Origin of the sequence: Labilibaculum manganireducens (assembly GCF_963665805.2) — a bacterium.
Lineage (GTDB): Bacteria > Bacteroidota > Bacteroidia > Bacteroidales > Marinifilaceae > Labilibaculum > Labilibaculum manganireducens.
In genome coordinates, this window is the sequence record NZ_CAXXEE010000003.1 from 1,730,147 (window position 1) to 2,652,892 (window position 922,746).

Sequence of the window (922,746 nt, forward strand, 5' to 3'; positions counted from 1 at the left end):
CAATAGTTGATAGTAAAATGGAATTGCCAACAAACAATTTGACCAATTCCCAGCGTGTTGCACCAATTGCTTTCCTCATTCCAATTTCTTTAATTTTCCCCTCAAATTTCACCGTCATGATATTTATAAAATTGATTATGGCAATGAATAGAATAAGAATAGCCAGGAAGATGTAAATAAGAACAATATCAAAATTACCGTTTGCTGTAATGCTGTCTAAGTTTTTGGAATGTAAATGTACATCACTTAGTTTTTGAAAGTAGGCTCCGGTTTTATAGCCATCTTCCTGAAATCCATCTATAATCTTACGATATTCCTTCAAAGTACTCTTTAGTACAGTTTCTTCATCTGCTGTTTGTTTGATGAGTGCGTAGGTGTAAAACTCCAAACCTGATTTAGCATTAATGGGGTAAATAAACTTTAAAGGAGCAAGTACTTCAAAATCATAGTGCGAATTGGAAGGTAGGTTTTGTGTAACACCGCTTATCGTGCAATCAATCCCATTAAGCGTCACCTGTGTCCCGACTACATCGATTTTTCCAAATATAACATTTGCAGTTTTTTCACTGATGACTATGCTTTTGGGATCTTCCCATGCTTTTTGAGGATTTCCTCTCAAAAAATCAATGTCAAATACTTTGTTAAAATTGTCATCAACAAAACGAAGTTCAAAATTGAAAAAGCGTTTTTCATTGTAGATGATCTCGCATTCCCAGCCTTGATAAAGCTGTGTGATTTCTTCCAATCCGGGTATATTTTCTTTGAATTGTTCATAATTGAGGCGACGATTAATTGCATAGTCATTTGCGCTCTCCATTCCCAATTGAGAAATTAATCTGTGTATACGGTTGTACTTGGAGTTGAATTTATCGTAACTAAGCTCATATTGAACGAAAATTGAGATGAGAATTACGGCAGCCATTCCAACAGCAAGTCCAAAAATGTTGATGATGGAATTGAGTTTGTCTTTTGCCAGACTTCGAAAAGAGAGTTTAAGTTTGTACCAAAGCATATAGTCGGTTTTATTGGGCGATTAAAAGTAATAAGATTGTTAGATATATTTTACAAAACTGCTGATTCGAGGATATGTGATTGCGGGTCTTTTCTGTTTTCCGAGACAATTTTTCCATCGAATAGGTTGATCACCCGGTCTGCATATTCCGCATCGCTTTGCGAGTGGGTAACCATTACAATAGTAGTTCCTTCTTTGTGCAATTCTTCGAGCAATTGCATAACTTCTGTGCCGTTGGTCGAGTCGAGATTTCCCGTAGGTTCATCGGCCAAAATTAGTTTTGGATTCGAAACTACAGCTCTTGCTATCGCAACTCTTTGCTGTTGTCCGCCCGAAAGTTGTTGAGGAAAATGTTTTGCACGATGATCAATATTCATGCGTTCCAATACCTGCACTACTTTTTCTTTCCTTTGTGCCGACGGAACCCCCATATAGAGTAGAGGTAACTCTACATTTTCAAATACATTTAGTTCATCAATCAGGTTAAAACTCTGGAAAATAAAGCCGATGTTTCCTTTTCTGAATTTTGTTCTTTGCTTTTCACTTTTGTCAGAAATTTCTACTTGATTAAAAGTATAGCTTCCAGTGCTGGGATTATCCAACAAACCAATAATATTTAAGAGTGTTGATTTTCCACAACCGGATGGTCCCATAATGGCAGCAAATTCACCGGTTTCTATATGTAAGTTTACATGCTGCAAGGCGGATGTTTCAACTTCTTCGGTTCTGAATACTTTGCCTAAGTCTTTGGTATGTATCATTTTTTTAGATTATGTGATTTAAATATTGGCCGCCAAGTATTGTGCCATTTTTAAATGATGCAGAAATACAGGCGTTTGTGTTTGTAAAGAGAAATGTAGTGTCGGAAAATCCAACACGCGATGTCGATATTTACAACAATATGATTATTTTAACCAAAGAATTTAAATGGATAAAGAATGGCTGGAAAAGGAAAGCTTTTAATTATAGATGATAATGAGGAGCTATTGTTTGCTCTGCAATTATTTCTCAACTCACATTTTGCCAAAATAGATACCATTAAGAATCCCAATCAGTTGCTATCACAGCTTGAAGTGGACGAGTATGATGTTTATTTGTTAGATATGAATTTTAAAGCAGGAATCAATTCGGGAAATGAAGGTTTGTATTGGTTAAAGCGAATATTGGAATTTGATGCAAATGCTTGTGTGGTGCTTATTACAGCTTACGGTGATGTAGAATTGGCGGTGAAAGCAATGAAAGAGGGGGCAGTTGATTTTATTCAGAAATCATGGGACGAAAATAAGATTCTTTCAACCTTGCTGTCGGCTTTAAAATTGCGGAATTCAAAGCTTGAGATCAAAGGATTGAAGGAAAAACAGAAGCAGATCAATCATCAGATCAATAGAAACACTCAATTTGTAAGAGGCATTTCCAAAGCCATGACAGAAGTGTTTCGAACGGTTGAGAAAGTGGCAGGAACCGAAGCAAATATTTTAATCGTTGGTGAGAATGGCACAGGGAAAGAGGTAATTGCCCGTGAGCTTCATTTGTTATCTCATCGAAAAGATCAGGTATTTGTAAGTGTTGATTTGGGTTCTTTAAGCGAAAACTTATTTGAAAGTGAATTATTTGGTTCTAAAAAGGGTGCTTTTACCGATGCAAAAGAAGATCGTATGGGGCGATTTGAATTGGCATCGGGTGGAACACTTTTTTTGGATGAAATCGGCAATGTTCCCTTGCATCTGCAAACAAAATTATTGACTGCCATTCAAAATAAACAGATTGTTCCTGTGGGCGGAAACTCTCCTGTTGAGGTAAATGTGCGTATACTGGCTGCTACCAATTGTAATTTGTTCGAGATGGTTGCCAATGGAACGTTTCGGGAAGATTTGTTGTATCGTCTGAATACTATTGCAATAGAATTACCACCTTTACGCGAACGGATTGAGGATATTCCTGAATTGGCAGCTTTTTTTCTGCAGAAATATGCCGATCAGTACCATAAAGGAGAATGTGTTTTTGAAAAATCAGCAGTAAAGAAACTTTTGCAGTATTCATGGCCGGGAAATATTCGGGAATTTCAACACATTATCGAAAAATCAGTTATCTTATCCGATACAAAAAAAATATCTGCTGTTGATGTGTTACTTGGAGAGGAATTACAATTGCCGAAAAAAATATCGGATAGCCTCAATTTGTCTGATAATGAGAAGTTTTTAATTGAGAAAGCAATAAAGCACACGGGTGGAAATATGAGTCTTGCGGCAAAGGAGTTAGGGATAAACCGGTCTACATTATACGATAAAATTAAAAAGTATGATTTATAAAAGATTCTATGTTTGGATAGTTGTTCAAATCATTTTGTTATCGCTTACGCCTGTTTTGTTCTGGTTTGTATTTTCAAAAGAATATATGGTGGTAACTACCTATAGTCTTTTGGCTTTATGGATTTTACAAATTGTATATTTAATCTGGTATATCAATAAAACGAATCGTGATTTGTCCCGGTTTTTCACCGCTTTTCAATATCAGGATTCTACATTGGTATTTAATGAGCGTAAAAAAGACAAAGCCTTCCAAAATCTTCATCAAAGCTTTAATAGCATTATCAACGCATTTGGGAAAGTGAAAATTGAAAAGGAAAAGGATTTTATATTCTTTCAAAATACGGTGGAGTTGGTCGGTATTGGATTGTTGGCGTTTGATCACAAGGGGAATGTTCGGTTGTGCAACAAGGCTTTTAAGGAACTCTTTCTGGTCGAAGAATTTCAGAATATTTCAGAATTGGGATGTATTGATGGTGAGTTTCCTGATTTTTTATTTCGGGTGAAGACGGGGACTCAAAAACTCAGGAAATATTTGGTGAAAAACAGGATTTTAAAATTGGCCGTTAAAGCAGTCGATTTTCGTTTGGAAGATGACTGCATCAAATTGATTGCTTTTCAGGATATAAAAAATGCAATTGACCAAGGAGAAATGGATGCAATGCATAAATTAATTCGTGTGTTCACACATGAAATTATGAATTCGGTGAGTCCTATTTCGATGTTGTCGGGGAGCTTAATCGATTTGTATGAGAAAAACGGAGATCAAACTTGTAAGGAGTTGTTAAGCGAAGGAGCAATTTCCAATACATTAATGGGATTAAAAACCATTCGCAAAAGGAGCAAAGGTTTAATTGCTTTTGTTGATGAATACAAGAATTTAACACAGCTTCCGAAGCCTCATTTCGAATTACTCTCTGTTGAGAAATTGTTTTCACATATTGATGCTTTGTTTAAGGAAGAGTTTAAATCAGAAAATATTGAGTTTATGTACCATTTGCATGATTCGGAGCAAGAGTTAATTGCCGATGAGAAGCTAATTTCTCAAGTCCTGATTAATTTGATTCGCAATTCGATAGAAGCGCTCAAGAGCACCGAATCTAAGTCAATTTCTATTTCAACAGGCCAGGGAAATCCGGTTAATTTCATTATTGTAAGGGATAACGGCATGGGAATCCCCGATGATGTTATTGACACTATTTTTACGCCTTTTTTTACGACAAAGGAGAAAGGATCGGGGATAGGTTTAAATCTTTCCCGGCAAATTATGAGGTTGCACGGGGGAACAATATCAGCTCGTTCGAAACCAGATCGGTTAACGGAGTTTTCCCTTCAGTTTTAAGTAGACTGAGTTAGAAAATCTGAAATTTTATTGAAGAAAAAAAGCGGGAATTAACCCGCTATATTATTACGTCTCAATTCATCAAGGTCTATTCTGGATATTTTTTCGTCCAGTGTTTGAAGCAACTCATTTAACTTACTGCAGGGATACTCGGAACATTCCGCACATGTGTCGTATAATTTTTCCCGGGCGCAGGCTCGAACCTGACATTCTGCACAATGTCGAAATTTCTTTCCCCAAGGTTCCAGACATCCTTTACATGTTATTTCACAGGCATCGTATTGGTTTTCTTTATCTGACCAAAGCTCTGCAATCTTAATTCGAACATTTTCCTGTCCTTTCTGCGTAGCAACGTAAGCAGGACAGGTTGAACAGTTGATTCCACAGTAAGATATTCTTTCTTTCTCCTGAATTCTTCTCATCTTAACATTGGATTATTTATTCCTATTGTAATTTAATTTCAATTCTTTAATTACAGAATTATATCTTTAAATATAAGCAAAATACAAGTGTTTTTCAAGATGTTTTTGAGCTTATTGGTTATAAATTGGGTGATGATTTTTTCTTGTTTTACTGAGAAAATAATATTTGGGTTCTCTTTTTTATGACAGCACTTAAGTTGATAAAGAACATTAAAAATCCCCGAAGAATTTTCTTCAGGGATATATCTTTTTAGTAGGTGATTTTATTTTTTTTGCTCTTCAATTTTGCAGGTATTAACGCCGAAAAGTCCGTAAGGGGGGCAACTGCCAATAAGACTGGTCAGAAACATTATTCCGGCAAATACCAATACAACTATTCCTATTGTTCCGGTAATTACATCTGTAAAATACAGAGCCGCTAAAATAAGTGCAATAATGACTCTTAGTATCCGATCTGTTTTCCCCATATTTTTTTTCATGATATTTGATTTTTTAGTTAACAATTTCAATTTCGGTTGTTGGTGCAATAAGTATAGGTTGTTTCTCAGCAAAAGTTTTAAACCGTGACAAATTGGTTGAATCAATTTCCTGAAAAGTTTTGGTGAAAAATAAGAACAGCGATCTGGCAAATGGATTGGTTCCTTCAACAGAATACTTAGCAATTATTTTGGTGCCGTTATCCGATTTTTCGAACGTAAAATGATTGCATTTGTGCATCCATCCTGCTGTAAAATCCATTTCAACCATTTCATTTTCTATATAACCGGTTAGAGTTTCAATTAATTCTACAATTTTACCATCATTGTCAACCATCATTTTGTATTTACTACCAACTTTATCTTCAGTTTCGGCAATTGATTCAAAACTTTTCACTTCAGTCAACCACTCCGAAAGTCGGTTGTGATCGTTGAATAATTGAAAAACCTCTTCTACCGGACGGTTAATTTCGGTTTCAAGTTGGTACTCTTGTTTGTTTAGAAAAAGACCAAGAGTAACAAAGGCAAGGAATATAATGAGGAGTAAAATACCCGACTTCTTAAGCGTTTTCATGTGTCTAAAATTGTTTAAAGTTGTCACATGGAACTTACCATGACCTAATAATCATGCTCTTGTGTGTCATGGACGTTTCATAAATTTATTTTTCGATGAATGATTTAAAATCTGCCATGCCTTTTTCGAAATCAGGACCAATCGCTTTGTCAATATTCATAAATACCATCATCAAGGTAGTTGGAAATGTATTGTTGCCTTTAAATCCCCAGGTAACTTCAGTTCCTTCAGCAACTTGCCTGATAGTAAAAAAGCCGGTACTGGTTGATTCAAAAGGCTTCAAAAAGCGAAGTTCTGTTTCGATATAAGAGGTGGGCTCTATTTTTGTAATTTCCTGTTCGCCTTCTCCAACTTCCTTATTACCAACCCAATGAGATATTGAACCAATTTCTCCATCAATTCCGTTGTATTCAATGGTCATATTTGGGTCTTTAGAACCCCAAGGTGACCATACTTGTTGGTCTTTAAGAGAGCAAAGACTTTTAAAAACCGTGTCGATATTAGCCGAAACAATAATTTTTCGTTCAACATGATAGGTTTTAGGAGCCATAAAATGAAGGATAGCTACAAGGAGTCCAATTCCAAGGAGAATGTAAAGCAAGATTTTCATAATGTAAATGTTTAGTTAGCAATTATTTATTTTATGTGGTAATACATTTACTAAAGATAAGAAATTTTCATTGGGAGAGATAAAAAAAGAGCCCAAAAAAAAAGGACTCTTTTGTTAATTATGATGTTGATTTATAAGAATATAATGCCTGCCTTTTTACTGGCATCTCTTAATTCATCAGGCCAGATACTTGATTGTACTTCTCCGATATGAGCTTTTCTTAACAGAAACATGCACAAGCGTGATTGTCCGATTCCTCCTCCAATTGAATATGGAAGTTTTCCTGCCAGTAGTTTTTTGTGAAACATGAGATCTTTTCTTTTTTCCTCACCACTAATTTTTAATTGCAGCTTTAGAGCTTCTTCATCAACTCGTATTCCCATTGAAGAAATCTCGAACGATTGTTCAAGTACCGGATTCCAAAGCAAAATATCACCATTTAAACCATGATATCCGTTTGTGCTTGGTGTTGTCCAATCATCGTAGTCGGGAGCTCTTCCATCATGCGGTTCTCCGTTTGCAAGCTCACCTCCAATGCCAATAATAAATACTGCACCAAATTCTTTGGTAACCTTTCCTTCTCTTTCTTTTGGACTAAGATTTGGATATTTCTTTAATAAATCTTCAGAATGAATAAATGTTATTTCTTCGGGTAAAAATGGCTTAAGAGGCGAATAGTATTCGCTTAGAATATATTCAGTTCTTTTAAGCGAAGCATAAATTTGCTTTACGGTTTTCTTTAAAAAAGGCAGATTGCGTTCGTCTTTTGCAATTGATTTTTCCCAATCCCATTGATCCACATAAATAGAGTGAATGTTGGTAAAAACTTCATCGGGGCGAAGAGCATTCATATCCGTGTAGATGCCTTTACCAACAGGAATATCAAGTTTTCCCAGCATAAAGCGTTTCCACTTCGCAAGAGAATGAACAACTTCTGCGGTTTGATCATCCAGTCCTTTAATTGGAAATGCAACAGGGCGTTCAATACCATTTAAATCATCATTAAGTCCTGTTCCTTTCATAACAATCATTGGAGCAGTTACTCTGCGCAGCTTTAATTCGGCTGCCAAGTGCAATTGAAATTGATCTTTAATAAATTTAATTGCTTTTTCGGTTGTTTCAAGATCCAATGTACTGTGGTAATCTTTTGGGATAAATAAGTTTTCCATTTGTTAAAAATTTTGATAGTGAGGATTTTCCTCTGGTTAAATTGATTCAAAAAAAGCCTTTCTCGTTGATGAGAAAGGCTGAAATATGCATAACAATATCCTTTCTCACCCTGGACGAGAATTATTATTGTTGTTATTATTTTTAAATTGTTTATCCATAATTTTGTAAAAAAAAAGCCTTCCCGATTAGGGAAGGCTTGTAAATTGAATATTTTGATTAATTCTATAAGCTTCCCGGTTTCAATGAATAATTATTCATCAAATTATTGAAAAGATTATTGATATTAAATTTTTGGCTCATTTTTTTGTTATTTGTAATGGCTAAAGTAGGTGTTTTTTTTAAAGGAACAAAAAATGACTGATGTTTTTAAAGAAATAGGTTTTGTTTAATTATTGTAGGTTACGTCTTGTTATGTAGTTGTATAAATACTAATGTAAATTTATTTTAAAATTTTAAAAGAATAATTTTGAGATTAATTCAAATTACGTACATTTACTTTATAATAATCTAAAATTTTTTAAGTAATGCCTACAGGTACAGTAAAATTTTTTAACGAATCCAAGGGATTTGGATTCATTAAAAACAGCGAAACAGGAGAAGACATCTTTGTTCATGTAACAGGGTTAATTGACAAAATTGATCAGGATGATAAAGTGACTTTTGACGTTGTAGAGGGAAAAAAAGGAATGAATGCGGTTAATGTAAAAATTGACTAAATCAGAATAAAATATTTTTCCTTAGTAAAGCTCAATGTAATGTTGAGCTTTTTTTGTACACTGTTTTTTTCTTGATTTAGTTAATCAGGAATATGAATCAAGGAAAAATTTTCTTTGTTTTTTTCAATAGCAGATTATATTATTTTTGTAAAATGATTAATGAAATAGATACACTTGACGTATTGAACAAGATGTGCTCAGATACTTTGATGGAACACTTGGGTATTACTTACACCGAAGTAGGAGAAAACTATTTGGTTGCAGAAATGCCGGTAACATCAAATCATTGGCAGCCTATGAAAATTCTTCATGGCGGAGCAACACTTGCTTTGGCCGAGTCGGTTGGGAGTGCCTTATCAGTAATAAAAACTGATATGGAAAAATATGAAGTGAAAGGGATGGAGATTAATGCGAATCACATTCGAAGTATTAGAACAGGAACAGTTACCGCAAAAGCACACTTTATTCATAAAGGAAGTATGACTCACATAGTTGAAGTGAATATTATGAATGAACAGGAAAAGTTGATTTCTGTGTGCCGGATAACCAATATTATTTTAAAAAAACAGAATGGTGGAAAATAGAAATGAGCTGTCTTCTTTCTTAAGCTGCTGTTTGCAGAATGACTTCCCCTTTTTCGCTTACCAGTTGCCCAAATCCGGGATGATTCAAATAGGAGTTCAAACCGATCAGGATTTGAAAGATTATCAACTTCTATCGGATTTGGAAGGGGAAAATGGTTTTGTGTTTTCTCCATTCGATACAGAAAGCAAGCATAAATCATGGTTCGTACGAAGTGATATTAATTTGCAGGCCTCCGAAATTGATTCGGATTCTATTCAATTATTGGAATCGTATCATCCCGAAATGGACGAAAAATTGCCGATTGATGTGAGTTTGGAAAGTTCACATGCTTTGTATTTTAACCAGATTTCGCAAATGATTAATGACTTGAAACAATTCAAGTTGGAAAAGGTCATTTTATCCAGAATTCAAATTTTAGAGGGAATGGGAATGGATTGTGCCGTTGAATCCTTTTTGAAATTATCAGAATCTTACGATTCTGCATTTGTATTTTTGGTGTCGATACCCAAAGTGGGAACGTGGATTGGCGCGAGCCCCGAAACCTTATTGTCTTCAAAAAATAATGCTGTTGAAACTGTTGCTTTGGCAGGAACTCAAAAGCTTGCAGGTAGAATTGCCGATCAGATTAAATGGGAGCAAAAAGAGGTGCATGAACAGGCTTTGGTAAGTTCGTATATTGAAAACGTTTTTAGGAATCACAATCTAACCAAATATAAACGAACAGGTCCGGTAACATCTCAGGCAGGAAATGTTGTTCATCTAAAAACAACTTATTTGCTGCCATTGGGTATGAATTTCCATCAGTTGTCAAATTTGGTACAAGATCTTCATCCAACTCCTGCCGTTTGCGGCTTGCCAAAAAATAAGGCTCTGGAGTTAATTCGCGAAATTGAGGAACATGACAGAGAGTATTATGCCGGTTATTTGGGGCCAATAGAATCGAACGGATCAATTTCACTTTTTGTGAATCTGCGAAGTATGAAAGTGCTTGAAAATCAAATGGCTCTTTTTGTTGGCGGAGGAATAACTTCGGATTCAATTCCTGAAAAAGAATGGGAAGAAACCTGTTTAAAAGCTCAAACCTTGCTGAATGTGATTCGTTCGTAAGGGAAGCCCAATAAATTATTATAAATTTGACCAAACATACATTTAAAATGCAATTTTTGCTTTTGTGTATTCTCGTTTAGAACAAGAAAAATAGATGATATGGAGCGCAATTACTCGGATATTAAAGGGGTTAAAGAATTGATTGATATCTGCTGGGCGAAAGGAATGGAATATGTGATTGTTTCGCCTGGTTCCCGTAACGCACCATTAAGTATTTCCTTTGCGAAAGATGACCGAATTAAAAGTTTGGTGATTGTTGATGAAAGAAGCGCAGGATATTTTGCATTGGGTATTGCCCAGCAAACAAGAAAACCGGTTGGCTTGGTTTGTACATCGGGTACAGCCTTATTGAATTATGGACCTGCTGTTGCCGAAGCTTTTTATCAGAGACTGCCTTTGGTGGTTATTTCGGCAGACCGGCCTGTAGAGTGGGTCGGACAAGATGATTCTCAGGCTTTGCCGCAAGTAAATGTTTTCGGACAATTTGTAAAGGCGGGTTATCAATTGCCGTTAGATGCAAATAATGCCGATGATTGCTGGTATTTAAACCGAATGGTGAACGAGGCTTTATCCAAAGCTCAAAGTGGACGTTTAGGACCTGTTCATATTAATTTCCCTTTGCGTGAACCTCTTTACGGAGTGAGAAATTATCCCAACTCTATAGAGCGGGTGATTGGGAAAATCAATTCGGTTGATGAATTAAGTGCTGATGCAATTTCCTTACTTGCCGGTATTGTGAATACCAATCAGAAAATTGTAATTCTGGCTGGTTTGTTACATCCCCAGGCAGAATTAAATGAATTGCTTGCCGAATTGGCTCAAAACAAGAATGTTGTAATTCTTACCGAATCGGTATCAAACCTTCATAATAAAGAGTTTTTGCCTTGTATCGACCGGGTGATTTGCTCGATTAAGGATGAGGAATTAGATCATTTTAAGCCAGATCTGCTGATTAATTTTGGCGGGCCTTTGGTTTCTAAAATGATAAAATCCTTTTTAAGAAAAAACAAGCCTAAAGAACATTGGTTTGTGGGGAAAGAAGATCATTTTATTGATACATTCAAGAATCTTACTTCTCATATCGATGTATCGCCATTGGCATTTTTTAAGCAATTATTGCCATTGATAAAACCATCTGACAGTTCCTTTTCGGACAGTTGGAAATGCAGGGATGCCGAGGTTTCGGAAATTCATTCGGACTATCTGAAGAATATAGAATGGAGCGACCTAAAGGTTTTCGAACAGGTATTACATGCAATTCCCGAAGGTGGAAATCTGCAGCTGGCGAATAGTTCAGTGGTGCGTTACGCACAATTATTTAAAACATCGGCTGCACTTACTTACAATTCGAATCGCGGAACCAGTGGGATTGATGGATGCACGTCGACCGCAGTAGGTGCTGCACTGGTGAATGGGAAAACAACCACGCTGATTACGGGTGATATTAGTTTTTTTTACGACTCAAATGCATTGTGGAATAGATATTTGCAGCCGAATTTTAAAATTATCCTGATAAACAATGGAGGAGGAGGAATTTTCCGCTTTATTTCGGGACCTTCGGGGGTAGATGAATTGGAAGAATATTTTGAAACGGTGCAGAATTACAAAGCCGGTAAATTGGCTGAAACATTCGGTCTGGATTATTTTTATGCCGAAAATCAAGAGGAAGTGAATAGCATGCTTCCTAATTTCTATGCTGTCAGCAATCGTGCTGCAATACTGGAAATAAAAACACCCAGAACGGTGAACGATCAAGTATTAATAAATTATTTTAAAACTATAAAATCAAAGGTATGACAACCAGAGCCTGGACTACCATTAAGGAATACGAAGACATTAAATTCGATTTTTTCGAAGGGATTGCAAAGATAACAATCAACCGGCCAGAGGTCTATAATGCATTTCGTCCGCAAACCAATTTTGATATGTTGGATGCGATGGATATATGCCGCGAACGCAGCGATATTGGTGTAATTGTGTTTACCGGAACCGGTGACAAAGCCTTTTGTTCGGGTGGCGACCAAAATGTAAAAGGAGTGGGTGGTTATATCGATGATCATGGCGTACCTCGTTTAAATGTTTTGGATCTGCACAAAGCAATTCGTTCGATGCCTAAGCCGGTTATTGCTATGGTAAATGGGTATGCAATTGGCGGTGGTCACGTTTTGCATATTGTTTGCGATTTAACCATTGCTTCGGAGAATGCTAAGTTTGGGCAAACCGGACCGAAAGTAGGTAGTTTCGATGCCGGATTTGGTTCTTCTTATTTGGCCCGCCACGTAGGCCAGAAAAAAGCCCGCGAAATTTGGTTCCTTTGCAAACAATATACTGCCAAAGAAGCCGAAGAAATGGGAATGGTAAATAAAGTAGTTCCCTTAGAGCAATTGGAAGACGAGACTGTAGATTGGTGTAAAACCATGCTGATGCGTAGCCCAATGGCTCTAAGAATGATTAAACGCGGATTGAATGCTGAGCTCGACGGACAACGTGGATTAATGGAATTTGCCGGTGATGCAACCATGATGTATTACTTGATGGAGGAAGCACAGGAAGGAAAAAATGCATTCCTTGAAAAACGTGATCCTGATTTTCAGAAGTTCCCTAAATTTCCGGGATAAATAAGAAATTGAAAATAGTAAAATGGCCATCGGATTGATTCGATGGCCATTTTTTTGAAGTCCTCTTTAGGGGTAAGAAGAAGAGTCGTTTTTAGTGATTGATAAATCTATATTTTTATTATCTTGAACACTCAAAATCAAAAAGAAGCACAATGAAAATCCGCATGGCCACAGTATCAGATCTTCCTGCAATTAACGAAATATACAATCAAGCTGTACGTAAGCGTTACTGCACTGCCGATTTAGATGAAATTACTTTGGAGCAACGCATAAAATGGTTCGAAGGGCATCAACCCGAAGAATATCCTGTGTTTGCAGCTGTTGAAGGTGATCGGGTAGTGGGATGGATTTGCTACAGTGCATACCGGGCAGGACGCAGGGCTTTGCAATCCGCAGCCGAGGTGAGCTACTACATCGACGAGGAGCATCTGCAAAAAGGAATTGGCTCCCAATTAATGCAGTTTGCTATTGATGAAGCTCCCAAATATCAATTTAAAAGCCTTTTTGCTATTTTATTGGCAGAAAATTTGGCGAGTCTTAAATTGCTTGAGAAATTTGGTTTCGAACGCTGGGGTCTTATGCCACATGTGGCAGATATCGATGGAGAAACATGCGATCATTTATACTATGGAAGGAGAGTTTAAAATCTGTTAAGCTTGTTCTGATTCTTCCTGATTTTTCAAAACAATTGTAAAAGTTGACCCTTTTCCAACTTCGCTTTCTATTAAAAGTTGTCCTTTCAAAATCTCTAAATAATCAAGGACAGTGGGTAAACCCAAACCCGTCGTTTTTTGTCCTGATAAGCCTTCCACCCGAATAGGATTTTTTTGATAGATACTCTCAATAATTTCCTTCGACATCCCCAAACCATAATCTTTTACTTCGATGTAAAACTGGTTGTTTTTAGAGTAAGATTGAATTTCAACTCTTCCTTTTTTGTAACTGTACTTAATTGCATTCTGAATAATATTCCTGAATAAAAACTTGCAGATATTCAGATCACTGGTTATCCTTAATTCTCCGTTAAAATTTTTGTTAAAACTAACTTCGCTAAGATTTACCTGAAAAATTTCGGTCATTTCAGTTAAAACTTCATTAATGTCAAATTCTGTGAAGGTTAATTTTGGTCCGTCTTCAGCTTGAATTGTTCCCCAATAAAATAAATCTTCAAGTAATCCATTGGTTCGGGTTACAACGTGAAATATATCCTTATTGAATTCGTTTTTTTCTTCTTCACTTATTGCAAATTCAGGCTTATTTATAAATGTAGATAAGTTTAAAATCACCCCAATGGAACCTCGTAAATCGTGGGCCAGAATGGAAAAAAATTTATTTTTATTCTGAATTACCTGTTGGAGCTCTTCATTTGTTTCGTTTAGTTTTGATGTTTTCTCATGAACTAGATATTGCAGTACTTTGGCTCTGTTTTGCTTGACTTTTAGCCATATGGTTAGTCCTAAAATAATTAATATTAATACGATAACACTAATGATGCTGATTTTTAGAATTAAACCAAAATCTTTTGGTTCATTTAGCAGGATACTATTTTTTGGTAATTGATTTTTGGAAATATTAAATGTGCGCAGTTCATTACAATCGAAAACGTATGAGCTTGGCAGATAGTTGAATTGCGGGATATCATTAGCACAAGGTTCCTGTATTAATTTTAAGGCCAGCATTGCTGCTCTTTCACCTTGTTCATACCCTCTTGTAATTTTTCCGCCAAATAAGCCTTTGTCGAGATAAAAATCCCATGATCCAAATATGGGAGCATGTGCAACTTCTTTAATTTGTGTTATGCCTTTTTGGTAGGATATAAATTTCCCGTTCTTATCCCGATTAAGTACCAATAAGTAAATTACGTAGGTGTCATCTAAATTCCTGATTGTTTGCTGTAAGCTTTCCATTGTGAATTCAGAAACCGACTCAAAATTAAGGTCTTTAAATTGATCGGTAATTCCTTTTATTTCTTTTTGAATGGCTTGTCCGGTTTCAGTATTGTCATTAATAATGAAAATGTTTTTCCGTTCTGGAAATATGCGCTTTATTGCTGAGATGGTTCCGTAATGATCAGCCTTCTCGCCATATCCAAAAAAATTAGGATAATCCTTTAGGATGCTTGTATCCAGATCATTTACCCCGCAATATATAATAGGAACATTTGGATAAAATTCATTGCCATTTTTTCTAACAAAATCAAAAGCGGCATTGTCACTTGTAATTATTGCTTTAAATGGAATTTGTTTTGCTTTGACTTTATAAATGTTTTGCAAAGCGTTAAGGTATTCTTCATTATAGTTGCGCTTTGTGTCCAAATATTCAAAAATCAGATTGATATCCGGTTTGTCTTTAAAAACGCTGCGTATGCCGCGGGTTATACTATCCGTCCATGCTAATCCTTGATGGTAGCTGTGAAGAACCAAAACATTTGTTTCATTTTTAGATGAGTTTTGTGCAAATAATGGGGAAATCTTGATGGTTAAGATTTGGAGAAGAAAAAAAATGATACAGAAGGTTAATAATTTTCGCATATGCTTATGTTTAAATTAATATTACCATTTTATGTCTTTACGATCTAATCCTTATAATTGTTAGCTGGTTTTGTAATTTGCAATGGATAAAAATAGATTTGTTATTTGATATTTCCTTTTAAACCCAGTTCATCAGCAATTTTTTGCATGCCTTCAATACATCCCTGAATCAAGTCAGGAATTTCTATGTTGAGCATTTCAGCTCCCCGCGCTATAACGGTTCGGTCTACTCCAGCAGCAAATCGTTTGTTTTTCCAATTTTTTTGTACTGATTTTACTTTTACATCCAATACCGATTTTGAAGGACGGATTAAGGCGGTAGTGGTTACCAAACCGGTTAATTCATCAACGGCATAAAGTGTCTTCTCCAGTATTGTTTGAGGTTCAACCTCTGTGCAGGTCAACCATGCATGACTCTCAACCGCTCTTATGTATTCTTCGGGCCAATTTTCAGATTCTAATATTTCTCTGGTTTTTTTGCAGTGTTCTTCGGGATATTGATCCCAATCTAAATCATGTACTAATCCTATAATGCCCCATTTTTCTTTATCTTCATTATTTTTTACAGCGTAAAACCTCATTACTGCTTCTACAGCTAATCCGTGCCTGATAAGGCTTTCAGATTTTGTATGTTTTTTAAGAAGTACGAAAGCTTCCTCACGAGTTGGGATATGCGACATATGATATGAATTATAAATTTCTGCACTCAAATTAGCTAAAAAATAGCGAGTTGGCAATTGTTCGTTTTCAAAAAAACAAGATATAAGCATATCGAATAGATCTGCATTTAAATTTTCTGTACTATTCTTTTTAAAACTAAATATAAATAGTAAATTTAAGATCTTTAAGTCTTAATTAGGATAACATGAGTAATCAAAACAGCACAAGAAGAGGATTTTTTCAAAAACTAGGGCTGACAGTGGGGGCTGCAGCATTAATTGAAACGGAAGCATTGGCAGATATCAACTTAAATCGTTTTTCATCGGAAGAGGATCGGAAGAGTTTTTTATTGACTTATGAGACCTGGGTAAACGATTATATTGAAGTGGTTGAAAAAGAGAAGTTGTTAAAATCAGACATTTCCAATAAGCACCGGATCATGGAATTATCAGATCAAGCCAGTGGATGGCAGGAGCAGATTAAAGAATATTTGCAGCATGATGATTTTAAGAACAAATACATTTCACTTTCAAAGAAATTTGCAGAATCTATAACTCCTGAACTGGAGGCTTAAATACAGTCTTTTATATCAATTATTTTATCAGAATTAAGTAGGAGTGATGTTTGACATCGCTCTTTTTTTATTGAGTAGTCTGCTTACTTAGCTGAGCCAACAGGAATTCATTTTCGATGATTAGTAAGTGCCAAAAGATAGGAACAATATAAGAGCTTAGAAATGTTGGGTATGGGGCTTTTGTTGGTTTAAATCATAAAAATTTCAAACAATCTGCGCCTAATTTTGCTAACTTTGGGTTTCAAATTTGATTATTGCTATGAATAAAACAAAAGCATGGATTCATGCATTTCGATTACGCACATTGCCTTTGGCACTCTCAAGTATTTTTTTGGGAAGTTTTTTAGCGGCAGCGCATCATTCGTTTAGTTTTAAAATATTTATTTTAGCAACTCTTACAACTTTGTTTCTTCAGATATTATCAAATTTAGCGAATGATTTGGGCGATTCTATTTCCGGAGCAGATAATAATGAACGGGTTGGGCCGGAAAGAGCTGTGCAGAGCGGCGTTATCAGTCATAAGGAAATGAAAGGCATGCTCATCGTTTTTGTTTTACTTTCTCTATGTTCCGGATTGTGGCTTTTGTATGAAGGAATGCAGTTAATCAATCTGAAACAAGGAGCCATAATGCTGGTGATTGGTCTTTTGGCAATAAGTGCAGCAATAAATTATACAGTAGGAAAAAATCCTTACGGTTACAGTGGTTTTGGGGATTTATTTGTTTTTCTTTTTTTTGGTTTGGTTGGTGTTTTGGGTACTTATTTTCTACATACAGGAAGTATGTCCTGGAGCCTGTTTTTGCCGGCAGTTTCGGTAGGTTTACTTAGTGTAGGAGTTCTGAATTTAAACAACATGCGCGATATAGATAATGATGCAAGAACCGGGAAAACGACTCTTGTTGTGAAGATGGGGGCTGCTAATGCCAAGAGGTATCATTTCATGCTTCTTTCCATTGCCATGATTTTACCTTGCCTGTATACTATTTTTAACTGGCAGTCAGCTTTTCAGTTTTTATTTTTACTGAGTTTTCCTTTTATTGTTCGAAATATACTTCGAGTATTTAAAAATAAAAATGCCCGGGATTTGGATCCTGAATTAAAACGATTGGCCATATCTACATTACTATTCAGTCTTAGTTTTGGTTTGGGATTGATACTTTAATTATCGATTTGATAAGGCGAAATGAGATTTCTTTGACAAATCTCGCATCTTTTATCTCACATCTATATAAATATGCTTAAAGCAGATTATCAATATTACCCTCTTACATTTAAACGGGCCAGCGGAACTTCGCGAGGTGTTTTAACACAAAAAGATTCCTGGTTCATTCGTATTTGGGATGATAAGAATCCTGATGTGAAGGGTATTGGCGAATGCTCCATTATTCCAGGATTAAGCAGCGATGATAAACCTGGCTATGAAAATAAAATCAAAGAAATTTGTGAGAGCATAGATGACTATTGGTATTATCTGGAGGATGGATTAACAGAATGGCCTTCGGTTTATTTTGGATTGGAGACTGCCTTTCTGGATTTCCAGGCCAAAGGGAGTAAAGTTCTTTTTCCCTCTGATTTTACAAATGGGAAAGCCCAAATTCCTATTAACGGATTGGTTTGGATGGGTGATTCCGGCTATATGAAAGAACAAATTCAACAAAAACTGGAAGATGGTTTTGATTGTTTGAAGCTAAAAATAGGAGCCATTGACTTTGAGGAAGAAATTAATCTTTTACAGTCTATCCGTAAAGATTTTGGATCAGATAAAATTGAGTTACGGGTTGATGCCAATGGTGCATTTTCACCTGTTGATGCGTTGAATAAATTGAAGGTCTTGTCCGAATTTCATATTCATTCTATCGAACAGCCAATAAAAGCCGGACAATGGAAGGAGATGGCAGATTTATGTTGCGCCAGTCCTCTGCCAATTGCTTTGGATGAGGAATTGATTGGCGTGCATACTCTGAGTTTGAAGAAGGAACTTTTAGATGCAATTAAGCCTCAATACATTATTCTGAAGCCAAGTCTTCTCGGCGGGATAAAAGGAAGTCAGGAATGGATTGATTTAGCCGAGAAAAGAAAAATACCTTGGTGGGTAACTTCAGCATTGGAATCTAATATTGGATTGAATGCCATTGCACAATGGACTTATACGCTTAATAATTCAATGCCGCAAGGATTAGGAACCGGACAAATTTACAGCAATAATATAGTGTCACCTCTTTTTATGCACAAAGGTTTTTTAGCCTACGATATTTGTGGAAAATGGGAAATTTAAAAGTGAGAATTTAAGCATGCGTGAACTAACGATAAATGGTATTCTGTATTCTGAAGAAGAATTGGTCAAACATTGTAATAGTCAATTATCGATCAGTGATTTTCAGTGGGAGCGGGATGTTTATTCCTTTATTTTGGAATGGTTGGATGCAAAAGAAAGCATTTCAGCGAAAACTTCGGGTTCAACAGGTAAACCCAAAGCAATGGAGTTATCGAAGGAAAGGATGCTGCATTCGGCCCAACTTACCGGAGAGTATTTTAAATTTAAAAAAGGACAAACTGCCTTACTTTGTTTATCGACTAATTTCATTGCAGGAAAAATGATGGTTGTACGTGCCTTTTTATGGCAGTTGAACTTGATTTTAGTAAATCCAAATGGGCATCCGCTCGAAAATTTACAATCGAAAATTGATTTTGCAGCTATGGTGCCACTTCAAGTAATTAATTGTATAAAAGAAGGGATTAATTTTGCTTTGGTTTCTAATTTGTTAATTGGAGGTGGGGCTGTGGATTCTTATTTAGAAGAACAATTACAGGAACTTCCAACCAATTGTTTTTCGAGTTATGGCATGACAGAAACAGTTTCTCACGTAGCTGTCAAACCTCTTAATGGAGATAAGAAATCGAATTTTTACCAAGGATTGGGTAATGTAACTTTTTCTTTGGATGAAAGATCTTGCCTGCAAATTGAAGCTCCGGAAGTTCTTGCCGGATCAATCTGCACAAATGATGTTGCAAACCTGATAGACGGGAAACATTTTATTTGGCTTGGGCGATACGATAATGTTATAAATTCAGGTGGTGTTAAATTGTTTCCTGAGCAAATAGAAGAAAAGTTAAAAGATGCCATTTCGGATCCATTTTTTATTGCCGGAGTCGCAGATCAGGTACTCGGACAAAAGCTGGTGTTGGTTATTGAAAAGGAGAATCAATCTTCTGAATATGCATCTGGTTTATTGATAAAAATAAAAGGCTTGCTCGGTAAATATGAACAAGCCCGTGATATTATTTTTTGTAAGGAATTCAAACGAACACCGAATGGCAAGCTTCAACGCGAAGCTACAATGTCCTTGTTTAAATGATCAAGATAAGTAAGTAATTTTTCAAAGTCTGGTGGGTTTTTTAAATTTAATTGATTATTCTTTTCAAATTCATTTGCTTGCTTTATTAAATTTTTATAAAAACGAGAAAGTAAAGCACTTGGGGAATTTAATTTTTTGGGTAATTCACCCTTGTTTTGAATAAGATAATAAGATTTTGTTTTTTGAAAATCTAGTTTACTTTTGGTTGATGAAATGTAATATTTAGCATAGATTTTTTGACCACTACCGTATATCTTTTGAAGATATCCGCTTGTGGTATCTCTTTTTACCAAATATTTTTTATACTCAAAACATTTTCCGTTTATGTTGATTTCTTTTAATTTTTCAGGAGATTTAATAATACTGTGTTGAGAACCAATTCTACATTCCATCACATCAGTTTTCACATTGTAACGAATCTTGATAGAATTTATAACCTTGTTTTCTGTAGTTGTAAGTTTAGATAGTTCGAACTGAGGATTTTGGTAGTTGTTTTGTTCTTCAGGAACATCATCTAAAATAACTTTGTAATGCATAATTCCCAGGTTTGGATAATCTTTCCAAACTGAGCTTTCTTGTGAGAATGCTGGAATTGTTATAAAGTAAATTAGGAGCGAAGAAAGTAGAAGTTTAATCATTTTTAAATTTTTGGTTGAAACAGTCAATATAAAAATACAATAAAAAATGATAAGTAGTTGATTTATTGTTGAGTTGAAAACAGGATTTGATTAAGTTCTGGTTTGTACCCTGTGAAAAATGCTAAACTCTAAGGGAAGATGGGTATTTGTTGGGTAAACAAAAAAAATGCCACTCTAAAGTGGCATTCTAATTATTTTTGTTTCAATTTATCTTTAAAAGCTTTTTTAAACTTTTCTTGTTTTGGTTTTATTACGAAAGTACAGTAGGGTTGCTGCGAGTTATTATTAAAATAATCCTGATGATAATTTTCGGCAGGATAAAAAGTTGCAGCTGCTGATATCTCTGTAATTATTGGATTGTCCCAAGCACCGGATTCATTTAATTTCTTTTTTAGTGCTTCTGCCAGTTCTTTTTGCTCATTATTATTGTAAAATATTACAGAGCGGTATTGTGTGCCAACATCAGCACCTTGTCGGTTCAATGTGGTTGGATCATGAACTTGCCAAAAGACTTCAAGCAATTCTTTAAAACTAATTACTGTCGGATCATATGAAATCTGACAAACTTCTGCGTGCCCGGTTTCTCCCGTGCAAACTTGTTTATAGGTTGATTTTTCCTTACCTCCCATGTAGCCCGATACAACTTTATCAACTCCTTTTAACTCTTGGAAGATTGCTTCAACACACCAAAAACATCCTGCTCCAAATGTTGCTAATTCTAAATCTTTCTTTTCTTTTGTCATTGCGTTTTTTCCGAAAATAGTTCCGGAAAGCAGAACAAAGACTACTACTAATAACTTTTTCATTTCTTCCGGTGTTTGTTTATTTATAATCAATCTAAAGATAGCTTTTGAATTGCTAAGTTCAAAGTTAAAAGACCTTAAAATCTGAAATTGTTTGGTGCATTTTCTTGATTATATTTGAGTATGGTTAAGAATAAAAAAATAGTTGGAATAGTATTATCAGGAGGGAAAAGTTCCAGAATGGGAAGTGAGAAAGGCTTGGTTGAATGGAAGGGAAAGCGCTTGATTGAATATTCTATTGAAGCTTTGCAACCAATATGTGACCAACTGGTAATTAGTTCAAATATGGAATACTATAACTACTTGGGATATCCAATTATTGAAGATGAAATTAAGGAGTGTGGACCAATAGGAGGAATCTATTCCTGCATGAAGGCAGTAAAGGCTGATTATTATCTTGTTATTTCTTGTGATGTGCCAAATGTATCTTTTCTTCTATTTGCTGATTTATTAAAACACATTGCTGATTTTGATGCAATTTTTCCTGCTGATAAAGATGGGAGGAGACAACCTTTAATAGCCGTTTATAGATCTTCTTGTAAAGATATAATAGAGAAAGAGTTATTTCAAGGTCATTTTAAAATGATGAGATTATTAGATTTGCTGCAAACCGAAACTTTCCAAATTTCAGAAGAATTACCGTATTATAATTCAAAAATGCTGTCAAATGCCAATTCGCCTGAGGATATAGATTCATTATAATTTCATTGAGGAAATAAATCGGTAATTGGAAGCGATTCTTGTATGGTGAGAATATTCTCAATATCAATAGAAAAAAGATTTTTAGATCCTACTTTAGAGTTTATTGAAGAAAAATTGCATCAAATGTAATTTAGTAAAAATCTAAATAGTTATATGTTTGTTTGTATGAGCGTCTTTGGGGATTTTTCTTTTTTTAGATCAATTATAAAGTGGGTTTTTATGCTCTGCAGCATATTCTCAGATTGCCTTTTTACATATGTTTACATTCATAGATGTATGTTTCTATATGTGTTTATGTGTATAAGTTTAAAGTATTCACAATATGAAAAGCAGAAGACAGTTTTTGAAAATTAGTTCATTAAGTGCCGCCGGATTGGTTTTTGGTGGAGGATTATTGGAAACGTTTGCCGATAATCTACTGAAGAACAATCAATCTTATTTTAAAGGGCCTTACGATTTTGCGCGCACTCCAACTTATTGCGAAGTATGTTTTTGGAAGTGTGCCGGATGGGTTCATAAGGATGAAAACGGTAGAATTAAGAAAATTATCGGAAACGATGACGATCCTAATTGCAACGGAAGGTTTTGCCCGAGAGGTACCGGAGGTGTTGGAATGTATTTCGACAAAGATCGTTTGAAAACCCCTTTAATTAGAACTGATGTGAGGGGAAAACAATCATTTCGGGAAGCTACCTGGGATGAGGCTTTTGATTACATTGCTTCCAAAATGAACAAAATTAAAGAGGAGCATGGCCCGGAATGTACGGCCTTGTTTACTCACGGTTCAGGAGGTAAATATTTTGGTAATTTGTTAAAAGGCTTTGGTTCCAACAACATAGCTGCTCCTTCTTATGCACAATGTCGTGGCCCCCGCGAAGTAGCTTTTTTGGCTACCTTTGGACAAGGGATAAATTCTCCTGAAAATACGGACATCCGGGATACTAAATGTCTGGTGCTTATTGGATCGCACTTGGGTGAGAATATGCACAACGGACAGGTTCAGGAAATGTCTGATGCGATTGATAAAGGGACAACTATAATTACTGTTGATCCTCGTTTTTCAACAGTTGCAGGAAAATCAAAGCATTGGTTACCAATTAAACCATCAACAGATATTGCACTTCTTCTTTCGTGGATGAATGTGATCATAAATGAAGAATTGTTTGATAAAAAATATGTAGAGAAGTACACATTTGGTTTTGATCTGTTAAAAGCCTATGTGCAGCCATTTACCCCGGAGTGGGCTTACGGAATTACTACAATAAAACCTCAGCAGATACGTGATACAGCCCATGAAATGGCAAATGCGGCTCCTGCAGTAATTGTTCATCCCGGCAGACATGTTACCTGGTATGGAGATGATACACAAAGATTACGTGCAGTGGCTATTTTAAATGCTCTGCTAGGTAGTTGGGGACGAAGAGGTGGATTTTATAATCCGGAGAAAGCTTCTGTTCCTCCTTTTCATTTACCTGATTTTCCAAAACCAAATAAGAACTGGCGTGATGCCATGGGAGGGAAATATAAGCTTGCTGATTTAGCACTCGCTTCTGGTGTATGTCAGGCAACAATACCAAGTCCGGAAATGAGTTGTTCAATTAAGGGGTGGATCGTGAATGGAACCAATCTGATTAATACCTTGCCGGATCAAAAGAAAACCATTGCAGCTATTCAAGCTCTTGATTTATTGGTGGTAGTAGATACGATGCCAATGGAAATTACTGGTTATGCCGATGTGGTTCTGCCAGAGTGTACTTATCTGGAAAGATATGATTCTTTACGGATATCGCAGGGAAGAGTCCCCAGTATTGCACTAAGAATGCCGGCAGTTGATCCTTTGTACAATACAAAACCTGCCTTTTGGATGGCTCGTGAACTGGCTAAGAAATTAGATTTACTTCAATATTTCCCATTTGAAACCATAGAAGAAGAGATTGACTGGGAATTAAAACAAGTAGGTTCTTCATTGGAAGAAATGCAGCGCATAGGAGTGAAACTTTTAGATCGTGAAGCTGACGATTTGTATTTTGGTGAAGATGAGGATGTAGAATTCAATACCAATACAGGTAAAATAGAGTTGTACTCAACAGCTTTGGAGGAAGAAGGATTTGATCCGTTTCCGGTGTTTACTCAGCATCCGGAACCCGATAGTGGTTTTTATCGCTTAATATATGGCCGAGCACCAATGCATACTTTTAGCCGAACGGCTAATAATCCAAATCTTACTGATTTAATGGACGAAAATTCGGTTTGGGTGAATCCTAAAGTGGCTAAGGTATGGGATTTGAAAAACGATCAGTACGTTTATTTAGAAAATCAGGATGGAGTAATTTCGGACTTTAAAATAAAAGTACGAATAACGGAACGTATCCGATGGGATTCTGTTTATATGGTTCATGGTTTCGGACACGCCGATAAACGCATGACAAGAGCCTTTGGAAAAGGAGTGAGCGATACCCAGATGATTACCAATGTAATGATTGATCCAATAATGGGAGGAACAGGAATGCGCGGGAATTTTGTGACGTTTCGATTTGATAACAAAAAAGCGGAGGTGTAAGCTATGAGATATGCAATGGCTATTGATACGAAAAAGTGTGTAGGCTGCAGCGACTGCGTAGTAGCTTGCCAAACCGAAAATGATGTCCCTATTGGTCACTGCCGTGATTGGGTGGTGGAAGTAATGGATGGAACATATCCTCAACTGGAAATGGAATTGCGCTCTGAACGATGTAATCACTGTAAAAATTCACCTTGTGTGCGTTGTTGTCCTACTGGTGCCAGCCACTATTCCGATGGTGGTATTGTATTGGTTACTAAGAATGAATGTATTGGCTGCAGTGCCTGTATTACATCATGCCCATATGATGCCAGATATGTTCATCCCGATGGATATGTGGATAAATGTACATTTTGTTTGCACAGAGTGAAAAAAGGAATGAAACCAGCCTGTGTCGCAGTTTGCCCTACAAAATGCATGTATTTTGGTGATTTGGATGATCCAGGAAGTGAGGTTTCCGAAGTGCTGAAAAAACGAAAGTACAAAACCTTAATTCCTGAAGCAGGAACAAAACCTCAATTGTATTTCCTAATCTGATAAAACAAAGAAAATGAGAGAAGAAATAATTGTAAGTGGAAGAAATAACCCACTCATCGATCCTCAGTTACATGTTTGGCACTGGGAAATACCAACTTATTTGTTTTTGGGTGGTTTGGCGGCAGGTGTGATGTTTTTTGCGGCCTTGTATTATCTGAGAGGAAGAGAAAATGATTACCGGACAGCCGTGAAATTAGCGCCAATGATAGCTCCAATTGCTTTGGCTTTAGGTCTTATCGCTTTGTTTCTAGATCTACATCACAAACTATATTTTTGGAGATTATATACTACCATCAGACTGGAATCACCGATGTCGTGGGGAGCGTGGACTTTAATGATTGTTACACCTGTTTCGATTATTTGGAGTGCTCTTCATATTAAGGAACTATTTCCAAATTGGGATTGGAAGTTTGATTTTGCGAAAGAGCTTATTGGTTTTTTTCAGAAAAACAAGAAAGTATTAGCCTGGATCATGTTGATTTCATCGGCGATACTCGGAATTTATACCGGAATTTTATTTTCTGCATTTAATGCAAGACCATTATGGAATACATCTATTATGGGGCCTTTATTTTTAGCTTCCGGATTATCGGCAGGTTCGGCTGTTGTAATCTGGATGTCAAAAAATCATGCAGAGCGTAAGCGGTTTGCTCAATTGGATCTAATGATTATTGGAATCGAACTATTTCTGATTATTCACATGTTCATGGGATTTTTGGCTAGTACTCAAGTTCAAATTGACGCTGTAAATTTATTTTTAGGAGGTCCTTACACAGCTTCATTCTGGGGATTTGTAGTCATTTTAGGGATGATTGTTCCTGCAATACTGGAAGGTCTGGAATTAAAAGGGTATAAAATACCTGTCGCCATTCCAGTTGTCTTGGTTCTGTTTGGAAGTGTAATGCTTCGATTCATTATTTCGAATGCAGGACAGGCTAGTCGCTGGCTTTATTGATTTGAGTGTTAATTAACCTGTAAAAACTATATAAACAATATAACTATGAGCGAAGTGAAAAAAACAAAATACCTAAATCCATATGTTGGTGGGGTATTGCTAGGTCTCGTACTTTTGGCCGCCAATTTTGTTTCTGGTCGCGGACTAGGTGCAAGTGGTGCAATAAAAAGTGCAGTGGTTACTACTGTAAGTTCGGTTATGCCTTCTCACGTTGAAAACTCTGCTTTTTATACTGAATACAAAGAATCTCATCCCGGCAACCCAATGAAATCATGGTTGGTTTTCGAAATGATAGGTGTTTTAATTGGAGGGTTTCTTTCAGGAGCTTTTGCAAAACGCTTAAAATTTAAGGTTGAGCATTCACCTAAAATTACTTCTAAGAGAAGAATAATATTTGCCGTTTTGGGAGGTATATTATTTGGTTTTGGATCTCAGTTGGGAAGAGGTTGTACCAGTGGATCAGCCTTAAGTGGTATGGCTGTTTTATCGGTAGGAGGATTTCTTACCATGGCGTTTATTTTTGGAACAGCTTTCGCCTTAGCTTACTTTTTCCGTAAAAACTGGATCTAAATTTTAAATGTATTTAAACTTATTTGTTATGGGACCATTAATAGTTAACGAAATAATTTCACCAAACACCAATTTGCTAATTGCCATGCTAATTGGAATCGGGTTTGGTTTTGTATTGGAATCAAGTGGATTCTCATCTAGTCGTAAGTTAGCAGGAATGTTTTATGGCTACGATACCACAGTATTAAAAGTGTTTTTTACAGCAGCAATTACTGCAATGATCGGTTTGTTGTTTTTCAGTTTGTTCGGATGGATAGATTTGAGTTATGTCTATGTTAATCCAACTTACTTAACTTCAGCCATGGTTGGAGGTGCAGTAATGGGAGCTGGTTTTATTATTGGAGGATTTTGTCCCGGAACAGCCTTTTGTGCATTGTCCATAGGAAAATTGGATGCATTGGCATTTATAGGTGGTTTAGTTCTCGGAATTATTTTCTTTACAGAAGGTTACCCTATGTGGGAGGATTTGTATAAAGCCAACTTTATGGGCACACCAACAATGAACGAATTGCTCGATATTCCTCGCGGAATATTTGCTTTGGGATTAATTTTGGCGGCTTTTGCTATGTTCTGGGTAGGCGAATGGGCTGAGAAAAAATTTCCCCGTGAGGAGTATTAATATTCTTTGGGATATCTTGACTAAAGAAAATAAATGATTTAACTTGATATATAGCCAGTTAACCTTATAAAAAACAATCGTATGAAACGTCCATGCCAAAACATTTTTTGACACACAGGGAGATGATTATTCCAGCATGGTAAGTTCTCCCGAAACAAGTTCGGGACAGGCTATATGGCAAATAAAAACAAATAATAAACATATGAAACGTCCATGACAAGGATATTCTGACACACAGGGGGATGATTATTTCAGCATGGTAAGTTCCATATGGCAAAAGTTTAAAATTATAATCATATGAAAATGAGATTGATATTGGCATCTGTATTTATTCCATTAGGAATTATTATTGCTGCAGTGCCCGAAAATACAACCAAGCCGTTTCGTTTAACTGCTGGTGAATTACTAAACGAGATACATGAAGGAACTCAATTTATAAGCACCGATCAAATCGCTGATATGTTAGTGCAAAAAGATCCAAGTCTTCAATTAATTGATGTTCGTACTCAGGCAGAGTTTGAAAAATATAGTCTTCCGGGATCTGTTAATATCCCTCTTTCTGATCTTTTATCAGAAGAATGGAATGATTTTTTGGATCAAGGTGTAAAAATGAATGTGTTTTATTCCAATGGGAATTTGAAGGCAAATGAGGCTTGGATGATTACTCGTCAGTTGGGTTTTAAGAATAATTACGTTCTTCAGGGAGGTTTAAATTATTGGGCCGAAACAATTCTTAATCCACAAGCTCCAAAATCTGTTCTTGCTGATGATGAAATTGCAAAATACGATTTCCGTAAAGGGGCAAGTGCTGCTCTTGGAGGTGGAAATGCTGTTGTTTCTAATAGTACTGAAGGTAAAACAGCAAAGCCACCTATTGTAAAAAAGAAAAAGAAGAAAAAAGTCGCTGGAGGGTGCTAATTTTTGCATTCTTATTAAAAAGCCTTTTCGATTAGTTTCGGAAAGGCTTTTTTTTTGAATTCAACTTTTAATTTTTTTGACTAAACAAAGAGATATATCGATATAATTATTGGGAAAAACGCATTTCATTATTGATATACGATTGTGTTTGTATCTCCCTTATTTACATTCAGTTAAAATAATTAAATCATTGTAAAAAAAAGTTTTGCAAACTATTGGTATTTAGATAGTTTAAGATGTGTTAGGTTTTATATGTAGATATATGATATAAAACATATATGGATGAATATAGAGTTTGTATTTTGTTTTGGAATCCTAATTATATCAAACTAATAAAAACAGAAAATGAAAAATACTTTTAAGATTGTTTTTTCGGCTCTAATTGTATTGGCTGGAATCTTTTCTACTCAGTCTGTTAAGGCAACAGATGGGTATTTTGGTGTGGGTTACGGCGCGCAAAATAAAGGTTTAGCTGGTGCTGGTATCGCATGGTATCAAAATTCATTAATCAACGGTAATCCTGCCGGTCATGTTTTCCTGGGAAAACAATATCAGGTTGGTGTTGGGTTTTTTAACCCTAATCGTGAATATACAGTTACAGGAAATCCTTCTGGAGCGCCAGCTTTCGGATTAACTCCTGGAAATGTGAAAAGTGACTCAAAATTATTCTTAATGCCGAGCATGGGTGCCAATTGGATGATCAATGAAAAAAGTAGTTTCTCTGCAACTCTTTTTGGTAATGGAGGGATGAATACTGATTATCCTACACAGACATTTTACGATCAGAGTTCTTCAACTACTGGTGTGGATTTAGGACAGATGTTTTTGGGTTTGACCTATTCAAGAAAAATAGCTGAGAAACACAGTTTTGGTATTACTGCTTTATTGGCTTATCAATATTTTGAGGCAAAAGGTTTATCCGCATTTAAACCAATGTCTAGTGCTCCAGACAAATTAACAAACAATGGTCACGATAGTGGTTTTGGTTATGGAGTTAAGTTTGGATATATGGGTGAATTAGCAAAAGGATTGCATTTGGGAGCCAGTTATCAAACCATGTTGTACATGAGTGAATTTGATGATTACGCTGGCCTTTTTGCAGAGCAGGGAGATTTTAATATTCCATCTACATGGACTGTTGGTTTGGCTTATGAAATCAACGAAGATTGGGTCGTAATGGCAGATTACAAAGCAATCAATTATACTGATGTGGCTTCAGTTTCTAATAAGATGGATCCGATGGCATTTGCAACAGCTCCGCTTGGATCAGATAAAGGTGCAGGTTTTGGATGGCAAGACATAAATGTTTGGAAGTTCGGAGTTGAGTTTGCCGGTGTTGATACATGGACTTTTCGTGGAGGATACTCGCATACAGATCAGCCAGTTCCAAATTCAGAAGTAATGTTCAATATTTTGGCTCCCGGGGTTATTGAAGATCATATTACTTTAGGTTGTTCAAAAACTTTGGGTGATTCTGGAAAAGCTCTTCACTTGGCATTGGTTTATGCGTTGCCATCAAGTGTTAAAGGAATGAATCCTATGGATCCTGCTCAAACAATTGAATTGGAAATGAACCAATTTGAAGTAGAAATCGCATTTACTTTTTAATGCTGCATATATTGAAGTAAAAAGAGGTTTTCTTTCACGAAAACCTCTTTTTTATTTTGTAAATCAGCATTTTTAAAGGAAACTATTTTTTAGATTTACCCGGGAACAGATGTTTAAAAAGCCCTGATAATACATCACGAAATGGTTCTGGTTTGACTCCCAGTTTTCTGTTTTCCTGGCTAATTTCAAACACCAGTTTCATGTGTTTAATAATTTCCTGATAGGCTTTAAAAAGAGAATAATCAGGATCATAAATGTGAGCAGGCTCCGAGTTTGTCCCATTTAATTCAATTATCTTGATATTATTCCCATTGTAAAGATCTTCTAAGCTGTTTACCTTAAGATCAAATCGACCATAGTAATAACCATCAAGCGGCTGAGCAATTTCGCGAAAAACGTTAACCAACCGATCGTTAATTAAACGATTTCCATCCAGGAATTTTGTGCCTCGGTTATGATTTCCAATAGGTTCCAGTTTATAGGTTATCCCCGATGGAACAATTTGATTCCACTTCGAATGGTATTTCTTTTTTAAGTAGGAAATTCTGCTTTTGGCACGAACATTTTCAGTTACCAGTTCACTAAATCTGGATTTTCCATTTCCAGTGATTTTTAAGAACTCTTTTCTAACTATTGATGTGATTCCATCTTTTGAAGAGATTGGGAACCGATGATAAAATACACCCAATTCAATTGGAAAGTCAATAAATTCCTGAACAAGAATATCTTCATTTTTAGTTTGTAAAAACAGATTTAAATCTTGTTTGGTATCTATCTTTTCAACACCAATACCTCTTTCACCAACGTTGGGTTTGCATACAATAGGGAAATCGAATTCGTGCTCAGCCATTTTTGCACAAACAGTCTCTGTATTTTCATCTTTTATCGATAAAAATCCCTTAGGGATGTATTTATTGTCAATAAAATCGAGCATTTTCATTTTGTCCATTCCAAAAGCACCCCCGAATTTCATGCTTGGGTTGGTAGCTGTGAAGTAGGAAAACGAACGAGCTTTTATTGCCAGATAAATTCCATATCCATATACAGGAAAGTAAAATATCCAGAAAGGCCAGAATTCAAAATGAAACCATTTTGAAAGAATAAAGGGTAGTTTTATTTTCATACACAGCAAATATTTTTTTAGTAGTACTTGTAATTAATCATACTCTTAAGAATATTTATAATTAATTGGGTAGATAAAGCTTCTATTTAAGAATGAAAATACAGATTTATACAATTCATCCGACAGAGATTCATTTATAAAGCTGTTTTCTATGAATTATTTTCATATTTTGATATCTTTCTATAGTATTCAATAATTTACAGAAATTCATTTTTATGCAAACAGTCTCTGTCTCTAAAATCATAATCAATCAGCTAATTGACCTTTGTGCGAAACTTTCTGCAAAACAGTATTCTGCTTCTTTGCAACTTTTGATGAATAATTCCATAGGAAAACACATTCGTCATATTGTAGAGTTTTACGATATTTTAAAGGATAGTTGTAACGCTGATTCTGGTCTGAGTTACGATACCAGAGAGCATTGCAGCAGAACTGAAACGGAGAAAAAAGTGGCTGTAAAAAGATTTAAGGATGTCCTGAATTGGTTGAATGATATTGATGAAAATTTGGTTCTTAAATTGAATGTAAGTTACGACAAGGTTGCAAATAAAGGTTTTGATATTGATACAAGTTTGCAAAGAGAATTGGTATACAATATTGAACATGCCATTCATCACATGGCTATTATCAGAATTGCGATAGAGCAGGAATTTCCTGACATTAAATTGGATAAACACTTTGGAGTAGCTTATTCTACCATCAGGTTTAGAGATGACTTATGTGCACATTAACCTACATACCTATTGGTTCTGATGATTTCTTCTTTACTACCAATAGAGATGAAAGTCCGTTAAGAGAAGCTGAATTTCCTAATGAATATCATATTGGAGAGTCGTTTGCACTTTATCCAAAAGATAAAATGGCTAAAGGAACATGGATAATGTGCCATGAAAATGATTTCTCACTTTGTTTGTTGAATGGAGCCTTTGAAAAACACAAACATGAACCTCCTTACAAAAAGAGCAGGGGCGTTATGGTTCTCGAATTTTCAGAATTTGCATCAACCATTGATTTTATTAGAGATTACCATTTTGGTGGAATGGAACCATTTACACTACTTGTTTTAAGATATAAATACACGCGAAATTTGGAAGAGATACGTTGGGATGGAGAGACATTTCATTATCGGAAACTGGACCCCTCGAAGCCTTACATTTGGTCATCATCTACCTTGTATAATAAAGATGCTCGGGAAATGCGTCAGCACTGGTTTGATAATTGGTTTCGTCAGTGTAATAATTTTTCGGGTAAAGAAACAATCAAATTTCACAAAACTACGGGAAGGGATGATGCTTTTAACGGATTAGTGATGAACCGGAAAGAGAAGGTGAAAACTCTTAGCATAACACAAATCAAGCGAAAGAATAGGATGGTTTCCATGTATCACGATGACTTACTAAAAGAAGAATCCCGAGATATTTGTTTAACCAAAAAGAGCCTCAAATGAATAAAATGAGGCTCTTTTAAGTTTAGTTATTTTCCCGGACATTGAGAAATAATTCCTGGATCCAGATTTTGGTTACCATATGATTTATCGAAATTAGCGGAAAATTTATTTGCTAATTTTTCGGCTGTTTTTTGATATTCGTCATGGCTTTGCCAGGTGTTAATTGGGTTAAGAATTTCGCTAGGTACATTTTCACAAGATGTTGGAATGTTCAAGTGGAATACTTTGTTCTCAAAAAAGTCTGCCTTATCTAATTTGCCTTTTAAAGCCGCATCAACCATCGCTCTGGTGTACTTTAACTTTATTCTTGATCCGGTGCCGTATGAGCCTCCGCTCCAACCTGTATTAATCAGGAATACGTTGGTATTGTGTTTATCCATTTTATCGCCAAGCATTTCGGCATAAATGTTAGGATTACACGGCATAAATGGCTGACCAAAAAATCTCGAAAAGGTTGCCTGCGGCTCTGTAACTCCTGTCTCAGTACCTGCCAGTTTCGAAGTATATCCCATTAAAAACCATAGCATCGCCTGCTCTTTGCTTAGTTTTGAAATTGGAGGAATTACTCCATAAGCATCAGCAGTCAAAAATAAGATCGTGTTAGGATGCCCGGCTTTCGAACTTTCCTTAATATTATCCAGAAAAGAAAGAGGATAACTTGCTCTTGAGTTTGGAGTGTATCTGTCATCGAAAAAATCGATCTCACCATCTGGGTAAATCATGGCATTTTCAATTATAGCTCCATGCTTGGTGTAATCCGCCTTATGCATTACTGCTTCATAAATTTCAGGCTCATTTTCTGGTTTGATGTCAATCATTTTTGCATAACAGCCATTCTCAAAATTGAAAATACCATCATCACTCCAGCCATGCTCATCATCTCCAAGTAAGGCTCTTTCCGGATCGGCAGATAAGGTTGTTTTTCCAGTTCCTGAAAGCCCCAATAATAGTGCAGAATCTCCATTGACTCCTTCGTTAGCTGAACAATGTAAAGGCAATACTCCTTTAAAAGGAAGATAGTAATTCATTACCGTAAACATCAACTTCTTCATGCTGCCCATATAAGATGAGCCATAAACAATGCCTATCTTCTTGTCGAAGTCCACAACTACACAGATGTCGGAAGTTTCACCATTTGGTTGATCACGAACCAAACCTTTGTAGCGATCTTTATCCAACTTATCTTTTGGAAGCGCAATTAAAAAGAATTGTTCATCAGCAAAGATCGATTGGTTGATGTCATCAGGAGTTGGTCTAAACATATTGTCAACAAACACCTGACTTAGTGCTTTATCGCAAATGGTTTTTACACGTAGTGCATATTTAGAATCTGCACCAATTACTCTATCTGTTGTAAATATAGTTTTCTTCTTACCAATTGTTTTTAGGGCATCTTCAAAAATCAATGCAAACGTTTGCGGATTCATGCCGATATTGTTTGGCGAAGACCAGTCTATATTTAACTCACTTTCAGGATTTCTTACAATGTAAGTATCCTTAGGACTTCTTCCGGTAGAATTTGAAGGAGTCCAAGTGGCCAATGCACCATTTCTGGTTAAAACGGCCTCTTTGTTATCTACTGCTAAAGATATAAGAACTTCTCTTGGTAGATTTTCCCGAATGTTGGAATGCAGTTTTAACGATTTTTTTAAATCTTCAATCATGCTAATTTCAATGGTGTTCATGTAACATTTATTTTAGGTTTGGAACTCAAAAGTATGACTATATATAGAGTAATCCTACCATGTAGATATTATTTTTGCATTTTTGTTGTATTATTTTTTAATTAGATTTCGTAGTTTTACCGTGGCGAAGATTGGTTCGAACAGGTTCATTAACAGTGGGTTTCTCTAAATTTGAAATTTGTATTGTTAATTACATAAATCTTCATCATCTGAAATACAATCGTTTGCGTTAATTATATTATTATAAGTAAGACTCTTTTTTATCTTAAGAATTACGCTGGCAAACCTTTCATTAAATTAATACAGAACTGATTTTTCTCATAAAAAAACCTCCAAAAGTAATCTTTTGAAGGTTTTAAAAATATGTGTATCGTATTTTAACCATTACCTGTTGTCAATAATGGTTATTTTAATACAAATTAGTCTTTTGAACGAGGATGGAAATTTTTAATAGTTTCCTTTAAGTATTCTCTATCCAAATGAGTATAGATTTCTGTAGTAAGAATAGATTCGTGTCCTAACATTTCCTGTACAGCTCTTAAGTCAGCACCACCTTCAACTAAATGCGAAGCGAAAGAGTGACGGAAAGTGTGAGGAGAAACATTTTTCTTCAATCCAACTTTTTTAGATAGATTCTTAATGATAGTAAAAATCATAACACGAGAAAGTTTACGACCTCTGCGGTTTAAGAAAAGAATATCTTCACTATCCTTATCGATATTTAATTTTCCACGATAGCTCTTAAGATATATCTTAATTTCTTTTTTCGCCTTTTTTCCAATTGGAATTAAACGCTCTTTGTTACCTTTTCCATGAATTTTGATAAAACCCATTCTAAAATGCAGGTTAGAAACACGCAGGTCAATTAATTCAGATACACGCAATCCACAAGAGTAAAGTGTTTCAAGAATAGCTCTGTTTCTTTGACCTTCAGCTTTGTTCATGTCTACTGCCTTAACTAAAACATCAATTTCTTCAGTTGTTAAGGTGTCAGGCAGTTTACGGCCAATTTTTGGAGCCTCTAACAATGCAGTAGGGTTCTTTTCAATAATTTCTTCTAATAATAAGTATTTAAAAAATGCTTTAATACCAGAAATAACACGAGCTTGAGTTCTAGGACTTGTACCTGCATCATTAATCCATGCAACAAAATCTTTCAAGTGTTGAAGAATAACTTCCTCCGGAGCAACCTCCATGTTCTTTTCTCTGAAGAAGGTTGTCAATTTTGTAATGTCATTAATATAAGCATCTACCGAGTTCTTGGAGAGGTTCTTCTCCAAAGTTAAGTAGGTCTTAAAATTTTCAATTGTTGTTGTCCATTTCATTTTATTCAGTTTTTAGTATGTAGTTTAGTTGTAAGTAATACCATTTTATTATTAGTTTTACTCAAGTACTAATAATATACGAATTCTTTATGATAAAACTTGTCTGCAATTTAAAAAAATATTACGTAAGCTGACAATTTTTTTAAGACCTCTTTATGTTTAACCTTAAAATACTTTGACAAGATGAATTTTTTGATCATTAACGGTCCTAACCTTAATTTGCTCGGAATCCGCGAAAAATCTATATATGGCGAGATCTCGTTCGAAACTTATTTTGAACAGCTGCAGGTGTTATATAGTAAAATCAAACTAGAATATTACCAGTCTAACATAGAGGGGGAATTGATAAATGAGATACATCGTGTAGGTTTTAGTTATGATGGAATTGTACTCAATGCAGGTGCCTATACTCATACCTCTCTCGCCCTTGCTGATGCTATATCTGCTGTAAATACACCGGTTGTAGAAGTCCACATTTCTAATGTACATAAAAGAGAGTTAGTGAGGCATTCTACCATGATCGGAAAGGCTTGTTTAGGTACTATTTCCGGTTTCGGAATGGATTCATATCGATTGGGAATCGAAGGGCTATTAAATTATTGTGACAAAAGGTAATATTTTTTTGATAAATGATTTTTTTTGTATGTTTTATATTATGGGTAAGTTGTTGATAGCTTATTAAATTGGTTTTGAGAAATTGAGTATCTTTGCAGTGCCAAAACTAAAATTGAAAGAGTTACTCGATGAAGAAGCACACGAAAATTATTGCCACTATTTCCGACAGAAAATGTGATGTCGAATTTTTGACAGAATTGTTTGAAGAAGGAATGAACGTAGTTCGGCTAAACACGGCTCATCAGACTCATGATGATGCTATGAAGGTTATTGAGAATGTACGAAAAGTATCTGATAGGATTGCTTTGCTCGTAGATACTAAAGGCCCTGAGATTAGAACTATTGATGTTAAAGAGGAAATTCACCTTAAAAAGGGTGATTTAATTAAGATGAAAGGGAACGACAATCTTCCCTGCACAGAGTTGTGTATAAAGGTTAGTTATGAGGATTTTGTAAAGGATCTTGAAATTGGAAAGAAGATATTAATTGATGATGGTGAATTAGAATTGTTGGTAGTTGATAAGGATGAGCAATTTTTGACTGTAGAAGCACAAAATGCAGGACCCGTTAAAAACCGCAAGAGTATAAATGTTCCTGGGGTATCAATAAATTTACCATCTTTGAGTCCTAAGGATATTGAATTTATTCATTTTGCTATTGCGCAGGACATTGATTTTATTGCTCATTCGTTTGTTCGTAACAAACATGATGTTCTTCAAATTCAAGGAATTCTTGATCAGCAAAATTCGGATATTAAAATTATTGCAAAAATTGAAAATCAGGAAGGGGTTGATCATATTGATGAAATATTGGAACATGTATATGGTATCATGGTTGCCAGAGGTGATTTAGCCATTGAGATTCCTGCTCAAAAAATTCCTGTCATTCAGCGAAAAATTATTCGTAAATGTATTGAGAGAAAGAAGCCTGTTATTATTGCTACGCAAATGCTTCACTCAATGATTAATAATCCAAGACCTACAAGAGCAGAAGTTAGTGATATTGCCAATGCCATTTACAATAGAACCGATGCGATCATGTTAAGTGGTGAGACTGCATATGGAGACTATCCTGTTGAAGCAGTTCGGGTAATGAAATCGGTAGCAATTGAGGTTGAAAAGGAACTTTATCCGGATACAAAACAAAATTTCGTGAGAAGTAATCATGAACTTTCTGCTATTTTGGCTCGATCTGCAGTTAAAGCATCGCAATTGCTGCCTGTGAAAGCAATTGTAACCGATACTCTAACCGGTAGAACCGGAAGATATTTGTCTGCTTACAGAGGAACACTTCCTGTTTATGCATTGTGCTATTCGAAGCGTGTAATGAGAGAATTAGCTCTTTCGTATGGTGTTGAAGCGAGTTATCGTAAATTGCTTGTTAGTCGTGATGAATACGTAAAGCAAACCATGTTTTCCCTAATGGATCAGGGATGTTTTAAAAGCGAGGATATGGTTATTATTATAGGTGGTAGTTTTGGTCCTTCCAAAGGAGTATCATTTATGGAGATCAGTGTTGTTGATCAATTAACACATAAAGTGTAAAGACATATTTAGAAAAAAAAATGCGAACCACAATGGTTCGCATTTTTTTTCTAATATCGTAAGTAAATAAGAACAAGAGCTATACCAATACCTATGCCCGTAATTACCAGATTAAAACTTCTTCTGTCTGTTTTAAAAACCAACATCAGCAATGATGATACAAGCAGGCTGCAGAATGAAATTAGAAAGTAGGAGACTGAAGCTCCAAGATTATATCCTGTAAATGGATAAAAAGAAAATGAGCTTCCGTAAACATTTTTATAATGCAGGTTGATTCCAATCCCCAAAATGATGCCAGCTAAAGCAAAGAAATTATATCTTATTGTTGATGCAGAACTCTGACTGCTAACTAGATTTTGAATTCCCACCAGCAGAATTGAGAAGGCCAAAATCAATTTAACGGTTGTGCCGGAAAAGGTTATAATCGAAAAATTACAAAGAAGGAGACCCACAATCGAGCCAATAATTAAGGCAAGTAAAAGAGAAAAATAGGCTTTCCAGTCTTTTATTTGAAAGGAGATTCCGAACAATACCAAAAGCATAAAAGGTTCGAATGAAGAAAAAGAAATTAAATGGTACAGCGCTGATTCAAAGCTTGATAGTATAGTGTTCATCTTTTATTTATTTCCATTTTATAACTACACGACAATTTTCAATGTCCGTGTTTTTCGTTTTGATTACAATTTTTGAGGTGCTATCACTGTTTTGGTTGAATATCTCAAGAATCTGATCGAGTTTGGCTTCATGCAAGTAATTTATCTCCAGCTCGTGAATTGTTTTATTCAATAAGATTTCGGAAAGGCAAGAGTCTATTGCCCACTTTATGTATTTTACATTATTCACATGCTGATAGAAATCCAGATCACTATAGTGAATGTGCAAATCTTCTACGTAATTCCCTTGTTCAAGTTGTTGTAATTTACCCAGGCTATGTTCAAAGATAGGATCTTCAGAGTTGACTGGCATTTTAGCAACAATTTCTTGTGGTCTAATCAATCTTTTTGTTTTCGTATTAAGCACCAGCCACGAAGAGGTCGCCTGACCGATAACATCTCCTTTCATGTTATAAATCCGGTATTCCCGATTTCCAAACAAGCCATCCGCTCCAATCGACCAGGTTTCAATATCAATATTATCTTTCCACTTGGGAGTTTCAAAAATTTGAACTTTTAATCTTGATAAAATCCAAGCCAAATTATTGGCTTTTAAATCATCAATACCTTGATTGATTAAATCTACATGATGTCCGGCAATTTCCTGAAAGTAATTGCAGATGCTGGTGAGTTTTGCTCTTCCTTTTAGGTCTGTATCAAAAGATCCAATACGGAAGGTTTCCCGGTATTTTCTTATGTCGGTGTTTGATATATTCATTACAGTAAACGAGTTCTGATTTTTTTTACAATGTACAGTGATCTTAAAAGGAGAAGAACCACAAAGGGTAATATTTCATTAGGGAAAGATTGCGGTATAAATGCCCAGCTTCCCAATATCAATATGAGTATTATTGAATGCAGTAAAAAGTAATAATAAGCTGACAAAGAGGATTTTTTTCGGAGTAATGTAAAAACCATTGGGAAGTGAAGAGGGAAGGCCCAAATAATATTCCAATTAGGTCCGGTGGCCTGATGATCTGTAAAAAACCATAAGAAAATTATAAGCCAGCCCAGCAATCCGCAAACGCCAAATATAAAAATATCAAAAATGAACAGATCTTTGTCTCTTTTTAGATATACAAGACCCAAGATTAGTCCAATTAAAGCTAACACTCCAAAAATAAAAACGGGTCTTTGGTACCAATTAGTTATTTTGAAGTTGAGAGCCGGTTTTAGAATAACATTGGTTGATTTTACCAAAGGTTTAATTGTCTCATCCGTTCTGATTTTTGCATTTTCAAAGCCCAGCATCATGTTGTCTGGTAAAAACATATATTGGTAAGGAGTCGCTTCAGCATCACAAGGTATTCCAAGAGCTAAATGGATTCCTAAAAATATCCAGCGGCTTTTTTGCATGAATGGATCTAATAGATTCCAAAATGATTTTGGTTGATCCGAAATTGTGTCGAAAAGAACTGTGCCTGATGTGTTTTCACTAACAATATCCCGAATTCGTGTAGAGCAATTGTCAAAAAGAAAATCGTATCTGTAATATCTGTTTTCAGGTTGGTAATTTTTTAATAAAGCGGTGAACAGCTTCTGCTTCTCAATACTATCAAGATTTAGTTTCTGCTCAACAATCCCTCTTTTCTCATAAATGTATCCGTTTTTAAAACGATCAAACGTTGTGTATGATAACATGTAGTCCAATTTGCCTCTTGCAAATTTTGGATAAAAATTTGGCGTGTTGAAATTGAACGTACCGTAACCAAAAACCAAATCTATTTTTTTTTCTTCATCTTTTATTCGTAATGCAGAATGACCAAATTGTGAGTACAGTTCATCTCCCGGAGAACAGGTGAGAAGACTGATTTCTGCATTCTTTGATAAATTTTGTCCTGATACATGATTGCCGATTGCCAATAATAAAAATATAATCAACAAGATACGAAAAGAGGCTGTTTTTAATGTCATAATAGTAAATGTTTACTCTTCGAAGATAAGTATTTTATGAATATTACGAATGTTTTCAATTTTCTATTTTACCGTGATAAAGGAAAATTATTATTGGAAATATTTGTCACTCTATTTCAATCGGCACGGCAATAATTTGAATGTTGTTACTTTTGTAAATTTGCGCTTCTTAAAATATTGGTGAGTAATTGTTTATCTTATGTGCTTGCTTGAGTGTTTTTTTTAGTTATTTCGTCAAAAACATTACATATTGTTTATCAAATATGATATTATTTAACATCTTTATGCGGCTATTTAAACTAAACTAATCTCAACTAAATGAGAAGGCTTCTTTTCGTTATTCTTTTTGTTTCCCAATGTTTCTTTGTCTATTCGTCAAATTCAAAGCGTGATAGTCTAAAACAGCTTATTAACGTTCCCTCTGATTCATTAACTTATGATGTGTTGTATCAGTTGAGTGAGGATTATATTTCTGATTATCCGGATTCAGCAATTTATTATGCGGATCAAATTCTGAAGTCTGAAAATTTATTTTTTGATTCAGTTTTTACTATGAAGGCGAACTACCTAAAAGGAAAAGCATCTTATAGGAGTAGTGATTATTCTAATTCCATCAAATATATTGAAAAAGCAATTTCGTATTGTGTTAAAAATCATGAAAAAGAAAAAGCTGATTGTTATAATATTTTGGGTAATTCGTTAATAGAAATTGATAACTGCAAACTTTCTCTTAGCGCCTATTTTACAAGTTTAAACATTCGAAATGGATTAAAAGACAGCTTGCTGATTTCTGCTTCTTTAAATAATATTGGGAATGTTTATTTTCAGATGCAGGAATATTCCAAGGCACTTGATTATTATAATCAATCTTTGGTTTTAAAGGAAAATGCCAATAATTTGCAGGGTATCGCTGTAATGCGTAATAATATTGGAAACGTATACCATAAAATGAATGATAGTCTTATGGCGTTGTCGTCATATCTGAAAGCGTTGGATATCATTGAATTTGAAAATAATGTTGATTGGAAGCCAATTTTATTAGAAAATATTGGTCAGTTGTATCTGGATTGTTGTGATATAAATAAGTGCATGGTTTACTATCATAGAGCTTTGATTGAGTCGGAGCGAAAAGGGGATAAAATTTCTATTGCAAGTGTCAAGTCATCCTTGGCAATAGCTTATTTAAAGAATGGAGATTATAATGCATCTCTGGGGTTGTTCGAGGAGGCTTTAACAAAAGCAAAAGAAATTGGTGTTGCAAGAATTGAATTGGACTGTTATTATTACATGTCGGAATTGTACGAGAAGAAAAATAATTTTGAGAAGAGTATCCAATATTTCAAAAAGTACGATAAAATAAGAGCGAAGATTTACAGAGAGAATAATAGCAAAGAAATTGCGGAAATTCAGGCGAAATTTCAATTGGACAAAATCGATACTGAAAATGAGGTTCTGAAACAACGGAATACAATTCAAAGGTTAGAAATAGACAAACAAAAGACCAGAGGTTTATATTTTTTTAGTTTGGGTGTTTTGATTTTATCTCTGCTTATATATTCAATCTAAGTACATGACAAAAACTTGAACACATTTATATTGTTCTGATTTTCTGAATTTAACAAGACGTTTGCAATATAAGATAATCCACATTTGAATATACTTTTAGCTTTTCGTCCATGTTTTTTTATTTTAATTTTCTTCACATTTTCATGTATGAATATTCCGATTTTATAACACCAGACGAAAGCTATCATAACAAGAAGAGTCAGTTTCTCAATTCGATCAATGGCTTGTAAATGTGTTTTCTCAATGTCAAAGCCACTTGATTTCATTGCTCTGAAGCAAGTTTCTATTTGCCAACGCTCTTTATAATTTATTTGAGCCTGCTCTGGTTTATTGAACGATACGATCATCAATAATTCTTCATCTTTTTTTTTGCCTTTTTGTTTACATCCAGAGATATAGCAAAGCTGTGATCCCATTCTAACAATTCGTTTATAATGAACAAACTCCCCAAACTTAAGCGATTTAAACAACCATGCTGCTTTAATTTCCTCATTTTTATGAGGCACGTAAATTTTGAAATTATTCCTGATTCGGATATAATATCGAATACGATTTTCATTTAGATATTCGATCCATTTATCTCCAACAAATTCACGGTCAGCCATCAAACAGTCAATACATTCCGTTCCGAAAAGCCGTATGAATCGGTTCACTAAATCAATTCTCTCCCGGCAATTGGAATTGCCACGTTTATCCAGCATAGAAAACAGCAGAGGGAAAGCCACTCCTTTATAAGTTACACCAAGCATGAAGATATTGATATTAGTTTTCCCAAATTTCCAATTTGTTCTGTCAATACTAAGTCTCAAGTTTTCTTTTTGGGGTAATAATCCAAAAATGAGTTTTGCAACCAAATCAGAATCTAACATGAACTGCGCGATAAAACGTTGAACACGCCTTAAACATGATTCTGCCTGAGCCTTACTATCAAATGCGTTAGCTAATTTTTCGAAACCTACAGTCTGGACTTTGCATAGGGCAAACACAAACATGGAAATAAATTTCAGACGTGATAAATTAACTTTTCCTTCAAAATGGGTATTCAATATTGATATGAATTCCTTACTTTTATTCTCGACGTTGATTTTCTTCATTAGAAAAATGAGTGGTATTATTCTTCTAAGATAATGAAAATCAACGTCTTATCTAAATATACAGAGGCTTATTTTGTTGAAAATCAATGATTTGTATTATTGTCATGTACTAAGATATTCAATATACATTAGTCGATTCAGGAAGAAACACAATAAACTTTTAACGGAAAAAAATAAAATTATATCCGACAGAAATAAAAGTCTGACAAGTTTGAATGCTACCAAGGATAAGTTTTTATCTATTGTCGCGCACGATCTGAAGAATCCGTTTAATGCAGTGCTGGGGTTTACCGATTTGTTAATTGACCGATATGATGAGCTTGAGGATTCAATGAGGCAGGAGTATATTGAAATTGTTCATAAATCGGCTCTTCATGGCTCTTTGTTGCTTGATACATTGCTAACATGGTCGAGATCGCAGATGGGGGTGATGGAGTATAATCCTATCATTATTAACGCAAGCCAGCTAATAGAAGAAGAAATGGAAGGCCTTGAGGAAAAAGCATATGCAAAAGGCATTTCACTTGAGTTGAATGAAATTAATGCTTCGCTGGTTTATGCCGATTCGGATATGATTCGAACTGTTGTGCGGAATTTAGGGAATAACTCGATTAAATTTACGGAGGAAAGAGGAAGAATTATTTTCTCGGTAAAGGCTGAAGAGGGTAAAGCAATTATAAGTGTTGAAGATAATGGTGTTGGGATCAGGCCTGAGGATAAAATAAAATTATTTAATCTTGACTCTAACTATTCAAGGCCAGGAACTTCGAATGAAAAAGGAACCGGATTGGGCTTAATCTTGTGTAAAGATTTTGTGGAAAAAAATGGAGGAGAAATAGGTGTGGAAAGTCGAGAAGGAGTAGGGAGTAAATTTTGGTTCACTCTTCCTTTGCGTGTTAATGAAATAGAAAAAAAATCCTCTACCCTTGAAAGAGTAGAGGAGGAATGTATTGTTTGATAATTTATCGCATATCGTTCACTTCCACATCTGGATTTGATTTTGGATCAAAAACAAAATAAGAATCAGCAAATTTGAGGTTAGGAGTCAGATTTTTAAGTGTAATACTTACATTATTTCCATCTTTCCCAATTGTTTTTAACGATTTAATTTGATTCTTAGCCTTATCGATTCTCAATTGTATCGAGGAGAATTCCTGTTCTGAATTTAAAGGAATGAGGTCTATTACATGGTAAGTAGAAGAATTTACTGTTTCCTCTTTGATGTATTTGTAGCTATATCCTTTTTCATAAATGGAAAAAATTTGGGCTGGATTTAATCCTTCTTCTTCATTTTCTTCCGGTTCTGTAATGTTTACTTCATTAACATCAATGATGTGTGAAAACATGGTAGTTCCATCATAATAAGTATCAACACCCATAAGTTTAAGACGATATTTATTACCCAGCAGAACTATATTTCCTTCTGATACTTCATGGATATCTTCTTCCGCATTATCCATAGAAAAAGTAAATTCTGCACTGATGCTTTTAAATTCTTTATTTTTTGCAGAAACTTTATCAAGAATAGTTTTGGCTTTAATATCCTGAGCCGACAGGTTTAAACATATAGCTCCAAAAAGAAGGAAACAAAAGATTTTTTTCATTTTAGCTTATTTTATAAATATTCAAATATTCTTAATCAATAACTGTGCCACGCCGTTATTGCTACACATTACTTAATAATTTTTCCAGCGAATATTCATCTTGAATTAATACTTGTCTGGCTTTACTTCCTTCAAAAGGGCCAACAATTCCAGCGGCCTCTAATTGATCTACTATTCTGCCTGCTCTGTTGTAGCCGATAGAAAATCTTCTTTGAATTCCTGAAGTTGATCCTTGCTGAGATGAAACAACCAATCTGGCTGCATCTTCAAAAAGAGCATCTCTTTTTTGCAAATCGATATCCATTGCTGAATTTTCGGAAGACTCACCCACATACTCCGGCAAAAACATTGCTGTAGGGTAGGATTGTTGCTTTTGTATGAATTCTGTAACAGCTTCCACTTCCGGAGTGTCAACAAAAGCACATTGTACCCTCACAAGTTCACTTGTTAGTGAAATAAGCATATCCCCACGACCAATCAACTGGTTTGCTCCGGGACTATCAAGAATTGTTCGGGAATCAATCATAGATGCTACTTTAAAGGCAATTCGTGCCGGGAAATTAGCTTTGATAACTCCTGTAATAATATTTGTTGAAGGTCGTTGTGTTGCAATAATCATATGTATTCCAATAGCTCTGGCTAATTGAGCGATACGGGCAATTGGGGTCTCAACTTCCTTTCCCGCTGTCATAATTAAATCAGCAAACTCATCAATAATTACTACAATATAGGGTAGGTAACGATGACCGTTTTCCGGATTTAAATTACGTTTTACAAACTTGGTATTGTATTCCTTTATATTTCTGGCATGTGCCTTTTTCAACAAATCATATCTGGAATCCATTTCAATACATAAGGAGTTTAATGTTGCAATAACCTTATGGATATCAGTAATTATCGGTTCTTCTTCTCCCGGAAGTTTTGCCAGAAAATGCTTCTCGATTGTTGAATAAATGCTTAATTCAACCTTCTTAGGATCGATAAGGACAAATTTAAGCTGGGAAGGATGCATCTTATATAAAAGCGATGTAATAATTGCATTCAAACCAACCGATTTTCCTTGCCCTGTTGCTCCGGCCACCAATAGGTGAGGCATTTTGGTTAAATCAAGAGTATAGGTTTCATTCGATATTGTTTTTCCAAGTGCAACAGGAAGTGCATGTGTTGATTCCTGGAATTTTTTAGATGAAATAATGTTCTTCATTGACACGATTTCAGGTGTACGGTTCGGAACTTCAATACCAATAGTTCCCTTACCCGGAATCGGAGCTATAATTCGAATTCCTAAGGCGGATAGACTAAGTGCAATATCGTCTTCCAGATTCTTTATTTTGGAAATGCGTACTCCCGGAGCGGGCACAATTTCATACAGTGTAATCGTAGGACCAATTGTAGCTTTTATCTGAGTAATTTCAATTTTGTAATGACGAAGTGTCTCTACAATTTTATCTTTATTTGATTCCAATTCTTCTTTACTTACACTCGAATTACTGGCATGATGAGCTTCTAATAATTCGATTGGAGGGTATTTATAGTTTGAAAGATCAAGTGTAGGATCGAAATCCTCCATCGGTCGGCGCTGAATGCTTACGGTTTCTTCTTGTTTTGATACTGACTCAATTTTTAGCTCCAAATCTTCACCTGCTGTTTTAGAATCGTTTACTTCCTGTTGCAGAATAATTTCTTCCTCAGGAAAAATCTCAGAATTAATAATTAATTCATCGTCGTCTTCACCTTCTTCATCCTCTTGTTCATCATTTAGAGAGTGTATCGAAGAAGTCAATGATTCTGTTTCATCTTCATCAGATTTGGAGAAGTCTTGGCTTTCTTTATGGTCTGTTTTAGATTTTGGACTAAATATTTTTTTGAAAAAGGAAATAGAGTTTTGAAAGGCAAAGGTAATAAAGGTTAAAAAGCTAAGAACAATTAGAAACAGAGTGCCAACATTACCTATTAAGGATACAAGCCATTCACTTATAAAGTAACCATGAATTCCTCCCAAGAATAAAAATGAATGCGATGTTGATTGAACAAATGTAAACGACATGAAAACCGAAAACCAAATGCAGAATAGTAAGGTGTATATAATTGTTTTTCGTAATGATTGTATTTTTACTCCCCAAATTCGAAGAGAAAGGACTACGAGTAGATAAAGGAATGAGAATGATGCGATTCCAAATCCTTTGTTTATAACCAAATTGGAAATGTAAGCCCCGGTTTTTCCCGTCCAGTTTTCAACACGTACTTTTGAGTCTGTGATTAATTCGAGCCATTTAATATCTAATTTACTTTGATCAGCTCCTCCTGTAAAAAAGAAGGAGACGAATGCCAATCCAATATAAATAGTGAACAGAGAAAGTGCAATACCAAAAAGGAATTTGGTTCTTTCGTCACTAAGAAATTTTGGGGCTGAGAAGCGTGATTTAGCTTTTGTATTGTTTGTTTTTTTCTTTTTAGCCATTGACTATTTTTTCATTTTTCACAAAATTCGTATTGTGTACGAATTCATGTAAAAGTAATAAAAATGGCATTTAAAACCACAGGAAAATCAGCTTCTAAAAAGATAAGTTTGAAATCAGATGTTAATTAATTGAAATCGACAATGTATTTTTTTAATGTATTAAGGTCAGAAAGGACATATTCCTCTGGAATATTGAAATCTTCCTCATTAACAGCAACTAGATTTATTGATTGTGCTGTGAATTTCGCTTTTACTTGATTCATAGTAGTTTCAAATTCCATGAGTACCCCAGGGATTTGGTACAATGGAGTGTTACGGTTGGGGTCTTTTAGTTCAATTTCCGAAGTGTAGTAAAGACTGACTTGAGTTTTTGATTGATCGGCCATGAAAACTGTGGCTTTTTTACATTCATAACCAGCTATTAGTTTTGTGGAATCATTGTATTCTATTTTTGCCGGAGGAAGCTGACTGTATACAAATGCAACTTCATCTTTAGGAAATTCATAGTTAAGCTTATTACTCAATACCTTTAGTAATATATTACTATTTGGATTGTTGTATTTAGAAAGAAATTTTGTGCTGAAAAAACCAAGATAGCCTTCAGATATGAGGCAAATGTTATTATCCTTAAAGTGCAATTCTACTTTGTTTGGTAAAAGGGCAATTATCGGATTATCTTTTTCCGAAGAAAAGTAACTGACACTATAGGTAATTATCCCTTCAGTAATTTTATTCTCGGTTTCGGATTTTGTTTTGCATCCCCAGACCAATAATAAAATTAGAATTATAGATAATCCTTGCTTCATAGGATAATGTTTTGGTTAGTGAATATTTATTGAAAACCGATTTGTGCTTTTAACTACAGTTAAAAGCAATCTGTAAACACAATAAACAGGATTTACTAAAAGTATGAAAACATTGGGGAATACAATATTATATTTTGGCATCTTACATGAAATTGCACGATATCTTTACGAAAATCACATTTTTTGCCGATTAAATTCCACTTTTAACTAATACGTAAATAATTGATAGAGGTTATGCTGAAAAAATGACCAGGACATTTTAACTTCTCTTTATTGCGTAAAAATCGATTTGGGTAGAATAGTTGAATTGGAATGCTGATTTACAAGAAAAAGTTATCATAACTACACAAATAGATTGATCGGTGCAAACGAGTGTATTTTAAAGATTGTTTGCTTTGAATTTCATGCATTTACAGAATTAGGTACTGAACAGTAAATTTAAATGTGTCGTAATGTGTTGAAAAACAGAGGTTGAAAAATATTATAAATAAAAAGGTATTTCATTGTTTTGTTGTTATTTTTTTTAGATTTGCATTATAAAATGAAAAACATAAATGTAAAAATAATGAAAAATAAATTAGCAGTTGTAGCATTAGGCGGAAATGCCTTGTTGAGGGGGAGTCAAAAAGGGACTGTTGAGGAGCAGACTCAGAACACAATTGATACTCTTGAAAATCTTATTTTTCTTGTTAAGGAAGGGTACGATGTTATTATTGCTCATGGTAATGGCCCTCAGGTAGGTAATATCTTAATGAGAAACGATGCAGGTGAGCAGCTTTACAATATTCCTCAAATGCCTTTGGATATTGATGTGGCTGATTCTCAAGGGGGAATTGGTTATATGATTGAGAGGAATTTGCGTAATGTATTAAAGCAAAATGGCATTGAGAAAGATGTGGTGACTTTGGTGACTCAGGTTGTTGTTGATAAGAATGATCCTGCATTTGCTGATCCTTTAAAGCGTGTGGGTAAGATTTATACCAAAGCGCAAGCTGACGAGTTACGCGCTGATAAAGGGTGGATTTTTAAGGAAGAGGTGAAAACAGAAGGAGGATGGAGGCGTGTTGTGCCTTCGCCAAAACCTATTCGTGTTTTGAATGAGAAGGTTATTGAAAATCTGGCTCGTCAGGGTAATATTGTAATTACTGTTGGTGGTGGTGGTATTCCGGTTTCTGAAGATGAGAATGGGAACCTTTGTCCGGTTGAAGCTGTAATTGATAAAGATCTTGCTTCGGCATTGATTGGAGCCCGGATTAAAGCGGATGAATTTTATATTCTTACTGATGTTTCCTTTGTCTATCATGACTTTAGAGGGCCAAATGAGAAAAAACTTGAGTTCTTGAATCATGCCGATACAATGAAATACATGGAAGACGGTACTTTCGCAGAAGGATCTATGGCCCCGAAAATCCGTGCTTGTCTAAGTTTTATTGAAAATGGCGGTGGTAAATCAGTTATTACTGAAGCAACCAAATTGGTCGATAAATCTTACGGAACCAAAATAACTATGGAATACGATAAAAACGACGTAGAGCATAATTTTTAATTAACTATTATTAATATCAGATTATAATTACTTTTGTGATTGTAATTTTTAAAAAATACATACCATGGCTTTTAATTTAAGAAACAGAAACTTTTTGAAGTTGTTGGATTTTACTCCAAAGGAAATGCAATATATGTTGGATCTTGCAAGAGATCTTAAAAGAGCAAAATATGCAGGTACAGAAGTGCAGACTATGAAGGGAAAGAATATCGCTTTGATATTTGAAAAATCTTCAACTCGTACTCGTTGTGCTTTTGAAACAGCAGCTTACGATCAAGGTGCTCACGTTACTTATTTAGGTCCTTCTGGTTCTCAGATTGGTGTTAAAGAGTCAATGGCTGATACTGCCCGTGTTTTAGGACGTATGTATGATGGTATTGAGTACCGTGGATACGGACAGGCAGTTGTAGAGGAATTAGGAAAATTTGCGGGTGTTCCTGTTTGGAATGGTTTGACAGATGAATTTCATCCAACTCAAATATTAGCTGACTTTTTAACTATGACGGAGCATTCAGATAAGCCGCTTAGTCAAATATCATTTGCATATTTGGGCGATGCCCGTAATAATATGGCTAACTCTTTAATGGTTGGTGCCGCTAAAATGGGTATGGATGTAAGAATCGTTGGTCCGGCTAATCTCCAGCCAGAAGAAGAATTGGTGGCTCAATGTATGGAAATTGCTAAAGAAACAGGTGCTGTTATTACAATTACTGATGATGCGCAAGCCGGAGTTAAAGGATGTGATTTCCTTTATACTGATGTTTGGGTATCGATGGGGGAACCGGATAAGGTTTGGGAAGAAAGAATTGGTATTCTTAAACCATATCAGATTAATGCTGATTTGATGACAGCTACAGGAAACGATAAGTGTAAATTTATGCATTGTCTGCCAGCGTATCACAACAGACAAACAAAAGTTGGCGAAGAAGTTTTCCAAAAGTTTGGTATGGATGGTGTTGAGGTGACCGAAGAGGTTTTTGAATCTCCTGCATCTATTGTATTTGACGAAGCTGAGAACCGTTTGCACACAATAAAAGCAGTAATGGTTGCTACTTTAGGAGCATAATTGAGCTTTTTAGATAAAAAGAGAAGGGTAGTCGTTTGACTACCCTTTTTATTTGTCGTTATGTTTTCTTATGTGTATTATTTTTGTTTAAAATAAAGGTGTTCTGTATTTGTTAATTTTTAATATATGTAAAGTTTTGATTTTTAAGAATTGGATTTCCAGAAATGCCACGTTTTTTTAGCTCATTTTTAAAACTGCAGCCTCCACAACTGCCTCCACAACTCGATTTCTGTTTTATGAATAAACGCACAAACTGATATATAGTATATCCAGATGCGAAAATCACAATTGCATAAGTTGATATTAATTGAAAGCTCATAATTTTAAAGTATTAAATTGCCTGTTTGGTAAATGATAAAGGAAACCAGCCAAGCTAATCCTGTAGTGTAAAACACAACAAAAGCTGCCCATTTCCAATTGGCTTCCTTAACGATAGTTACGATTACTGCTATACATGGAAAATAAATCAGAATAAATATAAGGAATGATAGAGCCGATAAGCTGGAAAAAACATTCTCGCCTGTTCGATAACTGCCGGCAAATTTTTGCTCCTTCAACTTCGTTCTCAATCCTTCGCTGGTTTCACTTGCGCCTTCTCCTTCCTGATACAGAACCCCCATTGTGCTTACCACAACTTCTTTGGCGGCAATACCGGTTAATATACTTACAGTCATTTTCCAGTCGAAACCTAAAGGATGCAGAGCGGGTGCAACAAATTGACCGATTTGACCGATGTAAGATTTTTGTTGTTTCTCCTCCAGTTTAAGGTTTTGAATTTTTTGAATCTCTACTTCTTTTTCGGATAGCAGCTGTTTTGTATCATTTTCATTGTTTTGCTGTATGTTGTTTATCCGACTATCAAAATCTTGATTGGTTTCCACTATCATTTTATCGTAATCCTTCGAGAAATTGATCTCTCTGGGGAAATACCCTAAAGCCCAAATTAGAATAGAAGCTAAAAGAATCACACCTCCCATTTTTTGCAGGTATTGAGCACCTTTATGCCACATGTGAATTATGGTCGATTTAAGAGTAGGCAAACGATAAGGCGGTAGTTCCATAACAAAGGGAGCATCTTTGGATTTGAAAAAGCTCGCCTTAAAAATTTTTGCAAAGAAAATCGCAAGAGCTATACCAAAAGTGTAAATTCCGAATAGAACTAATGTTGCATGTTCAGGGAAAAATGTTCCGATTATTAAAATATAAATAGGAAGCCTTGCACTGCATGACATGAATGGGGTGATCAGCATAGTTAATATTCTGTCATTTCTGTTTTCAAGGGTTCTGGTTGCCATTAATGCAGGTACATTACACCCAAATCCCATTATTAATGGGATAAATGATTTTCCATGCAAGCCAATTTTATGCATTAGTTTATCCATAATAAAGGCGGCTCTGGCCATATATCCTGTGTCTTCCATAAAGGATATAAAGAAGAATAAAATCAGAATGTTTGGCAGGAATACAATTACACCACCAACACCACCAATTATTCCATCTATAAATAAATCTTTTAGCGGACCGTCGGGCATAAATTGTTCAATTAGTCCAGCAAAAGCATTTACACCCATATCAATCCATTGCATTGGGTATTCGCCTAAATTGAAGGTGGCGTAAAACGTTAAAAACATGAACACGAAAAAAATCGGAAAACTAAACAGCTTATGAGTGATGAACGTGTCTATTATTGTGGTTTTACGTCTGCGTTTAATGGGACTCTCCTTGTAAGTTTCCTTAAGTGCTCCATCAATAAATCCGTACTTCGAATCAGTAATTACGGTTTCGCACACTTCGCCAAATTCTTTTTCAATTTTTTGAATTTCGTCTTTTGCGATGTTCTTTATATTGAAATGCCTGTCACTATCCTGTACTAGGTGACGAGCACTTTTGTCAGCTTCCAAAAGTTTAATAGCCAGAAATCTAGGAGATGTTTTTGTGCAGATTTTAGGATCCTTTTTTATTTCATGTTGTATTTTAGCAATCGATCTTTCAACCGATTTACCGTAATTAACATGAATGTGACGTACAATTGGATCTTTGTCTTCGTACACATTTATTACCTTATTAAAAAGTTCTTTTATGCCAGTTCCTTTCGGACTGATGGTTGGAATAATTGGAATGCCAAGCATTTTTGCAAGAGCTTTAAAATTAAGGACAGCACCTTTTTTTTCCAGTTCATCATACATGTTCAAGGCAATAATCACCTTTATATCCATGTCAATTAACTGTGTGGTCAGGTACAGGTTTCTCTCCAGGTTAGATGCGTCAACAACGTTAATTACCACATCCGGTTTTTCATTCATAATGTATTTGCGAACAAATAATTCTTCGGGAGAGTAGGCTGTTAGCGAGTATGTGCCAGGCAGATCAGTGATGTTAAAATGGTAACCATTTTGCTTTACTTTGGCTTGTTTGGCGTCTACGGTTACTCCGCTGTAATTACCTACGTGCTCTTTTGATCCGGAGGCATAATTGAATAGTGTGGTTTTACCCGAGTTTGGATTTCCAACCAAAGCAATATGAATTTTTTTCCCTTTTTCTTTTGCTGAAGTTTTTAGAATGTCATCACTAATAGTTCCTTCAAATCCATTTACCTTAATATTTTTAGCCTCTTCTTTTGTAATTACTTCAATTAAAGATGCCTCACTTCTTCTTAGGGAAACTTCGTACCCCATTATTTGATACTCAACAGGATCTTTAAGAGGAGCATTTTTGATAACAGTGACCTTCTTGCCCTTTACAAAGCCCATTTCGGTAATTCTCTTTCGAAAGGCTCCGTGTCCCTGAACTTTTATTATAATTCCCTCTTGACTATCAGATAATTCGGAAAGCTTCATTCTTATTTATTAATAGATGATGCCGTTTGGCATCTGATAATTGCAACTTGATTGTTATTTAATTATTGTGCTTAATTAAAGCTTGTCAAACGTATTGGAAAAATAGGTGACTTGCAATCCCTAATAGTAGGTATTTTAACCTTTTCAATTCATTGTGTTTAATCTGGGATGTGTAATAATTAATCAGATTGGCAAAATTAAATATAAATTTGGGCAAAAGTAAGTGTTTTAAGGAAACATAGATTTTTTGACTTGCTTTTTTATTGATATAGATTGAATATGGACAAAAAAAAAGCTGTCAGAAAGGACAGCTTTTATAAATTATATATGGAATTATTATTCCGTTAAATCTTCAAATTCTATATTTGTAAAGGATTCTGACTCAAATCCTTCAATAACTGTTGCTGGTTCATGGTATTCTGAATCTGCATAAGTTTCTTCGTCAGTTTCTTTCTCCAAATTTGAAGATTTGATAAAATCAATTGCCTCTAAAAGGCCATCTGAAAATTTATCGAAATCTTCTTTATACAAAAATATTTTATGCTTTTCGAAGGTGAAATTTCCTTCTTTGTCATAACGTTTTTTACTTTCGGTGATTGTTAAGTAATAGTCGTTTTTCTTTGTTGCTTTAACATCAAAAAAATAAGTCCTTTTCCCTGCTCTTACCGCATTTGAATAAATTTCATCTCGATTATGTTTTTCAAACCCTTCCTTTTTATCGTAACCTTCCATTTGAAAATAATTTGTTATTTATTTTGATTTTATACATTCAAAAATAAAAAAATATACGTACTATTTATTATGAATATGTATTTTATTGAGGAAAATGTGGTTATTTAAAATGAGTATGCAAACCTTTTCAGGGCATAGGTGGTTTTTTTACTTGTTTTTAATATGTAAAGCTATTTTGTTGGGAGGCTTAATTATTTTATCTTATTTGTTAGTTTTTTCTTGTTAGCAAGTAAAAAAAGCCTACTTTTGCAACCGAATTAATGTAATTGACAAGTTCTTTAAACGTATGATTAGTAGAAGATTGCTTCGTGTTAAGGTATTGCAGATTTTGTATGCCTATTATAAAAACCAGGATCGCACAATAGCTAAGGCCGAAAAGGAATTATTTTTTAGCGTCGGAAAAGCTTACGATTTGTATCATTATTTACTTCTGCTTATTGTGGATGTTGCTTTTGTTTCTGAAAAGAAAATTGAAAATTCAAGAGGCAAAATTATTCCATCTCATGAGGATTTAAATCCCAACACAAGATTTATTAATAATTCTGTAATCAGGCAGTTGGCAGATAACATTCAGTTGAATAGTTATTCTAATTCGCACACCGTAAATTGGAGCGATCAAGAGGATTACGTTAGGATTTTGCATGACAAATTGATTAATTCAGATTTGTATCATGAGTATATGGCCTTACCAGAGAGCACTTATGCTTCTGATAAGAAATTTGTAGAGAAGTTTTTTACTCATATTATTGCTGCAGATGAGGATTTTTACAGCTTAATGGAAGAGAAAAGCATCTATTGGAATGACGAAATAGAGTTCATTATTAGCATGGTTGTGAGAACAATAAAAGGATTTTCTCAAACCGATGACACTTACACTTCTTTAATGTCTTTGTATAAGGATCGTGATGATGAGGATTTTGTGAAAACATTGTTGCGTAAGGCCATTATCAATCATACTGATCATATGGAATTGATTAAGGCGAATACCAAAAATTGGGATTTGGAGCGTATTGCATACATGGATATTTTGATCATGGAGCTGGCCCTTACAGAAATAAAGGAGTTTACAAGTGTTCCTGTTAAAGTGAGTTTTAACGAATATCTTGAAATTGCCAAATTCTACAGTACAGCCAATAGTAGTAATTTCATTAACGGAATTCTTGATAAAATGGTTCAGGAGTTGAAATCAAATGGAACTGTTAAAAAAGTGGGCAGAGGCTTAATAGAAGGAAAATAATTCCAAAAAATATACTTTAAAATGCGCTTATCTTTCGGTAATGCGCATTTTTTATTTTATTAAGAGAAGCAAATGTACTTCCATTAAAATTCACTACATTCGGGAACCAAAATGTTTGAACAATTAATGAATAAAAATACACATCTTCGAACCGGCAAATATCTTTGTAGTATACTGTTTGTAGTAATTTTGTTCTCATTTTTAGTGCAATGCACTTCAAATAAAACAGGTAAGCCTGATGGTAAATTGATTCAAGAAAAACATTCTGAGGAGATTATTCCGCCGAATGGTTTTCCGAAGTTTGAGTTTACTAAAGAAATACATAAATTTGGCGTGATTTCTGAAGGTGAAATCGTTGTTTGTGATTTCTTTTTTAAGAACATTGGGTCGAAAGATTTAGTAATTAAGAATATTGAAACAAGTTGTGGCTGCACTGCTGTGAAATGGGAGAGGAAGCCAGTGAAAGTTGGTAAGGAATCACATATAACAGTGGAGTTTAACTCTGAAGGAAGATACGGAAAACAATACAAGGTGATCACCGTTTTTTGTAACACTTTATCTGGAACAAAAGAGCTGGTGATTACAGCACAAGTGAAATAGAATAATTAGTAATTGTATAATTTAATATGGCCTTTGGCCTTAAAATTTAGGATTGAAATGGATAATTTATTGAACATCTTATTGATGACACAACCTCAAGAGGGGCAGAACCCTATCATGCAATTTGTACCTCTAATTCTAATTGTAGTGGTATTTTATTTTTTCATGATTCGTCCGCAAATGAAAAAGCAGAAGGAACTGAAAAAATTTCGTGATGATTTGAAAAAAGGAGATAAGGTTGTTACTACAGGAGGTATTTATGGAAAAGTTCTTGAAATTCAGGAGACTGTAATTATCATGGAAGTTGAAGGACAAAACCGATTGAAAATTGATAAAGCAGCAGTAGTTAAAGATATGAGCGATGTTGCTCAAAAATAATAGTTTAGACTGTGCTCATTGAGCACAGTCTTCTTCTAAATTTTTCTAGCATTGGGTATTCCAGATCTTCAAAAGATAAAGGAGCTTTTTAATACAGAAAAAATTGCTTCGAATAAAAAACTGCTTGTGTATGTTTTTTTTGTTGGGATCGCTACAATATTTTGGTTCCTAAATGCTTTAGGAAAAGAATATACAACCACAGTGCACTATCCTGTTCGGTATATTAATTTACCGCAGAACAAAGTTCTTACCAATAAATTACCGGAAAAATTAGCCTTAAAAGTTAATGCGTATGGTTTTGATTTAATACGTTATAAAATAAGTACGGCATTTCTTTCCAATCCTTTCGATGTTGGGTTTTATACTAATAATCGTATAGAAAACAGAACTCTTCAAACCTATTCTCTGGCTACGGCGCAAATTATGAGCCGATTCGAAAGAGATTTGTCTTCAAGTATTAAGTTAGTAAGTATCTCACCGGATACAATACGTTTTGAGTTTTCTCCGATTGTAGAAAAGAAGGTTCCTATTAAGAGTAATGTGTCGAGTAGCTTTGAGCAGCAATTCATGTTAGATGAAGCAATCTCTTTGGAATTTGACAGTGTGGTTGTGAAAGGGCCTAGTTCAATTCTTGATAGTATTGATTTTGTGGAAACGGAGGAGCTCGTTTTAACTAATTTGCATAAAACGGTTAAAAAGAAAGTAAGTTTAAAACAGATAGAAGGTCTTGAGTTTGATCAACAGAAAGTTGAAATAACGGTTCCTGTTGAACAATTTACTGAAGAAAAAGTTACTGTTCCTATTAAAGTGAGCAATCTTCCTGATTCTTTAATACTAAGGTTATTTCCAGGCGATGTTAAAGTATCTTATTTTGTGGGATTTAAAAAGCATGATAAGGTTTCGGTTGATTTGTTCGACGTGAGAGTGGATTATAATCAAACTTCAGATGAGGGTAGTAATAAGTTAAAGATACAGTTATTACGCAGTCCCGGTTTCGTAACAAATGTTCGTTTTTATCCTCAGGAAGTTACTTATCTGAAAGAGAAGAAAACATTCGAATAAAACAGTTCGCCTTTTGTAAAAAGGAATTATAAAAATATTTCAAGAATGTTGAAAGTTGGCTTAACAGGAGGAATCGGATCAGGAAAATCAATTGTCGGAAGGGCATTTGAGATGATGGGAATTCCTGTTTATATTGCTGATATTGAGGCAAAAAGATTGATGGTTTTTGATTCGGAGCTTCGGAACTTATTGATTTCTCGTTTTGGGAATCAGATTTATGATTCCAATTTTAATTTAAATCGAAAATTACTCGCTGAGATTGTATTCAATGATTCAGAAGCATTACAAGATATTAATTCGATTGTTCACCCTGCAGTTCGAAAAGATTTTATTAGATGGTGCGAACAACATTCTCAAATACCCTATGTAATACAAGAATCGGCTATAATTTTTGATAGTGGTTTGTACAAGAATTTCGATAAGATAATTACAGTTGCAGCAAAAGACGAGATCAGGATTCAAAGAGTCATGGAGCGGGATTCAATGAGCAGGGAACTGATTGTGGAGAGAATGAGAAGTCAACTTCCGGAATCAGTAAGGATTGAAAAAGCTGATTTTGTAATTTATAACAATACAGAGTTAATTCTTCCTCAGATTAAACGAATAGACAAACAAATTAGGTCTTTAGTCAAGAAATAAATTTAAAACTTTTGTTAAACTTTGTTAATAGAGCCGCTTTTTCGGAAGTGCGATTTCTAATTAAGTGATCTTTTGTTTTCTTTGCTTTAAGAAAACTAGGATTGTAAAATAATTTAGTGCCGAAAAATGGGAAAATACGGAAGATGGATTGCCGGCGGATTAGGTTGGGCCTTTTTAGGTCCAATTGGTGGAGTATTGGGATTTATGTTGGGATCGGCAATTGATACAGTTGAAATTGAGAACGGTCATGTAAGAGGAGCTACAAGACAAGGTGATTTTGTAATGAGCTTGCTTATTTTGGTTGCTGCTGTAATGAAGGCAGATGGAAAAGTATTAAAAGTAGAATTAGATTACGTAAAAGGATATCTGGTAAAAAGTTTTGGTGTTGGCAGAGCTGGCGATGCAATTACTGTACTTCGTGATATTCTAAAGCAAAATATACCTGTTGAGGAGGTATGTCAGCAGATTCAGCACAATCTTGATTATTCCTCCAGATTACAGCTGATGCATTTTCTATTTGGAATTGCTCAGGCTGATGGAATTGTTTCTGAGTCTGAATTAAATATTATTGATAAAATATCTTACTATTTGGGTATTCAGTCGGGTGATTATAACTCGATTAAGTCTATGTTTATTCAATCTACAGAATCAAGTTATAAGATTCTTGACTTAACACGGGATGCTTCTGACACTGAGGTTAAAAAGGCTTATCGAAAAATGGCAGCTAAATACCATCCTGATAAAGTGAGCTACTTGGGTGAAGATGTACAGGAGGCCGCAAAGGAGAAGTTCCAGAAGTTGAGTGAAGCCTTCGAGAAAATTAAAAAAGAAAGAGGGTTTGCGTAATCTGGATTAATTCTAAGATATTTTTTTGCAAAATTGTTTTTTTAACTACAATTGAATTATAAATTTGTGCTTCCAAATATAAAAACGAAAATATGTTGAAAGGAATATTGGCCATAGCAGGACATTCAGGTCTTTTTAAAATGGTATCTAACTCAAAGAATGCTCTAATTGTTGAGTCTTTGATTGATAAAAAGCGTATGGCAGCTTATGCGTCTTCTAAAATTAGTGCTTTAGAAGATATTGCTATTTTTACTGATGAAGGAGATGTTCAGTTAGCAGTTGTTTTTAAAAGTATTAAGGAAAAGGAAAATGGAGGTCAGGCAATAAGTCACAAAGCTTCAGGGAATGAATTGAAAGCTTACATGACTGAAGTGTTGCCTAATTACGATGAAGATCGCGTGTATGTTTCTGATATGAAAAAAGTTTTTCAGTGGTACAATATTCTACAGGAAAATGATTTGTTGGATCTTGAAGAAACCGTAGAAAAAATTAAAGAGGAAGAATAAAAACTTCTATATCATTTAAGAAACTGTCCATTTTATGGACAGTTTTTTTTTGCACATATTTGATTGACAACAAAGTTTTTTTTGACGTACTTGTAAGTAGAAATCGAAAATGGAGGTTTGCTATGGCAGCAGAAATTGATAAAGGGTGTATTTTATTAAGGAAATGGAAATCTGGAGATGAAGAGGATCTTGTTAAATCTGGAAATGATTTGGATGTATCCCGTTTTTTAAAAAACAGCTTTCCATACCCATATACTCTTAGGGATGCTCATCGTTGGATTCATTTTGTAAATCATGTTGCTAAGGGGTATTTTATGGCAATTGAGGTGAATAAAGAAGTGGTTGGCTGTGTTGGTGTAGAACGACAGGAAGATGTTTTTTGTAAATCGGCCGAATTGGGTTATTGGATCGGACAAAAGTATTGGAACAGAGGGATTATGACTCATGTGGTAAAGGAAACTGTAGATTATGCTTTTTTACATATGAATATTGTGAGATTATATGCAAATGTTTTTGAAGGGAATATTGGATCAGTAAAAGTTTTAGAAAAGGCAGGTTTTGTGAAGGAAGCTGTTTTAAAGAATGCCGTTTACAAGAACGGCAATTATTTGGATCAATTGATTTTTGCCATAATTCGAAGATAAAAAAAAGAGGCCTTAGCCTCTTTTTTTATTTATTTCCCATCAAAAATGATGTTGTAACTTTCCCAGAAATTTTTATCGTAAGGCATATTCTCATAATATGCTCGTTTCTCAATTACTTCCGGCTTGTTGGTGTTAATTTGGGTTATCAGCATTTCTGTGTTGATATCCGTTGAAGTGATTTCTTTCGTTTTTTTATCTTCTACTTCATGATGACGCTTGTAGTTCACATAGCTCAAGTAATATTTCCCTGAATGTTGCTTGTAGGTAACACTAAAATCGTATTCTATTTTTAATGGCTTCCACTTCTGCCGTTCTTCGTTAACGTAAAAACTTCTTCCTTGTGACGAATAATTACTGGCAACAACATGAGTTTCATTTTTAATTACAGCAAAATCTTTTATTTTGATGTAAATTTTACCCGAATATTCTTTGGCATAGTAATCGCCCGTATTGCTTAACATTGGTTTTTTACTTTTGTAAGCGATCACCCAGATTGAGTCATTTTCGTACTCTGTAATTTGTTCCAGGTTTAAATCGTAAAAATTTAAATGGTTGTCGTTTAGGATATTTCCTCGGCTACGTACAATGTCCATTTCCAATAATTCGTCTAAATAAGTCGACCCGTCGGCAAGCGATGAAGTCTCAAAATTCTTTCGTACCTGCAAAAACTTGTAACCACGTTCTTTAAATACCTGATAAGCATCAGCCCGTTGATATCCTTTGTCGTCATAAATACGAATTGCGGCTTCTCGAAGCCGGTTTAGTTTACTGTTTTCGAATTTTTCGGATCGATAATAAACATCGTAATTGAAAGGAGTCTGCAGGTAGTTTTCCGGAATTCTTTCAATTGCAGTTCTAATTCTCTTTTTCAGAACCAATGATTGAGCAGTTACCTCAACTTCAGCAATGCTGTAATTTTTTGGCGTTAATTTTATCATCAATGTATCTTCTTGTATGCAGTTTTTCACACTGTTTGAGAATGTGGAATAACCAACTGCTGAAGCCTGTATGGTTTTTTCAAATAAATCTCCTGGTATTTTAAGTTCGAAAACTCCATCCATATTAGATGCTGCACCAATATATGATCCAAGAACTCCAATATTTGCAAAAGGAATCGGTTCATTATTGATTTCATTTGTAAGCTTGCCTACAATCCGGATTAACTTTGTTTTTTCTTCGTTGTTATCTTTCTGTGCCGTTGTTGAAAAAGACAAGGTAATGAGAGCAAGGAGAAGTACAATGTATTTTTGCATAAGTATGGGTTTGCTGATTTTTAGATAAATAAAAATTTAAGTTATAAGTAAGCTATCAATTCTCTTGCCACAAAAAGAAATTAATGCCAATATTTTCAGTTAATTATTACAAAGATATGTTTATGATAGATTTAGGAAAGAAAAAGAGCTTGTTTTCATGATAAAAAATGTTAATTTTTATGATATGAGTTTATTTTTTGTCGAATTAGAAATATCTTCGTTTACATTTAAGCTAATATTATGACCTGGCCAATTCGGTTTTGGTATAATAAATCTATTAACAAATAGTGATCCTATGAAAAAACAATTTCTTGTCCTGTCGATGCTTCCTTTTTTTCTTCTGTCGTGTGTTGTCTCCAAGAAAAAATATGAAGAATTAGAATATGCAAAACGCCGAAGTGATGCCAAAGTTGTTGCTCTCGATAGCGAGAATTCAAAAAAAAGCACGCAGATTACTGAGCTAAATTCCAAATTGGATCAAACATTGGCAGAGTACAATGAGATGAAGAATAGCATGTCGGAGAGTAATGCTATGAAAAATACAGAAATTGATGATTTGAGTACCGAATTAATGGGACTTGCTTCCGATACCACTGAACTTAAAGTTAAGTTGATGGAAACATTGGATAAATACAATTCCGCTTTGAATCTGAATGAGGAAAATAATTTGAAAATCTCTGGTTTGCTAAAACAAATTGAAGGGTTAAAATTGGAATCAGGCAAGCTGAGCCAGGATTTAAAGACTGCCAGTGTTGAAGCTGATTGGGAAAAGAAGAAGATTGAAACAGAAACACAAAAGAATAGAGATCTGATCTCAATGAAAGACAAGGAGATTGAAAGCCTGAAAGCTGAAATTAAAGAAAAAGATGGAAAGCTGAGCTGGTTAAGAAAGGTTAAAGATGAGAATGAAGCTGAAATTGAAAAATTGACCAATCAAGTTAAATTGTATAAGAAAGAATACGAGAAAGCAGTTGCTAAATAAGCTTTTTAAAAATCGAATATATATATGAAGGAGATGTGGGATCAGCGTTATGCTGAATCGAAATATATTTACGGCGAAAAGGCAAACTTGTTTTTTGTAACACAATTGCATCTTCTTAAGTCGGGAAGAATGTTATTGCCCGGTGAAGGAGAGGGGCGAAATGCAGCCTATGCTTCTCGTGCAGGATGGAAGGTTGATGCTTTTGATTACAGTAAGAAAGCTGTGGAGAATGCTAAAAGGTTTTTTGCAGAGCAAGAGGTTGATGTGAATATGTATTCTGAAAGTATATTAGACCATCCTTCAATTGAGGAAAAGTATGATGTTGCAGCTCTGCTTTATTTGCATTTGCCCTCACAAAAAAGATTTATCGCACATCGATTTGTTGCCGATTCGGTGAAGCCGGGTGGAGTAGTTCTAATGGAGGTTTTTTCGAAAAATCAGATTGGCCGTAAATCCGGTGGACCACCAAACGAGGATATGCTCTACGATCTATCAGAAATCAGAAGAGATTTTGAAGAATTTGACATCTTACTGTTGGAGGAGGTTGAAATCCATCTTTCAGAAGGCAAATTACATGAGGGGAAAGCGATGGTTGTGCGATTTGTTGGAAAAAAAAGAACATCTGGATATCTTGATTAATTAACTGTGAATATTTAGCTTTGTGCTCATGGAAATTTTATTGATAGCACTTGTGGGGATTGCGGGAATTGCATTGCTAACCACCTATTTAGGACAGCGTTGGAAATCAAAAAATGGAGGAGATGTGGAAAGTAAAATTTCTGCAGAGCCAATAGAAGAGTGTTGCGGTGCTCACGAGATTTGTGAAACCGATTTGATTAATAGGATGTCTGAGGAAATTATATATTACGAGGACGAAGAATTAGATGCATATAAGAGCTTTGAAGAGAATGATTTTAACGACGATCAAATTGATGAGTTTCGTGAGGTTCTTTATAGCTTAAAAGAAAATGAAATGGAAGGTTGGCTAAGAAGTTTAGAGCTTCGAAAAATAGAGTTGCCTTCTATAATAAAATCAGAAGTGGTTTTTATGCTTGTTAAAAATTGAAAGTAGTGTTGAAAATATTGATGGATTTGTTTTTTGTAAGTTTGTGATTTTCAATGTAAACTTTATTCGTACTTTCCTGTTTATCTGTTATTATTTTCTCCTGCAGGATAATACTAAAAAAGATGGCTTAGTTCATTATTAAATTCGTACCTTTGCGGCTCATAAATTTTATAGAATGAATTCATTTGAAAATCTTGGCCTTTCTGAGGCTATCCTAGGAGCTATCAAAGAGTTAGGCTTCGTAAATCCAACACCTATCCAAGAAAAAGCAATTCCAGTACTATTGGAAGGAAGATCGGATTTCGTTGGTTTGGCTCAAACTGGAACTGGGAAAACGGCGGCTTATGGTTTACCTTTGCTCGAACTAATCGAACAAGACGTAAAATTACCACAAGCTTTGATTCTATCCCCTACACGGGAATTGGGAATCCAAATTGCAGACGATTTAAGATTATTTTCTAAAAATATTTTGAATCTTAATGTTGTAAACGTTTATGGCGGTGCCAGCATTGATGATCAAATCCGGAAATTAAGAAGAGGAGCACATGTTATTGTTGCCACTCCAGGCCGTCTACTTGATATGATTAGACGTAAAGCAGTGGATCTTTCTAAAATTGAATATTTAATTCTTGATGAAGCAGATGAAATGCTTAACATGGGATTTAAAGAGGATATTGATGTAATTCTTTCTTCTACTTCTGAAGATAAGTTAACATGGTTGTTTTCTGCAACTATGCCTGCCGAAGTTCGAAGAATTGCTAAAAACTACATGACAGATCCTGTTGAAGTTACAGTTGGCAAAGCGAATACTTCGAATGTAAATATTGAGCATCAGTATTATTTAATGAATAATCGTGATCGATATAATGTTCTTAAAAGAGTAGTTGACTATTACCCTAATATATTTGGAATTATTTTTTGCCGTACCCGAAAGGAAACTCAGGAAGTAGCCGAATTATTAATGAAGGACGGATACTCAGCTGATGCTTTACATGGGGATCTTTCGCAGGTTCAGCGCGATAAGGTAATGAGAAGTTTTAAAAATAAAACTCTTCAGCTTTTAGTTGCTACAGATGTTGCAGCCCGAGGCATTGATGTTGACGATCTTACTCATGTAATTCATTACAACTTACCTGATGAGTTGGAATTTTACACGCACAGAAGTGGTCGTACAGCAAGAGCAGGCAGATCAGGTATTTCAATTGCCTTAATTACGCCGCGTGATGAACGAAAAATAAGAGATCTTTCCAAGAAACTAAATGTTGAATTTGCTCAGGTAAAGGTTCCTGGTGGTGAAGAAGTTTGTGAAAGGCAATTGCTTCACTTTATGAACCGTATTAAGGAGGTAGATATTGAAGAGAATAATATCGAAACATATTTTGAAGCTATTAACAGCGAATTAAACGAATTAAGCAGAGAAGATATCATTAAGAAGTTTGTATCTCTCGAGTTTAACCGTTTTATGGATTATTACAAAAATACTCCTGATTTGAATATGAAATCATCTACTCAAAAAAGAGCTCAAAGAGCAAGTGAGAGTAGTGATAGCAATGAAGATCGTATGTTTATTAATATTGGAATAAAAGATGGAATTGATGTCCCTCGTTTATTGACTTTAATTCACAAGCAATGTGGTGTTAGAGGAAAGAATATTGGTAGAGTAGATTTAAAAGGTGTATTCTCCTTCTTTGATGTGGAAAAAGAGTTTACTAACGATATTGTAAAAGGTTTTGCCGGAGCAGTTGTAGGGGGTAGAAGCATCCGTATTGAAGTGTCTGGAGATCGCCCAACGAGTGGAGGTGGCGATAGTCATAGAAAAGGCAGACCAAGAGGTGAAAGATCTGACAGATCTGGTTTTGACAGAGGTCGAGGAGGATCTGATCGCGGAGGAAACAAAAAAGAATCTTTCAGAGATAGAAAAAGGAAAACAAGTGATAGTCCGAGATATTCGGAAAGAAAGAAAAGGGAAGCGTAAGCTTCCTTTTTTTTTGCAGTTAATTTTGATCCGGTTTTTATATAGTAAGAATTATAATATATATAATCTTAAGTTTAGAGTAAAAAGGTAATGTTTTGATCAAATATATATTTTATATTCTGTTGATTTTATTTATTTTTATTCTAATTAAGGTGTTTTACACAATGTGTTATTGTAGTTTATGTATTAACTAAAATTTATGCTATGAACAAAAGGTACTTTAAAATTGTTTTGCTTCTATTCGCTTTATCGCTTCTGTCCCCAGTAGTAAGAGCTCAGAATGCAGATCAGAAATGGGGTGTAGGGCTCTATTTAAACTTTAATGATTATAAAGGGGATATTGCTAATGATTTTTGGGATTTAGGCAATTCGAAACCTTATCTTGGATCTGCAACCTTAGGTCGATATTTAAACCCTTCTTTTGACGCTGTCTTTCGCGTAAGTTACTTTAATGTAGAATCAGAAGGTGCTATCGGTAATTTTGATGCGTGGTTGTTTAATACCGATGTAAATTTAAAATATAAGTTCAATAATGGCTATTTTCTAAAAGAAAATGCAACACTTTCTCCGTTTTTAGTTGCAGGTTTAGGTTATACCAATGCAGATACTAAAGGCCGGGTTTTTGGTGGCGATTTTAATAAGCAGTATGATAATGTAAACTTTTATTATGCGGCAGGTTTAAATATTCAAATTGATGACAGATGGAGTGTTGCTTTGGAAACAGGAATTTATTATCCGATGAGTGATAGGCATGATGGTTATAAAAATAAAGAAAGAGAAGCTAAATCATACAACGATAAATTCATGCACAATACGATTGGTGTAATATATAATTTTGGAAAATCAGAGGATTCAGATGGTGATGGTGTGAGTGATCGAAAAGATGAATGCCCTAATACCCCTTCAGGGGTAGCTGTTGATAAAAAAGGATGTCCTTTGGATTCCGATGGCGATGGCGTGGCTGATTTCAAGGATGAGTGTCCAATGTTAGCAGGAGACCCATTATTGGCTGGTTGTCCTGATTCAGATGGCGATGGGGTTGCTGATAAGGATGATGCATGTCCTGATGTAAAAGGACTGGTTCTGTTTGCTGGTTGCCCGGATACTGATGGAGATGGTGTTCAGGATTCTGAAGATGCCTGTCCCCAAGTTAAAGGATTAAAAACACTTAACGGTTGTCCGGATTCAGATGGTGATGGAGTAACCGATGCAAAAGATAAATGTCCAAAAACGAAACCAGGTTATGTGGTGGATGTTATGGGTTGTGCGTTGGATAATGATAAAGATGGCGTTGTAAATGAGGAGGATAAGTGTCCGGAAATGGCAGGTACTGTTTCAAATTTTGGATGCCCTGAAATTGAAGCTGAAGTTAAAAAGGAACTTGAATTTGTGGCTAAAAATGTTCAGTTTGCTTCAGGGAAGGATGTGTTAACTCCAAAATCAAGAGAAATTCTTAATGAAGTTGTGCAGATTATGAATGATTACTCAGCTTATTCGTTAACTATTTCCGGTTATACTGACGACCAAGGAAAAGAAGAGATGAATCTTCTTTTGTCTGAAAAAAGAGCCAATGCAACCAAGCAGTTTTTAACCGAAAAAGGCATTGTGACTGAGCGAATTACAGCTAAAGGTTTCGGAGAATTAAATCCAATATCAACAAATGCTACAGCCGAAGGAAGAGCTTTAAATAGAAGAGTACAATTTGAATTAGTAATTAAATAATCACTTAAATATATTAAAAAAATGGATATGGATTTGGATGTTGTGTATAGTAAATCGGACCAGTTGTGGACAATGGCGTTAGAGTATACTCCTAAATTATTGTTAGCCTTAGTAACTTTAGTAATTGGATTGTGGATTATTAAAGCAATTGTAAAAGGTGTTTCTAAGGTGATGGATAAGAGGGATATGGATCCTACTTTGAAACCATTTGTGGTAAGTTTATTTGGGATTCTGTTGAAAGTTATGCTATTTATTACTGTAGTAGGAATGGTTGGTGTTCAGATGACCTCATTTATTGCAATTTTAGGAGCCGCAGGTTTGGCTGTAGGTATGGCTTTATCAGGAACCTTGCAGAATTTTGCAGGAGGAGTAATGATTTTAATTTTTAAGCCATTTAAGGTTGGTGATGTATTGGAAGCTCAGGGGTACGCTGGAGTTGTTCAGGAAATTCAACTTTTTAATACAATAATGCTTTCTTTTGATAATAAAACCATTATTATTCCAAACGGAGGTTTGGCAACAGGTTCTATGATAAACTATTCAACACAACCTACACGTCGGGTTGATATGAAGTTTGGAATTGGTTACTCTGATGACATTGATAAAGCAAAACAGATTTTGAATGGACTGCTGGCTAATCACGACTGTGTACTTAAGGATCCTGCGCATTTTATTGCGGTTTCTGAGTTGGCAGACAGTTCTGTTAACTTTACCGTAAGAGCATGGGTAAACGCAGCTGATTATTGGACCGTTTTCTTTTATATGCAAGAAACAGTGAAGAAAGAATTCGATAAGAACAATATCGGGATTCCTTTTCCACAACGCGATGTTCACGTTTATAATCATTAATAAACGAAGAGTATATTTCAAGGGAGACGAAAGTCTCCCTTTTTTATATAAAGTTGCCTGATATAAGTACAAATTGATGTATTATCAAGCAATGTATTTTCTATTTTTGTTGGGTAAACTTTAAAGATATTATGATGAAACTTACCAAAGGAAAAATAATTATTGGCTCAATTGTCATTGTGCTGTTTTTTATCTTCCTAATGCTTTCTGCAATTGTTAGATATTGGGTGAATAAGAATTCGGAAGAACTGATTGGGCGTAAGATTGAAATTTCAGAACTTCATTTTAACTATGCCAAGGTTTCGGCAAGAGTAAAAGGATTTAGGTTATATGAATTAGATGGAAACAGCAATTTTGTTTCTTTTGATGAATTGTATGTGAATATTAACCCTTGGAAATTATTGTCAGGAGAGTATTCTGTTAGTGAAATTTATTTGGATGGACTAAATGTATCGGTAATAAAGAATTTAGAGGGATTTAATTTTAGTGATTTGATAAAAGAAGATAATTCGCAAGCTGTTGATAGTACTAATTTAAAAGAGGACAATGAGCTTGTGAAGTTTGAAATTCGGAATATCGAAATTAAAAACGGGCACGTTAATTACCTTGATCAGGAAAAAGATAACAATATTGATCTCAAGAATATTAATATTGAATTACCTTTAATTGCCTGGAATAATGACAAATCAGAGATGGGTGTTAATTTTTCAATGGGAAAAACGGGGAATGTTTCTATCAATGCGGACATCGATCATTTTATAAAACGATATACTATTAATTTAGGAGTTACTTCTTTGGATATTAGCCCTTTTGTGGTCTATTTGAAAGATTACATGATGGTTTCAAAAATGGCAGGCTTGTTGGATACGAAGCTTAACATTAATGGCAGTATGAATGATTTCATGGATGTTTTTGTTAAGGGAGATGCAACTCTTCAAGAGTTCTCAATATATGATTCTGAGGAAAAACCATTTGTATCAGCGAAAGCTGCGAAAGTGGTTTTAGATTCATTGCATATTGGTTCTTCCCATTATGAAATAGGACGTGTTAGTATGGACTCGCCGGTTATTTATGCGGATTTATATTCTGATGACAGCAATTTCGAAAAGATATTTGAGCCCTACTTGAAATCAGACACACTTTCTGTTGACACTATTACTAAAGAGGAACTGGAATCTTCATTGTTTTATCAACTGGATACAATCGTTCTTACTAAGGGAGTTGTGAAATTTACTGATCATACATTAAATCGAAAATTTGTTTACGATTTGTATGACATCAATATTAATATGGGAACTGTTAATGCAGATGCACCGAAGATACCAGTTGCTTATTCAATGAATTTAAATGGAGGAGGAAAATCTTCCGGTTCTGCTGTTTTTAGTTTAAAAGACGCAACACAATTTAATATACGTGGAAAGATTGAAAGGCTTGATTTGATGAGCTTTTCACCATATACGGAGTTTTATATTGCAAGACCTATTACTCAAGGAGAGCTAACTTATGATTGTAGTCTGGATATGACTCCTGCATCGCTGAAAAATATGAATAAGATAAAAGTATCGGAATTCGATTTTGGGAATAAAACCAAAGATCCCAATACTATAAAGGCTCCGGTACGTTTAGCTTTGTATCTATTAAAAGATCAAAATGATCAGATTAAATTTGACTTGCCGGTTTCCGGGAATCCAAAAGATCCGGAATTTAGAGTAGGGAAAATTATATGGAAGACATTTATGAATTTTTTGGTGAAAACGGCCAGTAAACCATTTGGGTTATTGGGTAATTTAGTTGGATCAAATCCTGAAAGTATTGAAAAAATACCGTTTCATTTTTTACAGGATAGTTTGGATGCTGCACAGATAAATACTTTGGAAACAATTGCAGATATACTTAAGAAAAAACCGGATTTAAAATTTTCATTTTCTCAGGAAACAAATATTGGTGAAGAAAGGATTTTACTCGCAGTAAGAGAATGTGCAAACCGTTTTTTTCAATCAACAGCCATGGAGGAGAAGATTGTCCCGAATCTTCAATTAATGGAATGGGCAAATAACAGTCCGGAATTTAGAACCTATATTTTTAATCAGGATAAGTCGAATGTGAAACAATCAATTCAAGACAATTGTGTTGCCATAATCGGAGAACAGGAAATAAGTATTTTATTCGGGAAGCTTTATGAGAAAAGAAACCAGCTCGTTTCAAATCACCTGATTAATAATTTATTAGTAGATGTAAGTGCATTTGAAATGAAAAGGACTGATTTAAGAAATTTGTCTGAGGAACAACGTACTCCAAATTTTCGAATTGAGGTATCGTTACAATAATATTTAATGTGGATGATTATACTGATGCATAGTATCTTGTAAAACTAGGTGTTTTTTTATATGTTTGTTAAATCATGAATGAAGAAATAAATTTATATTTTATAACGAAGTGGAAGTCCCAATTTAAAAAGGGACTTCTCGAATATATTATTCTGCTATTGTTGCGGTCCAGGCCATGTTATGGATACGAGCTAATTAGTGAGATGAATCAATTTACATCACTCGAAATTGCTGAGGGTACTATTTATCCCTTATTGAATCGATTGAAGAAAGAAAAATTGGTTACCTCTGAATGGGCCGAAATGGATACAGGTATTCCACGAAAGTATTATAAACTTACCGAAGAAGGAACTGCTCATCTAATGGTGATGAGAGAATATGTTGATGCTTTAAACCTTTCGATTGAGAGGATCAAAGAAAGTGTTTAAATAACCAGAGAAATCATATAATTAGTAGGTGATGAAGAAGTATATTTTGTCCTTGGATCAAGGAACCTCAGTGTCGAAAGCAATAATATTTAATAAGGATGGAGAAATTGTTTCTTTGGTTCAAAAAGAATATGAACAATACTATCCCAAGCCCGGTTGGATTGAACAGGATGCCAAGGAGATTTGGTATTCTCAGGCATCAGTTGCAGAAGAAGTTTTGGAAAAAGCAGGCCTGACCGGAGCCGATATTGCAGGTATAGGTATTACGAATCAAAGGGAAACTACTATTATTTGGGATAAGGCAACTGGTCAGCCTATTTACAATGCAATTGTTTGGCAGGATAAACGTACTTCTCATATTTGTGATGAATTGAAGAAACGAGGTTATGCTTCTTTGATAAAAGCAAAGACGGGCTTAATTCTTGATGCTTTTTTTTCCGCAACAAAAATAAAATGGCTTCTCGATAATGTTGAAGGAGCAAGAGAAAAAGCAGAAAGAGGTGAGTTGGCTTTTGGTACCGTAGATAGTTGGTTAATATGGAAGCTTACCAAGGGAGAAAAGCATGTTACAGACGTGTCTAACGCAAGTCGTACAATGCTTTATAATATCCATGAATTGGAATGGGATCAGGAAATATTGGATATCATGAACATTCCCGCTTCACTGCTGCCAAAAGTATGCTCATCCAGCGAAGTGTACGGAAGTACAAAAAGATCGATGTTTGGGACTGATATACCAATTTCCGGAATTTGTGGGGATCAGCAGGCTGCTTTGTTTGGGCAGGTTTGTTTCGAGAAGGGAATGGTGAAAAACACTTACAATACGGGTTGTTTTATTTTAATGAATACCGGAGATCAGCCGGTTGAATCAAAAAACGACTTAATTACGACAATAGCCTGGAGTATTGGAGACAAGGTTACTTATGCACTTGAAGGAAGTGTATTTATTGGTGGTGCGGTGGTTCAGTGGCTCCGCGATGGTTTGGGTTTAATTCACTCCACCGAGGAAATTGAAATTCTTGCTCTTACCGAAAAGGATAATGGTGGGGTGTATATTGTACCTGCTTTTACTGGATTAGGAGCACCTTATTGGGATCAATACGCCAGAGGAACATTTTGGGGATTGAATATGGGAACTAGTATTGGTCATATTGCCCGGGCTTCATTAGAATCGATTGCTCACAGATCATCAGATGTATTGAAAGCAATGGAAGCAGACTCGGGGATGAAATTTAAACAACTTAGAGCTGGAGGGACTATGGTGAATAATACCTTACTTCAATATCAGGCTGATTTTTATGATATTCCTGTGGTTCAATCTAGAATTAAGGAGATTGCAGCATTGGGAGCAGCCTATCTGGCAGGATTGGGAGTTGGCTTCTGGAAAGATACAGATGAAATAAGAGAACATTGGAAGATAGCAAAGGAATTTAATGTTTTAATGGAAAAGGAAACTGTAGCGCACCATAAAAAATATTGGGATAAGGCAGTAAGCCGCTCCTTAAACTGGATTGATTCTGATGAATAAAATTTCTATTTTTTATAAAGAACGCCATACTTAATAAGTGTGGCGTTCTTGTTTTTAAGAGTTTATTTTTTTGGTTTTTTTAAGAAATTTAATATTTATTTAGAATTATAACTGATTTATTATTAGTGTTTTATTGGCTCGTGGTGGAATTTAGATTAAATAAGAATTAACAATTATAATACTACATACCTTGCAAAGCTAAGTATTTTATTTAGCTTTGTAAAGAAGGAATTATTAAAGGCTTTAGAAACATCTAAAATCACAATAATAATCCGCAGGAAGTAATACTTCCAATTTTTTTCACAAGAAACATAGCTATACTATGTACTGTGTATACAGATTTAATTTTTAAATGAAAATTATTTAGCAATGGAAGATCAGAGATTTAATTTGGAAGTAGGCGATCGCCTTTACGACTTTTTCCTCGACATTTTGGTGCTGCAAAAAAACAACTGTGTTCGTGATGAGGAAAATGTTTATGGAAGTATTTGGGAGTTTTGGGAAAAAGAACTTTAGTAGTTCAGATTAGGAATAAACTATTTATTGAGCTGTTATGGAAAGAGATAGGATGATTAGGGAAATTGAAAAATTGGATCAGAAGTGGGATGTTATCATTGTAGGTGGTGGTGCTTCAGGTTTAGGTGCAGCTATTGAATCTGCAACAAGGGGATATAAAACCTTGCTTTTGGAACAAGATGATTTTGCTAAAGGAACATCGAGCAGAAGTACCAAGTTGGTACACGGAGGAGTTCGTTATCTGGCACAAGGAAATATTTCTCTTGTATTGGAAGCGCTTCGGGAGAGAGGTTTAATGAAACAAAATGCTCCTCATCTTGTGAAAGATCAATCATTCATTATTCCTAATTATACTTGGTGGGGAACTCCTTACTACACATTAGGACTTACCATGTATGATTTAATGGCAGGGAAATTAAGTTATGGTCGTTCTTTACCTTTTTCAAAAAAGCGTACGTTAAAATATATTCCAACCTTACAAGAAAAAAATCTTTGTGGTGGTGTTGTTTATCACGATGGTCAATTTGATGATGCTCGATTAGCGGTTAACTTGTGTCAAACATTTGTAGAAAATGGCGGTGTTGCTGTAAACTACATGAAGGTAGATGGATTAAAGAAATTCAATGGGAAAGTAAATTCTGTATTGGTAACAGATATGGAAAGCGGTTCCAGATACACCTTGGAAGCGAAGGTTATTCTAAATGCTACAGGTGTATTTGTTGATGAAATCATCAAGATGGATGAACCTAAAGCAAGAGATATAGTAAAAGTTAGTCAGGGAGTTCATTTGGTGTTGGATAAGGAGTTTGTTCCTGGTGATCATGCTATAATGATTCCAAAAACATCTGACGGACGTGTGCTTTTCGCAGTGCCTTGGCATGGTAAGGTGGTAGTTGGTACAACTGACGTACAAAAGGATTCTGCAGAATTGGAACCAAGAGCTTTGGAAGAAGAGATTAATTTTATTTTAGAAACAGCAGGAAGATTCTTAACAAAACCGCCAAAAAGATCTGATGTAAGAAGTGTGTTTGCAGGCTTAAGACCTTTAGCAGCACCAAGTGGTGAGGGCAAGAAAACCAAAGAGATTTCGAGAGGACACAAAATTGTAGTTTCAAAATCAGGAATGGTTACAATTACCGGAGGTAAATGGACTACCTACCGCCAAATGGCAGAGGATGTTATTGATACTGTAGCAAAAACAGGTAAACTTCCGGAAAAGAAATCGATTACCCGTGATTTGAAAATACATGGCTATAAGAATGGCGTTGATTTGAAAAATCCAATGTCTTTCTATGGTTCTGATGAGGAAAAAATCTTAAATCTTGCAAAAAAAGAAACCGGACTAAATCAATATTTAAGTGAAAAATTGAAGGTAATTAATGCTCAGGTAGTTTGGGGAGCAAGACACGAGATGGCCAGAACGGTTGAAGATATATTATCCCGTAGAACAAGATGTTTGCTTTTGGATGCAAAAGAAAGTGTTTTGATGGCTCCTAAAGTTGCTGAATTGTTGGCCAAAGAATTAGGGTACGACAAGCAGTGGGAAGAAGATCAGGTTAAAAAATATAGTGAGTTAGCATCTCGATATATATTACAATAATTAGTAATTGAGGAAGTGGATTTGCGGTGAGAAGTTAGCAGTACTTCGGAAATTAAAAAGGTACTGCTGTAATTGTTAGGTATAATAATATTAATCAGTTAGTTTTTGGCACAAAATTAACTCAGCGTAAATCCACTTACATTTTACACCAGGAAGAAAGGTGGTTATTCTTGTCACCTTTCTTCCATCCTCTAAAAAGAAAAATTTGCAGAGCTTTTGATAGATTGAAAAAGGGAAGTTTTAAGTGGGATTTTTTTTACAATGTTGTTGCAATCGATTACAGAAATTAAAGTATACTGATAAAATGAAGAAGTGGATAAGATATTTGTTGTGCCATACTATTTTGATTAGCAGTATTGTAGTTGGATTTTTTTGTTTTGAGTGAATAACGCAATCGATTTAATTAAATAATAAATGAACTAAATACAATATTTAATTGAAATGAAAATTCGTATTTCATTCTATGCGATCCTTATAAACAATACGAACTGATAGAAATCTATAAAACCGGATTGTTATCTATTGATAAGCTTACTATTAAATTGATAATTAAATAACACAATAACCCAAAATTAGAATTAATATGAAAGACAAGTTTATTTTAGCACTTGACCAAGGAACTACAAGTTCTCGTGCTATCGTTTTCAACAAGAAAGGCGAGATGATTAGTACTGCGCAAAAAGAGTTTACACAAATTTTTCCTCAGCCAGGATGGGTGGAGCATGATGCAAACGAAATTTGGTTTACTCAGGCAGGTGTAGCAGCAGAAGCAATTACTCATGCGGGTGTTGATGGTAAAAGTATTGCCAGTATTGGTATTACCAACCAGAGAGAGACAACTGTTGTTTGGGATCGTGAAACCAGTGAGCCAATTTATAACGCAATTGTTTGGCAGGATAGAAGAACTTCAAAATATTGTGATGAATTAAGAGCTGCCGGACATGCTGATATGATTCAGGATAAAACAGGATTGATTATTGATTCGTATTTCTCAGGAACGAAAGTGAAATGGATTCTTGACAATGTTGAAGGTGCCCGTGAGAAAGCAGAAGCTGGTAAGTTGGCATTCGGGACTATAGATAGCTGGTTGATCTGGAAATTAACAAAAGGCAAAGTTCATGTAACTGATGTAAGTAATGCAAGTAGAACCTTGCTATATAATATTAACACTCTTAAGTGGGATACTGAAATGTTAGAGCTGTTAAATATCCCTGGAAGCATGTTGCCGGAAGTTAAGTCTTCTTCTGAAATTTACGGATATACAACTTCCACATTATTTGCTCATAAAGTACCTATCGCAGGTATTGCTGGTGACCAGCAGGCTGCAACTTTCGGTCAAATGTGTATAGAGCCGGGTTCTGTTAAGAATACTTATGGTACAGGTTGTTTCATGCTTTGTAATACAGGAAATAAGCCGGTAAAATCTAAAAATAACTTGCTTACAACTATTGGATGGAAAATTAATGGCGAAACTACATACTGTCTGGAAGGAAGTATTTTCATGGGGGGTGCAATTGTTCAGTGGTTACGCGATGGATTAGGTATTATTAAATCATCTGCAGATGTTGAAGCATTGGCTACTTCAGTAAAAGATAATGGTGGTGTATTTATGGTTCCTGCTCTTACAGGTTTAGGAGCTCCACATTGGGATCAGTATGCCAGAGGAACAATTGTGGGTCTTACAAGAGGTTCAACCGCTGCTCACATTGCAAGAGCTGCTTTGGAAGGAATCGCTTTCCAGGTAATGGATGTTTTGAAGTCGATGGAAGCTGATGCTGGAATCGAAATTAGAGAGCTGCGCGTGGATGGTGGTGCCGCAATTAACAACTTGTTAATGCAATTCCAGTCGGATGTACTTGATGCACCGGTTTATCGTCCTAAGACTCTTGAAACAACTGCTTTGGGGGCAGCTTACTTAGCTGGTTTAGCAGTAGGATATTGGGATGGTATAGATGATATTAAAAATCAATGGCAGATGGATCGGAAATTCGAACCTACAATGGCTAAAGACGAATCTAAAAGACTTATTTCCGGTTGGAATAAAGCTTTAGGACGTTCTAAGAATTGGGATATCGATGAGTAAGCTTAAATAGAAGCTATTTGAATTAATATCAGATTTGTGATGGATAGATTGGAGGAAAAGAAACAATCTGGTATTTTCTTTTTTAATAACAAAACCTGTTTAATATTTTATATTATGAATGAATTTATTGCAGAATTTTTAGGAACAATGCTGCTAATTTTACTAGGTAATGGTGTAGTAGCGAATGTGGTATTGAATAAAACAAAAGGAAATAACAGTGGTTGGATAGTTATCACTTTAGGTTGGGGATTAGCGGTATTTACTGGAGTTGCAGTTGCAGGTCCAGTTTCAGGAGCACATCTTAACCCTGCTGTTACTATTGGTCTTGCAGTTGCAGGTATGTTTGCTTGGTCGAAGGTTGGTCTTTTTATTGCAGCACAAATGCTGGGTGCGGCTATGGGAGCATTTTTGGTTTGGTTAATGTACCGCGATTACTTTAATGCGACAGAAGATGGTGGAGCGAAATTAGCTTGTTTCTCTACGGGGCCAGCTATCAGAAACCTTACCAGCAATGCAATTAGCGAAATAATAGGAACGTTTGTATTGGTGTTCGTAATCTTTTATTTAGCAGGTCCATCGTTGCAAGCTTCAGGAATTGAAGGTGCTAAAATTGGATTGGGAACTTTGGGTGCTTTACCTGTTGCTCTGTTGGTTGTTGCTATAGGTCTTTCACTTGGCGGAACTACAGGATATGCAATTAATCCGGCAAGAGATTTAGGTCCAAGAATTATGCACGCAATTCTTCCAATGGATAATAAAGGAACAAGTGATTGGGGATATTCTTTGATCCCAATTGTAGCACCAGTATTGGGAGCTGTAATTGCGGCAGTACTTTTCATGTCTTTATAATAAAATTAACCACTACAAAAATTAACCTGTCTGATGAGATTTGGAATACATGCTAATCCAAATCTTATCAGAAACTAATTCAAATTAAGATGAAAAAAATTACATTCAAACTATCAGCATTATTAGTTCTGATGATAATAACGGCTTCAAACCTTACTGTTAACGCACAAGGTAAAGTAGAAGTAAGTCCATCGGTAACTACCCGTCACTACTGGAGAGGTATTATGGTAAGTAATACTGCTAACTTCGAAATGGATATGGCATATACCAATGAAAATTTTACTTTTGGAGCATGGGGTGGATATGCATTTGACAATACTTATTCAGAGTTCGATTTTCACGTAGGATATAAGTTTAGTGATCATTTTAATGTTGCAGTTTGGGATTTATTCGCAAACAGAGACAGAGCTTCTATCGACGATTACAACTATCTTGATTTGGACAAAAGCACAACAAATCACTTGATTGATGCGAGTTTCAATTTCTATGTAACAGATAACTTTCCGTTAAGTGTTAGTTGGAGTACAATGCTTTATGGTCGCGATTTGGATGCAAACGGAGATCAGAACTACTCAACCTATGTAGAGTTTGGCTATCCAGTAAAAATTGGAGGAGAGACAGTTTCTTTATTTGCAGGTCTTAATGCATTTGAAAATCAGGTTTACGGAGAGAGCTTTGGTTTCGTAAACATTGGAGCTTCTGCTTCAAGAACAGTAAAAATTACCGAGAATTTTTCTTTGAATACATGGGCTAAGATCGGTATTAATCCACAGGCAGAAACTGCTAACCTTATTTTAGGTATCGGTTTCTAAATTAGAACTAATTATCAGAATATATTCTGATTAAATATAGGTTCATAAATTAATTAACGATCAACATTAAAATCCCGCATCCTTTTGGAATGCGGGATTTTTTTGTTACCAAACAATCTCTTTGTACTCAACAGTTTCGCAGTTGATGTTTGATCCATCAGCGACTGAAGAATTTTCAAATTCATAACCAAATACACCTAGCCAATAAGTTTTTCCGGCGGTTAATTGAATATTGTATGCCCAGTTTTTTGAGTTTTGATTAAACTTATATTCTGTTGCTGATATTCGATCAGAAATGTAATAAGACAATCCATCTTTCTCGACCATTAATTTTACCACATAAGTATCGGCATGATTCAACTCATTCCACTTAATTTCGAAAATATGGCCTTCTTTAGTATAGGTAAAATCAGTAATAACCATTGGGTCAATTCTCGAATCCAAAAGTTTATCCTGAGTTTGGATTGTTTCTTGTTTTGTAGAGGTTAATTTAAATTGATAAATACCATTGGCTACATCATCAGTTGAATAATCTGCAGCATTAGGAAGTAGTCTAAACACTCTTTTATCAGCAGAATAATCACTTAAATTGTAATCCGGCACTTCTGATACAGGACTTTCAACTGATGTTAAGGATAAATTTTCATTCGAGTAAGAATAAAATACCGGAGCATACTGAGTTTCATCACCAACTTTAATGCAGCGCACAAATACATCGCCAGCACCATTAAATTGAACATCTTGAATATCGTTTGTGTCACATGCAGACAGTAATGATATGGATATTAATAATAGAAGGCTAATTTTTAACTTTTTCATTTTTAAATAAATATTAAATTAATATTTCTGTTGACTTATCTTTTTGATGAGTAAAAATGAAATTGGTTGCTTTTGGAGGTGTTATTTTTTACATTTATTTTGAAGATCTAAGGAGTGGAGATGAGGATCAAATATTTAAAAAAAGCTTAAATTTAACGCAACCTATTTGTAATTACTGCAACTAACAGACAAATCTGTTTTGCGCTAAACCACGAAAGAAGTTGGAAAACCATCTGTTGGATCAAATCATAAAGGATTGCATTAAGGGAAAATCGAAAGCTCAAGAATTTCTCTATGTAGAATTTGCCTCTAAAATGTTAGGGGTGAGTTTGCGCTATTCCAAAGATTTGGCCGAGGCTGAAGACACTTTGCAGGATGGGTTCATTAAAATTTTCCAGAATATTAAATCTTATCAGTTTAAAGGATCATTTGAAGGATGGATGAGGAGAATAATAGTGAATACCGCACTCGAAAAATTTCGAAAAGCAAAGAAAATTCAAGTTGTTGATGAGTTTCTTGAGATAGAAGATGATGGAGATGAAAACTATTCCGAATTGGATATTTCTTTAGATGTTTTGCTTAAAATGGTGCAGGAATTACCCGATAGGTATCGAATGGTATTTAGCTTATATGTTTTGGATGGATATCCGCACAACGAAATTGCTGAAGTGATGAATATTTCAGTTGGAACGTCAAAATCTAATTTGGCTCGGGGAAGAGCTATTTTAAAACAAAAAGTAAATGATTACTTAAGTGTGAAAGAGAATAATTTGAGAGTATGCTAAAGGACAACAAACATATGGATAGTCTTTTTGCCGAGGGATTAAAAAATCTGTCAGTTTCTCCGAACCCTAAAGTGTGGGAAGGAATAAACAGTCAGCTGATGGTAGCAAAGAAGAAGAGGTTGTTTGCTATTTACATGTGGACAGGTGTTGCTGCGTCAATTCTTTTGCTCTTGGCTATAGGCAATCACTATTTTAGTGGGCAGTCAAACTACAACATGCAACTAAATACTCTTTCTGAAAATAGTACATCATTTCAAAATGATTCTGTGCGAAACTTCGATCAGCAAATAGATTCCAAAACGAATAGTTCAACTAAAAAGGAATTAACCAATAATGCGAATACTTCAGATGAATTGTATGTGTCTGAAAATGAGCAAGAGGAAATAATGATTGCAGATAAAGTATCTCATAAACCGAATTTAGAGGATGCGAACTCACCGGAAATATTTAACAATGGAAATACAAGCAGTCTGCTTAGTAAGTTTCCAGATTCTAATGGTACGGAAATTAGAGCATCGAAATTAAACACCGCATTTCTATCAAACGAAAAAGATTTGGCCTTTTTGGATAGTGAATTTGTGAATGGATTGATGAATCGAAAAACGGAGGAAAAGCTTTCGAATTTCGAGTACGATCCTCCCTCTCAGTTAGTTCCAAATACGAGTCAATTAGCCAAGCAACAGGATTTAGTACTTTTAGCGGATGAAATACAAATTCAAAAAAATATTTTGGCAATTGAGCAATTGGGGCATGATAAAAACAAAGAAAACAGATGGTCAATAATAGGTCAGGTTTCGTCTAGTTATTCTTCTTATTCGGGCGATAGTAAAGGTGGTAATGCAGGCTCTGGAATTTGGAGTGTTGGAGGAGGAGCTAAGGTGAATTATGCCATGAATGAGAAATTGGCTGTGCAAACCGGAATAGTTTACAACCGCTTTGGTCAGGATATGAGTGCTCGCGGTGGAAGCCGGGATGCCCTTATGTATGCCGATCCAATTTTTGGATCTGATGAAAATTTTGTGAATAATGAGGTTGTATTAACACGAACTTATCCGGAACACACAGCAGCAGGACCAATAAAATTAAGTGGAGGTAGTAATTTACCTATGACTGCAGCATCCGGCGAAAAAATTTCAAGTTCTTATTCTCCATCTTCTTCGGAAGATTTAATTCAAAGCTTTAAGTCGATAGAAATACCTCTTTTAATGCGTTACAATCTTATTCAGAAGAGAGTAGGGATGTTCGTTTCGGGTGGATTAAGTGCCAATATGATTGTTGGAAATGGTGTGTATGACCAATCACAGGGAAATAAAAAGATAGGGGAAATTGATGGCATTCGTACAACAAACTTCAGTTCTCAGTTTAGTTTTGGTTTGGAATACAGGCTGAACTCAAAACTTCAAATTGGTTTAGAACCTTCGGTAAAATATTATCTGAACTCTATTAACACAAGTAATCAGTATGATTACAAGCCATATTCAATTGGCATCTTCACTGGTATTCGTTACGATTTTTAAAGTGAAACAAAAACCACTGGAATTTCCAGTGGTTTGTATTTTATTGTTGCAAAGTGATTTATTCAGGAATTTGCTGACTTAAGCAATGTAAAGTTCCAAAACCCCAAATTAAATCAATAGCGCTGATGCCTATTATTTCTCTGTCGGGAAAACAATCGGCTATAATCTGCAATGCAATTCGATCTTTACTGTCGTTGAACGTAGGAACAAGAACGCAACGGTTTAAAATTAAAAAGTTAGCATAACTTGCAGGGATTCTAATTCCATCGAATTCTAATTTGCCAGGCATTGGCAATTCCACAATATTAGGTTGTGTACCATCTTCCAGTCTGGCATTTTTTAACCGCGTAAGGTTATCCTGCAAAGGCAGATAATTTGCATCCTCTTTGTTCGATTCAACAACCGTAATAATGGTATTTTGGTTAACGAAACGGCACAAATCATCAATGTGTCCATGCGTATCGTCTCCGTTGATTCCATTTCCCAGCCAAATGGTGTTGGTGATTCCTAAATATTCTTTAAAAACAGCTTCGTAATCTGATTTGGTAAAGTCAGGGTTGCGAACCTGAATTTCAGGGTCGAGTAAACATTCCTCAGAAGTTAAAAGCGTTCCTTTGCCATTGGCGTCAATAGCTCCACCTTCCAAAACTACAGGTTTGCCTTTATACATAGCCTGTGTTACAGGAAGATTAAGAAAGGAAGCCAATTTTTCAGGGACAGGTTTGTCCAACTGGAAATTTTTATATTTCGCCCAGCCATTAAAATTGAAGTTTAATGCTTCTCGTGAATCGGTTCCGTTTTTTATAATAATCGGCCCGGAATCGCGCATCCAACTCCGATTTGTTTTGTGCAGCAGATAATCGATGTTGGCAAGATTTACATGAGCCGTTGTAAGCATCCTGCTTACTTTTTGTTTTATTTTTTCATTGGCCACTACAAGCACAACTTGCTCAATGCCGGCAACTTTCTTAATGAATTCTATAAATGCCCACTGTATGGCCTGATATTTTCCAGGCCAATCGTTCCCGTTGTGCGGGAAACAAAGAATAATGCCTTGTTGTTTTTCCCATTCAGCCGGGAATCTTCTGTTTTGTGCGCTCATAATTAATCAATTGCTCTTTTGGTAATTTCTCCGAATGCATCAATTCTTCTGTCTCTGAAAAAAGGCCAGTTTTGGCGAACATTCTCTTGTAAATCCAAGTCGACTTCAGCAATTAATATTTCTTCTTTATCGTGAGAAGCCTGAGCTAATATTTCACCTTGCGGACCGGCAATAAATGACCCCCCCCAGAAGATAATCCCATTTGTGTCGGGAACATATTTTTCCAATCCTATTCGGTTTGCTGCAGCAACATAAATTCCATTTGCAACAGCATGACCTTTCATTACATTCATCCATGCGCCGTGTTGTTTTTCTCCAAACTCTTCAACTTCGTGCGGCGCCCAACCAATTGCAGTAGGGTAGAATAAAATTTCGGCTCCTTTTAGGGCAGTTAATCTTGCCGCTTCAGGATACCATTGATCCCAGCAAATTAAGGTTCCTATTTTGCCCTTACTGGTATTTATACTTTTAAAGCCTAAATCTCCTGGAGTAAAGTAGAATTTTTCGTAGAAATGGGGATCATCCGGGATGTGCATTTTTCGGTACAAGCCAGCTTCCGATCCATCGGTATCAATAATATATGCGCTGTTGTGATAGATGCCTGGCATTCTTTTTTCAAAAAACGGAACAATGATCACTACCCCCAGCTCTTTTGCCAAAGCACTAAAAGCTGTAAATGACGTGCTGTACAAAGGTTCTGCTAAGGCAAAATTGTCAACATCTTCACTCTGGCAGAAGTAATGACTACTGTATAGTTCTGGTAATGAAATTACCTCTGCTCCTTGTTTCGCAGCTTCTCTCACCCAGCTTAAACATTTTTTCAGGTTGTTTTCCGGTATGTCATTTAGGTTAAGCTGAATAACCGATACTTTATATTTTCTTTTCATCGTCTTTACTATTTCGGCATAAAAATAGTTTTTTTTATAAAGGACAAGATAAAAAGGCGACAAAAATTTAAAATTTTGCATTGTAAATAAAAAGTGAGGCGAAGAAAAATTCAGATTCTTACCAGCACTTAAAGAATCAGCAAAGAGAAGCTAAAGTCTGTTTGAATTCTATTGTCACTTTAAATATGTGCTCACTGCATCATTTCCTGATATGGCATAAGACTTTAGTACTTTGACCGCTCATTAATTGGCATTCGAATTGTTTCTTAATTATTGAAAAGAATTCGGATTTTCTGAAAGTCTCATTTTTATTGGGGTTGAAAAGAGTTGTGAATATGTTTTCCCTACATAAATGTAGGATATGGCTCGGGAATGTTAACAAAAATGTAAAATCAAACCATATGTCGATAGGAAATGCAATAAAATTCATGAAAAACGCGGATCGCGATTCCAGTTTTCGGAAATCGCTTTACAAATTAAATGGAATTATGGAATTTAGAAAGTTTCAGATTGTTGAGGATTTGGAGTTTTCGGATGCCGAATTTGAAGATGCTTTTAATCATTTACATTCTGAATGCCAGTTTGCCGAGCAGGCCGACAAACTTTTTAATTTAAAACATCTATTTGAATTAATCATTTGTGATACGAAATAATATGTTTATGAGTACTATATATCGGGAATTAACAAAAATAAAAGAGTTGATTGAAGAGCTGGGATTTACAATCTCTTATCCTTATGATGATTTGTTGTTTGTAGACTGCAATGCTTTCTTGATTCAGTTTGACGATGCGAATTTAAATTCTTTTTTTCTGCACTTTAATGATCATTTGTCACAGGAAGTTCAGACTGAGTTAAAGAATAGAATTACGAGTTCTTCCTCTGAAAAGGGCTTGAAAATTAATCCGAAAGGGCAGTTTCAGTTAAAGCAAAAAGAAGGGCGCGACAACGAAGTGGAATTAAAATTTATTCCTTGATTGTGTAGTATTCTTCTCAATTCGCTAGAGGAGTTATTGTTTGTATGCAGCAAAAAGTCCCCTAAGAGATTTAGGGGTGAAAAATAAATGCGATTTATTATTATTCTCCAATTTACCAGAAGATCGTTGTCTGTTGTTTAAAAATATAAATGGCCATCTGATGCAGATGACCATTGTATTATAGCACAAATAAATATTGAATTAAGAGAATTCCAACCATGAACTTCCGTCTTGATATTCATCAACACTTGTAATTTTACTGCTGTTGTGGTAAGAATAGATTAGATTACTGATGTCTTGCTGAAGAGAAGACAAACAGTTTTCAATTAAATCTTTTCGGAATCCTTTTTCAGCAAGGTCAATTACTAATCCTGCTGATACAATTCTACCTATGGCTCTTCCCAGATCAACTAATTTACGTTGAGGTAAATCGGTGTTTAAAGAAAAATCAGTTTGTTTTTTAAAGAATTCGGATGCTTTAGTCGTTAAATCGAAGTTTTTCAGAAATTGAAACAGGTTGAATTCCTTTTTCTTTTTCATTAGTTTGATTACCATTTCTGAAATTTGAGTGTAGAGCATTTCATTTGCTCCTTCAAAAATTTGAAACGGACGACTATCCACAATTCCTCTGCCTCCAATGTGACTAAGTCGATAGCCTTTTGCGCCAGATAACTGAACCAGTGTTTGGGCAGATTCCTGCATTAAATCAGTCACAATGGTTTTTACACTATTGGCCTCAATTCCATCTGCCGAAAGATCATTTTCGATGCTGCTTTTTGTGCTGCTTCGAGAGCAAAATGCCGAGCATATTGTGAAAGCACTCTGAATTTTAGAGATTTGAAATTGTACCTGATCGTAAGAGATTAAACTTTTGCCGCCAACAATTCTATTTTTACATTGATTCAAAGCTTCATCCATTAGTCTTTTAATAAAACCAAGTCCCATACCCGGAAATTGCATTCTGCTGCGGTGCAAAATATCAAGCATCATTTTAATTCCAGTTGTTTCAGGATTTAATTTGAAGTTTTTAGGAATTTGTAAATCGAGCTTATTTTTGCCGTAAGGAATCATATACAAACCAAGATTGTCATAGTATTCTTCAACAACGACTTGTTGGTTTTTTTGAGTTACATCGCAAATGAAAAAATCGATATCTCTGCCAAGTTGTCCATCCTGTTTTTGATGACGTGATGTAATTAACCAATAATCTGCTAAACCGGTTAGTCCCTGCCAATGTTTCGTTCCTTTAATATGAAAACGATCGTCTTTCTCTGTGAATGAAGTTTGCATATTTAAAGCACCACTTCCATGATCAGGTTCAGTAATCATTAAACCGCCCATATTTTGTTTGGTAAGGAAGCGTTGAAAAATATCTTTTTTTACGATCTCATTTGCATATTTGGCCACAGGTTCAAGAAAGAGACCTATATTAATTCCAAAGGTCAGCGATAAAGGAAGAGATTCATATGCAGCAGAGGCTAATATGCCCAGACATTCTTTTACTTTAATACCTCTACCTCCATAATTTTCAGGAATTGCAACGGAAAGTGGGTTTCCTGACATAACTTCTCTCATTACCAAAGGAGGCAAACCTCTTTGCGAACTAAATTTGTTAATGTCATCCCGTTCGTGAAAAACAGATTTAAGAGTCTTTTCAAAAGCCTGTATGTATTCAGAAAAATTTGTACTCATGTTTTTTGTTTGGTTAATTTATTCTACTTCAAAAGGAAGTAGGTTATTTGGTTTAAATCCACAATTTGCTTGTGGTAATAGTTGCCACTTATTTTAATTGGGATTTAGACGGAATAAAAATAAGCTAAATAAATGGATTTAAAGACTCACATGTCTTTTAATTTCGTTTCTCTAAATTGAAAAGGAGGCATTTAGGAGGAATATGTCAGTCTTTATTTCTGCAGGAGTTATTTTTTCATTGGTATTTATGAATATTATTCTAAATACCGGAACTGGTTTTATTAAGAGAATGATTTTAGCTATTGCTATAAAATTGTGTTTTTTTAGTTTTTTACGTATATTCGTTCCGTTAACGAGCACGGATTAATTTATTCTTTTTGAGTTTTTTAAATTAAACGATAATACTCCTTGTTTTTAGAGCATAATGTCTGTTGTGTTGTATGTATATGTGTTTGTTTTCAAAATTTAATTATAGCTTATTTTAGTTTTTTTGACCTAATCCGTTAACGCGCACAGTGTGTGGTGTTTTTCGAATGATTTTTTACAGGATGAAAAAAAAGAGGTGTTTGTCTTGAGTTTTAGATTTAAATGATAGTAGGAATTAGCAATGAATAAAAAAGTAATCACATTCGGAGAAATCATGTTGCGATTGGCAACACCTGATTATAAACGTTTTTTGCAAAGCAACACATTTAATGCTACATACGGTGGTGGCGAAGTGAATGTATCTGTGTCATTAGCTAACTTTGGAATACCAACGGCTTATGTTACTCGCTTGCCCAACAATGATGTTGGAAAATCTTGTAAATCAACCCTTAATAAATTTGGTGTAGATACGCGCTATATTGTTTTTGGCGGGGAACGTTTGGGTATTTACTTTCTGGAAACAGGCGCTGTGGCCAGAGGTTCTAAAGTTGTTTATGATCGCGCCAATTCGGCATTTACCGGATTTACAAAAGGCATGATTGATTGGAATGATATATTTCAGGATGCGTGCTGGTTTCATTGGACGGGTATTACGCCTGCTATTTCTTCAGGTGCTACCGAGTTGCTGATAGAAGCACTTACGAAAGCGAACGAAATGGGAATAAGCGTATCTTGTGATGTAAATTACCGAAGCAAGCTTTGGAAGGAAAACAATAAGGTGGAAGAAGTAATGCCTGCCTTAATTGCTAAAACAAATGTGCTGATAGGAAATGAGTTTGATGCAGGTAAAGTTTTGGGTATTCAAACCAATTTATCCGCTGATGCTGAGTATTCAAATGAAACTTTTGGTACTGTATCCAAACTTTTGATGGAAAAGTACCCAAGGCTTGAAAAAATTATAACCACACGAAGAGGAACCATTAGTGCTAATCACAATAGTTGGATGGGGATCATGTTCGATGGAAACCAGGTATTGGAATCTTCAACTTATCAAATGACTCATATTGTCGATCGTGTAGGTGGAGGGGATGCTTTAATGGCTGGATTAATTTATGGTTTTCTTACTTATCCCAACAATCCTCAAAAAACAATTGATTTTGCTGTTGCATCCTCATTTTTGAAGCATACGATTTCAGGTGATGCTAATGACGTTAGTGTGGAGGAAGTGGAACAGTTGATGAAAGGGGACTTGGGCGGTAAAATTGATTGGTAGTAAAATCTTCTAAAAAACATTATTGTTTCCAAACATATTGATCTTAAATCAGTAGGGGCATCATTCTTGTTCATTTTGATTAAAAACAAAAAGACTCATCAAGAAATTGGTGAGTTTCTTGTGAACGCGGAGGTATATTTCCCGTCCTTTGTGATGAACTTGTTTCGAACCCTAATTAGATTCTCATCCCTGAATTCGTATTGATTTTAGTACATAAAAAAAACTCATCAATTTCTCGATGAGTTTCTAAGTGAACGCGGAGGGATTCGAACCCCCAACCTCTACGGCCGTAACGTAGTGCACTATCCAGTTATGCTACGCATCCTTTTCCTTTTTAAGGCGGTGCAAATATAGTTATTTTTCTTTTCATACTGCAAGCCTATGTTTAAATATTACGAAAAAAAAATATTTTTGTTTAAATAAATAGGTAAAACAAAAAACTCACCAATTTCTTGATGAGTTTTCGTGAACGCGGAGGGATTCGAACCCCCAACCTCTACGGCCGTAACGTAGTGCACTATCCAGTTATGCTACGCATCCATGATTACCTCGGTAATGCGGTGCAAATATAGATAAATTTTACATTTTGAGTCTATAAATAGGAGTCTTTTTTTAATAAAAATGAAACTTCAGAAAGAAGCTGGTATTAAAAAACTCTAAATCTTTTAGTTAGGATTTTAGTTAAGGATAAAAAAAACTAAATTTACTTTGTTCATGATTATTTTTTCATTGAATCAAGTATAATGCTTAAGGTTTTGTACTTTTGTTATGTAAAACCATATAAATAAATGATATAATGAAGAAGTTTCTAAAGTTTTTTGGAGGATTTGTAGTCTTACTTTTAGCGCTGCTAATCATTTTACCCTTTTTCTTTAAAGATAAGATAATGGAGCGGGTAAAAACCGAAATTAATAATACGATAGATGCTAAGGTAGAAATAGGAGATTTATCATTATCGATGTTTAAAAATTTCCCAAACCTTTATGTTGAGCTTGAGAATGTAACTGTTGTTGGCAAAAATGAATTCTCAACTGACACTTTGGCTTCAGTTGGTAGTTTATATACTGCAGTTGATTTGGGTTCAGCGTTGTCCGGCACTCAAATAAAAGTTGGGGCAATTGTGCTGGCCAACGCAAAAGTAAATGCTGTTGTTTTGGAATCGGGAAAAGCAAATTGGGATATTGTAAAAGAATCTGATGAGGCAGTGGTGGAAGAGGAGACTGGCGAGGTTTCTGATTTTAAAGTGATTTTTGAAGAAGTACGTATTGAAGATTTCTTTTTGCGTTACGCGGATGCATCCATAAAAACTGTTCTTGTTGTAGATGATTTGGATTTGACGCTAAATGGTGATTTTACAGTGAAATCGACGAATTTGAATGTAAAATCGCAAATTACAGGAATTGATTTGGATTACGATGGTGTAAAATATTTGAAAAAGGCGAGTGTAACGCTTGATGCGGTTATTGGAGCTGATCTTCAGAATATGATATTCACATTCAAAGAGAATAAACTAACCTTAAATGAACTGGTGTTCGGTATAGATGGAAATGTTGGAATGTTAGAGGATGGTTATAGTCTGGATTTGAAAATGAATGCTCAGAAGGCAGATTTTAAAACCTTGCTTTCAATGGTTCCTGATGTATTCAAAGCCGATCTTAAAGGATTGGAGACTAACGGAGCTCTGGCATTAACAGCTTTCGTAAAAGGGGATTATAAAGAAGATTATATGCCGTCATTTGGTGCTAAGTTAGCAGTTGATAAGGCTACTCTAAAATATCCTGATCTTAAAGAATCGGTTAACAATATTACCATAAATGCGGAAGTAAAACATCCGGGAGGAGATCTGGATTTATTGACAGCTGATGTAAATTCATTTCATTTTGAGGTTGCCAACAATCCATTTGATGCAGAAATCCATGTAAAGAATCCAATATCAGATCCTTACATGAATGGTTTATTCAAAGGAGTGATTGATTTTGCCAAAATTCGCCATGCAATTCCAATGGATAGCATTAAAATTACAGGTGTTGTTACTTCTGATGTTAGTTTTAGCGGAAAGATGTCTGCTATAGAAAAGGAGGAATATGAAAAAATTACGACCAACGGGGATGTGAAATTGAAAAACTTTGAATTCTCCACTCCTGATTTTCCTCAAGGAATTAAAATTATAAGCTCTGTTCTGAATTTTACGCCAAAATACATCAGCCTGACTTCTTTTAACTCCAAAATTGGAGTTTCGGATATTCAGTTAACTGGAAAAATAGAGGACTATATCCCTTACGTTTTAAAAGATAAAGTTTTAAAAGGAAACTTCATTTTGAGTTCAAATTTATTTGATATAAATGAATTTATGACAGAGGAAGAGGACGCAAAAGCGGTTTCGGATACAATTCCATTAAGCGTGATTGAAATTCCGGCTAATTTAGACTTAAAATTGGTTTCTTCGATGAAACTGATACAGTTCGATAAAATGAATATCGAGAATGTAAAGGGACTAATTGTTGTTAAAAATGCTAAAGCACAGTTAACTGACTTATCCGTGGATATGTTAAAAGGGTCGATGACAATGAATGGTTCCTACAACACTAAGAATATTCAGAAACCAGCCATTGATTTTGGTTTGGATGTGAAGGATTTTGATATCAATTCAGCATACGAATCATTAAGCATGATTAAAAAGATGCTGCCAATTGCTATGAATTGTTCCGGTAAGATTTCATCCGATTTAAAGATTACATCTTTGCTTGATCAGGAAATGAGTCCGGTAATGAATACATTGAATGGAAATGGAGCAATTCATTCCAAAATGATTGTGATAAAAGATAATAAAGCTTTCGACGCCTTAGCTGCGGCATTAAAAAATGACAAATACAAACGGATTTCGATAACTCAATTCGATATGAATTTTGTAATTACTGATGGAAATGTGGAGGTAAAGCCATTTGAAGCTAAAGTTGCAGGTCATCCGGCACAAATTTACGGAACTCAGTCTGTTGATGGAAAATTGAATTTTACCATGGATATGAAATTACCAAAAGATGAGTTGGGCAAAGAGGTAAATCAGTATTTCGATAAATTACCTGGTTTCGATGAAGTTAAAGAGCTTGATGTTGCTGTGAAGATTACTGGTACAGTTGATAATCCTAATGTGAAGCTTGATTTAAGTAAAGCAATTAAGCAGGCTCAGCAGGCTGTGGCCAAAGAGTTGGAACGACGGGCCAAGAAAGAATTGGAAAAGAAAGGGAAAGATTTGTTGAAGAAATTATTTAAGTAGAAGAAATTTGTCATATTTAATATGGAACGGAGAATCATTATGGTTCTCCGTTTTTTCTTGATTAAAGTTAAATAATAATTGTAAATTAGTTCTCTGTCTTAAAAAATGAAATTTAATAATTTGAGAAGTTGAAATGAGGAGTGTAAATACTATTTAAATGCTCTTAAATGATGAAGAAACTGTATATCTTTTTTTTTATTTTCTCTCCAATGTTAATACATGCACAGTTTACCAAAGATCATCTTCTGTATGTGGATTATGGAATTTCGGCAGGTAACTATATAGGAGGAGAAGTTCATTTGAATTACATTCATAAACAAAAACTATCGCTCCAGATTGGCTTTTATGACTTACAACGAAAAGATCTTTTGCGGCCGGAGAATTATAATGGGGGACCGGTGTCAATTTTTTACTTGGGGGAGAGTAATCCAAAAGACAAATTAAAATCTTACTCCTTTTTGGTTGGTAAGATTTTACCGTATAAAGGATATCAGAAAGCAAGATGGAATTTAAGAGCAGGACTAACTTATTCTAGTTTTAAAGAACCAATAAATTACATTGAAATAGATTCTGGTTTATTCGGTGCGAATTATACTTTCGAATATGAAAAAAGCAAAGTGTTTGGAGTTATTATTAAACCAGAATTAGAAGTTGCCTTTTTTAAAAATATTGGAACAGGTCTTTCTGGTATTGTTTGTTATAATGAAAAAACAATTCACGTTGGACTTGAATTGGTATTCAAATTTGGATTTGTAGGAGCATCAAAATAATCTTTTAATCTCACAAAATTAAAGGCACGAAAAAGGGATGGCAACCACTCCATCCCTTCTCTAATTCACTTTATAACCTGAATTCTCAATTGAGAATTCAACTTAAATATAGGAATAAATTTTTTATTGTCAAGTAATTGATAAATATATTGATAATTTACGATAAAAAACACTAATTATTGAACAACAAAAAAGGATGGTAACCACCCCATCCTTTTTTAATCTATTCACTTTAAACCTTAAAAACGGAAACCGTTTTGCTACTTCTACGCTAAGGGTTTCAAAAAAGTTATACGAAAAGTGATATTTTTAATGAATCTACATAAGTATTAAAGTAGATACCTTAGTATCTTAGCCTTGTTGATGTTGTATTCATGTTCAATTTCAAGATAAGTATCGAAACTTTCGTAGTAGTAAATGCTCTCCATAAGATATTCAATTCCAGATATTTCGCCGAAATCAAGAGCCTTGCGCAAAAGAGAATCATATTTCTTTTCTGCAAATACATTTTGATAGTCGGAAAGACTGGATTTTAGACTGAAAAAAGTTTGAAAAAGTTTCTCATATTCATTTTCTTTCTCCATTTTCTCGAAGGACAACTCTTCTTTTCGGAACAGTTCCATTAATTTTGCCTGCTTTACTTTGTTTTTATTTTCCCACAAAGGAATGCTGATTCCGAGTTTCATACCGTTGGCTTCTTTCATCAAATCTGAACCTAAATAGCGATACCCGATTGATATCTTAGGAAGAGAATTTGTTTTTACCAAAGAAGTTTCTTTCGAAGCTATCTGTTCATTTGCTTTTAGTTGGTTTAAGTAAGGATCGGTGGTTACAGCATTTTCAAGTAGAAGTTTAGTGTCCTCGTCCATACTCACAACAGGATATTCAAGGTCATCTAAATTCAGTTCCAAACCTCCATTCTGTTTTTGTAGATCTTTTTTCAGATTGGATATTTTGTTTCGTACCAGCTGCAGCTGATTTTTTGTGTTAAGAGCCAGCATTCTAATTTTATTAACCTCTAGAATATTGGCATCTCCTTCCTGTAACCTCTTCTCAAAAAAGCGCGTTAATCTTTCCGCATTATCCAATCTTGTACTCAGCTCTATATTTTGTTTGTTTCGATAAATAAGCTCAAAGCAAATCAATTCTGTTTCCAGTAAAATGTCTTGTCTTACTTTTGCCTGTATATTTTTCAGATTAGTTATTTTCTCATCTCTAAGCTGATTTTTGTAGATATAACTGGTTGGGAAATCGAAACTCTGACTTACCAAAATTTCGTAGGGTTTGCCTTCCTGCGAAGAAAAACTTTTTTCCCATTCCAATTCAGGATTGGCCAAATTGTTTTGAGACCGTATTCCTAATTTTTGCGCCTCTAAATATTGCTGATGCGCTTGAAGTTTTGGATTGTTTTTTTCAACTTCCTGCAAAATTCTCTGAACAGAGGATTGAGCCATTCCCTGAATGCTCAATCCTGTTATGATGATGATTAATAATATTCTAAGCATTTCCTTTGTTTTTAGTGTTCAGTAAAAGATACACGATTGGAATAATATAAATATTCAGTAGGGTAGAACTCAATAGTCCACCCAGAATAACAACTGCCATCGGACTTTGAATTTCATTTCCCGGCTGATCGCCAGCTATTGCCATTGGAATTAAAGCCAGTGCTGCTGTCAATGCTGTCATTAGGATTGGACTCAATCTGTGAACAGATCCTTGAACAATAATATCCTTAATTTCCAGTCCCTTTTTCTTCATGCTCTGGTAGTTGGAGATAAGTAAAATACCATTTCGGGTAGCAATACCAAACAGGGTGATGAATCCAATTATTGCTGGAATACTAAGCATTCCAGATGTGAAATAAATGGTAAAAACACCTCCAATAAGCGCCAAGGGTAAATTCAATAAAATGATACCTGCCAGTTGAGTACTTCTAAATTCCTGAAACAGCAGAAGGAAAATAATCAGAAAACTGAACATTGATGCGATCATTAAAACCCGGGAAGCTTTGGCTTCACTTTCAAACTGTCCGCCGTACTCAATTCTATAACCTTCAGGTGATTTTATGTCTTGCTCAACTTTGTTCTGAATATCAGTAACAACACTGCGAAGATCACGATCGGCAACATTGGCAGAAACAACCAGCTTGCGTTGAACATTTTCGCGGTGAATGGTATTTGGACCCGATAGCGATTGAATTTCGGCTACATAACTAAAAGGAATTTTCTTTCCGTCCCATGTATCAATCAAGGCATTTTGAATGGCATCATAACTACCACGGTTTTCTTCGTTGTACTTTACCACCAAATCGAAAGCTCTAATTCCTTCAAACACATCCGAAACTTTCGATCCGGCAAATGCTACATGAATAAATTCAGAGAATTGAGCAATTGAAATGCCGTATTTAGCCAGCATATCGCGTTTTGGCAAAATTCTAATTTGCGGAATTTCTACCTGCTGTTCTACATTCACATCCACAACACCTGCTATTGGAGAAATCAATGCTTTGATATCATTTGCCAGCTTGAACATTAAATTCAAATCATCACCAAAAATTTTGATCGCAATATTGGCTTTAGTGCCTGAAAGTATATGATCTATTCTGTGTCCTAAGGGTTGTCCTATGGCGAAATTAACTCCTGAGATATGACTCAGCTTTTCACGGACTTCCAGAAGGAATTCGGATTTGGTTCGTTCTGTCAATGTAAAAGGCACTTCAATTTCAGAAGTATTTACACCAAACGAATGTTCATCCAACTCAGATCGGCCTGTTCGCCGGGCGGTTAAACTGATTTCAGGAACTGTTCTCAAGGCATCTTCGGCCAAAACTTTAATCTTGTTCGATTCTTCCAAAGAAATTCCCGGTTTGGTAATCGCTGTAATGGTTAGAGAGCCTTCGTTGAATTCAGGAAGAAAGTTTCTGCCTAATCCCGAAAGGATAAAAATGGAGACAACAAAGAGGAGAGCAGCTCCACCTAAGATCCATTTTTTGTAGAGCAAGGCTTTCCCAAGAGAATGGCTATACCATTGGTTTAAGTGAGCAACCAACCAGCTTTCTTTGTTCTTTCTGTCGAGCATTTTATTGCTGGTGAGCATGAAGCTGCACAAAACAGGAGTAAGAGTAAGTGCGACAACCAATGAAGCAAAAAGAGAAACGATAAACGCAATGCCAAGTGGTTGAAGCATTCGGCCTTCCATGCCGCTTAGGAAAAATAAGGGCAAAAAAGCAGCAATAATAATAAAGGTTGCATTGATAATGGATGAACGAATTTCGCAGGATGCAGAGTAAACGATTTTAATTGGTTTTTTTCTCTGTTCCTTTGGTAAAAGGTGATTTTGCCTGAGTCGTTTGTAAACATTTTCCACATCAATAATTGCATCATCAACCAAATCACCAACAGCAATGGCCATACCTCCTAAAGTCATGGTGTTTATGGTAATGCCCAAAAATTTAAGAGTGATCATGGTTACCAAAAGCGAAATTGGAATTGCTAAAAGTGAAATTATGGTTGTTCTGTAGTTCATCAGAAATACCAGCAAAATCACAATCACAAAAACGGAACCTTCCATCAGTGCTTTTTTAACATTCCCAATGGATGAGTTAATAAAATCCGCCTGACGGAAAATGTGTGTATTCACACTAACCCCTGCCGGTAATGATTTTGATAATTCTGCAATAGACTGATCCAATTTTTCGGTCAGCTTTAGTGTATTGATGCCTGGTTGCTTTTTTACAGTTAGCAAGACTGCCTGCTCACTGTTAATGGTTCCCAAACCAATTTTTGGCGCAGCAGCAGCCTTAACTTCAGCAATATCACTAATTCGAACAGGAATATTGTTGTACATTTTCACAACAGAGTTCCCAAGTTCTTCAAAATCTGATGTGCGGGCAATTCCTCTAATGTTGTAATGGTTTCCGTATTCGTTGATAAATCCACCGGCAGAATTCTGGTTGGTAGAGCGGGCTGCCTTCATTAATTCATCAATACTGACTTTGTAATACCTCATTTTTTGAGGATTGGCCAAGATCTGATATTGTTTGAATTCGCCTCCGATTACAACAACCTGTGCAACCCCGTTAATCGCCAGCAAATGCGGACGAATGGTCCAGTCAGCCAAAGTTCTTAGTTCCATTGGAGAAATGCTGTCCGATTGCAGTCCAATCATTAAAACTTCTCCCATAATTGATGATTGAGGAGCCAAACTAGGATTTCCAGCTCCTTCGGGCAAGCTTTCGGAAACTGCCAGCAGCTTCTCGCTCACAATTTGCCGGGCTTTGTAAATGTCGGTTCCCCATTCGAATTCGATCCATACGATGGAGAATCCTGCCGATGAGGAGGAACGTAAGCGTCTGACATTAGTAGCTCCGTTAACAGCAGTTTCAATAGGGAAAGTGACCAGTTTTTCAACTTCTTCGGGAGCCATTCCATGAGCTTCTGTCATAACTACCACGGTTGGGGCTGTCAGATCGGGAAACACATCTACATCCATGTTTGCTGTTGTATAGCCACCACCTAAAATTAGGAGGATGGATACAAACAGTACAAGAATACGATTGTGTAATGCATATTGTATGATTTTATTTAACACGATAGTCTATTTTAAATTTTTGTATCAGTTTTAGTTCAACCAGCTTTCTTGTGCATTCCTAAAATACACTTGCATCAAAATTTAATGCTCGTGCGTATGTGCCGGCAATGCACCTGCCATTGAGGCAAGTTTTACAAAATAAGCACCCTTGCTTACAACACGCTCGCCGGCTTTAAGTCCTGAAGTAATTTCTACTTCCTGACCGTTACTAATACCAATAGTTACAAATCGTTTTTCGAAGCTTTCGCCGGATAATTGCACAAACACATATTTTAGTCCCTGATCTTCCAGAACCGCTGACTTTTCGATATGAAGAACATTTGAAGATCTTTCTGATTTCAGATAAACTTCAACAAACGATCCGGCGTATAAATCCGAAGTCAGATCCAGTTCAAAATACAGAGGTGTTGTATAATCATCTTCGTGTATGTCTTTACCGTAGGCGATTAATCTTCCGTTCAGCTTTTCTGTATCGAATATTTGTTCGCTGTACGGTAATTTAAAGTTTGCTGATTTAATGTGTTTCAATTGCTGAAGGTGTTTCTGATACACATCTGCTTTTAGTAATAATTTAGATCCCTGATCAACTTTAGCCAATACATCTCCTTTTTCAACATACTGTCCTTCGTTCACATAAACATCACAAATAAATCCGCTGACAGGCGAAGCAATCAAAAAACCATTCGAATTGTAATCTTTATTGATGCTCTCGTAATTTACGCTTGCATTCTCGAAATTGCTTTTTGCTTCCACAAAATCTTTTTCGGATATAATTTGATCTTCGCGTAGTGTTTTAGCTCTTTCGAAAGCTGATTTTGCCTTTTCCAGATTGGTTTTTGCCTCGGTAAATTGAGTGGAAATATTATTGCCGGCCAAGCCGTTTCCTGAAAGATTGAATATCGGATCGTTCTTTTTAATGTTTTTGCCTGGAACAAGATCCTGCGATTGAAAATGAACGATACCACTGCTTTTGGCTACAATTTGCTTTTCCATATTAACAGATGGAAGTAAAATTCCGGTTGTTTTAATGATTTGCTGAAAAGGACTCAATTTAGCTTCAGAAGTCGCAAAATCGATTTTCCAGGCTTGCTCTTTCAGAAAATTTATTCCTTCAGCGATTTCAGGTGTTTCAGCCAATTCTGCTTCTTCGTGATTTTTATAAACACGAATATTTTTGGCTGAGAATTGTTCTTTCCCATATTTCGATTCAATATCAAATACGAGAGTGTAGATTCCTGCTTCTTTTGCCTGTACATTTGGAGTAAATATTCCTTCTCTTGCCGGTGCTTCTACTGTTTGACGAACTACTTTTCCCTCTTTTATCAGGCTAACGGTTAACTTTCCTTCTGTGTATGGTTTGTAGCTTTCCAAATTGGTGAAGTGAGTTAAAAATTGACTTGTATGTCCTATCATCAAAGTAGGAAACTCTACAAATAGTTCCGTTTTATCATTAAATAAAGTCAGGCTTTCTGTGGCATGATCTTCGTGAGCCTCCGTTTCGGCAGAATGATTGTGACCTTTGTGATTGGTATTTGAACTTTCTGAAGAATGACAGGCGCTTAATAGCATTGATAAGCAAAAGCTTATCCAGATATATTGTTTCATTTTATTTGTATTTTGTATGATACCAAACACACCTTAAAATAAGTCGATAGAATGCTGTCCCAAACGCATTGGGATTACACAGACAGAAATTATTTTAAAAATGAATCGGTTTTACAGCATAAAACAAGTGTTTGTAACATTGGTCTTATTGCAGATTTGTGATTTTTTTATACCGTTAATTATTAGGTATATCGATTATCTCAATAGAGTTCAGTCCATTGGATAGTCTGCCTGCTGATAATTTGTAACTATCAGTACGCTTAAACTAAAATCGAATTTGGAGGGCCTCTTCTAAGAGGTGAGAACCGAAGCGGTTCAGGAATCAGGATATAGTTATGAACCCTTAATTTTTTAACTTTTTGTATGTCTTCCGAATCAAACAGAATCGCATCCGCTTTAAGGAAGATTTGGTATTTGATTTCTTGCTGAACTCTATTATGAGTCAGAATGCAGCAGGATTCACTGCTTTTTTCGTTTTGATGGTTCCAGTTCGTTTCACCATGATTGTGATGATTGCAGGTATTGCATTTCACATGTTGATGAAAGTGAATAATCGAAACTTGTTGATCTTCGGTGGTGTTATGGTTGTGGTTGTGAGGAATTACATCATGCGCAAGCAATACCAGCATTGGTATTAGCATAAGCAGACATAACATTTGTTTCTTGAAATTCCTCATTTTCGACAAATATGCAACAAATATAGATGTTCGCTGATTGATATCCAATACCTGATTGTTGGGATTACAATTTAATGAAGAAAAACAGCCTGTTGTTTGATTGTGGAAATTGTATTTCCTCAATTGGAATTGGAGCATTCAATTGTGATGTTTACATTTGCCAGCCCTAAGACAGATGTCCTTCCCCAAATAGAATATCCAACTTATTTTAGTGTCACATTTTAATTAGCATGAACAGAATTTCGAAAGCCTTTTCCTTACAAGCTTATTTACCTCATTACGGTCCAATTGTAAAACTAGGATTGCCGGTAGTTTTAGCGCAATTGGGACAAATCACAGTGGGATTGGTTGACAACATGATGATTGGCCATTTGGGAACTCACGAACTTGCGGCATCTTCTTTTGCCAATACAATTTTCTGGCTGGTGATTATTTTCGGCACTGGATTTTCATATTCAATTACTCCTTTGGTAGGCGAGGCCAGAGGCGATTTTAAGAAATTGAAAATAGGATCGTGGTTTAAAAACGGCATGCTGGCAATGATATTGATGGGCATATTACTTACCGTGGTAATTTTATTGCTTAGCCTTTTAATGGGAAGAATGGGACAGCCATCCGAAATTATTACTGATGCAAAAAGTTACCTGTGGATTTTGGCGGCCAGTATATTGCCCATGATGATTTTTATGGGATACAAGCAATTTGGTGAAGGACTAGCCAATACTAAAGTGGCTATGAATATCATGTTGCTTGCCAATTTGGTGAATGTAGCTGCAAACTATATTTTGATTAACGGGAAATGTGGTTTTCCGGCAATGGGTTTAAACGGAGCAGGTTATGGAACCTTAATTGCCCGTGGTTTTATGGCAATTGCTTTTTTCCGGGTTTTTCGGACTCGAAGATTTTTTATGCCATATCGGGAAATGATCAGGAAATCGGTTTATTGTTTGAAAGATTTTTGGCGGATCTGGCAATTGGGTCTACCCATTGGTTCTCAGCTGGTAATGGAAGCTTCGGCATTTATGCTGAGTACCATAATGATGGGTTGGATTAGTGTGGAAGGGTTGGCAGCACATCAAATTGTATTGAGTTTGTCTACGGTTAGTTTTATGATTTATCAGGGAATCGCAGCAAGCACAACCATTCGGATTTCGTCTTTACTGGGTGAGAAACGTATCCGAGAAATGAAGAATTCCGGTTGGGCTGCAGTTCATTTGGTGTTGGGAATAGTTGTTTTTATGTGCATACTTTTTGTAAGTCTGCGACATATTTTGCCTACTTGGTTTACGCAGGAACCGGCAGTGATTCAATTAACAGCTCAGTTTCTGATTGTAATGGTGATTTATCAGTTTTTTGATGCTCTTCAAATTGTATTTGGAAGTATTTTAAGGGGAATGTCAGATGTGAACGTACCTACATTACTTACCTTTGTTGCCTACTTTCTGGTTTCGTTACCTACCGGATATTTATGTGCTTTTGTTTTCGGTATGCATGAAGTGGGAATTTGGTGGGGACTACCTGCCGGATTAGGAGCAGCCTCTTTTTTGTTTATGCTTCGGTTTAGAAGTCTTTCCAATAAACTTTTGCAGGCAGGAAAAAAGTAATTTCTGTTTGTAATAAAAAAAGCCATAGAGAAAACTCCATGGCTGATTTTTATTTTGTTTGTGTCCTGCTCGTTTTCTGCTGTATTCTTTTGAGCAGGCAGAGTACATTCCTGTTTTGCTTATTCAGCAGCAGCTTCTTCAACATCAACTTCCTCTGTGGCGCTTATATCTTCTGTTGCTGTAGTATCTTTTGCACATTCAGCTTTAGCTGAACAACATTTAGAAGAATCTTTTTCAAGTTCAGCAGAAGCTTCTGTTTTTTCTTTCGAACAACATGCTTTTTCTTCAGAAGCAGCAGCTTTAGTTTTGTTTCCACAAGAAGTAAATACGAATCCGCAGATGGCAATAGCAAATAATAATTTTTTCATACTAATTAATTTATAGTGGTTTAATTGATGCCAAAAATACGTTTTTTTATCCTGAAATGAAAGTGAATATATTTTTTCTTATTTATTTTAATACGTGTTTTTGTTTAGATATAAGATGTTATATAATAGATTTTTAAGTGCGGAAATATTAAATTTCTTTAAATGAAAATTCTTTACTTAAATTTAATTTGTACTTGTTTTTCCATCTTTCTCCAAAACAGGATAGATAAAAAAGTTAACCAAACCATTCTTATAATTTTCCTGTTCCAGATCTCTTCCGCAAGTAAATTCAACTGAATGTTTTGCAGGTTTTTACTATATGTAAAATTAATGTTAAAATATTTGATGAATTATGCGGAATAAACTAATTTAGGTATACTTTAAATCGGGCTATCCCCATTTGCTGATTGTTTTGTCGTTCTTTTTGTCTGATATTACTTTTAATAACTGATAAATAGTTGGTTGTGGTGGTGGTTTTATTAAGGATTTTGTCGGTTAGATGGGGGTTTCCGGCTTTGTGATTGAGAAATTAGTCTCTTTCACTGCCATTGTTACCAAAGGGAGTTTAAATGTTGGGTGAAGTACTTTATATGTTAGTTAAGGGACTGTGAATGTAGCTTGGGGGATTCGGATTGTTGGCAAAGGGACTTGTAATGCAGCTCGTGGGAATTGAAATGTAACTCAAGGGACTTGTAATGTAGTTAAAGGGAGTGAAAATAAGTTTTAAGTTATTGAATTGAAAGGGTGAATTTTTGTGAGTCTGTTATTTGTTTTGAGTGTATAGCTTTAAAATAAATATGAAGTGTGCCTGGGGAGTTTGTTAGTTGAAATTTGGAACAAATTATTTTAAAATCAACATAGTATTAATCAAACTAATTATTTACACATGGGTTTATATTATAAATTCAAACAAGAAGAACTACCAGTAGTGGGAGAGATTCTATTGCAATTATTTTTGCGTGACCGTGAAAAGTTCTCAAACTTTTCGCCGGAATTTAATGATGAGTTTGTTACTGATTTTCAGAATAGAATTCATCGGGTGGCCGATCTTACTCAGTCGAAAACGCAAACCGCTGAGATTAAAAAAATTACTTCTGATTTGTATAGTGGTCTTGATGCAATTCTTCATAAGTTGGAATTGATTGCAGCTTATACTCAACGGGCAAACAAAGTAATGCTAGTTAAAGCCTCCGATTTTGGAGTGAAAGAAGCGAAGAAAATGATCCGGATAAGAAATGTTGAAGGCTATTGTGCAAAAGCGAAAATAATTCAACAAAATATTGCTAAAAATCTTGAAGTATTAAAGGAGAAAGGGTATAAGGATAGTTTGGGTACTGAGTTGGAGCAGATGACTCAAAAAGTGTATGATTTAAATTTATTACAGGAACAAAAAACCAGTGAACGCAAGCAATTGGTTGTTGATAACAATGCCGAACTTAATCTTTTTTGGAAGCAGTTAAGCGATATCTCGAAAACTGGAAAAATGCTCATGAAAGAGGATGAACCGAAAGCCGAAGAGTACATGTTTAGCTGCTTAATTCATAAGGTTCGAAAAATAAATACCAAAATTGAATCGAAAAAGAAGGGAACATCTACAGTACCAGTTGGTCAGATTCCTGTTTCAAAAGAAACTGCAGTAAAGAAAGAAGAAGCTGTGCCTGAGTAAGAAGAGTTGTAATTATTGAGAAATAATAGAATGCCTCCTTCGGGAGGTTTTTTTTATAAAGCAAAAAATAAGTGTAGGTCCGATTTCTCTGGGCTTACACTTATTATATAGGAATGATTCTTTTGAATCATCTGGTCACTTGAACCGCTTTGGTCACTATTTTCTGAAGGCATAATTGTACTCTTTTTTGTCAGACACTAAACGAACTTTATAATCTCCTTTTGGCAATGCTTCTACATTGAATTTTTTAGAGAAAGTCGGTTCTGATGCATAAGAGCCATTAAATACTTCATTTCCAAATTCATCATTTATTGAAATGTTGAATGCTTTGTTTTCAAAAGACAGGTAGGTTACAAACAAATTGTTATCCTCTGTTCTGAAAAGAGTTTTTTCTGCAGTGTTCTCAGCTAATTCTGCAACAAGTTTGTTGTTGGCAACTACAAATTCTTTTTCAATATTATCTCCTTTACCAGTTAAAACGATTTTGTATGTACCATCTTCAAGATAAGAGAAATCAAACAATTTTTGAGCTGTAGTTTCACCACCTACTTTGTTTGAATAATACAAGTTTCCAGCTTCATCGTAAATCTTCATTTTAAGCAATGATTCGGTTGGATTGATAATAGATACAATTGATAAATCAGTATCCAGATAAGGGTTAATTCGGATGTTTCCGGTTGCAAATGCTGAACTTGTCCCTAAGAATAGTATTACTCCCAATACCAATCCTTTAAATGTGTTTTTTGTTTTCATCTTTTTTAAATTTAAATGAGTAATAATTTACAAAATCAACCATCGGTTATTTGTGATTGGCTGACATTGTAAATCTAGAAATAAATCATAGAAATGATCTAAATAATAATTCCCAAAATGGAATAAATAACAAAAAAAACAACTTAAAACGGTTGCGGGAGCTCCCGAAATTGTTTGCGTTACAATGATTTAATAAAGAAATTTGTCATTATTAACCGTTAAACGGCAAATTTGTTTTTATGATAACGTTTCCGAATTTTGCGAAAAATGGCCAAAACGTCATTTTTTTATCTGATGAGTGAAAAAAGGATTCAGAAATAGATAGTAAGGGGGGTGTTAAAATGATCATTTAAGACTATTTTTGATGTGAATTTTTAAACAGCCCCTTAATTTTGTGGTTGTGTTGGTGAAAAATACATTATTATATATGAATTATAAAAATTTTATGGACTTCTCTGTTTATCCATCTGATGTGAGTCGTTTTGAGAACGGATGGAAAGGACTGGAAGAATATGTAACTGAAAAAAATATAGATGGGGTTGAATTACTAATCGGTTATGATTCTCCATCCGAAGAAATTCCAAAAGGAATAGTTAAAAGTGTTCATTTGCCATTTTGGGTAACCTGGTTGGATGTTTGGCGAAAAGGAGAGGATGCTGCCAAATATTATTTTCCTAATATGTCAGCAGAGCATCTGCAGTTTTGCTGCGGAGGTAAGAATGCTGCAGAAATGATTACTTCTCAGAAGAAATTGTGGGAATACGCAGCACATTTTCAACCATCTCATGCTGTTATACACGCAGCACATGTAGAATTGGAACACGCTTTTACGCGGGATTTTAACTATAAAAGCACTGAGGTAATGAAGGAGTTAGCAGAAATGCTGAACAGAACGGCTCAGGAATTTGGTGATGGAGAGCCTCCGGTTACATTAGCCATCGAGAATTTGTGGTGGCCGGGTCTGGATTTTTTGTTTCCGGCTGAGGCCGATGATTTTGCATCCCGATTGGATTTTTCAAATTGGAATCTACTTTTGGATACGGGACATTTAATGAATACGAATATTGCATTGAGATGTGAGGATGAGGCCATTGATTTTGTTTTGGATCGGATATCACGATTGTCGAAAGATATTCAGGCGAAAATTAAGAGTCTGCATTTGAATTTGAGTTTATCAGGAGAATATCAAACGAAACAGGTTATGAATGGTTTACCAACAGGATGGTCAGACTTAAATCATACAGAGAAATATACTACAGCACGTAATCATGTTTTGCAGATTGATCAGCATTTACCATTTACGAGTAAGCGTGTAAAAGAAATAATTTATGAGATTGAACCTGAAACTGTAATTCATGAATTCATTACAAAGGATATCAAGGAATATTCAGAGAAACTGGATGTTCAGATGAATGCTTTACGTTAGTGAAATACAACGAGGTGGCTTTAAATTGTATTTTCCACATTTCTGCACCTTATAATAAAGACTGTTTCGTTCAATACGATTCAGTCTTTTTGTTTTTGTACGACAGTTATTCCTGATTGCTTTTTTAAAACCTCTTCTTTTTCCGAAATATTCCATAGATTTGCAGGAATTGGGTTTCTCTCTTTTGAGAATTAAAATGGGAATCCGGTGCAATACCGGAGCTGTCCCCGCAGCTGTAAGCCCTCAATGATTTTTCATTGATAAGTTCTGACAAATCAGCCACTATGTGAATGTAGTTTTGCATGGGAAGGCGTTAGAATTGGGTAAAGCCAGAAGACCTGCCTAATAAATTGAACTGTTTCGTAACTTCGGGGAACTGAGTAACGAAGGTATAATTGTAGTAATTGTATTTTCTTGTCTGCTATCCCCACAATTATTGTGGAAGAAAATGAATTTATTAAAATCAAGCTGTTGGGCATTACTCCTGATTCTGTTATTGGGTACTGTTTCCTGTCAATCCGGCGATCCAAAAAAGAAAGAAAAACAAGCTGATAATTCAGCTGTCGATTCATCTTTTTATCATCAATCTCAATTAAAGTACGCCAAAGGCTTTCAAATTAAACTTCTTGCCAATGGCTTAAAAGAATTGATTGTTTGGGATCCTTGGAACGAAGGCAAAATTTTCCAAAAATATTATTTGAAGAATCGTGGGGAAAAAATGGATATTCAGGTCCCTGCTGATGGTTTGTTGGTAGAGGTTCCTGTAAGGAGTATTGCCGCGCTATCGAGTACTCAAATCGGAATTTTAAAGTTCTTAAACGTTCAGGATCGAATTGTTGCAGTTTCTTTGCGCGATCGTATTTACGATGAGGAGTTGGATAAAAAGGCTCAGAATGGAACGATACAAGCAGTAGGTCATTCGGAAAGTCTGAATTTCGAGAAAATTGTTGAGCTGGATCCTGAATTGGTAATGGTTGCCGGTTTTATGAACATCACCGACAAGGAAACTAAATTAATGAAAGCAGGTTTGCCGGTTGCTTATAATATAGAGTGGATGGAAACTTCTCCCTTGGCACGTGCTGAATGGGCAAAATTTATTGCAGCTTTTTTTAATGAGGAGGCCGAGGCTGAAAAACATTTTAATGCTGTAGAAAAGAGATACAATGATTTGAAAAAGTTGGTGGAAAATGTGGAGAGTAAACCAAGCATTCTTTCGGGCTATAATTTTAAAGGCATTTGGTATATGCCTGGCGGACAAAGCTACTTAGCGCAATTCCTTCGCGACGGAAAGGCAGATTATTGTTGGTTTTCTGATAGCACCAGTGGCAGTATGCCATTAAGTTTTGAGGTTGTTTTCGATAAGCAGGGAGAAGCAGATATTTGGTTTGGCCCCGGACAATGCAGAACTTTGGAGGATATGAAAAATATGGATGAGCGTTACACCTTATTTCGATCATATAAAACAGCTCATGTTTTTTGTTCTACCAAAAGAATGAAAGATAGCGGCGCCAACGATTGGTTTGAGTCAGGTGTAATGCAACCCGATGTTGTGTTTAAAGATGTGATTAAGATTTTACATCCCGAATTGCTGCCAAATTATGAACTGTATTACTATCAACAATTGAAATAGGAGAGCTATGCTGTTGAATAAAAATGGAAGATTGTTTTCGCTCGTATTTGGGATACTGTTCCTTCTCATTTGTGGCGTTTTCCTGTTGGATTTGATATTCGGAAGTGTAAATATTCCTTTTAAAAAGGTGTTTGCAATACTATATGGTGCTGATGTGAAAAACTCATGGAACTACATCATTTTAAATTTTCGTTTACCGAAAGCTTTAACTGCCATTTTTGTTGGAGCCGGATTATCGGTTACAGGCTTAATGATGCAGACACTTTTCAGAAATCCATTGGCCGGACCTTACGTTTTGGGAATTAGTTCCGGGGCAAGTTTGGGAGTTGCTTTAATGGTAATGGCATCAGCTTTAATGCCGGTTGCTTTTGGAGTTATTTCGGCTTTTTTAGGTAGTTGGGCATTGGTGGTTGCAGCTGTTGTTGGTGCATCATTGGTATTCATGCTGGTTGCTTTGGCCTCTCTTAAAATATCAGATAGTGTTTCACTGCTGATTATCGGAATCATGTTTGGAAGTATTACCGGTGCTGTGGTAAATATTCTGCAATATTTTAGCGATCCGGAGCAAATACAAAGTTTTATCGTATGGACTTTTGGCAGCTTGGCAGGTGTTACATGGACCGAAATGAAAGTAATGGTACCCATTGTTTTTAGTGGTTTGATCATTGCTTTTTTTCTGATAAAACCATTGGACGCACTTTTGTTGGGCGAGAATTATGCGCGGGGAGTTGGAATATCAGTTAATAAGACTCGTATAGCCGTTATTATTAGTACGGCATTAATTGCCGGAACATTAACCGCATTTACTGGCCCTATTGCTTTTGTTGGTGTTGCTGTGCCACATATTGCACGATCTATTTTCAGAACCGCAAGTCATAAAGTACTAATGCCGGCGGTAATATTAATTGGTGCGGCTATCATGCTTGCTTGTGACATTATTTCTCAAATACCGGGGAATCAGAATACATTACCAATTAATTCGGTAACAGCATTGTTTGGAGGGCCGGTTGTAATTTGGGTGATTATGCGTAGTAGAAATGTGAAGGCTTCTTTTGCCGGGTAAGAATTGGGTTATGAGTGAAATTAAAGAAGTACAAAAAGACATACTGGTAACTCAGGATCTTTCCATTGGATACAAACAAGGGAAGAAGGAACAGCTATGCTTGCTTTCAGATATCAACCTGACAATCAGGCGGGGCGAAATGGTCTGTCTTTTGGGTCCGAACGGAGCGGGTAAATCGACTCTTATGAGAACCATTGCCGGTATTCAATCGCCCTTGGCGGGATATACCTTGGTAGAAGGAATTCCTATTCGTGATCGGAATTTTAAAGAGATTGCTCAATTGCTAAGTATCGTTTTAACTGAGCGGATTAATGTGGGAAACCTCACCGTTTACCATATCGTTTCTTTGGGCCGGCATCCTTATACTTCATGGATGGGACGTTTATCGGAAGAGGATAACGATAAAATTAAAGGGGCATTGGAACAAGTCGGTTTATTGCATTATGCCGATCATTTCATCAATCAGTTGAGCGATGGGGAACGGCAGCGGGTGATGATCGCCAAGGCTTTGGCACAGGATACGCCGTTAATTATGCTCGATGAACCTACTGCGCATTTGGATTTGCCAAACCGTGTTGACATCATGCGGTTGTTGCATCGTTTGGCCCGGGAAACCAATAAGGCCATTTTACTTTCTACCCACGAATTGGATTTAGCACTTCAGGCTGCAGATGTTATTTGGCTGATGGCACGGGGGCAGACGATTAAAGTTGGTGCTCCTGAGGATTTGGTTTTGAATGGAAGCATCGAAGAGACATTTCATAATAAATCATTCATCTTTGATCGTAAGACAGGAAATTTCATTATGAATTACCAGAAAAAACAGATCATTCAGGTTTTGGGTAATGATGTAATGGGGTTCTGGACACAAAGGGCATTGTCCCGCGAAGGTTATCAGGTTACTTGCGAAGAAGCCGGTAATTGTTCTGTGAAATTGCTCGAAGATACTATGGAATGGGAAATTCATCGAAATGGAGAGGTGAAAAAATGTCGGAGCATTCAGGAACTGCTGGCTTATCTCCGAACTTTTCTTGTTTTCGATTAATTTTAAATCTGTATTTTATTCATTTATAGAGTCTCCTGAAATACTGCCAAATAAATTTCTAAAATTAGATTTCTCAGAATAATATTTTACATACATTTGCGTCGCATTCGGTATTTTATTCCTCATTATTCAGGAATGAAATGAAAAGGGAATTCGGTGAAAATCCGAGACTATACCCGTAGCTGTAAGTTCTAAAAAGAGCTTTTTGAAAGTCCTGTGCCACTGTTCCAATTTTGGAATGGGAAGGCCTCAAAAAGTAGAACAAGTCAGAAGACCTGCCTTTGCAATCAATTTTAAGTCATTGCTTTCGGGAAAAAGAGCAAGTGAACGAAAACTTTATCGAACATTGATACAAGGATTGATCTGCCATGACCGGTTCTTTATGTCATGTTGTGAAATTTTCTTTTAGCTCCCTGTCTGCATTGCATTAGTTAAACTTATTTTCATTTATTCTTAAAAGACATGAAAAGAACATTTTTAACGGCTTTTGCATTGCTGTCATTATTAAATTCTGCAGTAAAAGCTGATGAGATTCCAAATCCTGCCAAAGATACAACGGCAGTGAGACACCTGAATTTATCAGAAGTTAAGATTAACGCATCACGTGTAAATGCAAAAATGAAGGATCTTCCTCAAAAGGTTGAGGTGGTTACAAGAAGAATGATTGAAGCGACTCCTGCAGTTGATATGGGTGAGTTGCTAAAAAAGACTACCGGTGTTGATATTATTCAATATCCAGGAATTTCTTCAGCTGTAAGTATGAGAGGTTTTGCACCATCTACATCAAACAAATACAATGTGATTTTAATTGATGGCAAACCTGCAGGAACTACCAATATTGCAACAATAGATATGTCGAATGTAGAACGGGTTGAAATTTTAAAAGGCCCTTTCTCAGCACAATATGGTTCTTCGGCTATGGCTGGAGTAATCAATATTGTTACCAAAGAGAGTACGCAAAGTATTACCGGAAATGCAAGTATTTCTTACGGAAGCTTCGAAACGTATACGGGTAGTTTAAGTGCCGGTGGTGCTTTGTCTGAATCAATGGATTTTGATGTAAGCTGCAATTACCAAAAACAAGGAAAGGATTATAAAATTGGGAAAAAGAATTTCTTTGGTAAAAGCGATGCTGAAACAATATTGGATCCAACGACCTACGGCAAGAGGATGGAGCACTCGCAATTTGAAAGACAGAATGCAAGTGCACGTTTAGGCTTCATTTTAGATGAAAACTGGAAGATTAATATTCATCAGTCGGTGTTTATTGCCAATGATGTTGAAACACCAGGTTCTTTTTGGCATGTGTATGGTATGGATTCAAAAGATATGAATAAGTATACAACAAGTGCTGACGTACTGGGAAAAATAGGAAATCATAAGCTAAGTTTATCTCCTTTTCACAGCAAAGAGGAAACAACCACTTTCAATTCAGTTTATGGTGATACCGAGAGTATTCATAAAAATTACGGCTTTATTCTTCAGGATGCCTTTAAAGTAGGAGAGCACTCTATTGCTTTTGGCATCGACAATAAAAACGATGTTTCCGAAAGCAATAATTGGAATACTTTGGGTGATGTTACAGCTCCTTCTACTCCAAAATATAAAAATGTATCGACCGGCATTTTTGGTCAGATAAATACAAATACTTTAAATGGAAAATTGAATATTGCCATAGGGGCAAGATATGATTTGGTGAAACTGAAATTGGAAGCGGACGATTTATTAGGGAATGAAGCAAGTACAGAGGAATACAATGTATTTACACAAAATGTGGGTGTAAAATATGAACTTCTTAAAGGATTAGCGGTTCATTCCAGTTGGGGAAATGCATTTTATGCTCCTGATGCTTTTCAAAAGGCAGGATTGTATACCACCGCATATGGAACCACAAAGGGAAATCCAAATTTGAAGGATGAGCAAAGTAATACTTTTGATGCTGGATTTGAATATAAGAATTTTGGGAAAGGCTTTAATTTCGATTTTACTTATTTTAAAACACATCATAATAACATGATCGTTAGTTATTCTGTAGACCCGGATGGCACAGCATACAATGGTGATGAGTATAAAACTTACAAAAATGCCAATTTTGCCGATATGGATGGAATTGAAATTGAATCATCTTATGATTTTGGTGCTTTGGTTGATTACAATTATTCCTTGAAACTATATGCTAATTACACTCATATTATTGATGCAGCTGTAACCGAGCGTATTAAAACAGATGATGGAACTTATAAAAACCAGAGCAGTCCTATGAGATATGTTCGCGATAACAATGCAAATTTCGGAATTGATTTTGACAATTTGAATGGGTTTTCTACTCGTTTAAATGCGCGTTATATTGGTCATAGATATGAAGATAATTGGTATACGGTTCGAACCAATGTTACCGAAAAAGTTCTTCGTCATCCGGTTTCAATGGTCTTTGATTATTCGGCAAGCTATACTTTCAAAGAAAAATATACTCTTGGAGTAACTGTGGCTAACTTGTTCGATGAAAACTATACCGAAAAAGATGGATACAATATGTCGGGTAGAGCAATAACTGCCAAGTTCGGTTATAAATTCTAAAGGATAACTTGTAAGCTTACACGCATTGTTTTCCAATAATAAAATGATCTATGTAAGCTTACATGGCATAGTTTCAGAAAAAAAAATGGCGTTTGTTTTCTTACAAAGCATACTTTCGAAAAAAGAAACAGCAATTGTAAGCTTGCATGCTATACTTTTTAAAAAGAAAATGGTAATTGCAAGCTTACACAGTATACTTTTAAAAAGAAAAGTGGTAGTTGTAAGCTTACACGGTATACTTTTTAAAAAGGAAATGGTAATTGTAAGCTTACAAGGCATACTTTTTAAAAAACAGATATATTTTGGGACTAATATTGTCAAATTTACTTGGTGAAAATTACACCGAAAAAGATGGTTATAATATGTATGGTTGATCGATAACTGCTAAATTAACTTATCGATTCTAAAACAATTTTTATTCAGTTTAAAAGGGGTGTTCCAGTTTTGGGATGTCTCTTTTTTTATTGTTTGCCGGTTATTAGTGGTTGATTTGCAATGTGTTTTATAATATTTTATAAATAAGAGATTCCTAAATCTGATTTTGATTTTTTTTATACATTTGCAATGCAATTGGTTCTCATATATCTGAATGAATCAGATAGAGATGAAAAGGGAATCCGGTTAAAGTCCGGAACTGTTCCCGTAGCTGTAAGCTCAGAAAAAAGCTTTTTCACCACAATGCCACTGTTTCGATAAATCGGGATGGGAAGGCCGAAAAAGTTGAGTAAGTCAGAAGACCTGCCAATGCAAACTTAATTTTCAAAACATTCGGAGAAGATGTTTGGAAGACGATTGAATCATCTATTTCTTTTGTTCTGTCCTTGTGTTTTCTTCTTTATCAAATTATAAGATGAAGTTGAAATTTTTATTTACTGTAATTGTAAGTTTTTTGAGTTTTGGTGTTTGGTCGCAAACCTTAGGTGTGGATACCATCCGGATTGAATCCATTGATATTGTGGCGCCAAGACTTCAGCATTTTTCTTCCACTGAAAAAACGGTGCAAATTGATTCCATTCTTATTCAGAGGTACGATGGAAAGGATTTGTCGAGCTTACTTCAGAAAACATCTTTGGTAAATGTTTCTTCGAATGGTGCGTTTGGGGCTCTTGCTACGGCTGGGATGCGGGGTGCATCAGGAACACATACATCTGTGAATTGGAATGGGATTCCTGTTAATTCATTAACAACAGGTTCGGCAGATTTATCCTTAATAAATGCAGGTTCTTTTGATCAAGTTCAGGTGATTTACGGTGCCGTAGGATCTTTATATGGTTCTGGAACATTGGGTGGTGCTATTGAATTGTCAAATACACCCGATTGGAAGAAAAAATCTTCTGTTGGTCTGAATTCGGAAACAGGCAGTTTCTCAAATACAAAAACAAAACTCTTTGGGAAATATTCCAATAAGTGGATTTCCTATTCCGGACAAGCTTTTTTCCAATATGGGAAGAATGATTTTTCATACACCGATTTTCATGATTTTGGATCGCCCACTGAACGATTAAATAACAATGAAAACAGAGCGTTTGGGACGATTCAAGACCTGCACTTGAAAATTAACGAACACTATATTGATTTTGGAGCCTGGTATCAGGTAAAAGAAAAGAATATTGGTGGATTAATGGGAATAGGTGCTCCTATTAGCTATCAGAAACAACGGGATTCATCCTTTAAAGCTTATATAGGTTGGAAAAAACTGATTGGTAAATTTCGTTTGGAAGCGAAATCTGCGTATTTATCAGATTATTTGAAGTATACCGATAGAGGTAGTGCAACGAATACGGGATATAAAATATTTTCAGAAATAGAATCGAAACGTTGGTTAAATGATGTCAACTTGAGATATTATTTCTCAGATAAATGGAGTGTTGATATCAATGGTAAATACAATTGGTTGAAAGGAATTACCAATAATTACGATGGTAATATTCACGAAAATGAGTCGCGTGCTACACTTGCAGCTAAGTATACACCATTAATCGGAACATTCATTTTTACTTATGCTAAGGAGTGGAATTCGGAGGTTAATCCACCGGAAATGTATTCGTTTAGTTCTCTTATTCATCTATTTCCTACTATTATAGATATTCGCAGTAAAGCATCAACACATTATAAAAGACCAACATTTAATGAACGTTATTGGAATATTTCAGGGAATGTTGATTTAAAATCAGAGAATGGATGGAATTATGAATTAGGAGTAGTGATGCTATCACAAAAGGCATTGTATGGTGATATTACTTTAGATTTTAATGCTTATAAGGCCCTTAATGATGATTTAATTGCATGGCAACCAGGATCAGGAACACTTTGGAAACCGATCAATATTGGTAAAACAGTAATTCAAGGTGTTGATATTGAAGCGACTCATTTTCTGAAGGTCAAAAATAATAGTCTTCGAACTTCATTAAAATATGCCTGTAACGACGCTTACAATAATGATAAGGAAAGCGATAACTATAAGAAAACATTGGCTTATCGTCCGCATCACATAGTCAAATTTTCTTCGGATTATTTGTTTGGAAAATGGGAGTTTGGAATACTTGGAACGGTTCGCTCCAATACCAATACCTGGGAAGGAGATCAGGTTGATGGAAACATGCTGATAGATTTAAATGGAGGATATCGTTTCGATACCAGTTTTGCGAAAATAAAACTGACGGGTAGAGTTGAAAATCTGTTGGATGAATCATATGAAATTGTCAGGTTTTACCCCATGCCTGGCAGAGCTTATTATTTTGGGGTAAATGTAATTTTTTAATTAATTAGCTATGAAAAAGTTTTTGAATCTTACGTTAGGACTGTTAATTGCAAGTTCTTTATTCGTATCGTGTTCTGATGACGACGATAATGCAATGCCGAATCTGTCGGTGAATAATGGTATTGTTCTTGAAAATAGTGCTGCAGTAGCTATTACAGGATCAGAATTAAATGTTGTAGATACTGATACAGATGATATTGATATTATATATACTGTAACAATTGCTCCAGAGAATGGTATTCTTGCAAATGCCTCAGATCCTACAACTTCTGTAGTAAATTTTACTCAGGCTGATATAGCTGCTTCTAAAATTGTATATGTACACGACGGAAGCCAAGCTTTAACTGATAAGTTTTCTTTTACAGTTACAGATGGAGACAATATATTGACAGGTATTTTTAATATTAGTATTGGTGAAAAGCAGATTGGCTATTTTTATGTATTGAACGAAGGTAACTCTAATGGTTCAGTTACAATGATCAATAGAAATAATGAGGTAACCAATAATTATTTTTCATCAGTAAATAGTGGTGTTACTCTAGGTCAATATCCTCAATCGATGGCTATAAATGGTGAATATGCATATATTGTTGTGACAACAGGAAGCGGTGCTGGTTATGTTGAAGTTGTTACTGCTTCCGATTTTGTACATTACGCGACTATTGATGGATTATCTTATCCTAGAGAAATTGCTTTTGCAAATGGAAAGGCTTACGTTTCAAATGGTAACGGAGCTGATGCTAATTACGCAAAACAGAATAATGAGGTTTACGTTATTGATTTAAAAACAATGACTAAAACTGGTCAGATTGCAGTTGGTGCAGGACCGGAAAAAATGATTGTTTCAGGTGCTAAGCTATATGTTGCAAACAGTGGCGGATGGTCGAACGACGACAACACTGTTTCGGTAATTGATGTTGATACCGATAAAGTAGTGGAGACAATAACGGTTAAATCTTGTCCAAAAGATATGGCTAAAGATGCGAATGGTGATGTTTGGGTATATTGTGCAGGTGTTACTTCTTATGATGGAAATTGGAATGTAGTTGGAATTGATGATGCCGGAATATCAAAAATTAATACTACAAACAGTGAAGTAACATCTTATGTGTTAACAAATATTACTTCATTTGCTCTGAAAAATATTTGTGCTTCGAAAGATGGAAAATCAATTTATTATATGTCTGATGCAGTTTACGCAATGAACATTACCGATACAGCTTTACCAACATCTAAGTTTATTGATGCAACATTCTACGGTATGGATGTGAATCCTGTTAATGGAAACCTTTGGTTGTGTGAAGGAACAAATCCTGGAAAAGTACTTGTTTACTCTCCTGCAGGCAGCAAATTAAAAGAATTTACTGTTGGGGCGATGCCTAATTCAACAACATTTTCATATTAACAAAAAAAATGATAAGAGATGAGTGGCACTCCATGTTAGGAATGCCACTTTTTTTATGCTTATTAATGAATAATAGGAGGACAATCAATTATTTACTTATTTTTATATCTCCAAAAAGCCGAATACAAACAATTAATCAATTGATTCTATGAGAACTTCTATTTTGTTCTTGTTGCTGGTAAGCGCACAAGTTATGAATTCCTTTACTTCCACTGCACAAACAAGTAATTCTGTGAATATAATTCCAAAGCCATCAAGAATTATTAATGATAAGGGTAGTTTATTGTTAAAAGAAGATGTGAAAATATTCTTTTCGAACGAAGTGGAAGACAAAGAGATTTTACTTTCCTATTTGTGCGATCAGATAAATCAATTTACAGGTGTTGAAATTCCTAAAAAGATAACGAGAAAGTTACCGGCATCTAATAAAATTATTTTTAGAAAAGCTACTGATAACAATTGGGGAGAAGAAGAATACTCTTTGATTGTTGATGTTACAGGAGTTTTGATTGAGGCAAAATCGGGCAAAGGTTTTTTTTACGGAATACAATCCCTTTTGCAATTGGTGCCTTTAAATACTGAGTTGAAAATTCCTTACGTAAAGATATTGGATGAGCCAAGGTATCCGTATCGGGGAATGCATTTGGATGTTTGCCGTCACTTCTTTTCTGTTGATTTTATCAAGAAGTATATTGATTTAATGGCAATGTATAAAATGAATACTTTTCACTGGCATTTAACCGAGGATCAGGGCTGGAGAATAGAAATTAAAAAATATCCAAAACTTACAGAGATTGGTGCGTGGCGAATTGAGAAGGATGGGATTAGGTATGGAGGTTTTTATACTCAGGATCAAATTAAAGAGATTGTAAAATATGCGTCGGAACGATTCATAACAGTTATTCCTGAAATAGAATTGCCTGGACATTCTGTGGCTGCACTTGCAGCTTATCCCGAACTGGCTTGTAACCAAGGATCTTTTGAGGTGGAGAACGAATGGGGCGTTTTTGATGATGTATATTGTGCAGGGAAAGAGACTACTTTTGAATTTTTGCAAAATGTTTTGCTGGAGGTTATTGAATTATTTCCCTCTAAATACATCCACATTGGTGGCGATGAATGCCCAAAGTCAAACTGGGCAGCATGTCCTTTGTGTCAGAAAAGAATTAAGGAGGAAGGACTGAAAGATGAACATGAACTGCAGTCTTATTTTATTCAGCGAATAGAGAAGTTTTTAATCAGTAAAAATCGTAAGATTATTGGTTGGGATGAGATATTGGAAGGGGGATTAGCTCCTGAGGCAACCGTTATGTCATGGAGAGGAACTGCAGGAGGTATTCAGGCTGCAAAACAAAAGCACGATGTGATAATGACACCTGGATCTCATTGTTATTTCGATCATTATCAGGATGTGAATTACATTGAACCTACAGCTATTGGTGGTTTTACGTCCTTACAAAAAGTATATGAATTTGAACCAACACCTTCAGAATTAAATGAAGATGAGGCAAAATATATTTTGGGGGCACAAGCAAATGTTTGGACTGAATATATGCATACTCGGGATCGGGTAGAGTATATGCTTGCTCCTCGAATCTGCGCTTTGGCAGAAGTTGTTTGGTCTCCTAAAGGTCAACGAAATTGGGATGATTTTCAGGACAGAATGAATCATCATTACGAATTACTGCATAAATATGAGATAAATTCATTCATTCAGGCACCGCATGGAGGAGTTAATAAGAATTTCTTTTTTGATCAGATGGAAATGCCTTTAGACATAAAATTGCAGGATGCTGAAATAAGGTACACATTGGATGGTTCAAATCCAGATGTGAACTCTAAAATTTATACTAAACCGTTGGTGATAGAAAATACGACAACCATTAAAACTCAAACCTTTCACGAATCAGGCTTAAAGAGTAAAATAAGAACTATTGAATGTGTTAAAATTTCACCATTGGTGTCCGATACAATTTCAGAATTAAGTGAGGGACTAAAGTACAAGATTATAAAAGGGAAATTTAAAAATCTTGATGAGGTAACGTACGATGAGGTGATGCAGTGCGGAGTTCTGGATAAAATTAAGTTTCCTAAGGATATTGAGGAAGAGTACTATGCAATGGAAATAACAGGTTATTTAAAGATTGATAAAAAAGCAACTTATACCTTTTTTAATTATGCTGTAGATCCTGCTCAAATATCCATTGGAGATTATGTTATAATAAGTAATGAAGGACTGAATGCAAGACAGGAACGCAGAGGCCGGATTCATCTGGACGAAGGTATGTATCCTGTAAGAATTGTGATGGTGAAAAATACTCCTTACGCTAATCAGCAAGTATCTTGGTGTTCCAATTATTTTGATCAAATACCAATTAATTCCGAAAATTTATTTCATTAAAATAGGAGATCTAAATTTTATATTAAAAATCATTATTGTCTCATGCTTGTAATTTTCTGATTTTATGTATCTTGTATATAAAAATAGGAAAAATGCAATCTAAAGAAGAAAATACAGGTTTAAGTTCATTTTATAGAGAGAGGTTCGATTCTTTTTTAATTAATTTGTCATTGGCAAAGCAAATTAAAGAAGAGGACATTCACAAGCTGCGTGTAGATATTAAATACATACGAAGCTTACTGCTATTGATTGAAGAATTTGATTTGGATACTGATGCCGGCTCGAAACTATTGAAGCAGTTGAATGGCATTTTTAATAGTGCCGGTAAACTCCGTGCTCTTCAAGTTTCTAAATCATTGTTGTTAAACAGTAATGTTGATATTCCCACTGAGATAATGCTTGTTTTAGATGGCAGGATGAATGTGAGTGTTGAAAATTTTAGAGCTAAATGGTCTGAATTCGAGATCCTAAAGTTTAAAAAAGGAGTAGCAAGTTTATGTTCCTCATTAAATCAGGTGAATATTTCGGAACTTAAAATAAAAACAGACAGCATTATTCACGATGAATTGGAAATAGTAAACAAGTTATTTAATTCGTCACAAGGAGAGGAATACCATCATGAAATCAGAAAGCTGCTCAAGGTTGTTAAGGCGCTTCAGCAATTACTGCTTGCCCTGCAGGATGATGAGAAAAGAAGACAAGCTTTGGATATTGTAAATTCAACCGAAACATTACTAGGTAATTGGCACAATTACAAAGTAATGGATAAGTTCCTGATTAAACTGGACAAGGAATTACCTCAACCTTCAGTCAAGAGAATTCTTAAAAACTTAAAAAATCAGAACAATAAATTAAAGCTGGAATTAAAAAATGAAGCCGATAAATATTTGAGGAAGCATTTCTAGTTCTTGCGTCTAAATATGTTTTTAATTTTTTGATAAATTGATTTTTTCTCATTCTTACGCTTTTCCCGTCTCGCTTTTCGTTTCATTAATTTATCTTGATCTGTTGCTGTAACACCAAATAAATGATCAAAAAAGTTTGATTCCGGCGGTAAATAGTGTGGCATATCCAAGTCTGCCAAGATATCACTGTCAGGTTTTGCAATAGGTGAGTTTGTATAGCGTTTAAAGTTTTTATTTGTACTTAATTTATTCATGAATTTACCGTAAATGGGTAAAGCCATGCTTGCTCCTTGTCCAAGGCTCAAAGAGTTAAAATGAATACGCATATCTTCGGCACCAACCCATGCTCCGGCCACTAAATTGGAATTGTAACCAATATACCAGCCGTCCGCCTGATCTTGTGTTGTACCTGTTTTTCCGGCTAATTCTCCTTGCAATCCATAAACTGAGCGAAGCGATTTTGCTGTGCCTTCATTAACTACAGCCTGAAGCATATGATTAATTATATCGGCATTTTGAGGAGATATCACAAGCCTGTTTTCTTCCCTTTCAGCAGAAAGATCTACAATTAAATTGCCATTATGATCTTCAATTTTGGAAATGTAGTAAGGATCTGTATGTACACCTCTGTTCGCCAGAGTAGCATAAACCTGAATCATCTCAAACAGTGAAATATTTGCTGTTCCCAAAGCAAGAGATGGTACTTTTGGTAAACTACTGTCAATTCCCATTTCTTCAGCCAACACAATGGTATTACGCATTCCGGTTTCCAAAAGAACATCTACAGCAATAGTGTTTACCGATTCAGCAAGTGCTCCTTCCATGCTGTAACTTCCTTCGTAAAGGTTATCCGAATTTCGTGGCGACCAATTATCGTATTCTTCATAAATTTTGCGTTCGTTGGGAAGGTATTCGAAAGGGGAAATTCCCTCTTCCAAAGCTGCAGTATAAACAATTGGTTTAAAAATTGAACCAACCTGCCGCTTTGCTTTTACATGATCATATTTAAAATGATCGAAATTGATTCCGCCAACCCAAGCTTTAATTTTTCCACTCTGAGGTTCCATGGCTAAAAATCCGGTGTTTAATATTTGGATGTAATGTTTTATAGAGTCAAGAGGAGACATTTTTACCTTTTTATCTCCATTCCAGGTGAAAATTTTCATGTTCACCTTTTCGTTAAATATTTTATTAATTTCCGCTGCAGATTTTCCTTTTTGTTTAAGGGATTTGTAGCGGTCAGATCGTAGTTTAGCATCCTCTATTACATCTGTATTCTTTCCCCAGGGGGATCTATTGCCCCAATGCTGAACGAATTGGGTTTGCAGATTTTTCATATGCTCTGCAACCGCTTGTTCAGCATTCATTTGCATTCTTGCATCTAGTGTGGTTATAATGTTTAGTCCATCACGGTAAACATCATAGTAAGTACCATCTTCTTTTGGGTGTTTTTTTAATATTGTATTTGTTTCAATTCTTATTCTTTCCCGAAGATAAGATGCCAAACCTTTTTGGGTTGATTGTTTCTGATAATTGATAATTAGGGGCCGGGCCTGAATTTCATTCAATTTACGATCCGTAATGAATTTATATTTAGCCATTTGACTCAGGACAATATTTCTTCTTTGTTTTGATCTTTCAGGATGAAGTCTTGGATTATAAGATGTTGGTGCCTTAAGCATTCCGATGAGTACAGCACATTCATGAATTTCAAGTTTTGATGCCGGTTTACTAAAGAACTGCCGGGATGCACTTTCAATACCAAAAACATTCTCGCCAAACGAAACCGTATTTAAATACAGCTGAAGAATTTCTTTTTTTGAGTAAATTTTTTCCAGACGAGATGCAGTTATAGTTTCCTTAATCTTGTTTACCGGCATGCTTAATGGACCAAAATTTCCCCGGGGAAAAAGATTTTTTGACAGTTGCTGACTCAGAGTACTTCCTCCTCCTGAACTTTTATCGCCCATAACTAAGGATTTTACCAATACGCGCATCAAACTTCTTTGATCAATGCCTTGATGTTCGTAAAAACGAGCATCTTCAGTAGCGATTAGCGCATTGATTGCATCTGGAGAAATGTCTTTAAAATTTACATTGGTTCGGTTTTCAGCATAAACTCTCCCTAACACAACACCGTCTTCAGAATATATTTCAGATGCATTTGCATTTTTAATGCTTTTAAGAGTATAGTAATCCGGCAATTTGCCCCAAAGGCCGATGTACACAGAACCAAGTAAAATACCAATAGTTATCAGGAATAAGAGTAGCCCGAATCCAAAAAAACGGATTAAATAACTCGAAAATGAACGCTTTCCGGTATTCTTTTTTTTACTGCTTTTTTTCTTTTGAGAAGGAGTTTTTCCTTTGGAAGGTTTTTTTGCTGTTGCCATTCTAAATCTAATAACATCTTATTTATTACAATAACGCATAAATTTCAAAAAGATTATAACCAGAATAAATCCATTCTGAAAATTTCGCGTTCAAATGTAAACAATAATACTTATTTTTTTAGTATCTTAATGTAACAGTCTGAATTGTTCATTTTATCACACAGATGACGAGAATACTTTTAGCTGGTGTTAATTGCTTTAATTGTATGATTTATATGATGTGATTAGTGAGTCTCATTTTTAAATTTACAGAGGTGGAGATAGAAAAATTAATCATAAGTTCAAGAAATGAGTTTTCTAAAATAAAAGAGATTCGTTTTAAGCCGGATTTGTTATTTATTTTTGGTGATGGAGAATTGATGTGCGAAAAGGAATTTAAGTCAACAATTAAAAATTCTTTTCCGGATGCAATGATTTTTGGATGCTCCAGCTCTGGTGAAATTTCAGGCTTGGAGGTATTCGAAAAGAGTATTTCCATTGCAGCAGTTAAATTTTCTTCTACAAAGCTTAGAATAGAATCTGTTGATCTTACCAAGTATAAGAACGATATTGAATGCGGTGAGAAATTGTGTGAGAAATTTCCTCAGAAGGGTCTGAAGCATTTAATGGTTTTATCCGATGGAATTACTATAAATGGATGTAATCTTCTTGAAGGGATTCAAAATAAATTGTCGAAGAAAGTTGCAGTTACAGGAGGATTGGCCGGAGACGGAACAAGATTTTCTGAAACACTTGTGTTCGATAAAGAAGGAGTGGCAAAATCAAATTGTGTTTGCGCCTTAGGATTCTATGGAGATTCTATCTCTATTGGATACGGAACAAATGGTGGATGGGAGAATTTTGGCATTGAACGCCTTGTTACAAAATCAAAAGGTAATATTTTGTACGAATTGGATCACCAACCAGCTCTTTTACTATACAAACAATTTTTGGGGGAACGAGCAAAAGACTTACCAGTGTCAGGCATGTCATTTCCACTAAGCTGTCGGGTGGGAGATTCTCAAAATGCTGTGATTCGCACCGTGCATGGAATAAATGAGAAGGATCAAAGCCTCATATTTGGTGGCAATATTCCTGATGGAGGATATGTGAAATTGATGAAAGCAAACGTAGATCGATTAATTTCAGGAGCTGAATTGTCGGCTAAAGCAAGTACTGATATGATTCCGAAAGGAGAGTCAGAATTCGCTGTTTTGATTAGTTGTGTTGGGCGCAAATTAGTGCTTAAGCAATTGGTTGAAGAAGAAGTTGAAGTTGTTGCCGACGTGATAGGTAAACAGGCTGTCCTTACGGGATTTTATTCTTACGGGGAAATATCTCCGTTTAAAGAAGATGGTCCTGGTTTTCTACACAATCAAACCATGACTATAACCACCTTTTCTGAAAAATAAAGCATATGCATCGATTATTGAAAAGGCAAGTCCGTAAGTATTTATCTGCAGAAGATGAAAGTAAATTTAATGACTTTCTGAATGCTGTGGAAGAAGCGTATGAGGACTACGATAAAGATATAAAACAAACGGAGAATATTTTAGATACTTGTTCCCTGGAACTTTTTACCCTTAATAAGGAATTGCGAAAAGCGGTTGATAATAAGACGCAGGAGGTTGAGGCTGCATCTTCCAGAATGGAATCAATTGTAAATAATATTTCAGAGGTAATTTTTCAAACTAATTTTACCGGAGAATGGCTGTACTTAAATTCAGCATGGACAAAAATAACCGGGTTTAATATATCAAAAAGTATTGGAACTCACGCCTTTGAATTCGTTCATCCTGATGATATTGAGGGGTGTATGTCGAAATTTAGAACTTTAATTGAGCATAAAACCAGTTTCTGCTTTATTGAAGTCCGGATGGTAACCATTAGTGGCAGTTACAAATGGTGCGAAGCTACAGTTAGAGTCACAAGAGGTTTTGATGGAAAGAGAAATGGTTTTACTGGAACTTTAAAAGATATTACTGAGAGAAAAAGACTTGAGGAAGAGAAAAATAAAACGGAAGAAAAATTCAAATTGATATTTGAAAAATCATCTGTTGCCTATCTTCTAATTAAAGAATCCCGGTTTATTGATTGCAATAAAGCTTGTCTTGATTTATTTGGTGTAAGCCGGAAGGAGAGTTTTATTGGGAAATATGTAAAAGATTTTTCTCCTGAATATCAACCTGATGGCTTGTTATCTTTTGATAAAGCCAAAATGTATATAGAAGAAGGTAAGATTAGAGGTAATGCTAAGTTTGATTGGATTCACCGCAAAGAGAATGGAATAGAATTTCCAGTTGAGGTTGCATTAAACAAAGTGCCGTTAATGGATGGAAATGTTTTATTTGTTGTGCTAAATGATTTATCGGAAAGAAAACGAGTGGAACAAGAGTTGATTATTGCAAAAGAGAAGGCAGAGGAGGCAACTTATGCGAAAGCACAGTTTTTGTCCACCATGTCGCATGAGATACGTACTCCTATGAATGCGGTTATTGGAGTTACTCATTTATTGTCAGAGGATAATCCAAGAGAAGATCAAATTCAGAATATCAATATCCTGAAACTATCTGCAGATAATTTAATGACTTTGATTAATGATATCTTAGACTTTAGTAAGATTGAGGCTGGTCGTGTTGATATTGAATCTTTGGATTTCAATTTTAGAAATCTGATTCAGAACATAGCTTCAGGTTTTGATATGAAATCGAAAGAGAAAGGTTTGGATTTTATTGTTGATGTGGATCCTAAAATTCCTGCCTATTTAATTGGAGACCCAACCCGTATCTCGCAAGTCCTTAATAATTTGTGTGGCAATGCAGTTAAATTTACCGATAAAGGAAATGTTCAGGTGATGGTGTCTTATCAGGAAAAATATGATGATAAGGTAAAATTGAAATTTGAAATTAAAGATACAGGTATCGGAATTCCCGAAGATAAACAAGATCAAATATTTCAATCTTTTTCTCAGGCAGACTCAAATACCACAAGATTGTATGGAGGAACCGGTCTTGGCTTAACAATTTCAAAAAAGTTAATTGAGATTATGGGTGGTTGCATTAATGTTAAGAGTGATCTTGAATTTGGAACTACTTTTTCTTTTGATTTGTGTTTGACAATTAGCCATAAGTCGAAACCCAAATTGGATTTTGTTACCGAAGGTTATCAAAACAACGATAAAATGAAAGGTTTGCATATTTTGCTGGCTGAAGATAATCAGATGAATATATTGATTTTGAAGCAGTTTTTGAAAAAATGGGAGATTACATACGACATTGCAATGAATGGACAGGTAGCTTTTGAAAAGGTGCAGGCGGACAATTTTGACATGGTGCTAATGGATTTACAGATGCCAATAATGGATGGTTATAAAGCCACACGAAGTATTCGGAGTCTGCCCGATGAAAAATACAAGACAATGCCAATTTTAGCAATTACCGCTTCTGCATTTAACGAAATTCGTAAAAAAGTATTGGATGCAGGAATGAATGATTTCGTAACCAAGCCAATAAATCCGGAGGATTTGTATCTAAAAATTGAAAAATACATTCTCTAATTACCGATTGCAGTTACACATTATTTATCATGATCCATTTATTCATTTTTAAAAGGGGACAAAAGTCGTCAACAGGATTTGTATTTAAAAACGGATATTTTATTTCTGAAAGATACAAGCCTTGAGGATAAGCTAAATTTAGAAATTGAAGAGGTGTTTTGCTTTTAATCATCTCTTCAAACTCTTCTATGCTTTTTTGGCCTGTTCCCACTTCGATTAATTCGTGAACAAGAATTCGAATCATCCCTCTTAAAAATCGATTGGCCGTTATTTGTAAACGGAAGTTTGTTTCCGAAGCATCAGTAAACAGTTGCACAGAGAATATATTGCAGAGCGTATTGTTGTGGTTGTCCGGGGATTTGCACAAAGCTCTAAAATCATTGTATTTTGTGATTACCGAGGCCGCTTTAGCCATTTTAACCACATCAGGAGTTATATTGTAAAGTGTACTTATTTCATTCAAAAATGGATTTTTTTGGGTGTGGATAAAATAGTTGTACGTTCTTTTGCTTGCACTTGTTTGTGCATGATAATGGCTATCCACTTCAAAAACATCGTAAACCGAAATATCCGAAGGAAGGATTTTATTCAATACAAAAAGATGGTGATCGTTCCATATCCTGTCAGTATTGATATGGAAAAAATACTGTGAGGAATGTACTCCTGCATCTGTTCTTCCACATCCAACACAAACTATTTTCTCTTTTAGCAATTTGGATAATTTGTCTTCAAGTACTTCCTGAACACTTACAACATTGTTCTGTCGCTGCCAACCTCTATATGCGGTTCCCTTGTATCCGATGTGAAAAAAATACCTCACTCTTACTTGTTTTAGCTTATGAATTTTTCTATTCGGCAAAGGTATCAATTCATAGGACCAATTTTTAAAATGATCAGGAATTCTCTAAACTGCTTTTAAATTAGCGGCGAATTGCCAATAAATATTATCAATAAGTTATCTTAGAGCTCATTTTTGGGAAAATATAAACATGATTTAATGTTTTTCGAGGATAAACTAAAACAACAAATAATGAAGAAATTATTGATTGCCATTTTGGTGATTTTTGCAATTAGTACTCACCAATCAAATGCTCAGTCAGTATTCGATCAGGTGAATGATCCTTATTTCGGAGAAAGCTGCACCAGTATAATGGTTGGAAAAAAGGCCACTACAGATGGATCTGTAATTACCAGTCATACCTGCGATGGCAGATACCGAACTTGGTTACAGGTTGAAAAAGGGCAAAAATTTGAGAAGGATACTACCCTTGAAATTTACAAAGGCAGTTTGAAGACAGAAACGGCCTGGGACAAACGAAAAATGAAAGTGGCTGGAACAATACCTCAGGCAAAGGAAACTTATGCCTATTTAAATACAGCCTATCCTTGTTTGAATGAGAAACAACTAGCTATTGGTGAAACAACCATTGTTGGTCCGAAAGAATTGGTGAATGACAAAGGAATGTTTCTGATTGAAGAGTTGGAACGTATTGCACTTCAGCGATGCACAACGGCTCGTGATGCTATTGCATTGATCGGGAAATTAATTAAGGAATATGGTTACGGCGATTGGGGCGAATGCATTACGATTGCTGATAAAAAAGAAGTTTGGCAATTGGAAATTTTTGGTGAAGGTCCCGATAAAATAGGAGGTGTTTGGGCTGCGCAGCGCATTCCGGATGATCATATTGGTGTATCGGCAAATATTTCAAGAATTGGAGTAATTGATGAAAAGAACAAAGACTACTTTATGTATTCGGAGAATGTTTTCTCTGCGGCGAAAGAGCTTAAGCGCTGGGATGGTAAAGAGGAATTTAAATTCTGGAAAGCTTATGGTAAGGTTGAAAAGCCTTTTAAAATTCGGGAGTTTTTTATCATGAATGCTTTGGCTCCATCTTTAAAATTAGATTTTGAGGCGGAAGAATTACCTTTTTCGGTCAAACCGGATCAGAAAGTTTCAGTACGCGATATTATTGCGTTGTATCGAGAAACCTACGAAGGAACTAAGTATGATATGACTCAGAATCTGAATGTGATAAGGAAAAAATACAATAAAGAGAATGAGGAGATAGGTGTCGATACCATTAAGGCTTTAAATGCGCATCCATGGCCGAATGGTGATAATCGTAAATTGTATAATTACTTAAAAGATGGAACAGTTGAATACCAGAGAACTGTTGCTGTATCGTGGTGTTCGTATTCTCATATTATTCAGTTAAGAGATTGGTTACCAGATGAAATTGGTGGAAGAGCGTGGTTTTCTTTTGACAATCCAGCTCAAAGCCCTCGTATTCCTATTTACTCCGGAACAACCGAATTGCCGGAAAGTTTTCAATATTGCGGTCAGCATCGCTACCGCGACGATGCTGCTATTTGGCAATATCGCAAAGCCAACAAATTGGCTACTTTACAATGGCAAACCACTCGAAAGGGAATGATGGAAGAAGTTGCCTACTTTGAGGAAAAAGGATTTAAAGAGTCCGCTGAGCTTGAAAGTCAAATACAGAAGCTATTGAAGGATGGTAAAACAAAAGAGGTAAAAGTATTGTTGAACAAATATACCCGCGATTTTACTGGTGCTGCCATGTTACGTTGGAAAGAGCTGGAAAATGAATATTGGGGGAGATTTGGATTGGGATTTTAATTAAATCAGATTTTTATCCAAACGCATAAAAAACCGGTTGAACATTTTTTTCAACCGGTTTTTTTAATAGTGAAAAAAATCAAAATTGGAATCCAAAGCCATAATCCCAATACCATTTGCCAATTTCCACACAGAAAATATAGAAATGGCAGTACTTGCGAGCAGAAGGGAGAGGAATTATGGACAGATGGATTTTCATTTGCAGCGATTTTATTCTGTCTTCATATTTAACTTGTACCAGTTGATGTTACGGGTGAAGTACATTGTGATTCCCAGTATTAATGCTAAGCCAATACTTCCCATTAATAAAGCATAATCGGCTAATTGTAAGGTGACAAATAAAAAGCCGTAAATACCCAATATGGTAGCTGTTAAAACTCCTGTGAACTTTCCCGATTTAAATACACTTTTGGCATAAATTAATATCATCAGTGATGTTATGCCTGCTGAAATTAGGTAGGCAATATTAAAATTGGAATGCTCAGATATGGATATCAGCAGGATGTAGAAAAGACAAAGAGCCAGACCAACTAAAGTGTACTGAAATGGGTGAATTTTCCGTCCATTCAAAATCTCGACTAAGAAGAATACCAAGAATATCAGCGCAATAGTCATAACTGCATATTTTGAGGAACGCATGGACTTTTGATAATCGTCCAGAGGCATAATCAAATCAACACCCAAGGCTGAATACTGCATTTCGTTTCGCATATTTTTATCAATCCAAGTTTGCGGATAGTTACGGTTTAGTTGCAGAATTTTCCAATCGGCCGAAAAACCTTCATCGCTTACCTCTCGGTTGTCGGGAAGAAAATTGCCATTAAAACTTGGTGAATTCCAGGTGGAGGATAGGTTTACATTTGTGGTGCTGCCTAGCGGTATAAAGGAAAGGTTTTGGCTCCCCTGCAAATTTAACTTGAATGAGAAATCAATATTTGTGTTGATTTGGTTGCTTACATCAGGCAAATCAATGCTAATGCCCGAACTAATCATATCGTTTAGTTTAGACCCGGGTTGTACATCCAGTTTTTGATTCCCCCAGTTCAGTGTAATTTGATCTTTTATGCCTCGAAGATCCGATATTCCAACGGTTAGGAAGGCTTCATCGTATTTGATTTCTTTCAATCCATCTTGATCAATTTTGGTGTTTAGTTTAAATTGACCGCTGAAATCTAAAATACTTTTGTACACAACTACTTCATAAATTCCTCTTTTCAACTTCTCAGGTTCTATTTTACCCGTTATTGCCAGTTGCTCGGGTAGTAGGTACAGGTATTTTGTTTTCGTGATGATCTTGCCATCTTCAATTTCATATTCATAGATTAATGGAATGGTGAGAATTGGTCCGTTAATTTGCTGTTTGCCAGCCCATTTTTGACTTACTTCATTTAATACCGACTGATTGAGCATTTCTCTCTCGCTGATGATTGATTTAATCATGCTGGCAGGAATCAGCAGTAAGAGCATTAAAATGGTGATGGTTCCTAGTTTAAGTCCAACCGAATTCTTAATCCAGCTGTTAACTTTGTCGAGTGGTGATTGTGAATCGTTCATTTTTTTTATATTTATTTAAAAGTACTTTGAAATTCAAAGTGTAATGATAAAAAAATTATTTAAGCAATTGCTCTATGGCCTTTATGTGTCTGATAAAGGCTAGTTTGCCTTCATCCGAAGCAGAATATTTAGTGTTGGGTTTTCGATCCAGAAATTCTTTTTGCACATGAATGTAATCACTTTTTTCAAGCGACTTTAAATGGCTTGCCAAATTACCATCTGTAACGCCCAAAAGGTTTTTTAGGGCGTTAAAATCGAGGTAATCGTTTACCACTAAAGCCGACATGATTCCCAGCCGGATTCGGTTTTCAAAAGCTTTATTTAAATTTTTAAGTAATTCCTTCACGACTTGTATTTTATCTCCATTATGATTCCATAAATGATATGCAGCAGACCGAATCCGATGCACCAGAAAATCAAACCATATCCTATGAAATAAGTTGCAGTCAAACCTAGTAAAATTTCAAGCATTCCCAAACTGCGGATTTCGCTTATTGTGTATTTACTGGCATTTACCAATGCCAAACCGTAAAATAGTAAGGTTAGTGGCGCAATTAATCCGATGTATCCTTTTATTAAAAGGAGCAGGCAAAATATACCACCGCTAAGCAATGGAATTAACAAATTAATCAGAAGTGTTTTGGTTTGAGAATCCCACACTTTTTGTTTTAATTTTTTTGTCTTTAATCTGGTGAAAAAGAGTCCAAAACCTAAGGCGAGCAGGAGTGTTACGATACCAATTGTCAGTAATTCTATTAACTGATCATTATTAAGGAGTGTTCGGTTAAAATCCTGATATCCAGTTTTTGAATAAATTGTTATCCAGGCAAAATAGGCACCAATAAGTGCAATTATTCCTGCTGATATTCCCGATAAGCCACTCAAAGAGATGAATTTAGATGACTTGTTCATCATCTCTTTGATGTTCTTTAGGTCTTCGATGTATTTTTGCTGATTCATGAAAAGTACTTTGTAATTCAAAGTAAATATAAAGGAAAAATTTGAATATTCATTATTTAAAGGGAAAAATAATTTTTGACTTGAAATTAATAGCATTTAAAGCCACAAAATATAAAAGACTTTAGTTGTAAGATTTTTTTACATACCTGTTTGTAGTGGATACAATTACTTGTGTAAATACGTACAAAAACCTATCATCATAATACGTTCATAAGCTGTTTCTTCTGAACAGAATAAGCTTGAACTTTGTACCATATCAATTTGAACGGAGTAGCTTATGAAAATACATCAAATTACAATACAGGCAGGTATTGACAAGTTAGGCAATACGGAACGGTTGCCCGATTTACGGATAAACAAAGGTGAAATATATGGGATTGTTGGCCCTACTGGTAGTGGGAAAAGTCAGCTGATTGCAGATATTGAGCAGTTGGCACAAGGAGATACAGCCAGCAAGCGCAAAATTTTAATTAATGGCGAAATTCCTTGTCATGAACTTCGGAGCGATCCCAGAAAAAAAATGGTGGCGCAATTGTCTCAGAATATGAATTTTTTTGCAGACATGCCTGTTGCCGATTTTTTAAAACTTCACGCCAAGTGCCGGGGGAAAAAAAATATTGATGTAAAACACGTAATTTCTATTGCCAACACTCTTACGGGTGAGCCAATCAATGCAAGTGATAATCTAACGATTTTGAGCGGAGGACAAACCAGGGCTCTCATGGTGGCAGATGTTGCCATTATCAGCGAATCGCCGATTGTCTTAATCGATGAAATTGAAAATGCCGGAATTAAAAAACATGAGGCTTTACAATTGCTGTCGGGAGAGGGGAAAATAATTCTTGTGGTTACTCACGATCCGGTTTTGGCATTAAGTGCCCAAAAAAGAATTATTATGAGAAATGGAGGTATGCGCGATATTATAGAAAGTACGTACCGTGAGAAACAAATATCATTGCAGTTAAATGATATCGATCAATATATCTTGACTTTGAGAGAAGATGTACGGGCAGGTAAAAAAATAGAAGAAGTAAATTTTGATGCATTGCTTCAGGAATCGAGTTTTTTGAAATGCTTATAATCGGAGAGTGATTGAGTTGTACATGTGGAAATAACAGATTAGTGAAATGAGCCATGCAAAATCATTTACTGCAACGAATGATGATTTCCAAGCTGTTTTCAAAGGTCTTAATTTAAAAAAAATATGAAACGTCCATGTATAAAGCTTTCTGTACACAGGGAAATGATTATTCCGTGCATGGTAAGTTCTCCCGAAACAAGTTCGGGACAGGCTATATGGCAAAAACCTAAAATTATAATCATATGAAGTTTATTATTGTTGCCGGAACTCCGGGTGCCGGAAAAACTGCTGTTCTAATTCATACCCTGAAAATATTGTTACAACAGAATGTAAAGCCATCGGTTGTAAAGATCGACTGTTTGTATTCCGACGACCCCAAACGCTTTGCAAAATTGGGTGTTCCCGTTCAGTTGGGCTTGTCGATGGACATGTGTCCCGATCATTTCTCAATTTACAATACCGATGCAATATTGGAGTCTGCCAAAGAGCAAAAATCAGAATTTCTGATTATGGAGACGGCGGGTTTGTGTCATCGATGTGCACCTTATACCCATAATAGTTTGGGTGTCTGTGTAATTGATGCGACCAGCGGACCCAATAATCCGATGAAAGTGGGGCCTTTTTTGAGTTGTGCTGATATTGTGGTGATTACAAAAGGCGATATGATATCGCAGGCGGAGCGGGAGATATTTCGGGAGTGTATTTTGGAAACCAATCCGAATTGTTCAATCATTGAGGCAAATGGATTAAGCGGACAAGGAGCTTCGGAATTGGCTTTGCAAATTAGAAGTACTGAAAAAGTAGTGTCTGAAAATGAAAGTTTGCGGCACAATGCACCTTTTTCGGTATGCACGCTTTGTGCGGGTGAAAAAAGAGTTGGTGCTGAACATCACCGTGGATTGTTACGGAAAATGAATGGCATGCAGGAATATGTTGGTGAATAAGTTGTTGCCGTTTTAAGGAATAGGAATATGGAAAAAAAGATAATAGAGTTTCTTCCCGGGTTCAATTGCGGGCGTTGCGGCTTTGGTTCATGTACTGATTTTGCTGAAGCGATTGAAATTAAACCGTCAAGTCTGGATTTATGTCCTTTTTTGACGCAGGAACGATTCATTGCTAATAAAATAGAAATTGAGAGATTAGCAATGGGTGAGCCGAATGGGTGTCAGAAAAAAACAGTAGGAGTAATTGATGCTTACGAAGCTGATATTGTTTTGGATCCTCTGAAAGGAGAAATTTCATGCAGGGAAGTGCTGATGCCTATGTCTTTAGTTAACTTGCAGATAGGGGAAGTGATTGAGTACAGACCCTTGGGATGTCCGATAGTACATTACGGGAAAGTGATAAAGATTGATCATTTGTTGGTTACTGTACACCTAATTGGTCCGTGCAGAAGGAGAGAAAGCGAGACTAAGTTTACATCGGTGGGTTGCTGTATGGTCATTGCTTTTGAGGGCCGGTTTCATGGAAAAAATGTAAAAGTGGGTGAAACGGTGAGGTTTTTACCGAAACATTGCATGATGCAAAAGGTACACTCTGGAGTAGTAGTTAAAATTGAAGATGAGAATATCCTGATTGAAGGAATTGACTTGAAAGTATGGCAGCCTCCTGTTGTTTGTTCGATGAAATAAGTCTAGTTAAAAATGTAAAGTGCCCTCAGAGATATTTCATCGCTAAGGGCGCTTTTTTTTGATATGCTGCATCATTTTAAAATAAAAATAGTTGAGAATGTTGTTCCAATAATTGAATCCTTTTTTTTTATATATATTTGAAAGTTTGCGGATCAAAACAAATTATAAATCAATGAGTCCCATTATATCGAGCAAATAGATGAACAACAGCGACAAACCAAAAGAAACCATGGGAGCGATGATCCACATCACAAAAAACCGATCGACTTCGGTTTTCCGGAATATGTTGCGGAATCCCAATTTAGCAACTCCAATTCCAATAATAGCACCAACATTAAGCTGTACCAACGAAGTTGGAATTCCTTTGATTAGAGACGCGCTTAGCAATAAACTTGCTGAGATAAAAGCAATGATAACTGCTTCGATTCTTCCAAACAGCACGATTTCTTTTCCGGTGTTTTGTAAAATTTTATCACCAAAAACTGAGCTGCCAATGGAAAAACTTGGTGCGACTATTAATGTGGCGAGTATCATTACCTGTAAGTAGCGGTTTTGACTCACCATTAGCTCGTTGCAGGCCATTGATGATAAGGGACCGGCAGCATTGGCAACATTATTGGTTCCTATGGAAAAGGCCACATATAAGGACATAATTACAATTAGGCCTTTTAACAGATAGCTGTCGTTTACTTTTTTGGAGATCGTGTAGCCACGTTTTCGTATGGGTTTGTATATGTATTTGCCAATAAAAAATGCCAGTGCAAAAGCCACAATTGGCATTATGAACCAGGTTGGGAGTATTTCGAATAACAGTTTGTTGGTATTTAGTGAATGGAAATAGATTGCCGGTGCAGTTACGGCCATTACCGTCGACTGACTGGTTGATTGAGGGATACCAAAGAGATTGGCAATTAGTAAGGAAACCGCCACGGCTAATAATATGGCGGAGACAACCGAAAAGCTCATTAATTGTGGATCAAGAAGGCCTTTTCCAATGGTTTTGGCTGTTTCTTCACCACCAACAATTGCACCTGTAAAAACCATCAGTCCAAATAAGCCTGGAATCAAACTCTTTTTAATAACATTAGAACCATAGGCTGCAGAAAAGGCTGGTCCGGTGCCGCTTCCCCCCATATTTACGGATAAAAAAACGGCGATTACAAAAGGAATTAAAAAAGGGATCAGCATAGCAGAATATTTTGATTTGTTATCATCAAAAGTATTTCATCTGTAAGCTATATATCAGCGTATAAAAACGTAATTGCGCAATAGGTATTTGTACGTAGAGTGTCTGGAGTAAAAGGAATGTCTTTAGTCTTTTCAGATTTTGGGTTCCCACTTTTTCACACCTCAAAAATGTGATTTTTAATGGCATAAATAACTAAAGATGCTGTGTTTTTCGATTGGGTTTTTAGCAGTATGTTTTCGCGGTGTTTGTCAACTGTGCGTTTGCTGATAAAAAGCATTTCGGCTATTTCCTGGTTCGATAAACCCTTGCAGATATTGTATAAAATCTCGATTTCCCGCTGTGTTAAATCAGATTTTGAGGGCTGATTTTTTTTTCGGTTCAAATTGGCAATAATACTTTCCAATATTTCGGGCGAAAAGAAATTTCTTCCTTCCATAACGGCATCAATGGCCTGCTGAACCTCTTCGAAACTGGAATTTTTCAGCAAAAAGGCTTTGGCTCCGGCATCTATCATTTCCGAATAATAATTTTCGTTGGCATGCATCGAAAGAGCAATTATTTTTGTGCCAGGATATTTTTTCATCACCTCATTACTTGTCTCTATTCCATTCATTACCGGCATTTCAATATCCATAAGAATAATGTCAGCCTGCCAGTTGGCCAGCAAATCCAATAATTCCTGACCATTACTTACTTCCTTAATTTCAGGTTTGCTGTTTTGATTGTTGAGAAGAAAGGATAGCCCTTCACGAAACAAATCGTGATCATCAGCCAGTGCCAATTTTAAAGATTCAGTCATGATATTGGTATTTCTACTTTGAGGTAAAAGCCTTCATTTTTCCGGCTGTTTATTTCAATGGTTCCATCCAACGATTTTACCCTCGTGTGGATGTTCGACAAGCCCATTCCTTTTACCGGTCTTGGTTCCGTGGAAAAGCCGATCCCATTATCACAGTACATCAATTCTAATTTTTGATGATAGCTAAGGAGTGAAAGATCGATTTTAGATGCAGAAGCATGTTTTATGGTGTTGCTGAACAATTCACCGATGATCCGATATAGAATCAACTCCACATTGTAGTCGAAACGTTTTCCATACAATTGAATAATCAATTGAATTTGGTATTGATCGGTCAGCTGAATTCCCCCGACAAATGTTTTAATGGCTTTTTCCAAACCGTATCGTTCCAAAATATGAGGACTCAATTTGTTGGATATCTCCTTAACGGTGATAATGGCTTCGTTGATGGCCTGATCTGTTTTTTGAATGATTTGCAGGTTATTTGAATTTTCAGCAGATTTATTTAAAGCGGAATTTGTCATTTTAATGGTGGAGAGAATCGGCCCCAATCCATCGTGCAATTCTTTGGCAAAGCGATGGCGTTCCTGCTCTTCGGTCTTGATAACTGCACTCAGCACTTTGGCTTCATTTTCTTTTCTCTCTTTATCTACCTTATCCTGAAGTTGAAAAATACGGCGAATGTAAAAAGCACCAAAAAACATAAGCAATGAAATTACGACAGCCATCCAGTTGGTGATGAATATTTCCGGTTTATCCTGGTCTGCAGTGAACACACTAAAAAGTTCTGCAAATCTGCGCAAAGCCATGAGTAAGAAACCTATGGAAACCATAATCCAGGAGCTGTTGAAGCGTGTTTTTGGAATCAGGCTAATGGTAATAAAAAAAGCTCCGAATTGTAATAAAACCGATACTATTAGTGCAATTTGTAAAAGCATGAAACAAGAGTAAGGATTCTATTGTTTAAAAGACTACGTTTAAAACCGTATTTTTGAGAACTTCACATGATAACCTTAGTATCAGTTCAAGTTGTCATGTGAAGTTCATGTATTTCGAGAAGTAAAGGGGTATAATTATTTTTTCTGGATATTCTCTTTTTTGATAATTCGCTTGTATCCTGTGTAAGGGTTGAGTTGCATGATCTTAAACTTGATCAGCTTTTCTTTTACCAAAGGGAGTTCATCTAAAATTTCTTTGGCATGTTCCAAACTCTTGCATTCCATTATCAATACAGCATTATTGTCTTCATTAAAATAGATTTCACGCAGGTATTCTGATATGTATAATTCGTGAACGTGACGGGCTTCCTGTTCTAAAATGCAGCTTTTGTTACTCCAGTCAACATCTTTTAATTCTTTTTCAACGGCTAATATTTTCATAATAAGTGTTTTATGTGTTTCAGATTTGACCACGAACAGTTACAATTAACCGCAGGTCTTAGTTCTATTTGCTTCTTTGATAATCAAGGAAACTGATACACTAATGTATTAAAATATATTTCAATGCAAATAGAAAAATTTACACTTTTATTACATTCTGCTGATTTCTGATTTGGAACCAGTTAAGCACAAAAAAAAAGCAGCTCCTAAAAAGAAGCTGCTTTGAATAAATGTATGTAGTAAAAAGATTACAAGGCTCCATCATCGTAAGCACGTTCACCATGCAAAGATGCATCCAATCCATCATCTTCATCTTTCATTTTAACTTTAACGGGAGTTATAAAGTTGATTATTGTCAGCATTAAATAAGTGAAAATGAAAGCATAAGTGGCACTGATTAACACGGCTGCCACCTCTTTAAAGAAGAAAGCACCATCTCCTTCTAAAAGACCCGATTGACCGTTAATTGACGAAGATGCGAATACACCCAATAAGATAGTTCCAAAGACACCACCCATACCGTGAACGCCCCAAACATCCAGAGCATCATCCCAGCCCCATTTGTTTTTAAGTTGAACAGCAAGGTAACAAAGTGCACCTGCAAGAATACCAATAAGCATTGCAGCCCATAATGGTACGAAACCGGCTGCTGGCGTAATGGTTGCCAAACCGGCAACAGCTCCTGTTAATAAGCCTACAAATTTAGGTTTCCCTTCTCGTGACCACTCTATAATTAACCATGTAATAGCCGCAAAAGAAGCTGCAACGTCGGTATTTAAAAATGCAAGTGTTGTAATATTATTTACATCCAATTCGCTTCCTGCATTAAAACCATACCATCCAAACCATAACAAACCAGTACCAATTGCTACCAATGGAATGCTGTTGGGAGGGCTTTGTCTGTCACGGCGTTTTCCAACGTAAAATACAGATGCAAGTGCAGCAAAACCGGCAGTTGCGTGAACAACTACACCACCGGCAAAGTCAAGAACACCCCATTCCTGAAGGATTCCTCCGCCCCAAATCATATGTACGAATGGATAATAAACAAATAATTGCCATACCACTAAAAAGAAGAGGTAAGCTTTAAATGTGACACGATTCACGAATGCCCCGGTAATCAGAGCAGGTGTAATGATGGCGAACATCATTTGATAAGCTATAAATATAAAATTTGGATATTTACTGCCGGCACCTGCGTACATGGTATCAAAACCGACTCCATTTAGGAATGCAAAATCAAGGTTTCCAATTATACCTCCCTCTCCACCGCTAAAACATAGAGAATAACCGATGGTTACCCACATAATTGTGGTGATGCCCAATGAAACAAACGTTTGCATCATTACGCCTAAGATATTTCGTTTTCCGGCTAGTCCGCCATAGAAAAAGGCCAGTCCTGGTGTCATTAACATTACCAGACTGGTACATAAAATCATAAAAGTAGTTGATCCTGTATCAAGCATAATATTTAGTTTTTAGTGTTTATTAAAATGAAAATCCGAATACGAAATAGATTTTTTCATCTACTGGATTGGTGATTACAGATGCTGAAACGGGTAAGGAAAATTTCTCGTTGAGTGCAACTTCTTTAGAAAGAGTTACACCTAGATTAACAATACCTGCTTTACTTCCGTAGTAGCCGCTTTCGCCGTTAAATCCTGTAGAGGTTTTTGCTTCTGCCGGTTTGGTTAAATTCATTCCTAAAAAAGCATCAAGAGTTACGTCGTTCGCCATTTTATGACTGTACGACAGCTCAGTGTAGGTAGAATACTGGAGGCCTGTTTTCTGATTGAAATCAGTTGTGTTTGGATGATCTCCAAGTTTAACGGCATCTGCTCCCCAAAAGTTAACGGCAACCATCAAAGCAAATGGAATGTTGTCATTGCCGTTAAAACGGAAGCTTCCTTCCAACACATGACCTGTAAGATCATTGTTGAACTCGAAATAATTGTAATCTTCGCCTTCGGTTGGGAAGTAGTAATCTGTTAGTGTAAGGCTAAACAGATCTTTGGCAAAAGTGTAACCCAAATAAAGGTCGAATTCCTGACCTGAATTGTTTCCGCCTAAGGAATAAGCTCCCCATGCACCCAATTCCCAGCCTTTGTAGTTGAGAGTTACCGATGGTTGAAGACTCGGACTTGTCCCTCCAAATTGTGTTCCCCGCCAAACATAGCGGCTCATTACATCGGCACCAAAATCAAGTTTCGCTTTCTCTTTTTGTCCAAAAGAAGAACTGCAAATACTCAGCATAAATGCGATTAGCAGATATACGCCTGATCGTTTCATAGAATTAATGTTAGTTTGTTATTGTGTGAATTATTCAATGACGAATATAGGAGAGAGCAAATCAGCCCGAAATAGAGAATTACCCCTAAAATGAATTACGAAAAATGGCGATACACTAGGTGAATTACCTAGTGCGTAAATATAGTAGGATCAGGAGATAATTTTAGGTCACCTTAATAATCAGGCATAAACTTTAGTCAATCTACATCCTCGAAAGATTGAGATCTTGTATATTTAAAGCTTGATTTTAGGATGGTATCGGGAGTTGAAATAAGATCTTAGTTTCTGAAATTTGTCGGCACCTTCCCTTAAAAATACCTAATCCTATCCTCTCCTAAAGGAGAAGAGAAAACAGCTTCAAATTTTTTGTTTGTTGGATTTGTAAAGCTCCTTCTCCTTTAGGAGAGGGTTGGGGTGAGGTTTTTAAAAGTCTGTTAAGCAGTAAATAATTCTGATAATTGTAATTTTTACAATGCACCCTTTCGCCTGTCGGCACCTTCCCTTAAAAATACCTCATCCTATCCTTCTCCTAAAGGAGAAGAGAAAACAGCTTCAATTTTTTTTGTTGGATTTGTAAAGCTCCTTCTCCTTTAGGAGAGGGTTGGGGTGAGGTTTTTAAAAGTCTGCTAAGCAGTAAATAATTCTGGTAATTGTAATTTTTACAATGTACTCTTTCGCCTGTCGGTACCTTCCCTTAAAAATACCTCATCCTATCCTTCTCCTAAAGGAGAAGAGAAAATGGCTTCAAATTTTTTGTTTGTTGGATTTGTAAAGCTCCTTCTCCTTTAGGAGAAGGTTGGGGTGAAGTTTTTAAAAGTCTGTTAAGCAGTAAATAATTCTGGTAATTGTAATTTTTACAATGTACTCTTTCGCCTGTCGGCATCCTCTTTCGTGGTAAAGCGAATATTTGTGTATAATTTGCTAATTGACTTCGATAATGTGGTTTTTGATGGCATATTTTACCAATTCGGCAGTAGTATTTAAGCCTAATTTGCTCATAATATTGTTTTTATGGCAATCAACTGTGCGAACGCTGATGCTGAGTTGGTCTGCTACTTCTTTATTCATGAATCCATCTGCCACCAAACGAAGCACTTCGGTTTCCCGTTTGGTTAACTCCCCGTGATTTTTGTCATCTTTATTGCCGCGCATAAGGCTTCTCATTACAATATTGCTGATCCCCTGATTAAAGTACTCGTTGCCTTTGTTCACTTCTTGAATGGCTTTGTTGAGTTCTTCTCCCGCAATATCCTTTGGCAGATACGCTTTTGCACCGGCATCCATGGCACTTAAAATAAATTCTTTATTGTTGTGCATGGATAGAATGATGGTTTTTATGCAAGGATGTTTTTTTGCCAGATATTGCGTTAGTTCAATGCCATTCATTCCCGGCATGCTAATGTCAGTAATGATAATTTGGGCAGCCAATTGATCCATTTGTTCAATCAAATCATTTGCGTTTCCAAATTCCCCAACAACTGTTATGTCTTCGGTGTTGTGCAGTAAGGATTTTAATCCGTCGCGAAACAGTTTGTGATCGTCAACCAAAACAACATTAATCTTATTCATATGTTTATAATTTTAAGTTTTTGCCATATAGCCTGTCCCGAACTTGTTTCGGGAGAACTTACCATGCAGGGAATAATCATCTCCCTGTGTGTTAAAAGACCTATGGCATGGACGTTTCATATTGATATTTTTACCAATGGAATTTTACATTGTACCTTTAAACCATGAGGATATTCTTCCTCAAAAAATACATTTCCGCCCAATATGGAAATGCGTTCCTTAATATTTGATAAGCCGTTGCCGTTTTTAGGAATTCCATTCAGAGGCAATCCAATACCATCATCTTTTATTTCGAAAAACAAGGAATCTGCTTTTTGCGCTAAGCAGATGTTGATATTTTTAGCTTGTGCGTGTTTAATAATATTATTAGTTGCTTCCTGTGCAATTCGGTAGAGGTAGGTTTCTGCTTTCTTACTGATTTCAGGCAAGTTATCCTGAATCTGCAAATCAGTTTGTAATAAGCTGTTTTCTTCAATTCGCTGCAACAGACTGCCAAGAGCATGATTCAATCCAAATTCCCGTAAAACGGCAGGCATTAAATCATTCGACATGCCCCTGATCTCTGTCATTAAATCGGAAAACATTTCCTTCGATTCACCCAATACGGCAGCAGCATTTTCCGGAGCTGTATTTTCCAACCGCATTTTTATAGCCAAAATTGTTTGAGCCAATCCATCGTGCAGTTCTCTGGCCAGTCTGCTTCGCTCAGCTTCCTGTCCATCTATCATCGATGAAATACTTTGGTCTTTGGCAATTTGAAGATTCTCCTGCTGTTCTTTTATTTTCTGAGTCATTTGGTTGAAAGCGGCCACCAATTCCATTATTTCGCCATCCGCTTTTATATCAGTAACCTGTTCATAAATTCCCGATGAAATTTTCTCGGTTTCGGCCCGTAATTTTCGGATAGGAGCAGTTATGGTATTGGCAATTATGGCAACAACGCCCAACAGCAGCAAACTTAGAATAATCAGAATATAAAACATAGAGTTTCCGTAATTCCGAATGGGAATCATGGCTTCGTGTTGATCTATTTCAGCAAGAATCACCCAATTTAAATCTGGCAGATTCATTTTACTGTAAGAGCTTAGCACCTGAACGCCTCGGTAATCTTTAAAAATATCAGAACCAATACTATCCTGAAATGCCATTTTTACACCTCTGGTTGAGGATTTTAGGGCGTAAATTGAATTTTCCTGAAAGCGGCTCGTACTTCTCAGCAGATGATCTTCGCCTACCAGATAGGCTTCGCCGGATTTACCCAATCCGTTTAACGGATTTCTATCCAGCATAATGGAATTGATAATCTCTGTATTGATACCAAAAGCCAAAACCACCTTTTGCTCTTGAAAGATGATTGTTTTACAGATAAGAATTTCTGTTTTTGACTGATCTTTTGTGTTGAGCAGTTCCCGAACCGAAATTTCATTTTTAGGAAGCAGACCGGCAAACAACTGAAGATGCTCAGGCTGTAATTTTGTTTGGCTCAGATCACCGGTTTTTGGCTCGATTTGAAAGCCCGAAGAAACGGTATTCGACTGATAGATGTAAATGCTTTTATAATTTTGTTTGCCGGTAAGTAAGGAGGCAAAACCAGTTTTAAAAATACGGTGATCACTTATGAGATGGGAGAGATTCAGCTGATTTTTTTCAGGAGGGAGACTGAATGTAAGAGTACTGATTGCTTCTGTTTCATGAATGCATTGCTGGAAAAAATCTTCAACGCGTTTTTTCTTTTCAATGCGAACGGAGGTAAGCTGGTTGAAAGTACGCAGAATAAGAGCATCTTTTGCCTGAGTATAGGCAAATATACCAACAATAAGTATTGATAATAAGTTGAGTACGACAAAGTAGATCAGGAGCTTGTTAGCTAAAGATTTTCTCATACCGGTTTCCGTAAATTAGTGTGTTTGTTGCTGTCAAAGTTATTATTTCTTCTTAAATCAGGCTTTCGAAAACGATTGTTTTATTGAGAGAAGTTATTTTTTATAATGAATCCACATTAAGCCGGGGTCAATTGTTACTTGTCTGGAGTATTGCTTTTTTGTTCTTTACCGCGGAAAGTAATTGTTTTAATTGAACCTGCTGATAAGCAGTAAGCTTCGGTTAATTTCATGAAGAAATAGAAGCGTGTTAATTTGTTGTTTTTGATCCAGCAGGAAGGTTTTGCTTTCAGGAAATCCACTCATGACACGAATAATTTTCCACTGAAGTAAGTTGTTATCCACATGGCGACGATTAGATTACTCTTTATACACAAACATTCGCTTTCCCAAGCAAGAGTTTGATTGCTTAAAATGGTAGAATTCACTACTTTAACTTTTGCATGCATTTCAAATTGAATCTTTCCCTTGAAAGGGGTACCGTAACGCAGTGAAGATCATGAATGCAATTTTATATATCTTGTTGCCCTTGGTTTTTTCAGCCAACAAGGTATGTATAAAGAGTAGCTTTAGGAGAGATAGAGTTAGGTGATGTGTATTCGATTGTTAGATTTTTCGACCTTTCAAAACTTTTTTACTTTTCAAGACTATTGCGAATCTTTTTTTAATTGAAAAAAAAATTCGTTACCTGTCACCCACCTGGCAGGTAAACGTTTCTTAGAATCAAATTGGGGAAATTATGCACACATCAAACAAAAATATTTCAAAACTGATCGTCCGATATCTAAGGGGTGAATTGGATGAAAATAAGGAGAAAGAGTTGAATCTCTGGCTTGAAGAACCTAAGAACAAAAAACTCTTTTATGAAATAACCAAAAAAGAAAGAATCCTTAATAAAAGTGTCGATTACGATGCTTTTGATATGAAAAAGGCCTGGAAAAAGCTTGATCGGAAAATTTCTAAAAAGCCAGATTATCGCAAATGGCTAAGCTATGCAGCAGTAGTTGTATTGCCATTGGCAATAGGCTTTTTTATTTTGAATCAGGTTCCTAAGTACGATAACAAAATTGCACAGTTTTATGAGATTAAGTCAGGTGAAACCAATGCGAAATTATATTTTGCCAATGGTGATGTTGTCGATTTAAAGGAGGATACTTCAAGTATCATTCGTTCTGCTGATAATTTATTGGTGGAAAAGGATAGCCATAAAATGAAGATAAATTCTGATTTAATGGAGGCCGGAAAACGAAATGAGTTGAACCGAATTGTAACGCCGGTTGGAGGGGAATATGAAATTGAATTGCCAGATGGTACGGTGGTTAAACTGAATGCAGATTCTTATTTGGAGTTTCCATCTAAATTTTCAGGAAAAGAGAGAAGAGTAGTTGCGAAAGGGGAATTGTACTTCGATGTAGCAAAGAACAAGGATTGGCCGTTTATAGTTGAATCTGAGGGGATGGAACTTAAGGTATTGGGCACGGAATTTAATGTAAGAGCCTATGCCGACGAGAAAGAGATGATCTCCACTCTGGTTGAGGGAAGTGTTGAAGTAACCAATTCGAGGGGAGAATTAATCAGATTGACCCCGGGAAGACAGGCCGTTTTGAATAAATCGGATCAGTCGATGATTGAATGCAAAGCAAACATTGAGGCTGTTACTGCCTGGAAAAATGGGAAGTTTATTTTCGATAACCGGCGTCTTGAAGATATCATGTATGATTTGGCGAGATGGTACGATGTGAAAGTTTTCTTTGCAAATGCGAAAGTGAAAAATGCAAGGTTTTCGGTTGATGTGCCTCGTTATGGAGAAATAGAATCAATACTAAGTCTGCTGGAAGGAACAGGCGAAACATCTTTTACAACAAACAAAAATGTAATTACTGTGAAATAAAAAAAAGGGAGTGCTCTAACACTCCCTAAATGAAAGTTTAACCATGCGCAAGGCAAATTGCGCTTAATTTTAACCAACAACCCAAATTTATGAAAAAAAAACATTTGTTCGGGCATTCCCCAAGTGATGTCTGGAAGAAAACCGTTAGGGTTATGAAATTAACAGCTGTTTTACTCTTTTTAGTGGTGTTTAGTGTTTCTGCTGAAGGATTTAGTCAGGGATCTAACATTTCCATGAGAATGGAGAATGCGAGTTTGAAGGAAGTGTTTCAGGAGTTAACAAGTCTGTCAGAATACACATTCGTGTATAGTGAAAAAATGATTTCCGGTACAGAACCTTCGTCTCATGCAGTGAATTATATCCATTTAATTTCAAAACAGACTTTCATTAAAATGAATTAATTTTTAGCTGTATCGAGGCAAAATGTAAAGCATAGCCATGTTACGATGCATCTTTTTTAACGAAGATATAGCTGAAAAGAAACATTTTATAAGGCATGTTTCGATGTTAATTGAATTATATGAAGCGTCCATGCCAAAGCGATTTTGACACACAGGGGATGATTATTCCAAGCATGGTAAGTTCTCCCGAAACAAGTTCGGGACAGGCTATATGGCAAATAAAAACAAATTATAATCATATAAAACTTATTTATCTATGGGGTGTTTCTGTGAATAACTGCCAAGCCTTAATGATATTGTGAAAGAAATTCTTCATTACCTGTTGTTGTTACAACAGTATTAAAATAATCTGCTTGAAACCAAAAAAATAAGCGGTTGAACGACTGAAATTTTGAATTAAGATCAGGATTCGTTTTTGGGAAAGTGCAATTTCAAGAAATGAAGCCTTGTTTTATCACTTAAGATATTTATCATTACACAAATGTGCTTACTTCTAGGTAAACCACGAGCTTGTTTTTGTGATCAGCAGATTTAAAAAAGAGAATCAGTAGTGCGCAAGAGCGGAGTGCTTATCCCGTTTTAGAATTATGCTTACCGCAACTTTTTTCCGGAAGAGAAATACAATTTGCAGGAACATCGTCAGAATCGAAATTTCTTACAAGGTATGTTTATAAAGAAAGAGGGTGTCCAAAAAGGTCAATCTTATTGTCATTCTGATCCCGATGAATTCGGGACGAAGAATCTTTATCTTTGAATAACAGATGTTTCGACTTCGCTCAACATGACATTTTCAAATAAAACTTTACTTTTCGGACGCCCTCTTTTTTTTGCCTTTTAACAGAAGGGGGTTATTTCTTTTCCTTAGTCACCTTAAAGTCAAGTTTTTCTAATGCTTTTTTCAGATTTTCTTTTGTGGTTGCATTGGTTTTGTAAGAAACCGTAACCTTCTTGCTTTTTAAATCGACCTTCAAGTCTTTTACACCCTTTTCGAAAGGGATGTTTTTCTCAATTTTGTTCACACATTCCTGGCAGTCCATCTCTACATTAAAAACTACAGTTTCGACTTTTTTTGCTTCCTTCTTTTGAGCAAAGGCAGCAGTGGTGAACAGGATGATTGCGATGGCCATAAAGGCTTTTTTCAGTACTTGGATAAGAGTTTTCATTTTGTGTTTTTTTTGCCTCAAGCTACAAGCTGTTAGCGGTTGTTACTATTTAAAATTTATTTGTAATTAATCCACTGTTAGGTGAATGGTTTGATGTTTTAAAGCTATTCAATTGTTAAGCGCAAGCCCAAATAAAACTTTCGTTCCTGTATTGGACCCCAAATCATGGAAGCATCAAAATATTCCCCAAAAGGATCGTCAGCAGCAATTACCGGGTGCTTTTGAGTATAGTTGCCCAGATTTTCCGATCCCACATAAACTTCCCACAATCTGAAACGCTTGGTGATTTGAGCATTCATCACGGTGTAGGCAGGAGATTTTGCTTTGCGCTGGTGTTCTTCGGGATTGGCTGCTGTGGATGGAATTCGCATATCGCCATTGAATTGAGTGGTAAAATCGAATTGCCAGATGTTCATGTTGGTGGAGTAGGAAAGGTTAACTAATCCTTTGTAATGATTTACATAGGGAACTTTCTGGAACTCATCATTAATCGTTGCTTTTACATCCGAAAACCGAATTGCAGTAGTAGCATCCAAGCGCTTTACGGGCTCAAATTTCAGTTCTACCTGATAGTTGTTAGCAAAGGATTTTCCATCCAGATTGTAGAATCTTACTTTATGCACATCGCTGTCCACATCTACAATCACCTGATTCTCAAATTCAGTACGGTAAAAGTCGGCCGAAGCTGTAAATTCTTTTCCAAACAGGTTAAAGTATTGGGTTAGGCTCAAGCCTGCATTCCAGGCTTTTTCCTGGTTCAGCCTTTCTTTAATATCAAAGGATCTGCTGGAAGCCAAAAGAAAACTATTTTCTGCAATTGGGTTGGCCGTTCTTCGTCCGCTGCCTGCAGCTAAACGAATGGTGCTTCGGGGTGTTATTTCGTATCGAAAGTGTAAGCGTGGCGTAAAGAATCCACCAAACAGGGAATGGTCATCGTAGCGTAAGCCAGTTTGCAGGGTAATTTTATCAGAAGGCAACCAAGTGTATTCCAGGTAAGCTCCGGCAACTTTTTCGGTTCGATCCGTACCCAGAGGATTGTTTTCGCTCAACTGATCCTGAAAATCATCGTAGATGAAAGACAAGCCCGCAGTATATTTGTTTTTGAGATTCCCTATGTAGGATTGAAACAGCAAGTTGGTGTAGAAGTACTTCTGGTCGGCATCATAGTTTTTCAAACCGTAAAAAGAGTTCTGCTCATGGGAAGCAAAATTGGTGATCAAGGCAATACTCCTGTCTTCATCATTGGGCAACAGATAACCAACTTTGGCAAAGGCTTCGTATCGGCGGGTATCAATATCAATACGATAAGCATTGCTTTGGTCGTTGGGCTTGCTGGTATCAAAACCTTTCTGCCCGCCGATTCGTTGCTCATCAATCACCTTAATGCCAAACTGCGTGTTCCAATTTTTACCGGGTTTCCATTGCCAACGATTCACAAAATTGTATTGGCGAACCATAGGATCATCAAGAAAATGGTCGTGGTTGTAGTCGATTTCCTTGTTGTTGTCCTGCCCGTGCACAAGAATAGAGGTGGATAGTTTTCTGTTAATTTTTACACCCGAAATCAGGTTGCCCTCTGCCATTCCCATGCTGTTGGTATAAGCGTTCAGGTACAATTTCGGAGCATTTTGGGGTTTCTGGTATTCAATGTTGATTTGTCCGGTAATGGATTCGTAACCGTTGATTACCGAACCTACTCCTTTGGAAACCTGGATAGATTCCATCCAGGGACCGGGAACATAAACCATGCCGTAAACCGAAGCCAAACCTTTAAAATTAGGATTCTTCTCAGTCATCATTTCGATATATTTTCCGGTTAAACCCAATAATTTGATGGATTTGGCTCCCGTGGCTGCATCAGCATAGGATACATCCACCGAGGCATTGGTTTCGAAGCTTTCCGATAGGTTGCAACAAGCAGCTTTACAGAGTTCGGCTCCGGTAATGCTTTGCGATTGAATCGGGTTTTCGCGATCGATAACTGTTCCCAATTTTCGTTTGGAAACAATTACTTCATTCAGTTCTATGCTGGGGAAAAGCTCAATAATCAAGTCATGATTTCCTTTCAATTCGTTGATGTCGATTTCGCGGGTTTTGTAGCCTACAAACTGAACGATAAGTGTGCCCGATTCGGTTGTTGATTTCAGATTGAATCGCCCTTCAGCATCAGAAGCTGTACCGACACTTGTGTTTTTCCAAAATACAGATGCTCCCGGTAGTGGAACTTGTTGACTGGTGGAGGTTTTTTCCACAATTTTCCCCTGGATTGTCTCAGCAACCGAGAACAAGGGAAGAAGTGTGAGAAATAGAATGAATAATTTCTTCATTGGTTGAAACAATTAAATGATATGTATAGCAAGCAAGAGTAATTCAAATACTCTTGAGTTGTTAAATAATGATTGTGATTATGGCTTGCGATCGAATGTAATTTCTCCATTCATTGCTTTATTGAATGAATTATGTGACGATACAAGATTGCTTTTGCTGAAGTTTTTACGAGCCGGACGAAAGGATCAGTTCTGTTCAGTAAGCTTCGTTGGTCGTGAGAAAAATAAAGGCAACAGCCTTTCTATGGTTACCTATTCATGAAATGAAACCTGTTCAGACAACCAATAATGTGATCCTGTCCGTAAACTTCTAATTGGGGATTGGAGATCAACAAAGAAAGCAGCAAAGGATCTCCTGTGCTGGTTTTGTATAGAGGTGGATAGATTGGAAAAGATTTCCACTTACATTTCGCAGGGTAATGATAACCGAATGTAACTGTAAGAGATTGTGATAAATTAAATCCAATTTCAGAACCAGTGGAGCCATACATGTTTCATGAATGGTTGTAGTGGGATTGTTTTTCAGGTAGATGTGTTCCAGAGTACAACAATCCGATTCAAGCCAGGAAGAATAGGTTATTTGGTGGCATTTTTGTATTTGCCCATTATCGTAATGACAATGGTGTTTCTCAGAATTTTCCAGTTCTGCTTTGTAAATCAAATGAAATTGATTTTGATTACAACCAAAACAATGTTGCTTCAATAGGTTGAAACCGCAAAAACCTGCAAGGTAGAACACCAACAGGATTATTGAAATTGTATTTTTCAGCAGTTTCTTCATTGTAAGCAGATAAAACTTTACAGCTACTAGTAACCTAACCAGTTTCATCGAAACTCTTATCGGGTAAAAGTGTGCTTCTGTCTTTCTAATAAGTAAAGACAGACAAAAATAAACTAAGGGTGAATACAAGATTTGTTTTTAGTGTTAAAAAGTGTTAATTAAAACGATTTTTGGGAAGGCGAAGTTGTATTTCGAAGAGATTAGGCGACTGAAATTTTGAATTAAGATCAGGATTCGTTTTTGGGAAAGTGCAATTTCAAGAAATGAAGCCTTGCTTTATTACTTAAGATATTTATCATTACACAAATGTGCTTACTGCTAGGTAAACCACGAGCTTGTTTTTGTGATCAGCAGATTTAAAAAAGAGAATCAGTAGTGCGCAAGAGCGGAGTGCTTATCCCGTTTTAGAATTATGCTTACCGCAACTTTTTGCAGTGCTTACCGCAAAAAGTTGCAGTAGTGATTGCAAAAAGTTGCGGTAAGCATGAAATTTAAGGTCTACAATTTATGATACTTTAAATGATCCAGCATACCCTTTAATTTTTTACCGGGAGTAAATATAATCTTCGATTTTTTAATGCAGTTGGCATTTACCTCTTCAGCGGTTTCTTTTCCCTCGCTGTTGATACTTACCCGGAAGTTTCCTACTTCGCCAAGTTTTACCGATTTACCATCGGCAAGCATAGTTGGAATAACATCAGTCAGGGCATAAAGTACGGCCCGGATATCGGCACCACTCACGGTACTTATTTTTTCTATGCCTTCAGTTAATTCCTCAATGTCAGCATTTCCACTAATCATGTTGCTTGCATAGTATTTTTTTTCACCGCCACCTACTACACCTGGTTGGCCTCTTTCAATAACTTTAAAATTTATTGCCATTTGTTTTTTGAATTTTAATCGTAACTGAATTCTTTTTGCCGGATTTGCTTCCAGCACAATTAGTTACGATTTTGTTGTATATTTCAGGGCCCATCGGCCTCCTCTTCCAGTCTCACGCTCAAATCAGTCCGGTTGATGACCAGCCGGTGGGTTGCCTTTTTGTTCCGAAATTAAACTCCTAACGGATTCCATATTTCAAAACGGTTTCCAAGTTAAGTAAAATAAAAATGATTGTGACCTGTCAAATGTGCCAAGTTTTCCCGATTCAGTAAATTTTAGTTGATTTAACACGTATTTTTTTTGTTGTTAATTAGATGTGAGTACCTATAGCGGAAGATGATAATCCTATTCTAAATGTCTTGAAAACAACTGTTTTCTTCTTTCAAAAAAAGTTCTACTTTTGCTTGCACTAACCACTATTTAAAAACCCAATATGCCCGAATCAAAAGATATACTTACTGAACTGCTGCGTACCGGAAGTCGGAAATCTTATGAGGCATTCTTCAAGAAATATTATCAGGATTTATTTTTGTGGGCCAATAGCATTCTAAAAGATTCGGAAGCTGCAGAAGACATTGTTCAGGATTTTTTTGTTGATTTTTGGGAAAAGAAACGATTTAAATCAGTTACAACAAATCTTCAGGCCTATATTTTCAGATCGGTTCGAAACTTATGTCTGAACTACATCAAGCGCGAACAAAAGCTGATTCATGATATAGATCATTTGGAAAAAGAAGAAGCTGCTCCTATGGCAAATATCGATACAATTGAAAATTCTCAGCTAATTTATTCTGCCATCAACGAATTGCCGGAAAAATGCAGAGAAGTATTTATGCTGTGTTGTGTAAACGGGTATACTTATAATGAAGCGGCGGAAGAACTTGGGGTTACCATAAATACTGTTCGTACTCATATGGTACGTGCTTTTAAATTTTTGAGAGAAAAACTCCAATCACCACACCTGTTTTATTTATTGTTTTTTCATAAATAAACCTTTCTGCACCTTATTTTATACAAGTGACTGTTAAGTACTATTTTGTCTGATTTCATTTTTAAATCAAGTTGGCATTCTGTTGAAATTTTCTGCGGACTGTTCAATCAGATATTCTTAATTCATCATTCTTAACGGATAATTATAAGTCTATTGCCTTATGAATGGGATTGTTATATCTTGTTTAAAAGCTAATACTCATCAAACGTAAAAAAAAGTTAATTTTTTTGTCACATCATTTCAAAACAGATCTGTCTTAAGAGTGTACGCACTTAACTGATACATTGAATTATAATTACAAATGGAAGAAAAAATGATTGATATTATTTCCAGGTCTCTTGGGGGACAGCCTACTACCAGCGATGAAAAACAAGAGCTGGAAACGTGGTTGAATGAGAATGGAAATAAGCGCTTTTACGAAGGGTTGGAGATGTTCTCTGCAAATTCAAAGGAAGCGTTGCGATTACCGCAGGCAAATGTGGAACGGGCATTTGAAAAGTATCTTGGAAAGATGCAGCAATCCAGGACCGCTCTTCGGATGAGATTGATTAAGAAGGCAATGCCATATGCAGCCTCAGTTTTATTGATGCTTGGATTGTTTTCTGTAATGATGTATCTGGGCAATTCCGATTCAGGAATCGCGAAACAAGAACAATGGTTGGCTGCAATTGAGCCGGGATCACAAAAGGCCGAGCTCATATTAGATGATGGAGAAGTATTGAATTTGGATGAGAAGAAAGAGAAGGATGAAATTAAGGAAAAAGATGGTACGGTAATTAGTAATACCGGTTCTGCTTTGGTTTACAATGTTAGTACAAAAACGGATAGCAATAAAATAACTTACAACAGTTTGGTGGTACCAAGAGGGGGAGAGTATCAATTACAATTGGAGGATGGAACCAAAGTTTGGGTGAACTCCGAAACACGGCTGCGTTATCCTACCCGGTTTGCCGACAATAAAAGAATGGTGTTGCTGGAAGGGGAAGCTTATTTTGAGGTGAGTAAGGATAAGAACCGTCCGTTTATAGTGAAAACACAGGGTGTTGATGTACGTGTTTTGGGAACGCATTTTAATATTTCGTCGTACGCCGACGAAGACGCCATACGTACTACACTGGTTGAAGGGAGTGTTTCGGTAGTGGATAATATAAATCCTGATGAAAACCTGCTACTCAGTCCCGGACATCAGGCCGTTTTCTCAAAGAAAAGCGGTGATCTGGAAAATAAAAAAGTAAACGTTGATTTGTATACCTCATGGAAAGATGGAAAGTTTGTTTTTCAGGAATCGAGTTTGGCTGATATCATGAACCGGGTATCGCGCTGGTACGATGTGAAAGTGTTCTATCAGAATAAGGAGGCGGGAGATTTAAATTTTACGGGAACATTGAAACGTTATGAGAGCTTGGACCGCTTGCTTGGAATGATTGAAAAAACAAACGAGGTAAAGTTCTTATTTAAGGATAAAACAATAATTGTTCAAAGAAAATAAATGAAATAAAAAACCAACGAATGAGAAAAAACAACCCAAAAAGATTAAACCCCAATATAATAAGTAGAAAAAACGGGTTTGCGCGAACAAACCCGAAGTGATAAAAATTACTGTATTCATCCCTGAGTGGAATCAAAAGATGAATACAAATGTGTAATGTAATCCTAACAAATTTATGAAAAAATCATTTGGAATTCCCTCCTTTTTTGAGAAAAATAGGTGGAGAAAAATTGTAATGCGTATGAAGTTACTTACAATGTTTATGCTGGTCGGAGTTTTTCAGCTTACCGCAAGCGTGAAGGGACAGAATGCAGAGGTGAATATGAATATGCACAATGCCAGTCTTATTGAGTTTTTCTCAGAAATTAAGAGTCAGACTGATTACGAGTTTCTTTACAATTACGACCTGGTGTTGAGCAAAGAACCCATAAGTCTCGAAGCCGATCAACAGGATTTAAAAGAGCTCTTGGAAGATGTTTTGTATGAACGTGGTTTAGACTATCAGCTGGATGATAATGTAATTATCATTTCGGAAAGAGAGTACGTTGCTCCTGCTGCAGAACCAGCACCCGCAGTGCAGGAAAAAAGAGTAAGCGGAAAAGTGACCGACAAAGATGGTGTTCCACTTCCTGGAGTATCTGTTGTTGTAAAAGGAACCAATAAGGGGGTTGCTACCAATATTGATGGAAATTATGCAATTTCTTTGGAAGATGAGGATGCAGTTTTATTATATTCTTTTGTTGGGATGTTACCTAAGGAAGTTGCATACAATGGGGAGTCAGTACTGAATATTACACTTCAGGCAGATTCTGAGCAAATGGATGAAGTTGTAGTAACAGGTTATCAAACGTTATCACGGGAAAGAACGACTGGTTCATTTTCACAGATTAGTCAAGAGGAGTTCGAACAGCGTATAACTTCAGATATTACAGTTAGTCTTGAAGGTTTGGTTCCAGGATTATATGTAGATGGAAATAACGAAATTACCATCAGGGGAGTAGGTACTCTTTATGGTAAATCAAGTCCATTAATCGTTGTAGATGGTTTTCCTGTTGAAGCCGATTTAAGTACAATTAATACAAATGATATAAAGTCAGTAACTGTATTGAAGGATGCTGCAGCAACTTCAATATGGGGCGTAAAGGCTGCCAATGGTGTTATAGTGCTTACTACTAAAATGGGATCTATCAAGGAAAAAGCACAAGTAAATGCTTCATATTATTTGACCATTGAAAATAAACCCGATTTTGATGACCTTAATATGATGAGTACATCTGACAATATAGATCTTGATATTGAGTCTTATGATGCAGGTGATTGGAATCCAGTATGGGCACCTCACTGGTCGCTTAATTCTTTGCAAACCGTATATAAAGATAAAAAGGATGGTGTAATCTCACAGGAAGAATATGATACAAAGATTGCCAGTATGAGAAATGTGAATGCACAAAAGCAAATGGCAAGGTATTTCTTACAAAACGCAATCTCACATCAAGCGAATCTGTCTATAACTGGTGGTGGTGATAAGGGTTCATTCTACGCATCTGCATCTTATAACGGAAATAAGGGTTCGTCTGTTGGGGATAGTAATGATAGATTTAATGTTAACCTTAAAAATAATTACATTCTTTCAGAAAGTTTCACATTGACTACAGCTGCCAATCTTACTTATGCTAGTGAAGAAAATAATGGTATAGATATTGATAAAATGCTTTATAAAAAACCATATGATGTTCTTGTTGGTGCAAATGGAGTTCCTGTCCAGTATTACCAGGTAAATGAGGATAATGGGAGAGAACTTGAAGCAAAAGGTTATTTGCCTTACACAAGTAGTCTTCTTGATATACAGAAGTATAATGATAACACAACGAAAGGATTTGATGCAAGATTGCAGGTTGGCTTAAATTATAAAATTATACCTGAACTCGTATTTGATACCAAATTTCAATACGAAAGAGGTTATTCCAAATCAAGAGATTTTAAAAGTATAAAGCATCCTGAAACAAGGAAATTGATTAATGACTATACCATTGAAGATGGCATGGGGGGGCTTGTTTATCAACTACCAAAAGGTGGATGGTTAAAATCCGGAAAAAATGATCATGAGGCTTTTACATGGAGAAACCAGCTTAGTTACAATGCATCTTGTGATGATGATAAGCATCAAATCTCGGCAATTGCGGGTACAGAGGTTCGCAAATATGTAACTTATGGCTACAGTGATGAGAAATTTGGATTTGATCCTAAGACTTTGAAATATAAGCCTATGGATGAATCTTACTGGTTAAGTACGATGCAAAATGCAGCATGGTTTGGTTTTACAGCACAGGCATATGATCCATTTAGTTCTTATACTGAGGTTGATAACAGGGATGTGTCCCTTTTTGTGAATGGATCGTATACGTATGGTGGCAGGTATACTTTTACGGCAAGTGGTAGAATTGACCAGTCTAACTTGTTTGGAAGTAGTAAGGAATTCAGATATAAACCTCTCTGGTCTGCTGGATTGAGTTGGAATATCTCTAAAGAAGATTTCATGTCTAGTACAGACTGGATTGACAATTTAATGCTCAGAACTACCTATGGAGTAGGTGGAAGTGCCAATAAGAGCTTCTTTCCTGAATTAATGGGTATATATGACATAAACTATTCAACAGGTGATCCATACATTAAATTATCTAACCCTGCCAATGATCAACTAAAATGGGAATCTTCTTATATGTTAAATATTGGTATTGATTGGAGCTTGTTGAATAACCGTATCTGGGGTAGTTTCGAAATTTACAATAAAGATAGTAAGGATCTTATAGGAAGGCAATCATTAGATGCAACCAATGGCTGGAGTGCTGCTAATGTGAATTTTGCATCTATAAATAACAAGGGATTTGAAATATCTTTAAATGCAGCCCTTGTTAAAAAAGGCGGTTTTATTTGGGAATCAAATCTGAATATTGCAAACAATAAAAATGAAGTTGTTGATGTTGGAATTTCTGGAGCTTCATTAGATAATTACCTTGCAACACTGCCATCAATTGAAACTGTTGAACTGTATGCTAGTTATGGTATGATGGGCTATATAGGTATACCAATTATGGGTAAACCTTTATCAAGAGTTTTTGCATATAAATGGGGTGGGCTCGATAATACGGGACAACCAATGATTTATGATGAAAATAATGAAAACATATCTTGGAAGGGTTATTCGGGTGACCCAAAGGCATTGAAATATATGGGGACTTCAACACCAACAGTATTTGGTAACTTTAAAAACAGTTTTTCTTTCAAAGGTTTGACTCTTGCTGTAAATATGACCTATAAATTTGGTCATGTATTTAGAGCACAACGTTCAGTAGGATCTGAGCTCCGTATTTCACAAAGAGAAAATTTAGCTAATAGGTGGAGAGTTCCAGGAGATGAGTTAAATACTGATGTACCTCAATATAACAGACTTTGGGGGCGCTCTTTTGACACTTTTTATCAAAATGCTGATATTAATGTATTGGATGCAGATTTAATTAGGTTGAATGATCTGTCTTTGAGTTATAATCTTCCTAAAGGACTTGTATCAAAAACGCCATTAAAATCTCTTAATATTATGTTGCAAGCTCGAAATCTCTGGTTGTGGACTGCAAATGATGAAGATATAGATCCTGATCAAGCGCCTAGTGAGATGTATTACTTTAAGTTTCCAACACCAAAGAGTTTTATTGTTGGCTTAAAGGCAACTTTTTAATTAGTTAAACCATTAAGATATGAAAAAAATATATTTTTTGCTACTTACTGTAGCAACATTATGGAGTTGCGATAACTTCTTGGATGTTGAGCCAAAAGGTAAGGCAATTCCATCGACTGTAGAGGATTATGATTTAATGCTTCAGTATACAAGTTTCGGATTAAAAAATGCTGTTTACATGGATCCGGATGTATATATTCCTGCTGATGCTCTTTTATTACGAACTTACGATTTAAGTGCCTATATGTGGTCTGCAAATCAATATAGAATGAACGAGTCAGATGGTGATTGGGATGGTGCATATCAAACGCTTTATTATTGTAATCAAATTATAGAGATGATTGATGGAGCTAGCTCCGATAGTGGTGATGAGTATCAAAGAAGACGCATAAAAGGACAGGCATATGCGCAAAGAGCGAACATTTACTTCTGGCTTGTGAATATGTATGCTAAGCACTATGATGCTTTAACAATGGATACCGATCTTGCAGTACCTATGGTTGTGAAGAATGACCTGACTCAAAAACTACCTCGTTCTACAGTTGCAGAGATATATGCATTGATCGAATCAGATCTGGAAATTGCCAGAGATCTTGTTCCCGAAACTGAGGATATTAAAAAGAATTTTAGAGCTTCTAAGGTTTCAGTTGATGCATTACTTGCAAAAGTTGAACTTTTTAAGGGTAATTTTACTACTGCTTTAACTTATGCAAATTCGGTGATTGATGCCTGGGGCGAAAATTTTAATGATTTAAATATGTTTACGAGTCATGATGACTATATGAATTCATTTTCACCATTGCTTATGAGCTACGGTAATCCAGAATTTATTTGGCATACTAGAGTTGACGTATATCCTGATACAGGAACAGAATTAGGTGCAATATATTTATCAGATGAATTAGATGATCTTTATATAGATAATGATTTGAGATATGAATTTTGGACAAGAGGGTTAGATCAAAATGGAAATTTTTATCCAGAGAATTCAAGACGATTTGTTAACTGGTATGATAAATGTATGACAGCTTCAATTCCTGAAATGTTTCTTATAAGAGCTGAGTGTTATTCCCGTAGTGGTAACAGTGGGAACGTTGCTAAGGCTGTTCAGGATGTTAATACTTTACGCAAATATCGATTAAAAAATGGGACAAGTTATGAATTGTCTGCAAGTTCTTTAAGTGATGCCTTAAATATTGTTAAGCAGGAGAGAAGAAGAGAGTTTGCGACTACAGGTCTTAATTGGTTTGATCTTAGAAGGTATCAGGCATATGGAGATCCAGTTGATACTTATAGTAGAATCGTAGAAGGGGAATCTTACACTCTTGCTCCTGGAAGTAACAGGTATATTATGGCGATACCTGAATTTACTAGGGCATATAATCCATTATTAGAGCAAAATCCCAGATAAAGTATAAGAATATAGCAATAAATTAAAGGAAAGTGGTTGTTCTTCATTTAAGGACAACTACTTACTTTATTCTTTTGTGAAATACAATCTAGTAGTATTTATTTTTATAAAGTAGGTTTGTTGAACTGTTATAACAAGCTGAATTGATACGCATATATATATATGATTAGCATTGGTTTAGAGATCAAAAAAACCAAAAGTCGCTCTCAGCAAATTGTATCCTAATGTCTTTAGTTCTAATTACGGTAATAAAATTAATTAAAGCTGTAATAGCTAGTACCTAGGTATCAACTGGAGCTCAGCTGTGAAAAGTTTTAAATTAATAATTATGCAAATCACAAGATGACTGTCTTTAATACAAGTCAGTGGTTTAGTGTTTGTGAATGTATTTTGTTGAAATAATCTAAAAAAAATTAAATAGTACATGGACAAAAATATTATAGATATTAAGAATCTGAATTTTTCTTATAAGAAAACGCATAAAGAGATTGAAGATATGGTGCTTCATGTTCCTAAAGGGAGTATTTATGGCTTTTTAGGGCCAAATGGAGCAGGAAAGAGTACGACGATACGTTTAATATTAGGACTTTTAAAAAAACATTCGGGAACGGTTGCGCTTTTTAGAGAGAAATTCAACGCAAAAACAAGGATCGAAATATTAAATAAAGTTGGAGCATTGATAGAAAATCCATCCTTATATGATCATTTAAATGCAGTTGATAATCTTAGAATTGCTGCAAGTTATCGTCAGCATATTGGTCATGACCGGATTAACGAAGTTTTAGAAATTGTAAATCTGGTGAATGCCAAGAAGAAGAATGTAAAAGAATTTTCTTTAGGAATGAAACAACGTTTAGGGATAGCAATTTCATTGTTGAGCAATCCGGAGCTTATTATTTTGGATGAACCGACCAATGGATTAGATCCTAAGGGTATTATTGAAATGAGAATGCTTATTACCGATTTAAATAAAAAATATGGTACTACAATTTTTATTTCAAGTCATTTATTAAGTGAGATAGAAAAAACATGTACGCATGTGGGAATTATCAGAAATGGAAAAATGGTCTATGAAGATACAGTTAAAGCCTTAAAAGAATCAAAAGGAAAAAATATAACGATCGAAATTGATACGGACAAGCATGTTGATACTATGAAAGTTTTAGAGCAGCATAATAAAAAGGATTCTGCTATGCTTAATGGTTTGGTTCAAATTGATGTGGAGGACAAGGAAGAAATTATCGAGGTAATTGATATTCTGAGATCCTGTAATATTAATATTTATCAAGTTTCAATAAAAAATAATTTAGAAGACCTCTTTTTAGAACTTACAGAAAACTAAATATTATGATATCAATATTATACTATACATCAAGCATAAAAAGTGAACTAATTAAAGTCAAGAATACGTCCGTTGTTTGGCTGACAATTACTACTGCACTGCTTTTTCCATTATTATTTTTTGCTGGACAAATTGTCATGTATGAAAAATCAACTGGCGGGACAGGCATAAATCCTTGGATACAGTTTGTAGACTCACAAGTTCAAACTTTTGTCCCTTTTTTCATCCCTATGTTTATTACATTAATTACGAGTTTAATTATGCAGGTTGAGCATAAGTCATTAGGATTTAAATATTTATTTGCCTTGCCTATTCCTAAATGGAGTGTGTACTTTGGTAAATTAACTATTGTTATTATTGCTTTAATTATTACTTATTCTATAAATTATTCAGCCATAATGCTATCTGGTTTAGTATTGGGGCTAATTCATGCAGATTTAGGATTTTTAGATTTTCACCCAGACTATTTTAATCATATAAAATTGCTGTTTACTTCCTTTACGGCTTGTTTGGGAATTATAGCAATTCAATTTTGGTTAAGCTTTAGATTTAAAAGTTTTGCTGTCTCTTTAGGAATCGGCATGTTTTTAACAATCGCGGGGGTGATGATTTCTCAAACGCCTAAAGCAGTTTATTTTCCATATTCCTACAGTATGTTATCAGTTTCAGGCACTGATAAGCTACCCTTAATTATTGGTGTTCCATCTGTGATTGTGTTTAGCATTGTGTGCTTTGTGTTAATTTCGGTTTTAGGATATTTAAGTATTAAAAAAAATAATATTTAATAAGCTGGTAAATTGTTTTGTCAAGAATAGAAGTGTCTTAACTCCAAAAATAAATATTAATATAAAATTAAATTAAAATGAATAAAAGAATCAAAAAAACTGGAATTATAGCTGCAGCAATTTTGTGTCTGTTTGCTATAAAATTATTTGCTCAGGAAAGTGAAAAAAACTCCCCGCGCAAACTAACAATTGGTGATCCGGCTCCTAAGCTTTCGTATTCCAAATGGATACAGGGAGATCCTCGTATTTCAGAATTGGCAGCTGATAAAATATATGTTATTGAATTTTGGGCAACATGGTGTGGCCCTTGTATAGCTGCGATGCCTCATTTGTCTGAGCTCTCAAAAAAATACAAAGGAAAAATTGATTTTATTGGCTGTGATGTTTGGGAAAGCGAACATGGAGGTAATAAAAATCAGGAATTTTACTATGATAAAGTAAGTGGCTTTGTTAAGGATAAAAGTAAATCAGGAAAGCTGACCTATAATGTCATTACTGATAATAATGCAGAAGATATGGGGAATAACTGGCTTAAAGCAGCTGGTATTGATGGTATTCCATCTTCTTTTGTTATTGATAAGGGGAAAATTGCTTGGATCGGTCATCCTTATTATCTGGATTCAGTACTGGTAGATATAGAGCAGGGAAAATATGATCCAGCGAAAGAATTAGAAAAACAGAATAAGCAGGCACAGGAACTAGCAAAGTATGAAGCGGTTTTTAAAGCAGTTATTGATGAATATAAAGCGGCAGAGACTGCAAAAAACTATGATAAAGCTTTGGTTTTAATGGATAATGCTATTGCTAAATTTCCTGAAAACAGTTTTATGTTTGTTACGGATAAATTTATGCTGCTGTTAGAGCATTATTCGGAAGATAAAGCCATAGCATACGGATGGGAGCTGCAAAAAACGAAGCTTGACGGCCAGGTTGTTGTTGCCAATGTTGTTATGAAAGATGGTTTATCCAAACGAGTATATGAATTTGCAGCTGAGGCTATGATCAAATGGGAAGATACAGAAGGTAATTCAAAAGTGCTTGGTTTTATTGCAAGTACTTACCTGAAATCTGGTAATATTAGAGAAGCGGTCGAATATCAAAAAAAGACAGTTGCGGCTGCTAAAGCAGATAAAAGTGAGTACGCTCCAACGGCCAGTGAAATTGTTGAATATGAAAAAATACTGCAGGAATATTCAAAGAAATTATCTAAGAAATAACATAAAACTAATTCTTGAAGCAGAGTTAAATTAAAAATTAATTTTCAGCTCTGTTTAGGAGAATAATAAAAAATTTGAAAAATGAAAACACTTAAAATTATTCGAAATAGTTTGGCTGTTGGTTTGATGTTGCTAGCATCTACTTTACAAGCGCAGTATAATACTAATCCAACACTAAAAATTGGGGACGATGCTCCGCCTATAATCGTTCAAAGCTGGGTTAAAGGAGAACCAATTCATCAATTTGAAAAAGGGAAGGTATATGTTATTGATTTTTGGGCTACCTGGTGCGGCGGATGTATTGCTTCCTTTCCACATATTAGTGCTGTTGCTGAAAAATATAAAGGAAAGGTCCGCTTTGCCTCAATCGATAGTTATGAGGGGCTAGGTGATCGTAAAGATGAGGATGCTGCTGTGGTAGTAAAAGATTTTCTTAAAACATCTAAAGGGCAAAGACTTAAGCTTGATGTTGCTGTTGATGATAAAGCAAATACGATGTATAATACATGGATTAAGACACTCCGTAGACAGGGGTTCCCCACTACATTTATTATCGATCAGAATGGCAAAATTGCTTGGGTAGATGCCAATTTAGATAATTTGGACTGGGTACTTCAGCAAGTACTTTCAAAGAAATGGAATAACGAAACAGCCAGACAAGTCATGACCCTTAGAGATGCACTTGACGATAAATTTATTGCAACGGTACGAAATGAGGTTCAAGATCAGAAAAACTCTTATCTGGAAATGATCGATGATGCAGAGGCTTTTGAAAAACAATTTCCTGATAGAAAGTATGAAGTTGCTTTTTATAAATTATGGGCATTTACAGAGATAGATAAAGGTAAAGTACCGATGTTGTTAGAAGAAATGGCTTTAAATCCGCGTTCTAAGTATATTAACTTAGGTGATGCAGCGTTTCTATCTTTAAGAAGAGATGACCTTACTAAGCGGGATTATATCGCCATTGCCAAAGTTCAGGAGCGTCTATTGTTAAATGAACATAATGGAACCGGACACGGTGGGAAAAGTGTAGAAGCTTATTCTGAACTGGCAGCAACCTATAGTAAGGCTGGCAACATTTCAAAAGCGATTTTTTCTATTCAAATTGCAATCGCAATGGCAAAAGAACAAAAAGTACCTGCTAATGATATAGAAGTGCTAACTGCGACAATGAGCAAATATAAAAGTACAAAAACTGATTTAAACTAACCAGCTCCATAGTTTAATGGATTTTTGTTAAATTGTGAATGTTTCTTAATTTTTTTTTAGTGGATACATCAACCGGTGGAGTGATTGATGATAAGCTTCGTGGAGAGTCTTTGGAGAAAAAGCTGGAAGAACTTTTTAAGTAAGCAGGTTATTTGTGTGCCATGATTGTAAAAACTAAATATTTAATTGTAATGAGCTTAAAACGCCTTCATTTTGGAGGCGTTTTTTTTAGGAGTAAAATAAATAATTGTCAGTGTAACTGTTCCTGTCCAATCTTAATGAAAAAATATTTGAGCTAATATAAAGTATGATGATTACTATTTTTATAAGCATTTATTGAAACAATATTATGAAATAGCAGGGGTGACTGTTTTAATTTCATGTTTTGTAATCTTTGTTATGTAACAGGAAGGGGGAAGCTTATTTTTTATGAATTAGATTTCTTATTTGGAAATCCCATTTCTATTTCTAATTTTGAACTTCGATGGGAAATGATACTTTATTGATAAAGCAACTTGCAGAAGGAAATCGTTTGATATTCAAGAGAATATTTGAGGATTACTATCGTCCGTTGTGTGGATTTTCCAGAAAATTTATTGCGGACACTGATGTTTGTGATGATATTGTACAAGAATCCTTTTTGGGACTTTGGAACAGGAGAGCTGAAATTTCAAGCTTTAACGCAATAAAAAGCTACCTGTATTCTTCTGTTCGTAATGCCTGTTTAAATCACCTTCGCCATCAATCAGTAAAAGAGAAAAGCGAAGCAGATATTCTTGCTTTATCTTCCGATTGGTATCTGGAAGATTCAATTGTTGAAGAAGAAGTCCATTCTCAAATTTACGAGGCCATTGAAGATCTGTCTCCACAATCTAGAAAAGTGGTGATTATGACAATGAACGGCTTAACTAATCCTGAAATTGCAGCAGATTTAGGCGTTTCTGTGAATACAGTAAAAACTCTGAAACAAAGAGGTTATCAGTTCCTGCGAGGCCGGTTAAAGGGAATGCACTGGCTTCTATTACTTTTACTTGCCTAACTAAAATCAGCTGTGATCTCAGCTGTTCTAATAACAGGATTGTCTGCCAATTGCCTTTTGCCATGCCAGTTATCTTTTCTTTTTTCTTAAATTGATAAAAAATTGTTTCGGTCTGTCACCCACATGGCAGGTAAACGTTTCTTAGAATCAAATTGGGGAAATTATGCGCAAATCAAACAACAATATTTCAAACTTGATTGTCCGGTATCTTAAGGGGAAATTGGATGAGAATCAGAAGAAAGAGTTGAATCTGTGGCTCGAAGTACCAAGAAATAAACAACTCTTTGATGAAATAACCACAAAAGAAAGAATCCTGAATAAAAGTACCAGTTACGATGTTTTTAATTCAGAGAAAGCCTGGAAGCAGATTGATCAAAAAATTTCCGTAAAAATAAACTATCGCAGGATATTGGCTTATGCAGCAGTTATTGTGCTTCCCTTAGCAATTGGTTTTTTTATATTGAATCAGGTTCCTAAGTACAATAAGGAAATGGCACAGTTTTACGAAATTAAGCCAGGTGAGTTCAATGCGAAATTATATTTTGCCAATGGCGAGGTCGTCGATTTAAAGAAGGATACTTCGAGTAGGTTTCGTTCTGCTGATAATTTAGTAGTGGAAAAGGACAGTGAGAAACTGAAAATAAATTCTGACTTAATGGAAGGTGGAAAACGAAACAAGCTGAACCGGATTGTAACGCCCATTGGAGGAGAATATGAAGTGGAATTGCCCGATGGAACAGTAGTTAAACTGAATGCTGATTCGTATTTGGAATTTCCATCTAAATTTTCAGGAAAAGAAAGAAGGGTAGTTGCCAAAGGGGAATTGTATTTTGATGTAGCAAAGAACAAGGATTGGCCGTTTATAGTAGAATCTGAGGGGATGGAACTTAAGGTATTGGGCACAGAATTTAATGTAAGAGCCTATTCTGATGAGAAGGAGATAATTTCGACATTGGTGGAGGGAAGTGTTGAAGTGAGCAATTCGAGTGGAGAATTAATTCGGTTGACTCCCGACAGACAGGTTGTTTTGAATAAATCGGATCAGTCGATGCTTGAATGCAAAGCAAACATAGAGTCTGTAACTGCATGGAAAAACGGGAAATTTATTTTCGATAACCGGCGAATTGAAGATATCATGTATGATTTGGCGAGGTGGTACGATGTCAAAGTCTTTTTTGCAAATTCAAAAGTGAAAGATAAGAGGTTTTCGGTGGATGTGCCTCGCTATGGAGAAATAGAATCAATATTAACTCTGCTCAAAGGAACGGGCGAAACATCCTTTACAATAAATAAAAATGTTATTACTGTGAAATAAAATAAAGGGAGTGCTCTAACACTCCCTAGATGTAAGTTTAACCATGCGCAAGGCAAATTGCGCTTAATTTTTAACCAACAACCCAAATTTATGAAAAAAAATCATTTGTTCGGGCATTACCCAAGTAATGTCTGGAAGAAAACACTTAGGGTCATGAAATTAACAAGCATTTTACTTTTTCTGGCAACTTTTAGTGTTGCTGCTGAAGGATTTAGTCAGGGCGGTGTCATATCCATCCGAATGGATCAGGCCACATTAAAGGAGGTATTTCAGGAATTGAAAACACACTCAGATTATTCCTTTGTGTATAGTGATGAGGTGATTTCGGGCATAGAAGTAAATTCTATTGATGTGAAAGACGCAACGCTTGAACAGGTAATGAACGATTGTTTAAAGGATACCAATTTAGAGTATTATGTGGAAAATAAAGTTGTTGTTATCCATAAAAAAGTACCAGAAGCCATTCAAAAACAGAAGCAGGAAAAAAAGGAGCTTAAAGGAAAAGTGACCGATAAAGATGGTGTTCCGCTGCCAGGAGTTTCGGTAGTAGTTAAAGGAACAAGTATTGGTGTTGCTACAGATATTGATGGTAATTATACTATTTCATTTGATGATGAAAATACAGTAATGGTGTTCTCTTTTGTAGGGATGATTCCGCAAGAGATTGCTTACCAGGGGCAGACAGACTTGAATCTTGTTTTAAACTATGACACTGCTAATTTAGAAGAAGTTGTAGTTACGGGATATCAGACAATAGAGCAGGGAAGGGCAACTGGCTCTTATGATATTGTTAATCAGGATGAATTATCCAGAATTGTATCAAACGATGTAGTAGATAAACTTGAAGGTGTCGTTCCCGGACTTTTGATTGACAGCAATGGAGATATGATGATTCGTGGTCAGGCAACTATTTATGCCCAGACAAAACCTCTTGTTGTTGTCGATGGATTTCCAATGGAATATGGAACGTATAATATTAATCCAAACGATATAGAGAGTATATCTGTATTGAAGGATGCTGCTTCTGCCTCTATTTGGGGGGTTCGAGCTGCAAATGGAGTACTGGTGATTACAACAAAAAAAGGCAGTAAAAACAAAAAAGTTAAAGTGTCATATATTGGAAATGTAAAAATAGGATCAAAATTTGATATTTCCTCTCTTGGTTATTTAAATTCGGCGCAACAAGTAGATTGGGAACGAGAGAAATTTCATAATTACCCAACTTCGATTAACAATATTGCTTTAGATCATCCTCAGAATTTTTCAGAAGCGGCTTTAATTGAGTATCGATATAATAATGGTGATATCAATAATAGCGGGCGAGAATCCGAGTTTAATAAACTTGCATCTGTTGATAATATAGGAGAGCTAAAAAAGAATTTTTACAGGAATTCGCTACTTCAAACGCATAATATTACGATCTCTGGAGGATCGGAATCGATAACAAATTATTTATCTGTTTATTTTGAGAATTCAAAAGGTGATTTGATAGGGAATAAGCGTAATAGTGCAGGAGCACAATTAAATAGCTCTTTTGATTTAAATGACAGAATAAAACTTACTACAGGCTTTCGTGCAAATTATGCTAAAACAGATACTTATTCTGGAGAACCAACACAAATATTACCTTATCTAAATATCACGGATAATTCAGGTAATTATAGTAACGAGTTTACTGGCGTTTCTCAATTGATGAAAGAGGATCTAATGCAGAAAGGATACACAGATTGGAGCTTCAATAGGTTGAAAGACAGATCTCTTATAGAGGACAAAACTCAAAGTTATAATGTTATGACTAATGCTCAATTGGAAATTAATCTACTAAAAGGGTTAACCTTCAGTACGAGTGGGATGTTTATATTGGATCAGTCTATACAAGAAATCCTTAATGGGGAAAATAGTTACTACGTTAGAGATTTGTATAATAAATTCACTTCTTATGATAATGGGACTATTCAAAATAATTTGCCGGAAGGGGCAATAAAAAATAAAACACATAATAATAGTTTAAGCTATACTTTTCGGAATGTCCTCAATTACAAATATAGTAAGAATGATTTTGAACTTTCATTCCTTGGAGGATGCGAGGCGTTTGCTATTAGAACCAAAATGGAATCTGACAGCTATTTTGGATATGATCCACAGGGAATGAATTACGATTCTACATTGAATTTATATAACTTGGTTAATCAAGGTGTAGCTGGGTATTCTTCCTTAAGCGGATTACAGAGACTATCTTATTCTCCAGTGCACTCAGATGCAGAAGATCGGTATTTTTCCACCTTTTTAACAAGCAATATTTCGTATAATAATCTTTATACACTTTTTGGCAGTATCCGTTATGACAAAACAAATCTTTATGGCCGCTCAAGTAAGTACCAGGATCAACCAACATGGTCTATTGGCACAAAGTGGAATATTTCTAATGAAAAATTTTTCAATGTGAAGGGGATTGACTTATTAGCCTTAAAACTTTCTTATGGACTAAGTGGTAACGTTGATAAGACTACATCCCCATACCTTATCGCGTCAAATTCAAGAGATGTGTTTCTTGGACAACCTGTGCTAACGATTGATAACCCGGAAAATTCACAATTGTCTTGGGAAAAGGTTTACACATTTAATGCAGGTGTAGAATTGGCCTTATTTAAGAATAAGTTGAATCTGTCTGCAGATTATTATACGCGAAATACTCAAGATGCCTTAGGAAATATGGTGGTAGATCCAACTAATGGATGGGCAATGGTTAGAAAAAATACAGCATCTATAAAAAATCATGGCGTTGATTTATCAGTAGGTTCATGTCCAATATCAACAGAATATTTTAAATGGAATTCTAATTTAACATTGTCGTATAATTATAATGAAGTTGAAGATGTAAATTCCGGAGAAGAGACTGCAACAATGATTACCTCTGGAAACCCACTGGAAGGAAGGCCTGTTGATTATATATATGCTTATCGTAATGGAGGGTTAAATTCCGACGGGCAGATTCAAGTATTGGATAAGGAAGGGAATTCATTTTTATACAATGAGACAGCTGATTTTGGATCTGAAGATTTCCTGATCATGGGTAGATCTACACCAAAAATATTTGGGGCATTGAGCAATGTTTTTTCATATAAAGGATTTGAACTGGATTGCATACTGACATACAAATTTGGACATAAAATCATTATGTCATCAATAGCAAATGCTGCTGATAGCGATAGAAGAATATATAAATCTTTTGATCAGCGATGGAGGCAGCCGGGAGATGAAAACAATACATGGATACCAGCAGTTAATTATTCTGTAACACAACAATATATTGATGTATTGAATCATAATGAAAGGATGATTGAGGATGGGGATCTTATTAGACTAAAAGCTGTAGGAGTTTCGTATGATTTTATTCGGATTTTAAAGTCCAGAACATTATCTGAACTTTCATTAAAATTATCTGCAGAAAATCTATGGTTTTGGGCTGCCAATAGTGAAGGATTAGATCCTGACAGATTTGATATTTCGAATTCAGTCTCTAATTATCTGGGTACTCAACCTACCTATTATACATTTTCATTTAAAATCGGTTTTTAATTTTGCGAAGACATGAAAAAGATAATATATACTTTTATTTTAATATCATTGCTGTATTCGTGTGATGATTTTGTAGATATTGTTCCAAAGGGCAATACGATTCCAGAAACAGTTGATGATCTTTCCAGATTAATGAACTTGGGAACTTTCACATCTGAAGGTGATTTTACAGAAATTTCTTTTAATATACCTTATTTTGAGTTATACAGTGATGACTATACCATCACTCAAGACGAGTTACAACCAAATTTTTATTTGAATACTATACCCATTTTTGCCAGTTATTTAAAATGGTCTGATTCTTCGGAAAATAGTGATGAAAAGTGGGATGGATTGTATAAATCCAATTATGTAGCCAATTACGTGTTGGATAAGGTAGATAATGTTGCAGAAGGTGTGGCTAATGACAGAAATGAAGTTAAAGGCAGAGCTTTGGTTCATCGAGCGATGAATTATTTTTTACTGGTTAATCTGTATGGTAAACAATACGATGCTTCGGCAGGCTCTGCATCCACAACAGATCTGGGAGTTCCATTGATTCTTGAATCAGATATAAACAAGCAGTACCAACGTGCGACTGTAGCAAAAGTGTATGAACAGATTCTGGACGACCTTACTCAGGCAATTTCTATAATGAAGACAGAAGTCTCAGAATTTTCCAATATACCAAGTTTGTCTGTGGCCTTTGCTTTGAGAGCAAGAGTTTATCTTTGGATGCAAAATTATGACCAAGCATACACAGACGCAGTAAAAGCCACCGAACTTAATGGAGATCTTATTGATTATAACACGTGTTCTCAAGCGGTTCCATCATTTGGTTCTTTAGGAGGAATCATTGGTTATCCAACCCCCGCCGCCAAAAATTCTGAAGTTATTTATGCAAGGTTTAAATCTTCCAGTCTTCCAGTGGTCTATACCGAAAAAATGCTGGGAATAACAGATACAGATAATGATTTGAGATATACTTTGTTTTCGTATTTCCAGTCGGGAGTCTTGCAGATGTTTTACAATAACCACAATCATTCGGGTATTAATGCCGCTGAGGTTTGGCTAATTAGGGCTGAAGCCGCTTTACGCAAACCAAACCCAACTGTTACCGATGCAATTTTTGCTCTTGACTATGTGCGCGTAAATCGTTTTAAGCAGGATGCATATGAACCAACAGAATTAACAAATACAGATGCTCTTCTTGATGAAATTTTAAATGAGAGAAGAAGAGAAATCAGGTTAAACGAAATGGCATTTTTCGATCGTAAAAGATTGAATGCAAATCCGGCAACAGCCAAACCAATGAGCAGGGTTGTACAAGGAATGGAATATACCCTTCCGGTAGGGAGTCCTAAATATCAGCTTCTTATCCCTGTTAATGTTATGCAGCTTAATCCCCTGCTTATTCAAAATGAGAGATAGAGAAGGTTTATTTACTGTTTAGAGAATAATTCTCAACTGGATTATTGCTTTTATAAGGTAACGTTCTATTTGTAGAATGTTGCCAAGTAGTAGAATTACACATTAAAAAACATTAAAACATTAAAAAAAAAATTATGAACAAATTATTAATTACACTGTTAACAATTCTTTCAACATTGAGCCTTAGTGCTCAAGATAAAATCTTGACAATAGGAGATAAGATACCTGAATTTAATTATTCGAAATGGATTAAAGGGAATCCGATTGATAATTTTGATGATGGAAAAGTTTATGTTTTTGAATTTTGGGCAACCTGGTGTGGTCCTTGCATTGCATCAATGCCTCATCTTTCTCAGATAGCCAAGAAATACGAAGGAAAATTAGAGGTTGTTGGAGTAAATGTTAAGGAAAAAGTTGGAGATAAGTCTTATCAATCCTTACTTCCTAAAATTGAAAAATTTGTTAAATCGCAAGGGGATCGTATGTTATTTAATGTGGTTGCGGACAATAACAATTTCGACATAGAGAGAAAGTGGTTGGAAGCAGCTAAAATTGAAGGTATCCCAGTAAGTTTTATCGTGAAAAATAATGTTATTCAATGGATTGGGCATCCAAGTGAAATTGAATCTGTTATTGATGAGATTCTGGAAAATACTTATGATCTAATGTCTTTCAAATCTAAATACGACTCTAGATTTAAAAACTCTACAGATGAAGATAAAAAACAAGAAGAATATTCGATGAAATTAAAAGCTGCGATGGATGCAAAGAATTACAATTTGGCTTTACAAATAATGGATGATTACACGCAAAAAAATCCAAATGGAGCAACCGCAATTATACCAGATAAGTTCAATTTATTACTTGATTATTTTAGTGAAGAAAAGGCAATAAAATTTGCAAAAGAAATACAGGAGAAAATTGGATTTTTTGGATCTGCTTTCGCCTTTTACATTAGTGAAAAAGAAGGGTTGAAGAAAGAGACTTATTTGTTTGGTGTAGATTTAGTAAAAGATGTTAGACAAGCTTTTTCAAAGCTATATTTATTAGAATCAATGTTGTACTTAAAGGCCGGAGATTTGAAAAATTCGTACGAAAGTCAACTGAAAGCAGTTGGGAGTATATGCTTAGAACTCAAGGATAAAAAATATGAGGGATTTGTGACCAAAGAAACTATGGATGAGTACGAAATGCAAGCATCAATTTTACGTGGGCAACTGGAAAAAATATTTGAAGATGAGTTGAGAGCTAGGATTAATGCTGCACAGACTAAAAATTAAAGAGTGAGGGTTATGGCAGAATATCTGAATGACATTTTTCTTTAAGTGTATATGTTAAAATTTTAAGGGTTAGACTATAATAAGTCTAGCCCTTTTTGTTCTGTAGTAATTTCTGTTATATCAGTTTTGAAGAAGAATAATTAAAAAAGAGAAGTCTTGCTTTTCTCTCTGCTTTCAGATTTTATCATTATAAAAATAAACTAATTGCAGTGGCAAAAAACCAGAGGGACTATCTGTTGAAGTCATCAGAAAGTTTGCCCAACTTAGGCCATTGTCATCGATAGAAAAATGAAGTATGCATCTTTATCAAATTTCGATTGTGTAAAATGCAATATGTGTACGGTAAGCTGTAAAACGAATGCTATTCAATAGCTAACTGACAATTCTGAAAATTTGAATTCCTATGCATGGACTATTGCTGAAGCAAAAGAGGATCTTGATAAAGAATTGGTAAACAAGGCTGTGAAAATGGCCAAACGCTCTGTTGAATTGAACGCCAATTTTGCGAATATTGATACATATGCCTGCATATTGAATAAAGCCGGACAAATAGAAGAGGCAAAAATTCAGGCTGCAAAATCAATAGAGTTAGCACCTGAAGATCAAAAGAAAGATTTGTGGTCCTTGCAATTTATGAGCAAATAAAAAACCTTCCGCAAAGAGTAGTTATTGCACTCTTTGTGGGATTGTGTTTCCCAAATTTTAAACAAGCTGCCTTATGGGCAGCTTTTTGTTTTTATTATTTCTTCGAATCAAATGTTAAAAATCGTTTGTCATTTGCATAAAACGCTTAGTCAAAAAAGAGCGTTGAAAATTAAAAAAAACGAAAATTTACTTCACCTATTTTTTAATTTGCGTGAGTTTATTACTTGAAGTAGTAAATTCGGAGCGTCATTAGGGTGAATTAATTCCAAATAGAGTATTGAAAGATTGGCTAAACTACTCATAAATACAACCATTTTAGAAGAACTGTTTAAGGAACACTATAACAGTTTGTATTATCATGCCCAAAGTTTTTTGAGCAATCCCGAAGTTGCGAAAGATATCGTGAACGATTGTTTTGAGGAAGTTTGGAACAAGCGCAATCAATTGGATATTTCTTATTCCTTAAAATCATTCCTATATAGTATGGTTAGGAACAGATCTTTAAATTACCTGAAACGACAAGAAGTGGAGAAAAAATACATCAGCAGAACTTTACACAGTTCCGGATATGGTGAAGATGAATATCAGGATTATGATTCCGTACTCGATGAAATTAGGAAAGCCATTGAGGAATTACCCCCACAAGGACGAAGCGTATTTAAAAAATGCTTTATCGAAAATTTAAGTTATAAGGAAACTGCCGAAGAATTAAATATCTCTGTGAATACCGTAAAAACGCACGTTACCAATTCCCTAAAAAAATTGCGTCACGATCTGGACCGCGATTTATTATTGTTTTTTCTTCATGTTTCGAAGAAAAAATAAAAAATAATTCACCCATTTTATTTTTTCCTTGTGTTGTTTTTGTAAGACGAGGATATTCTAAATGTCTCAAATCTGATAATTTACAAGCAAGATGAAAAAATCATATAATCATGATCAATTGGAGGAGGTTTTTCAAGTACTGAAAAATCCTCAAAAATATGGGTCTGACTTCTTTCAAAAATACGAGAGCAACCAACAAATGCTCGATTTGTACAATGAGTTGCGGCAATACAAAGAATCCGGACAGAAGTTAGAGCAGATTGATGCTCCAAATATTGGTTTGGAGTGGCAAAAGCTAACTTATAAATTGAAAGAGCAGCAAAGAAGAAAAAGAGGCTGGATGATAGCAGCAAGTGTTGCTGTCTTATTGTCCTGTGCATTCATTTTTCAATTTGACAGAATTGTCAACCAAATGGATCAGGATGGAAATCAGCTTGCGCAAATCGAAAAAGGAAACAGCAAAGCTTTATTAATTACATCTGGTGGGAATGAGTACCGGTTAGACGAGGGCATCAATAGAATCATCTCCGAAAAGGAAGGAGTGCAAATTCACACCGATTCAAACCATGTAGTTCAGTATGCTGGTATCGCAGGCGAGAGTAACGAGAACAAATTGGCTGATATGTACAATACTTTGAAAGTGCCTCGCCTGGGAGAATATCAACTGGTTTTATCTGATGGAACAAAGGTTTGGCTAAATTCAGAATCAGAACTTCGTTATCCTGTGAAGTTTACCGGCGCAACAAGAGAAGTGGAATTGCTTGGTGAAGCATACTTTGATGTTGAAAAAAATCCCGGCAAACCTTTTTTTGTGAAAACAAAGAGTACAACTACGCGTGTCTTGGGAACAGAGTTTAATGTGAGTGCATATCCCAGCGAGGAACTAAATATTACTTTGGTTGAGGGAAGTATTGAGTTAAATTCAAAACAAATCTCAGGTGAGGTTCAATTGATACCAGGCGATAATGCCAATTTGAAAATTGGAGGTGATAAAATTTATGTTTCACAAGTTGATGTGAGAAAATATACTGCATGGAGAGACGGGTATTTCTATTTTGAAAAAGAACGTTTGGAGGATATACTAACAAAGTTGGAGCGTTGGTACGATTTTAAAGTTTTTTATCAAAATCCGGCGGTGAAAGATTACGCGTTTAGAATGCGGGCTGACCGGAATGAAGATTTTGCAGAAATTGTCAGCAGGCTGGAGCAAACCGGCAGGATAAGCATGAAATTGAAAGGAAATGTAATTGTAGTTTCCGATGTTAATCGATAACCCCTAAAAATGATATAATGTTGAAGTCCCCATCAGGGGATTTAGAAGTAAAAAAGGGATAGTTGGAGCTATCCCTCAAATTAACTGTTCATCCTTGGAGGGATGAACTATTGTTTAATCTTCATCACAAATTTATGAAAAAAAAACTAACCCACCTTATTCCGAATTGGGATAGGGCAAAAACCCGACAGTGGCTTATGAGACTTACTGTATTAAAAATGATTTTGTTGATGAGTTTACTAACGACCTATGCGCGGGTAAATTCTCAAATGATCATTTCGAATTTAAAATTGGACGAAGTAGAACTCTCAGAGGCTTTGGAGAGAATTGAAGAATTGACAGATTACGATTTTGTATTCTCTTACGATGATGTAGAAGGTTACCAAGTATCGGTTGATTTGGAATCTGCAACATTGGAAGAATGTCTGAGTGATCTATTTCAAGAATTACCATTTACTTATACCACAGATGAAGATGTAGTAATTATAAGCTACAGAACACAGCAACCGGTTAACGAAGCAGAACAAAAAAAGAAAGAGGTTAAAGGAAAGGTTACCGACGAAAATGGAGTTCCCTTGCCTGGAGTTTCTGTTGTTGTTAAGGGAACTACAAATGGTACAGCAACTGATGCAAATGGAGATTACCTTATTTCTTTTGAAAATGAAAATGCAGTACTGTTATTTTCATTTGTTGGAATGTTGCAGCAAGAGATCACTTATAATGGGCAGACCGATTTAAAAATAGTTTTGAAATTTGATACCGCAAATTTGGATGAGGTTGTTGTTACAGGATATCAAGTGATCGATCGTAGAAAACTGACAAGTGCAGTTACTTCTGTTAAAGCAGAAGATATTTTGGTAACAGGAGGGAATACTATTGATAAAATGCTTGAAGGACATATTTCAGGTATGGCTGTAAGTACAAATTCAGGAGAGGTTGGAGCTGTACCAAAAATACGAATCAGAGGAACTTCTACTTTGATTGGGAATCGTGAACCTTTATGGGTTATCGATGGTATTGTTGTTTCTGATCCGGTAAAAATATCTCCGGAAGAGTTGAATGACCCTGATTACGTAAATCGCATTGGAAATGCTATTTCAGGCCTGAATCCACAGGATATCGCAAGAATCGATGTTTTAAAAGATGCTTCGGCTACAGCTTTGTATGGAACAAAAGCAGCCAATGGTGTAATTGTAATTTCTACTAAAAAGGGTCATGCAGGAAAACCTGTTGTTTCCTTTAATACTAATAATAGTTATAAATTACGACCTCGTTATTCGAACCGCAATATTAATTTAATGACTGGCAAGGAAAGATTAAATTTTTCCCGTGAACTTTTAAATGATAATTACGGGTATGCAAATAATGTATCCTGGGTAGGTTATGAAGGCGCATTGCGAAGCTTATATGCAGGAGAAATTGATTATAATGAATTTAACGACAAGGTCTCTTCGTTGAAGAATACAAATACCGACTGGTTTAAAGAATTGACTGAAGATTCATTTTCGTCAGACAATACCGTTAGTGTTACAGGTGGAACAGATAATATCCGTTACTATTCTTCTTTTGGATACTCCAACAATAACGATGTTATTAAAGACAATACGAGCAAACGTTATACAGCTGTTCTAAATTTAGATGTGAGATTTTCTCCTGCTTTTTCTACCTCATTTGCTTTTAATGCAAACAAAGGAAAGCGCAGGTATTATCAAGATGAAATTTCTCCTGTTAATTATGCATACAATACAAGCCGGTTAATAGCTCCGGAAGACAATTACCTTATTAATGATGGTTTCGGGTATTATAAGTATAATATATTAAATGAATTAGCCAACAGTGGCTGCAAACAGGAGAGTAATAATTCTACCTATCGTATCAATATGAATTTTTCTCCTAAAGATTGGTTGTCATTTAATGGAATCTTTTCATATACACAATCCAATACTGATATCAATTCTTACTGGGGTGAGTCTACTTTTCATGCATCTGTATTGCGTAGAGCAGAAGTTGGTGATAAAATAGATTCAGAGTCCAGTCAATTACCATTTGGAGGTGAATACACAATGAATCAAACCCGGAACAGTTCTTATACTGCACGTTTACAGAGTAATATTAATAAATATTGGGGGGATTCTGAACAATATAATATCAATGCTTCTTTTGGTTTTGAAATGAACTCAGACAGGTATAAAGGCTATGAGAATACAACAAGGGGCTATTATCCGGAGCGGGGAATGCAGTTTGCCATAGTTGATCCAACTTTATATCTGGCCTATGCAAATTGGCAAAGTGCCAATTTACCTGTAGTAAGTGATAACCTTTCTAATGTGCTTTCCTTCTATTCGAGTGTTTCCTATAGTTATAAAAATTTGTTTACCGTTAATGGTAATATGCGTTACGATGGGTCAAATAAATTTGGAAGCAAAAGTAACGACAATCTTTTGCCAGTATGGTCGGCTTCGTTTTCATACAATCTGAATGAGCATTTGAAAAGTTTTACAGGAGTTTTTGATGAGTTGCTTTTGAAAAGTTCGTATGGCTATCAGGGAAACATGTTGAGTGGCCAATCACCGGAAATGATCATTTCAAAACAGCCATATAATACACATTACAATGAATATGTATCGAAGATTTCTATATTTCCTAACGAGAATTTAAAATGGGAGCGTACGGGTTCCTTTAATTTAGGCTTGGAGTTTTCGATGTTTAACCGCAGGGTAATGGTAAGCAGCTCTTATTATCATAAAGAAACAAAAGACGCCTATATGCAAAAGAAGATATCCGGGGTGAATGGTTTGAGTTCGACTGTAGTAAACGGGGGAGAGATTATTAACTCGGGTTATGATGTTTCAATTACCGCGATACCCGTAAAAACTGAAAATTTTAAATGGTACTTGTCTGCTTCAGGTTCCTACATGGATAATAAAGTAAATACACTTCCTTCTGCAGAACAATACGATTATACAGATTTTTTAAAAGGAACCGCAACGGTAAAAGGGAAATCGGTGAGTTCCTTTTATTCCTACGATTTTATTGGCTTAAACCCCAACGATGGAGGCCCAATGTTTAACGATTTGGAGGATAAGAAAGAAACTTTGTACGGAATCGACAATTATGATGTGTACATGAAGGTGATGAAATCAAGCGGACGCAGAGAGCCTGTTGTTACAGGAGGTTTTAATACAACATTAGAGTATAAAAATTTGAGACTGAATGCCAATTTTGCCTATAGTTTAGGGGCAAAGACCCGTCTTTTTCGTCTGTACAATCAAACAGGATCAGATATTAGGCCAGAGTACAATATCAATCGGGAAATGCTTAACAGATGGCAGCACCCGGGTGATGAAAACGTGACAAGTATTCCTGCTGTTATCAATCCTAATTCGGATTCTTATTATGGTTATGCCAGTCATTGGTCAGGATTCACATCCGGGCAGGTTCCCACTATTGCCAATAGCTTGTGGGAGATGTATGATTATAGTGATTTACGTGTTGTGAGTGCCGATTATTTAAAATGTTCAAGTCTGTCTTTAACGTATTCATTCCCGGAATCAACGATTTCACACTGGGCGCTATCCAGATTAGAAACCTCTTTTCTGGTTTCCAATCCATTTATTCTTTGTTCCAATAAATTAAAAGGACAAACTCCAACACAAAGTGGATTTACTGATATTCAACTTTCAGAGCGTCCTGCATTTACTTTGAGCCTTAGTGTATCATTCTAAAAACTTTACGATTATGAAACGTCCATGCCAAAGCGATTTTGACACACAGGGAGATGATTACCTCAGCATGGTAAGTTCTCCCGAAACAAGTTCGGGACAGGCTATATGGCAATTAAAAAACAAATTATAATCATATGAAACGTCCATGTATAAAGCTTTCTACACAGAGAGAGATGATTATATGGTAAGTTCCATCTGACAAAAACTTAAAATTATAAACAGATGAAAAAATATTTAATAATATTCCTCCTGTTTGCACTAGCCTCCTGTTCTGATTTTTTAGAGGAATACTCGCAGGATCAGGCATATGTTACCGGGTACAACGATCTTGATGAATTGCTGTTGGGCAATGCATACATGAAACGCACCAATGTGCAATCTTATCAGTGGGGAGTTAGGGAAGGTCTTTATTACCCTTATATACACTTTATGGCAGATGAAACCGAGCAATATTTAAATGGCAGTACTTATCTCTCTGAAGCCGCTTGTTTTACATTATATGGATATTCTAACTGGCAGCAAAAAGTAGAACGAAATCCTGATGGGGGCAATAGCTGGGACGATTCAGCAGATTGGAATAATTTATACAGTCATATCAATTCTTTGAATGTTATTCTTTCATCTATTACTGATTTTAAAGGGACAACAGATGATGATATTTATAACATTAGCAGAATAAAAGGAGAGAGTTTATTTTTGCGGGCGGCATATTATTTTGTGTTGACAAATCTTTTCGGAGAAGCCTACAATCCATCTTCTGCTGAAACTGCATTGGCAGTGCCATTAAAAACTACACCTTATATTGAAGATATTACTTATACCCGAAGTACGCTTGCTGCGATGTATCAACTTATTGTTGACGATTTGCTGGAGGCTGAAAAGGCATTGGATGGTGTGGAGCACAAATCACTTTATCGAGTTGACGTGAATGGGGTTCGATTACTGTTAAGCCGGGTTTACTTGTATATGCAGGATTATGAGAATGCTAAAATTTATGCTCAAAAAGTATTGGATGTAAAAAGTTCTCTTCAGAATTTAAACACATTTTCGGGCGAAGAATTTTTAAATCCATCTTCTCCCGAACTGATTTTTTCCATGGGGGCAACATCAATTCCAGGAAATATTGCTGCAGGCACCTCTCTTTCTTCCAATAATTTTCAAATCTCTGCAGATCTGTACAATTCTTATGAGCCAGGAGATTTAAGAACAACGTATTATGTAGTAAAAGAAGGGCAAATTACATACCTGAAAAAGATGACGGGAACTGATTTTGAAACCAAAGATTTATCGGATAATTTTGTTCTCAGAACTTCAGAGGCTTACTTAAATTTGGCTGAATCTGCCGCTTTCTTGAATGATGACAATACGACAAAACAAGTTCTGAATGAATTAAGAAGTAACCGTTTTAGCAGTGATTTGTATGATAATTCAAAAGTAAATAATCTTACGCATGACGAGTTAATTTATTTTATCAGGGATGAACGTCGCAGGGAGTTGTGTCTCGAAGGCCATCGTTGGTTTGATTTACGTCGATATAATGTTGTGCCGGAGTATCCGAACACCAAAACATTGACAGCATCGTATACATACTTTGAACAGGATCCAAATACTTATAAGTATGTTCCTTCGGCAAAAAGATCATTTATTTTAGCTCCTAATGATCCGGCCTATACCTTGCCCATCCCTGAGTATGAAATTGAGTATAATAAGGGAATGAAAGATAATGAGAGAGACGCCAGAGATGGTTTTTATGAAAGTTTATAATACGAATTGATATGAAAAATATATATATAATTTTGTTTTGTCTGATTTTATGTAATTCGTCGTGTAGTGAAGACGAAACCTATCTTGAAACAGACTATCCTCAGGAGAATATTTTTGCACCTGCCGAGGGAGCCATGGACGAAGAATCTTTGCTTAGGAGAGATTTTTTTAATGCAACGGGAGTTTACCTACTTTTTAATGACACCTTAACTACCTATACTGTCACATCTTTGGCCGGAGAATCAGTTGTTGTGAATGAGATTTTTAACCCCGGGTATGCAATGACCAGTTCGTCATGGGCCGATAAATATGAATATATATATTATGATGATATAGAACTTCAAAAGTCAGCTGCTGATTTCGTGAAAAACGAAATTTTGACCAAAATCCCAAAGGAAATGTATCCGTTTTCATTTTTACTAACCGATAGCATGTTCGTAAGCAAAAACAACTATGGAATGTTTTCAGAACCGGAATTAACAAATTTTTATAATGGATTGCAAGGAGCTGTTCTTGCACCGGGTGATCTATTTGTTTTAAGCGAAAACGAACAAAAAGTTTTGGCTTCGAGCCTGTTAAAAGAGATCATAATTGCACAGGTAGATAAAATCCCCGCAGCAAAGTTTGAAAAGTTTTACAGTTACAGTAACGAGTACTACGATATTTTCTCGTGGAATATTCCGGAACCATATCCATCAGTAGGATTATTGATGACCTATGTTTACGCATGGGGAATACCTTTTAATTCTGCAGAATATGATTTGAAGGCTTATATCGAAGAAGCTTTTGCAATGAGTGAAGAGGAATTCAGAACAAATTATGCTGAATACCCTATTTGCATCGAAAAGATGGAAGAGCTGATAAAAGTGTTGGAATCGTACGGAATAGTAGTATATGAATAGAAATTTATTTGAAAATTTTAAAAAAGTAATTATGAAAAATATTTTATTGGTGATTTTGTTGTTTTGTTCATCTCTTCTATTTTCGCAAGAAGGGGTGAAAGTGGAGTCAATCACATTTAAAGAAGCTCTGGTGAAAGCAGAGCAACAAAAAAAATTAGTTCTTATAGATGGATATACGTCATGGTGTGGTCCGTGCAAATGGATGAAAAGGCAGTTTAAATCTGCAGAAGCCGGTCTTTTTTTTAACAAACATTTTGTTTTTCTGGAATTCGATATGGAAAAAGAAGGAAAAACTTTGGATGAGAAATACAAAAAGGAAGTTACAGCATATCCAACGTTTTTAATCATTCGTCCGGATGGAGAAATCCAGCATAAAGTGGTTGGGGCTGATACGCTATCTATCTTTATAAATATGGTCAAACGAGGTCTTACTAAAGAGACTTCATTGGATTATTTAGAACAGAATTACAAACAGGGAAAACTGAGTAAAAAGCAGATACTAGATTATATTAATGCTTTAACAGATGCCTCTTCAAAAAAAGAAGTCGCAGAAGTGGCAAATCAGCTTTTTGAGAATTTATCTGAAAAGGAAAGAGTAAGCAGTGATTATTTATTATTGTATAGGTGTATTCATTATCGCGATTGGAACAGTGACCGTTTTGCTTACTATCTGCGACACTACAAAGAGATTGCTCCTATGATGGATCAAGAAAGTATTGCTTATGTGAGAATGGCTGCATTGTGGTCACATTTCATTAATTACTTAACAGGAATGATAACTCCGGAAGAGAATTATGGAGCCGAATTGAAAAATGAAATTCCTTCATTCAGAATCTTGCTTGAAAATGCAGAAATTCCGGATCGGGATTTTTATTTAGCATTGGGAGATCTTTCTGAGTCGCAGTTTTTGAATGACAAAATTGCTTACGAAAGAGATTTTAACAAAGTTTTATCGTTCCCTGTTGACGAAGAAGTATACGATGTGCTTATGAGATCCCTGCATTTAGTTTGGGGAGAATCTTCAGAATCAATGAAAATAGAAAACAAAACAGGTCGAATGTTGGAAGAAAAATTAAACAGATCTTATGAGAAAAAATAAAGTGAGCAGATTTGCGGTTTTAATTTTAGGGATCGTTATACTTTCTTTAAATGCGTGCAAAGACTCAAAGAAGGAATTTGAGATAACAGCGAAAATACCGGGAATGTACAATGGTTTAATTGTTGAATTGATAAATGATGAGGATGGCAGCGGCACTCTGATGGCAATTGATACCGTTGAAAATGAATCTTTCGTTTTGCGGGGAAGCGTGCATGAACCTGTAGTAGCTAAGCTGGTTATAACTAACCGGGCGCTGATTCCAGAGGATGCATCATATGAAAAACAATTGGAAACAACAACTTCCTTATGGGTGGATAATGTTAAAATGCAATATAAAGCAGCACATTTGGATAGTATTCCACGTTCCTATGTATATCTGTCTTCGCCACTGTATCAGGAAGCTAATGTAACTGTTGACGGAGGAAAAGGAGAGGAAATGTTTACAGCATTTCGCAATCAGTTACGTCCTTATGAAATTGATTATTCTGAGAAGAGTTTTCGATATTATTCGTGGGAGGAAAATAGTGACGTTTCAAAGGAAAATCTGTACAATGATTTGCACAATGCTCATCAGGCACTTCTTGCTGCCTACAAATCTTTCATCAAGCAAAATGGGAGTTCTGTTTCTCTATTCATAATGAATAATTTTTTAGATGCAGAATACAGCTTTTCGCAGGAAGATTTAGCCATATGGAGAAAGGTTGCGGGTGCGGTAGAAGGAGATTCGATCCGGGTATCTGAAATTAAAAAGAAGCTGGATAAAATGGCGCCATATACAACAGGAACGCCTTTTCAGGATATTGATGTTTTAACCGGAAAAGGTGAAAAGTTAAGACTATCTAATTTTATGGAAGAGGAAAAGTTTTTATTTGTTGATGTGTGGGCTTCGTGGTGCATGCCGTGCCGTGCAGCAATACCTTCTGTAAAGCGGTTGTATTCCAATTACAATAGTAAGGTGGAATTTGTAAGTCTTTCTATTGATAAGGATGAAAAACAGTGGCGGAAAGCATTGGAAAAAGAGAACATGGAATGGCCGCAATTGCTGCGGGACACTGCTACCATGGATCAACTTGAAAAAGCGTATCATTTAATGAGTGTGCCTACTTTTATATTAGTTGATAAAAGCGGAACAATTCGTCACGTTGGGCATGATCCGGAGAGTTTAAATATCGTTTTTAGTAAATTTATTAAATAGAAAATTATTTGTGATATGCCTTAACTTATCAAGTTACTAGCTTATTGTAAATATGCTATATAGATTTTTTGATTGAAAATATTGAGTTTGTTGAGGGTGTCTGGAATAGCGGACACCCTCTTTTTTTTGAATTGGATTCTATCAAGTATAATTCTTATTTGAGGTTCTGAACAAAGGAATGTATAGGTTTAAAAAGAAATCAATTAATTGGCATTGTAGTTCTTACGTTCAAACAGATTTTAACTTTGATATTGTTTTTAAAGCAAGCTTTGCTAATACTAGGCATTTGTATTTAAACGATTTTGATCCGGAATTGAAACAATCAGACTGTTTACTTTTAGGTCTGTAAGTCTAAATTGGTTAAAGAATAAATGTCCATATAATTATAGAATATTTTGATATTTCTAAATGTAGCTTTTGCATATTCAAGTAGCTTTTCTACATTTACAGCCTGAATATGGAAAATCACGAGCAAGATATCATCAGAAAGTTTAAAAGTGGGGACGAATCCGGTCTCCGTCTCTTGTTCGATTTGTACTATGTGCCACTTTGTGCATACGCCCACAAATATTTTGATTCCATCGATCAGGCCGAAGACATTGTACAGGAAGCTTTTATTTCATTGTGGGAAAAAAACAGGTTGATTAATTTTACTGGTTCCATCAAATCTTACCTTTTCAGTATTGTTCGGAACAATTCTATTAATAAAATTAAGAAAGAGAACCAGTATCGCTTCGAGGAAATCGAGAATCAGGCTTATACTATTATCGAAGATAAATTTGAATCTCAGAACATCGAGCAACGGAAAGAGAATCTGTATCAGGAAATCGAGAAATTGCCCGGGCAATGTAAAAAAGTATTTGAAGCAATTGTTTTCGAGAAGATGAAATACGTTGAGGTTGCAGACGAGTTAAATGTATCTGTAAATACGGTTAAAACTCATTATTCAAGAGCCTTAAGGCAATTGCGAAGCAATTTGGATATTCTTATCATGATCATGTTGCCCTAAAGTATCAAGTTCCAAGTATCAAGTTCCAAGTATAAAGTGTATTGCTCCGTGCTTTAGCTCGGAGTTTCAGATTTTTGATTGTTTTTAAAGTCCTCTCTAGGATTAGGGGTTCTTAACCAGTTGTAATTATCTTTCGACTATTCAAACCTCTTCCAGACCCGAATTAACTCTAAATTCTTACCTTCTCTGGAAAATTTATAAAAAAATTAAAAATTCTTGTCACCCATTTTCATCATTTTCACTTATAGAGTTAAAAGAACAATAAAATGAGTTTTTCAAAAGAAGATATTATCGGTCTTATTAATTCCTACAATCAGAATACGATTTCAGATGAAGGGATTAAACATTTAGAGAATTGGTTGGCAGAAAATGAAACGAATGCTGATGAATTTGCAAACTATTTGGCTTTGCTTAAGGAGAGTGGAGCGATAAGCAGTCTTACAGAAATAAAGACAGACGTGGCTTGGTCTAGAATAATTGGAGCAGTATCAGCCACTAAAAGGCAGTCGAAAAACAGAAAATTACATTTTTGGTTGCCCTATGCAGCTGCAGTAGTCGTGATGTGTGTGGTAGGATATTTAATGGTGTATCAAGTCGAAAAAGATTACAATTTCGATGGCAATTACAATTTTGCTGAAATATCGACTATTGGTTCCAAAAAAGCAGTTTTAATATTGAACAACGGCAATGCTATGAATCTGGAAGAGAATCTGGATAGTGTAATTGCTGAAGTTGATGGAACTTTGATTCAAAATGATGGATCTAATGCATTAACTTATAAGAAGAGCAGTTCACAGCAAAACAAACTAATCTACAATCAGATTAATATACCCCGTGGAGGAGAATATTCTTTAACATTGGCCGATGGTACAAAAGTTTGGTTGAACTCTGAATCGTCCTTGAAATATCCGGTTCAGTTTATCGGGGAAATCCGTAAGGTGGAACTCACCGGGGAAGCCTATTTCGAAGTTGCTCATAATAAGTCGAAACCTTTCATTATTGAATCGCATGGTACCGAGGTGAAAGTGTTGGGAACCAAGTTTAATGTATCGGCTTACAATGATGAAGAGGATATTACAACAACATTGGTTGAGGGAAGCGTTCAGGTAAGCAGTCTGGGCAATTCTGAATTATTAGAGCCGGGTTACCAGGCAGTTGTTAAAAGAGGCCGAAGTCAGTTTCAGGTAAATAAGGTGAATGCCGATCTGTATACGTCGTGGATAAACGGGGTGTTTCAATTCAAGAATCAGTCTTTAGAAGAAATTTGCCATCAATTAAGCAGATGGTACAATGTAGAATTCTTTTTTACTGAGAATCAATATCGGAATTTAAGATTTGCAGGTGCTGCAAAGAAAGACAAGGAATTGGATTTTACATTGGAGATAATTGAAAAAATGGCAGATGTGAAATTTGCCATAAAGGATAACAAAGTAATCGTTGGAAAACCTTATTAGTAAAACTCATTTTGCCGGATAATCACCGGTACTGATGATAGAAAAAGAAAACAGGAAATGCGCACACATTCCCTGTTTAATTTAGAAACCAACCATTGAGTTATGAAATCAATGGCAGTATTAATCTAGACCATAAAGTTATGAAAAAAAACCTGAAATGGCGGTGTTTATCACCCGCTGTTCGAAAAACCCTGCTGGCTATGAAGCTAAGTTTACTATTAATGTTGGTTTGTACCTTGCAGCTTTCTGCATCGGTATCCCTCGGCCAACAAGTTAGTGTTCAATCCGGAGAATCTTCTGTGGGAAGTATTCTGGAAGATTTGAATCATCAAACCGGAAACATTTTCATGTATAATAAAGAAGATGTTGATGATCAGATATCCATTGAATTGAACATGACCAATGGAAGTTTGGAAGAAGTTTTGGATGAAATCTGCAGGCAAACTCCTTTTAAATATGAGATTATCGATGAGTTTGTTGTAATTACCAGGAAGGCTCCGGTAACTGAGCCGGCAGTTGAGCAAGAGAAGAAAGAACTCAAAGGCAGGATTACTGATAAGGAAGGAGTTCCGTTGCCCGGAGTTTCGGTTGTTGTCAAAGGAACCAATACAGGTGTAGCCACCAATATTGATGGTGAGTACGTCATCAATATTGAAGATGAGAATACTGTATTGGTTTTTTCTTTTGTTGGGATGGTTCCGCAAGAAATTGCTTACAAGGGAAACGCAGACCTGAATGTAGTTTTGAACTATGATACGGCTAACTTGGACGAGGTTGTAGTAACAGGATTTCAAACCATTTCTAAGGAGAGGGCAACCGGCTCTTTTGATATTATCAACAAAAAAGCTCTGGATAAGCCAAGCATGAGCTTGGCAACCCGCCTTGTTGGAACTACAGCAGGGATGAGATCTACTTTGGATAGGGACGGGAATGCAAAATTCGAGATTCGCGGACAAACCAGTTTTGAAACCAGTTCTTCTCCATTAGTTGTTGTGGATGGTTTCCCTGTAAAGGGGAATTTCAATTCGATCAATCCAAACGAAGTGGAATCGGTTTGTGTGCTTAAGGATGCTGCCGCTACTTCAATTTGGGGAGCAAGAGCTGCCAATGGGGTAATTGTTGTTACCACAAAGAAAGCCGGCAAAGATACCCCTCTTAGAGTTGAGTTCTCTTCTTTTCTTAAAATAGGGGCTGAATATGATATGGATTATTCAAACAATAAACCCTCTTCAGCCGAAACCATAGAATATGAACAGTATGCCTTTGATAAATGGGGGGTAAGAATGATTGGCGACTCAGACAGTTGGAGTAATTTGTGTACTGCCAGAACTCCTGCTGTAACCTTACTAAGTGAGCATCGATTGGGGAAAATAAGCGATGAAGAATTGCAGGTAGGATTGAACCGGCTAAAAACCCTTGATAACCGTGGGCAAATACGTAAGTATATCTTGCAGAGACCCATTAGTCAGCAATACAATCTTTCCCTTTCCGGTTCAACTTCCCGGATGAGTAACCGATTGTCCTTACTTTACAATACCAGCCGACCTGCATTTAAAGGAAATGAATCGAAAGGGTATATGCTCAATTATAATGTTTCAGCATCATTGGCCAAGTGGATCGATCTTGATATTAGTTCCATGATTCAGTATCAGGATAATGAGAATGGTGGTTTTAATGGAGGACATATCACCAGTTTGGCACCGTATGAAATGTTGGTAAATCCTGATGGAAGTCATACAAATATTAGCAATAATTATTATGCTCCAAATATTGAAAGGCATGTACCAACGGGTTCATTTCCCTATACAAACTGGGGATACAATCCAATCGATGAAGTTAACAGTACCAGTAAAACATCAAAAGATTTAAATGCCCGAATTCAGGCAGGACTAAGCATTAAACTCTTTGAAGGGCTTAGATATTCCACCAAAATTCAGTACGAGCTTTACAATAACTGGAGAAAAGAGCACTATGGCGAGAATTCATTGTACGTTAGGTCTATGGTAAACCGAACTTCGTCGTGGGACAGAGAGACGGGTGAAATTGTTGCCAATCTGCCAAAAGGGGATATTTTGAAGCAGGATCGTTCAGAATCGAAAAATTACAATTTCCGGAATCAATTGGACTTTAGCAGAACATTTAACGAAGTGCATACGCTAAGCTTTTTAGCTGGAACCGAAATTAGTCAAACAAGAAGATTGGATTTTGATTATTCAACTACTTATGGTTATAACAATGAAACGTTAAACAGTGCTCCATTCCCCAATGGAACGGGGTATCCTAACCGAATTTACGATTGGAGCGGATACAGTACCCAGTTTTATTATACAAATGCCTTTTCTGATGGCATTACCCGTTACTTTTCTTACTATGGAAATATGGGGTACTCCTACAAGAATCGTTACGACATTTCAGCCAGTTACCGTACCGATGCCTCCAATTTTATTAGTGATGATCCCAAATACCGCTATTCTCCGTTTTGGTCCGTTGGAGCAGGCTGGGTGTTGAGCGAGGAGTCTTTTATGTCGGATGTATCGTGGGTTGACAGACTTTCGGCGCGGGCAACTTTTGGATACAATGGGAATTCTGACAACTCTACTTCATTTAAACCTTTGGTTAGTGTTGGGAATCGTGATGCAGAGACCGGAGACTTATATGTTTTTATTTCAAGTAAGGGCAATCCTACTTTACGATGGGAGAAAACAGGAACACTGAACCTGGGTATCGATTATTCCTTATTTAAGGGAAAACTATACGGTAAGGTTGATATGTACAACAAACATGGGAAAGACATTTTAACTTATGTTAGTATTCCCAGTGTGAATGGATCCAGCCAGCAGAGGATGAATAATGCTGAAATGTTGAATCAAGGAATTGAATTCTCTTTTGGAACACATCAACAATTGACTAAAGATCTTACATGGAATGGGAATTTAAACTTTTCGTACAATAGAAACAAAGTGAAAAAGTTGTACATCGCTTCGTATAGCGGTTATGAATTAACCATTGGTTACGAAGTGGAAGGAGAGGATGCCAATTCGCTTTGGGTGTATAAGTATGCAGGCATCCAGAATATGGGTTCAGAGACTTCCCCCAATATGCAACCCGTAATTCATGGTGTTGACGGAGCATTGTATCAAATAGGAGATTCTCGAAGCGAGAATGGGTTGGATTATTTGAAGAATGCGGGAACCAGAGTGCCTCCTTATACTTTAGGCTTTTCAAATAACTTTTCGTATAAAAACTTTGATTTGTCTTTTGTGTTTACGGGAGCATTTGGACATAAATTTCTTCGTTCAGGCTTTAACTACCAAACTTCTTCGGGAAGAAACCTGCCCAATGGTTTCCTTTCTGATGTATTTGCCGATGGCAAGCCATTAAGAAATACCGGAAAAATAGAATTGCCTTACGATGAAAATGACTATGATTACTATTACTGGCATAAAAATAACATGGACTATATGGTTGCCAACGCCTGGAATATTCGATTGCAGGAGGTTAATTTAACTTATCAGCTGCCAAAAAGGATCATTTCAAACTTAAACCTGAGACGAGTGGTTGCTTATGTGCAGGCAAACAATCTTTTAACACTAAAAGGAACAAAAGAGGATCCTGAATTCACCCGGGGAAGTCAGCGCTTACTGCCTTCCTATACATTTGGATTTAAGTTGGATTTTTAAAAGACAATTAGTAAACGTACATGGTTAAAGCTTTTATACAGGCAGGGAGATGATGATAGGGGAAGTTCTTCCGAAACAAGTTCGGGGACAGGCTATATGGCTGAAACTTAAAATTATAAACTTATGAAACTTAAAAATATATTATTTTGGAAGCTGGGAGTTCTTGTTGGCTCTTTGCTGTTATTTAGTTCGTGTGACGATTATTTAGACGAGCAACCTTCAAAAGGTTCGGGAATCCCGATTTCTACCTATGAGCAGTTGAGTGGCATTCTTTCCCACTATTCTTCGTTTAATTCTGAAACAAATATGGAATTGATTCTTGCCGGCGACAGCTATGAGGTAAGTACTGAATTGTATCAAGCCAATCCAGGTCAATTTAAGGATGATGTACTGAGTCAAAGTTTGTGGGAAGTTGAGAACCTTTACAATAGTTATTCAAATCAGGCATTGTGGGAGGGGGAGTTTGGCACGGTTTATACGGCAAACTTAGTGCTTACCAATGTTGGAAACGTATCCGGAACTACGGATCAGAAAGAGGAAATGAAAGCAGAAGCTCATTTGATGCGGGCTTACAGTTACTTTAGTCTTGCAAATACCTATTGTTTACCTTATAACGACAAAAATAAAAATGAAATGGGGCTTCCCATCAAAAAATCAACTTCGTATGAGGAAGACTTAAGCAGGGTTTCATTGGAAACTACGTATCAATTTATTGAAGAAGATATTCAGGAAGCCTTAAAGCTAAAAATGAGTGCAACTGCCAAACGCAACTGGAGAGGGAATGTTGCCGCGGCAAATGGGTTGGCTGCACGTTTTTACCTGCTGAAAGGCGATTATACAAAAGCAATGACGCATGCAAATACCGCATTAGCTGATTACAGTGAATTGGTTGATTACAATACCGACATGAGTTTTGAAAGTTACGAGGTAATAATAAACAGTTCTTCTGACAACTATGAATACATTTCTATAGATTATCCCTATACATGGGATATAAATACAGGTGCCGATGCATTATTGGTTGCGAACTATAAGGGAAATTATTACGACAGGGGTGTTTATAATGGCGGTGGAGATGGATGGTTTATTCCCAGTGCCAAATTGTTGGCCCTATACGATCAAACTTACGATTTGCGTTACAAGTATCATATCGTCGAAGATTTCTCCTATGAATATGGCATGGACGATCCGTCTTACAGTTATCCGGGCTATGTACAATGGTCCTATAAAATAAGTTCAAGTCCATGTTCAGCCGAAATGCTTTTAATTAAAGCCGAATGTTTGGCTCGTTTGGGTAATTTTACCGAAGCAATGAATGTGGTGAATCAATTGCGTGTAACACGATATAGTACTGAAACACCAGCAAATGTGTTAAATCTTACAGCAGCATCGAAACAAGAAGCCGTTAAATTGATTTTGGATGAGCGCCAGCGCGAAATGCCTTTTACACAACGTTGGTTCGACATTCGAAGATGCAACAGTAATAGTGATTCATTTGATAATATTGTTCTGGAAAAGAGATTTTACCCAGTTAATAAATTAGGACCTTTAACAAACGATCCGATTAAGACTTACAGATTGGAGCCGGGTTCGAGACGTTATGCTGTTCCAATTCCATCAGACGATATTGCAGCGGGCAGAGGGGTTATCAAGCAGAATACTTACTAATTTGTTTTTGAAATAGAATTGTTTCATAGGGAGGTTTGTCCTCCCTGTGGAATCATTTTGCCTTAACTATACCTGCTTTTATTATCATAAAACAAAATTGTTTGCAATAATGTGCATGCCTGACATGAACAAATACAGACGACTTATTTCATATAGTCGATAAAATGATAAAAATTTAAAATACTAAAACAGATGAATCAATTTAAAATAGGATTACTGACAGCAATTGCAGCTGTTATGTTAGGATGTGTTTCCGAACAATCGAAACCAGTGAGACTTAGAGGACATGTTCCCGATTTGTATTACAAACTAGTTTCTTTTCAGAGTCAGAAAGGAGGCGGTTTGTACTATTCAAAAGACATAAATGTTAAGGTGAATGAGAAAGGAGATTTCGATACAACATTAGTTCTCGATCAGCCAGGATATTACAAAGCTTTCAGGAATATGGTATATCTCAGTCCTGGGGATGATCTTGAAATTCAATTTGATTTGGATCACAAAGAACAAACTCAATTTAAGGGAACAGGCTCACAGGCAAGCAATTATCTTATTCACCAAAACTTATCTTTTTTGGGAAAGAACGGAAAGAATGTGAAGTCTGATTTTTTGCAAACCAAGGCCGTTGTCGATTCTTTGGCAGATATCCGGGGTAATGAGTTGAAAGAAATAAAGGGCTTGCCGGCATCTTTTGTAAAGGACGTACAACAGATAATTGTAGCGAAACAAATAGACGCGTATATGAATCATTTTTATTTCACCGACTGTATCAATGTATATGATCTTCAGGAGTTTCGGGAGAAATTTGGACAGGGAGTTAAAAGTATCATGCCATCGATAAATCCTTTGCTGACTAAATTATTATCTAAGGATGATTTGCTTCATGTGCCGGAGGTTTATTCTGCTGTAGATGATTGTGTTGAGTATGGAGACTTTAAGCTGACAGCTTATCCAAAGTGGGACGAGTGTATCTCATTGAATCACTTCGAAAAGATGCTCGACGAAACTCAAGACATCACTCCGGCATTAGTAAAGGAAACCGAAAACAGGTTGGCATCTTTAAGCAATGAAGAATACAAAAACAGTCTTTCGAAACGAATGAAGCGTTTAAAAAAGTTTGTTAGCGGGGCACCTGTTTTCGATTTACAACTAGAGGATGCAAATGGTAAAGATGTAAAACTAAGTGATTTTAAAGGCAAGTTGATCTACATCGATTTTTGGGCTACCTGGTGCGGACCTTGTCGGGACGAGCTGCCTTTTTATGGTAAGATAATCGAGAAGTTTAAAGGGAAGGATGTTGTGTTTCTTTCCATATCAGTAGATCAGGACAAGGAAAAATGGCAATCGTTCATTCAAAAAGAAAATATTGGTTCTGCTCAACTCCTTTCAAAAGATATGGAGGCAATAAGTAAACAGTGGCAAGTAAACGGAATTCCTCGTTTTGTACTTGTTGGTAAGGATTTCACTTTTGTTGATGCGTTTGCTGATCGTCCGTCATCCGGCGAAGTTATCGAGAATAAAATAAATAGTTCATTATAATTTTAAATAGGAAAAAATGGGAAGATATATTTTATTACTAGGAGTTTTTTTAAGTTTTTGCGTTCAGGTTTTTTCTGCTGATGTTCATGTACGAGGATATAATTTTTCTTCCTCGGATGGAAATATTACAATCCAAAAAGAAACTGCCGTTAATGAATTTAATCAAGAAGTAGAAAAAATTGTTCAGATCGATCAGGAAGGATTCTTTGAGGTGACCCTTCAGATTTCCAAACCTGAATTTTGGTCTGTTGAAGGAGCAAGCCTGTTTCTTGTGCCAGGCGAAAATCTGGATATAACATTTGATAAGGGAACACACATTTATTCATTCAAAGGGAAAACAATGGATGAGTGTACTTTCTTATCAGCAAACAGGAATAACATTTATGTAGACCTTTCTTTTCTAGATGGAGGGAAAAATGTAAGGGAATCTTTTGAAGAAACTAAAAAAGTAATTGATGCAATTGGCGCTGAAAAATTAAGTGCTCTCACCCAGACAGCGGGTTTAGATGAAAATTTTGTTAAGATTCAAATAAATTCTATTAAAGCCCATTGGGTGAATAGTTATCTGAACTACTACATGTTCTCAAAGGATTATGAACAAGATGGTATGGGGAATGAGTATAAAACAGAATCAGGACGGAAATTTATTGAATCCATACGCGAATTGGTTGAGCCTGTGATTAAAGATGTTGTTGCTGATTCCTATATAGATCTGTTCGACATACGTTGGGTTGTGGACAGATGTATGAAGGATGGTTTGACAAGTTTTCCGGAAAAATCAATTTGGGTGGAACTTTATACCGTTAAGAGTTTTTTGAAAAAGTTTCAAGACGGTGTTTCTTCCGAATTAATTAGTGAGGCTAGGGAAAGGCTTGCGACCCTAACCCGTGAAGATTTTGCTTTGATTCTAAAACCTGCCATAGAAAAAGTAGAGATTCTTCAATCTGGTAAGCCTGCTATCGACTTAAGGCTGGAAGATGTTGACGGAAAAGAGGTGAATCTGAGTGATTATAAAGGGAAGTTGATTTATTTGGATTTCTGGGCCACATGGTGCGGACCTTGTAAAAAGGAGTATCCTTTTTTTATTAAGTTAAAGGAAAAATACGAGGACGTGATTTTTATTTCAATTTCTACAGATAGAAAGCGAGAATCTTGGTTAAAGGCAATGCAAAGAAAAGAAAAAACAGATGTTCTTCAATACCATGCCAGTAGAGAAAATACCTTATCTCAGTTAATCGAATGGAATATCAGCTTGATTCCCCGGTTTATTCTCATTGATAAAGATTTTAACATTGTAGATGCTTTTGCTCCCCGTCCTTCTGATGAGGGAATTGAACCATTGCTAAATAAGCTGTTAAATTAAGAATTGCAATATAAATTTGAACAAAGGGGCATATAATATGAAACGTCCATGGCAAAGTAATTTTGACTCAGGAGCATGGTAAGTTCTCCCGAAACAAGTTCGGGACAGGCTATATGGCAAATAAAAACAAATAATAAACATATGAAACGTCCATGTATAAAGCTTTCTACACACAGGGAGATGATTATATGGTAAGTTCCATATGGCAAATGAAAACAAATTATAATCATATGAAAAAAATAGCATTGGCAGGCATTGTTGCTATACTAATAGCAGGAGGATGTGCTTTTACAGCTCTAAACTCTTCCCAGGCGATTCACCTAAAAGGGCAACTTTCGGATAAAGATGGTAATGAACTTGTATTGAAATACAAAGGCCTGTTGAGTGAAGTGAACACTACGAATGACATTATTCTAAAACTAGATGAAAAGAATAGTTTTGATACTGTTGTTACACTTACCACTTCAGGATATTATAATGTTTTTGAAGAATATGGAACCGGGACAAATCTTCTCTATTTAAGTCCCGGAGACGATCTGGATATATATTTTAATTTGGAAGATGGTTCTAAAACTACATATAAAGGAACCGGAGCCGAGGCCAACCGCTATTTGGCAGATTTTCAACTGTATTTTTACGGCAACAAGGCTCATTCATTTTTAAAAGGAGGTAGTGATGCAAAGTCTACATTCAAGTTGACCAAAGAGTTTATTGATTCTTTGGCAGCATCAAAAATTAGTGAGTTAAATAAAATAAAAAAGGTTTCCGATGAATTTCGAAAGATTGAAAGAGCTAGAATTTTTGCACATTTGGCCAATTCATATCTTCAGTATTTTTACTCTATAGATGGAATTTACAGCAGGGGGAATATACAGGAAGAACACAAACAATATTTAATGCAAATTAAACCCGAAATAGAAAATATTTCCAAAGAGTTTATGAATGATTTTTCCATTGAGCATCCCGATGTAAGAGAAGTCGTGAAAAGATGTGCGGTTCAAAATCACCTGTTAAGCGTATCGGCTTCGTCTGATGTTTATGAGTATGTATCTTTACTATCCATGAAGGATTTGTTGGTAGAGGATCGTTCTCTGGAGGCGGTAAACAGAGCAACAAATATTCTGGCAACATTTAAGAATAAAGATCTTGCAGATGATTTGGCCACAGCCATTAAAGAAGCAGGCAAACTTCTTAAAGGAAATAAAGCCTTTGATATTGAATTTGTGAATTCCAAAGGAAAATTGGATCATTTGAGCGATTACAGAGGAAAAATTATCTATGTTGATTTTTGGGCTACATGGTGTGGTCCGTGCATGTGCGAAAAGCCCTATTTTTCTAAGTTAAAAGAGAAATACAACCAAGCGGATCTTGTTTTTATTTCTATCTCTATAGATAAGGAGAAAGAGCGATGGGAAAAGTGTATTGCGGAGGAAAAATCCAATGCGATAGAATATTTGGCGAAGGATGTAAATAAAGTTGCGGATGATTGGCAGATTAAAAGTATTCCAAGATTCCTGATTATTGATAAGGATTTTAATATTGTTGATGCAAAAGCCGCGTTGCCGTCTTCCGGAGAGGTAATAGAGTCGGAATTGAAGGGAATAATTTCTGGATCTTGAAATTTCAGATAAATTACTTACATAATCTTCTGTTTTTATACGATTCAAATTCCATATATTGAAAATCCTGAAGAAAATTTTTAAAGTTTCTTTTCACCCATTTACTGTTTTTAATTGTCTTTAGTTTAAATTGAATATAGATTTTTGAATAGAAACAGTAAACCAAAATACAGAATATGAGCAGAAAAATTACAGGTTTAATAATCATGGTAATGATGGTGAGCGCAGCATCTTTCGGACAAATTTTAACTCCATCAAAATGGAAGGTAGAATTGTCAAAAAAGGAATTTAAAGTTGGAGAAGTTATTGATATTGTGTTTAAAGCCACCATTGATAAAACATGGCATTTGTATTCAAACGATTTTGATCCTGAATTGGGGCCAATTTTGATTGAATTTGATTTTGAAGAGGATGCAAGTTATGAGAGAATTGGAAATGTGAAGCCAATAAATGCCAAAAAGCATTACGACAAAACATGGGAAGGTGAAGTAAGCTATTTTGAGGACACAGCTGAAATGCGTCAGCAAATAAAGGTAAAGAGCCTGCCATTAAAAATTGAAGGAACCTTTGACTTCCAAACCTGTTCCGATGTAAGTGGGCAGTGTGTAATGGGAGATGACGAGTTTGATATTACATATCCGGCTAACTAAAAGTTAACTATTGCCAAAATTTTTAATCACACCAAATACTTTACAGGAGTTTAATTAGTTAGCATATCGATTAAATTCTGAATTTAAAGCCACCTGTCAGGTGGCTTTTTCGTTTGTATATAAGCTTGGATATGGTATCCAGTAGGAAATTAATTTATTTGGTAAAACAGAGATGATCATTTTAAGATTGGGAAGAAGTTAGTTTCACAAGCACAACGCAGGCATATTTAATTAAAACGAACCAAAACACACCTTTTAGTTGCAATTCGATAAAAAATTTCATTGAAAACGAGAGTTTTTAGTGAATCGCAATTTTTATCTAATCTAGATTGAAAGCATTTTTGATTTGCATAGATTATCAGACTAATTGCATTGAATTCAATAAACAAAATAATTATGAAGATGATAATCTAATGTCTCGTAAAAGCTTAGTAATTAACAAATATTAGCAAATTTTTTCATTCTGTCTTTCACCCTATTGTGTATTTTGGTTGTCTTTACAGTAACAATACAGAATTAAAAGAAGAATCAAATAAACTAAAGCAACTCAATTACATTGGGTAATACTTCTGTGGGAGGATCCAATTAATAAAAAGATTAAAAAATGAAATTGAAATTTACATTTCTTGCCATTCTAGTGGTAATGTTTAGCGGATTTTCATTTGGACAAGTTTTACAACCTGCCAAGTGGAAAGTTGAGTTTTCGAATAAAGAGGTTAAGGCAGGTGATCAGCTGGATGTTGTTTTTAAGGCCTCGATTGATAAAACCTGGCATGTGTATTCAAACGATTTCGACCCTGAGTTGGGGCCGGTATTAATTAAATTTGATTTTACAGAAAATTCAAGTTACGAAAGAATTGGTGAAGTAAAACCAATAAATGCTCATAAGCACCACGATGAAATATGGGGTGGTGAAGTAAGCTATTTCGAAAATGAAGCTGAGATGCGCCAAAGTATTTTGGTGAAGGAATTGCCCTTGCATGTAAAAGGAACATTCGAATACCAGACTTGTTCCGATGCTACCGGACAATGTGTAATGGGGGATGATAATTTTGATTTGCAGGTTAAAGGCGGAGCTGTTGCAGTTGCACAAAAAGCAAAAGATGAAGCACCGGCACCGGTAAAAGAATCAAAAGATAAGAAAGGACTTTGGGCAGTATTTATTTTTGCCTTTTTTGGTGGTTTAGCCGCAATTTTTACTCCCTGTGTTTTCCCTATGATTCCCATGACGGTTAGTTTTTTTATGCACAGCAGTGAAAATAAAGCAAAAGGCAGAATGCAGGCTTTCTTTTATGGGTTTTCTATTATTGCGATATATACTTTTATTGGTACTTTACTTGCCGTTGTTATGGGGCCGGGTTTTGCCAACTTCCTTTCAACACATTGGGTTCCTAATGTTTTCTTCTTCTTAATTTTCATGGTGTTTGCGGCATCATTCTTTGGAATGTTCGAAATTACCATGCCAAGCTGGATGGTGAATAAGTCCGTATCAAACGAAGATAAAGGCGGATTATTGGGTGCTTTCTTTATGGCATTTACTTTGGTTTTGGTTTCGTTCTCATGCACAGGACCTATTGTAGGAGCCATTTTAGTTGCCTCGGCAGGAGGAGAAGTATTAATGCCAATTGTTGGAATGTTAGGATTTTCAATAGCATTTGCAATGCCATTTACATTGTTTGCCATTTTCCCGGGATGGTTGAATAAAATGCCGAAGTCGGGTGGATGGTTAAATTCAGTAAAAGTGGTTTTGGGATTTATTGAGCTGGCTTTAGGTCTTAAATTCTTAAGTATTGCTGATCAAACTTACCATTGGGGAATTTTAGATCGTGAGGTTTACCTTGCTGTTTGGATAGTTGTATTTACATTGTTGGGATTGTATTTGTTAGGAAAGCTCAAATTCTCCCATGATAGTGAGTTGAAATTTGTTAGTGTTCCTCGTCTTCTGATGGCGGTTGCGACCTTCTCGTTTGTAGTTTATATGATTCCTGGAATGTTTGGAGCTCCTTTAAAAGCTCTTTCAGGATATATTCCACCGCAAGCAACTCAGGATTTTGATATCAATCAGATTGTACGAAATAATGCGGGCAATGGCAGTGCAGTTCATCAGGAAGCCCATACTGCTATGTATTCTGATTTTTTACATTTACCTCATGGCTTAAACGGGTATTTCGATTACAAGGAAGGAATGGCTGCGGCTAAAAAGCAAAACAAACCTGTATTTATGGATTTCACAGGTCACGGTTGTGTTAACTGCCGGGAAATGGAAGCCAATGTATGGTCAGATCCACAAGTGTTGAAGCGTTTGCAGGAAGACTACATTGTTATTGCTATGTATGTTGATGATAAAACAGAATTGCCTAAAGAAGAATGGATTGTTTCCAGTTATGACGGTAAAAAGAAGAAGACTTTAGGAAAGAAAAATGCCGATTTCCAAATTTCAAATTATAATATTAATGCTCAGCCTTACTATTGTTTGCTTAATTCGGATGGTGAAGATGTTGCTTCACCAAGAGCCTATGATTTGGATGCAGGTAAATTTGTTGAATTCCTTGATGAAGGAATTAAAAACTTCAAGCAAAAAAAAACAGTAGCAGTAAGAGTTAACTAAATTAAAAGAGAAATTATTTTGTTTTAGCAAGACGGCAGGAAGATATTTAAGAAGAACATTAGTTAGTAAGTTAGTAGTTAGTGAGTTTTCATTTGTAAAGTATGAAAACGTGGTTAGTAGGGAAGATGTAGATGGCAGGGCCGGCAATCCCTGTCATCTCATCATCAAACCTGAATATTTTTTTAGCGACTAAAACAAAATCAAGATAAACAACAACAAACTTTAGTTAGTGGTGAAAAGGGCAGGGACGTCAAGTTATTTACCCCAATATCTGATCTGAAAAACTCCCTGCTCTTTTTTTAGAAATTTAATTTCATGCTATGAAACGTCCATGTATAAAGCTTTATGCACACAGGGAAATGATTATAATGGTAAGTTCTCCCGAAACAAGTTCGGGACAGGCTTTATGTCAAAAACTTAAAATTATAATCATATGAAACGTCCATGCCAAATCGATTTTGACACACAGGGAGATGATTATTTCAGCATGGTAAGTTCCATATGGCAAATAAAAACAAATAATAGACATATGAAAACCATCATTGTTTCCTTGTTTAAAGCAATTAGGAATTAATGAATACTCAGGAAAACTAAATCTCTCGGAATTATTAATGAGAAGAATTTATAAAGTAAAATTTAACGTATGAATAAGATTGTATTATTACTCTTTGCGAGTGTTTTTTTATGCTCAGGTTTGGTCTCAAAAGCTCAGTATACAACAACGATTCCATTGAATTCAAAGGTGAAGCAAGGTAAGTTATCAAATGGATTGACTTACTATATATTGCATAACGAGGAGCCAAAAGACCGTGCCAGTTTTTATTTTGTACAAAACGTGGGAGGGATTCTTGAAGAAGATTCTCAAAATGGTTTGGCTCACTTTCTGGAGCACATGGCGTTTAATGGTTTGGAAAATTTTCCAGGTAAGAACATGCTTGATTATTTGGAAAAAAATGGTATTCTTTTTGGGCGTGACATTAATGCTTATACTGCTCAGGATCAAACTGTTTATAATATCAGTAATATTCCTACAGGGAGTGAAGGGTTGATGGATTCGGCTTTATTGGTTTTGCATGACTGGTCTGGTGGATTATTGCTGGAAGGCAAAGAAATTGAGTCGGAGCGTGGTGTTATTCATGAAGAGTGGCGTACCAGAAGAAATGTTCGTAAGCGTTTGGGAGATCAAACATCATCGGTGATGTATAATAATTCGAAGTATGCAGTACGTGATGTGATCGGTTCTTTGGATGTAATTGATCATTTTGAACATAAGGAACTTCGTGATTACTATGAGAAATGGTATCGTCCGGATTTACAGGCTGTAGTTATTGTTGGAGATGTTGATGCGGAAAGTATTGAGAAGAAAGTAAAGGATTTATTTTCAAAAATTCCAATGAAAAAAAATACTGCAGAGCGCACTTATACTAAGGTTGAGGATTCAAAAGAAGTTGGTTATGTTGCCGCTAAAGACAAGGAAGCTAAAAATCTTAGTATTATGTGGCTATTCCGCTACGATTTGGATGCTGTTAAGAATGAAACCACTCAAAGAAACGATTTGGCCAAGGGTATGTTCAACCAGATGCTTGCTGCCCGCATCTCTGAAAACACCAAGAAATTGGAATGTTCGGCTATAGGTATAGAGTTTGGAGGATATGAATTAGCGCGCACCAAAGGTGCTGACTATATTTATGTTGCACCAAAATCAGGTAAAGAACTGGAAGCTTTCACTGAAGCATTAACAGAGTTGGAACGTGTTAAGCGTTATGGTTTTACTGCTTCGGAACTAGAGAGGACTAAAGTGCAATATATGAGATCATATGAGTCATATGCTGCGAATTACAGCAAAATTACAAATGATAAGTGGGCAGAGCAATTAGGAGACCTGTTCTTAAAAGCAGAACCATTTCCTTCGTTGGAGTGGGAAATGGAATTTGCAGCTAAAACAATTCCAGCCATCACACTCGAAGAGGTGAATGCGTTTGTAAAGTCTTATTCTAACGTTGATAATTCAGCATTAATATTACAAGGTCCTGATAACGAAACACAAGTTTACCCAACTAAAGAAGAACTGCTGGCTGTTGCAGCTAAAGTGAAATCTTCGGATGTGGAAGCTTATATTGATGAAGCAGGCAATCAGCCTCTTGTTGCTAAGAAGTTGAAGCCGGTTAAGATTTTAAGTCAGTTCGGAGTTGAGGGAACTGATGCTAAAGGTTATGTTCTTGAGAACGGAGCAAAAGTAGTTATTCTTCCTACTGAATACAGTAAGGATGAAATTTCAATGTCTTCTTTCAGTTTTGGAGGAACATCATTAATTGCTGATAAAGATCTTGCTTCCGCTGATATGGCAGCAAGTATTGTTGAAATGTCAGGTGTTGGGGAGTTTGATGCAACTCAGTTACAGAAAAAATTAGCCGGTAAAATTGTTGGTTTGAGTGCAAGTTTAGGAGAATTGACAGAAGGATTTTCAGGTTCTGCTTCTCCTCAGGATTTTGAGACTTTACTACAATTGCTTTACCTGAATTTTGAAGCACCTCGTTTCGAAGAAGCTCCTTTTAGTGCACAGATGGCACGTATGAGAGATTATGTTGCAAACATAAAAGTGGACAATAATAAAGCACTTCAGGATACCATAGCTTTAGTATCGACAAATTATTCTCCGCGCACCTTACTTTTTGGCGAGAATTTTATTAATAAGATTGACTTTAACAGAGCTTCTGAAATTTATAAAGAGCGTTTTTCCAATGCAAGCGACTTTACGTTCATTTTTGTTGGTAATATTAACGAGAAGGAACATTTACCAATGATTCGAAAGTATATTGGTAACATCAGTTCTACGAACAAAAAAGAAGCATATTTAGATCATAAAGTGGGGCCTGCCAAAGGAATAACAAGCAGAATTTTCGAGCGTAAAATGGCTGTGCCTAAAACAACTGTGAATTACGATATGCAAGGCGATTTCGAATATAACTTGAAGAACAGAATGATGCTTAATGTAGTGTCTCAGCTTCTGTCTAAAAGATATATGGTAACTATTCGTGAAGAAGAAGGTGGCTCTTATGGTGTTCAAGTTAGCCCTTCAGCATCAAAGTTGCCAAGTCCGGAATACTCATTGAATATCAGTTTCGATTGTAATCCTGAAAAGCGTGATCGTTTGGTTGAAATTGTTAAGGAGGAAATTGTTAAGATTCAAAATGAGGCTTGCGATGCTGTTGATTTAAATGAGATTAAGAACAATTTTATTAAAAGCAGAGAAGAAGCTGAATTGGAAAACTCTTTCTGGATGAGCAGTATTCAAAAGAACCTGATGCTGGGGTCGGAACTAACGTCTAAAGAAGATTACATAAAAATGATTGAAAATATCGATGCAGACTCGATTCAGAAATTTGCAAAAGAAATATTTAAAAACGTGAATACTGTTGAAGTAATCATGAATCCTAAAAAGTAGTACAACAAAATCATTAGTCTGTTTTGATTTAGTTAGGGCCGGTTGGTTATAGTAGGCTTGCCGGTCCGCTCTTTTGTCTGAAACTATTAACCAACCACTAGTAAATTATCGAAAAGCATACAGTTTGTTTTTCTTGAAAAATCAGTAATGAAGGAACTTTACCTGCAAAAACTAAAAGAAGAATTTGTTCCGGCACTTGGGTGTACAGAACCAGTCGCAGTTGCTTATGCTGCTGCAAAAGCAAGGGAAATTTTGAATCAATTTCCAGATCGGATTGAATTTCACGTAAGTGGAAATATTTTTAAGAATGGAATGGGAGTTGGAATTCCAGGTTCGGGTATGGTTGGTTTAACGATTGCAGGGGCTTTGGGTGCTTTGGGAGGAAATCCTATGGCTGGATTAGAAGTTCTGGATGGAATTAGTCCTGACATTGTTGAATTGGCGCAAACCTTTGTGAGCCAAGGAAAAGTTCAGGTAGATGTAAAATATGGTGTGGCTAAACTGTATATAGAATGCATCTGCTTTAAGGGTGAAAATACAGGCCGTGTTGTGATTCAGGATCGACATACCAATGTTGTTTTAGTTGAACGTAATGACCATGTTATTTATCGAAACGCTCCTGAATCAGGAACCGATGCTGTCGTTAGTATGAAAGACTGGAACTTCCGTAGTATTTATGAATTTATTACTACTGTTGACATAGCTGATATCGCTTTCATTGAAAAGGGAGTAAAGCTTAATAAGTCTATTGCAGAGGAAGGTTTAAAGGGGAATTACGGACTTCAGGTGGGTAAATCCATGATGATTAATATCCGGAAAGGAATTCTTAAAGAGGATTTAATGAACCGATCCATAATGCTTACAGCAGCCGCTTCAGATGCAAGAATGGCTGGAAGCGCAATGCCTGTAATGTCTAATTGTGGCAGCGGAAACCAGGGAATAAGCGTTACTTTGCCTGTGGTGGTTGCTGCAGAAGAATTTAAAGTGAGTAATGAAACATTACTAAGAGCATTGGCTTTGGCATTGTTAGTTACTATTTATATGAAATCTTTCGTTGGTCAACTATCTGCACTTTGCGGCGTTTTATTGTCTACTGCCGGGGCAGGATGCGGAATTACTTATATTATGGGAGGCGATTTCAAACAAATGGGGATGACATTACAGAATATGACAGGGGGTGTAACCGGTATGATTTGCGATGGAGCAAAATATGGTTGTTCTCATAAGATTGCTGCAAGTGTAAGTGCTGCAATTCAATCCTCATTATTGGCTATGAACCACAATTGTTTAAATGGAATGAATGGTATTATTGATGATGATGTGGAAGCTACTATTCGGAATATTGGTCGTTTGGCAAATGAGGGAATGGAAGTAACCGACGAGGTTATTCTTAAGACCATGTTGGAAAAGATGAAGAAAGTTTCTTAAGAATATAGAAAGAAGAAAAAGATGGAAAGTAAAGAGAATATTGAAAGAGTAAAGTGTTTGATAATTGGTTCGGGACCAGCAGGGTATACTGCCGGAATTTACGCATCAAGAGCAAATTTAAATCCTGTTGTTTATGAAGGTTTGCAACCAGGCGGACAATTAACTACAACTACTGAAATTGACAATTTCCCGGGATATCCTGAAGGAGTTACAGGAAATGTTATGATGGGTGAACTAAAGAAACAAGCCGAACGGTTTGGCTGCGATTGCCGTTGGGGTATTGTTACCGAAGTGAATTTGCACGAACGACCTTTTAAATTGAAGATAGATGGAAATAAAGATATTGAAGCAGATTCGGTAATTATTGCAACCGGAGCTACGGCAAAATATTTGGGTTTAGAGAGTGAAGAAAAATATAGGGGATCGGGTGTTTCGGCGTGTGCTACCTGCGATGGTTTTTTCTACAGAGGAAAAGATGTTGCTGTTGTAGGTGGTGGCGATACTGCCTGCGAAGAAGCTTCATACTTAGCTGGTTTGTGTAATAAGGTTTACTTAATAGTTCGTAAGGATTTTTTAAGAGCATCGAAAGCAATGCAGGAAAGAGTTCTTAGAACAAAGAATATTGAAATTTTGTGGGAACACAATACAGTAGAGTTAACTGGTGAGAATGGGGTAGAAGGCTGTACATTAATTAGTAAAGTAGGCACTCCAATGGAGAAAGAAGTAAAGATTGCTATTGATGGGTTCTTTTTGGCAATTGGTCATCATCCCAATTCAGATGTATTCACTCATTATATTGATACCGATGAACAAGGTTATATCCTGACTCAGGCAGGCACCCCAATGACAAATATTAAAGGCGTTTTTGCTTGTGGCGATGTTCAGGATCCAAATTACCGGCAAGCAATAACATCAGCGGCATCAGGATGTCAGGCTGCCATAGAAGCAGAACGTTATCTTGCAGAAATGAATTAATAAAATACAGCCAAACGCACCTTGGGGGCTGAATAAATAACTTCCATTATTTATGGTGCAAATTTCAGTAAAGAAGGCAATCCCGTATATTTCAGACATGTATTCGTTTTAAGCCAACGGTTGGGATTGCCTCTTTTTCGTAAACAATAAAAATTAAGAAAATTCATTCGCCCATCAAATATTTGTTTGATGGGCGTTTTATCCTTAGTAAAGGAAATAAGTGACATAATGCCTGATTTGTTTTAGTGGAAGTATTAAAATTGAGAAGATTGAATATAGAATAAAAAGAACCAATTTTCTTTTAGTTTGGATCTTTCTTAGAATCATATTAAATTTCAGCGAAACAAACAGATCCTATCTTGAAAAGAATTTCGATTATTTTCCTTTTAATTTCCATCAGCAGTTTTTTTGCTTTCTCAAAAGTGAAGAACAATGGAATTCCTTTTATAAAAAATTTCCCCCGAAGTCATTACAAAGGAGGAACCCAGAATTGGGACATTACACAAACACCCAATGGACTGCTTTATTTTGCTAATAACGAGGGGGTATTGGAATTTGATGGAAACAATTGGCGTGTGATTCCAATGCCTAATAATTCAGTTGTTCGTTCGTTGGCAGTAGATAGTTCGGGACAGGTATTTGTTGGTGCATATAACGAATTTGGATATCTAAAGCCCGATAATCAAGGGAAGCTGAGCTATCATTCTCTCGTTGATCTTTTGCCTGATAATGATCGGAAATTTGATGAAGTCTGGCAAATTTTTCCTTATAAGAAGGGGATTCTGTTTCATTCGTTTCAAAAGATATTCTATTATAGGGACGGTGCAATTTCACAAATTCAGAATGAAAATGAATTTCATTTTGGTTTTCTTGTTCATGATCAGTTTTTTGTAAGAGAACAAAGAAAAGGACTTTGTGTGCTCGATGGCAGGTCTGTTGATTTAGTGAAAGGTGGTGAAATATTTGCTGATAAAGAAATTGTTAGTTTGCTTCCCTTGTCAAATGATTTGCTTCTCATTGCTACTGCATTAGATGGACTGTTTTTATATGATGGTACTCAGATTACCACATGGAACAATGATTTGAGTCAAAAATTCAAAACAGATCAGGTATATACAGGAATATCACTTGGGAATTTAAAATTTGCTTTTGGAACGGTTCGGAATGGTGTTTATATCATTAACAAGGATGGTCAAATAATTCAAAATATTAATACTGAAAAAGGATTACAGAACAATACAGTATTAAGTCTGTTTTTGGATCGAAAGGAAAATTTGTGGGTTGGATTGGACAATGGAATCGATTATCTGGAAATTAGTTCTCCTCTTTCCATTTTTCCAAAAGAAAAAGATCTTGGGGCAGGTTATGCATCAATATATTATGATGGGTATTTGTATCTGGGAACAAACACTGGATTATTTGCACGGAAATATGATTTTTCGCAGAGCCTAAGGAATGGAGAAGAGGCTTTCGAATTGGTTAAGAATACTTCGGGTCAGGTATGGCATTTACAAGTAGTAGACGGGGAGCTAATCTGCGGACACAATAAAGGAACATTTAGTATTGATAAAAAGGTAGGAAAGTTGATTTCTGACATAGCCGGTGGATGGAATTACATTTATAAAAAAGAGATTCCGAATGTTATGATTGGTGGAACCTATACTGGTTTAGTACTTTATGAGAAATCGAAACAAACGAATAATAAATGGAAATTTGTTAAAAGAATTAAAGGTTTCAATGAATCATGCCGGGAAATGGTTTGGAACGACGACAATTCGATTTGGATGTGTCATGGTTACAAAGGTGTATATCGTCTGTTCTTAAATGAAGGATTTGATGAATGTGCAAAATGCAGATTTTATGGCGTGGAAGACGGCTTTCAGTCAAATCTGGGTATAGATGTACACAAACTCCGGGATGAAATTGTTTTTTCAACCAGTAATGGTTTTTATAAATATGTGGCTGAATCGGATCGATTTGAAGTTCATCAGTCTTTAAATAATATATTTGACAGCGAAGAGCCTGTTAATAAGTTGTTTGAGCAAAAGAATGGTGATGTCTGGTTTTTTCAGGCTGAAAATATAGGTTTGTTAAAGTCACAAGTAGATAATTCATATGAAATACTGAAAAAGCCATTCGCGCCCCTAAAATCTTCTTTTATTGGGGCTTTTGAGAATGTTACGGTTGTTGATAAGGAAAATGTTTTATTTGGGAATGAGGATGGTTTTGTGCATTATGATCCTACAGTTGTAAAAAAATACAATGATGCGTTTCAGACTATCATCAGAGAAGTTCGCATAAGTGGGAAAACAGATTCTATTATTTATTACGGAACTTATTCCAATGCTAAGTCAATTCAATTTGATTCGGATAATGAAAATAGGGTTGAGCTGCCTTATAAAAGCAATGCGATTCGATTCAAATATTCTGCGCCTCAATTTAGCAATCCGGAATTGATTCGATATCAGTGTCAATTAATTGGATTTGATGAAATTCCATCACCATGGGCAAATAATTCTCAAAAAGAGTATACTAATCTTCCGGAGGGAGAATATGTATTTGAAGTGGTTTCAGAGAATCAATATGGAGTTAAATCTGCTAAGGATACATTTCATTTTACCATTTTACCTCCCTGGTATCGTTCTCACACAGCATTTGCTATATATGTTTTACTTGTATTGTTCTGCATTTACGCTGCTGTTATTATTATAAGATATAGAATTAAGTATTTGCAAAACCAGCTAAAAAAGAAGCAGGAGGAAGAGCTGAGACTAAAGGAACAAAAGTTTAGGGAAGAGGCACTTATTACGGAAAGGGAGGTTGTGCAGCTCCGGAATGATAAATTACGCAGCGAAGTTGAATTTAAAACCCGTGAGTTGGCCGGATCTACTATGAATATCATCCATAAAAATGAGGTGCTTTCCTATTCGGTTGGAGAATTGAAAAAAGCTCTGAAAAAAATTAAGGATCCAACAGCTCTTGTTCAGGTAAGGCAATTAATGAAAACTATCGATGCTGAGTTCAACAGTGATCAGGATTGGGAGCAGTTCGAAGTACATTTTGATCAGGTGCACGAAGATTTCCTGAAAAGACTTCGATTACTCCATCCGCAATTAACACCAAAAGATTTACGAATTTGTGCTTATTTAAGAATGAACCTATCCTCAAAAGAGATTGCTCCGCTAATGAATATTTCTGTTCGGGGAGTAGAAATAAGCCGGTATCGTTTGCGGAAAAAATTTAATATAGCAAGGGAAGAAAATTTAATTGACTTCATATTGAACGTCTAATCAATAAAATTTATTCTGTCTAAAAAGAGGCTGGTGATGAAAATCATTAGCCTCTTTTTAATTTGATGTATGGTGGATTTAAAAAATGCTTAATTGTTAATTAATGTTAAGAAGTTAATTGTTAGCGTTTTAAAAATATGTAAGTGTGCTGTGATGTAGTAATGATGTATTGGAGTTTCCAGCATGTAGAGTTTGTGATGTATTGTTTTTTTTGATTAGGATGGATGTTGGGCTTACATTGCAATCGTTGTAGGTGTATACTGTGGAAACAGAACATCGAACTAATTTCTAATCTTAACTAACTAATTTATGAAAAAAACGGTCTTGTTTTTATTTCTCACATTCTTTTGCATGGCAACATTCGCGCAAAGGCATGTTGTGACTGGTGTCGTTTCCTCTGCTGAGGATGGTACGCCCATACCATTTGCTTCAGTAGTGGTAAAAGGAACAACTATTGGAACTTCAACTGATTTTGATGGTAAATACTCTATTGAAGTAACTGAAGATGCAATACTTGCTTATTCTATGATAGGGTTTGAGACTAAAGAAGTTCTTGTCGAAAGTAAAATTGTAATAAACGTAATACTACTCACTCAGACAACAGGTCTTGATGAGGTAGTTGTAGTAGGTTATGGTACTCAAAAGAAACGGGATGTGACAGGAGCTGTGTCCATTGTTGACTCTAAAACAATTGAAGCTTTAAAACCGGTTAAGGTAGAGCAGGCACTACAGGGAACAACTGCAGGAGTAACAGTTACTTCCGCTTCCGGTGCTCCTGGTTCAGGATTAGACATCCGTATTAGAGGAATCTCAACAAATGGTGATGCATCCCCGGTAGCAATTATTGATGGATATCAAGGTGATTTAGGAACTCTTAATCCTGATGATATTGAGACTATTACTGTTCTTAAGGATGCACAGGCAGCAATTTATGGAACAGTTGGTGCTAATGGAATTATTTTGATTACAACCAAGACAGGTCGAAAAAATACAGCGGCAACTGTAAGCTTTAATAGTTCTATCGGTATTCAGGAAACATCAAGAAAATTGCCGGTTTTAAATGCAACAGAATATGGTGTTTTATTAAATGAGGCCTATGCTGCCAATGGTGAAGCTTTGCCTTTTTTGAATGTTGCAAATTTAGGTAAAGGAACAAACTGGCAAAATGAATTGTTTGAAAGAGCTCCTGTATTAAATAACAATATTAGTGTTAATGGTGGTTCTGATAAAATTGTATACTCTTTAAGTGCTTCAGATTTGGACCAAAAAGGAATAGTTGGGAAGGATAAAACGGGTTATAAACGCAATACAGCCAGAGTAAATTTAGGAGCTGATCTTTCCGATAATTTTAAGATGAAGTCATCTGTAATTTACACGTATATCAAAAGAAAATCAATTAATGAGAATGGTCTTGGATCTGTATTATTTAATGCATTAAATATGCCTTCAACAATGCCGGTTTACGATTCAAATGGAAATTATTTCCTGGCTCCAACCAGTCTTGGGATTGAAATTATTAATCCATTAGCACAAATTGCCGATACTTATAATGATTACAATTTGAAGAAGTTGAATGGTAATTTTAGTTTGGATTACGAATATTCGAAACATTTGAAAGCGACTGCACGAATTGGATTTAATACTAGTAATTCAGAGTCTAAGACATTTAGTAAAATTGTTGATTACGGAGGAAAAGTGTTCGATAAAACACGAAGTAGTGTAAATCAGAATGCCGAAAACTTTAATGATTATACTTTTGATGCATTTGTTACTTATGATAATACTTTTAACGAAAAGCATCATTTATCAGCAACACTTGGTACTACCGTTTTTAAAGAGTGGGGAAATCATTTGGATGCGACAGGTTATGATGTTCCAAATAATTCATGGGATTTTGCAGACATAGGATTAGCTAATGGGGTTAGTGATTCCAAATCAGTTGGATCATGGACTTTTGATCAAAGAAGATTGTCGTATTTCTCAAGAATTCAATATGATTATGAAGGAAAATACTTGCTGTCAGCAATGATCCGCAGGGATGCCTCAACAAAATTTGGTCCTGATGAAAGTGTTGCTTACTTCCCTTCTGCAACTGCGGGTTGGGTTATTTCGGATGAAGATTTCATGAGCGGCATTGAAGAAATCGATTTTATTAAATTGAGAGCGAGTTATGGTTTGTTAGGATCTGACAAAATTGATAGTTACAAATACATTTCACAGTTAGATGGTGAAGCAACCTATTTTTTTGATGGTGTTTTGGCTCCGGGAACGGCTATTGGTGCAAATCCAAATCCAACTGTGAAATGGGAAGAATCAGAACAGTTTGATGTAGGAGTTGATATCAAACTTTTAAACAATAAAATAGATGTTAATGCCGATTATTTTATTAAGACTACCAACGATTTGCTGATTGGAAATATTCCTGTTTCCGGTATTCTTGGGGTAGCTGCTCCAGGTGCAGCTGGCCCTACTGTAAATGCGGGTACTGTGCGCAACAAAGGACTCGAATTTGCAGTTGGATACAGAGGCAACATTACCAAAGATTTAAGTTTTAAAGTGAATTACAACTTCACAACATTAAATAATGAGGTTCTTGAAGTTAATAATGGTTCTGGATTTATTGAAGGTGGAAATTTTGGTGTCGGTCAGCCAGCGCCTTCCAGAATGGAAGTAGGAAAAGCTATTGGTTACTTTTATGGATATAAAACAGATGGTATTTTCCAAAATCAGGCAGAAGTAGATGCACATCCTTCTCAAACTGCACTGGGAGCCGAAGCATCACCTGGAGATATCAGATATGTTGATATCAATGGAGATGGAAAGTTAACTTCTGATGACAGAACGAATTTGGGAGATCCTATTCCTGATGTAACAATGGGCTTAAACATTTCATTGAATTATAAAGGATTTGATTTCGTAGCATATTCTTACGCTTCAATTGGAAATGAGATGGTTCGTAATTACGAGAGATCCAATTCAAATGTAAATAGATTAAGCACCAGCCTTAACAGATGGACTGGAGCGGGGACAAGCAATTCTGTTCCACGGCTGACAACTGCTGCAACTGCAAACAATATTTTCTCAGACTATTTTGTTGAAGATGCCTCTTTCTTACGAATTCAGAATGTTCAATTAGGCTACACATTCCCAAAGAGTATTACTGAAAAATTAAGAATCTCTAAACTGCGGTTCTATGGCTCTGTTGCCAACCTATATACGTTTACTGACTATACAGGTTTTGATCCGGCAGCATCTACTGGTGCACCAATTGGTGGTGGAATTGACTATGGTTTCTATCCTGCAGCCAGAACATTTACATTCGGATTAAACCTTAATTTTTAAAAAGCCATGAAAATGAAAAATAGATTATACAGCAAAGTTGTATTCACGGTTTTTATCTCATTATCAGCATTAGTTTTTTCTTGTTCTGATGACTTTGTAGAACTATCACCTGAATATTCAATTGACTCTGAGAATTATTTTAATTCTTCAGATGATTATTACAATGCTCTTATTGCATCTTACGATATGTTACAATCAACGTATGTAAATGTAATATTAGGAGAAATAGCTTCAAACAATACTCTTTGTGGTGGCGAAAGTGCTACTGATGTTGTTGGATGGCAACAGGTTGACGATATGATTCATACACCTGTAAATAGTAATCTGAGAGATGTATGGAACTGGATGTTCGCCGGAGTGCAGCGTTGCAATTACTTTATGGAATTCAAAGATAATATCGACTTTGATGGAAGAGAAATAATGATTGGGGAAGTACGGTTTTTAAGAGCTTATTATCACTTTGAGTTGGTAAAATGGTTTGGAGCAATTCCGCTTAAAATCGATGAGCGATATAAATTAGGAGATGAAACTTCAATTCCACGTTCACCGGTATCTGATGTATATGCACAAATTGAAGCAGATCTGCTTTTGGCTATTAAAGTGTTGCCAGCAACTGCAAGTCAAACCGGCCGTGTAACAAAAGGTGCTGCTCAGGCTTTGCTTGGTAAAGCATATTTGTTTCAGGATAAATTTTCTGAGTCTGCGGCAGTTTTTGAAGAGCTGATTAAGGATGAAAATTATTCATTAGTATCTGATTACAACACAATCTTCGAGGCAGAAGGCGAAAATGGAGTAGAATCTGTTTTCGAGGTTCAATATACTGATGTGGAAGGTGCTGGTTTTGGTTGTCTGCAATGCAGCGAAGGAAATGTAGCGGTTGGATTTAGTGGAGTAAGAGGTTATGTTGGTGATTTATATACGTCTGGTTTTAGTTTTAATCTGCCAACACAAGATGCAGTAGATGAGTTCGAACCAGGCGATAACCGTAAAGATGTTGCCATATTGGATATCGAAGCCTGGGCTGCTGAAACAGGTGCAGAATATACTACTGGTTTTGAACATACCGGATACTTCAATAGAAAATACATTCCGCGCAAAAGGAGTGCTGATGCACAAGGTGATTTGAACTTGACCAATCCTAACAATTACAGAGCAATCAGATATGCTGATGTTTTATTGATGGCTGCTGAAGCCAATAATAGAGGTGGAGTTTCAGACACAAAAGCACAAGAATATCTTTCACAAGTTCGACGCAGAGCTTTTGGAGATACGAATCACGATGTTACATTAACAGGAGCTGCTTTAACTGATGCGATTTATCATGAACGCAGAGTTGAATTAATAGGAGAAGGACATCATTTCTTTGATTTGGTGAGAACAGGCAGAGCGGCCAGTGAAATAGATGGATTTGTTGCAGGTAAAAATGAGGTGTTTCCTATTCCATTAGAAGAAATTCAGTTTGCCAACGGGAATTGGGAACAAAATCCAAATTATTAAAACTAAAAGAATATGAAACGTCTATGCCAAATCGATTTTGACACACAGGGAGATGATTATTTCAGCATGGTAAGTTCTCCCGAAACAAGTTCGGGACAGGCTATATGGCAAATAAAAACAAATTATAATCATATGAAACGTCCATGCCAAGGTATTTTGACATACAGGAAGATGATTATTCCCGGCGTGGTAAGTTCCATATGGCAACTGAAAAACAAATAATAAACATATGAAAATACTAAATAAAATAAGCGCATTTATTTTCATTTTAGCTGTCGTTTTTGCTTGCGAAACGGATGAAGATAAGTTGTATTCATTGGATTATGTGACTGCACCAACTAATGTGTCAGCCATATTCAATATTACTCAGGATAATACGGGTATAGTAACAATTATACCAAATGCAGATGGTGCTTCATCTTATAGAATAGATTTTGGCGATGGTTCTGAAGTTGCAGAATATACTCAGGGGCAAGAGGCGGCGCATACTTATGTTGAAGGTGTATATCAGCTTAGCATTTTAGCTATTGGTTCTACTGGTCTTTCTACTGAATTTATTCAAGAAGTCAATGTTTCCTTTAAAGCCCCTGAAAATTTAAAAATTGTTGTTGAAAATGATCTTAGCATTTCTAAGAAGGTAAATGTTAGTGCAACAGCTAATTATGCAACTGTTTTTGATATCTATTTTGGTGATGTGGCCGATGAAGAGCCAACACCAGCAATGCCTGATGAGCTTATCTCTCATCTTTATGAGGTTGCAGGAGATTATGAAATTAGAGTAATTGCAAAAAGTGCAGGAGCAGCGACTACTGATTCTACATTCACATTTACAGTTACTGAGATTTTAGCTCCGGTTACGTCGGCACCAACACCTCCTTCCAGAAATGTAGAAGATGTAATTTCGATTTACAGTTCTGCTTATGCTGATATTGAAGGAATTAACTACAACCCGGATTGGGGACAATCGGGTCAGGGAAGCAGCTATGGAGAATTTGATCTGAATGGTGATAAAATGCTTCAATACATCAATCTTAGCTATCAGGGAATTGCTTTAGCTGATGGAACATCTGTAGATATTACTGGTATGGAATTTTTACATATGGATGTTTGGACTCCTGATGTTACCAAATTAGAAACTTCACTGATTAGCGGTACAAATGGTGAAAAACCAGTTTCGAGCGATTTAACTGCTTTTGAATGGACCAGTATTGATCTTGCAATATCTGAATTTACAGATCAGGGATTAACAGTTGCAGATATCATTCAATTAAAATTAGTTGGCGATCCATGGGCGGCAGGAACTGTTTTTGTAGACAATATTTATTTCTATAAAGCAAAATCATCATCGCCAACTCAAGCGCCTCCAGTACCACCTGCAAGATATGTGTCTGATGTGATTTCCATATTTAGTGATGCTTACACAAATATTACAGTAAATGAATGGAATCCTGGTTGGGGACAGGCAACAACATTAACCAGTATTGATTTTAGCGGGAATAATGTTTTATTGTACGAATCATTAGACTTTACTGGTATTGTAACTGACTATGACAATCCAACTGATTTATCAGCAATGACATTTGTTCATTTTGATTATTGGACGGGTGATGCTGATAAGCTGGCGTTAAAGCTGGTGAACACAGTAGTGGGTAGTGAAGATATTGTAGAGGTTTCTGCTGTTACTGTTGGAAGTTGGGTAAGTGTTGATATCGCTTTAGCGGATTATTCTACTGATCTGACAGCGGTAACACAGTTGCTTTTCGAATCTTCAAGTGCAACAGTATATATTGATAACTTATATTTCTATAAAGCACCAACAGAAGCAGCGCCAACACCAACAACGAATGCTGCGGATGTGATTTCCATATTTAGTGATGCTTATACAAATATTGCGGTAAATGAATGGAATCCTGGTTGGGGACAAACAACTACATTAACCAATGTTGATTTTGGTGGAAATAATGTACTCTTATATCAAGCCCTTAACTACACAGGAATTGTTACAGATTACGACAATCCAACTGATTTGTCCGGCAAGACCTATGTGCATTTTGATTATTGGACAAATGATGCAACCAGTCTTGCTTTAAAACTGGTGAACACCATTGCAGGTAACGAAGATATTGAGGTGGTGCCATCCATAACTCTAGGTAGTTGGGCAGGTGTTGATATCCCTTTAGCAGATTATTCTACCGACTTAACAGGGGTAACGCAGCTGCTCTTCGAATCTTCAAGTGCAATGGTTTTTATAGACAACCTTTATTTCTATTAATTTAAGAGAATAACTTATGAAAAAAAATATTCAATATATATCCACTCTGCTTCTGGGAGCGCTGTTGATTTTTACTGGCTGCGATGAAGAGAAGTATGAATTAGGTACACTAAAAGTACCAGGCAATGTTGATCTTTCCTATGAAATAGTTGGTCAGGATGATGAAAACCTATATGGTGATGGCAGTGGTGTGGTAAATTTTTCGGCATCAGCAAATGATGAGATTACTTTTAATTATCTATTTGGAGATGGAAAGGATAGTGAGATTGCTGCGGATGGTAATGTATCACATGTTTTTGCTAAAACAGGTGTTAATACATACAATGTTACAGTAATTGCTATTGGTACAGGTGGTATTTCCTCGAGTAAAACCATACAGATTGAAGTTTTAAGCACCTTCACAGATGATGAAGCTGCAGAATTCCTGACTGGAGGAAGCTCTAAGACGTGGTATTGGGCAGCAGATCAACCAGGACACATCGCTTTGGGTCCTAATTTTGAAGATGCAGGCAAAGCATATGGTGCATGGTTTAGTGCAGCACCATTCGAAAAATCGTGTATGTATGATGCTGAATTTGTGTTTACCAAAACTGCTGAAGGTTTAACTTTCGAACAAACTACAGGATCTGCTTATATTCCAGGAACCTACGCAGGTAAGATAGGAGTTGATGGCGATCTATGTTATGGTGAAGATGTTGTTACTACTATGTTTGGAGTTAAAAGCGTTTCGTTCGGACCAGCGTCATCTGTTGCAACAATTGATGGGGGATACAGAGGAACCAGCTTTAGTTTAAGTGATGGCGGTTTTATGTCCTGGTACGTTGGAGCAAGTACTTATGAAATCATACAGGTAACAGAAAACTTATTGAAAGTTAGAGTTGAAGAGGATGGAACATATGCTTGGTATCAAACTTTTACCACCGTTAAACCTATACAATAATATGAAGTTGATATTGTTAAAACGAATTTACTAACCAAATAGGTTGGAATTCTTTTCACAAGATCAGCTATAAGGAAATATAGAAAACAAGACGTTGCATATTCGGATTTTTAATACCTATTGTGCAACGTCTTTTACCAATTAAAAGGTCGAATACAAAACTTTCTTTTTTACTGAAATTAGAATTGTAAATGAGGAATTTAGTAATAATATGATAATGGTTATGAAAAGGATAGATATATTGAAAATGTTTTTTGTTTGTTTTGGTTTCCTTCTTCTCGCAAGTTGCGGAAGCAACGATTCAGAATCAGGAATGAATGCGAATTTCACCTTTGATTATACTGATGGTAATCATGTGGAATTTAAAAATGAATCTGAAGGAGAATACTATTCTATGGAGTGGGATTTTGGAAATGGTGAAACTCCTGTGACTACTACAGACAAAAATAAAAGCTTTAGTATATATTATCCTGTTGAGGGAGAGTACAATGTAACTCTTACATTATTTGGTTTTACTGGAGATAAAGCAGAAGTCAGCAAAATAATCAGCATTTCAAATACCGATTTCGAAATTTCTTTTAGTGCAGAAATCGATCCAACCAATCCCAATAATGTAGTTTTGGCAAATACAACTATAGGCAACTACGATTCTTTCAAATGGGTGTATCGTAATATAGAGATTGATAATGAGGAGAATACAATTGCGTATTTTCCCAAATCCGGACAGTATGAAATCGAATTGATTGTGGCTGTAGGGAATGATACCTTTTCAACAAAACAAACAATTACCATAATTCAAGATGATCCTAACTATGTGGATAATATGACACTAGTATGGTCTGATGAGTTTGATGGAACTTCGGTTAATACAGATTATTGGACCTTTGAAACCGGAGCCGGTGGATGGGGCAACAACGAATTGCAGAATTATACCAATGGTGATAACGCCGAAGTTACAGATGGCAAATTGATTATTACAGCAAAAAAAGTGAATGATGATAAAGTTGCCGGTTCATACACTTCAACTCGTTTGATTTCTAAAGGCAAAAAAGAATTTACATACGGACGATATGAAATTCGCGCCAAATTACCTTCCGGTACAGGAATATGGCCTGCTATATGGATGCTGGGAAGTAATCTCAACACAGCAGGCTGGCCTGCATGTGGTGAGATTGATATCATGGAATATGTAGGTTATCAACCTGATGTTGTTCATGCTACAGTTCACACAACTGCCGGTTCTGGTTCTAATGGTGATGGCCGCAGCGTGACACTGACAACTGCCGAAGAAGAATTCCACATTTATGGTTTGTTATGGGATGAAACAGAGATGGTGTTTTATATCGATACTCCTCATAATGTAACTCATACTTATGCACCATCAACTAAAACGGCAAGCAATTGGCCATTTGATGAAGATCAATTCTTCATTTTAAATGTAGCAGTTGGAGGGAACTGGGGAGGTGCTCAGGGAATCGATAACGCTATTTTCCCTCAAAGCATGGAGGTTGATTACGTTCGGGTATATCAGTAATCGAATAATTCTATAAAACATACATTATGGCACTTAAAAATACCATCCTATTATTGGGAACAATATTTCTGTTGTCTTCCTGCAAATGGAAGAAATCGGAAAGCTCAGAAAAAAATACAGAAAGTACGCTGAAGAGCGATTATCAATTGGTTTGGAGCGATGAATTTAATTATACAGGCTTGCCCGATTCAACAAAATGGAGTTACGATACAGAAGGAAATTCAGAAGGTTGGGGAAATAATGAAGATCAATATTATACAAAAGCAAAGAAAGAAAATGCGTGGGTTCAAAATGGTGTTCTTAACATCATTGCATTAAAAGAGCAGTACGAAGGTAAGGATTATACATCTGCCCGTTTAAATTCAAAAGCAAATTGGCTGTACGGAAAAATTGAGGTGAATGCCAAACTTCCTAAGGGAAGAGGCACTTGGTCTGCTATATGGATGATGCCGAAAGACTGGTCTTTTAAGGATGGAGATTGGCCAAATATTGGAGAAATCGACATTATGGAACATGTGGGACACAATCTGGGAGTCATTCATGCATCTGCTCATTCAACTGATTATCAATGGCAAAAAGGCACACAACAAACAGATACAATACATATAGCTGATGTGGCTGAGAAATTTCATTCCTACATCTGGGAATGGACACCTGAAGTAATGAAAACCTATGTTGATGATCAACTTTATTTTGAATATAAAAACGAAGGTTTGGGCGAATCTAAATGGCCATATATAAAACCTTTTTACCTCATATTAAATGTTGCCGTGGGCGGAGCCTGGGGTAGTGTGGAAGGAATAGATGCTGAAGCATTTCCTCAGACGATGCAGGTTGATTATGTGAGGATCTTTCAGAAAAGATAATTGCTCTCGTTTTAGAATTAATCCTTGTAAAAAGAATAATGAATACTTACATCGGAAGAATTCGATTGTGAGCTTTAAAATATAAAAAACAGAAGTTTTTACTATAAAAAGGAATTGAAGTAGAATCAATTAGAACTAAAATGAAGAAGAATAACATTTATTTGGGAGACACGAGTTTGAATTGCAGCAAGGCTGAAGTAGAGGGGGAATTCGTAGAACTACATAATGAAAAGTTTTACAAGATCAGCAATTCTGATCAAATGTCAGACTTCTTTATGAGTATAGTTAGTGATTCCGATCACTGGATGTTCATATCGAGCAATGGTTCTTTGTCGGCAGGAAGAAAAGACAGGAATAGTGCATTGTTCCCTTATTATACCGTTGATAAAATTCACGATTACAGAGATAAAACAGGCAGTAAAACAATTCTGCTTGTGGAACAGAATGAGAAAACCTTTCTATGGAAACCTTTCTCTGATGGTCTGCGAAAAATATACAAGATTGAACGGAATTTGTATAAGAGTATTTATGGCAACAAAGTTATTTTTGAAGAGGTAAATTTTGATTTGGGAATGAGTTTCCAATACGGCTGGAGCAACAGTGAAAAATTTGGCTGGGTTAAAAAATCAATCATTACTAACCTAAGCGATAAGACTGTTAATTTTGAGATACTGGATGGTATTGAAAATATTCTGCCTTGTGGGATAGATTACGATTTTCAGAATGAATACAGCAATTTATTAGATGCTTATAAGAAAAGTGAATTGCTTGCAGAAAGTGGTCTTGGATTGTATATGCTAAGTTCAATTCCTGTTGATAGAGCTGAACCTAGTGAGTCATTAAATGCAACTACAGTATGGTCGCATGGATTAAATGACAAAGGGAAAGTTCTTTTATCAAGCAGACAATGCGATCGATTTAAGGAGGGTCTTCCCATTGAGGCTGAATTTGATGTTAGAGCGACAAAAGGAGCCTATATTTTAAATGCAGAATTGGAATTGGGAGCAAAAGATTCACGCGAATGGATCATTGTTGCCGAAGTAAATCAGACTAGTGCTGATGTTGCCAATCTAAATAATTTTATCAATACAGAAAAGAATATATTCGAATTAGTAGCCAATGATATTGCTTTTGGCACAAATAACTTGATTCAAATTGTTGCAGACGCCGATGGTTTGCAAATGGGAAATGATGATTTAGCTTATGCCCGTCATTTTTCAAATACGCTTTTTAATGTGATGCGGGGAGGTATTTTTACGGACAATTACCTTGTTGGCTCAGAAGATTTCAAGCTGTTCGTTCATCAAACCAATAAATTGGCAGCAAAGAAATTTGAAGCGTGGATGGATCAATTGCCATCAAAAATCACCTATACCGAATTGAATAATTTGGCCGAAAAGACTGGTGATTCTAATTTGATTAGAATCTGTTATGAATATCTTCCGTTAACATTCAGCAGGAGACATGGAGATCCAAGTCGTCCTTGGAATCAGTTTTCTATCGAAACAAAAAATGAGGATGGTTCAGCAAAACTGAATTATCAGGGAAACTGGCGTGATATTTTTCAAAACTGGGAAGCTCTAGGCTTGTCTTATCCTGAATTTGTTGAAGGAATGATTGGTAAATTTGTAAATGCATCTACTCCTGACGGCTACAATCCATATAGAATAACACGAGAGGGAATTGATTGGGAATGCCCAGATCCACATGATCCATGGGCTTATATCGGATACTGGGGAGATCATCAGATTATTTATCTTCAAAAATTCCTGGAGTTATCGAATGAATACCATCCACAGAAATTAGATGAGATGCTTTCGAAAGAGAATTTTGTTTACGCAAATGTTCCATATCGAATTAAATCTTATCAGGATATTGTAAAAAATCCACAGGATACCATTGAGTTTGATTATGCTTTAAATGATCAGATTAAAAGCAAGGTAGAGCGAATTGGCGCTGATGCCCGAATGCTAACAAATGGAGGCGATCAATTGTATCAGGTGAATCTTACCGAAAAGATTTTGGTTACACTACTGGCCAAATTGAGCAATTTTATTCCTGAAGCAGGAATCTGGTTAAATACACAACGTCCGGAGTGGAACGATGCTAACAATGCCTTGGTAGGTAATGGCGTTTCGATGGTTACTTTGTGTTACCTAAGAAGATTCTTGAAGTTTTGGACGATTAAATTTAGCAATTTATCTGTTGAGGAAATTAGCATTTCGGAAGAGGTAAAAACTTTATTGGATAGCATTTTTAATTTGTTTACTGAAAATGCATCTCTATTGGAAAAAGGATTTTCGGATGAAGACAGACGCCGTTTCGCTGATGTATTGGGTGAAGCAGGAACTACTTACCGAAATGGAATTTATGCCAATTCTTTTTCAGGGTCGAAAAAAATAGTGAAAGTGAGCGAATTGCTCGAATTCACCAATTTGGCTTTGATTTATATGGATCAATCTATTAAAGTAAACAAACGTGAGGATGGATTGTACCATGCTTATAACTTGATTTCCTTTACGGATAAAGCTGTTTCGGTTCGCTATTTATATGAAATGTTAGAAGGGCAGGTTGCTGTTTTAAGTTCTGGTTATTTAAATGCTGAGGAAAGTTTAGATGTATTGAATTGCTTAAAGTGGAGTAAGCTGTTCAGACGCGATCAATACAGTTACTTTCTTTATCCAAACAGACAATTACCTCTGTTTGCCGAAAAGAATAACATCCCTGCCAAACAGGTAAAAGAGTCCAAATTATTAAGCCAGTTAGTTGCCGATAAGGATTCCTCTATTTTGAATGTAGATAATTTAGGCGGCTATCATTTTAATGGCACGTTTAGGAATGCCCAGGTTTTGGAAAATGCCATCAACAATCTGAATGCAAATAAGTACGCACAGCTTGTTAAGGAGGAAAAAGAAAAAGTACTCGGTATTTTCGAAGAGATGTTCGATCATCAATCATTTACAGGTCGTTCGGGTACTTTTTACGGATTTGAAGGTTTGGGTAGTATCTATTGGCATATGGTTTCGAAACTATTGCTTGCTGCACAAGAAAGCTATTTTAATGCCATAGAACAGGGAGCTGATCCTGTGGTGATTGGTAAAATCAAGGATCATTACTTCGAAATTAAAGCAGGTATTGGATTGTATAAATCACCGAAATTATACGGAGCCTTCCCAACAGATGCTTATTCTCATACACCTTCGCATGCTGGTGCTCAACAACCAGGAATGACAGGTCAAGTAAAAGAAGATTTTATTTCAAGAATTGCAGAGCTGGGAATCCAAGTTAAAAATGGTGAGATCGTTTTTGGTACTTCTTTGTTTAACGATCAGGAGATATTGAATCATGATGAGCTATTTGTTTATTATGATGTGAAGGGACAGGAGAAACAAATTGCTATTCATAGTGGTCAGTTAGCGTTTACTTACTGCAAGGTTCCTGTAATCTATACTTCTGCAGAAAAAAATCAAATTACAATTCAATTTAAAAATGGAGAAACGAAAGTGATTCCAAACAATACAATAGATGGGGAGATAAGTGCTTTGATTTTTAATCGAAGTGGAGAAGTGGAGAGAATCGATTTTTTAATCGGTAAAAAATAATATTTGATACAATCTGTACGATCACAAAACAAGATTGTGATTGTACAGATTACCTTAAACTCTAACCTAATAATCTTAAACCGATGTCAGTAAGAAGTGAATATTTAATGTCTCTTGCAGGAATGGATCTTTCCGGTAAAAAGGAAGATGAATTAGTATCTCTATATAACCAATTGTTGAATTCAGGAATGCACGGATTGTGTTTTAGTCCATACATGGAGGATCAAGAGCCAGGCACAGAAATTAGCGAGGAACAAATTAGAAGAAGAATTGAGATCATCAAGCCTCATACCAAATGGGTAAGATCATTTTCGTGTACCGAAGGAAATGAATTGATTCCTAAAATTGCCAAAGAAAATGGAATGAAAACCATGGTTGGAGCTTGGTTGGGAAAATACAAAAGCATTAACGAAAATGAAATTGCGGGCCTTATTGAAGTCGCTAAAGCCGGTCATGCCGATATTGTTGCTGTTGGTAACGAGGTTTTGTACCGTGGAGATTTAAGCGAAGATGAATTGTTGGATTACATCTATAGGGTGAAAAAAGCACTTCCGGGAATTCCTGTCGGATATGTTGATGCTTATTATGAATTCGGTAATCGCCCTGGAATAACTACCGCTTGCGATGTGATATTGGCCAATTGTTATCCATTTTGGGAAGGATGCAGCCTCGATTATTCATATCTGTATATGAAAGACATGTACAATCGTGCATTAAAAGCAGGAAATGGTAAAAAAGTAATTATCACTGAAACAGGCTGGCCAAATGTGGGAGAAAAATTTCATGGAGCAAAACCTTCCAAAGTAAATGCCCTTAAATATTTTATAAACACGCAAATGTGGTCTAAGGAAGAGGATATCGACATTTTCTATTTTTCATCCTTCGATGAAGCCTGGAAAACCTCTGATGAAGGTGATGTTGGAGCTTATTGGGGAATTTGGGATAAGGATGAGAATTTAAAATTTTCGAAATAGTTGATTCCTTGAATTGAAAAGCATGAACCACTACAGAATGAATAGAAACGAACTACTTACTATAGAAGCAGGAAAAGCGATTTGTTATTCGGGTTTCAGAGAAGGACAAAGCCCTGATACGGGCATATTTCCAACTTACGAGCAAATTAAAGAGGATTTGCTGATACTGCAAGGGCAATGGAAATATCTTCGATTATACGATTGCGATGAGCAAACTGATCTTGTTTTGAAGGTGATTGAAAAAGAAAAAATTGATTTTAAAATCATGCTTGGAGCCTACATTGGTGCTGAGATGAACAATTTTGGATGCCCTTGGGGAGGTACCTATTCGGAAGAGGAACTGAATAAAAATAAGGAGCGGAACCTAAATCAGATTCAAAAACTGATTCGATTGGCCAATCTATATCCCGAAATCATTTTCTCTTTGGCCGCAGGCAATGAGGCTACTGTCGATTGGACAGATCATTACGTGCCGGTAGAAAATGTAATAAGCTACATTCGAATGATTAAAAAAGAAGCGAAACAGCCCGTAACGTTCTGTGAAAACTATGTGCCATGGCTGGATAAATTGAAAGGACTTGCAGAGGAAGTTGATTTCATATCCATTCACACTTATCCGGTGTGGGAATACAAAAATATTCATGAGGCCATGGAATACACCAAGCAGAATTATTACAGTGTTGCTGATAAATATCCTCACAAACCTGTTGTAATTACCGAAGCTGGTTGGGCAACCAATTCAAACGGCAGAGGAATTTGTCCTGGAAATGTGAGTCAGGACTTGCAGGAAATTTATTACAACGATTTGGTGAATTGGAGCGAGGAAGATGACGTACTCACTTTTGTATTTGAAGCTTTTGATGAACCCTGGAAAGGGTCTCAGGAACCATTGGAACCGGAAAAACATTGGGGCCTTTTTACAGTCGATCGAAAACCAAAAAAGGTGATGGCAAAATTATTTGCAGATTCAAAATAGTACGTAACCCCGAAACCTAAAGAACTATGAAAAACTTAGTAAAAAATAGCAGGAGCACAGACATGATGATCACTTTGTTGATTTCAATGCTTTTGATATCCTGTAAAAATGATAAGAAAGTGTCTCCAAAAGAATCAGATTTGACCAAGACAACTAAGATAGAAATCAAGCAAACTACTAAGGACTTATTAAACGGAGTTTCGAAGGCAGTTTGCTATTCTGGTTTTAGAACAGGCCAACATCCCGACAGGGGAGAAGGAGCTGTAAATCCAACAGATGAGCAAATTATAGAAGATCTTCAAATTATTTCGAAGGACTCTCTTTTCAATTTAATTCGTTTGTACGATTCTGGTGAAAATTCGAAAGCTGTATTGAGAATTATCAAAGAAAATAAGCTTGATATTAAAGTAATGCTGGGCATTTGGTTGAAAGCTGAATTAAGTGCTCATGAAACTTGTGGATGGTTAACTGAACCGATTCCAGCAGCAATTTTAGAGCAAAACTACATTGCAAACCAGAAGGAAATACAAGAAGGAATTCGTTTGGCTGCAAAATATCCCGAAACTGTTATTGCAGTAAATGTGGGCAACGAAGCTTTGGTGGAGTGGAACGATCACAAAGTGGATACCGATTCGATTATTTCTTACGTGCAGAAAGTTCAGAAAGCAATTCAACAACCAGTTACTGTTGCCGATAATTACGAGTGGTGGGCAGCTAAAGGAGAAAAACTAGCAAAAGCTGTTGATTTTATTTCCATTCATGTTTATCCGGTTTGGGAAGGAAAAGACATCGCCGAAGCAATGTCTTACACCATCGAAAATGTACAAAAAGTTAGAAATGCACTTCCTGATAGCAAAATTGTAATCACAGAAGCAGGATGGGCAACAGTAGCCTCAGAATTTGGAGAACGAGCCAGCGAAGAAAAACAGGAGCAATATTACCATGATTTGATGAAATGGTCTGCTGAAATGAACATTACCACCTTTTTTTTCGAGGCTTTCGATGAAGATTGGAAAGGAGAAACAACGAATCCACTAGGAGCAGAAAAGCACTGGGGATTATTTACAGTAGACCGAAAACCTAAAAAAGTAATGGGGAATTTCTTTGATAATTAAATCAATTTAGAACAGTTTCCGGCTGGCTGCCCTAATTCATAATTTTTAATTCCTAATTCAAAATATATGACACATTATAAAACTGCAAAGGAAGACATTGTTCCATTTGGACAAAAACTGGCATTTGGATCAGGACATTTGGCTAATCAATTATTTCCGGCGGCTCTGGGGGTGTTTATGGTCGTGCTGGTTATGTCTTTGGGAATGGATCCTATTCTTGCCGGATTATTAGGTGCACTACCCAGACTTTTGGATGCGTTAACAGATCCTATTATGGGATTTATTTCAGACAATACGAAATCGAAATGGGGGCGAAGAAAACCTTATATTTTAATAGGGAGTGTTATTTCAGGTATTACGTATATGATTATGTGGCAATTGAACCCGGACAATTCTGAGGTCTATAATTTCTTTTACTTTTTGGTAGTATCTATCTTTTTTTATATCGGTTACACCATTTTTGCGACACCTTTAATTGGTTTGGGCTATGAAATGACTCCCGATTACAACGAAAGAACCAGATTGATGGCCGTATCTCAGTTCATGGGACAAATCGCATGGATGATAGCTCCTTGGTTTTGGGTAATTATATACAATCCTTCTCTTTTCGATTCTGCACCTGAAGGGGCACGAATTCTTTCTATTTGGGTAGGAGCTTTGTGTATGGTTCTTGGTATTCTGCCGGCTCTGTTTAACAATGAAATGATTGTTCCCGATCAGGATAAGATGAAAAATTTGTCGACAAAAGAGTTGGCTGCCAACACAAAAGAATTCATAAAAGGGATAAAGTTAACCATTCAAAACAAGCCATTCATGAAGCTTTGCGGGTCAACTTTTCTCATTTTTAATGGTTTTCAGACTATCGCTCAATTTGCCTTTTTTATTATTGTCTATTATCTTTTTCAAGGAGATAAGGTTGCAGCAGGAGGTTGGCCTGCATGGTTTGGAACCATAAGCGCTATGGCTACAGCATTTCTTGTAATCCCTATTGTTACTAAGCTTTCTGAGAAATTTGGCAAGAAGAATGCTTTTATCATCGCCACTCTTCTTTCAGTGGTGGGATATGCATTAAAGTGGTGGGGATTTAATCCCGATTATCCATGGCTGATGTTCATGCCAATTCCGTTTCTGTCTTTTGGAATAGGTGGTTTATTTACTTTAATGATGTCGATGACAGCTGATGTTTGCGATTTGGATGAACTGAATAATGGTGAGCGCAGAGAGGCTACATTTGGTGCTATTTACTGGTGGATGGTGAAACTGGGAACAGCCATTGCCATGCTAACCAGCGGTGTTGTTTTGCATTATATTGGCTTCGATGAAAGTATTGATGTTCAGTCTGCAGAGACCATTACAAACTTAAGATTAGCAGATATCCTGATTCCAATTACTACAGCATTTCTTGCAATTGTATTGATATGGAAATATGATATCACAGAAGCGAAATCTCATGAAATAAGAGAAGCATTAATCGCACGACGAGGCAAGGTAAAGCATGAAGGTGATGTGATCAGTAATGTTACAGGCGAAATTATACCTGATAAAATATAAACTTCCTTAAATAGTCGAGAATGCATTTGTGGGAATGACCATTTAATTCAATATCCATAAGAATGAAAAAAACAGCATTGTTTTTACTGATAATTTTACCCTTGCTAACTATTGGTCGGCCTAAAAAAGATAACAGCATGGCACACATCCTAAAAAATAAGAATCTGGAAATTCATATCGATCTGCCATTGGAAAATTATCAATTTTCCAGATTCGATTGGACAAGTAAAATTACCTCGGTAAAATTCAAAGGAATTCCTGTTTGTACTCAAGAAAAAATAGAAGGGGATGTTGAAAATATTTATGGCAAAGGTTTTTACAATGAATTTGGCATTGAAATGCCTGTCGGCTTTGATGAAATAAAAGAGGGAGAATGGTTTCCTAAAATAGGCGTAGGAGCATTAAAAAAAGAGGGGGCTGAATACAGTTTCAGCAAAGCTTATGAAACTGAACCTGCCGACTTTAAAATCATGATTGATACGAATAAATTACTCATTGAATGTGTCTCTCAAATTGTTAATGGATATTCATATGTGCTGAAAAAGGAAATCGAATTATTGGAAAACAGTTTTGTCGTTAGATATCACTTACGCAATACAGGCGGGAAAATCATTTCTACGAATGAATACTGCCACAATTTTTTAGCCATCGATAAAGAATTAATGGGAAGTAATTACATCTTAAAATTCCCATTTGATATCAAACCGGAATTATTTGGAGCAACAGTCAATCCAGAAGAGAAAGTGGAGCTTGGACAAAACGAAATTACGTTTAAAAATACGCCAAATGAACAATTCTTTTTCAGCAATCTTTCAGGAAGCAAGAATGTGGATGCTCATTGGGAATTAATAAACACAAAAAGCAAAATTGGGATCAGCGAAACGGGTAGTTTTAAAACGAACAAGATTAATCTGTGGGGATGGAAACATGTTGTGAGTCCGGAGTTATTCTTTGATATAAACTTAAAACCTGATCGGGAAATTGAGTGGAGCAGAAAATACGATATCTATGAGATTGACAATTAATAATGAGTATTGTGAATTGAGGAAAATAATTTCAGTTGAAATAATTAGAGCAGGGACTGCCGATCGGGCGCGATTTGGGTTGCCCTGTTGCCATGAAAAGCCGAACAGCTTCTGAGAGGCTTGATTCTTTTGCTTACTTTTCTCATCTAAGGAGAAAAGTAAGAGCCCATCCGGCTTTAGGATAATAATATAAATAGAGAAACCATTAGATTAATTTAAAAAAAGGCTTGATGTTGAGTCAATAAATTACACAACTATATCACAATGAATACAACGGACTCAAAATTATCATTAAAAGAAAAAATAGGTTACAGCTTAGGCGATACAGCCTCCCATTTTGTTTGGGATATGGTAGGCTTCTGGATTTTAATTTTCTATACCGATACCTTTGGAATCTCCGCGGCAGCAGCAGGAACTATTATGCTGATTGCTCGTTTTTGGGACATGATAAGTGATCCTATTATGGGAATTATTGCTGACAGAACAAATACACGCTGGGGAAAATTCCGACCTTACATTTTATGGATGGCTTTGCCATATAGTGTTCTTGCCGTTTTAACTTTTACCACTCCTGATCTCGGACCAACGGGGAAAGTGATTTATGCCGGGGTCACTTATATTTTATTAATGAGTGTATTTACAGCTATAAATCTTCCTTATTCATCATTGGGAGCAGTAATGACTTCGGATTCTTACGAAAGAGCGGGTCTTAATTCGTATCGGTTTATTTTTGCATTCGTCGGGCAATTTATTGTTTCAGGTACAGCTCTTTCTTTGGCCTTATATTTTGGGGGAGGCGATAATGCAAAAGGTTATCAGTACACCTTAATTCTGTTTTCCATTATCAGTTTTATTTTATTCATGATTACTTTTAAAACGACAAGGGAGAGAGTGCAACCACCTAAAGAGCAGAAAGAATCACTGAAAGAAGATTTCAGAAATTTATTTAAGAACAAACCCTGGATGATTCTGTTTTTTGTTGGGATTATTTCGTTCATCATGTTTGCAATGCAGAATTTGTCCATTGCATACTATTTTAAATACTATATAGGCAAGGAAGAAAATGTTCAGTTGTTTAATGTGATTGGTACAGTAGCACTGATTGTTGCTATTCCATTTTCAAAACCATTGGCAAAAAAATTCGGTAAGCGTAATGTATTTTTGGCAAGTTCATTACTTTCCGGATTTTTCTTCATCTGCCTATATCTGCCGGGAGCTGACAATCTGACTCTGATTTATACATTTAATATCCTTGCAAAAATGTCTTATGCTCCGACAGTGCCTTTGCTTTGGACAATGCTCGCCGATACAGCCGATTATTCAGAATGGAAAACCGGAAGACGTTCAACCGGATTGGTCTTTTCTGCTGCTACTTTCGCGCAAAAGGCAGGCTGGGGAATTGGTGGTGCCTTAGCAGGTTGGATGCTTGCCATATTTAAATTCACACCCAATATTGAGCAAACAGAAACAGCCATAACAGGAATAAAACTCATGATATCGGTAATTCCCGGAATCTTATACATGTCATGTGCAATTCTATTGTATTTCTACACTATCGATCATGAAACCTGTGTTGTTATGAAAACGGATTTGGATCAGCGGAGACTTGCTGAAACAACAACTTAAATTGTTTTTGGTTTATGAAGAAAATAGAAGTATTATCTTCATTCATTTTGGTAAAGATCATCTCGTAAAAGGGATGATCTTTTAAATATCAACACATTACAGATCTAAATATTAAGATATTTGTTGTGAATTTCATTTTATTCTACCTTTTTCTAAAATAAAATATATTGAAAGTAATTGATATTTAGTCTGTTTTTAAAATATGTGAATTATTGTATATTTGAGAATTCATAGCACCTACCGATGATAAAAACTTTAAAGAACAAAAAGCTTTTTTTAAGCGCGTTGTTAATCTTATGCCTTAAATTTTCCTTTGCCCAATACAGTTTTAATAGGATCACAAAGGAACAAGGACTTCCTCATAACAATGTTGAATGCATTTTGCAAAGTGCCTCTGGATTTATGTGGTTTGGTACCCGGGATGGCTTTTGTCGTTTCGACGGCTACGAAGTAAAAGTTTATCGAAACACACAAGATACCAATTCTATTTCCGGAAATAGAATATTATCTGTTGCTGAAGATAAAGATGGATTTATTTGGGTGGGAACCTATCAAAATGGAGTTAATAGATTCAATCCAAAAACAAATCAATTCAAAAAATACGGCATCAGGAATGCTATAGGAAACCAGATTTACCGAATAAAAGTTTTAAAAGATGGGACGGTTATCATAGGCAGCAACAGTGGTCTTGCTTTATATGATAAAAGCACGGATTCATTTAAAGTATATTATCCTAACAGTGAGCCTCAAAGTATAAACTCTTACGTAGTAAGTGATATTTTGGAAACTCACGATGGACAGTTATTTATTGCAACTTTTGAAAAGGATATTCAGCGTCTGGATAGAAAAACCGGTAAGTTTTTTTCGATATCCTACAACAATTTAGAATTAAATTCAGGGAATTATCGAAAGCGTCTTCTTGAGGACAGAGAAGGTAATTTATGGATATCTGCTGACAAGCACGGTTTGTGCAAATACAACCGAAAATCGAAAGAATCAAAATTTTATTTTAAAAAAAATGGTCTGAGTTCTGAAGTTCTGACTGGAGATATGATTGTAAATTCGGATGGTAAAATCTGGATTGCTTCAGATGGAGGAGGAATTAACATATTGGATACTCGAAATGAAACATTTGATTATGTGAATTTCGATGACGAAGATGTTAATAGTTTGCCAAGTAATCAGGTATATACTTTATACAAGGACAATGCCAACAGAATTTGGGTAGGAACATACGATAAAGGTGTAGCATATTATGATCCTCTGGCGAAGAAATTTGCAAACGAACTTTTGCCTGATAATATTTGTTCTTTTTTTAAAGGAAAATCGGTGCTTGGCATTTTACAGGATAGTAAAGGAAATGTTTGGATAGGAACAGATGGATCGGGTTTACATGTTATCAGCAAAGAAAATAAATTAACTCATTTTTATTCTAAAATTTCAGATGAAACTAGTATATCGGGTAATGTTATCACTAGTTTGGCAGAGGATGTAAATGGCAATATACTGGTAGGTACTTACAACGCCGGCTTAAATATATATGATTATAAAACGAAATCTTTTAAGCATTTTCATCAGAATTCTCAAAACAATTTAAGTTTACACTCCGAAAATGTTTGGACCATTCTGGTGGATAGTCAGGGGAAAAATTGGCTGGGGCTTTTGGGCAATGGTGTTGATCTTTTTAATTCAGATACAGAGTCATTCAAAAATATAGGACCATCCTCCAGAGAATTGATTAAAATTGATCATTCCAATGTGATGTCTGTTATGGAAGATTCCGATGGAGATATATGGTTTGGTACCGAAGGCAACGGAATATATGTTTACGACAAGCAAGCTAATAATGTATTGAGAATTAGTACAAATTCAAATATTACTACCGAGGGTGTAATTAAAGATTTATTTCAAGATAAGTGGGGAAATATTTGGATTGGAACAGAAGGGAATGGCTTGTTTAAATACAATAAAAAAGAAAAGGAAGGCATTCAATATACATTGAAAAATGGTTTGCCATCAATGATTATTCTTGGTATACAGGAAGATGCAGCCGGTGGAATTTGGGTGACGACCTATGATGGAATTGCTGTGCTAAGTAAGGATTCGAAGGAATTTATGTCTTTTGATAAATCGGATGGCTTATCATCGAATGAGTTTAACGCTCAGGCTTTTATTAAATTACAAGATGGTACCTTTTTAACCGGATCAAAAAATGGGCTGGACATTTTCAATCCTTCTGAATTGTCCTTAAATCTTACGATTCCGAAAGTTTATTTTACGAAACTAAAAATCCAGAATCAGGAAGTTTTACCGGGTGATTCAATCAATCAGCAGGTTAAATTGCAAAATGATATCACACACACCAAAGAGATTGAGTTAACATATTCCGATAAGGTCTTCTCTATTGAATTTGCCGCCTTGAATTATACACATCCTAAAAAGTGTCAGTACAAATATAAATTGGAAGGGTTTGATGAAAACTGGTACGATTCCGATTCCGAACATCGCTTTGTATCTTATTCAAATTTAAAAAATGGAAATTATACATTTAAAGTTCAAGCTTCAAATAATGATAAAAAGTGGGGGGATAATATTGCAGAGCTTAGCATTCGTGTTCTTCCTCCTTTCTGGAAAACCAAATGGTTTATTTTCTTAGTTGTCGGCTTAATAATTGGTATAGCAGTGGCAGCTTATAATTATCGATTGCGTCTTTTAAAAATAAAATTCCTGCAGGAACAGGCTTTAAAGGAAAAAAGAATTACAGAACTTGAAAAGGAAAATATTGAATCGGAATTGGAAAAACTGACCTTTTACACAGTAAATAGAAACAGGGTACTGATCAATTATAAAAATCGGATGCTTGGTCTTGCGGCCAAAGCAATGCCTGCCGTAAAAAGTGGTTTGCAAATTGTAATTGATGAGATTGATAACGAAATCAACGATGATAAGGAGTGGAAATACCTTGAGCCCCGGTTGGATAAAATGTACAATGAATTTATAAGTAAGTTACGCAATGAATATCCGGATTTAACTTTGTCTGAGGTAAAGGTTGCTTCGTATGTAAGAATGAATCTTTCTTCAAAAGAGATTGCCGAATTTATGCATAAGACGACACGGGCGATTGAAAACGACCGCTATCGCCTTCGAAAAAAATTAGAACTCGATTCCAATGAGTCATTACAGAAATACTTAATGGATTTATAAGTTTTTCGTTTAGTTTGTCTTCATTTTTGGCATCAAATTAATGCAATTTATTGCTTTTGTAAGATTCAGTTTATAAGATATTTACGACTGTTAGAGTAGTTTTGAGTAGTGTCTGTAAACGTTTGAGGAGTATTTGAGAGGTATCAAACTCATGTTACCATATTGTGTGCATATATATTTGTTTCGAAAATCAAACAAACAGATAAATGACAAGCACAATATTGAAATATTTTTTATTTGCGGTTATTGGCACAGGCACTCTTAGTGCATGCAATTTAATTGCAGGACAAAGCAATCAACAGAAAGAATATGAAAATTTGCAGACGAATAGTCGAAGCAATAACAAGATAACTCTTGAAAAGGCAGTTCAATATACTACCGCAAAAGAAGGGGATTTAAGATTCTCAAAATCTGATGACCTGTTGGTTGGGGATTTTAATCAGCCGGAAGAACATTTTTCCACTCTTATACTAGATGCAAAAAAGCGTTTTCAAATTATTGAAGGTTTTGGTGGTGCACTTACTGATGCTGCAGCAGAAACTTTTTATAAACTTCCCAAAAACAAACAAAGCGAAATTTTAGAGGCTTATTTCGATCGTGAAAAGGGAATTGGCTATAGTTTGTGTCGTACTCATATCCATAGTTGTGATTTTTCAAGTGAAAGCTATTCTTATGCAGAAGTAGGCGGCGACACAACTTTAGATAATTTTTCCATAGAACACGACAATCAATATAAAATACCTTTCATCAAAGAAGCTTTGGCCAAATCAAGGAATGAAATGAAACTTTTCGCTTCACCCTGGAGTCCTCCTGCGTGGATGAAAACCAACAACAACATGTTGGAAGGAGGAAGTTTAAAACCGGAATATTTTCAGACTTGGGCTGATTATTTCGTTAAATTCTTTGATGCTTATAAAAAGCAGGGAATTGATTTCTGGGGGCTTACAGTTCAAAATGAGCCATTGGCAGTTCAGCGCTGGGAATCCTGCATTTTTACTGCAGAGGAAGAGAGAGATTTTGTAAAAAACTATCTGGGGCCAACTCTTGAAAATAGTTCAATGGGCGACAAGAAAATTATTATCTGGGATCACAACCGAGGATTAATGTACCAGCGTGCTCAAGTTGTTTTAGATGATCCTGAGGCTTCAAAATATATTTGGGGTACTGGTTTTCATTGGTATACCGGAGATCATTTTGAAAACGTGAAACTTGTATCCGAGGCATTTCCTGATAAGAAAATCATTTTCACAGAAGGTTGCGTTTTCCCGTTCGATTACAGTAAGCTGGGAGAATGGAGTTGGGGAGAAAGATATGGAGAGTCAATTATTCATGATCTTAATAATTCGGCTTCGGGCTGGGTGGATTGGAATGTTTTACTCGATGAAAACGGAGGTCCGAATCATGTTGCCAATTATTGTTACGCACCAATTATCGGAAATACAAAAACAGGTGAAATCACTTACATGAATTCCTATTACTATTTGGGGCATTTCTCAAAATACATCCGTCCAGGTGCACAGCGCATCATTTGTTCTTCGAATGATGACAATATTCTGGCAACAGCTTTTGTAAATGAAGACAATAGCATTGCTGTTGCAGCAATGAATCAAACCGATAAGCAACTTGAATTTAAAATATGGTTAGAAGGAAGAGGTACGCTGTCTGTTCTTCCAGCTCATTCAATTGCAACAATTGTTATTAACGAATAAGCACAAACCCATCAGGAATAAATCGATACCAATGAAACTGCTGCTAAATAGTAAAAATATGTTACGACGACTTGAATATCAATCAGAAAGAAAATACGGGAATGGTAAGATGAAGATTTTTCTCAATCTCTCCTTTTTTATATTGTTGTTCCTTAGTTTTTCCGCTCCTGCTTTTTCGCAGGGATTTGTACATGTTAATGGAACAAGCATTGTCGATGGAAATGGAAACAATTTAATAATCAGAAGCATTGGAACCGGGAATTGGATGATTCAGGAAGGTTACATGATGCAGTCTGCAGATGTAGCTGGCACTCAGCATGAATTCAGAAATAAATTAATTGAAACAGTAGGAGAGACCCGCACCAACGAATTTTATGATGTTTGGCTTTCAAATCATTTTAGAAAAATTGATGTTGACTCGATGTCTGCATGGGGATTTAATTGTATACGTGTTGCAATGCATTACAAATGGTTTACTCCTGCCATCGAAAATGAACCTGTACAAGGCGAAATTACATGGACCGACAAAGGTTTCGACATGATAGATAATTTACTTTCTTGGTGTGCCGATAATCAGATGTATTTGATTCTTGACCTACATGGAGCACCCGGAGGACAAGGAAAAGATGCTGCTATCTCTGATTACGATTCTTCGAAACCATCCTTATGGGAAAGTGATTTGAATAAAGACAAAACAGTTGCACTCTGGAAAAAAATTGCTGAAAGATACAGCAACGAGCCATGGATCGGCGGGTATGATCTAATTAATGAGATCAATTGGACATTTCCCGAGGGCAACAATTCGAAAATTCGCGATTTGTATGGCAAAATTACCGATGCAATTCGTGAAGTTGATAAAAATCACATTCTGTTTATTGAAGGGAATTCCTTTGCCAATGATTTTTCTGGTTTGACTCCTGCCTGGGATGATAACATGGTTTACAGTTTTCATAAATATTGGACATACAATGATGCAAATGCACTAAAATGGATAACAGATTTTAGAGAAGAGCAAAATCGTCCGGTTTGGTTGGGTGAAACAGGAGAAAACTCGAATACATGGTTCACAAATTTGGCGGCATTAGCAGAAAGCAACAATGTGGGATGGTCGTGGTGGCCGGTGAAAAAATCAGGCATTAATAACATACTAAAGGTTGAAACGAATGCTGATTATTTACAAATGATTGAGATGTGGAAAGGCAATGGTACAATGACTTCGGATGAAGCATTTAGTGCGGTTATGACCTTTGCCAACAATCACAAATTTGAAAATTGTACGATCCAGTACGATGTAATTGATGCCCTTATTCGTCAGCCTCACACAACAGAAACAAGACCATTTAAAACACATACAACAAGTCAGAAAATATTTGCCGTCGATTATGATTTGGGCAGAAACAACTATGCTTACTTCGATACAGATACTGCAAATTATCATCTAAATACCGGTGAATATAAGGCATGGAATCAGGGTTGGGAATATCGCAATGACGGTGTGGATATTGAGAAGTGCAGCGATACGGAAACCAATGGTTACAATGTTGGTTTTGTGAAAAAAGGTGAGTGGTTACAGTATACCGTTAATTCGGAAGCTAATGCAGCCTATAAATTAGAAATCAGAACAGCTGGTACCGGGAAAGCTTCTATGCACATTGAAGCAAACGGTCAGATAGTTTCCGAAACGTTTGAACTTCCTTCTACCGGTAGCTGGACCAGCTATATAACCAGCACAATAAATAACATTATTCTGCCAAAAGGCATGGTTAAAATTAAACTTGTGTTTGATGGCGGTGAGCTGAATGTAAACCACTTTTCATTGATTGAACCAGTCGAAATAAGCGCTGTTCCTTTTAAGCTGTTAAAAGCCGGTTCTGCAAAAATCGATAATGAAATATTTCTTGATTTAAATCAGCCAATTACATCGGTTGAAAACGATATTAATATCAATGAATTTGAATTAAAGGTTGATGGAGAATCAGTTTCCATTTCAGATTTTATTTTGGATACGAATAACAGCCGGAAGATGATTCTAATGACTGAGAAGGATTTGTTTTATAATCAGGAAATCAAACTTTCCTATACAGGAAACAGTGTAAAATCAGGTTCTAAAGAACTGGAGTCTTTTGCAAATGTAATTGTCGAAAATAATTTCAACAGGCATTTTGAAATTCCTGGAAAAATTGAAGCGGAAAATTTCATGACCAATAGTGGCTTTGAGTTGGAAGATTGCACAGACACAGGAAAAGGGAAAAACACTTCGTATGCTTCGGATGGTGATTATTTGGAATATCTGCTGTATGTGCCGGCAGCGGGAACTTTCACAATGAATTTAAGGATTGCAACAGCAAAAAATGCAAAAATTCTTGTTTTGAACTCCGTGAACGGAGAAATGGTTTCCAATGAATCTGTTTCTTTTGGAAGTACCAATGGATGGCAATCCTGGCAAACAAAATCCATAACAATAGATCTCCCGAAAGGCAAAACAGTTTTACGCTTATTGTCTGAATCAGGAGAACACAATCTGAATTGGATTTCTTTTGATGACGGCACTGTTACAGGAATTGAGAATCCAATTCATGAGTCGAAATTTGAAGTATTTCCCAATCCGACATCCAACTTTTTAAATATCAATTTTGAATCCTCTTCCAGCAGACAAATTAGTCTTTTTACAATGGGCGGAATGCAGTTGTTTTCTCAGTTGAGTTCTGAAAAAAATCATTCGATTAATGTAAATAGATATGCGACAGGTACATATCTGCTTACAGTTTCAGGTGAAGACATGAACAAAACCGTGAAGGTTCTGATTGTTAAATAAGAGTTTTCCTTCAATAGTAATATAGATTCCAATGGCACGAGGGAAACTATTCTCTTACTGTTATTGTTTCGGATATAGCTGGAAATCAGCAGGAAAAATATATTGGGTTTGCAACTATCCGAATATAATTACGGTGGATCCGGAAGCTAACAGACAGATCCATTTATTGAAAATAATTAACTAATCATCTTAACTAATTATCTATGAAAAAAACAGTCTTGTTTTTAGTTTTGGCATTATTTTGCTTGCAATCCTTTGCACAAAAGCATGCCGTAACAGGTATAGTGGCCTCAGCAGAGGATGGTATACCATTGCCGTTTGCCTCGGTAGTAATTAAAGGTACTACAATCGGTACTACTACCGATATGAATGGAAAATATCAGATTGAGATCTCAAATGATGGGATACTGGTATTTTCGCTAATCGGTTTTAGCTCACAGGAAATTGTGGTGGGGAACAATTCAGAAATGAATGTGATTTTAAATGTGGAAACAACAGGACTTGACGAAGTTATTGTTGTTGGTTACGGAGTGCAGAAAAAGAGTGTTTTAACTGCTTCAATTGCGAAAGTTTCAGCAGATGATTTAGGAAATATTGCACCCGTTCGTATCGATAATGCTCTGAAAGGATTGGCCTCAGGAGTAACCGTTACATCATCTTCCGGACAGCCGGGAGCTTCTTCGCAGGTACGAATTCGTGGTATTGGTACGATTAATAATAGTGATCCATTATATATTGTTGATGGTATGCCAATTGATGGAGGAATAGATTATTTAAATCCAAGTGACATTCAGTCTGTTGAAGTTCTAAAGGATGCTGCATCAGGAGCAGTATATGGTGCCCGTGCTGCTAATGGAGTTATTCTGATAACTACAAAAAGCGGAGGTAAAGGCAAAATATCTGTCAAATATGATTTCTCACGAGGTTGGCAAAGCAAATGGAATAAAAGGGATGTGTTAAATGCCCAACAATATGCTTTACTGATAAATGAAGGTTTAGTTAATTCAGGTGAAACTGCAAGATATGATAATCCTTATGCATTGGGTAGGGGTACAGATTGGCAGGATATGGTTTTTTACGACAATGCCCCTGTTGAAAACCATCAATTGAGTGTTAGCGGTGGATCCGATAAAGTTCTATATTATTTCTCTGCAGGTTATTATAAGCAGGATGGAATCGTTGGTGGAAATTTTGACCGTTCTAATTATGAGAGAATCTCACTAAGGTCAAATACAACATACCATCTTTTGGATAATATGAACCGTAATTTTTTAAACAAATTAACAGTTGGAATTAATGTTGCCTATTCAAGAATAAACTCTAAAGGTATTGGAACAAACTCGGAGTATGGTTCAGCACTTGGAGGTGCAATCTCATTCTCACCATTGTTAGGTTTGTATGAAGAGGATCAGGCCGCGGCTGCAGCACTCCATCCAACGGCGGTTCGTGACCCAAAGAATGGGTTAATTTATACAATCGCTGGTGATGACTATAACGAAATCACTAATCCGGTCGCTCAGCTGGCTTTACCTGGAGAAGAGAATAACTCGGACAAGTTAGTGTCGTCATTTTGGGGTGAATTAACGATCTGGGACAATTTAAAGATTAAATCTTCATTTGGAACTGATCTGGCATTTTGGGGTAATGATGGTTGGACACCTGAATATTATTTAGGTAAATCTGCTTATTCTGATTATTCAAAAGTTTGGTCGAGTATGAATCGTGGATTTACCTGGCAGGTGGAAAATATCTTATCATACGAAAAGAGTATTGCCGACAAGCATAATTTTAACGTAATGTTAGGGCAATCAGCTAAAAAAACAACAGGTCGTGGTTTAGGCGGAAGTAATAAATTTATGGTTGAAGAAAATGGAGACAAAGCCAATATTGATTTTACTACCGGAACAGCTGCAAATGGAGACCAAACAGTTGGAGGAGGAGCTTGGAGCCCGCATACTTTAGCGTCAATGTTTGCCCGGTTAAGCTATAACTTTTCAGAGAGATACATGTTTCAGGCCACTATTCGCAGAGATGGTTCATCTAATTTTGGTCCGGGAAAAAAATATGGTGTGTTCTCCTCAATTTCATTGGGATGGAATATTACAAATGAAGCATTTATGGAATCGCGTCCAGAGTGGTTAACTTCTTCTAAACTGAGAGCTTCATGGGGTAAAAACGGGAATGAAAATATCGGGGCTTTTGGTTATACCGCCCTTACTTCAACAGGTAATAATTATGCTTTTGGACCAGGGAATGGAACATTAGTAAATGGAACAAAAGCATCTGGGCTGGCTAATACTTCGTTAGCATGGGAAGAATCGGAACAAACCGATATAGGACTTGATTTAGTATTCTTAAATAGTGCATTGACATTTACAGTTGATTACTATGAGAAGAAAACCAATGGAATGTTGATGACGATGTCGATTCCTTCTTATGTGGGAGAATCAAAACCAACAGGTAATGTTGGAGATATGAAAAACTGGGGTATTGAATTTGATTTAGGCTATAGATTCAAGCTTGGCGATTTCAACTTTAGCATTAGAGGAAACGCTTCTTATCTTGAAAACGAATTGGTTAATCTGGGAAATGCAGATGGTTTTGCCAATTACGATAGCTATGCTAATGTAGGAACTATTTCGAGAGCCCAAAATGGGTTGCCATTCCCCTATTTTTATGGATATAAAACAGATGGTATTTTCCAAAATTATGCAGAAATTAATTCACATGTGAATAATGAAGGTGGCTTGATCCAAGCGAACGCAGTTCCTGGAGATGTGAGGTTTGTAGATTTGAATGGAGATGGCTCTATTGGAGATGATGACCGTACAATGATTGGAAAGGGTATGCCTGACTGGACATACGGCATAAACTTTGGAATTGATTTTAAAGGCTTTGATTTTAGTATGATGCTGCAGGGGACTGTTGGTAACGATATTTATGATGCTACCCGACGTACAGACTTGCGTTATATTAATTTGCCTGCCTATATGTTAGATCGTTGGATAGGAGAAGGAACTTCCAATACAATTCCGCGGTTTTCATTTTCAGACAATAACGGCAACTGGTTATCATCTGATCTCTATGTTAAAGATGGCGATTATATGCGCATTAAAAATGTAACATTAGGTTACACTCTACCCAAAAATATTGTCAATAAGGCATTTGTAAATAGTTTGCGCTTTTATGTTGCAGCAGAGAATCTTTTCACTTTCACAAAATACGACGGTTTTGATCCTGAAATTTCTTCAGGAGGTACTTCTCTTGGTATTGATCGCGGAATATATCCTCAGGCAAGAACATATACAGTTGGTTTAAACCTGTCTTTTTAACGATTAAAAACTTAAAGTAATGAAGAATAAATATATTTTAATTTGCAGCTTATTTTTTATCCTTTTGGGTTCTTGTAAAGAGGAGTTCCTTGAAGTAGATTCGGCAAGCAGCGTATTGATAGATGATTATTATACAACTGAGGATCGTATATTTGAAGCACTTGTTGCTGCTTATGATCCATTATCCTGGACAGATTATGCCTGGGGACAATATACTCAGCTTAACTTAGTGTCAGATGTAATGTCAGATGATGTGTATGTTGGAGGAAATGATCAGGGTGACTTGCCTTTTCTGCATAAGATGTTCAATTACGAAGCGACACCGGAAATTGTTTGCAGCGATTTATGGACCACTTTTTATTCAGGAGTAAAGCGTGCTAACGCTGTTTTGGAATATATGGATGATGTACAGGATATTTCTGAATCAAACAAAGCACTTTACATTGCTGAAGCTAAGGCATTAAGGGCTTACTATTATATGTGGTTATGGAAACTTTGGGGTAATATTCCATATTATGAAACTAATCTCGATTTTCCTTATACAACAACTCAGCTAACTGCCGATGAAGTTTATGAAGGTATAATCACAACATTAGAAGATGTGATTGCCAATGGTGGATTATCAATAAAAACTACTTCTGAAAATACAGGACGAGTGTCCTTGGCTATGGCTTACATGGTATATACTGAAGTGGTGATGTATCAGAATGATGAAAGCCGCTATTCAACAGCCTTGGCTTACATGAATGAAATTATTGCAAGTCACCAGTATATCTTGAATGATGATTTTGCAGGAATTTGGGAAGAAAGTGGAGAATGGACTAAGGAATCTATATTTGAAGTGAACTATTTTAGTGTTAATGGAGGAAAAGATTGGGGCAGTGCCATCGGCGATGGGGGTACTGTTTATCCTAAATTGATTGGTATTAATAGTTTATCAGGAAGTGATGATTTTGATGGAGGTTGGGGATTTGAACCTGTCCGTCAGGAAGCATATGATTTGTACGAGGATAATGACCAACGTAAAAATGGTGGAATTTTAAATTTTGCAACTTATGCAGCCCAAACCGGAGCTACTTACGAAGGACGTTATCAGGACACAGGAAACTTTTTGAAAAAATACCTTCCAAGAGCTAACGGAAATGCCGGTTATGCAGGTTCTGCGGATATGAATTACAACAATAACCTTAGGGTTTATCGATATGCTGAAACACTACTTAACGCCGCTGAATTGTTAGCACGTGGGGTATCAGGAACAGGAAGTGCTCAAACTTATTTAGATGAAGTCCGGGATAGGGCAGGTGTAGGTAGTATTACTGCTACTGTTGATAATATTATTAAGGAACGTCATCTTGAGTTTGTGGGCGAAGGTAAGCGCTATTGGGATTTGGTTCGTACCGGAATGGCTGCAACAGTACTTGCTCCAAACCAGTACAGAAAAAACACCTGGACAGAGAATAAAAAACATCTGCCTATTCCGCAGGCCGAGATGGATTCAGATAGCGGTTTAACTCAAAATCCTTATTAAAAATCAAATCATAATCATATGAAACGTCCATGTATAAAGCTTTCTACACACAGGGAGATGATTATATGGTAAGTTCCATATGGCAAATGAAAACAAATTATAATCATATGAAACACCCATTCAAAACGATTCACATACAGGAAGATGCTTGCAATTTGGGTGTTCCATGTGACATATAAATCAAATCATAAACACATGAAACGTATTGAAATAATATATATAGGATTATTCGTCTTGTTGACTTCTTTAGGAATGGTTTCCTGTACTCAGGATACTTACGACGATCAAGAACATGTAACAGAACAAATGATAGATGTAAGATTTTCAGTGGATGAAATTTCTGCAAACAGATATCAAATTACGACCAATAGTAACAAATATGTTATTAGTAATTATTGGGATCTAGGAGATGGAACAGGTTTTTCTACTGGCGGTAATTCATTTGAATTGTTCTTACCAGATGCAGGAGAATATGAAATAAAGCATAAGGTAATTGCAGCAGGTGGAATTTTTAGCAGCGAAGCATCAAGCATAGTGAATGTTGAAACTTCAGATCCAATTTCTGGAAATTTAATCAGAGGAGGTAAGTTTTCTTCTGAAGATGATATAGCAGAATGGACAATTGGTGGCACGGGTGCAGGTAACGGTACATGGAATTTTAATGACGGTAAAGCTAATTTAACAACGCCCAGCTGGGGAGGTGATGGAATTTACCAAGCCATCCAGGTAGAAGAAGGGCGTAGTTATCAAATCGATATGTATATCAGTTCTGCTACAGGCTGTTCCGATACATGGTTCGAAGTGTATTGTGGTTATAGTGATCCGGAAACAGTATCCGGCGATTACAATGAAGGAGAAAAATTATTGAGCATAAATACGTGGGATGGAAGTGGAACAACTCCATTTGCAGGGAAATTTACCAATGTAGGAAGTTCAACCGAAACCAATGGAGTCTTTACCGCTGCTGCTGCAGGAACAGTATATCTTGTTATAAGAGGTGGCGGTGGCGATATGAAGGAAGGAATTTCTATCGATAATGTGGAAATTCGTTCAGTTCAATAACACCTCTGCTAGATTTGGGCTATATACTCATGGATTTAAATCTGAAAAAGTTCATTATTATAAATTAGATTAGTTTTGGGGCGTTGCACTCGGAAGGCATTGGAATTCTTTGTGCAGCGCCCCTTTTTTAAGTTTGCCGTTGAAGGGACTGAGAAAGAAACTCTGGGCTAAACTAATTCAATTTTCACACAGGTGAAAGTTGATTCCGTTTGGGTTTTCAAGAACGATTAAAAATGAAAAAATGGTAAATAGATTTTACGTATTAGGGATATGTCTTTGCCTTTTACAGTCTTGTGTATCTTCTTTATCTAAGAATGATCAGAAGATTGAGAAACTTTTGTCGCAAATGACAATTGATGAAAAAATAGGACAGATGTGTCAGATCAATGGCTTTTCCGGACAAATTCCGGATAAGATAAAAGAAGAAATAAAGGCTGGAAATGTTGGCTCTATTTTGAACGAAGTTGACGTAAAAACAGTAAATGAAATTCAAAAAACAGCAATTGAAGAAAGTCGGTTGGGTATTCCTTTGTTAATAGGCAGAGATGTTGTACATGGTTTTAAAACCATATTCCCAATTCCTTTGGGACAAGCAGCTACCTGGAATCCTGAAATTGTAAAAAAAGGAGCAGGCATTGCAGCACAAGAGGCTTATTTAGCTGGTGTTAACTGGACATTTGCACCCATGATTGATATTGCCCGGGATTCACGATGGGGGAGAATTGCAGAAAGTTTTGGAGAAGACCCATACTTGGTCTCAAAAATGGCTGTTGCCTCTACCGAAGGTTTTCAGGGTACCAATGGTTCTTTTTTTTCAAATGGTAAAATAGCCGCTTGCGCAAAACACTTTGCCGGCTATGGTGCAGCAGAAGGAGGCCGGGATTATAACACAACACTTATTCCTGAAGGAGAATTGTGGGATATTTATTTTAAATCATTCAAAGCAGCCAAGGATGCCGGTATCAGAACTTTTATGACAGGATTCAATGATTTGAATGGCGTTCCGGCTTCGGGAAATCAATTCTTGTTTCGTAAGGTTTTAAGAGAGGAGTGGCAATTTGATGGAATGGTGGTCAGCGACTGGGCATCTATTCATGAATTGATCAGTCATGGTTTTTCTTCTGATGAAAAAGATGCAGCAAGAAAAGCTTTGATAGCAGGCGTTGATATGGAAATGGCTTCCACCTGTTACAAAAATCATATTAAGGAACTTTTGGATGAGGGGCTTATAAATATAGATTTAGTTGATGATGCAGTAAGAAATATACTGCGAATCAAAATTGAACTTGGATTATTTGAAAATCCATATGTAGATGAAAACGGACAGGGCGAAATTGGAGAAAAAGACATAGAGAAAGCTGCTCTGGAAGCGGCGGAACAGAGCATCGTTCTTTTAAAGAATAAAAATAAACTGTTGCCTCTTTCAACAAAAATAAATTCAGTTGCAGTTATTGGCCCAATGGCTCATGAAAAATACGAGCAATTGGGAACATGGAGCTTCGATGCCGACAGCTTGTTATCAATTACGCCACTCGAAGGAATTAGAAATTTGCTGGGAAATGCGAAGGTGAATTTTGCAAAAGGATTAAAATACACACGAGACAAAAATTCAGATGGTTTCAAACAGGCAATAAAGGCTGCAAAATCGTCTGATGTAGTTGTTTTATGCGTGGGCGAGGAAGCAATATTATCAGGAGAGGCTCATTGCCGGGCCAGACTTGATCTTCCCGGAATTCAAAAAGAACTGATACAGGAAATATCGGAAACAGGCAAACCAATCGTTCTGATTGTAATGGCAGGAAGAGCATTGAGTATAGGAGATGTATTCGAAAATGCAGATGCAGTGCTGTATGCATGGCATCCGGGAACTATGGGAGGAGCAGCATTGGCAAATATTTTGTTTGGAAAAGTATCACCTTCAGGCAAACTGCCAATTACATTTCCAAAATCGGTTGGACAGATTCCCATGCACTACAATCATAAAAACAGCGGACGACCTGTTGATCCCAATAACTGGCCTTCAATTGATAAGATACCAGTAAAGGCTTATCAAACTTCATTGGGAAATACTTCTCATTATATGGATGACGGTTTTGAACCTTTATATCCATTTGGTTTTGGATTATCATATACTGATTTTGAATATTCAGACTTACGAATTGAAACACCGGTAATTGCAGGTACAGCAGAGTTGAAAGTATCCGTTTTGTTAAGCAACAAAGGCGAATGTACTGCCGAAGAAGTTGTACAGGTTTACATTCGTGATCTGGTTGGAGATGTTACCAGACCGGTAAGAGAACTAAAAGCTTTCGATCGGGTGAAACTGAAGGCAGGAGAAGCAAAGAGAGTGAATTTCACAATTCCGGCAAGCGAATTGTCATTTCATAATCAGCAAATGAAGAATGTAGTTGAGCCTGGAAAATTTATGCTTTGGATTGGAGGAGATTCCAATGCTGATTTGGGTGCTGAGTTTGCAGTGAAATAGAAACTGTTTTAATATTTATAGCACAACTATATCCTTGTAATACCAGTTTAATTTCAAAATCCTGTTTAAAATATCAGCTTGTCATGCTCTGACTATATACAAGCCGTTCTGGTCAGGGTATCACTTGATTCTATAAGCACTATTTTATAAGATCAATTTTGATGTTAATTTGATACAATTGGCAAGTTTAAAATCTGTTTTTTCGTATCAAATGATTTTTAAATCAATCTTTTATGTTGATTGATTAAGCCGGATTTTAAATGTGGATAATGGTAATTATTTGTACCTTAAACCCTGTAATTTGTAATTAATAAAACATGAAAAATTTACTATTGTTTTCCATCCTGATACTATCAAATATGGTATTGAAAGCACAGACTAAAAAATCAGACCTGGATGTCAATGACAAGATTAACCAACTGGTTTCGAAATTAACTTTAGAGGAGAAAGCAGCCCTTTGCTCTGGTCGCGATGACTGGAGCACACAGCCGATTGAACGCTTGAATATCCCATGGATTTGGGTCGCAGATGGCCCCCATGGCCTGCGTCGCGCACCAGCAACCAATAAGGCTGGTTACGGCGATCAGTTGCCGGCTACCTGCTTTCCAACTGCATCGGCACTTTCTGCAACATGGAATTTAGATATGGTCAATAAAGTTGGACAAGCCATAGGTGAAGAATGTCAGGCGCAAAATGTGAATGTAATTCTGGGGCCGGGTGTCAACATCAAACGATCAGTTTTGGGCGGAAGAAATTTTGAGTTCTTTTCTGAAGATCCAATTTTATCAGGCGAACTGGGAGCGGCCTACATCAACGGAGTTCAAAGCCAGGGCGTGGGAACATCATTAAAACATTATACTGCCAACAATGTCGAAACCATGCGCATGTACAACAACTCCAATATGGATAATCGTACCCTGCACGAAATCTACCTCACTCCATTCGAAATAGCGGTTAAAAAAGCACAGCCATGGACAATTATGGCCTGTTACAATCGGGTTCAGGGTGTTTACGGCACTCAAAGTCCGTATTTGTTAACCGATATGCTTAAAAAGGAATGGGGATTTAAAGGCATTGTTATCTCAGACTGGTTTGCAGTGGTTAACCGGGTTGAAGCAATGAAAGCAGGCATGCACATCGAAATGCCCGGAGTCAGTGGTGTAAATGATTCCCTTGTAGTGGAAGCAGTTAAAAACGGAGATTTGAATATTGCCGTTGTTGATCAATTGGTAAAAGAGATCCTGACAATTGTGTTTAAAGCAAAAGCTCTCGAAAAAGAAGGTGCTGAACTCAATGCTGAAAAGCATCACGCTTATGCACGGCAGGTTGCATCAGAAGCCATAACACTTTTGAAGAACAAAAATCAGATATTACCAGTAACAAAAGAGAAGTACAAGCGTGTGGCTATTATTGGAGAATTTGCCGCAGCTCCCCGTTATCAGGGAAACGGAAGTTCTGAAGTAAAACCTACCCGGCTTGATAAAGCGCTTGACATCATCACAAAAGAATATGGCAAGGATATAAAAGTAAGCTATGCGCAAGGCTATAAATTATCTGACGATAATGATACATCGCTAATAGATGAAGCCAAAAAAGCAGCTGCCAATGCCGATATAGCTTTGGTATTTGCAGGTTTACCATTGCAGTACGAATCGGAAGGAATTGACCGGACCCATATTAATATGCCGGTATCTCACAATAAACTTATTAGTGAGATTGCGAAAGTTCAGAAAAACACGGTTGCCGTACTTACCAACGGAAGCGCAGTTACCATGCCTTGGATAAATGAAGTGGATGGTATTTTGGAAACCTGGCTGGGCGGACAAGCCGGAGCTGGTGCTGTTGCCGATGTTTTGTTTGGGAAAATAAATCCATCAGGCAAACTGGCCGAAACATTTCCTGTGAAATTAGAAGACACTCCTTCATTTTTAAATTTTCCGGGAGAGCAAGGCGAAGTCCTTTACGGCGAGCGCATTTTTGTTGGCTATCGTTACTACGACGAAAAGAAAATTGAACCTCTGTTTCCTTTTGGATTTGGATTGTCTTATACAACTTTTGAATACAGTAATCTTAAACTATCTGCAAAAAACACGACCGATAAAGAAGGAGTAACAGCGACCTTAACTGTTAAAAACACAGGTGATGTAAAAGGGAAAGAAGTTGTGCAATTGTATGTTACCGATAATGAATGTACACTATTGCGCCCTAAAAAAGAGTTGAAGAAGTTCGCGAAAATTGACTTAGAGCCGGGAGAAGAAAAAGAAGTGACTTTTAAATTGGAAGCTCGGGATTTTTCCTATTACGATGGAAAAAGAGAGATGTGGATTGCTGAAAGCGGCGAATTTACAATTTCTGCAGCAGCATCATCACGCGATATCAGATTATCTGAAGTTGTTGCCCTGCAATCAACGCAGCAAGTACCTTTGGCTTTCGACGAGTACACATTTTTTAGCGAATACTGGAAAAACAAGCAAACCCGTGCATTGCTGATGGAATTAGTTCCAAATTGGATCAAAAGATTCACAGCAGAAGGAAAATCGGGTTATAATGCAGATTTCCCTGGCTTCATGGTCGATCATCCAATGATAAAATATCCTTACATAACCAATGGCGAAATATCCCATGCTCAGGTAATGGAATTGGTTGAGAAATGTAAGAGTTTCACTTACAATCCATAATAACGATCACAACTATTTAGATTAGAAGAATTCCAACGGGCTGAAACAGCTACTTCAATAGGTTTTGCATACCGAAGGAAACAGAAGTAATCCCTTCATTCATTTAGGTAAAGATCATCCTGCAAGGGGTGATCTTTTTTTATTTCTTCTTGTTTCTTTTGGTAAGCACTTATTGTTTTGTAGTTTCGGGAACCTGAATACAATAAGAGTTGATTAGCGCAACTGCCTCACAAGTAACGAGAGAGTTAGATTAGGAAAATGAAAATTATGAATGAAGTGAAAATTAAATAAAAGACAATATGACCAATAATGATATATTAAGACGTGTTCGTTACGTGTTTGACTTTAGTGATCTCAAAATGATTGAACTTTTTAAATTAGCCAATTACGATGTTAGTAAAGCGGATTTGGATGGTTGGTTTAAAAAAGATGATGACCCTTTATTAATAGAAATCACAGATAAAGAACTGGCTATTTTCCTCAACGGATTAATCATTGAAAAACGCGGAAAAAGAGAAGGTCCACTGCCAGAGCCAGAAGATCCTTTAAGTAATAATATGATTCTTCGGAAACTAAAAATTGCATTGGATCTGAAATCAGATGACATCTTAGATATGCTTGCCTTAATAGATAAAAAAATAAGCAAACATGAGTTGAGTGCTTTTTTCCGTAATCCAGATCATAAACACTATCGAGATTTTTTGGATCAGTATCTAAGATATTTTTTGAATGCATTGCAAAAGAAATACAAGAATAAGTAAGGCAAAAATTCTATAGGACGAAGAAATAATTTGAAAAATCACACAAATACAACATCTTATAATTTCCCGTGCTCCTGCAGATTTGTAATCTGCAGGTTTCGAGTTGAGGATATTCAATCCTCTATTTACAGCTTAGGCGATTATAAATCGCCAACTAATTAAATCCAGATAACAAATCTGGGAAAGCTCTGCAAATATGCTTTTTCTCTGTGTTCCTCGGTGTACTCTGTGGTAAAAAAAAGAGGAGTTTTCCCACCACACCAAATTCCACCCTTCCAAACCCAATCCAGTATTCCATCAGTAAAATAAAATTCTCCCGAGAAAGAGGAGAAGCCACAAAGCGCAGGGAAATCCTACTCAAGTACAATAAAATTAGAGATGAGTGAAGGGAACACTTCCAAACTGTGGGGAGATTGAACATAAGTGACAGAAAGTCATTAAAAAGTGCAGGGAAAAGCTAAAAAGCCGGGGGAATCATCAAAAAGTGACAGAAAGTCGTAAAAAATGAATTCAAAATAGAAGCAGAATTCCTAAAGTGTGAAATATATCATAAAAAATTTATTGAGTAGTTTTTGCTTTTCAGGCTTGAGAATAATAATTTCATTATGGCAAATAAAAAAAAAGAGCATTTAAAAAGTAATGTTATGAAACGTCCATGCCAAAGTGATTTTAACCCACAGGGAGATGATTATTCCAAGCATGGTAAGTTCTCCCGAAACAAGTTCGGGACAGGCTATATGGCAAAAACATACAATTATAATCATATGAAACGTCCATGATTCAATAATTATTAACTCATACTCGGGAATGATTATTTACTCATTGAAAGTTCCATCTAACCAAAAATAAAAAAATACAAACAGATGAAACGTCCATGCCAAATCGATTTTGACACACAGGGAGATGATTATTTCAGCATGGTAAGTTCCATATGGCAAATAAAAACAAATTATAAACAGATGAAAGAAAGTTATTTAAAAGAACTGGAAAAAGGACGACTATTGGTTTATGGTATTTCGGCTGATGAATCCATCAAGGAATGCATACAGCCAATCTATTCCGAAGAGCGTATCGAATTGGGAAAGTCGCTTTATACAAAAACCAAAACAGCTTTCGAGCTTCAAAATATCGAAGGTATTGAATCCAGTATGGCAACTCGGGAATTTAACGGGTTTTACACGATGCTTCGCGATAAGCTGATTCGTATTCGTAAGGTGGGTCGGTATTTTTTTAAAAATGATCTTGAATTATCAACCCTATTGCGTTTAAATAAGGAAGTGCCGGCAGCATATCCTGAGTGGAAAGCATTGGCCGATGAAACAGTAAATGCAATTGTTACGCATGAAGCTATTCAGGAAAAACTGACTATGGCGGCTTTAGCTCCCGAGGCAATAACAGCATTGCAGGCAGATTTGGTCAAACTGGATGATTTAAAGCTGAAGGCTGAAAAAGAGGATGGAGAAGCGCAGCAAGCCACCGCTCAAAAACAAGAGTACTATGTCGAATTTATGGCTTATTGCTCCGATTTACGTGCTTGTCTCGATTTGTTTTACGAGGGTAGCGAGCGTCAGAAATTAGAAGTTTTGGGCATAGTTGTCAAATAATTAGAAGCTTAATAATTTTGAAATGCCACTTGATAATTCGGGTGGCATTTTTTGGTTCAAGCAGAAAATTTGGGCAATTAGCACATAAAAAAAACTCATCAGTTTTTTGATGAGTTTTTCTGTGAACACGGAGGGATTCGAACCCCCAACCTCCTCGGCCGTAACGAGGTGCACTATCCAGTTATGCTACGCGTCCTTTTTCTTAATTGCCCTGCAAATATAGGGGTTTTAGACCGATTTATCCAAATGTTTTAATGTTTTTTTAGAGACAAAAACGATCGGTTTTGCTAAGAACTTTACAGGTAGGATTTTACAATAGAAGAATTTTTACTGCAACAGGCTAAGAAGTCTTAGCTCTTAGTAGATTTAGCTAAGGATATATGAATGTTGGCGAAGTTTAACAAGCGATTAACAAGTAAAAGATATAATTGTCTGGAATTATTTGTATAATTTTACTAGAATACAAGAAAAATCAGTTGAAACGACCATGTGAAAAGAATTACAGTTATAATGAGTGTAATTTGGGAGTTTCATATGGCAAAAACACAATTATAATCATATGAACAGAGAACCTTCAGAATTATTTGAGGACGTTGAAGAATCCAAAGCATTATTTCACATTCATAAACTTCAGAACATGTGTAATGAAGTAAGAAAGCAGAATGGGGACGATCATATGCATAATTTTTACACCATTACATGGATTAAGGAAGGAGAAGCAATACATGCCACCAAATATGTTGAGTATACATTGCGGAAAAATTCGATTCTTTTTGTGCCTCCGGGCTTAATGCATCGTTTTATTAGTAATGCACATTGCACAGGTTATTCTATAACCTTTAACGAAGCATTTTTTGCTGTTAAAGAGAATGGTGAAGATTCTGTTTCCGATTCAACATTGTTCAGTAATCCCGATTTCCGATCAATTATTACATTGGATGAAAAGCAGCAAATTGTTTTTAAGGGAATTACAGAATTGATGGAAAAAGAATTTGAGAATGACGATCGGTACCGTCACGAGATGTTATTGCAGCAATTGAAGTTGTTTTTATGGAATCAAGAAGAATTTATGAAGTGCAGCACGATTTGGATGTGAGTTTAGACGAAGAGCATCCGGGTTCGGTCATCATTAAATTTAAACAGCTGATAGATGATAATTACAAAGAACAAAAAAATGTTTCTTCTTATGCTGATATGCTTAATTTGAGAGCAACATGTTTGAATGAGATTACAAAGAAAACAACCGGTATCACGGCAGGAGAATTAATCAGAAACAGAGTCATAAAAGAAGCAAAAAAAATGCTTTATGGCTCTGATTTGAATACAAAGGAAATAGCTTATAATTTGGGTTTTAATGATCCGGCTTATTTTAGTCGCTTCTTTAAAAAATACACCAGTCAAACATTAAGCGATTATCGGAGTCTGATTAGAAAATAATCCAACAATAAAGGGAATTTGTCCATTTACCGATGAACAATCATCTGCTAAATTTGTAATTGTAAAGTTCTTACAGAGATTTTAAAACGAATAAAAGAAATTTAATTAATATTTGAAGTTATGAAGAGATTAGGTTTAGTAATGATAGTAGTTCTTGTTGTAAGTGTTGTTTCGACTCCAGGCACGGCATTTGCAAAAAAAGACAATTTAAAATTGAATGCTGAAAATAGTAAAATTGAATGGTTAGGCAAAAAAGTGACAGGAGAACATTCCGGAACCATTAAAGTAAAGAGTGGAAGCTTGGTACTTGACGAAGGTGAAATTGTTAAAGGAAGTTTTGTTATTGATATGACAAGTATTGCTAATACAGATCTGGAAGATGCTGGTTACAAAGCAAAGTTGGAAGGTCATTTAAAATCCGACGATTTCTTTGGTGTGGAAAAATTTCCTGAATCAAAATTTGAGATTACCAATGCCGAGAAAATGGAAGATGGTAATTACAAGGTAAAAGGAAATATTACAATCAAAGGAATTACTGAACCCATTGAATTTATGGCGAATTTACACAAACATGATGCGGCCGTACATGTAAGTGGAAAAATGACTATCGATAGAACCAAGTTCAACGTTCGTTACGGATCGGGTTCTTTCTTCGATAATTTGGGAGATAAAACAATTTATGATGATTTTGAATTAAATTTAGATTTATATTTAGAGTAAAGATTTTTTTTTAGAAGCATAAGCCGGAATATTCTTATTTCGGCTTTTTATATGTAATTGTGTTGCGCAATTAATATGAACAATAGTTTTGATGCTTTTGTAAAGTCTCGCTAAATCTTTGATCTTACTGTAAATAATCGTAATTTGTTAACGCTTTAAACCTAAACCAAATGTTATTATGATGCGAATTTTGTTCTCAACTTTATTTGCCTTACTGATCTGCTCGAATACTTCTGCTGAAGTAAACTTAAAAAATTTGCATAGTTCCCGTGTTTATTCGAAAGTCCTTAAAGAATACCGCGATGTAAAAGTATTGCTTCCCAACGAATATAACGACACATATTATAAATACCCAACAATCTATTTGTTGGATGCAGAAACGAACTTTGACATGGGAATCGAAGTTCTAAGTTTTCTCATGAATAATCATTTTATTCCACCTCATATTGTTGTCGGGCTTCCGAATACCGATCGCTTCCGCGATATGACTCCTGTTGATTCAGTTATGAATAAAAATATTTTTAGAACCCGGGGAGGAGCCGATAATTTTATTAAAACCCTCGAGTTGGATGTGTTTCCCTTTATTGCGGATAATTTTAGAGCGAGTACTCAGCGCTTGGTTATGGGGCATAGCTATAGTGGTCTTTTCGTAGTATACGCATTTTCTAAACGACCCGATTTATTTGATAAATATTTGGCCTTTAGTCCGATTCTTTGGTGGAATAATAAGGCGATTGTGAACGATATTGATCAATTTTTAAGCAACAATTCATCCATTAGAAAACAACTGTTTGTTTCTTTTGCTGAGGAAGCTGCGGAGATGTTAAAATCCTGTAAATCCTTAATCCGATCTTTAGAAACAAAAGCACCATCTGATCTCAAATGGAATTATGCATGGATGCCCGACGAAAGTCATTACACACTCTATCGTAAAAGTTTAATGCAGGGCATGGATACTATTTTTGCGGAATACAAATATCCTGATGTACAGGTTTTAGTTGAAAAAGGCGTTGAGGTTGCTGAAACTTATCAAAGAAAAGTATTGTTGAGTTATGGCAGAAATGAAAAATTGCCTTATTCTCTGCTTGAGAATGTTTGTATTCAGCTTAAAGATGCTGAGCGATATAATGACGCAATGGCTTTTTTAAAATATTCTATTTCCAATTATCCTGAAAGAGCAGAGTCTTTTTATTACGTAGGAGAGATCTACGAAAAAGTCAATCAACCTAAGGAAGCAGTAAAGTTTTATGAGATTGCGCATAACAAAGACAAAGGCAGATGGGATTATGAGAATAAATTTATTGCGATGCAGAAATTACTGGTTGAGCTTGAAAATAAAACTCAAAACAATATAGATTTATAATTGAAAACAAGGCGAAGTATTAAATATTAATTCCTTTAAATTTATTTTCCCACAAACACAATTACTTTTATTCTAGTCCGTTACACACTATAACAATAGTGATATATTTTTACTGATGCAGTTGATTTGCATTGGTCGATAGCAAAAGCGGAGGAACGATGAAGGGAATATTTTTCACAGAGTTTTTGGAAATGGCAGAGAAGGAGTATGGTTTACTCTTAACCGAAAAGATCATTTCTGATTTGGGAACAGGAAATAACGGTGTTTACGAAGCAACAGCCGATTATCCATACAGTCAATTTGTTGAGTTGTGTAATTTGCTTAGTTTCGAAGTGAGAAGTTCAGTTCCCGATGTAGCAAAAAATTTTGGAGAATATCTTTTCTCCCGTTTGGTAATTTTGTTTCGCCCCAGTTTTGCCGGCAACAGCAGTATATTTGATTTCTTAGATCAAATAGATGAGTTCATCCACAATAAAATTCAGGAACGATTTACTCTGGTTGAAATCCCACGTTTTAGAGCAGTGAAAATTAATGATTCCACGTTTCAGATGAGTTATCAGACTGAAAAATTACTGATTGATTTGGCCATTGGATTATTTATGGGCTGTCAAAGGTTTTTTAATGAAGAATTGACTTTAAATACTGAATTTATTTCAGAGAAAAACAAATTGGTCTGTTTCACCCTTTCAAAAAACGGGGTGTTAGTTTGATTCCATATTGTGAAAGGTAAAATATTTGGTTTTCCCTGCCTTCACTTCAAGATCAAATTGCTGATCTTTGCTATCCCCGTTTGGAGAATTTACTCTAAGAGTCACGCTATGTTTTCCCTCTTTCAATCGAATTCGGGTGTAGTGAATAGAGTTGGGCAGGGTTTGCCAATTTCTGGTGTCGGCTTTTTCCGTAACGGCATTAAAAATGCTGATAATAGCACCTAAATTTTCATCTTTACTTCTTGTGTAACTTTCAATTGCCTGTTTGGTAGCAAGTCGAAGTAAAGAATTTGCCATTTCGCGTACCATTCGGTCTTTTAGTGTTTTAAAAGCAATTGCGTTTATATCTTCTCCTTTATCCAAAGGATAGCTAAGTGAATCATTTATAATGATATCGGCATTTGTGTAGTAGGGAATTCGTTCCTGATACTTTGGAAAAGCAACACGAACAAAATCCAGATCACTAAAAGAATTTTGTGTCCGGCTATCCATATTTCCTACAAAAAAAGGCAACGTAACATTTTCTTCATTGTTCACCATAGTCAGGTAGCCATCGCGACCATTAATGGCACTAAAATTGATGCTCCATTCTGCTTTTACCGGACCAAGCCCCGACAACCAGATGATGATTACATCCCCTTCAGTCTTGTCGGCCTTTTGGAAATCGAAGCCAAATTTATTTTTGAAAAAGTCATAATCCTCCATCAAACCAGTTTTATAGGCAGTTCGAAGAAGATCTTCTTTCAATTGCCGCGGTGCAGGAGTATTAAAGTTCTTTAGGTAATTGTCCTCATAAATTTTAAGAGCATTCCGATAAGCAATAAAGGCATTGTTCGAATCTCCCGACGAATCATAAATCAATCCCATTAGTGTGTGGGCAAAGGCATCATCGCTGTATCTGTTCTGATAATTCTTCGGATATTTATCGTTCAGGGCATACAATTTTTCATTTACTCTTCGGCATTCAACCAAAGCAGCTTCCGTATCGCCCATTTCCAAATAGCTTAACGCTTTATAGAAATTGAGCATTACATTCTCAAAATCTTCGGGAACATAGGGTCTGGCCATTGGATTGGTGAGCATTGCCAATGCTTCCGAACCAATATTTTTACGTTGATCTTCAATGAAAAGATCCGCCTCGTTAAAATACTTAGTCGCCGAAACATAATCTTGCTGCATCCACGATAAAGTTCCCTTATTCAGTAAAAACAAGGCTTTGTTTTTGTTTCGATTGCTCTTTTTATCTTTATCCAGTACTTTCTCGGCACTCGCTATGTCGCCCTGCAAAAAATAGTTGTTAAAAGCTTCATTTTGCATGTAATAGGTAGCACAACCAGATAATAGAAGAAGAACACCAAATAAAAAAACAGGGAGTATCTTACCCGATATATGTAAGGATAATTTTTGCTTCATCGAAAAAAGGAATAAAGAAATTCAGGAAGCCAACCAATGACTTCCTGTAGAGTACTAATTTTATTTGTTCACGTACTTTTTAATTTTCTTATCACCCATCCAAACCAGTTCGCTGGTTTCAAGATTAGTTAACTCCAGATTTAACTGATAGTAACGAACATTTTCTTTTTTATAACTGTCTATTATCGAATTGATGTCGCCTTGTAATATAAAGTCAGCACCTAATTCCTGTCCCCATTTTTTAAGAGTTGCTTTGGATGCAAAATCCTGTTGGTCTGCACGTTCCTGACGAAGATCTTCTCGTTTGGCACCCGCTTGTACCAAGCGAACCCGACTGTCATTTAAAATGGCTTTTTCGATGTCTTTAATATAAGTATCCGAATCGATGTGTTCTGAACTTTTATTGGTGATTAAGCCAACAATAACAACAGGTTTACGATTAAATTCCTGTTGATAATCTTCAATCCAATTTTGATTAAGTAATTGATCAATTAAAGCCTCGGCAGTCAATTTTGAATCGGTATCGTTCCATCGGCCACTTAAATCAATTTGCTGATCAGGAGATACCCGGGTAACTTGTCTCGAGCAGGAAACGCCAGCTAATACAGCCAGTGCGAAAACAAATAGGCGAAATGAATACTTCATAATATTTTCATTTTTTGTTATAAATAATACTCTAATTTTTTGAAGTGAATTGTACTTAAGTAATTACAATTTTTATGCCAATATGATTATAGATCCTCTACTATTTTTGATAGTTTAAGGTAATGCGATTCACTAATTGGAGTGAGAGGCAAACGCAAACAATTTTCACAGAGTTTTTTCATGCTTAGAATTGCTTTAATTCCGGCAGGATTGCCTTCTGTAAAAAGGTTTTGGATGACTCCAAACATCTTATAATGAATCTGAAGAGCTTCCTTGTTTTTTCCATCTAATGCTAATCTTACCATCTGGCTCCATTCCTTTGGAAAAGCATTTCCCAGTACAGAAATAACACCACTGCCTCCTAATGAAATAAGAGGAAAGGTTATGGCATCATCGCCTGATATCACTAAAAAGTCTTTGGGTTTGTTTTTAAGAATGCTCATAAGTTGTTCCATATTACCTGAAGCTTCTTTTACACCAATTATATTTTCAATTTCCGAAGCCAGTTTTACACAGGTTTCAGCGCTGATGTTAATACCAGATCTGCCTGGTACATTATAAAGAATTACCGGAACCGGACTGGCATTTGCAATGGCCTGGTAATGCAGAAATAAGCCTTCCTGACTGGGTTTGTTGTAGTAAGGAGCAACAGATAGAATGGCATCAATCTCGTCAAATTCGGCGAACTCCTGAATTTGCTGAATAACAGCCTGTGTATGGTTTCCTCCAAAGCCAACCACCAAAGGAACGCGCTTTGCATTCACCTCAATAATGTGGTTGATGACGGAAATTTTTTCATCACACGAAAGTGTTGATACTTCACCTGTAGTTCCCAGTACTACTAAATAATCAATGCCATTTTTAATCTGGAAATTAACAGTGTCGCTAAGTGCATTATAATCGACACTTCCATTATTTGTAAATGGAGTAATCAGTGCAATGCCTGTTCCTGTAAATTTGTTTCCGTTCATCCTTATTACTTTTTAATCTGGGAAAGATATTTTAAGCTTTCGCTGATCAGATTTTCTATAGAATTGTTTTTGCCCTGATCAATCATTAAATCCAAATGCCCGCAGTTGTCCACCAACGAACCAACTTTGCAGGATGCCAATGAAACTTGTGTAATGTATTTTATCGACAGATGTTCCGATTTAGTAAGAACAAAGAGTAAATCGAACTTAGAATTGGTGAATTCAATTAATTCAGGAATGATTGGTTCACCGCTCCATTTCACATCCTTATTGGTATAGAAAACTATTTTTTGAGCCACACCAAAATCAGGCAATATGTCAGCATCAATCCATCCTACGGTTTGCACTTTATAGCCTTTTTGGCTTAAATCTTCTGCGAACTTTTTTACTACAGAGTGATTTTTTTCCTGAAGAGTATCAAACAGGATACCTATACTTTTAGCACTTTCTAAATTGTGAAACTCCTTTTTGCGCGTATTTTTTTTAAGCTTGCTTTTGATTTTTAATCCGGCAAGCTGATTTTTAATATTTTGAAAAAAACTCATTTTATATTCGATAGTTAAGTTGAAGGCTTGTATTTATGGGTTGCACAGGCAATTATCATTTGAAACCACAAGTTATGAAAAAAATCATTTTGTAAATCATAAATTAAGCTTATTTAATTTTTTTTGGAGCCTTGTAACCATTTGGATTCAGTTTGCCTGGGGCAATGCGTAACTCATTTGCCAGATCGGTAAGACTATTCATATTCATTACTTCGCATGCTTTTATTGCAATTTTAGCACAAGCCAAAGTGTCCTCCAAAGCATCGTGGTGTTTAAGCGGAATATCAAACAAGTGAGCCATTGTATTCAGCTTATGGTTTGGCATATTGGGCCATATGTTACGACTGATTTGTACGGTGCACAGGTAATCAAATTCCGGAAAACGAATGTTGTATGTTTCTAAACAAGCCCGAAGCACCGATAAATCAAAACTGGCGTTGTGAGCGATCACCATTTTACCATGAAGATAATCTTCCACTTCTTCCCATATGTAATTAAAGCTGGGTTCGTTCATTACATCTTCCTCTGTAATTCCATGTATACTAACATTCATCGGATGAAAATACATTTCGGGTGGTGATATCAACCAATCTTTACTTTCAACAATAACTCCATTTTCAACGCGCACCAAACCAAGCGAACAGGCAGAATTGCGTTGTCCGTTTGCTGTTTCGAAATCTATAGCGGTAAAATTCATTTTTTTTAGATAAAAGGGAAAAGTAACAAGGACTAAAACTTTTAATTTTGTTCTAACTGCTAACTGCTAACTGCTAACTGCTCATCCCAATCATCTTCAAAAATTCATCTTCTGTTTTTATTCCAATTCCTAATTTTTCTACTTTTTCAAATTTGCTTGGTCCCACTTTTTCTCCTGCTAAAAGAAAACTTGTTTTCTTCGATATAGAACTTACATTTTTTCCTCCGTGCAGTTCAATCATTTCCTTTAATTCGTCGCGGGAGTATTTTGAAAAACTTCCGGATATAACAATGGATAAACCTTCAAGTGTATTGCTTGCACTCTCATTTTCCACAATTTCTTTTTCCAATTGCAAGCCAAATTCTTTTAATTGGGCAATTAAATTTTGATGGGATTTATTTTTGAAATATCCATCAATACTTTCGGCAATTTTCCCTCCAATTTCGTCTACCTGAATCAATTCTTCAAGTGTCGATTCGGCTAATTTGTCGATAGAAGGAATAGCTTTGGCTAATTTCTTCGCTACTGTAATGCCAACATACCGAATGCCCAAAGCATACAAAACCCTTTCGTAAGGAACCTGTTTCGAATTTTCAATACTTGTTAATATTCTCTCTGCAGATTTATCGCCCATGCGCTCTAAAGGAATTATATCCTCTTTAGTCAACCTGTACAAACCTGCAACATCACTAATTAGATTCTTTTGAAAAAGCAGGTCGATTGTTTCTTCACCGAGGCCGTCCAAATCCATGGCCCTGCGGCTGATGAAATGTTCAATTTTCCCTTTAATCTGTGGCGGACAGCCCATATCATTCGGACAATAATGATTCGCTTCGCCTTCTTTACGAACCAAAGGGGTACCACATTCAGGGCATTCTTCAATGTATTGAATTGCTTGCGCTTCCGCAGATCTTTCAGACAGTTCTATACCAACAATTTTTGGAATAATTTCACCGCCTTTTTCCACATAAACAGTATCGTTTTCGTGCAGATCTAAATTTTGAATGATATCAGCATTGTGCAGTGATGCTCTTTTTACTGTTGTGCCGGCCAATTGCACCGGCGTTAAATTGGCTACCGGAGTAATCGATCCGGTTCTGCCTACCTGATAAGTTACTTTTTCCAGTTTGGTAGATACCCGTTCCGCTTTGTATTTATAGGAAATAGCCCAGCGAGGCGATTTTGCAGTAAAACCTAGTTCTTCCTGCATATCCAGCGAATTCACTTTTATTACAATTCCATCTACAGGTACCGGCAATGAGCTGCGTTTTTCATCCCATTCTTTAATGAATGCAATTACTTCGTCGATATTTTTACAAAGCGCTGTGTTGTCTGGAATTTTAAACCCCCAGTTTTTAGCAGCCAATAAATTGTCGTAATGGTTTCGGCTTGGAATTTCCTTGCCCAACAAATAATACAGGTAGCAATCTAACTTTCGTTTTGCAACCACCGATGAGTTTTGCATTTTCAATGTTCCCGAAGCTGCATTTCTGGGATTTGCAAACGGAGCTTCCCCAATTTCTTCACGTTCCTCGTTCAAGCCATTAAAAACAGTAAAAGGCATTAATATTTCGCCTCGAATTTCAAATTCTTCGGGATATCCATCACCACTTAATTGCAAAGGTACCGATCTGATTGTTTTCACATTAGCCGTAACATCATCACCTTTTACACCATCGCCACGGGTTACTGCCTGAACCAGTTTCCCATTTTTGTAGGTTAAAGAAATTGATGTGCCGTCGTATTTCATTTCACAGACGTATTCAACATCACCATCAATCAACTTTTTAATTCGGTTTTCGAAATCGCGGATTTCTTCCTCCGAATAGGTGTTGCCTAACGAAAGCATCGGGTATTTGTGCTCTACCTGATTAAATTCCAGATTGATATCGCTGCCAACTCGTTGGGTTGGCGAATTGGGATCATAAAACTCAGGATATTGATTTTCCAAAGTCATCAACTCTTTCAAGAGTATATCAAAGTCGTAATCGCTGATGCTTGGCTGCGATAAAACGTAGTAATTGTGATTGTATGTATGTAACTGCCCGCGCAATTTGGCAATGCGAGCTTTTGCTTCTGCCTGATTCATAGTTGTAAAGGTCTACAGTTGTGTGAATAGATGAGCTGTGTTTTTTATAACAAGCCCCGAATGGTAAAAATAGTAAACCTTGAGGTGATTTCAATGATTTTTGAGATCGAAAACTGTAATTGATGAACTGTCTGAGTATGAGTTGTAAAGTACAGCCATATAGAAAGCTACTACAGGTAGGAAGAGGTGGTATCGACGAATCTTTAACTTTGGATAACAGATGTTTCGACTTCGCTCGACATGACGTTCCCAAGTGATGTCGGACATCATTTTCATTTCAAACCATTTACCGATTCTTGAGCACACTTAACCGATTTCAAGAATTAAAAGCTATTATATTGCATTACTTTAGTTTTAGAAATAAAGGATACACTAATCTTAAACAACAATATCATGGATGAAAATAAAAAAAATAAAAGTCTGTTTGTTGGGCTTGGGTTAATAATAGTTGGAATTGTAATTATTTTGGAACGGCTCAATTATCAGTCTGATTTTATCGAAACCTATTTGTATAGGTGGGAATCCGTTTTGATTTTAATTGGCGTACTGCAGATTTTGGTTCGCCGGAGAATTTTTGGAGGTCTGATGGCCATAGCTGTCGGAGGATACTTTCTTATGGATGATTTGTATTTTCTACCACAAAATTGGGAGATATGGTTTTTTCCTGTACTACTTATTTTAGGAGGCATTGCGTTTATTTTTTCTCCTGATTCACCATATTGTTGTAAAAATAAATAAATTCATATCATAAAATATATCATCATGAGATCACAACATAAATCAAACCCAAACAACCGTGCAATATTCGGTATTTTCTTAATTGTATTTGGATGCTTATTGGTTCTTAAAAATCTGGATTTTATTCCCTATGACTTAAGGCATGTTATCTTTTCGTGGCCAATGTTACTGTTTGGTTTAGGGGCACTTTTCTTTTTTGGTAAAGATGATAAAACTACAGGAATTGTTCTGATGGCAGTGGGAGGGGTGTTTTTAATGCCTATCGTATTCGATTGGAGCTTTAACTGGCGAGGCTTATTTTGGCCTGTAATGCTAATTGTAATAGGAGTTGTAGTTATTCGAAAACGAAACGAATGTGATGTTAGCAATCGATCGGCAGTAGGATCAGATTCAGATTATATTGATGAGCTAAATATATTTGGCGGTGGTGAAAAAGTAATCAACACCAAAAATTTTAGAGGAGGAAAAGTTACCTGTGTTTTTGGAGGAACAGAATTAAATCTCACCAATGCCGATCTGGCCGAAGGCACAAACATAATTGACGTATTTACAATGTTTGGTGGTTGTGTTCTGGTTGTTCCATCCGATTGGGAGGTTAAAGTTGAAGTCTCTGCTATTTTAGGCGGTGTTTCCGACAAACGAATACCAACCACAAATTATATAGTTGAACCTAAAAAGGAACTAATCATTAAAGGATTTGTCGCTTTGGGTGGTTGCGAAATTAAATCATATAAATAATTTTAGATGCAGCATCCTCTTCTGAAAAATCGTTTTGCCATTCCAATTTATATAGCAGCATGGGCATTTTTGGCAATGCTGTTATTTATGATTGGATGGTATTTCGAGGGAAGGACTATTTATGATTCGGCTGTAAATGCCTTTAGCTTTTCATTTCCATTATTGATATTGGGAGCATGTATTTGGTTTGTTGTTATATATACCAGCATTGAAAGTCTGGGGCTTTTCCATTTTTTGTTACATCACTTAACTGCTGGGATTGTAGTAGTGGGGATATGGATATCGTCTGCATATCAATTACGAACTATGTGGTTTGGTGCCACCAGTGAAGGTTTCGATTATCTTCTTCCAGTGCATTGGCAGATTTTTATGGCCTTCGGGATGTACGATTATATTGTAATTGTGTATTATTTAGTAATGTATTATCGTAATTTTCAAGATAAATTGGTTCGTGAATCTGAGCTGAAAGAGTTAGTGAAAGAGGCAGAATTAACAGCATTAAAATCTCAAATTAATCCGCATTTCCTTTTCAATAGTTTAAATTCGGTAAGTTCTTTAACTTTATCAAAGCCAGAGTTATCCAGAGAGATGCTTGTTAAATTGTCAACCTATCTTCGTTATTCTCTGGCTCAGAATTTAAAAGAGTTAAATAATTTGAGTAACGAATTGAGTAATATTCGTTTGTATATGGAAATTGAGAAAGTTCGTTTTGGTGATCGCCTGCAGCTTCATTTTGATCTTTCACCCGACTGCGGGAAATTAAAAATTCCCAATCTAATTTTACAGCCATTATACGAAAATGCGATTAAATTCGGAGTGCATGAAAGCCTTGAGCCTGTTTGTGTACTCACGAAGTGTCGTTTTGAGAATGATATTTTAAAAATTGATATTAGTAATAATTTTGATCGAGATTCGGTTCCTGCAAAGGGAAATGGTATTGGATTACATAACATACAGGAACGCCTGCATTTAATTTACGGCCGTGCTGATTTGATGCGAGTTGTTAAGAGAGAAGATCAATTTACTGTTTATCTGGAATTTCCACAAAGTTTATAAGATATGGAAACAATAAAAGCAATAATTATTGATGATGAATCATTGGCCAGAGATCTGGTTCGCTCCTATTTGGGAGCTTGTCAGGATATTGAAATTTTAGGTGAGTATTCAGATGGATTTCAAGGCTTAAAAGCAATTAATGAGTTGGACCCGGATTTGGTATTTTTAGACGTTCAGATGCCAAAATTGACAGGTTTCGAAATGTTGGAATTACTCGATAAACCATGCAATATTGTGTTTACAACAGCTTACAACGAATATGCAATTAAAGCATTCGAACACAATGCAATTGATTATCTACTCAAACCATTCTCAAATGAACGTTTCCAGAATGCCGTGCGCAAGGTGAAAGAACGTATTTCAAATTCGGTGACGAGTGAAGATCAGATTGAGAAAATAAAAAACCATAACGATTCCTCGGATGAGTTATTGACCCGGGTGGTGGTGAAATCAAGAAATAAAATTGATGTAATTGCAATCGATAAAATAAAATATTTTGAGGCTCAGGACGATTATGTGATGATTTATACCAATGAGGGAAGGTATCTGAAGCAAAAGACAATGAAATATTTTGAAAGTCATTTAAGCCCGAAAGAGTTTTGTCGAATACATCGAACTTATTTGGTGAAGATTGATTGGATAGCTCAATTGCAGCCTTACGAGAAGGATCATTGGATTGTAATTTTAAAAACCGGGGAAAGTTTAAACGTCAGTCGAAATGGATTTAAGCAATTAAAACTGCAATTGGAAATTTAATCATTGATCTGTTTTTATATGGTAAGCATCATTCTTTCACGAATTGATGCTTTTTTTATGTCAAAAGCCAGACATTTTTTTAGGGTTTCTTTTGTTAAGTGTGTTTTATACTAAATTGTGCTGAGTTTTTGTTATTTTAGTTGAATGGCCAGTGTTAATAAGGTTTTTAGTGTGAGTACATGTAAACTGATGACAAACTGATTGTTTCTGTTTGTGAATTGGCAGTAAAGTTTTTTGATTTTTTAATTGATCTGCAACATAAATTTTCTACTTTTGTGCAACCTGTTACTATATACACTAACTAATTTACACACTACTAATGAGTCTAAAACTTGATTGCAGAAATGGATTATTGCCGGTCCTTCTGTTTTTTTTAAGCCCTGCTGTGCATTCCTATGCTCAGGATTCTACAAAAGCTATAACAAATTCATATTTGAATGGTGTTGTTGTCGAGAATGAACATCAAAAGCCTCTTGAGTATGCTACGGTATCAATTTATTCTTTACCAGATTCTTTATTGATTAAGGGAACTATCACAAATAGAAAAGGGGAGTTTGAACTAGCTGATTTAGCTGGTTCAAGCTATTATTACAAAATTGAATATCTTGGATTTGAGAGCTATAGCAGTAAGCCAATTCTTTTAAAAGAAAATGAAAAGTTATTATTGTCTGATCCACTTGTTTTGCATGCCGATACCCAAACGATTACTGAAGTGGAAGTAACCGGAAATCGTGATTTTGCACGAATCGAATTGGACAAAACAGTTTACAACGTGTCAAAATCACCTGTTTCGGATGGAGGTACTATAAATGAAGTTTTAGCAACAATTCCTAAATTAAATGTTACAGCCAATGGCGGAATACAATTACGGGGAAGTTCTGACGTGAAAATATTAATTGATGGGAAACTGAGTGGATTACTTGGAATGAGTCCCGGAGATGTATTGAGTAATATGCCGGCAGCAGATGTTGACCGTGTGGAAGTAATTACAAGTCCTTCCGCAAAATATGATGCTTCAGGTTCAGCTGGGATTGTGAATATTATTATGAAGAAGGAGAGAGTTAAAGGGTTTAACGGGAATGCTTCAGCCACAATTGGTACCGTTAACAAGCATTCCGGGCGAACAGCTCTTAGTTTGCGAACCGGAAAACTCAATTTCTCAGGATCATACAGCTACCAAGACAATTGGTCTGGGAGAGATTATGAATTATCAAGATTGACTGAAACAGAAACGAATGTAGAAATGTTGAAAGTCAGTGCAGATGCAGACTTGGGTAATAGAAGCCACATTGGTCAATTTGGAATGGATTATTTGATAAATGACAAGAATACCATGAGTTGTTCCGTTACCAATCGTAACGTGAAACAAAATAAAAATGGGTTTTATAAGTATTCCCGTACTTTAATTACCAGCAGTACTTTTCCTAATGAAACATCGCGTGAAAGTGCCGTTGATATTGATTTAACTTCGTGGGTGTATAATGCTTCTTATATTCGAAAATTTGACCGGAAAGGTCAGGAACTTTCTTTTGATGCAGCCTATACAAATAATAATGCAGAAAATTACGGTAATTATACCGATGAAACAGAAGGGAATACCAGTGATTTTTTCAATTCGGACAGGGAAGAAGCTATTGTTCAATTGGATTACAAACAGCCTGTAGGTGATGCAGGTTCAATTGAAACAGGATATATGTACCGAACCAACGAGATAAATTTCGATGAGCCTATCGATTTATCTACCGCTTTTAATTATAAGGAGAGTATACATGGTTTGTATTTTCAATTGAGCGGAGAGAAAGGAAATTTTGGTTATCAGGTTGGTTTGCGGTCTGAGCATTCTGATATCGAGACGAATAAAGCGTATAATGACGATTACTTAGACTTTTTTCCGAGCGTACATTTTTCCTATAAATTATCAGACAATAAACAGGTATTGCTGACTTATTCTAAAATGATCTATCGACCAGATTCCGGAATGTTAAATCCATTTCAAAATTTAAGCGATCCTGAAAACCAGAAATTGGGAAGGAAAGATTTGGGTGCTTATTATACTCATATGCCGGAGTTCACTTTTATTTATAAAAGAGATAAAATCACCTATACAACAAATTTGTATTATGTGTATACGGATAATATTATAAATCAGTTTCGATGGGTTAAAGATGATGTAGCTATTGTAACATCAGAGAATTTGGGTAGTAAACATTATGCTGGTGTAGATTTTAATTTAGAGACTAAGTTTAATAAATGGTGGAGTATCAATTCATATTTGTCAGGAATTTACCAAAAATTTACCCCTTCCGGTGAAGCGCATTTTTCTACAAATGATGATTTTGGTTTTTTCGGAAAACTAACATCAACTATGCGGATACCTAAATGGTTTAATTTTCAAACAACTCTGCGTTATGACTCTGATATGCCGGTTGCTCAAGGAAGTTACGATCAATCCTTTCAGGTAGATTTTGCTTTTGGTAAAAGAATAATGAAAGGCAAAGCAAGTATCTCTTTATGGATTTACGATGTTTTAAATAGCAGTAAGTATAATGTAAATACTTCAGGAGACCGTTTTACCCAGCGAATGAAGTACAATTTTGAAAATAGGGTGGCAAATTTCACTTTTCGTTATTATTTTGGTAAAAAGTACAATGTGTTAAAATCGAAAACACACGGCAGTGGAGTCCAGCACTCAGAGAAAGATATTTAATAGTAATTGGTATGTCAGGTTCTGAAAAAGCTTGATTCAATTTAAAAACTTTATTTAACCAGTTGAGATTTATCAACTGGTTTTTTCTTACCTCATTGTTTGGATATAGCAAAACGTAAGGCTGGTATAAACTCTGTTATAAATTCGCGGTTATTATCAAATAAAAACAATCAATTATTAAAATTGCAAGTGTTGTTTTATAATTCGACAAACCTTATTCTACCAAATAGTCAGAAGAGATAAGATCTGAATTTAATTTATCCGTTTCAAGGCTAACGTGAAACAAAGCATCTCCTTTATGCACCATAGGTGCAGTGTTTACACAAAACACATAACAATCAAACGGAGCAAGCACTTTTTTTTCATATCCTCCGTAAGGATCTGTTATTTCGCCCAAAATTTGTTTTTTAACGACCCAACTTCCATTTGTAACCCGTAATTGAAACATACCCGAATTGGAAGCTCTTAACCATTGAGCTTTAGGAATCACAACTGGAGCCTGCTTTAACTGCAAATCTCCATTCTGTAATCCTAAATATTTCATCACATTCACTGCGCCTTCTACACCGTAGCTAATGACATCTTCATCCAGATCATTGGATTTTCCACCTTCAAAGAGTAGAATTGTTTTTCCCAGATTGCGAATGGTATCGCGAACAGATTTGGAAATGTAATCGGAATTCAAAATAAACGGGGCATTAAAAACCTGTGCAAGTTTCAACGTTTTTTTTTCTTTAATTACACATCGAATTTGAGGAAAATTTGACCTGTCTGCACCTCCCGAATGAAAATCGATCACATAGTCAACTTTGGGCGCAATTTCTTTTGTAAAACGATATGCAAATTGACTGGCAAGAGAACCATTTAAAAAACCAGGGAACATTCTGTTCAAATCTCTGCCGTCAGGAAATTCTCTGCGGAGATTTAAGAATCCAAATACATTAAAAACGGGAATGCAGATAATCATTCCCCTTTTTGGTTTGTTGTATTTTTTTCGAATGATATTTCGAACAATGGCAACTCCATTAACTTCATCACCGTGCACACCACCCATTAAAAGCAAGGTAGGGCCGTCTTTTTTCGCACGTTCCACAATTACGGGAACCTTAATGGTATTTCGGGTATGCAATTTTGCAACTTCCAATTCTAAGAAAGCACGCTCACCTTTCTGAATTTCTTTGCCTAGTATGGTATACTTATCAATCAACATTCCTTTCAATGAATCTAATTATTTGTTTTGCGATGTCCTTTTTGGTTGCCATCTCGATACCTTCCAAACCTGGCGATGAATTTACCTCCAAAACCAAAGGTCCGCTTGCTGATTGCAGCATGTCCACACCAGCAATTCCTAATCCCATTGCCTTTGCGGCTTTTATTGCTGTGTTTTCCTCTTCATCAGTCAATTCGATAATTGTTGCAGAACCTCCTCTGTGAAGGTTAGATCGAAATTCTCCTTTTAATGCTTGCCGTTTCATAGCTCCAATCACTCTTCCATCAACAACAAAAGCTCTAATATCAGCACCTTTCGATTCTTTAATAAACTCCTGAGCAATCACACGGGCTTTTAGTCCATTAAACGCTTCAATAACAGAGGTTGCAGCATTTGGAGTTTCGGCTAAAACAACACCTAGTCCTTGAGTTCCTTCCAATAGTTTAAGAACCAGCGGAGTTCCTCCAACCGATTGAATTACATGATTAACATCTTTTGTATAGTTGGTGAAAACAGTGCGGGGTAAGCCTACACCTGCGCGTGAAAGAACCTGTAAGCTTCTTAATTTATCCCGCGATTTTATCAATGCTTCAGAACCAACAGCGGTAAATGTTTTCATCATTTCAAATTGGCGGACTACTGTTGATCCGTAAAAGGTAACAGAGGCACCAATTCTTGGAATTATTGCGTCAACATCCAGCAAGTATGCTCCATCATAGAAGATCTTAGGTTTCTTTTTTTCAATTTCAATAATGCATTTTAAATGATCCACAACAAGTACCTCATGTCCTCTTTTTTCTGCTGCTTCAACTAATCTTTTGGTAGAATATAATTTAGGATTTCTTGATAAAATAACAATTTTCATAATATGTAATTAACATTTATTGGATGGACTTTAAATTCTCTATTGCAGATTTTTTTGTTTCAATTTGAAAGAAATATTGCGTTTTGAAGTATCAACAATAAATTTTCCATTTAAAAGTTTTCTTCCGATCAGTATCGGATATCTCATTTCGCTGCGTTCGCTTAAAGAAAGCTCAATGTGGAACTCCTTATTAAATAGTATAATAATTGTTTCAATTACAAAACGGGTTTCTGATTTCCCAAAAGAATTTTTAACTCTTTTTTTCTTGTAATTTTTTACTGTGAATTCTTTTTCGTTATAATCGGGATGGGAGGGATCCAAAAGTTTGAATTTTAAATGCCTTTCATTTCCAACCTGACACTCTTCAATTTGATGACAATGAATAGAAGACGTATATGCTCCGGTATCCACTTTTAAATCAATATTTGATAAGTGCAGATCCGGAAAGTCAGCCCTGTCAATTTTCCCAATGATTATTTTCATGTAATTGTAATTTCATTATTTTTCTCGTTGAGAAGCAATTTAAAATTTTCCAATGTAGGAAATTAATTTTAAACGCTTGTTTCCCTGAATTTATCTTTTATATCTATTTATACCAACTTGTAATGGAAATGAAGCAATAGTACAATCATTTTCTGCAAGGAGAATCAATACGAACTTGTATTCATTTTTTCATTTATACTTTTAATTCAGGCAAAACCATGAAAGCAGCAAGATGGGGGCAATTTGCAATTAGATTTCTTTTTTCAGATGCACATCTAATTGATTAAAAGGGATCATTATATTATTCTCAATAAATTTTTTATTAATAATTAAACGGATATCACTTTTCACCTTGCCTATTCTAAAGATGTTTTTGCTGAAAAATAACAATTCAAAATCCAATGAAGAGGCACCAAAATTTACAAGCCGGGCTTCAATAGATTGTCTTTCGTAAATATCGGGATGTTCAAAAGCACTTTCTTCTAAGGTTTTTAATATTAAATCGACATCAGAACCATAAGCTACCCCCACAGGAATCCGGAAGCGGGTTTTTTTAGATTGATGACTCCAATTAATCACTTTGTTTGTAGTAATTAGCGAGTTGGGAATAATAATCGAAATTTCATCTCTGTCTAAACCTTTTGAGGTTCGTAGTCCAATGCTCTGAATTTTAATTATATCTCCATCAATTTCCAATATATCATTAATTTTTATCGATCGCTCCGAGAGGAGGATGATTCCAGATATCATATCATTAAAGGTTTGCTGTAAACCTAAACCTACACCAACCAGCAAGGCTGCCGAGCCGGCAATAAGCACAGTTACTTTTATATGTATGGCTTCAAGCATCAAACCAATCGACATAATCCAAACCACATATTTTATGATCTGAAACAGGGCATATGTATTGCCTTCGTCTGTTTTAACAAATTTGTGCTTACGGAAAAGCGTTTTTTTAATTAAATAAAGACATATTTTAGTTAGTATATAAATCAGTAAGATACTAAGCAAAGTAAATACCGTGATTTTATAATTGTCAATGCTAAAGAGTTGATATTTTAATATCTTATTGATTGATGCAAACATATTTGGTTTTATCTTGAATGTTATTTTATTGAAGAGTTTAATTTCGGAAATAAATTTCGCAAAAGAACTATTATTTTTTTATAATCTGCAAAAGTTTCATGAATATTAATAATAAATATTGTGCTTGTAACTAAAGCGAGAAGTCAAAAAGGATTCATCTGAGAATATGAAGAATACAAACTTGATGATAGATAATGTGTTATTTTTTATTGCTTTACCCTTCATTAGCTTGCGTTTACCGATTTTTATACATTTTTAATAGATAAAATTGAGTGCAAGTGGGCATTATTGATACTTTTGCAACTCGAAATCAGTTTATGGATAAGAATAGTAAGAATGTTCAGGAGTTGGAGAGTGCAAGCATCAAAAGCTTGCTTTGGAAGTATTTCTTACCAGCTTTTACCGGAGTGGTTATTAACTCATTGTACAATGTAGTCGACCGGATTTTTATTGGTCAAGGTGTTGGTGCAATTGCGTTATCAGGTCTGAGTGCAGTGTTTCCAATCATGTTAATCATGATGGCATTTGGCATGCTTATCGGGATTGGTGCAGGTGTTCGGATTTCTATAAATCTGGGAAAGAAAGATTTGGGCAGAGCGGAATGGGTTTTGGGGAATTCATTTGTTCTCATGATAATCGTTTCTGTTATTATTACTGCAATTGGATTCTTAATAAAGGACCCATTACTCAGGATGTTTGGAGTTGGAGATGATACCATGTTTGTCGCCAACGAATATCTAAATATTATTCTTTACGGGGCGGTTTTTAGCGTTGTAGGCTTTTCTTTAAACAATTTGATCCGTTCCGAAGGAAACGCCAAAATAGCGATGTACTCCATGCTGATAAGTGCCGGCACAAACATCATTCTCGATCCCATCTTTATTTTTGTTTTGGATATGGGCGTTGCAGGGGCTGCTTATGCTACAATTATTTCGCAATTGATTCTATGCATTTGGGTAATCAGGCATTTCAGAAGCGGAAAATCAGTCATAAAACTTAGGTTCTCAAATTTTAAATTGAACCGGGAGATTGTTTTTTACATTTTAACCATAGGTTTTGCTCCCTTCTCAATGCAACTGGCCGGAAGTTTTGTTCAGGCATTATATAATGTTCAGTTGGTAGAGTACAGCAACGATATCGCTATAGCGGCTATGGGTGTAATTAACTCTGTTGCCATGCTGATTGTTATGACTGTGGTAGCATTAAATATGGCTGCGCAACCTATTTTTGGCTTTAATTATGGGGCGCAAAATTACGCCAGAGTTAAAGAATGTCTGGTGCTGTGTATGAAAGCTGCTACAGGAATTGTGATTGTTGGTTTTCTTGGGGTGCAGTTATTTCCAGAATTAATTGTGAAGGCCTTCAATAATTCCAGTGCAGAATTACTGGATATGGGGTCTTACGGTTTACGGATTATATTGATTGCGTTACCGGTGGTTGGTTTTCAGGTTGTTGTTGGGAATTATTTTCAGTCTATCGGAAAAGCAGGCATTTCGGCTGTACTTACATTAATGCGTCAGGTTATTTTATTAATTCCAATTCTTTTTATTCTTCCTGCTTTTTTGGGATTGGATGGTGTTTGGTTTGCAGGTCCGATATCTGATATTGGTGCAGCCATTGTGGCGGGAGCTTTCCTGATAAGAGAATTACGAAAGTTAAATCGGAAAATTGAACTTCAATAAAAAATAAATTGTACTAAGCTAATTTTTAATGCGTTTAAGCATACAAATACAGAGAGTTGTGTATTCTAAATAAGTCTCTGATGTATCTTTTTTAGATTTCGATTCCCCGATTTTTTGTAATTTGATGTTTGTATTAAACTGACGGGATCAATGAGGGGCTTCAGGACAATCATATTATTTTTATTTCTTATCCAATCTTTTTATCAGGCTTATTCGCAGGTAAATGAGAACAGGCCAAGAGTAGAGCTGGGGAAGGAAAGATTCGATTGGCTAAAGTCGAATATTTCGGGTGGAGATAGCGGCAGTACCTACAATACATTTATAAATAGCTACAATAACAATTGGATTACAGATTCCGATCACTATTTAGCAGGTTCAAATTCAGCTCAGTGGACTTATGATTGGACGAATGGTGATTCCTATATGCTCTCTAAAATGACTGCTTTTTTACTGCAGTTAGGGACAGATAATTTGGCCCGGCCGAGGAGCGAATTTATTATTTCGAAATACATCACTTATATTAATGGAATTAATTTCGACAATTATTCAGGAGACACTCAAGAGAATTTACTTCGCGAAAATTGTGAGTTTGGCGCTATTCTTCTCGACTGGACTTACGATTATATTCCTGTAACGCAGCGGCAAAATTTATCCGTTTCCTTCTATCGGGTTTTGGAGTATTTCATGAACAACTATATTTTAACAGGTTCAGGAAATAGTTATGTAACCAGTCACAACATAAACAATTGTATCATGACAATGCGTGCAGCAATTGCACTGCATGGAGCCGATGGCCTTTCATCTTCGCAATTGTCTCAAGTAAATTCCTGGTATCAAACTTTGCTTGGAAAGTGGGAAAACGGCATTTTACCGGCATTTGTACACTTTCGTGATGATGATGGCGGATGGAATTGGGGGGCAGCTTATGGAATGATAAATTTACCCAATCAATACCAGTTCTTCGACGATATGAAGTACGGAACAGATCGGGATTATTATCAAACCCAGCCTTGGATTCGGGAGTCGGTCAATCAGTATTGGTATTTTTTTCGTCCGAACAATTATTGCATTCACCTGGGTGATGCCATTGTAAAATTGGATCAGGCAAATCGTGCAATGTATCGTCATGCAGCAGAATATCAGGATGCCCGAAGTCAGTATCTGGTTCAGGTTTTCAATCAATCACAATATCTAAACAATTCAATATTGGTTTTTATTAAACTGATGTATAAGGATTTTACAGCTTCTTACGTACCGCATCCCCAGCCGCCACTCAATTATTGGGCCGATAAAACCGGATTGTCGGTGAGCCGTACATCCTGGAACGAAGATGCGGCAATGTTATGGTTTTACAATGCTCCTGCTAAACGAGCCGATCATGAGCACCGGGATAACAATACATTTACCATTATAAAAGACAAACCTTTGATTTTGGATGCCGGGTTTTACGATTCGTTTGGCACTTCTCATTATAATAATTACTACACGCGAACCATAGCGCACAATTCAATTTGTGTTTACGATGGAACAGAAAGTTATCGAAACCTTGGGCGAAGTGTTTCCAATGACGGAGGACAAATAGAATCGGATAGATTGGAAAATTTAGATGATGTTTTTTCTGCTCAGCACAGAAGAGGGAAATGGATTCGTTATGTTTCAGGGACCGATTTTTCCTATCAGGTGGCTGACGCAGCAGATTCTTATCAGGCAAACAAATTGGATCGCTTTGAACGTAGGTTGTTGTTTCACAAGCCCGACCGTGTAATTGTTTTGGATCATGTTCATTTATTAAATACAAGCTCCAGAGTGCGCAAAGCCAAGTACATCAATCATTTTGTAAATAGACCTGATATCAGCGGAAGCGTTACAAATACACAGGTTGCAAATCATATCATCACCTATAACGGGAAAGATTATAAAGCCACAAATGGCAAGGGGAGTGTTGCGGTTCGAACTTTACTGCCGGAAATTAGTGCAACAACTTTAATAGGGGGAAGTGGTTATGAATATTGGGTGGATGGAACCAATTATCCGCCAAACCGAAGTGTTAATTTGGATGATGAACACCCGGGATTCTGGCGAATTGAAGTGGAACCAATTGCAGTGAAGGAGAACACCGTTTTTTTACATACGATTAAGATTGGGGATAATTTGAATCCGGCTGTTGCAGGAGGAACACTTTATTCCAATGAAAGTACGATTGGTGTTGACTGGGAGAATCATTTGTATCTGTTCCCGGCGCAGGGAGATACGGCATCTGTGTCTTATGCTGTTTCTGAAATTTCGGGAGATCGGACAATTAAAATATTTGCTCTTGATTTAAAAAGTAAAACAACTTTTGGAGTATTTGTAGATGATGTTCTAGAGCGCTCAGGAGACACGAATTCGGAAGGAATTCTTCAGGTTACAGTGGATTTGCCAGGTGGAAATCACACAATACTTGTGCGTGACACTCTTGCCACAGATCCCAATCCGGGTACCGATCCTGATCCCGACCCAACACCCGAAGAACCGGGAGAAGAAGATTTGGGTGCAGTGAAAGTTTTTCCCAATCCCAATAAGGGAGAATTCACGATTGTGATTGAAGACGACACGGTTACAGAGTTTCAAGTGAATATTTACGATTCGGAGGGGCGGAAGCTTTCTCAGCACCAAAAGACGAGCAACCGAACAGATATGGATTTGAGTGGTTTATCGGCAGGGATCTATTTTTTAGTCATTCATTTTTTGGATAGAACGGTGAAGAAGAAGATTGTAGTGATTTAAAATATTTAGAACCCTTTAAATGGGTTCAACGAAAAATACAAATGTTTCTTTATTCCTTCCGTCTTTCCAATCATGATATTTCCTTATCTTTAGACTTCTTAAAAAACCACATTCATGATCAAACGAAATATTGTACTAATTGCTTCAATTTTGATGATTGCAGCATGTCAAAACTCTAAACCCAAAACTTCTGTGAATCAAAATACATACTCCTTCTTTCTGGGAACCTACACCGATGGTGATTCCAAAGGAATTTACAAGTTGAAAATGGAAGCAGATGGTCATTTAAAAATGATTGGTTTGGTTGCTGAAACAGCCAATCCTTCGTTTTTGGCTTTTGCGAACAATCAAAAAACGCTTTTGTCTATCAGTGAATTGGTGAGGGATAATAATATGGGAAGTGTTGAATCTTATCAGACAGGTGATTCGTTGAAATTGATTAGTTGTAAGCCGAGTGGCGGAGCGCATCCCTGTTTTGTTACTGCAAATAATGCTGGTGTAGTACTAACAGCCAACTACACAGGAGGTAATATTGGGTACTTACAAGTTGATGAGAATGGAGAATTGTCTGATCTTTTGGATGTGCAGCAACACACCGGTTCGGGAACGGTTGTAGATCGTCAGGATCAGCCACATGCACATAGTGTTTGGTTTCAGCCCAATTCAAATCATATTATTGCTGTTGATTTGGGAACCAACGAGTTGTGGATTTCAAGCATCGATTCTGTCAGCAATCAATTTGTGCCGGCAAATCAGGCAAAAGTTTCTTTGGCTGACGGGGCAGGACCAAGGCATTTGGCTTTTCATCCCAATGGAAAAATATTTTATGTGATTAATGAGCTTGACAATACCATTACCAGTTTTTCAATTTCAGATCATGAAGAAGTTAGTATGATTGGGAATGTAAGCACTTTGCCAGCCGATTTCGATGGAGTAAGTAATCCTGCTGATATACATATCTCAAAGGACGGTAAATTTTTATACGGATCGAACCGGGGACACAACAGCATTGTTATTTTCGAAGTACAGGAAAACGGAGCTTTAAAATTGGTTGGGCACGAATCCACACGTGGCGATCATCCCCGTAATTTTAGCTTATCGCCCGACGATAAATTTCTGCTGGTTGCCAACAAAAATACCAACAATATTGTGAGTTTTAAAAGAGATTCTGTAACCGGCATGTTAACTTTCGTTGATGAAATAAAAGCACCCAGTCCGGTTTGTATTCTCTTTCAGCAATAGCTCCTGTAAAAAATAAGTTAAAACTTGAATCCTATTGGGGCGAAATAGCAGACTGTTTAGAATATCAGCTTGTATTCAGGAATGCCTTTACTATTTTGTCGGGACTGCCCGCCCAATTTGCGGAGAGTTAATCCGAAGTGGAGGATTGCCCGCCCAAAATGGTGAAGCTTCGCCCATCAATAAATATGGCTAATTCTAAGAAACCTCACCCAAAAAAGTTGAGACATGAAGTTTTTTAAAACTGAATTCCCAGTTTTAAATAACAACACGTTTAAACTCAACTAACATCAGTAAATCCGATTTTTGCAGATCAGGATAGAAAGTCAGCAAAGCGTACCATAGTTCGTCTTTCGATTTGAAGCCGTCTTTGTGTGCCTCTTCCAAACTCATTTCATCAAAGTTCTTGTACGAAACAGCGGTGATTTCAATGGGGATTGATTTTCCATGATCAAAAATTGCCGTTCCGGCGCCTAATTCGGGACATGTTTCATCGATTCGGGCCGTTTGTGTTTTACTTCCTTTAAGAACCGGAATGTAAAAATCTTCGTGAAAGTGAATTTGAGTCATGGATTTAATTGTTTTTGTAAATCAAGTTGTTGTTCGATGCAGGCACCTAAATTTTATTCGAAAACTCTTTTACCCTCTCAAAAATCAAATTCTGAATATCCGGATAGGTCAATTCTCTGGGTAGATTTTTGAAAAGTTTGACTTCTGCAATTTCCATTTCGGGTAATTTACCCAATTGCTGAATGTTGGCAAAGAAGATTCTGCCTGATTTTATTCCTCCCTGCCAATCGCAGGAATAATCGCAGACCGTGCGCAAACTAAAATGAGTAGCACCTGTTTCCTCGTACAATTCTCTTTTTGCCGCAGCTAAGGCCGATTCATCTTTTTCAATATGTCCGGCAGGCATTTCCCAGGTTTCCCTCAGGCGATGGCGCACAAATACCCATTTGTTCTGATATTGAGAACAGACAATAGAATATTTTAACTCTTCAGCGGGAACGGAGAATGCATCCAAAAATTTAACAATGGGTAGGTTCATCTTGATAACGGGAAAATAAGTTTGTGTTGCTAAATTGTAATTGATCAAAAATTAAGTGAAGATATTTATTTTTCAGCAAACAAATGAACTTATTCCGAGGTCGATTTTCCTTTGTACATTTCACTGAATGGTCCTTCAATAGGCTCCCACAATTCCACCTTATTGCCTTCCGGATCGAGTATCCATCCAAATTTACCGTATTCAAATTCCTGCATCTCACCAATAATTTCAACGCCTTCTTCTTTCAAAACTTTAAGTAGTTCAACCAGATTTTCAACACGGTAATTGAACATGAAATCTTTTTTCGAAGGCTCAAAATATTCTGTTTTTTCTTCGAAAGGACTCCAGATTGTATAAGCGGTTTCTTCTGGTTTACTGGTTTTTCGCCATTCGAACATGCCGCCGTATTCGTCAGGACACTGAATGCCCAGGTGTTTGTTGTACCATTCTCTTGTTCCTTTTGGGTCTTTCGATTTGAAAAAGATTCCCCCGATTCCTGTTACTCGTTTTTTCATGTGATATTTATAAGTTATTTCTTCCGATAATTTATAATCCCCTTTACCATTCCTCTGAAAATAAAAAGATGAAATGGATAACTCAAGGCCCAGTACAATCGTCCCATGATTCCTTTGGGGCGAAAAGTGGCTTTTTGGGAAATGAAATTTTCATTATTCTTTTTGTTTATTGTGAATTCGAGCCAGGCTTCACCGGGTAAAACCATTTCGGCATACAACAATAGCCTTCCACCATCTTTATCGGCAAGCAGAACACGCCAAAAGTCAAGAGAATCACCCATTTCAATTTCAGTAGGATGTCTGCGTCCTCTGTTTAAACCAACACCGCCAAAAAGTTTGTCGAGCAAGCCACGCAAATGCCAAAGCCAATTGCCGTAATACCAACCTCTGTCGCCGCCTAAAGCCCAAACATTCTCAATTACCTGTTCCGGATTGTTCGTGAATTTATAACGCTTGTTATCGGTATAACATCCAAAATCAGGAGGTTCAACATACTTCATTTTTTCATTGGGCAAAATACCGCTGCTCAAAGCATCTGTCCACGAAGAGATCACCATTTGCTGTTTAATTTTTCCGGTTGCCCTCTCAATGGCTTCTTTGTAGGGCATTAAAGTAATTTGCAGTGTTGAGGCCAGATTATTCGGACGGCAAATCACTTCAATTTTCATACTGTCAACCAGGTTTAAGGCCAGATTATAGGAAGTTGAAGTAATGAAATACAACCAATAGGAAGACAAGCGGGGAGTCATTACCGGAAGGGTGGTGATGATTCTTGGCAGTTTTCTAACTTCGGCGTATTGCTGCAGCATTTCTTTATAACTCAACACCTCAGAGCCTCCAATATCAAAAGTTTGGTTCAGACATTCATCGTGATCAATAACCTTGGTTAAAAAATCAATAACGTTGCGGATTGCAATGGGTTGACATTTTGTGAGTAACCATCTGGGCGCTGTCATAATGGCTAGTTTTTCAACCAAATCTCTAATAATTTCAAATGAAGCACTTCCCGAGCCAACAATAATTCCAGCTCGTAAAATGGTGTGGTAACTTTTACTTCTTTTTAGAATGTCTTCCACCAGTTTTCTTGATTCAAGGTGTTTCGATAAAATTTCTACATTTGCGATCCCACTTAAATAGATAATTTGCCGGTTTTGTGTTTTATCGATAAATTCTACAAAGTTTTGTGCGCAGGTTTTCTCCAATTTTTCAAATCCATCGGTATCATGAAGCATGGAATGAATCAAATAGTAACTCACCTCAATATCCACTGGTAGTTTTCGTAAAGATTGTAAATCCAATAAATCGGCTTCGAAGATTTTCAAATTGGGATGATCAATTTCCTGTGGTGAGAAACGTTCCTTATTACGAACACAGCAAACAACAGTATGCCCTTGCTCCAGCAGAACGGGTAGTAATCGTTTCCCTATATAACCATTGGCTCCTGTAAGTAGTATTTTCATTTAAAAATGAATTTGTAGGATTAGAAGTATCAATTTACTAAATAATAAGCTCAGTTTTTACCGATTAAAAATTTATTTATACATTTGAGCCATAACAGAACAGAACACTTGAACCGATGATACGCATGAAAGCATTTCAATTTACTCCGGACAGCAACTCTCCAATACCAAAATTTCAACAATTAATTCAAGCATTTCAGGATGCAATCAGCCAAAAAATATTCCAGCCGGGCGATGTGTTGCCCTCGGTAAATGAAATGTGCAGGGAGTGTTCTTTATCCAGAGATACTGTATTTAAGGCATATGCTGAATTAAAGAAAAGGAACGTGATTGAATCTGTTCCGAATAAAGGATATTTTGTTTCGGGCGAAATAACCAGAGTGTTTTTGTTTTTGGATACTTTTAAAGCTTACAAAGAGGTTTTGTACGATAGTTTCAGGAAAAGATTAGCAGATAATGTAATTGTGGATCTGCATTTTCATCATTACAATATTGATGTATTTAAATCTCAGATTCGAGAGAGTGTTGGCAAGTACAGCAAATACATTATCATGAATTTTGATCATCCCAAAGTGGCAGCTTGTTTGAAACAGTTGGATCCAAAGAATGTAATGATTATTGATTGGAACATTAAGGCTGCTGATCAGCATTCTCAGATCTTTCAGGACTTTGGGGAGTCTGTTCTTTCTTCTCTGCAGTCTGGTTTGGGGGAGATAAAGAAATACAAAGAGTTTAGTATGATTTATCCGGATTATACTTATCATCCATACGATACCGTTGAGTTCTTTCTGCGTTTTTGCAAACAAAACAAGATAAAACATTCCATTTATACTGATATTGATTCCATCGAGGTGAAAAAGGGCGCGGCATATTTTTCAGTTAGTGATCGGGCAATGGCTAAGATTCTGGATAAAGCAAGAGAGAAAAATCTGGAATTTGGCGTAGATATAGGACTTGTCTCTTACAATGAGACACCAATGAAAAAGTATATCGACAAAGGAATTACTGTGATTTCAACAGATTTTGATCTAATGGGCAAAAAGGTTGCAGAGTTTGTAACTACATCTGAACGAGTTTATTATTGTGTACCTACTCAACTTGTAATGAGAAAATCTTTATAGTTTTTTAAAAATGTTTTTTTATTAAAAAAACATTTTTAAATTTGCATCAGAACAGAACAGGGCAGAACGGTAAATAAAGAATAGAAAATGTATTTATTAGGATTAGATATAGGAAGTTCCTCAGTTAAAGCATCATTATTGGATGCTGAGAGCAGCAAATGTTTGGCTGCAGACTTTTTCCCAAAAAAGGAAATGGAAATTACGGCACATGAAATTGGTTGGGCCGAGCAAGATCCTGAAATGTGGTGGAGCAATCTAAAGCAGGCAATCAAAAGTGTAATGCAAACTGCAAATGTGGATGGGGAAATGGTTAAAGCCATTGGAATTTCCTATCAGATGCATGGTTTGGTTTGTGTTGATAAAGATTTGAAGCCGGTTCGTTCTTCTATTATTTGGTGCGACAGCAGAGCCGTTGAAATCGGCGAAAAAGCTTTTGCCGGTATTGGAAAAGATAAATGTTTGTCGCATCTGCTGAATTCACCAGGAAATTTTACAGCCAGTAAATTGGCTTGGGTAAAAGAGAATGAGCCTGAAATATTTGCGAAAATTCACAAAATAATGTTGCCCGGAGATTTTATTGCGATGCAGTTAACCGGAGAAACCTGCACTACTGTTTCAGGTTTGTCGGAAGGAATTTTCTGGGATTTCAAAAACAATTCGGTTTCGGAAGATGTGCTGAAGGCCTATGGTTTATCGGCTGATGTATTGCCTAAAATTGTTGATACTTTTTCGAATCAGGGACAGGTGCTTCCTGAAATTGCTAAAGAACTTGGCTTTTCAAGTAGTGCAGTAGTTTCTTATCGTGCAGGAGATCAGCCAAACAATGCATTGTCTTTAAATGTGTTGAAACCAGGTGAAGTTGCAACTACAGCAGGTACTTCGGGTGTGGTTTATGGTGTTAGCGATGAGGTGAAATTTGATCCTTATTCAAGAGTAAATTCATTTGCTCATGTGAACCATACTGAAGAGAATAACCGTCTTGGAATTTTGTTGTGCATTAACGGAACCGGAATTATGAATTCATGGTTGAATCATAATGTGGCGAAAGGATTGTCTTATGCAGAAATGAACGAAAAGGCCATGGAAATTCCTGTTGGATCAGATGGCATTACAATTCTGCCGTTTGGTAATGGTGCAGAGCGTGTTTTAAAGAATCGCGAAATAGGTGCTCAAATTTTAAATTTGAACCTGAACCGACATACTGATGCTCACATTTACAGAGCTGCGCAGGAAGGAATCGCATTTTCATTCTATTATGGAATGGAAGTAATGAAGGAAATCGGCGTACAGCCAAATGTAATTCGTGCCGGACACGCAAACATGTTTTTGAGTCCTTTGTTTCGGGAAACCTTAGCGACCGTATCGGGTGCAACCATTGAATTGTATGATACTGATGGTTCGTTGGGAGCCGCAAGAGGGGCAGGCTTTGGTGCAGGCATTTATTCTTCTTTGGAAGAGGCATTCGCAGGATTGGAGAAAATCAGTACAATCAAGCCTGACGAAAGCCTTCGTGAAGAAATGTTGAAAGCATATGATCGCTGGAACAAAGAACTGCAAAAAAATATATAGTAGATAGCTAATAAACAGATTGATAATTTAATAAGAAAGAACATCATGACTATTCTAAAAGGAGACAAAGAGTATTTTCCTGGAATTGGTAAGATTGCTTACGAAGGACCGGAATCAAAAAATCCTATGGCATATAAGTGGTACGATGAGAACCGCGTTGTTGCAGGTAAAACTATGAAAGATCACCTGCGTTTTGCAGTGGCTTACTGGCATACTTTCTGTGGTGACGGCGGAGATCCATTCGGACCTGGAACTCAAAAATTTCCTTGGGGAAATGAAGCGGATGCAATTAGTGCTGCTAAATCGAAAATGGATGCTGCTTTTGAATTTATTACAAAATTAGGAGTGCCGTTCTATTGTTTCCACGATACCGATGTTGTTGGTGATGGTACTGTTTTCGAGATTGAGAAGAGAATGACTACTATGGTTGACTATGCAAAACAAAAGCAAGCTGACTCGGGAGTTAAACTATTGTGGGGAACAGCGAATGTATTTTCGAATGCCCGTTACATGAATGGTGCTTCTACCAATCCTGATTTTAATGTAATCGCTAATGCGGGTACTCAGGTTAAAAATGCATTGGATGCTACTATTGCTTTAGGTGGTACAGGTTACGTATTCTGGGGAGGTCGTGAAGGTTATATGTCTCTTTTCAATACCGATATGAAACAAGAGTTGGATCATATGGCAAGATTCCTGACTATGGCCCGTGATTACGGTCGCAAGAATGGTTTCGAAGGAACTTTCCTTATTGAGCCTAAGCCAATGGAGCCAATGAAACACCAGTACGATTTCGATACTGCAACCGTAATGGGTTTCTTAAACAAATATGGTTTGGCTGACGATTTTAAAATGAATATCGAAGTGAATCATGCTACTTTGGCTGGTCATACTTTCGAGCACGAATTGCAGACTGCTGTTGATAACAACATGTTGGGAAGTATTGATGCAAACAAAGGTGATTACCAAAACGGATGGGATACTGATGAATTCCCAACCAGCATTTATGAAACTGTTGCAGCTATGCTGCCAATTCTTGAGAATGGCGGATTTACTCACGGAGGTATCAATTTTGATGCGAAAACCAGACGTAATTCAACAGACCTGGATGATATTTTTATTTCGCACATTGGTGGAATGGATGTTTTTGCACGCGCTTTGGTTATTGCTGATAAAATCAGAACAGAATCTCCATACCTGCAATTGAAGAAAGATCGTTACTCTTCTTTCGAATCAGGAAATGGAAAAGCATTTGCTAACGGAGACCTTTCTCTAGAAGATCTTAGAAAGATTGCAAAAGAAGTTGGGGAACCAAAACAACTAAGTGGAAAACAAGAAATGTTAGAGCAGTTAATTAACTGGTATATTTAAATAAATCTTATAAACTCCCGCAATCGAACCTGCGGGAGTTTATTCTAATTTTCAAATCCATGTCTCAAGCCCAAACCCAGGGGAGTAATTCGTTTATCTTAACCATCACCTTAGTGGCAACACTTGGGGGATTGTTGTTTGGTTACGATACTGCCGTAATTAATGGTGCTATTGAAGCACTAAAAGTATTTTTTGTTACTCCGTTAGAATCTGATCATGCTCTCGCACTGCAGGTTATTGGAGAATATAAGATTATCATTTCTTTATGTTTTGTAGTTGTTTCTTTGCTGGTTTCCAGCTTCATGTTTCGCATGTATGGAAAGAAGAAGGGAATGATATACAGTGGAATTGTAATTGTTGCAGGAATCATAGTCTGGTACACTCAGTTCTGGGTATCTGTAAACGAAATTTCTGAAAATACCTTAAATTCGATTAATGGTTTTACCATTTCGAGTGCCATTATAGGTTGTATTATTGGAGGTTCTATTGGCGGATATGTTAGTCAGAATATTGGTAGAAAAAGAGGTTTAGTCCTTGCTGCAGTTCTGTTTATTATTTCTGCAATTGGTTCGGCCATGCCTGAAATTATGAATGTTTTCGGAGCCGGAACCATCACTTCATTTATTTTTTACCGTATTATTGGTGGTATGGGTGTAGGAATAGCCTCAATGCTTTCTCCTATGTATATTGCCGAAATTGCACCTGCAAACATTCGTGGTAAATTGGTTTCATGGAATCAGTTTGCAATCATCTTTGGTATGTTGGTGGTTTATTTTGTGAATTACATTATTGCTTCAAGTGGTGATGATGGTTGGTTAAATGAAATAGGATGGAGATACATGTTTGCATCTGAAACCATTCCTGCAATTATCTTTTTGGTATTGCTGTATTTCGTTCCTGAAACTCCGCGGTTTCTAATTATGAAATCGAGAGAAGAGGAAGCAAAAACTCTTTTAAATAAAATTGTTGGTTCGGAAAAAGCTCCGGGTCTGTTAGTAGATATTAAAGAGTCATTAAAAGAAAATAACGCTCCATGGTTAACTTTTGGAGGCTTAATTATAGTTATAGGAATATTATTGTCTGTATTCCAGCAATTTGTAGGTATCAACGTGGTGTTGTACTATGCATCCGAGATTTTCAGAAATATGGGCAGCGATACCGATACTTCTTTACTTCAAACCATTTTGGTTGGGGCAATTAACCTGATCTTTACTGTATTGGCAATTTATACTGTTGATAGGTTTGGCCGTAAGCCGTTAATGATAATTGGTGGCATCGGTATGGGAATCTGTATGTTCGCATTGGGATTTGCCTTCTATTTTAATCAGTTGGGTTTGGTTGCTTTGTTCGCCATGTTAGGATATGTTGCCTTTTTTGCCATGTCTTGGGGACCGGTTACCTGGGTGTTGTTATCAGAGATTTTCCCGAACTCAATTCGTAGTGCCATGTCGATGGCAGTTGCCGCTCAGTGGATTGCAAACATGATTGTTTCATGGACTTTCCCAATGATGAATGACAACTCATGGTTGACCAATCAGTTTAATCACGGATTTACCTATTGGCTTTATGGTGCAATGGGATTATTATCAGCATTGTTCGTATGGAAAGTGGTTCCTGAAACCAAAGGAAAAACTTTGGAAGAAATGGGACGCTTGTGGAAAAAATAATTTTAAAATAGTTAGTTAGTAGTTGTACATGTTATATCCATTATCGCTAATTAATAGATAAGTTGGTGGGTTTTATTGGTTTAAGATAATGGATAATGTAAAGGATCGGCTGTGGCCGATCCTTTTTTTATTCTTGTTTAATTAAAAGCATTAGAGGATGTTGTTCTTTTCCGTATATTTGACGGCATAATCTCCAAAAGCCAAATTTCCATATTGTTTCTGATCTTGTGAAAAATCAGAAATTCAAATTAGTAGAGAATATGAGATTATTAGCCACTTGTTGGGCAATGATTTGTCTTTTTGCGTGTAGTAAAAAGAATGTTGAAAGCGAGAACAAGCTTACTGGTTACGTAAACACTTTTGTCGGGACTGATGGTCCGGGCAATACTTATCCGGGGGCAGTTGCTCCTTTTGGAATGGTTCAGTTGAGTCCTGATAACGGTTTGCCCGGATGGGACAGAATAGCAGGATATTTTTGGCCTGATTCTACTATTGCAGGATTTAGCCACACACATTTATCGGGAACCGGAGCGGGAGATCTATACGATTTGTTGTTCATGCCAATGAACAGCCGTTTTACCGAAAGTTTAACTCCTGAAGGCGATTACCGTCCGTATTCTAAATTTTCTCACGACAGAGAGGAAGCATCACCCGGATATTACAAAGTTGATTTGCTAAGCTCAGGTATTGTTGCTGAACTAACAACAACTAAACGGGTCGGGTTTCACCGTTATACTTTTCCCGAAGATGAAAAATCGCAAATTATTTTGGATTTGGGATTCAGAATGAATTGGGACAGTCCGTATGCTACACAAATTACCATCGAAAATGATTCTACCATTTCCGGATATCGTAAATCGAACGGATGGGCGAAAGATCAGCATGTGTATTTTGTAGCTCAGTTCTCCAAAGCTTTTAAAAGTGCGGATTTGTTCGAAGCCGGCAAAAAATCAGAAAACATAGAAGTAAACGGTGCAAAAACCAGGATCGTTGCCAATTTTTCCACTGCGGAAAAGGAACAAATACTGGTAAAGGTGGCTTTGTCGTCGGCTTCGGTTGAAGGAGCAAAGAAAAATTTGAAGGCTGAATTGCCGGCATGGGACTTTGATGCCACAGTTAAGAACGCCGATCGGGAATGGCAGAAAGTACTATCGCAGATTGAAATTACCGGATCGGAAGTTCAGAAGGAGATATTCTACACCAATTTGTACCATTTGTATTTGACACCATCCTTGCTTTCGGATGTAGACGGAATGCACAAAGGAGCAGATGGAAAGAATCACAAAGCCGAAGGATTTGATCGTTACGATACCTTTTCTTTGTGGGATACCTACCGCACGGCTCACCCTTTGTATACTATTTTGTGTCCGGATAAAGTTGTTGATTTTATCAAATCATTTTTGGCTCATTACGATGAAACAGGTTTGCTGCCGGTTTGGTCGCTGGCAGGAAACGAAACCAACATGATGATTGGTTACCATGCTGTACCTGTAATTGTTGATGCCTATTTCAAAGGAATTGAAATGGATGCTGAGAAAGCTTATACTGCTTGTAAAGAAGCAGCTATGGAAAAAGGCAGACAGATTGATGAGTACATGAAATTGGGGTACGTGCCTGCCGATGCCGAAGGAGAGAATTGGTCGGTTTCCAAGACACTGGAATATGCTTATGATGACTGGTGCATTGCACAGTTTGCAAAAGCTTTGAACAAGGAAGAAGATTACCAGTACTTTTTAAAGCGTGGTGAGAACTGGAAAAACTTATACGATCCAAAATCGACTTTCTTCCGCCCGAAAGATGAGCACGGAAAGTTCATTCCCAATTTTGTTGCAAAAGATTACACCAATTACTATTGTGAGAGCAATGCATGGCAGTATTTCTGGTATGTGCCACAAGATATTCCTGAATTTATCGCCACAGTGGGTAAGGATAAATTCACTGCCAAGTTGGATTCCATGTTCACCTACTATCCGGCAACGACCGACGACCTTCCTATTTTTAGTACGGGAATGATCGGTCAGTATGCACATGGCAATGAACCAAGTCATCATGTGGCATATCTTTTTAATCATATCGGTCAGCCGGAAAAAACACAGGAAATGGTTCGCCGAATAATTACTTCTCAATACACAAACAAGCCTGATGGCTATTGCGGGAATGAGGATTGCGGGCAAATGTCAGCTTGGTTGGTGATGTCGTCACTGGGGATTTACCCAACAAATCCGGCCAACGGAGTTTACGATTTAACTTCGCCTTCGGTAAGTAAGGGAGTGATTCATCTGCCAAATGGAAAAATCTTTACTATTTCTGCGGAAAACCAGGGAGAACAAAATCATTACATTCAAGCTGTTTATTTGAACGGAGAAGAATATAAGGAGTTGACAATTACACACCAACAGCTGATGCAGGGTGGTGAGTTGAAGTTTGTTTTGGGTGCCAAAAAATAATTAGTTTTACTAAAATAAGGAAAGTCATTCTTTTGCAAAAGAATGACTTTTTTTGTTTCAAACAAAAAATTGGACTGGTGAAAAAAGTCGTAAATTGGATGTTTTAGACCAACTAATAAGCAAATATATTTGTATCATCAATAAAAGACAATGCACGATGATTTTAATTCCCTTGGACAAGAACAGCAGTATTCCATTATTTCAGCAAATAATCGACCAGCTGATTTTAATGATAGAAAAGGGCAATTTGAGGGAAGGAGATAAACTTCCGTCAACGCGGGCTTTTTCTGAAAAATTGGGTGTGAACCGAACCACTATTTGCAGGGCTTACGATGAGTTGTGGGCTTTAGGATATACGGAGAGCAAACAAGGCGGATATTCTACCATTCGCAAAAGAGACAGGAAAGTGGTGGTAACACCTAAACTGAATGCAGATTTATTCGATTGGAATTCGCATGTTTCAGCGGGATATTTGCAGTTGGAAAACAGAATGAATCAGCTGAAGATGAATGAGAATTTAAATTCGATTGATTTTCGGCGATTGGCTCCGGATAAAGATTGTATGCCTGTTGAATTGTTTCGGAAATGTGCCAATCAGATTATGCTCGACCAGGGAAGTACCGTATTTCAGTATGGCGATCCCGCTGGTTATTTGTCTTTGCGGGACAGTATTGCAAAACAAATGCAATTTCATTCTGTATCTGTGCAAACCGAAGAGGTTTTGTTAACGAATGGGGCTCAAAATGCATTGGATTTGGTCTTTCGCATGCTCCTTAATCCAAAAGATAAAATTGCAATTGGAATGCCGGGCTATGCCGCACTCATTCCCTTACTCAAATTGTATCAGGCAGATATAATTCCCATAACAATTAAGGAGGATGGGTTGGATCTGGAAGAACTTGAAAAGGCAATGATCAGTGAAAATTTGAAAGCTGTTTACACCATGCCTAATTTTCAGAATCCAACGGGCATATCAACAAGCCAGACGCACAGAGAAAAGCTCCTGCATTTGTGTGAAAGGCATTTTGTACCGCTTCTGGAAGATGGTTTCGAGGAGGAAATGAAATACTTTGGAAAGAATATACTTCCCATCAAATCGATGGATTCGAAAGGAATTGTGATTTATATCGGAACATTTTCAAAAATATTGTTTCCAGGATTACGGGTAGGTTGGATTGCAGCAGAAAAGAGGGTGATTGAGAAGCTAACGAGAATAAAAAAGGCAGGAGAATTATCGGGAGATCAGTTAAATCAAGCGATTTTAAATTTGTTTTATGAGAAAGGATATTTCGATCAGCATGTGAAAAAAATGCATCGTGTATACCGAAAAAGAATGCAGATAACTCATAAAGCACTTAGCAGATTTATTCCGGCGTATGTGAAATATACCAAACCTCAGGGAGGATATACCATTTGGTTTGAAGTACCGGCAGAAGGCAAATCGGAAGAGGATTTTATGGAATTATTGGCTAATAAGGGTGTATTGGTATCGCCGGGCAGCCATTTTTTCACGAAAGCAAGTGAGAGTGTGAATTTTAGAATATCGATTTCCTGTGTGAATGAAGAAGAGATATGGACAGGAATTGAACGGATAGGATTAATCTTAAAAAATGAATGAAATGATGGAGTTTAGTAATTCGTATGCAGATGTCGCCAGAGCAGAGTCGTATGCAACACTGGAGTTTCCCAATACTTACTATTTGGCTTATCGGGATTTACCCAGAATTATTGCAGGCAGATGCAAGGGGAGAAAAGCTATGGATTTTGGTTGCGGAACCGGTCGCTCGACACGTTTTTTGAAAGATCTTAATTTCGATGTTGTAGGGGTGGATATTTCAGCTAAAATGATTGAACAGGCCGGGCAGATTGATTCTATGGGGGATTACCGCCTGATTCAGGAAGCGGATTTTACCGATTTCCAGAAAAATATATTTGATTTGGTGCTGTGTGTTTTCACTTTTGATAATATTCCAACCGGGAAGGATAAGCTGAAGAATTTGATTGAGTTAAAGCAATTGCTCAATTATACCGGAAAAATTGTGATGGTGGTTTCGAATCCTGAAATTTATAGTAACGAGTGGGCTTCTTTCTCGACCAGGGAATTTCCTGATAACTGGAAGAAAAAAAGTGGAGAAAGGGTTTTGATAAGCATGACTGATGTTCCGGATAAGCGACCGGTTGAAGATGTGATGTTTTCGCAGGAGTGTTATCGGAAATTATTCCGAAGGGCAGGTTTAAAAGTTACTGTTCATCATCAACCCCTGGGGAACTATAACGAAGGTATTAAATGGCTTAACGAAACAAGAATTGCCCCTTGGTCGATTTATGTATTGGAGGAAGATCGGGAATTTCATCCATTCAGATACCTTCACCGTTTATAGCGTTTTTTTTGCATTCCAATACTTCCGGCAGCAGAAAACCATTATCTTTAACACGCTTAAATCAGAAAACCATGTTAATGAAAAATTATTTCTTCTTATTGCTTGTTTTACTGGCATTTGGATGCACAAAACAAGAACAGTCTCAAAAATTCATAACTTACAATTTGCGCTATAACAATCCCGGTGATGGAGTGAATTGTTGGGACGCAAGAAAAGCCAATGTTGTTGGTTTGATTACTAAATATCAACCTGATGTTTTTGGAACACAGGAAGGTTTGAACGGTCAGATCACTTATTTGGACAGTGCATTAACGGATTATTCTTATGTTGGAGTTGGGCGCGATGATGGAAAACAAAAAGGCGAGTATTGCGCTGTTTTTTACAAGACTGCAAAATATGAAGTAGTTAAGCAGGCAACTTTTTGGCTGTCGGAAACTCCGGAAGAAGTATCGGTAGGATGGGATGCTGCTTTGGAACGTATTTGTACCTATTTGCTTTTGGAAAACAAACAAAGCGGGGAGCGGTTTTATGTTTTTAATACTCATTTCGATCATATCGGTGAGTTGGCCCGACTCAACAGTTCTAAATTGATTTACAGTAAAATTACCGAGCACAATCCAGAGAAATATCCTTGTGTTTTAATGGGCGATTTGAATCTGACTCCCGAAACTGCGCCAATTCAATATTTGAGTGAGGTATTGGATGAAACAAAAAGTTTGGCCGGCGAAAATTGCTCCGGACCACAAGGGACTTTTAATGCATTTAAACACACCGAGCCGGTTACCGATCGCATCGATTACATATTTATCAGCAAAGGTGATGGGGTGGTAAATCAGTTCAAAATTATTGATGATCAGATAGAGGAGCGGTATCCTTCGGATCACCTGCCTGTTTTTGTTGAAGTAGTATTGTAAAAATTACTGTAGATAAAGAACCCCTCAGACTTTCAGCTCTGAGGGGTTTTATATTTTTATTTCAGCAATATTGGTAAGCTAATAAAGGCCGTTTTTAGTAAGATCCTCAATTGTTTTTATGAGAATCTGCGACTTAATCTGAAGGTGGTAAGCTTTGGATTTTGCTTTAAAAGTATCTATCCAATACAAGATTTTCACGTTCACAGTATTTGCTGCAAGTTCATCAATAACGATCACGGGTTTTTTATCACCGCTCAGAACCTCAGGAATTTCTGCTAAAATATTATTAATAATCTCCGAAACCTTTTTAAAGTCGACTTTGTAATCCAGTTTGATTGCTATTTCATATCGTAAAAAACCATCAATTGTATAATTGAATAACGGAGATTTTATAATTTGAGAATTCGGGATGAATACATCTTTGCCATCCAGTGTTTTAAGTATGCTTTCCCGAAGATTAAGCTCATTCACGTAACCAATTGTCCCACCAGTCTCAATTAGATCGCCTACTTTAAACGGGCTTTTAAATGCCATTAATATTCCGGAAAGAAAATTTTCACCAATATCTTTAAAGGCAAAACCAATTATAAATGTAGTGATTCCGGCACCAGCCATAATGTTTTTAGCAATTCCTCCCAGTCCTATGATATGAAGAAAAAAAACAAATCCGGTTATGCCGATCATAAAAGCAACAACTTTACCTAAAAAATTAGCGAGTAAGGGATTTTTTGTTTTAGGCTTAATTCTTTTAGTTACGATTTTCTTTATTAGCAGCGAAACCATTATAAACAGGAACAATATGATTCCTCCCAATCCAATTTTGGGCAGTAATTCTATTGTTTTGTTTGATATTTCCTGTAATTCGATCATGTTTGCTATGATTTAATTTAAAAAGTAAAATGAGATCTTTAAAAAGAATTTAAATGATCAGTCTCACGCCACCCAAATCTTCCACTTTATAAAGAAAATGATCTCCCGGTGATGCAATGAACATGAAGTTGATGGGAACTTTCCATTTGTCCGATAGTTCTTTAATTAGTTCCGGACCAAATTTTCCTTCAACAATTAAGGCTTCCACATCAATTTCCGGATACTCTTCGTCGATGATTGCAACCATTTTCTCAAAACTGCTTATAAACTGCGATTCATCTACGTTGGAAGGAGTGGCCACATGAACTATTTTCAGGTTTTTAGTGTGTTCGTTGTTTTTAATATATAACATTACCTTATTTAATACGGCTATATTATCGCGTTTTGTAAAGTAGACGAATTGCTGGGCGTTAATTGAATTAATAACATTATTTAGGTGAGAACTGATTTGCAGAAACCAGTTTTTAATGTAATTGAAAATGTAAATGGAGACACCTAATAAGGCTCTTAATATAGCAACCCGGTTCAACATTACAGAAATAAAAATAATAGCAGGAATAAAGTAGCTTAAAAATACACTCACATTCGAAGGTGCATTTTCATTCTGAGGTTCCATCAGAATATTTCCAACAAGAGCAACTATTACTGCGGTAATGGCAACAAAAACACTCAGCCATTTTGCTGTTTCCGGGCGTGGGAGTTTGGCTCTGCGAACCTTTAGCAGGATATTACCAAATCCGAAAAGAAACATAACCGATAGAAATGAAATGGTATAAACTCCGGCTAAAACCCCAACATTACCATTGGTAATCAGCAGAACAGAAACAGAAAGGATAAAGAACATGACAATGATTCGGTATGAACTGCCTCTCTTGTTTTTTCGCAAGAAAAATTGGGGTAGAATTCGATCCAAAGTCATTCGTTCAAGCAATCCTGAAACACCAATGTAAGAAGTTAAAACAGCTCCGCTCAATACCAAAACAGCATCAAGGGAAACGAGTGTTGACAGCCATTCTCCGGCTGATAAACTACCCATGTGGGACAATAGAGTTGTTGAGTATTCTGATCTTATTTCGGGAATAGGAACCAAGCTTAGTGCAAGGAATGCCATTAATGGGTTGATGATACTTACCACAACCCACATGTTTAAAAGTGTTTTCCGGAAAACTCCCGGTTGTTGTTCTTCTACAAAATTCGCAGAACTTTCGAATCCGGATATACCCAGCATAGAAGCAGAGAACCCCAAAAATATAGCCATGGTAATACTTCCTCCTATAGGCATGTTCCAGTTTTCGATGAATTGGGAAAATCCATTTTGAAACAAATAGATGAATATAAATAAAGCCAGTATGGACAATGAAAAAAGATGGAAAATAAAGATACCGGTTGCCACCTTCGCAGATTCTGTAATCCCGGAAATGGTGAGGATGGCAAAAACCAATAGGAGACCAACCGTAGCCATCATAATTGGCAATTGAGTAAATACATGATGAAAGTAATGCATTGCTTCGTTTGCAGATATTACCGCAGTGGCCATGTACGAAAGTATAGTTAGGGTTGCAGCCAATGAAGCCGTTGATTTGCTTGTGGTATTTAGCAATGCATTGTAGGCGCCTCCGTTTAAAGGAAGTGCACCAACTACTTCTCCGTAAATTTTCCGGAAAAGAAACAGAACCACAGCTACAATAAGCAGGGTGATCCATGCATACTGGCCTGCAAAGCCAATAGATAGGGCGGATACATAGAGTACAGAAGAGCTGATGTCATTTCCGCAAATAGCGGTTGAGGCCAAAACGCCAAGTTTTTTCTTGTTCATATTTTTTTGTAAAATTTGAGCGATCAGTTGGGTGTATTTTTTAAAATTAACCGATTCGTACAATTTATCGGAATTAAAACAATAAATCAATTTTGAATAAAAATTGAAAGTACATAAAATTTAAGACTAAACATATATAGGGAAATATAGTTTTATTACCCTTTAACCTGTCGGCACTTTGTTCACAATACTATTTCAAATTGCGTTTACGATCTTTACTTCGTTACGGTAGCCTCAGGAAGGGAAGGTGCTGTTTGTGCGGGTTTATTCTTTTTTTAATCACCTCAACCCCGGCCCTTCTCCTCATGGAGAAAGGAGTATTCCATATTCAAATTCCACACACAAGGAAGCTGTGTTCTCCTCTCCTGAAGGAGAGGGATAGGATGAGGTTCTTTGCATTGCGTTTGTACTTCGTTTGGAGTTATAGGGATTAACACCCTTTTCATTGGCACTTTGTTCACAATCTTTGATTTACTTCTTAATCACCCCTTCGCCTGTCGGCACTTCCCCTCAGGAAGGGAAGATTCAGTTTGTGAACGATTCTCCCTTTTTTAAGGGGAGATGTCCGAAGGACAGAGGGGTGCTTAGGTTTATAATCAAACTATTGCCTGGGAAAGCAAATATTTGTGTATAAAGAGTAGCTGAAGGAGAGGGATAGGGTGAGGTTCTTTGCATTGCGTTGCTTCGTTCGGGATGAAGCACAGAGGGCTTGCATTCTATTGCAAAACACTCTAGTGCGAAACCAACACACCAACCAATATTCCCACGCCAACACCAGCTATTCCGGTCAATACCTTCTGTCCGGTGGCATTCCATTTTTCTTTGCGGATCAGCTCATTGGCACGATCGAGGTTTTGCATCGAAGTATCGAGAGATTGTTGTGAGTACTGCAATGTTTTTTGCGTGCTTTCCAACGATTTTTGAGTGTATTCGATAAAATCGAGAGTGGTTTTTTCGCCTTGCCTGCAGTTGGCCAATAGTTTGCTGTACGATAATTCGTGCTCCTCCAAACGGGTTTCGTAAGCCTTAAGCAGATTTTTGCATTCTATATTATCATCTTCCAAAGTGGCTTTGTGGATGCTCTTGTAAAACTGGTATCTCGTTTTATTAATCAGATACATGGTATCGCAAACTACAACCAATGTATCGCCAACCACAAGCTGCAAAGGCGATTGGTTCGAGGTGCAATACTGAAGTGGAGACTTTTTTAGGCCCACGTGCTCCTGAGCGCCGGCAGTACAGCTAAATGCTAAAGTAATCAGCAATAGTAGAGTGTTCTTCATAATTCGAATGTGTTGGCATATTTTTGCAGTTCTTTTTTCATTTCTTCTTTTTTCAGAATCTGCTCTTTTAAAACTTTCAGTTCTTCCTTATTTCTTGTACCTCGTTGCTGTTCTTCCAACTCGAGAATATCGCGTTCGTTTTTCAGAATTTTCAGCTCATTTTCGGTAAACTCCAGTTTGTTAAGTACGAAACTTAGGGATTGCTGTGCTTTGCTGATGCTGTCTTTTAAAACAGACAGTTCTTTGTTTACCTGATTGATGGTATTTTGGGTTTCTTTTAGTTTGCTGTTGCCCGATACTACAAAGTAGAGCACCACTACCACTAAAATAGTGAGCACAAGAGTAAGGGCATTTTTAAATTTTTCCATAAAGAGTGGGGGATTGGTGTATACTATTTTGTGAAGTAGTTTTGGGTTAATAAGGTTTTGTCAATTGCCTGGTGTTGCTTTTATTGATGGGAATAATCATGAACTTTAAAGAGGTAGTCATTATACCAATTCATTATTTAGAATATCCGCTAATTCATAATATGCACGAAAAGAGTTATTGCCATTCATAGGTCTTGGTCTGTTTCTTAATTCAATTGTGTTTTCTGATAGAATGAAGACCTGTTTTTCGTCATTGGGAAGTTCTGACCAAATATTATTTTCAAGTAAGTGGTTTGCATATCCTTGAACTCTATTTCGGTAGCTTATATCGTAGTTTTCATCTTTTAAAAAGGTGTCAAAATCAGTATTGAAATTTAAAATAATTATATCTTCCACTTTGTATAGTTTTTCCATGACACCTCCACCATTTTTTCTGAAAGTCATATAAAGAGGTTTGTGTTTTATAATGTATCTGTCACGGTTTGGACATTCATATATTTTTAAATTGTCAATGGCTTGACGCGACCAGTCTTTGGTAGGTATTGAAAAAACTTCTTTTTCGTAGAATTTCATGGTTCCATTAATATTTGTTAGGAAATTAAAATAGTCATCAAGCAAGGTTTCTTTGTTAGGTTTAACTTGATATAATGCTTGTATTATATCGCTCCACGTAATTGAAATTAGGTTTTCATGATTAGTGAAACTAGGAAGCTTGGTAAGTGTAATACCATAACATTCTTTTTTGAACTCTTCAAGTTCTACAAATGCTTTGGTAGATATGTAATTTTCAATTTGCTGGTTTGTCTGATGAACAGATGTCCCCTTGTTGATACTCTTTGCTTCTATTAGTAACACTTTAAAAGGCTTACCATCTATGTAAAATCTTAATACAATGTCTGCGCGGTATTTATTTTCAGTACTTGATATTAATTCACAATTAACAAGTAAACGATCGATTTGATTCAGATCAATTTCACCTATTTTTGATTTAATATATTTAATTTCTAGAAATGCTTTTAGAGCTGTTTCAGATTTCGATAATAAAAGGCCTAGACCTTTTGTTTGCTGTGTTTCTTTGTCTCCAGATATCAAATCAAAATAGCTTGATTTAATTGAGCTATAGAGTCTAAAGGTTCTTTTCATATTATTGTATTTATTTTCCAAATTTACACATAGGGACATTTATGGTTTGCAAATAATATGTGTTTCAGCACTGACCTCATTACAACTAGAAATTAAGGAAGAAACAAACCAAAGTATTTGAATTACCTCGTTCTTTTCCTTAAAGGATTCATTTTTTTTAAGCTTTTCTAGTCTATCGGTTAATTCTTTTTTAGAAATGAAATTAATAACTAGGTAAACACATTTTGTTAAATTTGGATAAGATTTTAAGTCTTGGAAATATTGTATTGAATCATTTACAGAAGTACCTTTTCTAAGTCGATTTATATTTGTAATGGTTTTATTTAAAGCATACTTTTTATTCCAAGATTTTTTTTTCATTGCCCACTGATTGTCCGATGGCATAAGGTTACCTAGGTTTTTTTGAGCTTGCCCTACAATATCTTGGAAAGCAGATGCTGAAAAATTCGACTCTTTATATTTCGAATGAAAAAAGGAAATATTATCATCAGATAATCCAATATGATCTGCCCATTCATTACCTAAATCATCACATAGAAAAAAGGTGTAAGCAGGAAGAAATTCACTTTCAACAAACTCAAAAATTGAACCTATAGAAAAATTGGTTGATGTTTTGGTTACTTGACCTTTTTCACTTTTCACATTTGAAAGTGTAATATTTGGTTTAAATACTCTTAAGAAGGACTCTGTGTTACCAAGTAGACGACTGTCTCTAAATAATTTTCTATGGCTATAGATTAAATCAACTCGATCAAAATTGATAATAAAACTACTAGAACGATTAAAGTAATCTAAAACTGAAAGTTCTGTTTCATCAGTTAGTTTAATTCTAAGATCATTAAGTTTTTTAGAACGTAATGAAATTGATTTTGAATTTATTGCTAGTGATAAGTCATTTGTAATGGGAGATTCAACTTTAAAATATGGATTGCCATTATTGTTAATCTCTTTAACTTCCATAAGTCGTTTGAGATTGTTTAATACTCTAATTATATTAATTTCTTTCTCTCTGTTATCTTTGACCAATTTGATAGAATCAATCCTACTTGCTTCAAAATCATTATTCAATTTTGTGAGAAGTAATAGAATTGCAATTGGTTTTAGTGTTGATTTCTCTTTTTCAAAATCCAATGGAGTTGCAAAAGAGGATAAGAAATTTTCCGAGGCTTTAAATTTTTCAATTTTATTAATAATAATATCGGACCACTTTATGAAATAATCTAGATTGTTTTTCTTTCCAAATTTATTAATTCTGGAAGAATTTAAGGAAACCGATATTTTGTCATCGTCGTTACTTAGTCTAATATTACTAGGGATATAGCTATGTAATCCAAATGAAGAAACATTTTCTTTTAAATCAACAGCTTCGATACTTTTATGCCTAATTGCATTGTCTGAGATATTCATATTGTTCATGGATATTTTCTCAAAGGCAGTTGTGTTTTCAATGAATAAGGATGATATTATCTTATAATCTAATGGGAATATTTTTTGATTTAATTCTTTTATCCCAGAAATATTTCTTTTAGATATTGCTAAATATTTACCAAAATCAACAATCACTATATAGGCTAATTTTATTTCTTCCCAATCGGCAGTCTCTTCTTCAATGAATGTAGGTTTCTTTGGATATTTAAAGACACATATTGAATATTCCACATTTTTTTTCCCAATGGAGTAACTAATCTTTATTTGTTTTAATAAATATTTTCCGATTTTATCTGATGATGCATCTCTGAAAGTATCTTTAATTAATTTTATAGAAAGTAGATTAGGATTAATCTTTTTGTAGAAATATGCATTTTCATTTAAGATTAAATTATCAATTAACTCTTTTTGTGTCATAGTTAAGGGGTTAAATTTAATATTCCTTGAATGTATATTTATAGCAATTATATTTTAATGTGTTCAACGAATAATATTATTCTAGTTTAGACATTTTAACAATTTTTTCTGCTACCTCAACAAGATCTTTAAGACCGGGAGTTACTACCTTTTCTTCTTTTCCTTTTTCTCTTTTTCTTAATGGATCTTTATGAATTTCTTCAAGTGCAGTTTTAATGTAATGCACGTACTCTTGATTGTCTTCTGAACCGTTTTTCTTTAGTTGCTCAGAGAATCCCACGATTGCTTTAGATAGAACCATTTTATATGCATAATCTTCAATAATATTTTTCTGTTTTGTATATTGGTTGGCACAAAATACAGCTCCAATAATTGGAAGTGGTAATAATGAAATTCGGCCAATGATAATCCCTATTTCATTTGAGGAATTTTCTAAAACCCAAAGACCTAGAAGAATTGTCATTATAAGACAAATCATTGAGCCAGCTATCCAACCTCCAAATATCCAATAGTTGTTCGCTTTTCCGTAATGTTCTTGAAAGGCAGCGCTTATACCTTCTGCTGTTTTGTAGTTTAAAGCTTTTTTTGCTGAGTTTATTAAGGAAGTAGCCTCATTTAGAATTGAGACTCTTTCTTTTTCATAGTCTTGAAGCTTTTGGTTATTTTCAGCTGTATTTTGTTCTAATTCGTTAAGTCTTTTGTCTCTTTCTTGTACTCTGTTGGCAAAAGAGGTAATTAGTTTTTCATTTGATTTACATTCAGATAAAGAATCCGTAGATTTTCTGAAATTTTCTTCAGAAGCCTCTTTAAGGCTTAAAATATCTTGGTTTGTTTCACCAAGTATTGCGACATTTTCAATTAGAGCATCTCTTTGTTGTTCAATCTCAGATAATCCTATTTCGATTTTCTCTAAGTTTTCACTACTTGCTTCAAATTTTTCTTCAATTGCTGTTTTATTTACCTTAATCTCTTCTTGAATTTCTTTAATTCCAAAAAGCTCCTCTTGAACTTGTAATTTTAACTTTAATACTTCTTCAATTTCTTGTTCAAATTCGATTTGACGTTCGGAAAAACTTCTAACATTATAATTTCTTAATAATACTTTTAAAGCTTCGAATTGAGCGATGTAATTTGCAGGATTATTAAAATGGGTATCTATTCTTGTTAAATATTGAATAATAGTGTTGCGTTCAGCATGGGTAGAAAATTTAACAAATTTATTAGGCCATTTGGTTAAACATGAAATATCTGTCAGTAAAGCATCCACTCCTCCAAGAACTCCCTTAAATGTGTATTCATTTTCGCCTCCGTATGTTGTTGTGGCATATTGGGATTTACTAATCGTTTTTATTTTTTCTCTAATATTGTCTCTTAATGTTCGAATCTGAGTAACAGTTCCTAGTTCCATTGCATGTGAGGTTTAGAATTATTTATTATAATGTTTAAGTTTTAAAATCAGATTATTCATTTTACCTAGTTAAGAAACAAAACACCAACCTCCCTAAATATGTAAAAAGCCATTAGTGTTTATTTTATGCGATCCCCAAGGTAAGCATAAAAATAAAAGCACAAGTGGTTTTGTTTATTAGAATCAGTCCTGATAATTGTTTGCCGGTTAAATGGTGGGTTTCGCTTGTGGTAAGTGTTTGCCACTATTCCTAAGAAAAGGCGCAATTGTTTTATCCGGAAGAATAGGCTTGTTAGTCATTATTTTCGTGCTGTTTGTTATATTTTTTTTGATTTCCCCTCTTATTTGTTGGTTCGGTATCCGTTTAACCGTAAAAACAAAATAAATGCAATTTTTTTCATCCTTCCCAAAGGTGCATGTTTACTTGATTTTTTGCAAAAATACGACATAATAGTTGGTGTGGATTTGAAAAAACTTGTATTAAAATTAATATTGTTCAATTATTATTTTCTAACTTAGAAACCGTTTTGTTAAGGAGAATGACTCGGCCGAGGCATTTAGTTTCATAAAAAGGAAGTGTAGAAGAAGTTGGGGGAGGATGGAGCCAGCAAGCATCGTCAGCGAAGGGTATATTTTTGTGCTTAAATTGAGGAATGCCCATGTTTAAAGGGTTTTCGTAATGGCAATATTGTCCTCGCTTTGGAGCGGAGGTGTTTTGAGCATAATAATAGTGTCATTTGCAGACTGCGAAGGCGTTTTTTTTATTGTAAAAGTATTATCGCTTTGGAGCGGAGGTATTATTGGCATAAAAAAGGTGGTTTTTACTGGTGCGAATGCCTTTTTTCCAATCCAAAAGCTGTTTCGCAGCAATGCGAAGGGGGTTTCGAAATGAAAATGGAGTCATCTGCTTGGTGCGAAGATACTTTCGACATACTGATACCTGCTTCGCTTTGGAGCGAGAGCATTATCGTCCTAAAAATGGGGCAATGGAACAAATGCGAAGTGAGTATTGTGTATTGATTTACTGTCTTCGCCAATTAAATTGAAGGTTTTTATCGAATTTTAAAGTATAAGAAAATGAAAATTGAGGGTTTTAGTATAAGTAGATTCAGAAATGCTGAATTTGTATCGTTGGGAAGTGATGTAGTTGCAATTACCAAATCGTACGATTGGGTAGGGCTTGGTATTCCTGGTTTTTATACTCGGGTTGAAACCAGTTTGAATAATTTGGTGGTTCAGTTGAATAAACTGAATACGACAACAGAAACTGCCGGAGCGGGTCTTGCCGACAAGCAGTTTAACAATGCATGGAGGGCTTTAAAGTACATTTGTTTGTGTTACGAGCTGCATCCGAATGAGGATAAGCGCAAGGCTGCTGCTGTTTTAATCAATTTGAGTAAAACGCATGGCTACAATTTGCATCAGGAGAGTTTGCAGGAACAAAATGCAAAAGCAAAAATGTTTTTAGCCGATTGCGAAAATGTAGAGGAAGCAAAATTGGCAATACAGCAATTGGGAATTAAAGATATTGTTGATAATGTGCAAATAGCCTTGGATGCGCTTGTTTTGATTCTTGATGAACGAAACAGTAAAAATGCGGATCAGAAACGTGAGAACGACACCAAATTATTTCGTAAGGAACTTACTGAAAGTTTAGATGGAATGTTTAAATATATGGAATCTATGTCGGGTTTGGTTTCGGGTGGCGAACTGGATACTATGATTAAAAAAATTAATGAGAGCATTCTGAAATTGGAAATGTCGCAAAATATGAGAGGCCGCCGCAAATCGGAAGAACTTGCCGAAACAGAATAGATTTTTTGGTTTTTAATATTGCAATATGGTTTGATTAATTGCAATGTCCCCCTTACAGATGGTTAGCTGTTTGGGGGATTTTTTTTGAGACACTTTAACCCAGGTACTTCTCCTTGAGGAGAAGCTTCATGTCGATTTTGATTTACTTCTTAATCACCCATAGCCTGTCGGCACTTCCCCTCAAAAAGGGAAGACTTTGTTTGTGAACGATTCTCCCATTTTAAGGGGAGATGTCCGAAGGACAGAGGGGTGTGTTTTGTTTGCCGATTGATTTACTTCTTAATCACCCCATCGCCTGTCGGCACTTCCCTCAAAAAGGGAAGACTTTGTTTGTATGGGTTTCTTCTGTCCGAAAGACAGAGGGGTGTGTTTTGTTTTCCGATTTTGATTTGCTTCTTAATCACCCCATCGCCTGTCGGCACTTCCCCTCAAAAAGGGAAGATTTTGTTTGTATGGGTTTCTTGTTTTTAATCACCTCAACCCCGGTACTTTTCTTAAGGAGAAGGGAGTGTTCCACATTCAAATTTCCTGCATTGGGAAGCTGTGTTCTCCTCTCCAGAAGGAGAGGGATAGGGTGAGGTTCTTTGTATTGCGTCCGCATTTCGTTTGGAATTATTGGGATTGGTACCTTTTCATCGGCACTTTGTTCACAATATTATTTCAAATTGCGTTCACAATCTTCACTGCGTTACGGTACCCTCAAAAAGGGAAGACTTTGTTTGTGAACGATTCTCTCATTTTAAGTGGAGATGTCCGAAGAACAGAGGGGTGTGTTTTGTTTGCCGTATTTAAGAATTAGCAATCTTACAATTCCATTACCATCTCAAACTGTTTGCCACTAGCTAAAATTGAGTTTGATTTCAGGAATTCCGTAATCGATCCGCACGCTGTTTCTGTATTTAGGCATTTTATAGAGTCGTGCTGATTCAATTTCACCATTTCTTTAAGAAGCAGACTGCCAATGCCTTTTCGTCTGTTTTTTGGCTCAACTGCTATTTGGGTAATGTCGCCCGATTTTGCTTCGAAAATACCATAAGCCAATAGTTGCTCTTCTTTAAAAACTCCCAGTAATTTAAAATTATCCGGCTTTCTTGATATCGCTTCGAAGCTATTTTGCCAGGATGGCGTAAAGTCGCAAAAAGAGCTCAATGTTTCTGCTTGTGATAAATCGATGGTTTCAATCTTAAAATTTGCAGGTGCGCTTTTAGAGTTTAATTTTAGTTCTTCATTTTTCTGAACGAAATAGTTGAACTCACGGCTCACACAAAAGCCTAGCTTTTTATATACTGATATTGCTTTTGTATTGTGCTGCAATACCTCCAGCAAGTATTTCGAAATACCGGCCTCTTTTAAAAATGGAATTGAGTAATTGAATATTTTGCCTGCCAATCCTTGTCCCCGATATTCTTTGATTGTTCCGGTTCCCGTATCGTAGGCCATTTTAGTTCCGTTAAAGGAACCGATTCCATTGCAGGTAAAAGCGACTAACTTATTTTCATCAAATGCACCAAAGGATAGTTCAGGAACGAATCCTCTGCGGTGCAGCATGGTTTCTAATTCACCACTGTCCAATTGTATTTCATAATCGTTAAATGCCAGGCTAAAAGCTCCGAAAAGCTCAGGAAAAGGAACTCCTGCTAAAGATTTTATTGTAATCATGATCAGCTTACTTGTTTTGAATGAAGTTTAAATCCGAATTTATCAAAAGCTCAATGATTAACAAAACATGCAGTATAATTAATTGGCGGAATATTCTTTGCTGTTTCTAATTTTGATTTGTTATGAATAGCCATTTGATAGATTGGTTGTTATTATCTGCAGTTTTTATATTGTACAAAGAGATAAAAAGCTGTAACTTAAGTCTTATTCACCTAAAACTGGTTGTTATGAAAAAAATATTACTATTTGTTGCTATGGTACTGTTTTGTGGAATAGGCATGGCACAGCAGGAACGGTTTCTGGTTTTTGAATTTATGAAAGTTTCCAACGATAAGGAAACAAATTATTGGGAGACAGAAACTTTTTGGGAAAAAATACATGCTGAACGGGTTAAAAGCGGAGAAATTAAAGGCTGGGATTTATGGTCATTAAAACCTGGTGGAACAGAACAGGGTTATCAGTATGTAACAGTGACTATCTACGACGATCCGGTAAAAGCTTTATCGGATGGGGATGTGTGGGGTGCAGCTAAAAAGGCTTATCCTGATATGTCGGATGAAGAGTTAAGGAAAGCATTACAGGATGGTGAGAAATCGAGGGAACTTAGTAAAAGAATGTTTTTAAAAGTAATTAAGACCACCGACGATAATTTTAAGATGGATATAGGAACTGTAATGAGAATGAACTTTATGGAGGCAACTAATGGTAAAACAAATGAGTATGAGAAGGCTGAGATAAATCTTTTTCTTCCAATGCATCAGGAAAGAGTAGAAGCCGGAACCATGAGTCATTGGGCTTTGGCAAGAGTTCTGATGCCTTCGGGCAGTAAAGTTCCGACCACTCACATGACTTTTGATATGTTTAAAGATTATCTTCATTATTTTGATGCCTATGGCCGCAATGAAGTATTTAATGTTGATGCCGAAACACAAATGAAAATAGATGAAGCAGTAAAAACAAGAGATCTGAATTGGACTTATTTGGGAACCTTGAAGAAAACTGTGAAATAGATGATATAGAATTAATCATAGGAGGCTGTCCAAAAAGTAGGATTTCAATAATTGGGTGTCATGTTGAACTTGTCGAAACATCTCATTTTAAATGAGTAGATTCTTCGTCCCGATTCATCGGGATCAGAATGACAGATGTTCTTTCTTTTTGGACAGCTTCTTATTTTTTCAAAAAAATAGCTCAGGAGCGAAAATTGGTTTTCATCTTTAATTTGTATTCATTATTACATACCAGTCCCATTCGTTTGGATCTCCAACACCAACACTGGGTGTGTATCGGAAAATACCAATCTTTTTACCACTCTTAAGATATCTGGATACAATTGATAAATGATTAACTGCATTCCAAATGGAATCAAGTGGATATTCAACTCCTTCTTCCGGGAAAATGATTTGAAATTCATCATCGGCAGGTTTTTCAACCGGAATATCCAAGGTGGCAAACTGTGAGGGATAATAGAACCATCTTGGAATTTTAAATGTCCGGTTCCATTCCAAACTATCGATCCATCAAAAATTAACTCATTACCTGGTTCATAAAACAAACTAATATTCCCAAAATCTCCAGGAGAGTCGTAATCTGCACCAATTGGAATTGTATCAGCATCTGAATATTCGGCATGCAGAAAGAGCTCCGTGCCTTGCTCAAATTCGTAATTTGTGTAGTCAACCTGCAGCAATAAAATACTCTGCTTGTGCTCGTGAAAATAAACATCATCCGAATCGTCTAAACAACTCGTCATTAATCCTAGTAATACAAAAAATATCCATCTCTTCATCATTACAAATTTTAAAATTACCAGTTTAATCACCACAAAAATAATGCCTTATCGAACCAAGAAGTGGGTAAAGCATTACATGATGGTGCGAAATTGGGGGAACTTAGTAAAAGAATGTTTTTAAAAGTAATTAAGACCACCGACGATAATTTTAAGATGGATATAGGAACCCATGAGTCATTGGGCTTTGGCAAGAGTTCTGATGCCTTCGGGCAGTAAAGTTCCGACCACTCACATGACTTTTGATATGTTTAAAGATTATCTTCATTATTTTGATGCCTATGGCCGCAATGAAGTATTTAATGTTGATGCCGAAACACAAATGAAAATAGATGAAGCAGTAAAAACAAGAGATCTGAATCGGACTTATTTGGGAACCTTGAAGAAAACTGTGAAATAGACAATGTTATGCTGACAATAAAAGAGTATTTCTGTTTGGAAATGCTCTTTTATTGTTGATATAATTAGCCTATACAATATTGTCTGGTTTCTCAGTTTGTTTTCTTAGCATTCGCCAATGGATTCCGTTTTTGAGTGTTTTTGCATACCTTCTACTATATTTTCCAGTTTTTCAGTTGGTTTCAGATCCAGCTTTTTTCTTAGGCGATAGCGGGCTGTATTTACACTTGAGGGTGAAATCATGAGGATTCCTGCCATTTCGCGGGTTGTTAAGCCAAGCTTGATAAGAATAAATATCATGATCTCATTTCGTGATAGAAAAGGATATTTGCTTTTAAGATTACTAATGAAGTGAGGGTTTTTTCGGGTGAACAAGAATAGGTAGTCGTCCCAATCTTCTTCAGTACTTAGTTTAGAGCTGAGCAGACATTCTATTTCGTTAAATTCAGAATTGTTTGGGGCGATGAGTTGATTCTGTTTTAGTTTTGCATTTAGCTCTTCAATAATAATCTCCTTGGCTTGAATTAAGTCTTTTGAATTCGATATTGCTGATTTGTGTTTCTTTGTTTCCTTCTCCAATTCTTTTTTTGCCAATTCATTTTTATTGATTTCCTTATGAAATCGTTTCGTTTTTCGTTTCAGATACAGAAAAAGGAATCCTGTAAGGAGGAGACATAATGAAATGTAGAAGAGTCGAAGTGAAAAAATTCGATTAAACAGACGCTTGTTTTCTTTTGTAAGCAGCTCTTTTTCCTTTTTTGCCAGCAGCATAGCAAAATCACTATCTTTCTTATACAAAGCCAGGGTTTGATCCCGTTCACGAATTTTTGAATTAATTTTATCTGTCTCGGCAAGATAAAAATAGGCACTGTCAGGCTGCTGCAATTTTTTATAAATTATTGAAAGACTTTTTGCTGCACTGGCGCGTTCGTAAAGCCGTTTCATCGATTTATAGTTTCTCCAACTGCTAAGAATATATTTTTTTGCCGGCAAAAGACTATCCATTGCCATGTAGCACTTACCTATGGTGAGTTTACTTAAATTGGCCGTCGGAATTATATTGAATTTGTTTGCTAAACATTGAGCTTTTATGGCATGTTTTAATGCTTTGTCTGGTTCCGAATCAAATTTTAAAATATTTTCTGCTTTGTAAATGAGATAAGTGGCTATAAACTTTTGGTCTTGGCAATTGGCAAGTAAATTTTCTGTAGCGGCCAAATAATACAAACTTGAATCCTTTTCGTTGTTTAACATGAAATTAATGGCGAGATCAAGATTTACTTCAGCAACTTTGGCTTTTAGTCCTAAACTTTGATTGCAATTCAATGATTTTTTGTAATACTTTTTGGCATCCTTATAGTTATTCCATTTTGCCATGAGATTTCCCAGCTGCAGATAACCTATTGCAATTCCTATGCTGTCTTTTCTGTTGTGAAATATTTCAATTCCATCATAAAGTAAAGATACCCCGGCTCGTAAATCACCAATGTGCTCGTAGCATTTACCTAAATTGGTATTTATATAGGAAATCATATTGGTGTCGTCCTGTTCTTGTGCAAGAGTCAGGGCCTTTTTATAATTGATAATTGCTTTGTCATACCTGCCTTTTGATGTGTACAAAACACCTAAGTAGGCTAAGTCCTGAAAGTTGTCTTTCCAATTCGTACTGTTTTGACTAATTTCTACGGCTTTTAATAAATAGTTTTCCGCCTTTATTAAATCAGAATTTTGATTGTAAAGAAAAGCGATATTGGAGTAATAGGCTCGTTTGATGTTATCCGATACGTTCTGGTTTTTTTCAATGAGTGAATTGAAAAGTTCAATTCCTTCCGACATTTTGGAGGCATACCAATAACAGTAAGTCATTTGTTTCAAAACGCCTTTGCAATATTCTCCAATGTGTTTGTTTTCCTCTTCAGCAAGTATTTTCATTGAATGATCGTATGCTTTCTGATAAAGGTCTATGGCTTTTGGATATTCATGAAGGCGTTGGTAACACTTAGCTTGTAGATATAGACCCTGTACAATTTCATCTTTTTTCTTCAGTTTTTCAGCCAATTCAAAAATAGTATCTGTCTTTTTTACAGCCTCTAAATACATTTGCTTCGAAAACAGACCAGAGCCCCAGTAAAGAGTTGATTTAAGAAGGGCAATAGAGTCGTTTAATGCAATGGCCTGCTCGTGGCATCGAGAGGCATAATAAATAATCGTATCTCCATTTTCACCATAGCCAAATGTCTCAGCTATTTTCAAATTTGTTCGAAGTTGTTCTGTTCCGTATTGTGTTTTAGAAATAAGGATCAGTGAATCGATTTTTGGCTGTGTATATCCCGAAATAGAAATGAGAAACAGGAGGAGTGAGAGGATTTTTTTTGCTGTCATAAATAAAAATAATGTAAAGGGTAGTCAAATGTAAAAAATAAGATGAAATCTGGCAATGTTGAATATGTGTTAATGGAGTGTTTCATAACAGGCTGTAATTAAGATAGTAAATCAAAAAGGATGTAAATGTCTATTGTAATGTCTATTGGTGTTGTTTCTCACTTATAGGGGGATTGTTCATATTTGCGATGCTTGCAGCAGATACTTTGAGATTATGATGAAGGCTTTGTTTCAGTAAACAGGAATCGGAATAATATAGGCACATTATTGTAAAAGCAATGTGATTAAGCTTGAATGATTTTAATGTTGCCTGCAGCTTATTTTTTTTGAAAAAGATACTTAAAATCAATTTATAATAATTATTAAATTTTTAATGTAATGAAGAAAAATCTACTCGTTTTACTTAGCTTGATTTTGATTCCTGTATTGGGAAATTCTCAATCGTTTAAAGGGAAAGATAAAGTGAGTTTCTTTCAAGCTCCTGCAGAAAAGGTGAAATTTTCATCTGCAAATGTATTTTTATCAACAGATAAAGCTTTACAGGAAGCTAAAAGAGAAACATCAAAAGCAAAAGTATCTAAGTTTGGTTCAAAATTAGGTGGTTTTGGTGCGGCAATGGCTGGTGCAGTTAATAAAACCATCGATAAAGCTGCTGAAATCAACAAAATGATAGATGCAATTAAAGATGAAGAAGGCAGATTTGCAGTATGGAATTTTGTTCCTGCATACATTAAGTATGACATGAACAGTGTAAAAGAGAAAGTAAATGTTGAAATTTTTGTTCTTTCAGAGACACCTAAAACTGAGATGGGAACAGAGGAAAGAATGCCAACTTCACCAGACAAAGAAGGGTATTATCTTGTTCCTTGGAGTGTAAACTGCAGATATCAGGTGACATCAGCCCGGGGAGAGGTAATTTATGAGGATAATTTAGGTTTGGTTTCCGGTAAAACCAAAACTAAAAAATACACACCCGCGGCACCGGCAAAACTGGGAAGTATTTCCCAGGCACCTGCTAATGATGCTCTTTCAGTTTCAGATGAGATTGGTGTGAACGAAGCTTACAAAAGAGTTCATAAAGAAGTATTCTCACATTTTGGATTTGGTCAGTTTACTGTGGCTGCAAAACTGGGAAGTATTAAGGAAATTAAAGAATTGAATAAACTTACCAAGCCAACTGTTGCTTTATTCGAAAATAAGAAGGGTTTATTGCTTAATAAAGATGAGAAAGCAACATTAGCGGACTATATTAAGGTTTTAGAGCCAAATATCAGCAAATGCTCTGATAAGACAAGATGGGTTGCATACCACAATTTATCTTTGTGTTACGCATGGATGGAAAATGTTGAAAAATCTCAGGAGTACCTGAAGAAGTATGCCGGCGAAATAGAGGATACCTTCGGGAAAATTAAAGTTTTCAATCAATTGGTTAAAGGGGAGCTATCTAAAGAGCAACGTGTTGCTGCCAAAGCGGAATATGGATCTATAGCTATCGGTACCAAGGATATGAAGAAATATTCGAACTACAAAGACATTGAGAGTTTTGTAAATTTTTATCCAAAAGGGGCAAATGCATATCCGGCTTTATTGACTACTATCAACAGAAACTTGTCGCAGTTTGTAGATTTTTATGCACACAACGATTTGCTGTGTCAGTTGTTCGAGCTTGATTACCCATTTCAATTCCTTCCTTTACAGGACTTTACCGGATTGCCAAAAACCATGACTGGACAAATAACTAAAGAAGGTGATGAACCAGTTGATTTTACCGTGAAGTTTGATAGCAAACGCAGAGTGAAAAAATTGGAAGCCAGCCAAATTGGTATTGCAGAGGATGGATCAAAAGACAAAATTATTACCCGTGATATCAAGCCTGTTTATAACGAAGCGGGAAAATATGCCTATATGGAAGTAAACGCAGGAATGTTTGCAGAATATTATGGCAAGACTACTTCCTATACAAAGATTGATGAAATCAGCGATCCTTTGGTTGGAGCTACTCATGGTGCAGCCAATAATATCACCAAAAATATCGGCTTTATGGGAGGCAAAGTAAGCGAGGAAGATGTGCAATTGATGGTTGATCTTGAGGGGAAAGTTTACTTTACAGGAAAGTCGGCTTTACCACGGGTAAATGCCATTTTCAAGGATCTTTTAAATGCGAATGGATTTGTTCCTAAAAGACCAAAAACCACAACAGAATTCGAAACGATTGCTTCAATTAACGAAGATGGTGTCTTTACTGAATGGAACTGGAATGGTACAACCCATACTCATTTAGCTGGTTCGAAAGGGGTTGGACAACAAAATATCAATGCAGATAAAATGATTAGAGACATGAAATTTTCTTCAGTTGATGATCATGGCAATCCTGTGAAAATTCATTACGATTTAGATTTAGCAGGTAAGTTATCGATGAACGAGAGAATGAGTTTCAAAGGTTTTATGAATTATGCATTCCTTGCTGGAGCCGGTCCTCAGGTTAGTTCTGATAATTTTACTATTGATACCGGTATGGATTGGGATTGTGAGTTTGTTTATGATGCCCAAGGCAACTGGACAGAGATGAAAGTTGGTCCTTATAAAGCAACCAGAACTTTTAAATATTAATACAATTCAAGTGTTGGGCAGATCGTAAAGGTCTGTCCAATTATTTTATTCTAAAATAGAATTCTAATGGTAAGAGACTTATTTAAACAGTTTACCGGATTTCTTTTTGCCTTTTTTTTACTGTTCTCTACGCAGGTTTCGGCACAATTGGTAAATGTAATTTCAACCTCGGCAGAAGACGAGTTAATTAAAAAGTATAATTTCTTTTCAATGGTTGAAGTTGAATCAGACATAGCAGTTGGACAAGAATGTGTTAAGGTAAAAAATATATCAGATTTGCCTCTTTTGTTTTTTAAAGAGGCAATGTTTACTCCCAATCGTGCAATCGAAGTTCATTTTATGGATGCAAATAGTGAGAATATGGTATTGGAGCACAACAAAAGTGAAGATGATATCTTTTTCGTGAAATGCAGATTTGTGGTAGGAGAGTATTCAAAATCATGGTTTGTGCTTCTTGATGATCATGCTGTTGTGTTGGAAAATTGTGCAACTCATAAATATTTAGGACTTACTGAAAAAGGAGATTTTTATCCTGTAAATGAGGTGAGGGATGCCTCACGTTTCGAATTAATACATCACTTTTAATTTGTAAAATATGAAAAAGACATTACTATTTTTGAGTCTGATCCTGTTTTGTGGTGTGTCAATCGCTCAGGAGATATTTGCTCCGGCTTTTAAGATGACTAAAGAACCTCTTTTGCGGCCTAAGATTTACATTGAACCTGCTGCAGTAAGCGGGGATGATATCCCTTTCGATATTGATACTTTACTGAAAAGTAAATTCGAATCAGGTAATTGGATTAATTCTCCAAGAGGTAAAGGTTTGCGCATAGAAAAGCACTGGAGAGATATGAAAATCTATTCGTTGGCAACAAGTAAAGAAGAGGCGGATGTAATTCTACAACCACGATTGAATTACACAGCTAAATCAGAAAAAATTGACACCTGGCTGCATGAATTTAAAGGAAGAGGTGGAGTGAAAATTCCATTTAAAGAGGTTCGTGCAACAAATTCGCTTGATGTTAATATAGTTCTTGATTTGAAGTATAAAGATAAGTCTACTTCTTCTGATACAATTTCATACGAAACGAAATCGGTATTGAAGAAAGGGAAAAAACTGATATCCATTGAAGAGATGAATGAGAAATTAGTGAAACAAATTGGCTCAAAATTGTACTACTTACAGCACTTTGCCGAATGTGATATGATTTGCTACCGTTTTCCTAAACTTAAGATAAAAGATAAAGAACTAAAGAATGATATAAAAACCATTCAAACTTTGTTGAATGAGGCCAGGTTAAGCGATGTGGCCAATATCTACCGAAAAATTATTGATAAAGAACCTTCACCAGAAGCCCATTTATGCTTGGGTATTTGTTATGAATTGGCAGGAGATATCAAAAAGGCAGAAGCAGAGTTTAAACACAAAATAGATTTTCATATTAAAACGAGAATGAAATCTAATAATCAGATATATGATTATTTTCAATCAATAGGTATCACCTTAAAAGGAGTTGAGATTTAGTATAACATTATTGTATTTTAGTTAGAAAGAAATCCCGTTAATAGTATTGGCACTATAGCGGGATTTGCTTTTTTTCTTATATTCTGTTTATGTAAAAGCGAGTATAAATGTGAATTTGACTAATACTGAAATTTCAACAGTCAACTTAGCATTCTAAATTTAGTTGATTTCCATTTTGTTCTGCTTTTTTATCAAAATATATTCCTACTAATATTCCTATTGCCAAACCAAGTATCATGCCCATACCATTATTATCAAATGAGGCAGAAAACGCCACTCCCAGAGCCACACCAATAGCCATGTAAAGGCTTTTGTAATGGTTTTTTGTTACCAGATTAAGTTCTTTTTCAATTAGTCTCAGAGTTTTATAATGTACTTTTCTCAGAAGTCTGACCAGTTTTTGATCTGTTTCTGAAAATGAATTAATCGCGGCAATATCAGTATTAACAGCGTTTTGGATATTTTCCGGTATTTCTCTTTTATTCAACTCATCAATCAAAACCTGTAACTTATGATATGCTTTTGTAAGCTTTATATTTTGCTCATTATTAGCTCTTTCTTCTATTTTTTGTATTGTCATGCCCGTAAAATTAAAATTATGATTTTGAATGAGAATCAGGCTCTCAATTCTTCAATATCTGCAATTAGTTCATCCAGCTTTCTAAATACCTGGCCATAAATCAGGCTCACATCAAAATTGTAAATTCGATCGCCAAAGTAGGCTAGTAAACCTGTAATAATTACAACTGGAATTGTCCATAGTACCGGTATGTTATTTATGAGATAAATTTGATTGGGTCTTTCTAATATCCCTTTAAATGTTTCCTGAATATCCTGCGAAAACCAAAAACCCAATACCATAAAAAGGAAAAATAAAGGGTAATAATATCTGGCTAGTTTTCTGTTAACTGCAAGTTGTTCTTTCATCCAGTCATCGAATGATTTCAAATATTGGTAGCTGTTTACATTTTTATCAATTTTAAACAGGCCTTTCATTAATTTTCTGTTGACCAGTAAAATAGCATTTAAAATGAAAAAATATCCTATACCCATAACAGGGATTCCGACAACACCGGAAGCAATCAAAATTACGAATGAACCTATAAATAATGCATTCAGGTTTATTCTGAACATTCTTTTGAATTTATCGATAATGTGTTTGGATTTTTGATTGTACAAGTCATTTAGTTTTGGGGCTACCAATGCATCGCTTTCTAAAAAACCTTCTTTCCAAATTGTTTCAATTGACTTTTCCATCTAATATTTTTTTTAGCCGTTCTTTAATTCTTTTAACCCGCACACCAATATTGTTCGGATTTGTACCAATAATTTCTGCTATTTCCTGATAGGATTTTTCCTCCAGATAAAGTAAAATGACCGCCCTGTCTACCTCTGATAATTGCTTGATCGCAGTATAGAGATGATTAAGGGACTCATCGTCAAAGGTCCGGTTGTCTTCAGCTGCCACGTCTGGTAATTGATCTGAAGTAACATGATGCTTGCTGTTTTTCTTCAGTAAGGTCAGGCAAACATTCAAGGTCAATCGATAGATCCATGTTGACCATTCCGATTGTCCTCTAAAATTTTCATTACTTCTCCATATCTGTAAACAAACCTCTTGGTAGTAATCTTCGAAATCTTCCTGTGTATTCGTATATGCCCGGCATATCTTAATGATAATGGCAGCATATGGAAGAATCGATGATGTGTAAAAATCGTTACTCACTATTGTTTTTTCTTAATTAGTGGTAGAAATATAAGATTATTACACCCAAAAGAAGATTTTTTTTTAATGTGACATTAGGATTTGCTTTATTACCGGTTTGGTAATTGTTTATTCCTTTAAACAACAAATGCTTAAACCGATTAAAATCAGTTTAAGCATTGTGTGTTATTGGTGATCCGGTGTTGATTATTTTATTACCGGTACAATGGTAAAGCTGTAATGATATACTTTATCTGCATAATATAGATATGGATTGTGAGGTTTTGCACCCCAGCTGTTATCACCGCCAAGTCCCATCATTTTGTGGTCGATGTGAACTTCTACAAATTCGTGCTCTTTTACGTCAGCAGTCGTGCGTCCAAGTTTCTCCGTTCCCGGATCAAAATCAGACGTAGTGTAGTGCAGTGCATTGAATTCAATAGGTTCACTGTCGGCAATTATTTTTACTCCCAAGCCTGATTGATTGGTTAGGCTTAACCAGCGAACGTCTGTTTTATGTCCGTTTTCCTGTGGTCGGTTGTATGGAAAATATTGATCAGCTGCATTCGATTGATACAATCCAATAAACGATGCGGTATTTCTGTCGATATAATTTTCCTGAGGTCCGCGGCCATAATAGGTAAGATTATTAAATTCCTTTGGCAGTTTAAACTGTAAACCAATACGAGGAATTTCCGGTAACTTTTCCCGTTTAGCTTCAAGGCTATAGTTTACATCAATTTTACCATCTCCGTAAATTGTATAAGTAAGTTCTATTGAACCTTTAATACTTGGCAGTTGTAATTTTGCATGAACAGAAACTTCCGATTCAGAGATTTGTTTCGATGTAAATTCCTGAAGACTTGCATCATTCATAGCCTGTTTCCAAATTTCACATCGCTCCGGCATTTTGTTTCCGAAATCATTATCGGTAGGAGCACGCCAAAAGTCCGGTGCTAACCGGTCTTCTATTAATTGGTAACCATTTAATTTGTAGGAAGTAACAGCGCCCGATTTTTTTGAGAAAGAAGCTGTAAAGTCCTTGCCGGAAAGGCTTAACTGATCTGCATTCTCTTGAATTGAAATCAGATCAGCAGAAACCAAATGATCTTCCGGGGCTTTAAATTCACTGATAGCAAATTGTTCAGAAGCAACAACATGACCGAATGGTATTAGTTCGGTTTCCTTTACCTGCAAAGCAAACAGGTTGATGAAATATTCTGTTCCTTCGCTTTGATTAAAATCACCCAAATCGAGTTTAAATTCTTTTTCAGATTGAGGCGCAACTCCTGCAGGGGTAAATTCTCCAGACTTTTGAACAATACCATTAGCCAGCAATTCCCAGTGAATTTGGTAGTCATTCAAATTTTTGAAGAATTGATCGTTTGAAACTTTAATAAGTCCTTCAGAAAGATTAACGGCTTTAAAATTAATGTTTTGATATACTTTCTTTACTTCGTACAAAGCGGGATGCGGGGTTAAATCAGGATCCACCACACCATTTAAACAAAAATTACCGTCATTATACATCCATTTTGGCTCAAAATGACCGCCATATGCCCAAAACCGCTCTCCGTTTTCAGTGTACTTTGCAATTCCCTGATCCATCCAATCCCAAATAAAACCACCTTGCATTTGTCGGTTTTTACGAACCAAATCCCAATACTCCTTAAAGTTGCCGTTGCTGTTTCCCATGGCATGAGAATATTCACACCAAATAAAAGGACGTTCCGAATCTGTACCAATCCATCTTTTCTCTACACTTTCAATTGAACGGTACATGTCACCAATAATATCGGTATGTCTTTCTTTTACGTCGGTCATTTTTTCAGCACGTTCGTAATGTACTGGTCGGTTACCATCAATTTCATTAATCTTTTTATAACAAGCCAGAAAATTAGGCCCTGTTCCGGCTTCGTTTCCCATGCTCCAAACAATTACCGAAGGATGGTTTTTATCTCTTTCCACCATATTTGAAGTTCGTTCTACATGAGCCGATTCCCATTCCGGATTATTTGCTAAAGTATTCTTTGGCTCGTAACCCATTCCGTGCGATTCAATATTGGCTTCATCATACAAATAAATTCCATATTCATCGCACAGTTCATACCAAAGCGGATCATTCGGATAATGGCAGGTACGAACCGCATTGATATTAAATTTTTTCATGGTTCGGATATCGTCCAGCATATTTTTTCTGTTAACAACATGTCCAAAATAAGGATTGTGTTCGTGTCTGTTAACACCTTTTAACAGGATTGGAGTTCCATTTACCAATAATTGTCCGTCTTTAATTTCGCTGGTTCTAAAACCAATTTTAATCGAAGTGGCTTCTACTATTGCATTTTCTTTATTCCTTAAAGTTAGCAGCAAGGTATATAAATTTGGTTCTTCGGCCGACCATTTTTTCACATTGGGAATTTCACCTGTAAATGAAATCTTCTTAGTCTGATTTTTCATGCTGAATTCAGATTGATCAGTCAGAATTTCATTTCCTTCACGATCCAGAATTGTATATTTAAAATGATATACACCAGTATTTTTTCTTGAATAGCTTCCTATTTCGGTATCTAAGTTAAATACCCCATTTTTGTAATTTTCATCAAGTAATGCCTTGGCATAAAAATCAGTAATGTGCGTTTTGGGGCGATAATATAAATTTACATCCCGTTGAATGCCGGTTAATCTCCAAAAATCCTGATCTTCCAGGTAACTGCCGTCGGTAAATTTAAACACCTGAACAGCCAATTTGTTTCTGCCATCCTTTAAATAAGGTGTGATGTTGAATTCGGCAGGTAGTTTAGAGCCTTGGCTGTAACCAACCTTTTTACCATTTATCCAAATATAAAAGCCTGATTTTACAGAGCCGAACTGAATATAAGTCTCTTTGTTTTTCCAATTTACTGAAGGCGTAAAATAACATATGTATGAACCCGTTGCGTTGATTGAATCTGTAATAAATGGTGGATTCTTTTCAAATGGATAATCGGCATTGGTATAGTTGGCAAATCCATAATTGTACATTTCCCAGTTTCCCGGAACCGAAATCTCATCCCAATCGTTGTCATTAAAATCTTCCCGATAAAATTCTAAATTTCTTTTGCCTGCACTTTTGCTGTATTGAAATTTCCATTTTCCATTTAAGCACTGAATAGTTTCCTCTTTTGAAGGATCGGCGGCTAAAGCTTTCTCTTGGGAAGAGTATGATAAAAATGTAGAATGAGCCTTTTCTCTGTTTTTCTGAAATACATGTGGGTTTTCCCAATCGTTCTGACTAAATGAGCTTTGGCATAAGAGTACAAGCCAAATGATGGCAACGAAATGTTTCATTTCTTTTGGTTTTTTAGATGATCAACTAAATAGGAATATGATAGCTTTCAATACCTACCTGTGGTGGCTGGTAGGTATTCAAAAGTAAGCCGTCCCGAATTTATTAAAAACGTCAGGATAAACAAAATAATTGAGGCGCTAAAAACACCAGAGACTGATTCTTAAATGCCATTTGAATTTAGTTCAGTATCTTCTTTTACTGTAATTGAGGATTTCTCGCTTTAATTGAGAAAATCAGTAAAATGACGGCGTAGGCGACTCCAGCGTATCCAGCTATGCTATAGCTTCCGGTTAATGTGAATATTCTACTGAAGAAAAGGGGCGCCATTGCACTTGAAAATACAACTAAGGACATTGATAGTCCGCTAATCGCACCCAAATGTTTTCGCCCGTAAAAGCGAGGCCATGTAATTGCTACTAAAACTGAATACAAGCCACCCATAATACCATTTCCCAGTATTAATACATAGTAGCCAATTTCAGATCCTAAAATTGCAATCCCTAAACTTGACAACAAACATCCAAGTAGAAAAATAATCAGAAGCTTTTGCATTTTTATGTAATCACTTAGAAGATTACCTAAAATTGCAGAAACAATAGAAATGATGGAAGCAGGAACAAATACACTTAAAGCTTTTTGTTCCGAATATCCACATGATTCGAAGATGGATATGACATTAAAGGTGAAACCGGTAATGAAAAATGCATTAAAACTTAAGCCAAAAGTAAACAGCCAAAATACCCATGTGCTTCGTGCTTCTTTTAGAGTATATTGTTTTTTAGTTTGAAATGTAGGATTGCTTTTGTGTTTTGGTTCAATAATTTTTCCATCAGGAATTAAACCACATTCTTCAGGATTATCCCGGTAAAAGATAAATGCGAAAATAACAAACAGAAAAGTAAGTACTGCCAAAATCTGGTAGGTGATACTCCAGTTAAAGCGGGTAATAAGCAGTGCTATAAAAAGCGGAGATACGGCAAATCCAAAAGATTGAATCGCACTGGAAAGACTATTTGCCAGTCCTCTTCGCTGGTCGAACCATTTCATGATCAGGTTTCGTGAGGCCAAGGTTAGTACTCCTTGTCCCGAGAATCGTAAGAAGAAGAATAACAAAGAGATCAGAACAAATGAAGCTGTTGAGAACTCAATACTGACAAAGTTTGATAACGACCCGGATAAAAGATCAGAATAGGAAAATAGTATTAATGTTACGGCTAATCCTAAGGCAGCGATCATTGCTGTGAAACGGGCACCAAATTTATCGTAAATTTTACCTGCATATGTTAAGAAAAGAGAACTCGCCACAGTACCAATCAAATAGGCTGAACTCAATGCATCACGACTTAATTTCAACGAATCGATTAAGTAATTGGTAAACACCGAAACGCCCATTGTTTGCCCGGGAATACTACTGATTATACCTATGGTACCTGCAATCATACAAATCCATCCGTAAAAAAACGGAATTTTTGCCGGAGCAAACGGGAAGTTCGGATTTCTTTTCAAACCAATAAATTTAAATAGATGTAGTATGTATTCTTTTTGATAGTAGAGAATACTTTTATGAGACTGTAAAATTAAGCATTTTGAATTTATATCTTATGTGATCTAATTTAAAATAATATTAAATGTTTTAGTGATATATGTAAATACCTCTTAATCTTTTATTTGTTGTTTGATGTTACCCATTCCAGAACATCACCAAATCGATAATTTTCCAAATAAGCAAAGTGTTTTTCCTGTTTCAATTTTAAACGGGTGAAAATAGGTGTGTTGATGCCACATAAAAATTTTGCAAGCAGTTCATCAGTTAACAGATCACCAAATTTATTGATGGCAGTTTCACACAATTCTATATAATTATACTCAGGCAGACTTTTTAGCTGGTGGGATTTTGCAATTTTCACAGGACCGGAACTGCATACCGAGCAGTGCCCGCATTTTTCCCATTCGGGATATTCACCAAAATAGTTGGCCATATTTTTACTGATGCAGGTTTCCGATTCAAACAGACTTAGCATTTCCCGAATTCTGTTGACTTCAACTGCTTCTTTCTTTTTAAAACTGTCGTAAAGATCTTGCGCCACAGTATCGATATCAAAATCCGGATTTGTTACGGCAAAAACATCTACCATTAGTTTTGCTTCCAAATTGATTAATTTCTTAGCATCAAAATATTCCAAAGCAGAAACAATTCTATTTCTATCTGTCGGATAATTTTGGCTGATGGTGTCGAAATTTACTGTGATCCATTTTCTGGCTTTTTCAGAATGATCGAAAATGGCCTGAATAAATTTCTTTCGCTCTCCCTGGAACTTTTCTACGATACTTTTTTCGTCGTTGTTTAAGCTAAATCTATAGTCTGCAAAATAGCTGTATTGAGGTTTGATAATTCCTCGTATCTCCATGTAAACCAGCAGGGTTTTAATTGGCAGAATACGGATATTGCTATGTGCCGGAAGTGTGTTTAGCTTAATTTCCCAGCTTGTTTTAGCCTTTTTTATGCGACTGAGAATTTCTTTTATGCCTGATAGGGCAGGAGTGTCTCCAAATATGAAATTCTCAAGCACATTAACATTGTCATGATTTGCCAAAACAATACAATCTGATTTTTTACCATCGCGGCCTGCCCGTCCAATTTCCTGAGAATAATTTTCTGTCGATTTTGGAAGATCGTAATGAATCACATAACGAATGTTCGATTTATCGATTCCCATTCCAAAAGCAATTGTTGCAACCACACAATTTACTTTATCGGCCATAAATTGATTTTGGATTTCTTCACGGTCTTCACTTTTCAATCCTGCATGATATGCCTTGGCCGTTATTCCTTTCGAGGATAATATACCTGCAACTACCTCTGCAGTTTTTTGTTGGGTTACATACACAATTCCACATTCATTTTTTCGGGGAAGCAGTAATGAAAGTAATTTATTGTTTTTTTCAGATTGAATAACCGGGACAACGTTCACATCTAAGTTTGATCGGTAAAATCCTGTAACTGTTACATTCTCTTTGGCAATGGCAAACTTTTTAGTCATGTCTTCAATAACCTTGGGAGTTGCAGTTGCGGTAAGCAAAAGTACTTGTTTGGCACGAAAAGTATCACGATAATTTGGCAGCTTTAAATAATCCGGTCTAAAATTGTGACCCCATTCCGAGATGCAATGAGCTTCATCAATTACCAGTAAGGAGATTGGAATGTCTTTAAGAAATCTGCGAAAGCGTTCATTTTTAAAACGTTCGACTGATATCATTAAGATTTTGTGTTGTTTGGCACGGATGCCATTCATGATATCCTGTTCTTCTTCTTTCGAGAGAGATGAATCGATTCGGACTGCAGATATATTTTTCGATTGCAGAAAATCTATTTGATCTTTTATTAAAGCCAGTAAAGGGGAAACCACCACCGTAAGTTCCGTGAGTTGGAGAGCAGGAAGTTGGTAACAAAGAGATTTCCCCGATCCGGTTGGGAAGATAGCTATTGCTGATTTTCCTTCCAGTATGGTAGAAATAACCTCTTTTTGTCCTGGTTTAAAATCAGAAAATCCAAAATTGTCTTGTAAAAGATTGTGTAACATATTATGCAATTGTATGTTGAAAAAAAAGTACATGAATACACATAAATTGTGCATTTATATCATGGATAAAAGCTCATAGATTTGTAATGAATATCGAAATTAATCAAATAAATATATTTATGGAAAATTTAGGAAAACTAATTTTACGACTATCAGTTGGTGGTTTGATGTTGTTTCATGGGGTGCAGAAATTATTGGATGGTATTGGCGGAGTAAAATTCTTGATCGTTAAAACAGGTTTGCCCGAAATGCTTTCGTACGGAGTTTATCTGGGAGAGTTAATTGCACCACTTCTTTTATTATTAGGTACATACACAAGAGTTTCGGGATTGTTAATTGCCCTGACAATGCTCGTATCTATTCCTGCAGCTCACCCCGAAGGTATTTTTCATTTGAATGAGTACGGAGGATTGGGAATTGAATTAAATGCATTGTATTTATTTGGAGGACTCGCCATAATGCTGTTGGGATCAGGAAAATATCGTCTGATTAAGCAAAGTGGATTTTGGAAAGAATAAGCGAATTCGTTGAATTAAGTAATAATAGCCTTGTATGTCCGGATATACAAGGTTATATTTTTTGATCTTAACAGACAATTTCGTTAATTTGCATCGCAAGCGATATAAATAATAAATATGGACAATTTAGCTAACAAAGAGTTCAATCCTCTCAAACTTGAGAATCAATTGTGCTTTACGATATATGCAGCCTCTCGACTCATGACAAGACAATATCAGCCTTATCTTGATCAGCTCGGAATTACCTATCCTCAGTATTTGGTGTTTTTGGTTCTATGGGAGAAAGACGGGATTGGTGTTAACGAAATTGGATGCAAATTGTATTTGAATACAAATACGTTGACGCCGCTTTTGAAACGAATGGAACAGCTTTCTTTTATTAAAAGAACAAAGTGTTGCCAAGATGAAAGAAAGGTTCGCATTTATCTTTCAGAAAAAGGAAAGAATCTAAAAGAAGAAGCTAAAAATATACCCTTGGAAATGGCAAAATCGCTTAACTGCAGTGCTGGGAAAGCCATGTGTTTAAAAAATGAATTGGAAATATTAATTCATCAAATGCTTAAATAGAGCATGTGTTTTTCTTGCTAAAATCACATCCGTTTTTGATTCATATCCGTTTGCACTCACACATGAAGTTTAGTAGATGTTAAAATTCATTACCAGTTTACTTAGAAGAGAACAAAAATATTCCGAAGTTGGGAAAAAGCTGCTAAAGCTTGCTTTTCCGATTATCGGCTCGTTTCTTTTGCATATGACCTATAATCTTACCGATATGATTTGGGTGGGATATTTGGGAAGTGGAGCTGTGGCATCAGTTGGTTCTGCAGGTTTCTTTCTACAGTTGGGTTGGGCAATGGCTTCCATTGTAACAGTAGGTGCAAATATAAAAATCGCACATTCGGTGGGTGCCGAAAATATGAATGCGGCAGGAAGATATTCAACCGCTGGATTATGGGGAATTGGTGGTATTGCCATTCTATTTACTTCCGTATTTTTAGCCATTCCGGAACAATTTATTGGCTTTTTTCAAATGAAAGATGTTCATGTTAATGAAATGGCCGTTTCATATTTGGTGATAAGTTCCTTTGGGATTATTATCAGTTTTGTGAACCTTTTGTTCATCAGTATTTTTAATGCTCATGGTAAAACAAAAATCTCCTTTAAGGCCAGTATTATTGGAACTTTGGTGAATATTGTACTTGATCCATTATTGATTTTTGTATTTAATCTGGGAGTTGAAGGAGCTGCAATAGCGACAATAATTGGTAGAACATGCAGCCTGATGTATTTCTATTTTGTCTATCAAAAATTTGACACCATTTATTTCAAAGGCCTGTTGCCGTATGCAACTAAATTAAAAAGTTTATTTGAGGTTGGAATGCCTGCTGCGGTGCAGCGAATTTCTTTTTCGGTGATATACATTTTTCTTGCCAGAATCATTGCAGATTGGGGACCAAATGCGATAGCTGTTCAGAAAATTGGTGTTCAAATTGAGTCGATTACATTTATGATTGTTGGAGGAATTATGCAAGCTGTAACTATTATGGTTGGGCATAGTTACGGCGCAAAAAATATTACCGAGGTTCCTAATATTCATAAAGCGGGTTTGCGGTTATCCCTGGCTGTAGGAGCTGTAACTACAATGATTTTCTTGATTTTCCCCAAAACATTATTTTCCATTTTTGTGCCTGAGGCTGAAAGTATAGCAATGGGGAAGGACTATTTAATGATATTGGCAGCATCGCAGTTATTTATGTGTTTGGAAATGATTAGTGCCGGGGTTTTTAATGGTCTTGGAAAAACTAAAATATCAGCTGCTGTAAGTGTAATATTTACTTCATTACGACTGCCTGGGGCTTATTTTCTTGGTTTTTATACGGTCTTAAGTTTAAATGGAGTTTGGTGGAGCATCACCGGAAGCAGTATATTAAAAGGCATTGTTCTTTACTTTTTATTACGAACATATTTTAAAAATAATACATTTGGTAAATTCTGATATATGGATCATCTTATTAATAATATCAACGAAGCACTTCGGTTAGAAGGGATTCGTGAGAGCTTGAAGAACGGTAAATTTGGCATTGAAAAGGAAAATGTGAGAGTCGATTACACGGGTAAGATGGCAACGACACCACATCCGGGAATTTTGGGTGATAAATTTCAGAATCCTTTTATTACAACTGATTTTTCGGAAAGTCAGGTGGAGATGATAACACCTCCTTTGCATAGTATTGCTGAAGTTCATGGTTTTTTAGAGACTTTGCAGGATGTAATTTCTGAGAATTTAACCGATGAATTACTTTGGCCTCAAAGCTTACCTCCTTTATTGCCTCAGGAGGAGGAGATACCAATTGCTAAATTTGGAGAGAAAGGAATTCATAAAGAGAAATACAGAGAGGAATTGGCCAATCGATATGGGAAAGAAAGACAGATGCTTTCCGGGATTCACTTTAATTTTTCTTTATCAGACAGGTTAGAGCGCAAGTTGAAAAAAGCGAATCATTGCAACAGCGATTTGGAAAGCTTTCGTGAGTCTGTTTACTTAAAAATGGTTCGGAATTTTATGCGGTACCGATGGATGCTGATCTGGTTATTTGGGGAGAGTCCGATTTCTGATCCTTCTTTTAAAATGAAATCGTTAAAAACAGGGAAAAAGAGTTTCATGAGCTGTGGAAATGCTATTTCCATTCGAAACAGTTCTATGGGATATAGAAATATAGAAGAATTTTATGTCGATTTTAACAGTCTGGAGGATTATAAAAAGTCTGTGTCTAACTTGATTCAAACAGGTAAAATATTGGCAGGAGAGGAGCTTTATCTTCCTATTCGGTTAAAATTCGATGAAAAGAGCAAAAAAATATCACATCTGGAAGTTCGTATTCTGGATTTAGATCCCTTTGAAAAATCGGGAGTATCTAAAAATAGATTGTATTTCACACATTTATTTCTGTTGTATTGCTTATTCACCGCCGAAAATGATAAGTACAATGAAGCAGACCAAAAGGTGGCTGCCAATAATCAGGATTTGGTTGCATGTCATGGTTTGAATTCCGAGCTAATGCTTATGAATTTTGATGGACAGGAAACATGTGCAAAAAAGATGTTGAACGAATTATTTTCTGACATTACTGATTTTGCAAGAACAGCCGATTTAATTAATGATTCTGATTATCAGGGATCTCTTGCCGAAATTTCAAATTTTATTAAAAATCCCGATCAGCGAACTTCATTTAAAGTGAAACAGCGAATTGTAGAGGAGGGCTTTATTAATTTCCATTTGAACAAAGCTAAGCAGTACAAGGAAGAAAGTGAGATGAGTGGTTTTCGCTTTCATGGATTCGAAGATCTGGAATTATCTTCTCAATTACTTATGAAGGCAGCTTTACGAAGAGGAGTGGAGTTTACTATATTGGACCGATGCGAAAATTTCATCAGTTTAAGCCAGGGAGATAAAACGGAATATGTAATGCAGGCTACCCGAACATCATTAGATAACTATTCAAGTGTTTTAATGATGGAGAATAAGCTGGTAACGAAGAAAATTCTTGAAAAAGGTGGAATCAGGGTTCCTGCCGGATTGGATTATCAGGATGCCAGACAAGCACGTTCTGATTTTGATTTGTTTGAAGGAAAAGGGATTGTGGTAAAACCTAAATCGACAAATTTTGGCTTGGGAATTACTATTTTAAAAGAAAATAAAGACGAAGAGGTTTACAAAAGAGCTGTTGATATTGCTTTTGAACACGATGGAAGTATCCTTATTGAAGAGTTTATTTCGGGCAGGGAATTCCGATTCTTTGTAATAAAAGATAAGGTGTGTGGTATTTTGCACAGAGTTCCGGCCAATGTAAAAGGAGATGGTGAAAAAAACATTCGCGAGTTGGTCGACATTAAAAATCAGGATCCTTTGCGTGGAAAAGGATATCGGACACCGCTTGAAAAAATTCGGTTGGAAGAGGCTGAAGAAATGTTCTTAAAAGAGCAGGGGTTATGTTTCGAAAGTGTTCCTAAAAAAGATCAGGTAATTTACCTGCGGGAGAATTCAAACATAAGTACGGGTGGCGATAGTATTGATTATACGGACGATATTCATCAGTCATACAAAGATATTGCAATAGAGTCGTCAAAAGCACTTGGTGTTCAGATTACAGGTTTGGATATGATGATTGAGGATGTGAATCAGCCGGCAGCAAAAGACAATTATGCCATAATTGAAATGAATTTTAATCCGGCAATCCACATTCACTGTTATCCTTACATAGGCAAAAACAGACAGCTGAATGAGAAAATTTTGGATTCATTGGGATTTTAATGCCATCTGAAAGAATAGAAATTACTAAGCTTATGTTGCAGGACAATGTTATAGAATAGCTAATTTCCAGAGCCTCAAACTGCAATTTATCTTATATTTGTCTATGACTTTAATTAAGGCGAAAATATGCATTTTTGATTATTGTCGTTTGACTCGTAAATACAAAATTTAAAATACTATATCATGTCCGATTTTCATTATCAGAAACCATTTCCAATAACAAAGGATACTACCAAGTATCGTTTACTAACAACAGATTACGTTTCAACTGTTGAAGTTGATGGAAGAAAAATTTTAAAAGTAGATCCAAAGGGGCTTGAAATGCTTTCGAAAGAAGCATTTTCAGATGTGTCTTTTTACCTGCGTCCTGCTCATTTAAATAAATTGAAGACAATTCTTCAGGATAATGAAGCATCAGATAATGACCGTTTTGTTGCTCACACTATGTTACTGAATCAGGTAGTTGCTGCTGAAGGAGAATTGCCAACTTGTCAGGATACAGGTACAGCAATTGTGGTAGCAAAAAAAGGGGAAGATGTTTATACCGGAGCAGATGATGCTGAGCACCTTTCTAAAGGAGTTTACGATACCTACCAGGAAAGAAATCTGCGATATTCTCAGGTTGTTCCTTTTTCGATGTTCGAAGAAAAAAATTCAGGAAATAACCTTCCTGCTCAAATTGATATTTACGCAAACAAGGGGAATACTTACGAATTTTTATTTGTAACCAAAGGCGGCGGATCAGGAAACAAAACTTTCCTTTATCAGGAAACCAAAGCTCTTTTAAACGAAAAGAACTTAACCACTTTCATAACAAATAAACTTCGTGATTTAGGAACTTCAGCTTGTCCTCCTTATCACCTGGCATTGGTAATTGGCGGCACTTCGGCCGAAGCAACTTTGGCTACGGTGAAGAAGGCTTCTGCCGGATATTACGATCATTTGCCAACCGAAGGTAACGAAGGTGGTCAGGCATTCCGTGATTTGGAATGGGAGAAAAAAATTGAAGAGATTTGCCAAAAGAGTGAAATTGGAGCTCAGTTCGGTGGTAAATATTTTGTTCACGATGTAAAAGTAATTCGTTTGCCTCGTCACGCAGCTTCTTGTCCGGTAGGTTTAGGCGTAAGTTGTAGTGCCGACCGTAATGTGAAAGCTAAAATTACCGAAGATGGAATCTATTTGGAAGAACTGGAAAGAAATCCATTTCAGTATTTGCCAAAAGAAGCTCCGCATTTGAAGGAGGCTGTTGAAATCAATTTGGATCAGCCAATGGCAGATATTTTGAAAGAATTGACCAAATACCCAATTAAAACAAGATTGAGTTTAACAGGAACTTTGATTGTTGCCCGTGACATTGCTCATGCGCAAATCAAACAAATGTTGGAGGAAGGAAAAGAGATGCCTGAGTATTTCAAGAATCATCCTGTGTATTACGCTGGTCCTGCAAAAACACCAAAAGGAATGCCTTCAGGAAGTTTCGGTCCAACAACTGCCGGACGTATGGACTCTTATGTGGATCTTTTTCAGAAAGTTGGAGGTTCTATGGTGATGGTAGCCAAAGGGAACCGTTACAAATCTGTAACCGATGCCTGTAAAGCAAATGGTGGGTTCTACTTAGGATCAATTGGCGGGCCTGCTGCAGTATTGGCAAAGAACAGCATTAAATCTATCGAGGTGATCGATTTTCCAGAATTAGGAATGGAAGCAGTTCGTAAAATCCGCGTGGAAAATTTCCCTGCATTTATTATTGTTGATGATAAAGGAAACGACTTCTTTGCAAACATGTAAATTGAAGTTCTCCAACAAAAATATAGGGTGATCCATTGGATCACCCTTTTTTAATATCTCTATAATTCAGTTTTTTTTCTGCTTTCTTTTTTTTGTGCAAGAGCCTGTTTCTCTTCTAATCTTTTCTCTTTCGAAGCTCTTGTTGGTCTGGTCTTTTTTCTTGGTTTTACAGGAGTTAGAGCAATTTCAATCCATCGATAAAACTTTTGGATTGCTATTTCTTTATTTTGAACCTGAGAACGTTCTGTTTGCGCAGTTACCGATAGTATACCCAGATTATTGATATGATGATATAATTTTAGAAAGATGATTTCCTTTTCTTTTTTAGTCAGTATTTCTGACTCGAAAACAGAAAATCGAAGTTCAACTTTAGAATTAACTTTGTTCACATTTTGCCCGCCCGGACCACTACTTCTCGAAGTAATGAATTCCATTTCTTTCGTTAAATCTTTTGCGAATTTAAATTTATTTTTCATAGTAAGGCAAATATAAGTCAAAAAAATAAATCTGAACAAACTAAATTCTAATGTTCTCAGTTAATTAAATTACTAAAAGCAATTATGAGGGATAAAAAAATGCCACTTCGGAAAGTGATATTTGATTTTATGATACAAATTTATTTGTGGTAATTTATTCGGGCAATCCGTAAGTATCAACAATAAAGTCGATATCCTTATCACCTCTGCCACTTAGGTTTACCAAAATAGATTGTTTCGGATTTGCTTTTGCAAGTTTCAATGCATACGCCACAGCATGCGCACTTTCCAGTGCAGGAATTATTCCTTCCTCTCTGCTCAATTCATAAAAAGCATCAATACATTCTTTATCTGTAATGGAATGATATTCAGCTTTGTTCAGATCTTTAAGCATAGAGTGCTCAGGTCCGACACCAGGATAATCCAATCCGCTGGCAACAGAATATACAGGATCGGGTTCTCCTTTTTCATCCTGAAGAAGATAGCATTTGAATCCGTGTATTACACCTGGTTTGCCAAAAGTTAGAGTTGCTGCATGTTCCCCTTTATCGAGAGAACGTCCGCCAGGTTCTACGCCATGCAATTTACACTCATCATCTTCTAAAAAGGCCGAGAAAATTCCCATTGCATTACTTCCTCCACCAACACAAGCAACAATATTATCCGGTAGTTCTCCGGTCATTTCCTGAAATTGATCTCTTGCTTCAATTCCAACTACACGTTGAAATTCGCGAACCATCATAGGAAATGGATGCGGTCCTACGACTGATCCAATGCAATAAATTGTATTAACCGGATCTTGAAGGTAAGCCATAAAAGCAGAATCAACTGCTTCTTTCAATGTCTTTAGTCCATGAGTTACCGGTACAACTGTTGCTCCAAGAATTTTCATTCTCACTACATTTGGATGTTCCTTGGCAATATCGACTTCCCCCATGTGAATTTCACATTCCAATCCAAAATAGGCGGCAGCAGTGGCTAATGCAACACCATGTTGACCGGCACCGGTTTCAGCAATCAGCTTTTTTTTGCCCATGTATTTGGCTAAAAGAGCTTCACCCATGCAATGGTTTAATTTATGCGCTCCTGTATGATTTAGATCTTCGCGTTTCAGATAAATTCGTCCACCATATTTATTGGATAGGCGGTTGCAGAAATAAACAGGAGTGGGACGACCCTGGAAGTGCTTACGGATGCTTCTTAGTTCTGAGATAAATTCGTGAGATTTACTAATTGAATAGTAAGCCTCATTAATTTTCTTCATCTCTTCTTCTAAAACTTCAGGAATATAACTTCCTCCGTATTGGCCAAAATTTCCTTTTTCGTCAGGATAGGCTTTGAAATAATTCGTTGACATATTGGTAAATATTTTGGTTGATGATAGTTCTATTTATTTTGAAATGCGTGTGGTTTGCAGTTTAAAATAAAATAACCGGATCCATAAAGATGTATCTCCAGAGTCCGGTTATTATTTGTGTCATTCAATTTCTTTTCATCTCCAGCCGGGAATGCTATTGGAAAAGATTATAGATTACTCGCACCCCGATAAGAAATTGCCAAAATTAAAAGACAAAAACAAAGATAGAAAAATTAGTCCATTTGATTCGTACGGGATATGTTCAAAGTGATCCTATTGTATCTAAATAGTGTTTGGATAGATAATTTGCATTGCTATTGGAGCGGGATATTTGTAAATTGAGTAGAATCAATTCAAATAAGTTAAACCAAAAATGGAGGTTGTGATGAATGAAATCAAAGTGTCCCCTAAAGATAGGGTAGCTTTTGTAAGTGGAGCTAACAGAGGAATTGGGAGAGCAATAACCATTGAGCTACTCGAAAAGGGGGCAAAAAAAGTGTATGCGGGAGTAAGGAATTTAAAATCTATGGATGATCTTAAACCTGAGTATGGGAATCGTTTGGTTCCGATACTTTTAGACTTAAGGGATGATCGATCAATTATTAGGGCTGCAAAATTAGCGAAGGATGTTGAAATCTTAGTTAATAATGCTGGTGTTTATGAATCCGGAGGATTCTGTTCGGATGAAACATTAGACAGTATGGCTGTAAATTTTGAAGTAAATGTTTGGGGTTTGGTAAAGTTGACTGTTTCTTTAATAGACTATTTAAAACAGAGGGAAATTGCCGCTATTGTAAATATTTCTTCGCTATTGGGCTTGGCCAGTATGCCAATTGCAGGAGCATATTCTGCCTCGAAGGCTGCCGTTCATAGTATTACACAAGGCTTGCGCGGAGAATTGTTTTTGACTAATATTCTTGTTATGGGAGTATATCCTGGACCTATCAATACTGATATGACAAGAGATCTGGAAATGGAAAAAGATTCTCCTGTAAATGTTGCCAGAGAAATAGTAGAAGGATTAATTAAGGGGAAAGAATATGTGTTTCCGGATGTAATGTCGAAACAGGTTGGAGAATTGTATTTGACCGAGCCTATAACTGTTGAAAGACAATTTGCCCATTTTATTTCTCAGGAAGAAGAAGCATAAGGTTTGTAAGAGATAAAGATTTAACAGAGGCTGCAGAGCCTCTTTTTTTTGCTATATAGCTTTGTTAGTAAAGACCAGTTATATTTGCGTAGTGAGAATATTCTCATTATATTTGTTGAAAATAAATCCCTATGCCTAGAAAAATCAGATTGCGAAAAGTTGTGGAACCACCAAGATTTAAGGGTTATAAACCCTTTGGTGTAAATTCTAAGAGTCGGAAATCAATTGATTTGCTTTATGAAGAATATGAAGCATTGAAGTTAGCAGATTACGATTTGTTGAAACATGATGAAGCTGCGGGTTTAATGGGTATATCGAGGCCAACTTTTGCGAGAATCTACGAAAGTGCCCGAAGAAAAATTGCTGCAGCATTGGTAGAAGCAAAGGAAATAAGAACTGTTTTTGGGAATGCGGTTATGGATAAGAATTGGTATTTGTGTTCAAAATGCAATGCAAGATTCAATATTCCGGAAACTATGGACAAAGAAACTTGTCCGGCTTGTAATTCCAAACACATCGAATTAATTAATAAATAAGAATATGAAGACAATTATTACATCAACGGGAAATCAATTGAATTCAATTTTTGATTTGCGGTTTGGAAGAGCAGGTTGGTTTTGTTTGTATGATGATCAATCAGGAGAAATTAGTTTTATCGAGAATGAAAATGTCAACTCGCAAAGCGGAGCAGGAACCAAAACTGTTGAAAAGTTAGTCGAACTGGGTGCTCAAAAAGTAATTTCAGGTGATTTTGGGCCTAAAGCAAAAGAATTGCTTGAAAAGTTCAATATTCAAATGGTGTTGCTGCAAAATGATAATAACACAGTGCAGCACATTATAAACAAATTGAAATCTTAAAATAAAATGTTATGCCACACTTGGATAGAAAAGGACCCGATGGAGAAGGTTCAAAATCGGGAAGAGGACTAGGACAGTGTTCTGAATCTGACCAAAACATTCTATTGGAGAAGTTAGGGAAAGGTTTAGGTTTGAAACGAAAAAGTGGTTGCGGTAAAGGGCAGGGAAAAAGATTGAAAAGCAGTAAATCAATTTAAAAAAGGAGGTTGAAATGCCAGATTTAGATCGAAGTGGTCCGGAGCGAAAAGGTGCTCGAACAGGAAGAGGAATGGGGCGTTGTAACAGCAACAAGAAGATGGACAGTGAGACTGAATTTAAGGATGAAACCATTGAAAGAGGCAAAGGACAAGGATTTGGTTTTGGACGAGGAGGTGCCGGAAGACTAAGACTTCGACGAAGGAAAATAAGTGATTAGATATTTATTCCTTGGTTTCATTAAAAATGTATCCTGATTAGTAAGAGGCATAAGAGTCTTGTTGATATTGTTCTTCTTGAATAATATCAATAGCTCTTGTGCTGTATCTGATACAAAGAATAAAATAGTATTCCCTCTTGTTTGGGATTGATTAATTGAGTTGAAATAAAATATTAAATGAAACGTTCATGACTGGTAATTGTGACACAAAGAGGCATGATTATCGGTTCATGGTAAGTTCCATCTGACAAAAACTTAAAATTATAAACACATGAAAAAGAAAATTGCAATTCCGGTTAAAGATGGAATTTTGGATGGACATTTTGGCCATTGTTCGCATTTTGCATTGCTTGATGTAATGGATAAAGCTATTGTTACAGAAGAATTAGTGGCTGCACCACCACACGAACCAGGTTTGTTGCCTCCGTTTTTAGCTGACTTAGGGGTTACCGATGTAATTGCCGGAGGAATGGGAAACAGAGCCATTCAAATTTTTAATCAACACAATGTAAATGTATTTGTTGGAGCACCTCAATTAGATGCTAAAGAATTGGTAAAAGGATTTTTAGATGAAAGTTTAAGCTTTACAGCTAACTATTGCGACCACTAAATATGGATAACAGGTGTTTGACTTGCCATTCCAAAACGGTGGATTTACTAATTGACAAATTTAATCTTCAGGGGGAAGTTGCCGGCGATTTTTCCTCTGAAGTAAATCATTTACTAACAAATTGTAAGCACCTCTCAAATCCTTATCTGGCGTTGCTGATTCATCGTTTGGCGAAAAAGAAAATACAAAATGATGATTTGTACCGTGAGGAGAAGAAACATGCCAATTCAATTTTGAATTCGCAGTATAAAAAATGGGTTGCATTTGTGAATGAGAATGATGAATCACTGCATATTGCCGCAAAATTAGCTGTTGTTGGCAATATTGTTGATTATGGAGCACATAGTGTACCAACCAATATTCCGGCTAAAATAGAAGAATTACTGGCTCTTGATTTTGCTTTGGACGACAGAGATGAGATGTTTGCTGAAATAGAAAAAGCAGAATCGGTTTTGTATTTAGGCGATAATGCAGGCGAAATAGTTTTCGATAAGCTTTTTATTCAACATCTAAATCATCCAAACTTAACTTATGTAGTTCGGGGAAATCCGATAATTAACGATGTGACTCTTGAGGATGCTGAACAAGTAGGAATGCAGGATGTCTGCCGAGTGATATCGAATGGTCATGATGCACCTTCAACCTTAGTGGATAATTGTTCAGAGGAATTTCAGGAACTGTATACAAAAGCGGCTGTTGTGATTTCTAAAGGACAGGGGAATTTTGAAGGCTTGCTAAATGAAAAAAAGGAATCGCTTTATTTTATGCTCATGGCAAAATGTGATATAATGGCTGAAATGTTGGGTGTGAATAAGGGAGATTTGATCATTACAAAAAAGCAGGAGGGGAGTTTATGGCATTTAAAATAGCCGTTGCAAGTGGCAAAGGAGGAACAGGTAAAACAACTTTTGCTGTTAATTTATTTTCTTCCATCAATGAGCATTGGACAAGAAGTGTACAGCTGGTTGACTGCGATGTGGAAGAACCGAATGATCTTTTGTTTTTTCGGAATTTCTCGGTTAAGAGCGAGAAATTATCAGAGCAGGTGATTCCCAAAATAGACACTTCGAAATGTACATTTTGTAAAAAATGCGAAGAATATTGTGAGTTTAATGCAATAGTAATGATGCCATCAGTGCAGTATGCGGCTGTAAATAAGGATTTGTGTCATTCTTGTGGTGCTTGTTTTGTGGCCTGTCAGTTTGACGCTATTCACGAAACCACAAATGCCATTGGAACGGTTACCAATTACAATATTGGTAGTGATTTGAGTCTGATGGAAGGCAATTTGAGGGTTGGTTCTCCATTGCAGACTATGTTGATTAAGGATTTAAAGAAGAACTTAGTTGGCGAACATGATATTCTGATTTACGATGCACCACCTGGTACAAGTTGTCCGGTTGTTGAGACCATTTCGGATGCCGATTTTGTGATTTTAGTGACAGAGCCAACTCCATTCGGAGTATATGATTTAAAGCTTACAGTTGATTTACTGCGTGAGGTGAATAAACCTTTTGGTGTTTTTGTAAACAAAGCCGGATTAGGAGATTCTGAAGTGTATGAGTTCCTAAAGGCCGAAAATATTGACTTGTTGGGTGAAATTCCTTTTAGTAAAGAGTATGCAGGTTTGTATGCAAAAGGTAAAATTGTGAGCTGTGTTCCCCTTCAATTCGCGAAGGAGTATCGTAAGGTGGTTGAGTATTTGAAGAAATTGAATTGATAATGAAGGACATAACTATTCTTAGTGGTAAAGGTGGAACAGGAAAAACCAGTATTACGGCAGCTTTAGCTTCGGTGATTAAAAATACTGTTTTTGTGGATGCTGACGTTGATGCAGCTGATCTTCACATTATTTTTCAACCGGAAAATAAAGAGACACATGTGTTTGAGGGAGCCTGGGTTGCTTCTATTGATACCAATTTATGCACCAATTGCGGTCTTTGCAGACAGCATTGCAAATTCGAAGCCATTCATTTTAAATCGGGTGGAGGCTTACATATTGATGCTTTTGCATGCGAAGGTTGTCGTCTTTGTGAACGTATTTGTCCTGCAGGAGCAATCAGTTCAGAGCGAAGCCGTAACAATCATTGGTTTGTGTCCGATACGCGTTTTGGATCCTTGGTTCATGCCAAAATGGGACCGGGTGAGGAAAATTCCGGCAAATTGGTGACTCAAATCCGCAAAAAAGCTAAAGAAATTGCCATAGAAAAGAATGCTGATTTTATTTTAAACGATGGACCTCCGGGAATTGGCTGTGCGGCAATTGCGTCTATTACCGGAGCCGATGCTGTAATTTTGGTTACAGAGCCCAGCAAATCAGGATTTCATGATGTGGTGCGTTTGGTAGAGTTGGTGCAGTCGTTCCAAATACCGATGTATGCTCTAATCAATAAATATGATATCAATTTAGAAATTTCCATTCAAATGGAGAACTTTTTTATTACACAGGGAATTAAATTGATGGGAAAACTGCCTTTTTCCGAAGAAGTAGTTTACTCGATGGTAGAGAAAAAAACAATTTTGGAGTACAATAAAGATTCGGAAATTGGCAACGCACTATCTGAACTTTGGAAGAAAGTTGATGTTTCCGAACTAAAAATTGAACAATGATTATTGGTGAATATAAAATACGGCCAAGATACAACGAGGTGGATCAAATGGGGTACGTCTATCATGCCAACTACGTTAACTATTGTCACCAGGCCAGAACGGAACTGCTGCGTCAATTCGGCATAAACGACAAGGTGTTAGAGGATAATAATATCATGCTTCCTGTAATTGAAATGAATTTAAGATATTTAAAACCGACAGGATACGATGAAGAATTAACGGTTCGAACCAAAATAAAAGAATTGCCCAAGGTTCGTTTCAAATTTGAGTTCGAATTTGAAAACGGAAGAGGAGAAAAAACATGTACTGCAACATCTACGGTGGTTTTTGTGGATAGTAAAACCCGAAAACCACATCAAGTTCCTGATATGATTGTGAGTGCCCTGCAAAACGAATTTCAATTAGTAGTTTAGTTTTTATGTTTTTTTAGGGGATTAAACATGAAAAAACCGGACTTTAGGATGAATACCTATTGTCCGGTTTTACTTTTAAAGTTTCTTATTAACTACAGTAAGTTTTTTGCCGCTTTAACAGCATCATCAAAATTGTCGAAAATATTTTCGTTGCTTATTAAGTGATTAATTTCGCTTTTTCGTAAATCGCCCATTACTTCTGAATTTACTCCTGATAAAATCACCTTTGTTTTTCTGCTTTCCAGATCCTCAATGATTTCGGTGAAGTTTCGAACTCCGGTGGTATCCATAAAAGGAACATGACGCATTCGAATGATAAGAACGGATGTAGAACTTTTTAGGTTGCGAAGGGTTTCCTGATATCTTTTGGCAGCGGCAAAAAAGAACGGGCCGCTAATTTCATATATTTCAATTTCCTTAGGGATTTGATTGTAATTCTGTATTTCATCCGATTCAGATTCATGTTGAATTATGCCATTGATTTTTGACATTCGATACATGAAGATTAAGGATGCCAGCACAATTCCCATTTCGATGGCGATGGTTAAATCAACCAATACGGTTAAGAAGAAAGTGGTGAGTAAAACGATAATATCGAATCTTGAACCTTTAAGAATAGATTTGAAAGATCTCCATTCACTCATGTTGTAGGAAACCACTATTAAAATACCTGCCAGACACGACATTGGAATTAATTTTGCCCATCGTCCAAATACCAGCATGATTAATAATAGAGTAAGTGCATGAATCATTCCCGCAACAGGTGTGCGTCCACCGTTCTTAACATTAGTTGCAGTTCTCGCAATAGCTCCTGTTGCCGGAATTCCTCCGAAAATTGGAGAGAAGATATTGGCAATTCCCTGTGCAATTAATTCTGTATTGGACCGATGATTTCCACCGATCATACCGTCGGCAACTACTGCGGATAACAAAGACTCAATTGCTCCCAAAATAGCAATGGTAATGGCAGGTTGAAAGTAATTTGGAAGATTGGTCCAGTCAACAGTTGGAACCGAGAAACTAAATGAATTGGGAATGTCTCCATATACCGATTCGATGGTGTTAACAGGCATGTCAAAAACCTGCACAAGCGCGGTCATTGTAATAATTGCGATAAAGGATCCAGGTATTTTAGGAATCAATTTACCGGCGAATAAGGTCAATAGGATTGTACCCCCGCTAATCGCGATTGCATATATATTGAGACTGGAAATATTAGAGAAATAACAAGCCCATTTTCCAATAAATTCTGATGGAACTTCTGCTATCTGAAGACCAAAGGCTGCTTTAATTTGGGTAGAGAAAATAACCAGAGCAATACCCGAAGTAAAACCAACAATTAAAGGATGGGGAATGAATTTTAAAACCGCTCCCATGCGCAGCACCCCAAACAGAATCAGAATAATACCCGCTAAAAATGTTGAGATCATTAATCCATCAATGCCGTACTGACTTACGATACCGTAAACAATTACGATAAAAGCTCCGGTAGGTCCACCAATTTGAACACGGCTGCCACCCAATAAAGAAATGATAAAACCAGCCACAATTGCTGTAATTAAACCTTTTTCGGGCGAAACACCCGATGCAACAGCAAAGGCAATGGCCAAAGGAAGAGCAACGATACCTACAATAATTCCTGCAAACAAATCCTTTTGAAAGGCTTGTAAATTGTAATCTTTTAGTACAGTGAATAATTTAGGTCTAAAAATAGTGTTCATTTGTTAATAATTTAAATGATAATAGTTGGCCTGATAAAGTTCAGGAAGAATCCGTCATGCTAAGGTTTATCCGCAAAGGAAACCCTATTATTTATGACAGATTTTTTTTTTCGTTATTGATTGTTTTGAGTTGCAAAAGTAATGCATAAAGGCTCTCGTTATTCTCCCAAAGGAGAATATTTTAAGGAAAATGAAACAAAACAAGATGTATTCTTTCCTTACCAAATATAAATGCAGGGAATTACAGGATTACGGAATGGCTTGGAGCATAAATAAATTGTATTTTTGTACGGATTTAAAGGCGTTAGTCATCTGCGAACGGTTATTTGTTATCGGTAAACAGAGAAAAATAAAATGCTTAGGTGCAGAACACAGCCGCTAATTTGAAATAATCATTTAGAACAGAAATAAAAGAACATGCAGGTTCCCGGAAAATATAAATTCATAGTGCAGTTGGGCAAGGCCCTGCATACTTACGGTGTACCCTCCTATAAATCGCAGATTTATTTGACAGAGATTTCGGAAAAGAAAGGGATTAAGGGAAGTTTTATGGATACACCAACCTGGATTAACTATGTGTTTTACGAAGAGGAAGAACAAACCTACAACTACGTAGAATGCGTGCCACCAGGGGAATTAAATTTGGGTGCTTTGTCGCGAATTGTAGAAATTACTAATGATGTTCTTTCTAATAAAAGCAGTTTTGAAGAAGCAAAAATGGCCATGGAGCAATTAAAAACAGCACCTTTTGCTTACGGTAAACTAACCGAATTGGCTGCTTTCATTCTATCGGCTGGGGCATTTAGCATGATATTGGATACCAGTTGGGCATCTGCAATTACTGCATCAATTATTGGCGCTGTGATTTATGGCATCACTCTTTTGGCTCAAAAATCGGGATACATTCGCAGTGCTCTGGAATCATTAATTGCTTTTGCAGCTACTCTGATAACCGGTTTATTGTCTATGCAATTTGAGCAAATCAATATTTCCATGACTATTCTGGCATCTATTATTGTGTTTATTCCCGGATTATCCATAACTACCGCGTTGGAAGAGATTACTTCCCGAAGTTTGGTGTCTGGAACAGCCAAGTTGTTCGACGCCTTGGTATCGCTTTTCAAACAGTTTTTTGGTGTTGTCTTAGGTTTGGCAATTCTTCCTTTGTTTGTTGATTTACAACCTAATAATGTAATAAATGATGTGCCCGAGTGGCTCGACTACTTGGCTATTTTGGTTTTGGCACTTAGCTTGGCCGTAGTATTTAAAGTGCGGACAAGAGATTTGTTGTATTGCGTAATTGCAGGATTTGTTAGTTTTTATACCACTACTCTTTTCGATTTCACAGGAATTTTAGTCAGTATCTTTATCGGAACTATTGTGGCTGTGAGCATCAGTAAGTTGTTTGGTAAAATAACACGATCGCCGCAGTTGGTGTTTTTAGTGCCGGGAATTGTGATGCTCGTTCCGGGAAGTAAAGCATTTATTGGTTTAAGTAGTGTGTTTCTTGATGCGCCTGGAGCGCAAAATAACATGGGAACACAGGTACTTTATATTTTTATGGGGATTATTGGTGGTTTAATTTTCTCTGGTAGTTTTATGGATCGAAACATCAAAAAAGCATCCTCGAAAAGCATGCTGACAGGCCAATAAATAATTCTATTAATGATAGTAATCGGAGATATATCCTCAGGAAATTTGAGATATCTGTAATTTTAGATAATGTTTTAGCAATTTGGTAGCCGTTTAATTATTGAGCTGCTATTAAGTGTAATATCAAAAAAGAATCAACAATAATGCAAACAAATATACTGAGTCTTCAAAATATACTGCCTCTCACCTGTGCGCGGATTGGAGCTTGCTGCCATGGCAACCAAGTGTTGCTTAATCCATGGGAGTTGGTCTGTCTGGCTAAGGAGAAAAAAATGACTACAAGGGAATTTCGCGATCTTTACTGTGAGTTCGGCGGAATTCGTTTGCACTTTAACGGAAAAGCAGGATGGGGAGAGAAGCAAGCCTGCTCTCAATATGTCGAAAACTTTGGATGCAGTGTTCATCTGGGGCGCCCGCTGGCTTGCCGGTTATATCCACTAGGCCGTCAAATACAAAATAATGAAGTTAACTATATGTTTCAGGGAGATCAACTTCCTTGTTTGGAAAAATGTCCTGAAGTCATCAATTTACGTCAAATGAGTGTTGGGGAATATCTTAATGGGCAGATAACGGATCAATTCGAATTGGCTCAGGATCAATATTTAGAAATAATGCAAAATATAGCTGATATTGCATTTGAACTGCTTCTTGATACTGGTCTGGCTGAATCCGGAGATAAAGAAACATTGCCACTGTGGAGAAAAATGGGCAATGAGCCTCCGGAAGAATTAGCAGAAAGGATAGGACAGGAGTGGATTGATTGTTTGATGATTCCTGAAATATCTGATGATGATCCGATTACATTTACTCAAAAACACAATAATTTGCTTCAATTAAAAGCGCAGAAAGAATTTGGAGCCTTGCAAACAAATCAAGAATTACATGAAGCTTCTGTTTTAATTATGGGAGTAGCTTTGCATTTTGCTCGTGGTATAGGAGCTGATCCTAAAAGTTTGGTTGAGCATTGGATTGGAATTGCAAAGAATCACGGCGCTCAGGAATAGTATTTCTGATAAAAAGACTTCGTTCGAGCTTACCATATTATAGTAACAGACCAGACCGGATTTGTTTTTAAATACTTCTGATGTTGCAGAACAATGATTTTCAACAATAATTAGATACAAATACCATTATCAATTATTTGGTTAAAAATTTTAATACCAACAACGATATTAATAAAAGCATTATTTTTGTTGAAATCCTAATCATTTCCATCTAAAACAATATTTTTACGATGCATTATCTATTTTGTTTACTAATCAATATGGAGAGCAGTATCGATTAGTAAAATTGAATGTCTCGATATAAAATAAATCAAAAATATTTTACCAATTCGAATGAAATAACTCCAATGAAATTTTCTTTAAATACCCGCGACAAGAGTTCTTGTTTTAAGAACAGAAAGTTAACTTCTAATATTGGAAACAGAAACTTAGGCATTCAGCATTCTATGCATCGATTAAAAATAAGATGGTTAAGAATTAGTTGTATTGCCATACTTATAGCAGCTGCAAATCCTGTTGCGGCTCAGTCTGTTAAACCTGTATTCGAGTATATTGTCTCCGTACCCGAACCTTCATCTCATGTTTATCACGTAGAGCTTCATACTTTAGGCTGGGATCAGGATACTGTTGTATTTAAAATGCCGAAATGGATGCCTGGATATTATCAAATAATGGACTATGCAAAATCGATTAAAAATATTACTGCCCATGATGATGAAGGCAATAAAATTTTTATAACAAGCCGTAATGAAAATAGCTGGAGTATTGGGGGCATTAAGAATAAGTCAATTATTTTAAGTTATGATATAAAAACAGATAAAAAATTTGTTGCTAATAGTTTTGTTGATGAATCTCACGCCTATATCGTACCCGAAAATTCATTCATGTATGCCGATGGATTTCTAGAATTGCCCGTATCGGTAAAAGTTGAGATGAATAGCAAATGGAAAGATATTGCAACTGGTCTGATGGTAATTAAAGGTCATCCATTTGAATTTGCGGCTTCTAATTTTGACATTCTGTATGATTCTCCATTATTAATTGGAAACTTAGAGGAGTTGCCAGCCTTCAAAATAAAAGGAATTGAACATCGATTTATAGGTTATGATATTGGTAGTTTTGATAAAATACGGTTTATGAATAACCTAAAAAAAGTAGTTGAATCAGCCATTAATATCATTGGTGATATTCCTTACGATCGCTATACTTTCATTGGTATTGGTCCCGGACAAGGAGGAATTGAACATTTAAATAATACAGTGGTAAGTTTTAATGGCAATAAGCTCAATTCAGAGAAAGCCGAGCATTCAATGATGAATTTTTTGGCTCACGAATATTTTCATAATTACAATGTAAAACGGATAAGACCTTGTGAATTAGGTCCATTTAATTATGACAAAGAAAATAGAACGAATCAGCTTTGGGTAAGTGAAGGTTTAACAGTATATTATGAGTATTTAATTTTGAAAAGGGCTGGTTTTGGGGACACTAAAACTATGTTTTCTGATTTAGAAGCGAATATTAATACAGTCGAGAATAATCCTGGCAGGTTTTATCAAACTTTAGCTCAAGCTAGCTATAATACATGGGAAGATGGTCCTTTTGGCGGTCAAGGTGAAAAAATAAACAAGTCTGTTTCGTATTATCAAAAAGGCCCTGTTGTTGGACTTTTATTAGATTTTGCAATTCGTAATTCTACTAGAAACAAGAAATCACTTGACGATGTGATGAAATTAGTATATTGGGAATATTATAAAAATAGTAATCGAGGATTTACAGATGCAGAGTTCCAACAAGCCTGTGAAACCATTGCCGGAAAATCCTTGAACTCTGTTTTTGATTACATTTATACGACAAAAGAATTAGAATACAATACTTATTTGAATTATGCAGGTTTACGTTTAGATCTAAAACTTAATTCGCAACAAGAAAAGAAATATACACTAAATCGAATAAGCAAGCCAAATTTATTACAACAGGAAATACTTAGATCTTGGTTACAGGAAACGAATTAAAATAGCTTTTCTTGAAAAGAATTGTGGGTTGGGAAGGAGCAGGAGAAAGTGAAATTAAATTCCCCGTTTTTATTTATTGCAATGTATTTCATAATTCTGGAAATGTAAGAAAAAATTTGTACTGCACATAATGATTTGTGATTGATTATTGTGATATAATAGTAATAGCCGTGACATAAAGTATGTTACGGCTTTTTTCTACTTGTGTTCTGGATGATAAAGGATCTTATTTAAAAAAAATATATGAAGGAAATGAATCAGTTGACTAAAAAATTCCTACTTTTGATTTTAGAAAATAGACCAAATGATTATTCTTCAAACGTTAACACATTCATATCGTCGTCTATTCAATTGCCTGATGTACTACAATCGGACAATTTAATCGATATTACTTGTTTCAATATATGAAACAGGTAAATTCCTCACACACTACATTTACACTTTTTATTTATTTGCGGATTGGTTCGTAGATAAAGATGTATTAGGTACCCAACTTTAGTTTTTGAACCCAAAAATTAATAACAAAATGAATTCAAATAATCTACATAAAACTCCTGAGCGTGCGCCTCGTTCAGAAAGCAATTACAGCAATACACATTCTTCGGATTCCCATGAAAGAATGACCGAACGTATTCAGAATTTACGCAAAATTAGTGTCGGTACAGAGCCTTCGCTTGATATCGAAAGAGCATTGATCGAAACTGCTTTTTACAAAGAAAACAATGGTAAATATTCCATTCCAATGATGCGGGCATTAACCTTCATGGAAATTTGTAAAAAGAAAACAATTTATCTGGGTGAAGGTGAGTTGATTGTGGGGGAACGCGGGCCATCACCAAAATGTGTACCTACTTTTCCCGAGTTGACCTGCCATAGTGTTGACGATTTAAATGTATTAAATACCCGCGATTTGCAACGCTATACCATATCGCAGGAAGATATTGATACTTATGCGCGTGAGGTAATTCCATACTGGGAAGGCCGAACCATGCGCGAACGTATTTTCAACTATGTGCCCCAAGAGTGGAGTGCGGCTTACGAGGCAGGTTTGTTTACCGAATTTATGGAGCAGCGTGCTCCCGGCCACACGACTTTAGACGGCAAGATTTACAAAAAAGGATTGCTCGATTTTAAAAAAGACATTCAGGCTCACATCGACCGTTTGGATTTTATGAACGATGATGAGGCCACTGATAAGCTGGAAGAGCTGAAAGCCATGGCAGTTTCCTGCGATGCTGCGATTGTATTTGCAGAACGTCATGCCGATTTAGCCGAAGAACAGGCTAAAACAGAAAAAGATCCTCAAAGACTTACTGAACTGAAAAAGATTGCTGAAGTGTGTCGTTGGATACCAGCTCATGCTCCCCGGAATTTTCACGAAGCCATCCAAATGTATTGGTTCATGCATCTTGGAACCATTACCGAGTTGAATGGTTGGGATGCTATGAATCCAGGTCATTTTGATCAGCATCTGGAACCTTTCTACAATAAAGGAATAGAAAGCGGAGACTTATCACGTGAGGAGGCAAAGGAATTACTGAGTTGTTTCTGGATTAAAGTAAATAATCATCCGGCACCGCCAAAAGTGGGAATTACAGCCCGTGAAAGCGGCACCTATAACGATTTTACAAACATCAATATTGGAGGAGTCCGCAGAGACGGTTCCGATGGTGTTAGTGAGGTTTCTTATCTGTTGCTGGAGATTATTGAAGATTTGCATATTCTGCAGCCAGGAAGTTCTATTCATGTTAGTACGCGTACTCCTGATCGTTTTTTAAAAGAGGGTTGTAAGGTGATTCGTCAGGGACATGGTTATCCTTCTGTTTTCAATCCCGATGTGTATGTCATGGAGTTGCTTCGTCAAGGTAAGTCATTGGAAGATGCCCGCGAAGGTGGTTGCAGCGGTTGTATCGAAGTAGGAGCTTTTGGGAAAGAAGCCTATGTTTTAACTGGGTATCTTAATGTTCCGAAAGTTTTAGAGGTAACCTTAAACAACGGAATTAATCCCGTAACCGGTAAAATGGCTGGGATTCAAACCGGTGATCCCCGTGATTTTAAAAGCTTTGAAGAATTGTACGAAGCATTTTTGAAACAGCTGAATTTTGTGGTTGATCAGAAAGTCAGGGTAAGTAATTATATCGACCGTATGTTTGCTAAATATGCACCGGCACCACTTTTATCGGTATTAACCGACGATTGCATTGCCAGAGGGCGTGATTATTATAATGCCGGACCACGATACAACACAAACTATATTCAATGTACTGGTTTGGGAACCATTACCGATAGTTTGGCAACACTGAAAAAACATGTGTTTGAGTCGAAAGATTTTACAATGGATTCAATTTTGGGAGCTGTTGCTAAAAACTTCGATGGGGAAGAAATTCTTCGTCAAACCATACTCAATAAAACACCTTTTTTTGGAAATGACGATGAATACGCCGATAGCATTGCAGTGCGTGTTTACAACGATTTGCTGGAAGCTATTGATGGTAAGCCAAATACTAAAGGAGAAATCTATCATCTGAATATGCTGTCGACTACTTGTCATGTGTATTTCGGTAAAGTGATGGGAGCAACTCCTAACGGGCGGTTAGCCGGAAAATCCATTTCGGATGGAACTTCACCTTCGCATGGCAGCGATGTTAACGGTCCTTCAGCAGTGATTCGTTCTCTGACAAAAATTGATCAGACCAAATCGGGTGGAACTTTATTGAATCAGCGTTTTCTTCCTAGTTTACTGAAAAGGGATGAAGACATTAATAAGCTGAGCAAGCTAATCCGAAGCTACTTTTCTTTGGGAGGTCATCACATTCAATTTAATATTGTTGATTCAGCAACTTTGCTGGCCGCTCAGGCATGTCCGGAAGATTACAAAGATTTGTTGGTACGTATGGCCGGTTACAGCGATTACTTCAATGATATGAATGCCGATTTACAGCAGGAAGTGATTGATCGTACTGAAAATGAATCGTTTTAAATCTTTTTAAATGGGAAAAGGACTGATTTTCGATATTAAAAGATACGCTATTAACGATGGACCCGGCATTCGGGTAACTATTTTCTTTAAAGGTTGCCCTTTGTCCTGCGTTTGGTGTCATAATCCGGAAAGTATTTTGGATTACGCGCAGAAAATGTACACAGCTTCGAAATGTATCGGAGCTGTAAAATGTACAGCGGTTTGTCCGAATGATGCGCTGACTTTAACCAGAAATGGGATTGAAACAGATGTTGAATTGTGTAATCTTTGTGGAAAGTGTGCTGAGGTTTGTCCAACAAAGGCCATTGAAATGTCGGGGCGTGAATACAGTACGGCTGATTTGATGAAAATTATTGAAAGGGAGACCGTTTTTTTTGATCATTCCCAAGGTGGAGTGACTTTTTCAGGCGGAGAACCCTTGATGCATTTTCAAAAACTGATTGAACTTCTCGATCAATGTGGTAAAAAGGACATTCATCGGGTAGTGGATACTACATTATTTGCGAATACGGATGTTGTTCTTGATGTGGCCAAGCGAACTGAATTATTTTTGGTTGATTTGAAAGCCTGGGATTCTGATGTGCACCGAAAGTATACCGGAGTTCCCAATGAGCAAATTCTTAAAAATATAAAGCAGTTGGCAGAAATTGGTAAAGATTTTATCATTCGCATCCCCTTTATCGATGGGGTGAATGCTGACGAACAAACTCTGAGAAATGAAGCGGCGTTTCTATCGTCAATCCCATGGGAACGAAAAGAAGTGAACCTGTTGCTTTATCATGATATTGCAAAGGGAAAACATCAAAAACTAGGGTCGGCTTACAAAGCTGAGGAATTGGCAACTCCCTCAGATGAAATGGTACAATTAGCTCAATCCATTTTCGCCGAAAAAGGCATAAGTGCCACTGTTGGTGGCTAATCGTAATTTACTAAAACATTCAATTAAACAGAAGATGCACATATGTGCATCTTTTTTTTACATATGTATTGGTGTTATTATGTGTTAAATATGCAACTTTGGGTATACTAATCCAAACAGATGAAACGACCATGCAAAAATTATTACACACATGTGCATGAGTGTAATTTGAGAGTTCCATCTGACAAAAACTTTAAATTATAAACAGATGAAAAAACTAATTATTGTATTGTGTTTATTTCTTGGAAGCTACACCTTTCTTAATGCACAACACAAACTAAAGTCCCCCAATGGAAAAATAATTGTAAATGTTGATGTTTCCAATGGCATTCATTATTCTGTTTCGTTGAACGATCAGATATTTGTTGAACGATCAGATATCGGTTTATCTTTTAATGATATAGATTTATGCAAAAATGCAAAGCTTAAGAAAACATCATACACTAATCAGGATAAGCTGGAAACCCCTGTGGTTGCTTTAAAAGAAAGTAGTATCAGAAATAATTACAATCAGTTAAATCTGGAATTTAAAAATAAATTAACCATCGAATTCCGCGCTTTTAATGATGGTGTGGCTTACCGCTATGTTACAAACAGCAAGGGCGATGTTGAAGTAAATGAAACAGCGAAAATTGAATTTGCAGATAATTATAAAATGTGGGCTTCTCCATTGGATGGATATGCAGGCAGTTATGAACCCGATTATCAAAAGGTGAAAATAAATGATTTTTCAACTTCCAAAAACACCTTTTTACCGTTGCTGATTGAACATTCAAAAGGATATAAAATGTTGATGACTGAGGCGGATGTTTCAGATTATCCACACATGTTTCTAAAGAAAACAGGTGCAAATACGCTAAGCGCAGCTTTCCCTTCTTATCCGTTAGAAACGAAATTGATTGGTGATCGCGGAAGTGAAATTGTAAAGGGAGCCGATTACATTGCAAAAACAACAGGTAAGAGAAGCTTTCCATGGCGTTTAATGGTTATCTCAGAAAAAGATGCACAGCTAATGGAATCAAATTTGGTTTATTTGCTTGCACCGGAGAATAAAATAGAGGATACCTCATGGATAAAACCAGGTAGAGTTGCCTGGGATTGGTGGAATGCTTCCAATTTGTACGGTGTTGATTTTGAAGCAGGTTTAAACACAGATACCTACAAGTATTTTATCGATTTTGCAGGTCGCAACGGTTTGGAATACGTTATTTTAGATGAAGGTTGGTCGGTGTCAACTACAGATATTACGAAACCAAATCCAAAATTGGATCTGTTTGAGTTAATTCGTTACGGGAAAGAAAAGAATGTAAAGCTGATTTTGTGGGCTAGCTGGAGAGCTATTGAGGACCAATTTTTAGTACTCAGGAAATACAAAGAGTGGGGGATTGCAGGAATTAAGGTTGATTTCATGAACAGAGCCGATCAATGGATGGTGAATTACTATGAAAAAGTGGCCAAAGAAGCTGCGCAAAATGAGTTGTTGGTTGATTTTCACGGAGCTTTTAAACCCAATGGATTGCACCGGGCCTATCCAAATGTAGTTTCTTACGAAGGGGTTCAGGGAAATGAACATTGCAAATGGTCAGCCAACGTAACTCCCGAACACATGCTAACACTTCCGTTTACCAGAATGGTATGCGGCCCGATGGACTTTACTCCGGGGGCGATGCGTAATTTTAACTCCAAAGAATTTAAATTCAACTTTTACCGTCCGGGCAGTCAGGGGACACGTTGTCATCAACTGGCACTTTTTATTGCCTACGAAAGCGGAATTCAGATGCTTGCCGACAGTCCTTCCAATTACGAAAGAGAACAGGAATCAACAGATTTTTTAGCCAGTGTACCCAATACATGGGATGAGCTAAAAGTTTTGGAAGCAAAAGTTGAAGAATATCTTGTGATTGCCCGTCGAAAAGGAGATCAATGGTTTATTGGAGCAATGAATGATAATGAGACCGAAAGAGAATTCACCCTTGATTTATCATTTCTTTCTTCAGGCGCAAAAAAAGCAATTATCATGCAGGATGGTTTGAATGCAAACCGGTTTGCAGAAGATTATCAAAGAATCGAAAAATCAGTAAATAATCAGTCGAAACTGACTGTGAAAATGGTTAAAGGAGGTGGCTTTGCGGCCCGAATTAAATAGTATTTCGATTGTAGAGTTAGTTTTTTTTTAAATGAACGTATTGATAACGAATTAATTAATAAGCATGATACATTCAAAATTTATGAAGATTTCGGGAATCATTTTGTTGGCCATATTCTCAGCATCCTGTGCCAACAAGAGCAATATGGAATCGAAACAGACTGCTGTTGAAAAGGAATTATATCTGCCTGCAAAAATTTATTTTGTGCCGGATAGTAACGACTTCAGCTGCGATACCAGTAAATATTGTTACAAAAGAATGGTACAATCAGCAAATATAGCCCTTTTCTGGGATAAGGAATTTGGCGGTAATCCGATGACCAATGCTGATGAAACAAAGCGTTTTGATGCGAATGAAGCTCTTAAGGAATGTGAAAGGTTTTACAACTACTATGTAAATGATCTCAAGATAGTGCAGAAAGGGAAATCATTGTCTGATAAATACAAGTTACTCATGTTTGTATTCGGAGGCAAGGAGGGAACTGCATTTGGTGGTGGAGAAGAGGATAAAGTGGGTGTTTTATGGACTCCTGCAACAAGAATTAACCGTGCACCGTATGGAGCATTAGCTCACGAAATGGGTCATAGTTTTCAATACATTTCCAGTGCCGATAACGGAACGGGGCCTGCAGGACCGATTATTGAGATGTCTGCGCAGTACATGTTATGGCAGGTGTATCCGGAATGGATGACTTTTGAGAATTATCATTTGGTAGATTTTATGAAGGGAACACATTATGCATTTCTCCATCCGGCAAACATGTATCATTCACCATATGTGTTGGAATATTGGTCGGATAAGCATGGAAAAGAGTTTTTTGGAGACTTGTGCCGTGCAACCAAAAACGGCGAAGATCCCGTTGCAACCTATAAGAGGATGAACTCATTGACTCAGGATCAGTTTAATGATGAGATGTTTGATGCTTCACGCAAATTTATCACTTGGGATATGAAGCGAATCGAGAAAGTGGCAAAACAATATGCCAATCAACATTATACCGTTTTGAATGATACAGGAAATGGATGGTATCAAATTGCAGCATCAAATTGTCCTCAGAATTACGGATACAATGGAATCAAGTTGAACGTTCCTAAAATGGGAACAAAAGTGGTTCTGAATTTTAAAGGAATTGCAGGTGCCAAAGGTTATAGCACAGTTAAAACAGATAAAGCCGGGTGGCGGTACGGATTTCTGGCTTCGCTGAAAGATGGCAGTCGTGTTTACGGAGATGTATTTAAATCTGCAGCTGATACAGTATCTTTTACAGTGCCCGAAAATACTGAATATTTGTGGTTGGTTGTAAGTGGTGCACCTACTGAACATTGGCCGGTTGTTTTTAAATGGGGAGCATCGGATGATGATAGTCAGGAGGAACAATGGCCCTACCAGATTAAATTATCGGGAACCGAAATAGACAGTTCTCAGATAAAATAAATGATACTGTTTTATATGTAAGGCGTAATCGACAATTAGCAGAAGAATATTTTTCATAAGTTTAGCAGCAGGGAGGAGAACATTATTATATGTTTTGCCTCCCTTTTTTTGTTTAGATAACAAAGAATCAGTCTTTAGATTAACTTTCAATAAATTTAACAAAGTCTATGCGAAACGTTTATTGATTATTTATGACCGCGTACCAGCCATTTCCTTCTCAGTGTTCATTTTGATGAACAATCCATCGATAATTACCTGAAAATAAAATTCGTGAAAAGAAAAAAAAGTTGTAAGTTAGTAATTCCTAAAAGAGAATAATTCTCATTTAGATATTAAAAATGTAAAATGAGTTCAGAAGATATTAAAAATAAGCTGACAGAAAGAGGTTTAAAAGTAACCCCTCAAAGAATGGCAATTTTGGAAGCAATATATAATCTAAAAAATCATCCGACTGCGGAGAATATAATTGACTATATAAAAAAAATGCACCCAAACATAGCCACAGGAACAGTATATAAAGTTTTAGGTGCTTTGGTTGACAATCGATTGGTGAAGAAAGTGAAAACAGAAAATGACATCATGCGTTACGATGGAGTCATGAAAAGTCATCATCATTTATATTGCATGGAATCGGATGTGATAAAAGACTATGTTGATGAAGAACTGGATGAGCTGCTTCAGAATTATTTTGAAAAAAAGAATCTTCCTGGTTTTAAAATAGAAGATATAGTCCTTCAGGTAAAGGGAACATTTAATAAGTAGTAAAATTTCACTTAAAATAAATTAGTATGGAAAATGATTCTGGAAATATAAGTAAATGTCCGGTAACCGGTGCAAGCGGAAAACACAGTTTTGGTGTTGGCGGCACAAAAAATCGTGATTGGTGGCCAAATCAGTTAAAGCTCAATATTCTTAGGCAGCACGCTGAAAAATCGAACCCAATGGGCGAAGAGTTTAACTACGCCAAAGAATTTAAAAGCCTTGATTTAAAAGCAATAAAAAATGACCTGTATGAGTTAATGACTGACTCGCAGGATTGGTGGCCCGCAGATTTCGGACACTACGGACCATTTTTCGTACGCATGGCCTGGCACAGCGCAGGCACCTACCGTACAGGTGATGGACGGGGAGGAGCAGGAAGCGGACAGCAGCGTTTTGCACCCCTAAACAGCTGGCCCGATAATGTGAATCTGGATAAAGCACGCAGATTACTTTGGCCTGTTAAACAAAAATATGGGAAGAAAATATCATGGGCCGACCTAATGATACTTGCAGGGAATACAGCTTTGGAATCGATGGGTTTCAAAACCTTTGGATTTGGCGGAGGACGGGAAGATGTTTGGGAGCCGGAAGAAGATGTGTATTGGGGCTCGGAAACCGAATGGCTGGAGAATGATGAACGGAAACTGGATCCGGACGAAACAGATAATCCGCTTGCTGCCATTCAAATGGGATTAATCTACGTAAATCCGGAAGGACCCGACGGAAATGCAGATCCGCTCGCCGCAGCCAAAGATATACGTGATACTTTTGCCCGGATGGCAATGAATGATGAAGAAACCGTAGCTCTGATTGCCGGAGGGCATACATTTGGGAAATGTCATGGAGCAGGAGATGTTTTGCATGTGGGCGCTGAACCTGAAGTTGCAGCCATTGAAGAGCAGGGTTTGGGTTGGAAAAGTAATTTAGGTACAGGAAAAGGAGGCGATACAATTTCCAGTGGGCTGGAAGTAACATGGACACAAACTCCTGTAAAGTGGAGTTATTATTATTTCGAAAACCTGTTTAAATTCGACTGGGAACTAACAATAAGTCCGGCCGGAGCAAAGCAGTGGGTCGCTAAAAATGCAGGAGATGTAATGCCTGATGCTCACGATGCGTCTAAAAAACATGCTCCCACCATGCTTACTACCGACCTTTCTTTGCGTTTCGATCCTGTCTACGAAAAAATTTCAAGACGTTTCTATGAGCATCCTCTTGAGTTTGCCGATGCATTTGCCAGAGCTTGGTTCAAGCTCACACATCGGGATATGGGGCCGCGTTTGCGCTATTTAGGGAATGAAGTACCGGCAGAAGAACTTATCTGGCAGGATCCCATTCCGGCCATCAACCATCCTTTGATTGATACGAAAGATATTGCCGGATTAAAAGCGAAAGTATTAAAATCGGGACTAACTGTTTCGCAATTGGTTGCAGCGGCATGGGCTTCTGCTTCAACATTTCGCGGTTCCGACAAGCGGGGAGGTGCCAATGGCGGCCGTATCCGCCTTGCTCCCCAAAAAGACTGGACTGTTAACAATCCGGCTCAATTGGCAACGGTTTTAGCAAAGCTGAAAGAGATTCAAAAGGAATTCAGCAAGGCTCAGCATAATGAAAAAAAGGTTTCGCTTGCCGACCTGATTGTGCTGGCTGGCTGTGCCGGTGTTGAGAAAGCAGCAAAAGATGCCGGCAGCAGCGTAACGGTTCCTTTTACGCCTGGACGTATGGATGCTTCCCTGGAACAAACCGATTTGGAATCTTTCAAAGTACTGGAGCCTGCAGCAGATGGTTTCCGTAACTATTTAAAAACAAAATACAAAGTTTCCACGGAAGAACTATTGATTGACAAAGCACAATTACTGACATTAACAGCTCCTGAAATGACTGTATTGATTGGCGGTATGCGTGTATTGAATACAAATTTTGACAATTCCAGACATGGTGTTTTCACAAAACGTCCGGAAGTGCTCACCAACGATTTTTTTGTAAACCTTTTGGATATGAGTACAGCATGGATGCCGGCATCAGAGGACAAAGAAAAATTTGATGGCCGCGACCGAAAAACCGGCAAAATAAAATGGACAGCAACCCGTGCAGATCTTGTTTTTGGTTCGAACTCGGAGCTTAGGGCACTTGCCGAGGTTTATGGAAGTTCGGATGCTCAGGAAAAATTCGTTGCAGATTTTGTGGCAGCATGGAACAAAGTAATGAATCTTGACCGTTTTGATTTGGCCTGATTTTTTTGCAGCCTTATAAAATTTACTAATTACGCAAAAACCTTCGTCTGATTGGGCGAAGGTTTTATTTCTTTGTGGCAATCAGAAATACCTTTTACCGGGTATAAATTTGTAAATAACTGTGTATATACCTTCTAAAAGCCAATTTATTTATGGGACAAATGCGATATATTCCATAAATTTAAATATGCGCAAAAATGATAAAAGAATAAAATTGGTTGTTCAACGGAGAATTGTACTTTTTTCTGTTCTGATTTTTGCTGCAAAAACGGGAGCCTACTTCTTAACCAATTCTGTCGGAATTTTAACGGATGCCCTGGAAAGTACCGTAAATGTAATGACTGGTTTTATCAGTCTTTACAGCATAAGTTTTGCTTTAAAACCGCGTGATTCCGATCATCCTTTTGGACATGGTAAAATTGAATCAATATCGGCCTCTATCGAAGGAATATTGATTGTATTGGCAGGTCTGGTTATTATTTTTGAGGCAGTAAAACGTTTGTTCAATCCGCGTGAAATAGAGCAATTGGATGTTGGAATACTGATTGTTGCCCTGGCCGGATTACTAAATTACATATTGGGTTACTTTAGCATTAAAACCGGGGAAAAACACAATTCAATTGCTTTGGTTGCCGGGGGAAAACATTTACAATCGGATACTTATTCTACCATAGGATTGGTTGTTGGTTTGGGTTTTTTGTGGCTGACAAAAGCAGCTTGGCTCGATAGTGTCATTGCCATGCTGTTTGGCTCTATCATTATCTATACCGGGTACAAAATTCTAAAAGAGACCACATCGAATTTAATGGATGAGGCTGATTTTAACTTGTTGAAAGATATCTGTAAAATTCTGTGGGAAAACAGGAATGAAAACTGGATCGATGTAAGCAATCTGAAATTGCTGAAATACGGAGACAGGTATCATATTGATTGTGATTTGACCTTGCCTTGGTATATGAACATTGCTGATGCTCATAAGGAAGGGGATTCAGTTACCCAAAAGATTTCAGAACATTATCCTTATCCAATTGATTTCACCATTCATACGGATGCCTGCAGCAGCGAATTGTGCAGGAATTGTTCCATCCCCAATTGTGAATTTCGCTCTCATTCTTTTGAAAATGAAACTGTTTGGACGGTAGAAAACACAATAAAACAAGCAGTTTCTTAATTACAAACAAATAACATCCCTATTATGAGAATCTGGTCGGTACACCCTAAATATCTGGATACAAAAGGATTGCTTGCGCTTTGGAGAGAAACACTGCTTGCTAAAAATGTATTGGAGGGCAAAACAAAAGGCTATAAAAATCATCCGCAGTTGCTGAGGTTTAAAAATTCAGGCAAGCCGCTTCATTGTATCAATCAATATCTGGAAGCTGTTTACAAAGAATCGTGCAGGCGTGGCTATCAGTTTAATAAAGACAAGTTCGATTTGTATGATGAACCTGCAGTTTTGCCTGTAACCGACGGACAAATAGAATTTGAAGTAAATCATCTGTTAAAGAAACTGCAACAGCGCGATGCAGAGAGATATTTAAAATTAGCAGAAGAAACCAGTATCGAGACACATCCGCTTTTCAGAGCAATTGAAGGCGGTGTTGAGGAATGGGAAATTGTATAAAATATTGGAGGAAAACAGCTTGACAGAGAGAAGTATTTGTTTCAAAAAAAAAGAGGGTGTCCAAAAAGAAATATTTTGTACTGGATTGTCTGTCATGTTGAGCTTGTCGAAACATCTCATTTTAAATGAGTAGATTCTTCGTCCCGTTTCATCGGGATCAGAATGACAATAGAACAATACTTTTTGGACACCCTCTTAGTAAATTTATTTCGAAACAGATTTAATTCTTAATCTTTTCAATCTCTGCAGCCAATTGATCAACCAGTTTGTCCAATTGATTGATAACGGCCAGCATCGCTTCCGGTTTCGATAAATCAACACCGGCTTTTTTCAATTGTTCCATTGGAAAATCGTTACCACCCGATTGTAAAAGGGTGATGTATCTTTTCAAGGCTTCCTGTTTCTCCGTTTTGCTTCCCTCGGTTACATCTTTGTACAATTTAGCCGACGATGCAAAACAGGTTGCATACTGGTACACATAGTAAGGAGAGTTGTAAAAGTGAGGAATTCTTGTCCAAGGATAGTTAGAATACTGTGTTTTTTCAGAAACATCGCCGTAATACTGGTCAGCAATTTCGCCCCAGGTATTTGTTAGTATTTCTGCATTTACTGGTTGTCCCTGTTCTACCATAGTATGAACCTGATATTCGTAATCAGCAAACATGGTTTGTGCAAAAAAGGTACCGATAATTCCTTCAATAGACTGAGTCAGTAAAGCAATGCGTTCCTTAGGATCTTTTGTTGTTTCCATCATATGATCCAATAACAGGCGTTCGTTAAAAGTAGAAGCAACTTCAGCCACAAATATCGTATAATTCGAAGTGGTAAACGGCTGTGTTTCGTTCGATAGAGTCGTGTGCATAGTATGTCCCAACTCATGAGCCAAAGTGAAAACATACTCAAGTGTTTCATCGTAATTTAGCAGCATGTATGGATGCACGCCGTAAACTCCGGACGAAAATGCTCCGGAACGTTTGCCGGGATTCTCATAAACATCCAGCCAGCCGCTGGCAGTTGCTGTTTTTAATTTTTCCTGATATTCTTTTCCCAAAGGCAAAACTGACTCAGTAACTACTTTAACGGCTTCATCGTATGGGTATTTCTTGTCGAAATCAACCAAACTGATTGAACCGTCGAAACCATAGTATTTTTCCAGACCCAATACTTTTTTACGAAGTTTGTAATATTTCTGAACAGGTGCCGTATTTTCTTTTACCGTTTTAATCAGGTTCAAATACACATCTTTCGGAATGTTGTTGCCTTCCAGAGAAGCATCCAGACACGATTCGTAATTTCTGGCCCGTGCATTTGCCCATTCCGATTGAATAATTCCGTTGTAAACAGCGGCGTAGGTGTTTTTATTCTTGTAGTATACGTCGTAAATTGCTTCGTAAGCCTTTCTGCGGTCTGCCTGATTTCTGTTGTTGGTCGTAATTTGAGAATACATTCCCGGTGTTACAGTTACTTTCGAACCATCCGACAGTTCCACTTCCTGAAATTCGATATCAGCGGTCGATAAAGCTTCAAATACCGATCCTGCAGTTTCTGATACCTGAGAGTAATAGGATACCAGTTTTCCCAATTCTTCACTCAAAACATGCTTTTGTAAACGATACATATCCAATAATTCGAACTCGTAAACTTTTAAACCTTTGTTTTCAGCAAGCCATTGTTTCATGACAGCTTCCGGAATTGCAATCATTTCAGGCGAAATCCAGGCGGTTACAGGTCCGAAATCCGCAAACAAAAGTCCAACTTTCTGCAGTTTTGCCTGCAGATCCATATTTCGTGTATCAACAGTGCTTTGGAACGAAACAAACTGATAAACTTTGTAAGCTTTTTTCATCAGGTTCTCTTGTGCAGTCATTAACTTTAGCAAGTTGTCAGAACTTTCGCCAAGCGTTCCTTTACAGGATAGAATTTCCTCCATGTCAACCGAAATTGCCTTAAAATCAGCTTCCCAGGCATCCCAGTTTTCATAAATATCAGAGAAATTCCATTTGTACTTTTCCGGAATTTCTTCCCGGCTTTTGTAATTCACCTGTGCCATTGTCTGCAAACACATTGTAGTAGTAAAGGCTGCAACAAGAAATCCTTTTCCCACTTGTTTAAAATTCATTTTCATTGTCTTTATTAATGTTAGTTGAATAGATATTTGATGTTAAAGCAATAAATATAAAATGATGGGCTCATATAAGCATAATTTTTTCGATGTAAGATAGTAAAATCGGGATGTATGTGGAATATTGAAGAGCAAAGCCTTGTTGTTGGGAGTGAAGTGAAGCTAAAGCAAAACAATGGGAATATTTTAGTTACAGTTGGCTAAAGCCAAACTGCAACAGATAAAAAACACAAAGCATTAATTGATAAGAGCAGAAAAGCTCAGTATCCATTGCAGTTGCTTTCAAGCAACTGATAACAAGAAAAAGCAATTACAGAGGGAGTGAAGTGAAGCTAAAGCAAAACAATGGGAATATTTTAGTTACAGTTGGCTAAAGCCAAACTGCAATGGATAAAAAACACAAAGCATTAATTGATAAGAGCAGAAAAGCTCAGTATCCATTGCAGTTGCTTTCAAGCAACTGATAACAAGAAAAAGCAATTACAGAGGGAGTGAAGTGAAGCTAAAGCAAAACAATGGAATATTTTAGTTACAGTTGGCTAAAGCCAAACTGCAATGGATAAAAAACACAAAGCATTAATTAAAAGCTCAGCATTTATCATGGTTACACGCCCATTTTTTTAGGAGCCTTAGCTCCGAGATCTTCGCAATATTTTGCATGTCAGAGATAAAAACAGGGGCGTAGCCCTGATGTTTTCGCAGCAGATAGTTTCTGCACCATTTTTTTAGGAGCGTTAGCTCCAATATCTTCGTAGAATTTGCATGTCAGAGATAAAAACAGGGGCGTAGCCCTGATGTCTTCGTAGCAGATAGTTTCCGCACCAATTCAATAGGGGCGTTAGCCCTGTAATCTTCTCTGATCGTACCATTCAAATAAATATTTAGGATCGTAATTCACGTTGAATTTTTCCAGCAACAATAAATATTCTTCTTTAAACGATTGTTTTTTATGGTGTTCCGCTTGGTTCAATACATATTTTACCACATTATCGATATGCGATTTAGAATAGGTAAAAGCTCCAAAACCATCTTGCCAGGAAAATTTTCCGGGGATGTATTTTTTTTCGTTCAACCATTTAGAAGAACCTGATTTTACCTGCTCCATTAATTTTGATGGGGAAATTGTTGGATGCATTCCAATAAATATGTGTGTATGATCGGGATTGCAATAGATCGCATAGGTTTTACATTTTTGGTTGGTAACAATGCCGCAGATTACTTTTTCTAATTCATCTCTGAACCGTTCTTTGATTAGGTTTTCACGCCCTTTAACCGAAAAAACGAATTGAGTATATAATTGGGTGTATGTATTTGCCATATTTGTTTCTTTAAGATGTCAGGGCTACGCCCTTTTATTCTTGTAATTATTCATTTTTACGAAGATGCATGGGCTACGCCCCTGAAACTATATTTTGTCATGTCTGTTTCTTTAAGATGTCAGGACTACGCCCTTTTATTCTTGTAATTATTCATTTTCTGCGAAGATGCATGGGCTTCGCTTCTAAAACTGTATTTTGCCATATTTGTTTCTTTAAGATGTCAGGACTACGCCCTTTTATTCTTGTAATTATTCATTTTCTGCGAAGATGCATGGGCTTCGCTTCTAAAACTGTATTTTGCCATATTTGTTTCTTTAAGATGTCAGGGCTACGCCCTTTTTTCTTTTAATTATTCATTTTCTACGAAGATGCATGGGCTACGCCCCTTTTTTTAGGAGCGTTAGCTCCAACATCTACGCAGGATTTGCATGCCAGAGATAAAAACAGGGGCTTAGCCCTGATGTCTTCGCAGCAGATAGTTTTCGCACCAATTTTTTTAGGAGCGTTAGCTCCAACATCTACGCAGGATTTGCATGCCAGAGATAAAAACAGGGGCTTAGCCCTGATGTCTTCGCAGCAGATAGTTTTCGCACCATTTTTTTTAGGAGCGTTAGCTCCAACATCTTCGTAGGATTTGCTGATGTCATCGTAATAAATAGTTTCCGCACCATTTTTTTAGGAGCCTTAGCTCCAACATCTACGCAGGATTTGCATGCCAGAGATAAAAACAGGGGCTTAGCCCTGATGTCATCGTAATAAATAGTTTCCGCACCATTTTTTTTAGGAGCCTTAGCTCCGAGATCTTCGTAGTATTTACATGTCAGAGATAAAAACAGGGGCGTAGCCCTGATGTCATCGTAATAAATAGTTTCTGCACCAATGCAAAGGGGCGTTAGCCCTGTAATCTTCTCTGATCGTACCATTCAAATAAATATTTAGGCTTGCAATTCACGTCAAATTTTTCCAGCAACAATAAATTCTTCTTTATTTCACTTCGCCTTGGCATAAAAGCTTGCCAAAGAGCATCCATTGCAGTTGCTTTCAAGCAACTGATAACAAGAAATTTTTAAAATCAGGCTTTAGCCTCATAAAATAAACAACAAGCAGTATCCCATAAAGTGTGTAAGTAAAGTTATTCTGATTTATTTCCCTCGTATCGGTATCCATATTTCTTCTTCCGAATTTGGGTCCGCATTTTTATATTTTTCTCCTAATATTTCAAAATGCGGCCTGTTGTCCAATAAATAATTTGATTCAGGAATCCATGTCCCAAAAATATATTGAAAGATACTATGATCGTTGCCTGAACCTTTGTAACTGAAAACGGCATATAGTCCGCCCGGCAGGGTAAAAGTTTCCATATTGGCGGGTAAGTTATCAAAATTCCCAACTTCAACTACTGCCCACTTTTCAAAAAGATTAGTTGGCTTAAAGTCCGAAAAATGAGTAGACGGATATACCTGCATTGAAATCAAGTCATTTGTCAGTTGGTTCTTTATTTCACTTCGCCTTGGCATAAAAGCTTGCCAAAGAGCAGCTGTTTTGTTGGCCGACAAGGACATTGATAAATGAATTCCTATCAATTTTTTCTCCTGTATGTTTTCAATTCTGGCCTGCATATGTTTATTATTTGCTTTTTTAGTTGGCAAGAGCGTTAATCAGTTTGTTGTATTTAGAAGTCTTTCTTATAATTAATATTCCTAGAATAAATGAGGCGATAACAATTGCAGCAAAAATAAGGATGCATACAATTGCAAGAATTGTATCAAATAAGTCTCCGGCTCTGTCAGCTCCCGGTTTAAAAAAGTCACCAAGAATAAAGCCGATCATAGCCAGACCCGTTAAAGGATTAAACTGAATTAAGGTCCAGATGCCTACAAAATAGTTCCACTTTATGTGTTTTGGGCTAAGGGCGATGTAGGCCGGCACTAAAGTGATCAGCCCATAAAGCATGAACAGGAAGTTTTGGGTCAGAAATACGAGTAAGAAAATCTCAAGCATTCCTAAACCAATAAAAAACCAATTGATTCTTTTTAAACTCTTTAGTGTATTTTCTGGTGATGTCATAATTAATCTGTATGTGGTTTGTATTTTAAGAATATTATTCATTTACTATATGTATCGTGATGAACGATATTGGCAGCGATCATATTATTTTTATTTATTCCCCTCAATCTATTTTTGCCGGACAACAGGTTTTCTCTTTGTTGCCGCACGATTTTATTCTGTGGTTTTATTAAATGCTACGGGATACAACCATGCATCAGTCGGGGAGTTTTTGATTGTATCAATTAATGCCTGCAACTCCCTAAACAGATATTTGATGTTGAAGCAATAAATATAAATGATGGGCGCAGATAAGCATAATTTTTTCGATGTAAGACTGTAAAATCGGGATATAAGTGGAATATTAAAGAGCAAAGTCTTATCGTTTCGGGAAGGAATTCAATATAATGTTGATATTATTTAAGACTGAAATAATATTATTTAACAATGCTAAGTTGATGCTGATTTTTATATTTTTACATAAATGAATTATAATATCTCTGGTTTTTTTATAGGTAATTGATAAAAAGCCTGTAAATTAAGGAAAAAATAAAAAAAGCGACTCGTTAAAGCCGCTTTGAATGTTTTCACAACGGAATAATCCTTATTGTGATTTGCTTACAAAATGTACATCAAAAATAGAAACAATATATTAAACATACAATAGCCATGAAAAAAATTTTAGGACTCGATTTAGGAACTGCCTCTATAGGATGGGCTTTGGTGAATGAATCAGAAAATAAATCGGAACAATCTGAGATTATAAAATTAGGAGTTAGAGTTAATCCATTAAGTACCGATGAACAAACTGATTTTGAAAAGGGAAGGCCACTATCAATAAATGCTGATAGAACCTTAAAGCGTGGTGCTCGAAGGAACCTGCAGCGATTTAAACAAAGACGAGCGAATCTCATTGAGATTTTAGAATCAATTAATTTTATATCGAAAAACACTGTACTTAATGAAGACGGTAAAGATTCTACCCATGAAACCTGCAGATTGAGAGCAAAGGCGGCTGTTGATAAAATTGAAAAGGCTGAATTTGCGAGGGTTTTATTGGCTATTAATAAGAAGAGGGGATACAGAAGTAGCCGGAAAGCAAAAAATGAAGACGAAGGAAGTTTAATTGACGGCATGGCTATTGCAAAAGAGCTTTACGAAAATCAATTAACCCCAGGACAATTTGTGTTCAATTTATTGGAGAAAGGGAAAAAGTATATCCCGGATTTTTATCGCTCCGATTTGCAGAATGAGTTTGATGCAATATGGAATTTCCAAAAGCAGTTTTACCCTGAAGTATTAAATGATGAACTATATCAGAAATTGCAAGGGCAGGGACAGCAAAATAGCCGCAAACTTTTCCTTGCAATACATCAGATTTATACTGCAGAGAATAAAGGGAAACGAGATGAAGTGAAAAAACAGCATTATCAATGGAGAAGTGAAGCTCTTACCATTCAACTGCCTGTAAATGTAGTTGCCTATGTACTTGTTGAGATCAATAACAATCTAAATAAATCAAGTGGTTACTTGGGGGCTATAAGTGATCGAAGCAAAGAGTTATATTTTAACAAGGAAACTGTTGGACAGAATTTGTACAGACAGCTTCAAAATAATTTTCACACAAGTTTAAAGAATCAAGTGTTTTATCGCCAGGATTATTTAGATGAGTTTGAGAAAATATGGGAAACTCAGGCGAAGTACTATTTAGAACTCAAACCAGAAGTAAAGGAAGAAATACGTGATGTGATCATATTTTACCAGCGTAAGCTAAAATCGCAAAAGCATTTAATAAGCAACTGTGAGTTTGAAAAAAATCATAAGGCAATTCCGAAATCATCTCCATTGTTTCAGGAATTTAAAATTTGGCAATTACTAAATAACCTTCAATTACAGAATAAAAAATCGAAAGAGGTTGTAGTTTTGGATGTAGATGCAAAGCAACATTTATTTGAAGAACTTAACCTCAGAGGAAATCATACTGCCGATGATGTTTTAAAAGTTTTAGGCTTGCCTAAAAAAGAATGGACACTTAATTATAAAGAGGGGATTGATGGCAATAGAACGAATCAGGCTTTGTACAATGTTTATCAGCAGATTGCAGAATACGAGGGATATGGTTTCGATTGGGCAAAAAAATCTGCACAGGAAATAAAGGAGGAATTAAAACAAATTTTTTTACAAATAGGAATTAGTACAGCAATTTTAGAATTTAATTCGGATATCGATGGGACTGCTTTCGACAAACAGGTCTCCTATCAGTTATGGCACTTGTTGTATTCGGCCGAGGACGATGATAAGATAAATGAACAAGATAAATTGCTTTATGGCAATTCGAATGTTGCTTTAAAGAAAAAGTTGAATCTGACGTATGGATTTAAGCCTGAATATGCCAATATGCTGGCCAATATTAGTTTACAGCCCGATCATGGGAGTTTAAGTGCCAGAGCAATAAAAAAGATTATTCCGTTTTTAAAAGAAGGGCATGAGTTTTCGGAAGCCTGCAAGCTGGCAAAATACAACCATTCCCATTCATTAACGAAAGAAGAATTAGCCGGCAGAACTTTAAAGGATATTTTAGAATTGTTGCCGAAGAACAGTTTGCGGAATCCTGTTGTGGAAAAGATATTAAATCAAATGGTGAATTTAGTGAATCAGGTGATTGAAACTTATGGAAAACCGGATGAAGTTCGAATCGAATTGGCGCGGGAATTAAAAAAATCAGCAAAAGAAAGAGCTTTGGCAACCACAAATATTAATGCTGCTAAAACCAAACATGAAGGAATTAGTAAATTATTGCAAAAAGATTTTGGAATAAAGAATCCTACCCGCAACGATATTATTCGCTATAAACTTTACGAAGAGTTAAGTGAAATGGGCTATAAAACTCTTTTTACAAATCAATACATTCCCAAAGACAAACTATTTTCAAAGGAAATTGATATTGAGCACATCATTCCTAAAGCAATATTGTTCGATGATTCTTTTTCCAATAAAACTCTGGCATATCGAAATGTAAATTTAGCTAAGGCCGATTCTACTGCGATTGATTTTATTACAAATACCTATTCTGATGACGTACAGAATTATAAGAACAGAGTGGAGAGTTTATATAAGGCAGGTAAAATATCGAAAGCAAAATATAACAAATTGCTGATGCAGGAAAAGGACTTGCCTGATGGATTTATTGAACGAGACCTGCGAAATAGCCAGTATATTGCTAAAAAGGCAAAACAAATGTTGCAGGAGGTTGTGCGAACAGTGAATACAACAACAGGAAGTATTACTGATAAATTGCGCGAAGATTGGGACTTGATTAATGTAATGAAGGAGCTGAACTTGCCCAAATACCGTGCATTGGGATTAACAGAAATGCAGGAACGTAAGGAAGGTAAAGCGGTAGAGCAAATTATTGATTGGACCAAACGAAACGATCACCGTCATCATGCTATGGATGCATTAACAGTTGCTTTTACTACCTACGATCATGTGCAGTATTTAAACAATTTACATGCATCGCGTAGTAAGGAAAGCGATTTGTATGGAATTCGTAATAAAATTACAAAGCAGTATGAAACAAAAAATGGCAATTCGAAACGGAAGTTTGTTGTTCCTCTTCCTAATTTCAGAACCGAAGCAAAGAATCATCTCGAAAGTGTTTTAATTTCAATTAAAGCCAAAAATAAGGTGGTAACGAAAAATAAAAATAGAATTAAGCAAAAGGGTGCCGATCATTTTGTGGAGAAAATTCAATTAACTCCGAGAGGACAATTGCATAAAGAAACTGTTTATGGGAAAATACAGGAACAAATTGTAAAAGAGATAAAAATAAGTGCAAAATTAGATTTGGAAACCATTAACAAGATTACCAAACCTAAATATCGTGAAGCTTTACTAAAACGCTTGGCCACATTTGGTAACGATTCTAAAAAAGCATTTGCTGGTAAGAATGCTCCTGCAAAGAATCCTATTTATTTGGATGATGCAAAAATAGAAATAGTACCTGAGCAAGTGAAAATTCAGGATGTTCAGGATAATTACACAATAAGAAAAGAGATTGGCCCCGATTTAAAAATTGATAAGGTAATTGATGCTGGTATAAAAAGAATTTTTCAGGAACGCTTGGAAGAATACAACGGAAATGCAAAAGAGGCTTTTTCGAATTTGGAGAAACGACCAATTTGGTTGAACAAAGAAAAAGGAATTGCTATAAAACGAGTTTGTATTAGTGGGGTTAGCAATGCCGAAGCCTTGCACGATAAAAAGGATAATCAAGGTAAATTAATCGTAAGCGAAGGTGGAAAAACGCAGCCAGTTGATTATGTAAGTACCGGGAACAATCACCACGTGGCAATTTATAAAGATGAAGAAGGAAAATTGCAGGAACAGGTGGTTTCCTTCTACGAAGCAGTTGCACGTGTAAATGCGGGTTTGCCAATTATCAATAGGCAATACAAAGAAAAAGAGGGATGGCAATTCTTATTTACGATGAAACAGAACGAATATTTTATATTTCCTTCGAAAGATTTTGATACTAAGGAGATTGACTTACTAGCGAAGGAAAATGCGAAACTGATAAGCCCTAATTTGTTTAGAGTTCAGAAAATTTCTACAAAAAATTACTTGTTCACTCATCATCTAGAGACAAAAGCTATTGATGGTGCAATATTAAAGACTAAAAAGCAACTTTCTAAAGTAACTTATCATTTTCTTCAAAGTACTGAACCATTAAGAGAATTAATTAAAGTAAGAATAAATCATATTGGAGAAATTGTACATGTTGGAGAAGAGGTTTATCAAAAACAAGAATTGGAATTGAGTATGTGAAATTAAAATAATAGTATCATGATTAAACGCACACTGTACTTTGGGAATCCTGCCTATTTGCGCAGGGAAGACGGGCAGTTGAAAGTTTTGATGCCCAAAGAAAAATCTGAACTTGCCAGTATTCCCATCGAGGACATTGGAGTGATGGTTCTTGATCATCCACAGGTAACACTTAGTCAGGCTCTACTCTCTTACCTGGTGTCGAGCAATGTGGCGTTGATTTCCTGCAACGAAAAACATCATCCGGTGGGTTTGTTTTTACCCCTGGATGGTAATTCGGTGCAGAGCGAACGTTTTAAAGTGCAGTTGGATGCCAGCGAACCTTTAAAAAAGCAGTTGTGGGCACAAACCATAGGGGCTAAGGTCGAAAATCAGGCTCGTTTACTGGAGCATTTTGATCTGGATGCCAAGCAACTGTATGCCTTGCTGCCACAAATAAAATCGGGTGACAGCGATAATGTAGAGGCAAGAGCAGCAAAGATTTATTGGGGAGCTTTGTTCGAAAATCATGATTTTGTACGCGAGCGTTTTGGCAATGTGCCCAATCCGCAATTGAACTACGCCTATGCCATTATGCGGGCCTGTGTAGCCCGTGCTTTGGTAAGTTCGGGTATGTTGCCCACTTTGGGTATTTTTCATCGCAATAAATACAATGCCTACTGTTTGGCCGATGATATTATGGAGCCTTACCGACCCTACTGCGACGAATTGGTTATGCAGCTATTTTACGATGGCGAACTTACCGACGAAAAGCTGACTAAGGATCAGAAGGCTAAAATACTGAGTGTTTTAACCACCGATGTAGTATTTGCAGGCAAAAAGAGTCCCTTACTGGTGGGCATTAGCCGCACCACCAATTCGCTTTACGAATGCTTTGCCGGCGATCGGCGAAAAATAATTTATCCTGAGTTTTATGACAGAGTACGCACTAAGTCAGTACCGTAACATGTGGGTGTTGGTTTTTTTCGACCTGCCCACCGAAACGAAAAAGGAGCGAAAGGCTGCCGGTAAGTTTCGAAAAGAACTGCTGCAGGATGGTTTTACCATGTTTCAGTTCTCGATATACATGCGCACCTGCCCCAGCAGAGAAAATGCTGAAGTGCACAGCAAAAGGGTGAAACAATCGCTACCCGAGCACGGACATGTGGGCATACTCAAAATTACCGACAAACAATTTGCTATGATGGAACTCTTCTACAGTCAGCAGACTGCTGATAAACCCGAAGTGGTTCAGCAATTGCAACTTTTTTAATTGTGATTGCGAGGAGATACGACGAGGCAATCTGTCAAATAAACAGGTATGCAGGATCAAAAAAATGAATACAAACTAAAAAACCGAAGCTTTACAGCCTCGGTTTTTTCAATTCTAATGTGTTTTACAACTTGCTGGTAATAAGCTTATTTCCTTTGATAGGTTGTAAGTCAACACATCAAAGATACATTCTGTAAGCAAATCACAACAAGGTGGTGTAACGTTAGTAATTTAGAAGAGTTGTAAGTCAACACATCAAAGATACATTCTGTAAGCAAATCACAACTGGAAGTAGAGAGGCTTCCGTTTACGGTAAGTTGTAAGTCAACACATCAAAGATACATTCTGTAAGCAAATCACAACAGTTTAAGGGGCTGCAGTAATCTTGAATCGGTTGTAAGTCAACACATCAAAGATACATTCTGTAAGCAAATCACAACTAATTGGTATGATCCAAGCGAAGAAGATTCGTTGTAAGTCAACACATCAAAGATACATTCTGTAAGCAAATCACAACAATAACATATATCTTTCACTATTTGGTGGAGTTGTAAGTCAACACATCAAAGATACATTCTGTAAGCAAATCACAACACATTCACACCAGTCGCATTATCGAAAGTGGTTGTAAGTCAACACATCAAAGATACATTCTGTAAGCAAATCACAACTAGGCTAGATTGACCGTTAAAAAGGTATTCGTTGTAAGTCAACACATCAAAGATACATTCTGTAAGCAAATCACAACTACCTTCTAAAACACATTGTTCTAGCATTTGTTGTAAGTCAACACATCAAAGATACATTCTGTAAGCAAATCACAACATACTCAAAGCAATCAAATCTAACTTTAACGTTGTAAGTCAACACATCAAAGATACATTCTGTAAGCAAATCACAACTAAAGACCGTGCGCTATTGGGATAAGGCCGGTTGTAAGTCAACACATCAAAGATACATTCTGTAAGCAAATCACAACTAATTTACCTAACGTTAGATCAGAAGATCTGTTGTAAGTCAACACATCAAAGATACATTCTGTAAGCAAATCACAACACCAAACCATCAATTCCGACCTATACATAAGTTGTAAGTCAACACATCAAAGATACATTCTGTAAGCAAATCACAACGGAGCGTAACCGTTAATATTAATTACCGATGTTGTAAGTCAACACATCAAAGATACATTCTGTAAGCAAATCACAACTTCTGGCCGGAGAGCCTGGAACCGGAAAAAGTTGTAAGTCAACACATCAAAGATACATTCTGTAAGCAAATCACAACCATGAGTCAATAGGTTTAGATGTTATCATTGTTGTAAGTCAACACATCAAAGATACATTCTGTAAGCAAATCACAACGGTGTTTGGGTGAGTGAAAAAATAAGCTCTGTTGTAAGTCAACACATCAAAGATACATTCTGTAAGCAAATCACAACAGTCACTGCAATATTCCTGAAAATTACACCGTTGTAAGTCAACACATCAAAGATACATTCTGTAAGCAAATCACAACCATCGGGGGCTATTGCGGTGAATTCCCTTGGTTGTAAGTCAACACATCAAAGATACATTCTGTAAGCAAATCACAACTAAGCGCACCTAATGGATTTTATGTATCAGGTTGTAAGTCAACACATCAAAGATACATTCTGTAAGCAAATCACAACACAGTCGCATTTAACGCTATCGTAGTGTTAGTTGTAAGTCAACACATCAAAGATACATTCTGTAAGCAAATCACAACAGCAGTACACTTGGGAATTTTCAGACGGTGTTGTAAGTCAACACATCAAAGATACATTCTGTAAGCAAATCACAACAGAAAGCGGAGGCAATTGCAAACGAAAAATGTTGTAAGTCAACACATCAAAGATACATTCTGTAAGCAAATCACAACAACCTCTCCATTGTCACCAAAACCGATGTAGTTGTAAGTCAACACATCAAAGATACATTCTGTAAGCAAATCACAACACAACCCAGTCACTAGATTTCTTAGCGCCTGTTGTAAGTCAACACATCAAAGATACATTCTGTAAGCAAATCACAACTTAGCAGCTCACACAGGAGCAAAGCGAATCGTTGTAAGTCAACACATCAAAGATACATTCTGTAAGCAAATCACAACCAGCAATGGTATCACTTGTTAATATTGTAAGTTGTAAGTCAACACATCAAAGATACATTCTGTAAGCAAATCACAACCAGGAAATGAGTGATTACTATTTTGGCACTGTTGTAAGTCAACACATCAAAGATACATTCTGTAAGCAAATCACAACACATCGACCTCACTTTTTTCTAACCATTTAGTTGTAAGTCAACACATCAAAGATACATTCTGTAAGCAAATCACAACGGGAGTACGGAAAGAATCAAAGCGACTCTTGTTGTAAGTCAACACATCAAAGATACATTCTGTAAGCAAATCACAACTTAAATCAAATTGACCGTTGAAAAGATACTGTTGTAAGTCAACACATCAAAGATACATTCTGTAAGCAAATCACAACTTCCCCGACTAAAATTGTAAATACGCTCAAGTTGTAAGTCAACACATCAAAGATACATTCTGTAAGCAAATCACAACAGGTTTTTGCAACGTTAATTTTATATATAAGTTGTAAGTCAACACATCAAAGATACATTCTGTAAGCAAATCACAACTTACTTCGACTACTATTCTCGAGTTAAGACGTTGTAAGTCAACACATCAAAGATACATTCTGTAAGCAAATCACAACTGAACGTAAGTTCAACAAGTATCTGTACAGTTGTAAGTCAACACATCAAAGATACATTCTGTAAGCAAATCACAACGGCAGAAAGCTTGTCGTATGACCCCTCAAGGTTGTAAGTCAACACATCAAAGATACATTCTGTAAGCAAATCACAACTATATTGAATCAAATATTGGCTACAATAGCGTTGTAAGTCAACACATCAAAGATACATTCTGTAAGCAAATCACAACACCGTATGATTAGAAATGAAACTGTAAATAGTTGTAAGTCAACACATCAAAGATACATTCTGTAAGCAAATCACAACTATCTACATCAAATGAATAGTTCTGTCCGTGTTGTAAGTCAACACATCAAAGATACATTCTGTAAGCAAATCACAACACCGTTGCGCCGTCTGAATTAACTTGCTTTGTTGTAAGTCAACACATCAAAGATACATTCTGTAAGCAAATCACAACCGGTGATGAATTTGTTCACGCCGGAATAAAGTTGTAAGTCAACACATCAAAGATACATTCTGTAAGCAAATCACAACTACTTCTGTTTTTATTCAACAAGTTCATACGTTGTAAGTCAACACATCAAAGATACATTCTGTAAGCAAATCACAACCGGCAAAAGAAAAGTCAGCGATATTCTGGTGTTGTAAGTCAACACATCAAAGATACATTCTGTAAGCAAATCACAACTAAACCGGAAGACACCGGATTCAGAAGTTGGTTGTAAGTCAACACATCAAAGATACATTCTGTAAGCAAATCACAACTCATGAAACACAATGTTGAATCAAGACTGTGTTGTAAGTCAACACATCAAAGATACATTCTGTAAGCAAATCACAACAAAGCGTCAAAAGGCAATTGACACGGAATTGTTGTAAGTCAACACATCAAAGATACATTCTGTAAGCAAATCACAACCCGTCATAAAGGTATAAATAAGCGCGTCCTGTTGTAAGTCAACACATCAAAGATACATTCTGTAAGCAAATCACAACGCATTGATGATGTGGACACCAAGAAGCGATGTTGTAAGTCAACACATCAAAGATACATTCTGTAAGCAAATCACAACACCTACCGTGGTAAGTCTCGATACCTGCAAGTTGTAAGTCAACACATCAAAGATACATTCTGTAAGCAAATCACAACACAGATTATGAACGAGAAAAATACTTTAAAGTTGTAAGTCAACACATCAAAGATACATTCTGTAAGCAAATCACAACGGAAACAGCATTAGGGGTAAAATAAGAGACGTTGTAAGTCAACACATCAAAGATACATTCTGTAAGCAAATCACAACGAGAGCTCGCGCCGCTTCACCTGCACCTTCGTTGTAAGTCAACACATCAAAGATACATTCTGTAAGCAAATCACAACGAGAACTCCTTGTTAAAGGCGGATCTTGCAGTTGTAAGTCAACACATCAAAGATACATTCTGTAAGCAAATCACAACACTCGCCAAAATGATACAAATAAATCACGCGTTGTAAGTCAACACATCAAAGATACATTCTGTAAGCAAATCACAACCACCGGGGTGGGTGGGGAAAGGACAAAGTTGTTGTAAGTCAACACATCAAAGATACATTCTGTAAGCAAATCACAACGTCCTGTAGTGATGTGTTTATGCCTCCTATGTTGTAAGTCAACACATCAAAGATACATTCTGTAAGCAAATCACAACCCACTAAGGCAGCTATTAACGAAATGCAGGGTTGTAAGTCAACACATCAAAGATACATTCTGTAAGCAAATCACAACTGGTCAGGGCTGTTGCAAGTCTGCAACTAAGTTGTAAGTCAACACATCAAAGATACATTCTGTAAGCAAATCACAACACTACGCTTGAAAATAAAATAGATAATTTAGTTGTAAGTCAACACATCAAAGATACATTCTGTAAGCAAATCACAACTAGTAGCCTGGCCGTGCTCGGTATCTGGTCGTTGTAAGTCAACACATCAAAGATACATTCTGTAAGCAAATCACAACAAAGTAGCAAACATACCCCTAAGGTCGAACGTTGTAAGTCAACACATCAAAGATACATTCTGTAAGCAAATCACAACCCTTTGTCGGTACAGTTATTTTCTTTCGAGGTTGTAAGTCAACACATCAAAGATACATTCTGTAAGCAAATCACAACTTGCTCTAATGCTGTATTTGTTCCAGTTACGTTGTAAGTCAACACATCAAAGATACATTCTGTAAGCAAATCACAACAGCATCAGCATAGTAATGTATCACAAATTTGTTGTAAGTCAACACATCAAAGATACATTCTGTAAGCAAATCACAACACTATTACGATGATTACGATAATGGTTATCGTTGTAAGTCAACACATCAAAGATACATTCTGTAAGCAAATCACAACCCAGCCGGCTGAATTGATGGCTCAACAGTCGTTGTAAGTCAACACATCAAAGATACATTCTGTAAGCAAATCACAACGTTGTCTGTACACAACTTAAAACTAAATTAGTTGTAAGTCAACACATCAAAGATACATTCTGTAAGCAAATCACAACTACCGCCGGCGTCAATAGTGCCAGCTATAAGTTGTAAGTCAACACATCAAAGATACATTCTGTAAGCAAATCACAACGAATCGGCACCAGGGAAACGAAGCAAGTGGGTTGTAAGTCAACACATCAAAGATACATTCTGTAAGCAAATCACAACTATCAGCACCTGCTTGAAAGTGCCGACTGTGTTGTAAGTCAACACATCAAAGATACATTCTGTAAGCAAATCACAACTAAAAGAATACGAAGAAGTAACTGGGCTAAGTTGTAAGTCAACACATCAAAGATACATGAATTGATAAATAAATTCAAATTAAGGAATCATAGAACATGTTACTGTAAGCATATGTCTATGGTGCTTGTTTTTAAATAATTGCTAACAGGAAATAGTAATTGCAGAAGGAGTGAAATGAGGCTAAAGCAAAACAATAGGAATATTTTAATTACAGTTGGCTAAAGCCAAACTGCAATAGAGTAAAAAACACAAAGCATTTATTGACAAAAGGAAAAAAGGATTTATTGCAGTTGCTTTCAAGCAACTGATAACAATAAATTTTTAAAATCAGGCTTTAGCCTCATAAAATAAACAATATGCCTTCGCGCAAGGTTGAAATACCCAAATGATGTGCCATTTGCCCTGTTGCATGTCGGTTTTAGAATACTTTGTGTGTAATGCATCGGTGCCACTCAGAAACCATCTTTTGCGTTTTAGTTTGGCTCTCAGGAAACTTTCAAATGGCATTTTACAACTTTCAAAATGCATTTTGCGATTTGTCCTTGACGAAAATGGGCACAATTTGGCTCATTTGAAGCACCAAAAATGCCAAAATTAGCCTCTAAAACGTCTCCTGCAAATTCAAACGGGTCTTTTGCAAATTGTAAAATGTCTTTTGCAATTTGCAAAATGGTACCATTTGTTCGAAAAAAGCACTTACAGGGTATATTTTTTACAAAAACAAAATTTGCTGTTAACAATCAATAAAATCAAACCTTTCAGACTAAGTGATGCATATAAATTAGTTAACAAAACAGATTAAATATTACAAAACGTCATTTTTTGGGTTTCCTGCCTGAAAACCAGATAAAAGTCTGTGTATTAAACAGTAGTAATATGGAATAAAAGTGTTGATTTATTGGGCATCGCCTTGTTTAGGTTTTTTGGAAACTTAACCATATATTATTTTGCTTTTTGATTTATAAAAAATGAACTAAAAATATGCCAATTGAGCCGTTTCTAAAACAATAAATTTTCAGCCTGAAAGCCCTGTGTTTTTGCGATGTTAAGTAGTTTGAATAAAAATAATATCATAAAAAAACATATATTTATAAAAAATGTTTTCTAGCTTTAGTACAGCATCCTGAAGAATATGTTTAATCAAAAAATATTAATAAGATGGCACAGATAGTCATAAAAAAAGATTTTATAGAGCACAATGAGGCTGGTTTTGCCCGTAAGAGAGACAATTTTTTGGCCAAGGCGCCTCAATTGGTTACCGATGGACTTTTGCCCAAAGAACCAACTGATTCTATTATACAAGAGCTTCAGGTGGATAAAACACGCTGCGACCAGAAAAATGCAGATCAGAAAATAGCCCGTGATTCCCGCACTATTTATGTTGCAGGCCATAACTCTGTTGAAAAATCATTACGGGAGTACAAAAAAATTATTGATCTTACGCCGGGCATTACTCCTGAATTAAAACTGGAATTGGGTTTGGTGAATGAAAACAAGGTAGAGTCGACCACCAGCAAAAAACCAGATCTGAAAGGAAGAGAAGTGGGGGGTATTCCTCACCTAAGTTTTACTAAATTTCCCATGGATGGCATTATGCTGTACGGCAAAATAAACGATGGAAATTACGATTTTCAGACCAGTGTAAAAGGATCGGATTTTGAAGATACCCGTCCGCGGGTAAATGCAAAACTCACCGAGGTTAGAGAATATTATGCCTATTACATGTACGCAGGTAAAAAGGTGGGCAAACAATCGGAGATCATTCGGGTAGTTCTTAATCCCATCGAATAATCAGGATCGATGGTTTAAAATCCAAGTAGTTTCAGTATGCTTTAAGCTTGTGTTCGTTCGCTAAAATTGGTGAGCGGACACAGCCTTATAAATAAGATTTTTGTATTGACTTTGGCGGGTGGAAAGCTTAACTTCTTGTTTATTTACTAAAAGAGGAGGAAAGAAGATGAGCGGAACACTTTACGAACGATTAGGCGGAACAGAGGGAATTACCAAAATTGCCAATGATGTTGTTGATTTGCATTTGCTTAATCCGGCAATTGCTGTAAGGTTTACAAATGCCAAGGCTGATGTGAAAGCGATGAAGAATGGAGCTGCAACTTTTTTGATGGCAGGTACGGGTGGTCCGGATTTGTACAAGGGTGCCGATATGCTGACAACACACAAGGGAATGAATGTTAGTGAAAAGGAGTTTGTTGAGGTTATGGCTGACGTGATGAAAGCTATGGATATGAATAATATCGGTCAGCGGGAAAAGGAAGAAGTACTTTTTGTTCTTTTTAGCATGAGAGAGGAAATTGTTGCTGTATAAATTATTTCTGAAGCAAAGAAAGAGGGTGTTCAAAAAAGAATTGTTTTGTGCTAAAATGAAGTTCAGTTTTACTCCAGTCTTTAAAAGGAAGACTGAGTTTTAAAGACTTTCCTTAAGAAAATTTAGGGGTAAAAGTCGCTGAATAGCTTAAGATTCTACTTTTTTAGACATCCTCTTTTTTATGGAGAAAAACAAACACGAAGAGATCCTGTTGATATCTTAATCTCTGATGCGGTCAATCAATTTCCGTATATCTTCCATTGTTTTTGCAGTAGTCCCGTCATTTGTTATTCTTTTCACTGTGGTTTTTCCGGGCGATTTCATTCTTTGTACCTTTACAGGCTTATACATGCGGGCACGTGCTTGTTGTTCCTCTCTTTTTTGTACAATTAATTCCAATCTTTTTAATTGTTTGATTCTTTTTTCTTCTTTTTCCTTTGCAATCCGTTCGGCTCTGCAATTGTAATAGTCCTGTATAACTTCTTCGCTGTCTTGCTGCAGATAATTTTGTTTGGTTTTAAGAAAGTTGAAAAACTCTGTAAGGGTATTGTATTCTTTACTCATAGTGCTTTATTTATATACGGATGACTTAAGAAGATGAATTGTCTTGCTAAATTTAAACATTAATTTGAGATACTGTTTTATTTGATCAATCAAATTTCGTTTTTTTCTGCAAATTGAGTGGTATTGGTCTGCATTAAATTGCCTCTAAAGGTTGAAAAAGCGATTTGTTCTGCCCGGTTTTCGAAAAATAGAATGTAATTTTGCACTTCTTACTACTTGGTAACCATTAAAAATCCATTTATAAACCGAAAGTAATTTTATGGTAAAGAAGATTTTGCTGTTGGGCTCAGGAGAGCTGGGAAAAGAATTTGTGATTGCGGCACAGCGTTTGGGACAAAATACAGTTGCTGTTGATAGTTATGCTGGAGCTCCTGCCATGCAGGTTGCGGATGCATTCGAGGTAATTAATATGCTCGATGGTGATGCGCTCGATTTGGTTGTAGCCAGACATCAACCGGATTTAATTGTACCCGAAATTGAAGCCATTCGTACCGAACGCTTTTATGAGTACGAGAAACAAGGCATTCAGGTAGTTCCGAGTGCAAAAGCCGCCAATTTTACCATGGACAGAAGAGCAATCCGCGATTTGGCCGCAAAGGATCTGGGAATCAGAACTGCAAAATATTTGTATGCCGGTTCGTTGGAGGAGATGTATGCTGTGGTGAAAGAGGTTGGAATGCCTTGCGTAGTGAAACCCCTGATGTCATCATCAGGAAAAGGGCAGTCGGTAATTAAATGCAAAGCTGATATTGAAAAGGCCTGGAACATTGCCGGTTCTAAGGGACGTGGTGATTCCGGGGATGTGATTGTAGAAGCATTTGTGAACTTTATTTCGGAGATTACCTTGCTTACCGTTACACAGAAGAATGGTCCTACCTTATTTTGCCCGCCGATTGGTCATGTTCAGGAACGTGGTGATTATCAGCAAAGCTGGCAGCCGGCTGCAATTTCCGGTGCAGATGTAAAAGCAGCTCAGGAAATGGCTGAAAGGGTTACCCGCGAACTGGGAGGAGCAGGTCTTTGGGGTGTAGAATTCTTTATTTGCGAAGATGGAGTTGTATTTTCAGAATTATCGCCCCGTCCGCACGATACCGGCATGGTTACTCTTGCAGGCACTCAAAATTTTAGTGAATTCGAACTGCATTGCCGTGCTGTTTTAGGATTACCAATACCTGAAATTACATTGGAAAGAGTAGGAGCGAGTGCTGTTATTCTGGCACAGAGCGAAGGAGTTAATCCATATTTTGAAGGTTTGGAGAAAGCAGCAGTTTATCCCAAATCTGATTTGCGTTTGTTTGGCAAACCAAGCAGCCGCGAATACCGTCGCATGGGGGTGACTTTAGCCTACAATTCTATCGGTACAGATGTTTTTACCTGCGTAGATCAGGCCAAAGAAATGGCGGCTTTAATTAGGGTGAAGAATAAGTAAGAAAGAAGGGTCTTGAAGGGGCTTGGGGTCTGGAAGAGTCGAAAGGTCTGGAAGGATCCAAGTCGATTGTAATAATTCTCCCATTTTAAGGGGAGATGCCGACAGGCAGAGGGGTGTGTTTGATGAAGTCTGGAAGAGTCGAAAGGTCTTGAAGAGTCTTGAAGTATCCAAGTCGATTGTAATAATTCTCCCATTTTAAGGGGAGATGCCGACAGGCAGAGGGGTGTGTTTGAAGAAGTCTTGAAAAGTTGTGAGTTAAAAAAAAAGAAGAGGATATTCATTTGTTTGAACATCCTCTTTTTGTCAATACGGTATTTGATTTCGAATCGTTTGTCATCCTGAACAAAGTGAAGGATCTTTTCAGTAATCAGATTCCTAATTCCTAATTCCTAATTAATTATGACTTCTTTAAAATACTGAAGAAAGATATCCTTTGCCACCTGCAGTTGTTCCAGTGTGTTTTCAGGTACATCGTTTAGTTTGTATTCCATGTTTAAGTGTTCATATTTGTGAACGCCCAGTTTGTGATAGGGCTGAATTTCCAGCTTTTCAATGTTTTCGTATTCCTGAAAATATTTTCCCATTTCGTGCAGATATTCAGGCTGATCGGAGTATCCGGGAACCAGTACATAACGCATCCACACTTTCACCTCTTTTTCGCGGAGGTATGCTGCAAAATTAAGGGTTGTATTGTTGCGTTTACCGGTTATCTTTTGATGCCAGTCTGGGTTGATGTGTTTGATGTCGAGCAGAACCAAATCCGTATACTTCAGTAATTCTTTAACATCATCGGTAAGAACATTTCCATTGCTGTCGATACAAGTGTTAAAATCTTCCTCTTTCAGCTGCCTGAAAAGAATTTTGAGTTCTTTTGCCTGCCAAAGCGGTTCTCCGCCCGAAATGGTTACGCCGCCAATTTTCCCAAAAAAAGGACGCTGGTTGCGTGCTTTTCTCATGATTTCTTCAAGTGGAGTCGGTGTTCCTCCTTCGAAAGTAATGGTATCGGGGTTGGCACAGTACAAACACTTAAAGGTGCATCCCTGCAGAAATACGACCAGTCGGATTCCCGGGCCATCGTAAGTACCTAATGATTCAAAAGAATGAACGTTTAACATACTTGTTTAAATAAATGTGTTAATGTGTATCTCAAAAGTTATTGAGATTGTGAGTGAGTCGTAAAAATAATCCAGGTCGCCGGCCTTACACCAACGACCTTATTATTAATTCTTAGTTGCTCATTGTTAATTAAAAGAACAATTTGTTCTTTTTTACATTCTCTCGAAAAAGCTGCGGGAAATCACCTCCAGCTGCTGTTCGCGGGTTAAACGTACAAAGTTTACTGCATAACCCGAAACACGGATAGTCAGCTGAGGATATTCTTCAGGATGCTCCATAGCATCTTCCAGCATGGCACGGTCCAACACATTTACGTTTAGGTGATGAGCACCTTTTGTAAAGTAAGCATCCATCATGGTAACCAGATTATCCTGACGGGTTGCTGCTGTTGCTCCCAACGATTTAGGAACAATAGAGAAAGTATTCGAAATGCCGTCCAATGAATCTTCGTAGTTGATTTTAGCCACAGAGTTTAAAGAAGCAATTGCACCGTGAGAATCACGTCCGTGCATAGGATTTGCACCCGGAGCAAAAGGAACACCAGCGGCTCTGCCATCAGGAGTAGCACCGGTTTTTAATCCATACACTACGTTCGAGGTAATGGTAAGAATCGACATGGTTGGCTCGGCATTCTTATAAGTATGCAGTTCTTTCAACAAGCTGTTGAATAAATTTGGAATTTCAACAGCAAAACAATCTACTGCATCATCGTCATTTCCATAGTATGGGAAATCTCCTTCAATTTTGAAATCGCAGGTCAAACCTTCTTCGTTACGAACAGCAGTTACTTTTGCATTCTTAATTGCTGATAAGGAATCCGCAACAATCGAAAGACCGGCAATCCCATAAGCAAGATTGATAGCCGGATTGGTATCGACCAAAGCCATCTGAGCTTTTTCGTAGTAATATTTATCGTGCATGTAATGAATGATGTTCATTGAATCGTTGTAAACACGAGCCATTTCCTTCATTGCAATCATATAGTTGCTCATTACTTCGTCGAAATTCAATTCATTGCTGCTCATGGCAGGAATGCCGTTGATCAGCTGAGTTCCTGTTTTCTCACATCTTCCGCCGTTCAATGCCAAAAGAAGAGTTTTAGCCAGATTGCAGCGTGCACCAAAAAACTGAATCTGCTTTCCGATTTCCTGATAGGAGACACAGCAGGCAATTCCGTAATCATCCGATTTACGCGTATCACACATCAACTGATCATTCTCATACTGAATAGAAGAAGTATCGATAGAAACCTGAGCACAAAATTTCTTGAATCCTTCAGGCAATGTTTCAGACCAAAGAACTGTCATGTTTGGTTCCGGTGAAGCTCCGAGAGTATATAGTGTATTTAAGAAACGGAAGGATGTTCTGGTTACTTTGGTTCTGCCGTCAATGGTGTTTCCACCGATCGATTCAGTTACCCAGGTAGGATCACCTGCAAAAATCTCATCGTAAGCATTCATACGAAGGTGACGAACCATGCGCAGTTTCATTACGAACTGATCCAGCATTTCCTGAGCAAATTCTTCGGTAATAAAACCTGCTTCCAAATCTCTGTTGATATAAGCATCCAAAAAAGTTGAAACATTACCCAACGACATTGCAGCACCATCCTGTTCTTTTACCGCAGCAAGATAACCCATGTAAACCCACTGAATGGCTTCCTGAGCTGTCTCAGCCGGACGATTCAATTCCAAGCCGTATTTTTCCCCCAGTTTTTTGATTTCGCCAAGAGCTTTTATTTGTTCGGCAACTTCTTCGCGAAGACGAATCAATTGATCTGTCATCGTTCCGGTTAAACCATTCAAATCTTCCTTTTTTGCTTCAATCAAACGATCAATACCATATAAGGCTACCCGACGGTAATCACCGATAATACGGCCACGGGCATAGTTGTCAGGCAATCCGGTAAGGAAACCTAAGGAACGAAATTTACGGATTTCGCTGGTATAAGCATCAAAAACCCCATCGTTGTGTGTTTTTGCATAATTGCGGAAGATATCCTTTACACGATCTGATACTTCAAGACCTTGTTCCGAGCATGCTTTTTCAACAACAGCAATGCCGCCGTAAGGTTTCATGGCTCTGCGAAGCAATTCATCGGCCTGCAAACCAACAATCAGCTCTAATGATTTATCGATATATCCAGCTCCGTGAGAAGCAATAGCCGACACTGTTTCTGTATCAATTGAGCGAACTCCATTGTTGGCACGTTCTTCTTTAACAGCCTCTTTGCAGATATTCCAAAGTTTTTTTGTGCGTTCGGTTGCTTCCGTTAAAAAGGAAGCATCTCCTGTGTAAGAAGTTAAATTGTTACTAACGAAATCTCTAACGTTAATCGTTTTTTGCCATTCACCGGCTTTAAATTGAATTCTTTTCATTCTAATAATGATTTATTTCAATGGTTGATTGGAACAATCATCAGTCCTGTATTGATTTTAAAAATCAAAATTAATGCAGGACTCCTGGTGTTTGTCCGCTTAAAATTTTGGTATTGCAGTTTCTCTTACTTTGTTTCTTTTGAACAGCAAAAGAAGAAGACTTAAAACTCTTTTTTGCTGTAAAGGTGCAAAGAAACTCTTTTCTGTTTTCTCACGCAATACCTGTTAATAGTGATTTTTTACCGCAAACGATATTGTAAAAACAAAAGTTCTGGTTACAGATGACTTAGCTGACAGATGAAAATATGTTGAGAAACATGTTATTTAGATGGATTAAACAGAAAGAAACAAAATTTTATAGGAAGTAAGATGGGTTTTAAGATTTGTGATCTTTTTTTTGCTGTGATTTGGATACTACTCTTTTGATCTGCTACATTTGTGCTTTACTTATACTACAGAATGAAGTTTCGTAACAAATCAATTATACTGGTCGGGATAATTATTATTCTGAGTTTTGGAGGTGTCGCTTATTTAATAGGTGAGAAGATGGCCGTTACTGCCGGGAAAATGAGTCTTGATCTGGCTGTCTCCAAAGCGCAAAACAGTTTTTTAATCGTTAAAAACGAGTTGGATGGCAGTGTTCTTCGCACTGGTTTAATGGCCAACGCATTGGTGGAGTCTATTGATTTTAACGGACAGGACGAAAAGGTAATTGTAAAAACGCTGCAGTCTGAATTAAAAATCCGAAATGAATTAAATGCTTGCTGGTATTCATCAATTGATGAAAATGATACTTCCGTTCCGGGAAAATTGAACGTGTATTTTAGGAAGAAGGGGAATGAAATTGTTAAGAGTCCACTTTTAGATAAGCAGCTGGATTTAATCGAAAAGCTGCTGATTCAGGGAAGAGAGATGATTTCGGCACCTTATTGGAGTTCCGATAATCGTTTGCTTGCAACGGTATTGGAGCCGGTGATTAAAAATGATAAGATTGTCGGGGTTTTAGGAACAGATTTGGATTTGTATCTCTTTCAGCAGCATTTTTATGACAACGAATCACTGGGAAGAGCTTATGTAACTATTATTTCGGAACAAGGATTTTGTATTTCTCATCCTGATGAGAATTTGATTGGCAAGCGAATTGATACTTTGGCAGAAGGAGCCCGGATTCATGAAGTTCTGGCATCAGGAAATAAATATCAGGAAGAAGTGCAGTCTGATTATTTACAAGTGCCTGTTATGAGGGTATATCAGCCCGTTAAAATTGGTAATTTGGATAAAAAATGGCTGGTAACTGTTAGTGTTCCTCTTTTTAATGTGAAAGAATCTGTTCAGGAAATACGCAATTCAACCTTTCTGATTGGTTTGGTTTTGGCTCTTTTACTAATGGTATTTCTTTACTTTTCCCAGCGCAGGTGGTTTCTTGAATTTAGCAAAAGACAAAGGGCCGAAAGGAAGCATCGTAATGAGGTAAGCAAACTGTCTTCGATCATGGAGAGTACCGATCAGATCATGATTTTTTCGGTGGATAAAAATTACAGGTACACAAGTTTTAATAGTGTTCATAAATTGAATCTGGAGAAAAATGAGGGCGATAGCATTCGGCTGGGAAGTAATTCATTAGATACTTATTATGGTGATTTCCGCATTCAAATGAAAAAGCATTTGGACAGGGCATTGGCAGGAGATCATTTTTTAGTGGAATTTCAAAGGCACGGCATCGATTATCAGCAGATATTTAACGCCATATCCGACGCAGAAGGAAAAGTTGTAGGTGTTTCCAGTTTTTGCTTTGATATTAGCGAAACTCTTGAATTGCGGCGCAGGGCTCTCGAAGAGGAAGAAGAAAAAGTAAAAGCACAGCTAAAGAATATTAAAAATCAGATCAATCCGCATTTCTTATTTAATTCTCTGAATTCTCTTTATGCCTTGGTAGAGGGAGAGCCGAAACTGGCCAGAAAGTTTATTCTGAGCTTATCGAAGGTTTACCGTTATTTGTTGGATAGCAACAACAGCAATCTGATCAGTTTAAAACAGGAACTCGATTTTATTAAGCAGTATCTTTTCCTGCAGAAAATTCGTTTTGGCGATAATCTTCTTTTAGAATATGATATTAAAGACGAAGCATTAAGCCGAAAGCTGCCATCTGTCAGCATACAATCACTGGTGGAAAATGCCATCAAACACAATGTAATAACAAGCGAAAAACCACTCACTATTCGTATATCTGTTTCAGACGAATATTATTTAATTGTTGAAAATCCTTACCAACCCCGCACCGATATGAGTCACAGTCCGGGTACCGGATTAAAAACGCTCGAGGCTTTGTATGCTTTTTTGGGCGATAAACAACCTGTTTATGGTATTGAAAATGGGTTTTTCAGGGTAAAACTGCCTTTGTTTTAATCCCAAAAGATTGCTTTTCCATTCTGTGCGAAGGTTTCATACCGGTTTTTTTGTCATTCACTCCTTAATCTTTCCGGTTCACTCCCTTCTTTTTTCTTGTAGATCAGAATTAATTCATTTTTGTTTCGAATTATTGCCGGATGAAATTCATTAAGCAGTACTAAAACGAACAAAACTGAATTTTGTAGTGACGTGAGTATTCGTGTAGGGGCAATGCTCACAACTACAAACAAAATATACTAAATGAACTTAAGCACAATCACACCAAATCACAAAATTACCCGACTGTTTTTGATGGCATGTATTCTGGGGGGAATGAGTTTGCCGTCGCAAGCATCGCAACGCACTTCTGTTGTTGCAGAAGATGGAATTTTTACTTTCTGGAAAAAGAAAAAGACAGAAACCGAGTCGGACACTACGAAAGGAAAAGATAAAGATTCAAAACTGAAAAAATACGATGAAATAATTACTTCGGATGCCATTACCAAAAAAGGAGTAATTGATATTCACAGAGTAAAAAAGGATTACTATTTCGAAATTTCGGATTCGTTGCTGAACCGCGATTTTCTTTTGGTCAATAAAATCTCTAAAGTGCCTTCCGAGGTTAATGAGTTGGGTTTTAACAAAGGAATCAATTATCAAAATTTATTGATTCGTTTTGAAGTGGATACTTTAACGGAAAAAATTTGGGTGAAAACTTACCATCCATACTACGAAGGGAAAGCAGGGGATGCAATTACTCAGTCGGTAGAGGATAATTACATGCCTTCCATCAGAGAATGCTTCGGTTTGGCTTGTTTTGGAAAAGACTCAACCACCTATGTATTTAAGGTAAATAAGGTATTCGACGGATCGGAAAAAAGTTTAAATGATTTGTTTGGAATACTTGGAATGCCGGGAGCTGCAGTGAAAGATCTTTCGAAAATTAACGAAGTGAAAAGCTTTCAAAAAAATCTGGTTGTAAAATCATTGCTAACCACTAAAGCAGAAGGAATTACTGTAACCGTAGAAGTTACATCGAATATGGTTTTGTTAGCTGAGAAAGCCATGAAACCAAGATTTGCAGACCGAAGAATCGGATACTTTACAACCAAACATTTTTATTATAGTGATGATCAGCAAGCCGTTGAAAACAGAGAGTTTGTGAATCGCTGGAGATTAGAGCCAAAATCCGAAGATGTAGAAAAATATTTGGCAGGAGAATTGGTGGAACCGAAAAAGCCAATTGTTTACTATATCGATCCATCGACACCACCGCAGTGGCGGCAGGCAATAAAAGACGGGATTACCGATTGGCAGTCTGCTTTCGAAAAAGCTGGATTTAAAAATGCCATTATTGCAAAAGATGCACCAACAGACGATCCTGATTTTGACGGTGATGATGTTCGTTACTCCATGATCACTTATGCGGCATCCAGTCAGGCAAATGCAATGGGGCCTTCGGTTGTGGATCCACGGTCGGGTGAAATTATTGAGGCTGACGTTATTTGGTGGCACAATGTAATGACTGCCCTGCATTCATGGATACGTATTCAGACCGGAGTTATTGATCCAAAAGCAAGAGACAATAAATTTAGCGATGAGCACATGGCTCATGCCATTCGTTTTGTTTCCTCGCACGAAATCGGTCATACTTTGGGACTTATGCACAATATGGGGGCTTCAGCGGCTTTCCCGGTAGATTCTTTGCGTTCCAGATCATTTACAAATAAAATGGGCGGAACGGCTCCATCCATTATGGATTACGCCCGTTTCAATTACGTAGCGCAGCCAAACGACGAAGTGGTAAACATTACGCCTCAGATTGGTGTGTACGATAAATATGCAATTGCCTGGGCTTATCGATGGATTCAGGAAGATACTCCCTGGGACGAAGTGAAGGTTTTGAGTCAAATGATAAGAAAGCATGAGAACGATCCATTGTATCATTATGGTCCTCAGCAAGACGGAAAGAATACCATCGATCCATCAGCGCAAAGCGAAGACTTGGGTGACAATTCAATGAAAGCAAGTCGTTACGGCCTGGCTAATTTGAAACGAATTGTTCCCGAAGTAGAAAAATGGACTTGTGAGGAAGGTGAAAGTTACGGGAAAGCAGGTAAAATGATGATGGGTGTAATCGGGCAATGGTTTACTTACGCGAATCATGTTGTGGCAAATGTGGGGGGTGTCTATTTAGATCAACCGGTATTTGGCGAGAATAAATCAGCTTATGTGCATGTCGAAAAAGCAAAACAGAAGGACGCGGTTAAATATTTGATTGATGAGGTGATTAATATTCCTCAATGGATTGCCAATGCAGAGATTTATAAAAAATCATATCCAATAAAGGAATCGGTAATTGGTGATATTGAATACGCTCCAACAACCTTGTTTAGAGATTTGCATGCACGTATTTTTTACTCTTTACTGGAAAAAGACCGACTGTTGCGCATGCAGCAAAACGAAGCTGAAAATGGGGATAATGCTTATACCTTAACAGAGATGATGAGCGATCTGCATCAGGGAATATTTAGCAAAACAATTAAAAATCAGAAGTTGGATGTTTTTACACGCCAGTCACAAAAAAACTTTGTTGATGTTTTAATTATTTCTCAAAACAAGACTTTAGAGAAGACAAGTAAAAAGTCTCTCCAAAATCAGGAGGCAGCATGTTGTCCGGTGCATCAGCACATGCCGTTGTTATGCGACTATGGAGTAAAAAGCCGTGAGCTTTTTCATGATCATGAGCAGGATGATGTGTCAAGCCGATATGCCAACCGAAACTTATTTTACGCCACAATGAACCGGGTATCCGATGATGTATCGGTGAAACGCGGTGAGTTGCTGCGAATTAAAGAATTATTATTGAAGAAGGTGAAGATCGCCGATGAAGCAACACGCTTTCATTATCAGGATCTGATTCTTCGCATTGAAGAAGCATTACATACATATTGAGAATAAACCCAACAGATGGAGAGATTAAAAAAAATCTCTCTGTCTGTTTTTTTGAATGAATTAACCACTATTTTAATAACCATTAAAAATACAAATTTATGAAAAGACTGCTAAGCCTGCTTTTGATCTTGCTTCCCGCTTTTGGCTGGGCACAGGAAATGAAGCAGATTAAAGGAACGGTTCTCTCGGAAAGCGATGGAGATGTTCTAATTGGTGCTTCGGTTTACATTGATAAGTCAACTATTGGTGCCGAAACCAATATAAAAGGGATTATTGAGAACATTACATTGGGAACAATTACCGATTTTGATGGAAACTTCACATTGGAAGTTCCAAAAGAATTGAATACAATTGCCTGCAGCTTTTTGGGCTTCGAAACTCAAATGGTTGATATTACAGGAAAATCATTTATCACAATTAAACTTAGCAATTCAACAAGTGAACTGGGCGAGGTTGTTGTTACCGGCTATCAGAAAATCGAAAAACGCAAGCTGACTTCGGCAGTTGTTAAAGTGAATGCTGACAATATCAGACAAGCTGGTGTTCCAAACGTGGATCAGATGTTGAGTGGTCAAATCGCTGGTGTAACCAGTATTGTTCAAGGTGGGGCACCTGGAGCTCCGGCAAAAATCCGCATCCGCGGTACAGCGTCATTAAACGGCACACAAGATCCGTTGTGGGTTTTGGATGGAATCCCTTTGGAAGGAAACGAAGTGCCTGATTACAACGATAAGGACAATATCGATCAGTTGTACAATTCTTCTGTTGGCGGTTTAAATCCTCAGGATATTGCTGATATTACAATACTAAAAGATGCTGCGGCTACTGCAATTTATGGTGCCCGTGCAGCAAATGGGGTAATTGTGATTACAACTAAAAAGGGTAAAGCCGGACAAATGAAAGTGAATTTGACGAGTAATACTTCTTTTATTTCACGACCTGATTTTGACAAGTTGAATTTAATGAATTCGAATGAGAAGGTAGATTTGGAAATGGCTTTGGCCAGTCGTGCCGATTTAACTTATAACAGTCAGTATGGCAGCATTTCACAAATTTTGAATGCAAATAATGATTGGGACAATTACCAAACAGGTGGTGTTTCAGCAATTGCACCGGAATCATTAGCGGCTATAAATGCATTAAGAAGTGTAGATGCTAATCTGGAAGATGAATTGTATCAGAATGCGGTGAATCAAGATCATAGTTTGAGTATTTCCGGTGGAAGTGATTTGGCAACTTACTATTTTTCCCTCGGTGCTCATACCGAAAAAGGAACAACTATCGGTACATCGCTTAATCGTTACAATGTAACTTTAAAAACCGATTTTAACTTACGTGATAATTTAAGATTAGGTGTTAGTTTATTTGCGAACGAACGCAATAGTAAATCTTACCTTACCGGATCAAGTAAATTAACAAATCCTGCAAACTACGTACGTTTAGCCAATCCTTATTTAAAATTACGCGATGAAGATAATAATTACGTGTATAATGTTGATGAGGATGGCTTGTATAACATTGCTTACATTCCTTTCAATATTTTAGAGGAGAGAGCAGGAACACAGAACAAGTTAAAAGGACAAAGTGTTAACGCTATTTTAGATTTAGAATGGGATTTAAATTCTCATCTTAAATTTCGTACTCAATACGGAATTCAAATAGACAAAACAAATACTAAAAAAGAAGCGGAAGAGGAGACTTTCTTTGCCAGAAAAGAGCGTCACAAAAGCCGCTATTTTGAAGGAGGAGAACCATTATATTTTATTCCTGAAGGTGGAGTTCTTCAAAATTGGGAAGCGGATAACAGTTCTTATAATTGGAAAAATATTATAGAGTACAATCAACTTTTTAATGATCAACATGAGGTTGAATTGATGGTTGGTAATGAATTACGCCAAAATGAATTTACTCAGGTTTATTCTGCAGCTTACGGATGGAATGCCGAAAGAATGACTTCCAAGCCAGTTATTTTTAGAGATGAAGCTGATGCAAAATCGTTCCCATTATATAGTAAAGTATATAGAAAGAACCGCTATGCTTCATTTTTTGCAACAGCTTCGTATACTTACGACAGACGTTACACTTTTTTTGGGAGTATTCGTTTCGATGGTTCAGATTTGTTTGGTGTTGATCCAAAATACAGATATTTACCTTTATATGCTTTAAGTGGAGCTTGGAATGCCAGCGAGGAGAGTTTTTTAACAGATATTGATTGGTTGAGTCAATTGAAATTCCGTGCATCATACGGACTGCAGGGAAACATCGATAAAAATAGTTCACCTTATATTATTGGTATACCTACCACAGTTTCCAATCTTCCGGGAACTAACGAAGATGGTATTGATGTAAGTGGTTTGCCAAACGATAAATTACGTTGGGAAAAAACATCTACCTACAATATTGGTACTGATCTGTCTTTATTTCGCCATGCTGTTCGTATGAGTTTTGACTATTACGAAAGAAAAGGAACAGATTTGATAGGGACTCAGAATCTTCCGCATGAAACCGGTTTTAGTTCGATGTCTGTAAACTGGGCTGAAATGACCAACAAGGGTTGGGAATTGAGCATTTCTACCCGTAATGTCAGGACTGAAAATTTCGAATGGAATACCAGTTTTAATATTGCGCACAACGAGAACAAAGTACTAAAAGAAAAAATTCCGGCAAATCAGTTCTTGCCTTCCCGCGAAGGATACTCAGCTAATTCGGTTTGGGTAATTAAAACAAAGGGCTTGGATGAGAACGGATATCCTTTGTTCGATAAGGATGGAACTGCTGTAACAGGAAAAGAGTTTTTCGATCTGTACGATCAATATGCTGATTTTTGGCCAGGCAATTATGCAGGTTCAAATTTAACAACTGAGCAAGTGCGCGAGCTTTTCACATATGCGGGTGATTCAGATCCTAAATATTCCGGTGGTATTATCAATACATTCAAGTATAAAAATATTGATTTGGCTGTCTCTGCGAATTTTAATCTGGGGATGAATATTCTGGCGCAGCCGGATTACAGCATGACTGAGTATGACAGAGGAAGAAATACATCACGTAAATTATTGGATGTAATTAATGGGACCAATAAAAACCTGCCAAATTTATTAGGTTCCACTTCGGCTGATGGTGCCTATTGGATGGAAAAACAGTGGTACGATAACATTGATAATGCAGGAACATACCGTCATTTGGATACTTGGTTGAAAAAGGTAAATTACATGAGAATCAGCAGTATTCGTTTGGGTTACACTTTGCCAAATGCAATGTTAAAGCGCATCAGATTATCAAACGTACGATTCAGTTTAGAAGCCCGAAATCCATTTGTTATTTCCAATGGGTACGATGGCTATTTTGATCCGGAATCATATGGTAATATTTACGCTCAGCCACAGCAAAAATCATATACTTTAGGTGTTAATTTAACTTTCTAATGACTTACACAATGAAAAAAATAAATATATACATTTCGCTGTTGTTGGCAGTAGTAAGCTTTTCTTCCTGCGACAATTATTTGGATGTGAAGCCAAAGGACCGGTTGATTCCAACAACAACAGATGATTTCCGTGCCTTACTGACAAGCGCATACGATGGTGTTCCTGATGATAAAGAAAGAATTGCTTTCAGAACTGATGAATTAAAATTGGATAATAATGCCTGGGATTTAACACAAGTGCAGGATATCTATTTGTGGAATGATGTCAATCAATCATCAAACACATTGGGTTTTTCATGGCAGCAATATTACAAAGTGATCATGTATGCCAATCACATTATAGATGCCGGTGCTGATGCAACAGAAGGAAGTTCTGAAGAAATTGATCAAATTGTTGGAGAAGCTTACTTATTGAGAGCTTTAATGCATTTTAACCTGGTAAATCTTTATGGTTTGCCTTACAATTCAGCCACTGCTAATACCGATAAAGGCGTGCCTCTTTCATTAAAAATTGATACGGAAGCTGAATATTTTGCCAGTAGTGTGGGTGAGGTTTATACACAAATAGTATCAGATATTACAGATGGAATAGCGAAGTTGAACATTGAAACTTACGAAACAGGATTGAATTATCGTTTCAGTAAGTTGGCCGCTTTGGCATTTCAATCAAGGGTGTATTTGTATATGGATGATACAGAGAATGCAAGAACAGTTGCTCTGGAGATTTTAAAGCTTAAAGCTGATTTGCAGGATTTAGTTGCCGATAATTCTCTTTCTGCGCACAAATACAATTCTGTTGAGAGCATTTTGGCTTTAGAGGAAGTATTCTCTTCTGAAGTTGGAGGTTCATCTTTTGTTTCTGATAAATTGCTGGGAATGTTTGATCAGGTTAATGACCTGCGTTTTGCTTTGTATTTTAATGATGAAGGAAATGGAGTATTCAGCATTGATAAAGGAACTGATACTGCTTCAAAATGCAGTTTCAGAACCTCTGAAATGTATTTGACGATAGCAGAATGCGCAGCAAAATTAGGTGATCTGGATCAAGCCCGCAACTATTTAAATCAGCTGAAAGCAAAACGTTTACTTGCCGATTTTTACAATGCAGAAGTAACTCGTACTGCAGGATTAAACAAAGCAGAATTAATTGCAGAAATTGCAAATGAGAGATATAGAGAGTTTGCTTTTGAAGGACACCGTTGGTTCGACTTGCGAAGAACAACTCAAGAGCCAATTGATCATGCCTACAAAACAGAATCAGCGACTCTGAATCAGGACGATCCCCGTTATACGCTCCGTTATCCGGATGAAGCCATAAACAACAATCCAAATTTGAGTAATTAGGTTAATTAGCATATCAATAAATTGAAATTAGGGGCTTTCCATTACGGATTGCCCCTTTTCTTTTGTAATTTGGCAGGGGTAAAAAAAGGACAGAAATGATTAGAATAGCTATTGTTGAGGATGAACATTTGGCAGCGCGCGAACTGGAAAAAATGCTGCTGACCATACGTCCGGATAAAATTGAGATTAAAGCACATTTGGAAAATGTGGAGCAGGCCGTGCAATATCTGTCCGGGCATAAGCTTGATTTAATTTTTATGGATGTTCACTTGGGGGATGGAAACAGTTTTGAGATATTCAACAGACTGGATCTTACAACACCTGTTATTTTCACTACAGCCTACGATCAATATGCAATTCAGGCCTTTAAACAATGCAGTGTTGATTATTTACTAAAGCCAATGGATTTTGAAGATGTGGAAGCAGCCATCACAAAGTTCGAGACAATGTTTCATGAGAAAGAATCTCTTGATTTTAGTGCTCTTCAGACATCTTTAAACAGCTTAATGACCGGGGATCAGTATCAGGAACGGTTCATGGTGAGCCGGGGAGACAGACTCAGTTCATTGGAAGTTGAAAAAGTGGCTTACTTTATGGCAGACGGCAAGGCGCTTTATCTATTTGGATTTGACGGGAACCGTTATCTTTTTGATGGAACTCTGACATCTTTGGAGAGCAAATTGAATCCGAAACGTTTTTTCCGGATTAACCGCAAATTTATGGTCAGCTATCAGGCCATTGAAGATATGCACTACTATTCAAAAAACAGAATAAAATTAAATCTCAAACCCAATCACGCGGAATGTATTGATGCCATTGTTAGTCAGGACCGGTGCACAGAGTTCAAGAAATGGTTAAATCAGTAAACCTAAAATACAGGGGTCTGCTAAAAAGTGTGAATTATTTAACACAGAGTCATTATTATAGTATTCTTTTCGTCTAAATGTGATTTCATCTCGTATTATTGCATAATTAAAATTTATTGATAATTATAAAATAATTTCGTGTCATGAAGAACTGTGTTCTTGTATCCTTTTGTATTCTTATTTCGTTTTGTTCCGCTTCTTGTTCCAGTGATGATAGTTTATCCAAAGCGGATTACTACAATCTTTCAAATTTGCCTTTAGATACCGGCGGAACTCATTCCAGTCACATATTGGCAGAAGCTAATGCTCCCTATGGTTACTACGTTTATCAACCCGCAGGATACGATGATGATAAGGATTCAATGTATCCTTTATTGATTTTCCTGCATGGTTCCGGTGAAAAAGGCAACAGCGCCAAACATCCTGAATATTTAGAGCGGATTCTTGTGAACGGACCTCCAAAAATGATTGAAAATGGAAGTTGGTCACCAAAATATCCTATGTTAGTGGTTTCTCCTCAATGTCATGACGATGGCTGGCAAGCTGACAAAATAAAGCGTTTTGTTGAATTCATCATAGAAAAATACAAAGTGAATGAACGCAGAATATACATGACAGGTATAAGCATGGGCGGTTTTGGATGCTTTAGTTATGTGGGAACTTATGGTGATGAGTCTCATATTACTGCTCTTGTGCCCATTTGTGGTGGTGGAAATACAGAACAGGTAGCAAAATTTAAAAACATTCCGGTTTGGGCATTTCACGGAGAAAGTGATGCGACGGTTGCACCTTCCAAATCAAAAAACATGATTGAGGCAATAAACAGTATCAATCCAACAGAAAAGCTAAAATTACATTGTACCCTGATGTTGCACATGACTCATGGACCTACACCTACGAAGGAACAGGAATGGGGAAAGAAAATGCAGACTACGATGCATTTAGTTCAGATATTTTTACATGGATGCTGGAGCATGAGAAAAAAGAATAAGTATTTGAAATTATAGATTAAAAAAAAAGAGGGTGTCCAAAAAGTATAGTTCCATTGTCATTCTGAGCTTGCCGAAGAATCTTTCACTCTGAAAAACAGATATTTCGACTTTGCTCAACATGACAATCCGATACAAAATATTACTTTTTGGACACCCTCTTTTTTTGTCGATGATACTTTACTATCGAATAAAGTTGGTATATATTTTTTTCTCCTGCACAGGAGCTTCTACCTTGTCTTTTCCTTGCTCAATTAATTGCAATAGATAAGTCATGTTCTTACCCAAAACTCTCATAATCTGCATGCCTTCTTCATCCTGTAAAACTTGCCCTGGAGTAGTTCCATGAATCACATTCCAATAATTCGAGGTCGGTACCATCATTTCTGAATAGTTGAGATAATTGTTCAGCTCGTTAAAGGTTGGCAAGCCTCCCGAACGCCGAACTGCAACAACCGAAGCGCCAACTTTGTGGCGAAACAAGTTGCCGTTTGCACCACTCACATAGAATGCACGGTCTAAAAACGATTTCATATTTGCTCCCAAAGATGCATAATGAACAGGTGAGCCAAGCAGAATTCCATCGGCTTCTTTCATCTTTTGAATCCAAATGTTTACATCATCTCCTTTAATTACACACTTTTCATCCTTGTTTTTAGCACACTGACCGCAGGCGGTACAACCTTTTACTCCTTTATTTCCAACAGACACGATCTCTGTTTCAATACCTTGCAGTTCCAACTGCTCTGTTACTAATTTAAGGGCATGGTAAGTGTTTCCTTCTTTTTTCGGACTTCCGTTAAATGCGACTACCTTCATTTTTTGAGTTTTATTGTTTTTATGATTTCAGATTCGTGGAAAATTGATTGGTTCACACCAATTGAAAGTGCAAAAATATGCAGGAACTGAATACAATTGTTTTAATAAAATGTTAATAGAATTAATCTATTGTGAAAATCCCTGAGGAATACAGGCATCTTATTTTTCAAGCTTTATCCGGTTCACTTTTAAGCCTTCCGATTGAATTCCCCGGGCATATTTTACGGCAGATTTACCAAACAGCATTACATAGCCAATGGTGTGATCTTTTGGTATGCCAATCAGAGTACGTAATTCAGGATCTATATCATCAATGGCCCATTTTACCATTCCGTTCCAAAGAGTACCTATTCCGTGTGAGTTGGCTATTAATTCAAAATAACTCAATGTAATTAAACAATCTGCCATTGGTGAAGCATCAGCAGATGGGGCTGAAGCAATAATCAAGTGCGGAGCATCTCTAAAAATCACATCCACACCTTTGGTTTCCCATAATTTCTGATAGGACAACAGGAATTGAAACCGCTTTTCCAGTGTTCCTGATTCTCTGGCATTTTTCAGTGAATTGTAGACTTTTAACCGGAATAAGTCCAGATCCTCTTTGTTGTCAATTAACGACAGTAAAACAGCATTGTCGTTATGTCCTGTTGGCGCATGCGCGGCCGTTTCAATCAGTTCCTGAATTAATTCCTTATCGATAGCTTCCTTTTTGTATTTTCTAATCGAGCGTCTGGTTTTTATCAATCTGCTGATTGCTTCAGGCTTTGGCATTTCACCTTTTGCCGAAACACTGTCTTCCGGTTTTTTTCCTAATATTGAAAGTGCTCCAGTCGGACAAATGGCTAAACAGTGCTGACATTTCAAACAATTCATCTCCTTTTCTTTTCGGATTACAGGCTTTGGATTCAATTCTATAATTCCAACCGGACAATCCTGTGCACAAAGACCGCACTCAATACATTTATCTTCCTCTATCTTAAAATCTAACATGGTTTGCAAGCTTATTATTTGCAGGCAAAGATAATTTATCCCGGGAATTAATCCGTAAAATATGCCAATGTGAAGAGCCTGTTCCGGTTTTTTATTTTACATTTGCATCTATATAAACTAGGGGTGCCTAACTTTAAGGCTGAGATCATACCCTTTACCTGATCAGGATAATGCCTGCGTAGGAAAGTAAAGAAAAGTCTGCTTTTTTGGAGTAGGACCGCCCCTGTTTATTACTATTATTCACTTAATAAGCAATAAAATGGAGCAAATTGTATCTGCCGGAATCGTTGATTCCTATTTTAAAAAACTCAAAGAAAACTTATCGGTTGATGTGGCAATTGTCGGAGGCGGACCTTCAGGCTTAGCAGCATCTTATTATCTCGCAAAGAAAGGTTTTAAAGTAGCCTTGTATGAAAGTAAACTGGCTCCTGGCGGAGGCATGTGGGGCGGTGCCATGATGTTTAATGAAATAATAGTTCAGAAAGATGCACTGCACATTCTTGACGAATTAAATATTTCCTACACAAACTATCAAGGAGATTATTACACGCTTGATTCTGTGCATGCAACTTCCGCTTTAATTTACCATGCTACCCAGGCTGGAGTAAAAATCTTCAATTGTTCTTCTATTGAAGATGTTGTTTTTCAAAATAACAGGGTATGTGGTGTTGTTCTAAACTGGGCTTCGGTTCGCCGGGAAAAAATGCATGTCGATCCTTTGGTGATCATGGCAAAAGCAGTGGTTGATGGCACGGGTCACGATTGCGACATTGTCCGCACCTTGGAACGTAAAAATGACGTGAAGCTAAACACAAAAACAGGTAAAGTGATGGGGGAATACTCTTTGTCGATAGATGAAGCTGAGCGAACTACTGTAGAAAATACCAAAGAAGTATACCCTGGATTGTATGTATCGGGCATGGCATCGAATGGTGTGAGCGGTGGTTTTAGAATGGGGCCTATCTTTGGAGGAATGCTTCTTTCCGGTGAAAAATTAGCTGGTTTGATTGCTGAAAATTTAAGTAAATAAGATGGAAGACTTTGGTTTATACATCATCATCACAAACCCGCAATCCTCTTACCGTTCTATTGCCGAATCGTGTGTAGAGCGGGGCGTTAAGATGCTGCAGCTGCGCGAAAAATCTTTATCCGACAAGGAATTAATTAGGCTTGGAAAAGAAATCAGAGACATTACAAGAGGAAGTGAAACCAGTTTTGTGATAAATGACCGAGCGGATATCGCAGCAATTTGCGAAGCTGATTTTTTACATCTCGGACAAGATGATATGAGTATGGAAGAAGCCCGGAAAATTGTTGGTGATATGAAAATTGGTTTGTCAACTCATTCCATTCAGCAAGTAAAGGAAGCGCTTGTTCAGAAGCCTGATTACATAGGTTTTGGCCCGGTATATCCAACCAATGCAAAAGCCAGGCCTGATCAACCTGTAGGCATTGAACAACTAAAGCAAGTATTGAATATGGCGACCATTCCTGTGGTGGCAATCGGAGGAATTTTTCCCGAAAACATACAGACTATTTTGAGCGCCGGGGCAAAAAACATTGCCATGGTGCGGCATTTTATGCAAACCGATCAGTTTGATGAAAGAGTTCTGGAGTTTACTAATTTAATAAACAAGAAATAATGATTACACAAATAGAAAAAGCCAAAGAAGGTATTATTACAGCAGAAATGAATATCGTTGCAAAAAACGAAAAAGTTGATGTTGAATGGCTGCGAAATGAGATTGCATTGGGGCGGATTGTAATTCCCAAAAACAAAAATCACGATTTTCCGGCTGCAGCAATTGGTAATGGTTTGCGGACTAAGGTAAATGCCAACATGGGCACATCCGAAAAGCATTGCCATTTTGAAGAGGAACTGGAAAAAATGAAAGTGGCTGTTCAATATGGTGCCGATGCAATTATGGATTTGTCAACGGGCGGCGATCTGCATATTATTCTTCAACGAATACTTAAGGAGTCTTCTGTTATGGTTGGAACTGTACCCATTTATGGTGTAGCTACACGTTTGCTGGCCGAAGGAAAAAAGATTAAAGAGCTCGATCCGGAAGATCTGTTTCGTGAAATTGAAATTCAGGCAAAAATGGGGGTTGATTTTATGACCTTACATTGTGGCATAACAAAGGTTTCTCTTTCCTTTTTGGAGAATGATAAAAGAGTATGCGGGATTGTAAGCCGGGGAGGAGCTTTGCTTAAGCGCTGGATGAAAGAAAACGGGAAGGAGAATCCACTGTATGAGCAATACGACAGGGTTTTGGATATCTGCAAACAATACGATGTAACCATTAGTTTAGGAGATGGTTTGCGGCCTGGAGCCGGTGCTGATGCTACCGATCGGGCACAAGTTGCAGAATTGCTGGTTTTAGGGGAATTGGTGGATCGCGCCAGAGACAAAGGCGTGCAGGTAATGGTAGAAGGCCCCGGCCACATGCCTTTGGATCAGATTGAAGCCAATATGAAATTGATGAAAAGACTTTGCAGCGAAGCGCCGTTTTACGTGCTGGGGCCTTTGGTTACCGATTCGGCTCCCGGATACGATCACATTGTGGGAGCAATTGGGGGTACGGTTGCAGCCATTCACGGTGCCGATTTTCTGTGTTACGTAACGCCTGCCGAGCATTTGTGCCTACCCGATGTTAAAGACGTAAAGGAGGGTGTAATTGCAAGCCGGATTGCTGCACATGCTGCCGATTTAGTGAATAATGTGGCAGGTGCCCGTCAGCGGGATTTAACGATTTCGAAAGCACGTTACGATCTCGATTGGGAGACAATGTTTACAAATAGTATTGATCCGGAATTGGCTCGAAAACGGAAAATGGAGTCGGAAAGCAGTGAAGAGGATCATTGTACCATGTGCGGGAATTTATGCGCAGTTAAAAATGATAAAAGCATGTAAGTAAGGATCTCAATTTTACTATAAGGAGGTCAGTTTAAGGATGATAAAATCAGGGAAGCCTTAATTGGTCAAAGCGAAGTTTATCATTTTGAAAAGAGGAGGAAGAATTTTGAATATCAACATGGAACCGGCTGTACTTTGTCTACTGCCGGTTCCTGTTTTCTGGGAGAAAATGAATCGATTCTAAATTCCTGCCGACTGGCTTCTGATTATTTAGACCAGCATTATTCCCTTTGCAGGATCAGTTTTAAATATGGCCGTTTTACTTTATATAAATGGGCATCTGCTTGCGTGGATGTCCATTTTAGCAAAATACAAAGCCCTCTCACTTTCGTGGATGTTCATTTCACACGCACACAATTGCCCCGGAGTTTCACAAATGCCCATTGTTGTGGCACACTACCTCTTCGTAGTTTCGAAAATGCTGGTTTTAGTCACTCACAATGCCCGTATTTTTTCGGGAATGCCCATTGTTGTGGCACACTACCTCTTCGGGGTTTTGAAAATGCTGGTTTTAGTGACACACAATGCTCATATTTTTTTGTGGATGCCCATTTTTGAGCCACACAAGCCCTTCGGAGTTTCAAAAATGCCGGTTTTAGTCACACAAAAGACCTGTATTTTTTTGTGGATGCCCATTTTTGTAACACACACATGCCTCGGAGTTTCGAAAATGCCACCCTCGTGTACTCTGTAAGTCCTGTATCATATGAAAACTTTCAATAACGATCTGTTAAATAATGATTCGAATGCCGATATCAACAAGGAGAGATGGATATATTCATGGAACTGTGTTAAAAGCTTTAATCAATAATTAAGTACGGTATCGTCTTTTTTGTTGTTTAATTCAGTTTCTCAGCCTTGCAATTTCCCTTCGATTTTGCAACAACAAGTGCTTCGAACACACTTTAGACCTTTAATTTGGCATCAACAGCCTTGTCGAAGGCCTTTTTCACCTATGAAATTGGCTTTGCAGTTGTGTTTGCCTAAAATTCACCCTAAGTTTTCTGATTACAGATGGGGAAGCCTAAATGTAAGATCTTAAATTAATGCTTTATTATGATTGGAATTGCGCATGATAATTGTGTGAGATTTGTTAGCTTTGGGATTGTTAAATGATATAGTAGAGATTTGAAAATTTACCTAAAACTATATGCAAGCAGCAGATGCTCTTGAATTAGAACAATACTATCATATTTACAATTGAGGTGTAAACGGGTGCGATTTATTTACATGTGAAGAAAATTTTGAATATTTTCTAAACCTGTTGAAAAATACATCGATCCTATTGCAGATACTTTTGCATGGGTGTTGATGCCAAATCATTTTCATATTCTGATAAAATTAAAAGAAGTAATTGTTTACAAACATTCAAACGCTGACAGATTCAAGGATACTGTCGGGTTTGAAACAGAAGAATATAATATTGCACACAATATGATCTTTAATTTCAAGAAAAAACAAGCCGAACAATTAAAAGCCTCCTTTGGGAAGCTGAAAGATGAATCTTATAATTTTGAATTGATCGAAAAATATTTCAGGAATAAAGAACATACTGAAACTCTTCAGGTGCTTTCCGATAAAACCTGTAAAGATTTGGATTTTGAGGAGCTGTTCATGTTTTTGGATCGAACCCATTCGAAACCTGGGCAACAATATTTGTATAATAAATTACGCGCAATTCCGAATAAACCTACAAATGTAGATTTGGATGAGAAACTGATCCATCTCTTTACAGATGATTCTGATTTTAGGGTTGAAGTGCAAACTCAGTTAGAGAAGCTAAAGGGACGAGAGGCTTATTTTGTTTCAAGCTTGTTTCAAGAAGCACATTTGGAACAGCCAAAGTGGTTTTTTATACTCCGATTGTTATCCTTTACAAGTGTTTTATCTCTTGTTTTGTTGCCTTTTAATGCTCAAATGTTTTTTGTTTTAATTGGAGTTTTCATTGTTAATATCTGTTTTCATCTGTGGAACAAGAAAAACCTGTCCAGTTATTCCGATTCTATTCCACAGCTTATGGTTTTAAAACGGGTTGCGAATAATTTGCTTCACAATGAAGAAATAAAAAAGATAAATCCTTTACTGTCTGAATCCATAAAAATACTTGATCAGGTGCGAAATAGAATGTTCTTTTTTAAATTGGAGTCGAAAATTGAAGGTGATTTCCAAGTGATATTTTGGTCTTTTTTAGAGCTTTTTAAAATACTATTCATACTGGAGCCATTGCTTTTGTTTGGTGTATTGAAACGTTTGGATTGCAGAAGAAAGGAAATTGAGAAGGTTTTCATATTTGTGGGACGAATCGATGTGCTATTATCTATTGCTTCCTTGCGAAAAGGCGGCGACTGCTGTATTCCCAAAATCGATGAGGAGAACAGTCGGATGAAGGCTTGTGAGATTTATCATCCGTTAATTGTGAATTGTGTTCGAAATGATATTGAGGTAAACGATAAATCCATATTGCTTACCGGATCGAATATGTCGGGTAAAACTTCTCTTATTCGAGCCATTGGAATCAATGTTCTTACTGGATTAACGATGAATACCTGCTTTGCTAAATCAATGATGATTCCTCGAATTTGTATTTATTCTGCAATTCGCATTAGTGACGATTTAATGAATGACAGGAGCTACTATTTTGAAGAGGTTCTTACCATTAAAAACATGATTGACAAGTCGTGCAATGGAAAAGCCAGTTTGTTCCTGCTCGATGAGATTTTTAAAGGAACCAATACTGTCGAACGTATTTCTGCCGGGAAAGCTGTACTGTCTGCGCTCGCAAAAAATAACAATAGGGTATTCGTATCTACTCACGATATCGAATTAACCGATTTGTTGGAGAAGGAGTATGAATTGTATCACTTCAGTGAACTTGTGAGCGATAAATCAGTGGACTTTGACTACAAATTGAAGGAAGGGAAACTGAAAAACAGAAATGCAATCAGGATACTTGAAATAAATGATTTTCCGGAGCTGGTAATTAAGGAGGCGATGGCATTAGCTGAAGAATTAGATCGAACTAGGCTTTGAAGTTAAATAGTTTCGCTATTTATTTGAGCAATAAAGTGAGAATGTTCGGTATTATGATGATTTATAATTAAGTAAAATTACTATTTTTGTTCAATTTCTATAAAAATATAAAACTGTAAATTTTGAAAGTGAAAACTCATTTGTTGTCAGGCATGTTATTGCTTCTTATAACAACCTCCTGTTCTCAAAAAGATACCGCAAAGAAGGAAATCTCTTTTTATCATTGGAAATCGAAAGCTGAATTTAATAATCAATATCAGAAATCTTTAAAGAGTGCAAATGCAAATAAAATCTATCTGCATTATTTTGATATAATATCGGAGCACGAACCCAATTGGTATGATGATGGTATTGTGCCGACTTATGTATTGAAAAGTGTTGCAAAGGAGTACAGGGAGTTTGAAATTGTTCCGGTGGTATATATTACCAATAGAGTTTTTCAGGTATCAAATCTGGAAATACAGAAATTATCCAATAGGATAAGCGATTTGGTGAATCAGATCAGTTTGAAACATTTTAACAAGAAGATTTCCCAAATTCAAATTGATTGTGATTGGACAGAAAGTACCAAATACGCTTATTTTGAATTGTTGGAAAATTTAGGTGAAGAATTTGATTTGGATGTGACCATTCGTTTGCATCAAATTAAATTTAAAGAAAGAACAGGAATTCCTCCCGTGAAGAAAGGTACTTTAATGTTGTATAACGTTGGCGACTTAAAAAACATGAATCAGAATTCCATTCTGCAAAACAGCATTGTGAAACAGTACATCGATTCTGAAACCAAATATCCTTTGCCTTTGAATATTGCTTTGCCTCTTTTCTCGCAAACAGTGGTTAAGAATAAGGACAATGAAATTAAAATTATTAAGAATGCAGAGAGAACAATATTTAAAAACGATCCGCATTTTAAACAAGTTGATGTAAAAAATTTCCAGGTGGTAAAGGATACGCTCTGCAAGGGGTTTTATTTGAGTGAAGGTTATGAAATCAAATTGGAAGAATTATCTGATGCTGAAATTGTGAATTCGTACCAAACAATAAAAGAAAGCAAACTAATTACGAACGGGATTATATTTTATCATATGGATGAAAAGTCTCTTTCGAATATCAATCTTAGCGAATTAGTCGAGAAATTATGAAGAGTATTTTAACTGGTTTATTAGTATTTATATCATCTGCAGTATTTGCATGTGGTGGAGGTGATTGGGAAGGAATGTGGTTTTATAATTTGTTTGCACAAACAAATATTTCAGCCAAAGAGTTCTATCCTTTTTTAAGGGATGATTACAATGCCTTTTATGGAGAAAATTCTTATTCAGAATCCAAGGATCCTGAATATCCTGAAGGGAATGTAAAATTGTGGAAAGAGATTCTTACGGGTTGGAGTACCGAAGAAATTGAAATGGCGGTTTATAAGCCTGAAGATTTTAATTGGATCAATAAGGACTCTGAAACAGAAAAGAGAGCGAAACTCTATGTAGATTTTGCCCAAGGGTGCAGTGAAGCATTTAGTTATAGAACCAGAAGGAACTCGTGGGATTACGATGAGATTTTAGAGGAGAAAGATGTGGATACAGAGGTTTTACTTGAACAGGCTAATTCATTGTTGAGTAGTGAGACCGACCCGCAGTTACAAGCGCGTTACTACTATCAGATTATTCGCATTATGCATTATTCGAAAGCTTGGGGTGAAGCCATAGGCTTTTATGAAGCAAAAGTTGAAAATAAAATACAAAAAAATGAGATTTACTATTATATTTTAGATCAAGTTGCCGGTTGTTATTATTCCACCGAAAATTATGAGAAGGCAGCCTACCTGTTCACAAAAATAGTGAGTAATAGTATCGACAGAAAAAAATCTGCATTTGTAAGTTTCAATTTTTGCACCTCTTTTGAGGCTGAAGGGCGGTCTTTTGTAAATGGAATTGAAGATGAAAAAGATTTACTCCTAATAACAAGTTTGCGTAATTTCTCCAATGAAACTGATAATATTAATAAGTTTATTGGGTTGGATGCTAACGATCGAAGAGTTGAGCTTTTATTTATGCGTGCATTAAATAATGTTGAACGAGATGTATGGCCTAAAAGTATTGGTGTAGGAGAGAGCAGATTGCCTAATTTGGAAGAGGGGCAGGATTACAACGAATTATTAAATATTGCCGAACTGCAGCTTTCTAATCAGAAGGTGAAAAATACTGATTTCTGGAGAATGGCCAGTTCGTATTTGTCTTTTATCAGGAAAGACATACGTGAAGCAAAAAGAAAACTGGAAGCAGTAAAATCATTTGCAGATCAGAAAAAGATTCTGTCAATAGTTTATGAAGTTTTTTCCTGGGAGAGTATCTCCATTGAAAATGAGAACTTTATTTCTCAGGTGCTGTCAAAATATCCTGACAAGGGAACTTGGCCAGTTGATTTTAATTCAGATCTAAAGAGTTTTATTAAAGCTAAAATTGCCAATCTTTACTATGCAAACAATCAAATAGCAAAAGCATTTCTCGTTCATAACCAATTGGAATCGGGTGGAGCTATTAGTTCTTTAGAGTTGTTAGATGCTTTGGAGGCTTTTTATAATAAACCTGATAAAAGCGCCTACGAAAAAGAACTTTTGGAGAATAAGAGGAGTAACGACAAGTTTATTGATTATCTGAATTATCAGAAAGGGATTTATTATTTGTATCAGAAAAATGCAGAAGCAGCATTGGAGTATTTTAGTAAGAGTATCAATTTGAGTGGCACGATATCTTTATCAAATAAAATATTTAGTAATAATATTATAGAATGTTTTTCCTGCAATGAAGAGGAAGTGATGGATGATGAAGTTTATAAAGCAGATTTGTTCTCTTTTATTAAACCAAACTTTTCTATTTCAGATCTGGCGGTTTATTTGATTGAACTGGAAAAACTAACCGCTAACGAAAAACAGTGGAAAGCCAAACTGGCGAACTATTTATTAGCTAATTATTACTATAATATCTCAAATACAGGATATTACAGAGGAGCTTTAATTGGTGATTCCAACTGTTGTGATTATAATTACATTCATTATGCGGGTGATGATTATCGATCCAGTGAAAACGGCGCTGATATTATTGCAAACAGAAAAGGGTTCAACCTTTCGGATATCACTTCCTACAACAAAACTTATTTTGGGCTAAGTGAAATGTCCCTCGGGTTTTATCAGCGTGTAATTGAATTATCAACTGATAAGGAATTAAATGCCCGATGTCTTTATTTAATGGCAAAATGTGAATTGAATACTTATTACAATGAGGGAGGTAATGATACTTTTAAAGTTAATTTTAGTAAGTATAATGAATTGGAATTGCCGAACTACAAAAGTTTTAAAACTCTGAAGGAGGATTATTCAGATACAAAATTTCATGAAATGATTATCAATCATTGCAGTTATTTTAGATTGTATAGTTCGACTCACTAGTACGGGCGTGTATTTGCGCTAACTATAAGCAAGCAACTTTAAATTTTAAAGTTGCTTGTTTTGTATCCTATTGTTTTTAAAACAAACGAATATTGATCCTGAATACTTTTTCCTGAAGCCCACTCATATTAGGAATTGTGACAAAAAAAACTGTAGTTTTGCCGTTCTTATTCAAAGTGAGGCCATCAATTAGTCTAAAACAACAATAATGAATATAAAAATAATTGATTACGGAATTTGTAAAGCGATAGGAGTGACGAAGAAAGACGTTGTTCCGGGTAGTACAACAGGATACTTTTTGCATTCTGATGACATGGAGTTTGTTGAAAAAACCGATGTTATTCATCCTACGGTAGGTTTGAGTTTTGGAATAAGTTATCAATTCGAAATTGATTCAGAGGAAGCAGAACTTGTTGATTTTGTGTGCAGGATAAGACATCCTAAGTTGGTGAATCCAATTAGTATGGAACAATTTATGGAAACCGTGGAAGAAAAAGACAGCTATACTGATGAGTTAGGCTATGACTTCTACACGTTTGAATTGGACTGGGAAATGCAGCCGGGGGAATGGATTTTTGAGATTATCTATGATGATAAGATCATGTGCAGTCAGACATTTATTTTGAGAGAATAAAGCAAATGGATATACTTGCGCCTCCTAACTTTAAGTAGATCTCTCAATAAAAAAAATAAACGAATGGTCCTCCGAGCTGTTGCCGGAAGACCATTTTGCATTTGTACTATTTTTCAGATAGAATTGCCTTTAAAAAACAATTGTACGGGTACCATCTACAATAATGCGGTGTTCCGATTTGTAGGCAAGTGCCCGGGCCAGTACAATACGTTCCAGATCACGACCTTTACGGATCAAATCTTTAATGGTATCCTTGTGTGTAATACGCATAATATCCTGCTCAATAATTGGTCCTTCGTCCAAATCTTCGGTTACAAAGTGACTGGTTGCTCCAATCATTTTTACACCGCGTTCATAAGCCTGTTTGTATGGGTTTCCTCCAACAAATCCAGGTAAAAAGGAGTGGTGTATGTTGATAATCTTATTTTTGAACTCACGAATAAAGTTCGGTGATAAAACCTGCATGTAGCGGGCTAACACTACCAAATCGATATCAAGTTCTCTTAGTAAGGCAATCTCTTTGGCTTCCTGCTCAGGTTTGGTTTCTTTTGTTATTGGAAAAACATGGTATGGAATTCCGGCAGCATCGGCAATTGGTTTCAAATCCGGATGATTCGATACGATTAAAGGAATTTCGATGTCGTATTCGCTCATGTTGTAGCGCCACAGAATTTCCTGAAGACAATGGTCGTATTTTGAAACGAAAATGGCTACACGTTGCTTCTGATTCGAAAACTCGATTCTCCAATGCGCATCAAACTCCTTGGCCAGAGGTTCGAATGTTTCATGAAGTTTGGAAGCAGGAATTGTCGAGTTGGACATGTTCCAGGCAATCCGCAAAGAGAAAAACTGCTGGTTTTGGTTTACATGTTCATCCAAATCGATGATGTTACCACCTATTTTGTAGATAAATTGAGTGATTTTGGCTACAATTCCGTTTTTATCCGGACAGGTAAAGAGTAAAAATGCGTTTACATTATTTTCAGACATAGTCATTTCATTGATATCGGAATGATAAATTCCGTGAATTAAAGTTCAAGTTACTAATTTGCTTCAATATGGAACGATTTGCCCGTTTGGTAAGTGGTGTGTGATGCAAAAGTAGAAATTTTAGAGAATTATTAATTAAAAATTATGAATTAATAATTGTATAAAACGAAATAAGCTCTTTTGAAACTGTTTTCTTTCTTTGTATGAATCTTACGCACACTATGAACTTGGAGCTTTGTTCTTCTCTTCTTTGGAAGTAGATAGAGTGAGGTGATTTTGTTCTTTAACACCCCTCTGCCTGTTGGCATCTCCCCTATAAAAGGGAGAATTCGTAATAGAGACACTATATATTACTTTGTGTTCTTTGTGATATCCTTCGTTTACTTTGAGGTTAAACTTTTATTTTTATTGATCATTATGGCAAGTTTATGATTAAGGAGCTTGTAGCCGTGTTCTTCTCTTCTTTGGAAGTAGATAGAGTGAGGTGATTTTGTTCTTTAACACCCCTCTGCCTGTCGGCATCTCCCCTATAAAAGGGAGAATTCGTAATAGAGACACTATATATTACTTTGTGTTCTTTGTGATATCCTTCGTTTACTTTGAGGTTAAACTTTTATTTTTATTGATCATTATGGCAAGTTTATGATTAAGGAGCTTGTAGCCGTGTTCTTCTCTCCTTGAGGAGAGAGATAGAGTGAGGTGATTTTGTTCTTTAACACCCCTCTGCCTGTCGGCATCTCCCCTATAAAAGGGAGAATTTGTAATAGAGACACTATATATTACTTTGTGTTCTTTGTGATATCCTTCGTTTACTTTGAGGTTAAACTTTTATTTTTATTGATCATTATGGCAAGTTTATGATTAAGGAGCTTGTAGCTGTGTTCTTCTCTCCTTGAGGAGAGAGATAGAGTGAGGTGTTTTTTTGAATTGTGTTGTTGCAACAAATGAATAGACAGTTAGTTAAGTTGTGCCAATATTTTATTTGGACTTATATCTTTTCTTATTCTTTGTGATATCCTTAGTTTTCCTTTGGTTTAACCTTAATGTTTTAGAGAAAATAATAAACCCGGAGTAATGCTAAATTACCCCGGGCTAATATCGTTCGAGCTCATTGACTCAATTGTGTTTTTTTGCTGTAGTTCTGAGATCCCTCGTTTCCTTGGGATGACAAAATCTTGTGGCCTTTTGTTCCTTTACACTTTGAACTTCTTCCTTGTACCTTTCTCCTTTAACCTTAAGGTTTACTTCCAATTCAAAATCTTAGTGAAAACATAGTTTTCCGCGTCAGGAAGATATGCTTTTGCCGCTTCAACATCTTCGGCTGTAAGATAATGCAGGTTGTAGTTCAATACAGACTGTACACGCTGACTGTTTACATCAACCAAACGAGGTTTCACCTTTCCGTTTTCGTCTTCTACATCTTTTAGGAATAAAGGAGAAGCATCGCCTATAGGATCGACAGTTACCATACATTTAGAATGACCTTGCCTGAACAAGGTGTAAACACCATTTCCTAACAAGGTACACAAGCTAAGATCAAAACCGATTGGTCTGCAGCAACGGATTTCAAATCCCAGTTCAACCGGACGGGTTCCTATGTTCAGATTGTAGGTTTTCATTTTGCGTTGAATTACCATATTGAAAACGTGCGCTTTGCTTACATTGAACAATTCCGGATGCCCGTGAGCATCGTAGGTGAAATTAACGCCTGTGCTTTTGATTTCTTCATCGCTCATAAAATGGAAAACTCCTTCACTGATAATCGCTGCTCCGTAGTTTAAGCCCATTATTCTTCTCTTTATGATAGAGGAGATGACCAGTTGAGCAATTTTTTCGGCTGAAATGCTTGTTTTGTTGAACATTTCTGGAATAATAATCATTGGAAAATGACAGGCAGTACCAATTCCGAAAGCCAGATGACCGGCTTCTCGTCCCATAGCGGCCAACACGAACCAGTTCTGAGATGTTCTGGCATCTTCGCACACGGTGGTTGCAATCTTAACTCCTTCGTCTTTAGCGGAGTGATATCCAAATGTCGGCGATCCTTCGGGCAATGGGAGATCGTTGTCGATGGTTTTTGGAACGTGAATATTAGAGATATTCACCTTGTTCTCTTCCAGATATTTTGAAATTCGGTTTGCTGTAGATGCTGTATCGTCGCCACCAATGGTAACCAATAGTTTTACATTGTTTTCAACGAAAAAATCGGTTGAGAAATCTGAATTTTTTGGTTTGAAACGACTCATTTTTAGATGAGAACCACCTCTTGTAAAGATTCCATCAAGAGTTTCGAAGTCGAGATCGACTATTTTACGATCCTTAGAGAAAAGACCTTTGTAGCCTTCGTGCAAACCAATTACCCGGTAACCGTTTTTTAAAAATACTTTTCCTACACTACTAATCACGGTGTTGATGCCCGGAGCCGGACCTCCACCACACAGAATTACAACAGATTCTTTCATTGGATAAATGGATGTTTTATTTTAAAGATCCGGCAAAGATAGAGGAATTTGGAAAACTATACTTACTTTTTTGGGTTGAGTGGGAGCTTATGTGATAAGGTTACTGCGTTAAGGATTGCAGCAGAAACCCCGAAACCTTCCTGCAACGGAGTGAAAGGGAGATGAGGAGTTGCAGCGGAAAGCCTGACCCGTGTGATGCTTTGTGCGCAGGATAGGGGAACGCCCAAAATTCTATTGCAGGATGCTAAGTTGCTGTGAAATAATATTTTGTAAGCCGGTCACTTTGTCTTATTTTTACATAGACACCACTTTCTTAAGTACTTCAATAGATTTTCTAACCTTATTAAATCACAATTATGAAACGTAATTATTTGATTTTATTTGCCCTTTTATTCGTGTTGGCCGCTTGCCAGCCGAAAAAAAAAGTTGTTGAGATTCCTTCCTACAGTATTGAACAGTTTTATAAAAACACCAATGTGAGCGGCGGTTCGTTCTCGGGCGATGGCAGTAAATTGTTGGTGAGCAGTAATGAAACAGGTATCTACAATCTGTTTGAGATTCCTGTAGATGGTTCTCCTGCCAAACAATTGACGAATTCGGAAAAAGAATCATTTTTCGGATTGGCTTATTTCCCAAACAGCGATAAGGTGCTTTTGTCGTATGATCAAGGGGGAAACGAGAACAATCATATTTACATGAGAGATGTGGATGGTACGATAACCGATTTAACCCCTTTTGAAGGTGCAAGAGCTGGATTTTGGGGCTGGGACCGTGATGAAAAATCGTTTTACTACCAAAGTAACAAGCGCAATCCAAAGTTTATGGATTTGTATCAGATTGGTCTGGAATCCATTGAAAAAGGTGATTTTACTGCGAAGTTATTGTATGAAAATAACGACGGATTTGATGTTGCCGCAAAAAGTAAGGACAATAGATATCTTGCCTTAACCCAAAGTATTACTACAAACAACAACGAAATGTATTTGTACGATAGAGAATCGGGCAAGAAAATGCACATTTCGGAGCACTCCGGTGATGCAACTTACAATCCACAGTTTTTTAGTTTGGATGGCAAGTATTTGTACTATTTAAGTAATGAAGATTCTGATTTTGTTTATCTGAATAAATACGACATTGAATCGGGAGAAAAGGAAATGGTTTTTAAGGCCGATTGGGATGTTTGGTATGCCTATGATTCGTACAACGAAAAATATCGGATTATTGGGATTAACGAAGATGGAAAGACAAACGTTAAGATGATTGATTTGGCAACGAATGAGGAAGTTAAGTTGCCTGAGATTAAAGGTGGTGATATAAAATCGGTTGGTTTAACAAAAGACGAAAACCGTGTTCGTTTGGTTGTAGGTACCTCGGTTTCTCCAAATAACATTTATGTTTTTGAACTGGGAGATACTGAAGCGAAAAAATTGACTGAAACTTTAAATCCGGAGATTGATCCTGCAAATTTAGTGGAAGCGAAAGTGGTTCGTTACGAATCGTTTGATGGTGTTCAGATTCCGGCCATTTACTACCAACCTAAAATTGCAGCAGCAGATCGCAAAGTACCTGCTATGGTTTGGGTGCATGGTGGTCCGGGAGGACAATCGAGAGTGAGTTACTTTTCTTTAATTCAGTTTATGGTGAATCAGGGTTATGCTGTTTTGGCAGTGAATAATCGTGGCAGCAGCGGTTATGGCAAGAAGTTTTACGCAATGGATGATAAGAAGCATGGTGACGAGGATTTAAAGGATTGTATCTGGGGAAAGAAATTTTTGGCTTCGACAGGTGTTGTTGATGAAACAAAAATTGGAATTATTGGTGGTTCGTATGGTGGTTACATGACCATGGCTGCTTTGACTTTTGCTCCTGAAGAGTTTGAGGTTGGAGTTAATATTTTTGGAGTGACCAATTGGCTGCGGACCTTAAAATCGATTCCTCCGTACTGGGAATCATTCCGTAATGCTTTGTATGCCGAAATTGGCGACCCTACAACCATTGATTCGGTTACCTTATACAATAAATCTCCCTTGTTTTTTGCTGATAAAGTAACCAAACCATTAATGGTGCTGCAGGGAGCAAATGATGTTCGTGTTTTGCAGGCAGAATCGGATGAGATTGTTGAAGCTGTTAAAAAGAATGACGTGCCGGTAGAATACATCGTGTTTGATGATGAAGGACATGGTTTCCGTAAAAAGGAAAATGAAATTAAAGGGTATGGACAGGTTGTTGTTTTCCTGGATAAATATTTAAAGAAAGAAGAAGTTGCTGTGGCTGAATAAGCGGAACGGCGAATAAAAATATGAGGGTGTTCAAAAAAATTGAGCACCCTTTTTAATTTGTATTAAGATACCTTTTTGATCATTTTAAATGTTGGGTTAAATGAAAATACTTTTATTTTTTGAGGATGAATTTTTAGTGTGGAAAAATCTACTTTTATTTTTAAAGGAGGATATTTAAAGTATCCAAAGTTAAGTTGTGTTTGCAGTCTGTCACCTTTTTTAAGGATAGATTTATGTCCTTCGGATTTTGTAACAGCACTTACTACCTGATGCCTTATTTCTTTTTCGCTCTCAGGATCAATGCTGGTTATTTGTATTGAATCGGGAGAAAACTTTAAATATTCGCTGCTGTGATTAATTAATTTTAGATTCAAGAAAAGGCTGTCGTTATCTTGGTAAAATTTGGTTGTTAGTACAATTCCATTCATCACAATTTCGGTTTCAGAAAATTGAAAATTAGATTGAAGTTTTTCTTTTGTTAGTTCGTATAGCGTGATTGAATGTTCGTGGGCAAAATTATTGAGATAATTCGAAAATAATTTTTCGTTTGCATTGAATTTAATAACCTGATTCGTTATTGAATGACCATTTGTATCTCTAATGAAATTGAAATCAATAAAATAACAACTATCTAAATCGCCTCTTTTTTCTGTTCGCGAGAATAAATATTTATTATTTATGGGTGTAAATTTATAGACGAATGATTGTGAGCTATCGGGAAGTAGTACAGTTTTGGTTCTAACCGAAATAGGATTGCTTCGGTGATTCTCCAGTGTTTGAATTTGAAGTAAGTAGGGGGAAATTACAATTGACGATTTTCTATTATTTCGAATTTGTCCGTAAAATAATAAAGTATCTCCGCTTGCATTAGCACATAGGCCGGAATTAACAAAAATTCCGTTTGAGTTTATTATACTTGGGGCTTCAAATTTAAGAGGATATTGTTTTTCCAGTTTGCCGGGTAATACTAATTTATCTTGATTGGAACATGATGCTGTAAGATGGATAAAAAAAAGAGTTGATAATAGTCGAATAAGCATAACTGTGCAGTTTTTAGAGATCAAGTGGAAGCCATGACTTCTGTTAAAAAGTCATGGCTTAAATAGTAATTTATTTTGATGACCAAACGGTATATCCGTGTGGCGGAGCCTGAATTTTAACCCACTTGCCACTCTGAGTTACCGGTTCCCAACTTGAATTTCCTGTGTAATCTTTAATTGTTGTGCTTGACCAATTGGTTTCAATCCATCTTTCCTGCCAACTATCTGAATTGTTGATGTAAACAACTAATCCCGGACCATTCCATCCGTTTCTGCGTGCTACATATTCATCATTATCATCATATAATATGGATGTGGTGCCACTAGCCAGATTATTGTGAATCCATATTAAATTATTCATTTTATCCTTGTCCAGCCATTCTTCATAATCACGATAGAAAACACATGGGTATCCTTCGTGAGTTAGAATATATGAATATGCTAGCATTTTATTCCAAATTTCATCTGTATCGTGATTGGTTACGAATGTAACTGCTCTGGTTGCATTCTGCTTCCACATCATGTTATTATTCAATTTGGTCAGGTCATTTCCATCAAAAGCATCGTTCATTGCATAATAACAGGCAAAATCGAATACGGATGAATTAGCTTCATTGGCCCACCAATTAAGATAATCTACATTGCTGTCCCATAATTCCCCAACCGAGAATCCTCCTACAGAAGCATTCCATTCTCTTACAACCCATGGTTCAAATCCCTTCACATAATCGAAACGCCAACCATCAAAGCCCATTACATTTTTGTAGTATTTGGCTACAGAATTAGAGTTGTTCCACAACCAATCCTGCACATAAGTCTTGCTGTGACACAAGTCAGGATATCCGCCAAAAGCACCTAAATCATTTGTTTCAATATCATTAGGATGAAAATCATTGTAATTTCGATAGAACAAACCAGATAATGGATTAAAGTCTGTCCATGTATCTGTTCCGGTGTATGGATTTTGTTCCGATGCTCCTCCGCTGTTGTGATTGATAACGATATCGGCATACACAAGCAGACCTTCGTTATGAGCAGAACTGATCAGATTTTGTAATTCTGCTGTTGATCCAAAACGAGTTTCGATTGATCCCATCTGATTGTATTGTCCAAAATCATAATAATCGAAAGGATCATAACCCATAGAATAAGTTCCATTTTGTGCTTTGGAAGCTGGTGGTAACCAAATGGCATTAAAGCCGGCATTGCTCCAATCAGAAACCTTAGAATCAAGAGTGTTCCACCAATCGCCTCCTGCAGGAACATCCCAATAAAAGGCTTGCATTAGTACACTGGCATTACTAGTGGTTTTGGCGGTTAAATTTGTTGTTTTAGTGGTTTGAACCTCTGGCTGAAGTTCAGTAATCTCATCTTTGGAACAAGAGGAAAACATTAATCCCAAACTAAGTATGAGAGTTAAACTTAGGTAAAACAGGTCTCTCTTTTTCATAAGTAACAAAAATTTAGTAGTTAATTTAAATGTTTGATTTTAATTTAAATAATCGTTTATAGTCATGACATGTTTCTTCTCTGTTTATGAAAGAAGAATGCTATAATTTATGATTAAATAAAAGTTTGCAGGTTTTATTTAATCATATAATTGATGAAAAAACACAACAAACGTTTGCATAGAAGGGCTGAATATTAGATAGAAAGCGAATTTTAACGCAGTTTGATGCAACTAAAATCAAATCTGTTTAAAAAATAAGAGTAAGAGATCCCGGAATTAAATGGTTTAATTAGAGTAGAGGTGGTATTAAAAAAAACAGGGAAATCATAATTGATTTCCCTGTTTTATTATTTTGAATCAGTAGTTATTCTGCAACTTCCACCAATTTTTCATCTGAGTGCCATAAGCCATGTTTTGTACAAAAAGCTGCAGCGGTTAGTTTCATTTTACGTGATGGTACTATGTAAAAATCAACTTCAGCCTGATTGGCTTCACCACCTAAAATTCCTGTTGTAAAAGTAGCTTGTGTTAACATTTTTTCCCCATCCCAAAGTTGAACCCAAGCAACATAGTGATCGAAATCATCCGGATGAGAATAAGCATCACCAATTTTCACTTTCACTTTAAATTTCTCACCTTTTTTAGCTGAGTCATCGCAGTGAATAAATGCAGAATGTCTGTCGATATAATCTTTCTTAGCTTCACCATCAATGGTGTTAATGTCTTGGTACCTGTTAATTTTCATGTTTTGTTTTTTTGATTTTATTCCCTGTAAAATTAGGGATGAGAGGATTGTTTTGTTTTTTATTAGTTTTTGCTTAGGTATTCTGCAACACCATCGGCAGTAGCTTGCATAGCTTCTTTTCCTTTGTTCCAGTTTGCAGGACAAACTTCGCCATTTTCTTCGAAATGCTGCAATGCATCAACCATACGAATTGCTTCATCAACACTTCTTCCCAATGGCAAATCGTTAATTACCGAGTGACGAACAGTTCCTTTTTTATCGATAAGGAATAATCCGCGGTAGGCAACAGGTGCTCCTGTAGATACTGCATTTCCGTCTTCATTGTAATCGTATTCTGAAGCTAATACGCCATAGTTTTCAGAAATAGTTTTTGATAAATCGGCCACCAAAGGATAAGTAACACCTTTAATACCACCTTTATTTTTATCAGTATTTAACCATGCAAAGTGAGAGTATTCTGAATCTACAGAACAACCAACAACAGCCACGTTCCGGGCTTCGAATTCTGCAAGTTTTTCCTGAAAGGCAATCAATTCAGTTGGACAAACAAAAGTGAAATCCAAAGGATAGAAGAAGAATACTACTTCCTGCTTACCAACAAATTGATCCAATGAAAAATTTTCAACAATCTGATTTCCGTTAACAACAGCACCGGCAGAGAATGATGGTGCTTTTTTACCAATTAAAGTTTGCATTTTATTTTGTGTTTTAATGATTATTAATCTTGCTTTTTGTAATGATTACAAATGTAGAATTGATTTGACTAAGGCACAAATTATATTAATCAATAATCTTTATACCTGCATCGAGAGAATTAATATCATTACTAATAGATTCTTTAACTATTCAGTCTTTCAGATAAATCCAATGGAAGGTAGAGGATAAAGGCTCATAAAGTTTTTATTTGAATGATAATTTTTAGTTTTGTAGAAGTTGCCAAATTTAGTTTGGATAAAAGTATCTTACTGTCTTGTCAGCATTGTTGAGGATATTTTTAAATTTAAACTGTCTCGGGAAAAGCTCCGATTAACAAATAAGAAAGAAATGCGGGTATTTGATAATATAATAGAACTTACTGATTTTAAGGATTGTGCAGGAGAAATAAGTATATCGATATTTGAGACTGAAGAAAGATCCTGTGTACCGTATTTTGTTTATTTACCTCCAAATTGGAGTGTGGAGGAAACTTATCCATTGGTTTTGTTTATGCATGGGCAAGGCGGCGACGAAGGTACATTTAAGAAATACGTTCGGGCAGAACAATTGAATGATTGGATTCGTAATGGAGATATTGAGCCGGTTGTTATTGCAGGAATTCGTGGAGATAATGATCGTGACAACGTTCAGTGGTTTTCAGAGAAAAATGAACGTTTTTTAGTAAAAGAGCAGGGTGGTGAATTCATTCAGTTTTGTCAGGATTCTTTTAATGCAGGAGGTCATGGTAAACAGATTTCAATTGAAGGACATTCACGCGGAGCTGCCGGAGCGATTCATTACTATTTGAAATATCCGGGGTTGTTTTCGTCGATTATTGGAATGGGCTATGTAAGTGATTATACTCTGGAAAACAACTTCATACTTGGGCAAAACAATTTAGAGATTTTAAAAGGTAAATCAACACCGCTTAGACTTGAAATTGGTACCGAAGATAGTTTTGTCCGGACTAAGAATCGCAGAGCTAGTTTTGAAATGCATCAGTTCTTAAAGGAAAATGAGATAGATCACTCTTTTGAAATATTGCATGGCGTTGAACATGGTTTTGATACCTATTGGAATTATTACAGCGACGAAGGAATGTTGAATGGTTTGTCGCATTTAAAGTTTCACGAACGAAGCAGAAATTGTAGGTAAATACTTCGCATAATATCAAAAAGTTATCTATTTTGTACATAATTATTTCAAAATTGAATTCTTATGAAATTAACTCATTGTTTTTTTGTTTTTATCCTGTTGCTTCCGATTAAAAGTATAGCTCAGGATACTGTATATTTTAATCAGGATTGGCTGGTAGCTGAGAAAGAGACCGCTCAGTTCTTTTCTACAATAAATAAAATTACAGAGAATCAATTTTTGGTAAAAGACTTTACAATTGATAACGTGCTTTTGTCAGATTATCATTATAAGGGTTTGCAAACAAATATTGATTGGAAAAGACTTTATGAGGTTGGCTTTAATAAATATGCAATCGAAAATGGGACAAGCAGGGAATATTATCCTTCAGGAAGCAAGAAGAAGGAATTTGAATATGTGGATGGGCAACAAAAAGGGATGGTGACCTTTTGGCGGGAAAATGGAAAAAAAGAAAAGGAGTTTTTTGCTGTCAATAATATTGCGAATGGCATTTACTCAGAGTTTTTCGAAAGTGGAGAACCTGGTTTAAGTGTGAAATTTTTGAATGATACTTTAAACGGACCGGCTATTTATTATTATCCGAATGGCGGGATATCCCATATGGGAAAGTTTAAAAAGGGAATTAAGTTTGGAGTTTGGACATACCTTTCGGAAGATGGCAAGCCTGTTGCCGAGGAGTTATATCAAAACACTTATTTTATTGATGGAGCTAAGGTAAATATTAGTTTCCCGGAAGGAGTGTGGTATTTATCGGAAAAGTACAAGGTTGACGACAGATTAAGTTTTCTTTTTTACAGATTAGGAATGAATGAGGATGAGAATACGGAAGATTTAGCATCTTGTCTGATTTCCTTAGAGGCTGTACCATCAGATATTGGTTTGATTGATTACTCTTCGCACAGAAGAAGACGTCTTTCTGTTGATGTAAAGAGAGTTATTCCTAAAGAAAAACAACTGTTTTTTCTTCCTCAAAGTATAGCTTATTTAGGAAACCATACCGATTCAGAAGATAATGAACGAACAACAATTGTTCTACATTCTCTTCAAGATGAAGTTGGAATGGAGTTAATTCTTGATTGTTCAAGTGAAAATTATGAAGATTTAAAAGCGGAATTTGAATACATACTGAAATCTCTTAAAAAGTAATAGTTCCAAAAGGCATTTTAAATTAAATGATGAAAGTCATTTCTACTCAATTTTATTTATCATCCATTCTAATATTTATAATATAATTATCAATGTTTCGTGCGCATTATTTACCCAAGATACAAGAATCGTTGAGGCTGGTCATAATGAGCCTAAAAGAAAAAGCCACATTTTTATTCAAATCTGTATCTTTCATAAATTGTTGAATTTATTTGCGTTATACCCTTGAGATATCGCAATCAGACAATTCTTAAGCGTTATTCTTCATCTTCATCAAAATAATCATCCTCATCAAGCAGGAAGAGCTCATTTTCATTTACTATTTCTTTAGAGTAGGGTGGGATTTCGAAGTAGAACGGCATTTCGAAAACCGGCAATGTTTCTTTAAAAAACTGACACAATGAATAGCGTTCTTTTTGAGCCAGATAGGTAAGAAGTCGGTCTTTGGTTTCCTGACATATTTTGGTTGTAAACATTTCATTTATCTCATCGGGAGCATTTTGCAGCAACCACTCCAATGAATCGAGATCTTCACGAAAAAGATCGGCCGAAAAAGATTCAAAGTTCAAAAGGTTACTTAAGGGATCCTGTATTTCAGGCATGTATAGTTTCTCTTTGTCTTTTGTTTTTAGCTCGTACAGAAGATTGGAGAGGACACATATCCGTTTTGCGATGTTCTTGTTTACATTTTTTATAGACTTTGCCTTTTTACGGGTAAAAGTTCTTTCGGCAGGGACTGGAAAAGAGACCAAATGTTTTTCAACAATGGCGCAAGACTTGTAATATTTTCGTTCGAGCAGATGGCTTAGCAATTTTTGTTTAACTATATCTGTGACAGGTTCTACCAACGTCCTCATGATGTAAACCAAGGCTTTTGGGTCGTTTTTTGCAACCCAGGCTACGCTGTCGTAATAAGTGCCAAGATCATCAAAACTAATGTCATCAATATCGCAAATGTCATCAATGCTGGAAATCATATAAACTGAGTTAAGAGCGTATTTGTACCAGCGGTAACGGGGTTTTCCATCTATATCTTCCCATTCGTAGGTAGTAGCCTCGTGAAGATCCATATTGTTTACAATATCATAAAACATATTATTGTGTATTTTTTGGTTTTTTTTAGTTCAAATTCTTATGCGTTTGAAGATTCATTATCTTCAGGAACAGCCTTGTCTTGTTTAATAATCTGAGAAAGCAATTCTCCGCAATTCGGACAAAAATTGACTGGGTTATAGATCAAAAAATCACATTTTTCACAATTCATTTTTCGGTAAATAGTAAGCTTGGTATCCCTCAAATTTGAATCATTTTTATTTGGTTCTTTTTTGATTGGTCTGTTTTTGTCAAGAGTTTTTTCTTTTGTAATAAGCTTGGGGTAACTGAAGCCTGCTAATTCATGTAGTTTAAGTATTTCAAACTCACCGATTGATTTGTATCCTGCAAAAACACTTTTTGCGAGACTAATTTCCAGATTAAGTATTTCAGCAATATCTTCAGCCTTTAGTTTTTTTTCAGCTAATTGTTTGTCGAATTCTTCAGAGTTTATGTAGGATGTAGTCATATATTTTTATTGTTCTAAAAGTCATAATTGATTGAGAGCACTAAATTGTAAAGACTTAAGAATAGTAATAAACCTTAAATATTTATCTTATTCTAATTATTCGAATCTTATCTATTCGAACCGTGTTAACCTCCTGGTTCATGTTTTTATTAAATTCTTCAAAACTAATTTTAAAGAAATTATTTCTGTTTGTCAGATCAATGAGAAAGGAGTTGGAGTAGCCGTAATTATTCCAGTCACCTTCGCCACGTTGTGGAAATACGAGACTTCCGGCATAGCTGTTATTCACCCATAAACTACGATTTGCACATTTGTTGTTGGTATTTACAGGGCCATTTCCGTTTGCGTATAAAAAATCGATATAGTACTTTCCTTCATTAGGAATTCGAATGTTGAAATAGAATTCCCGATTTTTTTTCTTGCTCAATTCAACATAGGAGTTTTTGGCATTGGAGTCAAATTGTTCAGCTTCAATATGCCTTTCATAATTGGAATCGTATACATACAGTGGCTCACTATAGAACGATAAATTTCCCAAACCATCGTCTGTCTGAATTTGAAATTCGCTGGGTTCGCTAATGTGTACTTCTGACATATAATTGTCTTCGGTTTGCAGAAGGAGTTCTCCGTTACGGTATACACGGTAATGATCCCCATTTTCTTTTTTATCCCATAACAATTGATTTTCAATAAAGCGGAGCGAAGTAGTTTCGGGCGACACCATATTATCTACCAAATTTATTTCTGATTTGACAGGCAACTGATTGTTCATTCTAATTTCAATCTTGTGTTTCCCTTCCATTTCTTTTGGTACGATGGGACGTTGGTAATATTTTCCATCTAAGGAGTAGTAGTTAATTTTATTGCCAAAGCCGTAAATTTCGACGTCTAAAATTGCATTCTGATAGCGAAGTCCTTTGATACTTTGTTTGCCTTTGTATTCTCTCGGGATAAAAGGTCTGAATTCTAAATAATCGGCTGTGTAATTCATTCCCATTAGAATCCGGTAAAAAGTAGATAAGGAACCGGCAACACTCCAAAGTTGACGGTCAGAATTGATTTCAGTTCCGTTAAAATCACCATTTTTAATTAAAAGATTTTCTTTATTGGTGAGAAAGAGTGTACTTGACCGCAGCATGTTGGCAATTCCCCATTGAACACTTTCAACATTATTTGTCCTGCTTGAAGCCCAATTCCAATAAGCCTGAACAAAAGGCCAAATTGCCTGATTGTGATAGGCTGGTATGTTTGGAATCTGAGGGTAGAAACATGGGGTTCCAAACTTGGTAACCGGAGTATTTGATATGATCTCTTTTTGTCTTTCTTCTTTGGTGATATCCCATAGAACCATAAGTGCCTCACCCAAAGTTTCCGATTTATCCGAAAGCAATTGATTCTTTCTTCCGTAAAGATATTGTCCAAAATATTTTTTTTCGGGCAACCAAAGTTTTTCATTCAGGCTGTTTTTTAAGGCCTCCGAAATATCCTGATATTTTTGAACATCTTTTCCAAGTATTTTTCCCATTTTTATCAATACCTGCAGACTTTGGTAGTGTACTGCCTGAGTTCCCAAATTATAGGAGTTGTAAATATCAATTGGTTCCATCCATTTTGGATATGATTGTTCCCGCCAGTCTAAAAAAGAAGATTCTCCTTTAAATAGATATTTCTGATAATCCCAAACCACATTCAGATCATCTTCAGTAGAATTCTTAATGATGAAATAAACTTTCCTCAACCAATCCATGTCTCCGGTAGACTGGTACAGTTCCCAGGCTGCCGTTGACCAGATCATTCGATCAGAACTTACCGGCCAGGAACCTCCTGTGCCTGTGTCCTGTACAATTTTTCCCTGCTTAACTTTTTTCAGCAGACTTTTTTTAGAAATTTCAGGATTAGTAATTGCAAGGGCTAAAATCACGCTGTAGCTGATGTCGCGGGTCCAAACACCATTCCATTTTTCACCTGTATTAAAAGTTGTGTTGGGAGCAATATTCTTTTCTATCTCTTCAAGCGAAAGCTGATAAATTGCGTTGAGTAAAACGTGATTTGATTCGTATTTGGGGTATTTGCTTAAGTTGGTATTAAGTTGCCATTCTTTACTATTCAATCCCGGGTAATTAGAGCTGATGTGCGAATTGTTGTGTGCTATAGCAGTATGTTCTCCTTGCTCTATTCGATTAGGGAATACTGTAAAGTCTGAAGATTGATACAAAATGTAATCTTCAGGATTACATTGATTTAAAAGTACAATTGAGAGTAGAATTGTAATAAAAATCAGAGATGGAATGAAAAACCATTTTTTCATTTGTGTGTTTTTGATATGTTTTTAAAAGTAACAAATTATGGAAAACTAATAACAGATATTAAGAAATAATATTGTACAAGTTGTTGATAAGAATGCGAATTGTTCAAAAAATAGTAATGGATGAATTGCAGTTTGTTATCATTACATATATTGGGATCTGAATGAGTCTTGAATGCAACAATTAAGTCAAATAATTGTGTCATTAAAAAAAAAAGCGACCAAAGCCGCTTTTTTGTTGTGATAAATAGTTGTATGTAGTTAAAAGAAAGTGTTTAATTAAATTTATGTAGAAAATAAATGTAAAACAATATATAAACATATTTATTTCATTCGTATTGTTATTTATTTTCTTTCTGTGTTCTGAATTTTAGCTTCTTCCATAATTACATCATAAGTATAGCCAGCTCCAAAATCTTTGTCCAATGCAATTGTTCCTGACACTTCAATAATTTGCCCTATAGAAGCAACATCCTTACAGGTAATGGTAAGATCAAAATTACCCTCAAAATCGGAACCATCCTGAATGTGTATCCAGTTCTTACCCATAATGTTTTGATTGAATTTGGTAACCTTTCCTTTCACAGATATCTGCTTACCCGAAAATTCATCCTTTTTTGAGAAGAGCTCAGAAATACTTGTTATTCCTTTCGTCTTTTCTATTGAAACTTCAATTCTTTTAGCCTTTTGTTTCTTCATCGAAGAGGCTTGCATCGGCATATTGTTTTCAATAGGTGTGTCAGAAATGGTGTTTAAGAAATAAATAACAGGAAAGTCGCGGTTTAATTCTTTGCTGTGAAAATTTTTCATTTCCAATGCGCCTTTATAATAATACGCTTTGCCAACTTCTATTGGTCGTTGACCAACGGCCAGCCATAAATCGTTATTCCCGTTTATATAGGTATAACCACCAGCATTAAATGTTTCTTTTACCAAAACTTTACTAACTCCAAGTGGGAGAGTAGCTTCTTGATTTTCAGTTTTTTTAGATTGACATGCAAATGAAAAAATTGCAAGTCCTAAAATCGTCAGTAATATTGATCTTTTCATGTAGCTTTTTGTATTAGTGTATGTTTTAAAGATAATAGAAATCAAATAGAAAAATAAGGAATTATACAGTTGTCTATTTATTTTGATTTTAAAGAGGCGTTAAAAAGTTGTTAAACGTCCCTTGTTTTTGGTTGTTTGAATAATTTAATTGCGTTATTCCAGCCGAATTTATTTATTTGATTTAGTTTATTTTACAGTAAATGTACTGTAAATTAAAAAAGACCTGTGAGTCTTTAAAGTTCGCATTTGAACAGTGATTGTTCGTAAGCGTGCGTTTTTTTTTAAATCTAAATAAGTATGAATTTAACACCTTTTTGATGTTAAGATATTTGGTTCTTCTGGCATGATAAGTGTTGCATATTATGTCTTGTTTTTATTTAGACCTGAAATAGATTTAAGTTGAAATGCTATGTTAATTTCTAAAACAATGGAATAGCCTGTATCTTTAGAAAATTAGAATGTAATTTAATATTGAATAAAGCCCGTTATAATGAAAAAATATTTTGTATTACTTGTATTGTTAATTGTTGTCAGTACTTCTTTTGCCCAGGAAAATGCGCAGTGGAGAGGTGTGAATCGTGATGGAATCTATCAGGAAGACGGATTGATGCAGGAATGGCCGGTTGATGGACCCGAATTAATATGGCATATTGAAGGTTTAGGTGAGGGACACTCTTCAGCAACAGTAACTAAAGATGCTGTTTATATAGGGGGTACAGAACTTGAAAATGGTTTTGTAATTGCATTGGATCATTCTGGCAAAGAGCTTTGGAAGCAGGTTTATGGTAAAGAATGGATGGATTCTTATAACGGTGTGCGCACAAGTCCAATGGTTTATGATGGTATCGTTTATGTGATGAGCGGTTTGGGAAAAATTACAGTCATGAGTGCTGCTGATGGAAACATTCTATGGTCAAAAAATATACTAACGGATTTTGGTTCTGAAAATACCCGTTGGGGAATAACAGAGAATCTTGTTGCAGATGGAGATAAATTATATTGTACTCCAGGAGGTTCAGAAGTTAGTATGATTGCATTAGATCGAAAATCGGGCCAGCTAATTTGGAAAGCAAAAGGAAATGGCGAGAAATCAGCTTATTGTTCTCCTGCATTAATAAAGTTGGCAAACCGCAATTTATTGGTTACTCATACAAGTAGTTCAATAATTGGAGTTGATGCTGAAACCGGTACTTTACTTTGGTCGTTTGATCATCCCAATAAATATTCAATTCATCCAAACACTCCTTTGTATAAAGATGGTTATCTGTTTTGTTTTAGTGGATATGGTAAAGGAGGAGTAATGCTTGAACTCGTTGAAGATGGAGCTGGCGTAAAAGAGGTTTGGCGAAATGAGTTGATGGATAATCAGATGGGAGGAGCTGTTCTGCTTGATGGTAAGATATATGGTTCCGGGCACACTAATCGTGAATGGTTTTGTTTGGATTGGAAAACTGGTGAAGTATTGCATTCAGCTAAAATGTTAAGCAATGGGAACGTAGTTTATGCTGATGGCAAATTGTATTGTTACGGCGATAGCGGAGAAGTTGCTCTTGTTGATGTTAGCAATGGAAGTTTTGAAAAAGTGAGTTCGTTTCGGGTTCCTTTTGGTGAAAAACAACATTGGGCTCATTTAGTGATTAATAATAAAAGACTATATGTTCGTCATGGAAGTTCCTTGATGGCCTATTCAATTAAAGCAAACTAAGAACAATACAAAACCTATCAAACGTATGAATCGACTACTAATTGTCAGTATTGCATTATTAAGTGTTCTGACTCAGTGCAAAACAGAAATACAAAAAAGCGAATGGCGTGGCCCAAATCGATCTGGTGTTTATGCAGAAACTGGATTGCTAAAGGAATGGCCGGAGGAAGGCCCTAAAATGCTTTGGCATCTGGATGGTATTCCTACAGGTTATTCTTCAGCTGCAATCGCTCATAATACTGTTTACCTTACCGGATTAAAGGACTCTATGGATTACTTGGTGGCCATTAATATGGAAGGAAAATTAAAATGGCAAATTCCTTATGGCCGTGGATGGGATGCATCATTTGTTGATTCCCGTTGTACTCCAACTATTGAGGATGAAAGAATTTATCTGTCGAGCGGAAGAGGGGATTTAGCCTGTGTAAATGCTCTTTCCGGAGAGCTGATTTGGCAGAAAAAGGCCAATGAAATATTTGAAGGAGAGTGCGGGGAATGGGGAATCTCTGAATCATTGCTTCTATATAAGGATTTGGTTTTTTATACTCCTTGCGGAAAGAAAACAACGATGATTGCGTTGAATAAAATGACCGGAGAAACCGTTTGGGAATCGAAAAGTTTAGATGATAAATCCGCCTATGTTTCTCCTCTTTTAATTGATAGAAATGGCAAGAAACAAATCGTAACTGTAACAGAAAACAATGCAATAGGCGTTAATCCAGAAAATGGAAATATTGACTGGCAATTTGATTACGGCAGTTATGCTGCCGGAGAATGGAAAGCCAATATCAATACCAATACACCATTGTACAAAAACGGAAAAATATTTATAACCAATGGTTATGACCATCATTCAGTAATGCTGGATTTAAATGAAGAAGCCTCGGAGGTTGAACTTTCGTATGTAGATTCATTATTGGATGTTCATCATGGAGGCGCTGTTCTGCTGGATGGTTATATATACGGTGCAAATTGGATCAATAATAGAAATGGATATTGGGTTTGCATGGAATGGGAAACAGGTAAGAAAATGTATGAGACTGAGTGGGAAAATAAAGGTTCAATCATTTCGGCTGAAGGAATGCTTTATTGCTATGATGAGAAAGATGGTAATGTAGCCTTGGTAAAAGCAGACCCGAAAGAATTTAAAGTAATAAGTTCGTTTAAAGTACCATATGGAAAAGGTCCATATTGGGCTCACATGGTAATTAATGATGGCGTATTATATGTTCGTCATGCCACTGCTATAATGGCATATTCTATTAAAGAAAAGTAAAATATAGTAAACCCTAACCCAAGTCTCATGAAACTTATAAATATTTTTTTTGTCGCGTTTAGTTCTTTATTACTAGTTCAGTGTAAGAATGTATCTCAGCAAAGCGAATGGCGTGGTCCGGATAGAAATGGAATTTATACGGAAACTAATCTTCTTAAAGTTTGGCCTGAAAATGGACCTGAGCTTTTGTGGAAGTTCGAGGATTTAGGATTAGGTTATTCTTCCGCGGCTGTTACAGATGATAAGGTATATACTTCTGGAACCATCGATAGTATGAGCTATATTTTCTCTTTCGGTTTAAGTGGTAATTTAATCTGGAAAAAGGAATATGGTAAAGAATGGTCAGAGAATTTCCCCGGTGGACGTTCAACACCTCAGATTTATGATGGAAAAGGATATTTACTGACCGGATTAGGAAAACTCATCTGCTTTGATGCAGAAAAGGGCGATTTTATTTGGACCAAGGATTTGTTTCGTGATTTCGACGGGCAAAATGTTTTCTATGGAATTACTGAGAATTTATTAATTGATGGCGACAAGTTAATTTGTACGCCTGGCGGCCTTGACGCAAATGTAATTGCATTGAATAAAGATACTGGTGATCTTATTTGGAAGAGTGCAGGAGTGGGTGAGAAAAGTGCTTATTGTTCTCCTTTGATAATCACGCATAAAGAAAAAAAATACTTGATTACCAATACTGCGAAGTCATTGATATCCATCGATCCGGATAATGGCAAATTAATGTGGAGTTATGAATTAAAGTATCCTCATGGTATTCATGGTAATACGCCGATTTATAAGGATGACTATGTATTTACTATGAATGGTTGGGGATTTGGAAGCGTAATGCTAAAGATAAAAGACGATGGACAAGCGGTAGAAGAGGTTTGGACAAGTGGTTTATTCGATTTAGAGCATGGCGGTGCAGTTTTGATTGATGAGAATTTATTTGGAACAGATTATACGACGAAGAGTTTTTCTTGTGTTGATATGAAAACCGGTGAGGTGAAGAAAACTGTGAAAGATCTGGCACCTGGTACCGTGATTGCTGCCGACGGTATGATTTATTGTTACGCTTATTCTGGCGAGTTGGCTTTAATTCAACCTATGGCGAATGGTTTTGAGGTAGTGAGTCGTTTCCATGTTCCGGGGGTGAAGAGGGATCATATTGCTCATCCTGTTATTAAAGAAGGGAAGATGTATATTAGATATGCTAATGGAATGTATGTGTATTCAATAGCGAATATCTGATACCTAAAGGCGTAATTTACTTTGGCAGATGTTGATGGAGTCTGCAAAAAAATAAATTGATATTATAATTAAATATGCTGTCGAAAAGAAGTGAAAAAGGATTAATTCTCTTGTCTGTTGTTGTTGCAGGGATATTGTTTGTGTGTTGGTTGGCTTACAATCCTGTAAAGGATATTCATGCCAATATCCCGGGAATGGATAATCGCCCTGCACAGAGTGAATCTTCTGAAAGAATTTTGATAGGAGAAGGATTTGACTTTTATTCTGAATATTCTTCAGATTTAACTGGGAAATGGACTCAATTTCGAGGAGCAAAATCGGATAACATTTCGACTGGTAAAACAAAACTAATTAATAATTGGGGAGCTGGTCCAAAAGTTGATTGGCAGGTTGAATTGGGCGAAGGACATGCTGCACCAGTTGTGTATAATGGAAAGGTTTATGTTCTTGATTACGATGAAGTGAAAAAGGCTGATGCCTTGCGTTGTTTTTCTCTGGAGACAGGAGCGGAGCTTTGGCGCAGATGGTACCGAGTTCATATCAAGCGAAATCACGGAATGTCAAGAACGGTTCCTGCAATCAATGATAAATATATTGTTACCATGGGACCGCGTTGTCATGTTATGTGCACCGATCCTAATACAGGTGAGTTCCTATGGGGACTCGATCTGGTAAAAGAATATATGGCAGAGATTCCTTTTTGGTATACAGGTCAGTGTCCTATTTTGGATGACAATACTGTTATTCTGGCTCCGGGTGGAAAATCACTGCTTATTGCTGTCGATTGTGCCACAGGAAAAGTGCTTTGGGAAACTCCCAACCCCGATAATTGGCAAATGTCTCATTCATCGGTTATACCGATGACTTTTGATGGGAAAAAGATGTGGGTTTATGCTGCTGTTGGAGGAATTGTTGGTGTTTCAGCCGAAGGCGATGATGCAGGACAAATTCTGTGGAAAACAAAAGATTTTTCTCCATCCGTAGTTGCTCCATCGCCTGTTGTACTGAAAAACGGCAAAATATTCATGACCGCTGGTTATGGTGCCGGATCAATTCTGTTTCAGGTGAAAAAGAAAGGGAATGCTTACGAAACGATTACACTTCAGCAGTTTAAACCGAAAGATGGCGTTGCGTCAGAACAGCAAACGCCAATTGTTTATAAAGATCGTATGTTTGCTATCTTACCTAAGGATGCCGGAGGAATGAGAAATCGATTTGTCTGCTGTGATCCAAATGATTGCACTAAAATTCTATGGACAAGCGGAACGAATGATCGCTTTGGTTTGGGACCTTATATTGTTGCTGATGGTAAGTTCTTTATTCTGAAAGATGATGGTACTTTGACTATAGCCAAAGCAAGCACTGAAAAGTTTGAACTGTTGGATAAAACGAAAGTTTTGGATGGGCACGATGCCTGGGGACCTTTGGTTGTTACCGATGGAAGATTGTTAATGCGGGATTCCAAGCATCTTTTGTGTATTGATGTTAGAGCAAATTAAATAGAACTACAATGAAAAATAAATTGATATTATGGCTTTTGGTAGTTTTACTACTTATTGTTGTTGCTATTATGGCAAAAGATTTGTTTGTCAGTCAAAATAAACCACAGGAAAATGTTTATGAATACGATTTGAAAGAATTACGAAAGGTTGATTCATCAAAAATTAGTCATAAAGAAGTAAAACAAATTAAGATTCAGGCCAATGAACTTCATGGGATTGCAGTTGATGGCAAAGATCAGATTTATGTGACTACTGATGAAAATATATTGGTTTTAGATTCAGATGGAAAACAAATCAACTCATTAAAAATGAAAGGAAACGCCCGATGCCTAACGGTAGCGGAAAATGGAAATATTTTGGTTGGTCTGGGCAATCGTGTCGATATCAGAAAACCGGATGGAAGTTTGCGAAACAGTTTTATAGTTGCAGGTGAAAAAGCATTCATTACTTCAATTGCTATTGATGGAGACAATGTTTACGTAGCTGATGCAGGACAAAAGATTGTACATCATTACAATATTGAAGGAGAGAAAATAAACGAAATTGGTGGAAAAAATCCAGAGGCAGGAATCAAAGGTTTTGTAATTCCAAGTCCGTATTTTGATTTATTGATGGGCCGTCAAGGTGAGCTTTGGGTTGTAAATCCGGGCAGACATGCTTTCGAAGCCTACAATTCCAGCGGAGTGCAAATTTCCTCATGGGAACGAACTTCTATGAGTTTGGACGGTTTTAGTGGTTGTTGCAATCCTTCCAATGCAGCAATGCTTTCTGATGGTTCATTTGTAACGGCAGAGAAAGGGCTGGAAAGAGTGAAAATTCATTTGCCTTCGGGCGATTTTAAATCGGTTGTTGCTGCTCCTGAATTATTTGAAATAGGAACAGTTGGTATTGATTTAGCAGTTGATTCTCAGGACCGAATTCTGGTTTTGGATCCTGTACAGAAAATGATACGAATATTTGAAGTAAAATAAAAGATGATTAACAGAAGAGAATTTTTAAGAAATGGATTTAGAGGCTTGCTTTTAGGAAGTTTGGCTGTGGTGAGCGGAACTCTGATTCTTCGAAATTACGGAGGTGAAGAAGCGTTATGCGATTTTGATTTTCTATGCAAAGGCTGCGATAAGCTAAAAGCTTGCCGACTTCCGGAAGGTGTAAAGTTTAAAGAATCCAAATAGACCTGACAGAGTTTAAAAAAACTGTCAGAGTCGTGTGAGCGACAAATAATGTTTTGTTACTTGATTTTGAATAAAAGATGAAAAAAGACAGAAGAGACTTTCTCAATACCTGTTTTCGTTTTGTGGCGGGAGCTGGTATTGTGGGTGTTGCAGGAGTTTTGGCGGTAAAAAGCCAAAAAGAAGATTTTCTTTGGCAGTTAGATCCTGCAAAATGTACGCAATGCGGACGTTGTGCTACTAGTTGTGTTGTGACACCATCGGCAGTGAAATGCATTCATGTTTACGATATGTGTGGCTATTGTGATTTGTGTGGAGGATATTTTCGCCCAAATGTAAAGAATTTATCAACCGGTGCCGAAAATCAGCTTTGTCCTACCGGAGCAATCAAACGATCTTATGTGGAAGATCCGTTTTTCAAATATGAAATTATTGATGAGCTGTGTATTGGTTGCGGAAAATGTGTGAAGGGCTGTGGTGCATTTGGAAACGGTTCATTGCAGCTTCAGGTTAGTCACGATCTTTGTGTGAATTGCAATCAGTGCGCCATTGCCAGAGATTGTCCTTCCGATGCATTTTCAAGAGTGCCAATTGAACAAGCTTATAAGTTTGCCGGTTTTAAAACAAATAAAAAAATATAATCGATCACAATGAAGAAAAGCTTAGCCTTTATCTCTTTACTGATATTTTTTGTGGGAATGGAATTTGCAGTCTTTTCACAACAGCAGCGTTTCCCTAAACCCGAATTTGAATCGGGTTATACACAGCCGGTTACATCAATGCCGGTGCCACGTGATGGAATGTTTGCTTTATTGGATGTATTGGTGTTAATTGCAGCACTTAGCCTGATTACCTGGTTTATCTTAAAGAAAAGATCAAGAACCGGAGTGGTTGCAGTATCCATTTTTTCCATTTTATATTTTGGTTTTTTTAGGGAAGGATGTGTCTGTTCTGTTGGATCCGTTCAGAATGTCGTTCTTGCATTGTTCAACCCAGGTTATCACATTCCTTTATCTGCCTTGGCATTTTTTGTGATTCCTTTAGCATATACGCTTTTTTTTGGCAGGACATTTTGTGCAGGAGTTTGTCCCTTAGGTGCTGTTCAGGATGTATTTTTAATGCGTCCGGTGACTTTAAAAAAGTGGTTACAGAAAGTCTTGGGGTTAATTCCATACATCTATTTGGGATTATCGGTTTTATATGCAGCTACAGCAACCGACTTTATTATTTGTCGATATGATCCTTTTGTGGGAATTTTCAGATTCAATGCAACATTTTTCATGTTTGCCATCGGAGCAATATTCCTGTTGGTAAGTATTTTTATTGCAAGACCTTATTGTCGGTTTTTTTGTCCTTACGGTGTGATTTTGAACTTGGTAAGCCGAGTATCAAAAAATCATTTGACCATTACACCTTCGAATTGTATTCAGTGCAAACTATGTGAGAGCTCATGTCCTTTGGATGCCATCAACAAACCTGTTGAGGTGAAACAGATGGAAAGCAAAAGATCTGCCACTCGAAGATTTATATTGCTGAGTTTAATTATTCCTGCTTTAATGGTTGTTGGTGGTTGGACTGGTGCAAATTTCCATGAGAATCTGGCAAAAGTAAACTCTAAAGTTCGTTTGGCTGATGAGTTGTTGCATTTCGATTCTAAAACAATGAAAGAGAGTCTGGAAATTGAAGGATTCAGAACTTCAGGAAAACCAGTTGAGCAACTGTATTTGGAAGCTGCCGAAATCGTAAAACAGTTTTATTACGGCGGTTGGATTCTTGGCGCTTTTATTGGTTTGGTTATTGGTTTGGCCTTATCCGGATTATCAAGATACCAATATCGTGAAGATTATTCGCCTGATAAAGGGGCTTGTGTGAGTTGTGCGCGCTGTTTGAAATATTGTCCTGTAGAAAAATAATAGGTAAAACCTGACAGAGTCGAAGACCTGTAAGCGTTTAATTGAATGATAAGATTTTGTGGTGAAAAGAAGGATTAATCAGGTAGAGAAACCTGACAGAGTCGAGGACCTGTAAGTGTTTAATTGAATGATAAGATTTTGTGGTAAAAAATTGATCTATGACTAACAAATTTAAAATAAATCGTACCAACCTATCTCTGTGGAAAGGCATTGCAATGGTGGCAGGAACATTCTCAGTAGTAATTTGCATGTTGGTTTTGGTGAATTACATTCAGATCAACAGAATTGATCCGGTAAATACCGAAGTGATTAACAGTTTGGTTGATCGCCTGAATGATAATCCTAATGATGATCAACTGCGGGAGCAAATCCGTGAAATGGATTTGTTGGTGCGTAAAGCCTATTTCACAAATCAGTGGCAGGTAAAAGCCGGAGGATATTTATTTCTGTTTGGCATTATTGTTACAGCCATCGCTTTGCAGTTATTTTATGCAGGCAAGCAACAGTTACCTCAGATATCCGAAGAGGAAGAAGAGAATATCATCCTGTTTCGCGAAAAAGCAAGGAAATGGATTGTGATTGGTGGTTCTGGAATGGTTGGAATCACAATGATATTTGCGTTTTTGACACATAAGGAGTTGGGAAATCAATTTACCGAGGCTGCTGCAATCGCGAAAGCCAAGCAAGTTGAAACGAATCAAGCGGATGCAACTGTTGTTGAGGTTGTTGTAAAAGAAGAAATAGCAGAGCCTGTTGTTGAAGAGAAAGTTGAAGAAGAGTTTAAGGAAGAGACTCCAAAAGAGGAAACTGTTGTTCCGGCGGCTAAGAAGGAAGAAGTTGCAGCAGAAAAAGTGAAAACCAATTCATACAAAGGAACATATCCAACGAAAGAAATGATGGCAAACTTTCCATCTTTTAGAGGACCGGGAGGAAATGCAATTGCTTATCAAAAAAATATCCCAAATGAGTGGGATGGAGCAAGCGGGAAAAATATCCTGTGGAAACAGCCAGTTCCTATCCATGCTTATAATTCACCTGTAATATGGGGAAACAAATTGTTCCTTTCCGGAGCAAATGCAACAAGTCGTGAAGTTTATTGCTACGATAGAAACAACGGTAAATTACTTTGGACTGCTAAGGCGGATCAAATTTCAGGATCGCCGGCAAATCCACCGGAAGTTACTCCGGATACCGGTCATGCTGCATCGACGGTAACTACAGATGGAAACTCGGTTTTTGCCATATTCTCAAATGGCGATCTGATTGCAGTAGATATGAATGGGAAAAAGCAATGGGCGAAAAATTTAGGTGTCCCTGATAATCATTACGGACATTCATCTTCTTTGATTGTTTTTGAAGACAAGCTGATTGTTCAGTACGATCAGAAAAAAAACTCGAAAGTAATGGCTTTGTCAACCTCAAATGGAGAAGAAGTGTGGAGCACAGTGCGTAAGGTAAGAGTTTCGTGGTCATCTCCTGTGATTGTAAATAACGGAGGACAAGTTGAGATAATACTTGCGGCTGATCCTTGCATTGCTTCTTACGATGTGCATACAGGAAAGGAATTGTGGAAAATAGATTGCATAACGGGTGAGGTTGGCCCTTCGGTTGCTTATGCAAACGGAATTGTATTTGCCTTAAACGAATACGCCAGTTTGGTGGCAATAAAACCGGGAGAAAAGCCTGAGATACTTTGGGAAGCATATGATTATCTTTCCGATGTTCCGAGTCCGATTGCTTACAACGATTTATTGTTTGTGGTAACCAGTTACGGTGCTGTTGCCTGTTACAATGCCAAAGCGGGTGAAATACTTTGGGAAAAGGAGTTTGATGGTGGATTTTATGCATCACCTATATTGGCAGATGGTAAAATCTATTTGATGGATAGAAAAGGAGTAATGCACATTTTTAAGGCAGAGAAGGAATATGTGGAAATTGCAGCATCAGCTTTGGGCGAAAAATCTGACGCATCGCCAGCTTTCGCAGATGGCAGAGTGTACATTCGTGGAGAGAAAAATCTTTATTGCATAGGGAAATAGATATGGAGAAGATGATCGATTTTGTTGATGGAGTTGTTGCTGATATTGGGAAAGAGCCGGATAAGGTAATTCCAATTTTGCAGACAATTCAGGGGAAATTTAACTATTTACCCGAATCTGCTTTGAAAAGAGTTTGTGAAATTACAAGCATTACAGAAGCTCAAATCACCGGGATTTCAACTTTCTACTCGCAGTTTCGTCATCAGCCGGTGGGGAAACATATTATTCGGGTTTGTGTTGGTACAGCTTGTCATGTAAAAGGAGCCAAACAGGTTTACGATGGTTTTCGCCGCGAATTGGGTTTGGAAAAAGGTGTGGATACTGATTCTCAGAAGCTTTTTACGGTTGAAGAAGTTGCCTGTTTGGGGTGTTGTACACTCGCACCAGTGGTTCAGATTGATGCGGTTACTTACGGTCATGTTGAAACGGGCAAAGTAGCTGAAATTATAGAGGATTTTAAAAATCTGGCGCCAAGCGAAGAAAAAATTGTGAGAGAAGTAACTGAAGAAGGGATCTCTCAGGGTGAAATTAGAATTGGTTTAGGTTCCTGTTGCATTGCAAGCGGTAGTTCGGGAGTAAAAGAGGAACTGGAAAAGACATTGGCTGAGAACAAGATTAAAGTAGATGTGAAACAGGTTGGCTGTGTTGGTGTTTGCAATCAGGTTCCCATGATGGAAATCCATAAAAATGGGGAAGAAGCAGCCTACTACACGAAAATCAATGCAAATGAAGTCGGCGAAATCATAGAGAAACACTTTCGCTCGGAGAATTGGATGAGTCGTTTCAAAAACCGCTTTTACAATTACGCTGAGAACCTTACTTTTTCAGATATACCTAAAAGTTCGAATCGATACAATGTGAATGAAGAACATACACCAATTGCGGAGTTCCTGAAAGGACAGGTTAATATAGCAACAGAATATCGTGGAGAAATTATGCCTTCCGATTTTGATGAATACAAAGCAAAAGAAGGTTTTACAGCCTTAGAAAAATGTTTAAATGAACTTTCGGCGGATGAAATTATTTCTCAAATTGAGCAAAGTGGGTTAAAAGGTCGAGGTGGTGCCGGTTTCCCTTCGGCAATCAAATGGAAAATGGTTCAGAATGCAAAGTCTGATCTAAAATATATTATTTGTAACGGTGATGAGGGAGATCCAGGCGCATTTATGGATCGAATGTTATTGGAATCTTATCCGTTTCGAATTATTGAAGGAATACTAATTGGTGCGTATGCAGTGGGTGCGACCGAAGGTCGTTTGTACATTCGAGCAGAATATCCACTGGCGGTAAAGCGGATTAAGGAAGGTCTGGAGATCTGCAAAAGTAAAGGATTGTTAGGGAAAAACATTTTAGGTTCTGATTTTTCTTTTGAATTGAAAGTATTCGAAGGAGCGGGAGCTTTTGTATGTGGTGAAGAGACTGCCTTAATTGCATCTATTGAAGGAAAACGGGGAATTCCGCAGCTGCGGCCACCGTATCCGGCAGAGAAAGGATTATGGAATCAACCCACTCTAATCAACAATACAGAAACTTTTTCTTTGATTCCATACATTATTAGAAATGGTGCGGAAGCATTCAGTAAAATTGGAACAGAGAAAAGCAAGGGAACAAAAGTGTTTGCCTTGGCAGGAAAAATTAACAGAGGAGGATTGATTGAAGTTCCTATGGGAATTACGATCAAGCAAATTGTTGAAGAAATTGGCGGAGGAATTGCTAATGGAAAACAATTTAAGGCGGTTCAGATTGGTGGACCTTCGGGTGGCTGCATTCCTGCTTCCATGTCCGATACAGCAATCGATTTTGATTCTTTGAAGGAAGTGGGCGCTATGATGGGATCGGGAGGATTAATCGTTTTGGATGAATCGGATTGCATGGTAGATATTGCGCATTACTTTTTATCCTTTACTCAGGAAGAATCTTGCGGACGTTGCACATTTTGTAGAATTGGAACCCAACGCATGTTGGAAATCCTGCAAAAGATAAAGACAGGAAAAGGAAAATTGAGCGATTTGGATCTGCTGGAACAGTTGGCCATAAATACTCAAAAAGGAAGTATTTGTGGTTTGGGAAGAACAGCTCCAAATCCAGTATTATCAACCTTAAAGTATTTCCGGCACGAATACGAAGCTCATATTAATGGCGAATGCCCGTCTGGGAAATGCGAGGACTTAATTCGCTACGAAATAAACGACAATTGCACGGGTTGCACAAAATGTGCCCAACGCTGTCCTGTAGATGCAATCAAAGCAAAACCTTACGAATTGCACGAGGTCGACAATGAATTGTGCATTAAATGCGATATCTGTAAACAAATTTGTCCGGTAGATGCTGTGGAGATAAAGTAAGCAGAAGAGATGACCTGACAGCGTTTGAAGATCCTGTCAGCGTCTTGAATTGATGAATACTAATTACGAATTATCAATTAGGAATTACGATACAAAATGCCAAAACTAACAATAGACAATATAGCCATTAATGTTCCCGAAGGAACGACCGTTTTGAATGCCGCACGTTCCATCGGAATTGAGATTCCCAGTATGTGTTATTTGGAGGGATGTAGCAATCATCCTACCTGCATGGTTTGTATGGTGCGAAACAACAAGAATCAGCAAATGCTTCCTTCCTGTGCTACCATTGTAACCGAAGGAATGAATTTGGCCAGTAATGATGCTGAGGTGTTTGAAGCACGCAAGGAGGCTGTTGAATTGTTATTGAGCGATCATGTTGGAGATTGCGAGGCTCCTTGTCGGGTGGCTTGTCCGGCATATATGGACATACCGAAAATGAACCGATTCATTGCCGTTGGTAAATTCGATGAGGCTTTGAAGATTGTAAAAGAGGAAATTGCCCTTCCGGGGATTTTAGGACACATTTGTTCCGCTCCCTGTGAGAAAGTTTGCCGACGCAAAGATGTTGATCAGGCAGTTTCTATTTGTTTGTTAAAACGTATTTCTGCTGAAGAAGAAGAGTCTTTCTATCTTCCTAAGAAGAAAGGAGCAAGTGGTAAAAAAGCAGCAGTTATTGGTTCTGGTCCGGCTGGATTATCGGCAGCCTATCATTTGGTAAAAGATGGACATGCCTGCGAGCTATTCGAGAAAGAAAATCGCTTGGGAGGAAGTTTGCATGAATCTATCGAAAAAGGCGGGTTGCCTGAAAGTATCTTGGCAAAGGAAATAGAGATATTGAAGCAATTTGGTGTCGTTTTTCATATCAATCAAAAAATTGAAAAAGAGAACTGGGAACAGATTAAATCCGGTTTTGATGCTGTAATTCTGGCAACAGGAAGTGCACTTGAAAATATTGAAGATTTGGATTTAAAATCAGCGAAGACTGGCTTATGGGTAGACAATGACACTTTCGCTACCGATCAAATAGGAATTTTTGCAACAGGCAGCGCAATCCGTACTCAAAAAATGGCTGTGAAAGCCGTGGCAATGGGAAAAGAAACAGCATGGTCAGTCGATGAATTTTTACGAAATGGAGAAGGAAAAGCAACAAAACGAACTTTCAATTCACGATTTGGAACACTGCGAAAAGAAGAGATGAGTGAGTATTTGAAAGAATCGGTTTCGGGTGATCGTGTGGAGGCAAAATCCGAAAAGGGATTTACGAAAGAGGAGGCCATGCAGGAAGCTGCCAGATGTTTGCATTGCGATTGCCGCAAACTGGACAATTGTAAGCTTCGTGTTTGTGCAGACATACACAATGCCGATCGCAGAAGATTTTCATTTGGTGAGCGAAATAATGTGGTGAAATATTACAATCATGAGAGTATTATTTACGAGCCCGAAAAGTGCATTAAGTGCGGACTTTGCATCGAAATTGCCGGTAAACACAAGGAAGAAACAGGATTGACCAATATCGGACGGGGTTTTACCGTTAAAGTATCGGTACCTTTTAATCAAGATATTAATAAAGCATTGACTGTTGCCGCAAAAGAATGCGCAATGGCTTGTCCTACGGGGGCGATATCGCTTCGCTCAAATTAGGAATTAATAGTTAAAACCTCACCCTTAATCCCTCTCCTCGAGGAGAGGGAAATTTAGAATATTAAAATAGGATGAGGAATATGAAATTGTTTTCAATGCTAAACTCCCCTTCGCCTTTAGGAGAAGGGACTGGGGGATGAGGTTAAAAGAAATTATGAATTATCAATTAATAATTAAAAAGAAAGACCTGACAGCGTTCTTGAACCTGTAAGAGTCAGGTGATTACAATTAGAAATTATGAAATTCTTACATCTCACATCTCAGATCTCACATCTTGTCAATCGACGGGTTAAAAGGCTAGTATTCCTGCTGGTTTTGATAATAGGTGTATCTGTTTCATCTTACGGTCAAAACAAGCACAATTGGCTGTCTTTCCGTGGCAATTCAAGCCTTAGCGGGATAACAGAAGCCAATGCACTCAAAGCGCCTAAATTATTGTGGAGCTTCAAAACAGGCGATGCCATTAAATCATCACCCATTATCAGTAACGGAAACATATTTGTTGGCTCTAATGATGGGAAATTGTACGCAATTTCAAAAAACGGCGAACTAAAATGGAAGTTCGATGCCAAAACATCGGTGGAAGCATCGCCATTGTATCTGGATGGAAACGTTTATTTTGGTTCCCTGGAAGGAATTTTTTATTGTTTAAATGCAACAACTGGTGAGTTGAAGTGGAAATATGCAACTGATGGTCAGATTTCGGGATCGGCAAGTTGGTTTACCGATAAATCGAGTAAGCAAAAGAAAATTTTATTCGGAAGCTACGATTTTAATTTGCACTGTGTTGATGCAAAATCAGGCCAACTGCAGTGGAAGTATGAATCTGATAATTACATCAACGGAGCCGCTTCCTGCAATGGTGAAATTGCCGTGTTTGGCGGTTGCGATGGTTTTCTTCATCAAGTGGATGTTAAAACAGGGAAGGCAAAAAACAAGTTGGATATTGCCACTTACATTGCCTCATCGGTTGCTTTGGATAGAAATCAGGCTTATTTCGGAAATCACGATGGTGAATTTTTCTGTGTGGATTATGCAAAAAACCAAGTGAAATGGAAGAAAGAGGGAGCGGTTTCCTATTTGGCATCACCCTCAGTTTCTGCCGATCAGGTAATTATTGGCGCTGAAAACAGACAGGTTTACTGTTTCGATAAAGAAAACGGGAACATTCAATGGCAATTCAAAAGCAAAAATAAAATTGAAGCATCGCCTGTAATTGCTGGTAATTCGGTTGTTATTGGTTCGGGAGATGGCAGAATATATGTGTTGGATCGAAAAACGGGCACACAAGTTTGGGCTTACGAACTTGGAAGAGCCATTGTAGGAACGCCTGCTGTGGTGGAAGGGATGATTGTTGTTGCCTGCATGGATGGAAGTGTTTATGCTTTTGGAGAAAAGTAAAAACGCTGAAAGCCTTGCGATGGTTGGCTACTTACCCCGATGGGAGACCGAATTAAGCGATAGGAGACCGTTTTACCCGATGGAAGGCTTACTTTAGGCGATGGGAGACTGTTTTGCCCGATGGACGATGGAATTCCCCCGATGGGAGTCTGTTTTTATGCGATGGAAGGCAATTTTTCCCGATGGACGGTAAAATACATCGAAGGACAGGCTGATTTTAACGAAGCAGGAACTGCATAGAACGAAAAAATGCTCCATTAAGAGCAAATATTGATATTTTGAGACCTGACAGGTTTTAAAAATCTGTCAGGTCTGGAATTTAATTAGGAAAATGATATGATTGTAGAACTAAAGAACATCAGTAAATACTACCAAAACTCAGGTAGCGATAATAAGAGAATCATATTGGATGATCTTTGTTTGGCTGTTGAAAAGGGGGATAGCATTGCTATTGTTGGTCCGTCAGGATCGGGGAAAAGTACCTTGCTGAATGTGATTAGTTCTTTGGATACAGTCAATTCGGGCAGTGTGATTTTCGACGGGAAAGATTTATCGAAGAAGAATGAGAAGGAATTGGCCAATTTTCGCAATCAGAATTTGGGTTTTGTCTTTCAGTCGCATCACTTGCTGCCTCAGTTGAATCTGATTGAGAATGTTTTGCTGCCATTTATCCCTGTAAGGGATAAAAAGCAGAAGCAGGAAGCTGAAAAAAGAGCATTAGAACTGCTGGATTTTGTTGGATTATCGGAATTGATCTATCAGCGTCCGGGACAAATGTCGGGTGGAGAGTGCCAGCGTGCAGCGGTAGTTCGTGCCTTAATTCACGAGCCAAATCTGCTTCTTGCCGATGAGCCAACAGGTTCGCTGGATAAAATAGCTGCAGAGCAATTGGGCGATTTATTGGTGAGCATCAATCAGAAACAAGGTGTTTCGGTAGTTGTAGTCACTCACTCAATGGATTTGGCAAAAAAAATGAAGAAGATTTATCAGTTGGAAGAAGGAAGTTTAAAACAATTAACAATTGGTAATGAATAATTAATAAAAGAAATTGAGGTTTATTAAAGACAATAATTATTCATTTCTCATTCTTAATTACTAATTGATATTACATGAATATCTTTAAATACATCACCAAAAGTCTCTGGTTCTTCAGAAAGCAACATTTTGCTGTTTTTTTGGGAACAATTGTGAGTACTGCCGTTCTTACTGGAGCACTTATTATTGGTGATTCGGTAAAATACAGCTTGCACGATCTGGTAAACCTTCGTTTGGGCAAGGTGGAATATGCCATGCCTGCAGGCGATAGATATGTTCGTGCTGAATTGGCAAAAGAGATACAGGCAGATCTAAATGGGAATGTAGCTGCTCTTTTGCAGGTGAAAGGAATTGCAATTCAACCAGAAAATAATACTCGAACGAACAATATTCAGGCTTATGGGGTTGATCAGGAATTTTGGAAATTCTCTTCTGCTCAGGAAACTGATCTGAAAAATGGGGAAGCATCCGTCAGTTCGAATCTGGCAGATAAAATGAACCTGAAAATTGGGGATGAGTTTCTGTTGCGGGTTGAAAAGGGCAGCTTGATTCCCGCCAATGCGCCTTTTGTTTCTGATGAAGATCAGACAATCGCTTTGCGGGTAAAGGTGAAAGCCATCGCAGGAGATCAGGAACTGGGTCGATTTAGCTTAAAAAATAATCAGCTTGCACCCTACAATGTTTTTCTTTCAAGAGATTATCTGGACAAAGAAATGGAATTGGAAGGAAAAGCAAATCTTCTTCTTTTAGGAAAATCCGATCACACGCAAAATGAAATTCAAGAATGCCTGAAAAGACATTGGCGATTGCAAGATGCTGGTCTTGAAATCCGTTCTGTTACAAGAAAAGATCAGTTGGAATTGATTTCGGATCGTGTGTTTATCGATACTCCAATTTCAGATGAAATAGAGAAAATCGCAATTGATCAGCAATCGCTCTTGACTTACTTTGTGAACCGCATCAGCAGTAAGGAGAAAGAAACTCCTTACTCGTTTGTGTCTGCCATCAATGGTGATTCACGCTTGTCGAATCTGTCTGATGGGGAAATGATTATTAATCAGTGGTTGGCTGACGATCTGGATGCCAAAGCAGGAGATACCATATCTCTCGATTACTTTATGATAGGAGCCTTGAGAGCTCTGGAAGAACAGAAGCAGACATTTGTGGTCAAGGAAATTTTGCCTTTAGATAGTGATTTACTGGATCAATCCATGATGCCATCCTTTCCGGGATTATCAGATGCAGGCAGCTGTAACGAGTGGGAAGCTGGTGTTCCTGTTGATTTTTCCAAAATCCGTCCGAAAGACGAAGACTACTGGAAGCAGTACAAGGGAACTCCCAAAGCATTTATTTCACCGGCAAAAGCAGTTGAATTGTGGAGCAATAAATATGGAAAATATACTGCGTTCCGATTTAATGAAAAGGAATTGAATCAGAACGATTTAGAGAAACTCATGCTTTCGGTAATGAGTCCTAACTTGCTTAATTTGAGCTTCGTATCTGTTCATAGTGAAGGTGTTTCGGCGGCAAATAATATGGTCGATTTTGGTGAGTTGTTCCTAAGTCTCAGCTTCTTCATCATTTTTGCAGGAGTATTGTTAACCATCCTAATTTATTCTTTAAATCTCGATAGCAGAAGTCAGGAAAATGGGATTCTCCTGAGTTTGGGTTTCCCTAAATCTCAAATACTGCGAATCAGAATTTACGAATCATTAGTGACTGTAGTTGTTGGAGGATTGGTTGGCGTTTTTGGTGGTGTTTTATACAACCACCTGCTGTTAAAAGCTTTAAATTCGGTGTGGACTGATGTGGTTCGTACCAACATGCTGAGTGTTCATCTGCGCGGAACGACATTGTTTGCAGGTTTTGCAATTGGCTTGGTGGTGGCTGTGCTTTGTATTTGGTGGCTTACACGTAAAAAGCTAAAGAAAACAGCAAGCGCGCTCATTCAAAATACCATTGATGAAAACAGTTCTGCTAAAAGGAGTTGTATTTCAATTTTAATAGTTTTCCTTTCAATACTAGGCACTGCCGGTATGATTGCCTATGCATTTGCATCCTCTCTGGATCAAAATGCTGAATTATTGCTGTCTGCCGGAGGCTTGTTTATGATTGGAGCCTGTGCTTTTGTTTACATGTACTTGCAAAAATTGAGTTCAACCAGAAGTAGTAAAACACCTTCTTTATTGCAGCTGGCAATAAAGAATAGTGCACGAAACCGCAGGAGAAGTTTAGCAAGTGTCGCATTATTGGCACTGGGTACATTCTCTGTTCTGATTACGGGAGCCAACCGCAAAACATTCTTCGATACCGAAAATGCGGACAAATCGGGTACAGGTGGTTATGAATACTGGATAGAAAGCACGATGCCTGTTTTATTTGATCTAAATACTGCAGAAGGAATTGAGAAAGCCGGATTTTGGAAAGGCGATCTCGATTCCACCACACAATTTGTACAGTTCAGAGCCTTGGAAGGAGATGATGCCAGTTGTTTGAATCTAAATCAGGTGCAGAAACCCAGAATATTGGGATTCGATCCTTTGCTGCTGGATCGAAAAGGTGCTTTTTCGTTTGCAAAACTCACCGGCGATGTCGATTCTGAGCATCCATGGCAAGTCTTGAATAAAGATTTAGGAGAAAATGTGATTCCTGCCTATGCCGATCAGACAGTTATTGTTTGGGGCTTGAAAAAAGCAGTTGGCGATACCTTGATCTATCAAAACGAATTCGGAAAAGACATCAAATTGATTCTTATGGGAGGTTTGAACAATTCCATCTTTCAGGGGAACATCTTAATCTCTGATAATCAGTTTCAAAAACACTTTCCATCAATTAGCGGATCAAAAGTATTGTTGATTGATTCACAGAAAGATAGTGATGGCCAATTGATGCAAAAGTTTGAAAATAACCTTCAGGACTTGGGTGTTTCAGGAATGAAAACATCCGATCGTTTGGCCGCTTTTTATTCGGTTGAAAACACCTATTTAAGCATGTTTATGTTCTTGGGAGGCTTGGGTGTAATCATCGGAACCATAGGTTTGGGAATTGTATTAATGCGAAACATCATGGAACGTAAAAAGGAATTGGCTTTGCTTTCTGCAATCGGTTATCAGCAAAATAGTATTTTCAAATTGCTGTTTTACGAGAATCTATTTCTATTGCTTGCCGGATTGGCTTGTGGACTGGGTGCAGCATTAATTGGAGTGCTTCCATCACTGTTATCTCCGTCATTTCATATGCCGGTAGGATATATCCTGACATTGCTGTTTGGTATTTTAATCAGTGGATTGATCTGGATTTGGATTCCTGCACGACAAATCAAAAAATACAATATTGTTGAAGCATTAAAGAATGAATAAAACTAAACTATCATACTAAAACTAACCCAATGAAACGTACATGCCAGGTAATTATAGCACACAGGAAGATGATTATTCCAGCATGATAAGTTCCATGTGGCAAAAACTTAAAATTATAAACACATGAAAAATTTAAGCATCCTAATTATTGCCGTACTCTTGTTTGCTTGTAACGCCAAACAGAAAAAAGTGAGCGAATGGAGAGGTGAGAACCGTTCCGGTATTTATAATGAAACCAATTTATTGAAAGAATGGCCCGCTGATGGTCCAAGTTTGCTTTGGGCTATTGATAGTGTTGGCAATGGCTATGGCTCACCGGTAATTTGTGAAAATACAATGTATTTAAATGGTGAAATTGATAGCCTTGCTTACCTGATATCTCTTGATTTGCAGGGAAATATACTTTGGGAAACTGAATTTGGAACAGATTGGATGGAAAACTTTATTGGAAGTCGTTCAGCTCCAACTGTGGTTGATGATTTGGTATATGTTGCCTCAGGAATGGGCGATATTGCCTGTATTGATGCCAATTCCGGTGAATTGAAGTGGAAAGTGAATATGCTGGAAAAATATGAAGGTAAGAACACTCGTTTTGGATATTCTCAATCTTTATTGGTAGATGGCGATTTGGTGTTTGCTGCACCTGGCGGAGCCGAAAACAATATTATTGCCTTAAATAGATTTACCGGCGAAATGGTTTGGACTAACCCGGGAGTTGGTGAGATTTCTGCTTATTGTTCTCCATTATTACTGGAATTTCCATCTCGAAAAGTTTTGGTAACTTTCTCAGACAATGCTTTAATGGGTATCGAATCGCAAACAGGAAAACTATTGTGGACAGAACTGCAGGATACGCTTTGCGATATCAATGGAAACACACCAATTTTTGAAGATGGTTACCTGTATTACGTTACCGGATGTGGTAATGGAACCGTAAAAATGAAAGTTTCTGAAGACGGAAGTCAAATCACGGAAGTGTGGAGAAATAAAGATTTAGACAATATTATGGGGGGTGCTGTAAAATTAAATGGCAAAATCATCGCATCAGGTCATCGCAAGAAGGTTTGGAAGAGTGTTGATGCTGAGACCGGAGAGACTCGGGATACATTAAGTTTTGGTCGTGGATCAACTATTGCTGCCGATGGAATGTTGTACTGTTACAACGAAAGAGGTCAGGTTGGCTTGGTAAAGGTAACACCTGAAAGTATGGAGTTGGTAAGTAAATTTAAAGTGACCAAAGGAACCAAAGAGCATTTTGCTCAGCCGGTAATCAACAACGGTGTTTTATACATCCGTCATGGAGATGCTCTGCTGGCATATGATATTAAGGCAATTAAGAATTAAATAATTGACTGGGAGAATCAATAAAAAGGTAATTAGTAACCAGCTATTAGTGATTAGTAAACTAAGAGCTGTGTACTAACTTACGATGTACTAAATACTAAAAAAATGAGCAAACAAATATTTATTTGCGGGTGCGAGAAGGATGGAAAGATCGAAAAAGCTTCGGTTCAGAAGTTGATCAGCACTCTGGAAGATAAGAATATAGCTTATACCTATATTGAGGACATGTGTGGTACAATTTTGAAGAATCCGGATGATTTGGAAAGTTTGTACAATGCAAAAGATGCTATTGTTTTTGGTTGTCAGACTCGTGCGATGCAACATTTAGTGGACAACTCAGGACGAAAAGCAGATGGGAATGGCACAGAATATCATCATGTGGAGGAAGAAGGTAGGGATGAGCTTATTTCTGCATTGGAATCGAACACCGGAGCACCTTTAAAAATTAAATATTCTGATTCCTGGAAGCCTTGGTATCCGGTAATTGATTACGAGCGTTGCAACGGATGCCGCAAATGCCTGAACTTTTGTTTGTTTAGTGTTTATTCTGTTGAGGATGACGGAACTGTTGTGGTTTCAGCTTCGGCGAATTGTAAGGACATGTGTCCTGCCTGTGCCCGTGTTTGTCCTCAGAATGCAATTATTTTCCCAAAGCACGCCGAAAGTCCAATAGATGGTGGTGAAGGTGATGGTACCGAAAATGAAAAGACAGATATTTTGGAACAAATTCAGAACGATGATGTTTATTCTGTTTTAAGTGCTCGCAGAAAGAATTTTCAGGTTTCCTTACTGAAAAAAGATCAGTTTAAGATGGCTGAAGAGGAGCGCCGGGCTTGCTGCAGCGGAGCTGATAAAAAAGAAGAAGAAAAGAAAGCTGAGAAATGTGACTGTGACTGCAATTGTAAGGATGATTCGGAAAGTAACTGCGATTGCAAAGATGGTGATTCAAACTCGAGCTGTTGTTAAAAAAAAAGTAACTAGTAGTTAGTTATTGGTAACTAGTCTTTAGCTTGAAATGAGTTTCAAGTAATACTAATTACATTGTACTAATTACTGTGTACTAATTACTGTGTACTAATTACTGTGTACTAATTACTGTGTACTAATTACTATTTACTCAGTACTAAATACTAACTACTCAGTACTAATTACTAAAAAAATGATATTTTCTCTCGGAACAAGAATACTAAAACAGGTGGATGCCCGATTGCTTTGGAAACTTGGCTATAATTTGGGCTGGAAGGGGATGAAAGCGGTTTCGAAACACAAGAAACGTCTGAAAAACGGTGAGTTGTATCCTGCTTTTATGATGATTTCGATTACTGATAATTGCAATCTAAATTGTCAGGGCTGTTGGGTAACAATCAACAATCAATCCAAGGGAATGGATATGGAAACTTTGAATAATATCATTGTTTCCAGTAAAAAGAAAGGGTCTTACTTCTTTGGCTTATTGGGAGGTGAACCCTTGATGTATCCTCATTTAATGGAGGTAATTGAACAACATCCCGATTGTTATTTTCAGATGTTCACCAATGGGACTTTGCTGACGGATGAAGTGGCGCAAAAGCTTCGAAAACTTGGCAATGTATCGCCGCTGATTAGTGTGGAAGGTCTGCAGGATGTGAGTGATATCCGAAGAGGAGCCAATAATGTATATGGCAGAACCATGCATGGAATTGAGGCTTCTACCAAGAATAAATTGTTCACTGGTGTTGCTACAAGCGTATGCAAGTCCAATTTTAAGGATTTGGTGAACGAGGAATTTGTGAATTCCTGCATCAAAAAAGGAATTCACTACCTGTGGTTTTACATTTATCGTCCTGTAGGTGAACGTCCAAATACCGATTTGGCTTTATCTGAGGAAGAGATTTTGGAATTGCGGCAATTTATGGTTGATATCCGGGTGAAAGCTCCTTTAATGATTATCGATACATACTGGGACGAGAAAGGACAAGCCATATGTCCCGGAGCTTTGGGCTTGTCGCATCACATCAACCCTTATGGGGATATCGAATTTTGTCCGCCAATTCAATTTGCAGGCGAAACAGTTGGCGATGGCTCTGATATTGCCAATATCATCGAGAATTCAAAATTCATTGCAGGCTTGCGAAAAGGCATCAACGAGTGTACTCAAGGATGTATTTTATTAGATAATCCACAGGAATTGTATACGATCTTAAAAGATGTAAGTGCTTATGATTCATCGAAAAGGAATGCCTCATTTAAAGAATTAAATAAAATGAAGCCTTGTGCAGGTCATCACATACCAGGAAAAGAAATTCCAGAGAAAAGTTGGGTTTATCGCTTTGCCAAAAAGCATTCTTTCTTTGGCTTTGGAGCATACGGATAGGAGAATTAGGAATTAATAATTACGAATTAAAAATATTGCAGTTTTTAAAGTACTTCTCCTTTAGGAGCTACTCTTTATACAAATCTTGTTGCTCTTGATTTTTTTCAACCAACAAGAAGTATAAAAGGATAATATCAGGAATTAACACCCTTTTGCCTGTCGGCACTTCCCCTCAAGAAGGGAAGATTCTGTTTGTGAACGATTCTCCCATTTTAAGGGGAGATGTTCGAAGAACAGAAGGGTGCTTAGGTTTATAATCAAACTATTGCCTGGGAAAGTAAATATTTGGGTATAAAGAGTAGCTTTAGGAGAGAGATTTAAGATGAGGTTCTAAACCTTGCTAATTGTTAACTGATCACTGTTAATTGTAAAAAATGATTGTAAGAAACAACCAGCCAAATATAAGCTTCGGAAACGATTTGCCTCAGCATCCTGAAAAGTTGAAGCAGATTCGTGATTTGATCAGAGATTACGCTGCCGAATGCGAATTGATACCGCCTTTGCAGGAAGAGGAAGTCATTTTTCATTCCGGTGAATTGATCAGCAAGCATCCCGAGTTGTTTTTGTATCAAAAACTTTTGGCTGTGATGATTAACAATTATGCATGGAGTCATATTGTTGCCGGAATTCCTTTTAACCGCAGAATTCTTTTATTGCCTAAGTGCATTAGTCATTCTACTCAATGCCCGGCAAAGTACGATGAACTCGGATTGCTTTGTGAGCAATGCGGTCGCTGCGATTTGGCTGAAATCATTTCTCAGGCTGATGAATTGGCCTATCACACCATTGTTACTGAAGGAACTACTTCGGCAAGTTTACTTTTATCTTCAGGTCAGGTAGAATGTGTGATTGGTGTAGGTTGCCTGCATTCCTTTGAACGTTCGTTTCCTTTGGCAGTAAAAGAGGCTGTTCCATCCCTTGCAATTCCTTTGTATAATAATGATTGTAAGGATTCTAAAGTGGATAAAATCTGGTTGGATGAAGTGCTTTCTATGCGCAGTGAAACAAATTGGAAAGGATGGATTGATCTGGATTCCATAAAATCAGTAGTAAAAGATTGGTTTTCAATGGCTCAATTAAAGTCTCTTTTTGGACAGGATGATGATACTGTGGATATTGCAGTTCGTTGGATGGAGACTGATGGAAAACGCTGGCGGCCGATTATCATGCTTGCGGTTTTCGATGCTTTAAGCGGAGAGAACTGTGAATATGACGAAACGATTAAAAAATTGGCTGTTTCCATAGAATGTTTTCACAAAGCTTCCTTGATTCATGATGATATTGCTGATGAAGATGATGAGAGATATGGAAAACCAGCTCTTCATAAAGAATATAATATTCCTGTTGCCTTAAATGTGGGAGATTTATTGTTAGGCTTTGGTTATCAGTTAATCGCTGAATCGGAGGCAAAACACATTCGAAAATTATTGAAAATTGCCGCTTACGGACATCGGGATTTGTCGCTTGGACAAGGTGAGGAGCTCTTGTGGAGAAACAATGAGAGATTACTTACAAAGGAAGAGATCCTGCGTATTTTTAGCAACAAAACATCTCCCGCATTTGAGGTGGCACTGCAATTTGGCGCAATTTTAGCAGATGCTGATGAAGCTGTTTTAAATATCATATCGGAGTATAGCAAGGCTTTGGGTATCGCATATCAAATTAATGATGATTTGGATGATTTCAAGCAAAAAAGGATTGTCAGTGGATTTAATACCGTTCAGCCATCTTTGGTTTCAACTCTTTTGAACCAAAAGCATCCGGAAAAGATGCAGGAATGGTTCGAGCGAACAAAGAATGGGGATGAAAGCATCACTACAGAGTTTTTACAATGGCCGGAGACCAAACAGGCAATGAAGGAGGCTGAAGAAATGCTGAATATTTACAAGCGAAATGCTTTGAAAGCCTTACGATCATTAATTAATCCAACATTGAAAATATTATTGACACGGCTGGTGAATCGAATTGTTCCTGAAAATTCATAAACCCCCAACCCCCTGGGGGGCGACTGACTTTTACAAGTTGTATTTTTAAAAGTCCCCTTTAGGGGATTTAGGGGCTAAAAAAAGATTATAAATATACAATTCATATCATTTTGAAGAAAAATATAAACTGCAATCAATTCATACTCGAAGCACTTTTAAAAGCAACGGAAGTACTTAGCGAAGAGGCATTAAATCAAATTAAATTCTTTTTAGTTTCTCAACAATACAAAGAAGGAGGATTTATGGATCGGGCAGGAAATGCTGATTTATACTATTCGGTGTTTGGCTATACTCTGGCTCTGATTTTAGATGTTAAACTGGATGTTTTGGAAGAACGAAAATTTCTAAAAAGGATAAAACAGGAAGGGAAACTTGATTTTGTACATTCAATTTGTTTTGTTCGATGCGATTTCTTGCTGCATCTGATTGATTTGCGGCAAAAATCCAGATTGTCTGCTTCTAAATTCCTTAGCATTAGTTTTGCTAAAGATCTAATTCTTGGAAAAGTAGTGAAATCATTGAGAATTAATTGCTCTGCATTGTTATGGGAGTTGGAGGAATATATAGCAAGCGACAACGGATACAATCACAACAAAAAAGGTGCATCCAAATCTACCATTTACGCAAATTATCTGATGTGGACACTTTATCAGGATTTGCAAACCGAGCAGGACGTTTTGGATGAGATTACAGATGCAAATACATCATTAAGAGCTGAAAACGGATCATTTGCCAATGAAGAGAACAGCATTGACGGTGTTACTTCGTCAACTGCGGCAGGACTGATCATGTGTTCAAACAGTGGGTTGGAAGAAATGGTGAAAACAAAGGAATGGCTGAAACAAGTGCTAACCAAACGCGGGGGATTCAAAGCCGCAGAAGGTGTTCCTCTTGCTGATCTGTTGTCTACTTCAACAGCGCTTCTTGCTTTGCAGGTAACGGGAGAAAATATGCAGGATTATGCTGAAAATTCCGTAAATTTCATCAATCTGCACTGGGATGAGTCCGGTGGCTTCTTTGGCAGTATTGCGGATATGACCTGTGATGTGGAATATACCTACTATGCGCTTTTGGGTTTAGGAGTACTTTCTTAAGTTATGGGTTATGAGTTATGAGTTATGAGTTATGAGTTGCGGATTTCATTGTCATCCCGGGGAACCGGGGGATCTGTTGAGTAGGGAGAGATTCTTCACTTTGTTCAGGATGATGCACTTATGAGTTATGAGTTATGAGTTATGAGTTATGAGTTAGGAATTATAAGTTATGGGTTTTACAGCCGTCCCGAGGAATCTGCTGAATTTGAAGAGATTCTTATTACTTGATATTTATTTAAAAAATGACGCCAAACTACGACAACATACAATCCCTAAAACAAAAATTGGATGCTTACATCATTTCTCTTCGGAATGAGAAGGGATTCTGGGATGGCAGATTGTCAAGCAGTGCGCTGTCAACGGCAATTGCGGTATTTGCATTGTGGAAGTACGATCCAAAGAAATACAACTTCCATATCCAAAAAGGATTACACTGGTTGGCGAACAATTCCAATTTGGATGGCGGATGGGGAGATACCATTCGAAGCAAAAGTAACTTGAGCACAACACTTTTAACCTGGGCTTGTTTTGCCATTGTGAAAAATGATCCTACTTATGCAGATTGCATTCACAATGCTGAAAATTGGCTGACTGATCGATTGAAAAAACTGGATCCGGAATCAATAAGTACCGCTATTCTCAATCATTATCAGAAAGATCAGACCTTTTCAGTTCCTATTTTGGCCATGTGTGCATTATCCGGCAAACTGGGAGAAAAAGGCTGGGATTTGGTGCCGCAACTGCCTTTTCAGATGGCGGTTTTTCCCGATCGACTGTTCAAATTGCTGAACCTTTCTGTAGTAAGTTATGCCATTCCGGCTTTGATAGCTATTGGATTGGTGAAGTCAGTAAATACCAAAGCAAGCAAACCCATTGCGACTTTAAATAAATCGGTAAAAGCAAAGGTGTTGAAGGTCCTGGCAGAAAAACAACCTGATAACGGAGGCTTTTTAGAGGCCGCACCGCTATCGGGATTCGTTCTCATGAGTTTGGTTGGATCGGGAGAGAAAGCGCTTGAGGTTTGCTCTAAAGCTGCTAATTTCCTTGATAAATCGATTCGGGAGGATGGAAGCTGGCCGATTGATACACATTTAGCCACCTGGGTGACTTCCTTGTCGGTAAATGCATTGGATGACGACAATTTAGCAAGCTTGCCTGAAATAGAAAAGACTGTAAGCTGTTTCCTCGATCAGCAATTGAAAGCAGTACATCCCTTTACCAAAGCAGAACCTGGCGGTTGGGCCTGGACACACCTGCAAGGGGGAGTGCCGGATGTGGATGATACTTCGGGGGTACTGGTTGCCTTACATCGACTGAAAGGGTTTCAGGAGATTCCAAAGAAAGTGGTTGAAGAGGGAATAAACTGGCTGCTGAAATTGCAAAATTCGGATGGCGGAATGCCTACATTCTGCAAAGGCTGGGGAAAATTGCCATTTGATTGCTCTTGTCCTGATATTACGGCTCATGCCATGAAAGCAATTAGTTTTTGGAACAAGGAAATGGATCCGGAAGTAAGAGCAAAAATTCACGCCTGTTTCAGAAAAGCCTGGCGGTATATAAAGTCAACACAACAAGTGGATGGTTCCTGGCTGCCACTGTGGTTTGGGAACGAAGATGATGCGAAACATCACAATCCTGTGTATGGAACTTCCATTGTTTTGTATTCCTTAACCTGCATTGAATCAGTATGTATATTTGGATCAGGTGAAGTGAAAATTAAAGCAGCTGATTTTCTTCTTTCAACTCAGAATGAGGATGGTGGATGGGGCGGAAATACTTCTCTGATCTCAACAATTGAAGAAACTTCGCTGGCAATTAGAGCCTTGAGTGGTACAGATAACTGGCCGCAAATAAGCAAGGGAATTAATTGGCTGCAGCAAAACTTACCCAAAGATTTATCAGAAATTAAAGCCACACCTATTGGACTTTATTTTGCCTCCCTTTGGTATTTCGAGGATATGTATCCTTTGGTATTTGCCGGATCTGCACTAAAAGAGGCATTGGAATCCTTAGCCTTTCAAAAGGAAAAAGAAGAAGCTTTTTCAGAAAAGACCTGACAGCGTTTGTTCAACCTGTCAAAATACTATTTGGAATCTATAAGTATTCACAGAACTCACCCCTCTGTCCTTCGGACATCTCCCCTGAAAAGGGAGAATCATACTTTTGAACTTATTTTATGAAAATCTGCTTAATTATTGAATCTTTCCCTTTTAAGGGAAAGTGCCGACAGGCGAAAGGGTGCGTTTAATTTGCCTCTTTTGTAGTATAAAAAAAGGCGTGATTAATCGCACCTTCATATTTTAGTAATTGTTCATTTTTATTTATTCATTATCCACAGCCACTCCAATCATCTCCCAAAAAATCTTTTCATCCATTACATTTACATGATATTCCATGGCTTTTCGGTTCTTGCGGCCTTTTGCCGAGAAAGAATCCACCTGAGCGGTAATCAGGTAATCAACATTTTTGGAAACTACCCGTTTTAAGATCAAACCACGCTCTTTTACCAGTTGCTGAGCCAATTCCCGATCGATACGTTGTCCGTTTATTTTGCAATTTAAATGACCAGAGAAACAAACACTTTTTCCTTTTAATGATTTTAGCTGCTTTTGAACGCCCGGAGTAGTGATTTGGATCTTAGTCCGTTCATATTCTATCAACAATTTCAGATCTTTTGGCAGAATGCACAGCAATTCAGAAACCAGATTTATATCTTCCATTTCAGAATTGGTCAAAATCTCATCGAGCAGGTAAATGCGAATTAACTTTCGCAAATATTCCTCATGAATTTCCATAACCTGATCTTTGGATAGCTTGTAATCCGAAGCCAATTCAACCAGTGAAACGATTTCTCTTTCGCTAAGAATACGATCGGCAAGAGCACGGTCCAGAACGTTTAAATATTGACGTACAGGCACCGAATCTCCGGCATTGGATGTCAATCGGTTTAATAAGTCGTAAAGTCGTGTTTTTTGAATGTTTGCAATGTTTCTTGCCTCTTTGCGCTTAATAAACATGTTCCGTTCTTTTGGACAATCTTCAATAGTATTAACATATAGAAAATCTTTTACAAAATCCTCTATTTCAAATTGCTGGTTGTACAGGTTTTTAAGAATAGAGAAAAGCTTTGCTGTTGCCAATGAATCAGCCTTAGCGGTATGCCGTGCAGATAAATCGATGTCGTAATAAGTACATAGCTGTTCCAGGCGGCGCAAGCCGGATTCAGGAGCAACCAAATTAGCCAATTTTAGGGTGCAGATGCCTTTAAAATCAGCAAGTTCTCCATTTAATGCAGGTTTTAGAAAACGGATGGCAAAATCGAGGTCATGCGCAACCAGTGTTTTGCCGTTTAAACGGGATAAAATATCTGGTGCAATTTCCGAAATGGAAGGTGCATTTTTTACCATTTCATCCGTAATGCCATGAATCTGGAAGCCTTCAATATCTTTTCCAGGGTGAACTAATGTTTCGTAACTATCGAGAAGCTCGCCGTTCCAATTTACAGTTTGAATGGCCAGTTCGATTAAATGATCGCCGTGTTGAGGTGAAATACCGGTAGTTTCCAGTGAAATAACGGCAAATTGATGCTTGTAAAGTTCCAGTATCGAGTCGCTTGTCATGGGTTGATTTGGCTTAGTTTTTTTTGAATGGTAACAAATATAATATTATTGAAGAAATTATGACGGGAATTATGAGTTATGAATGAGAAATTATGAATTTAAGTATACATGTAAGTGCATTAATAACTCATCATTTATAATTCCTAATTCTTAAAAATAATGTAGTTTTGAGACTCAGAAATAGAAAACACAAAATAAAAAAAACACTTATGAACCTTGACAAACAACAAGCACAGGAACTGATTGATTTTATTCATGAAAGCCCGAGTACTTACCATGCAGTAAATAATATCCGTGAAGAATTAAACGAAGCAGGATTTCAGGAATTGGATCTTCGTGAAGAATGGACTCTTGAAAAAGGAGGGAAGTACTTTACAACAAAAAATGGTTCGGCTCTTTTTGCTTTTGTAATTGGTAAGGGGGAAATTGAAGAAGAAGGTTTCCAATTGATCTGTGCCCACTCTGATGCGCCCGGATTTAAAATCAAACCAAATCCGGAGATAGCAGTAGAAGGAAATTATCTGAAGCTGAATACAGAAGTATATGGCGGCCCGATTTTACGAACCTGGATGGATCGTCCGCTTTCCATTGCCGGCAGAGTATCTGTAAAATCAAACGATCCGTTGAATCCGGAGCATTTGTATGTGAAGATTGACCGCCCCTTGATGGTGATTCCGAATTTGGCCATTCACATGAATCGTGAGGTGAACGAAGGTGGTGCATTAAACAAACAAAAGGACATGCTTCCATTGCTGGCCATGATCACCGATGAAATGGAAAAGGACAATTGTTTGGTAAACCTGATGGCTGAGGAGTTGAAGATTGATGCAGAAGCCATTATCGATTTTGATATTAATTTATTCGAAGTGGAAAAAGGCTGTATTCTGGGTCTGAATGAGGAGTTTATTTCTGCACCCAAACTAGACGATTTGGCCATGTCGCATGCCGGATTAAAAGCGTTATTGGCCTCAGGCGAATCGAAGAAAACGCGAATGCTGGCTATTTTCGACAACGAAGAAGTGGGTAGTTTAACCAAGCAGGGAGCAGGATCGCCGGTGTTGCGTCATTTGCTGCAGCGCATTGTTTTTAAATTGGGGAAAGACATGGAAGCCTTTCACCGGGCAGTTTATAATTCTTTCATGATTTCGGCAGATATGGCTCATGCCGTACATCCAAATGGTACGGAAAAGCACGATCCAACCAACCGTCCGTACATCAACAAAGGACCGGTAATTAAGATTCACGCCAACCAAAAATATACTACCGACGGCGATTCGGGAACCGTATTCGAAACCTTGTGCAAGAATGCCGAAGTTCCTTACCAAAAGTTTGTGAACCGTTCCGATTTAGTGGGAGGCAGCACTCTTGGCAACGTTTCAACCGGTCAGGTAGATATCCGCACAGTAGACATCGGAAATCCCATGTTTGCTATGCACTCGGTTCGCGAAACGGGTGGCGTTAAAGACAATGTGTACATCCGTAAAGTATTCACAAGCTTTTTTGGATTGTAGCAAAAACTAAAGCATAAGAAAGAGGGTGTCCGAAAAGTTCAATTTTATTGTCATTCTGATCCCGAAGAATCGGGACGAAGAATCTGTAAATTTGAATAACAGATGTTTCGACTTTGCTCAACATGATGTTTCTAAGTGAAACTTTACTTTTCGGACATCCTCTTTTTATTTTAACGAAGCTTGCACTCTGCGCAGGAGCTTTATCCTCTTAATTCTTTTCACAAACCCATATTTTTCGGGCGAAATTTCCCTTTCTGCTTTTACTAACGCTGCAATAATCTGATATTCTGAATCCTGTGCTGCTGATTACCTTTGTAATATCCGAGGTAGATACGATAACAAGCCGGTCTGTGATTTCTGCTGTCGACTCAATAATGTGTAAGATATCAGTATCTGTTGCATTGGTGAACAAATTATAGGGCAGATCGATAATGGCAGCCTCATACCTTTTGCTAATGTCTTTAATGTCCGAATGATAAACATTTGCAGTATAGTTGAAATGAGAAAGATTTTTTCGGGCATTCTTACATGTCTTCCCGTTGATGTCGCAGCCCTCAATGTTATTTCCTGCAAAACAGGCTTCTAACATGATTGTGCCAACACCACAACATGCATCCAGCAGCTTTTTCTCTTTGTTTGCCTTTGCAGCAATATTAACAAGAGCTTTGGCAATATTTACACCTATTGAGTTGCTGAACGAGCATGGTTTTTGCTTGTGTTTGTGCCAGGCTATGTTGTTTTTAACCGAAACACCAAAATACCAAATGTCCTCGTAACAACACAAAGCATAAGTTATTGTTGGGTTGTAATAATCATGAACACCTTCAATGCGGTAGCCAATATCTCTTAACTTATTTAGCCTGTCAGTATACTCAGTTGTATCACCGTCAACAACTAAATATTCAATTTTGAAACCTTCAACGCGTATATATTCTTTTTCGATTTCATTTAGTAAAGTCGGGTAATCTTCAGAATAGGAAATAATGTCAAGTCTGTTTTTAATGAAAGCACTGCTTGAAGGATCTACTTTTATATCGGAAAAAAGCAGCTTGTTCTTTTCTTCCTTATTAAAAATGTATCTCGATTCGAGCGTGCACAACTCCCTTTCGGTGCTATCACAATTAAAGGAATATAGATATTTGTTCATCTGCATATTTTTTCACCTTGTATGCAAAGATGATACTATAAAATCAAATCCCATCTTTTGTTCCTGATATTCTTTTCTCTGTGTGATTTTCGCATTGCCCGTTAAGGCACATCCTTTGCAAAAAGTAAAGAATAGATTTTACACCAAATTGGTGAACCGTTCCCATTTAGTGGCTGCTCTTTATACACATCTTATTGGTAGAAAAAAATCAAGAGCAACAAGATGTATAAAAAAGATAATATCAAGAATTAGCACCCTTTTCCCGACGTGTCGGGATCGGCACTTTGTTCACAATATTGTTTCAAATTGCGTTCACGATCTTCACTGCGTTACGGTGTTCTTTCAAGGGAAAGATTCAATTTGAAAATACATGCAAAAGTTAAAGTAGTGAATTCTCCCATTTTAAGGGGAGATGTTCGAAGAACAGAGGAGTGCTTAAGTTTATAATCAAGTTAAAAAATGAATGGTTTGGCAAAAACTATAATTTATGTTGCGGTTTCATCATTAAACGTACCAATTCAATATATTTATTTAATTTTAGGCAACACAAACATAATTCCATTTTAGAATGAAAAAACTCTACCTAAAACATCTCATGGCATTGAGTGTTATTTTTACATGGTTTGGATCCTATGCTCAAGTTCAGAATATGGTACTTAACCCAGGTTTCGAAGTGTATGAAAAGTGTCCCGAAAGTTACACTTTTATGGACAACACACATAAATTAGTGCCTAACTGGACCTATCCAACAGCTACTACTCCCGATTATTTCAACGAATGTGGCTCTAATGAAGTAAAAGTACCCGATAATTTTGCAGGATACAGCAAGGCTAAATCGGGTAGAGGATACGTGGGAGCTATTTTAAGTGGAAGTAATCGTGATTTTAGAGAATACTTTCAAGGTACTTTAATTAGATCTATGGATGCAGGTCAAAAATATTGTGTTTCTTTTTGGTACAAATTAGCATCTGGAAGTAAATTTGCTGTTGATCAGTTGAGCATGCATTTTTCAAATTCAGAAATAGCAAATGGGAATAAAACATTTTTAAACTTAGAGGCGCATTTAACGAATAAAGAGGGTCTATTTTTAGACAATACCGAAGAATGGATCCAGTTCTGTCAAGTATATACAGCTAAAGGAGGTGAGGAATTCTTTGTTGTAGGTAACTTTAATAACTATGATAATACGAACTATGTAATTACTGGTCGTGATACTAAGAATAAAAAAGGCAAGACATATGCTTACTACTTTTTTGACGATTTTGAGATTCGTCCGCTAGATGATTGTAATATGTGTGCATGCGTTCCTAAAGATTTAACAACCGTGGTTATTGATTCTTCTTACACAGGAGGTCTAAATCCAGTTACAGGTCAAATTAGTAAAATAATAAATGATGGTGTTATTAGCTTAAAAATATCAGGAGGAGAAGCTCCTTATGCTATTGATTGGAGTAACGGAACAAAGAATGCAAAAAAAATTCAAAACCTAAAAGCAGGTACCTATACTTACCATGTAAGTGATAAAAACAATTGCCAGTCGGAGGGGACTATTGTTTTTAAAGAGCCCCTGCTCCCTAAAGATGCTCTTACCGAGGGATTAAGAAATATTGAAGAGGGAGGTGCCCTTATTTTAAATAATATTTTCTTTGAAACGGGTAAAAGTACGCTTTTGCCAACTTCATTTGAAGAACTCGATAAAGTAGTCGATTTTTTAAAAGAAGGAACAGTTAGTTTGATTGAGATTAGCGGGCACACTGATGATGTGGGTTCTGATGAATTAAATCAAAACTTAAGTCAGCAACGAGCAGAGTCTGTGGTTACGTATCTTGTTGGTAGAGGAATCAACACTCAAATAATTAAAGGAGTTGGGTATGGAGAATCTAAGTTTTTAGATACCAATAAAACAGAAGTTGGGCGATCAAAGAATCGTCGCGTGGAATTTTTAGTACTCAAAAAATAAACTCTTAGGTATGAATTCAAGAAAAATAAATATACTAATCATTTCACTACTACTATCAATTATTAGTTTAGCACAGAAGCCTAAAAAAATATACAATAATTATTTGTTTAAAGGCATGGAGGCAAGTGCAAAGGCTGATATTGATAAAGAACTTGGTAAGGCTAAAGAAGATTTCGATAAAGTTTTATTAGAAGAACCTGAATCAGCAATGGCTAATTTAGGACTAGCTATCGTTTACTCCTATGATGAATATTCTGACAAAGATTATTTTAAAGCTTTGAGATACATTCAGAAAGCTTATGACGCACAATCACAGTTTACTGCAGACGATAATGATGTTTTAAATGAATTGTTTTTTAAACAAGATAAAAGGCGTAGCAATAGAACTATAATTAAGAACATGGACTGGCAGCGCCTACAAGTGGAAGATAAGTTGATTAAATATGTGCGAGAGGAAAATAATACAGATTATGCCAAGCGATTTTTAACCGAATTTCCTGATTCAAAATACTATACTAATGTTTCACATATTTTGAATTACATCCTATTTCGTGAAGCCGAGAATAAAAATACGCTTGCTGCATTTAATCAATTTTTGAAGGATTATCCCGAATCAGCTCAAGCTGATATTGCAATAAAGATGCGCAATCAATTAGCCTATAAAACTACTATCAATGAGGGATCATTAGCTAGTTTCCGGAATTTTGTTGAATCATATCCCGAGGCTGCTCAAGTTGAAGAGATTAAGAAATTGATGGAAGGAATGGCTTTTAAAGAAGCATACGATAAACATACACTTGAGGCTATTGAGCGTTTTATGGTCGAATTTCCTAATTCATCAAAAATGTTAGAAGCTAAGCTTTTAAAACAGGAATTGCTTTTTGAATGGGCTAAAAGTATAAATAGCTTAGAGGCTTATAACAAATTTGTGTCTTCATTCCCCGAAGGCAATCGTTACATTGATATTTTTAATCTAAAAGCCAGGGTATTGGGAGAAGAGGCACTTACGAATTTTCCAATGGAAGATTACAAGTTTGTAAGAGGATTCGATAACCAGCAGCTTAACGATTTTGGTGGTGGAATCACTAAGCGCCCAAATGGAGAGCTTGTAGTAGCTGCATCGTCGCGTAAAGCAGAAGGAGAGATGTATGACTCTTGGCTTTTAGGCCTGGATGCTAGTGGAAAAATGATTTGGAATAAGATGTTGGGAAACCGTTTCGATGATCTTGTAAATAAAGTCAGCATAAGTGCTCAGAACGAAATTTATGTTGCAGGTATTACTGATGCCATAGTTGATAGTGTGAAAGGGCAAGCGTGGCTTTATAAGCTTGATGCCAATGGTAAAAATATATTTAATCAGAGAATTGATATGGATGAAGTACTTGATTTTGTAGTTGATCCCGACAATAAAATTTTAGTTGCAGGCTATAGCAAAAACGCAAAAGATTCCACTTTTACGCCTGGTTTGGTAAAACTCAATGCCAATGGTAAAATGTTGTGGTCACGTGCCTACTCAAGCAAGGGCAAGGTTTATAATTTAGCTGGTGATACCTCAGGTATTACTTATGCTGCTGCCGGCAACTGGATATTTGCTGTTAACCAGGCAGGTTATTTACAATGGGATATTTTGTTGGATCAAGATGTAAAATCGACTGCTGTTGGCATTAATGGGAACAATTCACTAGTTTTTGCGGGTATAAATACTACGGGAGCGTTTGCAAGTGGCTATGATACAAATGGGGAAAAAATTTGGGAATCTCCTATTCCTATATCTGGAAATGGAAGCATAGAACAAATAATAACTTTACCGGATAATAGTTTTGTGATTGCAGGAACATTTAATCACAAAATCAAACTAGTCCATATCGATGAAACAGGGATTATTCAATCAGAAAAAGAATTTAGTTTGCCACAAGGAATTAAACTAAACGATTTAACAGCTGCTGATGGGAATTTTGTAGCAATTAGTGCCACAAGATTAACAGAAAAAGGCGATTTAATTGTATTTGAAATGGGTCTGTAAAAACAAGATTCGTAAATAAAGCTGGGGCATGATCTATTTTGGGATCTCCATATATTTTAAACTGGTATTTTTTTTTATCGAAGAACGCGATACAATCGCGCACTAGCGGGGCAGCAAAATGAAAGCTGTGAAATGGTTAAGGCATATCTGTAATTGTTATCTCAATCTATTTTATCATTGTACATTGGATTATCAGTTGACCTAAAATTGAATTGACTGCATAATAAGAGCCGTATGAATTGAGAGATTCACTGCCTGTCCCGATTTTTTTAGGGATACGGTTCTGTGAGAAGTTAGGGGTGAATTGAAAATCGACGAAGTCAAATTCCCTTGGCTTACTTGACTAGCTGTAGTGGTTTTCTAAATTCTTTTTTAATTATATAATTTTCGAAATTCCAATGGGGTCAATTCCGTTTTTTTCTTGAATAATTTACCGAAAGATTGAGGGTGTTCAAATCCTAAACTGAATGCAATTTCATTTACCGATAACTCTGTAGTTGAAAGTTTCTCTTTAGCTAATTGCATTAGTTTTTCGTGAATAAATTCTTGAGTGCTTTTTCCCGATAGTGTTTTTAATAATCTGCTTAAATAATTGGGTGATAAGTTCAATGAAGCAGACAGATAATTAACTGTTGGCAATCCATTTTCCTGTAGGTCTTTGCTTTTAAAATAATTATTTAAAAGTGTTTCGAATTGCTCAAGTATTCTATGGTTCGATTTTTTTCGAGTGATAAATTGACGTTGATAAAACCGTTCTGAATAAGTGAGTAATAATTCCAATTGCGAAATGATAACATCTTGACTGAATTTATCAATAGTTGAATTATATTCGTGATTAATATTTTGCATCAAATCAGTTAACATATTTTGTTCCTTGCCCGAAAGATGCAGTGCTTCGGTTAGTTCGTAAGCAAAAAAGTCATATTTCTCAATTTTTTTAGCCAAAGATGTATGCCATAAAAAATCGGGATGGAAAATAAGTAACCAACCCGAATGATTTAATTTTTGTTCATCTTCTACTTCAATACGCATTACTTGATTAGGTGCTATGAAAGCTAATACGCCTTCGTCAAAGTCGTATTCCTGTTGTCCATATTTCATTTTACCATTAAACACCTGTTTTAAGGCAATTGAATAAAAACCGTGAGTAAACCTTGAAACCGTTATATTTTCTTTCCTTTTAATATCGGCAAAATTAATTACGCTAACCAAAGGATGCTGTGGTTTTGGCAACTGCATTAATCTATGATATTCGGTGATATTTTTTATGTGAAGTATAGACATTAGTTTGTTTTAAATCATTTGTCCTCCAGACACTTCTATACGTTGTGCGTTTATCCATTTAGCATCGTCGGTACATAAAAAGGCAACGACACTACCTATATCATCTGGTAATCCAACACGCCCTAAAACGGTGTTAGATGCAATAAAATTATTCATTTTTTCATTATCTCTAACTGCACCACCGCCAAAATCTGTCTCGATAGCTCCTGGTGCAATGACGTTTGACCGAATTCCTCTTTCACCTAATTCTTTTGCCTGATACTTAGTTAAGGTTTCAATAGCACTTTTCATAGACGCATATGCTGAAAATCCGTTTAACGCAAAACGAGTTAGACCAGTTGACACATTGACAATTCCACCACCATCGTTTAGAATGTTCAATGCTCTTTGAGTTAATAAATAGGTGCCTTTAAATTGAATATTATAAAGCGTATCTAATTGTTCTTCGGTTGTTTTTGCAAATGGTGCGTTTATTCCAATTCCTGCATTATTTACGAGATAGTCAATTTTATCAACTCCGAATTTGTATTTAATTGACTTTTTAACAGTATCAAAGAATGTTTCAAAACTTTGGAAATCTGTTACATTTAATTGAACCGCAATAGCTTGTTGTCCTAAACGCTCAATTTCTTTGATAACCTCATTAGCTTTTTCTTTGTTGGTGTTATAAGTTAAAATTATATGAAGCCCTTTTTTTGCCAATTCCAAAGCCATATTTTTTCCTAATCCACGACTTCCACCTGTTACTAAAGCAATTTTTATTTCGTTTTTCATTTTGTTTGTTTTTATAAATTGAATAATATTTTTAAGCCTTCTTTTAGGCTTTTTGGTTTACGTCCGAGATATTGTTGCAATTCATTTGTAACCGTTTCCTCTTGTCTGTTTTTAATATCAAGATTAAAACCTACTATCTTTTTGACCATTGGTTCAGGAACTCCATTTTCTAACATTATTTTTTTGAATGGCTCAACTTCTATAGATTTGTAATTTACCTGTTTGCCCGAAAGTTCTGTAAGCGCAGTTGCAACATCATAAAAAGAATATGCATCAGAACCCGTAAAATTTAATGTTTGATTTTCGAAATTTTCTTTCATTAAAACATTAGCTATTGCCTCGGCTAGTTCAGCTTTTAAAACATAGGCAGCTTTTCCATTTCCGGTAGGTTGTAATATCCCTTTCTCAAAAACGTGTTTGCCAACAAAAAGAGGCAAAACATCCATATACAACGCATTTCTAAAAATGATATATTTCAATCCGCTTTGTTTAATATAGTCTTCTGTCAGGAAATGTTCTGTCATTAGTTTATTTACTAACGTGTTTTTGTCTTTTAAAGAACGACTTGTATAGGCAATGTTCTGAACACCTTTCTTTTTTGCAGTATCAATAACGTTTTTATGTTCTTGCATTCTATCGCCTTGGTCTCCCGAAGAGATTAGTAAAACGGTATCTACGTTCTCCATCGCTTTTTCAAGCGATTCAACATCACTATATTGACCAATAAAAGTTTTTAATCCTTTTTGTTCGAATTCGGTTTTTCTGCCTTCTTTTCTTGTGAGAACCGAAATATTTTCAGCTTTCATCCTTTTAAGTAAGGTTTCAATAACTGTAGTCCCCAATTCTCCAGTAGCACCAGTAACTAATATTTGTTTCATTTTCCATTTCTTTAGGTGAAGTACAAAGGTGAAACAGTTAAACAATAGTTATGTAGTCAAATCTATCTTTGTATCAGCCAAATCGGATAAATGACTGATGTTTGTGGATTAGCAAGATGTTTTTTTATCATTCCGACTAACGGCAGTCTGTTTAAAAACTCAACAAACTGCTTAATTAAGTGTTAAATATATCGGTTTTAAGGATACATAAAAATTGATATTGCGAATTGGCAACATCTTTTTTTTTGTTATCTGCTATTTCAAATTTTATGGATATTATAATTTGGTCAAAAGAATATCTGTTGGACTAATGAATCTAATTTCTACTCGATCACCAATTCTGGCACCAACATGAGTGAACCAGTTACCTAATAACCGAAGATTTCTTCTTCCGCTAAATTGCTTTGCATGTATAGCACCTGCTCTAGAACTACCTGTTGATTTTAATTGAACATTAACAAGAAAACCTTCACTTGAATTACAATTATAAATATTGTTATTGGTAGAGTTGCTATTTGTTATATTTAAATTTCTGGCATTACGTGCAGAAATTTGTAAATAACCTTCTCCATAAATAATACCTCTTGTAGAAGTATGTCGGTGTGAACCCCATTCTAAATGGGCTCTTTTAAGAGTTGTAATAAAGTGATCATTTGTGTTTGGCATTTTTTTAATTTTAAAATTTATTAATTACAGTTGAAGTGGGATACAACCCTTGATATTACTACTTTAAGTTGTTTCTCGATGTCTATTTATATCAAAAAAACAGGAGCAAATTTCTTTGTATTTTTTTCTTATTCAGGGAAACGTCCAAATTTCTTTATTTCTTCCAACGACTCATCCCAACTTGCTTTATTTGAGATAAAAATATGTGCATTGGGTCGTTTTTCTAATTTAGTATCTAAACATCCTGCTGGAACAACTAAAAGTTTACCGTCCATTTGTATATTGGGCAGAGCTGATCCACAATTTGTACAAAAGGCTTTCACATGATTACTCTTAGGTGGTTGAAATATTTTAATTTCAGTTTGTGTTTTTATCCATTCTAGTTTAGCTGTTGTGGAAAACAAATTAGCAGCATGAGCAGCCCCTGTGTCTTTCCTACAATATCTGCAATGGCATAAATAAAAACTCTCAAAGTCACCTATAACTTTAAATTTAATTCCTTTGCATAAACAAGAACCCAAGTATTCCATATGATAAGTCTCTTTTTTTAATTATGAATTTAGTTGAAATCGCCCCGCTACTGCACGAATCCTTTCGTGTGGCTTTTATCTTTTATCGAAGAACGCGATACAATCGCGCACTAGCGGGGTTTCTTTATTGTACTAAACTTTCAAACATCTCGTCAACGCCCATGATAATTTAGCTTTGTTATAGCTCTTTTTTATTTACCTACAATTAGTTGTTAGAATAATACGGTAAATCATCGATCCTTAAACCATTGACTTAGAAAATTATTTTTATTTAACTAAATAACTGATCCTCGGCTAATTTTGTAGCAAGCTTTGTTATTAGACTCATACTGAAGCTTCCTCCTTTTGCCTTAATTATTTGTTTTATTTTACTCCACCTATTATTGTCCCGTATATTATCTAAAAATTCGTGTCCACTCCATGTTAATCTAAATGGAATTATGTCATAAATTCTTCCTGTATTTGTGGTGATCGATTCACCAGCAATTAGGTTTGCTTCAAATAATATGATTAGATGATACGAGACTTGATCTTTGTCAAAACCATTAATTTCCATGTCTTTTTCATGTCCCCAAGCATTTTTTTCTTCGAAGTACTCTAATACTTTTTTTACAAGGTCGAGATCCCGTTTCATGTAGTGTTTTTTTTTTAATTCTGACTAACGTCAAATTTTGTTATTAATATTCAGTGTTTTAAAAAATCTGCAAACTCATAATTTCAGCTTCTTTTTTCCTCACTATTTTTGACGTTAGCAACAGTAATTAATTGGTTACGCTGATGTGGTGAATGAGCTATAACGGCAGTCTGTCTAAAAACTCATCAAACTGCTCAAATAAGGTTTAAATATAGCGGTTTTAAGCATACATAAAAATTGAAAACACCTTCAAAATATGAAATGCAAATTATTATATGTGGCTAAAGCCTATCTATTAATTTGACAAGACCAGTTGGCTAAAGCCAAACTGCAATAGATGTTTTTCATTCGTTTCATTTCAATCATTTACATTTCTATTATCTGTTGCCTGAAAACAAGTGCAATAAACACTCTAATTTTCTACTTGCAACAGTAAAATAGTTTGTGTTATTTATTGCAGTTTGGCTTTAGCCAACTGAATTTAAAATATTCCTAGCCTTTTGCTTTAGCATCATTCTACTCCTTCATTAATGTAAAGCTTCGGGATTATTAAGCTAAAAAAAGAAGCTTTAAGAGCTCGCTAATTAGCAAACTTTTAAAGCTTCCATCTTATTTTTAGAAATATTATTTGGTTATGCAACGGTTGCTTTTGTTAGCAACTGAGCATTTTTCATACTAAAATAGTAGATGTAGCATATCATACAGAAATGCTCCTATTATACTAGTTGCAATAACGTAAAAGAAACCACGATGAATTATTGATAAGTCATTAGTTGATTTATATTGAACTTGAGGATACAACCATCTAAAATAATGGAATAAAATTCTAAGTATAAATAGACTTAAGAAGAAGATGTAAACAAATAAAGCATTTTGTAAAAAGCTGTCAGAAAATACTTGGCTAATATTGATGCTTAATTTGTAGCAAGCCCAAAAACCTATTGGTATCCCTAAAATCCAAACAATTACATCGTAGATACTATTTTTATGTATTCCTGAAATTGATGATGAACGTTTGTTGAAAAATTTATCAATTTCGCTAAATACTCCATTTACCCATGTACTATCAAAACCTTCTACGCAAAATGTAGAATCGTTAGGAGTTTTCTCACTAGGAGCAAATGAAAAATCTAATACTTTAGGCTTTCTAAAATCAATAAATATATCAAAGCGATTTCTCGGTATATAATTGAAATTTGACTTATATATTAATTCACTATTTAAGTAAAGAGATTTAATTTGTTCAGGAAAAGATAAAGATTCAAACACTTCTGTAATTGAACCAAAAAGCTCTTCACCATCCATTCCTGTGATTGTTAACTTAAGAGCAGAACAACTTCTCAAATTTTCTTTCGATTTTTCTAGATCCTCAACTTTAATAAACGATTCTATATGATTGCATTCAATTTCACAAGCAGAATTAGCTCTTTCTTGTAATATTTGTAGAAATTTCAGTAAATCATCTTTATTAATAGTTAATGAATCAATCGGTTTACGTAACCTGTTTTTAACAATTGTATCAGACATTTTATAATTGTTTGTTTTATCTATTTCTAGTAGGCATTCCGCCTTGTTGCTAACTTGCTAGAATATGCACCCGTGCACTTATTTTTAATATATCAAGTAAAAAGCTGCACAATACATTACATTGTCTTATGGTATGTCTTGTGCCTTACTACCGAACGATTGCCATCCCTTCAATAAGTCAGAAGAACAACAACTTTCTCTAAAGGCCATTAAAAATAAGCAATAAATGCACTAAACAGTAGTAATTAGGCAGAGAAAGCACTTTGCATTACTAAAAAAGAACTGCTCTACATAACACGAGTGGTAATAGTACGGGCCGAAGCTTTGCAATGGTGAAAATTACCTGTACATAATCCATTGCAAGTCCTGCAATGCTCACTTTAAGGCTTGCAGAGCCTATTTGGAGTCCTGCAAAGTCCGTTCTAAGTCCTGCAACGTTCATTAAGAGTTCTGAAATGTGCATTTTGAGTGTGCAGAGCCCATTTTTACCCATACAAAGTCCATTTATAATGATGCAGAAAGTATTACAGCGTTCATAACGCTTGTTTTAGTCTGCATCCTGCAGTTTTACTATAAAGTAGGAGTTGCGTTATTTGGTATTCCAGTATTAATTTAAATTAATCTTACTTAATAGTTTGATTTTTAATTATTGTTATGTAGTTTCAATGCCGGATTAATTAAACTTAAATAAATTTAAAAACTAAAATCAATGACTTTTATTAGATCAGAATCAAAATTTTTAGAACGTTCACGTATCGCGTTAAGCAATGCCGAATTGCATCCAGATATTAAAGCTGCTTTGATTCCTTTTGGTATCGATGATGCAAAATTCGCCGAAGGTTGGGCGGTGTACAACAAAGCCAAAAGCGTTTGGGAATTAAATGCAAAAGAAGTTGCAGAAACAAGTGTTGCCTCAAACGCTTACAATACCGCGTATGGGGAGTTGGAAGCAAAGTTTAGAAGGCATCGCAATTTAACCCGGATTCTTTGCACCAAAGATCCTGATACGCAAGTAAGGTTGGGTGTAACAGGGTATTTTCCATCAAAATACAACGAGTTTTTCGATAAGGTGAAATTGTTCTACACAACACTTGCAGCCAATGCACTTATTCAAGAAAAACTTGCAGTAATTAAGTTGACTCCTGAGCTGGCTGCAACCTGTCTGGCAGAACTCGATGCGCTGCTTGTTCTTCGATCCGGGTTCGACAAAGAAATGGGAGAGTCTCAGGTCGCAACCGAATCGAAGAATGCTGCGCTGCACGAATTGAGTGATTGGATGGAAGATTTCGATATCCTTGCAAAACTTGCCCTTTACGACACACCACAACGCCTCGAAGTGTTAGGTATTTTGGTGAAAAGCTAAGTTTAAAAAAAACTAAGATTAAAGCACAGCCCAAAAGTTGAAATTAACAATTGGGCTGTGCTTTTTTGTGCATAGCTAATTATGGGGAATTTGGTATTTCGTCATTGCGAAGGAGCGCAGCGACTGTGGCAATCTGTTCCCTTTTGAGAACAATCGAAAATTAATTCGAATACTGCAATTTGGTTCCTTCTCCTTAAGGAGAGGGTTAGGGTGAGGTGTTCGGAAAAATTAAATTGTATGCTTAGGTTTAAAGTTGGAGGTTTTCTAAAGTCCGACGCAGATTATTATTGAGTAAGGAAGATCAAGAGGTAATGAGTGAAAAATAAAACACCACGGAGCACACAGAGTACCACAGAGAAAAAACAACAACATTTACAAAATGTCATTGCGAAGGAGCATAGCGACTGTGGCAATCTGTTCCCTTTTGAGAACAATCGAAAATTAATTTGAATACTGCAATTTGGTTCCTTCTCCTTAAGGAGAGGGTTAGGGTGAGGTGTTCGGTAAATTGATTTCAAGGACACAAAAATCAGTGCAGATCTTATAAAATCATAAGGATCATCGTCTATTTTTTTAATCTTACTTCTTGCTTTTTTCTTTCCAAGGAGGAGGTGTCATTCTGAGCCTGCGAAGAATCTTTATCTTTCAATAACAGATGTTTCGACAAGCTCAACATGACCATTTCAATGTAAGCGAAGTATAGGATAATCAGTGCAGATCCTATAGAATCACAACAATCTGCATCTGTTGCTTTTATAAAAACCTGCTCATTAATTTTGGTTCCCTCTCCTTAAGGAGAGGGTTAGGGTGAGGTGTTATCTAATTCGAATACTGCAGCTGAATCAGTTTATTGTATTTTCCATCCGTAATATTCATTAAGGCCTCGTGCGTGCCCTGTTCTACAATCTCGCCTTGTTCCATTACAACAATTTCATCAGCCTTTCTTATTGTCGACAATCGGTGGGCAATCACGATGGATGTTCTTCCTGTCATCAGTTTCTCGAGAGCCTCCTGAACCAGCATTTCCGATTCGGAGTCCAGCGAGGAGGTGGCTTCATCCAGTATTAAAATTTTAGGATTTTTAAGAATCGCACGGGCAATGGCAATTCTTTGGCGCTGACCACCTGAAAGCTGTGTGCCGCGTTCGCCGACAATAGTTTCGAATTTTTCAGGAAAGCGTTCAATAAATTCCAGGGCATTGGCCTTTTGTGCAGCTTCGTAGATTTCCTGATCGCTGGCACCCGGTTTTCCGTAAGCTATGTTTTCACTGATGCTTCCACCAAACAGAAAAATATCCTGCGGCACTAATGAAATCTGACTTCGTAATGCTGATAAGGGGAAATCATGACTATCATGCTGGTCAAAAAACAAGCTGTTCTTAGGTGGCATGTGCAGCAGCAGCAGGAGCGAAGCCATGGTACTTTTTCCGGCACCGCTATGCCCAACCAGAGCAATCATTTTATTGCTTTCAATTTTTAAATTGATATTGTTTAAAACCCTTTGCTCACTTCTCGAAGGGTAAGCAAAATTCAAGTTATTCAAGCTGATTTCTCCCTGCATTTTGAATTTAGGATCTATATCATTGACATCTTGAATGTCTTCAGGTTCTTCATCGTAGATTTTGAACAGATCTTCGGTTGCACCGATAAATTTCTGAATATTGGTGTATACATTGGCCAATCCGCTGATAGTACCACCCACAAAAACAGAATAAATTACAAAGGAAAATAGATCTCCGGCCTGCATTTCGCCCGCTTGCAGTAAACGGGAGCCTTGCCATACCATAGCTGCAATGGCACCAAAAAGTCCGAGAATAATAAAAGAGGAAAATGCCCCTCTGTATTTGCCTCGGGTGATGCCCAAATCGGCTATTTCCAAGGTTTTCTTTTTGTAACGGGCAATTTCAATATACTCATTGGTAAAAGCTTTCACACTTTGTATGCCTTGCAGTGTTTCTTCAATAATTGTATTTGAATCGGCTAATTTTGTTTGCACATCTTTGGAGAATTTTCGAATAAACCGGCCAAAAAACCTCGCAACAATCATGGTTGGCGGCAGTGTAATCAGCATAAAGGCAGTCAGTTTTATCGAGATAATCCCCAAGAGGGTGATTCCGCCCGTAATTACGATAATCTGGCGGATGAATTCAGCCAAAGTACTGGTCATTGTTTCCTGCAGCAACACCACATCTGCCGATATTCTGCTGTTGAGTTCTCCCACTCTTCGCCGTTCAAAAAATTGCAATGGAAGCTTTATTAAGTGGCGGTAGGTTGCTTGCCGCAGTGCGGCTAAGGATCTTTCTGTTACGTTCACAAACAACACAATGCGGAAATAGGAGAAGGTGGCCTGAAGAATCAATACACAGGCAATTAAAACAGCGGTTTGACTCAAACTTTGCCCCAGAGTAGTATTATTGCCTGAGTTTACCAAATCGCCTAAGAGCTTAGGAAAAGCCAAACTTGCCAAACTAGAACCCAATAAAAAAAAGATCCCTAAAAAATATTGTCCCCGGTATGGTTTAATGTACTTATAAAGTCTGAAGGCACTTTGTAAACCACTTTTATTTATTTTTCCTTTCGGAACACTTGATGTATCTGTTGCGGTCATTCTTGGATATCACTATTTAAAACAATTCCTAATAATAACAAAATTAGTCGGAATTACCTTTGTCTGCGACATCTTTTATTGGCTGCTCATGATAAATACTTTTTATACTGAATATTTCTTTGGAGCGGTGGAGGACAAAAATAGATTATTAGTCGACAAATAATTTTTCGATTGCTCTTGTCACATAGTCCAGATGGCAATTGTCAATGTTAAGCCATCGAATTGAGGCCTCTACAGTACTAAATGTTTTGTATTGAAGTGGTGATATGTTTTCATTTAAAGTGAACAGGATCGTTTTCGCAACATGATCGGGTGTAGAGGTTAGCAAAACAATCCGCATTAGTCCTTTTAGCTTTACGTTTTCTTTCACCCAATTGCCATATTCCAACAACTCATCTTCTGTCAAATTTATATTTGCATTTCTAAGATCAACAATAAAACCAAACTTAGGATCAAAATCTTTGTCATTAATAATATCACTCTTTAGCTGTTGCATCTTGTTTTTAGTGATATTATTTTGATGATATTGAATAATCAGGCCAATATCCTTTAAAATAGAGTATCTGTAAATGTCTGGCATTTTCTGTGAAAATTAAATTAGTATTGTTTTTAGAAAAAAATGAAGAACACGGTTTTTATTTGCTTACAGTTTGTTTGCACTTTATTTTGAATTGTATAAAGGCAGGGTAAATTTAAAGATACTTCCTTTTCCTATTTCGCTTTCAGCCCAAATACTGCCCTTGTGTTTTTCCACAAATTCTTTGCAAAGAATCAATCCAAGTCCAGACCCTTTTTCCTTCTCAGTACCTTTGGAAGTTGTATTTTCAGAAAGATCAAATAGCTTTTTAAGAGTTTCGTTATTAATCCCAACTCCATTATCCGAAACAGAAATTTCGACTTGTTTGTGTTTTTGAATTGCTGAAATACTAATACTTCCTCCTGATTTCGTGAATTTAATGGCATTGGAAATAAGATTTCGTAAAACAGTCTTCAGCATATTTTCATCGGCATTAACCGCAATCTTATCAGTTTGAATCTGATTTATAGATATATCTTTAATTTTTGCCGTTGAATTGGAATTTTTTATTGTCTCTTCGATAATGGATGATAAAACTATTTTTTTTGGCTTATAAATTATTTGCCCGCTTTGTGATTTTGCCCAACTCAATAAATTGTCAAGTAAAACAAGAGTGCTTTTGGCAGTTGTATTTATTAACTTTAAATACTCTTCTGTTTCTAACTCATCAAAATCTTTTGCGTCTTCAATCAACAATTCCGAAAATCCTAAGATGCTGGAAAACGGCGTTCTTAAATCGTGCGCAATTATTGAAAAAAGTTTGTCTTTTGTTGCATTAAGTTCTATTAAGCGCTTTTGGTTTTCTTTCAGCGCCTGTTCTGCATTTTTATATTCAGTGATGTCAAGCATGATACCAACAATTCCACAAAACTCATTTTTCTCATTAGTTATATTGGCCTTATGAAAAATGATATCATGTAAAGTTCCGTCAGCATATTTCACATTGCATTCATAGGTTTGATTTTCCAGACTGTCACGTAATTCGCAATCGGCAAGGTAATACTTGTCGGCAAGTTCCTTTGGTGCAATATCGTAAACACTTGAATTTATAATTTCAGTTTTGGGCAGACCCAGATAAGCTGCAAAAGCATCATTGCAATTGGTATAGATAAAGTCTTTGTTTTTTACAAACAAAGGATTCGGGATTGTATTAATCATTTTATCCTGAATTTTTAATTCAAGCTTTAATTTGATTATTTCTTTTTCCAGATCTTGATATGTAGGTTTGCCCTGGGTCATTTTTTGTTCTTAAGATATCTGTAAATATGCACAATAAACTTTTGTACGGTAAGCTTTGTGCTCTTGTTTGTATTTTGAGTTTTTTAATGCCTAAAATTCTCCTTAGCCACATTCAATAGTGAACCCGCAGCTTATTTTCTATAACGGCCTCTTCTGGTGTTTGTATTGGGTTTTTCCAAAGAACTGATTTTTGCGGGATTTTTTTCTGTAGTATCAGGATCATCGCTTAAGTAAATGGCATCCTCAGTGCTGGATGTAATTGCAAGAATCCGTCCGTACTTTTCAGGCAGGTTCAGACTTGCCGCATCTTTCCATTCTCCCTTTCCAAACACAGCAACTTTTTCTCCCTGTTCCAAAATTCCTTCCTTGTACCGAAGTGTTTTATTAAAGCCCCAAGAGCCCTCACTTTTATATCCTTTGCTGTTTAAATAGTTTTCAAAATTTTCGGTAGCATCCGAAAAAAATCCGGTAGAATAACTTTCGTCCTGAACAATGTAAGATTTAATCCTCTTGTCGTTTATGAATGCATAGCTGGTTTCTTCCTTAATTAAAAATTTGTTTGATATTTCCTCTTCAATAATTGTTTTCCACTTTGAACTTTTGCCTGATGCTACTTTTTGCTCAACATGCACATAGTAATAAGCACATTCACGGTTCGAAAGAGGAGATAGAAGGGGAGCATCAACAAATTCAACTGTTCCAACAATTCTTGCCAGCTCACCATCTTTAAAATCTGCAATTTTCCGAAGCTCCGATTTTTTTAGCTTTCGTTTAATAATGGCTTTTTTACTGAAAAAAACTGCTGATAGTAAAACTGTAATAATTATTGCAAAAATAATAAAGAAGAATACTGGTTCCATTTGTGTTGATTTATTTAGAGGTTGGGATTATAGATTTTCTGATTGGATGATAAGGTGCATCGCATTTAGTTTTTAATTTTTATCATATCGGTTTGTTATCTTATCATTCATAACCGGCTCTGAAAGTAAAGGTTTTTTATGATAGTTCCAATGGATAAATGCTTACTCAAGCTAAGGCCTGAACGAAAACTGTTTTGTTGTTTTTCCCGTGTGCCCCGTGCTCAATTCTATTTTAATCTCTTCTATGTACTATTTATCAGATTTTTCTACCTCAGAGGGCACGGAGTTGCACAGAGAATAGTAGGTTGATCTGTACTTTTACCAGAATCCAATTTCATATCAGAACGAATTCCAATCAAGTAAAAGCAAAAAAGACCATCCCTTGCGGGACAGTCTGTATCATTTATAGCTGCCAGATCATTACATGTAAAAGTTTTATTTTACGGTCAACTGCTTTAATTGTGACCTTGTGTTTCTGTGCTGTTTTTATCAGTAATAGTTATTCTTGTTTTAGGCAAACTGTTCGGGTAATTGTTTTGGATGAATTCGATCATTTTTTCCCGGATATAAACTCTTAAATCCCATGCTGTTGGCGAGTTTTTAGCACTTACAAGTATTCTTATTTCCAAGGTATTTTCCTTCGAATCGGTTACCTGAAGTACATTTACTTTTTTATCCCACAAATTACTTTTAGTTAACAAATTTGTTAGTTCCTTTCTTAAAGCATCAAATGGAATTGTATAGTCGGTATACAAAAAAACAGAACCAATAATATCTGCATTATTTCGGGTCCAATTTTGAAATGGTTTCTCTAAAAAATACGTTGATGGCAATACCAAACGCCTTTGATCCCACAGTCTGACTACTACGTAGGTTAAATTGATTTCTTCAATCCATCCCCACTCATTTTCAACAAGAACAGCATCGTCAATTCTGAATGGCTGCGTAATTGCAATCTGAATTCCGGCTAACAGTGTGCCAACAACTTTCTGTGCCGAAATACCTATTATAACACCTGCCAATCCTGCCGAGGCAAAAATTCCAATTCCAATTTTCCTGATATTCTCAAAAGAAAGCAATATCAATCCTATGGCAGAAAGTACAATAATAAATACGAGTACCTTTTCCAGAATATTGAATTGCGTATGTAATTTTCTGGATGTAAGATTGTCCTCCTTAGAGATATCAAACCTTTTTAAAAACATTGTTTTAATTCTTTTGATTACTTCAATTATGAGCCATGCAAAAGCGATTATTAACAGATTGTTTTTTTGCTCAATCAGCAAGGAGTCTTCCAATCCTGAAATATTTAAAATTGAATCCAACAGAGGTTCAATTGCTAATATTATTAATATGATTAAACTGATTAGTGTGAGCTTGAAGTATTTTTTCATTTTTCCGTGTTTTTTAATGGATTTTCCCTTTTTGCTTGAAGTGTGCAGGTTTTTCGATATGCATTCATTGCAATTAAGCATTGAATTTATGCAATATTTATGATTATACAATTGTGATAAAGGGGTAAACACGTTTTTTTAGGCCTAAAAATAAAAGAGACCATTCCTTTCGGAACAGTCTCAATCATCTATTTTAATAAGTTTATTACTTCAATTCTTCCAAAGCTTCTTTAGCCGCTTTTAATAAAGGTTGCGCTGATAAATCGTTACCCGTAGCTTCAACCATCCATTGGTTAGGAGTCAAACGTCCTTGTTTAAATATTCGGTCTACTTCTGCAGGGAAACTTTTTCCCTTTAAGTGCTGCTCCAATTGAAACTCGATTATATTTCCAAATGCATAGTTCGATAAATACAACGGACTGTTCAGCATGTGTGAGTATACGGCCAAAATGGTCTGATCTTTTACTCCGTAAACAGGAGCATAGAACTCATTCCAAACTTCTTTTGCAATTCGCATGGCAGCATCGCGCAATTGTGCCGAATTGGCTTCCGGATTTGCATACAACCATTTCCACATGCGGATATCCAATACCGAAACACCCATTATTTCGTAAGCACTCCAGAATAAATCAAGCTTTTTTAAAGCATCTTCCTGAGGTGAATCGTTATGAATTCCCAACAATAACAGGTCTCTTTTCTGGAAAATGAAAGCCAAAGCCTCCGTAAATGCGGTGTTCGGAACTCCATTCAGCACAAAGTTGTCTACATCATAAAGCGATATGGTTTGCTCCACATTGTGCCCAAACTCATGAACTGCAATGTTGTACCCTTTGTAATCCATGCCCTTTTCGCCAATTCGGGTACGTAAGTGAGCCTTTTGTCCTTTGGCCGCACCACCCCAGGCGTGTCCCGAGCCTCTTGCCGGATCAACAGCAATATGAGCTCCCAACCATTGTGCTCTTTCCTTATCGTAACCCAGCTTCACCAATAAATTTGGTAAATCAGCTTCCAAAGCAGCCGCGTCAGGGTACAGTTTGCGGGTCTGGGCATCCAGCTTCGACTCATCCATTCCGCTGCGGGCTTTAAAACCATCGTACCAAATGTCGAAAGGTTCCAAATCACGACCTAATCTTTGCTGAATTAGTTCACCAACTTTTTTAGTTTCCTCGGAGCGCATAAAATCCGTAAAGATTTTTTCAGTTGCTTCCGCAGATATTTCTTTGGCACCATCATATTGTCTTTTGATGAAGGTATTTTGATCCGGATAGTAAGGATCGATTGCCTTATTGGCATGGAAATTATTCAGAATTTGCTGATATCTTTCATTTGGTTCAGGTGTTGCTTCAATTGTTTTTCCATCCTGATAAACCAGATTGGTATACGGATCCCATTCCAAATTCCCATTATTAATCACCTTTTCAGGGATTTCCTGAGAAATAATGCGCTGCATCACCTGATAAATCATCTTCTGCTTTTCCAAACCATCCTTTTTGTTGGCATAGTTGGCCTTAAGCTCATCACGCAGGTTCCAGTGCGACAAAAGAACTTTGTCTTCAGGGAAGAAACGATTTCCTTCAGCATCAGTTAAATGACCCACATAAATGTTGTAATCCATAATGTAAACATCCGATTCGGCAGCAGCCTTACCGGCTTCCTGTAAAAGTTCTGCAGGAACCCGGGCAGTAAAATAATCACCCAAACGGGCATAAGCCCATTGCTGACGAGTCCACTCTTTAGCATTTGCTTCTTTTTCGTCCAAACTAAAGGGGGGGAAATTCAAGGCAATAATAAAAGCAATCTTGTTTTGGTAAAAATCATTCATCCAGTGCGAATCTACACTGTAAGCACCAAATGCATTGTCGATAGCATGTTGTTCGAAGGTGTTCAAGTGCACCGGTTCCAGTAACTCAAGAGTAATTTTGTTGAAATTACCGGTGATGATCTTCATATTTCTTGAAATCTTTTGAAAAACAAGTTCTCTTTCCGCCTGATCGGAGATATAGTTTTCTTTACAGAAGGTTTTAAAATCTTCTTCTGAACCATCACTGTTGCGCCACAGGTTGGCGGCATGTTTTACGCCTTTTTCCATAAGGGATTTGTTTGTGCCTGAATTCGAATTTCCAAGCTCATCAGTTACCTGAGCTATGGTTTTGGCCGAAATAGCAGAGACATCAGCCTTTTTATCCATTTTTACTTGATTTCCGCAGGAGGACAGCAGTAATGCCGCAGAAAACAGAATGATAATCTTTTTCATTTGATTAGGGTTGTTATTTGTTTGATTTAGTATCGCTAAAAATACGAATTCAAGCTCATTCAAACAATGAGCTTTTTCATGCTTTATCGTTGCGCAGAGGAATCGAAAACAGAAAAATGAAATGCAATTTGTGCTGTAAATAAATCATTGAAACACAACATTTATAATTCACTCCTTTAAAAAAAATGTACTTTCGTTTTACAGATTGGATAACATGTGCTATTTTTGCGCAAAATATTATATACATAAATTATGGGAAGAGCATTTGAATTTAGGAAAGCGCGAAAGTTTAAGCGTTGGGATAAGATGGCCAAAGCCTTTACACGAATTGGAAAAGATATCGTGATGGCAATAAAAGAAGGTGGCCCTGATCCGGCAACGAATTCTCGTTTGCGTGCAGTTATTCAAAATGCAAAGGCAGTAAACATGCCTAAGGATAATGTTGAAAGAGCAATTAAAAAAGCAACATCTAAAGACCAGAAGGACTATAAGGAAATTATTTACGAAGGATATGCTCCGCATGGTATTGCTGTTTTAGTTGAAACGGCAACCGATAACCACACCAGAACGGTAGCAGATGTTCGCTCTTATTTTTCAAAATGCAAAGGTAGTTTAGGTACTGCCGGTAGTGTTGAATTCATGTTTGAACACAAATGTCATTTTCAGATTGAAAACAAAGGTCAGGATATTGAAGAATTGGAGTTCGAATTAATCGATATAGGAGTAGAGGAAGTATTTGCAGAGGAGGAAGGAATCATGCTTTACGGCAACTTCCCTGATTTTGGAAAAATACAAGCTTACCTGGAAGAGAACGAAATTGAAGTAATTTCATCAGGTTTCGAAAGAATTCCAATGGATACAAAAGAATTGACTGAGGAACAAGTTGCAGATGTTGAAAAATTGCTGGAAAAATTGGAAGACAACGACGATGTTCAGAATGTTTACCACAATATGGCATAAGAAAATCGCCGTTTAATTTATAATTTCATGATACAGAGCCTGATTCGTTTAACGGATCAGGCTTTTTTATTTTGCTAAAGTGAATAAAAAGAATTAAGGGTCTTTTTTTGACTTTTTTTATTTTCTTAAAGCATTGTAAATGTTGGGGGTGTGAGCTAAAGGCGTGTCAGTCAGAAATCTTACCTTTTGAATGTTAAGAGTTTTTATTATATTTAGATATGTAGATGAAAAAACGTCTCATAACACACCTATGAAACCTTCATCTTTGAATAACGGTGAATTTTATTTTAAAATTAAAAATTCAAAGCATGATAAGTTCCATGTGACAACTATAATTGAATTATATACACATGCACTTTAATTATTTAAAATTTGAAAAGGGAGACAAAATAGGAATTTTGACTCTTAACCGTCCTGAAGCCCTGAACGCCTTAAACGAGGGTGTTTTTAAAGAGCTGACCTGTTTTTTAAGCAGCAAAGAAATTATCCAAAGCATTAGAGTATTAGTAATTACGGGAGAGGGCAAAGCCTTTGTTGCCGGTGCTGATATTAAAGCCATGCAGGAATATTCTCCGCAGGCAGCCTACGATTTTTCTGAAATAGGAAAACAGGTTTTTGATCAGATTGCTAATCTGGAGATACCGGTTATTGCTGCAATTAATGGTTTTGCCCTTGGGGGAGGGTTGGAATTGGCACTTTCATGTGATATACGTGTAGCCAGTGAAAAAGCCAGGTTGGGTTTGCCTGAAGTGAATTTGGGTCTGATACCCGGATTTAATGGTACGCAAAGATTGCCTCGTTTGGCTGGAGCAGGAAATGCCATGTATTTAATGATGCTTGGGGAAGGCATCACAGCTGGCGAAGCCTATCAATTGGGAATCGTTCAGAAATTGGCGCCACCGGAAACACTTCTGGAAGTAAGTTTGGAATTGGCTGAGAAAATAGCTTCTAAAGGTCCTAATGCCGTAAGGTTAATAAAGGTAATGGTTCGCGATGGTATGGAATTATCGGGCAAAGATGCAGGTAAGATGGAATCCAAAGAATTTGGGCGTCTTTTTAAGGAGGATCAGACCGAAAGGGAAGAAGGCATTAGCGCCTTTTTGGAGAAGCGCAAACCAAACTGGTAATAATCAAAATTTGTAGAGAGATTTATTGTTTTCGAAACAATAAGCAGGAAGTGCAGATGGGTTTTTGATTTAACTCAAATGGGAAACATGTATCATATTAAATAATAGTAAAATCAAAATTTAAACAATAAGTAATATGGATTTGATCCGAAAAATGGAAAATGTTAGTGTTTTAGGTGCCGCAGGAAAAATGGGAAGCGGTATTCTTGTCTTATTATCTTTTGAAATGTCCAAATTGAAAATTGGCAAAAAAGAAGATAAAGACTTTGTTTTAAACGCTGTTGATGTATCACAATCTGCTTTAAACAGTTTGTTGGGTTACGTAAAATCACAATTGGTAAAGCACGCGGAAAAAAACATAGTAGAATTACGAACCTGGTACGAGGATCGTGAGGATTTAATTGATAATGATGAAATTATCAGTCAGTTTGTGTATGATGTGATGGAGATGATACAAACATCAACCCGTATAGAAACGGCTTATGGCTCACAATTGATATTTGAAGCTATAAAAGAGGATAAAGCTCTAAAAGTAAAATTGTTTTCTCAAATCAAAAAAAATAATCCTGATGCTTGGTTTTTAACCAATACTTCATCCATTCCGATTGGTGAAATCGAAAAGGAAGCTGGTTTAAATGGAGATATTATTGGTTATCATTTTTACAATCCTCCGGTAATTCAAAAATTGCTGGAGATCATTAAAACGGATCATACGAATGATGATTTAGCAGCCTTCTCGGTGAATTTAGCCAAATCGATGCGCAAAATTGTCGTTCAATCAAGAGATGTTGCCGGTTTTATAGGAAATGGGCACTTTATGCGTGATGCTTTGTATGCGCTTAATCTGGCCGAAGAATTAGCAAAAACAGAAGGATGGGCAAAGGCCTTTTTCCTAATTGATACCATAAGCCGGGATTTGCTGGTGCGGCCAATGGGAATTTTTCAATTGCTGGATTATGTGGGCATTGACGTTACCCGATTTATTTTGGAGAGTATGCAACCTTCATTTCCGGATGAAAAATTATCGCATGCAGCCTTGAATCAATTATTTGATAATGAAGTGAAAGGTGGTCAGTTTGCTGATGGTTCTCAAAAGAACGGTATTTTCAAATATCAGAAAGGCAGAATTACAGAAGTTTATGATTTGGAAAACGCGAAGTACATTCCAACTGAGAATATCGAAATGGATTGTGCAGCCTTGCTGGGAGAACTGCCAACCCTTAAAATCTATTGGAAATCTGTTGTTCGTGATGTGAAGAAAGCCGATCATTTAAAGAAGTTTTTTAATGAACTGCATCAAATAGATAGTGTTGGAGCTAATTTGGCGATTGCGTACGGTAAAAATTCAAAAGCAATTGGTCAGATGCTTGTTGATACAAAAGTTGCAGAATCAAAGGCCGATGTAAATACCGTTTTGGAAACAGGTTTCTTCCATGCCTATGGTCCAATTAACGAGTATTTCTAAAATAGATTATAAATGTTAGAAGTGAGATACATAAAACAGATCTCGCTTTTAACACTGAATTAATGTTTGATTTAATGGATTGCCGAAATTTTATTTGTAACCGATACTAGATGACTATCTGATGTTCTGAATTTTTTCTTAGAGCTCACATCTATTATCTCATATCTAAAAGAATGAACGTTTTACGCAAAAAAATATACATGCTGGCCGGTTACAACACCATTTCGATGGGAACCGGCAGAAATGAATTTCATCCCAAGAAGCCTCGTCCTGGTCTGGAACACTATATTCAGGAAGCTGGTCAGGCAACTTTAAAAATGATTGGCGGTGCTAAAAATGTTGATGAAGGAGTAATCGGAAATTTTATGGCTTCCCGCTTTAATAAGCAAGCCAATTTGCCCGCTTTTTTGCCAATGATTGATGCTGAATTGAAGTACAAGCCATCCGTTAGTGTGGAAGGTGCTTGTGCATCGGGTGGCTTAGCTCTTACTACAGGAATGAAATCGATTCTTGCAGAAACGGCTGATGTAGTGCTTGCGCTTGGTTTTGAAGTTCAGAATAGCATGAAAGCCATGTATGGAGCGGATGTTCTGGCTGGTGCCGGATGGCAAAAAACGCGTAAAGAGGGACATGCGTACTTCTTTCCGGGTGTTTTTAGTGACCGGGCAGGTGCTTACTACGAAAAATTTGGCAGGGAAATTACCCGCAAAGCCATGGCTAAGTGGTATTGCAATGCCATTGAAAATGCACGTTTGTGCAAAACGGCACAGGAATTTCACAATACAAATAAGGATTTGGAAGGGACGGCAAACACTCCTGTAAATCCCAGAGGATTTGTGGATCATTTGAATGTTTTTGATTGTTCTAAAGTTTCCGACGGAGCTTCGGCGATCGCAATAGTGTCTGGCGAAGGATTAAAAAAAATTGGATTAAATGCAAAGGATGCAGTTGAAATTGTTGGTTTCGCTCATGTTGCAGCAGATATTACTCAAAAACCAGAGGTGATGACCAGCTTAACGACCATGAAGGTGGCTGCAGAAAAAGCAATGCGAATGGCTGGAATTACTGTTGATCAGTTAGGAACTGTGGAAGTTCATGATTGTTTCTCTATTGCCGGAATAATGGCTCTTGAGGCTATTGGTTTAGCCGAAGAGGGAAAAGGCCCTGAATTTGTTTTGGCAGGTCATACTTCCAGATGTGGGAAAATACCTGTAAACACAACGGGTGGTTTAATTGGTTGGGGGCATCCAACAGGTGCTACCGGAGTTCATCAGGCTGTAACCATTTGGGAACAATTAACAGGGAATGCCGGAGAGGCACAAATTGAAATCACCAAGGAAAAACCATATGCAATGTCTGTAAACATGGGTGGAGATGACAAGTCTTTAGTTGCCGTTGTTTACAAACGGGGGGAATAAATGGATGTATTACTGAATAATTAAATTGTTACATCATGTAAATCAGCTAATAGCTTTTAATATCACACCTAAAAAATAAAAACTATGAATTTTGAATTTACCGAAGAGCAGTTAATGATACGGGATGCGGCACGGGATTTTGCACAACGTGAGCTGTTGCCCGGAGTAATAGAACGAGATGAGAAATCAGAGTATCCAACTGAGCAGGTGAAACGTTTGGCGGATTTAGGTTTTCTGGGAATGCTTGTTGGATTGGAATACGATGGTGGTGGAATGGATACCATATCCTATGTTTTGGCAATGGAAGAAATTTCAAAGGTCGATTCCTCGGTATCAGTAATCATGTCGGTAAACAATTCATTGGTTTGTTGGGGGGTTGAAAAGTATGGTACAGAAGAACAAAAACAAAAATTTTTAAAACCTTTGGCCCGGGGTGGGAAAATAGGAGCCTTCCTGTTATCGGAACCTGAAGCAGGCTCTGATGCAACTTCACAAAGAACTACTGCTGTTGATATGGGAGACCATTACCTGGTAAATGGCACTAAAAATTGGATTACAAACGGTAAATCAGCTTCTATCTACATTGTAATGGCTCAAACCCATCCCGAGTTAAAACACAAAGGAATTAATGCTTTGCTTGTCGACTCCAAATCGGAAGGGATAACTGTTGGATCACATGAAAATAAAATGGGAATGCGGGCATCAGATACCTGTTCCGTAATGTTCAATAATGTTAAAGTCCCAAAGGAAAATCGTTTGGGTGAAGAAGGCTTTGGATTTAAACTGGCCATGCAGTCGCTCGAAGGCGGTAGAATAGGAATTGCCTCGCAGGCTTTGGGGATTGCTTCAGGAGCATACGAACTGGCGTTAAAATATGCACAGGAAAGAAAAGCTTTCGGGAAAGAGATTATTCATCATCAGGCAATCGCATTTAAATTAGCTGATATGGCCGTTGAGATTGAAGCTGCCCGCTTTTTCTGTTTAAAAGCAGCCTGGTTAAAAGATCAGGGCAAACCGTACGGACAGGCAAGTGCCATGGCCAAACTATATGCTGCCGAAACTGCAATGAAGGTAACCACTGAGGCAGTTCAGATTCACGGAGGATATGGATATGTAAAGGAATATCATGTAGAACGTTTAATGCGGGATGCAAAATTAACTCAGATTTATGAAGGCACTTCGGAAATTCAAAAGATTGTAATTTCAAGAGGGTTAGTGGATTGATAGAATACTCGGAATGCTGTATTTGTTTTAATGTAAGTAGTTTTTATAGAGTTGTTTATTGCGTGTTTTTTGAAGAAATAGATTAAGTGGATTATTAATAATAACTGTTGTGGCCGTAATTAATCTTTGTGATATAATCCCGGTACCAGATACTAAAATTTAATACATATGAAGATATTGGTCTGTATAAGTAATGTTCCTGATACCACAACTAAAGTGAAGTTCAAGGAAGATAGTACTCTGTTTGATGATTCAGGTGTTCAGTGGATCATTAATCCATGGGACGAGCTGGCCTTGACCCGTGCTTTGGAGTTGAAAGAGGATGCCGGCAATTCGGTTGATGAGGTTTCTGTGATTCATGTCGGCGGTGCCCAAACTGATGCAACCTTAAGAAAAGCTCTTGCTATTGGTGCCGATAAGGCGTTTCGTATTGATGCCTGTGTAGCAGATGCATATTATGTGGCCGGACAAATTGCAGCATATCTAAAGGAGAATCCATTCGATATTGTTTTTAGTGGAATAGAATCAAGCGATTACAATGGTTCATCAGTAGGTGCTATGATTGCAGAGTTTATGGATTATTCGGGAGTTTCGTCTGTAACCAGTGTAAATCTTGATGGTGATGATGTTATTCTGTATCGGGCTATTCCAGGAGGAAAGCAAAAAATAAAGGCCGAACTGCCCTTAGTTGCTGTAGTTCAGAAAGGAATTGCAAAGGAACCAAGGATTCCTGCTATGCGTGGAATAATGATGGCACGTAAGAAACCTTTGGAGGTGATAGCAGCAACAGAGATGGAAATGCTGACCAGATCGGTGAAATTTGAATTGCCAAAAGCCAAAGGAGCTTGTAAAATGATTGATGCCGGGCATGTTGAGCAACTGGTTGAGCTTTTGAAAAACGAAGCTAAGGTATTATAAGTGATAAGATTACCATGTTTAATCAAGTATGATGGATGGTAGATGAGAAATTAATGAGTCAGAAAGCATTGTTTTTTTAGTGTTAAGTCTCATATCTAAAATCTATTATCTCATATCTTAAAAGAAAAGTCTATGTCAGTAATTGCATTTGCCAAAAATTGGAACGGGAAGTTTAAAAATTCCACCTTTGAATTGGTATCCTATACTAGAAATTTAGCCAGCCAATTAAATACTCAGCTTATTGTTGTTTCTATCGGCGAGGTAAAGGAGGAGGAATTGAAAAGTTTGGGGAAATATGGTGCGGAGAGAATTATTTCCGTGAATGATCCTCAAATGAATACGTTAACAAGCCGTGTTTATGCTCAGGTAATTTCCAAATTAGCAGAAATAGAAGGCGCAGACACAATTGTTATGAGCGATAATGAGAGTGGTAAAGCCATAGCTCCAAGAATTTCAGTTAAGATGAAAGCTGGAATGGCATCTGCCGTTTTGGAACTTCCGGTATCGAAGAATCCCTTTGTCGTTAAAAAAGGTGCTTTTTCAGGAAAAGCCTTCGAACATGTTCAAATTGATTCACCTGTAAAAGTGATAACCATTGCTAAAAATTGTTTTGGTTTTATAGAAAATCAGGTTGATGTATCGATTGAAGAATTTTCGCCGAATTTGGATGCTGCCCTTTTTAAAATTCAGGTTCTGGAGGAAGAAAAGCAGGCAAATAAAGTCAACCTTGCTGATGCAGATATTGTGGTTTCGGCAGGTAGAGGAATGAGAAGTCCTGATAATTGGGGTGTTGTGGAAGAACTTGCAGACGCGTTGGGAGCAGCAACGGCTTGTTCACGTCCGGTTTCGGATGAAGGATGGCGCGGACATGAGGAGCATGTTGGACAAACAGGGAAAGTAATAGCACCGAATTTATACTTCGCAGCGGGTATTTCCGGCGCGATACAGCACGTTGCCGGTATCAGCAGGAGCAAATGTATAGTTGCCATCAATACAGACCCTGAAGCACCAATTTTTGGTGTTGCAGATTATGGGATCGTTGGTGATGTTATGGAAGTATTGCCAAAATTGACTGAAGCAGTCCGAAATTCAAAATAGCATAAGCCTGTGAAAGGGGGCTAAGAGCTTGTTACTAATCACTTTAATTGCTGAACCATGATAAAACAAATCCTCTTCATCATCACATTATTAATCACATTTGGCGTTTTTGCCTATTCGGTAAAGCGTTTGTGGGGATTTTTTAAGCTGACAAAGCCTGCTTATCCAATTAAAAATATTGGGGCACGAATTTCCCATACTCTGAATGTGGCTTTCGGGCAAACCAAAATATTCCGGAAGCCTGTCATCGGTTTGATGCACGCATTGGTGTTTTGGGGCTTTCTTGTGATCACTCTTGGCAGTATCGAAATGGTTGTGGATGGTGTTAGCGGATTGGACAGGGCTTTTGCCTTTACAGGATGGTTTTATGATGTGGTGATAGCCTCCGGAGATGTATTTGCCCTGTTGATTCTCATTTTTATCAAGCTTTTCAGCATTCGCAGAATGTTCTTAAAGGTGAAACGCTTTTCTGGAGTGGAAATGACTCCCAAAGCCAATTGGGATGCTCAATTGTCCTTATTCTTTATTGGATTTTTAATGGTTTCCCTGATTTGTTTCAATATGGGATACGTCAGTAGTCACCCAAATGGTTACGAAGGGGTTTATCCTGTTTCTGCCGCTTTGGTTAATTTATTAGGATGGGATTTTAGCTGGCTTCAAGAGCCGGGTTGGTGGGTGCATATTTTATTGATATTTACATTCGCTAATTACTTGCCGTACTCGAAGCATTTTCACGTTTTTCTATCCATTCCGAATGTGTTTCTGGCAAATTTGGAACCAATTACAAAATATCCAAACTTGGAAAGCATAACCCGTGAAGTGAAGCTAATGCTTGATCCGGAAGCTGCCTATGACGAAAATGCAGAGGTTGCCCGTTTTGGAGTTAAAGACGTTGAAGATGTGAGCTGGAAGAATTACATGGATTCCTTGTCCTGCACACAGTGTGGCCGTTGTACGGATGTCTGTCCGGCTAATATCACAGGAAAACTTTTGTCTCCAAGAAAAATATTTGTTGATCTGCGGAAGCGGATGGATGAGAAAGGCCCCTTGGCAATTGCGGGCAAGGAAGATAATAAATCACTCTTGCGCGATTATATTTCCGAAGAAGAGATTTGGGCTTGCACAACCTGCAATGCCTGTGCTCAGGAATGTCCTATCGATATTAGTCATCCAAATTTAATCATGGATATGCGAAGATATTTGGTGATGGAGGAATCTGCAGCGCCAACGGGCTTAAATATGATGTTTGCAAACATTGAAAACAATGGAGCACCCTGGCAATTCTCTCCTGAAGATAGAATGAAATGGGCCGAGTGATTATTTTAACTAATTGTATTTGACTTGATTGGTGTGCTTTAGGGTAAGTTGTACTTTAATTACTGTTTTGAAATGACAATAGAAACAAAAATAGATGTGCCCGTAATGGCGAATGTAACAGCGAAAGGCGAAAAGCCTGAATATTTGTATTGGGTTGGTTGCGCCGGAGCTTTCGATGACAGATATCAGAAAGTTGCACGGGCATTTGCAAAAATATTGAATCATCTTGGTGTAAGTTATGCTGTTTTAGGCAAGGAAGAAAGCTGTACGGGCGATGCAGCAAAGCGTGCTGGAAACGAAATGCTTTTTCAGATGCAGGCTATGCAAAATATCGAGGTTCTTAACGGATACCAGGTGAAGAAGATCATCTGTACTTGTCCGCACTGCTACAATACCCTGAAAAATGAATATCCTGATTTAGGAGGAAACTACGAGGTGATTAATTACACGGTGTTTCTGGATGAGATGATTCGAACCGGGAAACTGAAATTGGAGAATAACCCGTTTAAAGGCGAAAGCATCACTTATCACGATCCATGTTATTTGGGAAGAGGAAATGGAATTTATGATGCTCCCAGAAATGTTGTGAAAGCAGTTTTTGGAGAAGTGAAAGAGATGAAGCGGGCGAGAAGCTATGGTCTGTGTTGTGGAGCCGGTGGTGCTCAGATGTTTAAAGAAGCCGAAAAAGGAAATAAGGAAGTCAATATTGAGCGTACCGAAGAAATTATCGAACGAAAAGTAGATAAAGTTGCTTCAGCTTGTCCTTTTTGCATGACGATGTTGACCGATGGAATAAAATTAAAAAACAAAGAAGCGGAATTGCAAAATATAGATATCGCTGAAATTATTGAGAAAGCCTTGAATTTATAGACTTTAAACTAAAGCATGACAGCAAACACGACATACAAGCTTAAAAATACAGTTCGGATTGTAACAGCAACTTCGCTTTTCGATGGCCATGATGCATCGATTAATATCATGCGTCGGATTATTCAGGCTTCGGGTGCTGAAGTAATTCATTTGGGACACAACCGCTCTGCCGAAGAGATTGTTGATTGTGCTATCCAGGAAGATGTACAAGCCATTGCCATAAGCTCTTACCAAGGTGGACATATGGAATTCTTTAAGTACATGTATGACTTGCTGCAGCAAAAAAATGCCGGACACATTCAAATTTTTGGAGGTGGTGGTGGTGTAATTCTGCCATCTGAAATAAAAGAGCTGGAAGCCTACGGAATTGCTGGTTTGTATTCTCCTGATGATGGTCGTAATTTGGGTTTGCAAGGCATGATTAATGAGGTTTTGGAAAAATCGGATTACTCGTTGAATGAGTTTGAATTGCCAAAAGCATCAGAAATTACTAATGAAAATGTCAATTTGTTAGCCAGGCTGATCACCTTGGCAGAACACGATCTCCTTCAGGATTCTGATTTGTATCTTGAATTGAAGAACAGCGCAAAAGTGAATCATACGCCGGTAATTGGAATTACAGGAACCGGCGGTGCAGGAAAGTCTTCCTTAACGGATGAACTGATTCGAAGGATTCATATTGATTATCCTGAATTAAAACTGGCAATCCTTTCCGTAGATCCTTCGAGGAAAAAGAGTGGAGGCGCATTACTTGGCGATCGAATCCGCATGAATTCCATTCATCATCCAAACATCTATTTGAGATCATTGGCTACACGCCGTGCTAACCTGGCATTGTCCAAACATGTTGATGATTCTTTGATTCTAATGAAGTCAGCGGGGTTTGACTGTATTTTCCTTGAAAGTTCAGGAATCGGACAGTCGGATACTGAAATTGTTGATCACAGCGATGTGAAAGTGTATGTAATGACACCTGATTTTGGAGCAGCAACGCAGTTGGAGAAGATCGATATGCTCGATTTTGCTGATTTAATTGCCATTAACAAGTTCGACAAGCAAGGTGCACAGGATGCTTTGCGCGATGTGAAAAAGCAATATCAGCGAAACAACCTTCTGTGGGATCGAAATCCGGACGATATGCCGGTTTATGGAACAGTGGCCTCTCAATTTAACGATCATGGCGTAAACGAGCTCTATCATGCCTTAATTGAGTTTTTAATTGCAGGCAATGCATCAGGTTTTGCTCAGAATGGAAAACCGCTCCTCGAAGCGAGCCAAAAAATTGAAATTGTACCGCCGGCAAGGGTAAGATACCTTTCAGAGATCTCAGAAACGGTAAGAAGATACAACAGAAAGGCGGAAGAACAATCTGAAATTGCAGATCAATTGTATGCTTTAGATAAGTCTGCTAAAGTTATTGAAGAAGAAGGCATTAAGAAATTATTATCTGATAAGGCAACTGATCTTTCAAAGGGCTTTAAGCATCAGAATATTATAAATTCCTGGGACGAGAAGAAAAAAAGATACAAAAAGGATATATTCAAATATAAGGTTCGTGGTAAAGAATTATCCGTGGAAACGCACTTTGAAACCCTTTCTCAGAGCAGGATTCCTAAGATTGTATTGCCCGGCTGCAGAAGTTGGGGTGATATCGTAAAATGGAATCTAAAAGAAAATGTTCCCGGCGAATTTCCTTACGCCGCAGGTGTTTTCCCGTTCAAACGGGAAGGAGAAGACCCAACAAGAATGTTTGCAGGAGAAGGATCACCGGAAAGAACGAACAAGCGATTTCATTATTTGGCAGCCGGTCAGCCTGCAGTTCGATTATCAACGGCATTTGATTCGGTTACCTTGTATGGCGCAGATCCTGACTACCGGCCGGATATTTACGGAAAAGTTGGTAATGCCGGAGTTTCTGTCGCTTCGTTGGATGATGCCAAGAAACTATACAGCGGTTTTGATTTGTGCGATCCGAAAACTTCGGTATCCATGACGATTAATGGGCCGGCACCCATGTTGGTCGCCTATTACATGAATGTGGCTGTCGATCAGGAGTGCGAGAAGTACATTCAGGCAAATGGACTGGAAGAAGAGGTTAAAGTAAAACTTGAAGCAATCTTCGCTGGTAAAGACAGAGTATGCTATGTAGGCGATTTGCCAAAAGAAAATAACGGGCTGGGACTGTTGTTGTTAGGAGCAACTGGTGATCAGGTATTGCCTGCTGAGGTTTATCAGAAAATTAAGGAGGAAACCATTTGTAAGATTCGCGGAACGGTTCAGGCAGACATGCTAAAAGAGGATCAGGCGCAGAATACGTGCATATTTTCTATTGATTTTGCTCTGAAAATGATGGGAGATATTCAGCAATACTTCATCGAAAATGAGGTTCGGAATTTCTATTCGGTTTCTATTTCAGGATATCATATTGCAGAGGCCGGAGCCAACCCAATTACTCAATTGGCTTTTACATTATCAAACGGATTTACCTTGGTTGAATATTACATTTCAAGAGGTATGAAGGTTGATGATTTTGCACCAAATCTTTCCTTCTTTTTCTCGAACGGCATGGATCCGGAATATACCGTAATCGGCAGGGTAGCGAGAATAATATGGGCGAAGGCCATGAAATATCTTTATAAGGCCAATAGTCGCTCACAAAAACTGAAATATCACATCCAAACTTCGGGCAGATCGCTGCACGCACAAGAAATTGAATTCAACGATATCCGAACTACATTGCAGGCTTTAACCGGAATTTATGATAATTGTAATTCGCTTCATACGAATGCTTACGATGAGGCCATAACAACTCCAACAGAGGAGTCGGTAAGAAGGGCAATGGCGATACAAATCATCATTAATAAAGAGCTTGGTTTGGCCAAAAATCAGAATCCTTTGCAGGGATCATTCATCATCGAAGAATTAACCGATTTAGTAGAAGAAGCTGTACTGGTAGAATTTGATCGGTTAACGGATCGTGGTGGTGTGTTGGGAGCCATGGAAACCATGTATCAAAGGAGCAAAATACAATCAGAATCTTTGCTTTACGAGAGTTTGAAACACAGTGGAGAGTTGCCAATTGTTGGTGTAAATACATTTTTAAGCTCAAAAGGTTCTCCTACAGTTCAGCCTAAAGAAGTTATTCGTTCCGATGAGGAGGAGAAAATTAATCAGGTGAATTTTAAAGAGTTAGTGCAGGCTAATCAGAAAGAAAAGGCGGTGAAAGCATTAGAAGGCTTGAAAGAGACCGCCTTGAAGAATGAAAATGTATTTGCCTCTTTAATGGAGGTTTGCAAATTCTGCACCTTAGGTCAGATAACCAATGCATTATATGAGGTTGGAGGTCAGTACAGACGAAATATGTAGAAACAAAGATTTGAGATAATAGATATTAGAAATGAGATTTTAAAAGAAGTTAAGTTTGTCTCAGATCTCAAATCTAACATCTAAATTCTTTAAATAATTAAGAATAAAAGATCTGTTTAAACGGAAGTAAAAATAATAAAGCTTTGAATCAAATAGAATCAAAAATAAACGTAAACTCTTCGGATTTCTTGGATAATAAGAAGTCTTACGAGAAATTGATGGAAGAGTACCACCATCGGTTAAAATCAATATTGCACGGCGTTGATGAAAAAGCCAAAGAGCGTCATTTAAAGCGAGGGAAGTTGCTAGTGAGAGATCGAATTGAGCTTTTATTGGATAAAAACACTCCTTTTTTGGAACTCTCAGCAATGGCTGCCTGCGATCAATACGAAAATCAATTTCCTTCAGCTGGTATTGTAACTGGTATTGGAGTAATTCACGGCAGAGAATGTGTAATTGTTGCCAACGATGCAACCGTAAAAGGTGGAACATACATTAAGGAAACCATTAAGAAGCACATTCGTGCGCAGGAGATTGCTCTGGAGAATCATTTGCCTTGTATCTATATGGTCGATTCGGGAGGTGTTTTTCTTCCTGAACAATCGAAGGTGTTTCCTGATAAGTATGATTTTGGACGGTTTTTCTTCAATCAATCAAAAATGTCGGCAAAAGGAATTCCTCAAATCTCCATTGTAATGGGATCGTGTACAGCCGGTGGCGCTTACGTGCCGGCCATGAGTGATGAAACCATTATTGTAAGGGGACAAGGAACCATTTTTATTGGCGGGCCTCCATTGGTGAAGGCTGCAACAGGTGAGGATGTTACAGCAGAGGAATTGGGCGGAGCTGAAATGCATACTTCTATTTCCGGAGTAGCAGATCATTTGGCTGAAAATGACAGACATGCAGTTCAAATATGCAGAAACATATTTGAGTCGATGCCTAAAGTGCGGAAATTTGGCTTGGAAAGAGAAGTAGTGAAAGATCCTGCATATCCTGCTGAAGAATTGTACGGATTAGCTCCAATTGATCTGAAAAAGGCCATTGATGCCCGAGAGCTGATAGCCAGAATTGTGGATGGAAGTTCTTTTCAGGAATTTAAAGAGCGTTATGCTCCAACAATCGTGACTGGATTTGCAAAGATTATGGGCTTTCCGGTTGGTATTATAGCCAATAATGGCATTATTTTCTCTGAAACATCGCTTAAAGCGGCACATTTTATTGAATTGTGCTGTTTTCGTAAAATTCCATTGATCTTTCTGCAGAATATTACTGGTTTTATGGTGGGAAAAGAATATGAGTACAAAGGGATTGCCCGTGATGGCGCCAAAATGGTTCATGCGGTTGCAAATGCTCAGGTTCCTAAATTCACGGTAATTGTTGGTGGCTCTTTTGGAGCTGGAAACTACGCTATGGCAGGACGAGCTTATGAACCCCGATTGTTGTTTATGTGGCCCAATGCCAAAATTTCGGTGATGGGTGGTGAACAGGCGGCTGGCGTTTTGGTACAGGTAAAGGAACAACAACTTCACAAAAGCGGGAAGGAATTCCCAATTGAAGAGCAAAACAAATTGAAAGACAGCATTTTAGAAAAGTATGAGGAGGAAGGCTCTGCCTATTACAGCACTTCACGCTTGTGGGACGATGGGATTATCGATCCTGCCGACACAAGAAAAGTACTGGCGATGGGAATTGCCGCTTCAGTTAATAAAGAGTTTGGTGAGCCTGATTTTGGGGTGTTTAGAATGTAATTGAATTTTTTAAGTCCTCTTTATGGGATTTAGGGGTAAATAAAAAGAAAATGAAAGAATTTCAAACTATAGAATTTAGCATTAAAAATAAAATTGGAACGATTAGCTTGAATCGTCCTGAGATACACAATGCCTTTAATGAGGTGATGATTGGCGAAATCATTGATTGTTTCGAAGAAATTGAGAAGATGAATTACGACAGTATTCGGGTTGTGATTATGAAAGGAAAAGGAAAATCATTTTGCGCCGGGGCAGATCTGAAATGGATGAAAGGCGTTGCTAATTATTCTTATCAGGAAAACTATTTGGAGAGTTATAAGCTGTCAATGTGCTTCAATGCTGTTTATTCCTGTAAGTTTCCCACGATTGCTTTGGTTCATGGTGCTGCTATTGGTGGTGCAAATGGCTTATTGGCGGCCTGCGATTTTGTTCTGGCACATAAGAATACCGTTTTCTCATTAAGCGAAGTGAAAATCGGCATTGTTCCGGCTTGTATTTCTCCTTACGTGATGAAACGGGTTGGTGAATTCAAATCGAAAGAGTTGATGCTTACCGGAATAAGATTTGATGGGAAAGAGGCGCAGGAAGCGGGCTTGGTAAATTGGTCGTTTGGTGAAAAGAAGCTAAGAGAAAAATTAGAGGATCTGATATCAAAGCTAAAATCGAGTGGACCTATAGCAGTTTCTACTTGCAAGCAATTGCTTTACGATGTTGAGAATGTATGGAATCATGAAGAGGCGATGGAGAATACAGCTAAAATGATTGCTGAATTACGTCAATCGGCTGAAGGTCAGGAAGGAATGAATTCATTTTTAGAGAAACGGAAACCTAACTGGGTAATTGAGAATTAATAATTCTTAATCACTAATTGAATTAGAATGTACTACAAAAGACTATTAATAGCGAATCGTGGCGAAATTGCCCTTAGAATTATGCGAACAGCAAAAGATTTGGGCATACATACCATTGCCTTATATTCTGAACTCGATCGGCAGGCAGAGCATGTTTTGCAGGCCGACGAGGCATATCCTTTAAGGGGAAATAATTTACAGGAAACATATCTGAATTTAAATCAGATTATTGAAATTGCACGAAAAGCAAAAGCGGATGCTATTCATCCGGGCTATGGATTTTTAGCTGAAAATGCTGTTTTTTCTCAATTATGTGTCGATAGTGGAATTGATTTTGTTGGTCCTGATGCTGATGCTATCCTGTTAATGGGGAATAAGGTAAATGCACGTGAATTTGCCAAATCCATTGGTGTTCCGGTTTTGGAAGGTGTTGTTGGAGACTCAGTGAAATTGATAGAAGAAGCGGGAAAAATGCAGTTTCCACTCTTGATTAAAGCTGCTGCAGGTGGCGGTGGCAAGGGAATGCGGATCGTTCATAAAGAAGAAGACTTGCAAGCTGCTTTGGAGTCGACATCGCGCGAAGCAACAAGCTATTTTGGCGATGGCACCGTTTTAATCGAAAGATACATACAAAATCCGCGGCATATTGAAGTTCAGATTTTAGCTGATCAGCATGGAAATGTGGTACATTTATTTGAGCGGGAATGCTCGATACAGCGACGCTTCCAAAAAGTGATTGAGGAAGCTCCTTCGCCAACTTTAACGCATGAATTGAGGAAGGAAATGGGCAATATGGCTGTTTTTTTGGCTCAGGAAATGAACTACACCAATGCAGGAACAGTTGAATTTTTGGTTGACGAGGATTTGAATTACTACTTTCTGGAAATGAACACCAGAATTCAGGTGGAACATCCCGTTACGGAAATGATTACAGGAATTGATTTGGTGGAAAAACAATTGTCGATAGCCTCAGGGCGAAAGCTAAAGTTGAGACAGGAAGATATTCATATGAAAGGTCACGCCATTGAAGCCAGAGTTTATGCGGAAGATCCTGAAAATGAGTTTATCCCATCTCCTGGAGAAATTAGTTTTTACAAAGCACCAAAATTGTTTGATGGTCGGTTGCGTCTGGATTCTGCTATAGTTGGGTCATGCACAATTCATTCCGATTACGATCCAATGATCGCGAAATTAGTTGTATGGGACGAAAACAGGGATCTGGCCATTGAAGGATTGCATCATGCCTTGCACAATTACGAGATACATGGAATTAAGAATAACATCATGTATTTGCATACATTGTTGAATACTGATCATTTCAAGCAAAATAAAATTTCAACACATTTTTGTCAGAACCATAATGATGAGTTGATGCGAAAAATGCAGGAAGATAAACTTGAAATACCTGCTGCTCTTTTCCAAATCAGTTTCGCTTTGTTTGAATTGAAAAGGAAGAAGGTCAATTCAATTTGGGAAGAAATTGGTTATTGGAGACAGCAGGGAATAAAACTTAGAATTGTAGATAAAGAAGTACTTGATATTGAAATAATCAGTATAGATCCATATGAAATAAAAATTAGTGGTGAATTTTATGTAGTTGAAAATGTGAATATTGAAGATAATCAATTGATGCTGGAGTTTAATAGTGTCAGATATCTGTTTTATCAATCGAAAAATGCTGAAGGAAAGAGCTTTGTGAGTTGTCAGGGGATTGTTCGTGAACTGATGAGATGGTCGGAGATTCAATCCAATATAGCAGATGTCGGGGGTTCTGATCGGAAGGAATCTGATGGAAGTATTTTATCGCCGATGCCGGGCAGAGTTGTGAAAATTGAAGTTAATAAGGGACAGAAGGTGGCTAAAGGCGAAGTCTTGATTATTGTGGAAGCAATGAAAATGGAGAACAGTATTTTGGCTCCGTTTCACGGGAAAGTTGAGAACGTATTAGTTTCTGAAGGAGATCAGGTTAAGAATAGAACAGAATTGATAAAGTTAATGATGGATTAAACCGATCAGGTTATATATTGACCTGAAAACTAAGTATATATTATTTTGAATTTAACGCCAAATCAAAAAATATGAAGGATAAAATCAGAATTGCAAATGCCGGTGGTTTCTGGGGCGATGACCTTGGAGTACTAAGAAGACAGTTGGAAGGTGGAGATGTGGATTACATATCTTCTGATTTTTTAGCAGAAGTAACGATGAGTATTCTTCGTAAACAACAGTTAAAAGACGAATCATTAGGCTATGTCACTGATTTTGTGGATCAGATTGTGGATGTGGCTGACTTGATGAAAGAGAAAGGTGTTAGAATGATTACAAATGCCGGAGGAATTAATCCAATCGGTTGTGCCCGTAAAATTCTCACGGAACTCAAAAAGAAAGGGATTTCCATTAAAATAGCAGTAGTTGAAGGTGATAATATCATTGAACGGATAGATGAATTTTATCCTTCCAAAGCTAATTTTAAGAACATGGATACCGGAGATGATTTTAAGGATATCTTCGAGAACATACAAAGTGCGAATATTTATTTGGGTGTACCACCTTTATTAAAAGCTTTGGAAAGCGGAGCTGATTTAATATTGGCTGGTAGGGTCACCGATACCTCTGTTACCATGGCGCCAATGATCTATGAATTGGGCTGGAAACTGGATGATTGGGATAAATTGGCGGCAGGTTTGGTGGCTGGTCATATTATCGAATGTGGAGCGCAATCAACGGGAGGAAATTTTACCGATTGGCAAAAAGTAAAACGCTGGGATAACATGGGATATCCGATTGTTGAAATGAATAAAAATGGTGGGTTTACTGTCTATAAACATGAGAATACAGGCGGTTTAATTAGTATCAATACAATTCGCGAGCAATTGGTATACGAAATGGGTAATCCGGCTCAATATATCAGTCCCGATGTTGTTGCCGATTTTAGTCAATTAGTGCTGGAAAAGCAAGGTGAAAATAGAGTGTTGGTGAAGAATGCAAAAGGTCATCCATCTACGCCGTATTTAAAAGTTTCGATGGCGTTTGAAGATGGATATAAAGCAACCAGCTCGATTGTTATCAGCGGAGGAAAAGTTTTAATTAAAGCACAAGAGTTTGAAAAAATATTTTGGGAGCGTTTAAAGCATACTTATCTAAAGAAAAATACTGAATTTGTTGGATACAATGCCTGTCATCAGCATTTGGCTGAAGATATTGATCCCAATGAAATATTACTGCGCTTATCTGTTTATGATACTGATGTATCAAAAATCAAAGACTTTTCCATGAGTATTGCTCCGCTGATTTTAAGCGGACCTCCGGGAGTTGCCGTAACAGGTGGCAGGGCAAGAATGCAGCAGGTAATTACATATTGGCCTACTTTAATCCCAAAAACATGTATTTCTTCAATAGTATATGTTTTAAATGAAGATGGAGAGATTAAAGAAACATCAGAAATACCTTCTGTTTTAGGAAATGAACAGGAAATAATAACTGTACAATCATCGAATTCTTATCAGGAGAATGTGAAAAAAAAGGAAGGCGTAAAAATGTGTGCTGTTCCATTTCGGGAAATTTGTCTGGCCCGTTCCGGCGATAAAGGAGATACCGTAAATATTGGTGTACTGGCTCGATCTAAAGCAGTATATGAATTCTTAAAAACGGAATTAACTTCAGAAAGAATTACCGATATGTTTTTCGGCTTATCAAAAGGAAAAGTCACAAGATTCGAAATTGACAATTTATTGGCATTAAATTTTTTATTGGACGAAGCTCTGGACGGTGGAGGAACAAAATCATTAATGATTGATGCTCAGGGGAAAACATTTGCATCGGCACTGCTGAATCAAGAGATTGTGGTTCCAGAGGATGTCTTGGGCACTATTTTATCTGATTAATTTCAAAAATAAATTTAGAATGGAATTTGCGAAATGATTGATAGTTGCTAACTTAATATTTGTGAATGAGGAAGCCTAAAGATTGAAGTTGCAGGCATATTTCTTCATTCCTGAATTATTAATTACTAATAGAAATATATATGTTTCCATATTTGAATGATGAACATGATACGATAAGAAAGGCTGTTCGGGATTTTGCAGAACGGGATATAAAGCCATTGGCTCAGGAATTGGACGAGAAAGAGGAGTTTTCTATTGAATTAACCCTAAAAATGGGTGAAATGGGATTGTTTGGCATGACACTTCCTGAAAAATATGGAGGACACAATACTGATTATCTGTCTTATATAATTGCAGTTGAGGAAATTGCAAGAGTTGATGGCTCGCATGCAGCCACACTTGCAGCTCATAATTCGCTGGGAATAGGTCCATTGTATGAATTTGGCAGTGAAGAGCAAAAATTAAAATACCTGCCGGGACTTTGTTCCGGAAAAGAGTTGTGGGCTTTTGGATTAACTGAACCAGACGCTGGTTCCGATTCCCGGGGATCAAAAACATATGCCAAAGACACAGGTGATAGTTGGGTAATTAATGGATCGAAAATATTCATCACAAATGGATCAACTCCTTTATGTTCGGGTGTTACAGTACAGACAGTAACCGAAATTAAGGGTAAGGAGAAAGAATTTACCACCTTTATTGTCGAAAAAGGAACACCGGGTTGGAAATCCAAAGCCATGCACGGGAAAATGATGTGGAGGGCTTCGGATACCTCAGAAATGTTCTTTGATAACTGTTGTATTCCAAAAGATAATTTATTGGGCAAGCGTGGTATGGGATCTAAGGTGATGTTAAAAACTTTGGATTCAGGAAGGCTATCCATTGCAGCAATGGGACTTGGCTGTGCACAGGGTGCATATGAATTGGCTCTTGCATATGCAAAAGAGAGAAAACAATTTGGAAAAACACTTTCGAAATTTCAAGCTATTTCTTTTAAACTAGCTGATATGGCATTGAAAATTGAGTTGGCGAGAAACCTGTTGTACAAAGCATGCTGGTTGAAAGATACGGGGAAGGAATATGGAAAAGAAGCAGCCATGGCTAAATTGTATTGTTCAGAAATTGCAAAGGAAGTTGCCGACGAAGCAGTTCAAATTCATGGTGGATATGGTTTAATGAAAGATTATCCGGTAGAAAGGTTTTATCGCGATCAGCGTCTTCTTCAAATTGGAGAAGGAACATCTGAAATTCAAAGATTGGTTATTTCAAGGTATATTGGATGTTGAGACCTATCGCAAAGGAATGCATGCAAACTAAATAGAGTATAAGACGAATAGCAGACACAATTGTCTCCAACTTTAAATCATATAACAACACTAATATTAACACTATGAGTAGAGAACTGATACTTGCCTTAAATCCGCGAATGCAATTTACACGAATAGCTGTTTATCGGATGAATTCTCCGGTTTTTTTAAAGAAAATTAACCATAAGCCAGAGGAGATTGATGATTTTAAATGCTTTTGCGATCAAACAAAATTCCGGGCAAAGGTGATTATGGATGAGTTAAAGGCCAATGATATTTCTATTGATGAAATAAAAGTCGTAATTGGCAGAGGAGGACTTATCAAGCCTGTAAAATCAGGCGTTTATCGCGTTAATGAGGCAATGATTAAAGACCTTTCGAATTGTGAGTTCGGCAATGACGTTGTGAATCTTAGCGGATTACTCGCCTATACTATTTCGGAACAAATTGATGGTGCAGAAGCTTTTGTTGCCGACCCTGTTGTGGTTGATGAATTAGAAGATATAGCAAGAATAACAGGTCGCCCTGAGTTTAAAAAGCGTTCTATTTTTCATGCTTTAGATCAGAAAACGAGTGCAAGAAAATATGCTCAGAGTATTTATAAGAAATATGAAGAATTGAATCTGATTATTGCTCACTTAGGTGGAGGAATCAGTATCGGAGCTCATAAAAAGGGGAGAGTAGTAGATTCAAATCAGGCATACGATGGTGATGGGCCGTTTTCACCGATTAGAAGTGGAAGTTTGCCTATGGGAGAGATGATTCAAATGTGTTTTTCAGGAAAATACACTCAGGAAGAGATGATGAAAATGCAGACAGGTGAAGGTGGTTTGTATGCTTATTTTAATACTCACAGCGGATATGATGTTTGTAGGATGAGAGATGCAGGTGATTCTAAAGCCAAGGAGGTATTATCGGCAATGGCCTATCAAGTAGCTAAATCAATAGGTTCAATGTATCCTGTATTTGGCGCTGAAGCTGTTGATGCTATAATTATAACAGGTGGTTTGGCTAAAGATGAAACATTGGTGAAAGAAATAAGAGGAAGAGTTGAAAAAATTGCCTCAGTTACTATCTACCCTGGAGCAGAAGTACTAAGTGCACTTAGTGATTATGGTAGAATGATTTTGAGAAATGAGACAGAAATATTAGAATACTAGAAGAATTTATTTTAATTTATAATCAATAAAAATCAGTTTCGGCTGATTTTTTTATGCCTGAAACAAAATGAATTCCTTGTTTTTGTTCAATTGATTGTTGTTATTGTCCTGTATGTTAGATTGTTGTGTGTGTTGACGATAAAAATCGCCCCTTGAATGATAAATGTCGATTTAAAAACCAAATTCCTCGTTTTTTAAACAAAACAAACCTCTTTCCTGTAGTTTATAAATCTCGCCAGCCATTTATTGATAAGGCATTTGCATTCATATATATTTAAAAAGTATAAGGAGATGAACTCTTTGTGTCAAAAATGGAACTACTAAATTTAATCTTATATTTTTTATTATGAAGAAAACTCGCTCATTTTTTCAATTTGTAGGAATTGGAGTTTTTGCAATTTCTCTGTTAATAGCTGGTTGTACAAAAGAAGGACCTATGGGACCAGCAGGTGCTGATGGCACAAATGGAATTGATGGAACCGATGGAAATTCAACTTGTTTAGACTGCCACTCAGGAGATACTAAAGCAACTATTGAAGCACAATTTGCTATGTCTGTTCACAGCAGTGGTATCAATGCAGTTGATTATGCCGGAGGAAATGCTTCTTGCGCACGCTGTCATTCGCATCAAGGTTTTGTGCAGTATGCCAATACCGGTACTGTTGCAGGAACTATAACAAACCCAACAGCATGGGAATGTGCTACCTGTCATGGGTTACATGAATCATTTGAAGCAAAAGATTATGCTTTAAGACTAAAAGATCCTGTACACCCAATATTCGATCCTGCAATAACAATGGATTTAGGAGGAAATTCGAATTTATGTGCGAATTGTCATCAGTCTAGAAGAGCTGAGCCTATTATTGACAAACCAGGTGATACATACAAAATTACCAGTACTCATTACGGACCTCACCACGGAGCACAAGCAAATGTTGTTGCAGGTGTTGGTTTTGCTGAAATTGAAGGTTCTGTTGCTTATCCTGCTGCTGGTTCTGCTACTCACTTAGCTCAAGCTTCTTGTACTGGTTGTCATATGGCTGAATTTGATAATGATGAAGATCAAGGTGGACATACATATAATCCATCTCTTTTAGCATGTAATACATGTCACGGTGTTACTGAAACAGATTTTAATTATGGAGGAGTACAATCAATTGTTGAAGGTCAACTTGAAACACTAAGAGACGAATTAGTTCGCTTAGGTGTTGTAGTTTGGGTTGAAGCTGATGCTGCTTATGAGCCTGTTGTTGGAACTTATCCTATGGTTCAGGCACGTGCATTCTTTAACTGGGCTGGATTAGAAGAAGATCGTAGTTTAGGAGTACACAATCCAAAATATGTGAAAGCTTTATTACAAAATTCTATTGAAGCTTTAGAAGCTGAGCCTACTCCAGGAATCTAGATTTTTTCAAAAAACATATACATTATAAAAAGTTGCTCATCTGAAAAGATTGAGCAACTTTTTTTATGCAACAAAAGCAGTTGTAATTTTAAGAGGGATTTGCTGTGAAAGGATACATTATAGACAAGAAACTGTTTATAAAGTAAAGTTCTGAAAATGGTTAACTCATTTTATTAAATTATATTGAACCAGTTGAGATTCTTCAACCGTTTTTTTTTGCCCAATTTTTAGATACTTCCACCTGAATTTACATGTAAGCCTGATAAGGAGCTAAATATTGAATTGAAGAGTTAACCAAACTCGATTATACCCAATTGTTGGAAAATGATCAGATGACTTATGAAGGTAAGGATCTAAATTTACTCATTAAATTTCACTTCGTTCATGATTGAGCTGGCATTATCTGTGCAGATTTATCTATAAATTGGAATCTCGCCTAATGATGCAGAAAGTATGTTCACAAAAAAAAACCGAACCCAATGGATCCGGTTTGTTATTTAAGGTGTTGATTTTAATGCCAACCTGTTATCATACTTTTAAAATTACTGCTAATAGAACTTCCTATCGTACAAACATACAAATGAATAAACAAAAACAGAGATAAAATAAAACCAATAATCACATGTACAATTGCCGTTAATAATAAGCCGCTGAATCCAAATACTTGAGGAACAATAATTTCAGGAAACAACATAGCAGCACCACTGGCAATAATAATAGGAAATCCAACATACATGGCGGTAGAGTATATAAAACGCTGCATTGGATTAAATTTATTTTCAGCCGATATTGGGTAGGGTGCATCCTGTTTTTTAAACATTCCAAAAAGGTAGTATACCGATTGGTTGAAGATTCTGGTCAATAATCCTTTAGTTTTCATTTTGTATTGTTTTCCGTTTGATGTAAACAGATTCCCAATAAAAAAAAGAAGGTAATTCAGACTTATGAGAATGCCGCAAAGGTTATGAAGCTCAACAGATCGTTCAAAGGAAATTAACAAGGGATTCTCAGGATTTGAATATTGCATACTAACTCCAGTAACCAAAAGGGTAATAAAAAGTATTGCATTCATCCAGTGCCAAATACGAATCCAAATTGGATATAAATAAAGTTTTTCGCTAGCCATATTATTTACGTTTAAAGATTCTGAAAAGGGTGTGAATGAAAATTCCTGATAGTACCAATCCAAAAATAATTACACTTAATATATTCAAATACTTATTACGGTTCGCACCTATAACGTACGATTCATTTATAATTACCGCGTTAATGAAACCATTGCTTTTGCGGGATTCCATACTTTTGTATTTGTACAGACTGGCCATCAAACGTGAGTTTTCAGAATGACATTTAGTGCATTCCCGAATAGCATTCTCTTTTGGCATAACAACGTGGCTTATCAGCAGGCTGTCATTTAGTTGTGTATGACACTCAATGCATCTAACATTCTTAAAATGAAGTTCTTGGTTTGGCAACCAGCTGTGTGTTTTAAGAATATTGATGTTTTCCCTTTCGGTAAGTAATTCAAATTGACTTATATCAGCATGACATTTTAAACAAATATTATTGTCGTAAGTAACTGTTTCTGAAATTTTACCACCTTTGCTTGCCTGTGTTTTGTACGAATGTGGATTATGACAGCTCCAGCAGTTGAAGGCATCAGGTGCCCGATTGTAATGCATACTCTCATAAAACGCTTCTTCAATCTCATCAAAATGAAATTTAGCATACTCAGGATCACCACCATGGCAATCATTACATGCATACATAAGTCCCATTCGTAAATTTCCAGCATGAGGAAATGATTCATATTCAGGTGAATGGCAGTCGGTGCACTTGAACATTCCATGGTTTGATTGAGCAAAAGCGATTGTGTCAATAAATCTATTGTTACACATTGCCTCTTTTATCTCAAGGCCAAAATCTTCATTCATATATTTGAATGTGTGATTTCCATGACATTTAAGGCATTTTTGGTTTTTGTTGCTGCCAGACTGATTTTTTTCATTTGTTTCCTGCCCGAAACCAAGAGAAACAGTGCAAAGGAAACTTACAATCAGAATAATATATTTAAAATTGCTTAGATTCATGCTCAGGTTATTAGGTGTTGCAATTTGGCTGTATTAAAGTTTCAGAAAAAAAGGGTATAATTATATATACCCTTTTAATTGTGTGAATTTTTACTATTTTTTAAATGTACGCATGTAGTTTACAAGTGCCCATCTTTCTTTTTTACTAGGAATTTTAGTCTCGTAGTTAGGCATCTCATCTCTTCCGAAGATAGCTTTGTACATGATCTCACCATCAGATTGACCTTGGAACTCAGCACCTGAAAAATCGCCAGGGAATGTTTTTAGACGTGCCGCTTTTGGTCCGTCTCCTAATCCTGCATTACCATGGCATGAACGACAATGCTTCATGTAAACCATTTTTCCTGTGTTCACACTAGCTTTATCATTAGCCAATGGGTTTTCCATGCTTTTATATTCTGCAGGCACTTTCCAGGCTTCAGCTTTTTTCTGTTGTGCGGTAAATGCAAATCCAACAACCGCAATTGCGATAAGGATAAAAAATTTCATCTTTTTCATAATTAATTTCTTTTAATTAAGGAGAATGAACTAGAATCTTACTAAGATATTGAACCCTACAAGAAAGTCGCCGTCTCCAATTTTATTTTTATTGTATAAAATGTTCCTTTGCGGAGTAATTCCCTCATAGTTCGACATAAACACCTGGAACACATGAGTACTAGTACCAATTTCCATACCAAAAGTTAAGTTGGCTTCAGGATCGGTTTGATCTGAATTGGTAAATTCTCTCATATCATCAATGTTTAAAGGCTGATCATATTCAAAAAACACAGACATTGAAGGTGTAACTTTAGCTCTGCCAGAAAGGGTAATTGCTACCTTATCGTGTTCAACCAAAGAATCAGTTTTATTAAAATGAGTAAAACTAGGAGCTAATTGCAACGAGATATTCTCATTAAATTTGTGTGCTACTATTAACTGAGAAAAATATCCCAATCTATCCGAGAATGCATAGTCATTACCAAAAACAACTTTATCTTGAGAATTAATAGATAGATTTCCGTATAATGCTACAGAAACTGGAATAGAATTGGATTCGGTTTGTGTAAAAATTCTATATTTTCCATGGAATTCCTGCAATTTATAGTCCTTAGTATATCCGTAGCCCAACATGAATTTTTCTGTAATACCATAGTTTACCCCCATGCGAATGTTTGAGGAAGCATAAATACCAAAAACGTCTTCCAATCCATTCTCTACTAATCCGAAACGGTGTTGAATATGTAATTCAAATTCGCCGGCAAATGGAGTTACTGTAGTTTGAGTTTCTCCAAGAAGTCCAGACTCAAAAGTACCGGTAACAGGATCGTTTGCAAATTCATCTTCCTGAGCAAAGCAGTTTTGTGATGCGCTCAGGACGACAGCAAGAAACAAAAAGAATGGGAACATCCATGAAAAAGTCATTTTCATAAATTTTTGAATTGAATATTTAGATCTTATCATAGTGTATAGTTTTAATTGTCGTTAGCACCTCGGGTTATCCACTCAAGAATTAATTGTTTTTCAGTTGCTGAAGCTCGGGTACTGTGAGATCCTGATTGTAATTGTGTATACAATTCGCTGGAGCCTGGAAGATCAACATTGATATAACCTCCGTTTGTTAATGCATTAAATGCATTGGATGCTCTTAAATCCGGATTAATTCCACCATCATGACAGTTGATACAATTAGAAGTGAATATGGGCACGATATCCGCACTAAACGAGATTTCCTGATCTGGTGGGATTACGATTTTATCCACTTGAATGGTATCGTATTCGCACGAAACAAAACACAGAGTTGTTAGGAAAACCAGTAAAAGACTTACTAAGTTGTTCTTTTGCATAGTATTGAGATTTTAAATTTAAGTACTAATTAGTGATTAAAGAGATTAAACCATTTACACTAAAGATAGATATTTGCCTTTACCGCAATAGGTTTGATACACCGAGATTTATTTTATGAAAAAAAGGAATTTGTCTAATACAAATCGACATTTATCAGTCTTTTACTAGGCTTATCTCAGTCTTTTTTTTATATTTAATAGTTGCTAGAAAAAAAACAAATTTTCTGTAGCTGTTGCAAAGCAATTTTTATTTGAAATTCACTATTTGTTTTTGGGAAATTTTCTGATAGATTTGATAACTAACTACTAATTTGTACCCTATATCTCTAAACTACTATGGCTAAATTTTCAAAATCGGATAATTGCAAAAATTGCCTCGATTGCAATATGCGAATACCGATGTTAAGTACTCTTTCCCGCCCCGAACTAATTGAATTGAATGAGAATAGATTTGAAGTAAAGTTTAAGGCTGGTGAAACAATCTTTAAACAAGGTACCTCTGCAACTCATCTATTAATTTTAACAACAGGTTTGGCAAAATTATATGTGGAAGGTGTTCAGGATAAACAGTTGATAATTAGAATTATTAAGCCTTGGGAAATTATTGGGCAGGCATCTTTGTATTTTGATAACAGACATCATTATTCAATTGCAGCACTTGATAATACCACAGCTTGTTTTATAGAAATAAGTGCTTTTAAAAAAGCAATTCAGACAAATCCTCTCTTTGCCGAGGAATTCATTAAGAATTGCACTCAAAAAGGAATTTTTTCCTTTGAAAAAATGGTGAGTTTGTCACAAAAGCAGATGCATGGCCGCATAGCCGATGGACTTATTTATCTTTCTGGTAAAGTGTATGAAAATCTGAACTTTGATTTGCATCTTTCAAGACAAGATGTTGCGGATCTTACCGGTATGTCGAAGGATAGTGCGATTAGAATTCTAAAAGAATTTCATAATGAAGGCATTATTGAACTGGATGGCAGAAAACTGAAAATATTAAATTACGGACAACTGGAGCGAATTAGCGAAACAGGTTGAAAATACAATAAAAACGAGAGGATATTTCCTCTCGTTTTTATTGTACAAGAAGTTCATCAAGATTTCGTTCGATTACTTTTCGATTCAGATTTTTTCCAATTATTACAATCTTACTTTCCTTTATCTCATCTTTTTCCCATGTTCTTCCAACGGTTGCTTGTATTTGAGTATGTACAGATTGTAGTATAATTCGTTTGTCAACACCTTCCAGATATAGAATTCCTTTAATTCGGTAGATACTTTCCTGATTAAATTTCAGAAACGCATCCAGCCACATCCCTAATTTCATTTGATCCATTGGAATTGAAGAGGTGTAGCACATGTTTTCAATTCCATGCGTTATTTTATTTGGGGGACTAGCGTTTGCTTCAAGTCCTAAAACAAATTGGTAAACCTTTGCAGGATCATAAGAGAAGGAATCAAGTAAATTTTTGTTTGCCGGTTGCGCAAATACACATTCTTCAATTCTGGCAAACTTGTTAATCCTTTCAACCTCTGTTTTAACCGCATTTGTCTTTTCACGACCAGCTATATCCGTTTTATTTATTAATATTTGGTCCGATATTGCAATTTGTTTGGTTAGAACAACTTCCTTCTCTAGAATATCAGATGCATTTTCGGCATCAACCAGACAAATTACGGCGTCCAATTCAAATTCTTTTTTTATGAACGGATCAGTAATAAATGAAGCTAAAATACTACCTGGATCCGCAATTCCGGTAGTTTCTATAAGAAGGTGATTGAATTGATGATTTGATTGAATCAGGTTTTTTAAAACAACATACAATTCATCATTCAAACTGCAGCAAATACAACCATTACTTAATTCAAAAATGTTTTCGTTTTTAACGTTGGCAACTAATTCAGAATCAATGTTTACTTCACCAAATTCATTTTCTATAACGGCGAATTTTTTATTAGGATAGCTTGATATTAAGTGATTAAGCAGACTGGTTTTTCCTGCACCTAAGAAACCGGTAATTACAGTAACTGGAATTTTTGACATAATCATATTCATTTAAAACTTTTCCCAATGAACAATTTCATCTAATGATTTCCTTATCTTTTGAGGAGGTATCCTGTCCGATGGATATCCTAAAGATAAAATTGCAACCGGCTCAATATAATCAGGCAAATTGAAAAAATCTATGCATTTTTGAATGTGAAAATTGCAGATCCAACAAGTTCCCAAGCCAAGTTCTGTTGCCTGAAGAGTCATGTGATCGATGGCAATCGCAGCATCAATATCACAATGATCTTTACCATCTTCACTTCGTTTCCATGATTGGGTGTGATCACCGCAAATTAGGATGTAAACAGGAGCTTCTTTAAACCATTCACGATGATAAATTTCGGAGAATTTTTTGTGATTCTCAGTCTCCCTAACAACAATAAAATGCCGGGGTTGACTGTTCACTGCTGAAGGTGCAATTTGTCCGGCCTCTAATATTTTAATCAATTTTTCTTGTTCTATCTCTTTCGATTGATAGGAGCGAACTGAATATCGTTTCTGGCTAAGATCTTTAAAATTCATTTCTTCATTTATTAATGCCTGCTCTAATACTTTGTACAAAATTGTGAAATTAATAAGACATGATGCTCATAATTTTTCATTTTGTTTGGCATGTTGGTTTTGTTCTGTGCCATTCACAACATTTTTGTACCTTTGGCAATCATTTTTTAGAGGAGAATATAGATGACGAAAGAGCTAAAGAAAAATATCATGTTCCAATATCTGATGTTATTGGTAATAGCTGCCACGGCGGGACATCAGGGGTGGAGAACCTTATTTAATAATTTCGCAGTAGAGGAAGTTGGCATTAATGGATTTCAGGTTGGTGTCATTCAATCGGTAAGAGAAATCCCTGGCTTTTTGGCTCTTTTAGTTGTGTATTTATTGTTGGTAATTAAAGAACATCGTTTGTCGGCATTATCAGTTTTAATTGTTGGTTTGGGAGTTGCTTTAACTGGTTTTTTCCCTTCGTTTTTAGGCTTAATAATTACAACAGTTATCATGTCTGTGGGATTTCATTATTTCGAGACAACAAATAAATCCCTGACACTGCAGTATTTTACGATTGAGCAGGCACCTGTTGTATTTGCTAAGCAAAGAAGTTGGTCAGCCATAGCAAATATTAGTATGGGGGCTTTTGTTTATGGAATTGCACATTTCATTTCAATAGAAGCGAGCTTTATCTTAATTGGTGCCGTTGTTTTTTGTCTTGGCATTTGGGCATTTTTCTGGGATCCGGCAGATAAAAATATTCCTCTTCAAAATAAGGGGATGGTTGTAAGAAAAAGATACTGGCTTTTTTATGTTTTGAATTTTTTGAGTGGCGCCCGGCGTCAGATTTTTGTTGTGTTTGCTGTTTTTATGCTGGTGCAGAAGTATCATTATACAGTTCAGGATGTAGCAATTCTATTTGTAATAAATAACGTTATAGCCTATTTTGTTTCTCCTATGATTGCAAAAGGAATCAATCGATACGGAGAACGAAAAATGTTATCACTGGAATATATTGGATTGGTTTTCGTCTTTTTAGGATATGCTTATATTGAAAATGCTCTTATTGTAGCCGGATTATATATTTTGGATCATATCTTTTTCGGTTTTTCGATGGGAATCAATACGTATTTCCATAAAACAGGCGATGCAAAAGATATTGCGCCATCAATGGCGGTGGGTTTTACAATTAACCACATATCTGCTGTTGTTATACCAGTTGTTGGAGGTTTGTTATGGATGGTAAACTGGAGAATTCCGTTTGTATTTGGTGCCATTCTTTGTCTTGTATCACTTGGATTTGTTCAAACAATAAGAACAAATACTAAAATTTAATTATGAAGGAAAAAGAAAAAATATATCAGTCTCTTATTGAGATGTACAATCATGGGATTCAATCGAAAGACCCAAAAAAAATTCGTGAATTCTTAAATGACAATTCTGTTGATCTTCTAAAAGAAGAAGCTCGGTTTTATTTGGAAATTCTTCAATTACGTGCGGCTTCATTTTCTCTGTTTGGAGAATTAAATGAGGCCGGAGAAGAGTATCGTAAGGGATATTTATCTTGTTCGACAAGTGGCAAGTGGGTGTATGGTCTGAATTGGGCTTTGCAGTTTATGGCAGAATTTTCGTTTAAGCGCGGGAAGGAGAAAATTCACGAATCAATGAACAATGGAATTAAAGTTCTGGATCAGGCTTTAATTGATTTACCGTTCGATAAATACCGCGACTTTTATTATTTGTGTCTTTCGAATGTGAAAGCATTTATGCTTTTAAATTCTGATAGAAGAGAAGAAGGATTAGGAGTTTATACCGATTGTAAATTTATACCGGTTCCTATTCCTGAATACAATGATAAGGAATCTTTACAGGTTCTTTTTGCTCATTTCACAAAGGGGATTGCTGTTGCCATTGAGTTGAAAAACTATGATTTATTAATGAATCTGATGAAGGTGATCTCCATCGATGATCAAACCTTACAATCTGAAGGGAGTTTGTTCCGGATTTTCTACGAGACTCTGGTAAGTGCCTTCGATATGCGTGCTGAATTTATTACGGAGTTTAATGCGATGTTTAAAATAAAGGATGTTTTAGAAAGTACAACTCCTCATTTTGCGAGGTTTTTAGCTTTAATTGGAGAACAGGATCTGGATAAATTAGACCTGTTTTTTCAGGAATCTTATAGTTAGCAACCGATGGAGAATAATTGTTTTTGCGGCAATAATACAGCATACAAAGAATGTTGTGGTGCAATTCATTCCGGCAAACGAAAAGCGGTTACGGCAGAAGATTTAATGCGCAGCAGGTATTCTGCTTTTGTTCTTGCCGATATTGATTACATTTTAGCTACTTATTCATCTGAAACATGTCCTTCCGATCAGAAAGAAGGGATTTTAGAATGGGCTCAGTCGGTTGAATGGCTTGGATTGAAAGTGATTCACACCGAGAAAGGAAAAGAATTTGATTCGGTTGGATGGGTAGAATTTCAGGCCGGTTTTATAGAAAAAGGACAGAAGCAAATTATGCATGAAAAATCCTTTTTTAATAAGGAGAATGGAGTTTGGGTTTATGTTTCCGGGGAATATCCAAAGCTTAACAAGGAGGAAAAAGAGAATCTACCAAATAGAAATGATCTGTGTTTTTGTGGAAGTGGCAAAAAGTTTAAAAAGTGTTGCTTAAAATAACAATGAAATAATAAAATGGCTGTTTTCAATAAAACAGCCATTTCCATTAAAATATATTTCTAATTCTTTCCCATATTCTTCAGTACAGAAAAAGTTTTGTCGATATCAGTATCATTTACAACAAGAGTAAATTCATTTGTGGTTGAGATTACTTCACGAATGTTGATGCCGGCCCATGCGATATTCTTAAGTATAAAATAGTAAAAGCCAAGCTGTTGACTGTTTGTTGAAGGTAATTTTAATGTAACAGATGATAAATCTTCACTTTTACTTACGAGCATTTCAGTACTAAATACTTGTTCTACTTTTTCTCTTAAAGTATTGCTTACAACTAAATTAGATTCGAAAACCCCCTGAACCATAGTGTAGAAAAATTCCTGATTAGGACCAATAGATTTTAACAATTCTGTGTGTTTTTCAATCAGGGTATTTGAGTTTTTATAGGTAAAATCGACTAATTGTGAGCGAACAATAATATCACCTACATTGGTAATAACTTCCTTTAAACCTGGATTGATTTTCACTTCCAGACTTGGAGCTAACCTGTTCAGGGCCATGATTATTGCACCGAGTTTAACCGGCTTTTTTACGCTCTGTTCAACCTGATCCTGAATTTTACGTGCCAATGACGAAATGTTTATTAAACCATCTACCAAAGCTTCTGCCAAAAAGGGTTGTGAGCTAACTATTTTTTCTACAACTTGTGGAATTGTTATCATGAATTGAAGTTTGTGTTGAAAAACCATACAAAGATGTTCAAAAATTAACAGAATGTAGAATTAATGAATAAATTTTCTAAAAATTTCGTTCATTTTATTGTAGAATCTATATTTGCAGCCGTTAACAAAATCTTGCGGATGTCTGCAAGTAATAATCAAGGAGTATATATAAATGAGAAAAGCTTGGCAAGGATCTATTGTTGCTATTGTAACACCTTTTAATATTGATGGTAGTATTGATTATACTGCTTTTGATAATTTGATTGATTTTCATTTGAAAAATGAAACTGACGGAATTGTAGTTTGCGGAACCACTGGGGAAGCTGCCACTCTTACTAAAATGGAGTATGCGGAACTAATTAAACATACAGTTGAAAAGGTGAATAAACGAATTCCGGTAATAGCGGGTTCCGGAACAAATTCAACATCCGAAGCAATTGAAAATTCTTGCCTGGCTGAATCTTTGGGTGTTGATGCAATTTTGGTTGTGTCGCCTTATTACAACAAACCAACAAGAAAGGGTTTGAAAGATTATTTCTCTCAAATTTCTACAGCGGTTACTGTTCCAATTATTCTTTATAATGTACCTGGAAGAACCGCCGGCAACATTCCTGCTGATTTGGTTGTGGAATTAGCAACGGAATTTGAAAATATCGTGGGTATCAAAGAGGCATCCGGGAACTTAGAGCAAATGGCTTGTATTTTGAGAGATAAACCATCTGATTTTATGGTTTTTTCGGGCGATGATGCTTTGGCTTTTCAAGCTGTTTGTATGGGAGCAGATGGAGTTATTTCAGTTGTTGCCAATTTAATCCCTAAGGAATTTCATAATTTAATGTTGGCAGCCTCTAAGGGTGATGTGGCTAAATCAAAAGAAATTTATTTTAAATATCTGAGATTAATTCAATTGTGTTTTATCGAGTCGAACCCAATACCTGTGAAAACAGGTTTGGCAATAATGAATAAGTTAAGCGAAGAGTTTAGATCTCCTATGTCTGTAATGATGGATGAAAATAGAATTTTATTGGTAAATGAAATAACCAAATTGAAAATGATTTAAATAGTTAAAACTATTAATTGAATATGGAGCCACTTAAAAAGTGGCTCTTTTGTTTTGGGAAATTATCATTTTTTTTGGTGCTGTATTTTGCTGTGATGTAGTGGAATAAGCTTATCTGGAACTGAGCTTCGCCTTTCGTTTGATAAGGAAAAACAGCTTTGTTTTTAAAAATTACAATGATAAATTGAAACCAATCAGATGATAATAAGTACAAGAGCTTAGAATCACAGTGTTTTTCAATATAGAGAAGATTGCTTAAATTTGAATTCATTTGGCAGGAATGCTTAATGAAAGCGATTATATATTTAAAGAATTTGTTGATAAAATGCTCTGATTATTGCAGCAAAAGTTGTCATTTTATTAATAAATTTAGATGTTATAAATTGATTTAAAGGAAGTTTGCCAAATATGAATAAAGATTTACTCTTTGCCTTAATTCAAAATCCCTACTTAATTCCCGGTATTTATAATTATTGTGATGGTTGGTGTGAAAGATGCAGTTTTACCGGTAATTGTCTTAATTATAAAATGATGGAAGAGGGTGTGCCTGATTTAGATGTTTCTAATACCGATGCTTCTTCAGCAATGGATAATCTGGATGAGATGTTTCAGTTAAGTATGGAGTTGCTGAAGCAAGCAGCAAAGGATTTAGGAATGGAAATGCCTGAACAGGATGAAGATTTTGATGCTGAAGAAGAAGAGAAAAAAGATGACTTGATATTTAAAGGCCAAATAATGAGACAGGCCGATAAATATTCTGAATTGGTAGACCAATGGTTTGCCGAATTTGAAGCACTCCTTTTTGTAGGAAGTGTTAGTCTCAAAGAGTTACTGGACTATAAGGATGAAGAGGAGATGAGTGAAATTGAAAAAACCGTCTTTAATTCTTATGAGATAATTCGCTGGTATCAGTTTATTATCCCAAGCAAGCTCTTTCGCTCACTTAGAAGTAAGACAAATACAGAAGAAACAGGGAATGAATTTTACAAACATGACAGTATTGCATCTGGTAAAGTAGCATTGCTGTCCATTGATGAATCGATTAAGGCCTGGACTTGTTTTATGCAGAAATTTCCTGAAACAGAGGATCGAATGCTGCCATTGTTACTGATACTTTCAGGTTTACGGACTATAGTCGAGAAGGTATTCCCCGAATCAAGAGATTTTATAAGACCAGGTTTCGATATCTAATCAATCCGCAATTGATAGCATCAGATGTTTAAAGCGTTGCATCATATTCAAATGAATTTTAGAAGATAGTTTTTACACCAAATAAGAGAGTATATAACGCAAAAAAAGTCGGTAACCAGCCGACTTTTTTTCTACTCACTTTAAACCTTAATCTACTATATGAAAAAACTACTTTTTGTTCTTTTGTACATTACAAATGTATGCATGAATCAAGTTAATTGGTCTAAACAAGTGTTAAAGAAGATTAAATCTTTAATTTAACCTTATTTTAAGATTAAAAACCATTGGATTATTAGTAGAGATTGTTGGATTTTAAACCAGCATTTAAAGTTTGTTTGTTAAATTTGTTGAAATTCTAAAATCACTAAAATTGAATATCACCATAGTTACCGAATACTCATTATGGTGGGTATTGCCCTTTGCTTTAGTTTCTTTATTACTTATTGTTATGGTTTATTTTTTCAAAAAACCATACCATAAGGATCTTTCCCTGCCCAAAATCTACATTTTAGCTTTTTTGCGGGGGCTTTCTATTTTATTGCTTCTGATACTACTGTTGGAACCAAAAATTAAATATGCTTTAGAAAAAATTGAAAAACCATTATTAGTTTTTGCTCAGGACAATTCAAAGTCTCTTAAATTGAATAATGATTCTTTATTTTATTTGAATGAATACCCTTCTGAAATAGAAAAATTTCTCGAGACTTTGAATTCTGAATTTGAGATTAAGAAAATTAGTTTTGGAAATAAAGTAGAGGAACTATCTAATTATAATTATTCCGAGGCGAATACAAATTTTTCAGATTTGTTTCAATTTTTGAAAAACAATTATGGAAATTTAAATAATGTGCAGGTTCTTCTTGCCAGTGATGGTCTTTACAATAAAGGCGGTAATCCCAGATATGATGTACAAGACTTGAATTTTCCGATTCACACATTACAATTGGGGGACACGGCACGCATCGAGGATGTTTCAGTTATATCAGTTAAAACAAATAAATTAGGTTTTATAAAAAGTAAATTACCCGTTAGAATTGGCGTTAAAGCAACTAATTTAGATTCGGAATCAGTACGATTGAAAATTTACAATGGTTCGGCGAAATTGATTGATGATGAATTTCAGATTAATAACAATTCATTCTTTATCGAAAAAGATTTTTTTATTACTCCGGAAAAAGCAGGTTTACAGAAGTTTAGGGTAGAAGTAATTGCAACAGGAAAGGAACATTCCAGGAGTAATAACCAATACGAGTTTGTGGTTGATGTATTTGATAATCAGAGAAAAATAGCAATTTGTTTTGATAAATATCATCCTGACATAGCAGCTATTCAATCGGCGATTAATGAAAATTTAAATTTTACTGTTGAGTTAATTAATCTTGCACAGAAACAAGCTGATCTTGAGAAATACAATCTGGTAGTTCTGTATCAAATTCCATCTCATCTTAATTCATATTCAGGTTTTTTGCAGCAAATTCAACAAAAGGAAATTCCTGTTCTAATGGTTGTTGGAGGTAATTCGGATATAGAAGCTTTAAATAAGTTGAATTTGGGTGTGAATTTGTTGAGAAATGAAGGTTTATTCTCCGAATCATCTTTTGTTGGAGATGAAGCTTTTAACTTGTTTGATTTAAAGAGATCAAAGATGGAAATTTTTGAGAAAATGCCGCCCTTGTTATCTCCTTTAGTGAATTGTGAATTTACTTCTGAACATCATATTGTTGGATATCAGAGTATTAAATCAGTACAAACGGAAGAACCTCAAATTGTTTTTTCATATACTGATGAACAGAAGATTGCGTGGATTTTTGGTGAGGGAATCTGGCGATGGAAATTGCACTTGTCTCGAATGAATGATTCTCCTGAAGTATTTTTTGATTTGATCAATAAAATGGTGCAGTATTTATCTTTGAAGATTAATCGTAACCAACTGGTGGTTAACTACCCAAAAAATATCTCCGAAGGGGACGAAATTGTATTTGATACTGAGATATACAATAAAAGTTACGAGTTGGTTAATCAGGCGAATTTGGATTTTACCTTGATAAATCAAGCGGGTAAATCTTTCAACTATAATTTTGAAAAACGCTCAGATAAATACCAATTAAGAATAGGTTCTTTGCCAAAAGGCAATTATTCATTTGTTGTTAAAACCCAGGATAGTGAAAATGTTTTGGAGCAAAAGGGACAGTTTATTGTTAGCTTAAACAGTAATGAAGCTAAAAATTTACAGGCCGATCATAAAATACTTTCGCAAATTTCAAGTTTAACAGGAGGTAAGGTGTTTAAACCTGACGAACAAGCGGAAATGAGAACCAGCATTAAAGAAAATGAGCATTCAAAATCTATTTTATCAGAGGAAACGAAATATGGTAATTTAGCTGAGATGCTATTTGTATTAATTATAATTATCATATTAATGATATTGGAATGGTTTTTGAGAAAGTATTGGTTAGGGATTTAAATCTGAAATTGAAAAAAATCAAACGAATTAATCGTAATCAGCAGTAAAATATATGAAACGTCCATGCCAAAATGATTGTGATACACAAGGGGATGATTATTACAGCATGGAAAGTTACATATGGCAATAAAAAACAAATTTAGACATATGAAAAGGATATTTTTAATTGTCACCTCATTATTTTTATTATCATCTTGTCAAACTCTTTCATTGTACAGTTTTCAAGGACTTAATGCACCCAAAGTTTTAATTCCTGCTGATGTGAAAACAATAGGCTTTGTTGATAGAAATACCAGTTTTAAGATTGATACTGTGAGTCAGTATTATCTTATAAATAGTACTCTTTTAACTGATACAACAGATTACTCTACAGATATTTCGACGAATTGCTATTTGGGTTTTACTGAGAACTTATCGGAGTATTTAGCCATGGATTCTATTCCATTTATTCAGTTGGATAAAAAGGAAATATCAGGTGACAGAGATTATACACCAATGAAATGGGAACTTGTTGACAGTATCTGCGAGAGTAATGGATCTGATATTTTAATCTGTTTGGAGGATGTACAGTTATATAATAAATATACAGTATTTGAAGATGTACTGAATTATGGGATTACTGATGCGAATTATTTTGCTGTATGGAGGATCTATGATCCATTAAAACAGACATATCTGGATGAACAAATCGTAATTGACAGTTTGTTTTCGGAAGTTACATCGCCTTCGTACAATCGGTTAATAGAAGAAAAACTGCCCAAAAGAAAAGATCTTTTTAAGGATGTTTCTTATGAAATTGGAAATCAATATGCAGATATGCTTGCTCCTAAATGGATTGATATTACTAGAAAGTATTTTGCCTCCGGAGATGATCGTTTAGCCATTTCAAAATATTATATTGATCAGGGGGATTGGGAGACTACAATTTCGTTATGGACTGAGATTTCAGATGAAAAAGATGATAAACTTGCAGGAAGAGCTTCTTATAATTTAGCTGTGGCTTACGAAATTAAAGAAGATTATGTGCAGGCAAATCGTTGGATTCGGAAATCAATTTTTCATTATAAAACATTAAAATCTTTGCCGTCCGAATTTAAATTAGTTACAGCATACACATTAGAACTTCTGGAGAGAACCAAAAACAAAGAGAAATTGGATCTTTTTTTTGGAGAGTAATTTTATTTTAAAAAAATATACAAGCCTGATGAGTATTATTCTATCAGGCTTGTTTAATTTTGAGATCTCAAATTTTAATACAAAACTACATGACATCAACAGTGCTGCTTTATATCATACTGGGAATTTTAACTGCAGATTTTATTTTAGAACGATTTCTTGAATTTCTGAATCATAAGAAATGGTCGCCAATTCTTCCTAAAGCATTAGAAGGGATTTACGATCAGGAAAAATATAGTCAGTCACAAAATTATCAGAAGGACAAATTGATGCCTTCGTTAATTTCATCGGGAATTGGTTTCATTGCCACGGTATTAATGATTAGCCTTGGTGGTTTTGCATGGGTTGATGAGTTCGTCAGGAATTATTTTGAACATCCAATAGCAATTGCTTTAGCCTTTTTTGGTGTGATTTTGTTTTTTTCCAGTTTACTGGGATTGCCTTTTTCTTACCATTCAACATTTGTAATTGAGGAGAAGTATGGTTTTAACAGAACAAGCTTAAAAACTTTTGTATTAGACAAATTGAAAGGCGGATTGCTAAGTATTGTAATTGGCGGTGGCCTATTGGCTTTATTAATATGGATTTATTTGCAGACCACAACAAACTTCTGGTGGATGGCGTGGTTGGTAATTGCATTTTTCATGATTTTTATGGCCATGTTTTATTCGTCCTTGTTGGTGCCTTTGTTTAATAAGCAAACACCTCTGGAAGATGGAGAATTAAAAGATGAGATTAGCAGGTTTGCAGGTAAAGTAGATTTTAAATTGGATAATGTATATGTAATGGACGGTTCTAAACGATCTTCGAAAGGAAACGCATATTTTAGCGGACTTGGATCAAAAAAGAGAATTGTCCTGTTTGACACATTAATTAATGATCTTACAAAGGAAGAGATTGTTGCGGTTTTGGCGCATGAAATTGGACACTATAAAAAGAAACATACACTTAGCGGCATATTTTTATCCTTACTGCAAACCGGACTGATGTTTTACATTTTTTCTTTGATTATTGCCAATCCCTTACTTTCGGAAGCATTGGGAGCAAAGCAGCAAGGATTTCATTTGGGATTGGTTGCCTTTGGAATTTTGTATTCTCCGATATCAACCTTTTTAGGTTTGGGAATGAATATTTTATCACGAAAAAATGAATATGAAGCCGATGATTATGCCTTAAAAAATTATGATGGGAAAGCTTTAGGAGATGCTTTAAAGAAACTATCTGTTAGTTCTCTTAGCAATTTAACGCCACATCCGGTATATGTGTTTTTTTACTATTCACATCCAAGTCTTTTACAACGATTAAAAGCATTACAGTTAATAAAATAAGCAAATGCAAGCAGAGATAATTACAATTGGTGACGAAATTCTGATTGGTCAAATAGTGGATACCAATTCAGCCTGGATGGCTAAAGAATTAAATGGAATAGGTATTAATGTAGGGAAAATAACCAGTATATCCGATCAGGAAGCTGATATAGTAAATTCCCTGAAACAGGCAATGGAAAGAGTTTCCCTTGTTTTAATTACAGGAGGTTTAGGACCCACGAACGATGATATTACTAAAAAGACATTGAGCGATCTTTTTGAAATGAATCTGGTGCAGGATGATTTTTTATTTGCTAAAGTGGAACAAAGACTTGGGCAGAGAGGGATTCCTATGAATCGTTTCAATCGGGAACAGGCTTTGGTTCCTGATGGTGCAAGAATAATAACCAATAACCATGGTACAGCTCCTTGCATGTGGTTTGAGAAAGATGGTAAGGTAGTTATCTCGATGCCTGGAGTTCCTTTTGAAATGAAGGGAATTATGCAGGACGAAATTTTACAATCATTAAAACAACATTTTTCGACACCGGTTATTTTGCACAAAACAGTAATGACTCAAGGTATTGGAGAATCTGTGATGGCGGAAATGCTTGAAGATTGGGAAGGAAATTTACCTGCTTGTGTGAAATTGGCATATTTGCCTTCTCCTGGAGTTTTGCGATTACGAATGAGTCTTTCGGGAGATAATTTGGCAGAATTAGAGAAAATTATAGAGGAGCAGTTGTCTGCGTTGAAAAAAATAATTTCCGCAAATATATTTGGCTATGATGATGAACCCATGGAATTGACCGTAGCTAAACTGTTATCCGATAAGGGAAAGACTTTAGGCACAGCAGAGAGCTGTACCGGAGGGAAAATTGCTCACCTAATAACATCTCATGCGGGCAGTTCTTCTTATTTTAAAGGCGGTGTGGTAGCATACTCAAATGAAGTGAAGGAAAATATCTTAGGTGTGAATGGTGAGGATTTGGAGAAATATGGTGCGGCAAGTCAGCAGGTAGTGGAACAAATGGCTATTGGTGCCAGAAAAGTGCTGAATACCGATTATGCAATTGCAACATCAGGAGTTGCAGGACCCGATGGAGGAACTCAGGAAAAGCCGGTTGGAACTGTCTGGATTGCTGTTGCGGGACCAAATGACCTTATTTCTAATCGATTTGATTTGTATAAAAATAGAGAACGAAATATTCAGGTGGCATCTTTAAATGCACTAAATATGCTGCGGAATTTACTTCAAAAGTAAAGGATAATATTGTTTTTATATTGAGAGGCTTTCCGTTTAGTGGAGAGCCTTTTTTTTTATCAATTTTGAATGTGATACATTTCACTTTTACCAAATTTAGTATTGCAATTGGTATCCTAAATATCTAAATTTCAGTTACTATAAATAAAATCAAAGTTAAGATAGAAATATATTAAAGCTACAAACATGTAGATATTTGGATATATGGATATTGTTGTTTAGATTTGAATCGAAATTAAAAGAACAAATAAATATGCGAAACCTTAAAATCTATTTCATTTTACTCTTAGTTGCGGGCTTTTCAATAAAAGGGAAATCACAAGCAGTAGAAATGAAGTTAAGTTTGAAAGAAGCCTTAGTAAAAGCTTCCGAAAACAATTGGGAAATTAATAAGGCGAAGGCTGAGGGAAGAGTTGCCAAAGCCGAATTCCGTCAAACAAATTCTGTTTTTTTGCCGATAGTGAATCTTTCACATTCGGGAGTTGTAACAAACGATCCGTTGAGCAGTTTTGGATTCAAATTAAAGCAGGAGATAGCCACACAGGCTGACTTTAATCCACTCTTGCTAAATGATCCTGGTCAGACTAAAAATTTTAATACTAAAATTGAGGTTCAGCAGCCATTAATTAATATTGATGGAATTTATGGCAGAAGGGCTGCGAATGCAAAAATGCAGGCTGTTGATTACAAAACTGAGAGAACAATCAATTTTACAAAGTTTGAGGTGAAGAAAGCCTATTATCAGCTCGAATTGGCTCAAGAGGCAGTTTCAGTTCTTCAATTATCAAAAAAGGCAGCTGTCGAAGCACTACAAGTTACTGAAAACAATTTGGCGCAAGGCTTTGTGCAGGAAGCAGATCTGTTATCTGCAAAGGTACGGGTTTTGGAATTGAATAATCAGTTAGCAGATGCACGTAATAATCAGAAGAGCGCAGGAGAGTTTTTGGCCTACCTTTTGGGTTTGGATATTAATGTGGTGATTGTTACTACAGATTATTTGGAGAAAAAGCCTTCCTTGTTAAATGGTTTGGAGCAAGATTTTCAAATTGAAAATCGTTCGGATTTGAATGCCTATAGAAAGAGTGTTGAAGCAAGAGAAAGTATGCTGAAATCAGAAAGAATGCAGTTTCTTCCGCGGTTAAATGCATTTGGTGCATACGAATGGAATGACGATAAACTTTTTGGAACATCAGCAAATAATTACATGATTGGAGCAAGTTTATCATGGAATTTATTCAGCGGGTATAAAAATATTGGGAAGGTTCAGAAAGCGAAGGCCGAGTTGAAAATCTCGGAGTTAAACTTCGCTGAATATGTATCCAAAAACAGTATGGAAATTCAATCTGCCAAAAGAAATCTGAAAGTGGCATATGATAAAATCGAATTGAGCAAATTAGCCAAAGAGCAGGCAGAAGAAGCATTTCGAATACGCACTAACCGATACAAGCAAGGATTGGAAAAAACTACTGATATCTTATATTCTGAAACGGTTTCGATGGCACGGAATCTCGATTATATAAACAGTTTATACAACTATCATGTTGCAGTTTTCCAATTGGAATTATTACTGGAAAAAGAATTACAATAAACAATCATACTAAAGCATCTACAGATATGAACTCAAGAAATTTTTTAATTATAGCACTGATCACATTAGGTGGATTATTATTACAATCGTGTGGAAGTGAAAGCAAGGTAAAGGAGACAGAGAAGGCTGATGTTAGCGTAGCAGTAGGAACAGCTAAATTAACAAATCAAGCTGAAACAATGAGTTTTTCAGGTAAACTGGAAGCTGAAACACATTCGAATCTTAGTACACGAATTATGGGTCAAATTGCTAAGATTAATGTAGAAACAGGTCAAAAAGTAAATAAAGGCCAGGTTTTGGTTGAAATTCATGCAAAAGATATTCAAGCGAAAAAGGCACAGGTGAAAGCTAATGAACTGGAAGCAGAAGCTGCTTTTAAAAATGCAAAGAAAGATTACGATCGTTTTACTGTATTGTTTGAGCAAAAGAGTGCTTCACAGAAAGAGTTGGATGATGTAACAACACAATACAATATGGCAAAAGCCAGATTGGAAGCTGTTAACGAGATGGGTATTGAGGTAGAGGAAATGCTTAGATATACTACTATCAAGGCTCCTTACAATGGTGTGATTACCAGAAAATATATGAACGAAGGTGATTTGGCATCTCCGGGAATGCCATTGGTTGCTATTGAAAAACAAGGCGAATTTATGGTGATGGCCCGAATTCCTGAATCTGAAATTTCGAAAATCAAACAAAATGATCCGGTGTTGGTTCAAATTAGTGCATTGGGTGACGTTAAAATACCTGGTTTTGTTTCGGAAGTCAATCCATCTTCTCAGTACACCGGAAATCAGTTTGAAGCAAAAATAGTTTTGAAGCCTGCCAATGAACAAAAAAATAATCTGTACAGTGGTATGTATGCAAATGTTTTGATTGAAAAAGGCGGAATGCCATCTATAATGATTCCAGCAAGTGTTTTGATTCATAAAGGCCAGTTGACAGGTATCTATACCGTTAGTCAGGGGGGAACAGCAATATTGCGATGGCTAAGACTGGGGAAAACTATTGGTGATCAGGTTGAAATTCTATCGGGCTTAAACGATGGTGAGAAATACATCGTCTCCTTTAAAGGAAAAATTTGGGATGGAGCAAAACTTACTATTCAATAAGTACAGCTGGTAGTTACAATAAATAAAAAAACATATGAAAACAGGATTTGCAGGCCAAATGGCCAAACTATTCATAAATTCTAAATTAACTCCGCTTTTGATGGTTGCCTTCATGGTGATTGGCATGTACAGTGCTTATTTAACGCCAAGAGAAGAAGAACCACAAATTGATGTACCCATTGCTGATATCTTTCTAAGATATCCAGGTGCCAGTCCGGCTGAAATTGAATCGAGAGTTATGCAGCCACTAGAAAAAGTAGTGGCTAATATACCAGGTGTTGAATATGTTTATTCTACATCAATGCCTGGACAGGCAATGTTAATTGTTCAGTTTTATGTTGGTGAAGACATTGAAAGATCTTTGGTTAAGATGTACAATGAGATCATGAAACACATGGATGAAATGCCAAAAGGCACTTCCATGCCTTTAATTAAAACACGTGCAATTGATGATGTTCCGGTATTGGGATTAACATTTTGGAGTGAAAATTATGATGATTTTCAGTTAAAAAGAATAGCACAGGAAGTAAACAACGAAATAGAAAAAGTTAATGATGTTTCGGAGACCAAAATAATTGGCGGACGTTCGCGTCAAGTAAGAGTTGTTCTGAATCGGGCACAAATGGCTGGTTATAACATTGATGCTTTGAGTATTGCCCGGCAGATTGAAATATCCAATCAGCAAATAGGATCAGGAGCATTTAATAATCACGACACCGAATATTTAGTTGAAACAGGTCGGTTTCTTGAAAATTCAGAAGATGTTTCAAATCTGGTTGTTGGTGTATACAATGGCAGTCCAATTTATCTGAAACAAGTTGCTGAGGTTGTTGATGGTCCGGAAGTGCCGTCGCAATACGTGAGTTTTGGTTATGGAAAAATAAATGAGGCTAAGGAAGCTGCAAAAGGAAATTACCCTGCTGTTACTATTTCAGTGGCCAAACGACGGGGGGCTGATGCAATGAAAGTTGCGGAACAAATTTTAACAAAGATAGCTGTTTTGGAACAGGAATTAATTCCTGCCGATGTTCATGTTGAAATAAGCAGAAATTACGGTGAAACTGCGTCAGACAAAGTTTCGGAGCTGTTGATGCACCTTTTAGGAGCTATTATTGCAGTTACATTTGTTGTGATGCTGGCCATGGGATGGCGTGGTGGATTGGTTGTGTTTTTATCAGTACCAATCACCTTTGCCTTAACCATGTTTAGTTACTATTTTCTGGATTATACATTGAACAGGATTACCTTGTTTGCTTTGGTCTTTGTTACGGGAATTGTGGTTGACGACTCCATTATTATTGCGGAGAATATGCACAGGCATTTTAAAATGAAACAGCTGCCGTTTATGCAGGCGGCCTTGCGTTCAATTGATGAAGTAGGGAATCCAACAATTTTGGCAACTTTTACTGTTATTGCTGCAGTTTTACCAATGGTATTTGTGTCTGGTTTAATGGGACCTTATATGAGCCCGATGCCGATTGGAGCATCCATTGCAATGATTTTCTCCTTACTGGTAGCTCTTACCATCACTCCTTATCTGGCTTATCGCTTATTGCGATTTAAAGAAAAAGAAGATGCTGATGAGAAGGCTTTTAAGTTGGAAGACTCGATGGTGTACAAACTTTATTCAGCTACGATTTCGCCCATGCTGGAATCAAAATGGAAGAGGTGGAGTTTTATTGGTACAGTGGTTGTTCTTTTACTGGCTTCAACTACATTGGTTTATTTTAAACAGGTTGCTGTTAAAATGCTTCCTTTCGATAATAAGAACGAATTTCAGGTAGTTATTGATATGCCCGAAGGAACTACCCTTGAACGTACCGCTGTGGTTGCTAAAGAATTGGCGGCTTACATTTCTCAGCAAGAAAATGTAGTTGATTATCAGACTTATGTAGGGACAGCAGCACCAATAAATTTTAACGGTTTGGTTCGTCATTACGATTTGCGTCGGGGTTCGAATGTTGCTGATATTCAGGTAAATTTAACTCATAAAGATGAGCGTGACGAGCAAAGTCACGATATTGCTAAATTAATGAGACCTGCGTTGCAGGAGATTGGAAAGAAATTTAATGCCATTGTAAAGGTTGTTGAAGTTCCACCGGGACCACCGGTAATGTCGACTTTGGTGGCAGAAATTTATGGTCCTGATTTGGAGGAACAACGAAATATTGCAGCTCAGGTAAAGACTCTTTTTGCCAAAACTGATGATGTTGTTGATGTTGACTGGTTGGTTGAAAATGATCAAACCGAATTTCAGTTTAATGTGAACAAAGAAAAGGCAATGTTGGCCGGAGTTTCGACTCAGCAAGTGGTTCATACTTTAAATATGGCATTGCAGGGGCAGGAAGTTTCCCAATTGTACCAAGAGTCTGAACACAATCAGGTTGGGATTGATTTACGATTGCAGGAGAAGGATAGAAGTAGTGTTGCCGATCTGGAGAGAATCAATATTTTATCACAATCGGGGCAGTTAGTTGCTTTGGGTGATATTGTTGATGTACATGAAAGAATTAAGGAGAAAAGTATCTACCGTAAAAATCAGAAACGAGTGGTTTATGTTACTGCGGATGTAGCCGGGAAATTGGAAAGTCCGGTTTATGGAATCATGAACATAGCTAAAAACCTAAGTGATGTTAAGCTTCCTGAAGGTTATGATTTAAAAGAGGAATATACTCAACAACCGTTTTTAGAAGATAATTACAGTTTGAAGTGGGATGGGGAATGGCAAATAACCTATGAAGTTTTCCGCGATTTAGGAACTGCTTTTGCCGTGGTGTTGCTGGTTATCTATTTGTTGATTATTGGATGGTTTCAGAATTTTAAAGTTCCTTTTGTAATGATGATTTCAATTCCATTATCTCTTGTTGGAATTTTGGTTGGACACTGGTTGATGGGCGCTTTCTTTACCGCTACATCTATGATAGGATTGATTGCCCTTGCGGGGATCATGGTGAGGAATGCCATTTTATTGATTGACTTTATTAATCTCCGTTTGGAGGATGGTATTCCGTTAAAAGAAGCTGTTATTGAAGCTGGAGCCGTGCGCACAACTCCAATTCTGCTTACTGCAGGAACTGTTGTAATTGGAGCTGTTGTAATCCTGTTCGATCCTATCTTTCAAGGTTTAGCCATATCGCTGATGGGAGGTTCTATTGCTTCAACATTTCTGACTCTGGTAATTGTACCACTTATTTATTATATGACTGAAAAGAAAAAATATCCTGTAATTGACCCTAAATCGAGTGAGATTAAGGACGAGGAATAAATCTTAAACTAATTTAAAACTTATGAAAGTTGTAATCATATTTTGTGTGAGTTCCTTTTATGATGATTTGAAGAAAATCTATCGAACTGCGGGTGTTGGGGCTTATAGTGAGTTTGATGTAAAAGGGTATACTCAAAAACATATTAAAGATGGTCAGGTACCAAACTGGTTTGCCTCTAATAAGGACTATTATGATTCTATCGCTTCTTTTTCCTTTTTAACTGACGAAAAAGGTTCTGAATTACTGAATCAAATTACTCTATTCAACAATGATATAGATTGTTGCAATCCAATGCATGCTTATATGCTGGATGTTGAAAAATTTATTTAAATAATTAGTATAAAATAAGATGAGAGAGAGAATTATTAGAGGCATTGCAGGAACATTAGTGTTGGTAAGCATTTTACTGGCAGTTTACGTAAATATGAACTGGTTGCTGCTAACTGCTTTTGTTGGTTTAAATCTGATGCAATCATCAATCACCAAATGGTGCCTGATGGATGATATTTTAAAGAAAGTTTTTAAAATGGATAATTAATTCATTTTAATTCTAGTTTGGGTATAAAGCTCTGAATGTAAATTCAGGGCTTTATTTTTTTTGAATTCTGCTGTAAAGAATAGTCTAAATTCCTGAAAAGCCTTAATATTCTATATCTTTGCCGGATAATACAGAATTATGATACGATCTACTGAACACGCATTCGAAATAATCGATACCCAGCTTAAGGGAATTCCATACGAAGCAATTGATTTCCTGAGAAATCAGGAAAATAGCGAAGAGTTAAGAAAGAAATTGGTTTTCGCCTTTACAAATGCCTACAATGGTGATGCATACTATTCTGACGAGTACAGAGTGATGTTGCCGGCACCATTATGGTATTGTATTGTTGCAGAGAAACATTTGTCGGAGGAATTGTTTGAGCCATTATTGGAACTGTTTACTGTTGAGGAAGATTGGGATTTAATGAACGAACAGGCTGTATATTTGGCAGGACTGCTTGCCAGAAAATATCCGGAACAATTCGTAGATAAAGTGCTCGGTTTTATTGAAGAAAATATTAAATCAGATAATAAAAAGCCTTATCTCTATTGTTTTGAGGCATTGTATTACGCAACAGAGGAACAGTTTGATCGAATTCATTCCATATTGGATAAGGAGAATTTTCATTGGGTAGATCATTATATTCGTGTATTGGGTGATTTACAGCGCAACGACACTCTTCAAAAATTTAAGGAGATTCTGCCAAAATTCGAAGGTAAGCATACTGCGGTTGAGTTACAATATTATATTGATGTGATGGAAGGTAAAGTTTCTGATTTTCAGAAAGGAACAGCTTTTTGTGAAATGCGCGATGCGGAATGGAAGAACCATTATCAGCAGATGGAGCATATTTTTGCTTCTTCGGAATCACCGGTCGAGCAAGGTACAAAAATCAATAGAAACGATCCATGTCCATGTGGCTCAGGGAAGAAATACAAACAGTGTTGTTTAAAGAATATGTCGTAATCAGATGTTAATTCTATGAGCAAATACTTAGAAATAAAAAAAGAGTTGTACCTGTATGTATATCAGACAATAGAAGAGAAGTTGCAGCACAATAAGCTGGTTTTGCAGGAATTGAAAGAATCAGCAGGAAGCGAAACCAAAAGCAGTGCGGGAGATAAGCATGAAACCGGACGGGCAATGGTTCATTTGGAACAGGAGAAAATGGCTCAGCAATTTGTCGGCAGTCAAAACATGCAAAGCGTATTGGCTAAAATTGATCCTGAAATTTCAAATCCTTCTATTTCTCTTGGATCTCTTGTAATTACTGATAAACTTCGGTTTTTTGTGTCTGTTGCTTTGGGAAAAGTTGAATTAGACAAAAAGGAATACTATTTGGTTTCTTTTACATCTCCGCTTGCAAAACAATTTATTGGCAAACAAAAAGGAAATACCGTTCAATTCAATAATCAAGACTATGCAATTGAAGAGATTGTATAGCTTGTTTTAATTTGCACATAGTAAGGTGATTACACGCTTTCTAAGCATGTTTCATGTGCAATTCTGCTTATTTCCTGAATTGCTCCAAATAGGTCAGCTAAATCTTCGTCAGTTGGTTCCGACCGATGATACTTTTCCAAAGAACAAATAGATTGGATGTTTTCGTATTTTAAGATGCGCTTTTTAAGCGTTGCATCAATTGGCATCACCTCTTCCAGACCATAAATAAGATCACTGTAAGTGTGATTTTGAGGCATATTTTGATGATAATCCAGTATTGCCATGATGTATCCTTCTAAAGACATCGATAACAAATTGTATCGAACGGTATTTCCCAAGATGCTTTTTTCACCTTTTGGTGTTGCTCCTTTTAGAAATTGATCACCATCCTGCATCCATCGGTTCCAGTTTAATTTTCTTGTTGTCATATCAGGTTATTTACGTGTAACGATTAGTAATAGAAACAATATAATTAGCATCCGGAATTGCATGATCCGCAGGATGTACTGCAATTTGAAACGCTTACATGTGTCACATTTCCATTTACGATTGTGAGAGGATGCAATTCTTCTTTGTCGAACAGTTTAATGTTTTCTTCTAAATTATTTCCCTGAGCGGGATACAAGGCAATTCCCATTTCAGTAAACAAATGAATGGCCATAACTGGCATTTCTCTTATTATCACCGAAAGAATTCCCTTACGTTTTAATGCAAAACTGATGTTGCCAATTTTGCTTGTTAATGCATTGGTTGGAAGCCATTCATAAGTTTTACTCAAGCTATCATATATGCAGTAAGAGGCAGCATCGTCAAATTCTTTTGTAATCTTATTTTTTGCATTTTCATGATCAACCACTGGTATCAATACTTTCATAATCCATTTGTTTGTTAGTCGTTCTAAAAAAGATACCAGCTAACAATCAAAATAAGTACCTAAAACAGATAGGTGTTCAATTTCAGATCATTAACGAATTGCAGGGACATGAAAAATTTCATTTTTGTAGGGATTCATATTGAAAATCTACAAAAATGTATGATTGTAAACATGTGGAGTAAATCATGTTGGAAATTACCGGGGAATTGATATTGCAAAAAGTAAAGCCTATTTTGCTCCCAACCAGGTAGCTTTGTGCCAGATAGCCTCCAATGGACCATGAGAATGTTTCTTGTCCCACCACGTGCAAAACAGACCTAGAATTAGAGCAAGGCTGATACCAATTAACAAGCTGTAAGTCGCACCTGTGTATTGATACATTCCCAAACCGAATCCGTAATAGATGCCGGCACCTAACATGGATTGAAATACATAGTTGGAAAGGCTCATTTTACCTATTGCTGAAAATGGTGTCAGAACATTTCGAAATGCATTGGTGTTGAAGAGTAAAACAAATCCTGATACCAAAAATACCATGAATGAAAGATTACACCATGAGGTTTCGATGGTTTGCACTGAGCGACGAATCGCTTCACTGCCAATTAATCCGCTAAGGTTTTTTTGAAGTATAAACAGGGGAACAAATGCGATGATTGAAATAATAAAAGTCTTTGTCCAAAATTTGGTGTTTTTATCTGATTTAGAAAAAAGATTCATACGACCGGCCAGCATCCCGAATAGAAAAGTTGAAAGAATATGAAAAAAACGACCATTTTCCCAGCTCCAGGCAATAACGGCTCTTTTCCCATTTGTTAAATTGCCGTATACAGTACCAAAAAATGAATCTGCTTTTACGTATTCATCCATTTTGCCGAAATAGGTCCATGATATTGGATTGGCTATTTTAATATCCGGATTTTGTATGGCTTTAAAAAGGTTAAATAATTCGTAAGGCTGAACGAACAGGAGTAAAGCAACAACAAATATCCACTTGTTGTTTAGTTTCACCAAAGGGATCAAAAATAAACCTACAAAAGCATATAGAGTAAGTATATCACCTTGGTAAAATGCTGAGTTTATAATCCCAAAAATGAAAAGAAGCAGCAAACGCCAGGCAAAGCGCGCTCTAAAATCATTGCCTCGTTTGTTTTGATTATTAGTCTGAATAAAAAAGGTTAAGCCAAATAGTAAGGCGAATATCGCGTAGGATTTACCTCCGAAAAGGAAAAACAATGAATCCCAAATCATTTTATCTAAAGAAACCATCCATGCAGGAAGGTTGGCCGGCGAAAAATAAACGTCGAAATGCTCAATATTGTGCAGGAGCATGATGGAGACAAGGGCAAATCCTCTTAATGCATCTACAACGTGCAGGCGGTTTTTAATTGCAGGGGTATTCATTTGTGACTAGCTTGGTTAAACAGAAGTTGCTAATGTAGCTAAGTTTTTTGTTTATGCCAAGGAGAAAATAATCTTCGGTTGGTTGAAATGTAAAAGTGTACTAATCAACCTGAATTAGAATGTTATAGACACTAAAAAATCCGATCGGTTTGGATCGGATTTTGTTTTGTATTTTAGAAAATTAGGATGAATTAGAACGATGCAGCTATTCCAATTTGAAAAACGGAATTTTTAGCATCTATTTCAACATAGTCATCATTGAATATTTTAGTTAATCCAAAGTTGTAGCGGGCTTCGATACTAAATTGTTTGTTAAGGTCAAATTCAAGTCCAAAATCAAAAGATAAATCAAAATCTCTCATGGCTTTGTCATAATCAGCAGTTTCACCATCTTCCTCAAATTCTGAACTTAAATGAATACCGATTTGAGGCCCTGCAACTGCAAATAATTTATCGGTTCCAAACATTTTTGCTCGAAGCAATAGAGGAATATTTAAAAAGTTGGTTTTAAATTGCAAATTACTTCCTTCACTATCTACTTTCGATCCTTGTCGGGAATAAATAAGTTCAGTCTGAAACGCCAAGCATTCTGTGAAATTTGTCCTCATAAAACCACCAAAGTAAATATCGGCTCTGGAATCACCCTTTAGGTCATCTCCGGCACAGTTTGCAAGATTTAAACCTCCTTTTATTCCGTATTTTACATCCTGAGCAAATGAAGATGTGCCAATTGCGATAATGGCAAATAATAGTACAATTTTTTTCATGTGATTTAGTTTAAAAAAATTAAAAACATGCAAACCTACTAAAAGATATTGTTTTTGATATATGTCAAGTTTGCCAAGTCTGTTGATGTTGATCAGAGACACTTTTTATGTTGTCAAGTTGTTCTGTTTGTTGATTAAGTGGAATGGCATAGACTGCAGTGTTAAGTTTCAATAACCTGCTTGACACGGTAAATTAATAGTTTCGGGGTAGTATTGCTGAATTTATTTGTTTTTGTTAACAGGCAAAGAAAAATACATTTCTGTACCCACGCCAACCTTGCTTTTTGCCCATATTTGGCCATCGTTTTTACGAACAAATTCCTGACAAAGAATCAAACCCAATCCGGTTCCTTTTTCTTCGTTGGTTCCTACGCGTTGAATGTTCTTTTCAATCATAAAAAGATTATTCATTATTTGTTCACTCATGCCAATACCGGTATCGCGTATACAAATTTCAAACACGTCATTCTTCAATTTTCCGGTGAGGGTAATCACACCTCCTGTATTAGAGAATTTAATGGCATTATTAAATAAATTGGAAACAACTATTTTTATGGTTTCCTTATCTGCCCACACTGTTTGTGCATCATCAATATTATTTAGGACATTAATTTTTTTTATTTCAGCCGTCGCCATGTTTGGTAAGATGCCTTCTTCTACCAGATTCTTTATTAGGTGTACCTCTTTATTCAATGAAATAAATCCACTTTGTGATCTGGACCATGTTAATAAATTTTCGAGCAGGGAATAGGTCGATTTTGAGGCATCTCCAACGTGATTGATCATTTCCAGACGTTCATCATCATTATAGTCATTGTAATGATGTGCTAATTCGTTATTAAAACCAATAATTGCAGTAAAAGGACTTTTTAAATCATGAGCAATAATAGAGAAAAACTTGTCTTTTGTCGCATTTAACTTTTGAAGGTTTTCTTCGCTTACTTCTAATTTTTTGATATTGTCCTCCAGAAGTAATTTTTGTTCATTAATAAGTTTATGCTGTGATTTTAAAATGATATTGTTCTTTTTGGATCTTAAAAAGTAAAATGCCACAACTGCAATCGAGAGAATGAGTATAACAATAGCAAGCAAAGCCAGTGTGTACTTGTTTTTCATGATAATAGCAGCATTCTCGGCCTGTTGATTTTTAAGTGCCAATTCAAGCTGTTGCTTCTCTATTTCATTCTTAGCCTTTTGTTCTTCAAATTCAACCAAATATTCAGCTACTTTCTCACTTTTTAAAGAATCGATGGCATTATTTGCCTTTTGCAGCGATTTGTATGCTTGTTTATGATCTCCAATTTGTGAATAGGCTTTGGCACTCATCTTATAAATTTCAGGATATTCTTCCTGTACACCAATAGAATCGGATATTTTTAAGCATTTATCGAGAACGTGAATACTTTCGGAGTACTTTTTTTGTTTGAAAAGCATTTCTCCTTGTTTGCGGTATGCACGCGCCAAGATGTGCTGATAATTATTCTTGATACAAATTTCGCTGGCTTTATCAATATAGTATTTTGTTGAATCAAAATTGTTGATGCCATTGTAATATCCCGATAAGGACAGATACAGATAGGATAGAACGTATTTGCTGTCAATTTTTGGAAGCAAGGATTTAATTTTCAGGTAATCGGACTTAGCCTCTTTAAATTTTTGATTTTCTACCTTTAAAACCCCAATATTGGAATAGGAAATGGCTAAATCTCCCACGTTAGTGGAATTTTGTTCCAAAGCAATGGATTTTTGAAAATAATTTAAAGCCAATTCATAATTATCGAGTCGTTTGTAAATTGCACCAATGTTGTTGCAGCAAACAGACAAACTGGTTGTATCCTTTAATTTTTCTGCAATTTCAAGTGCTTTTAGATTATAATTAAGACTTTTTAATTGATTTGATTCATAGGAAGCCAAATAACTCATGCCACTGTAACAATCCAATAGGTTGACGGAATCTTTTTCCTGAATAAATTGACTAAGAGCCTTATTGAAATTTTCCATTGCCGGCTTTAATTTTGCATCTTGAATTAGTGCGCGGGCAGTGTATAAATTGGATACAGCCAAACCATGATCGTAATTAATCTTCTGAGCCAGCAGCATTCCTTTTTGGCTGTAACGCAAAGAGCTGTCAATACTTATACCTCCAAATAAATAAGCCATTTGATTGTAATTATCTACAAGCTGTTCTTGATTCGATTCAATTCGGTTCTGCTTCTGTAAAGAATCAATTTGAAATTGCTCGCTGTTTTGAGCCGTTGAAGAGAATGTAAGGCAAAAAAAGCAGAGACAGAACAGGGCAATTTTGAATGGAAATACTTTTTTCATCATCAATTCTTTGGTAGGATGCGAAAATAGCCAAAAAAATAAAATATATCAGATTTACAGAACATCTTTTGATCTTATATTGAGGAAACAAGCCGTTAATTCCTGTATCCCGACCAAGGGAAATTTTTCGTTCACAAATAATGGCTTTTCTTGTGAAAACAGTCTGCTAAAATTCCTAATTATTGGTTCATTTTAGTACGGAAGGGTTAAATTCTATATGAAAACCCTCTTTTCGTTGCTATAGAGCGAAATACATAAGAAACAGTTCTGTTTCGGTTTCTTCTCAAAACCATTTTCTTTTCTTAAAATAGATGAGCATTATTACAGCCAAAATGATCATTACCATCCACATAATAAAATAGCTGTATTCGTAATGAAGTTCTGGCACAACATCGAAATTGGTGCCATAAATACCCGCAATAAATGTGAGAGGAATAAAAATGACTGAAAAAATGGTTAAAAATTTCATGATGTCATTCAGCTTGCTGCTTATGGTTGTGTGGTAAATCGTAAGCTGGTCGGAGAGGATTTCACGATAACTGTCTGAAGATTCCGTTGCCTGATTAATGTTATCCTGAAGCTCTTTAAAATGAACATCTGTAGAGTCGGCTATTAATTCCGATTCCATTTTCGAGAGGTTCAGGATCATTTCTCTTGCGGGTTTAATGTTTTTCCGCAAAAAGTTTAATTCACGTTTATAGGAATTAATATCGTCAATCACCGACTGTTTTGGTTCCAGCAGCAGGTTTTCCTCCAAGGTTTCAATTTTTTCCCCAAGCACACTAATGATATAGATATAATTATCGATTACAATATCCAGTAAGGCAAAAGCAAGATAATCTGTGCCCGAATTACGTATTCGTTTTTTATGCTTTCTTATTCGTTCGCGTACAGGTTCAAAAACATCACCTTTTATTTCCTGAAAGGTGATTAAAACATTTTCTGTGATGATTAAACTTAAATTTTCAACCTGAATTAAATCTGTTTCATTATCCTGCCGCAGCATTTTTATGGAAATGAAAATGCAATTGTCGTACTCCTGCACTTTAGGACGTGCATGGGTATTCATTACATCTGCCATAATAAGCTGTTCGAAATTAAAGTCTTTTGCGATTTCCTGCATAATGTCTGTATTATGAATTCCATCGATATTAAACCAGGTTACGGATTCTTTTTCTTGGTATTTTAGCACTTCGCTTACTGTTTTAACAGCATTCTCTTCCAGATTATTGGCATCGAAATCGATAACCCGCAACAACACATTATCTATTTTTTGTTCTCCCCGAAACAGTAATTCATCCGGCGAAATACCTATTTCCTGTTTTGTTTTTAATATAAATCGTGCCATTGGTTTGCTCTTATATTTTAGTTTTTTCAAATTCCTTACTGTATGGTAATTTCCAGTAATACTTAAATGTAGCCATCATACACAACATGGCAATGGAATTATATGAAAAGATATTGGCAGCTATTTTAGGTGTTGGTGAGCGGGAGAGAACAGACACCTCAACCCCGGCCCTTCTCCTCGAGGAGAAGGGAGCCTTCTTTCAAAAAAAATGTTTTGATACAGGAGCTGTATTCTCCTCTCCTTAAAGGAGAGGGATAGGGTGAGGTTTTTGGAAAGTTATGGAGCGAACAAACTGTTGACGTGCTGAAAGAGATAAGAAAAGCCAACGTGAGGTGGCTTTTACTATTGTATTAGTATACTGTTTAGAACTTATTGTCTTTTCTTTGTTTTTTTACATTTTTCACCATCTTGCCAAAACTTTTATCCTTTTTTTTCTTTTCTTGCACAGTCGATTCAAAATGTGTTTTTTCCCGGTGCATTTTCTGAAAGTTCGCATATGAGTTGGGATCAATTTCACCATTTTCAACAGCTTCTAAAATCGCACAGCCTTTTTCGTGTTGGTGGGTGCAGTCTTTAAACCGGCAATTTTCTGCATATTCCATAATGCCGTCGAACGTCATTTCTAAACCACTGGCCGTGTTTGCAATTCCAACTTCCCGCATCCCTGGGTTATCGATTAAAATCCCGCCATTTTCGAGCACGATTAATTCTCTGTGGCTGGTAATGTGTTTCCCTCGGTCGATACTTTCGCTGATAGCTCCTGTACTCATTAGTTCTTTACCGCTTAGCTTGTTTAGCAGTGTCGATTTTCCCACACCCGAGGAACCCAGCAAACAATAGGTTTTCCCCTTATTTATTAGTGTTGCTAATTGATCCAGTCCGGCATCTGATTCATTGCTGATGGCAATTATAGGAACATCTTTTATGCGTTCCGCAATCAGATTTAGAAAAGTTTCCAACTCGGCAGCAGTAATTAAATCAATTTTGCTAAGAAGTATAATTGGTTCCACATTAGAAGCATAACAAATGGTCAAATACCGTTCTAAACGGTTGATATTAAAATCGCGGTTAACAGACTGTACAATTATGCCGTAATCGATATTTACTGCAATTATTTGTACCTGTCCTGATTTGCCAACTGCTTGCCTCTCAATTACTGAACTGCGGGGGTAGATGGCATGAATGAGAGCTTTTCCTTCATCGAATTCAGAAAATGCGACCCAGTCGCCAACGGCCGGAAAGTCATATCTGCTCTCTGCTGTAAAGCGCAAATTACCTATTAATTCAGAATCAAACTCATTTGTTGGAGTTTTTACAACATACCTTTCCTTGTGTTCCGATATAACCCTACCTATAGCAAATGAATCTAAATTTTGTTCAATTCTATAGCTTTTAAGTGTGGTTGTATCCCAAATCTTCGTAAGTCATTATTATTGTGTTTATTACTGATTGTGCTTTTTTAAAGCACGAAAAATAGTGTTGTGCGATTTATAACTTGTTGGTTAGTTATCAACTAACTCAGAATTATTATTGGAATATTTTTGAATTAAAGAAAGCAATTTCGCTTTTTTAATTGGTTTTGAAATGTATTCATCACATCCTGCTTCTTTTATTTTAAATGCATCTCCATTTTGTGCATGAGCAGTAACTGCTATGATTGGTAAATCCTTTCGGAATGATTTAATCAGATGAGTCGCTTCAATACCATCCATTACTGGCATTTTAATATCCATTAAAACAAGAGTGATATCCTGATGTATCTTGCATAAATCAACAGCCTTTTGTCCATTGCAGGCTCTTAAAATTTTGTTACCGTTTTTCAATAAAATCTCTTCAAAATAATAACAGGAATCGTCATCTTCAGCAATTAATATGAATGGCGTTTTTTTTTCTTTGATTGGTTTTTTTATCTTCTTTGGTTTTGAAGAAACTGCTGGTGTAACGTTTGGAATAGATAAAAAAACTGTTGTTCCAATATCTTTTGTTGATTCAAGACGTATTTTTCCACCAAGCAATTGTATTATGCCTTTGGAAATAGATAAGCCCAATCCACTGCCTTCATGACCACGGGTGTCAGAAATATTTTCCTGCATAAAACTCTTGTATATAATCTTTTGTGAATCCTTTCCAATCCCTTCACCTGTATCTTTTACAAAGATTTCAATTTCATTGTTTATTAGTTCAAAGCCCAGAGTAATACTTCCTTTTGTTGTAAATTTTACCGAATTAGATACTAGTTTAGATACAGCTTTTTGCAGTAATTCTCCATCCGTATTTAGGATGAAATGATCAACATTATCGGGAAATTGCATTTTAACAGCCACATTCTTTTTTATACAGGACTCCTGAAAATTATGATAGATATTTGTCAGCAATGAGGAAATATTAATTGGTTGAGGGTGTACCTCCATATTTCCGGAAATTATCAGTGATATATCCATGATGGCGTTAATAGTATTAAGCAGGCGATCGCTACTGGAATTTAGAATTTCCAAAAATTCCTCTTTTTCTTCCATTGTAATATCTGATTGTATTATAAGGGGGGCAAACCCAAGAATACCATTGAGTGGGGTTCTTATTTCATGAGAAATATTGTTCATAAAGGCCGTTTTTAGATGATCGCTTGCTTCGGCTTTGTTTTTGGCATTCACTAACTCTACAGCGCGTTTTTCCTTTAATTTGTTTTGATAAGCAAGTTCTTCGTTGGCAAGAATTAGTTCAGCAGCCCGTTTTTCTTTTAATTCGTTTTGATAGGCAAGTTCTTCGTTGGCAGTGATTAGCTCTGCAGCCCGTTTCTCTTTTAATGCGTTTTGAAGAGCCAGTTCTTTGTTGGCAAGGAGTAATTCTTGCTTCGCGAGTTTCTGCTCGGTGATATTTTTATCGTATAATATTGTTAAGGAATTAAACTCTTGCTGCAATTTATGCAACTCTTTTATGAAATCACTTTTTGATTTTTCTTGAGTATCCATAATATGGTTGTTTTGGATGATAAATTTTTATAAGTGCACCAGCATCGATCAGGTAAACGTAATTTACACTTTTATCTTCTAAAATTAACAAAACATTATTTAGAAGAATGAGTTTAATTGTGATAATGGTTCTAAATAAAGGATAAATAGAGTGTTAACTATTTTAGGCATTGGTGAAGCGGGAGAGAACAGACACCTCAACCCCGGCCCTTCTCCTCGAGGAGAAGGGAGCCTTCTTTCAAAAAAATGTTTTGATACAGGAGCTGTATTCTCCTCTCCTTTAAGGAGAGGGATAGGGTGAGGTTTTGAAAAGTCGCAGATTCCTTAAGGTGAATAGAATTGGTAACTGGTGAGCGGGAGAGAACAGACACCTCAACCCCGGCTCTTCTCCTCGAGGAGAAGAGAGCCTTCTTTCAAAAAAAATGTGCAGATATCAGGAGCTGTATTCTCCTCACCAAATTAGAAAAGGGATAGGGTGAGGTTTTGAAAAGTCGCAGATTCCTTAAGGTGAATAGAATTGGCAACTGGTGAGCGGGAGAGAACAGACACCTCAACCCCGGCTCTTCTCCTCGAGGAGAAGGGAGCCTTCTTTTAAAAAAAATGTTTTGATACAGGAGCTGTATTCTCCTCTCCTTTAAGGAGAGGGATAGGGTGAGGTTTTAAAGATCAGAACAAAAAAATAAGGGGCTTGGAGCCATAAAAAAAAGCCACTGACGTGGCTTTTTAATTCTTAAACGGTTGGTATTGATTACATCTCAAAAATCATTTTTTTCAACTTTGATTGAGAAAACAAATCATAAACATATAAAATGGTTTCATTTCTTTACAGTTTTCATTGCATCAAAAACCAATTTAGCAACAACTTTTGCTCCTTTAGGTTGAAAATGCGTATTGTCTGATTGTCCTTCCGGGTAGGCTTCATATACGCCGGCGGGTAAATTCATAAAATAATTATTAGTTACATATTCCTGACCTTTCCTGCTAAAAGTATCCATAGATAATTGATTTAAATCAATAAAACAGACCTGCATTTCGACAGCAACATCCATGGCTGCTTTTGGGTATTCACCATGAACATTTTCTAAATGACTGTCTTTCCATGGGTAATTTCTGCATACAGGAGTAAGAATAATTGGAACTGCGTTCTTTTCTCTTGTTTGAGATACAAATAATCTTAGGAACTCCTTGTAGCTTTCAATATCGGTATAACGTTCCGGTTTGTTCTGTGCTGCATCATTATGACCAAACTGCATGATTACAACATCGCCTTTTTTCAGGTTTTTACATACTGATCTCCATCTTCCTTCCTGAAAAAAGGTTCTTGTACTTCTACCTCCCCGTGCACGATCATCAATAACAACACTGTCTGTATCGAAAATATTTTTGAAATCAGTTAAATCAGTTCCTGTAAATTGTTCCTGAAATACCTGCCCCCAGCCTGTTACCGGATATCTGGTTTTGTAATAATCTTTACCTTCTTCGTAATTATCAGCATAATCAGCTACGGTAGAATCCCCGATTAGATATATAGTCACTGGTTTCTCTTGCAAGGAAGAGCAACCGAACACAAACAAAATCAATAATAAAAGATTTCGTTGATGAAAAATTAAATTCTTTTTCATTTTTATTAAGTTTTAATTGTTAATTATTTACCCTGTTTCAGGAAACAAATCAATTCTGATCAATCTTTTTCCAATACCAGTACCCAATCATTTCCATTTGATTTATCTCCCGGAGGATCAAAGGATTTTATGCCTTTGGCTTCGAATGTACCTATTTCAATATAGGATCCGTTTCGGGGATTGTACCATGATGCTTTCACTTCGCTTACATCCATTTTTTCCAGATTGATATTCATTATCCGACCAGTATAGGTGTAAATAAATGCATAATCGCGGCCTTTTGCGGCGGATAGATAATCGTATTTTTCGCCTTGCTCATCTGCAATAAGATCTTGTGCAGGAATTCGGTCGAAATAAGATTTTGATAAAATCAATTGCTTCAGGTATTTCATCTGGATGGCTCCCGGAGCATTTAGCGCCGGTTCCCAGTACTCTTTCGAACCATAAGCCGGATTCTCATCTCCTTCCTTATGAAATTGCATAATGGCATTATTGCCGTAGGTAAAACCGCAGCCACCTGTAAAAACCGACCAGTAAGCATATCTTCTGCAATCAGAGTCGGTCCATAAGGGTTGAGTGGTATCGTGAAGTCCCTGAGGAATACCTTCGTAAGAAGGTTCTCCATCAAGAGTTGGTTTTACCGGAATTTTCGCATAATCAGCAGCAGCATATTTCCAGTTGTCTTCTCCATGATAGGGAAGGTCCGTGTCCTGATCGTATCTTCGGTGTCCCGATTGAAACATATTAAAATCAAGCCAGTTTTCATTATGAAACCATTCTGATGATTGCATTCTGCCAAAAGGGTGGAAGGTAATCAGCTGTTTCGGACTGTTTTGCCGAATGGCTGATCCAATAGCCTGCCAGGTTGATGTGGAGTCACAGCCCTTTGTATCGCCACCATTCATCCAAATTACATTTGAACAGTTTTTATACCTTAGGGCTAACCATGCCGCGTATTTTTGCGCCTCTTGCTCAGACACGTTACCGCTTTTTACATTCGATCCCCAAACCGGTACCAGCGCCATGTATAATCCTTTTTGATTCGCTAGATTTATTAGGTAATCGATGTGATCCCAATAGTCGTACTGCTCAGAATTTTCGGCTGAATTTCCCAACGTGGTATCCGGTTGATCAACATGACAGTCTATGAGGGCAGAATCTCCGTAAACATTCACTGCTTTTGTAACATCATGCAAAACCATTGCCTGTATTACATTAAATCCTTTTTGATGTCTGTCTTCAAAATATCTTTCTGCTTCTTCGCGCGTAAGTTTTGTGAAAAGCAACCATCCGGTATCACCCAACCAAAAAAATGGTTCTCCATTTTCAGTAGTCAGAAATCTTTTGTTTTCAGAAATCTTAAGATTGGAAAGTGAGTCTGATTTTGAATTACAGGACAAACACAATAGTAAAAATGAGAATAAAGTGAACAGCGTGGTTTTTTGCATATTTTGAGTGTTTACAATCTGGATGTGAAAAAATGCTTTGTGAACAATTTAGAAAGATACATTCCTGTTATTTATTTTTTAAAATACCCGCTAAGTTCAGGCACTTTTTGTGTGATTTCACTTTTGGCAAGATCACAAATCCGAAAAGCTCCGCTTGCCGATAGATGTGTGTCGTCATTTCTGCCATCAGGCAAAGACTCATATTCTCCGGCATTGATGTGTAAGTATAATTTTTTTGAAGCATCTTCTCCATAATTGATAAGAAGTTCTTTGGTTAATTTTTGTAAATCAAGCAACGGAACCTGTTCTGATTCTGCAACTTCCCTAACTACCTGTGGATACATGCCATGGCTCTCTTGAAATACACCATTCTCATCAAATTTTCGACGTACTATAGAGGTGGCTAAAACAGGAATACCGCCTTTTTGCCGTGCTTCGCTTACAAAGCGAATCAAATTTTGTCTGTAATCGGTATCTGCATTGGTATATCTGGTGCTGTCCTTTATTTTTTCATCGTTATGTCCAAACTGAATAATCACATAATCTCCGGTTTGCATATTTTCCAAAACCTTGGCCCATCTTCCTTCATCCCGAAAGCTTTTTGAACTGCGTCCGTTTACAGCATGATTTTCCACATGTATGCCTTCATTTAAATACAGAGGGAAGATTTGACCCCAGCCTCTTTCCGGATTTCCATTCGCGAATGGTTTATTGGCCATTGTAGAATCACCAACAAGAAAAATGTTAGTCTCTTTTTTTTGTGTACAAGAAAATGCAAACAAAATCAGTAATAAAATGATTGTTTTGGATAGGTACTTCATTTTGAATGTTTTTAATTTTTATATGATGTTTGAAAATAATTTATCTCCTTGTCAATTGTATTTGGTTCATTCTTCGTTCGCTAACGCTTGCCTGGCTCGCCAGCAGTTCGCCGCTTATAATAAAAAGAATAAAAGCTCTTTGCATTGATGTATTGCTAGTCGGCCTGATTTTCCCCAACACCAGCATCTGTTCTTTTTACTTCCTGAATAGTTCCGTCTTCGTTAAAATAAAGGTATTCAGCACAACATTGACGCTGTGTTTTATCGCAGGTTGATTTTGTTTTAAGCCAGCGGTGGTAGAATAAAATCCATTGTCCTTTAAATTCAACAATTGAATGGTGATTATTACTTTCCCCTTCCTGCTGCATAATAACGCCCTGGTATTTCCATGGGCCGATAGGAGATTTGGACATGTAATAGGTAAGGATTCTGTTATTTTCAGGCATGGTATAATAGTAATTTCCATTTCTTTTAAATACCCACGGGCCTTCTCTTTTTGGATTGTATCCGCCCATATCCATTTTAATCAGATCACCTTTAACGCTAAGCATATCGTCAGCCATTTCTGCAACAAAATAGTCGCCTCCACCATTAAAATAGATGTAGGCTTTGTCATCATCATCTACAAAAAGACAAGGATCGTTGGCGTAAGGTTTTTTCCATAAAGGGGCTCCAATTGCATCAACAAAAGGGCCTGTTGGAGAATCACTTACTGCAATTCCTAATCCCATCCATTTTGTGCTGTTTTTAGAATTTACACGATCTTTAAAACCGGTGCCGGCAGGGAAACAGAAATAATATTTACCATTTTTATAGGCACAATCGGGAGCCCAGGCGAAATTATCTGCCCACGAAAGATCATCAACCGATAAGCAGGCGCCATGATCGGTCCAATTCACCAAATCGGAGGAGGAGAACACGTGCCAGTCTTTCATGAAAAAATCAGGCTGACATTCTTCATCATGGGAAGTATAAAGGTACATTTTCCCATCTTTCCATACATGGCCTGAAGGATCTGCAGTTTTGATACTGCTGCCAAAATTAAGTGGGTTTTGAGCAAAGGATATTGATGTATTTAGCAGCAAAAATATCAATGCTATTTGTATTGCAAACTGTTTCATCCTATTCTTGTTTTATATAGTAATGGTTGGTATTATTTTTTAATGCGTTTTTTCATTGAAAAAGTGTCCGGCATGTTGCTATTCATTAAGCAGCTGATCGTGTTGCCAGAGCAAACTGTCAATCGGAATTCTGGTTAACTCTGCATCTTCTTTATTGGTAGCATAGGATACGTATAGGTAATCACCCCAGATCACACTTTTGGGATAACTGTATCCAATTCGCTTGTATTTTCCCTTACATCTCATGGGCTGAAGATCTTCGTTACCGCTGCGCAGTAAGTAAGCATGATCAAATGTAAAACCGTCTTTACTTAAAGTGATTGCAAGAGGAAACCGACTTTTGTTTCCCGAAGGATTATTAACCATAAAGGCTGTGCCGTTGGGTAAATTTCCTGCACTCTGCTTCGCTCTGGAATCTGGTGTGTCAACAATTACAGGTGTAGTCCAGCTTAAACCATTGTCCTTGCTAATTGAAGCAAGTTTTTTAAAACTATTGTCTTGATCCCGGAAAATCATGACAATGGTGCTGTCTTTTCTGTAAAACCAACTGGGTTCAATTTCCCGGCTTATATTTTTATTGTTTGCAGGCATGTTAATCATTTTTCCGGATGTCCAACCCGATACACCAAGCGGATCATCAGTATAAAATGGTGTAACTATCAATCCGGGCTGCATATGAAAAGCGGTAATAAGTCTGCCGGTTTTTAATGCATGAACATCCTGTTCAATAATTCCTAAAATAGGTTGTCCATTGCTGTTTGTAAGAGGTTTTGGCGATTTCCAATGTGTCCCATCGATTGATGTAATGTATTCGGTATAACCTTCTTTAGCTCCCCCGTTGTTATTGGGCCAATTACAAATATAAGCCACAAGGGTAGTTCCGTCACTCCACCATCCACCGCTTGTTTTTATTCCGTGCTTCCATTTTTTGGTTAATGCAGATGGTTTACTCCAGTCTTTTCCATTTTTACTTCTGCTGTAAAAAACCTGAGTATCTTCACCATCTTCATCAACCGATGAACTTTGCCATTGTGCATAAAGCATTCCTTTAAACGGAAACAGTACTACTCCGTGATTGTATTTATTATCGTTGCTTTGCGGTGCAAATATTGTTATTGTTTCAAGCCCCTTGGCGAAATGGAGTCCCAGAGTTTCGGGCTGATCAAACTTAAAGAGAGAATGTACCTTAAAAGGAACATCGTATTCCTGAGCATGCAGGGACAGTATCAGAAAAAATTGAGGTAAAAGTTTAATGATATTTTTAAGTGAAATCATAATTCTCTGTAAAAAGTTATTATCTGCAGTATCTGGTACTGGTTTGGCAGTTATTTTGCATTTACTTTTTTTCTCCATTCAGGATATTTTTTCAGGAGTTTTTCAGGAGTATCGGTATACCAGCCGTAACCATTTCGGCGTTCGTAACTAATCTCAGCCAGAGAGTTTCTTTTAATTCCATCGCGGCTGCAGAAATAAGGCTTGCCTGTTTCTAAATCGTAAAAACGGGCCCATAATGGGGAAGCATTTTTATCTTTAACGATAATTTGATTCTTCTTCCCGTTTTTATCAGTTTCCTGCGTTAATTTTACTCCTTCTATTTTGTTGGCCTCGAACCATTTTACAGCTCCATTAACAGCAGCAATAATTTCCTTGGAAGGCATATCTATCTTCATTAATAAAAGTGCTATATTGACCGATTCGCCGCCACTAAACGATGCCAATTCGTATGCACGTGCATTAGCCGGAGCGAATGTTTTTTCATCGTGCTGAGCACACCATACTGTTGGTTGACCATTTACAACTATCTGGGTTTTAAGAATACATTGAATCCCTTTGTCGAATGCTTTTTTGGCTTTGTCCTGTTGGTTTTTATTTATTTGTAAGGAAGAAAATTCTTTACTGTCGTCAAGTATTTGAAACAAAAATTTCATGGTATTTACCATTGCATCATCATTATAGGTAATATGGTCTGCATAATCACCTTTGTAAGGATAAAACTGTGGCCATCCGCCATTTTCGTATTGCGAAATAAAAATATAGTTAAGTCCTTTTTCAAATGCCTGTTTGTATCGGTCATCACGAAAATGAGAGTATACTTTAGCCAGAAACCGCAGTTCTGATATCGTTGCACCGTTATCGAATGTGGCGCCAATTTCAGATTTATCCTGAATATAATGAGCTTTCTCTGATTCAGAAAATGCGTGATGATAAGGCTTGTTTTTTTCCCATCCTCCAATTTCTTTTTGACTAAGCAACACGTTTTCTGCCACCAATTTCGCATCCTCGGTTCCATACCATTCGGCAGGCATTTTGGTTGATACCTGTTTCCATTTCAGACTCAAATAATCCTGAGTTGTTTGCCTGTTTTTTGCTGAAACAGAAGTTATTGTCAGAACCATGATCATTGAGATCAAATAAATATTTTTCATGTGTTTATGATTATGATTTGTTTTTTGTTGCCATATAAAACTCCCAAATTACACTCATTCTCCTGTGTGTACTTTTTATAGGGTTGTTTCATAGATTTTTGTTTTTACTTTGATTTGGCCGGCGAAAAATAAGTAGTGATTATTTTCTGTTTTTCTTCAATTATATCTCCGTTATTATTGATTCCAACGGCGAATAATTTTTGGTTGTACTCTCCTTTAATTTCGAAATATGCGAAATCCTGAAAGGCAATTTTCTTTATTTCATTGATCATGAGGGGGACAGGAGTGATCTTTAAATAAGTTTCCAAAGCTGATATAACTGCTTTAGGTAATTCACCAAATGTAATATCTGATTCGGATCGCATGATCTTCCCGTCGGTCAGAACTAAGAGCCGCAGTTCTTTTGACGATTCGAGTTTCAAATTAATGTTGTAGATAATATTTGACTGGGTTATCATTTGGTCAATATTATTGACCGGAATCTGAGGATAATTAGCCGCAAGCGTATTTTTCACAGATTTTGGAAGATCGTTGAATTTTATATTATTGGAATTTAAAATGTCATCTTCGTTATGTTCCAGGTTGATTTTTGGAATTTGAATGTTCCCAACCGTGTTTGTTCCCGAATAATTTTCCTCATTTTCCTGAACATTTGAAAAGCTCATGTTTTGCAGGTTTTTTACAAATGAACCTTTAAAGGTAGAAAACTTGGAATCACGGACATTTACATTATAAATCAAATTTTTACTGTGGCCGTTAAGAAGAAAAGCCCGGCCACAATTTTCGGCATTAATTTTATCGAGATGAATATTATATAACAATGGGCTGGAATCGGATAGGTTTGAACTGTTGTTAATATTGCTAAGCAAAAATGAACCGGTAATCTGATCTGCCTGAATATTTTTTAAAAATATCTCGTGGAGCTTTCCTTTTAGTCCGGCATTGGCGAAAATACGCAAAGCTGTTTCGCTTGTGTCAATTTTTAAATCAGACAGGAAAATATGATTGGCTCCGGCTTGTGTTTGAGAGCTGATAATTACTGCCGAATAAAGAACATTTTCGAAAACTGAATTTTGGATTACGATATTCTTTGAAGCACGATTGTTTGGGATTTTAACCCGCCCAGAAAGAATCTTTACTCCATCGTCAACAAATTGAAATTTTGTACTGTCAACAAGAATATTTTCACTGCTTTCCAATCCAATTCCAATCTGGTCGTATCCATGACTGCTGATTAAGCACTTTTTAATCGTTACATGTTTGCATAAAATTGGGTGAATAACCCAAAAAGGGGCATTTTTAATGCTTACTCCCGAAATATTTATTCGGGAACATTCCAAAAAAGTAATCAAATCCGGGCGGATAGAGTGGCCATTCCCAAATTTACGGTTGATGGGTTTCACATTAGTATTTTCCAGCTTTTTCAATAATTCCCAATCTTTTCTTTCATGAAATTTCATGCTTTTCCATACAGGATCGTTTCCCTGACCGTCGATAATACCTTTGCCGCTTATCTGTATGTCGCTTGCATCTTTTGCATAAATCATGGATGAATAGTTCATGCATGGAATGCCGTTAAACCAGTTGTAAGCTAACGGATATATTTTAGGTTTCGCTATAAATTTGAGTTCAGCACCTTCTTCCAAGTACAAATTTATTTTACTTTTCAGAACAATAGGTCCGGTATAATGAATTCCAGGAGGAATTAGAATTGTACCACCACCAAGTTCATAAACATGGTCAATTGCTTTCTGGATTCTTTGAGAATCATCCTTAGATCCAAAATCGATCAGACGTAAAGTATCTGTTGGGATTTTTGCAGACTGTATTTCATTTCTGACTGAATCGGCATATTCCCAGCCATTGGAACTTTCAGGAACCAATTCATTGGATGCATTTTCTTTTTGCCTGTTACAAGCCAGCAATGCCATAATAAGAGCAATACATGAAATAGGAAGTCGCATAACTTTTTTTTGCTAATATAAACGAAAGTCTTATAAACAGGCTGTTATTTTCTGTCATTAACTGTTATTGACCTATTCATTTTTTGTTTTTATGTGTTATTAAAAATGATTTAGTAACTTTCGCAGGACAACCGTAATATCTACCATGAGTAACAATTTCGATGACAATTTCTGGCTGAGTAAAATTGCCGGCAGCAAGTATTTTACATCTGCGAACGATGTTCGATTGCTTCGTTATTTGGTAAGCGCAACACGCGAAGATAAAATTCTAAAAGAAACAGTTATTGCCATTGACGTTTTCGGACGTGATGCTTCATTCGATCCCGGATCGGATTCTATTGTGCGTTCCAATATTTACAATCTGCGTAAAAAGCTCAATTCTTACTATCTGGATGAAGGAAATCATGATGCTGTGCGGTTTGTAATTCCTAAGGGGAGTTATCGTGTTGTATTTGAGGTGACAGAAATAGAAAAAATTGAGCAAAAACCAGAATTGAAAGAAGTAAAACCAAATTCGATGAGTCTCAAATTCTTATTTCCGGTTTCTTTTATTCTGATGTTGATTTTTGCATTCCTTTATTTTTCAGGCAATAGAAACTTTAACACTCAAAAAATAGAAACTGAAAATCCGGTTTGGGATTACTATTTGCAATCGGAAAACCCGCTGATGATCGTTTTGGGTGATTATTTTATGATGCAAAAAACGCGATTCCCGGATAGCAGCTTCAATTACGTTCGTAATCCGGAAATAAACAGCCAAAACGACTTTATGGCCTATCTGGATAAAAATCCGGAGCAAAAAGCCAGTATGAAAAAATTGGGGCAAAGTTATTTTGGTGAAGAAATCCCCAACTGTTTTTTTCAATTGGTACAAATTTTTCAAAAAGCGCACAAACCATTTAGTATGAAATATGCTTCGGAATTATCATTGAGTGATGTTCGGATGAATGACCTGATTTTTGTAGGCGATTTTGGCACTTTGGGAGTACTTAATCCTTTTTTCGCAAAAACAGGGTTTCATTATTCCAACTTACCCCCGGCAATTTTTATTTTAAATGAACAACAAGATACCACAGAGTATATTTCTCTAAACAATCCTGATCGATCGGTATTCCAGAATGATTACGCAATAGTCTCCAATATTTCGGCTTACGACGGAAAAAAAATCATGTTTTTTGTTTCTTTTCTGCCATTTGGCAAATCGGAAGCATTGTATAAGTTGAGCGAAACATCATTTCTGACTGAACTGACAGATAGTGTTGCTTCTTTTCCAGATGACTGGAACCTGATAATGAAAATTTCAGGTTTGCAATCTACCGGATTCTACTATGAAATTATAAAGTTTGGCAGTATTGAATAAGCTGCGGTTAAGGATGATGACAGGCTGACTTCAAAAGTGAATTAACCACAAAAAAAACAGCAGTATGCCAGCTTTAAGCCAATATACTGCTGTTTAATTGATATGCTAAATCAAATATAAAATAAGATTTGACCGGATTGCTAAATTGAAGAACTAACTTCAAAATCATCCTACCGACGCAATCCGGTCAAAATCAACCCACTATTAAATCTTACTTACGATTCCATCCACCACCTAACGAAAGGTATAATTTAACGATGGAATTTAATTGTTGGAATTTTGTATCGATGGTATTAATCTCGGAAGAAAGGGCATTGCTGCGAGCTGTCAACACTTCAATATAAGTCGTGTTTTGGTAGCCGTTGTTCAGCAATTCTTCAGAATATTCAACAGCCTTTTTTAAAGCTTCCAATTCCATTTTCTGGATTTCGTATTTCTTTTGTTCAGACTGATAGCTGTACAATGCATCAGATACTTCTTTTCCGGCATTTAGTATCGATTTTTGAAAATTGTAACGTGCTTCGGCTTGTTGTGCTTTGGCTACTTCATATCGGGTTCTGATGTTTCGTTTGTTAAAAAGTGGTTGGGTCAGATTCCCAATCGCATTGCTAAATAAAGAGGACGTACTGAACCAATCATCGAAATTGATACTTTCCAAACCTGCACTTGCACTAATACTCAAACTAGGGTAGAAATTGCTGCGGGCAACATTGGTCAGCTCAAAAGCATTCATCAAGCCATATTCAGCAACCATCACATCTGGTCGGTTTCTTAAAAGCTGTGCAGGAAAACCAGTTTGCAATTCAGCCGTAATCTTTTGATCGTCGAGTTTTCCACGAACAATAGTTCCTGCATTTTGTCCCAGCAAAAGAGAAATAGTGTTCTCTAATAGATTCACATTTTCTTCTAAATTTAAAAGAAGAATTTGAGTGCTGTACAGTTGTGCTTCAGTTTGTTTCACAGCAGCTTGGGTAACTTGTCCGGCTTCTTTCAGGCTTTTCATTGTTGCCAAACTCTCAGTTCTGTTTGTTACTGTTTGTTTTGCAACATCAACCTGAGCATCTAAGGCAATTAACTGAAAATAAGCAGATGCCAAATTGCCAACTAAAGAACTTTCTACAGCTCTTCGCGAAGCTTCGCTTTGCAAATAACCTGCTTGACTAGCTCTTTTGTTGCTTCTGATTTTTCCCCAGATATCGGCTTCCCATGAAATTGTACCTGTTAACTGGTAATTTTCGTATTCGGCACCATTTCCACCTGCCGCAATTCCAGTCAGGCTGTTGTCTGATGCTTCATAATGCCCCCCATTAGCACTCATGCTAAGACTTGGCAGATAACCCATTTTTCCTTGTTTGTAATAGGCTTCGGCAGCATTTACACGCTCAATTGCCATCAAGTAATCCAAATTGTTATCCAAAGCTTTATTAATTAAACTTTGCAGGTTCGCATCGGTAAACAATTCTTCCCAAGGCATGCTGGCAAGAGTCGCTGAATCAGTAGTTGAAACGTTGCGGTACTGATCTGAATTCTCTAGCTCCGGTTGCTGATATTTTTTGGCAACAAAACAGGATTGCAGACTGAATGCCGTTACAACCAGACTAAGTATTATATATCTTTTCTTCATCATTTCTTTCTCTATATTATTCTGCAGTTTCCAATTCGTTGTCTTCCGGTTTTGGCGCTCCTGTAATTTTTTCCTGAATTGTCTGGAAAATCACGAAGAAGGCAGGAATTACAAACACACCAAACAGGGTTCCAATTAACATTCCACCAACAGCACCTGTACCTATTGAGCGGTTCCCAACTGCACCGGCTCCATTTGCGAGCATCAATGGTACAATTCCCAGAATAAATGCGAACGAAGTCATTAAAATAGGACGTAAACGTGCTTTTGCTCCCTCAACGGCTGCCTGCATCAATTCCATTCCCTGACGTCGACGCTGTAAGGCAAATTCCACAATCAGGATGGCATTTTTTGCCAGCAAACCAATTAACATGATCAAGGCCACCTGGAAATAAATGTTGTTTTCTAATCCAATCATCTTCACAAAAAAGATGGCTCCAAATATCCCGATAGGAAGTGATAGAATAATGGAGAAGGGTAATATGTAACTTTCATACTGCGCTGCAAGTAAGAAATACACGAATATCAAACTCAGTGCAAAAACTAAAATAGCTTGATTTCCTGCTTTTTGTTCCTCACGTGTCATTCCAGAGAATTCATACCCGTAGGTTGATGGTAATGTTTCTGCTGCAACTTCCTGAATAGCTTTAATGGCATCCCCGGTACTGTAACCAGGATTCACATTGCCGTTAATGGTTGCTGAATTGAAAAGGTTGAAACGGTTAACAACATCAGGACCATTTACTTTTTTCATGTTTACAAACTGACTTACCGAAACCAATTCACCTTGAGCATTTTTAACAAACACATTATTCATCGATTCAAGGGTTTCACGATCTTCGGGAGCAGCCTGAATCATCACACGGTACTGTTTTCCGAACCGGTTAAAGTCGGCAGCATACCAACTTCCATAATATCCCTGGAGAGTAGTAAATAAACTACTTACCGATATCCCTGCTTCTTTTACTTTCTCTACATTTATTTCCATCTCATATTGAGGGAATCCTGTATTAAAAGAAGTTCTCGCATATTTAATTTCCGGTCGTTGGTTTAATGCCCCCAGAAATAGACCACTTTTGGCCATCAAATCGTCAAATTCTCCATTCGACTTATCCTGTAAACGCATTTCAAAACCATCAGAATTACCAAAACCACGAACAGTTGGAGGTGCAAAGAAAAGAATTTGAGCTTCGTTTATTCCAGCTGTCATTCCAAATAATTGCCCAACTATTGCATCTACTTTTTGATTGTCCTGTTTTCGTTCTTTCCAGTTTTTTAATTTAATTACAGCGAAAGCTTTTGAGCCACCTCTGGAGCCACTTAACATACTAAAGCCAACTACAAACATTTTTTCCTGAACAACATCAATACGATTGATAATTGCTTCTACTTTGGAAACAACTTCACCTGTTCTATCCAAAGTACTTCCGGCAGGTAATGAGATGTCACAGAAAATAACTCCTTGGTCTTCGTTTGGTATAAATCCTGTAGCAGTAGTTTTGAAAAACCATCCAGCCAAGGAGATGAAAATGACTAATATTACACCAGTTAACCATTTTCTCTGAATTAAATAGCGAACCGAGTTAGCGTATCGATTAGTCATTACATCGAATCCTGTATTGAACGAAGTGTAAAATCTTTTTAGTAAATTTTGCTTATGCTCTTCACTTGGTTTATGTGGCTTAAGTAAAAGAGCACACAATGCAGGACTTAAGGTTAATGCATTGATTGCTGATATTACAATAGCAACTGCAAGTGTGATTGCAAACTGTTGGTAGAAAGCTCCTGTTGAACCTTTTAAAAAGGATACCGGAATAAACACTGCCGACATAACCAAAGTAATGGAAATAATTGCGCCGGTAATTTCGCTCATGGCCGATATAGTAGCTTTTTTAGCACTCTTCGCACCGTGATCAAGCTTGGCGTGAACCGCCTCAACCACAACAATGGCATCATCAACAACAATACCAATTGCGAGTACTAAAGCAAACAGTGTCAGCATATTAATAGAGAAGCCAAAGAGGTTCAGAAAGAAGAATGTTCCAACAATTGCCACTGGAACTGCTATTGCAGGAATCAAGGTTGATCTAAAATCCTGAAGGAAAAGAAAAACCACTAAAAATACCAAAAGGAATGCTTCAATTAAGGTAGAGATTACTTTACTGATTGATGCATCTAAGAATTCATTGGTATTGAATGGAATCACATAGTCAACTCCTTTAGGAAAATTCTTTTTAGCAGATTGCAGTGTGCGTTCTACTTCTTTAATAATTTCCTGTGCATTCGAACCTGAAGTTTGATATACCGCAACTGCTACTGATGGATGACCATTGGTAATATTATTGGTAGCATAACTAAAGGCACCCAACTCAACTTTTGCAACATCTTTCAGGCGAAGGAAATCACTGTTACCTTCCGAACGAAGAATAATATTATCGTATTCTTCTTTTGTAGAAAGTTTTCCTTTGTAGCGAATAACATATTCGAATGACTGAGATGAATTCTCTCCAAATTTACCAGGAGAAGCTTCCAAATTCTGCTCATTCAAGGCGCTGACTACATCCTGAGGAGTAAGACCATAAGCGGCCATTTTTTCAGGTTTCAACCAAATTCTCATCGAATAATCACGTGAGCCAAAAACGCTGGCATCACCTACACCATTAACCCTTTTGATCATTGGGATTAGGTTGATACGAGCATAATTCTCAATAAATGTTGCATCTAAATCTTCGTTTTCGGTAAAAACGGAAAAGAACATCAAAACACTATTCTGAACTTTTTTTGTGGTTACTCCAGTTTGAATTACCTGTTGCGGCAATTTGCTGTTTACTGTTGCTACTTTATTTTGAACATTAACTGCTGCAATATCAGCATTGGTTCCTAATTCAAAGTAAACACTTATGGTTGCACTTCCATCGTTACTGGCAGTAGATGACATGTAGGTCATGTTTTCTACACCATTAACGGCTTCTTCTATGGGAACAACAACACTTTTCAGCAGAGTTTCTGCATTGGCACCAGGGTAAGTAGCAGAAATCTGCACGGTTGGAGGTGCAATATCAGGGAATTGCTCTCTTGGTAAAGTAGAGAGTCCTAAAACTCCCAAAATTACAATGAGTATAGATATTACAGTCGACAATACCGGCCGTTCAATAAATTTTCTTAACATGAAATGTGATTTTTATTTACAGTTTAAAAACCTGATATTATTTTTTGGAAAATGCTCTGTTGTCTGGTTGAGTTGAAGAACCGGTTTGTGGAAGTATTTGCATTCCTTCTCTAAGTTTGATTAATCCCTCGGCGACAAATACTTGTCCTTCAGTAAGTCCTTCTTCAATGATAAAATCATTACCGAGAGTTTCTGAAACAAATACTTCTTTAGACTCTATTTTGTTTTCATTACCAAGAAGATAAACAAAATGTTTTCCCTGCAATTCGAAGGTTGATTTTTGCGGTAAAATAATTGCCTGATCTATGTTGGATGGCAGTTTGATTTTTCCACTAATACCACTTCGTAATAAATTGTCTGGATTTGAGAAAATTGCACGATAGCTAACACTTCCTGTTCTTGGGTTTACCATTCCGTTAATGGTCTCAATTTTCCCTTTTTGATTGTAAATTGATCCATCAGCAAGGATTAACTCAACTTCAGGTAATGCCTTAATCATATCTTTAACACTATTGCCATTCAATTGTCGGTTGAATTGTAATAATTGTTTCTCGTTTAATGAGAAGTAAGCATATACATTACTAATATTGGACACTGTAGTAAGTGGTTGAGATTCTGTACGACCAACCAAGCTACCAATTCTATAAGGTATACTTCCAACAATTCCGTCAACCGGACTCTTGATAATAGTATAGTCTAAATTTTCTTTGGCATTCATATAATCTGCTCTTGCAGCTATCAACTGAGCTTTTGCAGCATTCAAATTGCTTTCAGATGTTTCTAATTGTACCGCGCTAACGATATTTTTCTCTACCAAAGGTTTTATTTTATTCACATCAACTTGTGCTGATACCACCTGAGCTTTTGCTACTTCAACATTTGCTTCGGCGGCTTTAACTTGCTGATTTAAAGTTTTGGCAGATAATTTAAACAGAATCTGTCCTTCTTTAACCTGGCTGCCTTCATCAATATAAATTTTTCCAATAAAACCATCCACTTTAGGACGAATTTCTATGTTTTGTTCTCCTTCTATATTTGCAGCATATTCTGTGTAAATAGTAATGTTTTCCTTTTTCACTGATTGTACAGGGAATGGCATTGGCCCACGAGCCATTTGTGGTTGTGATGAATCCTTACAAGATGATAAACCAAGTAGGATAATGGCCATACTTGCTAAGATGTAATTTCTTTTCATGATTTGAATAAATGTATAAATTGTTTTTAATTAGTTCCTTTAGTTCTATATATAGCGAACTTGTTGATTGTGCAAGTCCAAATTTGTTTAGGTGTTTGTGTTATTTACCTCATATTTAATTAGTTATTGGGCATTTCGCTTTTATTTGATCACGAAGCTGTTCCAGAAGTCTTACAGTATTTGATAAGTAGTCTAAATAGGGCGTTTCTTGATTAGAGCCATATTGCTGGTCTTCTTCCTTAATAATCCCATTGGCTGTTTTTTTGTACTCTAATATCTGTCCAACCAAAAAGTGTTCTGTTTTATAATCAGCTATTTTTTCTTCAATTCTAGAAATGAATCCAACAGGTGATAAGGTATAGTACTTTTTCCGGTCACCAGGTTTTGTAAAATACACAATCATATTCGATTTGGTGAGACTCTGAAGATTAGTGGAGATCGTACTTTTGCTGGCACCTAAAAAATGAACCAAATCATCAAAAGTGGCTCCATTTTCTTTATTGATGAAAAGGGTAGCGAAAATTCTCGCTCCGATAGGGGATAACTTTTCTTGTCCCTCCATAAACAGACCAAACTTTTCCACTAAATATTTCTTTTCCTCTTCCAAATCTTTCCTGTTTTTCATTTTTCTTAAATTTTCCTGGAACAAATATACATTTAGTTCGGTTTCAACCGAACTAAAAAATGTTAAAAAAATAAAAAGAATCCTATGCAATCGATGGAAGAGCAATAATAAATTTAAATGTATCAATAATTGATATTTCGTTGGGGAAAAAATGGATTCGATTTAACGAAGTTGTTTAAAGGTGTCGAAGTAAAATAATGATAAATGCAAAGTTATTCATAGCTGACCAATGTTTTTTTTTTGTTTCAAAACGTACAGGTATCGATTTAAAAACATCTAACCGTATATTGGTTTTTTCAATCACAAACCGTTGCTTATAAAGTAATTCGTCAAAGAATGAAACGTCATTTTCCCATTGCGCTTATTTTGATCAATATTATCAATTACATCACAGATGTAACAATGTTTTCTAAATTCCTGCGCATCAAATCCTGCATCAGCATTAAGAAAAAATCCATCAATACAAAATTGCTTGATTTTAATGAATCAGTCTTATACTTAAAGTTGCTAATAAAATGTTTTACCAGTAATACTTATTGAAATGATAATTAGTCACTTCGATTCGTGTAGTACTTTCACGCACTGTGGATTGTTTCTACACTATATAAATTTGAATTTTTGTTGTTTAGATTGATTAAAAATACTTAAACTTTTGTAACATTCACATTTCCCGTCCGTTAAATGCCTTAGAAAGTTTCAACCCAGTGGATGAAATTTTTTTGGCACAGAATTCTCTAAGTGAGTTGTGAAGTTGAAAAATGTCTAATTAATTACAGATGGCAAAATTGAAAGAGAAAGGATCATATATTGGATTCCGCTTTAAGAGCTTACAAAAGAAAGCTCATTTTGATAATCCTTCCAATAAAAAGAAAGGTTTTGAATTCCTCAAAATCATTCACTTTTTTACCCCTCACGATATTTTAATGTTGAATCATCCAGAGTGATTACAGCAGTTTTATTCCACAAACTTTGGTTAATATTTGATTAATAATCTAAACGAATAGTTTGGAATGAGGTGTCTTTTTGCAAAAAATATAATAAGAAAATAAACTATCTTTAATAATAATATCAATGAGAAATAAGAGTAGAGTGATTGTAGTAATGATGATATTGACCATGTGGTTTTCGTTTGCAAGTTGTGATGATGAATTAGTTGAAGAGCAGGATTCAACCGAGGTTGTTGAACCAATAGTTGACGAGAATAATGACGGTACAACAGTTGCAGACACTACTGGTGGCACTAATACTGAGAATAGACCAATAATTGAAAATCAGACTTTTAATAAAACCTTGATTATTGATGGTCATGAAAATGATAGTTTGATAATACGCAACTGTACATTTGAAAACATGTCCGATATTGCTCTTTTAATTAAGACTGTAGATCACGTAATTATTAGGGATTGTATTTTCAGGAATCTGCAATCGCATGCGATTTTTTTACAAGCCGGACAAAGCTCCGATGACATTTTAATTGAAGGAAATGAGATTTATAATGTTTCAGGAATAGGAATATTTGCTGGGGAAGATCATATTAATACTAAGTGTTTGGGTAATATAATTAATGAAGTGGGTCTTGTTAATATAGACGGACACACTCCGCACGGTATTTATTTGTGCGGGAAAAATTTTATGATTGAAGGAAATACCATTTCTAAATGTGGTTCGGAAGATGGTAAAGGAGTAGGAATTAGTGTACGATCTTATGGAACCATTTCGAAAAATAAAATTTATGATGGAAAAGCCAGTGGCATATCTTTCTCAAGTGATCATTCTGCTTTTTATGGTACATTATTAATTGAAAACAATGTGATCTTTGATAATTTCGAAAATGCAATTAGTCTTTACATGTCAAATGAAGACTCGCCTCTTGGAAAAGTTACAGTCCGATTTAATACTTTATTATCCGGCAATAAACCTGTTATTTATGCCAATACCTGGAAAAGCATGGAAAGTGAGTTAGAATCTTTAGGAAATATACTAATTAGAACCGATGGAGATATTAATTATGTCGATGTCTCAACATCGAATCCATTTATTGAATCTCAAAATCTGGTAAGTAGCGGGGATCTTGGTTTTTCAGACTTTACAGATAGAGATTTTCATTTGATTTCAGGTTCTAAAGCGCTCAATTTTGCAGTTGGAATTCTTGATTTCCCTCGAAAGGATATGGAAGATAAAAATAGGAGCTCGTCTGATTTAGATGCTGGAGCATACGAAGCTAAATAATTAATAAACGCAAAAATAATAGGATGGAAAGGGGCTGTATCTTGATTGATACGGCTCTTTTTGTATGAAAAATATATGTTTGATAATTTCCATTATCAGGCTGATATTTGTTTTTTACAATATATGTTCTGAACTTGTATGTAATAGAATTAGAAATGATTTCTAAAAATAGTTACTTAACAGAATGGAGGAATCTGAACCATGTTTTTTGCCTCTTCTGCATTTATACCAATTAGTATCTAAATTTACTCAATCATTTCTCCCAAAGAATCTGATTATAATTGAGTTTTAGTCCCGAGAACCCGGGACGACATTATACCTCTGTGCAAATTTGTCTGTAAAATGGTATTATTCCCGGATATTAAATCATCTGCCATAACTTATTGCAGAAACTGATAATTAAAGTGTCGCTAATTTACGAATATTAAAACGAACTGATGTGAAAGAAAAAATACTTCTGATTTCGAAAGATACGCTAAGAACAGCAGCATTAGGTTGTTATGGCAGTGAATTGTGGAAAACTAAAAATATTGATGAGTTGGCGGATAAGGGAACCATTTTTCACCGGCACTACACTGCCGCTGCAACCTCAGCAATGTCATACTCTTCAATGTTCACAGGAAAATACTGTCATGAATTGGACAGAAAGGAATTTACTGAAGTTGAAGTTTTTAAAGGAGAATCATTATTTCGAATTCTGGAGAGTAAGGGATATGCATGCCATATATTTTGGGGTGAAAGTTGGTTTCAAAATGTGGTTCCATATACCAAAATATACGGAGAGAAGACGAATTTTCATAATTTGGATATTGAGCAAAAAGTTGGCTCTGAACGAATAAAGAGAATCAATGAGGAGGCTGTTATTCAGGAGACATTGAGTAAAATTGTTGATGGAGTTCTAGAAATTATTGAGACTAAAGTGTTTATCTGGGTTCATTTTCCACATGTTTTGTATGGTAAAACATGCTATGACTCAGATATTGAAGTTTTTGATGAGTTTGTTGGTGAAATGCGGAAACATTTTAGTGATGATTCCATTTACATTACTTCTGATCATGGTCATATGAATATGTCTAAAGGGGTTCCGGTATATGGATTTCATCTTTATGAAAGTGCGGTTAAAGTTCCTCTGATTACACCTAGGATTGATGGCAACAAAACAATTGAATTCCCTACCAGCCATATTCAGTTGATGGATATAATTCTTGAAGGTAAAATAATTCATAATGATCATGTATTTGTTGATACTCAATATTTTCTGCAGGAAAATAGAAAATTAGCAGTTGTTAAGGACAATTTTAAGTATATCTTCAATAAGAGGGGTAAAAAAGAAGAACTTTATGATTTGGAAGTTGATCCTGGAGAGAATGTAAATCTTCTTCAGAGGCAAGTTGAAGAAAAGGGTAGGGGAAAACTCTATTGGTTAGATGAGATCTACTATTACAAAAAATGGGATGCGGTGCATTCTGTATACAGAGACCTAAAGGCGGAGAAGGATAAAGTTTGGAGAGAAGGCAGTTTTATTGATGAATTGCTGTATAAAATTAATTTTAAACGAAAATATCTAATTAATAAATTCAGGAATAAAAGATATTTGATAAAGCGGAAAGGAATTTTAGATTCAAATCCATTTGTAATCAATTACAAAAGATGAGAAAACGGTATAAACACTATGTTTACAGAGTATTTGTTTAATTTTTCTTATGGAATGATAAGGGTGTTTTATGGAAGGAAAACAATATTCTGTAAAAGAATTCATTTAAATCGACAGATTTAACAATTTTTTCATTGATTATTATTCAAAATGGTTTGAACTTGTATTACTTGCGAACAGAAAACAAATAAGATACATGAACTGCGAAGATCGAAATTAAGTAATTGTTTGCTTTCTAATTTTATTAAGAAATAAAATATTAGCCCAATTTTGTTTCAGTGAATTTCAGCTCACAAAGCAAAGCTTTGGAGAAAGAAACAATTCAATCCCATTCTTTATTTCGTGGGATTGAGGAAACGAAGTATTGTCCAAATCTTTTCTTTATTAGGGTTTTATTGCCTTAATAAACCTCTCTCTATTCCTCCTCCCTCCTTTAAATTTAATTTAACATATTGCATCATTCTGCAATTTTGATGTTGTAGTCGTATACTTGAAACTTTGTAAAAAAAAATCATATGGGTAGAGAGATTGTGATGGTTGATCTGATCGGGCAATACACCAGATTAAAAGATGAAATTGATTCAGCAATAAATAGAGTTTTACTATCAGGTAAATTTATAAATGGCCCGGATGTAAGCTGTTTTTCTGAGGAATTTGCTCAATGGATGGGCGTAAAGCATGTTATTCCATGCGCGAATGGCACCGATGCTTTGCAATTGGCAATTATGGCTCTGCAATTGCAGCCAGGAGCTGAAGTTATTGTTCCATCATTTACTTATGTTGCAACCGTAGAAGTAATTTCATTACTTGGATTGAAGCCTGTATTTGCGGATGTAGATCCTAACACATTTAACTTGGATGTTAATGATGTACAGAAGAAAATTACAGAAAAAACTAAATTAATTATTCCTGCACATCTCTTTGGTCAATGCGCAGATATGGAAAAAGTAACCCATATTGCAGAAAAATATAATTTAAAGATTGTTGAAGATGCAGCACAGGCTGTTGGAGCTGTTTACCATTATTCTGATGGAAGGTCAGCTAAGGCTGGAACTATAGGTGATTTTGGAACAACATCTTTTTTTCCATCAAAAAATCTGGGATGCTTTGGTGATGGAGGAGCGTTATTTACAAACAGTGACGAATTAGCAGCCAGAGCCGGAATGATGGCTAATCATGGTCAAAGAATAAAATACCACCACGATGTTATTGGTTGCAATTCAAGATTGGATAGTATTCAAGCGGCCATTCTGCGAATTAAACTTCGTTGTCTGGACGAATTTACTGAAAAAAGAAGACATGCAGCAGCCTATTACTATAGTCAATTGAGATCTGTTCGGGGTATTTCAGCTCCTTTTTGTTCAAATTTTTCAACGCATGTTTACAATCAGTTTACTCTTAAAATTGACTTAAGTGATCGATTTCATATTAGGTATATAAGAGATAAACTGCAAAATGAACTGAAAAAAAGACGAATTCCTTCAATGATTTATTATCCAATTCCTCTTCATCTGCAAAAAGCATATTGTAGCCCGGATTATCCAATTGGCTGCTTACCTGTGTCGGAACGATTAAGTGAAACAGTTTTGTCAATTCCAATACATACGGAAATAAAAGTGGATGAATTGAAATTTATCACTGATTCCATTAAAACAATTATGAATAATATCCTGATAAATGTTCCTGTTTCAAACAATAAACTTAAATGGAAAAAAGCTATTTTGCCCACGAATCTGCTGTAATTGATGAAGACTGTAGAATTGGGCAAGGAACAAAAATCTGGCATTTTAGCCATGTAATGAGTGGATGCACAATTGGTCCAAATTGTAATCTCGGACAAAATGTATTGGTAGCTAAGGGGGTTATTTTGGGAGAAAATGTAAAAGTGCAAAACAATGTATCCATATACACCGGAGTAATTTGTGAAGACGATGTGTTTTTGGGACCTTCTATGGTTTTTACTAATGTAATTAACCCACGGTCGGCCGTTATCAGAAAGAAAGATTACAAAGAAACGATTATCCGAAAAGGAGCTAGTATCGGAGCCAATGCAACAATTATCTGTGGTACTGAAATTGGTAAATATGCTTTTGTAGGAGCAGGTGCGGTGGTAACAAAATCTGTTAAAGATTATGCTTTAGTTGTAGGAAACCCATCTAAACAAATTGGTTGGGTAAGTGAATATGGACATAGGTTGAATTTTGATAAAAATGGGTTCGCAACTTGCTGGGAAAGTGGTCAGGAATATCTTATTAAAGATGAAATGGTGTGGAGGAATGAGTGAGTATATTGGAATAGGATCTAAATTTATTCAATCATGAGAGAGATTAAATGATTGAATTATAGATGTTAATCAACATTATGCTTCTGTGCAGATTTGTTTGTAAAATGGTGTTATAGGTGATGATGAAAAGGAGAAAAATTCGGTTTGGAATTGTTGGGATGGGGCACATTGGGAAGCGGCATCTGGAGATGATCAGATGTAATAATGATGCTGAAATAGTTGCTTGCTGTGATCTGTTGCCATTGGAAGAATTGGAACTTTATATTCCAGGCATTCCTTTCTATAGGAATTATGATGAGATGTTGATAAATCATACAGAGATGGATGTTGTTAATGTGTGTGTGCCAAATGGTTTGCATGCCAATATGTCTATAAATGCTCTTAATATGGGATATCATGTGGTCTGCGAAAAACCAATGGCATTAAGTAAATCTGAAGCTGAGCGGATGTTGTACAAGTCTCTCGAGGTGTCGCGGCATATTTTTGTTGTAAAACAAAACCGATATTCCCCACCGGCAATATGGCTGAAAGAGATTATGAATCAGGAGTGTTTAGGTCAGATTTATATGGTTCAATTGAGCTGCTTTTGGAACCGGGATGAACAATATTATCAACCAAATTCCTGGAGAGGACGGCAAAAAGAGGATGGTGGAACATTATTTACACAATTTTCACACTTTATTGACATCGTGTATTGGCTGTTTGGAGACATTAAGAATGTGAAAGGAATATTTAAGGATTTTAAACACGCTAAGCTCACGGATTTTGAGGACTCGGGTGTTGTGAGTTTCGAATTTGTAAATGGAGGAATCGGATGCTTAAATTATTCAACTGCAGTCTATAAAAGAAATTTGGAAAGTTCTATAATCATTATAGGTGAAAAGGGGACAATTAAAGTTGCTGGTCAGTATATGAATGAGGTTGTTTATTGTGACATAGAAAATTACGTTATGCCGGAACTAAAACCATCTAATCCTCCAATAGATTATGGAGCTTATAAAGGATCTGCTCAAAATCATCATTATGTGATTGCAAATGTGGTTGATAAGATTCAAAATAATGGAGTTATAGCCACCAATGCATTGGAAGGTTTGAAAGTTGTTGATATTATTGAACGAATTTATCAGTTAAGAGATTTGACTGAAATAAAACAAAAAAAGGAATGGGTAAGGAATTATAAATTAAATGGAGTAAATCAGAAAGATATTTAGAAACTGTTTGAAATTTATCTTTTAACTTTTTTTTGATAAAAATTTCCCAAAAAAAATTAAGCAGCTTCTTAGTTAAACCGATACAAATCACCACAAGAAATGTGTGATATTCCTGATGTTTTATGTGTAAATAAAGTAATGGTTGAAACGTTCAGGAGTTAATAATTATTAACTCACACACGAGCCTGATAAGTTCTCCTGATTTATCAGGACAGGCTTTCCGACAACTAAAAAACAAATTATACTCAGATGAAAAATGTGAAAATTGCCGTTATCGGACTTGGGTATGTTGGTTTGCCTTTAGCAGTGGAATTTGGTAAAATATATCCAACGCTAGGATTTGATATCAACGAAAAAAGGGTGCTTGACTTGAAATTGGGTTTGGATTGGAGAAAAGATATGGGGACTGATAATTTCAAATCATCCGTTCATTTGCAATTCACCAGCGATCCCGATCAGTTGAGAGGATATAATGTGTATATCGTTGCGGTACCAACACCAATAAATAAAAATAATCATCCGGATTTAACACCTCTTTTTGATGCTTCTAAATACATTGGGAAGGTACTTAAAAGAAACGATGTTGTAATTTATGAATCTACAGTATATCCAGGTGCAACCGAAGAAGATTGTGTTCCTGTGTTGGAGGAATACAGCGGTTTAATCTATAATAAAGATTTTTATTGCGGTTATTCTCCGGAAAGAATTAATCCAGGGGACAAAGTACACACTCTTACAACAATTTGTAAGATTACTTCCGGGTCGACACCAAAAATGGCTGATTTTATTGATCGGCTTTACAAATCGATTATTACAGCCGGAACCTATAAGGCATCATCAATTAAAGTAGCTGAAGCGGCAAAGGTTATTGAAAATTCACAACGCGATATAAATATTGCATTTGTAAACGAGCTGGCAGTAATCTTTAACAAACTAGGGATTGATACCAATGAAGTTTTAGAAGCCGCTTCCACCAAATGGAATTTTTTACCATTTAAACCAGGTTTAGTTGGCGGGCATTGTATTGGTGTTGATCCATACTATTTAGCTCACAAGGCTTTGGAAGTTGGGTATAATCCTCAGATTTTACTGGCAGGAAGAAGATTAAATGATGATATGGGTTTGTTCATTGCATTTAATGTTATCAAGGAAATGGTTAAGAAAGGTTTCCGTATTCCCGGATCAAATGTTTTGGTGATGGGAATAACCTTTAAGGAAAATTGCCCGGATATCAGAAATTCGAAAGTGATAGGTTTAATTAAGGAACTTAAGGAGTTCGGCTGTAATGTTGAGGTTTATGATCCTTGGGCCAATCCTATTGAGGTTAGGGAAAGATATAATTTGAAAATAATACCTTACCTGAATGGGAATAAGTACGATGCTATTGTTGCAGCGGTTGCTCACGATGAAATTCGGAAGGTTGATATAAAGAACCTGAAAAATGGCCACGATTCTGTAGTTTATGATGTTAAAGCGATCTATCCACGTCATCTTGTCGACGGGCGGTTATAAAAACAATCATAAGCGAAAGTGTGATGACTGTTTTATTCTTCTCAATAAAATAATTGTATTGATTTTGAACTGGAAATTTGTCAATTTGATGGGATGTATACAAGAATCTTAAAGGGAGGAGCCATACTTTTATCATCAAATATAGTAGCCTCATTTTTGGGATTTCTGGTTCTTGCAGTTGTTGCTAAAAATTTAAGTATTGATGAATTTGGAGTTATTGGTATTATTCAGTCTTACACGCTGACCGTTGCAGCATTATTAAATTTTCAAACCTGGCAAACAATAATTAAATACTATCCAAGAATAAAGGATGATAAAGATCTTATTCAATCTTTATTAAAATTTTCTTTTCGGCTCGATTTAATTACGGTAATTATAGCTTTTGTTTTTGGAATTATATTTCTGGAAATTATCTACCGCACAATTAATTTACCGGAGATGTATAAGTATTGTGCCCAAATTCATTTGCTGAGTATTTTAACAAAACTTAACGGAACAGCAACAGGTTATCTTCGTGTTCATGACAAGTACAATTTGTTTTTTAAATCACAGTTCGTTGCCGGATTTGTTAAATTAATCCTTGTATTGATTGTTTTTTGGCTCGATCTTGGTTTTGTTTATATTATAATTGCCTTTGCATTTGGAGAAATTGTTTACGATTTTACATTAAATCTATTTTTTTACAAGGTTTTAAAATCCGACTCTTTAACTGGATTTTTAAGAAAAAGCACTAAGCTAATTAAAAATAAATACAAGGATATTTTCGAATTTTCATTCTATTCCAATTTAATTTCATCTTTCGATACGATTATATTTCAGGCTGATATGATGATTGTTTCAGGTTTTTTTGGTGTAAGTTATGCTGGTTGTTTTAAAATGATTAAAGTTATTACTGGATTAATCAATAGAATGGCTGGTCCGGTTTCAATTACAATTTCACCAATAATCAGCGAATTAATTGCTGAAAATAATTTCAAAGAACTTAGGTCTAAATTGCTAAAATCCTTCTTATTCCTAACTCTTTTTTTTAGTGCAGGTTATATAATTTTTATTGCTTTAGATGAATTTATGGTTCGAATAGTATTTAGTGAAGAGTACTTGAAATATATTTACTATTTGGATTTTGCCATTTTTAATCTCTTTGTGGGATTAATATTTATGGGTATTCATCCTGCAGCCAATTTTTTGGGGTACCACAGACAAATACTCTATATTATTATCGTTTTGTCCCTAATTTATTTGCTGCTGATTTTTCTGTTTTACGAAAGTGCCGGATTCGAAATTATTTTTATTGCCCAGTTAGTACAAATATCTTTAGTAGTAATATCAAAACTGTATCTCACCAATAAAAAACTTCATCTTATTGCTTTTCAAAAACCAAGTGTAATGCATTTTTAATCAATCAACTAATAAAGTTTGTTTTTAGGAGTTTTTGTTGTTATGAAAAAAATAGTTCATGTAATATTTTCGCTGAGAGTTGCCGGGGCAGAGAATGTTTGTATTACCATTTGTAACCATTTAAACAAGCAAAAATATAAGGTGTATGTTATCACAATTTTCGATGCAGTCCCGTTGGCTGAAAAGCTAAAGAACAATAGTGTAACGGTGATTTCTCTTGGGGTACCTTTGCAATCGAGATTCTGGCTTTTTTCCCCCAAAGTGTTTGTAAAATTTAGAAGAATACTTAAAGAGATCGCACCGGATACAATACATTCTCATTTTTGGGGAGTTGGAACATGGATTCTGTCCGTTATTAAAGACCTGCCTGTAAAAAATAGAATTGCTACTATTCACACTTCGGGAGGGCATTACAAATCATCCTATTGGTTTTCCCGTATTGACAGGAATGTAGAGATGTTAACATACAAATTATTGAATTTTAAATTGGTTTGTGTTAGTGAAGAAGTTCGAAAAACAATGGAGGAAGAATTGAAACTTTCGAATTCCTCTGTCATTTTAAATGGCATTGATATTGATTATTTTATACCTGTTAACGGCAATGCAGAAAAGAGTACAAATTATCCGGTATTAATTCATGTTGGCCGGTTTTTACCTGCAAAAAACCACTGGGATATTATTCGTTCATTGCCTTTACTAAAAAAGAAATTTCCGAATTTTAGAATGTGTTTTCTGGGTGTTGGAGTTAAGGAGCAATTAGAGGAGTATTGCAAAGAAAATCATTTGATAGATAATGTACACTTTCATGGTGTGCAGGATAATGTTTTGAAATATTTGCATCAAGCGGATATCGGAATTTTCCCATCTTCTTATGAAGGTCTTGGATTGGCTTTACTAGAAATGATGAGTTGTGAATTACCTGTTATAATTTCAGATATACCCGTTTTTAGAGAAATTACCAAAAATGGTACTTGTGCAAAAATTGTAGGTTTGCATCAAATTGAAGAGCTGTCAAATTGTATCGTCGAATTGGCTGGCGATAAAAAACAGATGAGGGATTTAGGTAAAACCGGTAGAAAGATTGTTATGGAGAAATTCTCTCATAAACAAATGATTTCGTCTTATGAAGCTATGTATGATATGATATACTAGTTCATATTTTAAGTTGTTCTTGTATAGATATTAGATGACAAAGAAGAAGTTGCTCCTTATTTCACCAAGTCAGTTTGGATATCTTACTGATTATTATTTCTACTGCAGATACTTGAAAGATGAGTACGTAATTACATTTTTGTGTTTTGATGAAGGTTTAAAGAAAATAAGCATATCAGGTGTTACGGTTAAATATTTACCTGTTGATGGCAACCGGATTTTACGATATATACGGTGGTTGAAATTTATATTCGGAGAATTTAGACAACAGCATTACGACATTATTTTCTTGTATAGTTTTAAGTTCTGCTCTCTGCTTAAAATATTTTCAGGAAGGAGATTATTGGTTTTAGATATAAGAACCGGATCAGTTAAAGAAAACTATTTAGTTAATACAATTCAGAATTGGCGGCTTCGTTTTGAAAGTTATTTCTTCAACCATATCACAATTATTTCCAAAGGTCTTATTAATCATCTGAAAATCAGTTCTTCAAAATGTCACTGGTTGCCGTTAGGAGCTGAGGTTTTGAAAGATAGCAATTGTGGATATAATAAACTTAAGTTGTTGTATGTAGGAACTTTAAATCACCGGAGATTACAGGAAACAGTGATTGGGTTTTCAATGTTTTATAAGGAATATGGTGATGAGATTGAATGCTCCTACAACATTTTTGGTTTTGGATCTGAAAAAGAAGAACGTTTGCTTCAGGATGCAATTAAAGAGTTAAACCTTTCTAAAATTGTACATTTCCATGGGAGGAAAAACTTAACTGAAATTCTTGATTATTATAGAGAATCCAATATTGGAGTCTGTTACATTCCTATTACTCCATATTTTGATTTTCAGCCTCCAACTAAAACTTTTGAGTACATTCTTGCAGGCATGGTTTGCATAGGTACTGCCACTGTCGAGAATTCCAATTTAATAAACGAGGAAAATGGGATTCTTTGCCACGACACTTCTGAGTCATTCTATGAAGCACTTCAGGAATATCATCAAAAAAGACATCTCTTCAAATATGATTCTGTTGTAAGTTCTTTGGAGGATTACCGTTGGGACAAAATCGTAAATGGAAACTTTAAACCGTATCTAAACAGGTTGATGGACAATGCTTAAATTAGCGTTTCATAATCTTTACTGGACTTTGATTTTTATGACTGGAATCTTTCAGTTGTTGGGAATCAATTCCGGTATCTATAAAATAGGAATACCTTTTGTTAGCGGAGTCTTATTTATTTACACATTTGTGTCTAAAGGCAATCAGATAAAATACCCTTTTGTATGGTGGTTTGTTGGATTTACAGGACTAGCGGTAATCAGTTCATTTGTGAATAAAATTGATACCTTTTCCTTACTCTACTTTTTGGTATATACTAGCTTGTCCTATTTGTATTTTATTGTTTTGATCAATGAAAACAGCATTTTGGTAATTTCAAAGGTTATTTCCTTTATCAAACTGCTTATTGCAATTCAAATTCCCGCAGTAATTATAAAATTCTTTTTGATAGGGCAATCCGAACATGGAGGAATTGGAACCTTATCTATAAATGCTGGAAGTGTGTCTGCAATTTTCCCTCTATTTGTCATTACAATCTTATTTAGCCTGTATCTCTTCGAAAACAAGAGAAAATATCTGATATATATTATCTGCTTTAGCATTCTTGGAGTAATTGGAAGCAAACGGGCAATTCTCATTTTTATTCCATTAGTCCTGATAATTTGTGGTTTTCTATTTGTTAAGTTAGAGAGAAGGGTTTATTCCGGAAAATTTTTAAGTAAGGTACTGGTGGCCTGTTTAATGGGAGCCGGTATATTTTACTTTACAGCAAAAACCAATAAAACCTTAAATCCTGAACAAAGTAATTGGGGCAGTTTTGATTTGAATTACATTGCAAATTATGTGAATAATTATACCAGTTCCGGAGGTAGTGATAAATCTGAGATGAGAAGAAAAGATGGTTTGATCCATTTCATCAATTATACATTAGAGGCAGATTCACATAAAATGCTGTTTGGAGATGGAGCTGGTAAGCTGATTGAGTCGAAATACAATCCCCGGGAAGGATCAATGGAGAATGAATATGGAGTGAGGTATGGAGGAAGAATGGCATTAATATGGTTGCTTCTGCAAGTTGGTATCCTTGGCACCATAGTGTTTTTGCTATTTTATTTGCGGCTATTTTCTCTGATTTTAAGAAAATACAGAAGCAATCCTGTCGATTTGTCTTTTTTGGTTCTAACCATTGTCTTTTTTATTGATACAGTGAGTTATTCGAATGTGTTTCTTCGTTATGAATATTTAAAGGGCTTATACTTTGTTTTGCTTGCTTTAATTTTACTTGATCATAAATACGCCACTACTTATTTTACTGATATGGTTTCACTGTAATAAGAGGAATCATTTTCTGAAATGATAAATATGTTCTGAATGAAAGTTTTAATGATAAGTTCGCTGCCAGTAAATCTTAATTCAATTCAAGGCGGGGTTGATGCTGTGGTTGTGAATTTGCTAAAGGGTTTTGAGTCTTTCCCAGAGGTAAATCTGCTAGTTCTTTCATTGGGGAAGTCGGATTGCAAAAAAACAGTAAAATATGCCGGCAATATCACAATTGAATATTTATTCAGAAAAAATCAATTTGGAGGAAAATTATTCAATAGTTTTTTTCAAATGAGGAAGGATGTCCATAACCATATCCGGGAGTTTAATCCTGATATAGTGCACATTCAAGGGGCTTCTCCAATGATGTTTTGTTTATTGGGTTTAAATAAGAAAAATCTGGTAATCACACAACATGGAATAATGGCGGAGGAAATTAATTACCAAAAAAATAAAACAGACAAGTTAAAATTTTGGTTTAAAATGATTGTTGAACGTTATTATTATCCAAAGTTTAAGAATTATATATTCATCTCCAGTTACAATCGAAAGTTTTTAGAGCAGTTGAAAGAAAATCAGAACTATTATGGGAAATTAATTTTTAATCCTGTAAATCCAATTTTTTTTGATTTGAAAACCCATTCAAAATTTGGAAAGCGGATCTTATATGTTGGCGTCATCAATCAACGAAAAAACCTCCTATGCTTACTAAAAGCGATTCTTAGATTAAAAAATAAGACCGGGGGAATTAAATTGGATGTGATCGGCGGGTTTAAAGATGAATTTTATAAGAACTTGATATATAGTTTTATTAAAGACCATAACCTGGAGAATGAAGTAAACTTTTTGGGGTGGAAAAGTCAAAGTGAGTTGTTGGACTTGTATAAGAAGGCTGACCTTTTTGTTTTGCCCTCGCTTCAGGAATCGTTGCCGGTTAGTATTGCCGAAGCAATGGCTGCCGGCAGACCCGTAATTGCGGCGGATGTTGGCGGTGTTGCTGAAATGATTACCGCCAATAAATCAGGTTTTGTTTTTAAGGCAGATAATTCGCAGGAGTTGGAAGAATGCCTGTTAAAATTTTGTAATGAGGATGGACTCTATTCAGGGTTCTCTGAAAATGCAAGAGAAGAGGCAATGAGAAAGTTTCACCCTGATAAGGTAGTTAATCAAACAATTGAATTTTATAAAATGATTCTCGAAAATTAGGCTTGTTTGCAGTATCTGTGTTTCATGAAAAAAGTTGATAAATTCAAAATTGGTGTTATCGGATTAAAAGGGCTTCCAGCTTATGGAGGAGCGGCAGCGGTAGGAGAGAATATTATTGCTCAGCTGGCTAATGATTTTGATTTTACAATCTATTCAGTTAGTTCCCATACCAATTTGAAATCAGGATGTTATCAAAAAAGTTTTCAAATTGTAATTCGTAAGTTGCCGTTCGGAAGCATTAATTCACTTTTATATTACGTTCGGTCTGCCTTGGATGCACTTTTGTTTCGAAAATATGATTTGATTCATTTACATCATCGCGATGCCAGTTTTGTGATTCCTCTTCTCAAATTACGCTATCCTGTAGTAGTAACAACGCATGGAATGGTTCTAACATCCAAATGGATGCGATACAAACTTTTTTTTGATTTTGAAGATCGGCACTTTCTTAAGTACGCCAATTTCATTACTACTGTTTCATTAAAAGATCAAAGAAAAGTTGAGAAACTGATACCCTCTGAAAAGGTGAAATACATTCCAAACGGGATAAATTCTGAAATTGAAATTACAGCAAAAAAGGAAGAGTATATCTCCTTTGCAGCAGGAAGAATGTTACCTGATAAAGGCTGCCACACATTTCTGGAGGCAATGGATTTACTCGAAAAAAGAGAAAGCGCTGTAATTATGGGCGATTTAAAGCAAAATTTAGATTACGAAAAAAGGTTACTGCAATTGCAGCAAAAAGTAGGCAACATTCTTTTTACTGGATTAATTAAGGAGAAAAAAAAGCTGTTTAAAATCATATACAGCAGTAAGTTTTTTGTGTTTTCTTCTGAGAATGAGTCCATGTCGATGATGTTATTGGAAGTTGCGGCTCTTAAGGTTCCAATAATTTGTTCTGATATTCCAGAGAACAGAGATGTTTTTAACGATGAGGAAGTTCTGTTTTTTAAGGTGAAAGATGCAGTGGATCTTTCAGAGAAAATTAAGTATGCATCGTATCATCCTGATGAAATGAAGATTTTTGCCCTAAAAGCGTATGATCGATTGCAAAAGAGTTATTTATGGAAGAATATTGCGGAAGAATACAAAACCATATTCAAGAAATTTATTTAAATGACATTCAACACAACGGTACAGGAGTCTTTTGGTAAGGTAGCGGAAGATCTTGAAATCATCACTGATTCTTCAATGATCGATAGAAAATCCTGGAGCGATTTTGTTCGAAATAACTTGCATGGGAATGTGTTTCAAACGCCGCAAATGTATGATGTATTTGAGCAAACAGAAGGCTTTACTCCAATTTTGATTGCTGCACGTAAGAATGGAAAAATAAGCGGGGTTCTGTTAGCAGTAATCCAAAAGGAAATAAAAGGAGTTCCGGGAATTTTAGCCAATCGTGCAATTATTAGAGGGGCTCCATTAATTGATAATGAAGATGAGGAGGTGCTGAATCAGATATTGACAAAATTCAATGAAAAGATTCAAACTAAAGCTCTGATAACTCAAATTCGGAATTGGGCAGATACATCGAATTACAAATCGGTTTTCCTGCAATGTGGTTACAGGTATCAAGATCATCTGAATATACTTTTGGATCTGGAACAATCAGAAGAAGTTATTTGGAAAAATATTAACAGGGAAAAACGAAAGAGTATAAATAAAGCTTACCGCGAGGGCGTGAGAGTTGAATTGGAAAGTCCTCATGCAGATTTAACTGCCACATATTTTATTCTGCAGGAGTTATACAAGAGAATTCAATTGCCATATCCAGACATCGACTTCTTTAAAAAATGGCAGAGGAATTTTGATGTAGAACCAAGATTTTTAGTGTTTGCTGCTAAATGGGAAAAAGAAACAATAGCTTTTCGTTATGTATTGGCCTATAAAAATGTGCTTTATATTTCTTATGCAGGAGCTCTTAACAAGTACTATCCAAAATGCGCCAACGACCTAATTAATTGGGAAGTAATGTTGTGGGGAAAAGAAAATGGCTATACTGTTTATGATTTTGCCGGAGCTGGTAGTCCTCATGTCCCTTATGGCGTGCGGGTAAATAAAATGAAATTTGGAGGACAGACCTGTAATATAGGGAGGTATGAAAAAATTAACCGTCCAATACTATTTTTCATTGCGAAGTTTGGGTTCTATTTATGGAAAAAAATATCATTCAAGTAGGTAATAGCTCCTTCATTTTAAGCCCTGTGGACTAAAACCGCTTCTTTGCAGAAAAGAAGTTCAATTAAGAATCTGATTTAATGGATTGTAATATTAAAATATTTTGCAGCTAGACTTTACATTTGATACTTATAAGAAATTACTGAAAGGATTTATAGATAATAATTATCATTTTCAGACTTTCTCAGCATATCTCAGGAACCCCAAAGATAGAGTGGTTATTTTGAGGCATGATGTGGATAGATTGCCTGCTAATTCACTTGAATTTGCACGCATTCAGTCCGATATTGGGATTTCCGGGAGTTATTATTTTAGATCTCGGAAGACGGGTTGGGATGAGGAAGAAATAAAGCAAATTAATAATTTAGGACACGAAATTGGCTATCATTATGAGAATTTGTCAAGGGTTGTCAAAAAGCTTAAATCGAACCATGATACTAATCAAATACTTAATTTTGGGCTGAAAGATTTCGAAACGCAATTAACTAGTCTACGTCAATTGGTTCCAGTAGAAACAATTTGTATGCACGGTGCTCCCACTTCTAGATATGATAATAAAAATTTGTGGGGAAAGTACAAATATTCCGATTTTAAAATTATTGGAGAGCCTTATTTTGATCTTGATTTCAGTACTGTTTTTTACCTAACAGATACCGGCAGACGCTGGGATGGTTTTAATTTTAGCATAAGAGATAAAATTAACGGACAACAGAAGTATTGGCAAGAAAAAGGCATGGTATTTAAAAGCTCGTTTGATCTTATCGATGCATTAAACCAAAATGTATTGCCACCTAAAATAATGATTACATTTCATCCGCAGCGTTGGAATCATTTAAATATTGATTGGTGCAAAGAGTTAATTTTCCAAAATATTAAAAATCCTATAAAGTGGGCACTAATTAATTTAAGACAGAAAAAAGTCTTAATTCCATAATTGTTTTATTCGCAAGAGTTCGTTTATACTTTGTAATAACCTGATTTTCAGAGTGATTTGTTTAATGAGTATTTTCTTGTAAAGATTTGAAAATAAACACATTGTAAATCAATCTAATATTTAGCGATCTATTGTTTTTGTGATATAAACTTTTTTAAAAGCAGTAAAGATATTTTTGATATCTATTGTTGCGTATCAATATTTTATGTTATGAAGAAAGGATCTGATGCTATTCGTAGGTTGGAAAGTACAGCACAAAGGATCGAATCGGCGCAGAAACAGTCCGGTTTTGTCATTTCACCCAGCTATTTCATTGATCTTTCCCAGAAATTAGGTCAGAAAGGGTTTGAATTTATAAGCAGATATTTTTGTCGTTTTAATTCCAGACATGTTCTAATAAGTTCACAAGATATCAGCAAATTGGCAGGAATAAATTTTCAGTTGTTGGTGAGTATAGAACCTATCAATAATCTAATTAGCATTAATGAGTTTTTTGGAGCCGCTAATTGTAAACTTGAAAAGGGAGGCATTTTTATTTGTCGCCTTAAGCCACAGGAAAAGGTGGAAAGAAGAATACTTACCCGTTATCCATTTCCATTAAATAAACTGGTTTATACCGCCTACTTTGTTTTCCGCAGGGTGTTTCCCAAACTCAGCATTACCCGTAATTTCTATCTGTCTCTAACAAAAGGTAAAAATCGATCATTAAGAGAACTTGAAGTAATTGGCCGGCTATATGCCAGTGGCTACGAATTAGTAAATAAATATAGTGCTGGAGAATATGTTTATTTGGTAGCTGAAAAACTAAAAGCGCCTTTTTTTGATAAATATTCTTCTTATGGTTTGCTGTTTAAAATGAAACGGATTGGTAAAGATGGAAAGGAAATTTTGGTTTACAAATTGAGAACCATGGTTCCTTTTTCAGAATATTTACAAGAGGCCTTTATAAATAAAAACCGATTGGCAAAAGGAGGGAAAATCAATAATGACAGCCGAATAACACCTGTTGGAAGAATTCTCAGAAAATATTGGATTGACGAAATTCCCAACATTTTTAACCTGCTAAAAGGTGAGATGAAATTGGTTGGAGTGCGTCCGATTAGTAAGTCATATTTTAATTTATACACACCCGAATTACAAAAGTTGAGACTAAAAGTAAAACCTGGAATTATACCACCTTTCTATGCGGATCTTCCTGAAACTCTTGAAGGAATTGAAAAGTCAGAAAAAAAATATATTGAATCCTATTTAAAAAATCCCATACAAACTGATATAAAATATTTTATAGCTTCCTTCAAAAATATTATTTTCAAAAAAATACGAAGCTATTAGATTGATATCTTTTTTCCTGATTATTTAGTTTTTGAGACTTCCTCACCATTCAATAGTTCGTTAAGGTTTTGTTATTGCTTTATTTTCAGAGTGATTTACTTAACGGGTGTTTTGATGTAAAGATTTTAAAAATAAGCACATTGTAAATCAATCTAATAGTAGAGTTTGCTATTCGGCGATCTATTGTTTATTGAAGTTCTTTTTATATTCTACTTAATGAATTTTTTACCCTAAAGAATATGATCCAATGACAAGTTCAAATGAATTTCTGAAAAATTTGGTGAACGAAGAAAAACAACAAATCAAAGCCTTTCAATACAAATTAGTATCCAAATGGTATTGGTTTCTAGTATTCGGAATTCTTGGTTTAGGAGGCGGTTTAATGTATACTTTTTATTCACCACCTAAGTATCAGGCTAAGTGCACGATATTGGTTCAGAATGAATCCAATGCTTTAAGAGGGAAGGAATTCTTTGATGATGATGGTAGTTTGAGAGGAATAAACGTTCAGGATCATATTGGTGTTTTAAAGTCTTCCTCGTTATCAAAACAGGTTTTAATTAATTTAAACTGGAATGTTTCATGGTATCAAAAAATGTCATTCTTTAATCAGGATTTGTACGGTTTGGCGCCTTTTTTCGTGTACAAAACTGATAGGCGCGAAAATCCGAATGATTTCCCTCTGTTCGTTAAAATGATTTCGGAAGAAGAATATATGGTCAGGTCTGATAATACAATTTTGGAAAGTTCCGAAATATCATATTTTGAAGCAAAGGGTAAATTTGGAGTTCCTTTCGAAAACGAGCATTTCAGTTTTGTATTGGAAAAAAACAACGATGTTATTGTACCTTTAGAGGCAGAGTTCTTTTTTGTTTTTAATAACATGGAAAATCTTAGTGTACAGTATGCTGATAATCTAAATGTAACGCTGGAGGATTTAAAAGGGAATTTAATAGCATTGGAACTGAAAGGAATAGCAGCACAGAGGATCGTCGACTTTTTAAATGAACTAAGTGAAGAATATATTGAATTTTGTTTATCAGAAAAGAATAAAATATCTAAAAATACAATTCGGTTTATTGATATGCAGCTGGAAGGGGTGGTGGATTCGTTAGAACAAACCGGCCATTTATTCAGTGATTTTCAATCTAAAAATCAGAGTTCAGATCTTGAAAGAGAGGCCGATTTGGCAATGGCTGATTTAAAAAGGTTGGAAGAGGAGTACGCCCTGTCAGAAAGAAAGTTAAATTACATTAGGAATTTAAATCAATACATAAATAACAGCTTTCAATTTTCAAAAGTTGAACATCATCTTCAGCAGGATTTTGGCAATGAATTAGTAGATAATTCAATTGTGTCACCTTCAGTAGTTGATATTACGGATCCGGGTTTGAACAATTTGGTTTTGAAGTTAGGAGAACTATATGGTAAGAAAGAGATATTATCATATAGTGTAAAGCAAAATGAACCCAATATGTTGGTGCTGGAGAAGGAGATCAGGCATACAAAACAAAGTTTGAAAGAAAATCTGCAAAATTTATTAGTAAACACAGAAAATGATTTAAGCAGTATAGCCCGACAGATGAGTGGTGTAAAAAGTAAATTGGTTCGATTACCCAAAATGGAGCAAAAATTCATTAATTTCAAAAGAAGATACGATCTGAATAATGATTTGTATACTTTTCTTTTAAAAAAGAGGGCTGAAGCAGAAATCACCATAGCTTCCAATGTTCCCAATTCTCAAATTTTGGATCGGGCAAGTTTAATGTCAACCAACCAAGTAGAACCGAAAACCATTTTAAATCTAATTATTGGATTCTTAATTGGAATTTCAATGCCATTTATTTTTATAAAAACAAGGGATTATTTTAACAATACCATAGGTAGCATTTACGAACTGGAAAGGGAGACTTCTCTTCCGGTTTTAGGGGTGATTTCCCACAATAGGCATCGTAAAGATTTTTTGGTTTGCAACCGTCCGCGTTCGGGAATAACAGAATCGTTTCGAAGCCTTAGAACTGATTTGGAAAATCTGCTTGCAGGAAATAAACAAAAGGTCATATCAGTGCAATCTGTTATGCCTGGAGAAGGAAAATCATTTGTAAGTTTAAATTTAGCTGCCATTTTGGCAATGAATAATGAAAAGGTTTTACTGGTTGAGGCAGATATGAGAAAACCTGGATTAAACAGGGTGTTTGGCAGTATTCGATCGAATGGAATGAGCAGTTATTTAAAGGGTGAGGATGCTTTTGATGATATTATTTTCCAGACAAAATTTGAAAATCTAAGTTTCATTCCCGCCGGGCCGGTACCTTTAAATCCAGCAGAACTTCTGGCTAACGGTAAATTTAAAGGATTTATGGAAAAAGCAAGAATTCATTATAATTATATCATATTGGATAGTGCACCGGTTTCTGTTGTTACAGATGGTTTGTTGTCAGGCAAATATGCAGATCTTAATTTGTTTGTACTTCGTCATCATTTTAGTCGGAAGGAACATGTAAATTACATCAATAAATTAGTGGATAAAGGGTCGGTGAAAAATGTTACGATTCTTTTAAATGATTTTAGAGTTAATGGTGTAGATGTAAAAGATTTTGGTTATCGAAGCGGGTATTATAAAGATAATTATCTTCCGAAGGGAAAGATCTAAATATTAACAAAAACTATTTTTTAAGAGACCTGTGATTACAGGTCTTTTTTGTGATATGATCCGATAGCAATCTGCTTTTTCCAGGAATTAATCTGTCTTTTTTCTCCACTTATCATATTTTTTTGTAAAAAGGCTTTTTAAATTACGCGATATTCTGAACTGTATTTGATATTTTATTTGTCAGCCATTTTTTTCATACACTGAATAGAATTAATGCTGGTCAGAGCTTTGTATTTTGATAAATCCAGCAGTTTTTTGTAATTTATAGAGAACAATATATTTCTTGCCTCTTCGAATGTTGTTAAGTGTTTATTCATAAAAAATCCGCCTCACCCTAATCATTTAATTGGTAGTAATTCAGAAAGTAATTGGTAATGGAGGAGAGTATTAAACTTGTTATTTGGGATCTTGATGAAACTTTTTGGAAAGGAACCCTTTCTGAAGAGGATGTGAGTAGTATCCCGGAAAATATCAATTTGGTCAGATGGTTAACCAATAGAGGAATAATGAACAGCATTGTCTCCAAAAATAATTTTGCCGAAGCTAAATTAAAACTTCAGGAAATTGGGATTTGGGACTATTTTATATTCCCGGTTATCACTTGGGAAGCCAAAGGAAAACTAGTGCAGCAAGTGATAGAAAAATGTCAGTTAAGATCAGTTAATGTCTTGTTTTTGGACGATAATCACATGAATTTGGAGGAAGTGAAATTTTATAATAAAGGAATCTGCGCGAAATTACCATCTTTTATATGTGAAATGAAAAATCACCCGGCTTTTACGGGGAAAGACGATTCTTCTCATAGCAGATTGAAGCATTATAAAATTTTGGAACGTAAGGATGCTGATAAAATCGAGATTAACAGCAATGAGGAGTTTCTAAAAGCATCTGGTATTCGCATCCAATATATAGATGATTTAACCGATCATACCGAAAGGCTTCTTGAGATTTTAAATAGAACCAATCAATTAAATTACACAAAAAAAAGATTGGACCACAAAGAGGTCAAAAGCTTAATCGAAAATCATAAACTTGAGAAAAGATTAATAAAAGTAATCGATAAATATGGTGATTATGGATTTGTAGGATTTTATGCTGTCGATCAGTTAAAGAATGAATTGGAGCACTTTGTGTTTTCATGCCGAATAATCAATTTGGGTATTGAGCAGTTCGTTTATTCTTCATTGAATTTTCCTAAAATTAATATTGTTCCTGATGTGGCCATTCCTCTAAATTTATCCAAACCCGATTGGATTTCTGTGATTGATAAAGCCCGAATAAGTACCCACATCTCTGAAGTTAAGAATGATACATCGAAATGCAAAATATTGTTTAAAGGCGAGTGCGACTTATTTCAGATGCTTTATTATCTTCAGGATTATGATTGCGATGTAATAAGAGAATCGAATTATAACGGAAATAATAATTTTATCATAAATAGGGAACATACTCAAATGCTGATTGACAGCAGAGAAATGTCGAAAGAACAAGTTAACTATTTGGTGAAAAAACTGCCGTTTATTGATTGCAAGTCTTATCGTTCCAGTGTTTTTACCGATACATACAACGTTTTTGTTTATAGCCTGATAATGGATTTTACGCAAGAGATGTATGAACACAAAAAATTGGATTTAAAAATTCCGTTTGGAGGAAATAACATTAATATCACAAATCAGAACACTTGGGATAAATTTATTAAAAACTGCAGGGAAAGAAATCATTTAGGGATAAGTAAGGAATTCCTTCAATTCTTTTCTGAGAATTTTGTGCATAGAGGTAAAATATCAATTAACGATTTTAGAAGAAACCTTTCAAATATTCGCGCTGGAATTCCATTACATATTCCAATTATTTTCATGAATGGATCAGAAGTTGAATTTTCGGCAGAATGGGAAAGTTATGATACAGATCGGAGCCGGATAATGAATCTTGCTTTGGATCAATTTATAGAACAAACTCCCAATTGTTACCTTCTTGATATACGAAAGTTTGTATACTCGCCGGATCATGTAACCTATGGAATGAATCGTTATAAAAGGAGATGCTACAAAGAAATTGCCAATGATTTAATTGGAATATTGCAAAGTCTCGATACAATTCAAATTACAAAGAAATGGATTTCTCTTACGCCGGTTATTGACTTGGTAAAGCCATTATACCGTTGGCTAAGAAGACGTTTTTTAAGGGTAAAACGTTTTCTAAAATTTAAATAAGCTTGATTTGCTTTCTAATGAGTAATGAAGAAGAAACAGGAGTCATATTTATTTTGTGAACACTTCAATAAGAGAGAATATATTTGATTAAAAACTCCAAAAAGAATTTAGAATAATTCACCTTTACTTTGTGTGCAAATGATTATTTTTACTCAACTATTAACCACAAAGAGAAAGTAAATGCCACAAAATAATATTGCCACGCCCGAATATTTTATTTGGGAGACTCACGGAATTCACACCGGAACAGGTAACGATCATGTAAAACATGGAGTTGACGAATTGGATAAAATAACTGAATTAGCCATAGCAAAAGGTCATCCAAATATTGCATTTATAATTCATACACCACGTTTAACCAGATACAGGTATGCTGCAGAGAAACGGTTGGGAGTTAAGTTTATAAGGGGCGATAATGCCTATTTTAATTATCCAAATCAGATTGAAAAGTTGAAGTTGAAATATGGCAATCAAATTAATATTCGTTTTGGTATTGAACTGGAATGGTTAGGACCTGATTTGGGAATGCAATGGAACCGTTCAAAAATTTTTCAGGCACAAGATGCTGATTTTGTGATAGGTTCATTGCATTTTTCCCGGGAAGGAATTCCATATGATGGTTCGATAGAGGAAACTGAAGAACTGATTAAACTGAGAGGTGGATTGGAAAATTATTGGGGTGGATACATCGAAGAATTGATTGAGATGGTTGATTCTACCTGGGAAATGATTCAGGTTGTTGGTCATATAGATTTACCAAAATTGTTTGCCCCGATTCCTCAGCCTCTGCTGGAGTTAGATACCTCAGATCATTTTCTGGCTCGTAGAATGCGGTTTTTACTGGAAATGATCAGCGAATATAATCTTGCATTGGATGTAAATCTGGCTGGAATAAATAAAGGTTGTGGTATCTATCCTGATATTTCAATTTTGAAAAGAGCAAAGCAACTTGATATACCAATAGCATTAGGTACTGATACTCATACATTGCAAAATTTAGGTAATCATCACGAAACAGGTATCCATTATGCTCATGATGCCGGATACAAACATTATCTGAGTTTTTCGAAGTGCATTCCTGAGAAAAGACCTTTGCGGAATCAGGCTTTTAAGGAGGAAGAATACAAGGTGATGAACTTGGGAATTGAGATGTTAAATCTTCGGTTTGAGGATAGCAAGCAACGACGAATTCCAAAATTTTCTTTCGGAGGAACTTTTAGAACATTCTTGGAGCATCATAAAAATTCGACTTCTTTGGGCGAATTTGAAGCGATACGTATACGAAAAGGAAATAAATCCATCACTATAAGCAATACTATTCCTCAAAATCAAAAGGAGAAGGTAAAAGGATTGTTCTCACATCATAAAGATAAGCCTGGGGTATTGTCGATGATATTTAATGCTTTGGCATCGGAGGAGATCAATGTTGAAACGGCATATTTAAATTCCAATAATGATGGCACTGCAACGGCTTTTTTAACCCTTTCGGGAGATGATGATTCTGTTCATGAAGCTGTTGAGTTTGTGAAAGGAACAGGGGGAGATAGCTTTATCGAAATTAGGGTAGGAGATATCTTGGAAATGCAGCAATTGGATAAAAACAAGAATTATTTGCTGGAAGTTGACGGAGTGAATTTACCTATTGCAATCAGTAAACAAATGATTCTTTCTATCCATAACAATACTGCAGGAATCTTACTAATTTTGCTTTCGGCATTGGCTTCCCAAAATATCAATGTAATTGATTTAAAACTGGGACAAAGAGGACAAAAAGGGTATGCGATACTTAGTATTGAGGGCAATGCTCAATTGGCCGGAAATATTTTGGGTAAGCTGGGACCTCAGTTTTTTGAAACGACACTTTTATCTTTAAACGGTGTTGAATAGTAAATTTTAATCGATATAAGTTGAATAACAGTACATCCGATTCATACGAATCCATTTTGAATATTATTGAGTTTTATAGAATTCAACCAAGAATTCAAGACCTTCAAATAGAGAAAATAGAGGAGTACTTGATTCTTATGAGCGCTCATTACATAGAGTCAATAAGAGAGATTGATGATTGCATCGGTTTAAGTGAGCCGGCTTGTTTAGAAGATATCATTGATGTTTTAAATTCTTACTTAAGTAAGGTGGGAGAAGAATTAGAAAAGATTTTCCCTGAAGATATAAATGTGTTTACGCCTGTTAATATACATTCTAATGCCGGAATAATTGAGATTCAGGCATTGGAATTGTACCGGAATTTTAACCGTGGTGAAAGTGATTTGTATCAAATAAAAGAGGCTCTTGATTGTTTGGAAAACAATATTTACGAAGAAGATTTTGCTGAGAAGCTAGCCTTACTGACAAAAGATTTACTGTTCAAAATTAATTCGAATCTAATCGTTAGGGTTGATGATTTATTATGAAGTTGCTTACCCAACAGCTTTTGGCGGGAGAAAGTGAATTGCCACCGGTTCTTCCTCTTCCAACTCTTTAATCATTTCAAATGATTGCGATTGAAGAAATTCAAGAGCACTTTCTTCATTTTTCCATTGAGAAAGAATAATATGCTCGTTTTGTTTTCCATTAGCTTGGTATATTTCGCATGAAAGTTCGCCTCCAATTTTACGGTATTCCTGAAATTGGTCAAATGAATTTTTCCAGCTAACGTAATTTTTTATAGACTGCTTTATTAGTAAATATATCATTATGTATGGATATGTTGTTAATTCTAAATTAATTAAAAAGAATAAACAAGCTTACAATTAATTGATTACAGGGTGAAAATACAGGGTGATTATATCTTTTTTTAATATAAATAGTAAATGCACCCCTTAATTGTTTAATTAAAATTAAACAAATTGATTTTTTAAAGAAAATTCATTCCACTTATCAACTAAATTAATTGACGAATGATTTAAATGCAGATGAAACATTTACAGTCAGACAATCTAGATTAATGCATCAATTGGATTTGAAAATCTAAATTTATAATTGGTATTTTCCAATTTAGCAGAGCTGATAATTTTATACGGGCTTTGGTTCGAGACAAATTTTGGCGATTCAAAACCTCCTTTTTTTGCGGCCTCCTCATAAAATTCCTTGCGACTAGGATGCTTGGGACAACAAGCATTGTAAATTTCTCCCCATAAATTATTTTCTATCAAATGCGATATGATGTTGATGCAATCATCCTGATGGATTAAATTAACAGGAGTGTCACCTTCAACAGCATTTTTCATTTTCGAAAAAAAACGTCCAGGTTTACGATCATAGCCAATTAAACCTCCAAATCGGATGATACTGGTTTGAAAATTTTGTTGTGAAAGCAGCATCTTCTCAACAATACGCAAGGCTTTGCCACTGTTCTTTTCCGGAATTTGGTTATCCTCTTCAGTAACAAGTCTGTTTAAATTCGCATATACCGAGGTTGAACTAATGAAAATCACCTTTTTTACAGAGGAAAGATGCAATTGCTCAATTAATGCTTTAAATTGTTTCGGGTGAAATTCTTCAATATCTTCTCTGCGCTTGGGTGGAAAATTAACAATCAATATTTCAGAATTAAAAAAATCAGCATCAAAATCAGCGTTTATTTCAGGATCAAAGCATATCAGATAAGGAGATATTCCATCCTGAGCCAAGCTGGATATTTTCTCAGGAGTTGGAGTAGAGCCTTTTACAGAGTAGGCATTTTTCATTAAAAATTTTGCCAGTGGTAGGCCTAACCAACCGCATCCTAGAATACTTATGGTTTTTTCTTGCTTATAAAGCGTTTTATTCATGTGTTTGTATCTAAATATATCGGTGTTCAAATTTAAATTTAATTTGAACAATTAAATATTTTTGAAATATATAATTATGAATATGAAGCTAATTATTTTGGTATTTAAGATATTAAAATCCTTTTAGCGCCTATGAGCTTTCCATAATGGACAAAGTGCTAAGTAGAATAAGGGTAAAGGATTTGAAAACACAAGGATTTTTAAATAATTACTTTTATATTTGACACAGCATACACAGACTTTCATTTATGAATTTTTGGTAGGTTTCAAAATAAATTTCGTTTTATGTCGTCACAAATACGAGAAAATTTACAGAAATTATTTGTTTTAGGAATTAGTTATAAGAAAACAGCTCTTGATGTTAGGGGGAAATTTTCATTTACTGCAGAACAGCAGGAAAATTTACTGAAAGAGGCAAAAGAAAATCAAATCGATGGATTCGTAGTTCTTTCTACTTGTAATCGTACTGAAATCTACGCTCACACAAGCCAATCGGAGTTTATTACTGATTTATTCTTAAAATACAGCGAAGGTAATCGGGAGGATTTTGATTCTCATGGTTATACTTTGTTTGGTAATGATTGTATTCACCACTTATATAGGGTTACTTCAGGATTAGATTCTCAGATTATTGGGGATTTTCAAATTGTAGGGCAAGTCAAAAATGCCGTTCAGTTAGCAGAAGAAATGGGTATGGTGAACCCATTTTTAAATCGCCTGTTTTCATTTGCCTTTCAGGCAAGTAAAAAAATAAAAACAAATACCGAAATAAGTAAAGGAGCCGCTTCTGTTTCTCATGCAGCAGTTCAGTATATTAAGGATAAGGTTTCAACTTTGGAATCATGCAATTTTTTGTTGTATGGAACCGGCGATATAGGGAAGGATACTTGTGGTAACTTATTGAAACACATGAATAACCGCTCGTTGACTTTAATAAACAGAACTGAAGCCAAGGCTGAGGCACTTGCTGATAAATTTAATGTGAAGTACCAATCTGTCAGTAAATTAATTGAAGAGGTGGAAAAGGCCGAGGTTATTATAGTAGCTACCGGAGCTCCGCAACCTACCTTGTTACCGGAACATTTTAATGGGAGTGACCAATGCAAATTGATTTTGGATCTTTCTGTTCCTAGAAATGTTCATCCTGAAATAGATAAGTTGGATCACGTTTTGGTGATTACTGTTGATGAACTATCGAAACATATCTCAGATGCCATTCAGCAAAGAAAAGATTGCATTCCGCAGGCAGAAGGTATAATTTACGGATCGATAAGTGAATTTTACAGCTGGCTTGAGGTGAAATACTTGTCTCCTGTAATTATTGCTTTAAAAGAAAATTTACAGAAAGTTCAACGGAAAGAGTTGGATTATCACAAAAATAAATTGACTGATGATGAACTGAAAAAAGTGGAGCACATCACCAGTAACATTGTGAATAAGATTGCCAGAGCATGTATCAATCACTTAAAAGATCATCACAAAAAGCAATCCAGTCCAATGGAAACAATAGATATGATTTTTAAAGATTTGGATTCGTAAAGCTTTGCAGGCTTTCGATAAAAAGCTATATAAACCTTGTTTTATATGGCTTTTTTATTTTAGCTAATATTAAATTTATAAACGTCCTGAAAATAGAAGACTATGATTTCTAAAATGAAAATAGTTGTTGCCACCCGTCCTAGTTTGCTTGCTTACACGCAAACCATGCAAACTGTGGAATTACTGAGAAATGCCAATCCTGAAATTGAATTCGAAGTGAAAAAGTTCAGCACTCAGGGCGATCGGGTGTTAAATCGTTCTTTAACAGAGTTTGGTGGTACTGGTGTGTTTGTAAAGGAGTTGGAACATGCTTTGTTGGAAAATGAAGCTGATATTGCAATTCATAGTTTAAAAGATGTTCCGAGTGCACACCCTGAGGGGTTGCAATTGGCTGCTTTTCCCGAGCGTGAAGATGCACGTGATGTTTTTTTGACCCGTAACGGAAGTTCCATCGAAGATATGCCGGAAGGATTTGTATTAGGAACCGGAAGCCCAAGAAGAAGGGTTCAATTTGCTAACCTCCGTAAGGATATCGAGTTTAAAGAAATCAGAGGAAACATTGACAGTCGTTTTCAAAAACTAATGGATGGTGAATACGATGCAATTATTTTGGCTGCAGCAGGCTTAAACCGTATGGGTAAAGAATATGACGAGAATTTGCTTCTGGATATTGATTTATGCATTCCTGCCATAGGACAAGGTGCAATTGCAATTGAGTGCCGGAGTAACGATCCTGAAACAATTGCAATACTTCAAAAGGTGAATCATCGTGATACCGAAATTGCAGTTAAAGCCGAACGGGCATTTATGGCTGAAATAGAAGGGGGATGTAAATTTCCTTTGGCTGCACATGCTGTTGTTTCAGACAATATTTTGAATATGGTTGCCATTGTAGGTGATTTAAAAACGAACCAGTTCATTGCAGAAGGAATTGAAGTTCCTGTAGAAGAATCGATTGAGAATGCGAAAGAATTAGCCATTAAGATGAAATCAATTTGTAAAGAAAAAGGAATAAATTTCTATCTTTAATTTTTGGTGATAATTTATCAAAAGGATTGATATACTTAAATTGACAACTAATTTATACACAAATACAAAAAATACAACATTATGAGTTTAAGACCTCTTTTCCCAGAGACACGATTAAGAAGATTGCGTTATAGCAAAGTAGTACGTAACATGGTTGCAGAAACATCTCTTTCTGTTGATAATTTAATCATGCCCCTTTTTGTTTGTCCGGGAGAAAATGTTCAAAATCCGATTAAAAGCATGCCGGGAAACAATCAGTTATCGGTAGATATGTTAGTAAAAAAGTGTGGCGAATTATTGGAGTCGGGCGTAAAATCAGTATTGCTTTTTGGTATTCCTGAGTCGAAAGATGAAGATGGAACTGTTGCAGCACACGAGCATGGTATTGTACAAAAAGCTACCCGTGCCATTAAGGAAACTTACCCGGAAATGTATATCATCGCTGATATCTGTAATTGCGAATACACAACTCACGGTCATTGCGGAACTATTGTTGATGGTGATGTTGACAACGACCAGACATTGGTGACATTGGCTGCACAAGCTGTTTCTTTGGCTGAAGCTGGAGTTGATATGGTGGCGCCAAGTGATATGATGGATGGAAGAATTGGATACATGAGAAAAGCTTTGGATGAGAATTGTTTCGAGAAAATGCCGATTATGGCTTATTCTGCAAAATATGCATCTGGCTTTTACGGTCCGTTTAGAGATGCGGCCGATAGCGCACCTAAATTTGGAGATAGATCTACCTACCAAATGGATCCTAGAAACAGCGATGAAGCCATTCGTGAAGTTGAGATGGATATTGCTGAAGGAGCTGATATTGTAATGGTAAAGCCTGCTATGAGTTATCTTGATGTGATTTACAGAGTGAAAAATGAATTTAATATTCCTGTGGCGGCTTATAATGTAAGTGGTGAGTTCTCTATGGTGAAAGCTGCGGAAGCTAACGATTGGATTGATGGCAAGCGTGTAATGATGGAAATTATGACTTCAATCAGAAGAGCCGGAGCTGATATCATTATAACTTATCACGCTAAAGAGGTTGCTGATATTTTAAATGGTAAGATGTAAGCTGTTATTGAGAATTGAATTAATTCTGCCTTATTATTTTACGATACTAATTACTACTAACTATTTACTGATTACTGGAGTATGAGTCAATCAATTTTTTTAGATACAATTAACGGAATTAAGAGAGAGAGACCACCAGTGTGGTTCATGCGTCAGGCGGGCAGGGTACTTCCTTCCTACATGAAATTGCGCGAGAAATATGGTTTCAAGGAAATGATGGAGAATCCGGAATTGGCAGCTCAGGTTACTTTGTTACCAATTCATGATTTGGGGGTTGATGCTGCTATTTTGTTTTCTGATATTTTGGTGATTCCGGAAGCTTTAGGAATGGAATTGAGTTTTGAAGGAAAGGGGCCCAGTTTTGCAACAGCCTTAAAAGATGTTGCGGATCCTCTGTCATTTTTATCCGACAAGCCTGAAAAACTTGAGCATATTTATAAAGCGATTGACCGAATTTTAGAAACCAAGCCAAACGAAATTCCATTAATTGGATTTTGTGGAGGCCCTTTAACTACTTTGTGTTATATGTATCAAGGTTTCAGTCGAAATCAGAATTTCCCTGATTTTGTTCCTGCAATCTATCGTGATAAAGCACTAATGAAGAAGGTGGTTGCTAAAATTACAGAAATGAGTATTCACTATGCGCTAAAGCAAGTTGAACATGGTGTTAAGGCATTTCAGTTATTTGAAACCCACGCCGGATTGATCCCTGTGGAATTGTATAAAGAGGTTTTCTTACCATCGGTTAAGGCTATTTTAGGTGCTGTTCGTGAAACAGGAGTGAAAACCATCTACCTGCCAAAAGGTTTGGGAACGGGTATCAATATGGTGAACTACGATTTATGCGATTGTGTAAGTGTTGATTGGCAAATGCCATTGCATGAGGTGAGAGGAATTGTTGGCGAAGAGATGATTCTGCAAGGGAATTTTGATCCTCGTATATTGGAGGCTGCACCACAAGCTATCGACCAGGAATTTGAATACTTCCTGAATTATGGACGAAAAGATCACAAATGGATCTTCAATTTGGGACACGGGCTATTGCCTTCAATACCGGTTGAAAACGTGGAGTATCTTGTGAAAAAGGTGAAAGAATCTGATTGGGGAAGATAAACTCTCGAATGAAAATATAGAATGAGGTGTCAGTATTGGCACCTCTTTTTTGTTTGGATTTAGATTAAACAAATGGGAGTTTACTGATTAATTTAGTTTATATCAGTAGTTGATCTTAAAACAAATAAATTTATGTTGAAAAACTTACCAGGTAGTTAGGAATGGGGTTTTATGATTTCTACTTTTGCAGCCGAAAATCAATAAAATAGAATAACAATGGCAGATTATACAAAAATGTGGACTGATCTTGGCTTAAACCTTGATAATCATGATGCTTTACTGGAGAATTTAGGTGGCGCGTACCAATCCATTTTCATGTCGCAGGAACATCGTCCGGAAGGAATGGGATATTTCGATTTTGTGATGAGCGAAGCTCACGGGTTAAGAATTCAGGAGTTGCGTGATGAGCAGGAGGCAGGGCGAAAAATAATTGGTTCTTTTTGTGTTTTTGTACCTGAAGAGCTTGTACTTGCAGCAGGTTGCACATCTGTAGGATTGTGTGCCGGAGCTGATTTTGCTCAGGAAGAAGTTGAGAAGGTACTGCCTCGTAATACTTGTTCGTTAATCAAATCATTCTTTGGTTTCAAATTAGGTAAGGTTTGTCCATATATGGAAGTTTCAGACCTTATTGTAGGGGAAAATACCTGCGATGGAAAGAAAAAATCATTTGAGATATTTAGTCAGATGGTGCCAAATTTCTTTCAAATGGATCTTCCTCAAAACAAGGCTCCAATGGCAAGAAAATTATTAAAGCATGAATATGAGGCTTTTATTGCTAAGTTAGAGGAAATGACAGGCAAAAGAATCGGTTTGGAAGATTTAAAACAAGGAATTGCTGCTGTAAATGCAAAGCGAAATGCATTAGCCCGTCTGTCTAAACTTCGCATGGCCAATCCAAGTCCAATTTCTGGTTTAGATGCGTTATTAATTAACCAAATTGCCTTTCTGGATAATCCGGTTCGTTTTACTGAGAAAGTAAACGTTTTATGTGATGAACTGGAATTGCTTGTAAAAGAAAATAAAGGCGTAAAAGTTGAAAACGCTCCCCGTGTAGTTATTTCCGGTTGTCCTATGGCAATTCCAAATTGGAAAGTTCCTGCTGTAATCGAAGCTGCAGGTGCTGTAATTGTTGGCGAAGAATCATGTATTGGTGAGCGAGGTCAGCGAAATACAACCGACGCTTCTGCGGATACAATTGATGGCCTTATTGATGCTGTTGTTGATCGTTATTTTAAAATTGATTGTGCAGTATTTACACCAAATCAGGAGCGCGTAGAACACATCAAAGAAATGGCTGAAAATACAAATGCCGACGGTGTGATTCATTACGGACTTCAATTCTGTCAGCCTTATATTATGGAATCTTTCTCTGTTGAAAAAACCTTGGAAAAAGATGGTGTTTCCGTATTGAGACTTGAGACAGATTACAGTCAGGAAGATATGGGACAATTGTCAACTCGTGTAGAAGCATTTGTTGAGATAATAAAATAAATTGAATGGAAATATAAAAACTGAGAGGGCTTGCTGCATTCTCAGTTTTTTTTATTTGCATCAGAAATAAGATACAACATTATTGGAATGAGACATGCCGGAATAGATATTGGCTCCAGAAGCATAGAGTTGGTTGTGATTGAAGACGGAGAGGTTGTTGTGAGCAGGCAGTCCGAATCTGGTTACAATCCGGTGGAGCGCGTTCAGGAATTAATTGCTGATATTTCGTTCGATAAAGTGATGGCCACGGGTTATGGACGCGCAAGTCTTGAGATTGCCTTCGATTATCCGACCATAACGGAAATTAAGGCATATGGAACAGGAGCGGCGACATTGCATCCTGGTGTTCGGGGAATTCTTGATATTGGAGGGCAGGATACCAAGGTTATTTCTTTGAATGAAAATGGAAAAGTGTTTAAGTTTGAGATGAATGATAAATGTGCTGCAGGTACCGGTAAATTTCTTGAATTGATGGCAGTAAGTCTGGGTTATCAGCAAAGCACCCTTGGTTTGGAAGCATTAAAAGGACAGGAGGGAATAGAAATTAACAGCATGTGTGCCGTATTTGCAGAGTCGGAGGTTACTTCTCTTTTGGCGAAAGGTTGTCTGCGGGCTGATATTGCATTGGCTGTTCATCAATCGGTGTGCCGCCGTGCTGTTGGAATGATTAAACGTCAGGATTTAAAAACTCCAATTTTATTTGCCGGTGGTGTTGCAAATAATGCATGTATGATACATCTCTTGAAACAGACTTTTGGAGATGATCTGATTGTTCCAACATCTCCTCAGTTTGTAGGTGCATACGGAGCTGCTGTTTTAGCAGGATTTTTATAAAAAACGAGAAAACCACCTGAGGTGGTTTATGCAATTGTTTGAAACAAGGAATTACCTGTATTCCTTTTTTTCGAATTGTTTTAGTTTGTCAATGTCGCGTTGAAATCTTTCCATTAAATCTTCCGAAAAAGAATTAATCAATTTGTGTTCCTTTGCTGTCATTCCATAAGAGGCATCAGCAACAATCTTCATGGCGGTAATGAATTCATCGTATTGTGGAGCCGGGCCATATACATGACAAAAATTAATCACCTTGTTATAGATTTCTTCAACTGAAGAGTTATGCGACTCCTCAAACTCAAACGACCATAATATTTCAGAGCCAAGCGCATGATTTTTCAACAGCTGCATAAGAGCTTCCTTCTCTTCTTTCTTAATCACTCCATCTGCTTTTGCCAGTGCATAAAGCAATTCTCCAAATACTTCGTATAATTTTTCTTCCTTTTTCATGGCATATCTTTTAAGGTAGATACCAAATTTCACAAATTGTCCATACCCTAAGTTACTACAATTGAGTGAGAAATTTATACAAAATGAGGAAGTCTGATTGCTGTGAATGGCATTTTAAAATCAATATCAAGCCTGTGCAGATAAAGATTGCTTTAAATACTAAGCCAAATAATCGCCAGAACTTACAAACAGGTTGGCATATAAGCCTATCGCTGCAAGTTGCTATCCTTAAGTTAAGATCATGGGAATCTGGCTAGTCAATTTGTTTTTACTGATGCTGTTTTCTATATATTAGGCTGCTTAGATTCCATTCGGGGATTATAAACTTATTGGCAGATGGCTTATATTGTTATGCGATTCATTAATATAGCTTTACAGATAATCTAAATTCATTATCGGATCATTTAAATAAGAAAGCAGATCATTAATATTACTATACCGATCAAATAAATAATATAGAAGATTGGATCTTTATGCTGTTATAGCTGATCGGATTGGCTTTAAATATGATCTGAATTGTAATTTTTATGATTTGACTCTATCTAAAGATGATCTGGCAGATGATTTAGCTGAGCGGATTGATAATGTATGTAATCTTTACACTTAAAAACAGATGAGTTTGCTGACTGTTTTAGCCATAATGCCGGAAAATCACAACAGGGCAAACTTAAAGTTGATCTGAATCTGTTTTTTTGTGATTGCGATTATTATTTTTACGACGGATGAATTCACTTGTGTATCCCTGGTATCGATTAGGATCATTCCGAAACAGATATTTTCCTGCACAACAAACTTCATCTACCAATTGCTTCAGGTAGATATAGGCTTTATCGCGAAATAGTTTTGATTTGTTGCCTTGCATTCGCAGGCAATTTAGTTTGGCAAAACGATCGGCAGCCTGTTCCGACAGGGTTTTGGCTAAATTTAATTTATTTAAATCGAAATCAATCGGAATAAGCAAATCCTGGTATTTCATCCCTAATATCGATAAGTCGTAAAGATCCTGAATTAAAACCGTGTGTTTTTTTCGTTTGTAACCGGACTTTACCAGTGGCAGTAGTTTCGGTTTATTGCGAAAAGCATAGCGGAATGAATACAGTAGTTCATCCTGCAAGACACAGGCTTGCTTCGATGTAATTTCCCATTTTTGTTGTATTTCCGAAACGGTATTTTTTTCCTCTATCCAATGGGTTTGAGCCGATCGCAATGTTTGAGCTCTAAGTCTGAGATCAGCACTTATGTCAGCAGACATTCCAATATTCATTAATTGCATTTGATCTTTGATACACCAAAGGGCCAAATTCTCGGCCTCTTGTAAATAAATATCAACAGGAATGGCAATTTTAACGATGTCCCGATTGGATATCGCCCGAATAGTATCTGAAATGTTTGTCAACTCAACTGTTTGATCCATCTTTTAATAAATTAAATTCGTTTTAAATCAGTAGAATTTAAACTTAACAAAAAAACAATTGCGATGCAGTATATTGGCCTGGAAAAGATTAATTATTTTACAGTAGAAATAGCTTTCAGGATTTTTCGGGCACGGGAACAGTAGCCTGCACTTCCATTTTCCATTTGCTCTTCGATCACAAGAGCTAATTCATTTTGTATATCCGGTTCTTGTAAAGAAAAATTGTATAGAATTTGCATGGCATACACCTTAATTGCAATGGCTGATGTGCTGGAAATCAAAGCATCGAAGCAGTAATTGATAAAATCACCGGATACATTGCCTGGAAGAGGTTCTAAACTAATCAGTTTTAAATATTGCCTTAATTTGCTTTCGTTGGAAAGAGTAGGGACTAGCTCAATCATTTGAGGCAAATACAGGCGAACCAGATCAGGAGCAATATCATAAATCTTATCTAAAATCCATGTTGCCCGCCAGGAATGTTTCTCATTGCTGATACAAATATCCCACAGTTCGTTTATATACATGGGATTCTCTGCGATACTTTGAGCAACCAATCTGGCTTCCTCTTTTGCCGGAAAAGGGTCGAGTAGTTTTTTAAGTTCCATTGAATTTAGAATTATTTTCCTTAAAACGGCAACCTGCTTAACTCCACATTTCCGCCCGAAAGAATAATTCCAACTTTTTGGCCTTTGTACTTTTTCTTCTCTTTTATTAAAGCAGCAAGAGCGACTGCACTCGATGGTTCTGCAATGATTTTCATTCGCTCCCAAATCAGCCTCATTGCTGCAATTATTTCTTTTTCTTCCACTCTGATAATCTCTTCAACATGTTCCTTAATAATTGGAAATGTTTTATCTCCCAATGAGGTTAGCAAACCATCTGCAATGGTTTGAGGATTGGTTTGCGGAACAATTTCACCTTTTTGCAGGGATTGCCAGGCATCATCAGCGCCCATAGGTTCACCAGCTATTATTTTTGTGTTTGGCGAAAAATAATGTGCAGCTAAAGCTGTGCCGGATAGTAAACCTCCGCCACCAACAGGAGCGAAAATTGCATCCAAATCATCATGATCTTCAATCAATTCCATTGCCGCAGTTGCTTGTCCTTCAATTACCTGATAATCATTGTAGGGATGCAAAAAAACTGCACCGGTTTTATTGACAACTTCGTTTAAGGTAGTTTCTCTTGCCTCAAGAGTCGGTATGCATTCAATAATTTCGCCGCCATATCCTTTTACAGCTGTTTTCTTTATTTCCGGAGCATTCGAAGGCATTACAATGTACGCTTTAATGCCTTGCACTTTAGCAGCAAGCGCTATTGCCTGGGCAAAATTACCCGATGAATGAGTGGCAACTCCAAATTCTTTCTCTGTTTCTGATAGTTGAAGAATAGCATTTGTAGCCCCCCGCATTTTGAATGCGCCCATTTTCTGAAAATTTTCACATTTAAAGTAGATATCAGCTCCAACAATTTGGTTGATGAGTTGAGAGCTCATAACAGGTGTTCGATGAATGAATTCTTGAATTCTTGTGTGTGTTTCCTGTAAACTTTCTTTTGTGATAATCATTTTGCTGGAGTTTTTGGTTTGTAATTGTAACCCGACTTTAATCGGGTTACAAAGGAATTTGAACCTTAAAGTGAAATTATCTCTTACATCTATTTCATCGCTTCAAGTGAATCTTTTGCAGCTTGAATGGTCTTGTCAAGCATTTCATAAGTTAATGAATTAGATAGGAAATAACTTTCGAATGATGATGGAGGAAGGTAAATTCCTCTTTTCAACATTTCGTGAAAGAATTTAGGGAATTTGTCGTTATTAGCGGTTGCAGCAGTTTCAAAATCTATTACATCGATATCCGTAAAGAAAACACTGATCATGGAGCCACAACGGTTAATTTTGTAAGCGAACCCCGATTCCGAAAGCACCTTATCCAATCCTTTGTGAAGATATTCTGTTTTATCCGCAAGTTCAGTGAAGTAGTGAGGGTTCTCGTTAAGCTCTTTTAACAGGGTTAATCCTGCAATCATAGCAATAGGGTTACCCGATAAGGTTCCTGCCTGATAAACTGGACCAACAGGCGAAACGACCTTCATAATTTCATCGGGTCCGGCATAAGCTCCCACAGGCATTCCACCACCAATAACTTTACCGAAAGTTACCAAATCGGCTTTAACGCCAAAATATTCCTGAGCACCGCCTTTGCCCAAACGAAAACCAGACATTACCTCGTCGAAAATCAATAGAATTCCTTCTTTGTCACATAATTCGCGTAAATCTTCCAGAAAACCTTTTTTAGGAAGCACGCAGCCCATGTTTCCAGCAATTGCTTCTACTATTACAGCGGCAATTTCACCTTTATTTTCTGCTGCTAATTGTTTTACGTCTTCAATGTTATTGTACTTGGCAGTTAGTGTGTCGTTTGCTGTGCCTGGAGTAACACCGGGTGAATTTGGCACCCCAAAGGTACTTGCTCCGCTGCCGGCTTTAATCAAAAATGAATCGGCATGACCGTGATAACAGCCTTCAAATTTGATAAATTTATTTCGGCCGGTATAACCTCTGGCAACACGAATGGCACTCATACATGCTTCGGTACCGGAATTAACCATTCTCACCTTATCAATGTTTGGAACCATGTCCACAATTAATTTGGCAATTTCAATTTCCAGTTCAGTTGGAGCACCAAAGGATGTTGAATCTTCTACCTTTGCTTTGATGGCATCTATTACTTTTGGGTATGCATGTCCCAAAATCATGGGCCCCCACGATGAAATGTAATCGATGTACTCATTTCCGTCAACATCGGTAAGAATACTTCCTTTTGCTTTTTTGATAAAGACAGGAGTTCCGCCAACAGACTTAAATGCTCTAACCGGTGAGTTTACACCTCCTGGAATGTATTTGTTGGCCTCTGTAAATAATTCGGAACTTCTTTTGTATTGATGCATATTGTATAGGTTTTATGAATTTAAGTAATTGTGACAAATTTCGAGTAAGGAATAAACGTTTGTATTTTCAGACATGACAACATGTTCGGAAAAATCCAGCAGTTTTACTGCGGTTGTACTTCCAATAGCAAAACAGGGAACAGTTTCGTTTATTTTGTATTTGCTGAAAAAACTATAAACAGCACTCGGACTGCAAAAACAAATGGCATCAAAATCAGTAATAGTAACGTCCGGTTGATGCAAATTTGTTTGGTAGCACTCTATTTCCTCAAAATCAAATTCTTTTTCAGCCATAAAATCAGAAATGCTGTTTTGCCTTAAATTTCCTGAAAAATGAATGTAAGAGGAGGCGCTTTGTTTTTCAAGCAACTCAAGTAAAGATTGCGAGTTGTGTTGTTCCGGAAGTAAAGCGACTATTCCAATTTTGAACAGTTCTTCTGCTGTTTTTTCTCCAACAGCAAATACTTTTTTTTCTTCCAAAGCAATTAGCGAGCTTAGGTTTTCTGAAATACTCTTAACCGCATTCTGACTTGTGAAAATCCAATTTGATTCCGGTTTTGAATTAATCAGATCTGTCTTTTCTTTCGAAAGAGGCATGAGATCAATTTGAATAAATGGCTTTGCGGTAACTTCCAGACCTAGTTTTTCAGCATACATTATGTGTTCAGAACTTAGAGATCTGGTAAAAAGAATATTTTTTTTATCTGTTAAAGACATAAATAAATTTCAAAATGATTTCTGATCGCAAGCTAACAAATTTAACAAATCAGACCATTTTTTATGCTCTTGAAATGTATTATTTTATCAATTGATTGAAAATTAGATCTTCAGAAGAGTATCTTTGAATTATAAGAATTTGGAATCGTTAAAAAGTATTAACCTGCTTGCCATTCATTAATAGCTTTTATACTTTTAGTGTGCTTAAAAATGGGAGGAGATCATTGTTTCGAATACCGAAAGATCATGAAGAATCAGTTTTAATCAAAATTCAAAACAAAGCAAGACTTAAAATCAGAAAGATATTTATGACTGAATTCAACAGGGAAGAAGAGAGAAGACAGATTTTGTATCGGTACAAGCATTTGCTTGTTACGTGTAAAAATATTGTTACCCGGGCAGATATAAAATTAGTTCGAAAAGCATTTGAATTAAGCTTAAAAGATCATGATGGTGAGAGAAGAAGGAATGGAGAACCAGCCATATATAAAAGCATTTCGATAGCTCAAATTGTTGTTGAGGAACTAGGATTAGGAAGAACTTCAGTAATTTGCTCTTTGCTATATGATATCGTTCAAAAAGACCGGATTTCTTTAGATGAAATTTCAGAATTGTTTGGGCCTAAAGTTACTTTAATCATACAAGGCTTGGTTAAGGTAACCAATATCTACAATCAAAATCCAAGTCTTCAATCAGAGAATTTCAGAAAGCTGTTATTAAGCTTTGCCGATGATGTGCGCGTAGTTCTTATCATTATGGCAGACCGATTGTTTAATCTCCGGAATCTGGAGAATAAATCGGTAGAGGAACAACAATCTTTATCCAAGGAAATAGAATTTCTTTACATCCCTTTTGCTCATCGTTTGGGAATGTATAATGTAAAATCTGACATGGAGGATTTGGCATTGCGTTATTTAAATCCTGATGTTTATTTCGAGATTGAAAAGAAATTGAAGGATAGTGAGGAGCAACGACAAAAATATATTAAAGATTTTGTGGATCCAATTAAAGCTGAATTGGATCAATTCGGGATGAAATACAAAGTAAAAGCGCGAACAAAATCCATCGCTTCTATTCTTCACAAAATGCAGAAGAAACAAGTTGAGTTTGAGGAAGTTTACGATATATTTGCCATTAGAATCATACTAAAAGCGACACCGAAAAAAGAGAAATCTGAATGTTGGAAAGTTTATTCTGCTGTTAGTGATTTGTACCGGCCAAATCCAAATCGATTAAGAGACTGGATCACCATTCCAAAATCAAATGGGTATGAATCTCTTCATACTACAGTTATGGGACCTGATAATCGTTGGGTGGAGGTTCAGATTCGCAGCAAGCGGATGAACCGAATTGCCGAGCAGGGTTTTGCTGCTCACTGGAAATATAAAGGTGGAAAAAGTGAAGAAGGAGGATTGGATGCATGGTTGCAGGATATTCGGGAAGTTATTGAAAGTCACGGAAGCGATTCCATCGATTTAATTGATAGTTTTAAAGCTGATTTATATCACAAGGAAATATACGTATTTACGCCTAAAGGTGATTTAAAACAATTGTCAGCAGGAGCAACCTTACTCGATTTTGCGTATTCAATTCACTCCGATGTTGGTGATAAATGCATAGGAGGTACAGTCAATCAGAAGAATGTATCCATTAAGCAGATTCTAAATAATGGAGATCAGGTTTCCGTAACGACTTCTAATTCTCAAAAACCGAAATTAGATTGGTTGAATTTTGTGGTTTCTACAAAAGCGAAAAATAAAATTCGGCAGACGATAAAAGAGGAGATGCTTAAGGAAGCTGACCTTGGAAAAGAGACTCTGAAGCGCAGAATGAAAAATTGGAAAATTGAGTTCTGTGATGAAAATATTAGAAAGTTAATGACTTTCTATAAGTACAAAATAGCGGCCGATTTGTATCAGGGAATAGCCTTGGAACAGCATGAATTATCTGAAATAAAAGATATTCTTACTGATAAAAAGGAAATTGAGAAAATTGTTCCAGAAGAACGTCCTGATTATTCTTCGAAGAAAATCACGAAAGAAGGCGAAGACGTATTAATTGTTGATGAGAACGTTTCAAATGTTGAATATTCATTGGCAAATTGTTGTAATCCAATTTTTGGTGACGAAATTTTCGGATTCATTTCAATCGGTAAAGGCATTCGAATTCACAGATTAGGTTGTCCTAATGCCAGTGAGATGCAAACGCGCTACCCGTACCGGGTAGTAAAAGCAAATTGGACTGATAAAGGCTCTGCTTCTTATCAAGCCGTACTTCACATTACAGGAGACGATGAGCTGGGAATTGTAAGTAATATATCCGATGTTATCTCTAAAGACCTTCGGGTGCAAATGAGATCCATCTCAGTAGATACAAACGCAGGATCCTTTGTAGGTAATGTTACTGTTGTAATTGCAAGTACCGAGCATCTTGATACCTTAATTGTGAAATTAAAACGTGTTAAAGGTGTGCATCGTGTAACAAGATACGATCCTGTAAATTAGCAGTATACAAATAATTATATGAAAGGGATGCCGCTGTAAAGTTGCATCCTTTTTTTTATGCAGATAAATATCTTCAATATGATTTCCTGATTAACAGGCTTTTAATAAGAAGCTTAGTCGTTTTTATTGAAAATCCTGCAACTCCTTTGGTGTTTTATTTAGATTGATTCAGTATATTTGAATTTCTAAAAAAAATGAAACCAATTTGGTTTTTTTGTCAGAGTTTATGGAGAATTATATTGTTTCAGCACGCAAATACCGCCCTTCGATTTTTTCATCGGTTGTAGGTCAGCAGTCAATTACAGTCACCCTTAAAAATGCCATTAAAAACAATCATTTGGCTCATGCCTATTTGTTTTGTGGTCCTCGTGGTGTTGGAAAAACTTCCTGTGCAAGAATATTTGCAAAAACAATTAATTGTTCAAATATAAGTTCCGATTTTGAAGCATGTAATACGTGTGAATCATGTGTTGCTTTTAATGAGAACCGCTCTTACAATATTCACGAATTAGATGCTGCATCGAACAATTCTGTTGAAGATATTCGTTCCTTGATTGACCAGGTTCGAATACCACCACAAATTGGCAATTATAGTATATATATTATTGACGAGGTTCACATGCTTTCAGCTTCGGCATTCAATGCTTTTCTGAAAACTCTGGAAGAACCTCCGGCTCACGCCATCTTTGTGCTGGCTACAACCGAGAAACACAAAATACTTCCTACAATTCTGTCGCGTTGTCAGATTTTTGATTTCAATAGAATTAAAGTTGAAGATTCAGTTAAACATCTTAAAGAAATTGCAGAAAAGGAATCAGTTGTAATCGAAGAGGAAGGTTTAAATGTTATCGCTCAAAAGGCGGATGGAGCTATGCGTGATGCTCTTTCTATTTTCGATCAGATTGTAAGTTTTTCTGGTAAAGAGATCTCTTTCGAAAGTGTTATTCAGAATTTAAATGTTTTGGATTACGACTACTATTTTAAAATGGTAGATGCTTTTCTGGATGGAAAAGTAAGTGATGTGCTTCTCATGCTCAATGAAATTCTTGAGAAAGGATTTGACGGACATCATTTTGTTGCCGGGTTGAGCGCTCACATTCGGGATGTATTGGTAGGAAAAGATCCTGCAACAGTTCAATTGCTCGAGGTTAGCGATTCGGTAAAACAAAAATATGTCGAGCAGTCAAAAAAATGCCCGCTTGATTTTCTATATGAAGCACTCAAAATCTTAAATCAATGTGATATTGGTTTTAAAGCAAGTCAAAATCAAAGACTTCTTATCGAATTAAGCTTAATTCAATTATCACAGATAATTGAATTAAAAAAAAAAGGACTTGAATTAAATCTGAACAAAAAAAAACTTCAGAAAATAATTGTTGATGGAGAGGCCATAGGTACTGTGGTTAAAGCAGTGGTTGCTCATAATTCAAATGTTCAAACAATACAAACAGTAAACGATACCGGTGGTGTTTACAACGGAAATAAGGAAAAGAGCAATGGCGTAGGTGTTGCTTCAAAATCCAACTTTGCAGGTTCGGTCTCTATCAAGCAAGCTTTAAACAGTGGTATTTCGCGTACCAATATTGCAAGCAAACCCAAAGATAAAAAGGCTGTCAGTACTATTGAAGCTATTGTTACCGGTAGTGAACCAATTACACAGGAAAAGCTGGAAGCAAAGCTAAAAGAATATATAATTGTCAAAGGGAAAAGTGATCGTATTCGATTGGCTATTACAGTTAATAAGCCTAAAATAGTTGGGGGCGATCGTGTTGTTCTGATGGTTAGTAATCCTTTACAGGAAGATGATGTTGTCTCAGTGAAAAATGAGGTGCGGAACTATTTGAGAAAAGAATTAAACAATTCAGAAATTCAGATTGAGACAGAAATCATTCAAATAAAAACAGCAAAAAGAATGTATACCGATTCGGATCGATTTAATTATTTGTGTGAGAAAAATCCCGCTTTAGGCTTGCTTAAACAAAAATTCTCCCTGGATTTTGAATAAAAATTGAAGATATGATATACAGCATATATATAATGATTTAAATTAGGCTTCTGTTTTTGTACAGAAGCCTAATTTTTAAGTAGTTGTAATTAAAGAAAAAAATCGTTAAAAAATAGATTCTTTTAAATCGGAAACTAAAAAAAATACATATGTTTACTCTGAATTTGAGATGTGATTATTTCAAATTTCAATAAGTAAACAGAGACTTTTTATTAATTATTAAATCACTCAAAACAACAACCAAAATGGCACAGAAGTCAAAAATCATTTACACAAAAATTGATGAAGCTCCAGCCTTGGCGACTTATTCGTTATTGCCAATTATCAAAGCCTTTACTAAAACTTCGGGAATTGAGATCGAAACCAAGGATATTTCTCTTACAGGAAGAATTCTTGCCAACTTCCCTGAGAATTTAACTGAAGAGCAAAGAATTCCTGATTATTTGGCTGAATTAGGTGCGCTTTCATTAACCCCGGAAGCAAACATTATTAAACTGCCAAATATTAGTGCTTCAATTCCTCAATTGCAGAGCGCGATTGCTGAGTTGCAGGAAAAAGGATACGATATCCCAACTTATCCGGAAGAAGCTAAAACAGCTGATGATAAAGCACTTCAAGTAAGATTTGCAAAAGTTTTGGGTAGTGCCGTAAATCCGGTTTTACGCGAAGGTAACTCCGACCGTCGGGCAGCAGGTTCTGTTAAGCAATATGCTAAGAATAACCCGCACAGAATGGGTAAGTGGTCTGCAGATTCAAAATCTCACGTTGCTCACATGGCGGAGGGTGATTTTTATGGTTCAGAGAAATCGGTGACCATGCCTAAAGCAACTAACGTGCGCATCGAGTATGTTGACAATGCGGGCAATACAACTGTATTAAAAGAGAAGCAGGAGCTGTTGGCTAATGAAGTTATTGATTCTTCAGTAATGAATGTGAAAGCATTACGTGCTTTCTATGCTAAAGAAATTGCTGCTGCTAAAAAAGAAGGATTACTATGGTCGCTGCACCTTAAGGCAACCATGATGAAGATTTCTGATCCTGTGATGTTTAAGCATGCCGTTGAAGTTTTCTATGAAGAAGCTATCGCCAAGCACGCTGATACGATTAAAGAATTAGGAGTAAACTTCAACAATGGATTAGGCGATCTTTATAATAAAATTCAAAATCTTCCTGAAGCGAAGAGAACTGAAATCGAAGCTGATATTATGGAAGTGTACAAATCACGCCCTGATATTGCGATGGTTGATTCTGACAAAGGAATCACTAACCTGCACGTTCCAAATAACGTAATTATTGATGCTTCGATGCCGGTTGTAGTTCGTGATGGTGGAAAAATGTGGAACTCTGCCGGAGAACTACAGGATACTAAAGCATTGATTCCAGACAGATGTTATGCTACTATTTATCAGGTTTGTTTCGACGATTGCAGAAAAAATGGAGCATACGATGCAGCAACCATGGGATCTGTGTCGAATGTTGGTTTAATGGCGCAAAAAGCCGAAGAGTACGGATCACATGATAAAACTTTCATTGCTCAGGGAGATGGTGTTATTCGCGTTGCAGAATTCGATGGAACCATTGTGATGGAGCAGAAAGTTGAAAAAGGTGATATTTTCAGAATGTGTCAGGTTAAAGATGCTCCTATTCAGGATTGGGTTAAATTAGCTGTGAACAGAGCTAAAGCAACGAATACGCCGGCTATTTTCTGGTTGGATAAAAATCGTGCACATGATGCTCAGTTAATCAAAAAAGTAAACACTTACTTAGCTGATTATGATACTGCTGGTTTGGATATCCGCATTTTGACTCCGGATGATGCAATTGCATTCTCATTGGAAAGAATCCGTAAAGGGGAAGATACAATTTCGGTAACTGGTAACGTATTGCGTGATTATTTAACAGATCTTTTCCCAATCTTGGAATTGGGATCTTCTTCGAAAATGCTATCTATCGTTCCGTTGATGAATGGTGGCGGATTATTCGAAACAGGCGCCGGAGGATCGGCTCCTAAGCACGTTCAACAATTCTTGACTGAAGGTCACCTGCGTTGGGATTCTCTTGGAGAGTATTTAGCATTAGGTGTTTCTTTAGAGCACTTGGCTAATGTTTTTAATAATGAGAAGGCTGCTTTATTTGCAGAAACTCTTGATTTAGGTGTAAGCAAGTTTTTGGAAGAAAGAAAATCGCCATCACGTAAGGTGAATGAGTTGGATAACCGTGGTTCTAATTTCTATTTAGCAATGTATTGGGCTCAAGCACTTGCAGCACAAGATAAAAATGCTGAATTGAAAACAATTTTTACTAAAGTAGCTCAGGATATGGAAGCTAATGAAGAAAAAATTGTTACTGAATTGAATGATGCTCAGGGTACACCAATGAATATTGGCGGCTATTTTATGCCAAACGAGGAATTGGCAAATAAGGCCATGCGTCCAAGTGCCACTTTAAATGCGATAATCGACGCTATTTAATAAATATTTAGATCCTTAACGGATAAAATTTAAGGTCTTCCAATCTGGAAGACCTTTTTTTGTTCAATAAAATGTGGTATTTAGTTTGATTTTAAATTAGGATTAAAGCTACGGTTTGCGATGCTTAGATTACCATATTTCTCTTACATTTGATGTAGAATAAGAACTTACTTAAAATTATTATACGTTATGGCTATTAGTAAAAAAGTAGAAGAAATCTTGAACAAGCAAATCAACGCTGAATTTTGGTCTGCTTATTTTTATTTGTCAATGTCGAACTATTTCAATGCGAATGGAATGCCTGGTTTTGCAAATTGGATGAAAGTACAATTTCAGGAAGAAACTTCACATGCGATGAAAATGATGGATTACGTAAACGAACGCAGCGGAAGAGTTATTTTGGAGCCAATTGCAGAAGTTCCTTCTGATTGGAATGGTGTATTAAATATTTTCGAAGAAACTTTAAAGCACGAAGAGTATGTGACAACCTTAATTAATGGTTGTGTAAATATTGCGATTGAAGAAAAAGATCATGCTTCAGTGAATTTTATGCAGTGGTTTGTTGACGAACAGGTAGAAGAAGAAGCTACTGTTAATGAAATTATTGACCAATTAAGAATGTTTGAAGGAAAAGGTCACGGTTTGTATATGATGGACAAAGAATTTAAAGCCAGAGTTTTTGTTGATTCAACTCAAGTCTAGTTAAAAGCAAAATATATTAAAAAGCCTCACATATGTGAGGCTTTTTTTATAATGTAGAACTGTTAAGTCAATAAAAATATTTACTTTTGGGTTCAATGGATATGAATAGATACCTTATAGTAGTATTTTGTGTGCTCACAGGATGTGCAGCAGCAGTTCCTTTGGCCAATGGCCAGGATTTAACTGTTGATCATCAGCTGTTTGCCAATTGGTATGCCGATCATATCCAGAATATTGATGAATCTTATTCATCAACAATACTTGCACATACAGAGCAGGATCAATTTGCAGGGAAATACATTCCAAACATTGAAAATATTTCATTACTTGAGAATTTACCTAAATTTCCTGTAGAAAATCAAGTTGTTCCATTGGGAAGTATTCCTATATGGTTTGATTATCACTACTATTTAGTTTTTCGGGATGTCCTTATTGGTACAATCCCAGATGGTGATTTTCATATTCGAGCCCCTGTTTTAGCTTAACTTTCCTTTCCTGTTTTTCAATAGGAAATTTCACTTGTTATATAATAATATTGTTTTCAACCTTTTGGTTGAGAATATTTTACACATCGAAATCAACAAATCAAAATGGGTTTTATAGATAGTACATTGGGTAAATTGTTTGGTAATAAATCAGATCGAGACCTTAAAGAATTGAGTCCTTATTTAGGGAAAATTAAAGCGGAATACGATAGAGTTACTACTTTAAGTAATGATGATCTTCGTGGAGAATCTGGTAAATTAAAGCAACGTATTCAGGATTTTATTCAAGCGGAAAAAGACGAAATACAGAGTCTTAAAGATAAAGTTGATACTGGTGAATTATCAATCAACGAAAGAGAGGAAATCTACGATCGGATTGACGAAATTGAAAAGAAAATTGATGATAAAATTGAAGAGGTATTAGAAGAGATTCTTCCTACTGCTTTTGCGGTTATAAAAGATACTGCCCGAAGATTTACCGAAAATTCGGAACTGGAAGTAACGGCATCTAAATTTGATCGCGATTTAGCTCCCTATTACGATAACATACAAATAGATGGCGAAACTGCCGTATATTTTAATTCATGGACTGCCGGCGGAACTGAAATTACATGGAACATGGTTCATTACGATGTTCAGCTGATTGGAGGTACAGTTCTTCATCAGGGAAAAATTGCTGAGATGGCAACAGGGGAGGGTAAAACTCTTGTGGCCACATTGCCTGTGTTTTTGAATGCCTTAACCGGCAGAGGAGTTCACTTGATTACCGTGAATGATTATCTGGCAAAACGTGACTCGGAATGGATGGGACCAATATATCAATTTCACGGACTATCTGTTGATTGTATTGATAAACATTCTCCAAATTCAGATGCGCGTAGAAAAGCTTATGCTTCTGATATTACTTTTGGAACCAATAACGAGTTTGGTTTTGATTACCTGCGTGATAATATGGCAACTAATCCTAAGGATTTGGTTCAACGTCGTCACAATTATTCAATTGTCGATGAAGTTGACTCGGTTTTGGTTGATGATGCACGTACCCCATTGATTATTTCCGGTCCGATTCCAAGAGGTGAACATCAACAATTTGATGATCTGAAACCAAAGGTTCAAAAATTGGTGAAAGCTCAGAATGATTTGGTAATGAAGATTTTTACCGATTCTAAAAAATTATTGAACAGCGAAGATAAAAAAGATCTGGAGGAAGGAGCAAAACTATTACTTAGAACCTACAAGGGATTGCCAAAGATGAAGCCGCTTATTAAGTTTTTAAGTGAGCAGGGAAACAAGGCGAACCTTTTAAAAACTGAGAATTTTTACATGCAGGAGAATAACAAAAATATGCACATCATCACCGATGAATTGTATTTTGTTATTGATGAAAAGCACAATTCAATTGAACTTACAGATAAGGGAATTGACTTGATTAGTTCTGATGTTGAAGATTCAGGTTTCTTTGTACTGCCTGATATTGGATCAGAAGTAGCAGTAATTGAAAAATCAGATCTTTCGGATGAAGAAAAAGTAGCCAAAAAAGATGAAATGATTCAGGCATACTCGGTAAGATCAGAAAGAGTTCATACGATCAATCAATTATTAAAAGCATATACACTTTTCGAAAAAGATGTAGAATATGTAATGATGGATGGTAAGGTGAAGATTGTAGACGAGCAAACCGGTCGTATTATGGAAGGTCGTCGTTATTCAGATGGTTTGCATCAGGCAATTGAAGCCAAAGAAAATGTGAAAGTGGAGGCGGCAACTCAAACATTTGCTACTATTACTCTTCAGAATTATTTTAGAATGTATAATAAGCTTGCCGGTATGACTGGTACTGCAGAAACAGAGGCAGGTGAGCTTTGGGATATTTATAAATTAGAGGTGGTGGTAATTCCAACCAACCGTCCGATTTGTCGCGATGACCGTGAGGATTTGGTTTATAAGACAAAACGTGAAAAATATTCTGCTGTAATTGATGAAATTGTAGATCTGGTAAATGCCGGACGTCCGGTTTTAGTGGGTACAACTTCTGTTGAGATTTCAGAATTACTTGGACGTATGCTTAAAATAAAAGGGATTAAGCACAATGTACTGAATGCAAAATTACATCAGCGTGAAGCAGATATTGTTGCGGAAGCAGGTCAATCGGGAACTGTAACCATTGCAACAAATATGGCTGGTCGTGGTACGGATATTAAGCTAAGTGATGAAGTAAAAGCTGCTGGTGGTTTAGCAATTATTGGTACAGAGCGTCATGATTCCCGTCGTGTCGATCGTCAGTTACGTGGTCGTGCCGGTCGCCAGGGAGATATTGGATCTTCTCAATTCTTTGTGTCTTTGGAAGATGATTTGATGCGTTTGTTTAGCTCAGATCGTATTGTAAAGTTAATGGATAGAATGGGACTGAAAGAGGGTGAAGTAATTCAGCACAGCATGATTACTAAATCTATAGAACGTGCCCAGAAAAAAGTGGAAGAAAACAACTTCGGTATTCGTAAAAGATTATTGGAGTACGATGATGTAATGAACTCTCAGCGCGAGGTTATTTATAAGCGTCGCCGCCATGCATTGTTTGGTGAGCGTATTCAGGTAGATATTGCCAATATGATGTATGATATATCAGAATTGATTGCAAATGAATATCATGGTGTTGACTTTGAGGAGTTTAAAATGGATTTGCTTCGTACATTTTCAACCGAATCTCCTGTAAGTGAAGAGGAATTTATGAAGGAGAAGCCTGAAGAAATTACTGAGAAAATTTACGCCGTAGTTTTGGATAACTACAAACGAAAAGTGGAAGCCATTAGTAAGCAAGCCTATCCGGTAATTAAAAATGTATACGAATCAAAAGCAGAAATATATGAGAACATTGTTGTTCCGTTTTCTGATGGATCTAAAATGTTTCAGGTAGTAACCAATTTGAAGAAAGCTTACGAAAGTAAGGCTGAAGATTTGGTTCGTTCTTTCGAGAAGGTTTCTATTCTTGCAACCATCGATGATGCCTGGAAAGAGCATTTGCGTGAGATGGATGACTTGAAACAATCAGTTCAGAATGCTTCTTACGAACAAAAAGATCCATTGTTGATCTACAAATTTGAATCGTTCAATTTGTTTAAAACAATGATTGAAACGATAAATAAGAGTGTTGTCAGCAGCTTAATGAAAGGTCATATTCCATTATCGGATCCTGAAGATGTCCGCAAGGCAGAAGAACGTAAAAGAACCGATTTAAGCAATTTGAAAACTACAAAAGAAGAAGTAGGAGGAGGTAGAGAAAGACCGGAACCTAAAAAACCGGAACCCGTTCGTGTTGCTCAAAAAGTAGGACGAAATGAACCTTGTCCTTGTGGTAGCGGTAAAAAATTCAAACAATGTCATGGAAAAGGAGTTCCGGCTTAATTTCCATAATTAAAAAAATCATACTAAATTCACATGGATTGTTTCGCAAGTCGAAACAATCCATTTAGTTTTACTTACCAAACTTAAAAAAACACATATGTTGCTTTCAATTCTTTGGGATATCGACCCGGAAATATTTAAAATCGGCCCTATCGCTGTCCGTTGGTACGGATTATTATTCGCATTAGGATTTTTGTTGGGATATTATCTGGTAGAAAAAATGTTTAAAAAAGATGGTATTAAACTGGAATGGCTTGATAAATTATTCCTGTATACCATGATTGCAACTGTTGTTGGTGCTCGTTTGGGACATGTGTTTTTCTACGGATGGGAATTTTATTCACAACACCCTGCCGAAATGATTAAAATTTGGCGGGGAGGATTGGCATCTCACGGTGCTACAATTGGAATTCTTGTTGCTTTATGGTTTTATTCTAAAAAAGTGAGCAGAAAATCAATGCTTTGGATATTGGATTACGTGGTAATTCCGGTTGCTTTGGCAGGATGTTTTATTCGTTTGGGAAATTTGATGAATTCAGAAATTATTGGAACTCAAACTCATTCTGACTGGGGATTTCAATTCATCAGAGCTTCTATTTATGAGCCAAAAGCACCACGGCACCCAGCACAATTATACGAAGCAATTTGTTATTTGATTTCCTTTGGTGTTCTGTCATTTATGTATTGGAAAACCAATGCAAAACAATACAGCGGAAGATTATTCGGAGCTTTTTTTGTGATGATCTTTACAGCTCGTTTCTTTATCGAATTTATTAAAGAAAATCAGGAAGCTTTTGAGCAGGGAATGTTGTTAAATATGGGACAGTTACTAAGCATTCCGTTTGTTTTAATCGGGTTGTTCTTTCTGATTCGATCGTATAGAATTGAACCGATGAAGTAATTAACTATAGTATAACAAGAAGCCGAATCTTTTCCGATTCGGCTTTTTTATTGTTGCATAAATCTCTTTCTAAAATCAAGTTTGTCGATCCATGTCATTCAAAAAGCCTTCCTAATGATGGGAAAGCACTTTAAACCTTCCAAAGCCTGTTCCCAAATGTGGGAAAGTACTTAAAATCACCCAAAACCCATTTCCCAATTGCGGGAGAGCAGTTTGGAGCACCCAAAGCATGTTGCCCTATTGTGGGAGAGTAGTTCGAATCATCCAAAGCGTACTCCCAATTGTGGGAAAGTACTTTGAACCAATCCATACCTGATTCCCGATTGCGGGCGTACACTTCGAAACATTCAAGGTAAATTCCCCAATATGGGAACGCTTTTAAAATCATCCAAACAGGATTCCCTGTCATAAAAAAGTATTTAGCTTTATGCTTCCTTCAATATTTCCAAATCGATTCCCATTTTCCGCATTAAAATAGGAGCGTTAAAGGTTTTGCAAAATCCTTTTTGCACTTTGTAGTCAAAATAAAGCTGATCACCATCAATTTTAATATCGAAGAACCGGTTTTCAACCTGCCCGGGTAATTCTTCTTCCAGTATCGATAGTTCCAAATCATGTGTTGCCACCATCGCAACTGCATCGTGTTTCACCAGTTGCTTAATCAATGCTCTCGACCCTGTATGCTTGTCTTTCGAATTGGTTCCTCTCAAAATTTCATCCAATAGTAATAATGTCTTCTCTTTTCGATTTACTTTTTCTATCACCTGCTGAATTCTCTTTAGTTCTGCATAAAAAGAAGATTCATTTTCTTCTATCGAATCTTTAATTCTCATAGAAGTGTTGATTTCCACATTTGAAACCGTCATTTCCTGAGCACAAACCGGAGCTCCTGCCAATGCCATCACAACATTCACTCCAACGGTTCGCAAAAAAGTACTTTTTCCGGCCATATTCGATCCTGTAACAATATGAACGGTTCCCGGCCCGTTTAGTTGATAGTCATTATTTACTCTTCCTTTCTCATCAATCATCGGATGACCAGCTTGCTTTACATTCAACTCAAAGTGTTTGTCTGAAATTTTTGGAAAAGCCCATTCTTCATGGTTAAAACTTAAATTGGATAAGCTGGAAATGGCTTCAATCTCACTGATTGCATCAAACCATTTTTCAATTTCAGCACCATAATTTTGTTTCCACTTGTCGATACGAAATAAAATGTGCAATTCATAGAAAAACAGTAGATTAAGCAATATTTGAACCATTACATTTAATCGTTGATCTAATAATTCAATAAGCTTGCTTAGTTGCTGTATTTTTTTTGATGTTAACCGATCATTACTACCCAACTTGCTCTTTAGTTCATTTAATTTTTCAGAATTCCAGTTCTCTTTTTCGAACTGCTCAATAATATAGGAGTAGGTTTTGAGCATTTCCCCTCTTTTTGAAGTTTGTTCATGAGCTCTGCTCACTTTCCTGAAGTTATAGTAGTGAATTCCAATACTAGCCAATATCATTATTGTAATAGGAGCTTGCGAGCCGATAAAAGAATATACCAAGGCTCCCAATGAAAGTAAAGGCATAATTGTAACAGCGATTTGTAATACTTTCTTTCCATGAAAAGGTGAGGGCTTTTTACCCCATTCAATTACAAAACCGGGGTCATCATTTTTTAGATTGTTCGCAAAGCCATATTGAACGATATTTTGTCTCCAATCAATCTTTTTTGCCAATTCTTTAACCGCTTCCTGTCTTTTGCTGATCTCTTGATTAGGTGATGGCTTTTCGAGCCAGCTGGCAAGAGTATTATTACCTGTTTTAGTAACGCTCCGGTTGATTAATTGAAAAAGAGAATGTTGTCCAAATATGTCCAGATCTGATGCATAGGAATGATTCGGTTTCAGATACTCTTCGCCATCATAAAAAAGAGTACTATGGCGTGTTTGCAAGCAATTAATTTCATTCTCGTTAATTTCGATCAAGGCGTGCAGCCTTTTTATATTTTTACTGTTTCGATTGTATTTTCTTACAAAATAGATCAGCGAGAATACTAATGTGATAGCCACAGCACTTGCAATTAATGCAGAATAGGATAGAAAACCATAAAAAAACACGAATGCTCCAATTGCAGAAAAAAGACGCAAAAACGAGAGGTTTCGATTCTGTTTTTGAAGAACACTTGTTTGCTTTTTAAATGCATGTATTCGATCGGTGTAAAAGGATAGTTTTTGATTCATTTTTCGTTTTATTGTAGTTTTATCAGCTAATGTAAGCGAAATTTTAGCTGTTTGATATTTATATGAGTTGTGAATATATTATAAATCTAAGGCAAACTTGTGTTTTATGTCAAAAAAAATCAATATCAGATTTAATCCTCAATTCTTGATCTATATGATCGAAATTTTATATTAAACTCTATATTTTAATCATTTGTCAAAAAATTATTTTTCTTGAATTATGTTTTTTCGCTCATACATTCATGTGGTTCACTCATTTTCTTATCGTCCTCACTAATAACTTTTTGATTACAGTTTTTTATGAATTAATTTCATTTGTGTAAAAAATAAGTGCACTATATCTTTTACCAGGCGTTCACCGAAAAGCCTTATTAGAGTAGGTTATGAAGAATTGAGTAAAACGATCTTCATGTAACTAAAAAAATATTGAAATGAAAACTGATACATTGAATAAAGAAGCTATTGAAATGCGTACAAACATGATTCCTGAAATTAAGACCAGTTACGGGAATTACAGTGAATTGTGGAGAACATCCATTTCAGATATTACAGTTTTAGGAGCTGGAGAGCTAACGTGCAGAATAACCCGCCCAAACAGTGGAAGTGCAAAGGGTGGATATCTTTATATATATAAAGATAAAATAGAGGGGACTCCTCTTGTTAGACAATATTTTGCCGGTCAGGCGAGTGGTATTGTAACAATTATGAGCAATCAGATTGATTTATTCAATGGTCATTACGTTTTGGCTTATGGACCTCACTTTACAGACCAAGTAAATATTATTGCAGCTACTGTTCAATTGGATAATGGTTATGCATACAATCAGGAATCTTCTGTTTGCACTCCAATTCAAGCTTCGATAAATCAAGTCACTTCTCATTACATCTTCGCAAGTAATTCTTTAGGGTTTAGTCACTACGATTCTACAGTTATTCTTCGGGAAGGAAATGTATTTGGAGAAGGAAATGAAGTTGCAAGAGCATATATTTCAAAGGAATCCAATAGGATAGGAACCAATGTAATGCATGCAAATTTGAAGCACAAACAAGCTTATAATGTGAGTATTAATATATATTCGTCTGTTCGGCCTGTAGCTGGTTATACTTTTACACTGGAGTAAGATTAATTGTTTAATGGCTTACAGTAATATCTTAATGATATTAGATTTTATAATATCCGGCAATTAAATTTTGCCGGATATTTTTTATATCAATTTCATTTAAAACACTTTCTCGTTCAAATTTGTGATCAACAGTTAGGTTAAGGATATTTAGGTTTACTTACCCACTTTATCTGATCACTTTTTTTTTGAATATTAAATACTTCTTGACGCCACTTCACTGCGAATGGTTAATGCTATGTGTTTGGGAAGGCATTCTTCATTCTATATTCAGAAGGCAATCAGGTAATATAATTGATACTGTCACAATGTTTCATGGCAAGGCCTTACCATAACTTATAAGTTAATCACTCATGAAATTTCAATGTTTATGTACAAAAAACATCCATTTGTCACTTTGGTTCTTAATCAACTTAATTTTTAAATGAGAAATAAAGAACAAGCTTTTTCGATTGTATAGTACGAAAAAGTTAATTGTTGCCATTTAAGCATAAATCTCTTTGGAATCGAAAGACAGAATATACAAAATAAACAAAGCTCAATATTTGGTATTTAAAAAGAATCAAAAGTGAAGAGATTTACTCTCTAATATGTCCATCTCCGGTAATTAACCACTTATAGGAGCATAATTCTTCCAAAGCCATAGGTCCACGGGCGTGTAATTTTTGCGTGCTTATCCCAATTTCAGCTCCCAATCCAAATTGTGCCCCGTCTGTAAATGCAGTTGAAGTATTGGAATAGATTGCAGCAGCATCAACTACTGAGTAAAAGTCACTTATAGTTTTTGAGTTCTCGCTTATTATGGCCTCGCTGTGCTTGGAACTGTACTTATAAATGTGATCTGTAGCCTCATGGAAATCATTCACTGTTTTAATCGACATTTTGAGACTTAAGAATTCCGTTCCAAATGATGATTCATCTGCTTTATTAAGCAGATTTTTTGGATAGGCATTTTCAATTGCATGATAAGCTTCTTCGTCAGCAAATATTTCAACATTTTTATCCTGTAGTTTACTTACTAATTCCGAGAGATCAGCAAGACGACTTTTATGAATCAAAAGACAGTCCAATGCATTGCATACGCTTACACGGCGTGTTTTTGCATTAAATACAATCTGCTTTCCTTTTTGTAAATCTCCGTCTTTATCGAAATAGGTGTGTACAATACCAGCACCGGTTTCGATTACTGGAACTTTAGAGTTTTGCCTCACTGTGTTGATGAGATTTTGAGAGCCTCTTGGTATTAAAACATCAACAAAACCTACTGCGTTCATTAATTCTGAAGCAGCCTCTCTGGCTGAAGGCAGTAATTGAATGATTTCAGGATCAAGATGATTATCTGCAAGTGTTTTTTTTATTAATGCTACCAAAGCCTTATTTGAATTTTCAGCATCGCTGCCACCTTTTAAAACGCAGGCATTACCCGATTTAAAGCAGAGAGCAAATACATCCAGCGTAACATTCGGACGAGCCTCATAAATTACACCTACAGTTCCCAATGGAACACTAACTTTTTTAATTAATAATCCATTTTCAAGCGTTTTTTCAGAGAACACTTTTCCTAAAGGAGAAGGCAGTTGAATTGTATTTTCTATATCATTTGCTATTCCGTTAATTCTTTCGCAGCTTAATAGCAAACGATCGTATTTTGGATCGTATTCAGACATACGTTCCAGATCTTTCTGATTGGCCTCAAGAATTTGTTCTGTGCCTTCTCTAAGAGATTTTGCAAGTTGTTCAAGAAGATTGTTTATTGTTTCAGAGCTAATCAGACACATGGTTCTGGAAGCATCTTTGACTTTATGTAATTGTTCTGTACAGATCATATTTTGTTTTTTTGTTTGAATTTGAGAGTCCATCTAAAAGTTATGCCTTATTTTTTAATTGGTGTAATTATCTGATATCAAAATGCATCATTAATAAAGAAAAAGATAATCGTAATGAACCAGAGGTTTTGTTCCGGTTTTTCCGATATAACTTTCCGCTTTGGTTTTATTATATTGAGTTTTCCCAAGCCCAATTACCTTACCCGATAAACCAACAATTTTAATAATATCTCCTTTTTCAAAATCTCCGCTAATTTTTATAACACCAATTGGCAATAAACTTGTAGCTTTTTTTGAGCACAAAGCCTCTTCAGCACCTTTGTTAATTACTAATTGGGCTTTTTCAAAGCCATCTGATCCTGCCAGCCATTGTTTTACAGTTGAAGCCTTTTTGCTTGCCGTAAAGCTTGTGTGGTTTACTTCGTCAGGCGAATTAACCAGTTCCAGCACAATATCATCAATTCCTCCATTGGCAATATGTACAGGTATGCCGGATTTGGCAACTCTTCCGGCTATACTGCACTTGGTTAACATTCCACCTCTTCCAAAATTGGATTTTTTAGTGGTGATATATTGTTTTAACCTGTTAACGTCACCATTTACAGTTTGTAATAATGTGGAATTATTATCATTTGGATTTCCAGTATAAATTCCATTGATATTACTTAGTAAATAAAGCGCTTCAACATCCATCATCGAGGCGATCAGTCCGGATAGCTCATCGTTATCCGTAAACATCAGAGCAGTAACTGATACGGCATCATTTTCATTAATAATTGGAAGAATTCCATTGTTTAGAAGAGAATTTAAACAGTTCTTCATGTTTAGATAGTGTTCCCGTGTTCTAAAATCTTGTTTTGTAACAAGAACTTGAGCACACTCAATTTCAAATTCTTTAAGAAAGACAGAATAGACATTCAGTAACTCTACCTGACCAACTGAGGACCATATCTGTCTTGCTGAAACAGTATCAATCTTTTCAGGCAGTTTTACCTTACTTCTTCCTGCTGCAACGGCTCCCGAAGAAACAAGAATACACTGTATTCCCATTTTTCTTAGCGAAGAAATTTGATAGACGATGTTTTTAATTCTGGATGTATTTAGTTCTCCATTCTCTTTGGTAAGAACATTAGAGCCTATTTTAATGCAAATTCGTTTCATATGATTATAATTTTAAACTTTTGCCATATGGAACTTACCATGCTGAAATAATCATCCCCCTGTGTGTAGAAAGCTTTATACATGGACGTTTCATACTTTAATATATGTATATGACAATTTGAAGTACGGGAATAGAATTCTGTACCTATAAATTGGAATGAGTTAAAAAATAAGTGCCTGTTCAATGAATAATGAAAGGCAAAAAGAAATGTTTATTTCAGGATGCTGTTTGAGAGATACCCAAAGGGATGGGAGGGAAGAATGAAATAAAAATTCAGACACAGTAATTCAGAAGAAAAGATGGAGCCTTTTGCTTCTGTTTGTAAACTTTTATGGATAAGAAATTTCATACCTTTCATTTTGGTAATGCTTGATAATTACAAATCCCCCTTGTTTTAGTGAATCAAATATAGGAATTTTTTCATGAGATGATTCCATTACATCTTGATATGTTGAGTGTTGAGAATAGCATGGAAAGGTTTGCGTTATAAATTCCATGTGGAATACAAATCGGATCAGTGAGCTTTTGTGTATTGTAAATCAATTGATTGTATTGATTTTGAAATGGCTGGAAATACTATTAAGATATTTTCCAAATAATTATTTTTTTCCAGTTTAATTGCCTTCTCAATTTTATATCTTTGTTACTGATATAAAAAATTAACTATGACTGTACATACAAATCCATTACTAAACGAATTTACAACACCATATGAAGCGGCTCCGTTCGAATCCATTGAATTGAATCATTTTTTGCCTGCTTTTACTGAGAGTATTGAGATTGCGAAAAAGGAAATAGATCAGATTGTTGACAATGCCGAGGAGCCAAATTTTGTGAATACGATTGAGGCTTTGGAGTATTCCGGACATCAATTGGATCGGGCAGCTTCCATTTTTTTCAATTTAAACCATGCCAATACAAATGATGAGATGCAGGCATTGGCAAGAGAAGTTTCGCCCATGCTGACGGAGTTTTCAAATGACATCATCATGAATGAGAAACTATTCGCCCGTGTGAAGGATGTTTATCATCAAAAAAGCGAATTGAAACTTACGGTTGAGCAAGAAAAGTTGCTGACTGACCGATACAAATCATTTGTAAGATCTGGAGCAAATCTGGAAAAAGAAAAAAAGGATCAGATTCGGGAAATATCTAAAGAACTTTCCAAACTGACATTGCAGTTTGGCGAAAATGTTTTAGCTGCTACCAATAATTTTGAGCTTCACATTACTGATAAAAATGAATTATCAGGTCTTCCTGATGGAATTATTGAGGCTGCCGGCATTGTTGCAAAGGAGGAAGATAAAGAAGGATGGATATTTACTCTGCAATTTCCCAGTTACGTTCCTTTTATGCAATATTCAGATATTCGTGAGTTGCGCGAGAAAATGTTTAAGGTATATTCTTCACGTTGTTTTAACGATAAATTCGATAACCAAAAAATAGTAAAGCGGATCGTAGAACTGCGATTAAAGAAAGTTCAGCTGTTCGGATACACTTCTTATGCCGATTTTGTTTTAGAAGAGAGAATGGCGAAGCAATCAAGTAAGGTGACAGATTTTCTAACCGAATTATTGGATGCTTCGATGCCTAAGGCCAAAGAGGAATTTAAGGAATTGCAGGCGTATGCAAAAAGTTTAGGTGCTGATTTTAAATTAGAACGGTGGGATTGGGCTTATTACGCTGAAAAACTGAAAACAGAAAAATTTGATGTTAATGATGAAATTACCCGACCATACTTCGAGTTGGAACGAGTTAAAAAAGGCATCTTCTCTTTGGCTGCACGCCTTTACGGGATAAAATTTAATATTAATCCTAATCTTCCGAAATATCATAAAGATGTTGATGTGTATGAGGTGACTGATGATAAAGGAGAGTTTTTATCCTTATTATATACTGATTTTCATCCTCGTAGTTCAAAACAAGGAGGAGCATGGATGACGTCCTTCGTCGATCAATACCGTAAGAAAGGTACGGATCATCGTCCGCATATTTCCATTGTTTGTAACTTCACAAAACCAAGTGAAATAAAACCATCATTACTTACTTTTAATGAGGTAACTACCTTTTTGCATGAGTTTGGTCACGCTTTGCACGGAATGTTGTCAAAATGCACATACAGCAGCCTTTCCGGTACAAATGTGTATCGTGATTTTGTTGAGTTGCCCTCGCAATTCATGGAAAATTTTGCTACACAAAAAGAATGGTTGGATGATGTAGCCGAACACTACCAAACAGGAGAAAAGATTCCTGCTGAGATTGTGCAAAAGATTATCGACAGCGAAAATTTCTTAAGTGGATATTCATTTGTGCGTCAAATTAGTTTTGGACTAAATGATATGGCCTGGCATAGTGTAACTGAGCCCGTGGCCGATGAAGTTTCAGTTTTTGAGGATAAAGCGATGTCTTCAACTGAATTGTTTGATCGGGTAGAAACAAGCTGTATGAGTACAGCATTTTCTCATATTTTCGCGGGAGGTTATGGTGCAGGTTATTATGGGTACAAATGGGCTGAGGTTTTAGATGCAGATGCTTTTGACGCTTTTAAAAGTGCTGGGATATTTAATAAAGAAATTGCGAAATCGTTTAAAGAAAATATCCTTGAGAAGGGAGGAAGTGATCATCCTATGAACCTTTACCTGAAATTTAGAGGTAAAGAACCTTCCATTGAACCTCTTCTTAAGAGAAGTGGTCTGAAATAGATTAATCATACAAAAATTGGGAGCTGTTTTTTTTAGAACAGCTTTTTTTTTGATCAAAAATAAAAATGAACATAAGTAGTGAAGTTGATTAAGATAATTATGAGTTTTAGTATCATATTAATCAGACGAAATGAACACACAAATATTTTCATAAGTGAAAAATTGACGTCTTTTTTCTCCAATTTGGATAAATATGTTTTTAAAAATATAGTCTGACAATATTCATCGCTGTTTTACAGGCAGTTGTGGTTTTGTGAATTTTGACAAAAATCCTTGTTATTAAAAGAGGTGCGTCTATTTTTGCCGGCGAATTTTAAACACTTAAACTAACGATTAAAAAATGGCTTTTGTAACCAAAGAAAAATTTTTGTCAAATGAATGGCTTAGTGCCTATGCGTACTTAATACTGGGAAGTATCATTTTTGCTGTTTCTGACATTTTATTTGTTGTACCTTATAAACTGGCACCAGGAGGTGTTTATGGTATTGCGACAGTTCTAAACACAATGTTTAGCTGGAAAATCAGTTATTGTACTTTTGCCATGGAAATTCCCTTGGTAATTTTAGGAACAATAATTCTAGGCCCTCGATTTGGAGTTAAAACGATTGTAAGTATTGGTGTAATTTTGTTCACAGTTTGGTTTATGGAAACCTTCATTTCTCCAGATTACGCAAAAGTTATTGCAGATCCAATGCTGAATACAATTGTAGCAGGTGTATTTTATGGAATCTCAATTGGATTCATATTTAAATCACGTGCAACTTCAGGCGGATCTGATATCATTGCAATGATTTTGGCCAAATATACTAAGCTTTCGCTGGGAAAGTTGGTGATGATTGTAGATGGTATAATTGTTCTGTTTACACTTGCTCAACCTAGCGAAACAGGAACCATTGGGTGGGAGTTTGCTATTTATTCTTTAATCATTATTTACATTGAAGGTAAGATTATCGATATGGTTGTTAGTGGCGCAAATTATCACAAGACAGTTATGATAGTTTCCGATCAATTTGAGTCTATTTCTTCAAAAATCAGAGATGATTTGAAACGAGGTGCGACAATTTTTACCGGAACCGGGGTTTATTCAGGAGAAGAGAAAAAAATGGTTTATTCTGTAATGAGCCGTAGAGAATTAGAGATTCTTAAACTGCATATTAAAGAGGTGGATCCTTCTGCTTTTGTTAATGTTACCGAAGCGAATGAAATTCTGGGTGAAGGTTTTAAATCGCTGAATGAAGAATAAGATTATTTTTAAATATTTTTCAAAATCCCTCCCTAATATGGAGGGATTTTTTTATTTTTGTTGCTAAGTCTAATGCAGGTTTATTCATTGTGATAAAGAAAATGAATTTATTGTTTGTTAAAAGAGCCTCTCTGCAATTTAGACTTGTATTGTGTTTGTAATGCACGGAGCAATTTCATTCGTGTTAAAATATATCTGTAAAAAGTTGTGAAATAATTTGATTTTCAAGAAAATTATTACGTATTTTGCGACCTGTTTGAAAAGCGTTTAAGGAAAAAAATAATCTGGACTATGTCAAGAGTTTGTCAAATTACTGGAAAGAGCGTAATGGTTGGGAACAATGTTTCTCACTCAAAAAGAAGAACTAAGAGAAGATTCTATCCAAATCTTTTCGATAAGAAGTTCTATCTTCCTGAAGAGGATCGCTGGATTGAGCTAAGGATTTCTGCTGCAGGAGTACGACTAATTAATAAATTAGGAGTAAAAGGTGCACTTACTAAAGCTCAAGAAAAAGGATTTATTAAAAAATACTAAAAAGGCATAGAAAATGGCTAAAAAAGGTAATAGAGTGCAAGTAATTCTTGAGTGTACTGAGCATAAAGACAGTGGTATACCTGGAACTTCAAGATACATTACTACTAAGAATAAGAAAAACACTCCTGATCGTATGGAGATGAAGAAGTATAATGCAATTTTGAAAAAAGTAACTGTTCACAGAGAAATAAAATAATTGAGATATGGCTAAGAAAGTAGTAGCATCCCTACAAAAAGGTGAAGGCCGTGGTTTCGCTAAAGTAATCAAAATGGTGAAATCTCCTAAATCTGGTGCATATTCTTTTAAAGAGGAAATCGTACCGAACGAAAACGTTAAGGATTTCTTTGCTAAATAGTAAAGACGTTCATATAGCATTGAATATTAAAAGCTTCCTAATAAAATTAGGAAGCTTTTTTTTATCTAAAAACATAAGTTTACTTCTTCAACTCTATTACGTTTATTGTTAATTGCTTGTAAGCTCATTTTTTTGTACTTTAGCAGGCTAAAATTTAATTAGAAATGGGATTATTTGGAAGTTTTTCGAAATCAAAAAAAGAAAATCTTAATAAAGGACTTGCTAAAACAAAGGATAGTGTTTTTAAGAAATTAACTCGCGTTGTTGTAGGTAAAGCCACCGTAGATGATGATGTCCTTGATGAATTGGAAGAGGTTTTGATATCTTCAGATGTAGGAGTTGATACAACCTTGAAAATTATTGGGCGAATAGAAAAACGTGTAGCGGAAGATAAATTTCTTGGGGTATCCGAATTGAATCGCATTCTTAAAGAGGAGATTGCGGGTTTGTTGAAGGAAAATAATAAGGGTGATTACGAAACATTTGATTTGCCAAAATCAGATCATCCTTATGTAATAATGGTTGTGGGTGTTAATGGTGTTGGTAAAACAACAACTATTGGAAAATTAGCTTATCAGTTTAAAAAGGCTGGGAAAAAAGTAACACTTGGTGCAGCAGATACATTTCGTGCGGCTGCCGTTGATCAGTTAATAATTTGGTCCGAAAGGGTCGGGGTTCCTGTAGTAAATCAGGGAATGGGCGCTGATCCGGCTTCTGTAGCATTTGAAACTCTTACTCAGGCAAAGGCAAATGGTTCTGATGTAGTAATTATTGATACTGCGGGGCGTCTGCACAATAAAATCAACTTAATGAATGAGTTAAGTAAGATTAAGCGTGTTATGGATCGTGTTGTTCCGGGAGCTCCGCATGAAATTTTATTGGTGTTGGATGGATCAACCGGACAGAATGCTTTTGAGCAGGCAAAACAATTTACCTTAGCAACCGAAGTAAATGCATTGGCTATTACAAAGCTGGATGGTACTGCAAAAGGAGGAGTTGTTATTGGTGTCTCTGATCAATTTAAAGTGCCTGTAAAATATATAGGTATTGGGGAAAGCATGGAAGATCTGCAGGTATTTAATCGAAACGAATTTGTTGATTCGTTATTCAGTTAATCGAATCTCTTGATAATAATTGAAAAGGCTGTCCCCAAAAGGCAGCCTTTGTTATTCTTAACTCGCTAATAATTTCAATTCAAATGGAAAAAAGAGTTTTTTCTCTTATTTTTGCCAAAAATTAAGTCGTTAAAAGGAAATCTATATATGAATCAGACGAAAATAAATATTGTTAGTTTAGGTTGTTCAAAGAATTTAGTTGACACTGAGTTGTTGATGAAACAGCTGGATGCCAATCAATTTCAGGTTGGTTGTGATGAAGAGAATAGTGATGCAAGAACTATCATTATTAATACCTGTGGATTTATTGGGGATGCTAAAGAGGAGTCGATTGATATGATTCTGCAATATGCAGAAGCAAAAAAAGCTGGAAGAATAGATAAGCTTTTTGTGATGGGTTGTTTGTCGGAGCGTTATCGTGATGATTTAGTAAAAGAGATTCCTGAAGTAGATCACTTTTTTGGTAAATTTGAATGGCAATTGATTGTAAAAGAATTAAACAAGGATTATAAACCTGACTTTAAGAATTTTAGAATGATTACTACGCCTAAGCATTTTGCCTATCTAAAAATCTCTGAAGGGTGTAATAGATCCTGTTCGTATTGCGCCATCCCTATCATTACAGGGAAGCATGTCTCCAGACCTATGGAAGATATATTGGAAGAGGCAAGGGGACTGGTAAAAGATGGGGTAAAGGAGCTGTTGGTGATTGCTCAGGACTTATCATACTATGGATATGATTTATATAACGAATCGAGACTTGCTGAATTGGTTCAGTTGCTTTCTGAAATAGACGGTTTAGAGTGGATTAAGTTACATTATGCATATCCTACTCAATTTCCATACGGAATTCTTAAGTTGATGCGTGAGAATCCTAAAGTTTGTCGTTACCTTGATATTGCCCTTCAGCATTCCAGCGATAATGTATTAAACTTAATGCGTAGAGGTATTAATCGTGAGAAAACTATTGAGTTGATTACTAAAATTAGAGCGGAGGTTCCGGGAATTACTCTTAGAACTACAATGTTGGTTGGTCATCCTGGTGAAACCGAAGCCGATATGAAGGATCTTATGGCATTTGTGTCGGAGATGAAGTTTGAACGCTTGGGAGTTTTTCCATATTCAAATGAAGATGATACTTATGCAGCAATCAATTACGATGATAATATTCCTTTAGAGATAAAGGAAAGCAGGAGGGATGATATCATGGCTTTACAGCAGGAAATTTCGAGAGCAGTGAACGAAAAAAGAGTAGGGGAAGAATTAAAAGTTGTAATTGATAGAAAGGATGTTGATTTCTACTACGGACGAACAGAATTTGATTCATATGAGGTTGACCCTGAGGTTTTAATTCCAATAAATGGAGCCGATCTTAAAATTGGTGAGTTTTACACTGTTCGAATTAACGATTTTGAAGATTACGATTTGTTTGGAGAAATAATATAAAAATAAGGCAGATCGGTTGATCTGCCTTATCTTTTAAAATAAACTTCCTTGTACTTGATACATTCCGGTTTTCTTCAACTCAAAGAAACAATCGGCACATGCTTTTACATCAGCGAGAGCATCATGAGCACCGTCAAAACCTTTTTGAAACAGGAATTGATGAAGTTCAGTTAAATTAGGCCATTTGTAACCACTTCTTCCAGGAATCTTGCAGACATTGGTGGTGGTTTTCATGGTACAAATTTTAGGGATGTCAATCAATCTGCTTTTGATATCTTTCCTCAGAAATTCAGCTCCAATAATTACTTCATCAAAGCTAATGTTGTGAGCAATTAAAAAATCAGCCTCATTTAATACTTTTGAAAACTCATTCAATACTTCAGACAAGTCAATTCCTTCATCAATAGCCTTCTGTGTGGAAATGCCGTGAACATTAGATGCTTCAGGAGGAATTATAAATCCTTCGGGGATAATGATTCTGTTTGCTCTTTTAATTTCATTGTCCCGACTGTCATAAAGAAGCCAGGCTAGTTGAACGAGTCTGGGCCAGTTATCCAAATCTGTAACGGGAGCATTCCAGCGTTTTGGCAGGCCGGTTGTTTCTGTATCGAAAAATAAATACATATGCTTTCTTTAAAAAAAGCTCCATAAAGGAGCTTTTTTAATTAATTACTGTAAATGTTAAACCAATGCTTTAGCAACTTTTAATGCTGCTTCATAGTTAGGCTCCTCAGTCATTTCTGCTACATATTCTACATATTTTACTTTGTTGTTTTTATCAACAACAACAATGCCACGAGCAAGAAGACGTAATTCTTCTACTACAAAACCATATTTTAATCCAAAGTCAAGTTCTTTGTGATCCGAAAGTGTTACTAAATTTGTAATTCCTTCAGCGCCACAGAAACGACCTAATGCAAATGGTAAATCATTAGATAGGGTAATGATTTGAATATTTTTATCAAGAGAAGCAGCTTCTTTATTGAATCGATGAGTTTGAGCTGAACAAACGCCGGTATCAATCGATGGGAAAACAGATAGAATCTTCACCTTCCCATCAAAATCAGATAGTTGAACAGGAGCAAGTTCTTGGTTAAGGGCTGTGAAATTACTTGCAGTCATTTCAGTTTTTACTTCATTCCCAAGAAGAGTCATTGGGTTTCCTGCAAACGCAACTTTTTTATTGTTTTTAGTCATAATGATATTTTATTTTGTCGTTTCAATCAAAGGTAATAATTGTTTTGAATTACTCTAAATAAAAATTGAACTGAAATATAAAAAATAAAGCCGGAAAATATTCCGGCTTTATTTCTATTCAACTACTTTATGTTGTTTCAGAATTTTGGTTGTTATTTTTTGTTTGGCTTTATCAAACCCAACAGAAATTGTATCGCCTTCTGAAATGCTCGCTCTAATAATGACTTCAGCCATTTCGTCCTCCAAATATTTTTGAATAGCACGTTTTAATGGACGAGCACCAAATTGGACATCATATCCTTTTTCAGCAATAAAGTCTTTGGCCGGAGCAGACAATTTAATGTTGTATCCCAGGTCATTAACCCTCTTGTATAATCCATCAAGTTCGATATCGATAATTTTATGGATATCTTTTTGGGTTAGAGAATTAAACATGATCAAATCATCAATTCTGTTTAGAAATTCAGGAGCAAATGCTTTTTTCAGTGCTTTTTGTATAATATTGCTGGTGTAATCATTAGAATCAGTTCCTCCGGATTGGAAGCCGATTCCTTTTCCAAAATCTTTTAATTCTCTACTTCCTATATTGGAAGTCATTATGATAATACTATTTTTAAAATCAACCTTACGGCCTAAACTATCAGTCAATTGGCCATCATCCAGTACTTGTAACAGTATATTGAATACATCCGGATGAGCTTTTTCAATCTCATCTAAAAGTACTACAGAGTAGGGTTTACGTCTAACTTTTTCGGTCAACTGCCCACCTTCTTCATATCCTACATATCCCGGAGGAGCTCCAACTAATCTTGATACGGCAAACTTCTCCATATATTCACTCATGTCAATTCGTATCAGCGAGTCGTTGCTATCAAACAAATAATTTGATAAAACTTTAGCTAGTTGCGTTTTACCAACTCCAGTTGGTCCAAGGAATATAAATGTACCAATTGGTTTGTTTGGATCTTTTAAGCCGGCTCTATTTCTTTGAATAGCTTTAACTACTTTACTAATGGCGTCTTCTTGTCCAATGACCCTCCCTTGAAGTTCACCAGCCATTTTAACGAGTCGCGAGCCTTCTGCCTGAGCGATTCTTTTTACAGGAACGCCGGTCATCATAGCTACTACTTCCGCGATATCATCTTCTGAGACCTTTTCTTTTTTAAGGCTAAGTTCTTGTTCCCATTTGTCTTTTTCCCGCTCTAAATCTTCCGAGTAGCTTTTTTCTTTATCTCTGAAGCTGGCTGCCAGTTCAAATTTCTGAGCCTTAACAGCTTTAATTTTGTTTTGGCGGGTTTCCTCAATTTTTTTCTCAAGTTCCTCGATGATCACAGGCACATGAATATTTGATATGTGAACACGCGAACCGGATTCGTCAAGAGCATCAATTGCTTTATCAGGAAGATGTCTGTCACTTATGTATCTGGATGTTAGCTTTACGCAAGCTTCAATTGCTTCTTTTGTATAGAAAACATTATGATGGTCTTCGTATCGTTCTTTGATATTATTTAGGATTTCTATTGTTTCCTCAGGAGAAGTTGGCTCAACCATAACTTTCTGAAAGCGTCTTTCTAAAGCACCATCTTTTTCGATGTTTTGACGATACTCATCAAGGGTTGTAGCACCAATGCATTGAATTTCACCTCTAGCCAAGGCAGGTTTAAGCATATTTGCAGCATCAAGCGATCCGGTAGCACCGCCAGCTCCTACAATTGTGTGGATTTCATCGATAAAAAGAATAATATCATTCGTTTTTGAGAGCTCATTTAAAATGGCTTTCATACGTTCTTCGAACTGACCCCGGTATTTTGTTCCTGCAACAATTGATGCCAAATCAAGAGAGACAACTCTTTTTCCAAATAAAACCCGCGATACCTTTTTTTGAATGATTCTTAATGCAAGTCCTTCAGCGATAGCTGATTTTCCAACGCCTGGTTCGCCGATTAAAATAGGATTGTTCTTTTTTCTACGACTTAGAATTTGTGCAAGTCTCTCAATTTCAATCTCTCTTCCAACAATTGGATCCAGTGTACCTTCTTCTGCTGATTTTGTGATGTCAATACCAAAATTATCCAGTACAGGAGTTTCAGATTTTCCTCTGGCAGTTGTTCTTTTGGATTCTCCACCAAATTGCCCACTTTTTCCTTCACTGTCTTCTGGCGTATAGTCAGCCTGAGCTTTTGGGAAAAGTGTTTTTAAATTCTCTTTCACCTTATTGTAATCAATAGTATTGTCTTCTAATACTTGAGTTACCAAACTTTTTTCATCTTTTAAAATGGCTAAAAGAAGGTGACTTGTGTCTATCGTATTGTTTTTTAATGCCTTAGCTTCAAGATATATTAATTTAAGAACACGTTCTGCTGACCTTTGCAGAGGAATATTATTTTGATCCAAGTCAGAAATAGTATCTGATTTTAGATTTTTCTCTATGTTTTTTCGAATATCGTAAAGGTCAACTCCTAACGAAATTAGAATGTCGACAGCAATACCTTCACCTTCACGAAGAATCCCTAAAAACAAATGTTCTGTTCCAATAGCATTGTTTCCAAGCCTTTCAGCTTCCTCTTTGCTATAAGAAAGTACATCTTTAATACGAGGCGAAAATTTAGAATCCATATAGTAGGTTTTTTAAATTTTTTAACAAATTAATGGTAAATCAATCGGAAAATAGATTCCGGTTTTTTAATGCAACATTAAAATAACGAAAAATAATTAGATACAAGCCTAAATGGGCTATCAATTTTTTACACTAATTATATCTTTAGAATGAATTAATCTAATAATCAAGCTGTAATGCTTAATTGATTAAATATTTATCTTAATCCATGTGTAAATAACGCTTCCTTTGTTACGCAAAATCTACATATTTTGTTACTTTTGTTATTCCGATAAATGTTTAGAATTTTAAAAGAAATATAATGACTACGGGAGAGAGAATTATACGTATTAATATAGAAGAGGAAATGAAATCTGCCTACATTGATTATTCAATGTCGGTGATTGTTTCCAGAGCTTTGCCAGATGTTAGGGATGGATTAAAACCTGTTCATCGAAGAGTGTTATTTGGAATGGGTGAGTTGGGAATGACTTCAACGAAACCTTATAAGAAATCAGCTAGAATTGTTGGAGAAGTATTAGGTAAGTATCATCCGCACGGTGATAGTTCTGTGTACATGACAATGGTTCGTATGGCTCAGCACTGGTCATTGCGTTATCCTCTCATTGATGGTCAGGGAAATTTTGGTTCTGTTGATGGAGATAGCCCGGCCGCTATGCGTTACACTGAGGCAAGAATGAAAAAAATTGCCGAAGAAATCTTAGCGGATCTTGAAAAGGATACGGTTGATATGACTCCCAATTTTGATGAATCATTGAAGGAGCCTACTGTTCTTCCGACTCGTATTCCAAATCTTTTGGTGAATGGTGCTTCGGGTATTGCTGTAGGTATGGCCACAAACATGGCGCCACACAACCTATCTGATGTTATAGATGCTATTATTGTATACATTGAGAACAACGATGTTTCGATGGATGACTTAATTAGTATTGTAAAGGCACCTGATTTTCCTACCGGTGGTACAATTTACGGTTATCAAGGGGTTCGAGATGCTTTTGAGACAGGTAGAGGGCGTGTTGTTGTTCGTTCTAAAACGACTATAGAAACGACTGATACTGGTCGCGAAAAGATAATTGTAACAGAGATTCCTTACATGGTTAATAAGGCTGAGCTGATAATGAAAGCTGCAGACCTGATTAATGATAAAAAAATCGAAGGGATTTCAAATGTAAATGATGAATCAGACCGTAACGGTATGCGTATCGTTTTCGATCTTAAGAGAGATGCAATTGCAAATGTTGTTTTAAACAAATTGTTTAAATACACTCAAATGATGACCTCGTTCAGCGTAAATAATATCGCGTTGGTTAAAGGGCGTCCAAAGATGCTGAATCTTAAGGATTTGATCATGTATTTTGTTGAACACAGACATGATGTTGTTGTTCGAAGAACCCAATTTGAATTAAAGCAGGCTGAAGCTAAAGCGCACATCTTAAAAGGTTTGATTATAGCATTAGATCATATTGATCAGGTTATTGCCTTAATAAGAGGCTCCAAAACACCAGAAGAGGCAAAATTAGGCTTAATGTCTAATTTTGAATTGGATGAACTTCAAGCTAAAGCTATTCTGGATATGCGTTTGCAGAAACTTACCGGTCTTGAGAGAGATAAGCTGCATGCAGAATATGAAGAATTGATGAAGTTAATTGATTATCTGAACTCAATTCTCAATGATGAATCCATTCGAATGGGTATCATTAAGGATGAACTTATAGATGTAAAAGCGAGGTATGGTGACGAAAGAAGAACAGATATCGTTTATTCTTCAGAAGAGTTCAATCCTGAAGATTTTTATGCCGATGAAGAAATGGTTATTACTATTTCAAGAATGGGATATATTAAACGTACTCCTCTTTCTGAGTTTAAAACGCAAAATAGAGGTGGAGTAGGTTCTAAAGGAAGTATAACAAGAGAAGAGGATTTCTTAGAACATATGATTATGGCGACAATGCATAATACTATGTTGTTTTTTACCGAAAAAGGAAAATGTTTTTGGTTGAAAGTTTATGAGATTCCTGAAGGGACTAAGCAATCCAAAGGCAGAGCAATTCAAAATTTATTAAATATAGAACAAGACGACAAAGTAAAAGCTTATATCAATGTTCTTAATTTAAATGAAGAAGAATATATAAATAGTAATAACATTGTTCTTTGTACCAAGAAAGGGGTTATTAAGAAAACTTCATTAGAAGCATATTCTCGCCCTCGAGTTAACGGAGTAAACGCAATAACCGTTCGCGAAGGAGATCAACTATTAGAGGCAAAACTGACTAATGGCGACAATGAAATTCTAATTGCCGGACGTTCCGGTAAAGCAATTAGATTTGCCGAAAGTCAAGTTCGCCCAATGGGGAGAACAGCTTCCGGAGTGCGTGGAATCACACTGAAAGATGAGACCGACGAAGTTGTTGGCATGATATGTGTTGAGAATGGAGAAGAGGATATTCTTGTTGTTTCTGAAAATGGTTTTGGAAAGCGTTCTAAGATTGATGATTACCGAATTACCAATAGAGGTGGTAAAGGGGTTAAAACCATTAGTATTACAGAAAAAACCGGTGATTTAATTGCCATTAAAAATGTTACAGATAATGAGGATTTAATGATCATTAATAAATCTGGAATAACAATTAGAATGGCTGTTTCTGATTTAAGAGTTATGGGGCGTGCTACCCAGGGTGTTCGTTTGATTAACTTGAGTAAGAAAAACGATTCTATTGCAGCGGTTGCTAAAGTAAACTCTTCAGATGAAGTTTCAGAATTAGATATTGAGGAATCAACTCAAGAAGAGGTGTAAAATAGATACTTAGACTAAATATAAAGAAAACAATCTTGTTCATGGTATAGAATAAAAATATATTTTTGTTCGAAATTGTTATTAAAACTAAACATTGATTATGAGAAAATTATCATTCATTCTAGTTATGCTTATGTGTGTTGCAAGTGTAAGTGCACAGAAAAGCAAAGTGACTGGAGCCCAGAATTATCTTACTTCTGGTAAGTTGGATAAAGCAAAAGAAGCTATTGATGAAGGGGTTCAGGACGAAAAATGTGTGGCATATGCTAAAGCATATCTTGTAAAAGGAAAAGTGTATCAAGGAATTTTTGAAAGTCCTCTTCCTGCGTACAAGAAATTGGCAGAAAAACCGCTTGATATTGCTTTCGATGCCTATATGAAGGCTCTTGAGTTAGATGAAAAAGGGAAAATGGAAAAGCCTGTTAAAGCGCAGATGACAAACATGATTCCTGATTACACAAACGAAGCTGTTAATTTATATAATGAAGGAGATTTTCCTGGCGCTTTAGCTGCTTTTGAGCGTGTATTGGAAATTGAGGGAATGGATATGTTTAAAGAAAATGCTACGATTGATACAGCTGTCATTTTTAATGCAGGTATGACTGCTCAAAAGGCAGATCAATTAGATAAAGCAGCAAAATATTACAAGCAATCTATTGAATACAACTATGGTGGAGCAAAAACCTATGCTAATTTGTCCAAAGTTTTAACTGATTCTGGAAATAAAGAAGAAGGAGTTAAATATCTTCATAAAGGATTCGAGCTATATCCTAATGATTCATGGATGTTAGTTGAGTTGATCAATCATTATATGTTAGGTGGAGAGCCTCAAAAAGCTGCTGATTATTTAGATAAAGCGATTGAGTTAGATCCAAGTAATGCTTCTTTTTACCGTGCAAAAGGTACTTTGTACGAAAAAACTGAAGAATTTGCTAAGGCAGAAGAGATGTATACTAAAGCATTAAGCATGGATCCAATGATTTTACTTCTCAGTATAATCTTGGCTTACTAAAACTTAATGCAGCTATTCAAAAGCATAAGGCCGCCAATGAAATAATGGATGCTAAAAAGTATAACGAAGCAATTAAGACTGTTTATGCGGAATACGAAGCTGTGATTCCTTATTTCGAAAAGGTTCTTGAAATGCAGCCAGATGAGAAAAATTCAATGATTACTTTGAAAGAATTGTATTTCAAACTGAGAAATGAAAACGAAGTTTACCTTGAAAAATACAATAAGATTAAAGATAAGTTGGATGGCATGGAGTAACGTAAAATACGTTAGAAATAAAAGGAAGTTTAGGCTTCCTTTTATTAGATATATTAAATTAACATAATATGAATTATAAGACAAATGTAGTTTTCAAAGAATTAAAAATTGTAATTGTTTAAAGAAACTTCTGTAAAACTTCCATTAGTTTATGAGGATCAATAGGTTTTGTAATAAATTCATTGGCACCAGCTTTAAAACACTCTTCCTTTTCATTATTAAATGTAAATGCTGTTTGCACTATAACCGGTATTTTATTATTGATTGCTTTAATTTGTTTTATTGCATCCAATCCACCAATCTCAGGCATCCTCATATCCATTAAGACCAAGTCAATTTGCGGATCATTTGCCTGGCATATTTCGATGGCATCTCTGCCATTACGAGCCCAGATTACATTTGCATCAGTTAATTCAATTATTGCATTTAAGTAATTGAAATTGGATTTAACATCTTCTGCAATTAAAACATTGCGATTGGTATAATCTATTGATTTTACCCCTGAACCCTCAATTCTACACTCAGACTTATCTGAAGATTCTCTTAATAGTTTAAGATTTGACTGCCCCAAATTATGTACTTTAAAATAAAAATTGGATCCGATTTCAATTTTAGAATCAAACCAAATTTCCCCTTCTAAAAGCTGTACCATTTTTTTACAAAGAGTTAAACCTATGCCTGAACCTTCAAATTTTCTGGTGGAACTGCTTTCTCCTTGCCTAAATAGATCGAATATAACATGTTGATTCTCAGAAGAAATACCAGCCCCTGTATCTTTTATGTAAAATATTGGATTAGTTTCGTTTTCTATGAAATACCCTATTTCTATAATTCCTTTTGTTGTAAATTTAATTGCGTTATCAATAAGATTTTCAAATATTTGAACTATTTTGTTTTTGTCTGAATTAATAGAGAATTGTTCACTGTTCTCTGGCAAAACAAGTCTTAATTCAAGACTTTTATCAAGTCCGTGGCTTGTTTCAAAAACTTTAAATAAGTCAGTTATGACTGGATTTAGTACGAATTTTTCTTTTTGAATTGATAATTGATTTGTATCCATTTTGGAAACATCAATCAAGTTATTGATAAGTTTTAAAAGTTTTTTGCTATTATTTGAAATGTGATTAATGAAACCATCTCGTTGATTTTTATTTAGATTGTTATCTGATAATAGATTCGAAAATCCTACCATGGCATTAATAGGTGTTCGAATTTCATGGCTTATGTTGGAAAGAAAAGCTGTTTTTAATTTTTCAGATTCTTCAGCTTCTTTTTTCGCTTTTTCAAGTTCTTTTTTTGTTTCTGTTATCGTTATTAAATCCTGCAACGATGTTGCATGGGAAATGCAAGCTTGAATAGACACTGAAAATTTGTCTAAAACATTCTTTAATTTGGTTTGGTCTATTTGGCTCCAAATTCGTTTCTCAGAAGATGAATATAGCACCATAAATCCAATCTCGCGCAATTGAAAAAAGGTTATTGCTCCTCCTTCTTTTACTTTAAAACCAATTTCATTACTAATTTTCTGAGTAAGAATACATGAAAATGAATTTTGGCTTGCAAAACAACGATCAATAAAATTAGAATTACGTATTGAGCAATTCTCAAGTTTGATAATTGGATGAGAATAAACCGCTTTTAATCCATGTTCTTGCTCTGTAAATGAAATATTACTATTCCGAATCCAAACACCTCCAAACTCTATGTTTTTGATTGACATTAGTGTATCTAAAAACCTTCTGCAATTTTCCTTCAAATCTAATGACTGACCAATAGATAAGGATAATTCGTACAGAAATGAAATGTCTTTTATAATATCGTTAGTTTGCATTCTTATCTAAATATGAAAAACCTAGAACTATTGATTTATTTAATATTTCAGGATATCCTTCCCCACTTGAATATATCTCTCCAATTGAAAGAGCTCCTTCTAAATTAACTTTATTTTGATTGGTTTTTATTTCTTCAGTTAAATTAGAGAGTTCCACATAGAAGTCATCATTTAAATGATTTGCTCTTGAGATGCAATTGAAAATTAGTGCATCCGCGATTTTCGATTTGGCATCGATACTTTGATAAACAAGATTCTTAGATACAGATTTAAAATTCTCTTTTTCCATTGTCATGAGGTCAATAACTGAATTTTCAGGAATGTTACCTACACATTGTAAATAACCTTCTTCAGAAACTCTCATTGGATCTCTAATTATATATTCACTATTCTCCTTATAGATCCCAAATGGATAATGAATTGCATTTATCTCAAAATTCTCTTTGTTAATTTTAATATTTAATGCAGTTTTTAAAAATCGTTGATAAACAATAAATGCATTTTCCCAATTAAGTTCTTTAATAAAGTTTTTATCTGTTTTTGTAGCAATAAAGGGACCATAAAGCTTTGTCCAACCGTGCAATGAGCCTGTTGTAGCCTTATTTCTTGTTAGCGTAATGATTGTTCCTGTATTAAAAACGCCATCATTGCTTATTAAAACACCTTCATTATGCTCTTTAGTTCGGCCAGCACCACCACCAAGAAATTTAACATCATTTCCTAAATGAGTATATAAGGATCTTAAGTGTTCTGAACTATCAGAAGATAAACCGGAAGTTAGAACATAAACAGTTGAAAAAATCGCGTTGCTAAATTCAGAAATTTGCCGGCTAAAAGTTTGAGATGAATCAAAATAAATTGAAATGGCATTATTGGGTAACCACTTGATTACGAATCCTGTGCTGGATGTCTTGTTGTTGTGTATTATTTTGGGAAAAACACCACCAGTAAATCTTATTTTCTTGTTATTCAATGAATTAACAAATTCCTTTAAAGGGATTTTAGAATCTTCCCCAATAAGGATAAAGGCAAATGCATTGTTAGAAGACGTATTGGTTTCTAACAAATAAAGTATTTCGTTCAGACTTGGATTTTCCAGATACATTACCTCTCTCCTCTTCGATTATATTCATTACAATTTTAGCGAATTTATGACTATTAACCGATTGCTTTTGATTAAAGATCAATAATGTCATGTCAAGGCTTTCAATTGTATTATCAGGGGAGAAATTAAAAAAAAACTGACTTTTTTAATGCAAAGCCAGTTTTCTATTAGGTTATCTAATTTTTTTGAATGATTTATTGACTACATCTGTGAGTCGTTTGAAAACATCTTCTTCACTTCCCAATCCATTTACAATTTCAAATTTATCCTGTTTGGAGTAGTAGTTACTCACTTTTATACTTCTTTTCTCAAATTGCTCTAGTCTGTGAATAATGATATCAGTATCATCATAAAGTCTTTTTCCTTCCGTTTTCCCTCTGTAGGTCAAACGTTTAATCGATTCGAGCGTAGAAACATCCAAATTAATTGAAGAAGTTACAACCGAACCAAGTTTTCTTAACAGACCATCTAATATGTATGCCTGAACAATTGTTCGTGGAAATCCCTTAAAAATAAAGCCATTGGCATCTGGATGTTTCCGAATTTGTCTTTCAATTAAACGAATAGCAATTTCATCAGGAACAATATCTCCTTTTTCCATATATGTCTTTGCACTTTGTCCCATTTCTGTGTCCTTTTTGATTTCCTGACGCATCAAATGTCCTGTTGAAATGTATTCGAGATTAAATTGTTCGGCTAATTTTCTTCCTTGAGTTCCTTTTCCTGATCCGGGAGGGCCTAATAAAACAAGATTAATCCATGATTTTTGAAGGGTTTGGTCTACTACTGAGGTCAATCGTTCAAAAATCTGGTCAATACCACCTAACCCATCAATACCATGATATATTTCTTTCTCCTTATAAAAATTTGCAACCGGAGCAGTTTTAGTATCATATTCTTTTAGTCGAACACTAATTACTTCCTCGGTATCATCTGATCGATTCTCCTTTTTTGCACGATCCAATAAACGATTGCGAAGTTGATCTGTGGGAACTTCTAAACTTAGCATACAGTCAAGTTTAGTATTCATTTTTAACAGCAAGCCTTCAAGAATATAGGCTTGTACAGTTGTTCTTGGAAATCCATCAAAAAGAAAACCATTTACCTCAGTATCGGTTTGAATACGTTCTTCCATGATTTGAACGATAATTTCATCGGGAACAAGTCCCCCCCTTTTTATAATGTCTTTAGCTTGCAGACCCAACTCGGTTCCTTCGGCAATCTCACCTCTTAGAATATCACCTGTTGATATATAAGCAAGATTGTATTTTTCGATAAGCATTTTTGATTGAGTTCCTTTACCTGCTCCAGGTGGGCCAAAAAGTGCAATATTTAACATGTACTGAAATTTAGATTTGTTATGGTTGTAATTGGTTCAAAAATAATAAAAATTTGATTTGATAAGAGAAATTATTCAAATGTTACTCTTCGAATTATTTAAGAAAAATCAGAAATGAGATTTTATGACTATTTAAATTTCTAAAAGTGCTGAGAGCCCAGCATAATAGATGTAATAATCCCAAAAAAAAGAAGGTTGGAAAAACAGGTCCGTTCCAAAAGGAATAATTAGCTATTGCAAAAAATATGTATCCCCAAATTAAAAGAAGGCTTCCTATAAATTCAAATTTCCATACTACAATTAATCCCATTAGCATTATGATATTGGCTGAAAACAACTTGATTTCTTGTTCAGACATCAAATTTAAATCGGGAGAACCAATTTGGATTGCAAACCAAATAAAAAATAGGAATAAGAAAATTCCTAAAAAACGTGCAATCCAACGAAGTATGGTAACAAATAGTTTCAAATTTTGTCCTTTTTACGATTTGGAAGATTTTTAAATATGCTTTTATCAAATATAGCCGAATTAATAGGCAATTGAAAATTACGGCACTAGAATAAATTAAAAAAGGATACCTGAGCATCAAATAGATGGTGTAGTTAGTTGAATATTAGTAGATTTAAATTGACATTCTTCTAGTAAAGTCTTATATTTTATTTAGGGAATAATCAACTTAAATATATTGTTATGAAGGCTAATTACTTATGTCCAAAGTGCAGAATTTATCTAAATGTTGGAGATCAAATTGTTATTTCGGCTAAAAATGAGAAAGGATATAAAGGGATTCTATTGTTTAGTATTCATTTAGGAGATTATGAAATTAAAAAGCATTCCAATTTTGATATAGAAGAGAATGAAAGCCTCAGCATGTTTTGCCCTTGTTGTCATAAAAGTTTAAGACATCCGAAGGTTCACAATAATATTTTTAAAATTTTAATGCAGGATGCTGAAGATCAGGAATATGAAATTCTATTCTCGGGCGTGTACGGAGAAAGATGTACCTATCAAATTAAGGAGGAAAAAGTAAGTTCTTTTGGAAAAGATGCTGGAAAATATCTCAATTTCACAAATCTAATTAACATGTCCTAGAAGAGTGACAAAATTATGAGGAAAAATAGTATCACTTGACTATTAGTATTTTAATACAGGCAGCGATATTTTAAAACGGATACAGATTATTCGTATAATTATAATACAGGCAATGGTAATGAATTGATTTAGAGCAGAGGCTATACCAAGAGAATTGAGAGCAATAAAAAGAATTCCTCCAATCAAACATGCTACGGCATAAATTTCTTTTCGGAAAATTAAAGGGATATCATTACAAAGAGTATCCCTAATAACACCTCCCATTACAGCAGAAAACAAACCCATTATTATAGATAGAAAGGGATGTATTCCCAAGCTTAAGGATTTTTCGATTCCTATAATAGTAAACACACCAATACCTATTGTGTCGAACAAAAAAAGAGTTCGTTTTAAAGTCATTATGTGCTTTTTGAATAGAAAAGTCAGCGCAACACCAACAGATATAACTATTAGGTAATTAATGTCACTGATCCAACCAACCGGGAAATTTCCCAAAATTATGTCGCGAAGTGTTCCTCCGCCTATTGCAGTAATGAATCCAGTAAAGTAAGCGCCAAAAAGGTCGAGCTTTTTATTTGCCGCAGACAATGTACCGCTGATAGCAAATACAAGAGTTCCTAATAAATCAAATCCGTATAAGATTGTCATATCCTAATTTAAATACTGCACAAAAATCAATAAAATAATTGAATAGTGAAAAAAAAGGATGAGACTTTATTAAATCTCATCCTTATCAAGTAAATATTCTTGTAGTTACGATTGAGCATCAACAACAGCAATGGCTGTCATGTTAATAATTTCACGAACCGAACAACCCATTGGAATAATGTGGAATGGTTTTGCTGTTCCTAATAAAATTGGCCCAATATTTTCTGATCCATCTAAATCCTTCATTAATTTATAGGCAATATTTCCGGAACTTAGATTTGGAAATATTATGGTATTCACATCTTTCCCTTTAATTTTAGTAAAGCCAAATGTCTGATCTCTTAAATTCTTATCAAGAGCAAAGTTCAATTGCATTTCCCCATCTATCAATAAATCAGGATGGTTTGCGTGTAATTTTGAGATTGCTTTATTAACTTTTACAGGACTTCCCTTTCTCACTGATCCAAAATTAGAATAGGACACCATAGCCATTACCGGTTCGATATTAAAAGTTTTTAAGGCTCGGGCAGTACTCAATGTAGTGTCAACCAACGAATCTGATGTGGGTTCCGCATTAACAGTGGTATCTGCAAAAAACAGAGGCCCTTTTTTCGTCATGATGATATTCATGCCAACTAAAGTTTTCATACCTTCTTCGATACCAATTACTTTACTTGCTACTTTTAGAGCTTCAAAATAACGTGTAGCATATCCGGAGATAAAAGCGTCAGCATCACCATTTTCAACCATCATTGCTCCAAAATAGTTGCGGTCGAACATTTTTTCAACAGCTTCTTTAAGAGTTAAACCTTTACGACCTCGTTTTTCACACAAAACATTTGCGTAATGGTTCCTTCTTCCCGCTTCTGCTTGAGAACGGATATCGATAATTTCAGCGCCATTAAGATCCAATTCATTTTCCAACACAATTCTTTGAATATTTTCAGGGTTACCTAAAATAATAGGCTTTGCAATACCTTCGTGAAGAACAATTTGTGCTGCTTTTAAAACATTGAAGTTATTTCCTTCAGCAAAAACCACACGTTTTGGGTTGCATTTTGCTTTGTCGAAGATTGTTCTTATTAATTCATTTTCAGTCCCTAAGCGTTGTTTTAATTCTTCGGAATAAGCATCCCAATCAGTAATTATCTTTCGGGCGACACCCGATTCTACTGCTGCTTTTGCAACCGCAACTGCTACACTTGAGACCAAACGTGGATCCATAGCTTTGGGGATAATATAATGACGACCAAATATGATATTTGATTCATTATAAGCGGCATGTACAGATTCCGGCACAGGTTCTTTTGCCAGTTTTGCAATGGCATGAACCGATGCAATTTTCATTTCTTCGTTAATTGTACTTGCCCGAACATCCAGAGCACCTCTAAAAATGTATGGAAATCCCAATACATTATTAATTTGGTTTGGATAATCTGAGCGTCCCGTTGCTACAATTACTCCTTCTTTGGATTCAATAGCTTCATTGTAGTCAATTTCAGGATCAGGATTTGCCAAAGCAAATACAACAGGATTATCAGCCATGGAACTTACCATTTTTTTATTTACGATTCCTCCAATAGATAACCCTAAAAATACATCAGCACCAACCAATGCCTGTTCCAATGTGTCAATATTGCGTTCAGTTATGAATTGTTTTTTCTGACTGTTTAAATCGGTTCTTTTTTTATTTACCACCCCACGACTATCACACATAATTATGTTCTCAGGTTTAACACCAAGAGAAATATATAATTTTGTACATGAAACAGCTGCAGCACCAGCTCCATTAACAACAACAGAGATATCTTCAATTTTCTTTCCATTAATTTCCAAAGCATTTAATAAACCTGCTGCTGAAATAATAGCTGTTCCATGTTGATCATCATGCATAACAGGAATATCCAACTCATCCTTTAAGCGTTGTTCAATTTCGAAGCATTCAGGAGCTTTGATATCCTCAAGATTTATTCCGCCAAAAGTTGGAGCAATCGCTTTAACGGTTTCAACGAATTTATCCACATCAGTTGCATCTACTTCAATATCGAATACGTCGATATCTGCAAATATTTTGAATAATAAACCTTTTCCTTCCATTACAGGTTTGCCTGCCAATGCACCAATATTTCCTAATCCCAAAACAGCTGTTCCGTTAGAAATTACGGCAACTAAGTTACCTTTTGCGGTGTATTTGTAAGCATTTTCAGGATCTTTCTCGATTTCCAGACATGGCTCTGCAACCCCGGGACTGTAGGCTAAAGCTAGATCTCGTTGAGTTCTATAAGGTTTTGTAGGAATCACTTCAATTTTACCAGGGCGACCTTCTGAGTGATATTTTAAAGCATCTGTGTTATTTTTTGACATTATCCGTAGTGTTTTTAAAATATTGAATCAATAGTTTATTATTTGTTGTTAGCAACAAAGATGGGAATTATTGTATCGGATTAATGTGCGAAACGTCTCAAAATAATTATGAAATCAGTATTTGACTGGGACTCTACCAATTAGAAAAGATGACAAATAAAGGAATATTTCTAGATTTATATAGTCAGATTGTTACATATGGAATTGAAGTTAATTTACTGCTCACCTATTCTGCTTTTGATCTCTTTTTTAAGGATATTTCCAGTGGGCTTTCCTGATGGAGCAATGAAATATTAGATTTGAAGGCAAATAAAAAGGGATACCCAAAAAAGGTATCCCAGTTTAATTAGATTCTTTGGAAGAATTACTATAACAAACCTTTGATAGTTGTAATTGTAGAAGTAACATCTTCTCTGGCAGGAGCTATAGCTTTTGCTTTGTTTAATTCAACAATAGCTTTTTGAAAGTAAGTTTTAGCTTTCGCAGATTCTGCTTTATAATTTTCAGGTTCAGTATTTGCAGTAGGAGTTGCGGCCTGCATAATTTTAGCTCCTTTGTTATAGTACAAAGTTCCTAAGCTAAACAATGCATCAACTTGTAATTTAGATTTTACGTTACCGGCTTTTTTGTATAAATCTTCTGCAAGTTCAAATTTATCCGCCTTTTGAGCACTTTGTCCTTCAAGTAGATAATGCTTTGCAAGTTCAGAAACTAGTTTAGAGTTTTTTGTTGGACAAGCTGCAATGCCTTTATTTAAAGTCACAATCATATCCTCATATTTTTTCTGGCTTTTTTGAGCTTTAGCTTTGTACAGATATGCGATGGATGTTTTGTATTTATTTTCAACTGATTGACCAAAATACTGTTCCGCTTTCGCATATTTTTTCAGTTTAATTGCGCAATATCCTAAATTAAACACCAATGCAGGATCTTTTTCTGTGTCTTCAGCAGCCAAATATTTTTCATAGTTTACAAGAGCTGTTTTATAATCTTTCGATTTCAGAGCGGTATTGCCATCATTTTTAAATTGAGCTGCTGATTGAGCAAACACGCCAACTGCACTAAAACAAATCGCAAGAATCAGAATAAATTTTTTCATACTAAATTACTTTTATGATTAATTATATAATTGATTTTCTTTTAAAACAAGCCTAAAAATAACGATTTCATATAAAAATCAAATAAAAATAATGGAAAAATATTATTCAATATTTTTTTATCATTTTTATATCGCCTGAGATAGTTTAATTACCTCTTCAACAAAATAATCGTTTTTAATGACATAAGAATCATATTTAGTTAAGTCGTTACTTTCGATTAATTGCTTCAGCTTGTCTGTATAAACATCTCCAATTTCTGAATATTTATTAAGCAAAGGAATTAATTCAAATGGTTTCTCAGATATATATCTTTCTTGTCTAAATTCATCATAAGCATTTACTCTGGCAATTGTTTCAAAGTAATCGTTTACTGATTCTTCGATAGATGCATAACTTCTTACATAAATTCTTGTTGAATCTCTTCCTACGAGTGCCTGTATGCGGTTTTCACCTGCATCATAAGACCATATACCAAAAACATTATTGCCTTCGTTAAAAAAGCGTGACGATCCCCAGCCTGATTCTAATGCTGCTTGTCCCAAAACGATACTTGCAGGATGTGGCTTCAGTCTTATTTTTAACTCCGGAATTTCATTACAATTGTAGGTTTCAAATAATTTGAAAAGAAAAAGACTATCGTTTTTCATCATCAGCGAGTGTGTAAGCAACCAATGTTCGATGTGTTCTACTCTTGTAATTTTCTGATATAAAGAGTGTTGAGAAACTAATATAGATGGTAATAACATTTCTACAAACTTCATCTTTTTCTCATCAACAGGTAATCCTCTTAACGATACCACTTTAGTATAAATATAAGGGGTTACGCAAGAGTCTAAAATTGTATGTACATCCTCTACATTCTCAATTTCTGCAAATTGAGGAAGAATAGATATTTGAGTGAAGGTGCTGGATTTTTTGCAACTTACAAGAATAAATACAAAGCTAAGAATGGAAAAAATTACAACGCGCATTACTTGTTATTATTTTAGGATTGCTAAAATAGCGATTTCTTTCTCAGAATTAGCTTTTAAACATTTTAAATAAGATAAATCCTATAAAATACGAGACTTCATGCACACTAAAATAGACTTGTTTTGAAACAAAAAAATCAGAAACAAATTTGTCTCTGATTTTCATATGTTTATTATTTGTTTTTCAGTTGCCATATGGAACTTACCATGCTGAAATAATCATCCCCCTGTGTGTCAAAATCGATTTGGCATGGACGTTTCATATGTTTATTATTTGTTTTCATTTGCCATATAGCTTGTCCCGAACTTGTTTCGGGAGAACTTACCATATAATCATCTCCCTGTGTGTCAAAATTACTTTGGCATGGACGTTTCATATATTCTGGTGCAATGGCACTTTATTTTGAGATTGGTATAATTGTTACTTCACCAAAATCTACTGCTGGCTCGTTAAATGAATCTTCTAATTTAATATCCTTCACTATAGCATTTATAGTGCGTATAACGCCGCCATGAGTGAAAACCGCTATTTTTTTACAGTCTTTTTGTTTGATTTCGTTCCAAAATTCAAGAACCCGATCGCGAAGCATTACAAATGATTCTCCATTTGAACATTTCCTATTTACAAAATCCTCCATCCAGGCTGGGAATAAAGGATCTTTAATTTCGTCCCAGACTTTTCCTTCCCAATCTCCAAAGTTCAATTCCATTAATCTTATATCCTCTATTACTTGTTCTCCAAAAATATCATTGGCTAACTTCTTGGCTCTTGATAACGGGCTTGATACAATAAGATCAAATTCAATATCTTTCAACTGTTCTTTTACAGCTTCCAATTCGTCCTCGTAACTTTCAGCTAAATCAACATCTTTTTGCCCATAGCAAATGCCTTTCTCAACATTTACTTTTGTATGTCTGATTAAATATATCTCCATCTTATAAAACTTGATTAATAATTACCATATAGGATAAATAAAATACAATTTCACAAACTTGCTGTGTTGCCCCAATGCAATCGCCGGTAAAACCTCCTATCCATATATTAAAATATCTGCCTAATAAAACTTTACTCAAAAAAACAGGAATAAGAATAAGGAAAAACTTTATATTTCCCAATAATGCCAAAGGCAGAATACCTGTAATAATTGTGAAAATTAGATTTTTGGCAGATAGTTTTTGGGAATAATCTTTTGCTTTTGAATTTTCGGTTCGTGCATATTGGTGCGAATTTACCAAGGTAGCTGCAAACATTCTTGAAACTGAGTGGGCTGCAATTAAAATCAAGGGCAATTGAGCCGCAGATATAGAATACTGACAAAAAAACTTTGTCATCACCAGGAAAACAATACCTGTAACTCCAAATGCTCCAATTAAGGAATCCTTCATAATTTCAAGGATCCGCTCACGTGTCCAGCCTCCACCAAATCCATCACAAACATCCATAAAACCATCCTCGTGTAATGCTCCTGTAAAAAGAACGGTGAATCCCATACTTAGCATTACCGATAAATTAAAAGGGAAAACCAAATTGGCAAGATAAAAAACCAAACCTGCCAGCCCACCAATAATTGTACCTGAAATGGGGAAATATTTGATAGCTTCATGTTGATATTCCTTCTCAAACCGAGCCCATTTAGGAAATGGAATTCTTGTAAAAAAGGATAATCCAGTAAAGAATATGTCAATTTCTCTTCTCATCTATGCCTGTGAAATTTGATCGCTGTTACTTACGCCAGCATCTTCGAAACTAGCCATTTGGTTTAGGAAATTTACCGAAGATTCAATAATTGGATAAGCAACCGCAGCTCCTGTGCCCTCGCCCAAGCGCATTCCTAAATCGAGAATTGGCTCCGCTTTAAGATGCTGAAGCATGTGTTTGTGACCGTTCTCGTTCGATTTGTGTGTAAAAATACAATATTCCAGAACGTCAGAATTTATTTTTGATGCGGCTAAAAGTGCAGAACTAATAATAAAACCATCAACCAGAATCACCATTTTCAATTCAGCTCCTTTTAACATTGCTCCAGCAATCATGACAATTTCGAAACCACCGAAATGCGTTAGAATATTTTCAACATAATTATCGCCGTTATAATTAGCAACAGCATTTTTCAGTATTTCATATTTCTTTTTCAAACCTTCGTCATCCCATCCGGTACCACGGCCAACACACTCTTTTAAGTCGACTCCAGCTAAAATATGCAATAAAATAGCTGCCGACGAAGTGTTTCCAATTCCCATTTCACCAAAACCGATAATATTGGAGCCTTCCCGGTGCATTTTATCGCATAGATCTGCACCGCGCTTAATTGCTGTTTTAAATTGCTCCGCAGTCATTGCCGGTTCATTCAAATAACTTTTTGTTCCGTAATCTACTTTTGCATTAATAACTCCGGAGCTTTTGTCAAAATCGAAATTTACACCAGCATCAATTATCCGAATATCTATCCCATTCTGACGACCAAAAACATTAATTGCAGCACCGCCACTAAGAAAATTAGCGACCATCTGCCAGGTAACTTCTTGCGGGTAAGGACTAACACCATCAAGCGCAATTCCATGATCTGCGACAAACACCATGATAGTCGGTTGTTTCAATTCCGGACTCAAAGTGTTTTGAATACATCCAATTTTTACGGCTAACTTTTCTAAAACACCTAACGATCCAATCGGTTTGGTTTTTAAATCAATTTTATTTTGAAGTTGTTCCTTTAACTCATTGTTAGGTTTACTTATATTGAAATTCATGGATTCGATTTTTTTAAAATGTAAAATTAAATATAAAACAATTAGCTGATTGTTTTTACCTCTTCTGATTCACTGACTCCAGCTTCCTGAAATGAAGCCATTTCATTAATAAATTGAACGGCACTTTTTACAATCGGATAACAAACCATGGCTCCTGTTCCTTCACCCAACCGCATACCAATATCCAAAATTGGTTCAGCCTTTAAGTAATTTAGCATTTTAATATGAGCTTGCTCATTCGATTTATGGGCAAAAAGGCAATATTCCAATACTTTAGGATTGATTTTGGATGCAGCAAGCAAAGCTGAAGTAATGATAAATCCATCAATTAACATAGTCATTTTTAATTCTGCAGCTTTCAACATGGCACCTGCAATCATAACGACTTCAAATCCTCCAAATTGAGTCAGCACATCAAGGGGATTATTACCACCATTGTATTTATGCAAAGCTTCATTCAATAATTCAAATTTTGATTTTACGCCATTATCATCCAATCCAGTTCCTCTTCCTACACACTCTTCCAGGCTAATATCTGCTAAAAGGCTAAGTATTAACGCTGCCGATGATGTATTTCCGATTCCTTTTTCTCCAAAAGCAATAAAATTGCATCCATCTTTATGAATTCCTTCAATAATGCCGGCGCCACTCCTAAATCCTTCAAGACATTGATCTTTTGTCATTGCAGGGCCAAATCGAAAGTTCTTAGTTCCGTAAGCAATTTTTTTATTGATAATATTTAATGATGGATCAAAATCATGATCAATACCTGCATCAACAACTTTAAAATTAATATTATGCTGACGCGAAAATACATTTATTGCTGCACCTCCCTGCATATAATTGTAAAGCATTTCATAGCTAACAGATTTAGGATAAAAACTTACACCATCATCTGCTATTCCATGATCTCCGGCAAATACAACCACTGCAGGATTCTTAATTTCAGGAGATAAACTTTCTTGAATGCTCCCTATTTGAAATGCAATCTTTTCAAGCATTCCAAGCGAACCAAGGGGTTTTGTTTTCCCATTGATTTTATTTAACAGCTCCTGATCCAAGGATGTGGATAAGGAGGATATTTTAAATTCCATCACAATTATTTAAAGGTTTCGAATTTGATTATCGATTAATCATGGCTTTTAAAATACCAAGATCATAAATTATTATCTCCCTGTATTCTGAATTTGTCTTATTGTCTATTCCAAATCAAAAATAGTATCGGTTCTGTTATAAAGTATTTTTAATTTCAAGTGGTAAGCCAGATATAATTAAGGTAACACGGTCGGCTTTTTTTGCAATGTATTGATTAATGCTTCCTTGCAAATCATTGAACCTCATAGCCAATTTATTTTCGGGATGTCCACCTAATCCCAATTCATTGGTAACGATTATCCAATCACAATTTTGGTCGAATAGTATTTCTAATTCCTGAATTGCTTCTTGCAAAGATTTTTTATCATCCTCTTCATTATCAAAAAAGAAGTTGTTAATCCACAAGGTGATGCAATCTAAAAGTACTACTTTCCCCGAAAAATCATGTCGACTCAAAAACTTCTCTTCTTCAATAGTAGTCCATTGATTTCCACGTCTGTTTTTATGTATTTCAATTCTGTCACGATGTACTTCGTCCCAAATTCGTGAGGTTGCCAGATAAACGGGCTGATTACTTAAGGATAGTGCCAGATCTTCAGCAAATAAACTTTTCCCGGAACGTTGTCCTCCTGTAATTAAATGAATCATTGCTAACTTCTTTTTGGATCAGTATCCTTAATTAATATGGAATATTTAAAGTGTGAAGTTACAAATTAAAGATTCCAGCCGGAATTAAATTTTCCTTTTTTATAACAGAATTCCATATGGAAAATAGACAGCAATAATGAAAAGAATACTGGCAAAACACACCGAATGGTTGATGTAAAAAAGTTTACAGATGTCTTCGTTTGTTATTTTCCGATTATTATCTCCAATAAATGGTTTGTAAACACTTTTACCTTCGTAATCATGAGGTCCGCCAAATTGACAATTTATGATTCCTGCAAGAGCCGATTCCGGGTAGCCGGCATTTGGACTAAGATGAGCATGTCCATATTTAAAAATGTATAAAAAGCCTTTCGCATTGAGGGTGAGTAATACCATTAGAAAAGCAGTAATACGAGCGGGAATAAAATTCGCAACATCATCTAATCGGGCAGCAACTCGTCCAAACAAAATGAACTTCTCATTTTTATATCCAATCATGGAATCCATTGTATTAATCATTTTATAACACATCATTCCCGGAACTCCGGCAATGGCATAATAAAAAAGAGGAGCAACAACACCATCCGATAAATTTTCTGATAAAGTTTCTAATACAGCCAAACGTATTTCCTGTTCCGATAGTTTGGATGTATCCCGACCAACAATCCATGATAATCTTTTCCTGCCTTCTTTCAATCCCTTTTCATTAAGGTGTTTAAATACTTCTGATCCTTCCTGCAACAAGCTTTTATTCGCCAATCCGTAAAAAACCATTATCGAGGTAAGTACAATATAAATTGTACTATTCCAGTTTAAAGTGATAATACTTAGGTACAAAAAAATAAAATATACAATTGTTGCTAATCCTAAAGTCATTACAGCTCCTTTGAATAATTGGTATTTTCCTTTATTCAGATGTTTCGTAAAAAAGGAAATCGTATTACCGAATAAAACGATTGGGTGTGGCAAGCTTCTTGGATCACCAAAAACAAGATCTAAAATGTATCCTATAACAAGAGGGAGGATTATGAGTTCAATTTGCTCCATTGAATTAATGCGTCGATTAATAATTGATTTTTTTCTTTGGTTTGTGTCGCGAGGCGGAAATAACAAGAATTTAAACCACGAAAATTAGCTGCATCACGAATCAATATTCCAAAGTTCGAAATTAAGAACTTTTTTAGCTCAAAAGCAGATGATTTTTCTAGTTCAACCAAAAAGAAAGAAGTTTTTGAAGGATGAATTTGCAGACCTGAAACTTTTTGGAGATTTTTCTGAAATTTTTTAGTTTCTGATTTATAGTAATTTACAGGGGGGAGAAAATCGGTTTTATTTGCCAAAAGGAATTTCCCAGCCTCAATTGCCAGAGAATTTACCGTCCAAGGAGCTTTGTAGAATTGAATATTCTGTACCAATACCTTGTTTGAAATCAAATATCCCAATCTCAGGCCGGGAATTGAAAAGTTTTTAGTGAGAGATTTCACCAAAATTAAATTCTTGCACTTATCGAGTAAATCTATACATGAGTTAATCTCATCAGTAAAATCAATATAAGCTTCATCAATCACAAAAATAGATTTTGAATTGATTTTTAGCATTTCCTCAAGTTCATCCGATTCTAAAATATTCCCATTTGGGTTATTAGGATTGCAAATCCAGACCAAGCCTTCTTCAAAAATGGTTTTGCTGGTTAATTCGGCCCAATTAATATAGAATAGCTTGTGTTTATTGACTTTGCAGGCATCTTCATATTCGGAAAAAGTAGGGATGATGATACTTGAATTAGATTCAGAAAAACATTGTGCAATAAGGTAAAAGGCTTCCGTAGCGCCATTGGTTGCAATGATTTGATTCTTATTAACATTTAAATGAATCGCCAATGCATCTACCAGACTCTCAGCAGATGCTTCCGGATAAGAATGTATAGTATCCCAATTATTGAATAGGTGTTGTTTTAGATTTTCGGATTTCCCACCAAACCATACATTACTGCTAAAATTAGCAACAATTGCTTGTTTATATTGGTAACCATCATCTCCATGTCCGTGTAACATCCTGTTATATAGGTTTTAATGGTAAAATATATTTATTAATTGTGTCTGAAATTTTTATAAAATATAGAACAGAACTTTAATTAAACGGCAAGAGTTTACAAATGTAATTACAGATGTAAACTCTGACATTTCTAAATAAAGAAATAATTCTTTATTGTAATAGGTTGATTTATTGAGTTTTAATCGCCCCAATTAAATCTGTTACATTTTCAACCTGATGTCTGATCATATATTCTTTGATTCCTTCAACAACCTTAACTGTTATCTGAGGGTCAATAAAATTAGCAGTTCCGATTTGAATTGCAGAAGCTCCGGCCAGGATAAACTCAATGGCGTCTTTTGCATTCATAATACCACCTAAGCCAACAATGGGTATATTTACAGCGTTAAAAACCTGCCAAACCATTCGCAAGGCAACTGGTTTCACGCATGGGCCGGATAAACCTCCTGTAACTGTTGATAAAAGAGGCTTTCTTGTTTCTGAATCTATAGCCATTCCCAATAGCGTATTAATAAGAGACACAGAATCAGCACCTTCTGCTTCAACCGCTTTAGCGATCTCAGTAATATCCGTTACATTTGGTGACAATTTAACCATTAAATGCTTTTTGTACACTTTACGAACTTCACGAACAACCGATGCTGCAGAAGAACAACTAGTTCCGAAAGCCATTCCGCCTTCTTTAACGTTCGGACAAGATATATTCAGCTCTATTGCCGGTATTTTATCCAATTCATTAATCATTGCTGCCGTTTCTACGTAATCTTCAATTACAGAACCGGAAACGTTAACCAAGATATTTGTATTGTAGTGGTTAATTCTGGGGTAAATATTATCACAAAAATACTCAACTCCTTTATTCTGCAAACCAACAGCATTTAGCATTCCAGAAGGTGTTTCAGCCATTCGGGGGTAAGGATTTCCTTCCCGATGATGTCTTGTAGTGCCCTTAACTAAAATGCCGCCTAATTGGCTGATATCAATAAAATCTTCAAATTCTTCACCGTAACCAAAGGTTCCGGAAGCAGTCATTACCGGATTTTTAAGAATCAGATCTTTAAGCTTAACTTCCAAATTTACCATTTCAACTCATTTATATTGAACACCGGACCTTCAGTGCATGTACATATATTACCTCTTTTTGTGTCAGTTACACAGCATAAACAAGCTCCAAATCCACAAGCCATAGTGTTTTCCAGTGAAACCTCACATGAAATATTTTTGCTTTTGGAATAAGCTGCTACAGCCTTCATCATTGGCTCTGGCCCACAGGTGAAAGTATAATCAAACTTCTCATTAAGAACAGAATGTTGCGTAGGATAACCTTTTTCGCCAATTGAGCCATCTTCGGTAGTCACGAATATACGACCGTACTGTTTGTAAGGATCTAATTCAACTGCATCATAGGCTGACCGTACACCCAATATGGTTGTCACTTCATTTCCGGCGTCTTTAAGATGTTTTGCCAAGTATAATAAAGGAGCAACACCACAGCCACCACCAATTAAAAGAGTTTTAGAGTTCTTAGGGATAGAGTATTGATTTCCTAACGGAAAAACGATATTAAGCTTGTCTCCAAGGAGTAATTCTCCTAATTTGGCAGTGCCTTCTCCAATCTTTTTAATGTATAATTTGATGATATTCTTTTCGTAATCAACAAAATGGATGGACAAAGGTCTTCTGAGGAAGGTATTGGCTGCATTTTCGACAAGAACGTTAACAAATTGCCCTGGCTTAATGTCAGGTAAAGGCGCTGATGCCTTTACATCAATAACAAAAGTCCCGTCATTAAGCTCTTCCTTGTGCAGTACCTCAAAGTCCTGTACTAATTTTTTCATGGTGCCTGGTTGTATTTTAAACTGTTAAGTATAAACGCAGGCAAAGATAAGCTAAAAAATATTTAAGAGGGATTGTATTCTTTAAAAGTTTTATCTGTGTAAAACACGACTACTTTCTCTATCTGTTTTCCAGATGTAAATGCACTCATTTCCAGCATAGGTTCAGGGTTTGAGCGCGGAATATTAATTGTTTCCTTATTTAATTTAGGAGGATGATTGGGTAGAGTTTCAAGTGGTGCCCGGCTTATTTCCGGTTCTTGAAATAAAGAAGGTGAATCTTGTGACTTATACATATTGCCCATTCCTGAAATAAGCCAATTAGGGTCAATTGAAGGAAATGATGTTAGTATTTTTTGAACAAAGTCAAGACTTGGGTTGTTACGACCGGATAGAATATGAGAAATACTAGACCGCTGAACACCAATTGTGTCTGCAAATTTTGAAGAGGTTAAACCTTCACTATTAATCAGCTGAACTATTCGATTCTTCATTCTTAAGTTGTTTATATGTGAATTTTACAGATGTTAACTTTGAATAACATTACAAATTTAAAATAATAATTACAAAAGCCAAAACATTTGTAAAAATAATATTCACATCAGTAATTTACTAATGTGAACTAGTAGAAACGATATATTCAAATTGTAATTGTCAAGCATTATTACTTTTGTAAACATTTCATTTGGATCACAAATAGAGTATTTATGCACAGTACCTCTCTTTAAAAGATATTTAATTAATGAACCTGTTAGATTCTATTTCTTGAACAATATTAAATTCATCAGCAATAGAATTATAAAGTGACTGAATATCACGCTATTTAATAGATTTACAATAATACATCCTCATTGTTTACAAATATTCACAATTAAATAGTATTAATAGGTTATTTTATTTATTGTTTCACTATAAGTAGAGAATGTAATTTACTGATATATTGATGATTATATGCAAGAAAATTACATTTCACACATAAATCAACACGATTTTTACACATCTGTAATTAACAAGTTAAAGTATTACTTAAGTATAATCTTTTAAATAACTGGTATTTAGAATAATAGTGTGTAATTATTGGTGTTATATCAAAAAATATCAGGACTTGTTTGGATTGTAAATTCAATTAAAATACAAAACATTTGTACCCATTATGAAATTACTCATGTAAATTACATTGTGAAATTAGTTACAAGTTACAATTCGCGGACTGGTTACAATTGTTGTTGAGCCAAATCGTGATGAGTTACAAAACTAAACTTCATTAAGTTGGATATTGTGAATTTGGAATTGAATTTTTTAAACTTTTAGTTACATTATCAAACTAAATTCAAATGATATTTGTAAACAACACCCCGTTAGTTTGCAGATATTAAATTCTAAGAAGGTTAAAAGGAGGGTATTTCTCTTGTAAGTGTCACAAAATTAAACAAGTGAGAGGGTTTTTATTTATGACACATAGTGTTGTTAACAGGATAAAAAGAGCTTTTCTCCTGTTAATTTGGATATTCAGGAATAAAGTCTAATATTTTCTGGGGAATAATTATTATTTCTCAGGAGGTTTTCTAAGTTGTAAGAAACCAATAAATAAAATGTAAGAAGCGAACGCAACGATTAGTATTCGAAGTATTAAATTTTGGTAGTTATCATGATTGCTTGCGAGGATATCGCGCGATAAGGCAGGAATCATGAAGATTAACAAGCCAAATACTAAAATAAGTTGTATGTATAAAAAGATAACTTTTAGTTTTTCTTTTCTTCGGGAAGCCAGTGGTGATACAGCAACGTTATTTGTCTTTTTACCTCTTTTTGTCAGCTTCTTTGGTTTCGGGTTGCTTAATTTTTGTTTTAGTTTATGTCCTATTAAGAATGTTAGTACACATGTGCCAACTAAAATATAAATTTCCTTATTCATCTTAATATATTGTTGTAGAGTATTTTCTAATTTCTTTTCTTTTTCTGTTCAATTCCGGGCAATGGATTTCCAGCAATTGATAGAATTCTTTGGAATGATTTTTAACTTTAGTATGGCATAATTCATGCAGAATAACCATATCGCATAGTTCATTAGGTAACCTCATTAAATGAAGATTGAGGTTAATATTATTATCATGTGAACATGATCCCCAACGGCTTTTTGTATTTTTAATTTTAAGGGATTTATAGGAAAACCCACCAAGTTTTGCTAATTCCTTGATTCTAATTGGAAGATGATGGTTTGCTTCTCTACGCAAGGTTTCTATAATAGAATTTTGAATGAATATTTGTAAGTCTGAATTTTGAATCTCGGTATTGGCAGGATATTTTACTTCCAGTATTCCATTAGAGAGTTTTGCGGAATAATAACTCACCTCTCCTGGACTTAGCTTTAATTGATGGAAACGTGTTTTAAATTGGATCTCAGGAGTGAAAATTGTTTGTTTATTCTCTTTTAATTTTGTTTTAGCCTTATTATTGATAATCCATGCTTTATTTTGCCTGGCAAAATTAATCGCATCCTGATAGCTTATACCATATGGTACATTAACCCAAATTCCTTTTTTAGGTGCCATCCGTACCGATAAACGTTTGAATCTCCGACTCTTTTTAAAGAGAACATCCCCAATATCCTCTAATAGTATAATTTTTTCTTCGGGCATAAAAAAAGCTTTGCAATATGCAAAGCTATCAGAAATATCTTTTGAAAGAAATTATTTCTCTTTAATTAAATTGCTCAATTCTGTAAAAGATTCGTCAACATTCTTGAATAAATCAGTATATACAGCCTTGTAGTAAGCTTTAACAATTTTAGGATTGTCCTTACCATCCGGATGATTTACACGTGCAATTAACTGATTACGGGAAACAATAGTATTCTTTACAATTTCCATTACTTTATCCTTATTCTCAGGATGTAAATAATTGTAATTGTAGCAATCTGAAATTACCTCAAAGCTAAGGTAATCGATATCCTTTTTTAAGCGTTTTCTACTTGCCATATCTATTTTTTTGAATAAGTTGTATAACAGAAGATACTGTTATTCGATGACAAAGATAATAAACACTTATTGAATTTCCTTGTTCCTTTGAAAATATGGATTGATATTATTATCTAGATTTTTTCGACTTGAATTTTCCTGGTAGTATTTAATTTACCTTCACTTGTGGCCACTATTGTTGCAACAGTAGCATCACCTGTAACATTCACCACTGTTCGAAGCATATCAAGCGGCCGGTCAATACCTAATATTAATGCCAATCCCTCAATAGGAATTCCCACTGATGTTAAAACAATGATTAACATCACAATGCTTCCGCCTGGAACACCAGGTGTTCCGATAGATGCCAGAGTTGCTGTGACTACAATTATTAATTGGTCGTAAATATCCAAATCTACACCAAACACCTGTGCGATAAAGACCGCAGCAATTGCCTGATAACAACTGGTTCCATCCATATTAATAGTAACACCAACCGGAAGTACAAAACTCGCAACTTCATTAGCAACACCTATTTCTTTTTCGACACACTCCATGGTAACCGGAAGGGTTGCCGCACTTGAGCTTGTTGAAAATGCCAACAGCTGAGCAGGCGAAATGGCTTTGTAAAAATCAGCGTATCTTATTGGAGTAAAGAATCTTAGGAATAAAGGGTAGATTATGAATATCATAAGCAAGAGCCCTAGAATTACAGTTATTGCATACAATCCTAAAGCCGAAAATAAATCAAGATCACCGGAAAAATCGACGATTAAACCAGCAATAAGGGCAAATACTCCATAAGGAGCAAAAAGCATAATTAGGTCAATTATCTTAAGGATAATTGCATCTATCCCATCAAAAAAATCTCTAACTACCTTGACTTTCTTTTCTTCCAAAATAACCATTGCAATGCCAAATAGAATTGCAAAGAATATGATCTGAAGCATTTTGGAATTATCTGTGGCTGCCTGAAAGAAATTGGATGGAACAACGTCTACAAGAAATTTGAGTGGAGACTCATTTTTCAAATCTGAAGCCTGATTTTTCTTTAAATCAATTGTTGTATGGTATTTTTCTTGTAACTCTATCTTTTTATAGTCGGGAAAAGTATTGCCTGGTTCTATGGTATTTACCAGTATTAAACCAAAACTTACAGCAATAACTGTTGAAAGAACGTAAAGGGAAATGGTTTTAATTCCTATTCGTGATAATTTTGAAATGTTGGAGAGACTTGATATTCCTTTTACCAACGAGACAAAAATTAAGGGAACAGCAATTAATTTTAATAAGTTTAAGAAAATATCACCCCAAGGTTTGATCCAATCATTGGTTAATTCAGATAATTCAAAATAAACGGCAATTAATCCCGCTATAATTCCAAATCCCATTCCAACTAAAATTTTCACGTAAAGAGGCAACCTTTTCCACATAATCGATATGTTTTTTTTATTGTGCTTTAAAGATACTTGATAAGACTAGAAAAACAAAGCCCGAAAACCAAAGGCTTTCGGGCTGAAATATCTTTTCAGAAACTAATTAGCATCCACATCCGCTGCCACATCCGCCGCTTTCACAACTTCCGCTATCACATCCACCCTGAGGTGCATAAGCTTCTTTCATTTCTTCTTCTGAAGCATCTCTAACTTCAATAACTTCACCTTTAAAGAACAGAGCATCTCCGGCAAGTGGATGGTTGAAATCCATTTTTACAGTAGCATCTGTTACTTCAAGAACGATTCCATTCATTCTGCGGCCTGAGTTATCCTGCATTGGTACTACATTTCCTTCTGCAATAACTTCTGAATCAAATTCACCGTTAACTTCAAATATATTTTTAGGAAGATCGATTACTGCTTCTTCTGATGCCTCACCGTATGCTTCTTCAGTTTCTAATTTGAAATCAAAAGAATCACCTACTTTCAGCCCCATCAATTTTTCTTCAAACTTTTCTAACATCTGTCCAGCACCACATAAATATGTAAGTGGAGTTTCTGCTACTGCTTTTTCAATAATCTCTCCCGAAAGATCAGTTTTTAATTCGTAAATAACTGAAACAACCTTATCTTTTGAAATTGTCATAATATTTTCTTTTTTTAGTATTATATCCTTAATTTGGATCCCAAAACCTGAGAATTCTGTACAAAGAAAGTACAATTATTTCTTTATTCAAATAAAAAAGGAGTTGATAGTCTAAATTTATTGCCTTTTACTCTATTTGTAATGTTCAGGATTTAAAGCATCGGGGCGCCAATTGTATAGGAATGATTTAACTTTCTCGAAATTGTAAGCTTTGTCTTGCTCTAAATTACCCGTGTTTTGCGTATGAAGTCTTTCTCCTTCACCATTTAAAACGATCATAACAGGAAATCCAAAACGCTGAGGATAACCAAGTTCTGCCAATGCATCTAAATTTTTATTTTCCTTACTGTAATTTACCTCAAGGAAGATATAATTATCCTCGAGAAGCTTATTTAATGTTGTTTCACTATGCAGGTAATTATGCATTTTTATGCACCAAGGACACCAATTTCCTCCTACCTGAAGCAGAACATGTTTTCCTTCTTTTTTAGCTTTACTAACTGCCTTCGCAATTTCTTCTTTTCCGTTAAGAGATGGATCGTAGGGCTTTTGACCTATTGTAGTCAGACTAAATACAAGGAATAAACTTACTAGAAGGGCAATTTTTTTCGTTTTCATGTGTTCGTAATTTTAAGTTTTTGCCACATGGAACTTACCATCATAATCATCCCCCTGTGTGCAGAACGCTTTATACATGGACGTTTCATGTTTGTATTTTAAATTTGAAGCAATTTAAATTAAATTGAAGGTAAATCAAGGAGATTTCAGATTTTTAACGAACAAATAACATTTTAAAGGCTAAGCGAAACTACATATGTTGTAAAAATACTTTAGAATTGGTACGGTTTAAACGGATAAACCCTAGTTTTACAAAGAATTTACATGAAAAAAAACTCCTATGTCGGAAATGTTTAAGCCATCTGATCTCGTTTTTGATAGAGAACATATTTGGCATCCATATACTTCAATGCATGAGCCACTACCCGTCTACCCTGTAGTTTCGGCCAATGGTGTAAGACTTACATTGGATTCAGGTCAAGATATTATTGATGGTATGTCCTCGTGGTGGTGTGCTGTTCACGGATATAATCATCCTGTTTTGAATGAAGCTGTTCAAAAGCAATTAAAACAGATGTCGCATGTGATGTTTGGCGGTATTACTCACAAACCTGCAATTGAGTTGGCCAGGTTATTGGTTGATATAAGTCCGGAGGGTATGGAAAAAGTATTTTTCTGCGATTCTGGTTCTGTATCTGTTGAGGTGGCAATGAAAATGGCTCTTCAATATTGGTTTACCAAAGGGAATCCAAATAAAAATAAATTTTTGAGCATTCGCTCAGGATATCATGGTGATACTTTTAACGCCATGTCTGTTTGTGATCCTGTAACCGGAATGCATGAAATTTTCAGAGGAGTTTTGCCTGTTAATTACTTCGCAGAATCGCCAGATTGTGGGTTTTACGATGAATGGGATTCTCACTCCTTTCAGTCTATGCAAAATATGATTGAAGTGCATCATAAGGAGCTTGCTGCGATCATCTTAGAGCCTGTTGTTCAGGGAGCTGGAGGAATGAAGTTTTATCATCCTCAATATTTAACGGAGTTGCGAAGAGCTTGCGATACTTACAACATACTGCTTATTCTCGACGAAATAGCCACAGGTTTTGGTAGAACAGGGAAATTATTTGCTTGCGAACATGCTGATATATCTCCGGATATAATGTGCGTAGGGAAAGCAATAACTGGTGGCTATTTAAGTTTTGCAGCCACTTTAACTTCACAAAAAGTAAGTGATGGAATTTCCGCTGGTGCGCCAGGTTGTTTTATGCATGGCCCCACATTTATGGGAAATCCTTTGGCATGCGCGGTTGGTGTTGCGAGTATCAATTTACTATTAGAATCATCGTGTTTGGAGAAGGTTCGTAATATTGAACAACAATTAATACGAAATTTATCGAAGGCGAAAGAATTAAAACAAGTAAAAGATGTTCGGATTTTAGGTGCTATTGGAGTTATTGAAATGAATGAACCGGTAAATATGGCTTCTATTCAAAAGCAATTTGTGGAAAATGGAGTTTGGATTCGCCCGTTTGGAAAATTAGTCTACATTATGCCTCCATTTATTATATCTGAAGAAGATTTATCTTTCCTTTGCAAAGCTTTGGTTAAAGTGGCAGCAATGCAATAAATTAGAAATGGATCAAAAACTGAATAAATACAAAGAGGAATTACAGACGCTTGAGGAGTCTGGCAACCTTCGGACCCTAAAAATGATTTCTGAAAGTAACTATAAGATTAACCTCTCTTCAAATGATTATTTAGGAGTTAGTAAAAAAAATATTCCTCGCCCAAAGGGGAATTCCTTTGGCTCAGGATCATCTCGGCTGCTTACCGGAAACTTTAAGGAATATCAGTTACTGGAAGCTGAGCTCGAAAATTTGTATGGCAGGCCTGCATTATTTTTTAATTCGGGATACCATGCTAATATTGGTATTTTGGCTGCTTTAGCAGGAAAAGATGATTTGATAATATCTGATAAGTTGAATCATGCCAGTATAATTGATGGCATTCGATTAAGCAGCGCTGAACAAGTTCGATTCAAACATGCTGATTACGATCACTTAACACATATTCTTACTGCAAAACGAAAAGATTACAATCGTGTTTTTATTGTAAGTGAATCAGTTTTTAGTATGGATGGCGACGAAGCTGACCTTGAAAAACTGATTGCAATTAAAAAACGATTTGATTGCTTTTTATATATTGATGAAGCTCACGCTTTAGGAGTTAGAGGAATTAAAGGTCTTGGTTTATCGGAAGAGAAATCATGTCTTACAGAAATTGATTTACTGATTGGCACTTTTGGTAAAGCGATGAACTCAATTGGTGCATATGTTATTTGTGATGCTATTCTTAAAGAGTATTTAATTAACAAAATGCGTTCATTAATTTTCACCACTGCTCTGCCTCCAATTGTAATCAGCTGGAACTATATAATGTTGCGAACCATTGTGAAAATGAAAATGGAACGGGAGCATTTGCAGTCAATATCGGAACAATTACGAGAAGGCCTGAAAAATGCCGGAATAGAAACAATGGGAAGTTCAAATATTATTCCTGTTCTGGTTGGAGACAGTCAAAAATGCGTTAATTTAGCTGAGTATTTGCAAAAAAAAGGTTTTTTGGTATTCCCTATCCGACCACCTGCCGTGCCTAAAGATACTGCCAGACTGCGTATTTCGGTTTGTGCAGATATGGATTGGGAAGATCTTAAAGATTTACCGGAACTGATAAAGAATTATTGCGATGAAAAGTGAATGGCTGCATAAATCTGCTAACGAGAAGTGCATTTTGTTTATGAATGGTTGGGGATGTGATGCAAATCCTTTTCAATCAATAAATTCAAAAGAGTACGATGTGCTGATGTGTTTTGATTACCGGGACTTATTAATTCCTAAACAGGTTGAAAGACTGTTTGAAAATTATCAGGAAGTACATTTGGTTGCATGGTCGCTTGGTGTTTATGTTGCGAACATGCTTTACCTCCAATGGAAGGATCTATTCGCCAGTAAAATTGCCATAAATGGAACTTTACAAGCAATTGATAATTTGAAAGGCATTCCACCTGCAATCTTTCAGGGTACTATAAATGGATTGAATTCAAGAACTATTGAGAAGTTTTGGCTTCGAATGTGTGGCGGTAAAATTGGGTTTGATCGTTTTAAAATGCAAATACCACAACGGAATATTGAGGATCAAAAGGAAGAATTAATTGTACTTCAGGAGCTTGTACAAAACCATTTTATTGATTGGAATGTATATGATTCGGTATTATTGGGACAAAACGATTTAATTTTTCCATTTGAAAATTTAGAAAATGCTTGGCGCGAGCAAAAAAATATAATTAAAATGGAAAATACTCCTCACTTTTGTTTTTACAGTTGGAATTCGTGGGATGATTTAATGGAGGAATGTAAAAGTGCAGCATCAAAATATTAATAAAGATAAAGTACAGAAAGGATTCGTAAAAAGTATCGAAACCTATCGTAAACATGCTATTGTTCAGGAAGTTATCGCCTCCAGATTGATTAATGAATTGTTGCGTCAACCCTTAAGCCATTTTTCGAAAGTTCTTGAGATTGGTTGCGGTCCGGCTGTACTTACTGATAAGTTTTTCCAAAAATTCAATACCGATTTGTATTATGCAAATGATATTGTAGAAGAATATTCAGACATCCTTAGCTCTATTCATTCGGACATACAATTTTTGGGTGGAGATATTGAGTCTTTGGATTTACCAGATTCTTTGGATTTAATTATTTCGAGTTCAACATTTCAGTGGTTCAATAACTTAGATGGGTTTTTAACAAAAATACACAAAGCTTTACAGCCCAATGGTTTACTTGTATTTAGCACTTTTGGACCTGATAATTACAGAGAAATACGCGAAGTGAATGGCAAAGGATTAAATTATTTGTCGTTTGGAAAGCATGAGAGGCTTTTGTCTGATAAATTTGAAATTCTTTGGAGTGATAAAGAAACAATTACCCGTTTTTTCTCAGATCCTCTTGGGGTTCTCTATCATATGAAGCAAACAGGTGTAAACGGAATTCCTGGAAAAGCTTGGACAAAAAGCGATTTGATGAATTTTAAAGAGGATTATCAGGATTTGTTTGGTACCGATTTGGGTGTACCCCTCACCTATCAACCCTTATATTTTATTGCAAAACCTAAAAAAATAAATTAATAATGCCAACCTATTTTATTGCAGGAATTGATACTGATACAGGTAAAACATTTGCTACAGCCTTAATGGCCAAGTATTTATTGGATCAGAAAAAATCAGTGATAACTCAAAAATTTGCACAAACCGGTTGCAAAGGAATCTCTGAAGATATTTTAATGCATCGGGAAATAATGGGAATGGAAATTCAAGATGTTGATAAAGACGGAACTACCTGTCCGTATGTTTTTGATTATCCTGCATCACCGCATCTTGCTGCTCATATGCAAAATCAAGAAATTGATATTAAACGAATTGAAAAATCGACTGCAATTCTTGAAGATCAATTTGATTATCTTCTTTTGGAAGGTGTTGGTGGTATGCATGTTCCAATAACTTTGGATTATTCACTTCTTGATTTCATGGAAGAGAAAAAATATCCTGTAATTTTAGTTACTTCATCAAAGCTTGGTAGTATTAATCACACTCTTCTCAGTCTTGAAATTGCAAAACAAAGACAAATTCCAATTAAAGGATTAATCTACAATCAATATCCTGCAAACAGTGAATTCATTTTAAAAGATTCAGTTCAGGTTTTTAAAACTTATTTGAAAAAATATGGATTTGATTGTCCTATCATCGAGATTCCGGAATTGAAAAAAAACGAAGTGTCAAATGTTGATTTTAGCAAACTGTTTTTTGCAGAATAATAGCATGTGAGTAATATCACAAAATCCAGGTTATTCTTTAAGCCTTTCAGAAAGAAATAGTATTACCCTACTGCAACAAGCATGTAATTTATTCAATTCTCAGGCGTTTAAAAAATAAAAATGCCAGATTAAACATCACATAATCAATAAATAAAACAGAATCTACTAATGTCTGATTTATATACATTCTAGAAGAAATTGAGTTTTTTTCAGAATTTCACACATTATATTATTGATTTTTGTTAAAACAGATCTAAAGATCCTATTATTCTTGTTTATTAGATGGATTTTATCTTTTTTTGTAGTCGCTTATTTGTAACGATTCCATATAAATAATTCGATTTATTATTGAGTTAAATCCGAGTGAATTTATGGATGAACAAAATTGAATACATAAATTAAGAATGAGATCACACAAAGTTATTGAGATAAGAAATTTGACTTCTTCCACTTATGTTATAAGGATGGAAAAAAATGATTTTACATTTAAAACAGGGCAATACATAACCCTTGGATTTTCCGGTAGTATTGATCGACGAGAATATTCTATATATAGTTCTGAAAATGATAATTTTTTAGAAGTGTTAATTAAAGAAGTTGAAAACGGTTTGGTTTCAAAAAAACTAAAGCGATGTAAGCCTGGTGATTATTTAGATGTGGACGGACCTTTTGGTCATTTCTCATTAGAGGAGTCTGAAATCGGCAGGAAAAAATTCCTTTTTATAGCTACTGGTACCGGAATATCTCCAATTCACAGTTTTGTTGAAACGCATCCTGAAATGGATTATCAAGTGTTGCATGGCGTGCGAATTGAAGAAGAAGCGTATGAAAAAGACAGTTATCCGAATGGAAAATACATTTTATGTACCTCCCGCGAAAAATCAGGTGATTATTATGGAAGAGTAACCGATTATTTAATGAAAAATCCAATCTCCTCAGATACAGTTTGTTATTTGTGTGGTAATTGCCATATGATTTATGAGGCTTACGATATTCTTGAAAAACAAGGAATTTCATTAGGTCCAATTCACACTGAGGTATACTTTTAAACGGAGAATGAAGAATTATGAAAATTGAGCTAAGGTAGTTCAATATATTGAAGCGGAATATTTTCAAATTCATAATTCTTAACTTGTAATTTATAATTATAAAACATGAAATATCATCTTGTATCATTAGGTTGTCAAATGAATGCTTCGGATGGAGAAAGAGTTCGTTCGGTAATCGAAAATATGGGCTACCAATGGACAGATAACGAAGAAGAGGCCAATTTAATTGGGATTTTAGCTTGTTCTGTGCGTCAAAAGGCAATCGACAAGGTTTATTCTAAAATTCATAAGTGGAATTTGTGGAAAAACAAACGGAATCTAATCACTTTTGTTTCCGGTTGTATCCTGCCCTCCGATTTGGATAAATTTTTGAAATTGTTCGACATCATTTTTCAGATGAAGGATCTGCCAAAATTGCCGGAAATGATTCAGCAATATGGAATTACAACTCCCGTTGGATTGCAGCAAGGTTTTGATTCTCAGAATGAAAATATTTCTGAATTCTGGCATGTAAAACCTAGTTATACTTCAGAATTTGAGGCTTTTGTCCCTATTCAAAACGGTTGTGATAAGTTTTGTTCATTTTGTGCGGTTCCATATACCAGAGGACGAGAAGTCTCCCGTCCCTCCGATGAAATTGTAACTGAAGTTCAAAGTTTGGTGGAGCGTGGATTTAAATCAATTACCTTGCTTGGACAAAATGTAAATTCATATGGTCTTGATAAAAAAGGTGATGAAATAGATTTTCCTGAATTATTGCGTAGAGTTGGAAATTTGGGAAATCAACTTAACATAGAGTTTTGGATATACTTTACTTCTCCGCATCCGCGCGATATGACTGATGAAGTTATTGAAGTAATTGCTCAGTATAAATGTCTCGCTAAACAAATTCACTTACCAATTCAATCGGGTGATGATAAAGTCCTTATCCACATGAATCGTAAGCATGGAATGGAAAAATACAGGCAAATTGTTCATACAATTAAACGCTTAATTCCTGAGGCTACCCTCTTTACAGATATTATTGTTGGCTTTACCGGAGAAAAAGACGAACAATTTGAAAACACAAGAAAAGCAATGAGTGAGTTCAAATACAACATGGCTTACATCGCAATGTACTCTCCTCGTCCGGGAGCATTAAGTCATCGTTGGTTTGATGATATCAGCCTGGATATTAAGAAAGAGCGACACCATATTTTAACTCAGGATTTGAAGATTCATTCTAAAAATTACAATTCTTCAATGGTGGGTAAAACTTATCGGGTATTGGTTAAAGGCCAGGCTAAACATGATGGTTACCTTGCGGGATTAACAGAGGGAAGAATTAATGTACGGTTTTTATCTCAGGATGAGAATTTAATAGGCCAATTTGTAGATGTAAAAATTACATCAGCCGCTGATTTTTCAGTTGAAGGTGAAATGATAACGATAAAAGAAAGTGCAGCGTGAAGAAAGTGGCGTTTAAAACCTTAGGGTGTAGATTAAACCAATATGAAACGGATGCGTTGGCATCTCAATTTCAAGATAAAGGTTATGAGCTTGTTCAATTTGATGAGTCTGCTGATGTATACGTAATTAACTCATGTACAGTAACTCATCAAAGCGATCACAAATCGAGAAACTTTATTAATCAGGCAAACAGACGAAATAAAGATTCCGTTCTTGTTGTTACCGGGTGCATGGCTAATAATGCTAAGGAAGAGTTAGAAAGTAGGGAAGAAATTAATTATGTGGTTGAAAACGATCAGAAAACTTCTGTTTTTTCTTTGGTTGAAGCACATTTTGGTGGCGAAATTATTCATCCTTCGAAATTGAATGCAGATTTGTTTTCCTATGGAGCTACAGATAAAGGTTTTCATACCCGAAGTATGATTAAAATACAAGATGGTTGTGATAATTTTTGTACGTTTTGTATTATTCCTTCGGTTCGGGGAAGGGCTGCAAGCAGACCGTTACAGGATATTCTGACAAATATCCGTGAAGTAATTTCTCATGGAGCGAAGGAAATTGTAATAACAGGCGTAAATATTGGAAGATATGAGTTTGAAGGATATCAATTTGATGATGTTGTCGAGCAAATTCTTAACCTTGAAGGTGATTTTAGACTTCGTATTTCCTCTATAGAACCTGATGGTTTTGGAGAGAAATTTATTGGACTTTTGAATCATCCTAAAATGACACCGCATTTGCATTTGTGTTTACAGAGTGGATCGGAACCTGTCTTACTTCAAATGAGAAGAATGTACACAGCCAAAAGGTTTAAAGAAATAGTGCAAACCGTAAGAGCTAAAAACCCTGATTTTAATATTACAACCGATATCATAATAGGTTTTCCAAATGAAAGTGAAGAAGATTTTTCAGCCACTTGTGATGCAATTAAAGAATTGAATTTAGGACATGTTCATACTTTTAAATATTCCATTAGAAAAGGAACAAGAGCTGAACGAATGTCTAATCAGGTAGATGAGAGGATAAAAACTGAGAGAAGTGAGATTCTTAGAAATCTATCAGATGAGATAAAAGTTAATTATAGAAAAAGTTTCATCGGGAAAACCCAATCTGTGTTGGTTGAAAAGATTGACGGAAATATTGCGAATGGTTACGGGGAACATTATATTCCAGTTCAGTTCACTGGTGAAAACATCGAAAAGAATCAATTCTATAAAGTAAAGATTACTGATATTGAAGACGGTTCTGACCCTGTGTTAAAAGGAGAAATATTATAAGGAAAAAAGGCACAATTTATAAATTGTGCCTTTTTTTTGATACCATAACTTAATGAAATACAAGAATTGGGATATGTGTTTTTATGAATAGTTTTCTTGACATTTGTCCAAAAAATAAACGCTCTAATAAATTGTGTTTTCTTGCTAAAATGGCAATCATACCAATATCATTTTTCTGCACGTACTCTTCAATTCCCTTCATTTTTTCCTCAATCTGTATTATAGAGCAATTAACATTTGAATCGCCAAGTGTTTTATCTAAATATTTCCTCAATACTTCCATTTGATATTCTTCCATTACATTGTCATCCTCAACATCATTAAAATGGACACAATGAATTTTCATATCATAAGGCTTGGTGATAAACTTAAGATTGGCAATTGCTCTAAAATCAGCCTTGTCAAAATTTGTCGCATACATGATGTTATCAATCTGATCAAGGCTTATATTCTCTCCTTGATCAGACAAGATTAGAATTGGAACCTCGGACTCCTCAATAACGTTGGAAACAACACTGCCCAAAAGATTCGTTGTTCCTGCAGACTCACCACGACTTCCCATAATTACTAAATCGGGTTGGTAGGTGTTGCAAATATTCAATATTTCGGAAGAAGCTGTTCCTCCGCTTAAAGCATAATCTACTTCAATTCCTTCAACTTTCTCTAATTCCAATTTATTGCGTATATCATAATACAATTCCTTTATTCTTGCTTTGGCATTTTTTTCTACTTCCGAAAGAACTTCCACAACGGTAGCATTATAAGTGTAACTATCAGAAAATGGAATTGTCTCGATCGCTGAAGCAAAATAAGTATGAAATAACAAAATATCTGCATTAAACTTCTTCGCAATACTCATTGCATACTCACACAAGCGAGGCGAAAAGTCAGAAAAGTCAATGGGAACCAAAATGCGGTTTACATCTATTTTTTTTCGGGGAAATGATTTCTCAAAATCCTCCTGAGCGTAGCTTAGTTCCAATTCCTCAATGATTTCAAGAGCCTGAGCTAAATCCTGCTCTTTTATTCTTAATTTTACTCCTCCTCCAACTGCAGATTGAATTAAATTGAGATTTTTCAGAAAGCACTCCACACCTTCTGATTCTAAACGAGTTTTAAGCAACTGCGCTCTGGCGTAACCATAAGTTGCTAATGTTATCATCCTGTCCTTCATAGCTGTGGGTTTAAGTTAATCCTTACGTTTAAGTTACAAAAAAAAGCCAAAGCTAACAAGAGAACTATGGTGCACCAAATACATGCTTAAATAGATTTGTAAGATAAATATGTGTTCTTAATCGCAATAAATCTATGGCATTCTTGAAATATCAAAAAAGAATCGTTAATTTTGCGGCTCAATAAAAAACAGTTACTTACTAAGTAATTAATTAAACAATTAAAGTTATGTTGAATCATTATGAAACCGTTTTCATTGTAACTCCCGTTTTATCTGAGGCTCAGGTAAAGGAGGCGGTAGAAAAATTTAAAGCCCTTATCACCGAGAATGGTGGTGAGATGGTTAATGAGGAGAACTGGGGACTGCGCAAGCTGGCTTATCCAATTCAAAAGAAAAGCACTGGTTTTTACCAATTGCTTCAATTTGATGCTCCAGGTGAACTAATCGAGAAATTGGAACTTAACTACAGACGTGATGAAAGAATCATCCGTTTCTTAACTTTCAAACTTGATAAGTATGCTTTTGAGTATTCTATTAAAAGAAAAGGAAAACTTAAATCTAAAGAGGAGAAGTAAGCTATGGCACAGAATCAATCAGAAATCAGATATTTGACACCTCCGTCAGTTGAGATTAAAAAGAAAAAGTATTGTCGTTTCAAGAAAAACAAGATTAAATTCATCGATTATAAAGATCCTGAGTTTTTGAAAAAATTCTTAAACGAACAAGGTAAAATTTTACCTCGTCGTATCACTGGTACTTCTTTGAAATACCAAAGAAAGGTAGCTACAGCTGTTAAACGTGCTCGTCACATTGCATTGCTGCCATACGTAACTGACATGATGAAATAATTTTTAAACTGGAGGAAACGAAATGGAAGTAATCTTAAAACAAGATATTCATAGTTTAGGATATATGAATGACATCGTAGTTGTAAAAAACGGTTACGGTAGAAATTATTTAATTCCTAAAGGAATAGCTGTTTTGGCAACAGAATCAGCTAAAAAAATGAATGCTGAAAATATGAGACAAAGAGCTCATAAAGAAGAAAAAATCAAAAACGAAGCTTTAGAAGTTGCTAAAAAACTTGAAGGTGTTACCTTAAGTGTAGGTGCTAAAACCAGTACCACCGGTAAAATTTTCGGTTCTGTTAACAACATTCAAATTGCTGAAGCATTAACTGCTCAGGGATTTGAAATTGACAGAAAAGTGATTGCAATTAAAGACGCAGTTAAAGAGATTGGTAAATATACCGCAACCATCAAACTTCACAAAGAAGTTAAGGTTGATATCGAATTTGACGTTGTTTCTGAATAATCGCTTCGATAATTAATTAATTTAAGTTTATAACAGACAAACTTAAATCTTTTCAAACAGACAGATTAAGACCACTCCGATTAACGCTTGGAGTGGTTTTTTTATTCCTTAGGTTTTCCAAAATCCTGAGTCCAGTAGTCCCCTATTCGCCCTACTCCCATTTCGGTGAAATCAGGATTCATTATATTGGCACAATGTCCCTGACTGGTCAGCCAACCATTAATAACACTTTCCTCTGATAAATATCCCTTGGCAATATTCTCACCTGCACTGTTGTAGATATAACCTGCAGCATTCAATCTGTCAACAAATTTATCTCCATTCGATGATGTGTGATTAAAAAAGTTGTTGTCCATCATATCTTTACTATGCTTTAGAGCGGCATCTTCCAGTTTACTATTCCAAACAATTGCATCAACCGGAGGGTAATATACAGTTCCGCAGGTAGTCCCTGCTGATCTTACATCGTTAACTAAATCTAATAGTTTTTGTATATCAATTTTATTTTCAGTAATCGGCTCATTAAGATCGATATCATCTTTGGAACAAGAAATAAATATCCCTGATACTAATATCAGGGAAACTGTAAGAAATGTTTTATTCATGACAAATAATTTGAATATTGCTTGTGTATTAGCTCTGTTATTGAGGAAAGATAAATATTTTCTATATTTCTAATCTAATAAGAGGTTAATTTAGATTGATTTTCTAAATTATCAGAAATATGTAAAATATTATTTTCAACTTGAAGGATTATGTGTAATTTTAAGTACTGATAAGCCATGGAAAAGCCATAAAATACTGTATATGAGAATATTTTACACCACATTACTATTGTTTTCAATTTCACTTTCTTCTTTCGGACAAAGGGACAATACTTATCTTCCTTCGAAAAGGAATTTCAGAATTAAATACATTTCATACGATTCTAAAGATAGAAAACAATACTCAGAGGTTTGGCAATTGGTTGGCAAATCAAAACTAGATGGATTAATTCAGTATAACATTGAGTCAGAGATTACTACCCGAAAGCAAAACACTTTTTATCAGTATTTTCGCTTGGTTAGCAATGACTCTACTTTTTTTGTGGGTTCAGAGCGATATATGGATCCTATAAAATTGGATTCCTATCAGAAGATGGTTATAAAAATTTCGTCGGATAGTGTTGCTGTTCCTATTAAACCAACGGTTGGACAAATGCTTCCGGAATCGTGTTGTGAGGCTAGTATATTAAGAGGTACCGGATCTGTTTTGATGTCGATGAATGTTCTTCTTATTAATCGAAAGGTGGATGCGATTGAAAATATAAGAACTCCGGCAGGAAACTTTAACTGTTTCAAAATTTCGACGGATAAAATTACCTATGGAGGAATTTCAAAAAATAAAACCAAGGTATTTGAATGGTATGCCATTAATGTGGGGTTGGTTAGAATGGAGGAATATCATCCTAATGGAAAATTAATTTCATATAAGATATTGGAATCTCTCGCCGAAGATTTTTTATTGCCCTAAGATATTATACAACAGATTTTATCGTTTTCTTACCCGCGAACATTCAACTTTTCTGGAAATGAATTCCAAATCTTGCTTTAATGCTAAGAATATTCATTTATTTTTGACATTTCGTTTTTGAAAGTTAGATATGAAGAAGAAACCTCAGTTTTTAATTGCTGCACCTTCCAGCGGATCAGGAAAAACAACTATTACTCAAGGAATATTACGCTATTTAAAGAACAAAGGCCTGCAAGTTCAGCCATTTAAATGCGGTCCGGATTATCTTGATACAAAACATCATTCCTGGGCTGCTGGCAATGTCTCAATCAATTTAGACACCTTTATGAGCAGTAAGAGTCATGTTAAGAATATTTACGGTAAATATTCTATTCAGGCTGATGTTTCTGTTGTTGAAGGCGTAATGGGTTTGTTTGACGGGGCAAAGAAAATGGAAGGAAGTTCTGCGCAAATTGCTGAGTTATTAGATATTCCAATTATTCTTGTGGTTAATGCAAAGGCAACTGCTTATTCGGTTGCGCCCTTACTATTTGGATTTAAAAACTTTTATCCAGGTGTTAAAATTGCCGGGGTAATCTTTAATTTTGTAGGCAGCGAATCACATTATCAGTTTTTAAAAGATGCATGTGAAGATGTTGGAGTGACTCCTCTTGGTTACGTTCCTAAAAATGAAAAGCTTCATCTGCCTTCCCGGTACCTTGGTTTGCAGATTACGGATTCGTCACAATATAACTCTACTATTGAAGAAATTGCAATACATATCTCTAAAACAGTTGATATTGAGAAATTGTTGGAATTAACTAAAATTCCATTTCAGGAACCGGAAGTTGATGAAACTATAGAACGAGGTAATCTTAAAATTTCAGTTGCCAAAGATGAAGCATTTAACTTTACCTATCATGAAAATTTAGCTGCGTTAGAAAAATTAGGCGAAATTACTTTTTTTTCTCCCCTGAGGGATCAGCATTTACCGGCTACGGACTTGCTCTATTTTGCAGGCGGTTATCCTGAACTTTATCTTGATGAATTGAGTTCAAATGAATCTATGAAAAAAGCCGTTAAGGAGTTTTGTTTAAAAGGGGGACGTGTTTTAGCGGAATGTGGTGGTATGATGTATTTAGGTGATAGTATAATCGATTCAGATTCCATTGAATTCCCTATGGTTGGCTATTTGGATCAGAAAACCAGTATGGAGAATATGAAGTTGAAATTAGGATATCGAAAGATTCATGTAAATGGAAATATTTTTTTCGGACATGAATTTCATTATTCTCACATTATTAATCCATCAATGAAATTCTCTGTTGGCGAAATTTATTCGGCCAGAGATCAAAAATTAGACACGTTTTTGTTTAGAAAAAACAATACAATTGCTTCTTATATCCATTTTTATTGGGGCGAAAAAAACATTATGGATTTGTTATTTTAATGAAGATAAGACCATACAAGCCGAACCGCGTGCCCATAATAGCTGTTCCCAAATAGATTCAGATGATTAAGAACATGGTATAAAAGATAGATATTCTCTCTGTAATCATATCCTTGTGGAAGAGGCTTCTTTTTTTGATATGAACTGTAAAAATCACTGCTGAAGCCTCCAAATAGCTTTGTCATGGCCAAATCGGCTTCACGATGACCGTAATATACTGCAGGATCAATTAAACACGGATTCGAATCTTTATCACAGATAAAATTACCACTCCATAAATCTCCATGCAATAAAGTTGGTTTTTCTTCACTTCCCTCTAAAATTTCTTCTATTCGTCCTTCTAAAACCAAAAAACCATTTTTTAATTCATTACCAACCAGCCCGTTTTTTTCGGCCAACTTGTATTGATATAATAAGCGTTTATTATAGTAATAATCACACCAATTATCACTTTCTGTATTTACAGCTATGTTTAATTGTGGTGTAGCTCCGATGTAATTGTCTTCTTTAAATCCGAATTTACCTGCGCTTATTTTATGCAAATTTGCCATTTGTGTACCAAAACGACTGAAAAAATCTTTGTCCTTTCTCCCCTCCTCAATAAATTCAAGCAATAAAACGTCTGAATCAACCAGTAAAACTTCTGGAACTCTTATGCAAGCAGTTTTACGAATTTCCTTTAAGCCATTTGCTTCCTTAAAAAACATATCATCAGAATAAGGTTCTGTTTTTAAAAAGGCGTAACGACCATTCTCAAACCTAATTTGATTTGTTGTGGCAATACTCCCACCAGAAATAGATTTAAAACCAGTAATTTTCTGATCAACTAAATCTTCAATTCTAGAAAAAACTCCCTCAATTCTCATGTTAAATCATTAAGTAAACCTTCGCAGGCATCTTCAAGAATATCAAGTACCAATTCAAATCCGTCATCACCACCATAATATGGATCCGGGACTGAGCTGTAATTTGAAAAACGGGAACAATAAGCTGTAATGGATTTGATCTTTTTTAAATCGGATTCATTTCTTGCTAAAACTTTAAGATCATTCACATTTTGCTGATCCATGCCAAAAATAAGATCGAACTTATCGAAATCTATTTTCGCATCAAATTTTCTTGCGATACTAGTTAAATTATAATTCCTTCGTAAAGCGTGTCGCTGCATTCTTTCATCGGCTTTATCGCCAGCGTGCCACCCTCCTGTTCCTGCTGAATCGCATTCAAATTCATCATTAAGCTGATTTTTTTTTATATATGCATTCATTACAGCTTCTGCACTTGGAGATCGGCAAATATTTCCCAAACAAACAAAAAGTAATCGTTTTTTCATCCAAAGTATTTAAAGTTTATTCAGCAAAGTATAAATATGAATTCTAAAATGAAAATTTACTAAATCAATTTGTGAAGAAATCGAATATATTTTCCAATTGACTACTTACTTGTCTTATAAATTTCAATATATAAACATTTGATACCGCTAATAGTGGTGAATTTTTTATTTGACCATCAAATATTGTTGAAAAAATAGCGCTTACAGTCCGGAATTCATCTGATTCGTAATTTGAATCCCCGCATTTAGGACACTTATAGCCTGTCTGATTCATAATCAATAGGTCGTTAGATATTAGACATGAGATTGATTTACAATACGCTTATTTTCAAATTCTTACATCGAGATGGCCGTTAAGTAAATGATTCTAAAAATCAAGCACTTACAAAAATTTGACGAACTATTAATAATAAAAATAACACTCTATTAACAGAAAAATTAAGACCTATAACTCCGTATTAATATTTTTTTTTTAAGTTTGTACTTAGAAACTTCTAAATGGAAAGAGAATTAATACATAACGCTAACAATCATAGAATCCGAATCTCTTCGGATAAGTTAGTTATGCACTCTACTGAATTTCAATCTCCAATGTATTGCCATAGATTATTTGCTTTCAACTATAATAACAATCAAATATGTTGTTGCTGTTGTAACTTGTATTCTTGTTGTTGGTAATAAAAGACAAACCACTTCAAAATAATTAAATATTGCACTAGGGATTCTTGTATTCCATAAGTTTTCCATATGTGTTTTCGTCACTTTCTAAATCAAGAAAACAATGTCCTATTTGTCCAAAGTTATGGAAGAACTGCAAGCTTCCAGAAAAAATTCAGAATACGATATGCCTGGAAGAGATTTAGCTCATCGGTTTGTGGAAGAAGCAATGAATTCATTGTTTCCGATTAATGCCCGCAGATCTAATAGCTGCTATGAACAAGAGTCATTATTGTATCAATTAGAGTCATTATTGAGATTATTGCTGCTTCCGGTCAAAAATGAACTGGATGTGCCACTGGAAAAGATTACTCATGATTTTATGAAGACCTTACCAAAAGTATATCGTGATTTATTAATGGATGCTGAAGCAATTCAGAAATTTGACCCTGCTGCACGAAGTATAGGTGAAGTAATTATTGCTTACCCTGGTTTTTTTGCAATTATGGTTTATCGTTTAAGCAATGTACTTTATCTTTTAAATGTTCCTTTAATTCCACGTTTAATGTGTGAGTACGCGCATACAAAAACGGGCATAGATATTCATCCCGGAGCAACTATCGGGGAATCTTTTTTTATAGATCATGGTACTGGTGTTGTTATTGGAGAATCGGCAATTATTAAAAATAACGTTAAGATTTACCAAGGAGTTACCCTTGGAGCTTTGCAGGTAAAGAAGAGTCTTGCCAAGAAAAAAAGACATCCTACTGTTGAGGACAATGTAATTATCTATTCGAACACAACCATTTTAGGAGGTGATACAGTAATTGGAAGAAACAGTATTATTGGCGGTAATGTTTGGTTAACGTCAAGTGTAGAATCAAATAGCATTGTATATCATAAACATGAGACTAAGGTTAGAACAAACCTTGATGAAAGTAAAATTATAAATTTTCAAATATAAAAATTTTAATTGTATGAAAATAAATAACATTTTAGAGGCGATTGGGAATACTCCAATAGTAAAACTTAATAAAGTTTTTGGTAAAAATTCTAACGTATGGATGAAGTTGGAACGATCTAATCCTGGTGGAAGTATTAAGGATAGAATTGCTCTGTCAATGATCGAAACAGCGGAAAAGGATGGATCTCTTAAAGAAGGATCTTTAATAATTGAGCCGACCTCTGGTAATACAGGAGTTGGATTAGCAATGGTTGCTGCCGTTAAGGGATATAAAATTATTCTGGTGATGCCTGAGTCCATGTCGGTTGAAAGAAGGAGTTTAATGGCTGCCTATGGAGCTGAATTTGTACTTACTCCAAGAGAACTTGGCATGAAGGGTGCTATTCAAAAGGCAGAAGAGTTACTTGCCAGTAATGAAAATTCATGGATGCCTTCACAATTTGACAATGAAGCAAATGTTGAGATTCATAGAACTACAACTGCTAAAGAAATTATTGCTGATTTTCCTGATGGTCTGGATTATCTTATTACAGGTGTTGGAACCGGAGGCCACATTAGTGGTGTCGCAGAAATATTGAAAGCTAAATTTCCTAAATTAAAAGTGTTTGCAGTTGAGCCCGAAGCTTCACCTGTTATTGCAGGAGGTGCACCGGGGCCTCACCCATTGCAAGGTATTGGAGCAGGTTTTTTACCAAAAAATCTGAATACTGAGATTTTAGACGGTGCTATTTCTGTTGGAAAAGAGGAAGCATTCATGAAAGTGAAAGAATTAGCTGTCTCGGAAGGGATTCTCGCAGGAATTTCGACGGGAGCTTCACTGGCTGCAGTTGCCAAAAAACTTACTGAAATTGAAAATGGTGCCACTGTACTCACCTTTAATTATGATACCGGCGAAAGATATCTTTCAACCGAAGGATTGTTTTAGACTGGAAAATATTAAGCAAGCAACACCCCAAAATTTCATTTGGGGTGTTTATTTAAAACAGATCACAACACTTTATTAAATAGAAATACATTTAAATCCGAATACCCATAACAGTGATATCATCCAATTGTTCAGTACCATTCATCCATTTCTCCATTGTATTTTCTAAAATTATTTTCTGCACCATCATAGGCTTTTGATGTATATCCAACAAAACATTTCTAAATTGACGGGTAGTAAATTTTTTATCTTCTTCCCCACCAAACTGATCAGGATATCCGTCGGTATACAGATAGAGCATATCTCCACTATTTAAATCAATTTCATGACTGGTGAAATCAATATTATTTTGATGATAAATTCCAATTGGCATCCTGTCGGCCTTTAAGGTAATTATTTTATCATTTCGCAATATTAAAAGGGGATTAAAAGCCCCTGAAAAAGTTAATTTACTATTGGCATGGTCAAGTACTATTAAAGATATGTCCATGCCATCACTTGGCGTGGTATCTTCATGGCTTTGTCGAAGTGAAATGATGATATTCTTACGTAGAATATTTAAAATTTCGCTTGTGTCGGTAATCTTTTTGTGGTTTACTATTTCGTTCAAAAGGGTAACACCCAGCATACTCATAAAGGCTCCGGGAACACCGTGACCTGTACAATCAGCTAAGGCAACAATAGTTTTGTCATCAACTTTAGTTACCCAATAAAAATCACCACTTACAATTGCCTTTGGTTTATTTATTATAAAGCTTTCGTTAAGAACCTTTTCTAAATATTTAGTGGGTGGAATAACAGCAGCCTGAATTTTACTGGCATATTTAATACTATCGGTGATGTCTTTGTTAGCACTTTCTATAAGGTCTTTCTGTTTCTCAATTTCTTCTTTTTGTCTGACTACTTCGATAGTTCTTTCATTGATCTTCTCTTCTAAAATTCTGTTTTCCTTTTTTAATTTTTTCTCTCTGTTTTTGATGTAAAATACTATTACTATTAGTGAAAATAAAAATAAAACCAAATAGAACCATGTCTGCTTCCAAAAAGGAGTTTTAATATAAATATTAATACTTACAGGATATTCACACGTAACACCGTCACCGTTTGAGGCCTCTAATAAGAATTTGAAACGACCATCACTTACTCCATGGTAGGTAACCTCACTTGTCGTTGAAAAATCAGTCCATTTTTCGTCATATCCTTCAAGCGTATAACGATATTTGACTAGTTCAGGTTCCTTAAAATATACACCAACAAACTCTATTTTTATTTTATATCGTCCTGGAGAAAGTACTATTTTTTCACTTACCGGTACTAATTCATCATTTATTTTAACAGCTTTAATTTTGAGTACCGGAGGTGGAGTTGTTATTTTTTCAAGTGAAGGGTTAAATCTTAGCACTCCCTTATTCAGACCAAACCACAGATTTTCATTTCTATCGCTAAAACTAGAATTAACTTGAAATTCATCACTTTTACTAATCCCAATATTTTCTTGGAGTAGTTTAATTTTAAAATCGGATATATTTATCCTGCTTAATCCACCACGATGAGTTACCCACATTCTATTCTGCTTATCAGGAGTCAGAGAATAGCAATAATCAGATAAAAGTCCATCATTTGAGGTAATATTAGTAATGGAATCTTCCTGATAGATAAAAACACCATTGCCTAATGTTCCGACCCAAATATTCCCTTTTGAGTCTTCTGCAATAGAACGAATATTTATAAACGAATTGTCTGCTGATAAATTGAACTTTGCGATTTCATTATTTTGAATAAAAGCAATGGAATTACTAAGTGTGGACAACCAAATTCGACCTTTAGAATCTATCATTATGTGGTTAACACAGTTGTGAGGTAAGCCCCCCTTACTAATTGTGTACCAATTAAATTCATCTGCAGACACATTATAAGAACAAGCTCCTTTTTTAGTTGCAATCCAAATCTGATCTTTAGTTCCTGTAATTGAATTAATAGAATTCTCCAATATTCCATTGGCAAAAAATTGGCGAACTAACTTGTCGTTTTTGATATTTAATCGATAAACACCATTTTTTTCAGTACCAATCCATAAATCATTTTCATTTCTAGGATATAGTGCTGTAATTTTATCAAAGGGCAATCCTCTGTAACTATCGAAAAAACGAATTTCGTTGTGATTGGAAATGTTCCTTCGCAGTAAGCCTTTCTCTGAGCCAAACCATTCGTATTTTCCATCTATTGAAATAGCTGATATTTCAGAACCATATTGCTCTTCTTCCGGAGAATAGAATGTGTATGCAGGATCAATTAAACGCGCTAAACCTTTCCCATAAACGCTTAGCCATATATTTCCTTCAGAATCTTCAAAAACGAGTTTTATATTGTCACTTTGAAGTCCATTACTTGTATCATAAGTTTTAATCAAGTGAAATCCTTTTGGATCTTTTGCTAGTTTATGAACTCCTTCTCCAAATGTAGAAATCCATAAATTGGAATCTTGATCTTCAAAAATGTTTTGAATCCCTTCCATCTGCAAACCGGTATCTTCACCAATTTTAGACGTGGTAAAACCATTTTTTGTTATTTCTAAAAAATAAATACTGTTGGTGCCACTTAGAACAAAGAAACCCTTCCCGCTTCTAGCTTTGCAAATACAATTTATTTTATTTCTATTGATTCCGTCAATGTCATTAACAACAACCAGTTGTTTATTTTCATTGATCAGGCAATGTTTTAGACCATCTATGGTTCCGACTATAAGCTCATTCGAATTAATAAATTCAAATGAAAAAACAGGAAATGCACCTTCCAAAAAAGCAATTGGCTCAACCTTATTATTTTCGCCAATCTGCATTAAGCCATCATTTTGGTCGGAGAACCAAATGTTTCCTGAGCTATGCATATGTATATTTGTCACACTGCTTTTAGCATTGGTGCCGGAAATAATCTTTTGAAAGCCAACTTTACTTTTGCAGCTTAAATTACCATTCATATGGCCAAACCATTGTCCTTTTGGAGTGTTTAGATTGCATGAAATAAAGTTGCCCGCGAGAGAATCAGATGTGCTATAATTAGTAAAGTTAATTCCATCAAATCTCGCCAGTCCATCTCCGGTTCCTATCCACAAATAACCTTCCGAATTTTGGCTTATGGTATAAACATAAGCCTGAGGAAGACCTTGATCGACTCCATAAGTTATAAATCGATTATCCTGAGCTTTAGGTATTTCCTGAAACAGGAAAAGTATTAGCAAAGGTAATAATGTTTGTAATATATGTTTTTGTGGTTTTTTCATTCAATGATTTGTACTGTAACTTATAAAATAAAAAATTTATTGAAAAATTGTGTTGATTGTATTTTCATCCTTAGTTATTCGCAGGCAAAGTAAAATAGAAGTACGAGCCCTCGCCGGGAACCGATTCTACACCTATTTCGCCACCAAGCAATGTCACCATGCTTTTTGAAATTGCCAAGCCCAGGCCTGCTCCCCGATATAATTTTTTCCATCCATCTCTAAATTCTTTTCTAAATCTCTCAAAAATCACTTCTTTTTGATCTTCTAAAATCCCTATGCCTGTATCTTTCACAAAAAATTTAACCATTCCTTCTTTATGATATACAATCCCAAAATCAATGGAACCTTCTTCAGTAAATTTTATGGCGTTTCCTATCAAATTAGATAAGATCTGTTTCAATCGTAAAGGGTCTGACAGAATCGTAAGATCCGTAAATTTTTCAATATAATTTAACGTTATATTTTCTGTTTTTAACTCTGATAATTTCTTTACGTGAACCTCATACAATTCTAAAAATATTTCATGCAAATTGCATTCCTGTATTTTCATTTTAAGTTGCCCTGCTTCTATACTTGAGATATCCATTATATCATCAATTAATGACAATAAATCGTTTGTGTTAGACTTAAGTATAGACATATATCTACCTTTAGATGTGGGATTTACATTTGGTTCCTGAAGCATGGATGAAAAACCAACAATAGCGTTTAGGGGAGTTCTTATTTCGTGGGACATATTTGATAAAAAAGCTGTTTTTAAACGATCCGATTCTTCAGCTTTATCCTTTGCCAGAATTAATTCTTTTTCCGTTCTTTTCCGTTCTTTTATCACTTCTTCTTTAGCAATAACTTCTCTGGTTTTATCGTCCAGATTTTGAATTAACTTCCTTTGGATTCTCCTCAAATTCTTTTCCCTAAGCACTACGAATAAACATATTCCCGCAATAAGACTAATAAGAGCCAATATTTGGAACCATGATTTTTGCCACAAAGGATATTTAATTTTGATCTTAAAACTTAAGGGTTCCTCAGATTTTACTCCATTGCCATTCACGGCATTTAATTGAAACTCATACTCTCCTGATCCTAATTGTTTGTATTCGGTTGCTCGTCTGCTATCAGGTTTTGACCAATCTTGCTCATAACCTTTCAATACATACTGATATTGAATTAGTTCTGGTTCATTCAAGTTAATCCCTTTGAATCCAATCTGAATTTTATAATATCCAGGAGGCAACACCAAGTTTTTATTAACGGGATAATCATCCCCATTTACACGTAATGATGAAATCTCCAAACTTGGAGGAACGACACTATTAATTTCCTGAGAAACAGCATAAGTGTAAATTCCCTGATTAGATCCAAAAAGCAATGTATTTCCTTTTCCTATAGCAGTAGAATTTTTATTAAACTCTATTGATGATTGGATTCCTGCATTTTTTTGTATTGTTTTTACATGATAATCGGAGAGTCGAATTTGGCTTATTCCTCCTCTATGAGTTACCCACACGCGCTTTTCATCACAATTCAGGGAGTAGCAATAATCAGATAATAATCCATGCTGAAAATTAATATTCATTATTGAATCCTTATTCAAAACATAAACTCCATTGCCCTGAGTTCCAACCCATATCAGGCCATTTTTATCTTCCAAAACAGAAGTAATATTTAAGAGACTATTCCTATTGGCTAAGCTGATGTTTGTTAATTCTCCATTCTGAATGTATGATAATGTATTGCTAAGTGTTCCTACCCAAATACGGTTTTTATGATCCTTTATAATATGATTTACAGAATTATGCGGCAATCCCTCTTCCTGCATCGTAAACCACTTTTTATTATTGGTGTCGATATTGTATCTGCAAAGTCCCTTTTGTGTTGCGATCCAAATGTATTGGTTTTCGGTTAAAATGGAATTAATTGATTTCTCTAAATTCCCCAGACGAAGAAATTGAGGTTTTATAATTCCGGTCTTATAATTTAAACGATAAACTCCTGATTTTTCTGTCCCAATCCATAGTTCTTCATCATTCCAATCAGCAAGAGCTGTAATTTTCTCATTTTCTAAAGCACCATTTACGTCATAAGAATGTAATACTTTGTTTGATTTTGCATCAACTTTTAAAAGTTCATTTCCGGTTCCAATCCATATTATTTCGTTTTTAATATATATGGAATGGATACTATTACTGTATCGTTCTTCATCGAAATTTATGAATGAGTTTGCAGCAGGCACTAAACGGCTTATACCTCCTCCATACTTGCCAATCCATACGTTTCCTTCGCGGTCTTCAAAAACAGATCTAATTGCATTGGTTTGTAAGCCATTATTTTCACCGTAATTTTCAATTTCGATGGGTTTATGATTCTGAGAAATTTTAAGTTTATAAATGCCACTGTTCAGAGAAGTTACCCAAAGATTCCTCTGCTTGTCCTCAAATAGATTCTGAGCCCTTGAGAATTCATAATTACCTGCAATTTTATGTACTTCATAATTACTTGAATCCAGTTTGATTTGGTACAAACCTTCATTCTCTGTCAGAATATATAATTGATCATTTAATTGGGATTGAATTATATCAACAACCTTATTGTGAGGGATTTCAAGAATATCATTCTTTACTTCAATTTCATTGTTCTTAGTTATTTGACACAACTTAACTCCTTCGGAGGTTCCCACCAATAGCTTATCTTTACCAATAAACTTAAAAGTAAAAACAGGTTGCGTAAAGGAATTCTGATACGATTTATTTTCGAAAGTTTCACTTCTTAATTTAAAAAAGCCTTTATTTTGGCTTGCAATCCAGATATTTGCTTCTGAATCTTGTTCTATATCTGCAATACTGCTTGTTTCGTTAATATAATATCTAAAAGAAACACCATCATAGAAACTTACTCGTCCGTTCAAGTGCCCAAACCATAATCCTTTACTTGTTTTAAGACTGCATGTTATAAAATTTCCACCAAGAGAATCTTGTTCCGTATAATTTTTAAATGTATAACCATCATACTTTGATAAGCCATTGCCAGTGCCAATCCACAAATTGCCTTTTGCATCTTGTGTGATATTATACACGTAGGCTTGAGCCAGGCCATCATCAACACTGTAGTTGATGAATCTGTTTTCTTGTGAAAAGACAAACACAGGAACTGTTATTAAGAACAGTCCTAAAAGTTTAATCAAAATTTTACATTGTCCCATCCAAATAAATATTTTCAATTCTTCTTCTTTTTACCAATTGCTTTCATTTTAATTTTTGGCGTATAAACAGGAACACCTCCAATTGGTATTGAAAAGAAAGGCAGAGCCTCACCGTACTGATTTTTAATTGAAATAACTACATTATTATTTTTCACTAATTCGGTACGGCGCTTAATAAATTGAATTTCCAAAGATGAATTTTTTTCTCGGTCACTTATTGGGAATTTATTTCTAATCCATTGATTTTCGCTGGATAAATCGCAAAGCATACCGTTTTTTGCGACAGAATTAATTCTAATGTATCCATCATTATCCCAATCAAAATTTGTTACTTCTACAGAAATAGTTCTGTCATCTGCAAAAGGATAAATTTGAGAAATATCGTTCATATCATTCGAAAGGCGAAAGGTGTACTCATAAGTAAAAACATTTCCGCCTTCAACTTCCTTGTTTTCTTTCGAGCTTGTACTCAAAAAAAAGCGGTACAGATTTCCATCATCACCTGATTTCCCTGTGACAATAACTTTGAAAACCCTTCCTCCAAATTTTTCTATCATTTCTCCTTCAAAAGGATTAAACGGGCCAAAAGTATACCAATCATTATCATATTTTGCGTCATTATCAAAATTCACCGAAGCCAGGAGGTTTCCGCTGTCAAATTTCCCAACAGGGTCTATATTCTGAGCATCTTTATTCGACCAGCATTCAAATCCTCCGTAAACAGAAAAATTAACTTTAGTATTGTATTCTCCTTTTTGTTCATCATTCATACCTCCAATTTCAGGATCATAAACTCTAAAATAAACAGGTTCGGTATGATTTTCCGGGATTAGAAAAAAATAAATTTGATTAAAATCATCATCACCCCAAGAGGTTTCCGCATCAGCTCCAAAAGTGACTAAATATGGTATATTTTCTTCTGCGGCAGGAACTGCTTGAGCCTTAACGGTGTTTGTTTTTAATAAAACACTGCAGATAAAAAGGCTAAAGATGAATATTTTAATTTTTGTCATTCTTTTTTTGATTTTAGTTAGGCCTATTCCTTTATTGCTTTGAACTCCAGACTACTTGTGTCATTATTTTCTTCGCCCAATTGATTTGTAATTTCATAGACTGCAGTTCGTAAACGGATTTTCTCAACTCCGCGTTCAATAAGATAGTCCGCAATACTTTGAGTTGCTTTCCCTGCTCTATCAAAACTCTGGTTACTTTGCGTGTTTACGTGATACCCTATTTTAAGTTCAAGCAGTGTATTTGACAATAAAATTTCCAACAGACGATTCAATATTGGTGTTGCTGATTCTGAAAAAGATTGTTTTTCAACCTCTATAAATGAATATTGAAACTGAGATGAAAGAACTTGCAATTCTTTTTCAATTGAATGTAATTTAGCATTACTTTTTCTACTTGAATTCAATAGGCTTTCCAGAGCCAATGCTTTTGCCGGATTACTATTTAAATCAATCTCTTCAGATTCCTCTATATTCGAATTAATAAAATACTTCTCTTTCTCAAAAGATTCAAAAAAGACCAAATCAAATGCTTTCAATATACCTCTTGCATCTGAGGTAATATGAATAAGTTTTGGTTGAATTATAAAGGAATCGTAAAGTTCTTGTTGCACAACAAAATTCCTATCTGTGGATGGGTTGTTCTTATTATATGGTTTATTTTCCAACTTCATCCGCATTAATGCTGTTGGGTTTTTAACGATAGCCAATTTTTTTCCAACACATATTTTTTTTCTATCTCCTAAACTATCTTTTTCACTTAAAACCCCTAGAACTATATTATATAGGCCAGCATCATCATAGGAATGGCTTACACTAATTCCTTCATCAAGAATGCCATCACCAAAATCCCAAAAATACTTCTCTAAATTAATTGAAGGCAAGTTAGTTTTGGATGCTTCAAAATTAATCTGATTTTTGGTTAAAGCTTCATCAACACAACTAATATAAGCTTGTTCAAAATCCAGAAGTTCAAATTCATAATTGGTTTGTCTCATAAAGACTTCTCCTGTCCGTTTGTCCATTATATTTAGCTCTACGGTGTACTTTCCAGGCCCATCATAACAATGTTCTGCTTCTTTCCCTTTTACTTTTACACCATCACCAAAAAGCCATTCATAATATGACATTGCTGTATCCACCGGAGTATAGTATTCGTCGTAAAACAGAAAACAATATTGATTTTCTTTAATCGTATCACAATTGGTGAATTGTGGAAATATTGTTTTAAAATCAAAAATATCATCGTTGCCATTTCTATTGCTTGAGAAATAGCCATTTTCAAAATTGCGATCAGTAATTAAACCAAAATCATCAAACTCTGAATTAATTGGTGTGTTAATGTGCAAGACCTTTTGCCATTCACCATCAATCATTTTACTTGAAAAAATATCTAACCCACCTAAGCCCTTATGACCGTCGGATGCAAAAAACAGTTCGCCTGAATCAGAAATGAAAGGAAAACTCTCATTCCCTTTGGTGTTAATTTCAGCGCCTAAATTTTGGGGTGTACCCCATGCATTATTGCCTTTTTTACATACATAAATATCTAATCCGCCAAATCCACCTGACATATCAGACACAAAGAACAATTGCGATCCATCTTTACTTATGTAAGGCATGGTTATGTGATGATCCAAACTATTGTATTCGAAAGGTTCAGGATTACTCCAAACAATTCCATTTAAATGCGAAGTGAATAAGCCCAGCTTGTTTCTATCATCTTTAGTATCCCTTTTTTTACTGGTTACTTCATTATTTCTTGAAAATATTATGACTGAATCATTTGAACCAAAACAGGCAGGACCATCATTAAAATTGGTCATTAGTTCTGTAGCCAGAATCGCAGGGGATTTACCCAAACTGTCTCCTTGAACAGGAACATAGAACATATTAAAAAGTTCCTTGTCTTCAGGAGTTGAAAATGTAACAAAAAGATCAGTTCTTTTATTCGAACAAAATACAATTCCATCTTTGTAGTAAGCGGATGAATACTCATCATCTTGTGCAGAACAAAAAGAAGATAGATTAACCTCATAGTTTGCTGTTTGTCCGTTCGCAAAAAAGGAAGAAATAAGGGTAAAGAGAACTAATAGTATTATGGTAAAAAATTTATTCATAATTCGTTCTTTATAGATTTCTAGGGCTACGAACTTTAATTGTATATTTAAAATCATAACGAATCATTAATTCGTGCGAACCAATTTTGTACTCGCTTAATTTGTTTGAATTAAAATCGGTGGCATATCCTAATTGAAACTGTTTGTTTAGCTGAATTTGAAACATTCCTTTGAAAAACTTCTGCTGACTGTCATAAGCCATTCCAACAGAATATTTCGCCAAGTAAATTAGTTTGTTAATTAAAATTAAATCTAATTTATCTTCTTTCTGATATTTCAACATTACACTTGGAACAAACTGGAAATTTTGCTGTAAGTCGAATTCATAATCACCACTAAGAATATAATTATATTTTGAAATATCATTAGTGATCAGATATTTATCTCTCGATGAATTAAATGTATAGGAAAGCATGCAAGGCAATGAAAATCCAATATGATACTTTTCAGTTGAATAATACACTCCTAAGCTTACTTCAGGAATTAAATAGGTAGGAGAATTGTTTAGAATTAATTCGTCACTGGGATCATTGGCCCGTAGCTCAGTCCAGGCCGTGTTCATCATGATAAATCCACCACCTAATCCCAAAGCTAAATTCCCTTCTCTCATCTTTATTTTAAAGGAATAATTGCCAATTACACTTGTTTCGTCACTAACTCCAATTTGATTATTGATGATTGAAATTCCCAATCCCATATTTTGTTTCCTCATGGGTGAATGCGCCGAAAATGATAATGTTTTGGGTGCTCCCTGGAAACCAACCCATTGATTTCGGTATAACATATTAGCACTTAAAGCATCTCCACTACCGGCGATAGCAGGATTTAAGGCTATAGGGTTAAATATATACTGGTTCGTGAATTGAGTATTCTGTCCTAATATAAAAAGAGGAACAAGAAGCCAAAATATGATGATAATTGTTTTTCTCATTCTATCTCTTTATAACAATGCATCCTCTAAAAATCTTTTTTGTTTCTAATTGCAGCACATAAAAATAAGTGTCCGTTACTAATTCATTTCCATTTCGATCCAGTCCGTTCCAATCGTCTTTATAATTTGAATCGGTGTATATCTCTACCCCATTTCTATTAAAAATAGTTAATTCAATATTCTCTAGATTTTCCGAACCTCTAATCATGAAAAATTCATTTTTACCATCACCATTAGGTGTTATTACCGTAGGAATGAACAATTTGCCAACCATTAATTTCACATCATCGTAATCACTACAGAATTGATTTGTTTCTGTCCATCGAAGAATGTTTTCATCTACCCCTAATTTATCTACTTCTGTATTGGGAGAATATTGATCGTATAAATTAGCATAACCGCTTACTACAGTCCATTCGCCGGTACCTGCAGTTGATAAAACAGCTCCTAACTGTGCCCGGTCGGAATATTCCATTTTTATATCCATACCGGCATTAGCAATTGGTTGTTCCTGGAAAGTGATATCAATAACATCATTATCGGTACAGTCACCATTTGTTTCGGTCCACATAAGCTGGTAGCTGTCATATGCATCCACTACGAGTGTGGCGTTAGGAGAATTAGCATTTGGCATGAAGGTAACATTCCCAACTCCTGATATTTTAGTCCAAATTCCTATGCCGGCACTTGGAGTTGCTGTAAGAGAATATTCAAGACCGCACTGATCTCCTCCATATCCAGCATTTGCTATTGGTTGTTCTAAAAAATTAACAATAACTTCATCACTCGAAGTGCAAGTGCCATTATCTTCTGTCCATCTAAATGAATATGTTCCGTAACTATCTACTGTCACTGCACTGCTCGGGGAATTGGGATTAGGGAAGAAACTTGCGTTGCCATTACCGGAAATTTTGGTCCATGCGCCAGTACCCAAACTGGGTGTTGCGGATAAAGAAAATGTTAAACCACACATATTTCCACCGACACCTGCATTTGCTGCCGGTTGATTGTGAAAGTTAACATCAATCATTTCAGAATCAGTGCAATTTCCATTCGTTTCAGTCCATAAATACTGATAAGATCCAAAATCACTTACAGTTACGGTCGCATTAGAAGAACTGCTGTTTGGAAAAAAACTTGAAATTCCCGGACCTGATACTTGTGTCCATTTCCCTGATCCTACACTTGGTTTTGCATTAAAAATAAAATCTAAATCACACTCATTGCCACCATTTCCGGCATCTGCAATAGGTTGCTCATAAAAATTAATAATTATTTCATCGAATTCGGAACAGTTTCCATTTGCTTCTGTCCATCTTAGTTTATAAGATCCATAACTATCAGCTGTAACTTTTGCATCCGGCGAGTTCTCATTAGGAGAAAAACTAAGATTTCCCGGTCCGGATTCCTTTGTCCACTTCCCAATACCTGAGCTTTGTGTTGCCAAAAGATTATAATCTAAATCACATTCATCACCTCCAACTCCGGCATCTGCATTAGGTTGTTCGTAAAAACTTACACTTACATCGTCGCTATCCGAACAAATATCCTGAACTTCGGTCCAGATAAACTGATAAGTACCGTAAACATCAACAGTTACTGTCGCATTGGGGGTATTTGCGTTAGGTGAAAAAACAGCATTCCCTGATCCACTGATCTTTGTCCATGTTCCTGTACCTACACTTGCTGTTGCAGATAAATTGAAATCAAGATCACATTCATTACCTCCTACACCTGCATTGGCTATTGGCTCTTGCGTAAATGTTAAAGTCATATCATCACTAGCAGAAGAGCAAGCTGGGCTATTAACCGTTTTTGTAAGTGTTATAATACCTGATTCTCCAATTCCAAAATTATAGGTCGGATTATCAATGGTGTTATCATCAAATGTCCCGTTGCCATTGGTACTCCATACAATGGAGCCATTTGCAGAATGGCTGCCGGTAACAGTATAATTGCCACCACCACAAATGTTATCATCTGCCCCAGCATATGAAATTGGAGTTTGATTAAAATTAACGGTGATATCATCTGAACTAACACATATTCCATTGGTAATTGTCCAGCGGTAAACGTAGGTTCCGGAATCTGTTGCTACAGCATTTGAGGCTCCGGTATTGATATTATTGAAAGTTGTTGTGCCAGGCCCTGATTGCTGTGACCAAGAACCAACTCCTATTGTTGGAGTGTTTCCTCCCAAACTTCTGCTTATTAATCCATCACAATAATTTTGATCACTGCCAACACTTGCAACAGTTGGCCCTTCATTAAAATGAACAACAATATCCGCTTCGGATGACGTGCAAGATCCATTGCTGACAGTCCATCTATAAGTGTATGCTCCATATTGACTGGCAATTGCTGTTGAATTTCCAAAATTAATATTGCTAAATGATGTTGTTCCCGGACCGGAAACCTGTGACCAGGTTCCTGTGCCAACCCAAGGAGTATTACCACCTAAACTCATGCTTGTAAGATTATTGCAATTATCCTGATTGTCTCCAACACTTGCGATAGATGGTTTTTGAAAGTAAGTTACTGTTACATCAGCCTTACTGGAAGTACAGGTTCCATTACTTATTGTCCACCTGTATAAGTAGATGCCATATTCACTTGCACTTGCAGTTGAACCTCCCGAATTAACATCACTAAATGTAGTTGTGCCGGGACCAGATACTTGTGACCAGGAACCGATACCAACACTTGGAGTATTTCCAAGTAATGCATTACTAACTTTGTTATCACAAATGTCTTGGTCTGTTCCTACCGTTGCAATTGCAGGTGTTTCATAGAAATTTACAGTAACATTATCACTTGATGGTGTACATGTTCCATTACTTATTGTCCATCTGTAAATGTAAGTTCCATAGTTATTTACAGTAGCCGTTGAATTGTCGGAATTAATATTACTGAAAACTGTTGTACCAGGTCCTGATATTTGTGACCAGATTCCTACCCCAACACCATCCACAGCGGATAAGGTAAAATTCAAACCGCACTCGCTTCCATCAGAACCAGCATTAGCTATAGGCTGCTCATTAAAATTGACAGTTACATCGTCAAAATCGGAACAGCTTCCATTAACTTCAGTCCATCTTAATGTAAAGCTTCCGTAAGTATCTGAGGTTACTACTGCATTTGGATCATTGGCATTGGGAACGAAACTAAGAATGCCTGCACCTGATTGTTTTGTCCACGTTCCAGTTCCAATACTTGGTGTTGCAGACAGAGAAAAATTCAAATCACATTCATTTCCTCCTGAACCAGCATTAGCTATTGGCGGCTCATTAAAATTGACAGTTACATCATCAAAATCGGAACAGCTTCCATTTACTTCAGTCCACCTTAATGTAAAGCTTCCGTAAGTATCTGAGGTTACTACCGCATTTGGATCATTGGCATTAGGAGCAAAACTAAGACTCCCGGTACCTGATAGTTTTGTCCACGTTCCAGTTCCAATACTTGGTGTTGCAGACAGAGAAAAATTCAAGTCACATTCATTTCCTCCTGAGCCGGCATCAGCTATTGGTTGTTCATAAAAGTTAACATTCACTGCATCATTATCTGAACAACCGTTACTAATCTCGGTCCAGGTAAATTGATAAGTATCGTACGCATCAACTGTTACTGTTGCATTTGGAGTATTGGCATTGGGTAAAAAAACAGCATTTCCAGAACCACCTGTTTTTGTCCAGGTTCCTGTACCTAAACTTGCAATTGCTGACAAAGTGAAATTCAAATCACACTCACTTCCATCTGAACCAGCATTAGCTATTGGCGGCTCATTAAAATTGACAGTTACATCATCAAAATCGGAACAGCTTCCATTTACTTCAGTCCACCTTAATGTAAAGCTTCCGTAAGTATCTGAGGTTACTACTGCATTTGGATCATTGGCATTAGGAGCAAAACTAAGAATGCCTGCACCTGATTGTTTTGTCCACGTTCCTGTTCCCACACTTGGTGTTGCAGAAAGAGAAAAATTCAAGTCACATTCATTTCCTCCTGAACCTGCATTTGCAGCTGGTTGCTCATAAAAGTTAACATTCACTGCATCATTATCTGAACAACCGTTACTAATCTCGGTCCAGGTAAATTGATAAGCATCGTACGCATCAACTGTTACTGTTGCATTTGGAGTATTGGCATCGGGTAAAAAAACAACATTACCAGAACCACCTGTCTTTGTCCAGGTTCCTGTACCTAAACTTGCAATTGCTGACAAAGTGAAATTCAAATCACACTCATTTCCTCCGGAACCTGCATTTGCAACTGGTTGTTCATAAAAGTTGACAACTACGTCATCAAAATCGGAACAGCTTCCATTTACTTCAGTCCATCTTAATGTAAAGCTTCCGTAAGTATCTGAGGTTACTACTGCATTTGGATCATTGGCATTGGGAGCAAAACTAAGAATGCCTGCACCTGATTGTTTAATCCACGTCCCTGTTCCAACGCTTGGTGTTGCAGAAAGAGAAAAATTCAAGTCACATTCATTTCCTCCTGAGCCGGCATTAGCTATTGGTTGTTCATAAAAGTTAACATTCACTGCATCATTATCTGAACAACCGTTACTAATCTCGGTCCAGGTAAATTGATAAGCATCGTACGCATCAACTGTTACTGTTGCATTTGGAGTATTGGCATCGGGTAAAAAAACAACATTACCAGAACCACCTGTCTTTGTCCAGGTTCCTGTACCTAAACTTGCAATTGCTGACAAAGTGAAATTCAAATCACACTCATTTCCTCCGGAACCTGCATTTGCAACTGGTTGTTCATAAAAGTTGACAACTACGTCATCAAAATCGGAACAGCTTCCATTTACTTCAGTCCATCTTAATGTAAAGCTTCCGTAAGTATCTGAGGTTACTACTGCATTTGGATCATTGGCATTGGGAGCAAAACTAAGAATGCCTGCACCTGATTGTTTAATCCACGTCCCTGTTCCAACGCTTGGTGTTGCAGAAAGAGAAAAATTCAAGACACATTCATTTCCTCCTGAGCCGGCATTTGCAACTGGTTGCTCATAAAAGTTAACATTCACTGCATCATTATCTGAACAACCGTTACTAATCTCGGTCCAGGTAAACTCATAAGCATCGTACGCATCAACTGTTACTGTTGCATTTGGAGTATTGGCATTGGGTGAAAAAACAGCATTGCCAGAACCACCTGTTTTTGTCCAGGTTCCTGTACCTAAACTTGCAATTGCTGACAAGTTAAAATTCAAATCACATTCATCGCCTCCTGTACCTGCATCAGCAATTGGAGGATCGAAATATGTGACTGTTAAAGTTGCCGCACTCTCAGTACAAGGTCCATTACTTATTTTCCACTGATATTCATATGTGCCATATACACTAACTGTTGCAGTTGAATTCCCTGAGTTGATATCACTAAAAACAACAGTCCCCGGGCCTGAAATCTTAGACCAAACACCTGTTCCAACTGTAGGCGTATTTCCACCAAGAGGATTACTTGTTAATGTTCCACAATTACTAATATCTCCGATAACACCTGCTTTTGTTGGTTCTTCATAGAAACCAATCACTAAATCATCTGAAGCAGAACAAGTTCCATTAGTAACTGTTAGTGTGAATACATAAACACCATACTCGCTAACATTTACATTTGAAAAAAAGGAGTTTGGAGTATCTATAGCAGCAATACCTGGACCCGAAGTTTGTTTCCATTCAGGATTTCCAACACTCGCACTTAGCACTGTTAGTGTGCTGCTTAAAATATTACAGAGATCTTTGTCATCCTCCGGAGCAGAAAAAACGGGCTGACTAAAAATAACATCTATCAAATCAGCATCAGAACAAGTTCCACTATCAACGGTCCATGCAAATCTATAGGTACCCGGTGCTGTTACAGAAACAGTAGTGGCAGGATCAGCAGCATTGGAATAACTCGCGGAGCCTGGACCTGAAACAATAGACCAGGTACCTGTTCCATTGATTGGTGCAGTACCACTAAATTTAAAATTTAAATCACAGGATTCCCCTCCAAAACCTGCATCAGCAATGATATCACCACATGGTCCAGAAGCACAAATTTGGAAATTACCTATCGTATTTTCTTGATCGTATACCCTAACGTAAAGAATTTCTCCTGCTGTTCTACCAGAAAGTACAGCAGTTGTGATATACAAGCCTGAACTGGTTGGAGTATAACAGCCTATTTCAGTTAAACCTGTACATGATCCGGTATATACTGCAAAATTTACTTTGTCGAGCCACCCTGCTGTTCTTTCAGAATATGTTAAAATTACCATTTCATCGGAACTTGGAACGACAGCAGTAAACCAAACATCGCCGCCACTATAATTTCCGCATGAAGGAACAGGTATCGTATTATCGGTAACCCAACTATCAGTAGCATCAATATTATTATATTGAGCTAATGAACAAGCTGAACTAACTGAAAGAGGTGTTGCATTACAGGGCAAATCATTCGTTGGCACAGGAGGTGGTGTGCCGGGAAGTGCCGGAAGTTCCCCCCAAAAGTCATCTTTTAAATTTCCACCAGCCGATAACCGGCTGAATGTTCCCATTACAACCGATACAAATAATAATAAAAAAAGTACTACAAAGAGTAAAGGTCTTTTCATTTATTAATTATTTGAATTTATTATCAATATTCCTTCGTAAGTGTAAAACTACAAAAATTACATATAATAAAGCAGGTACTGTCAACCATTCAAATATTATATTTAATTATTTAATCGGACGTAAAAGCAACGCAATTCATTGATGTGAAGTGCAATAGCACTTTAGATTTGTACGGATTGATAAAGGAAAAGTTCTCCGAATGTTAATATTGATTCCACGAATCCTTGCTATTCTTCCACTAAAAATAAAGAAACATCCTTAATGTCAAGCTTTCAGGAGGCATTGGTCAAGAAAATAGCTTCTATAATTAAAATTACAGAAGCTATTTTATGAATGAAAGTAAAGCTCTTCAATTATTCATCGCGGATTGCATCTATCGGACGAATCTCCATTGCCCGTTTAGCTGGAATTATCCCGGCAAAAATTCCAGCGAGAATTAAAATTCCCAGAGCAATTATTGCAACATTAAAATCTACCTCTGGATTTGTAAACATGGAATTATCACCCCCACCACTTTGAATGGCTTTATTTATAAGTTCCAAAATAATCACACCAAAAACAAGTCCAAACCATCCGGCAATTGCGGTTAAAACAACCGATTCAGTTAAAATAGAGCTAATAATTACCGATGGAGAAGCTCCTAAAGCCCTTTGAATTCCTATTTCTTTTGTACGTTTCTTCACAATAAAAAGCATAATATTACTGACTCCGATTATCCCGGCAATAAGTGTTCCTATACCTACAATCCAAATTAACCCCGCTATACCAATAAATAAATTGTTGATTTTAATAAATTCCTTTTCGATATTCTCACTACCTATGGCGCGATCATCATTTGGATGAACTGAGTGGCGCCTTTTAAGTAAAGCCTTAACTTTCTCCTCAACAAAGGTTGCAGTATATTCACTTTTAGATGTAATGGAATAATGACCTACTCTATTCCCATAATTATATGTTTTTTGAAGCGTAGTAAACGGTATAAAAATAGATTGATTCTGCCATTCTCCCCATCCTTGGTTGTGCATGGACTTGAAGGTGCCAACAACCTGAAAATAAACTCCATTAAGCTTAATGTATTCGCCAATTGGATTTTCATCTTTTTCAAACAATACCTCAATCACCCTTTCTCCAATGACAGCAATTTTTCGGGTATCATTAATATCAACCTGATTCAGGAATCTACCATCGGTTATGATTACCGGATCAATTAAGTTCACTTCAGGAACATCACCAAGAATACTAAAAGCGCCGGTTTTTAATCCTCTGATAACATTATTATCACCATCACCGCCACGTGCCTGAATCCGGGGAGCCAACAGTTTTACTTCAGGGATATTATCCAGAATTGCTTTCGTATCCTGATTTGTAAAATGATACCTGCGTCCCTGCTTATATCCTTTATAGGGTTTGCTTGTTGGTTGGGTCCAGATAAAAACTGAATTTGTAGCAAAATCCCCCATACCATAATACACCCCATTTTCAAGTCCTTTCCCCGAACCCAGCATAATAATAAGCATAAAAATTCCCCAAAAAACTCCGAATGCAGTTAAAAAGGTTCTTAATTTATTGCTTTTAAGAGCCATATATACTTCAGTCCATCTATCTCGGTCAAACATTCTGTTGTATTTTTCAGATTAATATTTTTATTCGTGAGCCAAAGCTTCTATTGGTCTAACATTAGCAGCTTTCCATGCCGGAAAAAAACCAGCCAGTAAGCCTGCAAAAACCAGTACTAAAGTTGCCTGTATGCCAACGCTTAAGTCAACTGAAGGATTCATAAAAAACTCTATTTGAGTATGTGGTGCCAGTACTTCCAGTAGTATTACCCCCAGAACCAAGCCTATATACCCTGCAGCACTGGTTATTAGAACTGATTCCAATAAAACCAAACCAACTATTGAATTTGGAGTAGCTCCCAATGCTTTACGGATACCTATTTCTTTGGTACGCTCACGCACAACAATTATCATGATATTGCTGACTCCAACAATTCCTGCAATAATTGTAAATATGCCTATTATCCAAACAAAAATTCGAATTCCGGAAAACAGAGCCATCGTCCGTTGATAGTTTTCCATATTATTATTGATCCACATAGCCCTTCTATCTGTAACGTCAAATTTATGCCGGGCTGCAAATGATTTTCTTAAATACTGCTCCATGGCCTGAAGTGACTCAATATCCGGAGTATTTGTTGTGAAAGACATATTTGATATTCGATTGGCACCGTTGAATACTTTTTGAGCCGTAGATATGGGAACATATACGCGTTGCAAATCCCTTTCTGAGTAATCTGTAAAAGTTCCTATAACCTGAAATGGAATTCCGTTTATTTTTACGTATTTACCAATTGGATTTTCTCTTTTAAACAAGGCTTCTTCAACTACAGTGCTAATGGCTACCACTTTTCTGAAATTCTTAACATCTATATCATTTAAGAAGCGTCCTTTTATATTCGATGTACTTTCTAAAGTCTCTGTATCCGGGTGAACTGCAATAATATTGTAATTAACAAACTCTGTTTTGTAAGAAATTAAATTATTCCTGAAAATGGAATATCTTGAGCTTATTTTATCAACATCTAAACCGGAATCTTTTGTTTTTTGATAGTCATCATTAGTAAATTGAATTCTTCGGCCAGCCTTCATGCCATCAAATGGCATACTGGTTCTTCCACTGTAAATCCAAAGGCTGTTCACAGCGTCTTGTTTGAATTGATCCAAAACACCATTTTGCAGACCATTACCCGATCCCAGTAAAATAATTAACATGAAAATACCCCAGGATACACTGAACCCCGTAAGAATAGTTCGGAGTTTGTTTTTTCGAATGGTTTCAAAAATTTCCTGCCACTTATCAAGATCAAACATGATTTTCAATTTAGAATTTCACAATACTTAAGTATAGACGCGCGAAGCATGCTATACGTTACAATTGTGATGTCCTGAAATTTTGGTGGTATTTAATAACGGAAGGTTTTCTTACTTGCAAGTTAAAGAAAGATTTGAAAGAAATCAATAGTTATATAAAGAAAACAAAACTATGGGCAGTACTTCGGCCGGTAGTATTATAAAAGATATGCAGAAAGGTTATGCTTGTTTTAATCTTATTTAACATTCCTTAGCAGCTATTAACCATGCTATGCTTTATCTTTGATGCATAGGTTTAGAAATAAGAATAAGTAGTTTTATCATAGATTGAGATTAAGGTTAAAATTTAGTTTTAAAAGGATCAGTTGGTTGCTGATCCTTTTTTTTGTACCAAAATCTTTTGCTCTCTAAGCCAGATATTCTGCAAACAGTTCGTCGAAAACTTCTCCTTTCGAGAGACGGCCCTTTACCAGACAGATTGTATATACTTTCCCCTTTGCACAAAGTTTGTTGTCAGATAAACGATAGATATCTTCATTAAAAACAAGTTTAACTCCTTCCCGTTCAATGTTTAAGCGTACTTCGAATTCGTCGCCACTGGTTAGTGAAGTTTTGTAGTCAATCTCGATTCTCGAAACCATAGCATCAGTTCCCTGTTCGTGCAATGCTTTAAAATTAGTTCCTATGGATTCTAAAAACTCATGTCGTGCATGTTCCAGGTAATTCTGATAAACAGAGTTGTTCACAACTCCCTGAATGTCGCACTCGTAATCGCGGACTTTAAACTTTAGATTGTATATGTAATTCACCATTAAATTGTTTTTTATTGAAAGGCTAAATCTAGTAATATTTGAAGAAACATCAATTAAAATAATTGTTTCAACTTCTTATTACAACAGGAATGTATTAAAAAAAAGAACTGCTGAGCGGGAATCTCAGCAGTTCAGGATTGTAAAGCATATCAGTTTATTACTTTACGATTAATTTTTTTGTCCAGCTTTTACCATCAGCATCTACCTGTACCATGTATATTCCGGTACTCAAACTACTCACATCAATTTCTTTTGATCCATCGGTATAGAATGTTCGAATTACATTTCCTGTAAGGCCAACAATCTTTATTTTCATTATGCCTGAAATGCCGTTTAGTTCTATTTTAAAAGAATCACTGGTTGGGTTTGGATAGAGGCTGATTGTTACATTGTCAGCAATAGCCCGTTCTCTTTCACTCCTGCTGTCCTGTACTTGTATTCCATAATCTTCTATTTCGCCATAGCTTGCATTTCCACAAGCCAATGGGGTTGCATTATAGGTAACACGAACCCTCATTCTTGTTGTTCCTAAACTTGCATCATTTGGAACTGAAACGGCACCTACTGCCTGCCCTAGTCCGCCACTAATACTATAACTTAACACATATTCTTCATCTGCATCCTCAAAATCACCATCCCGGTTCCAATCGAACCATGCTGTAACATAATTGTTTGCATCGGGACGACCAATATTAACAGTAACAGCATAAGTTCCGCCTGGCTCAACAGATGCCAATTGCGATGTGTAATCGGAATATTGATTGCAGACTGAACTATTATTGATTGTTTCGAATACCACACCAGAAATATATTCATATGAACTGCATCCGTTTGTTGTTGCTTCGCAGTAATCTTGCTGAATTGGAGTACTTACTGTAATCAGATCGGTGACTGTTTTTGTATCTGTACTACCTGTTTTCGACGCAGTTAATGAAACAGAATAGGTTCCCTCTGTATCGTAGCTTACTGTTGGGTTTTGAGAGCTGCTTACTGTTGGAGTTCCTCCTGTAAAAGACCAGTTCCATGCTGTTGGATTGTTTGATGACAAATCAGTAAAACTAATGCTTTCTCCTTCATAAACGGAAGTTTTGTTTGTCGTAAAATTGGCAATTACATCGGTATCTCCTGATCCTGAAATATTGATATTTGCCACGTAAGGAATTTTATTATAGGCACTTACTGTGATCTTTACTGTTCCGCTTGCAGGCAAGGGACTGAAAGAGACAGTTGCCGTTCCGTTGCTGATTTTTGCTGTTCCCAAAATTTCGCCGCTTAAAGTCAACGAAACCCATGCGTCTTCGGTTGCACAAGTAACTGCCAATTGATTGCTGTTGGGAGCAATGGTGCCTGCATGACTTACTTGCAGACTGCCGGGAGTTTTGGTTCTAACCTGTAAGGATGGATCTCCGAATATGGTCCATGTATCCAACATGGTTTCTCCTCCCGATCCGTAAACATCAACCATTTTAAACATTCCATTCAAAGCCAAACCGGCAAAGGTTCTACGAATATTGTTGGCGTAACTCTCCACTAAAATATCATTCATCTCAGTTTGGGCTATCATTGGCGGCACCCACGATTGATTAATGGTAGAAGCACAAATTGCCATAGCTCCTGTAGGCACACCATTGTTTGTGGCTCTTAACCATGCTTCGGCAAAGCAGGTGATTGATTTAAAGTTTCCATTCACACAGGCCACATCGAAAATAAAGGGAAGCTTGTTATTGTTGGTCAGGCTATTTACGTTGGTACTTGTGTATACCATACTGGCAAAACTGGTATTGGAACCATGACCTACATAATTGATTAAACTTTTGCCCGAATTCAGCAAACTGGTTAATTGACTTGCACTTCCTCCATCCTGATAACAGCGGGAGATGCTATATCCGTACCCTTCCAATTTGTTTTCGATGGTATTCATGTGTTCAGCATCAGAAGGGTTGGAACCCTCGTTGGATGCAATTCCTACTCCTGAGGACAGCCATGTATCAGCGGCAGTAACATCTCTCTCGTAATGAATGGTTCTATTAACCTGAGTTGTTACCTGAGCTGCATTTTCAGCAGAAAACCGACCAACAAAGATGTCGATATAGTGATCATTACCAACGATAAAACCATAGTTGTTGTCAGAATCGCCGGCACTGGTAGATGATGTTGGAACCTGCGGAGCATCGCCTACCAATAAAAGGTAGGTCAACCCATGAGTGTTGTAGTAGTTGCTTACATAGGTTTTAATTGCCGAAGCATTACCAATTGTACTTACAGCAATCATTTCAACTGATATTCCTTTTTGTTTCTTCCAAGCCACAAAATCAGCCATCTCGTCCATGAAATCATCATAACAGATAATCAACATGTTTCCCGGGGCATCATTAAGAGCCGTGTATTTGGTGCTGTTACTGGTATAATTTAAAAAATGGTTTTGATATACTTTTTCGAAACCATTATCTGCAGCCGCCGATTTTGTGCCTGACATTACATTTTTTGTTGATGTTCTTCCGCTTGGACTCACCTTCATCTCAATGTGCGTATAAATCCTCAGCTTTTTTTGAACAGGATTGTAAGCTATTGGCTGAACAACAACTGCCTGCCCCCGAACGCTTCGTAATATATACGGTTCATTCATCGAAGCTAATACGGATGGATAAAATGCATCAGTCTGATAAATTTCTCCGTATTGATAGGGAATTGTTTTGGGATCGATATCCCGGGTAAGATTTCCTTTTGAAGGGACAATTTTAATATCGGTCAGTTCGATAAACTCTGACGAAACGATCTCCACCTGCATATCGGCACTGGCAGGAATCATGATGGACTGTGCGAAACGAGGCAATGCAGGATTTCCTTTTTCAAGAATATCACCCATACCATTTGCTTCTACCTTGCAGGCATTTTCTTTTTCAATCCAAATAAGGTCGTAAGAGTTCAGTTTAAAATCAAGCACATAATTGTTCCCTTCGGATGATTTTAGTGTCATCTCGTTTTTGTCGGTTCGATTATTGGGATCGATCTTAATGTGTTCGCGCTTTTGAGCTAAAGCGTTACATGTTGGTACCAGGGTAAGAGCAATAGCGCATACCCAAAAAGAGTAGAATTTTGTTTTCATAAGTAAATTTTTAAATAGTTATCACTTGATAATAGATTGGGTAAATTCTGAATGAATATTTAGTCTTAATACTCACTATTTTCAAAATAACAAATCAATTATCACCCCTTTATTCCCCATAAAGCAAAAAGGTAACCCAAAAAATCAATAAATTTTATTGGTTATTATCCTGCAGCAGTATTACAAACTCCTTAAAGTACTATATTCACTGGTATTGAACATTATTAAACGCATTGTTTTTTTTGATGTAAAAACACATGCCTTATAGTACAAATGATTGATTCAATTCATAAAACACCACTCCCCTACTATTTAAAATAGATATAAAGTGAATAATTTCCCAGTTATGTTTGTTTTATATGATCCGGTAAGTAATACCAAATACTTTTTGAATTGAACTTACTTTGTTTCAGCTTCGGTATTGCAATAATACAAGGGCACACAAGAGTTTTTGTAATCCTGTAAAATTAAAAAGTTATCATATTAGTATTATTTAACTTGTTCATAATGCAATTATAATGTACTTTCAAAAAATATTTTGAAAATAAAAACTAATACCTGATTAAAATGATTGAATATTATTTGCATTTAAATCCATTAACCGATACTCCGGATGATTGCATAGCCAAACCATCTCCAATCGGCGTTTTAACCCGCGAAGATTTAATTAATGCATGTTGTGCCGAAGGTACAGGAATCACCCCATACGAGGCTGAGAGTATGTTTAAGCGTATCGAAACGGTGGTAACAGAGAATCTGGGAAAGGGTTACTCTATTAATACGCCATTGCTAAATATTTCGCCAAGTATTACCGGGGTGTTCAATAATTGGGATGACAGTTTTGATGGATCCCGTCACAAACTGCGTTTTAAATCATCTCCGGGTGTGTTGTTGAAGGCAGTTGCTGATTCGAGCAAACTTCACAAAATTGACCGCAAAAAGAGTATCATCGATATCTATAGCTTTACGGATCATTCCATTGGTCAGGAAACTGACAGTCTTTTGCCTAATGGTGTGGGTGAATTAAAGGGGAAACGGTTAAAAATGGATCCTTCGGACGAAAATCAAGGCATATTCCTGATTGCTGAAGATGGCACAGAACATCGGGTTGCGGTATATGTAACCAATACCGACAGCACTCAAATTTTTCAAATTCCTGAATTAACTGCCGGCAATTACGAATTACAAATAAGATGTATTGCCAAAAACAACAAAAAGCTTACCATTGGGTATTACGACAAAACTCTTAGCGTAAAATAGCACATAAAAAGCCGGTTGATCCGGCTTTTATTTTATATAGCAGTCTCCTGTTTCACCCGGATATTTCCCCTTGCACTGCTCCAAAACTTTTCCCTTGCATAAGGCAATACTCTTTCCTTGTACTACTCCAAAGTTTTCCCTTGTGTTAGGCAATACTCTTCCCTTGTACTACTCCAAAGCTTTCCCTTGTGTTAGGGAAAGACCTTCCCTTTAGGCAGGGAAATTCTTATTTCATTGTAAGGGCAGTATCAATACAAAAGCCCCGATAGATTTCAGAAATCTGCCGGGGCTAAAATAATATAATGTATTACAATGCTATCAGGTTTGCAAATTGCCTAAAAGCAATAAGCTTTTGAAAGAATTGGTACCCTCACTTATTGTGAGAGCACCAAAAGTTATATTTTACCAATCCTGCTTTTTATCTACATAATCGCTGAAGCTGTCAATTCCTAAATCTTCTATTGATTTTTTGCAGAATGAATAGATAAAGGCTGAAGCCAGACGAGCATTGGTTATTAATGGTATGTTCAGGTCGATGGCTGTTCTTCTGATCAGGTAATCGTTATTCAACTCCGATTTGCTTAAGTTTTTGGGGATGTTAATCACCAAATCAACTTTGCGCTCTTTAATTAAATTGTGAGCAGTCACTTCAACATCTTCATCAGGCCAACCTACACTTTCGATAGTAACACCGTTCTCTTCCAGGAATTTTGCAGTACCTCTGGTGCCATACAATTTGTGCCCTTTCTCTTCAAGCATCTTCGCACTTTTTAAAAGTTCCACTTTCGAGCGAATAGGACCACTGCTGATTAGGATTGCACTCTTCGGTATGCGGTAACCCACTGACAGCATTGCTTTTAGTATTGCATCGTAGTAATCAGCTCCTATACAGCCAACTTCACCGGTTGATGACATATCTACACCCAAAACCGGATCTGCTTTCGACAATCTTGAAAAGGAAAACTGAGAGGCTTTTATTCCAATATGCTCCAATTCGAACATCGAGGGTAAATTGTTTGGAATAGGAACATCCAACATTGCCTGAGTGGCAGTTTCGATAAAATTAAAGTCCATTACCTTCGAAACAAAAGGAAAACTTCTACTTGCACGCAGGTTGCACTCGATAACCTTAATGTCGTTATCTTTTGCCAGCAACTGCATGTTGAACGGTCCGGTAATGTTCAGTGATTTTGCTATTTTAGCGGCTATTTTACGAATTCTGCGAATGGTTTCGAAATACAGTTTTTGCGGTGGAAATACCAAAGTAGCATCTCCCGAATGCACTCCGGCAAACTCAACGTGTTCCGAAATGGCATCAATAATAATGTCACCATTTTTAGCTACTCCGTCAAACTCGATTTCTTTTGCTTCCTGAATAAATTCACTAACAACAACCGGATACTGTTTTGATACCTGCGCAGCTAAATCCAGAAAATGGCCTAATTCATCCTTGTTCGAAACCACATTCATTGCAGCACCCGAAAGCACATAACTTGGGCGAATCAAAACAGGAAATCCTACTTCATCAATAAAGTCATTAATTGCCTCTTTGCTTGTCAACTCATTCCATCTTGGCTGATCAATTTTCAATTCATCAAGCATGGCTGAGAATGTCTGACGGTTTTCGGCTCTGTCGATCGATTCAGGAGACGTTCCTAACACTTTTACATCTGCCTTGTGCAAACGCATCGAAAGGTTCTGAGGAATTTGTCCTCCTACCGATACAATTACACCGCGGGGCGATTCCAAATCGATAATATCCAAGACTCTTTCGAATGAAAGTTCATCAAAGTACAAACGATCACACACATCGTAATCGGTACTTACCGTTTCCGGATTGTAATTGATCATTACCGACCGTAGTCCTTCTTTATTTACTGCGTTCAGCGCATTTACACTGCACCAGTCGAATTCAACGGAAGACCCGATTCGATAGGCTCCGGAACCTAAAACAATAACCGATTGATTGTCGTCTGCATAAGTAATGTCATTTTCATCACCACTGTAAGTCAAATAAACGTAGTTGGTTTGTGCAGGATACTCTGCAGCCAATGTGTCAATTTGCTTAACAACCGGAACAATCCCTTTTGCTTTACGATGTTTTCTCACCTCTAAAAGCTCCGATTCCATGTCAGTTCTCTCTGGCTTTAAAACAAAGCGTGCTAACTGGAAATCGGAAAAACCGTATACTTTTGCTGCTTTTAGTAAAGTGTCAGGTAATTCCTGTAAGTTATTGTATTTCTGAAGATCCCATTTCAATTTTGTGATGTGTTCCAGCTTACTTAGGAACCATTTATCAATTTTGGTGAGATCATGAATTTTATCAATGGAATATCCTTTTTCAAAAGCTTGCGCGATAGAGAAAATACGCATATCTGTTGGATGAGTTAATTCCCGATCAACATCGTCGAACTTTGAATGAACATTCCCAACAAATCCGTGCATTCCCTGTCCGATCATACGCAAACCTTTTTGAACGGCTTCCTCGAAATTACGACCAACGGCCATTACTTCTCCTACACTCTTCATGCTGGAACCAATCTCTTTGGTTACACCTTCAAACTTGTTTAAGTCCCAACGTGGAATTTTACAAACTACGTAATCCAAAGCAGGTTCGAAACAAGCTGTTGTTGTTTTTGTTACAGCATTCTTAAGCTCGTGCAGGGCATAACCCAAACCAAGTTTAGCCGCAACAAAGGCCAAAGGATAACCCGTTGCTTTTGAAGCCAATGCAGATGATCTTGATAAACGGGCATTTACCTCAATTACACGGTAATCTTCCGAATTGGGATCAAGAGCGTACTGAACGTTACACTCACCCACAACACCAAAGTGACGAATAATCTTAATTGCCAGTGATCTTAGTTTGTGATACTCCGAATTGGTTAATGTTTGCGATGGTGCAATAACAATACTCTCACCTGTATGAATTCCCAGCGGATCGAAATTTTCCATATTACAAACTGTAATACAGTTGTCGTATGCATCCCGAACCACTTCATATTCTACTTCTTTCCATCCTTTTAATGATTCCTCAACCAATATCTGACTTGAATAGGATAAGGCATTTTCAGCCAACTTCTCCAATTCTGCCATATTCGAACAGAATCCACTTCCTTGTCCTCCTAAAGTAAAGGCTGCACGAACAATAATTGGAAAACCTAGTTTTTCTGCCGCTTTTAATGCTTCAGGAATCGATTCAACAGCAAATGACTGCGGGGTTTTCACATCGATTCCACGAAGTTCGTTGGCAAATATCTCTCTGTCTTCAGTTTTAATAATGGTCTCGATTGGAGTCCCTAAAACCTGAAGATTGTATTTCTTTAGCAATCCGGCATTAAAAAGCTGAATACCACAGTTTAATGCAGTTTGTCCTCCAAAAGCCAAAAGGATTCCATCAGGCTTTTCTTTTAAGATCACCTGTTCTACAAAATAAGGTGTAACCGGCAAAAAATAAATTTGATCGGCAATTCCTTTTGACGTTTGTACTGTTGCAATATTGGGATTGATAAGTACCGTATAAATACCTTCCTCCTTCATTGCTTTTAATGCCTGTGATCCAGAATAGTCAAACTCCCCTGCTTCACCAATTTTAAGTGCTCCGGAACCTAATACCAGTACTTTCTTTATGTTGTCTTTTATCATTTTTCTTAAGCTGAGAGCCATTAGCTTATCGCTTTTGGCTGTTAATTGATAATTGTTTTTCTTTAAAAATACCCTCCTCTGTTCTCCGGACATCTCCCCTAAAAAGGAGAACCGCATACAGATGGGACTTTTTTAACTTTTACCTTTCTCCTTTTACCTTTTAACTTTATGATCTTCCATCATTTTAATGAAATCGTCGAACAGAAATTCGGTATCTGTAGGGCCACTGGAAGCTTCGGGGTGAAACTGAGACGCGAAAAATGGTTTGCTTGTGTGCTTTAATCCTTCGCATGTGCCATCATTGGCATTAACAAACAATGGCTCCCACTCTTTTGGCAAGGTATCCATATTAATGGCGTACCCGTGATTTTGAGAGGTAATAAAACAACGCTTGCTTCCCTTTAAAACAACCGGCTGATTGTGACTACGGTGTCCGTACTTCAGCTTATAAGTATCAGCGCCGGCAGCAAGAGCCATTAATTGTGTTCCCAGACAAATACCCATAATTGGTGTATCCTGACCGAAAACTGTTTTTAGATTGGCGATTGCTTTTGTATTTTGTTTTGGATCACCAGGACCATTGGATATGAATAATCCATCGTATTCTTCCTTAGTGAAGTCGTAATCGTGTGGAACTCTGATTACTGTGGTATCTCTTTTTAACAAACAACGAATAATGTTGTTTTTCACACCACAATCCAACAATACTACTTTGTGTTTTCCATTTCCGTAAACAATTTTTTCGGGTGTGCTTACCTGAGCTACAAGATTCTCCAGATTTGGATCTTTCCATTCAGGTTCTTTGCCTTCAAAAACAATTTTAGCAAGCATACTGCCTTGTTCCCGAAGTTTTTTTGTTAGTGCGCGGGTATCAACACCATATATTCCTGGTATTTTATGTTGTTTCATCCAGTCACCAAGGCTTAAACTCGCATTCCAATGACTGAATTCCTCGGTATAATCGGACACAATAAATGCAGACACCTGAATTTTTTCTGACTCATAAAAACGAAACAAGTCGTCTTCCTGCAGTGTTCCCGGCACTCCGTAATTTCCAATCAGAGGAAAAGTACTAACCAGAATTTGTCCGCGGTACGAAGGATCGGTTAAACTTTCCGGATATCCGGTCATTGCAGTATTAAATACCATTTCACCGGAAATGGATTCCTGGTAACCAAATGATGTACCGATATATTCCGATCCATCCTGTAAAATTAATTTAGCTTTTGTCTCTCCTGACATAAAAGTTCTATAAAATGGTTAATATTTTTAGTACTTGATAATAGTTTTCAGTAATTAGTTATGAATTGAAAGTATTCCGTATTTTCCAATGCTGATTACTCTTTACCAGTTACTTCTATTTATATTCTATTCAGTAAGTTCATGTAAGCCTCTTTGGTTTTGTTGAAATTAAAACCAACGAAAATCTCATTCATCTTATCTACAATTTTATCATTGCATAAATTGCCGATACTGCCTTCGTGAACATGATTCACTTTACCTTCGTATTTGAAAGTACCTTCCTCCACAATTTGTCCGATCTTTTTGTAAGCATCCCGGAAAGGAACACCGTTAAGCACCATTTGGTTGACTTCCTCAACTGTAAACATGTACTTATAACGTTCATCCTTCAAAACCTCTTTATTGATTTTAACTTCGGAAAGCATGATTCGTGTCATTTCCAGACAGGCAATCATTTTATCGAAAGCTGGCATAAAGAACTCTTTTGTTAGCTGATAATCTCTATGATATCCCGAAGGAAGATTTGACGTTACTGCCTGAATTTGTGCCGGCAACATCTGCAAAGCATTTGCATGAGCCCGAATCAACTCAAAAACATCAGGATTCTTTTTGTGAGGCATAATGCTGCTTCCTGTTGTTAATTCATCAGGAAAACTTAAAAAATTGAAATTCTGACTGTTATACAAACAGGCATCCATAGCTAATTTTCCGATTGTCATGGCCATGCTTGCCAAGGCAGAAAGAACGGTAAACTCCATTTTGCCACGCCCCATTTGTGCATAAACTACATTATAACTTAAATCTCTAAAACCTAGTAGGTCAGTAGTCATTTGTCTGTTTAACGGGAATGATGAGCCATAACCGGCACCCGATCCTAATGGGTTCTGATTAACCACTTTGTAGGCAGCCTGCAGCACCATCATGTCATCGGTCAAGCTTTCGGCATAAGCACCAAACCATAAGCCGAACGAGGATGGCATAGCCACCTGTAAATGTGTGTATCCAGGAATTAATACATCCTTATTCTCATTACTCTTTGCAATCAACTCATCAAAAAGCAATCTTCCTTCCCGAACAATTTCTTCCAGTTTGTTTCTTGTAAATAGCTTTAAATCCAAAAGAACCTGATCGTTTCTTGATCGTCCGCTGTGAATCTTTTTTCCAATATCACCTAAAGCTAAAGTAAGCTGATATTCAATTTGAGAATGAACATCCTCAGTGCCATCATCAATCACAAAATCATTATTTTTTATCGAGGAATAAATTTTCCGTAATTCTTCCTGAATCAATTTTAATTCTGTTTTTTCCAATAATCCGATGGATTCGAGCATTTCAATGTGTGCAAGCGATCCCAGCACATCAAACGCGGCAAGCTGCAAGTCCAATTCGCGATCCATTCCAACAGTGAATTGTTCAATTTTTTTATCAACTTTTACGCCTTTATCCCAAAGTTTCATAGTAATTCTCTTTAAAGTTAGGTGTTAGTGTATATTATTGCTTAATCCGTTTTATTTTTCAACAAGTGATTTCCGGTTATATTTTCAAACCGTTCAACAAGTTATAATATTTTTCAATTCCTTTTTCAATTTCATCCATGTAGATGAACTCGTCAGCGGTATGAGATCTGGCCGAATCTCCGGGACCCAATTTTAAAGTTGGAAATCCCTTCATAATTGCCTGATCGGATGTGGTTGGAGAACCGTAATACTTCATTCCTAAGTTCAATCCTGTCTGAATTAACGGGTGCTCCAATGGTATTCCTGAAGAATTCATTCTAAAGGACCGGGCTGTAACATTACTTTCCAACTTTTCTTTGATGATTGCAAATGCTTTTTCGTTAGAATAATGCTCATTCGTGCGGACATCCACTACAAATTTGCATGATGATGGAATTACATTGTGCTGTTTCCCTGCATTAATTTGCGTTACAGTCATTTTCACTGCTCCCAGCATCTCAGATTCCAAAGCAAATTTATAAGAATGAAGCCATTCTATATCTCTCATTGCAATAGTTATTGCGTTGACACCCTCGTTACGGGCTGCATGTCCGGGAACACCGATAGCATCACAATCCAGCACCATCAAGCCTTTTTCAGCGATGGCCATTTCCATAAGTGTCGGCTCACCTACAATTCCAACATCAATTCGTCCTATTTCATCCTGTATCAGCTCAAAACCTCCGGTTCCTGATATTTCCTCTTCGGCAGAAGCTGCAAAAACACGGTTGTAATCTTGATCGGTGCCTTCCAAGGCTAAAAATGATGCAAATAAAGAAACCAAACAGCCGCCCGCATCATTGCTGCCCAATCCGTACAATTTGCCCTCGGACACTTCCGGATTGAAAGGATCTTTTGTATACTTTTCAGAAGGTTTTACGGTGTCTAAATGAGAATTCAGCAACAAAACCGGCTTTTTATCATCAAAATCCTTATTGAAAGCCCATACATTATTTCCTTTGCGGTGTACCTGATATCCAAAGTCAGTTAGTTTCTGTTCCATTACATCGGCAGCTTGATTTTCCTGTTTGCTGTATGATTGAATAGAAATCAATTGCTTAAGAGTGGTCAAGGCTATTTCGGTATACTTTTTTAAATCCATAAGCTAAGAATTAACAATTTGTGTTCCTGAGGAATGATTTGTCTCCATTGAAACAAAATTCCCGATTACGACCTCTTCCACTCCTTTTGATAAGGCATAAAATGCATTTTGTGTTTTGGGCAGCATTCCTGTGTTTATCTTGCCCGATTTCACCATTTCAGAGCATTTTACTTTAGAAAGAACAGGCATTACACTGCTGTCATCCTCCGCATTCATTAATACTCCAAGTTTTTCGAAACTATAAATCAATTTCACCTTATAGAAACGACTTAAAGCAACGGCTACTTCTGTTGCCACCGTATCAGCATTGGTGTTGAATAATTGTCCCTTGCCATCATGAGTAATTGGGGCAATAACCAAAACCGAATTGCATTCAATTTGCTTGCATAAAGCCAGGGTATTCACTGCTGTAACATCACCAACAAAACCAAAATCGACCTTTGTATTGCTTCTTTTCTCAGCTCTTATAAGATCTAAATCGGCACCACACATCCCCATCGCATTTACTCCACGAGCTTGTAAAGCAGCAACAATGTTCTTATTAATTAATCCGGCATAAACCATGGTAACCAACTTCAGGTTTTCGGCATCAGTTATGCGTCTTCCATCCACCATTTTGGTTTGAACTCCAAGTTTGCCTGCTAAATCGGATGCTAGTTTTCCACCTCCGTGAACCAAAACAATCTTGCCGTTTAAATTTGAAAATGCATCGAGAAAATCATTTAGTTTTTCGGTATCGTCAATTACGTTACCACCAATTTTTACAACAGTTAAATCTATCATACCATTACAATTTGGGTTAGTTTTTGAAATGCTTGAATGAATTGATCCACCTCTTTTTTGGTAATTGAAAGTGGCGGCAGTAAACGAAGTGTTGTACTACCTGATGATCCTGTGAAAATTCCATATTCCTCAAGAAGCTGTTTCCTGATTTTAGGCATATTCTCAAGATCAATACCAATCATTAATCCTTTCCCCCTTATTGCTTTTATTGCCTTATTATCTTTTAATTCAGAGATTAAATAATCTCCCAATTTGTTTGCATTATCGATTAACTGTTCCTCTTCAATTGACTCTAATACAGCCATTCCCGCAGCACATGCCAAATGATTTCCACCAAAGGTTGTTCCTAACATTCCGCTCCATGCTTTTATTTCAGGTGAGATAATTACTCCGGCAATTGGAAATCCATTTCCCATTCCTTTCGCAGTAGTTATAATATCTGCCTTAATACCAGCATGCTGATGTGCGAAAAATTTCCCTGTTCTTCCATAACCCGACTGAATCTCATCCAAAATAAGCATTGCTTTGTGAGCTTTGCACAAGCTTTCGGCAGACTTCAAGAAATCAGCCGAAGGTTCTACAACACCGTTCACACCTTGTATTCCTTCGATAATCACTGCGGCAACGTCATTTTTCCCAAGAGCTTTTTCAAGTGCAGGAATGTCATTCATCTCTATAAAAACAACGTCGTGTTTTACATTAAATTCTGATGATAAAACAGGATTATCGGTAATTGCCAAAGCACCACTGCTTCTTCCGTGAAAAGCTCCTTTAATTGCAACAATTTTCGATTTGCCAGTGTGAAAAGATGCCACTTTTAGAGCATTTTCATTGGCTTCGGCTCCTGAGTTACACAAGAATAAGTTGTAATCATCGTATCCTGAAAGTGTCCCCAATTTATTAGCCAATTTCTCCTGCATATCATTTCTTACTGCATTCGAATAAAAGCCTAAACAATGAAGTTGGTGCTCCATTCTGAAAATATAGTGAGGATGACTGTGACCAATTGAAATCACACCATGTCCACCATAAAAATCTAAGTATTTATTTCCTTTATCGTCAGATATGCTTGATCCTTTCCCATTAACGAGGTTTATATCGTAACAATTATATACGTTAAATAATTCCATTTCTTTCTTTTTTTAAAATCCAACCGGCTTTAAGCCCAATCCCAATATTTCCGGCATTCCAAATAATAAATTCATATTCTGAACTGCCTGACCAGAAGCCCCTTTCAATAAATTATCAATCACTGAAATAATCATCAGTTTGCTGCCATGTTTTTCAAGATACAATACACATTTATTTGTGTTTACAACTTGCTTTACATCGGGCGATATATTTGATATTGAAACGAATGGATGATTTTTATAATATATTTTGTACTTCTCAACAGCTTCTTCTGCAGACCAATCACAATCGGTATAGATTGTGGCCATTATTCCCCGGCTAAAGTTTCCTCTAACGGGAATAAAATTGATTTCTCTATCGAAATTGGGTTGAAGTTGCAAAACCGTTTCTGTTATCTCAGCCAAATGCTGATGAGTAAATGCTTTGTATACCGAAACATTGTTGTTTTTCCAGCTAAAATGTGAAGTTGATGTTGGATTCTGACCAGCACCAGTTGATCCTGTTATTGCAGTAATATGAACCTCCTCCTTCAATTTATTTTCTTTAGCTAAAGGCAATAATCCCAATTCAATGCAGGTAGCAAAACATCCCGGATTGGCTATTTTATCAGCATTTACAATTTTATCTTTATTAATTTCCGGTAATCCGTAAACAAAACCTTTTTCATTTGCTTTTGGTCTGAAATCAGTACTTAAATCGATAATTTTTACAGTCTCAGGCAAATTATTCTCTTCCAAAAACAATTTGGTCTTCCCATGTCCCGAACAGATAAACAAAACATCAATTGCCTTATAATCAGCTTCGGAAAATGACAAATCAGTATCCCCTAACAAATCCCTATGGACATCCGATACCGGATGTCCCATATGACTTGTACTCTGCACGAAACTGATATTTGCCTGCGGATGCCAAATTAAAATCCGTAACAATTCTCCCGCCGTATATCCTGCTCCTCCTATAATTCCTACATTCACCATAATTACTGCTTATTTACGGTGTAATAAATCTTCAATGAATTAGCCAGAATATTGGTAAATCCTTTTGCATCATCTGCTGTCCATCCTTTACTGCTTTCGCCGTACTGACCAAATAAATCAGTCATTAAGTCGTTGGGTGAAGTAATGCCTTCAACAAAGAAATGTTTTGGATTCAAATTTAAAATAACTGTTCCTGTTACCTTTTTTTGAGTGTCAAGAAGGAAAGTCTCCATGTTTCTCATTACCGGCTCTAAGTACTGAGCTTCGTGTAACAACATTCCATAGAAATTTGCAATTTGCTCTTTCCAGTGCATTTGCCATTTGGTAAGCGTGTGCTTTTCAAGAGTTTGATGAGCTTTAATAATCATTAAAGGCGCAGCAGCTTCAAATGCAACCCTTCCTTTTGTTCCAATAATTGTGTCACCAATGTGCATGTCTCTTCCAATGCCAAATTGAGAACCAATTGCTTCAATTTTTTTAATTGCATCCAAAGGATGTTGTACTTTTTCTCCATTCACACTAACCAATTCTCCCTTTTCGAATCCTATGGTCAGCTTTTCCGATTCGGTTTTAACAACCTGTTTTGGATAGGCATCTTCCGGAAGAGGTTGATCTGAAGTTAAAGTTTCTTTTCCACCGATACTTGTTCCCCAGATTCCTGCATTAATGGAATATTTCATTTTTTCGAAATTGGCCGAAATACCATTTTCTTTCAGGTAATTGATTTCTGTCTCCCTGCTTAATTGCATATCTCTGGTTGGAGTAATGATTTCGGCATTGGGAGCCATTATTTTAAAAATAAGATCAAATCTTATCTGATCGTTACCAGCTCCGGTACTTCCGTGAGCGATATAATCAGCATCAATGGAATGGGCATATTGAGCAATTGCCATGGCTTGAAATGCTCTTTCTGAGCTTACCGACAATGGGTAGGTGTTGTTTTTTAAAACATTTCCCATTATCATGTATTTAATGCATTTATCGTAGTATTCTTCGGTAATATCAAGTGAGGCGTGCTGAACAACTCCCAGTTGTTTTGTCCTGTTCTCTATATCAGCTAATTCTTCCTTGCTGAAACCACCTGTATTACCCAATACTGTGTACACATCCATGTTTAACTCCTTAGACAAATAAAGTGCACAGTATGTTGTATCTAAACCTCCGCTATATGCTAATACTACTTTTTTCTTAGTTGATGTCATTATATTGTTATTTGTAGATTTTCAAAATCTTGTTGATAAATTGATGAAATTGCTTTCTTTTCAGAATAATTACTTTTTATCCTTTCTATTGGGATCATACAGCATACCTGTACACAAACACATTTTCCGATTGGTTCGCTGCAATATGTCGTAATTCACACAACCACTGCATCCTTTCCAAAATGTATCATCTGTAGTTAGCTCCGAAAAGGTAACTGGTCTGTATCCTAATTCTGAATTGATTTTCATTACAGGAAGACTGGTGGTGAGTCCAAATATTTTGGCTTCAGGATAACGTTTTTGCGATAGCTCGAATGCCTTGGCTTTAATCATTTTAGCCAAACCTACAGCTCTGTAATCAGGATCAACTATTAGTCCCGAATTAGCTACATACTTACCATGTTCCCAGGTTTCTATATAACAGAAACCAATAACTTTATCCTGATCAAAGGCGATAATTGCCTTTCCTTCCTGAATTTTTTGTACGATGTACAAAGCTTCTCTTTTAGCAATTCCGGTGCCGCGGATTTTCGCAGCACTTTCAATCATATCACAAATTTCCTGGGCATATTCGTAATGCCTTAAACCTGCTATAATGACACTTAATTTTTGCTCAATTTCCATTGAAGTATCTATCATTTTATTTTAAATAATCTAAATTTCCCAAAAAAGTGCTACTGCTGTTAAGCACAACCACCTGTTATTTAATTCTACAAAAAAATCCGCTCTTGCGGTCTGATTGTTTTGTTCCCGAAAACAGCGTCTTCGATAGTCTAAGGAGTTGAAAAAATTCATTTTTTTATTTTTAATTAATACAAAAAAAGCTTACCGTCCGAAAACAGTAAGCTTGTTAATTATGATATTTCAATAACAGAAACAGCAAGCTCATCCGTTCCCCCTGGGTAACAGTTACTACGCAAATGGCGTCGGCTTTGAGTATAGATGATTTGCTTCATTTCTATTTGTGATTATATAGTTTCAAAAAAAAGGCTTACCGGTAAAAACGGTAAGCCTTTTATATATTGCTGTTAATCATTGATTACAAGACAATACGACACCAACCGCTTTTCCTAAAGGAGCGCTCTGTCTTCGTCGTTGTATGTTGTAAAATAAAATCATTTGATGTTTTTTTCTGTTGTTTCAAGTTCAAAAAAAATGCTTCCCGATATGGAAAGCTTGGAAAATTAAATATGCCAGAGCTTATACCTTATTGTTTGGATAAAGATCTAATAAAGCGTCGTCGAATAATTTGTAAATTTTCCATACCTGTTCTTATTTGTTGCCTACAAAGATAAATGCAAAAAACAGTAATATCCTAATAAAACCATCTTTTTTTTAGTTCATCCTTATTTAAAACCTTTGCGTATAAATTTCATGGTGTTTTTTAATGAAATACCATCAACAATCAGCACTCATCTTTCTGAAATTTCATGTTTTTTTGTAAGGATAACGAATGGAATTCAATCAAACAATTTAGATGAAACCATATCTTTTAGTCTAAATAATAGTGCATTATAGTTTTTTAACAGTTCTAAATTCATTTTTTTAGCAACCATTTATAAATTGCGCCGTAGAATTGCATTAGTATCTAAATTTAAAAAGATTTGAAATTATCATGGAGTTAAAAAAAATTGTTGGATTTGTGTTGTTGGGCTTAGCTGTTGTTACTTTCTTCCTTTATCTCTCCTTACCTTTTATTCTATCGGGTTCTAATAAAATCATTCTGCTAACGGCATCCGTTTATCTTCTGAATAAAGTTTTCTTTTATTCTTCAATTTATATTTTAGGGAAACAATTCATTTCCAAATTTGGAAAATATTTACCCAAATGGATTGAAAGACGATTGTTAAAATTATTAAAAGTTCAACCTGTTGTTGAAACAAACAATTAGCAATCTTCTTTGCAACACTAAACATAAATTTTAAAAGACAATTCCTTCGCATTCTTTGCAGATAAATGCCTCTTATTTTCATAAATGCCTGAATATCACGCAAACCTTTGCAATGATAATTATCATGTTTTTTTCACTTTTCAAACGTTTCCGCTAATATACTTAACAATAATAATTGCATATGTAGATTTAATTGTGTTATATTTGCTCAACGGATTAGACAAGCAAAAAATTGATCACCTCCATCTTTGGGTGTTTCTTGAATTAAGGCAACGACTCTCGGATTTATAAAAGTCGTTACTAAATGATATGGAATGGGGATTTCTATTCATTTCTTAAGGTCCTTAAGTTTAAAAGATAAAATCATTTCCTGGCTTCGCACTAAAAATTGCCTATGCGAAACCTTAGACCAAAACAGCAGGGTCTTTACGACCCTCAGAACGAACATGACAATTGTGGGATTGGCTTTGTAGCCAACATTAAAGGAAAAAAATCTTTCGAGATTATTACCCGTGGACTGGAGGTGCTTTGTAATATGGAACACCGGGGCGCGCGTGGTGCTGATAATGTAAGTGGTGATGGTGCCGGTATTTTAATGCAATTGCCTCACAGTTTCTACAAAAAAATTGGAATCAAGCTTCCTTTAGCAGGAAGATATGGTACCGGTTTAATTTTCTTACCAAAAGACGAAACCGAAGAAAAGTTCTGTCTTGAAGTTCTTATTCAGATTCTGGAAGAAGAAGGATTGGAATTTCTTCAATTACGTGATGTCCCAACGGACACCAATGCAATTGGTGAAATTGCAAGACAATCGGAACCAGTGATCAAACAAATCTTTGTTGGTGGAAATTACGAACAGGATGAATTGGAACGACGACTCTATTTAGCTAGAAAACAAGCTGAAAGTTATATTCGCGCAACTAAAATGAAGGAAAAGGAGATGTTTTACATTCCTAGTCTTTCGTCTAAAGTTTTGGTTTATAAGGGAATGTTTGCAAGCGACCAACTGGGGAAATACTATAGTGATCTTCAGGATTCCCGTATGGAAAGCGCTATTGCAATGGTTCACTCACGTTTTAGTACCAACACATTCCCTTCCTGGGATTTAGCTCAGCCATTTCGTATTGTAGCTCACAATGGTGAAATCAATACAATAAAAGGAAACCGTTTGTGGATGCAAGCCCGTGAATCTCTTTTAAAATCGGAGATGTTTGGTGATGACATCAAAAAACTATTCCCGGTTGTTGAACCAAACAAGAGTGATTCTGCCTCTTTTGATAATGTGCTTGAATTTTTATTCTTAACTGGAAGAAGTCTGCCGCATGCCTTGAGTATGATGGTGCCGGAATCGTGGAATGAAAAAAATCCTATCCCCGATAGTCTAAAAGCATTTTACGAATATCATTCCACTTTTATGGAGCCTTGGGATGGACCAGCTTCCTTGGTATTTTCTGATGGCCGTTATATTGGCGGCACATTGGATAGAAACGGATTGCGCCCTTCCCGATATGTAATTACTCAGGATGACATGATTGTAATGGGTTCTGAAGTGGGTATTCAACAATTTAAAGCCGAAGAAATTAAAGAAAAGGGTCGTCTAAGACCAGGTAAGCTATTGCTTGTTGATACTCAGTTAGGAATCATCATTCCTGACCAAGAGGTAAAATCACAACTGACTTATCGTAATCCTTATCAAAACTGGCTAAAAGAGAATCGTTTGGATTTAAAGGCTATTCCTGTTGAAAAAAGGGTTCCTTCAGATATTGGAGATCATTTTAACATTTGCCAGAAGACCTTTAACTATTGCAAAGAAGATTTTGAAAGAGTTCTTCTGCCCATGGCAACGGGCGCACAAGAGCCTGTGGGATCGATGGGTAACGATGCTCCGATACCAGTGTTGTCGCCAAAATCGCAATTGTTTTTCAATTACTTCCGTCAATTATTTGCCCAGGTAACCAATCCTCCAATTGATTCAATTCGGGAGAATCTGGTGATGGATCTGACCAATTATATAGGATCAGTTCAGAAAAATCTATTGGATGAAACAGCTCAGCATTGTAAGTTAATTCGATTCAAAAGTCCGTTAATTACTAATACTGATCTTGGCAAGATAAAGAAACTTAAGCATGAAGAGTTCAGACATCAATCCATTGATATACTGTTTAAAGCATCTCAAAATGGTGCTGGCTTGGAAAGTGCTCTGGATTCTATTTGTCTGTTAGCCGAAAAAGCTGTTGATGAACAGAAAAATTACATTATTCTTACGGATCGGAATATGTCCGAATCAATGGCTCCAATTCCTGTTCTTTTAGCTGTAGCAGCGGTTCATCATCATCTTATAAAAAAGAGAAAGAGGATGCAGATTGGTCTCGTTGTGGAAACGGGTGAGGCTCGTGAAGTAAATCATATTGCCTTACTGATTGCATACGGGGCTAGTGTTATTAATCCATACATGAGTTATGCGGTTATTGACAAATTGGTGAAAGATGGAAGAACCAGTCTTGAATATAAAACGGCTCGTAAAAACTATATAAAAGCCGTTGATAAGGGATTGCTAAAGGTGATGTCTAAAATGGGAATATCAACCATTGGCAGTTATCTTGGTGCCCAAATTTACGAGGCTTTAGGTGTAAGCAAGGATGTTATTGACAAATACTTCACTGGTACAATTTCCAGAATTGAGGGAATTGGATTAAAAGAGATTTCAGAAGAAATTCTTTGTCATCACAAGAAAGCTTATTCAGAAGAGGATCCTTTCGATAATCAGGATTTGCTTACGAATAATGGAAATATTCACTACAGAAAAAATGGTGAGCCTCATAGCTGGAACCCTGAAACAATAGGATTGCTGCAATGGGCAACCAGAACAAATGATTTCAAAAAATTTAAGGAATACAGCACAATTGTAAATAAGGAAACTGCTTCTCCCAATTTTTTAAGAGGTTTCTTTGATTATAAAAAGAATCCTATTGATATCAATGAAGTAGAACCGGTTGAAAACATCATGAAAAGATTTTGTACTGGTGCCATGTCTTATGGTTCCATTTCAAAAGAGGCTCATGAAGCTCTGGCTATTGCCATGAATAAAATTGGCGGCAGAAGTAATACCGGTGAAGGTGGAGAAAGTTCAAAACGCTTTTATTCAAGTGCAAGAAGTTCAATTAAGCAAATTGCTTCAGGTCGATTTGGTGTAAATGCTGAATATCTTGTAAATGCTGATGAACTGCAAATTAAGGTAGCTCAAGGTGCAAAACCGGGAGAAGGAGGTCAATTGCCTGGATTTAAGGTTGATAACATCATAGCTAAGCTTAGAAATTCTACTCCGGGGATTACACTGATCTCTCCTCCTCCACATCATGACATTTATTCAATTGAAGATTTAGCACAATTAATTTTCGATCTGAAAAATATAAATCCAACAGCTTGTGTAAGTGTGAAGTTGGTTTCAGAAAATGGTGTTGGAACTGTTGCTGCGGGTGTTGCCAAAGCAAACGCTGATCTTATTGTGATTGCTGGTTGCGAAGGCGGAACAGGCGCAAGTCCGTTGAGTTCAATTAAACATACAGGATTACCTGTTGAACTTGGATTAGCAGAGGCGCAGCAAACACTTGTAATGAACGACTTGCGTGGTCGTATCAAATTACAAACCGATGGACAATTAAAAACCGGAAGAGATATTATTTCAATGGCCTTGCTTGGAGCTGAGGAGTTTGGATTTGCTACAAGTGCCTTGGTTGTGTTGGGGTGTGTAATGATGCGTAAATGTCACCTAAACACATGTCCTGTTGGTATCGCAACTCAAAACAAGGAGCTTAGAGAAAAATTCCTTGGTCGTTCAGAATGGCTGATTAACTATTTTACTTTCTTAGGAGAAGAGTGTCGTGAATTGATGGCAGAACTTGGAATTCGAAAATTTGATGATTTGGTCGGTCGATCTGATTTACTGGAAAAACGCAAAAACATCGAAAATTGGAAAGCAAAAACAGTTAGTATAGACAACTTAATTCATCTTCCAAATACTGATGGACACACCATATGTGGTGCAAACGCTAAAATAAAATCCATTGGTGAGGTTCTTGATCATGAGCTGATTAAACAATCTGCGAAAGCGTTACATGATGGAGAAAAAGTTTGGATTGATCAGAAAATCAACAATACAGACAGAACCACAGGAGCTATGCTTTCGGGTAAAGTTGCTTTACTAAAACCAAAAAGAGTTTTAGACGAGGATACCATTCATTGCATATTTAGAGGATCTGCAGGACAAAGTTTTGGAGCTTTTCTTGAACAGGGAATTACTTTCCGTTTGGTTGGTGACTCTAATGACTATTTTGGAAAGAGCTTATCAGGAGGAAAGCTGGTTGTTTATCCTTCGGAGAAAAGCAAATTTAAACCTGAAGAACAAATTATTATTGGAAATACTGCACTTTATGGTGCAACCAGCGGATCGGCATATATAAGAGGAATGGCGGGAGAACGTTTTTGTGTTCGTAATTCCGGTGGAATAGCTGTTGTTGAAGGTGTTGGTGATCATGGTTGTGAATACATGACCGGAGGTAGAGTTGTAATTCTAGGTAAAACAGGCAGAAACTTTGCGGCTGGTATGAGTGGTGGAATTGCTTACGTTCTTAATATGGAAGGACGATTGGATTATTTCTGCAATAAAAGTCTTGTTTCACTTGAACCGGTCGAAAATATGCAGGATATTCATGAGCTTCAGGGAATGATCCACGAGCATTTGTTATTAACACAGAGTAGTGTCGCTTCTAAAGTACTTACTCATTGGGAAGAATATCTACCACATTTTGTGAAAGTTATTCCTTATGAGTATAAAAAAGTTCTTGAGGAGAAAAAACTGAAGAAGATTCACCGAAAGTTAAAAGCGGCTCAATCGCAAACAGAAGTTCACGAGTAATTAAATTTTATGGAAAGGTGAAAACAGGATTCGATCCTTTCCTTTAATTACTGCACTATTCATTAACAAACAGAACGATTATGGGAAATCCGAAAGGTTTTTTAGAAATAAAAAGAAAAGAAGCCGGCTACCGTCCGGTAAGAGATAGAATTGGGGATTTTGGAGAGGTTGAACAAACATTGAATCTTGATGACAGAATAGATCAAGCAGCCAGATGTATGGATTGCGGTGTTCCTTTCTGTCACTGGGCCTGTCCTACAGCCAGCAAAATTCCCGAATGGCAGGATGCTGTTTACAGAGAAAATTGGGAGGAAGCAAGCCAAATTTTACATTCAACGAACAGCTTTCCCGAATTTACAGGAAGAATTTGTCCGGCTCCATGCGAGAAATCTTGCGTGCTGGCGTTGCAGAAATCGCCTGTAACTATACGCGAAAATGAGGCCGCTGTTATCGAAAAAGCTTTTGAGTACGGCTATATCAAGGCCCGGCCTCCTAAAAAGCGTACAGGTAAAAGAATCGCTGTAATTGGGTCAGGACCAGCAGGATTATCTGTTGCAGATCTGCTAAACAGAGCTGGTCATAATGTGACTGTATTTGAAAAAGATGATGCGATTGGTGGATTGCTTCGTTACGGAATACCTGATTTTAAATTGGATAAAGGCGTTATTGATCGACGTTTGGAACTTTTTGTTGAGGAAGGTATCGAATTTAAAACCAATCAGGATGTAGGTGGAAATGTTTCATTTACTGAATTGGAAGCGGAATATGATGCCATTTGCCTGGCAATTGGTGCAATGAAACCCCGTGATTTGCCAATTAAGGGCCGTGAACTGGAAGGTGTACATTTCGCTATGGATTTTCTTAAGCAACAAAATAAACTGATACGTGGCGACGAATTCACCAAGCAGGAAAGAATATCTGCTAAAGGTAAAAACGTTGTTGTTATTGGAGGTGGCGATACTGGTTCCGATTGTGTTGGGACTTCAATTCGTCAAAAGGCAAAATCTGTTTTGCAGATAGAATTGCTGCCAAAACCACCTGAAGAAAGAAAAGAGACCAATCCTTGGCCTTACTGGCCGGAAACTTTAAGAACTTCCAGTTCTCACCTTGAGGGTTGTGAGAGAAGATGGTCTCTTAGTTCTAAAGAGATTTTAGGTGAAGATGGCAGCGTGAAAAAACTTACTATCACACAAATTGAATGGACTAAGGATGAAAAGGGCCAATTCAAAATGAATGAAGTTCCAGGAACTGAAGAAACCATTGATGCTGATTTAATATTATTAGCCATGGGATTTGTTCATCCTGTGCATGAGGGATTAGTTAATGAATTAGGACTTGAATTGGATAGCAGAGGAAATATTAAAACTGATGCGAAAGGTCAAACATCAAATTCGAAAATCTTCTGCTCAGGCGATGCAACATCCGGTGCAAGCCTGGTTGTTCGTGCATTGGATCATGGACGCAAAACAGCTCACGCAATTCACAAATACTTAGGGACTTAAAAAATGCAATAAGTTACACTAAACATAGGCAGTTAAGTGGTTAGAACCGATAGTTTAATCTCGACAAAGATAGCTGTCGGTTCTTTGTATATAAACAAATAAGGAATGCTCAAAATGAACATTCCTTATCTTGCTCTTAATAAAATCCAATTCACTTCCGCAATTTACAACCACACAAATTACGAATACTTTCCAGATTTTATCATTATTAAAGTTGACTCAACCTTTAAAACAAAATCAACTTAAAATTTTTAGAAGTAGCTGTCTTTAGAAATATAAAGACAGCTAAAATATTTTAATTATGGATTTAAACTGGAATTAGTTTGATCTACTGTTGCACTATTTCCAATACCATACTGCATTACTACACTTGAATGTCCATAACCTGACTGATATACATCAGCAGTATTGCCTGATCCATCCTGCGCAATTCCAGAATAATTGTAATCTCCAACCTGAGTAACTATTGCAAAATTATAGTCTCCGTTGTATTGAAGAACAACAGATTCGTTTAATTCACCATCCTGGAAAACATCAGCAACAGAATTTGTTACATTTTCTTGTAGGATACCTGAATAGTTACCATAACCATATTGCTCTATAATTGCAAGGTTTCCACCGCCACCAAACTGATAAGTTTCGGTATAATTCATTGTTCCATCCTGTAATACTGAAATAGTGTTGTTCTCACCACCAACTTGTTCAGTATATGAATAATTTCCATCGCCAATCTGGTAAACTTCTGCCAAATTTCCTTCGCCGCGAATTTGTTTCATCATTACAGTATTTCCATCGCCTGCCTGCTCTGCGTATGCTTCGTTATCAAAACCTTTTCTTTGAATAGCTGTGGCTTTATTGAAATCACCATTTTGAACCAAACCGGCCCAATTAGATTCTCCCTTAATCTGTTTAATAGAAGCATCATTAGCATAACCAATCTGTGCGATACCTGCATAGTTATCGTCTCCTTTTACCTGTGTAATTTTACCGTAGTTCCAGTCTCCTAACTGACCAACATAAGCACGATTCATAACACCGCCATACTGATTTACTACTGCAGTATTACTATTCTCATATTGTTCAACTTCGATAGAATTGCCTTCGCCACCCATTTGAGTTGTAAATGCCCAATTATCTTCACCTTCTTGTGTAACGTAAGAAGAATTACCAATTCCATTAGCCTGATATACATCGGCTAAATTAAAGGATCCTGTTTGAATAACACCAGCCCAATTACTCTCATTACCATATTGACGTATTCTTGCTTGATTTGCAAAACCATCTTGAATAATGCCGGCAAAATCAAGAGAACCATTAGCCTGATCAACTTTAGCCCAATTAGAATCTCCAAATTGATTTATTAAAGCCTCTGACCATAAATTGTTCACTTGCTCAACATACGAGATGTTAAAATTACCATCTTGAAGTACATTTGCAATATCCCACACACTACTTTGATATACAGAAGAGAAATTCAAGAATCCGTATTGCTCAACGTAAGCTTCTACCCAAACACTATTAATCTGATTAATAAAAGAAGAATTTAAATCGCCTAACTGAGTAGCTGAAGCAATATTTAATTCTCCGGATTGATTTATTTGACTGTAATTCCAAACACCTACCTGATCAACTGTTGCTTCTTGATCTGTTCCAAATTGTTGTATTTCAGAAACATTTTGTTGAGCAAAAGATGCTGCTGCAGTAAAAACTACAGCGACCATAATTAACATTACTTTTTTCATTGTTGAATTTTTTAAGGTTTAAATGAATATTTCGATGAAGTTATCTATTGAATAAATATGGTTGTGGTTTGAAAATATCCAGAACTTCATCAGGTTTATATAGTTTATTCTTTAATCAATTAACACAAAAAATAAATAATTCGTTCTTGCTTCCAATTACACACATTCCAATTAATAGTTGGTATTTTTGCACCTAATAAGTTTTTTACTGACATAGTGGAAATACGATGAATAGCAGTTGCAAAAGAAAAAAAAGAAGGACACGCTGTTTTGTCTCTTTGAATTAGAGATGGCATTATATAATATAAATGAATACCACAATTGACAAGGAATAATATCAAAAAATTATGTACGTGATTCACAGTCTAATTTTAAGGTTAATTAAAAATTGTTAAATAGAAACAGGGGTTTCTTACTGGTATTGGGACAAATCAAAATTTTAAAATCATAAAATCATAATTACATACCTATCTCCTCTCCCTAATCAACAAAATAAATTTACTGAAGTCATATTACATGAACTAAGACTTTTACATGAAATACCATAAAATAACCACAAAAACAACATTAATGAAGATTAAAATATAAAAGGCACTATAATTAGTTTGTTGTTGTTAATTTTAATTAAACAAATAATTACAATTTTAGATATTCATCATAAGCGGAAAATAAAATTCACTAAAACAATTAGTCTGTTTTGGAAAGTAATAAAACTTCTGTACCTCTTATAAAAGGGATAATTTTATTAGTAAATTTGCATCTAAGCAATAGCTTTTAATTTTTAGTAAAATACATGAGTAAAAAAGACTTAAAAGAATACCTGCAGCAACTGAACAAAAAGCAGCTTCAGGAACAAATTACCGATCTTTATTCCAGATTTAAAGATGTTAAGGAGTTTTACGATTTCGCATTTAATCCCCAGGAGAATAAATTGCTGGAAGAATGTAAATTCAAAATTTCGAAAGAATACTTTCCTTTATCGGGCCGTAAAGCGAAAATGAGACGTTCTGTAGCTCAAAAATTCATTCGCCACTTTAAAAAGCTTGGTGTGGAACCAAACTTGATTGCAGATGTAATGCTTTATCAGATTGAAATAGCAATTACGTACACTTCTGAAAAATACATTAAACAGGAAGCCTTTTATAAGAGCATGCTTAAATCGTTTGCCGAAGCGGTTACATACATCAATGAAAATGCGGTTAGAAATGATTTTAACGAGCGGCTAATTCGAATAGCAGATGATGTGACAGAGCAAAATTGGATTGGTTGGCGGGGATTCGAAAAACTTATAAAATGATCTGTTTTAATTTTAAAGAAATAGCTTGCCTACTCTATTAAGGATTTTCGGCAACCTCCTTTCGTTAGAATTTCTGATTAGACGTTCATGCCAATTATGGCTGCTATGCTTGCAGCAACTACAAGTAATACAACAATGCCAATTAAGCTAATAACTAAACCTGCAATGGCCAATCCTTTACCAACTCCAACTTTATTAGCTTTACTTAATCCGAGAGCACTAAAAATAAGCCCTAACAGCCAAGTAACCCATCCAACAAAAGGAATCCAACCAAAAAGTACGGTAATAAGAGCCAAAACGAAACCCGCAGTTGCCATTCCGTTGCTTTTCTTCTCGACTATTTGAATAACTTGTTCACTCATTATTATTTTGTTTTTTACTACCTACTTCTATTTTAAGGTTAATTCGGCTTATTCCACCTTTAGTTTTATTATTGAAGCAATAATAATTGCACTCATATAATTATTACATAATAAAAGTAGTATTTCATATGATTATAATTTGTTTTCATTTGCCATATAGCCTGTCCCGAACTGGTTTCGGGAGAACTTACCATATAATCATCTCCCTGTGTGTAGAAAGCTTTATACATGGACGTTTCATATGATTATAATTGTATGTTTTTGCCATATGGAACTTACCATGCTGAGATAATCATCCCCCTGTGTGTCAAAACACCTTTGTCATGGACGTTTCATATTGATTAATTAAAACAATATGGTAATAATAATTATTATTACCGATATTATTTGAATAAAGCGGCTGTGCACTAGGTAATTCTTTACTTGCAACCATAAAAAGTTTAATTCTCAGATTGAATTAAGTCAGATAAAACATCTTTGACAGAGCGAATATTTTTAACACTTTCAATGCTTGGGCCTGCGCACCATACATTCTGATAACTTGCTTTAAATGCAGATTTTTTTACTTTACTCATTCCTTGCCAGGCAAGAATCAACTTTGCATATTTTTTAAGAATGGAACTATTATTAAATAACCACTCCCAAAAGTTTGCTTTGGTCCCAATTTTCTTCACATATGCTGTGTTGATTACTGTGAGTGCTGAGCCGGTTAATTTTGTTGATTTTACAATATCTTTTGAGCCGTATTGAATCATTGCCTGCTTGTACTCCTTAGAGACATCAGATTCGTGAGTGGCAATAAAAATAGTTCCAACAGAAACACCGGATGCCCCCCACTCCATCATTTGTTTCACATCCGAATTATTACGAATTCCGCCCGCAGATACAATTGGTAAGTTTGTAGACTGAAATAATTGAGAAATTAATTCTTTTGCCGGTAAATGACCGCAGTGTCCGCCAGCCTGCGAGTTGACAGCAATAATTGCATCCGCGCCCAATTGCTCTACTTTTTGAGCGTATTCCACATCCGTAACATCACAAAAAACTTTAATCCCTAAAGGTTTACACGATGCAATAACATCTTTAGGATTCCCCAGAGAGGTAATTATAAAATCTACTTTAAGATCAAGCAAAGTTTTTAATTGAGACTTATATTTAAGATTGGATTTATTCACAATTAGATTAAAACCAAATGGTTTTGATGTCGCCCTCCTGATTTCCAATATGGCCTCGTGCAATTCCTTTTCTGTTCGGTAATTAAGAGCAGGAATTGCTGCTGTACAACCACAGCTCAGAGCTGCAACAACCATTTTGGTGTTGGATATTAAAAACATAGGAGCCAGCAGTATTGAATGTTCAATTCCCAGAAGTTGACTTAAAGTGCATCGTTGCTTCATAATAAAATAATTGGTTTGAAGAAGATACAAAGAAAATCCAGAATTGAATATTTAGATTTGGAGCCAAAAAAAGACCGACACTTTCGTATCGATCTTTTTGTGCGGATGAAGGGACTCGAACCCCCACGCCTCTCGGCACTAGATCCTAAGTCTAGCGCGGCTACCAATTACGCCACATCCGCGTTTCATTTGATTGCGATGCAAAGATGGGGATTTTTTCTTATCCTCCAAATCTTTTTGCAAGAAAAAAATCACTGCACCTCTTTATTAATAGGCATTACAGGACTAAACGTTCTGAATTCCAAGTTTATCGGATCCTAAAAAAAAATAAACTTTTTATGAATAATTCGTTGACAAAATAAAAAGAGAAGGCTGAAACATACGCTTCGGCCTTCAAAGAATTAACTAAACTATGAAAAACATTTATTTTGTTGATTGATTACCGAATAATTTTAAAATGAAAAAACCTATCAAACCCGACATAATTGAAGCTATTAACACAGCAATTTTTGCCTGATTTAAAATTAACGAATCAGAAAAGGCAAGTTGCGAGACAAAGAAGGACATGGTAAAACCAATTCCTCCCAAAAAACCAATTCCAATAATTTGTGACCAACATATTTTTTGAGGTTTCTGAGCAATGCTCATTCTTACGCCTAAATAAGAAAACAGAAAAATGCCCAGTGGTTTCCCTATAAACAGACCTAAAATTATACCAAGGGAGATTGGATCAAAAGCTTTGCTCATTAAATCGCCATTTACAATTACACCTGCATTGGAAAAAGCAAATAAGGGAACTATTAAATAGGCTACCCAAGGATGAAATAAATGTTCTAACCTCTGCAATGGCGATATTACCTCAACACAATTAGCTGTTATGGCAGTAATTGAGGCTTGTATATTTTTCTCCTTTGACTTTTTATCTTTAGTAAGAGTAGTTCCCAATTGTTTTAATAGTATGGTATTGGATCGAATGAATTCGAAAACATTTCGGTTCGCCCTGGCGGGTATTGTGAAGGCTAATAAAATACCTGCAAGTGTTGCATGTACGCCCGATTTTAACAAAGCAAACCAAAGCAAAACACCAAGAAATAAAAAAACAGGAATATTTCTGATTTTTAATAAATTGAGACACCATAAAACAGCATATATACCACCGCCGTAAAGAAGATAAACCCAATCTATTTCACTGGTATAATAAAGAGCAATTACAATTACAGCACCTATATCATCAACAATTGCAATTGAGGTTAACAAAAGTTTGAGTGAAGTCGGTATTCTTTTGCCCAGAAGAAGTAATATTCCTAAGGCGAAGGCAATATCTGTTGCCATTGGGATTCCCCAGCCATGTGTTCCTGATCCTGTTTGATTTAAACCAAAATATATTAATGCAGGCACCAACATACCTCCAATAGCTGCAAAAATTGGCAAACTTGCCTTTTTAACTGATGACAGACCTCCTGTAAGCAATTCCCTTTTTATTTCTAATCCAACTACGAAGAAGAAAACTGCCATTAAGCCGTCATTAATCCAGTGTAAAAGAGTCTTATTTAACTCCCAATCACCAAAATTAATACCGAAATATTGTTTCCAGTAAGATAAAAAGGATTCTCCAAATGCGGAATTGGTTAAGCCAATGGCTAGAATGGTAAAAAACATCAATACAATTCCTCCAAATGATTCCAGCCTTACAAATTCAACCAGAGGATTCTTATTTTTATCAAATATTCTTTTTTCCTTCAAAAATTGTATCATCATTTATTTTTTATTCTCACTCAGCATCAATCCTTACACTACAAATAATAATTAATTAAACACCAAGCATTTATTTGGTTTAATATCCTGCGAAAATAAGCCTGAAAAGAGAATTGAACAATAGGGAAATCCCTACTTCGGAATAAGAGTGGTAATTAAACAAGACACGTGGATTTATGCCGATGTTCATTATCTGCATAAATATTTATTGAAACATGTACATTTGCGGAAAAACAGATTAGAAATTCACAATTTGATGTTTAAAGCTAAAAATCACCAAATTTACAGTATTTAAAACACCTGTCTTTTGAAAAAGGCTGCTCTTATGTTTCTCCACTGTTTTAGGACTAATAAAGATTTTTTCTGCAATTTCTTTATTCCCAAATCCTTTACAAATTAATTCAAGGATTTCTTTCTCCCGATCGGTAAATTCCGGCAATTCCATTTGTTGAACTTTGCGGCTGCGAAGGATATTTAATTTGTCAGAAAGTAATGCGACAATTTCTGCTGAGAAATAATTTCCTCCTGAATATACTTTCAAAATTGCTTTTTCGAACTCCTCAATATCTGCATTCTTCAACATATAAGCTTCCACACCTGCCATTAACATTTGTTCCAGGTAATCATCATCCAGAAAGGTAGTAAGTGCTATGATTTTAAGATCCGGATATTTTTCGAGAGCTCTTTTACTTGCTTCTACACCATCAACATGAGGCATATTTATATCCATGAAAATAATATCAGGAATATTATCCTCAAGTACCTTTAATAATTCTAAACCATTTGAGGCTTCGCAAATTACATCAACATATGGAAAACTCTGCAGCAAAAGACGAAACCCATCTCTAAATATCTTATGGTCGTCGACCAAAATAACTTTAATTGTTTCCATATAATTTACTTATCAATTCCTAATTTAATTGTGATTGCGAATCCATTCCCCGGGGTAGTATCAATTAAAGAATCACCTCCTATGGATTCAATCCGGTCAATTATATTTAACAAACCCATGCCGTTCTTCTCATGCAATGATAACTTTCTGCTGTCAAAACCCGAACCATTATCCTGATAATGAAGAATAACTTTGGTATTCCCTTTTAGAGTAATGAAGGCTTCTGTTGCATTTGCATGTTTTATGGTGTTATTGATTAACTCACTAATAATACGATAAATAATCACTTCGGTACTCTTATTCATTTCTCCAATAAAATTCTTCGATTCCAGATGGAGTTTAACATTTCCGATACTGTTGACTCGTGCACACAGTCTATCCAATGATTCAACAAGACCATAACGGTTTAAAATTGATGGATTCAGATTATTAATTACTTCAGAAACAGTTTGCAAGGCCTGATTTGATAACAAGGTAATTTGATTTAGTTGACCATGTATCTTCGGATCATCCTTAAATTTTTTCTCCAAAATCTTACTGTAGAGACCCACACTCGATAACATGGCACCTAAACCATCATGAAGATCCATCGCTATTCTCCTACGCTCACTCTGCTCCACTTTCATTGTGTTGTGAAGAAGTACGCGGTTGGTTCTAATCAGTGAATCCATTAATCGAACAATTAAAACCAAACTAATAATCAGTATCGTAAATATGCTGGTAAGAAGAATAAACAGCTCACGTTTTAAACGATAATTATTTTCGCTGATAAAGGCGTGCAAAGTTTTGCCATATTCATCAAACCTTAGCATAAATTCGAGGTATACTCCGGCCAAATTAGAATCGACACTATTCACATCCTTGTTTATCTTAGTGCGTACAATTTCTTTAATCTGATGAATTAAAAGTCTTAGTTCGGAAAGTTGATACAGAAAATGATTTTCCTTATCTAATTTGATTTTTTTAGTCTTCGAAATTATTTGTTCGATATCTGATATATATTTATCGGCTCTATCAAAACGTTCAAAAACAGAACTGTTTGTAATGGTTTTATTACCACTTAAAAGTTCATCCATTTTAATTCTCCCATTGAAAACTTCAATTTCTACTTTCTCCGAGAATTCAACCAGTCGGATATGCTGAGAATCGAGCACAGCACTATTGCTAAAGGTGTAGATGATTCCTCCAAAAGCAAATAAACTAAAGAGTAATAAAACAAATATTACTTTTTGTTTAATGAACAGACTCTTTTTTATTTTCATGTGAGTATAATTTGTTTTCATTTGCCATATGAAACTCCCAAATTACACTCATCATCCTGCATGTAACACTATTGTATAGGGGCGTTTCATTCCAAAAACGTTTTAGGTACCATTCTGCAAAGTGTAACAAATTTACAAATAATCTGCAAAGCTTTTACTTTCGAGGTTTTGTTGACTGAGTTTTGCCAAATAGAATTTCAAAAATTACAATCCATACCAACGAAAACATCATACACCAACTGTTTTTAATTCTTATTGCGACTATTCTAAAACTATTTATTTATAATTGTTAAATCAAATAGGGAAAGCCTGCACACCCTAACTATTTGATTTTATTATCTATGATTTATTAACTCCTCCAAATTTAAGGGCTGTTACTCAGGTGTTAATTGCTCACTTTATACTTAATTGGACTGTAGTTGCCAGCCCCCAGTAAATTGGCAAAGAAACAATTCTGATCAATCCCCAGACACAATACAGGAACCGATGAACTATGCAAAAAACCGGTAACCAATTTTGCTCCTTGCCCACCACTAAAAATCATTTCCTGATGCCCTTGAACCATAACCAGATCGGCCGATTGTTTTTTTGCTCCCAATAGAAGTGCATTCAATCTGGTTTCTTCCTCTCTCTCTACAATAGTTACTTTGCAGTTCACTCCTGCCCTTACTATGAGTTCTTTCATGATATGAGCCTTTTTAAAGGCAAGGCTTCGTTCCAATTTAATTTTAACCTGCAAGGCAGTGAGTAAATGAATTCTCGCATTTAGTAAGTTTCCCATAAAAATAGACCATTCCAGTAAATCTCCTGATCTCCTTGAAACATCTACAGGTACTAAAATGTCTCTAATACCTCTATTCGTCCATCGGCTTTCCACCGCTAAAACAGGACAAATTGAATCATCAATAAGTCTATCAGCACTGTGTTTCTTAAATTTATCGATTAAGGCATTGCTCTTTTTAGTTTTATTAATAATTATCAGGTCAAAGTTTTCATCTCTTGCTATTTCTGCTGTTTTTAAAATATGCGATCCAATTTCCACCCTTAATTCTATATTTTCAGGTATTCTGCCTTTAAAATGAATTTTTACAAATCGAACCAAACGAACCATGGCTCTTGCCTGCAAACTCCTAACTATATCCGATTGAACAACATTCCCAAATCGTGAACCAGATGAAACGACATGAAGTAATGTAATTTTAGCAGATAATATTCTTCTAAAAAACAATGCTTGTTTAAAGGCATTTTCTCCATCTCCAGCTAAGCTTACCGGCACAAGTATCTTGTTTATTTTCAGTACTTTCATGGTAATTTATTTAGTGATGGCCAATAATTATCCCTTTACTTCTTACCAACCACAAATCCAGGCAGGATTTTAAGCTTCTGGTAAACTTTCTATATCGATTCTGATCAAAAATCATGATCCTTTGCCCTTTCTCTGCTGCAAAATCATTAAATTCTTCCTGACCATTGCCTTTTCCCGCCTCCAAAAATAACAAACGGGCATTCCTGCAATTATCTCTGTAGATTATTTTCTGTTTTTCAGTTGACTCTCGTGATTGTTCTGAGGAATTAAGGCATACCCGAAAGAAAGATTTGCCCTCTGCGGTAATATTACTGAGAGCTTCAAGAACCTGCTGAGAAGGATTATTTGTATCGGATAATACAAAACCATCTGATCTAAATCCAATTCCTTTCCATCCAGACAGGATGTACAGCGAATGTCCAACCTTATCAATAATTTCAAGAATTCTTGGATTCTCAGATAATTGGTATCCATCTTCGCCCGAAGCCATTACTACCTGCCAATTTTTGCCGGCATATAAGTTACTTGTGAAAAATGCAGTTAAATCTCCTTCAAAAGGAAATAGGTGAATTTGAGAATCTGAAAGAGTGTAACTCGACAAAAGCTTTCTTTTTAGTGTTTCCAATTCATTTTCTGCGTTTTTCTGTAGAATAGGAGAAAGATCTCTGACCATGGAAAACCCAAAATTTGGTCTGTGCCAAGTCTGAACTATACCTATTTCTGAATGTGTTCTATAAAGATATTTCATCGCAAATTGTATTGCGTCCCAATTCCCATCAGAAAAATCTGCAAGAATTAAAATATTCTCTCTGGTTCGGCATGTTTCACTCACTAATTGCATGTTTCTAATTTTTATAACAAAAGTATAGATGATGGCAATGATGTGAAACAGGGCTGTTCCTACTTCGTGTAGGGGAATACCCTACTTTTAAATGCATAAAAAGAAACAGTACTGCTTTGCGCTGGATTTTTTATACATTTGCGCAACTAATATAGAATCATGAAAAATCTATCGGTTTTACTGATATTCTTATCGTTGCTATTGCTTGTGATACCGATCATACAACAAATGATTAAGGTAAATCAAGAAAATAAACCTGCGCTGGCAACCGATTTGATAAGCGAAACAGATGTGTCTTCTTCGGAATATGATGATACTGACATAGAAGATCTGGATGTGTATTTCGACAGCAAAACAGAGTTCTATTTGCATGATAAAGACAGTTCTAAGAATTCAAATACAACAATAAGTAATCCTAGTAGACGAGAACTGGAATCTCCGCCTCCCAAAGCCTAAGTATTCTTTTCTTTAGTAAATCTCTGCAATTACAAATTTGCTTCAAAAAAGATTTAACCATCGATATTGAGCTGATTTGTAAAAACACGCATCACTAATTACATTCATGTTTCATAGTTTATCTATCCAACAGGTACAAATATGTAATCAGATTCAAAATAATTCCCAGAGATGCTTTTCAAAATTCAATTTCCTGATTAAACAGATTAATACTTAATGAAAACAAATATTGTGCGAAAAAATCGCAAACCAAAAATTCAACTTCTGCATCAATATTACTCATATACAGGCTTCTACCAATTTGTTGGGGCAATTCTAAAGAAGGTTGCTGTTCCTTTTGCTGTGCTTGTTGGTCTCATTCTTTTTCTGGAATATTATGTACTTGATTTTCATAGTTTGTTTCATGAAACCACAAAAGATTATTCACCAATCAGTGTTTTTATGATCTTTTTTACTTCAGAATCCATATTAGGCTTAATTCCCCCCGAACTATTTATTGCCTGGGTAAAAACTCTGCCCGATCCAATGCTTCAGCTTTCTTTACTGGCTCTACTCTCTTATCTGGGAGGTTGCGTATCCTATTTTATTGGGAAAACGATACTTAGCATTCCTTCTGTTAAAAAGACAGTAGAAAACAAGATGAAAAAACACATTACAAACCTAAAAAAATGGGGCGGCTTACTTATTGTTGTAGGAGCACTGCTGCCATTGCCATTTTCTATGGTGAGTATGGCATCGGGGATTATCAATTTTAGCTTTAAAAGATATCTATTGTTTGGATTGTTCCGTTTTTTGCGATTTTATCTGTTCGCCCTGGCTATTTTCAACATTATGAATTAAAGAGTGTTACAAAAGCCAAAGCATTTCAACAAAATAAAAAAGATCGGCGCACGAGCATCGATCTTTTTTATGCAAATCACTGAGATAAATTCTATTGCAACTCAATAAATTCCATTACAAAAACACCAAAACAATCATGATCATCGTAACTATGACCTACTATCTGATTATTAGCGTTTAAAATTCCTTCCCAGGTATCCAGATGATATTCAAACTGACTTTCAACATCAAGCAATTCAACTTTTGTTCCTGTCACTTTAAAATTAACACCGTCAAACCGACCTTCAACCTCCTGCTGAACTCTGAATGGAGTTTCATCATCAATTCTTTCGGTATAAACCACCACTCCTGTTATTGAATCACCTTCCTGAGTAAATTCTGCAAAGCCTTCGTCCTTGCCAAAGCCAAAATCTTCGTTAAATGTCCAACGACCACTTAGTGATATCATATTCTTAGTTGATTTAATTCTGTTTTATATTTTAAGCTCAAAGGTAAAAGATAAAGGTGAAAGGAAAAAAGCGTAAAGGAAAAAGAGGAAAACAAGCAGTAATAGTAAAGAATTAGGTCGCCACAGCATTCATAATTCACAATTCATCATTTATAATTCGTAATTCTCTTCTATCTTTGTAGTTCATTATTTACAATTGGAACAACTATGATTGATCAATCTACTATATGTGCAATTTCAACAGCTCCTGGTAACGGCGCCATTGCAATTGTGCGCCTTTCGGGAGCTGATGCTCTTACAATCTGCGATAAAGTATTTACAGCTGCAAGCAAAAAGCTCATTGCTGATCAAAAAGCAAACACCGTTCATTTTGGAACAATTCAGGATGGCGAAGAAATTATCGACGAAGTTTTAGTGAGTGTTTTTAAAGCTCCTCACTCCTACACAGGTGAAAACAGCATTGAAATTGCTTGCCACGGTGCTCCTTTTATTCAATATCGAATTCTTCAGGTTCTGCTAAAAAATGGAGCCCGCAGCGCCAATCCAGGTGAATACACACAACGTGCCTTTTTAAACGGCAAAATGGATCTTTCACAAGCCGAAGCTGTCGCCGATTTAATCGCATCGAGTTCGGCTGCAACTCATAAAGTGGCATTGCAGCAAATGCGCGGTGGTTTTTCGAACGAAATTGCCAACTTACGCGGACGATTATTGAATTTTATATCGCTGATTGAATTGGAACTCGATTTTGGCGAAGAAGATGTAGAATTTGCCGATCGCACTCAACTGACCAATTTGGTGAACGAAATACAAAGTCTGATTCAGAAACTGGTCAACTCTTTTGAGTTGGGAAATGTGATTAAAAACGGTGTTCCCGTTGCTATTGTGGGAAACACAAATGTGGGTAAATCGACACTGCTGAATGCTCTTTTAAACGAAGATCGTGCTATTGTTTCGGATATTGCAGGAACAACACGTGATGTAATTGAAGACACCATTAACCTTGGTGGAATAACTTTCCGCTTTATCGATACGGCAGGAATTCGAACCACTCTTGACCGAATTGAAAGTATGGGTATTGAACGTACCTACAGCAAAATGAAACAGGCTCAAATCGTTCTTTTACTGATTGATGCCGACCGGGATATGGAAAACATAAATGATTCTATCTCGAAAGTAAATCAGACCATAGACCGCGAGACTCAACACTTAGTGGTTTGCATTAATAAAATTGATTTAATTCCTGATCCTCAGGGGCTGGCAAAACGATTAACCGGACTGGACGTAGAAGACAAAATCATTTTTATTTCGGCCAAACAAAAGCAAAACATCGACTCCTTAACCAACGAACTGCTGAAAACAGTAAACATGGGTGCTGTTAATGAACAGGATGTAATTGTAACCAACATCCGCCATTTTGAAGCCCTTAAAAATGCATTGGGAAGCATCGACAGAGTTAATAACGGTCTGGAAGTAAATATCCCTACAGACTTTTTAGCTCAGGACATTCGCGAATGTCTTCACTTCCTTGGCGAAATAACCGGAGACATTTCAACTGATGAAGTTTTGGGAAATATCTTTAAGAACTTCTGCATCGGGAAGTAAATAGGTAGAGCATCATCCTAACAACATAGTTATATCATCAGTAATACTGGTGTTCACAGAGGTAATCCTAAGATGATAGGGTTACCTTTTTTGCGTTTGTTATACTTATTTGCTACTTTTATTTTACACTTTACAACTAAAGAATTATTAGAAATGTAAAAAATGTAAAAATGAAAGTAATCTTAAAAAGACGTAAAATCAAGAATGATACTCAAGAGAGTTTATATTTAGAATTCTATAAAGGATATAAAAGACTACCTAATGGAAAATTAAAGCACTTTAGAGAATTTGAAACTCTAAATCTGATCCTTCATTCCACACCAAAAACACCGGCGCAGAAACAAGAAAATAAAGATAACCTTGAGTTGGCTGAGAAAATTAGGATTAAACATGTAAATGAGTTTAACTCTGGCAAACATGGTTTTCGGAATGATGACAAGTTAAAATTTAATTTCCTTGAGTATTTTAAGAAATTAACCGAAGATCGTTTCAACTCAAAAAACAACTATGGGAACTGGGATAGTGTATATAAACATTTACAAACTTACTGCTCACCAAATACTAAATTCTCTGATATAGACGAGGACTTTGTTCGAGGATTTAAAAACTATCTTCAAAATACAGCTTTAACCAAAAGTAATATAGGTTTAGCTCAAAATACACAAAGTTCCTATTTCAATAAGTTTAGAGCTTCCTTAAATCAAGCACAAAAAGATAAAATATTATTAGACAACCCAATTACTGCCGTAAAATCTATAAAGGCTGAAAATCCCCCAAGAGAATATCTCACTTTTGATGAAGTGAAACGGTTATCTAAAACGGAATGTAAATACCCTGTTTTAAAGAGAGCTTTTATTTTCTCATGCTTGACTGGTTTAAGATGGTCCGACATTCAAAAGATGACCTGGAGTGAAGTTCGTGATTCTGAAGGAGAATTAAGATTAATATTTCAACAGAAAAAAACTCATGATATCGAATATCTTGACATTTCGCAACAAGCTAGAGACTTGATGGGGAATCGCAGAGAATCTAACGAAAGAGTGTTTGAGGGACTTCGATACAGTGTCACTTATAACTCTGCCCTATTGCGCTGGTGTCATGCGACAGGAATTTACAAACACATAACATTCCATTGTGCCAGACACACCAATGCAGTTCTACTTTTAGAAATGGGTGCCGATATTTACACTGTATCAAAACGCCTTGGCCATCGAGAACTAAAAACCACCGAAATATATGCCAAGATTGTTGATAAGAAAATGAAAGAGGCTGCTAATATTATTCCTGACCTTAATATTTAAATATTTATGAAACTTAGATTTTTAAAAGAATTTAAATTCCCTAATAAAAAGCAGACTTTAAATTTCGATCATGATAATTTTAGGTATAAAATTTTTAATGCTGACACAGATTCTGATTTCATCAATGCAATATACACACGTGTAATAAATTCATTATCAGAGGAAGTTTTTCAAATTAATTTAGCATCTCTTTATGACGAAACAATGATTTTCCAAAATAGGAACAAAATTAGTGAAGAGATTTATCAGCAAGTACTTTCATTTCAAAATGAATTCATTACAAATTGTAAAAACAAGATAAATTCTAAGCTATTGAGTGAATACCTGAAGAATTTTAATTATTACTTGGATTGTGATGCTGTAATTTCCTATTATCAAAAAAGTATTACTGAACAGTTTTTTGGATTATTGATACATATTGAAATGATTATTTATAGAGATAAAATAGAGAACTCTAAAGAATTGAAATTGATAAATGACTATTCTAAATATGTTCGAGATAATTTAAATAAAATAATCCAAGACTATATTGAATCAATAGCTTATAACGGTCGGTTTTATTTCAGCACAATCCATTTTTATGAAAAAATGAAAATACTAAGAATTAATGAGCTTAATCAAAAGGAAGGTTTGACCGAAGAAGAATTTTTGAAAATCCATAAAGAAGAAACTGAATCTTTACATTTTCAAAAAAGTCTAATGAAGTCTGAATTTCCAAAAATATTAAAAGAAAATCTTTTTGACTTGGAGATTAAATACAAAAAAATAGCTCAGAACTTAAAAGAAAACACGAAGCTTATAAATCAATGTCATGATTCGCTTGTATCCTTAGGATTAATAAAACGAAATAGAAATCAATTTTACAATTTTATCAGAAACAGAAGTGGACGTATCAATTGGCTTAAGAACAAAAATGAACTACTATTTTTCGTACATATCATTAATGAAACTTTAAATATTACAGAAATTAAAGATATATACATATGGATGTGTGATCATTTTACTTTTAAAGGACAGGAAATAAAGCATAATCCAAATCTAGGAAATGAGTACTATAAGTATCAAAAAAACCCTCCTAAAAAAAATAGACAAAAATTAATTCTTAAAATAGTAAAAGAATTAGATAATTTAAAATGGAATTATAAAACAATACAGTAAACCTCTGAATATCTATTTTATATATGAAAAACAACCCCACACTAAAAGCAGTGTGGGGTTGTTTGCTTTAAAGTAATTAGGGAACATTGCAATGAGAGAAACGATACTAGTATGGTACCATACTGTTGTTTGATATTAATCAAAAAAGAGACTATCATGAGCAATGAAAAACTAGATCAAATAGAAGTAAAGTTAGATAGACTAGCTAAAATACTTTTATTTCAGAAAGCTATTTTGAACTTTGATGAAGCTGTAACCTATACAGGATATTCAAAAAGTTATCTATATCGTATTATTAATAAAATAAAACATTCTAAGCCATCTGGAAAGATGATATTTTTTGCCCGAAAGGATTTAGATGATTTCTTATTGAGTAACAAGATTAAATCTCAACAAGAATTAGATGACCAGGCTAATAATTACATGATGAATAAACCTAGAAAATAATTCAGATCATGGCTAGACCAAGAGTCGCAGAATCGAAAAAACTTCTATTCCAGACCAACATCCGCTTATCTAAATCTGAGCGTGAATTTGCCGAAGAGGAAGCAGCTAAAATTCCATGTTCAGTTGCAAATTGGATTCGAAGATCAGCATTCTCCAAAGGAAGAATAAGTGTAAGATATAGCGGTCTTGATAGAAATACATATCGCAATTTATCAGCGATTGGCAGCAACCTCAATCAATTAACAAAACGCATTAACAACAGCCATTACCCAAAAATATTCAATGAATTACTAGAATTAAAAAAACTACTGGTTGAAATTCATAAACAAATTTTGAAGTAATGATAGCCAAACAAATCGTTGGGACTTCGTTTCGTGGTGTCCTCAACTATAACGAGCAAAAAATCAAAGAAGGCTATGGGGAATTAATCGGTACAAATATGCTTGGAACTGATCCCAAAACTCTCGCCAAAGAATTCGATTTAATTAGCGTATTGAAACCAAATGTTTCAAAGACTGTTTACCATACTTCTTTAAGCATAGCTCCAGATGAACATCTCAGCAATGAGCAATTTCAAGAACTTGGGGAGAAATATCTTGATAAAATGGGATTTGGTAATTCTCAGTATCTAATTTATCGACATACTGATCAAGAGCATCCTCACATTCATTTATTGGCGAATCGGATTGACATGAATGGCGATGTAGTTTCTGACAAATGGAATTACAAACGCTCAGAAAAAGTAGTTCGTGAGTTAGAGAAGGAATTTGGTTTGAAAGAAGTGATTTCATCTGATAAAGTAGAAGATAAAGCTTTATCAAAGGGTCAGATTGAGAATTACAAACGTACCGGTCAGATCCCTGTAAGAACACAGCTTCAGATTATTACCAAAGAAGTATTGGCTTATGCTTGTTCATTGTCAGATTTTGAGTCTAAGATAAATCAAGCTGGAGCGAAAGTGTTGTTTCACAAAAACAAACAAGGGAAAATATTCGGAGCTAGCTTCGAATTAGATGGTGTAAAATTTAAAGCTTCACAATTGGGTAAAGCTTATTCCTGGAATAAAATTAAAAATCAATTAAGCTATGAACGAGATCAAAGAATTGGCCCAAAAGAAAGTCAGGGAAAGAACTCAAATATTGGATCAACAAATAGAACGCTTGCAGAATACGAACAAGAAAAATATTCAAGAGCTAACCGAGGCATTATTTCCAATAACGAGCAATGTGAAAGAGTTAGTGATTCAAATCAAGGAGGAGTCAAAAGTAGTTCACGATCAACAGGTGATTTACCAGAGAATTCTTCGTTTAGCAGAGCAAAAGATGAGTCAGTTGGAGAACACGGCACAAGAGATGAAAAATTCAATTCGATACATGAAGGTGAAAATATATCTGGCATCGATACTAGCAGGGAGTCTGACAGGAGCTCTCATATATCTAGTTCTATTTTTATACATCAAAATTCAATAGGAGAAGATGAAGAAGATGAATTCGAAAAGAATCGTAAAAAACGAAAGAGAATAGGAATAAGTAGATAAAAAAAAGGTGGAATTGCACTTCCACCCAATTTTCAATAATGCTTTAATAAACATCGTTTTACATGAACAAAAATAATAAATTTTATAGTTCTGACCTAATAGAACGAATAAAAAACAACACAGAACTACAATTAAATATTATTCAACAGTTTATACCTCAAGCTAAACCAAACAAAAAATTTAAACTTCACGATGAGAAAACTCCATCTAGTATCTTAAAACTTCATGAGGGAAAATATTGGATAAAAAACTTTGGCGGTTCAGACAAAGCTAAAGATTGTTTCAATATTGCACAGGAAGCTTTGGGATGTGACATGCCTGAATTACTGAGATATTTAAAAAATAATTTTTTGATAGAATCAACTTCAATATCTGAGTCTTCTCAAATGATTAGAACTGCATTTGAAAAACAGATATATGCCATTAAATGTAATTCTACACCTGAAGTTACCAAGTATTTAGAAAAGCGAGGTATTGATACTGAGAGTTTGCCAAAAAACGCATTCTATCAAAATAATAATATTAACGGAAACGCTGATGCACTTGTATTTTTCGACAAAGACGAAAAACTAATTAACAAAAGATTTTTAAATGTTTTGGACGGACAGAGATATTGCAATAAAGGGTGTTTGGACGGTGCAATATATGACATTTGTTTTAAGGCTGATTCAGAACAGATTTTTATTGTTGAAGGAGTTATCAATTCTTTGTCTTTAGCAGATACTGAATCGAGCATTGCCATATTTAGCAGCTCAAATAATATTACAGCGGATCATCTAAGGAATTACATTACAAATAAGCATGTTGTTCTTGCTTTAGATAACGATAAAGCCGGTAATGAGGCAGCAGAAAAAATATATGATTCTATTATGGAATCAAATATTGAGATACAATCAATTAAGCGTTGTGTATTCCCTGTTAACAAGGATTGCAATGACTTATTACAAGAGAATCAATTGACAGCTTTTTTGTCTGAGAAGAAGAATTATAAGCAGTTATTTCCTGAGTTTATTCCTAATTCCGAAAATAAGAATGAAGACATAGAGGAGTTTAACTTTTTCAAGAGAAATAGCTGTTATTACGTCGAGGATCAATACAAAGGTAAAGTTCGTGAAAGAAGGATTTCAAATTTCATAATGACAATCTTTTATTTTTTACCTGATGGATCGGATGATGCAAATCGAATCTTCTTTCTTCAAAACAGATCGGGTAAATCTAAATTACTAACAATATCATCCAAAAATCTCAATGTTAAGAGCTTTAAGTCAAGTATTGCATCGGTTGGAGGATTTTCTTTTTTAGGTACTCAAAACGAGCTGGATATTATTTTAGAGTCATTGAGAGAAAGAGAAGATACAGCTCATAATGTAGGAGTTTTAGGATACCAACCAGAATTTAACCTGTATGCATTTAGTAATGGAGTAATTCACAATGGAAGTTTTCGAAAAGTGGATAGATTTGGTGTAGTAAAAGCAAATGGAAAGTGTCTCTACATACCTGCTTTTAGTGTAATTAATAAATATTCTCCTTGGTTTGATAAGGAACGAAAATTCAATTTTTCACCCGGTAAGATAAAATTTAAGGAATGGTCCAATCTGTTTTATAAAGCATACCAAGATAAAGCTGCAGTAGGAATATGCTTTTTAATTGGTGCTTTGTTCCGGGATATCATATTCAAAGAAATTGGATTTTTTCCATTTGTATTTCTGTTTGGTGGTTATGGTGTAGGAAAAACCTCATTTTCAGAAATACTTTTGAACTTGTTTGGAGCAGATAACAAAGGCTTGTCCTTAGAAGCTGGATCAACCTCTAAATCGGTAGCAAGGAGTGCTGATCAGCAAAGAAATGCTCTCTTGTATCTCAAAGAGCTGGATAGTAAGATTGAATCCAAAATTGTTGGTTTTTTAAAGACTGCTTATGATGGAATTGGGTATTCTCGTGCTCAGACAACCCAAGATAATAAAACTCACGATACTCAGGTTAATTCTGCAATCATGTTAGATGGCAACTATTTACCAATCATGTCTTCAGCATTATTTAGTAGAATGATAATCCTAAATTTTGCGAGTCATCTATTTTCAGATGAAGAAACAAAAGCTTTCCAGACACTTAAAAAGGAAGGAAAATCCGGATTCGGTAATGTAATACTTGAAATATTAAAACAAAGATCTGATTTTTTAAAGGAGTTTAAGGAGCAATTTGATATTGTCTATCATGAACTGAAATATCAAAATCACTCGACTGCAAATTATTCTGAAAGGAATGTGAAGCATGTGACATTATTACTTGCGATATACAAAGTAATAAGTTCTAAATTAGAGTTTCCAATGAGTTATAATGAACTGTATGAATGTTTACTTGAAAATGCAAGGGAGCAAAATGAATCAATTCAAAAAATTAGTGAGGTAAACCAGTTTTGGAATGCAATTGAATTCTTAAAGTCTGATTTGAAGATAAATAAGCAACATTATCGAATCGTTAAACTTGACGAGAAGAGTTTATTAGGCATTCGTTTTAGTTTAATTTATCCTTTGTATAAAAGGTTTTGTTTGTCTCAAAACCAATCAGAATTGGACTTTAACACATTGCTAGCCCTGCTAAAAGATCAAAAGTCATTTGTAAAAACTTGGCAGAAAGGCAGAATCGATTCTCATACGATTAAAGATTTTGGGAGTGCATATTTATTTGAATTTGAACAATTACCCTTAGAAAAAGAATTATGGCTAAAATAATTTCAATGATTAATCAGAAAGGTGGTGTCGGAAAGACCACGTCAATATGTTCATTTTCAGTAGCTTTAAGTCTTAAGGGAAAGAGCGTATTGCTTGTAGACCTAGATCCGCAGGCTAATCTATCTCAATCATTAGGGATAGATGGTTCCGAAAATAATATATATCTAGCTTTAAAAGGAGCATCTGAAATCTCACCAATAAAGGTGATAAATAATTTATATATCGTCCCATCTAGCATGGACTTGAATGCGTTAGAACACGAAATGAATAATGAACCTGGCCGGGAATTTCTGCTTAAAGAACTGTTAGAGCCTGTAAAGGATCAATATGACTTCATTCTAATTGACTGTTCCCCTTCCATCGGTTTAATTGCTTTAAATGCCCTTTCTGCTTGCGATACGTTCATAATACCTGTCCTTCCCCACCATTTAAGTATTCAGGGCTTAAGTGGATTAGCAGATGTTGCTAAAAAAATCAAATCCAGAATTAATCCCAAACTAAAGCTCGAAGGAGTGCTTATTACCCAGTTTAGCCATCGTAAGGTCTTGCATCGTGATGTGCAGATAGCTTTGAAAAATCACTTTAAGGGAAGGTTATATGACTCTACCATTAGAGAAAACATTTCACTGGCAGAAGCCCCCTCAACAGGTATGGATATTTTTCGATATGCCCCCAATAGCAATGGTGCTGAAGATTATTTAAAACTGTGTGAGGAATTTTTAAGCAAACAATAGTGATTGTTAGCTACTTGATACCATAAGAACCATAATCAACATTAAAACCATAAGTTATGGCAAAAAAGAATTTTAAATCTGGAATTGATGGATTACTCCAACCAAGTATTCCGGAAAAAAAAGCTGATAAAGAAAAAATAATATCAGTTAAGGCAACTTATTATTATAATTCCGAACAGTTGAATAAAATTAAAGCAATTGCCTTTTACGATAGAAAACCCATTGGGAGGGTTATTGCAGAAGCGCTGGAGACATATATTCAATCTTACGAGGATTTGAGCAAGGCACAAAAATTAAAGCGTTAGAATAGTTTAAAATAAGAAGAAAGAATCTACTGAGATGTGGATTCTTTTTTTGTCTTTAGAATAAAATCTATACGAAAAATATGAATTTTCAATGTAAACCTGTAAACCTATATTATTTTATTATTGTTATTTCTTGATATTTAGTTATTTAGGTGTTACTATTTAGGTTTACATTGGGTTTACACTGGTTTACATGATTTCTTAACAAGAAGATATTAAGAAGCTTAAGGTTTACATTGTTTTTTCTTTATCAGATTCTTTTGGTCTGAAACTTTGTAAAATTATATTTTATTTTTTAAAAGTTTATCAATTCCACCTGAAACATTATGAAAGATAAGTTGTTTCAATTATTTTTATTTTTCATATAAATTCTGACTATTAATCATGGAGAGGAATCAAATTATAAATATGGATATGGATGATGTTTCAGGTGACTTCTCTGGAGCAAATAATAATGCTTTAAAAAGGAATCCAAACACGCAATATCCACAATCTAAAATTATTTTTTTTCAGAAAGCTAAAACCGATAAAAGGAGCAATTTAGGTTTTTCATTTATTATCAGATTTGTCAAAAATTGATGTTTCTATTTTGCATGCTCCTTTTAAAAAAGAATCCATTATTTTATACTGAAATACGAATTTACACTGAGAAGAATCTGGGATTTGATACTGTAAGAAAATTAATCTTTTTATCTGATTTGATTGATGATTCTGCAGAAGGGAAAGTACAAGAGAACTTCAAAGAACGGTCACTTCTGTTTGCCTCCTATTCGTTTCCTGATTGGAGATTAGTACTTGAATTCTTTTCAGCTATGTAATAATAGAAAATGAACATGCTAACGAAATTTTGGAAGTAGCAAGCCATGTTTTAGCTACGGAAAACCCTAGCACAACACTTGATTTTTACTACACATGCGTTTGAAAAAATGGAAAACACTCGGTACAGCTCGTAAAGTGACAGAAGGTAAATTTTATACTAAAAGAATTGGTAATGGTAGAAGTATCTGCAATAAAAAATGATGAGCAACTAGATGAAGCTCTCAGAGAAATAGATAATCTGATTGATTGCAACGAAGGTAGTCTGGAGGAAGAGAAGTTATATATTCTTTCTCTCATAGTGGCCGATTATGAAGAACGATTTCATCCTATCGGAATGCCACATCCGATTAAAGCGATTGAATTAAGAATGGAAGAGCAACACTTGAAGTTAACAGATTTAATAAAGCTGATTGGAGAAGAATTTCCAATAACAACCGTACTGTATAGAAAACAGAAATTAGATCTGCCTTTAATCAGAAAATTGAGTGTGATTCTAAATATACCCATTGAGATTTTAGTTCAGGAATATGACTTGTAAATGCATGTGAATGCGATTAAGAAAATACATTATGATATTAAAAGAATTAATAAATAAGCACAATTGGACCGAAATCGAATCCCTCTTTTGTGATTTCTAACCCAAAATGAAAGACAGTCTTCCAGGATACAAAAAGGTGTTTGAAAAGTTAAAAGTGACACTCCCAACAAATAGTACTTTTGAAATAATCCTTGAGATTTTCGAAGAAGATGGAGAAACAGAAGTACATGTTAACGCTAAATATACAGCACTTGTTGATGGAATTTGGTTTGAGCAATATTGATGATGAAGACTAATTTTTACAAATATATGGTAATACCATAATTGCCATCCCTCCCACCTTCACCATAATTTATGGTATTTGACCTTAACCTAATTACTAAAAACACACCAATGATTGAATTATCAAATGAAATGTATGTGACTAAAGATATTTATAGAGCTTTAGTTGACTATGGAAATTTACTTGTGGTTGATCTACTTCGTAAAGCGATTAACCTGGAAGAAAAGGAAGATGAAGATGGGGTGAAATATTATACGATTCGAGAAGAGTTTGAAACACTTGCTTTTCAGGATGGCCAATCAGAAAATCATTATTTTGAAGAGCTAAGCCTATTAACAACTACCTATTTAAAAGATCTGAAAGATTCAGATAAAACAGCTCTCTGCTTTTGTTTGATTAATGAGGAGAAATATTACAATAAATTGCTTGATTCTGTAAATGAAGAAGAGGCTGACACCATGGTGCAGTTTGATCAAAAAATTGGAAGAGAAATGGCTAGACTTTTGTATCAAAAAGATAAAAAGGAACTGATGAATTGGTGCGAGGAATTCCTGATGGATTTGATTTCAATTTTTTCGACTGAATTCGATTTTTCATTAATTGATGAGAGTTTAAAGTATGATTTGGAGTACAAACTTAATGAATATAAAAAACGAGATTTTATGAGTTTTCCTGTTAATCGGTTATAACTTCTTGGTTCAGGAATCAAAAATATAAGAGTCAAACTTCCAAGTTTGGCTCTTATGTTTTTTATGGTACTTATTGTTCTTATGGTGTTTATGGCATCGTTACTTTTTTACTGTCATTAAAACATTACTGGATCTAAATTTATGTTCTGTTTTTAATGTGTAATTACTGTATTATTTTATAAATTAGCCAGAAATTGACAAGTCACAAATTAAATAATCATGTTTTTAGGAATACGAATCAAAGAACTCAGAGAAGAGAAAGAATTGCTTCAACGGCAATTAGCTGCAAGCTTAGAGATTGATACTCCTATGTACAGCAAGATTGAACGAGGCGAAAGAAAAGCAAAACGTGAACAAGTGATTAAATTAGCAGAACTATTTGAAGTAAACTCCGAAGAACTTCTTGCCCTTTGGCTTGCTGGTCAAGTTTTCGAATTAGTAAAAGAGGAAGAAACAGCTACAAAAGCGTTAAAAATAATTGAGCAAATACTTACCGCCAAACAATAATTACCGTGTCAACCAACAAAAATGCAACAATTCGATACCAAGCTTTGGATAAATGCTTCCGAAATCCGGGTGAACAATATTATATTGAGGATTTAATAGATGCATGTAATGAAGCATTGTTGGATGTTGCCCCCAACTCTACAGGAGTTAAGCGTCGACAAATCTATGATGATATAAAATTCATGCAAGATTCTAAAGGGTTTGACGCTCCTATTGAATCAATAAAAGATGGTCGTAAAGCTTTTTATCGCTATATCGATTTAAGCTTTTCAATTAACAGTCAGCAATTAAAAGAATCTTTGCTAACACTTTCAAGATTTAAAGGTATGCCCCAATTTGAATGGGTCGAAGAAATGAAAGCCCGATTAGAACAGACCTTCCACTTAAAGACAGAAGATAATATATTAAGCTTTGAAGAAAATCCATACCTAACAGGGCGTGAACACATTGGAGATATTTACAGTGCAATCGTTAATCAAAGGGTTTTAAAGATTACATATAAACCGTTTAAGACAAACAAAGAATTAACTTTTGAAATCCACCCATATCATTTAAAACAATTCAACAACCGCTGGTTTTTATTTGGTTTAAATAGCGAATATCAAAACCTTACTAATTTAGCACTCGACCGCATTCAAGAAATAGTAAACAGTAAATTAAAATACATACAAAACTCAAATATCGATTTTACGGAATATTTTGAAGATGTGATTGGCGTTTCAGTTAATGATAGTCTTAAGCCTGAAAAAGTGGTTTTAAAAATAAATGAAGAATTGCTCCCATATATTGTTTCCAAGCCCATACATGGCTCACAGAAGCTTAAAAAAGATGATGCCGGAGAAGCATTGATAGAATTGCAGCTTCAATTAAATTATGAATTAGAATCACTACTTTTCTCATTCGGTGAGAAAATAGAAGTATTAAAACCTGAAGTTCTTAGAACTTTAATTGCGAATAGAATAAAAAAAATGAATAAAAAATATTTAACCTGTGAATAATGATTGCACAGGTAGCTAATAATATTGCAGTATGAAAAAAATAGGATTTAAAAACTTTAGGCGTTTTGTTGAACTTGCCCCCCTTGAATTAGGCGAAATTACATTGATGGTTGGTAAGAATAATTCTGGGAAATCAACATTAGTAAAAGCCCTGCTACTGGTTCTTGATTATTTACGAAACCAACAAGGAGAGACTTTTTCATTTGCCAATGAATCCCTTAACGATGCAAACATCGTAACTTTTGAAAGAGCAAAATGCAAACTTCAAAACGAACCAACTATTGATTTCTCCTTTGAGCTTGAAAACTATCAAATTGAAATTTCAATAAACGGTGAAGATAAATGGACTTTTGCCGATGTAAGTAAAATTATCATTCGAGATACAAGCATCTCACTTGAATTAGTAATTGATTATTTAACAAAGACAGTTCGTATTTCAAAAGAGACACAAAAAACAAGTGAAACATTTGATGTTGGAACGGTTAAGAAAGAGCTACGAAAAAAAATTGCTCAACAAAAAAAGGAGCTTGATGGATTAAGTAAAACATCAAGAGAAGGTTTAAGTCTTATTAATATTATAAATACACTAAATAAAAAACTGGATGAACTTGATTCCCGTACAATTGAGGATGACAGTACCGATGTAGAATATAGACTGGAATATCCTTTAAAAGACTTCTCAACAACTTCAACCGAGGAGAGTATATTTGAAGAAATAGTAAGCGATTTTCTATCCAGAAACTATGATTTAAGAGTATTTTATATTGGAAAACGTGAAGAAACCTCGACGTTAACAGATGAAGAAAATGAGCAGTTCGAACAAATTAACGGCATCGATGGTGAAAAAAACAATATTAAAGATTCAATAACAAACCTTGTTCATCTTCTCAATACTAAAAAAGTCTTCTATTTAGGTGCAAATCCATCTAAACAATCTGCACTCTTTAACCTACGTGATAAAGAAAACGCTCTAGCACAGGCAATTCATCAGTTTTACCAATTAAAAATTCAACCGGGTGACCCTGAATATCTTTTCATTGAATATTGGATGAAAGAGTTTAATATTGGAAATTCTTTTGAAATTGAATTTATTTCCGGTGAAGCTTATGAATGTTACATTGTCAATGGTAAAGTAAAAACTCATCTTGCTGATATGGGAATGGGGTCACTTCAATTAATGCAATTACTGTTTAGAATTGCGACAATGATTCGCATTTATAAGAAAGAAACTAAAGGCATTAATCTTATTGTAGAAGAACCCGAATTAAACTTACATCCATCTTTACAAAGCGAACTTGCAGATTTCTTCTTTGAAATAAATGACAAATACGGAATCAAATTTATCATAGAAACCCATTCGGAGTATATTATTCGCAGAACACAGGTAATAGGTTTGAAGAAGGGCTTGTTTATCGACCAAGAACTAAATCCGAATCCTTTTAAAGTATACTATTTCCACCTTTCAGAAGGTCCGTACCCAATGAATTATACCGATGAAGGTAAGTTTGACAGGAGTTTTGCTAAAGGCTTTACCAATGTTGCAACGGATTCTACCAAAGAAATGTTGAAATTAAACAGAAAGTAGTATGCTAAAGATATTTTCAGAAGTTTCAGCAATAGAAGACATATACGTCTCCGACAATTACCCAAATTGGCAAAAAGTTATCGGTAATCAGGCGAATATTTATTTAAACATCGACCAAGCTAGTTTAGTTACTGCACTGGATGGTGATGACGATGAAGAAAGTATTCTATTTATGTGGTATCACGAAAATGATGCAGCTAAAAGGCCTGAAGCATTGGGTGCCCAGTTCCAATATGCCAATAATGAAGAATTGATGATTGATGAACCTTATGGTATATTCATATTAGATGTTTCTGAAGAAAAGGCAAATGAATTAAGCATGAAGTATGGTATACAAATATATTCCGCTCAAAACCTTGTCGATATTCAGGACTTTGAAATAGATTTTGATTTCGAAGAAAATGAGACAATTCAATGTCCAGCAGGTAAACTAAAAGGTTTTCAGTTTGTATTAGACTCCTTCAAATCGGAAAAATCTAATAGTACTATTATAGTTGATAGAAATCTATTTTCAAATGAAGAGAAAAGCCTAAACCTTGGTATTGATAACATGATAAGATATTTTGATACTATCCTGCCTACAACACTGGATGCTCCATACGAAATTTTGTTTGTTACAGAAAACTCAAGGAATTTTCAACTAAAGCCTAACATTAGGGATAGAGTAATCAAAGACCTAACAAAACATATCGTACAATTAAGAGAATACTACATAAACATTGAGGTTTTATTGGTTCATAGCTCAACAGTTATTTTTAAACATACGCATCAACGTCGTATCTTAAAAAATTATCATTTTGGTAATTCTGAACATGGTTTTGCAATATTTTCAATTATTAATCCAGAAAAAATCAAGAATGACAATGATTTTAATTTACAAGCTCATTATCATTCACTTTTAAAAGAACAGACTGGAATAATATCTATAAAAAAGCGTAATAAGCTATTTAATAGACTGATGGAAATTAAAACAGAAGCTGAAAAACAATTAAACAAACAAGGTCAGAACGATAGGTACTATAGGCTGTTCCTCAATGGTGATGAATCAACAGTGATAACTAATCGCCTATTAAATTAACCTATGCGCCTCCATTGCACACATTAAAACTATATTTGCATTGTCAACGAAACAAAAGAAATCGAATCAAAATATGAGCAACGAAGTAAATAACAATAACAGCAAAGTGGAAGTAGGATTCATTTGGCAAATCACCAATGATGTCCTTTGGAATGCTTTCAAGAAAAATGAAATTGGCGATGTGCTGTTACCCTTTGTAGTTATTAGGCGTTTAGATTGCATTTTAGAAGCTGTTAATGAAAAGGTTCGTACATCTTACAACAATTTTCAGGATAAGGTAGCAGAAGATAAACTCGACCCTATTTTACGCAAGGCTGCTGGTGGATTAAAATTCTACAATACATCAAAGCATACATTAATTTCATTGAAAGACGACCCACGGAATATTGAAATTAACTTCAACAATTATTTGAATGGTTTTAACCCTGATGTAAGGGATATTCTGGAAAACTTCCAATTCGATAAAATAGTAGCTCGTTTAATTAAAAACAAGTTGTTGTACGAAATGATTGATGCCATCTGTAAGGTGAACCTAAACACCGATAAGATTGACAATCATGGTATGGGATATGTTTTTGAGGAACTGATTCGTATATCAAACGAACAAAGCAACGAAACCGCCGGGGAACACTTTACACCTCGCGATGTAATTGCCCTGATGAATGCCATTGTTTTTGCACCTGAGAAAGAAGAATTAACTCAACCCGGAATTATCCGTACAATTTATGACCCTGCTTGTGGTACGGGTGGTATGGTTAACTTGGGTAAAAAATACATCGAAGAAGTGATGTTTGGCGATACTACTCAAAAACCTACCATTAAAACCTACGGGCAAGAAATCAATGAACAATCTTTTGCCATTGCCAAATCAGAAGCACTAATTACAGGCGAAGAAGCCAACAATATTAAATATGGTAATTCATTTTCCGACGACCAGTTTGTTGGTAAGCATTTCCATTATATGATGGCAAATCCACCTTACGGTGTTACATGGAAGAAAGACCAAAAATACATTCAAAACGAAGCCTTAAACCCTGCTGGGCGTTTTTATGCCGGATTGCCACGTACCAGCGATGGTCAGTTGTTATTTGTGCAGCATATGATTTCTAAAATGGAGCGTGAAGGCAGTCGGATTGGAGTAGTTACCAATGGTTCTCCCCTATTTACTGGTGATGCCGGTAGTGGTGAAAGCGATATACGCAAATGGATTATTGAAAACGACTGGTTAGAGTGTATTGTTGCTTTACCCAAAGACCTTTTTTACAACACGGGCATTAATACTTTCATCTGGTTTATCACCAACAAAAAAGCACCACACCGCAAAGGCAAAGTGCAATTAATAAATGCTGCTGCCAATATCGAAAAGGGAACCAACGGCAGTAAAAAGGTAGAGTATATTTTTGCCAACCCCATGAAAAAAAGTTTGGGCAACAAACGTAACAACATGGAAGAGCAATTCATCGCCAATGTTACCGACATCTATAACAATTTCGAGGAAGGCGACTATTGCAAAATATACGATAACGACCATTTTGGTTATTACCTGTTAACCATTGAACAACCCTTAGTGGATAAGAAAGGAAAGATACAAACCGATAAAAAAAGCAATCCAAAACCTGACAGTAAAAAGCGTGACAAAGAAAGTGTACCCTTAACAGATGACATTGAAGGGTATTTCGAAAGAGAAGTATTACCACATGTTCCTGATGCCTGGATTGATTTTGATAAAACCCGCATTGGATACGAAATCAACTTTACTAAGTATTTCTATCAATTTAAAGGTTTAGATTCATCTGAAGTTATTGCGGATGAAATTAGATTACTTGAAAAGGGTAATCCAGAAACCAAGGAAAAAGGAATTATTGACCTAATAAACGACCTGTTGGGATAATGAAAAAATACGATAAATATAAAAAATGTAGTATTGATTGGATTAGTGAGATTCCTGAAAATTGGAATACTCTAAAACTCGGAAGGTCATTCTCAAATATTGGTAGTGGAACTACTCCAAAATCAACCAATCCAGAATATTATGAAAATGGTCAAACAAACTGGTTAAATACAGGAGATTTGAATGATTCATATATTAATGAGACGTCAAAAAAAATCACACAACTTGCACTTAAAGACCATTCAACATTAAAGGAATACCCTGTTGATAGTATAGTAATTGCTTTATATGGAGCTACCATTGGTAAACTTGGTCATTTAAAAATGCCTACAACAACTAATCAGGCATGTTGTGTAATTTCAGAAAGTGTCAAAATATCTCAACGATTCCTATTCTATTACTTCTTAGCTGCACGCGAATATATCATCTCTAAATCTTATGGTGGTGGACAACCAAATATTAGTCAAGACCTAATAAGACAATTATATATCCCTGCGCCAAGTTCTTCTGAACAAAAAACAATCATTAATTACCTCGAACACCTTACCACCCAAATCGACACCCTAATAGAAAAAAAAGAGCTACTCATTGAAAAGCTAAAACGACAACGTCAGGCAATTATTAACGAGGCTGTTACCAAAGGCTTAAACCCTGTTACGCCAATGAAGAATAGTGGTATTGAGTGGATGGGAGAAATACCAGAGCATTGGGTATTTAACAAAATGAAACGAAATACCTATATGAAAGGGCGCATAGGTTGGCAGGGATTAAAGCAAGAGGAATTTATTGATGAAGGTCCATATTTAATAACTGGCATGAATTTTAAAGATGGAATTATTAGATGGGAAGAAGTTTATCATATCACACAAGAGAGATATGAGCAGGCGCCAGAAATACAACTAAAGAAAGGTGATGTATTAATGACTAAAGATGGCACTATTGGGAAGCTATTATATGTTGATTATTTGCCAGGTCAAGCAAGTCTAAATAGTCATTTGTTAGTATTAAGGTGTTTGGACGGTACTTATTTACCAAAGTTTTTATACTATCAATTAATGACTGATTTATTCCAAGAGCACATCGACCTTCATAAAACTGGCACAACATTTTTTGGAATTACTCAAGAAGCGGTTGGGAAATATCAAATGTTATTACCACCTATCATTGAGCAAGATGAGATAATTAAATATATTGAAGAAAAGAATAGTTTATTTGATGAGCTTATTTTTAAAAGTGAAAGCTCTATCGAGAAACTTAAACTCTACCGTCAATCCATTATTTCGGAAGCAGTAACGGGAAAAATTGATTTAAGAGACTGGAAGCAAACAATTAATAATTAGCGTATGGCAACAGGAACATCCGAAATACACTTTGAAGCACATATCGAAAATTATCTTGTAAATGAGGTAAAGGAATACCATGTTGTTTCTCCATCGGAGTACAATAAAGAATTATGTGTAATCCCAAGCGAGATTATTGCTTTTGTAAAAGATACACAGCTCGAAAAATATGAAGCGTTAAAAGAACATGAAGGTGAAAATGTAGATAAAGCTATTGTAAATAGTGTTTCTAAAAACCTTAGTAATTCGATAACAAATAAAACACTTGGTGTATTACGAAATAAAACAAAAATAAAGGGAGTTTATTTTGATTTGCTATATTTTCAACCCGCTAATAACAAAACACCTGAGCACGAAGCCTGGTATAAAAAGAATCGTTTAGCCATTGTTCGCCAATTACAATACTCCAACAGAAACACAAACGAAATTGATATTGTCCTTTTTATAAATGGTATTCCGGTAGTTACTATGGAGCTAAAGAATGCTCTAACGGGGCAAAACCACCACAATGCCATAAAGCAATATATGAAAGACCGCAATTCGAAAGGAGAAGCTTTCCTTGAATTTAAACGCTGTCTAGTACATTTTGCAGTAGGTACAGAAAAGGTGTTTATGACTACCCAATTAAAAGGAGATTCCACTTTTTTCCTGCCTTTTAATCAAGATTTGGAAAATAGTAACGTAGATGGCTTTGCCACTTCTTATCTATGGGAAGATATTTTGCGTAAAGATTCTTTATTGGACTTAATTCAAAACTTTATTAGTGTTCAGACCGATAAGGATACTTTCTACGATGAAAAAATAAAAGCATTAAAGCAAAAAACATCGACCAAGCTTTTATTTCCACGCTTCCATCAACGCAGAATTGTTAACCGTATGATCGATGCGGTTAAGAAAGAAGGGGTTGGAGGTAAATATTTGGGGCAGCACTCAGCAGGTTCAGGAAAATCAAACAGTATCACATGGTTGGCTTACCGTTTATCAGGTTTTTATCAAAACTACACCGATAATAAAGCCCTGTTCGATTCAACCATTATTGTTACCGACCGTAGAGTTTTAGATAAACAAATTCAAGAAAACATACGCCAATTAGACGATACGCCCGGTGTCGTTGCATACATCGATGAAAGGAAAACAAGTCAGGATTTAAAACAGGCTATCATTGACGGGAAACGTATCATTGTAACAACTCTTCAAAAATTCCCTGTTATTTCCGACACCATTGCCAAATTGCCCAATAAAAAGTATGCCGTTATTATTGACGAGGCACACAGTTCTCAATCGGGTGATGCAGCAGGTCATCTGCGCAAATCTCTTTCTTTGGAAGTTGCCGAAGAGCTGGAATCAAAACATAAAGATTTAGATGAAATTATTGCGGATGAAATAAAAAGCAAAGGAGTACAAAAAAACATTTCCTTTTTTGCCTTTACAGCTACGCCAAAGCCAAAAACTTTAGAGCTATTTGGTACTGTTCAGGAAAATGGTAAGAAAGAACCCTTTGATATTTATTCGATGGAGCAAGCCATTAAAGAGGGTTTTATCCTTGATGTACTAAAGAACTACACTTCGTTTAAACGATATTACAAAATTGTAAAGCGTAGCGAAATACCCGATAAAGAATACGAGAAGAAAAAAACAGTGCAGTTATTGGGTTCGTATGTCGATTTACAAGACCATGCCATTGAGAAAAAAGCCAGAATAATGATAGAACATTTTGTGGCACAAACGCAAAATGAAATTCAAGGGAAAGCACGTGGAATGCTAGTTACTCGTTCACGATTACATGCTGTTCGCTTTAAACGAAAGTTCGACGACATCATGCGAGACATGAAATTACCTTATAGTGCTCTGGTGGCATTCTCGGGTACTGTCCGTGACGATGAAACAGGTGAAGATTACACCGAGGTTAACATGAATAGCCTTCAAGGTAAAATAAGTATTCCAGAGGCATTAAAGTTGCCAAAGTTTCGCTTATTAATTGTTGCCAATAAATTCCAGACTGGTTTCGATGAGCCTTTATTACACACCATGTTTGTGGATAAAAAATTAGGTGGAACAAATACAGTTCAAACACTCAGTCGCTTAAATAGAACTACAATAGGGAAAGACTCAACCATGGTACTTGATTTTGTAAACGACCCGGAAATGGTTCAGGAAGATTTTCAAAAGTTCTATGGTAAAAACTATATGGAAGAAGAACATCAAACCGACCCAAATGCTTTGTATGATGTTCAAAACAAAATAGATGCCTACAACTTGTTGTACGAAAACGAGATTGATGCTTTTGCCAAAATATTTTTCCGTAAAGGTGACAACTACGAGAAATTACAGCCCATTTTAAATGAGGTTTGTCGTAGGTATTTAGATGAATTAGATGAAGACCAGCAAACTGCCTTTAAAGGAGATGCAAAATCATTTGTTAAACTCTATCGCTTTTTAAGTGGTATTATCACTTTTACTGATGTAGAATTGGAGAAGTATTACGTTTTCCTAACCGCACTGATAAAGAAGTTGCCATATGTCAAATCAGGTTTGCCCTTAGATGTATTGGGCGAAATTGAGCTACACAGTTATAAAATTCAGCACAAATATACCACCGACCTCGAATTAACTTCAGGTGATGGAGAAATGGAAGGAATGACACCTGGCGGCGGAGGTCAAAAACAAGAAGAAGAATATGACCTATTAACCCACATTATAAAAATTCTTAACGAAACATTTGGTTTAGATTTAACCGATGATGACAGGGTGGATTTTGAGAATATGAAAAATAGTATCTATTCCAATGAGGAGTTAATGAGTTTCTTCAACACACATAATACCAAAGATAATATTCAGGAAAAATTCAACGAAGAAATTGATGGAGAGTTACTAAACTTCATTAATACCAAACTTGAATTTTACAACAAACTTTCCGAAGACCGTGCCAATACAATGTTTAAACGACTTTGGTTTAATGAATTGTACGACAAAAGAGTGAGAGGAATTAATCTATAGACTTATGTTGGTAATATAGCTTGGTATACAGACATTAAATGGTTTGTCCTTTTAACTTTGAAGCACTTCTCTATTTTTTTATAAAAACAAAAGATCACTTTCAACCAAACAAAATGAATATTGAAAATTTACTCTCAATAATTAAATCTGAAAATAAAGAATTTTTGAAAGATTATTATGACCAAGTTAAATCTGGAATATCTGATTCAAATTCTAAAATGTGGAAATTCATCATCTTTTCCGGATTAATCGTAATATGTTATTTTCTATTCAGTCAAAAAATAATTGCAAATGTAAAACTTAGCTTAATTTCTCTTGATAATCCAGAGATAATTTCCCTTCTAACTCCCCCACTCTTTTCATTGTGCTATTTAGTATCTTGCCTTCATGCAATTAGGCATAGAAATCTTCTAATTCAATATAAACTATTAAACAATTACTTTGGAGGAATTAAACGACAAAAAGATGAACATGACTTTACCAATTATGTACTCCCTGTAAATTTCGTTGATAGTATATTCGATATATTCGCCTCTGTTAACTCCAAGCCAATTTTAATTTTTAATCTTCTACTTTCCATACCCTTTTTCACAATACAAATCCTAGCATTTATTTTCATTTTCCATTGTGTTATTCAAATATGGGATATTGATGGAATTATATATTGGAGTTCTAAAATCCTCACTATTTGGATGGCTGTAATTGTGCTAATTACTAGTGGTATTGCTCAATGGAAGAGCAAGGAGAATAAATTTTTGATAAAATTAAACATGGAGTAATCAATCAGTAAATAAAATCTAGGATAGTACAAATTATCTCTTTTTACCAGCCTTTATGGATATTATGGTACATATGGCTTAACTGGCATTGCCAGCATAATAGAATGAATAAAGATAAGAAAGGGCATCTTGCTGGATAAAGGTATTTATCTACCTTTACATATAGAAAATATTGCGTTACTGAAATTTCTCTGCGGAAAAAACGACCAATTTTAAGCAATCAGAGAAATGGACGAGTGAACGCACCAGGGTATGGTGTGTTCCCTTGTTTGTTGTGCTGATTGCGGGTGCTTGGTCGTACCTTTCTGCGGTATAATGATATAGGGGACATGCCTCTTTTTATTTTGGGATGGAAGTGACTCCTAACCCAAAACTATATGAAAGCATTAACCTTAAAAGTCCACGAAAAATTATCTCACCTTTCTCAAGAACAGATCAATGAGCTTTGCCTTAGATATGAAGCCGGAGAAGCCAATAAAAGTTTAATAAAGGAGTTTGAGATTGACACCTATGTTTCCGGCTTGGTAAAACTCTTACCTCCAAAGATTACAAGTGAGAATTGTGTTCATTGCAATAAACAACTTTGGGTACAGCGATCGAAACCAAGTTCATATTCTAGAAATCCTTTTTGTCCTGAGTGTGGGCACGTAAACTCATGGCGTTGTAGATGTGATAATTGTAATGAAGCAGCACGCTTAGAACAAGAGCAAAGAACTCAGAAAGTTTCTGGATTACTAAAGAGTCGGTTTGGTCCATCAGATAATAAAAGACCATTGACTGCTGTCAATAAAGAGGAGTTGATTTACCTTTCAGCTTTTGTTCGCGCTGCCGATAGCGAGAGTTCTTTTTCGAATATCAGTTTCCATAATAGCTCATTTAGGTTGTCTCCGAATAAGTATTTCGATCAAGAAATCATAAATCTTTTAATCGATGCTTCTCTTATATATATGGTCTCCATACCTGAATATTATAGCGAAAGTATTGAATCAGAATCGGACTTAGATACGATCGATTTATTTATGTGTGAATATACTTTGAATATCGTTGATGATAGGCTGGATGGAAAAGGAATATGGCATAGTCTGTATTATCCCCAGTGTGGAAAGATCTCAGAAGAACAACTCAGAGAGGTTTGGATGAAAATTGCATCGCACGAATGTTTAGAATATGTGATTTGTATGGTAGAAGATATCGGGATAAAGTATTGGTACACCGACAAGCATCTGCAACATATCAGAGAAATAGTGAAGAACTTCTCGGTCAGTCAGTTTTATTGTATGTTTTTTAGTTGTTTAAAAACGGCTACATACAATCAATCCAAAAATCATTGGAATAATAGGGAAACTCTCAATAAAAGTGTTGTTAGTACTCTTAAACAATCTGAAAGTGCTATAAGCAATGGTTGGAATGTTAGAAAGTATAATAGAAACAGAAATACAACACGTTCCACAGTAAGCGAAGTCTTCTTCAATCTCTTTTTACCAATCGACCAAGCTGGATTTCATGAGTGTCCTACTACTTTTCAATTTAAAAATGATAATGAACCAATACCAAAGACTGATAAGCAAGAAGAGGACAATGAGTTTAGGAGTATAAAAAGTATTATTGAGGGTTTTGATGATATCCCTCCTTTTGAGTAGATTTCAGGAATGATTTTAATAAGAAGAAAAGCTATGCATAATTTAGATGAATTACTTGAAGGTATAAATGACTCTAATGTTCATGAAGAGTTATCATGGGGAGATCCTATCGGTAATGAGGAGTGGTAATATTTCTTTTAAAATATATGGAGAACTCTCTTTTGTGTATAAACAGCATAAACAAGAGAGTTTTTTTCTTTCTTTTAGTACAGGATTAAAAATACATGTAAACCACCACTCTTTGAAAACTAGACAGTTATATACTCATGTAAACCATACAAACCACAATGTAAACCTGTAACAGTCTGTCCTATAGGTTATTTTAAGACTGGTTTACAGGTTTACAATGAAAAATAAGAATTAATAATAAGTCCAACTGAAATTCATTGTTTTTACAGAAAACTAACCAAAGTGTAAATAGAGATTAACCACCCCACTCCAGACTTAAATTCTAATTAATATATTCAGGATTCTAATGATATTTTGGAAAAAATCCTTTATTTCTTAAGATTCTTTTTCATTCAACACTTACCAATTTTGCATTCTATTTTATTATTGTGTAATTAAATTACAATATTTACAAATATACTTGTGAAAATATTTTTAATTCGCTATATTTGTAAATAAATTACATAAAATACATATAGAGATGATACAAGAGCTAAAAATTAAGAATTTCCTTTCGTTTAAAGACGAGGTTGTATTCAGCTTTGAAGCCACATCAGACACGACACATGAGAATTATTATATTACTGAGATTGTACCTGGTGTGCGATTATTAAAACTATGCATGGTTTACGGTGCAAATGCCTCAGGTAAGAGTAATTTGATTGAATCGTTTCAATTTTTGAAAAATATTGTAGAAAAATTAAGAACCGATAAAAATGAAGGTACATCATTTATTCCTTTTTTATTAAGTAACGAAAAGAAAAAAAACGGAGGATTCGAGTTAACCTTTTACGCAGATAAAACAAAATATGTATATGCTTTAGAGTTGGATTCAGATAAAATAATATCAGAAAAACTGAATTATTATCCTGGAACACAACCTGCAACATTATTTTCTAGAGTTTATAATGAAATATCAGATTCGTCTGAAATCAGCTACGGTTCTAAAGTTAAAATAAATAAAGCTGTAAAAGATGAAATAATTGCAAAGACCTTAAAGAATGTATCATTTTTCGTTGGATATAGTCAAGTCAATTATACTCAGACAGAGATAGAAAAGGCTTTTAATTGGTTTAGTGATCAACTATTAGATTCAATAGATCCAAATATTGGATTAACAGGGTATACCAATAGTGCGGTAAAAAAAGATGAAAAAATAAAGAATTTTGCTATTAATTTTTTAAGAAATGCTCAATACAATATTACCAATATTGAGATTGAGACAGAGTCAGAAGAAATTCCTGAGGGTTTTATTAAAGCGCTTGAAGAATCAAGTATGCCAGAAAGTGAGAAGAAGAAACTAATTAATGAAGGTATCCAAAATCACCATGCTGAATTCGAACACACGGTTAAAATTGGAAATGTAGAAGAAAAACATTATCTCCCAGAATATCTGCAATCCGCTGGAACAATGAGATATTATGGTTTATCGGCTCCCCTTTATAAAGCGTTTACTAATAATGCTTTCTTAGGAATCGATGAGATCGACTCCTCATTACATTCGCACTTAACGAAACATTTTGTTCGTGAATATTTAATGAAGTGTTCTGATCATTCAAATACGCAATTACTTATGACCACACATAATATGGCTCTATTAAATGAAAAAGATTTATTAAGAAAGGATGCTATATGGTTTACTGAAAAACATGAAAATGGATCAACGGATTTGTATTCTATGACTGATTTCGATATAAGAAAGGAATTATCGTATTTTAAAGCTTATAATACAGGTAAATTTGGAGCAATCCCTAATGTAGATTAAAAGATGGGACGACCAATAACACGCAAAAGAAAGCTAAAAAGAGGTGTTGCTGTATTAGGAGATGGTAGAACAGAACAATATTATTTAAAGCACCTAAAAGATATAAAAGGATATAAATATTCGATAAAACCATCATTATTTGATTGTATTAATCTATATGAAGCAGAAGAAATTATTGACAATTTAAAAGAAGATGGTTATGAGTTAATTGTATTTTTCACTGATTATGACACGATTATAAGTCAAGGAAGACTTGAGAACTTTTTGAACTTTAAACATAAATATAAAAAGGATTCTAATGTGCTTATATGTGAATCAATGCCAAGTATAGAATATTGGTTTTTATTGCACTTTATTAAATCAACGAAAGAATATACAAATGCAGATCAAGCATTCAATGATTTAAAAAAACATTTAAAAATCTATAGTAAGAAAATTAAAGATTTAGAAAAACCTGATTGGGTTAGACAACTTTGTGACGATGGCAGAATGGATATTGCAGTTAAAAACTCTTTTGACATATTGAAAGTTAAACTTAACGAAGAAGTCGGTGAACATTTCCCATTCTCAAAAGCACATCTAGGAATAGAAAAATTTGAATAAGAAAATTAACTAATTACGAAATTCTAACATATGAACATATAGATAAAAAAATAAAGAAGAGCTTTAAAATACAAAAGTGAATATCCACCGTTCCGCCAAGATCCAGAGATATTCACTTATTGTCAGACGGATATTGATTTCAAGGAAATCCTCAAACCTTGCTCAGGCTTGTTGTATCCGCATATTTCGTTTGCGAAAATAGAATAATTATTTAAAAATAAAGAAACTATGGGCAAAAATCAACATGTAGTCCCACATAAAAATAAATGGGCTGTAAAAGGTGCTGGTAACAATAAAGCTACTAAGGTTACTAATACGCAAGGAGAAGCTATCGATATAGCACGAGGAATCTCTAAAAATCAAGAATCTGAGCTTGTCATTCATCGCCGAAATGGACAAATCCGTGAAAAAGATAGTCATGGGAAAGATCCGTTTCCTCCAAGAGGATAAACTAAATGTATAACCGAAGAAGGGGAAACTCTCCTTCTTTTAAATCAAAAAGATGATTAAAAATTATAAAGCTCTTTTAGAAAATCAGGAACTCCGAATGAACCCTGATAAAGTTGAATTACGAAAAGCTCTTAAAGATGAGCTTCAACTCACACCCTATAATACAGTACAATATATAAAAAAAGCCATGTTTGGAGTTGAAGAACTCTATACAAGACAGACGGTTGATGCAGGTAATAAGGTGAAAAATCAATTAAGTTCTAAAATATCTAATGTAAGTTTTGAATTTCAAGGATCTGTCATGACCAATACTCATATTCGGGGTTATAGCGACATTGATTTACTAACAATTACAGAAAAATTTCACACTTTCGATAGGAATGATATATCAAAAACTCTAAATCAGCCCAATGTTTATTCGAAATATACACAAAGCCAAATAAATTCCTTAACCATAGCATTAACAGGTGGAGGATATTCGAACGGCCTAAATGATCTTCGAGAATTGAGGACTGATTGCGAATCGACTCTTGGTAGTGTATATAACCGTGTGAATACCTCAAAACCAAAATCAATTGAGGTTGAAACAACTAACCCTAAACGTAAAGTGGATGTTGTAGTTGCTTGCTGGTATAATGATGCAAATTATTATATAAATGGAGACAATATCAATAGAGCTATCCAAGTATTTTGTAAAGGAAAAATGCCAATCTATGATAAAAAATTAGATGCGGATTATCCTTTTCTTAGAATTAAACTCCTAAATGAGAAAGACAATATTGTAAATGGAAGGCTTAAAAGAATGATTAGGCTTTTAAAGACTATAAAATATGATTCTGAACAAGAAATTAAACTATCTAGTTTTGACATTAATGCTATAATTTATGATGTTGACACATGGAAGTATAGTAGTAAAAGTTACCTTGAGTTAGTTCCCATTGTGTATGAGCAATTAAAAAAACTAGCAGACAATTTCTCCTACAGGTACAATCTAAAATCACTTGACGGTAAAGAATTCATTTTTAGAAAAGAGGATCAAATAACAGAGGATTCAGAAAAGAGCTTGTTTTTGAAGGCTTTAATAGATGAGGTAGAGTACCTTCTTCAGGAGATGAGATTATCAATAAGTTTAATCGCCTAAATTAGAAAAATATGAAGTCTATAAAATACACTGGAATTGCTCTTCAAGTAATATTGTATTCATTTACAATAGGCTTAGCAATTATTTGGTTTTTCAAACTTGACACATCATTCGATGTTGAAGCAGGAACTTTTATTCTATTAGGTATAATCTCCCCTTCAATTACCTTTGTTATTAACAAATATTCAAATAAAATTGAAGCTGAAAAATTTTCAACAGCTAATGCTTTGGCTCATGGGTATATCGAGAACTTTGTCGAACCTATAATAACTCAACTACTAAAAAAAGGGAACAGTCCTTCCTTATATATTTATATTCCTGAGAAACTATCTGATTTATACCCAAAAAACATAGATCGAATAAAAGCTAGACTTACGAAAAAAAAATTATCTATTGAAACCAAGTCTGTAAAGCTTAATGAAGGGCGTGCAAATAGAGATATAATGACGATTTCCGGACTTAGCAACGATGTTTATTTTGATATCCCGAATACATTACTAACACTTAATCCTCTGATTGATTTTAGAATAAATTCTCCTAAAAATAACTTAAGTGAGAAAGAAAAGGACGAACTAGGTTGCATGTACATTTTGGCATTTAAGGAAACTGCTCTGAAGTTGATTAATACTAAAGGTTTAAATGATAACATCAAATTAATTGATGAAAATTTACAGTTTAATTAATCAGAAATATTTCACCTTTCAATATAAGACAGATTGTCAAGGTAGTCTGACATTTTTCCCTTTCAGAAGTTCATGCATTCCAATGTTCTAATCGACATTTTGTCAGTTGTTATTAAATAATCCTACTTTATTGTAATCGATAATTGACATATGAAAATTGGCACATAATTTGAGTTGTTAAAAAAAGTTAATTTTTTGAATGCTGAGGAAAAAAAAGGCCGTAGGGTATACGGCCAATAGGAAGGTAATGTTGACGCATTACGTTCGCCAGGGCTCCTCCCCCTGTGTCAGTTATCATGTATCCGAACTGTGTGTCGCAAAAGTAATTCTTTTTTTGTTTTGAACAAATTTAAGTTATTCAATTTGCCATAACTACCCAGAGTAGTTCTACTCTGTTCACCTAGAACATCTAATTAAACTTTTTTTTTATGAAACGTAATGTTCATGTTACGCCCAAAGATGGAAAATGGGCGGTAAAAAGTGCAGGTAGTTCTAAACCAGCAAAAGTTACTACTACGCAAAGTGAAGCCATTAATATTGCAAAGAATATGGCTAAAAGTCGAGAATCTGAATTGCTGGTGCATGGTCGAAATGGGAGAATTCGCCAAAAGAATAGTTATGGTAAAGACCCCTTCCCTCCAAAGGGATAATGAATAATAAATAATATGGAAGAAAATAGAATATCTATTAACCATTTGAGTGAATACCACAATGCACCTAATGGTCGCAAAAGAACAATAGAAAAATTTACAAAGCAAAAATATGAAGGTAATCATCCATTTTGGTATACACTATCAAAGAATAGGATAAAAAAGGCTTTGCAAAATAAATTGGATACCTCATTTATAAGTCAAAGTATTGAGGAGGTGTTAAAGAAGAAAGCCCCAAAAGAATGGCATAGAAAAAACAATTTGGGGAACATCGAAATATTACAACGATTTCTTAAGATGCGATTTTATCAAAACCTTATAAAAATGGGGTATAAAGTAATCTCGACAGATAAAAAATCTATTGAATTAAATGGTTTATTTGTGGATATTAAACCTGACATTATCTTTTACATTGAAGAAAATGGGAAAAAGTATCTTGGAGCAGTTGTTTTAAGATATAATAAGAGTAAGGCTTTTAAACCTATTAATGGTCAGATAGTCGCTGAGGGAATTAAATTGTTTTTAGAACAAGAAATTGCGCAAAAAGGTGATTTAATTTTATCAGACTTTTGTCTTTCCGTTGATGTTTTTTCTGAAACAGTTGTGTCTGCTGCTAAAACCACTAGCACTCATCGGAAAATCGTATATGATTTATGTAAGGATATAAAGGATAAATTAGCATCCTGAAGTAACGTCACTTACATCAAAAGCTATCCAAATGGATAGCTTTTTTTATTTAAGCTCTTTTAACTAAAAATGATAATTATATGTCTCATAATCAATTCAAATGAGTATAATAGTTTACAGGATTACATATTTACAATACATATACCCTATAATTAGCATTTAAATGCAACAAATATTTAATTCTTCATTATCTTGGCGAAATAACTGGCGAAATTACCACCGATGTCATTTTTTTTATTTTCCAGAACGGAAAGAAAAGTTATTTTGAATATTTTTTGTTTCTTATTTACAACTCAAACTACATAAGACACTGACTGCATGAACTAAATTACTTTCTGCATCGGGAAGTAATTCCTGTAGTGTGTGTTCGACAAATAGACACACAATAAAATACAACACGACTAATTGTAAAGAAGCCCTATTTTACTAGTTAAAACAGGGTTTTTTCGTACCAACTATTCTTCATATTATCCTACCACCCTCTCATCGTATGTTATTTTTGTACCCCATTTGTTTTTTTAGTGGAAAACATATATTCGAGGTGTAAATTTCGTGATATAATGAAATAAACTGAAATTGACCTTTAATTTCAAGTTTAGCAGATTTTGTCCTTCGTTAAGATGGATATCCCCAGTTCTACCACTCATCCCCTTCACATTACTATCTAACTCGTTTGAGTTCATCCAACGTATAATTCCAATCCAATACCGTTGACATAAGTGGAATAATATGATTTGCTGTTTTTAATTGTCCCCGATAGGAAGGATGCCAATCGGAACCCAAATCGCTGTCCAAATTGAGCAAATCATTTGGGACACCTAAAAATAGCACATCAGTAGTTCTCATTTCAGTACGAATCGACTCGACTATTTTTTTTGTATACGAATAACAGGGTTCGTTAATCATCGGACCAGCAATGCAGAAAATTTTCACCCCGGGATAGCAATTTCTCAATTTTACAATAAGTTGTTTTCCTGCTCCTATAAAATCAGCTTCATCGGGAAAAGGCTGAGTAGAGAAATCGTTAGTTCCCAAGTTAACTACCACGGCATCAGGATAAAACAAACTTAAATCATAATGTTTCGTTGAATCACCATCAAACAAATAATCAAGGCGTGCTGGCATCGGTTTAATTTTTACAGATAACTTTTGTGTGTCTCCATAATTACGAACCATACCCAAACCAGAATGTGAAATAAGTTGATATTGTGCGCAAAAAGCACGTGCAATAATGGTGGCATAAGACTTTTCGCAATTTTCGGTAGTGGGATTAAAACTCTCCGATTTATCTTTTCCTTCTGCTCCGTAACCACATGTAATGGAGTTTCCAATGAACAAGAGCTTTCGCTCCTGAAATATATCCAACTTCAACAGCGACTCATTTTCCCCTATACAAATCCCCGAAAAACTTACCATTCCCATGTCTGCTTCAGTACGCTTTACCAGTCGAAAATAATGTATGCCCTTCTCTAAATATTCAGGATACCACCAAGTGGTGTCATTTACGGCATGCAGCACCTTCTCAGGTCTGTCGTCAATCCACAAATTAAAATAATTACTGGCTCCACCTTTTATATGAATCCCCAAAGATGATCCGGTAAACCTCGCCGAAACAACGACTCCCGGCCAATTATACCTAGCCTGATCATTCTGCAGTTCCACTCTCCCCATGTAATGAATAAAAGGATCTGTTGCCGGAATATTCTTCCACTTGTTTTGTCCGCTTACAAGCGTAAAAAGCATCATTGCAGTTATAAAAAAATAAATCTTCTTCATCTTATAGTTACTAATTAATAAACTTTCCCAAATGATCAACTTGACGAATTTCAAAAGGATTCAACATCTCATCCAATAGTGTTGCAAATGCAGCTCTGCTCACAGAATCCTGCAATAGAGGTGTTGCCATGCTTTTTGCTTTCAATATCGAATCTGCTTCTTTTTTAAGTCTGGACAAACTCTTTTTACCACAGGTCTGATTGTATTCCTTACCTAGAAGTTGAATAACAGTCAAACATTCCTGATACGAAACAATTCCCCTCTTCAATTTCAGTTTTTCTGGATTTATCCAATCGGACAATCCATCGGACAAAGCCAATCTGCTTACCAAACTATCGGGATAAATATAGGTGTGATTTTCCCACCCAATATTTTTCGCTTCGCCTTTCAATATTCCTGTTGTCCCAATGCGCTGCAATGGAAGAAAGGCTGTAGAATTCTTTTCCAAATCGGAATAAGGCATCAGGTAGGCTCCCGCGTTTAGCAATGCGTTCTGCACATCACGAACGCCAACTTTGGAAGGAGATACATTTGTCTGAACTGCTATAGCAGCTAAGGCTCCTGAAGCCTGACCAATCAAAATACAAACCGGTTGCAGACGGGTTGTTCCGTTTACTATATTGCTAACCGATATTGATTTTTCGGCCACAATGAAATCATCCGTTTCTTTAGGGATCAGTGTTCCAAGTGGCAGAGAATATGAAGGAACAGGATAAAAATGCAGTTCCGGCAATGAAGCCGCTTCTGGATATGCCTGATGATGATGATCAACTGGATAGTCTCCAACTGCAATGCCTGTCCGATATAAAGCGGTTTCCTGTTCAAAAGGTTTTGCCAAATCGTTCACTGTAAATTGAACGATCCCTTTAATTCGTCTTGATTCACGGTAATACGGGATTAATGGGAATCCATCGGTTGTTGGGAATACATCATCTGCAATACCAAGATGTTTATACCCCAATTCTGTTTGTAAATAATACAGATAATTAAGAGTGTAATTTTTCGCTTCCTGTATCGCTTCCTTGCGTTCTTCGCGATCCATTTCGATGGTATTCAGATAATAATCATTGCCTGAAATAGGCCAATTAATCATGTAATAACCGTTGGGTAGCTTTCCGTATTTCATCATAAAATCGCAATCCCACAATTTCCTGCCGATCTTATCTTCTGCACATTTGCCTGCACACGTGCATAAAAATGGACTTGGATCGTATCCATCAGGACGAGGAATGCTTGCATCAACCCAAGTCCCATAATCTTTAAGTATAACAGCATATGTCAGATCCTGAATTATATCGTTGGATTTTTCGGGAGCAATTGCTTCTCCTGTTTCGTACTTCGAATCCATGCCAATGTCGTAAGTAATGCCCACCTGCTTCGCAACATCGCCCAATTCTGTACCATCAATAACAATCCGTGCATTGATTCTATATCGCATACCATCCCTCAGAATGACAGACTCCCACCCCGTGTTTGTTTTTTTTATATTTTCCAACCGAGCTTCCCTTACTACTGTCAGCTTATTTTCTACTTCCGCAAACTGAGAAAGAATCTTCTCTCCTACCTGAGGTTCAAACAATACATTGCTTACCCATCCAGTTTTTACACCTTCAGCTCCTCCGTAATGCTGATACAACGACTGTCTAAATTCCTCCCATAAACCAGAATGCAAGCGATAATTTCCATCAATGGCACTAACACCGGCAGAAGTAAGCATTCCTCCGAGCCAAGGGGTTTCTTCCACAATCATAGCAGACACGCCCATTCGAGCAGCCTGAATACCCGCCATGGTTCCACTGGCACCACCTCCAATGACTAAAACATCGGTGTTGGTAGTTGGTATCTCGGCTTTAGTTTGCGCTTCTGAATTCACTAAACCGAACACAACCAGTACAACCAGAATTGAATATTTTTTCATATAAATCATCTCTTTGTTTTCCTATTCTTTATTTGAAATTGCTTCCAGGCTTTGCCAACACTGATATAAACCACGTGGCACATGAAAACACCCTTTCCATTTTCCGCCTTTAAGCGGAAGTAATACCTCTCCCTGACGGTTCAGATATCCAAACCATTCTGGATGCTTTTCATCTTTAAAATGCATCCATGTATAATCGTGAACTTTCCGGAACCATTCCAAACTTTTTTCAGAGCCAGTCAATTGATAAGCTTTCAACATTGTTATCAGTGTTTCAATGTGTACCCACCACAATTTTTGATCCCACTCCAACTGTTGAGTCGGGTATCCCAGCCGATCAATGAAATAAAAAATGCCATCATGTTGCTTATCCCAACCGTATTCAACCATGCGGATGGCAATATCGCTGGCTTTGGTAATTAGTTTGGGGCGATTTAGGCGAACCCCCAAATCCATGATGAACCACATAGCCTCAATGGCATGCCCGGGATTTAACAAACGACCGTCAAAAGTATCGGAAAGAGTGCCATCTGTATTTAGATTCTCAACAACCAAATCTAAATCCGGACGATAAAACACCTCCATTACTTCTTGAATACAGGTTTCCATGGTTTCTTTCAAAAAATCGGCATCCAGTAAGTGTTCAATCTCAAGCGCCAGATTACACAGAATCATGGGCAACGCAAAATTTTTCAGATTTCTTGTTCCGGGAAACACTTTACTCCATTGTCCCTTGGGGTTATTGGTTTTCGACAGAATAATGTTGAACGTTTTCAGTGCTATATCTGCATACTCCTGATTTCCTGTGGCTTTACTTAACTGACCAAAAGCCATGCATGCAAATGTGTATGAAAAAATATTATAGGGCTCAACCAACGGTTTTCCCTCTCGATTCAACGAAAAATACCAATTTAGATTTCCATCATGACCATATTTTTTGAGAAATTCTGCCCCATGAACAGCAACATCCAACCACTCTTGTTTTTTCTCCAACTTATTGTAGAGCATAGAAAAAAACCAAACTTCGCGTCCCTGCAACCAAATAAATTTATCGGTATCAAAAACTTTACCTTCGCGATCGAGGCAACTAAAATACCCACCAAATTTTTTATCTTGAGAATTATTCAGCCAAAATGGAACAATATTCTCAAGTAATTCAATTTTGTATTGTTCTGCTATGTTTTTAAAATCGTTCACGTCTCTTCCTAAATTTATAATTCTACCTGTAGATGCTATTTCAAACAGTCAAGATATTCCCTGTACCGATTGTATAAATGCCCTGCCTGCAAATAGGCTGACTGTGGGCTCATGAAATGTGAAAACTCAAAAGTTATAGCTTGTTCCATGCCTGCGCGCTTAGCCGCATTTAGCTTCTTCAATAATTTTTCCCATTTAATAGGCAAAAACTTAATTGGCATATCGCGATCGAAAGTCTCTGAATTCGTCCAACTTCGGATACCAGCACTATCAGCCATCTGCTTGTTTGTCATCAGAAACTCATCCAGCTCGTCGAAACTCACATGCCCGTCCTGAAAAGCAACAATATCTACGGCATTTTTTATTCCGTCAAAGATCTCACTCCAATCTTGTTTATGCCGCTGAAGGCTTATTCCTTCGCTCCTATTGGTTTCTGAAGTGTACTGACTGATATTTTTAATCCCGTCAATGTAGGGTGAAATTAAAGTCGAAAGGTTTCCTGAAACCGATTTACAATGATTGCCCAATCCTGAATACATATTAATTATTGCATCAGTTTTGCGACTACATTCCTGAGAAATGTACCATCCTTTAAATGCCTTCATGTGTCCATAAGTATTCCAAACTTCATCAACAAGGACTTTATTCAGATCCAACTCCTTCTGAAAATTACCATTTACCCAATAGCGTCCGGAATCATACAATCCAAAATAAAAATCCATACCATGTTTTTCACTCAATTCCAAAAACAACTGTACAAGATCAACTGATGGTAAATATGCTCCTTCCTGAGTGGTAAGTATTTTCGATGGGTAGGTCAGCCATTTTTGATATCCGCTGCGGATTAAAATGACTGTATTAATACCAATAAGCTTCATGTGAGCAAAATCCTTTTCCCATTCAAGTCTGCCCCAATTCTGATGAGGAATATCATGACTGATTTCATCCAAAAAAGTACCTTTAATCTTCATCCTGTTTTCCTTTTATATTTAATACCTTAATCCTATTTAGAACCGAATTCCTTTTTCCTTGAAAATATCACGCCAAAGCAAATATCCGAAGGCACTCAAATGAATTCCATCAGCAGTTAATTCCTGCTTTAAATTTCCTTTTTCATCAACAAAATGAGAATACAAATCAAGAAACTGGATCTTGCTTTTAGCTGCAATGGATACAAGTTGTTCGTTAAGTTCTATTATTTTATCTGATTTGTTTTTCATGTAATCGTACCAAATAATCTCTTCGTTTATGGGCAAGACACTCTGGAGGTATACTTTAGTTGAAGGCGATTCCGCTTTAATCCTCCAAATAATCTCTTGAATTTTACCAGCAATAATATCCACTGGCACACTCCGCCCAATATCATTTATACCAATCATCAAAAAAATGTATTTTGGCTGCGATGACAAAACTTCATCCAGCCGATTGAGTACCCCCCAACACACATCTCCACCAATCCCGCGGTTTACTATGTTTTTATTTCTGAAGATCTCATTCCAGTCGCCATTCTCAGTAATACTGTTACCCAAAAAAACAATTTCATGTTTCCGATTTGGTAATCCCTCATAAAATGCACGTCTTATCTTGTAATGAGCAAATGTATAAGTGGTATCATATGCTATGGTATTCTGAGCTGTTGTATTCTCTGAAAAAGAAACAGCTCCGAAAAACACAACAACGGCAAAAAACAATCTTCTAATGTGCTGTATTTTTGGAAAATAGAAATGTTTATATTTTTTCATAATCCTTTATTTTATTAAGCCAGTTAAATTTCAATATCGTGGAAGTAATTGCGAATAGAATAAGAGAAATAATTAAGCCCTGATAATGGCGTACGACCAAATAAACGGGAGCAGTAATCAAGGTCATTTGCCATACAATGCCAACCAAAATATTAATTCCATCGCGGGCTAAGTCCTCATTCTTAGTAATTTCAGGATAAATTTTTCTTGCCTTTTCGTACACAGGATTCCACCAACCCCAAGGACGTACATTTTTATAAAATTCAATGAGAGTTCTATCATCAACCGGAGCAGAGAGATAACAACCAAGGAAACTTCCCGCCGAAGCCATTATCAAAATAATCGGGAATATATAAATGTCCGGAGTATCCGGGAAAAACAAAAATTTAACAGTCGATCCAGCCAAACCTGCTATCATTCCCCAGAAATAGCCATAGCCGTTAAATCGCCACCAAACCCATTTCAACACATTGGCAACTACATACCCGCCATACAGGGACGAAGTTATCCAAAGCGTAAGAGAATTAATTGATCCGGAAAATAATCCAAAAACAATGCCAATAATCACAATACCAAATGAGGCTATATAGCTAATCCGAATGTATTTTTTATCGGAAGCGTGCGGATTGATATATTGTTTGTACAAATCGTTTACAATGTAAGCAGGTGCAGCATTCACAAATGCTGAGAAAGTTGACATGAATGCTGCCAATAATCCTGCAAGAATAATTCCTTTTAGTCCTACTGGTAACAAATTATTAATCACATATGGGAGAATTTTCTCAAAATCAAGATCTCCCCCTCCTGCTTTCATCATAGGTGCCACAAATACTAATCCAAGTATTCCCAAACCAGCCACCATTAAATAACGGGGAGGATATAGTACTAAAGATGTCAATCCGCTCATTTTGGCAGCATCACGAGGTGTTTGTGTCGACAATATACGCTGCATATCATAACCGGGAACCGGTCCCGCCAAACTTGAAAAAATCCCTTTAAAAAACATCATCATCACCAGTGCACCCAACATACCAAAACCATCCTCCGAAATTTTATCGTTGACTTGATCAAAAACACCGGTCCAGTCAAGACTAGTGCTCCACGAAGGCGTAATATCAAACCATCCATTGGGTACTGCCGCATTTATTTGTCCGACAGATACATTATTCATGGCAAACCAGGCAATAGCAACACAGGCAAGTGTCATCACAAAAAATTGCATTACCTCGGTAGCAACCACACTGTACATCCCCCCTTTTATCACATAAAGAGTTGTTAGCAGAAGTAAGATTGTTGCATAAACATATTCTGAGATAATCAGAACAGAACCAATAGTAAGTGACAAGTCCCATGGAAAAATAGTTACAGCAAATTTTCCTATGCCTACAAAGAAATAGGCAATAAAACCAATTGCACTAATAATGGCAAAAACCACTACAACGATGTGAGATAAGCGACCTCCTTTATCGCTTCCAAAACGAGTAGTAATCCACTCTGCTCCGGTCATAACCTTTGAACGCCGTAACCAAACAGCCATGAAAATCATTATGAAAATCTGGTTCCATACCGGCCAAAGCCAAGGAATCCAAACACTCTTTAATCCATATACGAAAAAAATGGTAACTGTCCACGCTGTTCCCGAAATATCAAACATGCCCGAACCATTGGAGAGCCCCAAATAGTACCATTTCAACTGGTTTCCTCCTAAAAAATAATTCTGAAGATTTTTATTGGCTCTCTTTGATAACCAGAAACCAATAACAATGCTCAAAATTATGTAGCCTATAACAATTGCGATATCAATAAATTCAAGTTTCATTCCAATATTCTTTATAAATAATACATAAAACATACTCTAGACTTCAGGCCCTCCACATGATTTTTTTCTTGGTCAGCCATGCAACAAGCATCATCGTCAACAATACAAGAATTAGTGCACGAAAGACACCTATCCAAGGCCAGCCTGCGGGAAAAAAACATTGGTAAACGAAAAACAAAAAACTAATTTTCAGTAAGGGGAAAATAAACCATGTAGTCATAACATAGGCCAGCAAAGGATTCTTTCCTGTATATGAAAAAAGCTTCACAAGGCCCGTTTCAGCAAGAAAAATCGTTACATAATCCAAGAAAATTAACAGGCACAAAGCCATCCCTGAAGTCATAAGCATGTACGAAGCCGTGGCTGGATCTTTTTTTATTCCTCCTTCAACAGGCTCAAGAATCAGTCCCAAAACAATTAACCAAATAACCATTGAAAATAATTGGATATAAGCAGGTACATACTTTTTCACAATCATCCATAATCCGAAAAGCATCAAAGGAGTTAGCAAATAAAGCGCCATCATCCAGCGTTGAAAGAGGGCTGCAGTCAACCAAAGGACTAATAATCCCGCACCAAGATGGAAAAGTTTATTCCAGATGTTATTTTCAACGAGATGGGGAGATTTGCCGTTTCCCTTTAGACGTTCAAGTAATATATCCCCTACAATTGTCGCGGGAATAAGCAGCAACATATAATGCGTCATTCTTAAAATAAAAAACCACGACAGGGGCTGGTACTCATTTAATACAGAATCAAAACCTGTGAATTTGCAACACAACTGAATTCCTCCCCAAACAATGAATAAAAGCAGACGGGCTTTATGATTATTCCGGGTAAAACACCAACTCACAGCGCCAATAAGATACACATTAGCCAACAATAAAATGATAATATTACCACGATGCAGGGAAAATACCTGACCATAAGCCAATCTTAAAAAAACCAGCAAAGCGATTGCTCCTGCCCAGCCGATACCGCGCCAAATTATTTTCTTTTTTGAATCACGAATAAGCTGAAAAAGAGGGAAAAGTAAAATAAATCCAAACAATGTCAGCAATTGCAGATCGAATCCGGGCATTTCAAAACCCAATAGTTGTACATTCCATTTTGCTGCCCCAATCGACCGTGGCAGTATATGTGCAATATATATTGCAAAAAGCACCAGTGAGACAAAGCGTATACCAACATTCTTCATTATTTTAATGAAATTATAACCCGACTCAAATTTTCGATGAAGAGCCAGTGGAATGGCAGCCCCCATGCAAAAAATAAATACCGGTAATACCAGGTCTACCCATGTAATTCCAGATACATCAGGATTGAATGTATGTCCCGGAGGCGGGCATTGTGCATGATACATCCATGCTGGCAATGCGCCACCGAATGGAATTGTACCCGACAGAACCATGCCGAAAATTGACAATCCACGCAATACATCCAATGACAGTGCTCGTTTCATTCTTTAAAAGCTATATAAGTTTGAAAATATTACTCGTTCTCTATTTTAATATTGTTTAATGTTCCTCCCGGTAGACAGTTCCAAACCGATCAATGACTTCAATGCTTATTTTCGATGTAGAAGATTCTGGTTTAGCTCGAAACATATGGATAGTTGGTCGCGCCTGAATCCATTTGTATGCCAATTTCTCTTTATCGGCATAAGTTTTTGCTGTTTCCGGATCAGTACCATAATATCCTTCCATCTCACCCATTAACTTCCCATCTTGATACCAGTTAACTTTCCATTCTGGATCCCAGTTCCATACATTAGCAGTAATGTGTTCAACTTGTTCAGAATTACTCCCTATCGGATATGCTCTAAATTGATATGTTTTCTCTTTTCCAAAACTTTTAAAATACCATTTCAAATCATTACCATTCGCTTCAAAAACAGTGTAGCCCTTAGGGGTTCCATCCTCAGCATAAGCCCCTTGCCACCAGGCACCACAAACTGACGAAACATTGTGTTCGAAAATATTCGGAGCAATAATCACATTGTTGTTCACATGCATATGACCAGTAATAATATGAGTCTGATATGGTGCCAGTATTTTATACAAAGCTTTTTTATTAGCTAACGATTTGGAAATATTGGAATAGGAAAACTCTTTAATATCCTTGTCATCCAATGAGGATGGGATATGCATAACAACAACAATTGTTTGACCTTCCTTTAGGTACGAAAGATCTTTCTCCAACCAATTAAGTTGTTTCTCAGGCAAATAGCCAATGTAAAAATAATCGCGTCCGACGTAAAAAACATTGTTCAATACGACATAATGTATCTCTCCCCGGTTAAAAGAATAGTAAGCCGGACCAAAAACATCTTCATAAATACTTTCTGACGATTTGTTTGTGCGATCATTGTAATTCAAATCATGATTTCCAATGGATTGATAGAATGGAATTCCAGTAGATGTCAATATTCTTTTAATAGTATCATATAAAGTGTGACTATCGCCTACGATATCGCCACATCCCAAAGCATGAAATGGTAAATCCGGGTATTTTTTCAGCAAACCAGACATGTCATCAACTACTTCTCGTAAAAGAGATATTTCTTCCTTACTTTTCACCTGTGGGTCCGCCCAAGCAACAAATCCATGTTTTGTGTCATCCCCTTTGATTTTTTCCAACTTGAAATCAATTTTACATACTTTTTTGCCTGCTGAAATACGATGATAAAACTTAGGAACTGACTGAACCACCGGAACACGGTATCCTGAAGGAGATGATATGTATACAAAACGAGATTCCAAAGTAACAGGAAGAGAGTATGATCCATTCTTGTTTGTTAGACAAATAGCCTCTCCGTCTGTAACAACTACCCCTTCAATTCCTGTTCCCTGACAACTTACTTTCCCTTTCACAAATAATGTTTCTGCACTTTTATTTCCTGAAAAAGAAACAAGCGACAAACAAAGAAAGAAAAGCAGTATTCCAATTTTTCGTTTTATCATTTCTCGATTTTTTTTGCCAACTATAAAAAAGTAAGCAACTTACAATATTACCATTCTGAACGAAACGACTAATCCAGCACAAAAGGCTCTGATTATTAAATTCTCCACTTCGCTCAGAATGACCTAATCCATTAGTTCCTATTCCCTATTTTCATTCTTGAACATGTTTTCATCCTGTGCCATTCGGAATCCCTCTTCAACTTCTTTCCATAAATTTTTACGAATAATGTGAACAATATCGAAAACCATCAGGCCATCAGAAGCTTGCAAATTCATCGCAATAGTACGCGATAATTGCGAACGATTTTCATAAAACTGATCAACCAAAATTCCCCCTAGAAATGGATGCCCGTTCATGATTTCACTAATTTTTTCACACGAACCTTCTACACAATACCAAGTTCCTCTGGCTCCTTTGCTATCGGTTTCATTTATTACAATGTTGTTGTTTTTTCGGTATTCGGCCATTGTCACGTTGGTGTAGTAATTACCCGTAGTGTACAAGTCAATTAACTCGGCGTAACCAAAGTTTTTATAATCAGGAGTTGCCCAGTCAAAATCTTTTGATGGATCGTACTGATTACTGGCCCAGTTTACACCTACTTCGAAATAGGAAGGATACCATGCACCAGTGTAGGTTCCAAATGAGATATTAGGATTAATTTCCTTCACTGTTTGGCGTGCCAAAGCCATAAAATCATAAATGTTTTTAGTGCGCCATTCAATCCACTTGAGAAAATGCTTGCCACGTACATAATTATTTTTTCCATCAGCATCGGTTTTCCATTCGTAAATATCCGTCGGAAATGTTTCTATTTTCTCACCAATGTATTCCTCAAATTTATTTTTAGACAAATCTGAAAAGTCCGCCATAATTCCATCGTACCGCACTCTGTCGAGCATAAAACCATCCAATTCAGGATATTTACTTGTTACTTCTTTCAATACATTCAGCATGTGTGCTTGAAAATCAGGATTAATAGGATTGATCATGGCTGAATATTTTTTCTTCAATGTCATAATCGATACAATTCCCTGATCGGGCGTATACAGCATACTTGCCCATTCTGGATTGGTAGTATAGGTTTGTCCACGGTCGAAGTAATTATGCCCTCCAACAAAAGTATTCAAAGAAGCATGTACCTTTAATCCCAGCTCGTGAGCTTTGTAATAAAGTGCTCCAGGTAATCAAATTCAGGTCTTTCAAAACCGTCCCATTCTGTCATCTGTGGAGCAAATTCACTCTTATAAAGTACTTCACCCGTAATCGGACGAATATCAACTACCGCATCAGTGAAGCCAATGCTTTTGATTTTCTCCAAATAAAAATCAATGGAATCAGGATAACTGAAACGCTCAAAATTTGCCTCAGCATCGAACCACATCAATTTTGTTTTTAAATCTATTGCTGATTTTTCTTTGTGCTGACTGCATCCGGTAAATAATCCGAACGCAAGCAGTAAATAGTATATGATTGTTTTTTTCATTTCTATGTCATTTAATCTAAATCAAATATTTCTTATTTATTTTTCACCCAGCATATTGTCAATTCCGGCTTTCACATATTGCCATTGATTCTTTTTCTTCAAATGAATCATATCAAAAAGAAAATAACCATCGCAGGCGTTAAAGGCTGCATCAATAGACTGTGTTATTGCCTGATTTACAACAAGATCACTACTGGTCGCCCATGCACCATTTCCGATATCAGGACCTCCAATTACGAGTGCATCGCCTTTAATTTTATCGACTGCTTTGGAACAAAATCCCTGAATAGTCCATTCATTAGTTCCATACACACGGTTCGGCGAAGCATAAGCTCCAATCAGAATAATATCCATATGGTCTGCATAACCGTAATTTTTATAATTGGCTGTAGCCCATGAAGGATATACCGAAGCGGTATTGTATTCGGGGCTTGCCCAATTTACTCCAACTCCATAATAAGTAGAATACCAACCTCCTACATACACTCCAAACTGAATGTCTTTATTTATTGCCTTCACCCGATTTTGAGCCTTTTCCATGAAGTCGTGGATGGTTTTCACCCGAAACTCAAGCCATTGTTTAAAATAAACAGGCATAGGAGAAGGAAGTGTACCTGCCTTCGTTCCTGCAGTCATTACATCTTTAGGAAAATTGGAAATAGAGTATCCCAGATATTCTTCGAATTTCTTTTTTGTATACAAAGAGAAGTCACTATCAAGATCATCAAAACGCCCCCTGTCCAAAAAAATGCCATCCAAATCCGAATATGACGCTAATGCTTCCAGTAAGTTTAAGACGTAATTTTGAACATCAGCATTTACAGGGTTAAAAAACTTTGCCCCTGAAGCACTTTGATCCAGCGTATTTACGATACCCGAAGTGGTCAGTAACTCTGTTGCCCAAGTACGTTTTTCCTGTTCACGAAACAAGAGACCTTCGGAACCTAAACTCGTTGTATTTCCACCCGTGAAAGTATTAAATCCAGCATGTACTTTTAATCCCAGGCCATGACCTGCATCAATAAAAGCCTGCAGATAATCCCAATTCTCAGTACGATCAATTTTAGTATAGCCTGAGGGCAGCCATGCACCAAGCCATTTTACTTGTGTTCCTGCTTCCGCTCGAAACAACACATCTCCATTGGTAGGTCTGACATCTACAACAACATCTGTAAAACCAGCCTCTTTAGCCAACTTTAAATCACGAAGAATATTATCCTTGCTATTCGCAAAATCCGGAAAATTTGCAGCTGCATCAATCCAGATAAATCTTGGTTTCTCAGAATTTACAGGTTTTTCATCATCATCCCATTCCCATTTGTAGTCATCGTCACTTTTCCCGCCACATGAAGTTAAAATGGAAGTAAATGACAATCCAATTAATAAGAGATATAAAAACTGATTGATTCGATTTTTCATCAGAATATTATTAAATTTTAAATTGCTCATACAGACTCTCTGATATGGTAACTTTGTTCAAACCTGTTTACACATTGCAAAGTGAATTCGCTTGATTAATTATCATTGGATTAAATATTGGCGCCTCATTATTCCGAGGCACCAATATTGTAATGTTTAACGATCTTAAAGGTCTATACAATCGAATTGATAACCGACTACATAACCATTTGTAAACATGAAGTATAGATAAAGGAAATAGCCATCTTCTGAAACTCTCAGAGCCACATCACCAGTTCCATTTCCATTTGCTACTGCCGGAGACACAGATTTTCCACCGTATATATTGCGGGGAGATTCCCAAACAACGGCATTACATGTTTTTAAGTCGATATTGCCGGCAAAGTTCATATCGCTGCTAACATCCAATAACCAAATGGCATCAGCAGATCCCCAGGTAAAACTATTCACCCAGTTTAACGTTACATATTTTGCATTATTGAACTCCAAATAATCGACAGCATTTGGTATGTAGTTGGTACTAATAACCTCTAAATTTTTACTAACGGCATTTGTTGTACCATTCACCCAGGCAAACATATTATCAGAATAAGATGCAACAAAATAATCGCTGTTTACATCTGTATTCGATGAATAAACAACATCCGCATTTGTGGTCCACCCTTTAGCTAAACCACTCATGGTAATAATCTCTGGAGTTTGCGATGTTAATACACCATTTACAACAGTCCAACGTGCTATTTTTTGACCGGCAGCTAATATCGGAGCTGAAATGATTGCATCCCCATTAATACTTCCATTAATAGAAAGTTTACGACCAATGGCCAAACCACCATCCCACTCAATCAATAATTCAGGAGTTGAAGCTACAGAAGCCAGTTTCCAAACTTTAAAAGAACCAGCATTTGGAGCTAAGTTGCAAATCAGCACATTTCCATCAGTATCAGAAGTATTGTAGAAATTGGTAAGTGAACCTTTCAAAGCTCCCAAGTCAATTTCCCCAACTTTTTCTCCTGTTTTTGCGTCCAGGTAAACACTATTTTCATTTCGCGTGTTTAGAATCACATAATCATTTGTAACCGCCATACCTCCGGTAAGGTTGTCAACCATAATTCCACAATCCGCTTTCAATTGTTTCTCAAACATCAGCTTAGCACTTCCCGAACGAATCCCATACAATAATTTTTCAGGAACCTCTTTCTTAATGGTGTAAACATTCTTTGTTAGTCCATCATGAGCAGTTACTGTAAGTTCCAAATCATTATTATAGTCCAAGGCTTTGGCTGTGGGATCGGGTGAAATGCTTGCATGATAAGATAAGGTTATTTCAGCCACAGCAGGATTTAGATTGCCAAGTGCAACAAGCGAAATTGTTTTGGCCTCTTCGTTAATTACCCCATCCAGACCTAAAGATGGTAATTTGAATGCTTCCAACTTACAGTCCGAACTTTTTCGGATTTCTCCCTTTACAATATACTCCTTCTGCATTTTAACTTGATCGGTAACTGTGATTACGTTCTCCTGTGTTAAATCCAAATTCAAGAGAGAAGGACTAATAATTACATTGTCATCCAGATTGGCAGTTAAACGCATATCTTTCAACTGAGACTCATTAATCTGATTATTACTGCTTAAAGGATAGAAGTATGGAATTGGAATAGTAATTACATTACTATTTTCCACTATATAACCAACAAATGATCCTGTACCATCGGCAAATGTTGCTGTAATACTATTAATTCCTTCTCTTGATACGGGAGGAATTAACTCTTCCGGATCATGGCAACCATTAAGAAAACTGAAAAAGATCAAAACGATTGCTATTAATTTATTTTTTTTCATAATCATTTTTTTTTATTTCCATTCATCATATTGCTCAATAGCAGAATTGTTTGATAATTCACTATAAGGAATAGGTAAAACATAGGTTTTCTCTAAAAACTTACGATCCTGTAAATCACAATCCACATATTCATATAAATATCCTGCAGGATTTTTCGATATTTTCATACCATGAGTACGGTAACCATTATATTCAGTATGTGCAAGTTTCCATCTTCTCATATCCCAATACAAATGGCCTTCGTATGACAATTCAATCTTTCTTTCCTGACGAATAGCATCAAAAAGATCATCCCCAGCAAGACCATCTTTAGCAGGTAACTGCACACGTTGGCGTACTGCATTTAAATCTAATATCGCATCTCCACTTTTATTTAAACGATAATTTGCTTCAGCTCTGTTTAAATAAACCTCAGCCAAACGAATTTCAACCCAGGTTTGGGTACTCAGATAAGTTATCAAATCAGTATGATCTTCATCTCTTAATTTTCGTAAATAGTACCCAGTGGTTGTTCTTCCCTTTGCATAGGTGTCATCACGATACCCCATGTACTTTCCGTATGTTCCGTCTATACAATTCTCCATGGTTTGCCCCATCCAACTCGATCCATTAAAAATAATGGAAGCGCCAAATCGAGGATCTAAATCCTGATACGGGGGTGTTACTGTCGTTCCGCCATTTAAATGCCATGCACTCCAATCAACCTTTGTTCCATCCTTATTTTCATATGATTCAACCATTTCCTGAGTAGGTGTTCCACTTCCCCCTTGGTTTTCAATTTCGCCAAAAGTTGCATAATCTTTATCAAAACTATGGTTTGGACCTGTCACTAAATAGTTCGTCTCAAAAATTGATTCAGAGTTTCCGCCCAACCATGAATCGCTGCAATTTTCGGTTAGGGCATATTTATTTAATGCAAAAACCGCATCTGCCGCATTTTTTGCTGATTGCCATCTTTCGGCATATAGCATTGCTCTTGATTTAAATGCATAGGCAGCACCTTTTGTCAGACGACCTTTATTAGCGGCATCCCATTCTGAGGGTAGAGCTGATGCTGCAAAATCTAGATCTTCTTCAATTAAATTCCAGGTTTCTTCGGCCGATGAGCGTGCTTTGTCTTTTTGCAGATTCATATCGGTATAAAGAATTACTCCGCCATGACGTTTGGCTAACTGAAAATATAGAAATGCACGGAAGAATCTTGCCTGTCCTTCAAATAGTAAATTTTTTTCTTCAGGCAATTGCGAATACTCTTTCAACCCAACTAAAAATTCATTTATGCGTCGAATTCTCTCATAAGTCTCCCTCCAAGTATCAAGTAAATTACCTGTAGGTGACATGGATTCTGGTGTAAATACATAATTATTTGAATCACCAGCCTTGCTGCCTGGAACATAGGAGCCATATTTTAACGTTTCTGTCAAGCCTTCGGTTAAATTGCCCTTGAACTGTGAATTTCCAAAACTACCATATCTATCGATATAAGCATAGAAAACATTGGAATACAAAGTAACATTAGTTTCATTTTCCCATACCACTTTATCTGAAATTCGATCAGTAGGTGTGGTATCAAGCAATTCATCGCAACCATACATACTAAAGGCACTAAGTAAAATGGCTATTCTAAATATTTTATTCTTCATAATAAGAAATGTTTATTCATTTAAAATGTCAAGTTTACACCCATTGAAATAATCCTCTGCTGAGGATAGTAGCCATTTGACACACCTGGTTGTTCCGGATCAATATTGTATTTTGCCAGATGACTAAATGTTAACAAATTTTTACCTTCGGCATATATTCTTAAATTATCCATTCCTATTGAACTAACCCATTGCTTTGGCATAGTATATCCAATTTGCAGAGTCTTAAGACGCAGGTAATCACCATTTCGATACCAAAAACTAGATGAAAAAGCATTATTTGAACTGGCTGTTACCAAAGCTAAACGAGGGAATTCTCCATTAGTATTATCTTCTCTCCAAGAATTCTCAAGAAGATATTTTGGTGAGTTTCCACCATGGTAAAACGGCTTAGTCATAGATGTATTATCCATTACTCCATTGCTGTAAACTCCAGTTAAGGCAACATCTCGACCAACTGCACCCTGCATCAAAACTGCCACATCAATACCTTTCCAATTTCCATTAAATGTAAATCCTCCAACAAATTTCGGATAGGATGACTTTCCAATGTATCCACGATCTTGTTCGTAAGAAATTTTTCCGTCACCATTTCTGTCTCGATATTTAATATCACCCACTCGAACATCCTTACCTGCAATTAGGGCAGAATTATCAATTTCCTCCTGGCTTTGGAATAATCCTTCAGCGATAAAACCAACCTGTGCACCTACTTCTTTTCCAGTCATTTTCAACCAATCAGGAGTGTTTGCAGAATCACCATATTTCAACCATCTACGTTTAGTATATGTTGCGTTAATTCCTATATTGTATGAAAAATCACCAATTTTATTGCGATGCGTCAAGGCTATTTCAAATCCCTTGTGATCCTGCTTGTTATTGTTTTCATATCCATATACATACCCTCCGTAAGAATCCGGATAGGTTGCATCAGAAACGCTCAACATATCAAAAATATATTTATAGAAAACATCAAATTCAACACCAAGCTTGCCATTCCACAAACTTGCATCAAAACCGAAGTTATACTGCAGTGCTTTTGCCCAGGTCAGATTGATATTTGCCGGGCGTGAGGTTATCAATCCATTATTCGATACCCCTCCTAAAACAACTACATTTTCTATCAACGATAAAGTATTCAAATAATAATAAGGAGCTATTTCAGTTGTTCCTGTCAATCCAACACTTCCTCTTAACTTCAGATTGTCAACTTTAGTGAAATTATTCTTAAACCAATCCTCTTCGGATACTCTCCATCCTAACGAAGCTGCAGGAAAAGGACTCCATCGTTTGCCTTTAGTCATTCCGCCAAACACATAACTACCATCGTAACGTAATGACATCTCAGCAAGATATTTATTTGCATACCCATAAGTTACACGTCCTAAAAACCCTGCCTGACGTTGTTCATAGCTGCCTCCCGATACTTTTGTTTTATCAGCAAGACTGGCATAATTTAATTCGTCCAATTCCAAAATGTCAAATCCATAGCCATATGCTCCAAAATTATTACCTTCTTTCTTTATGGTTTCCATCAAAGCCAAAAAAGAGACATTGTGCAAACCAAATTCATTTTCATATTTTATACTTGTATTTGTTGTCAAATTCGTAGAATGTGACAAGCCCTCAACCAAACTTGTGTTCGTTCCTCTTGCATCATAAGTATTTACATAACTTATATCTTCAGCTGCAGAAGTTGGAGCCGTAGCTACATTAGTATAGTAAGGAGTAGAGAATGCCTTTGATGTCTGATAGGAAATATCATAGGCTGTCATGAATTTAAGGTTTAAACCTTTTACAAATGGCACTTTATAGTTCAATGCTGCATTGGTCTGAATCACATTTGTTTTCACCTTGTAATAACCCGTTAAATCGGAAGCTGCAAGAGGACTCACATACGAACTTGCAGTTCTGGTTGACACCGGCACCCCATTCATTTCCTTAGGTACATAAGGGAGTGCCCTCATTGCCTGCTGAGGTATGTTATTCCAATCACCTGGTGAAGCAGAATAACCAGGACGCTTCCTGTCTTCAATCCTTCCGGAAATATCAAAAGTCAAGTTTAAGTTGTTGGAAATTACAGCATCAATGTTTGAACGTAAGTTGATCCTGTCGTAATCAAAGCCTTTAACATTACCTTCCTGATTATAATTCCCAAGTGACACAAAGTATTTAATATTCTCTGTACCCCCTGTTGCATTCACATTAAAATTCTTAGTCTTTCCAACTCCAAAAGTTTCTTTGTACCAATTAGTATTTCCCCAACCATCTGAATCGTCTCCATTCTGCATCTTTTCAACATGCAAAGAAGAAAAAACCGGAGCATCACCATCCATTTCACGGGCTTTATTGTACCAATAGGCATATTCCGGACCATCCAGCATATCCATCATTAAAGCATTGTTACTCACACCAAAACCTCCTGTGAATGTAATTTTAGAAGGAGAAGCAACGCCTCTTTTTGTTGTTACAATTACAACAGAGTTAGCATCCAAACCATAAACAGATGCAGACGAAGCATCTTTAAGAACTGATATTGATGCTATTTCGTTAGGATCAATTTCAGAGATGCTACGGGCAATTCCGTCAACAATATACTTGGCTCCGGTTCCCCGAACAATAATACTGGCACCATCGGCTCCCGGCTGTCCCGATTGCTGCAGGGAAACAACACCGGAAACCATACCTCCCAACATATTGGTAATATTTCCTACAGGGGCTTTCAAAAGATCCTTTCCAGAGATCTGAGAAACAGCTCCTGTTACGTATTGTCGTTTCTGAGTTCCATACCCCACAACAACAATTTCATCAAGTCCCTCCCTTTTCTGCTGAAGAATAACACTTATAAAATTTCTTGCTCCAATCAGTTCTTCTTTAGTTTCATAACCGATAAAAGAGAATACCAATTTTTCAGAATTACCTGGAATTCCGATTGCAAAATTTCCATCTAAATCAGTAACAGTGCCCGAAACTGTTCCTTTTATAAAAACAGTAGCACCAACCAGTGGCTCTCCGCTTTCATCCGACACGTTACCTTTAACATTCACTTGTGCTGATACGATCTGGCTTCCTAAAATAAAGAATACAGCCAGAACGCAACCCAATGAGCTAATTCGTCTTTTCATCATAAAGATTAGCATTATAGTATTGTTACAAAAGATTTACACGTAAAACTATTTTTAAAATACGCACAGCATTTCTATTTCCAGACAAATCGTAACATCTTAAAATACTGACACATACATCAGGTCAGATTGTAGGATACAATAAAAACTGCTTTGCTTGAGTACGAGATTCAATGCTTCTGAAATGAAGAATTAAATCCAGATAATAGATTATTATCAATAAATGAAGTAAATTTGTTTTGTAGAACTATTACTTCGGCCTGTCCATGTGCTTTAAGCCTTGTGGCAGGCTTTCTTTTTTTCTTTTGCAGATTATTCTTTCATATTTCAGGTTTTATTTGGGTTAGTAATTGTTTGGTTAGTGATTATTTATATTTAAAACTTATTTAAATCAGTTGCAGCTTGCACAAAACGATTGCACCTGCTCCTTTAATTGCAGCATCAGTACCAATCGATGAAAATATTAATTCACATGATCGCAAAGGAAGAGACAAGGCCGTATGTGTCATGCCTGATTTTATCGAGTCAGTCAATACTTCTTTTGCCGATACAAACTTTCCTCCAATTATAATTATGCCTGGATTTAAAAAATTCACCATATTCCCGAGTGCTTTTCCAATAAGGAAACCCATCTTATGAATCAGCGAAATAGATAGTGCATCCCCTTCCCATGCGGCTTTTAAAATATCACCGTATTGAATTTCTGAAATGTCTTTACTGTTCAAAAGCAAAGATATTTCTCCTGATTGCACTTGCTCCTTAAAATTCTGCTCAAGTGCATAACCAGAAACTTCGGTGCCTAAACAACCCCGCTTACCGCATAAACACAGTTTATCTGATTCAGCAAACTGAATATGACCAAACTCGCCTGCAAATCCCTGCTCTCCGATCACAATTTCTCCATTGGCAATTATAGCCAAACCCAATCCCCGACTCAAATTAACAACAAAAGCATTTTTTACACTTTTCGCCTCTCCAAAAAACTGTTCTGCTATTCCTAATACATGAGTATCGTTATCAATATATACCGGAACCGAAAGTTGCTCAGAAAGATAACTTGTGAGCGAATTTTCCAAAAAATTAAAATAGTTGTATGAATTTCCAGTTTGTGAATTTATTCGGCCGGTAATACCAATACCAACCCCCAATATTTTATTCAAATCGATCTTTGAATCGCTAATTGAATTTCCTATAAAAGCAATAACATCGGCTAAACATTCAGAAGTGTTTTCCAGAATAAAATCATTATTATCAAATTTGTAAACCTCTTTCATTTCTAAATTGAAAATTGAAAGTGAAATCCCTTTTAGTAAAATGACAACACCAATGCAATATGCATAATCTGGATCCACCTTATAAACTGAAGGACGCCGGCCATTCTCAGTTTCCATTTTACCTACTTCAACAATGATCTGAGTTTCTATTAATTCGTTTATCAACTTAGTTCCGGTAGGTATACTTAATTTTACTTTTTTACAAATACCAGGAATTGTGAGTGGATTTTCAGCTTTATTCAACAATGAAATTATTTTACGCTTTTGCGCATAGTGCCTGTTTGCATTGTTTACATTCCTTATGTCTTTTAAAAAGAGTTCCATTAAATCAATATTTATTATTATTTTTAATTAATGCATGCAAGTTTATAATTTTTTTTATTAACTCCAAATAGTTTGTTGAATATTATTCTTTTAGAGAATAAACGGTTGGCAGAAACTTGATTGAACAAGCAGATATTTTAGCTCATGCTGAAAAAACATTTACGATCCGCTCAAAGTTGGGAATTGACCCGGTATCTGCAGGAAAAATCTATGTATGAACCAGTCTCACGGCAGGCTTGCCACATTCTGGACTGCACTAAAACCACACGCACAGGGCGATAGGTTCTTTAAGGATATGTTTGGAATTGTTTCGGCTCGTGTTCGTTATGGGTTGGCAAAAGGAGTTGTCCATCTCTAATTTCAAATGGTCAACATTACGGGAGTGTTAACAGTTATTTTAAAATAAGAAACGTCCGATAGCCGGCAGATCTTCCGGGATATTTTCAATTTGATTTTCCATTAAATTCAGCTCGGTGAGTTGATGGCTTTTAAGCAGATGAAAGGGAAATGTCTTTATGCAATTGTTTTCCAAATAAATGTTGGTGATGGATGCTGAGTGCAAAAGCTGTTCCAGTCCTTCAGAAACTTCATTGTTCGTAAAATCAATTAGCTCCAGTTTAGGACAGGTACTAAGAGCCGAAGGCACAACAGTAAAGCTATTGTTACCCAAATATAATTTTTGAAGATTTGGTATTTCCGTTATTGATTGAGGCAGTGAACTGATCTGGTTCCGACGAATATCCAGGCATCGCAAACTCTTTAAATTGGCTATTTCATCCGGAATCAATTCAAGTTCATTTTCCTGAATGTCTAAAAATTCCAGGTGTTTCAATTTAAAAAGTGCAGCAGGCCACTTGCCTTTCAAATTCTTTTTCGAAATATTTAAACGGGTAAGCTGAGCCAATTCATTCAACTGATAGCCTTTTATCAACCAAGTAACTTTCTCTACTTGTTTTATTTTCCACTTTAGCTGAGCATTCAACTCTTCAATTATAAGTAAGTCTCCCATCGATAATATTTCTTACTATTTATTTGTACTGCTGCAAAGCAAGGTAAACTTACTATTTATACCAAACAAAAAGAAATGCGTCTATGTCTTGTTTCACCAGCTCCCAACACTTTTTTCCTGCAATAAAAAAATCCCCCAATACATGGAGGATTTGTCTGTTTATAAATGTTGCTTAAAAATAGTGAGTACAAGCAGATGCTAACAAAATAGATTGTATTTTTATCAGCAAGCCGAGGCCCTCAATTCCCATTTTAAACTTTAGGCGGTTTACAGGAGAATTTCAGGTGCCTCTGCTTTTTTTACTTATGCCTCGGTTTCTGCAGTTTTATTTTCTGCATTTTCATTTTTCGTTTTGCGGATTCTACCAGCAGTAATGTATTTTTGGGTGCACTGGTTACAAAAATCTGCAATTTCCATGTATTTAGGATCAGAAGCGATTTTGTTTAACACCGTAATGGATTCGAACAATTCGTCGCAGACCAAACGCAGTTCTTTGTACACATTTTCGGTGTCGATGTTCACTTCGTTGGCTTTCAATTTTTCTTTTTCCTCTAACAGTTGGGTATAGGCCGTATTGTCGTCAAGCATTTCCTGATACCAGTCATTGGCCTTTAAGCTTAAAATTACGGCTTGGTTTTCTTCCGAATCCAATTCCTTAATTAAACTTGCCATTTTAGCCGATTGCACTTTTTGTCCGCTGGCATACAAACTCCAGCCATGTGCACGAATAATGCGGCAAATACGATCTGCTCCACTTACAACTCTTTCTGCGCTGCGATGAGTACAAGCCTCCATTAGGTTGCGGAAAGCAATAAAAGATTGATCTCTGCGATAATCTTTTCCACGCAGCCATTGGGTGTATTGGCTCGACGGATTTCGGTTTGATGCCTCCAAAGCTCTCTCATGTTTGACAATAAACTGGTCGGCCAGAGGTTTAATTGGTAAACCTTCTAAGTTGGCAGTCGATAAGTACGTTTTAATTTCGTTGCTATAGCCCAACAATTCGTTGATTCGCAGCAAACTAAAAATCATTTTTATAAACATTTCTCAAAATTTTAAATAAATTAAAAAAGCAACTTTCATTAACAGAATCATAAAACTACATTATTTTTATGATCTACAGATATTTTAGTCCCTGTTTTTACACATGTTAAGTAACAGGTACATTTTACTCTCCCTTTTTTTTACGTAGTGGTACTTCAAAAGAGTTTGAAGCCGTTCTTTTTTGCTGGGCTGGAGTTCAAAGGAATTTGAGCTGCTCCTTTTTGATGCAGGAGCAATATAAAAAATTTTGAAGTGCGTTTTTTCGGCTTGGGTGCAACTCAAATGATTTTGGGGACTCATTTTTTGGCTCAGCAGGAGTGCAAAGGAGTTTGAAGCCCTGTTTTTTTGCTTGAAAGGAGTGCAAAATGATTTGAAATTTAAAGAATGCCCGTTTTATGAGGCTTGCAAAGAATTATCCTTGTAATTGAGAGGATTTGAAAAGTAATATACGAGGTCTGATCAATTAATTGCATTTCGCGTGGGGTCAATAGCAGGATTGGAAAGCCTGAACTTTTTGCCTGCAAATTGCTGATGTGGGGAGATTGCAAGAACTTTCAGGTCTTAGCATATCGATATACTTTCATTTAACCTACACTTTTCACTTTTACAACACCCTTTCGGTACGCATCCAGCAATCGGTTCAGATCGAGAATTTGTTGGCGCAGATTGGCTCCAATATAGGTGTCGCCCACTCTTATTCGTTTGGTTGCGTGCTCAATCATGCTTCGGGTTGAAACAATATCCACTTCATCGTGAATGGCTTTGTGTTTCGATTCGAAAGAGGTATGCTCGGCCAAAATTAAACTGTAAGAATCATAAATTAAGGTATATCCGGCAATACCGGTCACCTTTTGATAGGGCTTCGACATTCCTCCGTCAATCACAAAGAGTTTTCCCTCCGCTTTCACCGGACTTTCTCCTTTTCCCACTTTTACCGGCACATGCCCGTTAACAATGTGCGATACTTCGGGATCGAGTCCAAATTCTTTTAAAATCCGGCAGCAGGAATCTTTATCATCCCTCAACTTGTAATACATATTGCTTTCTTCGCGCTGAGCTTCTTTATCGTTCAGAAAATATCGTTCGAAAGTGGCCATTTTCTTTTTGCCAAAAAGCGGCGAATAAGCCCCGCTCCACAAATACCACATGTAATCACGGTCTTTGTTCCTTTTTTCGGGATGTTCGCGGTTAAAATAAGCCCGCCGGGAAATCAAATCAAACTGATCGCACAAGGCCTTCCCTTTGTATTTTTCGCCCAGTAAAGTAAGCTCTTTAAAATTTCCCGTTTCGTCGAGAGGGATACAGCCATGAAACAGCAGATTTGAATTGTAGGAAAGATAAGTACCACCTTTTGAGAATAATGTTTTAATGTGCCGCTGCAGTTTGTCGCAATACAAAAAGGAAAATTGAAGTTTTTCAGTCAGCATCCTCTCCTCTTCGGTTAGTTGATAAGGATTATTTGGATCGATAGTTGGAAATGATTTGTCGTTCAATTCCAGTTCCCGTCCGTCAATTCTCACAGTACCTTTTTCATAATCAATTTTGTCGAGAAGCAAGCGATCGTCCATTTCCATTTCCGGATTTCGCTGAATGATCTCTCCTGCCAGTTTCATTTCAATCACCATAATGGCTTTGTGCATTTTACTGGTCAGTTTAATCTGAGTTGATCCGATGTTTTCTACCGGCGTATTCTTAGGAATAAAAGCCTCACACGGATCCCCCTCGTAGGCTTTCATGGCAAAGGTAGCCAGTGGCATCAGATTAATCCCGTAGGCATCTTCCAGCGTGTCCAGATTGTTGTATCGGGCACTCAAACGAATTACGGCAGCTATACTGGCACGTATTCCTGATGCCGCAGCCATCCAAACAATATCATGATTTCCCCACTGAATATCTACCGAATAATGATCCTGTATCACATCCATTACCTTATCGGCATAGGGACCTCTGTCATATATATCACCAATAATGTGCAGCCGATCAATCAGCAAGCGTTGTATAAACTTACTAATGGCTACAATAAACTGGTTGGCCCGATCTACATCGATAATGGATTGTATGATGCATTCGAAATATTTTTCCTTTTTCGCGTTCGGCTCATTCAGCAATTCATCAATTACATAAGCAAAATCGGGTGGCATGGCTTTTCTCACCTTCGATTGTGTATACTTATCGGCCGAAACGCGGGCTACGTCAATCAGTCTGCGAAGCGTAACCGCAAACCATTCGTTCAGATTATCTTGCTCGATTGTGATGAGTTTGAGTTTATCCTCAGGGTAATAAATGAGTGTTGACAGCTGATTCTTTTCTTTTTCGCTGATTGTGTTCCCGTAAACAATATCAATTTTCTTTCGTACCATGCCCGATGCATTTCGCAGCACATGACTAAAGGTCTCGTATTCTCCGTGAATATCTGTAAGGAAATGCTCAGTACCTTTGGGCAGATTCATGATTGATTCAAGATTAATGATTTCGGTACAGGCGGCTTGAACTGTGGGAAATTTCTCAGCAAGCAGGTTTAGAAATCTTAATTCGTCTTCGCTGTAATTGTGTTTTAACAATTGATCTTCATTGTAGTTGGGAACCATTTATTTTTGTATCAGTTAATTTGACATTTACTTTTACTACCCCGCAAACCAGACGCCAAGCATGGCGTCTCTACCATTCGTACATTTCGTCGTTTTTCCAGTTGCCTGGATTATTTTGTATGTATTGTTCTATTCTGTGACAGGAATCAAAATCGCGCACAATATGATCGTGAAACCGGGTTTGCCATGCGAAATTGGAATTGATTTTTCGGGCATTGATGGTCACGGATGATTTGAATCCGCGAATGATTGATGCCAAATTTTTGGATTGTGATCCAAACGTAGAGACGCGATGCTTCGCGTCTGAATATAGTTTTGTTTCATTTGAGACGCGATGCTTCGCGTCTGTACCCGTATTGTAATTATTTTTGCCAATGGTGATTAGGGCATGAAAATGATTTGGCATGATTACAAATTCGCCCAATTCCAAATTCATATCGGGTCTGATTTCGGGTGTTTTCATCCATTCGCTTGCGGCCAATTTCCCAATTTCATTCAAAATCATTTTTCCATTGGTAATTCCGCCAAAATAATGTTCGCGTTCGTGGGTACAAATGGTCACAAAATAAATGGCATTTGATCCGTAATCCCAATCTTTTAATCGGGCGGATGGTATGCGGTATTTATTTTGAAATTTTTCTGCCATTTTTATTTATTATTCTGTACAGACGCGATGCATCGCGTCTCATATATTATTATCCTTTTCTGATGCCATGAATGGTATCCTTTAATTTCATTTACAATTCAGACGCCAAGCATGGCGTCTCTACCCCATTAATTATTGCAATTTAGACGCGAAGCATCGCGTCTCTACCTTACACAAACATTTTTTTGTAACAATCCTTTTTTGAATCCATTGTATTGCAAATTGGAATCTGAAATTTTTGATTGTTTTCAAAATTAACAAAATATGTAAATATTAACCTTATTAGATTCTATTTTTCAAGTAATTGCTGTAGTTCAGCTAAACGTGAAAAAAAACAGGGCTAAAAGAAAAGTAAGGGATACAAAGCTTTCATTCATGAGACAAAGGAGATCTCATTTTCAAGCAATTCTAAACGGGAAGCAAAATTTTAGTTTATTCAGACAGTACGCATGATTCACTTTGTACCTCAAGCAAACTCTTTGCAGCCAATACGCGATTCACAAAAACTTCAACAGAGTCTTCAGACTGTATGCATTGGTCACCGATATACAAGGAGAATGGTTTTTGGGCATCTTTATTCACCTCCAGTCGGTTGCAGTCATCCGAATTTGCTCTTATCACTTTTATTCCTTTTCGGGATAAGGCTCTCCTGAGTAAAACATATTCGAATCCATGACCTTTTACTGCTACCTGTGAGTGCTGGGCATGCATCACTTTAAACAAACCTGTTTTATTGTCGAACACAATTCCTTTGTGCTGAAACATTTTTTGAAAGGCATTTTTAAGCAGTAAGTCTTCCGGACTACCTGTGATTAGCGGACCTCCATTTTGCAGCAACCACAAGCGATCCGATAGCTGCAATGCCAAATCCAGATCGTGGGTAGACATTAAAATGGATTTTCCGGATGTATTGGCAATATCCCGTAACAACTGCATGATCTCAACTCTGGCGGGCAAATCTAAAAAAGCAGTTGGTTCGTCCAATATAATTAGCGGCGTATCCTGAGCAAGAGCTTTGGCAATAAAAGCTTTTTGTCTTTCTCCGTCGCTTAAAGAAGTAAGCAAGCTGTCTTTTTTGTGTGCAATTCCACATTGCTCCATGGCACGAGCAACAATAATTTTATCTGCGGCGTTCAATCGTCCCAACATCCCCGTATAGGGACTGCGGCCATAACCTACCAATTCCTGCACATTCGCATTCGGAACAACAACCCTATCGGTTAACACCACTGCAATCTGTTTCGACAACTCCTTTTCGTTCAATTGATGAACTTCCCGATTATCAATCACAATTAAACCTCCTAAAACAGGCTGAAAGCCACAAATACTTCGCATCAAAGTACTTTTTCCTGTTCCGTTTGATCCCAAAAGGCAAATTAATTCTCCTGATGGAACAATGGCGGATAAATCGCCGGCCACAATCTTGCTGCCGTAACCTATCGAAAGATTTCTAATGTGCAGTAGGTTTTTATTCATGCTAATGGACTAAAAATTTTCTTTGCGTTTTTTCCAGATTACTGAGATAACAACCGGTGCGCCAATAAAAGCAGTTACCGAATTAACAGGCAATTCACTCTCCATTCCCGGAAGACGGGCCAGTAAATTACAAAGCAATGCTGTTGCAGCTCCTAAAATGCAGGCATTACAAATTAAATATAAATGATTGCTTGTGCGGGATACCAATTTTGCCAGATGCGGAACGGCCATGCCAATGAATATAATGGGACCGCAAAAAGCTGTTACAACAGCGGTTAATGTTCCTGCACATAGAATGATTAGTAAACGTGCCCGCTTGATCTTCAATCCTAAATTACTGGCGTACCGGTCGCCCAAAGCCATTAAATTCAGCGATTTGCTTAAAAACAAAGCAAGTAAAGAGGGTACAATGGTAATGATTGCAAACAAATAGGCCCGGTCAACCGACATACGCGAAAAACTGCCCAATCCCCATATTACATAGTTGTGTACATCTTCTTCCATGCTGTAGAATTTCAATACACCCACCACCGAATTGGACAGATATCCAATCATCACTCCGATGATAAGTACACTTAAGGTGCCTCCAATTTTATGCGAGATGAACAGGATCAAAGCTAAAACAGCAAAAGCACCTCCCAACGAGGCTGTAATTATTGCTAAATCGCCCCAAATACCCAATCGGGAAAAGGAAAATCCCCAAACCTGCCCTGCCACCAAAAGAACAAAGCCAACCCCCAAACTCGATCCCGAAGAAATTCCCAATACCGAAGGCCCAGCCAAAGGATTTCGAAAAAGTGTTTGCATCAGCAGTCCGGCTACTCCGAGAGCCATACCTGCACCTAAGGCAACTATGGTTTGCGGCAGTCGGGTTCGCAGCAGAATATTCTCCCAAATTACATTGGATGATCCTTTTCCTGTTACAATATCAACAACTTCGGCAATTGGGATATTGACCGATCCCATTGCCAGATTTAAGGCAATCAAAATCAACAAAAGACCAAGAGATAAAGGAATAAGAACTGATTTTCTCTGAAAAATAAGTGTCATATGAATCATTTTAAAACCTCATAAAATTCCGGTTTGTAATTGGGCAGCAAATCGGGATGAAAGAAATGAATGTAATCTGCCAATATCACATCCGGTTTCATGGCATTTTGCTCATAGTAGGGTTTCTCTCTGATGTTGCACATGATTACATTTCCCTCTTGATAGGCTTTAAAATCAGCATAACGAACGTCTTGTTCAATCAGTGCTTTACGCCCGAAACCTAAGGGTTCGGGAACCAGAATCCGCCAAAAATCGGCATTGGCAGCTTTGGTGTAAACACTTTCGAACCCCAAAGGATAAGCTCCTTGTTTATCGTCCTCAATAATATATTTGGCTCCGGCATCGCGGAAATAATTGGCGTAAAAACTCTTGCCTCCCGGCACATACCAGGTTCCCGACTTCATTTTTCCTGAGAATACTGTTGGTCGTATTTTCACTTTTTCAGTGAGGGTTTTAAGGGAATCATATCGAAAGGCTATTTTTTGAAACAAAGAATCGGCCTGCTTTTCCTTTCCAACAAAGGGTGCAATCATTTTTACCCATTCGGCTCTCCCCAAGGGTGATTTTTCATCGTAAGCCGCCATAGGAACCAACGGAATACCCAAATTTTTCAAGGCATCGTAACCACCCGATTTGTAGGGGGAAACAATAATTAAATCAGGGTTTAATCCTGCAATCAATTCGGTATTAAAGTGCCCCTCTTTTCCAACCCGTTTCACATTTCCATCTTCAATTCGCTTGTTGATGCCTTGATGAAACAAGTGCCGGCTGCTGTTGGTTGCCACAATGCGGTTAATATCGTGTAATGCAAAAAAGTAGGTCAGTTGAGTGGACGACAAACAGATGATTTTTTTACAGGGAACCTGAATGGTATTCGGACTCTTATCTCCTGCCAATTTCTCTCTCACCAATTTAAATTCCTGATAAGTTGAGTCATTCGCTTTGCCATTATAAATTCTTAGAACCTGATCCTTATCGGAATTAAAAATCTCAAACCCTTTAGCATACTTCAATTCCTTCTTCTGATACTTCCCAGATTCTGATCGAATCTCTTTTGCATTTGGTTTACAACTGCTTAGTGAAAATAAAAGAAGTAGTATGTTACTAAAAATAAAGGCCTTCCTTTCCATAAATTTTGATTTAGTGCTTAGAATGAATGCTGCTGTAATTGCAGATCCTGTTCTTAATTCCCAAAGTTTATTTTTTTGATTTGAGTTCAACCAGTACTTCTTTCAGGTGTTCAATCCAAATGCGAACCACATCATCCTGATCTGCCATTCCTCTCAAAACTGCTTCTGTTTTGTATCCCCTGGCTTCCAATACTGATTTCCAGCTTTCTACCTCTTCACCCGCCATATCGTTTCGGGCATGATCGCCGGCAATAGTCATAAAAGGAAGCAACCACACTTTGTTTACCTTTCGGGTTTCCAACTTCTCAATCACCTGATTCAATTCAGGATATCCCTCGACTGCAGCCAGGAATACATTCGGATTTTTTTCCCACAAATAGTACTGCATTCCCGGATAATATACATTTGCCGGATGATGCGTGCCATGTCCCATAAAAACAAGTACATCGCCTTCCACCATTCCTTCCGGCAAATTTTGCAGCAAAACATCACCTAAATTTTCAATGTCATTTTGATGATAAAGCAAAGGCTTGCCTAATTGAACCAGATCAATTCCTTTTGGCATTCCTGAAAATGCTTCCACCGTTGTTTTCAAATTTTCATATTCTTCTCCGGGAATTACATGCAGAGACTGAACCGCCACATTCGTAAAACCTTCCTCTCCCATTTTTGCCAGAGCTTCGGCAGGCGAATCAATAGTTTCGCCGCGTGAGCGAAGTTTATTGCGAATAATTTTTGATGTAAAAGCCCAATGTATTTCCAAATCTGGAAACGTGGCTTTCACTTCCTCTTCGATGTGTTGAAAGGTTGCCCGGGTTTCGGGATAACTGGAACCAAAGGAGACCAATAGAATTCCTGTTTTATTCGCTTTTTTTGTATGAGCTGCAGCCATAAATGAAAATGTTATTAGGAGCAGGAACAAGCCTGTCTTTAAAAATTTACTGAACTGATTTTTTTTAATCATTGGATTTTATTTTAACCGGCTTCAACCTTACCGGCAGTGATTTTTTAGCTTTTCTCCGGATCCATTTTATTCCCAACACAAAGCCTGATACACTTACTACGGTTCCTCCCAACGAAAGGAATAACAGCAAGAACTTTCTTAACCATTCGTGTTGTTTTAAAAATGGGAAATCCAAAGTGTGAAGAGATTTGTACAACCAACGGCGTCCTCTGTCGCTGCTGTTGTAACTTTTGATGACTTCTCCCGTTTTCGGATGAATGTACATGCAGGTATGATCGGCATCGTGCAAGCTCAGTTGCCATACCGGCAAAGGGCGTTCCCACATCCCGTTTTTTTGATAGTAGGCATCAAATTCGTTCAATTCTTTTAGATCGTAATTGGTGCCTGCAAATGCAGTTTTGCACCAACTGCTGATTTCCTTTTCGGAATAATCCGATTTTGCAAAAACGCCATCAGCTCCGGCAACATACACATCCGGCAATTCAAACTGATCCCTGTATACCCAGAAACAGGCTTGATTCATAACGGTTTTCCAAACTACTTTCCGGATCGGTTTTTCACCTTTAACAGCATTCCATAAATCAGACATTGATATTGCTGCATGCTGTTTCGCATCAGGTTTCTGATTCCATACCTTCGCGGCAGAAACTTTTGCATGTACCGGCACCAGGCTTTTGGGAATATCGACAACAGAGAAAAAACCACTCAAAATAAACGTGAATACAAAAAAGCCAAACAGAAAACCTGTAATGTGATGCCACTTGTACCAAAACTTTTTGTAAGGACTAAATTCTGTCCACAGAGAATTTTTCTTTCTTTTCTTCAAACGAATAAAGCCTGCCACTAAACCCGTAATACTTACCAGAATACCCAGAAAAGAAATCCAGGCCACCACCTTTAACCAAAGTCCTTTTTGCAGGCGCAGCGATTTAAAATAAATCCAATGAGGAATGGCTCCCAGTCGTGCGGCCCAACGGCTTTTTCTTGTTGTTTCCTGAATGATACTGCCTGTTTTCTCAGAAATGTAAATCCGCGTATGATCCTTATCATTCAAATAACATTTGTAGACAGGAAGCAAGGGATTGTAGTAGTCCCAAGGAATCCACTGGTCTAATTCTTCAATCTTTTCAACTGATTGAAGCTTAGCACCCGTAAAATCCTCTGCTAAATTTACTGCCTCTTTTTCTGTTGCTTTTTCACTTTCATTCAAAGAAACAGCATTGTATACTTTCTGCGATTTTCTTCCGGAATAAACTCTGTAAACCGGATTTCCATTCATTTTCTCTAATTCTATTTCACCTGAAAAACTCTCTGAAGGAGCTTGAATGGAATCAAAGTCAGACTTTGTTAAAAAAGACAGATGCAGAAACCTTTCCTCTTTTGAAGCATGAGGAAAACCTGCGAAAATCAGGACAAAACCTGATAAAAACCAAATCACAAACATCAGGCTGAGTACACTTCCTGATAGATTGTGAATTTGGAGGGTAATATTTTTAAATCTGCTCATGTTAGGGTATCAAAATTGGCAAAGAGCAAATCCCCTGATCAGGAATTTCTAATTTTTAAACAGTTCAGGGAATTTGCCTTATGCAGATAAATGTGTATTCTATTTTGCAAACTTGATGTTACAGCCAATAAATACGGTTCGTCCCGGATTTAAAGTGCCGTAATGAGATCCGTAAGGACTGTCATCTACGTAGTCGAAAATATTATCAACTCCGGCAGTTATTTCAAGAGATGTTCCTGCACTTGTAAACCGATGTGAGGTTGTTAGTTTCCATAAATTGTACCCGTCGGCATTTTTTTCACCTTCATAAAATTTCTCATCCTGAATTCTGCCAATCAAGCTTACGTTTAAAGCATAATCTTTCCAGTTTCTGTCATACAGCAAACGGAAATTGGCATAATTTTGAGCCACATTTTCCAAACGAATGTCATCTGTCTCATTCATAGCATCTACATAGGAGTATCCCCCGCCAAGAGTAAAGCCTCCGCCAACTTTCACATTAAAAAGGAAATCGATTCCTTTTGATTTTGTTTCTCCAATGTTGTAGTGCTGACGTGTTTTTTTAATTCCATCGGCTTTATCTGCAGCACTTGTTTCAACTGTTTGGTAGGCAATCATATCATCAACACTATTTTGATAGGCCGATAAGCTAAACGATAATTTTGAAACAATGTATTCTGCCGAAAAAGAATAATAATCAGATTTTTGCGCATCAAGATCAGTATTTCCCAAGTAGAGATTCCCTGGTTTTTCGTAATGGTAATACAACTCTTTTAATGTTGGAGCCTTAAAACCTTTTGCATATGTTGCTCTAAAATTAAAATTGTTGAATTTGTAAAGTGTGGATAATTTGGGTGTAAAATCATTCCCAAATTCTTTGTGCTTTACGTAACGAACACCAGCTACCAAAGAGAGGTTCTTAATTAGTTTGATCTCATCCTGAGCAAATGCAGAAAGGGTATAAGCATCTTCTTTGGCATTTACCAACCGACCTTCCGATTTCAGGCTTTCGTTTACGTATTCGCCACCCAATGTAAATTGATGCGTCTTTTTTAGACTAAAAACGTATTTTAGATTTACATCTTCGCGTTTTTGATCCGTATTAAGAACTTTTTCTCTTATTGAATGAAGGGTTTTCCCTGATTTTGAAGATATATCATTCTGATTGTACTTGTAATAGTATTTAAATTGATCAGAATTAAAATCTAAAGCGATGTAGTCCTTCTTATTAATTAGGTACTTGGCTCCTGCCGAATAAGAAAAATCGTTGTAGTAATAACCATATTTTTTTACTGTAATTGGCTGCAATACATCTTTCTCGTATTTCGATCCCATTGCATATACGCTTAGTTTATTGGTTGCGGCAAAATCAAAGCGCTGACTGATGGCGTAATCCTCGAAGGCATTCACTTGTTTAGCATCTGTAACAACAAGTACATCATCCGATGGATCATCATTATCCATATCATCGTCAATTTCGAACTTGCTTAGCTGCCACCCGTCCGATTCCTTTCTTGAATAAGTTGTAAGAGATGAAAAACGTCCTAAATTCAAACCTACTTTGTTGAAGTACTGTCTGTTTCCATGTTCACTTAATCGGGAATTGCTTTCAGCGTAGATTTTTCGTTTCGATTTTTTGGTTATCACATTAATTACACCTGCAATGGCTTCCGATCCATACAATGATGAAGATGCACCTTTAACCACTTCAATTCGTTCAATATTATCAGGATTAATGCGGTTGATGTCATTCTGGCCTCCAACATCTCCGTACATTCTTTTTCCATCAACAAGTACCAAAATGTAATCATTGCTTAATCCGTTTAACTGCATAAAAGCCCCCATACTGCCCGGACTAAAATCAAATGATGGACTAATTCCAGTCATTAAATCATCAAATCCCGATGCCGAAACAGCCTTCACCATCTTGCTGCTGATTAGTTCGGTTTGAACGGGAGCACTTTTTAAATGATGCGGTGTACCGGTACCTGTAACTACCACTTCGCCCAATTCTCTCTCGGATTTATTCAACTGAAAATCAAGAGCATTTGCTCCTTCCTTAATTTCTATAATTTCTTTTTTTCTTCCATATCCCGAATAGGAAACAACAATTTCGTACTCTCCCACCTTTAAGTTTCGAAACGAATAATACCATCGCTGTTGGTAGCGGCTCCTATGGTTGTTCCATGGAAATAAACGTTGGCACCAATTAAAGGATTTGTCCCGTCCTTTTCTGTGACTGCTCCGGACAATGTCCCCACTTGAGCAACTAAACTCTGACTTACCAATATAAAAAGGCCAATCAGAATGTAATTTTTAAACTGCATGATCGTTTTGTTTTTTAAATTTTAAAACATCACATCTTGCTGCCAAATGTTTACACAAACAAAGAAATTGGAATAATAAATACTGAACACGCGCGTAAGTTCAATACATATACTTCGATTCCCGGAAGCAAAATGTTCTTTAGTTACGACTTGGCAGGTCTCCTGACTTATCTCAGTTTTTACAGCCTTCCCCCCATTTCTGAGAGTGGCTTGCGGTGTAAAAACCATATTTTGCACATGGCAAAATGAGATTTACAGTAGCGGGTACTGTTCCGGATTTTCACCGGATTCCCTTTTCATTCCCTCAGACGATAGCCTGAGCAGAACACCAAAATCGATGCAAATGTATTATATATATTTAAGATATCGCATTCGGGGCAAACAAACCAGAAGTGTTTCACAGCATAGATATGCAAGTTAACGCGAATAAGTAACACAGCCTACAGCTCCCATTACAAGCCAATTAAGGCTTTAATATTTTAATCAACATCCCAGAGAATCAAGTTAACTTCAGCAATTGATTACTTGTAAAATCCATACCTCTGTAAACGATCAGTTTCTTTACTTCTCTCCTTTTTATGTCCGTAAAATCAAATTGATTCAACTTAAAGGAAATTTAAATTTGTTTTTTAGATACTTTTTTTAATAACTTTGCTTCCGAAAATAATTAAGATACCCCGTAAAAAGGGTTTAATAGGGAATCACGTTAAAATCGTGAGCTGACGCGCAACTGTAATTCCAATACAGTTTGCAACATCAAGCCACTGTTCCAATATCAGGAATGGGAAGGCGTTGCAAATGGAAAAGCCAGGAGACCTGTCTTATTTAATTAGATTGATGCTTTCGCGACATAAAGCTAAAAATCAGGACTCGCTGGTGAATTAAAAGTTCCTTTTTAATTTTATTATTCCTGTTTTTTATTGATTGACGCAAAGCATACAGTTTTACCATTTAAAATGTATTGTTATGCAAAAAGTAAGCAGCACTCCTCGCGAAATGGAGAAAGCAGTAAAGACCGAACACAACATGTATTTTGGCTTTGCAACTAATTATTCCGGAAAAAATATTCACTTCCCATTTCAAAAAGTTTATAAGATTCCTTATTGATTCCTGACTAGCCTCTAAATCAATAAAATTGAGCCGGCACTTTCATTTGCCAATTCATAATATCCTGACTTCGTATCAAGATAGATGGGAGTTCCGGCTCTTTTCATATGATTATAATTTGTTTTTAAGTTGCCATATGGAACTTACCATGCTGAGATAATCATCTCTCTGTGTGTCAAAATCGCTTTGACATGGACGTTTCATATCCCTTTATTTCTCACTAAAAAATGATCTTCTTCTGAGATCATATCGTTTAAAACACCAATAATTCAACATGAACATTATAGAACTATTAACTACACCAGGAACAGCATCTACAATTGTCATCATTTGTTTGGCCGCTGTTTTAGGTATTCTATTTGGAAAACTATCGTTTCTCAGAATTAAACTTGGCATTGCAGGCATACTGTTTTCCGGTCTGTTAATTGGGCATTTGGGTGCTGCAACCGATGCTCACGTATTGCACTTCATTAAAGAGTTTGGCTTAATTCTATTTGTGTATTCAATTGGTTTAGAGGTAGGTCCCCGCTTTATCACTTCGCTTAAAAATAATGGATTAAAGATTAACCTGCTCGCTTCAGGAATTGTTATTTCAGGTTTCTTTATTGCAGTTACCATAAAATTTATTTTCGATGTTCCCACTTCCGTGATCACCGGAATTATGTGCGGAGCTGTAACCAATACTCCCAGTTTAGGTGCTGCTCAGCAAACCATTGGCGATGTTATGGGCGCAAGCGAAAATATCGAAATTACGGGCATGGGCTATGCTGTTGCTTATCCGTTCGGAATTTTTGGAATTATTATTAGCATGATATTACTGCGTGTAATTTTCAAAATCAATGTAAAACAGGAAGAAGAACGATACAATAAGGAAATTACCGGCCTCGATGGAAAGCCAATTGCCATAAACGTTGAGATTACCAACCAAAACCTTTTTGGCAAAAGCATACTTTTTCTGAAAGATACCTGCAGTAATAATTTTGTTCTCTCAAGAATTAAACGAAACGATGATTTTATAGCTGCCGATTCCGAAACAATTCTTGAAAAAGGAGATATTCTTTATGGAGTATCGGTAGAATCAAATTTTAAATACATTCAACTTAATTTGGGCAAAATAAATACAACCAAAGATGTTGAGGTGTCTGGCAAACTTGGAATGAAACAAGTCATGATCACCAATAAGAAGCTGGCGGGAAAAAGTATAAAACAAATTGGGATCTCACGCCAGTTCCCTGTAAACATTACCAGAATCTACAGAAATGGTATTGAGTTAATGCCAAAGGAAGAAGACAGTATTGAATTTGGTGATACCGTACGTATTGTAGGAGAAAAAAAAGCTCTGATTAAAGTTGCCTCTCTGCTTGGCAACTCTGTAAAAGAACTATCACACCCTAATATCCTGCCCATTTTTCTGGGAATATTACTAGGGGTTATTATTGGCTTGTTTCCGATAAATATTCACGGCTTTCCTGCACCGGCCAAGCTAGGCCTAGCAGGCGGACCACTGTTAATTGCACTTATACTTGGGCACAAAGGCCGGATTGGCAAACTTGATTTCTATATGACTCCAAGTGCCAACCTTTTTATCCGGGAACTGGGTATTGTTCTTTTTCTGGCTTGTGTTGGAATTTCATCGGGAAAATATTTTGTACAAACGCTTCTAAACGATGGTTACATCTGGATGCTTTATGGCATTGCTATCACTTTTATTCCTCTCCTTATCGTTGCCGTTATTGCACATACCTTAAAAATCAATTACCTCACTATTTGTGGTTTATTGGCCGGATCCATGACCGACCCGCCGGCCTTGGAATTTGCCAATTCAATAGCTCCGATTCAGGCACAATCGACTGCTTACGCCACTGTTTACCCTTTGGTCATGTTCCTACGGGTTTTACTCGCACAAATCCTGGTATTACTTTTTACCTAAGTTCTATTTATTGGAAAATAAGTTCACAATGAATTCATTTAAATTTTACAACTAAAAACAATGAAAGACAACAGAATACCATTTCAAAAATATACAAGCCGACAAGAACAGTTGGCGGCACAATACAATTGGGAATATTTCTCGAAACAACACAAAAAGGGAAAACTAACTGCCAAAGAAAGAATTGAATTGCTGTTCGACGAAAACAGTTTCGAGGAAATAGATGCATTTGTTAAACCTTCAGGCAACATAGAAACAAACATATACGGAGACGGCGTAATTTGCGGACATGGCAAAATAAACGGCCGCAAAGTATTTGCCTTCGCTCAGGATTTTACGTTTATGGGAGGTTCACTAGGATCTGTTCATGCCGCCAAAATCATGAAAGTTCAGGACATGGCCTTAAGTATGGGGCATCCAATAATCGGACTAATTGATTCCGGCGGAGCAAGAATACAGGAAGGTGTGGCAAGTTTAGCAGGATATGCCGGAATTTTCCACCGCAATGTAAAAGCATCGGGTGTAATTCCTCAAATTTCGGTCATACTTGGACCTGCTGCCGGTGGTGCCGTTTATTCTCCGGCTCTTACCGATTTTATTTTTATGACCAGACAAACTGCATACATGTTTGTAACCGGTCCGGAGATCGTAAAAGAAGTCCTAAATGAAGAAATAAATTCAGAAGATTTAGGAGGTGCGGATATACATGGTTCCAAAAGTGGGGTTGCTCATTTTGTTTACGATGATGAAGAACATACTCTTTTGGGGGTTCGAAAATTATTGCAGTATTTACCCTCTAACAATGTAGACTTTCCTCCTGTATCGGCTCAAGAAGCTTTAGCTCCTAATAATCCCCAAAAACTTGGTGTAATTATCCCTGAAGAGGCCAACATTCCTTACGATATGCTGGATATTATCAATAATATTACAGATAAGAACAGCTTTTTCGAAATATCTGAAAATTTTGCCGGTAATATCATCATAGGATTTGCACGCCTTCAAAACAAAGTAATAGGATTGGTTGCCAATCAGCCCAAGGTTTTAGCCGGAGTTCTGGACATTAATTCGGCAGAGAAAGCCGCCCGTTTTGTTCGTTTCTGCGATGCTTTCAATATTCCTATTTTGGTTCTGGAAGATGTCCCCGGCTTTTTACCTGGCAGCAATCAGGAACACTCCGGAATTATTCGGCACGGTGCAAAATTATTGTATGCATTTAGCGAAGCTTCTGTTCCTAAAATAACCGTAATAGTAAGAAAAGCTTACGGCGGAGCTTATATTGTGATGAACAGCAAAAATATGGGAGGAGATTTTAATTTTGCCTGGCCTACTGCCGAAATTGCCGTTATGGGTCCCGAAGGTGCAGTAAAAATCCTTCATCGAAAAGAACTAATCCAATCGAAAAATACCGATGAACTAAAAGCAAAATTAATTGCTGACTACAAGGAAAATATTGCCAACCCATACATTGCTGATGAAAAAGGATATGTTGACGAAGTAATTGAACCCGCCAACACCCGTAAAAAATTAATTTCCGCTTTCGAAGCTCTGGAAAACAAATACATGGAGAAAATTGCTAAAAAGCACGGAAATATTCCTCTTTAAATACAAACAAATTTGAACTGATATCTTAGAAATGATCAAATCAATATTAATCGCAAACCGTGGTGAAATTGCAATTAGAATTGCAAAAACGGCCACAAAAATGGGAATTTTAGTGTATTGTATTCAGACAAACAGAGAGGCAAATGCTTTGTATCTCGACTTTGCCGATGAAATTATTACTCTTGAAGAAAATCCAAACGGATCCATTTTCTTAAATGCCGAAGAACTAATTCGTCTGGCGAAAGAACACCAAATCGAAGCCATTCATCCCGGCTATGGTTTTCTTTCCGAATCGCCTTATTTGGCAAGCAGATGCAAAGATGAGGGAGTTCTGTTTATCGGTCCAAGCGAGAAAGCCATTTATACGATGGGAAACAAAGGAATGGCCCGCAATATTGCTCAAAAAAGCGGAATCCCCGTTTTGGCTGGCAGTACTACAAACATTACTAATTTTTACGATGCAAAAGCCTGGGTGGAACAAATTGGCTATCCGGTGATTATGAAAGCCGTTGCCGGAGGTGGTGGCAAAGGAATGCGCATTGTGCGTTCGGCTGATGAATTGGAACTAATGTACAAATTGGTTACAAACGAAGCCAAATCTGCTTTTAACGACGATTCTTTGTTAATCGAAAAATATATTGAAAGTCCTAAACACATCGAAATACAGGTATTGGCCGACCAGCATGGAAATGCCATTCATTTATTCGAACGTGAATGTTCCATTCAGCGCAAACATCAGAAATTAATGGAGGAAGCTCCCTCTGTTGCTGTTTCCGATGATTTGAGAAATAAAATGGGAGAAATGGCTCTTTATCTTTGTCGGAAAATTAATTACCACACACTGGGTACGGTTGAATTCTTATTAGACAAAGATAATCGTTTCTATTTTCTGGAAATGAATACCAGAGTGCAGGTTGAGCATCCAATTACCGAGGCAATAACCGGAATCGACTTAATTAAGCAACAGATTAAAACAGCAGTTGGTGAAAAACTGGAACTTCGGCAAGGCGATATTCAAAGAAAAGGCTGGGCAATTGAATTGCGTATCAATGCCGAAGATGTGCAAGCCGATTTTTCTCCTAATCCGGGAATTATTGATAGAATGGAATTTCCTGAATGCAGTTTCCTGCGCGTGGATACAGGTTTTGAAAACGGCAAATTAATTCCTCCCAGTTACGATTCTATGATAACTAAATTGATCATTACAGGAGAGAACAGACAAGAAGCCATTGAGCATGCGTTAGCGGTAATTGAAAACACGGTAATAAAAGGTGTAAAAACAACAATTCCATTTTTTAAACTGGTGCTCAATCATCCTGATTTTATCAATGGATCATACAACACATCGTTTATATCGGAAAAGCTCGGTAAACCTTTCTTTCAGGAACAGGATGAAGAAAAAGCAGCTGCTATAATGGCTCTTCAGGCTTATTTAAACGAGAAACAAAAAATCGAAAGTAATTTGACTCACAAGGAGGATTCTGCGTGGGCTGCAAAAATGAGAAATAAACTTTTTTAGCCATGATTACACTTAAAAAAAACAAGAGCTTTGTGCTTTCCGGAGATCAATCGTACAGCTTAAAAACACAAAACTATCAGGTACTTTCTTCCCGGTCAAAAAACGATAGATTTACAATAAAAGAAAAAGACAATGAATCTATCATTCAATACAAAGACAAAAATTTCATTGGTGAAATCGCTGAATTAAAACAGAATAAATGTACTGTATTAGTAAACGGAAACACCTATAACTTTACAATTGATACCGAAGCTACTTTTCAAAGAAAAGAGAAACTTCGTAAAAATAATCTCATCAAACTCAATTGTAATTTACTTGCTCCTATGCCGGGCAAAATTACAGAGGTATTAACAGCTGAAGGATGTATAGTAGAAAAAGGAAGTCCTCTGGTGTTGCTCGAAGCAATGAAAATGCAGAATCAGATATTGGCCGCGCAAGATGGTACAATATCAAAAATCCTGGTTAAAGACGGAGATAGTGTAATGTCCAATCAGGTTTTAATCGAAATAGACTAGTTTTGGCAATTAGTTACATCCCCCACCCAAAGGATATTCCTTTACGGCGGGGGATTAACCACAAACTAAAAAAACTTATATCAATTAATCAAGCTGACAAATATTACCATTTAAATCCTTGTTGGATTTAATGATCTCCTCTACCTCCAAATGAGTATAGCCTGAATAATTTACAAAAGATGAATCCAATACTTTTACCGCTGAAAACGACTGTAAAGTGTATTTGTAATCTCCTTTAAGTACTTCGCACATTTTACGAATATCGGTTTCGGAATGACACTCCCGAATTAGTGTTGTTCTAAACTCAACAGCAATCGGCGAATCTTTGAGAATAGCAATCGACTTTTTTACATTCATCAGCTGAATTTCTGTAAACTGATTGCCAACAATCCCTTTATATGCAGATAATTCGGGCACTATCTTCAAATCCATTGCCACATAATCAATCAGATTCTGCTGCATCAGGATTCTTACAAGCTTGGGATTGGTTCCATTCGTATCTAATTTTACAAATAGTCCCAATGCCTTCACTTTGCGTATAAATGCGACCAAATCTGGCTGAACAGTTGGTTCACCTCCGGTAATAACAAGAGCATCGATGAATCCCTTCGCTTTTTTTAAATAATTCAATACTTCAGTTTCATCAACTGAATCTCCCATGGGGTGATATTTCGAAATCAGCTCCCAATTGTGACAAAACCTGCATGCCATATTACAGCCTTGAGTGAAAATCACCGAAGCCATCTTTCCAGGATAATCAATTAAGCTGTTCTTTATAAATCCAGATATTTGCATTGAAATAAATTAGATTAATGAAAATTAATTTAACCTACGACCAGCTCTTCAACCTCAACATGAGCCTTTTTGTCAAATAATTTTCGCTCCTTAAATTCCTGTCTTTTGCCGTCGTTCCATTGATGTATAGGACGCAGATATCCAACAATTCTTGAGAACACTTCACATTCCGTCCGTTGACCGGAATTTGCACATTTAGGACACAATTCATGTTCTCCGTAAATGTATCCATGCTCGTGGCAAATACTAAATGTTGGAGATAAGGTAATGTATGGGAGATGGTAATTATTGGTTATTTTTTGCAGCAGCAACTTCACGGCATCAACAGAAAGCTGCTTTTCTCCAATAAAGGTATGAAATACAGTTCCTCCGGTATATTGTGTCTGCAGCTTGTCCTGCAATGTTAAAGCTTCGAATAAATCATCGGTATATGCAACCGGAAGCTGCGAAGAGTTGGTATAGTAAGGTGCCGCTCCTTTTCGAAAGTTCTCCTGATTGGCAACAATAATATCACCGTAAGTTTTGGTATCAAGCTGAGCCAAACGATAAGTTGTTCCTTCGGCCGGCGTTGCTTCCAAATTATAGATGTTACCTGTTTCCTCCTGAAAACCAACCAGTTTTTGCTTCATAAAATCAAAAATCCGAAGCGCAAAAGCATTTCCTTCTTCCGAAACCAAATCGCTTCCAATAAAATTCAGACAACACTCATTCATTCCAACAATTCCGATTGTTGAAAAATGATTTTGCCAAAATTTACCATTCTTATTTTTTAGATGACGCAAATAAAATTTTGAATAAGGGAACAAGCCTTTTTCTGTTAAATTTTCAATCATTTTTCGTTTGATCTCCAGACTATTTTTTGCCAAATTCATCAGATGCTCCAAACGCTTAAAGAATTCAGCTTCGTTACTGGCTTCGTAGCCCAAACGAGGTAAATTTACAGTTACCACTCCAACCGAACCAGTTAACGGATTCGCACCAAACAAACCGCCTCCACGTCGTGCCAGTTCACGTTTATCCAAACGCAGCCGGCAACACATACTTCGCACATCATCAGGCGACAAATCAGAATTTACAAAATTTGAAAAGTACGGAATTCCATATTTAGCGGTGATTCTCCAAATGTTTTCATACGCTGGTTTATCCCATTCAAAATCGGATGTGATATTATAAGTTGGTATCGGGAAAGAAAAAACACTTCCATTGGCATCTCCTTCTTCAATTACCTGCGCAAAAATTTTATTAAAGAGATCCATCTCAACCTGAAAATCCCCGTAAACTTCGTTCATCAATTTGCCACCAATAATTACCGGCTGATCACTCATAAATTTTGGAACATTCAAATCCATGGTCACGTTGGTAAACGGCGTTTGAAAACCTACCCGGGTAGGAACATTCATATTATAAAGAAATTCCTGAAGAGCCTGTTTAATCTGATTTTCATCCAATTGATCGTACCTTATGAAAGGAGCCAATAAGGTATCGAAATTCGAAAATGCCTGCGCTCCGGCGGCTTCTCCCTGCATGGTATAAAAGAAATTGACCACTTGTCCGAGAATGGTACGGAAATGTTTGGCCGGCCGGCTAACCAATTTGCCCGACGCGCCTTTAAAACCAGTAAGTAAAAGATCTTCCAAATCCCACCCTACACAATACACACTTAAAAATCCAAGGTCGTGAATGTGAAACGCTCCTTTTTGGTGAGCATCTCCAATTTCCTGCGGGTAAATCTTATTCAGCCAATATTGAGAACTCACAATGGTCGAAATGTGTTGATTCAATCCCTGCAGAGAATAAGAAGAATTTGCACTTTCTTTTATTCTCCAGTCCTGAAGATTCAAATAATCGTCAACCACATTTAAATTGGAAAATAATTCCTTGGTATCGCGAGCCAATTCATGTTGTTTCCGGTATAAAATAAATGCCTTCGCAACTTCAAACAAATCATATCTGAATAGAGTTTTCTCTACCAAATCCTGAATTTCTTCTACATTGGGAATTCCCGAAAAATCAATCTCTTTCATGACCTGACTGACACAAAATTCGATTAGTTCAACGCGTTCTTCACCTACTGCCTGAAATGCTTTATTGATTGCACTTTTAATTTTATCAGGCTTGAATTTAACAACCTGACCGTTTCTTTTCCGAATTTGAGATTCGGATACACTACCATTCATTTTCATTCTTGTATTTTTTAATTTTTTTGAAAAAAATGATAGCTTCTGAGGAAAATATAGAATAGGAAGATACACCGAATTGTGTATCCTCATTCTCTGCCTTTCTCCCGAAAGCTACGAATAATCATTACAGGCAGGTCTTCTGGCTTGTCCTCTTTTGGTTTGCCTTCCCATTTTTGCTGAGATAAAACAGTGGCATAAAAAACCAAAAAACATGAGGACTTACAGCTGCGGGGACAGCTCACGAATTAAACGTGATTCCCTATTATTCCTTTCGGAACCTATAAATCGATACAATAGTAAGAAGAAAAAATATGATAATCAATCTGAGTTATTAACAGTTGTTGGTCAATAAGCTATAAAAGAGCAAGAACCATGGTTAATTCTTTTTTCAGGAAAGAATATCCTCAATAAGGAAAGCTCAGTAAATTGGATTTATCTACTATTATGCAAGGAAGTATTTGAGAATTCATCTTATAAATGAGATTTGAAGTGACCCAAATTTGTATCCAACTTTTTGAATTGATCTTAACGAAAAACATCACATACAAATTTGTCTAAGTATAAACTAAGCACAAAAATACATAAGAACAGGTATAATAAAACCAATTATCATTAACCAAACACCTCTTTTCTTAAATCCATTTTTCCCTTTCACCATAATAGCTCCGGAAATGGCAAAAAAGATTAATACAATAGCGTAAATAATCGCTATTGAAGAAAATCGTTTACCTGAGTTGTAATGAACGTCATTCACAAATTTGTAAACAGGTACTTTCTTAAATGTGGTTAGCTTTATTTTACCATTGTAAGGATGATATTCCCCTAATCCACCTTTAACGTAGATATTGTAAACCTCATCAGCTGGAATGACACGTGTTAATTTTGGAGCATCGCTAAAGCTTTCCCTCCAGTAAGTTTTTAACTCATCAGGTCTTAGGTTGGCTTCGGCATCCTTCTCCATTACGATTTCGCGATAAGATGGATCTTGTTCTCCTTTTTTTAGGACAAGCAAAATACCAGAAATCGCATAAATCAAAGTTAATCCTATAAATAAATAGCCAAGATCTCTATGAAGAGACCTTATGCTTTTATTCAATTTTTTACTATTCCACAATTTCATAAGAAGTTCCGTCTACAAAATAAACTGAATAAAAATTTCTATTTGCCTTTTTCATCCATTCGCGCATTTGATTAATATTTGTCATTTCTGAGGCACAATGTTCTCCCCCTTCTTCGGCATCTTCTTTAGCCTTTACTTTTGCTTCCCAATCGTTAATAAACTTTTCAGATAAACGTTTCTCTTGAAGCGTTCCTTTAACCGCAATCGTAGCTCCCGATAATTCTCTATTAAAACCATTAATCTTACCTGTTGCTTCCACTCGTAAGGAAAGTTTACCAGTTTCATCCAACAAAATAGCTCTGCGTCCTGAATGCGCACAAACGTGCTGTACCATTCCTGTAAAGAAAACCTCTTTCCCTACATTTTGCTCGGCCGTTTTCATTACCTGAGCAATAGTTTGGGGCGCAAATTCCTTACTCCCTACTTGTTTAGCTTCTTGTTTTTTATTGCTTTGATTACAAGAAACCAATACACTTAAAACAACAAATGCTGTAAATATTAACTTTTTCATTTCTAAATTGTTTAACGATTAAATATAATGTTTGCGATAAAACCATAAATACCTGTAATTGCAATCCAAACCACTGAAAACAATTGTATTTTTTGTTTCCGATATCTCGTAATGAAAACAAATACCAATGTCAGTAGTAAATTGGTTAGTAATACCCAATAAGATCCAAAATAAACCATAGGTTTGATGTATTTGGTATTGGCATTTGTAAATCCAACTGCGAATGGTAAAATAAATTTACTATAAGCAGATTCTGAAATATCCTGCTTAAATGTTACTTCATCAACCACCTGTTTTGTATCTGCATTAAGAGCTAAAACTGTTTTCCCTTTCGATGATATTACATTGATATTCCAGAACAAAGGATTTGCCATAATTAACAATTGATCTTTATTGATATCGAAAGCTGGTGTTGGAATTTCCTGCAGTTTGTAAGCATCAGTTGTGATAATGTATAGCCTTTTATTTGTATCAAATACAAAGGCATAAAAGCTTCTGTCGTCTGGCTCCATGGTTAAAATGTACTCAGGGACTACACCTGCAGGCAAAGAAACTTTCCTTAAAAAAGGCATTGCATTCACCATTTTTAAGTGGAAAACCTGATCATCATTATCGACAATAAAATAGCCTTCGTCATAAGCTTTTCGTGTTGAAGGATTACCCGCGGCCATTTTAGCAGGAAATCGAAAACCCCTTTTCTCAAAAATCTTATTAAAACATTGACTTTTTTCTTCATTTACCCGATTGGTTTCGGGATTGATAAATTCAATTTTAGAATTTAAACGAAAAACATCTCCTGGCATTTCTATTCTTACACGTCCCGACATGGATTCAAACAACGTGTATAGAGGAATGTGAGGTTTATTTTTATCTGCCGGGGTTATTTTAAAGAAGAATTTCTTAAGTTTTACATCATTAAGATTAATTACTTTACCATCAATACTTTTGGGCATTCTTCCGTCTGCCATTAATTGTCTGGAATAAAACATTGGCAGTATACTGTCGAATTCTGATTCAGAATACACTCTATTGGTATTCATGTTTTTGCGAATCAAACGTTCCTCCTTATCATCAAAATCGATAGTGCAGAAAGCTTTGTCAACAGAACTATAATAAGTAAATATATTTTTTGAAGCTGTATCGGTAACCAGATGATAAGATTTAGGCAGCAACCATGCTAATAGCAGGGTGCCTAAAACAATTATTAGATAATTTATTGAATATCTATTTTTCATGCGTTTCTATTTTCTAATTTGCAGCATACTACTCTCATGATTATTAATTCACTCACTTGTGTGAATACATTGAATCATTTGATTTTACATGCCTTTTTATATCTATTAAAAGCGAACATATTAATCCTGTATTCCAACTTTAAAACGCTGAACCGATAAGTAGCCAAACGGTAAGACATAAAATGGAATAATAACAACACTTAACACTACAAAACTGTATGCTCCGGGGAAATCGGTCAGATAAAACAATTGAAGGCTTGCAAACATGATTAAAGTATTGAAGATCCTTCGTTTCCAACTTGGCTCCAAACAAATCCATGACATCATTGCATAAGCCACTAATCCGGCAATATACCATGGCAGCAAAGTATATACCATGCTCCCGGTTATTTCCACAGGAAAATAAATTCCAGAGAATGTCAAAAGTATTAGTAAGTGAAGTGCAAAAATTAGCATCAGCAATGTCATTCCAAATCCTAACATTGTGAAAACAATTTTACGATTGGACAATGGCAGATGTAAACTTAACTTGATTCGCTTTTGAACCATTTCAGGAACAAACTGTGCTAAAGCCAGACAAAATCCGACCGCAGGAGGAAAGAACTTTAAATCCCGGAATAAAAACTGATCTCTGTTTACAATTACATCCCAAAGATGTTCTAAACCTACCATGCGAAACGCCCTGCCTAGTGTTAAAAACAGATATGTCAAAAGAATTACTCCGGCAATAAATGCACCAATGGCAAACCATTTGGTTTTTTTCCATTCTTTAAATAATAATGCTTTGATCATCTCTTAATATTTTCCGGTTAATCCAATAAATGCCTCTTCTAAACTCAAACTTTCTTCCTGTATCGAATTGGTTACCTTAACATTACCGCTTAGTAATTTTTCCAATTCATTTTTCGACAGTAATGAATAAAGTTCTGTTTTCCCTTTAATGCTTACTGAATTATAAATGTGATTGCTATTGTCTAACAATTCAGGCTTTTCGCATGTAAATCTGTAGCGTTTAAATGATTCAAGAAGTTCGTTAACTGGCTTTTGCATCACAATACGACCATAATCCATAATCAAACAATCATCAATCAATCGTTCCATGTCCTGAATAATATGAGAGGTAACAAAAACGGTTTTATTTTCCGCTTTAGCATATTCACTTAAATAGTCAACAAACAACATGCGGTAACCAGGATCCAAGCCCATCGAAAAATCATCGAGAATTAATAGCTCTGGATCTTGTGCCAGGATTAAGCCCAAAGCCACCTGCGACTTTTGTCCGCACGACATTCGGGATATTTTCTGTTTGGGATCAATTTTCAGCAGTTTCATTAACTCATAGTAAGCATCCTTTCTCCATTTGGGATAAAAGGCAGAATAAAACTTCTCAATCTCCGAAATGTTCATGAACGAATACTGCACATGTCCTTCAATTAACAAACCAACTTTCTGTTTGGTTGCTGGTGAAAGGTTTGCCGAGCTTTCGCCAAACATTAAGCATTCTCCGCTTCGCGGTTGTAAATAACCATTTAAAATGTTAATGGTTGTTGTTTTTCCGGTTCCGTTTTTTCCTAATAATCCCAAAATTCGTCCTTTCGGGATTTCAAAATTCAAATTCTCATAAATACAGCGTTTGCCGTAATAGTGAGTTAGGTTTTTGCATTCAACAATAGCTTGTTGCATAAAATATATGTTTAAAGTGTTAATCCAATTGCAAAATTGAAACTGTATTGTGATTTAGAATTTTCTATTATCATGTATTGATAAGCTAGTTTGGTATAAATACCATAAGTATTTTTTGTGTCGAAATCGTATCGAATATTCGAAGCCAAGCTCAGCCAATCACTTTTTAAATACTCATAGTTTGGAACAATCAAACTTTCATTTGCCTTTCCTTTTGCCAAAGATGAAGTTGTTAAATCACTATTAATGCAGTATTGGGCTAATGCCTCGAGTTTTATATTCAAGCTAGATTTACTAAACTGAAAGTTTCTTCCTGTATTTAGCCTAAGCGTTACATGTTCTACTTCTTGTTTGGGATTTTTAGAATTAGCTATCTTATATTCTGACTCATCAGAAGAGTATTTAATTTCCATTTGATACAAAGAACTGTGCTTAATACCCCTTACCAATAAAATACTTGTAAAACCTCCATCTAGATACTTGGCTGAATATTTTTCGGTAACGCTTAAAAGTTGCCTGTTATGATTATAGTTGTATTCAGACCCTGTTTTACTTTGATAAGATCCGAAAGATTTTAGTTTAACTGTTTTATTGGAGAACTGAAATTGTTTTCCCAAGGAGAAATTAAACTCTACAGCATCAAAATCATTCACAATATCATAGCCTGTCCCAACTATTTTTAATAATTCCAGTTTCGACTTTTTGTATGAGAATGACTGATACCATCCTGTTTGGCCAATGGGAATCAATTGTGTACCCAGTGAATACCCTTTCTTTTCATAAATATTACCAACACCTCCACTATTGGTTACAACCGTTGAGAAATTCTCATCGCTAATACCTAATCCTCTCAGATAAAAAACTTCAATCCCTGTACCAGGTCGCAACGCATCTACTTCATGATCTTGCTGATAATCATGATATCCTGCATACAGACCAATCATATATTTTGAATTGATTTCTCTTGTACCTCCTAATTTTATTTCTAAATCAGAAACGGTAGATTTTGGTCGTGGATCTAATTTTCTGTAATCTTCTGAGGATCTATATTTGGCCTGAAGGGCATAAGTACTTTTCTTTTGAATCAGACTGTATATTCCTTCGAATGAATAATTTTCGCCGTACGTTTTTCCACCAATAGTATCCGCCACGATATATGGAGCCAATTCACTGTAATCGCTTACTGTATTCCATTTAATATTATCCATATTGTTTTTGCTGTAACTTGCTCTTCCAAACACAAAGTTTTTCTCACGTCTTTTAAACGAATAAGCATCAAAATCAATTGAGGATGTTTTGTTTCCAGTTTCAATTCTGTACAAGCCATTTGCTTTCCTCTGTTTCCAAACCAAAGAAACATCGGTAAAAGATTTATTGTATTGATGACCTAGCATAGCAGGATTATCCCAAATCCCACTTTGTATTTGAATTAATTCCTTTTCAAAATCAACGGCATTCGCATTTCTATCTTGAGCAAATGCTGATGCTGTTAAATTTAAGAGAATGACAATTCCAAGAATGGATTTTAACTTTTGTGTTAGCATGTAAACAATAAAATTAAAGAAGACCCTCAGAGACAAGTCCAACGGATCTTCTTTAAGGTTAATATTGGATTATTCCTCTTCGATTATACCTGGTGTAGGATCAGCAGTAGGAATAAAGTCGAATTCTGAGTTGTTGGTATCCAATAAAACAATACGATTACCTTCTTTGTGACTTACCTTACGCTTCACACATTTTCCGTAACGAGCATCATCCCCGTCACCAGCATGAGTCCAGGTAAGGTCTAATGATGAATCGAGAGCTTTCCATTCGTAATCAGAAACAGTAGAACATTCTACTGCATCGATAATTATATTATTTGGAACTTTCCAAGCATCAAAATCCATAACTTTTACAAAGTCACCCCATACAAAAGTATATTGATAGTGGTAAGCGTTATCAGTATTAAATTTCTCTGGTGTCATATCATCCATCTTAAAGATCACATAAGAAGTAAATCCACGATTGTGAAGTCCCCAAACAGAAGCTGAAGTAGAAACCATTTTCTCCATATTAGGAACTTCCGGTACGTCTACATCAACATCAGCACCATCGAACCATTCAAAATCTGCAATCGATAAATCAAATGAATTCGCATTCTCAGCAGAGTGATCAATAGCTACGTCACATACAATAATAGATTTTCCAGGTTCAACAGGATATTCTTTTCCTGATCCGGGAATTCTATAAACTGAACTAACAGGTGTATATTCTTTTCGTACATCAGGAGTATATTCATTCAATGACTGAGCTGTATTTAGTTCAGATTCCGCAATACATAAACCATCAGCATATAAGATTTTATCCGTATTGTTATAGATTTCAAAGTATTTATCATCATTATACTGTTTTCCTTCTGGTGTTTTTGTTCCACTGAAGAAGATTTCTGAAATCACAAAACTGGTATTCTTTCTGTACTCAAATAAGTCGATAGTAAGATCGAAAGATCCTCCTGTAACTTCAACATTCTCGCTAAAGCCTCTAATCCCCGTGGTAGCATAAATTATTTTATCATCAACATCTCTAGTAAAATAATCCACTTCGACTTCTACAGTAAAATTGTAAAGACCATCTTCCATGTTCAATGTTGGAAGCATGAATCCATATAAATCCTTGGAAATTTCTTCTCCGGAATTAACATTAGTAACAGTTACCGTACCATTCTTAAATGTTGGTGCCTTTAGTTTTGCAGGTGGATTCAACACCAAATTCAAATCTGATTGCAATATTGGATCATCATCATCGCTGCAAGAGAACAAGGATACTACCATTAAAAGGCTTAAACCGAATATCAGTTTTTTCATTTTTATTATTATTTAAAGATTAATATTAAGTTCCATTCCAAAGTATGGAGATACTTTTCGAGTTACTTTAGTGCCATCACTACGCGTATAATCCGGATGATAATCTAAAATTCTATTTACATAAAAGGATAGTTCCATCTGATCACCTATGCTCTTTGATACGGTAAGATTCACATCAATACCAATAGGAGTTTTATACAAGTCAAAGTCATTTGGACTTGGTTTGTGATATAAGAATCGTAATAACGGATCTGTTGTGTGTGATTCATTGTATTCAAACTGATTTCCATCCATATCAAAATAATACTCAGGCATACCATCATGAGGATTATATCTAAATTGATGATACCACATACACTGTATGGCTGTTGAGAACATTAAACCAAATTTTTCAATATGAGTATCCGCTCTAAAATTGGTATTGAACTGTTCATATTCTTTCCCTCTGTCCCAGTTGTAGTATCCTATGTATGGATAATCCTTTCCATCAATTACTGTACTTGGGTGTTTGTAAGTTGCATCGCTTAAATCGTATTTAGCTCTCATCCAAGCACCATTAATTGAGACCCTTGAGTGTATGGCATCAATTTGTCCCAAATCAATTTGATACTCAACACCTACTTTCTCTTCTCTAGCTCCGTTCCCTCTCTTCGAGTAATAAACAAACTCCTTTCTTGCCTCATAATCGAACATTTCAACAGTTGGAGGTGCTTTCAAATCATTAACGGCTGGTCCGGACGAAATATCGTACAGTTTATAATCCATTACATCGTAATATCCCAATCGCTTAAATCCATTCTTAAGCAATTCGTGATATGCTGTTACATAAGCTCTGGCCTTTCCCAATTTTAAATTAAATCCAAATTCAAACTTTTCATTTCTATTGGGTTTCAACTGATAATTGATTGGATCAATCATTTTGGTTTTATACTGTACTTGTCTTAAATCTTTATTTTGAGAAAAATAATTTAGCTGAACGATATCGAGATAAAGCATATCTGGATATAGGTGTGTCAGCCCTGGGAATTTGGTATGCACCCCATATCCACCAGTTAACTCAACATATCCACTTCTATTAAATAAATTGAACTTAGGAAAGCGCCATCTCATGTTAGCTCTGGGATCGAAATAGAGTTTCCCTGAGAGAGCATAATCCGATGCCATATTCAAGGCCTGTGTTGCTCTTACACCCCCCTGTAGATTTAACCTGTGATTCGCAATAGGAATACTTAACTTATCTTGCATATAGAATGACAGTCGTTGAATAGAAGGAATATCTTTTGAAACCCTTGATCTGCCATTTCCTGGATACAATGGACGGTTTACGTCATACACCTCTCCATCTCCAAAGTTTTTGTTGTATCTCCATTCTGCTCCGATTAGAATGTTTTGCTTTACATTGAAAATATCCAATTGGAAATCCGATGAAACATCTGCAAACAAATAGATAGGTTTGCCATCAACCACAAGGTGAGACAAATAGGATGACGGCAAATACTCACTGTAAAATTCTCCTTCCTCTCTATTGGTCATGATGGGTGTATTATTTCCCAGTACCGACTTATCTATGACCTTTTGATTGTGTGTGTAACTACCATTAACTCTAGCCTCAATTCCTTTAAAGAATGAAGATTTATAAGACTGCCATGAAAGAGTGGTACCTGCACTCACTTTATTGTATTTACTCTTATACTTATCAGTTTCTGGTAGGTCTATCTCCGGGTCTTTCTTAGTTTCATCAAACGATCCGGTATAATCAATATTTGCATTAAAAGTAAATAAGCCATTTTCGGATTCTGATCTGCTTCCATAACGCACTGATCCAGTTATTCTACTGTAATTTACCTTCGGATTTCTGGGATCGGATTTATAATCCAAATAATCAATATCGGCATTCAAGCTTTTACTTCCTCCCAAATTCACTCCTTTTCCTATCGAGAACAATTTAGAACCTGGATCTGCTTTAATTCTTGCAGTCAAGGGCTTTGCTTTATAAGCCCGTGTGATATTGACCAAACCACTGGTGAGGCCCCCATATTTTACAGAAGGAATTCCTCGAACAATTTCTACAGATTCAATATTATCTGTAGAGATCAATCTCATATCAATACCCTTACCAGTCGTATTTCGTCGCCTTATGTAACGATCTGAACTATAAGATCCGGTTACATTTTGCAATTCTGCATCATTGGAAATTGCCTGTCCGTCAATCACAAATGATGTTCCAAAGGATGAATTATAATCATATGAATCATTACTAAAGCTAGAGGCACTACCAGGCTCTCTCAATGAAATCAATTTCATCGTGGTCATCGAATTCTTTTGGCTTACACCTCCAGGGAGCAATTCCAAAATATCGGCAAAACTGGAAGGCTGCAAGTGTTTTAAAGCCTCTTTCTTAATGGTGGAAGATGTTCCGTTTTCTCTCGATTCTTCCGCAATTACAATTACCTCACTTAAATTATGGTTTTCTGTTTCCATTTTAAATAGCAATGAAGTTCTGTCAGAGTTAATTACAATAGAACTTTCTACAGCTTTAAAACCCAAGCAAGAGATGTGTATTTTATATTCTCCATAAGGAATATCTTTAAGAATAAAATTTCCTTCATTATCTGTTATCGACCAAATACTAATATCTTTTAACACCACTGTCGCAAATGCAACTGATTCTCCTAAATCCTTCTCTACCACTCTTCCTTTAATTGTATATTCTCCTTGAGCACTGCCATGAAATGAAAGCAGTACAAAAAACATACAACCAAAAAATACTTTGAATCTAAACTTCATTCTGTAAACTCAATTAACTAATCATTACCAAAGAGTAACTTCTCTTCTTGCAATGCAAAGCTACTAGGCCTTACTCCATCTATCAATCCTCATTTGTGATGAAATCACAGGCTGGTCTATCATCATATATTAGGGGTAAAACAGAACGCCCTGTCAGAAACACATCTAACAGGGCATTAAACCAATAAAATAATACTACAATGAGTAATCTCTTACAAAGCCACAATAGTGTAATCATCCAATTGTCGGTCGGGGTCGGTTAATTGCATTGTTAGCATATTATTTATCCATTCTCTTATACCATAGGTATCCAATATATAATCATCATTAATTGAGTATGCAAATTTTACTGCCGGATTTTGAGATATTAAATAAGTTCTATTATTGTGAACAAATCTAGTTCATAAAAAAATACTCACTAAAGAATAATCGGAGTATCTAAAGTGAGTATTGAATTAGCAGCAAAAATAAAAATTTCAACCTACTTGTCGGGAATTTGAAATTGGTGTGACTATCCCTTTTCGTTTCATATATCTTTCGTATTGCAGAGTTCTGTCGTAGCCAAGCATAATTCCAAGTATAAAATCTTCTTCGTCAGAAAAATGAGATAAAGATTTTTCACCAAAAGACAAAATTATCTGTATACACTCTTCTTTTCCAAAAAAAACATTAATCTTATTTTCGTTAACCGAGTGCAAAAAGTAATTAATTCCCTTTCTAATCAATAACTCCTCTGTTTTATCTTTTTCTTTACTACTCATTGTGTGTAAAACAAGACTTCTTAAACCTTTTTTATATTCATAAACATGATGAAGTAGTATTTGCATATCTGCGGTTTTATAATCCAAACAGGTGATTTCCATTTCATTTAATTAAATTGATTCTTTAATTGTGTCACCCATTGTGTTACTCTTTCGTCCGTCATTTCACTCTGATTCTCTTCATCTAGTATCAGTCCAACAAATTGTCCATCTTTCTCTGCTCTTGAGGCATCGTATTCATATCCTTCAATGGAAGTTCCACCAATCAATTCACAATTTTTATTTCCCAGTTGCTCATATATTTCACCTACTCCATCAACAAATGAATCTGAAAAAGCCTCCTGATCTCCTAAACCAAAAATAGCTACTTTACGTCCCTCTAAATTAGTGTTCGATAAGTCTGATAAAAAGTCTTCAAAATCATCTTGCAAATCCCCAATTCCCCAAGTGGATGCTCCAAAAATTAGATTTTTAAATTGTTCCACATCTTGTGATTTTGCACTTGCCACATCAATAGCACTTGCAATATCTTCGCCAAATGCAGCTTGTATTAATTTAGCTGCTGTTTCTGTTTTTCCTGTTGACGATCCGTAAAAAATTCCAATATTTTGCATTACATTTTATTTAAATTAATTATCAATACAAATGTAAAAAGCCCAATGTATCTTTACAATAATCATTTATTATGATTTTTTCAATGAGAAACATTAGAAATCATTACTTATTAGGATTCCGATTACCTCACCTCCTCAGCTTTAATAAAATGATTCATTAAGGCATAAACTGTTAATCCTGAAATAGTTTTTATTCCTAATTTTTGGGTAATATTTTTCCGATGAGTAATTACGGTGTTGATGGAAATAAACAATTGATCAGCAATTTCTTTATTTGAACAACCTAAAGCTACTGCCTTTAAAACATCAATCTCCCGATCACTTAAAGTACCGGAATCATGATTTCCAAAAGTGGAATCCGACTCTTGAAAGAAGAGTTGTAATTTTTCAACCACCTGTTTTCTGTTATAAGAGTGGAGAATAAAATGCTCAAATACGCAATTTGGTATTTTTTGCTGACCAATTATTATTGCCCTGCAAAGACCACAAGAACCTTTAATATCTTTTAAACAATCTTGCTTTTGTTTGGGTAAAAGATCTTCGCTAAGAATTAAATAATTTAAATCCGGAACATCATTCACAAGTCGTTCCAGCTCCTCAAAGCTATCTGCTTCGTATAAATCCGATTCTATTCCAATCACATTTAAAAGTGTTTTAACTCCTAGTCTAATCAGGTATTGATCCGAAGCAATTACTGTTTGCATTTTTTTATCCTCAAACTCCATAATACTCCAGTACTTTTCGTTCTAACATTTTAACTTTAGGAATTAATACTTTCTCTTCCATTCTTGTGTGATCCTCAATATCACATTCCAGTTGAAATAATTCTGTAAGTAAATGTTCACAATCGTCTTCACAATTTAAAGGTGGCAAAAACCTTATGATTAGGTTTTTCATATCAGCCAGTTTCACTTCAAGACTTTCGTGGTTACGTTCATATATCTCTATTGGTTCACGTTTTATTTTTTCTAATAACTGCGGTGAACAATTATTTGATTTTAAGGCTTTTTCTAAAGCAAGTATATAAGGAAATACATTCTTTTCTTCTTCACTAAAATGATGTTCAATATCAATTTTATACTCATTAAAAAACTGTTTTAACAAAGCAACATTTCTACTATTCTCAAATTGAGCTGCCTGATCCATCCGATCAATGAATAGTTCTATATGCGGTACTTTTGAATTTAAATAGTAAGAATGAGTATTGGTTAAATAGGAAACCATAACATCGGCATTAAAATCGCACAAATGATTTTTCGGGAAATAATCAATACTGTGATAAGAATTTAATATTTCTAAAAAAAATGGAAGATCTACATTCCGATCTGTACAAATCTCTTCAATGCTCTTATTACCGAATCCTAATTTTATTCCAAATCGAGATATAATAGGAAGCAACTGATAATCTCTTAAGATCACCTCTGCCATTTTACTGTTTTTTGTAAAAGCAACCATTTACTTCTTTTTTATTCGTTTTTAATGAGTTTTGTGAATAGCATAATCACGATCTAAATTATTATACATTCTTCTTGACAAAAATAGCTCATCCAAATGTTATGTGAAATCCCTATTTATAATGATTTTTTTGCAGATAAAATCAAAAAAAATACCTGACAAAATGAACTCTATCCTTGAGACATGAATTGGAAGTAGTGTCTTTTTCTATAAAAAGAAGAAATAAAAAAATAACCTATTCCTTTTATATTTAAACAAACCTGATCTACTTTTAGAACTCGATTAGTTGCTTTTTATGTGATTTACAGATCGAGCTATTTCATAAAAAAATCCCCCTATTTCAAGGAGGATTAATAATTCAACTCATTTTATCTTTTACTAACAAAAACCTTTCAATGCTTTTTGCACTATTTTCAGATCGTTTTCTTCGTTGCGGATAATTTTATTTTTATCGTCGTACTCAAAATCAGAATAAGAAATTACGACCAAAGAGATATCATTCTCTGGAAGAACTTTGGCTCTTCGTTCATCGTATATTCTTCGTTGCTCCTCTCTCGACACAGTCTTTGTTCTTTCCTCTTCTTCCTCTTCCTCATCTTTGTTTTTGTCAAAACCAGCAACAGGTCTGAAATTCTGTATTTCTTTGTATTCTATCACCAATTGCAATTCTTCATAATAAGCATCTACAGGCAACATGGTTTGTTTTTTTCCATTTTTATGCAGATCTCCCAAAAGGAAATCAAATCTTTTTTGACGATCCGATGTTAACGATAAAACTTTATCGCATAAAGCGATAACATAGGTTTCATCACTGTTTAAACGAATCGCTATCGGATCATTTTCCGGTTTCTTTTTTTCCTGTTTGTAGGGTGCATCCGGAGCAGGTGCATTGGCCGGAACAAAATACCAATAAGTATGTTCTCCATGTCTTTCGGTATGAACAAAAGGTATTAAAGCTAACTGATCTTCGGCATCAAGTTCCCTAAGGATTAAGCGAATTGGCAATCCTTTTTTCACATCTTTTGCAAAAATTCCTGCTTTAATAAAGGCCGGCATCAAATCTTTTACCGGTGTTATTGTAAGTGAACTATTTGTGTTAAAATATTCTTCAATTACTTTGTTTATCTTTTCTATTTTGGAAAGATCTTTCATCTGATTATAATTTTAAGTTTTGCCATATAGCCTGTGCCCAAAGCTTTCGGGATTACCATGCTGGAATAATTTATTGCCAGTAAGAGACACTTTTCTTCTTTCGTTTCTTAGTGGGGTGCAAAGATAGATTTAAATTCCCTGATAAAGACTATTCCCTTTTTAGGTTGCCTTGATTGTTTTGTGCATATTTCTATTCAATGGTAAGAATCAAGATCACGAAAGTGGCTTTGCAATGCAAAACAAGATTAGAATTATCTATTTTTGTACTCACCAAATTTTCAAAAAAAGATGACGAAACGCAATTTCCGGCATAAAAACGACGAAGAAATTACAGCCTATCTTGCCGACAATAAACTGGAAGCTCAAAAAAGCGATTCCGGCATATATTACCACATATCCAAAGAAGGAGAAGGCAAGCATCCCACCTGCACTTCAAACATTACGATCAGCTACATTGGCTATTTTACCGATGGCAATATCTTCGATCAAAATGAAAGACTGGAAATTAATATGGCAGATGTTATTGCGGGCTGGACAGAAGGAATCCAATATTTTAAAGAAGGAGGTGAAGGAATCTTATTTATCCCTTCGCATTTAGCATACGGAAATACCGATTTTGGACTCATACCTGCCGGAACGGTTCTTATCTTCGATATTCAATTGATTGGAGTTGACGCAGTCTAAAAAAAATTGAAATATTCCTCAACAAAAAACCTGACAGTTTTTGAAAATCTGCCAGGTCTGATTATATCATTTGCAATTGAATAATTCCAAAATCTGAATAAAGAAAACTTAGATGCGTTTCAGCATGCCTTCTATTTCTCTGATTTGTGCCGTCAACATTTTTTGCTTATCAAGCTTTTTGGCATCCTGCAAATAATATGTTGCCAGTTTCTTGTTTCGTTTCGAAAGAGCTATTCCTGACAAATTTAATTTAGCAACTGCCTGATCAGTTTTCAAGCGAAGACCAGTTTCTAAAGCTTTCTTAAAATGTTTTTCGGCCTGTGTATTTTTTTGCTTTTGTGCTTCAACCAAACCGGAAAGATAATAGTAATACGCTTCCTGACCTGCAATCATATTCCCTGGATTTTTAACTCGCCCCAACATCTTACCTGCAGACTCAAACTTATTTTTCCTCACAAAATAGAATGCGATTAGGTTCATTTCATTTTTAAAATAGCTTAATACAAACAAACCGGAAAGTAAAAGAATCCATATTCCCGCAGACACTAAACTATTAATAAAAAGAGCGATAGATCCTAAAAATAAGATTCCAGCAATTATAAGACGTAGATATTTTCTAATCATGATTATTATTTTTTTAGTTCAAGGCTACAAAACAAAGCATTTTTTGATAAAAAACCAGCATTATCGGACTTAGTTTTCCTATTTAATGAAGTATATTTTCTTTATTCTGCTTTATGAAGTAGAATAAACTCCCTGTATCAGATTCAACTCAACTTATGCAAAAAAAGAATCCAGACCTGTTTTCAACCAGACTGGATTCTTATATATTTTATACGATAAACCATAAAGCTTATCGTTTATTATTTTATTCTCCTATTGCTTTACGAAATGAATTTGCTCTTTCAACAAAATCTTCAAATTCTCCGTATTCAATAAAGCGGCTTACATACCCTTCACATTTTTTACAGACCCCTTTGATTAAAATATCATTCATATCATTAAGGATATTTTCCCTCACCTCAACTCCTTCAATGCATACATCCTTACAATGAACACAGTAAGTACCTTCCTGCACAATATAGCGATAGGCTTCTTTCTCTTCTTCGTCCAATAATATATTTAACTGAAACAGATTTAAATGTATTTCTTTTAATAAATTCATAGTGTTTGCCTATTAATAACTTAACCAAAGTGAAAACAAAAAAAAACTAAACTAGTTACGAATTTTCCTTCAATAATTTTCTGCCGGATTCAATATGCCTATCCCAAAAATAGTAAAATTCAGCAATATGCTTTCTACTGCTCCTAAGCATCTTCATTATCCATAAACTTAGTAATGAAAACAAGGTAGAAAGCCATAGCAGCAAATTAAATAAACCCGGACTTTTGGTAACAATTTCCTGAATGCTTTCCATCCCTAAATCCTTTCCTATCACCTGACCAATATTTATAAAATTCCCGCTTAGCAATACTAAAATGCAACTGATAGCAATCAGCCCGAATAAAATACGTAATACATTAAGAAAATTCTTCATTCTTTCTGTGGAATGACCTTTCGTATAGATCACTACAAATTTACCCGCGGATGATTTCAACCAGCTTTCAAAATCATTTTTAATCATCATATTTCTGTAAATCCTTACTTTTTTAAACTTTTATTAGCTCCCTACAACAAGAGGTATTTTCAAAACGACTACGAAAGTATAAAAATAATCATTAAAAAAAAAGTTATGTTGACTAATTATTGTACTGTTATTTGCCAGGCAATTTCTCATCATAAACAAACAATTAAGACTTAAAACTCTTTTTCTATTCATATTCCTTACTATCTTTGTTTAAAATTTATATTTAGATGAGTTTATACCGATTATTAATACGCCCCCTTTTAATTCAGTTCAATCCTGAAACAATTCACCGATTTACATTTACCTGTTTTAAGGCTTTCCAGAAATCGAAAATTATCCGTTCTATTGTTTCTGCGCAGTTTAGAGTTGAAAGTTCATCCCTTGAAAGGGAGCTTTTTGGCTTAAAATTTCCAAACCCAGTTGGCTTGGCTGCAGGATTGGATAAAAATGCGGAAGCTTTCGATTTTTTAGGAAGTATGGGCTTTGGCTTTGTTGAAATTGGAACACTTACTCCAAAAGCACAGTCAGGAAATCCAAAACCCCGTTTGTTTCGTTTTGTTAATGATAAAGCATTGGTAAATCGTATGGGATTTAACAATGAAGGTGTTGAAGAGGCTGTTGAACGCTTGCGGAAAAAAAGAACCAATGTAATAATTGGTGGAAATATTGGCAAAAATAAAAATACGCCTAACGAGGAAGCTACTGATGATTACTTAAAGTGTTTTGATGCCTTATATCCTTATGTAGATTACTTTGTAGTAAACGTAAGTTCTCCCAACACTCCTAATCTGAGAGAACTGCAGGGAAAGGAACCTTTAAAGAGGCTTTTGAATGAAATTATGGATGTAAACAGAAGCAAAGAAAAAACGAAGCCTGTCCTTTTAAAGATTGCTCCCGATGTAAACAACTCACAATTGGATGATATCATCGAAATTGTTCAGGAAACTAAAATTGATGGCATTGTTGCAACAAACACAACCATTTCACGGGAAGGATTGTCGTATCCGGAAAGCAGAATAAAACAAGTTGGTGCCGGCGGATTAAGCGGACAACCACTTCGTGAAAAATCTACGCAAGTGATTCGATACATACATGAAAAATCCGGCGGGAAAATTCCTGTTATTGGTGTTGGAGGTATCCTGACAAAAGAAGATGCTTTGGAAAAACTGGATGCAGGAGCTTCTCTTGTTCAGATTTACACTGGCTTTATTTACGAAGGGCCTGCTTTGGTGAAAGCAATTAATAAGGAGTTGATAAGAAACAAAGTCTAGAAAAGTCTTGAACAGTCGAAAGATTAAACAGAGCAAGCCGTAATTCCTAATTCCTAATTTGCTTAACTCAACACCCCTCTCCCTGTCGGGATCTCCCCTCAAAAGGGGAGAATTCAGAATTTAGCTCACCCCTGAGCTAAAGCAATACGACAAGACGTAATTCATAATTACTAATTCATAATTTTTAATTCCTAATTTTCTTGACTCAACACCCCTCTCCCTGTCGGGATCTCCCCTGAAAAGGGAGAATTCAGGATTTAGCTCCCCTGAGCTAAAGCAATACGACAAGACGTAATTCATAATTAATAACTCATAATTACTTTGTCACATCGTCTAAACTCAAATTTTGCATCCGTTCCATTTTGCTCACTTCAATACTTAAAAATCCATATTCCACAATTACTTTTCCTTCTATGCAATAGCAACCCGGCCCACGAAACGGATACTCTTTGGCAACAGGTGGAAAATGAACAGTATCGATCCAATGTCCATCCAAATCGATCCAGGTTCCAAAATACATGATTTTGCCATTGCTGGCCTTGGTTGGTTTTCGAGTAATCAAAAAGCCAACAATGCGAACATACCGATTAATCAGTCGAGGCAAATGACATGCCTTTAAATCGGAAGGAAGCTCATCCTTCAGCAATTCGAAAGGCGACTGTATGGATAAACCCAGCAATTCAATTTCATCAAAGGCATCTTCCAAGTGATGTTTCCATAGATCCGGAAGCTTGAACTCTTTCACCTCAGTTTGAAACAAGGTTTTTTCGGACTTGATCTTTTTGCTGTGTCCCAACAGAAAATGAGCATCCCAAAGCAATTCTTTTTTGCCTTTTCCGGTAAAACGAAAGGCTCCCACCCGTATCAAAACAATTAATTGCTCCAAACTAACAGGAAATCGATTCACAAAATCGCGCAAGCTTGTAAATATGCCATTCTCATTCCGCTCATTAATCAGATTTTTTCCGATTGTTCTTTCCAAATCATGCAAAAGATAGAAACCCAGCCATATTGTTCTTCCCTGAATTCGATTCTCCCAAGAACTTCGATTTACACAAGGTGCTTTAACCGTGGCTCCATGCATTACCGCTTCATGCAAGTAGAGTTGTGCAGAATAAAAACCACCGCCATTGTTCAGCGTTGCCACCATATATTCCAATGGATAATATGCTTTTAAATACAGCGCCTGAAAACTCTCCACCGCATAACTGGCCGAATGTCCTTTTGCAAAAGCGTAATTGGCAAAGCTTTCAATCTGCCGCCAAATATCCTGCACAACAGCATCTGCATAGCCTTTTTGCCTGCAATTAGAGAAGAATTTGTCGCGAACTTTCGCAAACTCGTTTCGCTGCTTAAATTTCCAGGACATTCCTCTGCGCAAAACATCTGCTTCGTCGAGCGATAAACCGACAAAATAATGCGCCACTTTAATCACATCTTCCTGATACACCATCACACCGTAAGTTTCCTCCAATATGCGGTATAGGTCGGGAATTTCACGCCTGGCCTCTTCCCTTCTGTTTTCATCCTGAAAGCGGAGAATGTACTCGCGCATCATTCCACTCTTAGCCACTCCAGGTCTGATAATGGAACTTGCGGCAACCAACCGCTTGTAATCTTCGGCCTTTAATTTGGTTAAAAGCATACGCATGGCCGGCGATTCCACATAAAAACAGCCGATAGCTTCACCCCTTTTTAACATGCGCTTTATCCGCACATCTTCCATAAACAATTTGGTGTTGTGAATGTCGATATCAATGCCATGATTTTGCTTAATAATGGCAAGCGTGTCTTTAATTTTACCCAATCCCCGCTGACTCAGAATATCGAACTTGTGCAAGCCCAAATCTTCAGCAATATACATATCGAACTGAGTAGACGGGAAACCTTTGGGCAAAAGTTCGGTTGCTGAATAGTTGTTTATTGGTTTATCTGCAATTAAAATCCCACTGGAGTGGATGCTTCCATGACTCGGAAAACCTGCAATATACTGGCTGTAACGAATTACCCATTTGCCATATTCATCAGCTTCTGCTGAATTTGGATTCTTTTGCAAGCGGGTAATCTCTTCATCGGGCAAACCAAATACCTTACCAATTTCGCGAAAAGCTGATTTATGATTGAAAGTAATAAAAGTACCGAGTAAGGCTACACGATCCCAACCATATTTATCAAACAAATACCGGGTTACATCATCTCTGTCAGTCCAGGAAAAGTCGATATCAAAATCGGGTGGCGATGTTCGGAAGGGATTAATAAAACGCTCAAAGTAAAGATCTAAGTCAACCGGGTCAACATTAGTGATTCTCAGAAGGTAAGCAACCAGACTATTGGCGCCGCTTCCCCGTCCTACATGGTAATATCCTTTACTCATAGCATATTTTACCAAATCCCAGTTAATCAGAAAATAGGAACAAAAGCTCAACTCCCGAATTACCTTCAATTCCTTGTTCAGGCGATCTAAAATCTCATCGGTTACCTGATCGTAACGATATTTTAATCCTTCGCAGGCCTCACGCTTCAACAGTTCAAAATCTTCCTCCTCGGAAGAGGTAAAACGCTTTTTGTTTTTGTTGCTTCCAAACTCAAACTCCATATTGCAGGAATTCAATAAATTTTCTGTATTCTCAATAATTTTTGGATACTCCCTGTAAATCTCTAAAAGTTCACTTCTACTTCGGTATTGATTCTCAAAATCAGCCTGTTCAGACTTGGGCAGTTTGCTTAACAAGGTATTCTTATCGATGGCCCGCAACAACCTGTGAATGTTGTAATCGCGTTTGTTGCGAAAGCTCGCTGTTTGCAAAATCACCAACTTATGCTGATTATTTTTCCATACAGTAAACGGCAAACGAAGTAAATCCTGAGGGCTCACACCCAAGTATTCGTGTTCCTTCAAATCTCTAAATTCTGAAATGAAAGGATAAACGACACAGGCATGTTCAAAACTGGGTGCATTCGGTAAAAACGCTCTCTTTTCGTGCAAATGAAGTGTTAAGAACTCATTCAGTTCACGAAATCCATCTGAATTTTTAGCAATTGCAACATACTGTTGCTCAATTCCATTCCGAAAATCGATTCCCACCGCAGGGCGAACACCAAACTTCGCACATTGCCTTACAAAATCAAGACTTGCTGCGGTATTATTGATATCCGTTAAGGCAATAGTCGTAAATCCTCCTGCAGTAACCTCTTTTAAAAGATCTTCGACAGAAAGTGTTCCGTATTTAAAACTGTAGTAGCTATGGCAATTTAAAAGCATGGTTGTAAAGTCTAAAAAGTCTGGAAGGGTTTAAGAGTCATTAATTATTACCCCTAAATCCCCTAAAGGGGACTTTTCCTTATTAATTTAAATTTCAGCACTCTTTTTAAGCCCCTTTACGAGAGGTTTGGGGTAAAAACAGGCAAAGTCTGGAAAGCCGTAATTCATAATTACTAATTCATAATTTTTAATTCCTAATTCCTAATTTGCTTAACTCAACACCCCTCTCCCTGTCGGGATCTCCCCTGAAAAGGGAGAATTCAACAATAGTCCTGAAAGATCAAACAGAGCAAGCCGTAATTCATAATTACTAATTCTTAATTCATCATTTGCTTGACTCAACACCCCTCTCCCTGTCGGGATCTCCCCTGAAAAGGGAGAATTCAACAATAGTCCTGAAAGGTCAAACAGAGCAAGCCGTAATTCATAATTACTAATTCATAATTACTAATTCATAATTCTTAATTCATCATTACTAATTCTCACTGATTCTCATTCAGTGTGCCGGGATAATTGGTGTTTGACCATTGAAAGGGTTCATCCCTCCAATTGTTGTTGCGCCCATTCCAATGGCACGTTTCACGGCACTTTGTCCGTAACGGTTGCGCACCAGATCCATGGCCTGATACAATTTAATCAGCTTCTCCGAATCCTCGAACAAACGAATTTGATACGTTCCGCCCACCAAATAGCTAAAGCAAACACCAATCAAACGAATCAATACTCTGCGCTCATACATCTTCTCAAACAAATCAAGTACTACGGCGATGAGCGTATGATCTAAAGATGTATAGGGAATTCGCTTCTGTTTCGTATACGTCTGAAAATCGGAATATCGGATCTTAACCGTCACACATGCAGTTAGTTTGTTTCCATTTCGCAGTTGATAACACAGATTTTCGGCCATAGCCACCAACAAACTGCGTAATTTGATCACATCGGTGGTATCTTTCTCGAAAGTCCGCTCGCTGGATATGGATTTTCGCTCGCTCCAGGCCACTACAGGAGTATTGTCAATTCCTTGTGCCTTTTTCCAGATTACCGTACCGTTTTTACCCAATACGCGTTCCATCAGTTCCACGGGCATTTCCTGTACGGTTCGTATTTTCTCTACACCCATACTTCGCAGTTTGTGATAGGTTTTATCGCCCACCATAGGAATTTTCTTTATGGAAAGCGGTGCCAAAAAAGGCATTTCGTTTCCTTCCGGAATTTCGATGTGATTATTGGGCTTGGCCTCTCCTGTCCCCACCTTCGAAACCGTTTTGCTCGTAGAAAGTCCAAAAGAAATGGGCAAATGCGTCTCTTTTAAGATCTTTTCCCGTAATTCCCTCGACCACAAATAACTGGTCTGCACAAAACGATCCATTCCGGTAATGTCCACGTAAAACTCATCAATCGATGATTTTTCGAAAACAGGTGCGCGTTCCTTTACAATTTCAGTCACCATGTCGGAAAACTTACTGTAAGTCCCGCTGTCTCCTCTTATCACAACAGCACCCGGGCATAATAGCCTGGCCATTTTCATAGGCATGGCAGAATGAATGCCATACACACGCGCTTCGTAACTACAGGCAGCCACAACACCTCTGTCTGATGTTCCTCCAATCAGTACCGGACGATTATTCAACCTGCTGTCTAAAAGCCGTTCACAGGACACAAAAAAAGTATCCAAATCCATATGCAATATTGTCTTTCTCACCAATTGTCGATATTTTCGTCATTATTCTGACTATAATTTAGTCATTAATTGCTATCTTTGAAAAAAAGAAGCTATGTTTTTTGCAGAAAATATTAAGTTCCTGCGTCAGCGGAGAAAGAAATCTCAACTTAGTTTAGCTGAACAACTGGACATTACAAGAACTACTTTGGCAGGATATGAAAAAAATGTTCAGCCACCGTTTAAGGTATTGATTAAATTCGCCGAATACTTTGGTGTATCAATAGATGCATTGCTGCGCTACAATTTAGCAGAGCTGTCGGAATTTCAGCTTTCGCAGATAGAAGATGGATTCGATATTGATGTTACCGGAAAAAAATTACGCCTGCTCACCATATCGATTGATCGTGATCGTGAAGAAAATATTGAAATGGTTCCGCTAAAAGCACAGGCAGGCTATACAAACAGCTACGGCGATTTGGAGTTTATCAGCTCACTGCCAAAATTCTCATTGCCCTTTCTGCCTAAAGACAAAACCTACCGAACGTTTCAAATTGCCGGAGATTCGATGCTGCCAATTCCCGAAGGTGCATGGGTAACTGCTTCTTATATTCAAAACTGGGAACAAATTAAAGATGGCACTCCCTGCATTATAGTAACACTTGAAGATGGGATTGTTTTTAAAGTAGTTTACAAACAGTTGGAGAAAAACCAAACACTCCTCTTGGTATCCTCGAACCGCAACTACAAACCTTACGAATTGCCTATTAAGAGTGCAATTGAGATTTGGAAGTTTGAGACTTTTAATGGATTTGAAATTGAATAACAAACAGAAGAACAAAAGCACCAAGTTTAAAAATTCAGATCATAAAGACAATAATTTAACTTTGCTGCGAATAAAAAATAAAGTAAGACTGAAAACCAACGTTATTTAATAGAAATATCATGATCATCGTAAATGTAAAAATCAAACCTAAAGCCAACTGTAAGCAGGATTTCATTAATGCATTCAATAATGTGGCCGAGCTGGTGAGACAAGAAGACGGATGTTTGGAGTACGAACTTCACCAAAAGCTGACTTCTGATTCGGAACTTTTCCTATTCGAGCGTTGGGAATCTAAACCAGCTCTCGACAAGCATTTAAATGCTGAGCACATGATTGAATACATCGCCCAAGTGAAAGGTTTGCTTGAAGTAAAAAACGAACTGAATATCTACGAGGCAGAGAAACTGAATTAAACAACAAAAAAGACGATACCGTATTAATTATTGATTAAGGTCTTTAGACACAGTTTCGTAGACTGTCTCTTTCTCCTTGTTGATATCGGCATTCGAAACATTATTTAACAGCTCGTTATTTAAAGTTTTCATATGATACAGGACTTACAGAGTACACAAGGGTGGCATTTTCGAAACTCCGAGGCATGTGTGTGTTACAAAAATGGGCATCTCGTTTGCCGGATAAGGCTTGCATTGCATGAATATGGGCATTCCCAAAAAAATATGGGCATTGTGTGTGACTAAAACCAGTATTTTCGAAACTCCGAAGAGGTAGTGTGCCACAACAATGGGCATTTGTGAAACTCCGGGGCGATTGTGTGCGTGTGAAATGAACATCCACGAAAGTGAGAGGGCTTTGTATTTTGCTAAAATGGACATCCACGCAAGCAGATACCCATTTATATAAAGTAAAACAGCCATTTTCAAAACTGATCCTGCAAAGGGAAAAGTGATCGTCTAAATAATCAGAAGCCAAACAACACGATAAATGTAATATATACATGCCCATCAATGCTTTCGACCATTCGAAGTGTAGTTTAACATTCTATTATTGAAAGTTTTTATATTACACAGGACTTACAGAGTACACTCTTCTGTTGAATTGAATTCAAATAAAAAAACCGTCTCAGTTTCCCGAGACGGTTTGTATTTTTATACATCAAGTAAATCAGTCCGATTACTATTTACTTTGTACTAATTTTCAGCCTACCAAATTTTAGCTCTTTGCTCTTCGGTACGGTACAAAGGAGATTCAGGACCAATATTAAAAGTAGTATAGAATTCTGGAATATTGAATAATCCGCCATTCACGCGATATTTTCCTGGTGAGTGAACATCTTCTTTAATCAATTTTCTTAGATAAGTGTCTCTTACATTTCCTCTCCAAACTTTTGAATAAGAAAGGAAGAAACGCTGCATGTTGTTAAAACCATCCACATCAGCAGGTGTTTTTCCCTTTAACGACATTTTGTAGGCTTCCAAAGCAATTGTTAATCCACCATAATCGGCAATGTTTTCGCCCAATGTTAATTTACCGTCAACATGAACATCATCAAATGGCTTAAACCCATCAAACTGATCGACTAATTTCTGTGCTTTTGCATTGAATTTATCTGTGTCTTCTTCTGTCCACCAGTCTCTCATGTTTCCTTCCTTATCGAAACGGCGGCCCGAATCATCAAAGCCGTGAGTCATTTCGTGACCAATTACCACACCAATTGCTCCGTAGTTTACAGCATCGTCGCCATCCTTATAAAAGAAAGGAGGTTGAAGTATTGCAGCTGGAAATACTACTTCGTTCAACATTGGGTGATAGTATGCATTTACAGTTTGCGGAGTCATGCCCCATTTCTTGGTATCAACAGGCTCGCCTAATTTTTTAATATTTTTCTCGTACTCAAATTCGGAAGCTCTCCACATGTTCTGCACATACGAATCGGTACCTACTTGCAGTTTCGAATAATCTTCCCATTTATCAGGATAACCAATTTTCACCCCAAAAGCATCCAATTTTGCCAATGCTTCTTTTTTGGTGTCTTCACTCATCCAATCCAGCTTCTCAATTCTTCCACGCAAAACAGTTTTCAAATTGTCAACCAATTTAATCATTCTCTCTTTTGCCTCGGCAGGAAAATATTTCTCAACATACAACTGACCAATAGCTTCGCCCAACACTGCTCCTGTTGCCGATGACATACGTCTCCATCGTGGCAGCTGCTCTTTTGTTCCCGAAAGAACTGTACCAAAAAAGGCAAAGTTTTGCTTCTCAAGCTCAGTGTTTAAATAACCGGCCGATTCATCAAGAACTCTCCATTTCAAGTACAATTTAATGTCTTCCAGTTTTTCATCTGCCAACATCTTATTCAACTCTGCTGTGTATTTTGGGTGAGTAACAATTACATACTCTTTAATATCAGCACCTATTTCTTTGAAATAAGCAGCCCAGTCGAAATTTGGATATTCTGCAGCCAATTCTTCAACTGTTTTAGGGTTGTACATGGCTGGATAATTTCTGTTTTCCAGATTAGTATTGAATTTGGTTGCCATGCGGGTCTCAAATTTCATAATTGTTTCCGCATTTGCTTTTGCTGCATCTGCATTTTCACCAATCAATTCAAACATCTTAGCAACGTGCTTCACAAACTCAACGCGAATGTTCGCACTCGTTTCGTTATCTGCTGTGTAGTAATCACGATCCGGTAAGGAAATACCATCTTCAGACAAATACATCCGGTTCACTGTTGTGTTTTTCATGTCCTGCTCAACACCGGCACCAAACAAAGTACTTATGCCCATTTTATGCAGATGAACCAATGTGTGACGCAAATCAACAGGATTCGAAACAGCCGCAATTCTTTCAAATTCGGGCTGCAATGGTTTGATTCCAACAGAATTAATTTTTTCAAGATCCATACCCGTTGCGTAGAAATCCTGAATCTTTTTGAGATTACTTCCCGCTTCGGCATTTTCTGTTTTTGCTGCTTCTTCCAATAAATCATGTACAGCACCATTGGCACTTTCCCCCAAAATATCGAAAGCGCCGTATCGACTTCTATCTTCAGGAATTGGAGTATTTTTCATCCAGGTTCCATTGGCATATTCAAAAAAGTCATCACCTGGATTTACTGCAAGGTTCATGTCTTCTTTTTTAAGTACTCCTGCACCTTTTGGCGCCTTTTCTGCACATCCTACCATAATGGAGAGAGCCAAACCTGCGCTCAGAATTCCACCTGACAATTTTTTAATGTTCATTTTATGCGATTTGTTGTTAATACTTGTTTTATTTAGCCCAAAAATAGGAAAAAGCCACAAAACCCTCTTATTTTTTCGATAATCATTATGATTCGCCCGACAAGACTTATTTTGTTATCAGCTTTTAAAGAGATATTTTTGCATCGGATGACAAAATGGAGAATTATATGAACGAGGAGATGGACAAAAAAGCCAGGGTGGTATTGGGAATGAGCGGAGGAACCGATTCGTCGGTTGCTGCAATGATGCTAAAGGAACAAGGCTACCATGTTATTGGTGTTTCTCTTTGGTTTTTTAGTACAGATAATTCCTTTAATCCTGGTGATCCACTGCCCGATTTTATTGTTGATGCTCAAAAGCTGGCACAGCAATTAGGTCTCGAACATCATGTGATTGATGCACGCAGAGAATTTCGTGATACCATTATTCAATTCTTTTTGGATGAATATATGGCCGGACGAACTCCCAGTCCTTGTATTCAGTGCAATCCACAACTAAAATGGAAGCTGCTTCTGGAAAAAGCCAATGAATTAAACTGCGAATTTATTGCTACCGGTCATTACATTCAGATTTGCAAAGAGTCCAACGGATATTATATCTGCAAAGGCAAAGATCCAGCCAAAGACCAATCGTATTTCCTATGGAATTTAGGACAGGATATTTTGTCGAGAACCCTTACTCCACTTGGAAAATATACCAAGACAGAGGTTCGGGAAATAGCCGGGGATTTTGGTTTCGAAGAAGTGGCAAAAAAGAAAGAAAGCATGGGCATCTGCTTTATGGATCGTATGGATTACCGTGATTTTTTACAGGAGATGATTCCTGATTTGGATCAAAAGATAGGCCGCGGAAACGTAACCGACACAAAAGGCAATCATTTGGGTTGGCACGATGGATATCCATACTACACAATCGGTCAGAAACGGGGGCTGGATCTGAAAGAAAAATCAGGTTTGATGGTGAGCCGGATTGATGCCCGTACCAATACGCTTATTCTGGAAAAGAAAGATGATTTGAATCGAATGAATTTAAAAATTTCCAATTATTATTTTAATGATATTGAGGATAGTAAATTACCGAACATCAGCACCATTGTGCGGGGTCTGGGACTAAATCCACAAAGATACAGCAGTCTGCAAATTAACAACGATACGGAACTGGAAGTAAAACTGGAAGATCCGGCATGGGCCATTGCACCCGGACAACCCGTGGCATTCTATATTGGCGATAAATTGATAGGTGGTGGTTTTGCCGAATAGTTCCGGTTAATAAATTGAAGAATTCCGAATGATATCATTCTGCTCATCAATAACCAAATCTGATTCGATACTTTCCTTGAAATGATCGACCAATTTATGATCCAAATCATCAAATTCTCTGCATTCCTTATTCAACACACAGAACGTTCCGAATAATTCCCCGTTCGGATAAAAAATTGGCATCCCAAGATAGCAGGACATTCCACTGTTACATTTCATTTTATCTTTCCATAAATCATCTTCAGCAGCATCCTTAATATGAACTTTAGTTTTGCCGGCAACAACCGAATCGCAGTAGGAACCAATACTTAACTCTCCTCTATCTCCTATCAAATAAGGATTATCTTCACTTTGGGAACTAACTAATACTTCCAGTTCGTGAGGATGCAGTTTCATAATCAGAATTGCTGACACCTTCAACAAATCCTCCAACAGATCAACTTTTTCCTGCCACTTCAACAAAATATTCAGATCTATATATTGTTTTTCTATTGCATTCATCTCCATCTGTTTAAAAATCATTTGTAAAGTTATGGAAAAATTAAAGAGAATGTCAATAGTAAATTTGATGCATAATTTTCTTATTATAATAAATTCTAAAATATCTTTGTGCAAAACAATCTACAAAAGGATATGGACAATATAGATGGGGATTTAATGAACGAAGAGTTAATCAAATTAATTCGAATGAGAATGCCCTATGGAAAATACAAAGGAAGATATCTAATTGATATTCCTGAGCCTTATTTGGTTTGGTACCGGCAAAAAGGTTTTCCTCCCGGAAAATTAGGCGAAATGCTTGCATCCATGTACGAAATAAAACTAAACGGATTAGAGGGAATGCTGCGTCCGCTTTGCAAAAAATACCAATGAGCAATGAGTACAAAATTTAATTTTGCAATTCTTAATTTCTAATTCCTAATTAATTTAGGTATTTGTTTGCAGAGCCATCGATTTAAACAAACACCAAACTTTTTTTCCTTCGGAAAGTTCCATTTTTAAAAGGGAAGCGTGAGTTATCGAAATCAATAATTTAAAGCCAACATCAACAAGACAATAGTTACGATTCTCTTTTTGAATCACTTTTACGATCGTTCCGGGCAACTGATTTCGAATAGAAATATTGGGAATTTCCTCCAATGTTAAGGCAATATCCTCAGGACGAAGCGACACATTCATTTCATCACCAATCTGGCAGCAATCCAAAACCATTTCCCGCTCAATTCTGATCTCCTCACTGGCATCTTTGTTCGATAAAATAGTTAATCCATTTTTCTTATCGTGAGCTTCAACCTTAAATTGAATTACATTCATTAAACCGGCACCCCGCATTACATCAAGCATATTCTCCTGCTCAATCAAATCAAGATAGTTTCCGTGCCCAAGAACGCGTCCGTTTTTAAGCAAAAACAACTCCCGCGTCAAACTTAGTAAATCAGGCAAATCATGACTTACTACAAGCATGGGAATGTTAAATTTTCGATTGATCTTAATCAGGTAAGGAATAATCTGCCGGCGCAGCTTCACATCCAACGATGAAAAAGGTTCATCCATCAGCAAAAGCTTGGGAGAACTCAGTAAAGCACGCCCTATGGCTACCCGTTGCTTCTCTCCTCCTGATAATTGTTTGGGTCTTTTTTCAAGCAAATTGTTTAGTTCCAGCAAATTGACCAGTTCGGTAAATTCTATTACTTGTTTCCCTTTCGGGATGTACTTTGCTGCAAAAAGTAAATTTTTCCGAACATTCATGTGCGGAAATAATCTTCCTTCCTGAAACACATATCCAACTTTACGATTTCGGGCCGGTTCGTAAATATTTTTAAAAGTATCTACCATAGTAGTTTCTTCAATTTTCAGGAATCCTTCATCGGGCTTTTCTAAACCAACCAATAAGTGCATTAAAGTTGTTTTTCCTGCCCCAGACGGCCCAAAGATTCCCGTGATTCCTTGAATAAAATCTACTTCAATATCCAAATAAAAATCGCCCTTACTACGTTTTAAATGTGCCGACAAAGCGTGCATAAACAATTGATTATTAAATTAGAACTAATTCTCACAAACGGATTCTCAAACTTAGTTTCGCTTGTGTAATTTCTTCACCAAATATTCAGAAAAAGCCATAGCCAAAAAGGAAAAAAGCACTGCAACCAAAAGCAATCTAAATGCCGAACTTTCCATACCAGGCATTTGAATCTGATTGAACAAAGCCAATGGAATGGTTTGAGTTTCACCGGAAATATTTCCTGCAAATATAATGGTGGCGCCAAATTCACCCAATGATCTTGCAAATGAGAGTACAAAACCACTGATAATACCAGGCAATGCCAATGGTAAAGTCACCCTAACAAAACTTTGAAAAGTACTGGCTCCCAAAGTTTTCGCGGCTTCTTCAAATCCAGGATCAACCATTTCAATGGAAAGCCGAATGGCACGCACAGCCAATGGAAAAGAAACAATCATGGAAGCAATTACGGCAGCATAATAAGTAAAGGCGATTCTGATTCCGAGGAGCTCGTTCAACCAGTGACCAATCAGTCCTTTTGTTCCTAATAAAAGCAACAGAATAAAACCAGTAGCAACAGGCGGTAAAACCAAGGGTAAATTTATAAATCCTTCAATTAAAGATTTTCCCCGAAAAGTTTTACGGGCCAGCCACCAGCCCATCAAAACAGCAATGGGTAAAACCAAAACAGCACACCACAAAGCCACTTTAAACGAAAGACCGATTGCACTCATTTCTGTTTCCGAAAATACGAACCAATGCTCCATAATTAGTCTATTTTAAAACCATTTTTTTTCCAAATAGATTTGGCTTTATCCTCATTTAAAAAGGCAACGAATGCCTCCAGCTTTTTATCTGAATTTATTTTGCCTGCACCGTAATACAGTATTGGATCACAATCTATCACTGCAAATTCATAAACTGTTCTCACTTTTTTAGATTTCTTTGCATCTGATGAATATACCATCCCCATTTCAACCTCTCCCATCTCAACCATAAAAAGGGCATCTCTAACATCCTTAGCAGGTAATATTCGTTTGGCAAGTCTATTTTCCCACGAATTATTTATCATGATTTGTCTGGCATACTTACCTGCAGGAACATGATCCGGATCGCCAATGGAGATTCGACCTTTGAATAAATCGGGAAAATTAACTATGGAAACAGAATCCAGATACAAATCTGTATTCTCGATAGGTACAATAGCCACCATTCTATTTTCAACCAGGCTCCGAATCGAATTTCGATCCACCAATTGCAACGAATCCAAATAATACATCCACTCCCTGCTGGCCGAAACATAGTAGTCGAACTCAGCACCGCTTTCAATTTGTCTGGCCAATATGCCCGATGACGCAAAATTCAGACGAACACTTATTCCTGTCTCCTTCTTAAACTCGTGAGCAATTTCATTCATCACATCAATAACGCTTGCTGCCGCAAAAACACTAATCGAGTTAGCGGATTTATTGTGAGATGAGCACGATAATAAAAAAACAAATAGGAGCAAAAAGAGATACTGTATCTTCGTTTTCAACAATAATTTCATAGGGCTATTAGATTAGTTGGGGTTTGAAGACTTGAAAATAGCAATTTTTCCTAAGATTAAAGCTTTCCATAAGTAGAAGAGCATGGAATTAAAATTGGAGATGAACGTGAAATCAGGTTAAACCTAACGCATCAAGATATTGCAAACCTTACTGCCACAACACGACAAACGCTTACATCAACTTTTAATAAGTTAGAACGAAATTGCAGTATCACTTACAATAGAAGAAAAATTCTTATAAGAAAACCAGAGGAATTGCTGTAGGCTTTTGCAGACTGCATTCAAAAATAAGCCTAAAGCCCGTTAGCTTTTTTCATTCGTAATTCTTCCAAACGCGAACGTATTGGTTTATATCTGATTATAAAACCCAACCCCAATAAACCAACATAAACAAGCCAGTCTTCTTCCAGCAGTATTACATGCAAAACGACCAAACCTGCAGCCACATACGCCAATTTGTGAAGTTTTTTCCAGTTCTTTTTCAATAACTTCATAGACCTTTTATTGGATGTTATCATTAGAGCAAATACAATAATTCCAGCCAAGAATCCGGTTACAAGTTTTACTTCACTAAAAATGGCTAAAAATCCCTCGTACTTGATAAAAAAAGAAAAATGCAAAAGGGCATAAACTCCTGTTGTTATACCAATTGCCTGACGGGTACGCAAATTACTTGTCCATCCAAAAAGAATACGTACAGGTGTACACATTAAAATGGCTATCAGAAAACGAATGCCCCATTTTCCTGTAGTATGAATCGCATATTTAATACCCGGTATTGCATCAACATCCATTTTCTCAGCTAGTTCGGGAGATAATTCGTAATCATCAAAAATGAGAAAATCATAATTGTTATTCTCAAAATTAAAATTTGCCAATTCGTACAAGCTCAACAAAGGAACAAACGCAATGATGCAAACTAAAATCCATCCCCTGTTTTTCTTCAGCCAATTCATATAAAACTCAAAATTAATAACGCAGAATCTCTTTCCAGAGGTAATATAAAATAAAGCCGGAAACATCATGTCAGGCTCTTTCAATAAGTAAAGATGGGGAAAAAACAAGAGATGATAAATACCAACATTTAGGTATTAAAAAAAGGAATGAATTACCCTACACGGCTAATTTGCTTTAATTTATCCATATTCAGTATTGAAATACAACGGCCATTTACTTTTATAATCTTATCGGATTCAAAACCACAAATCTGCTTCGACACACTTTCCCGACTGGTTCCAATCATACAAGCAATTTCTTTACGGCTAAGTGGTAAGATAAAATTCGGAGAATTAAAAATCACATTTGCAAAATACAAAAGGGCATCGGCAACTTTGCCAAAAATCTTTTTTTGATGCTGAACGATAAAACGATGATAATTCCTCACACTATCATTACATACCGAAGACAAAATCTCATATCCAAACCTTCCGTTTTCTTTAATAAAAGCTGAAAAAACAGGAAGCTTGATATAACAAACAGTTACATTGGTTAAAGCCATATAAGAATAGTGAGTTATAGTGTCGCTAAAAATCGAATGCAAGCCGAGATAAGAATGAGGTTTAATAACCTGAAGAATATATTCCTGATGCTGATCACCTTTTCCATATTCTTTCACAAGACCACTTTTTAAGTATACAACATAGTTCGCCAAAGCACCTTCCGACAATATAATTTCTCCCTTTTCAAATGAAGCTTCGTAACAATTATCACATAACAAAGACAAGTCATCGTTAGAAAGCATTTGAACAGCACAAGATTTGTCTGCACAAGTTTCACAATTCGAAAAAATAAAGGTATCTGATCGCTGCAACATAATAATGTAATATATATCACAAATATATGATAAAACATTCACAATAAGCAATTATTATACCCGTAACTTAGGGTGTGACTTTACAGTAAACGAAAAAATTATTAAAAACCCACCCTCCTTAGTTCAATATTGTTTATTGATTATGTAATATTTTCCCTTTGGATGATCAGCTTATCCATTGAGAGCTAACGATAAATTTTACTGCATATTCTATTGCAAATTTGGGATGTCGCTTGTGATTTTGTCTTTTGTTGATGTACTGCTCTTTTCAAAAGGTTTTTCACTAAAAAAACAACTCTAAATACTTAGGATTATGTTGCCTTTATTAATAAAAAAGGATCGACTGTTCAGACGATCCTTTGTGCTTCTATAAAAGTAGATTGCTATAAACCTAAATTCTTATTTTTTATTACCTCATCCTGAAGTTTCCTTGCCAATTTTTGCTCACGAACAAGTGCATTTTTGCGATGAGTATCGAATTCCTCACGTACATCTTCCAGAGTCTCTTTGGTTTCTACTGTTACAACATTACTTCTTTTAAACAAAAAGAAACACAAACCAGCAATCGCAAGCGATCCAAAAATTAAAATCCACATGATGGTATTGTAAGTCGATTTTGGCAGTTGCATTCCCAACAGACTCATACTATCTTTTGAATTAATCGTTTCTTCCAATTGATTTTTTACTGTTTGCAATTCTTTTTTTAGAGAACCAATTTCTGTATTTTGATTTTCAAGCAAAGATTTTGTATCCGACAAATTCTTTTTTACAAAATTCAACGAATCTGTAACATTAGACTGAAACTTTTCTAAAGAGCTAATTTTAACAACTTTATAATCCTCATACCGATTGGATTTTGTCATCATATAATCAAACTGCTCTTTAATGGTTCCTTCATCAAGATATGCTTTGACAGGCTTTCTTACGGCAGGTTTCGCAACAGCTGGAGTAGTAACCTCCTGCTTAGTTGTTTCTTGCTTCTTCACTTCTGTTTTTACTTCGTTAGAAGTTTCTGTTGTCTGCGCAAATATGGCAGATGAAAACAAGATGAAAAGGGCAGTTGAAAATAATGTTTTGTACAACTTCATTGGGATTCTTTTTGTTTTAATTCGTTTCTCAATTACAAAGAAAACGATATTCGACTTAGAAAATTGTTAGTATTGAGTAAAATTTCTTAAACTAATTTAGGCTGAATTTCTACTGGCATTAATATTACCATAAAGTGATCGAATAACCAAGTTTTGCAGTATGTTATATTTATTTTGATCAATATTTCCAGATAAATCCATCTCACGGATTTTCATCAGCGCAAATTGCTGAATGCATATTAAAGGCAATACAATCTCTTCCCTTAAATGAATCGAATCCTTTAACTCCAGTGATAATTCCATAATCTCCTCTTGTCCGGATACTTCCAATAACATATCAATACTCAATTGATATTCCATATAAATCCAATTCCAAAATTCACCAAATTCTTCATCATTTTGCATGTATTGTGTTAATGAAAAATATGATTTGCTTATTGACTGCATACTGTTTTCAACCAAAGTTCTAAAAAACAGAGAATTCTGATACAGACTCTTACACCCTTCCATTCGTCCTTCTTCTTTCAACCTCTTTATGGATGCTCCTACACCAAAAAAACCAGGTACATTTTGCTTCATCTGACTCCAGGCTCCTACAAAAGGAATTGCCCGCAAATCGTCAAAATTTAATTCCGCTGATGCATTTCGTTTACTGGGACGACTACCTATTTTTGCTTCTCCATAGTATTTCAAAGCACTCATTTTCTCTAAATAAGGCACAAACTTATCCGATGATTTAAATCGCTGATATTCTTCCAAACTGTATTGCGAAAGAGCCTCCATTATTTCTCTGTCTTCTGTGCTGAATTGTTTACTTTGATCCTCGAACAAACGATTTCCCAATCCGGCGGTAATCAGTAATTCCTGATAATATTTAGCCGACGCCTTGGTTCCAAACTTCGAACTAATCGTCTGACCTTGAATAGTTACCTGTATTTCCTGATTTTCGATATTATTCCCAAGAGAAGAATAGAATTTGTGTGTGTTTCCTCCTCCCCGTGCCGGAGGTCCCCCGCGTCCGTCAAAAAAGACAACTACAATTCCCTTTTCGCGTGCCAGTCGTGTTATATTTTCTTTTGCTTTATAAATGCTCCAATTTGCTGAAAAGTAACCCCCATCTTTGGTTCCGTCCGAAAAGCCAAGCATAATGGTTTGCTTCATTCCTCTCGAAATCAAATGCTGATAGTATACCTTATTTTCAAACAATTCCCTCATTGTTTCATCAGCTTTCGACAAATCATCAATCGTTTCGAATAACGGCACAATATCTAATGGCAAAGAATCTTCCCAGGCACAAAGCTTAGCCATAGCATAAACCCGGGCTATATCAACAGAAGTCTGACAATTACTGATAATAAATCGATTACAAGCTAATTCTCCATTTCTTTCCTGAATCTCTTTCATGGTAGAAAAAACACTTATCGTATCTCTGCTCACCTCATCTTCTGTTTTAAAATAGCTAACTGATCCTTTTACTTCAAATAAACTTTCAAGAGGAGCATCGCCAATTTGATTCGTTAAAAAGGTAGAAGATTTACGCAAAACATCAAAAGCTTTACCAATAATCCGACTATCCTGCCGGATGTCAATATTAGCAAAATGAGAACCAAACAGTTTCACTTTATTCTGAAACTTCCTCAATAAATCAAGAAAGAAACCATCGTGTTGCTCCACTACTATTTTCTCAATTTTATTCAAACAATCATTAATCTCAGCAAGAGTGATTCCTGCACTTTTATCACTATCATTCAAAGCAGTAAGAACCCTTTCTTCCAAATTTACAATTAACTCATGCACACCTTTAAAGCTTAAGCGCCTGCGCAAAAGTCTCAAATCTTTGTAATAATTCAAAAACAAAATATACCGAAGCCTCTCTGCAACTTTCAGCGTTGTTTCAGTATTTACATAAGGATTTCCATCACGGTCGCCTCCCGGCCAAAAACCAAATGAGATTACAGAACCAACTTTTTCATTGGAAAAGTCTTCGCTTTTTAACAATTCCGAATACAAACCTGAAGCCGACTGATAAAATATATTCTCAAGATACCAGCTCAAACTTTTTGCCTCATCATAAGGTGTAGGACGTTCCTTCTTAAAAAACGGTGTCTTCCCCAACTGGGTAAGCAATAACTTAATTTGAAGTAAATCGCTTTTTTGAATGGCTTTTATCAAATCATTAATAATGGCAAGAACTGTGCTGGGATAAAATTGCGTAGGATGAGCAGTTAGCACAACCCGCACAGCAAAATGCTCTAAATTATTTTTAAAATCCTCCCATTTGCCAGTTTGTTTGATCTTCGATTTTAATGCTTTCAAACTACCGGCACCATCTAAATCATTCATTTTGTCAAAGACTGCATCTTCCACTGCATCCAGCAAAACCACCTGTCTTTCGATGTAATGAATTACCCGAAACATGAAATCAAATTCTTCCTCCTCTGTCTTAAAGGAGGTTTGCTTCTCAAAAAAATCCTCGAATATTTCAACCGGTGATTTTCCTGTCTCCAATCCCTTCGAGCATTCTTCTTTTAAAATGGGAATTAATATTCCCGTTTTATGAATACCATCCAGTGGCAGGGTCAAAAATATACTGTTGTACAATTTGTACTTTAAATCAACTTCATTTTGAAATTTTTCTGATCTCATATAATTATATTTCTCCCCCGTACATATACATATATCTATTGATCCGATTAAGATAAGAAAACAGATTGAAATTAACGAGGAGATAAACTATTTTCAGAAATATTTGCTGCTGGACAAAGACTGCTGCATTCACACAACTCAACCTCTTTATCTGCAAGGAAAAAATCTCAAAAACTTCACTCCTTTTTAAAATAATTACATCAGATAAATTGTATCTTTAAACTTGTTGCACCAGCGACTCACTTCCAAATCCGGAACTCTTATACCGCTTATGATTAAACATCTTAAAATAGTTGACTCGGATCCCATGTTGTACGATTATCAATATGTGATTCAAAAAAGATTAAATGCAGCTTCCCAAAAGGAAAAGGAACTAACAGAAACTACGCTTTCAGCCTTTGCCAATGGACATCATTATTATGGTCTCCATCGTGATTCTGAAAATTGGATTATCCGGGAATGGGCTCCAAATGCCGATAAAATGTATCTTATTGGTGAATTTTCGAACTGGAAAGAGCAATCGAACTATCGATTTGAAAAAATTGCCAATGGTAATTTTGAGTTGAAACTTCCGCTAACCTCACTTAAACAAGCTGATTTATATAAATTGCTGATTTATTGGCCGGGAGGAAAAGGAGAACGTATTCCTGTTTGGTGCACACGAGTGGTACAAGATCCTGATACGCTTATTTATTCAGCTCAAGTGTGGCAAAACGAAAAGCCTTTTGAATGGAAATCTGATACCAATAGAGTCAAATACAAATCGCCGCTTATTTATGAAGCCCATATTGGAATGGCTACGGAAAAAGAAAGCGTTGGCACTTATAAGGAATTTCGTGAACTCGTATTGCCCAGAATTCACCGCGCCGGTTACAATACCATTCAATTAATGGCCATTCAGGAACATCCATACTATGGCTCTTTTGGATATCATGTTTCCAGCTTATTCGCAGCCTCTTCCCGCTTCGGAACTCCCGAAGAATTGAAACAACTAATTGATGCAGCACATTCTTTAGGCATCATGGTAATTATGGATATCGTTCACTCGCATGCGGTAAAAAATGAACTGGAAGGCATTGGTAACTTCGATGGTTCGCCACATCAGTTTTTTCATGCAGATGAACGAAGAGAACACATCGCATGGGATTCTTTGTGTTATAATTATGGGAAAAATGAAGTTCTTCACCTTCTGTTATCCAATATCAAATACTGGTTGGAAGAATATCATTTCGATGGATATCGTTTTGATGGAGTGACAAGTATGCTTTACTACGATCATGGTTTATCGAGAGATTTTACCAGCTATGAAATGTATTTTGACGGCGGGCAAGATGAGGATGCAATTTGCTACCTGAGCTTAGCCAATAAGTTGATTCATGAATACAATCCCAATGCGGTTAGTGTTGCCGAAGAAATGAGCGGATATCCCGGCTTGGCATCTTCTTTGGAGGATGGAGGCTTGGGGTTTGATTTTAGATTAGCCATGGGAATTCCCGATTATTGGATCAAGCTGATTAAGGAAACACATGATGAAGACTGGAATGTAGGCAATATATTTTACGAATTATCCAACAAACGAGCCGAAGAAAAAACCATTAGCTATGCAGAATCTCACGATCAGGCTTTAGTTGGCGATCAAACGCTTATTTTCCGTTTAATTGAAAAGGCCATGTATGACAGCATGGACAAATCAAGCGTAAGCCTAGTGGTCGACCGTGGAATTGCTCTTCATAAATTGATTCGATTGTTGACCCTTTCCTGCTCCGGAAACGGCTACTTAAATTTTATGGGAAATGAATTCGGACATCCAGAATGGATTGATTTTCCTCGTTTAGGTAACAATTGGTCCTACAAACATGCACGGCGCCAATGGAGCTTGGTTGATAATCACCTCTTACGCTTCGAAGATTTAAATGAGTTTGATAAAGATATGATTGCTCTGCAAAACAAAGAGGAATTCATTCACGACCCCTATATCAATTGTGTTCAATCCGATCAGCAAAATCAAGTTTTGGCTGTTCTGAGAAAAGATTTACTTTTCGTTTTCAACCTCAATCCAAGCGAATCATTTACCTATTATGGAATTCCTGCAAAATCAGGTAAATATCAGCTTGTGCTTAATTCAGACGAGAATAAATACGGAGGCTTCGATCGTGTGGATGGCAGTCTGCTTTACTATTCCAAACCTGAAGCTTCAATGTCGAAAAACCACAGGGTATATCTTTATTTACCAAGTAGAACAGCTTTGGTATTCAAGTATATTCCTTCAAAAAGTATCTTTTAAATATGAGCATTAGCAAACCAATTATATATCAATTGTTTCCCCGTTTATTTGGAAACAAAAACACGAAGCCTGTTGTTGATGGTTCCCGAAGCGAAAATGGAAGCGGAAAGTTCAATGACATCAGCAACACAGCACTTCAGGAAATAAAAAAACTTGGAATTACTCATGTATGGTATACCGGAATCATCGAGCATGCGATTGTTGAAGCTTATCCTGATGCTGGAATCCCTCATGGAAATCCTTTAGTGATTAAAGGAAAAGCAGGATCTCCATATGCAATTAAAGATTATTACGATGTAAATCCTGATTTGGCCGAGGATGTAGATGAAAGAATGAAGGAGTTTCAAAATCTTGTTGCCAGAACCCATCAGAACGATATGAAGGTAATTATCGATTTTGTTCCCAATCATTTGGCCCGGGAATATCATTCGGATGCAAAACCGGAAGGTATTTCTGATTTCGGTGACCAAGATGATGGCAGTAAGGCATTTTCAGCCACTAACAACTTCTACTATTTACCGCACCAACAATTGCATCTGTCTGATGAAATAAGAAATCGGTTTCCGAATACAGATTATCAGGAGTATCCTGCAAAAGCAACCGGAAATGATCAATTTACTGCCCATCCGCAACTAAACGATTGGTACGAAACCGTTAAGCTAAATTATGGTGTCGATTATCAGAATGGACACTCCACCCATTTTGATCCAATTCCAGATACCTGGATAAAAATGAAAGACATTTTGCTCTATTGGGCAAAAAAAGAAATTGATGGTTTCCGTTGTGATATGGCGGAAATGGTACCCGTAGAATTTTGGCAGTGGGTAATTGGGGAAATAAAATCAGTATTTCCTGATATCCTTTTTATTGCCGAAGTATACAATCCTTATTTATACGAAACTTATATTAAAAACGGAAAATTCGATTACCTGTACGACAAAGTAGGTTTGTATGATACACTAAAAGGAGTAATTCGCGGAGAACGTGCAGCCAGAGATATTTCGCAATGCTGGCAATCCTTAAACAATCTGGACGAATACATGCTTCGGTTTCTGGAAAATCATGATGAACAAAGAATTGCTTCGCCTTATTTTGCTTCAGATCCTATTAAAGCCCTTCCGGGGATGATGCTGTCGCTTTGCATGCACCGAGGACCTGTGATGATGTATTCGGGACAGGAATTTGCTGAAACAGGAATGGAAATATCCGGTTATAGTGGTTCTGACGGGCGATCTACCATATTCGATTTCTGGAATTTACCCGAACATCAAAAATGGATGAATGATGGCAGGTTTGATGGTGAATTATTATCTGATCAGCAAAAAAAACTGCAAACAGCCTATCGTGACATTCTAAAATATGCACAACTGCCCGCTATTGTCTTTGGTGAATTTTATGATATTATGTGGCAAAACACGGATTCAAATATCTTTAATTCGGATAAAGTTTATGCTTTTCTGCGGCATACCGCGAATCAAAAACTATTAGTGATTTGTAATTTTGATGATCACACACAGCATTTACAAGTAAAGATACCAACACACGCCTTGGAAACAATGAAGATTCAACGTCCGGAAGAATTGTATTTTGTTAATAAACAATCAAATGCTGAGCATAAGCTTACCTGCAAAGAAGCATCTGAAAATGGATTGTCTCTAAACATTTCAAGCTATCAATATCTGCTGTTTGAAATTAAGCACGAATAAAAATCACCATATATGTAACAATTACAATTAATTGAGTGAATAGATCGTAATATCATCAGTAATTGTACTACGTTTACACAATTTTTAAAAATCAACTGCGAAATAAACATTGCTTAGGAGTTTTACCTTGGTTTTGCGAAACGCAAAAAACAAATAAGAAATGTTAAAAAACGAATTAGAGCTGATCATATCAGGTCAAAAAATATCAGTAAACAGACCAGAACCAATTGTTGCAGATATCGATGTGGTTCCCTACAAAAGACGTATGGATCCTATGGATGCTGTAGATGCACTTATTGAAGGCTATTCGGTTTTAATTGTTGATTACTATAGCAGCGGACTTGCTGTACTCAGTGAATTAAAAAAACATCTGGAGAAAAAATATACGGATCAATCGTTTAAGGGACAACGTGAATTGCGCAAAACTTATCGCGAGCTTTCCCATAAATTACTTCTGCACATAACAAACAACAAACTCACGGTTAGAAAAGCTCCGGAAATTGGCTGGTTAGAAACGCTATATCCCGATTTCACTGAATTCCTGCTGCCATTTTCTCAGGTTCAAGGATTAAACAGTTCGTGGCAGTGGTACAATAAAGGTATTTTCATTCCTGTTATCGACAGAAAAATACATCCGTTTTATGGCACTTACTTCCCAACCCGATTTGAACATTTAAAACTATTCGACAAATGGCTGGAACGTTACAAGGGAGAAAAAAAATCTGCTATTGATGTTGGAATTGGATCCGGCATTTTAAGTTTTCAACTATTGAAGCATGGTTTTCAGAAGGTTTGTGGTACCGATAACAATCCAAATGCAATTATTGGCTTAACACAAAGTCTGAAAAAAAGTAAATTGAACTCGAAAATAGAACTTCTATTCGGCGATTTATTTGCCCAAAACGACAGCAAATCAGATTTAATTGTATTTAATCCGCCCTGGTTGCCGGCATCAAACAAATCGGAAGGAATTGACAATGCTATCTACTATGAAAAGGATTTGTTTCCACGCTTTTTTGCTGAAGCAAAAAAACACACCAGACTTAATGGCCGTGTTGTAATTCTGTTTTCAAATCTGGCACAAATTACCAATCAAAAGGAAAGTCATCCAATCGAAAAGGAATTGGCTGAAGGCGGTCGCTTCGAAAAAGAATTGCTTTTGCATAAAAAAGTAAGATCAGCTTCGAAGAACACAAAAAGAAATCAAAATTGGCGCCACGAAGAAATGATTGAACTATGGGTATTAAAATTGCTTTAAGCAAACACAAAAAAAATATTAAATGTCAATTTATTTCTTAAATTTGAAATAACACTTAATAGGTAATAATATAGAAACTTAATTTTAATATAAATATCATGGCTAAGTCACAGGACGCTAAGAAAAACGTTAAAAAAGAATCGAATAAAACAGCAAAAGAAAAAAAAGAAGAAAAGAGAGAGAAAAAGGCTAAAAAAAATTAACACCTATTGATTAAAAATACAAAAGCTGTTTCGAAATCGAAACAGCCTTTTTCATCATATTTTATTCTAAATCCATTTCACGTAATTAAAATCCTGACGATGAGGAAGGTTGCAGTTACAAGCATACATTCTCAATCCAAAATCGAAGATCCCCGGATCATTCAACACCAAATCCAAACGATAGAAGGCCAGTGAATCCACCTTCCGGTCAAGAATTAACTGTTCTGTACGAATTGGTCCTGGTTTATGAGTATCTATAGTAGCTCTTAGTACCAATTCAACGCAAATATCTTCATCAATCAAATCTTTTAAATCAAGTGCTGCTTCTACATGATAATTTTCACCTGACAAATATTTGTGCTTAGGAGTACTTGGCGCATCTACAGAAACCACTTCAATTTTATCCCATGAAGCAAGAATTTTTTGTTTCCAATTGGCAGTATCTTTTGCCATTTCGTAGTCTCTCTCCTTCAATTTCAGAACACGTTGATGCATTTTACTGTAAAAACGATCTTTATAATCGTCGATCATACGCTTGGTTGTATATTCGGGTGCAATTTCAGCAATACATTTTTTAACGTACTGAATCCAATCAACAGGAATGTTGTTCTCATCACGCTTATAGTACAGAGGTATTATTTCATTTTCGAACATTGAATAAATTGTCTGCGCATCCAATTCATCCTGAAACCCTTGATTTTCATAGGTTCTATTATCGGTCAGTGCCCAACCTGCTCCTTCACGATAACCTTCCAGCCACCATCCGTCAAGTACACTAAAATTAAGAACTCCATTCATCACCGCTTTTTCACCCGATGTTCCTGAAGCTTCCAATGGTCGCGTTGGCGTGTTCATCCAGATATCAACACCTTTAACCAATCGCTGTCCTAACTCCATATCATAATTCTCAAGGAATAAAATTTTCCCTTCAAATTCCGGACGACGGGACACATCAACAATTCGTTTAATTAAATCCTGACCTGCTTTATCTGCAGGATGTGCTTTTCCTGCGAAAATAAATTGCACCGGTTTTTCAGGATTATTTAAGAGTTCGGCCAATCGGTCTATATCACTAAATAATAAATGAGCACGCTTGTATGTAGCAAACCGGCGGGCAAAACCAATGGTAAGAGCATTCTCATCTATCGAATCCATTATCTCAACTAAAGAACGGGGATCCTCATATCTTTTGATCCAGTTCTTTTGGAAACGATCCTTCGCGAAATCAATCAATTTTTTACGCAATACATTTTTAATGCTCCAAATTTTTTCATCATCAACATCGTATATTTTTTTCCAATATTCTTTGTTCGACAAATCATTTAAGAATCCTTTATCGAATTCCTGTTCGTGCAAAGTTCTCCATTCTTTAGCAGTCCAGCTAGGATAATGCACCCCATTTGTTACGTACCCAATATGCAATTCCTCAGGAAAATATCCCTGATAAAGATTATTGAACATTTCCTGAGAAATCTTGCCATGCAACATACTTACTCCGTTCATGGCAACCGATGTATTAGCAGCCAAGTTACTCATCGAAAATCTCTCGTTATAATCCAAAGGATTTACTCTACCCAAAGCAAGGAATTGATCCCATCCTAATTTCAGTTTTTCAGGAACATAAGATAGATAATGTCTGATCATATCAGGAGAAAAAGTATCATGTCCGGCTGGTACCGGTGTATGTGTAGTAAAAAGAGAGGAAGCCCTTACAATTTCCAAAGCCACTTCGTATTGATAACCATCAGAAATCAGATGAATCAATCGCTCCACATTTATTAATGCTGCATGTCCCTCGTTGCAATGATACAAGTCAGGCTTAATACCAACAGCATCGAGGGTTTTGATACCTCCCATTCCCAAAAGAATTTCCTGCTTAATCCGGTGATCCCAGTCGCCGCCATATAATTGATGAGTTAAAGAACGATCTCTCTCATCATTCATTTCGGTTTCGGTATCCAAAAGATATAAGGAAATTCTACCCACTTCAACCTTCCATATTTTTGCGGTAACAGTTCTTCCTTCCAAAGAAAGGGAAATGGTTTTTGCAAATCCAGAACTATCTCTCACCCTGCTAATTGGCAACTGAGAAAATTTTTGTTCGTCCAGCTCAACCAACTGCTCGCCATTTAAAGATAAACGCTGGGTAAAGTATCCAAACCGATACATAAAACCAACCGCAACCATATCCACATTGGAGTCGCTGGCTTCTTTTAAATAATCGCCCGCCAATATTCCCAGTCCTCCGGAATAAATCTTCAGATTATTATTTAAACCGTACTCCATGCTGAAATAAGCAATCTTAGGTTGTCCTTCGGCCGGTTTTACGGCCATATAGTTTTTGAATTCCTGAATTACAGCATTATAACTCTGCATAAAAGACTCATCTGCCGCCAATTCTTTCATTCGTGCGCTTGACACTTGCTTAAGCAGTAGAATTGGATTCTTTTTGCAATTATGCCATAACTTAGGATCCACCGATTCGTAAAGGTCGATGGCTTTATAATTCCAGCACCACCATAAATTTTTAGATAATTCCTCTAAACCAAGTAATTCCTTTGGAAGATTGGTCTCAATAATTAATTTCCGCCAACTTATCTGATTACTTTTTGGTACGTTCAAATGATTTTCAACCAAAACCTGCACAGGTGATTCGTTTTCCTTTTTCATATTATTTTTGATTGCTAATTCGTAAGCCTTGTAATAATTTCCAATAAAATTCTTCCATAATGTCTTTTTAGCAATGCTGGCTGCATTTTCCCTGCACCGAATTACATTATCCTCTGATTTTGTTGTAAAATTAAATATCTGAGAAGAAATATTTTCAACGACCTCTTTTCTATTGGAGTCATTTCGTTCCACAACTGAAACACCGCCTCTATCTGCTTCCCCAATCATTTGAACCCACTGTCCAAATCCGGATAAAGAAGTTGTAATGGTAGGAACGCTGAAAGCAACACTTTCCATTGGAGTATATCCCCAAGGTTCATAATAAGATGGGAAAACAGATAAATCCAATCCCATTAAAAGTTCATAATAAGACTTATTAAATATGCCATCCGTTCCATCCAGATAGGTTGGCACAAAAATAACTTTTACTCTCTCATCTTCCCCATTACCAAAACCCAAAGACTTGATCTTTTTTAATATCTCATCTTTATCTTCATTACCCAGTTTATGAGTTAAATATGGTGTTACCAGTAATTTTTTTTCTGGATATTTAGCTAAATTTTCCTGTAAATCTTTTCGGGGGCCGCGCTGATCTCCCGGAATCAAAAAGAAAGCTATAATATCACGATCCATATATTTGTTTGCATTCAATTGAGCCAAAGCTTCTAAAAACACATCAAGTCCTTTGTTTTTAAATTCGTAACGACCACCGGTTCCTACAAACAAGGTGTTCTCCTTTATTTCGTACCCAAGAAGCGATTCGGCTACTTTCTTAAATTCTTTTCTGGATTCCTGTCTGGTAGCTTCAAGCTGTTCCGGATTAGGTACAAAATCATCTTCGAAACCATTTGGCATCACCACATCTACAGCGCGTCCATGAAATTGCCTGCATTCCCGTGCAGTTATATCACTCACTGTTGAAGAACAATCTGCTGCCAGAGCAACACATTTTTCCATAGAGCATTTGGCCGTAACATTATACTGTCTTGGCTTTTCAATTGGATTAAAATGAAGCAGATTATCGTACAAATTTTCATAATTACTAGCCAATACCCGTCCAAGCATACTTGCATGAGTCGTGAAAATTGTTGAAATATGAGGCGCCTGATCTTTCAAATACAATAGTCCGGCACCAGTCATCCACTCATGAAACTGGGCAACTACTTTATTTTTCGACAAATCATTAAACTGTACAAAGCTCTCAATTACTTTACCACTTGCATAACCAAACATCGCTGCATCATGATAATCATCCTGTCCATATAATGATTCCAATCGGTAAATTTCCCACAATTGACTGTAAATAGCGTCTTTCTTCGCCAGAAAATCCGAAAAATCAATCAAAATCACAATTGGATTTCCCGGTATTTTCCAATATCCAATCCGAACCGATAAACCATCCGCTTTTAATTTTGCTCTCCACTGCGGAAACAATTTTTCATCTTCCTGAAACTCTTTTTCCCGGTGTTCAGTATTATTAAAATCCGGCCCGACATAAATGATCCGATCGTTAAATACTGGTTTAAGCGATAAGGCCTTTGTAGAAATAACCGTATGAATTCCACCAACCTTATTGCAAACTTCCCAACTAACTTCAAATATAAAATCCGGAGTTATATCCCTATTATTCATACCCATATGCTTACTAATTACTTTTAGCTGTTTTTTTACCAACTAAAGTGCTGACTACTTTAAAATAAAATACTTTCCTTTAATTACTATACAGAAAGTATTTTATTCCTAATTAATTGATTCTGTTTATCGTTTAATTTTAAACGATTAGTTTTTAAGTTCGCTCAATTCTCTTTCATATCTGGCAATTAACTCATCCTTTTGTGAAATCTGATATTGTAATTCTACAGGATCAACGGCTAAACCGTCTTTTAGAATTTTCAAACGAATCTGGAAATCACTTAACACATTCATATAATTAATAAAAGCATCGTAGGGTGAGCTGTAAGGATTAAAATAAGAATGCACATCTCCATCTGAAGCAAACTTGGTACACATGTAGTAAAAATGATCGCTTGCCTGTAAGTATTTCCAATCTTTATCGATTCGATCATCATTTACAGCTGCAACATCATCACGCAATGCATATAATTTTCGAAAAGCTTCATCCTGAAGTTTATTGCCCAACCATGCAGACAAATCACGCTCTTCATCTGCCCATGAAATAACATTGGGAACATGCGCCTGAGCAATTGGGTGAAATTCAGAAGTAAGCTCCGAGGGAGTGGCAAATTTATACTTTGACTTCAGAATAACCTCTCCGGGCAGATGAGCCAAAAACTCAAAAATTCCTGATTCCTTCTTCTGATGTTCTCCGAACGTTTCATAATCCATAAATATATTCACCAAATCTTCTTTATCATCCATTTCATTCAACCATCCAACAAATTTAGTTGTTGTTAACGGCCATTCCTTCCATCCTTCAGATGAAAACCGGAATGAAATATCATCACTTAGTTTATAATTACGCATTAAAACTTTTAACTTAGGGTTGATTGCATTGCAGTACAAATAATTTGGACTCTTCCAACCCAGGATGTGCTTCGCTCCTTCTGTTAAAATTGCCTTATACCCCATTTTAGAAACCATTTCTCCAATTTCGTCCGAATAAATCATTTCTGTGTTTCGAAATACAGATGGCCGAACTCCAAAAAGAGCTTCTATTTTATCGCTGTGACTTGTCACTTGCTGAACAAACTCATCCTTGTTGATTAATGAAGCAAGAGAATGAGAATAAGTTTCTGCTAAAAACTCAACATCTCCCGTTTTGGCCAGATCTTTAAAAGTATCAATAACTTCCGGTGCATATTGCTCGAGTTGATCCAAGGCAATTCCCGTAATGGAGTATGAAATTTTAAACTTGCCTTTATTGGCTTTCAACAATTCCAAAACAATTTTATTTGCAGGCAAATAACACTCATCTGCAATTTTTCGCATGATCGACTCATTGGTATAATCATCGTAATAGTAGTGATCATTTCCAATATCAAAAAATCGATATCTTTTTAAACGTAAGGGTTGATGAATCTGAAAATATAAACAAAGTGCCTTCATAATCTTATTTTTTTACTAATGGTTCGAATAATTTGATTGCGGAAACATAGACATCATGAACATTGACAGCCGCTTTGGCCCACTTCAAATTATCCACTTCCTCTTTACCTTCTTCCTTAAAAACTTCCGAAAGAGCGTTGTATTTAATAATTCCATAAATGGCATCCGCCATTGCATCGATATCCCAATAATCGACCTTTACAGCATGTGTCAGTATTTCGGACACACCGGATTGTTTGGAGATAATAACAGGTACATTTGATTGCATTGCCTCTAAGGGTGATATTCCAAAAGGCTCCGATACAGAAGGCATTACATACACATCACTTAAAAGGAACATTTTAAACACATCATCTCCCTTTAAAAATCCGGTAAAGTGAAACTTATCGCTGATACCCAATTGTGCTGCCCGATCTACCATTTCCTCCAACATATCACCACTACCGGCCATTACAAATCGAACATTATCCGTTCTTTTCAAAACCTGGTACGCCGCTTCAACGAAATATTCAGGTCCCTTTTGCATGGTTATACGGCCTAAAAAAGTCACCACTTTTTCTTTAACACCTTTTTTAATTTTAATTTTTTCTTCAAGGGAAACCGGCTCAACAGCATTATAAACAGTAACAACCTTACCGGGATCCTGTCCATATTTTTCGATCACAATATTGCGGGTCAAATTACTCACTGCAATAATTTTATCGGCGGCATCCATTCCCTTTTTTTCTATCTCATAAACCTTTGGATTTACATTTCCACCACTTCTATCAAAATCGGTGGCATGAACATGAATTACCAATGGTTTTCCCGATACCTTTTTTGCGGCTATTCCTGCAGGGTAACAAAGCCAGTCATGTGCATGTATCACATCATGTTCATGATCTGCAGAAATTGATGAAGCTACAAACGCATATTTATAGATTTCTTCCATAAGATCGGCACCGTACTTTCCACTAAATTCAAGCTTCCCATCTTTATCAACTTTAATAAACTTGTTTTTTCCATATAAATCCTGACTCCTGAACGTGTAATATTCATCCGGATCATTGTAAGGAACCAATTGCGATTCCACTTCCAGATAAGTATGCTGAAATTTAAATTTTTCGACATGAGACTGAACCTGTTCAATGGTAACCGAATTGGCTCCAACCAGGCTCATTGTACTCTGATCCTCGTCACCATGAGCTTTTGGCACAACAAAAACGATGTCTAAATCATCAATTTTTGCCAAACCTTTGGTTAATCCGTAACAAGCTGTTCCCAATCCGCCGGAAATATGAGGTGGAAACTCCCACCCAAACATTAGAACTTTCATATACCGCTATTTTAAAGGTGATTGGTTAAACATTTTACTAACTCGAATGATTTCTGCTACACTTAAAGCATATGAGGTAGCTTCATTGGGCAAATGCGGGGGATTCCCATCATAAATCTCCGATATTGTTCCTAATCCACGCTCATTCAAACAATCCTCAAATTCGATCAACCATCTTCGAATTGTTCCTTCTCCTCCTAACTTATACAATTTCAGATAAGCTTCAGCAAAATGTCCAAAAAGCCATGGATAAACAGATCCGTAATGAAATGCCATATTTCTAATTTCCTCGCTGCCCCTAATCACTCCAATATATTCATGACTGTTAGGCGAAAGTGTTCTCAGTCCCCTTGAGGTCAACAGCTCTTTTTTAATCATATCCAAAACAGCTTTCTTCTGATCATCAGAAAGACAGGAATGAGGAAGTGATACTGCAAATAACTGGTTGGGACGGACAGCCCAGCTCTTATGTGTATCGTCTGCATAATCCGACAGGTAAGTTTTGTTTTCATCCCAAAACGTTTCAATAAATGATTCTTTCAAATTCTTTTTAACCTCCGACCATTCTGCTGTAAAATCTTTATCATTGGCTTCTTCGGCCATTTCTAAGGCAAAACAAAGAGCATTGTACCAAAGTGCGTTAATCTCTACAACATATCCCATTCTACGATTCAGATATACCCCATGATTCCTAACATTCATCCAGGTTACACCTTGCTCCATGATCCAGAGCAGTCCATTGTCGTGCATCTTAATTGCCAGATTAGAGCCGTGTTTATAGCTCTGCAATATCTCCTTTATCTTTTTGCTGTACTTTTTCCAAATCTCCTTTCTGTCTGCTCCGGCTTCAATGTATTTTTGCATAGTCCAAAACGACCACAAGGGAACGTCTACAGAAAACCTTCCTCCGTTTACAGCAGGATCTTTCGAAAAGCGATTGCAAACCCGCTTAAATACATTAGTAAATACCTCCAGAAAGGTTTTCTCATCACCACGTGCCAAAGTCAATCCCGGCAAGGATAAATAAGTATTTCGTTCGCTGGTACTAAACCAAGGGAAACCATTAATAATTCCTGTTCCCTGACCATTCTTTGAAAAGAATTGTACCGCTGAATTTTCCAAACAATTTTCAAAACTATCGCGGATCACCCTCTTCTTTAGTTCCGAAGCAAATTGCTTCGATATTGCATCGGGGGAAATCTCTTTTGTGCCGGCCGAGAATACTATTGATTCTCCCTTTTTTATATTCATCTCAAAATACCCGGGAACAAACAAATCCTCATGACAATCGTATCCTCTCTTTTTTTCTTCCTTGTACTCTACATTGTAATACCAATCGGGCACATGAACAAACTCTGATTCAACAGAAGTCTGCATATATAAATATGGGAAATCCTGATACAAACGTATTTTAACTCCATTGTCAACATCTTCTGATCTGGTATTAGCATCCATATTGGCTTTGGTTAAGGAATGAATATTCCTAAAAGCCAGAAAAGGCTGCAATCGGATAGTCGTTGGAGAATTTGCCTCAAGCAAAGTGTAACGAACCAAAACGCGTTGTTCTTTTTCTACCAAAAGAAATTCTTTTCTTAAAATCACACCACCTACCCGGTATATTATTGTTGGTGTTGGATCCATAATATATTCGCGCACATACTTGTTTCCTTTCGGACTGTATTCGCCTGGAAATTTATGGATTCCCAAATTAAAGGGTGCATCATGCTGAATTATGGTCTCATCCAAAGAGGACAACAGCACATGATTATCACCACCAAAATTATCTATTGGACATATTAACAGTCCGTGATATTTTCGGGTATTGCAATTAATAATAGTTGAACTGGCAAAAGAGCCAGCACGATTGGTTCTGATGTATTCCTTTTTTAAAGAATACTCTGTATTCACCAATTGAGCCTTATCAAACTTGAGGTAGTCCATACGCAAACGATGTTAGGATTGATTTACAAATGGTTAAACAACCATCTTATCATAAAAAAAAGTTGGATTTTCATTAAAGTTATCGATTTTATTCCGAATAATAACGCCCTGCCGTCCTTTTTTATATTATTTTAATATGAATTTTCTGTTCATTCATAATACAATTAACATATTCTTTTTTCATCATTTTTCATGCAAACGCTGCCGAACAGAAAAAAATATTTTTACAACGTTATAAATGCTTTAAATGGTCCAAAATCTGAACTTTTAATAAAAAGTTGTCTCCTTAAACATTTCACAGTAAAAAAGTTACCCGCATTACTGATTTTTTTCTTCAACTAATGAAGTTGTATCGTTTTTCTTAAACAATCCTTGAATAAAAACACTCCTCTGTCCTTCGCCCCGAATACTTTCGGGATACTCTCAACAAAGGGAGACAAATTTGAGGCTTCTGAAACAGTGCTTGTAAACACTCCTTTTTCCTCCTTCTCCCCACTTTCTCACTTGTTGTTTCCGGTTTATCTGTGCGCCATCAGTTTTGGGTTGCCCGGTGGCGCGCAATTGCAAACTTGCGCCGGAACACTTCAGACTTACGCCGGAATACTTCAAACTTGTGGCGGAACACTTCAAACTTACGCCGGAACACTTCAAACTTATGGCGGAAAGCCTCAGACTTGTACCAACAAAACAGAGGCTTGTTTGGTAACGATTCAAATTTAAAAACAGACAAACATAAATTGCAGAATTTAAATCAATCACACACATTCACTACAACAAACCCACCTCTCTTTTTGAAAATTATCCTGATCATTATGCAAATCATCTAATTTGAATGCTACGACTTGCAACAAGCATTTTTTATCGAAAAAATAAATACACATTTCTATTTTATGATTATATTCGGTGGCCATTGAGTAAACACAACATTTTTTGAGATACAAAAGAGTTTGGGGTGTTTTATTGGAAAGAAATTATAAACATTAAAAAAACTTAAAAATGACAAACGACAAGACCCTACGTTTTCTCCTAATGCTATTTTGCATCTTTTTACTTTCTATTATTTTCACAGCATTCGACATGTCATTTAGCGATGTCAACTCTACTCCTTACAATTTGGGTTATGCTATTGGTGTTGCTGCTGGAAATATGCTTAAGATTTTGGCAACTCTGGCTATTGTGAAAATGGTATATGTGAAGATGAAGGCTGTTAGGGGGTAAACAAGTAAAATGGATAATCGAAATAAACCTGTTGTGTTTGTTTATGACTTGTGCTACATGCTAAAAAGGAATTGAGAATATATGATTAAGAGTGGTAATTTAGATGTCGGTGAATTAGGAATAAATATTCTAAAAAATGGAATAATGACTGAACACATTGATTATTCTCAAATTGAACATGCTGAAATTAAAAGAGAATTCAGAATTAAAAATTGGATAATCACACTGCTAATAGGAATTCTACTACTAACTATTTCCAACCTTTGGTTATTTGACTTTTTTTCAGATTTCGAATACAATCCGCAAAACTATACTGAAAGCATCAGACTTCCATGGATGATACTCATATCACCAATAATCATTGGATTTATGAGTATTGGTATCATTGTATCTGCACTAAAACGAACTATGATACTATATCTTTTTATGAATAAAGAACATCGAAGAATTCATTTAATGGATCTAGATAAAGAGGAAAAGCTTAATGAACTGTATTCTTTTCTTGACGATAGGATTGTGATTTCAAAATGAGAAACACGACGGCACAGCAAAAACTCAATGATTATGGGCATTGATAACGCTCCCACTAGCTATCTTGAGCAGAATAAACAAATTAATCACATACGCAACACTGTATAAGACCGTAAAATAATGAGAAAACTGGAAAAAATAGTTGGCTTACTGGCAATAGTTTCTGTGATTTTAAAATTCTTACTGATTCCTTATAGTGGAATTTCATTGAGTCTAAGTATACTAACCTTAGCAGTACTGTATTATCCGTTGGGATTTGCCTTTTTCAACAGAATTCAATTGAGACAGATTTTAAAAAAGGAATCTTATAATGGAAAATCTACATTAAAAATAATTGGTGCTGTTGGAGTTGGTTTGGCTCTTTCAATTCTATGCATCGGAATTCTTTTTAAACTTCAGCACTATCCATTTTCATTAACAATTTTAAAAGCTGGAATGTTCCTAGCAAGTATTGCTTCACTAATTGTAATAGTACAACTACTAAAAACAAAAAATAGTTTTTACAAAAAAATTTTAAACAGAGTCTCAATCATTGGAGGAATCAGCTTACTACTTCTTTTTGTATCAGATTTAAATATCGTAAAAATACAATATCGGAATCATCCAGAATATATCAAAGCTTACGAAGCCTACTTAAAAAATCCAGACAACGAAGAGATTCAAAAAAAGCTAGGTATAGAATCCCATAAAGCAACAATGTCAGAGCAAGAATTTGATGAGTATAGAAAATCTATATTAGATGAGAATTAAAAATGAAAAACGACAAAAAAGTGCCCCGAATTTTTCTGATGCTATTTTGCATCTTTTTACTTTCTCTTATTTTCACAGTATTCGACATGCCATTTAGCGATGTCAACTCTACTCCTTACAATTTGGGTTATGCTATTGGTGTTGCTGCTCGAAATATGCTTAAGATTTTGGCAGCTCTGGCTATTGTGAAAATGGTGTATGTGAAGATGAAGGCTGTTAGGGGGTAAACAAGTAAAATGGATTCTTGAATAATAAACGACTTATAGATAGTAAAAATATCCAAGCACAAACCAAAAAATCAATCCTATGAACATCGAGAAAATCCGTTATGTAGAGATTATATTTTCACAAAATGGGATTGAATACAATGAATTTGATACCTACAATTTTTAAAAACTATGACAAAATTCGGCACTGATAAACAAACTTTAATTGATCTAAATATCTTCTCTCAAACTAAAGGAGATTTATCAGTCTTTGACTTTTACAATTCAACCAAGACCAAAGGTGGTAGAGATGAGTTAAAAAAAATGATGCGAACTCCCTTGAATGACTTGGAAGAATTAAATGCCAGGATTTCTGCCATAAAATACATTTGCAATAATCCGGTTGAGTGTGAACTTGACAATGAATATCTAGACTTTATTGAGCATTATCTAAATCAAAACACTCTTATATTAAAAGATAATTTTTTGAATTCGGTAGAGTCCAGTATTTCGTATCAAATAAATCCAAGCAACGAGTATTATATTATACTTAGAGGACTTGAGTTTCTTAGAAGTCATTTGAATATTTTATCAGATTATTTAAAGGCTATCGATAAATCTGACATGCCTGAATTCTTTAATCAGCTATTGTTGGAATTTGAAGGCATTACAAAATCAGTAGAATTCGAGCTGTTTATAAATCCCCCGAAAGGGAAATTTACTTTCCGGCAAATCAATCAATTTGATTTCTTAATCAGATCCCAGAAAAAGGAAGAAATAAAAAGGATTCTGCAACTCTCCTATCAATTGGATGCATATTTATCAATTGCGAACACATCAAAAATTAAAGAATTAGGGTTTCCCATTCTAAAAAAAGCGCCCAAACCCTATTTAAAAATAGATGGCTTTTTTCACCCCTTTCTTACCTCCCCAATAAGGAATGATATTGAGCTGGCAGATCATAAAAACCTTTGTTTTGTTTCGGGAGCAAACATGGCAGGAAAATCGACTTCATTAAAGGCTGTTGGCTTATGTGTTTATCTTGCTCACGTTGGATTTCCAGTACCTGCCAGAGAAATGGAAGTATCTTTGTTTAATGGATTGTATTCTACCATTAATATCTCCGATGATATAAATGAAGGCTACAGTCATTATTACAGCGAAGTTAGAAGAGTGAAAGATATTGCCTTACAAATTAAAGAGAAGAAAAAAGTATTGGTGATTTTTGATGAATTATTTAGAGGAACAAATGTTACAGATGCCTTTGATGCTACATTAATGGTATCAAAAGGCTTCACGGAAATAAAGGATTGTCTCTTTTTTATATCGACTCATATTGTTGAAGTTGCTCAGGAGCTTGAAAAATTAGACAGTGTTGATTTTAAATGTTTTGAATCGCACCTAGTGGAGGGAAAGCCAATTTATAATTACAAATTGATTAATGGAATATCAACAGAACGATTGGGTGTAACGATATTAAAAAATGAGAAGATAATGGAAATAATTGATCAGATCGTAAACGATTAACCAAATATACAACTGCAAAAAAAACCGGAAGAAAGCAATAAAGAATAATCTAATTGTATGACGCAAACAAATAAAAAAGGATTTTGCCAAAGCAAAATCCTTTTTTAGTGCTTTACAGCGAATTACAATCAAAACTCATCTGATAAAACAGCTCTTTTGTTGTTAAAATCAGCTCATAACCTTACAAGCCATCCCCATCCATGCTTAATGCAAATTATCACACTTCTGCAGCTTTACTTTATTAATCCAATACTATATTTTGTTTATCTATTTTTCTTTTGATAAATTCGGCCATTAATTTATTTATGCAGAACATAAAATATCATTATCACTGCTAATTAGAAAAGAAAGCATACAGTGGTTTGCAATTAATAAAATCAGCTCGTGCATTCATGACAAATACTGATTGTAATCAAAACTAAGCAACTGCACAAACAAAAATGAGATATAAATTTAAGATCAAACAAATAGCATTTTTTGCTCTAATAATTATTTCCTTCTTTAGTGGCTGTAATTATAATTCAGAGAAAAATATTGACAAAACCAGTAAACTATTACCAAACGGAAAACATTTAATGGTCGAAAAGACCAATGAAGAAACCACAGCCATAGGTATTTTCACAAAGCATGATTATGGAACAACACATCAATTCTCTTATAGATTCTCAATAGACAATGGTGATGTGATTTGGGATGGTGGAAGTGGAGAACCAAAAAACATTCTTTTTTGCGAAGACACAATCTACGTCCGTTATCTGGCTAATAAATACATACAGGTGGAATCGACTGATTCCATAGACAACACAACTAAATATGATTATCATTTTGAAATAAAAGAAGTGTTTCAAAAGCATATTGATAAGCGCTATTTTTTCAAGCTTTTGGGTGATGATTATTGGGTAGACGTTTTACCCGAAGATTATGCCTGCAGAAAGATATCTTGTGATGAATATCCCATTCCAAACAGCTGTGAATTATTATTACCTCCAGTTACCAAAGAAGCTGGTACCAAGCAATAAAGAATAATCCAATTACAAATCAAACTTAACATCCGAAAAAATGGACGATACACTACTAAGCATTTTACCAAGCCTGTTATTTATTATTCCTCAGATAATAATTGTTGTTGCCTGCATTATAAATCTAAAGAAGAAAAGCGCGAGTGGAATATTGGTGCTAATTGGTGCAGGAATTGGCTTACTGACAACACTGTTTTACAATCTTGCTATTCCCATCTTATTTCAAGTGTTTGATACAAATATATACTCAGATAACACGATTATATTCAGCTTAATAACTGGGATATCATTTATTGGTTCAATGCTTTTTGCAATTGGTTTGTTACTTTTAATTCAGGAAAAAGTTAAGCTTCAGCAAAGCCTGTAATTTTCTACTAAACTCACGAACAAAAAGAAAGGATCTTGCCGGGCAAGATCCTTTTTTCGTGCGTTACAACAATGAGTCTATAAATTCGGAAGCCGTACCGTTGGTTAAAGCCTTTATGAATGCTGTTCCTATAATTGCTCCGTTCGAAAAGCCGGAGGCATGCTGAAAGCTTGCCTTGTCGTGAATTCCAAATCCGATGAGGGAAGGAATATCCAGGCTTGCCACCTTTTTAAAGTAATCTTCCCTCTCGCTGCTTTGTTCCAAAGCGCCGCCTGTTGTGGCCGAGGATGAAACCATGTATAAAAATCCTTTGGCAGCTTTTTCAATTTTTGCCATTCGCTGATTGGTAGTCTGCGGAGTTACCAGAAGAATGTTATACACGCCATGCGCCTCAAACTTTGTTTTGAATTCCTCTTCATACTCCTCCAATGGTAAATCGGGCAGAATCACCCCATCGATACCACAACTTTGGCAATCCAACAGGAAAGTATCAACACCATATTTAAAAACAACATTCCAATAGCCCATTAATATCAAAGGCATTGTAATGGTGCTTCGAACCTCTTTTAGCTGCTGAAAAAGCAATTTTAGGCTCATTCCCTGATCCAAAGATTGCTTTGCTGCAATCTGAATGACAGGTCCGTCGGCCAATGGATCGGAAAATGGGATTCCAATCTCTACCAAGTCAACTCCTTTGTTCTGTAAAAGCTGCAGGTTGGGTACGGTGTCGTTCAGGTTTGGATATCCGGCAGGAAAATAGATGGATAAGATATCCTTTCCTTTATTTTGAAATAATTGATCTATACGGTTCATATGTTTTCAAGTTATGAATTATGAGTTATAAATTATGAGTGAACTATATTCATCCACAAATCTTTCCCTTGCTCACTTAATTTCTAATTAATAATTCTTAATTCATCATTATTAAATGTTTTTCATGTAGGTTTCCATGTCCTTATCTCCTCGTCCTGACAGATTCACGACCACCACATCGTCTTTATCAAAGGTCATTTGCTCCAAAGCAGCCAAAGCGTGAGCCGATTCCAAGGCAGGAATAATTCCTTCGGATCGCGCCAATACCATAGCGGCATCCAAAGCTTCCCGATCGGTTACAGAAAGGAATTGTGCCCTGCCCGTTTCAGCCAAATGTGCGTGCAAAGGTCCAACGCCAGGGTAATCCAAACCTGCCGAAATAGAGTAAGGTTCAGTAATCTGTCCATCTTCATCCTGCATCAGCATGGTTTTGCTGCCATGAATAAAACCAACATCGCCAATGGTAATGGTTGCAGCTGTTTCGCCACTGCCAACACCCAAACCGGAAGCTTCAACAGCAACTAATTTCACATCCTCTTCATCCAGATAGTGATAAAAAGCTCCGGCAGCATTACTTCCTCCGCCCACACAGGCAATCACGTAATCAGGATTCGGGTTACCGGTCTCCTTGGTCAACTGCTCGCGAATTTCTTCGGATATGATCGACTGCAACCGGGTTACCATGTCTGGATAAGGATGCGGCCCAACCACCGAACCAATCAGGTAGAATGAATTCGGGTTGGCAATCCAATCGCGGATGGCCTCGTTGGTGGCATCTTTTAAGGTCTGATTTCCAGATATGGCAGGAACAACCTTCGCGCCCAGCATTTTCATTCGAGCCACATTTGGCGCCTGACGTTCGATATCCAAGGCACCCATGTACACAATGCATTCCAAACCAAACAAAGCACAAACAGTAGCTGTTGCCACGCCATGCTGCCCTGCTCCTGTCTCAGCAATGATACGGGTTTTACCCATGTATTTGGCAATTAGAATCTGCCCAATGGTATTGTTGATTTTATGTGCACCGGTATGCGTTAAATCTTCACGTTTCAAGTAAATATTGGTGCCGTAACGCTTCGATAAATTTTCCACTTTAGTCAGTGGCGTTGGCCGGCCCACGTAATTATCCAACAATCGTTTATAATCTTTCTGAAACTGCTCCGAATTAATAATCTTCAGGTAGTTTTCGCGTAATTCATCAACATTTGCACGTAACAATTCAGGAATATAAGCACCTCCAAACCGCCCGTAGTAACCACGCCCATTTACTGCATATTTATTTTTACTCATCATTAGTTTGTCTTACTGATTTTAAAAACTCTTCTACTAACACCACATTCTTTACTGCAGGACTTTGTTCAAATCCTGAATTTACATCCAAGCCAAATAGTCTGGAATGTTGAAAGGCTTTTACTGCCTCAATGTCATCCATTCCAATTCCTCCACTCAGAAAAAAAGGAGTTTCACCTTTGTATTTTTTTAAGATTTGCCAATTGAACTTTTTACCGCTTCCGCCATAAGAATCTGATTTTGTATCAAACAGGAAATAATCACAAGCTTTATGATAGGCCTCCAACAGTTCAAACTGAAATTCCTCATTCAACCGGAAGGCTTTAAACACCTCAAATCCAGATTCTTTTATCTGCTGACACTCTTCCGGACTTTCGTCTCCATGCAACTGAATTACATCGAGTTGGTATCTCTTCGCCAAAGTCAGAATCTTTTCGGAAGCTTCGTTTACAAAAACGCCGACTTTACGGATCTGCAAAGGGATCATCTTGGTAATTCCTGCATCAAAATCGTCTCCAACGTAACGTGCTGATTTTGAATAAAAGATAAAACCCATGTACTCCAATGGCAATACCATCAACTCCTTAATGTTACTTTTATCGCGAAGGCCACAGACTTTAATTTTCATTGTATTTTTATTTAATTGCCGTAATGTACAGACAGGTCATGTTGTTCAACTCATCATTCGAATGCACCATTCGGACACACCATGGCGTGTCCCTACAGATTCGATATAAATTGACGACAGGTTAAACCCGGTTGTTCTGTTTTCATGAAATATTCTCCCATTAAAAATGCCTGAAAACCATTCTCCCTCATCCTCCGAACCACCTCAGGACTATCCAAACCACTTTCGGCTACACGAATCATGTCTTCAGGTAGTTTGGCTGCCAATCGGATTGACCGATCGGTATCAACCGAAAAATCTTTCAGATTCCGGTTGTTGATCCCAACCAAATCGACAAAGCGGTTCACATGCTCTAATTCCGATTCATCGTGCAGTTCAAGCAATACTTCCATACCCAGATCCTTTGCGATAAAGGCAAAATCCTTGCATCGCTGCGGACTCAATATCGCTGCAATCAACAAAATTACATCTGCTCCCATTGCTTTCGATTGGTAAATCTGATAAGCATCGACTATGAATTCTTTCCGCAGCAATGGAATACTTAAAGTCTTGCGGGCCGTACTAAAATCTTCTGCCTTTGCGCCAAAAAACACCTCATCAGTCAGTACCGAAACCATCGAAGCACCCGCATCCTGATACAATTTTACTACATCCTGCGGTTTTGCTGTTCCGTTAATTACTCCCTTCGATGGCGATTGACGTTTGAATTCTGCAATTACACCCGAAGCTCCTGTTCTGGCAATCGATTCTTTGGCTGAGAAACAAGTCCGTTTGAAATTCTCCTGTTCCATCAACTGAAAAATAGGCATCTGCTCTTTCTGTACAGCCACTTCAGCCAATTTTTGCTGCACAATTTTATCTAATATATTTTGTTTTGCATTCATGCCTGGTTTCCTTTTGTCAGTTTTTTCAACACCTCATACGAATTTCCCGAAAGCAAAGCATCTTCTGCTCTTGCAATGGCATCGGCCCTGCTGATTTCAGGATGCAGACAATGAATTGCCAGGCCTGCATTGATCGTAACTACCGAATTTTGTGCATAAGTTCCTTTTCCTTTCAAAATATCGACAAAAATTTTAGCCGCTTCCTCTACTGTTTCGCCACCATACAATTCTTCCGGATTCAATTTCCGTTTCCCAAATGCTTCCGGCTCCAACAGCTCTTCTATTTGGTTGCCAATCAATTTCACTTTTCCGGTCAGGGAAACCTCATCGTACCCATCAATTCCATGAATGATTGTATAACTGGAATCTGTTTCCTGCAATAAATACTGATACAAACGGGCCAGTTCCAAATCGAAAACCCCGACAATCTGATTCTTTGGTCGTGATGGATTTACCAAGGGACCCAACATGTTGAAAAAGGTGCGAACCCCTAAATCGCGACGAATTGGTGCTATATTTTTCATGGCTGGATTGAATAAAGGAGCGTGCAAAAAGCAAATTCCTGCTTTATCCAGATCCCGTTTCAAATCCTCTTCCTTATTTTTAAACTGATATCCCAAATGCTCAATCACGTTAGACGATCCGCAAAAAGAAGATACGCCGTAATTTCCGTGTTTGGTTACTTTTTCTCCCGCCCCGGCCACCACAAATGAAGCTAAGGTTGAAATATTAAAGGTGTTTTTCCCATCGCCTCCGGTTCCGCACAAATCAACGCCATTGTATTCCGACAGGTCAACAGGAATGCACAATTCAAGAAGAGCTTCTCTAAATCCTGTTAATTCTTCAACAGTTATGCTTCGCATCATAAAAACCGTTAAAAAGGACGTAATTTGAAATTCGTTAAAATTCCCTTTTGTAATCTGAATTAAAACCTCTTTCGCTTCCTCTTTCTTTAGGGTTTTGTGTTCAAATAAATGGTGAAGTATATTTTTCATTGTTCTTTAGTAATTAGTAGTTAGTAAAGGGTAATTAGTAAGGAGTAGTTCGTGCATTAATTTTTATCGCAAACACCGACTCTTCGACCTTTCCAGACTTTTGACTTTTTCAACTTTTTAACCAGTTTTCAATCATTTTCAATCCATTAGGAGTCAAAACCGACTCTGGATGAAACTGAACACCCTGCACGTCATATTCCTTGTGGCGGATTCCCATGATCTGTCCTTCTTCATCTTCGCAGGTAACCAGTAAACAATCCGGCAAATTCTCTTTGGTTACATTCCATGAATGATATCTTCCTGCCGTAAACTTCTGATCGATTCCCTGTAAAACACCTTTGTTATCATCTGTTCGGAAAACCGAAGTAGCCACACCATGATATACTTTATCCAAATTCTCAATGCTTCCTCCAAAAACCTCAGCAATTGCCTGTTCTCCCAAACAAACGCCTAATATCGATTTAGTGGCAGCATATTCGCGGATCACATCTTTTAAAATGCCTGCTTCGTCAGGAATTCCGGGACCAGGGGATAATAGAATCTTATCGAACTTAGCTACCTCTTTCAAATCGATTTCCCGGTTTCTGTGCACTTCAATGTCCTTCGCACCTAACTTTCGTAAATATTCCACCAAATTATAGGTGAAGGAATCGTAATTATCCAAAACTAAAATCTTCATACCCTATATATTTTGTGCCAGTTCCATTGCTTTTCGCAAGGCTGCCAATTTATTACCCACTTCGTTTAATTCATTCTCCTCTTTCGATTTTTCGACCACTCCGGCTCCTGCCTGAAAATACAGCTGATTGTCCTTGCTCATAAAACTTCTGATCATGATTGCCTGATTTACTTCCCCGTTAAATCCCAGAGAACCAATACAACCGCCGTAAAAACCTCTTGCCGTTGGTTCGTATTCATCGATCAACTGCATAGCGCGGTATTTTGGTGCTCCCGATAAGGTTCCTGCAGGAAATGTATCTCCCATTAACTGAAAGGGATTATAGTCACCGGGAAGTTCGCCGGAAACCTTGGATACCAAGTGAATTACATGCGAAAAGTACTGCACCTCGCAAAAGGTTTCTACTTTTATATTTTGTGCATCGCGGCTCAAATCATTTCTGGCCAAATCGACCAACATCACATGTTCTGCCTGCTCTTTTTCGTCTTTCAACAACTCCTTGGCCAATTCAGCATCTTTCACTGCATCACCTGTTCTTCTGAATGTTCCGGCAATTGGGTGAATGTATGCCTTCTTGTTTTTAATTTCAATCTGCGCTTCAGGCGATGATCCCATGATCCGGAACGATCCGTAATCGAAATAAAACAAGTAAGGCGATGGATTAACTGACCGCAAAGCACGGTACAAATTAAAATCATCACCTTTATAAGCTTGTGAAAACTGACGGGAAAGAACAATCTGAAAAACATCACCTCTTTTGCAGTGCTTCTTACCCAAAGTCACCATTTTTTTATAAGTATCATCGTCCATATTCGATTGCTCCTCACCTTCCATCGAAAAAGTAAAAGCCGGCAGATTTCTATTTCTCAACAAATCAGAAACTTCACGTATTCTGGACTGATCTCCGTTTTTCACCAATTCAATAATCTTTAATGTATTGTTGAAATGATTTACCTCAATGATGAACCGATAAAGAGAATAGCACATTTGCGGGATACCCGACTGCTTTTTGTCCAAATTAAAATTCAAATCCTCGAAATAAGGAACTGCATCGTAAGTTGTATAACCAAAAAGTGCATTTGCCTTGGGTACATTTTCCTTTCCTTCCAGATCAAATTGATTCACAAAGTTTTTTAACTTGCCCGAAACAAAGCGTTTGCCTTTGCCTCTGGCATCAAAAATTTCTTTTTTGCCTTCCATCTCTTCAATCAACTGCCCATCTTTTAAAGTGATGCTGGCAATTGGTTCCAAAGCAATGAAGGAACTGGCGTTTTCAGGACTGTGGTAATCCGAACTCTCCAACAATATTGCACCCGGAAACCGATCTCTCAATTTCAGATACATACTCACCGGAGTAATTACATCGGCAAGTAATTCTTTTTTTAGGTATTTAAACTTTATCATTTGGTTGTTAGTTAAATTCGATTCAAAAAAAAAACGGCCTACTGAGTATCAGTAGGCCGTTTGCTGTGTTCTTAACTATATTTTAGGAACTAAATTTTGCACATACGGGGGTCACCTCTGCTCTGGTTTTGAGAGTTTGTAAATGTGCCACCACCAATATTTGCTATTCATTCCAATCATATTTCTTTTTTTCTTCCTACAAATCTAATTAATAATTTATTCAAATTCCAAATCTAAATTCACAAATTATCCAGATCTCATGAGAGATAAGTTAAACTTTTCCTTTAAAACAAAGACTTACAGCCAATATTATTTTTTTTATTTTAATTACACAAACCCAATTTAAACGCCATCATCACTCAGCACCACCCCAATTTGCAATAAGGTATTACATACAAAAAGCTCAAATTATCTTGCACCCCCCCTATTTTAACCCAATTAATCAAATAATAATATTTTTCTAATTATTTAGCAAAAAAGCTCAAATTGCCTTATTTCACTATACCTCCAAACGAATACACCAATAGAATTCAAACGTTAGCATTTCATTAATTCTAAAAAATAGATTTGCAGGATAAGAAATAATTCCTACATTTGGTGCAGACAATAATGAAACAATTGATTATTACTATGAAATCATTCAGTACTTTCTTTTATTATTTTTGGTATTTCTATTATCCACAACGATAAGGGCAAGAATTGATATGTAACAACTCGAACAGATACATTTAAAGGTCTTGCCCAACAGGTAAGACCTTTTTCATATAAAAATTACAATGAACAATTCAGGATTGGCATTTCGATATTATTATTTTTATTTCTGGCACAACAACAACCGGGCGGGATGCCTTATACCTAATTTTAAGTAAAAAGTATAACAAAAATCCTGTTCCAAGCGAGCAGGATTTTTTTTTGAAACAGAACCAAAATTTTAACCGCAAGAATAATGATTCAACCAGCAAACAGAACCCAAGGAGTTAAAGAGTACTATTTCTCAGTAAAACTGAAGGAGATAGCTAAGCTAAACGAAGGTGAAGTAAAAGTTCTCAATCTGGGAATAGGTGATCCGGATATGTCCCCTTCGGAAGATACCTGGGGAATGCTTAAGGAAGCCTGTGAACATCCAAAAAGTCACGGTTACCAATCGTATCAGGGAATACCGGCTTTACGCGAAGGATTCGCAAAATGGTACAAAAACTTTTTCGATGTAGATTTAAATCCGGCCAACGAGATATTGCCCTTAATGGGATCGAAAGAAGGAATCATGATTACTTCACTGGCTTATTTGAATGAAGGCGACGAAGTTTTAATTCCAAATCCGTCCTATCCTACTTACACATCGGTAACCAATCTATTAGGTGGAAAAATTGTTTCTTATCCATTGGTTGAGGAAAATAATTATCATCCTGATTTCGATGCTCTTGAAAAAAGAGATTTAAGCAAGGTGAAAATCATGTGGATCAACTATCCTCATATGCCAACCGGAGCACGGGCAAGCAAAGAATTACTGGAAAAAGTGGTTGCTTTTGGCAGAAAACACAAAATATTGATTGTTAATGACAATCCTTACAGCTTCATTCTTAACGATTCTCCGATGAGTATTATGTGCATTGAAGGAGCAAAAGATTGCTGCATCGAGTTAAACTCTCTAAGTAAGTCGCACAATATGCCGGGCTGGAGAGTTGGAATGATTTGCGGAAAAGCGGAAATGCTGGAACCAGTATTGAAAGTAAAAACCAATATGGATTCAGGGATGTTTTATCCGGTTCAGCAAGCTGCGGCTAAAGCCTTGGCTCAGGATCAAAGCTGGTACGACTCCATCAATAAAGTATACAAAACCAGACGGGATTTGGTTTTTAAGCTGATGAATCTGATTGAGTGTTCTCCTAGAGAAGATCAGGGTGGAATGTTTGTTTGGGCTGCAATTCCTGAAAAATACAAGGATGGCTACGAACTAAGTGATAAAGTTCTTAAAGATTCAAAAGTATTTATCACTCCAGGTGGAATTTTTGGAGATCAGGGAGATAAATACATTCGTATTTCGTTGTGCAGCAATGAGGCAGTAATTGAAGAAGCCATTAATAGAATTAAAGAAAATTAGAATAGAAAAATTCGAAACAATGATACTATCAGTAATAGGATTGGGATTAATTGGAGGATCGATAGCTCTTGATTTGAAAAAAAGAGGTTTTGTCAGTAAAGTGATTGGAGTTGATAACAACGCTCTTAATGCTCACGCGGCTAAAAAATTAGGCCTCGTTGATGAAATTCAGGATTTAAAAAGTGCAATACAATCATCAGATCTGGTTGTTTTAGCGATTCCTGTTGATGCTTGCTTACGGGCATTACCAAACATTATGAATCTAATAGATCATCAGATTGTTACTGATTTAGGATCAACCAAAGAACAGTTGATAGAGTCGGTTGCAAATCATCCAAAAAGAAATCAGTTTGTACCTGCTCACCCAATGGCGGGAACTGAATTTTCAGGTCCGCAGGCCGCTCATTCAGGATTGTTCGATGGAAAATGTGCCATTATTTGTAATCCTGAAGATTCCGATAAAAAAGCAGTAAAGCTGATTACAGAAATGTTCCATTGCCTGAGAATGAGATGTGTATTTATGGATGCTGAAGTGCATGACAGACAAACGGCTTACGTTTCTCATTTATCACACATTAGTGCTTTCGCCTTATCGTTAACGGTATTGCACAAAGAAAAATCAGAAAAACACATTTTTGAATTGGCGAGTGGTGGATTTGATTCTACTGTTCGATTGGCAAAGAGTTCGGCCGAAATGTGGACACCAATTTTTCAGCAGAACAAGAAAAACATTGGAAAAGTGCTTCAAAAATACATCAATACCCTTCAACAGTTTAAAGATTTAATTGAGGAAGACGATTTGAATGGTGTTAATGATTTAATATTTGAAGCAAACGACATCAGAAGGGTTCTTGATCAGAAAGAAAAGAACGAAAAAGATACCATTCAGCAAACAGCAAAAATTAGAAACAGAGCTTAACAAAGGGACAAGGAACAAGGATAAAGGACAAGGATAAAGGACAAGGATAAAGGACAAAGTAAGAAGTAAAAAGATAAAATTACAGGCTCCTTTGACAGGGGGTTAGTTAAAAAAAACAAATAGTACAAAATATCATCTAAGTAAAAAAACCATATTTTTAATCACTCCGAAAAGAGTAAAAAAACAGTATACAATGAAGAATTTGGAAATTAAGGATCTAAGCAGCTGGCCGGTTGACGTTAGTACCCGCCCAATGGTTATCGCAGGACCTTGCAGCGCAGAGACCGAGGAACAAGTGATGGATGCAGCAAGAGGAATTAAAGCTGCAGGTATTCCGATTTTCCGCGCAGGAATCTGGAAACCACGTACCCGTCCGAACAGCTTTGAAGGAATTGGCGCAAAAGGATTAATCTGGCTGCAAAAAGTAAAAGAAGAATTCGGATTGATTACGGCTACAGAAGTAGCTAACGCCCGTCACGTTGAATTGGCATTGGGAGCAGGGGTAGACATTTTATGGATTGGCGCAAGAACCACAGTTAATCCATTTGCTGTTCAGGAAATTGCTGATGCGTTGCGCGGTCATGACATTCCTGTTTTGGTGAAAAATCCAATTAATCCTGATTTGGAGCTTTGGATGGGTGCAATTGAGAGACTTCATGCTGTTGGATTAACCAGATTAGCTGCAATTCACCGTGGATTTTCAACTTACCAAAAATTGAAATACAGGAATGATCCTCAATGGCAAATTCCAATTGAATTGAAAAGAAGAATGCCGCAGCTTCCTATCTTTTGCGACCCTAGTCACATTACAGGAGATCGTGACCTACTTGAAGAAATCGCTCAAAAATCGATGGATTTAAACTACGAAGGATTAATTATTGAGTCGCATTGCAAACCCGAAGAAGCATGGAGCGATGCCAAACAGCAATTAACCCCTGTCGCTCTTAAGGAACTTTTAGCTAACCTGGTACTTCGTGATCCTGAGGCACCAAATGAATTGGTTGACAATACCTTGGGCGAACTAAGACACTTAATTGATGATTTCGATCAAAAATTACTGGAATTATTAGAGAACCGCATGCAGGTAGCCAAAACGATTGGTCACTACAAGAAAGAAAACAACATCACCGTTTTGCAAAACAAACGTTGGGGAAGTATTCTGGAGAAAAGCATGGAAAATGGTAAGAAAAAAGGCTTTAGTGAGCAATTCATTAACAGCTTATTCAAAGCAATCCACCAGGAATCTATCAACCAGCAGGAAGAAATTATGAATTCATAGATAGTAGTAATTAGTATATAGTAGTTAGTATTTTGGCTGGCTGCTATGTACTAACTGCTATGTACCAACTACTCAGAAAAAATGAAAACCATACACATCGAAAAGCAAAACAGCAGCATTTTTGTAGGAGAATCTTATCTCAGGATTAAGAACTACCTGCCAGAGAAAAAATGCTTTCTAATTTGCGATGAGAACATTTACCGGCACTACTCTGAATTCATCAACCAGTTCGATTATATCGTAATGGGTTGCGGAGAAGGAAACAAAAACTGGCAAACTGTTGAAAAGATCATTGATCAGCTGCTTGAAAGAGGTGCCGACAGAAATAGTTTTCTGTTAGGAATGGGCGGTGGTTTGGTTTCTGACGTAACAGGTTTTGTGGCTTCTATTTTTATGCGGGGTCTTGAATTTGGTTTCATCAGCACCTCCTTGCTGTCTCAGGTGGATGCCAGTGTTGGCGGAAAAAACGGAATCAATTTTGGCAAACTGAAGAATATGATTGGCATTTTCAATCCTCCAAAGTTTGTGATTTGCGATCCTGTCTTGCTTAAAACCTTGCCCAAACGTGAAGTTAGAAGTGGATTTGGTGAAGTAATTAAGCATGCTTTTATTAAAGATGAAAACCTTTATAACTTCCTGAATGAGAACTGTGATGCACTTCTGAATTTAGATCCGAATTTGATGGAAGACTTGGTTTACCGGGCAGTTTCAATTAAAACTGAGGTTGTTGAAGGTGATCCTTTTGAAAAAGGAGAACGAAAGAAATTGAATTTCGGTCACACCATTGGTCATGCCATTGAAAATAATTCAGACTTAACTCATGGCGAAGCGGTATCGGTCGGTATGAATTTAGCCTGCCAATTGTCTCGGGAATTGTGTGAACTAAGCGATGCTGATGCAAAAAAAGTTGATGACTTACTGCAAAAATTTGAATTACCTCTGGATCATGACGTTTCAGCTGACACGATTAATCAATATCTGATCAAGGACAAGAAGAAAAACCGATCGACTATTGATTTTATTCTACTCAAAAAAATAGGAGAAGCCACAATTGTTACCCTTCCTATTGATGAACTGAAAAACAAGGTAATTGAGCTTTGTGCCAATCCTAATTAACCGCATTAACACCCAAAATTATGAGAGTTCGAATTCAATCCTCAACCATTAAAGGAAGACTAACGCCTCCTTCCTCGAAAAGCATGATGCAAAGAGCTTTAGCCGCTGCAATGTTGGCCAACGGAAACTCTGTAATTCACAATCCCTGCAAATGTGAAGATGCTGATGCCGCAACAAATATCATTCAGCGAATGGGTTCGGTAGTCACCAAAAAGGAAAATTCGGTAGAGATCACTTCCAAAGTAAGCGAAGCTCCCAAAAACATTCATGTTGGGGAATCCGGACTTTCGTTAAGAATGTTCTCTCCCATTGTTGCTCTGAAACCGGATGAAATGGAAATTACGGGAACGGGCAGTATCCTAAAAAGACCCGTTCATAATATTATTGAAGGATTGGAAAATTTGGGTATTGAATGTGAAAATCCCGGCAAGGGATTCCTGCCCATCCGCATAAAAGGCGGCTACAAAAGTAATTTTGCGAAAATTGACGGATCGCTTGGATCTCAATTCCTCACCGGACTTTTAATGGCTCTGCCTTTGCGAAAAGAAGATACCTCACTAAAAGTAAAAGATCTAAAAAGCATTCCTTATATCAATATGACTCTCGATTTAATAAAGCATTTTGGTATTGAAATAGAACATGATAATTACGAAAACTTTCAGATAAAAGGCAATCAAATTTATCAACCAACAGAATACACAATTGAAGCTGATTGGAGTTCTGCAGCTCCTCTTTTAGTTGCCGGAGCGTTGAAAGGAATTGTAACACTGGAACACATGAATCCGGATTCTTATCAGGCCGATAAGGCAATTTTGGATGCCTTGCAAAAATGCGGCGCTTCCATTACATGGGAAGGAAACAATTTAACGGTTGAGAAAAAAGATTTAAATGCCTTTGATTTTGATGCCACACACAGCCCTGATCTTTTCCCTCCTTTGGTGGCTTTGGCCTGTTACTGTGAGGGAGAAAGCAGAATAAAGGGAGTTCACCGATTAGAGCATAAGGAATGTAATCGTGGCTTAGTGCTGAAAAAAGAATTTTTAAAGCTTGGAGTCCCGATTCGCATCGAAGGTGATGAAATGATTATTCCTGGTGGCAGAGTAAAAGGAGGACTGGCAAAAAGTAATAATGATCACCGTATTGCCATGGCACTGGCCGTAACAGCCTTGGCATCACCAAGTCCGATTGAAATAGGTCAGCACGAATGCGTTGCAAAATCGTATCCTGAATTCTTTACGGATTTACGAAAAATTGGTGGCGGCGTGGCGCAGTTCTATTTCGACAGTCAGTTTGTATAAATAAAGATAGGGTGTCTGAAAAGTAAAGTTGACTTGAAAACATCATATTAGGCAAAGTCGAAACATCTGCTATTCAAACACAAAGATTCTTCGACAAGCTCAGAATGACAATCAATTCAAACTTTTCACCCCCCTTATTCTTACTTAATAGTAAAAAAATGATAATAGTCAGTGCTTGTTTGGCCGGTTGCGAATGCAGATACGATGGAAAAAGCAACGAAGTTCCTGAAATTAAAAAACTGGTTCTCGAAAACAAAGCCATCGCCCTGTGTCCGGAAAATTTAGGAGGCCTTAGCACGCCACGTATCCCTTGCGAAATAGTGAGAATCAATAACGAATTAAAGGTTATTGGGCGGGATCAAAATGATTATACAGCCCAATTTACCAAGGGTGCCGAAATCGCCGCGAATGTGGCAAAAGCCTTGAATTGTAAAACGGCAATTTTAAAAGCCAACAGTCCGTCATGCGGATACGGAAAAATTTATGACGGCAGTTTCACGGGTAAATACAAAGAAGGAAACGGATTTGCCGCTGAAATACTAACAAATAATGGCGTGCAAATACTGAATGAAGAAAATTTTTATTCGATACTTACCAATGAAAAATAAACATTGGCTATTTTTACGAACTACTAATGACTGGTTACTAATAACGATAATAAATGAATAATTTCGGAAGAATATTTAGACTTAGCATATTTGGAGAATCTCACGGTAAAGGAGTTGGTATCACAATTGATGGATGTCCATCAGGAATTGACCTGACCGATGAAGATCTTCTGCACGATTTAAGCCGCAGAAAATCCGGCGCAAGAGGTACAACCCCAAGAATTGAGGCAGATATGCCCAGCATATTGAGTGGAACCTTCGAGGGAAAAACTACGGGTGCCCCGCTAATCATCCTGTTCCATAACAAAAATACCAAATCGAAAGACTACAGCAATCTGTTGGACAGTCCGCGTCCCGGGCATGCCGATTTTGTAGCTCAGCATAAATTTGGCCGACACAACGATTATACCGGAGGAGGTCATTTTTCGGGAAGAATCACCCTTGGAATAGTAGCTGCTGGTGTTGTAGCGAAAAAGATTCTAGGTGATGTGAAAATTGATGCCAAGCTTACCGAAGTTGGCGGACAAAGCGATTTTGATGCTGCAATTGAAGATGCTTTGCTGCAGCACGATTCTGTTGGAGGAATTGTTGAATGCAGAGCCAATAACCTTTCTATCGGATACGGCGAACCCTTTTTCGATTCTGTTGAATCGATGATATCGCATCTTATTTTTGCGATACCAGCAACCAAAGGAATTGAATTCGGTTCAGGCTTTGCTGCGGCCAAAATGAAAGGCTCGGAACACAACGATAATTTTATTGATGAAACCGGAAAAACGGAGACCAATCATGCCGGAGGAATCAACGGAGGAATTACCAACGGAAACGAGTTGGTATTTCGCGTAGCCATAAAGCCAACCTCATCGATTGGCAAAAATCAGAAAACCATGAATTTTGCCAAAGGCGAAGTGGAAGATTTATTGATAGAAGGCCGTCACGATGCCTGCATAGCTTTACGTGTTCCGGTAATTATTGAAGCAGCAACCGCAATTGCATTGGCTGATTTAAAATTGTTAGATAAAGCCAGAAGGTAAACGGCTCTTTACCAAAAATACATGCCCCGCAAAGATCATTTCTTTGCGGGGTTTTCTTTCCTCACCATACAGGCGATGAAGCTTTCGCTTAAGGGCGACACCTGTTTTTTGATGTCAAAATCACCGTCGCACCAAGCAGATGACTCCATTGTTATGCCAATAAAACATCCGCACAAGAGCGATGCCTGTTTTTTAATACCGCAACCCTATCCTCGCGAGAACGATGACTATATTCTGATGCCGGAACCCTCGTCGCATCAGACAGATGGTTCTATTTTTGTGGCTAAAGTCCCTTCGCATTACTGCGACACTGCTTTTCTGATAAAAAAAGGGTCTTCGCACAGATAAAAACCTCCTTTTTGATGTCAATAAGACCTCCGCTCCAAAACAATCAGGCTTTTGCCAACAAAAAACAGCCTTCCCTCCTTGCAAATGACACTATTGCTATGACTGAAAAGCCTCCGCTCCTTACAAATGACACTATTGCTATGCCGAAAAGACCTCCGCTCCAAAGCGAAACAAGCACAAGCATCATGAAAAGCCTGTAAACATTGGCATTTCCCAATTCAGGCAAAAAAATATAGGGCTTTGTTGATGATGGATGCCTCTTTGCTAATTGCTCTAAACTTCGAACTGCTAATCACAGCCCGTGACAATTTAGCTTTTGCGGTTCGTTTTATATCTTTTCAATCAAAAATAGGTTGAAGATTATGGTTTTTATATAATTCATACATTTTCAAAATCTGATCTTTTGTTACCCGACGCACTGATAATTCAGGCAAATCATTAATGTCAAAGAAACCTACATCACTTGTCTCCAAACCTGTTTTCGCTTCTCCTCCAACAATCTCGCATTCCATAAATAGTTGGTATATATCAAATGGGAATGGTCTATTCTGGTGCTTATTATAATCGATTAACCCAAGTATTCTAATCGGCTTAACATCAAAACCAGATTCTTCTTTGACTTCATTAATTGCTATTTCACTTGGCAGCATTCCATTATCTGCATATCCTCCAGGTGGACTCCATTTGTTATCCATTATTTCTTTAACTAATAATATCTTATCATTTTTAAAGATCATTGCTCGCACACCAACTTTTGGAGTTTGATATCCAACATCCCGGTTAAAAACAAATTCCAGTTTTTCTGAATCAATTTCTGTGATATTATTAAAAATTTGAATACTCAAATCGCGTAATTCTTCGTATCGTTCCTTATCATATTTGTCCTTAGTAAAAGCCAACCCAGACTGTGCAATAGAATTGATCTTTTTAGCAATTGTCAGCCAATGGTCAGGAGTTTTTTTAGCCATTTTCAAAATTTATATTATTAGCAATGAATCTTTTCTAAATGAACTACAACAAGCAGATAAGTCTTCCGGCGACTGACACCACTTATCGATAATTTTTTGTAAGTAGTTGTTCGTGTTTTTATTATCCTCATAACGGAATAATATGCATGGTTATTTTCTAAAACCCAACTAAGGTATTCTTTTTATCAGAGATTATGAAAGATGAAAGTGAAAAGTAAAATATGGAATGTGTTTAGAGTGGTGTACTTTACCCCAACCCCCTAAAGGAGCCTAAAAAAGCAATAGGTTTGGAAAGTCCCCTTTAGGGGAAACACAACACAACACGAAGAAGAAAAGAAGACTCTGTGAACCTCTGTGTACTCCGTGGTAATATTTTTTTGCCTGCCATTCACCAGATGAAAAGTAAACTATGAATTGTTTTACTTTAGGTTTTGCTGGGGCAGCATGTGTTTAGAGTTGAATACTTTGCCCCAAACCCCTAAAGAGGCTTAAAAGAGCAGTCGGTTTGGAAAGTCCCCTTTAGGGGATTTAGGGGTGGTAAGAATAACAGATGATATGTGGATTTCCTATTTGTCATTCCTTCGGAATTTTACCCGCTAACACAAATACAATATTTCAAAAAGATACCATAGAGAACACAACCTAACGCGAAGAAGAAGAAAAGAAAACTCTGTGAACCTCTGTGTACTCCGTGGTAATATTTTTTTGCCCGCCATTCACCAGATGAAAAGTAAACTATGAATTGTTTCACCCCAAGTTTTGCTGGGGCAGCATGTGTTTAAAGTTGAATACTTTACCCCAAACTCCTAAAGGGGCTTAAAAAAGCAGTTGATTTGGGAAGTCCCCTTTAGGGGAAACACAACGCAACACGAAGAAGAAAAGAAAACTCTGTGAACCTCAGTGTACTCCGTGGTAATATTTTTTGGCCTGTCATTCACCAGATGAAAAATAAACTATGAATTGTTTTATCACAGGTTTTGCTGGGGCAGCATATGTTTTGATTGAAGCACTTTACCCCAAACCCCTAAAGGGGCTTAAAAGAGCAGTCGGTTTGGAAAGTCCCCTTTAGGGGAAACACAACGCAACACGAAGAAGAAAAGAAGACTCTGTGAACCTCAGTGTACTCCGTGGTAATATTTTTTTGCCTGCCATTCACCAGATGAAAAGTAAACTATGTATTGTTTTATCACAGGTTTTGCTGGGGCAGCATGTGTTTTGAGTGGTGTACTTTACCCCAAACTCCTAAAGGGGCTTAAAAAAACAGTTGATTTGGAAAGTCCCCTTTAGGGGATTTAGGGGTGGCAAGAATAACAGATGATATGTAGATTTCCTATTTGTCATTCCTTCGGAATTTTACCCGCTAACACAAATACAATATTTCAAAAGAACACCACTGAGAACACAAAGTGACACAGAGAAAGAAAAACAAGAAAACTCTGTAAACCTCAGTGCACTCCGTGGTAATATTTTTTTGCCTGCCATTCACCAGATGAAAAGTAAACTATGAATTGTTTTACTTTAGGTTTTGCTGGGGCAGCATGTGTTTAGAGTGAAGCACTTTACCCCAATCCCCTAGCAGTCGGTTTGGAAAGTCCCCTTTAGGGGATTTAGGGGTGGTAAGAATAACAGATGATATGTGGATTTCCTATTTGTCATTCCTTCGGAATTTTACACGCTAACACAAATACAATATTTCAAAAGAACACCACTGAGAACACAAAGTGACACAGAGAAAGAAAAACAAGAAAACTCTGTAAACCTCAGTGCACTCCGTGGTAATATTTTTTTGCCTGCCATTCACCAGATGAAAAGTAAACTATGTATTGTTTTATCACAGGTTTTGCTGGGGCAGCATGTGTTTAGAGTGTTGTACTTTACCCCAAACCCTAAAGAGGCCTAAAAAAGTAATAGATTAGGAAAGTCCCCTTTAGGGGATTTAGGGGTGGTAAGAATAACAGATGATATGTAGATTTCCTATTTGTCATTCCTTCGGAATTTTACCCGCTAACACAAATACAGTATTTCAAAAGAACACCACTGAGAACACAAAGTGACACAGAGAAAGAAAAACAAGAAAACTCTGTAAACCTCAGTGTACTCCGTGGTAATATTTTTTGCCTGCCATTCACCAGATGAAAAGTAAACTATGAATTGTTTTACTTTAGGTTTTGCTGGGGCAGCATGTGTTTAGAGTGTTGTACTTTACCCCAAACCCTAAAGAGGCCTAAAAAAGTAATAGATTAGGAAAGTCCCCTTTAGGGGATTTAGGGGTGGTAAGAATAACAGATGATATGTAGATTTCCTATTTGTCATTCCTTCGGAATTTTACCCGCTAACACAAATACAGTATTTCAAAAGAACACCACTGAGAACACAAAGTGACACAGAGAAAGAAAAACAAGAAAACTCTGTAAACCTCAGTGTACTCCGTGGTAATATTTTTTGCCTGCCATTCACCAGATGAATGGTTGAACATGGCGCATAAGTAAAAAAACAATCCAATTCCCAATTCATATTTTCGATATCAATTTAGATTATGTAGATTTAACTGCACTACAACAAACACTAACAATCGAAAATAATGACAACAGATTTAATGATCGTTGAAATGGAAATAGGCATTAAGGCCTACGATATTGATGCAATGGGAATCGTAAGTAATATTGTATACATCAGATGGTTTGAAGATTTACGACATTTGTTTCTGGAGAAACACTTTCCATACAATGAAATGATAGCCACCAATATTTCCCCTATTTTAATTAAAACCGAAGTACATTACAGAGTTCCGTTAACCATTCAGGATCATCCAAGGGGAACATGCAGAATTAAAAATCTGGGATCCAGCAAATGGGAAATGGATTTTGAGATCTTTTCCGGTGATATAATTTATTGCAAAGGAAAGCAAACTGGTTGCTTTTACAATCTTGAAAAACAGAGACCGTCATTGGTTCCGGAACGCCTTTTGGAAGCTTACGAAAAGGCTAAATTACAAATGCATGACGAATAGCACAATGATCAAGTTATCTTCTATAAAAACCTGAAGCCTTATGAGTAAAAGAGTAAAGTACATTTCTGTTTTAAGAGGAATAAATGTAGGTGGAAAACGTAAAATTCTGATGGCAGATCTTAAAGAATTGTATTCTGAATTGGGGTTTGAAAATTGTATCAGCTACATACAAAGCGGAAATGTAATTTTTGAATATCAAAACGTTTCAAATTCTAAGCTTGAAGAAAAATTAGAAGATGCCATCTTGGAAAAATACGGCTTCGAAGTGCCAGTAATCGTGAGAACAAGAAACGAATGGGAACAATCGGTTCGGGCAAATCCATATACCGATACTCATGAAAAAGAGAATCTTTTTATCACCTTCCTCAGTGAAACTCCAAAAACAGAAGTAAGCGAAGCTATCAGTGAATTAAACTTTGAACCGGATCGTTTTCAAATGATCGATAAAGATGTATTTATATACTGCCCGGGGCCGTATCACAAAACCAAGCTCAGCAATCAGTTTTTCGAATCGAAGCTAAAAGTGAAAGCCACAACACGAAACTGGAATACAGTTCTTAAATTATTAGAACTATCAGCCGAATAAAATTCACTTTAAATAATTATTCCATACAGCACTCATACATCCCGAAAATCACCCTTCTTATCGAAAAGTGCAAAAAAATAAGTCTTCTTATTGTACCTATTTCTATTTTAGTTGCCTTAAAACAACACAAGCATAACTCAACAACATGAAAAGAAATTTATTGACCTTCCTATTCTTAACAATAGGAATAGGATTATTTGCGCAGGAAATTCCTGCTGCAAAAGCAAATTATGAATTGGCAGCAAAATTCTCGCCTAACCGACTAAAAAAATTAGTATTCTCGACCAGTGTCAATCCTCATTGGCTAAAAAACGGTGAAAAATTCTGGTACAACTACAAAACCCCGGAAGGAAATTTCTACTATTTGGTTGATCCGGTAAGCAGTACAAAATCAGAGCTGTTTAATGCTGTAAAAATGGCCGCTGACATGAGTCGCTTAACGGCAGATCCTTTCGATGCACAGCATTTGGATATCAGCAAATTGAAATTCATTAACAATGAAAAAACGATTCAGTTTGAAGTAAAAAGTAAGCTGGTGGAAGAGGAAGAAAAAGACGACGAAAACGGCGATAAGCAGGAAGAGGAAAAAGAGGGCGAAAAAAAGCAAAAAGCCAAAAAGAAAATGGTTGCCAAAGTTTGGCATTTCGAATATCAAATTGCTTCTAAACAGCTAAATCTGCTGGATGAGTTCGAAAAGCCTTTGGAGCAAAAAGATTGGGCTTCGGTATCTCCAAATCAGGAATATGTAATTTTTGCAAAACATCACAATTTGTACTGGATGGATGCAGAAAACTATAAAAAAGCTCAAAAGAATGAAAAAGATTCTACCATTATTGAACATGAGTTAACTACAGATGGCGCAGAATATTACAGTTATGGCAGTGGCACTTATGGCAAAACCAATAAAGAAATAGAAGAAGAAAAAGACAAACGCAAAGCGGCTTATGTTACTTTCTCGGCAAACTCAAAAAAGTTTGCACTAACCAGAGAAGATGAGCGCGAAGTAAAAGATCTTTGGGTGATCAACTCCGTGGCTTCTCCACGGCCTACCTTAGAAAGTTACAAATATCATATGCCGGGAGAAAAAGAAGCTCCTCAATATGAAATTTTGGTTTTCGACTGGGAAAGTAAAAAATCTGTGAAAGTAAAAGCTTCGGCATTTAAAGATCAGACTCTTTCCATTCTAAGAGCTCCCGGGAAAAAAATGGATGCAGATGATGATTTGCAATTTTCGAAATGGTTATCTGCCGGCAGTGATCTGTTGTATTTCAAGCGTCAGAGCCGTGATATGAAACGTGTTGATATCTGCACCGCCAACACCTCAACCGGTGAAGTGAAAGTTTTGATTGAAGAGCGTTTAAATACCTATATAGAAACCAGACCATTAGGATTTGTAAATAACGGCAGGGAACTGATCCATTGGTCTGAACGCGACGGATGGGCACACTTTTACCTTTACGACGGGGATGGAAATCTAAAAAATCAAATTACATCAGGCCCTTGGCATTGCGATAGAATTCAGGGAATTGATGAAAAAAACAGAGTTCTTTACTTTACTGGAAATGCCAGGGAAGATGGCGAAGATCCATATTACACTCACCTTTACAGTGTCAACTTTGATGGTACAGGATTGAAACTTTTGAACAAGGGAAATTTCTCGCATGACATGAGCTTAAATGATCAAAACCACTACTTTGTAAACAACTCATCAAGAGTAAATACAGCTCCGGTTTCGGCACTATACAATTCGAAAGGAAGCAAATTAATCGATTTGGAAACCACTGATCTTTCCCGGTTATTTGAAACCGGTTATCAATTCCCCGAGCTGTTTAAAGTAAAAGCAGGTGATGGTGTAACCGATATTTATGGAGTGATGTACAAGCCATTCAATTTCGATCCGAATAAAAAGTATCCAATTTTAACCTATGTGTATCCGGGACCGCAAACCGAAGCCGTTTACAAAAGCTTCTCGACCCGCATGGACAGAGCCGATCGTATGGCTCAGTTGGGATTTATTGTCGTAACTCTTGGCAATCGAGGTGGTCACCCTGCCCGTTCGAAATGGTACCACAACTATGGTTATGGCAACCTAAGAGACTATGGTTTGGAAGATAAGAAAGTTGGTTTGGAACAATTGGCCGACAGATTTGACTTTATTGATATTACTAAAGTGGGAATTTTTGGTCACTCCGGCGGTGGATTCATGTCTACAGCGGCCATGTTGGTTTACCCTGATTTCTTTAAAGCAGCAGTTTCGGCAGCAGGAAACCACGACAATAACATCTACAATCGCTGGTGGAGTGAAACTCATCACGGTGTAAAAGAGGAAATATCCGAAAAAGGAGATACTACTTTCACCTATAAAATTGATGATAATCCAAGCCTGGCAAAAAACCTGAAAGGAAAGCTTATGATTGTTACCGGCGATATCGATAACAATGTACATCCGGGCAATACAATTCGAATGGCCAATGCCTTGATAAAAGCAAACAAACGATTCGATTTCTTCATTTATCCCGGTCAGCGTCACGGATTTGGTGACATGAGCGAATACTCGTTCTGGTTGCGTGGTGAGTATTTTTGCAAATATTTACTTGGCGATTTTAGAAACAGTGCCGATTATATCGAAATGCAAAACGATAAACCTAATAAGTAAAACTCTCTTGGCTTAAAATATTTTAAATCCCGATCTGCAAATGCATATCGGGATTTTTTTTGAAGTGTACTATTTTATTTTCCTGCAAAATTCTCTCAATATCCTCTCTGTTGATTCAAAATCAAGACATTCATCAGTCACCGAAACTCCATATTTTAGTTCCGATTGATCATCAGGAATACTTTGCTTGCCAAACATCAGGTTACTCTCTACCATAAATCCCATAATGGATTTATTTCCCCCGGCAATTTGCCCGGCCAGACTGGCTAAAACAATTTCCTGTTTTTGGGCTTTTTTAGAAGAGTTCGCATGACTGCAATCAACCATTATTCTTGGCACAATTTGCAGATCTGACAGTTTTTTTTCAATCGCAGCAATGTGTTCTGCTTCAAAATTAGGCTTCTTACCTCCTCGAAGTATAATATGAGTGTTTGGATTTCCTAAAGTACGAATCACAGATACTTTTCCTTCAGGATTTATACTCACAAAATTATGTGGAGAGGCAACAGCCTGCATTGCGTTTATGGCAATATCAATATTCCCATCGGTACCATTTTTAAAACCAACAACCGACGATAAACCACTGGACATGTTTCGGTGACTTTGCGATTCAGTAGTTCGGGCACCAATTGCTGTCCACGAAAACAAATCCTGAATATACTGTGGAGTTACAATATCCAAGGCCTCTCCGGCAGCCGGCAGTCCAAGTTCTGCAATATACACCAAAAGCCCGCGGGCCTGCTTCAAGCCATCCTGAATTTTGCACGAATTATCCAGGTAAGGATCATTTATTAGGCCTTTCCATCCCACTGTAGTTCTAGGTTTTTCAAAATAAACCCGCATCACAATAAACAAATCCTCTTTTAAATCATCAGCCAGTACTTTTAGTTTTTGAGCATACTCTTTTGCCGATTTAATATCATGAATAGAACAAGGTCCAACAATAGCAAGTATTCTCTTATCACTGCCATTTAGTATATTTTTAATCGTAGTCTGTCCTTTATTAACGGTTTCGATGTGTTTTTCGCGAAGCGGATATAATTCTTTAAGTTCTATTGGAGTAATAATAGACTGCTCTGCACTCACATTCAAATTCTCTATTCTGGGGTCCATCATGTTCTTTGCTCTTTTAACAGTAATCGTAAAATTATCTTACAGCTTGTGAAAATAAGCTTAATTTCTTTGAATGTGAATTTTTAGTGCGACAATACAATCTGATGAAGAGATATTACATATATTAATAATTTTATCAATAAAGAATTTCGGTCAATTTTCCGGCAAAACTGACATACACATTAAATAGTATATTTGTAACACGTTTAATCTAAGAATAATTAAAAATGAAAATCTTAATTTTTTCCATCCTGTTTTCCTTTGTATGCAACTGCGCTTCTGGTCAAATAAATAAAAATAACAGGGTAATAATATTATCGGATATTGAAGCAGATCCTGATGATACACAATCTTTTGTTCGTCTATTCTTATATTCAAATGATATTGAAATTAAAGGGTTAATTGCTACGACTTCCTGCTGGCTTAAAAATAATGTCAATCCAGAATCAATCACAAAAATAATTCAAGCCTATTCCAAAGTACAACCCAACCTTATAAAACATGATGTAAATTTCCCGGAAGCTAAAACGTTATTTTCATTGGTAAAGAAAGGTTTACCCAAATATGGAATGTCAGGCGTTGGAGAAAAGAAAAACTCAGAAGGTTCAAACTGGATCATAAAAGTGCTTGAAGAAAAAGATGAACGCCCCTTATGGATTTCAGTATGGGGCGGAGCAAATACACTTGCACAGGCACTTTATCAGATAAAACATACAAAATCTGAAAAAGAAGCTGCGGAATTAATTAAAAAATTAAGAGTTTATACCATTTCAGATCAGGATGACAGCGGTATTTGGATTCGAAATAATTTTCCTGACTTGTTTTATATAGTCAGTCCGGGCGATGATTATGGAAGTTCAACATGGATTGGCATGAACAGTTTTGTAACTGGAATAAGCAACGAAAAAATCAGCAATACGTGGTTAACTAAAAATATTCAGCAAGAACACGGTCCTCTTGGGGCTGTATATCCCGATGTTGCATGGGGAATGGAAGGAGATACTCCGGCATTTTTGCCTTTGATCCCAAATGGTTTAAATAATTCTGAGCACCCTGAATGGGGTGGCTGGGGTGGCAGATATGAGTATTATAAACCAGACTTTAAAACCCAAAAGAAAGGCAATTCCGGTGTGCCGTTTGAGCCTGAAACCAGAGAAATATGGACAAATGCTGTGGATAGCTATGTCCCTTACGTTTTGAATGAATATGGAAGAAATGTAAAAATGGATACACTAACTTTTAGTGATAATAAAGTTTCATTATGGCGTTGGCGAGATGATTTTCAAAATGATTTCGCCGCAAGAATGGACTGGTGCACAAAAACATATGAAGAAGCCAATCATCCTCCTGTTCCTGTTTTGAGTACACCCGAACAAATCACAGTAAAATCGGGTGAGATATTCGATTTGGATGCCTTTGATACCACCGACCCCGATGGTGATGGTTTCAGTTTTCTTTGGTTTAACTATCCTGAGGCAGGCACCTATAAAAAATTGATTAAAGTTAATGGAGCCGAAAATGCACATGGAGCCAATGTTCTGGCCCCAAAAGTTGACAAAGAAGAAACAGCTCACTTTATAGTAAGAGTAACAGATAAAGGCGAACCTCAGTTATCAAGGTATAAAAGGGTAATTGTTAGAATATTGCCAAAATAAAATGCAGCCACTAACAGAACATTAAAAAAGACCATATAATCTAAATAGTAACCACTAATTTTAAAATGTAATAATGATTAGCAAACGAATTTTAGCCACAACATGTATTTTATTTTCCTTTTTGTTGGGAATGGCTCAAACCAAGAATACCCCCTCCTTCCCTGTGGATACATCCTACACCTTAAATCACCAATATCAGAAATACAAAAAGCACTTTCCTTATTTAATTCCTGCAAGAGATGAGACGCCTTCTGGTGTATTAGACGAAAGAGATGTTGTTTATACAACAATTGAAAATACAAAGTTTGGTAAACGAGATTTGCATGCAGATCTTTTCCGACCGGAAAAGGAAGGCAAATATCCGGTTTTAGTGCTTGTGCACGGCGGAGCATGGCGAGCCGGTAATAAATCATTACTGGTGCCCATGGCTCAGAAAATTGCAGAAAAAGGTTTTGTTACTGTAGCTGTCGAATATCAATTGGCTTTAGAAGCTCCTTATCCGGCAGCTGTTCACAACATTAAAGCCGCAATTCGATGGCTGCGCGCCAATGCCGAAAAATACAATATTGACCCGCAAAAAATTGCCATTACCGGTTGCTCTGCAGGTGGACATCTGGCTTCATTAGCAGGTGTAACCAATGGTCTTGAACATTTCGAAGGGACAATGGGGAATGAATCTTTCTCAAGTTCAGTTCAAGCCATTATTGACATTGATGGAGTAATTAATTTTCTGGCTCCCGCTTCTCTAAATATCAAAAGATCATCCAAATCGCCGGATGTTCAGTGGATAGGAGGCAGTTATAGCGAAACTCCTGATACCTGGAAAGAAGTATCGCCAATTTACTGGGCCAATGAGAATACGGTTCCCTTTTTATTTATCAATAGCGGCTACTCAAAATATCATGCCGGACAAGATGAGCTAATTGGTATACTTAATGAATTTGGAATCTACAACGAAGTGCACAAATTCAACGTTAAAATGCATACTTTCTGGTTATTCCATCCCTACATTGATGGAACTGTTGAATACATGGCTGATTTTATGAACAAGATATTTAAATAGAGGCATAGACAATTCGTTTTATTTCAACTTATAAATATCCTTCTAAAAGAGGAAGTCCAAAAAGTAATGTCTTGTATCGGACTGTCATGTTGAGCGAAATCGAAACATCTGTTTTCAAAGTGAAAGATTCTTCGTCCCGATTCATCGGGATCAGAATGACAATAAAAATGAACTTTTCGGACATCCTCTTTTTTCTTCTGTTTGTTATTTGTTTCAGCAATCATAAGTTTATAAAGATTCTAAACAAATAAAATCTTCCTCCAAAAGCCCAATACTTTCAAGCTCAAAGCTCTAATCCGTAATCTGCAAAAAATCAAAATCAGCAATAAAACACGAATATCTCAAACCATACATCTAGATATCTGAATATTATTCTTTAAATTAGATAATTAACAAAAGAAAACTGAATGATTGACATTTACTTTTCTTAAACAGATTGTATTTGAATTACATACAAACCGACACATACTCTAAATTCAAATAAATTATGGCCAAAATCGTTGTTTTAGGAGCAGGAATTTCAGGACATACTGCTGCTGCATTTATCAAGAAAAAATTAGGAAAAAAGCATGATGTTGTTGTTGTTTCTCCAAACAGTTATTACCAGTGGATTCCTTCCAACATTTGGGTTGGAGTAGGCCGCATGAGCGTTGATCAGGTTCGGTTCAAGCTAAAAAAAGTATACGATAAATGGAAAATCGACTTTAAGCAAGCCAAAGCTGTATCGATCCATCCGGAAGGCAATCAGGAAATTACCAAAGGGTTCGTAAGCATTGAATACACCGATCCTGAAAGAAAAGGTGAAACAGAGCAGATTGATTACGACTATCTGGTAAATGCAACCGGACCGAAACTTAATTTTGAAGGCACCCCGGGATTAGGTCCCGGTAAAAATACAGAGTCGGTTTGCTCCTGCGATCATGCCATTCACGCATGGGAAAAACTACAAGCTTGCTTCAAAAAAATGGAGGCCGGCGAAAAACAAACCTTTCTTATTGGAACAGGCCATTCGATGGCAACCTGCCAAGGAGCTGCTTTCGAGTACATTTTAAATGTTTCCTACGAAATAAGAAAACGGAAACTGGAACATTTGGCAGAATTAATTTGGATCACTAATGAATATGAATTGGGCGATTTTGGAATGGGTGGCGCTTTTATTAAACGTGGCGGTTACATCACTTCAACCAAAGTGTTTGCAGAATCTTTCTTAATTGAAAACGGAATTAAATGGATTAAGCGTGCAGGCGTATTCGAAATTGAACCCGGCAAAGCAAATTACGAAACTCTCGATGGCGAAAAGAATTCCGTTGCATTCGATTTCTCGATGCTGATTCCCGGCTTCTCGGGGGTTGGTTTAAAAGCCTTTGGTAAAAATAACGAAGACATCACCTCTACTGTTTTTGCTCCCAACGGATTCACTAAGGTAGATGCGGATTACGCAGCAAAAGATTTTGAGGAATGGAAAGCTGCCGATTGGCCTGAAACTTACCGCAATCCAACCTATCCAAACATATTTGCCCCGGGAATTGCTTTTGCTCCTCCACATTCCATTTCAAAACCAATGAAGAGCAAAAACGGAACGGCCATTTTCCCTGCTCCACCACGCACCGGAATGCCGTCGGGCGTATCAGGTAAAGTGGTTGCCTTAAACATTGTAAACTTAGTTAAGAAGGGTGAACACGAATTAAAGCACAGAGCTTCGATGGCTAAAATGGGTGCTGCCTGCATTGTATCAGCAGGATTTGGCATGACCAAAGGTTCGGCTGCCACTATGACCGTTTATCCTATTGTGCAGGATTGGGACAAATATCCTGAATGGGGACGAAGCATTAAATATACCATGGGAGAACCCGGATTAGCCGGACATTGGCTAAAATGGACCATGCATTACATGTTTCTGCACAAAGCTAAAGGATACCCGTTTTGGTGGTTGTTGCCTGAGTAAAATGAAGTTGAATTTGTTAAAACAGATATACCATGAATACTACAAAAAGAAGAGGTTATTACGAAGAAGCCTATCCCCCAATGCCAACCAAAACCACCAAATTTTGGCGCAAAGAAATCTTCTATCAAACCTATCGGTTCCTTGTTCTTAATATGAAAATTATCCGAATTGTTGTAATGGGGCATTCATAAATAAGAAAAAGTAAAACGGAAAATTTACAGCTTGTAAATTTTCCGTTTTTATATTCCTCATAATTCTGCATTCTCCCACAATTCGATCTCTAAAAAATTTAAGTAAAATAAATCACCCGACCGGAACCCAAATTTTCAAGATTATTTCGAACTTTGAAAAAAATTGAAAAAATGATAATAGATAAAATTGAAAACTCACAGCTTTACGCTGGAGTAAGTGAGCGAATTGCCAAAGCATTTGCATACATCAACAGTACAGACCTGCTAAATACCGAGGTGGGGAAATATGAAATTGACGGAGAAAATGTTTTTGCTCTTGTTCAGGAATACAACACAAAAAATCTGGAAGATTGCAAACTGGAAAGTCATTTCGAACACATCGACATTCAGTATGTAATTTCGGGAACAGAAAATATGGGAGTAAGTATTTTAAGTAAGCAAATTCCTCATACAGTAAACAATGAGAAAGATGTTGCATTTTATAAAAACGATTCAACTCTTTTCGAACTAACAGAAGGAATGTTTGCTGTCTTTTTTCCAGATGATCTTCATTGCCCTTGCATTAAAAATGGTGAAAATTCGAAGGTTAAAAAACTGGTTGTAAAAATCCGCATCTAATTTTAGAAAAAATCTGCAGCTGTAAGCAAGAACTCCATTTCTGCTTACAGCTATTTTATATGATTATATTTTTTTTAGTTACCATATAGCCTGAACCAAACTTGTTTCGGGAGAACTTACCGTACTGGAATAATCACCTCCTGTATGTCAAAATATCTTTATCATGAACATTTCATGTAACTATTTTCGGCTCTTCTCTGGAAAAATAAACTGACAAAGTAATTTCTATTTTATAAAAACCGCCTAATATCAACCTCTTTGGCCAAAGGATAATCGTTAACCGAGAGAAAACGAACCATTTCGCGGGCAAAATAAGGTGCCAGCATCACTCCTTTGGTACCCAAGCCATTAAAAATTGCCACATGTTTATGAAGCGGATGTGTTCCTAAAACCGGACGACGATCGATTACGGTTGGACGTATCCCAGCCCAATGATTTACGACTGTGTAGGGCAATGAAATTAAATTATCCAAACGCCCCAGCAAGTCCATTCTGGCTTCTAGGGTAAGTTCTTCGTTCCGGTTTTCCAATCGTAGGTTGCTCCTATTTTAAACCGATTTTTCCCAAGTGGCATAACAAATAGGTTCTTATTAAAAATATAATCTTCGGATAAACCTTCGCACTCAATTTCCAGCAATTCACCTTTTGTCGGGTTAAAACCAACATCCTTAAAATAAGGATTTTCAGCAGCATGATGTCCTTCACAAAAAACAATTGTCTCGGCTGAAATTCCATGCCAGGTAATTCCCCCGCCAATAAACCCGATATCTTTGTACTTAAAATTTGCCTCTACTAATAGTCCTTTCGATTTAAAGAATTTCCGCAGTTTTTTCAGCAATTTATCCAAAAGCAGATAACCGGAGTTGGTTACCTGCCCATAAAAATCAAAATCCTTAAAGCCTTTCCCAATCGAATTGCTTCCCATCCCCACAATATAATCGGAGAAGCTGGCATCTCTCATCCTCTCTTCCCACATTTTCTTTTCATTATCCGCTAAAGGCTTTATAATATCCATCGGGAACAAGAACCGGCACCCAAGATCATTCTCCAAATCCTGATATATTTTTGTCATAACAGGCAAAACATCATCCACCATCCAGCTCTTGGTAAGCCGCTTAAAAACAATTGGATTATACATTCCTGCAGCAACACTGGAAGCAGCTCTTTTATCGGGACTCGCAACAATCGTAAAGTTAAGTCCGGCCCTGTACATATCATATGCAAGTAAAGATCCTGCTATTCCCTGTCCTACAATCAGAAATTTCTTTTCCATAAATTCTTGTTAAAATGATTCTGCAAACATAGTAATTTAAGACTAACATGTCCTAATTTATACTCATCAGTCTTTTTCGTGCTTGTTTGAATGTAAAAAACCATTACTTTTGCAATGTTTATTAATTCTAAATTAGAATAACAAAATGTTGCTTCACAATAAACTTAGCAAAGAAGAACTAAAGAAACAACTTGAAAACGAAAACTTTAGCAGAAAAACGTTTTCATTTTACCGATATGTGATTATTGAAAATCCACAGGAATTTCGTGATAAATTGTATCAGAAATGGTTTGAATTAAAGGGCAAGGGAAGAATATACATTGCCCGCGAAGGGATAAATGCGCAGATGAGCATGCCCGAACACCATTTGGAAGAGTTCTTTTCTTACTTAAACAGCTTGCCCGAATTGCAGGATATGCCCATAAAATGGGCGGTTGAAGATGATGGAAAATCGTTTTACAAACTAATTGTAAAGCTTCGTCCTAAAATTGTTGCCGACGGATTAAACGACAACGCATTTGATGTTACCAATGTGGGAAATCACCTCTCTCCGCTCGAGTTTCACGAGCAGGTAAGTGATCCCGGTACTATCGTGGTAGATATGCGCAACCATTACGAAAGTGAAGTCGGGCATTTCGAAAACGCCATTTGTCCCGATGCCGATACTTTTCGCGAAGAAATAGACATTGTGGTTGATAATTTAAAGGATAAAAAAGATCAGAAAGTTTTACTTTACTGCACCGGAGGAATTCGCTGCGAAAAAGCCAGTGCTTACTTAAAGCATCACGGTTTCGAAGATGTAAACCAATTGCATGGCGGTATAATTGCCTATGCACAGGAAATAAAACAACTCGGACTGGAATCTAAATTCAGAGGAAAGAATTTTGTGTTTGATGAACGATTGGGCGAAAGCATCAACGAAGAAGTAATTGCCAAGTGTCACCAATGTGGCAAGGCCTGCGATACTCATACCAATTGTGCCAACAACGATTGCCATTTGCTCTTTATTCAGTGCGGCGAATGCCGCGATCATTATAAGGGGTGCTGTACCGATGAGTGTGCTGAAATTATTCAATTGCCCTTGGAAGAACGCATCCTTTTGCGGTCGAAATTCCACCATAAATACAGCAAAAGTCAGATTTACAGACAGCGAATCAGACCGAAGCTAAATCAATTACAAATTAGGAATGATAAGTTATGAATTCCCCCTAAAGGGATACAATTTTCAAGGTACAAGAAAAATAAGGTACAAGGAAAATAAGGTACAAGGAACAAGGAGAAAGGAAAAAGGAACAAGGAAAAAGGAACAAGGAGAAAGGAAAAAGGAGAAAGGAACAAGGAGAAAGGAGAAAGTAAGGAACACAAACCATCATTTGCACCGTGCTTTAGACCGGCGATACAAGGAAAAAAAAATGTCATCCTGAACGAAGTGAAGGATCTCTTCATTGGAAACAGATCCCTCGATTCCTCGGGATGACAAAAAAGCAACAAGTAATAAGAATGCATCATTTGAGTCGTGCTTTAGTCCGGCGATACAAGGAAAAAAAAATGTCATCCTGAACGAAGTGAAGGATCTCTTCATTGGAAACAGATCCCTCGATTCCTCGGGATGACAAAAAAGCAACAAGTAATAAGAATGCATCATCTGAGTCGTGCTTTAGTCCGGCGATACAAGGAAAAAAAAATGTCATCCTGAACGAAGTGAAGGATCTCTTCATTGGAAACAGATCCCTCGATTCCTCGGGATGACAAAAAAGCAACAAGTAATAAGAATGCATCATCTGAGTCGTGCTTTAGCCCGGCGATACAAGGGAAAAAAATGTCATCCTGAACGAAGTGAAGGATCTCTTCGATGGAGTCGGATTCCTCGGGATGAAGTAGTAAAAACAAAGACGCTGTCAGGTTCTTCGAACGCTTACAGGTCGATAATTTATAATTAAACATGAGCAATTTTTGGCACAACATACCAACTCCCAGCTTCTCACTCGCTCCTATGGAAGACGTGACCGATACCTCGTTTCGCGAGATTGTTTTACAAACTTCGCAGGAAGGGAAACTGAACATTCTATTCTCAGAATTTACTTCGGTTGAAGGTATGTGCCATCCCGTAGGACACGAAAAGGTAAAGCACCGCCTGCGGATTAACGATTCGGAGAAAGCATTGCTAAAGCAGAAAAACGTGAAGATAATTGCACAGATTTGGGGAAAAGATCCGGAGAAATACTACAAAACTGCTCAATACATTGCCCGGGAAACCGACTTTGACGGCATAGACATCAACATGGGCTGTCCGGTAAAGAATGTGGTGAAAAACGGATGCTGTTCGGCACTTATTGCACAGCCCGATCTGGCCAAAGAAATTATATTGGCCACCAAAGAGGCCACCAATCTGCCTTTGAGCGTAAAAACCCGCATTGGCTTTAAGCAGGTAGTTACCGAATCGTGGATTTCCCACCTTTTGGAAATGCCGATTGATGCGCTCACCATTCACGGACGCATACAAAAACAACTGTCAAACGGACTGGCCGACTGGAACGAAATCGCGAAAGCGGTGCAATTAAGAAATCAACTCGCACCGAATATTAAAATAATTGGTAACGGCGACGTGGAATCGTACGAAGAAGGACTGCAAAAAGTGGCACAGTACGGCGTAGATGGCGTGATGGCAGGCCGTGGTATTTTCAAGAATCCCTGGTTCTTTTATCCCGATAAGGGAGAAGTGAGCATGGACGAAAAGCTGGCCCTGCTGAAAGAGCACACCCGCGTTTTCGATACAACCTGGGGAAGTGAAAAGAATTTCGCTATTCTGCGGCGTTTCTTTAAGATTTACACCAGTGGATTTGCCGGCGCTTCGGCTCTGCGCAATACTTTAATGAACTCACACAATGCAAAGGAAGTTTACGAAATGCTCAATCAGTTTGCAGCTGGCAAAATAAACAGTTAAAAAGTAAAGTGGAATAATTGTTCTAATTTGTTACGCAACCTATTGCTCCTTTCAGCATCAGTAAATTAGACTTAATTATTCGCCCAAAATTTACAACAGTTAGTTATGAAGCCATTTACCTCAGCAATGATTATTCTTCTATTAACCCTTTGCCATTTTGTCGACATTGAAAGTAGAAAGAACTCCGATTACACAACAGGAAACAGCAAAAAGAACAATCGCCCGACAATAGAGAGTAAAACATTTAACAACATCGAATACGAAAAAGCTGTCATTGAATCCTTACGCACCGACACGGTTTATTACTCCTACAAAAACTCCGGACCAACAGAAATTTACGACGATCTGAACTAAATATTCGAATGAGTTCCGCTCTTCGAAAATCACCATTTAAAATGGGAGAATCGTTCACAAACAAAATCTTCCCATCTTAAACGGAACACTTCGCCCCTGTACTATCTGGTTTTAGAATCAACACTGAAAGAACCCGAAAGAGTCTTTTTTTTGTACTGCATTTTTTGAATTCCCTGTTCGATTGCTGTACAAGTACTAGTACAGGTATCGGACAAGTACTTGTACAGGTATCGGACTACTACTTGTACAGGTATCGGACCACTACTTGTACAGGCATCGGACCACTACTTGTACAGGCATCGGACAAGTACTGGTCTTATTCTAAAAACAGGTATAAGTGGTAATATCCTGACAAAATAAAAGCCAATTCGTAAAAAATTGGCTTTTATAACAATCAATAAAACAATTAACTAACAGGTACAAGATCAATTAGCAAACGACCTGCTTTAATATTTTTACGATTCTTTTTTGCCGCTCTTACCTCTACCTGAAAACTTCCTGTTTTTAAGGCTTCAGGCACAAAAAACAACAATTCAGAGGGTTTGTTTTTCACCACATCAGCAACCTTGGTTACCACACCATCACCCGCGATAAAAAAGATTCCCTGATCATCATCTTCCTCATCGAATTTTAAAAGCGATCCTTTTAGGGAAGCAATCTGACCCGGACTAAAGGTCTCGTTTACGGCTTTGGTTTTTAAATCGGTAAATTGTTGAATTACTGGCTGTGCCGCAGATATTTCTACCTTGCGCAATTCGATATTCCCAACCGCTTCGGACAAACGACTGCCGGCATTCAGCTTCAAACGAATAGAATGACGTGATTTATCGAAACTATCGCTCTGATTAACAAACACACCCGAAATACTCGGATACACCTTAAACAGCTCGGTGTTTACATTGTTGCCACTGGCCACGGCCTGCACCACAGCGTAATTAAATTCTTCGATTACCGATAAGGCCTCCGCCTTGGTTACGGTAGAGCCTTTGCCAATCATTTGCTCAACAATTTGCTCTGTGCCAATGGTTTCGTTATCGGTTACCATGCCCATGTAATCATCAGGATCATCAGTAAGATGATTCGGAATTAATCCGTATCTTAACGTCATAATTTGAAAAAATTATATAAAAGGGACAGGGCCCGTTGGCTGCATTTCCTACCCGCAAAAGTTGAAGATGCTCGGCCAATGGGTTGCCTGTTTTTTTTGTATTGTTAAAAGGCGGCTATTTGTTGCCAAACCCCCTCCCTACGTAACAAAAACAGATTGAAACTATTCAATTATCTCCACATATCAAAACCATAATTGGTAAAACAGATCCATTTTTATGCTAACAAGCACACATCAACCCGCGGCATACTTTCTGTTTGCAGGGCTTTTGAGGGAAACTGTAAAAAATGTTAAATTTATCAGATTCTCAAAAATTCACCACAACAGCTCACAGCACATAAACAGACATTTATTCCTGACTAACAACACTAAATCCTTAATAAATCAATTTTCCTTAATAAAGCCAGGCTGGCAACACAAGGTACAAACCCCTGACTGCGAATCCTTTCTTCACTATTTATATTGATAATGAATAAGCGAAGCTACTCTCCTATTTTTATTTTATGCTTACTTTTAGGGGTGTTTGTAAAAAACAGGAGGAACTTACACTGCCACAAGTAAAACATCTCTTGCAAAAATAAAAAACCCATTAGGCGTAATATTAGCGGATAACAAAAAGGATAACAACAACTTACACAAAACAACAGATAAGTGATATAAAGTACATTGTACTTTGCACATACGTTACCTGCCATACTGAACTAAAAACATGAACATGGAAAGTGAAAAAGACATTCTACTAAAAGAATTCCTTGATAGATGGACATTGAAAAAAGTCAAAGCAATGACACTTTCTGAATATAATCAATTGGGAAATACTGATACTTTTTGTTATTGGGTTGAGCATAGAACAAAAAAGATTGCTAATATATCAGGTCCATCAACTTCATTCAAATTCGAGATTTTTGAGAGAGAGGACAAAAACAAATTTTATAATACAACAGACTTTAACAGAGATAATGTTTATAGCTGGCGTAGTCGTGCTGGAAACACAAGAAAAGAAGCTTTCAACAAAACAAAAGTAGATATTATAAGAGTAATAAAATCTTCGTTAAAAGGAGATTTTAGAGACATTGACAGTAAAGACATTCACCTTTCTCCTCTTTTCCGGTGGAAAATTGCATTTCTATATTCGAATAAAAAGATACTCGCAATTTCAGATAAGATTGCAGTAAAATGGTTTGCAAAACAATTTGGAATGTCAAACTATAAAAATGCTCGACTGAGTTCAGCCCATGCTTTTGTTATGTCGCAAATTCCTCGAAAGGATTTTTGGAAAGAAAATGAATTAATGTGGGAGATGTATCGGAAGTTTAAAAAGAATGGGCAATCATCAACAATAAAAACTCAGAAAACGAAAATAAGAAAAGGGACTGAAAAAAAAGAAACCAAAGGATATATTCGGACAGTTCAAATTAAAAAAGAAATTTTATTATCCCGAGAACACAATCAAATTCAAAATTCGGTCTATAAAAAACTAGTTGCTACTTATGATAAGGAATCTGTGAAGATGGAAAAAAACTTCATTGATATTCGTGTTGAGCATAAAGATAAAGTAGAATACTACGAGATAAAGTGTGACAATTCTGCAACTCGCTGTATAAGGATGGCTTTAGGACAAATAATCGAATATGCATTTAATGACAATTCGCCCAAAAAGAAAGAAATTATTGTATTTGGAAACCATGAGCCCAATGGAGAGGAAGTAAAGTACATCTCTCATATTAAGAATTTACTTCCTGATTTAAGGTTCAAATACATGTATTCAATAAACCAGATATGAATTATTTAAAGGAAAAAGTACGGCAGGTAACACAGTACATATTGCAGGGCGGGGTTCAGTGGTACGCCAACTGCGGATTCTCGCATCGCAGTTCCATGTCCTTCGGACAGGAACGCTCTCCGAAATCCGCCCCGACAACATGTACCATCCGTTACCACCAAGGCAAAGAACGACAACGAGAATGAAATAGCATTATTGAGAAACACTAAGAAAATCAAATATAAGGAAGATGAGACCCAACGCACAACAGCACAATTGTTTTTCCTCAACACACAATCCAACGTTGAAAAAACAAAAGAGCTGTTTCTCCATCGCTCGGAGAATAAGCAGGTCTAGATAAACTAATGAATGGCATTTATAATGAGCTAAGAGTAATTATGAAAAAACACACAATCCTTACCTACAAAGAGGTGATTAATGAAATTCAACACAAAGAAAATCATTTATTAATTGCCAATGGTTTTAATTATGGACTTGGAGTAAATACTGGTTACGGAGCTATCTTTAATAAGATGGCAAAAAATAATAAGAAAATTTACAACGATGCTCTGAAAATGGTAGAAGATTGTGATTTCGATTTAGAGTATTTTATTGGGAAATTAGAAGAAGATATTAACGAGGATAATACTTTTCTAAGAAAATATATATCTAATAAAATCAAGCTCGATTTTATGCAGGCAACTCATGAAATTGTAAAGTCTGAAATTAAAAACATATATACAGATAAGAATGATGGGATATTTGTATTACTTAAAGAGTTTACAAACTATTTTACACTTAATTACGATTCTTTCTTGTATCTCCTGTTGCTTAAATATAAACCCATTGAAAACAAGAAGAAGAACGCAATAGCTTTCATGCCGTCTTTAAAATTTATTGAAACAGACTTAGATACAAATCAAAATAATATATACTCAGAAATAAAAAATGCACGTGTCAATGGAAAGCTTAGATTAAACTTAGGCAGTCCTAGTAATTCTTTAGAGAAAGACTGTCGTATGTTAACTAAAACGCATTTCACTACTGAAATTAAAGAGTATTCAAAAACACATAAAAAAGGTTGGCAAACAAAAGATATAGATAAAGTTGTTAAGCAAATTTTTCAAGAAGAGAAAAGCAATGAATTTTTAAGCAAGATTGATGATGGAAGTAAACAACAAACTTTATTTGATATTCCTGAATTCGTTTATGATGTAAATAGTAATACACAGAATTTATTCTTTCTACACGGAGCATTCCACATATACAAAGATGGTGAATTATATAAGAAAATAACCCAACAATCTGATAAAGCGCTGTATGAAAAATTAGAAGATGTTCTAAATAATGATGAACAAGATGTGGTTTGTGTATTTCAACGTTCCAACAAAACTGATGCTATAAATAATAATGACTATTTAAAACATTGTTTTGAAAAATTAGCTTGTCTTTCAGGCAACTTGGTAATTATTGGTAGTTCTCTAGCCGATAACGACGATCACATTTTTGAGCAGATTAATAGTTCTTCAATAGATAAAATATACATTTCAGCATTTGGAAATATGGAAGAAGTATTTGAAGCTGCCAAGTCTAAGTTTCCTAATAAAGAGATTTACCTGTTTGATGCTAAAACAATATCTTACGAAAAACCTAAAGAAGTTTAAAGATGAGTAAATTCTATGTAGTAGCAGAAATTGACAAGAATATAATCCATAATTATTATAGTCTTTAAATAAAAAGCAAAACGGAAAGACAACGCACACGTGTAAGCACATTGACAAGTCGCACAGGCCAACACTCAACCACATCTTGCCAATGAGCTTACAAGTCCCTACGCACTTTGGCAAAGCCATTTGAGAATGACAGAAAAGAAAGCCCAAGTGGTAGTCGAGTAAGCTAGGGGAATTTGACTTCGTCGATTTTCAATTCAACCCTAACTTCTCACAGAACCGTATCCCGCAAAAAATCGGGACAGGCAGCAAATCTCTCAATTCATACGGCTCTTATTATGCAGTCAATTCAATTTTAGGTTAACTGATAATCCAATGTCCAATGATAAAATAGATTGGGATAACAATTACAGATACGCCTTAACCATCTCACAGCTTTCACTTTGCTGCGCTTAAAGCCTTTGTATTTGTTCAATATCCACTTTATCAGACGATGATGCAGGTAATAAAACACGGGTTTCATGCACCGTCGATGAATTCTTCCATAATGATTTAACCAGCCACGTATTTTAGGATGGAACACTACCTGAGCCTGTTGCGCAGACCTTATTGATTTCTTTACAATCCAAATTAATCCCAAAACTCCCAAATACTTTTGTAAATTTGATCTTCGAATATAAAACGCAGAACAAATGGATAGAAAACTAAAAGCCTTTGAGCGCTTATTAAATATTATGGATCAGCTTCGCGAAGGCTGTCCGTGGGATAAAAAGCAGACCTTTGAGAGTCTGCGAACGTTGACCATCGAGGAAACCTATGAACTGGCCGATGCCATTTTAAAGGGTGAAAATCAGGAAATAAAGAAAGAATTGGGCGATATTCTGCTCCACATTGTGTTCTATGCCAAAATAGGTTCTGAAACCAACGATTTCGACATTGCTGATGTTTGCGATGGCATCAGCGAAAAGCTGATCTATCGTCATCCTCATATTTTTAGCGATACCAAAGTTGCCAATGCCAGGGAAGTGGAAGAAAACTGGGAACAACTGAAGCTAAAGGAAAAAGACGGTAACAAATCGGTTTTGGAAGGTGTTCCGCAAAGTCTGCCGGCTTTGGTAAAAGCCAACCGAATTCAGGATAAGGTACGGGGCGTAGGCTTCGACTGGGACGAAAAAGAGCAGGTTTGGGAGAAGGTGAAAGAAGAAATGATGGAATTGCAGGAAGAAATTATCAATGGCGATCAGAACAAAATGGAAGCCGAATTTGGCGACATGTTCTTTTCCTTGATTAACGCTGCACGTTTGTATGGCGTGAATCCTGAAAATGCACTGGAACGTACCAATCAAAAATTCACCAAACGATTCAATTATCTGGAAAGCAAAACCATAAAATTAGGACGAAACCTAAAAGACATGAATCTGGATGAAATGGATGAAATTTGGGAAGAGGCCAAGCAGTTTGACCAATAAGGATGAAGCTTCAAGGAGAAAGGATTAAGGATTAAAGAGAAAGGAAAAAGGAACAAGTTTAAAGGAACAAGGATTAAGGAGAAAGGAAAAAACTCAAGATCAGACGGCGTTCCGACGATTGTCATTCTGAGCGAAGCCGAAGAATCCTTTCATTAATAGGAGATGTTTTGACAGTTCCGCATAACGTATAGATATTGAATATTTCCTTTTTTGGACAGGCACTTTTTACTTTAATATTTTAACTTTAAGCTTTATACCAATTTAATTTCAAAACAGACTTTAGTTAAAATGAATTAATTTTTAGCTGTATCGAGGCAAAAAAGTAAAGCATAGCCATGTTACGATGCATCTTTTTTAACGAAGATATAGCTGAAAAGAAACATTTTATAAGGCATGTTTTGATGTTAATTTGGTATTACACACTTTCAACTTTCATTTCCATGAACATTCTTCAAATCATACCCGGTTCGGGAGGTAGTTTTTACTGCGGCAATTGTTTGCGCGACGATAAATTTCATCTTGCCATGAAAAAGCAGGGACATGAGGTAACCAAATTGCCTATGTATCTCCCCTTGTTTTCGGATGAGCATGACTTGAATGAGATTCCCGTTTTTTATGGAGCCATCAGCATTTATTTAAAACAGTTGTATCCTGTTTTCAGACATGCACCTGCCTGGATGGATCGTTTGCTGAACTCAGGCCCAATGTTAAAATTAGCGGCAGGCATGGCAGGATCAACCAATGCAAAAGGTCTGGAAGAAATGACCGTTTCGATGTTGATGGGAGAAGAAGGAAAGCAGAAAGAGGAACTCAACCGCATGGTTAGCTGGATGGCAGAATATTTGAAACCCGATGTAATTCATTTGTCGAATGCGTTGCTTTTGGGACTGGCTCCTAAATTAAAAAAGGAATTTCCGAATGCCATACTGGTTTGCTCTCTGCAAGATGAAGATGTTTGGGTTGATGCCATGAAAGACTCATTTAGAGATAAAATTTGGGCGCTGATGAGTACCAAAGCCGAATATTTGGATGCATTTATTGCTGTGAGTGATTTTTACGCGGGAGTTTCTCTGGAAAAAATGAACATTCCCAAAGAGAAAGTATTTATCAACCATTTGGGTGTTGATTCGAATGAATATACCTATGCAACTCCCCATACAAAAGACCGAAACATCGGTTACATTTCCCGAATGTGCGAAGGAAATGGTTTCGATATTATCGTTGATGCCTTTATCGAACTGAAAAAAGATACTGCCTGCCAAGATGTGAAATTGATCGTAACCGGCGGATCAACCGGTGACGACAAACCTTTACTAAAACAAGTCCGGCAAAAATTAAAAGAAGAAAGACTTTTGGAGCAGGTTGAATTTCATGAAGATTTTAACGGGGAAGGAAGGCACGAGTTCTTCAAAAAAGTGAAACTGATTTCGGTTCCTGTGCGGAATGGTGAAGCCTTTGGCTTGTATTTATTGGAAAGTATGGCTTCGGGCGTACCGGTTGTGCAACCCAATCTGGGTGCATTTGCCGAGATTGTTAATAAATCGAAAGGTGGAATCATCTACGAAAACAATACTGCAGAAGAACTTGCCTTGACTTTAAAAAAGTTATTAAACAATGAAAACAAAATTCAGGAGCTTGCTGCTTCAGGTCGAAAAGCTGTAGAAAAGGAGTTCAATATCTACACAAAAACAGATCATCTGATCAATATTTACGAACAATTACTTGCGAAGAATTAATCAGTTCTAGAAAATGTCCCCTTTATTGCTAATCAAAAGAAGCTCAAAATCGTAGTCTTCAATTAACAACATGCAAACATCAATGCATTTGCTTTTTAATGCCTTAAAAAAAGGCTCGTCTTCCGAAAATGAAAACAGCTCTTCCAGTTCTCTTCCCATTTTTATCTCTCCTATTTTTTGGATCATATCATGAGAATATTCACAATCTTTGGCCAAATCCATCAAAAACTCATGGTCTAAAACAACCTTACCGCTGTGGGTATCTAAATTACCGGCAGCCAATTTCACCGCTTTGCCAGTCATAATTCCCATGCTTACTTTTTCGGCATCCGAAGCATTAATTGTTTGCAGCATTTCGCCAATAAAATTCCCGTATTGCAGAAAAGCCAAATCACCCAAATCAGGAAACTTCTCTTTCAGATACCGTTCGCTTCTTCCTCCGGAATTTACCACAATGTGTTTGTTCCCGTTCAGCACAGCCAAGTTCAACTGTTTTTGAATGGTTTGCACATAAGCTTCCAAAGAGTAAGGCTTAATTCTTCCGGTAGTTCCGATGATGGAAATGCCGTCAACAATTCCCAGCTTGGGATTAAAAGTCTTCGCTCCCAGTTTTTTACCTAGGGGCACAAATACCGAAACATCAATACCTCTATCAATATCATACTCTTCCAGAATTTGTTTCAATTCGAAGGCAATCATCTTTCGGGGAACAGGATTTACTGCCGGTTCGCCCATGGGAATTCCCAAACCATTTAAAGTAACCGTTCCTACCCCTTCTCCTTTCACAAATCGAATGCAGTTTGCATCATTCCATTTCAAACGAACACCAATCTCCGTTCCGTCGGTAATATCAGGATCGTCACCCGAGTTTTTCACTACCGAGCACAAAGCAAAATCTTCCGCGAATCTGTTCTGATGCAATTGCATTTCACAAATTCCACCATCGGGCAAAGCAATGCGCTCTTTTTGTTGTAAATCTTCTCCAAGCAACAGTTTTAAGGTTGCTTTCGCAGATATTGCAGCACAAGTACCCGAAGTGAAACCATGCGCCAATTCTTTTCGCTCCAGTCCAAACCGATTCTTCAAATATTTCTGCAGCGTTTCCCGATTACTAATCGTTTCATCGTAGTTGGGTAAGTTGGGTCGGGCAATCACGTACAATGGAATTTGATGTTTTACCGCCAAATCCATTTTCTGATCCAACAAACCCGAATAACCACTCTCCTTGGTAATCATGGCTTCAATTCCCTCATCAACCAACAAATTTTCAATGGATTCCATGCCTTCAAATGCATCCGAAACAATCACCTTTTCCATATCAACACCTGCCTTTTGGGCAATTTCCAGTGAAGAAGGAAAATCAAGAATCCGATACCAAATATTAGAATTTGGCACGATTTTATGAATCACCGGTAAGGCTTTTACACCAACCATGGAAAGTATTTTTGCATACTTTTGTGACTGTAAATCCGTTAAAACGGATACCAAACTGTGGTGATACCGTATCCATTTGCTTTCAATTCGGGGTACTGTATCGCGCTCCACTCTAATTACCGGCAAATCCGCTTGATTTGCAGCATCTGCAATACTATGATGCAAAACTTCTGCAAAAGGATGTGCTGCATCTATCAGTAAATCAATTTCATTTTCCGCACAAAAGATGCAAACCTCTTCCACATTCATCGCACCGCAAATTCGCTGTCCAAATCTGGATTCATAATTTCCCGAACTCGTTTTTGTCGAATAAAAATGCGAAATCTCCAAATCATCCAACCAGTTAGAAGTTGCTTTCCCCTCTGTTGTTCCCCCGAATAATAATACTTTCATCTCCCCCAATTATTTATTGCTAATTATCAATTCCCTTTCTGCAGCCGTGTGTAAATTTAGGATCGTATAATAATGATCTGTTTTTACGGTTTCCAATGGCTTCACCAACCACAATCATCACCGTTAAGGACAATTTGTTTTCCTTCACAATTTTTGCCAGATCTTTCAACTCACCTCTCCAAATCTTCTCCTCTTTCCAGGTCAGTTTGTGACAAATGGCCACCGGTGTGTTTTCCGGATATCCTTCCAGTAAATCAGCCTGCAGTTTATCCACCAAAGTCACACTTAAAAACAAACAGATCGTGCTTTGGAATTTGGCGAACTCAGCCAATTGTTCTCTAGGTGGCATCGGTGTTCGGCCTTCTCCGCGGGTCAGGATAATTGATTGAACCTTTTCCGGAATTGTAAATTGAGATTTTAAACGTGCAGCCGCAGCCTGAAAGGACGAAATACCCGGAACAATTTCATAATCCATTTCGTGCTGATCAAAAAAGTTCATCTGCTCCTGAATGGCACCGTAAATACACGGATCACCTGTATGCAAACGTACAACCAAACCTCCTCTGTCGTAATGTTCCTTCATCACATCAAACTGCTCTTCGAGAGTTAAATCTGCGGAGTTCCGTATCACACAGGAAGCTTTTCCATAATCGGTTAATTCCCTTGGCACCAAACTTCCTGCATATAAAATCAAATCTGCTCTTTTTAAAAGGCTCTTGCCACGAACAGATATTAAATCGGGTGCCCCCGGTCCCGCACCAACAATAAAGATCTCCCCTTTCCGCTCCTGTTTTGCATCCATTGCCAGAGCCAAAGTAAAATGCTTTCCATTTGCATCAACATGCTTGCTTTTGGTTTGAATCAAGGCTTTCGCACCACTTGCAATTAGTGCCGATGCCTCGGATACATTTACAGCTCCTACCTCACGATGCGCTGCCTCTGAATAAGAAACCTCACCTTCTTTTTCATTTAATTCTTCGGAAGAGTAAGTAATGAAGGATAAATTAGTGGTCTCGCTGAATTGTTTGTAAGCCTCTTCGTTGGCCTTTACTGTGATACTGTGAATGCTTTTTAAGGATGCAAAAGCCAAGTGGTTCGCCTCAAACCGGGATCTTAATTCCTTTTCAAAAGCTTCCACTCTAATTCCTTTTTGTGCACCGGTACCAACCACAATGCATTTAGGGCGGAAAAACAAACTTGGAATATTTGTTTCGTACAAAGCGGGAGTCACAGCAATCAGCAGCTCAAAATCTTCCTGCTTAATCTGATCAAATTGATAGAAAACTTCCACAAAATCAGGACAGGAATCCTGTAAGGCCTGTGTTCCCTCATTTTTCATCTCCAAGACTAAGGCTGTTTTCTTTTGATTTACAAAGGCAGCAATCAAATCGTTCTCAGTGGCATTCTGATATTCATTCGCCCAGTCGTATTTTTTGCCAAAGATATCCAATGCCCAAAGTTCCAATGTATCACTTGCTGTTGTAATTATCGCTGTTCCATTGGTGATTTCAGCAATTTGCTGAGCATACTCATTTGCACCGCCTTTGTGTCCCGACAAAACCGACTGCACATATTTTCCATGCAAATCCATATTGATTACTGCCGGATCTATCGCTTTATTCTGGATAAAAGGAGCAATACTTCTTATGCAAATGCCCATAGCTCCAATAAAAATCAGCAAATCGGCTACCTGAAAATATTCTGAAAGAAAATCCGGTAAAGAAGAAATTTTATCGCTGCCCGGATATCCGGCAACGGAAACAATCGTACTTCCTTCCATTTTTGCAGCAATGCGTTCGGCTGTTGCCATAGCAAAACTGTTGTTGATAATGATGAATGTATTGCTCATGTATTTTTGCTTTTAGCTGTTAGCCTGTCGCCAATAGCTTTTTCTTAGTTATTTTACTTCGTGTTATCCTTCGTTTTCCTTTGTGGTTAATTTCTTTTTTTAGCCTGAAATATTACAATCGGGTTGTGATTATCCTGCTGTATAATCATCTGATCGGTAATCTCCATTTGAAGTTCTTTTGCTGCCTGCAGAAAATCCTGCTTGGTTGCTTCGCTTACGGCATTAAAAACAAGAATTCCATCATCATGCAAAACAGCATGTAAACGATGCATCATTTCGTTCAATTTGCCTCCGTGCCCGCCAATAAAAATCCGATCCGGACTTTTAATTGCAGACAAATCGATATTGAAAAAATCACCGTGAATGCCTTCTATTCCCGGCACGCAAAATTTTCGTTGATTCAATTTCAATAGCTCCTTGGATTCTTCTCTGCGTTCAAAAGCAGTCACCTGCAAATGCGGAGCAAACTGCTTGGCTTCAATGGAAACTGAACCCGTGCAATACCCAACATCCCAAAGGTGTTTTGCATCATTCAATTCTAAAAATGAAATGGAATTCAATCGGATGCTTCGCTTGGTTATCATCTTTGGCCTGCCTTCCAGAATGTGAAAATCAGCCTCGTGAATGCCCAATGTCCGTTTGATCTCCCTCTCCTGAATCAGCACCAGACAATTTGGATGAGCAAAGTCCTTCTCAACAACATCCTGCAATGAAATTTCTGTACAATACTGCTCTTCTCCTCCCAGTTTTGAACCTACAATCATCTTGTAATTGCCGAAACCGGCATCCAGCATTCTTGCAGCAATTGTGGCCGGTGTTTTTCTCTTATCGGTAAGAACACCAATGCATTTTTTACCCCGAATCAATTCCTGATCCAAATTCACCCAATCTCTTCCGGTCAGGGTGCAAATTGTCATTTCGCCATAAGCCAATTGAAACTCATGTGCCAGCAACTGCAAACTGTTGAAATAAGGGTACACCTTTATTTTTGTATCCGGAAAACGGCACTTGATCGTGTTGCCGATACCAAAAAATAATGGGTCTCCGGATGCAATCACCACAATGGGTTCATCAATCTGCTCGTAAACCAGAAAGCTTCCCTCCAATGGAATAACGACATCAATCCATTTGGCATTTTCAGGCAAATAAGAAGCAACCAAATTTCTGTGGCGCTTTCCTCCCGAGAAATAGTGATGATTTTGCAGCACCTCCTTCACCTCATCAGAGAGATTCACTTCCATTCGGTCGGGTATTCCAATGATGTAAAAATTAAACATCTCTCCCGGGTTTTAAATCGTAAGCGTCTTCCAAGCTTAAGATGGCATTCACAATGGTTGCAGCCAATGTTGAACCACCTTTTCGTCCTTCAATAATAACAGCAGGTAAATCTGTAAAACTCTTCACTCTGTGTTTTGATTCCTTCACATTCACAAATCCAACCGGAGCAGCTATGATTCCGGCTGGTAGAATGTTTTTACTTCTCATTAAGTCAGTTAATTCGATCAAGGCTGTTGGCGCATTTCCAAACACATACAATGCATCCGGATGCTCCTCTGCTGCCAAACGAATTCCCGCCTGAGTACGGGTGATGCCATGTTTTTCGGACAATTCCATGGTGCGGGGATCGTGCAAATAACATTTGATCTCAACGCCCATTCTATCGCAGGCTTTCTTGCGAATTCCCGACTGAACCATAGTAACATCGGTAATAATTACACCTCCTTTTTGGAGGTATTCATTTAATTTTGGAGCTGCATTGTTCTGTACTTTCAAAATCTCAGCCAATTCAAAGTCTGCCGAAGTATGAATGCAATGCAAAAGAATCCATTTCGTTTCCAAGGGCAAATCCATTTCTTTCAATTCTGCAGCAATGGTTCGAAAGCTTTCCTGCATAATCAAAGGACCCGGTCTTCCCTCCTGCTCCTCTTTATTATAGTATCCTCGTGGTGTAATAAACCGATCACCTGAAATATAGCTTTGTGAATTCCCAACAATCACCAGTGAAAACATGTCTGCCATTTCAGGATCAAAATCGCGTAGGTTTGTCAAGGTAATTTGTTCCTCGGCACGAGCCACCTGGCGTACAACAGCAACTGGTGTAGTATCTTCTCTCTCCTCTAAAAACAGTTCGCGTAAGCGATACAATTGCCAATATCTTTTATTGCTTTTGGGATTGTAAATTGCAGTTACGAAATCGCCCATAGCAGCTGCCTTTATTCTCTTCTCGATCAAAGCATAACTGGTGAGTAAATCCGACAAGGAAAGAATCACCAAATCGTGACTTAACGGTGCGCCCAATTTTGCAGCCGCAGCCTGAAAAGCAGAAATCCCAGGTATAACTTTTAGCTCTACTTTCGATTGTGTTTTCTCAGCCATCTCGAAAACAAGCGATGCCATTCCGTAAATACCGGCATCGCCAGAGCTGATCACAACAACATCTTTCCCTGTTTCAGCCAATTCAAATGCCTTTTCGGCGCGCTGCACTTCCTGACGCATTCCCGTATCCATGCATTCTGTTCCTTCTTTCAGAAATGATTCTATGAACTGAAAATAATATTTGTATCCAATCACCACATCGGCTTCTCTTATTGCATCTATTGCAGGATTTAAAAACAGATCCGGACTTCCTGGTCCAAGGCCTGCAACGGTTATTTTTCCTAATCTATTTGGCATGATATATTATTTATTTCCGTAAAAAATTAAAATGGCGAAGTATGGAATCTTCCTGTCCTTCAAACTTTCCATATCGGTGCAGGTAAACTGCTTTTGAGTTCCTAAATATTCACCGTAAAAGAACTTCAGATCACTATTTTGAATGAACACTTTAATCCAATCACGAACCATTGATAACTTCATCAAAACGACAGTTTGGTTCTGCTCCAGCAAAGATTTCAGTTCCTCTTCATTCTCTATGTCCGGAGCTATTAATAATTTATCGTTCTGAGTTGCCAATGCCAGTTTTCCTGCTGATCCTCCCAAAATAAAAGCCGGAACTCCCGGAATCATCTCAAAATCGACACTATTCTTCCTGAAATCTTCAAGTAAATAGGAAAATGTGCTGAAAAATGAAATATCTCCTTCGCTCACCACTGCTACCTGTTTGCCTTCCTTAACATCCTTCTGCACTTTCCGAAACAAATCTGCATATGCTTTTTCGGCCGCCGATCGATCCTTGCTCATCGGCACTGTAATGGGCACAAACTTGTTCTCTTCTACATCCAGTTGTTTCAAAATCACCAATGAAAAACTATCCTGATTCCCTTTTGATGATTGCGTTGCCGGATAGTAAATCTTCTCTGATTTCTTCAAACAGTTCAAAGCTTTCACCGTAATTAACTCAGGGTCTCCCGGACCTAAGGCCACTCCAAACACTTTACCTCTTTCACTTATCATGTTATCTTATTTTTAAAGCATTCAAACGGATGTTTGCCTTTAATTTATAGTACATCAATTCTAACCTGTTGCGAACAACAAGCTGAATTATTAAATTGTATTAATTGGGAATAGAAACTGACTCCAAAAATTAATTTTTTGCAAATGGCATTTTTCAACCATCACTTCTTTAATTGATTGGAAATTCAACCAGTTCGTTTTATCAAAAAACGAGATGAACAGAGAGCCATCTTGCACTGATTTAAAATTGGAAAATTGGTTCCGCAATAATGAACCACGCATAATATGCCATGTAGGCACACATTTAGTAATTTTCTTCATAATCTTACTTTTAGTCCCGAAAGTGTCGATTAAACAAAATTGCTTTTAGGCAGGTTTTCTGACTTTCTCCCTCTTGTTGCGCCTTCCCATATCTTCCATAAGATACAGTGGCATCATGCAACCGAGTTTGGTATAGAGATTACAGCTGCGGGTACAGTTCCGGACTCAAACCGGATTCCCTCTTTAATATTACATCAAGTGATATGATATTGCCAAATCGCGAAACAAATGTATCAATATTAATTCAAGATACTAACAATCTATTTTATGAATGTAAAAAACCAAAGCAAATCATCCACCATTAAACACTGATTATCATCTAAATAACAATTACAGTAAGATCTTATTTCTGTCTAAAAACATAAAGAACAAGAAATTTTCAGATCATAAAAAAAACACCCCAAATGTTAGGTGTAACATTTGGGGTGAAATTTATTCTTAATAGTCTTTTTTGTTTCTAATGATATAAAAACCGCTTTATTTTATGCGTTGCCGTTTTTTGAAATGGGTCAATTTGGGCGATCACTAACTGAACCTGCGAAAATTTATTTACACGTGAATTCACATAAACCTGTAATTCCTTCATTAACTCATCAACAGTGTCATCGACATAATTCCCCACCTCTTTTTTAAGATGTTGATATTGCTGTTCCAATTCCTCATAATTAAAATGAACCATTGCAACCAATTTTCCTTTCTGTTCAATAACTACAGACTCTATTACATGTTTAAAGTTATTGATTACCGATTCTATTTCTTCCGGATAAATGTTTTCTCCGCTTGATCCAACAATCATATTTTTCAATCGACCTTCGATATATAAATAATTGTCTTTATCCATTTTTGCCAAGTCGCCGGTTTTAAACCAGCCATCTTCTGTTAAAACCTCCTTGGTTTTTTCCGGCTCTTTATAGTAACCCATCATCACATTATCACCCTTTGCCCATACTTCTCCAATTTGAGTAACAGGATCAGGATTATTGATTTTCAGCTCAACTCCGACTAAAGCAGGCCCTGTAGATTGAAATTTAGTAATTGCGGGACCACATCCTGCAATTAATGGTGCCGTTTCAGTTAATCCATAACCAATAGCATAGGGAAACTTTGCTTCACGCAAAAACAGTTCAACCTTAGAGTTCAATTTAGCTCCGCCGATACCAAAAAAAGTTAATTTACCACCAAAGGTTTCCATTAATTTTTTTCCGGCAATTGCGTTCAGCTTCTTGCGGAAAAACGGAATTTTATATAAATATTTGGTAATGGCTTTCCCATTAATCGACGGTAAAATTTTACTCCTGTAAATCTTCTCGATAATCAATGGAACCGAAAACATGATGGTTGGCCGCACTTCTTTAAATGCTGACAATAACAATGAAGGCACGGGAGCTTTTCCTAAATAATAGATACAGGAACCGGCAATCATAGGAATCACATATCCCAAAGTATTTTCATAGGTGTGCGACAAAGGTAAAATTGAAAGAAAACGATCCGTTTCATCTATAGGATGGATTGTTTTTGACAGAATAGCATTGGAGCAGATATTTTTATGAGACAACATAACCCCCTTAGAGTTGCCTGTTGTTCCAGACGTATAAATAATTGCAGCCATATCATCCTCACAAACCTGATAATCCTGCTTTGGTTTTTCAGAAAGATCAAATTTCGGTGAAGATTCATTTGTATGAATTAAATTGAAATCTTCAATCGCAATAATCGATTGTAAGGTTTCAATTTTAAGGTTTTCAATTTTAGAGCGCAAACCTGTCGAAACAAAAACAGCTTTTGCTTCAGAATGGCTTAAAATATTTTCAATCTCAAACTGACTAAAATCAGGTAACATTGGAACAACAACTGCACCCATAAAAGTTGTTGCATAGTAGGCCATGCCCCAATTAGGCATGTTCGTACTCAACAGAGCAATTTTATCACCTGGTTTAATTCCCAACTTCTCAAAAAAAGCAAGCAGGGCTTGAATATTTGCATAAACCTCGTTATAAGTAAAGGGAGTTTGCCCAACAAGGGCCATTGCATTACAGTTGCCGAATTTCGCTGCCGTTTCCGAAAAAAGTGCAGGAAAAGTTAAACTTTTATACTGTTTCATCATGGTTTTATTTGTCCGTTGCAGCTCAATATTAAGGTTGAATTAACACAAACTACATACGCAAGTTATAAAAAAAACAACATTGGTATTCAATTTTCACCAAATAGCTTAATCGATTGTATTTTCATGAAATAAATAACACCCCACCCAAACGCCTAAAAATAAGCTTATTGACCTATCTTATACTTCACTGCAACACTAAAAATAATTCCACTTCATAAATCCTGAAATAATTCTTTTTTTAATACATTAAAGCCCCCAAACCTTAACCTGTATCAATGAAGCGTCGTCAGTTTCTCTCTTTATCTGCTCTTGGCGCAATTGGCTTACGAGTCTGCCGCAAAACATAGAAAATCTCCTGAATTTTATTCTAATATCATGTTAAAATGATTCTTTCTTTTTAACCAGGAAACTCAATTTCGAAAGTACTTCCCTTTCCCAATTCGCTTTTCACTTTAATTGTTCCCTTGTGAATTCTAATTAATTCGGAACAAATACTTAATCCCAAACCTGTACCCTGTTCTTTGTGCAGACCTTGAGTACTATTTGTTGTTTTTGAATTATCAAACAATCCATCCATAATTTCCTGCGGCATCCCGGTGCCATTGTCTTTTATTTTAATATTAACATGAGATTTTGTTCTGGCCGCATCCAATCTAATCAAACCTCCTTCATTTGTGTATTTAATGGCGTTTGAAATTAAATTATTTAAAATTGCTCGGAGAATATCTGGATCGGCCATAACCTCTTCTTCAATTAAATTGTGGAATTCAATCTTTATTTTATACTGTTGCAGCTCTGATTCAAAAAAACTGTTTAACTCATCAAACAGCCGATCAAATGATATTGGTGTTGGGTAATACGAAATAGCCCCTGTTTGTGATCTCGACCAATCCAATAGATTGGTTAACAACTTCATTCCTTCCACTGATGACTGATGAATATAACCGGCAAACTTCTCCGTATTTTGATAGTCACCTTCTCTACTATCTTCCAATAATAATTCACTAAATCCGATTAACGAATTAAAAGGATTTTTCAAGTCATGAGAAATTACTGAGAATAATTTATCCTTTGTCTGATTAATTTCGGCTAACTGAAGATTTAATTTCCGCTGTGACTGATAGCGCCAATAAAGAACAACAGCAATTATCAGCATCAGAATGATAATGATCACTAAATATGATTCTTGAAATTTTCGGGATTCCAATTCCTGCTCTGTTTCGGATAAAGCTTGCCGAATCGTAAATCTATTTTGCATCTCTTCAATAATCTCAAACTGCTGAATAGAAAGAATGGAATCATACGTTAATGAAAAATGATTATAACTTTCAATCGCTTTGGACTGATCATCAATAATTTGATAGAGCTCAGCAAATGCTTTATGTGTTTTTAAGATTTTGGCATTTAATCCTAATTTATTGGCTATATTCAATGCCTTATGAAGAGCAGTTTCTGCTTTAGTCCGCTCCTTTTTATGAGCATAAATGAGAGCCAAACCAATATAATCATCAACCAAACCAAAATTATGCCTGCGCTCCTGATTTAATTTCAATGCTTTCTGATAATATTCAAATGCTTTATCGTACTCCTTTTTCAGATACAATATATTAGCCATTCCAGACAGACAAAACGCAGCATATCTTACATTACTTGAACCCAGACTTTTGTGATAAGACTGCTGATAATATTTCATTGCAACATCAAGATCTCCTTTTGCCTCGTAAGTCCGTGCAATTTCCAAGGTAACCGACCCCATCCCCAATTCATTTCCTAACTCCTTCCACAATAATTTTGCCTTTTCAAAATATTCCAATGCCAAATCAAAATCTTTCTTCTCACGATGTACCAGACCCATATTCACGTAAGCATATGATTTTCCCGCAGAATGATTAAGAATATTGAATATCTGCAATGAATATTCGGAAAATTTTAAGGCCAACGGTATATTTCCAGTTAATAAATATAAATCCCCTAAATTGTTATACGAATAAGCCAGCTGCACTGAGTCTTTTTGCTGCAGACTATACTCCAAAGCCCGGTGTAAGTATGGAATTGATTCTTTCGTTTTGTATAAGTAGTGCAATTGAACAACTCCAATAAACCCGTAGAGTCTTGGCAATTCTTTTTTTATATCATATTGAATAGCTAATTGCAAAGCCTGCTGCCCAAGAATAATTGCAGAATCAGAATTAATTTCCCGCAAACTCCAGCATCTATCTCCCAGCAATCTTACCTTTTTCGAAATTTCTACCTCCGAGAAAAGTTCAGAAACCGTTTTACCTCCCGACTGGGCAAACGTGACTGTGGTAGTAAATACAAATATGATAAAAATAAGAAAGCGCCGGAATCGTATCATCAAGTGTCCAATTAAGAAAACTAAATATAAAACAAATTCCATGGAGAAAATTGATTTACCAAAATTATGAATAACCTTTTTGAGTAAGGATATTTATATGAATGTAGAACAACTAAAATAGTTGAGAACCTACAATAATTAACACAATTGCAATCGCAATCAGATACGTATATGGATTTGCAAAATTAAAAGTCCACCCCAACATCGGATTGTATTTTGGAACAATTAATCGTGGATCTTTTCGGTTGCAATAAAATGGTCCATGCCAATTTCCCAGATTCTTACTCATTGAATCTAATAAATGTTGATCAAGTTTTCTTCTCATGATTAAATATTTTTATTTCATGATTTAACCTTTCGTAAAGATAAATAAAACAAATACCAACAAAAAAATTGGCCTCAAATCAGAAAACTAATTTGAGGCCGCAATATTCTTTCGATCTTGAAATTCTTTAGCAAGACTTTTAAATTAATTCCCGTCATTAAAAGTACAGTGAATGAAAAGCAGATCCAAGGACACTTTACTTAAACAACAGCCATTAACAATATTACCCTGCTAAAACAATTTTAATTAAGATACCGAAAGACTTTTTAATTTCTCAAAATACATAGCAAACGAACGATATAAAAAATGTGTCCACTTCCCAAAAGGCACTATAATAACAGCCCACTGCACAAGAACGGTTAAATGAATTAAATACATCCACATATTAGTTTCCAAAATATCTAAATCGATAAATAAACGGACAACAAAGGCACTCAATCCCATTAGAAATAGCCAGATTACAAAAAACCAATCGCTTGGATGTGAATTTTTACTCACCTGTGTTTTTTTGTTAAGGCGTCCAATCATGAAAATAAATGTTACTGAAAAAATAACTGCACTTTCAAGATAACCCAAAACCAGAATAAAACTGCTGTCAGTTGCAAACCAATCCAAAAACACCGTTGTAAAAAGCAATGATAAATAACCAATTACAAGAATTAAGTGCTGAAACCAGCGCGTCTGGCTATCGTCACAACCCAATGTTCTCTTTTGGGTGAACATGTGTACAATTAGTTCGCTAAATGATTTTAGATAAGCAGAAAATGACGCATTCACCTTTGGTTTTCGGATTACCATATTCCACATACGAATAAGATTCGGAAGTAAAATCAGTAGAAAAACACTACCAATTGCCGACATCTCAAAATAATGACCGTAATGCAACAATAATTCAGGTTCGAAATTAAGACTTGATGCAAACCAAATTACTCCTACTGCCAACAAAACAAATGCAATAACAGATGTACTTAGAGATTTATACAGCATCCCTGAAAGCCCTGTCCAATCATATTTTGAAGTTAGGTATCTGCGAAGTGACATCATTAATTCACCTGGCTCTGCTTCACGTGGGCACGTTGCACTGCAATCACCACAATAATAGCACAACCAAGGTTCCAATGAAGTTTGAATTTCGTTTTCCAAACCAAGTACACTATATCTTACCATTTTTCGTGGAAACGAGTTGTCTTCGTCTGACAAAGAGCAAACAGCTGTACAATTCCCGCAATTATAACATGCGTTTGTATCAAAAGCGCCATAGCTTTGCAACTCAGTTGTGAATTTAGGATTTATCCTTGCCATTGTCTTTTATTTTGTAATAAAAATATTCGTCCATATCATCAAGGCCGCCTGTTTCAACAAAACCGTATTTCATCAAGCTCATCAACTGATACAACACCTCATCTCCAGGTATATTTAGTGCTTTGGATAGTTGAGGAACGGTTTTATCCCCTTCTTTCAAAGCATCCATCAGTATTTTTTTTGTTTTTGTAAAATATTTAAGGTTCTCCATAACCTCTTTGGCTACGGGGTTCTTTTCTTTCCGATATTTTGCGGTTTTACCTTTTTCAACTTCCATATTCATAGTTTTAATCGGTTGATACTAAAGCGTCAATCATACTTTCAATTTGATTGTCAGTATATCCTATCAATTCAATTGCATTGGACGGACAAACAGGCATACACATTCCACACCCTTTACAAACAGATTCATTTACAACAGCAACCACCTTACCATTAACATCTGTTTTTGCTAAAGCATTAAATGGACATGCATCATCACATTTACCACACCACTGGCAGTTATCAACATCAATTTTGGCAATGGTAGGTGAAAGAGAAAGTTCTCCCGAAGCAATTAATGAAAAAGACTTGGTTGCAGCAGCCAAAGATGAATTCATTGATTCCATAATATTCTTTGGCCCTTGAGAAGCACCTGCAATGGTTACACCATCAATTACTGTTTCAACTGGCCGCAGCTTCATATGAATTTCATTAAAGAAATTATCTCTCCCCTTAGGAATTTTCAGTAGGCTGCCAATTGAATTGTCCTGACGTGGTACCATACCAGTTACCAAAACCACCAAATCAGCTTCCACTTCCAAAGTTTTATCGGCAGTTAAAATATCGTTAATAGTAACAATAGTCTTATCTCCATCCTTAGACACAACCGGTGGATGATCTTCAAATGACTGCAAGTAAATATCCCCCAAACGAGAAGATTCATCGTATAAAACTTCCTGTTTTCCATAGGTTCTAATTCCTCTGTTAAAATGGAAATTATACAGATCTTTGTATTTCTTTTTAGCAGTGATTGCAGCATGTATGGCAGCTGTGCAGCAATACCTTGAGCAATATTTATTATCCCCGTCAACCTGACGACTGCCTACACAATAGATATAAGCGACATTCTTAACCTCTTTACCTTTATAAACAAGCTTATCATCGCAATAATGAACCAAACGTTTAAATTGAGGAAGAGTAACAACATTGTCAATAGTTTTATAACCAAATTCGTCATTTTTTGGCTCATATGGATCAAAACCTGTTGCAAGAAGTACAGAACCAACTTTAATATTTAGAAATTCATCCTTCTGACTAAAATCAACATTTTCGCAAACTTTTTCACACTCTCCACAGCGGGTACAATTCTCTATGTCGATTACCGGAAGTTGAGGATACTCACCGGGAAAATTGTGATAGATAGCCTTCCGTGTAGTAATATTAAAATTAAATTTATCGGGAACAACTACAGGACAAACTTCAATGGCTTTCCCTAAATTACCCTCGTTACAATTTAATTTGATATGGCGGGGGGAAATTCTCACTTTCAATGAGATATTTCCAACACTCCCGCTATTCTCAATAATTTCAGCCCCAGTAAATAATGTAATATTTTTGTGATTCATTGCTTTGTCGTAAAGACGGGTAATCAACTCTTTACCAGTCTCATCTGATACAAACAAATCATCCCATTGAGCAACTCTACCCCCAACAAAAAATTCACGTTCTATTAAATAAACCTGAGCTCCTGATTCAGCTAATTGGATTGCTGAACGAAGCCCTGCAATACCGGCACCAACAACAGCAACAGCATTAGTCGCCGCTACCCGAAATGGTTCAAGGGCATTCGATCTCTTCACTTTTGCAACAGCCGCTTTCACAATTTGAATTGCTTTTTCGGTTGCCCCAACTTTATCATCAGAATGAGCCCAGGAAGCTTGCTCTCTGATATTTGCATGAATATAATTGTATTTATTCAACCCGGCTCTTTCAGCAACAGCGCTAAATGTAAGTAAATGCAATGTAGGAGAACATGAAGCGACAACGGCACCATCCAATTGCTTTTCTGCAATATCTGTAACCATATCCTTCTGGTTGGAATCTGCACAGGCAAACATAGTTGTTTTGGATAAAAAAACGCTTTCATCCTTCTCAATCTCGGCCCGAACCTTTTCCACATCAACGTAATCAGAAATATTCCCTCCGCAATGACATACGTAAACACCTATTTTCTTTTTCATATGTTTATAATTTTAAACTTTTGCCATATAGCCTGTCCCGAACTTGTTTCGGGAGAACTTACCATGCTGAAATAATCATCTCCCTGTATGTCAAAATATCCTTGGCATAGACGTTTCATAGCGATGCCCTCCTTAAATAGCTTGTAGTTTCTGCCGAAGCAGCACCTGCTGACAATATTGAATCAGGAATATCCATTGGACCCGCAGCAGTACCAGCAACAAATACACCATCAATGCTGGTTTCAGCAGGACTGGCCAGAATATCATTTTGATTGATAAATCCATAATCATCTAATCGTAACGATTCACCTTGGAAAGAATCAGAAATTTCAGAATTAGACATCACCCCCACTGAAAGTACAACCATATCATGTTCTGCTTCCTTCACCTTACCTTCTTCAATATCTTCATATCTTAGAATTAAGTTTCCGTTTTCTTTCTCAGTGATATTACCAATTTTACCTTTAATAAATTCTACCCCCATATCTTTAGACTGATCGTAAAATTCATTAAAGCCTTTTCCAAATGCTCTGATATGCAAGTAATAGATGGTCACATCAGCCATTGGCAGCGATCCCATTAACAATTGACCTTGCTTTATGGAATACATACAACATACCTGGGAACAAATTGGGTTACCAACCGATTTATCGCGTGAACCTGTACACAGTACATATGCGATATTATCCGGCATTTTTCCATCACCAGGTCTCAAAATGGTATTAAAGGGTCTGGTTGGAGCAAGTTGTCGTTCCATTTGCATGGAAGTAATTACATTTTTATATTGTCCGTAACCGTAACGCGGAATTTTAAGCGGATCAAACAAGTTAAAACCGGTAGCCACAACTACGGCTTTCGCCTTAACAATAAAGTCATTGTCTGTTTGTGTAAAATCAATACATCCTGTGGGGCACACTCTTTCACATGCTCCGCACAAAGTGCAATTTACAATATCGATAGCTGCAGCACGAGGACTCGCAATACTAAATGGAATAAAAGCAGCTTTACGCCCCACCAAACCTTGTTGATATTCGTCTATTACACTAACCGGACATGCTTTCTCACACAATTGACATGCTGTACAGTCCTCTATATTTACATATCTTGGTTTTTGATGTACGTGAGCCTCAAAATTATGTTCTCCAATTTTATCAATCTTCTTAGCCTCAGCACTAAACATGATCGTAATATTGGGATGTCTGGATATTTCAGATACTTTGGGAGTAGTGATACAAGCCGCACAATCCAGAGTTGGGAATACCTTGCTAAGTGCAATCATCTTTCCACCCAGAGATAAGTCTTTCTCTACCACCAAAACCTTATAATTAAGATTTGCGAGATTAAGAGCCGCTTCTCCGCCGGAAATACCACCGCCTACAACAAGAACATCATATTCTAATATTTTCTTTTCCGACATTCTGCTTAGTTTGAAGAATTCATTAAATAATTAGTAAAACTCTTTACATGTTTTACGAATGGCTCACTGCACACAGAACATATGGCCGCCATTTTAAGACGAGCTGGATCCATTCCTTTTTGCTTTAAAAGTTCTTGAGTTGCACCTACAAGCTGACCGGTTTTATCGACACAAGATTCACCATATGGACAGTCGGTTCCATCAGCAGCTATAAATACACCATCAAACCCTTGCTCAAGGGCATGTAAAATCCACTTTGATTTGATTCCACTTGAGCAAGGAACTGTGATGGTATAGACAGTAGGCGGATAATGTAATTTCAATAAGCCCGCCATATCAATGGCCGGATCGGAGATTTTTTCTGTTGAAAAAACCAAAATCTTCGGGCTTTTATTTACTTTTTCCGCTCCCATCTTTATTTTTTTAGATAAATTTTATAAAATCCTGATTCTTCCAGTGTTCCTAAACATTCGAACCCTTTTTTGTTACACCATTTTGGAATATCATTTCTTGTACCTTCATCGGCAGAAAGAATCTCCATAATTTGACCTTTATCAATAGTTCCAATTGCTTTTTTGGCAGCTAATAGTGGTCCGGGACATGAAGTTCCACGTGCATCTACAGATGTATCTGCTTTTATTTCCAATAATTCTTCTTGTGTCATGATCTTAAATTTTAATAATTAAAAAAATTCTCTTTATATAAATAACTGTGATGTGCTCTCACCCATATCTCCGGCAAATGTTACAGCACCTGCAAAACGCATATTTGGATAATCAATCAATTCTTCTTTTTTTATTCCCATCAAATCCATCGACATCTCGCAAATAGTAATTTCGATACCAAACTCACCAGCTTGTTTAAACATTTCTTCCAAAGAAAGAACACCATGCTTTTTCATTATCGATTTGATCATTCGTGGTCCCATTCCGCACATATTCATATTCGATAATTTCAATTTCTCCTTTCCTTTAGGAAGCATAACGCCAAACATTTTAGAAATAAAATTCTTTCCCGAAACTGTTTTTTTAGGATCACGTAAAGCGGCAAGGGCCCAAAATGAAAAGAATAATTTTACTTCTGTATCCATTGCAGCTGCTCCGAGAGAAATAACCATAGCAGCCAAAATTTTATCAAAATCACCTGATACAACCGCGATTGATAATTGATCTTGATTCATACCTTCCAGCATGGAAACCTTTGCAGTAAGGGCGTCAATTTGTTTTTGAAAATCAACAGCCTGAATTTCTGTTACTTGTTGCATTTTAGTTTTGAATTATATTAATAAACTTATATCTGAGTTTTGAGCAAATGTTTGATCTTGACTTTTTCCGCACACACCAATTATTAAATCACACATATCCAGAACAATTGCCCCACCAAGAAGAACAGTTCTGACAATCAATTTTTAATATGTCATTTGATTTTCAATTCGTGTTGATTGCAAATATATAGAGAGGAAAAATGCCTTCTGGCTTTTAAGGCGTGATGTGAAATATATTTTAATGTGATTCATATCACATTATAGAAATATTTATATATTTACATCTAGTTTCATTACTATAACACAGTAAAAACATATTAAATACACATATTTGACTCAAAATCAGAACAATTAATAAATAATTATTTCTTTAATCCTGATAAGAATAATTTATGAATGAAAAATCATGTAAATTTTGCAGCAACAGGTCGTCTGCTACAAATTTTTTAAACGATAAAGAACTAAAAATGCTTGAGGAAAGCTGCGTAGATGTACAATTCCAAAAGGGTGACGTAATTTTCAGACAAAATGCTCTTTCTTCAAATATTATCTTTGTAAAAAGTGGATTGGTGAAAATACATATTACCGGTCCTGAGAGAGAACAAATTTTAAAGATTATTAAAGGCCCTATTTACCTTGGAATTCCTACTACTCTTGGTGATAAGGTGAATCATTATTCTGCCACAGCATTAATGGAAACAAGAGTTTGCTTTATTGGTTTAGACTCTTTTAAAGATTTTATTGCATCAAACAGCGATTTTGCCTACGAAATAATCACCGAATTATGCAAGAATGAATTAGGGCATTTTGATCATTGTGTAAATCAAGTGCAAAAGCAAAGCCAGGGAAGAATTGCCGAAGCTCTTTGCTTTTTTGCTGAAGATATTTTTAATGAGCCAAATTTTTCACTACCTCTCTCCCGACAGGAATTTGGTGACTTAACCGGTAATTCCAGAGAAAGTGTTTCCCGGATACTTGCCAATTTAAATAGCGATGGTGTAATATCATTAAATGGGAAAAACATACATATTTTGGATATGGAACGCCTGAAAAGCATCAGGAAAAATGGTTGAATCTCTATAAAATACCATTCTTAAATATTCATCTACCTGCTCTTACAATTCATTCAGATTATTTATTATAAAAGATAAATTCTCCATACATCATTCTTTACGTCTTTTAAATTCGATATCTGGCGAGCAAACAATTTTGATTTTAATTACATTTGCCCAACCAAAACCACCACACACATATCTATGGAAGATACAAAGAATGCCACAATGGGATATGTATATGCCCTTCAAGCCTTTTTAACCTGGGGAATACTGCCCATATTCTGGAAATTGCTTTCCAATGTTTCTGCCATAGAAATTTTAGCACATCGAATTTTTTGGTCGTTTGTATTTCTAATAGTTCTGTTACTGCTGACCCGGAAAAAAAATGTATGGAATTTATTACGGCAAAAGAAAACGCGCAAGAGTTTAATCATATCATCTCTGCTTATCGGTTTAAATTGGGGACTATTCATTTATGCCGTAAATGCAAAACAAATTGTTGAAGCTAGTCTGGGCTATTATATCAATCCTATTGTAAACGTAATACTTGGAATGATTGTTCTTAACGAAAAATTGGATAAGCTAAAATACATTGCGGTATTAATAGCATCGACTGCAGTTATTTACCTAACAATTGATTACGGAAAATTCCCTTGGATCTCTATTGTTTTAGCTTGTTCTTTTGGTTTATATGGTCTTACAAAAAAGACTGCTGGAATTGAAGCAATATCTGCTCTGGCTGTTGAAACGCTAATTCTGGCACCATTTGCACTGGGATATATCCTATATAAAATGTGGATTGGAAACGGAGCTTTATTTACCGGCAGTATTTCAACCTCAGGCTATTTAATGCTAACGGGAATTGTTACCACTCTGCCATTATATTGGTTTGCAAAAGGAGCACAACGAATTCCACTATCTGCTTTAGGATTTATGCAATACATCGCGCCTACCCTAATGTTATTAATTGGCGTATTAATCTACAACGAACCATTTAAACACGAACAACTTATTGCCTTTGGTTTAATCTGGATTGCATTAGCTCTTTACACAACATCTATAATCAGAAATACAAGAAATAAAATTAAATCGGCAAAACCCTGATCCTATTTTCCCAAGCCCTGATTTCCAGAATCAAGTACGTATTTCCAATCACCATTTTCATCTTTTTTCCAAACTGAGACATAGGTTCCCTGATACAGGGAATCAACAGTCTGATAAGAATAAGTTCCGTAGGTATAACCCAATTCTCCCGATTTTGAAACATCAGCATCCAATGGGCTCCATGTAAATATAATTTGAGTATCATCTCCTGAAAATTGTTTCTTAATATTTTCTTTTCCTACAAGCGGATAATTATTATCCTGAAGCATAACCGCCGCCTCCGACGCATATTTAAAAAAGGCTTTGTTCATTCCATTCTCCAAACAATAATCAGAAAAAGCCATATCGGTTTCAATTAGTAATTTTTGGTTTTCTTCGTATTCTTCAGATAAATGACAAGAGCTAAAAGTAAAAAGTAAAGCAATCACAATGAGCATACTAATGTTGTAATTTTTCATATTTTCCATTTATTAAATCCGTTCTAAAAATAAAAGATATCACAAAAAATTACCATTTTTAAAATACAACAGGAACAAATTTATTCAAACGATAAATTTCAAGCCCTCTTGAATAGAGTAAAAAAGCTTGCTCAGAGATTCTGAACAAGCTTTTTTCTGAATTGATGTATGCAATACCTTTGTTAAGGCATTCTAATTGATAATCCTAAACTAATAAAAAAATCCGGAGAAACCTTACTTAATCCAATCCCAGTTGCAAAATCGAGTTGTAAATCATCATTTACCGAGTAAGTCATTCCGGCATCCCAACGATGGTCATTTTTTCCTTCTTTAGGAAGAAAACCATATAATTCTGCGAAAGCTCCTAATTTTTCCGATAAACTCATCCCTATTACAGCGGTATAAATTCCTACAGCAGTATTGCCTCCCTCAGCACCACTCCAAGCTACCCCTAAGTTACAACCCAACGACATTGCTTCATTCAGTGAATATTCTCCGTTAACACGAAAATCAGCACCTAAGTATTTATTTTCATAAACGCTTGCTCCGGTTTTTGGAAGCGTAAAAGTGGTCATAATGGCTAATTTTGGCAACCCTTCGCTTTCCTCCTGTAATTGAAATTTTGCACCAACAACTATTGGAGCAAAACCACTTTCATCAAAACTACCACCATCTAACGAAACATTGGTTCCCAAATAAGCAAGTCCTAAACGAAGCTCTATTTTCTCTAAAAGACCATATCGAACCAATGTTGAATTGTACGTTGTGTTGTTGATTTCTGAATTGTATTTTTCAAACGAAAAACCGGATTCTATTTGAAATCCCTTCAAAGATACAATAGTCGCGGATTCAGTCTGGTCGGGACGATCTGTTACCATATCTGCCTTCTCCTGAGCAGTTAACCACCCAGAGAACAACACAGCAACAGCTAATAATGATATTTTTTTCATCATGTTTTTCATATGATAATAATTTGTTTTTATTTGCCATATAGCCTGTCCCGAACTTGTTTCGGGAGAACTTACCATATAATCATCTCCCTGTGTGTAGAAAGCTTTATACATGGACGTTTCATATAATTACTATTCTTTTTGCAATTCTTCAATACACATTCTTGCCTTTTCAGCATCCTCATCTGCAACCAATAATTCAACAGAATCGGGCACACCGCCTATTCCAACAATGGTACCTGAACTAAAATCATCTTTCAATAAAGAAGCAATTCCAGCCTCCTCCAATCTTTCCTTATAATACTGCACGTCAATAATCGATCCTATAAATACGCAGGTTAGTTCGCTTCCGTCTGTCATGATAAGTAATGTTTTAAAGATTTATGTTTCCTAAACCGAAGATATAGAAAACTTTCCATATTTCTAATTTCTATTTATTAGAAATATGCGACGCATCCATTCTCCATCATCCAGAATATTGATTTTATGAATCTTACAAAAGCAGCCTATTGCAGTATACTTTTACAAACGGGCAAAATAAAATTCATTCTTTGTAACAATTGGCCTGCTTTTCTATGGACATCCTACAATATTTTGTCTCAATTCATCCTAAATGATTGTAACCGCAGAAGGATAGAAATTAAAAGAAACAAAAAAACATTTAATTTTTGCTATTTTAATCATTTTGACGATTTCCATATTCAGACAAAAAATTCCATCGAATTGGTAAAAAAGAAGGAAGCACTAGTTTCTGAACCTATGATGGATTTAATCTGCTTCAGTAGTTCTCCGGCATAATTTTACATGTATAAAGCATCCTCGGGTATTTAATGGTTCCGACTCCACCTCTAAAACTGTATTTGGAGAAATAATTCATAATTGGGTTTTAATTAGGTAAATTGATGCTATTCAATTTTTGGTGACAAAAAGAAACGACTAAAAGAATTTTAATTTAAAACCAATACTTATAAAGCACAACAGATTAATTATCAATAAATTTAGAAACAGAACTAAATTATTAACACAAAATTTATTCTTTTCTTTTTTCCAAAAATTAAAATTGATTTAGATAGTTCGAAAAGATACTTTACATTTGATATAATAAATAATTATCTATATGAATAAGGAACAAAATAAACTCATCCTGGTTGTTGAAGATGAAGAATTCAACAGAATATATTTTGAAGAATTACTAAATCAGATCAACTGTAACGTATTAGTTGCTAATAATGGCATTGAGGCTGTTGATATTTGCCAAAAAAACGATAAGATTGATTTAGTGCTTATGGATATTAAAATGCCATTAATGGATGGATATGAGGCGACTAAAAAGATTAAAAAAATCAGACCCAACCTTCCGATTATAGCGCAAACCGCATTCGCTCTGCTTGGCGATAAAAAAAAATCATTGGAAAATGGCTGTGACGATTACATTGCAAAGCCTGTAAAAAAGGATATTCTCATTCAATTAATAAGAAAGCACCTGACTTAAACGAACTAATCCTTTTTATTCTTATTTTCTGGTTCATGATATTTTATGAATTTAATATTGAATCCTTACTAAATTTCGCCCACCTCTCATTAAAATATCACCTTATAAATTAAGAATTTATAACATTTCTACTCTTGTAATTCAGACTAAAAAGTATTTTATTACACCTAAGTAGAATTTAAAGAATAAGGAAGATGAGGAGAAGGATTAAAAAGCTGTTGTATGTTTCCGGATTTGCAATTTTATTACTGGTTACTATCGGATTTGTAATCTTTCAAAAATTCAAAGCTGAATTTGATGATCAGAAAATAATAAATGAATTTCATGCTCAAAATATTTTTCCTCATAGTGAAATGATTCCTTACAAAGGAAATGAAATTCATACCATCTATATTGGTGATTTATCAAAACCTAAAGTTTTATTAATTCACGGTTCTCCCGGATATTGGTTCGATTTCAAGTATATTTTTGCAGATAAAACACTTCAAAAAGAATATTGTATAATTTCCTATGATCGACCTGGTTATGGGAAAACCACTGTTCCTGCACAAAAACACCTTGGCGATCAGGCAAAAGTTGCTGCCGCTGTTCTTAACCATTATGGAAAATCAAATGAAAAATTTACAATAGTAGGACATTCTTATGGTGGAGCCGTATTGGAACAAACAATTCTTGATTTTCAAACCAAAATAAGTCACGCCATATACGTTGCACCATGTTTATCTCCTGAATTCCAGAAAGCGAAATGGTACAATCTTATGATATCAGGCGGTTTAACAAATAAAATATTACCGCACGAATTACGAAACAGCAATCTGGAAATGATGGCTTTGGAAAATGATTTAAGCCTAAACGAAGGAAGATTACACGAAATTAATATCCCTACA

Annotated in this window: 732 protein-coding genes, 4 tRNA genes, 2 pseudogenes, 1 CRISPR repeat array and 8 riboswitches (2 of these 747 only partly in view); of the genes and pseudogenes, 422 read left to right on the forward strand and 316 right to left on the reverse strand. The window is 36.2% G+C overall.

Annotated features, from left to right (window positions below; genetic code table 11):
- On the reverse strand, positions 1 to 1,012 hold the beginning of the coding sequence (locus tag ACHZAX_RS06580; RefSeq protein WP_320018493.1) for an ABC transporter permease. It extends 1,346 nt beyond the left edge of the window; only the first 1,012 of its 2,358 coding nucleotides appear in the window; its start codon is at positions 1,010 to 1,012; its stop codon lies off the left edge, out of view.
- 50 nt (positions 1,013 to 1,062) lie between these two features.
- Positions 1,063 to 1,773 (reverse strand): ABC transporter ATP-binding protein, encoded by a 711-nt coding sequence (locus tag ACHZAX_RS06585; protein WP_320018494.1) that lies wholly within the window; start codon positions 1,771 to 1,773, stop codon positions 1,063 to 1,065.
- Positions 1,774 to 1,950: 177 nt separating this feature from the next.
- Here ACHZAX_RS06585 and ACHZAX_RS06590 point away from each other — a divergent pair, with 177 nt between their 5' ends.
- Together ACHZAX_RS06590 and ACHZAX_RS06595 are read left to right on the forward strand one after the other, a co-directional pair.
- Positions 1,951 to 3,321, forward strand: a complete 1,371-nt coding sequence (locus ACHZAX_RS06590) for a sigma-54-dependent transcriptional regulator (protein ID WP_320018495.1) — start codon at positions 1,951 to 1,953, stop codon at positions 3,319 to 3,321.
- Positions 3,311 to 4,660 carry a sensor histidine kinase gene (locus ACHZAX_RS06595; protein WP_320018496.1) on the forward strand — a complete coding sequence of 450 codons (1,350 nt, stop codon included), beginning with the start codon at positions 3,311 to 3,313 and terminating at the stop codon, positions 4,658 to 4,660. The genes ACHZAX_RS06590 and ACHZAX_RS06595 overlap by 11 nt, the downstream gene beginning before the upstream one ends.
- 50 nt (positions 4,661 to 4,710) lie before the next feature.
- Here the strand turns inward: ACHZAX_RS06595 and ACHZAX_RS06600 are convergent, their stop codons facing one another.
- From ACHZAX_RS06600 to asnA, 5 genes are all read right to left on the reverse strand, one after another.
- Positions 4,711 to 5,082, reverse strand: coding sequence for a DUF3795 domain-containing protein (locus ACHZAX_RS06600; RefSeq protein ID WP_101311654.1), 372 nt, complete (start codon positions 5,080 to 5,082; stop codon positions 4,711 to 4,713).
- Between the two features lie 263 nt (positions 5,083 to 5,345).
- The gene (locus ACHZAX_RS06605; protein WP_320018497.1) at positions 5,346 to 5,561 is read right to left on the reverse strand and encodes a YgaP family membrane protein; all 216 of its coding nucleotides are present in this window, start codon (positions 5,559 to 5,561) and stop codon (positions 5,346 to 5,348) included.
- A gap of 13 nt (positions 5,562 to 5,574) precedes the next feature.
- A complete protein-coding gene (locus ACHZAX_RS06610; protein WP_320018498.1) occupies positions 5,575 to 6,132 on the reverse strand; it encodes an SRPBCC family protein in 558 nt (185 codons plus the stop codon).
- A gap of 85 nt (positions 6,133 to 6,217) precedes the next feature.
- Entirely contained in the window at positions 6,218 to 6,742 is a 525-nt protein-coding gene (locus ACHZAX_RS06615; protein WP_101311656.1) for an SRPBCC family protein, read from the reverse strand.
- A gap of 131 nt (positions 6,743 to 6,873) precedes the next feature.
- Positions 6,874 to 7,911, reverse strand: coding sequence for an aspartate--ammonia ligase (gene asnA, locus ACHZAX_RS06620; RefSeq protein ID WP_320018499.1), 1,038 nt, complete (start codon positions 7,909 to 7,911; stop codon positions 6,874 to 6,876).
- Between the two features lie 525 nt (positions 7,912 to 8,436).
- Here asnA and ACHZAX_RS06625 point away from each other — a divergent pair.
- The 6 genes from ACHZAX_RS06625 to ACHZAX_RS06650 all read left to right on the forward strand — a co-directional run bounded on the left by ACHZAX_RS06625 (position 8,437) and on the right by ACHZAX_RS06650 (position 13,582).
- The gene (locus ACHZAX_RS06625; RefSeq protein ID WP_101310831.1) at positions 8,437 to 8,628 is read left to right on the forward strand and encodes a cold-shock protein; all 192 of its coding nucleotides are present in this window, start codon (positions 8,437 to 8,439) and stop codon (positions 8,626 to 8,628) included.
- Positions 8,629 to 8,780: 152 nt separating this feature from the next.
- Positions 8,781 to 9,212, forward strand: coding sequence for a PaaI family thioesterase (locus ACHZAX_RS06630; protein WP_320018500.1), 432 nt, complete (start codon positions 8,781 to 8,783; stop codon positions 9,210 to 9,212).
- Positions 9,199 to 10,320, forward strand: a complete 1,122-nt coding sequence (locus ACHZAX_RS06635) for an isochorismate synthase (protein ID WP_320018501.1) — start codon at positions 9,199 to 9,201, stop codon at positions 10,318 to 10,320. The genes ACHZAX_RS06630 and ACHZAX_RS06635 overlap by 14 nt, the downstream gene beginning before the upstream one ends.
- A 99-nt stretch (positions 10,321 to 10,419) precedes the next feature.
- Positions 10,420 to 12,117 carry a 2-succinyl-5-enolpyruvyl-6-hydroxy-3-cyclohexene-1-carboxylic-acid synthase gene (menD, locus tag ACHZAX_RS06640; protein WP_320018502.1) on the forward strand — a complete coding sequence of 566 codons (1,698 nt, stop codon included), beginning with the start codon at positions 10,420 to 10,422 and terminating at the stop codon, positions 12,115 to 12,117.
- On the forward strand, positions 12,114 to 12,938 hold the full coding sequence (menB, locus tag ACHZAX_RS06645) for a 1,4-dihydroxy-2-naphthoyl-CoA synthase (RefSeq protein ID WP_124993775.1): 825 nt from the start codon (positions 12,114 to 12,116) through the stop codon (positions 12,936 to 12,938). Before menD ends, menB begins: the two co-directional genes overlap by 4 nt.
- A 152-nt stretch (positions 12,939 to 13,090) precedes the next feature.
- A complete protein-coding gene (locus tag ACHZAX_RS06650) occupies positions 13,091 to 13,582 on the forward strand; it encodes a GNAT family N-acetyltransferase (protein WP_320018503.1) in 492 nt (163 codons plus the stop codon).
- Between the two features lie 6 nt (positions 13,583 to 13,588).
- On the opposite strand, the gene ACHZAX_RS06655 is transcribed toward ACHZAX_RS06650, so the two are convergent.
- Both ACHZAX_RS06655 and ACHZAX_RS06660 read right to left on the reverse strand, forming a co-directional pair.
- Entirely contained in the window at positions 13,589 to 15,469 is a 1,881-nt protein-coding gene (locus tag ACHZAX_RS06655) for a sensor histidine kinase (protein ID WP_320018504.1), read from the reverse strand.
- Between the two features lie 101 nt (positions 15,470 to 15,570).
- Positions 15,571 to 16,149, reverse strand: a complete 579-nt coding sequence (locus ACHZAX_RS06660; protein WP_101310841.1) for an HD domain-containing protein — start codon at positions 16,147 to 16,149, stop codon at positions 15,571 to 15,573.
- Positions 16,150 to 16,334: 185 nt separating this feature from the next.
- Between ACHZAX_RS06660 and ACHZAX_RS06665 the strand changes: the two genes are divergently transcribed.
- From ACHZAX_RS06665 to ACHZAX_RS06680, 4 genes are all read left to right on the forward strand, one after another.
- The gene (locus ACHZAX_RS06665; protein WP_101310842.1) at positions 16,335 to 16,703 is read left to right on the forward strand and encodes a hypothetical protein; all 369 of its coding nucleotides are present in this window, start codon (positions 16,335 to 16,337) and stop codon (positions 16,701 to 16,703) included.
- A 259-nt stretch (positions 16,704 to 16,962) separates the two neighbouring features.
- Complete coding sequence (locus tag ACHZAX_RS06670) at positions 16,963 to 17,865, forward strand: 1,4-dihydroxy-2-naphthoate polyprenyltransferase (RefSeq protein ID WP_320018505.1); 903 nt, start codon at positions 16,963 to 16,965, stop codon at positions 17,863 to 17,865.
- A 72-nt stretch (positions 17,866 to 17,937) separates the two neighbouring features.
- Positions 17,938 to 18,978, forward strand: coding sequence for an o-succinylbenzoate synthase (locus ACHZAX_RS06675; RefSeq protein ID WP_101310844.1), 1,041 nt, complete (start codon positions 17,938 to 17,940; stop codon positions 18,976 to 18,978).
- 16 nt (positions 18,979 to 18,994) lie between these two features.
- Positions 18,995 to 20,059: an AMP-binding protein gene (locus ACHZAX_RS06680; protein ID WP_320018506.1), complete on the forward strand. Its 1,065-nt coding sequence runs from the start codon at positions 18,995 to 18,997 to the stop codon at positions 20,057 to 20,059.
- Here the strand turns inward: ACHZAX_RS06680 and ACHZAX_RS06685 are convergent.
- Together ACHZAX_RS06685 and msrA are read right to left on the reverse strand one after the other, a co-directional pair.
- Positions 20,026 to 20,697, reverse strand: a complete 672-nt coding sequence (locus ACHZAX_RS06685; protein ID WP_320018507.1) for a hypothetical protein — start codon at positions 20,695 to 20,697, stop codon at positions 20,026 to 20,028. The two genes, ACHZAX_RS06680 and ACHZAX_RS06685, sit on opposite strands and share 34 nt — an antisense overlap.
- A 191-nt stretch (positions 20,698 to 20,888) precedes the next feature.
- Positions 20,889 to 21,503, reverse strand: a complete 615-nt coding sequence (gene msrA, locus ACHZAX_RS06690) for a peptide-methionine (S)-S-oxide reductase MsrA (RefSeq protein ID WP_320018508.1) — start codon at positions 21,501 to 21,503, stop codon at positions 20,889 to 20,891.
- 120 nt (positions 21,504 to 21,623) lie between these two features.
- Here msrA and ACHZAX_RS06695 point away from each other — a divergent pair, with 120 nt between their 5' ends.
- The 8 genes from ACHZAX_RS06695 (at position 21,624) to ACHZAX_RS06730 (ending at position 29,969) form a co-directional block, all read left to right on the forward strand.
- The gene (locus tag ACHZAX_RS06695; protein WP_320018509.1) at positions 21,624 to 22,202 is read left to right on the forward strand and encodes a molybdenum cofactor guanylyltransferase; all 579 of its coding nucleotides are present in this window, start codon (positions 21,624 to 21,626) and stop codon (positions 22,200 to 22,202) included.
- 322 nt (positions 22,203 to 22,524) lie between these two features.
- Positions 22,525 to 24,762: a molybdopterin-containing oxidoreductase family protein gene (locus ACHZAX_RS06700; RefSeq protein ID WP_320018510.1), complete on the forward strand. Its 2,238-nt coding sequence runs from the start codon at positions 22,525 to 22,527 to the stop codon at positions 24,760 to 24,762.
- 3 nt (positions 24,763 to 24,765) lie between these two features.
- Positions 24,766 to 25,299: a 4Fe-4S dicluster domain-containing protein gene (locus ACHZAX_RS06705; RefSeq protein WP_320018511.1), complete on the forward strand. Its 534-nt coding sequence runs from the start codon at positions 24,766 to 24,768 to the stop codon at positions 25,297 to 25,299.
- A gap of 13 nt (positions 25,300 to 25,312) precedes the next feature.
- On the forward strand, positions 25,313 to 26,254 hold the full coding sequence (nrfD, locus tag ACHZAX_RS06710) for an NrfD/PsrC family molybdoenzyme membrane anchor subunit (RefSeq protein ID WP_320018512.1): 942 nt from the start codon (positions 25,313 to 25,315) through the stop codon (positions 26,252 to 26,254).
- 45 nt (positions 26,255 to 26,299) lie between these two features.
- Positions 26,300 to 26,824 (forward strand): YeeE/YedE thiosulfate transporter family protein, encoded by a 525-nt coding sequence (locus ACHZAX_RS06715; protein WP_320018513.1) that lies wholly within the window; start codon positions 26,300 to 26,302, stop codon positions 26,822 to 26,824.
- 28 nt (positions 26,825 to 26,852) lie between these two features.
- Complete coding sequence (locus ACHZAX_RS06720; protein ID WP_101310887.1) at positions 26,853 to 27,443, forward strand: YeeE/YedE thiosulfate transporter family protein; 591 nt, start codon at positions 26,853 to 26,855, stop codon at positions 27,441 to 27,443.
- Between the two features lie 297 nt (positions 27,444 to 27,740).
- Positions 27,741 to 28,361 carry a rhodanese-like domain-containing protein gene (locus tag ACHZAX_RS06725; RefSeq protein ID WP_101310852.1) on the forward strand — a complete coding sequence of 207 codons (621 nt, stop codon included), beginning with the start codon at positions 27,741 to 27,743 and terminating at the stop codon, positions 28,359 to 28,361.
- Positions 28,362 to 28,706: 345 nt separating this feature from the next.
- Positions 28,707 to 29,969 (forward strand): OmpP1/FadL family transporter, encoded by a 1,263-nt coding sequence (locus ACHZAX_RS06730; RefSeq protein WP_320018514.1) that lies wholly within the window; start codon positions 28,707 to 28,709, stop codon positions 29,967 to 29,969.
- Between the two features lie 82 nt (positions 29,970 to 30,051).
- Here the strand turns inward: ACHZAX_RS06730 and ACHZAX_RS06735 are convergent, their stop codons facing one another.
- Positions 30,052 to 31,092, reverse strand: coding sequence for an ATP-grasp domain-containing protein (locus ACHZAX_RS06735; protein WP_320018515.1), 1,041 nt, complete (start codon positions 31,090 to 31,092; stop codon positions 30,052 to 30,054).
- Between the two features lie 215 nt (positions 31,093 to 31,307).
- On the opposite strand from ACHZAX_RS06735, the gene ACHZAX_RS06740 reads away from it, so the two are divergent.
- Together ACHZAX_RS06740 and ACHZAX_RS06745 are read left to right on the forward strand one after the other, a co-directional pair.
- A complete protein-coding gene (locus tag ACHZAX_RS06740) occupies positions 31,308 to 31,823 on the forward strand; it encodes a DinB family protein (protein WP_320018516.1) in 516 nt (171 codons plus the stop codon).
- Positions 31,811 to 32,539: an NRDE family protein gene (locus tag ACHZAX_RS06745; protein WP_320018517.1), complete on the forward strand. Its 729-nt coding sequence runs from the start codon at positions 31,811 to 31,813 to the stop codon at positions 32,537 to 32,539. Before ACHZAX_RS06740 ends, ACHZAX_RS06745 begins: the two co-directional genes overlap by 13 nt.
- A 26-nt stretch (positions 32,540 to 32,565) precedes the next feature.
- Here the strand turns inward: ACHZAX_RS06745 and ACHZAX_RS06750 are convergent, their stop codons facing one another.
- Both ACHZAX_RS06750 and xerD read right to left on the reverse strand, forming a co-directional pair.
- A complete protein-coding gene (locus ACHZAX_RS06750) occupies positions 32,566 to 34,224 on the reverse strand; it encodes a phosphoenolpyruvate carboxykinase (ATP) (RefSeq protein WP_320018518.1) in 1,659 nt (552 codons plus the stop codon).
- Positions 34,225 to 34,643: 419 nt separating this feature from the next.
- On the reverse strand, positions 34,644 to 35,549 hold the full coding sequence (gene xerD / locus ACHZAX_RS06755; RefSeq protein ID WP_101310857.1) for a site-specific tyrosine recombinase XerD: 906 nt from the start codon (positions 35,547 to 35,549) through the stop codon (positions 34,644 to 34,646).
- Between the two features lie 183 nt (positions 35,550 to 35,732).
- Here xerD and ACHZAX_RS06760 point away from each other — a divergent pair, with 183 nt between their 5' ends.
- Both ACHZAX_RS06760 and pyk read left to right on the forward strand, forming a co-directional pair.
- Positions 35,733 to 36,164, forward strand: coding sequence for a type II 3-dehydroquinate dehydratase (locus ACHZAX_RS06760; protein WP_101310858.1), 432 nt, complete (start codon positions 35,733 to 35,735; stop codon positions 36,162 to 36,164).
- Positions 36,165 to 36,292: 128 nt separating this feature from the next.
- Positions 36,293 to 37,708 carry a pyruvate kinase gene (pyk, locus tag ACHZAX_RS06765; RefSeq protein ID WP_320018519.1) on the forward strand — a complete coding sequence of 472 codons (1,416 nt, stop codon included), beginning with the start codon at positions 36,293 to 36,295 and terminating at the stop codon, positions 37,706 to 37,708.
- A gap of 50 nt (positions 37,709 to 37,758) precedes the next feature.
- Here pyk and ACHZAX_RS06770 read toward each other — a convergent pair whose 3' ends face one another.
- The 3 genes from ACHZAX_RS06770 to ACHZAX_RS06780 are packed head-to-tail and all read right to left on the reverse strand — an operon-like array spanning position 37,759 to position 40,275.
- On the reverse strand, positions 37,759 to 38,322 hold the full coding sequence (locus tag ACHZAX_RS06770) for a HupE/UreJ family protein (protein WP_320018520.1): 564 nt from the start codon (positions 38,320 to 38,322) through the stop codon (positions 37,759 to 37,761).
- Between the two features lie 7 nt (positions 38,323 to 38,329).
- Positions 38,330 to 39,079 carry an acyl-[acyl-carrier-protein] thioesterase gene (locus ACHZAX_RS06775; RefSeq protein WP_320018521.1) on the reverse strand — a complete coding sequence of 250 codons (750 nt, stop codon included), beginning with the start codon at positions 39,077 to 39,079 and terminating at the stop codon, positions 38,330 to 38,332.
- On the reverse strand, positions 39,079 to 40,275 hold the full coding sequence (locus tag ACHZAX_RS06780) for an Lnb N-terminal periplasmic domain-containing protein (protein WP_320018522.1): 1,197 nt from the start codon (positions 40,273 to 40,275) through the stop codon (positions 39,079 to 39,081). Before ACHZAX_RS06780 ends, ACHZAX_RS06775 begins: the two co-directional genes overlap by 1 nt.
- A gap of 318 nt (positions 40,276 to 40,593) precedes the next feature.
- Between ACHZAX_RS06780 and ACHZAX_RS06785 the strand changes: the two genes are divergently transcribed.
- Positions 40,594 to 41,841, forward strand: coding sequence for a tetratricopeptide repeat protein (locus ACHZAX_RS06785; RefSeq protein WP_320018523.1), 1,248 nt, complete (start codon positions 40,594 to 40,596; stop codon positions 41,839 to 41,841).
- On the opposite strand, the gene ACHZAX_RS06790 is transcribed toward ACHZAX_RS06785, so the two are convergent.
- Complete coding sequence (locus ACHZAX_RS06790) at positions 41,838 to 42,935, reverse strand: IS4 family transposase (RefSeq protein ID WP_320017662.1); 1,098 nt, start codon at positions 42,933 to 42,935, stop codon at positions 41,838 to 41,840. The genes ACHZAX_RS06785 and ACHZAX_RS06790 overlap by 4 nt on opposite strands.
- A gap of 211 nt (positions 42,936 to 43,146) precedes the next feature.
- Between ACHZAX_RS06790 and ACHZAX_RS06795 the strand changes: the two genes are divergently transcribed.
- Positions 43,147 to 43,893, forward strand: coding sequence for a sensor histidine kinase (locus tag ACHZAX_RS06795; protein ID WP_320018524.1), 747 nt, complete (start codon positions 43,147 to 43,149; stop codon positions 43,891 to 43,893).
- A gap of 4 nt (positions 43,894 to 43,897) precedes the next feature.
- Here the strand turns inward: ACHZAX_RS06795 and lolA1 are convergent, their stop codons facing one another.
- The 3 genes from lolA1 to ACHZAX_RS06810 all read right to left on the reverse strand — a co-directional run bounded on the left by lolA1 (position 43,898) and on the right by ACHZAX_RS06810 (position 47,806).
- Positions 43,898 to 44,539 (reverse strand): outer membrane lipoprotein periplasmic chaperone LolA1, encoded by a 642-nt coding sequence (gene lolA1, locus ACHZAX_RS06800; RefSeq protein ID WP_101310864.1) that lies wholly within the window; start codon positions 44,537 to 44,539, stop codon positions 43,898 to 43,900.
- Between the two features lie 61 nt (positions 44,540 to 44,600).
- A complete protein-coding gene (locus ACHZAX_RS06805) occupies positions 44,601 to 47,000 on the reverse strand; it encodes an FtsK/SpoIIIE family DNA translocase (RefSeq protein WP_320018525.1) in 2,400 nt (799 codons plus the stop codon).
- Between the two features lie 125 nt (positions 47,001 to 47,125).
- Entirely contained in the window at positions 47,126 to 47,806 is a 681-nt protein-coding gene (locus ACHZAX_RS06810) for a hypothetical protein (RefSeq protein WP_320018526.1), read from the reverse strand.
- A gap of 565 nt (positions 47,807 to 48,371) precedes the next feature.
- On the opposite strand from ACHZAX_RS06810, the gene arcC reads away from it, so the two are divergent.
- Entirely contained in the window at positions 48,372 to 49,352 is a 981-nt protein-coding gene (arcC, locus tag ACHZAX_RS06815; protein ID WP_101310889.1) for a carbamate kinase, read from the forward strand.
- A 64-nt stretch (positions 49,353 to 49,416) separates the two neighbouring features.
- Positions 49,417 to 50,418, forward strand: a complete 1,002-nt coding sequence (gene argF, locus ACHZAX_RS06820) for an ornithine carbamoyltransferase (protein ID WP_101310867.1) — start codon at positions 49,417 to 49,419, stop codon at positions 50,416 to 50,418.
- Positions 50,419 to 50,530: 112 nt separating this feature from the next.
- Here argF and ACHZAX_RS06825 read toward each other — a convergent pair whose 3' ends face one another.
- From ACHZAX_RS06825 to ACHZAX_RS06835, 3 genes are all read right to left on the reverse strand, one after another.
- Positions 50,531 to 50,737, reverse strand: coding sequence for a FeoB-associated Cys-rich membrane protein (locus tag ACHZAX_RS06825; protein WP_101310868.1), 207 nt, complete (start codon positions 50,735 to 50,737; stop codon positions 50,531 to 50,533).
- 4 nt (positions 50,738 to 50,741) lie between these two features.
- Entirely contained in the window at positions 50,742 to 53,255 is a 2,514-nt protein-coding gene (gene feoB, locus ACHZAX_RS06830) for a ferrous iron transport protein B (protein ID WP_101310869.1), read from the reverse strand.
- 336 nt (positions 53,256 to 53,591) lie between these two features.
- Positions 53,592 to 53,987 (reverse strand): DUF3276 family protein, encoded by a 396-nt coding sequence (locus ACHZAX_RS06835; RefSeq protein ID WP_101310870.1) that lies wholly within the window; start codon positions 53,985 to 53,987, stop codon positions 53,592 to 53,594.
- Positions 53,988 to 54,273: 286 nt separating this feature from the next.
- Here ACHZAX_RS06835 and nusB point away from each other — a divergent pair, with 286 nt between their 5' ends.
- The 8 genes from nusB (at position 54,274) to ACHZAX_RS06875 (ending at position 59,899) form a co-directional block, all read left to right on the forward strand.
- Entirely contained in the window at positions 54,274 to 55,224 is a 951-nt protein-coding gene (nusB, locus tag ACHZAX_RS06840; RefSeq protein WP_101310871.1) for a transcription antitermination factor NusB, read from the forward strand.
- Positions 55,225 to 55,350: 126 nt separating this feature from the next.
- The gene (locus ACHZAX_RS06845) at positions 55,351 to 55,824 is read left to right on the forward strand and encodes a DUF1573 domain-containing protein (protein WP_320018527.1); all 474 of its coding nucleotides are present in this window, start codon (positions 55,351 to 55,353) and stop codon (positions 55,822 to 55,824) included.
- A gap of 57 nt (positions 55,825 to 55,881) precedes the next feature.
- Complete coding sequence (gene yajC, locus ACHZAX_RS06850; RefSeq protein ID WP_180327350.1) at positions 55,882 to 56,202, forward strand: preprotein translocase subunit YajC; 321 nt, start codon at positions 55,882 to 55,884, stop codon at positions 56,200 to 56,202.
- 51 nt (positions 56,203 to 56,253) lie between these two features.
- Complete coding sequence (locus tag ACHZAX_RS06855; RefSeq protein ID WP_101310873.1) at positions 56,254 to 57,264, forward strand: CdaR family protein; 1,011 nt, start codon at positions 56,254 to 56,256, stop codon at positions 57,262 to 57,264.
- 45 nt (positions 57,265 to 57,309) lie between these two features.
- Complete coding sequence (gene coaE, locus ACHZAX_RS06860; RefSeq protein ID WP_320018528.1) at positions 57,310 to 57,903, forward strand: dephospho-CoA kinase; 594 nt, start codon at positions 57,310 to 57,312, stop codon at positions 57,901 to 57,903.
- A 126-nt stretch (positions 57,904 to 58,029) separates the two neighbouring features.
- Positions 58,030 to 58,749, forward strand: a complete 720-nt coding sequence (locus tag ACHZAX_RS06865; protein WP_320018529.1) for a TerB family tellurite resistance protein — start codon at positions 58,030 to 58,032, stop codon at positions 58,747 to 58,749.
- A gap of 92 nt (positions 58,750 to 58,841) precedes the next feature.
- Positions 58,842 to 59,255 (forward strand): DUF5606 family protein, encoded by a 414-nt coding sequence (locus ACHZAX_RS06870; RefSeq protein ID WP_101310876.1) that lies wholly within the window; start codon positions 58,842 to 58,844, stop codon positions 59,253 to 59,255.
- Between the two features lie 122 nt (positions 59,256 to 59,377).
- Positions 59,378 to 59,899 carry a GNAT family N-acetyltransferase gene (locus ACHZAX_RS06875; RefSeq protein WP_320018530.1) on the forward strand — a complete coding sequence of 174 codons (522 nt, stop codon included), beginning with the start codon at positions 59,378 to 59,380 and terminating at the stop codon, positions 59,897 to 59,899.
- Positions 59,900 to 59,928: 29 nt separating this feature from the next.
- On the opposite strand, the gene ACHZAX_RS06880 is transcribed toward ACHZAX_RS06875, so the two are convergent.
- Positions 59,929 to 61,152 carry a carboxypeptidase-like regulatory domain-containing protein gene (locus tag ACHZAX_RS06880; RefSeq protein WP_320018531.1) on the reverse strand — a complete coding sequence of 408 codons (1,224 nt, stop codon included), beginning with the start codon at positions 61,150 to 61,152 and terminating at the stop codon, positions 59,929 to 59,931.
- Positions 61,153 to 61,447: 295 nt separating this feature from the next.
- Between ACHZAX_RS06880 and ACHZAX_RS06885 the strand changes: the two genes are divergently transcribed.
- The 14 genes from ACHZAX_RS06885 to ACHZAX_RS06950 all read left to right on the forward strand — a co-directional run bounded on the left by ACHZAX_RS06885 (position 61,448) and on the right by ACHZAX_RS06950 (position 77,889).
- The gene (locus tag ACHZAX_RS06885; protein WP_320018532.1) at positions 61,448 to 62,134 is read left to right on the forward strand and encodes a GumC domain-containing protein; all 687 of its coding nucleotides are present in this window, start codon (positions 61,448 to 61,450) and stop codon (positions 62,132 to 62,134) included.
- Positions 62,135 to 62,158: 24 nt separating this feature from the next.
- Positions 62,159 to 62,773 (forward strand): class I SAM-dependent methyltransferase, encoded by a 615-nt coding sequence (locus ACHZAX_RS06890; RefSeq protein WP_320018533.1) that lies wholly within the window; start codon positions 62,159 to 62,161, stop codon positions 62,771 to 62,773.
- A 28-nt stretch (positions 62,774 to 62,801) separates the two neighbouring features.
- On the forward strand, positions 62,802 to 63,200 hold the full coding sequence (locus ACHZAX_RS06895) for a hypothetical protein (protein ID WP_101310881.1): 399 nt from the start codon (positions 62,802 to 62,804) through the stop codon (positions 63,198 to 63,200).
- 175 nt (positions 63,201 to 63,375) lie between these two features.
- On the forward strand, positions 63,376 to 65,175 hold the full coding sequence (locus ACHZAX_RS06900) for a DEAD/DEAH box helicase (RefSeq protein ID WP_101310882.1): 1,800 nt from the start codon (positions 63,376 to 63,378) through the stop codon (positions 65,173 to 65,175).
- Positions 65,176 to 65,379: 204 nt separating this feature from the next.
- Entirely contained in the window at positions 65,380 to 66,897 is a 1,518-nt protein-coding gene (locus ACHZAX_RS06905) for an OmpA family protein (protein ID WP_320018534.1), read from the forward strand.
- 21 nt (positions 66,898 to 66,918) lie between these two features.
- On the forward strand, positions 66,919 to 67,746 hold the full coding sequence (locus tag ACHZAX_RS06910) for a mechanosensitive ion channel family protein (protein ID WP_218973141.1): 828 nt from the start codon (positions 66,919 to 66,921) through the stop codon (positions 67,744 to 67,746).
- 134 nt (positions 67,747 to 67,880) lie between these two features.
- Positions 67,881 to 70,073: an AsmA family protein gene (locus ACHZAX_RS06915; protein ID WP_320018535.1), complete on the forward strand. Its 2,193-nt coding sequence runs from the start codon at positions 67,881 to 67,883 to the stop codon at positions 70,071 to 70,073.
- Positions 70,074 to 70,147: 74 nt separating this feature from the next.
- A complete protein-coding gene (locus ACHZAX_RS06920) occupies positions 70,148 to 70,501 on the forward strand; it encodes a PadR family transcriptional regulator (protein ID WP_101311822.1) in 354 nt (117 codons plus the stop codon).
- A gap of 31 nt (positions 70,502 to 70,532) precedes the next feature.
- Positions 70,533 to 72,029 carry a glycerol kinase GlpK gene (gene glpK, locus ACHZAX_RS06925; RefSeq protein WP_180327418.1) on the forward strand — a complete coding sequence of 499 codons (1,497 nt, stop codon included), beginning with the start codon at positions 70,533 to 70,535 and terminating at the stop codon, positions 72,027 to 72,029.
- A 369-nt stretch (positions 72,030 to 72,398) separates the two neighbouring features.
- The gene (locus ACHZAX_RS06930) at positions 72,399 to 72,545 is read left to right on the forward strand and encodes a hypothetical protein (RefSeq protein ID WP_154675811.1); all 147 of its coding nucleotides are present in this window, start codon (positions 72,399 to 72,401) and stop codon (positions 72,543 to 72,545) included.
- 37 nt (positions 72,546 to 72,582) lie between these two features.
- Positions 72,583 to 74,145 (forward strand): glycerol-3-phosphate dehydrogenase/oxidase, encoded by a 1,563-nt coding sequence (locus ACHZAX_RS06935; protein WP_320018536.1) that lies wholly within the window; start codon positions 72,583 to 72,585, stop codon positions 74,143 to 74,145.
- Between the two features lie 583 nt (positions 74,146 to 74,728).
- Entirely contained in the window at positions 74,729 to 76,228 is a 1,500-nt protein-coding gene (gene glpK, locus ACHZAX_RS06940; RefSeq protein ID WP_320018537.1) for a glycerol kinase GlpK, read from the forward strand.
- A 114-nt stretch (positions 76,229 to 76,342) separates the two neighbouring features.
- Positions 76,343 to 77,077 (forward strand): MIP/aquaporin family protein, encoded by a 735-nt coding sequence (locus tag ACHZAX_RS06945; RefSeq protein ID WP_101311072.1) that lies wholly within the window; start codon positions 76,343 to 76,345, stop codon positions 77,075 to 77,077.
- Positions 77,078 to 77,166: 89 nt separating this feature from the next.
- Positions 77,167 to 77,889, forward strand: a complete 723-nt coding sequence (locus ACHZAX_RS06950) for a hypothetical protein (protein ID WP_320018538.1) — start codon at positions 77,167 to 77,169, stop codon at positions 77,887 to 77,889.
- Between the two features lie 105 nt (positions 77,890 to 77,994).
- On the opposite strand, the gene ACHZAX_RS06955 is transcribed toward ACHZAX_RS06950, so the two are convergent.
- The gene (locus ACHZAX_RS06955; protein WP_101311067.1) at positions 77,995 to 78,708 is read right to left on the reverse strand and encodes a hypothetical protein; all 714 of its coding nucleotides are present in this window, start codon (positions 78,706 to 78,708) and stop codon (positions 77,995 to 77,997) included.
- 221 nt (positions 78,709 to 78,929) lie between these two features.
- On the opposite strand from ACHZAX_RS06955, the gene ACHZAX_RS06960 reads away from it, so the two are divergent.
- Together ACHZAX_RS06960 and ACHZAX_RS06965 are read left to right on the forward strand one after the other, a co-directional pair.
- Entirely contained in the window at positions 78,930 to 79,493 is a 564-nt protein-coding gene (locus ACHZAX_RS06960) for an RNA polymerase sigma factor (protein WP_218973151.1), read from the forward strand.
- Positions 79,494 to 79,507: 14 nt separating this feature from the next.
- On the forward strand, positions 79,508 to 81,010 hold the full coding sequence (locus ACHZAX_RS06965) for a hypothetical protein (RefSeq protein WP_394698231.1): 1,503 nt from the start codon (positions 79,508 to 79,510) through the stop codon (positions 81,008 to 81,010).
- A 58-nt stretch (positions 81,011 to 81,068) separates the two neighbouring features.
- On the opposite strand, the gene ACHZAX_RS06970 is transcribed toward ACHZAX_RS06965, so the two are convergent.
- Positions 81,069 to 82,112, reverse strand: coding sequence for an agmatine deiminase family protein (locus tag ACHZAX_RS06970; RefSeq protein ID WP_320018540.1), 1,044 nt, complete (start codon positions 82,110 to 82,112; stop codon positions 81,069 to 81,071).
- Positions 82,113 to 82,114: 2 nt separating this feature from the next.
- The gene (locus ACHZAX_RS06975) at positions 82,115 to 82,999 is read right to left on the reverse strand and encodes a carbon-nitrogen hydrolase (RefSeq protein ID WP_124993832.1); all 885 of its coding nucleotides are present in this window, start codon (positions 82,997 to 82,999) and stop codon (positions 82,115 to 82,117) included.
- A gap of 401 nt (positions 83,000 to 83,400) precedes the next feature.
- On the opposite strand from ACHZAX_RS06975, the gene ACHZAX_RS06980 reads away from it, so the two are divergent.
- Together ACHZAX_RS06980 and ACHZAX_RS06985 are read left to right on the forward strand one after the other, a co-directional pair.
- Positions 83,401 to 83,652, forward strand: coding sequence for a hypothetical protein (locus tag ACHZAX_RS06980; protein WP_320018541.1), 252 nt, complete (start codon positions 83,401 to 83,403; stop codon positions 83,650 to 83,652).
- Between the two features lie 7 nt (positions 83,653 to 83,659).
- Positions 83,660 to 83,974 carry a hypothetical protein gene (locus ACHZAX_RS06985; protein ID WP_320018542.1) on the forward strand — a complete coding sequence of 105 codons (315 nt, stop codon included), beginning with the start codon at positions 83,660 to 83,662 and terminating at the stop codon, positions 83,972 to 83,974.
- A 201-nt stretch (positions 83,975 to 84,175) separates the two neighbouring features.
- On the opposite strand, the gene ACHZAX_RS06990 is transcribed toward ACHZAX_RS06985, so the two are convergent.
- On the reverse strand, positions 84,176 to 85,666 hold the full coding sequence (locus ACHZAX_RS06990; protein WP_320018543.1) for an acyl-CoA dehydrogenase family protein: 1,491 nt from the start codon (positions 85,664 to 85,666) through the stop codon (positions 84,176 to 84,178).
- Positions 85,667 to 86,273: 607 nt separating this feature from the next.
- On the opposite strand from ACHZAX_RS06990, the gene ACHZAX_RS06995 reads away from it, so the two are divergent.
- Positions 86,274 to 87,305: a sugar kinase gene (locus tag ACHZAX_RS06995; RefSeq protein ID WP_320018544.1), complete on the forward strand. Its 1,032-nt coding sequence runs from the start codon at positions 86,274 to 86,276 to the stop codon at positions 87,303 to 87,305.
- Between the two features lie 251 nt (positions 87,306 to 87,556).
- Here ACHZAX_RS06995 and ACHZAX_RS07000 read toward each other — a convergent pair.
- Both ACHZAX_RS07000 and ACHZAX_RS07005 read right to left on the reverse strand, forming a co-directional pair.
- Positions 87,557 to 87,630 (reverse strand) — tRNA-Arg (locus tag ACHZAX_RS07000).
- Between the two features lie 141 nt (positions 87,631 to 87,771).
- Positions 87,772 to 87,845: transfer RNA gene (locus ACHZAX_RS07005), tRNA-Arg, on the reverse strand.
- Between the two features lie 256 nt (positions 87,846 to 88,101).
- Between ACHZAX_RS07005 and ACHZAX_RS07010 the strand changes: the two genes are divergently transcribed.
- Both ACHZAX_RS07010 and ACHZAX_RS07015 read left to right on the forward strand, forming a co-directional pair.
- Positions 88,102 to 90,579, forward strand: coding sequence for an AsmA-like C-terminal region-containing protein (locus ACHZAX_RS07010; RefSeq protein ID WP_320018545.1), 2,478 nt, complete (start codon positions 88,102 to 88,104; stop codon positions 90,577 to 90,579).
- Between the two features lie 167 nt (positions 90,580 to 90,746).
- The gene (locus ACHZAX_RS07015; protein ID WP_320018546.1) at positions 90,747 to 91,349 is read left to right on the forward strand and encodes a hypothetical protein; all 603 of its coding nucleotides are present in this window, start codon (positions 90,747 to 90,749) and stop codon (positions 91,347 to 91,349) included.
- 329 nt (positions 91,350 to 91,678) lie between these two features.
- Here the strand turns inward: ACHZAX_RS07015 and ACHZAX_RS07020 are convergent, their stop codons facing one another.
- The 4 genes from ACHZAX_RS07020 to ACHZAX_RS07035 form a co-directional block, all read right to left on the reverse strand.
- Complete coding sequence (locus ACHZAX_RS07020; RefSeq protein ID WP_101311044.1) at positions 91,679 to 92,854, reverse strand: TolC family protein; 1,176 nt, start codon at positions 92,852 to 92,854, stop codon at positions 91,679 to 91,681.
- On the reverse strand, positions 92,847 to 95,939 hold the full coding sequence (locus ACHZAX_RS07025) for an efflux RND transporter permease subunit (RefSeq protein ID WP_320018547.1): 3,093 nt from the start codon (positions 95,937 to 95,939) through the stop codon (positions 92,847 to 92,849). Before ACHZAX_RS07025 ends, ACHZAX_RS07020 begins: the two co-directional genes overlap by 8 nt.
- Positions 95,940 to 96,020: 81 nt before the next feature.
- Complete coding sequence (locus ACHZAX_RS07030; protein WP_320018548.1) at positions 96,021 to 97,544, reverse strand: efflux RND transporter periplasmic adaptor subunit; 1,524 nt, start codon at positions 97,542 to 97,544, stop codon at positions 96,021 to 96,023.
- A 260-nt stretch (positions 97,545 to 97,804) separates the two neighbouring features.
- Positions 97,805 to 98,359: a hypothetical protein gene (locus ACHZAX_RS07035; RefSeq protein ID WP_320018549.1), complete on the reverse strand. Its 555-nt coding sequence runs from the start codon at positions 98,357 to 98,359 to the stop codon at positions 97,805 to 97,807.
- Positions 98,360 to 98,451: 92 nt separating this feature from the next.
- Between ACHZAX_RS07035 and ACHZAX_RS07040 the strand changes: the two genes are divergently transcribed.
- Positions 98,452 to 99,825 (forward strand): MATE family efflux transporter, encoded by a 1,374-nt coding sequence (locus ACHZAX_RS07040; RefSeq protein ID WP_320018550.1) that lies wholly within the window; start codon positions 98,452 to 98,454, stop codon positions 99,823 to 99,825.
- 119 nt (positions 99,826 to 99,944) lie between these two features.
- Here ACHZAX_RS07040 and ACHZAX_RS07045 read toward each other — a convergent pair whose 3' ends face one another.
- Entirely contained in the window at positions 99,945 to 100,193 is a 249-nt protein-coding gene (locus ACHZAX_RS07045; protein ID WP_320018551.1) for a hypothetical protein, read from the reverse strand.
- Between the two features lie 886 nt (positions 100,194 to 101,079).
- Between ACHZAX_RS07045 and ACHZAX_RS07050 the strand changes: the two genes are divergently transcribed.
- On the forward strand, positions 101,080 to 101,859 hold the full coding sequence (locus ACHZAX_RS07050; RefSeq protein ID WP_101311038.1) for a hypothetical protein: 780 nt from the start codon (positions 101,080 to 101,082) through the stop codon (positions 101,857 to 101,859).
- Positions 101,860 to 102,015: 156 nt separating this feature from the next.
- On the opposite strand, the gene ACHZAX_RS07055 is transcribed toward ACHZAX_RS07050, so the two are convergent.
- Positions 102,016 to 102,612, reverse strand: coding sequence for a hypothetical protein (locus ACHZAX_RS07055; RefSeq protein WP_101311037.1), 597 nt, complete (start codon positions 102,610 to 102,612; stop codon positions 102,016 to 102,018).
- A 427-nt stretch (positions 102,613 to 103,039) separates the two neighbouring features.
- On the opposite strand from ACHZAX_RS07055, the gene ACHZAX_RS07060 reads away from it, so the two are divergent.
- The 9 genes from ACHZAX_RS07060 (at position 103,040) to ACHZAX_RS07100 (ending at position 117,825) form a co-directional block, all read left to right on the forward strand.
- Positions 103,040 to 104,038: a TIM barrel protein gene (locus ACHZAX_RS07060; protein WP_320018552.1), complete on the forward strand. Its 999-nt coding sequence runs from the start codon at positions 103,040 to 103,042 to the stop codon at positions 104,036 to 104,038.
- Positions 104,039 to 104,192: 154 nt separating this feature from the next.
- Positions 104,193 to 104,398, forward strand: a riboswitch (cobalamin riboswitch).
- 88 nt (positions 104,399 to 104,486) lie between these two features.
- Positions 104,487 to 105,668, forward strand: a complete 1,182-nt coding sequence (locus ACHZAX_RS07065) for an ABC transporter substrate-binding protein (protein WP_320018553.1) — start codon at positions 104,487 to 104,489, stop codon at positions 105,666 to 105,668.
- Positions 105,669 to 105,675: 7 nt separating this feature from the next.
- Positions 105,676 to 106,731, forward strand: a complete 1,056-nt coding sequence (locus ACHZAX_RS07070; RefSeq protein WP_101311034.1) for an iron ABC transporter permease — start codon at positions 105,676 to 105,678, stop codon at positions 106,729 to 106,731.
- Between the two features lie 10 nt (positions 106,732 to 106,741).
- A complete protein-coding gene (locus ACHZAX_RS07075) occupies positions 106,742 to 107,776 on the forward strand; it encodes an ABC transporter ATP-binding protein (RefSeq protein ID WP_101311033.1) in 1,035 nt (344 codons plus the stop codon).
- Positions 107,777 to 107,866: 90 nt separating this feature from the next.
- Positions 107,867 to 108,073, forward strand: a riboswitch (cobalamin riboswitch).
- Between the two features lie 165 nt (positions 108,074 to 108,238).
- Positions 108,239 to 110,353, forward strand: a complete 2,115-nt coding sequence (locus ACHZAX_RS07080) for a TonB-dependent receptor plug domain-containing protein (protein WP_320018554.1) — start codon at positions 108,239 to 108,241, stop codon at positions 110,351 to 110,353.
- 554 nt (positions 110,354 to 110,907) lie between these two features.
- A riboswitch (cobalamin riboswitch) is annotated at positions 110,908 to 111,113 on the forward strand.
- Between the two features lie 90 nt (positions 111,114 to 111,203).
- Positions 111,204 to 113,114, forward strand: coding sequence for a TonB-dependent receptor plug domain-containing protein (locus tag ACHZAX_RS07085; RefSeq protein ID WP_320018555.1), 1,911 nt, complete (start codon positions 111,204 to 111,206; stop codon positions 113,112 to 113,114).
- A gap of 10 nt (positions 113,115 to 113,124) precedes the next feature.
- Complete coding sequence (locus tag ACHZAX_RS07090) at positions 113,125 to 114,519, forward strand: cadherin-like domain-containing protein (RefSeq protein WP_320018556.1); 1,395 nt, start codon at positions 113,125 to 113,127, stop codon at positions 114,517 to 114,519.
- 148 nt (positions 114,520 to 114,667) lie between these two features.
- The gene (locus tag ACHZAX_RS07095) at positions 114,668 to 116,920 is read left to right on the forward strand and encodes a family 20 glycosylhydrolase (RefSeq protein ID WP_320018557.1); all 2,253 of its coding nucleotides are present in this window, start codon (positions 114,668 to 114,670) and stop codon (positions 116,918 to 116,920) included.
- Between the two features lie 92 nt (positions 116,921 to 117,012).
- Positions 117,013 to 117,825, forward strand: a complete 813-nt coding sequence (locus ACHZAX_RS07100) for a CHAD domain-containing protein (protein WP_320018558.1) — start codon at positions 117,013 to 117,015, stop codon at positions 117,823 to 117,825.
- Here ACHZAX_RS07100 and ACHZAX_RS07105 read toward each other — a convergent pair.
- Complete coding sequence (locus ACHZAX_RS07105; RefSeq protein ID WP_320018559.1) at positions 117,822 to 120,218, reverse strand: transglycosylase domain-containing protein; 2,397 nt, start codon at positions 120,216 to 120,218, stop codon at positions 117,822 to 117,824. The genes ACHZAX_RS07100 and ACHZAX_RS07105 overlap by 4 nt on opposite strands.
- A 254-nt stretch (positions 120,219 to 120,472) precedes the next feature.
- Between ACHZAX_RS07105 and ACHZAX_RS07110 the strand changes: the two genes are divergently transcribed.
- Entirely contained in the window at positions 120,473 to 121,609 is a 1,137-nt protein-coding gene (locus tag ACHZAX_RS07110) for an FIST signal transduction protein (RefSeq protein WP_320018560.1), read from the forward strand.
- 5 nt (positions 121,610 to 121,614) lie between these two features.
- Positions 121,615 to 123,753 (forward strand): PAS domain S-box protein, encoded by a 2,139-nt coding sequence (locus tag ACHZAX_RS07115; protein WP_320018561.1) that lies wholly within the window; start codon positions 121,615 to 121,617, stop codon positions 123,751 to 123,753.
- A gap of 13 nt (positions 123,754 to 123,766) precedes the next feature.
- Here the strand turns inward: ACHZAX_RS07115 and truA are convergent, their stop codons facing one another.
- Complete coding sequence (truA, locus tag ACHZAX_RS07120) at positions 123,767 to 124,573, reverse strand: tRNA pseudouridine(38-40) synthase TruA (RefSeq protein WP_320018562.1); 807 nt, start codon at positions 124,571 to 124,573, stop codon at positions 123,767 to 123,769.
- Positions 124,574 to 124,783: 210 nt separating this feature from the next.
- Here truA and ACHZAX_RS07125 point away from each other — a divergent pair, with 210 nt between their 5' ends.
- Positions 124,784 to 126,397, forward strand: a complete 1,614-nt coding sequence (locus ACHZAX_RS07125; RefSeq protein ID WP_320018563.1) for a dipeptidase — start codon at positions 124,784 to 124,786, stop codon at positions 126,395 to 126,397.
- A gap of 210 nt (positions 126,398 to 126,607) precedes the next feature.
- Here ACHZAX_RS07125 and creD read toward each other — a convergent pair whose 3' ends face one another.
- Genes creD through ACHZAX_RS07140 form a run of 3 tightly spaced genes read right to left on the reverse strand, consistent with a single transcriptional unit; the run spans position 126,608 to position 128,911 of the window.
- Entirely contained in the window at positions 126,608 to 127,951 is a 1,344-nt protein-coding gene (gene creD, locus ACHZAX_RS07130; protein ID WP_320018564.1) for a cell envelope integrity protein CreD, read from the reverse strand.
- Positions 127,952 to 128,006: 55 nt separating this feature from the next.
- A complete protein-coding gene (locus tag ACHZAX_RS07135; RefSeq protein WP_320018565.1) occupies positions 128,007 to 128,297 on the reverse strand; it encodes a winged helix-turn-helix domain-containing protein in 291 nt (96 codons plus the stop codon).
- On the reverse strand, positions 128,294 to 128,911 hold the full coding sequence (locus tag ACHZAX_RS07140) for a hypothetical protein (protein WP_101311726.1): 618 nt from the start codon (positions 128,909 to 128,911) through the stop codon (positions 128,294 to 128,296). Before ACHZAX_RS07140 ends, ACHZAX_RS07135 begins: the two co-directional genes overlap by 4 nt.
- Positions 128,912 to 129,188: 277 nt before the next feature.
- Here ACHZAX_RS07140 and ACHZAX_RS07145 point away from each other — a divergent pair, with 277 nt between their 5' ends.
- The 3 genes from ACHZAX_RS07145 (at position 129,189) to ACHZAX_RS07155 (ending at position 131,623) form a co-directional block, all read left to right on the forward strand.
- Positions 129,189 to 129,992, forward strand: a complete 804-nt coding sequence (locus ACHZAX_RS07145; RefSeq protein ID WP_320018566.1) for an ATP-binding cassette domain-containing protein — start codon at positions 129,189 to 129,191, stop codon at positions 129,990 to 129,992.
- Between the two features lie 242 nt (positions 129,993 to 130,234).
- Positions 130,235 to 130,936 (forward strand): GTP-binding protein, encoded by a 702-nt coding sequence (locus tag ACHZAX_RS07150; protein WP_320018567.1) that lies wholly within the window; start codon positions 130,235 to 130,237, stop codon positions 130,934 to 130,936.
- Positions 130,937 to 130,963: 27 nt separating this feature from the next.
- Positions 130,964 to 131,623, forward strand: coding sequence for a (Fe-S)-binding protein (locus ACHZAX_RS07155; RefSeq protein WP_320018568.1), 660 nt, complete (start codon positions 130,964 to 130,966; stop codon positions 131,621 to 131,623).
- A gap of 162 nt (positions 131,624 to 131,785) precedes the next feature.
- On the opposite strand, the gene ACHZAX_RS07160 is transcribed toward ACHZAX_RS07155, so the two are convergent.
- From ACHZAX_RS07160 to ACHZAX_RS07200, 9 genes are all read right to left on the reverse strand, one after another.
- Positions 131,786 to 132,811 (reverse strand): inorganic phosphate transporter, encoded by a 1,026-nt coding sequence (locus tag ACHZAX_RS07160; RefSeq protein ID WP_101311718.1) that lies wholly within the window; start codon positions 132,809 to 132,811, stop codon positions 131,786 to 131,788.
- 155 nt (positions 132,812 to 132,966) lie between these two features.
- Positions 132,967 to 133,611, reverse strand: a complete 645-nt coding sequence (locus tag ACHZAX_RS07165; protein ID WP_320018569.1) for a response regulator transcription factor — start codon at positions 133,609 to 133,611, stop codon at positions 132,967 to 132,969.
- Positions 133,608 to 134,549 carry a sensor histidine kinase gene (locus ACHZAX_RS07170; RefSeq protein WP_320018570.1) on the reverse strand — a complete coding sequence of 314 codons (942 nt, stop codon included), beginning with the start codon at positions 134,547 to 134,549 and terminating at the stop codon, positions 133,608 to 133,610. The genes ACHZAX_RS07165 and ACHZAX_RS07170 overlap by 4 nt, the downstream gene beginning before the upstream one ends.
- A 135-nt stretch (positions 134,550 to 134,684) precedes the next feature.
- Positions 134,685 to 134,990 (reverse strand): superoxide dismutase, encoded by a 306-nt coding sequence (locus tag ACHZAX_RS07175; RefSeq protein WP_101311721.1) that lies wholly within the window; start codon positions 134,988 to 134,990, stop codon positions 134,685 to 134,687.
- Positions 134,991 to 135,238: 248 nt separating this feature from the next.
- A complete protein-coding gene (locus ACHZAX_RS07180) occupies positions 135,239 to 136,456 on the reverse strand; it encodes an ammonium transporter (protein WP_320018571.1) in 1,218 nt (405 codons plus the stop codon).
- A gap of 22 nt (positions 136,457 to 136,478) precedes the next feature.
- Positions 136,479 to 137,279, reverse strand: coding sequence for a TorF family putative porin (locus ACHZAX_RS07185; RefSeq protein ID WP_320018572.1), 801 nt, complete (start codon positions 137,277 to 137,279; stop codon positions 136,479 to 136,481).
- A 921-nt stretch (positions 137,280 to 138,200) separates the two neighbouring features.
- Positions 138,201 to 138,848, reverse strand: coding sequence for a response regulator transcription factor (locus tag ACHZAX_RS07190; RefSeq protein ID WP_320018573.1), 648 nt, complete (start codon positions 138,846 to 138,848; stop codon positions 138,201 to 138,203).
- Between the two features lie 116 nt (positions 138,849 to 138,964).
- On the reverse strand, positions 138,965 to 140,731 hold the full coding sequence (locus ACHZAX_RS07195) for a sensor histidine kinase (RefSeq protein ID WP_320018574.1): 1,767 nt from the start codon (positions 140,729 to 140,731) through the stop codon (positions 138,965 to 138,967).
- Positions 140,732 to 140,917: 186 nt separating this feature from the next.
- Complete coding sequence (locus ACHZAX_RS07200; protein WP_320018575.1) at positions 140,918 to 141,073, reverse strand: hypothetical protein; 156 nt, start codon at positions 141,071 to 141,073, stop codon at positions 140,918 to 140,920.
- Positions 141,074 to 141,467: 394 nt separating this feature from the next.
- Here ACHZAX_RS07200 and ACHZAX_RS07205 point away from each other — a divergent pair, with 394 nt between their 5' ends.
- Both ACHZAX_RS07205 and ACHZAX_RS07210 read left to right on the forward strand, forming a co-directional pair.
- A complete protein-coding gene (locus ACHZAX_RS07205; protein WP_320018576.1) occupies positions 141,468 to 142,619 on the forward strand; it encodes a FecR family protein in 1,152 nt (383 codons plus the stop codon).
- A gap of 89 nt (positions 142,620 to 142,708) precedes the next feature.
- A complete protein-coding gene (locus ACHZAX_RS07210) occupies positions 142,709 to 143,020 on the forward strand; it encodes a hypothetical protein (RefSeq protein ID WP_320018577.1) in 312 nt (103 codons plus the stop codon).
- Between the two features lie 848 nt (positions 143,021 to 143,868).
- Here ACHZAX_RS07210 and ACHZAX_RS07215 read toward each other — a convergent pair.
- Positions 143,869 to 144,183: a heavy-metal-associated domain-containing protein gene (locus ACHZAX_RS07215; RefSeq protein ID WP_320018579.1), complete on the reverse strand. Its 315-nt coding sequence runs from the start codon at positions 144,181 to 144,183 to the stop codon at positions 143,869 to 143,871.
- A 104-nt stretch (positions 144,184 to 144,287) separates the two neighbouring features.
- On the reverse strand, positions 144,288 to 146,510 hold the full coding sequence (locus tag ACHZAX_RS07220; RefSeq protein ID WP_320018580.1) for a TonB-dependent receptor: 2,223 nt from the start codon (positions 146,508 to 146,510) through the stop codon (positions 144,288 to 144,290).
- Between the two features lie 16 nt (positions 146,511 to 146,526).
- Here ACHZAX_RS07220 and ACHZAX_RS07225 point away from each other — a divergent pair, with 16 nt between their 5' ends.
- A complete protein-coding gene (locus tag ACHZAX_RS07225; protein ID WP_320018581.1) occupies positions 146,527 to 146,772 on the forward strand; it encodes a hypothetical protein in 246 nt (81 codons plus the stop codon).
- A 1,017-nt stretch (positions 146,773 to 147,789) separates the two neighbouring features.
- On the opposite strand, the gene ACHZAX_RS07230 is transcribed toward ACHZAX_RS07225, so the two are convergent.
- Positions 147,790 to 148,173: an HU family DNA-binding protein gene (locus tag ACHZAX_RS07230; RefSeq protein WP_101310930.1), complete on the reverse strand. Its 384-nt coding sequence runs from the start codon at positions 148,171 to 148,173 to the stop codon at positions 147,790 to 147,792.
- Between the two features lie 433 nt (positions 148,174 to 148,606).
- Between ACHZAX_RS07230 and ACHZAX_RS07235 the strand changes: the two genes are divergently transcribed.
- From ACHZAX_RS07235 to ACHZAX_RS07535, 61 genes are all read left to right on the forward strand, one after another.
- Complete coding sequence (locus ACHZAX_RS07235) at positions 148,607 to 149,164, forward strand: RNA polymerase sigma factor (protein WP_320018582.1); 558 nt, start codon at positions 148,607 to 148,609, stop codon at positions 149,162 to 149,164.
- Positions 149,165 to 149,477: 313 nt separating this feature from the next.
- Entirely contained in the window at positions 149,478 to 150,653 is a 1,176-nt protein-coding gene (locus tag ACHZAX_RS07240) for a FecR family protein (protein ID WP_394698238.1), read from the forward strand.
- A gap of 241 nt (positions 150,654 to 150,894) precedes the next feature.
- Positions 150,895 to 154,386, forward strand: coding sequence for a SusC/RagA family TonB-linked outer membrane protein (locus ACHZAX_RS07245; protein WP_320018584.1), 3,492 nt, complete (start codon positions 150,895 to 150,897; stop codon positions 154,384 to 154,386).
- Positions 154,387 to 154,423: 37 nt separating this feature from the next.
- Positions 154,424 to 155,797, forward strand: coding sequence for a RagB/SusD family nutrient uptake outer membrane protein (locus ACHZAX_RS07250; protein ID WP_394698240.1), 1,374 nt, complete (start codon positions 154,424 to 154,426; stop codon positions 155,795 to 155,797).
- A gap of 424 nt (positions 155,798 to 156,221) precedes the next feature.
- Positions 156,222 to 157,139, forward strand: coding sequence for an ABC transporter ATP-binding protein (locus ACHZAX_RS07255; protein WP_320018586.1), 918 nt, complete (start codon positions 156,222 to 156,224; stop codon positions 157,137 to 157,139).
- Positions 157,140 to 157,144: 5 nt separating this feature from the next.
- Positions 157,145 to 157,924 (forward strand): ABC transporter permease, encoded by a 780-nt coding sequence (locus tag ACHZAX_RS07260; protein WP_320018587.1) that lies wholly within the window; start codon positions 157,145 to 157,147, stop codon positions 157,922 to 157,924.
- A 77-nt stretch (positions 157,925 to 158,001) separates the two neighbouring features.
- Entirely contained in the window at positions 158,002 to 159,141 is a 1,140-nt protein-coding gene (locus ACHZAX_RS07265) for a TlpA family protein disulfide reductase (protein WP_320018588.1), read from the forward strand.
- A gap of 81 nt (positions 159,142 to 159,222) precedes the next feature.
- Positions 159,223 to 160,353 (forward strand): TlpA family protein disulfide reductase, encoded by a 1,131-nt coding sequence (locus ACHZAX_RS07270; RefSeq protein ID WP_320018589.1) that lies wholly within the window; start codon positions 159,223 to 159,225, stop codon positions 160,351 to 160,353.
- Between the two features lie 484 nt (positions 160,354 to 160,837).
- Positions 160,838 to 161,392: an RNA polymerase sigma-70 factor gene (locus ACHZAX_RS07275; RefSeq protein ID WP_320018590.1), complete on the forward strand. Its 555-nt coding sequence runs from the start codon at positions 160,838 to 160,840 to the stop codon at positions 161,390 to 161,392.
- A gap of 163 nt (positions 161,393 to 161,555) precedes the next feature.
- Positions 161,556 to 162,707, forward strand: a complete 1,152-nt coding sequence (locus ACHZAX_RS07280; protein ID WP_320018591.1) for a FecR family protein — start codon at positions 161,556 to 161,558, stop codon at positions 162,705 to 162,707.
- A gap of 90 nt (positions 162,708 to 162,797) precedes the next feature.
- On the forward strand, positions 162,798 to 166,286 hold the full coding sequence (locus ACHZAX_RS07285) for a SusC/RagA family TonB-linked outer membrane protein (RefSeq protein WP_320018592.1): 3,489 nt from the start codon (positions 162,798 to 162,800) through the stop codon (positions 166,284 to 166,286).
- 12 nt (positions 166,287 to 166,298) lie between these two features.
- Complete coding sequence (locus tag ACHZAX_RS07290; protein WP_320018593.1) at positions 166,299 to 167,696, forward strand: RagB/SusD family nutrient uptake outer membrane protein; 1,398 nt, start codon at positions 166,299 to 166,301, stop codon at positions 167,694 to 167,696.
- 134 nt (positions 167,697 to 167,830) lie between these two features.
- The gene (locus ACHZAX_RS07295; protein WP_320018594.1) at positions 167,831 to 168,976 is read left to right on the forward strand and encodes a TlpA family protein disulfide reductase; all 1,146 of its coding nucleotides are present in this window, start codon (positions 167,831 to 167,833) and stop codon (positions 168,974 to 168,976) included.
- A 288-nt stretch (positions 168,977 to 169,264) separates the two neighbouring features.
- Positions 169,265 to 169,348 carry a 4Fe-4S binding protein gene (locus ACHZAX_RS07300; protein WP_394698302.1) on the forward strand — a complete coding sequence of 28 codons (84 nt, stop codon included), beginning with the start codon at positions 169,265 to 169,267 and terminating at the stop codon, positions 169,346 to 169,348.
- Positions 169,349 to 169,369: 21 nt separating this feature from the next.
- Positions 169,370 to 169,621: a hypothetical protein gene (locus ACHZAX_RS07305; RefSeq protein ID WP_320018595.1), complete on the forward strand. Its 252-nt coding sequence runs from the start codon at positions 169,370 to 169,372 to the stop codon at positions 169,619 to 169,621.
- Between the two features lie 285 nt (positions 169,622 to 169,906).
- Positions 169,907 to 170,446, forward strand: a complete 540-nt coding sequence (locus ACHZAX_RS07310; RefSeq protein WP_180327355.1) for an RNA polymerase sigma-70 factor — start codon at positions 169,907 to 169,909, stop codon at positions 170,444 to 170,446.
- Between the two features lie 91 nt (positions 170,447 to 170,537).
- Positions 170,538 to 171,719: a FecR family protein gene (locus tag ACHZAX_RS07315; protein ID WP_320018596.1), complete on the forward strand. Its 1,182-nt coding sequence runs from the start codon at positions 170,538 to 170,540 to the stop codon at positions 171,717 to 171,719.
- A 230-nt stretch (positions 171,720 to 171,949) separates the two neighbouring features.
- Positions 171,950 to 175,444 (forward strand): SusC/RagA family TonB-linked outer membrane protein, encoded by a 3,495-nt coding sequence (locus ACHZAX_RS07320; RefSeq protein ID WP_320018597.1) that lies wholly within the window; start codon positions 171,950 to 171,952, stop codon positions 175,442 to 175,444.
- A gap of 222 nt (positions 175,445 to 175,666) precedes the next feature.
- Complete coding sequence (locus ACHZAX_RS07325) at positions 175,667 to 177,208, forward strand: RagB/SusD family nutrient uptake outer membrane protein (protein ID WP_320018598.1); 1,542 nt, start codon at positions 175,667 to 175,669, stop codon at positions 177,206 to 177,208.
- 11 nt (positions 177,209 to 177,219) lie between these two features.
- Positions 177,220 to 178,110: a hypothetical protein gene (locus ACHZAX_RS07330; RefSeq protein ID WP_320018599.1), complete on the forward strand. Its 891-nt coding sequence runs from the start codon at positions 177,220 to 177,222 to the stop codon at positions 178,108 to 178,110.
- Positions 178,111 to 178,141: 31 nt separating this feature from the next.
- Complete coding sequence (locus tag ACHZAX_RS07335) at positions 178,142 to 179,209, forward strand: thioredoxin family protein (protein WP_320018600.1); 1,068 nt, start codon at positions 178,142 to 178,144, stop codon at positions 179,207 to 179,209.
- Positions 179,196 to 180,404 carry a TlpA family protein disulfide reductase gene (locus tag ACHZAX_RS07340; protein ID WP_320018601.1) on the forward strand — a complete coding sequence of 403 codons (1,209 nt, stop codon included), beginning with the start codon at positions 179,196 to 179,198 and terminating at the stop codon, positions 180,402 to 180,404. Before ACHZAX_RS07335 ends, ACHZAX_RS07340 begins: the two co-directional genes overlap by 14 nt.
- Before the next feature lie 457 nt (positions 180,405 to 180,861).
- Positions 180,862 to 181,413 (forward strand): RNA polymerase sigma factor, encoded by a 552-nt coding sequence (locus tag ACHZAX_RS07345; protein ID WP_320018602.1) that lies wholly within the window; start codon positions 180,862 to 180,864, stop codon positions 181,411 to 181,413.
- Positions 181,414 to 181,679: 266 nt separating this feature from the next.
- Positions 181,680 to 182,867, forward strand: coding sequence for a FecR family protein (locus ACHZAX_RS07350; RefSeq protein ID WP_320018603.1), 1,188 nt, complete (start codon positions 181,680 to 181,682; stop codon positions 182,865 to 182,867).
- A gap of 140 nt (positions 182,868 to 183,007) precedes the next feature.
- Positions 183,008 to 186,547 carry a SusC/RagA family TonB-linked outer membrane protein gene (locus tag ACHZAX_RS07355; RefSeq protein ID WP_320018604.1) on the forward strand — a complete coding sequence of 1,180 codons (3,540 nt, stop codon included), beginning with the start codon at positions 183,008 to 183,010 and terminating at the stop codon, positions 186,545 to 186,547.
- A gap of 123 nt (positions 186,548 to 186,670) precedes the next feature.
- The gene (locus tag ACHZAX_RS07360; RefSeq protein ID WP_320018605.1) at positions 186,671 to 188,215 is read left to right on the forward strand and encodes a RagB/SusD family nutrient uptake outer membrane protein; all 1,545 of its coding nucleotides are present in this window, start codon (positions 186,671 to 186,673) and stop codon (positions 188,213 to 188,215) included.
- Positions 188,216 to 188,407: 192 nt separating this feature from the next.
- Positions 188,408 to 189,751 (forward strand): TlpA family protein disulfide reductase, encoded by a 1,344-nt coding sequence (locus ACHZAX_RS07365; protein WP_101310919.1) that lies wholly within the window; start codon positions 188,408 to 188,410, stop codon positions 189,749 to 189,751.
- Positions 189,752 to 189,767: 16 nt separating this feature from the next.
- Positions 189,768 to 191,114: a TlpA family protein disulfide reductase gene (locus tag ACHZAX_RS07370; protein WP_320018606.1), complete on the forward strand. Its 1,347-nt coding sequence runs from the start codon at positions 189,768 to 189,770 to the stop codon at positions 191,112 to 191,114.
- A gap of 230 nt (positions 191,115 to 191,344) precedes the next feature.
- Positions 191,345 to 192,733: a TlpA family protein disulfide reductase gene (locus ACHZAX_RS07375; RefSeq protein WP_180327357.1), complete on the forward strand. Its 1,389-nt coding sequence runs from the start codon at positions 191,345 to 191,347 to the stop codon at positions 192,731 to 192,733.
- Between the two features lie 176 nt (positions 192,734 to 192,909).
- Complete coding sequence (locus ACHZAX_RS07380; protein WP_320018607.1) at positions 192,910 to 193,383, forward strand: protein-disulfide reductase DsbD domain-containing protein; 474 nt, start codon at positions 192,910 to 192,912, stop codon at positions 193,381 to 193,383.
- 604 nt (positions 193,384 to 193,987) lie between these two features.
- Positions 193,988 to 195,991, forward strand: coding sequence for a protein-disulfide reductase DsbD family protein (locus tag ACHZAX_RS07385; protein WP_320018608.1), 2,004 nt, complete (start codon positions 193,988 to 193,990; stop codon positions 195,989 to 195,991).
- 433 nt (positions 195,992 to 196,424) lie between these two features.
- The gene (locus ACHZAX_RS07390; RefSeq protein ID WP_320018609.1) at positions 196,425 to 196,565 is read left to right on the forward strand and encodes a hypothetical protein; all 141 of its coding nucleotides are present in this window, start codon (positions 196,425 to 196,427) and stop codon (positions 196,563 to 196,565) included.
- A 69-nt stretch (positions 196,566 to 196,634) separates the two neighbouring features.
- The gene (locus tag ACHZAX_RS07395) at positions 196,635 to 199,436 is read left to right on the forward strand and encodes a M16 family metallopeptidase (RefSeq protein ID WP_320018610.1); all 2,802 of its coding nucleotides are present in this window, start codon (positions 196,635 to 196,637) and stop codon (positions 199,434 to 199,436) included.
- A gap of 147 nt (positions 199,437 to 199,583) precedes the next feature.
- Entirely contained in the window at positions 199,584 to 200,864 is a 1,281-nt protein-coding gene (locus ACHZAX_RS07400) for an L-cysteine desulfidase family protein (protein ID WP_320018611.1), read from the forward strand.
- Positions 200,865 to 200,885: 21 nt separating this feature from the next.
- A complete protein-coding gene (gene trxB, locus ACHZAX_RS07405) occupies positions 200,886 to 201,839 on the forward strand; it encodes a thioredoxin-disulfide reductase (protein WP_320018612.1) in 954 nt (317 codons plus the stop codon).
- Between the two features lie 359 nt (positions 201,840 to 202,198).
- Positions 202,199 to 205,129: a helix-turn-helix and ligand-binding sensor domain-containing protein gene (locus tag ACHZAX_RS07410; RefSeq protein ID WP_320018613.1), complete on the forward strand. Its 2,931-nt coding sequence runs from the start codon at positions 202,199 to 202,201 to the stop codon at positions 205,127 to 205,129.
- A 351-nt stretch (positions 205,130 to 205,480) separates the two neighbouring features.
- Positions 205,481 to 208,471 carry a SusC/RagA family TonB-linked outer membrane protein gene (locus tag ACHZAX_RS07415; RefSeq protein WP_320018614.1) on the forward strand — a complete coding sequence of 997 codons (2,991 nt, stop codon included), beginning with the start codon at positions 205,481 to 205,483 and terminating at the stop codon, positions 208,469 to 208,471.
- Positions 208,472 to 208,483: 12 nt separating this feature from the next.
- On the forward strand, positions 208,484 to 209,968 hold the full coding sequence (locus ACHZAX_RS07420) for a RagB/SusD family nutrient uptake outer membrane protein (RefSeq protein ID WP_101309247.1): 1,485 nt from the start codon (positions 208,484 to 208,486) through the stop codon (positions 209,966 to 209,968).
- Positions 209,969 to 209,980: 12 nt separating this feature from the next.
- A complete protein-coding gene (locus ACHZAX_RS07425) occupies positions 209,981 to 210,190 on the forward strand; it encodes a hypothetical protein (RefSeq protein WP_320018615.1) in 210 nt (69 codons plus the stop codon).
- Positions 210,191 to 210,197: 7 nt separating this feature from the next.
- On the forward strand, positions 210,198 to 212,240 hold the full coding sequence (locus ACHZAX_RS07430; RefSeq protein ID WP_320018616.1) for a hypothetical protein: 2,043 nt from the start codon (positions 210,198 to 210,200) through the stop codon (positions 212,238 to 212,240).
- 16 nt (positions 212,241 to 212,256) lie between these two features.
- Positions 212,257 to 213,180 carry a PKD domain-containing protein gene (locus ACHZAX_RS07435; RefSeq protein WP_101309227.1) on the forward strand — a complete coding sequence of 308 codons (924 nt, stop codon included), beginning with the start codon at positions 212,257 to 212,259 and terminating at the stop codon, positions 213,178 to 213,180.
- A 223-nt stretch (positions 213,181 to 213,403) separates the two neighbouring features.
- Positions 213,404 to 214,714: a family 16 glycosylhydrolase gene (locus ACHZAX_RS07440; protein ID WP_320018617.1), complete on the forward strand. Its 1,311-nt coding sequence runs from the start codon at positions 213,404 to 213,406 to the stop codon at positions 214,712 to 214,714.
- Positions 214,715 to 214,740: 26 nt separating this feature from the next.
- Positions 214,741 to 215,580: a glycoside hydrolase family 16 protein gene (locus ACHZAX_RS07445; RefSeq protein ID WP_320018618.1), complete on the forward strand. Its 840-nt coding sequence runs from the start codon at positions 214,741 to 214,743 to the stop codon at positions 215,578 to 215,580.
- A 140-nt stretch (positions 215,581 to 215,720) separates the two neighbouring features.
- The gene (locus ACHZAX_RS07450; RefSeq protein WP_320018619.1) at positions 215,721 to 219,182 is read left to right on the forward strand and encodes a hypothetical protein; all 3,462 of its coding nucleotides are present in this window, start codon (positions 215,721 to 215,723) and stop codon (positions 219,180 to 219,182) included.
- Between the two features lie 83 nt (positions 219,183 to 219,265).
- Positions 219,266 to 220,156: a glycoside hydrolase family 17 protein gene (locus tag ACHZAX_RS07455; RefSeq protein ID WP_320018620.1), complete on the forward strand. Its 891-nt coding sequence runs from the start codon at positions 219,266 to 219,268 to the stop codon at positions 220,154 to 220,156.
- Between the two features lie 37 nt (positions 220,157 to 220,193).
- The gene (locus ACHZAX_RS07460) at positions 220,194 to 221,132 is read left to right on the forward strand and encodes a glycoside hydrolase family 17 protein (protein WP_320018621.1); all 939 of its coding nucleotides are present in this window, start codon (positions 220,194 to 220,196) and stop codon (positions 221,130 to 221,132) included.
- Between the two features lie 26 nt (positions 221,133 to 221,158).
- Entirely contained in the window at positions 221,159 to 222,247 is a 1,089-nt protein-coding gene (locus ACHZAX_RS07465) for a glycosyl hydrolase family 17 protein (protein ID WP_320018622.1), read from the forward strand.
- A 66-nt stretch (positions 222,248 to 222,313) separates the two neighbouring features.
- Positions 222,314 to 223,798, forward strand: a complete 1,485-nt coding sequence (locus ACHZAX_RS07470) for an MFS transporter (RefSeq protein ID WP_320018623.1) — start codon at positions 222,314 to 222,316, stop codon at positions 223,796 to 223,798.
- 62 nt (positions 223,799 to 223,860) lie between these two features.
- A complete protein-coding gene (locus ACHZAX_RS07475) occupies positions 223,861 to 224,823 on the forward strand; it encodes a hypothetical protein (RefSeq protein ID WP_320018624.1) in 963 nt (320 codons plus the stop codon).
- Between the two features lie 264 nt (positions 224,824 to 225,087).
- On the forward strand, positions 225,088 to 226,449 hold the full coding sequence (locus ACHZAX_RS07480; protein WP_320018625.1) for an MFS transporter: 1,362 nt from the start codon (positions 225,088 to 225,090) through the stop codon (positions 226,447 to 226,449).
- Between the two features lie 243 nt (positions 226,450 to 226,692).
- Positions 226,693 to 229,653: a two-component regulator propeller domain-containing protein gene (locus ACHZAX_RS07485; protein ID WP_320018626.1), complete on the forward strand. Its 2,961-nt coding sequence runs from the start codon at positions 226,693 to 226,695 to the stop codon at positions 229,651 to 229,653.
- A 206-nt stretch (positions 229,654 to 229,859) separates the two neighbouring features.
- Positions 229,860 to 231,362, forward strand: a complete 1,503-nt coding sequence (locus tag ACHZAX_RS07490; RefSeq protein ID WP_320018627.1) for a glycoside hydrolase family 30 protein — start codon at positions 229,860 to 229,862, stop codon at positions 231,360 to 231,362.
- 58 nt (positions 231,363 to 231,420) lie between these two features.
- Positions 231,421 to 234,177: a carbohydrate-binding protein gene (locus ACHZAX_RS07495; protein ID WP_320018628.1), complete on the forward strand. Its 2,757-nt coding sequence runs from the start codon at positions 231,421 to 231,423 to the stop codon at positions 234,175 to 234,177.
- A 203-nt stretch (positions 234,178 to 234,380) separates the two neighbouring features.
- Entirely contained in the window at positions 234,381 to 237,509 is a 3,129-nt protein-coding gene (locus ACHZAX_RS07500) for a SusC/RagA family TonB-linked outer membrane protein (protein ID WP_320018629.1), read from the forward strand.
- 19 nt (positions 237,510 to 237,528) lie between these two features.
- On the forward strand, positions 237,529 to 239,037 hold the full coding sequence (locus ACHZAX_RS07505) for a RagB/SusD family nutrient uptake outer membrane protein (protein WP_320018630.1): 1,509 nt from the start codon (positions 237,529 to 237,531) through the stop codon (positions 239,035 to 239,037).
- Between the two features lie 195 nt (positions 239,038 to 239,232).
- On the forward strand, positions 239,233 to 240,099 hold the full coding sequence (locus tag ACHZAX_RS07510) for a hypothetical protein (RefSeq protein ID WP_320018631.1): 867 nt from the start codon (positions 239,233 to 239,235) through the stop codon (positions 240,097 to 240,099).
- Positions 240,100 to 240,340: 241 nt separating this feature from the next.
- Entirely contained in the window at positions 240,341 to 242,584 is a 2,244-nt protein-coding gene (locus tag ACHZAX_RS07515; RefSeq protein ID WP_320018632.1) for a glycoside hydrolase family 3 N-terminal domain-containing protein, read from the forward strand.
- 317 nt (positions 242,585 to 242,901) lie between these two features.
- On the forward strand, positions 242,902 to 245,262 hold the full coding sequence (locus tag ACHZAX_RS07520) for a glycoside hydrolase family 3 C-terminal domain-containing protein (protein ID WP_320018633.1): 2,361 nt from the start codon (positions 242,902 to 242,904) through the stop codon (positions 245,260 to 245,262).
- Positions 245,263 to 245,561: 299 nt separating this feature from the next.
- Entirely contained in the window at positions 245,562 to 246,023 is a 462-nt protein-coding gene (locus ACHZAX_RS07525; RefSeq protein WP_101309213.1) for a YehS family protein, read from the forward strand.
- Positions 246,024 to 246,667: 644 nt separating this feature from the next.
- On the forward strand, positions 246,668 to 246,802 hold the full coding sequence (locus tag ACHZAX_RS07530) for a hypothetical protein (protein ID WP_320018634.1): 135 nt from the start codon (positions 246,668 to 246,670) through the stop codon (positions 246,800 to 246,802).
- Between the two features lie 84 nt (positions 246,803 to 246,886).
- Positions 246,887 to 247,627, forward strand: coding sequence for a PQLLE family protein (locus ACHZAX_RS07535; protein ID WP_320018635.1), 741 nt, complete (start codon positions 246,887 to 246,889; stop codon positions 247,625 to 247,627).
- A gap of 122 nt (positions 247,628 to 247,749) precedes the next feature.
- Here ACHZAX_RS07535 and ACHZAX_RS07540 read toward each other — a convergent pair.
- A tRNA-Arg gene (locus tag ACHZAX_RS07540) sits at positions 247,750 to 247,823 on the reverse strand.
- Between the two features lie 363 nt (positions 247,824 to 248,186).
- Here ACHZAX_RS07540 and ACHZAX_RS07545 point away from each other — a divergent pair.
- From ACHZAX_RS07545 to ACHZAX_RS07565, 5 genes are all read left to right on the forward strand, one after another.
- Positions 248,187 to 248,723 carry an AraC family ligand binding domain-containing protein gene (locus ACHZAX_RS07545; RefSeq protein WP_320018636.1) on the forward strand — a complete coding sequence of 179 codons (537 nt, stop codon included), beginning with the start codon at positions 248,187 to 248,189 and terminating at the stop codon, positions 248,721 to 248,723.
- Positions 248,678 to 249,064, forward strand: coding sequence for a helix-turn-helix domain-containing protein (locus ACHZAX_RS07550; protein WP_320018637.1), 387 nt, complete (start codon positions 248,678 to 248,680; stop codon positions 249,062 to 249,064). The genes ACHZAX_RS07545 and ACHZAX_RS07550 overlap by 46 nt, the downstream gene beginning before the upstream one ends.
- Before the next feature lie 120 nt (positions 249,065 to 249,184).
- On the forward strand, positions 249,185 to 249,784 hold the full coding sequence (locus ACHZAX_RS07555) for a YceI family protein (protein WP_320018638.1): 600 nt from the start codon (positions 249,185 to 249,187) through the stop codon (positions 249,782 to 249,784).
- 178 nt (positions 249,785 to 249,962) lie between these two features.
- Positions 249,963 to 251,147: an alpha/beta hydrolase-fold protein gene (locus tag ACHZAX_RS07560; protein WP_320018639.1), complete on the forward strand. Its 1,185-nt coding sequence runs from the start codon at positions 249,963 to 249,965 to the stop codon at positions 251,145 to 251,147.
- 158 nt (positions 251,148 to 251,305) lie between these two features.
- Positions 251,306 to 251,857, forward strand: coding sequence for a heme NO-binding domain-containing protein (locus ACHZAX_RS07565; RefSeq protein WP_320018640.1), 552 nt, complete (start codon positions 251,306 to 251,308; stop codon positions 251,855 to 251,857).
- Here ACHZAX_RS07565 and ACHZAX_RS07570 read toward each other — a convergent pair.
- The 6 genes from ACHZAX_RS07570 to ligA form a co-directional block, all read right to left on the reverse strand.
- Positions 251,849 to 253,270 carry a COG3014 family protein gene (locus ACHZAX_RS07570; protein ID WP_320018641.1) on the reverse strand — a complete coding sequence of 474 codons (1,422 nt, stop codon included), beginning with the start codon at positions 253,268 to 253,270 and terminating at the stop codon, positions 251,849 to 251,851. The two genes, ACHZAX_RS07565 and ACHZAX_RS07570, sit on opposite strands and share 9 nt — an antisense overlap.
- Positions 253,271 to 253,330: 60 nt before the next feature.
- Positions 253,331 to 253,915 (reverse strand): penicillin-binding protein activator LpoB, encoded by a 585-nt coding sequence (locus tag ACHZAX_RS07575; RefSeq protein WP_101309201.1) that lies wholly within the window; start codon positions 253,913 to 253,915, stop codon positions 253,331 to 253,333.
- 86 nt (positions 253,916 to 254,001) lie between these two features.
- Positions 254,002 to 254,886 (reverse strand): 4-hydroxy-tetrahydrodipicolinate synthase, encoded by an 885-nt coding sequence (gene dapA / locus ACHZAX_RS07580; protein ID WP_320018642.1) that lies wholly within the window; start codon positions 254,884 to 254,886, stop codon positions 254,002 to 254,004.
- 5 nt (positions 254,887 to 254,891) lie between these two features.
- Complete coding sequence (locus tag ACHZAX_RS07585) at positions 254,892 to 255,431, reverse strand: DUF6913 domain-containing protein (protein ID WP_101309199.1); 540 nt, start codon at positions 255,429 to 255,431, stop codon at positions 254,892 to 254,894.
- A 109-nt stretch (positions 255,432 to 255,540) separates the two neighbouring features.
- Entirely contained in the window at positions 255,541 to 256,128 is a 588-nt protein-coding gene (locus ACHZAX_RS07590; protein WP_101309198.1) for an exonuclease domain-containing protein, read from the reverse strand.
- A gap of 73 nt (positions 256,129 to 256,201) precedes the next feature.
- A complete protein-coding gene (gene ligA / locus ACHZAX_RS07595; protein ID WP_320018643.1) occupies positions 256,202 to 258,217 on the reverse strand; it encodes an NAD-dependent DNA ligase LigA in 2,016 nt (671 codons plus the stop codon).
- A 393-nt stretch (positions 258,218 to 258,610) separates the two neighbouring features.
- Between ligA and ACHZAX_RS07600 the strand changes: the two genes are divergently transcribed.
- The 5 genes from ACHZAX_RS07600 (at position 258,611) to ACHZAX_RS07620 (ending at position 264,212) form a co-directional block, all read left to right on the forward strand.
- Entirely contained in the window at positions 258,611 to 258,955 is a 345-nt protein-coding gene (locus tag ACHZAX_RS07600) for a LiaF transmembrane domain-containing protein (protein WP_101309196.1), read from the forward strand.
- 24 nt (positions 258,956 to 258,979) lie between these two features.
- Positions 258,980 to 259,693 carry a LiaF transmembrane domain-containing protein gene (locus ACHZAX_RS07605; RefSeq protein ID WP_320018644.1) on the forward strand — a complete coding sequence of 238 codons (714 nt, stop codon included), beginning with the start codon at positions 258,980 to 258,982 and terminating at the stop codon, positions 259,691 to 259,693.
- Positions 259,694 to 259,699: 6 nt separating this feature from the next.
- Complete coding sequence (locus ACHZAX_RS07610; RefSeq protein WP_320018645.1) at positions 259,700 to 260,749, forward strand: sensor histidine kinase; 1,050 nt, start codon at positions 259,700 to 259,702, stop codon at positions 260,747 to 260,749.
- 3 nt (positions 260,750 to 260,752) lie between these two features.
- The gene (locus tag ACHZAX_RS07615) at positions 260,753 to 261,505 is read left to right on the forward strand and encodes a LytR/AlgR family response regulator transcription factor (RefSeq protein ID WP_101309193.1); all 753 of its coding nucleotides are present in this window, start codon (positions 260,753 to 260,755) and stop codon (positions 261,503 to 261,505) included.
- A gap of 319 nt (positions 261,506 to 261,824) precedes the next feature.
- Positions 261,825 to 264,212 (forward strand): TonB-dependent receptor, encoded by a 2,388-nt coding sequence (locus tag ACHZAX_RS07620; RefSeq protein ID WP_320018646.1) that lies wholly within the window; start codon positions 261,825 to 261,827, stop codon positions 264,210 to 264,212.
- A 214-nt stretch (positions 264,213 to 264,426) separates the two neighbouring features.
- Here the strand turns inward: ACHZAX_RS07620 and ACHZAX_RS07625 are convergent, their stop codons facing one another.
- The 4 genes from ACHZAX_RS07625 to ACHZAX_RS07640 all read right to left on the reverse strand — a co-directional run bounded on the left by ACHZAX_RS07625 (position 264,427) and on the right by ACHZAX_RS07640 (position 267,856).
- Complete coding sequence (locus tag ACHZAX_RS07625; protein WP_320018647.1) at positions 264,427 to 265,422, reverse strand: succinylglutamate desuccinylase/aspartoacylase family protein; 996 nt, start codon at positions 265,420 to 265,422, stop codon at positions 264,427 to 264,429.
- Positions 265,412 to 266,287, reverse strand: coding sequence for a 30S ribosomal protein S6--L-glutamate ligase (gene rimK, locus ACHZAX_RS07630; protein ID WP_320018648.1), 876 nt, complete (start codon positions 266,285 to 266,287; stop codon positions 265,412 to 265,414). The genes ACHZAX_RS07625 and rimK overlap by 11 nt, the downstream gene beginning before the upstream one ends.
- Positions 266,288 to 266,326: 39 nt before the next feature.
- The gene (locus tag ACHZAX_RS07635; RefSeq protein ID WP_101309189.1) at positions 266,327 to 266,770 is read right to left on the reverse strand and encodes an ATP-dependent zinc protease family protein; all 444 of its coding nucleotides are present in this window, start codon (positions 266,768 to 266,770) and stop codon (positions 266,327 to 266,329) included.
- A gap of 249 nt (positions 266,771 to 267,019) precedes the next feature.
- A complete protein-coding gene (locus ACHZAX_RS07640) occupies positions 267,020 to 267,856 on the reverse strand; it encodes a mechanosensitive ion channel family protein (protein ID WP_101309188.1) in 837 nt (278 codons plus the stop codon).
- Between the two features lie 317 nt (positions 267,857 to 268,173).
- Here ACHZAX_RS07640 and ACHZAX_RS07645 point away from each other — a divergent pair, with 317 nt between their 5' ends.
- From ACHZAX_RS07645 to ACHZAX_RS07660, 4 genes are all read left to right on the forward strand, one after another.
- The gene (locus ACHZAX_RS07645) at positions 268,174 to 269,538 is read left to right on the forward strand and encodes an MATE family efflux transporter (protein ID WP_320018649.1); all 1,365 of its coding nucleotides are present in this window, start codon (positions 268,174 to 268,176) and stop codon (positions 269,536 to 269,538) included.
- Positions 269,539 to 269,688: 150 nt separating this feature from the next.
- On the forward strand, positions 269,689 to 272,304 hold the full coding sequence (locus ACHZAX_RS07650) for a T9SS type A sorting domain-containing protein (protein WP_320018650.1): 2,616 nt from the start codon (positions 269,689 to 269,691) through the stop codon (positions 272,302 to 272,304).
- A gap of 114 nt (positions 272,305 to 272,418) precedes the next feature.
- The gene (locus ACHZAX_RS07655; RefSeq protein WP_320018651.1) at positions 272,419 to 273,546 is read left to right on the forward strand and encodes a lactonase family protein; all 1,128 of its coding nucleotides are present in this window, start codon (positions 272,419 to 272,421) and stop codon (positions 273,544 to 273,546) included.
- Between the two features lie 34 nt (positions 273,547 to 273,580).
- On the forward strand, positions 273,581 to 273,739 hold the full coding sequence (locus tag ACHZAX_RS07660) for a hypothetical protein (protein WP_320018652.1): 159 nt from the start codon (positions 273,581 to 273,583) through the stop codon (positions 273,737 to 273,739).
- Positions 273,740 to 273,801: 62 nt separating this feature from the next.
- Here ACHZAX_RS07660 and ACHZAX_RS07665 read toward each other — a convergent pair whose 3' ends face one another.
- From ACHZAX_RS07665 to ACHZAX_RS07680, 4 genes are all read right to left on the reverse strand, one after another.
- The gene (locus tag ACHZAX_RS07665) at positions 273,802 to 274,113 is read right to left on the reverse strand and encodes an ASCH domain-containing protein (protein ID WP_320018653.1); all 312 of its coding nucleotides are present in this window, start codon (positions 274,111 to 274,113) and stop codon (positions 273,802 to 273,804) included.
- A gap of 46 nt (positions 274,114 to 274,159) precedes the next feature.
- Positions 274,160 to 274,591, reverse strand: coding sequence for an NUDIX hydrolase (locus ACHZAX_RS07670; protein ID WP_320018654.1), 432 nt, complete (start codon positions 274,589 to 274,591; stop codon positions 274,160 to 274,162).
- 89 nt (positions 274,592 to 274,680) lie between these two features.
- Entirely contained in the window at positions 274,681 to 275,106 is a 426-nt protein-coding gene (locus ACHZAX_RS07675; RefSeq protein ID WP_320018655.1) for a VOC family protein, read from the reverse strand.
- Positions 275,107 to 275,120: 14 nt separating this feature from the next.
- Positions 275,121 to 276,566, reverse strand: a complete 1,446-nt coding sequence (locus ACHZAX_RS07680) for an SDR family oxidoreductase (protein WP_320018656.1) — start codon at positions 276,564 to 276,566, stop codon at positions 275,121 to 275,123.
- Between the two features lie 125 nt (positions 276,567 to 276,691).
- Between ACHZAX_RS07680 and ACHZAX_RS07685 the strand changes: the two genes are divergently transcribed.
- The 8 genes from ACHZAX_RS07685 to ACHZAX_RS07720 all read left to right on the forward strand — a co-directional run bounded on the left by ACHZAX_RS07685 (position 276,692) and on the right by ACHZAX_RS07720 (position 288,036).
- On the forward strand, positions 276,692 to 277,687 hold the full coding sequence (locus ACHZAX_RS07685) for a GntR family transcriptional regulator (protein WP_320018657.1): 996 nt from the start codon (positions 276,692 to 276,694) through the stop codon (positions 277,685 to 277,687).
- A gap of 87 nt (positions 277,688 to 277,774) precedes the next feature.
- Positions 277,775 to 279,256 carry a xylulokinase gene (locus tag ACHZAX_RS07690; protein ID WP_101309178.1) on the forward strand — a complete coding sequence of 494 codons (1,482 nt, stop codon included), beginning with the start codon at positions 277,775 to 277,777 and terminating at the stop codon, positions 279,254 to 279,256.
- A gap of 45 nt (positions 279,257 to 279,301) precedes the next feature.
- Complete coding sequence (gene xylA, locus ACHZAX_RS07695; protein ID WP_101309177.1) at positions 279,302 to 280,627, forward strand: xylose isomerase; 1,326 nt, start codon at positions 279,302 to 279,304, stop codon at positions 280,625 to 280,627.
- 59 nt (positions 280,628 to 280,686) lie between these two features.
- Positions 280,687 to 282,294 (forward strand): D-xylose transporter XylE, encoded by a 1,608-nt coding sequence (gene xylE / locus ACHZAX_RS07700; RefSeq protein WP_320018658.1) that lies wholly within the window; start codon positions 280,687 to 280,689, stop codon positions 282,292 to 282,294.
- A 260-nt stretch (positions 282,295 to 282,554) separates the two neighbouring features.
- Entirely contained in the window at positions 282,555 to 284,741 is a 2,187-nt protein-coding gene (locus tag ACHZAX_RS07705; RefSeq protein WP_320018659.1) for a GH92 family glycosyl hydrolase, read from the forward strand.
- Positions 284,742 to 284,898: 157 nt separating this feature from the next.
- Positions 284,899 to 286,359: a MocR-like pyridoxine biosynthesis transcription factor PdxR gene (gene pdxR, locus ACHZAX_RS07710; protein WP_320018660.1), complete on the forward strand. Its 1,461-nt coding sequence runs from the start codon at positions 284,899 to 284,901 to the stop codon at positions 286,357 to 286,359.
- Position 286,360: 1 nt separating this feature from the next.
- On the forward strand, positions 286,361 to 287,122 hold the full coding sequence (locus ACHZAX_RS07715) for a methyltransferase domain-containing protein (protein WP_320018661.1): 762 nt from the start codon (positions 286,361 to 286,363) through the stop codon (positions 287,120 to 287,122).
- A gap of 77 nt (positions 287,123 to 287,199) precedes the next feature.
- A complete protein-coding gene (locus ACHZAX_RS07720; RefSeq protein WP_320018662.1) occupies positions 287,200 to 288,036 on the forward strand; it encodes an endonuclease/exonuclease/phosphatase family protein in 837 nt (278 codons plus the stop codon).
- Between the two features lie 78 nt (positions 288,037 to 288,114).
- Here the strand turns inward: ACHZAX_RS07720 and ACHZAX_RS07725 are convergent, their stop codons facing one another.
- The 7 genes from ACHZAX_RS07725 to ACHZAX_RS07755 form a co-directional block, all read right to left on the reverse strand.
- Positions 288,115 to 288,906 carry a mechanosensitive ion channel family protein gene (locus ACHZAX_RS07725; RefSeq protein ID WP_320018663.1) on the reverse strand — a complete coding sequence of 264 codons (792 nt, stop codon included), beginning with the start codon at positions 288,904 to 288,906 and terminating at the stop codon, positions 288,115 to 288,117.
- Positions 288,907 to 288,955: 49 nt separating this feature from the next.
- On the reverse strand, positions 288,956 to 290,722 hold the full coding sequence (locus ACHZAX_RS07730) for an APC family permease (RefSeq protein ID WP_320018664.1): 1,767 nt from the start codon (positions 290,720 to 290,722) through the stop codon (positions 288,956 to 288,958).
- A 731-nt stretch (positions 290,723 to 291,453) separates the two neighbouring features.
- Complete coding sequence (locus ACHZAX_RS07735) at positions 291,454 to 292,005, reverse strand: hypothetical protein (RefSeq protein ID WP_320018665.1); 552 nt, start codon at positions 292,003 to 292,005, stop codon at positions 291,454 to 291,456.
- Positions 292,002 to 292,373 (reverse strand): hypothetical protein, encoded by a 372-nt coding sequence (locus ACHZAX_RS07740; RefSeq protein WP_320018666.1) that lies wholly within the window; start codon positions 292,371 to 292,373, stop codon positions 292,002 to 292,004. The genes ACHZAX_RS07735 and ACHZAX_RS07740 overlap by 4 nt, the downstream gene beginning before the upstream one ends.
- Positions 292,374 to 292,493: 120 nt before the next feature.
- Entirely contained in the window at positions 292,494 to 293,516 is a 1,023-nt protein-coding gene (locus ACHZAX_RS07745; RefSeq protein ID WP_320018667.1) for a hypothetical protein, read from the reverse strand.
- Between the two features lie 39 nt (positions 293,517 to 293,555).
- Entirely contained in the window at positions 293,556 to 295,361 is a 1,806-nt protein-coding gene (locus ACHZAX_RS07750; protein WP_320018668.1) for a hypothetical protein, read from the reverse strand.
- A gap of 76 nt (positions 295,362 to 295,437) precedes the next feature.
- The gene (locus ACHZAX_RS07755; RefSeq protein ID WP_320018669.1) at positions 295,438 to 296,769 is read right to left on the reverse strand and encodes a hypothetical protein; all 1,332 of its coding nucleotides are present in this window, start codon (positions 296,767 to 296,769) and stop codon (positions 295,438 to 295,440) included.
- A 679-nt stretch (positions 296,770 to 297,448) separates the two neighbouring features.
- Between ACHZAX_RS07755 and ACHZAX_RS07760 the strand changes: the two genes are divergently transcribed.
- Together ACHZAX_RS07760 and ACHZAX_RS07765 are read left to right on the forward strand one after the other, a co-directional pair.
- Positions 297,449 to 297,661, forward strand: a complete 213-nt coding sequence (locus tag ACHZAX_RS07760) for a hypothetical protein (RefSeq protein ID WP_101309161.1) — start codon at positions 297,449 to 297,451, stop codon at positions 297,659 to 297,661.
- 185 nt (positions 297,662 to 297,846) lie between these two features.
- Positions 297,847 to 298,584: a DUF6261 family protein gene (locus tag ACHZAX_RS07765; RefSeq protein WP_289528754.1), complete on the forward strand. Its 738-nt coding sequence runs from the start codon at positions 297,847 to 297,849 to the stop codon at positions 298,582 to 298,584.
- An 804-nt stretch (positions 298,585 to 299,388) separates the two neighbouring features.
- Here the strand turns inward: ACHZAX_RS07765 and ACHZAX_RS07770 are convergent.
- Positions 299,389 to 300,243 (reverse strand): GNAT family N-acetyltransferase, encoded by an 855-nt coding sequence (locus ACHZAX_RS07770; protein ID WP_320018670.1) that lies wholly within the window; start codon positions 300,241 to 300,243, stop codon positions 299,389 to 299,391.
- 227 nt (positions 300,244 to 300,470) lie between these two features.
- On the opposite strand from ACHZAX_RS07770, the gene ACHZAX_RS07775 reads away from it, so the two are divergent.
- A complete protein-coding gene (locus ACHZAX_RS07775) occupies positions 300,471 to 301,253 on the forward strand; it encodes a hypothetical protein (protein WP_101309238.1) in 783 nt (260 codons plus the stop codon).
- A 224-nt stretch (positions 301,254 to 301,477) separates the two neighbouring features.
- On the opposite strand, the gene ACHZAX_RS07780 is transcribed toward ACHZAX_RS07775, so the two are convergent.
- Positions 301,478 to 302,032: a hypothetical protein gene (locus tag ACHZAX_RS07780; RefSeq protein ID WP_320018671.1), complete on the reverse strand. Its 555-nt coding sequence runs from the start codon at positions 302,030 to 302,032 to the stop codon at positions 301,478 to 301,480.
- A 172-nt stretch (positions 302,033 to 302,204) separates the two neighbouring features.
- Here ACHZAX_RS07780 and ACHZAX_RS07785 point away from each other — a divergent pair, with 172 nt between their 5' ends.
- Positions 302,205 to 302,432, forward strand: coding sequence for a hypothetical protein (locus ACHZAX_RS07785; RefSeq protein ID WP_101309157.1), 228 nt, complete (start codon positions 302,205 to 302,207; stop codon positions 302,430 to 302,432).
- A gap of 104 nt (positions 302,433 to 302,536) precedes the next feature.
- On the opposite strand, the gene ACHZAX_RS07790 is transcribed toward ACHZAX_RS07785, so the two are convergent.
- The gene (locus tag ACHZAX_RS07790) at positions 302,537 to 304,813 is read right to left on the reverse strand and encodes a tetratricopeptide repeat protein (protein WP_320018672.1); all 2,277 of its coding nucleotides are present in this window, start codon (positions 304,811 to 304,813) and stop codon (positions 302,537 to 302,539) included.
- Positions 304,814 to 305,191: 378 nt separating this feature from the next.
- Here ACHZAX_RS07790 and ACHZAX_RS07795 point away from each other — a divergent pair, with 378 nt between their 5' ends.
- The 3 genes from ACHZAX_RS07795 (at position 305,192) to ACHZAX_RS07805 (ending at position 308,948) form a co-directional block, all read left to right on the forward strand.
- Positions 305,192 to 307,423 carry a hypothetical protein gene (locus tag ACHZAX_RS07795; protein WP_320018673.1) on the forward strand — a complete coding sequence of 744 codons (2,232 nt, stop codon included), beginning with the start codon at positions 305,192 to 305,194 and terminating at the stop codon, positions 307,421 to 307,423.
- Positions 307,424 to 307,489: 66 nt separating this feature from the next.
- Positions 307,490 to 308,008: a hypothetical protein gene (locus tag ACHZAX_RS07800; RefSeq protein ID WP_320018674.1), complete on the forward strand. Its 519-nt coding sequence runs from the start codon at positions 307,490 to 307,492 to the stop codon at positions 308,006 to 308,008.
- 10 nt (positions 308,009 to 308,018) lie between these two features.
- Positions 308,019 to 308,948, forward strand: a complete 930-nt coding sequence (locus ACHZAX_RS07805) for a tetratricopeptide repeat protein (protein WP_320018675.1) — start codon at positions 308,019 to 308,021, stop codon at positions 308,946 to 308,948.
- Positions 308,949 to 309,093: 145 nt separating this feature from the next.
- Here the strand turns inward: ACHZAX_RS07805 and ACHZAX_RS07810 are convergent, their stop codons facing one another.
- From ACHZAX_RS07810 to ACHZAX_RS07835, 6 genes are all read right to left on the reverse strand, one after another.
- The gene (locus ACHZAX_RS07810) at positions 309,094 to 309,528 is read right to left on the reverse strand and encodes a hypothetical protein (RefSeq protein WP_320018676.1); all 435 of its coding nucleotides are present in this window, start codon (positions 309,526 to 309,528) and stop codon (positions 309,094 to 309,096) included.
- A gap of 35 nt (positions 309,529 to 309,563) precedes the next feature.
- Positions 309,564 to 310,205, reverse strand: a complete 642-nt coding sequence (locus ACHZAX_RS07815) for a hypothetical protein (RefSeq protein ID WP_320018677.1) — start codon at positions 310,203 to 310,205, stop codon at positions 309,564 to 309,566.
- Positions 310,189 to 310,674 (reverse strand): RNA polymerase sigma factor, encoded by a 486-nt coding sequence (locus tag ACHZAX_RS07820; protein WP_320018678.1) that lies wholly within the window; start codon positions 310,672 to 310,674, stop codon positions 310,189 to 310,191. The genes ACHZAX_RS07815 and ACHZAX_RS07820 overlap by 17 nt, the downstream gene beginning before the upstream one ends.
- Before the next feature lie 186 nt (positions 310,675 to 310,860).
- Entirely contained in the window at positions 310,861 to 313,983 is a 3,123-nt protein-coding gene (lacZ, locus tag ACHZAX_RS07825) for a beta-galactosidase, LacZ type (protein ID WP_320018679.1), read from the reverse strand.
- Positions 313,984 to 314,179: 196 nt separating this feature from the next.
- Positions 314,180 to 315,490: an MFS transporter gene (locus tag ACHZAX_RS07830; protein WP_143470852.1), complete on the reverse strand. Its 1,311-nt coding sequence runs from the start codon at positions 315,488 to 315,490 to the stop codon at positions 314,180 to 314,182.
- A gap of 158 nt (positions 315,491 to 315,648) precedes the next feature.
- Positions 315,649 to 317,565, reverse strand: coding sequence for a RecQ family ATP-dependent DNA helicase (locus tag ACHZAX_RS07835; RefSeq protein ID WP_101309146.1), 1,917 nt, complete (start codon positions 317,563 to 317,565; stop codon positions 315,649 to 315,651).
- A gap of 119 nt (positions 317,566 to 317,684) precedes the next feature.
- Here ACHZAX_RS07835 and ACHZAX_RS07840 point away from each other — a divergent pair, with 119 nt between their 5' ends.
- The 5 genes from ACHZAX_RS07840 (at position 317,685) to ACHZAX_RS07860 (ending at position 324,183) form a co-directional block, all read left to right on the forward strand.
- A complete protein-coding gene (locus ACHZAX_RS07840) occupies positions 317,685 to 318,083 on the forward strand; it encodes a DoxX family protein (RefSeq protein ID WP_101309145.1) in 399 nt (132 codons plus the stop codon).
- A gap of 117 nt (positions 318,084 to 318,200) precedes the next feature.
- On the forward strand, positions 318,201 to 318,650 hold the full coding sequence (locus ACHZAX_RS07845) for a MarR family winged helix-turn-helix transcriptional regulator (RefSeq protein WP_101309144.1): 450 nt from the start codon (positions 318,201 to 318,203) through the stop codon (positions 318,648 to 318,650).
- A 76-nt stretch (positions 318,651 to 318,726) separates the two neighbouring features.
- Positions 318,727 to 320,079 (forward strand): MATE family efflux transporter, encoded by a 1,353-nt coding sequence (locus tag ACHZAX_RS07850; protein ID WP_320018680.1) that lies wholly within the window; start codon positions 318,727 to 318,729, stop codon positions 320,077 to 320,079.
- 3 nt (positions 320,080 to 320,082) lie between these two features.
- Entirely contained in the window at positions 320,083 to 322,395 is a 2,313-nt protein-coding gene (gene gshAB / locus ACHZAX_RS07855; RefSeq protein WP_101309142.1) for a bifunctional glutamate--cysteine ligase GshA/glutathione synthetase GshB, read from the forward strand.
- 183 nt (positions 322,396 to 322,578) lie between these two features.
- Positions 322,579 to 324,183: a fumarate hydratase gene (locus tag ACHZAX_RS07860; RefSeq protein WP_156196276.1), complete on the forward strand. Its 1,605-nt coding sequence runs from the start codon at positions 322,579 to 322,581 to the stop codon at positions 324,181 to 324,183.
- Positions 324,184 to 324,242: 59 nt separating this feature from the next.
- Here ACHZAX_RS07860 and arfB read toward each other — a convergent pair whose 3' ends face one another.
- Positions 324,243 to 324,659, reverse strand: coding sequence for an alternative ribosome rescue aminoacyl-tRNA hydrolase ArfB (gene arfB, locus ACHZAX_RS07865; protein ID WP_320018681.1), 417 nt, complete (start codon positions 324,657 to 324,659; stop codon positions 324,243 to 324,245).
- A 154-nt stretch (positions 324,660 to 324,813) separates the two neighbouring features.
- Positions 324,814 to 326,016 (reverse strand): tryptophan synthase subunit beta, encoded by a 1,203-nt coding sequence (trpB, locus tag ACHZAX_RS07870; protein WP_101309139.1) that lies wholly within the window; start codon positions 326,014 to 326,016, stop codon positions 324,814 to 324,816.
- A gap of 385 nt (positions 326,017 to 326,401) precedes the next feature.
- Here trpB (ACHZAX_RS07870) and ACHZAX_RS07875 point away from each other — a divergent pair, with 385 nt between their 5' ends.
- From ACHZAX_RS07875 to ACHZAX_RS07920, 10 genes are all read left to right on the forward strand, one after another.
- The gene (locus ACHZAX_RS07875) at positions 326,402 to 327,166 is read left to right on the forward strand and encodes an SDR family oxidoreductase (protein WP_180327250.1); all 765 of its coding nucleotides are present in this window, start codon (positions 326,402 to 326,404) and stop codon (positions 327,164 to 327,166) included.
- A 131-nt stretch (positions 327,167 to 327,297) separates the two neighbouring features.
- A complete protein-coding gene (locus ACHZAX_RS07880; RefSeq protein ID WP_245870304.1) occupies positions 327,298 to 327,702 on the forward strand; it encodes a DUF134 domain-containing protein in 405 nt (134 codons plus the stop codon).
- Between the two features lie 4 nt (positions 327,703 to 327,706).
- Entirely contained in the window at positions 327,707 to 328,024 is a 318-nt protein-coding gene (locus ACHZAX_RS07885; protein ID WP_320018682.1) for a NifB/NifX family molybdenum-iron cluster-binding protein, read from the forward strand.
- Between the two features lie 11 nt (positions 328,025 to 328,035).
- The gene (locus ACHZAX_RS07890) at positions 328,036 to 328,221 is read left to right on the forward strand and encodes a DUF5320 domain-containing protein (protein ID WP_101309136.1); all 186 of its coding nucleotides are present in this window, start codon (positions 328,036 to 328,038) and stop codon (positions 328,219 to 328,221) included.
- Positions 328,222 to 328,235: 14 nt separating this feature from the next.
- Positions 328,236 to 328,439, forward strand: a complete 204-nt coding sequence (locus ACHZAX_RS07895; protein WP_320018683.1) for a DUF5320 domain-containing protein — start codon at positions 328,236 to 328,238, stop codon at positions 328,437 to 328,439.
- 271 nt (positions 328,440 to 328,710) lie between these two features.
- Entirely contained in the window at positions 328,711 to 329,049 is a 339-nt protein-coding gene (locus ACHZAX_RS07900) for a NifB/NifX family molybdenum-iron cluster-binding protein (RefSeq protein WP_101309134.1), read from the forward strand.
- A 2-nt stretch (positions 329,050 to 329,051) separates the two neighbouring features.
- Positions 329,052 to 329,918 (forward strand): damage-control phosphatase ARMT1 family protein, encoded by an 867-nt coding sequence (locus ACHZAX_RS07905; RefSeq protein WP_101309133.1) that lies wholly within the window; start codon positions 329,052 to 329,054, stop codon positions 329,916 to 329,918.
- Positions 329,903 to 330,769 (forward strand): ATP-binding protein, encoded by an 867-nt coding sequence (locus tag ACHZAX_RS07910; RefSeq protein ID WP_320018684.1) that lies wholly within the window; start codon positions 329,903 to 329,905, stop codon positions 330,767 to 330,769. The genes ACHZAX_RS07905 and ACHZAX_RS07910 overlap by 16 nt, the downstream gene beginning before the upstream one ends.
- Positions 330,770 to 330,771: 2 nt before the next feature.
- Entirely contained in the window at positions 330,772 to 331,659 is an 888-nt protein-coding gene (locus ACHZAX_RS07915; RefSeq protein WP_320018685.1) for a P-loop NTPase, read from the forward strand.
- The gene (locus tag ACHZAX_RS07920; protein ID WP_101309132.1) at positions 331,656 to 332,072 is read left to right on the forward strand and encodes an acyl-CoA thioesterase; all 417 of its coding nucleotides are present in this window, start codon (positions 331,656 to 331,658) and stop codon (positions 332,070 to 332,072) included. The genes ACHZAX_RS07915 and ACHZAX_RS07920 overlap by 4 nt, the downstream gene beginning before the upstream one ends.
- A 92-nt stretch (positions 332,073 to 332,164) precedes the next feature.
- Here the strand turns inward: ACHZAX_RS07920 and ACHZAX_RS07925 are convergent, their stop codons facing one another.
- Positions 332,165 to 333,793, reverse strand: a complete 1,629-nt coding sequence (locus ACHZAX_RS07925) for a SulP family inorganic anion transporter (protein WP_320018686.1) — start codon at positions 333,791 to 333,793, stop codon at positions 332,165 to 332,167.
- Between the two features lie 417 nt (positions 333,794 to 334,210).
- Between ACHZAX_RS07925 and ACHZAX_RS07930 the strand changes: the two genes are divergently transcribed.
- The 11 genes from ACHZAX_RS07930 to ACHZAX_RS07980 all read left to right on the forward strand — a co-directional run bounded on the left by ACHZAX_RS07930 (position 334,211) and on the right by ACHZAX_RS07980 (position 350,565).
- Positions 334,211 to 335,446, forward strand: coding sequence for a threonine/serine exporter family protein (locus ACHZAX_RS07930; RefSeq protein ID WP_101309130.1), 1,236 nt, complete (start codon positions 334,211 to 334,213; stop codon positions 335,444 to 335,446).
- A 143-nt stretch (positions 335,447 to 335,589) separates the two neighbouring features.
- Complete coding sequence (locus ACHZAX_RS07935; protein WP_320018687.1) at positions 335,590 to 336,450, forward strand: YkgJ family cysteine cluster protein; 861 nt, start codon at positions 335,590 to 335,592, stop codon at positions 336,448 to 336,450.
- A gap of 446 nt (positions 336,451 to 336,896) precedes the next feature.
- The gene (locus ACHZAX_RS07940; RefSeq protein ID WP_320018688.1) at positions 336,897 to 338,465 is read left to right on the forward strand and encodes a M61 family metallopeptidase; all 1,569 of its coding nucleotides are present in this window, start codon (positions 336,897 to 336,899) and stop codon (positions 338,463 to 338,465) included.
- A gap of 526 nt (positions 338,466 to 338,991) precedes the next feature.
- Positions 338,992 to 341,445 carry a trans-4-hydroxy-L-proline dehydratase gene (gene hypD, locus ACHZAX_RS07945; protein ID WP_320018689.1) on the forward strand — a complete coding sequence of 818 codons (2,454 nt, stop codon included), beginning with the start codon at positions 338,992 to 338,994 and terminating at the stop codon, positions 341,443 to 341,445.
- 10 nt (positions 341,446 to 341,455) lie between these two features.
- Positions 341,456 to 342,364: a glycyl-radical enzyme activating protein gene (locus ACHZAX_RS07950; RefSeq protein WP_320018690.1), complete on the forward strand. Its 909-nt coding sequence runs from the start codon at positions 341,456 to 341,458 to the stop codon at positions 342,362 to 342,364.
- Positions 342,365 to 342,572: 208 nt separating this feature from the next.
- Positions 342,573 to 344,510 carry a glycoside hydrolase family 97 protein gene (locus tag ACHZAX_RS07955; protein WP_320018691.1) on the forward strand — a complete coding sequence of 646 codons (1,938 nt, stop codon included), beginning with the start codon at positions 342,573 to 342,575 and terminating at the stop codon, positions 344,508 to 344,510.
- 64 nt (positions 344,511 to 344,574) lie between these two features.
- Entirely contained in the window at positions 344,575 to 345,945 is a 1,371-nt protein-coding gene (locus tag ACHZAX_RS07960; protein ID WP_320018692.1) for a DUF6055 domain-containing protein, read from the forward strand.
- A 345-nt stretch (positions 345,946 to 346,290) separates the two neighbouring features.
- The gene (locus ACHZAX_RS07965) at positions 346,291 to 346,707 is read left to right on the forward strand and encodes a Fur family transcriptional regulator (protein ID WP_101309125.1); all 417 of its coding nucleotides are present in this window, start codon (positions 346,291 to 346,293) and stop codon (positions 346,705 to 346,707) included.
- A gap of 26 nt (positions 346,708 to 346,733) precedes the next feature.
- The gene (gene katG, locus ACHZAX_RS07970) at positions 346,734 to 348,941 is read left to right on the forward strand and encodes a catalase/peroxidase HPI (RefSeq protein WP_320018693.1); all 2,208 of its coding nucleotides are present in this window, start codon (positions 346,734 to 346,736) and stop codon (positions 348,939 to 348,941) included.
- A gap of 187 nt (positions 348,942 to 349,128) precedes the next feature.
- Positions 349,129 to 350,112, forward strand: a complete 984-nt coding sequence (locus ACHZAX_RS07975; RefSeq protein WP_320018694.1) for a cation diffusion facilitator family transporter — start codon at positions 349,129 to 349,131, stop codon at positions 350,110 to 350,112.
- A gap of 24 nt (positions 350,113 to 350,136) precedes the next feature.
- The gene (locus tag ACHZAX_RS07980; protein WP_320018695.1) at positions 350,137 to 350,565 is read left to right on the forward strand and encodes a pyrimidine dimer DNA glycosylase/endonuclease V; all 429 of its coding nucleotides are present in this window, start codon (positions 350,137 to 350,139) and stop codon (positions 350,563 to 350,565) included.
- A 220-nt stretch (positions 350,566 to 350,785) separates the two neighbouring features.
- Here the strand turns inward: ACHZAX_RS07980 and pepF are convergent, their stop codons facing one another.
- The 5 genes from pepF to ACHZAX_RS08005 form a co-directional block, all read right to left on the reverse strand.
- Positions 350,786 to 352,684, reverse strand: coding sequence for an oligoendopeptidase F (gene pepF, locus ACHZAX_RS07985; protein WP_320018696.1), 1,899 nt, complete (start codon positions 352,682 to 352,684; stop codon positions 350,786 to 350,788).
- A gap of 841 nt (positions 352,685 to 353,525) precedes the next feature.
- The gene (gene tnpA / locus ACHZAX_RS07990) at positions 353,526 to 354,005 is read right to left on the reverse strand and encodes an IS200/IS605 family transposase (RefSeq protein WP_320018697.1); all 480 of its coding nucleotides are present in this window, start codon (positions 354,003 to 354,005) and stop codon (positions 353,526 to 353,528) included.
- 519 nt (positions 354,006 to 354,524) lie between these two features.
- Positions 354,525 to 354,929: a hypothetical protein gene (locus ACHZAX_RS07995; RefSeq protein ID WP_320018698.1), complete on the reverse strand. Its 405-nt coding sequence runs from the start codon at positions 354,927 to 354,929 to the stop codon at positions 354,525 to 354,527.
- A 219-nt stretch (positions 354,930 to 355,148) separates the two neighbouring features.
- Positions 355,149 to 355,625, reverse strand: a complete 477-nt coding sequence (locus ACHZAX_RS08000) for a GyrI-like domain-containing protein (protein ID WP_320018699.1) — start codon at positions 355,623 to 355,625, stop codon at positions 355,149 to 355,151.
- Between the two features lie 19 nt (positions 355,626 to 355,644).
- On the reverse strand, positions 355,645 to 356,073 hold the full coding sequence (locus tag ACHZAX_RS08005) for a hypothetical protein (RefSeq protein ID WP_320018700.1): 429 nt from the start codon (positions 356,071 to 356,073) through the stop codon (positions 355,645 to 355,647).
- Between the two features lie 648 nt (positions 356,074 to 356,721).
- On the opposite strand from ACHZAX_RS08005, the gene cas9 reads away from it, so the two are divergent.
- The 5 genes from cas9 to ACHZAX_RS08030 all read left to right on the forward strand — a co-directional run bounded on the left by cas9 (position 356,722) and on the right by ACHZAX_RS08030 (position 369,975).
- Positions 356,722 to 360,879 (forward strand): type II CRISPR RNA-guided endonuclease Cas9, encoded by a 4,158-nt coding sequence (cas9, locus tag ACHZAX_RS08010; RefSeq protein ID WP_320018701.1) that lies wholly within the window; start codon positions 356,722 to 356,724, stop codon positions 360,877 to 360,879.
- An 18-nt stretch (positions 360,880 to 360,897) separates the two neighbouring features.
- A complete protein-coding gene (cas1, locus tag ACHZAX_RS08015) occupies positions 360,898 to 361,824 on the forward strand; it encodes a type II CRISPR-associated endonuclease Cas1 (RefSeq protein ID WP_320018702.1) in 927 nt (308 codons plus the stop codon).
- Positions 361,793 to 362,131, forward strand: a complete 339-nt coding sequence (gene cas2, locus ACHZAX_RS08020; protein ID WP_320018703.1) for a CRISPR-associated endonuclease Cas2 — start codon at positions 361,793 to 361,795, stop codon at positions 362,129 to 362,131. Before cas1 ends, cas2 begins: the two co-directional genes overlap by 32 nt.
- A 162-nt stretch (positions 362,132 to 362,293) precedes the next feature.
- A CRISPR array of direct repeats spans positions 362,294 to 367,651; the repeat unit is 47 nt; unit sequence GTTGTAAGTCAACACATCAAAGATACATTCTGTAAGCAAATCACAAC.
- A 1,159-nt stretch (positions 367,652 to 368,810) separates the two neighbouring features.
- A complete protein-coding gene (locus ACHZAX_RS08025; RefSeq protein ID WP_320018704.1) occupies positions 368,811 to 369,443 on the forward strand; it encodes a hypothetical protein in 633 nt (210 codons plus the stop codon).
- Positions 369,444 to 369,609: 166 nt separating this feature from the next.
- The gene (locus ACHZAX_RS08030) at positions 369,610 to 369,975 is read left to right on the forward strand and encodes a group I truncated hemoglobin (RefSeq protein WP_320018705.1); all 366 of its coding nucleotides are present in this window, start codon (positions 369,610 to 369,612) and stop codon (positions 369,973 to 369,975) included.
- 219 nt (positions 369,976 to 370,194) lie between these two features.
- Here the strand turns inward: ACHZAX_RS08030 and ACHZAX_RS08035 are convergent, their stop codons facing one another.
- Complete coding sequence (locus ACHZAX_RS08035; protein ID WP_320018706.1) at positions 370,195 to 370,539, reverse strand: hypothetical protein; 345 nt, start codon at positions 370,537 to 370,539, stop codon at positions 370,195 to 370,197.
- Positions 370,540 to 370,798: 259 nt separating this feature from the next.
- Here ACHZAX_RS08035 and purT point away from each other — a divergent pair, with 259 nt between their 5' ends.
- On the forward strand, positions 370,799 to 371,968 hold the full coding sequence (gene purT / locus ACHZAX_RS08040) for a formate-dependent phosphoribosylglycinamide formyltransferase (RefSeq protein WP_320018707.1): 1,170 nt from the start codon (positions 370,799 to 370,801) through the stop codon (positions 371,966 to 371,968).
- A 389-nt stretch (positions 371,969 to 372,357) separates the two neighbouring features.
- Here the strand turns inward: purT and pflA are convergent, their stop codons facing one another.
- Together pflA and pflB are read right to left on the reverse strand one after the other, a co-directional pair.
- Positions 372,358 to 373,083 (reverse strand): pyruvate formate-lyase-activating protein, encoded by a 726-nt coding sequence (gene pflA / locus ACHZAX_RS08045; RefSeq protein WP_320018708.1) that lies wholly within the window; start codon positions 373,081 to 373,083, stop codon positions 372,358 to 372,360.
- A 153-nt stretch (positions 373,084 to 373,236) separates the two neighbouring features.
- Positions 373,237 to 375,462: a formate C-acetyltransferase gene (gene pflB, locus ACHZAX_RS08050; RefSeq protein WP_320018709.1), complete on the reverse strand. Its 2,226-nt coding sequence runs from the start codon at positions 375,460 to 375,462 to the stop codon at positions 373,237 to 373,239.
- Positions 375,463 to 375,921: 459 nt separating this feature from the next.
- On the opposite strand from pflB, the gene ACHZAX_RS08055 reads away from it, so the two are divergent.
- The 6 genes from ACHZAX_RS08055 (at position 375,922) to ACHZAX_RS08080 (ending at position 387,449) form a co-directional block, all read left to right on the forward strand.
- Positions 375,922 to 377,868, forward strand: a complete 1,947-nt coding sequence (locus tag ACHZAX_RS08055; RefSeq protein ID WP_320018710.1) for a histidine kinase — start codon at positions 375,922 to 375,924, stop codon at positions 377,866 to 377,868.
- 243 nt (positions 377,869 to 378,111) lie between these two features.
- Positions 378,112 to 380,805: a zinc-dependent metalloprotease gene (locus ACHZAX_RS08060; RefSeq protein WP_320018711.1), complete on the forward strand. Its 2,694-nt coding sequence runs from the start codon at positions 378,112 to 378,114 to the stop codon at positions 380,803 to 380,805.
- Between the two features lie 98 nt (positions 380,806 to 380,903).
- Positions 380,904 to 384,230 carry a SusC/RagA family TonB-linked outer membrane protein gene (locus ACHZAX_RS08065; protein ID WP_320018712.1) on the forward strand — a complete coding sequence of 1,109 codons (3,327 nt, stop codon included), beginning with the start codon at positions 380,904 to 380,906 and terminating at the stop codon, positions 384,228 to 384,230.
- An 11-nt stretch (positions 384,231 to 384,241) separates the two neighbouring features.
- Positions 384,242 to 385,576, forward strand: a complete 1,335-nt coding sequence (locus ACHZAX_RS08070; protein ID WP_320018713.1) for a RagB/SusD family nutrient uptake outer membrane protein — start codon at positions 384,242 to 384,244, stop codon at positions 385,574 to 385,576.
- Between the two features lie 95 nt (positions 385,577 to 385,671).
- The gene (locus ACHZAX_RS08075; RefSeq protein WP_320018714.1) at positions 385,672 to 386,442 is read left to right on the forward strand and encodes a LytR/AlgR family response regulator transcription factor; all 771 of its coding nucleotides are present in this window, start codon (positions 385,672 to 385,674) and stop codon (positions 386,440 to 386,442) included.
- 143 nt (positions 386,443 to 386,585) lie between these two features.
- Positions 386,586 to 387,449, forward strand: a complete 864-nt coding sequence (locus ACHZAX_RS08080) for a carboxylesterase family protein (RefSeq protein WP_320018715.1) — start codon at positions 386,586 to 386,588, stop codon at positions 387,447 to 387,449.
- A 165-nt stretch (positions 387,450 to 387,614) separates the two neighbouring features.
- Here ACHZAX_RS08080 and ACHZAX_RS08085 read toward each other — a convergent pair whose 3' ends face one another.
- The gene (locus ACHZAX_RS08085; RefSeq protein ID WP_320018716.1) at positions 387,615 to 388,250 is read right to left on the reverse strand and encodes a flavodoxin family protein; all 636 of its coding nucleotides are present in this window, start codon (positions 388,248 to 388,250) and stop codon (positions 387,615 to 387,617) included.
- 159 nt (positions 388,251 to 388,409) lie between these two features.
- Complete coding sequence (locus tag ACHZAX_RS08090) at positions 388,410 to 389,240, reverse strand: nitroreductase family protein (protein WP_320018717.1); 831 nt, start codon at positions 389,238 to 389,240, stop codon at positions 388,410 to 388,412.
- A 109-nt stretch (positions 389,241 to 389,349) separates the two neighbouring features.
- Positions 389,350 to 389,442, forward strand: a riboswitch (TPP riboswitch).
- Positions 389,443 to 389,499: 57 nt separating this feature from the next.
- Between ACHZAX_RS08090 and ACHZAX_RS08095 the strand changes: the two genes are divergently transcribed.
- From ACHZAX_RS08095 to ACHZAX_RS08130, 8 genes and pseudogenes are all read left to right on the forward strand, one after another.
- Positions 389,500 to 390,270, forward strand: coding sequence for a sulfide-dependent adenosine diphosphate thiazole synthase (locus tag ACHZAX_RS08095; protein WP_320018718.1), 771 nt, complete (start codon positions 389,500 to 389,502; stop codon positions 390,268 to 390,270).
- 1 nt (position 390,271) lies between these two features.
- Positions 390,272 to 390,883: a thiamine phosphate synthase gene (gene thiE / locus ACHZAX_RS08100; RefSeq protein WP_320018719.1), complete on the forward strand. Its 612-nt coding sequence runs from the start codon at positions 390,272 to 390,274 to the stop codon at positions 390,881 to 390,883.
- Positions 390,883 to 392,157, forward strand: coding sequence for a phosphomethylpyrimidine synthase ThiC (thiC, locus tag ACHZAX_RS08105; RefSeq protein WP_320018720.1), 1,275 nt, complete (start codon positions 390,883 to 390,885; stop codon positions 392,155 to 392,157). The genes thiE and thiC overlap by 1 nt, the downstream gene beginning before the upstream one ends.
- 39 nt (positions 392,158 to 392,196) lie before the next feature.
- Positions 392,197 to 392,718: pseudogene (locus tag ACHZAX_RS08110) on the forward strand (bifunctional hydroxymethylpyrimidine kinase/phosphomethylpyrimidine kinase); the annotation flags it as partial.
- Positions 392,719 to 393,471: 753 nt separating this feature from the next.
- Positions 393,472 to 395,190 carry a MutS-related protein gene (locus tag ACHZAX_RS08115; protein ID WP_320018721.1) on the forward strand — a complete coding sequence of 573 codons (1,719 nt, stop codon included), beginning with the start codon at positions 393,472 to 393,474 and terminating at the stop codon, positions 395,188 to 395,190.
- A 122-nt stretch (positions 395,191 to 395,312) separates the two neighbouring features.
- Positions 395,313 to 396,332: a hypothetical protein gene (locus tag ACHZAX_RS08120; RefSeq protein WP_320018722.1), complete on the forward strand. Its 1,020-nt coding sequence runs from the start codon at positions 395,313 to 395,315 to the stop codon at positions 396,330 to 396,332.
- Positions 396,329 to 398,632, forward strand: coding sequence for a hypothetical protein (locus tag ACHZAX_RS08125; protein WP_320018723.1), 2,304 nt, complete (start codon positions 396,329 to 396,331; stop codon positions 398,630 to 398,632). The genes ACHZAX_RS08120 and ACHZAX_RS08125 overlap by 4 nt, the downstream gene beginning before the upstream one ends.
- A gap of 208 nt (positions 398,633 to 398,840) precedes the next feature.
- Positions 398,841 to 399,266, forward strand: coding sequence for a DUF3859 domain-containing protein (locus tag ACHZAX_RS08130; protein ID WP_320018724.1), 426 nt, complete (start codon positions 398,841 to 398,843; stop codon positions 399,264 to 399,266).
- Positions 399,267 to 399,395: 129 nt separating this feature from the next.
- On the opposite strand, the gene purU is transcribed toward ACHZAX_RS08130, so the two are convergent.
- On the reverse strand, positions 399,396 to 400,256 hold the full coding sequence (gene purU, locus ACHZAX_RS08135) for a formyltetrahydrofolate deformylase (RefSeq protein WP_320018725.1): 861 nt from the start codon (positions 400,254 to 400,256) through the stop codon (positions 399,396 to 399,398).
- 1,241 nt (positions 400,257 to 401,497) lie between these two features.
- Positions 401,498 to 402,718, reverse strand: a complete 1,221-nt coding sequence (locus ACHZAX_RS08140; protein WP_320018726.1) for a 6-phosphofructokinase — start codon at positions 402,716 to 402,718, stop codon at positions 401,498 to 401,500.
- A 356-nt stretch (positions 402,719 to 403,074) separates the two neighbouring features.
- Here ACHZAX_RS08140 and ACHZAX_RS08145 point away from each other — a divergent pair, with 356 nt between their 5' ends.
- The gene (locus tag ACHZAX_RS08145) at positions 403,075 to 404,997 is read left to right on the forward strand and encodes an alpha/beta hydrolase family protein (protein WP_320018727.1); all 1,923 of its coding nucleotides are present in this window, start codon (positions 403,075 to 403,077) and stop codon (positions 404,995 to 404,997) included.
- Between the two features lie 62 nt (positions 404,998 to 405,059).
- On the opposite strand, the gene ACHZAX_RS08150 is transcribed toward ACHZAX_RS08145, so the two are convergent.
- From ACHZAX_RS08150 to ACHZAX_RS08165, 4 genes are all read right to left on the reverse strand, one after another.
- Complete coding sequence (locus ACHZAX_RS08150; RefSeq protein WP_320018728.1) at positions 405,060 to 406,037, reverse strand: hypothetical protein; 978 nt, start codon at positions 406,035 to 406,037, stop codon at positions 405,060 to 405,062.
- Positions 406,038 to 406,107: 70 nt separating this feature from the next.
- Positions 406,108 to 407,487 carry an alpha-amylase gene (locus ACHZAX_RS08155; RefSeq protein ID WP_101310421.1) on the reverse strand — a complete coding sequence of 460 codons (1,380 nt, stop codon included), beginning with the start codon at positions 407,485 to 407,487 and terminating at the stop codon, positions 406,108 to 406,110.
- Between the two features lie 364 nt (positions 407,488 to 407,851).
- Positions 407,852 to 408,232, reverse strand: coding sequence for a desulfoferrodoxin family protein (locus ACHZAX_RS08160; RefSeq protein ID WP_156195871.1), 381 nt, complete (start codon positions 408,230 to 408,232; stop codon positions 407,852 to 407,854).
- A 62-nt stretch (positions 408,233 to 408,294) separates the two neighbouring features.
- Positions 408,295 to 408,927, reverse strand: a complete 633-nt coding sequence (locus ACHZAX_RS08165; protein WP_101310423.1) for a peroxiredoxin — start codon at positions 408,925 to 408,927, stop codon at positions 408,295 to 408,297.
- Positions 408,928 to 409,276: 349 nt separating this feature from the next.
- Between ACHZAX_RS08165 and ACHZAX_RS08170 the strand changes: the two genes are divergently transcribed.
- Together ACHZAX_RS08170 and ACHZAX_RS08175 are read left to right on the forward strand one after the other, a co-directional pair.
- The gene (locus ACHZAX_RS08170; RefSeq protein WP_320018729.1) at positions 409,277 to 410,083 is read left to right on the forward strand and encodes an alpha/beta hydrolase; all 807 of its coding nucleotides are present in this window, start codon (positions 409,277 to 409,279) and stop codon (positions 410,081 to 410,083) included.
- A 63-nt stretch (positions 410,084 to 410,146) separates the two neighbouring features.
- Positions 410,147 to 411,229, forward strand: coding sequence for a toxin-antitoxin system YwqK family antitoxin (locus ACHZAX_RS08175; protein WP_320018730.1), 1,083 nt, complete (start codon positions 410,147 to 410,149; stop codon positions 411,227 to 411,229).
- 257 nt (positions 411,230 to 411,486) lie between these two features.
- Here the strand turns inward: ACHZAX_RS08175 and ACHZAX_RS08180 are convergent, their stop codons facing one another.
- From ACHZAX_RS08180 to ACHZAX_RS08195, 4 genes are all read right to left on the reverse strand, one after another.
- On the reverse strand, positions 411,487 to 412,323 hold the full coding sequence (locus ACHZAX_RS08180) for a hypothetical protein (RefSeq protein WP_320018731.1): 837 nt from the start codon (positions 412,321 to 412,323) through the stop codon (positions 411,487 to 411,489).
- Positions 412,324 to 412,361: 38 nt separating this feature from the next.
- Positions 412,362 to 412,790 carry a hypothetical protein gene (locus ACHZAX_RS08185; protein WP_320018732.1) on the reverse strand — a complete coding sequence of 143 codons (429 nt, stop codon included), beginning with the start codon at positions 412,788 to 412,790 and terminating at the stop codon, positions 412,362 to 412,364.
- 82 nt (positions 412,791 to 412,872) lie between these two features.
- A complete protein-coding gene (locus ACHZAX_RS08190) occupies positions 412,873 to 415,098 on the reverse strand; it encodes an alpha-L-rhamnosidase-related protein (protein ID WP_320018733.1) in 2,226 nt (741 codons plus the stop codon).
- A gap of 342 nt (positions 415,099 to 415,440) precedes the next feature.
- Positions 415,441 to 416,145: a hypothetical protein gene (locus ACHZAX_RS08195; RefSeq protein ID WP_320018734.1), complete on the reverse strand. Its 705-nt coding sequence runs from the start codon at positions 416,143 to 416,145 to the stop codon at positions 415,441 to 415,443.
- Between the two features lie 490 nt (positions 416,146 to 416,635).
- On the opposite strand from ACHZAX_RS08195, the gene ACHZAX_RS08200 reads away from it, so the two are divergent.
- From ACHZAX_RS08200 to ACHZAX_RS08295, 20 genes are all read left to right on the forward strand, one after another.
- Complete coding sequence (locus ACHZAX_RS08200; RefSeq protein ID WP_320018735.1) at positions 416,636 to 417,850, forward strand: outer membrane protein assembly factor BamB family protein; 1,215 nt, start codon at positions 416,636 to 416,638, stop codon at positions 417,848 to 417,850.
- A gap of 25 nt (positions 417,851 to 417,875) precedes the next feature.
- Positions 417,876 to 419,126 carry an outer membrane protein assembly factor BamB family protein gene (locus ACHZAX_RS08205; RefSeq protein WP_320018736.1) on the forward strand — a complete coding sequence of 417 codons (1,251 nt, stop codon included), beginning with the start codon at positions 417,876 to 417,878 and terminating at the stop codon, positions 419,124 to 419,126.
- A gap of 27 nt (positions 419,127 to 419,153) precedes the next feature.
- Entirely contained in the window at positions 419,154 to 420,377 is a 1,224-nt protein-coding gene (locus ACHZAX_RS08210) for an outer membrane protein assembly factor BamB family protein (RefSeq protein ID WP_320018737.1), read from the forward strand.
- A gap of 74 nt (positions 420,378 to 420,451) precedes the next feature.
- On the forward strand, positions 420,452 to 421,876 hold the full coding sequence (locus ACHZAX_RS08215; protein WP_320018738.1) for an outer membrane protein assembly factor BamB family protein: 1,425 nt from the start codon (positions 420,452 to 420,454) through the stop codon (positions 421,874 to 421,876).
- An 11-nt stretch (positions 421,877 to 421,887) separates the two neighbouring features.
- Positions 421,888 to 422,850, forward strand: a complete 963-nt coding sequence (locus ACHZAX_RS08220) for an NHL repeat-containing protein (RefSeq protein ID WP_320018739.1) — start codon at positions 421,888 to 421,890, stop codon at positions 422,848 to 422,850.
- A 3-nt stretch (positions 422,851 to 422,853) separates the two neighbouring features.
- Positions 422,854 to 423,054 carry a hypothetical protein gene (locus tag ACHZAX_RS08225; protein WP_320018740.1) on the forward strand — a complete coding sequence of 67 codons (201 nt, stop codon included), beginning with the start codon at positions 422,854 to 422,856 and terminating at the stop codon, positions 423,052 to 423,054.
- 77 nt (positions 423,055 to 423,131) lie between these two features.
- On the forward strand, positions 423,132 to 423,692 hold the full coding sequence (locus ACHZAX_RS08230) for a hypothetical protein (protein ID WP_320018741.1): 561 nt from the start codon (positions 423,132 to 423,134) through the stop codon (positions 423,690 to 423,692).
- A 9-nt stretch (positions 423,693 to 423,701) separates the two neighbouring features.
- Positions 423,702 to 424,964 (forward strand): 4Fe-4S binding protein, encoded by a 1,263-nt coding sequence (locus ACHZAX_RS08235; protein WP_320018742.1) that lies wholly within the window; start codon positions 423,702 to 423,704, stop codon positions 424,962 to 424,964.
- Between the two features lie 158 nt (positions 424,965 to 425,122).
- Entirely contained in the window at positions 425,123 to 427,003 is a 1,881-nt protein-coding gene (locus ACHZAX_RS08240; RefSeq protein ID WP_320018743.1) for an outer membrane protein assembly factor BamB family protein, read from the forward strand.
- A gap of 2 nt (positions 427,004 to 427,005) precedes the next feature.
- Positions 427,006 to 429,348 carry an NAD(P)H-dependent oxidoreductase subunit E gene (locus ACHZAX_RS08245; RefSeq protein ID WP_320018744.1) on the forward strand — a complete coding sequence of 781 codons (2,343 nt, stop codon included), beginning with the start codon at positions 427,006 to 427,008 and terminating at the stop codon, positions 429,346 to 429,348.
- A gap of 96 nt (positions 429,349 to 429,444) precedes the next feature.
- Complete coding sequence (locus ACHZAX_RS08250; RefSeq protein WP_320018745.1) at positions 429,445 to 430,992, forward strand: 2Fe-2S iron-sulfur cluster-binding protein; 1,548 nt, start codon at positions 429,445 to 429,447, stop codon at positions 430,990 to 430,992.
- Positions 430,993 to 431,229: 237 nt separating this feature from the next.
- Positions 431,230 to 432,393 carry an outer membrane protein assembly factor BamB family protein gene (locus ACHZAX_RS08255; RefSeq protein WP_320018746.1) on the forward strand — a complete coding sequence of 388 codons (1,164 nt, stop codon included), beginning with the start codon at positions 431,230 to 431,232 and terminating at the stop codon, positions 432,391 to 432,393.
- Positions 432,394 to 432,729: 336 nt separating this feature from the next.
- Positions 432,730 to 433,428, forward strand: coding sequence for an ABC transporter ATP-binding protein (locus tag ACHZAX_RS08260; protein WP_320018747.1), 699 nt, complete (start codon positions 432,730 to 432,732; stop codon positions 433,426 to 433,428).
- A 74-nt stretch (positions 433,429 to 433,502) separates the two neighbouring features.
- Entirely contained in the window at positions 433,503 to 436,787 is a 3,285-nt protein-coding gene (locus ACHZAX_RS08265) for an FtsX-like permease family protein (protein ID WP_320018748.1), read from the forward strand.
- Positions 436,788 to 436,910: 123 nt separating this feature from the next.
- A complete protein-coding gene (locus tag ACHZAX_RS08270) occupies positions 436,911 to 438,131 on the forward strand; it encodes a PQQ-binding-like beta-propeller repeat protein (protein WP_320018749.1) in 1,221 nt (406 codons plus the stop codon).
- Positions 438,132 to 438,236: 105 nt separating this feature from the next.
- A complete protein-coding gene (locus ACHZAX_RS08275) occupies positions 438,237 to 439,097 on the forward strand; it encodes an ATP-binding protein (RefSeq protein ID WP_320018750.1) in 861 nt (286 codons plus the stop codon).
- Between the two features lie 193 nt (positions 439,098 to 439,290).
- On the forward strand, positions 439,291 to 440,484 hold the full coding sequence (locus ACHZAX_RS08280; RefSeq protein ID WP_320018751.1) for a radical SAM protein: 1,194 nt from the start codon (positions 439,291 to 439,293) through the stop codon (positions 440,482 to 440,484).
- A gap of 374 nt (positions 440,485 to 440,858) precedes the next feature.
- Positions 440,859 to 442,469 carry a polyprenyl synthetase family protein gene (locus tag ACHZAX_RS08285; RefSeq protein ID WP_320018752.1) on the forward strand — a complete coding sequence of 537 codons (1,611 nt, stop codon included), beginning with the start codon at positions 440,859 to 440,861 and terminating at the stop codon, positions 442,467 to 442,469.
- A gap of 110 nt (positions 442,470 to 442,579) precedes the next feature.
- Positions 442,580 to 443,563, forward strand: coding sequence for a prenyltransferase/squalene oxidase repeat-containing protein (locus tag ACHZAX_RS08290; protein ID WP_320018753.1), 984 nt, complete (start codon positions 442,580 to 442,582; stop codon positions 443,561 to 443,563).
- Between the two features lie 242 nt (positions 443,564 to 443,805).
- Complete coding sequence (locus ACHZAX_RS08295) at positions 443,806 to 445,620, forward strand: prenyltransferase/squalene oxidase repeat-containing protein (protein ID WP_320018754.1); 1,815 nt, start codon at positions 443,806 to 443,808, stop codon at positions 445,618 to 445,620.
- 264 nt (positions 445,621 to 445,884) lie between these two features.
- Here ACHZAX_RS08295 and ACHZAX_RS08300 read toward each other — a convergent pair whose 3' ends face one another.
- Positions 445,885 to 447,183, reverse strand: a complete 1,299-nt coding sequence (locus ACHZAX_RS08300; RefSeq protein WP_320018755.1) for an exonuclease domain-containing protein — start codon at positions 447,181 to 447,183, stop codon at positions 445,885 to 445,887.
- 209 nt (positions 447,184 to 447,392) lie between these two features.
- Between ACHZAX_RS08300 and ACHZAX_RS08305 the strand changes: the two genes are divergently transcribed.
- Positions 447,393 to 448,694 (forward strand): M18 family aminopeptidase, encoded by a 1,302-nt coding sequence (locus ACHZAX_RS08305; protein ID WP_320018756.1) that lies wholly within the window; start codon positions 447,393 to 447,395, stop codon positions 448,692 to 448,694.
- 208 nt (positions 448,695 to 448,902) lie between these two features.
- Here ACHZAX_RS08305 and ACHZAX_RS08310 read toward each other — a convergent pair whose 3' ends face one another.
- Positions 448,903 to 449,841: a TRM11 family SAM-dependent methyltransferase gene (locus tag ACHZAX_RS08310; protein ID WP_320018757.1), complete on the reverse strand. Its 939-nt coding sequence runs from the start codon at positions 449,839 to 449,841 to the stop codon at positions 448,903 to 448,905.
- Between the two features lie 568 nt (positions 449,842 to 450,409).
- Here ACHZAX_RS08310 and ACHZAX_RS08315 point away from each other — a divergent pair.
- A complete protein-coding gene (locus ACHZAX_RS08315) occupies positions 450,410 to 451,801 on the forward strand; it encodes an OmpA family protein (RefSeq protein ID WP_320018758.1) in 1,392 nt (463 codons plus the stop codon).
- A gap of 10 nt (positions 451,802 to 451,811) precedes the next feature.
- Entirely contained in the window at positions 451,812 to 453,824 is a 2,013-nt protein-coding gene (locus ACHZAX_RS08320) for a hypothetical protein (RefSeq protein ID WP_320018759.1), read from the forward strand.
- Positions 453,825 to 454,196: 372 nt separating this feature from the next.
- Here the strand turns inward: ACHZAX_RS08320 and ACHZAX_RS08325 are convergent, their stop codons facing one another.
- The 7 genes from ACHZAX_RS08325 to ACHZAX_RS08355 all read right to left on the reverse strand — a co-directional run bounded on the left by ACHZAX_RS08325 (position 454,197) and on the right by ACHZAX_RS08355 (position 460,117).
- A complete protein-coding gene (locus ACHZAX_RS08325) occupies positions 454,197 to 455,108 on the reverse strand; it encodes a helix-turn-helix domain-containing protein (RefSeq protein ID WP_320018760.1) in 912 nt (303 codons plus the stop codon).
- 9 nt (positions 455,109 to 455,117) lie between these two features.
- Positions 455,118 to 455,882: an SDR family NAD(P)-dependent oxidoreductase gene (locus ACHZAX_RS08330; RefSeq protein ID WP_320018761.1), complete on the reverse strand. Its 765-nt coding sequence runs from the start codon at positions 455,880 to 455,882 to the stop codon at positions 455,118 to 455,120.
- 11 nt (positions 455,883 to 455,893) lie between these two features.
- Positions 455,894 to 456,760: an SDR family oxidoreductase gene (locus ACHZAX_RS08335; protein WP_320018762.1), complete on the reverse strand. Its 867-nt coding sequence runs from the start codon at positions 456,758 to 456,760 to the stop codon at positions 455,894 to 455,896.
- A gap of 276 nt (positions 456,761 to 457,036) precedes the next feature.
- The gene (locus tag ACHZAX_RS08340; protein WP_156195839.1) at positions 457,037 to 457,426 is read right to left on the reverse strand and encodes a hypothetical protein; all 390 of its coding nucleotides are present in this window, start codon (positions 457,424 to 457,426) and stop codon (positions 457,037 to 457,039) included.
- A 128-nt stretch (positions 457,427 to 457,554) separates the two neighbouring features.
- Positions 457,555 to 457,956 carry a GFA family protein gene (locus ACHZAX_RS08345; RefSeq protein ID WP_101310459.1) on the reverse strand — a complete coding sequence of 134 codons (402 nt, stop codon included), beginning with the start codon at positions 457,954 to 457,956 and terminating at the stop codon, positions 457,555 to 457,557.
- Between the two features lie 271 nt (positions 457,957 to 458,227).
- Positions 458,228 to 458,590 carry a DUF2513 domain-containing protein gene (locus tag ACHZAX_RS08350; RefSeq protein WP_101310460.1) on the reverse strand — a complete coding sequence of 121 codons (363 nt, stop codon included), beginning with the start codon at positions 458,588 to 458,590 and terminating at the stop codon, positions 458,228 to 458,230.
- Positions 458,591 to 459,265: 675 nt separating this feature from the next.
- Positions 459,266 to 460,117 (reverse strand): hypothetical protein, encoded by an 852-nt coding sequence (locus ACHZAX_RS08355; RefSeq protein WP_320018763.1) that lies wholly within the window; start codon positions 460,115 to 460,117, stop codon positions 459,266 to 459,268.
- Between the two features lie 709 nt (positions 460,118 to 460,826).
- On the opposite strand from ACHZAX_RS08355, the gene ACHZAX_RS08360 reads away from it, so the two are divergent.
- Positions 460,827 to 461,480: a PQLLE family protein gene (locus ACHZAX_RS08360; protein WP_320018764.1), complete on the forward strand. Its 654-nt coding sequence runs from the start codon at positions 460,827 to 460,829 to the stop codon at positions 461,478 to 461,480.
- Positions 461,481 to 462,299: 819 nt separating this feature from the next.
- On the opposite strand, the gene ACHZAX_RS08365 is transcribed toward ACHZAX_RS08360, so the two are convergent.
- The 6 genes from ACHZAX_RS08365 to ACHZAX_RS08390 form a co-directional block, all read right to left on the reverse strand.
- A complete protein-coding gene (locus ACHZAX_RS08365; RefSeq protein ID WP_320018765.1) occupies positions 462,300 to 464,087 on the reverse strand; it encodes an ABC transporter ATP-binding protein in 1,788 nt (595 codons plus the stop codon).
- 148 nt (positions 464,088 to 464,235) lie between these two features.
- Positions 464,236 to 464,667 carry a hypothetical protein gene (locus ACHZAX_RS08370; RefSeq protein ID WP_320018766.1) on the reverse strand — a complete coding sequence of 144 codons (432 nt, stop codon included), beginning with the start codon at positions 464,665 to 464,667 and terminating at the stop codon, positions 464,236 to 464,238.
- 81 nt (positions 464,668 to 464,748) lie between these two features.
- The gene (locus ACHZAX_RS08375; RefSeq protein WP_320018767.1) at positions 464,749 to 465,822 is read right to left on the reverse strand and encodes a PAS domain-containing sensor histidine kinase; all 1,074 of its coding nucleotides are present in this window, start codon (positions 465,820 to 465,822) and stop codon (positions 464,749 to 464,751) included.
- A gap of 212 nt (positions 465,823 to 466,034) precedes the next feature.
- Entirely contained in the window at positions 466,035 to 466,763 is a 729-nt protein-coding gene (locus ACHZAX_RS08380) for a hypothetical protein (protein WP_320018768.1), read from the reverse strand.
- Positions 466,764 to 467,218: 455 nt separating this feature from the next.
- Complete coding sequence (locus tag ACHZAX_RS08385) at positions 467,219 to 468,157, reverse strand: mechanosensitive ion channel family protein (protein WP_320018769.1); 939 nt, start codon at positions 468,155 to 468,157, stop codon at positions 467,219 to 467,221.
- A gap of 205 nt (positions 468,158 to 468,362) precedes the next feature.
- A complete protein-coding gene (locus ACHZAX_RS08390; protein ID WP_320018770.1) occupies positions 468,363 to 470,411 on the reverse strand; it encodes a gluzincin family metallopeptidase in 2,049 nt (682 codons plus the stop codon).
- 252 nt (positions 470,412 to 470,663) lie between these two features.
- On the opposite strand from ACHZAX_RS08390, the gene ACHZAX_RS08395 reads away from it, so the two are divergent.
- From ACHZAX_RS08395 to ACHZAX_RS08475, 17 genes are all read left to right on the forward strand, one after another.
- On the forward strand, positions 470,664 to 471,371 hold the full coding sequence (locus tag ACHZAX_RS08395) for a YebC/PmpR family DNA-binding transcriptional regulator (protein WP_101311547.1): 708 nt from the start codon (positions 470,664 to 470,666) through the stop codon (positions 471,369 to 471,371).
- 350 nt (positions 471,372 to 471,721) lie between these two features.
- The gene (locus ACHZAX_RS08400) at positions 471,722 to 472,498 is read left to right on the forward strand and encodes an enoyl-CoA hydratase/isomerase family protein (protein WP_320018771.1); all 777 of its coding nucleotides are present in this window, start codon (positions 471,722 to 471,724) and stop codon (positions 472,496 to 472,498) included.
- 136 nt (positions 472,499 to 472,634) lie between these two features.
- Positions 472,635 to 473,963, forward strand: coding sequence for a 3-hydroxyacyl-CoA dehydrogenase family protein (locus ACHZAX_RS08405; protein ID WP_320018772.1), 1,329 nt, complete (start codon positions 472,635 to 472,637; stop codon positions 473,961 to 473,963).
- 173 nt (positions 473,964 to 474,136) lie between these two features.
- Positions 474,137 to 475,381, forward strand: coding sequence for a thiolase C-terminal domain-containing protein (locus ACHZAX_RS08410; RefSeq protein ID WP_320018773.1), 1,245 nt, complete (start codon positions 474,137 to 474,139; stop codon positions 475,379 to 475,381).
- Positions 475,382 to 475,465: 84 nt separating this feature from the next.
- Positions 475,466 to 476,605, forward strand: coding sequence for an acyl-CoA dehydrogenase (locus tag ACHZAX_RS08415; RefSeq protein ID WP_320018774.1), 1,140 nt, complete (start codon positions 475,466 to 475,468; stop codon positions 476,603 to 476,605).
- Positions 476,606 to 476,773: 168 nt separating this feature from the next.
- A complete protein-coding gene (locus ACHZAX_RS08420; protein WP_320018775.1) occupies positions 476,774 to 477,523 on the forward strand; it encodes an electron transfer flavoprotein subunit beta/FixA family protein in 750 nt (249 codons plus the stop codon).
- 132 nt (positions 477,524 to 477,655) lie between these two features.
- A complete protein-coding gene (locus ACHZAX_RS08425; RefSeq protein ID WP_320018776.1) occupies positions 477,656 to 478,621 on the forward strand; it encodes an electron transfer flavoprotein subunit alpha/FixB family protein in 966 nt (321 codons plus the stop codon).
- 57 nt (positions 478,622 to 478,678) lie between these two features.
- Positions 478,679 to 479,938, forward strand: a complete 1,260-nt coding sequence (locus ACHZAX_RS08430) for a 4Fe-4S dicluster domain-containing protein (RefSeq protein ID WP_320018777.1) — start codon at positions 478,679 to 478,681, stop codon at positions 479,936 to 479,938.
- Positions 479,939 to 480,010: 72 nt separating this feature from the next.
- Positions 480,011 to 480,808, forward strand: a complete 798-nt coding sequence (locus ACHZAX_RS08435) for a (Fe-S)-binding protein (protein WP_320018778.1) — start codon at positions 480,011 to 480,013, stop codon at positions 480,806 to 480,808.
- Positions 480,809 to 480,823: 15 nt separating this feature from the next.
- Positions 480,824 to 484,174 (forward strand): methylmalonyl-CoA mutase family protein, encoded by a 3,351-nt coding sequence (locus ACHZAX_RS08440; protein ID WP_320018779.1) that lies wholly within the window; start codon positions 480,824 to 480,826, stop codon positions 484,172 to 484,174.
- 143 nt (positions 484,175 to 484,317) lie between these two features.
- Positions 484,318 to 485,925 (forward strand): carboxyl transferase domain-containing protein, encoded by a 1,608-nt coding sequence (locus ACHZAX_RS08445; RefSeq protein ID WP_320018780.1) that lies wholly within the window; start codon positions 484,318 to 484,320, stop codon positions 485,923 to 485,925.
- Between the two features lie 50 nt (positions 485,926 to 485,975).
- Positions 485,976 to 486,776, forward strand: coding sequence for an enoyl-CoA hydratase-related protein (locus ACHZAX_RS08450; RefSeq protein ID WP_320018781.1), 801 nt, complete (start codon positions 485,976 to 485,978; stop codon positions 486,774 to 486,776).
- A gap of 27 nt (positions 486,777 to 486,803) precedes the next feature.
- A complete protein-coding gene (locus tag ACHZAX_RS08455) occupies positions 486,804 to 488,783 on the forward strand; it encodes an acetyl/propionyl/methylcrotonyl-CoA carboxylase subunit alpha (RefSeq protein ID WP_320018782.1) in 1,980 nt (659 codons plus the stop codon).
- Between the two features lie 71 nt (positions 488,784 to 488,854).
- On the forward strand, positions 488,855 to 490,660 hold the full coding sequence (locus ACHZAX_RS08460) for an acyclic terpene utilization AtuA family protein (RefSeq protein ID WP_320018783.1): 1,806 nt from the start codon (positions 488,855 to 488,857) through the stop codon (positions 490,658 to 490,660).
- Positions 490,661 to 490,800: 140 nt separating this feature from the next.
- Positions 490,801 to 491,946 (forward strand): acyl-CoA dehydrogenase family protein, encoded by a 1,146-nt coding sequence (locus ACHZAX_RS08465; RefSeq protein ID WP_101311559.1) that lies wholly within the window; start codon positions 490,801 to 490,803, stop codon positions 491,944 to 491,946.
- A 104-nt stretch (positions 491,947 to 492,050) separates the two neighbouring features.
- Positions 492,051 to 493,127, forward strand: coding sequence for a butyrate kinase (buk, locus tag ACHZAX_RS08470; RefSeq protein WP_320018784.1), 1,077 nt, complete (start codon positions 492,051 to 492,053; stop codon positions 493,125 to 493,127).
- A gap of 346 nt (positions 493,128 to 493,473) precedes the next feature.
- On the forward strand, positions 493,474 to 494,532 hold the full coding sequence (locus ACHZAX_RS08475; RefSeq protein ID WP_101311561.1) for a hypothetical protein: 1,059 nt from the start codon (positions 493,474 to 493,476) through the stop codon (positions 494,530 to 494,532).
- A gap of 511 nt (positions 494,533 to 495,043) precedes the next feature.
- On the opposite strand, the gene ACHZAX_RS08480 is transcribed toward ACHZAX_RS08475, so the two are convergent.
- From ACHZAX_RS08480 to ACHZAX_RS08500, 5 genes are all read right to left on the reverse strand, one after another.
- Positions 495,044 to 495,658, reverse strand: a complete 615-nt coding sequence (locus ACHZAX_RS08480) for a cytochrome b/b6 domain-containing protein (protein ID WP_101309474.1) — start codon at positions 495,656 to 495,658, stop codon at positions 495,044 to 495,046.
- A gap of 1 nt (position 495,659) precedes the next feature.
- Complete coding sequence (locus ACHZAX_RS08485; RefSeq protein ID WP_320018785.1) at positions 495,660 to 496,622, reverse strand: cytochrome c3 family protein; 963 nt, start codon at positions 496,620 to 496,622, stop codon at positions 495,660 to 495,662.
- Between the two features lie 93 nt (positions 496,623 to 496,715).
- Positions 496,716 to 497,120, reverse strand: coding sequence for a c-type cytochrome (locus tag ACHZAX_RS08490; RefSeq protein ID WP_320018786.1), 405 nt, complete (start codon positions 497,118 to 497,120; stop codon positions 496,716 to 496,718).
- Positions 497,121 to 497,150: 30 nt separating this feature from the next.
- On the reverse strand, positions 497,151 to 498,065 hold the full coding sequence (locus tag ACHZAX_RS08495) for a DUF5777 family beta-barrel protein (protein ID WP_320018787.1): 915 nt from the start codon (positions 498,063 to 498,065) through the stop codon (positions 497,151 to 497,153).
- 11 nt (positions 498,066 to 498,076) lie between these two features.
- Entirely contained in the window at positions 498,077 to 498,448 is a 372-nt protein-coding gene (locus tag ACHZAX_RS08500) for a hypothetical protein (RefSeq protein ID WP_156196923.1), read from the reverse strand.
- A 336-nt stretch (positions 498,449 to 498,784) separates the two neighbouring features.
- Here ACHZAX_RS08500 and ACHZAX_RS08505 point away from each other — a divergent pair, with 336 nt between their 5' ends.
- On the forward strand, positions 498,785 to 499,489 hold the full coding sequence (locus ACHZAX_RS08505) for a Crp/Fnr family transcriptional regulator (protein ID WP_101309478.1): 705 nt from the start codon (positions 498,785 to 498,787) through the stop codon (positions 499,487 to 499,489).
- 37 nt (positions 499,490 to 499,526) lie between these two features.
- Here ACHZAX_RS08505 and ACHZAX_RS08510 read toward each other — a convergent pair whose 3' ends face one another.
- The gene (locus ACHZAX_RS08510) at positions 499,527 to 500,495 is read right to left on the reverse strand and encodes a CobW family GTP-binding protein (RefSeq protein WP_320018788.1); all 969 of its coding nucleotides are present in this window, start codon (positions 500,493 to 500,495) and stop codon (positions 499,527 to 499,529) included.
- A gap of 12 nt (positions 500,496 to 500,507) precedes the next feature.
- Positions 500,508 to 501,062: a nitroreductase family protein gene (locus ACHZAX_RS08515; protein WP_320018789.1), complete on the reverse strand. Its 555-nt coding sequence runs from the start codon at positions 501,060 to 501,062 to the stop codon at positions 500,508 to 500,510.
- A gap of 150 nt (positions 501,063 to 501,212) precedes the next feature.
- Between ACHZAX_RS08515 and ACHZAX_RS08520 the strand changes: the two genes are divergently transcribed.
- The 3 genes from ACHZAX_RS08520 to ACHZAX_RS08530 are packed head-to-tail and all read left to right on the forward strand — an operon-like array spanning position 501,213 to position 503,677.
- Positions 501,213 to 502,328 (forward strand): MFS transporter, encoded by a 1,116-nt coding sequence (locus tag ACHZAX_RS08520; protein ID WP_320018790.1) that lies wholly within the window; start codon positions 501,213 to 501,215, stop codon positions 502,326 to 502,328.
- Between the two features lie 2 nt (positions 502,329 to 502,330).
- The gene (locus tag ACHZAX_RS08525; protein WP_101309482.1) at positions 502,331 to 503,182 is read left to right on the forward strand and encodes a hypothetical protein; all 852 of its coding nucleotides are present in this window, start codon (positions 502,331 to 502,333) and stop codon (positions 503,180 to 503,182) included.
- Between the two features lie 6 nt (positions 503,183 to 503,188).
- On the forward strand, positions 503,189 to 503,677 hold the full coding sequence (locus tag ACHZAX_RS08530; protein WP_320018791.1) for a YchJ family protein: 489 nt from the start codon (positions 503,189 to 503,191) through the stop codon (positions 503,675 to 503,677).
- 59 nt (positions 503,678 to 503,736) lie between these two features.
- Here ACHZAX_RS08530 and ACHZAX_RS08535 read toward each other — a convergent pair whose 3' ends face one another.
- The gene (locus ACHZAX_RS08535; protein ID WP_101309591.1) at positions 503,737 to 504,396 is read right to left on the reverse strand and encodes an aspartate kinase; all 660 of its coding nucleotides are present in this window, start codon (positions 504,394 to 504,396) and stop codon (positions 503,737 to 503,739) included.
- Between the two features lie 172 nt (positions 504,397 to 504,568).
- Between ACHZAX_RS08535 and dapA (ACHZAX_RS08540) the strand changes: the two genes are divergently transcribed.
- From dapA (ACHZAX_RS08540) to ACHZAX_RS08600, 13 genes are all read left to right on the forward strand, one after another.
- Complete coding sequence (gene dapA / locus ACHZAX_RS08540; protein WP_320018792.1) at positions 504,569 to 505,456, forward strand: 4-hydroxy-tetrahydrodipicolinate synthase; 888 nt, start codon at positions 504,569 to 504,571, stop codon at positions 505,454 to 505,456.
- A gap of 408 nt (positions 505,457 to 505,864) precedes the next feature.
- A complete protein-coding gene (locus ACHZAX_RS08545) occupies positions 505,865 to 506,647 on the forward strand; it encodes a hypothetical protein (protein WP_101309486.1) in 783 nt (260 codons plus the stop codon).
- A 370-nt stretch (positions 506,648 to 507,017) separates the two neighbouring features.
- Entirely contained in the window at positions 507,018 to 509,111 is a 2,094-nt protein-coding gene (locus tag ACHZAX_RS08550) for a hypothetical protein (RefSeq protein WP_320018793.1), read from the forward strand.
- Positions 509,112 to 509,258: 147 nt separating this feature from the next.
- Positions 509,259 to 510,287: a DUF6340 family protein gene (locus ACHZAX_RS08555; protein ID WP_320018794.1), complete on the forward strand. Its 1,029-nt coding sequence runs from the start codon at positions 509,259 to 509,261 to the stop codon at positions 510,285 to 510,287.
- 89 nt (positions 510,288 to 510,376) lie between these two features.
- Positions 510,377 to 511,615, forward strand: coding sequence for a M48 family metallopeptidase (locus ACHZAX_RS08560; RefSeq protein ID WP_101309489.1), 1,239 nt, complete (start codon positions 510,377 to 510,379; stop codon positions 511,613 to 511,615).
- Between the two features lie 4 nt (positions 511,616 to 511,619).
- Entirely contained in the window at positions 511,620 to 512,858 is a 1,239-nt protein-coding gene (locus ACHZAX_RS08565) for a competence/damage-inducible protein A (RefSeq protein ID WP_320018795.1), read from the forward strand.
- Between the two features lie 253 nt (positions 512,859 to 513,111).
- Positions 513,112 to 514,446 (forward strand): TolC family protein, encoded by a 1,335-nt coding sequence (locus ACHZAX_RS08570; RefSeq protein ID WP_320018796.1) that lies wholly within the window; start codon positions 513,112 to 513,114, stop codon positions 514,444 to 514,446.
- A gap of 26 nt (positions 514,447 to 514,472) precedes the next feature.
- A complete protein-coding gene (locus ACHZAX_RS08575; RefSeq protein ID WP_101309492.1) occupies positions 514,473 to 515,558 on the forward strand; it encodes an efflux RND transporter periplasmic adaptor subunit in 1,086 nt (361 codons plus the stop codon).
- A gap of 34 nt (positions 515,559 to 515,592) precedes the next feature.
- On the forward strand, positions 515,593 to 518,823 hold the full coding sequence (locus tag ACHZAX_RS08580) for an efflux RND transporter permease subunit (protein ID WP_320018797.1): 3,231 nt from the start codon (positions 515,593 to 515,595) through the stop codon (positions 518,821 to 518,823).
- Positions 518,824 to 518,845: 22 nt separating this feature from the next.
- On the forward strand, positions 518,846 to 519,154 hold the full coding sequence (locus ACHZAX_RS08585) for a hypothetical protein (protein WP_101309494.1): 309 nt from the start codon (positions 518,846 to 518,848) through the stop codon (positions 519,152 to 519,154).
- Positions 519,155 to 519,173: 19 nt separating this feature from the next.
- Positions 519,174 to 519,362 carry a YgaP family membrane protein gene (locus ACHZAX_RS08590; protein WP_101309495.1) on the forward strand — a complete coding sequence of 63 codons (189 nt, stop codon included), beginning with the start codon at positions 519,174 to 519,176 and terminating at the stop codon, positions 519,360 to 519,362.
- 138 nt (positions 519,363 to 519,500) lie between these two features.
- Positions 519,501 to 520,331 (forward strand): YecA family protein, encoded by an 831-nt coding sequence (locus ACHZAX_RS08595; protein WP_320018798.1) that lies wholly within the window; start codon positions 519,501 to 519,503, stop codon positions 520,329 to 520,331.
- Between the two features lie 15 nt (positions 520,332 to 520,346).
- On the forward strand, positions 520,347 to 520,808 hold the full coding sequence (locus ACHZAX_RS08600) for a 3-oxoacyl-ACP synthase (protein ID WP_101309498.1): 462 nt from the start codon (positions 520,347 to 520,349) through the stop codon (positions 520,806 to 520,808).
- A 29-nt stretch (positions 520,809 to 520,837) separates the two neighbouring features.
- Here the strand turns inward: ACHZAX_RS08600 and ACHZAX_RS08605 are convergent, their stop codons facing one another.
- The 6 genes from ACHZAX_RS08605 to corA form a co-directional block, all read right to left on the reverse strand.
- Complete coding sequence (locus ACHZAX_RS08605) at positions 520,838 to 521,236, reverse strand: hypothetical protein (RefSeq protein ID WP_101309499.1); 399 nt, start codon at positions 521,234 to 521,236, stop codon at positions 520,838 to 520,840.
- A gap of 44 nt (positions 521,237 to 521,280) precedes the next feature.
- A complete protein-coding gene (locus tag ACHZAX_RS08610; RefSeq protein WP_101309500.1) occupies positions 521,281 to 521,682 on the reverse strand; it encodes a NifB/NifX family molybdenum-iron cluster-binding protein in 402 nt (133 codons plus the stop codon).
- A gap of 228 nt (positions 521,683 to 521,910) precedes the next feature.
- Entirely contained in the window at positions 521,911 to 523,083 is a 1,173-nt protein-coding gene (locus ACHZAX_RS08615) for a DUF418 domain-containing protein (RefSeq protein WP_101309501.1), read from the reverse strand.
- 191 nt (positions 523,084 to 523,274) lie between these two features.
- Positions 523,275 to 523,850: a porin family protein gene (locus tag ACHZAX_RS08620; RefSeq protein WP_320018799.1), complete on the reverse strand. Its 576-nt coding sequence runs from the start codon at positions 523,848 to 523,850 to the stop codon at positions 523,275 to 523,277.
- A 222-nt stretch (positions 523,851 to 524,072) separates the two neighbouring features.
- Positions 524,073 to 526,175, reverse strand: a complete 2,103-nt coding sequence (locus ACHZAX_RS08625) for a tetratricopeptide repeat-containing sensor histidine kinase (protein WP_320018800.1) — start codon at positions 526,173 to 526,175, stop codon at positions 524,073 to 524,075.
- Between the two features lie 283 nt (positions 526,176 to 526,458).
- A complete protein-coding gene (gene corA, locus ACHZAX_RS08630; RefSeq protein ID WP_320018801.1) occupies positions 526,459 to 527,523 on the reverse strand; it encodes a magnesium/cobalt transporter CorA in 1,065 nt (354 codons plus the stop codon).
- Between the two features lie 86 nt (positions 527,524 to 527,609).
- Between corA and ACHZAX_RS08635 the strand changes: the two genes are divergently transcribed.
- Positions 527,610 to 527,768, forward strand: coding sequence for a hypothetical protein (locus tag ACHZAX_RS08635; RefSeq protein ID WP_320018802.1), 159 nt, complete (start codon positions 527,610 to 527,612; stop codon positions 527,766 to 527,768).
- Between the two features lie 117 nt (positions 527,769 to 527,885).
- Here the strand turns inward: ACHZAX_RS08635 and rsgA are convergent, their stop codons facing one another.
- The 9 genes from rsgA to ACHZAX_RS08680 all read right to left on the reverse strand — a co-directional run bounded on the left by rsgA (position 527,886) and on the right by ACHZAX_RS08680 (position 539,894).
- On the reverse strand, positions 527,886 to 528,794 hold the full coding sequence (gene rsgA / locus ACHZAX_RS08640; protein ID WP_320018803.1) for a ribosome small subunit-dependent GTPase A: 909 nt from the start codon (positions 528,792 to 528,794) through the stop codon (positions 527,886 to 527,888).
- A gap of 231 nt (positions 528,795 to 529,025) precedes the next feature.
- The gene (locus tag ACHZAX_RS08645; protein WP_320018804.1) at positions 529,026 to 530,492 is read right to left on the reverse strand and encodes a hybrid sensor histidine kinase/response regulator; all 1,467 of its coding nucleotides are present in this window, start codon (positions 530,490 to 530,492) and stop codon (positions 529,026 to 529,028) included.
- 815 nt (positions 530,493 to 531,307) lie between these two features.
- On the reverse strand, positions 531,308 to 532,114 hold the full coding sequence (locus tag ACHZAX_RS08650; protein ID WP_101309507.1) for a rhamnogalacturonan acetylesterase: 807 nt from the start codon (positions 532,112 to 532,114) through the stop codon (positions 531,308 to 531,310).
- Between the two features lie 59 nt (positions 532,115 to 532,173).
- A complete protein-coding gene (locus tag ACHZAX_RS08655; RefSeq protein ID WP_320018805.1) occupies positions 532,174 to 533,562 on the reverse strand; it encodes a glycoside hydrolase family 140 protein in 1,389 nt (462 codons plus the stop codon).
- A 71-nt stretch (positions 533,563 to 533,633) separates the two neighbouring features.
- Positions 533,634 to 534,383: a rhamnogalacturonan acetylesterase gene (locus tag ACHZAX_RS08660; RefSeq protein ID WP_320018806.1), complete on the reverse strand. Its 750-nt coding sequence runs from the start codon at positions 534,381 to 534,383 to the stop codon at positions 533,634 to 533,636.
- A 155-nt stretch (positions 534,384 to 534,538) separates the two neighbouring features.
- Positions 534,539 to 535,504 (reverse strand): family 43 glycosylhydrolase, encoded by a 966-nt coding sequence (locus ACHZAX_RS08665; protein WP_320018807.1) that lies wholly within the window; start codon positions 535,502 to 535,504, stop codon positions 534,539 to 534,541.
- A 78-nt stretch (positions 535,505 to 535,582) separates the two neighbouring features.
- On the reverse strand, positions 535,583 to 536,857 hold the full coding sequence (locus ACHZAX_RS08670; protein ID WP_320018808.1) for a sialidase family protein: 1,275 nt from the start codon (positions 536,855 to 536,857) through the stop codon (positions 535,583 to 535,585).
- Entirely contained in the window at positions 536,830 to 537,930 is a 1,101-nt protein-coding gene (pelA, locus tag ACHZAX_RS08675; protein WP_320018809.1) for a pectate lyase, read from the reverse strand. Before pelA ends, ACHZAX_RS08670 begins: the two co-directional genes overlap by 28 nt.
- A 104-nt stretch (positions 537,931 to 538,034) precedes the next feature.
- Positions 538,035 to 539,894, reverse strand: a complete 1,860-nt coding sequence (locus tag ACHZAX_RS08680; RefSeq protein WP_320018810.1) for a glycoside hydrolase family 28 protein — start codon at positions 539,892 to 539,894, stop codon at positions 538,035 to 538,037.
- 145 nt (positions 539,895 to 540,039) lie between these two features.
- Here ACHZAX_RS08680 and ACHZAX_RS08685 point away from each other — a divergent pair, with 145 nt between their 5' ends.
- A complete protein-coding gene (locus ACHZAX_RS08685) occupies positions 540,040 to 541,254 on the forward strand; it encodes a helix-turn-helix domain-containing protein (protein WP_320018811.1) in 1,215 nt (404 codons plus the stop codon).
- A 211-nt stretch (positions 541,255 to 541,465) separates the two neighbouring features.
- On the opposite strand, the gene ACHZAX_RS08690 is transcribed toward ACHZAX_RS08685, so the two are convergent.
- The 4 genes from ACHZAX_RS08690 to ACHZAX_RS08705 all read right to left on the reverse strand — a co-directional run bounded on the left by ACHZAX_RS08690 (position 541,466) and on the right by ACHZAX_RS08705 (position 547,867).
- Entirely contained in the window at positions 541,466 to 542,881 is a 1,416-nt protein-coding gene (locus ACHZAX_RS08690; RefSeq protein WP_394698252.1) for a TolC family protein, read from the reverse strand.
- A gap of 13 nt (positions 542,882 to 542,894) precedes the next feature.
- Positions 542,895 to 546,047, reverse strand: coding sequence for an efflux RND transporter permease subunit (locus ACHZAX_RS08695; RefSeq protein WP_320018813.1), 3,153 nt, complete (start codon positions 546,045 to 546,047; stop codon positions 542,895 to 542,897).
- 37 nt (positions 546,048 to 546,084) lie between these two features.
- On the reverse strand, positions 546,085 to 547,242 hold the full coding sequence (locus tag ACHZAX_RS08700; RefSeq protein WP_320018814.1) for an efflux RND transporter periplasmic adaptor subunit: 1,158 nt from the start codon (positions 547,240 to 547,242) through the stop codon (positions 546,085 to 546,087).
- Between the two features lie 115 nt (positions 547,243 to 547,357).
- Positions 547,358 to 547,867, reverse strand: coding sequence for a GbsR/MarR family transcriptional regulator (locus ACHZAX_RS08705; RefSeq protein WP_320018815.1), 510 nt, complete (start codon positions 547,865 to 547,867; stop codon positions 547,358 to 547,360).
- Positions 547,868 to 548,643: 776 nt separating this feature from the next.
- Here ACHZAX_RS08705 and ACHZAX_RS08710 point away from each other — a divergent pair.
- The 20 genes from ACHZAX_RS08710 to ACHZAX_RS08805 all read left to right on the forward strand — a co-directional run bounded on the left by ACHZAX_RS08710 (position 548,644) and on the right by ACHZAX_RS08805 (position 574,615).
- Positions 548,644 to 548,811: a hypothetical protein gene (locus ACHZAX_RS08710; RefSeq protein ID WP_320018816.1), complete on the forward strand. Its 168-nt coding sequence runs from the start codon at positions 548,644 to 548,646 to the stop codon at positions 548,809 to 548,811.
- A gap of 127 nt (positions 548,812 to 548,938) precedes the next feature.
- Positions 548,939 to 550,096 (forward strand): right-handed parallel beta-helix repeat-containing protein, encoded by a 1,158-nt coding sequence (locus tag ACHZAX_RS08715; protein WP_320018817.1) that lies wholly within the window; start codon positions 548,939 to 548,941, stop codon positions 550,094 to 550,096.
- A gap of 439 nt (positions 550,097 to 550,535) precedes the next feature.
- The gene (locus tag ACHZAX_RS08720; protein WP_320018818.1) at positions 550,536 to 551,750 is read left to right on the forward strand and encodes a sulfatase-like hydrolase/transferase; all 1,215 of its coding nucleotides are present in this window, start codon (positions 550,536 to 550,538) and stop codon (positions 551,748 to 551,750) included.
- Between the two features lie 515 nt (positions 551,751 to 552,265).
- Positions 552,266 to 553,492 (forward strand): DegT/DnrJ/EryC1/StrS family aminotransferase, encoded by a 1,227-nt coding sequence (locus ACHZAX_RS08725; RefSeq protein ID WP_320018819.1) that lies wholly within the window; start codon positions 552,266 to 552,268, stop codon positions 553,490 to 553,492.
- A complete protein-coding gene (locus ACHZAX_RS08730) occupies positions 553,456 to 554,034 on the forward strand; it encodes an acyltransferase (protein WP_320018820.1) in 579 nt (192 codons plus the stop codon). The genes ACHZAX_RS08725 and ACHZAX_RS08730 overlap by 37 nt, the downstream gene beginning before the upstream one ends.
- A 119-nt stretch (positions 554,035 to 554,153) precedes the next feature.
- Positions 554,154 to 555,245, forward strand: a complete 1,092-nt coding sequence (locus tag ACHZAX_RS08735) for a Gfo/Idh/MocA family protein (protein WP_245870328.1) — start codon at positions 554,154 to 554,156, stop codon at positions 555,243 to 555,245.
- Positions 555,246 to 555,494: 249 nt separating this feature from the next.
- On the forward strand, positions 555,495 to 556,757 hold the full coding sequence (locus ACHZAX_RS08740; RefSeq protein WP_320018821.1) for a nucleotide sugar dehydrogenase: 1,263 nt from the start codon (positions 555,495 to 555,497) through the stop codon (positions 556,755 to 556,757).
- A gap of 93 nt (positions 556,758 to 556,850) precedes the next feature.
- Positions 556,851 to 558,155, forward strand: a complete 1,305-nt coding sequence (locus ACHZAX_RS08745) for a lipopolysaccharide biosynthesis protein (protein WP_320018822.1) — start codon at positions 556,851 to 556,853, stop codon at positions 558,153 to 558,155.
- 42 nt (positions 558,156 to 558,197) lie between these two features.
- A complete protein-coding gene (locus tag ACHZAX_RS08750) occupies positions 558,198 to 559,307 on the forward strand; it encodes a glycosyltransferase family 4 protein (protein WP_320018823.1) in 1,110 nt (369 codons plus the stop codon).
- A 34-nt stretch (positions 559,308 to 559,341) separates the two neighbouring features.
- Positions 559,342 to 560,424: a glycosyltransferase gene (locus tag ACHZAX_RS08755; protein WP_320018824.1), complete on the forward strand. Its 1,083-nt coding sequence runs from the start codon at positions 559,342 to 559,344 to the stop codon at positions 560,422 to 560,424.
- Positions 560,417 to 561,697: a hypothetical protein gene (locus ACHZAX_RS08760; RefSeq protein WP_320018825.1), complete on the forward strand. Its 1,281-nt coding sequence runs from the start codon at positions 560,417 to 560,419 to the stop codon at positions 561,695 to 561,697. The genes ACHZAX_RS08755 and ACHZAX_RS08760 overlap by 8 nt, the downstream gene beginning before the upstream one ends.
- Before the next feature lie 39 nt (positions 561,698 to 561,736).
- Positions 561,737 to 562,891, forward strand: coding sequence for a glycosyltransferase family 4 protein (locus tag ACHZAX_RS08765; RefSeq protein WP_320018826.1), 1,155 nt, complete (start codon positions 561,737 to 561,739; stop codon positions 562,889 to 562,891).
- Between the two features lie 24 nt (positions 562,892 to 562,915).
- Positions 562,916 to 564,007, forward strand: a complete 1,092-nt coding sequence (locus ACHZAX_RS08770; RefSeq protein ID WP_320018827.1) for a glycosyltransferase family 4 protein — start codon at positions 562,916 to 562,918, stop codon at positions 564,005 to 564,007.
- Positions 564,008 to 565,069, forward strand: coding sequence for a lipid II:glycine glycyltransferase FemX (locus ACHZAX_RS08775; protein WP_320018828.1), 1,062 nt, complete (start codon positions 564,008 to 564,010; stop codon positions 565,067 to 565,069).
- 103 nt (positions 565,070 to 565,172) lie between these two features.
- On the forward strand, positions 565,173 to 566,003 hold the full coding sequence (locus ACHZAX_RS08780; RefSeq protein ID WP_320018829.1) for a hypothetical protein: 831 nt from the start codon (positions 565,173 to 565,175) through the stop codon (positions 566,001 to 566,003).
- Positions 566,004 to 566,213: 210 nt separating this feature from the next.
- Positions 566,214 to 567,335 (forward strand): sugar transferase, encoded by a 1,122-nt coding sequence (locus tag ACHZAX_RS08785; protein ID WP_320018830.1) that lies wholly within the window; start codon positions 566,214 to 566,216, stop codon positions 567,333 to 567,335.
- A 247-nt stretch (positions 567,336 to 567,582) separates the two neighbouring features.
- Positions 567,583 to 569,988: a GumC family protein gene (locus ACHZAX_RS08790; RefSeq protein WP_320018831.1), complete on the forward strand. Its 2,406-nt coding sequence runs from the start codon at positions 567,583 to 567,585 to the stop codon at positions 569,986 to 569,988.
- A 374-nt stretch (positions 569,989 to 570,362) separates the two neighbouring features.
- A complete protein-coding gene (locus tag ACHZAX_RS08795; RefSeq protein ID WP_320018832.1) occupies positions 570,363 to 572,201 on the forward strand; it encodes a hypothetical protein in 1,839 nt (612 codons plus the stop codon).
- A 180-nt stretch (positions 572,202 to 572,381) separates the two neighbouring features.
- Positions 572,382 to 574,088, forward strand: a complete 1,707-nt coding sequence (locus tag ACHZAX_RS08800) for a histidinol-phosphatase HisJ family protein (protein WP_320018833.1) — start codon at positions 572,382 to 572,384, stop codon at positions 574,086 to 574,088.
- Between the two features lie 20 nt (positions 574,089 to 574,108).
- A complete protein-coding gene (locus ACHZAX_RS08805) occupies positions 574,109 to 574,615 on the forward strand; it encodes a hypothetical protein (protein ID WP_320018834.1) in 507 nt (168 codons plus the stop codon).
- 6 nt (positions 574,616 to 574,621) lie between these two features.
- On the opposite strand, the gene ACHZAX_RS08810 is transcribed toward ACHZAX_RS08805, so the two are convergent.
- Entirely contained in the window at positions 574,622 to 574,897 is a 276-nt protein-coding gene (locus ACHZAX_RS08810) for a hypothetical protein (protein WP_101309535.1), read from the reverse strand.
- A 243-nt stretch (positions 574,898 to 575,140) separates the two neighbouring features.
- Positions 575,141 to 575,974: a Rossmann-fold NAD(P)-binding domain-containing protein gene (locus ACHZAX_RS08815; protein WP_320018835.1), complete on the reverse strand. Its 834-nt coding sequence runs from the start codon at positions 575,972 to 575,974 to the stop codon at positions 575,141 to 575,143.
- 285 nt (positions 575,975 to 576,259) lie between these two features.
- On the opposite strand from ACHZAX_RS08815, the gene hemA reads away from it, so the two are divergent.
- From hemA to ACHZAX_RS08845, 6 genes are all read left to right on the forward strand, one after another.
- Entirely contained in the window at positions 576,260 to 577,513 is a 1,254-nt protein-coding gene (hemA, locus tag ACHZAX_RS08820) for a glutamyl-tRNA reductase (protein WP_156195675.1), read from the forward strand.
- Between the two features lie 102 nt (positions 577,514 to 577,615).
- Positions 577,616 to 578,542, forward strand: coding sequence for a hydroxymethylbilane synthase (gene hemC / locus ACHZAX_RS08825; RefSeq protein WP_320018836.1), 927 nt, complete (start codon positions 577,616 to 577,618; stop codon positions 578,540 to 578,542).
- 81 nt (positions 578,543 to 578,623) lie between these two features.
- The gene (gene hemB / locus ACHZAX_RS08830; RefSeq protein WP_101309539.1) at positions 578,624 to 579,616 is read left to right on the forward strand and encodes a porphobilinogen synthase; all 993 of its coding nucleotides are present in this window, start codon (positions 578,624 to 578,626) and stop codon (positions 579,614 to 579,616) included.
- Positions 579,617 to 579,697: 81 nt separating this feature from the next.
- Positions 579,698 to 580,729 carry a uroporphyrinogen decarboxylase gene (gene hemE / locus ACHZAX_RS08835; protein ID WP_101309540.1) on the forward strand — a complete coding sequence of 344 codons (1,032 nt, stop codon included), beginning with the start codon at positions 579,698 to 579,700 and terminating at the stop codon, positions 580,727 to 580,729.
- Between the two features lie 216 nt (positions 580,730 to 580,945).
- Positions 580,946 to 582,220, forward strand: a complete 1,275-nt coding sequence (locus tag ACHZAX_RS08840) for a double-cubane-cluster-containing anaerobic reductase (protein WP_320018837.1) — start codon at positions 580,946 to 580,948, stop codon at positions 582,218 to 582,220.
- Between the two features lie 87 nt (positions 582,221 to 582,307).
- A complete protein-coding gene (locus ACHZAX_RS08845; protein ID WP_101309542.1) occupies positions 582,308 to 583,054 on the forward strand; it encodes an acyl-CoA dehydratase activase in 747 nt (248 codons plus the stop codon).
- 51 nt (positions 583,055 to 583,105) lie between these two features.
- Here the strand turns inward: ACHZAX_RS08845 and ACHZAX_RS08850 are convergent, their stop codons facing one another.
- From ACHZAX_RS08850 to ACHZAX_RS08875, 6 genes are all read right to left on the reverse strand, one after another.
- Positions 583,106 to 583,504 (reverse strand): hypothetical protein, encoded by a 399-nt coding sequence (locus ACHZAX_RS08850; RefSeq protein ID WP_320018838.1) that lies wholly within the window; start codon positions 583,502 to 583,504, stop codon positions 583,106 to 583,108.
- A gap of 667 nt (positions 583,505 to 584,171) precedes the next feature.
- Complete coding sequence (locus ACHZAX_RS08855) at positions 584,172 to 584,918, reverse strand: hypothetical protein (RefSeq protein ID WP_320018839.1); 747 nt, start codon at positions 584,916 to 584,918, stop codon at positions 584,172 to 584,174.
- Between the two features lie 92 nt (positions 584,919 to 585,010).
- Positions 585,011 to 585,526, reverse strand: a complete 516-nt coding sequence (locus ACHZAX_RS08860) for a hypothetical protein (protein ID WP_101309545.1) — start codon at positions 585,524 to 585,526, stop codon at positions 585,011 to 585,013.
- Between the two features lie 20 nt (positions 585,527 to 585,546).
- Entirely contained in the window at positions 585,547 to 586,488 is a 942-nt protein-coding gene (locus tag ACHZAX_RS08865; protein ID WP_320018840.1) for a pyridoxal-phosphate dependent enzyme, read from the reverse strand.
- Positions 586,489 to 586,577: 89 nt separating this feature from the next.
- Positions 586,578 to 587,870: a glutamate-1-semialdehyde 2,1-aminomutase gene (gene hemL, locus ACHZAX_RS08870; protein ID WP_320018841.1), complete on the reverse strand. Its 1,293-nt coding sequence runs from the start codon at positions 587,868 to 587,870 to the stop codon at positions 586,578 to 586,580.
- Positions 587,871 to 587,882: 12 nt separating this feature from the next.
- Positions 587,883 to 588,587 (reverse strand): uroporphyrinogen-III synthase, encoded by a 705-nt coding sequence (locus tag ACHZAX_RS08875; RefSeq protein WP_320018842.1) that lies wholly within the window; start codon positions 588,585 to 588,587, stop codon positions 587,883 to 587,885.
- 308 nt (positions 588,588 to 588,895) lie between these two features.
- Here ACHZAX_RS08875 and ACHZAX_RS08880 point away from each other — a divergent pair, with 308 nt between their 5' ends.
- From ACHZAX_RS08880 to lgt, 7 genes are all read left to right on the forward strand, one after another.
- Complete coding sequence (locus tag ACHZAX_RS08880; protein WP_101309595.1) at positions 588,896 to 591,091, forward strand: RelA/SpoT family protein; 2,196 nt, start codon at positions 588,896 to 588,898, stop codon at positions 591,089 to 591,091.
- 226 nt (positions 591,092 to 591,317) lie between these two features.
- Positions 591,318 to 593,096: a DNA polymerase III subunit gamma/tau gene (locus ACHZAX_RS08885; RefSeq protein WP_320018843.1), complete on the forward strand. Its 1,779-nt coding sequence runs from the start codon at positions 591,318 to 591,320 to the stop codon at positions 593,094 to 593,096.
- 245 nt (positions 593,097 to 593,341) lie between these two features.
- Positions 593,342 to 595,567 (forward strand): NADP-dependent isocitrate dehydrogenase, encoded by a 2,226-nt coding sequence (locus ACHZAX_RS08890; protein ID WP_320018844.1) that lies wholly within the window; start codon positions 593,342 to 593,344, stop codon positions 595,565 to 595,567.
- A gap of 189 nt (positions 595,568 to 595,756) precedes the next feature.
- The gene (locus ACHZAX_RS08895) at positions 595,757 to 596,269 is read left to right on the forward strand and encodes a ferritin (protein ID WP_101309551.1); all 513 of its coding nucleotides are present in this window, start codon (positions 595,757 to 595,759) and stop codon (positions 596,267 to 596,269) included.
- 101 nt (positions 596,270 to 596,370) lie between these two features.
- Complete coding sequence (locus ACHZAX_RS08900; RefSeq protein ID WP_143470871.1) at positions 596,371 to 596,754, forward strand: hypothetical protein; 384 nt, start codon at positions 596,371 to 596,373, stop codon at positions 596,752 to 596,754.
- A 105-nt stretch (positions 596,755 to 596,859) separates the two neighbouring features.
- Positions 596,860 to 600,156, forward strand: coding sequence for a preprotein translocase subunit SecA (secA, locus tag ACHZAX_RS08905; protein WP_320018845.1), 3,297 nt, complete (start codon positions 596,860 to 596,862; stop codon positions 600,154 to 600,156).
- A gap of 97 nt (positions 600,157 to 600,253) precedes the next feature.
- Complete coding sequence (lgt, locus tag ACHZAX_RS08910; RefSeq protein ID WP_320018846.1) at positions 600,254 to 601,057, forward strand: prolipoprotein diacylglyceryl transferase; 804 nt, start codon at positions 600,254 to 600,256, stop codon at positions 601,055 to 601,057.
- 130 nt (positions 601,058 to 601,187) lie between these two features.
- Here the strand turns inward: lgt and ACHZAX_RS08915 are convergent, their stop codons facing one another.
- Together ACHZAX_RS08915 and ACHZAX_RS08920 are read right to left on the reverse strand one after the other, a co-directional pair.
- Positions 601,188 to 601,466, reverse strand: coding sequence for a hypothetical protein (locus tag ACHZAX_RS08915; RefSeq protein WP_320018847.1), 279 nt, complete (start codon positions 601,464 to 601,466; stop codon positions 601,188 to 601,190).
- Positions 601,467 to 601,482: 16 nt separating this feature from the next.
- Positions 601,483 to 603,291 carry a MutS-related protein gene (locus ACHZAX_RS08920; protein ID WP_320018848.1) on the reverse strand — a complete coding sequence of 603 codons (1,809 nt, stop codon included), beginning with the start codon at positions 603,289 to 603,291 and terminating at the stop codon, positions 601,483 to 601,485.
- 431 nt (positions 603,292 to 603,722) lie between these two features.
- On the opposite strand from ACHZAX_RS08920, the gene ACHZAX_RS08925 reads away from it, so the two are divergent.
- The gene (locus ACHZAX_RS08925; RefSeq protein WP_320018849.1) at positions 603,723 to 604,412 is read left to right on the forward strand and encodes a hypothetical protein; all 690 of its coding nucleotides are present in this window, start codon (positions 603,723 to 603,725) and stop codon (positions 604,410 to 604,412) included.
- A gap of 578 nt (positions 604,413 to 604,990) precedes the next feature.
- Here the strand turns inward: ACHZAX_RS08925 and ACHZAX_RS08930 are convergent.
- Both ACHZAX_RS08930 and proB read right to left on the reverse strand, forming a co-directional pair.
- A complete protein-coding gene (locus ACHZAX_RS08930) occupies positions 604,991 to 606,238 on the reverse strand; it encodes a glutamate-5-semialdehyde dehydrogenase (protein ID WP_101309596.1) in 1,248 nt (415 codons plus the stop codon).
- A gap of 90 nt (positions 606,239 to 606,328) precedes the next feature.
- Complete coding sequence (gene proB / locus ACHZAX_RS08935) at positions 606,329 to 607,399, reverse strand: glutamate 5-kinase (protein WP_101309558.1); 1,071 nt, start codon at positions 607,397 to 607,399, stop codon at positions 606,329 to 606,331.
- A 666-nt stretch (positions 607,400 to 608,065) separates the two neighbouring features.
- On the opposite strand from proB, the gene ACHZAX_RS08940 reads away from it, so the two are divergent.
- The 7 genes from ACHZAX_RS08940 (at position 608,066) to rimO (ending at position 614,796) form a co-directional block, all read left to right on the forward strand.
- Positions 608,066 to 610,102, forward strand: coding sequence for a M3 family metallopeptidase (locus ACHZAX_RS08940; RefSeq protein ID WP_320018850.1), 2,037 nt, complete (start codon positions 608,066 to 608,068; stop codon positions 610,100 to 610,102).
- 340 nt (positions 610,103 to 610,442) lie between these two features.
- Entirely contained in the window at positions 610,443 to 611,345 is a 903-nt protein-coding gene (locus ACHZAX_RS08945; protein WP_101309560.1) for a YitT family protein, read from the forward strand.
- Between the two features lie 291 nt (positions 611,346 to 611,636).
- Entirely contained in the window at positions 611,637 to 611,879 is a 243-nt protein-coding gene (gene rpmB, locus ACHZAX_RS08950) for a 50S ribosomal protein L28 (RefSeq protein ID WP_096432400.1), read from the forward strand.
- A gap of 13 nt (positions 611,880 to 611,892) precedes the next feature.
- Positions 611,893 to 612,075, forward strand: coding sequence for a 50S ribosomal protein L33 (rpmG, locus tag ACHZAX_RS08955; RefSeq protein ID WP_101309561.1), 183 nt, complete (start codon positions 611,893 to 611,895; stop codon positions 612,073 to 612,075).
- 7 nt (positions 612,076 to 612,082) lie between these two features.
- Positions 612,083 to 612,235, forward strand: coding sequence for a DUF4295 domain-containing protein (locus ACHZAX_RS08960; RefSeq protein ID WP_101309562.1), 153 nt, complete (start codon positions 612,083 to 612,085; stop codon positions 612,233 to 612,235).
- Positions 612,236 to 612,399: 164 nt separating this feature from the next.
- Positions 612,400 to 613,350, forward strand: a complete 951-nt coding sequence (gene ftsY / locus ACHZAX_RS08965) for a signal recognition particle-docking protein FtsY (RefSeq protein WP_320018851.1) — start codon at positions 612,400 to 612,402, stop codon at positions 613,348 to 613,350.
- Positions 613,351 to 613,497: 147 nt separating this feature from the next.
- Positions 613,498 to 614,796, forward strand: coding sequence for a 30S ribosomal protein S12 methylthiotransferase RimO (gene rimO, locus ACHZAX_RS08970; RefSeq protein ID WP_320018852.1), 1,299 nt, complete (start codon positions 613,498 to 613,500; stop codon positions 614,794 to 614,796).
- Between the two features lie 33 nt (positions 614,797 to 614,829).
- Here the strand turns inward: rimO and ACHZAX_RS08975 are convergent, their stop codons facing one another.
- The 3 genes from ACHZAX_RS08975 to ACHZAX_RS08985 form a co-directional block, all read right to left on the reverse strand.
- Complete coding sequence (locus tag ACHZAX_RS08975; protein WP_320018853.1) at positions 614,830 to 615,420, reverse strand: 3'-5' exonuclease; 591 nt, start codon at positions 615,418 to 615,420, stop codon at positions 614,830 to 614,832.
- 57 nt (positions 615,421 to 615,477) lie between these two features.
- Complete coding sequence (gene tpx, locus ACHZAX_RS08980; protein WP_101309566.1) at positions 615,478 to 615,993, reverse strand: thiol peroxidase; 516 nt, start codon at positions 615,991 to 615,993, stop codon at positions 615,478 to 615,480.
- Positions 615,994 to 616,107: 114 nt separating this feature from the next.
- On the reverse strand, positions 616,108 to 618,609 hold the full coding sequence (locus ACHZAX_RS08985) for an ATP-dependent Clp protease ATP-binding subunit (protein ID WP_101309567.1): 2,502 nt from the start codon (positions 618,607 to 618,609) through the stop codon (positions 616,108 to 616,110).
- A gap of 302 nt (positions 618,610 to 618,911) precedes the next feature.
- Between ACHZAX_RS08985 and gyrA the strand changes: the two genes are divergently transcribed.
- From gyrA to ACHZAX_RS09000, 3 genes are all read left to right on the forward strand, one after another.
- Positions 618,912 to 621,404, forward strand: a complete 2,493-nt coding sequence (gyrA, locus tag ACHZAX_RS08990) for a DNA gyrase subunit A (protein WP_320018854.1) — start codon at positions 618,912 to 618,914, stop codon at positions 621,402 to 621,404.
- 100 nt (positions 621,405 to 621,504) lie between these two features.
- Positions 621,505 to 622,416, forward strand: coding sequence for a tetratricopeptide repeat protein (locus ACHZAX_RS08995; RefSeq protein WP_320018855.1), 912 nt, complete (start codon positions 621,505 to 621,507; stop codon positions 622,414 to 622,416).
- 44 nt (positions 622,417 to 622,460) lie between these two features.
- Positions 622,461 to 622,673, forward strand: coding sequence for a hypothetical protein (locus ACHZAX_RS09000; protein ID WP_320018856.1), 213 nt, complete (start codon positions 622,461 to 622,463; stop codon positions 622,671 to 622,673).
- Positions 622,674 to 622,791: 118 nt separating this feature from the next.
- Here the strand turns inward: ACHZAX_RS09000 and ACHZAX_RS09005 are convergent, their stop codons facing one another.
- The 4 genes from ACHZAX_RS09005 to ACHZAX_RS20835 form a co-directional block, all read right to left on the reverse strand.
- The gene (locus ACHZAX_RS09005) at positions 622,792 to 624,504 is read right to left on the reverse strand and encodes a response regulator (protein ID WP_320018857.1); all 1,713 of its coding nucleotides are present in this window, start codon (positions 624,502 to 624,504) and stop codon (positions 622,792 to 622,794) included.
- On the reverse strand, positions 624,494 to 625,609 hold the full coding sequence (locus ACHZAX_RS09010; protein WP_320018858.1) for an FIST signal transduction protein: 1,116 nt from the start codon (positions 625,607 to 625,609) through the stop codon (positions 624,494 to 624,496). Before ACHZAX_RS09010 ends, ACHZAX_RS09005 begins: the two co-directional genes overlap by 11 nt.
- Positions 625,610 to 625,781: 172 nt before the next feature.
- On the reverse strand, positions 625,782 to 626,948 hold the full coding sequence (locus ACHZAX_RS09015; RefSeq protein ID WP_101309572.1) for an adenylate kinase: 1,167 nt from the start codon (positions 626,946 to 626,948) through the stop codon (positions 625,782 to 625,784).
- 94 nt (positions 626,949 to 627,042) lie between these two features.
- Entirely contained in the window at positions 627,043 to 627,417 is a 375-nt protein-coding gene (locus ACHZAX_RS20835) for a DUF7670 domain-containing protein (RefSeq protein WP_425436089.1), read from the reverse strand.
- A gap of 222 nt (positions 627,418 to 627,639) precedes the next feature.
- Between ACHZAX_RS20835 and ACHZAX_RS09020 the strand changes: the two genes are divergently transcribed.
- Entirely contained in the window at positions 627,640 to 628,041 is a 402-nt protein-coding gene (locus ACHZAX_RS09020; RefSeq protein ID WP_101309575.1) for a hypothetical protein, read from the forward strand.
- Positions 628,042 to 628,083: 42 nt separating this feature from the next.
- On the opposite strand, the gene ACHZAX_RS09025 is transcribed toward ACHZAX_RS09020, so the two are convergent.
- From ACHZAX_RS09025 to ACHZAX_RS09130, 21 genes are all read right to left on the reverse strand, one after another.
- The gene (locus tag ACHZAX_RS09025) at positions 628,084 to 628,689 is read right to left on the reverse strand and encodes a trimeric intracellular cation channel family protein (RefSeq protein ID WP_101309576.1); all 606 of its coding nucleotides are present in this window, start codon (positions 628,687 to 628,689) and stop codon (positions 628,084 to 628,086) included.
- A 105-nt stretch (positions 628,690 to 628,794) separates the two neighbouring features.
- Complete coding sequence (locus ACHZAX_RS20840; protein WP_320018859.1) at positions 628,795 to 631,053, reverse strand: NADP-dependent malic enzyme; 2,259 nt, start codon at positions 631,051 to 631,053, stop codon at positions 628,795 to 628,797.
- Between the two features lie 367 nt (positions 631,054 to 631,420).
- Positions 631,421 to 632,152 (reverse strand): tetratricopeptide repeat protein, encoded by a 732-nt coding sequence (locus ACHZAX_RS09040; protein ID WP_101309578.1) that lies wholly within the window; start codon positions 632,150 to 632,152, stop codon positions 631,421 to 631,423.
- Positions 632,153 to 632,278: 126 nt separating this feature from the next.
- Positions 632,279 to 633,124 carry a glucosaminidase domain-containing protein gene (locus ACHZAX_RS09045; protein ID WP_320018860.1) on the reverse strand — a complete coding sequence of 282 codons (846 nt, stop codon included), beginning with the start codon at positions 633,122 to 633,124 and terminating at the stop codon, positions 632,279 to 632,281.
- 173 nt (positions 633,125 to 633,297) lie between these two features.
- Positions 633,298 to 633,501 carry a hypothetical protein gene (locus tag ACHZAX_RS09050; RefSeq protein ID WP_320018861.1) on the reverse strand — a complete coding sequence of 68 codons (204 nt, stop codon included), beginning with the start codon at positions 633,499 to 633,501 and terminating at the stop codon, positions 633,298 to 633,300.
- 21 nt (positions 633,502 to 633,522) lie between these two features.
- Entirely contained in the window at positions 633,523 to 634,059 is a 537-nt protein-coding gene (gene cobC / locus ACHZAX_RS09055) for an alpha-ribazole phosphatase (protein WP_320018862.1), read from the reverse strand.
- 1 nt (position 634,060) lies between these two features.
- Positions 634,061 to 634,822 (reverse strand): adenosylcobinamide-GDP ribazoletransferase, encoded by a 762-nt coding sequence (locus ACHZAX_RS09060; RefSeq protein WP_320018863.1) that lies wholly within the window; start codon positions 634,820 to 634,822, stop codon positions 634,061 to 634,063.
- On the reverse strand, positions 634,823 to 635,872 hold the full coding sequence (cobT, locus tag ACHZAX_RS09065; RefSeq protein WP_320018864.1) for a nicotinate-nucleotide--dimethylbenzimidazole phosphoribosyltransferase: 1,050 nt from the start codon (positions 635,870 to 635,872) through the stop codon (positions 634,823 to 634,825). It abuts the gene before it with no gap.
- A 41-nt stretch (positions 635,873 to 635,913) separates the two neighbouring features.
- On the reverse strand, positions 635,914 to 636,966 hold the full coding sequence (gene cobT / locus ACHZAX_RS09070) for a nicotinate-nucleotide--dimethylbenzimidazole phosphoribosyltransferase (protein WP_101309583.1): 1,053 nt from the start codon (positions 636,964 to 636,966) through the stop codon (positions 635,914 to 635,916).
- Positions 636,967 to 637,102: 136 nt separating this feature from the next.
- A complete protein-coding gene (locus ACHZAX_RS09075; protein ID WP_101309584.1) occupies positions 637,103 to 637,615 on the reverse strand; it encodes a bifunctional adenosylcobinamide kinase/adenosylcobinamide-phosphate guanylyltransferase in 513 nt (170 codons plus the stop codon).
- Between the two features lie 99 nt (positions 637,616 to 637,714).
- Complete coding sequence (gene cbiB / locus ACHZAX_RS09080) at positions 637,715 to 638,662, reverse strand: adenosylcobinamide-phosphate synthase CbiB (RefSeq protein ID WP_320018865.1); 948 nt, start codon at positions 638,660 to 638,662, stop codon at positions 637,715 to 637,717.
- A complete protein-coding gene (locus ACHZAX_RS09085) occupies positions 638,641 to 639,669 on the reverse strand; it encodes a pyridoxal phosphate-dependent aminotransferase (protein WP_320018866.1) in 1,029 nt (342 codons plus the stop codon). Before ACHZAX_RS09085 ends, cbiB begins: the two co-directional genes overlap by 22 nt.
- Positions 639,670 to 639,838: 169 nt before the next feature.
- A complete protein-coding gene (locus tag ACHZAX_RS09090; RefSeq protein WP_101309587.1) occupies positions 639,839 to 640,753 on the reverse strand; it encodes a dihydroorotate dehydrogenase in 915 nt (304 codons plus the stop codon).
- Positions 640,747 to 641,508 (reverse strand): dihydroorotate dehydrogenase electron transfer subunit, encoded by a 762-nt coding sequence (locus tag ACHZAX_RS09095; RefSeq protein WP_320018867.1) that lies wholly within the window; start codon positions 641,506 to 641,508, stop codon positions 640,747 to 640,749. Before ACHZAX_RS09095 ends, ACHZAX_RS09090 begins: the two co-directional genes overlap by 7 nt.
- Before the next feature lie 62 nt (positions 641,509 to 641,570).
- The gene (locus ACHZAX_RS09100) at positions 641,571 to 641,999 is read right to left on the reverse strand and encodes a helix-turn-helix transcriptional regulator (protein WP_101309589.1); all 429 of its coding nucleotides are present in this window, start codon (positions 641,997 to 641,999) and stop codon (positions 641,571 to 641,573) included.
- Between the two features lie 1,052 nt (positions 642,000 to 643,051).
- The gene (locus ACHZAX_RS09105; RefSeq protein WP_320018868.1) at positions 643,052 to 643,420 is read right to left on the reverse strand and encodes a hypothetical protein; all 369 of its coding nucleotides are present in this window, start codon (positions 643,418 to 643,420) and stop codon (positions 643,052 to 643,054) included.
- 1 nt (position 643,421) lies between these two features.
- Positions 643,422 to 644,144 (reverse strand): M48 family metallopeptidase, encoded by a 723-nt coding sequence (locus tag ACHZAX_RS09110; protein ID WP_320018869.1) that lies wholly within the window; start codon positions 644,142 to 644,144, stop codon positions 643,422 to 643,424.
- 51 nt (positions 644,145 to 644,195) lie between these two features.
- Positions 644,196 to 644,483 carry a hypothetical protein gene (locus ACHZAX_RS09115; RefSeq protein ID WP_101311505.1) on the reverse strand — a complete coding sequence of 96 codons (288 nt, stop codon included), beginning with the start codon at positions 644,481 to 644,483 and terminating at the stop codon, positions 644,196 to 644,198.
- Positions 644,484 to 644,596: 113 nt separating this feature from the next.
- Entirely contained in the window at positions 644,597 to 645,895 is a 1,299-nt protein-coding gene (locus ACHZAX_RS09120; protein WP_320018870.1) for a dicarboxylate/amino acid:cation symporter, read from the reverse strand.
- Positions 645,896 to 646,001: 106 nt separating this feature from the next.
- A complete protein-coding gene (locus ACHZAX_RS09125) occupies positions 646,002 to 646,544 on the reverse strand; it encodes an FKBP-type peptidyl-prolyl cis-trans isomerase (protein WP_101311511.1) in 543 nt (180 codons plus the stop codon).
- Between the two features lie 132 nt (positions 646,545 to 646,676).
- Positions 646,677 to 647,162, reverse strand: coding sequence for a thioredoxin family protein (locus ACHZAX_RS09130; protein ID WP_320018871.1), 486 nt, complete (start codon positions 647,160 to 647,162; stop codon positions 646,677 to 646,679).
- Between the two features lie 280 nt (positions 647,163 to 647,442).
- Between ACHZAX_RS09130 and bioA the strand changes: the two genes are divergently transcribed.
- From bioA to mtaB, 8 genes are all read left to right on the forward strand, one after another.
- On the forward strand, positions 647,443 to 648,732 hold the full coding sequence (gene bioA, locus ACHZAX_RS09135; protein ID WP_320018872.1) for an adenosylmethionine--8-amino-7-oxononanoate transaminase: 1,290 nt from the start codon (positions 647,443 to 647,445) through the stop codon (positions 648,730 to 648,732).
- Between the two features lie 7 nt (positions 648,733 to 648,739).
- Positions 648,740 to 649,861 carry an aminotransferase class I/II-fold pyridoxal phosphate-dependent enzyme gene (locus tag ACHZAX_RS09140; RefSeq protein ID WP_320018873.1) on the forward strand — a complete coding sequence of 374 codons (1,122 nt, stop codon included), beginning with the start codon at positions 648,740 to 648,742 and terminating at the stop codon, positions 649,859 to 649,861.
- Positions 649,851 to 650,543: a DUF452 family protein gene (locus ACHZAX_RS09145; RefSeq protein ID WP_101311502.1), complete on the forward strand. Its 693-nt coding sequence runs from the start codon at positions 649,851 to 649,853 to the stop codon at positions 650,541 to 650,543. Before ACHZAX_RS09140 ends, ACHZAX_RS09145 begins: the two co-directional genes overlap by 11 nt.
- Positions 650,524 to 651,291 (forward strand): malonyl-ACP O-methyltransferase BioC, encoded by a 768-nt coding sequence (gene bioC, locus ACHZAX_RS09150; RefSeq protein WP_320018874.1) that lies wholly within the window; start codon positions 650,524 to 650,526, stop codon positions 651,289 to 651,291. Before ACHZAX_RS09145 ends, bioC begins: the two co-directional genes overlap by 20 nt.
- 2 nt (positions 651,292 to 651,293) lie before the next feature.
- Positions 651,294 to 651,977, forward strand: a complete 684-nt coding sequence (gene bioD / locus ACHZAX_RS09155; RefSeq protein WP_320018875.1) for a dethiobiotin synthase — start codon at positions 651,294 to 651,296, stop codon at positions 651,975 to 651,977.
- Positions 651,978 to 652,381: 404 nt separating this feature from the next.
- Positions 652,382 to 653,026, forward strand: coding sequence for a ferredoxin--NADP reductase (locus ACHZAX_RS09160; RefSeq protein WP_320018876.1), 645 nt, complete (start codon positions 652,382 to 652,384; stop codon positions 653,024 to 653,026).
- Positions 653,027 to 653,131: 105 nt separating this feature from the next.
- On the forward strand, positions 653,132 to 654,475 hold the full coding sequence (miaB, locus tag ACHZAX_RS09165; RefSeq protein WP_320018877.1) for a tRNA (N6-isopentenyl adenosine(37)-C2)-methylthiotransferase MiaB: 1,344 nt from the start codon (positions 653,132 to 653,134) through the stop codon (positions 654,473 to 654,475).
- A complete protein-coding gene (mtaB, locus tag ACHZAX_RS09170) occupies positions 654,472 to 655,752 on the forward strand; it encodes a tRNA (N(6)-L-threonylcarbamoyladenosine(37)-C(2))-methylthiotransferase MtaB (protein WP_320018878.1) in 1,281 nt (426 codons plus the stop codon). The genes miaB and mtaB overlap by 4 nt, the downstream gene beginning before the upstream one ends.
- A 49-nt stretch (positions 655,753 to 655,801) precedes the next feature.
- Here mtaB and ACHZAX_RS09175 read toward each other — a convergent pair whose 3' ends face one another.
- Positions 655,802 to 656,926, reverse strand: a complete 1,125-nt coding sequence (locus tag ACHZAX_RS09175) for a universal stress protein (protein ID WP_101311496.1) — start codon at positions 656,924 to 656,926, stop codon at positions 655,802 to 655,804.
- A 227-nt stretch (positions 656,927 to 657,153) separates the two neighbouring features.
- Between ACHZAX_RS09175 and rpsF the strand changes: the two genes are divergently transcribed.
- From rpsF to rplI, 3 genes are read left to right on the forward strand one after another with little or no spacing between them, the layout of a single operon-like run.
- Entirely contained in the window at positions 657,154 to 657,501 is a 348-nt protein-coding gene (rpsF, locus tag ACHZAX_RS09180) for a 30S ribosomal protein S6 (RefSeq protein ID WP_197092725.1), read from the forward strand.
- Positions 657,502 to 657,504: 3 nt separating this feature from the next.
- Positions 657,505 to 657,774: a 30S ribosomal protein S18 gene (gene rpsR / locus ACHZAX_RS09185; protein ID WP_101263476.1), complete on the forward strand. Its 270-nt coding sequence runs from the start codon at positions 657,505 to 657,507 to the stop codon at positions 657,772 to 657,774.
- Positions 657,775 to 657,796: 22 nt separating this feature from the next.
- On the forward strand, positions 657,797 to 658,240 hold the full coding sequence (gene rplI / locus ACHZAX_RS09190; RefSeq protein WP_101311495.1) for a 50S ribosomal protein L9: 444 nt from the start codon (positions 657,797 to 657,799) through the stop codon (positions 658,238 to 658,240).
- A 101-nt stretch (positions 658,241 to 658,341) separates the two neighbouring features.
- On the opposite strand, the gene ACHZAX_RS09195 is transcribed toward rplI, so the two are convergent.
- On the reverse strand, positions 658,342 to 658,845 hold the full coding sequence (locus ACHZAX_RS09195) for a CAP domain-containing protein (protein WP_320018879.1): 504 nt from the start codon (positions 658,843 to 658,845) through the stop codon (positions 658,342 to 658,344).
- A 202-nt stretch (positions 658,846 to 659,047) separates the two neighbouring features.
- Here ACHZAX_RS09195 and ACHZAX_RS09200 point away from each other — a divergent pair, with 202 nt between their 5' ends.
- On the forward strand, positions 659,048 to 659,752 hold the full coding sequence (locus ACHZAX_RS09200) for a TapB family protein (protein WP_320018880.1): 705 nt from the start codon (positions 659,048 to 659,050) through the stop codon (positions 659,750 to 659,752).
- Positions 659,753 to 659,882: 130 nt separating this feature from the next.
- Positions 659,883 to 661,181 carry a cobyrinate a,c-diamide synthase gene (locus ACHZAX_RS09205; protein WP_320018881.1) on the forward strand — a complete coding sequence of 433 codons (1,299 nt, stop codon included), beginning with the start codon at positions 659,883 to 659,885 and terminating at the stop codon, positions 661,179 to 661,181.
- Here ACHZAX_RS09205 and ACHZAX_RS09210 read toward each other — a convergent pair.
- The 3 genes from ACHZAX_RS09210 to ACHZAX_RS09220 form a co-directional block, all read right to left on the reverse strand.
- The gene (locus tag ACHZAX_RS09210; RefSeq protein WP_320018882.1) at positions 661,178 to 662,047 is read right to left on the reverse strand and encodes a fructosamine kinase family protein; all 870 of its coding nucleotides are present in this window, start codon (positions 662,045 to 662,047) and stop codon (positions 661,178 to 661,180) included. The genes ACHZAX_RS09205 and ACHZAX_RS09210 overlap by 4 nt on opposite strands.
- Positions 662,044 to 662,514 (reverse strand): low molecular weight protein-tyrosine-phosphatase, encoded by a 471-nt coding sequence (locus ACHZAX_RS09215; protein WP_320018883.1) that lies wholly within the window; start codon positions 662,512 to 662,514, stop codon positions 662,044 to 662,046. Before ACHZAX_RS09215 ends, ACHZAX_RS09210 begins: the two co-directional genes overlap by 4 nt.
- Before the next feature lie 64 nt (positions 662,515 to 662,578).
- Positions 662,579 to 662,788 (reverse strand): zinc ribbon domain-containing protein, encoded by a 210-nt coding sequence (locus tag ACHZAX_RS09220; RefSeq protein WP_101311489.1) that lies wholly within the window; start codon positions 662,786 to 662,788, stop codon positions 662,579 to 662,581.
- A gap of 507 nt (positions 662,789 to 663,295) precedes the next feature.
- On the opposite strand from ACHZAX_RS09220, the gene ACHZAX_RS09225 reads away from it, so the two are divergent.
- Both ACHZAX_RS09225 and cysK read left to right on the forward strand, forming a co-directional pair.
- The gene (locus tag ACHZAX_RS09225; RefSeq protein ID WP_101311488.1) at positions 663,296 to 664,135 is read left to right on the forward strand and encodes a serine O-acetyltransferase; all 840 of its coding nucleotides are present in this window, start codon (positions 663,296 to 663,298) and stop codon (positions 664,133 to 664,135) included.
- 13 nt (positions 664,136 to 664,148) lie between these two features.
- On the forward strand, positions 664,149 to 665,060 hold the full coding sequence (cysK, locus tag ACHZAX_RS09230; RefSeq protein ID WP_101311487.1) for a cysteine synthase A: 912 nt from the start codon (positions 664,149 to 664,151) through the stop codon (positions 665,058 to 665,060).
- A gap of 91 nt (positions 665,061 to 665,151) precedes the next feature.
- Here the strand turns inward: cysK and ACHZAX_RS09235 are convergent, their stop codons facing one another.
- From ACHZAX_RS09235 to ACHZAX_RS09280, 10 genes are all read right to left on the reverse strand, one after another.
- Entirely contained in the window at positions 665,152 to 668,340 is a 3,189-nt protein-coding gene (locus ACHZAX_RS09235) for a ligand-binding sensor domain-containing protein (RefSeq protein WP_320018884.1), read from the reverse strand.
- Positions 668,341 to 668,410: 70 nt separating this feature from the next.
- Positions 668,411 to 671,560, reverse strand: coding sequence for a sensor histidine kinase (locus ACHZAX_RS09240; protein WP_320018885.1), 3,150 nt, complete (start codon positions 671,558 to 671,560; stop codon positions 668,411 to 668,413).
- A complete protein-coding gene (locus tag ACHZAX_RS09245) occupies positions 671,557 to 672,555 on the reverse strand; it encodes a hypothetical protein (RefSeq protein ID WP_101311484.1) in 999 nt (332 codons plus the stop codon). Before ACHZAX_RS09245 ends, ACHZAX_RS09240 begins: the two co-directional genes overlap by 4 nt.
- Positions 672,556 to 672,578: 23 nt before the next feature.
- Positions 672,579 to 674,672, reverse strand: a complete 2,094-nt coding sequence (locus tag ACHZAX_RS09250) for a PKD domain-containing protein (protein WP_320018886.1) — start codon at positions 674,670 to 674,672, stop codon at positions 672,579 to 672,581.
- Positions 674,673 to 674,682: 10 nt separating this feature from the next.
- Positions 674,683 to 675,603 (reverse strand): PorP/SprF family type IX secretion system membrane protein, encoded by a 921-nt coding sequence (locus tag ACHZAX_RS09255; RefSeq protein WP_320018887.1) that lies wholly within the window; start codon positions 675,601 to 675,603, stop codon positions 674,683 to 674,685.
- Between the two features lies 1 nt (position 675,604).
- Entirely contained in the window at positions 675,605 to 682,219 is a 6,615-nt protein-coding gene (locus ACHZAX_RS09260) for a T9SS type B sorting domain-containing protein (protein WP_320018888.1), read from the reverse strand.
- A 354-nt stretch (positions 682,220 to 682,573) separates the two neighbouring features.
- Entirely contained in the window at positions 682,574 to 683,836 is a 1,263-nt protein-coding gene (locus ACHZAX_RS09265; RefSeq protein WP_101311808.1) for an ABC transporter permease, read from the reverse strand.
- Positions 683,837 to 683,863: 27 nt separating this feature from the next.
- Positions 683,864 to 685,090 carry an ABC transporter permease gene (locus ACHZAX_RS09270; RefSeq protein ID WP_101311807.1) on the reverse strand — a complete coding sequence of 409 codons (1,227 nt, stop codon included), beginning with the start codon at positions 685,088 to 685,090 and terminating at the stop codon, positions 683,864 to 683,866.
- A 407-nt stretch (positions 685,091 to 685,497) separates the two neighbouring features.
- Entirely contained in the window at positions 685,498 to 685,902 is a 405-nt protein-coding gene (locus tag ACHZAX_RS09275) for an acyl-CoA thioesterase (RefSeq protein ID WP_156195342.1), read from the reverse strand.
- Between the two features lie 157 nt (positions 685,903 to 686,059).
- Positions 686,060 to 689,008, reverse strand: a complete 2,949-nt coding sequence (locus ACHZAX_RS09280) for a C25 family cysteine peptidase (protein ID WP_320018889.1) — start codon at positions 689,006 to 689,008, stop codon at positions 686,060 to 686,062.
- A gap of 567 nt (positions 689,009 to 689,575) precedes the next feature.
- Between ACHZAX_RS09280 and ACHZAX_RS09285 the strand changes: the two genes are divergently transcribed.
- The gene (locus ACHZAX_RS09285) at positions 689,576 to 690,268 is read left to right on the forward strand and encodes a DNA-binding domain-containing protein (protein ID WP_320018890.1); all 693 of its coding nucleotides are present in this window, start codon (positions 689,576 to 689,578) and stop codon (positions 690,266 to 690,268) included.
- A 402-nt stretch (positions 690,269 to 690,670) separates the two neighbouring features.
- Here the strand turns inward: ACHZAX_RS09285 and carB are convergent, their stop codons facing one another.
- From carB to ACHZAX_RS09330, 9 genes are all read right to left on the reverse strand, one after another.
- Entirely contained in the window at positions 690,671 to 694,030 is a 3,360-nt protein-coding gene (gene carB, locus ACHZAX_RS09290) for a carbamoyl-phosphate synthase (glutamine-hydrolyzing) large subunit (RefSeq protein WP_245870388.1), read from the reverse strand.
- Positions 694,031 to 694,066: 36 nt separating this feature from the next.
- On the reverse strand, positions 694,067 to 695,155 hold the full coding sequence (gene carA / locus ACHZAX_RS09295; RefSeq protein WP_101310638.1) for a glutamine-hydrolyzing carbamoyl-phosphate synthase small subunit: 1,089 nt from the start codon (positions 695,153 to 695,155) through the stop codon (positions 694,067 to 694,069).
- Between the two features lie 119 nt (positions 695,156 to 695,274).
- On the reverse strand, positions 695,275 to 696,612 hold the full coding sequence (argH, locus tag ACHZAX_RS09300; protein ID WP_218973126.1) for an argininosuccinate lyase: 1,338 nt from the start codon (positions 696,610 to 696,612) through the stop codon (positions 695,275 to 695,277).
- Positions 696,613 to 696,688: 76 nt separating this feature from the next.
- Positions 696,689 to 697,753 (reverse strand): M20 family metallo-hydrolase, encoded by a 1,065-nt coding sequence (locus ACHZAX_RS09305; RefSeq protein WP_101310640.1) that lies wholly within the window; start codon positions 697,751 to 697,753, stop codon positions 696,689 to 696,691.
- Between the two features lie 3 nt (positions 697,754 to 697,756).
- Positions 697,757 to 698,536 carry an acetylglutamate kinase gene (gene argB / locus ACHZAX_RS09310; protein WP_320018891.1) on the reverse strand — a complete coding sequence of 260 codons (780 nt, stop codon included), beginning with the start codon at positions 698,534 to 698,536 and terminating at the stop codon, positions 697,757 to 697,759.
- Positions 698,533 to 699,666, reverse strand: coding sequence for an aspartate aminotransferase family protein (locus ACHZAX_RS09315; protein ID WP_320018892.1), 1,134 nt, complete (start codon positions 699,664 to 699,666; stop codon positions 698,533 to 698,535). Before ACHZAX_RS09315 ends, argB begins: the two co-directional genes overlap by 4 nt.
- A 12-nt stretch (positions 699,667 to 699,678) precedes the next feature.
- Positions 699,679 to 700,644 carry an N-acetyl-gamma-glutamyl-phosphate reductase gene (gene argC, locus ACHZAX_RS09320; RefSeq protein ID WP_320018893.1) on the reverse strand — a complete coding sequence of 322 codons (966 nt, stop codon included), beginning with the start codon at positions 700,642 to 700,644 and terminating at the stop codon, positions 699,679 to 699,681.
- Between the two features lie 2 nt (positions 700,645 to 700,646).
- Positions 700,647 to 701,846 (reverse strand): argininosuccinate synthase, encoded by a 1,200-nt coding sequence (locus tag ACHZAX_RS09325; RefSeq protein WP_101310644.1) that lies wholly within the window; start codon positions 701,844 to 701,846, stop codon positions 700,647 to 700,649.
- A 69-nt stretch (positions 701,847 to 701,915) separates the two neighbouring features.
- The gene (locus tag ACHZAX_RS09330; RefSeq protein ID WP_245870390.1) at positions 701,916 to 702,485 is read right to left on the reverse strand and encodes a GNAT family N-acetyltransferase; all 570 of its coding nucleotides are present in this window, start codon (positions 702,483 to 702,485) and stop codon (positions 701,916 to 701,918) included.
- A 976-nt stretch (positions 702,486 to 703,461) separates the two neighbouring features.
- Between ACHZAX_RS09330 and ACHZAX_RS09335 the strand changes: the two genes are divergently transcribed.
- The 3 genes from ACHZAX_RS09335 (at position 703,462) to ACHZAX_RS09345 (ending at position 710,154) form a co-directional block, all read left to right on the forward strand.
- The gene (locus tag ACHZAX_RS09335) at positions 703,462 to 703,737 is read left to right on the forward strand and encodes a hypothetical protein (RefSeq protein WP_101310645.1); all 276 of its coding nucleotides are present in this window, start codon (positions 703,462 to 703,464) and stop codon (positions 703,735 to 703,737) included.
- A gap of 394 nt (positions 703,738 to 704,131) precedes the next feature.
- On the forward strand, positions 704,132 to 708,652 hold the full coding sequence (gltB, locus tag ACHZAX_RS09340) for a glutamate synthase large subunit (RefSeq protein WP_320018894.1): 4,521 nt from the start codon (positions 704,132 to 704,134) through the stop codon (positions 708,650 to 708,652).
- An 80-nt stretch (positions 708,653 to 708,732) separates the two neighbouring features.
- Positions 708,733 to 710,154 carry a glutamate synthase subunit beta gene (locus ACHZAX_RS09345; protein ID WP_320018895.1) on the forward strand — a complete coding sequence of 474 codons (1,422 nt, stop codon included), beginning with the start codon at positions 708,733 to 708,735 and terminating at the stop codon, positions 710,152 to 710,154.
- Between the two features lie 299 nt (positions 710,155 to 710,453).
- On the opposite strand, the gene ACHZAX_RS09350 is transcribed toward ACHZAX_RS09345, so the two are convergent.
- Complete coding sequence (locus ACHZAX_RS09350; RefSeq protein WP_320018896.1) at positions 710,454 to 711,896, reverse strand: hypothetical protein; 1,443 nt, start codon at positions 711,894 to 711,896, stop codon at positions 710,454 to 710,456.
- A 793-nt stretch (positions 711,897 to 712,689) separates the two neighbouring features.
- Here ACHZAX_RS09350 and ACHZAX_RS09355 point away from each other — a divergent pair.
- Entirely contained in the window at positions 712,690 to 713,193 is a 504-nt protein-coding gene (locus tag ACHZAX_RS09355; protein ID WP_320018897.1) for a DUF6155 family protein, read from the forward strand.
- Positions 713,194 to 713,270: 77 nt separating this feature from the next.
- Here ACHZAX_RS09355 and ACHZAX_RS09360 read toward each other — a convergent pair whose 3' ends face one another.
- From ACHZAX_RS09360 to ACHZAX_RS09395, 8 genes are all read right to left on the reverse strand, one after another.
- A complete protein-coding gene (locus tag ACHZAX_RS09360) occupies positions 713,271 to 713,555 on the reverse strand; it encodes a hypothetical protein (protein ID WP_320018898.1) in 285 nt (94 codons plus the stop codon).
- A 440-nt stretch (positions 713,556 to 713,995) separates the two neighbouring features.
- Entirely contained in the window at positions 713,996 to 714,952 is a 957-nt protein-coding gene (locus ACHZAX_RS09365) for an NAD(P)H-dependent flavin oxidoreductase (RefSeq protein ID WP_320018899.1), read from the reverse strand.
- Between the two features lie 100 nt (positions 714,953 to 715,052).
- Positions 715,053 to 715,134, reverse strand: a tRNA-Leu gene (locus ACHZAX_RS09370).
- A gap of 241 nt (positions 715,135 to 715,375) precedes the next feature.
- Positions 715,376 to 716,707, reverse strand: a complete 1,332-nt coding sequence (gene nhaA / locus ACHZAX_RS09375; protein WP_320018900.1) for a Na+/H+ antiporter NhaA — start codon at positions 716,705 to 716,707, stop codon at positions 715,376 to 715,378.
- Positions 716,708 to 716,945: 238 nt separating this feature from the next.
- On the reverse strand, positions 716,946 to 717,599 hold the full coding sequence (locus tag ACHZAX_RS09380; protein ID WP_320018901.1) for a response regulator transcription factor: 654 nt from the start codon (positions 717,597 to 717,599) through the stop codon (positions 716,946 to 716,948).
- A 5-nt stretch (positions 717,600 to 717,604) separates the two neighbouring features.
- Entirely contained in the window at positions 717,605 to 718,861 is a 1,257-nt protein-coding gene (locus ACHZAX_RS09385; RefSeq protein WP_320018902.1) for a sensor histidine kinase, read from the reverse strand.
- Positions 718,862 to 719,246: 385 nt separating this feature from the next.
- The gene (locus tag ACHZAX_RS09390; RefSeq protein ID WP_320018903.1) at positions 719,247 to 720,167 is read right to left on the reverse strand and encodes a universal stress protein; all 921 of its coding nucleotides are present in this window, start codon (positions 720,165 to 720,167) and stop codon (positions 719,247 to 719,249) included.
- Positions 720,168 to 720,177: 10 nt separating this feature from the next.
- On the reverse strand, positions 720,178 to 721,008 hold the full coding sequence (locus ACHZAX_RS09395; protein ID WP_320018904.1) for a hypothetical protein: 831 nt from the start codon (positions 721,006 to 721,008) through the stop codon (positions 720,178 to 720,180).
- A 159-nt stretch (positions 721,009 to 721,167) separates the two neighbouring features.
- Between ACHZAX_RS09395 and ACHZAX_RS09400 the strand changes: the two genes are divergently transcribed.
- Entirely contained in the window at positions 721,168 to 721,464 is a 297-nt protein-coding gene (locus ACHZAX_RS09400; protein ID WP_320018905.1) for a hypothetical protein, read from the forward strand.
- Positions 721,465 to 721,680: 216 nt separating this feature from the next.
- Positions 721,681 to 722,304, forward strand: a complete 624-nt coding sequence (locus tag ACHZAX_RS09405) for a YqaA family protein (protein ID WP_101310656.1) — start codon at positions 721,681 to 721,683, stop codon at positions 722,302 to 722,304.
- Positions 722,305 to 722,395: 91 nt separating this feature from the next.
- On the opposite strand, the gene ACHZAX_RS09410 is transcribed toward ACHZAX_RS09405, so the two are convergent.
- Positions 722,396 to 722,752 (reverse strand): hypothetical protein, encoded by a 357-nt coding sequence (locus ACHZAX_RS09410; RefSeq protein ID WP_320018906.1) that lies wholly within the window; start codon positions 722,750 to 722,752, stop codon positions 722,396 to 722,398.
- Between the two features lie 207 nt (positions 722,753 to 722,959).
- On the opposite strand from ACHZAX_RS09410, the gene mnmE reads away from it, so the two are divergent.
- The 29 genes from mnmE (at position 722,960) to ACHZAX_RS09555 (ending at position 753,862) form a co-directional block, all read left to right on the forward strand.
- The gene (gene mnmE, locus ACHZAX_RS09415) at positions 722,960 to 724,357 is read left to right on the forward strand and encodes a tRNA uridine-5-carboxymethylaminomethyl(34) synthesis GTPase MnmE (protein ID WP_320018907.1); all 1,398 of its coding nucleotides are present in this window, start codon (positions 722,960 to 722,962) and stop codon (positions 724,355 to 724,357) included.
- A gap of 170 nt (positions 724,358 to 724,527) precedes the next feature.
- The gene (locus ACHZAX_RS09420; RefSeq protein WP_320018908.1) at positions 724,528 to 725,658 is read left to right on the forward strand and encodes a site-specific integrase; all 1,131 of its coding nucleotides are present in this window, start codon (positions 724,528 to 724,530) and stop codon (positions 725,656 to 725,658) included.
- Between the two features lie 6 nt (positions 725,659 to 725,664).
- The gene (locus ACHZAX_RS09425) at positions 725,665 to 726,816 is read left to right on the forward strand and encodes a hypothetical protein (protein ID WP_320018909.1); all 1,152 of its coding nucleotides are present in this window, start codon (positions 725,665 to 725,667) and stop codon (positions 726,814 to 726,816) included.
- Between the two features lie 156 nt (positions 726,817 to 726,972).
- On the forward strand, positions 726,973 to 727,263 hold the full coding sequence (locus ACHZAX_RS09430) for a helix-turn-helix domain-containing protein (RefSeq protein WP_320018910.1): 291 nt from the start codon (positions 726,973 to 726,975) through the stop codon (positions 727,261 to 727,263).
- A gap of 8 nt (positions 727,264 to 727,271) precedes the next feature.
- The gene (locus tag ACHZAX_RS09435; RefSeq protein ID WP_320018911.1) at positions 727,272 to 727,604 is read left to right on the forward strand and encodes a plasmid mobilization protein; all 333 of its coding nucleotides are present in this window, start codon (positions 727,272 to 727,274) and stop codon (positions 727,602 to 727,604) included.
- Positions 727,604 to 728,800 (forward strand): relaxase/mobilization nuclease domain-containing protein, encoded by a 1,197-nt coding sequence (locus tag ACHZAX_RS09440; RefSeq protein ID WP_320018912.1) that lies wholly within the window; start codon positions 727,604 to 727,606, stop codon positions 728,798 to 728,800. Before ACHZAX_RS09435 ends, ACHZAX_RS09440 begins: the two co-directional genes overlap by 1 nt.
- 62 nt (positions 728,801 to 728,862) lie before the next feature.
- Complete coding sequence (locus ACHZAX_RS09445; RefSeq protein WP_320018913.1) at positions 728,863 to 731,532, forward strand: toprim domain-containing protein; 2,670 nt, start codon at positions 728,863 to 728,865, stop codon at positions 731,530 to 731,532.
- A complete protein-coding gene (locus ACHZAX_RS09450; RefSeq protein WP_320018914.1) occupies positions 731,520 to 732,266 on the forward strand; it encodes a ParA family protein in 747 nt (248 codons plus the stop codon). Before ACHZAX_RS09445 ends, ACHZAX_RS09450 begins: the two co-directional genes overlap by 13 nt.
- Positions 732,267 to 732,322: 56 nt before the next feature.
- Complete coding sequence (locus ACHZAX_RS09455; protein ID WP_320018915.1) at positions 732,323 to 732,571, forward strand: hypothetical protein; 249 nt, start codon at positions 732,323 to 732,325, stop codon at positions 732,569 to 732,571.
- Between the two features lie 578 nt (positions 732,572 to 733,149).
- Entirely contained in the window at positions 733,150 to 733,389 is a 240-nt protein-coding gene (locus tag ACHZAX_RS09460) for a hypothetical protein (protein ID WP_320018916.1), read from the forward strand.
- Between the two features lie 173 nt (positions 733,390 to 733,562).
- Positions 733,563 to 733,928 carry a helix-turn-helix domain-containing protein gene (locus tag ACHZAX_RS09465; RefSeq protein ID WP_320018917.1) on the forward strand — a complete coding sequence of 122 codons (366 nt, stop codon included), beginning with the start codon at positions 733,563 to 733,565 and terminating at the stop codon, positions 733,926 to 733,928.
- A 106-nt stretch (positions 733,929 to 734,034) separates the two neighbouring features.
- Positions 734,035 to 734,211 (forward strand): hypothetical protein, encoded by a 177-nt coding sequence (locus tag ACHZAX_RS09470; RefSeq protein ID WP_320018918.1) that lies wholly within the window; start codon positions 734,035 to 734,037, stop codon positions 734,209 to 734,211.
- Positions 734,212 to 734,321: 110 nt separating this feature from the next.
- Positions 734,322 to 734,900, forward strand: coding sequence for a hypothetical protein (locus ACHZAX_RS09475; RefSeq protein WP_320018919.1), 579 nt, complete (start codon positions 734,322 to 734,324; stop codon positions 734,898 to 734,900).
- A gap of 219 nt (positions 734,901 to 735,119) precedes the next feature.
- Positions 735,120 to 735,407, forward strand: a complete 288-nt coding sequence (locus ACHZAX_RS09480; protein ID WP_320018920.1) for a helix-turn-helix domain-containing protein — start codon at positions 735,120 to 735,122, stop codon at positions 735,405 to 735,407.
- 5 nt (positions 735,408 to 735,412) lie between these two features.
- Positions 735,413 to 736,405, forward strand: coding sequence for a helix-turn-helix transcriptional regulator (locus tag ACHZAX_RS09485; protein ID WP_320018921.1), 993 nt, complete (start codon positions 735,413 to 735,415; stop codon positions 736,403 to 736,405).
- 31 nt (positions 736,406 to 736,436) lie between these two features.
- Positions 736,437 to 737,990, forward strand: coding sequence for an AAA family ATPase (locus ACHZAX_RS09490; protein ID WP_320018922.1), 1,554 nt, complete (start codon positions 736,437 to 736,439; stop codon positions 737,988 to 737,990).
- Position 737,991: 1 nt separating this feature from the next.
- Positions 737,992 to 739,068 (forward strand): hypothetical protein, encoded by a 1,077-nt coding sequence (locus ACHZAX_RS09495; RefSeq protein ID WP_320018923.1) that lies wholly within the window; start codon positions 737,992 to 737,994, stop codon positions 739,066 to 739,068.
- Between the two features lie 73 nt (positions 739,069 to 739,141).
- Complete coding sequence (locus ACHZAX_RS09500; RefSeq protein ID WP_320018924.1) at positions 739,142 to 740,959, forward strand: type I restriction-modification system subunit M; 1,818 nt, start codon at positions 739,142 to 739,144, stop codon at positions 740,957 to 740,959.
- Entirely contained in the window at positions 740,959 to 742,299 is a 1,341-nt protein-coding gene (locus ACHZAX_RS09505; RefSeq protein WP_320018925.1) for a restriction endonuclease subunit S, read from the forward strand. The genes ACHZAX_RS09500 and ACHZAX_RS09505 overlap by 1 nt, the downstream gene beginning before the upstream one ends.
- Positions 742,300 to 742,302: 3 nt before the next feature.
- Positions 742,303 to 745,296 carry a type I restriction endonuclease subunit R gene (locus ACHZAX_RS09510; protein WP_320018926.1) on the forward strand — a complete coding sequence of 998 codons (2,994 nt, stop codon included), beginning with the start codon at positions 742,303 to 742,305 and terminating at the stop codon, positions 745,294 to 745,296.
- Positions 745,297 to 745,409: 113 nt separating this feature from the next.
- The gene (locus ACHZAX_RS09515; RefSeq protein WP_320018927.1) at positions 745,410 to 746,075 is read left to right on the forward strand and encodes a hypothetical protein; all 666 of its coding nucleotides are present in this window, start codon (positions 745,410 to 745,412) and stop codon (positions 746,073 to 746,075) included.
- A gap of 377 nt (positions 746,076 to 746,452) precedes the next feature.
- Complete coding sequence (locus ACHZAX_RS09520; protein WP_320018928.1) at positions 746,453 to 747,715, forward strand: hypothetical protein; 1,263 nt, start codon at positions 746,453 to 746,455, stop codon at positions 747,713 to 747,715.
- Positions 747,716 to 748,364: 649 nt separating this feature from the next.
- A complete protein-coding gene (locus tag ACHZAX_RS09525) occupies positions 748,365 to 749,648 on the forward strand; it encodes an AAA family ATPase (RefSeq protein ID WP_320018929.1) in 1,284 nt (427 codons plus the stop codon).
- A 3-nt stretch (positions 749,649 to 749,651) separates the two neighbouring features.
- Positions 749,652 to 750,251, forward strand: a complete 600-nt coding sequence (locus ACHZAX_RS09530) for an RloB domain-containing protein (protein WP_320018930.1) — start codon at positions 749,652 to 749,654, stop codon at positions 750,249 to 750,251.
- 228 nt (positions 750,252 to 750,479) lie between these two features.
- Positions 750,480 to 750,701 (forward strand): DUF2188 domain-containing protein, encoded by a 222-nt coding sequence (locus tag ACHZAX_RS09535; protein WP_320018931.1) that lies wholly within the window; start codon positions 750,480 to 750,482, stop codon positions 750,699 to 750,701.
- 52 nt (positions 750,702 to 750,753) lie between these two features.
- Positions 750,754 to 751,842: a hypothetical protein gene (locus ACHZAX_RS09540; RefSeq protein ID WP_320018932.1), complete on the forward strand. Its 1,089-nt coding sequence runs from the start codon at positions 750,754 to 750,756 to the stop codon at positions 751,840 to 751,842.
- Positions 751,843 to 751,853: 11 nt separating this feature from the next.
- Complete coding sequence (locus tag ACHZAX_RS09545) at positions 751,854 to 752,525, forward strand: STING domain-containing protein (protein ID WP_320018933.1); 672 nt, start codon at positions 751,854 to 751,856, stop codon at positions 752,523 to 752,525.
- Positions 752,526 to 752,953: 428 nt separating this feature from the next.
- Entirely contained in the window at positions 752,954 to 753,175 is a 222-nt protein-coding gene (locus tag ACHZAX_RS09550; protein ID WP_320018934.1) for a DUF2188 domain-containing protein, read from the forward strand.
- Between the two features lie 15 nt (positions 753,176 to 753,190).
- Positions 753,191 to 753,862 carry a hypothetical protein gene (locus ACHZAX_RS09555; protein ID WP_320018935.1) on the forward strand — a complete coding sequence of 224 codons (672 nt, stop codon included), beginning with the start codon at positions 753,191 to 753,193 and terminating at the stop codon, positions 753,860 to 753,862.
- 660 nt (positions 753,863 to 754,522) lie between these two features.
- Here the strand turns inward: ACHZAX_RS09555 and ACHZAX_RS09560 are convergent.
- From ACHZAX_RS09560 to ACHZAX_RS09630, 15 genes are all read right to left on the reverse strand, one after another.
- Entirely contained in the window at positions 754,523 to 755,638 is a 1,116-nt protein-coding gene (locus ACHZAX_RS09560) for an SGNH/GDSL hydrolase family protein (protein WP_320018936.1), read from the reverse strand.
- 10 nt (positions 755,639 to 755,648) lie between these two features.
- Complete coding sequence (locus tag ACHZAX_RS09565; RefSeq protein ID WP_320018937.1) at positions 755,649 to 757,556, reverse strand: FAD-dependent oxidoreductase; 1,908 nt, start codon at positions 757,554 to 757,556, stop codon at positions 755,649 to 755,651.
- A 21-nt stretch (positions 757,557 to 757,577) separates the two neighbouring features.
- The gene (locus tag ACHZAX_RS09570) at positions 757,578 to 758,753 is read right to left on the reverse strand and encodes a n-acyl-d-glucosamine 2-epimerase (RefSeq protein WP_320018938.1); all 1,176 of its coding nucleotides are present in this window, start codon (positions 758,751 to 758,753) and stop codon (positions 757,578 to 757,580) included.
- A gap of 35 nt (positions 758,754 to 758,788) precedes the next feature.
- Positions 758,789 to 759,724, reverse strand: coding sequence for a DUF4434 domain-containing protein (locus ACHZAX_RS09575; RefSeq protein WP_320018939.1), 936 nt, complete (start codon positions 759,722 to 759,724; stop codon positions 758,789 to 758,791).
- A gap of 36 nt (positions 759,725 to 759,760) precedes the next feature.
- Positions 759,761 to 760,495 (reverse strand): GDSL-type esterase/lipase family protein, encoded by a 735-nt coding sequence (locus ACHZAX_RS09580; RefSeq protein WP_320018940.1) that lies wholly within the window; start codon positions 760,493 to 760,495, stop codon positions 759,761 to 759,763.
- A complete protein-coding gene (locus tag ACHZAX_RS09585; protein WP_320018941.1) occupies positions 760,482 to 762,314 on the reverse strand; it encodes a sodium:solute symporter family protein in 1,833 nt (610 codons plus the stop codon). Before ACHZAX_RS09585 ends, ACHZAX_RS09580 begins: the two co-directional genes overlap by 14 nt.
- A 43-nt stretch (positions 762,315 to 762,357) precedes the next feature.
- The gene (locus ACHZAX_RS09590) at positions 762,358 to 763,758 is read right to left on the reverse strand and encodes a DUF5009 domain-containing protein (RefSeq protein ID WP_320018942.1); all 1,401 of its coding nucleotides are present in this window, start codon (positions 763,756 to 763,758) and stop codon (positions 762,358 to 762,360) included.
- A 73-nt stretch (positions 763,759 to 763,831) separates the two neighbouring features.
- Positions 763,832 to 765,277 (reverse strand): calcineurin-like phosphoesterase family protein, encoded by a 1,446-nt coding sequence (locus ACHZAX_RS09595; protein WP_320018943.1) that lies wholly within the window; start codon positions 765,275 to 765,277, stop codon positions 763,832 to 763,834.
- A gap of 138 nt (positions 765,278 to 765,415) precedes the next feature.
- Positions 765,416 to 766,408, reverse strand: coding sequence for an alpha amylase family protein (locus tag ACHZAX_RS09600; RefSeq protein WP_320018944.1), 993 nt, complete (start codon positions 766,406 to 766,408; stop codon positions 765,416 to 765,418).
- Between the two features lie 14 nt (positions 766,409 to 766,422).
- Positions 766,423 to 766,764, reverse strand: coding sequence for a hypothetical protein (locus ACHZAX_RS09605; protein WP_320018945.1), 342 nt, complete (start codon positions 766,762 to 766,764; stop codon positions 766,423 to 766,425).
- A 36-nt stretch (positions 766,765 to 766,800) separates the two neighbouring features.
- Positions 766,801 to 768,183 carry an alpha amylase family protein gene (locus ACHZAX_RS09610; protein WP_320018946.1) on the reverse strand — a complete coding sequence of 461 codons (1,383 nt, stop codon included), beginning with the start codon at positions 768,181 to 768,183 and terminating at the stop codon, positions 766,801 to 766,803.
- Positions 768,184 to 768,348: 165 nt separating this feature from the next.
- Positions 768,349 to 770,025 (reverse strand): DUF5018 domain-containing protein, encoded by a 1,677-nt coding sequence (locus ACHZAX_RS09615; protein ID WP_320018947.1) that lies wholly within the window; start codon positions 770,023 to 770,025, stop codon positions 768,349 to 768,351.
- Positions 770,026 to 770,037: 12 nt separating this feature from the next.
- Complete coding sequence (locus ACHZAX_RS09620; RefSeq protein ID WP_320018948.1) at positions 770,038 to 771,669, reverse strand: RagB/SusD family nutrient uptake outer membrane protein; 1,632 nt, start codon at positions 771,667 to 771,669, stop codon at positions 770,038 to 770,040.
- 20 nt (positions 771,670 to 771,689) lie between these two features.
- Positions 771,690 to 774,797 carry a SusC/RagA family TonB-linked outer membrane protein gene (locus tag ACHZAX_RS09625; protein WP_320018949.1) on the reverse strand — a complete coding sequence of 1,036 codons (3,108 nt, stop codon included), beginning with the start codon at positions 774,795 to 774,797 and terminating at the stop codon, positions 771,690 to 771,692.
- Between the two features lie 383 nt (positions 774,798 to 775,180).
- Positions 775,181 to 776,392, reverse strand: coding sequence for an ROK family protein (locus ACHZAX_RS09630; RefSeq protein ID WP_320018950.1), 1,212 nt, complete (start codon positions 776,390 to 776,392; stop codon positions 775,181 to 775,183).
- Between the two features lie 214 nt (positions 776,393 to 776,606).
- On the opposite strand from ACHZAX_RS09630, the gene ACHZAX_RS09635 reads away from it, so the two are divergent.
- On the forward strand, positions 776,607 to 776,750 hold the full coding sequence (locus ACHZAX_RS09635; protein WP_320018951.1) for a hypothetical protein: 144 nt from the start codon (positions 776,607 to 776,609) through the stop codon (positions 776,748 to 776,750).
- 39 nt (positions 776,751 to 776,789) lie between these two features.
- On the opposite strand, the gene ACHZAX_RS09640 is transcribed toward ACHZAX_RS09635, so the two are convergent.
- The 11 genes from ACHZAX_RS09640 to ACHZAX_RS09690 all read right to left on the reverse strand — a co-directional run bounded on the left by ACHZAX_RS09640 (position 776,790) and on the right by ACHZAX_RS09690 (position 790,133).
- The gene (locus ACHZAX_RS09640; protein WP_320018952.1) at positions 776,790 to 777,401 is read right to left on the reverse strand and encodes a leucine-rich repeat domain-containing protein; all 612 of its coding nucleotides are present in this window, start codon (positions 777,399 to 777,401) and stop codon (positions 776,790 to 776,792) included.
- A 303-nt stretch (positions 777,402 to 777,704) separates the two neighbouring features.
- Positions 777,705 to 778,445, reverse strand: a complete 741-nt coding sequence (locus tag ACHZAX_RS09645) for a DUF6261 family protein (RefSeq protein WP_320018953.1) — start codon at positions 778,443 to 778,445, stop codon at positions 777,705 to 777,707.
- 584 nt (positions 778,446 to 779,029) lie between these two features.
- Positions 779,030 to 781,033: a fructose-1,6-bisphosphatase gene (locus ACHZAX_RS09650; protein WP_101308509.1), complete on the reverse strand. Its 2,004-nt coding sequence runs from the start codon at positions 781,031 to 781,033 to the stop codon at positions 779,030 to 779,032.
- A gap of 70 nt (positions 781,034 to 781,103) precedes the next feature.
- Positions 781,104 to 781,679, reverse strand: a complete 576-nt coding sequence (locus ACHZAX_RS09655; protein WP_320018954.1) for a transposase — start codon at positions 781,677 to 781,679, stop codon at positions 781,104 to 781,106.
- Between the two features lie 432 nt (positions 781,680 to 782,111).
- Positions 782,112 to 783,155, reverse strand: a complete 1,044-nt coding sequence (locus ACHZAX_RS09660; protein WP_320018955.1) for an ABC transporter ATP-binding protein — start codon at positions 783,153 to 783,155, stop codon at positions 782,112 to 782,114.
- 9 nt (positions 783,156 to 783,164) lie between these two features.
- Positions 783,165 to 784,205 carry a FecCD family ABC transporter permease gene (locus ACHZAX_RS09665; protein WP_320018956.1) on the reverse strand — a complete coding sequence of 347 codons (1,041 nt, stop codon included), beginning with the start codon at positions 784,203 to 784,205 and terminating at the stop codon, positions 783,165 to 783,167.
- A gap of 5 nt (positions 784,206 to 784,210) precedes the next feature.
- Positions 784,211 to 785,335, reverse strand: a complete 1,125-nt coding sequence (locus tag ACHZAX_RS09670) for an ABC transporter substrate-binding protein (RefSeq protein WP_320018957.1) — start codon at positions 785,333 to 785,335, stop codon at positions 784,211 to 784,213.
- A gap of 67 nt (positions 785,336 to 785,402) precedes the next feature.
- Positions 785,403 to 786,299: a sirohydrochlorin cobaltochelatase gene (locus ACHZAX_RS09675; RefSeq protein WP_320018958.1), complete on the reverse strand. Its 897-nt coding sequence runs from the start codon at positions 786,297 to 786,299 to the stop codon at positions 785,403 to 785,405.
- The gene (locus tag ACHZAX_RS09680) at positions 786,292 to 787,806 is read right to left on the reverse strand and encodes a PepSY domain-containing protein (protein WP_320018959.1); all 1,515 of its coding nucleotides are present in this window, start codon (positions 787,804 to 787,806) and stop codon (positions 786,292 to 786,294) included. Before ACHZAX_RS09680 ends, ACHZAX_RS09675 begins: the two co-directional genes overlap by 8 nt.
- 99 nt (positions 787,807 to 787,905) lie before the next feature.
- Positions 787,906 to 789,933 (reverse strand): TonB-dependent receptor, encoded by a 2,028-nt coding sequence (locus ACHZAX_RS09685; RefSeq protein ID WP_320018960.1) that lies wholly within the window; start codon positions 789,931 to 789,933, stop codon positions 787,906 to 787,908.
- Between the two features lie 2 nt (positions 789,934 to 789,935).
- Positions 789,936 to 790,133, reverse strand: a complete 198-nt coding sequence (locus tag ACHZAX_RS09690; RefSeq protein WP_320018961.1) for a carboxypeptidase-like regulatory domain-containing protein — start codon at positions 790,131 to 790,133, stop codon at positions 789,936 to 789,938.
- Between the two features lie 135 nt (positions 790,134 to 790,268).
- Positions 790,269 to 790,481, reverse strand: a riboswitch (cobalamin riboswitch).
- A gap of 305 nt (positions 790,482 to 790,786) precedes the next feature.
- Positions 790,787 to 790,971: riboswitch (cobalamin riboswitch) on the forward strand.
- A gap of 128 nt (positions 790,972 to 791,099) precedes the next feature.
- On the opposite strand from ACHZAX_RS09690, the gene ACHZAX_RS09695 reads away from it, so the two are divergent.
- From ACHZAX_RS09695 to ACHZAX_RS09715, 5 genes are all read left to right on the forward strand, one after another.
- On the forward strand, positions 791,100 to 791,240 hold the full coding sequence (locus tag ACHZAX_RS09695) for a hypothetical protein (protein WP_180327197.1): 141 nt from the start codon (positions 791,100 to 791,102) through the stop codon (positions 791,238 to 791,240).
- A 274-nt stretch (positions 791,241 to 791,514) separates the two neighbouring features.
- The gene (locus ACHZAX_RS09700; RefSeq protein ID WP_320018962.1) at positions 791,515 to 793,170 is read left to right on the forward strand and encodes a putative transporter; all 1,656 of its coding nucleotides are present in this window, start codon (positions 791,515 to 791,517) and stop codon (positions 793,168 to 793,170) included.
- Positions 793,171 to 793,230: 60 nt separating this feature from the next.
- Entirely contained in the window at positions 793,231 to 794,772 is a 1,542-nt protein-coding gene (locus ACHZAX_RS09705; RefSeq protein ID WP_101308516.1) for an acyl-CoA carboxylase subunit beta, read from the forward strand.
- A gap of 31 nt (positions 794,773 to 794,803) precedes the next feature.
- Positions 794,804 to 796,291, forward strand: a complete 1,488-nt coding sequence (locus ACHZAX_RS09710; protein WP_320018963.1) for an acetyl-CoA carboxylase biotin carboxylase subunit — start codon at positions 794,804 to 794,806, stop codon at positions 796,289 to 796,291.
- Positions 796,292 to 796,293: 2 nt separating this feature from the next.
- On the forward strand, positions 796,294 to 796,806 hold the full coding sequence (locus tag ACHZAX_RS09715; RefSeq protein WP_320018964.1) for an acyl-CoA carboxylase biotin carboxyl carrier protein subunit: 513 nt from the start codon (positions 796,294 to 796,296) through the stop codon (positions 796,804 to 796,806).
- An 84-nt stretch (positions 796,807 to 796,890) separates the two neighbouring features.
- Here the strand turns inward: ACHZAX_RS09715 and ACHZAX_RS09720 are convergent, their stop codons facing one another.
- The 16 genes and pseudogenes from ACHZAX_RS09720 to ACHZAX_RS09795 form a co-directional block, all read right to left on the reverse strand.
- Positions 796,891 to 797,601 (reverse strand): anaerobic ribonucleoside-triphosphate reductase activating protein, encoded by a 711-nt coding sequence (locus ACHZAX_RS09720; protein WP_320018965.1) that lies wholly within the window; start codon positions 797,599 to 797,601, stop codon positions 796,891 to 796,893.
- Positions 797,602 to 797,630: 29 nt separating this feature from the next.
- Positions 797,631 to 799,784 (reverse strand): ribonucleoside triphosphate reductase, encoded by a 2,154-nt coding sequence (locus ACHZAX_RS09725; protein ID WP_320018966.1) that lies wholly within the window; start codon positions 799,782 to 799,784, stop codon positions 797,631 to 797,633.
- A gap of 109 nt (positions 799,785 to 799,893) precedes the next feature.
- Positions 799,894 to 800,078: riboswitch (cobalamin riboswitch) on the reverse strand.
- A 268-nt stretch (positions 800,079 to 800,346) separates the two neighbouring features.
- Entirely contained in the window at positions 800,347 to 800,901 is a 555-nt protein-coding gene (locus ACHZAX_RS09730) for a PepSY-associated TM helix domain-containing protein (protein ID WP_320018967.1), read from the reverse strand.
- The gene (locus tag ACHZAX_RS09735; RefSeq protein WP_320018968.1) at positions 800,885 to 801,412 is read right to left on the reverse strand and encodes a hypothetical protein; all 528 of its coding nucleotides are present in this window, start codon (positions 801,410 to 801,412) and stop codon (positions 800,885 to 800,887) included. The genes ACHZAX_RS09730 and ACHZAX_RS09735 overlap by 17 nt, the downstream gene beginning before the upstream one ends.
- An 11-nt stretch (positions 801,413 to 801,423) precedes the next feature.
- Positions 801,424 to 802,647 (reverse strand): DUF4857 domain-containing protein, encoded by a 1,224-nt coding sequence (locus ACHZAX_RS09740; protein WP_320018969.1) that lies wholly within the window; start codon positions 802,645 to 802,647, stop codon positions 801,424 to 801,426.
- A 120-nt stretch (positions 802,648 to 802,767) separates the two neighbouring features.
- Positions 802,768 to 803,439 carry a hypothetical protein gene (locus tag ACHZAX_RS09745; RefSeq protein WP_320018970.1) on the reverse strand — a complete coding sequence of 224 codons (672 nt, stop codon included), beginning with the start codon at positions 803,437 to 803,439 and terminating at the stop codon, positions 802,768 to 802,770.
- 3 nt (positions 803,440 to 803,442) lie between these two features.
- A complete protein-coding gene (locus ACHZAX_RS09750) occupies positions 803,443 to 804,330 on the reverse strand; it encodes an ABC transporter ATP-binding protein (protein ID WP_320018971.1) in 888 nt (295 codons plus the stop codon).
- An 11-nt stretch (positions 804,331 to 804,341) separates the two neighbouring features.
- Positions 804,342 to 805,874: a DUF6850 family outer membrane beta-barrel protein gene (locus ACHZAX_RS09755; protein WP_320018972.1), complete on the reverse strand. Its 1,533-nt coding sequence runs from the start codon at positions 805,872 to 805,874 to the stop codon at positions 804,342 to 804,344.
- Positions 805,875 to 805,943: 69 nt separating this feature from the next.
- On the reverse strand, positions 805,944 to 807,176 hold the full coding sequence (locus ACHZAX_RS09760; protein ID WP_320018973.1) for a DUF4876 domain-containing protein: 1,233 nt from the start codon (positions 807,174 to 807,176) through the stop codon (positions 805,944 to 805,946).
- A 12-nt stretch (positions 807,177 to 807,188) separates the two neighbouring features.
- Positions 807,189 to 809,963, reverse strand: a complete 2,775-nt coding sequence (locus ACHZAX_RS09765) for a TonB-dependent receptor (protein WP_320018974.1) — start codon at positions 809,961 to 809,963, stop codon at positions 807,189 to 807,191.
- Between the two features lie 212 nt (positions 809,964 to 810,175).
- Positions 810,176 to 810,334: pseudogene (locus ACHZAX_RS09770) on the reverse strand (hypothetical protein); the annotation flags it as partial.
- A 105-nt stretch (positions 810,335 to 810,439) separates the two neighbouring features.
- On the reverse strand, positions 810,440 to 810,790 hold the full coding sequence (locus tag ACHZAX_RS09775) for a DUF2023 family protein (RefSeq protein WP_101308702.1): 351 nt from the start codon (positions 810,788 to 810,790) through the stop codon (positions 810,440 to 810,442).
- 41 nt (positions 810,791 to 810,831) lie between these two features.
- Positions 810,832 to 811,338, reverse strand: a complete 507-nt coding sequence (locus ACHZAX_RS09780; RefSeq protein ID WP_101308530.1) for a flavodoxin — start codon at positions 811,336 to 811,338, stop codon at positions 810,832 to 810,834.
- A gap of 122 nt (positions 811,339 to 811,460) precedes the next feature.
- Positions 811,461 to 812,042, reverse strand: a complete 582-nt coding sequence (locus tag ACHZAX_RS09785) for a response regulator transcription factor (protein ID WP_320018975.1) — start codon at positions 812,040 to 812,042, stop codon at positions 811,461 to 811,463.
- 10 nt (positions 812,043 to 812,052) lie between these two features.
- Positions 812,053 to 812,793, reverse strand: a complete 741-nt coding sequence (locus ACHZAX_RS09790) for a hemerythrin domain-containing protein (RefSeq protein WP_320018976.1) — start codon at positions 812,791 to 812,793, stop codon at positions 812,053 to 812,055.
- Between the two features lie 378 nt (positions 812,794 to 813,171).
- Positions 813,172 to 813,945, reverse strand: a complete 774-nt coding sequence (locus ACHZAX_RS09795) for a hypothetical protein (protein WP_218973002.1) — start codon at positions 813,943 to 813,945, stop codon at positions 813,172 to 813,174.
- A gap of 288 nt (positions 813,946 to 814,233) precedes the next feature.
- Here ACHZAX_RS09795 and ACHZAX_RS09800 point away from each other — a divergent pair, with 288 nt between their 5' ends.
- Positions 814,234 to 814,629 carry an FKBP-type peptidyl-prolyl cis-trans isomerase gene (locus ACHZAX_RS09800; RefSeq protein WP_320018977.1) on the forward strand — a complete coding sequence of 132 codons (396 nt, stop codon included), beginning with the start codon at positions 814,234 to 814,236 and terminating at the stop codon, positions 814,627 to 814,629.
- 108 nt (positions 814,630 to 814,737) lie between these two features.
- Here ACHZAX_RS09800 and ACHZAX_RS09805 read toward each other — a convergent pair whose 3' ends face one another.
- From ACHZAX_RS09805 to ACHZAX_RS09815, 3 genes are all read right to left on the reverse strand, one after another.
- Positions 814,738 to 815,253: a hypothetical protein gene (locus tag ACHZAX_RS09805; protein ID WP_320018978.1), complete on the reverse strand. Its 516-nt coding sequence runs from the start codon at positions 815,251 to 815,253 to the stop codon at positions 814,738 to 814,740.
- 244 nt (positions 815,254 to 815,497) lie between these two features.
- Complete coding sequence (locus tag ACHZAX_RS09810; RefSeq protein WP_101308534.1) at positions 815,498 to 815,794, reverse strand: hypothetical protein; 297 nt, start codon at positions 815,792 to 815,794, stop codon at positions 815,498 to 815,500.
- A 55-nt stretch (positions 815,795 to 815,849) separates the two neighbouring features.
- Positions 815,850 to 816,257: a hypothetical protein gene (locus ACHZAX_RS09815; RefSeq protein ID WP_320018979.1), complete on the reverse strand. Its 408-nt coding sequence runs from the start codon at positions 816,255 to 816,257 to the stop codon at positions 815,850 to 815,852.
- A 227-nt stretch (positions 816,258 to 816,484) separates the two neighbouring features.
- On the opposite strand from ACHZAX_RS09815, the gene ACHZAX_RS09820 reads away from it, so the two are divergent.
- The gene (locus ACHZAX_RS09820; protein WP_320018980.1) at positions 816,485 to 817,528 is read left to right on the forward strand and encodes a quinone-dependent dihydroorotate dehydrogenase; all 1,044 of its coding nucleotides are present in this window, start codon (positions 816,485 to 816,487) and stop codon (positions 817,526 to 817,528) included.
- A 316-nt stretch (positions 817,529 to 817,844) separates the two neighbouring features.
- On the opposite strand, the gene ACHZAX_RS09825 is transcribed toward ACHZAX_RS09820, so the two are convergent.
- The gene (locus ACHZAX_RS09825; protein ID WP_320018981.1) at positions 817,845 to 820,790 is read right to left on the reverse strand and encodes a DNA polymerase III subunit alpha; all 2,946 of its coding nucleotides are present in this window, start codon (positions 820,788 to 820,790) and stop codon (positions 817,845 to 817,847) included.
- A gap of 496 nt (positions 820,791 to 821,286) precedes the next feature.
- Positions 821,287 to 822,492 (reverse strand): DNA polymerase IV, encoded by a 1,206-nt coding sequence (gene dinB / locus ACHZAX_RS09830; protein ID WP_101308538.1) that lies wholly within the window; start codon positions 822,490 to 822,492, stop codon positions 821,287 to 821,289.
- Positions 822,493 to 822,565: 73 nt separating this feature from the next.
- Between dinB and ACHZAX_RS09835 the strand changes: the two genes are divergently transcribed.
- Positions 822,566 to 823,276: an XRE family transcriptional regulator gene (locus ACHZAX_RS09835; protein ID WP_101308539.1), complete on the forward strand. Its 711-nt coding sequence runs from the start codon at positions 822,566 to 822,568 to the stop codon at positions 823,274 to 823,276.
- 119 nt (positions 823,277 to 823,395) lie between these two features.
- Positions 823,396 to 823,689 carry a putative quinol monooxygenase gene (locus ACHZAX_RS09840; RefSeq protein ID WP_320018982.1) on the forward strand — a complete coding sequence of 98 codons (294 nt, stop codon included), beginning with the start codon at positions 823,396 to 823,398 and terminating at the stop codon, positions 823,687 to 823,689.
- A 747-nt stretch (positions 823,690 to 824,436) separates the two neighbouring features.
- On the opposite strand, the gene ACHZAX_RS09845 is transcribed toward ACHZAX_RS09840, so the two are convergent.
- Positions 824,437 to 826,482: a M13 family metallopeptidase gene (locus tag ACHZAX_RS09845; protein WP_320018983.1), complete on the reverse strand. Its 2,046-nt coding sequence runs from the start codon at positions 826,480 to 826,482 to the stop codon at positions 824,437 to 824,439.
- A gap of 155 nt (positions 826,483 to 826,637) precedes the next feature.
- Between ACHZAX_RS09845 and mnmA the strand changes: the two genes are divergently transcribed.
- Positions 826,638 to 827,741, forward strand: coding sequence for a tRNA 2-thiouridine(34) synthase MnmA (gene mnmA, locus ACHZAX_RS09850; RefSeq protein ID WP_320018984.1), 1,104 nt, complete (start codon positions 826,638 to 826,640; stop codon positions 827,739 to 827,741).
- Positions 827,742 to 827,747: 6 nt separating this feature from the next.
- Here the strand turns inward: mnmA and ACHZAX_RS09855 are convergent, their stop codons facing one another.
- Positions 827,748 to 828,242 carry a GAF domain-containing protein gene (locus tag ACHZAX_RS09855; RefSeq protein WP_180327199.1) on the reverse strand — a complete coding sequence of 165 codons (495 nt, stop codon included), beginning with the start codon at positions 828,240 to 828,242 and terminating at the stop codon, positions 827,748 to 827,750.
- A 108-nt stretch (positions 828,243 to 828,350) separates the two neighbouring features.
- Between ACHZAX_RS09855 and ACHZAX_RS09860 the strand changes: the two genes are divergently transcribed.
- Positions 828,351 to 828,614 carry a DUF3820 family protein gene (locus ACHZAX_RS09860; RefSeq protein WP_289531015.1) on the forward strand — a complete coding sequence of 88 codons (264 nt, stop codon included), beginning with the start codon at positions 828,351 to 828,353 and terminating at the stop codon, positions 828,612 to 828,614.
- A gap of 54 nt (positions 828,615 to 828,668) precedes the next feature.
- Here the strand turns inward: ACHZAX_RS09860 and modC are convergent, their stop codons facing one another.
- Genes modC through modA form a run of 3 tightly spaced genes read right to left on the reverse strand, consistent with a single transcriptional unit; the run spans position 828,669 to position 831,292 of the window.
- Positions 828,669 to 829,763: a molybdenum ABC transporter ATP-binding protein gene (modC, locus tag ACHZAX_RS09865; protein WP_320018985.1), complete on the reverse strand. Its 1,095-nt coding sequence runs from the start codon at positions 829,761 to 829,763 to the stop codon at positions 828,669 to 828,671.
- A 51-nt stretch (positions 829,764 to 829,814) separates the two neighbouring features.
- Positions 829,815 to 830,510 carry a molybdate ABC transporter permease subunit gene (modB, locus tag ACHZAX_RS09870; protein WP_101308546.1) on the reverse strand — a complete coding sequence of 232 codons (696 nt, stop codon included), beginning with the start codon at positions 830,508 to 830,510 and terminating at the stop codon, positions 829,815 to 829,817.
- A gap of 2 nt (positions 830,511 to 830,512) precedes the next feature.
- On the reverse strand, positions 830,513 to 831,292 hold the full coding sequence (modA, locus tag ACHZAX_RS09875; RefSeq protein ID WP_320018986.1) for a molybdate ABC transporter substrate-binding protein: 780 nt from the start codon (positions 831,290 to 831,292) through the stop codon (positions 830,513 to 830,515).
- A 111-nt stretch (positions 831,293 to 831,403) separates the two neighbouring features.
- Here modA and ACHZAX_RS09880 point away from each other — a divergent pair, with 111 nt between their 5' ends.
- A complete protein-coding gene (locus ACHZAX_RS09880) occupies positions 831,404 to 831,556 on the forward strand; it encodes a helix-turn-helix domain-containing protein (protein WP_394698304.1) in 153 nt (50 codons plus the stop codon).
- 29 nt (positions 831,557 to 831,585) lie between these two features.
- Here ACHZAX_RS09880 and ACHZAX_RS09885 read toward each other — a convergent pair whose 3' ends face one another.
- From ACHZAX_RS09885 to ACHZAX_RS09900, 4 genes are all read right to left on the reverse strand, one after another.
- Positions 831,586 to 832,248 (reverse strand): ferric reductase-like transmembrane domain-containing protein, encoded by a 663-nt coding sequence (locus tag ACHZAX_RS09885; RefSeq protein WP_320018987.1) that lies wholly within the window; start codon positions 832,246 to 832,248, stop codon positions 831,586 to 831,588.
- Between the two features lie 152 nt (positions 832,249 to 832,400).
- The gene (locus tag ACHZAX_RS09890) at positions 832,401 to 833,033 is read right to left on the reverse strand and encodes a Crp/Fnr family transcriptional regulator (RefSeq protein WP_320018988.1); all 633 of its coding nucleotides are present in this window, start codon (positions 833,031 to 833,033) and stop codon (positions 832,401 to 832,403) included.
- 455 nt (positions 833,034 to 833,488) lie between these two features.
- Positions 833,489 to 834,193, reverse strand: coding sequence for a hypothetical protein (locus ACHZAX_RS09895; RefSeq protein ID WP_320018989.1), 705 nt, complete (start codon positions 834,191 to 834,193; stop codon positions 833,489 to 833,491).
- A 96-nt stretch (positions 834,194 to 834,289) separates the two neighbouring features.
- Complete coding sequence (locus ACHZAX_RS09900; protein ID WP_320018990.1) at positions 834,290 to 836,839, reverse strand: phosphoenolpyruvate carboxylase; 2,550 nt, start codon at positions 836,837 to 836,839, stop codon at positions 834,290 to 834,292.
- 271 nt (positions 836,840 to 837,110) lie between these two features.
- Between ACHZAX_RS09900 and ACHZAX_RS09905 the strand changes: the two genes are divergently transcribed.
- From ACHZAX_RS09905 to ACHZAX_RS09915, 3 genes are all read left to right on the forward strand, one after another.
- Positions 837,111 to 839,123, forward strand: coding sequence for an alpha amylase C-terminal domain-containing protein (locus tag ACHZAX_RS09905; protein WP_320018991.1), 2,013 nt, complete (start codon positions 837,111 to 837,113; stop codon positions 839,121 to 839,123).
- 2 nt (positions 839,124 to 839,125) lie between these two features.
- Entirely contained in the window at positions 839,126 to 840,829 is a 1,704-nt protein-coding gene (locus ACHZAX_RS09910; RefSeq protein WP_320018992.1) for an alpha-amylase family glycosyl hydrolase, read from the forward strand.
- Between the two features lie 160 nt (positions 840,830 to 840,989).
- Entirely contained in the window at positions 840,990 to 842,087 is a 1,098-nt protein-coding gene (locus ACHZAX_RS09915) for a methyltransferase (RefSeq protein ID WP_320018993.1), read from the forward strand.
- A gap of 269 nt (positions 842,088 to 842,356) precedes the next feature.
- Here ACHZAX_RS09915 and glgP read toward each other — a convergent pair whose 3' ends face one another.
- From glgP to ACHZAX_RS09935, 4 genes are all read right to left on the reverse strand, one after another.
- The gene (glgP, locus tag ACHZAX_RS09920) at positions 842,357 to 846,592 is read right to left on the reverse strand and encodes an alpha-glucan family phosphorylase (RefSeq protein WP_320018994.1); all 4,236 of its coding nucleotides are present in this window, start codon (positions 846,590 to 846,592) and stop codon (positions 842,357 to 842,359) included.
- Positions 846,593 to 846,739: 147 nt separating this feature from the next.
- Positions 846,740 to 848,026 (reverse strand): glycoside hydrolase family 57 protein, encoded by a 1,287-nt coding sequence (locus tag ACHZAX_RS09925; protein WP_320018995.1) that lies wholly within the window; start codon positions 848,024 to 848,026, stop codon positions 846,740 to 846,742.
- A gap of 4 nt (positions 848,027 to 848,030) precedes the next feature.
- Positions 848,031 to 849,341: a glycosyltransferase gene (locus tag ACHZAX_RS09930; protein WP_320018996.1), complete on the reverse strand. Its 1,311-nt coding sequence runs from the start codon at positions 849,339 to 849,341 to the stop codon at positions 848,031 to 848,033.
- 6 nt (positions 849,342 to 849,347) lie between these two features.
- A complete protein-coding gene (locus ACHZAX_RS09935) occupies positions 849,348 to 851,282 on the reverse strand; it encodes a glycogen debranching enzyme N-terminal domain-containing protein (RefSeq protein WP_320018997.1) in 1,935 nt (644 codons plus the stop codon).
- 372 nt (positions 851,283 to 851,654) lie between these two features.
- On the opposite strand from ACHZAX_RS09935, the gene ACHZAX_RS09940 reads away from it, so the two are divergent.
- The 8 genes from ACHZAX_RS09940 (at position 851,655) to ACHZAX_RS09975 (ending at position 856,900) form a co-directional block, all read left to right on the forward strand.
- On the forward strand, positions 851,655 to 852,002 hold the full coding sequence (locus ACHZAX_RS09940; RefSeq protein WP_320018998.1) for a hypothetical protein: 348 nt from the start codon (positions 851,655 to 851,657) through the stop codon (positions 852,000 to 852,002).
- Between the two features lie 276 nt (positions 852,003 to 852,278).
- Positions 852,279 to 852,500, forward strand: a complete 222-nt coding sequence (locus tag ACHZAX_RS09945) for a hypothetical protein (RefSeq protein ID WP_143470825.1) — start codon at positions 852,279 to 852,281, stop codon at positions 852,498 to 852,500.
- Positions 852,501 to 852,644: 144 nt separating this feature from the next.
- Positions 852,645 to 853,031, forward strand: a complete 387-nt coding sequence (locus ACHZAX_RS09950) for a hypothetical protein (RefSeq protein WP_143470826.1) — start codon at positions 852,645 to 852,647, stop codon at positions 853,029 to 853,031.
- 120 nt (positions 853,032 to 853,151) lie between these two features.
- Positions 853,152 to 853,781 carry a hypothetical protein gene (locus ACHZAX_RS09955; protein WP_320018999.1) on the forward strand — a complete coding sequence of 210 codons (630 nt, stop codon included), beginning with the start codon at positions 853,152 to 853,154 and terminating at the stop codon, positions 853,779 to 853,781.
- A 2-nt stretch (positions 853,782 to 853,783) separates the two neighbouring features.
- Positions 853,784 to 854,008 carry a hypothetical protein gene (locus tag ACHZAX_RS09960; RefSeq protein WP_320019000.1) on the forward strand — a complete coding sequence of 75 codons (225 nt, stop codon included), beginning with the start codon at positions 853,784 to 853,786 and terminating at the stop codon, positions 854,006 to 854,008.
- A 171-nt stretch (positions 854,009 to 854,179) separates the two neighbouring features.
- Positions 854,180 to 855,514 (forward strand): MutS-related protein, encoded by a 1,335-nt coding sequence (locus tag ACHZAX_RS09965; RefSeq protein WP_320019001.1) that lies wholly within the window; start codon positions 854,180 to 854,182, stop codon positions 855,512 to 855,514.
- A gap of 440 nt (positions 855,515 to 855,954) precedes the next feature.
- Positions 855,955 to 856,533 (forward strand): hypothetical protein, encoded by a 579-nt coding sequence (locus ACHZAX_RS09970; RefSeq protein ID WP_320019002.1) that lies wholly within the window; start codon positions 855,955 to 855,957, stop codon positions 856,531 to 856,533.
- A 40-nt stretch (positions 856,534 to 856,573) separates the two neighbouring features.
- A complete protein-coding gene (locus ACHZAX_RS09975; RefSeq protein WP_101308565.1) occupies positions 856,574 to 856,900 on the forward strand; it encodes a hypothetical protein in 327 nt (108 codons plus the stop codon).
- Between the two features lie 63 nt (positions 856,901 to 856,963).
- Here ACHZAX_RS09975 and trpA read toward each other — a convergent pair whose 3' ends face one another.
- From trpA to ACHZAX_RS10010, 7 genes are all read right to left on the reverse strand, one after another.
- Entirely contained in the window at positions 856,964 to 857,713 is a 750-nt protein-coding gene (trpA, locus tag ACHZAX_RS09980; RefSeq protein WP_320019003.1) for a tryptophan synthase subunit alpha, read from the reverse strand.
- 111 nt (positions 857,714 to 857,824) lie between these two features.
- Positions 857,825 to 859,006, reverse strand: coding sequence for a tryptophan synthase subunit beta (trpB, locus tag ACHZAX_RS09985; RefSeq protein ID WP_101308567.1), 1,182 nt, complete (start codon positions 859,004 to 859,006; stop codon positions 857,825 to 857,827).
- On the reverse strand, positions 858,999 to 859,634 hold the full coding sequence (locus ACHZAX_RS09990; protein ID WP_320019004.1) for a phosphoribosylanthranilate isomerase: 636 nt from the start codon (positions 859,632 to 859,634) through the stop codon (positions 858,999 to 859,001). Before ACHZAX_RS09990 ends, trpB (ACHZAX_RS09985) begins: the two co-directional genes overlap by 8 nt.
- A gap of 92 nt (positions 859,635 to 859,726) precedes the next feature.
- Positions 859,727 to 860,518, reverse strand: a complete 792-nt coding sequence (gene trpC / locus ACHZAX_RS09995; protein ID WP_320019005.1) for an indole-3-glycerol phosphate synthase TrpC — start codon at positions 860,516 to 860,518, stop codon at positions 859,727 to 859,729.
- Entirely contained in the window at positions 860,515 to 861,513 is a 999-nt protein-coding gene (gene trpD, locus ACHZAX_RS10000) for an anthranilate phosphoribosyltransferase (RefSeq protein WP_320019006.1), read from the reverse strand. Before trpD ends, trpC begins: the two co-directional genes overlap by 4 nt.
- Before the next feature lie 109 nt (positions 861,514 to 861,622).
- The gene (locus ACHZAX_RS10005) at positions 861,623 to 862,192 is read right to left on the reverse strand and encodes an anthranilate synthase component II (protein WP_101308571.1); all 570 of its coding nucleotides are present in this window, start codon (positions 862,190 to 862,192) and stop codon (positions 861,623 to 861,625) included.
- 3 nt (positions 862,193 to 862,195) lie between these two features.
- The gene (locus ACHZAX_RS10010; RefSeq protein ID WP_320019007.1) at positions 862,196 to 863,596 is read right to left on the reverse strand and encodes an anthranilate synthase component I family protein; all 1,401 of its coding nucleotides are present in this window, start codon (positions 863,594 to 863,596) and stop codon (positions 862,196 to 862,198) included.
- Positions 863,597 to 864,542: 946 nt separating this feature from the next.
- On the opposite strand from ACHZAX_RS10010, the gene ACHZAX_RS10015 reads away from it, so the two are divergent.
- The 7 genes from ACHZAX_RS10015 to ACHZAX_RS10045 all read left to right on the forward strand — a co-directional run bounded on the left by ACHZAX_RS10015 (position 864,543) and on the right by ACHZAX_RS10045 (position 871,951).
- Positions 864,543 to 865,697 carry a pyridoxal phosphate-dependent aminotransferase gene (locus tag ACHZAX_RS10015; protein ID WP_320019008.1) on the forward strand — a complete coding sequence of 385 codons (1,155 nt, stop codon included), beginning with the start codon at positions 864,543 to 864,545 and terminating at the stop codon, positions 865,695 to 865,697.
- Positions 865,698 to 865,716: 19 nt separating this feature from the next.
- Positions 865,717 to 866,616, forward strand: a complete 900-nt coding sequence (locus ACHZAX_RS10020; protein WP_320019009.1) for a prephenate dehydrogenase — start codon at positions 865,717 to 865,719, stop codon at positions 866,614 to 866,616.
- Positions 866,617 to 866,809: 193 nt separating this feature from the next.
- Positions 866,810 to 867,895, forward strand: coding sequence for a bifunctional 3-deoxy-7-phosphoheptulonate synthase/chorismate mutase type II (locus tag ACHZAX_RS10025; protein ID WP_320019010.1), 1,086 nt, complete (start codon positions 866,810 to 866,812; stop codon positions 867,893 to 867,895).
- An 81-nt stretch (positions 867,896 to 867,976) separates the two neighbouring features.
- A complete protein-coding gene (gene aroB, locus ACHZAX_RS10030) occupies positions 867,977 to 869,011 on the forward strand; it encodes a 3-dehydroquinate synthase (protein ID WP_320019011.1) in 1,035 nt (344 codons plus the stop codon).
- Between the two features lie 20 nt (positions 869,012 to 869,031).
- Complete coding sequence (gene aroA / locus ACHZAX_RS10035; RefSeq protein ID WP_320019012.1) at positions 869,032 to 870,309, forward strand: 3-phosphoshikimate 1-carboxyvinyltransferase; 1,278 nt, start codon at positions 869,032 to 869,034, stop codon at positions 870,307 to 870,309.
- Between the two features lie 158 nt (positions 870,310 to 870,467).
- Positions 870,468 to 870,917: a 2-thiouracil desulfurase family protein gene (locus tag ACHZAX_RS10040; RefSeq protein WP_320019013.1), complete on the forward strand. Its 450-nt coding sequence runs from the start codon at positions 870,468 to 870,470 to the stop codon at positions 870,915 to 870,917.
- 53 nt (positions 870,918 to 870,970) lie between these two features.
- Positions 870,971 to 871,951 carry a chorismate synthase gene (locus ACHZAX_RS10045; RefSeq protein ID WP_101308578.1) on the forward strand — a complete coding sequence of 327 codons (981 nt, stop codon included), beginning with the start codon at positions 870,971 to 870,973 and terminating at the stop codon, positions 871,949 to 871,951.
- A gap of 686 nt (positions 871,952 to 872,637) precedes the next feature.
- On the opposite strand, the gene ACHZAX_RS10050 is transcribed toward ACHZAX_RS10045, so the two are convergent.
- Complete coding sequence (locus tag ACHZAX_RS10050; protein ID WP_101308581.1) at positions 872,638 to 873,267, reverse strand: NUDIX hydrolase; 630 nt, start codon at positions 873,265 to 873,267, stop codon at positions 872,638 to 872,640.
- A 2,581-nt stretch (positions 873,268 to 875,848) separates the two neighbouring features.
- On the opposite strand from ACHZAX_RS10050, the gene ACHZAX_RS10055 reads away from it, so the two are divergent.
- From ACHZAX_RS10055 to ACHZAX_RS10065, 3 genes are all read left to right on the forward strand, one after another.
- On the forward strand, positions 875,849 to 876,277 hold the full coding sequence (locus ACHZAX_RS10055; protein WP_101308582.1) for an acyl-CoA thioesterase: 429 nt from the start codon (positions 875,849 to 875,851) through the stop codon (positions 876,275 to 876,277).
- A 40-nt stretch (positions 876,278 to 876,317) separates the two neighbouring features.
- Entirely contained in the window at positions 876,318 to 876,863 is a 546-nt protein-coding gene (locus ACHZAX_RS10060) for a DUF1697 domain-containing protein (protein ID WP_320019014.1), read from the forward strand.
- Between the two features lie 145 nt (positions 876,864 to 877,008).
- Complete coding sequence (locus tag ACHZAX_RS10065; RefSeq protein ID WP_320019015.1) at positions 877,009 to 879,519, forward strand: S9 family peptidase; 2,511 nt, start codon at positions 877,009 to 877,011, stop codon at positions 879,517 to 879,519.
- 69 nt (positions 879,520 to 879,588) lie between these two features.
- On the opposite strand, the gene ACHZAX_RS10070 is transcribed toward ACHZAX_RS10065, so the two are convergent.
- A complete protein-coding gene (locus ACHZAX_RS10070) occupies positions 879,589 to 880,635 on the reverse strand; it encodes a 3-deoxy-7-phosphoheptulonate synthase (RefSeq protein ID WP_320019016.1) in 1,047 nt (348 codons plus the stop codon).
- Between the two features lie 224 nt (positions 880,636 to 880,859).
- Here ACHZAX_RS10070 and ACHZAX_RS10075 point away from each other — a divergent pair, with 224 nt between their 5' ends.
- The 5 genes from ACHZAX_RS10075 (at position 880,860) to ACHZAX_RS10095 (ending at position 886,104) form a co-directional block, all read left to right on the forward strand.
- Positions 880,860 to 882,287: a DUF1593 domain-containing protein gene (locus ACHZAX_RS10075; protein WP_320019017.1), complete on the forward strand. Its 1,428-nt coding sequence runs from the start codon at positions 880,860 to 880,862 to the stop codon at positions 882,285 to 882,287.
- Between the two features lie 73 nt (positions 882,288 to 882,360).
- On the forward strand, positions 882,361 to 883,350 hold the full coding sequence (locus ACHZAX_RS10080; protein ID WP_320019018.1) for an alpha/beta hydrolase: 990 nt from the start codon (positions 882,361 to 882,363) through the stop codon (positions 883,348 to 883,350).
- Positions 883,351 to 883,837: 487 nt separating this feature from the next.
- Complete coding sequence (locus ACHZAX_RS10085; protein WP_101308588.1) at positions 883,838 to 885,295, forward strand: NAD(P)/FAD-dependent oxidoreductase; 1,458 nt, start codon at positions 883,838 to 883,840, stop codon at positions 885,293 to 885,295.
- 32 nt (positions 885,296 to 885,327) lie between these two features.
- On the forward strand, positions 885,328 to 885,486 hold the full coding sequence (locus ACHZAX_RS10090; protein WP_180327202.1) for a hypothetical protein: 159 nt from the start codon (positions 885,328 to 885,330) through the stop codon (positions 885,484 to 885,486).
- Between the two features lie 171 nt (positions 885,487 to 885,657).
- Positions 885,658 to 886,104, forward strand: coding sequence for a NanQ anomerase/TabA/YiaL family protein (locus ACHZAX_RS10095; protein ID WP_143470828.1), 447 nt, complete (start codon positions 885,658 to 885,660; stop codon positions 886,102 to 886,104).
- A gap of 230 nt (positions 886,105 to 886,334) precedes the next feature.
- Here the strand turns inward: ACHZAX_RS10095 and ACHZAX_RS10100 are convergent, their stop codons facing one another.
- Both ACHZAX_RS10100 and ACHZAX_RS10105 read right to left on the reverse strand, forming a co-directional pair.
- On the reverse strand, positions 886,335 to 886,634 hold the full coding sequence (locus ACHZAX_RS10100) for an FAD-dependent oxidoreductase (RefSeq protein WP_320019019.1): 300 nt from the start codon (positions 886,632 to 886,634) through the stop codon (positions 886,335 to 886,337).
- Complete coding sequence (locus ACHZAX_RS10105; RefSeq protein WP_320019020.1) at positions 886,604 to 887,377, reverse strand: FAD-dependent oxidoreductase; 774 nt, start codon at positions 887,375 to 887,377, stop codon at positions 886,604 to 886,606. The genes ACHZAX_RS10100 and ACHZAX_RS10105 overlap by 31 nt, the downstream gene beginning before the upstream one ends.
- Before the next feature lie 145 nt (positions 887,378 to 887,522).
- Here ACHZAX_RS10105 and trhO point away from each other — a divergent pair, with 145 nt between their 5' ends.
- The 3 genes from trhO to ACHZAX_RS10120 all read left to right on the forward strand — a co-directional run bounded on the left by trhO (position 887,523) and on the right by ACHZAX_RS10120 (position 890,675).
- A complete protein-coding gene (gene trhO, locus ACHZAX_RS10110) occupies positions 887,523 to 888,578 on the forward strand; it encodes an oxygen-dependent tRNA uridine(34) hydroxylase TrhO (RefSeq protein ID WP_101308591.1) in 1,056 nt (351 codons plus the stop codon).
- A 741-nt stretch (positions 888,579 to 889,319) separates the two neighbouring features.
- Positions 889,320 to 890,321: a tRNA dihydrouridine synthase gene (locus tag ACHZAX_RS10115; protein ID WP_101308592.1), complete on the forward strand. Its 1,002-nt coding sequence runs from the start codon at positions 889,320 to 889,322 to the stop codon at positions 890,319 to 890,321.
- Positions 890,322 to 890,426: 105 nt separating this feature from the next.
- Positions 890,427 to 890,675: a hypothetical protein gene (locus ACHZAX_RS10120; protein ID WP_101308593.1), complete on the forward strand. Its 249-nt coding sequence runs from the start codon at positions 890,427 to 890,429 to the stop codon at positions 890,673 to 890,675.
- Positions 890,676 to 891,081: 406 nt separating this feature from the next.
- Here ACHZAX_RS10120 and ACHZAX_RS10125 read toward each other — a convergent pair whose 3' ends face one another.
- Complete coding sequence (locus tag ACHZAX_RS10125) at positions 891,082 to 891,783, reverse strand: DNA-binding domain-containing protein (RefSeq protein WP_101308600.1); 702 nt, start codon at positions 891,781 to 891,783, stop codon at positions 891,082 to 891,084.
- 715 nt (positions 891,784 to 892,498) lie between these two features.
- Here ACHZAX_RS10125 and ACHZAX_RS10130 point away from each other — a divergent pair.
- The 4 genes from ACHZAX_RS10130 (at position 892,499) to ACHZAX_RS10145 (ending at position 898,420) form a co-directional block, all read left to right on the forward strand.
- On the forward strand, positions 892,499 to 893,566 hold the full coding sequence (locus tag ACHZAX_RS10130; protein ID WP_320019021.1) for a hypothetical protein: 1,068 nt from the start codon (positions 892,499 to 892,501) through the stop codon (positions 893,564 to 893,566).
- A gap of 344 nt (positions 893,567 to 893,910) precedes the next feature.
- Entirely contained in the window at positions 893,911 to 895,209 is a 1,299-nt protein-coding gene (locus ACHZAX_RS10135; RefSeq protein WP_320019022.1) for a DUF4917 family protein, read from the forward strand.
- Between the two features lie 698 nt (positions 895,210 to 895,907).
- Positions 895,908 to 896,684: a nucleoside triphosphate pyrophosphohydrolase gene (mazG, locus tag ACHZAX_RS10140; protein ID WP_101308604.1), complete on the forward strand. Its 777-nt coding sequence runs from the start codon at positions 895,908 to 895,910 to the stop codon at positions 896,682 to 896,684.
- 440 nt (positions 896,685 to 897,124) lie between these two features.
- Positions 897,125 to 898,420, forward strand: coding sequence for a glycosyltransferase family 4 protein (locus tag ACHZAX_RS10145; protein WP_394698257.1), 1,296 nt, complete (start codon positions 897,125 to 897,127; stop codon positions 898,418 to 898,420).
- A gap of 6 nt (positions 898,421 to 898,426) precedes the next feature.
- On the opposite strand, the gene cbiD is transcribed toward ACHZAX_RS10145, so the two are convergent.
- From cbiD to ACHZAX_RS10230, 17 genes are all read right to left on the reverse strand, one after another.
- Positions 898,427 to 900,247: a cobalt-precorrin-5B (C(1))-methyltransferase CbiD gene (cbiD, locus tag ACHZAX_RS10150; protein WP_320019024.1), complete on the reverse strand. Its 1,821-nt coding sequence runs from the start codon at positions 900,245 to 900,247 to the stop codon at positions 898,427 to 898,429.
- A 19-nt stretch (positions 900,248 to 900,266) separates the two neighbouring features.
- A complete protein-coding gene (gene cobM / locus ACHZAX_RS10155; RefSeq protein ID WP_320019025.1) occupies positions 900,267 to 902,096 on the reverse strand; it encodes a precorrin-4 C(11)-methyltransferase in 1,830 nt (609 codons plus the stop codon).
- An 86-nt stretch (positions 902,097 to 902,182) separates the two neighbouring features.
- Positions 902,183 to 903,373 (reverse strand): precorrin-6y C5,15-methyltransferase (decarboxylating) subunit CbiE, encoded by a 1,191-nt coding sequence (cbiE, locus tag ACHZAX_RS10160; protein ID WP_320019026.1) that lies wholly within the window; start codon positions 903,371 to 903,373, stop codon positions 902,183 to 902,185.
- Positions 903,366 to 904,769: a precorrin-3B C(17)-methyltransferase gene (cobJ, locus tag ACHZAX_RS10165; RefSeq protein ID WP_320019027.1), complete on the reverse strand. Its 1,404-nt coding sequence runs from the start codon at positions 904,767 to 904,769 to the stop codon at positions 903,366 to 903,368. Before cobJ ends, cbiE begins: the two co-directional genes overlap by 8 nt.
- Before the next feature lie 6 nt (positions 904,770 to 904,775).
- A complete protein-coding gene (gene cobI / locus ACHZAX_RS10170; protein WP_320019028.1) occupies positions 904,776 to 905,489 on the reverse strand; it encodes a precorrin-2 C(20)-methyltransferase in 714 nt (237 codons plus the stop codon).
- A 90-nt stretch (positions 905,490 to 905,579) separates the two neighbouring features.
- On the reverse strand, positions 905,580 to 905,810 hold the full coding sequence (locus tag ACHZAX_RS10175; RefSeq protein ID WP_320019029.1) for a hypothetical protein: 231 nt from the start codon (positions 905,808 to 905,810) through the stop codon (positions 905,580 to 905,582).
- 31 nt (positions 905,811 to 905,841) lie between these two features.
- Positions 905,842 to 906,042: riboswitch (cobalamin riboswitch) on the reverse strand.
- Between the two features lie 225 nt (positions 906,043 to 906,267).
- Positions 906,268 to 907,911, reverse strand: a complete 1,644-nt coding sequence (locus tag ACHZAX_RS10180) for an AMP-binding protein (RefSeq protein ID WP_320019030.1) — start codon at positions 907,909 to 907,911, stop codon at positions 906,268 to 906,270.
- Positions 907,912 to 908,311: 400 nt separating this feature from the next.
- Entirely contained in the window at positions 908,312 to 910,270 is a 1,959-nt protein-coding gene (locus ACHZAX_RS10185) for a tetratricopeptide repeat-containing sensor histidine kinase (RefSeq protein ID WP_320019031.1), read from the reverse strand.
- Between the two features lie 112 nt (positions 910,271 to 910,382).
- Positions 910,383 to 910,595 (reverse strand): DUF5808 domain-containing protein, encoded by a 213-nt coding sequence (locus tag ACHZAX_RS10190; RefSeq protein ID WP_320019032.1) that lies wholly within the window; start codon positions 910,593 to 910,595, stop codon positions 910,383 to 910,385.
- A gap of 246 nt (positions 910,596 to 910,841) precedes the next feature.
- Entirely contained in the window at positions 910,842 to 911,897 is a 1,056-nt protein-coding gene (locus ACHZAX_RS10195; protein WP_320019033.1) for a 4Fe-4S dicluster domain-containing protein, read from the reverse strand.
- The gene (locus ACHZAX_RS10200) at positions 911,878 to 912,174 is read right to left on the reverse strand and encodes a hypothetical protein (protein ID WP_320019034.1); all 297 of its coding nucleotides are present in this window, start codon (positions 912,172 to 912,174) and stop codon (positions 911,878 to 911,880) included. Before ACHZAX_RS10200 ends, ACHZAX_RS10195 begins: the two co-directional genes overlap by 20 nt.
- A gap of 10 nt (positions 912,175 to 912,184) precedes the next feature.
- Entirely contained in the window at positions 912,185 to 914,119 is a 1,935-nt protein-coding gene (locus ACHZAX_RS10205; RefSeq protein ID WP_320019035.1) for a CoB--CoM heterodisulfide reductase iron-sulfur subunit A family protein, read from the reverse strand.
- A complete protein-coding gene (locus ACHZAX_RS10210; RefSeq protein WP_320019036.1) occupies positions 914,116 to 914,238 on the reverse strand; it encodes a hypothetical protein in 123 nt (40 codons plus the stop codon). Before ACHZAX_RS10210 ends, ACHZAX_RS10205 begins: the two co-directional genes overlap by 4 nt.
- Positions 914,235 to 915,536 (reverse strand): CoB--CoM heterodisulfide reductase iron-sulfur subunit A family protein, encoded by a 1,302-nt coding sequence (locus ACHZAX_RS10215; RefSeq protein ID WP_320019037.1) that lies wholly within the window; start codon positions 915,534 to 915,536, stop codon positions 914,235 to 914,237. Before ACHZAX_RS10215 ends, ACHZAX_RS10210 begins: the two co-directional genes overlap by 4 nt.
- Positions 915,537 to 915,541: 5 nt before the next feature.
- Positions 915,542 to 915,949 (reverse strand): hydrogenase iron-sulfur subunit, encoded by a 408-nt coding sequence (locus tag ACHZAX_RS10220; RefSeq protein WP_124994215.1) that lies wholly within the window; start codon positions 915,947 to 915,949, stop codon positions 915,542 to 915,544.
- 2 nt (positions 915,950 to 915,951) lie between these two features.
- Positions 915,952 to 916,200, reverse strand: a complete 249-nt coding sequence (locus ACHZAX_RS10225) for a sulfurtransferase TusA family protein (RefSeq protein ID WP_124994216.1) — start codon at positions 916,198 to 916,200, stop codon at positions 915,952 to 915,954.
- 33 nt (positions 916,201 to 916,233) lie between these two features.
- Entirely contained in the window at positions 916,234 to 916,800 is a 567-nt protein-coding gene (locus ACHZAX_RS10230; protein ID WP_320019038.1) for a DsrE/DsrF/DrsH-like family protein, read from the reverse strand.
- A 467-nt stretch (positions 916,801 to 917,267) separates the two neighbouring features.
- Between ACHZAX_RS10230 and ACHZAX_RS10235 the strand changes: the two genes are divergently transcribed.
- Positions 917,268 to 917,873 (forward strand): Crp/Fnr family transcriptional regulator, encoded by a 606-nt coding sequence (locus tag ACHZAX_RS10235; protein WP_320019039.1) that lies wholly within the window; start codon positions 917,268 to 917,270, stop codon positions 917,871 to 917,873.
- Between the two features lie 183 nt (positions 917,874 to 918,056).
- Positions 918,057 to 918,959, forward strand: a complete 903-nt coding sequence (gene rarD / locus ACHZAX_RS10240) for an EamA family transporter RarD (protein WP_101308619.1) — start codon at positions 918,057 to 918,059, stop codon at positions 918,957 to 918,959.
- A 2-nt stretch (positions 918,960 to 918,961) separates the two neighbouring features.
- Here the strand turns inward: rarD and ACHZAX_RS10245 are convergent, their stop codons facing one another.
- The 3 genes from ACHZAX_RS10245 to ACHZAX_RS10255 all read right to left on the reverse strand — a co-directional run bounded on the left by ACHZAX_RS10245 (position 918,962) and on the right by ACHZAX_RS10255 (position 920,727).
- On the reverse strand, positions 918,962 to 919,417 hold the full coding sequence (locus ACHZAX_RS10245) for a YybH family protein (RefSeq protein ID WP_320019040.1): 456 nt from the start codon (positions 919,415 to 919,417) through the stop codon (positions 918,962 to 918,964).
- A gap of 182 nt (positions 919,418 to 919,599) precedes the next feature.
- Positions 919,600 to 920,481, reverse strand: a complete 882-nt coding sequence (locus tag ACHZAX_RS10250) for a transporter (protein WP_320019041.1) — start codon at positions 920,479 to 920,481, stop codon at positions 919,600 to 919,602.
- Between the two features lie 18 nt (positions 920,482 to 920,499).
- Complete coding sequence (locus tag ACHZAX_RS10255; RefSeq protein WP_101308622.1) at positions 920,500 to 920,727, reverse strand: putative signal transducing protein; 228 nt, start codon at positions 920,725 to 920,727, stop codon at positions 920,500 to 920,502.
- 757 nt (positions 920,728 to 921,484) lie between these two features.
- Here ACHZAX_RS10255 and ACHZAX_RS10260 point away from each other — a divergent pair.
- Together ACHZAX_RS10260 and ACHZAX_RS10265 are read left to right on the forward strand one after the other, a co-directional pair.
- The gene (locus tag ACHZAX_RS10260) at positions 921,485 to 921,859 is read left to right on the forward strand and encodes a response regulator (RefSeq protein ID WP_101308623.1); all 375 of its coding nucleotides are present in this window, start codon (positions 921,485 to 921,487) and stop codon (positions 921,857 to 921,859) included.
- A gap of 194 nt (positions 921,860 to 922,053) precedes the next feature.
- On the forward strand, positions 922,054 to 922,746 hold the 5' portion of the coding sequence (locus ACHZAX_RS10265) for an alpha/beta fold hydrolase (protein WP_320019042.1). The gene runs 189 nt beyond the window's last position; only the first 693 of its 882 coding nucleotides appear in the window; its start codon is at positions 922,054 to 922,056; its stop codon lies off the right edge, out of view.

Bases quoted from the DNA above. Each gene is read 5' to 3' on its own strand.
- ACHZAX_RS07560 (WP_320018639.1), top strand. From the start codon at position 249,963: ATGATGCGAATTTTGTTCTCAACTTTATTTGCCTTACTGATCTGCTCG.
- bioD (WP_320018875.1), top strand. From the start codon at position 651,294: ATGCCAACCTATTTTATTGCAGGAATTGATACTGATACAGGTAAAACA.
- ACHZAX_RS09430 (WP_320018910.1), top strand. From the start codon at position 726,973: ATGAGCAATGAAAAACTAGATCAAATAGAAGTAAAGTTAGATAGACTA.
- ACHZAX_RS07950 (WP_320018690.1), top strand. From the start codon at position 341,456: ATGGGAAAAGGACTGATTTTCGATATTAAAAGATACGCTATTAACGAT.
- ACHZAX_RS07915 (WP_320018685.1), top strand. From the start codon at position 330,772: ATGAAGGACATAACTATTCTTAGTGGTAAAGGTGGAACAGGAAAAACC.
- rpmG (WP_101309561.1), top strand. From the start codon at position 611,893: ATGGCTAAAAAAGGTAATAGAGTGCAAGTAATTCTTGAGTGTACTGAG.
- ACHZAX_RS09025 (WP_101309576.1), bottom strand. From the start codon at position 628,689: ATGACAATCTTATACGGATTTGATTTATTAGGAACTCTTGTATTTGCT.
- ACHZAX_RS08440 (WP_320018779.1), top strand. From the start codon at position 480,824: ATGACAGCAAACACGACATACAAGCTTAAAAATACAGTTCGGATTGTA.
- ACHZAX_RS08650 (WP_101309507.1), bottom strand. From the start codon at position 532,114: ATGAAAAAGAATTTAATTTTTCATCAACGAAATCTTTTATTATTGATT.
- trpC (WP_320019005.1), bottom strand. From the start codon at position 860,518: ATGAATGCAAAACAAAATATATTAGATAAAATTGTGCAGCAAAAATTG.
- ACHZAX_RS08245 (WP_320018744.1), top strand. From the start codon at position 427,006: ATGGAGAAGATGATCGATTTTGTTGATGGAGTTGTTGCTGATATTGGG.
- ACHZAX_RS08335 (WP_320018762.1), bottom strand. From the start codon at position 456,760: ATGAAACAAATATTAGTTACTGGTGCTACTGGAGAATTGGGGACTACA.
- ACHZAX_RS09700 (WP_320018962.1), top strand. From the start codon at position 791,515: ATGAACATTATAGAACTATTAACTACACCAGGAACAGCATCTACAATT.
- ACHZAX_RS07845 (WP_101309144.1), top strand. From the start codon at position 318,201: ATGGACAATTTAGCTAACAAAGAGTTCAATCCTCTCAAACTTGAGAAT.
- ACHZAX_RS07020 (WP_101311044.1), bottom strand. From the start codon at position 92,854: ATGCTTAGAATATTATTAATCATCATCATAACAGGATTGAGCATTCAG.
- ACHZAX_RS07060 (WP_320018552.1), top strand. From the start codon at position 103,040: ATGAATTATAAAAATTTTATGGACTTCTCTGTTTATCCATCTGATGTG.
- ACHZAX_RS08410 (WP_320018773.1), top strand. From the start codon at position 474,137: ATGAACGTTTTACGCAAAAAAATATACATGCTGGCCGGTTACAACACC.
- ACHZAX_RS10145 (WP_394698257.1), top strand. From the start codon at position 897,125: ATGAACATTCTTCAAATCATACCCGGTTCGGGAGGTAGTTTTTACTGC.
- ACHZAX_RS07475 (WP_320018624.1), top strand. From the start codon at position 223,861: ATGAAAAAAACAGCATTGTTTTTACTGATAATTTTACCCTTGCTAACT.
- ACHZAX_RS09215 (WP_320018883.1), bottom strand. From the start codon at position 662,514: ATGAAAAAACGATTACTTTTTGTTTGTTTGGGAAATATTTGCCGATCT.
- cobC (WP_320018862.1), bottom strand. From the start codon at position 634,059: ATGGAGATATATTTAATCAGACATACAAAAGTAAATGTTGAGAAAGGC.
- ACHZAX_RS07045 (WP_320018551.1), bottom strand. From the start codon at position 100,193: ATGAAAAAATTATTATTTGCTATTGCCATCTGCGGATTCGTATTTACT.
- nrfD (WP_320018512.1), top strand. From the start codon at position 25,313: ATGAGAGAAGAAATAATTGTAAGTGGAAGAAATAACCCACTCATCGAT.
- ACHZAX_RS06725 (WP_101310852.1), top strand. From the start codon at position 27,741: ATGAAAATGAGATTGATATTGGCATCTGTATTTATTCCATTAGGAATT.
- ACHZAX_RS08730 (WP_320018820.1), top strand. From the start codon at position 553,456: ATGGAAAAAAGCTATTTTGCCCACGAATCTGCTGTAATTGATGAAGAC.
- nusB (WP_101310871.1), top strand. From the start codon at position 54,274: ATGATTAGTAGAAGATTGCTTCGTGTTAAGGTATTGCAGATTTTGTAT.
- ACHZAX_RS07530 (WP_320018634.1), top strand. From the start codon at position 246,668: ATGAAACGTCCATGCCAAAGTGATTTTAACCCACAGGGAGATGATTAT.
- rimK (WP_320018648.1), bottom strand. From the start codon at position 266,287: ATGAAAATTGTTATTTTATCAAGAAATCCTAAATTATATTCTACCAAA.
- ACHZAX_RS09540 (WP_320018932.1), top strand. From the start codon at position 750,754: ATGATTAAAAATTATAAAGCTCTTTTAGAAAATCAGGAACTCCGAATG.
- ACHZAX_RS07565 (WP_320018640.1), top strand. From the start codon at position 251,306: ATGAAGGGAATATTTTTCACAGAGTTTTTGGAAATGGCAGAGAAGGAG.
- ACHZAX_RS09245 (WP_101311484.1), bottom strand. From the start codon at position 672,555: ATGACAAAAATTAAAATATTCATCTTTAGCCTTTTTATCTGCAGTGTT.
- ACHZAX_RS08070 (WP_320018713.1), top strand. From the start codon at position 384,242: ATGAAAAAAATAAATATATACATTTCGCTGTTGTTGGCAGTAGTAAGC.
- ACHZAX_RS07170 (WP_320018570.1), bottom strand. From the start codon at position 134,549: ATGCTTTTACAAATTGCACTAATAGTATCGGTTTTATTACAATTCGGA.
- ACHZAX_RS06810 (WP_320018526.1), bottom strand. From the start codon at position 47,806: ATGAAGCAAGGATTATCTATAATTCTAATTTTATTATTGGTCTGGGGA.
- ACHZAX_RS07610 (WP_320018645.1), top strand. From the start codon at position 259,700: ATGCAGCATCCTCTTCTGAAAAATCGTTTTGCCATTCCAATTTATATA.
- ACHZAX_RS09420 (WP_320018908.1), top strand. From the start codon at position 724,528: ATGAAAGTAATCTTAAAAAGACGTAAAATCAAGAATGATACTCAAGAG.
- ACHZAX_RS09050 (WP_320018861.1), bottom strand. From the start codon at position 633,501: ATGAAACGTCCATGCCAAAGTAATTTTGACACACAGGGAGATGATTAT.
- ACHZAX_RS06845 (WP_320018527.1), top strand. From the start codon at position 55,351: ATGAATAAAAATACACATCTTCGAACCGGCAAATATCTTTGTAGTATA.
- ACHZAX_RS10215 (WP_320019037.1), bottom strand. From the start codon at position 915,536: ATGTCGGAAAAGAAAATATTAGAATATGATGTTCTTGTTGTAGGCGGT.
- ACHZAX_RS06980 (WP_320018541.1), top strand. From the start codon at position 83,401: ATGTCGATAGGAAATGCAATAAAATTCATGAAAAACGCGGATCGCGAT.
- ACHZAX_RS08500 (WP_156196923.1), bottom strand. From the start codon at position 498,448: ATGCAAAAGAACAACTTAGTAAGTCTTTTACTGGTTTTCCTAACAACT.
- ACHZAX_RS07150 (WP_320018567.1), top strand. From the start codon at position 130,235: ATGAAGTTTATTATTGTTGCCGGAACTCCGGGTGCCGGAAAAACTGCT.
- ACHZAX_RS08355 (WP_320018763.1), bottom strand. From the start codon at position 460,117: ATGTCTGATACAATTGTTAAAAACAGGTTACGTAAACCGATTGATTCA.
- ACHZAX_RS06870 (WP_101310876.1), top strand. From the start codon at position 58,842: ATGTTGAAAGGAATATTGGCCATAGCAGGACATTCAGGTCTTTTTAAA.
- ACHZAX_RS09905 (WP_320018991.1), top strand. From the start codon at position 837,111: ATGATTAAACATCTTAAAATAGTTGACTCGGATCCCATGTTGTACGAT.
- aroA (WP_320019012.1), top strand. From the start codon at position 869,032: ATGAGAGTTCGAATTCAATCCTCAACCATTAAAGGAAGACTAACGCCT.
- ACHZAX_RS07455 (WP_320018620.1), top strand. From the start codon at position 219,266: ATGTCAGTAAGAAGTGAATATTTAATGTCTCTTGCAGGAATGGATCTT.
- ACHZAX_RS06895 (WP_101310881.1), top strand. From the start codon at position 62,802: ATGGAAATTTTATTGATAGCACTTGTGGGGATTGCGGGAATTGCATTG.
- proB (WP_101309558.1), bottom strand. From the start codon at position 607,399: ATGAAACGAATTTGCATTAAAATAGGCTCTAATGTTCTTACCAAAGAG.
- ACHZAX_RS07220 (WP_320018580.1), bottom strand. From the start codon at position 146,510: ATGAAGAAATTATTCATTCTATTTCTCACACTTCTTCCCTTGTTCTCG.
- ACHZAX_RS09890 (WP_320018988.1), bottom strand. From the start codon at position 833,033: ATGCTTTCTAACGATGACTTGTCTTTGTTATGTGATAATTGTTACGAA.
- ACHZAX_RS08695 (WP_320018813.1), bottom strand. From the start codon at position 546,047: ATGTTAAGAAAATTTATTGAACGGCCGGTATTGTCGACTGTAATATCT.
- thiE (WP_320018719.1), top strand. From the start codon at position 390,272: ATGGAAGACTTTGGTTTATACATCATCATCACAAACCCGCAATCCTCT.
- ACHZAX_RS07805 (WP_320018675.1), top strand. From the start codon at position 308,019: ATGAAAAAGACATTACTATTTTTGAGTCTGATCCTGTTTTGTGGTGTG.
- ACHZAX_RS06920 (WP_101311822.1), top strand. From the start codon at position 70,148: ATGAATGAAGAAATAAATTTATATTTTATAACGAAGTGGAAGTCCCAA.
- ACHZAX_RS08400 (WP_320018771.1), top strand. From the start codon at position 471,722: ATGCACTTTAATTATTTAAAATTTGAAAAGGGAGACAAAATAGGAATT.
- trxB (WP_320018612.1), top strand. From the start codon at position 200,886: ATGGAAAGTAAAGAGAATATTGAAAGAGTAAAGTGTTTGATAATTGGT.
- ACHZAX_RS06785 (WP_320018523.1), top strand. From the start codon at position 40,594: ATGAGAAGGCTTCTTTTCGTTATTCTTTTTGTTTCCCAATGTTTCTTT.
- xylE (WP_320018658.1), top strand. From the start codon at position 280,687: ATGTCTCAAGCCCAAACCCAGGGGAGTAATTCGTTTATCTTAACCATC.
- ACHZAX_RS07295 (WP_320018594.1), top strand. From the start codon at position 167,831: ATGAACAAATTATTAATTACACTGTTAACAATTCTTTCAACATTGAGC.
- purT (WP_320018707.1), top strand. From the start codon at position 370,799: ATGGTAAAGAAGATTTTGCTGTTGGGCTCAGGAGAGCTGGGAAAAGAA.
- ACHZAX_RS08785 (WP_320018830.1), top strand. From the start codon at position 566,214: ATGAAGAAAGGATCTGATGCTATTCGTAGGTTGGAAAGTACAGCACAA.
- ACHZAX_RS07205 (WP_320018576.1), top strand. From the start codon at position 141,468: ATGCACACATCAAACAAAAATATTTCAAAACTGATCGTCCGATATCTA.
- trpB (WP_101309139.1), bottom strand. From the start codon at position 326,016: ATGTCAACGAATTATTTCAAAGCCTATCCTGACGAAAAAGGAAATTTT.
- ACHZAX_RS07705 (WP_320018659.1), top strand. From the start codon at position 282,555: ATGAGATTATTAGCCACTTGTTGGGCAATGATTTGTCTTTTTGCGTGT.
- ACHZAX_RS07010 (WP_320018545.1), top strand. From the start codon at position 88,102: ATGAAGAAGTTTCTAAAGTTTTTTGGAGGATTTGTAGTCTTACTTTTA.
- katG (WP_320018693.1), top strand. From the start codon at position 346,734: ATGGAAAATGATTCTGGAAATATAAGTAAATGTCCGGTAACCGGTGCA.
- ACHZAX_RS08860 (WP_101309545.1), bottom strand. From the start codon at position 585,526: ATGGAACTTAAAAAACTACTCGACCCTTTTCCGGCAAAAGAGGAAGCC.
- ACHZAX_RS08460 (WP_320018783.1), top strand. From the start codon at position 488,855: ATGAAGGATAAAATCAGAATTGCAAATGCCGGTGGTTTCTGGGGCGAT.
- ACHZAX_RS08260 (WP_320018747.1), top strand. From the start codon at position 432,730: ATGATTGTAGAACTAAAGAACATCAGTAAATACTACCAAAACTCAGGT.
- tpx (WP_101309566.1), bottom strand. From the start codon at position 615,993: ATGACTAAAAACAATAAAAAAGTTGCGTTTGCAGGAAACCCAATGACT.
- ACHZAX_RS08880 (WP_101309595.1), top strand. From the start codon at position 588,896: ATGACTGAATTCAACAGGGAAGAAGAGAGAAGACAGATTTTGTATCGG.
- ACHZAX_RS09710 (WP_320018963.1), top strand. From the start codon at position 794,804: ATGATCAAATCAATATTAATCGCAAACCGTGGTGAAATTGCAATTAGA.
- ACHZAX_RS08395 (WP_101311547.1), top strand. From the start codon at position 470,664: ATGGGAAGAGCATTTGAATTTAGGAAAGCGCGAAAGTTTAAGCGTTGG.
- ACHZAX_RS07735 (WP_320018665.1), bottom strand. From the start codon at position 292,005: ATGAAGAACACTCTACTATTGCTGATTACTTTAGCATTTAGCTGTACT.
- ACHZAX_RS08380 (WP_320018768.1), bottom strand. From the start codon at position 466,763: ATGGAACCAGTATTCTTCTTTATTATTTTTGCAATAATTATTACAGTT.
- ACHZAX_RS06780 (WP_320018522.1), bottom strand. From the start codon at position 40,275: ATGACATTAAAAACAGCCTCTTTTCGTATCTTGTTGATTATATTTTTA.
- ACHZAX_RS07365 (WP_101310919.1), top strand. From the start codon at position 188,408: ATGAATCAATTTAAAATAGGATTACTGACAGCAATTGCAGCTGTTATG.
- ACHZAX_RS08565 (WP_320018795.1), top strand. From the start codon at position 511,620: ATGCAAGCAGAGATAATTACAATTGGTGACGAAATTCTGATTGGTCAA.
- modB (WP_101308546.1), bottom strand. From the start codon at position 830,510: ATGGAGCATTGGTTCGTATTTTCGGAAACAGAAATGAGTGCAATCGGT.
- purU (WP_320018725.1), bottom strand. From the start codon at position 400,256: ATGTCTGAAAATAATGTAAACGCATTTTTACTCTTTACCTGTCCGGAT.
- ACHZAX_RS09010 (WP_320018858.1), bottom strand. From the start codon at position 625,609: ATGTATCTGGAAAATCCAAGTCTGAACGAAATACTTTATTTGTTAGAA.
- ACHZAX_RS06660 (WP_101310841.1), bottom strand. From the start codon at position 16,149: ATGTCGCATATCCCAACTCGTGAGGAAGCTTTCGTACTTCTTAAAAAA.
- ACHZAX_RS09045 (WP_320018860.1), bottom strand. From the start codon at position 633,124: ATGCGCGTTGTAATTTTTTCCATTCTTAGCTTTGTATTTATTCTTGTA.
- ACHZAX_RS07685 (WP_320018657.1), top strand. From the start codon at position 276,692: ATGAAAGCATTTCAATTTACTCCGGACAGCAACTCTCCAATACCAAAA.
- buk (WP_320018784.1), top strand. From the start codon at position 492,051: ATGAGTAGAGAACTGATACTTGCCTTAAATCCGCGAATGCAATTTACA.
- ACHZAX_RS09455 (WP_320018915.1), top strand. From the start codon at position 732,323: ATGGCAAAAAAGAATTTTAAATCTGGAATTGATGGATTACTCCAACCA.
- ACHZAX_RS08280 (WP_320018751.1), top strand. From the start codon at position 439,291: ATGATATTTTCTCTCGGAACAAGAATACTAAAACAGGTGGATGCCCGA.
- ACHZAX_RS07065 (WP_320018553.1), top strand. From the start codon at position 104,487: ATGAATTTATTAAAATCAAGCTGTTGGGCATTACTCCTGATTCTGTTA.
- miaB (WP_320018877.1), top strand. From the start codon at position 653,132: ATGAAATATCATCTTGTATCATTAGGTTGTCAAATGAATGCTTCGGAT.
- yajC (WP_180327350.1), top strand. From the start codon at position 55,882: ATGGATAATTTATTGAACATCTTATTGATGACACAACCTCAAGAGGGG.
- ACHZAX_RS08775 (WP_320018828.1), top strand. From the start codon at position 564,008: ATGACATTCAACACAACGGTACAGGAGTCTTTTGGTAAGGTAGCGGAA.
- ACHZAX_RS06585 (WP_320018494.1), bottom strand. From the start codon at position 1,773: ATGATACATACCAAAGACTTAGGCAAAGTATTCAGAACCGAAGAAGTT.
- ACHZAX_RS09635 (WP_320018951.1), top strand. From the start codon at position 776,607: ATGAACCAGTCTCACGGCAGGCTTGCCACATTCTGGACTGCACTAAAA.
- ACHZAX_RS09945 (WP_143470825.1), top strand. From the start codon at position 852,279: ATGACAAACGACAAGACCCTACGTTTTCTCCTAATGCTATTTTGCATC.
- ACHZAX_RS07550 (WP_320018637.1), top strand. From the start codon at position 248,678: ATGGAATCAAGAAGAATTTATGAAGTGCAGCACGATTTGGATGTGAGT.
- ACHZAX_RS09060 (WP_320018863.1), bottom strand. From the start codon at position 634,822: ATGAGAAGAGAAATTGACATATTCTTTACTGGATTATCCTTTTTTACA.
- ACHZAX_RS09545 (WP_320018933.1), top strand. From the start codon at position 751,854: ATGAAGTCTATAAAATACACTGGAATTGCTCTTCAAGTAATATTGTAT.
- ACHZAX_RS06675 (WP_101310844.1), top strand. From the start codon at position 17,938: ATGCTTAAAGCAGATTATCAATATTACCCTCTTACATTTAAACGGGCC.
- ACHZAX_RS09100 (WP_101309589.1), bottom strand. From the start codon at position 641,999: ATGAAGAATCGAATAGTTCAGCTGATTAATAGTGAAGGTTTAACCTCT.
- ACHZAX_RS07590 (WP_101309198.1), bottom strand. From the start codon at position 256,128: ATGAATTTTACCGCTATAGATTTCGAAACAGCAAACGGACAACGCAAT.
- ACHZAX_RS09835 (WP_101308539.1), top strand. From the start codon at position 822,566: ATGTTTTTTGCAGAAAATATTAAGTTCCTGCGTCAGCGGAGAAAGAAA.
- ACHZAX_RS10015 (WP_320019008.1), top strand. From the start codon at position 864,543: ATGATTCAACCAGCAAACAGAACCCAAGGAGTTAAAGAGTACTATTTC.
- ACHZAX_RS07645 (WP_320018649.1), top strand. From the start codon at position 268,174: ATGGATAAGAATAGTAAGAATGTTCAGGAGTTGGAGAGTGCAAGCATC.
- argF (WP_101310867.1), top strand. From the start codon at position 49,417: ATGGCTTTTAATTTAAGAAACAGAAACTTTTTGAAGTTGTTGGATTTT.
- ACHZAX_RS09750 (WP_320018971.1), bottom strand. From the start codon at position 804,330: ATGCAACAAGCTATTGTTGAATGCAAAAACCTAACTCACTATTACGGC.
- pelA (WP_320018809.1), bottom strand. From the start codon at position 537,930: ATGAAAAATATTTATTTGATCTCAATGATCATGGTTCTGACAATAACT.
- ACHZAX_RS08175 (WP_320018730.1), top strand. From the start codon at position 410,147: ATGAAATTAACTCATTGTTTTTTTGTTTTTATCCTGTTGCTTCCGATT.
- ACHZAX_RS08635 (WP_320018802.1), top strand. From the start codon at position 527,610: ATGGCAATGGAATTATATGAAAAGATATTGGCAGCTATTTTAGGTGTT.
- gyrA (WP_320018854.1), top strand. From the start codon at position 618,912: ATGACTACGGGAGAGAGAATTATACGTATTAATATAGAAGAGGAAATG.
- ACHZAX_RS08840 (WP_320018837.1), top strand. From the start codon at position 580,946: ATGGCAGATTATACAAAAATGTGGACTGATCTTGGCTTAAACCTTGAT.
- mazG (WP_101308604.1), top strand. From the start codon at position 895,908: ATGGATAGAAAACTAAAAGCCTTTGAGCGCTTATTAAATATTATGGAT.
- ACHZAX_RS07270 (WP_320018589.1), top strand. From the start codon at position 159,223: ATGAAAACACTTAAAATTATTCGAAATAGTTTGGCTGTTGGTTTGATG.
- ACHZAX_RS07900 (WP_101309134.1), top strand. From the start codon at position 328,711: ATGAAAAAGAAAATTGCAATTCCGGTTAAAGATGGAATTTTGGATGGA.
- ACHZAX_RS07520 (WP_320018633.1), top strand. From the start codon at position 242,902: ATGAAAAATTTACTATTGTTTTCCATCCTGATACTATCAAATATGGTA.
- ACHZAX_RS10050 (WP_101308581.1), bottom strand. From the start codon at position 873,267: ATGGCTAAAAAAACTCCTGACCATTGGCTGACAATTGCTAAAAAGATC.
- ACHZAX_RS08030 (WP_320018705.1), top strand. From the start codon at position 369,610: ATGAGCGGAACACTTTACGAACGATTAGGCGGAACAGAGGGAATTACC.
- ACHZAX_RS06610 (WP_320018498.1), bottom strand. From the start codon at position 6,132: ATGAAAACGCTTAAGAAGTCGGGTATTTTACTCCTCATTATATTCCTT.
- ACHZAX_RS07875 (WP_180327250.1), top strand. From the start codon at position 326,402: ATGAATGAAATCAAAGTGTCCCCTAAAGATAGGGTAGCTTTTGTAAGT.
- ACHZAX_RS08195 (WP_320018734.1), bottom strand. From the start codon at position 416,145: ATGAAAAGATCAATATTACTGACGATTTTAGGACTTGCAATTTTTTCA.
- cas1 (WP_320018702.1), top strand. From the start codon at position 360,898: ATGATTAAACGCACACTGTACTTTGGGAATCCTGCCTATTTGCGCAGG.
- ACHZAX_RS10020 (WP_320019009.1), top strand. From the start codon at position 865,717: ATGATACTATCAGTAATAGGATTGGGATTAATTGGAGGATCGATAGCT.
- ACHZAX_RS08725 (WP_320018819.1), top strand. From the start codon at position 552,266: ATGGGTAGAGAGATTGTGATGGTTGATCTGATCGGGCAATACACCAGA.
- ACHZAX_RS08060 (WP_320018711.1), top strand. From the start codon at position 378,112: ATGAACTTAAGCACAATCACACCAAATCACAAAATTACCCGACTGTTT.
- modA (WP_320018986.1), bottom strand. From the start codon at position 831,292: ATGAAATTATTGTTGAAAACGAAGATACAGTATCTCTTTTTGCTCCTA.
- aroB (WP_320019011.1), top strand. From the start codon at position 867,977: ATGAAAACCATACACATCGAAAAGCAAAACAGCAGCATTTTTGTAGGA.
- ACHZAX_RS07730 (WP_320018664.1), bottom strand. From the start codon at position 290,722: ATGAACAAGAAAAAACTTGGCGTTTTGGCCTCAACCGCTATTTGCGGA.
- ACHZAX_RS06770 (WP_320018520.1), bottom strand. From the start codon at position 38,322: ATGAACACTATACTATCAAGCTTTGAATCAGCGCTGTACCATTTAATT.
- ACHZAX_RS08570 (WP_320018796.1), top strand. From the start codon at position 513,112: ATGCGAAACCTTAAAATCTATTTCATTTTACTCTTAGTTGCGGGCTTT.
- ACHZAX_RS07350 (WP_320018603.1), top strand. From the start codon at position 181,680: ATGAGTTTTTCAAAAGAAGATATTATCGGTCTTATTAATTCCTACAAT.
- ACHZAX_RS09275 (WP_156195342.1), bottom strand. From the start codon at position 685,902: ATGGTGAATTACATATACAATCTAAAGTTTAAAGTCCGCGATTACGAG.
- ACHZAX_RS08455 (WP_320018782.1), top strand. From the start codon at position 486,804: ATGTACTACAAAAGACTATTAATAGCGAATCGTGGCGAAATTGCCCTT.
- ACHZAX_RS10230 (WP_320019038.1), bottom strand. From the start codon at position 916,800: ATGCAACAAGTAACAGAAATTCAGGCTGTTGATTTTCAAAAACAAATT.
- ACHZAX_RS06910 (WP_218973141.1), top strand. From the start codon at position 66,919: ATGGATATGGATTTGGATGTTGTGTATAGTAAATCGGACCAGTTGTGG.
- ACHZAX_RS07185 (WP_320018572.1), bottom strand. From the start codon at position 137,279: ATGAAACGATCAGGCGTATATCTGCTAATCGCATTTATGCTGAGTATT.
- ACHZAX_RS08655 (WP_320018805.1), bottom strand. From the start codon at position 533,562: ATGCAAAAAACCACGCTGTTCACTTTATTCTCATTTTTACTATTGTGT.
- ACHZAX_RS09410 (WP_320018906.1), bottom strand. From the start codon at position 722,752: ATGATATCACTAAGTGGTCGTTGGACATTTAACGAAGATTTTGGCTTT.
- ACHZAX_RS07890 (WP_101309136.1), top strand. From the start codon at position 328,036: ATGCCACACTTGGATAGAAAAGGACCCGATGGAGAAGGTTCAAAATCG.
- arcC (WP_101310889.1), top strand. From the start codon at position 48,372: ATGAAAAATAAATTAGCAGTTGTAGCATTAGGCGGAAATGCCTTGTTG.
- ACHZAX_RS07650 (WP_320018650.1), top strand. From the start codon at position 269,689: ATGAGGGGCTTCAGGACAATCATATTATTTTTATTTCTTATCCAATCT.
- cobT (WP_320018864.1), bottom strand. From the start codon at position 635,872: ATGAATTTCAATATAAGTAAACCTAACAATGAGTTAAAGGAACAACTT.
- ACHZAX_RS07570 (WP_320018641.1), bottom strand. From the start codon at position 253,270: ATGAAGCAAAAATTATCCTTACATATATCGGGTAAGATACTCCCTGTT.
- ACHZAX_RS09020 (WP_101309575.1), top strand. From the start codon at position 627,640: ATGAAGGCTAATTACTTATGTCCAAAGTGCAGAATTTATCTAAATGTT.
- ACHZAX_RS08530 (WP_320018791.1), top strand. From the start codon at position 503,189: ATGGAGAATAATTGTTTTTGCGGCAATAATACAGCATACAAAGAATGT.
- ACHZAX_RS09445 (WP_320018913.1), top strand. From the start codon at position 728,863: ATGAACAAAAATAATAAATTTTATAGTTCTGACCTAATAGAACGAATA.
- ACHZAX_RS06715 (WP_320018513.1), top strand. From the start codon at position 26,300: ATGAGCGAAGTGAAAAAAACAAAATACCTAAATCCATATGTTGGTGGG.
- ACHZAX_RS08525 (WP_101309482.1), top strand. From the start codon at position 502,331: ATGAAGGAAAAAGAAAAAATATATCAGTCTCTTATTGAGATGTACAAT.
- ACHZAX_RS08165 (WP_101310423.1), bottom strand. From the start codon at position 408,927: ATGCAAACTTTAATTGGTAAAAAAGCACCATCATTCTCTGCCGGTGCT.
- ACHZAX_RS06615 (WP_101311656.1), bottom strand. From the start codon at position 6,742: ATGAAAATCTTGCTTTACATTCTCCTTGGAATTGGACTCCTTGTAGCT.
- cas2 (WP_320018703.1), top strand. From the start codon at position 361,793: ATGACAGAGTACGCACTAAGTCAGTACCGTAACATGTGGGTGTTGGTT.
- ACHZAX_RS06760 (WP_101310858.1), top strand. From the start codon at position 35,733: ATGAATTTTTTGATCATTAACGGTCCTAACCTTAATTTGCTCGGAATC.
- ACHZAX_RS06605 (WP_320018497.1), bottom strand. From the start codon at position 5,561: ATGAAAAAAAATATGGGGAAAACAGATCGGATACTAAGAGTCATTATT.
- ACHZAX_RS07675 (WP_320018655.1), bottom strand. From the start codon at position 275,106: ATGAAAAAACGAGTAACAGGAATCGGGGGAATCTTTTTCAAATCGAAA.
- ACHZAX_RS07840 (WP_101309145.1), top strand. From the start codon at position 317,685: ATGGAAAATTTAGGAAAACTAATTTTACGACTATCAGTTGGTGGTTTG.
- ACHZAX_RS07980 (WP_320018695.1), top strand. From the start codon at position 350,137: ATGAGAATCTGGTCGGTACACCCTAAATATCTGGATACAAAAGGATTG.
- ACHZAX_RS08420 (WP_320018775.1), top strand. From the start codon at position 476,774: ATGAAGATATTGGTCTGTATAAGTAATGTTCCTGATACCACAACTAAA.
- ACHZAX_RS07415 (WP_320018614.1), top strand. From the start codon at position 205,481: ATGGCAACATTCGCGCAAAGGCATGTTGTGACTGGTGTCGTTTCCTCT.
- ACHZAX_RS08680 (WP_320018810.1), bottom strand. From the start codon at position 539,894: ATGCGACTTCCTATTTCATGTATTGCTCTTATTATGGCATTGCTGGCT.
- ACHZAX_RS09775 (WP_101308702.1), bottom strand. From the start codon at position 810,790: ATGCAAATACTACTTCATCATGTTTATGAATATAAAAAAGGTTTAAGA.
- ACHZAX_RS07190 (WP_320018573.1), bottom strand. From the start codon at position 138,848: ATGAATAAGATTAATGTTGTTTTGGTTGACGATCACAAACTGTTTCGC.
- ACHZAX_RS08610 (WP_101309500.1), bottom strand. From the start codon at position 521,682: ATGAAAGTATTGATACCAGTGGTTGATCATGAAAATGCAAAAAATAAG.
- ACHZAX_RS10125 (WP_101308600.1), bottom strand. From the start codon at position 891,783: ATGACGTTAAGATACGGATTAATTCCGAATCATCTTACTGATGATCCT.
- ftsY (WP_320018851.1), top strand. From the start codon at position 612,400: ATGGGATTATTTGGAAGTTTTTCGAAATCAAAAAAAGAAAATCTTAAT.
- creD (WP_320018564.1), bottom strand. From the start codon at position 127,951: ATGAACGATTCACAATCACCACTCGACAAAGTTAACAGCTGGATTAAG.
- feoB (WP_101310869.1), bottom strand. From the start codon at position 53,255: ATGAAGCTTTCCGAATTATCTGATAGTCAAGAGGGAATTATAATAAAA.
- ACHZAX_RS08205 (WP_320018736.1), top strand. From the start codon at position 417,876: ATGAATCGACTACTAATTGTCAGTATTGCATTATTAAGTGTTCTGACT.
- ACHZAX_RS10225 (WP_124994216.1), bottom strand. From the start codon at position 916,200: ATGACACAAGAAGAATTATTGGAAATAAAAGCAGATACATCTGTAGAT.
- ACHZAX_RS07575 (WP_101309201.1), bottom strand. From the start codon at position 253,915: ATGAAGTATTCATTTCGCCTATTTGTTTTCGCACTGGCTGTATTAGCT.
- ACHZAX_RS08745 (WP_320018822.1), top strand. From the start codon at position 556,851: ATGTATACAAGAATCTTAAAGGGAGGAGCCATACTTTTATCATCAAAT.
- ACHZAX_RS09675 (WP_320018958.1), bottom strand. From the start codon at position 786,299: ATGATTAAAAAAAATCAGTTCAGTAAATTTTTAAAGACAGGCTTGTTC.
- ACHZAX_RS08255 (WP_320018746.1), top strand. From the start codon at position 431,230: ATGAAATTCTTACATCTCACATCTCAGATCTCACATCTTGTCAATCGA.
- ACHZAX_RS06890 (WP_320018533.1), top strand. From the start codon at position 62,159: ATGAAGGAGATGTGGGATCAGCGTTATGCTGAATCGAAATATATTTAC.
- ACHZAX_RS08415 (WP_320018774.1), top strand. From the start codon at position 475,466: ATGAATTTTGAATTTACCGAAGAGCAGTTAATGATACGGGATGCGGCA.
- ACHZAX_RS07440 (WP_320018617.1), top strand. From the start codon at position 213,404: ATGAAAAGGATAGATATATTGAAAATGTTTTTTGTTTGTTTTGGTTTC.
- ACHZAX_RS07430 (WP_320018616.1), top strand. From the start codon at position 210,198: ATGAAAATACTAAATAAAATAAGCGCATTTATTTTCATTTTAGCTGTC.
- ACHZAX_RS07485 (WP_320018626.1), top strand. From the start codon at position 226,693: ATGATAAAAACTTTAAAGAACAAAAAGCTTTTTTTAAGCGCGTTGTTA.
- ACHZAX_RS09305 (WP_101310640.1), bottom strand. From the start codon at position 697,753: ATGGATTTAAAAAAGTATACCGAAATAGCCTTGACCACTCTTAAGCAA.
- ACHZAX_RS07930 (WP_101309130.1), top strand. From the start codon at position 334,211: ATGCAGGTTCCCGGAAAATATAAATTCATAGTGCAGTTGGGCAAGGCC.
- mnmE (WP_320018907.1), top strand. From the start codon at position 722,960: ATGATTGATCAATCTACTATATGTGCAATTTCAACAGCTCCTGGTAAC.
- ACHZAX_RS06975 (WP_124993832.1), bottom strand. From the start codon at position 82,999: ATGAAAAGAAAATATAAAGTATCGGTTATTCAGCTTAACCTAAATGAC.
- ACHZAX_RS07155 (WP_320018568.1), top strand. From the start codon at position 130,964: ATGGAAAAAAAGATAATAGAGTTTCTTCCCGGGTTCAATTGCGGGCGT.
- ACHZAX_RS09160 (WP_320018876.1), top strand. From the start codon at position 652,382: ATGAGATCACACAAAGTTATTGAGATAAGAAATTTGACTTCTTCCACT.
- ACHZAX_RS07285 (WP_320018592.1), top strand. From the start codon at position 162,798: ATGAAAAAAAATCATTTGTTCGGGCATTACCCAAGTAATGTCTGGAAG.
- ACHZAX_RS07040 (WP_320018550.1), top strand. From the start codon at position 98,452: ATGAACAGAATTTCGAAAGCCTTTTCCTTACAAGCTTATTTACCTCAT.
- ACHZAX_RS07965 (WP_101309125.1), top strand. From the start codon at position 346,291: ATGAGTTCAGAAGATATTAAAAATAAGCTGACAGAAAGAGGTTTAAAA.
- ACHZAX_RS06705 (WP_320018511.1), top strand. From the start codon at position 24,766: ATGAGATATGCAATGGCTATTGATACGAAAAAGTGTGTAGGCTGCAGC.
- ACHZAX_RS07790 (WP_320018672.1), bottom strand. From the start codon at position 304,813: ATGACAGCAAAAAAAATCCTCTCACTCCTCCTGTTTCTCATTTCTATT.
- ACHZAX_RS06950 (WP_320018538.1), top strand. From the start codon at position 77,167: ATGAAAAAAATTACATTCAAACTATCAGCATTATTAGTTCTGATGATA.
- ACHZAX_RS08320 (WP_320018759.1), top strand. From the start codon at position 451,812: ATGAATTCAAGAAAAATAAATATACTAATCATTTCACTACTACTATCA.
- ACHZAX_RS07400 (WP_320018611.1), top strand. From the start codon at position 199,584: ATGAAGGAACTTTACCTGCAAAAACTAAAAGAAGAATTTGTTCCGGCA.
- ACHZAX_RS07640 (WP_101309188.1), bottom strand. From the start codon at position 267,856: ATGTTTGCATCAATCAATAAGATATTAAAATATCAACTCTTTAGCATT.
- ACHZAX_RS08170 (WP_320018729.1), top strand. From the start codon at position 409,277: ATGCGGGTATTTGATAATATAATAGAACTTACTGATTTTAAGGATTGT.
- xerD (WP_101310857.1), bottom strand. From the start codon at position 35,549: ATGAAATGGACAACAACAATTGAAAATTTTAAGACCTACTTAACTTTG.
- ACHZAX_RS10255 (WP_101308622.1), bottom strand. From the start codon at position 920,727: ATGACAGACGGAAGCGAACTAACCTGCGTATTTATAGGATCGATTATT.
- ACHZAX_RS06650 (WP_320018503.1), top strand. From the start codon at position 13,091: ATGAAAATCCGCATGGCCACAGTATCAGATCTTCCTGCAATTAACGAA.
- ACHZAX_RS08665 (WP_320018807.1), bottom strand. From the start codon at position 535,504: ATGAAACAGTTTGCAATACAAATAGCATTGATATTTTTGCTGCTAAAT.
- ACHZAX_RS09560 (WP_320018936.1), bottom strand. From the start codon at position 755,638: ATGAAGAAGATTTATTTTTTTATAACTGCAATGATGCTTTTTACGCTT.
- ACHZAX_RS06825 (WP_101310868.1), bottom strand. From the start codon at position 50,737: ATGAGCTTTCAATTAATATCAACTTATGCAATTGTGATTTTCGCATCT.
- ACHZAX_RS08480 (WP_101309474.1), bottom strand. From the start codon at position 495,658: ATGGCTAGCGAAAAACTTTATTTATATCCAATTTGGATTCGTATTTGG.
- ACHZAX_RS09900 (WP_320018990.1), bottom strand. From the start codon at position 836,839: ATGAGATCAGAAAAATTTCAAAATGAAGTTGATTTAAAGTACAAATTG.
- bioA (WP_320018872.1), top strand. From the start codon at position 647,443: ATGTCGGAAATGTTTAAGCCATCTGATCTCGTTTTTGATAGAGAACAT.
- ACHZAX_RS06875 (WP_320018530.1), top strand. From the start codon at position 59,378: ATGGCAGCAGAAATTGATAAAGGGTGTATTTTATTAAGGAAATGGAAA.
- ACHZAX_RS07100 (WP_320018558.1), top strand. From the start codon at position 117,013: ATGCAATCTAAAGAAGAAAATACAGGTTTAAGTTCATTTTATAGAGAG.
- ACHZAX_RS06630 (WP_320018500.1), top strand. From the start codon at position 8,781: ATGATTAATGAAATAGATACACTTGACGTATTGAACAAGATGTGCTCA.
- ACHZAX_RS09915 (WP_320018993.1), top strand. From the start codon at position 840,990: ATGTTAAAAAACGAATTAGAGCTGATCATATCAGGTCAAAAAATATCA.
- ACHZAX_RS09640 (WP_320018952.1), bottom strand. From the start codon at position 777,401: ATGGGAGACTTACTTATAATTGAAGAGTTGAATGCTCAGCTAAAGTGG.
- ACHZAX_RS09095 (WP_320018867.1), bottom strand. From the start codon at position 641,508: ATGAAAAAATTAGTACAGGACTTTGAGGTACTGCACAAGGAAGAGCTT.
- ACHZAX_RS09955 (WP_320018999.1), top strand. From the start codon at position 853,152: ATGAGAAAACTGGAAAAAATAGTTGGCTTACTGGCAATAGTTTCTGTG.
- ACHZAX_RS07325 (WP_320018598.1), top strand. From the start codon at position 175,667: ATGAAAAAATATTTAATAATATTCCTCCTGTTTGCACTAGCCTCCTGT.
- dapA (WP_320018642.1), bottom strand. From the start codon at position 254,886: ATGAACGGAAACAAATTTACAGGAACAGGCATTGCACTGATTACTCCA.
- argH (WP_218973126.1), bottom strand. From the start codon at position 696,612: ATGAAACTTTGGGATAAAGGCGTAAAAGTTGATAAAAAAATTGAACAA.
- ACHZAX_RS06740 (WP_320018516.1), top strand. From the start codon at position 31,308: ATGCAAACAGTCTCTGTCTCTAAAATCATAATCAATCAGCTAATTGAC.
- rimO (WP_320018852.1), top strand. From the start codon at position 613,498: ATGAATCAGACGAAAATAAATATTGTTAGTTTAGGTTGTTCAAAGAAT.
- ACHZAX_RS20840 (WP_320018859.1), bottom strand. From the start codon at position 631,053: ATGTCAAAAAATAACACAGATGCTTTAAAATATCACTCAGAAGGTCGC.
- ACHZAX_RS10070 (WP_320019016.1), bottom strand. From the start codon at position 880,635: ATGATGGACCCCAGAATAGAGAATTTGAATGTGAGTGCAGAGCAGTCT.
- ACHZAX_RS06695 (WP_320018509.1), top strand. From the start codon at position 21,624: ATGGTTAAGAATAAAAAAATAGTTGGAATAGTATTATCAGGAGGGAAA.
- ACHZAX_RS07995 (WP_320018698.1), bottom strand. From the start codon at position 354,929: ATGGTACGATCAGAGAAGATTACAGGGCTAACGCCCCTTTGCATTGGT.
- tnpA (WP_320018697.1), bottom strand. From the start codon at position 354,005: ATGGCAAATACATACACCCAATTATATACTCAATTCGTTTTTTCGGTT.
- ACHZAX_RS07920 (WP_101309132.1), top strand. From the start codon at position 331,656: ATGATTATTGGTGAATATAAAATACGGCCAAGATACAACGAGGTGGAT.
- ACHZAX_RS08865 (WP_320018840.1), bottom strand. From the start codon at position 586,488: ATGATTATCACAAAAGAAAGTTTACAGGAAACACACACAAGAATTCAA.
- ACHZAX_RS09365 (WP_320018899.1), bottom strand. From the start codon at position 714,952: ATGAAGCAACGATGCACTTTAAGTCAACTTCTGGGAATTGAACATTCA.
- ACHZAX_RS08125 (WP_320018723.1), top strand. From the start codon at position 396,329: ATGAAGAGTATTTTAACTGGTTTATTAGTATTTATATCATCTGCAGTA.
- ACHZAX_RS08435 (WP_320018778.1), top strand. From the start codon at position 480,011: ATGACAATAGAAACAAAAATAGATGTGCCCGTAATGGCGAATGTAACA.
- ACHZAX_RS09105 (WP_320018868.1), bottom strand. From the start codon at position 643,420: ATGAATAAGGAAATTTATATTTTAGTTGGCACATGTGTACTAACATTC.
- ACHZAX_RS07620 (WP_320018646.1), top strand. From the start codon at position 261,825: ATGAGTCTAAAACTTGATTGCAGAAATGGATTATTGCCGGTCCTTCTG.
- ACHZAX_RS09405 (WP_101310656.1), top strand. From the start codon at position 721,681: ATGAAAACAAATATTGTGCGAAAAAATCGCAAACCAAAAATTCAACTT.
- ACHZAX_RS07265 (WP_320018588.1), top strand. From the start codon at position 158,002: ATGAATAAAAGAATCAAAAAAACTGGAATTATAGCTGCAGCAATTTTG.
- ACHZAX_RS08705 (WP_320018815.1), bottom strand. From the start codon at position 547,867: ATGAAAAACAGGAAAGATTTGGAAGAGGAAAAGAAATATTTAGTGGAA.
- rplI (WP_101311495.1), top strand. From the start codon at position 657,797: ATGGAAGTAATCTTAAAACAAGATATTCATAGTTTAGGATATATGAAT.
- ACHZAX_RS08800 (WP_320018833.1), top strand. From the start codon at position 572,382: ATGCCACAAAATAATATTGCCACGCCCGAATATTTTATTTGGGAGACT.
- ACHZAX_RS09645 (WP_320018953.1), bottom strand. From the start codon at position 778,445: ATGTTTATAAAAATGATTTTTAGTTTGCTGCGAATCAACGAATTGTTG.
- ACHZAX_RS08490 (WP_320018786.1), bottom strand. From the start codon at position 497,120: ATGAAAAAGATGAAATTTTTTATCCTTATCGCAATTGCGGTTGTTGGA.
- ACHZAX_RS09810 (WP_101308534.1), bottom strand. From the start codon at position 815,794: ATGAATTTATTAAAAGAAATACATTTAAATCTGTTTCAGTTAAATATA.
- ACHZAX_RS08845 (WP_101309542.1), top strand. From the start codon at position 582,308: ATGAGACATGCCGGAATAGATATTGGCTCCAGAAGCATAGAGTTGGTT.
- ACHZAX_RS09500 (WP_320018924.1), top strand. From the start codon at position 739,142: ATGAGCAACGAAGTAAATAACAATAACAGCAAAGTGGAAGTAGGATTC.
- ACHZAX_RS09805 (WP_320018978.1), bottom strand. From the start codon at position 815,253: ATGATTAGAAAATATCTACGTCTTATAATTGCTGGAATCTTATTTTTA.
- ACHZAX_RS10210 (WP_320019036.1), bottom strand. From the start codon at position 914,238: ATGAAACGTCTATGCCAAGGATATTTTGACATACAGGGAGATGATTAT.
- ACHZAX_RS06885 (WP_320018532.1), top strand. From the start codon at position 61,448: ATGAAAAAACAATTTCTTGTCCTGTCGATGCTTCCTTTTTTTCTTCTG.
- ACHZAX_RS09220 (WP_101311489.1), bottom strand. From the start codon at position 662,788: ATGAATCAGACAGGCTATAAGTGTCCTAAATGCGGGGATTCAAATTAC.
- ACHZAX_RS09515 (WP_320018927.1), top strand. From the start codon at position 745,410: ATGAATATTGAAAATTTACTCTCAATAATTAAATCTGAAAATAAAGAA.
- dapA (WP_320018792.1), top strand. From the start codon at position 504,569: ATGAGAAAAGCTTGGCAAGGATCTATTGTTGCTATTGTAACACCTTTT.
- lgt (WP_320018846.1), top strand. From the start codon at position 600,254: ATGTTGCTTTCAATTCTTTGGGATATCGACCCGGAAATATTTAAAATC.
- ACHZAX_RS09090 (WP_101309587.1), bottom strand. From the start codon at position 640,753: ATGGTAAATTTGGAAGTTAAGCTTAAAGATCTGATTCTTAAAAATCCG.
- ACHZAX_RS09730 (WP_320018967.1), bottom strand. From the start codon at position 800,901: ATGAAATTGTGGAATAGTAAAAAATTGAATAAAAGCATAAGGTCTCTT.
- ACHZAX_RS06865 (WP_320018529.1), top strand. From the start codon at position 58,030: ATGGGAAAATACGGAAGATGGATTGCCGGCGGATTAGGTTGGGCCTTT.
- ACHZAX_RS09935 (WP_320018997.1), bottom strand. From the start codon at position 851,282: ATGGACTACCTCAAGTTTGATAAGGCTCAATTGGTGAATACAGAGTAT.
- ACHZAX_RS09735 (WP_320018968.1), bottom strand. From the start codon at position 801,412: ATGAAAAAGTTAATATTTACAGCATTTGTTGTTTTAAGTGTATTGGTT.
- ACHZAX_RS07140 (WP_101311726.1), bottom strand. From the start codon at position 128,911: ATGAATCAGCAAAAATACATCGAAGACCTAAAGAACATCAAAGAGATG.
- ACHZAX_RS10195 (WP_320019033.1), bottom strand. From the start codon at position 911,897: ATGGCAAGGATAAATCCTAAATTCACAACTGAGTTGCAAAGCTATGGC.
- ACHZAX_RS10115 (WP_101308592.1), top strand. From the start codon at position 889,320: ATGAGCAATTTTTGGCACAACATACCAACTCCCAGCTTCTCACTCGCT.
- corA (WP_320018801.1), bottom strand. From the start codon at position 527,523: ATGGCACGATTTATATTAAAAACAAAACAGGAAATAGGTATTTCGCCG.
- ACHZAX_RS08575 (WP_101309492.1), top strand. From the start codon at position 514,473: ATGAACTCAAGAAATTTTTTAATTATAGCACTGATCACATTAGGTGGA.
- ACHZAX_RS09440 (WP_320018912.1), top strand. From the start codon at position 727,604: ATGATAGCCAAACAAATCGTTGGGACTTCGTTTCGTGGTGTCCTCAAC.
- ACHZAX_RS08390 (WP_320018770.1), bottom strand. From the start codon at position 470,411: ATGAAAAAGATTATCATTCTGTTTTCTGCGGCATTACTGCTGTCCTCC.
- menB (WP_124993775.1), top strand. From the start codon at position 12,114: ATGACAACCAGAGCCTGGACTACCATTAAGGAATACGAAGACATTAAA.
- ACHZAX_RS09335 (WP_101310645.1), top strand. From the start codon at position 703,462: ATGGAGTTAAAAAAAATTGTTGGATTTGTGTTGTTGGGCTTAGCTGTT.
- arfB (WP_320018681.1), bottom strand. From the start codon at position 324,659: ATGAAAAATAAATTTAAATTCGCAAAAGATTTAACGAAAGAAATGGAA.
- ACHZAX_RS09210 (WP_320018882.1), bottom strand. From the start codon at position 662,047: ATGAGAATTGAGGGAGTTTTTTCTAGAATTGAAGATTTAGTTGATCAG.
- cas9 (WP_320018701.1), top strand. From the start codon at position 356,722: ATGAAAAAAATTTTAGGACTCGATTTAGGAACTGCCTCTATAGGATGG.
- ACHZAX_RS07335 (WP_320018600.1), top strand. From the start codon at position 178,142: ATGAAAAATATTTTATTGGTGATTTTGTTGTTTTGTTCATCTCTTCTA.
- ACHZAX_RS07175 (WP_101311721.1), bottom strand. From the start codon at position 134,990: ATGAAAATATTAGCCGTTGAAAAAGAATTAAAAGATGTTGACTGGAGT.
- ACHZAX_RS09845 (WP_320018983.1), bottom strand. From the start codon at position 826,482: ATGAACATTAAAAAATTGTCAGGTGGAATTCTGAGCGCAGGTTTGGCT.
- ACHZAX_RS08810 (WP_101309535.1), bottom strand. From the start codon at position 574,897: ATGATATATTTACTAATAAAGCAGTCTATAAAAAATTACGTTAGCTGG.
- ACHZAX_RS09110 (WP_320018869.1), bottom strand. From the start codon at position 644,144: ATGCCCGAAGAAAAAATTATACTATTAGAGGATATTGGGGATGTTCTC.
- trhO (WP_101308591.1), top strand. From the start codon at position 887,523: ATGTTGCTTCACAATAAACTTAGCAAAGAAGAACTAAAGAAACAACTT.
- ACHZAX_RS07380 (WP_320018607.1), top strand. From the start codon at position 192,910: ATGAGCAGAAAAATTACAGGTTTAATAATCATGGTAATGATGGTGAGC.
- ACHZAX_RS06955 (WP_101311067.1), bottom strand. From the start codon at position 78,708: ATGAAAAAGTTAAAAATTAGCCTTCTATTATTAATATCCATATCATTA.
- ACHZAX_RS08150 (WP_320018728.1), bottom strand. From the start codon at position 406,037: ATGCTTATTCGACTATTATCAACTCTTTTTTTTATCCATCTTACAGCA.
- ACHZAX_RS07245 (WP_320018584.1), top strand. From the start codon at position 150,895: ATGAAGTTACTTACAATGTTTATGCTGGTCGGAGTTTTTCAGCTTACC.
- ACHZAX_RS09790 (WP_320018976.1), bottom strand. From the start codon at position 812,793: ATGGTTGCTTTTACAAAAAACAGTAAAATGGCAGAGGTGATCTTAAGA.
- msrA (WP_320018508.1), bottom strand. From the start codon at position 21,503: ATGAAAAAGTTATTAGTAGTAGTCTTTGTTCTGCTTTCCGGAACTATT.
- ACHZAX_RS09695 (WP_180327197.1), top strand. From the start codon at position 791,100: ATGCAAAAAGTAAGCAGCACTCCTCGCGAAATGGAGAAAGCAGTAAAG.
- ACHZAX_RS07230 (WP_101310930.1), bottom strand. From the start codon at position 148,173: ATGGCAATAAATTTTAAAGTTATTGAAAGAGGCCAACCAGGTGTAGTA.
- ACHZAX_RS07315 (WP_320018596.1), top strand. From the start codon at position 170,538: ATGAAAAAATCATATAATCATGATCAATTGGAGGAGGTTTTTCAAGTA.
- ACHZAX_RS09175 (WP_101311496.1), bottom strand. From the start codon at position 656,926: ATGAAGGACAGGATGATAACATTAGCAACTTATGGTTACGCCAGAGCG.
- ACHZAX_RS09925 (WP_320018995.1), bottom strand. From the start codon at position 848,026: ATGAAGGCACTTTGTTTATATTTTCAGATTCATCAACCCTTACGTTTA.
- cobT (WP_101309583.1), bottom strand. From the start codon at position 636,966: ATGGAATTTAAAATATCCTCCTTATCCACATCCTTGGATCAGGAGCTG.
- ACHZAX_RS07255 (WP_320018586.1), top strand. From the start codon at position 156,222: ATGGACAAAAATATTATAGATATTAAGAATCTGAATTTTTCTTATAAG.
- ACHZAX_RS08275 (WP_320018750.1), top strand. From the start codon at position 438,237: ATGAGCAAACAAATATTTATTTGCGGGTGCGAGAAGGATGGAAAGATC.
- menD (WP_320018502.1), top strand. From the start codon at position 10,420: ATGGAGCGCAATTACTCGGATATTAAAGGGGTTAAAGAATTGATTGAT.
- ACHZAX_RS07115 (WP_320018561.1), top strand. From the start codon at position 121,615: ATGCATCGATTATTGAAAAGGCAAGTCCGTAAGTATTTATCTGCAGAA.
- cbiB (WP_320018865.1), bottom strand. From the start codon at position 638,662: ATGGAGCAAATTGAACTCATAATCCTCCCTCTTGTTATAGGATACATT.
- ACHZAX_RS09505 (WP_320018925.1), top strand. From the start codon at position 740,959: ATGAAAAAATACGATAAATATAAAAAATGTAGTATTGATTGGATTAGT.
- ACHZAX_RS06730 (WP_320018514.1), top strand. From the start codon at position 28,707: ATGAAAAATACTTTTAAGATTGTTTTTTCGGCTCTAATTGTATTGGCT.
- ACHZAX_RS08055 (WP_320018710.1), top strand. From the start codon at position 375,922: ATGAAGTTTCGTAACAAATCAATTATACTGGTCGGGATAATTATTATT.
- ACHZAX_RS10180 (WP_320019030.1), bottom strand. From the start codon at position 907,911: ATGAAACAGTATAAAAGTTTAACTTTTCCTGCACTTTTTTCGGAAACG.
- ACHZAX_RS07145 (WP_320018566.1), top strand. From the start codon at position 129,189: ATGAAAATACATCAAATTACAATACAGGCAGGTATTGACAAGTTAGGC.
- ACHZAX_RS10005 (WP_101308571.1), bottom strand. From the start codon at position 862,192: ATGAAGATTTTAGTTTTGGATAATTACGATTCCTTCACCTATAATTTG.
- ACHZAX_RS08790 (WP_320018831.1), top strand. From the start codon at position 567,583: ATGACAAGTTCAAATGAATTTCTGAAAAATTTGGTGAACGAAGAAAAA.
- ACHZAX_RS08660 (WP_320018806.1), bottom strand. From the start codon at position 534,383: ATGAAGTACCTATCCAAAACAATCATTTTATTACTGATTTTGTTTGCA.
- ACHZAX_RS07800 (WP_320018674.1), top strand. From the start codon at position 307,490: ATGGTAAGAGACTTATTTAAACAGTTTACCGGATTTCTTTTTGCCTTT.
- ACHZAX_RS08985 (WP_101309567.1), bottom strand. From the start codon at position 618,609: ATGGATTCTAAATTTTCGCCTCGTATTAAAGATGTACTTTCTTATAGC.
- ACHZAX_RS07725 (WP_320018663.1), bottom strand. From the start codon at position 288,906: ATGATCGAATTACAGGAAATATCAAACAAAACAATAGAATTACTGCCC.
- ACHZAX_RS08735 (WP_245870328.1), top strand. From the start codon at position 554,154: ATGATGAAAAGGAGAAAAATTCGGTTTGGAATTGTTGGGATGGGGCAC.
- ACHZAX_RS09495 (WP_320018923.1), top strand. From the start codon at position 737,992: ATGCTAAAGATATTTTCAGAAGTTTCAGCAATAGAAGACATATACGTC.
- glpK (WP_320018537.1), top strand. From the start codon at position 74,729: ATGAAAGACAAGTTTATTTTAGCACTTGACCAAGGAACTACAAGTTCT.
- ACHZAX_RS09145 (WP_101311502.1), top strand. From the start codon at position 649,851: ATGAAAAGTGAATGGCTGCATAAATCTGCTAACGAGAAGTGCATTTTG.
- ACHZAX_RS09280 (WP_320018889.1), bottom strand. From the start codon at position 689,008: ATGAAAACAAAATTCTACTCTTTTTGGGTATGCGCTATTGCTCTTACC.
- cysK (WP_101311487.1), top strand. From the start codon at position 664,149: ATGAAAATAAATAACATTTTAGAGGCGATTGGGAATACTCCAATAGTA.
- ACHZAX_RS09390 (WP_320018903.1), bottom strand. From the start codon at position 720,167: ATGAAAGTACTGAAAATAAACAAGATACTTGTGCCGGTAAGCTTAGCT.
- ACHZAX_RS09520 (WP_320018928.1), top strand. From the start codon at position 746,453: ATGAAAGCATTAACCTTAAAAGTCCACGAAAAATTATCTCACCTTTCT.
- ACHZAX_RS08620 (WP_320018799.1), bottom strand. From the start codon at position 523,850: ATGAAAAAAATTGTACTATTATTTGCCATTATCGCAATTGGCACATCT.
- ACHZAX_RS09465 (WP_320018917.1), top strand. From the start codon at position 733,563: ATGGTAGAAGTATCTGCAATAAAAAATGATGAGCAACTAGATGAAGCT.
- trpA (WP_320019003.1), bottom strand. From the start codon at position 857,713: ATGAACCGTATAGATCAATTATTTCAAAATAAAGGAAAGGATATCTTA.
- ACHZAX_RS08890 (WP_320018844.1), top strand. From the start codon at position 593,342: ATGGCACAGAAGTCAAAAATCATTTACACAAAAATTGATGAAGCTCCA.
- ACHZAX_RS08580 (WP_320018797.1), top strand. From the start codon at position 515,593: ATGAAAACAGGATTTGCAGGCCAAATGGCCAAACTATTCATAAATTCT.
- ACHZAX_RS08425 (WP_320018776.1), top strand. From the start codon at position 477,656: ATGTCAGTAATTGCATTTGCCAAAAATTGGAACGGGAAGTTTAAAAAT.
- ACHZAX_RS08875 (WP_320018842.1), bottom strand. From the start codon at position 588,587: ATGTCTTTAACAGATAAAAAAAATATTCTTTTTACCAGATCTCTAAGT.
- ACHZAX_RS07260 (WP_320018587.1), top strand. From the start codon at position 157,145: ATGATATCAATATTATACTATACATCAAGCATAAAAAGTGAACTAATT.
- ACHZAX_RS07490 (WP_320018627.1), top strand. From the start codon at position 229,860: ATGACAAGCACAATATTGAAATATTTTTTATTTGCGGTTATTGGCACA.
- ACHZAX_RS08370 (WP_320018766.1), bottom strand. From the start codon at position 464,667: ATGCCAGACATTTACAGATACTCTATTTTAAAGGATATTGGCCTGATT.
- ACHZAX_RS07545 (WP_320018636.1), top strand. From the start codon at position 248,187: ATGAACAGAGAACCTTCAGAATTATTTGAGGACGTTGAAGAATCCAAA.
- ACHZAX_RS08450 (WP_320018781.1), top strand. From the start codon at position 485,976: ATGAAAGAATTTCAAACTATAGAATTTAGCATTAAAAATAAAATTGGA.
- ACHZAX_RS09000 (WP_320018856.1), top strand. From the start codon at position 622,461: ATGGATGCTAAAAAGTATAACGAAGCAATTAAGACTGTTTATGCGGAA.
- ACHZAX_RS09435 (WP_320018911.1), top strand. From the start codon at position 727,272: ATGGCTAGACCAAGAGTCGCAGAATCGAAAAAACTTCTATTCCAGACC.
- ACHZAX_RS07555 (WP_320018638.1), top strand. From the start codon at position 249,185: ATGAAGAGATTAGGTTTAGTAATGATAGTAGTTCTTGTTGTAAGTGTT.
- ACHZAX_RS08115 (WP_320018721.1), top strand. From the start codon at position 393,472: ATGCCAAATCATTTTCATATTCTGATAAAATTAAAAGAAGTAATTGTT.
- ACHZAX_RS09660 (WP_320018955.1), bottom strand. From the start codon at position 783,155: ATGAATAAAAACCTACTGCACATTAGAAATCTTTCGATAGGTTACGGC.
- ACHZAX_RS10250 (WP_320019041.1), bottom strand. From the start codon at position 920,481: ATGTATAAAGCTTTCTACACACAGGGAGATGATTATATGGTAAGTTCT.
- ACHZAX_RS08690 (WP_394698252.1), bottom strand. From the start codon at position 542,881: ATGATGAAGAAAAGATATATAATACTTAGTCTGGTTGTAACGGCATTC.
- ACHZAX_RS06670 (WP_320018505.1), top strand. From the start codon at position 16,963: ATGAATAAAACAAAAGCATGGATTCATGCATTTCGATTACGCACATTG.
- ACHZAX_RS09285 (WP_320018890.1), top strand. From the start codon at position 689,576: ATGATTGAATATTATTTGCATTTAAATCCATTAACCGATACTCCGGAT.
- ACHZAX_RS06655 (WP_320018504.1), bottom strand. From the start codon at position 15,469: ATGCGAAAATTATTAACCTTCTGTATCATTTTTTTTCTTCTCCAAATC.
- ACHZAX_RS06775 (WP_320018521.1), bottom strand. From the start codon at position 39,079: ATGAATATATCAAACACCGACATAAGAAAATACCGGGAAACCTTCCGT.
- ACHZAX_RS07680 (WP_320018656.1), bottom strand. From the start codon at position 276,566: ATGAAAATACTACTTACAGGAGCCAATGGTTATATAGGGAAACGATTA.
- ACHZAX_RS09470 (WP_320018918.1), top strand. From the start codon at position 734,035: ATGAAAGACAGTCTTCCAGGATACAAAAAGGTGTTTGAAAAGTTAAAA.
- ACHZAX_RS08715 (WP_320018817.1), top strand. From the start codon at position 548,939: ATGAGAAATAAGAGTAGAGTGATTGTAGTAATGATGATATTGACCATG.
- ACHZAX_RS08885 (WP_320018843.1), top strand. From the start codon at position 591,318: ATGGAGAATTATATTGTTTCAGCACGCAAATACCGCCCTTCGATTTTT.
- ACHZAX_RS07225 (WP_320018581.1), top strand. From the start codon at position 146,527: ATGATATGTATAGCAAGCAAGAGTAATTCAAATACTCTTGAGTTGTTA.
- ACHZAX_RS07195 (WP_320018574.1), bottom strand. From the start codon at position 140,731: ATGAGAAAATCTTTAGCTAACAAGCTCCTGATCTACTTTGTCGTACTC.
- ACHZAX_RS07745 (WP_320018667.1), bottom strand. From the start codon at position 293,516: ATGAAAAGAACCTTTAGACTCTATAGCTCAATTAAATCAAGCTATTTT.
- ACHZAX_RS07085 (WP_320018555.1), top strand. From the start codon at position 111,204: ATGAAGTTGAAATTTTTATTTACTGTAATTGTAAGTTTTTTGAGTTTT.
- cobJ (WP_320019027.1), bottom strand. From the start codon at position 904,769: ATGCCAAATAGATTAGGAAAAATAACCGTTGCAGGCCTTGGACCAGGA.
- ACHZAX_RS09350 (WP_320018896.1), bottom strand. From the start codon at position 711,896: ATGAAAAAAGTAATGTTAATTATGGTCGCTGTAGTTTTTACTGCAGCA.
- ACHZAX_RS07080 (WP_320018554.1), top strand. From the start codon at position 108,239: ATGAAAAGAACATTTTTAACGGCTTTTGCATTGCTGTCATTATTAAAT.
- ACHZAX_RS10010 (WP_320019007.1), bottom strand. From the start codon at position 863,596: ATGATAAAGTTTAAATACCTAAAAAAAGAATTACTTGCCGATGTAATT.
- ACHZAX_RS09855 (WP_180327199.1), bottom strand. From the start codon at position 828,242: ATGAATGCAATAGAAAAACAATATATAGATCTGAATATTTTGTTGAAG.
- ACHZAX_RS07390 (WP_320018609.1), top strand. From the start codon at position 196,425: ATGAAACGTCCATGCCAAATCGATTTTGACACACAGGGAGATGATTAT.
- modC (WP_320018985.1), bottom strand. From the start codon at position 829,763: ATGCACGCTTTGTCGGCACATTTAAAACGTAGTAAGGGCGATTTTTAT.
- ACHZAX_RS10060 (WP_320019014.1), top strand. From the start codon at position 876,318: ATGAGTAAAAGAGTAAAGTACATTTCTGTTTTAAGAGGAATAAATGTA.
- ACHZAX_RS07755 (WP_320018669.1), bottom strand. From the start codon at position 296,769: ATGGAACTAGGAACTGTTACTCAGATTCGAACATTAAGAGACAATATT.
- ACHZAX_RS07360 (WP_320018605.1), top strand. From the start codon at position 186,671: ATGAAACTTAAAAATATATTATTTTGGAAGCTGGGAGTTCTTGTTGGC.
- ACHZAX_RS09895 (WP_320018989.1), bottom strand. From the start codon at position 834,193: ATGAAGTTGTACAAAACATTATTTTCAACTGCCCTTTTCATCTTGTTT.
- ACHZAX_RS07435 (WP_101309227.1), top strand. From the start codon at position 212,257: ATGAAAAAAAATATTCAATATATATCCACTCTGCTTCTGGGAGCGCTG.
- ACHZAX_RS10185 (WP_320019031.1), bottom strand. From the start codon at position 910,270: ATGATACGATTCCGGCGCTTTCTTATTTTTATCATATTTGTATTTACT.
- ACHZAX_RS10045 (WP_101308578.1), top strand. From the start codon at position 870,971: ATGAATAATTTCGGAAGAATATTTAGACTTAGCATATTTGGAGAATCT.
- ACHZAX_RS09885 (WP_320018987.1), bottom strand. From the start codon at position 832,248: ATGAATTGGCTGAAGAAAAACAGGGGATGGATTTTAGTTTGCATCATT.
- glgP (WP_320018994.1), bottom strand. From the start codon at position 846,592: ATGAATAATAGGGATATAACTCCGGATTTTATATTTGAAGTTAGTTGG.
- ACHZAX_RS09130 (WP_320018871.1), bottom strand. From the start codon at position 647,162: ATGAAAACGAAAAAAATTGCCCTTCTAGTAAGTTTATTCCTTGTATTT.
- ACHZAX_RS08750 (WP_320018823.1), top strand. From the start codon at position 558,198: ATGAAAAAAATAGTTCATGTAATATTTTCGCTGAGAGTTGCCGGGGCA.
- rarD (WP_101308619.1), top strand. From the start codon at position 918,057: ATGGAAGATACAAAGAATGCCACAATGGGATATGTATATGCCCTTCAA.
- ACHZAX_RS08365 (WP_320018765.1), bottom strand. From the start codon at position 464,087: ATGACCGCAACAGATACATCAAGTGTTCCGAAAGGAAAAATAAATAAA.
- ACHZAX_RS10065 (WP_320019015.1), top strand. From the start codon at position 877,009: ATGAAAAGAAATTTATTGACCTTCCTATTCTTAACAATAGGAATAGGA.
- ACHZAX_RS07740 (WP_320018666.1), bottom strand. From the start codon at position 292,373: ATGGAAAAATTTAAAAATGCCCTTACTCTTGTGCTCACTATTTTAGTG.
- ACHZAX_RS08300 (WP_320018755.1), bottom strand. From the start codon at position 447,183: ATGACAAGCGACTCGATACTGGAACTTTACAAGCATCAATTTGCCGTT.
- ACHZAX_RS07535 (WP_320018635.1), top strand. From the start codon at position 246,887: ATGAAACGTCCATGCCAAATCGATTTTGACACACAGGGAGATGATTAT.
- ACHZAX_RS08855 (WP_320018839.1), bottom strand. From the start codon at position 584,918: ATGGATCAAACAGTTGAGTTGACAAACATTTCAGATACTATTCGGGCG.
- ACHZAX_RS08475 (WP_101311561.1), top strand. From the start codon at position 493,474: ATGAAGAAAACTCGCTCATTTTTTCAATTTGTAGGAATTGGAGTTTTT.
- ACHZAX_RS08140 (WP_320018726.1), bottom strand. From the start codon at position 402,718: ATGAAAGAATCTGTTGTAATTCTGTGTGGTGGAGGTCCGGCTCCGGGC.
- ACHZAX_RS09625 (WP_320018949.1), bottom strand. From the start codon at position 774,797: ATGATGAAAAGACGAATTAGCTCATTGGGTTGCGTTCTGGCTGTATTC.
- ACHZAX_RS08405 (WP_320018772.1), top strand. From the start codon at position 472,635: ATGGATTTGATCCGAAAAATGGAAAATGTTAGTGTTTTAGGTGCCGCA.
- ACHZAX_RS10245 (WP_320019040.1), bottom strand. From the start codon at position 919,417: ATGAAAAATTACAACATTAGTATGCTCATTGTGATTGCTTTACTTTTT.
- ACHZAX_RS08305 (WP_320018756.1), top strand. From the start codon at position 447,393: ATGAACCTTGACAAACAACAAGCACAGGAACTGATTGATTTTATTCAT.
- ACHZAX_RS08960 (WP_101309562.1), top strand. From the start codon at position 612,083: ATGGCTAAGAAAGTAGTAGCATCCCTACAAAAAGGTGAAGGCCGTGGT.
- ACHZAX_RS10190 (WP_320019032.1), bottom strand. From the start codon at position 910,595: ATGAGAAGAAAACTTGATCAACATTTATTAGATTCAATGAGTAAGAAT.
- ACHZAX_RS10055 (WP_101308582.1), top strand. From the start codon at position 875,849: ATGACAACAGATTTAATGATCGTTGAAATGGAAATAGGCATTAAGGCC.
- asnA (WP_320018499.1), bottom strand. From the start codon at position 7,911: ATGGAAAACTTATTTATCCCAAAAGATTACCACAGTACATTGGATCTT.
- ACHZAX_RS09655 (WP_320018954.1), bottom strand. From the start codon at position 781,679: ATGGCAGAAAAATTTCAAAATAAATACCGCATACCATCCGCCCGATTA.
- ACHZAX_RS07450 (WP_320018619.1), top strand. From the start codon at position 215,721: ATGAAGAAGAATAACATTTATTTGGGAGACACGAGTTTGAATTGCAGC.
- ACHZAX_RS07810 (WP_320018676.1), bottom strand. From the start codon at position 309,528: ATGACAATACAAAAAATAGAAGAAAGAGCTAATAATGAGCAAAATATA.
- ACHZAX_RS09615 (WP_320018947.1), bottom strand. From the start codon at position 770,025: ATGAAAAAAAATAAATTAATAGCAATCGTTTTGATCTTTTTCAGTTTT.
- ACHZAX_RS08600 (WP_101309498.1), top strand. From the start codon at position 520,347: ATGAGCAAATACTTAGAAATAAAAAAAGAGTTGTACCTGTATGTATAT.
- pflA (WP_320018708.1), bottom strand. From the start codon at position 373,083: ATGTTAAACGTTCATTCTTTTGAATCATTAGGTACTTACGATGGCCCG.
- hemC (WP_320018836.1), top strand. From the start codon at position 577,616: ATGATTTCTAAAATGAAAATAGTTGTTGCCACCCGTCCTAGTTTGCTT.
- ACHZAX_RS07955 (WP_320018691.1), top strand. From the start codon at position 342,573: ATGAAAAAACTAATTATTGTATTGTGTTTATTTCTTGGAAGCTACACC.
- ACHZAX_RS08900 (WP_143470871.1), top strand. From the start codon at position 596,371: ATGAATAGATACCTTATAGTAGTATTTTGTGTGCTCACAGGATGTGCA.
- ACHZAX_RS08210 (WP_320018737.1), top strand. From the start codon at position 419,154: ATGAAACTTATAAATATTTTTTTTGTCGCGTTTAGTTCTTTATTACTA.
- ACHZAX_RS06790 (WP_320017662.1), bottom strand. From the start codon at position 42,935: ATGAAGAAAATCAACGTCGAGAATAAAAGTAAGGAATTCATATCAATA.
- ACHZAX_RS07750 (WP_320018668.1), bottom strand. From the start codon at position 295,361: ATGACACAAAAAGAGTTAATTGATAATTTAATCTTAAATGAAAATGCA.
- ACHZAX_RS08350 (WP_101310460.1), bottom strand. From the start codon at position 458,590: ATGAAACGGGATCTCGACCTTGTAAAAAAAGTATTAGAGTACTTCGAA.
- ACHZAX_RS09725 (WP_320018966.1), bottom strand. From the start codon at position 799,784: ATGAAAATGAATGGTAGTGTATCCGAATCTCAAATTCGGAAAAGAAAC.
- ACHZAX_RS08265 (WP_320018748.1), top strand. From the start codon at position 433,503: ATGAATATCTTTAAATACATCACCAAAAGTCTCTGGTTCTTCAGAAAG.
- ACHZAX_RS10075 (WP_320019017.1), top strand. From the start codon at position 880,860: ATGAAAATCTTAATTTTTTCCATCCTGTTTTCCTTTGTATGCAACTGC.
- trpD (WP_320019006.1), bottom strand. From the start codon at position 861,513: ATGAAAAATATACTTCACCATTTATTTGAACACAAAACCCTAAAGAAA.
- ACHZAX_RS08560 (WP_101309489.1), top strand. From the start codon at position 510,377: ATGACATCAACAGTGCTGCTTTATATCATACTGGGAATTTTAACTGCA.
- ACHZAX_RS06905 (WP_320018534.1), top strand. From the start codon at position 65,380: ATGAACAAAAGGTACTTTAAAATTGTTTTGCTTCTATTCGCTTTATCG.
- ACHZAX_RS07050 (WP_101311038.1), top strand. From the start codon at position 101,080: ATGGGTTTATATTATAAATTCAAACAAGAAGAACTACCAGTAGTGGGA.
- ACHZAX_RS07655 (WP_320018651.1), top strand. From the start codon at position 272,419: ATGATCAAACGAAATATTGTACTAATTGCTTCAATTTTGATGATTGCA.
- ACHZAX_RS08915 (WP_320018847.1), bottom strand. From the start codon at position 601,466: ATGACAGGGAATCCTGTTTGGATGATTTTAAAAGCGTTCCCATATTGG.
- ACHZAX_RS09330 (WP_245870390.1), bottom strand. From the start codon at position 702,485: ATGATAGATACTTCAATGGAAATTGAGCAAAAATTAAGTGTCATTATA.
- ACHZAX_RS08930 (WP_101309596.1), bottom strand. From the start codon at position 606,238: ATGATCTGTACAGAACAATTACATAAAGTCAAAGATGCTTCCAGAACC.
- ACHZAX_RS07715 (WP_320018661.1), top strand. From the start codon at position 286,361: ATGATGGAGTTTAGTAATTCGTATGCAGATGTCGCCAGAGCAGAGTCG.
- ACHZAX_RS07425 (WP_320018615.1), top strand. From the start codon at position 209,981: ATGAAACGTCTATGCCAAATCGATTTTGACACACAGGGAGATGATTAT.
- ACHZAX_RS09595 (WP_320018943.1), bottom strand. From the start codon at position 765,277: ATGATAAAACGAAAAATTGGAATACTGCTTTTCTTTCTTTGTTTGTCG.
- ACHZAX_RS06685 (WP_320018507.1), bottom strand. From the start codon at position 20,697: ATGATTAAACTTCTACTTTCTTCGCTCCTAATTTACTTTATAACAATT.
- ACHZAX_RS07625 (WP_320018647.1), bottom strand. From the start codon at position 265,422: ATGTTGATTGATAAGTATACCATACTAGGCAAAGAAATTCAGAAAGGT.
- ACHZAX_RS06805 (WP_320018525.1), bottom strand. From the start codon at position 47,000: ATGGCTAAAAAGAAAAAAACAAACAATACAAAAGCTAAATCACGCTTC.
- cbiE (WP_320019026.1), bottom strand. From the start codon at position 903,373: ATGTTTAATTTTTACATCATTGGAATACCCGACCGAATGGAAGTGAAT.
- hemE (WP_101309540.1), top strand. From the start codon at position 579,698: ATGAGTCAATCAATTTTTTTAGATACAATTAACGGAATTAAGAGAGAG.
- ACHZAX_RS08545 (WP_101309486.1), top strand. From the start codon at position 505,865: ATGAATAAAGATTTACTCTTTGCCTTAATTCAAAATCCCTACTTAATT.
- ACHZAX_RS07055 (WP_101311037.1), bottom strand. From the start codon at position 102,612: ATGAAAACAAAAAACACATTTAAAGGATTGGTATTGGGAGTAATACTA.
- ACHZAX_RS07290 (WP_320018593.1), top strand. From the start codon at position 166,299: ATGAAAAAGATAATATATACTTTTATTTTAATATCATTGCTGTATTCG.
- ACHZAX_RS07780 (WP_320018671.1), bottom strand. From the start codon at position 302,032: ATGAAGAGATGGATATTTTTTGTATTACTAGGATTAATGACGAGTTGT.
- ACHZAX_RS09475 (WP_320018919.1), top strand. From the start codon at position 734,322: ATGATTGAATTATCAAATGAAATGTATGTGACTAAAGATATTTATAGA.
- ACHZAX_RS09250 (WP_320018886.1), bottom strand. From the start codon at position 674,672: ATGAATAAATTTTTTACCATAATACTATTAGTTCTCTTTACCCTTATT.
- ACHZAX_RS07480 (WP_320018625.1), top strand. From the start codon at position 225,088: ATGAATACAACGGACTCAAAATTATCATTAAAAGAAAAAATAGGTTAC.
- ACHZAX_RS09385 (WP_320018902.1), bottom strand. From the start codon at position 718,861: ATGAAAATAAAAAAGAGTCTGTTCATTAAACAAAAAGTAATATTTGTT.
- ACHZAX_RS08710 (WP_320018816.1), top strand. From the start codon at position 548,644: ATGGCAAAATTGAAAGAGAAAGGATCATATATTGGATTCCGCTTTAAG.
- ACHZAX_RS06665 (WP_101310842.1), top strand. From the start codon at position 16,335: ATGAGTAATCAAAACAGCACAAGAAGAGGATTTTTTCAAAAACTAGGG.
- ACHZAX_RS06970 (WP_320018540.1), bottom strand. From the start codon at position 82,112: ATGAGCGCACAAAACAGAAGATTCCCGGCTGAATGGGAAAAACAACAA.
- ACHZAX_RS07860 (WP_156196276.1), top strand. From the start codon at position 322,579: ATGTCCGATTTTCATTATCAGAAACCATTTCCAATAACAAAGGATACT.
- ACHZAX_RS09040 (WP_101309578.1), bottom strand. From the start codon at position 632,152: ATGAAAAAATTTATTCTGATTCTTGCGATTTGTTTTAGTGCAGTTGGC.
- ACHZAX_RS08240 (WP_320018743.1), top strand. From the start codon at position 425,123: ATGACTAACAAATTTAAAATAAATCGTACCAACCTATCTCTGTGGAAA.
- ACHZAX_RS07495 (WP_320018628.1), top strand. From the start codon at position 231,421: ATGTTACGACGACTTGAATATCAATCAGAAAGAAAATACGGGAATGGT.
- ACHZAX_RS08850 (WP_320018838.1), bottom strand. From the start codon at position 583,504: ATGAAAAAGGAAGAAAAATTATACGAAGTATTTGGAGAATTGCTTTAT.
- secA (WP_320018845.1), top strand. From the start codon at position 596,860: ATGGGTTTTATAGATAGTACATTGGGTAAATTGTTTGGTAATAAATCA.
- ACHZAX_RS08430 (WP_320018777.1), top strand. From the start codon at position 478,679: ATGATAAAACAAATCCTCTTCATCATCACATTATTAATCACATTTGGC.
- ACHZAX_RS09950 (WP_143470826.1), top strand. From the start codon at position 852,645: ATGACTGAACACATTGATTATTCTCAAATTGAACATGCTGAAATTAAA.
- ACHZAX_RS08090 (WP_320018717.1), bottom strand. From the start codon at position 389,240: ATGTTAGATTTTAAGATAGAGGAAGATAAATGTATTGAGTGCGGTCTT.
- ACHZAX_RS07210 (WP_320018577.1), top strand. From the start codon at position 142,709: ATGAAAAAAAAACATTTGTTCGGGCATTCCCCAAGTGATGTCTGGAAG.
- nhaA (WP_320018900.1), bottom strand. From the start codon at position 716,707: ATGATACAATTTTTGAAGGAAAAAAGAATATTTGATAAAAATAAGAAT.
- ACHZAX_RS09380 (WP_320018901.1), bottom strand. From the start codon at position 717,599: ATGGAAACAATTAAAGTTATTTTGGTCGACGACCATAAGATATTTAGA.
- pepF (WP_320018696.1), bottom strand. From the start codon at position 352,684: ATGAATTTTAAACAAGTGGGAAAAGGATTTCTTGTTGCAGCCTTTACT.
- ACHZAX_RS08340 (WP_156195839.1), bottom strand. From the start codon at position 457,426: ATGCCAAACACAAATGATCACTTTATTACAACTCTTAAAAGAGCCCAT.
- ACHZAX_RS09225 (WP_101311488.1), top strand. From the start codon at position 663,296: ATGTCCTATTTGTCCAAAGTTATGGAAGAACTGCAAGCTTCCAGAAAA.
- ACHZAX_RS06880 (WP_320018531.1), bottom strand. From the start codon at position 61,152: ATGCAAAAATACATTGTACTTCTCCTTGCTCTCATTACCTTGTCTTTT.
- ACHZAX_RS07690 (WP_101309178.1), top strand. From the start codon at position 277,775: ATGTATTTATTAGGATTAGATATAGGAAGTTCCTCAGTTAAAGCATCA.
- ACHZAX_RS07320 (WP_320018597.1), top strand. From the start codon at position 171,950: ATGAGTTTACTAACGACCTATGCGCGGGTAAATTCTCAAATGATCATT.
- ACHZAX_RS06635 (WP_320018501.1), top strand. From the start codon at position 9,199: ATGGTGGAAAATAGAAATGAGCTGTCTTCTTTCTTAAGCTGCTGTTTG.
- ACHZAX_RS09975 (WP_101308565.1), top strand. From the start codon at position 856,574: ATGGACGATACACTACTAAGCATTTTACCAAGCCTGTTATTTATTATT.
- ACHZAX_RS08895 (WP_101309551.1), top strand. From the start codon at position 595,757: ATGGCTATTAGTAAAAAAGTAGAAGAAATCTTGAACAAGCAAATCAAC.
- ACHZAX_RS07355 (WP_320018604.1), top strand. From the start codon at position 183,008: ATGAAAAAAAACCTGAAATGGCGGTGTTTATCACCCGCTGTTCGAAAA.
- ACHZAX_RS06625 (WP_101310831.1), top strand. From the start codon at position 8,437: ATGCCTACAGGTACAGTAAAATTTTTTAACGAATCCAAGGGATTTGGA.
- ACHZAX_RS07670 (WP_320018654.1), bottom strand. From the start codon at position 274,591: ATGAACCTACCCATTGTTAAATTTTTGGATGCATTCTCCGTTCCCGCT.
- ACHZAX_RS08375 (WP_320018767.1), bottom strand. From the start codon at position 465,822: ATGATTAATACAATCCCGAATCCTTTGTTTGTAAAAAACAAAGACTTT.
- xylA (WP_101309177.1), top strand. From the start codon at position 279,302: ATGACTATTCTAAAAGGAGACAAAGAGTATTTTCCTGGAATTGGTAAG.
- ACHZAX_RS09140 (WP_320018873.1), top strand. From the start codon at position 648,740: ATGGATCAAAAACTGAATAAATACAAAGAGGAATTACAGACGCTTGAG.
- ACHZAX_RS09085 (WP_320018866.1), bottom strand. From the start codon at position 639,669: ATGTTACACGGACATGGAGATGATGGTTACCAATATAAACAAGCAATT.
- ACHZAX_RS08385 (WP_320018769.1), bottom strand. From the start codon at position 468,157: ATGAAAAAATACTTCAAGCTCACACTAATCAGTTTAATCATATTAATA.
- ACHZAX_RS09705 (WP_101308516.1), top strand. From the start codon at position 793,231: ATGAAAGACAACAGAATACCATTTCAAAAATATACAAGCCGACAAGAA.
- ACHZAX_RS07500 (WP_320018629.1), top strand. From the start codon at position 234,381: ATGAAAAAAACAGTCTTGTTTTTAGTTTTGGCATTATTTTGCTTGCAA.
- ACHZAX_RS09825 (WP_320018981.1), bottom strand. From the start codon at position 820,790: ATGCTTTTAAATTGCCATAGCTACTACAGTTTTAAATACGGAACACTT.
- ACHZAX_RS09910 (WP_320018992.1), top strand. From the start codon at position 839,126: ATGAGCATTAGCAAACCAATTATATATCAATTGTTTCCCCGTTTATTT.
- lacZ (WP_320018679.1), bottom strand. From the start codon at position 313,983: ATGAAACATTTCGTTGCCATCATTTGGCTTGTACTCTTATGCCAAAGC.
- ACHZAX_RS07070 (WP_101311034.1), top strand. From the start codon at position 105,676: ATGCTGTTGAATAAAAATGGAAGATTGTTTTCGCTCGTATTTGGGATA.
- lolA1 (WP_101310864.1), bottom strand. From the start codon at position 44,539: ATGAAAAAAATCTTTTGTTTCCTTCTTTTTGGAGCTATATGTTTAAAC.
- ACHZAX_RS08815 (WP_320018835.1), bottom strand. From the start codon at position 575,974: ATGAATAAAACGCTTTATAAGCAAGAAAAAACCATAAGTATTCTAGGA.
- ACHZAX_RS06835 (WP_101310870.1), bottom strand. From the start codon at position 53,987: ATGGAAGGTTACGATAAAAAGGAAGGGTTTGAAAAACATAATCGAGAT.
- ACHZAX_RS07330 (WP_320018599.1), top strand. From the start codon at position 177,220: ATGAAAAATATATATATAATTTTGTTTTGTCTGATTTTATGTAATTCG.
- ACHZAX_RS08585 (WP_101309494.1), top strand. From the start codon at position 518,846: ATGAAAGTTGTAATCATATTTTGTGTGAGTTCCTTTTATGATGATTTG.
- ACHZAX_RS07935 (WP_320018687.1), top strand. From the start codon at position 335,590: ATGCAAACAAATATACTGAGTCTTCAAAATATACTGCCTCTCACCTGT.
- ACHZAX_RS08975 (WP_320018853.1), bottom strand. From the start codon at position 615,420: ATGTATTTATTTTTCGATACAGAAACAACCGGCCTGCCAAAACGCTGG.
- ACHZAX_RS08095 (WP_320018718.1), top strand. From the start codon at position 389,500: ATGGAGCAAATTGTATCTGCCGGAATCGTTGATTCCTATTTTAAAAAA.
- ACHZAX_RS09490 (WP_320018922.1), top strand. From the start codon at position 736,437: ATGAAAAAAATAGGATTTAAAAACTTTAGGCGTTTTGTTGAACTTGCC.
- ACHZAX_RS09690 (WP_320018961.1), bottom strand. From the start codon at position 790,133: ATGCAGTTTAAAAATTACATTCTGATTGGCCTTTTTATATTGGTAAGT.
- ACHZAX_RS07340 (WP_320018601.1), top strand. From the start codon at position 179,196: ATGAGAAAAAATAAAGTGAGCAGATTTGCGGTTTTAATTTTAGGGATC.
- ACHZAX_RS07240 (WP_394698238.1), top strand. From the start codon at position 149,478: ATGATTGATATTATTTCCAGGTCTCTTGGGGGACAGCCTACTACCAGC.
- ACHZAX_RS09765 (WP_320018974.1), bottom strand. From the start codon at position 809,963: ATGAAGTTTAGATTCAAAGTATTTTTTGGTTGTATGTTTTTTGTACTG.
- ACHZAX_RS08215 (WP_320018738.1), top strand. From the start codon at position 420,452: ATGCTGTCGAAAAGAAGTGAAAAAGGATTAATTCTCTTGTCTGTTGTT.
- ACHZAX_RS08555 (WP_320018794.1), top strand. From the start codon at position 509,259: ATGAAAAGGATATTTTTAATTGTCACCTCATTATTTTTATTATCATCT.
- ACHZAX_RS07785 (WP_101309157.1), top strand. From the start codon at position 302,205: ATGAGTCATTGGGCTTTGGCAAGAGTTCTGATGCCTTCGGGCAGTAAA.
- ACHZAX_RS07385 (WP_320018608.1), top strand. From the start codon at position 193,988: ATGAAATTGAAATTTACATTTCTTGCCATTCTAGTGGTAATGTTTAGC.
- gltB (WP_320018894.1), top strand. From the start codon at position 704,132: ATGCGAAACCTTAGACCAAAACAGCAGGGTCTTTACGACCCTCAGAAC.
- ACHZAX_RS09795 (WP_218973002.1), bottom strand. From the start codon at position 813,945: ATGAAAGATCTTTCCAAAATAGAAAAGATAAACAAAGTAATTGAAGAA.
- ACHZAX_RS06965 (WP_394698231.1), top strand. From the start codon at position 79,508: ATGGATAGTCTTTTTGCCGAGGGATTAAAAAATCTGTCAGTTTCTCCG.
- ACHZAX_RS08920 (WP_320018848.1), bottom strand. From the start codon at position 603,291: ATGAATCAAAAACTATCCTTTTACACCGATCGAATACATGCATTTAAA.
- ACHZAX_RS06985 (WP_320018542.1), top strand. From the start codon at position 83,660: ATGAGTACTATATATCGGGAATTAACAAAAATAAAAGAGTTGATTGAA.
- ACHZAX_RS09525 (WP_320018929.1), top strand. From the start codon at position 748,365: ATGATACAAGAGCTAAAAATTAAGAATTTCCTTTCGTTTAAAGACGAG.
- ACHZAX_RS08025 (WP_320018704.1), top strand. From the start codon at position 368,811: ATGGCACAGATAGTCATAAAAAAAGATTTTATAGAGCACAATGAGGCT.
- ACHZAX_RS09550 (WP_320018934.1), top strand. From the start codon at position 752,954: ATGAAACGTAATGTTCATGTTACGCCCAAAGATGGAAAATGGGCGGTA.
- ACHZAX_RS09965 (WP_320019001.1), top strand. From the start codon at position 854,180: ATGACAAAATTCGGCACTGATAAACAAACTTTAATTGATCTAAATATC.
- ACHZAX_RS08225 (WP_320018740.1), top strand. From the start codon at position 422,854: ATGATTAACAGAAGAGAATTTTTAAGAAATGGATTTAGAGGCTTGCTT.
- ACHZAX_RS09800 (WP_320018977.1), top strand. From the start codon at position 814,234: ATGACGAAACGCAATTTCCGGCATAAAAACGACGAAGAAATTACAGCC.
- ACHZAX_RS07510 (WP_320018631.1), top strand. From the start codon at position 239,233: ATGAAACGTATTGAAATAATATATATAGGATTATTCGTCTTGTTGACT.
- ACHZAX_RS10090 (WP_180327202.1), top strand. From the start codon at position 885,328: ATGAATACTACAAAAAGAAGAGGTTATTACGAAGAAGCCTATCCCCCA.
- argC (WP_320018893.1), bottom strand. From the start codon at position 700,644: ATGGTGAATGTAGGAATTATAGGAGGAGCAGGATATACGGCGGGAGAA.
- hypD (WP_320018689.1), top strand. From the start codon at position 338,992: ATGAATTCAAATAATCTACATAAAACTCCTGAGCGTGCGCCTCGTTCA.
- ACHZAX_RS09960 (WP_320019000.1), top strand. From the start codon at position 853,784: ATGAAAAACGACAAAAAAGTGCCCCGAATTTTTCTGATGCTATTTTGC.
- ACHZAX_RS06745 (WP_320018517.1), top strand. From the start codon at position 31,811: ATGTGCACATTAACCTACATACCTATTGGTTCTGATGATTTCTTCTTT.
- ACHZAX_RS09205 (WP_320018881.1), top strand. From the start codon at position 659,883: ATGAAGAAGAAACCTCAGTTTTTAATTGCTGCACCTTCCAGCGGATCA.
- ligA (WP_320018643.1), bottom strand. From the start codon at position 258,217: ATGAATCAGGCAGAAGCAAAAGCTCGCATTGCCAAATTGCGCGGGCAG.
- ACHZAX_RS10040 (WP_320019013.1), top strand. From the start codon at position 870,468: ATGATAATAGTCAGTGCTTGTTTGGCCGGTTGCGAATGCAGATACGAT.
- ACHZAX_RS09555 (WP_320018935.1), top strand. From the start codon at position 753,191: ATGGAAGAAAATAGAATATCTATTAACCATTTGAGTGAATACCACAAT.
- ACHZAX_RS08345 (WP_101310459.1), bottom strand. From the start codon at position 457,956: ATGGAATACTTGGGTTCTTGTTTATGCAAAGGAATTAAATTTAAAGTT.
- ACHZAX_RS09120 (WP_320018870.1), bottom strand. From the start codon at position 645,895: ATGTGGAAAAGGTTGCCTCTTTACGTGAAAATTTTAGTTGGAATGGGA.
- ACHZAX_RS07905 (WP_101309133.1), top strand. From the start codon at position 329,052: ATGGATAACAGGTGTTTGACTTGCCATTCCAAAACGGTGGATTTACTA.
- ACHZAX_RS09270 (WP_101311807.1), bottom strand. From the start codon at position 685,090: ATGTTTGATCTTGATAAGTGGCAGGAAATTTTTGAAACCATTCGAAAA.
- ACHZAX_RS10205 (WP_320019035.1), bottom strand. From the start codon at position 914,119: ATGAAAAAGAAAATAGGTGTTTACGTATGTCATTGCGGAGGGAATATT.
- ACHZAX_RS07370 (WP_320018606.1), top strand. From the start codon at position 189,768: ATGGGAAGATATATTTTATTACTAGGAGTTTTTTTAAGTTTTTGCGTT.
- ACHZAX_RS06930 (WP_154675811.1), top strand. From the start codon at position 72,399: ATGGAAGATCAGAGATTTAATTTGGAAGTAGGCGATCGCCTTTACGAC.
- ACHZAX_RS07815 (WP_320018677.1), bottom strand. From the start codon at position 310,205: ATGGAAAAGTCAATTGAAACAATTTGGAAAGAAGGTTTTTTAGAAAGC.
- ACHZAX_RS08065 (WP_320018712.1), top strand. From the start codon at position 380,904: ATGAAAAGACTGCTAAGCCTGCTTTTGATCTTGCTTCCCGCTTTTGGC.
- ACHZAX_RS09820 (WP_320018980.1), top strand. From the start codon at position 816,485: ATGAGTTTATACCGATTATTAATACGCCCCCTTTTAATTCAGTTCAAT.
- ACHZAX_RS09450 (WP_320018914.1), top strand. From the start codon at position 731,520: ATGGCTAAAATAATTTCAATGATTAATCAGAAAGGTGGTGTCGGAAAG.
- ACHZAX_RS09610 (WP_320018946.1), bottom strand. From the start codon at position 768,183: ATGAAAAATCGAATCAATCAGTTTTTATATCTCTTATTAATTGGATTG.
- ACHZAX_RS06595 (WP_320018496.1), top strand. From the start codon at position 3,311: ATGATTTATAAAAGATTCTATGTTTGGATAGTTGTTCAAATCATTTTG.
- ACHZAX_RS08270 (WP_320018749.1), top strand. From the start codon at position 436,911: ATGAAAAATTTAAGCATCCTAATTATTGCCGTACTCTTGTTTGCTTGT.
- ACHZAX_RS09255 (WP_320018887.1), bottom strand. From the start codon at position 675,603: ATGAGAAAAACAATTATCATCATATTTTGGCTTCTTGTTCCTCTTTTT.
- ACHZAX_RS06900 (WP_101310882.1), top strand. From the start codon at position 63,376: ATGAATTCATTTGAAAATCTTGGCCTTTCTGAGGCTATCCTAGGAGCT.
- gshAB (WP_101309142.1), top strand. From the start codon at position 320,083: ATGGATCATCTTATTAATAATATCAACGAAGCACTTCGGTTAGAAGGG.
- ACHZAX_RS08595 (WP_320018798.1), top strand. From the start codon at position 519,501: ATGATACGATCTACTGAACACGCATTCGAAATAATCGATACCCAGCTT.
- ACHZAX_RS10135 (WP_320019022.1), top strand. From the start codon at position 893,911: ATGAATGGCATTTATAATGAGCTAAGAGTAATTATGAAAAAACACACA.
- trpB (WP_101308567.1), bottom strand. From the start codon at position 859,006: ATGAGTAAAAATAAATATGCAGTAAATGGGCGTGGTTACTACGGGCGG.
- ACHZAX_RS09400 (WP_320018905.1), top strand. From the start codon at position 721,168: ATGAAAAATCTATCGGTTTTACTGATATTCTTATCGTTGCTATTGCTT.
- ACHZAX_RS09620 (WP_320018948.1), bottom strand. From the start codon at position 771,669: ATGAAGAATAAAATATTTAGAATAGCCATTTTACTTAGTGCCTTTAGT.
- ACHZAX_RS08485 (WP_320018785.1), bottom strand. From the start codon at position 496,622: ATGAATCTAAGCAATTTTAAATATATTATTCTGATTGTAAGTTTCCTT.
- ACHZAX_RS07090 (WP_320018556.1), top strand. From the start codon at position 113,125: ATGAAAAAGTTTTTGAATCTTACGTTAGGACTGTTAATTGCAAGTTCT.
- mnmA (WP_320018984.1), top strand. From the start codon at position 826,638: ATGGAGAATTATATGAACGAGGAGATGGACAAAAAAGCCAGGGTGGTA.
- ACHZAX_RS08770 (WP_320018827.1), top strand. From the start codon at position 562,916: ATGAAAAAAGTTGATAAATTCAAAATTGGTGTTATCGGATTAAAAGGG.
- ACHZAX_RS09840 (WP_320018982.1), top strand. From the start codon at position 823,396: ATGATCATCGTAAATGTAAAAATCAAACCTAAAGCCAACTGTAAGCAG.
- thiC (WP_320018720.1), top strand. From the start codon at position 390,883: ATGATTACACAAATAGAAAAAGCCAAAGAAGGTATTATTACAGCAGAA.
- ACHZAX_RS09125 (WP_101311511.1), bottom strand. From the start codon at position 646,544: ATGACAATTTCAAAAGATAAGGTTGTTTCAGTTATTTACGAATTAAAA.
- ACHZAX_RS09930 (WP_320018996.1), bottom strand. From the start codon at position 849,341: ATGAAAGTTCTAATGTTTGGGTGGGAGTTTCCACCTCATATTTCCGGC.
- ACHZAX_RS07345 (WP_320018602.1), top strand. From the start codon at position 180,862: ATGGAAAATCACGAGCAAGATATCATCAGAAAGTTTAAAAGTGGGGAC.
- ACHZAX_RS09720 (WP_320018965.1), bottom strand. From the start codon at position 797,601: ATGCAAATATCTGGATTTATAAAGAACAGCTTAATTGATTATCCTGGA.
- ACHZAX_RS09990 (WP_320019004.1), bottom strand. From the start codon at position 859,634: ATGAAAATTAAAGTCTGTGGCCTTCGCGATAAAAGTAACATTAAGGAG.
- ACHZAX_RS09815 (WP_320018979.1), bottom strand. From the start codon at position 816,257: ATGATGATTAAAAATGATTTTGAAAGCTGGTTGAAATCATCCGCGGGT.
- ACHZAX_RS09425 (WP_320018909.1), top strand. From the start codon at position 725,665: ATGAAACTTAGATTTTTAAAAGAATTTAAATTCCCTAATAAAAAGCAG.
- ACHZAX_RS08180 (WP_320018731.1), bottom strand. From the start codon at position 412,323: ATGTTTTATGATATTGTAAACAATATGGATCTTCACGAGGCTACTACC.
- ACHZAX_RS08520 (WP_320018790.1), top strand. From the start codon at position 501,213: ATGTTCCAATATCTGATGTTATTGGTAATAGCTGCCACGGCGGGACAT.
- ACHZAX_RS06700 (WP_320018510.1), top strand. From the start codon at position 22,525: ATGAAAAGCAGAAGACAGTTTTTGAAAATTAGTTCATTAAGTGCCGCC.
- ACHZAX_RS07515 (WP_320018632.1), top strand. From the start codon at position 240,341: ATGGTAAATAGATTTTACGTATTAGGGATATGTCTTTGCCTTTTACAG.
- ACHZAX_RS09315 (WP_320018892.1), bottom strand. From the start codon at position 699,666: ATGGAATTATTTAACGTATATAATTGTTACGATATAAACCTCGTTAAT.
- ACHZAX_RS10080 (WP_320019018.1), top strand. From the start codon at position 882,361: ATGATTAGCAAACGAATTTTAGCCACAACATGTATTTTATTTTCCTTT.
- ACHZAX_RS09630 (WP_320018950.1), bottom strand. From the start codon at position 776,392: ATGGAACTCTTTTTAAAAGACATAAGGAATGTAAACAATGCAAACAGG.
- ACHZAX_RS08760 (WP_320018825.1), top strand. From the start codon at position 560,417: ATGCTTAAATTAGCGTTTCATAATCTTTACTGGACTTTGATTTTTATG.
- ACHZAX_RS08315 (WP_320018758.1), top strand. From the start codon at position 450,410: ATGAAAAAACTCTACCTAAAACATCTCATGGCATTGAGTGTTATTTTT.
- ACHZAX_RS08075 (WP_320018714.1), top strand. From the start codon at position 385,672: ATGATTAGAATAGCTATTGTTGAGGATGAACATTTGGCAGCGCGCGAA.
- ACHZAX_RS08700 (WP_320018814.1), bottom strand. From the start codon at position 547,242: ATGAAAAGAAATTACATCTTAGCAAGTATGGCCATTATCCTACTTGGT.
- ACHZAX_RS07975 (WP_320018694.1), top strand. From the start codon at position 349,129: ATGCGCAAAAATGATAAAAGAATAAAATTGGTTGTTCAACGGAGAATT.
- ACHZAX_RS08670 (WP_320018808.1), bottom strand. From the start codon at position 536,857: ATGGAGAAAAAAAGTAAATGCAAAATAACTGCCAAACCAGTACCAGAT.
- ACHZAX_RS07125 (WP_320018563.1), top strand. From the start codon at position 124,784: ATGAAGAAATTATTGATTGCCATTTTGGTGATTTTTGCAATTAGTACT.
- ACHZAX_RS06945 (WP_101311072.1), top strand. From the start codon at position 76,343: ATGAATGAATTTATTGCAGAATTTTTAGGAACAATGCTGCTAATTTTA.
- ACHZAX_RS08000 (WP_320018699.1), bottom strand. From the start codon at position 355,625: ATGCAGGCCAGAATTGAAAACATACAGGAGAAAAAATTGATAGGAATT.
- ACHZAX_RS08685 (WP_320018811.1), top strand. From the start codon at position 540,040: ATGAGTAACAATTTCGATGACAATTTCTGGCTGAGTAAAATTGCCGGC.
- ACHZAX_RS09670 (WP_320018957.1), bottom strand. From the start codon at position 785,335: ATGGAAAGGAAGGCCTTTATTTTTAGTAACATACTACTTCTTTTATTT.
- ACHZAX_RS10220 (WP_124994215.1), bottom strand. From the start codon at position 915,949: ATGGGAGCGGAAAAAGTAAATAAAAGCCCGAAGATTTTGGTTTTTTCA.
- ACHZAX_RS08615 (WP_101309501.1), bottom strand. From the start codon at position 523,083: ATGAATACCCCTGCAATTAAAAACCGCCTGCACGTTGTAGATGCATTA.
- ACHZAX_RS08755 (WP_320018824.1), top strand. From the start codon at position 559,342: ATGACAAAGAAGAAGTTGCTCCTTATTTCACCAAGTCAGTTTGGATAT.
- ACHZAX_RS07525 (WP_101309213.1), top strand. From the start codon at position 245,562: ATGACCAATAATGATATATTAAGACGTGTTCGTTACGTGTTTGACTTT.
- cobI (WP_320019028.1), bottom strand. From the start codon at position 905,489: ATGATAAGTGAAAGAGGTAAAGTGTTTGGAGTGGCCTTAGGTCCGGGA.
- ACHZAX_RS09585 (WP_320018941.1), bottom strand. From the start codon at position 762,314: ATGAAACTTGAATTTATTGATATCGCAATTGTTATAGGCTACATAATT.
- ACHZAX_RS09345 (WP_320018895.1), top strand. From the start codon at position 708,733: ATGGGAAATCCGAAAGGTTTTTTAGAAATAAAAAGAAAAGAAGCCGGC.
- ACHZAX_RS08200 (WP_320018735.1), top strand. From the start codon at position 416,636: ATGAAAAAATATTTTGTATTACTTGTATTGTTAATTGTTGTCAGTACT.
- carB (WP_245870388.1), bottom strand. From the start codon at position 694,030: ATGCGGTTCTCCTTTTTAGGGGAGATGTCCGGAGAACAGAGGAGGGTA.
- ACHZAX_RS09530 (WP_320018930.1), top strand. From the start codon at position 749,652: ATGGGACGACCAATAACACGCAAAAGAAAGCTAAAAAGAGGTGTTGCT.
- ACHZAX_RS08325 (WP_320018760.1), bottom strand. From the start codon at position 455,108: ATGTCTATACTTCACATAAAAAATATCACCGAATATCATAGATTAATG.
- ACHZAX_RS09360 (WP_320018898.1), bottom strand. From the start codon at position 713,555: ATGAGTGAACAAGTTATTCAAATAGTCGAGAAGAAAAGCAACGGAATG.
- ACHZAX_RS07300 (WP_394698302.1), top strand. From the start codon at position 169,265: ATGAAGTATGCATCTTTATCAAATTTCGATTGTGTAAAATGCAATATG.
- ACHZAX_RS06735 (WP_320018515.1), bottom strand. From the start codon at position 31,092: ATGAAAATAAAACTACCCTTTATTCTTTCAAAATGGTTTCATTTTGAA.
- ACHZAX_RS07635 (WP_101309189.1), bottom strand. From the start codon at position 266,770: ATGAAAATAATCATTGGGAAAATTGACAGGGCTGACTTTCCGGATCTG.
- ACHZAX_RS07835 (WP_101309146.1), bottom strand. From the start codon at position 317,565: ATGTTACACAATCTTTTACAAGACAATTTTGGATTTTCTGATTTTAAA.
- ACHZAX_RS07925 (WP_320018686.1), bottom strand. From the start codon at position 333,793: ATGAACACTATTTTTAGACCTAAATTATTCACTGTACTAAAAGATTAC.
- carA (WP_101310638.1), bottom strand. From the start codon at position 695,155: ATGTCAGGAGAGACAAAAGCTAAATTAATTTTACAGGATGGATCGGAA.
- ACHZAX_RS07880 (WP_245870304.1), top strand. From the start codon at position 327,298: ATGCCTAGAAAAATCAGATTGCGAAAAGTTGTGGAACCACCAAGATTT.
- ACHZAX_RS08330 (WP_320018761.1), bottom strand. From the start codon at position 455,882: ATGAAAAACGAAATAAAAATTGCTTTAGTAACAGGTGGAAGTCGTGGA.
- ACHZAX_RS09605 (WP_320018945.1), bottom strand. From the start codon at position 766,764: ATGAAAAAAACAATCATATACTATTTACTGCTTGCGTTCGGATTATTT.
- ACHZAX_RS09235 (WP_320018884.1), bottom strand. From the start codon at position 668,340: ATGAAAAAACCACAAAAACATATATTACAAACATTATTACCTTTGCTA.
- hemA (WP_156195675.1), top strand. From the start codon at position 576,260: ATGTCGTCACAAATACGAGAAAATTTACAGAAATTATTTGTTTTAGGA.
- ACHZAX_RS09265 (WP_101311808.1), bottom strand. From the start codon at position 683,836: ATGTTTGACCGAGATAGATGGACTGAAGTATATATGGCTCTTAAAAGC.
- rpsR (WP_101263476.1), top strand. From the start codon at position 657,505: ATGGCACAGAATCAATCAGAAATCAGATATTTGACACCTCCGTCAGTT.
- coaE (WP_320018528.1), top strand. From the start codon at position 57,310: ATGTTGAAAGTTGGCTTAACAGGAGGAATCGGATCAGGAAAATCAATT.
- ACHZAX_RS09355 (WP_320018897.1), top strand. From the start codon at position 712,690: ATGAGTAAAAAAGACTTAAAAGAATACCTGCAGCAACTGAACAAAAAG.
- ACHZAX_RS07585 (WP_101309199.1), bottom strand. From the start codon at position 255,431: ATGAGTTTTTTTCAAAATATTAAAAATCAGCTTGCCGGATTAAAAATC.
- ACHZAX_RS08130 (WP_320018724.1), top strand. From the start codon at position 398,841: ATGAATATAAAAATAATTGATTACGGAATTTGTAAAGCGATAGGAGTG.
- ACHZAX_RS08740 (WP_320018821.1), top strand. From the start codon at position 555,495: ATGAAAAATGTGAAAATTGCCGTTATCGGACTTGGGTATGTTGGTTTG.
- ACHZAX_RS07605 (WP_320018644.1), top strand. From the start codon at position 258,980: ATGAGATCACAACATAAATCAAACCCAAACAACCGTGCAATATTCGGT.
- ACHZAX_RS09755 (WP_320018972.1), bottom strand. From the start codon at position 805,874: ATGCTAACACAAAAGTTAAAATCCATTCTTGGAATTGTCATTCTCTTA.
- ACHZAX_RS08190 (WP_320018733.1), bottom strand. From the start codon at position 415,098: ATGAAAAAATGGTTTTTCATTCCATCTCTGATTTTTATTACAATTCTA.
- ACHZAX_RS07280 (WP_320018591.1), top strand. From the start codon at position 161,556: ATGCGCAAATCAAACAACAATATTTCAAACTTGATTGTCCGGTATCTT.
- ACHZAX_RS09005 (WP_320018857.1), bottom strand. From the start codon at position 624,504: ATGCAAACTAACGATATTATAAAAGACATTTCATTTCTGTACGAATTA.
- ACHZAX_RS09760 (WP_320018973.1), bottom strand. From the start codon at position 807,176: ATGAAAAAACTGATATTCGGTTTAAGCCTTTTAATGGTAGTATCCTTG.
- ACHZAX_RS07180 (WP_320018571.1), bottom strand. From the start codon at position 136,456: ATGCTTGATACAGGATCAACTACTTTTATGATTTTATGTACCAGTCTG.
- ACHZAX_RS09460 (WP_320018916.1), top strand. From the start codon at position 733,150: ATGTTTCTATTTTGCATGCTCCTTTTAAAAAAGAATCCATTATTTTAT.
- rpsF (WP_197092725.1), top strand. From the start codon at position 657,154: ATGTTGAATCATTATGAAACCGTTTTCATTGTAACTCCCGTTTTATCT.
- ACHZAX_RS09580 (WP_320018940.1), bottom strand. From the start codon at position 760,495: ATGAAAAAATATAAACATTTCTATTTTCCAAAAATACAGCACATTAGA.
- ACHZAX_RS07105 (WP_320018559.1), bottom strand. From the start codon at position 120,218: ATGGCAACAGCAAAAAAACCTTCCAAAGGAAAAACTCCTTCTCAAAAG.
- ACHZAX_RS07030 (WP_320018548.1), bottom strand. From the start codon at position 97,544: ATGAAACAATATATCTGGATAAGCTTTTGCTTATCAATGCTATTAAGC.
- ACHZAX_RS08185 (WP_320018732.1), bottom strand. From the start codon at position 412,790: ATGACTACATCCTACATAAACTCTGAAGAATTCGACAAACAATTAGCT.
- ACHZAX_RS09480 (WP_320018920.1), top strand. From the start codon at position 735,120: ATGTTTTTAGGAATACGAATCAAAGAACTCAGAGAAGAGAAAGAATTG.
- cobM (WP_320019025.1), bottom strand. From the start codon at position 902,096: ATGAGCAATACATTCATCATTATCAACAACAGTTTTGCTATGGCAACA.
- ACHZAX_RS09075 (WP_101309584.1), bottom strand. From the start codon at position 637,615: ATGATTCATTTAATTACAGGAGGACAACGTTCCGGGAAAAGTTTATTT.
- ACHZAX_RS09780 (WP_101308530.1), bottom strand. From the start codon at position 811,338: ATGCAAAATATTGGAATTTTTTACGGATCGTCAACAGGAAAAACAGAA.
- ACHZAX_RS07095 (WP_320018557.1), top strand. From the start codon at position 114,668: ATGAGAACTTCTATTTTGTTCTTGTTGCTGGTAAGCGCACAAGTTATG.
- ACHZAX_RS08145 (WP_320018727.1), top strand. From the start codon at position 403,075: ATGAAACGTAATTATTTGATTTTATTTGCCCTTTTATTCGTGTTGGCC.
- ACHZAX_RS08080 (WP_320018715.1), top strand. From the start codon at position 386,586: ATGAAGAACTGTGTTCTTGTATCCTTTTGTATTCTTATTTCGTTTTGT.
- ACHZAX_RS07420 (WP_101309247.1), top strand. From the start codon at position 208,484: ATGAAAAATAGATTATACAGCAAAGTTGTATTCACGGTTTTTATCTCA.
- ACHZAX_RS06680 (WP_320018506.1), top strand. From the start codon at position 18,995: ATGCGTGAACTAACGATAAATGGTATTCTGTATTCTGAAGAAGAATTG.
- ACHZAX_RS10130 (WP_320019021.1), top strand. From the start codon at position 892,499: ATGGAAAGTGAAAAAGACATTCTACTAAAAGAATTCCTTGATAGATGG.
- ACHZAX_RS08310 (WP_320018757.1), bottom strand. From the start codon at position 449,841: ATGAACAAATATCTATATTCCTTTAATTGTGATAGCACCGAAAGGGAG.
- ACHZAX_RS10235 (WP_320019039.1), top strand. From the start codon at position 917,268: ATGCTTGAGGAAAGCTGCGTAGATGTACAATTCCAAAAGGGTGACGTA.
- ACHZAX_RS08005 (WP_320018700.1), bottom strand. From the start codon at position 356,073: ATGACATCACCAGAAAATACACTAAAGAGTTTAAAAAGAATCAATTGG.
- ACHZAX_RS07160 (WP_101311718.1), bottom strand. From the start codon at position 132,811: ATGCTGATCCCTTTTTTAATTCCTTTTGTAATCGCCGTTTTTTTATCC.
- ACHZAX_RS08250 (WP_320018745.1), top strand. From the start codon at position 429,445: ATGCCAAAACTAACAATAGACAATATAGCCATTAATGTTCCCGAAGGA.
- ACHZAX_RS07795 (WP_320018673.1), top strand. From the start codon at position 305,192: ATGAAGAAAAATCTACTCGTTTTACTTAGCTTGATTTTGATTCCTGTA.
- ACHZAX_RS08230 (WP_320018741.1), top strand. From the start codon at position 423,132: ATGAAAAAAGACAGAAGAGACTTTCTCAATACCTGTTTTCGTTTTGTG.
- ACHZAX_RS08995 (WP_320018855.1), top strand. From the start codon at position 621,505: ATGAGAAAATTATCATTCATTCTAGTTATGCTTATGTGTGTTGCAAGT.
- ACHZAX_RS08235 (WP_320018742.1), top strand. From the start codon at position 423,702: ATGAAGAAAAGCTTAGCCTTTATCTCTTTACTGATATTTTTTGTGGGA.
- ACHZAX_RS08510 (WP_320018788.1), bottom strand. From the start codon at position 500,495: ATGTCAAAAATTCCAGTTACTGTAATTACCGGTTTCTTAGGTGCAGGA.
- ACHZAX_RS09325 (WP_101310644.1), bottom strand. From the start codon at position 701,846: ATGACATCAACTAAGAAAAAAGTAGTATTAGCATATAGCGGAGGTTTA.
- hemL (WP_320018841.1), bottom strand. From the start codon at position 587,870: ATGCATCAATACAAAAGAAGTTCCGAATTATTTACAGAGGCCAACAAA.
- ACHZAX_RS08220 (WP_320018739.1), top strand. From the start codon at position 421,888: ATGAAAAATAAATTGATATTATGGCTTTTGGTAGTTTTACTACTTATT.
- ACHZAX_RS07850 (WP_320018680.1), top strand. From the start codon at position 318,727: ATGTTAAAATTCATTACCAGTTTACTTAGAAGAGAACAAAAATATTCC.
- ACHZAX_RS08535 (WP_101309591.1), bottom strand. From the start codon at position 504,396: ATGATAACAATTCCACAAGTTGTAGAAAAAATAGTTAGCTCACAACCC.
- glpK (WP_180327418.1), top strand. From the start codon at position 70,533: ATGAAGAAGTATATTTTGTCCTTGGATCAAGGAACCTCAGTGTCGAAA.
- ACHZAX_RS06915 (WP_320018535.1), top strand. From the start codon at position 67,881: ATGAAACTTACCAAAGGAAAAATAATTATTGGCTCAATTGTCATTGTG.
- ACHZAX_RS07600 (WP_101309196.1), top strand. From the start codon at position 258,611: ATGGATGAAAATAAAAAAAATAAAAGTCTGTTTGTTGGGCTTGGGTTA.
- ACHZAX_RS10120 (WP_101308593.1), top strand. From the start codon at position 890,427: ATGAAGCCATTTACCTCAGCAATGATTATTCTTCTATTAACCCTTTGC.
- ACHZAX_RS07505 (WP_320018630.1), top strand. From the start codon at position 237,529: ATGAAGAATAAATATATTTTAATTTGCAGCTTATTTTTTATCCTTTTG.
- ACHZAX_RS07460 (WP_320018621.1), top strand. From the start codon at position 220,194: ATGAATAGAAACGAACTACTTACTATAGAAGCAGGAAAAGCGATTTGT.
- ACHZAX_RS09395 (WP_320018904.1), bottom strand. From the start codon at position 721,008: ATGCAATTAGTGAGTGAAACATGCCGAACCAGAGAGAATATTTTAATT.
- ACHZAX_RS09535 (WP_320018931.1), top strand. From the start codon at position 750,480: ATGGGCAAAAATCAACATGTAGTCCCACATAAAAATAAATGGGCTGTA.
- ACHZAX_RS08035 (WP_320018706.1), bottom strand. From the start codon at position 370,539: ATGAGTAAAGAATACAATACCCTTACAGAGTTTTTCAACTTTCTTAAA.
- ACHZAX_RS07395 (WP_320018610.1), top strand. From the start codon at position 196,635: ATGAATAAGATTGTATTATTACTCTTTGCGAGTGTTTTTTTATGCTCA.
- ACHZAX_RS08160 (WP_156195871.1), bottom strand. From the start codon at position 408,232: ATGAAAATTAACAGGTACCAAGACATTAACACCATTGATGGTGAAGCT.
- ACHZAX_RS07940 (WP_320018688.1), top strand. From the start codon at position 336,897: ATGCATCGATTAAAAATAAGATGGTTAAGAATTAGTTGTATTGCCATA.
- ACHZAX_RS08285 (WP_320018752.1), top strand. From the start codon at position 440,859: ATGATTGTAAGAAACAACCAGCCAAATATAAGCTTCGGAAACGATTTG.
- ACHZAX_RS08155 (WP_101310421.1), bottom strand. From the start codon at position 407,487: ATGAAAAAGAGAGACCTGTTTTACCTAAGTTTAACTCTCATACTTAGT.
- ACHZAX_RS07615 (WP_101309193.1), top strand. From the start codon at position 260,753: ATGGAAACAATAAAAGCAATAATTATTGATGATGAATCATTGGCCAGA.
- ACHZAX_RS07035 (WP_320018549.1), bottom strand. From the start codon at position 98,359: ATGCTCCAATTCCAATTGAGGAAATACAATTTCCACAATCAAACAACA.
- hemB (WP_101309539.1), top strand. From the start codon at position 578,624: ATGAGTTTAAGACCTCTTTTCCCAGAGACACGATTAAGAAGATTGCGT.
- cbiD (WP_320019024.1), bottom strand. From the start codon at position 900,247: ATGAAAGTATTATTATTCGGGGGAACAACAGAGGGGAAAGCAACTTCT.
- ACHZAX_RS06750 (WP_320018518.1), bottom strand. From the start codon at position 34,224: ATGAACACCATTGAAATTAGCATGATTGAAGATTTAAAAAAATCGTTA.
- ACHZAX_RS09650 (WP_101308509.1), bottom strand. From the start codon at position 781,033: ATGGTTCCCAACTACAATGAAGATCAATTGTTAAAACACAATTACAGC.
- ACHZAX_RS09015 (WP_101309572.1), bottom strand. From the start codon at position 626,948: ATGTTAAATATTGCACTTTTTGGCCCACCTGGAGCAGGTAAAGGAACT.
- ACHZAX_RS07215 (WP_320018579.1), bottom strand. From the start codon at position 144,183: ATGAAAACTCTTATCCAAGTACTGAAAAAAGCCTTTATGGCCATCGCA.
- rpmB (WP_096432400.1), top strand. From the start codon at position 611,637: ATGTCAAGAGTTTGTCAAATTACTGGAAAGAGCGTAATGGTTGGGAAC.
- pyk (WP_320018519.1), top strand. From the start codon at position 36,293: ATGAAGAAGCACACGAAAATTATTGCCACTATTTCCGACAGAAAATGT.
- ACHZAX_RS08505 (WP_101309478.1), top strand. From the start codon at position 498,785: ATGGCTAAATTTTCAAAATCGGATAATTGCAAAAATTGCCTCGATTGC.
- ACHZAX_RS06990 (WP_320018543.1), bottom strand. From the start codon at position 85,666: ATGAGTACAAATTTTTCTGAATACATACAGGCTTTTGAAAAGACTCTT.
- ACHZAX_RS09575 (WP_320018939.1), bottom strand. From the start codon at position 759,724: ATGAAGATTAAAGGTACTTTTTTGGATGAAATCAGTCATGATATTCCT.
- ACHZAX_RS08295 (WP_320018754.1), top strand. From the start codon at position 443,806: ATGACGCCAAACTACGACAACATACAATCCCTAAAACAAAAATTGGAT.
- ACHZAX_RS07770 (WP_320018670.1), bottom strand. From the start codon at position 300,243: ATGATTACAATAAAATCTTTAGCAGGAGTTCCTTTTCCTGAGCTTTTC.
- ACHZAX_RS06600 (WP_101311654.1), bottom strand. From the start codon at position 5,082: ATGAGAAGAATTCAGGAGAAAGAAAGAATATCTTACTGTGGAATCAAC.
- ACHZAX_RS07960 (WP_320018692.1), top strand. From the start codon at position 344,575: ATGATACATTCAAAATTTATGAAGATTTCGGGAATCATTTTGTTGGCC.
- ACHZAX_RS07445 (WP_320018618.1), top strand. From the start codon at position 214,741: ATGGCACTTAAAAATACCATCCTATTATTGGGAACAATATTTCTGTTG.
- ACHZAX_RS09200 (WP_320018880.1), top strand. From the start codon at position 659,048: ATGAGAATATTTTACACCACATTACTATTGTTTTCAATTTCACTTTCT.
- ACHZAX_RS06995 (WP_320018544.1), top strand. From the start codon at position 86,274: ATGAATAAAAAAGTAATCACATTCGGAGAAATCATGTTGCGATTGGCA.
- ACHZAX_RS08765 (WP_320018826.1), top strand. From the start codon at position 561,737: ATGAAAGTTTTAATGATAAGTTCGCTGCCAGTAAATCTTAATTCAATT.
- ACHZAX_RS09785 (WP_320018975.1), bottom strand. From the start codon at position 812,042: ATGCAAACAGTAATTGCTTCGGATCAATACCTGATTAGACTAGGAGTT.
- ACHZAX_RS07720 (WP_320018662.1), top strand. From the start codon at position 287,200: ATGAAAAATTATTTCTTCTTATTGCTTGTTTTACTGGCATTTGGATGC.
- ACHZAX_RS10025 (WP_320019010.1), top strand. From the start codon at position 866,810: ATGAAGAATTTGGAAATTAAGGATCTAAGCAGCTGGCCGGTTGACGTT.
- ACHZAX_RS09970 (WP_320019002.1), top strand. From the start codon at position 855,955: ATGAGATATAAATTTAAGATCAAACAAATAGCATTTTTTGCTCTAATA.
- ACHZAX_RS07665 (WP_320018653.1), bottom strand. From the start codon at position 274,113: ATGACTCAAATTCACTTTCACGAAGATTTTTACATTCCGGTTCTTAAA.
- ACHZAX_RS09565 (WP_320018937.1), bottom strand. From the start codon at position 757,556: ATGAAAAAATATTCAATTCTGGTTGTACTGGTTGTGTTCGGTTTAGTG.
- ACHZAX_RS08925 (WP_320018849.1), top strand. From the start codon at position 603,723: ATGAAAACTGATACATTGAATAAAGAAGCTATTGAAATGCGTACAAAC.
- ACHZAX_RS09745 (WP_320018970.1), bottom strand. From the start codon at position 803,439: ATGATCAAAGCATTATTATTTAAAGAATGGAAAAAAACCAAATGGTTT.
- ACHZAX_RS07235 (WP_320018582.1), top strand. From the start codon at position 148,607: ATGCCCGAATCAAAAGATATACTTACTGAACTGCTGCGTACCGGAAGT.
- ACHZAX_RS07165 (WP_320018569.1), bottom strand. From the start codon at position 133,611: ATGACTGAATCTTTAAAATTGGCACTGGCTGATGATCACGATTTGTTT.
- ACHZAX_RS08590 (WP_101309495.1), top strand. From the start codon at position 519,174: ATGAGAGAGAGAATTATTAGAGGCATTGCAGGAACATTAGTGTTGGTA.
- ACHZAX_RS07075 (WP_101311033.1), top strand. From the start codon at position 106,742: ATGAGTGAAATTAAAGAAGTACAAAAAGACATACTGGTAACTCAGGAT.
- ACHZAX_RS07885 (WP_320018682.1), top strand. From the start codon at position 327,707: ATGAAGACAATTATTACATCAACGGGAAATCAATTGAATTCAATTTTT.
- ACHZAX_RS09680 (WP_320018959.1), bottom strand. From the start codon at position 787,806: ATGAGCAGATTTAAAAATATTACCCTCCAAATTCACAATCTATCAGGA.
- ACHZAX_RS06590 (WP_320018495.1), top strand. From the start codon at position 1,951: ATGGCTGGAAAAGGAAAGCTTTTAATTATAGATGATAATGAGGAGCTA.
- ACHZAX_RS10200 (WP_320019034.1), bottom strand. From the start codon at position 912,174: ATGGAAGTTGAAAAAGGTAAAACCGCAAAATATCGGAAAGAAAAGAAC.
- ACHZAX_RS07375 (WP_180327357.1), top strand. From the start codon at position 191,345: ATGAAAAAAATAGCATTGGCAGGCATTGTTGCTATACTAATAGCAGGA.
- ACHZAX_RS09115 (WP_101311505.1), bottom strand. From the start codon at position 644,483: ATGGCAAGTAGAAAACGCTTAAAAAAGGATATCGATTACCTTAGCTTT.
- ACHZAX_RS08795 (WP_320018832.1), top strand. From the start codon at position 570,363: ATGGAGGAGAGTATTAAACTTGTTATTTGGGATCTTGATGAAACTTTT.
- ACHZAX_RS10085 (WP_101308588.1), top strand. From the start codon at position 883,838: ATGGCCAAAATCGTTGTTTTAGGAGCAGGAATTTCAGGACATACTGCT.
- ACHZAX_RS07015 (WP_320018546.1), top strand. From the start codon at position 90,747: ATGATGAAGAAACTGTATATCTTTTTTTTTATTTTCTCTCCAATGTTA.
- ACHZAX_RS07895 (WP_320018683.1), top strand. From the start codon at position 328,236: ATGCCAGATTTAGATCGAAGTGGTCCGGAGCGAAAAGGTGCTCGAACA.
- ACHZAX_RS09195 (WP_320018879.1), bottom strand. From the start codon at position 658,845: ATGAATAAAACATTTCTTACAGTTTCCCTGATATTAGTATCAGGGATA.
- ACHZAX_RS09715 (WP_320018964.1), top strand. From the start codon at position 796,294: ATGATTACACTTAAAAAAAACAAGAGCTTTGTGCTTTCCGGAGATCAA.
- ACHZAX_RS10095 (WP_143470828.1), top strand. From the start codon at position 885,658: ATGATAATAGATAAAATTGAAAACTCACAGCTTTACGCTGGAGTAAGT.
- ACHZAX_RS07470 (WP_320018623.1), top strand. From the start codon at position 222,314: ATGACACATTATAAAACTGCAAAGGAAGACATTGTTCCATTTGGACAA.
- ACHZAX_RS08605 (WP_101309499.1), bottom strand. From the start codon at position 521,236: ATGACAACAAGAAAATTAAACTGGAACCGATGGATGCAGGATGGTGAT.
- ACHZAX_RS07760 (WP_101309161.1), top strand. From the start codon at position 297,449: ATGGCAATATTGTCCTCGCTTTGGAGCGGAGGTGTTTTGAGCATAATA.
- ACHZAX_RS07910 (WP_320018684.1), top strand. From the start codon at position 329,903: ATGGCATTTAAAATAGCCGTTGCAAGTGGCAAAGGAGGAACAGGTAAA.
- ACHZAX_RS08085 (WP_320018716.1), bottom strand. From the start codon at position 388,250: ATGAAGGTAGTCGCATTTAACGGAAGTCCGAAAAAAGAAGGAAACACT.
- ACHZAX_RS08940 (WP_320018850.1), top strand. From the start codon at position 608,066: ATGACTGTACATACAAATCCATTACTAAACGAATTTACAACACCATAT.
- ACHZAX_RS10260 (WP_101308623.1), top strand. From the start codon at position 921,485: ATGAATAAGGAACAAAATAAACTCATCCTGGTTGTTGAAGATGAAGAA.
- argB (WP_320018891.1), bottom strand. From the start codon at position 698,536: ATGATAGATTTAACTGTTGTAAAAATTGGTGGTAACGTAATTGACGAT.
- ACHZAX_RS09665 (WP_320018956.1), bottom strand. From the start codon at position 784,205: ATGACACTTATTTTTCAGAGAAAATCAGTTCTTATTCCTTTATCTCTT.
- ACHZAX_RS08625 (WP_320018800.1), bottom strand. From the start codon at position 526,175: ATGAAAAAAGTATTTCCATTCAAAATTGCCCTGTTCTGTCTCTGCTTT.
- pflB (WP_320018709.1), bottom strand. From the start codon at position 375,462: ATGAAAAGAATTCAATTTAAAGCCGGTGAATGGCAAAAAACGATTAAC.
- ACHZAX_RS08465 (WP_101311559.1), top strand. From the start codon at position 490,801: ATGTTTCCATATTTGAATGATGAACATGATACGATAAGAAAGGCTGTT.
- ACHZAX_RS07465 (WP_320018622.1), top strand. From the start codon at position 221,159: ATGAAAAACTTAGTAAAAAATAGCAGGAGCACAGACATGATGATCACT.
- ACHZAX_RS10175 (WP_320019029.1), bottom strand. From the start codon at position 905,810: ATGAAGAAAATTACTAAATGTGTGCCTACATGGCATATTATGCGTGGT.
- ACHZAX_RS10105 (WP_320019020.1), bottom strand. From the start codon at position 887,377: ATGGAAAAGAAATTTCTGATTGTAGGACAGGGAATAGCAGGATCTTTA.
- ACHZAX_RS08645 (WP_320018804.1), bottom strand. From the start codon at position 530,492: ATGGATACTCAAGAAAAATCAAAAAGTGATTTCATAAAAGAGTTGCAT.
- ACHZAX_RS09260 (WP_320018888.1), bottom strand. From the start codon at position 682,219: ATGAAAAGACCTTTACTCTTTGTAGTACTTTTTTTATTATTATTTGTA.
- ACHZAX_RS09510 (WP_320018926.1), top strand. From the start codon at position 742,303: ATGGCAACAGGAACATCCGAAATACACTTTGAAGCACATATCGAAAAT.
- ACHZAX_RS06720 (WP_101310887.1), top strand. From the start codon at position 26,853: ATGGGACCATTAATAGTTAACGAAATAATTTCACCAAACACCAATTTG.
- ACHZAX_RS06935 (WP_320018536.1), top strand. From the start codon at position 72,583: ATGGAAAGAGATAGGATGATTAGGGAAATTGAAAAATTGGATCAGAAG.
- ACHZAX_RS09740 (WP_320018969.1), bottom strand. From the start codon at position 802,647: ATGAAAAATAGATATTCAATAAATTATCTAATAATTGTTTTAGGCACC.
- ACHZAX_RS08495 (WP_320018787.1), bottom strand. From the start codon at position 498,065: ATGATAAGATCTAAATATTCAATTCAAAAATTTATGAAAATGACTTTT.
- pdxR (WP_320018660.1), top strand. From the start codon at position 284,899: ATGATTTTAATTCCCTTGGACAAGAACAGCAGTATTCCATTATTTCAG.
- ACHZAX_RS07275 (WP_320018590.1), top strand. From the start codon at position 160,838: ATGGGAAATGATACTTTATTGATAAAGCAACTTGCAGAAGGAAATCGT.
- ACHZAX_RS08945 (WP_101309560.1), top strand. From the start codon at position 610,443: ATGGCTTTTGTAACCAAAGAAAAATTTTTGTCAAATGAATGGCTTAGT.
- ACHZAX_RS07765 (WP_289528754.1), top strand. From the start codon at position 297,847: ATGAAAATTGAGGGTTTTAGTATAAGTAGATTCAGAAATGCTGAATTT.
- ACHZAX_RS07775 (WP_101309238.1), top strand. From the start codon at position 300,471: ATGAAAAAAATATTACTATTTGTTGCTATGGTACTGTTTTGTGGAATA.
- ACHZAX_RS08360 (WP_320018764.1), top strand. From the start codon at position 460,827: ATGACTTTTATTAGATCAGAATCAAAATTTTTAGAACGTTCACGTATC.